Source organism: Mycobacterium sp. Aquia_216 (assembly GCF_026723865.1).
Classification (GTDB): domain Bacteria; phylum Actinomycetota; class Actinomycetes; order Mycobacteriales; family Mycobacteriaceae; genus Mycobacterium.
In genome coordinates this window covers 2,299,440-3,222,185 of record NZ_CP113529.1, presented here as the reverse complement: position 1 = coordinate 3,222,185, position 922,746 = coordinate 2,299,440, and the positions used below count along the sequence as shown (strand labels likewise).

The following is a 922,746-nucleotide window of genomic DNA, read 5'->3' as shown; positions in this document are numbered from 1 at the left end:
GGGCCGTCCGGGCGGACAGCGCTGTCGGCTCGAAAGTTCATAACAGGCGCGCGTGCCGAAAGTGTGACAAAATTCAACCCGTGAAGGCGCACGCCCTCCCCGTTTTGCTTTGTGCCGCTACAACGTCCACGTGGGCGCTGCTGATCGACCCCGTGCCCGCCGTGTCCGCCGAGCCGTGCCCCGACGTCGAGGTCGTGTTCGCCCGAGGCACCGACGAGGCGCCCGGAGTGGGCGACATCGGTGACAATTTCGTCGATGCACTGCGGGCGCGCCTCGGCCCAAAGTCGCTCACCGTGTATCCGGTCGACTACCCAGCGACCATGAGCTTTCCCCGAGCCGTCGACGGCATCAGCGATGCGGGCGCCCACATTGAACAGACGGCGGCGGCCTGCCCCAAAACCCAGATGGTGCTCGGCGGATATTCCCAGGGTGCGGCCGTAATGGGCTTCGTCACGGCAAATCAAGTGCCGGATGATGCACGCGTCGGGCAGGACCTCCAGCCGATGCCGGCCGAGGTGGCCAACCACGTTGCCGCGGTCGCTCTGTTCGGGAAGCCGGCGACCCAGTTCATGAGCATGATTAATCAGCCGCCGGTCACGATCGGCCCGCTGTACGTGCCCAAGGCCATCGAGTTGTGTGTCCCCAACGACCCGATCTGTGCGGGCTCGGGCGACTTCTCCGCGCATCGGCAGTACCAGCAGGCCGGGATGATCGATCAGGCAGCGGATTTCACCGCCACTCGCATCGCCGAGACAAGCGCCGCGACGCCGTCGCCGACACCCTCGCCGGCACCGGGACCGGGACACGCTCCGACACCGGTGCGTTCATCGGCACCGTCAGCCGCACCGTCGCCGACACCCGCGCCGGTGGCGTCACACAACCCGGGACCGCCCCCGGGGCCGGCAACGTAAACCCGCCGACTGATCCCGCTCAGAATCGGGGTGCCGCCTCGAGAACCTCAACGGCCGCGTCGATATTGGGAATGATGGTCGCACCGTAATGGCTCACCAGCTGCCCGAGCGCACGCGCGATATGCGGACCGACGGCGGCGGCGGGAAGGGTCTCTTCGGCCAGGACAATCCCAGTCACGATATGGGCGGCGCTGAGGCGCCCGTCGACGGTGAGTTCGTAGCGCCAGTCGCCGATCTGGACCCGTTCCGGCTGAGACCGGAATAAGCCGCGCCGCGCCGGCGTCAGAATGACGCCCGGAACGCTGCAAAACACCCTGATGACCTGTCCGACTCCCCCAGGACCGGCGAGGGCCGCTCCGATGGCACGACTGGCCCGCTGATGGTCGTAACTCGTCATCAATCACTCATGGGAAGCACGAACGACGGTGTGATGGTTTGCGGCTCACTGGTGCGGCGCACGGCGGTGCCGGCCACATAGAACTCGACGGTGTGATGGCCCCAGGCGTAGTTAGAGATGGCGAAGTGCACGCCCACGACGCCGTTCCCACCATCGCGCTCGGCCTCGCTCTGCATGCGCGACATGGCCAGCTCACGCGCTTGGTAGCTACCCTGCGTCCATTGCGGCATCTCGGCGTTGCGGCCCACCTGGCTGAGCGTTCGCAGGAAGCCCTGTACGGCGACGTGGAACACGCAGTTGCCCATCACGAACGCGACCGGGGCGTACCCGGAGCGCAGCAGCGTGGTCAGGTCCTGGCCGGACAGGTGGCTGGTGAAGGCTTGGCCACCGGGGCGCCGATATGCCCCCGGCTTCTCGGCGTACCGCACAGCGGTTCCGACCGCGATGAATTCGAGGTGTTCGCCCTCGCCTTGATGGCGCCAATCGAGCCGGACGCCGACCACTCCGTCGGCGCCCAGCGCGTCGGCCTCGGCCTGCATTCGTGACATCGCGTTCCAGCGCGCGCGGTAGGTGGCGTCGGTCAGCACGGGCAGCTCGGATTGCTGCTTGATTCCGGTGAATTGGTAGCCCACGTGATAGACCGATACCCCCATCACAAGTTCGATCGGCTCGAATCCGGCCCCATGTAGCAGGGCGAATTCATTGATCGACAGATCAGACGTGAATATTTTCCCGGCGTGCGAAAGACGTTCGCTGGCGACGGGGTCGAGCGGGTTCGGTTGCATCGTCAAGGACCCTCCTGCGGTTCGCAGCCAGCGTAGGCCGCAGGACCGTCGGACACACGCATAACGTGCGACGGTGTCGACCCAGCGATGCGAGCTGGGCCCGCCGGCCGGCAACCCAGCCCGGACCGTGCGCTCAAGCGATCGGCCCCATCCGTGTCGGCGCCCAGCTACCGCGGCACGGTCGCGCCGTAGCGTGACGCCCGGCAAAGAAGCTGAATCCACGGTCACCCGAAGCGAACTCACGCGCAGTAGCTCCGCCTTCTCCGGATACGAAGGCACCGCGGTGTTTCCGGCGGATGCTTCCGGGCAGTGGATGTCGGTCAGCCGTGCGCGCCGATCATCTTGTGCAGGTCCTCGATCGACCACGGCGCGGCGTCATGATGACCGCGGTACCCCAGCAAGGACGGCGTCGGCCGATCGAAGCGTCCGACGAATCCTCCTGCGGCAACGAGGATCTGGCCCGTCACGTCACGCGCCAGGTCACTGGCGAGGTAGGCGTAGAGCGGGGCCACATATTCGGGCGGAGCGCTATCCAACGAGGCCTGCATGGTCACGTCGTCCAGCAATCCGCGGCGGTGCAGGTCCTCGATGTGCTGTTCGTACTCGGCTCCGCTGGACAGTCGCGTTCTCGCGCCCGGGCACACCACGTTGGCCCGGATACCCTTCGCCTTGAGCTCCGCGGCGATGGCCACGGTCAGCCCGTTGACGGCGCCCTTACCCGCGGGGTAGCCGGTGCCGCCGTAGTCGCCGAGAAAGGCCACGGAGCCGGTGTTGATGATCGTCCCGTGTCCCTGCGCGACCATGGCGCGCGCCGCGGCCCGGCACGTGTGAAACACCGTGCCGACGTGGGCGCTCAGCAGGCGATTGAAGTCGTCGGGCGTGATGTCCAGGATCGACGACCCGGGCGGTTCGGCGATCCCGGCGCAATTGATCAGGATGTCGAGTCGCCCGAACGTGTCGCGGCAGGTGTCGACGAGCGAGGCGGCAATGGCCTCGTCGTCCGCGGGTCCGACCGCCCCGGCGGCTCGCCCTCCCGATCCGGTGATCGCCGCCACGGTCTCCGCCACGGCATCGGCGTCACGGCCGTTGACCACCACGCCGGCGCCGAGGTTGCACAGCAGTTCGACGACCGCACGCCCGATACCACGGCTTCCCCCGGACACCACCGCACCGCGCCCGGCCAGAAGGTTTTGACTGCTCATCGGCACCGACATTTGCCGAACAGTACCCAGTCGGCGAAACGGAAATGACAACGGGCGATTGTCGTCCCGGGGCGTCGCCCGGACCGACTCGGTTGCGTTTGCTGTCGACCGTCGGTTTCGGGGTCGACGGTATCGGTACCGTGCTGGCCGAGGTTGCTGGCAGGCGAGCGAGGGCGAACCATCGCCTATCTGTGCGATAGGGCGTAGTATCGGCGATTGAGTCCGTCCTGGACACGTCGCCGTTTAGCTAAAAGCGGTCAGCCAGCCGCACGGTTGCTGGGCCGAGGCTCCGGCGAGTAAGACCTCCGGTCGCTCCTTCAAGTGGCACGTGCGCCTTTGATCAACTGATCCGTGTTGACGGACCCGGTGCAGTGGAGTGCCGTGCGCACGCCCGCGACGCCTTGCTGCCCGCGACCTCGAGAGAAGTGTGTTGTAGTGCAAATACATTGGTGCGCAGTCTGTTTCGCAACATGTCGAGCGCAAAGAAGGTGGTCGAGCAGATGACCGAAGTCCTTGCTCGCCCCCGACCCGCTCGGTCGACTACCGCTCGCAAAGACGACTCCTACGACGACGTCGTCGAGATGTTCCTGATGTTGAACACAATGCCGCCCGAATCGCATGAATATCGTCGTCAGCGCGAATGCATCGTCACCCGATGCCTCCCGCTGGCCGACCACGTCGCTCGTCACTTCGCCCGACGCGGCGAAGGTCTCGACGACTTGACCCAGGTCGCGCGCCTGGGGCTGATTAACGCCATCAACCGGTTCGACCCCGAAAAAGGGCCCAGTTTCATCGGCTTCGCGATTCCGACCATGATGGGCGAGGTCCGGCGCTATTTCCGCGATTACAGCTGGGGCATGCGGGTACCACGGCGGCTTCGTGAGCTTCATGTCCAAATCAGCAGGGCTACAGCGGATTTAGCTCAAAAGCTGGGCCGGGCCCCGACCGCCCGCGAACTCTCGGAAGAGCTGGGAGTCGCTCACGACGCGATCGTCGAATGCCTCGTCGCCGGCGATGCCTACCAGCTCGAGTCCCTGGACGCACCGGTGGGCTCGGACGGCTCGGGCAAACCCCGCGTCGTTGCCGACGCGGTTGGTGGTATCGACCCTCACATCGACCACATCACCGACCGCGAATCGGTGCGCAGCTTGATCGCCGCGCTGCCCGAACGCGAACGCGAGGTTCTGCATATGCGGTTCTTCGAATCGATGACACAAAGCCAGATCGCGGAGCGAATCGGGGTGTCTCAGATGCAGGTGTCGCGCATTCTGGCCAGTACCTTGACATGCCTGCGTGACCAGCTGGAATAGCGCGCAGATCGGTGCCGGGACCCTCTGGCGACACGCGCACTGTACTGTGCGTTTGGGGTGAAATCGACTCCGTCGCCAGATCGATCCTGGAAGGAGCACGATGCGATGAGGCTTTCACGACCGGTGGTCGCGGGGATCGCTACAGCGACAGTGCTGGCGTTGTCCGCAACCGGCTGCGGCGGCAATCACAAACCATCGCCGACAACGTCGGGCTCGGCGTCGTCATCCAGTAAGAGCAGTGCGGCGCCGCCCTCATCGGCCGCGCCAACGGCGCCGGCCCAGCCGAACGAGTACACCGGGTGGTTGATCCAGGCGACCGATATCGACGCGCCCGTGCCCTTCACGGGCACGCCGCCGACGAACGATCCAAACGGCCAGCCCGGCGCCGCCACGACGTTCAACACCCAAGACAACAGCCACGTCATCAAGGACACCATCCAGGTGCTGCCGGACCCGGGCGCCGCGACAAACGCGTTGAATGCCGCGAAATCCGGCCAGGGTGGTGCAATCAAGCACCCGGCCACGGACGCGGTCAAGATCGGCACGGACGGAACGGTGGTCTCCGGCAATTCGCTTGACAATCAAAAGGGGATCGCCGTCTTGCTGTTCACCGAGGGCAAAGCCTTCGTCACGCTGGAATTCGACGGTCCGCCCGACACGCTCCCGCCGCAGGATTTCGTCAACGACGTCGGCCAAAAGCAAGATGCGGCTGTGAAGAAGGGGCTTGGCGGCTGAGCCAGGGTCGCCGTCGCTCGCACGGTACTCACGACCTCGGGGTCATTCCCCGACGCCGGTTGCGTCGGCAACGGTCGTTATCGCACTGATGAGTGCGTCAGCCGGCTGCGGCAGCGGGTCCGAGCGCCCGAGCCGGCTCCAATTCGCTTGCCGCACAACCTTCGACGGAGGCCACGAAGGGGAAACAACCCGGCAAGACGGCAGCACCAGCGGCATCCGGAACGGTGAAGATCCGCTACGAAGACGCCACCGCACCGGAGCCGTGGCGCGGCCGCCAACTCATGCGGGACGCGATCCCGTGTCGTGACATGCATTAAATAAACGGCTTGATTTAATGCGTTGCGCGGTGTTCACTGAGGCGGTGAAAGCCGAGCGGACAGCGCGCTCCGACAGGTCGATGGGTACGCGCGAGGCGATCCTCTCAGCCGCCGAATGGTTGCTTGCCGAGCGTGGAATGTACGCGGTGTCCAACCGGCAGATCAGCGAAGCGGCCGGCCAAGGCAACAACGCCGCGGCGTGCTATCACTTCGGTACCCGGACCGAATTGTTGCGCGCGATCGAAAGCAAGCACCGGCAGCCGATCGAAGAACTCCGAGCGCAGATGTTGGACGACGTCGGCGATTCGACCGAGCTGCGGGATTGGGTGAGCGCCCTGGTACGGCCACTCACCGATCATCTGGCCGCGCTGGGCACGCCGAGCTGGTACGCCCGTTTCGCGGCGCAGGCGATGGCAGACCCCACCTACCGCCACGTCGTCACCAAGGACGCGCTCATGTCGCCGAAGCTGGTGCAGACAATCGACGGCATCAACCGATGCCTTCCCGACCTGCCCAAGCGAGTGCGATCCGAGCGGATCGTCATGGTCCGAAACCTGCTGATGCACACCTGCGCCGAGCACGAAGGCGCACTGGCCGAGCACGGGCCGCGATCGCGTTCCAGCTGGCCGGTCGCCGGCGAGGGATTGATCGACGCGATCGTCGGGCTGTGGCGCGCTCCCGTTCATGTGAGTGCGGCGGCCGACTGATCACCGAGATAAGCGAGGAGCACGATGACCGACGTTTCGACCGAAGCAGCCACCGGCATCCCGGACTTCCCGATGAAGCGGGCCTCGGGCTGCCCGTTCGCTCCTCCCCCGGAGTCGTTGGCGCTCAACGCAACCAAGCAGCTCAGCAGGGTGCGGATCTGGGACGGCAGCACACCGTGGTTGATCCATGGCTACGACGCGATCCGGTCACTGTTCACAGATGCACGCACCAGCGTCGACGACCGGCTGCCGGGCTATCCGCACTGGAATGAGGGAATGCTGGCCACCGTGCACAAACGGCCGCGCTCGGTGTTCACCTCCGACGCCGAGGAGCACACCCGCTACCGCCGGATGTTGTCAAAACCCTTTACCTTCAAGCGGGTCGAGGGGCTACGCCCGGCGGTGCAGAAAATCGCCGACGACCGCATCGACGCGCTGCTGGCCGGCCCTAAACCGGGCGACATCGTGAGCGCCTTGGCGCTGCCCGTGCCGACGCTGGTCATCAGTGAGATGTTGGGTGTGCCCTATGAGGACGCGGACTTCTTCCAGGAACAAGCTCAACGGGGCACCGGCCGCTACGCGACCGAAGAGGACACGGCTCAGGGCGCTGCTTCGTTGGCGAAGTACATCGCCAAGCTGATTCGGGCCAGGATGGAAAGTCGCTCCGAGGATTTGGTGTCGGATCTGGCCGAGCGGGTCAACGCCGAAGAGCTCAGCGTGCGCGAGGCCACCCAACTGGCCCTCGGTGTGCTGATCGCCGGTCACGAGACCACCGCGAACATGATCAGCCTGAGCATCGCTGCCCTGCTCGAACATCCCGATCAGCGCGCGTTGCTGTGCGACGCCGAGGACCCGAAGGTGATCGCCAACGCGGTCGAGGAACTGATGCGCTACCTGAGCATCATCCAGACCGGTCAACGTCGCATCGCCGTCGAGGACATTCAGGTCGGCGGTGAGACGATCCGCGCGGGCGAGGGCATCATTCTCGATGTCGCGCCAGCCAACTGGGATAGCCGCCAATTCCCCAATGCCGACCAGCTGGATCTGACCCGCGACGACGGTCCGCACGTCGGGTTCGGGTACGGCCGTCATCAATGTGTAGGACAACAGTTGGCCCGCATGGAATTACAGATCGTGCTTCCTACGCTGCTGCGCCGGGTGCCGACATTGCAGCTGGCCGTGCCGGTCGACGAGCTTCCGTTCAAGCACGACAACTTGGCCTACGGCGTCTACGAGCTCCCCGTGACATGGTGAAACCAGCGCTCACGCTGGCCGTGCCGGATCTGGCCGGCAAGCTCGCGGTCGTCACCGGCGCCAACAGTGGTCTGGGATTCGGCCTGGCGAAGCGTCTGGCGGCCGCCGACGCCGACGTCGTGATGGCGATCCGGAACCGGGCCAAGGGCGAGGCAGCGATCGAGGAGATCCGTCGTGAGCTGCCTGCCGCGAAGCTCAGCATCAAACAGCTCGATCTTGCGTCACTGGAAAGCGTTGCGGCCCTAGGTGAAGAGCTGACGGCGGAAGGTCGGCCGATCGATGTTTTGGTCAACAACGCAGGCGTCATGACCCCGCCGCAGCGCCAGGTTACCAGCGACGGCTTCGAGTTGCAGTTCGGTGCCAACCACCTGGGTCACTTTGCCCTGACCGGACACCTACTGCCGCTGCTGCGCGCAGCGACGTCCTCGCGCGTCGTGACCGTGAGCAGCATCGCCGCCACCCAACCGAAGCTGACCTTCGACGACCCCAACGCCCGGGACCGCTACAAACCGATGCTCTCCTACGGTATCGCCAAGCTGGCGCAGCTGATGTTCGCGGTCGAGCTGAACCGGCGCAGCAGCCGCGGCGGCTGGGGTGTCATGTCCAACGCCGCTCATCCAGGGCTGAGCAAGACCAACCTGCTCAGCGGCGCATCGTATGGGCGGGACAAACCGACACTGCAGGCGCGGCTCACCCGATTGACTTGGCGGCTGCTGCCGTTCATGTGGCTCGAGATCGACGAGGGCATCAAACCGACCCTCTACGCGTCGGTTTCGCCGGACGCCGAGGGGGCCCGCTACTACGGACCGCGCGGCTTCTACGAAACCGCCGGGGGCGGAGTCACATTCGCCGGCGTCCCGCGCCCGGCACGCAGTGAAACCGAGACGGAGCGACTGTGGCAGCTCTCCGAAAAACTCACCGGCGTCACCTACCCGAACTGACTCCAGGAAAGGCACGAAAACAATGGCGTTCGTCGGTCGTACTGACGTAAAGGATCCCGGCGCCCAGCAAGACTACAAGACGCCGAGCACGTCCTGGCCTCCTAACCAGCACATGCTCCGGCACCAGCCTGAGCACGACATCCGTTACTACTGGGACACCCATTTGTGCGCCTCATTCATGGTTGACCCGCTTGGCCTCAAGTAGATCGACGAGATCGGAATCGACAAGGTGATGTGGTCATCCGACTATTCGCACAACGAAAGCACCTTCGGCTATTCGGAGCGGTCGCTGGCCGCGGTGGCCGACGCTGTCGGCCCCGAGAACGCCATCCGCGTTGTGGGCGGCAACATCAAGAAATTCTTGGGAATCTGACCATGACGAATTCTGCCGCCGCCCACGGCGCGCTGATCGACATCCCCGACGAGCCGGACTGGGCCCGCATGCGTGCGGAGGTCGGAGCACGGATACGGTCCGCGATGGCCGAACATGGCGTCGACGCGCTGATCCTGCTGATGAACGGCTACGTCGGTTACGCGACTGGAGCCAGTTGGCCGCTGTTGGACGCCGGTCTCTCGCACGTGGAGCGTCCGGTCGCGGTCGTCCTCGCGAATGACGTGCATCCGCATCTGTTCATGCCGTTGCGCAGCGGAGCCTCCGCCGCGTCACCAGTCCCCGACGACCATCTGCACGGCCCCGCCTACCTCGAATTCGACTACGGTGTCAAGGATTTTGCACGGAAGCTGGCCGAGATCGTCCCACCGGGATCCAGCATCGCCGTCGACGAACTCACCGGGGCGATGCGACGGGCCGGCCCCAAGCTCTTCCCCGCGGGCCCGCCGACGGATGCGGCGATCGTGCTAGGCGCCGCGCAGTTGGTGAAGACTCGCGACGAGCTGGCATGTCTGCGCAAGGCGGCCCGCATCACCGAACAAGCCATCGTCGACGTGCAGAAAGCGCTGGTGCCCGGCATGCGGCAGATTGACCTTTCAGCCAGGTTCGTGCGCGGCGCGTTCGAGCTCGGGGCGACCACCAACATGCTGGAGGCCATCTGGCAGGTGATGCCGAGTTCACGAGAAGCCGGGGTGTGGACGACGCATGGGGATCTCGCGCTGCCGCTGCTCCCCACCGATCGTGAACTGGCGGCCGGCGATGTGCTCTGGACCGACATCAGCATCACCTACCACGGCTACTGCTCCGACTTCGGCCGCACCTGGATCGTCGGCGCCAAACCGACACCGCGGCAACAGGATCAGTTCCGGCAGTGGCGGGCCACCCTGGACGCCGTACTCGCGGTGGCCAAGGCGGGCGTCACCTCGGGCGACTTGGCGCGCGCGGCGATCGCGGCCAACGGTGGCCGTAAACCGTGGTTGCCGCACTTCTACCTCGGCCACGGCATCGGCACCTATCCCGCCGAAGCGCCCATGATCGGAACGGATCTCGGGGAGGAGTTCGACGACAACTTCGTCTTCCCGCCCGGCATGGTGCTGGTGTTGGAACCGGTGATGTGGGAGGACGGAACCGGGGGCTATCGCAGCGAGGAGATCATCGTGATCACCGAGGACGGCTACACGCCGATCACCGACTACCCGTATGCCCCTTATGGCGACTGAGGTTTCGCCCGACACGCGGGCATTACGCATGGGACGTAGACAACGCGCACTGGCCCAAATGGACGAGCACGGCCTCGACATCCTGGTGCTCGGCCGGCAAGCCAACATTCGGTACGTCACCGGTGCGCCGCAGCTGTGGATAGCCGGGACACGACCGTTCGGTCCGATGTGTGTGCTGGTGCGCGCCACCGGAGATATCTACCTCAACAGCACCGACGACGAAGGGGTTCCGGAGGAGATCGACCACGATCACCTCTACGGGCTGGCCTGGAACCCGATGACGCTCATCGACGTGCTGAAGAAGGTCGACGGCGCCGAAGCGGCACGGCGGGTCGGAACCGACGCGATCACACCGACTTTCGCCGCACTACTGCCCGAAGCGTTCCCCAACGCCGAACTCGTCGACGCCGAGCCGGCGATGCGCGCGGCACGGCGCGTCAAGACATCCGACGAGATCGCGGCAATGGACAGTGCACTGCGTATTGCCGAACACGGACTCGCCACCGCCGTGGGCGGATTGGCGCCGGGCGTGTCGGCGCAGACCCTGGCCGGAATCATGATGGAGGCGATGGCGGCGGGCGGGGTCAGCACGCCGGCCACCCAGGACGCCGCGTGGGTGACCTCGCGGGAGCGGCCGTGGCATCGCGGTCAGGCCGAGGTCCGGTCGGGCGACCTCGTCGCCTTTTCCGCCGGAGCCCTCGCGGATGGCTATGTCGCCGAGGTGGGCCGGACCTGGCCCGTCGGCGATGCCGCCGAGGCTCGCCCGCTGTTCATGCGGTCGAACACGCTGTACGACACGATGCTTGGCGCCTGCCGGCCCGGTGCGTCCACCCGCCATCTGCTGGCCGCATACGAGGCGGTCGGCGAGCCGATACCGCCGATGCCGATTGCCCACGGGTTGGGGCTGGGTTTCGACCCGCCGGTGGTGTCCGAAACGCTCGTCGCGGCAGGCGAACACGACCAGCTCGAGGCCGGGATGGTGTTGGCGATTACCGGCTACGTCTGGCAGCAGGGCCTCGGTGCGGTGTTCCGCCGCGACACCGTCCACATCACCGAGGCCGGCGTCGACGTGCTGACCGCCAGCCCGTCGTGACCCGATCGCTGAAATCCACTGTGTCACTTTAGATTCACCTGTAACATCAACGATGTTTATGTCGGTAGGCGCCGATAAATTTGGGGTGTGAGTATCGATCGGGAGGCATTGTCGAAGGCTTTTGACACCATTGATGCCGCCTTCGACGAACTTGTCTCACATGACTGCGACGCGCTGGCAACCCCGGAGCAGATGGCACTGCTGGGGCGCTGCGAGAAGGTGCGCCGCCGGCTGCCGGCCGTCGAACATCCTTTGATCAACAATCTGGTCCGCCAAGCCACACCCCAAGAGATCGGCGGCAAGCTGTCGCATGCGATTGCCGAAGCAACTTTGATCAGCCGTTCGGAAGCGTCTCGGCGCATCCGCGAAGCCGCCGACCTGGGGCCGCGGCGCGGGTTGACCGGCGAGCTGCTCGCGCCGATGTTGGCGGCCACCGCCGCTGAGCAGCGTCAGGGCGCGCTGGGGCCGGGTCAGGTGGCGGTGATCCGCAAGTTCTACCACCAGTTGCCCGGCTGGATCGACGCTGTAACGCGCGAACAGGCGGAAGCCAAATTGGCCCTTGAAGGAACCCGGTTTCGGCCCGAACAACTTGCCAAACTGGCCGCGACCCTGGCCGATTGCTTGAACCCCGATGGCTGCTATAGCGATGAGGATCGTGCACGCCGTCGCGGGCTGAGTCTAGGCAACCAAGGTTGCGACGGCATGTCGGAGTTGCGAGGCTGGCTGACGCCCGAGGCCCGCGCAAGCCTGGAAGCGGTATGGGCGAAATTGGGCGCTCCGGGAATGTCCAATCCCGACGACGAAAGCCCTTGTGTGGAAGGCAGTCCCAGCGAGCGGTCCGTCGAGCGCGATTCCCGCAGCGCAGGTCAACGCCAGCACGACGCACTGAATGCGGCACTACGCGGATTGCTTGCGTCGGGCGAACTCGGCCAGCACAACGGGCTACCGGCCTCAATCATCGTCACGACCACACTGGCCGAGCTGGAGTCTGCTGCCGGGCGCGGTTTGACCGGCGGCGGCACCATTCTGCCGATGAGCGACGTGATCCGGTTAGCGCGCCACGCGCATCACTATTTGGCAATCTTCGATAAAGGCAAACCCTTGGCGCTGTATCACACGAAACGTCTCGCGTCGTCTGCGCAGCGAATTGTCCTGTACGCCAAGGATCGTGGGTGCTCGGCACCTGGCTGTACGGTGCCCGGTTACTACTGCGAAGTGCATCACGTCACCGACTGGGCCAGGTGCCACACCACGGACGTCAACGACTTGACCTTCGCGTGCGGACCCCAACATCGCCTTCTGCGACCCGGTGGCTGGACCACCCGCAAGAACGCTCGGGGCGACACCGAATGGCTTCCACCGCCGCACTTGGATCGCGGCCAACCGCGCGTCAACACGTTCCACCATCCCGAAAAGCTGCTCCAAGACCGAGACGACGACGCGCCCTAGCTTACTTGTTCGCCCCCGGCCAGCGCGGCATCGAGTAAGTCCCCCAGGCGATATCGCTCCCACGCGCTCAGCAGGTTCGACAGCATTTGCAGTGGCGCGCGCACGCTCTCGTCATCCCTGATGCGCGGATCTTTGCGGGTGCTGGGCACGATGTCGAATCGCTTGCGGATCAAGGCCGGTACGTCCAGCAGCCATGCGACGCCCATTGCCGCCGCATACAACAGGGTATGTCGGCGCAACCGGGCCGGATCGAGCCGCGGGCCGCCGTGGCGAGCGTATTCCGTGGCGAACGACTCCAGCAGATCGTCGAGATGGACGTCCCACAGGTCGGTCTCGGCGCCGGACATGGCACCCCAGAGCGCCATGCCCAGATTCATCTGGCTGACGCATCCCCAGTCCATCAGACCGCAGCGCAGCACGTTGTCGGTGCCTCGCCAAAACCAGGCGTTGTCGATATTGGCGTTCCAATGGCACAGCGCGACGTAGTCGGCGTCGTCGGCCAGTCGGCGGGTGATCGCGTCCTCGTGCTGCGCGACGCGGGGCACGTCGTCGCGCAAGCGCGCCAGGAACTCCGGCGAGCCGGCGCTGGCCGGCAATAACCCGGGGTGGCTGTCGGCGAATTCGGCCAGCTGGTTGACCCGTCGTTCGAGTTTCTGCACTGACAGCGGTGCCCGCTCTCCCACGGTCGCGGCCTGCACGTCGACCGGAAAGTGCGCGGTCTGCGCCGCCGGAAGCCGCCCGGATCGATGGGTTCCGGCCAGCCGGGCCAGCGCGCTGAGCAGCGCGCGGTAGTGCTCGAGAGGTTCGGGCATTTCGTAGTCGAGGCACTTGTGATATTGCCGTTCGATTCCGTTGGCGCCGAATTGGATTCGCTCGGTGATCAGTATTCCCGTACCGCTCTCCCGCTGGTAGTCGCCGAAGAGGGAGCTGGGCACCGCGATCGGAAACCCCGGTGCCCGGGACAGGGAGGCGAAACGCACCTCCGGCTCCATCTGCGTCTTACCGCGATCGCGCACCGGATTGTCGATATCGCGAGAGAACTTCACGAACAAGTCGGTGTGCAGGCCCGCCGCGGCCGAGTCGTATTCGACGGACAGCGCGACTTTGCGGCCCGTGCTGCCGCCGCGAATCTCGACGAAGTCCGTTATCCCGCTGACGGCATTGCTCTTCGCGAGCACGCCGGAAGCGCGGAATGCGTCGGTCAGAAACCGGGCCCCGCCCTCGCGCAGCGACGCGGGGTCGGCGGGAAACGTCAACCCGGACTGGTCACCCGTGACCCATTGCCCAGTCACGCGGTTACCAGGTCTGTTCGGCCGCGCGCACCAGCATGTGGTTGACCGCCACCCGCCGATCGCGGGTCACCATGAACAACACCGCGTCGGCGATGTCCTCGGGCCGCAGCTTGACCATGCCGGCCGTCTGCTTCTCGAATGCCTCCCGCGAGGATTCGGCGAGATGGCTGAAGATTTCGGTGTCGACGGTTCCGGGGCCCACCACGCCGACCCGGACCCGCTTGCCGAGTACCTCTTGGCGCAGCCCCTCACTGAAGGCGTTCACGCCGAACTTGGTCAACGAATACACCGCGGTGTTGGGCCGCGCCACCCAGCCCGCGGTCGAGCTGATGGTGACCAGATCGGCCACCCCCCGCGCCGCGTCGGCGGCCGCCTCGATCAAGTGGGGAAGCGCGGCGCGGGTGGCGTAGAGAACCCCCTGCACGTTGACCGACACCATCTGATCCCAATCCCGTAGCGGCGCCTGGTCGGCGGGCCCCGACTGCATCAGCCCCGCGTTGTTCACCAGGATGTCGAGTCGCCCGAACTCGGCGACAGTACCCTGCACGGCGGCCACGACCTGCTCCGCGTCGGTGACGTCGGCGGGCACGACGAGCGCTGTGCCGCCGGCGGATTCAATGTCGGCCTTCAGGTCGGCCAGCCGTTCGGCCCGGCGTGCCAATAGGGCGACCGCGGCACCTTGAGCGGCGAGCGCGCGCGCCGTCGCCGCGCCGATGCCGCTGCTGGCACCGGTCACCAAGGCCGCGGTCTTCGTCAGTGTCGTCGTCATGTTTCGCCCATCATCGGTGAACGGGTCGCCTCCGACGGCGAAGCCTCGCCCAGTATCTCGTGGAGAACATAGTCCGTGTCCTCGCCCAAGTCGGGTGCGCCCCGCTCGATGCGCGCCGGCCCGCGTGTCAGCCGCCACGACGGGCCCAGGATCGGACGCTGGCCTTCGCGGTGGTCGGTGACAAAGCGATACAGCTCGCGGTCCCAGAGTTGTTGGTCGCCGATCACGTCGATGGCGGTGGCGCTCTTGGTGGCCGGCACTCCCGCAAGGCGCAGAGAATGGGCGAGGCCCGCGGCGTCGAGATCCCGCGTCATCCGCGCGAGATCGGCATCGAGGGATTCCACATGTTTGTGTCGCTCCGCCATGGCGGTGTAGCGCGGATCATCGACCAGCGCGGACGCTTGCAGCACGTCGCACAGGCGCCGCCATTCGGCGTCGTTCGCCACGGCAACGCTGATCCAGGATCCGTCCGCGCAGGGGTAGCAGCCATGTGGGCACATGTCGGGGTGGTTGTTGCCGTCGGGCCCGAGGCGTCGGCCGGTGAGGCTTTGTTCGAGCAGACAGTCCCCGATCATCGAGGAGAGCGTCTCGACGGCCGAGACGTCGACGAATTGCCCCGCGCCACTGAGCTCGCGGTGCAGCAGCGCGACCACCGCGGCGTATGCGGCCGCCGCACCGACCGTGGAATCTCCGTAGCGCATGCTGGTTCCCAGCGGGGGCCCGCCCGGATAGCCGACCAGCGGGGCAATCCCGGCCAGCGCGGCGAAGCAGGGCGCATAGCCGGTCTGATGACCGAGCGGGCCGTCGTTGCCCCACATTTTGATCGACACCGAGATGATGTCCGGCTTGATTTCGGTGAGCTGCTGATACCCCAGGCCTTGGCGTTCCATCGCGCCGGGGCGCAGGTTGTTGATCACGATGTCGCTGCGGGCGATCAGCTCACGCAGGTGTGTCATGCCCCGGGGCGACTTGATATCGAGGTCCACGCTGAGGATCTCGGGATTGATGCTGAGAAAGAACGGTGCGTGGTTGATGTCGGTGCCACCGTAGGCGCGCATCTCCTCGGGCAGCGCCGCCGTTTCGACCTTGATCACCTCGGCACCCAACAGTGCCAGCAGTTTGCCGGCATACGGGCCGGCCCACACCTTGGTGAGCTCGACGACGCGCACCCCCGCCAGCGGTCCGCCGCGCCGAGTCTTCGATCCCTTGAGTTGGGGGTCCCGCGCCACCGGAGCTATGTGGCCAATGGCGCTTTGCAGCACCGCGTCCGTGTGTTGACCGAGAGTCGGTGCGGCCGTGGCGATTTCAGCAGGAGAAACGCTCAGGGCATACGGAACGGTGGGATAGGTTGCCTGGCCCACCACCGGGTGGTCGACGTGCTGGAAAAAGCCGCGGTGGCGATACTGCGGCGAACGATACAGATCCGCGGCCTCGTTGACCGGAACCAGCGGCACGCCCAGTCGCTGGGCTTCGTCGGCCGCCGTCTCCTTGGCCAAGTCAACGACCCAGGCCGCGAAACCCTGTCGAAATGCCGCGACCTTTTCGGCAGTGACCGAGAACTCCAGCCAGTCGTCGTCGAATTCGTCCAGCCACTCGGGCTGACCCATCAGCTTCTTGACGCCGAGCCAGTGTGCACGGCTGGTCATGTACAGGTAGACGAAGCCATCGGCGCAGGCGAAAAACGACGCCGGGCCCTGTTGGTCGTAATCGTCGCGGGCGCCCAGGGCGGGGATTTCGCCGGTGACCAGCCGCCCTAGGATGCAATCGGCGCGCGAGACCAGCACGGCATGCTGGGAAACGTCGATGAACTCGCCGCGGCCGCTGTGCAGACGTCCGAACAGCGTTGCCGCCGTGCACAGCGCCGCCTCTAATCCCGCTTCGTAGTCGGCCATGAACCGGCCCGGCCCCTGCAACGGCGGTTTGGCGGGGTCGGGGTGGCTGGGCGTGTGATATCCCCAGCCGCTCGCGTGGAACACATTGATGCTCTTGGCATTTTGGTACTCGGCCGGTGCACCCTGGCCGAACGGTGTGATCGAACAGAACACCACATTTGGATACCGGTCAGCCCAAGGGGTCGTGCGGTCGTCGATCACCGCATCTGCCGTGCCGATCAGCTCGTGGAGGTGCTCGACGCCGGCGGCGCTGGCGACGTCGAGCTCGACGGATTGCTTGTTGGTGTTGAGGTAGGCAAATAACGCACTACCGTCGGGCCCGCCGCCCACGCGTGAGGCCATCGCCCGGGTGGGGCTGCCGCACCCGGGCGACTCGACCTTGATTACCTCGGCGCCGAAGTCGGCCAGCAGTTTTCCGCAGTACTCCGCCGCGACCGACCCGGCCAGCTCTACGACCCTGAACCCGCTCAGCGCCGACATGCGAGCTCTCCCAAAGCGATCAGGGCTTCGCGCGACCCGAGCGGCTCAGACGCCACTCCGGCGGGAAGTTCATGTCGTTGTCCTTGACCACGTTGTTGAGGCCCTTTTCGAAGGTGCCACCGGTGAGGTCGACGTCGTTCTGCGCGTCGTTCTGGATCATCGGCAACATGCCCTCGACCATGCCGGTCAGCAGGCTGCCGAAGTACTCACCCTTGTGCTGCTTGTACAGCTCCAGGAACGTCTTCTGCACCGCCACGGTGTCGGTCGGCCGGGAGCGTGAGCATGCCAGCGCGTACTTCAGCGTCTCGTCTTCCAGCTTGTCGCGGGGCACGACGCTGTTGACGAAGCCACATTCGTACATTTCCTTGGCGCTGAAGGGTCGCCCGGTGAACAGCATTTCGGAGAACTTGCGCAGACCCATCGTCTCGGCCCACCACCACAGCCGGGGTCCCCAGCCCACGTAACGGAAGGCCGGGTGACCGAACAGGGCGTCGTCGGACGAGATCACCAGGTCGGCGTCGCCCGCCTGGTAGAAGTGCCAACCGTAGCAGTAGCCCTTGGCCTCGATGATGCTGATCTTCCGGAGCTCTTGCAGCGGACGGTTTCCCGCGCGGGCCTTCGCGTAGAAGTCGGTGACGGTGGACAGGTAGCGGTACGAGCCTCCGGGCGGGTACTTGACGTCGTCGTCGTTGATCGCCAGCTCGTGATGCAGCGGTAGGCCGGGGTTCTCTAGCATGGGACGCTGCTCGGGCAAGTCGCCACCGCTGCCGAAATCCTCTCCCTCGCCGCGGATCACGACGACCTTGACGTCGTCGTCCACATTGCACTTGTGGATCAGATCGGCGTAATTCTGCCGCATCCCCAGACTGGTGGCATTCTGGGCATCGGGGCGATCGAAGGTGATGTAGGCGATCCGGTTCTTCTTATCCTTCTCGAACTTGATGTACTGCTCGGCTTCCTTCTTCAACTTTTCGTAGTCAAATTCAGGCATGAACTTCTCCACTTCGTTGTGCTTAATTCAGTTAGTGGTTATTTGAGCAAGCTGCCCGCATCGACGGGAAGCGAAACGCCGGTGACATAACGAGATTCGTCAGAGGCGAAGAACAGGACCGCGTTGCTGATGTCGATGGGATCCACCCAGGGCACCGGCAATGTATGCATCATCTGAGAGATCGGGGCGAAGTCCTCGGGCCCGGGATTGGGCAGGTCGGGGCGAAAGAGCCGAAAGGTATTGTCGTTCATCACCATAGTGGTGCTGACCTGGGTCGGCAGTACCGAGTTCACCCGGATCATGCCCTGGCCCAGTTCGACGGCGAAGGCACGCATCAGGCCGATGACGCCATGCTTGGCGGCCACATAATGACCGGTGTTCTGGTAGGCCTTACGCCCGCCGACCGAGCTGGTGAGCACGATCGATCCGCCGCGGCCACCCGAAAGAATGTGCGGTACACCCGCTTTCACCGTGTGCCAAACACCGCTGAGGTTGATGTCGATCATGTCCTGCCAGACGTTCTCACTTATCTTGTGCAGTTTGCGGCCGTCGGTGCCCACACCTGCGTTCGCGACGATGATGTCGAGGCGGCCGAGCTCCTCGACTCCGTTGTCGACGGCGGTTTTGAGTGTCTCGTAGTCGCGGACGTCGACCTGCGCTGTGACGATGCGCCGGTCGAGGTTCTTGACCAGATCGGCGGTTTCGGCGAGATCCGCCGGGGTGGAATGCGGGTAGGCCAGGTTATCGATCGGCCCGCATATGTCGATCGCGATGATGTCGGCGCCCTCCTGCGCCAAGCGCACCGCATGACTGCGGCCCTGTCCGCGAGCGGCCCCACTGACGAAGGCGACCTTGCCCTCGACCCGGCCGGTCATCAGGGCACCAGAGCTGGAAGCGACTCCCAACCTCGCACCGTCGAGGTCGGGCTGAGCGTGGCGTTGGTCAGGTCGACTTCCCACTCGGGGAACCGTTTGAGGATTTCCTCCAAGGCGATGCGCCCTTCCAGCCGGGCGAGCGCGGAGCCCAGGCAGAAGTGCGCGCCGACGCTGAAGGTCAGATGCGGTCGTGCCGTGCGGTGGATGTTGAAATCCTCTGCGTCCGGGCCGAACTGGCGGGGGTCACGGCACGCCGCTCCGATCAGCATCATCATCACGCTGCCCTCGGGCACCGTCTGGTCGTGGAAGCTGACGTCTTGGGTGACATATCGCGAGATGTGCGGCGCGGGGGGCTCGTAGCGCAGCAGTTCCTCAATCGCCTGCGGGACCAGCGCGGGATTCTGGGCAAGTTCACGCCGCTGATCGGGGTGCTCGGCGAGAACCTTGCCGGCCCAACCGATCAGCCGCGTCGTCGTCTCATTACCCGCGCCCGCGACGACGTTGAGGTAAACCAGGATCTCTCCGCGGGTCAGTCGCCGGGTGGTACCGGTATCGTCGACGAATTCGACGTTGAGCAGGTCGGTCATGATGTCGTCGGACGGATTCTCGGCACGCCAGTCGATGTAGGCCTCGAACATCTCGCCCGCCGACAGACCCTTGGTGTGGTCCATGGGCTTGCCCGCCTCGGTGCGCATCTGGGCGTTGACGTGGTCGCGGACGAATTCCTGGTCGTCGTCGGGAATGCCGAGCAGGGCGCTGATGACCTTCATCGGCATCTGGGCACCCAAGTCGTTGACGAAGTCGAAGCGGCCCGTTCCGACAATCGGATCGAGCGCTTGGACGCAGTACTCACGGATCATCGGCTCCAGCGCGTTGATCTTGCGCGGCGTGAACATCCGCGACAGCAGCTTGCGGTGTACGTCGTGGATGGGCGGGTCTTCGAAGATCAGCATGCCCGGTGGAATTTCGAGGTTGGCCTTGATCAACTCCAGGATCGCACCTCGGGCGGAACTGAACGTTTGGTGGTCCACCAGCGCTTTGTTAACGTCCGCGAACCGGCTTACCGCGTAAAAGTCGTATTCCGCGTTGTAGTACAGCGGCGCCTCTTCACGCAGCCGGGCGAACATCGGATAAGGGTCAGCGATCAGTTCGACGTCGTACGGATCGAATCGAAGATGGCTCTCAGTGCTGGTCGTCACGAAATCCCTCCTAGCGCTTCCAATTTCGACTCCCGACATCGTGTGCACAGCACTGGGACCGCCAGCGGTCCAGGGCCGGATCCGGTTCGGGCAATTTGTACACTCCGCTTAAATGAGTCGCTCTGACAAGCGCACGGACTCGGCTGACGGCGGGCTTGCCGACGGTCCGTGAGCGTCGGCTCACTCTATTCTCGTAGAGAACCATATAGCGGATGCTCTGGCAAGCCCCAGTGCCGCGAAGTCCACCGCTAACCTGTGTCGAGTCGGCGCGTCGAGTCCGGTTTGTCGCCGACGGTCAGCCGGCCGCTGTCCGGGCTCTTCAGAATGCCGGCAGCGATCGCCGACAGGATCGAGTCGAGTTGCTCCGGACTGTTGACGATGCGGTCTCCGTGGGCAGACCGCAGCAGCAGACCGTTGATGAACGTCAGCGTGACGTTGCTCAGATCCTCGACCACGGCCGATTCCAACTCGGCACCGTGCGGCATCAGCTGCACGAGGATCTCGCTGTGCAACTTGGTGAATGCGTCCGTGGCTTGCTGCAGAATCGCGGCCATCGCCGGGTCGCGAGCAGCTTGCATCGTCAGCTCATAACGGGCCTTTGTCCAGGACAGCTGTGGCTCGGTCGCGGCCTGAAGGACCACCTGCGACAACAGCGACGGCGTGGGGTTGTCGTCCCGACTGCCGGTGCTGTCGGCGATGGACTGCAGCCGTTCCAGATCCAGTTCAGCCAGCCGCTCGGCGACCGCACGCAAGAGTGCGGAGCGGGTTCGGAAATAGAACGATGTGGTGCCGTCGGGAACGCCCGCTTTGCGGTCCACCTTGAGGTGACTCAATCCCTTGGCCCCGTCCGCGGCCAACAGCTCGATCGCCGCGTCGCACAGGTCACGACGGCGCTCCGCGGGATTGGGCTTTCGTCTTTTCGCCGAAGCGGACGTGTATCGAGCCATGAACGCAGGCTTTCGTGGCAAGGATCTAAAGTGAACATTCGCTGACGTGCAGCACGACCATACTCTATGTTCGTAGTGTCCGTAAAGCGCCCGGCCCACACGTCGAAAGGGATGCGGTGGCGTTCCACGGTTCGATGATCTCGGTGACGACGGCTCGGCTGATCGGTGCCATCCTGCTCGGCGCGCTGGCCTGCGGCTGCCACCCGACCCAGCACTCCGCCGCACCCGCCGCCTCCACCAGCACTACCAGCACCACCGGGCCAATGGCCCCAGCCGTGGTGCCGGCCGCGAGAATTCAGCCGTTACCGGTCCGGCCCGTCGAGAAATCGCAGCCGACCACACCCGACAAATGCCCGCCGACCAATCCGGCCGCCCCGGCCCCGCCCGCCAACGTTCTCGTGACCTGCGACCTCGCCCGGGGCACGCGGTACACGTTGGGGCCGGAGACGATGCGGCTCGAGCTGACCCAGGTGGACGCACCCAAGCCGCTGACATCGGATTTCTACGAAGTGAACCTGAGGATGGACTCGGCCTCGGCGACCGCGTGGGCGTCCTACACCGCGGAACATCTGCACGCCCACATCGCGTTCGTCCGCGACGACCTGGTTCTGGAAGCGCCGATGATCCAATCACAGGTCGCCTCTGGGCAGATCGCGCTCACGACGCAAACCGCTCCGGCCGCCGCCCAGTTGGCCCGATTGGCGGGGCTCCCCTCATGACCGACCTGGCCATCGGGTTCCTCAACGGATTCGGCCTTCCGCCCATAGAATTCGTCGACCTTGCCGCAGATCTTGGCTGCCGATATATTTCCGCGGTCGTGCAGGGCGCACCATTGGTGCCGCTGGGCTATCCGCCCTTTTCGCTGAAGGACGACGCCCAACTACGCAAGGACGTGCACGCAGCGATGCAGCACCGCGGCGTGGCCGCCTCGCTGGGCGATGGCTTCCTGCTGCTGGCGGATACCGAAATCAGTTCGTTCGGTGCGGATCTCGATGTGCTGGCCGAGCTCGACGTGCCGCGGATCAACGTTGTCAGTCTGGATCCCGATCTCGGCCGCACCTTCGACCAGTTCGCGGCGCTGACCGAACTGGCCGCCCAGCGCGGCATCCAGACGGTCGTCGAACCGGTACCCGGGCTGACCGTGGGAGACCTGCCCACCGCACTGGCCGCACGAGAACACGTCGGACGACCGGAGTTCCGATTGCTGATCGACACCATGCATCTGGTGCGCTCCGGATCCGGCCCCGCCGAGCTCGCGGCCGTCGACCCAGAACACATCGGCTACGCCCAACTCAACGACACGACGCTGCAGCCGCGCCTGGACAACTACCTGGAGGAAGCCATGTTCGAGCGGATGGTTCCCGGCGAAGGCCAACTCCCGCTCACCGACATCCTGGCCGTGCTTCCCGACGACATCGTGCTCGAAATCGAAGTACCCAGGCGCTCACTGGCGTTGGCCGGGGTCAGCCCGATCGATCGAATACGTCCGTGCGTGGAGGCGGCCCGCCGCTTGTTAGCCGAACGTGGGCAATGATTTTCAGCTCGGCTCGCGAAGCGGCAGCCCCGCCGCACGGTAGATCGCGTCAATGACGGTCATGTTCTCGATCGCATCTTCCGGGGTTGTTTTCAGCGGTGTGCCACGCAGCACCGCGTTGGCGAACGCGTCGAGCTGGTAGGCGTAAGAGGCGCGGCGTGGAAAACTTTCCACACGATTGTCGTCGGCCGTCCGGACCGAGAGACGATGGAACATCTGGGGCATCGCCGGATTGAGCACATGCAGCTGCCCGCGTTCGCCGATTACCTTGGCACTGATGTCGAACAGCCGCCCCGACCACATGGAGCAGTGCACTCGCCCGGTGTGTCCGGCGGCAAAGCGCAACTCGGCCGTCATGACCCGGTCGATCCGAGGATCGTGCAGTTTCGCTTGCGCCGAAACGACTTCCGGTGTCGACCCGCCGAATGTACGGACCATGTGAACCGTATAGCACCCCGCATCCATCAGGGCGCCGCCGGCCAGCGCGTAGTTGTACCGGATGTCGGAGAACTTCGGCAGCGGGAAGCACAAGGAGGCTTCCACCCGCTGCAGGGGGCCCAGCTCTCCCGAAGCGATGATCTCCTCGACCCGCAAGGTCAGCGGATGGTAGCGGTAGTGGAAGGCTTCCATCACCACTCGATCCGACTTCGCGGCCAGCTCGGCGATTTCGCGAGCTTCGGCGGCGTTGGCCGTGAACGGCTTTTCACACAGCACGTGTTTGCCGGCGGCCAGTGCGGCGCGGGTCCACTTGCCGTGCAAGCCGTTTGGCAGCGGGTTGTAGATCGCATCGATATCCGGATCGGCGACCAGTTTGTCGTAGTCGTCGTGCACCCGCGCGATGTGGTGTTTCGCGGCGAAGGCTGCCGCACGCGACCGGTCGCGCGCGGCCACCGCGGCGACTACCACCTCGGCGTTGTCCTTGGCGGGCTTGATGAGCGCCGGGGGCGCGATCCGCGCGGCACCCAAGATGCCGATACGCAAGTGTTCAGTCACGGACCCGACGGTACTCATCCCCGCCGCCGGGCGTGGGACGGGTCAGCGACGGGCGAACGCCGGAGCGCGCTCCGGTCTGACTCCGACACCGATGAAATACGCGGGCAGGAAGGACAGCCACGGCAGTCGCTGCATCAATCCCAGGAGCGCCGCCGGCGGGGTGGGGTCGGCGCCACGAAGGAGCGGCCCGAGTCCCCGCTGCAGAAACCGCTGCACCCCTTGGGTCACCGCGGTCGCAAACAGCCGGCGCCGACGGACCGCCGCCAGGTCCCGATCGGTGACCCGGTGCTGCCGTAGCGGCTCGGCCAAGATGGTCGCGGCCGCCACCGCATCCTGGACCGCCAGGTTGATGCCGACACCGCCCAGCGGGGACATCGCGTGCGCGGCGTCTCCGATGCACAGCAGTCCGTCGGTGTGCCAGCGGCGCAATCGATCCACCCGGACATCGAGGTGCTTGATGTCGTCCATGGACGTCAGCGTCTCGACCGCCGCGGCCGATTCCGGCAAGAGCGCTCTGATGTCGCGGCGAAACGCTTCGATGCCTTTCTCCCGCAGCTCCGCGTCGGTGCCTTTGGCCCCGATGTAGGCGATCTGGTTGTAGCCCTCACGCGGGATCACCCCGAGGGCCTTGCCTGGACCCACGCGCGGCAAGAACGAGAACTCCTGAGCGTCCGCGCGCGGCAGGCTGAACCACCACACGTCGAAGTTCACCGGGAACTCGCGACTCTGCAGTCCGGCCGCCCGGCGCGCCGTCGACCACCGGCCGTCGCACCCGACGGTCAACTCGGCCTTCAGCTCGCCCGGCCCGTGGGGGCCTTGATAACGCACCCCGGTGATCCTGTCGCCCTCGCGCAACACCCCGGTGGCCTCCGTCTTCATCCGCAACGTGAAGGTCGGTTCCTCTTGGGCGACATCGGCGAGCAGGTTGAGCAGATCCCATTGCGGCACCATCGCGACAAAGGGATGGGGCTGGCGCAACCGCCCGAAGTCGACGTAGGTCACCGACCGGCCGTCCGATTCAAATTTCGCGCTGTGCAGCTCGCTGTGCGGCAACGCCGCGAACCGCTCCCACAGGCCCAGCTCGTCGAGCAGTCGCAACGTGGTCGGATGCACCGTGTCGCCGCGAAAGTCACGGAGAAAGTCGCCGTGCTTCTCCAGCAGGGTGACCTCGACACCCGCCCGGGCCAGTAGCAGCCCGAGAACCATCCCGGCCGGCCCGCCGCCGATCACCGCGCAGGTTGTCGCTTCAGTCATCGCTCCCCCGAAATGTTTTGCCGCAAAAGTGACTAACCCAGGAGTTGCGGGTCGACGTCGTACACCGAAACCGGCTCGGTGAGCACCCCGTTGTCTTCGACGTAGCGATCCCACAACTCGAGAAGCTCGGCCAGCTTGTCGGGATGCGAGGCGGCGAGGTCGTGGACCTCGCCCCGGTCACGAGAAAGGTCGTAGAGCTGCCAGGCGCCCGGCCCGTAGGGCGGTGGCAGATAGAGGGCCTTCCAGTCGCCTTGGCGGATCGCGCGGCGGCCGAACAACTCCCAGCCGGTGCCGGTCTCGCCCGGGTGTACCGCAGCGGTGTCGCCTGATAAATACGGCACCAGCGAGCGACCGCGCATGAGTTCGACGTCGCGGCCGCGGTAGGAGACACCGGGATGTTCGACGCCGGCCAGTTCCAGCACGGTGGGCGCGATGTCCATGACGGTCGCGAACGCCGTGCCGATCTCCTGCTGGCGGGTGAAGCCCGGCCAGGTGACGAAGCCGACGACCCGGATCCCGCCCTCGGTGGTGAACGCCTTGTGCAGGCGCGACGGTGCCGTGGCGGCTTGTGCCCAACGGGGGCCATACCAGATGAACGAGGTCGGCCGACCCAGGTTCTCCAAGCTGTTGTCGCAATTCTTTTTGATCTGCGCGACGATTTGCGGGCCGCGCAGCGGCATCGCCTCGACGATCGCGCCCTCGGCGCCGTTGTCGGACATGAACATCACGACCGTGTTGTCCAGCTCGCCGGTCTCGGTCAGGTAGTCGATCACCCGGCCGATGTTCCAGTCCATTCGGTCCACCATTCCGGCATAGACCTCCATGGAGCGGGCAGAAACCGCGCGTTCCTCGTCGGTCATATCGGCCCATTCCGGGGCGCCATCGGCTACGACCGGATGTGGCTCGACATCGGGCGCACAGAGGCCGAGGTGCTTGAGAGCGGCCAACCGCTCCTCGCGCAACGCGTCCGGGCCGGCGTCGTAACGACCGCGGTATTTGGCGATGGATTCGTCGGGTGCCTGCAGCGGCCAGTGCGGCGCCTGGAACGGCAGATACGCGAAGAACGGCCGATCGTCGTCCGCTTCGCGGTCACCGAGGTAGCGCAGCAAGGTATCGGTGTAGGAGTCCGATGAGTAGAAGTCGTCGCCCACCGTGACGAACTGATCATCCTCGGTGTAAAGCGTTGGCACAGGCGAGAATCCGCGGGCGCCGGAGCCGCCGTAGTGGCTGGCGCCCGCCGGCAGCAGCGCAAACGAACGCTCGAATCCGCGGGCCCACGGGGATCTTTCAATCGTATGGCCCAGATGCCATTTGCCCGACATCACCGTCAGATAACCGGCATCGCGTAGCAGCTCGGGCAGCGCGACGACCCGGTCGTTGAGATAACCCTCGTATCCTGGCGCACCCTGAAATCCGGGGATCGCGACTTCCAGCATCGTCCCGATGCCGGCGACGTGATGATCGGTTCCGGTCAGCAACATCGCCCGGGTGGGCGAACAGGCCGGCGCGGAATGGAAATCGGTGAGCCGGATCCCCGCATGGGCGAGCCGGTCGAGGTTGGGCGTTTCGATCTCGCTGCCGAAGGCACCGATGTCGGAAAAACCGAGATCGTCCGCCAGGATCACCAAGAAGTTAGGCCGCTTCACGCTGAAGCATCCTGTCAGGTCCGGCGCCGGAATGGAACGACCGAGAAATGACTAGGCTCGATTTGGCGCGGCGATGCGCACCCGGGCACCAGCGGAGGGGCACTGAGATGTTGGCACAGTTCGAGATGTCGATTCCGCTGGTCGCCGCACCGATGTCGGGGGGCCCGACCACTGCGGCGATGGTGTCGGCCGCAGCCGGCGCGGGCGGATTGGGCATGCTCGCCGCAGGCTACAAGACGGTGGAAGCCGTCGAAGCTGAGATCAAAACCGTTCGCGCCGAAGGAATCCCGTTTGGCATCAACCTGTTTGCGCCCAACCCGCTACCGGTCGACCCGGACGACTACCGGGCTTACGCCGCGATCGTCCAGAGGGAGGCCGACCAATTCGGCCTCGACCTGCCTGCCGACCCCGTCGAGGACACCGACCGGTTCGACGAGAAAGTCGCGCTGTTGCTCGACGACCCGGTGCCGATGGTGTCGTTCACGTTCGGCATTCCCCCGCGCAACGTGGTCGCCGCGCTGCAGCGGGCCAATACCATCGTCGTGCAAACGGTGACAACGCCCGACGAAGCCGCGCAAGCCCACGGCGCCGGTGTCGACATGCTCGCTCTGCAGGCAGTGGTCGCCGGCGGCCATTCCGCCACGCTCTCGCCGCGGCAACCATTGCGGCCGGTTCCGGTCGTGGACCTCGTCAGACAGGTCACGGCGACCGTGCCGCTGCCGGTGCTCGCGGCCGGTGGGTTGGCCACACCCGACGCGGTGGCCGACGTGATCCGTGCGGGCGCCGCGGCGGCCGTTGTCGGCACCGTTTTGCTGCGCGCCACCGAAAGCGATGCCTCGCCAACTCATCAGGCGGCGCTGATCGATCCCGCTCGGACCGAGACCGTGCTGACGCATGCGTTCACCGGAAGGCCGGCCCGCGGGCTGCGCAACACATTCATCGACAACCACGAGGCCCAGGCGCCGTTCGGTTATCCCGCGATTCATTACTTGACCAGCGCGCTGCGCAAAGCCGCGGCAACGGCAGGGAAACCAGATTACGTCCACCTGTGGGCGGGAACGGGATACCGGCACGCCACCGCCGAACCCACCGCGGACATCCTGCGGCGACTTGCTTCCGCCCTGTGACCGGTTACCGGCCGCCGGGCGAACAGCTCAGTTGCTCAGGTACAGGTACCAAAGCCCATCCGAATGCTGGACGCATGAGAAATGCGTCCAGGTCCCCGGGTGGTCGACCTCGACGTGCGGACCGTCTGCCAGACAACCCGCCTGAGTCGCGTAGTTGCCCTCGACCAGAATCTCGTCAGCGTTACCGACTCCCACTCCGGTGATCATTAGCCCAGCAAATGCTAGGACGCCAGCGGCAATGATCTTCCTCATCGGGCACCTCCAGTTCACATCCGCCTTTTGAGGCCGACATACCAGCGTGCTGCTGGTAATTCAACGCTAGCTGAGTCGCGCACGATCACACAGAGCAAAAGCGAATTATTTGCGCGCTGATAACATTCACGGCGCCGTGCGGGGTGACGAGAGCGGGGCCGCCGTGAGTTTCCGGCTCAATACTCGAAGCGATTGACCATGTCGTACCGGCCGAACGGCGAGGCGCTGAAGATCCGGTAAATCCACCGCACGACGGTGCTGTCGATTTTCTCGTAGCCGGCGAGTGCCGGCGTCTGCTCGACCAGTCGCAGCTTCGGATTCCATGCTTCTATCTCGCGCGCGTTGCCGATGCCCCACTTGATGATGCCCCTGGTGAACAGTTTCGACATGCGCGGCGCCAGCGCCGAAAGCGTGTCGAATTGCATTTCGCCGCAATCGAATCGGTCGATCAGACGTGCCACCAGCTGGCGGACTTCACTCTCCACCACATACATCAGTAGTCCTTCGGCGACGACAAGTGTCGGGTGGCCGGTGGGAATCCGATCGACCCACTGCGGGTCGGTCACCGAGGAGCCAATCATCCGATAGCGCTCGGTTTCGTCATACAGCTGACGACGCAGGTCGATGACGCTGGGTTGATCGAGGTCGAACCACCGCACCGCTGGCGGTACATCGAGGCGAAAGACCCGGCCGTCGAGGCCACAGCCCAGGTGCAACACCACCGCGTCGGGATGGCGGGCAAGGAAATCGGCGCACCAGTCGTCGAGCAGTTTCGCGCGCAGCGCGACGAGGTACTGGTTCGACGCCGGCAACGAGTTCCGCTGGATTCGTTTGAAGTCGTAGTCGATCCGGTCGACGGCCTGCGCGGCGGCATGGTCCCCCAGAATCGGATGACGGGAACGACTTTCGTGGGCACGTAGGTACAACGTCACGAGGTTCGTCCATTCCACCGAACCCCAGCGGACCGAACTGAAATCGACCTTCGCCGTCATCGCCCCTCCTCCGTTCATGCGGCACCTCCACACGGATAGCGAAGCGCATCCGATGCCCTCGTGGCCACCCCCTGGAGAACCCGGTAAGGCGAACATGCTGGTCAGGTCGGTGTTACTGGCGCGAAACGACGTTTTGCCCATCCGAGCGACTCTGTGCTCCGAAGAACTATCGAGCAACGGTTGTGGCGGGTGACACCGCTAGGTTCAAGAAAGGGGCCTCTCGATGCGACAGGTGACGTTCAAAATGGTTGCTGCCGGCGACGGCGCACCACCAACCTCAACCGGATACTGCTACTACCTGGTGGCTCACGCGGTCGCGACGGTTTTGCTGCTGATCACGCTGGTTGCCGCGGTGTGGCAGTTCATGGACTGGGTCGTGACGCCGTCATGCCTCGAGGCCAGTTCGAAGTCGCCAACTACCACGACACCGGTGGCATCGAAGACCACCAAGGCCGTTGAGATCCGCGACAGCCATGGTCAGCCCGGCGTCTCCCTCACCACCTGGAGCGAGCGGCCTCCGTCGTACCGCAACGCGGCGCGGACCGAGGCGATGGCCGACTCCGATGACTGCCACTGCCCGAAGTCCGGCAAGTGACCTCTCCCGGAAGGCCTTCAGAACGCCTCGGGGTTCTGCTGTACCGCCGCAGGCACCGGATGCTGGTACAAGCGTGAAGCGTTCTCCCAGGTGAACTTGCGGATCGCAGCCGCTGGTAGGTCACCGATCTCTTCGTGGATCGTTTCTTGGGTGTGCGGCCAGGTCGAGTCGCAGTGCGGATAATCGGCTTCGAGCATGATGTTGTCCATGCCGATTCGATCGCGCTGCACGAACGACGACTTGTCCTCCACCGCGCAGAACCAGAAGTTGCGGGTGAAAACCTCTGCGGGAGTGAGCTTCTCCCCCAGGGCTTGCCAGGTACCGTACATCGCGTGATAGCTGAGCATGTGATCGAGCCGATCGAGTAAGCCTGCCACCCAGCCGATTCCGCCTTCGGACAGACAGATCTTGAGATCCGGGAATCTACTGGGCAATCCGGAGTACAGCCAGTCGACCGCCGCCGAGATCGCGTAGGCGAAGAACAGCACACCCTGGACGTCCGGCGGTGCGTCCTCGGTCGTCGACGGCGAGGAACCCGACGATCCGATGTGCAGATTCACCACCGTTGCGGTTTCGGCGCATGCGGCCATGATCGGATCCCAGTGACCCGAATGGATACTCGGCAGTCCGAGCATGGCGGGGTTCTCGCTGAACGTCACGGCGTGAAAGCCGCGCTCGGCGTTCTCGTAGATCATCGCGGCGCCCAGTTCGGGATCCAGCAGCCAGGGCAACTGGCAGGGAATGATCCGTTCGGGATACGACCCGGCCCACACCTCGAGGTGCCAATCGTTCCACGCGCGGACCGAGGCCAGTGCCAACTCGCGATCCGTGGTCACCTGCTGCAACCGCTGGCCGGCGAATCCCGGCAGGAACGAGGGAAAGTTCAGCGATGCGTAGATGCCGTTGAGGTCCATGTCTTTGACGCGTTCATGAATATCCCATGCGCCCCTGCGCATTTCGTCGAATCGGACGGGTTCGAAGCCGTACTCCGCCACCGGTCGCCCGACCACGGCGTTGAATCCGACATTGGGCAGTTCCTGATTGTCGTAAACCCACGTCTGCCCGCCGCTGTCGGTGTCGACGACCCTCGGCGCCCGGTCGGCGAACTTTCGTGGCAGGCGGCCGGTGAACGTGTCCGGGGGTTCCACGATGTGATCGTCGACCGAGATCACCGTGTAACGGCGCGGTGCCCGGGGCGGCTCCGGCAGGAAAGTGACGGTGCGGTCCGCGCCGGTTTTCGCCGTGGTGAAGTTCAGGTTCGAGGCCAGCTCGTCAATCGCTTTCATGGTCGGCGATCCCCTTGCGCGTCGAGTGTGCGGTGATGGCTAAGAGTGCGCGGCGGCGCCGCCCTGGCGCACGCCCCACGACGGGCTCACGTGAGCACATCGGGATCCGCCTTGATGGTCATCCGCGCCGCCCCGGCCCAGTACACGTCAGCGGCCCGCTCGATCAGTGATCGCTGCATGCCCACCATGTCCGACCAGTTCATCGCGACCGGCTCCTTGCCCGTGAGCATGACGTCGTAGGCCAGCTTGCATACCCGCTCGATCGACGCCGCCCGGTACACCGCCTCGGCCAGGTTGCGACCCGTCGCGATGACGCCGTGGTTGGCCAGGATCGTCAGGTTGGCGGCTCCGATGCGCGCCACGAGATCGGCCGCGCGGCCCGGGCTGTCGATCTCGCCGTCGTAGGCGTCGACGAGGCACAGGTCGTCCAGAAACAGCGACCCGGTCTGATGCACCAGCTCGGGCAGCCTGCCCAGCGCGGCGAGCACACAGACGTAATACGGGTGATTGTGAATCACCACCCGAGCGTCCTCGCGGACCCGGTGCAGTTCGGTGTGAATGTGGATCGCCGGGGTGACATCCCAACGACCGCGGACTACCCGGGCGTCGCTGTCCACCCAGCAGATATCGGACGCGGTGAGTTCCTCCCACCACAGGCCCCACGGATTGACCAACATGTCGGTTTGTCCGTCGAGCTGCCAGGTGATGTGTCCGGCCATGTTCTCGGAGAAGCCGGTGCCGGCCAGGTGACGAAAGGCGACAGCGAGCGCCTGCTCGTTGGACAGGTCGACACCGATCGGGGGCACCACCGACGGCGTCCACACCTTGAGGCCACCTGGTCGTGGATCAGGCATGTTCATCGTCAGCCTCCATCCTTGCTCGAATGTCTTGGCGGAGATCTCCTTTGGCGACCTTTCCGCCGGATGACCGGGGTATTTCTTCGACGACGATCAGGCGCTCGGGCAGCAATTCCTTCGAAACCCCAAGGGCCAGAAGGTAGTTGACGAGTTCGGGTAGGTCGACGGTCGCGGAGTCGGCGAGTTCGGCGTACAGACAGACCCTTTCCCCGAAAACCGGATCCGGCATGGCCACGGCCGCCGCCAGCGCAATCGCGGGGTGGGTCATGACGGCGTCCTCGACCTGCGATGCGCTGATGTTCTTGCCGCCGCGCAGGATGAAGTCGGACGTGCGGCCGGTGACGGTGAGGTAGCCGTCGGCGTCGAGTTCGCAGATATCGCCCATCAGCATCCACCCATCGCGGGTGAACAGCTTGTCGTGGTCGGTGCCGCCGAGGTAGCCGAGGCTGGTCGCCGGGCCCCGGCACGCCGGCTGGCCTCGCCCCGTCGCGGTGACGTCTTGATCCCCGTCGAAGAGCCGGACTGCCATTTCGGGAACGATCCGGCCGCCGGTGCGCAGTCGGCGCTCCAGCGAATCGTCCACGGTCGTCGCGCTGAGCAGGCCGGTTTCATTCGAGCCATAGAATTGCAGGATCTTGGCGCCGGTCAACTCTTCGAATTCGGCGGCGGGCCGGTACGGTATCGCTTCGCCGCCGGTGAAGACCACCCGCAGCGAACTCAGGTCGTACTGGCGGGACGCGCGGTCGGCCATCAGCATCGTCAATTGCGAGCTCACACAACACAATACGGTTACCTGGTGCCGCGCTATCGCCGCACATGCCGCCGTGGCGGTGAAGCGCTCCAGGATCACCGAACTGGCGCCGAGGTAGATCGGGGTGGTGTGGCTGGTCCATATTCCGAAGCCGAAAGGCGTCGGGATGACGGGCAAGAACACGTCGTCCGATGCCAGCAGCCCGTTGGCGACGGCCTTCTGGTGAAAGTAGTGCCAACGGTTCTGCGTGTGCACGACGCACTTGGGCAGGCCCGTGGTCCCCGAGGTGGAGTTGATCAGGAAGACATCGTCGGCGCCGAGTTGAGATTCGACCGTCACCGCCTTGGCGGGTACGTCGGCGTCCAGGCGCGGCAGTCCCGCATCGTGACCCAGGACCAGCAAGGACACCGATGATTCTGCTGCGGCCCGGGTCGCGGCGTCGCTGCGCTTCGGGTCGCTGATCAAGATCTTCGGCTCCGTGTTGCGCAGCAGCGCGCCGGCCTCGCGGGTGCCGGCGCGGGCGCCGATGCCGACGACGGCGGCGCCACAGCGTTCGATCGCGACGAATAGCGCGTGGATCGCGGTGGAGTCACCGTGCCACACCGCAATCCGATCACCGCGCGCGACACCGAGACCGGCCAGCTGGCCCGCTAAACCTGTTGCTGCAGCGTCGAATTCATGCCACGTCAGGGAGATGCCGGGTTCGTCGCAATAAGCGCGCCGGGCCGGTGACTGTTCGGCGTTGCGGCGTACCGCGTCCGACAGCGTCGAATCCGACCACCACCCGATCGCGCGAAAGCGGGCCGAGTCCTCGTCGGTGAATGCCGGCGAGCCCACGGTGTCCAGCTCACCGGCGCTCATCACCAAATGATAGGAAAGCCGCGCGCGACTCGGTTGGTGGGCCGGAACTGACCCGTCCCGCTAGGGATGCTGCGGCAACGGAGCAGGATCTCCCGGACCGTGCACAAGACGCGGGGGACGCTTTGGGGGAGGCGGCCTGTCGGGATTTATCGGCCCGCAGTTCAGGCCGGCGATGCAGGAGGGGCCGCCGCCCGCGGGTTTGACCGGGAGGGCGCCGCCGCCGGTGGTATCCGCTGGTGAGGGAGGCGCCGGGACCACGCTCGACTCCGGGGCCGTTGTGCTATTCGGCGCCGCGGCAGCTACGCCGATACCGCACAGCGCCAGCGCAAGCCCCGCCGCACCGCTGCACAGCGCGGCGACAGTCTTGCCCTTAAGGTTATTCACCCAATCCACTGTAATTTGTTCGCGCGCAACGTGCCACAACGCGACGCGACGTGGTGTGCCACTCCCCCTAGCGCAGCCTGTTGCGGACCCGCAAGTCGCGCAGGCCAGCGGCCTTGGCGCTGAATGAACAGAGCCGCGACCAGCCATGACGCTGCGGTGCGCACCTATGATGATCGGGAGAAGTTCGCGCTTGCCGGGCAGCCGAGGAGGCCGTCGCCATGGAAACGAGGCAATCAGCCTCCTGGTCGGGACGGCACGGCAACCGGGTCTGGCCCGGACTGCTAAGCGGCGCAGCCGCGGGCGCCGCGGGCACCACCACACTGAATGTCATCACCTACCTCGACATCGCGGTGCGGGGCCGTCCGACCAGCAGCACGCCCGAACGGACCGTCGAGGCGATGGCGAGGCTATTCGGCCTCACGATCCCCGGCAGCGGTGACGTACTCGCGAACCGACTCTCCGGCCTCGGCGCACTCACCGGGTATGCCGCAGGCATCGGAATGGGCATCATCCTGGGGTTGGCGTATGCCTTCGGGTGGCGCCCGGGATTACTCGTCGCCACGCTGGTCGCGTCGGCCATCGCGCTGGTCGGCACCAACGGACCGATGACCATTCTCGGGGTGACCAATCCGCTCACCTGGAGTCTCGTCGACTGGATCAGCGACCTGATTCCGCATTTCGGCTACGGCGTCGTCACCGCCCTGGTGTTGCACTCCCTCGCACCGCTCTGCCGCCCGCCGGACGAGATCCGCCCCTCGGGATAGCGGTCCTGCAGCACGGACATCTCGACCAGCTGACGCGGACCCGCAGCGGGCCGGGGTGCACGCGGAAGCTTTGCGCGCGCTGCGGGGTTTTAAATCCACATGGCCACCGCAGAGGTGAATCGGCTGCTGGAACGGTATCGGTCCTCGGGCCGTTTCTTCACCGCCGCGGGGATTAAGTCGTTCGTCCTGGACGAGGGTCCGAGGGATGCACCCGCGGTCGTGTGCGTGCACGGCGTCCCGTCTTCGGCTTACCTGTACCGCAAAGTGGTTCCGGCGCTGGCCGGGACGGGGTTACGGGCGATCGCGATCGACCTGCCCGGGCTTGGGCTTGCCGAACGGCCTGCCGATGCCGACTACACCTGGACGGGTCTGGGCCGCTGGTTACTGTCGGCGACCAACGAGTTGCAACTCGACCGCTTCCACCTCTTGCTTCACGACATCGGCGGGCCCGTTGGGTTCGAGGTGGCCAATGCCGCGCCTGAGCGGGTGCTGACGATGACATTGCTGAACACCATCATCGAAGTGGAAACGTTCCGCCGACCGTGGCCCATGGCGCCATTCGCGCACCGCGGCATCGGAGAAGCGTGGCTGGCGTCTTTGCACGTGCCGGGCGCCTTTCTGTCGCTGATGCGACTCGTGGCCGTGAGCCGCGATGTTCCAAGCGCGGAAATCGCTTGCTGGCTTCCCCTGCTGTTCGGCGACGATGGCGGACGGGCGTTCCTGAAGATCATGCGCGGCTTCGAGCTGACGGCCGCGAAGGAACGCCTCTACCTGGACGTTGTCGGTAACGGGCGCTACCCGGTGCAAGTTGTTTGGGGGGCGAACGACACCATGCTGCCGTGGCGGCGTTGGGGCGTCCAAGCGCAACGCGCCGCCGGCGTGCAAGAGCCAATCAAGTTGCCCGCCAAGCACTTTCTGCAAGAAGACAAGCCGCAAGAGATCGCCGAGGCGGTGTATCGACTCACGCAAGGCGGCCGCTAGCCCTGAACCGTGGGACGGATGGTGACGTCACCGATCTCCACCTCGTCGGGCTGCTCGACGGCGAACGCGATCGCTCGCGCGATCGCCCCGGGGGAATACCGAAGTCGTTCATGTTGCTCCGGATCTGTTCGCGCAACACCACATCCGCCCAGCCGTCGACATCGAGGTCCGAGATCGGCCCGATCTTGCTCATCCCGGCGTTGCTTACCAGCACATCGAGGCGGTCGAATTGATCGACGGCGGTGCCGACGAGCCGCTGCACGTCCGAACGACGGGCGACGTCGGCACGGCAGGTGACGGCCCGTCCCCCGGCTTCGTGAATCTGCCCCGCGACGTCCTCGAGGCGTTCGACGCGTCGCGCCCCCAGGACCACCCGGGCGCCACGTTCGGCGAGCAGACGCGCGGTCGCCGCGCCAATGCCGCTGCTCGCCCCGGTGATCGCCACGACTTTGCCCTCGATACCGCTCATCCTCGTATTGTCTCCTCTGTGCTGTTCGGATTCCTGCTCGCTCTGGGTTGTTCGGTGTGTTACGGGACCGCCTCGGTGCTGCAGGCCGTTGCGACGCGGTCGGTGGAGGCCGGCGGTAAGTCCGGTGTCGACGCAAAGCTGCTGCTGCGCGCATTGCGGCAGTGGCGCTACCTGGCGGGCATCGGACTTGACGGGCTCGGTTTCGTGCTGCAGGTCGCCGCACTGCGCCTGGTGCCGATCTACGTCGTGGCCGCGGCGCTGGCCGCGTCTATCGCGGTCACCGGCATCGTGTCCGCATGGGTGCTGTCGGCACGGCTTTCCCGGGCTGAGTGGGCGGCCGTGGGTGTCGTCTGCGTGAGTCTCGCCGCGCTCGCGTGTGCTGCCGGGCCGGCGCACTTTCGGCATGCCCCACCCGGGCTCGGCTGGGCGCTGATCGGGGTGGTCGTCGCGATATTCCTCGCGGGCGCGGTGGCCGGCCGGCTGCGCGACCGCGAGCGCGCGCTCGCCCTCGGGCTCGCCGCCGGCAGCGGGTTCGGCGTCGTCGAAATCGGAGTACGCATGCTCGACGAGATCGATCCGACCAAAGCCGCGTTCTACACCAACCCGGCCCTGTATGCAGCGGCCGGCGGTGGCGCCGCGGGATTTCTGTTGTTCACGTCCGCGCTGCAACGAGGATCGGTCACCACCACGGTGGCCGCGATGGTCGTCGGTGAAACCATCGCGCCCGCACTCGTCGGCGTGGTGTGGCTGGGCGACACTGCTCGGCCCGGCTGGGGCTGGGTCGTCATTGCGGGGTTCGTCGTCGCGGTCGCCGCGACACTGATGCTTGCCCGATTCGGTGAGGCACCCACTCCGGCGGAATCCGGCTGAGCCTACGAGGATGCGACTTCCGGAACCGACATGGCTTGATCGCCAGGGGTATACGTCCTGCCACGTGCCGCTCGAGTCAGCAGCACTCCGCCTTCGGCGCTGATGCCGGCGGCGATCAGCTCCCGCTTGAGGATTTTGTTGGTGGCCGTGGCTGGAAGATCGTCGTTGATACGCACGTAGCGCGGCCACGCCTTAGGTGACAAGTCGCTTTGTGCGGCCAAGAAATCCTCGAGATCCGTTGGCTGTAAATCCATCCCGGGCCGAAGTACCAGCGCCGCCATCACCTCGTCGCCGACCCGCTCGTCCGGCACGGCATACACCGCGACCTGGCCGACCTGGGGCAGGCGTTCCAGGATCCGCTCGATCGGTGCGGCCGCGAGGTTCTCGCCATCGACCCGCATCCAGTCGGCGGTGCGGCCGGCGAGGTAGATCCAGCCGTCGGCGTCACGATAGGCCAAATCGCCCGCCCAGTACATGCCATGTCGCATCCGCTCGGCAGTGGCGGTCGGGTCGTTGTAGTAGCCGACGAACGGTCCCGCGCCCTGGGTGTTGACCAGCTCGCCGACGGCATCATCGAAGTTGGTGAGCGCGCCGTGTTCGTCGAACTGTGCGACGGCGCACTCCCGCAGCGTCGTCGGGTTGTAGATGCTGACTCCGGGATAGGGCTTGCCGATGGAACCGGGCGGCGTGCCGTCTTCTCGCACCACGATGACCGCGAACTCGCTGGACCCGAAGCTGTCGACCACGCGGCACCCGAAACGCCGTGCGAATTCTGCGATATCGCGATCCGTTGCCTCGTTGCCGAACGCCACGCGCAGCGGCGTGTCGGCGTCGTCGGGTCGCTCGGGGGTGGAGAGGATCAGGGCAAGCGGCTTGCCGACGTAGTTCAGGTATGTCACCCGATAGCGGCGCACGTCGTCGATGAACCGCGACGGCGAAAACTTGGCCGGAACCATCAAGGCACCGCTGCCGATCGCGACGGCCCACCCGGCGGCAACACCGTTGGAGTGAAACAGCGGCATCGCCAGATAGCAGACGTCGTCCGCGGTGACGTCGTATTGAAAGATCAGGCTGGCGCCACACATGATCGCCATCCCATGTGCGAACCGCACGGCCTTGGGATTGCCACTCGTCCCGGAGGTGAAGATCATCATGAACGTGTCGGCACCGACGACCTCGCGGTGCGCAGTCAGCGGTGGCGCCGCGGCGACCGCCTCGGCGTAGCCCGCCGCGCCAACATCGAGTACCTGAATTCCTTTGAGATCCAGGCCCTCCAACAAAGCCCTGTGCTCGTCGTCGACCAGTAGAATTTGACAGTCGGAGCGCCGGATGTCGGAAAGCAGGGCGGGCCCGCGGCGGGTGATGTTGAGGCCGCACAGCACGTAACCGCCCAGCGCCGCGGCGGCCATCGCGCGCAACATTGCCGGTGAATTGCCCAGCGCGGCACCGACATGCAACGGGCGAGCCGGATCGGCGAGGGCGATCAGCGCGGCCGCCTCTGCCTCGGCTTCGGTCAGGTGCTCGCGCCAGGTCCAGGTTCGGTCGCCGTGGGCGATCGCGGGGGTGTCGTCGTGCCTGCGCTGTCGCAAAAGCTGCTGAACTGTCTCCGGCACTATCTCACTTCCTCTGTGATGTCATCGCGTCGTCAACACCAGCCCGGCGTAATCGTGCCGGGCCACCTCGTCGCAATGGCGCCGATAGGTGCCGAACCCGCCGATGTAGGGCATGAAGATGCGCTTCTTGCCTTCGATGTTGGCGCCCAGGTACCACGACGACGCGGCCTTGGGGAACAGCGTCCGCCCGGCCGCTTCGGCCACCTGGGCGGTCCAGGCCAGCGCCGCGTCGAGACGTGGCTCGACCTCGCTGAGGCCCAGTCGTCGCGCGGCCCGCACCAGATCGGCGACCCAGTCGACCTGAACCTCGGCGTGCAGCACCATGTTCGCCAGTACCGAGGGGCTGCCCGGCCCGCTGATGGTGAACAGGTTGGGCAGGCCCGGCACCATCAGCCCGAGGAAGGTCACCGGCCCGTCGGCCCAGATGTCACGTAACCGCTCTCCCCCGGGCCCGCTCGGGTTGATTCGGATCAACGCCCCGGTCATCGCGTCGAAGCCGGTGGCGAAGATCAGCACATCGAAGGGATACGTGGCTTCGCTGGTTCGTACACCGTGTGCGGTGATCGCCGCGATGGGCTCGCGGCGCAGGTTCACCAGCCGCACATTCTCGCGGTTGAAGGTGGCGTAGTAGCCGTTGTCGGTACAGATCCGTTTGGTTCCGATCGGGTGATCGACCGGGATCAGGTCGGCTGCGACGGCGGGATCTGTGACGATCTCCCGAATCCTCTCCTCGGCGAATTTCCTCGCCACGTCGTTGGCGGACAGGTCGCTGGTCTGGTCAGGGAAGGTCTTGGCGAAAAGGACGCCGCCTTCGCGCCACCGCTTCCACAGCGCTGCGGCTTGCTCCCGAGGCTCGGTGTCGAGGGCGTTCTTGTGATAGCTGCCGTGCGGTGTCCCCGCCGGGGCGTAGGCGGAGACCCGGCGACGTTCGGGATACTGTTCCTGGATCTCGCGTTGTTCCTCAACGGACCACGGCCGGTTGGGCATCGGGATGGTGTAGTTCGCCGATCGCTGGAATACGACGAGGTTCTCGGCTTGCTCGGCGATAATCGGCGCGACCTGAATCCCGGATGACCCGGTACCGATCAGGCCAACCGACTTGCCGCGCAGATCGGGGTCGTCGCGCGGCCACGCGGCGGTGAAATACATCTCGCCCGAAAAGTCCTCAACGCCGGCGATATTGGGCCGGTTAACGGCCGACAGGCAGCCGGTCGCGCAGAGCAGGAACTGTGCCGCGTACGTTTCCCCGCTCGCGGTGGCGACATGCCAGCGACCGCCGTCGAAGGTGGCATCGACCACGTCGACGCCGAATCGGTAATGGCGGCGCAGATCGAAGCGGTCGGCGACATGCCGCAGGTAGGCCAGGATCTCCGGCTGGGCGGCAAAGCGTTCGCTCCACTGCCAGCTCTTCTGCAGCTCGTCGTCGAAAGAGTAGGAATAGTCCACACTTTCGACGTCGCACCGCGCGCCCGGATAGCGGTTCCAGTACCAGGTCCCGCCCACATCGGGGGCCGCCTCGACGGCGATCACCGACAGGCCGGCCGAGGCGAGACGGTGCACGGCGTAGAGCCCGGCGAACCCGGCGCCGATGACGATGACGTCGCTGACCTCGGTCATGCCGAGGCGCCCATCGGATGCAGTAGCCGGCGCAGGTCCGCGCCGACCAGATGCTGTGCCGACGTCGCCGGCCCGAAGGATTGGATGGTCATGAAGCCGTGGAACAAACCGGGAAAGTCCCGATGCAGGACCGGCACGCCCGCGTTACGCAACCGGCGAGCGTAGTCGCACCCCTCACTGTGCAGGGGATCGCGCCCGGCGGTGACGATCACTGCGGGCGCCAGGCCCGCATGCGCGTTCGCGCGGGCGGGGGCCACCAGGTAGGGCGGGTCGAAACTCGATTCAGCACCCAGGTATTGGCGCCAGTACCACTGCATAGCGGCGCGAGTGTTGAAGTATCCGGTGCCGTAGCGGCGGTAACTGTCCGTGTCGAAGGAGGGATCGATCGCCGGGTAGATCAGCAGTTGCGCGGCGGGCTGGGTGACGCCTCGGTCGCGGCAAAGGATCGCGGTGACCGCGGCGAGATTGCCGCCGGCGCTGTCCCCGGCGACGGCGGCGCGGGTGGGGTCGATGCCTATCTCGGTCGCGTGCGCGATCACCCAGCAGAACACCGCGTACGCGTCGAGCGCGGCCGCGGGCGCGGGATGTTCGGGAGCCAGACGATAGTCGACCGACACCACCGCGGCCCGGCTACCCCGGGCCAGCGCCCGGCAGAAGCCGTCGTGAGATTCGATGTCGCAGAAGACGAATCCACCGCCGTGGTAGAACACGATCGCGGCCCGGCCCCCGGACGGCTTGCCGTGCGGATGGTAGATCCGCACTCCGATGTCACCCCCGGGGCCCGGCACCGAACGGTCGGTGGCGCTCGCGACGTCGTCGGCATTGGTAACCGGCATACGCCGCGCGGCCACCGCGGCGCGCGCCTGCGGGCCGGTCATGTTCTCGACGCGCGGGAATCCGGCGTTCAACTGGTCGAGCATCGCCTGCACGCCATCGTCCATGGGCACCTCCGACCTCACCGTTGAGATCATGCGGGCCGGTATCTCAAAAGGGTGATGCCGGCTTCGGGCAGATCGTAGAACACCGGCTCCACTCGCATACCGATCCGGATGTCACTCGGGTCGATGTCGACCAACTCGGTGCTGATCCGCGGCCCGGCATCCCACTGCACCACGGCAAGCAACTGCGGTACCGCATCGGCCCACGGCGGGGCAGTGGGCCGGCGAGCAACGGTGAAGGTGTACAGCGTTCCCGCACCATCGATTTCGCGCCACTCCAGGTCGTCGGCCAGGGTGCCGGGTGCGAGGAGGCGCGGATAGAAGACATAGCGCTGCAACGAAGGCGAGTACTGCACCCGGATTCGACGCTGGGCCAGGCCATCCCAGAAGGGCATCGAAACCGGCGTGGGCTCGGGAATCGGGCGGGGTTCGGTACTCAAGGCGTCAGTCCCCCCGCATGATCAGCGCGACCTGCTCGCTCATGATGCCGCCGTTGCCGGTGACGAACGCGGTGTGGCAGTCCCGAACCTGGGTGTCGCCGGCGCGTCCCATGACCTGCCGCGCGCCGTCGACCACATGGTGCATGCCGCCTGCCATACCGGCCTGACCGAACGACAGCTGACCGCCGGCCGTGTTCAGCGGGAAGTCACCGCGGTGCGTGAGATCGTGGCCGGCAACCCACGACATGCCGTCGCCCTTGGCGCAAAAACCGGCATCTTCCAGACTCATCAGCACCGTGATCGTGTAGCAGTCGTAGATCGACGCGACGTCTACATCGGGTCGGCCCAGCCCGGACATCGCGAACGCGTTGTCGGCAGCGCGCACGATCGGGGTGTGCAGCAAGTCGTCGGCGTAGGTCGGAGTCTTGAACGCGATGTGCTCACCGAAGCCTTTGATCCACACCGGGCGATGGCGGCCTCGGCGTGCGATGTCGGCGTTGGTGAGCAGGACGCCCGCTCCCCCGTGCACGCGCATTACCGTTTCCAGCATGTGGATCGGGTCGGCGATCATCGGACTGGCCAGAACGTCGTCGACGGTGATCGGGGTACCGTGAAAAACCGCGCCCGGGTGCGCACACGCGTTGGCGCGTTGGTCGACCGCGATCTTGGCCACCGCGGCGGGGTCGTACCCGAACTCCGCGGCGTAGCGCGCAGCGATCTGTGCATACGGCGCGTTCTGGCCAAGGTTGCCGTACGGGATTTCGAACTCGGCCTGCGGCGAACCGTAGTTATTCGATGATGCCCCAAACCAATTCGGGGCAGGCGCCGGGCGGTGCTGCGATTGTGGGACCGATGCCGACCCGGGTACCACGGCGAGCACCGCATCGCAGATACCGAGTTCGATCGCGGCGGCTGCCCTCCAGATCATCCCTGCGGACGTCGCCCCGCCCAGATCCACGCGCTCGCCGAAATCCAGAGCTAGGCCAAGGTATTCGCACAGTGTCGCCGGGGCGAACATCGCCGATTCGGCCACGCCATGGGTGAGCAGGCCGTTGATGTGTGCCGGATCCACACCGGCGTCTTCGACCGCCATCTTCGCGAGCACCGCGTACTGGTCGAGGGTGAATAGCGCGGGCCCGGTCGGACGGCGCTGTGCCGGCAACTCCGCGATCCCGACAATGGCTGCTTCACCGCGCAATCCCGTCACGACGGAGTTCCGCTGATGTTTTGTCGAAGGGGCAGCTCGACTGTCGCGGTTCCTGGCATCAGCACGGTGTCCTCGCGGCGGCCCACGATGTCGAGGTCCACCAGTCCGGCACCGTCCGTCAGGCGCTTGCCGGTGACCACGCCGCCGAAAGTCAGCTGCTCGCCCGGCAATGCGGTTGCCCGGTTCTGCACCGAGAACGACACCAGCCGGCCGCGACCGCCGATCCAGTCACCGATTGCGCGGGCCAGCAGCGCCGCCTGCAGCGGGCCGTGGACCAACACGTTGTCGTAGCCTTCGACACCGCGTGCCCACTCTTTGTCGTAGTGGATGCGGTGACCGTTGTAGGTCGCGGCACTGAAGAAGAACAATTGGGTTTCGTCGGCGGTGACGGTCAGTGTGGGAATCTGCTCACCGACGCCGATGTCGTCGTAAAACACTTGCTGATGCGGCATGGAATTCCTAAGGTCGCGCGATCATCGACGTCGAGGCTTCGGCGACCAGCTCGCGGTGCTGATTGCGGTACACCGTGTGCCAGGCGACCAGGACGAAATTGCCTGAACGACCCTGCTTTTCCACGATCGACTCGATGGTGCGGACCATCTCGATCTCGTCGCGGTGATAAGCCGGCAAATGAAAGGTGAAGCTCTCGCCGCCGGCCATCCGTTTCGGCGCGCGGGGAAACGCGAGACTGCCCGAAGCCGCGCCCGAGGAACCATCAGGCCGCAGCCCCTCGAGGCGAGTGACGCCGAGCACGGCGTACTGCAGGAAGAGCGGCGGGCAGATGACGTCACGAAAGCCGTTGGTGCGAGCGTAATCCGAATCGAAATACAGCGGATTATGATCCCCGACCGCCGCCGCCCAGCGCTGCCAATCACGTCTGTTCACCTCACCCGTCGCGGTCGCGGCGACGGTACCCACTCGCGACGCAGACTCGGCGTCGATCAGGGTGTCCTCAGTCACGAGTTTCCTCCAGCCAGGCCGCGGCGACGTCTGCTCCGCCTCCGAGAGTGGAACCGAGCCTTGCCCGTTCGGTCCACAAGTGCAGGTCGGTCTCGGTCACGTAGCCAATCCCGCCGTGCAACTGATGCGCGTCCAGCGTGACCAGCCGGGCTGCCGTGGCGGCATGCATGCGCGCGATGGCCGTTCGTCGAGTCGCCGTCTGTCCCCTCGCGATCCAAAAGACCGCGGAATGCGCAGCCAATCGCGCTGCGGCCAAGGCGATGTGCATGTTGGCGATCAGGTGTTGGGCCGCTTGGAAAGAGGCGATCGGGCGGCCGAACTGGTGGCGCAGCTTGGTGTACTCGACAGTGCGGTCCAGCACCGCTTGGCCGATACCGACCAGGTCGAGTGAACCCAAGGCCACGGCCGCATTGGCCAACCGGCGCAGCGCCACTCGGGGCTGATCGGCGCCGTCGAGTAGCGCTTCGGCGCCGACGCGGACATCGTCGAACCGCACCGCGAACGCTCGGTACCCGCCTGCCATGGCCAGCGGCGCCATGCTCACCCCGACCGCTCGGGCTTCGACGGCGAATGTGAGTGCGCGCTCGGATGCTGCGGCGGACACCACGATCAAGTCGGCGGTGTCGGCGTCGCCGACATAGTCCGCAACCCCGTTGAGCAGCCATCCGGTCGAGACGGGATCGGCTCGCAGCACAGCCGAGACATCGGCGGCGTCACGCGTGTTCCACAACGCGGTGGTGCCGCGAACGGTCCCGCTTGCCAGCGGCGGCAGCCACGCGGCCTTGACGTCCGGCGAGCCGAGTAGGTCAATCGCCAGCGTCGCCGCAATGGTGCTGTACACCGCCATCGGACACAGCCCGTGGCCGGCCGCGGTGGAGAAGACCGCGAGATCGTCGAGCGAGCCACCCGAACCGCCGTACTCCTCGGCCACGGCGAGCCCGAAAACACCGGCGTCGGCCAATGCCTTCCACAGCGCGGGGGTGCTTCGATCGGCGCCCGGTTCGTCAAGGCTCCGCACCAGGGTGACCGGGCACTCCGCGGACAGCAAGGCTCGCACCGACGCGGCGAACTCGCGTTGCTCAGCGGTGGGAATCACCTTCATGCATCACCGTCCATAGGAAGGCATTCCGTGGCCGCGCTGGCCGATGACGTCACGCAGAACCTCATTGGTGCCCCCACCGAAACGCATCAAGGGGGCAGTCCGGTACAGCCGTTCGAATTTGCCTGCCAGAGGTGCATTTTCGCTGCGATGCGCCAGTAGGCCGTCCGGACCGAGCAGATCGAGCGCCAGATCGGCGATGCGCTGGCGCAGCTCGCTGGTGAAGACCTTCTCGACGCTGACCTCCACGCTGGGAATTACGCCGCCATCCAGGATCGAGGCCGCCTCGTAACCCATCAGGGTCGCGACCTCGACGTCGGCTTCGGCCCATGCGAGGCGACGGCGAAGGCCCGCGTCGTGAGCCGGCACCGAACCGTCGCGGCGCGGACTGCGGGCGAGTTCCCGCAATTCGTCGACGGCGCGACGCAGATCCCCGGCATTGGTCAGCGCACCGCGTTCCAGATCGAGCGCCCCGGTGATGTAGGTCCAGCCGCGGTCGGCCTCACCTACCAGATTCGCGACGGGGACCCGCACGTCATCGAAACGCACCTCGTTGGTGCGATAGCCCGACCAGGCGTACAGCGGTCGGATTTCGACGCCCGGGCTGTCGATCGGCACGATGATGACCGAAATCCCGCGATGGCGAACGCTGTTCGGGTCGGTGCGCACACACAGCCACTCGTGGGTGGCACGCTGTGCCCCGCTGTTCCAGATCTTGCTGCCGTTGATCACCCAGAATTCGCCATCGCGTGTCGCACGGGTGCGCAGGCCGGCCAGATCCGTTCCGGCTTCGGGCTCGGAATAGCCGACAGCGCAGATCATTTCGCCTCTGGCGATCAGCGGGAGCCATTCGGTCTTGTTCTGCTCGGTGCCGTGCCGCATGATCATCGGCGCTACCGAGGTGACCGTGAGGTCGGGTCCGGGCACGCCCCAGTACTCGAACTCGCTCATCAACAGGTGTTGATACACCGCGCCGAATCCGAGGCCTCCGTACTCGCGCGGCCAGTTGAGCCCGAACCAGCCCCTGTCGCCGATCTTGCGGCGAAATCGGGCCACTTCGCCGTTGGGGAATTCGAGATCGTGCTGGGCCAGCTCGGCTCGCAATTCGCCGGTGACGTTTTCGGAAAGGAATTCGCGAACCTCGCTCAGCCACGCGCGTTGGCCGGCGTCGAGTTCGAAATCCATTCCGGCCCCTTTGCCCTTACATCCAACCGCGTCAGCGTAACGCCGCTGCGAGGTTTTCCCCCGCCGTTTCGCACTGAGATTACGCGCGGCACCGCTCGCGCTTGGCACGCCCCGCGGACAGCGTCATCGATGTGTCGGCGTCGAATTGTCACCGAGCAGCCGGATGCCGCCGCGCGGATCGAGTTGGGTCATGTCGGCCATGACGCGGGCCGCTGCGACGGAGCCGAGAGGACGTTAAGACGTTGGCTCTAGCCAACTTTCGGGCGAGACGTTCGCCTGGCCCGCTCCCACCGAGCGACTCGGCCTGTTAAAACGCTGTCAAACTCCCGTTAAAACCCCTCCGCCGCATCGCGGAAATGGCGCCGGGCTGCGATGATCTTGAAATTGGGTGATCGAAAATTCGGGAGAAATGATGCCCACCATCGAGACGCGTCTCCGCCAGGAGTTACGCAACTATGCCGTCGAATTGCGTCAGCTCGCGTACACCCTGCCCCACGGGGTCGGCGAACACGATCTCCTGCGACTGTCCGACCGGATGCACGCCGCGGCCGAGCAGGTAGTCCGCAAGGGGGCCTAGGCCACCCACTCGGGGTCGCTGACCCCCACTGTCGAGTGCTCAGCGCCCGCCTTTGAGGCGAATCTTCCAGCGCACAAAGGTCAGGTAAGCGATGCAGAGTACGACCAGCATGCCGGTGTCCAACCACCACGCGCTGGCCGTGTGACGCCAATGGGAGTCCTTCGGCGACACCGGGCCTGGCACCAACTGGTTGAGGTCGGCGGTGGACGCCGATGCCGCAAACCCCCATCTCGCCGGGGTTGCCCAGGACATCTGGTCCAGCCCCATGCGCCCGGTGACCGGAATCATGCCGCCGGAGAACACTAGTTGCGACATGACCGCGACCACCAGCAGGGGCATGATCTGGTCGTTGGACTTCGCCACCGACGACAACAACAGCCCGAGCATCGCCGAGGCGACGGTCGTCGCGGCGACATCGACGAAAAGCTCCAGCGGAGCCTGCCCCAACGCCGCGGCGCCCCGTGTCGGTCCGCCCTTGCCCAGCAGCGTGATGACGGTGACGATGCCCGACTGCACGACCGCGAACACGGTATAGACGCAGACCTTCGCCAACAGGTACGCCGATGTGGAGAGGCCGACCGCCTGCTCTCGCAAGAAGATGGCGCGCTCGCCGATAAGATCTCGGATCGTCAACGCGGTCCCCATGAACACCGCACCGACATTGAGCAGCACCAGAATCTGCCCCGGCTCATTGGGCGCAGAGCCCATCGGATTCGGCGTGCCGAAGCCCACGTCCCCCGGCACGGACATCGACAGCGAACCCATGATGAACGGCAACAGTGCCAGGAAGACGAAATAGCCTCGGTCGGAGACGATCAACCGAACCTGGCGTCGGGCGATGGTGGAAAACTGCCGCAGCAGGCTGGTGTGGGACGGATCGCCGATCTCGGCCGGCTTCTCCGCCGGCGGTGGCGGCGGCTGCGGACCGGTCCGCGCTAGGTACTGGGCCTTGGCTCCCTCGGGATCCCCCGCGACCGAACTGAAGATGTCGGCCCAGTTGGTCGTGCCCATGGCGGCGCCGATCTGGGCCGGCGGCCCGCAGAACGCCGTCTTGCCGCCGGGAGCCAACAACAAAACCTGGTCGCAGACGTCCAGGTAGGTCAACGAGTGGGTGACCACGAGCACGACGCGACCGGCGTCGGCCAGCTGCCGCAGCATGGTCATGACCTGTCGGTCCAGCGCCGGGTCCAGACCGGACGTCGGCTCGTCGAGGATCAGCAGCGACGGCCCGGTCAGCAGCTCCAGTGCCACCGACGCCCGCTTGCGCTGGCCGCCGGAGAGCTTGTCTACCCGGGTCTGTAAATGCTGGGTCATCTCCAGCTCTTCGAGCACCCGGGCGACCACTTGCTCGCGGTCATCCTTGGTGGTGTCCGGCGGCAGCCGCAGTTCGGCGGCGTACCCCAGCGCCTGTTCGACGGTGAGCTGACCATGGACGACGTCGTCCTGTGGGACCATCCCGATCCTGCTGCGCAACGAGGCGTATTCGGCGTGGACGTTGTGGCCCTCGAACGTCACCGTGCCCTTGGTGGGGTGGGTATAGCCGGCCACCAGCCGGGCGAACGTCGACTTGCCTGCGCCGGACGGACCGATCACCGCCGTGAGCGTTCCGGGACTGGCGCTCAACGAGATGTCGTCCAGCAGGGTCTTGTTGTTTTCGATCGTCCACGTCACCCCGCGCACGTCCAGACCACCGAGCCGAGTCTGCGCCGCGGTGTCGGCATCACGGCGGGCCAGCGTGCCGCCGGCGAACACGAGGTCGATGTTGCCGATCGTGACGACGTCACCGTCCGTCAGGAGCGCCGAGTCGACGCGGGCACCGTTGACGAAAGTGCCGTTGATGCTGCGGTTGTCATGAATTTCCGTGCCGTCCGGCGTCGGGATCAGGGTGGCGTGGTGGCGCGACGCCAGCACCTCGGGAATGACGATGTCGTTGTCGTTGGCCCGGCCGATTTTGATCGCGCCCGGTGCGTCGGCGTCCGCCCTGCCCGGCCGCAGAATCTTCATCATCGATGTCGCGAGGTTCGAGGCGTCGCCACTGACGCGGCCCGTCATGGCGGTCGGCGGATCCGCGAGCGCAGCCGGGGAAACCGGTACGGGCTGGGCCCGGTAAATGTGCGGCGTCGACACCGGGCCGCTGCTCGGTCCCGCCGGTGGCGGCGCGGTCGGGTGCTGCGGGTGCGACCCGGTCGGATGGCTCGGCTGCGATCCCGTCAGATGGGGCGGCTGCGATCCCGTCGGATAGGTCGGCAGTGGCCCCGACGGTGGGCCGGATTGGGGCGCACTCGGTGAATACGACGGCATCGGTCGCGATGGGCTCACCGGCGGCTGGGGAGGCCATACCGAGCCGGTCGGCGGACGTCCCTGCGCCAACCGTGGATCGGGCGATGCGGTGGAAATCGGGATCGACGTCGTCAGCGGCGGGGTCCCGGCCGAACCCCGATGACGACCGACCTCGAAGGTCAACGCCGGCCCGTCCGGGTTACCGATATTGATCCGCTGGCCGTCCTGGATGTCGACGGCCGGTACCCGGCGGTTGTTGACGTACAGACCATTGAGGCTGCCGTTGTCGATGGCGACCCACCGGCCCTGATCAAAGCGCAACACCAGGTGGATGCGGGAGATCAGCGGATGCGCGACACGGACGTCTGCCCGCAAGTCACGCCCGATGACCACATCGTTACCGGGTGCAAAGGTCCGTTCGGATCCCTCGTACCGCACGGTCAGCACAGGCGGGGCTGGTCGGCTCACGAGGCCACTGTATCGGCGTCGGATCGGATCCGGGGCACTGTCACCGGTACGGATTACCCGCTGTGTCGTGTTAACGAACGAAGACGCGGACCATTCGAAGCGGTTTTGATCGCCATGTCGGGGGTAACCCCGCTCGCATGGACGAAAACGGTGGCTCGTTCCCCGACGACGTTCCCCTGGCCGATGCCGTTGAGCAACAACGCGCGATCAGCGACTCGCGGTCCGGTGAGGACGATGCGACGGATTTTCAAGCCGACATCGAGGTTCCCTTGGAGGCAACGGATTCCGACTGGCGAGAGCAGCAGGAGACGGTCTCCACCGAGCCGGAATACGACGAACCCCAGCGATAGTAATTCCGTGGCGTTAACCACCTTGTCCACTGAATACACTGCAGCCCAACATATTTCGTGATCGGCCGACCTCGATGCGAATCGATCTCGGCGAGTACCCGAAGATGTGAGTATGGAGCACGCAACTCAGGCCGGCGCGATGCTGGCCGAGCGGGTCGCGGTGGTGACGGGTGGCGGTGGCGGCATCGGCGCGGCAACTGCGCAGTTATTCGCCCAACACGGCGCCGAAGTGGTCATCGCCGACATCGATGCCGAGCTCGCGGGACGAACAGCCGCTGAGATCACGGCGTCGGGCGGGTCGGCCCAGCCGATTGTCACCGACGTGCGAGACGTCGATCAGGTCGCCGCCCTCGCGCGATCGGTGCTGGACCGGTTCGGCCGAATCGACGTGTTGGTCAACAACGTCGGTCACTGGCTGCGTCATCCGGGCAATTTCGTCGACACCGACCCGCAGTTCTGGGACGAGCTCTACCGGATCAACTTGCACCACGTCTTCCTGGTCACTCGCGCGTTTCTGCCCGCGATGATCGACCAACATCGCGGCTCGATCGTCAACGTCTCCTCCGTCGAAGGGTTGCGCGGCTACCCCGAGGATCCGGTCTATGCCGCCTTCAAGGCTGCCGTCATTCATTTCACCCGCAGCCTTGCGGTTCAGGTGGGCCGTGACGGCGTCCGAGTCAACGCGATCGGCCCCGACGTCACCGAATCGCTGCAGGTGCCCTACGCGCAGTGGTTGTCAGCCGAGGAACAGGCGCAGTGGCCGCAGTGGGTTCCGGCCGGACGGATGGGGGTGCCCGAGGACCAGGCTCGCGTGATCCTGTTTTTGGCGTCGGACCTGTCGGCCTTCGTCACGGGCCACACCATCCCGACCGACGGCGGCACCGGCGCGGCGGGCGGATGGTTTCGCTCGTCGCGGCGAGCCGACCGGGAGTGGACGAACCGGCCCCTCGCGCCTTAGCCGCTCAGACATAGGCCAGTGCGGCGTTCTCCAGACGGATCCGCTCGTAGAGCACCAACGCGTTGGCGAAGGTGAACGCGATCGCGGTCAGCCACGCCGAATGGATCAGCGGCAGCGCCGCCACCTCCGCCACCACCGCGATGTAGTCGGGGTGCCGCACCCATCGATACGGGCCGTGCCGAACCAGCGGCGCATCCGGGATCACGATGAGTCGCGGATTCCAGCGCTTGCCCAAGGCCGCCGCACAGCGCCAGCGGACAACGCAGCTGAGTACGACGACGGCAACCATCGGCCATCCCAGCCAGGGAATGAACGGTCGTCCCAGGGCCCAGACTTCCACCGGACAAGACATCAGCAGCAACGCATGCACGCTGACCATTGCCGGGTAATGGTCGGTGCCGAGTTCCTTGCCCCCGTGCGCGATCGACCATTGAGCGTTGCGATGCGCGAACACGAGACCGATCAGGCGTTCAACGCCGATGATCGCGATAAACAGGTAGTAGTACACGACTTCTCCCCCTTCCCCAGCGAGACGACATGCGAACTCGCCTATGGCACGTCGACGCGCCCTCGACGGTTCAGCAACCAGGGCGAGCGTGAACCGACCCACGCCACGAGTCAGATGGCCGGCACGGCTTCGAATCGCACTTTGATCTCCGTCGGAGACGCCCTTCGGGCAGCGATGCCACGGCTGCATACGGCGTCACGAATGCCGGTGACACTGCCGGCTGCGACATGAATCTCCAAGCCGCACATGGCTTCACAGCGGACAGGTCCGCAGATGCTTGCCGTCATCGCCGGGTTTCATCGACCCGCTCTGTTGCGCTACTCGGATAGCGGAAGTGGCGAAGTTCGGGTCAGGCCGCCCAGGGGCCGAAGCCGCCGACCTTTTCGATGCGAATGCGGTTGAGGTATCCCGACGGCGCGTCGTCGGGCGGGAACTTCACGTTCGGGTCGCCGAGGACCGAGTGGAGCTCCTTGAGCAGCTCGGGGGCACCGCCTTCGACGATCCGCGCGGTCCCGTTGATGGACAGGTACGGCCGCGGCCGTACCCCCTGGTCGTCCACCGCCACGATCGTGACGGCGACCCGCGGGTCCTTGCGGATGTTGCGCAGCTTTTTGTAGTCGGCCAGGTGCGCGCTGACCAGCTCGTCGCCGTCCGGCGTCGACTGCAACGCAACCCAGACCAGGCTGACCTGGGGGCTACCGTCGGGATTGATGGTGACCAGGGTGGCGTCTACGCCCTTGCCGAGGAAGTTTCGTGCGGCGTCGTTGAGTTCCATGCGTTGTTCTACCGCGTGGCGCCACAATTCATTCCCGGTCAGCACGCCGGCGTGGGCGCTATTACTTGAGAGAGATTTGAATCTGACAAGTTGCCTATACATCGGCGGCGCGGCAGCCCTAACGTCAAGGACGACCTGAACACCTGCCCCAGGACCCAGAGCCGGAAGCGCGGCCATGACCGATCAGCAGCCCCCGATGAACATCGAATACCTCCGTCGTGAAGTGCTCGCGCGGATAGACGCCCACCCACTCGACGATTGGTCCCCCGCTCTACTGCGGGCAGTGATAGCCGTCTTCGACCTGAACGGGGTCACACCCCAGCCCCTACAGCGCTTCCGGCCCCGCGTCGTCAAGTAAGCGCACGAGCGTTATCCATGCACCCGGTCCGCCTGACTAAGGTGCTAGGCGATACGCGGTACCTGCGGTCGGGTGAGGAGTCACGGCGATGGAGATCTGGGAGCTGGTGGCCCGTGAGCAGATCCGCGATACGCTCGCCCGATACAACTGGTCGGGCGATGCCGGCCGGCTCGACGGGCTGGCCGAGACGTTCTGCGCGGACGGCGTTCTCGAGGTTCGCGGCGCCGCGCCACTGCGCGGTCGAGCCGAGATCATGGCGTTCCTCGGCGGTGTCACCGGGAAGATCGCGGTCGACGCGGAGGTCAAACCGGTCGTTCGGCACAACGTCGCCAACATCCTGTTCACCTCGTTGACTCCCGACGCGGCGCAGGTCTCCTCCTACTTCATCGTGGTCACCCATATCGGGCTCGACCACTTCGGCCGCTATCGCGACACCCTGGTGCCCGACGGTGCCACCTGGCTGCTCAAGCACCGCAAGGTATCGACGGACTGGGCGGCCGCCGACTCCGCCATGGCACGGCCCAAAGCTTGAACCCTTGGCGCACGGCCGCTTTCAGCGCGCGCGTGTGCGTCCTGGGCGCCCTGGGCGCGCACTCGAGGCCGTCCACGCACACTCAAAGCCGTCCGCGCCTACCGCTCAGCGGAACACCACTCACGCGCTTTCCGGCGACATGGCAGGGTGACATGCGTGGCAACTACTTCTCCAGCAACCGTCGAGCACGATCTGCGTGAAATCAGCACCCCGAAGGGCGCTTTGCGCTACTACGACTGCGGCCCGGATTCGGCTCCGGTGCTGCTGTTCCTGCACGGCTCCGGGCCCGGCGTCACCGGCTGGCGTAACTTCCGCGGGATTCTGCCCACGTTCGCCGACCACTTCCGCTGCCTGATCCTGGAATTTCCCGGCTTCGGGGTCACCGACGACTTGGGCGGCCACCCGATGGTCACCGCATTCGGCATCGTTTCGCCTTTCCTCGACGCCCTGGAAGTCGAAAAGGCCCACATCGTCGGCAACTCGATGGGTGGCGGTGTCGGCATCAACTTCGCGATCCAGAATCCGGACCGCGTCAACCGACTGGTGACCATCGGCGGGATCGGCACCAATATCTTCAGCCCCAGCCCCAGCGAGGGCATCCGGCTGTTGCAGGAGTTCGTCGAGGATCCGACTCGGCAGCGGCTGGTCGACTGGCTCAAGTCGATGGTGTACGACCAGGGCCTGGTGACCGACGAGCTCGTCGAGGAACGCTGGCAGCTGGCCACCGATCCCGTCACGCTGGACGCCGCGCGCCGGATGTATGGCAAGGCGGCGTTCGCCGCGATGAACTCCGCGATGAGCGCGTCGGACCGGCCGTTCCCGTGGGCGGTCATGCACAAAGTCGCCGCCCCGACGCTGCTGACGTGGGGCCGAGACGATCGGGTGAGCCCGCCGGACATGGCGTTGATCCCGATGCGCACCATCCCCAACGCGGAGCTGCATATCTTCCCCAACTCGGGGCACTGGGCCATGATCGAAGCCAAGGCGGCGTTCGAAAGCACGGTCCTGAGCTTCCTGTCCCGCGGTTAAGCGGCTCCCGCAAGGCCTTTCGTCGCCATGGCGTGCGCTTCGGGGTTGCCGTCGAGAACCCGGCTGGTGCGGGTGGTGATCTGCCGCCGCTCGGCAACGCGCCGCAGCGCGAAATGGTGCCAGTTGACCGGACTCCGCGAATTGGTCCACGGAGGATGAGAGCTGGGGACAAGTCAGGGTCTCATGCACAGAGACCTCGGTGCTTTGAACTGTCAAGTCGTCAGAGATTGGCCGAGCCTGCGGCTTGCGTGAGGCGCGAGCTGGGTTGGTTCTTTTAGCGTTGTGTTGCCTCCAAAGCCGTGAGCCAGCGCTTCAGTCCGTCGCCGAGGGCGTGCGGGTCGTCCAGAGGTGTCCAGTGCAGCCCTTGCACCTCGGTGACGGTCAGATTCGGGAAGGTGCCGATGGTGTCGCGTCGGCGCCCACCGACCATTTCTATGCCACCTGGCGTGCCGGCCAGGTGCTGTTTGGGGATGGGAGTTTCGGCCAGCCACGCCGCTTGTTGTTCGAGGACGCGACGTATCTCGGTGTCATCGTCGCCGAAGGGCACCGACCGGGGCCAGTCCAGTGTGGGGCGACGGTCTTCGCCGGGATTGGCATAGGGCCGCACGATCTCGTCCCATTCCTGGTGGGTCAGCACGCGAAGCATGTTGTCGCGTGCGGTGTTAATGAAAAAGTTGTGGTTCAGGACATCTTGGCCGCCTTCCGGGGTGCGCAGGTATTTGAATCCGTCCCGCACCATGGCGGGCCAGTCCGACCAGTCGAATGGCGGAAGCAGGGCTTCGCTGAATACGAGTGCCCGCACGCGTTGTTCATGTTTCATCGCCCAGTCGAAGACGAGGTTGGCTCCCCAGTCGTGACCCACCAACACGACACCGTCGCCGAGCTCCAGGGCGTCCAGTAGTCCGCTGAGATAACGGGCGTGGGTGTCGAAGCTGTACGTTCCATCGCCCTTCGGGGGCAGTTTGTCGGAGTCACCGGCACCGATCAGGTCCACGGCGATGGCGCGATGATTGTCGGCGATGTAGGGAATGACGTTGTGCCACAGGAACGACGACATCATGTCGCCGTGGACGAACACGACCGGCATGCCCTCGCCTTCCTCGATATAGGTCATGGTGTGACCGTTGACGGTGGCGGACTTCTTCGCATACCTCGAAACCGGCGCGATCGCCGGCCCTTGCCGTTGCGCCGGCTGCAGCAGGACGTTTTTCATCAATGCGCCGGCTGGGGTGAGGGCGGCACCGCTGACGTTGATCTGGTCGAAGTAGTCATACCAGCCTGAGGCGGCGATGCCGGCCTCGAAGAGGCGTTGTATTTGCACGTCGGGTACTCGGTAGACGCTGAAGAAGTCGTACGCCGCTCGGCGGTCGGTGTCGAGGTCGTTGACGCCGTAGCCCAAGACCTCCACCCCTTGGGCTTGTAGGCCCACCAGCGCCCCGGCAAGCCGCCCGACGAACGATTCGCGTTCGGCGACGCCCAGGTCGATCCACTCCTGGCGGTACTTGTACAGCTCGACGAAAATCTGTTGCACAGCAAGCCCTTTCGTTGTTTTATACGCCTGTGTGGTTGACCACAGATGCGGAGGTCGGTGAACTAGGTCGCCGAGGGGGTAAACCGTTGGCGGTATTCACGCGGGGTGGTTCCCAGCCGGCTGCGAAACAGTCGGTAGAGGGTTTCCGCCGAACCCAGGCCGCTTTCGGAGGCGATGCGCGCCGGTGTTAGATCGGTGCGCTCCAGCAGGCGGCGCGCATTCTCGATCCGCATCCGCTCGACGAACTCGCCGGGGGTCACCCCAACATCGGCGTGGAATATCCGGGCGAGGTGACGGGGCGTCACCGCCACCCGGCTCGCCAAGGCGGCCACCGACAGGTCTTCGCTCAGATGGGAAGAGATCCAGCGCCGCAACTCGGCGAGATCGGCGCGGTTTCCGGCCGGTACCGAGAGTGCGGCGCTGAATTGGCTTTGTCCGCCGGGTCGTTGCACATACATCACCATGAATTGCGCAACCTTCAGGGCGATCTCGTCGCCGTGGTCGTCGCCGACCAGGGCGAGCGCCAGGTCCATCGAGGCGGTGATCCCCGCGCTGGTCCACATCCGCCCGGACCGGACGAAGATGGGGTCGGGGTCGACTTCGATCATCGGGTATTCGGCGGCGAGCTGGGCGGCAGTGCCCCAATGGGTGGTCGCGCGATGACCGTCGAGCAAGCCGGCCGACGCGGCGATATGGCTACCGGCGCACACGGCCGCGATACGAGCAGCCGCCGAACCGTGCTCGCGCAGCCAGCTGGTCACGGGCTCGTCGACGACCGGGACGGGGTGGCCTTCAGGTGTCACATCGACGCGGCCGGTCACCACGACGGTGTCGGGTCGTTCACGTAGCTCCCCGAAAGTCTGGTCGACGTGCACGCGCAGGCCGGAAAACGTCGGCACGACCTCGCGGTCACTGGCGATCACCCGCACGTCGTAACGCGGCGCGCCCGCTGGCAGCGCGAGGTTGGCCATAGCAAACACCTCGGCCGGGCCAGCGACGTCCACCGCATCGACACCCGGAAATACCGTGACGACGACCAGGTGCGAAGGCTCCGCGTTCATACGTTCAGCATCACGAGCGGCCAGACTGTCCGCAATGACGAATTACTGTCACAAAAGGACATCGTCCAACTATTGCAAGGTCAACCGGACCGGCCGAGAACGTCCGCCCGCTCATCGGGATTTCCTTGGGGACGAGCGGGGACTGCGGTAGACCATTACATAGCCCACACACGTAAGGACAACGATATGAGCGACCGGGTACTCGACCGGGTAGTGGCCATGGCCGACCAGTTGCGCGACCAGGCCGCCGAAGCCGAACGAATCGGCCGGCTCACCGACGACACCGTGAAGCTGATGAAGGGCGCCGGCCTGATCCGGCTGCTGCAGACCAAGCAATACCAAGGCTTCGAGGTGCACCCGCGCGAGTTCGCCGAAACGACGATGGCCACCGCGGCGCTGGATCCTGCCGCCGGCTGGATCGTCGGTGTGGTGGGGGTGCACCCCTACCAGTTGGCCTACGCGGACCCGAAAGTCGCCGCCGAAATCTGGGCCGACGATGTCGACACGTGGATGGCCTCCCCGTACGCGCCGCAGGGTGTGGCCAAACCCGTCGACGGCGGCTTCATCTTCAACGGCCGCTGGCAGTTCAGCTCGGGCACCGACCATTGCGACTGGATCATCCTGGGCGCGATGCGCGGCGACGAGAAGGGCATTCCGTTGATGCCGCCGCAGATGCTGCACATGATCCTGCCGCGCAAGGACTACGAGATCGTCGAGGACTCGTGGAATGTGGTGGGGCTGCGCGGAACCGGCTCCAAGGACGTCATCGTCTCCGACGCGTTCGTCCCGAGCTACCGGACCATGGACGCGACGAAGGTGATGGACGGCACCGCCCAACGTGAGGCGGGCATGACCGAGCCGCTGTATCTGATGCCGTGGTCGACGATGTTCCCGCTGGGCATCTCCGCGGCGACCATCGGCATCGCCGAGGGAGCGCTCGCCGCGCACCTGGACTATCAGCGGGAGCGAGTCGGCGCGACGGGAACCGCAATCAAGGACGACCCCTACGTCATGCACGCGATCGGCGAGGCCGCCGCCGACATCAACGCCGCCCGCCAGGAACTGCTGGCCAATGCAGACCGAATCTATGACATGGTCGCGGCCGGCAAGGAGGTGTCGTTCGCCGACCGGGCGGCCGGGCGCCGCACGCAGGTTCGCGCGGTATGGCGCGCGGTAGCGGCGGTCGACGAGATCTTCGCTCGCTCGGGCGGCAATGCATCGCGGATGGACAAACCGCTGCAACGGTATTGGCGCGACGTGCACGTCGGCCAGATGCATGCCATCCACGTCCCCGGAACGACCTACCATGCGGCGGCACTAAGCTCGCTGGGCGTCGAACCGCCCGAGGGTCCGCTGCGGGCGTTGATCTGAGCAGGAGTTGCCGTGAGCGATCTGAAAAGCCTGGGCTACATCACCATCTCGACCAACGACATCGACCGCTGGCGCCGCTTCGCATTCGGCGTCCTGGGTTTCGCCGAAGGTAAGGGTCCCGATGAGTCCGCGCTCTACCTGCGGATGGATGAGCGCGCGGCGCGACTGATCGTGGTGCCGGGTCAAACCGATCGGGTGCTCACCATCGGCTGGGAGGTGCGCGACCACCCGGCGCTGCAGCGGATCAAATCCGCTCTCGACGGGGCCGGGGTGCCGTTCAAGCAGTTGTCCGTCGAGGAGGCCGAGGCTCGCCGGGTGGAAGAGGTGATCACTTTCGAGGATCCGGCCGGCACCACGCTCGAGGTGTTCCACGGTGCGGTGCTTGATCACAGCCCGGTGGTCGCCCCGTTCGGGGCGAGGTTCGTCACCGGCGATCAGGGCCTAGGCCATGTGGTGGTGCCCGCGATGGATCCCAACGGGGTGTTCGACTTCTACACCGAGGTCCTCGGTTTCCTGTCCCGCGGCGCATTCCGGGTGCCGTTGCCGAAAGAGTTTGGCCCAGTGCGGGTTCGCTTCCTCGGCATCAACGAACGCCACCACAGCCTGGCGATCGTGCCGGCCGCGCATATGCGCGACCCACGCCTGGTCCACATCATGGTCGAGGCCGACACTCTCGACGCGGTGGGCCAGGCGCTGGACCGGGTCAACGCCGAGGGCTTCCAGTTGTCGTCCACGCTCGGCCGCCACACCAATGACAAGATGATCTCCTTCTACGTCCGGGCACCCGGCGATTGGGATATCGAGTTCGGCACCGAAGGCATGCGGGTCGACGAAAACCATTACACGGCCGAGGAAATCACCGCAGACAGCTACTGGGGCCACCAGTGGGTCGGCGAAATGCCCGCGGCGATGCGGCTATGACACCCGAATCCGACGTCACGCCCGTCGCGGCGTCCTCGATCACCACGTGGGACCACGAGGCCGATGTCGTCATCGCCGGTTACGGCGTCGCGGGCGCGGCGGCCGCGGTCGAAGCGGTCCGCTCCGGCGCCGACGTGTTGGTGCTCGAACGCACCGGTTCCTGGGGCGGCGCGGCGGCGATGGCCGGCGGGTTCATCTACCTCGGTGGTGGCACTCCGCTGCAAAAGGCCTGTGGTTTCACCGATTCCGTGGACAACATGGCGGCATTCCTGAATGTGGCGATGGGACCGGGTGCCGACGAAAACCGGATCGCCGATTACTGCGCCGGCAGCGTCGCGCATTTCGAGTGGCTCGTCGGATGCGGCGTGCCGTTCAAGGCGGAGTTCTTTTCCCAGCCCGGCTGGGAGCCGATGGGCGATCAGGGGTTGATGTACAGCGGCGGCGAAAACTCCTATCCGTTCAACACCATCGCCTCCCCGGCGCCGCGCGGACACGTGCCGCAGATGCAGAACAAAAAGCAGGGCGAAGCCAGCGCCGGCTACATGCTGATGAAGCCGCTGGTCGAAACCGCTACCTCAGCGGGCGCACGCGCACTGTACGACGTGCGGGTGCAGTGTCTGATCGTTGAGTCCGACGGCAGGGTGGTCGGCATCCGCGCCCGCCGGTACGGCACGGAGATGATGATCCGGGCGCGCACCGGGGTGGTGCTCGCGACGGGAAGCTTCGCCTACAACGACGCGATGGTGGCGCGCTACGCACCCCGGATCGCGGGCCGCCCGGCCGCGTCGATCGAGCAGCACGACGGACAGGCGATCCGGATGGCGCAGGCGCTGGGCGCCGATCTGGCCCATATGGACGCCACCGAGGTCGCGATCTTCATCGACCCGCAGCAGCTGGTGCGCGGCATCCTGGTCAATGGCCGCGGTCAGCGCTACGTCGCCGAGGACACCTACCCCGGCCGCATCGGGCAGCTCACGCTCTACCACCAGGACAACATCGCCTACCTGATCATCGACGACGACGCCCAGCAAGAGGCGATGGGCTCGTGGTCACCCAAGTTCATGCTGCGGCAGCCGACCTGGGTGGCCGACGATGTGGCGGATTTGGAGCACGATATCGGCTTGGCGCGCGGTTCACTGCAGGCGACCGTCGCTGCCTACAACGACGGCGCCGCACGCGGTGAGGATCCGTTGCTGCACAAGAAGCCGGAGTGGATCAAGCCGATCGGTAGCCCGGTCGGCGCGATCGACCTGCGCGAGAACACCGGTGGTTTCACCTTAGGCGGGCTGGCCACCACTCTGGACGCAGAGGTGCTGCACGTCAGTGGCGAACCCATTCCGGGGCTCTTCGCCGCGGGCCGTTCGACCGCTGGACTGGCCGCTTGGGGTTATGCCAGCGGCGTGTCACTCGGTGACGGCAGTTTCTATGGACGCCGTGCCGGGCGGTCGGCGGCCAAAGGCTGATCAGCCCTGGTTCGCGCGGGCCTTTCCTTGCCGCATGGAGTGTGACAGCGGCCACAACTGTGTGGTACAAACAGATATTCCTAATAGGAATATGTCAGCCAGATAGCCGTGGAGGACCGATGTCAGGGACCGTGCGCTCCGTCGCGACCGCCGAACCAAGCACGCCCACGGCCGTCATCGACCGCATCTCGCTGCTCCTCGACGCGTTCGACGGACCGGGACGGCTGACGCTGGCCCAGATCGTCCGGCGCACCGGTCTGCCACGCTCCTCCGCGCACCGGATGCTGGAACGCCTGGTGCAGCTGCGCTGGCTGCGCCGCACCGGACGCGACTACGAGCTCGGCATGCGCCTGGTGGAACTCGGTTCGCTCGCCGTGCATCAGGACCGCCTGGTGCGAGCGGCCGGCCCACTGTTGAACGAATTACACCGCGCCACTGGACTTGTCGCGCACCTCGCGGTGCTGGACGGACCTGACGTGGTCTACCTGGACAAGGTCGGCGGCCGGATGGCCGACGCCATTCCCACCCGGGTCGGCGGACGGCAACCCGCGCACTGCACCGCCGTGGGCAAGGCGATCCTGGCCTACGGCGACCAGGCGCACGTCGATCTGCAGGTTCGCAAGACCAAGTACTCGGTCTGCACCAGCTCGCAGTTGACCGCGGAATTGGCCAAGGTGCGCGCCCACGGTGTGGCCTTCGAGCGCGAGGAGTCGTTACTCGGATTCGGCTGTGTCGCAGCGCCTATCGGCGTTCCGGGTGAGGCCCAAGAAGTATTGGCCGCGGTGTCGGTCTGTGGCCCGATGACGCGCATGATGTTCGATCAGCGGCTCACCGCGCCGGTGCGCATGACGGCCATGGGCATCTGGCGCAACGTCGAGGACGGCCCCCGGCGGGTTGCTCCGACCCTGCAGCCGCTGCGGCCCCTGCTCCCCCCGTCGCACGCTCCCGCGCCGCGGGCCGCCTTGCGGTACGCATGAATCCCTTCGCCGGCGCCGACGGCCGTTTTTACCTGCTCACCCAACCAGAGTCTGTCGGGTCGGAGATGCTTGCGGCACAACGGTATCCAGCGCCCCACCGGGGGCGATAAGCTCGGCTGCGCGTTCGGCGATCCCCAGTACCGCCGCATTCGTCGGCGCCGATACCAGCGAGGGCATCACCGACGCATCGACAACCCGCAGACCCTCAACTCCGCGCACCCGCAATTCTGGATCGACCACCGCAAGGTCATCGGTACCGATTCGGCACGTGCCGGCCAGGTGGAAGAAGGAATCCGTGCTGCGTCGCAGGAACGCGCGGCATTCCTCATCGCTGCGCACTTCTGCGCCGGGAAGAAGTTCAGTACCGCGCCACGGCGTCAACGCAGCGCTATGAGCGATGTCGCGGGCCAGCCGTAACGCCACGACCATCCGATCGATATCGATCTGTTCACGCAGATATCCGGGGTCGATCAACGGCGAATCAAACGGGTCCGGGCCACCCAGGCGCACCGACCCCCGACTCATCGGTCGCACTACCGAAAACGCCACGGACAACCCCGGACTCGCACCCTGCCAATGCGGTTCGATGGCCGCTTCGGCAAATATCACCAACACATCGGGTTCAGCGTGCTCGTCGCTGCGGGTTAGCAGATGAGGCCGGCGGAAGGGGGTTTCCTCGGCGGAGCGCATAGCGCTATAGGACACCCACGCGAAAGGATGATCGTGCAGATTCTCGCCGACACCGGGGAGGTCGACAACGACTGGCACACCGTGTTTGCGCAGTTGTTCGGCTGGGCCGATTCCCGACAACATGAGCACCTTTGGCGAGCCGATCGCGCCCGCGCACACGATGACTTCGCGTTCTGCATAGATGTCGTGACTGTGGCCGTCTTTCGTGTATCGGGCGCCACGACAACGCGAACCGTCCATCACCAGTTGCCGCACGTAGGCGTCGGTCACGACGGTGAGATTGGGTTCCGAGAGCACGGCTCCCAAGTAGGCGTCGGCCGCGCTCTGCCGCTTGTTCGCGACGACATTCTGTTCCAGCCACGAAACACCCTCTGCCTCTCTCCCGTTGGGGTCGGCGCTTTCCGGGTAGCCGGCATCGACCATTGCTTGATACACCGCTTGCGCAAGGGAATTCGCCGCCGGAAGTTCCCCTACCCGCATGGGACCCGCTGTCCCCCGGACTTCGGGATCCCGGCCGTCGGCGCGCTCACTACGTTTGAGGTAGGGCAGCATCGTCTGGTAATTCCAGCCAATGGCGCCGTGTTGTTCCCAGGCGTCGTAGCTTGAAGCATGCCCTCGCAGGTGAACAAGGCCGTTGATGCTGCTGGATCCGCCGAGTACCTTCCCACGCGGGCAGCCGAGAACCGCACCGTCGAGCCCGGCCTGGGCAGTGGTGTTGAACGCCCAGTCCACCGGGGATCTCCACAATCCCATCGCGTCGAGGGGGTTCCCGCTGTACATAACGTCCGGTCCGCTGCCGGGTCCGGCTTCCAGTACCGCTACCCGCATTCCCGTGCGCTCGACCAGACGGGTAGCCATCACGCATCCAGCCGATCCGCCACCGATCACGAGATAGTCGACGGTGTTGTCAACCATGAAACTCCTTCATTGCAAAGGGAATTGCACCGAGCGATCGGTATCCATTGAGCCGGTGCTCGGCGGGTGCAGTCAAGGCCACGGGCCGCGTCGCGCACCTTTGCGGCCGAATCACGCGACCAGGGACACGATTTCTCAGACGACGCTAATCGTCGACGATGGCCAGCTCCCCGTGCCGCACCGCGTCGAGAATCGACTCGCGCAGCGCCGAACACACCAGGAACACACCGCGGCTGGCGTGCGCCGACACCTTCCGGGCTTCGGCGCGCTCGGTGCATCGGTCCGTCGCGTCGGCGTTCCACTGCACGCTGGTTTGGCTCCAGGTGCTCTTGCGGACCAGCACTCGTGCGCCGCAGCTGCGACATGCCACGGGCATCATCGGCATTTCGTCGAGCCGATTGTCGGTCCGGACGGCCGGATCGGACGCCATCACCCCGAGCCCGCCACGGCTCCCTGGGCCGCCATGTTCGCTTCCACCTCTTTCATCCACGCCTCATAAGGCCTGGAGGTGTCCAGCTCGAACTCGAAGCGGTCCACCATATCCGGCTCGACCTCGGCGGCGTCGACGTAGAACTGCTGATACCAGCGCCGGAGTTGGTAGACCGGGCCGTCTTCCTCGACCAGGAGCGGATTATCGATGCGTGCCTTGTGCCGCCAGATCTGGACATCCTGCTCGAAGCCGAGCTTGATGTAGTCGCCGAGCGTGATCGCGGTCCGCATGGCCTCGTCGCCGGACAGCGTCTCTGATTTCTTGACAATGATGCCATATTGCAGCACAAAGGAATTCGAGTCGATCGGGTAATGGCAGTTGATCAGGATCGACTGGGCGTCGCCGTGCCGGTAGTGGTAGGTCAGGTCGTCGATCATGAAGGACGGCCCAAAGTAGGACGCCACCGACGTGTTGCCCAGCATCTGTGCGCCTTCGGTGCCCCCCATGTCGGGACGGCCCTCGCCGTTCATGTACTGCGTCGCGACGTGTCCTTCGAAGATGTTCTTGAAGTAGGTCGGCAATGCGCCGTGGATGTAGAAGAAGTGCGCCATATCCACGACGTTGTCGATGATTTCGCGACAGTTGCTTCCCACGATCGTGGTGTACCAATGCCAGTCGGTCCACTCGTCGCTGGTGGCTCCTTCGATGCGCGGGATCGTCACCTCGGGCGGTGGTGGTTTGCGCTCCGGGTCGTTCCAGACGAACAACATGCCGTCCTGCTCCAGCGTCGTCCAGGTCGCGGTGCGAGCCAGCCGGGGTGCGCGCCGTGCATAGGGCACCTGCTTGCATCGCCCGTCGCCGCCCCAGCGCCAGTCGTGGAACGGGCACGCGATCTCGTCGCCCTTCACCTCACCCTGGGAGAGGTCGCCACCCATGTGCCGGCAGTAGCCGTCCAGGACGTTGATCTTGCCGTCCCCGCTTCGGAAGACGACCAGCTTCTGACCGAAGGCGTTGATCGCGTGCGGCTTACCGTCGCCGAAATCTCGGGTCAGGCCGAGGCAGTGCCAGCCGCGGGCGAACCGGGTCGGTGCGGCCTGGGCCTCGATAAGCCGAACTTCGTCGGTGTCATGCATGCGCATGATTCAACTCCGCGGAGCACCCGGTGGGGATTAGCTGTTCCACTCATCAGGACGACTGTTCCGAGGCCTTGTCGCCGCGGCATAGCGTGCTCGGCGTGGCAGGACACAGCGCGACGATCCCCACCGGGCTACCCGTGGCCGACACCACCGTCGACCTGCTGGTAGTGGGTTCGGGCACCGGCATGGCCGCGGCGCTGGCCGCTCACGAAGTCGGACTGTCGGTGCTGGTCGTGGAGAAGGCGTCGCACGTGGGCGGCTCGACGGCCCGGTCCGGCGGAGCGCTGTGGCTGCCCGCGGGTCCGGTGCTGGCCGAGGCCGGTGCCGGCGACACCCAGGAGCGCGCCACCACCTATCTGGACTCGGTGGTCGCGGGTTCGGCGCCGCGGCAGCGCTCGACGGGATTCGTGACGCACGTGTCCGCGACGGTCGAGATGCTGCGCCGAATGACTGCCCTGCGATTCTTCTGGGCCCGTGACTATTCCGACTACCACCCCGAGGAGCCCGGTGGCAGCGCGGCGGGCCGTACCTGCGAGTGTCACCCGTTCGACACGTCGGTTCTCAGCGCCTACCGCACCCGGTTGCAACCGGGCTTGATGGAGGTGAGCGTCCCGATTCCGACGACGGGTGCGGACTACCGGTGGATGAATCTGGTGGCGCGAGTGCCGGGTAAAGGAATCCCGACGTTCGGCAAGCGACTGGCACAGGGAGTGGGCGGCCGGATGCTGGGCCGGCGTTACGCCGCGGGCGGGCAGGGCCTGGCGGCCGGCCTGTTCGCGGGGGTGTTGCGCGCTGGTATCCCGGTGTGGACCGACACCACCCTGCTGCGCCTCGACGGCGACGCGGACCGCGTTCGCGGCGCGGTCGTGACGCACGGCGGCCGCGAGGTGACGGTCACCGCTCGGCGCGGCGTCATCTTGGCCACCGGCGGTTTCGACCACGGCATGGACATGAGGTGGAAATTCCAGTCCGAGTCACTGGGCGCCAACCTGAGCCTCGGTGCGGCGGCCAACACCGGCGACGGGATCCGCGCCGGACAAGAACTAGGCGGCGGGATCGATCTGATGGACCAGGCGTGGTGGTTCCCGGCCGTGGCGCCGCTTCCCGGCGGGGCACCCGCCGTGATGCTGGCCGAACGATCGCTTCCCGGCAGCCTCATCGTGGACCAGCGCGGCCGCCGCTTCGCCAACGAATCGGCGGACTACATGTCCTTCGGCCAGCGGTTGCTCGAGATGGAACGCTCGGGCAATTCGGTCGAATCGATGTGGATCGTTTTCGACCAGCAATACCGCAATAGCTATGTCTTTGGCGCGCAACTCTTCCCGCGGATGCGTATCCCGCGGCCGTGGTATGACGCGGGCATCGCGGCGCGTGCCGACGACTTCCCCGCACTGGGCGCCCGAATCGGCGTGCCGGTTCCGGAGTTCACCGCGACCGTCACTGCCTTCAACCAAAATGCCGCTGCCGGAACCGATCCCGACTTCGGCCGGGGCCGCAGTGCCTACGACCGCTACTACGGCGACCCGACGATATTCCCCAACCCCAACCTGCGCGGACTGACCAGGGGCCCGTTCTATGCCGTGCGGATGGTGCTCAGCGACCTCGGGACATGCGGCGGACTGAAAGCCGACCACCGGGGCCGGGTGCTGCGCGAGGACGGCGCGGTGATCAAGGGTTTGTACGCGATCGGCAATACCGCCGCTAATGCGTTCGGGACCACGTATCCGGGTGCGGGCGCGACAATCGCGCAGGGACTCGTGTACGGCTACATCGCCGCCCGGGACGCGGCGGGCGCCGGTCAGTACAACTAGTCGGCTTCGCGCTTGGCCTCGATCTGCTTTTCGACCTCGCGCCAGTATCCCGGCGTGGTCCGTGGTTTGCCGTTATCACCCTTGGGCGCCGTTTGCAGGATGCCGTCGGCTTCGTCGATCTCCTTCATCAGCTCCAGCGCGAACTCGCGCTCGGCGGCGTAGTACTTGGCCGCCCAGCGCAGTGCGAGCACCGAATACGCCCACGCGGGTTCGGCTTCGGCTCCCTCGGAATCCTCGAGAGCCTTGCGATGTCTGGCTTCCGCGTACGCCACGTGTTCCTGCAGCAATTCCTTGAGCCGAGCTGGGTTACTCAGATGCCCGAACGTAATTCGTAGCAGCACGCTGTGCTTCAGCACCGGTGGATCCACGGGTGCATGGTTGGTCCACTCGGTGACCGCGTCCATCCCCGACGGAGTGATTTTGTACAGCCGGCGAGCGCGGGTGCCCTCGTCGCGTTCGACGCGCGAGGTCACCAGACCCAGACCTTCCAGCTTCTTCAACTCGGTGTAGATCTGGCTGAACGAGGGGCTCCAATAATAAAGGTCGACGCTCCAGTCAATCCACTTCTTCAGGTCGTAGCCGGAGACCTCCTCTTCGTAAGACATCATGCCCAGGAGCGCCCAGCTCGTGCCGGCAAGCACCGCCTTGTTCAGCTTTCCGCTGGTCTGGGCCACCTCGCCAGGCTAACAACACGCAATTGTGACTTGCGTGGCACTGACCGCTGGCCGGGACACCGCAATGCGGCCGATTTTGGATGACGACCGATTCCTGCGGTCGGCCACTTGGGCCCGCCGAGCAAGGCGTGACGGTCAGTACCGTTCCCTTTCCCGCCCTCGGCGGCGTCGACGAATATCTCGAGTACGCCCAGTGGGTGATCGAGGAGATCACGCCGAACTTCCGTTAGCTGGCGAAGGCGACTTCTGGCGCTGTGGGAGGAAACGCCTCTTATGCGATAGGACACGTGTCCTAGCCGTGGCGGTATGACGGCGACACCATGGAGTTGTCCGCACGGTCAACGGGCAGCTTCGACGTCCGTGTCGTGGCGGTCAATTTCCCGGGGACGAAAGGTGCGGACAATCGTGGCTCGAAGATTCGCTGTTGCCGGTCGAACACAACGACTTTGCACGTCGCATCCGACCGGAACCGCAGCACCGCCGCGGCTACTCCCACCAGGCCATCCTTTGCTGGCCCCAATCCAATTGGGCGCGTTGTACGCACCGCACCGAATCCTGATGGCACCCATTACCCGCAACCGCGCGGCAGACGATGGGGTGCCCACCCGGCTGATGGCCGATTACTACGCACAGCGGGCCAGTTCGGGCCTGATCATCACCGAAGGCACGTTCTGCTCGGCGCGGGGGCAGGCGTACCCCAAACAGCCGGGTTTGCACACCGACGCGCAGCAGGCCGGATGGGCGCGGGTCGCGGAAGCGGTCCACGCGGCCGGCGGCCGAATTGTGCTCCAACTCATGCACTCGGGTCGTATCTCGCATCCCGACATCCTGCACGGCCAACGGCCCGTCGCTCCGTCGGCGATCAGGCCGTCCGGCACGGTGCATACGGACGCCGGCAAGAAGGTCTTGGGTGTCCCACATGAACTCAGCGTCCGCGAAATAAGCTGCGTGATAGCTGATTTCGTTGCCTCAGCGCGCCGCGCACGTGCTGCCGGCGCCGACGGCGTGGAGATCCATGCCGCGAACGGGTATCTGTTGAGCCAATTTCTCAGCTATGACGCAAATTACCGTCGCGACGCTTACGGTGGGTCTGCCCAGGATCGCGCTCGGCTGCCCAGCGAGGTCATCTGTGCGGTCGCCGACGCGATCGGCCCCGACCGGCTGGGGTTGCACATCTCGCCGGGCAACCCGGAGAGCGACATTCAGGAACCGGATCTCGAGGCGCACTTGATTCTGGCCAAGAACGCCCGCGAATTGGGGTTGGCCTATCTGCACGCGCGGGTTCCACCCGAACGCCCGATCTATTCGTGGTTGCGCCGCCGATGGCCGGACCGCCTGTTGCTCAACCGCGGGTTCGAGACGACGACCACCCGTGAGGAAGCCGTCGCCGCCGTCACGACCGGCACGGCGGACGCCGTGACCATTGGCCGTGCGTATCTGGCGAATCCGGATCTGGTGCGGCGATGGACCTATGGCGCAGAACTCAACGCGCCCCGCTTGGAATTCGTCTCCACCGGTGACGCGTTGGGCTATACGGATTATCCGCCCTTGGCGTGACGCGTAACGAAGGTCACACTCACTGGGCGCAACCCCCTCATCGTCCGGGCGGTGTTCTGGTTCGAAGAACAAATAAAGGCGGAAGGACACACCATGACGAGCGGATCGCTGCACGACACGCGACTGACCGAGACGGGCGACGACCGAGACGAGCGACTGGCTCGGCGGGTGGCCGAATTGTTCGACAATGATCCGCAGTTCCGCGCTGCCGCTCCTCTTCCCGAAGTCGTCGAAGCGGCCTGCGCACCGGGCCTACGGCTCACCGAGATCTTCGAGACGATCGTCGAGGGCTATGCCGATCGTCCAGCGCTTGGCGAGCGCGCTCGCCAATTGGTCACCGATGCCAATGGCCGCACCTCGCTACAACTGCAGCCGCGTTTCGAAACCATCAGCTACCGCGAAGTGTGGGACCGGGTGCGCGCGATCGCCAGCGCCTGGCACAACGATGCCGAGAACCCGCTCACCGCAGGCGATGTCGTCGCGACTGTCGGATTCTCCAGCGCTGACTACCTGGTCGTCGACATGGTTTGCGCCTATTTGGGCCTGGTAACCGTGCCGCTACAACACAACGCCGGGGTAGCCCGGCTCCGCCCGATCATCGAGGAATGCGAACCGAAGATCGTCGCTGTCAGTGCCGAGTACCTCGATTTGGCGGTGGAGTCCGTGCTGACCAGTTCCTCGCTGCGGCAGCTGATGGTCTTCGACTACCACCCCGAAGTCGACGATCAGCGGCAGAACTTCGAACAGACTCGTATTCGGTTGCAGGGCAAGGGCGCTCAGGTGCTCGTTACCACGGTCGACGACGTCGTCGAGCGTGGCCGCCGTCTGCGCGCCGTTCCCGCCTTTACCGAGGGCAGCGACGAGCGCCTGGCGATGATCATGTACACCTCGGGCAGCACCGGAACGCCCAAGGGCGCCATGTACACCGAGCGAACGATCGCCAAGGTGTGGACATCGGGATTCTTCCTCACGCCGGGACTGCCGGTGCTCAACGTGAATTTCCTGCCACTGAACCACCTCGGGGGACGTCTGCCGTTGGCGTCGGCGTTCATCGCCGGCGGCACCAACTACTTCGTCCCCGAGTCCGATCTGTCCACCCTGTTCGAAGACTGGGCGCTGGTGCGGCCCACCGAGCTCGGCGTGGTTCCGCGCGTGGTGGAGATGCTGTACCAGCACTACCGCGGTGCGGTGGACCGCGGGATCGCCGAGGGGGCAGATCCCGCGGTCGCGCGGCAGGATGCGGCGACCGAGGTGCGCGAGCACGTGCTGGGCGGCCGCATTCTCGGCGGCTTCGTCGGTAGCGCTCCGTTGGCCGGAGAAATGAAGACGTTCCTGGATTGGGTACTGGACGCGCACATCCTCGACGGCTACGGCCTGACCGAGACCGGCATGCTCACCCGGGACGGCGTGATCAGCCGCAAACAGGTCATCGACTACAAGCTGGTCGACGTCCCCGAGCTCGGTTACTTCCTCACCGACCGGCCGTACCCGCGCGGGGAATTGCTCGTCAAAACCGACACGATGACACCGGGTTACTACAAGCGCCCGGAGATCACCGCACAGGTTTTCGACGAGGACGGTTACTACAAGACCGGTGACGTGATGGCCGAGATCGAACCCGACCGGCTGGTCTACGTCGACCGCCGCAACAATGTTCTCAAGCTTGCTCAGGGCGAGTTCGTCGCCGTGGCGAACCTGGAGTCCACCTACGCCGGTGCGCCACTGGTGCGACAGATCTTCGTCTACGGAAACAGCGAACGGCCGAGCCTGCTGGCCGTCGTCGTGCCCACCCCCGAAGCGCTTGCCGAATACGGCAACAGTCCGGCGCTGAAAGCGGCGATCCACCAGTCGCTTCGGCAGACCGCGGCGGCCGCACAGCTGCAATCCTATGAGCTGCCGGTCGACTTCATCCTGGAAACCAAACCGTTCACCGACGAGAACGGATTGCTCTCCGGTTTGGGCAAGCAGCTACGCCCCCGGCTCAAGGAACGCTACGGCGAAGCCCTCGAGCAGCTCTACACCGAAATCGCGGCCGCACAGGTGGACGAGATCCGAGTGCTGCGCGAGACCGCGGCCGACCGACCGGTGGTGGAAACGCTGGCCGGGGCCTGCCGCGCTCTGCTCGGGACCTCGGACGCAGACCCCGAGGCCCACTTCACCGACCTCGGCGGAGATTCGTTGTCCGCGTTGACGTTCTCCCACTTGCTGGCGGATATCTTCCGAATTGAGGTTCCGGTTTCGGTGATCACCAGCCCGGCCAACAACATCGCGAAGATCGCCGACTACATCGACGCGCAGCGCGGTGCCGGCGTTGCGCGTCCGACCTTCGCGGCCGTTCACGGGCAAGGCGCCACCGTAGTTTCGGCCGGCGACCTGACGCTAGACAAGTTCATCGACGTCCAAACCTTAGACACTGCAGCATCTTTGCCACACACGACCGGCGCGCCGCATACAGTGCTACTGACCGGTGCGAACGGATGGCTGGGACGATTCCTGACCCTAGAGTGGATGGAACGACTCTCCCAGCGGGGCGGCAAGCTGATCACGATCGTGCGCGGACGCGACGCCGAAGAGGCCGGCGCCCGATTGGAAAAGGTCTTCGACAGTGGCGATCCCGAACTGCTGAGCAGGTTCCGCGAGCTCGCCGCTAGGCATCTCGAGGTGCTGCCGGGCGATATCGCCGACCAGAATCTGGGGCTGGACCCCGCGACCTGGCAACGGCTGGCCGACACCGTCGACCTGATCGTGCACCCGGCCGCTCTGGTCAACCATGTCCTGCCCTACGACCAACTGTTCGGGCCCAATGTCGTCGGGACCGCGGAGCTTATCCGGCTTGCGATCACCACAAAGATCAAGCCGGTCACCTACTTGTCCACCATTGCGGTGGCGATGACCGTGCCGCCCGGCCAGTTCCAGGAGGACGGGGACATCCGCCGGGTGAGCCCCAACCGGCCGCTCAACGACGACTACGCGAACGGTTACGCGAACAGCAAGTGGGCCGGCGAGGTGTTGCTCAGGGAGGCCAACGATCTGTGCGGCCTGCCGGTCGCGGTGTTCCGGTCCGACATGATCCTCGCCCACACCCGATACCGAGGACAGCTCAACGTGCCCGACATGTTTACCCGGCTGATCTTCAGCCTGCTGGTGACGGGCATTGCGCCGCATTCGTTTTACGAACACGACGGGGTCGGCAGCCGGGCGCGTGCGCACTACGACGGCCTGCCGGTCGACTTCATCGCCGACGCCATCACCACGATCGGCGCCCGAGTCGGCGACGGCTACCGCTCGTTTGACGTGATGAACCCGCACGACGATGGTATTTCGCTGGATGTGTTCGTGGACTGGCTGATTCGGGCCGGCAACAAGATCCAGCGCATCGCCGACTACGACGAGTGGCTGACCCGATTCCAGACCGCGTTGACGGGTTTGCCCGAGCGGCAGCGTCAGCAGTCGGTGCTGCCACTACTGCACGCCTTCCGCAAGCCGGAGACGCCCGTCCGGGGCGCTGCCGCACCGACCGAGGTGTTCCACGCCGCGGTGCGCGCGGACAAGATCGGCCCCGACAAAGACATCCCGCATATCTCGGCGGAGTTGATCGACAAATACGCCAAAGATTTGCGGCAGCTGTCTTTGCTCGGCTGAGCCTGGACACGACGAGAGGGCGAGAGGGTGCGATGATGGAGATCAGTGTCTTTACCTCGCTGGGCGACGGTGACGGACCCACGGTGGTGAACGCGTACATCGACGAGGTTGCGCGCGTCTCCGAGGAGGGATTTTCACGCATGTGGACAGCCCAATTACCTTGGGAGACAGATCTTCTGGGTGTCCAGGCCGTCGCGCTACGCGAGGTGCCAGATATCGAGTTGGGTGTCGGGGTGCTGCCCATCCAGGTCGCGCATCCGATGCTGACCGCGCAGCGTGCGTTGACCCTCAGCGCGCTGTCGGGTGGTAGGTTCACGCTGGGGCTAGGGGTGGCCCACCCGAGTTTCAGCGAGGACTGGTGGGGAATTCCCTGGGAAAAGCCGGTGCGGCGGATGATCGAGTACCTCGACGGTGTGCTCCCGCTGCTCACCGGTGAAGAAGTCAACGCCACCGGACAATTCGTCACGACGTATGGGTCGTTGCAGGTGTCCAATGTCCCCGCGCCCCAGGTGTATATCGCCGCGATGGGGCCACAGATGCTGCGCGTGGCAGCTCGGCGCACCGCAGGAACATTTACCTGGATGACCGGGCCCAGGACGTTGGCCGAACACATCGGCCCCACCTTGCGTGAGGCCGCGGCCGCCGCCGGACGCCCCGAAGGCGCTGTCAAGGTACTGGCCGGCCTGCCCGTCTGTGTCACCGATGACGCGAACGGTGCCAGGGCCCGGGCAGCCGAACAATTCGCGATCTACGGCACACTTCCGACGTATCGCGCGATGCTGGACCGGGAGGGTGCGGCCCGCCCCGAGGAGATCGCTCTCATCGGTGACGAGGCCGCCGTCGCCGACCGGATCGACGAGATACGCACCGCCGGCGTCGACGAATTCGCGGCGTATCCGTTCGGCGACGGCGACGAAACCCGCGCGCGAACCCTGGCGCTGTTGCGCAAGGTTGCCGAGACGTCGCCTACCGGCTAGCGGGTCAGCGGATCCGCAGGCCGTGTTTGCGGACCCAGAGCACCGCCATGACGCTTCCGACCGCCCACATGATCAGCGCAATACCAAGGTGCACAAAGCTTTTCGTTTCGCGGCCGAACACCGGCCAGATCAGCGCGGGAATCTGTGTCCAGAGCACCTGATGCTCGACCCCGTTCATCGGGTCCGCGACGTAGTACACGGCGTAGGGCAGTGTCAGCGCAACGATCCAGGCGCGGGTGCGGCGACGGTCGCCACGCTGGCGCCACCGCCGCAGCAGCGGCTCGACGCTGACCGGGTGCAGCACCGAGAACACGTTTCCCACGCCGAGCCAAGACACGATCGGCACCGCGACCGTGGGAATCGTGACAGCGAGGCGCGCCGGAGTTTCCAGCCAGAGGGTCAACACCACCGCGGTGATCAACGTCGGCAGGCCGACGATCACCAGCAGAGCCACGTTCTTGACCAGCAGCACCCGCCAGAACGGCACCCCGTCCGAGACGGCCTGAATGACACGGTAATGGTCGGCCCCCAGCAGGTTGGTGGTGGTGACATCGGCGAGGATCCACGACGAGAAGTAGGTGCCCACCAGCACCACCCAGTCCTGGTGACGGCCGAGCGTCAGCGGCTGCACCGCCAGCCATCCCACCGCGAAGATCAGGTTGGCCAGCACGCCTGCCAGCCAGGTGCGCGGCGGGGTGAACGCCCAGCGGATTTCGGCCGCAACCGCCGGCCACAGGCTTCGCCGCAGATCCTCGGCGGCCCTCTTGGCCGCCGTGGGACGGGGCGCCGACGCCCGGGCCACCGTGCGCAAGACGGCACGCACCCGTGGGTGCAGCGTCTGCTGTACCTCGACCATGTACTCCCCCACACGCGTGGCGGTCCGTGCGACCACTCGCTCTGCCAATCCTTTTCGGCTACACCGGCCGCTCGGGCGTCGGCCCGATCAGCCTCCGGTGCAATTCCCCGGTAAGCACGTGAATCTGGCGGGTGAGCTCGGTGTTGGTCTTCAGCTCCAACTCCTGAGTCTCAAAGTCGTGGTCGGCCCTGGCCTGTTGGAAGGCCGCCTGACGGTTCTGGCCGATCATCACGAAGGTCGACAGAAAAATCGCCTCGAGGGACACGACGAGGGTCAGCGTCGGCCATGGATTGCGTTCCACAAACAGCATCCATACAGCGAACAACGCCGCGTGCAGCCAGACGAAATTCATCGACCCGGCGAATGCCGTGATCCGATCCGCCAAGCGCAACTGAAAATCGTCGCCGCGCCGTTTGGCCTCCTCCAGCACGGCCGGATGATGAAGCTGGCCGGTGCGCAGCAGCCGGCGCGGAATCAATTGCGGGCTGTGTCGATGGTTGTCGGCTGGTGTCGTCATCGTGAGCCGGTCCTTTCTGCCACGGCGATACGCGTGCCCCGCCAGCTGGACCGCTCTGGCCGCGGCGCGGTGCCGCTGAATAATGCTAGTGGCCACGGGTCCACGAGACGGCGAAGATGCCGACGTTCAGCGGGCGGGCGCCGTGACGACGATCGATTCCTCGCCCGGCGCCCGTTGCGCAGGTACTGCTGCAGCGCCGGCATACCGGTCGTTTCGGGGTGCTCCGTCGCGCCCGTGGTTGCCTAGTAGAACGTGTTACAGTTTGGCCGACCGCGACCGCGGGGCCACCGTACCCGGGCGTTTCAGGCGAGGAGGCCCGCATGGATTCCGCCGCCGGTGGCCGCGCGCGTACGATGTCGCGGAAAAACTTTGCAGCAGAAATGAATTCGGAATAATGGCCGCGCGCAAACGCGTCGTCGTGGCAGGGCTGGGTGACGTCGGCCTGTTAACCGCGATCCGGCTGGCCCGGCACGCCGACGTGGTCGGAATCTCGGTCAAGCCCGCGCTGGTGAGCGGACAAGAACTCGGAGTGCGGCTCTCCCGCCCCGGCGACTGGGCACGTGACTACTGGATTCCATTCGACCGGTTCCGCGGTTTGGACCGGGTGCGCACGATTCAGGCCACGCTGACCGGAGTGGACTTGGCTACCCGAACCGTGTTCGGCCGGGGCGGCGACGGCGCGACCGTGGCCGAGGAATTCGACGCGCTGGTGATCTCCACCGGGGTGACGAACGGTTTCTGGCGTCAACCGACCATCCAATCGGCCGCTGAGATCGGCACCGACCTGCACGCCGCGCACAACCGTCTGGCCAGCGCCAACTCGGTGATCGTCGTCGGCGGCGGTGCGGCCGCAGTCAGCAGCGCCGTCAATATGGCAACGACGTGGCCGGATAAGCGGATTGACCTGTACTTCCCCGGAGACGCCGCGTTGAGCGGGTATCACCCCCGGACCTGGAAGCGGATCCGGGGCCGGCTCACCCAACTGGGCGTGGGCGTGCACCCCGGGCATCGCGCGGTACTCACCGACGGCTCCGCAAGCCGGGAGATCACCGCAGAACCCATCACCTGGAGCACCGGACAACCACCGGCGACCGCCGATGCCGTGCTTTGGGCAATAGGCCGGGTACAACCCAATACCGACTGGCTACCGGCCGAACTGCTCGACGAGCACGGCTTCGTTCGCGTGTCGCCGGAGCTGGAAGTGCCCGGCCATCGCGGTGTTTTCGCCGTCGGAGACGTCGCTGCGAGCGACCCTCTGCGCAGTTCGGCGCGCAACCGTGGAGATTCCTTGGTAGCCCACAACATCCGTGCCGAGTTCACGGGTCGACGACTGCGCACCTATCGAGCACCCGGACGACGGTGGGGCTCGCTGGTCGGGATCCAAGCCGATGGACTGGAGGTCTTCCTGCCCACCGGCCACGCGTTCCGGCTTCCCGCCTGGTCGGTCCAACGAGTGGTGATGCCGGGGGTCGTGCGCTGGGGCATGTACCGCGGGGTGCGGGCAAACGACCCCCTGCGGTAATCGCCTGCGCGCGTGAAAGTCTGACCGCGACGGGTGAGCCTACTGTTCGACCTGGTTGTGTGCCACGATGATCGGGTGCGCGCATTCGCCTGCCCGGTGTGCCACGGCTTCGTGACGTTCGAATCGCATCGCTGCCCGAATTGCCAGGCCGCGTTCGGATTTCACGCACCGTCGATGGCTATGGTCGCCACGGCATCCGGCGCCGCAGTCGTGGACGGTTGTCGCTGGATCGGGTGCACCAAAGCTAGCGACCTGGGCTGCAATTGGCTGGTTCCCGAGGAGCAGCCGGATCACGCAAGTCGCGGACGTTGCCTGCCCGATTCGCTGATCCGGCGCGAACCGGCCGCCGATGACACCATCGCCGTCGAGAAGCTGTCGTCCACGACGGTCGACCTGCGCAGACTCACCTATCAACTGTTGGACCTCGGACTTCCCGTCGATGCCTTCTGGCGGGTCGAGGGCGGGCTTGCCTTCGACCTGCTGTCCAGCTACAGCACCGAAGAGAAAGTCGTGATCGGCCATGCCGGCGGGGTGATCACCATCGACCTGACGGAGTCCCTGGACGCGTACCGGGAATCGCTTCGAGTGCGGCTCGGCGAACCGTACCGCACGATGCTGGGGCACTTTCGGCACGAGGTCGGCCACTACTACCAAAACCTATTGGTCGAGACCGGCCCGGGCGTACGCCATCTCGACGAATGCCGAGAGCTCTTCGGCGACGAACGCGCGGACTACCAAGCCGAAATCGCTCGTCACTACCAATTCGGGGCGCCCGAGAACTGGGACGAGTCATTCATATCGGAGTACGCGACCATGCATCCGTGGGAGGACTTCGCGGAATGCTTTGCGCACTATCTGCACATCACCGACACCATCAACACGGTGTGCGAGGCCGGGTTTATCCTGGTCGCCGACCGCGCACGCGTCGCCGTCCCCCGCGACATCGTTCCCCTCGCTTCTTACGCGGATGTCCCCATCGAGCAACTGCTGTATGACTGGAAGTGGTTGGCGCTGTTCTTCAACCGGATCAACACCGCGATGGGCAAGCCGCCGCTGTATCCCTTCGTAATCCCGCCCCCGGTGATCCGGAAATTAGGCTTCGTACACAAGGTGATCCGTCAGGCGACGTCGAACCCGGCTGAACCGTCCGTCGCCCGTCGACGATAGGCCGCGACAATGGAACGAGGGCGCGAGACTGTGATGCTGGCGGCCATTGAAGTCGGTGTGATTCCAAACTGCGGCGAAGGGGAATAGTGAGCGGGTGAGCGAGCCGGAGGTTAGTGCATTCGAGAAGCTGGTGGCGCTGCTCAACTACCCCATGTTCGTCGTGACCACGCAGGCCAACGGCCACACCGCCGGTTGCCTGGTGGGCTTCGCCAGTCAGGCCAGCATCTGTCCGCCCCGTTTCCTAGTGGGCCTGTCATCGCAAAATCACACCTTCCGAGTCGCCGCCCACGCCACCCATCTGGCGGTACATGTGTTCGATATCGAACAAATCGACGTCGTCGAGCTGTTCGGCAGCCAAACCGGCGACCAGACCAACAAGTTCGACCGCTGCCGGTGGCATCGCGGCCCGGCACAGCTCCCGATCCTCGACGACGCCGCCGCCTGGTTCGTCGGCAAGATCCTCGATCGTTTTACCCTTGGCGACCACGTCGGGCACCTGCTGGAACCGCTGGATGGCGACCCGCCCGGTGAAGACGAGCAATGGGTGTCCTTTGACGATGTCCGCTCGCTGGACCCGGGCCACGAGGCATGACCGCGTCCGATCGTCACCGACAGCAGGCGGACACCGTCAACGAATCGCCACGCGTGGGAACGGTCAGCGACATCGCCGAACTGGCCTCGTTCTATGCCGAGCCGCCAGACGGAGTGCGCGTCAACATGATCTACAGCGCCGACGGTGCCGCCGTGTTCGGCGGTCGTGTCGGCCCGCTGTCGAGTCAGACTGACCAACAGCTGCTGAAGATCCTGCGGGGCTTGGCCGACGTGGTCCTGGTCGGCGCCGGCACCGCGCGCGCCGAGAACTACGGTCCGGTGCAACTCAGCGAGACCCAGCAGGCCGAACGGCAGCGCGAGGGAAGGACCAAGCCTCCCCCTGTCGCCGTGATCAGTCGAACCGGCCAACTCCCGACCAGACTCGTCAGCGACCCGAGCCGGCCAGCGCTATTGGTGACCTGCGCGGCGGCTGCGGCGCGGCACGACCACAGCAGCGATCAACGATGCGGCGTGCTGGTGGCCGGCGAGGACACCGTGGATGTCGCGCGGGCCGTCGCGCTGCTGCGCGCACACGGACTGTCCCGAGTCCTCTGCGAGGGCGGACCTACGCTGCTCGACGAACTCGTGGACGCCGACGCCGTCGCGGAGATCTGCGTAACGCTGGCCCCCAAGCTCGCCACCAGCCAACCGGTAGGTCACCGACGGCATCCCTCGCGATTGCCACTGCCTGCCACGTTGCGACTCAAACACGCATTGGTTTGCGACGACTACCTGTTCTTGAAGTATCGCCGCTGATCACAGCCCGCGCGGCCGGTCAGCCGCGCGGGTATCCGCGGCGGACCGTGCGGTCGAGAATACCCAGCGTCGCCCGCAACGCACCCTCGGACAGCACCGGGAAAATTCCGGCGTCCCGCCACTTCGGGTCGATCGTCGACCAGTCGTAAAACGAGGTGACCACGGTGGCCGCGGCATCCGCAGTCGGTGCGAGCTGGAACCCGTAGACGTGCCCGATTTGTGGGCGAAGCTGGCCGAGGACCGTCCACGAGATCAGTCGATCACGATCGAATTCCTTGATCTCGACGGTGACGTCGTACTTGCCGAGTTGGGGGTAGTCATTGAGGGCCTCGCGGTCCATGTGGACGACGAAGCTATCGCCGGCGGCCCCTACCGGCTCGCCGTCGGCGTCTTGCAGCATTCCCGTCGAGTCGATGGCAACATGGCCCTGCGGGTCGCACAGCAGCCTGAAGATATCGGCCGCCGGCGCCAAAATCGTGCGCTCGATCTCGATTCGTTCGGTCATGCGTCCTCCCAGCCAACGTTGATGGGTCGTCGGTCACTCTACGGCGCTCGTGCCGACCGATGTCCGAAACCGGATGGCCCGCAACAGTTGCCTCGCCGCCCCGGACAACGTGGGGCTGTGCTGCTCCGATGGCGCCAAGCACCGTGCTGTGCGACGGTGGGTTGATGCGGCGGCGCAAATCCCGCGTGGACGACCGGGCCTACCCCCCGACCCGGCGTGCCACGGGGAAGTCCGAGACAAGCGTGCGGTTTCGGTGCGGTGACACAAGTTCAAACGGTCGTCGAATTGCCTGTGCGACATCACCTTCAGTCCGCCGCCTGCTACTTTCTCGCGCTTCCGGAGGAGGAACATCGGCCAGGTGAGCAATTCAGACGACGACAACGGCTACCGCAATATTGCGGTGAACGGGCTGCGGCCCAACGAACTTCGCTGGGCGCTAAACCACGATTCCGTGCATGGCATTGCGTACGCATTCAAAAATCCCGTCGCGGTGGCCAATTCCAGCGACGATCCCGACGACGAGCGACAGACCTACTTGGTGCGGATCAAACGCGACCACTTAGCCACGGCGCTGGGAAACATCAACGAATGGATCGTCAAGAATCCCGGCAACACCGGGATGCACGCCTATGGGTTCCTCCGGGCGCTGTCGCGGGAGGGCCTCGGCGAGCGCACGACCGGTGACGAAGAGCGCCGCTGATCGGGAGTTGATCGCCGGCTTTGCCACCGACATCGGCGTCGTACCGCCGGCTTATTGAATTGGCTGGCAATCTCTCTATTCACCATGCCCCTGCGTGGCCCAAACTATTAGCCTTATGCCTGGCACGGAGGAGTCGGCGATGGGCGAGACCGCGGGTTCGCGGGAGGGCTCGCAGTTTGGGCCCTATTTGCTGCGGCGACTGGTGGGTCGCGGCGGCATGGGTGACGTCTACGAGGCCGAGGACACCGTCCGCGAGCGCGTCGTCGCGCTCAAGCTCATGTCGCAGACGCTGTCCAACGATCCGGTCTTCCGCACCCGGATGCAGCGCGAGGCCCGCACCGCGGGACGACTGCAGGAACCCCACGTCGTGCCGATTCACGACTTCGGTGAGATCGACGGCCAGCTCTACGTGGACATGCGCCTGATCGATGGCCGGGACGCGGCCACCATCTTGAGCCGATACGGACCGTTGACTCCGCCGCGGGCGGTGGCGATCGTGCGCCAGATCGGCTCGGCGCTCGACGCCGCGCACGCTGCCGGCGTGACGCATCGCGACGTCAAACCGGAGAACATCCTGGTCAGCGGGGACGACTTCGCCTACCTGGTCGACTTCGGGATCGCCAGCGCCACCTCCGACGAGAAGCTGACGCAATTCGGTACCACGGTCGGCACCTTCAAGTACATGGCCCCGGAACGGTTCAGCGACACCGAGGTCACCTACCGAGCCGATATCTACGCACTGGCCTGCGTTCTGTATGAATGCTTGACCGGATCTCCGCCGTACCAGGGTGATCAGGTCAGCGTGATGAGCGCGCATCTGCACCAGGCGATCCCGCGACCCAGCGCCGCGCGGCCGGGCATTCCGGCCGCCTTCGACCCGGTCATCGCGCGCGGCATGGCCAAAGACCCGCTGGACCGCTACCCCACCTGCGGCGACCTGTCGGCGGCCGCGTATGCCGCCCTGGCCACGCCGGATCAGGATCGGGCGACCGACATTCTGCAGCGCAGCCAGGCCGCCGAACTACCGGCGGCATATGCCGGACGGGCGCCCATCGGGTTTGCGTCGACGCCGTCCGCCAAGGGCGGTTACGCGCCGCCCGGGGGCGCGCGTTGGCCCGCCTCGACTCCCCGGTCGCCGGCTCCCCCCAGCGGACCCGTCGCGGCGCAGACGGGATGGCCCGGCGCTGCCCGCTGGGCCACGGGCGATGCCCCCAGCGTGGGGCTGCCGTCCTGGGGCCAGCCGCCACCGCGGCGCGGGCACACCGCTTGGCTATGGGCCGGCCTGGCGGCCCTAGTCGTGGTCGCAGTGGTGGGTGCGGTCCTCGTTGTCGCCCAACCATGGCGATCGTCGGGCCCGTCCTCGCCAAAACCACCCGCGGCACCAGACGCGGTTGAACTCCGCGTCGTCGACGACGGTGTCTCGGTAGGCAGCCCGGCGGCGCAGGTGACGATCGACATCTTCAACGAGCCCATCTGTCCGCCGTGCGGCAGCTTCATCCGGTCGAATGCCGGCGATATCGAAACCGCGGTGAACAACCAGAAACTCGCGGTGCGCTATCACCTGTTGAACTTCCTCGACGAGAAGTCGCACAGCAAGAACTACTCGACCCGCGCGGTGGCGGCCACGTACTGCGTCGCGGCTCAGAACGAGCCGAAGCTCTATCTGAGGTTCTATTCGGGGCTGTTCGCCAGCGACTTCCAGCCGCAAGAAGGCGCCCCAGAGGATCGAACCGACGGCGAATTAGCTCAACTGGCCAAGACGATCGGCGTCGACGCCAGCGTTATTAACTGCATCAAATCGGGCGAAGACGTCGCGACCGGCAAAGCAAAGGCCGAGGCCGGCGACACGACGCTGGCCGGGTTCAATGCCACGGGCACACCGTTCGTCTGGGACGGCAACAAGTCCATCAACTATCAAGACGCGACCTGGTTGACCAAACTTCTCGGCTAGTCCCGGGTGGCGTGGGCCGCTTCGGCCCCGTCGCTCTCCGCGAGTGCTCGGCGGACGTCAGCCGGAACCGACGTGTACACGGCGAAGAGGTCGCAAACGCCTTCTTGCATATCGCATTCGATGACCTTCACGAACGCTTCCTTGTCCGCAACCTCGAGCACGAGATCGTCGAAAGGAGCGACCGTCACGGCGGTGTGAATCCGTTCATCCGCACCAATCCGATGCGGGACTACACCGTGCCGGTGAAAGGGCTGACGCGCGGGCGGCGCATTCCCTCCCTCTTGCGGCGTGCTTACGGCGAGCGGCTGGTGGAGGAACTGCCCAAAGAATTTCGCTGCGTCAGCGTTGACCTGCTGGGGCGGCGTACGGTCGTGCACCGTCGGGGTCCGGTCGCCGACGTCGTGGGGTGCTCGCTACGACTGCCCGGGATTTTCCCGCCCTACGTCTACGACGGCACGCTGCATGTCGATGGCGGTGTGCTCGACAACCTTCCTGTCTCGACGCTGGCGGGTACCGAGGGCCCGCTGGTGGGGATAGCTATCGGTTTCGGCGGCGACGCGACGACCGCGTCCGCGACTGAGTTCGCCGGTCCCCCACGCATTCCCGGGATCGCCGAAACCCTCATTCGCACGATGACGATGGGTAGCGGGTTGGCCGCCGCCTCGACCCTGGCCCAGGCCGACATAGTGATCCGGCCCAGCACCCGCGGCGTCGGGCTGCTGGAGTTCCATCAGATCGACCAGGCCCGCGAAGCCGGTCGCGCCGCGGCCCGGGAGGCCTTGCCCCAAATCCTCGCGCTCGCGCACCGATGAGCACGGCGCACCAGGGCTCAGCGAGATATTTTATGCCGCAGCATGTTCCCGTCGCGCAAACACGATCGCGCACGCACCACCCCGATGTTGTAGTTTTCGAGCTGTGAGAGTGGCCGAGGCCTACCGTCATGGTTCCCAGGCCCTGAATAGGAGTCAGCGATGACCGGCGCGCAAGGCTCGCGGTTGGGGACGATGTTCGGTCCCTACTACTTGAAACGGCTGCTGGGTCGCGGTGGAATGGGCGAGGTGTACGAAGCAGACCACACCGTCAAAGAATGGACAGTGGCGCTCAAACTGATGTCGCTTGCGTTCAGCCAAGACCCGGTGTTTCGCAAGCGGATGGAGCGCGAAGCACGCATCACCGGCCGTTTGCTGGAACCCCACGTGGTCCCCATCCACGACTACGGCGAAATTGACGGGCAACTGTATTTGGAGATGCGCCTTATCGAGGGCGTCGACCTGGGCAGCCTGCTCGAACGCGACGGGGCCCTGGCTCCTGCGCGGGCGGTGGCCATCATCCATCAGGTCGCCTCGGCGCTGGACGCCGCTCACGCCGCCGGAGTGACACACCGTGACGTCAAACCACAGAACATCCTGATCACCGGCAACGACTTCGCCTATCTGGTCGACTTCGGCATCGCCAGCGCGAAAACCGACGAAAAACTCACCCAGCTGGGCACCGCCGTGGGCACCTGGAAATACATGGCGCCCGAACGGTTTTCGAATGTCGAGGTGACTCCCCGCGCGGACGTCTACGCGTTGGCCTGTGTGCTGTACGAATGCCTGACCGGGGCGCCGCCCTATCCTGCCGATAGCACCGGCGTACTGGTCACCGCGCACATGATGGAACCCATCCCGCTGCCCAGCGCCCAAGGGTTCGGCGTGGACCGGGCATTCGATACCGTGATCGCGGGCGGCATGGCCAAGAACCCGATCGAGCGCTACGCCACCGCCGGCGATCTGGCCGAGGCCGCACACGACGCCCTTTCCCGGCCGGAGCGCGACCGTGCCGCAACCATTCTGCGGCGCAGCGAAACTTCGGCGAAGCCACATGACATCCGGCCGGACGGGGCCGTCGAAACGTCCTCCGCCCCGCATACCCGATACAACCCGCTGACATCGCCAGGACCCGACACGCAGCCGGAGAGCCCGGCACCGCCGCTGCCGGCAGCCCCGGTCAGCGGCGCGCTGCCCACCGCGGGGGAACCCAGCACCGCCACCCAGCCCGGCGCCGCTGGATCCGATCAACCGGCGGCACCGGGTAAACGCAGCCGTTGGCCGATTCTCGCTGCGGCGGCCGCCGTTGTCGTCGTCGCCATTGCCGCCGCTGCCGGAATCTGGCTGACGATGAAGCCCTCCGGCCAGCAACCGCCAAAGGCGGGTGGGACGAAAACCGCGGCGCCCACCAGTCAAGCTACCAGCAACGAGCAAGCCCGACTGCTCAGCCTGCTACCGCCCGGCTACCTCGCCGGCACCTGCACCCCGGCTACGCCGGATTCGGGCAGCATGTGGGTCAGCGCGGTGGCGATGGTGTCCTGTGGACAGAACACCCAGCCCGGCGGCCCGAGTCATGCCACTTACGGCCTGTTCCCGACACCGGACCGGCTGAAGAAGTCGTTCACCGATGACATCGCCAATGTCAGCCTGGTGAACTGCCCCGGGGAAGGCGCCTCGCCGGTGAGCTGGCACTACGACCAAACCCCTAACGAGATGGCCGGTTTGATCGCGTGCGGCACCTACAACGGACACCCGAACGTGATTTGGACCAACGACGAAAAGCTGATGCTCAGCGACGTCGCGGGCGACCCCGCCACCGTCGAGGACTTGCACACCTGGTGGGACGCCTACGGCTGATCACTGCGCGCGCGGCGGCACCGGGACGAACTCAGTAGGGTTCGGCGACACCATCGCCGAGAGTCTTTTCAGGCATACGGACGGATCGACGTCTTCGAGCTTGATCCCCGCGAAGGTAGCGGCGTCGACGCGCAGGCTGATCAAGCACGGCCGGATCGGTTGACCGGTGCTCGGATCCGTTGTTGCGACGACGCCGTTGAAGATCACCACATCGAATCGATGCTCGGTGTCGAGTTCGAAGACGATCGCCAAAGACAGCAGCGTGAGCTGCGCAATAGTGCTGGCGTACAACGCTTTTACTTGCCCCACCGGTCGGGCTGTCTCGACGACCGTGTCCCTGCTCTTGACGTAGCGGTACGCCTTGGCCTTCGGGACTACATTTACCGTGGGTAACTCATACTCGACCACCAATTGGCCTGTGGTCGGCGAGTATTCAACGACGGGCTTAGGGCTGATGCCGCAGGGCAATGGCATTGCCGTCAGGGCCGATTGGACGTGGGCCGCCGTTTCGGCCGGGGCTGACTTCGACAGATCCGGCAGGCGCGGCAATCCCGCACGAAGTAGATCGGTCAGGGCCGCCACTTGGGATTCAATTTTCGCGTTCTGCCGCTCCACTTGGGCGGCCACGCCGTCGAGGTTGTAGATCTCGCTGTCCAGGACAACGTCTTTCGGCCAGCGGCTCAGCTGCCATTCGCGCTGGCGTGCCAGCTCGGCGGCCCTGGCCCTCGCTTCGGCTGCCTGCACTGCCGCATAGAGCGCCTTGGTCGTCTCGAGTTCTCGCAATCGCTGTTGTTCGCGCACGGGGTACTGGCGGCGGGCCAACTGATACCGGTGACGGGCCTGCGCCAGCTGCCGCTCGGCGTCGGGTAGTCGATCGTAGGCCGGGGGCTGCACGAAATCCGACAGCCGGGGCAGGGGTTCCGCGATCTCCAAGTAGCGGATCCGCATTTCGCAGACTTCGGCGTCATGGCGGGCTTTGCTGACGGTGTAGTAATCCCCCAGCATCCGGCACGCCGACTCCCAGTTTTCGACACTCGGTCGCGGCGAGGAGCGCCACAGGTTCCAGAGCGCGTGGTACGCCTCCAGTTCCGCGGCCCGCCGCTGGCCGTCGTCAAATGACCCCATGCTCTCCCCTGGCCGGGTGATCTTCGTGTCTTCAAAACTTAGCCCGTCAGGTGCGACATGTGCAGCGTGGCGCTCTCGCATGCACCGAGAGTCGCCGGGCGTGGGAGCCTCGGATTATCAAGCTCCGCGAGCGCGACCGACCCCCACGCCCGACGACGGATTCAGAGGATGTAGAGCATCTCCTGGTAGGTGGGTAGCGGCCACAGGTCGTCGGCGACAACGCTTTCCAGTATGTCGGCGGCGGCACGCACCGCTTCCATCGCCGGCAGCAGCGCCTCCTGGGCATGCGTGGCCTCGTCGAGTGCCGACTCTGCCGAGTGATCCGACAGGGCCGACTTCAGCGAGGCCAGGCCCGCCGCCAGATCGGCGATCGGCGTCGAAACCGCCTCCAACACAGCGGTGTTCGGCTCCACACCGGCCTTCTTCAAAGCGGCGACGTTCTGCGCGAGCTCGGTCTGGTAGCGAATCGCGGCGGGCAGGATGACCGTCGTCCCGAGCTCCAACGCCAGCTTGGCCTCGACCGCAACGGTCAGCGCGTACTGCTCGAGACGCACCTCGTAGCGGCTGTGCAGCTCGCGTTCGTTGAACACCCCGTATTTCGCGAAGAGTTCGATCGCATCCGGCTTGATCAGCTCCGGAATGGCGTCCAGCGTGGTCTTCAAGTTCGGCAGGCCGCGCTCGGCCGCTTCGATCTGCCAGTTCTCCGCGTAACCGTCGCCGTTGAAGACCACCGCGCCGTGCTCGGTGATGACCTCGGTCAGCAGTTTCTGCACCGCGTGGTCGAAGTCCTCGCCGGCGGCGACGGCTTCTTCCAGAACGCCCGCCATGTAGTCCAACGAGTCGGCCATGATCGTGTTGAGCACGATCAACGGCACGGCAACCGTCTGCCCCGAGCCGGGCGCCCGGAACTCGAACCGGTTACCGGTGAACGCGAACGGGCTGGTGCGGTTGCGGTCACCCGGATCGGTCGGCAGCGGCGGCAGGGTGTCGACGCCAATGATCATGGTGCCCTTACCCTTTGACGACGTTGCCGCGCCCTTGGCGATCTGCTCGAACACGTCGGCGAGCTGCTCGCCGAGGAAGATCGAGATGATCGCGGGCGGCGCCTCGTTAGCGCCCAGCCGGTGGTCGTTGGTGGCCGACGCGACCGAGACGCGGAGCAGCCCCGAGAATTTGTGGACGGCGCGAATCACGGCGGCGCAGAACACCAGGAACTGGGCGTTCTCGTGCGGGGTGTCGCCCGGGACCAGCAGCGAGCCCAGCTCGGAGTTGCCCAACGAGAAGTTGACGTGTTTGCCGGATCCGTTGACACCGGCGAAAGGCTTCTCGTGGAATAAGCATTCCATGCCGTGCTTCTTCGCGATCGTCTTGAATACCGTCATCAGCAGCTGCTGGTGGTCGGAGGCGATGTTGGCCCGCTCGAACATCGGCGCGATCTCGAACTGGCCCGGGGCCACCTCGTTGTGCCGGGTCTTGGCGGGAATACCGAGTTTGAACAGCTCGCGCTCGGTGTCCATCATGAAGCCGAGGACACGCTCGGGGACCGCACCGAAGTAGTGGTCGTCGAACTCCTGACCCTTCGGTGGCTTGGCGCCGAACAGGGTGCGTCCGGCGTTGACCAGGTCCGGTCGCGCCAGGAAGAAGTGCCGGTCGACCAGGAAGTACTCCTGCTCCGGGCCGCAGAACGAGACGACGTGATTGAGATCCTTGTGACCGAACAGCTTCAGAATGCGCTCGGCGTGCACGCCCATGGCCTGCTGGCTGCGCAGTAGCGGCGTCTTGTAGTCCAGAGCCTCACCGGTCATCGAGACGAACACCGTTGGGATGCACAGTGTGTTGCCGTTCGGGTTCTCCAGGATGTAGGCGGGGCTGGTGGCGTCCCAGCCGGTGTAGCCGCGCGCCTCGAAGGTGCTGCGTAGCCCACCCGACGGGAAGCTGGAGGCATCGGGCTCGCCCTGGATGAGTGTCTTGCCGGCGAACTCGGCGAGCGTGGTCCCGTCGCCGACGGGATCCAGGAAGCTGTCGTGCTTCTCGGCGGTCAGGCCGGTCATCGGGTAGAAAACGTGCGCGTAGTGGGTGGCGCCCTTCTCCACTGCCCAGTCCTTCATGGCCACCGCGACCGCGTCGGCCACCGCGGGGTCAAGCTTGGTGCCTTTGTCGATCGTCGCCACGACCGACTTGAACACCGATTTGGGCAGCCGCGCCTGCATCTCGGCCTTGGTGAAGACGTTAGAGCCGAAGATCTCGCCCGGGGCTTCACCGGGAACGAAGCTGACGGCCGGGGGGATGTATGCCTCGACGTTGTTGATCGCCTGCAGGCGTACTGAGTTTCCGCTCAATGGAGTTCCTATCGCTGCTGCTAAGGGGGTCCACGACCCCCATGTGCGGAGGGTGGACCGCCCCACCTTAGGAAGCTTCGATGCCAAACTTGTTACACGCGCGTCAACGGCGCGCTATCAGCGTTGCGAACATGAGACAAGTCACCGGTCAGGCCGGCGCCTTTGCCCGTTTCCGGCGAATCAACAGAATCGTCTTGACGATCAGGAACACCACGGCGACGCCCATCAGCATCGTGGACAGCGCGTAGGCGCCGTAGTCGGCTCCGCGGGCGTAGCGATCGTTCACCAGCAGCGTCAGGGTTTGCGACTCCCCCGGCAAGTTGGACGACACCATAATGACCCCGCCGAATTCGCCAAGCGTGCGTGCGGTGGTCAGCACCGTGCCGTAGATCAGGCCCCAGCGGATGGTCGGCAGGGTTATCCGCCAAAACGTCTGCCACGGGCCCGAGCCCAGCGTTGCGGCCGCCTGTTCCTGCTCGGTTCCCACCTCCTGCAGCACCGGTTGGACCTCTCGCACCACGAACGGCAAGGTGACGAAAATGCTGACCAGGATGAGGCCGGGCAAGCCGAAGATGATCTTGATTCCGAGGTCGTTTTCGACGAATCCCAGCGCGCCGGCCGACCCCCACAGCAGGATCAGGGCCACCCCCACGATGATGGGCGACACCGCGAAGGGCAGATCGACGAGTGCCTGCAGCGCGGCCCTGCCGCGGAATCGGCTGCGCGCGAGCAACAATGACGTGAGCACACCGAAGATCACATTCAGCGGCACCACGATGGCGACCACCAGAAGCGACAGGTGCAGCGCCGAGATCGCCGCCGGCGTGCTGATCCACGCGTAGAACTGATCAATCCCCGGCCGGAATGTCCGCCACAAAATGATCGACACCGGAACGATGAGCATCACGCCGATATAGGCCAGCGTCACCGATCGGGTGAGGTAGCGGGCCCACAATGACGACCTCACGCGGCCTGCTCCTCACGCTTGGCCGCTCGACCGCCCACGATCCGTAACAGCACCAGCACGGTAAACGAGATCGTCAACAGCACAATGGAAATCGCCGCGGCGCCAGTGCGGTCGTCATTCTCGATCAAGGAACGGATCCACTGTGACGAGACTTCGGTCTTGCCCGGAACGGCGCCACCGATGGTCACCACCGAGCCGAACTCGGCGATGCACCGTGAAAACGCCAGCCCGGCACCGGTGAACAGGGATGGGACCAGGGACGGCAGCACGATTGTCGTGAAGACTTTTGGGCCGCCGGCACCCAGCGATGCCGCGGCCTCCTCGACATCCCGATCGAGCTCGAGCAGTACCGGCTGGACGGCACGCACCACCAAGGGCAGCGTGACGAATGCCAGCGCCATCGCGACCCCGGGGGGCGTGTGCTGCAGATGAACGTGCACCGGACTGTTCTTGCCGTAGAGGGCCAGCATCACCAGGCTGGTCACGATGGTCGGCAGCGCGAACGGCAAGTCGATCAGGGCATCGATCAGCCCTTTCCCGACGAAGTTGTCACGCACCAGTACCCAGGCTGTCGCCAGCCCGAAAAACACGTCGAGGACGGTCACCACGACGGAAATTCCCAGCGTCACCCGAAACGACTCCACCGCGGCATGCGACGTGACCGCCAGCCAGAAAGCCTGCCAGCCGCCGCCGACGGACTGCCAGGCAATGGCGGCCAACGGCAGCAGCACGATCACCGACAACCACAGCGTGGTCACCCCCACGCGAAGTGACGTCAGACCCGGCCTGGTCGTCGCCCGCAGTCCTTCCGGCGGCTCCGGAAGTTGGCTACCGGGCGTCGCCAGCTCGGGCCGGATCGCCTCCGGATTCGGAACTATCGCGGTTGTCATCCGGTGGCCTGCATGTAGACCTTGGTGATACTGCCGGTGTTCTTGTCGAACAGTTGCGAGTCGGCCGTGCTCCACCCACCGAGTTCGTCGATCGTCCACAGTTTGACCGGCACTGGATACTGGTCCCGGAAACTGGCGGTGACGGCCGGATCGATCGACCGGAAACCCGCTTGCGCCCAGAGCTTCTGGGCCGCGGCCGTGTACTGGAAGTTCTTGAATGCGGTCGCGGCATCGAGGTGCGCGCTGGTACTGACCACGGCTACCGGATTCTCGATCTTGAAGGTTTGGGGCGGGATGAGGTGCTCCACGGGTTTGCCCTGCCGCTCGGCGGCAATGGCTTCGTTCTCGTAACTGATCAGTACGTCGCCGCTGCCTTCGGCGAAGACCGCGGTGGCGATCCGGCCCGACCCGGGACGCAACTTGACGTGCTCGTGCACCAACCTGCTGATGAAATCGATGCCCGCCTGGGCATCCGCGCCACCTCGGCTTTTGGCGGCGTACGGCGCGAGCAGGTTCCACTTCGCCGAACCCGAGCTCAGCGGACTGGGGGTGATGACCTCGATGCCGGGCCGCAGCAGATCGTCCCAGTCTCTGATGTTCTTCGGATTGCCCTTGCGCACAACCAAAGTCACTACCGACCCGAATGGATTGCCATGGCCGGCACCTTTGTCCCAATCCGCGGAGACCTTTCCCGCCTTCACCAATCGGGTGATGTCGGGCTCGACCGAGAAGTTCACGATGTCGGCCGGTTTTCCTTCGACGACGCCACGGGACTGGTCGGCAGACGCAGCGTAGGAGGCGATCACCTGCACACCCTTGCCCTCTTGGGTGAGATTGAACGCCGGAATCACACTGCTCCACCCGGGTTCTGGAACGGAATACGCGACCAGGGTGATCTTGGTGTTCGCACTGCTCAGACCGGCGCCGCCCACCACATCGCTGGCGCCACCCGCACACGCCGCCACCAGACCGATGACGGAGAGCAACGAGACGACATGACGCCAGCGCCGAGCGATACCGATGTCGTCAACCATGAGTCGGCCCTTCCAGTACGGGATTGCGGTACGTCGATCCCGTTGCTGCGGAAGGGCACTGAACCATCCAAGGAGACCGCCAACTCGAGGCCAGACCGCACACGGGCAGAAGAGTCAGCGACAACAGCGCGCGGCGGCAGAGCGCTCCAACGAACCGGCTGCCGCGTGCATGGCGCGAGCGTAGCAAAGCACACGTACCCGCACGGCCGAGCCGTAACGCCGTGATCGTCGTTGCCCGGGTAGCGACGAGAACCGATGGCATACATGACTGAGTACCGATTTACACGGCCGCACCGGCGAGGTAACGCACCCATCGCGCGAACTCGACGCGCACGCCGGGTTGGGTTTCCAGCAACCTGACGTCGAGGCCGGAGAAGACAGCGGCGCCAGGGTAGCCGGGCAGGTCGCGAAAGCCGCAGCATGGATGCGGTCTTATCGACGGGCGGCGCTGCCGGCCGGCGGTGGACGGTTGGCCGCCGGCACCCGGACCCGGTCGCCGCCGTCGGCGCGCCCCGCAGCTGGCGACGCGGCGAGGTATCGCATCGCGCGGGTGAGCCGGCGGCCACCGGGCTCGGCGTGCCGCCCGAGCGGCGCGGTAAAAGTCACGGTGATGAAAAGAGCCGGACACCAGCCGGTACCTGGTCGAGCAGTGCGGTCTCATGCCGGCAACATTTCCGCGTGTTCGGCCGCGATTTTCGCGAAGTTCCCGTTAAATGCTCCCGAGAGGGCGACCAGTGACCCTTTTCTCCATACCGCAGCGCGCCGCCCCCGCGGCTCGAGAAAAGGGAACGCCGATGGCCCGCACTTTGACGACCACGGTCGCCACGGCCATGCAAGCCGTCGCGGTGTTGTGTGCGGCCGCCGCGACGTCGACGGTCACGTGGGCCGCCACGGCTCACGCCACCTCGGGCCCCCCTGTGCCGGACGCCGACCACGAGGTGGGGATGTACGGCGACCCCGCGGCCGCTGCGCCCTACTGGCGCCAGCAACATGCTTCCGACTGTGGCGAGATGGCCGTGGCCGATGTCGTCGGCGAGATCACCGGGCGTCAGCCGACCGAACGACAGATCACGGATGTGGCCGAAAATACTTCGAGTGCAACAGGTTCCGGGCCGATATGGAACCCACCGGGCAATACCGACATCCGAGATCTGCCGCTGCTGCTTTGGCACTACTGGATCAGGTCCGACAACATCCAGTCCAATGTCGCTGCCTTGCAACAGGATCTGGCGGACAAGCACAAGGTGATCGCCCTCGTCAATGCCGAGACCATTTGGCATCGGCCCGGCAACCGCGCCCGGGCAAATCACTTTGTGGTGGTCACCGGCATCGACACCAAGGCCGGTGTGGTGCACCTCAACGACAGCGGCATCATCGCCGGCCGCGACGAGCAGGTGTCCATCGCCACCTTCGAGCAGGCGTGGGCCCCCAACCATAACTCCGCCGTCGTGACGAAGTGAAGCTAAACCCGGTTCAGGTCAAGCTTTTCGTCGCGTCCGACTCGATCACCGCGGATCCGCGCCGACCGTTGGCCAGGCTGCACGACTCGGCCAGCTCGGGCCCATAGGTGGCCGCACCGCACTCACATTCCCAGCAGATATGCCGGCCGCAGGAACACGGAATGGTGGCCACGATCATGTGTCCCGGCAAGAGCCAGTGGCCACGCCCACACCGTTGTGGTGGTCTGTCCATCCATTGCGTCCGCGAGGCACGCGTCAATTCGTCGACATGAACACTCACGGGCACCACCCTCCCATTGGCTTTGGCACCAAGCCAGGGGGATGTGCAAATCGTTATGGTCTCGTTGACCGTGTCGTTGCCTGCGAAATCGCGTGCACAATCAGTTTTTCTCGAGAGTTACCTGGTTGACGTCGATTTGGCCGGTGCGAAACGCGTTGGCCCGCCCGGTCAGGTAGTTCAGGTATCGCTGGTAGACCTCTTCGGACTGCATCTCGATGGCTTGGGCCTTATGCGCCTCGAGCGCCGCGGTCCACAGGTCGAGGGTCTTGACGTAATGCGGCTGCAACGGCTCGCGCAGGGTCAGGGTGAAACCCGCTTCGGCCGCATGCTGCTCCACCGGGTCGATCGACGGCAATCCGGTGATCATGTGCAAGAACATGACGCCATCGTCGGGCAGGACCGTGTAGGCCATTTCGAACAAGTCGTCGTACCGGTCGTGACGGCCGGGCTCGAACGCCCCGATGGACACGATCCGGTCGACGGGCTCGCTGAACTCCTCCCAGCCCTGCAGCATCACCCACTTGCTGCGCTGGGTGTCCATCTCGTCGAACATCTTCTGCACGTGGGCGGCCTGGTCGCTGGACGGTGTCAGGCCGACGACGTTGACGTCGTATTTCTCGACGGCCCGGCGCATCGTGGTCCCCCAGCCGCAGGCGACGTCGAGCAGTGTCATGCCGGGGCGCAGATCCAGTGCGGCCAGCGCCAAATCGATTTTGGCGATTTGAGCCTCTTCGAGCGTCATGTCATCGCGTTCGAAATACGCGCAACTGTAAGTCTGGGTGCGATCCAGGAAGAGGCGGAAAAAATCGTCGGATAGGTCGTAGCGCGCCTGCGCATCGTCGACGATGGGGATCGTCCCCTGAGTCATGATTTCGTGCCTTTCCGGACCCAGGGCCCCCGCGTGTGACATCTCAAGTGTGTGCAAACAGGTACCCAGATGCACGTCGAGCAAACCAATTCGAAGCTAATTCTCAGCTTTGGGCGCGGCTATTTGCCTTCCACGACGCCGGTCCGCGCCGACTGCCTGCATTCTGCGATGAATTTCCCGCGCACCGCCAGTCAGACTTACATGTCGAAAGAATCGCTAGCAAAGGTGGATCCCATGTCCCCGAACAACCCGGCCCTACCGCCGATCGTCGACGACCGGACCTGGCGCGCCAAGCTCGACGAACTGCGCACCCGCGAGAAGGCCGCCACCCGCGAACTGGATGCGATCGCCGCCCAACGGCGCCGGCTACCGATGGTCGAGTTACCCGACTACACCCTGATCGGATCGGATGGGCACATCCGCCTCGTCGACGTGTTCGGTGGCCGCTCGCAGCTCATCAGCTACCACCACATGTGGTCCGACGGCGCGCAGTGGCAGTGCGGCGGGTGCACCGGTTTCACGTCGCAGTTCACCCGCTTGGAGTTCCTTGACAACTACGATGCCCGCTTCGTCATCGTCACCAACGGCCCGATCGAGGAAGCACTTGCCTACAAGCACAAGGTGGGCAATCGGATGTCGTGGTACTCGTCGTCGCAGAGCTCGTTCGGCGCCGACATGGACGCGCCCCCGGGCGGGGGCTTCGCGGTCAACGTGTTCCTGCGCGACGGCGACACGGTGTACCGCACCTGGCACACGAACGGACGCGGCACCGAACACCTCAGCCACTCGTTTCCACTGATCGACGTATTGCCGTGGGGCCGCCAGGAAGAATGGCTCGATTCGCCCGCGGGCTGGCCGTCGCGACCCACCTACTCGGGTTGGTTGGACTCCCCCGACATCGCCCGCGTCTACGGGCCGCAGAGCTAACGCCCGCCGTCGACGACTTTCACCGGCTTGTGCGGATAGCGGCGTTCCGCGTACTCCTTGGCCTTGGAATTCGGCAGGACGTAGAGGGTTTCCTTCTTGTCCTGCAACGGTTTTAACACCAGGTCCATGAAACCCTTGCGGTTGTCCAGGTAGGGCTCGATGACATCCTCGCCGGCCGGGCACACCGCCAGGCAGTAGGCCGCCTTGTAGTTGGGCTTGAACGACAGGCTCTGCCACATCGACGCGTTCTCCGAATCGGTTACCCGCGAACGGAAATCGGCCGCGTCGGTGCTGTCGGCCACCGTCTGCACCCAATCGGTGAAGCCGCCCATGAACTCGCGGTAGTTGTGCGTCGAACACGCCAGCCAATCGAAGCTGCCGTCCTTGCCGATCGCGCCAACCGGGCAGGCCGCCACGCACAACTTGCATTCAAGGCACGGGCTGTAGTCCAGCGGCTGGCCATAGCTGCTGATCGGCGTGTCCACCAGGATCGTGCCCAGCAGGATGAAGTTGCCGAACTTCGGGTGAATGACGTTGCGGTGGATGCCCATCACGCCCAAGCCCGCGGCCACGGCGACGGGTTTGTGCGCCACCACCCAGATGCGTCCGGGGTAGTTGTCCATCTCCATCGGAAAGGTCGCCGACGGGTTCAGCACCCGATAGCCGGCATCCTGCAGTCGACGGACGATGCGGTAGGCCGCCTCGTTGAGCAACTCGCCGCTGCGGTGAAACTCCTGGTTGGCGACGCTTCGCGCCGTCGAACGGATGTTGTCGCGGTTCATCTTGACCACCAGCGAGATGTAACTCCTCGTCCCCGGCAACGCGGCCTCGACGTGCTCGACCTCCGAGGCCAGGTCCGGGTTGTCGACACTGGCGAACGCCACGTCGTCGACGCCCGCGTCCAGGCACAGCTGCCGCAGCCAATCCGCATCGAGCACGCCGGGTTTCCGCGTCGGGCGCGACCGCACCTTTTGCACGGTGGGGTGTTGCGCCAGCCGAGCCGGGAGTTTCTCGCTCATGCTAGGTATAGTACACAATACTTAGCTGGTGTCGGCCCCTAGGCGGCACGCACACGACGCGGTGATCGCGACGTCGGCGTACGTGCGGGCCAGCGTCAGTTGCTGCTCGATGATCGTCGCCTCCGCGGTGCGGCCGAGACGCCGCAGGCACTCGTGGTATCCGTGCAGGCTCCACACATTTTTCGGATGTTGGCAGCATCTGCGCACCGTCGGGTCGAAGCCGAGATCGGCCGCGTAGACGGCGGCCGCCTCGGCCACCCGACCCTGCTCCAGCAGCAGCGCGCCATAGGCGTGGCGGGTCGGTTGCATCCAGCCCCAGGGCTCGTCATAAGGCAAGTTGTCGTCGAGTTGAATCGCGCGCCGAAGATGTTGGAACGCCAGATCGAAATCCCCTTGACGGTAAGCGATTTCGCCGTCCAGCATCGCGCCGGCCACCGCGAGGATGTCGCGACTGGTGTTGTTGAACAAATACCGTGACGCAGGAATGCGAGCATACGCCGCGATGAAGGCTTCACGCTCGGCATTTGCTTGCACCAGTTGACCTTTGGCGGCGTGAGCCACACCGCGCCCGTAGTGAATCGTCGCCGTCGTGGTGCAGTACAAATCCTGATCGTTCGGCAAAGACTCCGCTATCAGGTCTGCCCAACGGCCGAAGCGGACAAAAACGTGCACCCGAAGCGGAACGAAGGCCTCCAGCCAGTCGGCCATCGGCGGTGATTCGACGGACAGCACTTCCGGTGTGAGCTGCTGGGCGAGTTCATCGGCGGCCTCCAGCGCGACACGGAATTGACCCGAGAACATCGCCGCGTAGACGACGAAGTGCAAGTCGTGCGCTCGGTAAGCCGAATAAAAGTTCAGCGGTCCTTCGCGTTCGAGAAACCGCCGATCCGCACGCACCGCTTCCACATTCGACACCACCGCGCTGCGATAGTCGCCGCACAGCACATCGATATGGGTCGGCATGTGTTCGAGGTGGCCGGCGTCGGGTACCAGCCCGCGCAGCAGATCGGCCGCCGGTAGCGCCTCTTCGGGGTGGGCGGATAGCTCCATCGTGTGCAGGTAGAGGTGCAGGATGCCCGGGTGGGCCCGGCCGGCGGCCGTCCGCAACGCCGTCTGCAGAATCCGCTTGGCCTCGACCACTCGGGAACCTGGGGCGGGCTCCCCGGTGCGGGTGTCCCACAGTGCCCATGCCGTCACGTTGACCAGCGCGTCCGCGGCCAGCGCCGCAACGTCGATATCGCCCGGATAGGCCGACGCTAGGTCCACCATCGCTGCGGCGTACGAGGCGTTACCGGCGGTCAGCGCCGCGGTGTCAGTCACGTCGTCGGTCGGAAAGCGAGCAGCCAGCGCCTCGATCAGGCCGCGCTCAACGGCCGTCGCGCGCCCGCCGATCGCCAGCCGCAGCTCGTCACGCGCCCGGGTCAGCGAGGCTGCCAGCTCGACCGGGTCAAACGCGTCCCAGGCTTTGTTGTAGTTGGGGCCCACCGAGTAGGCGATGCCCCATCGCGCGATGGCGAGATCGGGGTCCAGGCCGAGCGCCTGCTCAAAGCACCGCACTGCCTCTTCGTGGTTGAACGCGTACGCCCACACCATGCCCCGGTCGAACCACAGCTGCGCCTGAACCGACGGCGTATCGACGGCCCGGTGGTAGGAGCCGAGGTCATAGTAGGGCTCGAGCTCGCCGCGTGGGACCGCCACGTCGCCGACGATAACCTACGCGGGCGAGTCTTCCCGGCTCTCCGCGTCGGCCACCGTCAACGGCAGCGCCAGATCCTCCAGAGCTCGCTGCTCGGCCGCGATCCCGAGCCATAGCTCGACCAGGCCCGCGACCGCCATCACGATCGCCCCGATCAGGAACGACCAGAGCACCTGACCCCGGTCCCCCGAATTGATCAACTCACCGAAGAGGATCGGCCCGGTGATGCCGCCGATCGCGGTGCCCACGGCGTAGAAGAACGCGATGGCCAGCGCCCTGGTCTCCATCGGGAAGATCTCGCTGACGGTCAAGTACGCCGCACTTGCTCCCGCCGAGGCCAGGAAGAAGGCCGCTGCCAGCACGACGATGAAGGTCCAGACACCACCGGTCTGGTTCACGAACACCACCCCGAGGACAACCGCGATCACCGCGGAGCCGATGTAGGTGGCGCTGATCATCGGTTTGCGGCCGACGGTGTCGAACAGCCGGCCGAGGACCAAGGGGCCGAGGAAGTTGCTCAACGCCCACAGAATGAAGAACACCGGCACTTTTCCGGATGGAATCCCGTAGAACCTGCTCAGCAGCGTGCCTAGATTGAAGGTCACACCGTTGTACAGGAACGCCTGACCGATGAATAGCGCGAGCCCGAGCACCGCGCGCTTCGGATAGAGCTTGAATGCCACCCGGGCGATCTCCCGGAATGGAATTGCTTGGCGCTGACGAATTTTCAGCGGCACGCCTTGTGGCTCGGGCAGCGGTTGTCCGGTTTCTCGCTGCACGTCTTGCTCGATCTCGCCGACGATCCGCTCGGCTTCCTCGTCGCGCCCATGAATGAACAACCACCGAGGGCTTTCCGGAACATTGCGCCGGACAAGCAGCACGAAGATCCCGAATATGGCACCGATGCCGAAGGCGAGCCGCCAACCGATGTTCGCGGGGAAGTTCGAGGTGTCCAGCAGGACCAGCGCACCCGCGGCTCCAGCAGCCGAACCCAGCCAGTAGGTGCCGTTGATGATCAGGTCCACGCGACCGCGCACCCGCGCCGGGATCAACTCGTCGATCGCTGAGTTGATGGCCGCGTATTCGCCTCCTATGCCGGCGCCGGTGAAAAAGCGGGCGACGAAGAAATACCAGGGCGCGAAGGCGAATGCGGTCGCGACGGTGGCGACCAGGTAGACCGCCAGGGTCAGGATGAACAGATTGCGCCGTCCGAACCGGTCCGTCAGGTGACCGAAGAACAATGCGCCCAGGCACGCACCCGTGATGTAGATCGCCGCCGCGTAGCCGATCTGCGCCGGGTTGAGCTCGATACCACTGCCCTTTTCGGTGAGCCGGGCGGACACGTTGCCGACCATCGTGACCTCGAGCCCATCGAGCACCCATACCCCGCCGAGCCCGACCACGACGCGCCAGTGAAACCGCGACCACGGCAACCGGTCCAGGCGCGCCGGTACGTGCGTCGTGATGGTTTTCGTTTGCGCGCCTGAGCTCATCCTGCCTCCGTCCTGGTGGCTACAGAGTTACCCGCCACCACGCACGAGCAAGCCTGAAAGGGCCATTCCGCGTGCGACGCGGGCCGTTCGAGATCCTGCCGGACCCTACCAGCCCGCGGATGTGGGGAGTCTGGCGCTCAGGAACTCGGTTCGGGCGAGGGATGAGCGCCGGTGACGACGGGCGGAAACTCGGGTCGCAGCGAGGTGTTCAGATCATCGTGCTCGATGCGGGCCCATTGGTGCGACGAGAAGTACCACGTCCACTTGCCCGTGGACGGGCCGATCTTCAGCACGGCGCCATCGGTGTCGAAATGGAGTTCGTCCCCATAGGTAATTTCGGTGCCATCGGCCCAGGTCACTGTGAAAGACATGGGGGCAAGCTACCCGGCACAGTTATCCAATACCTGTACAAAGGCCGACAACTTATTTCTTCCGGGGCGATGCGGCGGTGATCCCCGGGCGCACGAGCGCCAGGCATCCGAACCTGAGGTCCGCCTGCTGCAGGCCGCCAACTCTGCGTTACCGACGAAATGACCGGGCTCACCAACCGTCGCGGCTTGGTGGGTCTGATCTGCCCGCTCGCCCTGGGTGCTGACTTTCCTTGACTACGAGCGAGATTCGGCTTCTTCAGCCGGCGCCCTTGCCGTTGTCGACCCGGTAGACCGCGCCATGGATGGCGGCTGCGGCGTCGCTGGCCAAGAACGCAACCACATTCGCAACATCGAGGGGCCGCATCATGCCGCGCGGCGAGGCCGTGCGCATGATCAGATCGTAATTCGGCTCCTCTGGCGCACTGAACTGTTCGATTTGCGGGGTGAGCATGCCGCCGGGACATACCGCATTGACGCGCAGCCGATCGGCGGTGTACTCCACTGCCAAAGCTCGAGTCAGCCCGATGAGCCCGTGCTTGGCGGCGCAGTAGCCGGCCGAGTAGGCCTGGCCCTCGACGCCGGCAATCGAGGCGACGTTGACGATGTTGCCACCCCTTTCCAGCAGATGCGGCAGAGCGGCCCTGCACAGGTAGAACGGTCCGTTCAGGTTGACCGCGAGATCCTCTGTCCACTCATCGTCGGTCATCGACTCCGTTCGGCGCATCTGGTGCTTCCCGGCGACGTTGACCAGGACGTCTAGTCCGCCGAACTCCTGGACGCACTGCTCGACCGCATCCTTGCAGGCTTTGGCGGAGCCGACATCGACTGATGCGTGGGAGCCACGCTCCACACCGGTGAATACCTCGGCCAATCGGGCGTTATCCCGCGCTATGCCGAAAACCGTTGCGCCCTGCCGGGAAAGCAGCTTGGCCGTTTCGGCACCCAGGCCCGACGATGCGCCGGTCACGAGCGTGACCTTGCCTTGCAGTGCAGTCATACCAGTTCTCGTCCTTTCCAGCTGTTGATGCACATGTGCCTCGCCTGGGCGGGTGGTGCCACTAGCAAACCAACTCCGGCGACAACGCCTGCCACCAGGGGCCGCGCGCCACCTCAGACGAGGGTTGCGCGCTTCACGATGACCGCGACTCCCCCACGCAGGAAGTCGAGCGGCGCAACGGATCTCAAACGTGCATCGCGGAACAGGCGCTGCGCCTGGGTGGACCGCCGGATGCGGCGGACGACCATCAGCACGACGAAACTCATCGCAAGCCGCCCTAATGCGATGCGGCTGGTGCGCTTCCCCCAGGTCGACGGCGTCGAGCCCGCGCGGCGACCGACGTAAAACCCGACGCATGTTGCCATCGCGAACGCGCAGATCACCGCAAGAACCGCCATGATGACGAGCGTCCTTTGCCGCTGTCGCGGGGAGATCACGCGCGAGATACACCTCGGCCACGTTGCAGCGTCAGCGATCGCTGAGAAGTCGCTGCTTCTGTTCGCCGAATTCCTGCTCGGTCAAAACTCCGCTGTCCCGCAATTGGCCGAGTTTACTTAGCACCTCGGTGATTTCGCGTAGCTCGGCAGCGCTGCCGCCGGGCCGACCGCGCGGCGCTTCCCCGAGATCGCGAGGAACACCACCCGCGGGCACCAAAATCCCGGGGGCGTCGATTTTGTCTGCTGGACGGCGATCCCGGGAACCCGCTGTGCCACGTCCGGACAACGCCATCAGCGGCGCGCCGCCGAAAATGGGCATTCCGCTGAACAGGCCGGGACTTGAACCGGCTGTCGGGACAGGACCGGTGAGCGGTGACGCTTGGGCGACCAGCCGCACCTCAGGCGCCGCCGACGCCCAGCCCTCCGGCACCGACAAACGGCCGAGGGAGGACGCGCGGCCCGTTTCCGCCGAAACGGTTGTCGCCGTCTCGGGTAGGCGCCTCGTTGACGCCGCCCCTTCCTGCGGCGCCGACGGCTCTGCTGCCGATACGGTCGCCGGCCCGACGGCTTTCTGTTCGGCGTCAGAAATGAATCCCCCGGCGCCCGCCAGCCCGATCAGGCCGAGGCCGTTTCCGAGAAAACCTGAGCCAAGAGACGCCAGGTCATAGGGATTGGAGAACTCCGAAAAGTCGGACAGACCGGACGACGATGTGAGCGCCTGTAGCGCAGTCGGCACCGCGGACATCGCATTCCCATTGGACAGCGCGCTTTGCACCTGGCCGGCCGACGTGCCGGCGGCCTGCGCGGCTGCGGCCCGCTGCGCGGTGAGTCCGCCCTGGTTGGTGGTCTCCTCCGGCGGAGCGAACGGAGTCACTTCGGAGGCCGCTTGCGACTCGCCGGCATAGCTGTACATCGCGGCGACGTCCTGGGCCCACATTTCGCCGTAGGCGACTTCGTTAGCCGCGATCGCCGCGGTGTTTTGGCCCACGAGGTTGGTCGCGATGAGGGACGTCAGCTCGGCGCGATTGGCCTCGACCACGGGTGGGGGCACCGTCATCACGTATGCGGACTCATACGCCGTCGCGGCGGCTTTGGCCTGGGCACTAGCCTGCATCGCCTGCGCGGCGGTGGCGTTCAGCCACTCCACCTGCGGTGCCGCCGCGGCCGCCATCGAGGCGGCCGCCGGACCCTGCCATGACTCGCTGGTCAGCCCCGAAATCACCGATTCGAGGTCGGCGGCCGCGGTGTGCAGCTCGTCGGCCAGTTCATCCCATGCCGCGGCGGCGGCCAGCATCGAGCCCGCTCCGGGGCCGGCGTACATGCGCCCGGAGTTGACCTCGGGCGGCAATGCCGCGAAATGCATTTGGTATACCCCTGAAATCGTCGCAGTCCGGTCATGCTGCTTTGCGCTTCAGGTTCTCCTTGTTACCACGCGATCCTGGGATCTTCGAGGAAGCGCCAGCGTGCGGCATGCTTGCGGTTGCCAACGACTTCGCCAATTAGGTTGTCAGCTCGGGGTTTTGCACTCGCGATCGGAAGGGCTGTTACCTTGCGCACAGTTGCCGAGTTGGAGGCGGCGAACGCGGACAATGTCGGAATCGCAAGTTCGGCCGAGTGCGCGGAAGCACGGGCTATCTGTTCGAAATGTTATGCTGCGCAAGGATATTTGTCAGGTGTAGAACGAATTACATTGCTTCACAATATTTATGAAGCCGTCCGACGAACGGCGCCTCGCCTTTCGCTTGTACTCAACCGCGACACTCGGTAGCTGGCAATCGGCCTAAAACTGCGTTGGCGCAGGACTGGGTACCATCCAAGACGTGAATTCGGTGAGCGGCGCTGAGACGGATCGTCCGCTGTCCGTCGCGATGAAGGAGGGCTCGGCCGAAGAGCACGCCCGTGCGGAGCAGTCGCCGTTCGTCACGGAGTTGCTAGCGGGACGAGTCAACAACCACGGCTACGCCGACTACCTGCTGCGACTACGGGTGGTTTATGCGGCATTGGAGGACGCCGTTCGGACCCGTCGCGAGGACCCGTTGGTGGCCGCGGTGTACGACCCGCTGCTGGAGCGCCTACCGGCGATCGAGGCAGACCTCGAGCATTGGAAACCCCGGGGCGGCAACCAGATACAGTCTCCTGCCGCGGAGGCGTACCGCGATCGCATCGACGACGTCTCATGGGGCGGTGCGCTGGTGGCCCACCACTACACCCGCTACCTCGGGGATCTCTCCGGCGGCCAGGCTATCGGCAGGATTCTTGACCGCACGTTCTCTCTTGAGGGCGCCGGACTCGCGATGTACCGTTTCCCGTTGCAGCCCAAGCCTTTCAAGGACCGCTATCGGGCACGTCTCGATGCGCTGCGCTTGGCGCCAGGCGCGGTTCGTCGTGCTGTCGACGAGGTCAAGGTCGCGTTCCTCCTGAACCAGGCCATGTTCGACGAACTGTCCGAAAACCTCGCCGCCTATCAGCAGTGACCGAAAATCAGGGGCGCCAGAGGGCAACGACGGTGACGTCATCGTCGATGTTGCCCGAGTCCATCGCCGTCCAGATCCTGGACGCCGGCGTATCGCCCGCGCGGCCCAGCGCCGCAGCCAACCGGCCGAGCCCCTCATCGATGACTTCGCCGCGACGTTCCACCAGGCCGTCGGAGTACATGACCAGTCCGTGGCCGGGCTCGACGGTGAACTCGCTCGGGCGTACGTCACGCCGCGGATGCCGATCGGCGGCGAGAGCTCTATCGGCGCGAGGATGGCGTCGAACGCCCGCGGCTGGCCAGCGACGTCGATCACGCATTCGAGCGGGTTGCGCTCGCGCAGGCTGCCGAAACTTCGAGGCCGCCTGCTCGACGCGGGCGGCCTGTTGGTGACCGATCAGTGTCGACAGGTGCTGGCCCAGGACGGCATCGACGGGACGGCCCGGCAGCTCGTCGACGTTGGCGCTGACTTGACGCACCTGGAAGGCGAGCTCCCGCACCGCCGCAAGCACGCCGCGCGGCTGGATGCTGCCCGGGATGTGGATCGGCTCACGGGCGCAGTTGTCGAGGTCGATGGGTGTAGCCACCGGGACAAGATCGTCGATCTGCTAGCTCTCTCCTGCCAGTCGCGGGATGGGCTGCCCGTCGCTGGTCACGCCTTCACAATAGTTCGGCGCATGAGAGCGACGGCCCGAATGTCTGCCGGGCTAGGACGCGATAACTGCCGTGGGCCGGAGGCGCACGGGTAGGTGCTTCAGTCCGTGCAGCGCAATGCTGTCATTCATGATTGGCTCACCGGCCAGGGTCAGCTCAGGGAACCGCGTGAACAAGGACTGCAATCCGATGTGCAGCTCCATGCGCGCCAGTGCCGCGCCGAGGCAGACGTGAATACCGCTGCCGAAACTCAGGTGTTCGCGGGCGTTGGCCCGGGTGATATCGAATTTGTCAGGGCGCTCGAAGACCGCCGGATCACGGTTGGCTCCGCCGAGCAGCAGCAAGATGAACTGGCCCGGGCGAATGGCGTGACCCTGCATGTCGAGCTCCTCGGTGGCGACCCTTCCTCCCCATTGAATGGCAGTTTCGTACCGCAACATCTCTTCGACCGCATTGGGCCAACCCTCGGGGTTTGCCTGCAGCCGGTCCAACTGATCGGGGTGCCGAAGCAGTAAAGCGACAGCCTTGCCCAGGACGTGCGTCGTCGTGATGAAACCCGCTCCCAGCAGCAGCGCCGCGAACAACAGGACCTCGGTTTCGGATAGGTCGCCGGCCTGCAAGACGGCCGCCAGGATGCTGTCGTCGGCACCGCGCCGACGCAGCCGTTCGACATGCATCATCAGGTAGTGCTCGAATTCGCGCGCTGTCTCGATGGACACCTGAAAGTCGCGCCAGGACGGCGCCGCGCTGGAGAGCAACCTGGTCGCATCCTCACCCACCTGATACAGCTGCGGAGTCTCCTCCCGGGGTATTCCCAGCATTTCCGCGATGACTTCGATCGGAATTCGAGAGGCGTACTCGGCGACCAAGTCGCATTCGGCGTCCAGGCCATCCAGCAGATCGGTGGCTACCTGCTGGATCCGGTCATGAAGGCCCTCGAGCGCACGCGGAGTGAAAGCCCGCGACACCAGGCGGCGCAGCCGCGCGTGCTCGGGTGGATCGGTGACCAGCATCGACGGCGGCTGAATAGCGTTCAGCACGTTCGGCTTGGTCTTGGCCAGGATCCACCGTGCCCCTCGAAACGGTGACTGATCCCGCGGTTTGATAGTCCGGAATCGGTCGTCTCGCAAGATGTCACGGACGAGCTGCGCGTCTGCGGTGGCGACGCCACCGGGGATTGGAAAGATGCGGCCGCGCGTGCGCACCGCTTCGATGAGTCGATACACGTTTTCGGGCCGGCGAGTATCGATCGCCAGCTGCGCCATCGGATCACCCTGGCGCGCCATCAGTTTCAGCAACGCGCGGGAAACCCCGTACCCCGCGGCCCAATGAATCCGGTCCTTGACGCCCATGTTCATGCGCTCGCCTCTGACGATCGATTACGACGAGAATACTCGCCGACGAGGCGAAATCATGGCTAAACCCTGCGTGTAGCTCGGCACAATCGCGCGAATTTGGATCAACCCCAGAATCGGCTTCGCATCGATCTCTCGTCGCCCTGCACATTGGTCCACTCACCCGGCGCGTAGCTGTATCGTCGCTTGACGCCAGTGCGAATGACGTCGAGCGTGCCGTCGCTGTGCTTAACGTAAGCGTCACCGAATCGCAGATAAGTGTCGGTTTCTCCGTCGTGAAGTGTCACCGTGCATGTCATGGTCGTACCTCCTGGTGGGCCGACACGTGCGCCGGCTGTGAACCTGCATGACGAGGAACGGTGCCAAAGACGAATTCGCTTGAGAGCGAACGGAACGTTGTTTCACGAAGCCATCAAATGTTCCTGATCAGTCGAGCACATTCGCTCGCAATGAGCGGCCCGACACTTCCGACGTTACGCCGTTTGCGGCCGCGGGCGGCGAGTACGCGCCCCAGTAGTCCACTGGCCCCAAGGGCACTCGAGCTGGTGACGCGATGGTTACACAAGTACCTGTCGGTCTGCGAGGACTCGACGCGCCAGGCCTAAATACGCGGTCGCGACCGCCGGCCAGGCCATCTCGGGCGCCAACCGGCGGGCCTCGGCCGCCATCGCACCTGCGAGCCGCGGCTGCGTCAGCACGCGAACCAGCGCGGATGCCAGCGCATCCGGATCGTCGTGCGCGACGACGATTCCGGCCCCACTGCCAAGCAGTTCGACGGCGTGCGGGAACGCGGTCGCCACCACTGGCCGGCCACTCGCGATGGCGCCGACCAGAACACCGGAGCTGACCTGATCGGTCGAGTCGTAAGGCAAGACGACGACCGCGGCGGACTGGATGAGCGCCGACAGCACCGGGAGGCTGCGGTAGTGCGCATCGAAGCGCACAGAATCCACAACGCCCCGTTGCCGGGCCCGTTCGATGCAAGCATCGCGGTACACGTCACCCGCCGTGGCCAGCACCTTCGGGTGAGTTTGCCCCGCAACCAGGTATTGCGGTCGGCCAGGCAGAGCAGTAAGCGAGCCCATCGCATCGATCACCCGCTCGATACCCTTGCCCGGCCCCAGCAGGCCCCAAGTCAACAACGTCGGTCGACCGTTCCGCACGGAAGCATTCGTCGAGACGGTCGCCCCGTACGGGATGGTGGCCACTTTGTGGCGATCGACGACGAAGTCGCGACGTAGCCGCTCGCCGGCCGCCTCCGACATCACAACGACCTGATCTGCACGCGCGGCGATTGCCTCGAGGACCGAACGTTGGTGTCCTGTCGGGTTTTTGAGGATATTGTGGGCGATCACGATCGACGGGACACGCAGCCCGTCCATGACGTCCACCACCTCGTCTCCGTCGACACCCCCGTAGATGTCGTAGCGATGCTGGATGACCGCAACGTCCTTCTGGTTCAACAACTCGGTGCATGCCGCGACGGATGCCGGCGAGCCGTTGACCAGCTCTCCGATGACCCGGGTGCTCGAAGATGGCGACCCGTCGGACACACGCACCACACCGACGTCAGCGCCAGCAGTGCTCAGCCAATGCGCCAGCGCAGCAGTGAATGTCGCCAGGCCGCACCGCGTCGGTGGATACGTGCTCAGGATGCCGAAACTCGGAGAACGGGAAACTCCCTGTCCCACATCAGATTCCATCGGGAAGTTAAGTGTGGCTACAGCGCTCATGGCGATCCCAACTGCGGTTGTCACCTGCATGGCCGGCGAGAGCGGTTGCTCGGCGCGGTCAGCCACATGGGCTGACTCAGCCCGGACTGGCTGGGTTTCGAATTCATTTGACCATACACCCCAACCTGGTTTGTGACGACAAAGAAGCCAGTTCTACGCCGTGCCCTAGGCCAGTTCGTGTGCCACCGCATCGAATGCGTGCAGCGTGTCCAACAGCATTTGCGGATCCCCGGCGTCCGGCTGGGTGGATAACTTAGCCGCGACCAGCTCCGCGGCCCGGTTGACGTAAATCATCTGGCCACACATGCCCTGGCACAACACGACATTGCTGCCCGGGCAGGGAAACCACACTTGGTTGCGGTACATCCCGCCAGGCATTTGGGTGTCGTCGGGGCTGCCGGCGAACGCCTGACGGGAGTCGCGGCCGCCGTCGAGAGTGTCGGCGATCCACGCAGCCGGCACCACTTGCCGTCCGGTCAACGAGACCCCGTCGTGCAAGAACAGCGAGCCGAACCGGATCAAGTCGGTCAGACAGGCATTGATGCCGCCGTCGAAGAATCCGGTGCCGGCCGTGTCCACGGCGATGCTGGCATCACACTGGGCGCCGATGCGGCTCCAGAGCAGCTCCGACATCAGTTCAGGCATCCGGTGGCCGCTCGCCACCTCGCAGATCCAGCCGAGTACGTCGGTTTCACACGAGCGATATTCGAACGGACCGCCGTGAGCCGACTTTTGTTGCAAGGTCAGCAGGAAGTCGCGCAACGTGGCGGGGACGTCCGGGCTGCTCCGCGGTGCCCACCCCATCGCCTGGTCGAGGACGTGTATCTCCGCGGTCGGGTGAAGGTAATTGTCCGAGAACGCAATACCCGATCGCATGTCCAGCAGGTGGCGCACCGTCGCACCGGCGTAGCCGCAGTTCGCCAGAGCGGGAACGTATTTCATGACCGGTACGTCCAGCTCGATCGCACCGGCCCCGTGGAGCGCGCCGACTACGGCACCCACCAGCGACTTGCTCACCGAGAACAGCAGGTGCCGCGCCCGCGCGCCCAGGCCGTCGAGGTACGTCTCGGTCAGCAGCGAACCGCGGTGGGCGACTGCCCACCCGTCGGTTGCCGTGCCGGCCATCACCGCGCCGACGGTGGTGGCCACCCCGTCGCTGCCGCCAACCGGGATCTCGGCCAGCGGAGCACTGGCCGCAGGCAACGCCGCGACCGGCCCGGTGCCCCTCGAGATCGCTGCGGTCGGCACGAAGTCTTCGACGTGCTGGAACGACCAGTGCGAATAGGGCGGCGACAGCCAGTTGTCCAGTGAGATCCCGGCCGGGACGCTCACGCCCGTGCGACGAGCCGCGAGACGATCGGCGCGGCCGGCGCCAGCGGCGTTGAGACGAACTTCGCCTTCATGCCCTTGACCCAGCGTTGGCAGCGTTCGGTGAGCCGGTAGTCGTCGGTCTGCAGGTGCCCGCGGGTGACGAGCACCCCGAGTTGGGCGCCCTCGGAGCGTAAGTCGCCGGGCGCCGCGACGCGCATGTAAAAGGCTTCAGACCCGTCGAGCAGCGTGGCCCAGTCGTTGGCAGACCGGGCAAACGAGACACGACCGTCGTCGTCGATGCGCCACACGCCGGTGCGTGGCGTTGCGGTGAACAGCTCGATATCCGGGGAGGTCTCCGTGATGATCACCTGACCCCAGACCTCGGTCTCGCCATAGCCCCGCTCCCAGCGCGAATTGATCTCCTCGATGTCGAGCTCGTAGTCCACATCCATGTACTCGAGCAAGTGAAAGAGAAATAGCGGCATGTCGGCGTAGGCCTCAGTCGTCAAATTCGTCATCGGGCTGGCGCCGCTCAGGCGTGGATTCACCTCGCCGAGGTAGAGCTCCCCGGAGTCCAGGTCATGCAGCAGGTCCACCTCGAAATAGCCGCGGTAACCCTCACGGCTCAGGACGCCACCGAGTTTTCGCACCATTTCGCGCGCGGCGTGCGTCTGGTCCGGCGGCAGCACCTCGCGCCAGATGTCATTGCCGCACCAGCTTCCCCGGCTCGGAGTCAGCTCCGAATAGCCGACCAGACTCGTCATCGCCGGGCCGATCACGGTGCCGTGGCGGGTCACGGCACCTTCGATGCACACCTCGACATTGCGGATCCGCTTCATGACCTTGACTTCTTGCTGCGCGGTGAGGTCATCAGCGTACTGGTCCCAGTCGCGCTGACCGTGCACAAAGAACGTTCCGCTGCCGGCGTTGCCATAGGCGACCGACACGACGAGGTCATCACCCAATCCGGCATTTTCGGCCAGCGCGAGAAGTTCGTCATAGGAGCCGGGCCGCCCGATCGTATGAGGCACGCTCGGCACGCCGGCGTCATTGGCCAGTCGCGTCATGATGATCTTGGAACCCAGGCGCTCACGCAGCTCCACCGACGGGTGCATGACCTCGAGACCCGCCTTGCGCGCGAGGACCTGCGTTTCCCCGTCCAGCATCACAAAGCAGGCCTTGCCACCGGGGCCGCGGCCAGCGATGAACTCGAGTGTCTCGGGGTCGGTCAGGAGGTGGTTGCAGACATCCCCCATGGAGTCGAAATCGCGGCGATCGCGCAGCCGGGGCACGAACACGCGCGAATGTGTGCCCTCGAAAGAATCAAAGTAGGTCAGGTAGAAGAAGTTTCGAATCCAGCGGTCGATGCCCAGCAGATTGAACGGCGTCGGCGAGATGAAGTACAACGGCACGGTGTTGTTGTGAAAGAACGCGCGGACCTCCGAAAGTCCGTTCAGTAAGCGGCGCTCGGGCGTTGGCCCCATGTTCACGCCGGCCGGGCTGACGTCGACGAAAGGGGCGCCACGGTCAGCGCGATGGCAGTGAGCTCACATGCGTCCATTCCACCAGTGTGCTTCGTATTCGCACTTGTGCCAACACGTGGTGTGATCACCACCGCAGCGGCACAGAGTCCGGAACCCAACCGTCGAAGACCGTGCTCGACAACGGCCCGTAGGCTCTGGGATGCCACGCTTTGGGGACATGGCCACCTTTCCAGTCGAACGAGAAAAACGGGATCTCGGCTAGCCACACCTCAAAGAAGTCACTCAGCAGATCCCGGGCCAGATGCGACGCCGGACACCGATGCGGACCTCCCCCGAAACTCCAATGCCGGTGCGGACCATCCAGTTTCATATCGTGACCGGACATGTCATCGGCCTCGTCGCGGTGAACCAGCCCAACACACAACTCGACATTGGCTCCGGCCGGGATCGTCGTTTCGCCGATCGTCACACTGCGAGTGGTGACTCGTGAAACGGTCTTCGCCCCGCCATCCAACCGCAGCAACTCCTCGATGAAAATGCCTTGACGGCCCGGATTTTCGCGCAACTCCTGCTGAAGCATCGGCCGGCGCGCCAACATCGCCAGTCCGGCGATCATCGGGAAGGACGCGAACTTGAAACCGCGGACCACCGACCCCATCAATCCCACTATCTCCTCGTCGGTGAGCGGCTCGTCGGCAAGACGGCTGATCACATCGGCGCCACCCAGCGGCGCTTGGCGGATCAGCCCGACCACCTCCGGGTTGACCGCATCCAGACCGACATACCGCGGCACCCCGCAGGCCGTCGCGGATGCTGCGTGACAAAGCACCTCAGCGACACGCACACCATCGCAGCGATCCAGCTTCGCTACGGCGTCCATGCCTTCTTCGATGAGCCGACGTATGGGCTTCAACATTTCCCGCGAGTTGGCCGGGTTGAACAGCTCCAGCAGGATCTCCCGGTACGGGCCGAACGGTGGATTGCCGGGCATCATCTCGCCCTGGCGGCTGGCGAAAACTTCGCCATCACGCATCGCGGCGAGCACATCGTCGCGGCGCCACAACACGTACGTGCCGCGCGGCTCCCGCAATACTCGTTGACCGGCCCGCGCAGCGGCCGCGTGCCACTCCCGAAACCCCGCCGCGGCCTCCTCATCGGACCGCATCACTTCCCGAACGGCGTCGACACCGGGCCCGATCACCGCGCACCACCGACTTTCACGTCCGGCGGCCGCCGCGAACCACGCACCGACGGCGGCACCTGCCACTCCAACGCCGCCACTCTATGCGCAAGATCGGCCACATGGCGGCTAACCGACGGACAAGACTTGGCCGACCGGTGGTTCTTATTCCGGCTCTTCGTTCGGCGTGTGCAGGCCACCAACTCCTAGTCCGGGGATCCCTGCTCGTTCACCGCCACCGCCGAATCCACCGGAACGTGGTCTGGGCGGCGCGGCAGGTGGGGCCGGCGGCTCAACAGGTCGCGGCGCGGCAGGCGGGGGCGGTAGCGATAGATAACGCGCAGCACGCGGTGTGTTGCGGCCCCCTGGTCATCAAACCCCGATCGCGCCATCGGTGTTTGCGCCAACCTGCCGGTTTCACTCCAATCGGAGCCCGGTGATCGAACGGGCGATAACCAGCTGTTGGATCTGCTCGGTTCCCTCGAAAATGTCGAAGACCTTAGCGTCGCGGTGCATTCGCTCGACCGGATACTCGCGGGTGTAACCGTTGCCGCCGAGGATTTGGATCGCCCGTTCGGTCGTCCACACCGCGACCCGGCCGGCCTTCAGCTTGCTCATCGACCCCTCCGCGGAGGCGAATTTCTGACCGGTTGCGCCCATCCATGCCGCGCGCCTGACGAGCAGCCGTGCCGCATCGACCTCGGTGGCGATATCGGCGAGGAGAAACGAGATGGCTTGCTTCTCGATAATGGGTCGCCCGAAGACAACCCGCTCCTTCGCGTAGTCGAGTGCGTACTCGTAGGCGGCACGGGCGACTCCGACCGCCATTGCCCCGACGGTGGGCCGTGACAGCTCAAAGGTCGCCATCGCCGCCTGCTGGGACGTCTTCCGACCTTCGCGTGCACGCGCGAGCTTCTCGTCGAGCTTGTCTTTGCCGCCGAGCAGGGCACTGCCCGGCACCCGCACGCCGTCGAAGAATATGTCCGCGGTGTTTGAGGCACGCAAACCGTGTTTGCGTAGCTTCCGCGGCGCTGCAACACCGGCAGTGTCGGCGCTCATGACGAACGCCGCCTGTCCGCGTGCGCCGAGTCCAGGTTCGACCACCGCCTGGACTACCAGAACGTCGGCCACGCCACCGTTTGTCACCCACGCCTTCTGGCCTGAGATCATCCACTCGTCGGACGCTTCATCATATTTGGCCGTGGTCAGCATGTTCGCCACATCCGAACCGGCCTCTGGCTCAGACGAACAGAACGCGCCCAACTTGACGTCCTTGTCGGTGCCGTAGCATCGCGGCACCCATTCCGCGATCTGTTCGGCGGTGCCGGAAGCGATGATGCCGACGGCGGCAAGCGTACTTCCCATGATCGACAGCGCGATTCCGCCGTCACCCCAGAACAGCTCCTCGGCCAGGATCGGAAAACCCTGTCCCGTCGGATCTCCCAGGAGTGTCATCAATATTTCGTCGCCGTAAAGCCCGATGCCGGCGGCCTCCTGCAAGATCGGCCACGGCGTTTCCTCCCTGTCGTCCCACTCGAACGCGGCCGGGCGAATCACCTTGTGGGAGAACTCATGCGCCCAATCGCGCAGTTGCTGCTGTTCGTCGGACAAAGCCAGCGAGAACGTCATCGGGAAGCGCCCTTTCATTTCTGCCATTCAAATCATCGGAAAGGCAACCAATCTCGCCGTTCGCCCACTGCGGTGTCGACATGCTCCGAATCTTTCTACTAGCACAACGGTCGCACACCCTGAATTGTTCAACGCCTCCTGTGTGATCCTCACATCTGAGCTAGATGGCCTCGGCCTCGACGAAGCTCAATGGTGAGGCAGTGGGCACCCACCGGGTGAGCCGGAACCCGGCGCGCTCGAGGAGACCGCGGTACTCCGGCACCGTTCGTTCGCGTCCAGCCTGCAGCACCAGCATCTCCAGATCCGTCCAATGACCGAAGAATTCGCGATCGCGGTCTGGGATCACGCAATCGATCACCAATACCTTTGTGCCGACCTTCGCCGCCGAGCGGATCCTCCGGAGAATGTCGACCGCCTTGTCGTCGGGCCAGTCATGCAGGATCATCTTGAGCACGTACACATCGCCACCCGTGGGAACGCTGTCGAAAAACGATCCCTCCAGTAACTCCACTCGATCTGCGACATTGTGCTGACGCAACACTGGTGGGGCTCCGGCGAGGGCGTGCGGCAGATCGTAGAGAACCCCTCGGGCAGTCGGGGTCGCCTTGAGGATGGCAGAAAGCAGGCGGCCCACCCCACCCCCAACATCGACAACTGTCTGGTAGTCGTCGAACGAATAGGCGGCCATCAGGTAATCCACCGCCATCTCGGTGGTGTCGGCCATGGCACGGTTGAAAACTTCGTTGAGCTCGGGCTGCCCGACGAGGTAGTCGAAGGCTTCCATGCCGTGCAGGACCGGAGGAACCGCCTTGCCAGTTCTGATCGCATCTGCCAGATAGCTCCAATGTTCGCGGTGTTGGCGCGAACCCACCATCTGGGCCATCGCCGCCGCTGACAGCGGAGCGTTGGCACGCAACGACTTAGCGAGCGCGTTGAGCGCGTAGCGACCGTCACGGCGCTGACGAAATATGCCGCGGCCGATCAACGCCCGTAGCAGTCGGCGCAGCGCGTCGGGATCCGCCTCCACCCGAGACGCCAGCTCTTTCAACCGCAGCGGCCGTTCGTCGAGAGCGTCGGCGATACCGAGCTCCACGGCTGCCGCGATGGCTTGTGACATCCAAGCGCTGACGATCAACTCCATCATTGCCGCATAGGGTGGGACCATCCGTAGCTGGATCAGTGCCAGACGATGGCGAGCACGCTCAACGAGTCGCACCAATTTCGTGGGGGGAATTCTTGTAGACATAGTGACCATGACCTTGACCTAGAGCGAGTGGCTGCGCGAGCATGAACCGAAAGTGGCGAGCCCGCATAGTATTGCGGCGCCTAGTGATGTACCAGGGCTTCCGTCTTCTCCCTTCGGACATCTGGTCCGTTCGGCCGAACAGTGTGATGTAACACGGTGTGCTATTCCGGTTCGGGCGGCTGGTGGATGGTGGCTGATGGTTGGCTGTTGATGTAAGCAAGCACGTCTTTGGGGTCTACCTCATCGGGCCATACACCGGCTGCAGTGGCATGGTGGCCGATGGCCACGGGCAGTTGCAGGGCCACGTCGGTGCCATTGGGATCGCGGAACCAGAGCGCCGTCGCGCCGGGTTGGCCGGTCGCGCGATGGGGATGAGAACCCAACTGGCTCAACCTGTTCAATGCCGGACATGCCGCCTGCACATCCCTGATGGCCAATTTGATGGCGGTGACACCACTGGCTTCGGGATGGTAATCAAGTGCGATCGGTGAACGCTCGATCACCACCCGTAGGTAATCACCGTGGATGGCGGTCATCCGGGCATTCAACGGCTGGGGAGCTGCGTCGAGTAGCGCCGCCCACCACTGCGTCATCTCCGTCGGCCGGTGGGTCAGTAGTCGCAGCTCGACAGCCTCTGCCGCAACGTCGTTCATGCGATCAGTCCTTTGTGGCTCGGCGCGAAGGCGCCGACGACGTGCAGTGCTCGGCGCAGCAGTGGAGCGCCATCCCGGTCCGAGTGCAGCACGGCGGCGATGTGGCCATCGGGCCGTACCAACAGTGCATCTGGATCGGCGCCAGCGACGCCGGTGTGGAATATGCCGTGCCCAGCATCGCCGACCGGCACTACCGACAACGAGAGCCCCTCCGCCGCAAGCTTCCACACCAAATGGCTTGCTTCGGACACCAGCAGTGTCAGGTCGTCACGGTTGATTAGATCCAGGGTGGACACCCGCCGAGCGCCGTCCTCGAGCCAGACGTGCGGCAGCCGGGCGCCGGCGCGCACAGCTGGGATATAGAACTCTGGATCGCTGGCCGGTGGCGGCAGCCGATCGCCGATCACGGCGCCGCGCCTGTAACGCACCCCGAGGTCGCGTCCCCAGCTGCGATAGTGCGGACCCTGCTCGGCGATCGCCGCCGCGGCCCGGCGGCGGATCCGCTGACCGATCCGGCCCGGCGACTTGGCCAGGCGGAACCGCTGGTATCCCAGCGTGGTGATCCCGCGGAGCAAGGCACGCACGGGACGTCGCGGTACCCAGTCCGGAATCGCAGCGACGGCTTGCGGGAGCATTCGCACTGCTCGCCGTGGCAATCCCAGTGTGGCAACGACATCGAACATTCCGTCGAAGTTGGCCACCGAGTCGGCGGTGGCGGCCGCGCCGACCGGACGGCGTTCTCGTTCATAGCTGTCCAGCAGTTCTGGGTCGGCACGCCCGGCGAGGACCCAGGCGAGCTTCCAGGCCAGGTTGTGCACGTCGGCGACACCGGTGTTGAGTCCCAGCCCGCCGGTGGGCGGAAACCGGTGCGCGGCATCGCCGGCCAGGAACACCCGGCCCACCCGGTAGCCGGTGGCGACCTGGGCGGTCATCGCCCACGTCTGGATCGACTTGATGTCAACGCGGACAGCGGGATCGCCGATCGCATCGACTATGTGCTTGCGGCAGACCGCAGCCGGGAAGTCTGCTACCGACTCAAAGGGCGGAAAGTAGGGGATCTGGAAAACCAGGTCGTCCGGCGGCCGGTGCACAATGGTGGCGCCCAGCCCCTTGGCGGTGTGAGTCCACATGACCGGGCCGCGGCGGTTTCGGCGGAAAGCCTCGAGATCGGCGGAGAAAAGGACGCTGACCACGTTCTGAAGGATCGGGCCCTCCATCGTGATCCCTAGCGCGCGCCGCACTGTGCTGGCTGCGCCGTCGGCCGCGATCAGGTAGCGCGCCAGGATTGTTCGGTGGGATCCGGTAGTGGTGTCGGCAACCGTGACCGCGACGCCGTCTGGGCCGTCGATGTGAGACCGGTACCGCCAGCCGGTACGTACATCGATGCGATCACTGTTGCGCAGGTGTTGCCAGAGCAGCGGTTCCAGCACGTTCTGGGGTAGATGTGCGCTGCGGGTAGGGCTGATCGATTCGATCGCGTCCATCTGCGCCTCGGGCAAGTCGGCCAGTGGGACCCTCCCGAGTTCGGGCCCGGCGAAGGTGGTGCAGTACGCGATGCACCGCAGCTCGTGCATCGGGGCGCTGAGGCCGCGGATGTCGCGCTCGAGACCGACCTCGCGCCAAATCTCCATCGACCGTGTCGAGAGCACGTGCGCGGCGGGATGGCGTTGGGGCTCGTGGCGTGCCTCCACCACGGTGCAGTCGATGTCGTAGCTCGCGAGCAGCAGCGCCGCCGTGGCACCCACCGGTCCGGCGCCGATGACAAGGACATCGCAGGTGTCGGTCACCTGTTCTGCACCTGAAGCCGAGCCGTCTGGCGGATAGCTGGGGCGGGGGTGTACGTCGGGAGCAATTCTCGAGCGCTGCTGCGGCGCAGCTTGCCGGACGGCGTCTTCGGCAAGGCGCCGGCGGGGAACAACAGGATGTCGTGCGGGCGGTGCCCGACTTGACTGCTCACCCGGGCGGCGATCTCGCGGCTGATCCGTGCGCGTGCGTCGTCGTCGGTCGCGTTGCGTACTTCGGCGAGCACCGCGAAACCCTCCCGATCGGCGTCGACACGCAGCGCGATCACGCAGCCTTTTCGCACGCCGTCGACACTCTCGGCCGCGCGCTCGATATCGTGCGGATAGAGATTCCTGCCGGCCAGCACGATGAGATCCTTTGTGCGGCCGCAGACATACAGTCGCCCCTCCTCGTCGAGGTAACCCAGGTCCCCGCTGTCGAACCAGCCGCCTGTCGCGAGCGGCAGGACACCGTCGGAGGTCAGATATCTGTCGGCGATCATCGGGCCACGCAGTTCGATTGCGCCGATCTCTCGGGGCGCCAACGCTGTCCCGTTCCGGCTTATCCGCAGATCCAGGCCCGTCACCGGTACCCCCACGCACACCACATGCTGTACATCCGCGGAGTCGTCCTGCAGCGGCTGCGCGCGGTGCGCTTCCGCAATGGCCTGCCGTGAGACCTGGTCGACCGTCGCCTGGTCGTGCGCCGACCCCAGCGACGCAACCAATGTGGCTTCGGCGAGTCCGTAGGCGGGCGTCAGCGCCGTCGGGCGCAGACCGAAGCGCGCGCCGATCGCAGAGAAGTCGGTCATGTCGCGGTGGTCAATCGGTTCTGCTCCGTTCACCGCGATGCGCAGCGACGAAAGGTCGATGGCGTCCGGGTCGGCGCGCTGCAGCACGCGGGCGAGCACGGAGTACGCGAAATTGGGGCCAGAGGTGATGGTCGCGCGGTGCCTGCTGATCAGCTCTGCCCAGACGAGCGGTCGTTTGAGGAACTCCTCCGGTGGGACGACGATGGTTTCGATACCCAGCTGCATGGGGAAGCACACGAAGGCGATCATCCCCATGTCATGCGACAGCGGCAGCCAGCTCGCCATCACGTCCGTGCTGATGTCGAGTTCGAGCCCGTCGCGCAAGGCGACGGCATTCGCGGCGAGATTGCCGTGACTGATCTCGACGGCTTTGGGCACGCCGGTTGATCCGGATGTCAACTGCCGCAACGCGATATCCGACTCGGCGGCGTGATCCGACATGTCGAACTCGATCGGGTCGGCGCGGCGCAAGGACTCGACCGTGCACACCTTCAGTCCTTGAGCCGTCAGCGGATCCAGCGCACCCAGGAACTGCTCCCCGATCACGACCACGTCGGCCTTGATCATCACAGTCGCCCGAACCGTGTCTTGCAGCCAAACCGCCAGGTCGGTGCGCGGAGTTGGTTGCTGCAGCATCGTCAGCGCGGCGCGACTCAGCCAGGCGGCCTGCGCGAGCGGCGCGATATCAGCGGCATCGGTGGCCAGCACGGCGACCGAGCCCCGGCAGCGTATCCCCCGCGCGGCCAGACCGCCGGCCATCCGTTTCGCCTGTTCGTGGACTTCACGCCAGGTCAAGCGAACTGGGTCGGCGACCGTGCCTGCAGTCAAGTGCCGCGGCGAAAATCTCGCTGCAGCGGACATTTCGCGGGTTAATGTGCTCACGCGAGTAAGTTCCTTTCCCGTGCCGCTTGGTCGGCGACACGCGCAACGTTGGCTACCAATGCCGATTCCGGCGAACGGAACAGGAAGTGGCCGCCGGGGTAAAACCGAACCGGTTGAGGCTGCACCGAGTGCGACGCCCAGGCAGCCACCGTGTCAGGCGGCGCCACCGTGTCGCCGAGGCCTCCGACGATGTGCAGTGGACACGGAAGCGGTGGCGCATCGGTTCGCCAATGTGACTGACAGATCCGCAGATCGTCGCGAACAGTAGGCATCAGCAGTGCCAGCCAGTCTGGACGGTTCAGAACTTCCGTCGGCAGCCCGCCGTAGCGCGCGAGTTCGGTGGCCAGCTCGTAATCGCCGAGTAGCTGCAGGTCAAGCCGGGGAGAGGGTAGGTGCGGGGCGCGGCAGGACGCGACGATGACCGCCTCCGGCGCCCGAAGACCGCGCGAAATACGTTGTTGCGCCAGTAAATACGCCAATATCGCGCCCATGCTATGGCCCAGTAGGACGTGGGGCCGACGCAATAGTTCGTCGAGCTCGTCGCCGAGCGCCTGGACGCAGGTCTCGGCGTCGACATGGCGGGGCTCGTCGCGGCGCGACTCCCGTCCCGGCAGTGTCACCGCCGTCAGTGCCACCTCGGCGCCGATGTCCGCCAGCGCTCGGCGCAGCGGATGAAACGACGCGGCCCCACCACCGGCGTGGTGAAAGCACACCAATTCGACGGGCGTCATCGTGCTGTGCCGGCCTCGTTGAGCCGCTCCATCACGAAGTCGATGAGATCACCGACGCTGTGAATCCTCGGCAGCACCTCGGCCACAGTGATGTCGTGCAGCGGCGGATACTCCGCCCGCAGCCGGTCCAGGAGGCGAAGCTGCAGCAATGAGTCGTAACCCAAGTCATCGGCGAGCCGTTTGGATCGGCTGAGCGTGGTAACCAAATAGCCGCCGACATCGGCGATCAGCGCGAGAACCCCGCCCTCCGCACCGGTCGGCGGTTGCTCGGTATCCGCAGGCTCGTCGACGGGATCGCTACTTTGAGCACCGGCGGTCTGCGCCGGCTGCCGGGGGTAGGTGGTCGGTCCGTCGAACCAGAACCGGCTGGAGGTATCGAAGACATACGGCGGGATCCGCTGCGGCGGTCCGGCCGCCCCGCCGTACAGCGCCGCCAGATCCGGTGAGTAGCCGTCGCGCATCAACGTGGCCGCCACACCGAGCAGCTCTGTGCCGTCCGAATCCGGGCCGCTGCACAAGGTGAGTGCGCGGGTCTGCGGCGGAATTCCGCCCTGTCGGGCGAGTGTGAGCAGCGCTGATTTAGGACCGGCTTCGGCGAGATAGTCGGCGCGTCCGGTCCGCACGGCGGCCTGGACCGCGTCGAAGAACAGCACCGGAGAACAGATCTGCCGGGCCCAGTAGTCGACCGTCATCTCTGTGCCATTGACTTCGCGGCCGAGCACCGTGGAGAACAGCGGAAACTCGGCGGGTGCCGGCTCGAGGCCGGCTACCTCGCGCCGGAAGTCGGCCACCATCGGCTCCATCAGCGGCGAGTGGAAGGCGTGTGAGACCGCCAGGTTCACCGCTTTGCCACCCCGTTGCCGAACCAGGGCTTGCACTCGTGCCACGGCGTCGGCGTCCCCGGAGATGGTCAGGGACTGCGGCCCGTTGATCGCCGCGATCCCGCACCCGGGCTCTTCAGCGACGAGTGCTTCCATCTGCTCGACGCCGAGGTCGACCGCGATCATTGCCCCACCTGGAGGCAACGCGCCCATCAACCGCGCTCTGGTCGCGACGAGCTTGGCAGCGGTGTCGAGGGTGAGCACGTTGGCCAGACAGGCGGCGGCGATCTCCCCGACGCTATGGCCGATCCCGAATGGCACCCGGATTCCGCTCTGTAGCAGAGTCTTTCCCAGCGCGAAGGACACGGCGAACAATGCGGGCTGCGCGAAGCTGGTGTGATCAAGGCCCGGTGCGCGGCCGAAGATCGTCGCGAGCAGATCCGATCCGAGGTGCGGATCTAGGGCGCCAGCCGCGGAGTCAAGACTCTCTCGGTACGTCGGATGAGCGTCGTAGAGTCGCCGGGTCATGCCCGGGTACTGGGTGCCCTGACCTGAGAACAGGAGCCCGACGCCGGCCGGGGCCCGGTGCGGCGGGGCGGACGACACCAGATGGTCCCCGGCGCCGGACGTAAATTGGCGGATGCCCTCAACCACGGTGTCGCGGTCGCCCGCAACGACAAGGCGATGCCGGTTTGATCGCTTGACGACGTTGGTCGAGCGGCACCAGGACGCCATCTGCGTGGTGTCGAGGGTCTCCAGCGCGGCCGTCATCGACTCGGCATTGCGCCGCAGCGCCCGCTCCGACGGCGCCGAAATAGTAAGGACGCCAGTCACACCAGCGACGGGAAGCGCAGTGGCCGGCGCCGTCTGAAGAATCGCGTGCGCATTACTGCCGCCAAGGCCGAACGAGCTCACTGCGCCGAGCGTGCCGTCCACCGGTAACTTTCGCGGACTGTCGGCCAACTGCAGACCGTGCTCGGCCAGTCGCAAGGCCGGATTGGCGCTGTCGCCGAACACCGTCGGGGGCAGCACGCCATGGTGCAACGCCAGGCACGTCTTGATGAACGCCGCGATCCCCGCACTGCCCTCGGTGTGCCCGATGTTTCCCTTCACGGAACCGAGCAGACAGGGCTCCCCGGCTCGTGCCTTGTGCACGTCGCCGAGGGCGTTGGCTTCGATCATGTCGCCGAGCACCGTGCCGGTGCCGTGCGCCTCGACGAAGCCGATCTGGCCGGCATCGACCTCTGCCAGGCTCAGCGCCCGGCGCATCAGCTCCACCTGCGAGCGGCGGCTCGGGGCCGTGATGCCGTTGCTGCGGCCGTCGTGGTTGGTGACCGAACTCTTCACGACCGCATAGATCGGTTGCCCGTCGGCAAGTGCGTCGTCGAGTCGGCGCAGCACTACCGCGGCCACGCCCTCGCCGCGTCCGATGCCGTCGGCGTCCAGCCCGAACGGCTTGCAGCGACCATCCGGCGCGGACAGCCCTGCCTGGGTATAGAAGATCGAAAGTGACGGTGTCAGAATGAGATTCGCACCTGCCGCGATGACGGTATCGGCCTCCCCCGAGCGAAGCGCCGCGCAGCCCTGGTGGACGGCAGTCAGTGATGACGAGCAGGCTGAATCGATGGCCACGCTTGGCCCGGTCAGACCCAGGTGGTAGGAGATACGGTTAGCAGTCATGAAATAGCCACTGCCCGTTCCGCGGAACGCCGTGAGCCCGGCGAAGTCGAGAATTTGCAGGTTGCTCCACTCGCTGGACATGATGCCGACGAAGACCCCGGTCGGGGTGCCGGCCAGCGACCGCGGGTCCATTCCGGCATCTTCGATTGCGCGCCAGGATGATTCCAGGAGCAGGCGCTGCTGCGGGTCAAGCGCCCCCGCCTCGATGGGCGCTATCCCGAAGAAGTCGTTGTCGAATGTGTCGACATTGTCGATGAAATGGCCGCGCCGGGTATTCATCGATCCAGGACCACCGTCGCAGCGATAGTAGGAGTCGACATCCCAACGCTGCGAAGGCACTTCGCTGTCGGCCACCACGCCATCCATCAGCAGTCGCCAGAACGCGTCCTTGTCGGGCGCGCCGGGAAAGCGGCAATCGACACCGACCACCGCGATCGGCATCATGGCAGCACCCGCTCGGTGACGAGGTACGCCGCGATGGCATTAATGGTGGCGTAATCCCACACAATCGTGGTTTCGACGGGGATTCCCTTCTCGAACTCCAGGTCCGCGCACAGCGTCAGACTCGCGGCGGAGTCAATCCCGTAATCGGCCAACGGGGTGTCGATGTCGATGGTGTCCGGCGCCACGTTGAGCTGCCCGGCCACCTTGGCGGACAACCAGTCCACGAGGTCCTGGTGATCGAGATTCTCAGCGGTCATCGTTGCCTCCCTTCCAGACTCGCCGCTACCGGTCGTCCCGGTACGGGGTGCTGCCGCGGTCATGCGCTCACCACCTGGTCGAATACCGGCAGATCGAAGGAGATCCGACGGTAGACGAAGCCGCGAACGCGGGTAGCGAAGCGTTCACCGCCCACGGCTGCCGCGAATGCGAGCAACGGCAGACCGATCACGATGGCGATCCCCAGACCGAGCACGAATGTGAGCAGAGTCGCTGCGTGTGCGGCACCGCCGAATCGGCGCATGGATCTGACGGTTGCGCCCCACCTACGAAATGCCGTACCGGCAAGGACGTCCGCCGCAGCCAACGCGGGCACGACCGGCGCCGCATCTTGCGGGCATGGCCGCGACTCGGCGATGCACTGCCCGACGGCGGCGACTCTTGTGAATTCGTCGTCGCCGACCCCGGCTCGCCCAAACCATAGAAACGGTGCGCGTTTTCCGGTCAGCAGCCAACGCAGAGTGGTCACCAGGGTCGTCGACGACCCTCGCGTATCGGTGGCGGCGACTACGTCGACGCGCCGGGCGCCCGCGGATCGCAGCAGCCCGGATGCTTCAATTGCCGCCGAATACCACATGTTGCGGCATGCGATCAGCGAGACGACGGTGCGGCCCCGGACCGCCTCGGGATGCGTTTTCAGCAGCGATCGGATGGGAAGCGAGGGCGCCAGGTACCACACCTGGTAGGCCAGGATGACCAATTCGTCTGCAGCCGAGTCGAAGCCGCCCGCCGGCTCGACGAGCTCCACGAGCGCCTGCGGGTCCACCGCGTGCGGGAACACTCCGAAGAATCGTCGAATTGGCCAGGGAAACGGGAACGCGTCACGCGGCCGCACTTCGACCCAACGGACGTCCCACCCTCGCGCCTCCAGCGGGGCGGTCAATGCCTGCGCCGTCTCGCGCAACTGCCCCGTCTGCGTGTACAGGTAGACGACCGCCCGATGGCGCGGCCGCGCCATCGGGCCAGCTTCCGACGTCATAGTCACCGTGAGGTCTCCGACGACACCGCGGTGAGATGCATGAAAGAGATTGCGAACCGGCCGGACTCGGGGACCATGCACAGCATCGTGTCGCCGTCCTTGATCAGACCCTGCTCCATCATCTCGTCAAGGATGACGTAAATGGAAGCGCTGCCGATGTTTCCGACGCTCGTCAGGTTGCTGTACCACATGTCGGGCCGCCCACCGTCGATGCCGCGTCGCGAAAACTCCTTCATCACAGTGTCTTTCATTCGTTCACTCGAATAGTGCGCCGGGATCCAAGTCAGTGTCGAGGGATCGAATTTGCCCAATCGGAGCAGGCGGTCATACTCGTCGACGCCGACCTTCACCAGGTGTGGGAGTAGGGAAAGGTCCTGCCGCAGGACCAACGCCCCGTCGGCGGCGGCCTCCGAAGCGTTCGGGTAGTCGCCCCATGACTTCGTGGCTCCCGTATCCGGACTGCCCCCGTACATACAGGTCTTCTCGGTGTTCGCGTACGACGTCAGCGAGATCCAGTCGATCCGCAGGCTGATGCCAGAGGTTTTGGGCTCGTTCTGGATCACCACTGCGCCGGCCCCGTCCGAGAGCATGTAGCGCAAGAATGCGGCTTCGAGCGGGAGAGTCCCCTCCTCGGCGACAACGCCCATCTCCTCATAGCGGGAGTTCTTGAAGAAGCGGGAGGCGAACTCGCTTGCCACGCTGATCGCGGTCCGCTTCTCACCGATCGCCACCTGCAGGTACGCGTTCTTCAGTGCCATAATCCCTGAACTGCAGATCCCGTGCAGGGTCGCGATTTCGAGGGGGCCGTAGCCCAGCTCGCCGTGCACCGTGCTGGCATGTCCTGGTGCCATCAGGTCCGGCAGCGTGGTGGCTGCACACAGCAACTCGACATCGTCGGGACCGAGGCCGACGCGCTCGGCTGCGTTCCGGACGGCGTTGGCTGCCATCGCCGCGTTGGAAATGACCGTCTGCTGTTTCTTGTCGATCGCATAGTGGCGCGTTTTGATGCCGCAGTTGGCGAGAGTGATGTCCTTGAGATCAGAGGTCGAGCGTCCCGCCTTTCCGATGTAGTCCTCTATTTCGTCGTTCGGCACGGGGTCGCCGGGCAGAAAGCTGCCGGTAGCTGTGATGTAAGCGCTCATATTCGGCTCCAGGGTTGTCTTGTCACTGCGGTAGTGGTGTTGTCATCTACCTACTGAGCCCGACGTATGCGTCCGGGTCTAAGTTCAATCGGCGCCCGGATCGTGTTGTATATCACCGAAGTGGACGCCGAAATAGCTTGAATTGACAGCATTTTGGCAGTAAGCGGAGGGTTTATCCTCGGTCCTGACGCCCCGATGGTCTGAGAACGAGGAATTGGCGATGTCGTGTACACCCGACACCCGATCATGAACTCAGTGAACCGGCTACCTGATTGATCCGTTACCTGGAGTGTGACGGGCGAACGCCTCGAGCTCGAGGCATCCAAAACAGCTACGCCAGAGCGTCGGTTTCGCTACGGCAGAGCTTCCGCCGCGCGGGCGTCACCTTTCGCGTCCTTTGCAGCTTGCGGGACCGCGTCCACGGCCGCAAGCCGCTTTTGGGTCCCTTCTGCCAAAGGCTAGACCCTCGTCCAGGCAACGCTGGCGAGCACGGTCACGGAGGATGTCGGCCACGGCGCCCTTCGATAACGACTGAACGGCGTTCCGCATCAATCGATCCCGGACTCCGGGCTTGCTCGCGTAGTCCCGTCGTCACAGTAGACATCTCCTGTGCCAGTTTGCGAAAAGCGGCTCAGCGTACTGCCATGCGCCGCAAGGGTTCTCCGTAAAATCCGTCGCGGTAGCGCCATCTAACCCGTCGAGGGATGAGACGAACCGGTGCAGCCGGTACCGATGACCTCGGAGGTGGTTGCCGCTAGGCCGCGGTGGCGGTCTCTGGCCGCCGGGTGCCGCTGGCTGACCGCCTGTCACTGGGGGCGCCGTCCTTGCCTTCCCAGTCGTCGTTGACGTTCCTCTGATTGACTTGCGACCTACGTGACCGCAGCCAGATTCCGGTAGCGACGGCGATCAGCAACACGAAACCTGTTGTCGCACCGATGAATCCACCGATACCGTGCACGATAAGGTAGACGCCGGCTCCGACGCCGCCGGCGGCGGGCAGGGTAAACAGCCACGCCGTAGCCATCCGGCCGGCTACCCTCCAACGCACCTCCGCGCCGGGTTTGCCGACTCCGCTACCCAGTATGGAGCCGGTGACGACGTGGGTGGTGGACAACGGGTAACCGAAGTGGCTTGAAAGCAGGATCGTTGCCGCCGAGGACGTCTCCGCGGCCATGCCCTGCGGCGACTCGATCTCCACCAGCCCCTTACCCAGGGTGCGCATCACCCGCCAGCCGCCGAGGTAGGTGCCCAACGCGATGGCCAGCGCGCACGAGAAGATCACCCAGACCGGTGGGGTGCCCGCGTTGCTTTTAGCCGCGCCGTAAGAAATGAGTGCCAGGAAAATGACACCCATTGTCTTCTGGGCGTCATTGGTGCCATGCGCCAGCGAGACCAGCGAGGCCGATCCGATCTGGCCGTAGCGGAAGGCCCGATTGGTGCGTTTTTCGGAGAAGCCGCGGACTATGCGGTAGATCAGCCAGGTGCCGGTCGCGGCCACAACGCCGGCGATCAGCGGCGAGACCAGCGCGGGTGCGATCACGTCGGTCACCAGCTGTTTCCAGATCACGCCATGTCCGCCGACCGCGGCGAGGGTGGCGCCAATGATGCCGCCGATCAGCGCATGCGACGAACTGGACGGGATGCCCAGCAGCCAAGTCAGCAGGTTCCAGATGATGCCGCCGACCAATCCGGCGAACACCAATTCCAGAGTCACCAGGTGCTGGTCGACCAGGCCGGTGGCGATGGTCGCCGCCACGGCGGTAGACAGGAAGGCGCCGACCAGGTTCAGTACTGCCGAGAGAGCGACCGCGACCTTCGGCGAGAGGGCGCCGCTGGCGATCGAGGTGGCCATGGCGTTCGCGGTGTCATGAAACCCGTTGGTGAAATCGAAGCCCAGCGCAGTCACCACGACGACGATCAATAGGAACAGCTGAAGATGCATAGTCGCGGTGTCCCCGACCCACAGCGAACCAAACTCGTTCAACGCAATACGCCCCTACTGGCCGGCCAGCATTCGTTGGCCGTTCATTTCGCGCGCCATGGAGTGACCGAGGGCGCGCCGAAGATGTTGCTGTTCGGTGATGTTCGCGATTATGAGACATGAGATCCTGATATCTCGTCTACAGTGGCGTGCTGCCCGGTACGTCGCAGGGCCAGATCCCGGCTTCGTCTGCGCTACGCCCGGATTGGGGAACTGCTCGACGGGCCGCAGGGTCACCACCCGGTAGCCCCCCGGGTTTGCCTTCCTCGCCGCTCCCCGACGATGACAGACAGCGCGGCGCATCAACAACCGGCGCCGTGACTGACCGCCACCTCCGTCAAATGCGCACACCGCATCCCCGTATCCAACCAAACCGAGAATCCCTGCCGCGTCGCCTCATGACAGAAATAGATGTCCTGACCCGGCACCACCGCCGACGGACACCACATGGGCACCTCCTGATCCCAGCGCTCAATCACCCTCCGCCGGATCGCGGTGAACCCCATCGCCACCGCATCCACCTCGAACAACCGACGGTCTTCCTCCAACCACCCCCGCAACACCTCCGGCTTCACATTGCCGTACATCGGTTCCGCCCGCGTATTACCCAGGGTGTAGGCATTCACGTAGTGCGGCGGCTCATGCATGAAATTCAGGGAGCCGACGATATCGACATCCTCGCCGTAGCCGGTGACCCGCAGGAACGCATCCAACGGCGGGATGATGTCGTCCTCGAACACGACCAACCAATCCCACTCACCGAACGCCGACACCGCCGTGTTCGTTATCCCGTCCATCGCGCTCGGCAGCGGCACACCCTCGGTAGACACCACCCCCACACAGGGGCTTTTGTCCATCAACATCCAGTTGTAAAACCAAGCCACCGACACGTGTCGGTACATCGGCATCCCGACGACGATCTTCGGGCCGGGACTAGCGCACGTCAGTGGCATCAAGATGCGCTTCACGAAAGCCCAGAACTCATAATCCCGGCACCCTACACGGTCTGGACCGTCAGGCGAATGAATGAAAAATGACGGAAGTTACAACCCTCTGGGCGATCTCCGTGGTCTGCGATCCGGCGCCGCCGCGAATTTTCGCGACTGACGCCGAGGAAGTCGATTCGACGTTGCTCAAATCTGCTCTCCCGCTTTGGATTCATGATTTCCTTCGGCTTCTGCTGTTTCCCTTTCCTTTACCCTGCCCGAGCCCAAACCCACCATCGGCGGTCAACGAAAATCGGGCTGGGCCTGTACACGTAGGCACGCGTAGATGAACTCGCCGCACAGCGACCGGGAACGCCCTGCCGAAAAACTCAGCGGCAGCATCGCTTTTCATGCAACTACACCGTGGCCCTTAAGCGCGCGGTCGCTCGGCGTTTACGCATGCAGCGTTAGATCCTCTTGTCCTGCTGAGGAATCGGCGCGCTTGACTCGGAGATGAGTAAGGCCATGGATTTTGGTGGACTGCCGCCGGAGGTCAACTCCGGCCGGATGTATACGGGGCCGGGTGCAGCGCCGATGCTAGCGGCGGCGGCGGGGTGGGACGCAGTGGCCGCCGAGCTGGAGTCGACCGCCGGCAGCTACTCGTCGGTCGTCTCGTGGCTGACTGACCAGGCGTGGTGGGGGCCGTCCTCGACGAGGATGTCGGGGGCGGTGATGCCCTACGTCGGGTGGCTGCGCGTGAGCGCCAAAGCGGCTGAGCAAACCGCCGCACAGGCGTACGCGGCGGCGGCAGCCTATGAGGCCGCGTTTTCAATGACGGTGCCCCCGCCGGTGATCGCGGAGAACCGGGCGTTGTTAATGGCGCTGATTGCCACCAACTTCTTCGGGCAGAACAGTCCCGCGATCGCGGCAACCGAGGCGCACTACGCCGAGATGTGGGCCCAAGACGCCGCCGCGATGTACGGCTACGCCGGTGCCTCTGCGTCCGCGAGCACGCTGGCCCCGTTCAGCGAGCCACCGCAGACCACCAATCCCGACGGGTCGAATGAGCAGGCCCGCGCGGTGACCCAAGCCGCCGGCAACGCCACCAGCGCCCGCAGCCAATCGGTAACTCAGCTCGCCTCGCAGGCCAGTTCCCAGCAACTCGGCTCGCCCGCCACGGATCAGCTGGTCTCGACCGCCGGTAGCGACCCCATCCTCGGCCAGGGCACCAGCATCATCACCACCGGGGCAGAAGGCACCGCGACGATCCACGCTGCCCCCGGCTCCACCGTCATCGTCACTGTGCAAAGCGGTACCGCCACCGTCACCCTCACCAACACCAGCGCTTCCATGCTCCTCACTGCGACCAGCGGCCCCTTCACCATCCCCCAAGGCGGCACTGTCTTTGTCAGCGAGGGCAGCACCGTGTCCGTTGACGTCGCGAGCGGTACAGCGAACGTGGTCGGGGACGGCGACGTCATCATCACCTCTCTCACCACTCCCCTCACCTCCACGCCGGCCACCGCCGCGCCCGCGGTAGCCGCGAGCGGCACACCGGGCCTGGCCGGCACCGCGGGTATCCAACCTCAGTTGAACGTCGACGCGCTGTTGGGGACTGCGGTGTGCACCCCGGCCCGCGCTGAGTTGCTCGACGCGAGTGCAACTGCAGCTCCGTCGGCCGCGTTGGCTGGATGACCCTGTAGCGCAGAGTGAATCGGCGGCCACGGAGCGGCCTCGCCTAGGCCCCTGCCCACCTTCGAGGCCGCCCTGCGTTCCGCGCGACGCAAGCCCTGATCGGTGAACCGCGGTCGCGCTGGACATCAGCGCGGCTTCTTGCTGGTCGGGCTGACAGGATTTGAACCTGCGACCACTTGACCCCCAGTCAAGTGCGCTACCAAACTGCGCCACAGCCCGTGCGCCGGTGAGTCCGCCGGCAGCAGGTCGAAAGCCTACCGCAGCCGCGCCGTCAACCCGATATTGCCTGGTTGACCTGCGCGTCTCCCAGCGCCTGGGCGGGCATCGGACGCTGACCGCCAACACCGCCACCGCGCTGACGTCCTCGCTCTGCTCTTGGCGGTCACACGCGAATGTCAACGTCGGGTGTGCGCCGAGGGCGCCGTAGCTGCACACTCGCCGCCGTGGACGCACACTCGACACGGAGAAGACAAACGCGAGAGCTCAGCGGCGCTTCGCGGATCGCTTTTCGCGAACTCGGACGTTGATCCGAATTGGGCTGCCGGCGAATCCAAACGTCTCGCGCAGCCGCCGCTCCAGGAAGCGCCGGTAGCCGGCCTCGAGGAAACCGGTGGTGAACAGCACGAACGTCGGCGGACGGGCGGCGGCCTGGGTGGCGAACAGAATGCGGGGTTGCTTGCCGCCGCGTACCGGCGGCGGTGTGGCGGCCACGATCTCCTTCACCCAGGTGTTCAGCGGACCGGTCGGAATCCGGGCGTCCCACGACGCGAGCGCGGTTTCCATCGCGGGCACCAGCTTCTGCACAGCCCGCCCCGTCTTGGCTGAGATGTTGACCCGTTCCGCCCACTGCAGCTGTGCCAACTCGCGGTCGATCTCGCGGTCCAGCAACTCGCGCCGATCCTCGTCGACCAGATCCCACTTGTTGAAGGCCAGCACCAACGCCCGGCCCGCCTCGATCACCATCGAGAGCACCCGCTGATCCTGCTCGGTCAGCGTCTGCGACGCGTCGATCAGCACCAGCACCACCTCGGCGGAATCGATGGCCGAGTGCGTGCGCACCGACGCGTAGAACTCGTGACCGCTGGCCTGCCCAACCTTGCGGCGCAGACCCGCGGTGTCGACGAAACGCCAGACCTTGCCGCCCAATTCGATCAGCGAGTCCACCGGATCGACGGTGGTTCCGGCGACGTCGTGCACGACCGATCGCTCGTCGCCGGCCAGCTTGTTGAGCAGGGAGCTCTTGCCGACGTTGGGCTTGCCGACCAGCGCCACCCGCCGTGGGCCGCCGGGCGCCGGTGCCGCTTCGGACACCTGGGGCAGCACGGCCAGCACCTCGTCGAGCAGATCGGCCACGCCGCGACCGTGTATCGCACTGACCGCGTGCGGCTCGCCGAGGCCCAGCGACCACAGGGCAGCCGCGTCGGCTTCGACCTTTTCGCTGTCAACCTTGTTGGCGGCCAAGAAGACTGGCTTGCCGGAGCGCAACAGGATGCGGGCGGCGGCCTCGTCGGCGCTGGTGGCCCCGACCGTGGCGTCGACCACCAGAATCACCGCGTCGGCGGTACGCATCGCCACCGACGCCTGCTCGGCCACCAGCTGCTGCAGACCCTTGGCGTCGGGCTCCCATCCGCCGGTGTCCTGCACGACGAACCGGCGCCCGGTCCACAGCGCGTCGTAGGAGACTCGGTCGCGCGTCACACCGGGAATGTCTTGCACCACCGCCTCGCGGCGCCCCAGGATCCGGTTGACCAGTGTCGACTTGCCGACGTTGGGCCGCCCAACAATCGCCACGACCGGCGCGGGGCCGGGCTCCTCGACATCCGCCGAGTCGGAATCGAAAGTCTCCCAATCGCTTTCGTCCGACCAGGTGCCGTCCTGCGTCACCGCACCGCCTCGCTTCGCTGCTTGACCAACTCCAGCAGATGGTCGATCACCTGCGCCTCGGTCATGTCGCTGGTGTCGACGATCACCGCGTCCGACGCCGGTCGCAGCGGCGACAGCACCCGGGTGGAATCCAGGTGATCGCGGCGGCGCACATCGGCCAGCACGCCGTCGTAATCGTCGGCCAGACCTGACGCGACATTCTGGTCGTTGCGGCGCCGGGCCCGCGTTTCGGCCGACGCGGTCAGGAAGATCTTCACCGGCGCGTCGGGCAATACCACGGTCCCGATGTCGCGGCCCTCGACGACGACACTGCCCGGCCCCTGTGCCATTTCGCGCTGCAAGGCGACCAGCCGGGTCCGTACCGCGGCAACCGACGACACCGCCGACACCGCACCGGTGACCTTATCGCCGCGAATCTCGGATGAGACATCCTCACCGGCAAGGAAATAACGATCCCCTTCCGGGTGGTAGTCGATCGACATCTGCACCGGCTCGGTGGCCCGAGCCACCGCTTCGGCATCCTCCGGGTCGATACCGGCGCGCAAGGCGGCCAGGGTCACCATCCGGTACATGCCCCCGGTGTCCAGGTAGCGTGCCCTCAGCGCTTGCGCCAATCCTTTTGACACCGAGGACTTTCCGGTTCCGGCCGGGCCGTCGATCGCCACTACCACACCGCTCGTCACAAGCCCACCGCTTTGTACAGTTGCCCGATCTCGCCTTGACTCAACGCGCGAATGCTGCCCGGTCGCTGCTTGCCCAGCGATATCCCACCGATTTCGGTTCGTACCAGCGACTCCACCGGAAAGCCCACCGCCGCCAGCATCCGGCGCACAATCCGATTTCGGCCTTCGTGCAACGTCAAGCGCACCAGCGTTTTTCCGGGGATGGCGTCCACCACGGCGAAGTCGTCGACACGCGCCGGACCATCCTCCAACTCGATGCCGGCGCGCAGTTTCTTGCCCAGCCCGCGCGGCACCGTTCCGCTGACCGTCGCCAGATATGTCTTGGGCACTTCGTGGGAGGGGTGCATCAATCGGTGTGCCAGCTCGCCGTCGTTGGTCAGCAGGATCAGGCCCTCGGTGTCGGCGTCCAACCGGCCCACGTGGAAAAGCTTTTTGTTGCCCCGCACTCGCCGCTCGATCAGATCGCCGATGCACGGCCGGCCGCGGTCGTCGGACATCGTCGAATGCATTCCCTGCGGCTTGTTCAGCGCCAGATAAACCTGTGATTCGTCGACCGCGATCCTGGCGCCGTCGACGCGGATCACCGAGGCATCGGGGTCCACCCGGGTACCCAGCTCGGTGACCACCTGCCCGTCCACCTCGACGCGACCGTCGAGGATCAACTTCTCGGCGGCCCGGCGCGACGCAATTCCGGCCTGGGACAACACTTTTTGCAGCCGGATCCCCTGAGCTTCGGCCATCAATCCTGGTCCACGTCAAACGACAGCGACTGTTCGGGCGTCTGGCCGCCCGCCAGTTTGATGAAACGAGGCTCGCTGTCCAAGGATTCGCTCAGGTCCTCGATCGTGTCGACGTCGGGAAGCAGCGGCGCGATATCGGGCAGATCCGCCAGCGACTCCAGCCCCAAACGCTCCAGGAACATCTCGGTGGTCGCGAAGGTGACCGCGCCACTGTCCTCGTCGACACCGGCCTCGGTGATCAGACCACGGGCCAGCAGCGTGCGAATCACGGCATCCACGTTGACGCCGCGCACGGCGCTGACCCGCGCGCGGGTCACGGGCTGGCGATAGGCCACCACGGCCAGGGTCTCCAGCGCGGCCCGGGTGAGTTTGGAGCGCGCACCGTCCAGCAGCAGCTTCTCCACGTATGGCGCGAACCGGGCGCGGGTGTACATCCGCCATCCCTCACCGGTTTTCCGTAGGTCGATGCCGCTGTCGCGCTGCGCGAGTTCCTCCGACATCACCTGTAGCTTGGCAGCGATGCGGTAGACGGGCTGCTGCGTGGCCGCCGCCAGCGCTTCGTCGGTGACCGGGGTGTCGACCACCAGCAACAGCGCCTCCAGCACCGATCGAAGCTCCTCGTCATCCAGTGGCACGGCCTCCGCGATGTCCGGGATGCCGACGTCGAGATCGAGGTCAGGCATGTCTTCAGTCACGAGCGCCGCTCCTCCTCCTCGCTTCGTCCCCCGCAAGCGGGAGGTGCCCCCACTGCACCGTCGCGGCGCGAGTCATTATTCGTCCCGCACTTCGGTGGTCGGACGCTCCCCGGTCCACGAAATTTGGAGCACGCCCAGCGGCTCCGACTGGTCGAATGCTACCGCCCGGGACCGATACAGTTCGAGCAGCGCCAGGAAGCGACCCACGACCTCCATCGGCACCTCACAGTCGGCAACCAACTCGGAAAACGTGGCCCATCGGCCGCTGCCCCGCGATTCGAGGATCTCCAGCAATTTCTGCGCCTGCTCGGGAACCGAGACCTGGAGCTCGTGCAGGTGGCCGATGGCCACCTGTGGCACCGGGCGCGGACTGAACGCGACCGCGGCGATCTGGGCGAAGCGCTCGGCGTCGACACCGATCATCACTTCCGGTAGCAGTTCGGTGAAACGATCTTCCAGCGACACCGCACGCGGGTAGCTGCGCAGCGCGGTGGCTTCCAGCTCGGCGAACATCTCCGCGACGTGCTTGAACGCCCGGTACTGCAGCAGCCGGGCGAACAGCAGATCGCGCACCTCGAGCAACGCCAGGTCTTCTTCGTCGTCGATCTGTCCGGCCGGCAGCAGCCGGGCCGCCTTCAGATCCAGCAGCGTCGCGGCGACCACGAGGAATGCGGTGGTCTCCTCGAGGTCCAGTTGGCGGCCGATCTCGCGGGTATAGGCGATGAAGTCGTCGGTCACCTGGTGCAGCGCCACCTCGGTCACGTCGAGACGATGCGCGAAGATCAGCTGCAGCAGCAGATCGAACGGCCCCTCGAAGTTGGTGAGGCGGACTTGGAAACCGGTCGAGGAGCCGTTCTGCGCTGGCACCTCACCATTGGCAGTGTCGTTCACGCGCCGAATCGGTCGATGAACTCGCGGGCCAGAGAGCGATAGGCGATGGCGCCCGTCGACTTCGGCGCCCAGGTGGTGATGGGTTCGCCCGCCACGCTGGTCTCCGGGAAACGAACGGTGCGGGTGATCACGGTGTCGAACACTAGGTCACCGAAGCGTTCGACGACGCGGGCCATCACCTCGCGGGCATTGACGGTGCGCGGGTCGTAGCGGGTCAGCAGGATGCCGCTGATTTCCAGCTTCGGGTTGAGCCGGTCGCGCACCTTGTCCACGGTGTCGGTGAGCAGCGCCAGGCCGCGCAGCGAGAAGTACTCGCATTCGGTGGGGATGACCACACCGTCCGAGCAGGCCAGGCCGTTGACCGTGAGCAGGCCGAGCGACGGTTGGCAGTCGATCAGGACGTAGTCGTAGCGGTCCAGCACCGGATGCAGCGCCCGGCCGAGGGTTTGCTCCCGGCCCACCTCGTTGACCAGCTGGATCTCGGCGGCCGACAGGTCGATATTGCTGGGCACCAGATCGAGGTACCTGACCCGGGTGGACAGCAGGACGTCGTCGATCGACACCCGCGGCTCCACCAGCACGTTGTGAATGGTCTTTTCCAGCTCGTAGTGCGGGACACCGAGGCCTGCGGACAGCGCGCCCTGCGGATCCATGTCCACCAGCAGCACCCGCCTGCCGTACTCGGCGAGCGCGGCGCCCAGGTTGATCGTCGACGTGGTCTTGCCGACGCCACCCTTCTGGTTGCACATCGCAATCACCTTGGCCGGGCCGTGTGAGGTGCGCGGCTGGGGCTCCGGGATCGCCCGCGGGGGGCGCCCAGTGAGGCCGATCTCGACGCCGCCGTCAGGCTGGTCGGTCATGCCCGGGGTGTTGCGGAGGTGAACATCGTCGCAAAGTCTATCGGGTATGCGCCGGTAAACCGGGCGACCCGCAGGCAAGATAACCAGGGAATATGCGCGGAGGGCGCTGGTAGCGCCGTCCGGAGCGACGAGAGTTAACTTCAGTCACACCAGCATCATTCGGCACACTCACGGCGGGGCTATCGTGGGTGTCCATGGACCTCAAACGACGGATACCGCTGCTGCGGTGGTCGTTCTGGCGGATGGCCGCCGGAGCTCGCAACCTCACCACGACGGGCCAGATCGGCGACGGCCGCGAAGCCGCCGTGGTCGACTACGTCGTCAACAACGCCCGAGCCGGCGATATCGACGACGTGCTGGCCGCCATCGACAAGTTCGCCTACGAGAAGTCGATGCTGATCAACGTCGGCGACGAGAAGGGCCTGCTGCTGGATGCCGCCGTACGCCGCGGCGACCCCACGCTGGTCCTGGAGCTGGGCACCTACGTTGGATACGGAGCGCTCCGGATCGCCCGGGCCGCCCCGAACGCCAAGGTGTTTTCCGTCGAGCTCGCCGAGGCCAACGCCGCCAACGCCCGGGCTATCTGGTCACATGCCGGTGTCGCCGACCGGGTGACGTGTGTCGTCGGCACCATCGGCGACGGCGGGCAGACCCTCGACAGGCTCGCCGCCGAGCACGGGTTCACTTCTGGCGCACTGGATTTCCTCTTCCTCGACCACGACAAGGACGCCTACCTCAACGACCTGTTGAGCATCATGGACCGCGGCTGGCTGCATACCGGCTCGATCGCGGTCGCCGACAACGTCCGGGTGCCGGGCGCACCGAGGTACCGCGAGTACATGCGCCAGCAGCAGGGCAAGCTGTGGAACACCGTCGAGCACAACACGCACCTCGAATACCAGTCACTGATGTCCGACTTGGTGCTGGAATCCGACTACCTGGGCTGAAACCGCGCGGCTGGTATCGCCGAGATCGACGCCAGCGTGATGCGCTGCGGCGTGTCGTCCCGCTACCGTCGATGTCGGCGCAGAAGGGTTGAGCGCAGAAGGTTACTGTGCCCGCGGGTGGGCGCCGGCCCACACTTCGCGCAACGCGTGCACCGTGACCAGTGTGTAAATCTGTGTGGTCGTCACCGAAGCATGGCCGAGCAGCTCTTGCACGACCCGCACGTCGGCACCGCCCTCCAGGAGGTGGGTGGCGAACGAGTGCCGCAGCATGTGCGGCGACACCCCCGAGGTGATCCCGGCGCGCTCGGCGGCGTCCTGCAGCACCTGCCACGCGCTTTGCCGCGACAACCGTCCGCCGCGGGCGTTGAGGAAGATCGCCGCCGTTCCGCGGCCCCGGCGAACCAGCTCCGAGCGTCCGCGCACCAGGTAGGAATCCAGCGCCTGCACGGCCGGACGCCCGATCGGGACCAGCCGCTGTTTGCCGCCCTTGCCACGCAGCAGCACCGACCTGGCCTGGGTATCGATGTCGTCGACGTCGAGGCCGACGGCTTCGGAGATGCGTGATCCGGTGGAGTACAACAGTTCCAGCAGCGCCCGGTTGCGCAGCGTCAGTGGACCATCGGAGGGGCTCTCACCGCCTGCGCCTTCCAGCAATGCCAATACCTGGTCTAGGGTCAGGCTTTTGGGGAGCCGACGGCCCGGCGTCGGCGGCCGCACCGCGCGCGCCACATCCAGTTCGGCCAGGCCCTCGGCGGCGGCGAACCGATGCAGCCCGCGCACCGCGATCAGCGCCCGCGCCGCCGACACCGCCGAGAGGCCGACCGCCCCGGAGTCGGGATCGCCGCGCCGCAACGCCACCAGGAATTCGCTGACGTCGTCTTCACCGACCTTGGCCAGATCGTGAATCCCTCGGTCTTCCAAGTGCTTCGAATAGCGGCGCAGGTCGCGCCGATACGAGCTCAGCGTGTTGGCCGCTACTCCCCGCTCGATGGTCAGGTGGTCAAGATAGCCCTGCATTTGTGTCTCGAGCGTGAGCGCAGTCGTCATCGCTTCGCCTGTCCGGCTTTTCGAGCGGCAAAAGCCGTCGGCTTGTCCGGCCACGGGGTGTCCACCGGGCGCGGCTGCGCGACCCCCGTCGTCACGGCGTGAGCGGCCAAAATACCGCCCACCGCAATCGAATTGACGATCTCGCCGCTGAAAACGAGGCGTACCGCCTCCTCGATGGGGACCCAGCGCATCGTCATGTCGGCTTCTTCGTCATGCGCCTCGGGGCGCCCGACCTCGGTCAGTCCGGTGGCCAGGTAGACCCGTACCGACTCGTCGCTGTACCCGGTCGCGGTGTCGACATCGACGAGCACGTCCCAGGTGTCGGCCCGCAGACCGACCTCCTCCTCCAGTTCCCGCGCCGCCGAGAGCTGGGGTGCCTCCCCCGCGGCGTCGAGCAGACCCGCCGGCAACTCCCACAAGCGCCGGCCGAAGGTGTGCCGGTACTGATAGACCATCGCGATGGCATGATCGTCATTCATCGCCACGACGGCCACCGCGCCGTAGTGCTCGAGGACTTCCCGCGCGGCGGTGTTGCCCCCAGGCATCCGCACCTCGTCGCGGCGCAAGGCGAAAATCTTTCCGGTGTAAACCGTTTCGCTCGACGCCGTCTCGAAAACGTGATCAGCCACGAGTGGCGGGTTCGGGTATCGACCGCTCGGCGCTGTCTCGATGCTGGATGCCGTTGGACGAGTGCTCGGGGATTTCCACCGGAAGCAGCTCGCCCTGTTTGTAGTCGATCGCCGCGCCGACGAATGCCACGAACAGCGGGTGCGGCCGGGTAGGCCGGCTCTTCAGCTCGGGGTGGGCCTGGGTGCCGACCACGAACGGGTGAATATCCGACGGGTATTCGACGAACTCGACGAGGTGGCCGTCGGGCGAGGTCCCGGAGAACCTCAGGCCGCTCTCGGCGATGCGCTCGCGGTAAGCGTTGTTGACCTCATAGCGGTGCCGGTGCCGCTCGGACACCTGGGTGGACCCATAGGCCTGCGCCACAATCGAATCCGGCTCGAGCACCGCGGGGTAGGCGCCCAGGCGCATGGTGCCGCCGAGGTCGGCTTCGCCGGCGACGATCGGTTCCTGATCGGCCATCGTCGAGATGACCGGATCCGGTGTGCCCGGTTCGAATTCTGCGGAGTTGGCCTCGGTCAGACCGACCGAACGTGCCGCTTCGATCACGATGCACTGCAGCCCGAGGCAGAGCCCGAATACCGGCAAGCCGCGTGCCCGGGCATACCGAATGGCGCCGATCTTGCCCTCGATGCCGCGGATGCCGAATCCGCCGGGGATCAGCACACCGTGCACGTCAGCCAGCGCCGACGCGGCACCCGCTGCGCTCTCGCAGTCGTCGGAGGGTACCCACACCATCTCCACCTTGGCGTGGTGCCGGAACCCGCCGGCACGCAAAGCCTCGGTCACCGAGAGATAGGCGTCGGACAAATCAACATACTTGCCCACCAACGCAATTCGCACGGTTTCGTGCGGCTCGTGCACGCGCCGCAGCAGGTCGTCCCACTCCGTCCAGTCCACGTCACGGAACGGCAGGTTGAGCCGGCGCACCACATACGCGTCGAGTTCCTCGCGGTGCAAGACCTTGGGGATGTCGTAGATCGAGGGCGCGTCAGGGGTGGAGATGACACCGTCGATGTCGACGTCACACATCAGCGCGATCTTGTTCTTCAGCGGTTCGGGGACGTCGCGGTCGCACCGCAGGATCAGCGCGTCGGGTGTGATACCGACGCTGCGCAGCGCGGCCACCGAGTGCTGGGTCGGCTTGGTCTTGAGTTCACCGGACGGGGCCAGATACGGCACCAGCGACACGTGCAGAAAGAAGACGTGCTCACGACCGAGATCGTGGCGGACCTGCCGCGCCGCCTCCAGAAAGGGCTGTGACTCGATGTCGCCGACCGTGCCGCCGATCTCGGTGATGACGACGTCCGGGCGGTTGCCGTTGACGTCCGGCTCGGCGATATCGCGGATACGGCGCTTGATCTCGTCGGTGATGTGCGGGATCACCTGGACCGTGTCGCCGAGGTATTCACCGCGACGCTCCTTGGCAATGACGGTTGAATACACTTGCCCGGTAGTGACATTCGCCGAACCGGACAGGTCGCGATCCAGGAAACGCTCGTAATGGCCGACGTCGAGGTCAGTCTCGGCGCCGTCCTCGGTGACGAAAACCTCACCGTGCTGGAACGGGTTCATCGTGCCCGGGTCGACATTGAGATACGGGTCGAGCTTTTGCATCGTCACATGCAATCCGCGCGCGGTCAGCAGCTGTCCGAGGCTACTGGCGGTCAGACCCTTGCCGAGCGAGGAAGCGACACCACCGCTGACGAAGAGGTGCTTGGTGGTGGTTTGCGGATGCCTACGCACTAAAGCGACCTCCGTGAAGACGGGCAGGGCGTCGTTATTGTCTAGCTTCGATTAGCTGGGCCTGCCGACCCACGGAAACCCACCCTAACACCAGCGACCCCGAGCCGCGGCTAACACGCCCGGCAACGAGACAGCCGGCGACCGATTCGCTACTGAGGAACGGTGATCGATGTGGCCCCGTGGCCGGTGCCGTACTGCCCGATGTGCCCGCCATTGAGCAGGTCATGCAGGCCGAGGATCGCGGTGATTCGCCCGGGCGCGGCATCGACGTCGTCGACGGTGCTGATCGCGGAGTTGATGGCGGCGTCGGCGCGGGCGACCGCGACCGCGGCACCACCGGTCGCCGAACCGTCCCGCCCGGCCAGCAGCGTGCCCGAGCCGTGTGGCACCAGCGCCGCGGAGAAGCGGGCGACGCTGACTCCCTGATTGCCGGCATCCTGGGGTAGCGCGCCGCCGGTGACGATCAGGGCGGCGTTGGCCGCTCCCATGTGGTCGCTGGGCTGATACGTGACGAATCCGGTGTCGCGCAGCGCCGCCAGCACGGTGTCGCGCTGTGTATCGGTGATTTCTGGGACGGCGGGGACCGCCGGGTTGGCGTTGATCAGCAGCGCGATGCCCAACAGGTCGCCGGCCTGCGACCCTTGGTCGACGAGTTTGGTGCTCAGCTGCTGACCGGCGGGCAGCACGGACGAGTTCACCACGGTCCGCAGTTTCTCCGCGGAGTTGGCGTCGACGAACTCTTGGGTCAGCGACACCGTCCCGGTCACGCTCCCTCCGGCCTGGCCGACGAGCTTCGAAACCGCCGCGACGTCGTCGTCCTTGGCATCCGGGGTACGGAAGACGATGACGGATTTGCCGGCCAGCGCGTCGTGCACGATCCGGCCGACCAGCTGGTTGTCGAAATTGTTTGCCGCGCTCAGCTTTTCGTTCAGCACGTTCTTCTGGTCGTTGAGCCCGTTGATCTGCGAGTACAGGTCCCGCTTCTCGTCCCGCAGGCTGGACAGCAGGGTGTCGGACAAGAAGCCCGAGCCCAGCACGACGCCGACGGCCAACGCGAGGAACACCGCGGCCAGCGAGAAGGCATGTTGGCGTAACGAGATCATGTGCGCACGTCCTTAGAACCCCGAATGACTACGTGACCAGGTGCTGAATCCAGAGCGAGAAGTGGTTCCAGTAGTCGGTGACCCAGTGCAGCACCACGCCGTCGGTGCGCGACACCCACAGCGCGACGATGACGGCGATCAGCATCGTCAGCGCCAGCAGCGCGACGGCGCCGCCCGAGATGTGGTTGCGGTACAGGGTGGCGACCGCCTTGGCGTCGACCACCTTCTCGCCGACCCGCAGCCTGGTGAGGAACGTCGACGGGTTGCTCTGGGTGCGCGTCCGGTCGAAGAAGGTCTCGATGTTGGCGGTGTGACCGGCCGTCACCAGCAGCGCCGCGCCGTGGTGGTCGGCCAGCAGTAGGGCCAGATCGACGGCCGAACCCGCGGCCGGGAACGTCATCGCCCCGACGCCGAGGTCCTGGATCCGCTCCAGGCCCGGTGCGTGGCCGTCGGCGTCTGCCGGCAGCACCACGTGCGCGCCGCACTTGAGGGCTTCGGTGCTGATCTGCTCCGGGTCGCCGACGATGAGCTGCGGGCGATAACCCGCCTTGCGCAGCACATCCGCGCCGCTGCCCACACCGATCAGCACCGGCTGATACTCCTTGATGAACGGTTTCAGCGAGCGCAGATCATCGGCGGCGCTGTCCTCGTCGGCGACGATCACCACATGCCGGCGGCGCAGGTCCAGGTCGATGTCGGGGATGCCGATTCCGTCGATCAAGAGCGGGCTCTCACTCTTGATGAACTCAATGGTGTTGCCGGCGAACGCCTCCAGGTGGGCGGCCAGCCCGCTCTTGGCCTCGCGCATCAGGTCGGCAATGTCATGGTCGGTGCGCTCGGTGCCGCGGACCAGTCGCCGTTCGCCTGCGTACACCCCGCCTTCATACAGGCGAATCTTGGAGCCGTCCTTGATCTTCTTGAAGATGTCCGGTCCGGTCTCGTCGATCAGGGTCACGCCGTTGTTGACCAACACCTCCGGCCCCATGTTCGGGTAACGGCCGGAGACCGACGGCGATGCATTGACGACGGCGGCGATGTCGGCTTCCACCAGCGCCTCGGCGGTGATGCGATCCAGGTCAAGGACGTCGAGCACCACGATGTCACCGGGGCAGACCCTGCGCAGCAGGCGGTCGATGTTCCGGTCCACCCGAGCGGTGCCGGTCAGACCCGGCCGGGAGGCATTACGTGTAAGCAGCCCTGACATCTTCATGTGGGGATTCTGTCCGCCGGGCGCGGCTCAGGCGTGGAGGCGCGCCGTAACATCAGCCCCAGAAGTTACCTAGAGTCACATCCGTAACAGGTGGATCCCGGTATGGTCTCGGCCGACGCTCGCAGGGTGTCGACCGCTAGATCGCATCATTCTGGGCGCCGTCGAGCAGTTCCCGGGCGTGGGCCCGGCCGCTGTCGGATTCGCCCAACCCGGCCAGCATCCGCGCCAGCTCGGCGACCCGCTCGTCGTTCACGACCCGGCGCACCACACTGGTCCCCCGCGGCCCGGCCGGATGCACCACCAGGTGCACGTCGGCGTACGCCGCGACCTGCGGCAAGTGAGTGACCACGATGACCTGGTGGGTGCGCGCCAACCGCGCGAGTCGCCGGCCGATCTGGACGGCGGCCCGGCCGCCGACACCCGCGTCGACCTCGTCGAACACCATCGTGGTGCCCTTTGAAATATTGCGCGACCCGGCTAGCACCACTTCCAGGGCGAGCATCACCCGGGACAGCTCGCCACCGGATGCGCTCTTGGCCAGCGGCAGCACCGTCATGCCGCGGTGCGCGGCGAAGCCGAACTCAACCTGGTCGACGCCATCGCTGCCGGCCCGCGCCAGCTCGCCGGAGGGCAGCGTGAGTACGGCCGCATCATCCTTGTCGGCCGCGACGTCGGTGCGCACCTCGATGGTGAATTCGGCATCGGCCATCGCCAGCCCGGACAGCTCCGCGGTCACCTCTTTGGCCAGCCGCTTGGCCGCCTTGCGGCGACACTTGCTGAGATCGACTGCGGCGTCCGATAATTCAGCGGCAAGCTGGTCGGCGCGGCGTTCCAGCGCCGCCAGCCCCTCCTCGGAGACGTCGAGTGCGGCCAACCGGTCGCGCGATTCGGCCGCCCACCGCAGCACCCCGTCGACATCCGCGGCGTACTTGCGGGTCAGCGTGCGCAGCTCGGCTTGCCGGGACAACTTGGACTCCAGCGCGCTGGCATCGACCGGCAACTCGTCCAAGTAGCCGCCGAGCTCTTGGGCCACGTCGATGACGACGGTCAGCGCTTCGCTGACCTGGCCGGCAAACGCCTGCAGCTTGGCGTCATCGGTGGATTCCAGTGCGGCCCTCGCCCGCCCCAGGCTGTCGGCGGCGCTGCCGCCCGAAAGGTCCTCGGTCGACAGCGCGGCACGGGCGGCGGCCGCGGCTTCGCGCAGCGTGTCCAGTTCGGAGAGCCGCACCACGTCGGCGATCAGGGCATCATCCTCACCGGGTTGCGGCTCCACGGCATCGATCTCGTTGAGCGCGAAGGTCAGCCGGTCGGCCTCCAGGGTGAGTTCGCGCATGCGGTTGCGGCGGTCGAACAGGTCGCGCTGCGCCGACAACCAGGCGTCGCGCAGTTTGCGGTAGCGCTCGAGCGCGGGGCCGGCCTTCGCGAACCGGTCCAGCGCGCCGCGTTGTTCCTCGGGTCGCATCAGCCGCAGCTGGTCGTTCTGCCCGTGCAAGGTGAGCAACTCGGTCGTGAAGTCGCCCAACGACTTTGCGGGGACGCTGCGGCCCCCGAGGTAGGCACGCGACGGTCCGTCACGGCTGACCGAGCGCAGCGCGATCACGCTACCGTCCTCGTCACGCTCCCCGCCCGACGCGTCCAGCATCTCATCCAGCTGCGCGATTGCCGCGTCGTCGAGATCGGTTGTGGTGAAACGACCTTCGACAACCGCGCGTTCGGCTCCCGAGCGCACCCGATTCGCGTCGGCGCGGGCACCGCCGAGCAGGTGCAGGCCCGTCACCACCATGGTCTTGCCGGTGCCGGTCTCGCCGGTCAGCACGGTCAGGCCGCGGTCGAACTCCCCGACGGCAGAGCTGATCGCACCCAACGACTCGATGCGGATTTCGGTCAGCATTGCGTCAGCACCGCTGCAGCGCCGTTACTTTCCGCGCCAACCGGTCACGGGCAACCGGAACTTGCGCACCAGCCGGTCGGTGAACGGTGCGCTGTCCAGGCGTGCCCATTTGACCGCGGTGCCACAGCGTTTCACCTCGAGCCGTCCGCCGGCGGGTAGCACCATCTCGCGGCGGCCGTCGCAGAACACCAGGGCGTCGTTGCCACTCGCCTCGATCTCGATCGCGATGGTGGCATCCGGGCTGGTGACCATCGGCCGGCCGAACAGCGCATGAGCGTTGTTGGGCACCACCAGGATTGCTTCGAGGTCCGGCCATAGCACCGGGCCACCGGCGGAGAACGCATAGGCGGTCGAGCCGGTCGGCGTCGACACCAATATTCCGTCGCAGCCGAAGGTCGACACCGGTCGTCCCTCGATTTCGACGACCACTCCAAGCACGCCCAGCCGCGGGCCCTTTTCCAGGCTGGCCTCGTTGAGCGCCCACCCCTGATCGATGACCTCCCCGCGGTGGCGCACCGCGATATCGAGGGTCAGGCGCTCCTCTACCCGGTAGTCCTGCGCGACCACATGTTCCAGCACCGTGTCGATGGCCTCCGCCTCGGCCTCGGCCAGAAAGCCGATGCGGCCCAGGTTGATGCCCAGCACCGGAATGCCGGCATTGCGGGCGAGTTCGGCCGCGCGCAGGAAGGTGCCGTCGCCGCCGAGCGCCAGCACCAGCTCGCAGCCTTCCGCCGCACTGGGCTCGGCGTCGACCACCTGTATTTCGACGCCCATCGCCCGCACGTCGTCGGGAGACAAGTGCAGCGACCCGCGATCGACCGCCTCGGCGGACAACACGCGAAGCCCGACGCCGTTGTCGCTCAACACTTTCTGCACACGCCGAGCGGTCTCGGTGGCTTCTTCGCGTCCGGTGTGCACGACCAGCAGGACGGTACGTTTGGCCGTCATTGCGGACCCTCACCCACCGCGCGGTGCACCGCATCTACCAGCCCGCCGGCCGTCAACCCCCGGTCGGTATCGGCGCGCAGCCACAGGAAGTACTCGACGTTGCCCGACGGTCCCGGCAGTGGACTGGCGGTGACGTCGACGGTGTGCCAGCCCAGCCCTGCGGCACGTCTCGCGACGGACAGCACCGAGTCGGCACGCAATCCCGGGTCCTGGACGACCCCGCCCGCACCGACTTGGCCCTTCCCCACCTCAAACTGCGGCTTCACCATGGGAACGATATCCGCGCCGGGCCACGCGCAACCAGCCAGCGCGGGCAACACGGTCGACAGGGAGATAAACGACAGGTCAGCCACCACCAGGTCGACCCGGCCGCCGATCGCCTCGGGCGACAGGTCGCGGACGTTGGTCCGCTCGACGACGCGCACCCGTGGGTCGGAGCGCAGCGACCAAGCCAGCTGACCGTACCCCACGTCGGCGGCCACTACTTCGGCGGCCCCGCGATCCAGCAGGACTTCGGTGAAGCCGCCCGTCGACGCGCCGGCGTCCAGGCAGCGGCGTCCCGCGACCGGGATCTCGAAGGCGCCGAGCGCACCGAGCAGCTTGTGTGCCCCACGCGACACCCACCGGCGTTCCCCGTCGTCGGCGACGGTTAGGGCCGCGGTGACGGCCACGGCGGTGCCGGGTTTGACCGCGGGCATGCCGTCGATGCTGACCTTCCCGGCGCCGATCAACTCGACGGCCTGCTGGCGGGATCGCGCGAGGCCGCGCCGCACCAGCTCGGCGTCGACGCGGGCATGTCGTGCCATGCCCGCACTCAGCCCTTCTCCGCCGATTCCAGCGCAGCCAGCAGCACGTCATGCGCCTCGGAAAGCCGACGTGCGATGTCCTCCAGCTCGGCAAGTGACGGCCCGTTCTCCCCGCTTTCCGGGTCGGCCAGGTCGGGCAGCTGCGCCAGCAGGGCGTCGATATCGGCGCGAATCTGATCAGGATCGATATTCATTGCGGTTCCACGGTAGTCATCCGCTAGTCCCGATGCACGAGAGACCAGCGCTCGAGCGCGTCGCGGGCCCGGTCGTCGGCGGCCCGGATGCGTGCCGGCTGCCCCTGGAAATCGGAGCACTCGGCGCCCCACACCGCGCTGGCGACAGCACGCACGATCGAGAGCCCGTCCCCGTCGTCTTGCGGCGCACCCTCACCGCTGACCGTAACGGCACCATCGCCGACGTCGACCGCCCAGCCGGGCTGCGGCCCGACCGCAAGCGGGCCGCTGTCCTGTTGCAGCGCGCGCAGGTCGTGGCCGATGTAGGTGGGCCGCTGCGCCGGGATGGCATATACCGCGTCTCGCGCGCTGCTCACCCCGGTCAGCACCATCAAGCTGGGCAACTTGGCGGCATTGGCCCCCTCGATATCGGTGTCGAGCCGGTCGCCGATCACCAACGGCGCGCGGTAGTCGCCGCGCGCGACCGCATCGTTGAGCAGTGTCGGGGCGGGCTTTCCGGCGACCCTGGGCTCGGCGCCGGTCGCCGCCCGCAGCGCCGCCACCAGAGATCCGTTGCCGGGCAGCAGGCCCCGCTCGGTGGGCAGCGTGGGGTCGACGTTGGCCGCCACCCATAACGCACCGGCCCGGATGGCCAGTGCGGCCTCGGCGAGATCGGGCCAGCCGATCGTCATCGAGAGACCTTGGACGACGGCGACGGGGTTGTCGTCATAGCTGCGGACGGGACGCAGTCCGACGGCGGCGATTTCGTTGGCCAGTGAGTCGGTGCCGACGATCAGCACAGCCGCATCCGGTGGCAGCTCACCGGAAAGCAGGTGGGCCGCGCTTTGGGCGCTGGTGACGACGTCGTCGCTGCTGGCGGTGAAGCCCAGGTCGCGCAGGTGCGCCGCTACTTCGTCGGCACTGCGCGAGGCATTGTTGGTGACGAACAGCTTGCGGCTGCGCACCTCGTCGAGCGTTTGCACCGCGCCGTCGGTGGCACGGTGGCCGCGGAACACCGTCCCGTCCAGATCGATGAGCAGGCAATCATATTCCTGCGCAATGCTTTTCACTTTTCGTCTCTTGAGCCCAGCTCGCCGACCCGGTCTTCGGCATCGGTGATGCCGTCGGTGTCGGCGGCCGCGGAATGCAAGAACCATTGCAGCGCTTCGTCGTTGCGGCCCAGCGCCAGCAGGGTGTCGGCGTAGGCGTAGAACAACCGCGCGGCCATCGAGCCGGTGCGGCCCGGGTCCAGTTGCGGCGTGGACAACAGGGTCAGCGCCTGCTCGAGCTGCCCGAGATCGGCGCGGGCGCCGGCGACCACGATGCGCAGCTCGTCGGCGTCGTCACCGCTGAGCTGGGCCGCTTCTTCACCGCGGGACAGTTCGATCGCCCGCTCCGGGCGGCCAAGGCCGCGTTCACAATCCGCGATCAGAGCAAGCAACGAGGACTTGCTGCCCATCCGGCGGGCGGCACGCAATTCGGACAGTGCCTGGGCCCAATCGCCGCAGCGGTAGGCCGCGATCCCGACGGCCTCGCGAATGGCGGCGATCCTGCTGGACCGGGCCCGGGCCGCACGCGCGTGGTTCAGCGCGGCTTCCGGGTCTTCGTCCATCAGTTCACCCGCGGCGACCAGGTGGCGGGCCACCGCGTCGGCGGTGGTCCGGTCCAAGGTGCTCAGCTCACCGCGGATTTCGGGTGACAGCTGTTTGGCGTCCACCCCGGGCGGTATCGCGGGCCCGTTGTCCGCAGGGCGATCGGCGCCGCCGGTAGCGTTCCGCGGCTGGGCCGGGCGGGCCCGGCCCGGTCCCGACCACCCAGACGTCGAGCGCGGCCGTCGTTCGCCGTTGTGACGCTGCCTGTCGTCGCCCACGCGTCTCGTTCACCTCGATTGCTCGCGTCCTCCTGAAGAGGATACGGGCACCCGGTTGGGGATCTCGCTACGCCTTGAACCGGTCCGGGATTAACGGGGCGATCATCGCAGGACAGAAGGTCGCGATCGCGACGATCGTGAAGATGCCCGCATTTTTCTCGGTCATCCCACTGCCGGTTGCCATCTCCGAGACGACCGAATCGAACGACCCGCCGGGCTGGACCAGCATCGGGCAGACCGATTGCCCCTGCGCCAGCGCGGTGGCGGGCTGCGTGACGGCGATACCGGCATTGGTCAGCGCCGACAGGAACGCGTTACCCGTGATGTCGGCACGGATGGGGGCCGCCATCGTCGAGGCCGTGGCAACTAAAGCCCCGGTCAACGCCATAAACCCGAAGGCCTTCGCCTGCGCGCCGACGCCTATTGTCCACTGGTACGCCATTGATTGCGCCGTCATCTCTCGCTTCTTGTCGATGGTTCGGTGGCCGCGCGCAAAATCACTGTGACTACAGTGGCCAACCAGTGTCACGTCCAGGGCACGGCAAGGTAAAGGTTTGCATACCACGGCGTTTTGGTCCGAACGTCTTGACAGCCCGGGGTGCACTATGCACCGCCGCCGGGCACCCACTGCGGATGTCGGATCAGCTTAACCGTTAAATATGTTGGTGCACAAGAGTTTTAACGCTACGGATGCGGTCTCGGCCGGTGACGTTGTCCCCCGGATGGGGGACGACGAATATCCACCCGCGATTCAACCGGTTGTGGGATAGCCGCAGACCGCCGAACCGGGCAAACTGGTTGTCACAGCGGGGATCTCGTCGCTCCTTCCAACGAGGCTCCCCTCCTCATATCGGCTTCCCCTCCGATTGACGAGATCCCCGCTGAATACCAGCTCTAGACCCTTTCTAGACCCTTTCTATGCCGGCGATGTTGCGCTTGCCGCGACGCAGAACCAGCCACCGGCCGTTCAGAAAATCCGCGGCCTGCGGGGTCCATTCGTCGCTGTCGACCCGAACGTTGTTGACGTAAACGCCACCCTCGCCGATCGTGCGCCGCGCGGCGCCCTTGCTGGCCGACAGGCCGCTGGCCACCAGCAGGTCGACGATCCCGTCGGGACCGCCGGGTTTGAGCTCGGCGACCTGCCCTTCCGGCGCGGTCTCGCGCAGCGCCGCGGCCAACGTCGCCTCATCGAGGCGGTCCAGCTCGCCTTGGCCGAAGAGCGCCCGGCTGGCGTGCTCGACGGCCGCGGTGGCCTCCTCGCCGTGCACCAGAACGGTAAGTTCGGTCGCCAGCCGGCGTTGGGCGGCACGTTGTTGCGGACGCTCGGCGGTGACCTGTTCCAGCTCGGCCAGCTCGTCGGCGGACAAGAACGTGAACCACCGCAGGTAACGGATCACGTCGGCGTCGGCGGTGTTGACAAAGTACTGGTACCAGGCATATGGGGTGGTGAGCTGCGGGTCCAGCCACAAGTTTCCGCCGCCGGTGGACTTGCCGAACTTGGTCCCGTCGGCCGCCGTCACCAGCGGGACCGTGAGCGCATGCACCGCCGCACCGAGTTTCTGGCGCACCAGGCGAACGCCGGCGATGATGTTGCCCCACTGATCCGAGCCGCCGATCTGCAGCGCACAGCCGTGGCGCTGGTGCAATTCCACATAGTCGTTGGCCTGCAGCAGCATGTAACTGAACTCGGTGTAGGAGATCCCGTCGCCCTCAAGCCGTCGCCGGATGGTGTCGCGGTCCAGCATTACGTTGACCGAGAAGTGCTTGCCGAGGTCCCGCAGAAACTCGATCGCGGACAGCTGGCCCGTCCAGTCCAGGTTGTTGGCCACGATCGCGCCGGTGGGCGAGTCGTCGAAGTCGACGAAGCGTTCCAGCTGTCCGCGAATCCGTTCGGTCCACTCGGCGACGGTGCCCGCCTGATGCAGACTGCGCTCGCCGACCTCACGCGGGTCCCCGATCATGCCGGTGGCGCCGCCCGCCAGGACGATCGGACGATGGCCGGCCCGCTGAAAGCGCCGCAATGCCAGCAGCGGCACCAGATGCCCCGCGTGCAAGCTCGGCGCGGTGGGGTCGAACCCGGCGTACACCGTCAGCGGTCCGCGCTGCACTTCGGCGGCCAGGGCATCGAGGTCGGTGGACTGCGCGATCAGCCCACGCCAGCCCAGCTCGTCGAGGATCACGGGTAAGAGGCTAGTCGCTGGCACCGGGGGCAGGTGCCCGCGGACTTCGCCGATACGCCGAGACCTCCGGTCGGCCGGCAAGCCACAGTCGCCACGGCCGGTCGGCGGCCTGGCTGACCCCAACCCGTGGACCCGCTATGCCGCCGTCGGCCGCATTCAGCGTCAGCGTCACCGGACTATCCGCGTCGAACAGGTCAATCCCGTTGTCCGACATCGTAATTCCCAACGCTGAGCACAGGTTTCCCGGACCACGCGCGAGCGCGACGGTGCGGACGGCCGGACCGCGCCGCGCCTGGGCAATGTCGATGCCGTCCTCGATGACGGCGGCGCGCAGCAGCACGGCGGCCGCCGTGCCGTCGGGTCCGCACGAGACATTGGCGCAGGTGTGAATCCCGTGGCTGAGGTAGGTGTACAGCCGTCCCGGGGGCCCGAACATCACCCCGTTGCGACCGCTGCGCCCTCGGTAGGAGTGCGCCGCCGCGTCCGGCCAGGGCCCGTCGGGAACCCCTCCGTAGGCCTCGACCTCGACGACGATTCCGCTCACATCGCGGCCGGTGAGGGTGGCACCGAGCAACCGGTGCGCGGCCGCGACCGGGTCGACTACCAGCTGGTCCGCACCCACCCACCGAACCTACCGGGACCACAAACATGGCAAACTCCCGGTTGCCGCGTGGCAAAGGAGCCCAAAAATGCATGCGATCGACCCCGCCGCCACGGCGTGGCTGCTGGCCAGCACCGCACTGGTCCTACTGATGACCCCCGGCCTGGCGATCTTCTACGGCGGCATGGTCCGCACGACCGGGGTGCTCAACATGATCATGATGAGCTTCATCTCGATCCCGCTCGTGACGGTGGCGTGGCTGTTGGTCGGTTACACGATCGCCTTCTCCGAAGGCGGCACCGGCGGGTTCGTCGGTGGCCTCGGCCATCTCGGGATGCTCGGCATCACCCCCGACACCACCCACGGCACTGTTCCCGAATTGCTCTATGCCACCTTCCAGTTGACGTTCGCGATCATCACCGCGGCCCTGGTCAGCGGCGCTATCGCCGACCGCGCCAAGTTCGCCGCCTGGATGGCGTTCGTCCCGGTCTGGGCGATCGTGGTGTATTCGGTTGTCGCGCACTGGGTGTGGGGCCCCGGCGGCTGGCTGGCAAAGATGGGCGTACTCGACTATGCGGGCGGTTTGGTCGTCGAGATCGTCTCGGGCTCTTCGGCGCTGGCGCTGGCGCTGGTGCTGGGACCCCGGATCGGCTTCAAGAAAGAAGCGATGCGCCCGCACAACCTGCCGTTGGTCTTGCTGGGTGTCGGGCTGCTGTGGTTCGGCTGGTTCGGGTTCAACGCCGGTTCGGCCCTGGCCGCCAATGGAACCGCCGCGGCCATCTTCCTCAACACGCTCGTTGCGGGCTGCCTCGGCATGCTCGGCTGGCTGGCCGTCGAGCAGATCCGCGACGGCAGGCCCACGACGTTCGGTGCGGCGTCCGGCGTGGTCGCCGGCCTGGTGGCGATCACGCCGTCCTGCGGCACCGTCAACACCCTGGGCGCGACGGTCGTGGGCCTCGCGGCCGGTGTGGTGTGCTCGTTCGCGATCGCCGCGAAATTCCGCTTCAACTATGACGATTCGCTCGACGTGGTCGGTGTGCACTTCGTGGGCGGCGTGGTAGGCGTGTCCCTGATCGGCCTGCTGGCCACCGCGGTCATGACGTCGGGTCCGCAGGGCCTCTTCTATGGCGGCGGCTTCGGCCAGCTGGGCAAGCAGACGCTCGCGATCGTCGTCGTCGCGGTCTACGCGTTCACCGTGTCGTTCTTTTTGGCGAAGGCGATCGATCGGGTGATGGGTTTCCGCGTCAGCGCCGAGGATGAGACCACCGGTGTCGACTTCACCCAGCACGCCGAAACCGCCTACGCCGAGGGTGTGCAGGGACATCTGCCGCGTCCGGGCTCCCCGAGCTGACTGAGCGCGAGCTGCCAGCTCGCAATCACATGAGTCACATCAACCTCGTCGACTGACCCCACGGTCATCCCCGTTTGCAATATCGCCGGCGATATCGGATCTGAAATCCACCAAGTGGTCCGCGCTCCGGCGTCGCGCCCCTTGACAGCTCCGCACCGAGGGCGGATATTCATCACATGATGATTTCATCTCGTGATGAATTAATCTCGAATGGCAGCGAGCCGGCCGTCGACGTCGCGCAGCTGCGGGTAATCCGTGGCAAACGCCCCGCACTGCACGACTTCTCGGTGCAGATCGCGCGGGGCAGCATCACCGGCCTGCTCGGCCCGTCCGGCTGCGGCAAGACCACGCTGATCCGGTGCATCGTCGGCACCCAGATCGTCACGTCGGGCACCGTCACGGTGCTGGGTAAACCCGCCGGCTCCCCCGAGCTGCGCCGCCACGTCGGCTACCTGCCCCAGGATCCGACCATCTACAACGACCTGCGGGTCGTGGACAACGTTCGCTACTTCGCGGCGCTCTACGGCTTCGACAGCCACGCCGCCGACTCCGCGATCGAGCGGGTCGGGCTGACCGATCACCGGACCGCGCTCTGCGCCAACCTCTCCGGCGGCCAACGCACCAGAGTTTCGCTGGCCTGCGCGCTGGTCTGTAAACCGGATCTGCTGGTGCTCGACGAGCCCACGGTCGGGCTGGACCCCGTGCTCCGCGCCGACCTCTGGGAGCAGTTCACCGACCTGGCCCGCGCCGGAACCACCTTGCTGGTCTCCAGCCATGTGATGGACGAAGCCGACCACTGCGGCGACCTGTTGCTGATGCGCGAGGGGAACTTGGTCGCCCACACCACGCCGACCCAGCTACGAGAGGACACCGGATGCACGTCACTGGAGGACGCGTTTCTGTCCATCATCAAGCGCACCATGCAGCCAGCCGGCCCCAAAGCAGAATGAGCATCGACGGGTACACGGCCACCACGACGCGGATTCTGCGCCAGCTGGTCGCCGACCACCGCAGCGTCGCGATGATCCTCGCGGTGCCGATCCTGGTGATCACGTTGATGTACTTCATGTTTCACAACGCCCGGCACCTCCCGGGCACGCCGTCGCCGTTCAACAATGCCTGCCTGATCCTGCTCGGCCTCTTCCCGCTGTTCGTGATGTTCATCATCACGGCGATCACGATGCAGCGTGAACGCGCCTCGGGGACGTTGGAGCGAATTCTGACCACTCCCCTGCGCCGGCTCGACCTGCTGATCGCCTACGGCAGCGCCTTCTCGATCGCCGCGGCGGCGCAAGCGTCACTGGCATGCATTGTGTCGTTCTGGTTCCTCGGCTTCGACACGGCGGGAGGCTGGGTGTGGGTGTTCCTGATCGCGATCGTCAACGCGGTCCTCGGTGTCGGCCTGGGCCTGCTGTGTAGTGCGTTCGCCCGCACCGAGTTTCAAGCCGTGCAGTTCATTCCGCTGGTGATGGTGCCACAGCTGCTGCTGGCCGGGATCATCGTCCCGCGCGCGCTAATGCCAGACTGGCTGCAATGGATCAGCAACGTCATGCCGGCCAGCTACGCGCTGGAGGCGCTGCAACAGGTGAGTTCGCATACCGAACTGACCGGTACCGCGGTGCGCGACATCGTCGTCGTGGCGGGTTCTGCGTTCGCGGCGCTGTGCCTGGCCGCGGCGACACTGCGGCGCCGGACGCCATAACGTGACGGCCGCCAACACCGGGCGCCGCCGGCCCGGCCGGCCGGCCGGAAACTCCGACACCCGCGAACGCATCCTGGCTAGTGCACGAGAATTGTTCGCACGCAACGGCATTGGACATACATCGATTCGTGCTGTGGCGACCGCGGCCGGCGTCGATTCGGCATTGGTGCATCACTACTTCGGCACCAAGGAGAAGCTGTTCGCCGCGGCGGTGCGCATTCCGATCGATCCGATGGACATCATCGGCCCGTTGCGCGAAATTCCCGTCGAGGAGATCGGCCACAAACTGCCGTCAATGTTGTTGCCGCTCTGGGATTCCGAACTGGGCGCCGGGTTCATCGCCGCGCTGCGGTCCATCGTGGCCGGGTCGGAGGTCAACCTGTTCCGGTCCTTCATTCAAGAGGTGATCGCCGTCGAGGTCGGCAGCCGCGTCGACAATCCCCCGGGAAGCGGGGTCATCCGCATCCAATTCGTCGCGTCGCAGATGGTCGGCGTGGTGATGGCCCGCTACATCCTGGAACTCGAGCCGTTCGCGTCGCTGCCGGCCGAGCGGGTCGCCGCGACCATCGCACCGAATCTGCAGCGCTACCTCACCGGGGAGCTGCCGGACGGGCTCGTTCCATGAGGCGGGCGTGCTCGTCGTCGTCGACATCGCGCGCCTCGTCGATCAACAGCACCGGGATGCCGTCCTCGATGCGGTAGGCGCGGCGCAGTCGCGGGTTGTAGAGCAGTTCGTCGTCCACGAGCAGCAGCGGGCCCCGGTCCTCGGGGCACACCAGAATGCTCAGCAGGGTGTCGTCAACCATCGGTGCCTCGATACGTGGCGCTCAGCTCGGCCCGCACCGCCGGAGTCAGCTTGCGGTACTGATCGCTGGCGGTATCGAAATACCAGGCGTGGCGCCCGGATTTGGGAATCCCGGCCGCGCGCAGCGCGCTGACCGTCGGACGGTAGGTCGCGCTGAGCGTCATCTCCGGCACCACGCAAACGATGTCAGGCCCCAGCCCGACCGGCAATTCTGCGACGGCTTCGGTCAGATCCGCCGCGGTGATGCCGGCTCCCGGCAGCAGCGTCACCGCCGACACTGCCACCTCGAAGTTGCGGAACGGCACGTTGTAGGTCACCGCGAGATCCACGCCGTTGATCAGTCCAAGCGCATCGGTGACCGCATCGGAATAGACCAATCCGCGCGCGGTGTGCACCACCGAGCCGCGACTGCCCAGCAACCAGTAGTCCCCGTCCTCGTCACGGCGGAACAGGTTCTCGGTGGAGATCCAGGTGTCGCCGGGCGCGAACACCCCGCGTTTGACCGACGCCGTCGGGTCGATCGGGCCGTTGGATGCCGCGAGCAACACACCGACCTGGTTGGCCTCGGCGACCTGGACGAAGCCCCGGTCGTCTTCCAGGATCAGGTCGTGTTCGGTGTCGTAGGCACCGAGCTCGACACGCCCGGCGCCGGGCAGGGGCCGGCCCTTGCTGCCGATCTTGGCGCCGGACACGTTGGCCAGCACCGCCTGCCCGTCCGTGGTGGCGAAGAACTCGACGACGCGAGCCGGCGCGAACGCATCGATGACCCGCTCCCACAACCCGGTGGGCATACCCGAGCCGATGAACAGTCGCACCGGATGATTGCCGTGCAGCACGAAGGCGGGATCGTCGACGATCTCGCGGAGCATCGCCCACGTGTAAGAGACCACCGTGACGCCGTACTGCCGTATCTCGTGGACGAACCGGTCGGCCTGCAGGCCGCGCGACAGTGCGATGCGGGTTCCGCCGACGACCGCGCCGCCGAGGGCGACCAGCAGCGCGGACTCGTGGTGCAGCGGTGTCAGGCAGTAGACGGTGTCGCGGCGGTCCAGCACCGCCGTCGATGCGGTCCCGAAGGCCGACACGGCCCATCGGTAGTTGGTGATCTGCTTGGCGACCAGCTCGCCACCGGCCGCGCTGAACGCGATGAACGCCAGGTCGCGGGCCAGCCCCGGGTTGGGCCGGTACCAGGCGGGCAGCTCGACAGCGTCCGGGTCGATCTGCTCCATGTCGATGACGTTGCCGTCGTCGGGCAGGTCCAGGTTGCGCGTCTCACCGCCGCCGAGCACCAGCACCTGTCCCGGCCATTGGCGGGCGGCCTCCAGGTTGGTGGGGTCGGTCAGAATCTCGGTGACCCGCCCGAGCCGGACCGATGCGGTCAGATCGGCTTCTGGGTGCATCACCACGGCGACCGCGCCGAGCCGGGACAGCGCGGCGATCGCGACCAGGGCACTGGGCCGGGTCTCCATCAGGACGCCGACCCGGTCGCCCTGCCGGACGCCGACCTGAATCAGGCCGCGCACGACGTTGTTGATCCGCCGGTCGACCGCCTCGTAGGTGTGCACCCTGCCGTCGAACAGCAGGAACTCGCCCCGCGGGGCGTTGCCGGCCTGCTCACTGATGATGCGGCCCAACGAGATTCGTGTGTGATCGTTGATCTGCCCGAGCCGGGCCAATCGGGGCAGCGTGCGCGCGGTCTCCACGGCCAGGGTCCGCATGGATTTGTTGGCCGCGACGACCGCGTCGGCCGCCCCGCGCACCAGCCCCAGCGCCGCCCCCGATGCCTCACCGATGCCGTGGGTGAGCCGCGAACTCAATGCGACGCCGCTGTCGGTGTGTTCTTCTGGCTGATCGGCCATCAGGTCGATGCCGGACGGCTTGTCGCCGCCGGCAGCGAGCCATTCGATCCACGCGGCGACGGTGGGCCAACCCTGTTCTGCCGCTTTGGATCCGACGACGAGGCCGAAATGCCCTGTCCTGATCCGGGATTCGTAGACCTCGGCGTTGGGCGCAGCGCGCCGGATGCCGCGCACCGATGCCGGCTGGCCGATGTCGTCGACCTCGCCGACGAACGCCAGCACCGGACAGGTGATGTCGGTGAGCGTGACCATCTGCCCGTTGACGGCGAAACCGCCGGTCATCATCCGGTTGTGGGCGATGAACTGCTTGAGCAGCTCGGAGATCGCCGGGCCGGACCAGGCGATCCACCCCTCACGCTCGAGGAACCTGCGCTGCTGTTCGCGGGGCAGCAATGCCTCGCGGTCGTGCAGCTGACGCACGAAGTCGACCCGAGCCTTGGCGGTCTTGAGCGGGTCGAGCATCTGGAAGCCGGCCCGCGCCATCCAGCCCGGGATGGCCAACCGGCTGAAGACGTGGTCGGCCATGAAATTGGCGACCGGCGGGGCAAAGTTTGCCGGGATGCCCATCGGCAGGGCCGCCAGGGTATCCACGGGCGAACCGAAGGTCACGATGCTGGCGAGGGCTTTCGAACGCCGGTAGGCGGCGACCTGATAACACCACATCCCGCCCTGCGAATACCCGACCAGGTGCACATCGCTGCCGGTGGAGTCCTTCACCGTGTCGATGGCGTCACTGAGCGCAACGATGTGGTCGGCCAGGTTGCGGCGCATACCGCCCTCGACCTTGTCGGGCGAACCGAAGTCGATGACCCAGCAGTCCAGCCCGTGGGAGTGCAGGATGCCGACGGCGCCGTCTTCGCGGGTGACGTCCCACATGTCAGCCGACATCATCATCGGGTGCACCATCAGCACCGGCGGGCCGACCGGCCGCTGTCCGGGCCGGTTGTCGGGCGGAAAGTAGCGCCGAAGCTTGTACATCGGCACGCTCTCGACGATCTGTGACGGCGACGGAACGGTGCCGGTCTCCAGGCCCCCCAGCCGTAAGACCTCCAGGCCGTTCTGCGCCGTCGCGACCAGTCGTTCCACCGGCCGCGTGATCATCGACAAATTCAGATCCACCGCTGCTCCCCACTCTCGACAGCTTGGACATCATGGCACATCGACCCCCACAGCGGTTCTGGTCAGGGTGTTTGCCCGCGGGGTGGCACAAACCGCGTCAGAAGGGCGGCGTCTCGTCGTCGCTGTCGGGCGGTGGGGCGAGACCGGAGTAGGCCGGTTGGGGTTGTCGGTATGCAGCCTGGCGGACCTGCTGGTTGTGTCGGCGTTCGGCGGCAATGTGGGCGACCCGGTTCTGCGAGCGAGTGCTCGTGCGCAGCGGCATCATCACTGTTCTGTCGCCGCAGCGGTCAACGCCGGCCGGGTCGGCGCCGGGCAAGTCGCCGGTAGGTACGCACAGGCTCGTGAAGAGCAGCGCGCTGCCGGGGGTGGTGACATAGATGTGCCCGTCCGGCAGTGTCCAGATCACCGTGCCGTCGGGCAGCTGCTGATCGCGCCAGCCCCAGAACGTCTTGAGCAGATGATGGGTTCGGCACAGACACTTCAGGTTCGACGGGTGTGTGGCTCCCCCGTCGTCGTACGGGACGGTGTGGTCGAGGTCGCTTTCGGTGGCGGGTCGATCACAACCCGGCGCCCGGCACGTCAGGTCGCGTGCCCGCACGTAAGCGGCCAGCCCCGCCGACGGGATGTACTGCGGCTCGGCGTCGACCGGCCTGATCAGCGGCCGCAAGGGCGCGGACTTCGCCAACTCGGCCAGCACCGAGGCGGGGATCAGCCCGTCCGCTGCCACCACCGACGCCGGTTTGGCGCCGCGGCCCTCGACGGCGGCTTGGTCGGCGATCACATGAATGACCACCGATCCGGCGCGACGCGCACCCGCGGCGCACTCGGCGTCGCGGCACCGGCAACCCAGCCGATCACCACCGCCGGCCAGCACACCCAGCGCATCAGCCCGCCGCTGATCTCGAGTTCGCGGGTCGCCGCCACACACCGTGTCCGCCAACGCGTCCAGGCGCTTGTCCAGCAGCGTGGCGTCGGTGGTGAACAGGCGGCCGTGCACCTCGGAGATGCCGCCCTCGGATTCCCAGATCGACACCTCGCGCTCAGCCATGCGCTCGCGGTGCCGGCGCACCGCATCGGCATCGGCGATGGCCACGATTCGGTCGATCTCGCCGGCCAGCCGTCCGCGGGTCATCGACGGCCAGCGCGTCGCCCGCACGGCCAGCTGCGCATCGACCCGAGCCAACACCGCCGCATCGGTGATCAGATCGGTGCGGTACACGATCGTTTGGAATAGCCGGTAATCGAGATCGCCGGCCCGAAACGCCTCGGCCACCCGCGGCACCCGCTCACGCATGGCCAATGCGTAGCGCAGATAGCTGCCGGCCATCGCCAGACTGATCCGAAACGCCGCCGCGATCTCGGCGCCCACCGCCGCCCAGGTATCGACCGCCCAGTCCTGATGCTCGTCGTATTCGGCCCGGCGCAGCTCGAACAACTCTCCGATCGCGTCCAGCCGGTCGGCCGCAGCCTGCGCCTCGAGCCGCCAGGCGGCAGACATCCGGTCAACCAGTTCCCGTGACCGTCCGTTATCGAACATACTTTCGATGATAGGCGCGGGGTCCGACACTCTTGCTAGCGTCGGCCCGGTGGCGCACCTACTGGGGGCCGAGGCCGTTCACCTGGAATACCCGACTCAAGTGGTATTCGACTCGATCTCACTCGGGGTCAACGACGGCGCGCGCATCGGCATCGTGGGGCGCAACGGGGACGGCAAGTCCAGCCTGTTACGTCTGCTGACCGGTCAGCTGCGGCCCGATTCCGGGCGGGTCACCCAGCGCAGCGGCCTACGGGTCAGCGCGCTCAGCCAGGCAGACACCCTGGACCCGGAACACACCGTCGGCTGGACGCTGGTCGGCGACCAGGCCGAGCATCAGTGGGCCGGCGACCCGCGGATCCGCGATGTGGTCGGCGGACTGGTAGCCGATATCGCGTGGGATGCAACGATTTCCACTCTCAGCGGAGGGCAACGACGACGGGTGCAGTTGGCCAAACTGCTGATCGGCGAGTGGGACGTCATCGCCCTCGACGAGCCCACCAACCACCTGGACATCGAGGGCATCACCTGGCTGGCCGGCCACCTGCAGCAGCGATGGGCGCGCAACACCGGCGGGCTGCTCGTGGTGACTCACGACCGCTGGTTCCTCGACGAAGTCGCCGCCACGACGTGGGAGGTGCACGACGGCATCGTCGAACCCTTCGAGGGCGGCTACGCCGCATATGTGCTGCAGCGCGTCGAGCGGGACCGCCAGGCCGCCTCGGCGGAGGCCAAGCGGCAGAACCTGATGCGCAAAGAGCTGGCCTGGCTGCGCCGCGGGCCGCCGGCGCGGACGTCCAAGCCGAAGTTCCGGATCGACGCCGCCAACCAGCTGATCGCCGACGTGCCGCCGCTACGCAACACCGTCGAGCTCGCGAAGCTGGCGACGGCCCGGCTCGGCAAGGACGTGATCGACCTGCTCGACGTGTCGGTCTCCTTCGACGGTCGCCCGGTGTTGCGCGACGTCGAATGGCGGATCGCCCCGGGCGAACGGACCGGCATCGTCGGGGCCAACGGCGCGGGCAAGTCGACGCTGCTGGGCTTGATCGCCGGGACCATTGCGCCGGACGCCGGGCGCGTCAAGCGCGGCAAGACCGTCCAGCTCGCGGTGCTCGATCAGCAGGGCGACCGGCTGGCCGACATCGCCGGTGACCGGATCGCCGACGTGCTGGGCCGCCTCCGCGGCGGGTATGAGGTCGAGGGACGCGAGGTCACCCCGGCCCAGCTGCTGGAGCGACTCGGCTTCACCGAGCTCTCGGCGCGCGTCGGCGAGCTGTCCGGCGGGCAGCGGCGGCGCCTGCAGCTGATGCTCACGCTGTTGTCCGAGCCGAACGTCCTGCTCCTCGACGAGCCCACCAACGACGTGGACACCGACATGCTGACCGCGACCGAGGATTTGCTCGACTCCTGGCCGGGCACCCTGATCGTCGTCTCGCACGACCGTTATCTGCTGGAACGGATCACCGATCAGCAGTACGCGATTCTCGACGGCCGATTGCGCCACCTTCCGGGTGGTGTCGACGAGTACCTGCGGTTGGCCGCCCGGTCCGCGGGCGCCGCGGACCCACCGCGCGCAAACCCCGAACCCGAGGCGATGTCGGGTGCGCAGCGTCGCGCCGCGGAAAAGGAGCTGGCCTCGCTGGACCGCCAGCTGGCCCGGCTGGCGGATCGGATTGCGGCCAAACACGTCGAACTCGCCGACCATGACCAGTCCGACCACGTCGGCATCGCCGGGCTGACCGGCGAGCTACGCGCGCTGGAAGGCGAGGTCGGCACGCTGGAGAGCCGCTGGCTGGAGCTCTCGGAAATGGTCGAATGATTTCGATGAGGAAGCAACGGCACCAACCGATTCCGTATCTGCCCGGCGATGGATTGCTGGCCCTGTACCGGCTGCGGGGCCCGGTGGTCAAGTCCGGTTTCGGCCGGCACGGCTACACCTATCTGCTTGGACCCGAGGCGAACAAGTTCGTGTTTGCCAACGCGGACGCGTTCAGCTGGGCGCGCTGATGGCCACGACCGAGATGACGGTCATGCTTGCCCGGCTGGTCGCCCGAACGAAGCTACGATTGCCCGCTCAGCGAATCCGCGCCGCCAACCTCGCCGCGCTGAGTCCCACACCGGGCCTGGTCGTCGAGATCGCCGATTCAGTGCCAGCGCAGTAGCACGAGTTCGGAGGAGAATCCGGGGCCCATCGCGACGATCAGCCCCGGGCTGCCACTGGCCGGCGGCTTGGCGATGGTGTCGCGCAGGACGTGCAGCACCGAGGCCGACGAGAGGTTGGCGATCTCACCCAGCGAGCGCCAGGTCAACTCGAGCGCCTCCGGGGGCAGGTCGAGGCTCTTGCCGATCGCACCGATCACCTTGGGGCCGCCCGGGTGAGCCACCCACGCTTCGATGTCACCCCTGGTCATCCCGTGTCCGGTGAGGAATCGATCGACATCGTCGGCCAGATGCGCCTCGATGAGCGTGGCGAGCTCCGGCGAGAACACGGGCTGTAGGCCGCCGGGGCCGACGTTCCACGCCATCATGTGCAGCGATTCCGGGTAGAGGCGGCTGCGCGAATCGACGATGTCGGGCCCACTGGGCCGTAGCTGCCGGTCTTGTTCGGCGCGACGATCGCCGACGGCGACCACCGCGGCGGCCCCATCGCCGAACATCGCGGTCGAGACCAGCCCCGAGACGGTCGGCTTGACCGTGGGAAAGGTCAGCGAGCACAGCTCGATCGACACCAGGACCGCGACGCCGTCCGGTGCACCCCGCAGGTAGTTGTGCACGGTGGCCAGCCCCGCCGCACCGGCCGCGCAGCCGAGCCCGAACAGCGGCACCCGGCGCACATCCGGGCGCAGCCCAATTCGTCCGGCGATGCGGGCATCCAGCGACGGCACCGCAACGCCGGTGACGGTCGTGGTGGCGATCATGTCGACGTCTTCGCGCTGCAGCCCCGCCTCGTCCAGAGCGCCCAGCAACGCCTCGCAGCCGAGGTCGACGGCGTTTTCGATGAATATCTCGTTCGTCTCGGTGAACTCGGTCAGCGTGAGGTACCGCTCGAGGGGCAGTACCAGGTGGCGGCTGTTGACCTTTGCCCCGGCGTGCAGACGGCGGACGATGTCCTCGTGTTCCTTCAACACCGGGAACTGGACGAGCTGGTCAGTGATCTCGCTCTGGCTGTAGCGGTGCGGTGGCAAGGCACCGAACACACCTGCGACGACGCTCATACCTGGCCTCTGCTGAAAACGATTCGCCCGATTACCGGGAAGTTTATGCGGTCTGGTTCGCACCCGCAAAAACAAGGCTATTCAACATGTGTCGGATATCACTCAGCGTTCGGCACGCGTAATCAGGCCTGCCAGCGTGGATTTCGTCACTCAGCATCATCGGCTTTGTCGGACTCCAACGCCATAGCGATCAGCGCATCGGGGCTCAACGAATCGATGGTGTCGTTACTCACCGCTGGCTCGTCAAGTGCCATCTCGGACTCACCGGCCAGCAGCAATAGTTTGTCGAGCAGCCCCGTTCGCCGAAGTTCGCGCAGCGGAATTTTTCTCAGCGCCGACCACATCTCGTCGTCATCGGATTCGTCGCGGTCCTCGTGCAACAGTTGCCGACGCAGGTGATCGGCCAGCGCTGACGGGCTGGGAAAGTCGAAGATCAGCGTGCGCGGCAGGGCCAGCCCCGTCGCGACTTTAAGCCGATTGCGAAGTTCGACGCCGGTGAGTGATTCAAAGCCGATGTCTTGAAAGGCACGGTCGACATCAATGTCACCGCCGCTCGGGTGCCCCAACACGGTCGCCGCGTGGGTGCACACCAAGTTCACCAGCCGGCCGCGCTGCTCCTCGGGGGCCAGTGCGCGCAGCAGCTCGGCCAGGTCCGCCGCCCGATCCACCGGAACCGGCACATCTCCCCTTGATCCCAACCAAAACCGTTGCCGGGCAAAGCCGTATGTCGGCAACTCGACTCGGCGCCCACCCAGTCCACCGAGAACGGCCGCCCAATCAACCGTCGTGCCGTAGGCGAATAGCCGGCCGGCCGCCGTCAACAGCGCGTCGACTTCTGGCTGGTCGGCGGCAAACGTTGCCACCGCGGCGGCATGCTCGGTGTTCAGTGATTGCTCCACTGCCGCACTCAAGCCGGCGGCGGGGCCCACCTCGACGAACACGGTGGCTCCCAGCGACTCCGCCAACCGCACACCATCGGCAAATCGCACCGGCCGGCGCACATGTTCAGCCCAATACTGAGCCGATCCGTATTCGGCACCGGCGAGCTGCCCAGTCACGTTGGACACCAAGCCAATCCGCGGCTGGTCTGCCTTGATGTCGGCCAGCAGGCGAGCGAACTCGTCGACCATGGGTTCTACCAACACCGAGTGAAACGCGTGCGACACCGCCAACCGATGCACCCGCGTCCCCCGCCGTGCCAACCGGTCAGCCAGGGCGCCCGCCGGCGCCTCGGCACCCGAAATCACCACGGAATGCTGGGCATTGACCGCCGCGATCGCGACACCGTCGGTGAGCAACGGCGTCACCTCGTCCTCGCCGGCGGCCACGGCGATCATCACGCCGCCGGCCGGCAATGCCGCCATCAAACGGCCGCGGGCCGCGACGAGCCGCGCGGCATCGTCAAGCGTCAGCACGCCCGCGATATGGGCGGCGGTGATCTCCCCCACCGAATGGCCCATCACCAGATCCGGCTCGATTCCCCAGCTTTGCAGCAATTCCGCCATTGCCACCTCGATGGCAAAAAGCGCCGGCTGAGCGAACTCGGTATTCGCCAGCAGCGCCGGGTCGACACCCCAGATGACGTCACGCAAATTCGATCGCAGCTGGCCGTCCAACGCGTCGACGGCCTTGTCGAAAGCTCGGGTGAATACCGGATACCGTTCGTAGAGTTGGCGTCCCACCCCCAGCCATTGGGAGCCTTGGCCGGGGAACACGAACACCGTTTTGCCGGTTGGTCCGGCCTGCCCGGCGACCGCGGTCGGGTCGCCGCCGGTGAACCGCGTCAAACCCGTTGTGAGAGCGAGGCGATCACTACCTACCAGTACCGCGCGATGCTGGAAGACCGAACGGGTGGTGGCCAGCGACCATGCCACATCCGTCACCGCCAGATCGTCGGCGACGACGTGGGCCGCCAACCGTGCAGCCTGGTTGGCCAAGGCCTGTTCCGAACGCGCCGACAGCACCCATGCCACCGGGGCGTTCTGTCGCGGTTCGGCCGGTGCCGGCTGTGGGGGGGCCTGCTCGAGGATCACATGCGCATTCGTCCCACCCATTCCGAACGACGACACCCCGGCCCGGCGCGGCCGGTCCTGCGCCGGCCATGCCGTCAAGGTGGTATTGACCTGCAACCCAAAGCTTTTCAGGTCGTTGCCGGGGGCCGCGCTGTCGTAGTTGAGACTTGGTGGGATCACGGCATTTTCGACCGCCAATGCCGCTTTGAGCAAGCCCGCGATTCCCGCCGCGCCGCCGGTGTGGCCGATGTTGGTTTTCACCGATCCGACCCGCACCGGACGTTGCCGGCACTCGCCGAAGACTTCACCCAGCGCCCGCACCTCGACCGGATCGCCGACTTCGGTTCCGGTGCCGTGTGCCTCGACGTAGTCGATATCGTCGCTGCCGAGGCCCGCAGCGGCGAGCGCGCGGCGGATCACGTCGGCTTGTCCCGATACCGACGGCACGGTTTGGCCGGCGGAGCTGTGCCCCGCATTGCCGACCGCGCTGCCCCGGATCACGGCGCGGATTCTGTTTCCGTCCCGCAGCGCGGCACTCAACGGCTTCAACAGCACCATGCCGGCACCTTCGGCCCGCACGTAGCCATCGGCGCGCCCATCGAACGCGTAAGTACGGCCGGACGCCGACATCGCACCGAATTCCTGCTCGAGCATGGCGGTTTCGTCGGCCAGGTTGAGGTGGATCCCACCGGCAATCGCCAGCTGCGACTCCCCCGCGCGCAGACTTTCACAGGCGAGGTGCACCGCGACCAGTGACGACGACTGCCCGGAATCCACGATCATGCTGGAGCCCCGTAGCCCGAGGGCATACGAGATCCTGTTGGCGATCATGGCGCGGCTGACGCCGCCGAACGAGTGATGGTCGAGGTTGTCCGCGCCGTCACGCAGAGTCAGGACCGCGTAGTCGTCGGACATCGCGCCCAGGTATATCGAAACCCGTTCGCCACGCGCGTTTTCCGGCACCAAAAATGCGTCCTCGAAGAGTTCCCAGGACAATTCGAGCGCAACCCGCTGACGTGGGTCCATCGCGCAGGCCTCGCGGGGCGACAGGTTGAAGAAGTCGGCGTCGAACTCGGCGATATCCCCGGGTAATTCGGTTGCTTCCCGTCCGTCACGTACGAGATGCCAGAAGTCACGCGGGCCGGAGGCGCCGGGCAATCTGCAGGCAAGGCCGATGATCGCTATCTCGGTAGGTGACATCAGGGGCCGAAATCGTCATCGAGGATCGCGAAGAGTTCGCGTTCGGTGGCGGTCGTGATGTCGTCGTCGATGAGGTGCGCTTCGCCGGGCGTCAGCGGTGGTGGGCTTTCGAGTTCGCGCACAATGGCTTGGATGCGGGCGGCCAGCCGGGATCTGTCGTCCGGCGTCCAATTGGGTTGGTTGACCAGCGTCTGCAGCTCGCGTGCGATGTCGTTGAAACGCGCCAGCGGGTCCGGCCCGGCCGCGGGCGCAGCTGTCGGCACGGAGCTGAGCTGTTCGTCGATATGTTCGGCCAGTGCCGCGGGCGTGGGGAAGTCGAAGATCAGGCTGGGTGAAAGGGTGAGCCCGGTCGCCATTTTCAGGCGGTTGCGCAGTTCCACCGCGGTCAACGAGTCAAACCCGAGGTCTTGGAACGGCAGCGTCGCCGCGATGTCGGCATTGGACCTGCCCAAAACGGTTGCGGCGTTGGTACACACCAATTCCACCAATTGGTGGTGACGCTGCTCGGGACTCAGGCCCTGCAGCCGGGTAGCCAATCCCGATGTCGACACCGCCGCGTCGGCGTCACCGATCAGTCGCCGCCCCGGCCGAGCGGCCAGGTCCCGGAACACCGGCGGCACGGCGCCGCCGGCGCCCAACCCCTGCGCGTCGATACGGGCGGCCACCAACAGCGGACGATCGGCCAACATGGCCTCGTCGAACAGCTGAAGCGCATGAGGGGTGGACAACGGCGCCAACCCGCCCCGGCTCATCCGGGATATGTCACGCTCGCTGAGGTGTTGGGTCATGGCGCTGGCCTGTTCCCACAGTCCCCAGGCCACCGACAGCCCGGGCAGGCCCTGGGCCCGGCGCGAAGCGGCCAAGCCGTCCAGGAAGCTGTTCGCCGCGGCATAGTTGCCCTGGCCCGGGGAACCCACGATGCCCGCCATCGAGGAGAACAGCACGAACGCCGACAGATCCATATCCATATCCCGGGTGAGTTCGTGCAAATTCCAGGCGCCATCCACCTTGGCCCGCAACACCGTATCGACCCGGTCCGGGGTCAACGACGCGATCAGCCCGTCGTCGAGTAGTCCCGCGGCGTGGAACACACCCCTCAACGGATATGCGGCCGGTAGCCCGGCGATCAGCGCCGCCAACGCATCCCGGTCGGCCACATCACAGGCGACGACCGAAACCTCGGCGCCGGCTTCGGTGAGCCGGTCCGTGAGCTCCGCTACCCCGGCTCCGTCGGGGCCACTGCGGCTGACCAACACCACATGGGCCACCCCGTAACGCGCCACCAAATGCGCCGCGATGGCCGAGCCCGCCATCCCGGTGCCGCCGGTGATCAACACGCTGCCGCCGGTCAATCCGCCGCCCGAACTCGCCAGCACCGGATCGTCCGGGCCGTCGGGGATCCCGAGGACTACCTTGCCGGTGTGGCGGGCCTGGCTGACGAACCGATACGCCGACGAGGCACAGCGCACGTCAAACACCTTGACCGGCAACGGCTTCAACACACCCGCATCGAACATCGTCATCAAGTCGGACAACATCGACGCGATGAGAGCCGGGCCGGCCTCCATCAAGTCGAACGCCCGGTAGTACACCCCCTCCGGCATAGCATCCGGGTCGCGAAGGTCAGTCTTGCCCATCTCGATGAAGCGCCCCCCACCAACCAGCAATCGCAACGAGGCATCCAGGAAATCCCCGGCCAGCGAGTTGAGCACCACATCGACCCCGGCACCACCGGTAGTCACCAGAAACTTGCCCTCGAAATCCAGGGTCCGGCTATCCCCGATATGATCGTCATCAAACCCCATCGCGCGCAACGTGTCCCACTTACCACGGCTCGCAGTCGCGAATACCTCGGCACCCCAATGCCGAGCCAGCTGCACGGCCGCCATCCCGACCCCACCCGTGGCAGCATGCACCAACACCCGCTCACCGGCCTTGAGCCCGGCCAGCACCGACAACCCGTACAACGCCGTCAAAAACACCACCGGCACACTCGCGGCCTGTATCGACGACCACCCGGGTGGCACCGCGGTCACCAACCGCGCATCCACCACCGCCTCAGAACCGACGACACCCACCAAACCCAACACCGCATCGCCGACCGACAGCCCGCGGACTCCGGATCCGACCTCGAGCACCACTCCCGCGCCTTCAGCCCCGAGCTCACCCCCGCCCGGGTACATCCCCAACGCCACCAGCACATCCCGGAAGTTCACCCCGACAGCGGCCACCGCCACCCGGACCTGGCCGGCCGCCAACTCCGCGCGAGGAAGCGGTCGCACCACCAAATCCTCCAACGTGCCGCCGCCACCAACGCTCATCCGCCACTGCCCCGCCGGCAGTGCCGACACCGAGCGCGCCGGGGTCAACCGAGCGGCGTGCGCGACGCCGGAACGCACCACCACTTGCGGCTCACCGCAGGCGACGACGTCCGCGACGTCCAACGACCCGTCCGAATCGACCAACACCACCCGCCCCGGCCGCTCGGCCTGCGCCGAACGCACCAACCCCCAGACCGCCGCACCCGCCAGATCCGCGACAACCTCACCCGCCAACCCCACCGCACCACGAGTCAGCACGACCAACGCCCCCGCACCCTCACCAGCCAGCCACAACTGCAACACACCCAACACCTCATGACAGGCCGCATACACCGACCCGACCACATCACCAGCAACCGAACCCGGCTCCCACACCGTGACCTCACCAGCAACAACAGTGGGCCCCAACGACACCGGCGACCAAACCACTTCATACAGTCCACCACCGCCACCGGCAGCGGCCGCCAACGCGGCCGAGAGCGTACCGATCGAGATCGGGCGAACCACCAACTCACGCACCGACAAGACCGGCAGGCCCGTCCCGTCCGCCATATCCACCGACACCGCCCCGGAGCCGGCCGGTGCGATCCGGACCCGCGCCCGCGACGCGCCGGCGGCGTGCAGACACACTCCCTGCCAGGAGAACGGCAGCATCGTCGAATCGCCACCTTCGGCAATCCCCCAGGCGTGCAAGGCTGCATCCAGCACGACGGGGTGAATCCCGAAGCCGCCCATCGCGACGCCCTCGCCGGCGGACACCTCGGCGTAGACCTCCTGGCCGCGACGCCACAGGGTGCGCAGACCGCGGAATGCGGGCCCGTAGTCGTAGCCCCGGGCGGCCAGCACGTCGTACACGTCTCCGGCCTCGACCGCGGAGGCCCCGACCGGCGGCCACACCGACAGATCCGCGCCGGGTTCGGGCTGCGCGGAGCGCAACGCTCCTTGCGCATGCAGCACCCAGACCGAATCCGCCGCTGCACCACGCGAATACACCCAGACGGCGCGCGAACCGGACTCACCCGCCGCATCCACCACGACTTGCACGCGTGCTGCCCCGCCCGGCGGCAGCACCAGCGGTGCCAACAACGTCAGTTCTTCGACCACCGAGCAGCCGACCTCATCGCCGGCCCGCAACACCAACTCCACGAACCCGGCGCCGGGGAACAACACCACGCCGTCGACGACGTGATCGGCCAGCCAGGGCGATCCGCCGACGGACAACGAGCCGGTCAGCACCACGCCACCCGTGTCGGGCCGCTCCACCACCGCGCCCAGCAGCGGATGCGCGGCCCGGGCCAAGCCGACACTGCTGACATTGCCCGAGCCCACCGCTCCGGGAGGAAGCCAGAACCGCTGCCGGATAAAGCCGTACGTCGGCAACTCGACTCGCTGGCCGTCTCCGACCGCCGCGGGCCAATCCACTGAGACACCGATGGTGAACAACCGCCCGAGCGCCGCGAGCGCCGATTCCGCTTCGGGGCGATCTTTGGCCAGCGTGACCACCGATGTCGCCTGCTCGGTGGCCAAGGATTGCTCGACGGCCGCGGTGAGGCCGCGGCCCGGCCCGACCTCGACGAAAACCCGGGCACCCAAGGACTCGGCGGCCCGCACCCCATCGCCGAAACGCACCGGCCGGCGCACGTGATCGACCCAGTATTGCGGCGATCCGTACTCGGGGCCGGCTAATTGTCCAGTCAGGTTGGATACCAACCCTATTCGCGGGCGTGCAGCCGACACTCCGGCCATCAATTGTGCGAACTCCTCGAGCATCGGCTCCATCAGCGAGGAATGAAACGCGTGCGAAACCTCCAATCGGTGCACTCGGCGGCCCTGCTGGGCCAGCCCGTCTGCCACCGCGGTGACCGCGGCGTCGGGACCCGAGATCACCACCGCCTTGGGGGCGTTGACCGCCGCGAGATTCACCTCATCGGTCAGCGACGGCGATACTTCCGCCTCGCTGACGGCTACCGCGACCATCGCGCCGCCGGGCGGCAGCGCCGCCATCAACCGGCCGCGCCCCGCAACCACTTTGGCCGCATCCGCAAGCGACAGCACGCCGGCCACGTGGGCCGCGGTGATCTCGCCCACGGAATGGCCCGTCACCACGTCGGGGAGCACACCCCAGTGCCCGAGCAACGCCGCCATCGCGACCTCGGCAGCAAACAGGGCCGGCTGCGCGAACTCCGTGCTCTGCAACAGCGCGGGGTCGTCGCCCCAGATCACCTGCCGCAGCGGCAACCGCAGATGCGGGTCCAACGCGGCCACCGCCTCGTCAAACGCCTGCGCGAACTGCGGGAAATGCTCGTAGAGCTGTCGGCCCATCCCCAGCCACTGGGCCCCCTGGCCGGGAAAAACGAACACTGTCTTTCCCGCCGAGCGGACCCGCCCTGCGACGACGCCAGCGCCCGGCTCACCGGCGGCCAACTCGGTCAACCCCGTCACCAAGCTGTCCCGGTTCGCGCCGACCACCACGGCCCGATAGTCGAATACCGCACGCGTCGTCGCCAACGACCACGCGACATCTACCGGCCTCAGCTCCGCGCTACCGGTCACGTGCGCAAGCAGCCGCCTGGCCTGGTTGGACAGCGCCTGCTCGGAGCGCGCCGACAGCACCCAGGCGGTCTCCCTCGGATGCAATTCAGCCGCAACACTTTCGGCTTCGATGGTTGGTGGTTGTTCGATGATCACGTGGGCGTTCGTCCCGCTGATCCCGAACGACGACACCCCGGCCCGGCGCGGACGATCCCCGCTCGGCCACACGCGCGATTCCGTCAAGAGCGACACCGCGCCCGCTGACCAATCCACATGTGGGGAAGGCACATCCACGTGCAGCGTCTGCGGCAGTACCTCGTGCTGGATAGCCTCGATCATTTTGATTACCCCGGCCACGCCCGCGGCCGCCGAGGTGTGACCGATGTTGGATTTGATCGACCCCAGCCACAGTGGGCGGTCCGCCGGCCGGTCTTGACCGTAGGTCGCCAACAACGCTTGCGCCTCGATCGGGTCGCCCAGCACGGTCCCGGTGCCGTGCCCCTCGACCACGTCGACGTCGGCCGCGGTCAGGCCCGCGCTGGCCAGTGCGGTGCGGATAACGCGTTGCTGGGAAGGCCCATTCGGGGCGGTCAACCCGTTGGAGGCGCCGTCCTGATTGACGGCGGTACCGCGTACCAGCGCCAGGACCGGGTGCCCGGCTCGCCGCGCGTCGGCAAGGCGTTCCACCACCAGGACTCCGGCGCCCTCCGACCATGCGGTGCCATCGGCCGCGCCGGCGTACACCTTGCACCGGCCATCGGTGGCCAGGGCCCGCTGGCGGCTGAATTCGACGAAGGCCGCCGGCGTTGCCATCACCGTGACGCCGCCGACCAGGGCCAGGTCGCATTCGCCCGACCGCAGCGACTGCGCAGCCAGATGCAACGCCACCAGCGACGACGAACACGCCGTATCCACCGACACCGCCGGGCCTTCCAGGCCCAGCACATACGACACCCGGCCCGAGGCCACGCTCAACGTCGAACCGGTGAGCCCGTAGCCCTCCAGCTCGCCCTCCACCTGGCCGCCGTAGCCGGCATGAATCACACCGGCGAACACACCCGTCGCCGAACCACGTAACCGCAGTGGGTCAATTCCGGTGCGCTCCAAGGCTTCCCACGACAGCTCCAGCATCAGCCGCTGCTGTGGATCCATCGCCAGCGCCTCGCTGGGGCCGACGCCGAAAAACCCGGCATCGAAATCACCGGCGTCGGCGAGAAATGAACCCTGACGGACGTACATCTTGCCCGGGGCGTCGGGGTCGGGATCGTACAAACCCGCCACGTCCCAGCCGCGGTCGGAGGGAAAATCCGACACGGCATCGCGGCCCTCGACCACCATGTCCCACAAGGCCTCCGGTGAATCCACACCCCCCGGGTACCGGCATGCCATCCCCACCACCGCCACCGGCTCGGACAGCTTGCCTTCCAGCTCTGCCACCCGCCGCCGCGTGCGCCGCAGATCTGCGGTGAGCCGCTTCAGGTAGTCAAGATGTTTGTCGGTATCCGACACGGGTGCTCCTTGGCGTCTTACGAGCCGAGTTCTTCGTCGAGGATGGCGAACAGTTCGCTCTCGCTAGCACTGTGGATGTCGTCGTCATCGGCTTCCTGCTCGTCGTGCGGATCCAGGTGGGCGCTGAGCGTGGTCAGCAGGGTCTGGATGCGGGTGGTCAGATGCGGAGCGTCTTCGGGCTGCCAATCCGGTTGGTTCAGCAGCGTTTGTAGCTCCCGGGTGATGTCGTTGAAGCGGGCCATCAGGTCGGGCTGCTCGGCGAGTGTCGGGGGCACCACCAGCCGGGTGTCGAGATGCTCGGCCAGCACGATCGGTGTCGGGTAGTCGAAGATCAGTGTCGGCGAAAGGGTCAGTCCGGTCGCGGTTTTGAGACGGTTGCGCAGTTCCACGGCCGTCAGGGAGTCGAACCCGAGGTCTTGGAAGACGCTTCCCGCGTTGATGTCCCCGGCATTCGGGCGGCCCAGCACGGTGGCGGCGTTGCGGGAGACGAGGTCCACCAGTTCGCTGTGCCGCTGCTCGGCGGACAGGCCCTGCAGGCGGGCGACGAGGCTGGTCGTCGAAGCGGAGGTGGTGTCGGTCTCGTCGATGACCCGTCGAATCGGGCGGGCGACCAGCTGACTCAGCAGCGGGGGCAGTGTGGCTCCGTTGTCGGCCAGCGCGCGGGGGTCGATGCGGGCGGCGACCATCGCCGGACGTTCGGCCAGCATCGCGGTATCGAACAATCGCAGCGCCTGCTCGGTTGGCATGGGGGCGAGCCCGATTCGGCTCATCCGGGATATGTCACGCTCGTCGAGGTGTTGGGTCATGGCGCTGGCCTGTTCCCACAGTCCCCAGGCCACCGATAACCCGGGCAGGCCCTGGGCCCGGCGCGAAGCGGCCAAGCCGTCCAGGAAGCTGTTCGCCGCGGCATAGTTGCCCTGGCCCGGGGAACCCACGATGCCCGCCATCGAGGAGAACAGCACGAACGCCGACAGATCCATATCCATATCCCGGGTGAGTTCGTGCAAATTCCAGGCGCCATCCACCTTGGCCCGCAACACCGTATCGACCCGGTCCGGGGTCAACGACGCGATCAACCCGTCATCGAGTAGTCCCGCGGCGTGGAACACACCCCTCAACGGATATGCGGCCGGTAGCCCGGCGATCAGCGCCGCCAACGCATCCCGGTCGGCCACATCACAGGCGACGACCGAAACCTCGGCGCCGGCTTCGGTGAGCCGGTCCGTGAGCTCCGCTACCCCGGCTCCGTCGGGGCCACTGCGGCTGACCAACACCACATGGGCCACCCCGTAACGCGCCACCAAATGCGCCGCGATGGCCGAGCCCGCCATCCCGGTGCCGCCGGTGATCAACACGCTGCCGCCGGTCAATCCGCCGCCCGAACTCGCCAGCACCGGATCGTCCGGGCCGTCGGGGATCCCGAGGACTACCTTGCCGGTGTGGCGGGCCTGGCTGACGAACCGATACGCCGACGAGGCACAGCGCACGTCAAACACCTTGACCGGCAACGGCTTCAACACACCCGCATCGAACATCGTCATCAAGTCGGACAACATCGACGCGATGAGAGCCGGGCCGGCCTCCATCAAGTCGAACGCCCGGTAGTACACCCCCTCCGGCATAGCATCCGGGTCGCGAAGGTCAGTCTTGCCCATCTCGATGAAGCGCCCCCCACCAACCAGCAATCGCAACGAGGCATCCAGGAAATCCCCGGCCAGCGAGTTGAGCACCACATCGACCCCGGCACCACCGGTAGTCACCAGAAACTTGCCCTCGAAATCCAGGGTCCGGCTATCCCCGATATGATCGTCATCAAACCCCATCGCGCGCAACGTGTCCCACTTACCACGGCTCGCAGTCGCGAATACCTCGGCACCCCAATGCCGAGCCAGCTGCACGGCCGCCATCCCGACCCCACCCGTGGCAGCATGCACCAACACCCGCTCACCGGCCTTGAGCCCGGCCAGCACCGACAACCCGTACAACGCCGTCAAAAACACCACCGGCACACTCGCGGCCTGTATCGACGACCACCCGGGTGGCACCGCGGTCACCAACCGCGCATCCACCACCGCCTCAGAACCGACGACACCCACCAAACCCAACACCGCATCGCCGACCGACAGCCCGCGGACTCCGGATCCGACCTCGAGCACCACTCCCGCGCCTTCAGCCCCGAGCTCACCCCCGCCCGGGTACATCCCCAACGCCACCAGCACATCCCGGAAGTTCACCCCGACAGCGGCCACCGCCACCCGGACCTGGCCGGCCGCCAACTCCGCGCGAGGAAGCGGTCGCACCACCAAATCCTCCAACGTGCCGCCGCCACCAACGCTCATCCGCCACTGCCCCGCCGGCAGTGCCGACACCGAGCGCGCCGGGGTCAACCGAGCGGCGTGCGCGACGCCGGAACGCACCACCACTTGCGGCTCACCGCAGGCGACGACGTCCGCGACGTCCAACGACCCGTCCGAATCGACCAACACCACCCGCCCCGGCCGCTCGGCCTGCGCCGAACGCACCAACCCCCAGACCGCCGCACCCGCCAGATCCGCGACAACCTCACCCGCCAACCCCACCGCACCACGAGTCAGCACGACCAACGCCCCCGCACCCTCACCAGCCAGCCACAACTGCAACACACCCAACACCTCATGACAGGCCGCATACACCGACCCGACCACATCACCAGCAACCGAACCCGGCTCCCACACCGTGACCTCACCAGCAACAACAGTGGGCCCCCACGACACCGGCGACCAAACCACTTCATACAGTCCACCACCGGCCGGGGCCGCGGCCGCCGCAGTCAGTTGCGCCGCCGCGACCGGCCGAACCACCAATTCGCGCACCGATAGAATCGGCAGGCCCGTCCCGTCGGCGAGGTCCACCGACACCGCGCTCACGCCCACCGGCGCGATCCGGACCCGCGCCCGCGACGCGCCGGCGGCGTGCAGACACACTCCCTGCCAGGAGAACGGCAGCATCGTCTCGGCCTGATCGCCCACCACGCCCATCGCGTGCAGCGCCGCATCCACCAGCACCGGATGGATACCGAAACTGTCGACCCTGCTGACACCGGCGACCTCGGGCACGGCGACTTCGGCGAAGACCTCATTGCCGAGGCGCCACATGGCCTGCAGCCCCTGAAACGCCGGACCGTACTCGTAACCACGCCGCGTCAGCTGCTCGTACGCGTCGGCCACGTCCACCGCGACCGCTCCCACCGGCGGCCAGACCGACAGGTCGGCGGCCGTGTTGCCCGATCCGGTACTCAAGGCGCCCTCGGCGTGCCGTATCCATTCCGAATCAGGTTGCAAGCCATGCGAATACACCGATAGGGAACGACGTCCCGAACTAGCCGCGGCACCCACCACGACCTGCACCTGGACCCCGTCGACCGCCGGCAACAGCAGCGGAGCGGACAGCGTCAGCTCATCGACCACCGAGCAGCCGACCTCATCGCCGGCCCGCAACGCCAACTCCACGAACCCGGCGCCGGGGAACAACACCACGCCGTCGACGACGTGATCGGCCAGCCACGGCTGGGCCGCCAACGACAGCCGACCGGTCAGCACCACCGCGCCGGAGTCGGGTCGCTGCACCACCGCACCCAGCAAGCCGTGCTCGGCCCCGGCCAGGCCCAGACCACCCAGATCACCGCCACCAATGCCTAACGGCGGCAACCAGAATCGTCGACCCTGGAACGCATACGTCGGCAACTCGACGTGACGGGCACCGGGGAACACCGCGTGCCAGTCCACCGCCACACCCGCGACGTGGGCCTGACCCGCCGACAACCAAAACCGATCCAGGCCGCCATTGTCGCGGCCCAGCGACGGAATGACGACGGCATCGGCGAGGTTCCGATCGCTAACCGTGTCTTCGATGCCCGCGATCAACACCGGATGCGGGCTGCACTCGATGAACACCCGATACCCGGCGTCGCTGGCGGTGCGCACCGCCTGTTCGAATTGCACTGTGTGGCGGATGCTGCGGTACCAGTAGTCGGCGTTGAGTCCGGCGGTGTCGATGGGCTCACCGGTGACGGTGGAGAAGAAGGTGACCGAGGAGGATCGTGGCTCGATGCCGCTCAGGGCCCCGGCAAGCGACTCGCGAATCGCGTCGACCTGCGCCGAGTGCGAGGCATAGTCGACGTCGATCCGGCGGGCACGCACGTCGGCACCCTCACAACGCCGGATAAGCTCGTCCAGGGCGTTCACCTCACCGGACACGACAATCGCCGAAACACCGTTGACCGCAGCGATATTGAGCCGATCGCCCGACGGTGCCACCAGCTCGTGTGCCCGGGCCAGGCCGCAGGCCAGCGAGACCATGCCCCCGGCGCCCGACAACTGCACCAACAGCCGGCTGCGCAACGCCACCACCCGAGCGGCATCTTCCAGCGACAGCGCACCGGCCACGTAGGCCGCCGCGATCTCGCCCTGGGAGTGGCCGATGACCGCGTCGGGATGCACGCCCACCGAGCGCCACAACTCGGCTAGCGACACCATCATCGCCCAGAGCACCGGCTGCACGACATCCACCCGATCGAGTCCCGGGGCACCCGCCGCACCACGGATCACATCGATCAGGGACCACTCCACATGCTCGCCGAGCACCTTGTCGCACCGGTTCAGCTGCTCGGCGAATACCGTTGAGGTTTCCAGTAAATCGGCTCCCATACCGATCCACTGCGAGCCTTGACCGGGAAACACGAACACCGTCTTGCCGACCGCCTGGGCGCGCCCCGCCACGACGTTGGCGCCCGGCTCGCCGCCGGCCAATCCGGTCAGCCCCGCCAGCAGCTCGTCGCGAGCACCGACCACCACGGCCCGATGCTCGAACGCCGAGCGGGTCGAGACCAGCGACCATCCCACGTCGGCCACATCGAGCTGCTGATCGGCCTGCACGTGAGCCAGCAACCGCTGCGCTTGACCCGCCAGCGCCTCGGCGGAACGGGCCGACAACACCCACGGAGCCGACGGCAGGTCGCTATCGACGCTTTCCGGCGGCGGAGTCGGTGCGGGAGCTTGTGCAGGAGCTTGTTCTAAGATCACATGCGCATTCGTGCCGCTGATCCCGAATGACGACACCCCCGCCCGGCGCGGCCGATCCACTCGCGGCCACGGACGTTGGTCGGTCAGCAGCGACACCGCGCCCGCCGACCAATCGACATGCGGCGTCGGCACATCCACGTGCAGCGTCTTGGGCATCACGCCGTGGCGCATCGCCTGCACCATCTTGATCACACCGGCAACTCCCGCCGCCGCCGACGTGTGGCCCATGTTCGACTTGATCGACCCCAGCCACAACGGCCGATCCGCCGGCCGCCCCTGCCCGTAGGTCGCCAAGATCGCCTGGGCCTCAATGGGATCGCCCAACGTGGTGCCGGTCCCGTGGCCCTCCACCAGATCCACGTCCGCCGTGCCCAGCCGGGCGCTCTGAAGCGCCGACCGGATCACCCGCTGCTGCGCGGGGCCGTTGGGGGTTGCCAGCCCGTTGGAGGCGCCGTCCTGGTTGACCGCGGAGCCCCGCACCACCGCCAACACCCGGTGTCCCAGCCGCCGCGCGTCGGCCAGCCGCTCCACGACCAGGGCTCCGACGCCCTCGGAGAACCCGGTTCCGTCGGCGGCGCCGGCATACGCCTTGCACCTGCCGTCGACGGACAGCGCCCGCTGCCGGCTGAACTCCACGAACATCGCCGGGGTGGCCATCACCGTCACTCCGCCGACCAGCGCCGCGTCGCACTCACCCGATCGCAGCGACCGCGCGGCCAGGTGCAGCGCCACGAGCGAGGACGAACACGCGGTGTCCACCGACACCGCCGGGCCCTCCAGCCCGAGCGAATACGCGATCCGCCCCGACGCCACGCTCAGCGTCGAGCCGCGCAGCCCGTACCGCTCCAGGTCTCCGGGGACGCGTCCCTGGCCCCCATAGGAGCCGTGGAATACGCCGACGAACACGCCCGTCGGCGATCCCCGCAGCGTGATCGGGTCAATCCCGGCCCGCTCCAACGCCTCCCACGACACTTCCAGTAACAAGCGCTGTTGCGGATCCATCGCCAGCGCCTCGCTGGGCGCGATCCCGAAGAACGCGGCATCGAAATCGGCGACATCCGCGAGGAATCCCCCGCAGCGGTTGTACGACTTGCCGGTGGCATCAGGATCGGGGTCGAACAGCCCGGCCAGATCCCAGCCGCGGTCGGCCGGGAAATCGGACACGACATCGCGCCCCTCGACGACCATCTCCCACAACGCCTCCGGGGAGTCCACTCCGCCCGGATACCGGCACGCCATCCCGACCACGGCCACCGGCTCGTTGGCTTCCTTGGCTAGCAAAGCCAGGTACTCGCGGTTCTCCCGCTTCAGCCGCTCGTTTTCCTTGAGCGACGTGCGGAGGGCCTTCACCAGCTCTTCAGGAGTGCTATTCATGCAACCGACTAGGAGACGAGGCCGAGTCCACACGCCACCCGCATCAGTGCCAGCGCAGCAATACGAGCTCCGAGCAGAACCCGGGACCCATCGCGAGCATCAGGCCCGGGCTACCGCTCGGCGGCTTCTTGGCGATGGTGTCACGCAGGACATGCAGCACGGATGCCGACGAGAGGTTGCCGATCTCGCCAAGCGATCGCCACGTCAGTTCCAGGGCGTCCGGCGGCAGGCTGAGCGCCGCAGTGATCGCCTCGATGACCTTGGGACCGCCGGGGTGGCTGACAAAGGCGCCGACGTCACGCGCGGTGAGGCCGTGTGCCCCCAGGAACTGGGTGACGTCGTCTTCGATGTATTGCTCGACGACGGCCGCGACGTCCTTCGACAGCACCAGCTCGAACCCTTCGGTGCCGACGTCGTATCCCATGGTGCGCAGTGAGTCCGGGTAGAGGTGGCTGCGCGAATCGAGGACGTCCGGGCCGCCGGCGCCGATCTGCTCGGCGCGACGCTCGCCGACGGCAACCACGGATGCCGCCCCGTCAGCAAACAGGGCACTGCCGACCAAACCGGCCAGCGAGGGCTGGTACCCCGGGTAGGTCAGCGAGCAGAGTTCCACGGAGATCAAAGCGCCTACGCCGTCGGGTGCACCGCGTAGGTAGTCGTGGAGCCGGGCCACGCCGGCCGCACCGGCGACGCAGCCCAGGCCGAACAGCGGCACCCGCCGCACGTCGTCGCGCAGCCCGAGCCGCCCGGCGATCCGGGCATCGATCGATGGGATCGCGAGTCCGGTGACCGTCGTCGTGATCAGCACATCGAGGTCGCTTGGTTTGAGGCCCGCCTCGTCCAGCGCGCCTGACAGCGCCTCGCAGCCCAGTTCAACGGCGTTGTCGATATAAATCTGATTCGCGACGCCAAAGTCGGTCAGTCGGGGATAGGTCTCCAGCGGCATGACCAGATGGCGGCTATTGACCTTGGCGCTGGTGTGCAGCTGCCGGACGATGTCTTCGTAATCCTCAAAACCCGGAATGCTGAGGAAAAAGTCGGTGAGCTCGCGCTGCGAATAACGGTACGGCGGCAACGCACCGAACACGCCTGCGACGACGCTCATTGGTCCCACCCCTCGGCGACGAGCATGCAGGTCGACCTTGTTCAACCTTGTGCCTAAGATCTACGAGTTTAAACCTCCCATGCGGGTGGCGCCGCAAAAGCCGCTGACCTGAGAGAATGGCCACAGCAAACCGCGCGTTGCGTGTTGCCAGTCAGCTGTCGGTCAGTCGCGACCGCAGCTGCGCGCAACTGTCCAGCACGCCGCGCAATTGTTCGGCGACTCGGCCGGGTGCGGTGCCACCACGAGCGTCGCGGGAGGCCACCGACCCCTCGATGGTCAGCACCTCTCGCACCTGAGGCGTCAGCTCGGGGCTGATCGCCGCCAGCTCGTCGTCGGTCAGCTCCTCGAGCCCGACTCCGCGGCCCTCCGCGGCGCGTACGGCCGCCCCCGCGGCCTCGTGCGCAGACCGGAAGGCCACTCCCTGGCGGACCAGCCATTCGGCGATATCGGTGGCCAGGGTGTAGCCGGCCGGGGCCAACGCCGCCATCCGCTCGACGTGAAATGTCAGGCTGCCCACCAGCCCGGCCATCGCCGGCAGCAGCAGCTCCAGCTGGGCCACCGAATCGAACACCGGCTCCTTGTCTTCCTGCAGGTCACGGTTGTAGGCCAGCGGCTGGGCCTTCAGCGTCGCCAGCAACCCGGCCAGGTTCCCGATCAGCCGCCCGGACTTGCCGCGGGCCAGCTCGGCGATGTCCGGGTTCTTCTTCTGCGGCATGATCGAGCTGCCCGTCGACCAGGAATCGTGCAGCGTGACGTAGCCGAACTCCGTCGAGCTCCAGATGATGATGTCCTCGGCCAGCCGGGACAGGTCGACGCCGATCATGGCCAAGACGAATGCGGCCTCGGCGGCGAAGTCGCGGGCAGCGGTCGCGTCGACGGAATTGGTGGCGGCGGCCGCAAAACCAAGATCCGCGGCGATCGCGTCCGGATCCAGGCCCAGCGACGAGCCGGCCAGCGCCCCCGACCCGTACGGCGATATCGCCGTACGCTTGTCGAAGTCGACGATGCGGTCCACGTCGCGCAGCAAGGGATGGGCGTGGGCGAGCAGATGGTGCGCCAGCAGGATCGGCTGAGCGGACTGCATGTGGGTTTTACCGGGCATGATCGCGGTCGGGTGGGCTTCGGCCTGCGCGGCCAGCGCGCCGACCACCTCAAGCGCTCCGGCGGCGACTCGGCGCACCGCGTCGCGCAGCCACATCCGGAACAGCGTGGCCACCTGGTCGTTGCGCGAGCGGCCCGCCCGCAGCCGGCCGCCCAAATCGGGCCCGACCCGGTCGATCAGGCCTCGCTCCAGCGCGCCGTGCACGTCCTCGTCGGTCACCAGCGGGCCGAAACTGCCGTCGGCGATGTCCTCGGCGAGGCTGTCCAGGCCGGCCAGCAGCCCGTCGCGCTGCTCCTCGTCGAGCAGTCCGGCCCGGAACAACACGATGGTGTGCGCCCGCGACGCGGTGATGTCGTAGGGCGCCAGCACCCAGTCGAAATGCGTGGACTTGCTCAGCGCCGCCAGCGCGTCGGACGGCCCGTCGGCGAACCGTCCGCCCCATAGCGAACCCTCGCGCGTGCTCACTGTTCTTCGACGGCTTTTTCGTCGTCGGCTTTTTCACCGGATACCAAGTCCCGGCGGGCCGCAAGCTTGGAGGACAGGCCGTGCACGTAGACGAAGCCCTTCGCCTTCGATTGGTCGAAAGTGTCGCCTTCGTCGTAGGTGGCCAGGTTGAAGTCGTAGAGGGATTCCGCGCTGCGGCGACCGTTGACCGCGATGTGCCCGCCGTGCAACACCAATCGGATTTCACCGGACACGTGCTCCTGCGTCTTGGCGACGAAGGACTCCAGCGCGATCTTCAGCGGCGAGTACCACAGCCCGTCGTACACCAGCTCGCCCCAGCGCTGGTCGGTCTGGCGTTTGAACCGGGCCAGCTCGCGCTCCAGCGTGACGTGTTCGAGTTCGGTGTGCGCGGTGATCAGCACCATCGCGCCGGGCGCCTCGTAGATCTCGCGGCTCTTGATGCCCACCAGCCGGTCCTCGACCACGTCGAGGCGCCCCACGCCCTGGGCGCCGGCGCGCGCGTTGAGTTCTTCGATGGCTCCCAGCACCGTCACCGGCTTGCCGTCGATCGACACCGGGACGCCGCGCTCGAATCCGACGATCACCTCGTCGGGCGTGCTCCAGTTGAGCGTGGGGTCTTCGGTGTAGTCGTAGACGTCCTTGGTGGGCGCGTTCCAGAGGTGTTCCAGGAAGCCGGTTTCCACCGCGCGGCCCCACACGTTCTGGTCGATCGAGAACGGCGAACGCTTGGTGACGTTGATCGGGATCGCGTTCTCCTCGGCGAACGCGATCGCCTTCTCCCGCGTCCACGCGTAGTCGCGGACCGGAGCCAGTACCTCCAAATCCGGTGCCAGCGAAGCGAATCCGACCTCGAACCGGACCTGGTCGTTGCCCTTGCCGGTGCAGCCGTGCGCCACGATGCCGCCGCCGTGCTCGCGCGCGGCTTCGACCAGATGCTTGACGATCAGTGGCCGGCTGATCGCGGACACCAGCGGATAGCGGTCCATGTACAGCGCGTTGTTCAGGATCGTGGGCAGGCAGTAGCCCTCGGCGAACTCATTGCGGGCATCGACGACGACCGCCTCGACCGCACCGCAGTCCAGCGCGCGCTGCCGGATGACATCCATGTCCTCGCCGCCCTGGCCGAGGTCGATCGCGACCGCCACGACCTCACGGCCGGTCTCCTTGCCTATCCAGCTGATCGCCACCGAGGTGTCCAGACCGCCCGAATACGCCAGGATGACGCGTTCTGACATGAATCAATCTCCAATCCGCAGCAAGCTATTTCAGGTTTTCCAGAGTTGTGGCCAGCTCGGCGCCGGTCATCGGCTCCCGGGCGGCCACGAAGAGCGTGTCATCGCCGGCGATGGTGCCGACGACGTACGGTAACGCCGCACGATCGATTGCGCTGGCCAAATAGTCAGCCGCGCCCGGCGGAGTTCGCAGCACCGCCAGATTCGCGCTGGCGTCGGTGGATACCAGCAGCTCGCTCAGCAGCCGCGACAGCCGCGCGGTGCCGCCGGACACGCCCCGCACCGGGCTGCCGTCCTCCGGGACGATGTAGACCCCGACGCCGCCGTCGGCGCCGCGCAGCTTCACCGCGCCGAGCTCTTCGAGATCGCGGGACAGCGTGGCCTGGGTGACGTCGACGCCCTCGTCGGCCAGTCGGACCGCCAGCTCGCTTTGGCTGCTGATCGACGACGACGACAGGATCGCCACGATGCGCGCCTGCCGGGCGGCGCGGGTGGTCTCGGCGTTGGCCTTGGTGCGGGTCATCGGGATCGCTCCAGCAACCACACCAGCAGCGCCTTCTGGGCGTGCAACCGGTTTTCGGCCTCGTCCCACACCACGCTGGCCGGTCCGTCCATCACCTCATCGGTGATCTCTTCCCCACGATGGGCCGGAAGGCAGTGCAGCACAATGGCTTCCGAGTCGGCCAGCGCCAGTAGCCTGGCGTTGATCTGAAACGCGCGAAACGGTTCGACCCGGTCCAGGCCGTCGGCTTCTTGCCCCATCGACGTCCAGGTATCGGTCACCAAGACGTCGGCACCCGCGGCGGCCGCGTCGGCGTCAGTGGTCACGCTGACCGAGGCGCCGGTTTGCGCGGCGCGCCGCTCGGCGGCGGCCAGCACGGCCGGGTCGGGCGTGAATCCCTGCGGGGCCGCGATCGTGACGTGGATGCCGGCGGTGACCGCGCCAAGCATCAGGGAATGCGCCATGTTGTTGGCGCCGTCGCCGAAGTAGGACAGCGCCAAACCGCGCAGCGACCCTTTACGCTCCGCGATGGCCTGCAGATCGGCCAGCACCTGGCAGGGATGGAACTCATTGGACAGCGCATTGACCACCGGCACCGTCGCGGTCTCCGCCATGGCCTCCAGCCGGTCTTGCCCGAAGGTCCGCCAGACGATGGCGTCGACATAGCGGGACAGCACCTGCGCGGTGTCCTGCAGCGTCTCGTCTCGGCCGAGCTGGGTGCTGCCGCTGTCGACGACGACGGCCTGCCCACCCAGTTGTGCGATGCCCACCTCGAAGGAGAACCGGGTGCGGGTCGAGTTCTTGTCGAACAGGACCGCGACGCCCCGCGGCCCGTCGAGCGGACGACGGCTGTACGGGTTCTTCTTCAGCTCCGCGGCCAGCTCGAGGACCTCGGCCTGTTCGGCGGGCGACAAATCGTCGTCCCGCAGGAAGTGCTTAGCCAAGTGCGCCACTCCTGTTCATCGCTTCGCTCTGCATCGTCGCCGGCGCGATCATGCCGCGGAGCCGACGGTGTCGAGGATGGCAGGCAGCGCGGTGATGAAGCTGTCGATTTGGGCTTCGGTGATCACCAGCGGCGGCGCCAACCGGATGACGTCGGGCGCGGCGGCGTTGACCAGAAATCCGGCGTCGCGCGCGGCGGCCTCGACGTCTTTGGCGCGCGGTGCGGTGAGCACCACGCCGCACAGCAATCCGCGACCGCGGGTGTGGTCGATCAGCGGATGGCCGAGCGATTCGATGCCCTGACGCAGCGACTTGCCCAACACCTCGGCGCGCCGGATCAGGTCGTCGTCGACCAGCACCCTCAGCACCGCGCGTGCGGCGGCGGTGCACACCGGGTTGCCGCCGAACGTGCTGCCGTGCAGGCCGGGGGTCAGCAGGTCGGCCACGGGCCCGACGACCAGCACCGCCCCGATCGGCAGTCCGCCGCCGAGCCCCTTGGCCAGGGTCACCACATCGGGGGTGATGCCGTCGTGCTGGTGTGCGAAAAAGGCTCCGGTGCGGCCGATTCCGGTTTGCACCTCGTCGAGCACCAGCAGGGCGCCGTGCCGTGCCGTGATCGCACGGGCCGCGGCCAGGTAGCCCGCGGGCGGGACCACGACGCCGCTCTCCCCCATGATCGGCTCCAGGAATACCGCCGCCGTGTCGCCATCGACGACGGCGGCCAGCGCGTCGGCATCGCCATAGGGCACGTGCGTGACGTCACCCGGCAACGGCTCGAAGGGTGCCTGCTTGGCCGGCTGACCGGTCAGCGCCAGCGAGCCCATCGTGCGGCCGTGGAAACCCTCCTCTGCGGCAACCAATTTCGTGCGACCGGTAAGCCGGGACAGCTTGAACGCCATTTCGTTGGCTTCGGTGCCGGAGTTGCAGAAGAACACCCGGGTCGCGATGTCGGTGCCCAGCAGGGCGACCAATTCCTCGGCCAGCGCGACACCGGGTTCGGTGGCATACAGGTTGGAGGTGTGGCCCAGCGTCGACAGCTGCCGCGTGACGGCCTCGACGAGGGTCGGGTGGCCATGCCCGAGCACGTTGACCGCGATGCCGGCGAGCAGGTCGAGGTAGCTCTTGCCGTCCACGTCGGTGACCACCGCACCCTCGCCACTGGCCAAGGCCACCGGCGGGGTGCCGTAGTTGTTCATCATCACGGCTGCCCACCGCTGCCGCATGGTGTCGGCTTCAGTCATGGCGCCGCTCCTCATCATCGCTCCGTCCCCCGCAAGCGGGCGGGGGTACCTCCGACTTGTGGGCGCGTGCCCCCACCGCATCGTCGCCGGCGCAGCTCATGCCGGCACCACCTTGGTGCCGGTGCCCTCGGGCGTGAAGAGCTCCACGAGCACGCAGTGTTTGACCCGGCCGTCGATGACGTGGGCGCTGGGCACACCCCCCGCGACGGCACGAAGGCACGCCTCGACTTTGGGGATCATGCCGGATTCGAATGTGGGCAGCAGTTGGGTCAAGCTCGCGGTGTCGATCTCGCTGACCAATGAGTCGCGATCCGGCCAGTCGGTATATATGCCCTCTACATCGGTGAGCATCAACAGTTTTTCGGCTCCCAGCGCTTCGGCCAACGCCGCTGCGGCGGTGTCGGCGTTGATGTTGTGCACGACGCCTTCGGCGTCCGGCGCGAGCGTCGACACCACCGGAATACGTCGTGCCGCAATCAGATCCAGCACCGCGGCGGTGTTGACCCGATCGACGTCGCCGACCAGGCCGATGTCGGTGACCACGCCGTCGAGGGTGACGCTACGCCGCACCGCGGTGAACAACTGAGCGTCCTCGCCGGTGATGCCGACCGCGTACGGTCCGTGAGCGTTGATCAGGTTGACCAGTTCGCGGCCCACCTGTCCGAACAGCACCATCCGCGCGACGTCGAGCACTTCCGGCGTGGTGACCCGGAATCCGCCCTTGAAGTCACCCTTGTCGATGCCGAGCCGGCGCAGCATGGCGGTGATCTGCGGTCCGCCGCCGTGCACGACAACGGGGTGGATACCGCAGTTGCGCAGAAACGCCATGTCGGCGGCGAACGCCTGGCGCAGCGACTCGTCGGTCATCGCATTGCCGCCGTATTTGACGACGACGATCTTGCCATGCAGTTGCTTGAGCCAGGGCAGGGCTTCGGCAAGCACTTGCGCCTTGAGCTGGGTGGGTAACGCTTCGCTGTTGATCGTCATGTGCTGTATGCCGAATTCTCTTCGACGTAGGCGTGCGACAGGTCGGTGGTCCGGATGGCGACCTCGCCGTCGCCGAGGCCCAGGTCGACGGTGACGTCGATGACGGTCCCCGACAGATCCACGTCGCGTGAGCCCGGGGCTCCGACGCCGTCGGCGTAGACCACAGAACCGTTGAACGCCACGGTGATTCGATCGGGATCGATGATGACTCCCGGTGCCAGACCGACGGCCGCCACCACCCGGCCCCAGTTGGGATCCGATCCGAACATCGCGGTCTTGACCAGGCTGTCGCGGGCGACCGCGCGGGCGGCCATGAACGCATCGGATTCGGAGCGCGCGCCGGTGACCGTCACCGTGACGCGCTTGGTGACCCCCTCGGCGTCGGCTTGCAGCTGCGCGCAGAGGTCGTCGCAGACCCGCTCTACGGCGTCGTCCAGATCGGCTTGCGACGGCGCGATCCCACTGGCACCGGAGGCCAGCAGCAGCACGGTGTCGTTGGTGGAGCAGCAGCCGTCGATGTCGAGCCGATCGAACGTGTGAAAGCTTGCGCGGCGCAGCGCCGCGTCGAGTGCCGCGGAGTCCGCGACCGCATCGGTGGTCAGCACGCACAGCATGGTGGCCAGCGACGGTGCCATCATTCCCGCACCCTTGGCCATCCCGCCGACCGTCCAGTTGTTTTGATGATGCAGCGCAACCGTTTTGGGAACTGTGTCGGTAGTCATGATGGCCTGGGCAGCCTCGTCGCCGCCGCTGAGCCCGCCATGCATTTCGTGCACGATGTGCGTGACGCCGCTCAACACCTTGTCCATCGGCAGCCGGTCACCGATCAGCCCGGTCGAGCAGACGGCGACCTCGACGGCGCCGGTCTCGGTGCCCCAGTCCGACAGCGCGGCCGCGACCGCTTCGGCGGTGGCATGGGTGTCCTGGAAACCGGGCGCCCCGGTGCAGGCATTGGCACCGCCGGAGTTGAGGATCACCGCGCGCAGCGCTCCGGTGGTGAGCACCTGCTTGGTCCACAGCACCGGTGCGGCCTTGACCTGGTTGCGGGTGAACACCCCGGCGGCCGCGTAGTCGGGTCCTTCGTTGAAGACCAGCGCAAGGTCACGAGCCCCGGACTTCTTGATCCCGGCCGCGACGCCCGCGGCGCGAAAGCCGGCGGCCGCGGTGACCCCCTGCGTGCGCACCAACCGCGTCGCACCCTCGTCGCTCACGGAGCCACCCCGACCACCGAAAGCCCTTCTGCCTCAGGCCAACCCAGCGCCAGGTTCATCGACTGGACCGCGGCGCCGCCGGTGCCTTTGACCAGGTTGTCGATGGCGGCGATCGCGACGAATGTCTCGGCGTCCTCGTCTACCGCGACGGCGACCTGCGCGGCGTTGCTGCCGATGACTGAGCCGGTACGGGGCAGCTGACCTTCGGGCATCAGATAAATGAAAGGCTCTGTGTCGTAAGCCTTTTCATAGGCCGCGCGAAGCTGCGACAGCGGCGCCCGAGTGCGCGCGGTGCAGGTGGCCAGGATGCCGCGGGAGGTCGGGATGAGCACCGGGGTGAACGACACCGTGACGTCACGATTGGTGACGGCACGCAGCCCTTGGGCGATCTCGGGGGTGTGCCGGTGGGCACCGGCGATGTTGTAGGCCCGCGCCGATCCGATGACCTCGGAGCCGAGCAGGTCGGCCTTGGCGGCTCGACCGGCTCCCGAGGTGCCGCTGACGGCAACCACGGTGATGGCGGGTTCGACCAGGTCCTCGGCCACCGCGGGTAGCAATGCCAGCAGCGCCGCGGTCGGATAGCAGCCCGGCACCGCGATGCGACGGGCGCCGCGCAGCCGTTCCCGGGCGCCCGGCAACTCCGGCAGGCCGTAGGGCCAGCTGCCGGCATGCGGGGATCCGTAGAACCGCTCCCACGCGGCGGGGTCGGTGAGCCGGAAGTCCGCGCCGCAGTCGACGATCAGGGTTTCCGGGCCGAGCTGCTCGGCCAGCGCCGCCGAATGCCCGTGCGGCAAGCCCAGGAAGACCACGTCGTGGTCGCGCAGCACCGCAACCTCGGTGGGCTCCACCACCCGCTGGGCCAGCGGCAACAGATGCGGGTGATGCTCGCCGAGGGTGCTGCCGGCACTGGCCGCGGCGGTCACCGAACCAATCGTGAGCCGGCCGTCGGCATAGGCCGGGTGCCCGAGCAGCAGGCGCAGGATCTCCCCGCCCGCGTAGCCGCTGGCACCGGCAACCGCCACCCTTGTCACGTCGGCCATTCGGGCGATTCTGCATGATTATGCAGCAGATTGCAAATCCATGCTTTGAGTCCGATCGGGCGGATTGACTACGTTCAGCCGATTCGCGGTCACCACCTCAGGGGTACACAATTCGGAACCCAACCGTCGAAAATCGCGCCCGACAACGGCCCGTAGGCTCGGGGATGCCACGCTTTGGGGACATGGCCACTTTCCCAGTTGAACGAGAAAAACGGGATCTCGGCTAGCCACACCTCAAAGAAGTCACTCAGCAGATCCCGGGCCAGGTGCGACGCCGGACACCGATGCGGACCTCCCCCGAAACTCCAATGCCGGTGCGGACCATCCAGTTTGATGTCGTGACCGGACATGGCATCGGCCTCGTCGCGGTGAACCAGCCCGACACACAACTCGACATTGGCTCCGGCCGGGATCGTCGTTTCGCCGATCGTCACACTGCGAGTGGTGACTCGTGAAACGGTCTTCGCCCCGCCATCCAGCCGCAGCAACTCCTCGATGAAAATGCCTTGACGGCCCGGGTTTTCGCGCAACTCCTGTTGAAGCATCGGCCGGCGCGCCAACATCGCCAGTCCGGCGATGATCGGGAACGTCGCGAAGATCAAGCCGCGGCCCACCGACCCCATCAGTCCCACTATCTCTTCGTCGGTGAGCGGCTCGTCGGCGAGCCGGCTGATCACATCGGCGCCACCCAGCGGCGCCCGGCGGATCTTCCCGACCAGCTTCGTGTCGACCGTGTCGAGAGCTACGTCCGCCGGCAGCCCGCACGCCATAACGACCGATGCGCGCCAAAGCACCTCAGCGACACGCACACCATCGCAGCGATCCAGCTTCGTTGCAATGGCGCCGACGTGTTCTTCGATCACCCCACGCACGGGCTTCAACATTTGCAGCGAGTTGGCCGGGTTGAACAGTTCCAGCAGGATCTCCCGGTACGGGCCGAACGGTGGATTGCCAGGCATCATCTCGCCCTGGCGGCTGGCGAAAACTTCGCCATCACGCATCGCGGCGAGCACATCGTCGCGGCGCCACAACACGTACGTGCCGCGCGGCTCCCGCAATACTCGTTGACCGGCCCGCGCAGCGGCCGCGTGCCACTCCCGAAACCCCGCCGCGGCCTCCTCATCGGACCGCATCACTTCCCGAACGGCGTCGACACCGGGCCCGATCACCGCGCACCACCGACTTTCACGATCGGCGGCCGCCGCGAACCACGGACTAACGGCGCCATCAGCAACTCCAAGCCGCCACTCTATCCTCAAGATCGGTCACACGGCGCGTCGTACGTACCCGTTAGGCCTGAAGCTAGGCGCGTATTTCGGCGCCCACCGCCTCGGCGGCGCGGCGCACCGCGGCATCGCGGGCCGCACTGGCGTCGTCTTCGGTCAGCGTGCGGTCCGGCGCGCGGAACCGAAGTGCGAAGGTCAGCGACTTACGATCCTCGCCGATCTGGGGACCGGTGAACACGTCGAACAGCTGCATGTCTTCCAGCAGCTCGCCGGCCCCCTCGCGCACCGCGTCCGCCACCGCCCGGGCCGGCACGTCCGCGGCCACCACCAGGCTGACGTCCTGGAAGACGGCCGGGAACGGCGACACCCGGGGTGCCGGCAACAGCTGGGCAATCGGAAGCGCGTCGAGGTTGAGCTCGAGCGCGCAGGTCCCCTTCGGCAGGCCGGACCGCTCGATCACGGCGGGATGCAGCTGACCGGCGTGGCCGATGACCGTGTCGGCGACGAGGACCTCGGCGCACCGGCCGGGATGCCACGGCAGGTACTGGGCCGCCCGCAGCGTGACATCAATCCCACTGGTGCGCAATATGGTTCGCACGGCGTCAAGAGCATCGGCGGCATCGACTGCACGGCCGGGACCCCACGGGCCCCGCGGTTCCCGCAGCCCGGCCAACACCGCGGCCACGTGTTGTGGCTGCCGGGGCAGCGACGCGTCGAGCGTGGCGATCTCGGCATCCGTCGGCCGGCGGTCGACGGGGATGAGCTCGATACCACGAGTCTGCTCGGTCGGCCGCACCACTTGCGCGATGGCATACAGGGCGGCGTCGACCAGTCCTCGGGATACATTGCGCCCCAACGCTTCCAGCAGTCCGGGCAGCAGCGTGGTGGCCAGCTCAGGACGATCCGCGTCCAGCGGGTTGAGCACCCGCGTCGCCGTGCGTCGCGGGTCATCGGCCGGCAGGCCCCACAGGTCGAACACACCCGGCGGCAGGAACGGGGTCGGCAGGATCTCGACGTACCCGGACTGCGCAAGCGACTTGCCGATCGCACGCCGACGTTTCTGCACGGGGGTCAGGCCGCGACCGGCGGGCGCCGACGGCAGCACCGAGGGGATGACCTCCAGCCCCTCCAGCCGCAACACCTCCTCGACGAGGTCGGCCGGCTGTAACAAATCGGGGCGCCAGCTCGGCGGCGTCACGGTAAGCCCGTCGCCGTTTTCGGTTACCCCAGCACCGATTTGGGTGAGGCGCCGCACCGTCGTGCCCGGGGCGTACTCGACGCCGGCGACACGGTCCGGCAGGTCGGCGGCGATCGAGATGGGCGACCCGGCCCAATCGTCTCGCGGAGGATTCCCCCGCCAGTCGGTCAGGGTCGGCGACACCGCTCCCCCGGCGATGTCGGCCAGCAGTGCCGCGCACCGGTCCAGCGCGGCAACCGAGATCGCCGGGTCGACGGCGCGCTCGTAGCGACGGGCGGCCTCGCTGGGCAGATGCAGCCGCCGCTGGGTGCGCGAAATAGCGGCCGGATCCCACACCGCGGCTTCGAGGAGAATGTCGGTGGAATCGGCGCGCACCTCGGTGCTGGCGGCACCCATCACACCGCCGATCGCGGTCGTCGCGACGTCGTCGACGATCAGCACATCCGCCGGATCGAGTTTGCGCTCAATGTCATCCAGTGTGACGACGGTCTCGCCGGGCTCGGCGAACCGGACCTTGAAGTCGCCGGTGATGCGGTTGCGATCGTGGGCGTGCATCGGGTGGCCGAATTCCAGCATCACGTAATTGGTCACGTCGACGGCCGGGGAGGTCGCACGGATGCCGGACAGCAACAGGCGGCGCCGCAACCACCATGGCGACGCCGCGGCGGGATCGATGCCGGTGACCGGGCGCAGCGCGAACCGGCGAACACCGGTTTCGGCCTGCACGGCCAGCGGCCACGCCTCGCCTTCGGCCGGCAACGGCTTGACGTCCGCCGGGTCGACGAAGTCCAAGTCGTAGGCGCAGGCGACCTCGCGGGCCAGGCCGCGTACCGACATGCAGTAGCCGCGGTCGGGGGTGATGGCCAGGTTGAAGACCACGTCGTCTAATCCGAGCACCTCGGCACCGCCGGCGCCGGGTTCGGCGGTGCCCGCGGGAAGCACCAGGATCCCGGAGTGGTCTGCGCCCAAGCCGAGTTCGGCTGCCGAGCAGATCATTCCATCGGAGTTACGGCCGTAGGTCTTGCGGGCGCTGATCTCGAAGCCGCCGGGCAGCGTGGTGCCGGGCAGTGCCACCACCACCAGATCGCCAGCCACGAAATTCGTTGCACCGCAAACTATTCCATGCTCTTGGCCATCGCCGACATCGACCAGGCAGGCGCGGATCGGCTTCTTGAATTCGGTGAGCTCCTCGATAGCGGACACCCGGCCGACGGTCAGCGGGCCGTCGACCGGGCCGAGGGTGACGACTTCCTCGACCTCGTGCCCGATGCGCACCAGTGTCTGCTCGAGTTCGCTGGCGCTGACATCCCAGCCCGGTGCCCCGGCGGAAACGACCTCGCGCAGCCAGCTGTAGGGAATACGCATTACAGACCCACCCCGAACGGCAACGAGAACCGGATGTCACCTTCGACCATGTCGCGCATGTCTGGGATGCCGTTGCGGAACTGCAAGGTGCGTTCCAGGCCCATCCCGAACGCGAAACCCGAATAGACCTCGGGGTCAATTCCGGCCGCGCGCAACACGTTTGGATGAACCATCCCGCAGCCGCCCCACTCCACCCAACCGGCACCACCCTTCTTGCCGACGAACCACACGTCGACCTCGGCGGACGGCTCGGTGAACGGGAAGAAGTGCGGCCGGATCCGGGTGCGCGCCTGCGAGCCAAACTCCGCGCGCGCGAACGCGTCCAGCGTCCCGCGCAGATGCGCCATCGACAGACCGCGGTCCACGGCCAGACCCTCGACTTGGTGGAACACCGGCGTGTGGGTGGCGTCGAGTTCGTCGGTGCGGAACGTACGGCCGATCGACACGATGTAGACCGGAAGCTCGCGCTGCAGCAACGTCCGTACCTGCACCGGTGAGGTGTGGGTACGCAGCAGCTGCCGGGAATCCTCCGGCGCAACGTAGAACGTGTCCTGCTCGCTGCGCGCGGGATGGTCGGGCGGGAAGTTGAGGGCGTCGAAATTAAACTGTTCGGTTTCGACCTCGGGGCCCTCCGCCAGCTCCCAGCCCATCGCGATGAACGTGTCGGCGACGTGCTCGGCCAGGATCGTGATCGGATGCCGCGCGCCGGGCGGCTGCCGAGTCGTCGGCAGGGTGACGTCGATGCTCTCGGCGACCAGCACGGCCGCGTCGCGCTCGGCGCGCAGCACCGCCAGCCGCTCGTCGTAGGCGCGTTGGACGTCGCCGCGCGCCGTGTTGACCCGCTTGCCTGCGTCGGAGCGCTCCTCCTTGGGCAGGGTCCCCAGAGCCTGTCTTGCCAGCGCCACCGGCGACCGGTCGCCGAGGTGCTCGGTCTTGACAAGCGCCAGCGCGTCGAGGGTCTCGGCCAACCCGATGGCCTGCCGGGCGGCATCGACCGCCTCAGCCAAAGCTTGCGGCGACAGGTCGACGGGTTGATCACCCACGCGGCGACACTCTCCTTGCTAATGAGGCTGTTCCGGACCGGACCGTCGCCGAACGGGCGGCCTTGAGCGCGGCACGGGTCGAGTGCCGATCATATGTGACTCGGTGCTTGCCGCTCGGCGCGCGTTTGCGTTGCGTGCCGCGACGGCGGGTGCGGTTAGCCGACCAGGACCGGCTGTCGGCCGGTGGGCGCTTCCGCGTCGTCCGCCGGCGCGACCGGCGGCGTGTCGGGCGTGGCCCTGAGCTGGGCGATCTTGTGCGCGACGAACGCGCCCAGCGCCCCGACGACCGGAGCGGCCGCCATCGTGCCCCAGTGGTGAGCGAGGACCAGGAACCCGAAGCCGGACGACGCCACCAGCATCGCACTCAGCACCGGCGTCCAGCGGACCGGTTGACGGAAGCGGGCGGACACCAGCACACCCAGGATCACGGCGACGGTGTGCCCGGCGTCGGTGAAGTCGGCGCCGATGATCGCCGAGGCCAGCCCCGCCGAGATCCACCAGCCGATCCACGCCGGCCGCCATCGCTGCGGTATCGCCGCCGTCATCGCACCGAGAACGGCAAGCGCGCCATAGCTCATCCCGACGTCACTGGCCCGGGTGATGGATGTCGGCATCCAGCCGAGCTCGACGGCGGCGGCGAGAGCGGCGGCCACCACCAGCGTCGCGCCGATGTGGCCGACCACGAATGCCACCACCAGCCGGATGGTCTGCAGATGCAGCTCCGCGAGCGCCAGCAGGCAGGTCAGGAACGGCAGCCAGAAGCAGAGCGGTCCGGCGTCGACGACGAGTGCGCTGCCCAGCAGCGTGCCCACGTGTCCGTGCGCCAGGTTGTGCAGGTTGGTGCTCGCACGCTGCACGATCACGTCATGCGCATGCTGGCCGAGCACCAGGATGGCGCAGCTGACCGCGAGCAGCACCGCTACATACCCCACGGTGAAACGGACCCGGGCAAGCCGGGAAAAGAATCCCCCAAACATTGAATCCATTATGACGGCTAAATTGTTTCGGCTCTGTGATGAGACGCTGTCAACTTGCTAAGAGTATTCGAGACGATATATCGCCAAGTCCGGCGGGATGCCCGGGGTCTTCGGTGCAAACATGGATTTACGTGCGCGTTTAGCGACGACGCCCATCGCATCCAGGTCGCTTTGTGGGATCAGATCCAGCGCCGCACTCGAAATCATGATCCCGCCTTTGGAGGCGCGGTCCATCACGCGAGCAGCGATATTGACGTCGACACCGAGCCAATCGGCGGCCAACCGCTGGGGCCGGCCGGTGTGGATCCCGACGCGCATGCGCGGCCGATAGCCCGCCACCTCGACCTGTCTCACCGCCTCGTCGGCGGCCACCACGGCCCGCACCGCGACATCCGGATGGCGGAACACCGCCATGATGCCGTCGCCCATCCGCTTGACGATGTGCCCGCCGTCATCGAGCAGCGGCGGCTCCACGGCCCGCGCCACCTGGCGCAGCAGGGTCAGCGCCGCGTCGTCGCCGGCCTGCAGCGACCAGGTCGAGAAGCCGACCAAGTCGGTGAACACCAACGTCACCTCGGGGTTGGCCGGCCGTCGCGAGACCGCTTCGGTCAGCGCCTGCCACACCTGCAGCACGCTCAAGCTGACCTCCCGTGACGCCGCGTCGCGATCCCCCAGCAGCCGATCGGCGGCTCGGGCCGCCGCCCTCGGACCGCCGTCACCCGCCGTCGAGAGCGGGTCACCGAACTCGGGATCTCCGGGCAACATCCGTCGCGCCCGCCGGATGAATGCCACCACACCCGGGCTGCGATTAGCGGTCTGCCACCACTGCGTGGCCGCGTGTACCGGCCGTCGTCCGGAAAGATCGGTCGAGCCGCGAGGCGCCGCTGTCGTCACCGATTCTGAGTCCGTTTCTGAAGGCTCGCCCGGATCCGGATCCGGATCGCGAGGCGCGAGTTCCACCTGGCAAGGGTAAGTAGTTTCGGGGAAGCCGGGCAACGACGCCCACCCGGTTTGTGTCACATATCGCACCAAACGTCCTGATCACGAGGTTGCCACACGGCTGTGGAATCTCGGTAACACCACCGCGCGGCGGACGCTGGAATCGTAGACAACGGGCGTTGTCAAAGTTAATCTGAGCGCAGTCAGGAAGTAGGAGGGCGTGATGACTGCCGTATCGACTACATTCGCTGATCCGCTTGGACCAGATTCGCTCACCTGGAAGTACTTTGGCGACCTGCGCACCGGAATGATGGGCGTCTGGATCGGAGCGATCCAGAACATGTACCCACAGCTCGGCGCGGGCGTCGAGGAGCATTCGATCCTGCTGCGTGAGCCCCTGCAACGGGTGGCCCGGTCGGTGTACCCGATCATGGGCGTGGTCTACGACGGCGAGCGTGCGGCCCTGACGGGTGCGCAGATCAAGCACTACCACGACACCATCAAGGGGATTGATGCCGAGGGGCGCCGTTACCACGCGCTGAACCCGGAAACCTTCTACTGGGCACACGCGACGTTCTTCATGCTCGTCGTCAAGGTCGCCGAGTACTTCTGCGGCGGTCTGACCGAGGCGGAGAAACGCCAGCTGTTCGACGAGCACGTGCAGTGGTACCGGATGTATGGGATGAGCATGCGACCGGTGCCCCAGTCGTGGGAGGAATTTCAGGAGTACTGGGACCGGGTCTGCCGCGACGAGCTGGAGATCAACCAGGCGACGCTGGAGATCTTCCGGATGCGCATCCCCAAGCCGAAGTTCATCCTGATGCCGACGCCGATCTGGGATCAGATGTTCAAACCGCTGGTGGCCGGTCAGCGCTGGATCGCCGCCGGGCTATTCGAGCCCGCGGTGCGGGAGAAGGCGGGCATGCGCTGGACACCGGGTGACGAGATCTTGTTGCGGGTGTTCGGCAAGATGATCGAGCTGGCGTTCCTGGCGGTGCCCGACGAAATCCGGCTGCACCCACGGGCACTGGCCGCTTACCGCCGCGCCGAGGGCCGGGCTCCGATCGACGCGCCGCTGGTCGAGGCGCCCGAATTCATGGCCCCGCCGCGCGACCGGCGGGGGCTGCCGATGCACTACTTTCCACCGCACAAGTCGTTGATCGAGCGGGCCGGGTCGCTGGTCCACACCACCCTGTCGCTGGCCGGGCTGCGGCCCGCCCGGGGCCGGCGCAGCGCCGCCTAAAACCGCTGCAACACGCCCAGCGCCCGGGCGCTCTGGTACAGACAGATCGCCGCGGCGGCGGCCACGTTGAGGCTTTCCGCGCCGCCCGACATCGGGATGCGCACGCGATGGTCGGCTTGGTCGGTGATCTCTTCGGACAGGCCGTGTGATTCGGGCCCGAACAGCCACGCCGTCGGCGTGCCCAACAGCTCGTCGGCCTCGTCCAGGCGGATGCCGCCGTCGACGGTGGTAGCCAGTGCCTGCAGCCCTGCGGCGCGCACGGCGCCCAGCACCGCGTCCACGTCAGGGGCGGCGACAACCGGAAGCGAGAAGATGCTGCCGGCCGAGGCGCGCAGGCACTTGCCGTTGTAGGGGTCGACACTGTGCCCGGCGAGGATCACCGCCGCCGCTCCCAGCGCGTCGGCGAGCCGGATCAGGGTGCCCGCATTGCCCGGCTCGCTGATCTCGACGGCAACCGCAACCAGCCGCGGCGAACCGGCTAGCGCCTGTTGCAGTCCGGTAGCCGGCATATCGCACACGGCCACCAACCCCGCCGGAGTAACGGTGTCGGACAAGGCTTTCGCCGCGCGGTCAGTGACCACATGGACCGGATACCGCTGGGTACCCAGCAGTGTTGCGTGGCGCTGCGCGGCAAGCTCGGTGACGAACACCTCACGGACAAGTCCGCGCGCCGACGCGGCCTCGACCAAGTTGGAACCTTCGGCGAGGAACTGACCGGCCCGCCGTCGTACGACATGGCGATGCAATTTGACCGCCGCGGCCACCCGGGCCGAGCGCTCCGTGAGCACCGGGTTAAGCAGCTTCTCCGGAGGGCGCGTTGACGTCCTTGGGCAGTGCCGCCCGAGCGACCTCGACCAGCGCGGCGAACGCAGCCGAATCGGTAACCGCAATGTCGGCAAGGTTTTTGCGGTCGACTTCCACACCGGCGGCCTTCAGGCCTTGAATCAGCCGGTTGTAAGTGATGTCGTTGGCGCGCGCCGCCGCGTTGATCCGCGAGATCCACAACTTGCGGAACTCACCCTTGCGCGCACGGCGGTCGCGGTACGCGTACTGCAGCGAATGTAGTTGCTGCTCTTTGGCTTTGCGATAGAGCCGGGACCTCTGGCCGCGATAGCCCTTCGAGGCCGTCAGGACGCTGCGCCTCTTCTTGTGGGCGTTGACTGCCCGCTTTACGCGTGCCATGGATGTTCCTACTCTCGTTCAGATGTAAATGGTCAGGTGCCGGCGGCAGCTGTGCCTTGGCCCGGGACTCGGCTTTTGTTGAAAGGTCAGCCGTTCAGCATCGCGTTGACACGCTTGGTGTCGTTCGCGGCGACGACGGTGCGGCCATCGAGGCGTCGGGTTCGCTTGCTCGGCTTGTGCTCGAGCAGGTGTCGACGATTGACCTTCTGGCGGACGATCTTTCCGGTTCCGGTGCGCCGGAATCGCTTGGTCGCCCCGCTGTGGGATTTGGCCTTGGGCATGTTTCCTCTAGTTCTCGCTTGTTCTGGCTGTCGGGTCAGTTCGGTGAAGCAGCGGTGTCGCCGGTTTCGTCGGCGTCGTGCGCCTCCTCGGCGCCCACTTCTTCGGGATGCCGCGCCCTGGCGCGAGTCTTCGCGCCGCGGTGCGGTGCCAGCACCATCGTCATGTTGCGGCCGTCCTGCTTGGCGGACGTCTCGACGAATCCGTATTCGGCGACGTCCGCGCCCAGACGCTGGAGCAGTCGGTAGCCCAGCTCGGGCCGCGACTGCTCACGTCCGCGGAACATGATGGTGACCTTTACCTTCGACCCCGCCTCCAGGAAGCGGATTACGTGGCCCTTCTTGGTCTCGTAATCGTGATCGTCGATCTTGGGTCGCAGTTTTTGCTCTTTGACCACGGTCTGCTGCTGGTTCCGGCGGGATTCGCGCGCCTTTTGCGCCGCCTCGTACTTGAACTTGCCGTAGTCCATGATCTTGCAGACCGGTGGCCTGGCGTTGGGGGCAACTTCGACGAGATCGAGATCGGCGTCCGCGGCGACGCGCAAGGCGTCTTCGATGCGCACGATGCCTACCTGCTCCCCCCCTGGGCCGATCAATCGAACTTCAGGTACGCGAATGCGCTCGTTGACGCGGGTCTCAGTGCTGATGGGGCCTCCCTTGTTGGGCTTCTGTCGTCGTCTCGCTACGACCGATGACTGGGCCCGTGGGATTCAGCGGTGGAAACACCACACCATCAGCAAAAAAGCCCTGCAGAAGCAGGGCCCAATGCCGACCGATCACGGCCCGAAATACCTTCGAACCGTCCGCGCCATGCGCGAAACAGGCACCTCGCGGTGCCGGTGACCGGACCGCTGCGCCTTGAACGATTTCGCGGCTAGCGGTGGGAGTGGGACTCCACTTAACTGTCCCAGGCCTTAGCCGGGATGGTCGCGGAGGCAAGTCTAGCAGCCATCAGGCGACTTCCCGCATTTCAGCTCCCCGGGGACGACGAGGCCAGGCGTCTGGCGTGCGTGATCGCGCTCCGCCCGGACGGATAAGTAGTCTCGACGACTATTGGCGCTTCGCCAGGCATTTCACGGGTTGAGGGCTTATCCTCGCGGTCTGTGACTCTCGCTTCTGCTGCTTCGGGGCCTCGTTCAGGCAGCCGGTCGAGTTCCCGATATCGGTGGGTACCGGCGGCGGCCGGCTGGACTGTTGGCGTCATCGCCACCCTGTCCTTGATCGGCAGCGTGTCGCCACTGCTCCGGTGGTTGATCAAGGCGCCGCGGGAATTCATCAACGACTATTTATTCAACTTCCCCGACACCAGCATCGCGTGGTCGTTCGTGCTGGCGCTGCTGGCGGCGGCGCTGACCGCCCGCAAGCGCATCGCCTGGTGGGTGCTGCTGGGCCAAATGGTCCTGGCCGCGTTTTGGAACGCCGCCGATATCGCCGCCGGCGACAACACCGCGGCCGAGACGTTCGGGGAGAACCTCGGGTTCGCGATGCACATCGTCGTGATCGTGCTGCTGGTGTTGAGCTATCGGGAATTCTGGGCCAAAGTCCGCCGAGCCGCGCTGTTGAAGGCGGCCGCCGTGCTCGTCGTCGGGGACGTGATCGGAATCCTTTTGTCCTGGGGACTGGTCGAGCTGTTCCCAGGATCGCTGGCGCGCCAGGACCGGCTCGGTTACGTGGCCAACCGGGTGGTCGGGTTCGCCCTCGCCGACCCCGACCTGTTCACCGGCAAGCCGCACGTTTTACTCAACGCGATCTTCGGATTGTTCGGCGCGCTCGCGCTGATTGCGGCCGCAATCGTGCTGTTCCAGTCCCAGCGCGCCGACAACGCTCTGACCGGCGAGGACGAGTCGGCGATCCGCGGGCTGCTCGAGCTGTTCGGCAAGAACGACTCCCTGGGTTACTTCGCCACCCGTCGCGACAAATCGGTGGTGTTCGCGAACAGCGGTCGCGCCGCGATCACCTACCGGGTCGAGGTCGGCGTCTGCCTGGCCAGTGGCGACCCGGTGGGCGATCCCCGCGCCTGGCCGCAAGCCATCGAGGCGTGGTTGGCGTTGTGCAAAACCTATGGCTGGGCGCCAGGTGTGATGGGCGCCAGCTCGCAAGGAGCCCAGGCCTATCGTGAGCGCGGCCTCAATGCGCTCGAGCTCGGCGATGAGGCCATCCTGCGGACCGCCGACTACCGGCTGTCCGGCCCGGACATGCGCGGGGTGCGCCAGGCCGTGACGCGAGCACGCCGCGCCGGGCTGACGGCACGCATCCGGCGGCACCGCGACATCTCGGCAGACGAGATGACCGAAACGATTTCACGCGCCAACGCCTGGCGCGATACCCAGTCCGAGCGCGGGTTTTCCATGGCGCTGGGCCGCCTGGGTGATCCGGCCGACGGGGATTGCCTGCTGGTCGAGGCATTAGACCGGGACGGCCGGGTGGTCGCGATGCTGTCCCTGGTCCCGTGGGGAAGCACCGGCGTCTCCCTGGATCTGATGCGCCGCTCTCCGCAATCCCCCAACGGCACCAACGAATTCATGGTCAGCGAACTGGCCCTGAACGCCGAAGCGCTTGGCATCAACCGTGTTTCGCTGAACTTTGCCATGTTCCGGTCCGCGTTCGAGCAGGGCGCCCAGCTCGGCGCCGGGCCGATCGCGCGACTGTGGCGAGGGTTGCTGCTGTTCTTCTCCCGCTGGTGGCAGTTGGAGACGCTGTACCGCTCGAACATGAAATACCAACCCGAGTGGGTGCCGCGCTACGCCTGCTACGAGGACGCCCGGTTGATCCCGCGGGTGGGTGTTGCGTCGGCGATGGCCGAAGGGTTCCTGGTATTGCCGTTCAGCCGGCGCGACAAGGTGCACACCGGGCACCATTCCGCCGTGCCGGCCCGGTTGGCGGAATCCGGGTTGCTGCACGAAGACGGATCCACTCCGGACGTCAGCGGGTTGCGACGCGGCGACGAGGTCGACTCCGAGGAGTACCGGCGCCGCCTCCCCGAACAGGTGCGGGTCCGGCTGGCCAAACTGAGGACGCTGCAGCACAACGGAATTGATGCCTACCCGGTGGGATCGCCGCCGAGTCACACCGTCGCACAAGCCCTCGACGCCGACGACCAGGACACCGTCTCGATCGCCGGCCGCATCTTGCGGATACGCGACTTCGGCGGTGTGCTGTTCGCAGAATTGCGTGACTGGTCGGGCGAAATGCAAGTGCTGCTGGACAATTCGCGCCTGGCGGCCGGCCGTACCGCCGATTTCACCGCAGCCATCGATCTCGGTGACCTGGTCGAGATGACCGGGCATATGGGATTCAGTAAACGCGGAACGCGCTCCTTGATCGTGAGCGATTGGCGGATGGTCGGAAAGTGCTTGCGGCCATTGCCGAACAAGTGGAACGGCCTGACCGACCCGGAAGCGCGGGTGCGCAGCCGCTACGTCGACCTGGCGGTCAATGCCGAGTCACGCAACCTGGTGACGGCCCGCAGCAGCGTGCTGCGTTCGGTTCGGGAAACGTTGTTCAGTAAGGGTTTCATCGAGGTGGAAACCCCGATCCTGCAACAGATCCACGGCGGAGCCGCCGCCCGCCCGTTCGTCACGCATATCAACACCTACGACATGGACCTCTTTCTGCGCATCGCGCCCGAGCTCTATTTGAAGCGGTTGTGTGTCGGCGGCGTGGAGCGGGTGTTCGAACTGGGCCGCGCCTTCCGCAACGAAGGTGTCGACTTCAGCCACAACCCGGAGTTCACGCTGCTGGAGGCCTACCAGGCGCACGCCGACTACCGGGTGTGGATCGACGGCTGCCGCGAGCTCATCCAAAACGCCGCCGAAGCCGCCAACGGGGCGCAGACCGTGCTGCGGCCCCGCGCCGACGACTCGTCCGCCAACGACGCCCGTCTGGAACCGGTCGACATCTCCGGCGTGTGGCCGGTGAAGACCGTGCACGACGCGGTCTCCGAAGTGCTCGGCGAACGCATCAACCCGAACACGTCGCTGGCCGCGCTGCGCAAGCTGTCCGACCGGGCCCACATTCCTTACCGGGACCATTGGGACGCCGGGGCGGTGGTGCTGGAGCTCTACGAGCACCTGGTCGAGGGCCGGACCAAGGGTCCGACGTTCTACATCGACTTTCCGACATCCGTGTCACCGTTGACCCGGCCGCACCGCAGTCAGCCCGGGGTCGCCGAGCGGTGGGACCTGGTGGCGTGGGGTGTGGAGCTCGGCACGGCCTACAGCGAGCTCACCGACCCGGTAGAGCAACGGCGCCGGCTGCTTGCGCAGTCGCTACTGGCCGCCGGTGGTGATCCGGAGGCAATGGAACTCGACGAAGACTTCCTGCAGGCCATGGAATACGCGATGCCGCCGACCGGCGGGCTCGGCATGGGTATCGATCGGCTCGTAATGCTCATAACTGGCCGCAGCATCCGCGAGACCCTGCCGTTTCCGCTGGCCAAACCGCATTAGCCGCGGGTCCTGAGGCCCCAGCGACTGCACAGGAACATCGCGTAATTATGTTCCGGGATGGTTAACAATCGATCACAATGGATCGCGTGACAGCGCCGGCGTCCGATGCCACCGGGCAGTTTTTGGCGAGCACTCATACCTCGCTCATGCACGGCTGGGTGCCGATCACGGTCCAGGTCGTCACCGCGATCGCGCTGGCGCTGGCCGTGGGCCGGAGGTCCTGGCGTTGGCGGATGGTGTGCCTGCCGCTCGCGGCCCTCGTCGGCGGCACCGCGGCATACGGAACGCATTGGTACATCGTCGACCGGGGTCTGTCCGACGAACCCGCGCCGGCCGCGCTGTGGCTTTGGACCGCGCTGACCGGTATGGCCGCTGCCGTGCTGTTTCTGGGCTGGCGCGGCGCGCGCGGTTGGCAACGCGGTACCGCCGTGGCGTCGGTGCCGCTTTGCCTGCTGAGCGCCGCACTGACGCTCAATCTGTGGGTCGGCTACTTCCCCACCGTGCAGTCCGCGTGGAGCCAGCTCACCTCGGGCCCGCTCCCCGACCAGACCGATCGGGCCACCGTTACCGCGATGGTCGCCAAGGGAAATCGGCCGCCGCACGGCAGCGTGGTTCCGGTGGTAATCCCCTCGGACGCCTCACACTTCAAACACCGCGGCGAGCTGGTGTACCTGCCGCCCGAATGGTTCGTCAGTAGCCCGCCGCCGCCGCTGCCGACCGTGATGATGATCGGCGGGCAGTTCAATACCCCCGCGGACTGGACGCGTGCCGGCAATGCGATCAACACGATCGATGCCTTCGCCGCGACGCACGACGGTCAGGCTCCGGTGTTGGTGTTCGTGGATTCCGGCGGAGCCTTCAACAACGACACCGAATGCGTCAACGGAGTACGCGGGAATGCCGCCGATCATCTGACCAAAGACGTCGTCCCCTACATGGTTTCGAACTTCGGCGTCAGCCGGGACCGCTCCAACTGGGGCGTGGCGGGCTGGTCAATGGGCGGAACCTGCGCGGTGGACTTGACCGTCATGCACCCGGACATGTTCAGTGCCTTCGTCGACGTCGCCGGCGATTTCTTCCCGAATGCCGGCAACAAGGCGCAAACCATCAGCCGGCTGTTCGGTGGAAACACCGACGCGTGGGCGTCATTCGACCCGAGCACCGTGATCAACCGGCACGGCCAGTATCACGACGTGTCCGGTTGGTTCGCGATCTCTTCGGACGGCCCGCCCGCGGCGCAGCGCGACGTCGCGACGACGGACACCGCCGCGATGCGGCTCGCGGGGCGCGACGCCGCCGCCAACCCGAGCAACCAGACAGCGGCCGCCTACTCGCTCTGCGCGCTCGGCCGTGCCAATGGCATCGACTGCGCGGTGCTACCCCAGCCGGGCAAGCACGACTGGCCGTTCGCCGACCGAGTCTTCGCGGCCGCGTTGCCGTGGCTGGCCGGCCAGCTGGGTACTCCCGGAGTGCCGCGGGCTGCGTTGCCCGGCGCGTCGCCGGCCCCTTCGGGCGCAACGGTGGTGGTCCCGGCGCAGCATTCCAACACCGCGCCGAGGTAACCACCGGTGCTGACACTCGCGCGGGTCCGCCCGTGCGCTATTTCGCCCGGCACTGCAATCCGTGGAGTGCGTGGACGCGCTGGGCCAGCGCGCCCCTGATCCTCGTGCCGGCGTGGACACGGCGGCGCAGCCACGCGATGTGGCTCGCAACGTGGTTGGCGACCAATCCGTTCGTGTTCGGCGAGCGCGAGGGGCAGGACCCCGCCACCCGGCAGTAGCGTGACGAACATGCCCGACGAACCAGCAAACCCCGGCACCGGCCCACCCGACCCCGGGTACGACAGCGCGGGCGTACCGACCTTCGACTCCGTGCGTGAGAAAATCGAGAACCGCTACGCGACGTCACTAGGCGACGCGGAACTGGACGCCGAATCTCCGGAAGGCCGCTCCGTCGACGAGCAATACGACGAGCGCCGGCGCGCCGCGGCCGAACGGTTGGCGCAGATCCGCGAGTCGATGCGCGCGGACGAGGGTTAGGGCAGTTGTAACGCCGGGGGGATATCGATGAGTCAAGCGCGGCCCGGTTCCCGGGCCGGGAGCCGGTTCGGGCACTACCAGCTGCGTCGACTGCTGGGTCGCGGTGGGATGGGCGAGGTCTACGAGGCCTACGACACCGTCAAAGACCGCACGGTCGCGCTCAAGCTGGTGTCCGAGCAGGTCAGCTCGGACGACGTCTTTCGCCGGCGCATGCAACGGGAAGCGCAGACCGCGGGCCGGCTGCAGGAGCCGCACATCGTGCCCATCCACGATTACGGCGAAGTCGACGGCCAACTATTCATCGACATGCGTTTCATCGAGGGCAACGACGTCGGTTCGGTGCTCAACCGCACTGGGCCGCTGCCGCCGCCGCGCGCGGTCGCCGTCGTCGAGCAGGTTGCCTCCGCGCTCGATGCCGCCCACCGCGCCGGAGTCATCCATCGCGACATCAAACCCGAAAACATCTTGCTCACCGAGGGAGACTTTGCCTACCTGGTCGACTTCGGCATTGCCGCGGCGGCCAACGACCAGCGTGTCACCAAAACCGGTGCCGCCGTGGGTAGTTGGAACTACATGGCGCCGGAGCGATTCGGCAAGGACGACGCCACCTACCGGGTCGATATCTACGCCCTGGCCTGTCTTCTGTACGAATGCCTCACGGGCACAACGCCTTTCCAGACCGATACTCTCAGCGGCCTGATGGCCGCACATCTGATGGAGCCGATTCCGCGGCCCAGCCAACGAAATCCCGCCATCCCGGCGGCATTCGACGAGGTCATCACCCGCGGTATGGCCAAAGACCCAAACGACCGCTACATCACCGCAGGCGACCTCGCGCAGGCCGCCTTGCACGCGCTCAGCACACCCGATCAACACCAGGCCACCGACCTGATCCGGCACAGCCTGCACTTCGCCCCGCCATCCCACGTCGCGCAACCGTGGACCCAGCCTGCAGCCACTGCGCCGAACTGGGGAGCCAACCCGCCCGTCGCGCCGTGGGCACCGCCCGCTCCCCCCAAGCGCAGACTGGGGCTGATCATCGGCGCCCTGGTAGTCGTCGTCGCAGCCGTCGCGGGCACCTGGATCGTGTTGGCCACGCGCAAATCCGGTGCCGGCCAGCCGGAAAATCCCGTCACCAGCACCGCCGCGGCCCCGACAACGACGACCGCCGCGCCCAGCAGTGCCGCCCCGACAGTGACGCCCGCACAACTGAATTCGCTCCTGCTTCCAGCGGACCTGATCAACACCCTCGTCGGCACCACCGGAATCGTCGTCGACCACAGCAACACCGAGATGACGGATCCCGGGCCCGACAACACGTTGTCCAACGACAAGTGCCTCGGAGCACTCATCGGTTTCCAAACCGGGACGTACAAGAGCAGCGGCTACACCGCGATGCTTGCCCAGCTGCTGAAGAAGCCGCAGAGCAACCCCGGCTACGTCGTGGTGCAGGGTGCGGTGATTTTCGCGTCCGTGGACCAGGCCCAGGGATTTGTGACGGCCCAGGCTACGCAATGGCGCACGTGTGCCGGGGGCACCGTGACTCAGGTCAACGACGGAACCACGTCCGTATGGACATTCCGCGAGATGAGCGGCAATCCGCCCAACATCGCCCTGCAGCACACTTTGGCCAACAGTCCCGTCGTGTGCCAGCACGTCCTGTCCGCGGTATCCAATGTGGTCTTCGACGTCAACGTCTGCGCGCCCGGGACGATCAACCAAGCCAGGCAAATCTCCAACAAAATGGCGACGAACCTGCCCGGCTAGTCAAGCGCGCCGAATGCGTTGCGGTGCACGGCAACAGCGCGCGGTTGACGGTCGGGCCGTGACCTGGTTGGCGAATCGGGGATCACCAGGGCAGTATTGCGCTATGAGACGAGAAGTGGGCGCCGAACTCGAAGTCGAAATCACCGCGGCCACGACGTTGGAATTTCAGATCGCTGTTGCACCGCATCCAGGCACGGAGGTCTTCGAGTCACTGCGCTTCGTCTTGAACGGACAACAGATCCAGCCCTTGGAGATCAGCGGTGTGCACGGAAACCGCATCCACAAGTTCGCGGCCGCGGTCGGCACATTGAAGGTCGACTATGCGGCGACCATAGTGGGCCAGACCGATCCCGCTCCGGTGACCGAATACGACCAGTCGATGTATCTGCGGCCCAGCCGCTACGCCGAGGCCGACAAGTTCTATGGTTTCGCTGCAACCGAATTCGGTAACGACCATGATTCGGAAACGCTACTGGAGCACGTGAGCTCCTGGGTGGGTACCCGGCTGAACTATGTCCCCGGCTCCAGCGATCCGATAGACGGGGCGGTGGAGACGTTGCTGGCCGGCGAAGGCGTGTGCCGCGACTTCGCGCATCTGGTAGTGGCGCTGCTTCGCGCGGTGAAGGTCCCGGCCCGCCTGGTGTCGGTGTACGCGCCCGGCTTGTACCCAATGGACTTTCACGCGGTGGCCGAGGCTTTTGTCGAAGGAGAATGGCGAGTCGTCGATGCGACACTATTGGCGCCACGCCAATCCCTGGTCCGCATCGCCACCGGCCGGGACGCCTCCGACACCGCATTCCTCGATAATCACAAGGGCGCGATCATGCTCAACCACCTGGCGGTGACCGCCGTCGTGGACGGCGAATTGCCTGCGGACTCGATCGACCGACTGGTTTCCATCCGCTGAGAACGCGCGCGCGTAGTGTAGGACCTGTCGGCGGTATTTCGTACCTGGCTATGCAGAGCCATCTCATCGCCGATTCGAATGATTTGGCCGGTTTCGCGGTCAAGATGGGAGCGTCGTGATGACGCCGAAAAACGACCACACCGATGCCGGGCTCCGGCATACTCCACCGATACATACACCACGCTTGAAGCTCAAGCCCAAGGCACCGCATCAAGGGTACGTCGATGGGGCGTGGTGGCCGCACGGTCCGGACTTGACCGCAGAGCTGCCAGATCTGCTGTCGGTGCTATCTGTACGACTCGGTCCTATTGGTCGCGTGCTCTACAACATGAACGAATGGTCAACGCCGCCTGCGAAATTCGCGACCGGAGGACGAACCGTACGGCTCGACGGATACCGTCGCCAACCGATCAATACCGTCCAAGTCATTGGGCTTAATCGCCATAAAATCGTCTTGCTGGTGGTTTCCCCGCATGCCGATCCAGACCAGGCGCACACCATCATGATGAACGCGGCCGGCCCCAGCAACGCCTCGACTGCCGAAAGCCTACTGATGGGCGGGACTGAAGAAGCGCAAGAGCCGCAAGCCTTGAGGATCGGCTCGTAGCGGCAGCCCCACTGGGTATCAACGAGACCCGCTCTTGGCGTCAGCGCGCCTGACGCGACGTACTTCAAACATTTTCTCACCCCTCGCCGCGCGGAGAATGCATTCGGCGGTCAGGAATGCGCGGGAATCGCGATGCGCCGCAAGCACGGATAAACCCGCGGCCCGCCGCAAAAGCATCACCGCCAGGGCGGTCCCGGTTCGGTACGGAACCACCAGAATCTTCGCCCGCGCATCGTGACCGCAAACCGTCATGATATGCGGGTGTATACCCTGCCACCAGGCCCAATTCAGATCCGGCTGGCGTTGTATCGATGCCCAGTTGACGTTGATGTCGATGACCTGGCCCAGCGGGACCTCCAAAACTGAGACCAATTCAGGGAGCTCCCGCGAGATCCGCCCGGTGCGGGGCCACCACGCGCCATCAATCTGATCCCCCAGCCGGGACGCCAGGGTAAGTCGCACCGGACTCCCAGGACGCCGCGTCCCTACCGTATCGGCCATGTATGCAGGCGCGGGATCCACGACGATGTCCGCTGCTGGATGCTGATGAGAAGTCAGGACTCCGACCGACGGATCTGTGCGATTCATGGGAAGCCCTTCGAAGTCGAAACGATCGGACCGTGCGTCGGGCCGACGGAGGAATCGCATTGCCCATGATCTCGCGTAATACCGATCGAGGTCAGCGTCGACAACGAAACAGCTCTAGGTTGACGGTACCCCTGTCTTCGCGCGGGGGTAGCCGAATTACCGACGGGTGTCCCCTGCGGCAGCCGACGAGGCGTGGCATCGAGCGACGTCCCGTACGCTGCGCGAGTCCCAGAACATCGCAATGGCGCTGAAGTAAAAGCTTTTTCGGCTGATACACTCCGAATCACGCTGCGCCATTGATCTTTCCAGCTCCCGGCACCGTTCATTGGCCCGGAGCTCGGACATGCCGAGATCCGCGGTGTCTCCTTCTGGCGCAAGGGCGCAGTCCCTTCCGGCGATTCGCGCGTCGTCGATGCCATCGAGGGGGTTATGCTTTTGCTGTCGTGGGTTTGTCGAGTACCGCTTCCTCCGGTAGCCGTCCGCGATGTCCAAAATTGGTAGACGGGAGCGTCACTGTGGCGCACGTTTCTTCACCCCCCTCCAGCCCGGCTCGTTTGACACTGTGCGAACGCGACCTCACCCAGGCCGCCGTGGACGGCGTGTGGTGGCCGAAAAGCTTGGACCTGAGCGTGGAACTCCCCGACCTCGTTACCGTGTTCAACTTGTGGCTTGGCCGGGTGCGGCGAGTCGTTTACGACCCAAGCGCATGGTTGCCCGCCCCGTCGCGAGTTATTCGCCGCAACGAGATGGTCTCACTTGACCCCTACCGAATGGTATTCAGCGACACCATTTACCTGAAGGGCGCCAGGTCTCGCGACGCCGTGTTGTTCGTGCTTTCGCCCTCCAGTTCCGGCGACGAGGCGAAGTGTCTTCTCAGCGAGGTCGCCGCGTCAGCACAACCTATGAATGCCAGCGTGTTACGCGAATTGGTCCGCCAGCGGGCACCGGGCTCCGACCGCATATTGGCAGCGGCGCCACACGTAGGGTCCGGCTTGAATTGGATGCCGGGACTCTAGGGAGCTCGGCACGACGCAATCCGTCCCGTCGAACGCCGCGGCCGGGACAAGAGGGGTACACTCGAAAAACCGGGACCACCCAGGCCCCCATCGGAGGGCCGTGATGTCTGATAAATCTCCCCGCCAAACCATGACCAAAAAGTCTGGTAAATCGCTGAAAGAAAAGCGCGCCGATAGGCGGGGCAAAGTCCCGCAGGTCTCGACGGCCGAAGCACTATTGCATACGAAGAAACACTAAATCAACAGTCTGCCGAAAGTCCGCTACCTGGGGCGATGTGCAAGCGGCCACATGGCCGGACCTTAATAACAGCAATAATATTGGACCAACAAAAGTGAATGAATCTGCCATATACAATATGTTATGGTTAGTTATAAGTGCAGCAAATTGCGCTTAGTTGAAAAGAGAGAGAAATAGTATGACACAGGGAACTGTGAAGTGGTTCAATAGCGACAAGGGCTTTGGATTTATCGCCCCTGACGGCGGCGCAAAGGACGTTTTCGTCCACCACTCCGAGATCCAGGGTAGCGGTTTCCGCTCTCTTGAAGAGAACCAGCGAGTCCAGTTCGAGATCAACCAGGGACCCAAGGGCCCTCAGGCGGTGCAGGTGACTGTCGTCTAGCGGGTCAGCACGAAAGCCCCCGGGGTGGAAGGGATTTCGCCCCGGGGATTCGGGCAATATCGTCCGATTGCCCCTCGCGAGCGAGCGCGATCCGCATCAATTGACAGTGCCTGCAACCGCCTCGGCGCGCCACCGGCGGACCGCAGCGATCGCTGTTTTGAGACCACGGTGGCGGCCTGTTGCCGGATCGGTTCCGCCGAAACCCGGCCCCAGTTCGGCGAACATCCGCTCGCTACGGGTCTCCGCCGCGTTGTCGGCGGTATCGCGCAAGTAGCGATCTGGCAGCGACAGTTTGGCGATCGTGCGCCATGTCTTACCGCATTGCACCAGGAATGAGCCTGTGGTGTAAGGCAAGTCGTACTTGTCGCACAACGCCCGCACCCGCACCGAAATCTCGTGCAGCCGGTTGCTCGGCAGATCGGGATAAAGGTGATGCTCGATCTGATAGCACAGGTTGCCACTCATGAACCGCAGCGCCGGGCCGGCCCCGAAGTTGGCACTGCCCAGCATCTGGCGCAGATACCACTCGCCCTTCGTCTCGCCGACCATATCCGTCTTGGTGAATTTCTCTGCGCCGTCTGGGAAGTGCCCGCAGAAGATCACCGCGTCGGCCCAGAGATTGCGAATCACATTGGCCACCAGATTGGCCTTGAACGTCGATTTGTAGGTCGCGGCTGGCGACAGCGAGGTGAGCCCGGGGAACGCGACATAGTCCTTGACCACTTGCCTTCCCGCCTTGACCGCGAACTCACGCATCTGCAGCAGGGTGGTTTCGCGCTCCGGACCAGGCTTGAGGACCTTTCCGGCCTCGATGGGCTGGAAGCCAATCCCCCACTCAAATCCGACCGCCAGGATCGTGTTGAACAGCAGGTTGCCGACGTTGTATGGCTTCCAGGGTTGGTCCCGAGTGACTCGGAGGATGGCGTAGCCGACATCGTCGTCCATCCCGACGATGTTGGTGTACTTGTGGTGCTGATAGTTGTGGGTCGACCGCCAGTGTTTTGAGGCTGCGCTCATGTCCCACTCCCATGTCGAGGAGTGGATCTCGGGATCGTTCATCCAGTTCCACTGGCCGTGCATCACATTGTGGCCGATCTCCATGTTCTCGATGATCTTGGCCACCCCAAGCGTCACCGTTCCGGCCCACCATGCCGAGCGTTTCGATCCACCGGTCAGCATGAGGCGACCGGCCAGCTCAAGGGCGCGTTGCGCGGCGATGGTGCGGCGGATGTAGCGCGCATCGCGCTCGCCACGAGATTCCTCGATGTCCAGCCGGATCGCGTCCAGCTCTACGGCGAGCGTCTCGATGTCGGTGTCGGTCAGGTGCGCGAAGGCGGGAATGTTACCGATCGCCATGGTTTGTCCTTCCGTGGGCTTGGTGCGTCGACCACAGCCAGTAGCTCGGAGTCACCGACGGGTTGCCCTATCGGCAACCGAGGCCGGTGCCTCGACGGCTTCAACGCGATAGCTGGCTGGGCGACGGTCCGCACCCAATTGATTTGCACACCAGTACAATTCGTAGTCCTGATGAAGAGAGCTTGGTCAGCAGATCGCCCGACCGAAGCGAGCTTGTTCCTAAGCGGAGCCGTGGCTGGCCGGGCAGCCGCGCCGAGTAACTCTGGCTCCTTAGTAGTAGTGCCGGCGGTCGCCGACCGCGTGTCCCATCCGTTGCATCAACGCCAGTGGCAGGCCGACGATGAAGAGATGGCCCTTAAACCCCAAACAACATGGGCTTGGCTGAAAGTCTCAACTACTACCACGCTACACGGTGGCGCGCCGTTTGGTTCGCACTGTGATCGACCGCAATCGTTACCGCCGTGTCGAGCTTGATGGGTTGGGTTCCGTGGCGCACGATGACCGGATGGCTGCTCTCGACGAAAGACCGACCCCGGTAGGCCGGGGGGTGAACGCGCGATGACCGAATCCGCCACCACCCGCGTCGCGGTCTACCTCGACTTCGACAACATCGTGATCTCCCGCTACGACCAGGTGCACGGGCGAAACTCCTTTCAGAAGGACAAGATCAAGGGTCTCGAGACGGAGCGGCTGCAGTTGGCGACCGTCGACGTCGGCGCCATCATTGACTTCGCGTCGTCGTTCGGCACACTCGTGCTCACCCGCGCCTATGCGGACTGGTCCGCGGATGTCAACGCCGCCTACCACGGCCAGCTCGTCGGCCGCGCGGTCGATCTTGTTCAGCTGTTCCCGGCCGCCGCGTACGGCAAGAACGGAGCCGACATCCGGCTGGCCGTCGACGCGGTCGAGGATATGTTCCGGTTGCCCGACCTGACCCACGTCGTGATCGTCGGCGGCGACTCCGACTACATCGCGTTGGCTCAGCGGTGCAAGCGGCTCGGTCGCTACGTCGTCGGCATCGGTGTGGCCGGTGCCAGCAGCCGATCCCTTGCCGCGGCCTGCGACGAGTTCGTCACCTACGATGCACTGCCCGGGATACCCACTGCCGCAGTCCAATCCACCGACTCCAGGAAGCGCAGCCGGCGGCAGAGCACGCCTGAGTCCGACGACGAGCCGGCTCCAGCCGATGCGCAGGCCGCAGCCACCGGGTTGCTTGAACGCGCCCTTCGCATCGGCCAGGACAAGGACGACACGGAGTGGCTGCACAACTCGGCGGTCAAAGCACAGATGAAGCGTATGGACCCGTCATTCAGCGAGAAATCCTTGGGCTTCAAGTCATTCAGCGATTTCCTGCGATCCCGCTCCGACCTCGTCGACCTCGACGAGACCAGCACCACGCGCCTGGTACGGCTGCGCGGCGATACGGTCACGTAGTCCGAAGGGCGAGTATTGCCGTCGCCAGTCCGCGTCGCCCCACGCCCGGGGAGTGCGATCGTAGCGGTGTGTTCCGAAACCTGTGCTCGGAGGCGGTCTCTGGCGCGTCGTCGGAGGTGGCGGTCAGAAACCGGTCCGGCAGCGACAGTTTGCAGATCGTGCGCACGGTGAGCAGGAACTGGCGATGCAACGGGCCTGTCGTGTAGGGCAGGTCGTAGGCGACGCACAACGCGCGGACCCGCTCGGCGATTTCTGGGTACCGATTGCTCGGCAGGTCAGGGAACATGTGATGTTCGATTTGGTAGCAGAGGTTTCCGCACATGAACCCCATAACCGTCCCGGCCTGGAAGTTCGCGGTGCCCAGCATTTGCCGCAGATACCATTCGGGCTTCGTCTCGTCCACCAGTACTGACGGGGTGAACTTTTCCGCGCCGTCGGTGAAGTGACCGCAGACAATGACGATGTACGCCCACACATTGCGCAAACCGTTGGCGACCACGTTGGCCCCCAGGGTGCGCCACCACCGCCGTCGGCTCAGCGCGGGAAACACCACGTAGTCCTTGCCGACCTGCCGAGCGATCTTGTGGAGCAGCACGTTCCGGTGTGCGGTTCTACCCGCTTCTGTGGTCTCGCGCTCCTGCATCGATAACAGGCAGTGCAGTGCGACGCCCCACTCGAACAACAGCGCCAGCAACAAAGCGCGCCCCGCCTGCGTCCAGGCGTGTGGCTGCCACTTCTCGTCTCGGGTCACCCGCAGGACGCGGAAACCGAGGTCGTCGTCGACGCCGACCACGTTCGAAAACACGTGATGCTTGTAGTTGTGCGAATTCTGCCAATGCGATGCGACACCGGCCATGTCCCATTCCCAGGTCGTGGAATGGATTTCGGGGTCGTTCATCCAATCCCATTGACCGTGGCTGATGTTATGGCCGAGTTCCATATTCTCGATGCACTTGGCCGCGGCCAGCGCGGCGGTTCCGACCGCCCAGCCGAACCTGCCCTTGCTGCGTCCGATGATCAGCCTCGCCGCGACTTCGAGAAATCGGTGAAAAGCGATGGCACGCTTGATGTATACCCGATCAGCGGCACAGCGCGAGGACTCGATATCACAGCGGATCGTGTCCAGCGCGGCCCCGAACTCGTCGAGATCTGCGTCGTTTAGATGGGCATATTCCGGAACGTCAGTGATGGCCATTGACGCTCAACGCAATTCGCGCGCAGAGGCGCGGGGCGTTGGCGCGGCGATGCACAGTCGAGGAAGGCCTGCAAGCCGCAGCATTGTGGGGACGTCCGATCTGTTTGGGTGGTTCGTTGCGCGCGACGAAGATAGGCGCGAGGTCAGCTCAGCGAGAATGTCTCAATCGGCACAGCGGAACCGCGGCGCCGAGCCACCTGAGTCGGGCGGCAGGGCGGCGCACCGCGCAAAGCCCTCCCCGGAACATAGTGGTCCGGGGCACGGCTGAGCCATCTGTTCAAGCACCTGCCTCACCCCCTGGGCGTTGATCGATCTATGAGGCTACATGAGGCGCCCGATATGCGGATATGGGAATGCTTTCCGGTGCCTGGTCGTGATTTTCTCGCAATGCAAGCTGATCGGCCTACGCTGACCACAGGAGCGAGCGCAAGGGGGCGCCAATGCGGCAACTGAGTTGGACCGACGACATGATGTTGCGCGCGGAGACGCCGGCGACGCCGCTACAGATTCAGCTGCTGCTGATCTATGACCCGTCGACCGCGCCTGGCGGCAAGGTGACCTTCAAGGGAATTCTCGAGGAACTCGACGCCCGGCTGCACCTGGCGGATGTTTTTCGGCGCCGGCTGACCGAGCTGCCCGGTGGTTTGCCCAGGCCCTACTGGGTGGACGACCCGAACTTCGACCTTGAGTACCACGTCCGTCATATCGGGTTGCCGCAGCCCGGTGACTGGCGACAACTCTGTATCCAGATTGCGCGGCTTCATGCCCGGCAGATCGACTTGCGGCGCCCGCCCTGGGAGATCACCGTGATCGAGGGGCTGAATTCCGTGCCGGGAGTACCCACGGGCTCGTTCGCCATGGCGTTGAAGCTGCACCACTGTGCGGTCGACGGGATGGCGAGCGTTCAGATGATCGCGGCATTGCACGACCTTGCCGCCGACAGCCCCCGGCCCGCGCAACCCGACAGGCCCTGGCGGCCCGGTCCCCTCCCCTCGACGGCAGAACTACTCTCGCGCGCGGCGATCAATGCGGCGCTGCAACCGTTGCGGACGAGTCGCGTTCTGGCCGCGAGCGCTCCCCATGCGGTGCGCGGCCTGGCCGGTCTGCCGGGCATGCTGATCAGGGGTGCCGTGAGCAGGGTCGCGGGCGGCGGGGTTCCATCGTTTCCGCCGAAGACCCGTTTCAACCAGACAGTCTCGCCACATCGGGTCTTCGAGGCCCGATTCCACGATCTCGCCGATTTTAAACGGATCAAGGCCAGCGTGCCCGGCGCGACGATCAACGATGTCGCCCTTGCCTACGTCGGCGGCGCCCTTCGCGCCTATCTGGATAGCCACGGCGAGCTGCCTGACGAATCGCTCGTCGCGGCCTGCCCGATGTCAATGCGCAACGCGGGCGATACGACCGACAACGGGAACGATCTGTTCGGCCGGCTGCAAACGCTCGGCACCGATATCGCTGATCCGCTCAAACGGCTCGAAGCGATCGCCGAAGCGACCGGGGGAAGCCGCGCCGAGTCGGAATCGGCGACCCAAACCCAGATCCTCGAATTGATTGGCACCGTTCCGACTTCACTGCTCGGGTTGACGGCGAAAGCAGCGAGCGCGCTTCCGTTCTCCGGCCCGACGATCGCCAACACGACGGTCACCAATGTTCGGGGCCCCGACGAACCGCTCTACTTCAGCGGTGCCCGACTCGTCCGCGTCGCCGGTCTCGGGCCGCTGGTGGGTGGCTTGAACCTCATCCATGTGGTCGCCAGTTACAACGGGATGTTGTCGATCAGCGCTACCGCGGATCGCGACGCCTTACCGGACCCGGCCAAGTATGCCGAATGCATGCAGGAGGCTTTTGACGAGTTGCTGGCAGGCGCCGGCTCTGCGCCGCTCGCCGGGTCTTAGGCGCTGACTTTGCGGCGCCGGTTGGTGCGCGCCGGCGCTCTGGCCGGCGGGGTGCTTCGGCCGACGACCTCGGCAAGAAACTTCCCGGTGTAGCTTTCGGGCACCGCGGCGACATCCTCGGGAGTCCCTTCGGCCACAACGGTTCCGCCTTCGGAGCCACCCTCCGGTCCCATGTCGACGATCCAGTCCGACGTCTTGATCACGTCCAGGTTGTGCTCGATGACGATCACCGTATTGCCTTTGTCGACAAGGCCATTGATGACGTTGAGCAGCTTGCGGATGTCGTCGAAATGCAACCCGGTGGTGGGTTCGTCGAGGATGTAGATCGTGCGCCCGGTCGAACGCTTCTGCAATTCGGACGCCAGCTTGACACGCTGCGCCTCACCCCCCGAGAGAGTCGGTGCGGGCTGCCCCAGCCGGACGTAACCGAGTCCCACGTCGACCAGCGTGCGCAGGTACCGGTGAATGCCGCTGATCGGTTCGAAGAACTCCGCCGCTTCCTCGATCGACATGTCCAGCACTTCGGAGATGGTCTTGCCCTTGTAGTGCACCTCGAGGGTTTCCCGGTTGTAGCGGGCGCCCTGGCACACCTCACACGGCACATACACGTCGGGCAGGAAGTTCATCTCGATCTTGATCGTGCCGTCACCAGTGCAGGCTTCGCAGCGACCGCCCTTGACGTTGAACGAGAACCGACCTGGTTGGTAGCCACGGACTTTCGCCTCGGTAGTCGCGGCGAACAAGGTACGGATCTTGTCGAACACCCCGGTGTAGGTGGCGGGGTTGGAGCGCGGCGTGCGGCCGATCGGCGACTGGTCCACCCGCACCAGCTTGTCCAGATGGTCCAGCCCGGTGACCCGGGTATGCCGGCCCGGGACCTGCCGGGCGCCGTTGAGACGGTTGGCCAACACGGCCGCCAGAATGTCGTTGACCAACGTCGACTTGCCGGAACCGGACACACCGGTCACCGAGGTCAGCACGCCCAGCGGAAACGAGACGTCGATGCCGCGCAGGTTGTGCTCGCGCGCCCCGACGACGGTCAGCTGACGCTTCCGGTCAACCGAACGCCGATGCGTGGGCGTGGCAATGCTTTCCCGGCCCGACAGGTAGGCACCGGTGATCGAATCCTGGTTGACCAGCAGCTCCTGATAGGTCCCGCTGTGCACGATTTTGCCGCCGTGCTCGCCGGCGCCCGGCCCGATGTCGACAACCCAGTCGGCATGCGCGATGGTGTCCTCGTCATGCTCGACGACGATCAACGTGTTGCCCAAAGCCCTTAGACGCGTGAGTGTTTCGATGAGGCGCCGGTTGTCGCGCTGGTGCAGTCCGATGGACGGCTCGTCGAGAACGTACAGCACGCCGACGAGACCTGAGCCGATCTGGGTGGCCAGCCGAATGCGTTGGGCCTCCCCGCCGGATAGCGTGGCAGCCGCCCGGGACAGCGACAGGTACTCCAACCCCACGTCAAGCAGAAAGCCCAGCCGCGACTGGATTTCTTTGAGGACCTGCCCGGCGATCGCCTGCTCCCGAGCACCGAGCGCGAGCGCGTTGAGGAAATCCGAACAATCCGAGATGGACAGCTCGCAGACCTCGGCGATGGACTTCGCAGCCGGCTCCCCCCCAGACTCCCCCGTCAGCGACACCGCCAGAATCTCCGGCTTGAGCCGCGTCCCTTCACACACCGGGCAGGGCACGTCACGCATGAAGCCCTCGTAGCGTTCCTTCATCTGCTCGGACTCGGTCTGCTCCATCTTGCGCTGCAGGAACGCCAGCACGCCTTCGAAATCGGCGTAGTACGAACGGGTTCGGCCGTACCGGTTGCGGTACCGCACATGCACCTGGTGATCCGAACCCTCGAGAATCGCCTTGCGGGCCTTGGCCGGAAGTTTGCGCCACGGCGTGTCGACGTCGAATCCCAGCTCCTCGCCGAGCCCGGCCATCATCCGGGTGAAGTACTCCGCGGTGTGACCCGACGACCACGGCGCCACCGCGCCCTCGGCCAGGGTGCGCTCCGGGTCCGGCACCACCAGATCCGGGTCGACCTCTTTGCGGATTCCCAAGCCCACACATTCCGGGCAGGCGCCGTAGGGCGAGTTGAAGGAGAACGATCGCGGTTCCAGATCGTCGACGGCCAGCGGATGCCCGTTGGGGCAGGCCAGCTTCTCGGAGAACCGCTGCTCGCGCGGTGAGTCGTGCTCTTCGTCCCCGCCGTCGGGAAATTCCAGCACCACGATGCCGTCGGCCAGGTTCAGCGCGGTCTCCACCGAGTCGGTGAGCCGCTGCTTGGCCGCGACCTTGACGGTGAGACGATCCACCACCACCTCGATGTCGTGCTTCTCTTGCTTTTTCAGCTTCGGCGGATCGGTCAGCGGGTGCACCACGCCGTCGACCCGCACCCGGCTGTAGCCCTGCGCGTTGAGCTTGTCGAACAGGTCGGCGAACTCGCCCTTGCGGGTACGGACCACGGGAGCGAGCACCAGGAATCGGGTGCCCTCCGCCATCGCCAGCACCTGATCGACGATTTGTTGCGGGGTCTGACGGGCGATCCGCTCGCCACAGGTCGGGCAGTGCGGGGTGCCCGCCCGCGCATACAGCAACCGCAGGTAGTCGTACACCTCCGTGATCGTGCCGACAGTCGATCTGGGGTTGCGGTTCGTCGATTTCTGGTCGATGGACACCGCCGGCGACAGACCCTCGATGAAGTCGACGTCCGGCTTGTCCATCTGCCCCAGGAATTGGCGCGCATAGGCCGACAGCGATTCGACGTAGCGGCGCTGACCCTCGGCGAAGATCGTGTCGAAGGCCAGGGACGACTTGCCCGATCCGGACAGCCCGGTGAAGACGATCAACGAGTCGCGCGGCAGGTCGAGGTCGACGCCGCGCAGGTTGTGCTCGCGAGCGCCCTTGACGATCAGGCGGTCAGCCAAGGCTGCCCCTTTCCGAAACTTTTGCTGGCCGAACGACGGCTACTGCGCACGGCGCATTCCATGCTAGGTGCCCCCACCGACAAGACGCCCATCCCAGGCCAGCGACCTTGTAGCGTGAGCGGTATGACTTGCGCCGACGACGCCCATGGCGGCGCAGCCGGGATCGAGGAGTGGCGCACATGACGGCCGTGGACGACAACTACACCGGACACGTCGACCCTGGTACCGCGGCCCGTCGCAACCTGCCCGGGGTCACGATCATCAAGGCGTCGGTGGGTCCCATGGATAACAACGCCTACCTGGTGACATGTTCCTCGACCGGGGAAACACTGCTGATCGACGCCGCCAACGACGCCGACGTCCTGATCGACCTCGTCAAACGGAACGCCCCGACGCTGTCCCTGATCGTGACCAGCCATCAGCACTTCGATCATTGGCAAGCGCTGGAGGCCGTGGCCGCCGCCACGGGTGCGCCGACCGCCTGCCACGAGATCGACGCCGAACCGCTGCCCGTCAAACCTGATCGCTTGCTGGCCAACGGTGACACCGTGCAAATCGGCGAGCTGACGTTCGACGTCATTCACCTGCGCGGGCACACCCCCGGATCGATCGCGCTGGCCCTCGACGGGCCGGCGACGGGCGGCGTCACACAGTTGTTCACCGGCGACTGCCTCTTCCCCGGTGGGGTGGGCAAGACGTGGCGGAAGGGCGACTTCACCCAGCTGCTCGACGACGTCACCAGCCGGGTGTTCGAGGTGTACTCGGATTCCACCGTGATCTATCCCGGCCACGGCGACGACACAGTGTTGGGTGCCGAACGCCCTCATCTGAGCGAATGGCGCCAGCGAGGCTGGTAGCCACCGGCGTCGGTGCTCTGGGCGCTAGGGGCCGGGAAGCCGCGGACGTGCGAAAAGTCCTGCCGTCAGGACGTGGTGTGCACGATCAGCACGTCGACCTTGGCCCGGCGTGACACGTTGGCCGGCACCGAGCCCAACAAGCGGCCCGCGATGGTGCTCAGCCCGACATTGCCGACGACCAGCAGGTCGGCTTTGACATCTTCGGCGAGGCTGACCAGGGCGTCGACGGGTGCGCCGACGATGGGTCGCTCCTCGACGTTCTTCGCACCGGCCTTGTGCGCCCGCTCTTTTGCGTCCTGCAAGATCGCGTAAATCGGGGCGGTGCCCGACACCTTGTAGCTTTCATCCTTCAGGACGTCGGCGGCCCGGCCGTCCTGTTGCTGGGGTAGGTACGCCGATGCGACGATCAGCTTCGCGTCCGGCCCGGCGATGGTGGCCGCCCGTTCGACAGCACGCAACGATGAATCTGAACCATCAGTGCCGACCACCACGGTCCGATAAGCGGACATTAACCCTCCAGTGTCGTTTGCCAGGCCAACCCCAAGACAGTAGCGCGTTGTCCGATCCAGATGGGTCAGATTAACCACACAGTTGCCGCGTGGCGCAAGCCTCCATTTACCGCGCCACGCTGCAGCAACGGCCCCTATTCCCGATAATGAGGCCATGAACTGCCCCCACCCAGACCGGAAGGCCTTGCATCGCGGCGTTTTCCGGGAGCGACGGGCGCAGCGAACCAGGACGTCGAGCCGCGCTCGGCGGCGCTGCGCCCAGCGGGGCCCACTGCTGGTGACCAGGTCGATCCGGTGCGCCTTACAGTGACAAGCACCATGGCTACGTCCGCCCTCGAGCAGCGCTCTTCGGATGTCGTTGCCCAATCCGGGCCGGCGCCCACGCGTGGCCGATTGCTCGACCCGTTGGCGGTGGCCGTTCTGGCCGCCGTCATCAGCGGCGCCTGGGCCAGTCGGCCTTCGCTGTGGTTCGACGAGGGAGCCACGATCTCGGCCGCGGCGAGCCGGACTTTGCCCGAATTATGGCGACTGCTGGGCCACATCGACGCCGTGCACGGCCTGTACTACCTGGTGATGCACGGATGGTTCACTGTCTTTCCGCCGACCGAATTCTGGTCGCGGGTTCCAAGCGCCCTCGCGATCGGTGCCGCTGCCGCCGGTGTCGTCGTGTTCACCAGGAAATTCACCCCGGGACGCGGCACCGCGGTATGCGCGGGCGTCGTCTTCGCGATCCTGCCGCGCACCACGTGGGCGGGGATCGAAGCTCGCTCGTATGCCTTGTCGGTGGCCGCGGCGATCTGGCTGACCGTTCTGCTGGTCACCGCGGTGCGGCGCAATCGGCCGCGGCTGTGGGTGGGCTACGCCGTCTCGCTGATGGTGTCGATTCTGCTGAGCCTCAACCTGATCCTGCTGGTCCTCGTCTACGCGGCGATGCTGCCGTTGCTGGCGCCCAAGGGCGCCCTGAGGTCCCCGGCCATCTGGTGGGCGGCCAGCACGGCCGTCGCGTTGGGCGCCATGACGCCGTTCATCGTGTTCGCGCATGGTCAGGCATTTCAGGTCGACTGGCTTTTCCCGGTCAGCTGGCACTACGCCTTCGACATCACGCAGCGGCAGTACTTCGACCACAGCGTTCCGTTCGCGGTGCTCAGCGCCGTCGTCATGGTGGCCGCGATCGTCGCCCGACTGCTCGGCGCGCCCGCCCCGGCCGGCGAGATGCGCCGCCTGGTGATCATCTGCGTCGGGTGGATCGTGCTGCCCACCGCCGCCGTCGTGGTCTATTCGGCGATCGGCGAGCCGATGTATTTTCCGCGCTACCTGATCCTGACCACCCCCGCGATGGCCGTTCTGCTGGCAATCTGCATCATCACCGTGGCGCGCCGGCGGTGGCCCATTGTCGGTGTCGTGCTGCTGTTCGTGGTCGCGGCGGTGCCGGATTACCTGTTCGTCCAGCGCTGGCCGTACGCCAAGGAAGGCTGGGACTACAGCCAGGTGGCCGATGTGATCAGCTCGCACGCCGCTCCAGGGGATTGCCTGCTGGCGGATAACACGGTGCCGTGGCGGCCGGGTCCGATCCGTGCCCTGCTGGCGACCCGACCGGCGGCGTATCGATCGCTGATTGACGTGGAGCGCGGTGTCTACGGCCCGAAGGTCGGTTCGCTGTGGGACGGTCACGTGGCGGTGTGGCTGACGACGGCCAAGATCAACAAATGCACCACGTTGTGGACCATCACCAACTACGACAAGTCGTTCCCCGATCACCAAGTCGGACAAGCGTTGTCACCGGGCATATTCGGCCGCGCCCCCGCGTATCGATTCCCGAGCTACCTCGGCTTTCACATCGTCGAGCGGTGGCAGTTCCACTACTCGCAGGTTGTCAAATCGACGCGCTGACGGGTGGGCATGCCCGGGTGCACCTGGGCTAGCTTGGCGACATGCAGACCTTGCTGGCAGACCCGCTGTTCGGTGGCGTTGCCCAGAACGGCCGTCACCTTGTCGAGCTTTTCGCGGCATTCGGCTTGACGACACTGATCGGCCTGGAACGCACCGTGCAGGGCAAGAGCGCGGGACTGCGAACCCAAACCATCGTCGGGACATCGTCGGCCTTGGTCCTGATGATCAGCAAGTACGGGTTCGCCGATGCCGTGGCCAGCGGCACCGTTGTGCTGGATCCGTCCCGCGTTGCGGCCCAAATCGTCTCGGGGATAGGTTTTTTGGGCGCGGGCATCATCATCACCCGCCGTGGTGCGGTGCACGGGCTGACCACGGCGGCGGCGGTTTGGGAATCGGCCGCGATCGGTATGGCAGCCGGTGCCGGCCTGCTGTTGCTCGCCACCGCCGTCGTGGCCTTGCATTTTGTCAGCGCGCTGGCCTTCCACGCGGTGGAGCGTCAACTCACCGCAAGGCTGCGCGGGACCACGCGGCTACATCTCATCTATGAAGACGGACAGGGCGTGCTGCGGCAGGTACTTCGGATCTGCGGGCACAAAAACTGGCATCTCTTCGAACTCGACGGGGCCCCGCACGACGTCGACGAAGGTCATGTCGCGGTGACGATGACGTTGTCGGGCGCCAAAATCACCGACGCACGGCACGTGTTCGCCAACGTCGATGGGGTTATCGCGGTGCTTCACGACGAGGATGAGCCCGACTGAAGCCGTATCGCCCGATACGACGCCACGACACCAGTCGCCGCCAACGCCGCGAAAACGAGATACAACCAGCGAGCCGCCGTCGCATCATCGGCCTCGGCCAGGTTGACCACCACCCCCGCCAGCCCGGCCCCGAAAGCCGCAGAGACCAGTTGGACGGTGTTGATCGCGGCGGCCGCCGCACTGCTTTGCACCGGGTCGTCGCCGCAATCCATCGCACGCACGGCAAGGTGCGGCCAGGCGACCCCGATGCCGACCCCGGTGATCAGTAGTGCCAGAGCCCACAGCGCGACAAACCCGAGCGGGGCATACGCGCGCTGGGTGACGGCGGCCAGCGCCAAGCCCGTCGCCATCACCAACGGAGCGACGACGATGATGCGCGCGATCACCCGCCGATTGGTCAGCGAAGCACTGACGACCTCGCTGAGGGTCCACCCGGTGGCCAGCGCTGCGCCAAGAAATCCGGCCTCCACCGGGCTCAGGTCCGCGAGCCTCTGACCGAACAACGGCACATAGATATTGGCCATCGCGGCGACCATCTGCACCGACATGGTCAGGTAGATCCATTTCAACGGCCCTGGGCCAAATACGTTGCGCGGCAACACCGCTACCGACACTCGCCCGTCGACGACGACGAAGGCAACCACCAGCAACACGCCGGCGAACAGCAGACCCAGGTTCTCCGCCCGGTGCTGCGGCACCGACGCGACGCTCACGACCAGTGCGGCCGAACCCATCAGCAGCAGCGACCAGATCGGCACCTTGCGGATGGGCGTCAACGGTTTCTCGCCGAACGAGTCGACCCGGTCGGGCTTGAGCACGGCCAGCACCAAAACCGCCATCAGCCCGGCCCAGATAGCGATTGCGATATACGCCCAGCGCCAGAGGCCGAGCTGCGCGAAAATCCCGCCCGTCACCGGCCCGATCACCGTTGACACTCCCCACATCGCCGACACCAGTGCCGAGCCGCGGGTCCACAGCGAACGCGGCAAAGCGGAGTTGATCAGCGCATAGCCGAGGCCGGCCAGCAGTCCGCCGGCCACTCCGCGCAATCCGCGTCCGGCGACCAAAACCTGCATATTGGGTGCCATAAAACTCACCAGACTGGCGAGCACGAACACCGTGAGCCCGATCAGATACGAACACCGGGCCCCGATGCGCTGCAGCATCGGGTGGACTACGGCGGCCGCGACTACCGAACCCGCCAGATACAGCGTCGTCGCCCAGGAAAACAGCCGACTTCCGCCGATGTCGGCGATGATGGTCGGCAGCATGCTGACGGTGAGAAATTCGTTGGTGGAGTAGAGCAGAACGCCGCCGGCGAGGACGGCGGACATCCCGAGGTGCTGGCCGAGCAGCTCACGCCAACTGCCGGTCTCGGTCGACGTGTCGGTCACTCGTACACCGTATGGGGCGGTCCCGCGTTTCGTGAGCGCTTCGCAGCGTCAGCGCGGTGCGCGACGATCGCGCCGGCTGGCCCTGGTGGACGCGACGACAGCTGTCGCTGCCAGCACCGCAATGACGGCGTACAACCAGCGAGCCGCCGCCACGTCCCCACCCTGAACGTTGTTGACCACCACGCCCGCCAGGCCCGCCCCGAAAGCCGCGGAGATCAATTGGACGGTGTTGATCGCCGCGGCCGCCGCGCCGCCCTCGGCCGGGTCGTCGACGGTGTCCATGGCGCGCATCGATAGATGCGGCCAGGTCATCCCGATCCCGATTCCGGCGATCAGGAACCCCACCGCCCAGACCAGGACGGCGCCGGTCGACGCGTCGGCGCGCTGGGTTGCCGCGGCCAGGACCAGACCCGACGCCATCACCAACGGTGCCGCCGCGATCACCCTGCCGATGACACGAGGGTCACTCAGCGATGCGCTGGAAACTTCGGCGATCGTCCAGCCCAGCGCCAATGCGGCACCCAAGAATCCCGCCGTGACTGGTGTCAGATGCGCCAACCGCTGGCCGAACAACGGCACGTAGGTGTCGACCATCACGGCAGCCATCTGCACCGCCATGGTCAGGTAAATCCATTTCAACGGTCCGTGACTAAATACGCTGGGCGGCAACACCGCCGCGTGCATCCGCCAGTCGACGAACACAAACGCGCAGACCAACAATGCGGCGGCCACCAGGAGCCCCACGGTTGCGAAAACGTTGTGCGGCAACTCCGCAACGCTGACCGCCAGGGCGGCGGCGCCCATCAACAGAAGCGAACGCACCGGCACCTTATTGATCGGAGCCGCACCGCCGGGGCCGGCATCGCCGTCGCTGAGTGCCATTGGCACCAACACCGCCATCAGTGCGGCGAGAATGGTCATCGCACCAAACGCCCACCGCCACAACCCGAACTGCGCGAAAAGGCCGCCGATCGCGGGCCCGATCAAGGTCGCGACGCCCCACATCGCCGACACCAGCGCCGAACCGCGGGTCCACAGCGAACGCGGTAGTGCCGTATTGATGAGCGCATAGCCCAACCCGGCCAACAGTCCGCCGGCCACGCCTTGCAGGGCACGTCCGGCTATCAGTACCGCTATGTTCGGGGCCAGTGCGCACACGATGCTCGCGATGCCGAAAACGGCCAGGCCCCAGAGGAACGAGGAGCGCGCACCCAAGCGCAGTCGCAGGGTGTTCACGGTGGCCGCCGCAACCACCGATCCGACCAGATACAGGGTGATCACCCACGCATACAAGCGGCCGCCCCCGATCTCGGCGACGGTGCTCGGGAGCAGGCTGGTGGTCAGAAACTCGTTGGTGGCGTACAGGAAAACTCCGCCGGCCAAGACGGTTGACGTTCCCAGGTAGCTGCCCAGCAGTTCGCGCCAACTGCCGGTGTCGCTCGCCGTGTTGGTCACCCCTACACCGTATGAGGTGCCGTGGTCACTTCAGACCGGCAGCGTCCATTCCGCGTAATTCCTTTTTGAGGTCGGCGATCTCGTCGCGGAACCGTGCGGCCAGCTCGAATTGCAAGTCACGGGCGGCGGCCATCATCTGCGCGGTGAGATCTTTGATCAGGTCGGCAAGTTCGGCGCGCGGCATGCTGGCGGTGTCGCGACCCTCGATGATGCCGGCGCTGACGGCGCGACCGGGCTCCCCTTGTGCCCGCCGACCGCGCGAGGCGTTGCGGCCCGATCCGCCGATCTGAACGTTCTCGGAGTCGTCTGCCTCGCGATAGACCTGATCGAGGATGTCGGCGATCTTCTTGCGCAGCGGCTGCGGGTCGATGCCGTTGGCCTCGTTGTAGGCGATCTGTTTGGCGCGTCGCCGTTCGGTCTCGTCGATGGCCTCCGTCATCGAGTCGGTCATCTTGTCGGCGTACATGTGCACTTCACCCGAGACGTTGCGCGCGGCACGACCGATCGTCTGGATCAGGCTGCGCGCCGACCGCAGGAAGCCTTCCTTGTCGGCGTCGAGGATCGACACCAGCGACACCTCGGGCAGGTCCAAACCCTCCCGCAGCAGGTTGATGCCGACCAGCACGTCGTAGTCGCCGAGCCGCAGCTGGCGCAGCAGTTCGACCCGGCGCAGCGTGTCCACCTCGGAGTGCAGGTAGCGCACCCGGATGCCCATCTCCAGCAGGTAGTCGGTGAGGTCCTCGGCCATCTTCTTGGTCAGAGTTGTGACCAGCACCCGCTCGTCGGCCTCCGCGCGTTTGCGGATCTCCCCGATCAGGTCGTCGATCTGCCCCTTGGTCGGCTTCACCACGACCTTCGGGTCGACCAGACCGGTGGGCCGGATCACCTGCTCGACGAATTCACCGGCGGCCTGGCTCAGCTCGTAGGGGCCCGGGGTCGCCGACAGGTACACCGTCTGCCCGATGCGGTCGGCGAACTCCTCCCAGGTCAGCGGGCGGTTGTCGCATGCCGACGGCAACCGGAAGCCGTACTCGACCAGGTTGCGCTTCCGGGACATGTCGCCCTCGTACATGCCGCCGATCTGCGGCACGGTGACATGCGACTCGTCGATGACCAGCAGGAAATCCTCCGGGAAGTAATCCAGCAACGTTGCCGGCGGCGTCCCCGCCCCGCGACCGTCGATGTGACGCGAGTAGTTCTCGATGCCCGAGCAGAACCCGACCTGCCGCATCATCTCGACGTCGTAGTTGGTGCGCATCCGCAGCCGCTGGGCCTCCAGCAACTTGCCCTGGCCCTCGAATTCGGCGAGCCGCTCGGCGAGCTCTTCCTCGATGGTCGAAATCGCCTGCGCCATCCGCTCGGGACCGGCTACATAGTGGGTCGCCGGAAAGATCCGCAGCGAGTCGACCTGACGGACCACGTCGCCGGTCAGCGGGTGCAGGTAATACAGCGCCTCGACCTCGTCGCCGAAGAACTCGATACGCACCGCGAGCTCTTCATACGACGGAATGATTTCCACGGTGTCGCCGCGCACCCGGAACGAGCCGCGGGTGAAAGACAGGTCGTTGCGGGTGTACTGCACGTCGACCAGCAACCGCAGCAACCCGTCCCGCGGCACCTCGCTGCCCACCCGCAGCTCGACCGAACGGTCCAGGTAGGACTGTGGCGTGCCCAGGCCGTAGATGCACGACACCGAAGCCACCACCACCACGTCGCGACGGGACAGCAGCGACGACGTCGCGGAGTGCCGCAACCGCTCCACATCGTCGTTGATCGAGCTGTCCTTTTCGATGTAGGTGTCGGTCTGAGCGATGTATGCCTCCGGCTGGTAGTAGTCGTAGTACGAAACGAAGTACTCGACTGCGTTGTGCGGCAACATCTCTCGCAGTTCATTGGCCAGCTGGGCGGCCAGCGTCTTGTTGGGCGCCATCACCAGGGTGGGCCGTTGCAGCCGTTCGATCAGCCAGGCGGTGGTCGCCGACTTCCCGGTACCGGTGGCGCCGAGCAGCACGACGTCGCGCTCCCCCGCTTGGATGCGCCGCTCCAGCTCCTCGATGGCCGCCGGCTGGTCTCCTGCGGGATCATGCGGACTGACCACCTCGAACCGGCCGCCGGCGCGCACGACCTCATCAACCGCGCGGTACTCCGAATGCGCGAGGACCGGATGTTCAGTGGCGAAAGCCATGTCCCCAGGGTAGAGGCGCGCACCGACAAGTGTCCCGATGCCGACGGCCGCAGCCACATTCGTCACACGAGTACCTCGTGGGAACAACCACTCGAGCCGCTGACGCGATACCGCCGGTGATGTCGACTTTCACAGTCGCCCATCGATGCGCGCACGGACAAGCCGCCTCAGTGCCGGGTCCACACCCGCGTGACCGGATCGCATTGCAGCAGGTAGCCGTCGTTCGAGGTGGACATCGCGAACACCGGCACGTCGGGCAGATCGCACGAGCTTCCCGCGGCATGCACTCCCGTCGCAATGGGCGCCTTGTCCCAGGTGTTGCCTTCGCACACGACCTGCTGGTTGCTGGTCGGGTCGTAGGCGAGTTTGTCGACGTCGGTGCACAAGCCACCGAGGACGGCCGGCACCGGGTGCGCCGGCGTGGTCGAGGTATTGATCACCTGGCTGGGATCGGCCAACGTCACCCCCGCGGGCGCGTCACCGACCCGGGTCGCGACCACGGGGACCCGCACCACGGCTCCTTGGGCGCCGCACTCGTTGCTCAACGCCGTTTCGGTTTCGGTGCCTCGCAGCGTGCCGTCCGGCTGCGGAGCCAGCGACCAGGCGACGGTCTCCTGCTGAGTCGCCCTGACTTGGCCATTCGGCTGGCGGCAGCCGACCCGCTCTTGCTGCGGCGCGCCCTGCCAATATCCGCCGACGAAACGCAGCGTGTCGGTTTCGCCGCCGTCGGCGGTGCTGGCCGCTTGGTGGTTGGTGTCGTCCAGCATGGTGCCGGTGGCCGCGCATCCGTTGGTGGTGCAGGCGGAACGGAACGCCCACCAGCTCGTGTCGGCGCCGTCGTGACGGATCGCGACGCCGTTGGTGGTCTTCTTGGACCGGTCGTACGTCAACTGGTAGGTGCCGTTGAGGACCGGTCCCCCGGGCTTCGGTGCGGCGCTCGCGGCCGGCACGGACGGTCGCGAGGCCAACGCCGGGTTAGGTTGCGGACTTTCCGGCTGAAACGAGTACAGCGTCGACCAGGTCGCCGCCACAGCGATCAGGACTGCGCACACCAACGCCGCCGACCACCGGGCTCTCGAGGAGAACCGGTGGTAGGCCGCCGCGACGAGGCCACGCGCTCCGCGGCCCCCGTCGGCAGCGATCGCGGCGCCACCGGTCTCCCCAGCACCGTCGGCCTGCGCAGCGACGGCGGCGGCGAATGCGCGGCACCGCTCGAACCGATCCGCGGGTTGCTTCCCGAGCGCCTTGAAGAACACGTCGTCGAGATGCGCCAAGTCCGGGCGGTAGTCGCTGAGCCGGGGCGCATCCTCGTGGAGGTGCTGGCTGATCACCGCGATCGGGTTGGAATGCTGGAATGGCGGAGCACCGGTGAGCAGATGAAATGCCGTGGCGGCCAACGCATATTGGTCCGCCCGGCCGTCGATGTTGGCACCGGTCAACTGCTCGGGCGCCGCGTACGCAACCGTTCCGACGGCGACATTGGTCTCGGTGATCCCGCTGATATTCCCCAGGTGCCGCGCTACACCGAAGTCCGCCAACAGGATTCGCTGATCGTCATCCCCAGGATGGGTGAGCAGAATGTTGGCGGGCTTGACGTCGCGATGCAGCAAGCCGCGATCGTGCGCATAATCGAGTGCGCCCGCGACGGCTTCAAGAATCGCGCACACCTCGTGGATCGGCATCCCGTCCTGATAGCGCTCTTTCACCAGCCGGGACGCATCGGTGCCCTCGACGTAGTCCATCGAGATCCACAGCTGACCGTCGAATTCACCGCGATCGTGCACCCCGACGATGTGCGGGTGCCACAGCGTCGCCGCGAGATCGGCCTCGCGGTTGAACCTTTCGCGGAACTCGCTGTCCGCGGTGACGGCCTCGGCGAGAACCTTGATCACGTCGCGGCGCGGCAGCCGCGGATGCAAAGCCAGGTAGACCTCGGCCATCCCGCCGCTGCCCAGGGGCCGCAGGATGGTGTAGCCCGCGAAGGAAGCGCCATTGGCCATCGCCAGGCGCGATCCGCTGCCCTCGCTGCGCGGCTCGTCCACCGGGGCGGGCGGGAGTTCTGGGCTTTCAGCCGAGTTGACCGGGGGAACGCGACGAAACAGGTGTGCGACGGTTGCTGAATGAAACCCCGCGCGCAGCGCCTCACGGGCCAGTCGCGGGTTAGTCAGCAGCCGTCGGCCACTGCCGAGGCGCCGGGTTGGGCGCTTCAGCTCGTCCATGTGTGATTGCCCCTTCATGTCTCGACATTCCCCCGGGCACGCCAAAACCTCACTGTTCGGCAGTCCGGCAGATCCCCCTCTGAGCCCTCCGGTTCGAATCATGCCGGACGCGGATGGGCGACAGGCGGCTGCACGCTATGAACTGCCTATGAAGCCGCCGAATCGAAACAAAGCTAAGTCACAGGCGAGTCCGATGGGGAGCAGCAACTCGGCGCACCGATACTTGAGTAGTGAGTCGACCCGCCCCACCTGTCCTGACAATTCGGCACGACGGGTCTCAACGCACCTTCGCCGCAGGTCACGAGGTGATCGTCGGACGTGACCAGCATGCGGACCTGCGCATCCCCGACCCGCGGATATCCCGCGAGCACCTGATCCTGCGCTTCGACCAGGGCCGCTGGCTCGCCATCGACAACGGTTCCCTGAACGGGACCTACGTCAACGGCTACCGGATGCCGGTCGTCGATATCCACGACGGCCAGAGCATTAACGTCGGGAATCCCCAGGGACCTCGGCTGACGTTCGCCATCGGACCGCAACAGGGCCAGATCACGGGGCCGCCCCAGACCAGGTCGGCACCGAACGGACCACCCACGATCGCCTGGTCGGCGATTCCGGACCCACCGACCACCACCTCGCAGCCGCTCCCGCCACCGCCGCGGCAGAGCGGAAGCCAGCCGCGTAGCGGCTCCAATCCGGCACCCCGCGTGCCGCCCAGACAGCCCCAAATGCCCGGTCCACCAAGGCATCCCGGCACTCGGCCGCGCAAGGCGCCGCCGCGAATGCCACCGCCGTCGCCACCACTACCACCACGAGCGGCCCCGCCCGAGGAACTGACCGTCGTCAACACCGGATCGCTGGCCGGCTCGCCGCCCGACAGCGCTCCGCCGGCCCAGGTGGACCCGACGCCGCCTACCGAGTCCACCGTGATCGACGCCAAGACCGCCGACGTGTCGAACCTCGCCACACGCTTTGTGAAGTTGCTCTCACCGCGCTCGTCCTCGGCCGCGGGCACCGCCGGCGCCAAGACGATCGGGCGCGCCCCCGAGAACGACATCGTCGTCTCCGACGTCCTGGCCTCGCGCCAGCACGCGACGTTGATTCCCACGTCACTGGGCATGGAGATCCGGGACACCAGCATCAACGGAACGTTCGTGAACGGCACCCGGGTCGGGTCGGCGATCTTGAGTGACGACGACGTGGTCACCATCGGCAACGTCGATCTAATCTTCCGTGACGGCACCCTGACCAAGCTCAGCGAGGCCGCCACGCGCGCCGGCGGCCTGGAGGTGCGCGACGTCAAGTACGTCGTCGACAACGGCAAACAGCTGCTGGACAACATCTCGCTGACCGCACGCCCCGGCACGCTGACCGCCGTCATCGGCGGATCCGGCGCCGGGAAGAGCACCCTGGCCCGGCTGATCGCCGGATACACCACCCCCAGCTCCGGCTCGGTTACCTTCGAGGGCCACAACATTCACTCCGAGTACGCGTCGTTGCGCAGCAGGATCGGCATGGTGCCGCAAGACGACGTCGTGCACCGCCAACTGACCGTGAACCAGGCGCTGGGCTACGCGGCCGAACTGCGGCTGCCGCCCGACACCAGCAAATCCGACCGCGCCAAGGTCGTCACCCAGGTGCTCGAGGAACTCGACCTGACCAAGCACGCCGACACCCGCGTCGACAAGCTGTCCGGCGGACAGCGCAAACGTGCCTCGGTGGCGCTGGAACTGCTGACCGGGCCGTCGCTACTGATCCTCGACGAGCCGACGTCGGGCCTCGACCCCGCCCTCGACCACCAGGTCATGATGATGCTGCGCCAACTGGCCGACGCCGGGCGCGTGGTGATCGTGGTGACGCACATGCTGTCGTACCTCGATCTGTGCGACCAGTTGCTGTTGGTGGCGCCAGGCGGCAAGACGGCCTACTGCGGCCCGCCGGACCACATCGGTACGGCCATGGGCACCAGCAACTGGGCCAAGATCTTCACCAAGGTCGGCGCCGATCCCGAGGAAGCCAACCGGCGCTTCCTGGAACGCGACGAGGCGCAGCGGCGTCCCCAGAAACCATTGGCGGCCAAGGCCGATGAGCCCGGCGAACTGGGTAAGCCGGTGCACACCAGCGTGCGGCGCCAGATCTCGACGATCGCCCGGCGGCAAATCCGCCTGGTCGTCGCCGACCGCGCCTACTTCATCTTCCTGGCGCTGTTGCCGTTCATTCTGGGGTCGCTGTCACTGACGGTCCCGGGCGCGAACGGGTTCCATCTGCCCGGCCCGAACGCGGGCACACCCGACGAATCCGCCCAGATACTGGCCCTGCTGATGCCCGCCGCGGCGTTCATGGGTACCGCGCTGACGATCCGCGACCTGGTCGGTGAACGCGCCATCTTCCAGCGTGAACAAGCGGTCGGGCTGTCCACGACCGCCTACCTGCTCGCCAAGACGGGGGTCTTCTGTGGGTTCGCGATCGTGCAGTCGGCGATCATCACGACGATCGTGGTGATCGGCAAGAGCGCACCGACACGAGGGGGCGTGCTGCTGGGCCACGGCACGGTCGCAGCCACCGTCGAGCTGTTCGCCACCGTCGCGGCGACGTGTGTCGCGTCGGCAATTCTCGGCCTGGCCATTTCGTCGCTGGTCCGCTCCAGCGAGCAGATCATGCCGCTGTTCGTGGTGGCGGTGATGGCGCAGCTGGTGTTGTGCGGCGGCATGGTCCCGGTGACCGGCCGGCTCGGTCTCGATCAGCTGTCGTTTGTGATGCCGGCGCGCTGGGGTTACGCCGCGGCGGCCTCGACGGTCGATGTGCGGCACCTGGTACCGGATTCATTGCTCTCGCAGGACCGGTTCTGGCAGCACACCTCCAAGACCTGGCTGACCGACATGGGCATGCTGGCCGGGCTGTCGCTGCTCTATCTCGGCTTTGTCCGGTGGAAGATCCGGCTGCGCCGCTGACCGTCGAGATCCCGGTAGGGTGACGCCATCCACCCACCGAAGCACGAGACATTCGACCTGCTCGCCCGCACCAACACCGATCCCAAAGGCATCGTGCGGGCGGTCGACGAATACGCGGTGCGCCCGTGGGGGCTCTACGTCGCCCGGCCGACGCCGGGCCGGGTCCAGTTCCACTACCTGGAATCCTGGCTGCTTCCGTCGCTGGGATTGCGCGCCACGGTGTTCCACTTCAATCCGGGCCATGAACGTGACCATGACTACTACCTCGATGTGGGCGAATACACCCGCGGTCCGGAGGTGTGGAGCTCCGAGGACCACTACCTCGATATCGAGGTACGCACCGGCGCGGGTGCGGAGCTGGCCGACGTCGACGAACTGCTGGATGCGGTGCGCCAAGGCCTGCTGGCGGCCGAAGTCGCCGAGCGGGCGGTGCATCGGGCCGTGCAGACCGTCGAAGGACTGGCCCGCAATGGGTATGACCTGCAGCGCTGGCTGGCCCGCGACGGCATCGAACTCAGCTGGCGAGGCCGGTAAGCCCAGGCCGGGCCGGCCCCCGCCCGCCGAACGTCGACGTGATGCGGTTTTTTCGCGAATTTCGTGACAACGAGTCGACGCTCGCCACCGTGAGCGGCAATCAGTTTTCGCAGCGAGCGTCGGGGTAACTCTGCGGTATGCCCTTGAGTGAGTACCGGCGCAAACGCCGGTCCGGCTTTCGATCCGGGAACAGCCCCGAACCGCGCGGAAGACTGCGCCTGAGGCGCCGCGCCAGCGAGAGCGGGCCCCGGTTTGTCATCCAGCATCACGCGGCCCGCAGCGACCACTACGACTTCCGCCTGGAGATCGACGGCGTGCTCGTCTCGTGGGCGATACCCAAAGGACCGTCGACCAACCCCAAAGACCGGCGAATGGCCCGTCGGACCGAAGACCACCCCTTGGACTATGCGGATTTCGAAGGGGTGATCCCCGAAGACCAGTACGGCGCCGGCCCGGTGATCGTCTGGGACCGCGGCAGGTACGCCAACGCGACCGAGTACGACATGGCCGAATGCCTGGACCGCGGGCATCTTTCATTTCGTCTGCAAGGCGAGAAGCTGCACGGCGGGTTTGCCCTCACCAGGATTCGTGAGGGCAAGGCCGAGACCTGGCTGCTGATCAAGCGTAGAGATGAGGGCGCCGACGCACGGCGCAAACCGGTTAAGAGTCAACCCGAATCGGTGCTATCCGGTCGCACGCTGGACGATCTGGCTGAGTCGCCGTGACCGATCTCCCCGGTCTGCCCGATGCGGTGCGCACAGCACTGCACGACGAGCCGGTTCCAGATTGGCGGGCTCCCAGCTTGGCCACCCTGACCGACAAACGGTTTTGCGACCCGAACTGGATATTCGAGCGCAAGTTCGACGGCATGCGTTGCTTGGCATTTCGCAACGGTGACCGAATACAGCTCTTGTCACGAAATCGACAGCCACTCAACGGAACATATCCTGAGCTGGTCGACGCACTCGCCGCGCAGCACACCACTCGATTCGTGGTAGACGGCGAGGTCGTCGCGTTCCAGGGACGCCATACCAGCTTCGCGCGGCTGCAAGGACGCCTGGGCATCACCGATCCCGAAGTGGCCCGGGCGTCGCGAATCCGGGTGTACTACTACCTTTTTGACTTGCTCCACCTCGACGGCAAGTGCACCACCGAGGCGCCGTTGAGGTGGCGCAAACGACTGCTGCGTGACTCGATCAGCTTCGACGATCCGTTGCGCAACACCGCGCATCGCGTCAACGACGGACTCGCCGCCTACCACGCGGCATGCAAGCGCGGTGACGAAGGAGTGATCGCCAAGCTCGCCGACTCCACGTACGGCAGCGGCCGGTCGAAGGATTGGCTGAAATTCAAATGCGTCCGCGACCAGGAATTCGTCATCGGCGGCTACACCAGCCCGAAGGGCAGCCGAATTGAGTTGGGCGCGTTGCTACTTGGCTACTACGACGGCCGCGATCTCAGCTACGCCGGCAAGGTCGGCACCGGCTTCGACGAGGCCACCCTGCGCAGCCTGCACGAGCAGCTCTCCCCCATCGAGCAGGACGCCCCGCCGTTCACCCGGGGGCTGGTGCGCGAGAACGGCGCCCACTGGGTACGTCCGGAACTGGTCGCCCAGATCGGATTCACCGAGTGGACGCGCGACGGCAAGCTGCGTCATCCCCGCTACCAGGGCCTGCGGACCGACAAGGACCCTGGCGATGTGGTACGGGAGACGCACTGATGCCGCGCATTGAGGTCGAGATCACCCACCCGGATCGCGTCATGTTCCCGGCAGACGGGATCACCAAGCAAGAGTTGGCCGATTACTACGGCGAGGTGGCCGAGACCATGCTGCCGCACCTGAAGGGCCGCGCGCTGACCGTACAACGGTTCCCGCGTGGAATCGGCGAAAAAGGCTTCGTTCAACAGGATTTCGCCGAGACACTGCCGGACTGGATGAGCGGAGTCGAAGTCGCCAAGGAAGGCGGCACACTGGTGCATCCACTGGCCGAACGCCCGGAGGCCCTGCGCTGGCTGGCCAACCAGAACTGCGTCACCCTGCATGTGTGGCAGTCGCGACAAGACCGGCTGCACAATCCCGACCGCTTGGTATTCGACCTCGATCCGTCCGGAACCGATTTCGCGGTGGTGCGTGCGACCGCCCGCACGATTGCCGACGTGCTCGACGACCTCGGACTGGCCCGCTACCTGCAGACCACCGGGTCACGCGGGCTGCATGTCGTGGTGCCGATACGCCCAGATGCCGACTTCGACACCGTCCGGCAATTCGCCCGCGACGTCGCCGAAGTCGTCGTGGCGGACGACGATGCGCACCGCACCGTGGAAGCCCGCAAGGGCAGGCGCGGCGACAGAGTGTATCTGGATATCATGCGAAACGCCTACGCGCAGACCGCTGTTGCACCGTATTCGATCCGGGCCCGCGCCGGCGCTCCGGTGGCAACCCCGCTGGAGTGGGACGAACTGGACGCTCGTGGCCTGCGGGCGGACCGGTTCACGATCCGCGACCTGCCCAAACGGCTGGCGGGGCAACGCGATCCGTGGGCAGACATGTCCCGGCACGCCCGCTCGCTGAGCGGCCCGCTCGCGCGGTTAGCGAAGCTTCGTGCCTGAGCTGCCTGATGTCGAAGGGTTTCGACGCGAGCTGGCTAATACCTTGCCCCGCCGCCGGATTCAGCATGTCCGGGTGCGCGATCCAGGCATTCTGCGCAACACCTCCGCCGCCGCACTGGGCCGATGCCTGGTTGGGCACCGCTTCCGCACCCCGCGCCGGCATGGCAAGTGGCTGATCCTGCCCACCGACGGTCCGACGCTGCTGATCCACAGCGGCATGACCGGACACCCCTACTACGCCAACACCGACGCCGAGCCGGAAAAGTATGAGCGACTGGTCGTGTCGCTCGACAAGGGCGAGCTGCGCTACGCCGACCTCCGCAAGCTGCGTGGGGTGTGGCTGGCCGATGGCGACGACGACCTCGCGGACGTGCTGGGCCCGCAGGGGCCTGATGCGCTGGGCATGAGCCTGCGGGAGTTTCGCGGAGTGCTCGCCGGGCGGCACGGCCAGTTGAAGCCGACGCTGATGGACCAGTCGGTGATCGCCGGCCTCGGCAATCTGCTCACCGACGAAATCTGCTGGCGGGCCAGGTTGCGGCCCACCCACCCGATTGCCGGTCTCGAGGCCGACCAGGTGAAGCGCGTGCACGGCGCGATGACCCAGGTGCTGCGCACCTCGGTGCGACACGGCCGGGTGCCTCGCTCGTCGCGATGGTTGAGCGGGGTGCGCGACGAGCCGGATCCGAGTTGCCCGCGCTGCGGCACTCGCCTGCGCCACGGCCGGGTGGGCGGCCGGATGTCGTTGTGGTGCCCGCACTGCCAGCCCTAGCGGCCCGGGTAGCTCGTGTGGTTCCCCAATCTCGCCGAAGGTAATCTCAGCAGCTATGACCCCTCGTAAACCTAGGTGGATGCCGGTGATCGCGGTGACCGCGTTCGCGGCCGGCTCACCGCTACTGCCGGCGACGGCGCACGCGGACCTGCACAACATCACCTACCGCGCCAGGATCGACGCGCTGACGACCGGCAGTCAGGCCACCTTCATCACCAACGGTGGCCAGACGAACACGACGAACCTTCCGTCGATGCCGGGCAACGCCTTTGAGGCCAACACCGTATTGCCCGATCCGCAGCAAGCCGGTCTGCGGATCGTGCTGCATTTCCCGTATGCGGCGAACGTGCACTGCGAGATCGACGTCGACGACAACGTTTTCACCCAGGCCGACCAAATGGTCCGCCCGGTGGCGGGCAGTTCCGATCCCAATAACGGTGCGCTGCAATGCGGTGCGCCGATGCCCACCTAGGTTACGGTTTCCAGCCGGTGAAGTCCGCCCACTCCCAGGCGCGGCGGTAGGCCTCGTCGAACCACGGCTCCTTGGCCTCGACGTAGCCGGCGGTCTCGCCGTTGGCGCGCTCTTCGGCCACGCGTTTGGCGGCCAGATAATCCGTCCGCTCCGCCGGGTTGGCGGCCAGCCAGTCGACGAACAGCAGAGCGAACTGCTGATTGGGCCACCCGGCTACCCTGATGTGCACGTTCGTCGGGCGGCCGGGGTCGGCCGAAGCATGAATTCGCTTGCCCCACAATGTCGGATCGCTGTTGTGGTCGTAGTCGCTGACCGTGCTGCGGGCATCGGCTTTGATGCCGTCGTGCTCTATGTGAACGATGCGGGGGTAGCCCGCGAACAGCAGGGTCTCGGCGAGCTCATCGGCCACCGCCAGAGATTCGACGGTGATCTGGACGTCAATGACGTCCTTGGCGTCGAATTCTGGCACCGCGGTCGACCCAATGTGGTCGACGCGCAACGCCTTATGGCCGCACGAGGTCGCCAACCGGGCGACGATACGCCGCGCCTGGTCCGGCCACGTCGGATCGGCCGACACCACTCGCGCCGGTGCGCGGACGAACCGTCGCTCGGTCAGGTTGTGCGCGAACGGCACGATCCGGTCATTCCAGACCTCGCGGGCCCGCTTGACCAAATCCTCTTGGCTGCCCGAGTTATCCAGCCAGATGTCGGCGACGGCACGACGCTGCTCGTCGTCGGCTTGTGCCGCGATCCGGGCGCGGGCATCGTCCGCGGGCATGCCGCGCAGCTCGACGAGCCGCTGCACCCGCAGTTCGACGTCGGCGTACACCACCACGACCAACGGGAACAGCGGCGCCATGCCGGATTCCACCAGCAGCGGAATGTCTTCGACGACGACCGCGTCCTGCGGCACCGAGGCGATGATCTCCGCGCGCCGCTGCCCGACCAGTGGGTGAACGATCCCGTTCAGCTTCTGGCGCGCCTCGTCGTCGGCAAAAGCCTTGGCCGCCAACGCCGGACGATCCAGCGATCCATCCGACTGCAGGATGTCCGAACCGAACGCCTCGACGAGCGACGCCAGCCCTTCGGTGCCCGGCTGCACGACCTCCCGGGCGATGACGTCGCCGTCGACGATGATCCCACCGCATTCCGCAAACGTGGCGGACAGCGCCGATTTCCCGGCGCCGATGCCACCGGTCAACCCGACGCGCAGCATCCCAGGCGTGGGTTATGCGTTGCCGGCGAGCTTTTCGCGCAGCGCAGCCAGCTGGGCGTCGCTGGCCAGCGAGCCGCCCGCCTCCTTCGGCGAGGAAGAGCCGTTGCCCGGCGAGTGGTCGCTTTCGCCGTGCCCGGCCGCTTCGGCAGCAGCGAACTTCTCCATCTGCGCGGTGTGCATCTTGTGACGGCGCTCGGCCTCGGCGTAGCGGGCTTCCCATTCGTTGCGCTGGGTGTCGAAGCCCTCGAGCCATTCGTTGGTCTCGGCGTCGAAGCCCTCGGGGAAGATGTAGTTACCCTGCTCGTCGTAGCTGTCGGCCATGCCGTACTTCGCCGGGTCGAACTCGTCGGTGTAGTCCTCGTTGGCCTGCTTGAGGCTCAGCGAGATTCGGCGGCGCTCCAGGTCGATGTCGATGACCTTGACCATCGCGTCGTCGCCGACGGCCACGACCTGGTCGGGCACCTCGACGTGGCGCTCGGCCAGCTCGGAGATGTGCACCAGGCCCTCGATGCCCTCCTCGACACGCACGAACGCGCCGAACGGCACCAACTTGGTGACCTTGCCGGGCACGATCTGACCGATGGCGTGGGTCCGGGCGAAGTGGCGCCACGGGTCTTCCTGAGTCGCTTTGAGCGACAACGAAACCCGCTCGCGGTCCATGTCGACGTCGAGCACCTCGACGGTGACCTCGTCGCCCACCTGGACGACCTCGGACGGGTGATCGATGTGCTTCCAGGACAACTCGGAAACGTGCACCAGACCGTCGACACCGCCGAGATCGACGAACGCGCCGAAGTTGACGATGGACGAGACCACACCCTTGCGAATGGTGCCCTTCTGCAGCTGGTTGAGGAACTCACTGCGAACCTCGGACTGAGTCTGCTCCAGCCAAGCGCGACGCGACAGCACCACGTTGTTGCGGTTCTTGTCCAGCTCGATGATCTTGGCTTCGATCTCCTTGCCGATGTACGGCTGCAGATCGCGCACGCGGCGCATCTCGACCAGCGAAGCGGGCAAGAAGCCCCGCAACCCGATGTCGAGGATCAGGCCGCCCTTGACGACCTCGATGACGGTGCCCTTGACGGCCTCGTCCTTCTCCTTGAGCGCCTCGATGGTGCCCCAGGCGCGCTCGTACTGCGCACGCTTCTTGGACAGGATCAGACGGCCCTCTTTGTCCTCCTTGGTGAGAACAAGGGCCTCGACCTCATCACCGACGGAAACGACCTCGTTGGGGTCGACATCGTGCTTGATGGAGAGTTCGCGGGCGGGGATGACCCCTTCGGTCTTGTAACCGATATCGAGGAGCACCTCGTCCCGGTCCACTTTGACGATCGTGCCTTCGACGATGTCGCCATCGTTGAAGTACTTGATTGTTTTGTCTATTGCGGCGAGAAAGTCCTCGCTGGAGCCTATGTCGTTGACGGCTACTTGCGGCGAGGTGACGGCGGGACTCGGCATGTTGTTGGGGTGCTCCGGACAGGTTGGGTCGTAGGGATAAAACTGGGATTTACCTGATTAGGCTACTCGACTGGGCACACGCTGGCCAAACTCGGCCTCCGCATACCGTTTGCATATCTGAAGCGAAAGTTACGACACGGCAAATTCCGAGGCCGATTTGCGGTTAATGCGCCGCGTTGTCCCAGCTGCGGCCGTAACCGACCGAAACCTCGAGCGGGACGTCGAGCGGGTAGGCGGCGCCCATCTTGTCCCGCGCCAGCGCCTCGACCTGTTCGCGCTCGCCAGGGGCGATTTCGAACAACAATTCGTCGTGTACCTGCAACAACATGCGTGACGACAGCCCGGCCTCTTTGATGGCCTTGTCGACCTCGATCATCGCCACCTTGATGATGTCGGCCGCGCTGCCCTGGATCGGCGCATTGAGCGCCGCCCTTTCGGCGGCCTCGCGGACATTACGGTTGCTGCTGTCCAGCTCGGGCAGGTAGCGCCGACGGCCGAAAACCGTGGAGGTGTAGCCGTCCTTGCGGGCCTGCTCGACCACGTTCATCAGATAGTCACGGACCCCGCCGAATCGGGCGAAGTACTGATCCATCTGGACTTTCGCCTCTTCGGTGGAGATCTTCAACTGGGCAGCCAACCCGTAGGCGCTCAATCCGTAGGCCAGGCCGTACGACATCGCCTTGACCCGGCGGCGCAGCTCCGCGGTGACTTCCTCGATCGGCACGCCGAAAGCCCGTGAGGCGACGAAAGAGTGCAGATCCTCGCCTGTGTTGAAGGCCTCGATCAGACCTTCGTCGCGGGACAGGTGCGCCATGATCCGCATCTCGATCTGGCTGTAGTCGGCGGTCATCAGCTCGGCATAGCCGTCGCCGACCACGAACGCGTCGCGGATGCGCCGGCCGGCCTCGGTACGGATCGGAATGTTCTGCAGATTCGGCTCGGTCGACGACAATCGGCCCGTCGCCGCGATCGTCTGGTTGAACGTGGTGTGGATACGCCCGTCGGAGGCCACCGAATTCAGCAGCCCGTCGACGGTGACCTTGAGCCGGGTGGCGTCACGGTGTGCGAGCAAGTGCTGCAGGAACGGATGGCCGGTCTTGTCGAACAGCGACTGCAGGGCGTCCGCGTCGGTCGTGTAGCCGGTCTTGGTGCGCTTGGTCTTCGGCATGCCCAGCTCGTCGAAGAGCACCGTCTGCAACTGTTTTGGCGAGCCCAGGTTGATCTGCTTGCCGATCACCTCGTAGGCCGCTTCGGCAGCGTCGCGGATCTGGTGCGCGAAATCGCTTTGCAGTTCGCTCAATTGCGCCATGTCCACCGCGATGCCAACGTGCTCCAGCCCCGCCAGCACTCGCTGCACCGGCAACTCCATGCCGCCCAACAACGACGTGGAATTGATGCGGGCCAGCTCCTCGTCGAGCGCGTCGGCCAGGTCCAGTACGGCGACGGCGCGCAGGATCAGCGTCTGCACCGCCTGATCGTCAACGCCCTCAGAATCGTCGAGAAGCGAAAGCTGTTGCTGCTCAGCCGTTTCAGCGCGCAGCTCGCGGCGCAGGTAGCGCAGCGAAAGATCGTCGAGGGAGAAGCTGCGCTGCCCGGGCCGCACCAGGTAGGCGGCCAGCGCGGTATCGGAGGTGACCCCGGCCAGCGTCCAGCCCCGCCCGGCGAGGTCGTGCATCGCCAGCTTGGCTTCGTGCAGCGCCTTGGGCGGGCCGGGGTCGGCCAGCCAGGATGCCAGCGCCGCCTCGTCGTCGGGATCGAGCGCCGAGGTGTCGATATAGCGGCCCTCGCCGTCGGAGGACACGATGGCCAGCGCGGTGGCGTCGGCGTCGTATGCCAGGTGGGTGCCGACGACGGCCAGGCCGAACCGCTTACCCGAGCTGTGCTCGGCCAGCCACACGGCCAGCTGACCGGCCTCCAGCGCGCCGCCACGCACGTCGAATCCCTCGTCCACCTCGGGCTCGACGGCCGCCAGCGTGTCGAATAGCCGGTCCCGCAAGACCCGGAACTCGAGGTCGTCGAAGAGCCGGTGAATCTGGTCGCGATCCCACGGCAGCAGCCGCAGCGTGTCCGGCGTCTGCGCCAGCGGCACGTCCTTGACCAGGTCGGTGAGCTCCCGGTTGCGGATGACGTTGGCCAGGTGGGCTCGCAGCGCGTCGCCCACCTTGCCGCGCACCGAGTCGACGTTGTCGACCAGACCCTGCAGCGACCCGTACTCGACGATCCATTTCGACGCGGTCTTCTCCCCCACGCCGGGAATCCCGGGCAGGTTGTCGCTGGGATCGCCACGCAGCGCGGCGAAGTCGGGGTACTGGGCGGGAGTCAGTCCGTACTTCTCGACGACCGCCTCCGGGGTGAAGCGGGTGAGTTCGCTGACGCCCTTGCGCGGGTACAGCACCGTGACGTCGTCGCTGACCAATTGCAGCGAGTCCCGGTCGCCGGTGACCACCAGCACCCGGTAGCCCTCGTTCTCGGCCTGCGTGGCCAGCGTCGCGATCAGGTCGTCGGCCTCGAATCCCGGCTCCGCGAGCACCGTGATGCCCAGCGCGGCCAGCACTTCCTTGGTGATGTCGATCTGCCCGCGAAACTCGTCCGGGGTTTCCGACCGATTGGCCTTGTACTCCGGGTAGCGCTCCAACCGGAACGTCTGTCGCGACACGTCGAACGCCGCGGCGATGTGCGACGGAGCCTCGTCGCGCAGCAGATTGATCAGCATGGCGGTGAAGCCGTAGACCGCGTTGGTGGTCAGGCCACCTCGGGTTTTGAAGTTCTCCGCGGGCAGCGCGTAGAACGCCCGAAAGGCCAGCGAATTGCCGTCCAGCAACATCAGAGTCGGCTTGGTCTGTTCCTCAGTCTTCTGAACGGATGGCGCAGGCACGGCTCTCACTCTAGGCACCTGCTGTGACGAGTCACCCGCCCCGGCAGAACTGCAACACGTTTCAGTTTTGCGTTTGAGCTGGGTAGTCTGGCCAAGTGCCAGAGGTCACCAGTACAGAACCCGCGATCGACGGGTGGTTCGCCACCGATGACGCCGGAAATCCCCATCTGATCGGCAGCAAGTGCCCGCAGTGCGGCACCTATGTCTTCCCGCCCGTTGATTCGGGGGGGCAGAACAACTGCCCCAACCCGGCGTGCACCAGCGACACCCTAGAGTCCGTCGCGTTGTCGACTCGAGGAACGCTGTGGAGTTACACCGAAAACCGGTATCCCCCGCCGGCCCCGTACCCCGCGGCGGACCCGTTTGAGCCGTTCGCCATCGCGGCGGTGGAGTTGGCCGCCGAAGGGATCATCGTGCTGGGCAAGGTTGTCGAGGGCACGCTGGCGGCGGACCTGAAGGTCGGCATGGAGATGGAACTGACGACGATGCCGCTATTCACCGACGACGACGGCGTCGAGCGCACCGTGCACGCCTGGAAGGTCGCCTCATTCGCCGGCGACGATGCAGAGCGAAGCGATGAGGAGGAGCGGCGATAATGACGATGAGCACACCCGAACCGCTCTACATCCTCGGCGCCGGAATGCACCCCTGGGGCAAATGGGGCCGCGACTTCACCGAATACGGCGTGGTCGCCGCCCGCGCCGCCCTGGCCGAAGCCGGGCTGGACTGGCAGCAGATCCAGTTGGTCGCCGGGGCGGACACCATCCGCAACGGCTACCCCGGCTTCATCGCCGGGTCGACCTTCGCGCAGAAACTCGGCTGGAACGGCGTGCCGGTCAGCTCCAGCTACGCCGCCTGCGCCAGCGGGTCCCAGGCCTTGCAGAGCGCGCGTGCCCATATTCTGGCCGGGTTCTGCGACGTCGCGCTGGTCATCGGCGCCGACACCACGCCGAAGGGGGCGTTCGCCCCGGTCGGCGGCGAGCGCAAGAACGACCCCGACTGGCAGCGGTTCCACCTGATCGGCGCGATGAATCCGGTGTATTTCGCGCTGCTGGCGCGCCGCCGGATGGACCTGTACGGCGCGACGTCCGAGGACTTCGCCCAGGTGAAGGTCAAGAACTCCCAGCACGGCCTGCAAAACCCGAACGCCCGCTACCGCAAGGAGTCATCGGTCGAGGACGTGCTGGCCAGCCCGGTGGTCTCCGACCCGCTGCGGCAGCTCGACATCTGCGCCACCTCCGACGGCGCGGCGGCGCTGATCGTGGCCAGTGCCGAGTTCGCACGCAAGCACCTCGGCTCGCTCGACGGGGTGCCCTCGGTGCGCGCGGTAAGCACGGTCACCCCGCGCTACCCGCAGCATCTGCCCGAATTACCGGACATCGCAACGGATTCCACCGCCGTTGTGGCCGCACCGGACCGGGTGTTCAAGGATCAGATCCTCGACGCGGCCTACGCCGAAGCGGGCATCGGCCCCGAGGACGTGAGCCTGGCCGAGGTCTACGACCTGTCCACCGCGCTGGAACTCGACTGGTACGAGCACCTGGGCCTGTGCCCGAAGGGTGAAGCCGAGAAGCTGCTGCGCAGCGGGGCGACGGCGATCGGCGGCAAGGTTCCGGTCAATCCGTCCGGCGGTCTGGCGTGCTTCGGCGAGGCCATTCCCGCCCAGGCGATCGCTCAGGTCTGCGAGCTGACCTGGCAGCTGCGCGGCCAGGCGACCGGCCGCCAGGTGGAGAACGCCAAGGTCGGCGTCACCGCCAACCAGGGCCTGTTCGGCCACGGCTCGTCGGTGATCGTGGCCCGCTAGGGCTCAGCTCTAATCCCGTCGCGTGTGCACTCAGGCCGCCCTACGCGCACACTCGCCGCCGTCAGCGCACACTCAGACGCGTAGGCGCCGGGTAGGGTACGCGACGGGGCCTAGCGGCTACTCCGCATCGTCCGACTCGCCGCCGAGGGTTTCCAGCACGACTTCGGCGACCCGCTTCATCGTGGTCCGGCGGTCCATGGCGGCACGCTGAATCCACTTGAACGCCTCGGGCTCGGTCATGCCCTGCTTGGACTGCAGCAGGCCCTTGGCGCGTTCGACCACCTTGCGGGTTTCTAGTCGCTCACCCAGCGTTTCCACTTCGCGTTCCAGCGCCCTGATCTCGCCGAACCGGCTGACGGCCAATTCGATGGCCGGGATCAGATCGCTGATCGTGAAGGGCTTGACCAGGTAAGCCATCGCCCCGGCATCGCGCGCCCGTTCGACGAGGTCGCGCTGGCTGAACGCGGTCAGCACCACAATCGGCGCCAGACGTTTACTCGCGATTTCGGACGCCGCGTCGATGCCGTCACGGCGCGGCATCTTCACATCCATGATCACGAGATCGGGTTTATGACGCTCGGCGAGCTCGACGGCTTCCTGGCCATCGCCGGCCTCGCCGACGATGTCGTAGCCCTCCTCTCGGAGCATCTCGGCCAAGTCCATACGGATCAGCGCTTCGTCTTCCGCGATCAGGACCCGGCGCGGCACAGCGGCGTCGGTGTCGGTCGTGGGGCCTGTCATGACGAACATTCTCTCGTGGATCGCTGCGACCAGCGACATCGGGGGCAGTGAGAACAGGTGACCATGCCGATCCTCTATGGTGGGAGGCCGCTTAAGGTAATAGGCCGAGCAAGCCCTCGTATCCCAACTGGCAGAGGAAACGGATTCAAAACCCGTCCAGTGTGAGTTCGAATCTCACCGAGGGCACCACACCCGATCGGGGCATGGGCACCGCGTGATCTCACGGACCCGGATACGAAACAATTAGCGGACTCACGTCCGCATCGCAGTCGTCATAGCCCTCACCCCCTCACCACTGCGGGATGCGGAGCTCCTGCGATCCCAACTCAACCGGCTGTTGCGTTCTTAAGCGGCTCGGCCCAGATCGCCCTTTCACGAAGGGATGATCGACGTTGACTGCATAAGTCAGCGAAACCTGTTGTACGCCAACATGTTTTGACGCTCCTGGCGTGCCGACGATCGAATCACACCCAGCGCGGCGCAACGGCCGATCGATGTGCTGTTCATCGCCCTCCGCACCGGCCGGGGCGCCCGGCGCGTCGCGGCCCTGAACGCTGATCTGACAAATTCATCGCGACGCTGGGGAATCGTCTGACAAGCGGTTACGCTTCTATCGTGGTGGCTAGGAAATGTGGCGCCCCACCGAGTCGGCCGGATGACTCGACACCCCCGGACTGTAAAGCGGCGGTGCGGGCGAAAAACCGCGCCCGCAACGAGCACTACGCGGACAGCAACGCCCGCCGAATCAGGGTTCTCAACATCAACGCGGTGATGGGCGTGCTGGTGTGCCTAGTTTTTGCCGTTCTCGGCTTCTGGTCCGGACCTGCGGCCTACCCCATCCAGGCGGTCAACCTCGTCACCGGGGTGATCTTCGCATTGGTCCCGTGGCTCAACCGCTTCGGGGAATTGGTTGCGCCGCTTACCTTTATCTTCACGGCCTACACCGCGGTCGTCGTGACCTGCTGGGAGGTGGGCACCGGCGGCGGCATGCAGTACTTCCTCGTGACGACCGCCAGCCTGGTGGTATTGCAGCTCGGCATCGAGCGCATCGGCCTCGCCGCGCTGCTGGCCACCCTGGGGGTCTCGCTGGTGGTCGCCCTGCAGTTCCTGGTCCCCCGTTCCACCGGGCTGGAACCACCGTGGGCGATGACGATGAGCTTTGTCATCACCACCGTCTCGGCGTGCGCGATGGTGGTGGTCACGGTGTGGTTCGCGCTGCGTGACACCAAACGTGCCGAGGCGGTCATGGAAGCCGAATACGACCGCTCCGAGGCGCTGCTGGCCAACATGTTGCCCGCCAGCGTGGCCGAACGGCTCAAAGAACCCGAGCGTGACGTCATCGCCGATCGCTACGAGGAGGCCTCGGTGCTGTTCGCCGACATGGTCGGCTTCACCGAGCGGGCAAGCTCAACCGCGCCATGCGATCTGGTCAAGTTCTTGGATCGCCTCTACACCACTTTCGACGAGCTGGTGGACAGGCACGGCCTGGAGAAGATCAAAGTCAGCGGGGACTCCTACATGGTGGTCAGCGGAGTTCCACGGCCCCGGCCCGATCACGTGCAAGCACTGGCCGACTTTGCCCTCGACATGGTCGCCGCCGCCGCGAAACTCGAAGACCCGCACGGCCTCTCGGTGCCACTACGAGTCGGCTTCGCGACGGGCACCGTGGTCGCAGGCGTCGTGGGGTCGCGGCGTTTCTTCTACGACGTGTGGGGTGATGCGGTCAACGTCGCGGCGCGGATGGAATCGACCGACTCCGTGGGGCGGATTCAAGTGCCCGAGGACGTTTACCACCGCCTCAAGGGCGAATTCGTGTTGCAGGAGCGCGGCCGGATCGAGGTCAAGGGCAAAGGCATGATGCACACCTGGTACCTCATCGGCCGCAAGCCCACCGCTACGGAACCGGGTGATATGGCTGCCGACGAACCCCGCACGTCCTACCGCGCCACGGTCTAAAGCCCCTATTCTCGGCTCCGCCGTTGTGCCACAGTGAGGCTATGCAGCCCACTCCTGTTCCAACCATGTTGCCCCATCTATGGAAATCCACGCTGGTATCGGGAATTCTGACCCTCGTCGTCGGCATCCTCGCGCTGGCGTGGCCGGGCATATCCGTTCTGGCTGCCGCGATCGCCTTCGGCGTCTATCTACTGATTACCGGTGTGGCACAAGTCATATTCGCCTTCAGCCTGCACGTTTCGGCAGGCAGTCGCATCCTGCTGTTCATCAGCGGCGCCGCGTCGCTGGTCCTTGCCGTGCTGGCGTTTCGCCATTTCGGCCAGGGCTACGCGGTGCTGTTGCTGGCCATCTGGATCGGCATCGGATTCATCTTCCGTGGTGTGGCCACAACGGTTTCCGCAATCAGCGATCCCACGCTGCCGGGACGCGGATGGTCGATTTTCCTCGGCGTGATCACTCTGATTGCCGGCATTGTCGTGCTGGCGTCGCCGTTCGCCTCGATCATCACCCTGGCGATCGTCGTCGGCATTTGGTTCGTCGTCATCGGCGTCTTCGAGATCGCCGCGTCGTTCGCGATCCGGAAAGCCGGCAAGGAACTCAGGAATGGCGTTGCGAACCCCTAACTACTACACTCTGTCGTAGAACGCTGCAGTGACGGGAGATGACAGATGAATGTCGTCGACATATCGCGGTGGCAATTCGGTATCACCACCGTCTACCACTTCATCTTTGTGCCGCTCACCATCGGCCTGGCCCCCCTCATCGCGGTCATGCAGACCGTATGGGTGGTCACCGGCAACACCGCCTGGTACCGCCTGACCAAGTTCTTCGGCAAACTGTTCCTGATCAACTTCGCGATCGGGGTGGCCACCGGGATCGTGCAGGAATTCCAGTTCGGGATGAACTGGAGTGAGTACTCACGGTTTGTCGGTGACATCTTCGGCGCCCCGCTGGCGATGGAAGGCCTGGCCGCCTTCTTCTTCGAATCCACCTTCCTCGGGTTGTGGATCTTCGGCTGGAGCAGGCTGCCGCGGTTGGTGCACCTGGCCTGCATCTGGGTCGTCGCCATCGCGGTCAACGTGTCCGCCTTCTTCATCATCACGGCGAATTCGTTCATGCAGCATCCGGTCGGCGCACATTACAATCCGGCGACGCGGCGCGCAGAGTTGGACAGCATCGCGGCGCTACTTAGCAATAACACTGCGCGAGCGGCATTTTCACACGCGGTCAACGGTTCGCTGCTGACCGCCGCGACGTTCGTTGCCGCGGTCAGCGCCTGGTGGCTGATCCGCGCGAAAAAGACCGGCAACGTCGACGTCGGCGCGGTGTTTCGCCCGGCGGCCATCCTGGGGTGTTGGGTGGCGCTGTTCGCCACTGTCGGGCTGTTCTTTACCGGCGACCAACAGGGCAAGCTGATGTTCCAGCAGCAACCGATGAAAATGGCGTCCGCGGAATCACTGTGCAGCACCGAGACCGATCCGGACTTCTCCATCCTGACGGTCGGCAGGCACAACAACTGTGACAGCGTGACCCGCGTCATCGAGGTGCCCTACGTCCTGCCGTTTCTCGCCGAGAGCCGTTTCAGCGGGGTGACGCTGCAGGGTGTGCGCAACATCCAGCAAGATTATGAACACAAGTTCGGGCCAAATGACTACCGGCCCAACCTGTTCGTCACCTATTGGTCGTTTCGGATGATGATCGGCTTGATGGCGATTCCGGTGCTGTTCGCACTTGCCACCTTGTGGCTCACCCGTGGTGGCCGCACCCCCACCCAACCGTGGTTCTCCTGGTTCGCGTTGCTCACCATTCCCACCCCGTTCCTGGCCAACAGCGCTGGATGGGTGTTCACCGAAATGGGACGGCAGCCCTGGCTTGTCGCGCCGAATCCGACCGGCGATCAACAGGTTCGCCTGACGGTCAGCCAAGGTGTGTCCGATCACGCGTCCGGTATGGTCGTTACCTCGCTGGTGACGTTCACCTTGGTCTACGCGGTGCTCGCGGTGATCTGGTTCTTCCTGCTGAAGCGCTACATCAGCGAGGGCCCGTTAGAACACGACGCGGAACCCGCACCGCCGAAAGCACCCGGCGACGGCGAGGTGGCCCCGCTATCGTTCGCCTACTGACACGCCGCCCGGGAAGGAGTTAACCAATGGCGTTGCAAGAGTTGTGGTTCGGCATCATCGCCGTGCTGTTCCTGGGCTTCTTCATCCTGGAAGGGTTCGACTTCGGGGTGGGCATGCTGATGGAGCCGTTCGGCCGCATCGGCAGAGGTGATCCGGAGAACCACCGGCGCGCAGCGCTGAACACCATCGGCCCGGTGTGGGACGGCAACGAAGTCTGGCTGATCACCGCCGGCGCCGGCATGTTCGCCGCGTTTCCCGGCTGGTATGCAACGGTGTTCTCGACGCTGTACCTTCCGCTGCTCGCGATCCTGTTCGGCATGATCGTGCGCGTCGTGGCCATCGAATGGCGCGGCAAGATCGACGACACAAAATGGCGCGCCCTGGCCGATTTCGGTATTGCGGCCGGGTCCTGGTTGCCTGCGGTGCTGTGGGGTGTGGCGTTCGCCATCCTGGTGCGCGGCCTGCCGGTGGATGCCAATGGTCACATTCACCTGTCCATCGGCGATGTGCTCAACGCATACACGTTGCTGGGTGGATTGGCCACTGCCGGGCTGTTTCTGTTCTACGGCGCGGTGTTCGTTGCGTTGAAGACCTCCGGCGCGATCCGCGACGACGCGCACCGCTTCGCGAAGCAGCTGTCGATTCCGGTCACCGGACTGGTTGCGGTCTTTGGGCTTTGGACGCAGCTGGCGCACGGCAAGAACTGGACCTGGTTGGTGTTGGCAGTGGCGGTCGTCGCGCAGCTCGCCGCCGTGGCGGCGGTGTGGCGCCGCGCGTCCGACGGCTGGGCGTTCGCATGCACAGCGCTGGTCGTTGCGGCAGTGGTGATTCTGCTGTTCGGCGTGCTGTACCCCGATTTGGTTCCCTCAACGCTGAACAAGCAGTGGAGCCTGACGATCTACAACGCGTCGTCGACCCCGTACACACTCAAAATCATGACATGGGTGACCGCTTTCTTCGCCCCGCTGACCGTCGTGTACCAAGCATGGACGTATTGGGTATTCCGGCAACGGATCTCGGCCGAGCGGATCCCGCCGTCAATCGGTCTGACTAGGCGTCCGTCCTGAACACACGCAATTCCCGCGCGCCCCTGGACCCGCGACTGTGGCGGACCTCGCCCGCCTTGCGTCGCTACCTGCGCGCCACGGTGAGTTGCGGGGTGGTGATCTCCGGATGCGCGATCGGCTCGGCAATCGTGCTGGCCGGCATCGTCGCACGGGTCATCACCGATCCCTCCGCCCGTAGTCTGCGCAGCTGGCTGGGGCCACTCTCCGTGCTGTCGGCGCTGTGGATTGTCCGCACACTGACTCACTGGATACAGGCACGACTGGGTCAACGTGGTGCCAGCGCGGTGATCGCCGATCTCAACGGTCAGGTGCTGGCGACGGTAACCGCGCGGCAACCCCACGAACTCGCCGCACAGCGGGACGCGGCGACGATTGTGGTGACCCGGGGCCTCGACGGCTTGCGCCCCTATTTCACCGGCTACCTGCCCACCTTGCTGCTGGCCGCGATCCTGACACCGGCGACTGTGGCGGTGATCGCCCTCTATGACCTCAAATCGACGGTGATCGTGGTGATCACGCTGCCGCTGATACCGATCTTCATGGTGCTGATAGGGCTGGCAACCGCGGACCGATCCTCGGCCGCGCTGGTCGCGATGACCACCCTGCAAGGCCGGTTGCTGGACCTGATTGCCGGTATCCCCACCCTGCGGGCGCTGGGCCGTGCCTCTGGCCCGGAACATCGCATCGCCGAACTCGCTGCCGCCCACCGGCGCTCGGCGATGGCGACACTGCGGATCGCATTTCTGTCGGCATTAGTGCTGGAGTTGCTGGCCACATTGGGTGTCGCGCTGATCGCGGTCGGGATCGGTCTGCGCTTGGTGTTCGGCGAGATGAGTCTGACCACCGGGTTGACGGTGCTGCTGCTGGCCCCGGATGTGTACTGGCCGCTGCGCCGTATCGGGGTGGAATTCCATGCCGCTCAAGACGGCAGAACCGCGGCCGACAGGGCTTTCGCACTCATCGGCGAGCCCAGGGTGGCGGCGGTGCGCACCCGTGCGGTAGCCGCGCGCGGCGCGGAGATCCGCCTGGAAAACCTCAGTGTGGCCCGACGAGATGGCAATTCACCGCGCGAGTTGAGCGCGGTGATCCCGCCCGGTCGCGTGACCGTGTTGACGGGTCGAAATGGCGCCGGCAAGAGCACCACGCTGCAGGCAATCGCCGGACTCACGGTGCCGTCATCCGGCCGAATCATTGTCGACGGGGTCGATCTCACCGAGCTGGAGCAGACCGGGTGGTGGCGACAATTGTCCTGGCTGCCGCAACGCCCGGTACTCGTGCCTGGCACGGTGCGTGACAACCTCAGGTTGCTCGGCGAGGTGGATGACATTGGGTTAGCCTGCGCCGCAGCCGGATTCGATGCGGTGCTGGCCGAGCTACCCGACGGGCTGGACACGACGCTGGGGCGCGATGGCGTCGGACTGTCACTGGGACAGCGGCAACGGCTGGGTCTGGCCCGAGCGTTGGGGACGCCGGCTCCGGTGCTGCTGCTCGATGAACCCACCGCCCACCTGGACGCAAGCACCGAACGACGGGTGCTGCGGGCGATCGTCGAGCGGGCGCGGACAGGGGCGACCGTCGTGGTCGTCGGCCACCGGCAGCCGGTCGTGGCAATCGCAGACCAGGTCGTCGGGGTCGTCTCGGATCGTGAGGTGCACCATGCTCACGTCTGATCCGCTTCTGGCCGCGTCGAGCTTGTTGCGCCCGCGGCTGCCCCGCATCCTGGCGGCCGTCGCGCTGGGGGTGCTGTCGCTGGGCAGCGCGCTGGCCCTCGCCGGGGTGTCGGCGTGGCTGATCACGCGGGCCTGGCAGATGCCGCCCATCCTCGACCTGTCCGTCGCGGTCGTCGCGGTGCGCATGTTCGCCATCGCGCGGGGCGTGCTGCACTATTGCGAGCGACTGGCCACGCACAACATCGCGCTGCGTGCGGCCGGCGTGGCCCGGGCGCAGATCTATCACCGGCTGGCCCACGGGCCGGCCGCGGTGGTCGCCCGGTTGCCCGGCGGTGAACTGGTGGCGCGGGTCGGCGCTGATGTCGACGAACTGGCCGACGTACTGGTGCGCGCCCTGATACCGATGAGTGTCGCGGCGGTGTTGGCGGTGGCGGCAACCGTTGCGGTCACGGTTATTTCGCCGGCGGCCGGGACGGTGTTGGCCAGCTGCCTGCTTGTCACCGGTGTTGCGGCTCCGCTGCTTGCCGGCAGAGCCGCGGGTGCTCAGGAAGAGGTTGCCCGCCAACACCATTCCGAGCGCGACACATCGGCAGTGATCGCCCTCCAACACGCACCCGAACTTCGGGTGGCCGGTGCCCTGCCCGGAGTCATCGCCGAATCACACCGCCGCCAACTCAATTGGAGCGATGCGCTCGACGCTGCCGCCAGACCGGCCGCGCTGGCCGAGGCCATGCCCACCGCCGCGATCGGCGCCAGTGTGCTCGGCGCAGTCGTGGCCGGGATCGGGCTGGCGCCCGCGGTCGCCCCCACCACGCTGGCGGTCCTGATGTTGTTGCCGCTGTCCGCGTTCGAGGCGATGACTCCCCTGCCGGCGGCCGCCATCCAGTTGACGCGCTCACGCATCGCCGCGCGTCGTCTGCTCGACCTGGCTCCGGACGTCCACACGGCTGAATCCCCCACGCGGGCACCGTTGCCGACCGGCACCTCCCGATTGACGGCCGAGGTGTGCTCCGGTCACGCGCGGGCGTCCGCGCACCAGGTCAGTGTCGACCTCGTGCCGGGCGCTCGGCTCGCCGTCACCGGCGCCAGCGGCTCCGGCAAGACGACGCTGCTGATGACCCTTGCCGGTTTGCTGGCGCCGTTGCACGGCCGGGTGACGCTGAACGGAACCGACCTGGGCCAATTCGATGAAGATGAATTGCCCCGCGCGATCGGGTTCTTCGCCGAGGACGCCCATATCTTCGCCACCACGGTCCGAGACAACCTGCTGGTCGCGCGCGGAGACTGCACAGACGATGAGCTGATCGACGCACTGGCCGCGGTCGGGCTCGGCGAATGGCTCGCAAGCTTGCCCGAGGGCCTGTCGACCGTGCTCACCGGCGGTGCGCACGCGATCTCGGCGGGCCAGCGCAGGCGACTGCTGCTGGCCCGGGCAACGGTCTCGCCGGCCCGGATCGTGCTGCTCGACGAGCCCACCGAACACCTCGACGCGGGTGACGCCGAACGGATCCTGGTGGATCTGCTGGCCCCGGCCTCCGGCTTGATCGGCGCCGGCCGGACGGTGGTGGTGGCCACTCATCACATGCCCACGGCCGTTCGCTGTCCCGAACTGCGGATGGGGTAGACACACGAGCAGACCGAAGCTCAGAGGTGGCGTCGACGCGGCGTGAATTCCAATGTCAGCAAAACGAATACGAGCGGGGCCAGTTGCGTCAGCGATATCAGTGCGTAGCGCCGGGCAGCCAGCGCGTGAAACTTGTGCACGTAGCGGTACAACGACTCCAGTGCGATCAACGGATCCAGCAGACGGATCAACCGGTAGAACACCCGTTGCGGCCGGCTGGGATCCGCGTCGTCGAAGATCTCCGGGAACGCCGCGAAGGAAAGCGAAACCCGTTTCGCCCCAGACTTTTTACCAGCCATGATCATGTCAACGCTGAGCCGTTCGTCGATCCCGTTGGGCGCACCGCGGCGACGCCACGGCACGTCGAGGGTGATATCGCTGCCATGCCCGGCCGTCGCGTATCGATGAAATCCCTGGACCTGCCCGTCGGCGTCCCTGGCGATAATCAACTGGATGCCCGGGAATCGGCCCTCCAGCACGCCATCGAGGTTCATATAGAACCCCCTATCGGTGTGGGCGCCGCTGGACGAGGCGCGGACCACGTCGGCCAATTCTGCCAGCACCCTGTCGTCGAGTCCCCGCTCCGCGACGATCTCCGTTGTGATACCGGCGTTGTGAGTGCGCTGCACCGCCTGGCGTAGGTTGCGGAATTTACGCCCCACCATGTCGAAGCAGGACACGTCGACGACGACATCGCGGCCGATCGGCACCGCCCGCAGCGATTGCCTGAGCGTCGCTCGGTCGCTCCACAATTCGAGCCGGCGCTCGCTGCAGCCCACCACCGCGATGCGCCAGCCGTGGGCATGACACATCGCGGCGAAATCGGCGACCAATGCCGGGAACTGTGCTTCATCACCGATCGGGTCCCCGCCCACCACGGCGAACCCCATCCGCGTCCGGTAGGCCAGTGCCGCGGTGCGCTCGGCGGTGAAGTGGTAGCTCTTGCCCGTTTGCATCGCAAACGGGGCCAGCGGGTCGTCGCTGGTGGTGTTGATCAACGCCCAGACCAACGGCAGATCTTCGGATTGCGGATGCGACGACGTCGGCCACATCAACACCAGGCCCGACCCCGCGATCAACAGGTTACCAAATAGGTTGAACCCCAACACATGCCAGCCCAGTCCCGCTACTACAGCCAAGGCGGCCGCTGCCGCATGCATCGTCGTGACCGGACGGCCCAGGAAAATGCCCCGGGCGATCAATGCCACAGCGGCCAGCACGGTTAAGGACCAGCCCAGCCGATCGGTGTAATGGCCTTGCGGCTGATAGCGATGATGGGCGAGTATCGCGACCAGCCAGCACGCGGCGCACAGCAGGGCTACCGCACCGGTACAGCGCGCTGCCAGCGAATCGACGTGAACCACAACACGTTCGCGCGCGCGCAGTTTTAGAAGGAGGTCCGCCGACGGGCCTTTCATAGTTCACCTCCCGATGGGAGTGGCGCCTGTCCCATCGAATACCCGGCCCATTTGAAGCTACGCTCAATTGCGGCTCCGCAGAACCGAAATCGGACGGGAGTCCGGTAACTATTGGATAACCGTTATCGGCCCGCGGACGGGAAGTATTTCAGCACGCCTTCTTGCACCACGGTCGCGACAACTTGACCGGTGCCGTCGAAGAAATGGCCGGTGCCCAGCCCGCGCGAATCCGCGGCCACCGGCGACGATGTCGAATACAACACCCAGTCGTTGAAGTCGACCTGCCGGTGAAACCACACGGAATGATTGGCCGACGCCGCAAAGATGCGATCGAAGCCCCACGACAGCCCGTGCGTGGTGATGACCGAGTCCAACACCGTGGTGTCCGAGGAATACACCATCGTCGCGGTGTGCAGCACCGGGTCGTCGGGCACTGTGCCCAGCGCCTTCATCCAGACCCGGTTATGGGAAAGCCGCTCCCCCTTGTCCCGCATCACCCAGGCCGGGTCGTTGGTGTAGCGCCATTCGATCGGTTGCAGCGCGTTGACGAAGTGCGGGACCCTCTCCTCGTAGCCACGCAGCAGCTCTTTGATCGACGGCTGCGTGTGAGGTTGCGCCACCGGCGGCGGTTCCACCGCGTGCTCGAGGCCGCGGCCGCCGGACATATACGTGATCATCGCCGAGGACAACAGCACGCCGTCCTGGACCGCGTCGACGCGCCGGTTGGCGAAGCGCCGTTCGTCGCGTAACCGGAACACGTGAAATTCGATGTCCTTGGCGGTGTCGCCACCGTTGACGAAATGCACCGAAAGGGCGCTGGGGGGCAGGTCGTCCCGGATCAGGGTGCGGCTGCTCGCGACGAACGATTGCGCCATGAGCTGCCCACCGAAGGTCCGCATCGGGTTCTTGCGCGGATGAGATCCGAGGAAGAGGTCGTCACCGACGCGATTGAGGTCCAGTACCGCCAGCAGGTCTTCGAAATCCGAATTCGGCTCTCCGTCAGACTCGAAGCCGGCCGGCACGGGCTCTCCTTCGCGTTAGAGGTCGTCCTCCCCGATCCGGTGCACGTGGATCAGGTTGGTTGACCCTACTGTGCCAGGTGGAGCGCCGGCGACGATCACCACCAGGTCACCCCGCTTGTAACGGCCCAGCTCGATCAGCGACTTATCGGCCTGGCGGATCATCTCGTCGGTGGATTCCATGATCGGAACGATGAACGTCTCGGTGCCCCAGGTCATGGCCAGCTGGCTGCGCACTTCGGGCCAGGCGGTGAAAGCGAGCAGGGGCAGCGGAGTGTGCAGCCGCGCCAGCCGTTTCACCGTATCTCCGGACTGGGTGAAGGCGACCAACGCCTTGGCGTCCAACCGCTCGCCGATGTCGCGGGCGGCATAGGAGATCACGCCGCGTTTGGTGCGCGGCACGTGTGTCAACGGGGGCGCGGCGGTCGAATTGTCCTCAACCGCGCAAATGATTCGCGCCATCGTCCGGACCGCGGCCAGCGGATACTTCCCGACCGACGTTTCTCCGGACAGCATCACCGCATCGGCGCCGTCGAGCACGGCGTTGGCGACGTCGGAGGCCTCCGCTCGGGTCGGCCGCGAATTCTCGATCATCGACTCGAGCATCTGAGTCGCCACGATGACCGGCTTCGCGTTCTCCCGGGCCATTTGGATGGCCCGCTTCTGCACCAGCGGCACCTCTTCCAGCGGCAGCTCGACGCCCAGGTCGCCACGCGCCACCATGATGGCGTCGAAGGCCAGCACGATCGCTTCGAGATTGTCGACGGCTTCCGGCTTCTCCAGCTTGGCGATCACCGGCACCCGCCGGCCGATCCGATCCATCACCTCGTGCACCAGCTCGACGTCCGCCGGCGAGCGCACGAACGACAACGCGACCAGGTCGACGCCGAGATCCAGTGCGAAGGTGAGGTCGTCAATGTCCTTGTCCGACAACGCCGGTGCGGTCACGTTCATCCCCGGCAGTGACATGCCCTTGTTGTTGCTGACCGGGCCGCCCTCGGTGACGGTGCAGATCACGTCGTCGCCATCGATGCCTGCAACGACGAGCCCGACGTTGCCGTCGTCGACCAGAACCCGGTCACCAGGCACGGCGTCCTGGGCCAACCTCTTGTAGGTGGTCGATACCCGGTCGTGTGTGCCATCGCAATCCTCGACCGTGATCCGGATCGTTTCCCCGTCGGCCCAGTAGGTGGAGCCCGTGGCAAAGCGGCCGAGCCTGATCTTCGGGCCCTGCAGATCGGCGAGCACACCGACGGCGCGCCCGGTGGCGTCCGAAGCGGCACGCACCCGCTCGTACGCGGCCTTGTGATCCGCGTAGTCGCCGTGACTGAAGTTCATTCGGGCGACGTCCATTCCAGCCTCGACCAGCGCCAGAATCAGTTCGTCCGATTGGGTTGCAGGGCCAAGGGTGCAGACGATCTTTCCGCGTCTACTCACGCCTCACTACCTTAGTCGCGCTGTTGGTTATCGGGGTGACTTGAGGGTGGCCACACGTTGAGCCGTCGGGAAATCAGGAGATGGGCGGCCACGCGGCCCACACGACTATCCGCTCAGAATCGTCGGAACCAGCGGAAAGCCAGGCAAATTACGCAGCACCGTCCACGCGATCGCCGTGACAGTGAGCGTGATCACCACCGGAATCGGCGGCGACCGCCGACCCTGTTGCCGCCGGATCAGCAGCCATCCGGCCAACAGCGGCAGACCGACCAGTAAAAAGACGTTGTCGTTGATGCTGGCCGCCAGGTCGCCGTGCAGCAGGTCGTGCGTCATCCGAAGCCCGCCACAGAAGGGACAGTTCCAGCCGGTGAGCCACTTGAAAGGGCAGTGCGGGTAGGCCGAATTCGCGTTGTGCGGGTCGACCAGGCCCACATAACCGAGCGCTCCGGCCAGCAGCACCCCGGTGCCGGCGGCGATATAGCGGCGGTGACCGTGCCACTGGTCTCCCATGCGGGAGGACTGGTCAGGTTCCATAGCGCAGTGGGCGGCCCTGCGGGTCATTGACCTTGTCGGTCAGTATCAGCACGGCGTCGATGATGCTCCAGATCAGACCGACCCCGCAGGTGAGCAAGCCGACGAGCAGTTGCGCGACACCCAGTCCGACGTCGCCGATGTAGAACCGGCCGATACCGCCGATGCCGACCAGGCTGAGTAGCTGCAATAGACCCGCAACGGTCTTCGATTTGTCCGAATACGGCAAGCCCGTCACCGGGTGACGGCCAAAGGGCGCGGCCGGGTCGTAGGCGACACCGGGTCCCGGCGCTCCCGGGTATGGCTGGTAGGGCGATGGGTACCCCGGCGGAGGCGGCGGTTGTGCACCTGAGTCTGGGGCATCGCTCCACGACGGATCGGTCACGGTTCTCAGCATGCCAGAACAACGGGGCGTACCCCAGCCTCAACGGATAGCGTGCCAGCGGCCCTAGCGCCGGCTCCGCCGTCGGAGCGGCCAGCGGCGCCGAGTTTCCCGGTCGCCCCCGGCAGGCGGTGTCGACGCTGCAGGCTTCTCAGCTGCACGTTCTTCGGATTTGACGTCGACGCCCGGCTCGCTCTGCCCGGCTTCTTCGGCGGGTTCTTCCGCTTCGCCGGCATCAGTCTCGGCCGCGGCGGTTTCTGCCTCGGGTTCTTCGGCTTCCGGCTCTTCAACCTCGGCCTCTTCGACTTCGGGCTCCTCAGCCTCTGGCTCCGTGGCTTCAAGCTCGGGCTCCGCCGACTCCGGCTCCGTGGCCTCAAGCTCGGGCTCCGCCGACTCCTCAGCTGCAGCCGCGGGCTCTTCGCGCTGAGGCTCTTCGACCGCCTCGGCTTCGGGCTCCTCAGCCTCCGGCTCCGCTTCAGGCTCCTCGGCTTCTGCCTCGACCGTTTCGGGCTCCTCGGCTTCGGCCTCAGCCTCGGGCGCTTCGGGCTCTACAGCTTCGGTCTCCGACTCCGTGGCAGCTTCGGGTTCCTTGGCTTCTGCCTCGACCGTTTCGGGCTCTACAGCTTCGGCCTCAGCCTCGGGCGCTTCGGGCTCCTCAGCCTCCGGCTCCGTGGCAGCTTCGAGCTCCTCGGCCGCTACAGCTTCAGTCTCACGCTCCTGCGCCTCGGCCTCGTCGGGCTCTGCCTCGGGCTCCTCAACCGCGGCCACTTCAGCCGCCGGCTCCTCGACTGCTACCTCCTCGACTGCTACCTCCTCGACTGCTACCTCTTCGACCGCGGGCTCGCCCGGCTCCTCAGCTTCTGCGTCGATGGCCTCGATCTTCGCGGTTTCGTCCGGCTCCGCTGAACCACCAAGTTCGGCGCCGTCGTCCGCGCCGGCCACAGCCGCGCCCGTCGCTGCCGAAGCCGAAGCCGAAGCCGCAGCCGCAGCGACACTGGCAAGTTCCTCTGCCGGCTCGACCTCCGGCTCGGATTCCGTGTCGGCGACGTGATTCTTGCCGCGCAAACTTTCAGGATCTTCACGGCCCTTCGGCGCCAAAACGATGAAGACGACGGCGCCGATGAACACGAAAGTCGATGTGAACGAGTTGATCCGGATGCCGGCGATATGCGTGGCGGTGTCATCGCGCATCAGCTCGACCCAGAAGCGCCCAACGCAGTACAGCGCGACATAAGTCGCAAAGAGCCGTCCGTGACCGATCGCGTACTTCCGATCGAGGTAGATCAGTACGACGAAAACAAGGACGTTCCAAATCAATTCATATAGAAATGTCGGTTGCACGACGACCGCGAGCTGCCCGGTCGAAACGCCGTCGAGCGAATGCGGGTCGATGTATCCCGAAGGGTCGCGGCGGTAGAAGATTTCCAGACCCCACGGCAGCGTGGTCTCCCGGCCGTAAAGCTCCTGATTGAAGTAGTTCCCGAGCCGACCGATGGCCTGCGCCAAAATGATTCCCGGGGCGACCGCGTCGAGAAAGGCCGGCAACGGCATGCCATGCCGCCGGCAACCGATCCACGCTCCGAGCACGCCGAGGGCCACCGCACCCCAGATGCCCAACCCACCGTCCCAGATTCGGAACGCCGCGCCCAGCCCGGCGCCGCCCGGACCCCAATATGTCCGCCAATCGGTGGCCAGGTGATAGAGCCTGCCGCCGATCAAACCGAACGGCACCACCCACAGCGCGATGTCGTAAATCACCCCGCGCTGCCCGCCGCGCGCTACCCAGCGCCGGTCGCCGATGATCAGCGCAACCACGATCCCGGTGATGATGAACAGCGCGTACGCGCGAATCGGCAACGGCCCGAGGTGCCAAACACCTTGCGGTGGGCTAGGAAAATACGTGGGCAACATCGTCATGATGTCGACACTCGCACACCTTCGGCTAATTCCTGGGTCAAGGCACGCAAGCCAGGCAGACCGTCGCCGAGTGCCGACACCAAGGCGGAACCGACGATGACGCCGTCGGCGTAGCCGCCGATCTGCGCCGCCTGCTCGCGCGATCGCACACCGAGGCCCACCCCAACAGGGATGTCGGACACCGCCTTGACCCTGCTTACCAGCGCGGGTGCGGCCTGCGACACCGCATCACGTGCCCCGGTCACGCCCATTGTCGACGCGGCGTAGACGAATCCACGCGATGCCTCCACCGTGGTCACCAGGCGCTCGGGTGTCGACGACGGCGCCACCAGAAATATGCGATCCAGCCGATGCTCGGTGGATGCGGCCATCCACTCGTCAGCTTCATCGGGGATCAGGTCCGGGGTGATAAGCCCGTGCCCACCTGCCGAGGCCAGGTCCCGCGCGAACGCGTCAACCCCGTAGCGCAGCACCGGGTTCCAGTACGTCATGACCACCGCACGACCACCGGCCAAACTGATCGCCTCCACCGCGGCCACCGTGTCACGGACACGCACTCCCCCACGCAGCGCGGCCTCGGTGGCCCGGGCGATCGTCGGGCCGTCCATACCGGGATCGGAATACGGCACACCCACTTCGATGAGATCGCAACCCGATTCGACCAGCGCGATCATCGCATCCACCGACATCCGCACGTCGGGATAGCCGGTGGGCAGATAACCGATCAGCGCGGCACGGTTTTCCGCCCGGCACGCGTCGAAAAGCGGTGCCAGCCTGCTGGCGTGGCTCTGCTCCACCGTCATTGCTTGTCCCGCTCCGATTGCCCGGCTCCTCCTCGGTCGGGGCCGCCGACCGCATCGTCACCGGGCGCTATCAAACCGAACCATTTCGCGGCCGTCTCGACGTCCTTGTCCCCGCGGCCGGACAGATTCACCACAATGACTGCGCCGCTGCCCAATTCATTGCCGAGTTTCAGGGCGCCGGCGACGGCGTGTGCGGATTCGATGGCCGGGATGATGCCTTCGGTGCGGCACAGCAGACGAAATGCGTCCATCGCCTCGGCGTCGGTGATCGGCCGGTACTCGGCGCGCCCGGTTTCGCGGAGCCACGCATGCTCCGGGCCCACGCCCGGATAGTCCAAACCCGCTGAGATCGAATGGGATTCGATCGTTTGACCATCTTGGTCCTGGAGCAGGTAGGAGAACGACCCCTGAAAAGCCCCGGGCGAACCGCCGGTGAATGTCGCCGCGTGCCTGCCGGTTTCGACGCCGTCACCCGCAGCCTCGTAGCCGACCAGCCGCACGCCCGGGTCGTCGATGAATGGGTGGAAGATTCCGATGGCGTTGGAACCGCCGCCGACGCACGCCGTGACGGCGTCGGGCAACCGACCCGCCTGCGTCTGGATCTGCGCGCGCGCCTCCAGCCCGATGATGCGCTGGAAATCGCGCACCATGGTCGGGAAGGGGTGCGGTCCCGCCGCGGTGCCAAAGCAGTAGTACGTGTTGTCGGCGTTGGTGACCCAATCCCTGAACGCCTCGTTGATCGCGTCCTTGAGGGTTTGCGAACCCGTGTCGACCGAGACGACCTCGGCGCCCAGCAGTCGCATTCGCGCCACATTGAGCGCTTGACGCGCGGTATCGACGGCGCCCATGTAGATCACGCAATCCAGGCCGAGCAATGCGCAGGCGGTGGCGGTGGCCACGCCATGCTGTCCGGCACCGGTCTCTGCGATCACCCGGGTCTTACCCATTCGCTTGGCCAGCAACGCCTGACCGAGAACGTTGTTGATCTTGTGAGAACCGGTGTGGTTCAGGTCTTCTCGCTTGAGGAAGAGGCGTGCCGAGCCGGCGTGCTCGCTCAGGCGAGTGGCCTCATAAAGCGGCGACGGCCGGCCCGCGTAGTTGGCTTGCAGGTCATCCAACAGGTCCAGGAAGTCTGGATTGACGCGTTCCTTCTCGTAGGCGGCGGTGACTTCTTCGATCACCGCCATCAATGCCTCGGCGACGTAGCGGCCGCCCCAACCAGCCGGGCCGCCGAAATGCCCACCCGAGTCGGGGTCGTGTCGGGTGGGTTCGGAGATGGCCTCGCTCGTAAGCGGGAGTGCGGGGCGCGTTAAATCCACCATCACCAATGCTCAACGCGGGGATGGTTCATGAAGTTCAACTAGCGAGCCGGTTTCGGACAGGACGGATGCGTGCCCGCGGTCACCAGATCGGCAACCGCGGCACGCGGATCGCCACTTTTGACCAAGCCCTCACCGACGAGGACGGCATCAGCGCCGGCACCGGCATAGGCCAACAGGTCTCCGGTGCCACGAACCCCGGACTCGGCAATCCTGATCACGTTGCTGGGCAGCCCGGGAGCGATGCGTGCGAAGCAATCCCGATCCACGTGCAGTGTCGCGAGGTCACGGGCATTGACCCCGATCACGTTTGCCCCGGCCTTCAGTGCCCGGTCGGCCTCTTGCTCGGTGTGGACCTCGACAAGCGCTGTCATACCCAATGATTCGGTGCGGTCGAGCATCGCCGCCAGCGCCGACTGCTCCAAGGCCGCGACGATGAGCAACAACATGTCGGCGCCGTGCGCGCGCGCTTCGTGAATCTGATACGGCTGCACCACAAAGTCCTTGCGCAAGACCGGAATCGACACGGCCGCCCGAACCGCATCCAGGTCGTCGAGCGAGCCCTGAAAGCGTCGCTCCTCGGTCAGGACACTGATGATCCGGGCACCGCCGTCTTCGTACGCCTGAGCCAGCTTCGCCGGGTCGGTAATGGGCGCCAGCGAACCCGCCGACGGACTCGCGCGCTTGACCTCGGCGATGACGCCGATCCCGGGCTCGCGCAGGGCGGCCATCACGTCGAGAGGAGGTGGCGCCGCCGCGGCGGCCGCCTTGATCTCGGGAAGAGAGATACGGGCTTCGCGCGCGGCAACATCGGCCCGGACTCCCTCAAGGATGGAGTCGAGGACTGTCGCCGGACTCATACCTGTCGTTTCCCTTCCCAGATGTCACTCACGGTCACCTAACCGGTTCCGAGCCGATTTCGACGACGTCAATGAAGGGTAGCGACCGTCGGCTCGCGACCCGTCACCGACCCTCGGTGTCAGACTCGCGGGGACGATCAGTCGGGTCGTGCCCCTCATCGAGTGCGTCCCAGATCATCCGCTCCGACATCTCTGGGGCCCCCGGCTCCTCCAGCATCGCCCCATCGGCGCCGTTGCGTCGCGCAATTGAGCGGCGGGTCGCCGGCGCGGCGTATTTTTTTGCCCCGGCGCGTGCGGACATCGCCGACCGCATCAACAGGACGGCGGCGACCAACGTGCACACCGCGGCGGCCACCGCCAACCCCGCTCCCCAGTAGCGCCGCTCGCTGCCCACCAGCGTCACCAGCGAAATGTGGGCAAGTTCAGCCCCCCGCACCGCCACGTCCGGCAGCGCCCAGAGGCTGACGCCGAGGTAGCCGATCGCCAGGCTGACTACGGCCAGCAGCCCCGCCATCGCCCGCAGCGCCCAACCACGCACCGCGAGCGCCGCCACGGCCGTCGCCAGCATCAACAGCGCCAACGGCAGCAGGGCCGTCGACCACGACGCGCCGGCCAGGATCACCTCCTTGGGCGGTCCCAGCCCGTCGAACGACCGGATGACGACCCACGGCAGATGCGAGGCCGCCCACAACAGGGCGGCGGAAACCACCAGCAGCACCTGGGCGATGCCGATCGTCAGCCGGGCCCGCCGGTCCGGCCGCGCATCAGCCATTGCGGGTGGCGTCCGGGGCGCTGAGCGTCTCGGCGGCCGCGATCGCACTCAGCACCGCGCGCGCCTTGTTACTCGCCTCGGTGTGCTCGTACGGACCATTGGAGTCGGCCACTACCCCGCCGCCCGCCTGGACATACGCGGTGCCATTGCGCATCAGCGCGGTGCGAATGGCGATCGCGAAGTCGGCGTTTCCGGCGAAGTCGAGGTACCCGAGCACGCCGCCGTAGACGCCGCGGCGCGTCTTCTCCACCTCTTCGATCAGCTCCATGGCCCGCACCTTGGGCGCGCCCGACAGCGTGCCGGCCGGGAAACACGCCGTGACCGCGTCCAACGCGGTGCAGCCCGCACCGAGCATGCCCGTCACCGTGGAGACCAGGTGCATAACGTGGCTGTAGCGCTCGATGTGGCTGTAATCCTCGACGCGAACCGTGCCGGGCGTGCATACCCGGCCCAGGTCGTTGCGTCCGAGATCGACCAACATCAGGTGCTCGGCACGTTCCTTCTCGTCGGACAGCAGCTCCTTTTCCAGCAGCTGATCTTCTTCCTCGTTCTGTCCCCGCCACCGCGTGCCGGCGATCGGATGCGTCGTCGCACGGCCGTCGACCACGGTGACAAGCGCCTCCGGGCTGGATCCGACGATCGAAAAGTCCGTCACACCAGCGCTATTCGGCACATGCAGCAGATACATGTACGGGCTCGGGTTGGTCACCCGCAAAATCCGGTACACATCGATCGGGTCGACGTCGGTGTCCATCTCGAAGCGCTGCGAGGGCACCACCTGAAAGGCTTCGCCGGCCGCGATCTGATCGACGAGGTAGTCGACGATCTTTCCGTACTCCTCCACCGTGCGCTGTGACCGGTATTGGGGCTCGGGCCTGCTGAAGGTGGCAACCGTCGACGGCAGCGGCTGGCCCAGCGCCTCGGTCATCACGTCCAGGCGCGCGATGGCGTCGTCGTAGGCCTCATCGACGTGCTCGTCGGTGCCGTTCCAATTCACGGCGTTGGCGATCAGCGTGATGGTGCCCTCGTGATGGTCGACCGCCGCGACATCCGTGGCGAGCAGCATCAGCATGTCCGGTAGCCCAAGGTCGTCGACGGCCATTTCCGGCAGGCGTTCCAAGCGCCGCACCATGTCGTAGGCGAAGAAACCCACCAGTCCGCCCGACAGCGGCGGGAGGCCCGGCACCGCGGCGGTAGCCAGCAGCTCAAGGGTGGTCTGCAGCGCCTCCAGCGGGTCGCCGCCGGTGGGCGCATCCCGCGGCGCCGCACCCAGCCACACGGCTTCGCCGTCGCGCACGGTCAACGCTGAGGGCGATCCTGCCCCGATGAATGACCATCGCGACCACGACCGGCCGTTCTCCGCCGACTCCAGCAAGAAAGTGCCGGGTCGATCCGCGGCAAGCTTGCGGTATGCCGACAATGGCGTCTCGCTGTCCGCCAAGACCTTCCGGGTCACCGGTACAACGCGGTGCCCGGCCGCAAGCAGGCGAAATTCCTCCCGTGAGGTCGTGTTGGCGAGGTGAGGGTGCACCAAACCATCCTCGCAGACTCGTTTGCCCAGTCCGGGTCAGCCCGACGACGACGCAGGCCGCATAGCGGCGTGTGCGGGGGCACCCCCAGCCCCAAGAGGGGTGAGGGGGCGAGTCGGGCAGTCGGGCGTAGCCTGACGGCCATGAAGACTGGTGACACCGTGGCCGACTTCGAACTTCCCGACCAGACCGGAACACCACGCAAGCTCAGCGCCCTGCTTGCGGACGGTCCGGTGGTCTTGTTCTTCTACCCCGCTGCGATGACCCCCGGGTGCACCAAGGAAGCCTGCCACTTCCGGGACCTGGCCGCCGAATTCGCCGCGGTCGGCGCCAACCGGGTCGGTATCAGCACCGATGCCGTGCAAAAGCAGGCCAAGTTCGCAGACAAGGAGAAGTTCGACTACCCGCTGTTGTCGGACAACGAGGGCACGGTGGCCACCCAGTTCGGTGTCAAACGCGGTCTGCTGGGCAAATTGATGCCGGTCAAGCGCACGACGTTCGTCATCGACACCGATCGCAAGGTGCTCGACGTGATCTCCAGTGAATTCAGCATGGACACCCACGCCGACAAGGCGTTGCAGACCCTGCGAGCGCGTTCTTCGGCGTAGCCGCGTGCGCCGGCCGGGACCGGACGCCTAGTCCGGCGAATTGTCAGGGGTACCGCGAACCAACTCAGCCGCCTTCTCGGCGATCATGATGGTCGGCGCGTTCGTGTTGCCGCGCACGATGGTCGGTATTACCGAGGCGTCGACGACCCGCAGACCGTCGATACCGCGCACCCGCAACTCGGAATCAACGACTGCGTGTTCACCGCTGCCCATCGCGCAGGTGCCCACGGGGTGATACATCGTCTGGGTGTGAGCCCGCGCGGCCGCCGCGAATTCGGCGCTGTCCGGGCGCGCTTGGGTCGGGTAGAACATCGTGTGCAAGTGCTCGCCGAGTGGCCCGGCGGTGCTCATTTCGATGAATGCGCGCGCACCGGCCAGGAGCGAGTTGAAGTCGCTGGCCTGCCGGTAGATGCCGAGGTCGATCAACGGTGCGTGGGTGGGGTCGGCCGAATTCAGGCGCAGGGTGCCTCGGCTGGCCGGGTCGAGCAGCGAGACAGTCCCGGTGAACGACGGTGTCGAGGGCGGGGCCAGACCGTCAGCGAATGCCGTAGGCCCAGTGTGGATTTCGATGTTCGGCACCGCGGGGTCAGCGGTGGTGGAGAAGAAAGCCCCGACGTCGCATAGCGCGGAGTTCAGCGGGCCGGGCCGGCCCGCGTCAAACTGATCACGCGCTCCGGGCGCTAACGCCAGGGCCACAACGTCGGTGGCCTCACGGGTGCTCCAGATTATGGGCAGCGTCGGGTGGTCCTGCAGATTGGCACCCACGCCGGGCAGATCCACCGCGACCTCGATGCCGTGGGCGCGCAAATGCTGCGCGGGTCCGATACCGGAGAGCATCAACAGTTGCGGAGAGTTGATCGATCCCCCGCACAGCAACACCTCTCGCTCGGCGCGCGCGCTGAGCTGTTGGCCGCCATGCTCGTAGACCACGCCGACCGCGCGCCCGCCTTCCAGCAGCACCCGGTGGACCAGCGCGCCGGTGCACAGGGTGAGATTTGGGCACGCCAACGCAGGCCGCAAGTAGGCATCGGCCACCGACCAGCGCCGGCCATGCTGTTGCGTGAGCTGGAAACGGCCCGCACCGATCTGGCGTGAACCGTTGAAGTCATCGTTGCTTGGCAAACCCCACGCCGTTGCCGAAGCGACCCAGAGCTCGTTTAGGCTATGCACGTACACGGGGTCCTGCACGTGCATCGGGCCGTCGACGCCGTGCAGCGGCGCCCCCAGTCGGGCGTTGCGCTCGGCACGCACGAAGTACGGCAGTACCTCGTCGAAACTCCAGCCGGTGGCGCCGTGTTCGGTACGCCAACCGTCGTAGTCCACCGGGTTGCCACGGTTGTAGACCATGGCATTCAACGACGAGCAGCCACCCAACATCCGGCCCCGCGGCACAGCAACCCGACTACCCGTGCCCTCCTGCAACACGCTTCGATAGGCCCAGTCCATCTCGGTACCGAACAGCGTGCCGAACAGGGCCGGAATGTGCACTTCCGGTGCACAGTCCTCACCGCCGGCCTCAAGCAGCAGCACGCGCGCGAACCCGTCGGCGCTGAGCCGGTTTGCGAGCACACAACCCGCGCTGCCAGCACCCACGACGATGAAATCGAAGGCAGTCGTCTTTGGCATCAGGCTAAACAGTTGTGGCGCTCAGCGATTTGCGTTCGATGCTGGCGGCGAACAACGGAGTCTCGCGGCGGTTGTGGTCGGTGACGGCGTCCTGCAAGTCCGCGGCCACGGTTTCAAGGGTCTGGCCGGCCGCCTCGAGCGCATCGAGGAAGCCGTGGGTGGGGTAGCTGATCACCAGGTTGGTGAACTGACAGCTCCCCGAGTCCAGGGGGGTTACGCTGAGATCCCAGATCACCTGAATCTTGGTCCAGCCCAAGGGTGTTCGCAGGTCGCTAAGCGACACCATGTGACAGCGATGCGGTTCGTGGCGTTCGGCCACATAATGCTGGACCACCAGGCTCCCACCAACTTCCTCGACGTTGATCGACATCGGCTGCCCGTCGTCAGTCGTCGTCGATCCGGCGGCGATATGGTCTGGTGGAGCGCAGCGCTGATACTCGGCGTCAGGCAAATTCAGCAACCAATCGGCAATATGTACCTTGTCGATGGGCGCGTGGATGATTGCTGACTCCGTGGTCCGGACCAGAGTTATGTCGGTCCGTACGTCGTTGACTGTCATGGCAGTATTTCCTCGCTATCCGATTCCCTTGCGACCCAACACTTAACGGCGACCCGTGGATCGCCTGACACGCCGAGGGCTCGCGCTGTCTCCAATGGGTTAGCCGAACGCCAGCTTAGGAACCGGTTACCGCGCGCGTTTGACCATGCGCGCGGTTCCAGTTGTCGAACTGCGCGAGTCGATCACGCAGAACGACGGGCTCGGCTCGGAGCGAACCCATATTGCTTCACGAAGGCCCGGCTGAAGTGCGGCAGACTGACAAAGCCCCACCGAGACGCAATATCACCGACCGGATCGTCGGTGCTAATCAAGTCGGCATAGCAGCGCGCCAGCCGGCGGGTCCGGATGTATGCCGAGAGCGACATGTCCCGTAGTTCGAAGGCGCTGTATAACGTTCGGGTCGAGACGAAATGAGCGGCCGCAACGGTCGCCGGCCGCAATGCCGAATCGCCGAGGTTGTTTTCCACGTATTCGAGAACGCGCTCGGACAGATTCGTTGCGCTGCGCCGGCCCAGGATTATTCGGCGGGTTCCGCGGCCACCGAGGTCGGCGAGCATCTGAATCACCAGCGCCGCCGCCTTGTCGGAGGCGTGCGGGCTCATCGTCGGCAGTGTTTTGCTGAGCACAGCCAACAACTCGAACAACGGCCGCACAAAATGGGCCCGCTCACCCGATATCACCCGCACGGTCCCCGGCGTGTGCAACTCGGGCAGCAACGCATCGGCCAGGGAGCGCGGCAGCACCAACGTCCGTTTGCGGACCGCCTCGATCAGCTCGTAGCCGCCGACAACATCGCTGTCCCACACCATCAGGTCACCCGGACCCATCGGGATGACGTCGTCGTTCCCGTAAATGAGTTCCCGGCCGGCCAGCACGCATTGCAATCCGACCACATCACGCGAGGTGACGCCGACCTGCCGGGGACCCCGGACGCCGCGGTGCGGGGACGCTAAACCGTCCACCAAGCGCAACTGACCCAACGGTTGCTCTCGCACGGTCGCTGAAAACAGCTCGAGGTTGCCGTCCGCACCGGTCATCGCGAACGGGAGATAGCAGTTATGCAGCATGTCGGTGAACACGTCGACGTCGTCGGTGACCTCCCACCGCGCCGGCGCCTCGACTGTCATAAGACAATCCAGTTTAACGACCGGGATGGCGCCGATATCTGTGTTGTGCAGCACATTAAGCCGCTACGGGACGATGGCCAAAAATACGAAGGCGGCCAGCAACACCAGATGTACCTCACCCTGCAGCCGGGTTGCCCGGCCGGGTATCACGGTGAGCATGGTGATCACCACGGTCAACGCGAACAACACCAACTGGGTCGGGCCCAAGCCGAGGATCAGCGGTCCCTTGAGCCAGATCGACGCCAGCGCAATGCCGGGAATGGTGAGCCCGATACTGGCCAGCCCCGACCCGTAAGCAAGGTTGAGGCTGGTCTGGATGCGGCCCTGGCGCGCCGCTCGCGCCGCCGCGAGGGTCTCCGGTAACAACACCAGTGCCGCGATCACGACGCCGACGAATGAGTGCGGGAAGCCCGCCACCGACACCAGTTTCTCGACGGCCGGCGACTCTTGTTCGGCCAGACCCACCACCGCGACAAGCGCCACCAGCAGCAGTCCCAGGCTCCGCAGGGCCTCGGCATTACTCGGCGGCTCGGCATGGCTTTCTTCGTCGAAGATGCGCTGCTGACCTTTCTGCGCGACCGGCAGAAAGAAGTCGCGGTGCCGCACGGTCTGAGTGAAGACAAACATCAGGTAGAGCAGCAATGACGCGACGGCCGCGAATTCGAGCTGGCCGGGCGAGAATTCCTGACCCCCACGAGTGGTGGTGAACGTCGGCAGCACCAGGCTCAGGGTCGCCAGCGTGGTGAGCGTGGCCAGTGCCGCACCGCTGCCGCGCGGGTTGAACAAGGTCTCGCCGTACCGATGCGAACCCAGCAGCAGCGACAAACCGGCGATGCCGTTCGTGGTGATCATCAGGGCTGCGAACGCGGTATCCCTGGCCAGCGTTGCGGCCTCGTTGCCGCCATAGGCCATCAGCTCGATGATCAGGGCCAGCTCGATGACCGTCACCGCCGCGGCAAGCACCAGCGACCCGAACGGCTCGCCCGCGCGGTGCGCCACCACCTCCGCGTGATGCACCGCGGCCAACACGGCGCCGATCAGAAATACCGCCTCCACCGCGGCGAGCGCCGGGCCGGGCACCATGTCCCAGGTCAGTGCCAACATGACGAGGGCGATCAGCGGCACAACGACGTTCCAGGACACCTGCTTAAACATCGCCCGCCATTCTCACTTAAATCGTCAGCCAGTACCCCGTGCGGCCAGGTGTGCGATTGCCAGGTGTCGCCGCGGGCGCCTCAGTAGCATGCTCACATGCCGCAAAGCGCTGGGTTACCCGAAGGCGCGGTATTCGCCGGATTCACGATCGTTCGGCGGCTGGGGGCCGGCGGGATGGGCGAGGTATATCTTGCGCAGCATCCGCGGCTGCCCCGTCGTGACGCGCTGAAGATCCTGCCCGGCGAGCTCACCGACAACCTCGAGTTTCGCCAACGCTTCAACCGCGAGGCCGACCATGCCGCAAGCCTGTACAACGAGCACATCGTAGGCGTCCACGACCGCGGCGAATACGAAGGGCAACTGTGGATCTCGATGGATTACGTGGAAGGTACCGACGCCGCGGAGTTGCTGCGCCAGTACCCCTCGGGGATGCCGAAAGCCGATGTCATCGAGATCATTGCGGCCGTGGCCGACGCGCTGGATTATGCGCATTCGCGCGGCCTGCTGCATCGCGACGTCAAACCGGCCAACATCCTGCTCAGTGACGCGACGCCCCGACGGCGGATTCTGCTGGCCGATTTCGGCATTGCCCGCGAGCTGGGTGAAATCAGCGGCCTGACAGCGACAAACATGATGATGGGCACCACCGCCTACTGCGCACCAGAGCAGCTGCAGGGTCTGGATCTCGACGGTCGCGCCGACCAGTACGCGCTGGGCTGCACCGCGTTCAACCTGTTGACGGGGACCGCTCCCTTTCACGGCTCCACGCCGGCGGTGGTCATCACTCAGCATTTGTCCGCGCCGCCACCGCGGATCAGTGAGCGCCGACCAGAATTGGCGGGGCTCGACGGCGCGCTCGCCAAAGCGCTCGCCAAGAACCCCGCCGACCGCTATGCGACGTGTGCGGATTTGGCCGCCGCGCTGGCAAGCCAGCTCGGCAACACGGCGGCCGAGGCCGTCGCGCCGACACAAGCGGCCGCGATCCCGACCGACGTGATCGCGGCGCCTACGCCGGCTCCCTCGCCGCCGGCGCGCGGCAACCGACGCACGGCAATCGCTGTCGCGGCGATCGTCGGCGTCGCGCTGGTCGGCCTCGGGGCACTCGTCGGCGTGCGCGTGCTCGGCGGCGACTCGAACCAACCGGAAACCAGCGGCGCCGCCCCACAATCGCAATCGGCCGCGCCGCCCAGCGCGGCGGCACCGAAGCCGGCGATCACACTGTCCGGCCAAATCACCGACCAATCCGGTGTGCTCGGGCCGCTCGAGTACGACGCGGTGAACCGCGCGCTCACCAAGCTCTACAACACGCAGGGCACCCGGCTGTGGGTGGTGTACGTCAAGAACTTCGGTGGGCTCAAGCCGTTTCGATGGGCCGAGGACACCATGCGTGCGAACAACTTCACGGATAGCGACGCGATCCTGGCCGTTGCCACCGAGGAGCCGGCGTACTCCTTCCGGGTACCGAACGCGGCGATCAACGGAAAGGCCATCGATCTGGAAGTCATTCGCCGGGACCGCATCTCACCCGCGGTCTTCCGCCGCGAATGGCCACGCGCGGCGATCACCGCGGCCAACAGCTTGGACGTCGGACCGAGCTAATTCTCAGGCCGCAGCAACACGTCGGCGTCGAAGCAGCTGTGGTCTCCGGTGTGGCAGGCGGCGCCCACCTGATCGACGGTCAACAGTACGGAGTCGCCGTCGCAGTCCAGGCGCACCGAGTGCACATGCTGGGTATGGCCGGACGTCGCGCCTTTGATCCACTGTTCGCCGCGGGATCGCGAAAAATAGGTCGCCTCACGGGTTTCCAGGGTGCGGGCCAGTGCCTCGTCGTCCATCCAGGCGACCATCAGCACGTCGCCACTACCCTGCTCCTGCACGACGGCGGTAAACAGGCCGTCGGCATTGCGCTTGAGGCGGCCCGCGATATTCGGATCGAGCGTCATCGCACCGTGATCCCTTCAGCCGCCATCGCGGCCTTCACCTGCCCGATCGTCAGCTCGCGGAAATGAAAGACACTGGCCGCCAAGACCGCATCCGCGCCGGCATCGACCGCGGGCGCGAAGTGATCCACCGCCCCGGCGCCACCGCTGGCGATCACCGGAACAGTGACCGCGGCGCGGACGGCGCGCAGCATCGCCAGGTCGAACCCGGCCTTGGTGCCGTCGGCATCCATCGAGTTGAGCAGGATCTCCCCCACCCCCAGATCGGCGCCGCGGGCCGCCCATTCCACTGCGTCGATGCCGGTACCGCGGCGACCGCCGTGTGTGGTGACTTCCCAGCCCGACGGGGTCGGTGCCGAACCGGAGGGCACCGTGCGAGCGTCGACGGACAACACGATGCATTGCGAGCCGAATTGCCTTGACATTTCGGCCAGCAGGTCGGGGCGGGCGATCGCGGCGGTGTTGACCGAGACCTTGTCCGCTCCCGCGCGCAATAACACGTCGACGTCGGACACGGTGCGGACGCCGCCGCCGACCGTCAGCGGGATGAACACCTGCTCGGCGGTATGGCGCACCACGTCCAGCATCGTCGCCCTGCCCGACGAGGACGCGGTCACGTCGAGGAAGGTCAGCTCGTCGGCGCCTTCGGCGTCATAGGCCGCGGCGAGTTCCACGGGGTCACCCGCGTCACGCAGGTTCTCGAAATTGACCCCCTTGACGACCCGTCCGTCGTCGACGTCCAAGCACGGAATCACCCGCACGGCAAGGTCGGTGCCCGTATACATCTCAGTAATCCTCCGGTCGGCCGGCGCTGCGCACGATCTCCAGAATCTGCTCGTAGGCGCCGGGGGCGGCGGCCAGCACGGACCGCGATTCGGGAGTCCACGGTTGGCCGGCCAGATCGGTGACGGTGCCCCCCGCCGCCCGAACCTGCGCGACGCCCGCGGCGTGATCCCAGACATGGCCACCGAAATTGACTGCGCCCGCGAGTATCCTGTCGGCCACGTAGACGAGGTCGATGCCCGTCGACCCGTGCATACGCAATCGCGAGCACACCGTGCTCAGCTTCTCCAGCACCGCGATCCGGTAACGTCCCGGGAAACGGCCCCGGGACTCGGCGTTGAACGTGCCGACGCCGATCAGGTTTTCGGCCAGGTCGGTGTGCGTCAACGGCGGCTGCGCGACATCGTTTTTCACCAGCGGGCCGTCGGCGACGGCGGTGTAGCGGTCGTCGGTGAACGGTATCCAGGTCAGGCCGGCCACCGGCTCGCCGTCGTGCAGCAGGCCGAGCAGTATCGCCGCCATCGGTGATCCGGCGGCGTAGTTGAAGGTGCCGTCGATTGGGTCGAGTACCCACACCCACGGCGAATCGAGCGGCGTGCCACCGAATTCCTCGCCGTGCACCCCGATTCCGGTGGCCGCTTCCAACGCGGCGACAACCTGCCGCTCGATCGCGAGATCGACTTGGGTAGCGAAGTCGTTGCCCTTCTTTCGAACCGCTGAATCGGCGCGATGGCCGGCCACAAACGGCTCTACTGCCGCGTCGAGAATTGTCGACGCCTCGGCCAGCAGCGCGTGCAGATCCATCGGTCTACGACCGTACCGCGTCCAGCGCCTGCGGCAAGGTGAATCGCCCGGCGTAGAGCGCCTTTCCGATGATGGCGCCCTCGACGCCGTCGTCGGTGAGGGCGGCGATGGCGCGCAGGTCGTCCAGGCTGGACACACCCCCCGACGCGATGACCGGAGCGTCGGTGCGGTCGGCGACACGGGCCAACAGATCGAGATTGGGGCCGCCCAGTGTGCCGTCCTTGGTGACGTCGGTGACAACGAAACGCGAACACCCTTCGCCGTCAAGGCGTTTCAACACATCCCACAGATCGCCGCCGTCGGTTTCCCAGCCGCGGCCGCGCAGCCGGTGCTGGCCGTCAACGATCTGGACGTCCAACCCGACGGCAACCTTGTCGCCGTGCTCGGCGATCGCCCGTGCGCACCATTGGGGGTTCTCCAGCGCCGCGGTGCCCAGATTGACGCGGGCGCAGCCGGTGGCCAGCGCCGCGGCCAGCGAATCGTCGTCGCGGATCCCACCGGACAACTCCACCGACACGTCGAGCTTGCCCACCACCTCGGCGAGCAATTCGCGGTTGGACCCGCGGCCGAACGCAGCGTCGAGGTCCACCAGATGGATCCAGTCGGCGCCGTCGCGCTGCCAGTTCAGCGCCGCGTCCAGCGCCGAGCCGTACTCGGTTTCGCTGCCGGCCTTGCCCTGCACCAGGCGCACGGCACGACCTTCGACGACATCGACGGCGGGTAACAAAATCAGTGGCATTTACAGTCCCTCAACCCAGTTGCTCAATACGGCCGCACCGGCATCCCCGCTTTTCTCCGGGTGGAATTGGGTTGCGGCCAGCGGTCCGTCCTCGACCGCGGCCAGAAACGGCACTTGATGCGTAGCCCAGGTCAGCACGGCTCCCGACGAACCCTCCCAGCGCTGCGCGGCGTAGGAGTGCACGAAGTAGAACCGGGCGGACGCGTCCAGGCCCTTGAAAAGTACACTGCCCGAGCCGGATTGCACGACGTTCCAGCCCATGTGCGGGATCACCGGGGCGTCCAGCCGGGTCACGGCTCCCGGCCACTGGCCGCAGCCCGTGGTCTCCACGCCGAATTCGACACCGCGCGCGAACAGGATCTGCATGCCGACGCAGACCCCCAGCACCGGGCGCCCCGCGCCCACCCGCTCGGCGATGATCCGCTCCCCCGCGATCTTGCGCAGCCCGGTCATACACGCCTCGAACGCGCCGACTCCGGGTACTACCAGCCCGTCGGCGGCTGCCGCCGCGCGCGCATCTGCGGTGACTTCCACCGTCGCGCCGACCCGCTGCAGCGCGCGCTGAGCCGACCGCAGGTTGCCTGAGCCGTAATCCAGTACCACAACCGATCGTGTTGTCACAAAACACCTTTGGTGGAAGGCACACCCGATACGCGGGGGTCGGGCTCGACCGCCTGACGCAACGCGCGTGCCACGGCCTTGTACTGCGCTTCGGTGATGTGGTGCGGGTCGCGCCCATACAGCACCCGCACGTGCAGGGCGATGCGGGCGTTGGCGGCCAGCGATTCGAACACGTGCCGGTTGATCACGGTGTGATAGGGCACCGAGCTTCCGGCAATGGTGGTGTGTTGCAGGTGATCCGGCTCGCCACTGTGCACGCAGTACGGCCGGCCCGACACGTCGACGGCGGCGTGGGCCAGCGTTTCATCCATCGGGATGAAGGCGTCCCCGAACCGGCGGATGCCCTTCTTGTCGCCGAGGGCCTGGCCGAGCGCCTGCCCGAGCGCGATCGCGGTGTCCTCGATGGTGTGGTGTCCTTCGATCTCGACGTCACCCTTGGTGCGCACGGTCAAGTCGAAGCTGGCGTGACTGCCCAGCGCCGTCAGCATGTGGTCGTAGAACGGCACCCCGGTGTCGACGTCGACCTGCCCGGTGCCATCGAGGTCGAGCTCGATCACGATGTCGGATTCCTTGGTGCGGCGCTCAATTCGTGCGCGACGGGTCGCTGTGCTGGTTTGGGCGGTCACGGGGCTCCTAATACATGGTCGCGGCCCGCTTCACGCGGCTTCGCCGCGCTTGCGATCGCTCCTACGGGGCTGGGATCGGCTGGGGCCAGCTCGGTGTCTGCGATCTGGGCGCTCGCTGTGAGAAACGCATCGTTCTCGTCGGCCAGTCCGATGGTGGTGCGCAGGTAGCCGGGAATACCGACGTCGCGGATCAGCACGCCGACATCCAGGTAACGCTGCCAGGCGGCGGGTGCGTCGGCGAACTGGCCGAACAGCACGAAGTTCGCGTCGCTGGGGACCACCCGAAAACCCAAGCGGGTCAAGGCCGCCATGACCCGTTCGCGTTCGGCGCTCAGGGTGGCCACGCTGCCCAGGGTGTCGTCGGCGTGCCGCAGCGCGGCCCGGGCCGCCGCCTGAGTGAGCGACGACAGATGGTAGGGCAACCGCACCAACAGCATCGCGTCGACCAGCGCCGGCGTGGCGACCAGATAGCCGAGCCTGCCGCCGGCGAACGCGAACGCCTTGCTCATCGTGCGGCTGACCACGAGCCGGTTGGGGTACTCCTCGACCAGCTCGACCGCGCTGGGCTGCGACGAGAATTCGCCGTACGCCTCGTCCACGATCAGGATGCCCGGCGCCACCTCGAGCAGGCGTCGCAGATCTGACAGCGGAATGCTTTGCCCGGTCGGGTTGTTCGGGCTGGTGACGAACACGACGTCGGGTTTGCGTTCGGTGATGGCGGCGACTGCCGCATCAACGTCGAGGCTGAAGTCGTCGGCCCGCGCGGCCTGCAGCCATTCGGTGCGGGTGCCGTCGGAGATGATCGGGTGCATCGAGTAGGACGGGACAAACCCGATCGCGCTGCGCCCCGGCCCGCCGAACGCCTGCAGCAGCTGCTGCAGGATCTCGTTGGAACCATTGGCGGCCCAGACGTTTTCGACACCGAGCCGGGTGCCGGTTTGCGCGGTGAGATACCTTGCCAGATCGGTGCGCAAGGCCACCGCTTCGCGGTCGGGGTAGCGGTGCAGCTCCCCGGCGGCCTCCTGCACGGACCGGACGACGTCGTCAACCAGAGCCTGGCTCGGCGGATGCGGGTTCTCGTTGGTGTTCAGCCGCACCGGTACCGCCAATTGCGGTGCACCGTAAGGCGATTTACCCCGCAGGTCGTCGCGCAGCGGCAGATCGTCGAGCGTCGGTTTGGGTGCCGTCATCGCTCGAACCTCCGCCGTACCGCCTCGCCGTGCGCCGGCAGGTCCTCGGCTTTCGCGAGTGTGACCACGTGTCCGGAGACGTCTTTGAGCGCCGCCTCGGTGTAATCCACGACATGGATGCCGCGCAAGAAAGTCTGTACCGAGAGGCCGCTGGAGTGCCGGGCGCTGCCCGCGGTCGGCAATACGTGGTTGGACCCGGCGCAGTAGTCGCCGAGGCTTACCGGCGACCATGGGCCGACGAAAATGGCGCCGGCCGAACGGATTCGGCTGGCGACCCGGGAGGCATCGACGGTCTGGATCTCGAGGTGTTCGGCGGCGTAGGCGTTGACGACCTTGACTCCGGCGTCCAGGTCGTCGACCAGGATGATCGCCGACTGCGGCCCACTGAGCGCGGTCGTCACCCGCTCGCGGTGGACGGTGGTCTGCAGCTGGGCCGCGACTTCGGTGTCGGTAGCGGCGGCCAGGTCCTCGCTCGCGGTGACCAGGACGCTGCCGGCCATCTCGTCGTGTTCGGCTTGGCTGATCAAGTCGGCGGCCACGTGTGCCGGGTCGGCGGTGTGGTCGGCGAGAATGGCGATCTCGGTCGGCCCGGCCTCGGCATCGATGCCCACCGCCGAGCGGCAGAGCCGCTTGGCGGCCGTGACGTACACGTTGCCGGGCCCGGTGATCAGGTCGACCGGCGCCAGTTGCGTGCCGTCGGTGTCGACGCCGCCGTAGGCCAGCAACGCCACCGCCTGCGCACCGCCGGCGGCCCACACCTCGTCGACTCCCAGCAGGCGGGCCGCGGCCAGGATGGTCGGGTGCGGCCAGCCGTCGAAGCGGGCCTGCGGTGGACTGGCCACCACCAGGGACTCGACGCCCGCGGCCTGCGCGGGCACCACATTCATCACCACGCTGGACGGATACACGGCGTTGCCGCCGGGCACGTACAGGCCGACCCGCTCGACGGGCACCCACCGCTCGGTGACCGTCGCCCCCGGCCCGAGCACGGTGGTGACGTCGGTGCGGCGCTGATCGGCGTGGACGGCTCGGGTCCGCTCGATCATCACCTGCAGCGCGTCGCGGACGTCGGCGTCCAGTCCGTCCAGCGCGGCCTGCAACGCGGCCCCGGGTACCCGGACGGTCGCGGGCCGCACCCCGTCGAACGACGCACCGTATTCCAGCGCCGCCTCGGCCCCGCGCTCGGCGACGGCCTGGACAATCGGGCGCACCTGCGGCAATACCGAGTCCACGTCGGCGCCACCGCGCGGCAAGGCGGACCGCAGCCGGGCAGCCGTCAGCTCCACACCCCGCAGGTCGATGCGGGCCAACACGGAGGGCGGGGAGGCAGTCACAGCGTCCATTGTCCCAGAGGAACTCAAATCAATATCCGACCGGTACAGTGCCCGTATTCAGGCCCACGCCCGCGTCAACAACGTCCGCAAGGGAGCCGACATGTCCGCGAAGGATCACCCGAACAACGCCCCGGGCATCCCGATGGTTTATCCGACGTGGTTTGAGAACTTCCAGGTCAAATACGTCAACCCGGCGCTGAAACCGATCGCGCGCTTCCTGCCCGGAACGGGCACCATTGAGCATCGCGGCCGCACGTCGGGCAAGCCGTACAAAACCATTGTGGCGGCCTACCGCAACGGCGATGTGCTGGCGGTCGCGCTGGGTCACGGCAAGACCGACTGGGTGAAGAACGTGCTGGCCGCGGGCCACGCTGACGTGCACTTTGCCCGCAAGGTCGTGCACATCACCAATCCCCGGATTCTGCCCGCCGGTTCCGACGGCACGGGGCTGCCCTGGCTGGTGCGTCTGCAGTTGCGCCGCATGGCGGTGTTGCTCAGTGATATCGCCTAACGAGTGTGCGCCCAGAGCGGTGAATGTGCGCTTACGCCGACCAGGACGCACACGCAACGGAAAGGGCGCCGGCGGGGCCGGCGCTAAGCCCGGGTGAAGACGGTCTTGCCGGTCATCGTCGGCCACACCGACGGCGCGTCTTCCCACGGCACCACCCGGTCGACGGCCGGTGCCAGGTCGCATCCCCCGGCCAGCAGCTTCAGCACCTGGGGGATGGCCGAACGCGCATTGACCCGCCCGGTCACAAACCTCACCCCGCGGGTGTACATCGGCAGCAGCGGCATCTCGACGGTCGGCTGGTAGTAGATCCCGGTGTCGGTACACACACCGTCCGGCCAGGTCGCCCGCAGCGCGGCGGCCAGCAACGACGGGTCGGCGGAGGTGTGCACCGTGACCGGATACGGCTCCCAGGATTTATCCGGCTTGACCCGATCGTGGACCACCGCGCCGAGCTTTTCGGCGGCCGCCAGCCGGCGCACATCGCCGTCGAGATAGTCGACGTGGGCGCCCAACGCGGCCGCGAAGGCGGCCGCGTACAGCCCGATCGACAGCTTCCCGATCACCAGCACGCGTCGGTCGGCCGGCGCGAGCGCGGCCAGTTCGGCCGCATACGGCCCGACCGCCCGCCAGCCGTCGGGGATGTTGTCCGACAGCGAGGCAATAGCGTTGGGCTGCACGCCGTCCGGGACGGGGATCAGCATCGCGTCGGCGTAGGGCACCAGCACCTGATCCGACATGAATCCCCCGCCGTTGAGACCGGCGAGGGGGCCGAGACCGTACATCGCCATCAACGGCACCGAGCCGCATGAGCCCGTTACGCCGCGGCGGCAGTGCGAGCAGTTACCGCAGTTGATCTGGAACGGCACCACCACCCGGTCGCCCGGCCGGACGGCGTCCACGGCGTCGCCGACCGCCACGACCTCGGCCAACCCCTCATGCCCGACGGCGTATCCGGGCGGCAGCGGCGCCTGGCCGCGGGCGACCGCGATGTCGAGGTCGCAGCAGGCCACCACCAGCGGCCTGACCAGTGCTTGTTCGGGTGCGGCGAGTTCCGGCTCGGGCACGTCGCGCCATGCGTACCGGTCGGCGGCTTCGGACGTCAGCTGCCGCATCTGGACCTACATGTCCAGACCGATATCGAGCACGCGCACGGAGTGGGTCAACGCGCCGACGGCCAGGTAATCCACTCCGGTGCCGGCATATTCCGCCGCGGTCTCCAGGCTGAGCCCCCCCGACGACTCCAGCAGCACGGCCGGCGCACGTGCGTCGCGGCGCTGCACGGCGATCTGGGTCTGCCACACCGGGAAGTTGTCCAGCAGGACCAGTTCCGGCTTCTCCGGCAGCACCTCGTCGAGCTGTTCGAGCGAGTCGACCTCGACCTCACACGGCAGATCGGGGGCGGCCTCGCGCACCGCCCGCAACGCTTCGACGACCGATCCCGCGGCCGCGACGTGGTTGTCCTTGATCAACGCGGCGTCGCCCAGACCGAGGCGGTGGTTGACCCCGCCGCCGATCCGCACCGCATACTTCTGCAGCGCGCGCAGGCCGGGCAGCGTCTTGCGGGTATCGCGGACCTGGGCCTTCGTGCCGCTCACGGCGTCCACCCAGGCCGCCGTCGTGGTCGCGATGCCCGACAGATGGCAGATCAGGTTCAGCATGGTCCGCTCGGCGGTCAACAAACCGCGGGTCTCCGCCCGGACGGTCAAGACCGGCTGGCCCGGCTGCACGTGGGCGCCGTCGGAGACGCGATCGAGCACCTGATAACCGTCGGCACCGAGCACCTCGTCGAGCACCAGCAGCCCGACATCCAATCCGGCGATCACGCCGATCTCCCGCGGCACCATCGCCGCAGTAGCCGCGCCGGCGGGCACCGTCGCGAGCGTGGTGATGTCGGGCCCGTAGCGCAGATCCTCTTCCAGACCACGCCGAACGACGTCCTGAGCGGCGGCGAGTTCGCCGTCGGACAACGTCATGACACCGCCGCCAACGCTTCGGCACACACCGCGTCATCCGATCGGACCACGATGCTGCGGGCCTTTTCCGACGCCGTCTCCGGGTAGTCCGCGCGGTGGTGGCAGCCCCGGCTTTCGTTGCGGGCCAACGCCGCAGCGGCCACCGCACGAGCGGTCAGGGTCAGCGCCACATCCTCGAAATCGCGACGGCCCTCGATAGCGCGAACGCGCGCCCTCGACAGCGTCTCGGAGAGCCGCTGCAGGCTCGCGGCGTCACGCACGACCGACGCGTCCCGGGTCATCGCGGTTTGCAGTTCGCGGCGTTTCGACGCGGTGTGGGCGATCGGCTCCGGCGGGCTCGCGGGCATCCGGCCGGCCGCCAACGCATGAGCGGCCGCCGCCTTGCCGGCGCGGCCACCCACCACCAGCCCCTCCAGCAAGCTGTTGGACGCCAAGCGATTCGCGCCGTGCATCCCGGTGCGGGCCACCTCACCCGCGGCGAACAGCCCGGGCAGTTCGGTTTGACCGTGCACATCGGTGACCACGCCGCCGCAGCTGTAGTGCGCGCCCGGAACCACCGGGATGGGCTGGCGGACGGGGTCGACGCCGGCGGCCCGGCACGCGGCGGTGACATTGGGGAATCGGGCTTCGAAGCCCTCGATGCCGCGCGCGTCGAGGAACACGCATTCATCGCCGGTGGCCTTCAGCCGCGCGTCGATGGCTCCCGCGACGACATCGCGCGGCGCCAGGTCGCCCATCGGGTGAACCCCCGCCGTGACCGAATTGCCTTGCCGGTCAATCAATACCGCACCCTCGCCGCGGATGGCCTCGGTGATCAGCGGCCGGCGATTCCCGGCCCGCGGGCCGGGACTGGCACTGTACAACATGGTGGGGTGGAACTGGACGAACTCGAGATCGCTGACCGCGACGCCGGCCCACAATGCCAAAGCGATTCCGTCGCCGGTGGATCCGTCGGGATTGGTGGTCGCGCTGTAGAGATGCCCGAGGCCGCCGGAGGCCAGGATTACCGAAGGTGCGCTGACGATCCCGATGCCGTCCGGATTGCCCACGGCCACCCCGGTCACTGCCGTACCGTCGTGCAGCACTCGCAGCGCCACATGGCCGGTGCGGATGTCCAGCATCCGGGCGGCGTCGTCGAGTGCTCGCTGGACCTCGGCGCCGGTTGCGTCACCGCCGGCGTGCACGATGCGTCGTCTCGAGTGCCCGCCTTCGCGGGTCAGCGCCCACTGGCCGGGCACCGATTCGTCGAATCGCGCGCCATCTCCGACCAATTCGGTGACCGCGCGGTAGCCGTCGGCGACGATCGAGTACACCGCGGCGGGGTCACACATGCCCGCGCCCGCGGCCAGGGTGTCGGCAACGTGAGCGTCGACGGAGTCGTCGTTGTCCGGCAGCACGACAGCGATCCCGCCCTGCGCGTAGTGCGTTGCGGTAACGCCGTGCGTTTGTTCGGCCTTACTGAGGACGACAACGTCGCGGCCGGCACGATGGGCGGCCAGCGCGGCGGCCAATCCCCCGACGCCTGTGCCGATCACGACGACGTCGGCGGTATCTGTCCAAACGGGACGGGTGATCATTCGCCGCCGCCCGGCTGGCCGATCGAGATCATGCGCTGCACGCTGCGCCGGCCCGCCGCCGCGACTTCCGGGTCGACGTGGACCTCGTCGGCGCCGTCGGCCAGGCAGCGCAGCAACGCACCGGGGGTGATCATCTTCATGTACTTGCAGGAGGCGCGGTCGTTGACCGCGCGGAAGTCGACTTCCGGTGCGGCTCGGCGCAATTGGTGCAGCATGCCAACTTCGGTGGCGACCAGAACCTTGCGGGCGTGCGTCGCGTGCGCCGCGTCGAGCATGCCGCCCGTGGAGAGGATCTTGACGCGATCCGCCGGAAAGGCGCCCTCCCCAGCGAGGTACAACGCCGAAGTGGCACAACCGCATTCGGGATGCACATAAAGCTCGGCATCGGGATTGGCGCGGGCCTGTTCGGTAAGCTCGTCGCCGTTGATGCCGGCGTGGACGTGGCACTCGCCGGCCCAGACGTGGATGTTCTTGCGGCCCGTCACCCGGCGGACGTGGGCGCCGAGGAATTGATCCGGGCAGAACAGCACCTCGCGATCGGGGTCGATCGACTCGACCACGTCGACCGCGTTGGACGAGGTGCAGCAGATGTCGGTGAGCGCCTTCACGGCCGCCGTGGTGTTGACGTAGGAGACGACGACGGCGTCGGGGTGCTCGCCTTTCCAGGCCCGCAGGTCCTCGGGCGTGATCGAATCGGCCAGCGAGCAGCCGGCCCGCTGATCCGGGATAAGGACGGTCTTCTCGGGGCTCAGGATCTTTGCCGTCTCGGCCATGAAGTGCACGCCACAGAACACGATGGTGTCCTCCGGCGCTTCGGCGGCGATCCGGGACAGCGCGAGTGAATCTCCGACGTGGTCGGCGACGTCCTGGATGGCCGGCAGCTGGTAGTTGTGGGCGAGCACGGTGGCGCCGCGCAGCTTCGCCAGGCGGCGAATCTCGTTGGCCCACTGCTCATCACCGTCGACGCCGCCGTAACCGGCCGGGGAATTGGTGATGCTGGCAATCATGTCTTCGGCGAACGTGTCCATGCGATTCATGACCGTCACGGCGACTCCTTCCGACCTAGGAGGTTTTCGACTTATAATCGAAAACATGCCCAATGGTAGCACCGCCCATGAAGTGCTCGCGGTCGTGTTCCAGGTTCGCCAGGCCAGCGAGCAGGTTAAGGGTGCCTCCCGAAAGGGAAAACCGCAGCTTAACGTGCTGTTATGGCAGCGTGCGCGGGATCCGCAACGAGGCTCATGGTCACTGCCGGGCGGACGGCTGCGCAACGACGAGGACATGACCACCTCCGTACGGCGTCAGCTGGCCGAAAAGGTGGATCTGCGCGAGCTGTCCCACCTGGAACAGCTCGCGGTGTTCTCCGACCCGCACCGCGTGCCGGGCGCGCGCGTGATCGCGTCGACCTTCCTGGGCCTGGTCCCCTTCCCCGCCACTCCGGAGCTGCCGCCCGACACCCGGTGGCATCCGGTGAACGCGCTACCGCCGATGGCGTTCGATCACGGCCCGATGGTGACGCACGCACGGGCCAGACTCGTCGCCAAGATGTCGTATACCAACATCGGATTCGCCTTGGCACCAAAGGAATTCGCACTCTCCACGCTGCGCGACATTTACGGCGCGGCGCTCGACTATCAGGTGGATGCGACGAATCTGCAGCGGGTACTGGTCCGTCGTGGCGTGATCACCCAAACCGGCACCATCGCGCAGTCGGGTCGCAGCGGCGGGCGACCGGCGGCGTTGTACCACTTCACCGACTCCCAGCTGCGGGTCACCGACGAATTCGCCGCGCTTCGGCCGCCCGGCCAGCCTTGATCCGCCCCACCCTGGGCCGCCCGGCGACAAATGGCGCACAGCCCGGCCATTACATTTTGGTTACCGCCCGTTCATGCGCGAAAATGCCCGGTGGCCTAGAAGGGAATCCTGAATGGTTGAGCTCGGCAATTTGGCAGGCACCGATGGTGCGGAGTGGATCGGTCGGCCGCCACATGAGGGACTGCAGCACAAGGCGCGTCCGCTGCTGCCCTGCGACGACCCGTTCTACCAGCCGCCTTCGGGCTTCCAACACGCCGAACCCGGCACGGTGCTGCGATCCCGCGACGTCGAACTGGCGTTGCTCGGCCTGATTCCGCAATCCGTTTCGGCCATCCAGCTGCTCTACCGGACGACGGACATGAACGGCACCCCGGAAGCCTGCGTGACCACGGTCATCGTCCCGGCCGAACGTCGGCAGGGGCAGAGCTATCCGTTGCTGTCGTATCAGTGCGCGATCGACGCCATGTCGTCCCGATGCTTTCCGTCGTACGCACTGCGGAGACGCTCCAAGGCCCTCGGTTCCATAGCCCAACTGGAGTTCTTCTTGATCGCCGCGGCCGTGGCGGAAGGCTGGGCGGTGTCGGTGCCCGACCATGAAGGCCTGCTGGGTATGTGGGGAGCGCCGTACGAACCCGGCTACCGCGTCCTGGACGGCATCCGCGCCGCCCTGAACTCCCAGCAGCTCGCGTTGTCGCCGTCGGCGCCGATCGGGCTGTGGGGGTACTCCGGCGGCGGGCTGGCCAGCGCCTGGGCCGCCGAAATGTGCGCCGACTACGCGCCCGAGCTGGACATCGTCGGGGCGGTGCTGGGATCGCCCGTCGGCGATTTGGGCCACACCTTCCGCCGGCTCAACGGCGGTTTCTTCGCGGGGTTGCCCGCGATGGTGGTCGCCGCGCTCGCGCACGTCTACCCCGAGCTGGACCGCGTCATCAAGGAGCACACCGACGCCGAAGGGCGCGACCTGCTGGACCGCCTGGAACAGATGACGACGGTGGGCGCGATCCTGCGGATGGCCGGCAAGAACATGGGCGACTACCTCGACGAACCGCTCGAGGACATCCTGTCGTCACCCGAGGTGTCACACGTCTTCGACAGCATCAAGCTGGGCGTCGCGACGCCGGCACCGCCGGTGCTGATCGTGCAGGCCGTCTACGACTACCTGATCGACGTGCACGACATCGACGCGCTGGCCGACGCCTACTCGGCCGGCGGCGCCGACGTCAGCTACCACCGTGACGCGTTCAACGAGCACGCGCTGCTGCACCCGCTGTCGGCGCCGATGGCGCTGCGCTGGCTCACCGACCGCTTCGCCCGCCGGCCATTGAGGGACCATCTGATCAGGACTGTCTGGCCGACGGCGTTCAACCCGATCACTTACGCGGGGATGCTCCGGCTCGGCGTCATCGCGGCCAAGGTCGTCACCGGACGCAAGATCCGTCGCCGCCCGCTATGAGACGGAGGCTTCGGGCTCCATCGGCAAGACGTGCGACGCCCGACCGGTAGGCGCGGAGCTGCCCAGGTCGTCGTGCGCGCTTCCGGCCGCCAGCAGGGCGTATACCAGCGCCGCGACGGCGGCGGGCCACAGCAACGTGGTGGCGATCTGCAGCGGCCCAGGCCCGAAGAACACCGGCGGCGCCTCGACGACGTAGGACACCGCAGGGCTGCCCAGCAGCGGCACCTTGTCGACGTCCAGCGCGCCATAGCGCAGCACGACCAGCACCGCCCCCACCCCGGAGGCGACCGCGGCGGCGCCGATCATGCCGGCCGTCAGCCCGATGACCATGCCCGGTCCCCGAAGCCGGCGCCACTGCCACGCCAGCACCGGCGCGACGACCGCGAGCACCGTCAATAGACCCAGCATCAGGCAGGGCACGTCAAAGAAATGCTGGGATTCGGTGCCCAGGTACTCGTGCACCCGCTCGCCGGAGCGAGTCATCGCCACCACCAAATGGATCGGCGGGGCCATCCAAGCCCAGAGGCCGCCGACCAACACCCCGGTCGCCGAGAGTCCAAGTGTCGCAAGGAAAATCGCGCGTCCCCGAGACTGGGCGGCGCGACCGGCCGGCTCGGGCGCCACGGGCGACCCGGGTTCGGTCACCGCTGAGGCTCCAGGTCCACCGAGTCCACCTCGCCGTGCCGCGAGCAGCGCGCCCGCCAGCCGTCGGGGCGAACCTGGACGATCATCCGGCGCCCGCACTCGGCGCAGAAGCGCGGCGGTTCAAGGCCCAGCTGAGCCGCGGTGGGCACGGTGGTACCCCCCAATTCTCCGGTGTAGACGTTGTAGACGCCGGCGTTGACCGGAGCACCCAGATCCCCAAGCACAAGACTCCAACCTAGCCGTTACCGGCCGGCTCAGAGGCTTGCATTGAGCGCCTTGATCGGCATCTGCAGATCCTCGAGCAGTTCGAGGTCGGATTCGGCGGGACGGCCCAGTGTGGTCAGGTAGTTTCCGACGATCACGGCGTTGATGCCGCCCAGGATGCCCTGTTTGGCGCCGAGGTCGCCCAGCGTGATCTCCCGGCCACCGGCGAACCGGAGCATGGTGCGCGGCAATGCCAGCCGGAATGCGGCCACCGACTTCAGCGCTTCGCTGACCGGCATCAGCTCGAGGTCGCCGAACGGCGTGCCGGGCCGCGGGTTGAGGAAGTTCAGCGGCACCTCATCGGGATTGAGTTCCGCAAGCTCGGCGGCGAATTCCGCGCGCTGCTCGATCGTCTCGCCCATGCCGAGGATGCCGCCGCAGCACACCTCCATGCCCGCGTCGCGCACCATCGTCAACGTCTGCCAGCGCTCTTCCCAGGTGTGGGTGGTGACGACGTTGGTGAAGAACGATCGGGCGGTCTCCAAATTGTGGTTGTAGCGGTGCACGCCCATCGCGGCGAGCTCGTCAACCTGCTCGGGGGTCAGCATGCCCAGCGAACAGGCGACGTTGATCTCGACCTCGTTGCGAATCGCCTCGATACCGGCTGCGACCTGCGACATCAGCCGTTTGTCCGGGCCACGCACGGCGGCCACGATGCAGAATTCGGTGGCACCCGACTTGGCGGTTTGCTTGGCCGCCTCGACCAGGCTCGGAATGTCCAGCCAGGCGCTGCGCACCGGCGAGGCGAACAGCCCGGACTGAGAGCAGAAATGACAGTCCTCGGGGCAGCCGCCGGTTTTGAGGCTGATGATGCCCTCGACCTCGACCTCGGGGCCACACCAGAGCATCCGCACCTCGTGGGCCAGCGCCAGAAGCTCCTCGAGCCGCTCGTCGGGCAGCTGCAGCACCGCAAGGACCTGATCCCGGCTCAGTCCCTCGCCGCCGTCGAGCACCTGCCGGCGGGCCACCGCCAGGATGTCCGCCCCGTGGTCGGCTTCGGTGGTGGGTCGAGTTGCCGCTTGAGTCACCAAGTACTCCCCTGCATCTTTGTCGCGCCGCGTCTGCGGTCACATCCGCCACAACGTCGTGGCAGCCTGAACGAAACGGTGTTCAAAGTAGGGTAACGGCCCGCGCGTGCCCAGCCGCGACGTGGGCGAGCCGGGACCCAGGAGATGACGACCGCGGGGGTACACGACCACCATGGCTACCCAGCACGTCGAGTACCTGGCACACCACTGGATTGTGTTGGCGGTGCCCGCCTTCATGCCGGCCGTAATCGTCGCCGGCGTGGTCTTGTACGTCGCGCTGCGGGACCGCCGCACCGGCCGGACCGACGATTCCCCCGAGTCGGCCAAAACTCCCGATGAGACAGGTGATTGACAGGCGCCCAATCGGGGCATTACACACAGGATCTTGAACCTACCTGGCAGTAAGAAGTGTTCGCTGGAGCAAATCTTCCGGGACGGCCCGCCGCAGTAGGGAGGACATGACAATGGTGTCAACAGGATTACCGCTTCTCGCGGAGCCGTCGGCCCGCGGCGCCGGGCTCAGCCAGGTGATCGGGCTGTCGATCGCCGCGATGGTGATCACCTTGGTGATGTTGTGGGTGGGCTATGCGCACCGCACGCATCGCATCACCTGGTTGGCCCGGACCGCCGACAAGCTGGGCGAGATATTCCACCGGCCTAGCTGGGTGGCGCTGCCGGTCCTGGTTTTCACGACGTCGATCATCTGCGCCCTGTTCGGCTTCATCTGGGATGTCAGCTGGCATATCGGAAACGGCCGCGATCCCGGACCGCTGGCCAACCCGGCGCACTACTTCATCATCATCGGCCTGTTCGGGGTGTTCCTGGCGGGCATGATCGCGATCGTCATCCCGTTCGAGAAGCCCGGGCCCGCGGCGGTGCGCATCACCCGCACCTGGTACGCGCCGGTCGGCGGCGTGCTGATGGCCGGCTGCGGGCTCTACGCCATGATCGGATTCCCACTCGACGACATCTGGCACCGGATCTTCGGGCAAGACGTCACCCTTTGGGGCCCAACGCATTTGATGATGATTGGCGGCGCCTGCTTTTCCCTGTTCGCGGTGCTGATGCTGGAGCACGAAGGCGAGGCCGAGCAGGCCTTGAAAGCCACAGAGGCCGTGCGAGGCGCCTTCATCACCTTCCTGCGTTACCTGTCATTCGGCGGGATGTTCATCGGCCTGTCGGTCTATCAGATCGAATACGACTTCGGCGTTGAGCAATTCCGTCTGGTGTTGCAGCCGATGATGATCGCATTCGCGGCCGCTCTGGCGGCCATCGCCGCCCGCGTCACCATGGGTCGCGGCGCGGCGATCATCGCCGCCTTGTTCGCCGTCGCGCTGCGTGGGGTGGTGGCATTACTGGTGGGCCCCATCCTGGGCGCCCCGATCAACTGGTTCCCGCTTTATCTGGGCCCCGCGCTCGTGGTCGAACTGGTAGCCCTGACTCCGCTTCTCAAGCGCCCCATCGCTTTTGGTGCCGTCTCCGGCCTTGCCGTAGCGACGGCCGGACTGTGGCTGGAGTCGCTGTGGATTTCAGCGGTCTATCACTACCCGTGGCCGGTCAGCATGTGGGGCGAGGCCCTGGCCATGTCGGTACCCGTGGGGGTGCTGTCCGGGACCTGCGGCGCGTTGTTCGGCATGGTGCTGACCGGGCAACGGCTGCCACGCCGCTCGATCGGCATCTCGGTGGTCGTGGCGACCGTGGTGGTGATCGGCGGCGCGGTGGCCAACGGCCTGCATATTGTGGTGCCCGAACAAGGCAAGGCCGCGATCACACTGACCGAGTTGCCCAGTGCCCCCGGGCAGCGCATGGTGTCCGCCGACGTGCAACTGGCACCGCCCAATATGGTTGATCCGCAGCCGGATTGGGTGACAATTCTGTCATGGCAGGGCCGGATGCAAAACCAGCGCGGCCTGGTGATCGACCGGCTCGAAAAAGTGGGCCCGGGCCATTTCCGGTCCACCCAGCCGGTCCCAGTCTGGGGATCGTGGAAGACGCTGCTGCGGATTCAAGACGGCTACACGATGACGGGCGTACCGATCTACGAACCCGCCGATGACGCCATTCCCGCGGCCGAGGTCCCCGCCCTGTCCTCGACCGACCGGCCGTTCGTACACGAGATCACCATCCTGCAGCGTGAACGCGACCAGAACGCCCCTGGCTGGCTCTACAACGCCGGTTCGATCGTCGTGCTGATCCTGACGCTGATGGTCATCGCCGGCCTGACGTGGGGCGCGGGCCGTATTAACAATGCGCTGTCCGCGCCGGAACCGGCGGAGGAAAAACAACTACTCCCGCGAGCGGCCTGAGGCGATGACGTTGCGCGGCAGGCTTATTGCGACGTGGGTGACGGTGCTGATGTGCGGCTTGATCGCCTGCGGCGGTTCGCCGGGACAGGCTCCCACCGGCGCGGTGAACATTGACGTCACCATCGCCCACGGTCAGGTCACCCCGACCAACGCGATGCTGCAGGCGAAGGTCAAGCAGCAGATCACCCTGCACGTCACCAGCGACGCTACCGATGAGCTGCATGTGCATTCGGTGCCCGACCACACGTTCCAGGTCGCGGCTAGACCCAACCAAGTCTTTCAGTTCAGCGTCAACGTCCCCGGCAATGTCGACGTGGAGCTCCATCACCTGGACCGCACGATAGCGACCATTTCAGTCGTGCCGTGACGGCGGTGCTGGCGCACGGCCTGGGCGGGTCGAGCGATCTTCCCGTGCCCTACGCGTACGCGATGGTCGGTGCGGCATGGGCGTTGACGTTCACGTTCGCGTTGGTGGCCTTTGCGTGGCGGCGACCGCGGTTCGATCCGGATGCGCCCGGCCACCCGCTGCCCGCGTGGGTGACGACGCTGGTCGACGCGCGCGTCACGCGCTGGACGATGGCGGCGTTGGCGCTGGGCTTCGCGGTGTGGGTTGTGCTGGCCGGAATCTTTGGTCCGCAAACGCAAGCCAACGGCCTGCTCGGGGCGTTCTACGTGCTGCTGTGGGTCGGGCTGGTCGCGCTGTCGCTGGCGTTCGGGCCGGTCTGGCGAGTGCTCTCACCGATGCGCACCGTGTACCTGTTGCTGCGGCGCGCCGCGCCGGAACGGCTGAGCCGCCCGCGCCGGTCCTATCCGCAAAGCTGGGGCTATCGGCCGGCCGCGGTGGGGCTGTTCGCGTTCGTCTGGCTGGAACTGGCGAGCCCCAACTCCGCGTCGCTGCCCTGGGTGCGGGCCTGGCTGCTCGTCTACGCGGTCGTGTCGCTGGTCGGGGCGTGGCTGTGCGGGCAGCGCTGGCTGGCCAGGGCCGATCCGTTCGGCGTGTACAGCATGGCGGTGTCGCGGCTGTCCCCGTTTCGGCGCTCGACGACGACCGGCCAGATCGTCATCGGCAACCCGTTCGACCATCTGCCGTCGCTGCCGGTGCGGCCCGGTGTGGTCGCGCTGCTGGCGGTGTTGCTCGGGTCGACGGCGTTCGACAGCTACTCGTCGTCGCCGAGCTGGCGCGGCTTCGCCGATCAGCTGTCCCGGCTGGTGCGCGGTGTGCCGAACGGACTGTCGTCGTCCGCGCTGCGGACCGTCGGGCTGCTCGTTTTCATTTCGGTTGTCGCAGGGACCTTTTCGCTCGCGGCCCGGGCAACCGGCGGTGTGGACCGCGAGCAGCGTCGCGCCTTGCCCGGCCAGCTGGCACACTCGCTGATCCCGATCGTGGTGGGTTACATCTTCGCGCACTACCTGTCCTATTTGGTGGAACGCGGGCAGCAGGCGGTGATCGCGCTCGCCGATCCGTTCGGTCGGGGCTGGAATCCGTTGGGGCTGGCGCATCAGCAGGTGGCTTACGTGTTGTCCCAGCACCCGCCGGTGCTGGCCGGAATCAAGGTGGCCTGCGTGGTGTCCGGGCACATCGTCGCGGTGATCGCGGCGCACGACAAAGCGCTGCGGCTGTTGCCGCCCGGCCATCAGCTCACCGGGCAGCTCACCATGATGCTGGTCATGGTCGGCTACACGTTCACCGGCCTGTACTTGATCTTCGGCGGATAGCTGAGCTGCGCGCTAGCGTCGATACCGGCGTCCGAGTGCGCCCGCCTCAGACGTTTGTCGGCCCGTACCCGCGGGCAGGCCCTTACAGGCCGCATTTCACGAAGCCGCAGGAGGCCAACCAGATGAATTCCGTCCCGTCGATCAAGCTCAACGACGGCAACGCCATCCCCCAGTCGGGCTTCGGCGTCTTCCAGATCAAGCCCGACGAGACCGCCGCCGCTGTCCGGTCCGCACTGGAGGTCGGCTACCGCCACATCGACACCGCTGAGATGTACGGCAACGAGAAGGGCGTCGGCCAGGGCATCCGCGACGCCGGGCTGGACCGCGGCGACGTGTTCGTCACGAGCAAACTCAACAACGGCTACCACCGGCCCGACGACGCCCGCCGCGCGTTCGACGCCACGCTGAGCGCGCTGGGTTCTGATTACGTCGACCTGTTCCTGATCCACTGGCCGCTGCCCACCCTCTACGACGGCGACTTCGTGTCCACGTGGGGCGTGCTGGAGGAGTTCGCCAAGCAGGGCAGGGCGCGCAGCATCGGCGTGTCGAATTTCCAGGTACCGCACCTGAAGCGGCTGGCGGAGGATTCGGAGACGGTGCCCGCCGTCAACCAGATCGAGGTGCACCCATACTTCGCCAACGACGAGGTGCGCGCCTACGGCAGCCAGCACGGGATCGCGACCGAGGCGTGGTCGCCGATAGCGCAGGGCAAGGTGCTCGACGACGAGGTGATCACCCGCGTCGCCGAGGCGCACGGTAAGACGCCGGCACAGGCGGTGCTGCGCTGGCACATCCAGCGCGGCGACATCGTGTTCCCCAAGTCGGTGCGACGTGAGCGGATGCAGGCGAACTTCGAGATCTTCGACTTCGAGTTGACCGACGCCGAGATGGATGACATCGGCGGCCTCGACCGCGGCGAGTCGGGCCGCACCGGTCCCAACCCCGACGAATTCGACCACATCCCCGACTGACGGCTCGCGCACGTAACGCCACTGCGAAATGTGAGGGCCAGAATCGCAGTGGCGTTACGCCCGCCGACCCGAATGCAACGGGATCAACCGAGCGGATACTCGACCCGCTTGTCGCCATCCCAGCGGCGCAAGCCCGCGAAGCTCCCCTCGATCTGCGAGGGCCGGCCGGCGATGCGCAGCGCCCGTCCCAGCTGGGCGCCACCGACGCGGCGGGCCAGCGTGACGTGTGCGGTCCACTGGCCGGGCAGGCTGTTGGCCATCGGTGCGGGCGCCAGATAGGGACGGCACAGTCGGTGCACCTCGGCGTGCAGCGCCAGTAGTTCGCCGCTCGGCACCAACAGCCGGGCGAACACGGCGCCGGTGCGGCCGAACAGCACCGGTGCACCGATCAATGCGCTCAGCGGAAGACGTTTGGTCACCGGACGCAGCAGCTCGTCGACGTCGGTCGCGATGCTTTCGGCGACCGCCAGCGTGACGTGCGGACGGCTGGCCGGAGCCTGGCTGGGGATCCCGGCGCCGGCCAGCTCTTGCCAGATCCGGCGGACCGCGGCCTCGGTATCGCGGTCGAAGAACAGCTCGATCGAGTGCACCATCAGCGCACCAGCGAGTTCACCCAGTCACGGTCGAACGCCGCGGCGCTCATCGCCGCGAAATCGTCGGCGTTCATCGAGCCCGCCCCGGCGGGCAGCGCGGCCCGCACCGCTGCCAGCCGGTCCAGGGCCGACCGGTTCGAGGTCTCCACCAAGCCTGGCTGCCGCGGCCAACTGCCGATCACCACACCGGCGCATGAAAGTTGTTTTCCAGCAATGGATTCCAGTGTAAGTGCGGTATGGTTCAGGGTACCCAGTTCCGCGCTGACGGTGACGAGAACCGCGGCACTCAGGTCGACGGCGAGATCGCGCAGGGTCACGCCGGCATCGGCGAGTTCGACCAGCAGCCCGCCGGCGCCCTCAACCAGGATGAGCCGGCCCGGGCGGTCCAGGTCGCGGATGAGCCGCAGCATCTGGTCACGAGTGGGCAGCGCCATCCCGGCCTGCTCGGCCGCGGCGACCGGTGCCAATGGCCGCGGATATCGCGCCAGCCCGGCGATCTCGGTCACCCCCGACAGCCGAGCGACCTCGGCGAGATCGTCGTCACCGGAGTCCGTCCCGGTCTGAACGGGTTTGCACACGGCGACGTCGATCCCGGCCTGACGAGCGTGACAGGCCAGCGCCGCGACAGCGACCGTCTTACCAATCCCCGTGCCGGTACCCGTGACGGCGAGGACGGTCAACGGCGCGCCACGGCAAGAACGTCGGTCAGCACTCGGCGTGCCACGTCCAACTCGGCGGCATCCAGGGAAGCGCGCGCCGAGAGCCGCAACCGTGAGGTCCCGGCGGGCACGGTCGGGGGCCGGAAGCAGCCCACCCGCACCCCCGCGTCCAGGCAGGCGGTCGCGGCGGCCAGCGCGACCTCCGGCTCGCCCAGGATCACCGATACCACCGCCGACTGCGGCTGCACGGCCACGTCGCAGATGCGGGCCAGTTCGCGGGCATGCCGCAGCACCGCCTCGGGCCGCCACGCCTCGGTTCGCAGCACGTGCAAGGCGGCCAGCGCGGCGCCCACCGCGGCCGGGGCCAGGCCGGTGTCGAAGATGAACGGGCGGGCCGCGTCGATCAGGTGAGCGCGCACCTCCGCCGGCCCCAACACCATGCCGCCCTGGCTGCCCAGCGCCTTGGACAGTGTGGTCGTCATCACCACATCGGGCGCACCGGCCATCCCAAGCTCGTACAGCAGGCCACGGCCGCCGCCGCGGACACCCAGCCCGTGGGCCTCGTCGACGATGAGCAGCGCCCGGTGCCGGCGACAGACGTCGTGCAGCTCGCGCAGCGGGGCCAGCGCGCCGTCCGCACTGAACACCGAGTCGGTGACCACGACGGCCCGCTCCTCGTCGCGGGCGCGCAGCGACGCATCGACGGCGTCGACGTCGCGGTGCGGCGTCACCACCACCCGCGCCCGCGACAGCCGGCAGGCGTCCACCAGCGAGGCGTGCGAATGGGCGTCGGAAACCAGCAGCGAACCCGGGCCCGAGAGTCCGACGACGGTGCCCAAATTGGCGGTGTATCCCGAGGAGAACAGCAATCCCGCGGCGGCCCCGACATAGTCGGCGAGCTCGGCTTCGAATTGCTGATGCAGTTCGGTGTCGCCGGTGACCAGCCGGGAGCCGGTGGCACCGGCACCCCAAATGCGCAGCGCCGCAACGCCTCCGTCGATGACATCGGGATGCTGGGACAGACCGAGATAGTCGTTGGACGCCAGGTCCAGCTCGGTGGCGACCGCCGGGCGCGGCCGCAGCGAGCGACGCAAGCCGGCCTGCCGGCGCTGCTGCTCTACTGCCTCCAGCCAGGCCAGCGGGGAAACCTGGATCGGTGCCTGCTGACTGGCCTTCATAGCCCTAAAGACTACGAGAGGCGGCGATCCGGCTGACCTCGACCATCGCCGAGGTGATCTGCGCGATCTCGCCGGGCCCGCAGATGTAGGGCGGCATCGCGTAGACGAGGTTGCGAAACGGGCGTAGCCAGATGCCGTGGTCGAGCGCCGCGGGGGTGGCAACGGCCAGGTCGACCGGCCCGGCGCATTCGATGACGCCGATGGCGCCGCATACCCGTACGTCGGTGACACCGGGCAAGGCCCGGGCCGGCTCGAGTCCCGCCACCAGCCCGGTCGCGATGTCGGCGACCCGCGCGCGCCAGTCCTGGCCCAGCAGCACCTCGACGCTGGCCACCGACACCGCACAGGCCAGCGGGTTGGCCATGAACGTGGGGCCGTGCATCAGCGCGCCCGCCTCGCCGGAGCTGATCGTGTGCGCGATGTCGGTGGTGCACAGCGTCGCGGCCAGGCTGAGGTATCCCCCGGTCAGCGCCTTGCCGACGCACATGATGTCCGGGCTGACGCCGGCATGGTCGGCGGCGAACAGCTCGCCGGTGCGCCCGAATCCGGTGGCGATCTCGTCGAAAATCAGCAGCACCTGGTGGCGGCGGCAGATGTCGCGCAGGTCGCGCAGGTAATCGGGATCGTGAAAGCGCATGCCGCCGGCACCCTGCACGACGGGCTCGACGACGACAGCCGCCAGTTCGGTCGCGTGCCCGGCCAGCTGCTCCTCGAACGCCGCGCTGTACCCCGCGTCGTACTCGCGGGGCACCTGCGGCGCGAACACCTGGGCGGCCAGGATGTCGGTCCACAACGAGTGCATCCCGCCGTCGGGGTCGCAGACGCTCATCGGCGTGAAGGTGTCGCCGTGGTAGCCGCCCCGCCAGGTCATCAGCCGGTGCTTGCCGGGTTGCCCGCGGCTTCGCCAGTACTGCAGCGCCATTTTGACCGCGACCTCCACCGACACCGACCCGGAATCGCTGAAGAACACCGTCTCCAGGCCGGCCGGGGTGATCTCGACCAGCAGCTGGGCGAGCCGGGCCGCCGGCTCGTGGGTCAGGCCACCGAACATGACGTGATTCATCGAGCTCAGCTGCGCTGCCAGCGCCGCGTCCAACACCGGGTGGCCGTGACCGTGGATCGCGGTCCACCAGGAGCTCATCGCGTCCAGCACCTCGACCGACCTGCCGTCTCTGATCAGCGTCAACCAGGCGCCGTGCGCGCCGACGGCCACGACCGGCGCGACGGCTTCACCGCCGATTGTGCTGTAGGGATGCCACAGGTGCGCGGCGTCGATCGCGCTGATTTGCTCGGGGGTCAACCCGGATCTCGCCGCAGGCATAGAAACCGAGCGTAAAGCAGCCGGTTCGCATAAAAGCCGACCATCGGGAAGCATCTATCGGCATGGCGCTGCCGTACCCGTTCGAGGACCCGCACCGTGGCGACCGCGCCGGCTCCCCGCCGGCGCCCCAGGAGTCCGGCGAGCCGGCCGAATTTCAACCGATGCCCTACGGCGCCAACGACTCTGGCAACGAGAAGTCACACGTCCTTCGCCTCAAGGTGGCCCCGTGGGACTTGATCGCCACCATCACGCTGGTGACGCTGCTCGTCGTGCTGGCCACGGCGACGACGTGGCCGACGAGGCTCTACGGCTTCCTCGGCGAGGTGTGCACGGACGAAACGTGCGGACTGGTGCCCTTCCAGGTCGACATGTACATCTACCCGATCGTCTGGGGCGGGATCGGTGCGGCGATCGCGGCGGCGGGGATCGGCCCGTTCGTCTCCCTGCTGAAGGGCTGGTACATGTCCTTCTGGCCGGTGCTGTCCCTCGCGATCATCATGGTCAGTTCCGTCGTCGGCGATTCGCTCACGGTCTTCAGCGCGCGCTACTGGCACTGATTCACCCGCCGCAGCGCACCGGGCGAACAACGCGACCGCGACGCGGTGTGAGACCGAAATCACAACTGCGGATAAAGATTTGGGCTCGGCAGTCACCGTCCGGTCACGGTCCGAAAAAGAATCATTCGGGTAGCTCAGCAACGGTATTCGCGGTGCATCTTCTGTTGTAAAAGTGTCTGTAGTGACTGGTGTGACTCAACGGGTGAACCGAGTGATTCACGCTCCCGCAAGGAGGCGGCATTCGATCCCCACTCCGGGGGTCGTCGCGAGTCAACCCGACAGAGTTCAGGAAGGCTGGAACTCCAATGAAGCGCATCTACTCGTTAGCCATCGGCCTCGCCATACTGGCGGCCCCGCTGGCGGCCGGCACGGCAATCGCCGCCGCCGACCCCGGCGTCCGGTCGACGGACTACCAGCAGGCCACCGACATCGTCGTCATGCGCGGTCTGTCGCAGCGCGGCGTGCCGTTCTCGTGGGCCGGCGGCGGTATCAACGGCCCCACGCGCGGCACCGGCCCCGGCATCAACACCATCGGCTACGACGCCTCGGGCCTGATGCAGTACGCCTACGCCGGCGCCGGGATCAAGCTGCCGCGTTCGTCGGGCGCGATCTACCGGGTCGGCCAGAAGATCCCGCCCCAGCAAGCGCAGAAGGGCGACCTGATCTTCTACGGTCCCGAAGGCACGCAAAGCGTCGCGATGTACCTCGGCAACAACCAGATGCTCGAGGTGGGCGACGTCGTCCAGGTGTCGCCGGTGCGCGCCAACGGTATGACGCCGTACCTGGTCCGGGTTCTCGGCGCCCAGACGCCGCTGCAGCAGGCACCGGTGCAGCAGGTCCCGGGCCAACAGGTCCCGGGCCAGACACCCGCGCAGCAAGCCCCGCTGCAACAAGCACCGGTACAACAGGTCCCCGGCCAGACACCCGCGCAGCAAGCCCCGCTGCAACAGGCACCGGTACAACAGGTCCCGGGCCAGACGCCCGCGCAGCAAGCCCCGCTGCAACAGGCACCGGTACAACAGGTCCCGGGCCAGACGCCCGCGCAGCAAGCCCCGCTGCAGCAACCGCCGACGCAACAGGCCCCGCTGCAGCTGCCCACGCAGCAAACCCCCCTGCAGCAGACCCCGCCGCAGCAACTGCCGGCCCAGCAAGCGCCAGTGCAGCAGCTGGCTCCGGCGCAGCCGGCCCCCATGCCGCAACTGCCGAACCTGCAGGCGCTGTTGCAGCCGGCGCCTCCGGGTGCCACGCGGTAGGTTTCGCGGCCTTCCCGCACCGCCACTTGCTCCGCTGAGCAGCATCGCCGGAAGGCGAGCGCGCAGGAACAAGTGGCGGTTTTGGGTAAATTAACGGTGACCATGCAAACCTCGTCACCGCCTCCGCGACCGGCCGCCACGGCGAACCCGGGCGCAATCGCGGCGCCCGCCGCAGGGTCCGAGGGGTTCTATCGTTACGACCTCGACGGCGTGCGGGGCGTCGCGATCGCGCTCGTCGCCGTGTTCCACATCTGGTTTGGCCGGGTTTCCGGCGGTGTGGACGTGTTTCTGGCGTTGTCCGGGTTCTTCTTCGGCGGCAAGATTCTGCGCGCCGCGCTGAACCCGGCCGTCTCGCTATCACCCGTTGCGGAAGTGACCCGGCTGGTCCGCCGTCTGGTGCCCGCTCTGGTTGTGGTGCTGGCGGCGTGTGCAGTGCTCACAATTCTGGTGCAGCCACAAACCCGTTGGGAGACCTTCGCCGACCAGAGCCTGGCCAGCCTCGGCTACTACCAGAACTGGGAGCTGGCGAACACCGCGTCGGACTATCTGCGGGCGGGCGAGGCCGTCAGCCCGTTGCAGCACATCTGGTCCATGTCGGTGCAGGGGCAGTTCTACGTCACGTTCCTGCTCCTGGTGGCCGGGTGCGCCGTCCTGTTGCGGCGCCCGCTCAAGGCCCAGCTGCGCACCGTGTTCGTCGTGCTGCTGAGCGCCCTGACGCTGGCTTCCTTCGTCTACGCGATCTTCGCTCACTCCGATGACCAGTCGATCGCCTATTACGACAGCTTCGCCCGGGCCTGGGAGTTGCTGCTCGGCGCTCTCGTCGGTGCGGTGGTGGCCGATGTCCGGTGGCCGATGTGGCTGCGCACCGCGGTCGCGTCCGTCGCGCTGGCGGCAATCGTGTCCTGCGGGGCCCTGATCGACGGCGTCGACGAATTTCCGGGCCCGTGGGCCCTGGTACCGGTCGGGGCCACGATGCTGATGATCCTCGCCGGGGCCAACCTGCAAGGCGATCCCCGCACCAGCGGCCGCATGCCGCTGCCAAATCGGCTGCTGGCCACCCGGCCGCTGCTCGAGCTGGGCGCCATCGCCTACTCGCTGTACCTGTGGCACTGGCCGCTGCTCATCTTCTGGCTGTCTTACACCGGCAACAAGCACGCCAACTTTGTCGAAGGCATGGCGGTGCTGCTGGTCGCCGGGGTGCTCGGGTACCTGACCACCCAGCTCGTCGAGGATCCACTGCGCTACCGGGCGCCGCAGGGATCCGCACCGTCGCTGGTCGCCCCGGCGACGCCCTGGTGGTCTCGGTTGCGCCGCCCCACAATGGCCCTGGGAACGTCGGTCGTGCTGCTGGGCGTCACCCTGACCGCGACCTCGTTCACCTGGCGTCAGCACGTGACCGTGTTGCGGGCCGCGGGCAAGGAACTGTCCGTGCTCAATCCGCAGGACTATCCCGGCGCCCGCGCCCTGACCGAACACGTGCGGGTGCCGACACTGCCGATGCGGCCCAGCGTCCTGGAAGTCAAGAACGACCTGCCCGTCTCCACACGGGACGGCTGCATCAGTGACTTCGTCAACCCGGCGGTGGTGAATTGCGTCTACGGCGACCTCGCCGCGACCCGCACCATCGCACTGGCCGGCGGGTCCCACGCCGAACATTGGCTGCCGGCACTGGACGTGCTCGGCCACGCACATCACTTCAAAGTTGTGACATATCTCAAAATGGGCTGCCCGTTGTCCACCGAGCAGGTCCCGCTGATCATGGGCAACAACGCTCCCTACCCGCAGTGCCGCGAGTGGGTGCAACGGACGATGGACAAACTGGTCGCCGACCGGCCCGATTACGTGTTCACCACCACGACCCGACCCTGGAACATCAAGAGCGGTGACGTGATGCCGGCGACCTACATCGGGATCTGGCAGACATTGTCCGACAACAACATTCCGATCCTTGGCATGCGCGACACGCCCTGGCTGGTCAAGAACGGCCAACCGTTCGATCCGGCGGACTGCCTGGCCAAGAAGGGCGGCAATGCGACGTCGTGCGCGATCAAGCGCTCCGATGTGCTGTCCGAGCGCAATCAAACCCTCGACTTCGTCGAGCAGTTCCCGCTGCTCAAGGTGCTCGACATGTCAGATGCCATCTGCCGCACCGACGTCTGTCGTCCGGTCGAAGGAAACGTGCTCATATACCACGGCGCACATCACCTGACACCCACCTACATGCGGACCATGGCCCACGAGCTCGGCCTTCAGATCGCGGCTGCCACCGGCTGGTGGTAGCTCGGACAGGACAGTCCGCCGCGGATAAGGTCGAGTGGTGCCATCAACCAAGCCGACTTCCGGACCGGCCGCAGCTTCGGGTGCTGCAACACCGGACGAGGTCACACCCACGCTGCCCACCGTTTGGCCAGGGGGCGCCTATCCCCTCGGCGCCACCTATGACGGCGCGGGCACTAACTTTTCGCTGTTCTCCGAGATCGCCGAAAAGGTCGACTTATGCCTGATCGACGAGCGCGGCAGCGAATCGCGGATCCCGCTCGACGAGGTCGACGGCTACGTGTGGCACGCCTATCTGCCGAACATCACACCCGGTCAGCGCTATGGATTTCGGGTGCACGGCCCGTTCGATCCGGCGGCCGGACACCGGTGCGACCCGAGCAAGCTACTGCTTGACCCGTACGGGAAGTCGTTCGACGGCGATTTCACCTTCGGCCAGGCGTTGTTCTCCTATGACCTGAAGGCCATCGATCCGAACGGCGACACCACGATCACCGGCACTCCCCCGATGATCGATTCCCTGGGCCACACCATGACCAGCGTGGTGATCAACCCCTTCTTCGACTGGGCCTTCGATCGCGCGCCGCTGACCCCGTATCACGAGACGGTGATCTACGAGGCGCACGTCAAGGGCCTGACCAAAACCCACCCCGGCATCCCAGAGGGCCTAAGGGGCAGCTATGCCGCGCTGGCCCATCCCGTGATCATCGATCACCTCAAGTCACTCAATGTCACCGCGCTGGAACTGATGCCGGTCCACCAGTTCATGCACGACGAACGGCTGCTCAACCTCGGGTTGCGAAACTACTGGGGCTACAACACATTCGGGTACTTCGCCCCGCACTACCAGTACGCATCGAATCGACAGGCGGGCGGCGCGGTCGCCGAATTCAAGATGATGGTGCGCAGCCTGCACGAAGCAGGCATCGAGGTCATACTCGACGTCGTCTACAACCACACCGCCGAAGGCAACCACTTGGGGCCGACGATCAACTTCCGGGGCATCGACAACAGCGCCTACTACCGGCTCCTCGACACCGATCTGCGGTTGTACAAGGACTACACCGGCACCGGCAACAGCCTCAACCCGCGCCACCCGCACGTCTTGCAGCTGATCATGGACTCGCTGCGCTACTGGGTGACCGAAATGCACGTCGACGGGTTCCGCTTCGACCTGGCCGCCACCCTGGCCCGCGAGCTGCACGACGTGGACCGCTTGAGCGCATTCTTCGATCTGGTGCAACAGGATCCGATCGTCAGCCAGGTCAAATTGATCGCCGAACCGTGGGATGTCGGTGAGGGCGGTTACCAAGTCGGCAACTTCCCGGGTTTGTGGACCGAGTGGAACGGGAAGTATCGCGATACTGTGCGCGACTACTGGCGGGGCGAGCCCGCAACCCTGGGCGAGTTCGCTTCCCGGCTGACCGGGTCGTCGGACCTGTATGCGGCGAGTAGCCGGCGGCCGAGCGCCAGCATCAACTTCGTCACCGCGCACGACGGCTTCACCCTCACCGACCTGGTCTCTTACAACGAGAAGCACAACGAGGCCAACGGCGAGGACAACCGGGACGGGGAAAGCCACAACCGGTCGTGGAACTGCGGCGTCGAAGGTCCCACCGACGATCCCGAAATCGCCGAGCTGCGCTGCCGCCAAATCCGCAACTTCTGGGCCACCCTGATGGTCAGCCAGGGCACGCCGATGGTCGCGCACGGCGACGAGCTCGGGCGCACCCAGCAGGGCAACAACAACGCCTACTGCCAGGACTCCGAATTATCTTGGATCGACTGGTCTTTGGTGGACAAGAACGCCGACCTGCTGGCCTTCGCCCGTAGGGCGACCACACTGCGCAAGAAACATCCGGTGTTTCGCCGGCGCAGATTCTTCGACGGCGAGCCGATCCGCAGCGGTGACGAAGTGCGCGACATCGCCTGGCTGACGGCGACCGGCAGGGAGATGACGCACGACGATTGGAACCAGGGCCTGGACAAGTGCGTTGCGGTGTTTCTCAACGGTGACGCGATCACCGCACCCAATGCGCGGGGCGAACGCGTGGTCGACGATTCATTCCTGTTGTGTTTCAACGCCCACAAGCGCGAGGTGGAGTTCGTCACGCCGCACGACGACTATGCGCGGGAGTGGACCGTGGAGATCGATACCAACCACCCGGCCGGGGAGGCCGACCGCGTGGTGGCCGCCGAGGAAAAGGTGATTATTCCGGGCTGCTCGGTGCTGATCCTACGAAAGACCGGCTGACCTATGGGTTTTCCGGTGCTGTCCACCTACCGATTACAGTTGCGTGGACCAGCCAGCGGCAGTGCCTTCACCTTCGCCGACGCCGAAAATCTGCTGGACTATCTCGATGAGCTCGGGGTGTCACATCTGTACCTGTCGCCGATCCTGACCGCGGTCAGCGGCTCGACCCACGGATACGACGTCACCGACCCGACGACGGTGTCGCCGGAACTTGGTGGCGCCGAAGGTCTGGCGCGGCTGTCGGCGGCGGCCCGGGGACGCGGCATGGGGCTGATCGTCGACATCGTGCCCAACCACGTCGGGGTCGATGCGCCTCAGCAGAATCCGTGGTGGTGGGACGTGTTGCGGCACGGTCGATCATCGACCTACGCAACGTATTTCGATATCGACTGGGATCTCGACCGGCAGGGCCGGATCGTGCTGCCGGTGCTGGGCTCCGACGATGACGTCGCCGACCTCGAAGTGCACGGCGACCTGCTACGGCTGGGCGATCTGGCGCTACCGATCGCTCCCGGCACCGGCGATGGCAGCGGCCCGGAGGTGCACGAACGCCAGCACTACCGGTTGGTGGGCTGGCGCAGCGGAGTCGTCGGCTACCGCCGCTTTTTCTCGATCACCTCGCTGGCCGGGCTGCGTCAGGAGGATCGCGCGGTGTTCGACGCCAACCACGCGGAGATCGCCCGCTGGTTCCGCGAAGGACTTGTCGACGGGGTGCGCATCGACCACCCCGACGGATTGTCCGACCCCAGCGGGTATTTGGCCTGGCTGCGCGAGTTGCTCGGCCCCACCGCGTGGATAGTCATCGAGAAGATCCTGGCCGTCGACGAGGCGCTGGAGCCGACGTTGCCGATTGAGGGCACCACCGGCTACGAGGTATTGCGGGAACTGGGCGGAGTATTCGTCGACCCGGCCGGAGCCCCGGCGCTGACCGAACTCGTCGAGTCGGCGGGTGTGGACTACCGCGGCATCCCACAGCTGTTGGCGGACCTCAAGGTTCAGGTGGCCACCGACACCCTCGCCAGCGAGCTGGCCAGGCTGCGACGGACCATCGCGGCGACCGCCGGTGCCGACGATCCGCTGCTGCCCGAGGCGGTGGCCGCACTGCTCAGCCACATCGACGTCTACCGCACCGACTATCACGGACTGGCCGCGATCCTGCCCAGCGCGCTCGCCGAAACCGAGGTCGCACGACCCGAATTCGGCCCGGCGCTGCAAGTGCTCGCCGCGGCGCTGGCGCACGGCGGCGAGCCCGCCGCACGCCTACAACAACTGTGTGGTGCGGTGACCGCCAAGGCCGTTGAAGACTGTCTGTTCTACCGCGACGCCCGGCTGGTTTCACTCAACGAGGTGGGCGGCGAACCGCACCGGTTCGGCGTCGGCGCCGCGGAGTTTCACCACAGCGCCGCCACCCGCGCGCGGCTGTGGCCGCAGGCGATGAGCACGCTGTCCACCCACGACACCAAACGCGGCGAGGACGTGCGCGCCCGGATCGGCGTGCTGTCCCAGGTGCCCTCCCTGTGGACGGAGTTCCTCTCCCGCTGGGAAAGCAGGGCGCCCTCCCCCGATGCCGTGACCGGACAGTTCTTGTGGCAGAACATCTTCGGCGTGTGGCCGCTCGGCGGCGAGGTCACCGGCCCGTTGCGCGACCGGCTGCACGGGTATGCGGAGAAGGCCATCCGGGAAGCCGCATTGCACACCTCGTGGAACGACCCCGACACCGCGTTCGAGGAGGCGGTCCATCGCTGGCTGGACACCGTGCTGGACGGCCCGGTTGCCGGTCAGCTGACCGAGCTTGTCGCCCAACTCAACCCACATGCCGCCAGCGACGCGCTGGGTCAGAAGCTGCTCGCGCTGACCGTCCCCGGTATTCCCGACATCTACCAGGGCACCGAGCTCTGGGACGACAGCTTGGTCGACCCGGACAACCGCCGGCCCGTCGACTATGCCGCGCGCAGCGCCGCTCTCGGCGAGTTACAACACCCGAAGCTCCGTGTCGTCACCACGGCGCTGCGGCTGCGGCGCTCGCGTCCGGACACCTTTCTGCGCGGCGGTTACGTTCCGGTGCTGGCCAGCGGTGAAGCCAGTGAACATGTCGTGGCGTTCCGGCGCGGCGACGATGTGCTGGTGGCGGTCACCCGCTGGACGGTGCGGCTGGCCGAAAAAGGTTGGGGCAACACCGTGCTGCCGCTACCCGAGGGTTCCTGGTCCGACACACTCACCGGGGCGATGGCGAACGGGCCGACATCGACCGCCGAATTGTTCGCCGACCTCCCGGTCGTGTTATTGGAGAGAAGCAATGGCTGAATTCCGGGTCTGGGCACCCAAACCCGCCGTGGTCCGCCTCGACGTCGACGGCGCGGTGCACGCGATGACACGCGGACAAGACGGCTGGTGGCACGGAGTTGTCGACGCAGCCCGAGACGCCCGCTACGGCTACCTGCTCGACGACGACCCGACCGTGCTGCCCGATCCGCGCTCACCCCGTCAACCCGATGGGGTGCATGCCCGTTCGCAATTGTGGGATCCGTCGAACGCCAGCTGGACCGACAGTGAGTGGGCTGGCCGGTCGGTCGAAGGCGCGGTGATCTACGAGCTACACGTTGGCACCTTCACCGGCGAGGGAACCTTCGACGCCGCGATCGAAAAGCTGGACTACCTGGTCGATCTCGGGATCGACTTCGTCGAGCTGATGCCGATCAACTCCTTCGCCGGAAGCCACGGCTGGGGATACGACGGCGTGCTGTGGTACAGCGTGCACGAACCCTATGGCGGCCCCGACGGCTTGGTCCGGTTCGTCGACGCATGCCACGCAAGGGGTTTGGGCGTGTTGATCGACGCGGTGTTCAACCATTTCGGCCCGTCGGGAAACTACCTGCCGCGGTTCGGCCCCTACCTGTCGTCGGCGAGTAACCCGTGGGGCGAGGGCGTCAACATCGCCGACGCCGACTCCGACGAGGTGCGCCGTTACATCATCGGCTGCGCGCTGCGCTGGATGCGTGACTTTCACGCCGACGGGCTGCGGCTGGACGCGGTACATGCGCTGGTGGATATCACAGCCGTGCACATTCTCGAGGAGATGGCCACCGAAACCGATTGGCTGTCACAACAAGTGGGTCGTCCGTTGGCACTGGTCGCCGAAAGCGATCTCAATGACCCGCGGCTGATCACCCCGCGCGGCCACTACGGCTACGGGATCACCGCGCAATGGGACGACGATATCCATCACGCCATCCACACGGCGGTGTCCGGCGAGCGGCAGGGCTATTACGCCGACTTCGGTTCGCTGGCCACACTGGCGGATACCCTGCGCCGCGGCTTCTTCCATGCCGGCACCTATTCGTCGTTTCGCCGGCGCCGGCACGGGCGACCGCTGGACACCAAGGCCATCCCGGCCAGCCGGCTGCTCGCCTACACCTGTACACACGACCAGGTCGGTAACCGTGCGCTCGGCGACCGGCCGTCGCAGAATCTGACCGGCGGGCAGCTGGCGATCAAGGCCGCTCTGGTTCTCGGGTCTCCCTACACCGCAATGCTTTTCATGGGTGAGGAGTGGGGGGCATCGACACCGTTTCAGTTTTTCAGCTCGCATCCCGAACCCGAGCTGGCCCGGGCCACGGCGGAGGGCCGTAAAGCCGAGTTCGCCGGGCACGGCTGGGATGCCGACGACATCCCCGACCCGCAGGATCCCCAGACATTCCAGCGCTCCAAGCTGAATTGGGCCGAGGTCGACGCCGCGGAGCACGCGCGACTGCTCAGTTTCTATCGCGACCTGATCGCCTTGCGGCACAACGACCCCGACGTGGCCGACCCCTGGCTCGAGCACCTCGCGATCGACTACGACGAGGAACTGCGCTGGATCATGCTGTCCCGCGGACAGTTACGCATCGTCTGCAACCTCGGCGCCGAATCCGTGACGGTGCCGGTCGCGGGCGACGTCGTCCTCGCCTGGGGCGACCCGACTGCCAGCGGTGACGACACAGTGCTGGAGGGCCATTCGGTGGCGATCCTGCGCCACGGGTGAACGCGGCCTGGCGTCGCTCAGGTCCAGGACCGGTCATGGGAGGCAGTGAGAATGGCACGGACCGCCGCACCTACCCGGTCCGTCACCGCGACAGGATCTGAGGTATCGAATTTGCCGTCAAGATGCAGGAATGCGAGGCCGTGCACGAGGCCCCAGACCGCGTTGGACATCGCCTCGACGTCAGAGTCGGGGAATGCTGCCCGGACACCGCCACTCACGAGTTCCCTGAGGGCGCTCGTAGCAGCAAGTCGATCGTGGTTGTCCCGGTCGCAGGGCCCTCCGAACATCGTGTGAAATAACGCGGGACGGCGGATGGCGAATTCGACGTACGCTATTCCGATCGCCACGAGGTCGTCCGGAGTCGTGGGGGCGGCATTAGCGGCGGCCATGCAACCGGCCAGCTCGCGGTACCCGACGGCCGCGACGGCAGAGATGAGGGCGTCCCGATCCGCGTAGTGGCGATAGGGCGCTCCGGGAGATACGCCAGCGCGGCGCGCCACCGCACGAAGGGAAAGACCCGCGGTGCCGCCATCTTCTTCGAGTAGCTCCATCGCCGCATGCACGCAAGCGGCCGCCAGGTCCCCGTGGTGGTAGCGAGAATTCGACATGAGCTAGATCACAAACCTCAAATGTAGACATTGTTTACACTGCGCCCTAATGTAAGCAATGTATACAGCATAGACGTCTCGAAGCCAGACATCACCGTCGTTTCCCAAATCTCAAACGAATCAGCGCCCTTGCTCACGAGCCACCTACGCCGGCAGGTGCGCTGGGGTGCCGCATTGCGGTGAGCCGACTTGGCCCACCGGGTTGGCCGTCCACTCCTACCCACGGAAGAGAATTCTGATGCTCGAAGTAATCGACAAAGGGGAAGTCACCCAACAGCATCCAGCTCCGCTACTCTTCGTGCACGGCGCGTGGCAGGCCGGGTGGTGCTGGGATATAAACTTTCTCGATTTCTTTGCCGAACAAGGATTTCGCACGGTGGCGCTGAGCATGCGCGGTCACGGCGCGAGCGCGCCGGCCAAACCGTCACGGATTTGGTCGGTTTCGCACTACCTGAGCGACGTGGCGTCCGTGGCGGACAAGCTTCCCGCAACGCCGGTGATGGTTGGGCATTCGATGGGCGGATTCCTGGTGCAAAAGTACCTCGAGGACCGCGAGGTGCCCGCCGCCGTACTCATGGGGTCGGCACCACCGCGAGGGCAGATGCGTTCACTGCTTCGGTCGATAGCCCGGCATCCCTGGCGCTGCACCAAGTTCTCGCTTACCGGCAAGCCCGCTCACTTGTACGGGTCCTCACCGGCGGGCGCCCGGGAACTCTTTTTCGGCGACAAGGCCGACGACGATCTCGCTGCCGCCTTCGCAGCGCGGCTTCAATCCGATAGCGATCGCGCGATCTTCTTCGACATGGTGGCCGGCAATCTGGTGCGGACAAAAAAAGTCAGCACACCCGTGCTTGTCATCGGTGGCGAAAAGGATTGGATATACAACCAGAACGACGTGCGCCGGACCGCCAAGGCCTATCACACAGAACCCGTCTTCATGCCCGGCATGGGACACGAGCTGATGATCGAACCCGGATGGGCGGATGTTGCGGAACGGATCAAATCCTGGCTGGGACAGCAAGGGCTCTGAGGCCGCGCCCGCTCGCCCGTACGAAAGACAAGTGTTGTCTAGTCCCCCAACCGGCTGACCGCAGGCGTCTGCGGATCGGCGACGCCGATCGGCATCGATCCGGACGCAACGGGTTCGACAACACCGAGCCGACCGTCCGAGGCGTACCGCCGGAGCCGATGGCCGAGGTGGGTTTCGAACAGGACACCCTGGTCAACGTGTTCTCGACCACCAAAGGCATTGCCTGAATGCCTGGTCCTTTCCTCAACTGCTGCTGCATCTCAACACCATGCCGTCGCGGTTTGTGCTGGCCTTGTTCAACCCGTTCGACCTGGCGGCGCCGTCACTCCTGTTCGCCGCGGGGATAGCTCGGGTTGACCGCCGCTACCCTCGACGCCCTGCACAAGCCCGCGCGGCCACCGACAGAAGGGTTGCGCGACAAGGTGTTACACGTTGACACGACGTTTTCGCTGGGATTCAACAAACCCATCGCGCTGTGCATGTTCGGCTCGTCCGACAACGCCTTTGGGACACCGGGAGCGGGCGGCTCGTTCGGGTTCGCCGATCCAGACACCGGCATCGGTGACGGCTACGTGATGAACAGGCTGGGTTTCCACCTGGTCAGCGATCCGAGAGAACTCGCACTGCGCAACGCGCTATTCCACGAGACCCTGGGGACTCGGCCGCAAACCTGACCCACGTGCGGCCGCGCAGCGCGTCGGCGGGTTGATCACGTCGCCGACATGCCGCCGTCCACTTCGAACACCGTGCCGGAAATGTAGGACGCTTCTGGGGACGAGATGAACACGATGGCGTTGGCAAGTTCCTGAGGGGTTCCCCTACGACGCATCGGAACCGTCCCTATCAGCGCATCGTTGCCTTCCGCTGAACCGGTGAAGCGGTCGAGCATCACGGTGTCCGTCGGGCCTGGGCCGACGGCGTTTACCCGAATGCCTGAATTCCCCTGCTCTAGCGCGGCCGTCTTCGTGAGACCTTCCACCGCGAATTTGCTGCTGACATAAATCGATGCACCGGCGGCCGCCTTGTGCCCGTAGGTCGAGGCGATGTTGACGATGCTGCCGCTGCCTTGAGTGGCCATTGCACGCAGTTCGTGCTTCATGCTCAGCAGGACTCCGAGGACGTTCGTGTCGTGAACGGCTCTGAAGTTTTCCACGGTGGTGTCCTGGATGACGCCCGTCTCGCCCTCGACACCGGCATTGTTCACGGCAACGTCCAGACGGCCGAATCTCCCGACCGCTTTGTCGACGAGGTTGCGGACGTCGTCCTCCTTCGTGACGTCAGCACGAACGAACTCCGCGTCGGCGCCCAGCGCTCGCAGCTCCGCGACAAGGGCCTGGCCCTCGTCGTCGTGTCGGCCGGACACGACGACCCTGGCGCCTTTGTTCGCAAAGGCCACCGCGGTCGCACGGCCGATGCCGGTGAGGGCGCCGGTAATGAGAACAACCTGTTGAGTCATCTTTTCCTTTAGGCGGAGTCTGTGGACATGCCATGCCGGTATGACATGAAGCTAAGCGCTTACCGCTAGATTGAAAAAGGCTTTCCGGGGCTGGGGACATATCTGAAAGGCATGGCTTTCGATGGAGTTGCGGCACCTGCGATATTTCATTGCCGTCGCGGAGACGGGCAGTCTCACGGAGGCCGCGCAGGGACGGCTACATACTTCCCAGCCGTCATTGAGCCGGCAGATCCGCGATCTCGAAAGCCAGGTCGGCGTGGACCTGCTGAACCGAAGCGTTCGCGGTGTGGAACTAACCGATGCGGGAAAGGCGTTCCTGCATCACGCCCGACTCGCGCTGATGCAGGTCGATGCCACCGTCGAAGCGGCGCTCAGAGCGGCACGGCCAGCCAGGAAGACCTTCGACATAGGCTTTCAAACCGGGCACGAAATGAACTGGCTACCGCGGGCGACGCATCTGCTGCGCGACCAACTGCCGAACATCCAGATCGTGGTCACCAGTGACCTTTCACCAAACCTCGCCCAAGCCCTCACCCGCGGGCGGCTGGACTTAGCCTTCATGCGCGTGGAGCCGGGCTACGACCTCGGGTACCACGTGGTGGATCACGAGCCGCTGATCGTCCTCATGCCAAGGGACCATCGCCTCACCGCGTGCGAGGCGGTGTCTCCACAAGATTTCGTCGGCGAGATCTTCATCGGCGCTTCCCATAAGGCCAATGTGCTGCGCGCCGTCACCGACGACTACCTGCGTCGCTCCGACGTCGATATCAAACCGGATCACGAGGTGGACAATATGGCGATGACCCTATCGCTGGTCGTGTCGACCGGTGGGCTGGCCCTGATGCCCGCTCTCGCCAAGGGATTGCTGCCGCGCTCCGTCGTCAGCCGCCCACTGGTAGGCACGCCACCGACGATCGATGTAGCCGTCGGCTACAGCAGAACGAACACCTCGCCACTGCTGAAACTTTTCGTATCGCGGCTCGACGAACTCACGGGACATCCCGAAACTGGGCAGGCCCAATGAATCTGACGTCGCGCTGTCCGCACTAGACGCTGCTACGGCCGGCGGTGCGCACCGCGTCCGCGATCGAGCCGGCGAGCGGATCGACCTCGGCCTCGGTCATATCGGCGATGGTGACGCGGATTCCGGCCGGCGTGCCGACCCGAAATCGTGTCCCGGGCGCCGCGGCCCAACCCGCGTTGATCAGCCGGGTGATCGCGACCGTCTCGTCGGGCACCGGGATCCACACGTTGAGCCCCGAGTGGCCGTACGCGGTGACGCCGCGGTCGGCCAGGGCGGCGCGCAGCCGAGTGCGGTTGCGGGTGTAGCGCTGCTCGGCTCGGTGGATCAGACGCGCCGCGGCCTCGTCGGACCACAGGCTCACCGCGAGGTCTTGCAACAGATGGCTGACCCAACCCGGCCCGAGCCGCAGTCGTCCGTGCACGCGCTCGACGGTGCGCCGGTCTCCGGCGAGGACGGCGACCCTCAGGTCGGGACCGTAGGCCTTCGACGCCGACCGGACGAATGCCCACTGGCCGCTCGATCCGGCCAACGAATGCAGCGGCGCACCGGAAATGCCTGCGCAGTGATCGTCCTCGACAACCAGAACGTCGCGGCCGGCCAACAACGGACGCAGTTCGCCGCGGCGCTGCGCGGATAGTGCCGCACCGGTCGGGTTCTGCGCGCGCGTGGTGACCACGAGTGCGCGCACCCCGCGGTCCAGCGCCCGCGCCACGTCGGCAACCAGCGGACCGTCGTCGTCCACCCGCACTGGTTCGACCGAAAGTCCCAGCGCGGCAATAAGATCCAATAGATTGGCCCAGCCCGGATCCTCGACGGCCACCCGGTCGCCGGGGCGCAGGTGCGCAGTCAACGCCCGTTCGATGCCATCGAGTGCCCCGCTGGTTACCGCGAGATGATCGGCCGGGACACCGTCGGCGGTCAGCGCCGCGCGGGCGTGTTCGACCAACTCCGGCGACATGGCCGGCTCCCCGTACAGCACCGGGCGCCGGCGCGAACGATGTTGCGGTACCACAGCGATGGGCAGCAGCGCGGGATCCGGGTTTCCGGTCGACAGATCGCGCACTCCGGCGGGGATGTCCAGCCCGAGCAGCGAGCGGGGGCTGGTCGCGGGGCGGTGCCGCACCCGGGTGCCGCGCCGACCCGAGGTTTCCACGGCTCCGCGATCGCGGAGCAGGCGGTAGGCCGCGGCGGCCGTATTGGCGTTGACGCCGAGTCGCGCGGCCAGTTCCCGCACCGGGGGCAATGCGTCGCCGGGCGCCAGGGCGCCCGCCGAGATTCCTTCTTCGATGCTGGCGGCGATGGACTCCGCGCCCGTCCCCGCTATGCTGTATTGCACTGGCACATATTATATTATGTTCTATTACAAACTGAAGGTTATCCGATGGACTACCGCCCCACCTCCCGAACGACGCCCACCCGCTACCGGGAACGCGCTCGCTACGACCGCGACACCGTCCATCGCATCCTGGACGAGGCCCTGATCTGCCACCTGGGCTACCTGCGCGCCGGCCGGCCGGTGGTGTTGCCGACGACGCACGCCCGCCTGGACGAAACCCTGTACCTGCACGGTTCCACCGGCAGCCGGCCCATGCTGAGCGCCAACGATCAGCTGCCCGTGTGCGCCACCGCTACCCTCGTCGACGGACTGGTGCTGGCTCGCTCGGCGCTGCATCATTCACTGACCTATCGCTCGGTGGTCGTGGTCGGCGACGCGCACTTGGTCGACGACCCCGAGGAGAAATCGGCGGCGCTGAGCGCGCTGCTCGACCACATCGCGCCCGGACGTGCGGCCGACTGCCGGGCGCCGAATGCGCGGGAGCTCGCCGCAACCGCGGTGCTCGCTCTTGACCTGGTCGAGGTTTCGGCCAAGGTCCGCGCCGGCGGGCCGGTCGATGACCCGGAGGATTGCACGCTGCCGCACTGGGCCGGAGTGGTTCCGCTGAGCCTGACGGCCGGCGCACCGGTGCCAGCCGACGACCTCGATCCTGCTACCCCGGCGCCGCACTATCTGACGCACTACTCGCGGTGACGAACCGCCCCGGGTTACAACAGCAGATAGCGGTAGGCCGGCGAGCCCGGCTGCAACGTCTCGAAGTGAATCTCGGTCTCGCGCATCCGGGCCAGCAGGTCGTCCAGTTCGGCTGACGACCCCAGCTGAATACCGACCAGCGCTTCACCGGTCTCCCGGTTGTTGCGCTTGACGTACTCGAACAGGGTGATGTCGTCGTTGGGGCCGAGAACGTCGTCGAGGAACCGGCGCAACGCGCCGGGCTCTTGCGGGAAATCCACCAGGAAGTAGTGCTTGAGGCCGAGATGGACGAGGGAGCGCTCGAGCACCTCGCCATAGCGCGACACGTCGTTGTTGCCGCCCGAGATGAGGCATACGACGGTGGATCCCGGCTCGATGTCGGCTTCGAGCAGGCCGGTGACCGACAGCGCGCCCGCGGGCTCGGCGATGATGCCCTCGTTCTGATAGAGATCCAGCATCGCCGAGCACACCGCGCCCTCGTCGACCGCCGTGATCGAGACCATGTCGCCCGCGGCGGCCAGCACGGCGTGGGTCAACGTTCCGGCCCGTTTCACCGCGGCGCCGTCGACGAACTGGTCGACATGGTCCAGCGGCACCGGCTCTCCGGCGGCCAGCGCGGCCATCATCGCCGCGGCCCCGGCCGGTTCGATACCCAGCACCGCGGTGTTCGTCGTCCGCTCGGCCAGATAGGTCGTGATGCCCGCGATGCAGCCGCCACCACCTACCGGGACCACCACCAGGTCGGGCTCCCCGAGACCGAGCTTGTCGAGCTGGTCCAGCATTTCGACGGCGATGGTGCCCTGGCCGGCGATCGTGCGCGGGTCGTCGTATGGGGGTACCAGCGTCGCACCCGTGCGCTTCACGTCCTCGAGCGCCGCCTCGGCGGCAAGATCGTAGGTCGATCCCCCCACGATCAGCTCGATGAAGCTTCCCCCGTGGTAGCGGATCCGGTCGCGCTTCTGTTTGGGCGTCTTGGCCGGCACGTAGACGCGGCCATGCAAACCCAGGATCCGGCAGGCGTAGGCGAACCCCTGCGCGTGGTTGCCCGCCGACGAGCACACCACGCCGGCGCCGATCTCCTCGTCGGACAGTTGCACCAGCAGGTTGTAGGCGCCGCGCAGCTTGTAGGACCGCACGATCTGCAGGTCTTCGCGTTTGAGGTAGACCTGCGCACCGGTGATCGCCGATAGCCGATCGCTGTATTGCAGCGGGGTGGGTGTGACTACCGCGGCGATCCGCTGAGCGGCGCTGTCAATGTCGGCCCCGGAAAGAAGAGGCGACGGAGACATGCTCGGGCTCAGGTCAGCGGACACCGACTAATGGTGCCACGCACCCCCCGCCACCTGCCTAATCGGCTCAGCCCACCGGCGTCAACACGAACACCGGAATCTGGCGTTCGGTCTTCGTCTGGTATTCGGCGTAGGGCGGAAAGGCCGCGACGGCGCGCTCCCACCAAACCGCCTTCTCGTCGCCGAACACCTCTCGGGCGTCGTAGTCGCGGGTGACGGTGCCGTCCTGCAACTCGACGCGTGGGTTCTTGGCGATGTTGTAATACCAGACCGGGTTTTTCGGCGCCCCGCCGAGCGAGGCGACGACGGCGTACTCGCCGTTGTGCTCGACGCGCATCAACGGAGTCTTGCGAAGCTTGCCGGTCTTGGCTCCGACCGTGGTCAGCAGGATCACGGGTATTCCCTGCAGATCCGTACCTTCGGTTCCGCCGGATTCGATGTACTTGTCGGCTTGCTCACGAGCCCAATCCGAGGAGCTGGGCGCATAGTCACCTGTAAGCGGCATGCTCACCACTTTAGGCCCGATTCAGCCCCGGCGGCGTGGCCAGCCGCGGCCCCGACCTTCCGAGATTGGGGGGTGCGGATCAGCGCGATCTGGCGAGTTCGGCGATCGCATTGACGCGTCTGGTCGCCGTCGCGATCTCGTCGGCGAACTCCTGGCGGCGCTTGGCGATGTGCTCCCGGTCGGCACCGTCGACCAGTTCGCGATGACGCGCCAACCGCAGCGCGGTCTTGAAGAGCTCCATCGACCTCGACTCGGCGCTGGCGATGGTGCGCTGCAGCTCCCACTGCTTGCCCAACTCCAGGCACTCGGCCAGGAACGCATTTTCGTCGAGTGACTCGTCCTCGAGGGCGGCCAGTCGGTCGGCCACGATGTGGTACGCGTCGAGGAACGGTCGCAGCACCAAATGCGCCAACAGGAGATCGGCCGATTCCAGGAGCCCGCGTACGTCGGCGGCCGCGGCGGCCTTGCTGGTGTCCACCGGCCCAATCAGGTGCACCTCGTCGGCAAGCTCCTTCTCGAACTGGGCTCGGCCGGAGAACAAGAACTCGAACTTGAGCAACTCACGCAAGCTCAGCGCCTCGTCGCGCACCGTCACCGGCGACACCATGCCGTCCGCGGAGTTCTCGGCATTTTCCGCCGCGGCCAGCAACGCCGTTTCGGCGATCGCGCGATCGACCAAGATGTGGATCGCGGTATTGCGGTAGAACGCCGCGACCAGGTGCTGGTCCTCGCCGATCCCCCAGACCGGTTCGGTCCCGGCCTCATACACGCTGACCACCCCGGAGGCGACGAGCTGGTGCAACGTCCACCGAATCGTGGAGCGGTTGTTCAGGTCCGCGGCCCCGGCGACCGCCCAGTTGCGTGCCGTCATGTAGCTGGCCAACGGTCGCACGGTGGCCAGCACCTCGCTGATCGACAACGACCGGTCCGCGCCCAGCAACGCCAGGCTCACCACCGCGGTGGGGGTGACCGGTGTGGCGCGGTTGATCCGGTGTTCGACGTCCAGAGCGATGCGTTCGATTTCGGTGCCGGTTCCCACTTCGTCGCCGCGCATTTCCTCGAGGCGTTTACGCAGCGGCAGCGGCTCGCCGAAGTCCAGGTAGGCGCGACCAAGCCGCTTGCCTTGCTGGCGGGCCAATCCGACCAGGAAGCGCAGGTCTTCGGGCCGCTTCTTCGCCCCGTAGGCTTCGGTGGTCATCGCCTCCACCTCGTGCAGCTGGTCGTACACGATCGAGGTCGGTACCAAATACACTTCGGGACCGTCGATTTCGTCGACGGCGTCGGTGAGGTAGCGCAGAATCCCGAACACTGGGGGCCGTAGCTTGCCGGTCCGGGTCCGGCCCCCTTCGATCGACCAGGTGAGGTTGGTGTGGTCCTGCACCAGCTGCGCGGTGTACGCGCGCAGTACGAATCGGTAGACGGGAATGTCTTTGGTCTGCCGCCGGATGAAAATCGTTCCGGTGCGCTTGGCGAAGCCACCCATCGGGAAGAAATTCAGGTTGGCCCCGCCGAACGTAAAGGCCGCCGAAAGCCGGTTGGCCACGATCATTTCCGGCAGCAGCATGCCGTCCAAGTACGACCGGTGCGAAAAGGCAAAGGCCAACGTCGCGTTGCGATCCAGTTTGCGCAGCTGCGTGATCTGGTCCTCGTCGACCAGCACGTCGTAGGCCCGCATCAGCCAGCGGCTGAATCCGCGCCACCCCTGCACCGCCCGCTGGTCCAGCGAGGCCGCCATCTCGCGCAGGTACCCCGCCGCCTCGGCGCGCACGTCGCCGTGGTCGCGGCCCAGCTCGTCGGCCAGCTTGGCCAGTTTCTCGTCGTACCATGATGCGCCGAGCAATTGGGCGACGGCAGCCGGGTCAGTTGATAGCGGCGTCTCCGATTCATCGATAATTCCGCCGCGCTGCAACATCTTTCGCGCTCCAACGCGGCCGAGTTCACGCGCTGTCGCGAGACGCCCCCCGGTCACGCCGCGCGCACCGTTGCAGCGGCGGATTTGGTTCTGGTCATGTCGTTCTCCTTAGGGTGTCGCCGGGTGCCGGGACCGGCTTCTCACCAGCTGCGCGTTGTCCACATCCCCTCGGTGAGCGTACGTCCGTCGTCGGGCGGCACGGAACACAATTCGCGATTTCGCGCATCAGTCCGAACTGCCCGATCCGCGGACGCCGAGTACTTTCGGATCATGCGGTCCAAACCCCGTGCTGGCGCGCACGACCTCACGCCGCTCGAACAGACCGCGTTGCTGACCCAATACGCCCGCGCGCTGGACAGCCAATGGCCGCAGCCCATTCTCGGAGACACCCTCGCCGCCGACATCGTCGACAAGATCGACTTCGACTTCGCGGGACTCGGCATCCCCGCGAGCGTGGTCTGCCAGACGGCGCTGCGCGCCAAGATGCTCGACGAAAGGGTAAGGGCATTCACCTCCGAGCATCCGGACGCCGTCGTCGTCGATCTCGGCGCCGGCCTGGACTCGGGCCCGTTTCGGGTGTGCCCGCCCGACAGCGTCGACTGGTACAGCGTCGACCTGCCGGGGGTCAGTGCGCTGCGCAACCAGCTGATGCCGACCAGCGAGCGAGCCCACGTGTTGACCGCATCGGTGGCCGACCAGAGCTGGCCCAACACCATCCCCGCGGATCGGCCCGTCATGGTGATCGCCGACGGGCTGTTCGCGTTCCTGTCCGAGCCGGTGCTGATCGCCGCCTTTCGGCGCGTCACCACGTACTTCACCTCCGGGGAGTTGGCCTTCAACGACTACGGCCGCATCGGCTGGTTCAGCCGGCTCGCGGTGAAACTGGCCCCGCAACGGATGTTCAGCAGCGTCGGCGCGCAATGGGGTTATCCGGGGTTCGAAGACCCGCGAGTGCCCGAACAATGGAATCCGCGGTTGAAGTTGGTCGAAGAGGCCAGCCTGGCACACGCTCCCGAGGTCGAGCTGTTTCCGGGCTGGATTCGGTTCGCTACCAAGGTTTCCGGGATGTTCGAGGTATCCGCCCGCAAAGCACGAATCCTGCGCTACCAGTTCTAGGCCGGGTGGACGCCGCACGTGCAGGCGTCGATCGACGGGCAGGTGCAGCTCATCCCCCACTCGATCACTGCCCGCGCCCGGGCCAGCGACGCCATCTGGTCATCGATCTCGGCGAGCTTGGCCTCGGCGAGCGCGCGGCTGGCGGGGCGCCCCGGTGCATCGTCGGCGAACAGCAGCTGGATTTCTTCCAGCGCGAAGCCGGCTGACTTGCACAGCCGGATGACCTCCAGCCGCGCCAGGATCGAGTCGTCGTAGCGGCGCCGGCCGCCTTGGCGCGCGGGCGACGGCAAAAGCCCGATCTGCTCGTAGTAGCGCAGCGTGGTCGCGGCCACCCCGGCCTGGCGGGCGACCTCTCCGATCGTGAGCGTCGTGCGCGAGCGGGTGGTTCCCGCGGTCGCCATCGGGCCTCCCAGGATTCGGCACTTGACTTAGAGTCAACTCTAAGTCGTTGACTATGATCATGCACAACAGCGCACTCGGTGAGCTCAGCGACGCTCGCTACGCCCTGCTCCGTTCGTTTCGGCGCGACGGCACACCCCGGGACACCCCGATCTGGTTCGCGATAGACGGCGACGGATTGGTCTTCCGGACCAAGGTCGGCCCCAAGACCAAGCGGCTCGCGGCCCGCCCCGACATCGAGCTGCGCGCGTGCGACCACCGCGGCCGGGTGCGCCGGGGCGCGGCGACGGTGGCGGGACGCGCCACCCTGCTCTCCGGCGCCGACGCGGAGCGGGCCAATCGGATCCTGCACCGGCGATACGGCTGGCAGTGGAACATCGTCCCGCTGATCAAACTGCCCGGCGTGACCAACGTTCACCGGGATCTGGGCGTCCGGGAGAAGCTGCGCCGGGCGCGCGAACGCGGGGTCTGGGCCGACAGCGTCATCGTCCACGTGCAGCTTTAGGCCCCCGACCGAATGTGAAGCCAGCCGCACGTTCGGGCACAAGTGTGAAGCTGGCCGCGCACTCGGCAAGACAAGCGACGAACGCCTAGCTGCCCAGGCAGCCCGGGCCCAGTAGCTCCTTCAAGTCGCCCATCAGCGCCGGAGACGGTGTCACCCGCAGCGACTGATCGAGCTCCAGCGTGGTGATGCGGTCGCCGCTGATCAGTCGCAGATGCACCTGCGAGGTTCCCGGATGCCGCGCCAGTACCTGCTTGAGCGCGCTCACCTTGTCGATGGTGCACTGCCGGGTGGGCAGGCTGACCGCAATCGGCCGGTTGGGCTGAGCATTGGAAAAGTCCGGCACCACAAGCTCATTGGCGATCAACGAGATCCGGTCGTCGCGGATCGCCACCTTCGCGTTGATCAGCACCACCGCATCGTCGGCGATGTCCGCACCGTAGGCGGAGTACGCGTGCGGGAAGAACATCACCTCGATACCACCGGTCAGGTCTTCCAATTGGGCTGATGCCCAAGGCATTCCGTTCTTGTTGACGCGTCGGTTCACTGAGGCGAGGATGCCGCCCACCCGCACCTGGGTCTCGTTGGCGACGTCGCCGTCCAGTATCGCCGGGATCTGCGTGTCGACCTGAGCGGACAGCAGATGCGCTACCCCGTTGAGGGGATGCCCGGACACGTAGAGCCCCAGCATTTCCCGCTCCAGGGCGAGCTTGTGTTTGTCTTCCCATTCGTCCTCGGGCACCCGGATGGTGAACACGGCGTCCGCGCCGGCATCACCGCCGCCGAACAGGTCGTACTGGCCCATCGCCTCGGCCTTCTTGGTGCCCAGCACCGAGTCGACGGCGTCGGTGTGCACCAGGAACAGACCCTTGCGGGCGTGCCCCAGCGAGTCGAACGCGCCCGCCTTGATCAGCGATTCGGTGACCTTCTTGTTGCACGCCGAGACGTCGATCTTGTTCAGGTAGTCCGAGAAGTCGGTGAATTTGCTTTTCTCGCTGCGGGTTTTGATCAGCGAGCCCACCACGTTGGCGCCCACATTGCGCACCGCGCCCAGGCCGAAGCGGATGTCTTTTCCGACCGAGGCGAAGTTGACCAGCGACTCGTTGACGTCCGGCGGCAGCACCGTGATGCCCAGCTTGCGGCAGTCGGCCAGGTAGACCGCGGCCTTGTCCTTGTCGTCGCCCACCGACGTCAACAGACCGGCCATGTACTCGGCCGGGTAGTTCGCCTTCAGGTAGGCGGTCCAGTAGGAGACCAGGCCGTAACCGGCGGCGTGCGACTTGTTGAATGCGTACCCGGCGAACGGAAGAATGGTGTCCCACAACGCTTTCACCGCTTTTTCGGAGAAGCCGTTGGCGGTCATGCCTTCCTGGAAGCCCTTGTACTCCGCCTCGAGCACCTCAAGCTTCTTTTTGCCCATGGCCTTGCGCAGCGCGTCGGCCTTGCCCATCGTGTAGGAGGCGACCTTCTGGGCGATGAACATGATCTGCTCTTGGTAGACGATCAGGCCGTGGGTCTCGGCCAGGATCTCGCGCAGCGGTTCCTCGAGCTCCGGGTGGATCGGCTTGACGGCCTGGCGGCCGTTCTTGCGATCGGCGTAGTCGTTGTGAGCGTTCATCCCCATCGGTCCCGGCCGGTACAACGCCAGCACGGCGACGATGTCGTTGAACTCGGTGGGCTGCATCCGGCGCAGCAGGTCGCGCATCGGCCCGCCGTCGAGCTGGAACACACCCAGCGTGTCGCCGCGACCCAGCAGCTCGTAGGTGGCCTTGTCGTCGAGGGGCACCGACTCGAGGTCGAGGTCAATTCCCCTGTTGGCCTTGATGTTCTCCAGCGCGTCGCCGATGATCGTCAGGTTGCGCAGACCCAGGAAGTCCATCTTCAGCAGGCCGATGGCCTCGCACGACGGGTAATCCCAACCGGTGATGATCGCCCCATCCTGCGGACGTTTCCACAGCGGGATGGCCTCGGTCAGCGGCTCGCTGCTCATGATCACCGCGCACGCGTGCACGCCGGCGTTGCGGATCAGGCCCTCCAGGCCGCGCGCCGTCTGGTAGATGGTGCGCACATCCGGATCGGTTTCGATCAGGCCGCGCACCTCCGCGGCTTCCTTGTACCGCTCGTGGGCCGGGTCGGTGATGCCGGACAGCGGAATGTCCTTGGCCATGATGGCCGGCGGCAGCGCCTTGGTGATCCGGTCGGCGATCGCGAAGCCGGGCTGCCCGTAGTGGATGCGGGCCGAATCCTTCAGCGCGGCTTTGGTTTTAATGGTGCCGAAGGTGATGACTTGGGCGACCCGGTCGTGGCCCCACTTATCGGCGGCGTAGCGCACCATCTCGCCGCGACGACGGTCGTCGAAGTCGATATCGATATCGGGTGCGGACGGGCGCTCCGGGTTGAGGAAGCGCTCGAAAAGCAGACCATGCGGGATGGGATCGATGTTGGTGATGCCCATTGCGTACGCCACCAGCGAACCCGCCGCCGACCCACGGCCCGGCCCGACCCGGATGTCGACCGAGCGCGCGTAGTTGATCAGGTCGGCGACGATCAGGAAATACGCCGGAAAACCCTTGTCGCAGATGACCTTGATCTCGAATTCGGCCCGGTCGATGTAGTCCTGGGCGACACCGGACGGGAAGCGCCGCTGCAGTCCCGCCATCACCTCGTGGTGCAGCCAGGTCGCCTGGTCGTGTCCTTCGGGCACCGGGAAGACGGGCATCCGGTCGCGTGGCGCCCAGACCTCGTCGTACGGCTGCACACGCTCGGCGATCAGCAGCGTGGAGTCGCAGGCGCCGGGCACCTCGTCGTCCCAGATGCGGCGCATCTCGGCGGCCGACTTCAGGTAGTAGCCGTCCCCGTCGAACTTGAACCGGGTCGGGTCCGACAGTGTCTTGCCGGTCTGCACACACAACAGCGCCTCGTGGTTGTGCGAGTGGTCGCGGGTGACGTAGTGGCAGTCGTTGGTAGCCAGCGGCGGGATGCCGAGCTTGCGGCCGATCTCGAGCAAGCCCTCGCGGACCCGCTGTTCGATGGACAGCCCGTGGTCCATCAGCTCCAGGAAGTAGTTGTCGGCACCGAAGATCTCGCGCCACTTGGCGGCCGACTCCAGTGCCTCGCGGTCATGGCCCAGCCGAAGGCGTGTCTGCACCTCACCCGACGGGCAGCCGGTGGTGGCGATGATGCCGGCCGAGTTTTCCGCGATGAGCTCGGCGTCCATCCGCGACCACTTGCCGAGCTGGCCTTCGAAGGACGCGAACGAGGACAGCTTGAACAGGTTGCGCAGCCCGGTGGCGTTTTCGGCCACCATCGTCATGTGCGTGTAGGAGCCACTGCCCGAGACGTCGTCGGACTTCTGCCCCGGGTCACCCCACAGGATTCGCTTGGTGTCGAAGCGCGAGGCCGGTGCGATGTAGGCCTCGACGCCGATGATCGGCTTGATCCCGACCTTGGTCGCCGCGTTGTAGAACTCGCTGGCGCCGAACATGTTTCCGTGGTCGGTCATCCCGACCGCGGGCATCTCCAGCCGCTGCACCTCCGCGAGCATTGGCGTGATCTTCGCGGCACCATCGAGCATCGAATACTCGGTGTGGTTATGCAGGTGCACGAACGACGACTCGCGCCGAGCGCTCGCGGGAGGAGGTGACGAACCGGTCATAGGGACGCCAGTCTATGACCGACCACCGACGCTTCCTCGGCGTGTCGCGAAGTGTGTCTTGGCGGTTTATCCGTACAGCTCGACGAAGTTCTGCAGCGACTTCTCTACGTCGCCGTTGACGGCGCGCGCCGCCGCCGATCCGACCGGCCCGAACAACGCCCGACCGCCCAGCTCAAGCCGCAAACCAAGGGTCGATCCGTCGCCGGTGGGCAGCACGGTCAGGGTGACGCCGTATTTGGCTCCGCCCTTGCCCGCGCCCGACATCACCAGGGCTTTGGGTGTGCGCTCGGGGCGGCGATTGTGCGCGCAGGGCGCCAAGGACGCGCACTCGTTGGCCCCGGGCGTGGTCAGTTGCTGGGCCCACCGCGGAATCGGTTGCCGATGCGGATTGCGGGCAGCAGCAGGCTGCGGGGCGCGAACCGCCCCCCGCTGCTGACGACCTTGGGCACGACGCCGGGGACGACGGTGCGCTTGCCGGCCACCATCGCCCCGATGGCGGCTTCGGCTACGTCGGCCGGCGACACCTGCGCGGCGGGCACGCTGAACCGGTTGGCATTGGCGATCTCGGCCCACTCGGTGGGCACCGGGCCCGGGCACAGCGACGTCACCGACACCCCCGTCCCGTGCAACTCCTCGTGCACGGCTTCGGAGAATGTCTGCACGAACGCCTTGGTCGCCGAATACACCGCCATGTAGGGAAGCGGCTGAAACGCGGCGATCGACGCGATGTTCATCACCGCTCCGGCGCCGCGCTCGACCATTCCGGGCAGCGCCGCGTGGGTCAGTTCCATCAACACGAGGGCATTGAGGGTGACCTCTTCACTCTCGCGTTCGACCGGCAACTCGTAAAAGACCCCGCTGGTGCCGAATCCGGCGCTGTTGCACAAGCCGGCAATCGGTTCGGCGCGCAGCCGGTCGGCCAATTTCCCGCGCGCCTTGATGTCGCTGAGGTCCAGTGGCATGACCTCGACCGCGACCGAGTGCTCCTCTCCCACGCGATCGGCGATCTCGTCGAGGCGTTCGCGTCGCCGCGCCACCAGCAACAGCGGGAAGCCGCGCCGCGCCAGGCCACGGGCCAGTTCGGCGCCGATGCCCGAGGAGGCACCGGTGATGACAACGGTCGTCTGATTACCGGATTTCGGAAGGCTCATCGCGTCACCAATGGATTCCGCGAGTCGCTTGCACGAACGTCTCGCTTCGCCGATCGAATTCCGATGTGCTGCTTGAGGATTCGCCGCCCTTCGCAGCGTGGGAGTCCTCGAACATGCCGAACGCCCGGTTGCGCACGCGATCCATCACCGCCGGGTTGACGGCATCGGCGACGGCGGCGAATTGCCCGAACGGTGAGCTGGCCCGCCGCGGGCGGTGCACGATCGCGTCGGTGACCACCCCGGCCGCCTGATCCGGGGTCAGCGCGGGGAATTTGTCGTACATCTTGGTCGGGCTGATCATCGGGGTCCGCACCAGCGCCATGTGCACAGTGGTGAATTTGACGTCATCGTTGACCACTTCGGCCTGCAGCGCGTCGCAGAGACTGTCCAGCGCGGCCTTGCTGGCGATGTAGGCGCCGAAACGCGGGGCGCGGGTCTGCACGCCGACGGAAGAGACGTTGATGATCTGGCCGAAACCACGCTCACGCATTCCGGGGATGAACTTCAGGATGAGCTGGACCGCACCCAGGTAGTTCAGTTGCATGGTCCGCTGGTAGTCGTGAATCCGGTCGTAGGACAGTTCCAACGAGCGCCGGATGGACCGACCCGCGTTGTTGATCAGGATGTCGACGCCGCCAAGCTCGGTGAGCACCTTGTCGGCCATTGCGGCGATCGCGTCCATGTCCGTGAGGTCGCATGGGTAGACGTGGGCGACGCCGCCGTCGCTGCGGATCTCGTCGGCGACCTTCTCGAGGTTTTCCGGCGTGCGGGCCACCAGCACCACCTCGCCGCCGGCTTCCGCGATTTTTTTCGCGGCGGCCTCCCCGATTCCCGACGATCCGCCGGTGATCAGAACGGTCTTGCCTTCGACGGCCTCGCTGAGGCTGTGGCCCTGCACCGCATCGAGCAGATTCCTCAGATAGAACGGCCGATATCGGCCGGCCGAGTTGGGGGTATTGATGATGTTGGAGACCATCGCAAATGGCTTTTCCACCAAGTTCGTTAAGTCGCCAAGGTTCATCGGTTGTCGCTCCTGTCGGTGGCAGATGTGACGTGGGTCATACAGCTAACCTAGGGCATTACGCGCCGGCGACGAATCGATGGCCACCATCTGGACCGGGCGAACCGTCTCACCCAGCAGCCGAAGATGCGATCACCCGTCGGCAATCCGCTTGTTACCTCGGGCAATCCGAGCGTGATCGCCGACTAACTGACGAGCAACGCCCGAGTGCTCCCCTGGTTACATGAAACTCCTGGCAACATTCCACAAACCCCCGCCGACAACCATCTACGACCGGATCGGCGGGCACGAGGCGCTCGAAGTCGTCGTCGAAGACTTCTACGTGCGGGTGCTCGCCGACGATCAACTGTCCGGATTCTTCACCGGAACGAACATGAACCGCCTCAAGGGCAAACAGGTGGAGTTCTTCGCGGCCGCTCTCGGCGCGCCGCAGGTCTACAGCGGCGCCCCGATGAAGCAGGTGCACCAGGGGCGCGGCATCACCATGCACCACTTCAGCCTGGTGGCCACGCATTTGGCCGAGGCACTGGCCGCGGCCGGGGTTTCGCCGGCGACGGTGACGGAGATTCTCGGCGTCGTCGCGCCGCTGGCCCCGGATATCGCGTCGGGTGAAGCCAGCACCGCCACCGTCTGAGCCGCGCAGCGCCTAAGAATTTGACGGCGCCCGGGCGTGTCGCTCGCGGTCACCGGGGCACAGCCGGTAGTCAGCACGTATGAGGCTGATCGCTGTCACCGTCGTGGTCATGATTTTGAGCGCCTGCAGCTCGCCACCCAACCAATCAGCCCCCAGCTCGCCGTCGACTACCCCATCCAGCTCTCCGGTCGCGCCGGTGCCGGCGGCGGTCGACTGCACCAAACCGGCGAATTCCGCGCAGCAGCTGATCTGCACCGACTCGCATCTGTTCGACCTCGAACGCCAGCTGCAGGATGCCTATCGCCAGGCACTGGCCCGCCCCGGCGCGGATCAATCCGCCGTGACGGCCGCGCAGACCGGCTTCGCGACGGCCCGCGATGACTGTGCCCACAATGCCGATGTCCACACCTGCGTGCTGGAGGCCTATCAGACTCGGCTGGTGCAGTTGGCCATCGCCGACCCGGCCACCGCGGCCCCACCCGTCGTCACCTACCACTGCCCCGCCGAATCCGGCCCGCTGACCGCTCAGTTCTACAACCAGTTCGCCCCGCCGACCGCGGTGCTCAACTGGAAAGGCACCCAGCAGATCCTGTTCGTCCTGCCGTCCGGCAGCGGCGCGAGGTACGGACGGCAGGGCTCTGAGTATTGGGAACATCAGGGCGAGGTCAAACTCGATTTCAACGGCACCAAATTCGTCTGCACCACGGCGTGATCCCGTCGAGCCCGAGCACACCGGCCCGTCGTTGACGACAATGCCTAGCATGGGCCGCACATTCGAAGATCTGGTCGCAGAAGCCAATTCGGTGTCCGTCGACGGCTGGGATTTCTCGTGGCTGGACGGGCGCGCGACCGAGGAACGACCGTCGTGGGGCTACCAACGACTGATCAGCCGCACTTTCGCGACCGTGTCGGCCGCGCTGGAAATTCAAACCGGCGGCGGCGAGGTGCTGGCCGGAGCGGCGCCCTTCCCGCCGACGATGGTGGCCACCGAGTCCTGGCCGCCCAACGCCGCACTGGCGACCAAGCGGTTGCATCCGCTGGGCGTGGTGATCGTGGAGACTCCCGCCGAGTCGCTGTTGCCGTTCGCCGCCGACGCCTTCGACCTGGTCACCAGCCGGCATCCCAACTCCGTGGTGTGGCCCGAGATCGCTCGGGTGCTGCGCCCGGACGGCACCTACCTGGCCCAACACGTCGGGCCCGGCACCGTGTCCGAGTTGGTAGAACACTTCATCGGACCGCAGCCGGAGGCTTGGGCCCGCCGCCATCCCGACACCGAGCGAGCCGCGGCGCAGGCCGCCGGGCTGCAGATCGTCGACATGCGGATGGAGCGATTGCGGCAGGAGTACTTCGACGTCGGCGCGGTGGTGTACTTCCTGCGCAAGGTGATCTGGTCGGTACCGGACTTCACCGTCGAGCGCTACCTCGATCGGCTGTGGGAACTTCATCACCGCATCGAGGCCGAGGGGCGTTTCGTCGCGCACGCCACGCGGGTTCTCGTCGAAGCCCGCAAGCCCGGCTGATCAGCCGTCGTCGCGCAACACGCCCAGCGCGTGCTGCAGGTCACCCGGATACGGGCTGACGAATTCCACCCACCGCCCGTCGGCCGGATGGGCGAATGCCAGCGACCTTGCGTGCAGCCATTGACGTTCCAGCCCAAGTCTTTTCGCGAGCTTCGGGTCGGCCCCGTAGACCAGGTCCCCACAACACGGATGGTGCAGTGCGGCGAAATGCACCCGAATCTGGTGGGTGCGACCGGTTTCCAGGTGCACGTCGAGCAGGCTGGCGGCGACGAACGCTTCCACGGTGTCGTAGTGAGTGAGGCTGTGCCGGCCGTTCTGGGTGACGGCGAACTTCCACTCCCCGCCGCGGTGCCGCCCGATCGGCGCGTCGATCGTCCCGCTCGACGGATCCGGATGTCCTTGCACCAGAGCGTGATAACGCTTGTCGACGGTGCGCTGTTTGAACGCCCGCTTGAGCAGGGTGTATGCGCGCTCGGAGAGCGCGACCACCATCACCCCGGAGGTGCCCACGTCGAGGCGATGCACGATGCCCTGCCGCTCGTGCACACCCGACGTGCTGATCCGGTAACCCGCGGCGGCCAGGCCGCCGAGCACCGTGGGCCCGCTCCAGCCCACCGAGGCGTGCGCCGCCACCGCCGCCGGCTTGTCGACCACCACGATGTCGTCGTCGGAGTACAGGATCCTCATGCCCTCGATGTCGACCGGGGTGTTCTCCAACGGTGCCGGCGCCTCGGGCAACCGCACCTCCAGCCAGGCGCCGGATGTCAGGCGGTCGGACTTCCCCGCCTGCACACCGTCGAGTTCGACGCCGCCATCCTCGGCGATGGCCGCCACGGCGCTGCGGGACAGGCCGAGCAGGCGTGACAGCCCGGCATCGACACGCATGCCCGCCAATCCCTCCGGAACGGGCATCGAGCGACTGGTCATTTGGATTCGTCGGCGTTGCCCCGGCCCTCGGAGTTCCCGCCGGCTTTGCGCCGTCCTACCGCATCGAAATCGAAGCCGAAAACCGAGAGCACGACGAGCAGGATCGCGCCGCCGACCACCGACGGATCGGCGACGTTGAACACCGGCCACCAGCCCACCGACAAAAAGTCCACGACGTGGCCGCGAAGCGGCCCGGGCGCGCGGAAGAAGCGATCGACCAGGTTGCCCGTCGCGCCGCCGAGGATCATGCCGAGACCCACCGCCCACCAGGGCGATACCAGCCGCCGGCCCATCCAGAAGATCCCGATCACCACACCGGTGGCGATCAGCGTCAACATCCAGGTGTAGCCGGTCGCCATCGAGAACGCGGCCCCGGAATTACGTACCAACGTCCAGGTCACCGTGTCGCCGATGATCGACACGGGCTGCCCGGGGGGCAGCAGTCTGACGGCGAGCACCTTGGTCACGATGTCGAGCGCCAGCACGACGGCCGCCACCGACACCAGCAGCCGCAGCCGCCTCGGGGGTGACTGTGGTGCGGGGGCTTCGGGTTCTGCCACTTCCCCGGACGTTCCAGCCTCCCCCGCTGACGTCACCGGTTCAGCCGATCCTGTTGGTTCTTCGGGCACCTCCCCATCATCCCCTAGCGCCCGGCATGGCCGGGTGCTGCCTCGCCGCCCCGGCGCGTGCGCAATGATTCGCCCATGGGTCGAATCACCGTTATCGCCACCGGCGGCACGATATCGACCAGCACCGGCCCCGACGGCGTGCGCCGTCCCAGCCGCAGCGGAACCGACCTCACCTCGGGCCTCGATGTCGACGTCGTCGACCTGATGGCGGTGGACAGCTCGGAGCTGACGACGGCCGATTGGGATCGAATCAGCGCCGCCGTGCGCGCCGCGGTCGCCGGCGGCGCCGAGGGCGTGGTCGTCGCTCATGGCACCGACACCATGGAGGAGAGCGCGCTGTGGTTCGACCTCACCTACTCCGGTAACTCCCCGGTCGTCCTGACCGGCGCCATGCGCAGCGCCGACGCGCCCGATGCGGACGGCCCGGTCAATCTGCGCGACGCGGTGGCGGTGGCGGCCAGCCCGGCCGCGCGTGGCCTCGGCGTACTGGTGTCGTTCGCCGGCCGGGTGTTGCAGCCGCTGGGCCTGCACAAGAGAGCCACCCAGGATCTGAGTGGCTTCGTCGGTGAGTTGGTCGGCACAACACCAGGCGGCGTGGCGCTGACCGGCGCTAAGACCCGGCCTTACCTCGGTGAGCTGCGAGCCGCCGACGCGCCGAGGGTCGATATCGTCGCGGCATACCTGGGCAGTGACGCGGTGGCGCTGGACGCGTGCGTCGCCGCCGGAGCGCGTGCCGTCGTGCTGGAGGCGCTGGGCTCGGGCAATGCCGGGGTCGCGGTCGTCGACGGGGTGCGCCGCCACTGCCGCGACGGGGTCGTCGTCGCGGTGTCCACGCGGGTGCCGGGCGGCCGGGTCAGCGCGGGCTACGGGCCCGGTCACGACTTGGTCGAAGCCGGCGCCGTGATGGTGCCGCGGTTGCGGCCGCCGCAGGCCCGGGTGCTCCTGATCGCCGCGCTGGCCGCGCAGTTACCGGTCGGCGACGTCATCGCCCGCTGGGGCTGACTCCTGGCTACGCAGCGCGCCCAGGTAGTCCTGCCAGTCCAGGGAATCGATCGGATTGGCACCGACGAGGTCGGCGGTGCCGGCGGGGAACGTCCGGGCCTGACCCGGTCCGCTGCTTCGCGTTTCGAACCGCACGGTGACCACGCCATGGCCTGCGCCCTGCACCCAGCCGTGCCCGAGCTCTCGGTGCTCGACGTCATCGCCCACCCGCCACGGCGCGGCTTCCGGGGCCGGCGCGAACATGGCCTCGGTCGCCGTTTCGAAGGAGTGTTGTGCCTCCGATTCCGGCGGTGAGAGTTCCAGGTCGGGAAACAGCGACCCCTGGCGCACGTCGCTCAGCCCCGAAAACCCCACGCCGAGTAGACGAATGGGCCCGATCTCGCGCGGGTCGAGCAGCAGTCGCCGGGCCACTGCGACCAGCGCGCCGGCCTCGGTTGTCGCGTAGGGCAATGTCGCCGAGCGGGTCAGCGTGCTCATGTCGGATTTCTTCAACTTCACCGTGACAGTGCGCGCGCCACGGCCGTCGCGCAGCAGGCGTTGATGCGCATGCTCGGCGATCGGCTCGATCGCCTCGTGGAGCTGCTCCAGGCTGGTCAGGTCGACGGCGAAGGTGGATTCGGCGCTGATCTGCTTGGCTTCGGCGCGCTCGGCGACGGGGCGATCGTCGATGCCGCGGGCCAGCCGGTGTAGCGCCGGCCCGACCGTCGCGCCCAGGATGTTGGCCACCTCGGCGTCGGTCAACGCGGCCAGCTGCCCGACCGTCTCGATGCCCAGCCGGTTCAGCTTATCCTCGGCGACCGGGCCGATTCCCCACAGCCGCCGCACCGCCAACCCGTCGAGCAGCGACCGTTCCTGCGGGCGCCCGACCACCCGAATGCCGTCGGGTTTGGCCAGCCCGGAGGCGATCTTGGCGATCTGTTTGCCCGAGCCCGCACCCACCGAGGCGATCAATCCGGTCTCGTCGCGCACCCGTCGCCGCAGTCCCTCGCAGAACTTCTCGACGTCGCCCGCCGACGCCCCGGCAAGCTGCGGCGGCTCCCCGAACGCCTCGTCGAAGGACAGCTGCTCGACGATCGGCACCAGAGACCGCACCGCGTCGAACACCCGCCGGCTGGCGATCCCGTAGACCACCCCGCGCGGCGGCAGCACCACCGCGGTAACACCGATCATTCGGCGGGCCTGATGCATGGGCATGGCCGACCGTGCCCCGTACACCCGCGCCTCGTAGCTCGCGCCGGCCACCACCCCCCGGCCGCCCAACCCGCCGACCAGCACCGGCCGACCACGCAGGGTGGGCCGGGTCAGCTGCTCCACGGAGGCGAAGAACGCGTCCATGTCCAGGTGCAGCACCCAGCGCGACTCCACCCGATAAATGCTATTGCGCAACTGGGCTAACGTTTTCCACATGGCCATGAACCTCGCGCACCGACGGATCTGCAGCTCCGATAAGTGGGCTAAAGCAGTCCAGGACGATCTGCTGCCCTGGGCGCTGGCCGATGTAGACCTGGGCGACAACACGCTGGAAATCGGGCCGGGTTACGGCGCGATCCTGAAGGTGCTGGTCGACAAGACGCCGAAACTCACCTCGGTCGAGATCGATACCCCGATGGCGCAGCGACTACAGCGGCTGTACGGTGACCGGGCGCGAATCATCAACGGCGACGCCACCAAGACCGGATTACCGGCCGACGAGTTCAGCTCGGTGGTGTCGTTCACGATGCTGCATCACGTCCCAACCGTCGAACTGCAGGACCGGTTGTTCGCCGAGGCTTTCCGGGTGCTTCGCCCCGGTGGCGTTTTCGCTGGCAGCGACAGCGTGACGTCGCTGCGCTTCCGCATTCTGCATTTCCGCGACACCTGCAACACGGTGTCGCCCGACACCCTGCCGGATCGCTTGCGCGCAGCGGGATTTAGCGATGTCGAGGTCGAGGTCCGCGACGGCAGGCTGCGCTGGCGTGCGGTCAAGTCTTAATTGTCCGCGAGCGTAACGCCGCAGCGAAAACTCATCCAGATTTCGCTGCGGCGTTACGCTCGGCGCGGGCCTAGCCGGTGAGTTGTTGCGGCTGCTCTTTGGCCCACTCGATGTAGCGGTCGATCCCTGCCCAGATGTCGACGATCGGTGCAAAGCCGATGCTTTGCGCGACGGCGATGCTGGCCGGGAATCGACTCACTTCTCCCGGTCGCGCGGGACCGTTGACCACCCGGGTGCCGAATCTCGTGGCGATGTATTCGGCGATGTCGCGCACGCGGGTGTTCGTGCCGCTGGCGAAGTTGATGGCGCGACCCTGCAGGTCGGGGGTCTGCAACACCAGCCGGTATGCCGCTACCGCATCGCTGACATGCAGGTAGTCCCGTGTCGCGGTGCCGTCCCCGAAGACGGTGAGATCCTGCCCCGCGATGGCGCGGCGCACCAGGATCGGAATCAGGGCACCGAAGGCGCCGCTTTTCTGTCGCTCGCCGAAGATGTTGAAGGGACGAACCATCGTGACATCCACGCCGTACGAGCGGAAATAGGAGTAACAGAGCCGATCGGCGGCTGCCTTCGACGAGGCGTACGGACTGTTCGGTCTCAGTTCGGCCGTTTCGTCCAGCAGCGCATCCGGGCCGAGGCTGTGGCCGTCCCCATACACCTCACAGGTCGACGCGAAGATGACCCGCGACCCGTGTTCACGCGCGGCCTCAAGAACGTGGTAGGTGCCCATCACATTGGTCTCGAGAAAGCTTTTCGGGTCGTCGAGTGATTTGTCCACGTTGACGTTCGCCGCGAGATGGAAAATGACGTCGTGGTCACGCGCCGTCTTGCTGATCAATTCCCAATCGGTGACCGAGCCGAACACGATGTCCGCCAATTCGTTCGACTCGAAAATACGCAGGTTCCGTTTGGCGGCAACGGACAACGTGTTGAGGACGGTCACGTGGTGTCCCATGGTGAGCAGGGCCTCCGACAGATGACTGCCCTGGAAGCCCGCCCCGCCAGTTACCAGAATTCTCACCGCACGCCGCTCCCCGTTATGTGGGTCCTGTGCCGCATCCTAGCCACTGCACCGGCCGAATATTGTCGCTAACGCTAAATCAGTGAAGTGAACGATGGTCGCCGCGAATTGGCGGTACGTTGTGAATGGCCCAATGAGCGCTCAGGTTTCACGAAACAAGGAACATCACGTGTGTTCGTCGCATGCCGCTGTCGACGCTTCTGAACTCGAGGAGCAAGTCGCGTCGTGGTCCGCTCACCCCGCGCTGGCGGAGCTGGTCGGTGTCTTCGGCGGCGCCGTCCCGCCGGGACTGAGCCTGCGTGACCGATTGGCGTTCCTGGACGAATTCAGCGACGCGTGGGACTACCGGGGCCGGGCCCGCGCAACCGCCGCGGAACGGCTCAGCAGTCAGGACGCCGCGGGGGCGGCCAGGTGGCTGATTCCCCGGTCGACCCTGCCCGCCGCGCAGCTGGACAGGATCGACGCGGCCGTCGCCGCATTGGGCCTTACGAACGAAACCCGGCCCGAGCGAACCGATTTCGACCACATCCTGGTGATCGGTGGCGCCCGATACACCAACCGGCTTCGAGCCCACTACGCACGCGAGATGGCCACCGGTCGGCGGATCGGCCACGTGGTGCTGGCCGCCGCGTCCCGGCCAGTGCTCGACTCCGAGCAGGACGCGATCGACGCGTGCGCCCCGGGGGCGCGCACCGAATTCGAGCTGATGACCGCGGGCGCAGCCGACGCGTTCGGGCTCGACACCCGCGAACTGGTGGAGCACACGCGCGAGCGGGTCGGTCAGCCCCAGGGCGACGAGACGGTATGGCGCTTCGCACCGGACAGCAACGAACTCGGCGTGCCGATCACGCTGCTCGAGACGCCGTCGCCGGACCCGGACAAGCGCCGGGCGAACTCCGCGGACACCTACACCTTCGCCGCGCAGACGGTGGGCATGCGCGGCTCGTCATGCCTGATTGTGACCGGCCAACCCGTGGGCCGCTACCTGCACTTCGAGGCGCTGCGGTCGTTGGCGCTGCCATTCGGGATACGGGTGGAGTCAGCAAGTTTCGGCGTCGACCGCTACAACAGGCTCGGCGCAAAAGACGAGCAGCATCACGCCAAGGTGCTGCAGGAGGTCCGCTCGGCGATTCGGTCCGCCCGCGGCCTGGTGGAACAGCTCACCCGGTGATCGTGCACGGCGACGACGGCGGAAAGGGTTCCCGACACCGGTCGCGGACGCCCCGCCGGAGGCCACGGCTGCAGCACCATGTTCGCCAGATACCGCACCGGACCCGGGGCCGAACATCCTCGCCGTTGTGAACACGGAACACGCCCAGAATCCGCAACAATGCCTCCGCCGAGTGATCTCAGGTACCGGACGCTACCCCTTTTCGTGATATATACAACACGATTTTTGTCGCACAAGCTGCCGGATCGCTTGCGGCCAGCGGGCTTTCGTGACGGGATCCGCAACGGCGGCACTGCCGGCACAGTGTCAAGGGGTACAACGGTGATATGCCCACTGTGTCGACTGAACCCTCGCCATCGTCCGACCGCCAGCCGCACCTGCTCCGTGAGGTCGCGGAGTCCTTCGGAGTGGACGCCGATCGCTACGACCGGGCCAGGCCCAGGTATCCCGACGCTTTGATACAGCGCGTGATCGCCGCGAGCCCCGGCACCGAATTTCTGGACGTCGGCTGCGGCACCGGAATCGGAGCGCGGCAGTACACGGCGGCCGGTGTCACGGTGCTCGGCGTCGACCCGGACGCCCGGATGGCCGAGGTTGCCCGTCGGAGCGGCATCGAGGTCGAGATCGGCAACTTCGAAACCTGGGACCCGAGCGGCCGGACTTTCGACGCGGTCGTCGCCGGGCAGGCCTGGCACTGGGTGGACCCCGTACTGGGTGCCGCCAAGGCCGCACAGGTGCTGCGGCCACACGGACTGTTGGCGCTTTACTGGCATGTTTTCGACCCGCCCGGCGAGGTGGGCCGGGTCTTCGATGAGGTCCTGCAGCGCGTGGCGCCCGACGCACCACTTCAGACGCCCGGCACCGCACTGCAAGAGGCGAATCTCAACCGGGCCGTGGAGGGCGTCCGTAGTGCCGGCGGCTTCGCCGAACCCGAGCAGTGGCGGTTCGAATGGCAGCGGCGGTACACGCGCGACGAATGGCTGGACCATCTGGCCACCACCGGCCAGCTCACCCTGCTCGGGCCGGACGAGGTCGCGGCCGTGCGGGAAGCCGTGGGAGCCGTCGTCGACTCGCTCGGCGGCGCCTTCACCATGGACTACGTCACCCTGGCGGCCGCCGCGACCCTAGCCTGATGTCGCCCGCGCGCTAACCACCCATCCGCGAGACTGCAACTGCCGACGGGTCTTCTCGAGAATGCGTCGTGGAAGACAGTTTCGCGGTCAGAGTTTGGCGATACTCACGCGGACGCCGTCGCCGATGGCGACGGCCTCCGGTGCCGGTTCGCCGAACTCGAAGCTAGTGGCGAGTATCTCCCCCGCGATCAGGTCGCGATGCGTCTGCGCCCAGTCAAATCGTTCGGCCGGCACCGACATGACCACGCGGATGCGATCGGAGACATCCAGCCCGGTCTTCTTCCGTAACTCCTGCAGCTCGCGGATCCGGTCTTTGGCCCAACCCTCGGCCTCCAGCTCCGGAGTCACCGTGCCGTCCAGGACCACCAAACCGGCTCCCCCGGGCAGCGCCGCGGTGAACTCGGGATCGGCGGCCACCAGCCGCGAGCTGTACTCCTCGGGTTGCAGCACCGCGGGACCGGCGGTCAGAGTGCCGTCCGGGTTGACGACGCCGTCGCCGGCCTTGACCGCCTTGATCGCGGCTTGCACGCCCTTGCCCAGGCGTGGCCCGGCGACGCGGGCGTTGACGGTCAGCTCAAAGCGTCCGTAGGTGTCAATCGCGTCGGTCAGCTCCACGCTCTTGACGTTGAGCTCGTCGGCGATCAGATCGGTAAACGGCTGCAGCCGTTGCGGGTCTTCCACTGCCACAGTCAATTTCGACAACGGCAGCCGCACCCGCAGCTTCTTCGCCTTGCGCAGCGACGAAGCGGCCGAGCACACCTCGCGAACCTGATCCATCGCGGCAACCAAGTCGGGGTCCGCGGGCAGCTCGTCGGCGTGCGGCCAGTCGGTCAGGTGCACCGACCGCTCACCGGTGAGGCCGCGCCAGATGATTTCGGTGATCAACGGGAGCAGCGGCGCGGCCAGCCGAGAAGTGACCTCCAGCACGGTGTGCAGGGTGTCGATGGCGTCGCTGTCTTCTTCCCAGAACCGCGAACGTGACCGTCGCACATACCAATTCGTCAGCGCCTCGGTGAACTGGCGTAGCTGCTCGCAGGCCCCGGAGATGTCGCACACCTCCAGCGACCCGGTGAGCTCGTCGCGCAGCACGGCGAGTTTGGCCAGAATGTAGCGATCCAGCACGTGTGTCGAATCGGTGCGCCAGGCACCGACTTTCGGTGCGTACAGCGAAAGGAAGCTGTAGGCGTTCCACAGCGGCAGCAGAACCTGCCGCACCCCGTCGCGGATGCCCTGCTCGGTGACGATCAGGTTGCCACCGCGCAGGATCGGCGAGGCCATCAGGAACCACCGCATCGCATCCGAGCCGTCGCGGTCGAACACCTCGCTGACATCCGGGTAGTTGCGCAGCGACTTGCTCATCTTCTGGCCGTCTGATCCGAGCACGATCCCGTGTGCCACACAAGTTTTGAATGCAGGACGGTCGAACAGCGCGGTGGCCAGCACGTGCAGCGTGTAGAACCAGCCTCGGGTCTGCCCGATGTACTCCACGATGAAATCACCCGGATAGTGCCCACCTTGTCCCGCCGCCCCGCCCGCGAACCAATCCGCGTTCTCGAACGGGAAGTGCACCTGGGCGTACGGCATCGAACCCGAGTCGAACCACACGTCGAGCACATCGGGGATGCGCCGCATCGTGCTACGGCCGGTTGGATCGTCCGGGTTGGGCCGGGTGAGCTCGTCGATGTAGGGCCGGTGCAAATTGGTGGGCCGCACCCCGAAGTCGCGCTCCAGCTCGTCAAGGCTGCCATAGACGTCGATGCGCGGGTAGGCCGGGTCGTCGGATTTCCATACCGGAATCGGGGTGCCCCAGTAGCGGTTTCGCGAGATCGACCAGTCGCGGGCGCCCTGCAACCACTTGCCGAACTGGCCGTCCTTGACGTGCTCGGGGTACCAGGTGATCTGCTGGTTCAGTTCCACCATGCGATCCCGGAATTCGGTAACCGTGACGAACCACGACGAAACCGCCCGGTAGATCAGCGGATTGCGGCATCGCCAGCAGTGCGGGTAGGGGTGCTCGTAGGTTTCGTGGCGGACCAATACCGGCTGGTTGACCGACACCGGCCCGCTCTGGTTCTTCAGGTCGCGGATGATCTGCGCGTTGGCGTCGAAGACGTGCTGCCCGCGGTAATCGGGGACGGTGACGTCGAAGCGGCCCTTGGAATCGACCGGGGTGACCGGCACGATGCCCACCTTGTCGGTGGTCGCCATGTCGTCCTCGCCGTAGGCGGGCGCCATGTGCACGATCCCCGTGCCGTCGTCGGTGGTCACGAAATCGCCAGGCAGCACTACAAACGCCCTGTCGGTGTCCATGAAATATGGGAACGGCGGCAGATAGCGGGTGCCCAGCAGGTCAGTGCCCGAGTAGCTGCCGAGTATTTCGGGTTCTTCGCCCAATTCGCGGGCATAGGCGGCCAGCCGCGCCTCGGCGAGCACGAACCGCCGGTCCCCCACTTTCACCTGTGCGTAGGTCACGTCCGGGTTGACGGCAACGGCCAGGTTGGACGGCAGCGTCCACGGCGTGGTCGTCCACACCAGCAGGTAGGCACCGTCCAGCTCGCCGCCCGCAACCTTGAAACCCACCGTGACCGCCGGGTCCTGGCGGCTCTGGTAGACGTCGTCGTCCATCCGCAATTCGTGGTTGGACAACGGGGTTTCGTCGCGCCAGCAGTACGGCAACACCCGGTAGCCCTCGTAGGCCAGGCCCTTGTCCCACAACTGCTTGAACGCCCAGATGACCGACTCCATGTAGGGGAGATCGAGTGTCTTGTAGTCGTTGTCGAAGTCGACCCAGCGGGCCTGGCGGGTGACATAGGCCTGCCATTCGTTGGTGTAGCGCAACACCGATTCCCGGCAGGCTTCGTTGAACGCGGCGATGCCCATGTCGTCGATCTGAGACTTGTCGGTGATGCCCAGTTGCCGTTCGACTTCGAGTTCGGCGGGCAGGCCGTGGGTGTCCCAGCCGAACCGGCGGTCCACCCGATAACCGCGCATTGTGCGGTACCGCGGCACAATGTCTTTCACGTAGCCGGTCAGCAGATGCCCATAGTGCGGGAGCCCGTTGGCGAAGGGCGGCCCATCGTAGAACACGTACTCTTCGGCGCCGTCGCGCTGGGCGATGCTGGCCCGGAAGGTGTCGTCGTCGGCCCAGTAGTCGAGGACCTCGAGTTCCAGCGCCGGGAAGTCGGGTGCTCCCCCGGCCAGCTTCGGATAAGCCCTGGCGTCAGCGTTTTCGGTCACGGTGCGCATCGTCTCCTGCGTGCCTACGGTCAGGCCGGGGACGAAGTCGCGCTACCTGCGCGAGCACCGCGGTACCACCCCGCTTGCCGCGCTCACGCGTGGCCGCTCGATTGAGGCTGTGACGGGCCTACCCGTTCGGGTCTACTGGGCTGCCCCGATCGCGGAGCGGGCTGTTCTTCCGAAGGCTCCCCGGTGATGGCCGGATCAATGCCGCTCCACTTTACCGCGAGACCGCAACTGCCGACGCAAGCACCGAGTCGGAACGTCGGCAGATGCAGTCTCGCGGTAGGCAAGGCGAGCTCACGCCTTGACCTCGAGCACTCCAACACGCAACAGGGCCGCGTAAACGTGGCGCACCGGGTAGGCCAACAGGATCGCAACCCCGTCGACGATCGGGTCGTGGCCGAGGCCGAACGGCACGGCGTCGGCGGGCCGGGCGGCCTTCTTGGGCGCGGGGGCCTGCGTGGGGGTGGTGTCACGCACCACGCGCAGGTTGCGGGCGGGCGCTACGGCAACTACTTCGTCGAAGAGTACTGCGGTCATGATCGTCTCCTACCGGAATTGCAAACGGGTTATGACTGGACTTTGAGGTGTCCCGTCCCGTAACGGTTCCGATCCGAGAACGCTTGAGCGGTAAGTCGATTCGTGTGCGGTCTGCTAGCTCAAGGCGTCGGGCCGGAGGTCGGATTGGGACGGAGCGTGCCCCGGATATCCATCCGGACTGCCACTGGAACTCATGCGTCCCTCACCTCCTCTACAGCCACGACGCGTGCGGTTACCCGCGCCCATTGCGCGCACCGAAAGGAGTTCAGAATCCGGCGACCGCCGGAAATCCGCACCCCTCTCGTCAGAGCTTTGGCACCACACGACGTGTCCGGAACTCCGGAAGCCACTTGGACTCAACCCTTAAGCCGGGAGGAGCTGTCCTGACCCGGGGCGTCTTTCGACGTTCGGGGTCAGTGGCCTGTGTTCGTGTAGCCGCCTCACCTAACGAGGTGCTGTCGTAAATACTGCATGAGGGGCCCAGCCCGGTCAATGTGATCTGACCCGTGTCGCGCAACTTTTAGGCGCTTCACAGCTTTCGCCCAGGCTCTGGCTCGCTGACCTACGAAAATGCGGCGGTGTGGGGTTTACACGCCCATGTACGTACGCCAAACCGCACGGGCCCGGCGCGGGTCAGTTATCGGCCAAGTTCTCGAGCCGCCCGATGGTGTCGACGAATTCCTCGATCATTTCGAGCACGACCGCACGGGTCGGCCGTACCCGGTCGAGCGAACCGACCACCTGGCCGACGAAATAGGTTGCCAGCTCACGGGCCTTGGCGCCGGGATGAGCGGCGGCCTGGTTGATGCGCACCTGCGGTTCGGTGACCAGAGTGGTCTGCAACGGCATGCCGAGTGGCGCCGGGTTTTCCGGGCGTTCCCATTCGTCGGTCCAGGCGGTCCGCAGCATCCGCGCCGGCTTGCCCGTCATAGACCGCGATCGCACGGTGTCGGAGGAGCTTGCGGCCAGGAACTTGTCCTTGACGACCGGGTCCGTCTCGGCTTCCTCGGTGGTCAGCCAGACCGAGCCACACCACACGCCCTCGGCGCCCAGGGCCAGCGCCGCCGCGATCTGGCGTCCGCGGGCGATCCCGCCCGCCGCCAGTACCGGGACCGGTGCGACCGCGTCGACGACTTCGGGAACCAGGACCATTGTCGCCACCTCACCCGTGTGGCCGCCCGCTTCGGTCCCCTGCGCCACGATCAGGTCGACCCCGGCCGCGGCGTGCCGTCGCGCGTGCTCGGTGGTGCCGGCCAGCGCGGCCACCAGCACGCCGCGTCCGTGTGCGCGTTCGACGAGGTCGGCCGGCGGCGGGCCGAGCGCACTGGCGATCAACCGGATGTCGTGTGCAAAAGTCACTTCCAGTAGCGGCTCATAGCCCTTGGGCGAGACATTGAGACCGCCGCCGGACGGACGCGGCGGTGCGGCCGGCGTCGTTATGCCATAGCGGGCGAGCAAGTCCTCGACGAACGCGCGGTGCTCCTCCGGGAGCAGCTCCCTGACCTGCTTCGCATCGATTCCACCTTGCTCGGCCCCGACGTATTTCGGCGGTAGGAGCAGGTCGACCCCGTACGGTTTGCCCCCGGTCTGTTCCTCGATCCAGGTCAGCTCGTTCTGCAGCCGCTGCGGGCTGTGCGCGACGGCACCGAGGATTCCGAACCCGCCCGCATTGGTGACCGCGGCGACGACGTCGCGGCAGTGGCTGAAGGCGCATATCGGGAACTCCACACCAAGCATCTCGGCGACTCTGGTCCGCATTCCACGACGCTATGAGTTATTGCCTGACATGGCAATCAACTAGTCACCCGTCGCGGGTCCACGCCCGTCGGGCGGCCAACCCGCCACCCCGTCCTCCAGCGGGACATCGAGGCTCTGCAGAATCGAAGCGACCATTCGCCATGCACTGATCGCCGTGACGAGCTCAACGAGAATCGTTTTGTCGCTTTGCAATTCGCGTTCGCACGCCGCCCAGCTCTGGCTACTGACCGCACCGTCGCGCACCACGTCGTCGGTGGCCGCCAGCACCGCGCGCTCGGCGGGCCCGAATCCGTCGTGTTGTTGCCACTCCCGCACACCGAGCAGGTCGTCGGCCGTCACACCTAAACCGGTAGCGACGCGCCAGTGTTGCGTCCATTCGTATTCGCATGCGGTGAGCCAGCCGATCCGCATGATCACCAGTTCACGTAGCCGGGCGTCCAGCGAACCGTGCCACAGCATGGTGGCGAGCAGGTCGTTGACGGCGCGCGCCAGCTGCGGATGGTTCAGCAACACCTGGAAGATGCTGAGCTCGGCCATGTAGTCGGGGACGGCCGCCTCATCGGCGGCGGCCTTGGCCTCGCCGAGCGGCAGTCCGGGCACGCGGGCTGTTGTCATCGTGTGAGCACTCCGGTCTACTGGCGCAACGTCTTCGCGTTCACCGGTAATCGTAGTCAGCACTAAACAGGCTTTTCGTGGCGCAGCGGGCAAATATCGAACCCCCGGCCAGGAGCAGATAGACACGTGTTGAACGACAGACGTCCGCCGATGAACGTTCCGCGAAAAAGCGGCTGTTCACCCCGACGCCCGGCCGCCCTGGCAATTACCGTCTAAAGAAAAGGGCGCAATGAATTGCAAGCCCCCACAGCTGAATTCGGGCCAGGCCGCTGCGACAGGCACTCAGGCGCTGGCGGTCCCCTCACGTCCGCAGATTGGTGTGTAAGCCATGGCGCAACAGCCCTCGGTCACGATCGTCATTCCCGCTTATAACGAAGAACGGTTCATCGGAAAATGCCTGGAATCGTGCATCAACCAAAGCTCGGCGCCGGACGAAATAATCGTCGTCAACAACAAGTCGACTGACGACACCGCATCGATTGTGCGCAGATATCAAGCCGAGACACCGTACCTGGACATTCGGCTACTCGACCAAAGCGCCTACCAAGGCCTCGCGCCCACCCGCGACCTCGGGTTCGAACACGCGCGGTGCGACGTCTTTGGCCGTATCGACGCCGATACGATCATTCCGCCGGACTGGGTGGAGAAGGTTCGCCGCTACTTCCAGGACCCCCAGATCGACGCCGCGAGTGGTCCGATCGCCATTTACGACTTGCCGTTGCGGGGGTTTCTTTTCTGGGTCGATTCCACGCTTCGCTACCACCTGCACAATCACGTCAAAAGCGAACGGTTTCTTCTTGGCTGCAACATGGCAATCCGCGCCACGGCGTGGAAGGGGGTCCGGAATCTGACGCAGCTGGACCCGGAAGTGCGCCTGCACGAAGATATCGACCTCGCGCTGACGCTGTTCAAAAGCAATTTCGAGATTTCCTACGAGCCGACCATGGTCGCCGCCATCTCTGGCCGGAGGGTGGAGTCCTCACCGCGGGATTTCTACCGGTATGCCACGCGTTACATGCGGACGACCCAACTTCACGGCATCAAGAGCCCGACGGCGCACACGACGATTGCCACGTTACTGCTGCTGTATTACCCGTTCCGTACGATGCGGTTCTTCTATGACGCGGACGGGCAGAAATTCACCTTGGCGAGGCTGCGGGACCTCCTACGCAGGTTGGCCGAATCCACCGGAGCTGTCGCCAACTAGCTTATGGCAGTTGGCAATCGGAATATCGACTAGAGCAGTCCCACCAGCTGCAAGTCGGTCACGTATTTGATGATGACCGGCGCGGAGATGTGCGGAATGTCGTTGTCCGGGCCGATTTTCGCTTCCTGCACCGCGGCACGGAAACGATCCGTAGGCGCGAACGACCCGCGGGTCGGCTCCAGGGGCTGTATTTGCTCGGGATTGTGCAACATCAGCTGCAGCATCTGCAGCACCGAGTGCTGGCGCTGGCGATCCGGCAGGGCACGCAGGCCGGCCTCGAACTGCCGCACCCACTCCCCGAAGTCGTCGATACGCTGGATCGGATAGCCGGACTCGATCAGCCAGTCGACGTAGGTGTCGATACCGATGCCGTCGTCGTGCGGGTTCATCACGTGATACGTCTCAAACCCGTCGACCACTTGGGCGCCCAGCGTGGCGATCGCCTCGGCGACGAATTCGACGGGAAGCCCGTCGAAGTGCGCCCGTTGCCGGTTGCCGTTCTCGTCGCGCCGGTAGAACGAGCCGGGCGCGACTCCGGTGGCCACCAGGCTCAGAATCATCCGGGTCACCACATCCGTCACGTTGAACTGACCCGCATAACTGGTGTCGGACAAAATCATGTCGCTGCGGAACACCGAAACCGGAAGCCCGAACAGCTCATTGGCTTCCCGCAACAGCACCTCGCCGGCCCACTTGCTGTTGCCGTAGCCATTGGCGTAGCTACCGTCGAGGACACGAGTGGGGCTAATGACCCGGATGTCGGCGTCCTCGGTGAACAACGACGGCTCGATTTGGCGACCGAGATCCGAGGTCGATACGTACGCGTAGGGCTTGACTCTGGTGGTCAGCGCGAACCGGATCAGTTCGGCCGTACCAACGACGTTGGGTCCGAACAGTTCTCGGTAGGGCAGCACACCGTTGACCACGGCGGCCGAGTCGACGATCAGATCGACGGAGTCGGCCAGCCGTTGCCAGGTCTGCTCGTCGAGACCCAGGTTGGCTTCGCCCTTGTCGCCGGCGACGACCTCGAGATGATCGGCTGCCAACTCGTGGAAATGGTCCACCAGTCGGGGGTCGCCACTGTCGAACGTCTTCTCCAATCGGCGCCACGCCTCCTGATCAGAGCTGGCTCGCACCAGGCAGATCAGCTTGCCGTCGACCCGCTTCAGTTGCTTGAGCCACTCCAGGGCCAGATAGCGCCCCAAGAAGCCGGTCGCCCCGGTCAACAACACCGTGCGCGCCTCGGCACTCGGGCCCGGCAGCGTGGGAGCGGTGTTCAGCGTCGTCTCGTCGATGAACTTGTCCAGCTTGAGGTCGCTGGCCCGGAGCCCTTCGGTGTCGCGGCCGTGCACGGCAACGTAACTCGGTCCGTTGGCATCCGTCTCGTCCAAGTCGTCGTCGCTGTCCAACCGCTGACTCATGGTTCGCACCGAAGGCGCTTCGAACAGCGTGCGCACCGATAGGTTGCCGTCGAACGCCGTGTTGATCGCGGCAACCACGCGCATCGCCGACAGCGAATCGCCGCCCAAGTCGAAGAAGGAGTTCTCGACGCCGACCCGCTCCAAGCCCAGCACCTGGCCGTAGATCCCGGCCACGATCTCCTCGGTGGGTGTCGCCGGCGGCGTATAGCGGACAGCACTCTGGTATTCGGGTGCGGGGAGCGCACGTTTGTCGAGTTTGCCGTTCACGGTCCGCGGCAACGTGTCGAGCACGACCACCGCGGAGGGAACCATGTAGGGCGGCAACCCCTCGGCCAGCGCATTACGCATCTGGCTCGTGTCCACATCCACATCGCCGGTGACGGTCACATAACCCACCAGCCGCTTGTCACCCGGACGATCCTCGCGGGCGACCACGGCCGCGGCCTGCACTCCATCCAGGGCGGCCAACGCCGCCTGAACCTCACCGAGTTCGATGCGGTAGCCGCGGATCTTGACCTGCTCGTCGGCCCGCCCCAGGTATTGCAACTGGCCGTCGGCACCCCAGCGCACCAGGTCACCGGTGCGGTACATCCGCGCGCCGGGCCCACCGAACGGGCACGCCACGAACCGCGACGCGGTCAAGCCGGCGCGGCGCATATAGCCAACCGCCACACCACGGCCGGCGATGTACAACTCGCCGACCACACCCTCGGGCGCCGGCCGCAGCCACTTGTCCAGTACGAACAACGCCGCACCCGGCACCGGCACACCGATCGGCGCGCCCCCGCCAGCCGTCATTGGCGCACTGATCGCGGCATAGATGGTGGCCTCGGTCGGACCGTAGGCGTTGATCATCACCCGTCCGGGCGCCCACTGATCCACCACTTCATTCGGGCAGGCCTCCCCGGCCATCACCAACGTCGTGGACTCCAACCCCTCACCCGGCAACATTGCCAGCGCCGACGGGGTTTGGCCCACCACGGTCACTTTTTCGGTGACCAGCAAGTCGCGCAGTTCGTGAGCGGACGCCGCGGCCGACTCGGGCACCACGACCAGCCGCGAACCGTGCAGCAGGGCGTTGAAGATCTCCCACACCGAGACGTCGAAGCTATAGGAGTGCCATTGCGACCACACCTTCCCCGGCCCGGTGGGGGCGCCAGGGTCCGGCGACTCGAGTAGCGACGTCGCGTTGTGGTGAGTGATCGCCACACCCTTGGGCATCCCAGTCGTACCCGAGGTGTAGATCAGGTACGCCAGATCCTCCGGAGTCGCCACCGGGAAAGTGATGTCCGAAGGGGCGCTGAGCTCGGGGTCGTCGACGTCGATGACCGCAAGATCGGCCCCGTCGAACCGCGACCGCATGATCGCGTTGGTGACCGCGGCGACCGGTGTGGCGTCACCGAGCATGAACTCCAGCCGTGCGTCGGGCATCGCCGGGTCGATCGGCAGATATGCCGCGCCGGACTTGAGTACCGCCAACATCGCCACGATCGCCTCGGCCGACCGCGAAAACAGTAGTGCCACACACTCACCCGGACGCGCCCCGTGGCTGACCAACACCCGGGCCAACCGCTCGGCCGCCTCATCGAGTTCGCGGTAGGTCCACGACCGCTCGCCGTCGACCAGCGCCACGCCGTCCGGGGTGCGCGCCACCTGCGCGGCAAACATCTGCGGGATCGTCGTGCCCACCGCCGGCTGGGTCAGCACGGCACGGTTGCCCCACTCGTCCAGGCGGGCATGCTCACCGGCATCCAGCACGTCCATCGACGACAACCGCTGGGTGGGGTCGGCGGTCATGGCCACCAGCACCCGCTTGAATCGCTCCACCAGCGTTTCGATGCTGGCTGGGTCGAACACGTCGGTGTCGTACTCGACGCGGATGCCCAATTCGTGGCCCGGCAAGGCCATCACGGACAGCGGGTAGTGGTTGTATTCGCGGTTGGTGACGTCGGTGATGGCCAGCTCGTGGACGCCCACCGGCACGTTCGTGTCGATCGGGTAGTTCTCGTAGAGGAAGAGAGTGTCGAACAACTGGTCGTGGCCGGTGGCGCGGTGAATGTCGGACAGGCCCAGGTGCTCGTGCTCGAGCCTGTTGTTGTGCGCGGTCTGTAGCTGGTCGAGTAGGTCGGCGATGGTGGTGGTCACGGTGGTGTTCGCCCGCACCGCAACGGTGTTAATCAACAGGCCCACAATCGATTCCGAGCCCAACACTTCGGGTGGCCGTCCCGAGACCGCGGTGCCGAATGCGACGTCGCGTTGCCCGGTCAGCCACATCAGGAGCTGCGCCCACCCGGCCTGCAGCACCGTGTTGACGGTGGTGTGGCAGGAGCGGGCCAGCGTGCTCAGCTCCCGGGTGGTCTCGGCGGACACCCGATACGAATCGACGCGTCGCCGCCCGAGCCCCATTCGGGTCGCGGGGCCGACCAGGGTCGGGTTGTCGAAACCTTCGAACATCCGGCGCCAGGCGGCCTGGGCCGCGCCGCGGTCCTGTGCCGCGAGCCAGGTGAGAATGCTGCGATACGACGCGGGGGCGGGCAGGCGCTCCCCGTAGTAGCTGGCGAAGATTTCGCGCAGCAGGATCGGCAGCGACCATCCGTCCATCACGATGTGATGGTTGGTGAGCACGAACCGGTGCTTGTTCTCCGCGATCCGGATCAACGCCGCGCGGAAGGCCGGCCGCCCGAGCAGGTCGCTGACCGCGTCGCGTTCGTCGGCGCAGAGCTGCTCGATCTGCTCGTCGTGGTCTGCTTCGTCGCTGTCGAGCTGGATGTAGCGCCAGGCCATGACGGGCTCGGCGGGAATGACCTGCACCGGCTCGTCGAACTGTGCGCTGAACCGAGCCGCCAGGTTGGGGTGCCGGTTGACCACCGTTTGCACCGCCTCGCGCAGCCGCTGTGGCTCGATGGCACCGGCCACGGTGATGCCCAGCTGCACCGCGTAGACGTCGTCGCCGTTGTCGCCGCCCTGGGCAACACTGGCGTGAAACAGCAGACCCTGCTGCACGGGGGTCAGCGGCAATACGTCGGCGAGATGGTACTGCTGGTCGAGTTGGTCAAGCTGCTTTTGACTCAGCCGTGCGGGCGCGAGGTCGGACGGCGTCAAGCCGCCCCCGCCGTTGCGCACGTGCGCGCAGATGCCCGCCAGCGCCTCGAACCAGAGCCGGCTCAGCCGGCCGATCTGCTCGCCGTCCAGCGCCGAGGGCGCCCACGTCCAGCTGGCGTGTAGGTGCGGGCCCGCCTCGGTGTCCATGGTGCCGGCGTTGAGGTCGACGGTGTGCATGAGTGGCAGCGGCACCGCGGTGGCCGCGCCGGCCAGCGACAAGCCTTCTTCGGAGATCCGCCAGAGATCACCGGAGAGCTCGGCCGCGGTGCCTGCGCCCAGGCGGCCCAGGTAGTTGAACCCGATCGTCGGATCGTTGCCGTGCAGGTCCACCTCGTTGTTGGAGTAGCGCAGCAGGCCGTAGGTCAGCGGATCGGGCAGGCCGCGCAGCTGTTCCTTGGCGTCCTTGATTACCGGCCCGAGCGCGGTGTCACCGGAGACCACTTGCGCCCAGTCCAGACCGCCCAGGGCCAGCGACACTGGGTACTTGGTGGTGAACCACCCGACAGTGCGCGACAAGTCGATGTTGGGAGCCAGTTCTTCGTGGCGTCCGTGCCCCTCGACGCCGATGCCGATCGGCGAGCCGCCGGCCCCCAGGAACTCCGCCCAGGCCAACCCGAACGCGATCAACAGAATGTCTTGCACCCCTGCGTGAAACGCCGCCGGCACCTCACCCAACAGCAGCCGGGTGGTCTCGACGTCGAGCTCGGCAGATAACTGCTCGGCGCTGACGTAGGTGTCCACCTCGGGGCGGACGGCCGGCAAAGCGGCCGGGACGGATGCGACCCGCCGCCATGCCTCGGCGTGCTCCGCCACCTCGGGGCGCTGCGCGTACTCCTCGAGCAGCGACGACCAGCGGGCAAACGACGTGCCGCCCGGGGGCAGCTCCAGCGGCTGTCCGCTGTGATGCTGGGCCCACGCAATGTTCAAGTCTTCCAACAAAATTCGCCACGACACGCCATCGACAGCCAGGTGATGAATGATCAACACCAACTGCGACGTGGAGCCGACCCACAACGCGCTGAGCATCGTCCCGGCGGCCGGGTTCAACCGCGACCGTGCCTCGACAAGCGCGTCATCGGACAATACGTCGACCGACTGCAGCAGACCGGCGGCATCCACGGTCCCGACTTCGGGCACCTGAAGCGACCACTCACCCGCGTCGTCGTCCTCGACGCGCAACCGCAAAGTGGCATGCCGATCCACCAACGATTGCAGCACCGGTGCCACGTCGGCCTCGGTCACGCCGGCCGGTGCCTGCACCACCATCGTTTGGTTGAACTGCTCGACGGGACCCACCACGCCTTGCAGCCAGCGGATGATCGGGGTGGCCACCACTTCCCCGATGCCCTCATCGACGACGCCGTCGGCCCCGTCGGTCATGGTGGCCACGCGGGCCAACCGTGCGACGGTCTGCTCGACGAAAATGTCACGGGGACGGCACAATACGCCGGCGGCCCGCGCTCGGGCCGCCACCTGCATCGACAGGATGCTGTCGCCGCCGAGATCGAAGAAGGAGTCATCCACGCCGACCCGCTCGACGCCCAGCACCTGGGCGTAAATCCCGGCCAAGATCTCCTCGACCGCGTCGGACGGAGCGCGGTATTCGCCGCCGCCGGCGTATTCAGGTGCGGGCAGGGCGCGCTTGTCGAGCTTGCCGTTGACGGTCAGCGGCAGCGTGTCGAGCACGACGACCGCCGACGGGACCATGTAGGCCGGCAACCGCTCGGCCAGCGCGCTGCGCATCTGCGCGGTGTCAACATCTGCGGTGACGGTGACGTAACCGACCAGTCGCTTGTCGCCGGGGCGATCCTCGCGGGCGATCACCGCCGCGGCCTGAACCCCGTCGAGAGCGGCCAAAGCCGCTTGTACCTCGCCCAATTCGATGCGGTAGCCGCGGATCTTGACCTGCTCGTCGGCCCGCCCCAGGTATTGCAACTGGCCGTCGGCACCCCAGCGCACGAGGTCACCGGTGCGATACATCCGCGCCCCGGGCCCACCGAACGGGCACGCGACAAACCGCGACGCGGTCAGCGGAGTCCGGCGCACGTAGCCGCACGCCACCCCACGACCGGCGATGTACAGCTCGCCGGTCACACCCTCGAGGGTGGGCCGCAACCACTTGTCCAAGACGAACAGCGCCGCACCCGGCACCGGTACACCGATCGGCGCCGCCGCCCCCGGCGTCAACGGAGCACTCATCGCCGCATAGATGGTGCCCTCGGTCGGGCCATAGGCGTCGATCAACACCCGCCCCGGCGCCCACCGATCCACCACCTCGGAAGGGAGCGCCTCCCCGGCGACGAACACCACCGTCGACTCCAAGCCCTCTGACGACAACATCGCTGCCGCAGAAGGGGTTTGGCAGAGGACGCTCACCTTTTCGGTGACCAGCAGAGAGTGCAGATCCTCCGGTGAACTGGCCACTGTTTCGGGGACGATCACCAGCCGTCCGCCATGAAGCAGGGCGCCGAAGATCTCCCACACCGAGACGTCGAAGCTGTACGAATGCCATTGGGACCAAACCTGTCCCGGGCCGGGTGGCACGCTCGAGTGCAACTTTTCCAGTAGCGATGTCGCATTCTGGTGGGTGATCGCCACACCCTTGGGCACCCCGGTCGTCCCAGAGGTGTAGATCATGTACGCCAGGTCCTCCGGCGCCGGAGCCGACAATTCGGTGCCGGGGTCGTCGCCCGGGTCGGCGAAGTCGACCACGACCAGATCGGCCCCGTCCAACCGGGAGCGCAGGCTCGCGGTCGTGACCGCCGCGACCGGGGTGGCATCGCCGAGCATGAATTCGACTCGCGCGTCAGGCAATGCGGGGTCGATCGGCAGGTAGGCCGCTCCGGCTTTGAGCACCGCGACCATCGACACGATCGCCTCAGCCGACCGCGAAAACAGCAGCGCCACAGACTCACCCGGGCCCGCGCCATGACCGGTCAGCACCCGCGCCAACCGCTCCGCTGTCTCGTCGAGCTCACGGTAGGTCCACGACCGGTCCCCGCAAACCAGCGCCACGGCATCGGGGGCACTGGCGACCTGCGCGGCGAACAACTCCGGAATCGACGCCCCCGCCACCGGCCGGGTCAACACCGCGCGGTTGCCCCAGTCGTCCAACCGCGCGGTCTCACCCTCGTCCAGGAGGTCAATCGATAAGAGCCGCCGTTTTGGGTCGGCCATTACTCGTCCCCTGCATCGTCGGTCATGGCCACCAGCACCCGCCGCAGCCGCTCGACCAACGTTTCGATGCTGGCCTTGTCGAACACGTCCGTGTCGTACTCGACGCGAAGGCCCAGCTCGTGACCCGGCACGGCTTGCACCGAAAGCGGGTAGTGGTTGTATTCGCGGTTGGTGAACCTGGTGATCGACAGATCCTGAACGCCCGACAACGCCGCGGTGTCGATCGGGTAGTTCTCGTAGACGAACATGGTGTCAAAGAGCTGGTCGTGCCCGGTGATTCGGTGAATTTCGTTCAACCCCAAATACTGGTGTTCGAGCGTGTCGGTGTAAGAGCTTTGCAGTTGGCCGAGCAAGTCCTCGATGGTGGTGGCCGAGTTGATGTTGGCCCGGATCGGCACCGTGTTGATCATCAGCCCCACAATGGATTCCGCGCCGGGCAGGTCCGTCGGCCGTCCCGAAACCGCGGTGCCGAAGGCGACATCCGGTTGACCGGTCATCCGCATCAGCAGCTGCGCCCACGCGGCCTGCAGTACCGTGCTGACGGTGGTCCGGCAGGAACGGGCCAGCTCGCTCAGAGCGAGCGTGGTCTCCGCGGACACCTGGAACTCTTCGACGCCCCGCGCCCCAAGCCCCATCCGCTGCGGCGGACCAACCAGCGTCGGGGTGTCGAAGCCGTCGAACACCTCACGCCACGCCGCCCGGGCCGCACTGCGATCCTGACCGGCCAGCCAGGTGACAAACTTGCGATACGACACGGCTGCAGGCAGCCGGTGTCCGTAGTAGCTGGCGAAAATCTCTTGCAGCAGAAGCGGTTTCGACCAGCCGTCCAGAACGATGTGGTGATTGGTCAGCACGAACCGATACTGATCTTCCGCGGTGCGCAGCAATGCCGCCCGGAAGGCCGGCTTGTCGACGAGATCGCAGACGGCAGCACGCTCGGCAGCGGACACCTGCTCAACCTGCTCGTCGACGTCGCCTTCGTCCAATTCGAGGTACTGCCAAGTCAATTCGGGTTCAGCCGGCAGAATCTGCAGCGGCTCGTCGAAGTCACCGCTGAAGCGTGCCACCAGGTGCGGGTGCCGGGTGACGACGGTGTGCACCGCATCGCGCAGCCGGTCCTGGTCGACGGCACCGGTGATGGTGATGTCCAGCTGCACCGCATACAGGTCGTCGCCGCTGACGCCGAGGTCCTCTGCGGTACTGGCGTGGAAGAACAGGCCCTGCTGAAGCGGGGTGAGCGGCAACACATCAGCGATTTGATCGGTTTGCTGCAGTTCGTCGATTTGCTGCTGGCTGATACGCGCGGGCGCCAGGTCGGACGGCGTCAAGCCTCCGCCACCATCGCGCACGTGCGCGCAGATGCCCGACAGCGCGTCGAACCATAGCTGGCTCAACCGATTGGCCTGGGCCTGATCGAGTGCCGACGACGCCCACGTCCAGTTGGCCTGCAGCTGCGGGCCATCCTCGGTGTCCATCGTGCCGGCGTTGAGTTCGACGGTGTGTGCCAGCGGCATAGCGACGGCTGTTGCTGCCGCCACGGCCGGCAAGTCGTCCTGGGAGACCTGCCACAGGTCACCGGAGAGATCGGTCGCGCCCGCGCCCAGACGGCCCAGGTAGTTGAAGCCGATGGCCGGGTCGGATCCGTCCAGGTCGACGTCGGGGTTCAGGTACCGCAGCAGACCGTAGGTCAGCGGATCGGGCAGGCCGCGCAGCTGTTCCTTCGCGTCCTTGATCACCGGCCCCAGCGCCGAATCACCGGCCACCACCTGCGTCCAGCCGAGCTCACCGACGGCCAGCGCCACCGGGTACTTGGTGGTGAACCACCCCACCGTCCGCGACAAGTCGACATCGGCCGCCAATTCCTCGTGACGGCCATGCCCCTCGACATCGATACCGATCGGCGAGCCTCCGGTCCCCAGGAACTCCGCCCAGGCCAACCCGAACGCGATCAACAGAATGTCTTGCACCCCAGCGTGAAACGCCGCCGGCACCTCACCCAACAGCAGCCGGGTCGTCTCGACGTCCAGCCCGACCGACAGTTGTCCGGCCGTGGCAAATGTGTCCGTCGTCGGCTGCACCGCCGGCAGCGCGGCAGGCACGGCGGCCACCTGCCGCCACGCCTCGGCCTGGGCTACGACCTCTGGCACGCGCGCGTGCGCATCCAGCATCGACGACCACCGGGCGAACGACGTCCCGGGTGCCGGCAACGCCACCTCTTGCCCGCTGTGATGCTGGGCCCAGGCAATGTTCAGGTCTTCCAACAGGATTCGCCACGACACACCATCGACAGCCAGATGGTGAATGATCAACACCAACTGGGACGTGGAGTTGACCCACAGCGCGCTGAGCATCACACCGGCGGCCAGGCTCAACCGCGACCGCGACTCGACGAGCGCGTCATCCGACAACACGTCGACCGACTGCAGCAGCGCAGTGGCATCCACCGCGCCGACCTCGGGCACCCACAACGACCAACCACCGGCGCCGTCGTCGTCGACGCGCAGCCGCAACATGGCGTGCCGATCCACCAAGGCCTGCAGCACGATTGCCGCATCGGCTTCGGTCACCCCGTCGGGAGCCTGCACCACCATCGTCTGGTTGAACTGCTCGACCGGGCCGTCGGTGTCCTGCAGCCAGCGAATGATCGGGGTGGCGACGACCTCGCCCAGACCCTCATCGACCGCACCATCGCCCTCGGCACCCATTCGGGCCACCCGTGCCAGCCGCGCCACGGTCTGCTCAACGAAAATGTCACGCGGACGGCACAATACGCCGGCCGCCCGGGCCCGGGCCACCACCTGCATCGACAAGATGCTGTCGCCGCCCAAGTCAAAGAACGAGTCGTCGACACCGACCCGCTCGACGCCCAGCACCTGGGCGTAGACCCCGGCCAAGATCTCCTCGATCGCATCGGTCGGGGCGCGGTAACTGTCGACGTCGGAGTATTCCGGCGCGGGCAGGGCGCGGGTGTCGAGCTTTCCGTTGACCGTCAACGGCAGCGCGTCCAGCACCACCACCGCGACCGGCACCATGTACGTCGGGAGTCGCTCGGCCAGCTGGCTGCGGATCTCGGTCGGGTCCGCGGTTCCGGTGACGTAGCCGACCAGACGCTTGTCGCCGGGGCGATCCTCGCGAGCGATCACCGCCGCCTGCGATACCCCGTCCACACCGGCCAGCGCCGCCTGGATCTCACCGAGTTCGATGCGGTAGCCGCGGATCTTGACCTGCTTGTCGGCGCGTCCCATGTACCGCAGCTGTCCGTCGGTACCCCAGGACACCAGGTCCCCGGTGCGATACATCCGCGATCCGGGCCCACCGAACGGGCAAGCGACGAACCGGGTCGTCGTCAGGTCCGGGCGGCCGACATATCCGCTCGCGACACCGGCGCCGGCCACATACAACTCACCGACCACGCCGGGCGCGACGGGCCGCAGCCAGCCGTCCAGCACGAAGAAGGCGAGATGAGCCAGCGGCACCCCGATGGGGCTGTTGTTGCTGTCGACGTCGGCGTCGACGATCTCCCGGAACGAGGCGTGCACGGTCGTCTCGGTGATGCCGTACATGTTGATCATGCGTGGCAGTCCCGGGTGGTTGTGCAACCACGGCTGAAGACGTTGCGGCTCAAGCGCTTCGCCGCCGAACACCACGGTCTGAAGCTTCAGCTGTTGTCCCAGCTCGGGCGCCAGCGCGTCGGCGGCTTGCAGCGCGTAGAACGCCGAAGGAGTCTGGCTCAAGACGCTGACTTGTTCGCTGACCAGTAAGGCGTGCAGGTCTTCCGGTGAGCGGACCACGGAGTCGGGCACCACGACCACCCGGCCGCCGTGCAGCAACGCGCCCCAGATCTCCCACACCGAGTAGTCGAAGGCCAGGGAGTGGCACTGCGTCCACACCTGTCCCAGCTCCATCTCAGCGTCGAGGGACTCGAGCAACTGGGTCACGTTTCGATGGGTGACGGCCACGCCCTTGGGCTTACCCGTGGTGCCCGAGGTGTAGATGATGTACGCAACGTGGTCGGCCGCGGGTGTCGGCAATGCGGTGTTGGGGGCAGCGGCGACGGCCGGGTCGTCGATGTCGATGACCTGCAGGTCGACCCCCTCCAGCCGCGGACGCAGGTCCGCGCTGGTGACAGCGGCGATCGGCGCGGAGTCGGACAGCATGAACTCCATCCGCGCCGTTGGATGCGCGGGATCCATCGGCAAGTAAGCCGCCCCGGTCTTCAACACTGCCAGCAGCGACACGATCGCTTCGGCGGATCGGTTGAGCAGCACCGCTACTCGTTCGCCCGGGCCGGCGCCGCGATCGGATAGCAAGTGCGCCAATCGATTTGCGGCCTCGTCGAGCTCGCGGTACGTCCACGACCCCTCGCCGCAGTTGACCGCCACCGCCTCCGGAGCGCGTGCGACCTGTGCGGCGAACAGTTCAGGAATCGACACCGGCGCGCTCGCGGGCTGCGTCAGCACCGCACGGTTGCCCCACTCCTCGAGCCGGGAATGCTCATCGTCGTCAAGCAGATCGATCGCCGACAGCCGTCGCGTGGGATCGGTGGTCATCGTGACCAACACCCGCCGCAACCGCTCGATCAGCGAGTCGACGGTAGCCACGTCGAACACCTGGCTGTCGAATTCGACGCGCAGGCTCAGTTCGTGGCCCGGCGTCACCACCACCGAAAGCGGGTAGTGATTGAATTCGCGACTGCTGAAGTCGGTGATGGCCAACTCGTGGACGCCCAACAGCGCGCCGGTGTCGACCGGGTAGTTCTCGTAGAGGAAAAGAGTGTCGAACAGCTGGTCGTGACCGGTCACCCGGTGGATATCGCGCAGCGCCAGGTGGTCGTACTCGAGGGTGTCGTTGTGGGCGCGTTGCAGCTGGGCCATCAAGTCGGCGATGGTGGTCGTCGCGGTGGCGTGGGCCCGCACCGGAATCGTGTTGATCAACAGTCCCACCAGCGCTTCCGCGCCTACCAACTCGCTGGGCCGGCCGGAGACCGCGGTGCCGAAGGCGACGTCCTGATGGCCGGTCAGCCACATCAGCACCTGCGCCCATGCCGCCTGCAACACATTGCTGACGGTGGTGTGGTTCGAGCGGGCCAGCTCGGTGAGGGCCTGGGTCGTGTCGGCCGGTACCCGGTACGACTCGACCCCGCGCTCCGCCGCCTGGCCGGGCGGACTGACCAGGGTGGGCGTGTCGAAGCCGGCCAGCACTTCGGCCCACGCCGCCTGGGCGGCGTCGCGGTCCTGTTCGCCCAGCCAGGTGACAAAATTGCGATAGGCCGGGGCGGCGGGCAATCGCTGCCCGTAATAGAGCGTGAAGATCTCCTGCAGCAGGATCGGCAGCGACCAGCCATCGATGACGATGTGGTGGATGGTCAGGACAAGCCGATGCCGGTTGTCTGCGGTGCGGATCAAAGCCACCCGGAACGCCGGCTGGTCGGCGATGTCGCAGACGGCGGCGCGTTCGTCGGCGCACAGCCGTTGCACCCGCTCATCGACTTCGGCGTCCCCGCCGGCCATTTCGACGTACTGCCACGCTATGACGGGATCGGCCGGAATGATCTGAATCGGCTCGTCGAACTGCTGGCAGAACCGCGCCGCCAAGTTGGGGTGGCGGTTGACGACCGCCTGCACGGCCTCGCGCAGCCGCTTCTGGTCGAGCGGGCCGGTCACCGTGATGCCCAGTTGCACCGCGTACAAATCGTCGCCCGAGCCCTCCGCGAGCGCGGTGTGGAACAACAGTCCCTGCTGCACGGGGGTCAGCGGGAGCACATCGGCGATCCGGATCTGCCGGGACAGATCGTCGATTTGCTGCTGGCTCAGACGCGCCGGGGCGACGTCGGACGGTGTCAGGCCGCCGCCACCGCGGCGGACATGCGCGCAAATCCCGGCCAGGGCGTCGAACCACAATTGGCTGAGCCGGTTGATCTGGCTGTCGTCGAGCGCTGAAGGTGCCCAGGTCCAGTTGGCGTGCAGGTGCGGACCGGCTTCGCTGTCGACCGTGCCGGCGTTGAGCTCCACGGTGTGTGCCAGCGGCATCGGGATCGCCGCGGCCGCACCGGCCAGGGCGAGGCTTTCCTGGCTGACTCGCCACAGGTCCTCGGAGAGCTCGGCTGCCGAGGCGCCCATGCGGCCCAAGTAGTTGAAACCGATCGCCGGATCGGTTCCGGCCAGGTCCACCTCGGGGTTCAGATACCGCAGCAGGCCGTAGGTCAGTCCGTCGGGCAGGGCGCGCAGCTGCTCCTTGACGTCTTTGATGACCGGGCCGAGTGCCGGGTCACCGGCGGTCACCCGCGCCCAGTCCAGCCCGCCCACGGTCAGCGACACGGGATACTTCGTGGTGAACCACCCGACCGTGCGCGACAGGTCCACGTACGGAGTCAGCTCCTCGTGGCGCCCGTGGCCCTCGACATCGATGCCGAGCGGCGTCCCGGGGGTGCCCAGAAATTCCGCCCAGGCCAACCCGAACGCGATCAACAGAATGTCTTGCACCCCAGCGTGAAACGCGGCCGGGACCTCTCCCAACAGCAGCCGGGTGGTGTCGACATCCAGGTCCACCGACAACCGTCCGGCGCTGGCCTGGGTATCCACCGCCGGCTGGACCGCCGGCAACACGGCCGGGGTGGCCGCCACCCGCCGCCAGGCGTCGGCCTGCTGGACGACGGCCGCGTCGCGAGCATGCTCCTCGAGCAGTGCCGACCACCGGGCGAACGACGTGCCGGGCGCCGGCAACTCCACCTCTTGCCCGCTGTGATGCTGGGCCCAGGCAATGTTCAAGTCTTCCAACAAGATTCGCCACGACACGCCATCGACGGCCAGGTGGTGAATGATCAACGCCAGTTGGGAGGTCGAGGTGACCCACAGCGCGCTGAGCATCGCCCCGGTGGCCGGGTTCAGCCGCGACCGCGCTTCGACGAGCGCCTCGTCGGACAAGACGTCGACCGAGTGCACCAGACCAGCGGCCTCCAGCGACTCGACTTCGGGCACCCACAGCGACCAGCCGCCGGCACCGTCGTCGTCGGCCCGCATCCGCAGGGTGGCATGCCGATCCACCAAGGCCTGCAGCACCACCGCGACGTCGGCTTCCGTCGCCCCGGCGGGAGCCTGCACCACCATCGACTGGTTGAACTGCTCGACCGGACCCTCGATGTCTTGCAGCCAGCGGATGATCGGCGTGGCCACGACCTCCCCAAGGCCCTCGTCGACCGCACCGATCTCACCGGTGGTCACACTGGCGACCTGGGCCAGCCGGGCCACGGACTGCTCGACGAAGATGTCACGGGGACGCAGCAGCACGCCGGCCGCCCGGGCCCGCGCCACCACCTGCATCGACAAGATGCTGTCGCCGCCCAGGTCGAAGAACGAGTCATCGATCCCGACCCGTTCGAGACCCAGGATTTCGGCGTAGATACCGGCCAGGACCTCTTCGACCGCGGTCGTCGGGGCACGGTACGCGCCGCCGACGTTGTGGTATTCGGGTGCCGGCAGGGCGCGGGTGTCCAGCTTGCCGTTGGGGGTCAGGGGCAGTGCCTCCAAGACGACCACCGCGGCCGGCACCATGTACGCGGGCAACCGCTCGGCCAGCGTGGCCCGCGCCGCGGCGGGGTCGACCGCGCCGGTGACATAGCCGACCAGGCGCTTGTCGCCGGGACGGTCCTCGCGGGCGATAACCGCTGCCTGCTTGACATCGTCCAGCGCGGCCAGGGCTGCTTGCACCTCGCCCAGCTCGATGCGATACCCGCGGATCTTGACCTGCTCGTCGGCACGACCCAGGTAGAGCAGTTGTCCATCATCGCCCCACGAGACCAGGTCCCCGGTGCGGTACATCCGCTCCCCCGGCTGCCCGAACGGGCATGCCACAAAGCGCGACGAGGTCAAGCCGGCCCGGCGCACATATCCGCACGCCACACCGGCACCGGCCACGTACAACTCGCCGACGACGCCGGGCGGCACCGGCTTCAGCCACCTGTCCAGCACGAACAACGCGGCGCCCGGGACCGGCGAGCCGATCGGCACCACGCCCGATCCCGCCACCAGCGGGGCACTGATCGCCACACACACCGTGGTCTCGGTGGGGCCGTACCCGTTGACCATCACTCGCCCGGGCGCCCACTGATCCATGACCTCGGCCGGGCAGGCCTCGCCCGCCACCACCAACGCGGCCGTTTCCAAGCCCTCGGGTGAGAGCATCCCGACCGCGGAAGGCGTCTGGGTGAGCACGCTGACGTGTTCGCCGACGAGCAATGCGTGGAAGTCTTCCGGTGAGCGGGTCACCGATTCGGGCACAACCACCAAGCGCCTGCCCCCGAGCAGGGCCGCCCAAATTTCCCACACCGAGAAATCGAAGGCCAGCGAGTGGCACTGCGACCAGACGCCCGTGCGTGGCAGGCCGGCATCGAAGCGCGCGAACAGTTGCGTGACGTTGTGATGAGTGACGGCAACACCTTTGGGTGTGCCGGTGGTGCCGGATGTGTAAATGATATGGGCGATGTTGTCCGGGTCCGGTGTCGGCAGTGCCGTGCTGGGCTGGGCCGCGATGCGGGGATCGGCGACGTCGATGACCACCAGATCCTGTCCGTCCAACCGCGACCGCAGGTCTGCGGTGGTCACCGCGGCCGTCGGCGCGGCGTCGGCAAGCATGAACTCCGTGCGCGCCGCGGGCAGTGCGGGGTCGATCGGCAGGTATGCCGCTCCGGTCTTCAAGACCGCCAGGATCGCGATGATTGCGTCGGCCGAACGGGAAAACTGAAGCGCCACACAGTGGCCCGGGCCAACTCCCTCGTCGACGAGGAGGTGCGCCAATCGGTTGGCGGCCTCATCGAGTTCCCGGTAGGTCGTGGGTCGGCCCTCGAAGGTCACCGCCACTGCCTCGGGGGTCTGCTCCACGTGTTCGGCGAATACCGCCGGAATCGACACCTTCGCGGGTGCGAACTCGGTCAGGACGGCCCGGTTACCGACCTCGTCGAGGCGAGCCGCGTCATCGGCGTCCACGGCCTCGATCGACGACAATGTCGCCGTGGGGTCCTCGACCATCGCCAACAGCACCCGCTGCAAATTCGCCGCCAAGTCGGCGACATCGAAATTCGCAAAGGGCTGCCCGGGACCGGCGGTGCTCAGGAAGAGCTGGTCACCGGCACCGATGAAGAAGAATCCGAAGTGTCCCACCGGGCCGTGGTTTGTATATGTCGCGGTTGCGGGTGCACCCGCGAGGTTCAGAGTCAGGCGGGACGGGATGAAGTTGACGCCCACGCGATTCGCGCCCTGCCGGGCGCCACCCTCACCCTCGAGGGCGTGCACCGGGAAACGCTGATGTTGCAACAGCTCCCGAATTCGCGTGTCGACGTGGGCGACAAAATCGGCGACCGTCGCCTCAGGGGAAGTCGACAACACAAGTGGAACAACTCCGGCGAGCATCGCGGGGAGTGTCTTCGACTCCGGCGTTACCCGGCGACTGACCGGGAAGTCGAGCGTCACCTCGGAAGCATTGCCAGACCAGCCGCGCACCAACAGCGCGCAGGCGGCGGTAATGGCCGAATACCGACGAACCCGCAACTGTTTCGTCAGCTGTTGCATTCGGCTCACCACTGCCGGGTCCAACTGAACCGACGCGGAAGTCAGATACGGGTCACGCTCGACGGTGGCCTGGGGCAACCGATAATTGAATCCGGTGTCGGTGGGCAGGTGCTCCTGCCAATAGGCCCGGTCGTCTCGATAGTCGACGGAGGCCTCGTAGCCTTGCTCGCAGTCGATCAGGTCCTGCAACGAACCGAAGTACGGGTCAGGTACCGGTTGACCGGCGACAAGCGCTGTATAGACGGTGGCGACCCGGCGAGCCACCAGCGCCATGCCCATGCCGTCCACGGCGATGTGGTGGCAGCAAGCGAACAAATAGAATTGTTCGTCTTGTGTTTGAAATAACACAAATGTAAAAAGCGGACCCGAGAATGGCATTGGCGTGCGCTGAATTGACGACGCCGTTTCGCGGGCCGTTCGCACCGGATCGTCGGAGCCCCGGAAATCATAAAAGCCCAGCTCTGTATCCGGATACTCGACAGCCTTTTGGGAAACGTGACCGCCGGCTTCGAAGAACGCGGCCCTGCCCGGCTCGGCCTCCGCAACCACTTGCCGGATTGCCTGCTGCAGCAAATCGCGATCGACGGTGCCTTCGATCGACACCATAAGGCCAAGCTGCCACTCGGTACCCGCGAAACCGGTTTCCTGCGAGAGCCAAATATCGAGCTGCCCCCGTGTCAGCGGATGTGCCCGCTCACCACTTTCCATGTGAGTCCCCCAAAGCTCCACCCGAGTCCCCATACCCAGGCGGTTTACTTATCAAAACTCCGACCCGCTGCCAGCCGATCGCGCAGACTCTTGGGCCGGATATCGGGCCAGTTCTGCTCGATGTACTCGAGGCACGCCGCACGGTCGGCTTCGCCGTATACCACCCGCCACCCTGCGGGAACGTCGGCGAACGTCGGCCACAAGCTGTGTTGCTCCTCATCATTGACCAACACGAAAAAACTGCCATTATCGTCGTCGAACGGATTCGTGCTCACAGTTCTCCAGGCGTTCTCTCGATATAAGTGGGGTCGTTCCAAACCATACTGGAGGCCTACAGGCTCGGTCGGAGGTTTCGACAAAGTTCCTGATGTGATCCGTTAAGCACTCGTGACACCGCTTGGCAATTCGGTGCGCGGCGCAACGCCCGGGCGTTGACGCCTTGAAGTGCAGTGACCTGCAGCGACGGTATTGGCTGTGTGCCGCCCGCCAAGGGTACGGCACCTGCGGAGAGAAAACGACCGAGTTACGGTCTCGTTGCTCGTTGGTTGCCGGGAAGGAATGCCGCGGCACGCGCCGAGGCGTGGCCCGCAGCTCAGACCTGAGAGGTGTCGGGTAGCGGTCACAGCAAACGCGGTAGCTATCCGGGGTGCGAAGATCGGTGTCATCGCCGGTTGGCAGGGATCCGTTTCCCCGCCCGCGCGGATCGCCGTTCGTGATCTGACAAGACAAATCGCACGCTGACCCGTCTCAGCGAACCACCACGACTTCGTTAGCTGGCCACGGCGCATGAGGCCTTCTGCACGGATCGCGCAGCAATGTAATATGTATCACCATTGCCCGGGACAATGACGCATACAACACCTGCTTCATGACGGGATTGCACCCATTGCTAACGTCCCCATACGCACGCGGGCGAGTTACGATCCGATACCGGGTTACGAAAGATCTGATGTCGGGGCCAATGGCATGGTTTACTCATCAAGATCTGGTCGCACTCGCCGAACGCCGCTCGTTTTGAGCTGACCGCCGCAGGTCTGGCGTGGTGTGATCGAGGTTTGGGTACTGTTCGAGCGGTTGACATAGCGAGTCCAGGAACGGGTTGAAGGGGGTGCGGTGGTCGAACACGGCGTTCGAGCCCGATCCGACGTCGCCGCCGAAGGCAGCCAGGGCGCTAGCCAGCCCTCTAGCCGCTTACGGCGGTTCGGTCGCCAGTCGGCACCCGGATCCCAAGAGCCGGATGGTGGCCGAAGAGGCCGCCGGAATCCGGGTGCTGGAGCATTCAAGCTGCTGGGGCGAATCTGGATCCCGCTACTCATCGTCGCCGTGCTCACCGCCGGCGGATTCACCGTCTCGCGGTTGCACGGGATATTCGGCTCCGAGAAACGTCAGTCGTATGCCGACACCAGGATCAAGGACAGCAAGCCTTTCAACCCCAAGCATCTGAAGTACGAAGTCTTCGGAGCACCGGGGACCGTGGCTGACATCAGTTATTTCGACGTCAATGCCGACCCGCAGCACATCAACGCAGTCACGCTGCCGTGGTCGATGGATCTCTCGACAACGCTGCCGTCAATCGTGGGAAACGTGGTGGCACAAGGCGATAGCGATACTATCGGCTGCCGAATCATCGTCGATGGCACCGTCAAGTCCGAGAAGGTCTCACACGAGGTGAACGCCTTCACGTACTGCGTGCTGACGGCGGCATGAGCGAAGAAACCTTAGGCACGGAGCGGCCCTCGCGACCCTTCATCGCGCGGACAATCCACCGGTTTTCGATCCTCATCATCTTGGGGTGGCTGGGCGTCACGGTCTTCCTCACCATCGGCGTCCCCCCCTTGGAGGCCGTCGAGGCACAGCATTCGGTTTCGCTGACTCCCGTAGATGCACCTTCCTTCAAGGCGATGTCACGCCTGGGCCAGGACTTCAAGGAATCCAATTCCGGCGCCCTCGCCATGATCGTGTTGGAGGGGGACCGACCCCTCGGCCAAGATGATCACAAGTATTACGACGAATTGATTCGTCGGCTGGAAGCCGATACCAAGCATGTCCAGCACATTCAGAATTTCTGGGGAGACCCGGTCACGGCGGCCGCCGCGCAAAGCATTGACGGAAGGGCCGCATATGTGCAATTGAACCTTGGCGGTAGCCAAGGTGCGGCTGCGGGTGACGAATCGGTCGCCGCCATCCGAAGGATCGTGGCAGAGCTGCCTGCGCCAAGCGGGCTCAAGGTCTATGTCACCGGCCCCGCCGCAACCGTCGCGGATATGAACAAAGCGGGTCAAGAGACCGTCACGACGGTGACACTGGCGAGTCTTTCCGTAATCTTCATTACATTGCTACTCGTCTACCGATCGATCTTTACCGTCATTGCTTTGTTGCTGATGGTCGGGCTGGAATTGACGGTTGGCCGAGGAATGGTCGCGTTTCTCGCCTACCACGGACTTGTCGGCCTCACTACCTTCGCGGTTAATCTCCTGGTAGCAGCGGTCATCGCTACGGGTACCGATTATGCGATATTCTTCGTCGGACGATATCAAGAAGCCCGCCAGGCAGGCGAAGATCGCGAAACGGCCTTCTATACCACATTCAGCAGTGTCGCCAAAGTTGTCTTAGCTTCCGGCTTGACAATCGCCGGGGCGGTTCTTTGTTTGAGCTTTACCCGACTACCGTACTTTCAGCCGCTGGGCCTGCCTAACGCGGTGGGTATCGCCGTTGCGGTCCTCGTCGCGATCACGTTGGGGCCGGCACTTATTGCTGCCGGAAGCCGTTTTGGCCTGTTTGAGCCGAAACGGAAGCTCCAAGTGCGCGGCTGGCGGCGAATCGGTACGGCGATAGTTCGCTGGCCCACACCGATCCTCATTTCCACAATAGCGGTCGCCCTTATCGGATTATTGACGCTACCCGGGTATAACCCTAGCTACGACGACCAGAAGTTCATTCCCGATGATATCCCTGCCAGCGTGGGAAACGCGGCTGCAGGACGACATTTTCCCGAGTCGCGAATGATGATGCCGGAAATCCTTGTAGTCGAAGCTGACCACGATCTGCGTAACTCGACCGATATGCTGGTACTGAATCAATTAGCTAAGGGCATACTCGCGGTCCCGGGCATCTCCACAGTTCAGAGTGTGACCCGGCCGGAGGGAACTCCGCTCGCGCACACAAGCATTCCGTACATCATGAGCATGTCCCAGTCGACTCAGCTAACAAATATGGCGTTCCAAAAGGATCGCATGGAAGACATGCTTAAGCAGGCCGAAGAGCTGGCAAAAATGATTGCTCTCTTGCAGCGGATGTTGGGGCTGATGAAAGAACTCATTGGCGTAACTCATGACATGGTCGGCCAAACGCATGAAATCCAGAAAGCCACAGCTGAGTTGCGAGACCGCGTTTCGGACTTCGAGGATTTCTTCAGACCTCTCCGCAGTTATTTCTACTGGGAAAAGCATTGTTACGATATTCCAGTCTGCTTCGCAATCAGATCCGTGTTCGACGCACTCGACGGCGTTGACGAGGTCAATGACAAGTTTACCGAATTGGTGGGAGACCTCGATAAACTGGATGCGCTCCTGCCGCAGTTGGTTATCCAAATTCAGCCAATGATAGCGACCATGCAGAGCATGCGAACGATGATGCTGACCATGCACAGCACCATGCAAGGAACCATCGGCCAGATGGAGGTCAACGGCGGTCAGAATCCGAATGCCATGGGTCAGGCTTTCGACACCTCCAAGAACGACGATACTTTCTATCTGCCGCCGGGGATCATCGAAAGCTCGGACGCCTTCAAACGGGTCATGAAGATCTTCCTGTCGCCGGACGGTAAGAACGCCCGGATGCTCATTTCACAAAAGGGTGACCCGGCAACGCCCGAGGGCCTCTCGCGGGTCGACCCGATCAGGACGGCCGCCGAGGAGGCGCTGAAGGGCACCCCCCTGGAAGACTCCAAGATCTATCTCACGGGGACCGCGGCGGTGGTAAAAGATTTGGTCGACGGCGCCAAATATGACCTGTTGATTGCGGGCGTCGCCGCTATCTGCCTGATTTTCATCATCATGCTGATCATGACACGAAGTTTTATCGCCGCGCTGGTCATTGTGGGTACGGTATTGCTTTCACTGGGCGCATCCTTCGGCATGTCCATCTTGGTTTGGCAGTATTTGCTTGGACTGCAAATACACTGGACAGTTCTGTCGATGGCGGTGATCGTCCTCTTGGCCGTGGGCTCTGACTACAACTTATTGTTGGTCTCCCGGATGAAAGAGGAACTGGACGCCGGGATACGCACCGGCATCATCCGCGCGATGGCGGGTACCGGAAAAGTCGTCACCAACGCGGGCCTGGTATTCGCATTCACCATGGCGTCCATGGCGGTCAGCGACTTGCGCAGCATCGCGCAGCTGGGCACCACGATCGGGATGGGTCTGCTCTTCGACACGCTGGTCGTGCGCGCCTTCATGACCCCGGCCGTCGCGGCGTTGCTGGGACGCTGGTTCTGGTGGCCACAACAAGTGCGCACCCGACCCGCAAGCCAAATGTTGCGGCCGTTGGGCTCGCGCCCGTTGGTACGTGCGCTGCTGCTGAAAGAATCGCGGTGAGGCCCGCATGACCACGGAACCTATGAGTACGGAAACTCCCCCGGCCCCCGCCCGGAAACCGCGCTTTGCCAGGGTGCTTCGTAAGTTGTCGGTGTTGACCATTTTGGGCTGGGTGGCACTCACGCTGCTGGTGACATTCGCCGTTCCCTCGCTAGAGCGCGTAGGCCGGGAACACTCCGTGCCGTTGGCTCCTCAAGACGCGCCAGCGGTGCAGGCGATGATGCGGATGGGCAAGGTCTTCAAAGAGTCCGATTCGGATAGCTTTGTGATGCTCGTGCTCGAGGGCCAACACGAGCTTGGGGACGACGCCCACAAGTACTACGACAAATTGGTTCGCGAGTTACGAGCCGACACGAAACATGTTGAGCACGTACAGGATCTGTGGGGAGATCGACTCACCGCTGCCGGCGCGCAAAGTGCCGATAGTAAGGCCGTATACGTTCAAATGAACCTGGCCGGAAACCAGGGCACGACGCAGGGCCAGGACTCCCTTGCCTCCGTTCGGGATATTCTCGCGCGGACACCCCCACCTCCCGGGATCAAGGCCTACGTCACCGGTCCATCGGCGCTGTTTTCCGACATGCAACAGGCCGGCGATAGATCCATTCTGAAAATGACAGCGGTAGGTGCCGCGATTATTTTCGTGGTGCTGCTTTTCGTCTACCGATCGATCATCACCGTGATTCTGCTGTTGATCACAGTCGGGATCGAAGTACTCGCGGCTCGGGGAATCGTCGCCTTTCTCGGTGATCACAGCCTTCTGCAATTGTCGACGTTCGCCGTCAACTTGCTGGTAGCCCTCGCGATGGCGGCGGGAACCGACTATGGGATCTTTTTCTTCGGCCGATATCAGGAGGCGCGCCAGGCCGGTGAGGACCGGGAATTGGCCTTCTACACCACTTTTCGCGGTGTCGTTCCCGTTGTCCTGGGTTCCGGTCTGACGATCGCCGGGGCGATGTTGTGCCTGAGCTTTACCCGGATGCCCATCTTCCAGACCATGGGCGCGCCCTGCGCGTTGGGCATGGTCGTTTCCGTCGTGATCGCTCTGACGCTGGTGCCCGCGGTAATCACTGTCGGAAGCGGCGTTGGACTGCTCGACCCCACACGGGCGATCCGCTTCGGCCGCTGGCGCCGGATCGGCACTGCGATTGTGCGCTGGCCCGCGCCCATTCTGATCGCGACGGTCGCCGTGGCGCTGGTCGGTTTGGTGACGCTGCCTGGCTACCAGACGAGCTACAACAACCGGCTCTATATGCCTGACGATATTCCCGCGAACGTAGGGTATGCGGCCGCTGACCGACATTTCTCTCAGGCCCGGATGATGCCTGAAATCGTGATGATTGAAGCCGATCATGATATGCGCAATCCGGCTGATTTCATCACCCTGCACCGACTGGCCAGAGGAATATTCAAGGTCCCCGGGATTGCTCGGGTTCAGGGCATTACTCGGCCCGAGGGAACGCCGATCGAACACACCTCGATCCCGTTCATGCTCAGCATGCAAAACGCGGCTCAGTCACAAAACGTGAAGTATCTGAATGCACGTATGGACGATATGCTCCAGCAGGTCGCCATGATCGACATCCAGCTCGCCTCGATGAGACGCCTCTACGAATTGCAGAAAGAGCTCACCGCTCTTACGCACGAATCGATCGTCAAGACCGGCGAAATGACGCAGATCTTGTACGAGTTGAGAAATCACTTCGCGGATTTTGAGGACTTCCTCAGGCCGATCAAGAGCTACTTCTACTGGGAAAAACACTGCTTCGATATCCCGATATGCTGGTCCCTGCGGTCAATATTTGACACGCTCGACGGCGTCGACGAACTCAGCGACAAACTCGGCGACCTTCTCGTGGACCTGCACAAGATGGATGTGCTGCTGCCGAAGCTACTTGAGCAGTATCCGCAGATGATTGCAACCATGGAGTTCTTCAAGAAGACGACGCTGACGATGCACAGCACGATGTCCGGGATCATCGGCCAGGTGAATGTCGACAGCAAGGACGCCAACACGCTGGGTCAGGCGTACGACAACTCCAAGAACGACGACTCGTTCTATCTGCCGCCGGAGATTTTCAAGAACGCGGACTTCCAGAAAGCGATGACTCAATTCTTGTCGCCCGACGGCAAGGCGGCCCGGTTCATCATCTCCCACAAGGGTGACCCGGCGTCGCCCGAAAGCGTGGACCGCGTCGACAAGATACGGACGGCGGCCGAAGAGGCGCTCAAGACGACACCGCTGGAAGACGCCAAGATCTATATCGCCGGAACCGCATCGACCTTCAAGGACTTCAAAGACGGATCCAAATTCGATCTATTGATCGCGGGAATTGGCGCGCTCTGTCTTATCTTCACCATCATGCTCATCATCACGCGCAGTTTTGTGGCCGCTCTGGTGATCGTGGGTACGGTCGCTCTATCGTTGGGCTCGTCGTTCGGTCTTTCGGTGCTGATCTGGCAGTACATCCTGGGCATCAAGTTGTACTGGATGGTGCTTCCCATGTCCGTGATCGTCCTTTTGGCGGTGGGGTCTGACTACAACTTGCTGCTGGTGTCCCGGATGAAAGAGGAATTAAGCGCGGGTATCAACACCGGCATCATTCGCGCAATGGGTGGTACCGGTAAGGTCGTGACGAACGCGGGTCTGGTGTTCGCCTTCACCATGGCTTCGATGGCCTCCAGCGACTTGCGGATCATTGGTCAGGTCGGTACCACTATCGGCCTGGGCCTGTTGTTCGACACTCTGGTCGTACGCTCGTTCATGACTCCGTCGATCGCCACAATGCTTGGGCGTTGGTTCTGGTGGCCGCAAGCGGTTCGCCCGCGCCCGGCCAGTCAAATGCTGCGGCCAGAAGGTTCGCGTCCGCTGGTACGCGCGTTGCTAGGCGAGGAGCGTCCCGGCGAGGCGCCCACCGCCGAGATCCCACGGCAATCCGTCTAGGGTGCCGGAGCCGGAAAGCCAGTCCCATTCCGGAAATCCGGAGACGCCATATGCTTGACCAAAGACAAGGCCATCTCGGGTGGTCCGCCGAAGCGGTGTGGCTGCTGCCTTCGGCTGATCAACAGCGGAAACGCGGCCGCGACCGGAATCACACTGCCGCACAAGCCAACTCGATCGAAAGCCCCAACCCCACTCGAATCGTAAGCCGCCCGCTGGCAAGCATTTCACCCTAACGCGCCTTCATCCCGTGTGACAGCCACCACAGCAAAGAGGGCTGATAGCATCGGCCGAACCACGTGCCGGGTAAGACCGATACCGCCCACACGCTGGCACCCACCATGAAATACTCCCAACTGTGAGCCCGCTTGCGATAGAAGTTGATGGCCTTACGAAGACATTCGGGGAGGGCACACACGCGCTGCGCGGGGTGAGCTTCTCGGTTCCGGCCGGGACGGTTTGCGGCGTGCTCGGCCACAATGGCGCCGGTAAGACCACCACCATCAACATCTTGTCCACGCTGATCCGCCCCAGTTCGGGCCACGCTGTCGTCAACGGATACGACATCGTGCGCCAGCCCGCGGAAGTACGTTCCAGCATCGGGATCGCGGGACAGTTCAGCGCGATGGACCCCCTGCTCAACGGGCGGGAGAACCTGGTGTTGTTCGGTAGGTTGCGCGGACTGAGCCGGCGGCAGGCAAAGGCTCGTGCCGACGAGCTGATCGAACGGTTCGACCTCGTTGATGCTGCCGACCGGCGCGCATCCACCTACTCCGGAGGCATGCGGCGCCGCGTCGATCTCGCTATCGCCCTGGTGGTGTTGCCGAAGGTGCTCTTCCTCGACGAACCGACCACCGGACTGGACCCGCGCAGCCGCCGCACCCTGTACACCCTCGTGAGTTCGATGACCCGACAGGGCATTACGGTGCTGCTGACCACACAGAACCTGGAAGAAGCCGATCTGCTGAGCGACTCAGTCGTCGTCATCGACCAGGGACAGGTGATCGCCAACGGCACCGCCGAGGAACTCAAGCGCAGGGCGGGTGCCGGCTACTGCCAGGTCACTCCGACGAATCCGGCCGACTTGGGTCAGGTCGCAACCGCGCTGACGGGACTGCAAGGCGTCGATGTCGACGCCGACGCCAATTCGGTCTCGGTGATGGCCCCCGACGGAGTGGCAACGCTGAGCGAGGTCTTTCGCCGCGTCGATGCGCTCGGCATCGAACTCACCGACATCTCGCTGCGCAAGCCCTCCCTGGACGAAGCGTTCATCCATCTCACCGAACGAACCGTCACTCAGTCATGAGTGCCCTGGCCGCCCTCACCGAACGTTCGATGACAGGTGCGGTACGCGACGGCGGGCTTGTCTTCGAGATGCTTTCTCCCGTCGGGTATTTGGCCGGTTTCGGGGTAGCGCTGCACGGTCTGGTCGATACCGGGCGCATCAGCTATACGCAGTATCTGGTGCCTGCGGTGGTGGTCCAATCCGTCGTGTTCGTCGCGTTGGTCACCGCCGACCGTGCGGCCCGCGACCGGCTGACCGCGGTGGGCGAGCGGATTGCGGCACTACCGATCCCCGCGGTGTACCCCGTGGCAGCCCGCATAGCGGCGACCCTGATGCGGGCCACGCTTGCCCTCTCGGTTGCGCTGATCGCCGGCTACGCCTTCGGATTCCGGATGACCGGCGGCCTCGGATATGCGCTGGCCTTCGTGCTTATCGCATTGCTGTTGTGCCTGGCTGTGGCGCTGGGTGCCGACGCGCTGGGATCGGCATCGACCAGTCTTGAGGCGGTCACTCCCCTACTGTTCGTCCCGCAGGTGCTGCTGTTCATGCTGTCTACCGGAATCGCTCCCGAGAGAACCTTTCCGGGCTGGTTACGCCCATACGTGCGCAACCAGCCGGTGTCCCAGGTCGCCGAAACGTTGCGCGGCCTGGCGAGCGGGCACGTGATTCTCGGGAACCTCGCCGCCAGTCTCGCGTGGTGTGCCGGGATGATGCTCGTCTTCGGCACAATCACATTGCGGATGCAGAGGCGGGCCAGATGACGACGCAGCCCGGAATGCAGGGCTCCCTACTGACCCAGAGCTGGGTACAGGCCGGCGTGCTACTCACCCGGTGGCGGCGCGATCAAGGTGTGCTGATGGGGTCGCTGCTGCTCCCTGTCTTTCTTCTGGTCGTCTACCAAGTGGTGTTGGGTGAGCGGGTTCGTGCGGTAACCGGCGTCGACAGCGTGTACGGCCTGGTCCCGTTGTGCACTGTGCTGTCGGCGGTGTTCGGCGCTCTGGGCGGCGCGGTCGGCATACAAATGGAACGCGATTGGCGGCTGCTCAGCCGGATGTGGGTGTTGCCGGTTCACCGCGCGAGCGCGCTCACCGGTCGGCTGGCCGCCGAAGCCGTGCGGGCGCTCGTGGGAACGATCCTGATCACAGCGGTCGGGGTGGCGATGGGGCTGCGCTTTACCCACGGCTGGCCCTCGGCACTGTTTTACATTCTGATCCCCTCGATCGCTGTCACCGGGTACACGGCGATGGTCATGGCGCTGGCCGTCCGCACCAATGGCCGCACCATGATGACGTGGCTGGTCGCCGTGACTGTCTCGCTGGCCTTCCTCAACCCCGGGACGACTCCGATCGGGCTGTTTCCGGCCTGGCTTCAACCGTTTGTCCGTGCGCAGCCGATGTCTCCACCCATCGAGGCGATGTGGGCGCTGGCCCATGGGGGCTCGTTCCTGCGGCCGCTGGCGATGACGCTGCTCTGGACGACCGTGCTGCTCGCGGTGTTCATCCCGATCGCGGTGCGTGGCTATCGACGTGCGGCCGAATCCAGCGCCTAATCCCGCAGATTCATTGCCTCGCTGCGTCGGCGTTCGCCCGGTACCACGCCACCGTTGCCACAATGCCGTCCCGTAACGAGATTTCGGGCGCCCATCCCGCCTCCCGTAACACCGAGACGTCCAACAGCTTGCGCGGCGTGCCGTCCGGTTTGGTTGGGTCCCAGCGTGTTTCGCCGGTGTACCCCACTGCGGTAGCGACCATTTCGGCGATCTCACTGATGGTGTGATCGACACCGGTCCCCACGTTGACGTGATTGGGGCCGTCGAAGTGCTCCAGGAGGTGCAGGCTCGCGCTGGCCAAATCGTCGACATGCAGCAACTCGCGTTGCGGCGTACCGGTCCCCCAGTTGGTCACCGCCGGCGCACCACCGGCCTTGGCCTCCTCATAGCGCCGGATCAGCGCCGGCAGCAGATGTGAACCCGATGGGGAAAAGTTGTCACCCGGTCCGTAAAGATTCGTCGGCATCGCCGAAATCCAGGCCAGGCCGTATTGCCGCCGGACCGCCTGCACCTGAAGGATGCCCGCGATTTTCGCGATCGCGTACGCGTCATTGGTCGGCTCCAGCGGGCCAGTGAGCAGCGCGCTCTCCTGAATCGGCTGCGGGGCGAATTTCGGGTATATGCAAGAAGATCCGAGGAACAGCAACCGTGGCACCCGCGCGGCCACAGCCGCGTCCAGCAGGTTGACCTGAATCTGCAGGTTTTCGGACAAGAAGTCCGCGGGATAGGTGTTGTTCGCCATAATGCCGCCAACGCGCGCCGCGGCGTCGACGATCACCTGCGGCCGGGCCTCGAGGATGAAATCGAACGTCGCGGCCCGATCCGTTAGGTCGAGTTGATCATGGGACCGCACAACGAGATTCGTGAATCCCTCGGCCTCGAACTTGCGCAATAAGGCGGAGCCGACGAGTCCCCGGTGCCCGGCGATGTATACCGGCAACGCGCGATCGAGGATGCCGACGGGCGTATCCATGCTTTGCTCAGCTCCAGCCAGGGAGGGCCGGCTTGTCGATCCATGGCCGGCCATCGCACTCCAATGCGGCAATGTCGGCGTCCACCATGATGCGCGCCAGTTCGGCGGTGTGTACGGAAGCCTTCCACCCGAGAGATTGAGCGGCCTTGGTCGCGTCGCCGATCAGCGAATCCACTTCGGTGGGACGCAAATAACGGTCGTCGAACTTCACGTACTTCTGCCAGTCGAGTCCGGCATGCTCGAATGAGGTTTGGGCGAAGTCGCGCACGCTGTAACCGCGCCCCGTCGACAGCACGAAGTCGTCGGGGTCGGCGGCCTGCAGCATGCGCCACATCCCTTCGACATATTCGGGCGCGTATCCCCAGTCGCGGACGGCATCGAGATTGCCCAGGTAGATGTCCGACTGGACGCCGGCTCTGATGCGCGCCACGGCTCGCGTGATCTTTCGAGTAACGAATGTCTCGCCGCGCCTTGGCGATTCGTGGTTGAACAAGATGCCGTTCACCGCGAACAATCCGTACGCTTCGCGATAGTTGCGGGTGGCCCAATAGGAGTAGACCTTGGCCGCGCCGTACGGCGAGCGGGGATAAAAGGGGGTCTGCTCGTTCTGCGGTGGTGGCGATGCGCCGAACATTTCCGACGAGGACGCCTGATAGAAGCGGCAGTCCACGCGGGAAAGGCGGACGGCTTCGAGCAGCCGGACCGATCCCATGCCGGTCGTGTCGCCGGTGTGCACCGGTTCGTCGAAGCTGACCCGTACATGCGATTGCGCCGCAAGGTTGTACACCTCGTCGGGGTCGATGGTGGTCAGCAGGGTCACCAGGCGGGTTCCGTCGGTGAGGTCGCCGTAGTGCAAGAACAGCCGCGCGTCGGACTGGTGCGGGTCGACGTAGAGGTGATCGATCCGCGCGGTGTTGAAGGTGGAAGCTCGACGGATGAGGCCGTGGACCTCGTATCCCTTGCTCAACAGCAGTTCGGCGAGGTACGAGCCATCCTGTCCGGTGATCCCGGTTATCAGCGCTCGCTTCACTGGTTTCTCGCCTCTATCGGTGCATGCTCATCACTACACGTCCCGCGTCCGATCATCGCGCTAGTCCCACTCCTCCGCGCTTCACCGGCTAGCGATTGTCCGTCCATAGTAATTGGAGAGGACAACAGACACAGAGCGACAGCTTTGTTGATCTGCTATGCAAAGGCCGCCAGCCGAAGGATGCCGCGAAAGGCACCGATCAGGCAGGCCGGATGCTACCTACTTGGGTCCAGGTCGCCGCCAACGTTCAGCCAACCGTAGACCATCCGAGAGCGCCTTTTTCGAGTGCGTTGTCACGGGATATCCACGCCGTAAGCAGAGCCACAACCGCAGGAGCGGCCGAAACGTCGTGGTTACTAACCATCCTCAACGACAGCTGGTCAAACCAACCTTAAGCCGCGGCTCGCTGCGATTAGTCGAAAACGTCGGCATTCATTTCGGGTTCCACGCCACGTCGGCCAGTGACGCCAGGTACGGTAGGGCTGCACCAGCCCCGTAACGCTGGCGGCACTCGGGACTAGCCGTGTTTGTCCCTAGTAAGGAAGAGCCACGATGTCTGTCCTCGCTCGCCGTAACGAGGCGGTCCGCAACGACGAACATTGGCAGCCACCTTCATTTGCCGACTTGAGCAGTGCGCGGGGCAGGTTGATGTCTCGAGTGCGTCGCGCATTAGACCTACAGGCCGCCTCCATCTGGCGAGATCTCAAGTCCCCATTAGGACAAGCTACCGGCACGATTCTTGATGTAGGCGCAGGCGCCCAGCCCTATCGCCCGCTCGTAAGTCGCCGTGCGACCTATCGCGCCATCGACATCGCAGACGCTGGTGAGCAGTTCGGGTATGAGGTTCCTGGCACTGCTTATTTTTCAGGCGACGAATGGCCTGCCGGTGATCGCACAATCGACCTTGTTCTCGCGACCGAGACCCTCGAACATGTTCCTGATCCCGATGCCTTTCTTTCCGAAGCCCGGCGTGTGCTTCACGATGACGGCCGACTCATCCTCACTGTCCCCTTCGCCGCGCGCTGGCACTACATTCCGCATGATTACTGGCGATTTACGCCTTCCGCATTGCGGATGCTACTGGAGCGAAATGGCTTTTCCGAGGTGGTGGTGTTTGCGCGGGGCGATGAGTTAACCGTTGCTTGCGCCAAGATCATGGCCCTTGTGCTCCCCTTCCTTATACCGCAGGGAGGAGGGTCGTCCGTGGTTCGCCGATTGGTCGGTGTGGCGTTCTCACCAGTGCTACTCATCGCCGCATTCATAGGCCAAGGCAGCTTGCGCCGACAAGGCGGAGACGATTGCCTCGGCTACACCGTGTTTGCTAGGGCGAGCTAGGTGGCTTCACTCCGCTCGCCATGCTGTTGCCCACGTTGAGTCTAATTCGGACGCCGCCAACACGGGTAGCTTCAGCAACCTTGGCCACTGCCCGCTTCACGGGACCCGGCGCTGGTGCTAACCGCCACCAGTAGCGGAATGCGTAACGATTGACGAACCGTTCGACCCGAACATTCTGATAACCACTTACCTCGAAGAGTCTTTGAATGCTTGTGCCCGAGAACAACTGCATGTGCTCGATATCGATGATCGGAGAGCGTCTCCCCAGCATGCGATTCAGCCAGCCGCGATAGTCATGCGTCACCGTGACGAACGCCCCACCAGGTCGAAGTAGCCGAAAGGCCGCCAGGGAGATCACTTTTGGATCGATTACATGCTCCATCGTCATGAAGCAGCAGATTAGGTCGAACGACTCAGGAGCAAAATTCTGCTCCTCGAAAACGCCCTCCCGAATCCAATTCTGACGATATGTCGGGGCTGCGGCAATCGCCGAGGCGGACGGTTCAACGCCGACCAACTTTGTGAATCCCTGATGCGCCAGGTGCTCCAGCAGAACCCCTGTGCCCGTGCCGATCTCCAGGACTGATTCGCGCCTGGTCAAGGCTTGCAACACCGGTTGCATGGCACGTATGTACGCGGACGCCGCGTCGTCGGCTTCCTCGGCGCTGTCATAGTCGGCAACATGGTAGGCACGTGCGAGATCGTCTTGGCTGGGCGGGCTGTCCGCGTAAACGAGGTCGCATCTTCGGCACTGCACGAGTTCGAGATTCATATACTCCGGCGTCTTTCGCGACGAGTAGCTGAATTCGTCCAAGCGCGAGACGTCAATGTTGGCTTCTAGGAACGAAGTTGCGTCGAGCGACCCGGCGCCGCAGACCGGACAAGATCGCGCCGAACTCATGGTTGCTTCTCCACCACAGGGGACCTCATGGCCTTGCCGTCCGGTAGTAGCTCAGTTTGCTCTCCATTGCGGATCAGCGAGGCTCTGATGAGGCGAGGCCGACCCTTCACCTCGGTCATGATCTTGGACACGTATTCACCAACGAGGCCGATCGCGAACAGATTCATGGACCCAAATATGAGCATGACGAGCAATAGGGTGGTAACACCTCGAGGCGCGATGTCAGGCACGAGCACCCGGAGGAGAAATACCACCACTGCCGCAAGCAGTGAAACAGCGAGTGATGCTATCCCCATGTTGGTCAGCATGTTCAGCGGGGCGTTGCTGAACGAGAAGATCGCCTTCTTCGCCCAGTCGATGTTCTTCATAAGGTTGTTGGTGGAGCGCCCGAACATACGCTCCGGACGAACGTAGTCGACGCCGGTCTGCTTAAAGCCAACATAGGCGCGCAACCCGCGCATGAACAGGTCGCGCTCGGGGCAGTTAAGTAGCCACCTGACCACTCGTCGATCCATCAGCGAGAAGTCGCCAGCATCGAGTGGAATGTTTATGTAGCTGTAGCGCGCAAATAGCCGATAGAATAGCTTGTATTCCAAGCCTCGATGCCACGGCATATCCCGCTTGACTCGTCTGCCGTACACAACGTCATAGCCTTGCTCCCACAGCGGATAGAATTCGTGGATTAACTCAGGCGGATCTTGAAGGTCACCATCCAACAGGACGACGCCGTCCATTGTCGACAGCTCCATGCCGCTCCGAAACGCCATCTGCGAACCATAATTTCGCGAATGAGTGATCCCGATGACGTGTCGATCTTGCTTACTGATCTCGCGTATCACGTCGGCGCTGTCATCCGGGCTGCCGTCGTTTACGAAAATAATCTCGTAGTCCACGTCGAGTTGGTCGAACGTGTCAGCAAGTCGTTTGTGCATCACCGGTATCGCCTGACCGTCTTTGTAGCAGGCGATTACCGCCGATACGCTGCGCCGGCGCCCTTTGCCACCTTTCTTTGTAGATTCTGCGATCTGCCGATCAGTAAGAGTGGCAACCCATTTCGACATTGACACCAACCCATCCTTCAGATCGGTACGCGCACGCCAGCCGATCTCTCGAAGGGCCTTGCTAGGTTCGGCATACCAATCCGGCGTGTCCCATTCTCGACCCGCCATTGTGTCGAAACTTGGTTCGGCTTCGACGCCGAACGTCGCCCGAGTCAGCTCCACCAGGTCGCCAATGGTTGTCTTGATCCCGGTGCCGATGTTGAGACTCTCCCCGTACAGCCCGGGATGCATACGTGTCGCCGCGAGAACGAAGGCTTCGCAAACGTCGTCAACATGTACGAAGTCGCGTGACGTCTGGGGATCGACCAGCGGCGGCAGCCGCCCCGCCACCGCCTCACGCAACAGCGTTGGGACCAATCGCGAAGTGTCTTCGAGAGGGCCGTACGCCGAATAAAGGCGGAGGTTCACCGCCGGAAACTGCTGATGCTTGCCCATGTAGTGGAGATAGTTAGCCACCGCCACTTTGGAGACGGCATACGGGCTGTTGGGTTCGCAAAGGCTATCTTCGTGTGGCGCCGCGCAATTCGTTCCATACTCTGAGGAACTCCCCGCGCTGATGAAGGCGACAAGGGGCCGCGACCCCAAGCGGTCGACCAGGTTGACCGCAGACTGAAAGTTGGTCTGATAGATGAGCGTGGCGTCGTCCTCGAATGAGTAAGCACCGTAGGCAGCGCAGTGGAACACCGTCTGAGGTGCCGAACTATCGACTAGGTGTCTCGTCATCACGTAGTCATTGAGGTCAACCTCGATGGTTTGTTCGTCCGGTATATCGCGCAGCCTCCACCCCTTACCGCCACGCACAATCGCGTACACGTCGTCACGAACGTTGTACAGCTTCTTGAACAGATTCGCACCGATAAATCCCGAGGCACCGGTTACTAGGATCGGTCCCTTCAAGCCACGGATGTTGGACTCAAGCGAATCCATGCTCAGGCGCTTACCAGCGCGGACATCACCGCAGCGGGATCGAGTCCGGATTGTGCTCGGAGGAATGTTTGCGAGCCGTAGCGACCGAAGGTATGGGCCCGGGCACAAAAGTGTTCAAAGTGTTTGGGTAGGCACTCGCGCTCCGCCAGGTGTAGCAGCACTTGCGACGCGAAAGATCCCTGACGCACGTGTTCCTCCACCACGATGAGCCGTTCTGACGACGCCAGTTGGGTCAGCAACGCGTCCGGGACAGGATTTCGCTCTAGCGGCAGTGCGCCGGCCACCCATAGGTTGGGTCTTCGCTCGGCCGGCATCGCGTCGAAACACCCGATATACGTCCCAGCGATAGGTCCGACCCCAATCACAGTTGGGCCATTGCCTGTGGTCAGTTCCCGCCACGGTTGGTAAGGAGGAACAGGCCATCCTTGCGGTGCCTCCCCTCGCCCCAGCCGCAAGTAGATCGGGCTATCGCTGCCACCCGCGAGCGTAATGACGGATTCAACGTCTTCGTCGAACGCAGGAACTGCCGCAGTCATGCCCGGCAGCGTCAGCAATGCGCCGTAGTCGTCGATGGCGTGATGCGTCGGCCCCATCACCCCGTAGCCGTAACCGCCTCCATTGCCGATCAGTTTCACTGGTAAATGGTGGAAACAGATGTCATTGCGGATCTGCTCGAACGGCCGCGCATAAGCGAAAGGCGCGATGCTGTAAATCCACACCTCCAGATTCTGCGCCGCCAGTGCTGCGGCAACAGTGATCATGTTCTGCTCAGCGACGCCAGCATTGATGAACCGCTCACCCATCGCGTCCTGCAACGGCTCAAGCGCCATAAAACCCAGGTCGCCGGTAAGAAATACCATGTTCTGGTTAGCCGACCGGGCGACTAATGCGTCACAAAGCTGTTTCCTCATCGGCTGTCGAGCTCGTCAATCGCCTGCTGGTAGAGCTCCTCCGTCAGCGGAAGATAGTGCCATTTCATCTCATTCTCCATGAAGCTCACTCCGTGACCTTTGACCGTGCGAAGGATGACGACTTTCAGCCGTTCGCTGGGGGAAGATAGTGCGCAGCCTATCGCGCTCGTATCATGCCCGTCCACGACGTAAAGATCCACGTCGAATCCCTGCAATCGCTGCCACAATGGCGACATACTTGCGACCTCGGTGGTCGACCCGAATCCCTGTAGTCCATTGTGATCGACGAGGATTGTTAAATTATTTAGTTTATGGTGAGACGCAAAAATGAGACCTTCCCACGTCGACCCTTCCTGCCATTCACCATCGGACGTCAAACAAACGACTCGTGCGCCCTTGCGCTGAAACCGAAAGGCTAGAGCCGTACCTGCGGCGAGCGAGACACCGTGCCCCAAACTGCCTGTTGCAAAAGCAATGTCAGGAATGCCGGCAGCAGGCGGATGCCCCGCGAGAAGGGTGTTATCCCTGTGGAATGACTCAAGGTCGTGGTCGTCCAACCTACCGATGGTCCACAGTGTCGTGTAGAGCGCACCTGCCGAATGACCCTTGGATAAAAAGAATTGATCTTCATCACGTAGGTAGTGGTGGAATACGACCAACATGGCGTCGAGCGCCGAGAGGTTCCCGCCGATATGACCAACGCCGCTTTCGTAGTGCATCTTAAGCAGACGCTGCCGTGCCGTTCGAACATCGACGGCGCAAAGCGACTCGCCCCCAGTAGTCACCATGGTTGGCCGCCCCTAACCATCGTAGGTCGACACCGCGGGGAAGCTGCCCGCGACTCGCGGAAGGAAAGCGCCAGGCTCAGTACCGTCGCCATCGGCACAAACAATACTTGATCAAGCTTCCAGTGCACACTCATAGCAAATCACCTGTCGACGTTCACGAACAGCGCTGGCCAAAACCGTTCGGGTGGCTGCAGATCGGGTTGGGCGCCGGAAGGCACCTGCGTGCAGTCCCGTTGACGCGTTTGCAGTCGCCCGACCGAGAGACCATCGCAGAATGCTGCGAAGGACCCAGGGAGCCGTAGAGATCGAACCCGCTGGGCAACGAATCCAATCCAGTCCAAGATCGGATCGCCCCCGCCAGTCAATCTTTTTGCCGTCGACCTGACGCTCGTCGGCAAAAACCTTGGCCCACGCGGTTCGACCACCGTAAGCTCCTGCACGTGCGAAGCTCAATCCATTCGCGTGGCCGCTCGCATCACCGCGTGTTGCGAGTCCTCTGGATGAGTTGTCATGCCCGTTTGGACTTGAACACGAGTAACCAGTTAGGCACCGCCTCCTATCGTTTCCTGCAGAACCGAGGAGAACGCAGATGAGTCGATCGATCGAGACACTGCGCAGCCCCGTTACCAAGATCAAGGGCCTGCTTTCGGCGTTCACATCCCAGTCCGAACGCACGGTGGTGCTCGGCACTGTACTGATAGTGTCGGCGATCTCTATGGGCTTCAGTTACCTTCTCGCCCGGTGCTTTTCGGTCGACATGCTTTCCTCTCTCCTCCTCAGCCCGCCGGAAGACTGCTGGCTCAATTGGGGCGAGAATATCGGCCGGCACTGCTTCAGTGACTACGCAATAATCGTTGACGTCGGGCGGTGGCCCAACCCGTGGGACCATCAGGTTCCCCTGCCTCACGATTTCCCGCCGATGTGGTCCATTTACCCGGCGGCCGCCATGACGCCGCATCTACTGTTTGGGCTACCCGCGGCATGGCTGGGTGCGCCAATCCTCGGGCTGCTGGCTTACCTCCTAGCGCTGACGATCGCAGTTCTCTCGCCCGCGATCTGGGCAGCTCGCGGGGCGTGTGGCCTAGAGCGGGTGGTGGTATTCCTCGCGTTGGGTGCGTTGGCCATTCCGGCGTGGGCGGTGATTGATCGAGGCAACTCGACGGGTTTCATTGTGCCTATCGCCCTAGTTTTTTTGGTGGCGTTGCGTCGCGAGCGGTGGGGCCTGGTGGCCATTATGGTAGTCGTGGCCGCGCTCGTGAAGCCACAGTTCGCCGTTCTCGGCGTGGTGTTGTTAGCTGCCCGCAAATGGCGACTGAGCGGCCTCGCGGCCGGTGGCTTCGCCATCTCCAGTATTGCTGCGTACCTGCTTTGGCCGCGCGACTTTCCCGACACAATCACACAGTCGATCCATAATATTTTTTCTAAGAACAGCCCGCTCCAGCAATATCTTCTCGGACAGCAGAACGTGTCTTATGGCAAAGCGTTTCTCATGATTCCGGATACGGTTGAGTTGTTTCAGACGGGCGGCAAAATACCAGACAACTTCCTCGCTGGTCCGCGGTCGCTGATCGGGTATGTCATCTTGGTCATTGTGGTCGCCTCCGTGGTTGCTCTAGGGCGACGCATCGTGCCCATCATGGCCGGAATTGTGCTGCTAGCCACGGCGGCATTCTTCGCCCCCATGGCTCCCTTCTACTACCTAGTCTTCGTCTTGCCCGTCGCAGCGCTTATTGTCCGAGACCCCGACGGGTCGCCAGGTGCTGGGGTATTCGATTGGCTTGCGATCCGCGACGGTCGCCGCCGTGCGGTCGGCTTATGGGTGAGTTTCGCCGCTGCGCTTAGCATCGCTCAACTCGCCTTGGGCCAACCGGGCTCTGCACCTATCCCAGGCCACAGCGGAGGAACCAGGCTAACGGTTGTCACGACTGTCGGTTGGGCGCCGATCTTGTGGCTAATCGCAAGTGCGGTGATCATCGTTTCCTACGCGCGCAGGCCGGCTTCCGGAGACGACGAAGATACTGCTGTCAGTGCATCCGAGCTGAGGACGGAGCCTCCAACGCCAGCAGCGGCTCGACCCGACGCCTAAACGGGTTGAGGCGATTCACTCCGCCCACCGGCGGATCCGCATCCGCCTGACGGCGGATTGGCCTGCGCGCTCGATAGATTCGAGCAGGGACGGTTCGACGGCAATGAGGTTGCCCCAACTATCGCCGCCAAGCTCGGTCGGGTACCGCGCAAAACGCCGCCATGTGTGCCGAACGCCGTATTGCGTGATGGGCTCCCACTCGGAAACCAGAACTGAGTAGCCCTGCCGCTCGAGGAACCGGGCGATGTCGTGTACATCGTGCCCGAGCCTGGTCGTCTTATTATCCTCGAACTCGCACACCACGGCCTTCGGATGAAAAGTGTCCCAGGGGAACGTGCGCAAGACGAACAGGTCGAAACCCTCGGTGTCGATCTTCAAGAAGTCGACCTGCCCGACGCTTTGCTCGCGAATGTAGGTGTCGAGGCGCACGGTTCGGACGGTCGTGGTCGGCTCGTGCGTGGTGTGGAAGGGCGACAGGGTGCTGATGCCCGTCGATACGTCGCTCGTGAACAGCTGCACCTCGTCGCCGTCCTGCTCGGATACGGCGCGAGGATCGATGGCGATGTTGGGGAATCGATTCGACAGGATGGCCCGATTGGCCGGGTCAGGCTCGAACGCATGCACAGTCCACCCTCGCACCAAAAACGGTGCCGCAGAATAACCCTGGTGCGCTCCGACATCGAGCATCGTCCCCGGCGTCCCGCCGATGACGTGGAATACTATCCCCACCTCGTCCAGATCCCAGGGCGGCAACACCCGACGCGCGAGCCATCGCAAAACCATTTCTTCACCTGTCTCGGAATGGTGTGGACACTGTCAACGCAACACCTTCGCGCTCACTTGCCGAGCGCTTCCGCGAGCGCCAGCTTCGGATATATCGTCAGCGCACCGTCGACGGTCGCATCCACGATCCGCCGCCCGTCGGCTTCGAATGCCTTGCGGGCCAACCGGTATGCGACCTCGGAGTTTTCCAGGTCAGGCAGTTGCCACTTGAAGCCCTTTGGGAAATAGCGCGGGTCGAAATGACTCGCGTCCGGTCCTGTGGACTCGACGAGTTGATTCGGGGTTCCGCTGACCGCGAAGCTGTGATCGACGCCGATCAGCACGACCTCGGAGAATCCCATGTAATACGCCAGCTGCATCGCCACATAAGTCACCGTGTAGCCCTCCCATACCCCGCGGCTTGCGTCACGTGAGAAGTACGGCCACAAACCTACGATCGTGTTCAGGAAGCCGGTATTGGCTGCGCCGTCGAGGAAGTCGCGGTTCGGCGCGGTCGTAAAGAGGGGTGCTTTGATCTTCCTGAAGTCATCGGCACACTGCTCCACCACGTGCCGGTTGATGACGACGTGGAAGGTGGTCTCGAATCCGAGTTCGTCGAACATCAGGTAGATGCGGTTGAGGCCGAAGGTGTACTCGCCGCGCAACAGGCCCATGTCGGTCTTGCGGAGGCTCGGGCCGTTGCCGATAATCACGCAACGCTCGCCGGCATGGGCGCCCCGAAACTGTCGTATAAAACCATGATTGGCGCGACCGGCAGAGGTCAGAGTGTCGTTCAGCCACGCTTGGGTGCTCGCGATGGATCGAGTCAACATCCGGGCTGAGTGCTCGCGAAATTGATTCACTGCGTTGCCGATCTCCTCATTCCGATCCCAGGCGAGCCGTTGCCCCACCGTCGACGACCAAGACCGTTCCCGTGATGAAACGCGCGTCGTCACCGATCAGAAACGACACCGCGCCGGCGACATCACTCGGCTCCCCGATGCGGCGCAGTGCGGTGCGCTGGCGCAACAGCTCCTTGCGTTCCTCGGCCGTCTCCCCCCACCGCGCGAATCCCTCACGAAGCTTCGCGGTGTCGATCGCACCGGGCGCAATCGCGTTGACCCGCACGCTCGGTCCGAGGTCCATCGCCGCGGAGCGGACCCAACCCTCCAGCGCCGCCTTCGTCGTGGCATACGCGGTAATGCCGCCGGTTGTCGCGCGGCCGTGCACGCTACTGATCGCGACGACCGAACCATCGTGAGCGCCTAGGTTTTCGCGGGTGCCGGAGACGAGGGCGTCGACGGCAAGGACGTTGACCCGCAAAGCATTTGCCCATTCATTGAAGGGCGTCTCCCCCGCCCCCGCGATCGGTTGTACCGCGCCGTTGTGCACGATGGCCTTCAGCTCGTAGTTCCGGGCCAGCTCCCGGCCGAGCTCCACGAGCTGCTCGGATTCGCCCAGGTCGACCTGAAGGTAGGTGTCGGCCGCCGGCGCGACGTTTCTGTCGATCCCGATCGCGTGATAGCCGTCTTTGCGCATGCGTTCGCACAAGGCCGTGCCGATCCCGCCGGCCGCCCCCGTGACAATGACCGCACCGGTCACCGTGCCAGCTCCTCGATCAGGAAGTCCACCGCCGCGGTGCTCGCCCGGACCACGCCCTCGCGGGTGTTGGACCCGTTGTGCGCGCCCAGCACAACGTTCGGCAGCATCCGCAGCTCGCTGTCCAGCGGCAGGGGCTCGACCTCGAACACGTCGAGCGCGGCTCCCGCCAATCGGCCACTCTTGAGGGCTTCGATCAGATCCCGCTCCGCCACGACAGGGCCTCGGGCGACGTTCACCAGGTAGGCATCCGGGCGTACCAGGGCGAGACGTTCGGCGTTGATCAGGTGAAACGTCTGCGGCGTCAGCGGGCACGCCAGAACGATGAAACGGCTTGTCGTCAAAAGCTCGTCCAGGTCGACGATCGGCACATCCGTTTGCGCGGCATCGGCGAAAGGATCGTAAGCAACAGCATCCATATCGAAACCCTTTGCCCGCTTGGCGATTTCACGCCCGATAGCACCGAATCCCACGATTCCGAGCTGCGCACCGGCAAGTGTGATGCCTTCCGCCTTGGGCCACTCGCCGCGACGAACAGCGGCATCCACCGCGATATAGCCACGGACCAGGTTCAAGATATAGCCGAACGCCGAGTCGGCGACTTCGCGGCCGAAGACTCCCGGGGTGTTGCGCACGGCCACCCCATGATCTCGTGCAGCCTCGTGATCGACGGAATCCATCCCGATCCCCCAGCGGATCACCGTCTTGAGCTTGTCGGCGCCGTCGAAGAAGGAACGGTCAAGCTCGTCGTCGCCGGCGATGATTCCCACCAGGCGTTCGCCATACTCGAGCAGTTCCGCGGCGGTGAACTGTTGCCGCCCGGCAAGATCCGGTGCGAGGACTTCGTAGCCGAGTTCCTCGATGCGGTCGCGGTGGTGTGGGAGTTCCACCTGCATCTGCCGGCAGGTCACCAAGATCAGCGGGGCACTCATGTGCTGATCTCGCTGCGCTCGGCGATGGCGGCCGCCAAAGCGAAGTCCTCTTCGTTGTCGATGTCGATAGCTTCCAGCGGGGCCATTTCGACCATGAACGGGCGCGCCCCGATGCGAGTACCCCTGTCCCGCAGCAGTTCCGGAGTGAATATGAAGAAGCAGGAGTTCTCGACGAAAAGCGGAGCAAGGTCCTGGGTTCGGAGCAACACGGACGGATCGTGATTGACCGGCCGGTTTTCCGCATCCCAGAGACGGGCCTGTAGTCGCGTCACACTGAACACCGAGTCGAACTCACGATCAGACCCGGTGAACAACTTCAGCGCCGCAGATACCGTGTCGGCCTTGAGGAATGGATTCGTCGAGTGCGTCTGCAACACGACGTCGGCATCCACCTGGTCGAGCGTGTTGAGCAGCACGTCGTTCATGGCGATATTGCCGTCGCGTAGATGTTCTGGCCGGAGCAGCACCTGCACTTGCGGAAAGTGCTCGGCGCAGTCGTCGATGATGAAGTCACTGTCGGTGTCGACCACAATCAGGTCAATTTCGGGTACCGCAACTAATGTCCGGATGACGTGGTGGTACAGCGGAATTCCGGCCAGTGGCCGATAGTTCTTTCCGGGAACGCGCTCACTGTTGTGGCGCATGGGTACGACGGCGACGGTGCGGGTCATTGCTCTCTCACGGCTGGGGGTCTTCGGAGTAGACAATCTTGCGACCGGGTGCGGGCGGGGGTTCATTGCTCTGCGTTTCAGCCGGGTAGTAAAAGCGCTCCAACAAGCGGGCCGAGACGTGATCTGGCTCGCGGAAGCCCTGCCATGCCCCGATGAACTGGGCGAATCGAAACTGCGGGATGCTCAGCGCGTTGCTGCGCAGCAGATGCGCCTTGATCGCGTCACGGTAGTCGTTCGCAATGTTCGATAGGGCCAGTCCGAGCGCCCGCTGCAGGGACATCTCCGAACCCTTGACGATGCGGGCGTAGGCCATCGCCTCGCGCCGATACCGGTTGCGGATGGTGCTCCACGTCTCCTCGTGCACATGGACCACCGGCGCATCCGCGACGTAGGCGATCTTGTAGCCCTTGTCGAGGGCCTTCTTGGCGAAATCGAGGTCTTCGAGGCCGGTCAGAGTCTCGTCGTAGGGCGTCTCTTGCCATACCGACCGCAGCACGGCGGCGTTGGCGTTGTTGCTGAATGGGTGGCCCTGGTCCCAGATGTTCTGGTTGGGAAACCATTTCAGCATCACTCGCGATTCGGAGAACTTGGTCCGCTCATCGCCGACCTGACGTCCATAGGCGATGGCCACGCCGTCACGGTCGAATGCGCTGACGATGTGCTCGACATAGGTGTTGTAGACGGGATAGACGTGCGCCGAGGCGAAGAGCAGGATGTCGCCACTCGCCGCGGCGCACCCTCTATTAAGCGCACGCCCGAAAGAGAATTCATTCTTGGCGATGTGCACGATGGTGCAGCCGGCAGCTTCCGCGATCGCGACGGTGTCGTCCGTGGAACCCGAGTCGACCAGGATGATCTCGTCGAGTTTGACGGTCTGCTGGTCGAGTCCCTTCAGCAAGCGACCGATGTGCTTGCCTTCGTTCAGTGCGCGGATGACCGCTGACACCCGGCGTGGCGAATTGTTCTCACTCATCGCTGGCGAGTTTGCCCCCATGTCGATCGACGTATGCCTTGTGGTCAGGTGGCGAAATCACTGTTCGCTGAGGTGCCGTCGGGTCCAGACCATACCGAAGGCCGAGCCACGGTACATACCGTATTCGAATGCTCGCGGCATTTAAGCTGTCCGCCACGTCTTTCCCCCTCCCCAGGATCGAGAGACAGGCAAGTTCCGCCTGGAGCTGCATCGTGCCGTAACGATACGCGCAGGTTGTGGAATTCGAGGGCGTTGCGCCGCACAGTCGGCCCTCGCCGTCCGTCGGTATTGCGTCAGGTTAAGCGGTACGAAGAAATTCCGCGAACTCCCCCTCGTCGGCGCTCGGGAGGGCTATCAAATCTGTTTGAATCCATTGACCGACACCATTTAGCTCACGCAATACGGGACCGATTTCAGAGCCCGACCCTCGATATACCATTTCCAGCGCCGGCTGCCCAATCGACAATGGTATTAGATCGATAACTTCGAACCCACTGCGCTCAAAATTACGTCGCGCCTCGTCCGAACCAGAACCCACATACACCGAATCGAAAATAGAATACCCAGCCTCATCGAGCCGCCTTTCCACTTCGGCGTCGCCCGACCACTCGAGATACATCAATTTGATTTTCTGAGATTTCAAGGCCGACTCGGCGCCCTCGAGTACACGGCATTCCGCGCCCTGCACGTCGACCTTCAAAAAATCGACAACCCGTCCGCTCAACTCGGAGTCGAGGGTGGTTGTTTGGACCCGGACCAGCGTCGCCCCGCGCTGGCGCCGCAGGGCTGCCAGGCCGATCGAGGCGTAGTTGTTGAGCGTGGCCAAGACCGAAGTGCCGATTTTGCCGACCGAGGAATAACCAACCTGGTCGTCCCAGCCCGGTTCGTCTCCCTGGACAGTCGACCCAACGAACAATGTCGTTCGCCCACGTCGACTCGAGACAGCTTTCTCCACCAATCGGACGTGCGAGTGGTTAGCAAGACGCTTTCTGAAAAGTCGAGCATTGTTTGGAAAAGGTTCGAACGCCAGGACATGCGCTGCACCGCCCGCTATACGCTCGCTGATTTCACCCGACGCCGCACCCACGTCGACGTAAAGATCGGCGGGTCCGCGACTGCGCAGAAAGTCATAGATAAAGTCGCGGCGCGGCACATATGGAATTGAAGTCACAGGTGTCACGGGCACGATTTTCACACTATCAGCATCGAAAACCTCGTGCGCCGGATCCACAATGCGGCTCCATAGCACCAAGCCGTCGCGCACGACCCGCCTGCGGCTGTCGCCGTCATCCAGCAAACTCTGCGGCAACCGCACCCCGCAGCCCGGCAGGTACTGCGAATATTGCGCCCGCCGAAGGCTCGTCATCGTCGGGCAGCCCCTGGCGCGATGTGGTGACGTAGAGGACGTCGCGCCCGTCGCCGCCGAAGGTGCACGAACTGACCTGCGTGATGCCGGGCACGCTGATGATCTCGACAAGACGCCCCGCCGCGTCGTAATGGTTTACGGCTCCGCCGCCCCACAGCGCAACCCAGAGCCCGTCGTCTTCGTCGATCGCCATCCCGTCGGGGTATCCCGGTGTGCCCTCGACATGGAGATGAACCCGGCGCCCCGACCACGCACCGGTTTCGGGCTCGACGTCGAATACGTCGATCCGCCGCGTCGGAGTGTCGACGTAGTAAACGCGGCTGCCGTCCGCCGACCACTGGACACCGTTGGAGATCGACACAGGCGACAGCAGTTCGACGACCCGGTGATCGGGCGTCACGCGGTAGACCGCTCCCCCGCCCGGCTGCTCGTCGTAGGCCATGGTGCCGATGACGAAGCCGCCGGACGGATCACAGCCCCCGTCATTGGTCCGCACGTTCGGATCGTCGGTGATGCCGGCGATTCGCTCGAATGCCGACAGTTGTTCGTCCGCAGCGACGAGTCCATGTTCGGTGGCGATGACGAATCCACCAGATGCGCGGCGCCTGACCACCGCGGCGACTCGGCTCGGCACCCTGCGTCGGGACACCCCTCCTGAAGGATCGACAACGACGATCTCACCCGCGAGAACGTCCATCGACAGCAGTCGTCCGGTGGGCGCGTCCCAGAAGGGACCCTCACCGTGGTGGGCCACCGGAACCGTCACCCGTTCGGCCTTCCGCAGCACAGGCGGCGGCCGTCTAGAGCTCGTAGGCGAGGCGAATAGCGTCTGCTGCCGGCCCCGTGGCACCGCGCCGCATATATATGCAGTCGCAGGCGGCGTCGAACGTGGCGTGCGGCGGATATTCCTTGACCAGGCCGTACCCCATACCGTCGAGCATCTCTTCAACCTCTGGCCGCAGCGCAATTCCTTCGTACAGCGGCACTCGGAACAACTCCAGCTGCAATGCCAGGCAGTCATCACCGGCGAGGAAGTTGGCCGCCCCTTCCAGGATCTGCCGTTCGGCGCCCTGGGCGTCGATCTTGAGGACGTGGTAGGGCTCCGAGCGGTCGGCCAGCACGGCGTCGAGCGTGGTGCACTGGATTTCCTCGATGTGGTCCAGACGCGACCGCTCGAACCACGTCTCGGCAAGCTGGGGTGGGCCGAAAGTGCGTAGCGTGTCGAAGTTGTCCCGCACGTAGTCGTAGTTCTGCCGAAATAGCGACGAGCCGTGGCCGGACTGGCCCGCATACACGTAGAACGGCCGCTTGGCCGTCTCGCTCCATAAAGCCGCGTCTATAGTGACGACGCGCGGTTTCTCGCCGCTGGGGTCACGGGGCTCGAACTTGAGGACATGGCTGACCAGGTCGGACCGCTGATGCCAGGGATTCGGCAGCGGGCCTACCGAACCCACGTCGATCAGTCCGACGACACCTCGGCCGCCGCGGTTGATAACCCCGTATCCGTGCACCCGATCGACCGCGCGCTGCGCGAGGCGGTAGACGGATTCGATCGTCCCCATTCGTTCTCCTCTACTACGCCTGTTGGCCCGCCACGGCCAAAGTTTGACACGAACCGAAACGTCCCCGCAGCCAATACAGGCCAGCGTCCTGCCTCCCAGCCCCGGCACTGGCCGTCCACGCTATCGCAGCAACCATCTCGCGGTACGGACGATAAATTCTCGGCGGTGATGTTACGATCGCCGCGTGAGCCGGGCACGCACTGAAAGTCACTGGCGCCCTTGGCGAATCGCTATCTGCCATGAACCGTGGCGATATGACCCAAAAGCATAGCGAACGATGCAAAAATTTCAGAAATTCTTGTTCTCGCTGATCGATTTCGCGTTGGTCCCGATCGCCGCTAGCGCGTCTTTCGCGTTGCGGCTGATCCGCCAAACCGGATTCGGGCGCATGCCCCTGACCTTGCGGGTATTCAGAAAAGTTGGGATCTATCCGCTTCTCGACCATTACTACGAGCCCCTGTTCAACCCTGCCCATTTGCGAAAGCCGTTATCCGAAGACCGCGAGTTGCTGGGCATCGATTGGAATGTCACTGAACAGCTGGATCTGCTGACGAAGTTCCACTTCAACGACGAATTGACCAGATTCCCCGTCGACCGGCAAGCCGACCAGGAGTTCTTCTATCGGAACGGCTTCTTCGAATCGGGCGATGCCGAGTACCTGTACAACATGATCCGGCTGTTCAAGCCGAAGCGCATTTTCGAAATCGGCAGCGGCCAGTCAACGCTGCTGGCGGCGAGCGCAGTGGAGGCCAACCGCGGTGAGGATCCCGACTACCAGTGCGAGCACGTCTGCATCGAGCCCTACGAGGTCGGGTGGCTTGAGCAGCTCGGCGTGAAAGTCGTCCGCAAGCCGGTGGAGCTGATCGACACATCGTTGTTCAGCCAATTGGCGGAGAACGACATCCTGTTCATCGACTCCTCACACATGATCCGGCCACAAGGCGACGTTCTCTTCGAGTACTTCGAGATTCTGCCCATCCTCAAATCAGGTGTGTTGATTCACATTCATGACATCTTCACCCCCAAGGATTACCTGGACGAGTGGGTACAGGCGGTCTGCTTCTGGAATGAGCAGTACCTGCTCGAAGCCTTCCTCAGCTACAACTCAGAGTTCAAAATCATTGGCGCGCTGAACTTCTTGAAGCATCACCACCCTGACGAGCTGACCGCGGCCTGCCCAGTACTGCGGGAACAACTACAATTTCGCGAACCCGGCTCGTTCTGGCTGAGACGGGTCTAGCCACACCCGATCGGGAGTGACGATGCAGCGGTCATCGCCGGAATATGAATGCCAACAAGGCGAAGTAGTACTCGCAAACCCGTAGGTAGGCACGCGAGACTCGCCGGCCGCCCAGCGGATAGCGACCATGCATGTCCCACATGCGGCGCAGGTCATTGAAGACTTCGCTGGGGGGACGATTCGTGCCGACACCATTGGTGTCGAAATCGCAGAGCACCCGCCGGATCGTGATCGGCTCGCGCAGCAACGCGGCTCGGAGAATGAACTCCTGGTCGGCGGCGATCCCAAAATCGAGGTCATACCCGACCAATTTGTTGACCAGCGACGAACCATAGAACGATGCCTGATGCGGGATCACCTGCCAGCCGGCGAGGAACTTGCGGATGTTGAAAGGCATAGGGCTGCGCACGCGCCCGAGGCCCACCAGGTTATCCATGCCATAGCCCCAGATGTCGCGCGCCGCCCCGTGCCTCGAGATCGCCTCAACGGCCTCCGCCACGGCGTCCGGATCGGGAAAGCAATCGCTGGAATGCATGAACCACAACAGATCGCCAGACGCGTGCGAAATGCCCTGGTTCATTGCGTCGTACCGGCCGCCGTCGGGCTCGGACTGCCAATACGTCAAGCTCGGCCCGCACCCGGACAGATACTCCACCACCGCATCGCCGGATCCACCGTCGATCACGATGTGCTCGATGCGTCCCGCGTAGCGCTGGGCCCGCACGCTGTCCACGGTCCGCTTCAGCCCGTCCAGGTCCTTGTAGGAGATCGTGATCACGGAGACGGTTGGACCGCGGAGCCCGTCGGCGGCGGCGCTACTCACGTCGTCGGGCACCATGATTCAAACCTCCTCAGTCCGTAATCTCCCCTTGAGCCACATCGCGCAATGGCCCCGCCGTGCCAGGTCCCCAGGCGAGCGTGCCGTATCCCGGTCCCGATCACCTTAAACCCTGGTCGCCGCTCTCGAGTCGGATAGCTGAAAGGTGCCGATTGACCGCGGGTTCCAAACGCCACGGCTTGCGCTCTTAGGCCTGTAGGGTGATCGCGTGGGCCGGACTACCAGGCTGCCAATCCAACGAGACGAGTTGTGCCCAAGCCGGGTGAACAAGCGATCAGGAGGTGTTGGAGTTCACAATGTTTGGTCTCTTTCGGAAAATTCTCCAAGATAAAGTCGATATCATAGATCAGGCATTTTCCTCTCTGGACATCGAGTCGTTCGCAGACCTCGGCGGTGTCTGGCGGGTGGAGGGCGGGTACACATTCCATGCGCTGGACCATCACAAAATAAAAGACGCCGCATTGGTCGATACGCACCTGACTTCGAAGGTCATCGGCAAAGCAAAGTCATATCCGCAACTTCGGTTGGTCAACGGAAATTTCGGCAGCCAGCAAGTCGCCGACGAAGTGGGCAAAGTCGATGCGGTATTACTGTTCGACGTTTTGCTACACCAAGTCGCACCCGACTGGGACGCCATCCTCGACATGTACGCCAAGAATGTACGTGCCTTGGTGATCTACAACCAGCAATGGACCGGACCGGGAAACAACGTGCGGCTGCTCGACTTGGGCGAGGATGAATACTTCCGCAACGTCCCCCACAACCCGCGTCAAGAAAATTACAAAAACCTCTTCGGCAAACTCGACGAGATCCATCCGGATCACGGCCGGCCCTGGCGCGACGTGCACCATATCTGGCAATGGGGTATCACCGATGCCGACCTGGAGGCAAAGGTCGGCGAACTGGGATTCACACTGCTGCACAAGAAGAATTGCGGCAGGTTCGGCCGGCTGCCGAACTTCGAGAACCACGCCTTTATCTTCGCTCGCCAATAGCCTCCGGCTGAGGCCGCGCGGTCTCAAGGCGGCTACGAATCGGCGTCGCGGATCTCCTGGCCCTGGTCGCCGAGCGGTCGCGCCGGCCTTCCGGTCGCTTCGGTCTGCTGGCGTTTGAGGCTAAACGGCCAGACGTCCACCAACCCCTTACGGTGCGGCGCAACGAGGGCGAACCTGCGCCACGACGCCTTGAGCCGCTTCCATCGCGGAGCCTCACGGTGCTTGCGGGCCAGCTCCACCATCCGGGGGTACTTCGCGACGGTGTCGTCGAACGCGGCGCGGCCCTCCGGTCCCGGGACATTCGCGATCTGGCGCAGAATCCAGTCGGCCATGGCGGCGATGAGCTCTTCGCGCGCCGGGTCGCCGGGGAACAGGTCGAGCATCGCGTCGAACGTCGCGGCGTGCCCGGGACCCAACGTCAGCCAGAACTTCGGTGGATCGGCGACCTGGTTGTGCCACATGCCCTGGGCATGCCGGCGGTAAACGGACATGGTCTCAGGCAGCATCGCAATGTCGCCCTGAGCCGCGTGGCGGACGTGCAGATACCAGTCGAGGGGCATCACGTCGGCGGGAATGTCGTCGTAGCGCTCGAGGCGACGATAGACAACCGAGTTGGTCTGAATGAAGTTCATCAAGAGCAGGGCATCGACACTCAAGTTGCCGCGCAGGTGTGCAGGGGGGAACTTTGAGTCCTTCGCGTAGCCGTCTTCCCACACCACGCGAACGGGATGAAAGCACACCGTCGTCTCCGGATGCCGGTCCAGGAAGGCGATCTGCCTGCTCAGCTTCAGCGGATCGATCCAGTAGTCGTCCGCCTCGCACAGTGCGACGTATTCGCCGCGGGCAGCCGACAGGGCGCCCGTCATGTTCCTGTTGAGACCGAGGTTTTCGGGCCGGAAAATCGGCCGGAACATGTGCGGGTAGCGGCTGGTGTACTCCCGGATTATCGACGGTGTGGAATCGGTAGAGGCATCGTCGGCGACGACGATCTCCACCGAGAAGTTGGTCTGCTGGGCGAGGAAGCTGTCGAAGGCCTGGCGGACGTAGCCCTCCTGATTGTGGGTGGTCGCCACGATGCTCACCTTGGGTGAGCTCGCCGCGCCTTCGGTCACTGCGGCCTCCTTGTCCCGTACAACGGCGATCATCCGTGCGTCCACCGTACGACACCCGAGCGGCGCTCCGACAAAGACGAAATCGGAGCGTAGCGGCAAGGCGCACACGTGTATTTCCCCGGGCCGCCAGCCGAACACGCGCATGGAGTAGCGGTCGACGCCCCATTGTGGGCAGTCTGACTATGGAGCTGACCGCGGATGCCGTCGGAGGGGGCGCGTCGAGGGTTGCGCCCGGACAGGAGTATCACTGTCGGCAGCCGGATCGAATCCGTTCGGGAGTTGGCCAAGATCAGAGAGGTGCAATGGGGATCCGCAGAAAGATAATCGAGTTCGCGCCAGCCGTCGCGGTTTACAACGCCGGTACCTATCTGTTGTTTCAGGCGCGGCTCTCATACGAAACACTTCGCGAACGCAGAGGCAGTACGGGCGCGTCGCAAGAAGAACCGACTCCGCCAGCTCGGCTTCGATGGCGAGTTCACGGAACTTTGGATAAAGCCTCATACCTGGCGGTGGGCAAATTAATTGCGCGAAACATACAAGACCTCTGTCAGGCCGCCGGCCGTGATTTCTCTTCGTTTGACGACATTCTCGATTTCGGCAGCGGTTGCGGTCGAGTCATCCAAAACTTTCGAAACGAGCCAGGGACGCGCACTCTCTACGCAACCGATATCGATCCAGACCTCATCGGTTGGGCCAAGGACCACCTGGACGGTGTTCACTGGAGTGTCAACGGCCACCGGCCACCACTGCCTTTCGCCGCCAACGCCTTTGACTTGATCTACGGTATCTCTGTTTTCACTCACTTGGACGAGGACTTTCAAGACGTATGGCTGCGTGAACTTGAACGCGTCGCACGACCGGGAGCCACCCTTATCCTCACGGTCCACGGCGAACATGTGATCAATGGCCTTCGAATGTTGGACAGTTCCTACGTCGAGGAGATTCACGAACGCGGTTTCATGTTCTTCAAATGGTCCAGCGGCAAACTCAAGATTGACGGATTCCCCGACTTCTATCAAACCGCCTTCCACACGAAAGAGTACGTATACGAGCACTGGTCGAAATATTTTGAAATCGTGGATTACGTCGAACGCGGGATCGGCAGCTATCAAGACGCCGTGGTGCTACGAAAGCCCCTGAACCTGAATCGCCCCTAGGGGGCTCGGCATCGGCCGAACCTCGGCCTGCGACGGGACGAACAGAGATAATGGCCCCTGGGGTCGCCCACCGTCCGGCACCCGAAAGGCAGGATCCGGTTGTGAAGTTTGCCCTGGCAAGCTATGGGACCCGCGGCGATATCGAGCCCAGCACCGCCGTCGGCCGCGAACTGCTGCGCCGGGGACACGACGTCCGGTTGGCCGTCCCACCCAACCTGGTGAGCCTCGTCGAATCAGCCGGGCTGGAGGCGGTCGCCTACGGGCCGGACCAGCAGGAGGGGTTCTGGGACGTCGATTTTTTGCGCAAGTTCTGGAAGGTCCGTGAGGTGGTCGAGTCCTGGCGGGAAGTTCAGACGCTCTTGACGCAGTCCTGGGCGGAGATGAGTGCCACGCTGGTGTCGCTGGCGGACGGGGCCGACCTGATCTTTTCCGGGCCGGGCTTTCCGGGCGTGCCCGCCAATGTCGCTGAGTATTACGGCATTCCGCTGGCCACGATGCATTATTTCCCGATGCTTCCCAACGGTCAGCTCGCCCCGGGGGTGCCGGCGCCGGTGGTACGCACCGCCATGCGAGTGCTCGATTGGCCGCAGCGGTTCGTGACGAAAAAGGCCGAGGATGCGCAACGCCGCGACCTCGGGCTGCCCAAGGCGACGGGACCGGCGCCCCGACGGATCACCGCATGCGGATCGCTGGAAATCCAAGCGTACGACCAGGTGTGCTTCCCCGGGCTGGCCGCTGAATGGGCCAAGTGGAACGGCCAACGGCCGTTTGTCGGCACGCTGACGATCGAGATGTCCACCGATGCCGATGAGGAGGTCGAGTCGTGGATAGCCGCCGGGAGTCCGCCAATTTTCTTCGGCTTCGGCAGCACCGAGGTGAAATCTCCGGCCGAGACGATCGAGATGATCGCCGCCGCCTGCGCGCAACTGGGTGAGCGAGCGTTGGTGTGCTCGGGCTGGAGTGACTTCAGCGACGTGCCACATTTCGACCACGTCAAGGTGGTCGGCCCGGTCAACTACGCGACAGTCTTTCCCGCGTGTCGCGCGGTGGTGCACCACAGCGGCGCCGGCACCACGGCCGCAGGCCTGCGCGCCGGGGTGCCTACGTTGAGCCTGTGGAGCTTAGGCGATCAAAGAATCTGGGCCGGCCAGGTCAAACGTCTCAAAGTAGGTACCGCCCGGCCATTTTCGGCCACGACCCAAGAAACATTGGTCGGCGATCTGCGCGAAATCCTCGCCCCCGGTTGCGTCGACCGCGCCCGTGAGATCTCCAGCCGGATGACCAAGCCCGCCGAAAGCGCCGCCAAGGCAGCCGATCTCCTAGAGAATTTCGCTCGCGTGCCGGCGACGAACGATTAACCGACAGGAAGGCTGACTGCGGGATGAAATTTGCCCTGGCAGGCTACGGAACGCGCGGCGACATCGAACCTTCCGCCGCCGTGGGCCGTGAACTGCAGCGCAGGGGGCACGAAGTCTGCCTGGCTGTCCCGCCCGGCCTGCTGGATTTCGCCGAGGCAGCGGGTTTGGCGGCCGTGTCGTATGGGCCCCCGATAGAAGAATTTCTGGACGAGGATTTCCTGCGCAACATGTGGGCGAATTTCTTTCGCAGCGCATGGACGCTCAGCGGTCCGATCAGCGTGGTGCGAAAGATCTGGGAGCCCATCATTGTGCACTGGGCCCAGGTCAACAAGACGCTGGTGTCGCTGGCGGACGGAGCCGACCTGCTATCCACCGGCATCAATTTCGAGCAAGCTGCCGCCAATGTCGCAGAGCATTACGACATTCCGTTGGCCACGCTGCATCATTTCCCCATGCGGGCGAATGGCGAGCTCGTCCCCACCGTCCCGGCACCGCTGGTCCGCTCCTCGATGACGGCGATCGAATGGCTGTTCTGGCACTCGACCAAGAAGGTCGAAGACGAACAGCGACGTGAACTGGGCCTGCCGGAAGCAACAAGTCGATCGCAGCGACGGATCGCCGACCGGGGCTCGCTGGAAATCCAGGGCTACGACGAGGTGTGCTTTCCCGGGCTGGCCGCCGAGTGGGCGAAGTGGGATGGTCTCAGACCGTTTGTCGGTGCGCTGACGATGGAATTGACGACCGAAGCCGACGACGATGTCACGTCGTGGATCGCCGCGGGAGCGCCCCCGATCTGCTTCAGCTCAGGCAGCATACCGGTCGAGTCTCCGACCGAGTTGGTCGAAATGATCAGTGCGACCTGTGCGCAATTGGGCGAACGAGCACTGGTGTGCTTCGGCGGAACCGACTTCACCGACGTACCGCATCCCGACCACGTCAAACTGGTGGGTCCGGTGAATTACGCGGCGGTCTTCCCCACCTGCCGCGCGGCTGTTCACCATGGCGGCTCAGGCACCACGGCCGCAAGCATGCGCGCCGGGATCCCCACGCTGATCCTATGGAGCTCGGCCGATCAGCCGTATTGGGGAGCACAGGTGAAACGGTTGAAGGTCGGCGCCGCGCGGCGCTTTTCGACCACGACCCAAGAGACATTGGTCGGCGATTTGCGCGCGATCCTCACCCCGCAATGCGCCTCCCGCGCCCGCGAACTCGCTCCCCGGATGACTACCCCCGCGGAAAGCATTGGCCGCGCAGCCGATCTGCTAGAAGATGCCGCACGCAGAAAAGCGTCCGGCTAAGCGGCCGGCTTGATCAGCAGACCCTGCCCGGTAGGCAGTGCGCAGATCGGCACGCCCAATTCGGCTGCCAAGGCATCCATGGCGACGCGCTGTTCCTCGCGCCCGCGATTTGCGTAATCATCCAGCAGCACAAAGGCGCCCGGTGAAAGCCGCGGCCAAAAATGGCGTAGCGCAGCGATTTCCGGTGGCGCACAGTTCATATCGATATGGAGATAGGCCACCGTGCGCGCCTCGACTTGATCGAGTGTTTCCGGGACCGCGCCGACGATGATGCGCTGGTTTTGCCACTGTGCGAAATTGGCCCGGACACCCTCGACCCCACTGACATACATCCCGTTGCGGAGCTTGAGCTGGCTTCGCTCGACCTCGCCACCTTGGCGTTCCGCGTCGGTGACGAAGCGGGAATCGATTCCTGCGAAGGTGTCGAGGAGATAAAACGTTTTGCCCAGGCGATCCCAGTCGAGGTGCTCCATGATGGCGCTGCTCAAGAATCCATAACTGACGCCGCACTCGACGAAATCGCCGTCCAGCTTGCTCGCGTTCTCCGCCGCCCAGAGCCCGACGTGAACGCGCCACTGCCACTGATACCAGTCCGGGTCGGGGAGGGAACGCGCGCCGCGGTTGTAGGCGCGCTGAAACGCGGGGTCGTCCAAAAACGCGTCGTTGTGGAAGCTGATCAACCCGTCGCTTGCGTAGACATCGGGTAGCAGAGTGCGCGCGAGCCAATACTCAGTGCGCACCCACCACATCAGCAGGCGAGTCTTAGCGTCTAGACCGGTTGCCACGGCGGCAACCATAGCATTGGCGGGCGCCGCGCTTACGGCGAATCGGATGGGTTCGCCGGCAACCAATTTGACCTGTTGGCCGGCGACGTTAAAAGCAAACACGTTCGTAGGCACAGATTTCCAGCGAACGGCACTTGCCGATCATGCGGGCCGTGGATCCAGGCCTTAACGTTGTGTGGTGGTTATGGCTTGCGCCACAGCACACCGGTGCCGTCGATTTCCACGATCTCCGCGGATATACCGTGCTTCTCGCGGTAGTCGGCCACGGCCTGCTCACAGGCTTTCAGGGCGTAATAGTCGTCAATGATGCAAAAGCCGCCGGACGACAACCGCGGATAAAGCCCATCCAGGGCCTGAATCGTCGATTCATACAGATCACCGTCAAGCCTCAACACCGAAATCTGCTCAATCGGAGCATCACCCAACGTGTCCTTGAACCACCCCGGCAGAAAACGAACCTGATCATCCAACAGCCCGTAACGCTCAAAATTCGCCCGGACCTCAGCCTCCGAAACCCCCAGCACATTCGCGTGCCGGTGCAACCTAATCCCTTTATCCGCCTTGTAATTCACGGTATCCGGCGGAGGCACACCCGCAAACGAATCAGCCAGCCACACCCGCCGCGTCTCATCACCATAAGCGGCCAAAACCGCGCGCATCAGAATGGAGGCACCACCCCGCCACACCCCGCACTCGACCAGATCACCAGGCACGTCATCGGTGAGCACCGTCTCCACACAATGCTGCAAACTGGTCAGCCGCTGCATCCCAATCATCGTCAACGCATCCGCAGGCCAATCCAGGCCCCGATCCCGCGCATAGGCATTAAACGGCCGCTTACGCACCAACATGAAATTACGGGTATTGATCACGGGGCGCCCGAGCCGATACCAGCCCACCGGCACCAACTCATCCTGACCGTAACGAGTCAGGTCACGACGGAGCAGATCGAGGTACGCAGACCGCGAGTCGGTATCGGCCACGGTCACAACTGCCCCTCTCCTCGCATGCCAGAACTTCCAGTCATGGAGCCTAGACGCCCAGCGACGTCAGCAAAGCGTTTCACGATCTTTCATCAACCCCCGCCCGAACGGCGATCCCGACCCGCACTACCAGCCGGGGCTCGAGATGCCGTCCACGCCGACCTCAAGCATGCTAACCGAGTGCGCGGCGCGCCATACCCGTATCGGCGTGGTGAAGTGCAATGTCCGCTGTCCAACGCTTTCGCCGATCATGCAAAACGGCCGTTGCGACCAAAGCTCTCCAGGAGGTCGGCTGCGCGGCTGACGCTCTCCTCGGGTGTAGTCATCCGGGTCGCGAGTTCGCGCGCGCGGACCGCGTACTCCGGAGCGAGGATCGTGCGCAAATCCTCGACCAGCGTTTCCTTGGTGGTCCCGGAAAATCGGCGGCCGGCCCCCACCTTCAGCTGTTTGAGGTGACCGCCCCAGAAAGGTTGATCGCCCGCGGTCCAGAGGATCAGAGCCGGAATTCCGGCGCGTAGGCCCGCGGCCGTGGTGCCCGAACCGCCGTGGTGAACCACCGCGCGGCACAGGGGGAAGGTCGCCGCGTAGTTCACCGCGCGCACCACCTTGACGTGGTCGAAATGCGGTACGTCGCTGAAGTCACTCCAGCCTGCGCAAATCAGCGCTCGCTCACCGAGCTGTTCGCTGGCCGCGCTGATCATTTCGATCGTGTCGGACGGCGACTCGCTGACCGGCATGCTGCCGAAGCCGAAGCAGATTGGCGGGGTGCCCGCGGCGATCCAGGAGGCGGCTTCCTCATCGGCGTCCGTCGTAAGGCCCATCGTCAGCGTGCCGACAAAGGGCCGCCGATCGCCCCATTTGGACCATTCGGCCGCCAGCCCCGGGAAACAAACCTCATCGTATGCCTGGAGTTCGAGCGAACCGAGGTCTGCGATCCGTCGCGGCGAAGACGATACGGTCTTATGCAGGCCAAGTTTGCGGCGCTGCTCGTCCTCGGCCTTCTTGTTCATCCGCCAGACAAGCCAGTCGTAGGCCGTCATTCCGGCACGGACCATCGGCCCCGGCAGGTTCGGAATGAGTTGACCGTTGGGCCGCATCGGGATGTAGTGCAGCACCGCCATCGGAATGTCGTAGTACTCCGCGATGTTCACGGCGAGGTCCTGATAGAGCTGACCGGTGAATAGCACGTCCGCCCCAGCGGTGAGCGCCGTGAGAGTCGTGCTCATGTCCGTCCAGGCGCGCAGCACGGGCTCCCACGCCTCGCGCACCATCTTGATCGGTCCCCGGATCGTCCAGAGCTCGCGGCGAAGATCCGACCAAAAGTTCCGGAGGAACTCGTCGTCCCAGAAGGCCTGCATATCCGGACCGTACGAGACCGCCGACAGGCCAGCGCCCTCCGCGAGGCCGATCAGGTTGGGCGGGATGGCCATGCGCACTTCGTGCCCTCTGCGCAGCAGTTCCCGACCCGCTGCGAGGGACGGCTCAACATCGCCGCGAGTTCCATAACACGCCAGAGCAAATTTCATCGCGAGGCTAGCTCTATCACTTCCCGCCGACCTAGGCAAGCTCAGGCTAGCGTGTTAACCCCTGGTTTACACCGGTCTTTCCCGGTTGACACCGACTTGAAATTCGCTGTTGCCACGGAAAAATTTCGCGTAGCCAGGTTGCTGGCTCGCGTTTTCTATCTGAAGATGTGCTGGAAAGCCAAAGGTGTTCTGCCGCTTTATATTCAATTAACGGGCGCGGTCGGCAAAGCTCTGAGTACATCGTTGGCGGGATCGGGCCTGTCATCACATAATAGGCGGTGAACCGCATTGCTTAGGCGTAATGCTTGCCGCGAGCGAAGTTTTCCACCAGATCGGCGGCGGTGCTGACGCTCTCGGCTGGCTTGGTCATCCGGGCGGCGAGCGCACGGGCTCTGGTTGCGTATTCCGGGTCAAGGATACGGCGCAGGTCCCCGACCAGCGATTCACGGTTAGTACTCGAAAAGCGGCGGCTGGTACCAACTTTCAGCTTTTTGAGCTGTGCTCCCCAAATCGTTTGGTTAGGATCCATCGAGAGAATCAGGGTGGGAACCCCTGCGCGCATACTGGCGGCGGTGGTTCCCGAGCCGCCATGGTGCACGACGGCACGGCAAGCGGGAAACACCTTCGCGTAGTTGACCGCGCCCACTACCTTGACGTGGTCGGAGTGCGTGACACCGCTGAAGTCGCTCCAGCCGGCGCACACCAATGCCCGCTCACCCAACTCCGCGCAGGCCGCACTGATCATCGCAATGGTGTCAGCCGGCGATTCCACGGGCATGCTGCCGAATCCGAAACAAATCGGCGGCGTTCCCGCGGCAATCCACGATGCAACCTCGTCGTCGACTTCAGTCGTCAACTCCATTGTCAGCGTGCCGACGAAGGGGCGGTGGCCGTCCCATTTCGCCCATTCGGTTGCCAACCCCGGAAAGCAAGCTTCGTCGTAGCCCTGGATTTCCAAAGATTGGCGTTCGGCGATCCGTCCCGGAGAGGGACGGGTTGCCTTCGGTAAGCCGAGTGCGCGGCGCTGTGCGTCTTCGACCTTCTTGTTCAGGCGCCAGCAGAACCAGTCGAATGCCGTCATCGCATAGCGAGCCAGCGGCGCCGGGAGAATCGAAACGACCTGGCCGTTGGGCCGCATCGGGACGTGATGCAGCGTGGCCAACGGAATGTCGTAATACTCAGCGACATTGGCGGCGGGCTCCTGGTAACTGAGACCGGCGAACAGCAGGTCGGCGCCCCGCGCCAACGACACCAGCGTGGTGTTCATCTGAGTCCAGCACTGGTCGCTGAGCTCCCACATCTCGTGCCACAACTCTTTCAACCGCCGGACCTGCCAGAACCTGCTGAAGAAAGACGTCCAGAAGTTGCGATACACGTCCAGCCAGGTCCGCGTGTCCAGCCCGTACGGGACCGCCGTTAGCCCTGCCGCCTCGACGAATGCGATCAGGTCGGGCGCAACGGCCATCTGCACGTCATGGCCTCTGCGCTGCAGCTCGCGGGCGACGACGAGAGAGGGCTCGACATCGCCTCGAGTTCCATAGTTCGCCAGCACGAATTTCATTGCGGGCCAGACCTTAACGTCGTGTGGTGGTTATGGCTTGCGCCACAGCACACCGGTGCCGTCGATTTCCACGATCTCCGCGGATATACCGTGCTTCTCGCGGTAGTCGGCCACGGCCTGCTCACACGCGCTGAACACGTGGTAGTCGTCGACGATGCAAAAGCCGCCGGACGACAACCGCGGATAAAGCCCATCCAGGGCCTGAATCGTCGATTCATACAGATCACCGTCAAGCCTCAACACCGAAATCTGCTCAATCGGAGCATCACCCAACGTGTCCTTGAACCACCCCGGCAGAAAACGAACCTGATCATCCAACAGCCCGTAACGCTCAAAATTCGCCCGGACCTCAGCCTCCGAAACCCCCAGCACATTCGCGTGCCGGTGCAACCTAATCCCTTTATCCGCCTTGTAATTCACGGTATCCGGCGGAGGCACACCCGCAAACGAATCAGCCAGCCACACCCGCCGCGTCTCATCACCATAAGCGGCCAAAACCGCGCGCATCAGAATGGACGCACCACCCCGCCACACCCCGCACTCGACCAGATCACCAGGCACATCATCGGTGAGCACCGTCTCCACACAATGCTGCAAACTGGTCAGCCGCTGCATCCCAATCATCGTCAACGCATCCGCAGGCCAATCCAGGCCCCGATCCCGCGCATAGGCATTAAACGGCCGCTTACGCACCAACATGAAATTACGGGTATTGATCACGGCGCGCCCGAGCCGATACCAGCCCACCGGCACCAACTCATCCTGACCGTAACGAGTCAGGTCACGACGGAGCAGATCGAGGTACGCAGACCGCGAGTCGGTATCGGCCACGGTCACAACTGCCCCTCTCCTCGCATGCCAGAACTTCCAGTCATGGAGCCTAGACGCCCAGCGACGTCACCTACGCATTTCACAGTTTTCTCTCATCCCTCTTCACCGGCCAGCCTTCGCCGTCCGCCAGCAACTATCAGACGCCGTTCACACCAACACTTACCGGAGGATGTTGACGGTTCGGCCTCGAACACACGTGAGGCGCAGCAGCAATCGCTGACGGCCCCTAGGTTTGTTCATGCGGCAACCAAAATACCCAATCACCCCCGCCCGCGTGCCCTAACGCGTGACGCAAACGGCTCTGCCGCCCGGCAGCCAGCCGTCAGGCTAGCGAGGCCGGCCGAGCTTGCCCAAACCGGTGATTTCTAGGCTGACGGACTTGCGCGACCCGACGGCGCCGAGCAGAAAAAGCACGTCGCCTATTGGGGCCCCCAACCAGAACCGCCAGAACGGCTTGCGGAAGCAGATCAAGGCAAAGCGCCCCTCCCCCAATAGCCAGAAAATTGGAATCGCGACGGAGTAGTACAGCATGCGCATCCACCGCGATTGCACCATTTCGATATTCATTTCCATCATTTCGAGGCCCCACGCGCGGTAATTCCATTCCAGCTCGTAACGGCTCTGGAACTCATAGAACGCCCGCATTTCACCGTTGGTGACCAGGTACTCGTCGAAGACGAGAATGGATCCCGGTACGAAGTTGTCCTTGCAGGTCTCTAACGCGTGCAAGCAACTCTCGTACGTGTCCAGATCCATGTGGAAGAGCCTGATCGGGGCACCCGGGTGCTCGGCAAGGAATGGCGCCAGCGTGTCGTAGGTGCTTCCCTTGATGAACTGCACTTTCCGGCCGAGCGCAGCGGGCAAGCCGTCCTCCTGGAACACCACGCCGGTGTCTCGGATAAAGCGCTGCGCGAAGGGATCCGACAGCGAAAAGGTTCCACGCTTGACGACTTGGTCTTCGAGTTTCCAGTCCTCGACCAGGCCCTCGAAACTATCGAAGCCGTACACCATCCGGCCGCTGGCATCAGATATGAGTCGCGTCGACCAACCGATCCAGACACCGAGATCCAGCAGTAATTCGTCGGAATCCCCCAGCGATGGCCCGGCCAGGCTCGCTGCTTCCAACAATAATGTGTGGCCACGGATGCGGCGTCGCCGCAAGTCGGACATTGTGCGGCTGATAAAAGCACGGTATCCGTCGTCATAAATCCTGGTGTCGCGTGCATACAAGTTGGGGATGTAGCGATCGCACCCGGGATAGGCAATGCGCGCAATCACCAGCGAAACTAAGAGTACGCCAATCGGGACGAGCAGGACCGGCAGATAGAAACACGCCGCAGCCACGATGAGCGCGATGGCAACGAGGATCGCCCTCCACAGACGATGAACGGTCGTCCGATCCACTGTCTGCCTGTCGACTGCCACACCACCCACCGGATCACCTCCCTGTTCTTGGGCTAGACTAAAGCGAATCACCCCGATTTATTGAATGAATCACTCGATTGCTTCGAATCGGCCCGCATTCCCCACATCTGCTGCGCGAACGTTGCCACGGCATCTCCAGGCCGGTCGGCAGTCCCTTTGCCCGGCCGTAGCAGCCGCCTTCAGCGCGGCAGTCGATGAATACTCCGCCCGGGCTGCCAACAATGGTCACGACTGCTCACCGCGGTGATTTGGTGGCTTCGGCGTCGACTCGTGTGCACGGTCCTACGGCTTGAAGCGGGATCCCGTCAGGGCCGTTCCGCATGCTGTGCAACTGGACGCTCGGGTTCAAGCGTGGGACCACTTGCTGCTGAGGAGGTTTCGCGCTGCTGGCCAATCCATTCCAGCAGTTCGCGCAGTCCGTCGTCGAGCGTCCAGTTGGGACGCCAATCCAACGCTGCTTTCGCAGGCTCGATGTCACAGCTGGCGGCACGCACGTCACCATCACGGAATTTCGCTACGACGACCGGTTCCGGAGCACCGCAGACGGCGCTGATCGTTTGCGCCAGCTCATGGATCGTTGTCGGGGTTCCCGATCCGATGTCCAGGCAGCGTGGCTGCGGCGCGGGTTGCTGGACCGACGCGAACAACGCGTCGATCACGTCATCGACGTACACGAAATCGCGCACGATCCGACCGTCTTCGTAGACCTCGAGCGAGTGGTGCTCACGTGCCAGCCGTGCGAAGAGAGCAACTATTCCGGTGTACGAGTTGGTCAGCGACTGGCCCGGCCCATAGACGTTCTGCAGGCGCAGCACACTCACCTTCGTGTCATGCGCGGTGGCCCAGGCGGCCAATGTGTGCTCCTGGGCGAGCTTGGTCGCCGCGTACACGTTGGTGGGCCGGGGTTCGGTCCGATCTGCGCAGCTCGGAAGTGGTACCGCACGTTCCCCCGTGGGGCCTTGCGGATCCCAGATGCCGGCTGCCAGCTGAGCGTGGCTGCGCGGTCGCGGATAGAAGATTTGTGTGCCGCATTGCCAAGCACCCTCGCCGTAGACAGCCCTCGACGACGCCAGGACAAGCTGATCGGGCACGATCCCCGAGCGGCTCAAGGCATCGAGAAGCTGGGTGGTGCCCACCACATTGACCAAGCCGTGGCGCGTCGCCTCGGAAAGCGACTGTGCCGTTCCCGTCTCGGCCGCCAAATGGACGACCTGGGAAGGGCGGAACAATCGAAGCACCGCATCCCAGTCGGGTGCGTGGGTGACGTCGCCCGGGAACAGCCGCACCGATGTCGGCAGGTCGATCGCCTGACCCGCGGCGTGCACCTGTGGGTGCAGGACATCCATCACTGCGACGTCATAACCCGCCTTGACCAGGCGCCGCGACAGTGCAGACCCGATGAATCCAGCTCCACCAGTGATAAGCACGGATTGTGACAAGAGCCGACGTCTCCCGTTCGCCTGGGCGGTGGTACGGACACATGCGTTGCCGAGAATGGTTCCGTCGATCATATCGATGACCGGCACCGCGCTAGCGGCGAATCGCAGGCTGCCATGCCCGCTTCATTCGCCGAAGACCGGTCAGCCGACGGCGGCGTCGGGCGCGCTGAATGGCGCCCCGTATTCGACGACGGGCCGGAAACCGCGCTTGCGGGCTTTCCCGACGCCCACCCGGAGCAGGTTGCCCAACGTGGCCACCCCGGAGTGATCCAGCACCAGGAAGGGCGACAACAACCGGTTGTGCACGAACGCGAACGCCAGCCCGGACGCGGGATCGGCCCAGCCGAACGAGCCACCCATGCCGACATGCCCAAAGCCCGGCATCACGTTGCCGAACGGCACACTGTGATAGCCCAGGTGGAACGACAACGGCACAAAGATGTTGCGGTCCCTCTTCAGGCTTCGGCGCCCGGTCAGGCCCGCCACGAGCTCCTCCGACAAGAACCTGGTGCCGTCGATCTCTCCGCCGTTGGCGATGGCGCCATACATCCGCGCCAAGCCGCGAGCCGTCGCTACCCCGTTCGCCGCCGGCATTTCGGCGTCCAGCAGTGCAATATCGCCCTGCACGGCAGCCATGACGCCGCGGAAATACAAAGAACGGAATCCGGGCGACAGCCGGGTGGCGACCTTGGTTGCGACCGAGCCGATGGCCGGGTTACCGATGATGCTCTGCGGCATGATGATCTCGGCAACGCGCGTCGGGGACCCGGCGGGCGGGCGGCCCAGGTGCATGCCGTCAGTGCGCAGCGGCTCGGCCAGCTCCTCGCGAATCAGCTGGCGCATGCCTTTGCCGGTCACCGCCCGGGCCAGGCCCGACATCAGCCAGCCGAAGGTCAGCGCGTGATAGGCCGGTTTGCCCAGCAAACGACCGGGCGGAGCCGCGGCGAGCCGCTCTTCCATCACGAGGTGATCCAGCAAGTCTTCCTGAGTCGCGCCCCGCAAACCCGACAGTCCAGCCCGGTGCCTCATCACCTCACGCACGGTGAGATGCGCCTTGCCATTGGCGGCGAACTCCGGCCAGTACTCGGCAACGGGTTCTTCGTAGTCGATCAGCCCCCGATCGGCGAGCCGGTGGATCACTGTCGCGGCCATGCCCTTGGTCGCCGAGAAAACCATCGGTGCCCGGTCGGCCGTCCAAGGCACCTGGCCAGCCCGGTCCGACCAGCCCGTCCACACGTCAACCACGGGTTGGCCGTCGAGGTAAACCGCCAACGCGCCACCGCCGAAGCGGCGACCGGGGAACATACTCGAGAAACCGCGTACAACGCACGAAAAGTTTGGGTCCGCCGCACCGAAAACACGATGACCTGCGTCAGGGGCATCGTGGGAGGGGTTCGTGCGGTGGTCGACCCCGTTGTCTACCGTCACAATTTTTGAATTTACTTTCTATCGGCCTGTCGGAGGGTCAAACACGGATTAATTTACCGTTCCGTTAGCGGGACGCCGCGTCTAGTATTTGCTGGGCCGCCATCGCGGGTGTCAGCTCGCCCCCCTTGACTTGCCGCTCCACGTCGGCCCGCATCTTGCGTACCGCCGGGTTGGTCAGCACCCGGTCCAGGACCGTGTCACGGACCATCTGCCAGGTCCAGTCGACCTGCTGCGCTCGCCGCCGGGATTCGAACTCCCCGGCCTCGGTGAGCACCTCGCGATGACGCTCGACGGTGTCCCACATCTCGGTCAGGCCCGTGCCCTCCATCGCACTCATCGTGAGAACCGGTGGCCGCCAAAGGGTTTCGCGGGGATAGATCAGCCTGATCGCCGACGAGAGCTCCTGAGCCGCTTTACGCGCCTCGGGCAGGTGGTCACCGTCGGCCTTGTTGACCACCACGATGTCGGCGAGCTCCAGCACGCCCTTTTTGATGCCTTGCAGTTGGTCGCCGGCGCGCGCCAAAGTCAGCAGCAGGAAGGTGTCGACCATGTTGGAAACGGTCACCTCGGACTGGCCGACTCCGACGGTTTCGATGAGGATCACGTCGAAACCGGCCGCCTCCAGCAGGACGACGGTCTCCCGAGTCGCCTTTGCTACGCCACCCAACGTCCCCGACGTCGGCGACGGCCGGATGTAGGCGGCCGGGTCCGCCGCCAACCGCGACATCCGGGTCTTGTCGCCCAGGATCGAGCCGCCGGTCCGCGTCGAGGAAGGGTCGACCGCCAGGACCGCAACCCGGTGGCCGCGGTCGATCAGATGCATGCCGAGTGACTCGATGGTGGTGGACTTTCCCACCCCGGGGACCCCGGTGATGCCCACCCGATGAGCGTTTCCGGAGTCGGGCAGCAATTCCAGCAGCAACTGCTGCGCCCGCTCGCGATGGTCGGCGCGGGTGGACTCCAGCATCGTGATGGCCCGCGGCAGCGCCGCGCGATCGCCGCCCCGAATGGCTGTGGCCAGTTTGTCGACCGCGCCGTTTCCTTCGGATGTCATCGAGCCCACCGGCAGACGGTGAGACACGACGTATTGCCCGCCCCTGAGTGACAATTCGGGCGCGAAGGGCTGCGGCACTCCGGACGACGGCCGAGTTGTCGCTCAGAGGCGGGCAAAATGAGCTTCTTCCGTTGCGGTGACCAGTGTGGCCGAGGTGACCATTGCGATACGCCTAGCTGAGGTCGTAACCCAACCGCTCGGCGAGCTTGTTCAGCAACCCGATCGCGGCGTCGGCTATCACCGTTCCCGGCGGGAAGATGGCGACGGCCCCCGCGGCGTAGAGCTCGTCGAAGTCGCCGGGCGGAATGACGCCCCCGACCACGACCATGATGTCGGAGCGCCCGACCTCGGCCAGCGCGTCGCGCAGTGCGGGCACGAGGGTCAGGTGTCCGGCGGCCAGCGAGGACACCCCGACCACATGCACATCGTTGTCGGCGGCCTGGCGGGCCACCTCCTCGGGTGTGGAGAACAGTGATCCGACGTCCACGTCGAACCCGATGTCGGCGAAGGCCGTCGCGATCACCTTTTGACCGCGATCGTGACCGTCCTGGCCCATCTTGGCCACCAGGATCCGGGGCCGGCGGCCGTCGGCCTCGGCGAACTTCTCGACTAGTTCGGTCGCGCTTGCCATGTTCGGAGCCTTTCCGGCTTCGTCGCGATAGACGCCGGCGATCGTACGGATCTCCGCCTGGTGGCGGCCGTACACCTTCTCCAGCGCATCCGAGATCTCCCCGACCGTGGCTTTGGCCCGCGCGGCGTTGATGGCCAGCGCCAGCAGATTGTTGCCCAGCCCGTCCTCGCCGGCCCGGCCGTGCGCGGCGGCCGCCCGGGATAATTCGGCCAGGGCTGCTTCGACGGCTTGGGAGTCGCGGCTTGCCCGCAGCTCCTTCAGTTTGGCCAGCTGTTCGGCGCGCACCCGGCTGTTTTCGACCTTGAGGACCTCGACCTCCTGGTCCTCCTCGACCTGGTACTTGTTGATCCCGACCACCGGCTGGATCCCGGAGTCGATCCGGGCCTGGGTGCGCGCGGCGGCCTCCTCGATGCGCAGCTTGGGAATGCCGTCGTCGATGGCCGCCGCCATACCGCCGTGCTCGGCGACCTCGGCGATGTGGGCCCGCGCCCGCTGCGCGAGCCGATGGGTCAGCCACTCCACGTAATACGAGCCACCCCACGGGTCGATCGGCCGCGTGGTACCCGACTCCTGTTGCAGCACCAGCTGGGTGTTACGCGCAATCCGGGCCGAGAAATCGGTGGGCAGCGCCAGCGCCTCGTCTAGCGCGTTGGTGTGCAGCGACTGGGTGTGCCCCTGGGTCGCGGCCATCGCCTCGATGCAGGTCCGGGCGACGTTATTGAAGGCGTCCTGTGCGGTCAACGACCAACCCGAGGTCTGCGAATGTGTGCGCAGTGACAGCGATTTCGCGCTCTTCGGGTCGAATTGGCTGACCAGCTCGCTCCAGAGCAGACGGCCCGCCCGCAGTTTGGCGACTTCCATGAAGAAGTTCATCCCGATGCCCCAGAAGAAGGACAGCCGGGGCGCGAACTTGTCGATGTCCAGGTCGGCATCCAGCCCCGCCCTGATGTAGTCGACACCGTCGGCCAATGTGTAGGCCAACTCCAAATCCGCTGTGGCGCCGGCTTCTTGGATGTGGTAACCGGAGATCGAGATGGAGTTGAACTTCGGCATCTTGGCGCTGGTGTAGCCGAAGATGTCGGAGATGATGCGCATCGACGGCTTCGGCGGGTAGATGTAGGTGTTGCGCACCATGAACTCTTTGAGGATGTCATTCTGGATGGTGCCGGCCAGCTTCTCCGGCGGCACCCCCTGCTCCTCGGCCGCCACCACGTAGAGCGCCAGGATCGGCAGTACGGCGCCGTTCATCGTCATCGACACCGACACCGCGGACAGGTCGATACCGTCGAACAACTGCCGCATGTCCAGGATGGAATCAATTGCCACACCGGCCATTCCGACGTCGCCCTGAACTCGGGGATGGTCGGAGTCGTATCCGCGGTGGGTAGCCAGGTCGAAGGCCACCGACAAGCCCTTCTGGCCGGCTGCCAGGTTGCGGCGGTAAAACGCGTTGGACTCCGCGGCGGTGGAGAAGCCGGCGTATTGGCGGATCGTCCACGGCTGATTGACATACATCGTCGGGTACGGCCCGCGCACGAAGGGCGGCTCGCCGGGAAAACTGTTCAGTGGGTAGCCGTCGGCCTCGACGGCGGCGCGATCGGCGGCGATGTAAACCGGCTTGACGTCGATGTCTTCCGGCGTATGCCACACCAGCTGATCGGGCGTATACCAGTGCGCGGCGGCGGCCGCGGCGACGTGCTCGTCCACGGCGGCTTCGGTGGGCTGCCGGCCCGCGCGATCACCGTTCAGCGGGATGTCGGCGAAACTGCCGATCACAGGAGTAGACGTTGTCATCGTGTTACGCCCCCAACCGAGTGAGCAAATCCGAAAGCGCTTCGATCGCATTGATTTTGGCCGTCAGGTATTCGTCGGGCCGGTGCTCCGGATCGGTATCGGCGACGGCTTTTTCCGGCCCGGCCAAATAGACCCGCGATACGCCCGCGTTGCGCGCCGCGTCGACGACCCCGGCCACCTCGATGCCGTAGCGCTTGTCGGTTCCGCAGATCACCGCGACAGCGGGCGATCCCGCATCGGATACCGCCGCTGCGACACCGTCGGCGTCCAGCGTGCCCGGATTGACCGCCTCGATGCCGCCCGACGCCAGCAGGTTCGCCGCGAACGTGGTGCGGATGTTGTGCTCGGCCAGCGGGCCCAGCGGAAGCAACAGCGCCTTGGGGCGTGAACCGGTGCGCGCCAGGAAGGCATCCGAGCGATCGCGCAGCGCCTCGAATCCCGCGGCATAGCGGTGCAAGTTCCCGACATCGGGCTGACCGATCGAATCACTGTGCGGCAGTGCAGGTTCGGATAGGTTGGGAAATTCGTTGACGCCGGTGATCGCCGTGCGGCGATGCGCGATGTCGTCGGCACGCCGCGCGGCGATACCGGCGATCTGATCGGCGATGTAGTCCCGTGCGTCGACGAATCCACCGCGGGACTCGACGGCTTGGAAGTGTTCCCAGGCCTGCTGGGCAAGCTGTTTCGTGAGATCTTCGACGAACCACGATCCGCCCGCCGGGTCCAGCACCCGACCGACGTGCGACTCCTCCAACAGCAGCAACTGGGTATTGCGCGCGATGCGTCGCGCGAAGCTTCGTGCCGTGCCGGGAAAGCCGCCGGGAATCGCGATGTCGAACGGGAAGACCAGTACGGTGTCGACCCCGCCGACACCGGCGCCGAAGGCGGCCAGCGTGCAGCGCAACATGTTCACCCACGGATCGCGCTGGGTCATCATCGGCAGCGATGTCTCCGCGTGCACGATCGCCCCGCCGGCGTCGGGTTCCCCGACGACCTCCGCGACGCGTGCCCACAGTTGACGCACGGCGCGCATCTTGGCGATCGTCATGAACTGGTCGTCATCGGCGGCCAACCGGAAACTGATCTGGCCCAGCGCCGTTCCGACCGGAATTCCCGACTCGGTGAGCACCCGCAGATAGGCCACCGCAGCCGCGATAGCGGCGGCCAGCTCCCACGTCGCGTTGGCGCCAAGGTTATGGAAGGCGGGTCCGTCGACGGTGATCGCCCGCACGCCACGATCGCCGGCCACTCGCGAAGCGACCGCGACGACGTCGTCGATCGCCGGCGCGGGACGCCCGCTCAGTGCGGCGGTCAACGGGTCGGCACCCAGGTCTACCGACAGGGTGGCGCGCTGGTCGGATTCGACATCGGCTACCAGCGCCAGCATCGCGTCGGCTGCCGCCGCATAGTCGCCGCCGGCCTCGAGGATGATCGGCGCCATGCTCAGGTAGACGCCTGCGAGGAGCCCGCCGAGCTCCTGCGGTGCCGCGCCGTCCTCCCCCACTCGGATCAGCAGGGCGCTGACGCCGTCGCCGAGCGCGCCCAGCACGGCCGCGTTGGCCTCAGCCGCGGAGGCTCCCGCGGTCGGAAACGCCTCCACGACCTTCCAACCGGATTTGACGTCGCGGAAGGGATCCCCGCCGCGCAGGTAGGGCCACTCGCCTGGCAGCGACGGCTCGGGCAGCTCGTCGAAAGCGGTGTAGAGCGGGCGGACCGCGAACCCGTCGTAAGTCGGGGTGTCCAGCAGCTGCTCGGGTTGGTCCCCCAACTCGGCGGGTTCCTTGCGGGCGCTCTTGGCAAGCACACCGGCAACCGCAGTGCGCCAACGCTCGCGGACCTGTTCCAGGCCGGCGAGCTCGGGTACATCAATGGACACCGACTGCTCCTGTTTTCGCAGCTATTGGCAACGTTGCTTGAGGTTGGCGAGCAACACTCGACTTGCTAATCAGGCTAAATGATCGCCCCCGTTGCCAAAAAACGCGGGGTGATCGGATCGGCGAGGTCCGCGGCGAAACGCCAGGCACGGGATGCGAGTTATTCATTTCTGACCCGTAACGTTGGGTGACGTGCCGGGCCCCGCTACCGCCAAAACCACCAGCACGCTGCGCAGTCTCTCGCGCGCGCTGGGTGTGAGCGTGCGCGCACTGTCCCGGCCGCGCGCCATCGCGGCAGTGGTCGGTATCACAGCCCTGGTCGCGGTGGCGCTATGGGTTCCGCTGCCCAGCGCGGTGCAGCTGCGCGACTGGGCCCAGTCGTTGGGACCGTGGTTTCCGCTGGCATTTCTGATCGCGCACATCGTCGTTACGGTGGTGCCGGTCCCCCGCACGGCCTTCACCCTGGCCGCGGGGCTGCTGTTCGGCCCCGCCCTGGGCGTGCTGATCGCGGTGATCGCCAGCACGGCCAGCGCGGTGCTGGCGCTGGTGTTGGTCCGCGCCGCAGGGTGGCGGCTCGACCGGCTGGTTCGCTACCGGGCGATCCAGCGAGCCGACCAGCGCCTGCGCGAACGGGGCTGGGTGTCGGTCTTGTCGCTGCGGTTGATTCCGGTCTTACCGTTTTCCGTGGTCAACTACGCCGCCGCCGCATCCGCCGTGGGCATCCTGCCCTATACGCTTGCCACGCTCGCCGGCCTGATGCCCGGCACCGCCGCGATCGTTTTCCTCGGCGACGCGCTGGCCGGCCACCCCAGCCCGCTGTTGTACCTGGTGTCGCTGATCACCAGCGCGCTGGGGCTCACGGGGCTGTTCCTCGAAGTCCGTCATTACCGCCGGCACCACCACATGCAGCATCCCGACGACCACGCCTCCGAACCAGTCATCATCAGCTAACTGAGCCGTCCTGTTGAGTGCGCCGCCGGTTGCCTGAAAGATCTAGTCAATGGAGCGGGTGTACGCGCAGCAGCTTGCGAGTCTTGACTTGCAGCCGTCGCGGGTCGGTCTCCTGATGCTCCTGCTCGGTGCCCTCGCGTCGGTGGCCGTCGCGCTGCTGTCCTTCCTGCTCGGTCGCATCAAGCTGTATCGCGCGCCCAACGGCGGCGTCCTTGCCGCATCGACGGTCCCCTACCCGACGGCGCCGCGGGAACGGACACATGCGTCATGGCTGACGATCGGCGCGGCGGTCGCCGCCGCCGTGTGTATGACGGCCATCTGGCTGTCGCCCGCGAATGTCGAGCGCGCCCAAGAGCCCTCGCCGTCCGACCTGACGCCGATGGCGTTACCGGCATCCGCGGCCGCGGGCCCGGGTGCGGGCATCTACGTCGAATACGCCGACGGTTCCGGCGGGATGGGTTGTACGGCTGGGTTTTTGGTACGCACCAACGCGGGCGAGGCCGGTGTTCTCACCGCCGGTCACTGCAATCGGCCTCGCACACCGAGCAAGGTCGTAATGAACCTTGGCGGGGTCCTCCCCTACGCAAAGCTGGGCACATTCGTCCGGACCGTCAGCGAAGGGGTCCACGGCGAGCAACACGACATCGGCCTGATCGTCCTCGACGGCGACAATGTCCCCCAGAATCCGGCCGTCGCCGCCACGCTGCCGATCACGGGCGTCACCACCGACGTATTGGTCGGACAGCAGCTGTGCAAATTCGGCATGAGCAGCGGTGAGGCCGAATGCGGAGAGGTCTTCGATGTCACCGACAGCAAGGTCTCGTTCTCGGCCGGAGGCCAATGCGGCGATTCCGGCGGTCCGGTCTATCTCATCGGAAGCGACGGCAGCGCCACCGCGGTCGGCATCGACATCCGGGGCAGCAATCCCGCCAATCCCAACGCGGGCTGCCTGGCCCCGGCCAAATTCTCGGTTGCCGAGCTCGTGCAGCCTTGGCTGGACCAATGGCGGCTGACCGCCGTGACCGCGCAACCACCCGGACCGCGCTGACGACCGGCCTCACTGCCGTCCTACTGATCGGCGGGCGTGGGAGCCACATGACCTCCGACGACGCCCACCCGGCGGCCGCTAGTTCTGGTCCGGTGCCTTCGCCGTCATCGCGGCGAATAAGGCCAAAAACACCGCGGCGGGAAGACCGTTGACGACCTTGTCGCGCACCCGGATGTGCGCGCCCACCGCCAAGACGAAATAGAGCGTCAGCATCGCCGTCGTCAGCCTCGCCAGGGCGGGGAACCGGGTGACCGACAGCAGGCCGACCGCGGCCGCGGCCTTCACCACCGGCAGCACGGGTCGAATGTTCTCCGGAACTCCGAGATCGTCCAGGGTCTTCTTGATAGGAGCCACCTGGACGCCGCACGCGACCGCGTCGACGGCGTGGAAGGCGGCGAGCGCCACATAAGTCTTCGGCGAAGTCAAAACACTCATCTGGCAATCCTATTGGGTCAATTCCGGCGGCGCCCCTGGCCGGCCGTCGACCGGCTGGCGGGCTACCGCCTCCGCCTTCGCCACCGCCTGGGCGATCGTCGGGTCGGGTTCGGTGGAGAACCAATCCGCGACGTCTGCGTCGTCCGCGTGCTTGGGCACGTCCTCGACGGGAGACGGCTCGAACCGGAACACCCCGTCGTCGCCGGGCGTGCCCAGCAGTTTGGTGAAGCCCTGCAGCGCCGCGCCGAAGTCGCTGGGTACCACCCACACCTTGTTGGCATCGCCACGCGCCATCTGCGGCAGCGTCTGCAGGTATTGGTAGGCCAGCATCTCCGGGGTGGGGCGGCCGGCCTTGATCGCGGCGAACGTCTTCTCGATGGCCTTGGCCTCACCCTGCGCCCGCAGGTAGGCCGCGGCGCGTTCACCCTGCGCGCGCAGCACCCGGGACTGCCGGTCGGCCTCGGCGCTCAGGATCGCGGCCTGCTTGGCGCCCTCGGCCGCCAGGATCTGCGCGGTCTTCTGTCCCTCCGCCTGCATGATTGCCGCTTGCCGGTTCCCTTCGGCGGTCAGGATCATCGCCCGCTTCTCCCGGTCGGCCTTCATCTGCTTTTCCATCGAGGCCTGAATCGACGGCGGCGGGTCGATGCTGCGCAGCTCCACCCGGGCCACCCGCAGGCCCCAGCGCCCGGTCGCCTCGTCGAGCACGCCACGCAATTGGCCGTTGATCATGTCGCGCGAGGTCAGCGTCTGTTCGAGCGTCATGCCGCCGACGACGTTGCGCAGCGTGGTCGTGGTCAGCTGCTCGACGCCGACGATGTAGTTGCTGATCTCGTACACGGCCGCCTGCGGAACGGTGACCTGGAAGTAGACCACCGTGTCGATGTTCAGCGTCAGGTTGTCCTCGGTGATCACCGGCTGCGGCGGAAACGACACCACGCGCTCGCGCAAGTCGACCCGCGCCCGGACGCGATCGATGAACGGCACCAACAACGTCAGCTGCCCGCTGACCGTGCGACTGTACCGACCCAGCCGCTCGATCACCGCGGCCTCGGCCTGCGGGATCAACGCAACGGACTTGGCCACCACGATGATCGCGAAGATGACGAGGATGGCCAGCAACACCACACCAGCAACTGCACCTTCCACCGGACTTCCTTTCTCTCGCAGCGTTTTCGCAGCGTCTGTGCCGACGGGCTACTGTTTCAAGACCACCGCCGTGGCGCCGTCGATGTGCACGACGATGACCGATTCGCCCGGTTCGTAGATGTCGCCGTCGTTGAGCGGGCGCGCTGTCCACACCTGGCCGTCCAGCTTCACCTGGCCCGCGTCGTGGGCGACCCGATCGAGCACCAGCGCGCGTTTGCCTTCGAGCGCCTTTATGCCCGTCGGCAGCGACTTCGGGGTCAGCCGCTGCCGCAGAGCCGGCCGGACCAACACGACCAGCAGGACCGAAACAACCAGGAACACCGCCCCGTCGGCAAGGATCGGCCAATCCGTGAGCCATGCGGTGGCCGAGGCGGCCAGCGCTCCGCCCCCCAGCATCAACAGGAACATATCGCCCGTCAGCGCCTCGGCACCGGCAAGAGCCAGCGCGAAGATTAGCCAGCTCAGCGCAATCGCCATGCCGTCAGAATACGCGTGATCCGCCTTTGCCGGACTGAACAACTACACTGCGAGATCATGTGGTGTCCCAGTGTCTCGCTGTCCGTGTGGGCTAACGCCTGGCTCGCGGGCAAGGCCGCGCCCGACGACGTGTTGGACGCGTTATCTCTTTGGGCGCCAAAGCAATCGGTTACCGCGTATGATGCGGTCGCGGCCGGCCATACCGGACTGCCGTGGCCCGACGTGCACGACGCCGGGACGGTCTCGTTGTTGCAGACGTTGCGTGCCGCTGTTGGCCGGCTGACGCTGCCGGTTTCCACCGCAGCCCCCGGACCGTTGCGCGGGACGATCAACGTGGTGTTGCCGGTTCCCGGCGACGTCCGCGGCCTGGCCCCCGGGACACAATTCGAACGCGACGCGCTGGCCGCCGGTGAGGCGCTAATCGTCACCAACCCCGAGGATTCCACCGCCGCTGTCGGGCTGGTGCCCGAGTTCTCCTACGCCGATCTCGAGGAGGCCGGCGACGACCTGGGCGCACCGGAATTGTGCGCATTGGCCTGGACGGTGTATTCACTGCCCGGCGCACCGATGTTCGATCACCACGAGCTGGGCGACGCCGAATACGCGCTGCGCTCGGCCGTGCGTTCGGCCGCCGACGCGCTCGGCGCCATCGGGCTGGGCTCGTCCAGCGACATCGACGATCCGCGGGGACTTGTCGAGCAGTTACTGGAATCCGCACGGCAACACCGGGTTCCCGACCATGCACCATCGCGTGCATTGCGGGTGCTGGAGAACGCAGCGCACGTCGACGCGATCATCGCGGTCAGCGCCGGGCTCAGTCCGGCCTCCGATCCTTCCGCGCACGGGGGCGGTGCCCCCACCGCGGATCGCTTCGCGGCCCGCGTCGTGTCGGGGCTGGAACCAATCGGCACCCAATCATCGTCAGAGGCGCAGATAGCCGGCAACGCGCTGCGACCGCTCAACGCGGTGGTACGTTCGGCGCGAATGGCCGCGGTTGACGCGATCCTGCACTCGGCCTGGGCCGACTAACCGTCTTCTCGCGCAACGCAATGCGGCGGACAGCATGCCGTGCCGTTGACGCTGGCAAGGCAGCCCGGCACCGGATCGGTACCACTGGTGCGGACCGGCCCGCGAGCGTAGCGGAGTTCGTCGATCAAATCCGCGGCCAGCCTCGCGAATCGCGGATCCGCGTTCGGCGTGGTAGCTCGGGCGAACGCCACTCCCGCGGCGTGTGCTTGTGATCGCAATTCTTCGTCGAGATCCCACACCACCTCGATATGGTCGGCGACGAATCCGACGGGGCAGACAATGACGGCCTTCGTGCCCGCGGCGGCCAGCGTCGTGAGATGGTCGGCGACATCGGGTTCCAACCACGGCACCTGCGGCGGACCCGAGCGGGACTGCCAGACCAGGTCGTAATCGCGGTATCCGGCGGCCGCCGCCACCAGCCTTGCGGCGTAAGCGACTTGGCGGCTGTAGAGCTGCGGGCCGCATCGCTGGTCGGCGGCCACCGGAATCGAATGCGCGGTAAACACCAGACGAGCGTCCCCGCGCAGTTCGGCCGGCAACGCCTCGGCGGCCGCCGAGATGGCATCGGCGAACATCTCCACGAAAAGCGGATGGTCGAAATAGGTTCGCAGCTTGACTAATTCGGGCGCATCGGACCCTGCTGCCCGGCGGGCGCGGGCGATGTCTTCGACATACTGGGTACAGCTCGAATAACCGCTCCAGGCCGACGTGGTGAACACCGCAGCGCGACGGATACCGTCGTCGCGCATAGTCGTAACCGCTTCTTCGACATACGGATCCCAGTTCCGATTCCCGAAATACACCGGCAGATCCAGACCACGGTCGCCGAACTCGGCTTCCAGCTGCGCGATCAGCGCGCGGTTGATGCCGTTGATCGGCGAGACGCCGCCGAAATGCAGGTAGTGCCCCGCGACATCGTCCAGCCGTTCCGGCGGCACATTGCGGCCTCGGGTGACGTTCTCCAGGAACGGCCGTACCTGCTCAGGACCCTCCGGTCCACCGAAGGACAGCAACAGGACGGCATCGAAATCCATTGCTGCCTATAGCAATTGGGTGCTGGCGCCGCCGTCGGCGTAGATGATGGTGCCGGTGGTCGCGGGCAGCCACTCCGAGAGCAGCGCGCACACCGTCTTGGCGACCGGGGTGGGGTCCTTCATGTTCCAGCCGATCGGAGCACGCTGGTCCCAGCCCTCCTCGAGCAGCTGCATCTGGGCGCCGGCTTCCTCGCCGAGCGCGCCACCGACGATCGCGCTCATCGCGAGCGTCCGGATCGGCCCAGCGGCAACGAGATTCGAACGCACACCAGACTTACCGGCCTCGCGCGCCACGAAACGGTTGACCGACTCCAGCGCGCTCTTGGCGACCGTCATCCAGTTGTATGCCGGCATGGCACGGGTCGGGTCGAAATCCATGCCGACGATGGAGCCACCGGAATTCATAATCGGCAGTACCGCTTTGGCCAGCGAAGCGTACGAGTACGCCGAAATGTGGATGCCTTTGGCCACATCTTCGTACGGCGCGTCGAAGAACGGGTTGATGCCCATCCCCGTCTGGGGCATGAACCCGATCGAGTGCACGACGCCGTCGAGTTTGTTGCCCTCGCCGATCTCGGCGCTGATCCGGTCCGCCAGCGAGTTCAGGTGTTCCTCGTTCTGCACGTCGAGTTCGATCAGCGGGGCCTTCTCCGGCAGCCGATCGGCGATGCGCTGGATCAGCCGCAACCGGTCGAATCCGGTCAGCACCAACTGCGCCCCGGCCTCCTGTGCCACCTTCGCGATGTGAAACGCGATCGAGGAATCGGTGATGATCCCGGTGACCAGGATCCGTTTGCCTTCGAGCAGTCCTGCCATGTCCGTCCTAATCTTGTGGTTTCGGCTGGTCTAGTTAATGGCCCATACCCATGCCGCCGTCGACCGGGATGACCGCACCGGCGATATAGCTGGCGTCCTCGGACGCCAGGAAGCTCACCGCACCGGCCACCTCTTCGGCCGTACCGACCCGCTTGGCCGGAATGAATTCCAGGGCACCCTCCTGGATCCGCTCATCCAGCGCGCGGGTCATCTCGGTGTCGATATAGCCGGGGGCGACGACGTTCGCGGTGACGCCGGCCTTGGACAGCTCCCGGGAGATCGAGCGGGCCATGCCGACCAGCCCGGCCTTGGCGGCCGCATAGTTGGCCTGGTTGCCGATACCCCAGCTGCCGGAGACCGAGCCGATGAAGATGATCCGGCCGAACCGCTTGCGCTGCATGCTGCGCGACGCCCGCTGAGCCACCCGGAACGCCCCGGTGAGGTTGGCGTTGATGACCTTCTCGAACCGCTCCTCGGTCATCCGGATGAGGAACGCATCCGCGGAAATGCCGGCATTGGACACCAGCACCTCGACGGGACCCTGGTGCTCCTCGACCTCCTTGAAGGCGCGATCGACGGCCTCGTTGTCGGTGACATCGCACACGACGCCGAACAGCCCCTCGGGCGCCCCGGATCCGCGGTGCGTGACGGCCACCTTGTGGCCGTCGGCGGCCAGCCGCTGCGCGATCGCCAGCCCGATCCCCCGATTTCCGCCGGTGACCAGCACTGAACGGGATACGAATGCGGGTTTGCCGCTGTGGGCGGCGAGCTCGGTGGCTGCGTCAGTCACCCGGCCAACTTATCGTCTCGCTGCCGCGGGACTGCAATCTGCCCCTTCTTGCGCCGCGCGCGTAACGCCAAGGTGAAAAAACTGGACTCAAAGTGGTCGTGACGTTACCCCCGCGCCGGGGTGTCGGTGGTTGTCGGCACACTTCGGCCATGGCGGAGCCATTTCTAGGCAGTGCTGCCCTGGCCGCGGGCGAATTGACCCGGTACCACCTGCGCAGTCGGTATGTCGCGGTGCATCGGGACGTGTACATCGCAAGAGGCACGGAGTTGAGCCCGATGTTGCGGGCAAAAGCATGTTGGCTTCGATCCCGTCGGCGCGGCATCCTGGCCGGCTTCTCTGCATCCGCTTTGCATGGCGCAAAGTGGATCGATCCGGCGTTACCGTCCGCGATCATCGACACAAATCGCCGCCCGGCAGCCGGCGTGCAGGTGTGGGAAGAGCACATCGAGGCCGACGAAATCGTCATCGTCGACGGTATGCGCGTTACTACGCCTGCGCGGACGGCCCTCGACCTGGCACGTCACTATCCCAAAGGCGTCGCAGTGGCGGCGGTCGATGCACTCGCGCGGGCAACTGAGTTGAAGCCGGCCGACGTTGATTTGCTGATCGACCGTTACCGGGGCCGCCGTGGCATGAAAGGCGCTCGAGCCGCGCTCGAACTCGTCGACGGCGGTGCGCAATCGCCCAAGGAAACCTGGCTGCGCCTGCTATTGATCCGCGCCGGGTTACCGCGTCCGCAGACTCAGATCGCAGTCCGCAACGAATGGGGTTGGGCCGAAGCGTATTTGGATATGGGTTGGGAAGACATCAAGGTGGCCGTCGAGTATGACGGCGATCATCATCTGTCCAGCCGTACGCAATACGTCAAGGACATCCGACGCCTGGAAACGTTGGAGCGTATGGGGTGGATCGTGGTCCGGGTCGTCACCGAGGACCACCCCGCGGACATCGTCCACCGAGTGCGGGAAGCGCGAGCGCGCCGGGCCGCAGGCTTCCCGGGTTCGCGAGCGTAACGCCGGCGCGAAAAATCCGGCCCGAAATGGCCGTGCCGTTACGCTCGCGACGAACGGCGTGCACGCTCGCGGCGAAGGCGAAGGCGAAGGCGAAGGCGAAGGCGAAGGCGAACGGCGTTCCGGTTCGCGGGAAAAGGGCGGTCAGGTCGGCAAGCGCCGGTTGATCAGCAGCGCCGCCAGCGCTGCCAGCGCCAAAACCAGCGCACCGAGCCGCAGCCAGCCCACGCTGGCGTCGCCCTTGATCGTCTCGTAGCCGATCTGCTGCTGCAGCGACGCGTAGACCGCCTTGAGCTCCTGCAGGGTCGCCGCGTTGTAGAAACTCCCGCCCGAGAGCTGCGCGACCTTCCTCATCGTCTCGTCGTCGACCGGCACCGGCTGGCGCTGGTCGTTGATCTCGACGAAGCCGTACGGGGTGCCGAACGAGATGGTCGAGATCGGCACGCCCTGGTCTTTGGCGGTGCGCGCGGCGGTATAGGCGCCCTTGGGATTGTCCGGATTGGTCGGCATCGTCTCCTTGCCGTCGGAGAACAACACGATGCGCGCCGGGGGTGGCTTGTCGCCGCCGCCGATGACGGCGCCGACCGTGGCGATGGCCTGCAGCGCGGTGAAGATCCCCTCCCCGGTCGCGGTGCGGTCGGCGAACTGCAGCTTGTCCAGGGCGATTTTGGTCGCGTCACGATTGGTGGTCGGCGACACCAGCACCGTCGCGGTTCCCGCATAGGCGATCAGCCCCAGGTTGATGCCCGGAGTGAGCTCCTCGGCGAACTGCTTTGCCGCTTCCTGCGCGGCGGCCATCCGGTTGGGTTCGACGTCGGTGGCACGCATCGACTGCGAGACGTCGATCACCAACATCACCACCGCGCGGTTGCGGGGAATCCGGACGTCGTTGGTCGGACCCGCCATCGCGACGGTGAGCAGCACCAGCGAAGCCACCAGCAGGATCGCCGGCAGATGCCGCCATTTGGCGGGCCGCTTGGGGGCCACGCTTTCCAGCAGCTCCATGTTGGCGAACCGCAGCATGCGCCGCTGGCGGGCCAACTGCATCAGCACGTACAGCACGGCCAAGCCGACAACGACGAGGAGGAACAGAAAGAACCACGCGTGAGCGAACCCGGAAAGCGACATCGCGCCGAGCAAAGGCATTGTCATAACAGACCCGTCTTGCCGTGCATGACCGCCTTGCGAAAAGCGCGAGTCACTGGCGCCCCGCCATAGCCCCGCGCCGGCGGGACTCCACGAATCGGACGATGTCGGCGATCCAGTCGCGGTCGGTGCGCAGCGTCAAAACCGGTGCGCCACAACCGCGAATCGTTCGGGCCACATCGGCGCGATGCGCCGCGGCCGCCTTGGCGAAGTCGTCTCGCAGTTGCGCATCGACGGTGAACTCGCGCGTCACGCCGGTTTCGGCGTCCTGCAGCACGACGTCGCCCACGTCGGGCAGTTCGACGTCGCGCGGATCGAGCACCTCGATGGCCAGCAACTCGTGGCGGGCCGCGATCGCGCGCAGCGGGCGCATCCAGTTGATCGGCCCGAGGAAGTCACTGATGATCACGGCCATCCCCCGGCGGCGCTCCGGCCGGCGCAGGGCGTCGATCGCAAGCGCCAGGTCGCCGCGCACCCCGACCGGCGCCTTGGGCATGGTCGCGATCGTGCGCAGCAGCGTCTGCTCGTGTTGGCGCCCGGACCGCGCCGGAATCCGAACCGTCGTCGCCCCGTTGGTAACCAGCGCGCCGAGCCGATTGCCGCCACCGCTGTTGAGGAAGGTGATCGCGGCCGCTGCGGCCACCGCCAGGTCGCGCTTTTCGCAGACCGTGGTGCCGAAGTCGAGGCTGGCCGACATGTCGACGACCATCCAGGTCTCCAGCTCGCGGTCGGCGATCATCTGCCGAACATGCGGATGAGTCGTGCGCGCGGTGACCGCCCAGTCCATCCGCCGGACGTCGTCGCCGGGCTGATACTCGCGCGACTCCCCCGGCTCCGAACCCGGCCCGGGGATCAAGCCGAGATGGTCGCCGTGCAGGACGCCGTCGAGCTTGCGCCGGACGGTGAGCTCGAGCGTGCGCAGCGCCGCCGACAATTTCGGGTCATCGATCTGCCCGCGCTGAAACGACGGCGGATGTAGAGCCGCGGGCTTCGCGGCGGATTTCGGATCGGTCACCGATTGCTAGCCGCGCCCGCAGCCTGCATCACCGGCGGTACCGAATGCCCTTGCTGCGGAACGGCATTCACTTGGGGAAGGGAAACGGTCTGCAGGACCCTGTTGATGACGATCTCGGGCGAGATCTCGTCGGCCAGCGCGTCGTAGGTCAGCACCAACCGGTGGCGCAGCACGTCGGGGATGACCTCGACGACGTCCTGCGGGATCACGTAGTCGCGACCGCGGACCAGGGCCAGCGAACGCGAGGCGGCGATGATGCCCAACGACGCACGCGGGGAGGCGCCGAACGAGATCCAGGTCTTCACGTCGTTCATGCCGAGCTGTTCGGGATGACGGGTGGCGGTGACGACGCGCACCACATAGTCGACCAGCGCGTGGTGCACGAAGTTGTTGGCGGCGAGGTCCTGCAGCCGCAGCAGGTCACCGGTGTCCAGGATCTGCTTGGGCTGCGGTGGTTTGACGCCCATCCGGTAGATGATTTCGCGCTCTTCCTCGGGCGAGGGGTAACCGACGTTGATCTTGAACAGGAAGCGGTCGCGCTGCGCCTCGGGCAGCTGATACACACCCTCGTGCTCGATCGGGTTCTGCGTCGCCATCACCAGGAACGGGTTGGGCAGCGGGAATCGCTTGCCACCGATCGACACCTGACGTTCCGCCATGACTTCGAGCAACGCCGACTGCACCTTGGCGGGCGCACGGTTGATCTCGTCGGCGAGCAGGAAGTTGACCACGACCGGGCCGAGCTCGGTGTCGAACTCTTCCTTGCCCTGCCGGTAGATGCGGGTACCGATGATGTCGGTGGGCACCAGGTCGGGCGTGAACTGGATACGCGCGAACGTACCGCCGACCACCTTCGCGAACGTTTCGACGGCCAGCGTCTTGGCGACGCCGGGGACACCCTCGAGCAGCACGTGCCCCTTGGACAGCAGGCCGACCAACATCCGCTCCACGAGCTGGTCCTGGCCGACGATGATCCGCTTGACCTCGAAGATGGCCCGTTCCAGGGTGTGTACCTCGGCAGCCAATCCGTCGGCACCCCCGGATGGCGCCGCATGGGCTCCGGGACCAGCCTGCCCGCCCGGGGCCGAGTAACCACTGGCGCCCGGGGGCGGCCCACCTGCTGCTGTCATGTACATCCTCTTCTCGGCTTAACCGACACAGCTCAATCGGACACTACTGCCATCACGACGAATGCCGTGGGGCAGCGACGTGCCCTCGTCCAACTATTCCAGGCCCCTGGGATTCCGTCGACGCCGCGCTTGGCTGACGAACAAATCCAAACCCGCCAGGTCCTGGAGGCGACCCCGACGACACACCGGGATCAGTACTCGATGATCCTAGTCAGGAACGGCGTCATGCCGGGCTTGCGCACGGGGCTCACGGTCACTTTGCCCGCGCTTCCGGAGGCCTCCAGCATCTGGCCGTTGCCCAGATACATGGTCACGTGCTGGCCGCCGTTCGGACCGTAAAAGATCAGGTCGCCGCGCCTGGCCTCGCCGGGAGGAATGTGGCGGCCGGCGTTGTACTGGTCACCGGAGAATCGCGGGATCAGCACGCCGACACCGGCGAACCCGTACCGCATGAGGCCCGAGCAGTCGAAGCCGGTGATGTTGGCGCCGTCGTCGATGCCCTTGCTCGGACCCTGCAGCGAACCGCCGCCCCACGAATACGGCACGCCCATCTGGGAGCCCATCCGGCGGATCACGTACTCGATGGCCTGCCGGCCGTTCGCCCGCGGAATCTTGGCGCCCGGATTACTGGGCGTGGCAGCGGCGGCGGGCGCATCGCCGCCGAGGTTGATCCCGAGCCCGCTCAGAAATTGCTTGCCCAGGTCCATCGTGGTCTGGGTGGCCTGGGCGGTGGCCTGCAGCGAGGCGTTGGCCATGGCCAGCGGGTCGCCGGGAGCGCCGGCACTGATGGTCGCGGGCAGCGTCGGATCCCAGGCGCCGGGGTCGGCCCTGGCCAGCGGAGCCGGTGCGGCGACAGACAACATCAGCCCGGTCACCATGGCGGTGACCCAGGCCAGGTTGATCAAGCGAAAACGCTTCTGCCGCATAGCTCCTCGTTAGTAGTCGATGTAGCGGATCACATAGGGCGTCATGCCGCTGGTGCGCACGGGCGCAACGCGCACCTTCAAACCGATGTCGGGGGCCTCGAGCATCTGGCCTTGGCCGAGATAGATCGTCACGTGCTGGCTACCACCGGGCCCGTAGAAGATGACGTCGCCGCGGCGCATCTGAGCGGACGGGATCTTGCGGCCCAGGCCGTACTGCGAACCCGAGTAGTGCGGCAGCTTGATGCCCACCCCGGCGAACGAGTACAAGACCAGCCCCGAACAGTCGAAGCCGGTGATCCCGGCGCCGGAGTCGATTCCTTTACTGGGGCCGGCCGCGTTGCCACCGCCCCAGGAGTAGGGCACGCCGATCTGCGACATGCCGCGACGGATTACGTATTCGGAGGCCTGCCGACCGTAGACCCGTGGAATGCGTCCCCCGACTCCACCCGGTGTGGCGTTGGTGATCCCGGTGTCGTCGGGCTTGAGGATGCCGATCGACTGCAGGAAGCCCTTCCCCATTTGCGCGGTGACCTGCGTCGAGGTGGCCGAGATCCCCAGCACCTGGTTGATCACCGCGACCGGGTCGCCCGGCACGTTGGCGCTGGGCACCGCGGGCAGCGTGGGATCCCAACCGTCCCAATGCCTGCCCCCGGACGGGGGTGTCCCGGCCGGTGCTCCCGGATCCCACCGGTCGCCCGACGTGGGCGCACCGGGCCCGTCCGCACCGGTGGACCAATACGCGGACGCGAGTTGGGCCTGCTGAAGTTTCGCCTGGGCCTCGTCACGCTCGGCAGCCAGGCGAGTGATCTGCTCACGCTGATCGTCGAACTTGTGCTTCGACTCGGTCAGCGCGGCGACCGCGGCATCCTGGCTGGATTTCGCGTCGGCAGCGGCCTTTTCAGCTTTCTGCTTGGCCAGCCGCGCGGCGGATTCCTTGTTGACCTGTTCGGTCCGGGCCCGCTGCAGGTTGGCCATCACCGTCTGGGAACTCGTCGCCAGGGTCCTCGAGGCGCTCTCGGTGGCGATGATGTCCTCGGGACTGCTCGCGGTCAGGTAGCTGCCCGACGGACCGTTCATATAGGTGGCTGCCGCGAAAGTGTCGAAACGACGTTGGGCCGCAGCGATTGCCGCGTTGGCATCCTTGACCGATTGCTGGCTGACCTCCACGTCGTGCTCGGCCGCGGTCACGTTGTCCCGTGCGGTCTCGACATCGACGAGGGCCTTGTTGACGGCCTCTTGCTCCGACTGGATTTCTGCGCTCAGGTCTTCCAGGCGCTGGTTGGCCTTGGCGACGTTGGCGATCAGCGCGCCGAGAGTGTCGGCGTTCGGATCACCCTGCGCCAGACCCGGTGTGGTGACGAGCATCGCCACGCTCAGGACCGTCGGAATCAACGGACGGATTAACCTGGCGACCGGCCGCGCAGCAGAGCCCCGGCGTGTGCGTCTCATTCGACTTAGCTCCCCTTGGGCTTAACGCGGATGGCGGCGCCAACCCCAATTTTCTCTATAAGCGCCGAAGACAACACGAGCATCATTTGCACCGTACGTCACACCGCTCGCCGAAGAAATGCTCGTCACAAATCGCAACCCTCTACGTGCGTTTACTGTGACCGAACGGTGACCTACGCGATTTGCCGTGGACCGTCTCGAGGATTGTCCCTCCCGGGACACCCAGCGCCGGACGTGCGTGGTTAGAAGCCCTGAGTGGGCTCGTCCGATTGGGTTTCTTTGGTCTCCGCTGGGGTTGCTGGCCGCCTGCTGCGCAGCTGCGCGAACCGGGTGCCGACGGCCGCGGCGAACACGCCGACAAGCAAGAAAATCGTCAGCCCGGTCCAGGGAAACTCGGGGGTTTCCAACTCGTGCAGAAAGTGCTGCGCCGAGACCACCGGGTTGCCGGTTTTGGCGATGTCTTCGCCGGCCTCGAGCGTGACGCGCGGAAACTGCGTGCTGTAGGTGCCGACGTAATTCGGGCTGAGCGTCAGGACGGTGGCGTCGTGATAGTCCGCACCCACCACGGTGGAGATATCGCGCAATGGAGTGTCGTTCGGCGGATTGTGGTCGAGCAACACGATTTTGAGATTGATGCCCGCCCCGTGGGCCTGGTTGACCACGTCGAGTAGGCCCGGCACCGCGTCCGGTGGCGCGCTGACCCCGGACGCGGCAACCTGCGCCTTGACCGCCGCCATGTCGACGTCCTGCGGGATGTAGGCGGGCAGGAACGGGGGCAAGAAGGAAGGGGTCTGGACAAAAGCGTCGTGCCCGGTCATGGTGCCCTCCTGCCCTCGAAACAGCCCAGCGCTACAGGCACCGTACGCGAACAGTCGGCAAAAGGGGTTTCAACCCGGCCCCGACCCGACAACACTGAAATTGGAGTGCTGCTTTATACAGGACAAGCGTACTGTTAAAGTTGGCACGATCGTTTGGACGAACCACCGACACAGCCCCGTCGGCGGAAGAACTTAATCCCAGGGAGTTGATGTGACTAGCCAAGAATCTGTGAACTCGTTCGGAGCCCGCGACACCCTGACGGTCGGCGAGCAGAGTTACCAGATCTATCGTCTCGACGCCGTTCCCAATACCGAGAAGCTTCCGTACAGCCTCAAGGTTCTTGCCGAGAACCTGCTGCGCAACGAAGACGGCGCCAACATCACCAAGGACCACATCGAGGCGATCGCGAACTGGGATCCGAAGGCGGAACCCAGCATTGAGATTCAGTACACGCCCGCCCGGGTCGTGATGCAGGACTTCACCGGCGTTCCGTGCATCGTCGACCTGGCCACCATGCGCGAGGCGATCGGCGACCTGGGCGGCGACGCGGAGAAGGTCAACCCGCTGGCGCCGGCCGACCTGGTGATCGACCACTCGGTGATCGCCGACCTGTTCGGCACCGCCGACGCGTTCGAGCGCAACGTCGAGATCGAATACCAGCGCAACGGCGAGCGCTACCAGTTCCTGCGCTGGGGCCAAGGCGCGTTCGACGACTTCAAGGTGGTGCCTCCGGGCACCGGCATCGTGCATCAGGTCAACATCGAATACCTGGCCAGCGTGGTGATGGAGCGCAACGGCGTGGCCTACCCCGACACCTGTGTGGGCACCGACTCACATACGACGATGGTCAACGGGCTCGGCGTGCTGGGCTGGGGCGTCGGTGGTATCGAGGCCGAGGCCGCGATGCTCGGCCAGCCGGTATCGATGCTCATCCCCCGGGTCGTCGGTTTCAAGCTGACCGGCGAGATTCAGGCCGGCGTCACGGCCACCGACGTTGTGCTGACGGTCACCGAGATGCTGCGCAAGCACGGCGTAGTCGGCAAGTTCGTCGAGTTCTACGGCAAGGGCGTAGCCGAGGTGCCGTTGGCCAACCGCGCCACCCTGGGCAACATGAGCCCCGAATTCGGTTCCACCGCAGCGATTTTCCCGATCGACGAAGAGACCATCAAGTACCTGGAGTTCACCGGCCGCAAGCCCGAGCAGCTGGCGCTGGTCGAGGCCTACGCCAAGGAACAGGGCCTGTGGCACGAGCCCGAGCACGAGCCCGCATTTTCGGAATATCTGGAACTGGACCTGTCCGACGTGGTGCCCTCCATCGCGGGCCCGAAGCGGCCGCAGGACCGAATCGTGTTGTCCGAGGCCAAGTCCACGTTCCGCAAGACCATTCCCAGCTACGTCGGCGACGACCCCGACAAGAACGAGTACTCGAAGCTTGACGAGGAGCTCGACGAGACGTTCCCGGCCAGCGACCCGGGGCAGGTGGCCAACGGCCACGCCGACGACCGCGCTCCGGTGCAGTCGGCCGCCGCGTACTCGAAGGGCCGGGTGAGCAACCCGGTGTCGGTGAAGACGGAGGCGTACGGCGACTTCGTGCTCGACCACGGCGCGGTGGTGATCGCCGCGATCACGTCGTGCACCAACACCTCCAACCCCGAGGTGATGCTGGGCGCCGCGTTGCTGGCCCGCAACGCCGTCGAGAAAGGACTGGCATCCAAGCCGTGGGTGAAGACCACGATGGCGCCGGGCTCGCAGGTGGTCAACGATTACTACGACAAGGCCGGCCTCTGGCCGTATCTGGAGAAGCTCGGTTTCTATCTGGTCGGCTACGGCTGCACCACATGCATCGGCAACTCGGGCCCGCTGCCCGAGGAAATCTCAAAGGCGATCAACGACAACGATCTTTCGGTGGCGGCCGTGCTGTCCGGCAACCGGAACTTCGAGGGCCGGATCAACCCCGACGTCAAGATGAACTACCTGGCGTCGCCACCGCTGGTCGTCGCCTACGCGTTGGCCGGCAGCATGGATTTCGACTTTGAATCCCAGGCACTCGGCAAGGACAAAGAAGGCAACGACGTTTTCCTCAAAGACATCTGGCCGTCGCAGCAGGACGTTTCCGACACCATCGCCGCGGCGATCAGCCAGGAGATGTTCGTCAAGAACTACGGCGACGTCTTCAAAGGCGATGAGCGCTGGCGGAATCTACCGACCCCGAGCGGCAACACCTTTGAATGGGCCGAGGGCTCGACGTATGTGCGGAAGCCACCGTACTTCGAGGGGATGTCCGCCGAACCGGAGCCGGTCAAGGACATCAGTGGAGCGCGGGTGCTGGCACTGCTCGGCGATTCGGTGACCACCGACCACATCTCCCCCGCGAGCAGCATCAAGCCGGGCACACCGGCCGCCCAGTACCTCGACGAGCACGGTGTCGAGCGCGCGGACTACAACTCGTTCGGATCGCGCCGCGGCAATCACGAGGTCATGATTCGCGGCACGTTCGCCAACATCCGCTTGCGTAACCAGCTGCTCGACGACGTGTCCGGTGGCTACACCCGCGACTTCACCCAAGATGGCGGGCCACAGGCGTTCATCTACGACGCGGCGCAAAACTATGCGGCAGAAAACATTCCGCTGGTGGTGCTGGGCGGCAAGGAGTACGGCTCCGGTTCGTCGCGGGACTGGGCGGCCAAGGGCACGGCGCTGCTGGGCGTGCGGGCGGTGATCACCGAGTCGTTCGAGCGCATCCACCGCTCCAACCTGATCGGGATGGGTGTGATCCCGCTGCAATTCCCCGAAGGGGAGTCCGCGGACTCGCTGGGACTGGACGGCACCGAGACGTTCGACATCACCGGAATCGAGGCGCTCAACGACGGCAAGACGCCGAAGACGGTGCACGTCAAGGCCACCAAGGACTCCGGTGGTGACGCCGCCGGAAAGGTCACAGAGTTCGACGCGGTGGTGCGCATCGACACCCCCGGTGAAGCCGATTACTACCGCAACGGCGGCATTCTGCAGTACGTGCTGCGCAACATGCTCAAGTCCGGCTAGTGACGATCGCAAGCGCGGCCGTGGCGATCGCAAGCGCGGCGGAGCCGGGTGCAGCGGGCCGACACCCGAAGACCTGAGTCGGCTCCCGTGCCCAAAGTCAGCGAGGACCATCTGGCGGCTCGGCGCCGCCAGATCCTTGACGGCGCTCGTCGTTGCTTCGCCCAACACGGCTATGACAGAGCCACCGTTCGGCGACTCGAGCAGTCGATCGGGATGTCGCGTGGTGCGATCTTCCACCACTTCCGGGACAAGGACGCGCTGTTTTTCGCGCTCGCGCACGAGGACGCCGAGCGGATGGCCGACGTTGCCTCGCGCGAGGGTCTCATCCAGGTGATGCGCGACATGCTCGCCGCGCCCGACCAGTTCGACTGGTTGGCCACCCGATTGGAGATCGCGCGCAAGCTACGCAACGACCCCGCGTTCAGCCGCGGATGGTCGGAGCGTTCCGCGGAACTGGCAGCGGCGACACACGGTCGGCTGCAGCGCCAGAAGGAGGCGCAACGGGTGCGCGACGACGTGCCCGGTGACGTGTTGCAGTGCTATCTGGAACTGGTCCTGGACGGATTGGTGGCCCGGCTGGCTTCGGGGGAAGATCCGCAGCGGCTGGCCGCCGTCCTCGACCTGGTGGAGAACTCGGTGCGCCGCAACGACTCTGGGACGTAGCGGCCCGGGGGGTGAGTCGCGGCCCGAGTGCGCTTCTAGCGGTGGCGAGACGTATGGTTGGGGCCGCCCCGGCTGCGCATCGTGGTACCCGACTCACGCAGCATGCTGTGAATCGACCCGTACGACCTGCCGGTATTGGCAACGAGCGTGCGAATACTCGCTCCGCCTTCGTAGGCATTGCGCAGCTCGTCCAACAGCTCGGCGCGCATCTCTTTCGACTTTGGCACTGACCCCTCCACGCTTGAAACTCAAACCCAAGCACCAAGAGTAAGAACCCGCCCCCAAACGCGGGTCAATTTCGCCGAATTCGCGTGCCGTGACTTGACAAGACTCAGGCGAGCTCGATCAGATCCCGGTATTCCTCGGACCAATAATCCTCGGTTCCGTCGGGCAGCAGGACGACGCGTTGCGGGTCCAGGGCCTCCGCCGCGCCCGGGTCGTGAGTGACCAGAACCACCGCGCCCTGATAGCTGCGCAGCGCGTCGAGCACCTGTTCGCGTGACGCGGGATCGAGGTTGTTGGTCGGCTCGTCGAGCAGCAACACGTTCGCCGTGGATGCCACCAAACCGGCCAGGGCGAGCCGCGTCTTCTCGCCGCCGGACAGGGTGCCGGCCGGCTGGTCGAGCTGCGCGCCGCTGAACATGAACGCTCCCAGCAGGCCGCGGAGGTCTTGCTCGCCAGACTCGGGTGCGGCGTGGCGGATGTTCTCCCACACCGTGGCGTCATTGTCGATGGTGTCGTGCTCCTGCGCGAAATAGCCCGTGCGCAAACCGTGTCCGGGCTCCAGCCCGCCGGTGTCGGGCGTCTCGGCACCGGCCAGCAGCCGTAGCAGCGTCGTCTTGCCCGCGCCATTGAGCCCCAGCACCACCACTCGGGAACCCCGGTCTATCGCCAGGTCGACCCCGGTGAACACTTCGAGCGAGCCGTAGGACTTGCTCAGCCCCTTGGCCACCAGCGGGGTGCGGCCGCACGCGGCCGGGGTCGGAAACTTGATCCGGGCCACCCTGTCTGCGACCCGTTCCTCGTCGAGCGCGGCCATCATCCGATCGGCGCGCCGCAACATGTTTTGGGCTGCAACAGCTTTGGTGGCCTTCGCGCCCAGCTTGGCGGCCTGTGAGCGCAGCGCGGTGGCCTTGCGTTCGGCATTCGCGCGTTCCCGGCGGCGGCGCTGTTCGTCGGTGGCCCGGGCGTCGAGATACTTCTGCCACGTCATGTTGTAGACGTCGACCTCGCCGCGCACGGCGTCGAGAAACCACACCCGGTTGACGACGTCGGCGAGCAACTCGACGTTGTGGCTGATGACCACCAGGCCACCGTTGTGCGACCGCAAGAAGTCGCGCAGCCAGCCAAGCGAGTCCGCGTCAAGGTGGTTGGTCGGTTCGTCGAGCAGCAGCGTGGTCGACGAACCCGCACCGGTATCGGAGGCGGCGAACAGGATTCGCGACAGCTCCACCCGGCGACGCTGTCCGCCGGACAGGGTGCACAGTTGCTGCGTCATGACCCGTTCCGGCAAGCCGAGACTCGCGCAGATCCGGCCGGCTTCGCTTTCGGCGCCGTAGCCGCCCAACGCGACGAATCGCTCCTCCAGTTGGCCGTAACGACGGATGGCGCGGTCGCGTGCCTCATCGTCGGCGACCTCGGCCATCAACGCCTGCTGCTTCTCCAAATCGGTGAGCAGGACGTCCAATCCGCGGGCCGACAGCACCCGGTCGCGGGCCAGCACGTCGAGATCGCCCTCTTTGGGATCCTGTGGCAGATAACCGATTTCGCCGATCCGGGTCACCGCCCCGGCATACGGTTCGCTCTCCCCCGCCAGGATGCGCAGGGTTGTGGTCTTGCCCGCGCCATTACGGCCGACCAGCCCGATGCGGTCGCCGGGCTGAATCCGGAGATCGGGGCCGTCGGGTGAGAGCAAGATGCGCGCACCAGCGCGGACCTCAAGGCCCGTAGCCGTGATCACGATCGCTCTCCTCTTTACAAGCTATTTGTCGTCGGTGAACACCGCGGGCCGCCGTTCCGCGCGCGCAGCAACCGCTTCTTCGAAGTTGGCGGTGAGCAGTCGGACGAAAAGCTGTCCCAAGCCTTCGGCTTGCATGTGCCCTTCCAGACTACCGGCGTCCAGTCCAGTCCAGAGTGTGCGTTTGGTCAACTCGACTCCGGGCCGGGAGAACGCGGCTATCCGCGCGGCGATCGCATAGCAGGTGTCCAGCAATTGACCCTCGGGGACCTGACATGACACCAGCCCGATGCGCTCGGCCTCCTCGGCGGTGACGTCGCGGCCGGTCAGCATGATCTCGAAGGCCCGCGACGCTCCGATGGCCCTCGGCAGCAGGTAGGACAGACCCAGTTCGCTGGCGGTCAACCCGTTGTTGATGCCGGCAGCCCGGAAATAGGCGTTGGTGGAGGCCACCCGGATGTCGGCGGCAAGCGCCAGGCACAACCCACCGCCGATCGCCGCGCCGTTGACCGCGGCGATGACCGGCTGATGCAGGCGCCGCAGCATCAGGATGACGTCGTCGAGAATCTCCATCGAACGCAGTGCGTACGTAGGGCGCGTGAGCCCATCCACGTTCGGCACGGTGCCCGCAGATTTGTGATCAGCACCGGAGGAGAACCCCCGACCCGCCCCGGTCAGTACGACGACTCGCACGGAGTTGTCGTAGGTGACCTGTTCCAGGGCCTCTTTCAACGGCACCATGACGTCGAACGCCATGGAATTCATGCGCTCGGGCCGATTGAGGGTGATCAAGGCAACACCGGGCCGCGGGTGTTCAACGAGTACCAAACTCACCCGTGAACGGTATCGCGACCGAGGCCAGCGACCTATTCGGCGGCGCTGGTCAGGCTTGCTCTGCTTGAACCGCGTCGACGTCGAAGTCCCTGACTTGCTGCACCAGATCCTCCAACGCCGCCGGCGGCAATGCCCCGGGCTGGTTGAACAGCAACTTGCCCTTCTTGAAGGCCATCAGCGTCGGGATGGACCGAATCTGGGCCGCGGCGGCCAGCTCTTGTTGGGCCTCGGTATCGACCTTGGCATGCACGATGTCAGGGTGTTTTTCCGACGACGCCTGGAAAGTCGGCCCGAACTGGCGACATGGCCCACACCAGGAAGCCCAGAAGTCAACCAGCACGATGTCGTTGTTTTCGATGGTCGCGTTGAACTGCTCCGCAGTGAGATCCTGTGTCGTCACATTCTGCCTAACGCCGCGTACTTCTCCGATGTTCCCGCCGCAAATGTCGACCATTGGCGCAAGCCCATCCTGCTCTCGCCAGCAGTGATTGGCCAGCCGACGGTCGGGACGCGGCGGCGGCGGAGTGACGCGCGCCGATCTTCCCAATGAACAGTGGGGTTTTCGTTTGCGGTCGACAACGACCGGTGCCCCGAGGTTACGGTTGCGGAAGGTTTCCCTGCTCGGACAGACTTAGGGCTGATGATCCGTCGCCGGACGGACCGGTCGAGGGAGAAGTCTTGGGCCACTACATCGCCAATGTCCGTGATCTCGAGTTCAATATCTTCGAAGTTCTTGAGGTGGGCGCTGTTCTCGGCACCGGACAGTACAGCGAGCTCGACGCTGACACGGTCCGGACCATATTGTCCGAAGCCGCCCGCCTGGCAGAAGGCCCGGTCGCCGAAACCTTCGCGTTCGCAGACCGTAATCCGCCGGTCTTCGACCCCGACGCGCACACGATCAGCGTGGCGCCCGAATTGGCCAAGACGGTGCAAGCCATCAAGGACGCCGAGTGGTGGCGGCTCGGCCTGGCCGAAGACATCGGTGGCATGCCGGCGCCGCCGCCGCTGGCGTGGGCGGTCAACGAAATGCTCTTCTGCGCCAATCCGTCCGCGAGCTTCTTCTGCCTGGGACCTTTTATGGCGCAAGCGCTTTACGCCGAGGGTGATGAGGAACAGAAGCGGTGGGCGGCAGAGGGAGTCGAGCGCGGCTGGGCCGCCACAATGGTGCTCACCGAACCCGATGCGGGCTCCGACGTCGGCGCCGGTCGCAGCAAGGCCATCGCGCAGCCGGACGGCACCTGGCATATCGAGGGCGTCAAGCGGTTCATCTCCGGAGGTGACGTCGGCGACACCGCCGACAACGTCTTTCATCTGGTGCTGGCCCGCCCGGAGGGCGCCGGTCCGGGCACCAAGGGGCTGAGCCTGTTCTACGTGCCCAATTACCTTTTCGACCCCGACACGTTCGAACTCGGTCCGCGCAACGGCGTTTTCGTCACCGGGCTGGAGCACAAGATGGGTATCAAGTCCTCCCCGACCTGCGAGGTGACGTTCGGCGCCACCGACGTGCCCGCCGTGGGCTACCTGGTCGGCGGCGTGCACAACGGGATCGCGCAGATGTTCACCGTGATCGAGCACGCGCGCATGACGATCGGCGTCAAGGCCGCCGGCACGCTTTCCACCGGCTATCTCAACGCACTGGCCTATGCCAAGGAGCGGGTGCAGGGCGCGGACATGACCCAGATGACGGACAAGACCGCGCCGCGGGTCACGATCCTGCACCATCCCGATGTGCGACGTAGCCTGATGACCCAGAAGGCCTACGCCGAGGGGTTGCGGGCGCTCTATATGTATGCCGCCGCGCATCAGGATGATGCTCTGGCACAACAGGTTTCGGGTGCAGACCACGACCAGGCGCACCGCATCGATGATCTCCTTTTGCCCATCGTCAAAGGGGTGAGCTCCGAACGGGCGTACGAGATTCTGACCGAGTCGTTGCAGACACTGGGCGGCTCGGGCTTCCTGCAGGACTATCCGCTGGAGCAGTACATCCGCGATTCCAAGATCGACTCCCTCTACGAGGGCACCACCGCGATTCAGGCGCTGGACTTCTTTTTCCGCAAGATCGTCCGCGACCACGGCCAGGCCCTGCAGTTTGTGACCGCGCAGATCAGTCAGACGATCGACAACTGCGACGAGGCGCTGAAATCGCAGGCGCAAGCGCTGCAAACCGCCCTCGACGAGGTCACGGCGATGACGGGTGCGTTGACCGGCTACCTGATGTCCGCCACCCAGCACCCCACGGAGATTTACAAGGTGGGACTTGGGTCGGTGCGCTACCTGCTCGCGGTCGGCGACCTGCTGATCGGCTGGCGATTGCTGGTCCACGCCGGAGTCGCGCATGCGGCGCTGGGCAACAATCCGTCCGACAGCGACGCGGCGTTCTACCGGGGGAAGATCGCGACCTCGGCGTTCTTCGCCAAGAACATGCTGCCGAAACTGACCGCGCTGCGCCGCGTCATCGAGGCCATCGACGATGACGTGATGCGCATCTCCGAAGACGCGTTCTGACTTATCGGGTGCTAAGGCGTCACGGTTCTGTTGACGTCGTTGAACCTGACAATCACCCGCTCGAGCCGTTTGACACGTTCGGCTTTCGCCTTCTGGGTGTAGATCCGGCGATCGGCGGGTGTGAGTTCGGCGTCGTCGCTGAATGCGCTCAGCAATGCACGCGGATACAGCTGGTCCACCAGAACCACGTTCATCTCGGCACAGAGCACCAGCGACGTCGACACGAGATACAGGAACGCAAGCAAGCCCAACACCAACGCGAAAATGCTGTTGGTGGCACTGGCCGTCTTGACCGTGTGCTGGATATAACCGGCCCCGAACCACTGCAATATCTGCCAAATGAATGCTGCCGCAACGGCTCCCGGCAGCACCTGCCGGTAAGTGAGTTCCCGTGCGGTGGTCACGCGGAAAGCCACCAGACAGATCAGCGCGTTGACCGCCACGGTGGCCAGCGCCACGCCGATCCTTCCGAATACGCCTAGTGTCTGGGTCGTCTGCCCGATCCCGGACAGGACGGTCGCCGCGATGACCACCGAGCCGAGGACCAACAACAACAGCAAGCTGCGCACCCGCGACCGAATTAGATTGGGACGCTTATTTTTCGGGACTGCCCAGACCGAGTCCATCGCGTTCTGCACGGCCTGACCGACACCCAGTCCACCATAGAGAGCGGCCAGGATTCCGACGACGACGGCGAGCGTGCCCCCGCGGAGCCCCTCGGGCTGATGCAGCTGGCTGCCGATCACCGGAAATTGGCTCAACGTGCTGTGTAGCACCTGCTCTTGCAGATCGGGGTGGCCGGCGAGCACCACCCCCAGCCCGGTAGTCAACAGCAACAGCATCGGGAACAGCGACACGAAGGCGTAATAGGTGATCAGTGCGGCCAGGTAGCCGCCCTGGTCATCGAAGTATTTGTAGATGACGGAAACGGCCACGCTCACGCCCCGGTTCCGTCGCTGCAGTCCGTCCAACCAGCCGACCATCGCCGATCACTCATCCCCCCGGGAACCCCGCACCTCAATCGAACGGGATCAGCCGGGCATACCCGGATTCGGCGACCGCCAACCGCGCCGGCAGCGGGGCTAATCGCCGCGTGAACGTGCTGCCGCGAACTCTTGCCGATCGACACGGTCGTCCTCGGCGTCCGGCCCCTCGAAGACGCGGCCGCGCTGTTCGGCACCCGGACTGCCGCTGAAGAGAGCGGAATCCGCCCGTGACACCGCGGGGGGAGTTGCCTCGTGCGTGGCGCCTGCGACGGAACTGCCGCCGGGCATGGGCGCGGGCTCGATCCGGCGCCGCGGCAGCGCGCCCGGCTCGCTGCCCTGCAGCCATCTGACGATGCCCTCGCGCACATCACACCGCAGGTCGAACAACGCGGCGGCGTTCGAGGCGCTGACCAGCATCCGCAGCCGCACATAGCCGTTCACCGCATCGGTGACCTGCAGCACGCCGACCCGGCCGTCCCACAATTCGTTGGACCGCAGCAGCCGGTCCAACTCAGCGCGCATCACGTCCAGCGGGACGCTGAAATCGACGTCGAGTTCGACGGTGCCCAGCAGCGCCGTGGCGTTGCGCGTCCAGTTCTGATACGGCGTCTTGGTGAAGTACGTGGTCGGCAGGACCAGGCGGCGCTCGTCCCACAGGTGCACGACGACGTAGGTGAGCGTGATCTCCTCGATGCGGCCCCACTCGCCCTCCAGCACCACCACGTCGCCGACGCGGATGGCGTCGGAGAACGCGATCTGGATGCCGGCGAACATCGCCCCCAGCGAGGTCTGGGCGGCCAGACCCGCCACCACCGACAGCACACCGGCCGAAGCGAACAGCGTCTTGCCGATATTGCTGAACGACGGGAAGGTCATCAGCACCGCGGCCAGGCCGAGCACCACCACGAGGGCGACGACCAACCGGCGCAACAAGGTGATCTGGGTCCGGATCTTGCGCCGATGCCGGTCGGCCTCCGCGATGTCCATGTCGCCGCCGGCGAAACGAGCGATCGCGCGCCGTTCGGCGACGAAAATCAGGCTGGCGATCAACCAAGTATGGGTAGCAGTGAGCGCGATGAGCAGCCCATGGTCGACGTAGCCGCGCCACGGCGCTGTCGAAGCCGAGGTGTGGTGCACCGCGGTGGTGGCGGCGATGACCATCAGGGTCGCGCGCACCGGCCGCCGGGTCAACACGTCGATGTCGTCGATGATCGCGCTGCGGCCCTTAATTCGCTGCAACAGCCACGACAACGCCAGACCGAGCGCGTAGGCGACAGCCACGGCACCGACTACCCACGCGAGGTTGAGGGCATGGTGAGTCACGGCTTCGAACGGGATCGCTGTGGGCATCAAGAAGCTTGCTCCTAGAAATCGGGGGCAAAGAATCGATCTCCGTACGCCTTCCCACAACTCGTCGCCAAAAAACCGATACGAGAAGGTATTTGGCAATGAGATTGAAGTCACAGTGCGCTGTCAGCGATTTCGCACAGGTCAGGCACAGCTCGATCCGGTAGACCCGGTCGCTGGGACCATCCCACGATTGGAGAAACGTTGATGTTTGCCAGCTCTCAAACGCTTACCCGATTCGCGTTGCTTGCGGTCACCGGAGTCACCGCGGTATCCGTCGCGGCGTGTGGTTCGTCGAACACGGCAAGCCCCGGTTCCTCGCCGGGCACCACGAGTTCTGCGTCGTCGCCGGCGGCGACGACGACGCCACCGACCACCGGGCAGGCCCGGGTGCGCGGACTGATCGCATCGGTGTCGGGAAACACCGCCCAGGTCACGCAGGAAAAGGGCAATGCCGCGGTGGCTTTCACGCCGTCGACCAAGGTCACCGAGATCACCCCGGCCGCGCTGTCTGACGTCACCGCCGGCAGTTGCGTCACGGTGCGGCCCGCTCACCAGGAGTCGCGGCCCGGCCAGCCGCTCACCGCGGCCTCCGTGCGCGTGAGTCCCGCCGTCGACGGCAAATGCCCGCAGGGTAAGGAAGCCGCCCCTGGTGACTCGACCACTCCCGCGCCGTCCGGCACACCGACGACGACGCCCGCCAAGCGAGCGCCCGTGCGGGGCGCCGTCGCGTCGGTCGCTGGTAACACGATCACCGTCACGAGCACCGACGCCGGCGGCTCCGCCTCGCAGACGCCGGTGACGGTCACCGACAAGACGCGATACAGCAAGCAAGCCGGTGCCGACGTCCGCGCGATCGCGCAAGGCAAATGCCTGACGGCACAAGGGACTAAAGACGGCAGCGGCACGCTACAGGCGACAAACATCGATCTGCGACCGGCCCACGACGGCAAGTGCGGGGGCAGTAAGCCGGCGGGCCACGGCGGATGACCGCGGCCCGCAGTCGGTCAGACGGTGAAGCCGAGGGCGCGTAGTTGTTCCCGTCCGTCCTCGGTGATCTTGTCCGGGCCCCACGGCGGGTTCCACACCCAGTTGATCCGCAGGTCGTTGACCAGACCACTGCCGACCAGCGCGCTGCGCGACTGGTCTTCGATCACATCGGTGAGCGGGCAGGCCGCCGACGTCAACGTCATGTCGATGGTTGCGACCTTTCCTTCATCACCCTGTTCGACATTGAGGCCATAGACCAACCCCAGATCGACCACGTTGATGCCGAGCTCGGGGTCGACAACGTCGCGCATCGCCTCTTCGAGGTCAGCGAGAAATTCCTCGTCCGGTGCGGTGATTTCGCTCATCGTTGGTCCTCCTCGCAAGCGTGGCTGGCTTGAGCCAGTGCGTCTTTGAAAGCCATCCATCCCAGCAGAGCACATTTCACCCGGGCCGGGTACTGGGCTACTCCGGCGAAGGCCACGCCGTCGCCCAGGACATCCTCGTCGCCCTCGACCGTTCCCCGCGACGACACCATTTCGGTGAACGCGGTAATGGTCTTCAGCGCCTCCCCCACGCTCTGGCCGATCACCTGCTCGGTGAGCACCGAGGTGGCCGCCTGGCTGATCGAACAGCCTTGTCCGTCATAGGAAACGTCGACGACGGTCTGACCGTCGTCGGACAACGCCACTCGCAGCGTGACCTCGTCGCCGCAGATCGGGTTCACGTGGTACACCTGAGCGCCGAACGGCTCGCGCAGACCGCGGTGCTGCGGGTGCTTGTAGTGATCGAGGATCACGTCTTGATACATCTGCTCGATGCGCACGGCTCACGCTCCGCCGAAGAAGTCCACGGAGCGGCGCACGCCGGCCACCAGCCGGTCGACCTCGTCGGCGGTGTTGTACACCGCGAACGATGCCCGCGCCGTGGCGGCCACACCGAAGCGGCGGTGCAACGGTAACGCGCAGTGGTGCCCGACCCGCATCGCGACACCCTCGTCGTCGAGCACCTGGCCCACGTCGTGGGCGTGTACCCCGTCGACGACGAATGCGACTGGCGAGCCGCGGTTTTCCGTCGACGTCGGTCCGATGATGCGCACGGCGCCGATACCGGACAAGCCGTCGAGGGCCGCGGCCACCAGCTCGTGTTCGTGGGCCTCGACGGCGTCCATCCCGATGGCGCCGAGATAGCGTGCGGCCGCGGCCAGGCCGACGACCTGAGAGGTCATCGGAGTACCGGCCTCGAAGCGCTGCGGGGGCGCCGCATACGTCGTGGCCTCCATCGTGACCGTCTCGATCATCGAACCGCCGGTGATGAACGGAGGCAGCGCCTCCAGCAACTCACGACGGCCGTAGAGCACGCCGATTCCGTTGGGGCCCAGCATCTTGTGTCCGGAGAACGCACCGAAGTCGACGTCGAGGGCGTGGAAGTCGACGGGCTGGTGTGGTACCGACTGGCAGGCGTCCAGCACGGTCAGCGCGCCCACGGCCTTGGCGCGGGCGACCAGCTCGCTCACCGGCGCCACCGCACCAGTGACATTCGAGTGATGGCTGAAAGCAACAACTTTGACGCGCTCGTCGAGTTGCAACGAGTCCAGGTCGATACGTCCGTCGTCGGTCAGGCCGTACCAGCGCAGCGTCGCCCCGGTGCGCCGGGCCAGTTCCTGCCACGGGACCAGGTTGGCGTGGTGTTCGAGCTCGGTCGTCACGATGACGTCGCCCGCACCGACGGCACCGCCGAATCGCTTGTCGCCCAGCACATAAGACACCAGGTTCAGCGATTCGGTCGCATTCTTGGTGAAGACCAGCTCGTCGGTGTCGGCACCGACGAAGGCCGCGATGTCGGCCCTGCCCTGCTCGTAGGCGTCGGTGGCTTCTTCCATCAACTGGTGCGCACCGCGGTGCACGGCACCGTTGGACGTCAACAGAAACTCCCGTTCGGCGTCGAGCACCTGCAACGGGCGTTGTGATGTCGCGCCGGAATCCAGATACGCCAACTGATTTCCGCTGCGCATGATGCGCTTCAGGATCGGAAAGTCAGCACGGATCGCCGCGAGGTCCAGTGGAGTCACGGAGGCCGACATCGTTACGCCCCCGTGGCAGCCGAGTGTGTGAAGCGCTCGTAGCCGTGCTCTTCGAGCTCGTCGGCCAGTTCGGGGCCGCCGGCCTCGACGATGCGCCCGCCCACGAACACGTGCACGAACTGCGGCCGGATGTAGCGCAGGATCCGGGTGTAGTGCGTGATCAACAGGACGCCGCCACGCACCGGCTGGCCGGTGCCATCGTCCCAGCCGGCTTCGGCGTAGCGGTTCACGCCCTCGCTGACCACTCGCAGCGCGTCGACATCCAGCCCGGAGTCGGTCTCGTCGAGGATCGCGATCTTGGGCTTGAGCAGCGACAGCTGCAGGATCTCGTGGCGCTTCTTCTCACCACCCGAAAAACCTTCGTTCACACTGCGTTCGGAGAACGCCGGATCGATCCCGAGATCGTCCATCGCGCCCTTGACTTCCTTGACCCAGTGGCGCAGCTTCGGCGCCTCGCCACGCACCGCCGCGGCCGCGGTGCGCAGGAAGTTCGACATGGACACCCCGGGCACCTCGATCGGGTATTGCATGGCGAGGAACAACCCGGCGCGGGCGCGCTCGTCGACGCTCATCGCCAGCACATCCTGGCCGTCCAGCGTGATGGAGCCGGACGTCACCTCGTACTTCGGGTGCCCGGCGATCGCATACGAGAGCGTGGACTTGCCGGACCCGTTCGGGCCCATCAGCGCGTGCGTCTCTCCCGAGTTCACCGTGAGATCGACACCCTTGAGGATCGGGATGGCCTCGGTCTCGTTGGCGGGCGAGACACTGACGTGCAGATCCTTGATTTCGAGCGTGGTCATCAGTTCTTGATTCCTTCGGTTAACTCAAGTTCGTGTTCGATGGCCTCGGTCAGCCGTTCCCGCACGGCGGACACGGCGATCTTCTGGATGATCTCCGCGAAGAAGCCGCGCACGATCAACCTACGGGCCTGGTCTTCCGGGATGCCCCGAGCCTTCAGGTAGAACACTTGCTCGTCGTCGAATCTTCCGGTGGCACTTGCGTGTCCGGCGCCGACGATCTCGCCCGTCTCGATCTCGAGGTTGGGCACCGAATCGGCGCGGGCGCCGTCGGTGAGCAACAGGTTGCGATTGGTCTCGAAGGTATCCGTGCCGGTGGCCTCCGCGCGGATCAGCACGTCGCCCACCCAGACGGTATGCGCGTCGGGACGGTTGGATTCCGGATCTGCTTGCAGCGCACCCTTGTACAACACGTCCGAGCGACAGTTGGGATGCGCGTGGTCGACGAGCAGCCGCGATTCGAAGTGCTGGCCGTCGTCGGCGAAGTAGGTGCCCAGCAGTTGAGCGTCGCCGCCTGCCGCGGTGAATCGCACCGTCGTCGACGTACGAACCAGGTCGCCGCCGAGCGTCACGTTGACGTGGCCGAGCACCGAATCCTTGCCCAGCCGTGCGTGATGTGCGCTGACGTGGACCATGTCGTCGGCCCAGTCGGCGATCCAGATGACCCCGAGGGCTGCCGAGTCGCCGACGATGATCTCGACATTGTCGGCGTACGTGCCGCTGCCGCGCAGGTCGACGACGACGATGGCCCGGGCGAGTTCTTCGACGCGGATCTGCAGGTGCCCGTAGGCAACCGCGCCCTCGCCCGGCCCGGTGACGACGATCTCGATGGGCTTGGCAACCTCGGTGTCGCGCGCCACGGTCACCACCGTCGCGGAGTTGAACGACGAGAATGCCTGGGCTGCAACACGATCAGTGGGGACACCGCCCTGGCCCAGCCGCTCGTCGCCGCGGCGTACGGTTTCGGTGTGCACGCCGGGCTGTTCTCCGACACTGATCTCAGCCTTGCCGGTGGCGACCGCCGAGCCGTCGTGCAGGCCACGCAACCGTCGCAGCGGGGTGAACCGCCAGATCTCGTCGCGGCCGCTGGGTACCTCGAAGGCGTCGACGTCGAAGGACGCGAACAGCTCGCCCTTGTTGACAGCGGTGAGGGCCGAACCCTCAACCGCTTCAGTCAGTTTCGTCACTAGCCGACCGCGCCTTCCATCTGCAGCTCGATCAGCCGGTTGAGCTCCAGCGCGTACTCCATCGGCAGTTCCTTGGCGATCGGCTCGACGAAGCCGCGCACGACCATCGCCATCGCCTCGTCCTCGGTCATGCCGCGGCTCATCAGGTAGAACAGCTGGTCCTCGCTGACCTTGGACACGGTGGCCTCGTGGCCCATGGTGACGTCATCCTCACGGATGTCGACGTACGGGTAGGTGTCGCTGCGACTGACCGTATCCACAAGCAGCGCATCGCATTTCACGCTGGACCGCGAACCGTGGGCACCCTTGTTGATCTGCACCAGGCCGCGGTAGGACGCGCGGCCACCGCCGCGTGCCACCGACTTGGAGACGATGTTGCTCGACGTGTTGGGTGCCAGGTGCAGCATTTTGGCCCCGGTGTCCTGGTGCTGGCCCTCGCCGGCGAACGCCACCGACAACACTTCGCCCTTGGCGTACTCACCGGTCATCCAAACCGCCGGGTACTTCATGGTCACCTTCGACCCGATGTTGCCGTCGACCCATTCCATGGTGGCGCCGGCTTCGGCGCGGGCACGCTTGGTGACCAGGTTGTAGACGTTGTTCGACCAGTTCTGGATCGTCGTGTAACGGCAACGGCCACCGGGCTTCACGATGATCTCGACCACAGCGGAGTGCAGCGAGTCGCTCTTGTAGATCGGCGCCGTACAGCCCTCGACGTAGTGCACGTAGGCGCCCTCGTCGACGATGATCAGCGTCCGCTCGAACTGGCCCATGTTTTCGGTGTTGATCCGGAAGTAGGCCTGCAGCGGGATGTCGACGTGCACACCCGGCGGCACGTAGATGAACGAGCCACCGCTCCAGACCGCGGTGTTCAGCGCGGAGAACTTGTTGTCCCCGGCCGGAATCACGGTGCCGAAGTACTGCTGGAAGATCTCGGGGTGCTCGCGTAGCGCCGTGTCGGTGTCCAGGAAGATGACGCCCTGCTTCTCCAGGTCCTCACGGATGGAGTGGTAGACGACCTCGGACTCGTACTGCGCGGCGACACCGGAGACCAGGCGTTGCTTCTCAGCCTCCGGGATGCCCAGCTTGTCGTAGGTGTTCTTGATGTCCGCGGGCAGATCGTCCCAGGTCGCGGCCTGCTTCTCGCTGGAGCGCACGAAGTACTTGATGTTGTCGAAATGGATGCCGTCGAGGTTGGAGCCCCAGTTCGGCATCGGCTTCTTGTCGAAGACGCGCAGCGCCTTCAGCCGGGTCGCCAGCATCCACTCCGGCTCGCTCTTCTTCGCAGAGATGTCGCGGACCACCGCCTCCGACAGCCCGCGCTGGGCGCTGGCGCCCGCGACGTCGGAGTCCGACCAGCCGTAGCCGTATTTGCCCAGCGACGCGATCGCCTGCTCCTGGGTCAGGGGCTCTACGGGCGCGGCGGGGACGGATCCCGTGGTTGCCTCTGGCGTGAGTGTCATGCGGACGCTCCTTCGGTGCTCGTACGGTGCAGGCGCGGGCTGGGCGCCGCTTGATGCTAGGTCTTGGTCGTTGCCTTGCCCGCTACGTGAGCGAGGGGCACGTGGGTGGTACAGGCGCAGTCGCCGTTGACGATGGTCGCCAACCGCTGTACGTGGGTGCCGATTACCTCGGCCATGGCCTCCTGCTCGGCTTCGCACAGCTCCGGGAATTCCTCGGCGACATGCGATACCGGGCAGTGGTGCTGACAGATCTGCACGCCGTGCAGCGGTAGGCCCACCCGGGTCGTGGTGGCGACGTAGCCGGCCTTGGTCAGCGCGCCGGCCACTCGTTCGGCGGCCGCCTCGACGTCGGCGTCGTCGGCGCTGTCAGCGGGCGCGACACCGGCCAGGATCGTGTCGATGCGGCGGCGGGCGAACGCCTGGAGCGCGCCTTGTCCACCGATTTCGCGCAGCTGGCGCATGGCCGCGGCCGCCAGATCGTCGTAGGCGTGGTCGAGCTTGGCCCGGCCGGCCGCCGTCAACCGGAAACGCTTCGCGGGACGCCCACGTCCGGCCTGCTGCCATGCCGCGGCCGCGGCGGACTCGGCGTCGCCCGCTTCGATCAGCGCGTCGAGATGACGCCGCACGCCGGCCGCCGCCAGCCCCAGCCGGTCACAGATCTCGCTGACGGTGATCGACCCGGATTCCAGCAGCAGCCGCACGATGGCGCGACGGGTGTGACCATCCGGCAGCACGACAGGAGCCGCGGCACCCATTGCGGGTGCCGCAACGGCTTCGTCAGCGGTCCGGATTTTCACAACACCAGTGTGACGCAATTCCGGAAATCGGTCTAGCAAGGGTGCCCTGAGTAGCGGGTCGTGCCCATCCCCCGGCGAGCACCGGCTGGCCGGTTCTCGACATGTCGCTACGCTGCACTGATGTCGGCCCGCCACCACACGCTGAGCTCGTCGATCGCCAGCTTGCACGGCGACGAGCGGCCCGTGGGGTCACCTCTGAATGAGACGGAACTCACCGCACTTCGGCGTACCCGGCTGTTCGGCGCCGCCGGCACGGTCCTGATGGCGATCGGCGCCCTGGGCGCCGGGGCCCGGCCCGTCGTCCAGGACCCCACCTTCGGCGTCCGGCTGTTGAACCTGCCGTCCCGGATCCAGACCGTGTCGTTGACGATGACCACGGTCGGGGCGGTCATGATGGCGCTCGCCTGGCTGATGTTGGGCCGATTCGCGCTGGGCAAGCGGCAGATGTCGCGCAGCGATCTGGATCGCACCCTGATGCTGTGGATGCTGCCGTTGCTGATCGCGCCGCCGATGTACAGCAAGGACGTCTACTCCTACCTGGCTCAGAGCCAGATCTCGGTGGAGGGCCTCGACCCCTACAAGGTCGGCCCCGCGTCCGGACTCGGCCTCGGCCACGTGTTCACCCTGTCGGTGCCCAGTGTGTGGCGGGAGACGCCGGCCCCCTACGGGCCGCTCTTCTTGTGGATCGGGCGCGGCATCTCAGCCCTGACCGGCGAGAACATCGTCGCCGCGGTGCTCTGCCATCGCCTGGTGGTGCTGGCCGGGGTGGTGATGATCGTGTGGGCCACCCCGCGGCTGGCCCGGCGCTGCGGCGTCGCCGAGGTCAGCGCGCTGTGGCTGGGCGCGGCCAACCCGCTGCTGCTGATGCATTTGGTCGCGGGCATCCACAACGAAGCGCCGATGCTCGGGTTGATGCTGATCGGTGCCGAATTCGCGCTGCGCGGCATCGATTCGCCACGGCTGTGGCCCGCGTCCTGGCGCCGGTTCGGACCCGACTGGGAACCGTTGGGAATGCTGCTGGCCGGCTCCATCCTGATCATTCTGTCCTCGCAGGTGAAGCTGCCCTCGCTGTTGGCGCTGGGATTCGTCACGATGGCGCTGGCCTACCGCTGCGGCGGCAATCTGCGGGCGCTGCTGCTGGCCGGCGGCGGCATGGGGACGTTGTCGCTGGCGGTGATGGGCCTGGTGGGCTGGGCGAGCGGGCTCGGGTTCGGCTGGATGTTCACGCTCGGCACCGCCAACGTCGTGCGCAGCTGGATGTCGCCCCCGACGCTGCTGGCCCTGGCCACCGGGCAGGTGGGAATTCTGCTCGGCCTGGGCGATCACACCACCGCGGTGCTGGCCCTCACCCGTTTCATCGGCGTGCTGATCATCATGGTGCTGGTCAGCTGGCTGCTGCTCGCTGTGTTCCGCGGTCGGTTGCACCCGATCGGTGGGCTCGGCGTCGCGCTGGGCATCTGCGTGCTGCTGTTTCCCGTCGTGCAGCCCTGGTACCTGCTGTGGGCGATCATTCCGCTGGCCTGCTGGGCTACCCGCGCCGGCTTCCGGGAGACGGTCATCGTGATCACTCTCGTCGTCGGCATCTTCGGACCCACGGCCAACGGCGACCGTTTCGCGCTGTTCCAGATCCTGGACGCCACCCTGGCCAGCGCCGTGGTCGTGGCCATCCTGGTCGCGTTGACCTACACCCGCCTGCCCTGGCGACCGCTGCAGACCGCGCCGAGCGACAGCGCCGAAGCGAACCGTCAAGCCGACGCGCCCGCGACCGCGGAGACCCCACGGGCCACCCCTCGATCCGAGTCGGCACCCGACGCCTACGCTGACTCGACGTGAGTTCGGGCCCCCAAAACCCCCAAGCCCCCGAGACAGTGGTGCGGCTGCGCGGGGTGAGTAAGCAGTACGGGTCAACGACAGCCGTCTCCAATCTCGATCTCGAAGTGCATGCCGCCGAGGTGCTGGCCCTGTTGGGGCCCAACGGGGCCGGCAAGACGACGACCGTCGAGATGTGCGAGGGCTTTGTGCGCCCGGACGCCGGCACGATCGAGGTGCTGGGCCTGAACCCGGTCACCGACAACACCAGGCTGCGCGCGCGCATCGGGGTGATGTTGCAGGGCGGCGGCGGCTACCCGGCGGCCCGCGCCGGCGAAATGCTCAACCTGGTGGCGTCCTATGCCGCCGACCCGCTGGACCCGCAGTGGCTCCTGGCCACGTTGGGCCTCACCGACGCCGCCCGCACCACCTACCGGCGGCTCTCCGGCGGGCAGCAGCAACGACTTGCGCTGGCCTGCGCGCTGGTCGGGCGTCCCGAACTGGTGTTCCTCGACGAGCCCACCGCCGGCATGGACGCGCATGCCCGGTTGCTGGTGTGGGAACTCATCGATGCGCTGCGCCGGGACGGCGTGACGGTGGTGCTCACCACCCACCAGCTCAAGGAGGCCGAGGAGCTCGCCGATCGGCTGGTCATCATCGACCACGGCGTGACGGTCGCCGCGGGCACTCCGTCGGAGCTGACTCGTTCCGGCGCGAAGGACCAGGTTCGGTTCACTGCGCCGCCGCGACTTGACTTGTCGCTCTTGGCTTCTGCTCTGCCGGAGGACTACAAGGCCACCGAGGTGACGCCGGGCGAGTATCTGGTCGAGGGCTCGGTCGACCCGCAAGTGCTGGCGACCGTGACGGCGTGGTGCGCCCAGATCGACGTGCTGGCCACCGATATGCGTGTCGAGCAACGCAGCCTCGAAGATGTGTTCCTGGACCTCACCGGCAGGAAGTTGCGACCGTGACCGACACCGACACCCCGTTTCCGGTGGGCACCTTCACCCCGGACCCGCGCCCCAACGCCGTGCCGAAAATGCTCGCCGCGCAGTTCGGTCTGGAACTAAAGCTGTTGCTGCGCAACGGCGAACAGCTGCTGCTGACGATGTTCATCCCGATCACGCTGCTGGTCGGACTGACACTGTTGCCGTTCGGTTCGTTCGGCCAGAACCGCGCCGCGACGTTCGTTCCGGCCATCATGGCCCTGGCGGTGATCTCGACCGCGTTCACCGGACAGGCGATCGCGGTGGCGTTCGACCGCAGGTACGGGGCTTTGAAACGGCTGGGAGCCACGCCGCTGCCGGTCTGGGGAATCATTGCCGGCAAGTCGCTGGCCGTGATCACCGTGGTGTTCTTGCAGGCAATCATCTTGGGCGCCATCGGTTTTGCGTTGGGCTGGCGACCCGCCCCGGCGGCGCTCGCGCTGGGCGCGGCGGTCATCGCACTCGGCACCGCCGGCTTCACGGCGCTCGGCCTGCTGCTGGGCGGGACGCTGCGCGCCGAAATCGTGCTCGCGGTCGCCAACCTGATGTGGTTCGTTTTCGCCGGGCTCGGTGCGCTGACCGTCGAGACGAACATGATCCCGACGGCGGCTAAGTGGGCGGCCCGGCTGACGCCGTCCGGCGCGCTGACCGAGGCGTTGTCACAGGCGATGACGCTGTCCGTCGACTGGTTCGGCGTCGTCGTCCTGACGGCGTGGGGCGCGGTGGCCGCCCTTGCCGCGCTGCGTTGGTTCCGTTTCACCTGACGGTCGCTAGGACCACCCGGCCCGCGACACTGCAACCGCGCAGACGACGCGCCGCGGCAGGCCTGCGAAATGACAGCCTCGGCGCAGACACGGTCCCGTACTACAGGGCGTAGTTTTCATTGGCCTACGATCGGGCGGTGGTGAGACGAGTGCTGATGCGGTTGGTGGGCCTGCTCCCCGACCCCAGCCTGCGCGTCCAGCGGATCATTGCCGCGACCGTGATCGTCTCTCAGGGCGGTATCGCCGTCACCGGCTCGATCGTGCGCGTCACCGCATCGGGATTGGGTTGCCCCACTTGGCCGCAGTGTTTCCCGGGCAGTTTCGTCCCGGTCGCCGTCGCCGAGGTGCCGCGGGTGCATCAGGCCGTCGAGTTCGGCAACCGGATGTTCAGCCTCGCGGTGGTGGTCACCGCGGCGCTGGCCGTGCTGGCGGTCTACCGGGCCCGCCGGCGGAACCAGGTGCTGGCCTACGCGTGGCTGATGCCCGTGTCGACGGTGGTGCAGGCGGTAATCGGTGGCATCACGGTGCGCACCGGGCTGCTGTGGTGGACGGTGGCGATTCACCTGCTGGTATCCATGTCGATGGTGTGGCTGTCGGTGCTGCTGTACGTCAAGGTCGGCGAGCCGGATGACGGAGTGGTGCACGAGCGGGTGGCCAAGCCACTGCGCCTGCTCACCGCGCTGACCGGGATGAACCTGGCGGTGGTGCTGGTCACCGGCACGCTGGTCACCGCGGCCGGCCCGCATGCGGGCGACCGGAGCCCAAGCAGGACGGTGCCGCGGCTGAAAGTCGAGATCACCACGCTGGTGCACATGCATTCGTCGCTGCTGGTGGCCTATCTCGCGCTGACGGTCGGTTTGGGCTTCGGACTGTTGGCCGTCGGTGCGACGCGGGCGATCGTCGTGCGGCTGGGCGTGCTGCTGGGCCTGCTGTGCGCGCAAGCCGCGGTCGGCACCACGCAGTACTTCACCGGTGTACCCGCCGCCCTGGTCGCCGTGCATGTCGCCGGCGCCGCGGCATGCACGGCCGCGACCGCGGCGCTATGGGCGTCGATGCGAGAACGGGCCAAGCCCGAGCCGCTCGCAGGCTGACTCCACGGCCAGCGCGAACTCGCGCTGGGCCAGGCCGCGGGTGTCGGCATCCAGCCGCCGCCAGCCCAACGACGGCGCGACGAGATCGAGCCCCGCGACCCGTTTCCCATTCACGTCGACCCGGGCATACAGCAGTTCGCCCGGGCCGACTCCGGCGCGTTCGGCGGCCGCCGCGATAGCCGCGTAACCCACGTCCCACACCTCGAAGTCGGGCTCGTCCTGGCGGCTGTCAGTGAATGCGTGCGAACGCTGACCACCGAAAAAGATCAACGCCACCGGATGGCGCGGCGGCCCATCGGACAGCGTTGGCACACCGGCACTCTCGAGGTCGCGCAGGTATTGCGCGCCGAGATTCCAGGCGACGACGCTCGGCGCATTCAGCAGATTCTTGACGCGGGTGGTCCAGGCCAGAAACTCCTCGAGCCGCGCGGCGTAATCGCGAGCACCACGCAGGATGACCAAGTCCGCGTGGCAGGTATCGGGGTTGTCCCAGGACAGCCGGCGCGCGTGCAGACCGCGTTGTCGCAGCGCCGCAATCACCCCCGCATCGTCGCCGTCACCGCCTGCGTGCTGCGGACTTCCGGCGAGCACGATGCGGGGGTGGAAGACATCCGGGCGCGCAAGCTTCATGCCCGGGCATGATAGCCACATGCACGCAATCGAAGTCAGTGAAACTGGCGGCCCCGAGGTTCTTCGCTACGTCGACACATCACAACCCTCGCCGGGCCAAGGTGAGCTGCTGATCAAGGCCGAAGCCATTGGCGTCAACTTCATTGATACGTATTTCCGATCCGGGCAATACCCGCGCGAGCTACCGTTTGTCCTCGGTTCCGAGGTGTGTGGCACCGTCGTGGCCCTGGGCGAGGGAGCCGAAGACTTCAGTGTCGGCGACCGTGTCGCGTCCGCCGCGGCGTCCGGCGCCTACGCCGAATTCGCGATTGCACCAGCACATTTGACGGCGAAGGTGCCGGAAGGCGTTACTTCCGAGGTAGCGGCCTCGGTGCTGCTGAAGGGCCTGACCGCGCACTACCTGCTGAAGTCGGTGTATCCGGTGCAAGCCGGTGACGCGGTCCTGGTGCACGCCGGGGCCGGCGGCGTCGGGCTGATCCTGACCGAATGGGCACACCTGCTCGGCGCCCGGGTCATCAGCACCGTCTCGACGCCGCAGAAGGCCGAACTGTCCAGGAAGGCGGGCGCCGACGAGGTGCTCGCCTACCCCGACGACGCCGCGCAATTCGGTCAGCAGATCCGTGACCTCACCGAGGGCCTCGGGGTGGCGGCGGTGTACGACGGCGTCGGCGCCACGACGTTCGACGCCAGCCTGGCCAGCCTGGCCGTACGCGGGACCCTGGCGTTGTTCGGCGCTGCCAGCGGACCCGTGCCGCCGGTGGATCCGCAGCGGCTCAACGCCGCGGGCTCGGTGTTCCTGACCCGGCCGACGCTGGCCCACTTCATGCGCACCGGCCAGGAATTCAACTGGCGTGCCGACGAATTGTTCGACGCGGTGGCCAGCGGAGCGATCAACATCGAAGTAGGCGGCCGCTATCCGCTGGCCGAAGCGACTCGCGCCCATCAGGACCTGCAGGGCCGCAAGACCGCGGGCTCAATTGTGCTGCTGCCGTAGGTCGGGTCAATTTCTCGACGATGCGCCCGTATGCCATGGCCTCGGGTCGTAAGGCGCGCCCTTAGCCCCACCCGCCGCACGCGGAGAAGGACCCGGTTCGGCGGTGCCGAAGTGGCGGAAGTGATTTCACCCGCGACGCATGTCAGAGCAGCGTGGGCAGCGCGATCACCGAGTCGACCGCCAGCGCGCAGAACACCACCGCGAGGTAGTTGTTGGACTGCAGGAACAGCCGCAGCGGCTTGACCGGCTCACCGGCCCGGACCCCGGCGTACAACTGGTGGGCCATCGCCAGGAACCAGACCCCGGCCACCACGGCGACCGCCGTGTACAGCCAGCCGGCGGCCAGCGCCAGCGCCATCGTCGCCAAGACGGTCAGCCAGGTGTAGATCAGGATCTGCTTGGTGACCTGGCGCTCGGTCGCCACGGCGGGCAGCATCGGAACCCCGGCCGCCTTGTAGTCGTCCTTGTAGCGCATCGCCAACGCCCAGGTGTGCGGGGGCGTCCAGAAGAAGATGATCGCGAACATCGCCAGCGCCGGCCAGCCGATGGTGCCGGTGACGGCCGACCAGCCGATCATCACCGGCATGCAGCCGGCCGCACCGCCCCACACGACGTTTTGCGAGGTGCGCCGTTTGAGCAGCAAGGTGTAGACGAACACGTAGAACGCGATCGTGGCGATGGCGAGCAGCCCCGACAGCAGGTTCGTCGTCCACCAGAGCCAGAAGAACGAGCCCACGGTCAGCAGCAGACCCAGTACCAGGGCGTTTCGGGTGGGCACCGCGGCCCTGGCCAACGGTCGGCGCGCGGTGCGCTTCATCAGCTTGTCGATGTCGGCGTCGGCGACGCAGTTGAGCGTGTTCGCCCCGCCGGCCGCCAGCATCCCGCCGATCAACGTGTTGAGGATCAGCAGCGGGTCGACATGGCCGCGGTGCGCCAGCAGCATCGCCGGAATGGCCGTGACCAGCAGCAGCTCGATGACGCGCGGCTTGGTCAACGCCAGGTAAGCCAGGACCGTGCCGCGTATGCGGCTCGGTGCTCGGGTTGGCTCTAGGCGCCCGCGAACGCTCACGCAATAACTCCTCGGGGTCGCAGCGGGGCGCAGGATCTACTACGCACGATGGTAGACCGCGTTGGCACCGCGGCCCGCCTCCAGGGTCAATTCACACGAAATTTCCCGACGGCGGCACTGATCGCAAGGTCGCGGACGCCTGGGCGTCACATCCGCCACGGGCGCCCAGGAATACCCGCAATCCCACACTGCAAACGCTGGCCCTCCCGCACTAGGGTGAGGATTGATCAGCGCATGTATTACGGCCACCCCAAGGACTGACGCCTGTGACCACACTCGAAGAGATCTCCACGCTGACCCGACCGCACCACCCCGACGACTGGAGCGACCTCGACTCGGCCGCCGTCGACACGGTGCGGGTGCTGGCCGCCGACGCGGTGCAAAAGGTCGGCAATGGCCACCCCGGGACCGCGATGAGCCTGGCGCCGCTGGCCTACACCCTGTTCCAGCGCGCGATGACCCACGACCCCAGCGACGTGCACTGGCTGGGCCGCGACCGGTTCATATTGTCGGCCGGGCACAGCAGCCTGACCCTGTACCTGCAGCTCTACCTCGGCGGGTTCGGCCTCGAACTGTCCGACATCGAGTCGCTGCGCACCTGGGGCTCCAAGACTCCCGGCCACCCGGAGTTTCGGCACACCAAGGGTGTTGAGATCACCACCGGCCCGCTGGGCCAAGGCCTCGCGTCCTCGGTCGGGATGGCGATGGCGGCGCGCTACGAGCGCGGTCTGTTCGACCCGGACGCCGCGCCCGGGGAAAGCCCGTTCGATCACTTCATCTACGTCATCGCCTCCGATGGGGACATCGAGGAGGGCGTGACCTCCGAGGCGTCCTCGCTGGCCGCCGTCCAGCAGCTGGGCAACCTGATCGTGTTCTACGACCACAACCAGATCTCGATCGAGGACGACACCGACATCGCGTTGTGCGAGGACACGGCCGCGCGCTACCGCGCCTACGGCTGGCACGTGCAAGAGGTGGAGGGCGGCGAGAACGTCGTCGGCATCGAGGAGGCCATCGCCAATGCGAAGGCCGTCCTCGACAAGCCGTCCTTCATCTCGCTGCGCACCATCATCGGCTACCCGGCGCCGAACTTGATGAACACGGGCAAGGCGCACGGCTCGGCGCTCGGCGACGATGAGGTGGCCGCCACCAAGAAGATCCTCGGCTTCGACCCGGACAAGACCTTCGAGGTACGCGACGAGGTCATCGCCCACGCCCGCAAGCTGGTGGACCGGGGCAAGGAAGCTCACGAGAAGTGGCAAGCGGAATTCGACGCCTGGGCACAGCGTGAACCCGAGCGTAAGGCGCTACTGGACCGGTTGACCGCGCAGAAGTTGCCCGACGGCTGGGATGCCGATATCCCGTATTGGGAGCCCGGCTCGAAGGCGCTGGCCACCCGCGCGGCATCCGGCAAGGTGCTCTCCGCGGTGGGGCCGAAACTCCCCGAGCTGTGGGGCGGTTCGGCCGACCTGGCGGGCAGCAACAACACCACTATGGATGGTGTGAAATCGTTTGGCCCGCCGTCGATTACGACCAAGGATTACACCGCCGACTGGTACGGCCGCACCTTGCACTTCGGAATTCGCGAGCACGCCATGGGCGCCATCCTGTCCGGCATCGTGCTGCACGGACCGACTCGCGCCTACGGCGGCACGTTCCTGCAGTTCTCCGACTACATGCGCGGGGCGGTGCGACTGGCATCGCTGATGGACATCGACACCATCTACGTGTGGACGCACGATTCGATCGGCCTCGGCGAGGACGGTCCGACCCACCAACCGATCGAGCACCTCGCGGCGCTGCGGGCCATCCCGAAGCTGTCGGTGGTGCGCCCGGCCGACGCCAACGAAACCGCCTACGCCTGGCGCACAATTTTGGCGCGGGGTAATGGCAGCGGCCCGGTTGGCCTGATCCTGACCCGCCAGGGTGTGCCGGTGCTCGAGGGCACCGACGCCGAAGGCGTCGCCCGGGGTGGCTACGTGCTGGGTGACGGGGGCGACGAAGAACCCGACGTCGTCCTGATCGCCACCGGCTCGGAGGTCCAGCTCGCGGTGGATGCCGCGAAGTTGTTGGCGGACAAGGACATTGTCGCGCGGGTGGTGTCGATGCCGTGTGTGGAGTGGTTCGAGTCCCAGCCGTCCGAGTACCGCGACAGCGTGCTGCCGCCGTCGGTCTCGGCCCGGGTGGCGGTCGAAGCCGGCATCGCGCAGCCGTGGCACAAACTGGTCGGCGACACCGGGAAGATCGTCTCGATCGAGCATTACGGCGAATCCGCCGACGCCAAGACATTGTTCCGTGAGTTCGGCTTCACCGCGGAGGCCGTCGCTGCCGCTGCGGAAGAAGTAGTCGATAATTGAGAAAGGCTGATTCAGATGACCCAGAACCCTAACCTCGCGGCGCTGGCCGACGCGGGCGTGTCCGTGTGGCTGGACGACTTGTCGCGAAACCGGCTGCAGTCGGGCAACCTGCAGGAGCTGATCGATACCAAGAGTGTCGTCGGTGTGACCACCAACCCGTCGATCTTCCAGAAAGCGTTCGCTGACGGCGACTCGTACGACGCCCAGATCGCCGAGTTGGCCGAACGCGGCGCCGACGTGGATGCGACCATTCGCACCGTCACCACCGACGACGTGCGCACCGCGTGCGACGTGCTGAGGCCGCAGTGGGAGGCCTCCGATGGGGTCGACGGCCGGGTCTCCATCGAGGTCGACCCGCGGCTGGCCAACGAAACCGACAAGACCGCCGCGCAGGCCATCGAGCTGTGGAAGATCGTCGACCGGCCCAACCTGCTGATCAAGATCCCGGCCACCAAGGCCGGCCTGCCGGCCATCACCGCCACTCTGGCGGAAGGGATTTCAGTCAACGTCACGCTGATCTTCTCGGTCGAGCGGCACCGCGAGGTGATCGACGCCTACCTGGCCGGCCTGGAAAAGGCCCGCGAGGCGGGACACGACCTGTCCAAGATCCATTCGGTGGCATCGTTTTTCGTGTCTCGGGTGGACAGCGAAATCGACAAGCGCCTGGAAAAGATCGGCACCCCGGACGCGCTCGCGCTGCGTGGTCAGGCCGCGGTCGCCAACGCCCGGCTGGCGTACGCGGCTTACCAGGAGGTCTTTGACGACGGCGAGCGTTTCCAGGCATTGAAGGCCGACGGAGCCCGAGTCCAGCGCCCGCTGTGGGCATCCACCGGCGTCAAGAACCCCGATTACTCCGATACCCTCTACGTGACCGAGCTGGTCGCGCCGTTCACGGTGAACACCATGCCGGAGAAGACAATTGATGCGGTCGCAGACCATGGAGTCATCAGCGGCAACACGATCACCGGCACTGCCGACTCGGCTCAGGGCGTGTTCGACAAGCTGTCGGCGATCGGCGTCGACCTGACCGATGTGTTCCTGGTCTTGGAGAATGAAGGTGTGGAGAAGTTCGTCGAATCCTGGACCGAGCTACTCGACGAGACACAGAAGCAGCTGAGTTCCACTGCCAAATGACGCAGGGTGCTGATGTCTCGCAATGGCGTAACCCATTGCGAGACAAGGACGATAAGCGGCTACCTAGAATCGCCGGCCCCTGCGCCCTGGTGCTTTTCGGTGTCACCGGCGATCTGGCGCACAAAAAAGTGGTGCCGGCCATCTATGACCTGGCCAACCGCGGCCTGCTGCCACCAACCTTCTCGCTGATCGGCTTCGGCCGCCGCGACTGGGATCACGACGCCTTCGCCCAGGTGATCCACGACGACGTCAAACAGTACTGCCGCACCCCGTTTCGGCAGGCTATTTGGGAGCGGCTGGCCGAAGGATTGCGGTTCGTGCAGGGCGCTTTCGACGACGACGCCGCGTTCGCGCGGCTGGCCGAGACGCTCGACAAGCTCGATGCCGAGCGTGGTATCGGCGGCAATCACGCGTTCTATCTGGCAATCCCGCCGAAGTCGTTCCCGGTGGTGTGCGAACAATTGCATTCCTCCGGGCTGGCGCGCCCGCTTGAGGGCAGGTGGAGCCGGGTGGTCATCGAGAAGCCGTTCGGCCACGACCTGAAAAGCGCGTGCGATCTCAACCATGTGGTCAATTCGGTGTTCCCGGAGGAGTCGGTGTTCCGCATCGACCACTATCTGGGCAAGGAGACGGTCCAGAACATCTTGGCGTTGCGATTCGCCAATCAACTGTGGGACCCGATCTGGAACGCGCACTACGTCGACCACGTGCAGATCACGATGGCCGAGGACATCGGGCTGGGTGGACGGGCCGGTTATTACGACGGCATCGGCGCGGCCCGCGATGTCATCCAGAACCACCTGATGCAGTTGTTGGCGCTCACCGCGATGGAAGAGCCGGTGAGCTTCAATGCGCGCGCGTTGCAAGCCGAGAAGATCAAGGTGCTGTCGGCTACTCAGCTCGCCCAGCCGCTGGACCAGACCACCAGCCGCGGCCAATACGCCGCCGGCTGGCAGGGCGGCGAGCAAGTGGTGGGACTGCTTGACGAGGAAGGTTTCTCCAAAGACTCCACCACCGAGACCTTCGCCGCGATCACGCTCGAGGTGGACACGCGACGCTGGGCCGGGGTGCCTTTCTATCTGCGCACCGGGAAACGCCTGGGCCGCAGGGTGACCGAGATCGCACTGGTTTTCAAACGCGCACCGCATCTGCCGTTCGACGCGACCATGACCGACGAGCTGGGCACCAACGCTCTGGTCATCCGGGTACAGCCCGACGAGGGAATCACGCTGCGGTTCGGCTCCAAGGTCCCGGGCTCGATGGAGGTCCGCGATGTCAACATGGACTTCTCCTACGGCGCGGCCTTCGCCGAAGACTCACCCGAGGCCTACGAACGACTGATCCTGGACGTACTGCTGGGCGAACCGTCGCTGTTCCCCGTGAACGAAGAGGTCGAATTGGCCTGGCAGATACTCGATCCCGTTCTCGACCATTGGGCGTCAGACGGAAAGCCCGACCCGTACGAGTCGGGCACCTGGGGACCGGCGTCGGCGTTCGAGATGTTGCGCCGCACCGACCGGGAATGGCGGCGGCCGTGATCCGCGCCGGCGACGATGCTGAGGAGCGGCGCCCATGATTGTCGACCTGCTCGACACCACGACCACCGCGGTCAACAAGAAGCTCGACCAGTTGCGCGAAGAGGCCGGCGTGGTCATGCTGGGCCGGGTCGGAACGCTGATCATCAAGTCGGACAACGACACCTGGCTCGAGGAGGCCATCGAGGCCGCCAACGCCGCCAGCCACGAACACCCGAGCCGGGTCCTGGTGGTGGCGGCCGGCGACACCGATGGCCGCGATGCGCGCCTGGATGCTCAGGTTCGGGTCGGCGGCGACGCCGGTGCCGGGGAGGTCGTGGTGCTGCGGCTGTCCGGCCCGCTGTCCGGTCACTCGGCCAGCGTCGTCATTCCGTTCCTGCTTCCCGATATCCCGGTCGTGGTGTGGTGGCCCGATGTTGCCCCCGCGGTGCCCGCCCAAGACCCGTTGGGCAAGTTGGCGATTCGCCGGATCACCGACGCGACCAACACCGACGACCCGCTGTCGGTGATCAAGAGCCGGCTTCCCGGATACACCGCCGGGGACACCGACCTGGCCTGGGCGCGGATCACCTATTGGCGGGCGTTGCTCACCTCCGCGGTAGACCAGAAACCGCACGAGAAGATCGAATCGGCGGTGGTTTCCGGTCTGCGCACCGAACCCTCGCTCGATGTCCTGGCGGGCTGGTTGGCCAGCCGCATCGACGGACCGGTGCGCCGGCAAGTCGGCGAACTCAAAGTCGAACTGGTGCGCAAGAGCGAAACCATCACGCTGAGCAGACCACAGGAGGGCACGACCGCCACCCTGAGCCGGACGGGCCGACCGGATGCTCTGGTTCCGTTGGCGCGCAGGGAAACCCGCGAATGCCTGGCCGAAGATATGCGCCGACTGGACCCCGACGAGGTCTACTTCAGCGCCCTCGAAGGAATCGATAAGGTGCAATACGCGTGAGCAGAATTGTTGAAGTCTTCCCGGACAGCGAATCCCTGGTCGACGCCGCGGGGCAGCGGTTGGTCGACACCATCCGGGCCGCCGTGGCGGCGCGCGGACGCGCCTTGATCGTGCTGACCGGCGGCGGCAACGGCATCGGACTGCTGAAGTATCTGCGCGCCCACGCCGACCGGATCGACTGGTCGAAGGTTCACCTCTTCTGGGGCGACGAGCGCTATGTTCCCGAGGACGACGGCGAGCGCAACGAGAAGCAGGCCCGCGAGGCGCTGCTCGATCACATCGACATCCCGTCGAGCAACGTGCATCCGATGGCCGCCAGTGACGGCGAGTTCGGCAGCGATCTCGTCGCCGCGGCGCTGGCCTACGAGCAACTGTTGGCGGCCAACGCCGAACCCGGCGAGCAGGTACCGAACTTCGATGTCCACCTGCTGGGCATGGGGCCCGAGGGCCACATCAACTCGCTGTTCCCCGACACCGCGGCGGTGTTGGAGACCGCCCGCATGGTGGTGTCCGTCGACGACTCCCCCAAGCCGCCGCCGCGACGAATCACCCTGACGATCCCGGCGATCCGGCGTTCCCGCGAGGTGTGGTTGCTGGTCTCCGGGGCCGCCAAGGGTGAGGCCGCCGCCGCTGCCATCGGAGGTGCCGAACCGGTTTCGATACCGGCCGCCGGAGCCGTTGGGCTCGAGACGACGCTCTGGCTGCTCGACGCGGAGGCCGCCGCCGAGCTTCCCTCCTGACGAGGCCCGCCCATCCAATTCGATGTTCAGAGGTTTTCCCTGGTCCCGTCCCGGTCATAATTACCGTCATGGCAGACCGAACGGTGCGCAACGGGCCTGAGCGAAACCGGATCAAAACCCTCACTCAGGCAGCTCTGAACGCCGACAAGACGGTCGGGCAGGTCGAGGACGTCCTCGACGGTCTCGGCAAGACCATGAACGAGCTGAGCAGCTCCCTGACCCGGTTGAACGGCACGGTCGAGCGCTTGGAGGGCGGACTGGACCATCTGGAGGGGACGCTGCAAAACCTCGACGAGCTCGCCAAGCGACTCATCGCGGTGGTCGAGCCGGTGGAATCGATCGTCAAGCGCATCGACTACATCGTGGGTGTGGGCGAGACGGTCATGTCGCCGCTATCGGTGACCGAGCACGCGGTACGCGGCGTGGTGGACCGGCTGCGGAACCGGACACCGCAGTAGACGTGACCGGCGCCCACCCGGTGCCCGCGCCGCCGTACGCGGAAGGCATCGGCCTGCCGTGGGACGTCCCCGTCGACGACGCCGTCGCGGTGATCGCCGCGGCCCGCGCCCGACATGGCGACACCTTCGCCGTGAAAAGCGGCGCCGACCGCTATCTGTTCACCTTCTCGCCCACCGGCGTCGAGTCGTTCTACGCGCTGACCGAGGAGACCGCCAGCAAGGGTGTCGCGGACTACCTGATGCTGCGGCGCAAGCTGCCCGACGACATCTTTGCCGGGCGACGCATCCTGCCGAACATGCTGTTTCGCCGCGATGACGTGGCCGGCTATCTAGTCAACCTGGACCACGCGCTCGAGCAGACCGTGCGCGAGCTGGGTTCGGCGGGTTCGGTCGACGTCTTCGGGCTGATGCGACGGCTTGGCCACCGGATGGGGCTGGCCTCGTGGGCCGGACCCCGGTCAGCCGACGGCGAGACTTTCGAGCGCCTGGTGCGCGCCTTCGACACGCTGGACGGCTCCGACGCGTTTGTTCATCCCGATCGGATGGCGGCGGTGGCCGCAACCGACAAGCGTGCCGAGCGGACCGCGCTGGACGAGATCGCCGACGCCATCGCCGATGCGGTGCGCAGTTTCGACAACGGTGACACGCGGAACCATGAGCTGTTCGGCAGGATCGTGGACGCCTGGTCGTCGGAGTCGCAGCACACTCGGCCGCGCGGGATCGCGCTCGACGTCGCGCTGATCCATATCGCGTCGATGTCGAACCTGGCAGCCGCGCTGGGCTGGGCACTGGTCGACCTCCTCGAGCATCCGATCCAGCTGCAGCGAGTTCGTTTGGGCGACAATACTTTTGCCCAGAGCTGTGCGCTGGAGTCGACTCGCATCGCCCAACGTTCGATCATGAGCCGCAGCGTGCTGTCCGCGGTCGCGTTCGACGCCGGCGAGGTCACTTACCAGGTGCCGCCAGGCTGGACCATCGCCACGTTGCTGCCGCTGCTCAACACCTCCGTGGCGCCGGGCCTACAGCGGTGGGATCCCGATCGATGGACACGCCGCCATCTGACCGAAAGGGACGCTCTCCCTTCGCCCATGCTGGTGACGGCCTTCGGGCACGGCAAGCATTCCTGTCCGGCCCAACCGTTCTCGCTGTCGGCCATGACGGCGGCCATGACTCACCTGTTGGGTCAGTACCGGATGACGCCGCGGTGGACGTCGCATCCGCGACCCGTCGGAGCCCAGATCGGTGGTGTCGCAAGGGCGGCCGGCCCGTGCCGGATCGACTATGTGAAATCTTCCTGAACCGCTACATCTTGGTCAAGCGGGCCATCGCGAAGCTGTACAAACCGTAGCTGACGATCCCCAGGCCGGCCGCGATCAGCAGCACCCGTCCGTACGGTTGAGCGCCCAGCGTCTTGAGAGCTCCGTCCAGCCCGCTGGCCTTCTCCGGCTCCGAGCGGAGTGCGGCGAGGACGACCAGAGCCCCCGCGCCGGCGATCACCACCCCCTTGGCGATATAGCCGACGATGCCCAATCGCCGTACCACGTTGCCGGAATTGCCCTTCAGATCGTCGACGAAGTTGCGGCTGGCGCCCTTGTAGACGTGGTAGCCGCCCACCGCGACGACGATCACGCCGCAAAGCACGAGTGCGACGGTGCCGGCGGTGCTCTGCATCAGGTGCGCGCTGATCGTGGAATTCTGCTGGCCGGCAGACTTGCCGGCGCCCCGGGCGAAACCGAACGCGGAGTAGGCGAGCGCGACGTAGACCACGGCCAGCGCCAAGGCCTTCGCCCGATCCAGCGCGCCCGACGGGGCGCCGTCCCGCTGGTCGCTGGACCGGCCGAGTGCGGTTTCGACCAGCCGCCACAGGCCCAGCACCAGCAGAGCGGCGGCGGCGAACCACAGCGCGACGGGGCCACCCGGTTCACCTGCCAGGGTGGCCAGCGCACCGGTTTGATCGGCGATGCCGCCCGCACCGAACGCGATCCGGATGGCCAAGTAGCCGACGACCAGGTGTAACAGCCCGCTCACGACGAAACCGGCACGTGCCAGTCGCTCGAAGACCGTGTTCTGGGCTACCCGGGTCGCAGTGGCAGACGACGTTTCCTCGGACGGCATCGAGTCAGACATGGGCCCCACCCATGCCCTATGCCCGTTATCCGCTATTGCGTAACGCGCTCGCCAACCCGTTCATCGTCAACAGAATCCCGCGTTGCACCAATGGGTCGTCGTCCCCCGAACGGTAGCGCCGAAGCAGCTCTACCTGCAGGTGATTCAGGGGCTCGAGGTAGGGGAATCGGTTGAACACCGAACGTGCCAGCGCCGGGTTGTCGGCAAGGAGATCGTCCTGACCGGTGATCAGCTTGTGCATCGCGATCGTTCGCTGATGCTCGTCAACGATCTTGCCGAAAACCCTGCGTCGCAAGGATTCATCGGCCACCAGTTCCGCGTAGCGCGCGGCCAGCCCCAGGTCGCTCTTGGCCAACACCTGCGCCATGTTCGACAACACGCTGCGGAAGAACGGCCAACGTTCGTACAGATCGTGCAGGATTTCGACTCGCTCGTTCTCGTCGCCGGCGGCGATCCACTGCTCGAATGCTCTTCCCGTGCCATACCAACCGGGCAGCATGACCCGCGACTGACTCCAGGCCAGCACCCACGGAATGGCGCGCAGGTCCGCGATCGACTCGGTGGGCTTGCGTGAGCTCGGACGGCTGCCGATGTTCAACGACCCGATCTCGCTGACCGGTGTGGAAGCTTTGAAATACTCGACGAAACCCGGTGTCTCGTGGACTAATTCGGCATACGCCTGACGAGCCAGCTCGGCGATCTCCTCCAGCACCGCGTACGCTGGCTCCGCCGCGTCGCCGAGACCCTCCACATCCAGCAGTGTCGACTCCAAAGTGGCCGCCACCAGGCTTTCCAGATTCCGTTGCGCCAGAACCGGTTCGGCATACTTGGCCGCGATCACCTCGCCCTGCTCGGTGAGGCGCAGCGAACCGTTCACCGCACCCGGCGGCTGCGCCAGGATAGCCTGGTAGCTCGGGCCACCGCCACGGCCGACAGTACCGCCGCGGCCATGAAAGAGCCGCAGTCGAATTCCGGTTTTCCGGGCCACTTCGGCCAGTGCGAGCTCGGCCCGGTAAACCGCCCAGTTCGCGGTCAGATAACCGCCGTCCTTGTTGGAGTCGGAGTAGCCGAGCATCACCTCCTGACCGTCGCCGCGGGCGGCCACCACCGCTCGATAGATCGGGAGCTCGAGCATCGCGTGCAAAATCGCTGCGCCGTTGTGCAGGTCGTCAATCGTCTCGAACAGCGGGGAAATGCCGATGGGACAATAGGGTTCGGGCCCGGAGACATCCAGCAGCCCGGTTTCCTTGAGCAGGATCGCGGCCTCCAGCACGTCCGACACGGACTGGCACATCGAAATGACGTAGTTCGGCACGGCCGCCGGACCATAGCGCTCGACGGCGTGCGCGGCGGCCTCGACCACACTCAATTCCTTGTGGGCCAGCTCGGACAACCGCGCGCGGTCGCTGAGCAGCGGGCGCCTCGTAACCAGTTCGTCCGCCAATAGCTCCACCCGCTGGTCTTCCGGTAGCGAACGATAGTCGGGGTGGACTCCAGCCCAGGCGAGCAGCTCGCCGACCACTTCCTCGTGTACGTCGGAGTTTTGCCGCATATCCAGGCCGCTCAGGTGAAATCCGAAGACGTGCACGGCTTCTCGTAAGAGACCCAGCCGATCGTCGGCCAGCAGCACGCTGCCGTGGCTGCGCAACGACACGTCGACGACGTCGAGATCGGCCCGCAGTTCGTCGGGCGTGGCATACGGTTCCAACGCCAGGTCGAGCAGATGCAGCGGTTCGTCGTCCAAAATCGCGGCGGCCGTCGCGCTGAGCCGGCCCCGAATCACCCGCACGGCCCGTCGATACGGCTCGTCGGCTCTGGCCTGCTCCGGGCAGCTCTGCTCCAGCGCCGTCAAGTCGGGCGTGACGGTGATCAATCGCGCCGACATCGAAAGCTCCTGCTCGAGGTCGGTGAGCTCCGACAGATAGTGCGCCACCGCGGTGAATGCGGCGCTGGCGGTGGCTCGCCGGACCACCGCGGCGGTCACGTTGGGGTTTCCGTCGCGGTCCCCCCCGATCCACGAGCCCGGCTGCAGGATGGGCTCGGAAAGCAGGTCGGCGTCGGGCCAGCGGGCGCGCAGCGCATCGCGAACCTCGGAGTTCACCTGCGGGATCACCTCCAACAACGCTGCCTGGTAGTACCGCAGGCCGACGTCGATTTCGTCGGTGATCTGCAATCGCGAGAGCCGGATCAGCGCGGTCTGCCAGAGCGTGAGCACCTGCCGGCGCAACTCGCGCTCGATGCTGTGGCCATCGCTGGTCTCTCGGTGACCCTCGGCGTGCCGTCGCATCAACTCGGTGATCCGATGTTGGGCGACGAAGACGGTGCGCCGGCGGGTCTCGGTCGGATGGGCGGTGATTACCGGAGAAACCAGCGCACCCTTGAGCGCTTCGGCGACGGTGGCCGAATCCAGCTCCGCGGAATCCAGTTTCGCGTAGGTGGCGGCCAGGCTGCTGTCTTGCGGGGGCTCGCCGGCGTCGACGTGGACGTGGCGGCGGCGCTCGCGGTGGATGTCTTCGGCGACGTTGGCCAGCAGCGCGAAGTGGCTGAACGCCCGGATGATCGGGACCGCCAAGTGGATGTCGATGCCGTCGAACATGTGCGAGATCTCGGTCCGATCGATCTCGGAGCGACGCACCCGGAACGATTCCACCCGGGCACGTTCGACCAGGTCGAATACCTCGTCACCGTTCTGCTCACGCACCGTGTCGCCGAGGATGGTGCCGAGCATCCTGATGTCGGCGCGCATGGGCTCGGTCGCTTCACGACCCACCCGGGTCCGCTGCACGGCGCCGATCGGCGCCAGCGCGGCTTCGGAAGCAAGCTCGGAAACCTCAACCATGCGTTCCAGTATCGGTGCGGACGGCGCGAACCGCTTGCCGACAGAAAAGCGTCAGCGGTACTTGATCTGCAGCGCCATGCCGATGATGCACACCAGCCAGATGCCGACGACGAACACCGTCAGTCGGTCCAGGTTCTTCTCCACCACGGTGGACCCGGACAAGCTGGACTGCACACCGCCACCGAACAGCGTGGACAGGCCGCCACCCTTGGCGCGATGCAGCAGCACCAGCAGCACCACCAGGATGCTGGTGACCACCAGGGTGATCTGTAGGGCCAAAACCATGAGCGACAGCTTACCGGTTACCGCTGGACCGGCCGTGACCGCTGCTTCCCAGGGGTCCGGACGCCCACGCGGTCGCGGTCCGGTCGAGGTTCTCCAACCGACGCCGCACCTCCGCGATCAGTCCCGCCGGCGCCTCACCGGCATCCACCGCCGAGCTGACCGCGGTGATCGCGTCGACGGTGTCTTCCAGGTCGATGGCGGCGGGGATGACCCGCAGGGCCAGGGAACTCACCGGCGGCGGTTCCAGCGCGGCGGCCTCTGCGGTGGCGCGCACCTGATGGGCCAGCCGGTAGGCATCGGCCCGGATGGGTTGCCAGTGCCGGCGCTGCCCGGCGGGTTTGACCGCCTCGGTCAAGTAGCTGTGTGAGGCCGTCAGCCCCCGGACCAGCTGGGCGTAGGCGGGAAACCGCCGAGCTTCGGGCCACAACAGGTATCCGAACACCACCGCCACCGCGGCCCCGACGAAGGTGTCCAGCAGTCGCACCGCGGGCGCGACCGGATCCACCTGGCCGATCGCTTGGGACAGCAGCGCCGAGGTGGTGATTCCGATCACGGCAAGGCCGTACAGCTTCGGTACCGAGAGCACGACGAAACCCAACGCCAGTGCCGTGGCCGCTACCAGCGGCAAGCCGGGCGAGAGCACCGCCAGCACGGCCGTTGCCACCAGCGCGCCGATCAGGGTGCCGAATATCCGGTTCACCGTGCGCACGAAGACCGAGGCGTATTCGGGCCGCACGATGACGGCCGTGGTCAGTGGCAGCCAGAACGAATGGGTTTGCTGCCGCATCGCGACCGTGAGCGCGGTGGCCACGGCCATGCAGAGGCCGAGTCGCACCCCGTTGGCCAGGCCGGCGCGCGAGGTGGCGGCGCGAACCAGCCCCGACAACCGCGGCGTCTCGGGCGTCACCGTGCCCGGCCGTGTCGGCTGCCGGCTCAGCGCATCCGCCAGCTCGACCAAACCCGGATTCGTCCCGGCATCCGCCTCGGAAAACGGGACCGATACCGGCAAAGCATCCCAAATCTGTTGTCCTGCTTGGCGAATGGACGTGATCGCGGCCTCGGGCACTGGTCTGCCCTGGGCGTAGAGCGTTGCCGCCGCGAAGGCCACCAGGTCGGCCCCGCGACGGTCGCGCGCGGCGCGTGCGACGGCCGACGCGGCAGCCAGCCGGGTGCGGGCCGCACCGGCCTGCTCGGTGCCGATCGCCGCGCACAGGTCCGCTGCCGCGAAGTACACCGCCGCCTGCGCCCGGCGTTCGGGTTTATCGCGATGGAATGCCCACGGCGCCAGCACAGAAACCGCGGCGACCGACGTGCCGCCGAGGTAGCACACCGCCTGCTGCCACCACGGCAGCGACGAACCACCGAACTGGCCGAAGGCGACGCCGATCGACAGCATCAGCCCGAATGCCGGTGCGCTGGCCCCGGTTCCGCCCACCATGCCCGAGATCGCCCCGGCGACCGCAGCGGTGAAAACTTGCCCGGCGCCGGAGCCCGGCCACAGCTGCGCGCCCACGCTGATCCCCACCGCCCCGCCGATGGCCTGCGCCACCCAGGCCCACCACCGGGCCCGGTAGAAGCCCCGGACCAGGAAGACGACCGCGCAGGCGGCTCCCAGGTAGGCCAGCCCGACCAGCTGCAGCTGGCCGAACAGGACGCCGGTCCCGGCGATCAGGGCCGCGGTGCCCGTTGCCCACAGGGCGGGACCCACGGCCCAGGGCGCCTTGGACGGACGTAGCGATGCGGCGATGCTGCGGCCGAACGCCGCCGCCGGCGAACCCATGTCGGCCGCGAAGCTAGGGCAGCGGCCCACCGGCGGCGATGGCGGCCAGCGTCGCGAACTGCTCGCCGTCCAGCGACGCGCCCCCGACCAGGCCACCGTCGACGTCGTCCTGCGCGACGATCTCGCCGACGTTCTTAGCGCTCACCGAGCCGCCGTAGAGCACCCGCACGGTCTCGGCGGTCTGCGGTGACGCCAGCGCGCCCAGCTGCGTGCGGATCGCCGCGCATACCTCCTGGGCGTCCCCGGCACTGGCCACCCGGCCGGTTCCGATCGCCCAGACCGGCTCGTAGGCGATGACGACCTGGCCGATCTGATCGCCCGACAGCCCGGCCAGTGACTCGCGCACCTGCTTCTCGCAGTGGCTGACATGCTCGCCGGCCTCCCGGACGTCGAGGTGTTCGCCGACGCACACGATCGGGGTCAGGCCGTTCTTGAGCGCGGCCGCGGCCTTGGCGGCCACCAGTGCGTCGTCCTCGTTGTGATAGGTCCGCCGCTCCGAGTGGCCGACGACGACGTAGCTGCAGCCCAGCTTGGCCAGGAAGGTGCCGCTGATGTCGCCGGTGTAGGCACCCGACTCGTGCTGAGACAGATCCTGGGCGCCGTAGGTCAACCGCAGCTTGTCGCCGTCGACCAGGGTCTGCACACTGCGCAGGTTGGTGAACGGGGGCAACACCGTGACGTCGACCTTGTCGAAGTACTTGTCCGGCAACGCGAATGCGATCTTCTGGACCAGCGCGATGGCCTCGAAGTGATTGAGGTTCATCTTCCAGTTGCCGGCGATCAGCGGCTTACGGCTCACGACTCTCCTTCGCTCGGCTGCGGGCGACCCAGAACCTCGATGCCGGGGAGCGATTTGCCCTCCAGGTACTCCAGCGATGCGCCACCGCCGGTGGAGATGTGCGAGAAGGCGTCCTCGGGGATTTTCAGCGCGCGGACCGCGGCGGCGGAATCACCACCGCCCACCACGCTGAACGCACCCTTGCCGGTGGCCGCGACGATCGCGTCGGCGACACCCTTGGTGCCCGCGGCGTATGCCGGGAATTCGAAGACGCCCATCGGGCCGTTCCAGAACACCGTTCGAGCGTTGGACAGCAACGTGGCGAACCGCTTGATCGAACCCGGTCCGATATCCAGGCCCATCAGGTCGTCCGGAATCGCGTTGGCGGCCACAAACTGTGGTGGCGAGTCGGCGGCGAAGTTCTCGGTCACCACGATGTCGCCCGGCAGCCGCAGCACGTCGGCGTAGGTGTCCAGCAGGTTGCGGCAGGTCTCGATCATGTTTTCTTCGAGCAGCGATCTGCCCACCGAAAATCCCTGTGCGGCAAGGAAAGTGAAGCACATCCCGCCGCCGATCACGATGCTGTCGGCTTTGGTCGCCAGCGACTCGATGACGCCGAGCTTGTCGGACACCTTGGAACCGCCGAGCACGACCGCGTAGGGGCGGGTGGTCGAGCTGGTCAGCTGCTCGAGCACCCGGATCTCGTCGGCCACCAGCGTGCCGGCGTAGTGCGGCAGCAGCGTGGCGATGTCGTACACCGAGGCCTGCTTGCGGTGCACCACGCCGAAGCCGTCGGAGACGAAAGCCCCTCCCGGCGAGACCAATTCCGCCAGCTGCTTGGCCAGGGCCAGCCGCTGGCCGTCGTCCTTGCTGGTCTCACGCGCATCGAACCGGATGTTCTCCAGCAGCAGGACGTCGCCGTCGGTCAGACCCTCGGCACGGGCGAGCGCATCGGTACCGACCACGTCACCCGCCAGCTGCACATGCCGACCCAGCTGCTCGCCCAGCGCGGCCGCGACCGGCGCCAGCGACAGCTTGGGGTCGGGCCCGTCCTTGGGACGACCCAGATGCGCGGTCACCACCACCTTGGCGCCGGCATCCAAAAGCGCCTTAAGGGTCGGGACCGACGCGGTGATCCGGCCCGGATCGGTGATCTTGCCCGCATCGTCGAGCGGGACGTTCAAATCTGAACGCACCAGCACGGCACGACCCGAAACACCCTCGGACAGAAGGTCTTCGAGGTTTGGAACGCCCACGGTTAGAGCGACTTGCCGACCAGCGAGACCAGGTCAACGAGGCGGTTGGAGTAACCCCATTCGTTGTCGTACCACGAGACCACCTTGGCCTGGTTGTCGATCACCTTGGTCAAACCGGAGTCGAAGATCGAGCTGTGCGGGTCGGTGACGATGTCGCTGGACACGATCGGGGCGTCGTAGTACTTCAGGATGCCCTTCATCGGCCCCTCGGCCGCCGCCTTCATCGCGGCGTTGATCTCGGCGGCGGTGGCCGCCTTGTTCAGCTCCGCGGTCAGGTCGGTGACCGAGCCGGTGGGAATCGGCACCCGCAGCGCATATCCGTCGAGCTTGCCCTTCAACTCGGGCAGCACCAGGCCGATGGCCTTGGCCGCACCGGTGGAGGTCGGCACGATGTTCAGACCGGCGGCGCGGGCGCGGCGCAGGTCCTTGTGCGGCCCGTCCTGCAGGTTCTGGTCCTGGGTGTACGCGTGGATCGTGGTCATCAGGCCCTTGACGATGCCGAACTCGTCATTGAGGACCTTGGCCAGCGGCCCGAGGCAGTTCGTGGTGCACGACGCGTTGGAGATGATGTTCTGGCTGCCGTCGTACTTGTCGTCGTTGACGCCGAGCACGATGGTGATGTCCTCGTCGCTGGCGGGCGCGGAGATGATCACCTTCTTGGCGCCGGCGTCCAGATGGCCCTGCGCCTTGGCGCGGGCGGTGAAGATGCCCGTGGACTCGACGACGACGTCGACACCCAGGTCACCCCACGGCAGCGCGGCCGGTCCCTCACGAACCGCCAGCGCCTTGATCTTTGCCGGGCCCACCACGATGGTGTCCTCGCCTTCGAGGCTCACGTCGTGGGGCAGCCGGCCCAGGATGGAGTCGAATTTCAACAGGTGCGCCAGGGTGCTGTTGTCGGTGATGTCGTTGACGGCGACCACCTCGATGTCAGCACCGCCCTTCTCCTGCTGGGCCAACAACGCACGATAGAAATTGCGTCCGATCCGACCGAAGCCGTTGATGCCTACTCGGACTGTCACGGTGTTTCTCCCTCGTCTTCAAGTCTGCAGTTAACCCTGGCCGTCAGCCTAGATCAGTACTAGCAACGGTCGCGGAGCCGGTAACAGTCCCGAAACCTTCGAGGACGCTATGCCCGCGCGCTTCTGGATTCAAGTTGTGCGGGATCGAGTTAAACGGCGAGCTCGACGGCGCCCGCGGATTCAGGCCGGGCGACGGCGTGAGGAGGTTGTTGCGGCCCTACCGGACCACAAGCCGCGGCTCTCGCTCGATCGGCGAAAGCTCGGGCGGCGGCTCCACGGGAAACCGGCGGTGCAGGTTGTCGATCAGGCTGTCGAGAGCATTGCGTTCCTGCTCCTCGATGCGCGCCGTACGCCGGAAGACGGTCGCACTTTCGGCGTCACCCCGGGCTTCGGCGACAGCAATCGCCTTGTGGTAGCCGTCGATCCGTTGTTCGATCAGACGGCGATTCTGAGTGAGCAGCCGCAAAAAGTAGTCCGCCTGGCGCTGATCCGCCGTGTCGGCCGCGGCACGGTCGAAAGCACCCGCGGGCCGGTTCGTGGTCAGCGCCGACCCTGATTGATGGACGTGCCCCGAACCGGGACGGATTGCGGTCCCGTGAGGTGTCCGCACGCGCCGGTCACGACCACCGCTCGACCTGTGCGGTGCGGCCGAGCGCGCGTCACGCTCGTCGGATAAACCAGCGAAGTCCATCTCTTCTTCTCTCAACTGGCAGTTCAGCACTCAGCGCGGTAACAATAACTCCCGAAATCCGCCCGACGCCAGATAGTTCGGCGAGATCCGTAGGTCGCATTTGCTCGCACGGAGTGCACGCCGACTCGGCCACTGCGGGGACGGTATTTGCTTCGGCCGCTCATTGGACGACGACTACGAACAGCGTTGGCGAGTCGGACGCACGGTCACCGGAGACACCCGCCGGTGGGCCGCCACGTCCGTCGTCGCATGCCGTCGAGGGTCAATTCGGCTTCGCCGTCAATCGACGAATGTGTAGTCCAGCTCACATTTTTCGGCTTTTGTTTGTTCGAACACGTCCGTGCTGAAGTCCTCGCGAGCTCGGCCCGTGTTCGCCGATGCGGCCGCCCGACCCCAACCGATTCCGGCCATTTCCCCTCCCGTCATCTAGCGTTCATTCCGGCGCTCATCCGGTTGCCGGGCAGTAAGAGTGTTTGCCTGCCAGCCATGCGATGCAACGCCCTAGCTACCATCTAGGGACTCGGCTCGGGAAGTCTCGAGGAAGCCAAAGGGGGCATCGGTGAGCGAAGCGGGCGACACCAGTGGTGACGAACCCGAGATCGGCCAATTCGACCCGGGGCTGACCCAGCGCCTGATGGACGTGATGCGCCCGGTCTTGAAGAGGTATTTCCGGTCCGAGGTGCACGGTCTGGATTCCTTCCCGCCCGGCGGAGCACTGGTGGTCGGCAACCACTCCGGCGGCATGCTCCCGATGGACGTTCCGATCTTCAGCATCGACTTCTACGAGAAGTTCGGCTACGACCGGCCGGTCTACACGCTCAGCCACGACATCTTGTTCATGGGCGTGACGGGCGGCCTGTTCCGGCGCACCGGCTACATCCCGGCCAATCGGAAGAACGCCGCCAAGGCGTTGCGGTCCGGCGGCGTGGTGGTGGTCTTTCCCGGCGGTGACTACGACGCCTACCGGCCGACCCGCTCGGAGAACGTCATCGACTTCAACGGCCGCAAGGGCTACGTCAGCACGGCGATCGAAGCCGGTGTGCCGATCGTTCCCGCGGTGTCTATCGGCGGCCAGGAGACCCAGCTTTACCTGACCCGCGGCACCTGGCTGGCCGAGCGGCTGGGGATCAAGCGCCTGCTGCGCAGCGCCATCCTGCCGGTGTCGTTCGGCTTCCCGTTCGGGCTGAGCGCCGTCGTCCCCCCCAACGTGCCGCTGCCCACCAAGATCGTCACGCAGGTGCTGGAACCGATCGACATCGTCGCGCAGTTCGGCGAGGACCCCGACGTCGACCAGGTCGACGCGCACGTGCGCTCGGTCATGCAGGAGGCCCTCAACGAGCTGGCCGCCAAGCGACGCTTCCCGATTCTGGGCTGACATGGCATCCCTCCTGGATCAGGCTCGCGGCGTCTTAGGCGTCGTGTCCACGCTGCGACGCGCCGGCATGATCGCGCCGATGCGACCCGACCGCTACCTGAAGATGGCCGCGGCGATGCGTCGCGAGGGCATGGGCATGACGGTGGGTTTCGCCGGCGCCGCGCAGCGTTGCCCGGACCGGCCCGCCCTGATCGACGAACTCGGCACGCTGACCTGGCGGCAGCTCGACGAGCGGATCAACGCGCTGGGGGCCGCATTGCAGGCCCTGCCTTCCGGACAGCCGAAGGTGATCGGGATCATGTGCCGCAATCACCGCGGCTTCGTCGAGGCGCTGGTGGCGGCCAACCGGATCGGCTCCGACGTCGTGCTGCTGAACACGTCGTTCGCCGGGCCGGCGATGGCCGAGGTGGTCAACCGCGAAGGCGTCGACGCCGCCATCTACGACGAGGAATTCACCGCGACGGTCGACCGCGCGCTGGCCGACAAACCGAACGCCACCCGCATCGTCGCCTGGACCGCGGACCAGCACGAGCTGACCGTCGAGAAACTCATCACCGACCACCTCGGGCAGCAGCCGGAGCGTACCGGCCGCAAGGGCAAGATGATCCTGCTGACCTCCGGGACCACCGGAAGTCCCAAGGGCGCCAGGCAGTCGGGCGGCGGCGCCGGGATCGGCACGCTCAAGGCGATCCTGGACCGCACGCCGTGGCGCGCGGAGGAGACGATCGTGATCGTCGCGCCGATGTTCCACGCGTGGGGCTTCTCACAGTTGATCTTCGCCGCGTCGATGGCGTGCACGATCGTCACCCGGCGCAAGTTCGACCCGGAGGCGACGCTGGACCTGGTCGACCGGCACCAGGCGACGGGCCTGGCGGTGGTCCCGGTGATGTTCGACCGCATCATGGATCTGCCCGACGACGTCCGAAACCGCTACAGCGGCCGCTCCCTTCGCTTCGCCGCGGCATCGGGTTCGCGGATGCGGCCCGATGTGGTCACCGCGTTCATGGACCGGTTCGGCGACGTGATCTACAACAACTACAACGCCACCGAGGCGGGCATGATCGCCACCGCCACGCCGGCGGATCTGCGCGCCGCGCCGGACACCGCGGGCAAGCCGGCGGGCGGAACCGAAATCCGGATCCTGGACCCGGAATTCAACGAGATGCCCACCGGCGAGGTCGGCACCATCTTCGTGCGCAACGACACCCAATTCGACGGTTACACCTCCGGCAAGACCAAAGATTTCCACGCCGGGTTCATGTCGTCGGGCGACGTCGGTTATCTCGATGCGGCCGGACGGTTGTTCGTCGTCGGCCGCGACGACGAGATGATCGTCTCCGGCGGCGAGAACGTGTATCCGATCGAGGTGGAGAAAACGCTTTCCGCACATCCCGAGGTGGCCGAGGCCGCGGTCATCGGTGTCGACGACGAGGAGTACGGGCAGCGCCTGGCGGCGTTCGTGGTACTCGAGCCCGACTCGAGTACGACGCCCGAGACGCTCAAGCAACACGTCCGGGACAACCTGGCCAACTACAAAGTGCCGCGCGAGATTTCGGTTCTCGACGAGCTCCCCCGCGGCAGCACCGGCAAGATCGTGCGCGCCGAACTGCAATCCCGGGTGAGCGGCTGATGCGCCGCCTCAAGCCCCGGCCGCTGGCGCGCGCTGCGCTGGAATTGGCCAACGCCGCCAACGGATTACGACCGCTGGCCCGCAAGGGCTACACCACGGTGTTGGTGTTCTGGTTCGGCTGGCCGACGTCGGAAGTGCCCGGCCTGTACGCGGGCGCCTCGTTGCTGGACGTACTGCGGCGTGGCCGCCGCGGTGACTTCGCCGGGCGCCGGGGCAAGGCGGCGCTGGCCCTGACGGCGGCGTCCTGGGCGATCCTCGCGGTGATCCGCTATCGCAACGTCACCACCCCCGGCCCGGTGCTGGAGGCGGGGCTGCGCGAACAGCTGGGGGCCGATTACGCCGAGGCGGTGGCCTCGCTGCCGCAGACCGAGCCGGAGCGCCGGGGGCGGCTCAGCCTGCCGCGGGGCATCGCGGTGGCGCGCCGGCGCTACGTCGAGAAGACCAACGTCGTCTCCTACGGGCCGCACCGCGCCAATCGGGCCGATATCTGGCGCCGCCGCGACCTGCCGCGGGACGGCAAGGCGCCGGTACTGGTGCAGATCCCCGGCGGTGCCTGGGTGATCGGGATGCGCCGCCCGCAGGCCTATCCCCTGATGAGCCATCTGGCCGCGCGCGGCTGGGTGTGCGTGTCGGTGGGCTATCGGGTTTCTCCGAAGCACACCTGGCCCGACCACATCGTCGACGTCAAACGGGCGCTGGCGTGGGTGAAGGAGAACATCGCAGCCTACGGCGGCGACCCGAATTTCGTTGCCATCACCGGCGGTTCCGCGGGCGGGCACCTTTCCGCGCTGGCCGCGCTGACACCCAATGACCCCGAATTCCAGCCCGGTTTCGAAGACGCTGACACGTCGGTGGTCGCCGCGGTTCCGGTGTACGGACGCTACGACTGGTTTTCCACTGCCGGCGAAGGTCGCCGCGAGTTCGTCGAGCTGCTCGAAAAGTTCGTCGTGAAGCGCGAACTCGACACGCACCGCGACGTCTATCTCAATGCGTCACCGATCCGGCAACTGCGCGCCGACGCGCCACCGTTCTTCATCCTGCACGGGCACGACGACTCGCTGATCCCCGTCGGCGAGGCGCAGGAGTTCGTAGCGGAACTGCGAGCGGTGTCGAAATCCCCCGTCGCCTATGCCGAGTTGCCTTACGCACAACATGCTTTCGACATATTCGGTTCCCCGCGGGCACACAAATCGGCCGAGGCCGTCGCGCGCTTTTTGTCCTGGGTGTACGCGACGACCTATCTGCGCCGCGACTGACCGCCTAGCCCGACGGCGCGGCCTTCTCGAGTTCGGTCAGCGCCGCCTCGATCGCATCGGCCATTTGGTCGATGTCATTGGCGATCTCGGGGGTTGTCACAAAACCGAAGTCCAGGGAGTCCTGATAAGAGAAGCAGGTGATGTTCAGCGCGACGTCCATCACCGGCGGTCCCAGCGGCGCCAGCATGTCCAGTTTTGCGCCTGCCATGTACAGCGGCACCGGCGGTCCCGGAACATTCGACACGACCAGATTGATCGGAGCGAGGTTTCGCGACAGCCCGCTGGCCGTGTAGGCCCGCGCGGCCAACTGCAGCAGCCCGGGCGGTGTGGTCTCGGTGAGCCCCATGATCTGATGCGCGGACAAGGCCTGGGCCATGACCTTGGCGCTCGTGGTGCTTTCGTGGATGGCGCGCAACCGCTCGGCCGGGTCCTCGATGTCGGTGGCAAGGGACGCGGTCATCGAGCTGATCTTGTTGCCGACGTCGTCCTTGTTCTCGTCGGTTCGGGTGGAGACCGGGATCTGCGCGATCAGCGGCTTGGCCGGCAGCTCTCCGCGTTTCTGTAGGTAGTCGCGGGCGGCGCCGGCCACCAGCGCCAGCACGACGTCGTTGAGCTTGACACCGTAGGCATCCTTGACGGCCTTGGCCCGGGCCAGCTCGACGCGGCAGCCGGTCACCCGCCGGTGCGGCGAGACCGACGCATTGAACCGCGTCTTGGGCGCTTCGAAGAATCGGGGCGGCCTACTGGTCAGACCCAGCGCGGCGATCTGCTGGCGCACCGTCTGTTCCACCAACCGGGCGACGCGGAACGGCGTCTTGACGCCGACGTTGATCAGTGCGCCCACCGCACGCCGCTCAATCCCCGGAATCTTGTTTCCCACCAGCGATCCCACCGTCTGTTGTTGCGGCGGGCGGGGTTCCGGCGTGACGTCCAACAGGATTTCGCCCAGCCCGGCCCCGGACACCCCGTCGACGATCGCGTGATGCATCTTGGTCAGCGTGGCTACCCGGCCGCCCTCGACCCCCTCGATCACCCAGAGCTCCCACAGCGGCCGCGAGCGGTCCAGCTTGTAGGACATCAGCCGGCCCACCAGCTCCTCGAGCTCGCGGCGACCCCCGGGCCCGGGAACGCCGATGCGCCGCAGGTGGTAGTCGATGTCGAGGTCCTCGTCTTCGACGAACCAGGGTCGGTCCAGACCGAGCGGCGCCCCGGTGACCCGCCAGCGCAACTGGGGCAATTCGGGCAGTCGCTCGATCAGCATTTCCCGAAGTCGGGCGAAACTGTAGTCGGGCGCATCGCTGGGATCACAGATCGCCAGCGCACCCACGTGCATGTGCCAGCCCGCAGTTTCCGCCGACCAAAATGCCGCATCAACACTCGAAAGCCGCTTCATGGGATGACCGTAGCCCGCGCCAGCAAATCCCGTTGAGCTATCCGCGACAATCCCACCACGCGCCCCCCATATCGCTCCCCCGCGCCGCTTCGCGGCTTCCCGCACCCCCAGACGCGGCTAGGCGTCTTCCAACAAATCGGGCGTCACGGCCGACTCGGTGTCGGGGATGCCGTCGACCTTCGCCTTGCGGTCGGCCATCGACAGCAAGCGCCGAATACGGCCCGCCACAGCATCTTTCGTCATCGGCGGGTCGGCGAGCCGGCCCAGCTCCTCCAGGGAAGCCTGCCGATGCTCAACCCGCAGCTTGCCGGCCGTGGCCAGGTGGTCGGGGACGGTGTCGCCGAGGATCTCCAGCGCCCGCTCCACCCGGGCCGCCGCGGCGACCGCGGCCCGTGCCGACCGGCGCAGGTTGGCGTCGTCGAAATTGGCGAGCCGGTTGGCCGTCGCCCGCACCTCGCGGCGCATCCGGCGCTCCTCCCAGATCAGCCGGGTGTCCTGGGCGCCCATCCGGGTCAGCAACGCACCGATCGCCTCGCCGTCGCGCACCACCACGCGATCGGCGCCGCGCACCTCGCGCGCCTTCGCGCTGACCCCAAGCCGACGGGCCGCGCCCACCAATGCCAGCGCCGCTTCCGGGCCGGGGCAGCTGACCTCCAGCGCCGACGAACGTCCGGGCTCGGTCAGCGATCCATGCGCCAAAAATGCGCCGCGCCATGCGGCTTCGGCGTCCCCGATGCTGCCGCCGACGACCTGGGCCGGCAGACCCCGCACCGGACGCCCCCGCATGTCGAGCAGCCCGGTCTGGCGGGCCAGCGCCTCGCCGTCGTTGGCCACCCGCAGCACGTACCGGGTGCTCTTGCGAATCCCACTGGCCGACAACACATGCACGACCGCGTTGTAGCCATACAGGTCGAAGATGTCCTTGCGCAGCCGGCGGGCGATGTTGCCCAGGTCCACCTCGGCCTCGACGACCACCCGACCACCCACGATGTGCAACCCGCCGGCGAACCTCAGTAGGGCGGTGACCTCTGCTCGACGCGCGCTCACCGACTTCACTACCAAGCGGCTCAGCTCGTCCTTGACTTCGGTCGTCATCGCCACGCGTCGTCACCCCTTGGTCCGCTGCCAGCCGGTCCGTTCACGCCCGTCGGTGGACTTTCACCGTCGACCCGAATCTCTGCGGTGGCCTTCGCCGAAGGCGCTGCCGGACCCGTGCGGCCCGTTCGGACCCCGTCCAGAGCCGCCGCAAGCTTGCCCGGATCATGTAAAGGTGTACCAGGTCGGGCCACGTCGGCGAAGTGGACCTCGGCTCTCAGCAGGGTCGCAGTGCGGCGCAGCTGCTCGCGCTCCCGCTCGCTCGGCACTCGATCGACGTCGATGATGATGTCGTTGACGGTGAAACCGGGCGCGTGCTGCGCCAAGACATGCAGATGACGCTCCACCGAGAAACCGGCCGTCTCCCCCGGCTCGGCCACCAGGTTGAGCACCAGCGCACGCCGTGCCGTGGTGGCCTGCAGGGCCGCGGCCAGCTCCGGGACCAGCACGTGCGGGATCACGCTGGTGAACCACGAGCCGGGCCCCAGCACCACGAGGTCGGCGGCCATGATCGCGTCGACCGCCTGCCGGGTCGCCGGCGGATCCGGCGGGAGCAGTCGCACGCGGCGCACCTTGCCCGGCGTGGTCGCGATGGCGACCTGACCGCGGATCACCCGGAATATCCGCGGGTCGCCCTCCAGTCCGGACACATCGGCTTCGATCTGCAGCGCGATCGGACACATCGGCAGCACCCGGCCTTTGACGCCGAGGATCCGCCCCAGCTCGTCGAGGGCGGCGACCGGATCGGCCAGTACCTCAGACAGCCCGGCCAGCATCAGGTTGCCGATCGGATGTCCGGCCAGGGCCCCACTACCGCCGAATCGATGCTGCAGGATGGTCGCCCACAGACGCCCGTATGGACTGTCGGATGCCAACGCCGCCAACGCCATTCGCAGATCGCCCGGCGGCACCACGTCCAATTCGCTACGCAGCCGGCCCGACGAGCCGCCGTCGTCGGCGACGGTCACGATGGCGGTGACGTAAGGGGTCAGCCGGCGCGCCGCCGACAGCGTCGCGTACAAACCGTGTCCACCGCCCAGCGCGACGATGCCCTCGCTCTGTGGCGGGCTCATTCGCGGCCCAGATCCCGGTGCAACACCCGCACCGACAGTTGTTGATCGGCCCGCAACAACTGCATCAATGCCTCCGCAATCGCGACGCTGCGGTGTTTGCCGCCGGTGCAGCCGATCGCGACCGTCATATAGCGCTTGCCCTCCCGGCGGTAGCCGTCGACAACCAGAGATAGCAATCGATGGTAAGTGGCGAGAAACTCCGCCGCGCCCGGTTGCCCCACCACGTAATCGCGCACCGCCGGATGTTGCCCGGTGAGCGGCCGCAACTCGTCGACCCAGTGCGGGTTCGGCAGAAATCGCACATCCATCACCATGTCGGCGTCCATCGGCAGGCCGTACTTGAATCCGAACGACTCGACGGTGACGCTCGTCGACGTGCTCGCGTCGCCACCGAAGGCGCGCTCGATGCTTTCCCGCAGGCCCCGTACCGACAGGGTCGAGGTGTCGATGATCAGGTCCGCGGTCGCTCGAACCGATGCCAGCATCCGGCGCTCGGCCGCAATGCCCTCGGCCAGCGTCTGCTGGCCCTGCAGCGGATGGCTGCGGCGATTCTGCTCGTAGCGGCGTACCAACATGTCGTCGGAGGCTTCCATGAACACCACGCGCGGGGTGATATTGCGGGTGGCCAGTTCGGTGCGCACCTCGTCGAGGTCGCCGGTGAATCCGCGCGACCGCACGTCCATCACGACGGCGAGCTGGGTGATCCGCGATCCGGCCGCCAGACCGAAATCCACCATCCGCGTGATGAGCTGCGGCGGCAGGTTGTCGGCGACATACCAGCCGAGGTCCTCGAGCACCTTGGCCGCCGTTCCCCGTCCCGCCCCCGACAGTCCGGTGACCAGAACGACGTCGATCCCGGCGGCATCGGCGGCGTGGCCGTCGGTCAGTTCCGCGTGCCGTTCGCTGTCCCCGTAGTGACTCGTCATGCCGAGGCTCCGGGTTGCTCGGATTGCTGGGGTCGCAGCGCCTCGAGGACGGCCGTGGCCGTTGCCACGCCGATACCCGGAACGGCAGTGATCTGGTCGACGGTGGCCTCCTTGAGGCGGGCTATCGATCCGAAGTGAGTGACCAGCGCCTTGCGGCGATGCTCCCCCAATCCTGGCACCGAATCCAGCGCCGACGCGGTCATTCGCTTGGATCGCTTGCTGCGATGGTAGGTGATCGCGAAGCGGTGCGCCTCGTCGCGCACGCGCTGCAAAAGATAAAGCCCCTCGCTATTGCGCGGCATGACGATGGGATCCGGCTCCGACGGCACCCACACCTCTTCCAGCCGCTTGGCCAGGCCGATCACCGCGACATCGGTGACGCCCAGCTCCTCGAGAACCGCGCTGGCCGCGTTGACTTGCGGCGCGCCGCCGTCGACGACGTACAGATTGGGCGGGTAGGCGAACCGGCGTGATTTGCCTTCCGCGGAAAGCATATTCGGGTCGCCCTGGTCGCTGAGATGCCGCAGGAAACGGCGGCGGGTCACCTCGGCAATGGAGGCGACGTCGTCGGAGCGTCCTTGGCCGGCGGCTTCCCGGATCCCGAAGTGCCGGTAGTCCGACTTGCGTGGCAGACCGTCCTCGAACACCACCAGCGAGCCAACCACATCGGTGCCCTGCACGTGGCTGATGTCGACACACTCGATCCGCAGCGGCGCATCGGCCAACCCGAGAGCGTCCTGAATATTTTGCAGCGCAGCAGATCTGGCGTTGAAATCACCGGCCCGCTTCAGCTTGTGTTGCTGCAGCGCTTCTTTCGCGTTGCGCTGCACGGTCTCGGCCAGTGCCCGCTTGTCGCCGCGACGCGGCACCCGCAGCGCCACCCGGGAACCGCGCAGCCCGGACAGCCAGCTGGTCAACTCGTCGGCGTTGGACGGCAGACATGGCACCAGCACCTCACGCGGAACCGGGTTGGTCGATTCGTCGGCGGCGCCATCCAGCTCAGCCTGGTCGCCGTAGAACTGTGTCAGGAACTGTTCGACCAACTGCTCCTCGCCCGAATCGCCTGGGTCCGCAGACTTTTCGACGATCCAGCCGCGCTGACCGCGGACCCGGCCACCGCGAACGTGAAAGACTTGCACCGCGGCCTCGAGATCGTCGTCGGCAAACGCCACCACGTCGGCGTCGGTACCGTCGCCGAGCACCACGGCCTGCTTCTCCATCGCCCGCTTGAGCGCGCCGAGATCGTCACGCAACCGGGCCGCCCGTTCGAAATCGAGTTGATCGGACGCCGCGTGCATCTGCTGTTCCAGCTCGCGGGCAAACCGGTCGGTCCTGCCGGACAGGAAGTCGCAAAAGTCGTCGACGATCTGGCGATGTTGCTCGGCGCTGACCCTACCGACACACGGCGCCGAGCACTTGTCGATGTAGCCGAGCAGGCACGGACGGTCGATCTGCTTGTGCCGCTTGAACACTCCGCCGGAACAGGTACGTGCCGGAAACACCCGGGTGAGCAGATCCAGCGTCTCGCGGATCGCCCAGGCGTGCGAGTACGGGCCGAAGTAGCGCACACCCTTGCGCCGTGGACCGCGATAGACCATCAGCCGGGGAAACTCCTCGTTGAGAGTCACGGCGAGCACCGGGTAGGACTTGTCGTCGCGGTAACGGACGTTGAAACGTGGATCGAATTCCTTGATCCAGTTGTATTCCAGCTGCAACGCCTCGACTTCGGTGTTGACCACCGTCCACTCGACCTTGGCCGCAGTGGTCACCATCTGCCGGGTGCGCGGGTGCAGATTGGCGATGTCGGCGAAATATGACGTCAGCCGGCTGCGCAGGCTCTTGGCCTTGCCGACATAGATCACCCGCCCGTGCGCGTCCCGAAATCGGTAGACGCCCGGCTCGACCGGAATGGATCCGGGAGCAGGACGATACGTGGCGGGATCTGGCACGCATCCAGGCTAGTAGCCGCCAAACGGACGGCGGCAGATCGGGATCGCATGGCGAAAATTGGCCGCCTTTCGCCGGTCGCGAAAGCGCCGGACGGTTTGGGAGGCCCTGGTTCGGGCTAAGCACCGTGTTAGCTGTGGCGCTAGAGTGGTGCGATAGCTGGAGGGAGCTTACAAATGAGCAAACGACCGTTGGCCGGGCTGGCCGTTGGGGTTAGCTGTCTGGCATTGTCGTTGAGCGCGGGGGCGGGGGTCGCGTCAGCTGTCCCCGATATCGGACCGATGGTCAACACGACCTGCACCTATGACCAGGCGATGCGGGCGGTGCACGCGGAGAACCCGATGGCCGCTCAGTACCTGGACCAATCGCCGCCCAACCTGAAATTCCTGCAAACGTTCATGGCATCGTCGCCGGACCAGCGGGTCAATCTCCTGAAGCAGATCCAGAACAACCCGGGAGCAGACCAGGCGTTCCCGATCTTCAAACAGATGATGACCGACTGCAAGAATTACTGAGCAAACTTTCAGGCGGCCCGGCTGTCGAGTTGCGCTCTTCTTTTCGAGGCCCAGTCCGCCATTGGAAAACCGGGTTTGAAGTCGCACGCCGATAGCATCAGCGCTGTCCGCGCAACCACCACCAGCCCGTAATCGCAGGTCCAATCCGGGCGGGCCATGGTCCACACCAAGACACCGCCCGAGGGTGTGCCGAAGGAGCTGAGCCGCATCGGCTGAAAGTCCCCGAGTGGGGAATGACCGATCGCGTCGGCGTGGCACTTCGACACGGCGCCAAACCCCTTCCACACCACCTCTTGAGCGTTCAACTTCTTGTCGTAGACGTCAACCGACTCGGCGTAGAGCGCCGGGCTGCTGAACTTGTATTCCGAGTCGGCGTGGTCCGACGAGCGGGCCGGCCGCAGCGGCGAACCCTTGAACAGCAGGGCCGCCGAGCATTCGGGCGGCTGGACGCTGGTGAAGTAGCTGTCGCCCACCGGAACCGCGGCCGCCACACCAAGAGGCGTGGTATCCCCATCCTGCAGTAGCAAGTCGCGCGCCGGCATCCTCGCGGGCGCCGGCGACGCGGACGGCGAACCCGCGCCCGGGGACTGGTCGGGAGCCCGAATCGCGCGGCCGCTGACCGACGTGGTGCACGCGCACAGCATCAATGCGACCAGGACGGATGCGACAGCCCCCCGCAAATGACGCGCCATCGGGCGATCCTACGGCAATGTCGTCGCCCCCGGTGTTCAGCGCGCGCGCAGGTCGGGCCGATAGCGGGCCAACAGCGACCGCACCCTGTCCATCGCATCCACGGCCCGGCCCTTGTCGACGGCCTGGATCGCCATCACCGGGATGTACTCGTCGTCGGGCAGGTCGATGTGCGCCCAGCGGCTACCGGCCGGAAACGACACCCCGACCACCTCCGACCAGGGAACTAACCGGTCTCCCAACAGGTTTCGCACCGAGAGCCCGGCCGACCCGACTCGCAGCCGGGGCCGGGCGAACAGCAGTACCAGCCCGGCGATGAGCAGCCCCAGAATGGCCATCGCCACCTGATCGGCGGTTTGGAAGATCACGCCGCTGGCGCTCGTCTTCAGCAGCAAGCCGACGGCGATATGCGCCATCGCGATCAGAAATGCCGCACCGTAAGCAAATAGCGGCGTCCAATGTGGACGCAGTTCGACATCCCAGTCCTGTCGGGACGACAGTCGACTCACGACCGAGCGCGCAGGTCACGCAAGGTCAGCGCGGCGGTCAGGGCAGCACCGGCCGCCTGAGCGCCCTTGTCCTCCGCGGACGTCGGAAGCCCGGCCCGGTCCAGTGCCTGCTCCTCGGTGTTGGTCGTCAGCACCCCGTTGGCAACCGGTGTCGACGCGTCCAAGGAAACCCGAGTGAGACCCTGGGTTACCGCATCACAAACATACTCGAAATGTGGTGTTGCACCACGGATTACGACGCCGAGGGCGATAACGGCATCGTGGTTGCGGGCGAGCTCCTGGGCCACCACCGGGATCTCGATCGCGCCGTGCACCCGCACCACCGTCGGGCTGTCGATGCCCGAGTCCGCGGCCACTTTCTGGGCGCCGGCCAGTAGCGCGTCACAGATGGTGCTGTGCCACGTGCTTGCGACGATACCGAGCCGCACGCCGGACGCATCGAGTTCCCCCGCCTCCGGAACGCCAACTCCACTCACAAAGCACCACCGAATTCGCCTGGCAGATGGACGGATTCGTGGAAGTCGTCCAGCCCGACCAAGTCGTGTCCCATCCTGTCCCGTTTGGTCATCAGGTAACGAATGTTCTCCGCGTTGGCACGCACCGGAAGGGAGACGCGCTCGATGATGTGCAGCCCGTAGCCGTCCAGCCCGACCCGTTTGGCCGGGTTGTTGGTCAGCAGTCGCATCGATCGCACGCCGAGATCCGACAGGATCTGCGCGCCGATTCCGTAATCCCTTGCATCGGCGGGCAATCCGAGCTTGAGGTTGGCGTCCACGGTGTCTTCGCCGGCGTCTTGCAGCTGATAGGCCTGCAGCTTGTGCATCAGGCCGATACCGCGGCCCTCGTGACCGCGCATGTACAACACCACGCCGCGCCCCTCCCGCGCGACCATGGCCATCGCGGCGTCGAGCTGGGGCCCGCAATCGCAGCGCCTGGAGCCGAAGACGTCTCCGGTCAGGCACTCGGAGTGCACTCGGACCAGCACGTCGTCGCCCTCGCCGTTCGGCCCGGCGAGGTCGCCGCGGACCAGCGCGACGTGTTCGACGTCCTCGTAGATGCTCGCATAGCCGATGGCCTTGAATTCTCCGTGCCGGGTCGGGATGCGCGCTTCGGCAATGCGCTCGATGTGCTTTTCGTGCTTGCGCCGCCACTCGATGATGTCGGCGATCGTGATCAGCGCGAGGTCGTGCTCGTCGGCGAAGACCCGCAGCTCGTCGGTCTGGGCCATCGCGCCCTCGTCTTTCTGACTGACGATCTCGCAAATCGCGCCCGCGGGCTGCAGGCCCGCCATCCGGGCCAAGTCGACGGCGGCCTCGGTGTGGCCGGGTCGCCGCAGCACACCGCCGTCCTTGGCGCGCAACGGAACTACGTGACCGGGGCGGGTGAAGTCATCGGCAGCGCTGGTGGGATCGGCAAGCAGCCGCATCGTGGTCGCGCGGTCGGACGCCGAAATCCCGGTGCCGACACCGTTTCTTGCATCGACGGTGACCGTGTAGGCGGTGCCGTGCTTGTCCTGGTTGAGCGCGTACATCGGCAGCAGCCCCAACCGGTCGCAGACCGCGCCGTCCAGCGGGACGCACAGGTATCCGGACGTGTAGCGCACCATGAAAGCCACCATCTCCGGCGTCGCCTTCTCGGCGGCGAAGATCAAGTCGCCCTCGTTCTCACGTTCCTCATCGTCGATGACGACCACGGCCTTACCGGCCGCGATGTCGGCAACCGCCCTCTCGACGGAATCCAACCTCGTCATCTGCGCTGCCTTGCTGTCGTGCCAAGCAACACGCGAAGCCCGCGTATTGCTACAAGTATGAACCACGCACAGCGCAGGGTTATTGCCGCTACTTTCGGCACCACTTCGACAGTCACATCGGGGATTCGCGTCGGGTTCGCGGCCGCGCTGACCAGCGCGTGGCGCCGCCCCTGAGCATCGGCCCGAGAGCACGGCGCGGTGTGACAATTATTACGGAGAATGATTAAGCGCACGACGATCGATATGCACGCAAAGCCGTGACCCGTGCGGGCCGGCGCGAAGTGCTAGCCGGTTCGCCTCATCGGCATCTGGATCACCTGGCCGCCACCACAATCGCCCGCGTATTGGGCCAGCCACCTGCCGACCGAACCACCGAGCTCGATGAAGTGCGTCCACTTGCTGACCGCGGCGGTGGCGGAGGGGTAACTGGAAAACCGCCCCAGCGACACGTCGCGCCCGTCGTCGCCGACCAACTCGTAACTCGTGTAGTCGCGCACCCGGTGCTCGACGATGGTCAACACGGTGTCGTTGACTTCCCTGCTCCACAGCGCTCGCGATTGCGCGTCGGCCTTGCGGGGGGCCAACGTCGCTACCGCTTCAAATGCGAGGTCTTCGTAGACGGCCTCGGCTAACCTCTCGACGGACATTTCTGCAGCTCCTTCGCTTGGTTAAAGCGGCCGGCCTATGCGATCGAGTATGGACCCGCAAAGGGCTGCGTGGGGGTTTAGAACAGGCGTGTCGCCATGGTGTAGTGCGATCGTGACTATTGTTACCAAAATGCAATCTTTGACCAGGGCCTATACCCGACGGCCGCACGCCTGCCCGAGCTCAGTAGCTGACACCGCCGTTGCACGAAACTGATTGCTGCAGTGCATAATTCACGAATCCACTGCTTCTCATCGCCAGCTGGCCGGTAAGTCGATGATGTGGTTCGGGCAGAAGTCCTGGGCCCCCAGCGAGATCGCGTTTCGCGCGTCCTGCGCCGTCATCTTGCCGCGCAACACCATGAACGCGTATTCGGCCGGCTGATAGCCCGAATCATGTCCTTCCGGATCGTCCATCAGTTGGCACGCTTCTTTTTCCTGACTCGCGTCGGCGTGGGCGGTTCCGCAGCCCACCAGCGACGCCATCCACAGCAGGGCGCCGGCGGCGATTGCGGGAGCGCCTCTCATGGATTTCTCGCGGCCATCAGCCGCTCGACATATTTCGCAATCACATCGACTTCGAGGTTCACCTGGGTGCCGACCGGAGCATGACCAAGGGTGGTCAGTTCCCGGGTGGTCGGGATCAGGGACACCTCGAACCAATCCCGCGGCTGGGCGCCAAGGCCGGAGACCGTCAACGAAATACCGTCGACGGTGATCGACCCCTTCTCCACCACATAGCGAGCGACCGCCGCGGGGATCTCGATGCGCACCACTTCCCAGTGTTCGGAGGGCGTGCGGGCCACCACCTGCCCGGTGCCGTCGACGTGCCCCTGCACGATGTGGCCACCGAGCCGGCTGTTGACCGCGGCGGCACGCTCCAGGTTGACCCGTTTGCCGACCTGCAACCCGCCCAGGTTGGACCGGTCCAGCGTTTCGGCCATCACGTCGGCGGTGAATTGGCCGTCGGCCAGCAGCTCGGCCACCGTCAGGCAGACACCGTTGACGGCGATCGAATCGCCGTGGCCGGCGTCGGCGGTGACGACGGGTCCGCGGATGGTCAGGCGGGCGGCATCGGTGAGGACGTCCCGACCGGTGATCTCTCCGAGTTCCTCGACAATTCCGGTGAACATTCCACCAGGCTAATTCGCCGGTGCTTTGCCTGGTGAGCGACCACGACCGACGCGCGGAACGCCCTCGTCGCGGGGCTCACCCGACCCCACGTCCCAAGGCCCGGTCATCGAGACCCACTACGATGCACGTTATGCAGACACGCCGCCGTCTAACGGCCGTCCTCGCTTCCCTGACCCTCGCCACCGTCCTGATCGCCGGTTGCTCGTCGGGGTCGAAGAACAGCGGCGGCCCCTTGCCCGACGCCACGACACTGGTCAAGCAATCCGCCGACGTCACCAAGAACCTCAAGAGCGTGCACCTGGTGCTGTCGACGCAGGGCAAGATTCCCGGCCTGCCGATCAAGCAGCTGACCGGCGACCTGACCACCACCCCGAACACCGCCGCGTCGGGCAACGCCCAGCTGTCCATGGCCGGCTCCGACATCGACGCCAACTTCGTGGTCTACGACTCGGTGTTGTACGCCACGCTCACCCCCAACAAGTGGAGCGACTTCGGCAAGGCCGCCGACGTCTACGACGTCTCGGTGCTGCTGAGCCCGGACGCCGGCCTGGGCAACGTGCTGGCGAACTTCACCAACGCCAAGGCCGAGGGCCGCGAAACGATCAACGGCCAGACCACCATCAAGATCAGCGGGAATGTCACCCCGGATGCGGTGAACAAAATCATCCCCAGCCTCGCCGCGTCGCAGCCCGTGCCGGCGACCGTGTGGATTCAGGAGAGCGGCGATCACCAGCTGGTCCAGGCCAACCTGGAGAAGAGCCAGGGCAATTCCGTCCAGGTGACGCTGTCGGACTGGGGCAAGCCGGTCACCGTGACCAAGCCCCCGGTGAGCTGATGAGCATGCGAGCCGGACGCGGAATCGCGATCAGCGCGGGCAGTCTCGCCGTACTGCTGGGCGCCCTGGACGCCTATGTCGTCGTCACGATCATGCGCGACATCATGAGCGACGTTCATATCCCGATCAACCAGCTGCAGCGCATCACCTGGATCATCACGATGTACCTGCTGGGCTACATCGCAGCGATGCCGCTGCTGGGCCGGGCTTCCGATCGGTTCGGCCGCAAGCTGGTGCTGCAGATCAGTCTGTCGCTGTTCATCGTCGGCTCGGTGGTCACCGCGCTGGCCGGGCATTGGGGCGATTTCCACCTGCTGATCGCCGGCCGCACCATCCAGGGCATTGCCAGCGGCGCGCTGTTGCCGGTCACGCTGGCCCTGGGCGCCGATTTGTGGGCACAGCGCAACCGCGCCAGCGTACTGGGCGGAATCGGTGCCGCGCAGGAGCTGGGCAGCGTGCTCGGCCCGCTGTACGGGATCTTCATCGTCTGGCTGTTCCACGACTGGCGCTACGTGTTCTGGATCAACGTCCCGCTGACCTTGGTCGCCATGGTGATGATCCAGTTCAGCCTGCCCTCGCACCAGCGCGTGGAGGAGCCCGAAAAGGTCGACGTCGTCGGAGGTCTCCTGCTGGCCATCGCGCTGGGCCTGGCGGTCATCGGGCTGTACAACCCCCAGCCCGACGGTAAGACGATATTGCCCAGCTACGGATTGCCGCTGGTGATCGGGGCGGTCGTGGTCGCGGTGCTGTTCGTGCTCTGGGAGCGCTTCTCCCGCACTCGGCTCATCGAACCCGCCGGGGTGCACTTCCGGCCGTTTCTGGCCGCGCTGGGCGCATCGGTCGCCGCCGGCGCGGCGCTGATGGTGACCCTGGTCAACGTGGAGCTGTTCGGCCAGGGCGTGCTGCAGATGAGCCAGACGCAGGCCGCCGGCTTGTTGCTGTGGTTCCTGATCGCGCTGCCGATCGGAGCGGTGCTGGGTGGTTTCATCGCGACCCGGATCGGCGACCGCGCGATGACCTTTATCGGGCTGCTGATCGCGGCGTACGGCTACTGGCTGATCCACTACTGGCGCATGGACGTGATGACCCAACACCACGACGTCTTCGGGGTCAGCCTGCCGCTGGTCCACACCGACCTGCTGGTGGCCGGTCTGGGACTCGGCCTGGTGATCGGGCCGCTGACCTCGGCCGCCCTGCGGGTGGTTCCGTCGGCCCAGCACGGTATCGCCTCCGCGGCGGTGGTGGTAGCCCGGATGACGGGCATGCTGATCGGCGTCGCGGCGCTGAGCGCTTGGGGGTTGTACCGGTTCAACCAGATCATCGCCGGGCTGTCGGCGAAGATCCCGGCCGACGCGACGCTACTGGAACGCATCGCCGCCCAGGCCACCCTGTACCTGAAGGCCTTCGCCCTGATGTACGGCGACATCTTCGCGGCCACCGTCGTCATCTGTGTGGTGGGCGCGCTGCTGGGCCTGCTTCTGGGCGGCCGTAAGCAACACGCCGAGGAGCCGGAAGTCGCCGAGCAGGAAACCGTCGCGGCGGGCGAGCGCTAACCGCTCTGCGGCACCAGGCTGAGCAGTAGATCCGGGCCGATCCGGTCGGCGCCGTCGAACCGCCACCGCAACGCCCGGGTGATGGTGGGCACGCCCACGTCGCCGACGGCGGTGACGGGTCCGCCCAGCAGGACCGGCGCGACGTAGGTCAGGATCCGGTCGATCGCCGCTTCCCGCAGGAAGGCACTGGCCAGGGTGGGGCCGCCCTCCAGCAGCACATCGGTGCGGTCCGAAAGCGCCTTGAGTACCTCCATGGGGTCGCGGGTGCGAATCACCATGGTGCGCGAATCGTCGTTGAGAACCTTTGCCTCGGAATGTATTTCGCGCATGCCGACCACGACGCGCAGCGGTTGCTTCGCCGCCAGCGAACCGTCGGGCAGCCGGGCGGTCAGCGCCGGATCGTCGGTCAGCACGGTGCCGGTCCCGACGATGATCGCGTCGGCCGCGGCGCGGCGACGATGCAGGTCCAGGCGGGCCGCCTCGCTGGAGATCCACCGGCTGGTGCCGTCGGCGGCGGCGCTGCGACCGTCGAGACTGCTGGCGTATTTCCAGGTCACATGCGGCAACCCGGTGCGCTGCTTGTGCAGCCACTCGCGCAGCGGCCCGCCGGCGACCTCCGCGGCCAGCACGCCGGACTTCACTTCCACGCCCGCTTCCGCCAACCGGGCCGCCCCGCCGGCCGCGACCTCGTTCGGATCGGTGACGGCATAGACGACCGTCCGCACGCCCGCGTCGATCAGCGCGTTCACACACGGCGGAGTCTTGCCGTAGTGGTTACACGGCTCCAGCGTGACCACCGCGGTGCCACCGGCCGCCAGGCCGCCGGCCCGGCGCAGCGCCAGCACCTCGGCGTGGTCGCCACCGGCCGGCTCCGTGGCGCCGACGCCGACCACCTGGCCGCCGGCGTCCAGGATCACCGCCCCGACCGGCGGATTCGGATAGGTGCCGCCCTTGACCAGACAAGACTGTTCGACAGCCAACCGCATTGCGGCGTCGAGGCTCTCGACAGGCCGACCGCTCACCGGCGTAGATGCGGCGACGCGGCACCGGCCTGGCGTCGCAGCGCCGCGACCGCAGCCTGGGGGTCCTGCGCGCCATAGACCGCGGAACCGGCGACGAAGCAGTCGACCCCGGCCTCGGCGGCCTCCTCGATCGTGTCCGCGTTGATGCCGCCGTCGATTTCGACCAGAATCGTCAACTCCCCCGCGTCAACCATCTTCCGCACGGTGCGGACCTTGCTCAGCACTTCGGGGATGAAGCTCTGGCCACCGAAGCCGGGCTCGACGGACATGATGAGCAGGGTGTCGAACTGGGGCAGGATCTCCAGGTAGGGCTCCAGCGGGGTCCCCGGCTTGACGCTGATCCCGGCCTTGGCACCCGCGGCCCGGATATCGCGGGCCACCCCGATCGGGTTCTCGGTGGCCTCGGCGTGAAAGGTGACGTTGTAGGCGCCCGCCTCGGCGTACGGCGGAGCCCACCGGTCCGGATTGTCGATCATCAAGTGGCAATCCATCGGAATCCGGGTGGCGGCCAGCAAGCTCTCCACCACCGGCAGGCCGATCGTCAGGTTGGGCACGAAGTGGCCGTCCATCACGTCGACGTGCAGCCAGTCGGCACCCGTGACGGCGGCCGCCTCGTCGGCGAGCCGGGCGAAATCGGCGGCCAGGATCGACGGAGCTATCAGGGGTCCACCGCTGCTGCCGGCCATGTGTGCCACATTACTGAGCCCGGCAGTCACTCGCTCCCGCTACTCCGCTACGCGGACCAGCGCGGCCGCGAACATGGCATCGGTGCCGTGCCGGTGCGGCCACAGCTGCGTATAGGGCCCCTCGCCCGGCTCCGCGGGCTCGAACAGTGGCCGGGTATCCAACGCCCGCACCGGATGACGGCGCAGCGCGTCGGCCACCACCCCCACCGTTTCGGCCAGATGCGGCGAGCAGGTCGAATAGAGCACCACGCCGCCGGGGCGGGTCAGCGCGATCGCGGCGGCCAGCAGCTCGCGTTGCAACTTGGCCAGCGCCGGCACATCGGACGGCTGACGGCGCCAACGCGCCTCGGGCCGGCGCCGCAAGGCACCCAACCCGGTGCAGGGCACGTCGACGAGCACCCGGTCGAAACCCGGCTCGAGATCGCTCTGGCGCCCGTCGACGCGGCGCACGTCGACGTCCAGACCGCGGGTGTTCTCGGCGACCAGGTCCGCGCGACCCGGCGACGGCTCGACCGCGGTGACCCGCGCACCACGCTCGACGCCCAGCGCCGCCAGCAGCGCCGTCTTGCCGCCCGGACCGGCACACAGGTCGAGCCAGCGTCCGGTGTCGTCGTCGACCGGCGCCAGCGTCAGCGCGCGGGCCACCAATTGGCTGCCCTCGTCCTGCACCAGGGCCCGGGCCTCGCGCACCGCCGCCAGCTGTCCGGGGTCCCCACCCGGCAGGTACACCGCATACGGCGAGTAGCGGCCGAGGGTGCCTCCGACCGCCTCGGCCAACTCCCCCGCGCTCAGCACGCCCGGGCGAGCGGCCAGGTGCACCTGGGGCCGTTCGTCATCGCCGGCCAGCGCCGCGCCGAGTTCACCGGCGTCCGCGCCCAGCGCGTCGGCGAAGGCCTGGGCGACCCAGCGTGGATGGGCGTGCACGAAAGCGGCGTGCCCGATCGGATCCCGCGCCGGGTCGGGAGCCAGTTCGTCCACCCAGGACTTCTCGTCTCGCCCGGCGATGGTCCGCAGCACGCCGTTGACGAAACCAGCTCGCGCCGAATCGAATTCGACCCCCGCCTGTTCGACGGTGGTCGACACCGCGGCATGCGCGTCGACCCTGGTGCGCAGCAGTTGGTAGGTGCCCATCCGCAGCAGATCGAGCAGCACCGGGTCGATCGCCTCCGGCGGCCGTCCGGCGGCCGCGCCGATGACCGCGTCCAGCAGGCCGCGGGTACGGCAGGTGCCGTAGGTCAGCTCGGTGGCGAACGCCGCGTCGCGTCCGCTGATGCCGCGGTCGCGCAGCAGCGCGGGCAGGGCCAGGTTCGCGTACGCATCGCGTTCGCTGACGGCCCGGAGCACCTGGAAGGTGGCGGCCCGGGCCGGATCCAACGGCTTACGCCGCCTTGGCGGGGCAGACCGGCGCTGATTCGGGCTCATGATGCCCGCGCGCCGGCGTCGAGCCGCGCGCCGCGTGCCCAGTCGACGGCGTTCATGAGTTTCTTGCCGGGTGGCTGAATCTGGCCCAGCCGCACCGGTTCCGATCCGGTACCGATCCGCACGCTTTTGCGGTCCACTTGAATTACGCCGGGCAGCAACAACTCTGGAGCATCCGCATCGATCTGCACCGGCCCCAGCTTGACCCGCAGGTCGTCGACCATCGTCCAGGCCCCCGGGTTGGGTGTGACGGCGCGGATACGGCGCTCCACCACCGCTGCCGGCAAGTCCCAGCGCACCCGGGCCTCCTCAACGGTGATCTTCGGCGCGATGCTGACCCCGTCGGACGATTGCGGTCGTGGCGTCAGTGTCCCGTCGGCAATGCCGTCCAGTGTGGCCGACAGCAGCGCCGCACCCGAAATCGCCAGTCGCTCAAGCAGATCACCCGCCGTATCGGTCGACTGGATTGTCTCGGTCACGACGCCGTAGACCGGTCCGGAGTCCAGGCTGGGTTCGATCTGGAACGTCGTCGCTCCGGTGATGGTGTCCCCCGCGGCGATGGCGGCCTGTACGGGCGCCGCGCCGCGCCAGGCCGGCAACAGCGAGAAGTGCAGATTGACCCAGCCGCGCGAGGGCACCGCGAGCAGGCCGTCGCGCAGCAGCGCGCCGTAGGCCACCACCGGGCAGCAGTCCGGCGCGAACTCCGACAGTTCGGCGACGAATTCCGCCGAGTTCGGCCGCGAGGGCCGCAACAACGGAATGCCGCGGTCGAGTGCCTCGCGCGCCACCGGTGACGGTTCCGGCTTACCCCGCCGCCCGGCGGCGGCATCGGGCCGGGTCAGCACGGCCACCACCTCGTGAGCAGGCGAGTCGATGAGGCGACGCAACGCGGGCAGCGCTGGTTCGGGGGTGCCGGCGAAGACGAGACGCACCGGGACAGTCTAAGAAGCACCGGATCCGGCTCGACGGCGCGAGTGGTTTCGGCCGGCCAGCGTATAGTTGCCTATGGCTACTATTTCTAGAAGATAGTATTTCGGAGACTGCCGGCGACGACGAGGTCGAGTACGCAGCCTCTTCCTACTACCCAGGAGGACTGATGACTCTCGACGTATCCATCCCCGAGGACCTTGCGGCCAGCCATCGGGCGATGTGGGCGCTGGGCGACTATGCACTGATGGCCGAGGAAGTAATGGCCCCGCTAGGACCAATCCTGGTTTCCGCCACCGGTATTCGACGCGGGACTCGAGTACTCGACGTGGCCGCCGGCTCGGGCAATATCTCGCTTCCCGCCGCGCAGACGGGCGCCACCGTGGTCTCCACGGACCTCACCCCGGAGCTGCTGGCACGGTCGCGGGCGCGCGCCGCGGCGCAGGGAGTGACGCTGGACTACCGGGAAGCCAACGCGCACGCGCTGCCGTTCGCCGACGGCGAGTTCGACGTCGTGATGTCGGCGATCGGCGTGCAGTTCGCGCCAAACCATCAGCTGGCGGCCCGGGAGCTGGTGCGAGTCTGCCGGCCCGGCGGGAAGATCGGCGTGATCAGCTGGACCCCGGAGGGTTTCTTCGGCCGGATGCTGGCGACCATCCGGCCGTACCGGCCGAGCCTCTCACCGGCCGTGCCACCTGCGGCCTTATGGGGACGTGAAGGCTACGTCGCCGGGCTGCTGGGGGATCGAATCGGTCGTTTGACCACGGTGCGGGGCATGTTGGAAGTCGACCGATTCTACTGTGCCACAGCCGTTCACGAATACTTCAAAAATCACTACGGCCCGACGATCGAGGCCTACGCGAACATCGGCCACAATCGGGTGCTGGCCGCCGAGCTCGACGCACAACTCGTCGAACTCGCCGAGGAATACCTGGCCGACGGCGTCATGCGCTGGGAATACCTGCTGTTCACGGTGGAAAAGCGATGAGCCCTAAAGGTCGAGGTCCAGGTTGGCGTCGGGCTCTCCGCCGGCCGCGGTGAAGGCCGTCAGGGCACGTACCAGCCCGTGGCGCTCAGCCACCGGCATCTTTTCCACGATGGCGGCGATTTCCGCGCGCCGGTAGGCGGTGACCCGACGCACCACCTCGCGGCCCCGCTTGGTCAGGGCGGCGATCAGCTCGCGCCGGGAAGTCGGGTGCGGCAGGCGATCGATCAGCCCGGCGGCGACGAGGCGATCGACCATGCGCCCGGTAGCCGAGGGTTGCACACCCAGCAGGCTGGCCAGCGTGGCCAGGTTGACCGGGCCCCGGTTGGACAGGATCACCAGGGTACGGAACTGCGCGATGGTGATGTTCTCGTCGACCTGTCCGATTGACCGAGCCGACAGGCCGACCAACAATCGCGAAGCGGTGAGCAACGCGTCGGTGATGGCATCCAGCGACTCGCTGGCTTCGAGCGTGTCTTCCGTTGCCATCCTGGCCTCCTTACCGGGCCCCCAAACCTACGAATATCACAGAAAGGGACTATTGCTCATGAATACTATCGCTGCCGGAGACGGGCCGGCGCGGCCGACCGCAAAATTGCTGTCCGGCCGACCCAGATGCGCCGGCTACCCGATTTGCAGGGGGTCGATCTGCACCCGCACCGGTTCGTGAGTTTGCCGGGCGCTCAGCACACCAACACCGCGGCGCAGGCTTGCCGCCAGCTGTAGACCCTGCTCGCGGCTGACCCGCACCAGCATCCTGATCACCGGCACACCGGCGGGGGTGCCCGGCGGCCGGCGCACACCCGGCGGCAGATCGACCGGGCCGAGCAGGTCTGCACCGTCGGGCAGCCGGGCCTCGTCGAGCAATGCTCCCACCGCGTCGGCGCTGCCGTCGACGGCTGCCATGTGCACGCTGGGCGGCAGCCCGACCTCGCTTCGAGCCGCCAGATCAGCCTCGGCGTGACCCACCGGATCCCACCGGATCAGCGATTGCACCGTCGGGATGACCGAGTCGGCGATCACGGTCACCACTCCGCCGTCGCCGCGGGATCGCACCAGCGCCGCAGCGGTCATCCAGCGCCACAGCGCGTCCTCGGCGGCGCGCAAATCCTGGCGACCCAACAGTGCCCAGGTATCCAGCAGCAGCGCGGCGCCGTACCCGCCGTCGGCGCGGGGTTCGGCGCCCGGCGTGGCGACCACCAGGGCCGGGTGGGCGGCCACCTCGGCCACGATCGCATCACCCGCCGAGGTGATGACCTGTGTGCCCGCGAAAGCGCGGCCCAGCTCCTCGGCGGTGCGCCGGGCCCCGACGACCACCGCGCGTACCGCATCCGACCCGCACCGGGCGCAGCGCAGCGCCGGTTCGGCACGTCCGCACCACCGGCACACCGCCCCGGGTCCGCGCTCTTGCAACGACTCGGCTAGTGAGAGGGGCCCGGTGCAGTGCCGGCAGCGAGCGATGGCGCGGCAGCGCCCGCAGGCCAGCGACGGCACGTAGCCGCGGCGCGGCACCTGGACCAGCACCGGCGCCCCGGACTGCAGCGACGAGCGGGCGGCGCGCAGCGCGATGGACGGTATCCGCGCGGAGCGTGCCGCCGGGTCCCGCTCGTCGGCGTAGCCGGTGTCGTCGAGGGCGACCACCCGCGGCGTGCGGGCCCGCACCACGGGCCGCGTCGCGACGATGTCGTGGGCCCAACCGCTGCGCACCAGGGCGTGGGCCTCGGCGGTGCGGGCGTAGCCGCCGATCAGCGCCGCACACCGGGCCTGATGCGCGCGCAGCATCGCCACCTCACGGGCATGCGGGTAGGGAGCCCGGGGCTCGGCCAGGCTGTCGTCGGCATCCGACCAGACCATGACCAGTCCCAGGTCGTCCAGCGGCGCGAAAACCGCACTGCGGGTGCCGATCAGCAATCGCGCCTTGCCCCGCAGCGCCGCCAGCCAACGCCGGTAGCGAGCCGCCGGCCCCAGGCCCGCCGACAGCGCCACCACACTGTCCTCGTCGATCCGGGCGGTCGCGGCCAGCCACAGCGCATCCAGATCCCGTTGATCGGGCACGATCGCCAGCGCCGCGCGCCCGGCGCGGAGCGTCTGCGCCGCGGCCTCGGCAAAGCGGTCCGCCCACTGCTCGCCCGGCAGCGCCTGCCACACGGCCCGCGCGGCACGCGACTCCGCCAGGGCGGACAGGAACTGGCCGCCGCGGCTGTACACCTCCCAGCAGGACGGGTCGACGGGCGCGGGGGTCGGCGCCGGCGGGATCGCGGTGGATTCCCGCTCCACCCTGGCGTGCCGGGCCGGGACGGCCAGCCGCAATACGTCCGGTCGCGTCCCGGCATAGCGCGCCGCCACGGCGTCGACCAATCGGCGGATTTCCGGGGTGAGCACCGGTTCGGCCGACACGACGCGATCCAACCAGCCCAGCTTGCCGACGTGGTCGGTGTCGTTGCGGCGTTCCAGCACAAACCCGTCCACCAGCCGGCCGTGAAAACGGATCCGCACCCGCACTCCCGGCTGGGCGTCATCGGATTGTTCGGCCGACACCAGGTAGTCGAACTCACGATCCAGATGCGGCACCGACAGCATCGGCAGCACCCGGGCGATCGGTTCCACTTCGACGGGCAGGCGCGCACCACCGGTCGCGCTCATCGCGCCCTCGAGTCGCCAAATACGTTGTCAGCCACCAATGTTACCGTCCGTGGCCACACGGTAGCGGCGGCCACCGACAGTTAGCCCGCGACGGGCCGGAGATCATGGTCGGGGGCGTCGGCGGCGTCGTCTCGACCGAAGAAGAACCCCGCCGTGATCAGGATCATCGCGGCGGCATACAGCCACCAGATCGGCACCGCGAGCGCGTCATGGCCCAGGATGAATCGGCTGATCGCGATCATCGCGTCCGATGTCATGAAACACACCGCGCCCACCGGCACCCAGATCGTCGGCAGTTGCGCCGCCAGCGCCGTGCACGCCATCGCGGTCAGCACGACGACGTAAACCGTCACCGGCAGCGTCAAGTTGTCCTGACCCAGGTGCGGCCAGAACCACACCAGCAATCCGACCGCGGCCACGCACAGCGCCACCATGACCGCGATGCGGGTGCGCGACAATGCCTCCCTGACCACCAACGGGAGCAACGCACCCATGAAGCACAGGTGCGCACACAGAAATGCCGCCAGCCCCAAGACGAACGACATGGTCCACCACGGGATCGCCAACAGCCAGTCGCCGGTCGCCGACAGCAGCAGCGCGGGCATCAACCAGCGCCGCTCGCTGACGATGGGGTGCGCGAACGAGGCAACGGTCAACAGCAACGCCATCAACGCCTTGAACGGCGGCTGCAGAACCCAATGCCCGGTGAGTGCAGTTCCCGGTGGGGAGTGCACCGCGATCACGGTCAAATAGACGCCGTAGGCGATGCCCGCCCAGCAGGCCGCCACCCAGCCTCCGGCCATGACGCGGGGTGCGTACGGTACCTGCATGCCCAGCTTTGACAAAGCCGACGAGAAACCTCCTATCGACCCCATTCTGCTGAAGGTACTCGACGCGGTTCCGTTCCGGCTATCGACCGACGACGGCATCGACGCTGCGCGCCAGCGGTTCCGCGACCTGCCGCGCCGGCCGGTGCACCCCGAGCTGCGTGTCGAGGACCGCACCATCGACGGGCCGGGAGGTTCCGTCGCCATCAGGATCTATTGGCCACCAACCGATTCCGTCGACAGCGCGATGCCCGTCGTCGTCTACTTCCACGGCGGCGGGTTCGTGATCGGTGACCTCGACACCCACGACGGCACCGCCCGTCAACACGCGGCGGGCGCCGACGCGATCGTGGTGTCCGTCGATTACCGGTTGGCGCCCGAGCACCCGTATCCCGCTGCCGTCGAAGACGCTTGGGCCGCAACGCTGTGGGTCGCCGAGCACGGCGCCGAGCTGGGCGCGGACACCACCCGGATGGCCCTCGCCGGGGACTCGGCGGGCGGCAACATCGCCGCAGCGATCGCCCAGCAGAGCCGCGACGACGACGGCCCGCCGATCGTCTTCCAGCTGTTGTGGTACCCCTCGGTGCTGTGGGACCCGTCGCTGCCGTCCTTCGCCGAAAACGCGACCGCGCCGATTCTCGACACCCGGGCCATCGCGCAGTTCTCCCGTTGGTACGCAGGCGAAGTCGACTTGTCCCACCCGCCGGTGCGCATGGCGCCGGGGCGGGCGAAGGACTTCACCGGCCTGCCGCCCGCCTACATCGGCGTCGCCGGGTACGACCCGCTGCGCGACGACGGCATCAGCTACGGCAAGCTGCTGGCTGACGCGGGCGTGCCTGCCGAGGTGCACAACGCCGAGACGATGGTGCACGGCTATCTCGGCTACGCGGGCGTGGTGCCCGCCGCCACGGCCGGGGCGGACCGGGGGCTCGCGGCGCTGAGGAATGCGCTACAGAGGTAAACACCGGGGGTACGGTGGACGAATGATTGAGCCGCCCCTGGCCCGACCGGGCATCGATCCGACGTTCAAGGCGTTGCTGGACGCCTTCACCGTGACATTCAATGCGGATGACGGCGTCGAGCTTGCCCGCACCCGACTGCGCCAGCTCAAGGTGCCGGAGGAAATGCTGCCGCCGATGCGCATCGAAGACCGGACGATCGGCCACGGTGACCTCACCGACATCCCGGTCCGAATCTACTGGCCGCCGGACACCGAGGCTCCCCCGCCCGTCGTCGTCTTCTACCACGGCGGCGGTTTCTGCCTGGGCGATCTGGAGACCCACGACCCGGTCGCCCGCGCGCACGCGCTCGCCGCCGAGGCCATCGTGGTGTCCGTCGACTACCGCCTCGCCCCCGAACACCCTTTTCCGGCCGGCGTCAACGACAGCTGGGCCGCGTTGCAGTGGGTCGGCGAGCATGCCGCCGAACTGGGCGCTGACCCGAGCCGGATCGCCGTCGCCGGTGACTCCGCCGGCGGCAACCTCGCGGCGGTGGTAGCACTGCTGGCCCGTGACAACGGCGGGCCGGCGCTGGCGTTCCAGCTGCTCTGGTATCCCGTCACCACCGCCGACCTGTCACTGCCCTCGCACACCGAGAACGCCGTCGCGCCGGTGCTGGACCGTGAAGTCATCGAGGCGTTCCTGGCCTGGTATCTGCCCGGCGTCGACATCGACGGCGATCCCAAGACGCTGCCCGTCACCCTGGCCCCGGCCAACGCCGCCGACCTGTCCGGTTTGCCGCCCGCCTACATCGGGACGGCCGAACACGATCCGCTGCGTGACGACGGGGCGCGCTACGCGGAACTGCTCAGCGCCGCGGGTGTGCCCGTCGAATTGAGCAACGAGCCCACCATGGTGCACGCCTATGCCAGCTTCGCCATGGTGATCCCCGCCGCCGCGGAGGCCACCGAGCGTGGGCTTCGGGCGCTGCGGAAGGCGTTGCATCCCTAGCGGCGACGCCGATGAGCCCGGAGATCAACGAGGACCCCGACTATCAGACCGTGATCGTCGGCGCCGGATTCTCCGGTATCGGCGCCGCGATCAAGCTCGACAAGGCCGGGCTCTCCGACTACCTGGTGATCGAAGCCGGCGACGGTGTGGGCGGCACCTGGCACTGGAACACCTATCCCGGTATCGCCGTGGACATTCCGTCGTTCTCCTATCAGTTCTCCTTCGAGCAGAGTCGGCATTGGTCGCGCACCTACGCGCCCGGCCGCGAACTGAAGGCCTACGCCGAACACTGCGTCGACAAGTACGGCATCCGATCGCGGATTCGGTTCAACACCAAGGTTTTTGCCGCCGAGTTCGACGACCAGTACTCGTTATGGCGTCTGCAGACGGATCAGGGTGGCACCCTCACAGCCAGATTCCTGATCAGCGCCAGTGGCGTGCTCACCGTGCCTAACCTGCCCGACATCGACGGCGTGGACTCCTTCGACGGCCTCACCATGCACACCGCCCGCTGGGATCACCGGCAAGACCTGACCGGCAAGCGCGTCGCGGTCATCGGCACCGGCGCCTCGGCCGTGCAGGTCATCCCGGAGATCGCGCCAATTGTCGCTCAGCTCACCGTGTTTCAACGTACCCCGATCTGGTGCTTCCCCAAGTTCGACGTCCCGATGCCCGCGCCGCTGCGCTGGGCGATGCGGATCCCCGGTGGAAAGACCGCCCAGCGACTGCTCAGCCAGGCGTTCGTCGAGGTGACCTTCACGATCGCGGCGCACTACTTCACGATGGTTCCGCTGGCCAGCCGGATGGGGGACGCCGGCCGCCGCTATCTGCGTGAGCAGGTCGACGACCCGGACGTGCGCGAGCAACTCACTCCCCAGTACGCCGTGGGATGCAAACGGCCCGGCTTTCACAACAGATACCTGGCCACGTTCAACCGCGACAACGTGCGGCTGGTCACCGAGCCAATCGACAAGATCACGCCCGCGGCGGTGGCCACCGCCGACGGCGAGCACCACGAGATCGATGTGCTGGTGCTGGCGACGGGTTTCAAGGTGATGGACGCGGACAACATGCCGACTTTTTCGATCACCGGAAGCGGCGGCACCACGCTGACCGAGTTCTGGAACAAACACCGCCTGCAGGCCTACGAGGGCGTCAGCGTTCCGGGATTTCCGAACATGTTCAGCGTCATGGGTCCGTACGGCTACGTCGGCTCGTCGTATTTCGCGCTGATCGAGGCGCAGACCCACCACATCGTGCGGTGCCTGGAGCAGGCCCGGCGCGACGGTGCGGCGCGGGTCGAGGTGACCGAGAACGCCAATGACCGCTACTTCGCCGAGATGATGCGCAAACGGCACCGCCAGATCTTCTGGCAGGACAGCTGCCGACTGGCCAACAGCTACTACTTCGACAAGAACGGTGACGTGCCGCTGCGTCCCGCCACCACGTTCCAGGCGTACTGGCGCAGCCGTCGTTTCGACCTCGACGACTATCGATTCACCGGCGCAGGCACCTGACCGCCACGAAGCGACGCACTAGAGAATCGCGTCCGCGAGACGATCGACCTGCTGGACCGCCTCGGTCGTCGGATGGAAGAGCAGCCGGTCGAAGCCGAGGTCCCGATACCGGCTGACGGTGTCGCAGGCGTCGGCCGCGGAGCAGACCATATCGGCGACGTTGACCTGTGCGTAGTCCGGCGCGAATCCGTAATAGCGCGCCAGATGGTCTCTCCCCGCCGCGACGGCGTCGGCCGGCCCCAGCCCGAAGTTCACCGATGCCTGTAGGTAGGGGCGCCCGGGCCGGCCCGCGGCCCGCCAGCCGGTGCGGATGCGTCGCGCCAACTCCGCCTGCTCGTCATAGTGGCGCACGGCACCGGCCGCCCAGCCGTCACCGATGGTGATCACCCTGCGCACCGCGGCCGCGGACCGGCCGCCGAACAGCAGCGGAATCTGCACGGGCACAGGGCATAACGCGGTGACATCGGCAACCGGTTCGCCGGCCCACAGCCTGCGCATGCACTCGACCTGCGCGTCGAGCATCCGGCCACGCCGGTGGAAGTCGGCGCCGGTGCTGGCATATTCATCGGGCCGGTTGCCCACGCCCAGTCCGACGACCAGCCGACTGCCGGACACTCGAGCCAGGCTGGCAAGCTGCTTGGCCAGCGGAACGACCGGATACAGCGGGGCCAGTAGAACATTGGTCACCAGGGTCAGCTCGTTGGTGGCGCCGGCCGCGGTGGCAAGCGCGATCAGCGAGTCGACGCTCGGATAGAACAGCCGGTCGATCGTCGCGACTGATTCGAAGCCAACCTCTTCGCTGCGACGTGCCCATCGGGCGACGGCGGGTCCGGGAACGTCGGCGATGTGGTTCGGCAGGCCGATTCCCAATTTCACAGCACATCCGCCGCGTCGATGCCGGTATTGAGGGCGGTCAGCATCGCGCAGTAGCGGCCCTCACGGTCGGCGTAGCGCACCGCACGGGCGGCTTCGACCACGACTTCGCTGGTGTCCGACTGCGCGGACAGCGCAGCGATGACCTCCGCGACGAACTCGTCGGCGTCCACCGAGTCGGCGCCACGAGGACTGTCCATCTCCGTGCGCACTCGCGGTGGCGCAATCTCGATGACCTGAATACCGCTTTCCCGCAACAGGATACGCAGCGATTCGGTATATGAGTGCAGGCCGGCCTTGGTTGCGCTGTAGGTCGGGGCGATGGCCAGCGGGACGAAGGCGAGCGCCGAGGTGATGTTCACGATCGTGGCGTCGGGCTGCCGCCGCAACGTCGGTAACAGCACTGACGTCAACACGATCGGGCCCAGCAGATTAGTCGCGACGATGGTCGTCGACACCGCCGGATCGAGGGTGTCAACGCTTTCCAGCTCCATCACGCCCGCATTGTTGATCAGCACGTTGAGATCGGGCCACCGGCGCTCGACCGTCGCGGCGAACCGCCCGACGGACTCGGTGTCGGTGACGTCCAGGGAGTGCCACTCGATACTCGGATACGCGTCGACGACGGCACGTAACGCGGCGGTTCGCCGACCCGCGATCACCACTCGGTTACCGCGCCCCGACAACGCGATGGCCATGGCCCGCCCGATTCCGGTACCGCCACCGGTCACCAGGATGGTGTTGCCGGACAGTTGCATTGAGCTGCCTCCGATGCTGGGAAGGATGTGACTCCATGGTCGGTGGCGTCGGCGAGCAGGGCCAGCAAAACCCCTCTTGGCGTCAGAAATAGGCCCGCCAATGGAGCTCTATGTAGAGTTTTCCTCACGATGCAAGCTCTCGACGGTCATATTCTCCACGCGCTACAGCTGTCGCCGCGGGCGCCGTTCCGGCGTATCGCCGAGGTCATCGGCGCCTCTGAACAGACCGTCGCGCGCCGCTACCACGCCCTGCGCCGCGAGGGCGTGCTGCGCGTCGTCGGCGTGGTCAACCCGCGGGTGTATGGCGAATGCCAATGGGTCGTCCGCGTACGCGCCAAACCCGACGACCTACCCCGGCTCGCCGAAGCGCTGGTCCGCCGGCCCGAGGTCACCCACGTCAACGTGTTATCAGGTGGCACCGAATTGGTCTGCGTTGTCCGCGCTCCCCTCGACAGCGCCGAGGCGGGGCTGTTGCACCGTCTGCCCCGCACCTCAACGGTCCTCGATATGCGGGTCGACTTGGTACTCAACGTGTTCGGCTCACCGATGCACGCGCACTGGACCGGCTACGGGCACGTCTTGGACACGCTCCAGGTCGCCGCGCTGCAGCCACCGGACTGCGCGCACCCGGATCGGCCCGCCGGACCGACGGCCGATGATCAGCCGCTGCTGGATGCGGTGGCCCAAGATGGCCGCATTTCCGACAGCGCACTGGCTGGGCTCACCGGGTGGTCGGCGGCCCGCGTCAAGCGCCGGTTGGTCGCCCTGCAGGCCGGCGGCACCCTTTCCTACGACCTCGACGTGCTGCCGGAGCGGCTCGGATTCATGCTGAACGCGATAATCTGGGTATCGGTTGCGCCGTGCCATCTTGCGTCGGTGGCCGAGCAGATTGTGCGCCACGACGAGGTCGCCTCGGTCGCCACGGTCAGCGGCCCCGCCAATCTGATGATCGTGGTGATCTGCCGCAGCGCGGCACACCTTTACCGCTACCTGGCTGAGCGTCTGTCGACCGTCGACCACATCCAGTCCTACGACGTCAGCGTCCGCAGCAAGCGGCTCAAGCAGGTGGGCTCGCTGGTCGCGCACGGCCGGCTGATCCGCGCCGGCTAGGTGTGCGCCGCTGCGTGACACACATGCGCCCCGGCTGCGCGACGCTAGGCTCGACGTATGGCAAAAGAGTTTTCGCGTCTCGACGAATCACTGCGAGAATTCATCGAGAGCCAGGCCATGTTCTTCGTCGCGACCGCGCCGTCCGAGGGCGGGCGAATCAACCTCTCCCCCAAGGGCTATCAAGACACCTTCGCCGTGATCGACGAGCACACCGTCGCATACCTCGATCTGTTCGGCAGCGGCGCGGAGACCATCGCGCACCTGCGCGACAACGGCCGGATCACCCTGATGTTCTGCTCATTCACCCGAAACTCGCGGATCCTGCGGTTGTTCGGCACCGGGCGTGCGGTGCGCCCGGACGACTCGGAATTCCCCAGTCTCCTAGCCCATTTCGGGGACCAGCATTCCGGTATCCGGGCCGCCATCGTCATCGATGTCGAGCGGATCGCCGACGCCTGCGGATACGCGGTGCCGTACTACGAGCTCGTCGACGAACGGCCGGTGCTCGACAAGGCCCACGCACAGGCCACCGACGAAAAGTTCGCCAGCGCCGTCGGTCGCAACCGGCACAGCATCGACGGCCTGCCCGCGCTGGACGCCGACCACCCACTGCCGTCCAGCATCGAACGCTGAGCGACAGCGCGCTTAGATGGCGCGCTTGAGCTCGTCGACCTTGTTCTCCTGCTCCCACGGCAGCTCCACGTCGGTACGGCCGAAGTGCCCGTACGCGGCGGTCTGCGCGTAGATCGGGCGCAGCAGGTCCAGATCGCGGATGATCGCGCCTGGTCGCAGGTCGAACACCTCGGGCACGATCTTCTCGATCTTGACCGGATCGACCGTCGCGGTCCCGAAGGTCTCGATGAACAGCCCGACCGGAGCGGCCTTGCCGATGGCGTAGGCCACCTGCACCTCGACCCGCTCCGCCAACCCGGCTGCGACGATGTTTTTCGCCACCCAGCGCATCGCGTACGCCGCCGACCGGTCCACCTTGGACGGATCCTTGCCGGAGAAGGCGCCGCCGCCGTGGCGCGCCCAGCCGCCGTAGGTGTCCACGATGATCTTGCGGCCGGTCAGGCCGGCGTCGCCCATCGGACCGCCGAGCACGAATTTGCCGGTCGGATTGACCAGCACCCGGGTCGACGACGCGTCCAAGGTGTCGTGAGCCAGCTCTTCCAGCACGGTCTTGAGCACGTGCTTGCGGATGTCGGGATCCAGCGTCTTCTCCAGGTCGATCCCGTCGGCGTGCTGGGTGGAGACGACCACGGTGTCCAGCCGGACCGGGACGTCGTCCTCGTAGGCGATGGTGACCTGGGTCTTGCCGTCCGGACGCAGGTAGTCCAGCGTGCCGTTCTTGCGGACCTCGGTCAGCTTGCGCGACAGCCGGTGGGCCAGCGCGATCGGCAGCGGCATCCGCTCCGGGGTGTCGTTGATCGCGTAGCCGAACATCAGGCCCTGGTCGCCGGCGCCCTGGGCGTCCAGCGGGTCCGCGGCGCCCTCGACGCGCGTCTCGTGGGCGGTGTCGACACCCTGCGCGATGTCGGGCGACTGGGCGCCGATGCCGATGTTCACCCCGCAGGTGGTCCCGTCGAAGCCCTTGTCCGACGAGTCGTAGCCGATGTCGAGGATCCGGGCGCGCACCGTGTTGGTGATGTCCGCGAACGCCTCTTTGGCGGTCGTCGTGACCTCGCCGACCACGTGCACCTGCCCGGTGGTGACCAGCGTCTCGACCGCGACACGTGAGCGGGGATCCTGCGCCAGAAGCGCATCGAGGACCGAGTCGCTGATGGCGTCGCAGATCTTGTCGGGATGCCCCTCGGTCACCGACTCACTGGTAAACAGCCGACCCTTTTCACTCACTGCGTCATCCTTCCGTACTGACTAATGTTAGTTAGGCAAATTATCTTAGGCGCCTTCAACTCAACCGGCTGGGGCGGACGATTGCAACCTAGCGTTACCCGCTGTCGCCGTGCAGAAAAGTGACGATCGCGTCAACGATGCGACTGGCCATCAGCGTCTTCGAACCGTGCTGCAGCGCCGCCTCGGTCCCGTCGGACGCCAGCAGCCAGCCGTCATTGTTGTCCACCTCGAACGCCCGGCCGTCGCCAACAGCGTTGACGACCAATAGGTCACATCCCTTGCGGCGCAACTTCGCTCGGGCGTGGAACAGCACATCTCCGTTGGCGTCGCCGGTTTCGGCGGCGAAGCCGACGATGGCCCGCATGTTGGGCAGTTCCCCGTGGGCTCGCGCCCGTACCGCGCCGGCCAGCACGTCGTCGTTGCGCACCAATTTGATCAGCGGCGGCTCGTCATGATCGCCCGGCCCTTTTTTGATCTTCGCGGCGGCAACCTGGGCGGGGCGGAAGTCGGCGACCGCGGCCGCCATCACCAGAACATCGGCATCGGGAACGTGCTTGGACACCGCGTCGGCGAGCTGCTGCGCCGAACTGATGTGCACCACTTCGACGCCGGCCGGGTCGATGAGCCCGACGGTATGGCCCGCGATCAGCGTGACCTCGGCGCCGCGCTGGGCGGCGACTCGCGCGACGGCGTAGCCCTGCTTGCCCGAGCTGCGGTTGCCGATGAAGCGGACCGGATCGATCGGCTCGCGGGTCCCGCCCGCGGTCACCAGGAGCCTGCGGCCGGCCAGGTCGTAGGGCAACGCGTCGCCACGTTCCAGCAGCAGGTGGGCCAGGGTGGTGATCTCTTCGGCCTCGGGCAGCCTGCCCTTGCCGCTGTCCGCGCCGGTGAGCCGTCCGAAGGCCGGTTCCAGCACGACAGCGCCCCGGCGGCGCAATGTCGCCACATTGTCGACGGTGGCCGGGTGTAACCACATCTCGGTGTGCATCGCCGGCGCGAACAGCACCGGACATCGCGCCGTGAGCAGCGTCGCGGTCAGCAGATCGTCGGCGCGGCCCTGTACCGCGCGGGCCAACAGGTCGGCGGTGGCCGGTGCCACGACGACCAGGTCGGCGTGCTGGCCGAGCCGGACGTGCGGCACCTCGGGAACATCATCGAAGACGCCGGTGTGCACCGGCTGCCCGGACAGCGCCTCGAAGGTGGCCGCCCCGACGAAGCGCAACGCGGATTCGGTGGGGATGACGCGGACGTCATGGCCCGCCTCAGCGAGCTGCCGGACGAGGGTGCACGCCTTGTACGCGGCGATACCCCCGGAGACACCGACCACGATCCGCTTGCGATCCACCTATGCCGGCCCTTCTTCGTTGAAGCGGCTCTCAGACCTGATCACCGAGCCCGGCCCCGTCCTGCTACTCGCCCTCGGTGTGCTCGAGCAGGTCAGCGTGGATCTCACGCATCGCGATCGAGAGCGGCTTTTCCTGCAGCCCCGGCTCGACCAGCGGACCGACGTACTCGAGGATGCCCTCGCCGAGCTGGTTGTAGTAATCGTTGATTTGCCGAGCCCGTTTGGCCGCGTAGATCACCAGTGCGTACTTGCTCGAGACGCGGTCCAGCAATTCGTCGATGGGCGGGTTGGTAATGCCCAATGGGGTGTCGTAGGCGCGCGGCCCGCCCGCCGAAGGATCGAATTGATCCACGGTGGTCAGCGACGCGTCCGACTGCGGAATACTCACTTGAGATGTTCTCCTGGCGCGTAGAGCGGTTGAAACAGCTAGAAACTTGATTGATCGCGCCTGACGAGTCGGCTCATGCCGTACCAGGCGCGTTTCCCACCAGCAAGGATACCAATTCGGCGCACGCAGACTCCAATTGACTGTTGACCACGACCTGGTCGAAGTCGTCTTGAGCTGCCAATTCCACCCGGGCTGTCTCCAGGCGGCGCTGGATGGCTTCCGGCGTTTCGGTGCCCCGCCCGACGAGCCTGGCCTTCAGGTCCGCCCAGCTGGGCGGGGCCAGAAACACGGTGATGGCCTCCGGCATTGCCTTCTTGATCGCCCTGGCACCGGCCAGGTCCACCTCGATCAGCACCGGAAAACCCGAGCCGGTCGCAGCCCGTACCGGCGCCGCCAGGGTGCCCGATCGTTGCAGGCCACCGTGGATTTCGGCCCACTCCAGCAGGGCGCCCTCGTCGATGAGTTGCTGAAAGCGGGCCGGGCTCACGAAGTGGTAGTCGACGCCGTCGACCTCCCCGGGCCGCGCCGCCCGCGTCGTGGCCGAGACACTGAAATGCAGGTCCGGTATCCGCTCTCGCAGGCACCGGACCACTGTCGACTTGCCGACCGCTGAGGGACCGGACAGCACCACCACACGCCCCTTGCCTGATGGCTCGAGACGTGCGCGGTGCCCCGCGTCCGGTCCCTCGTCGACGTTCACTGGCGCCCCTGGTTTGGTGCGCCCACAGGCCAATCGGCCCGCATCGCCGCAGGTCGGCTCGGTTGGATGGCCCGCCTTCTCCTCAGGCCTTTCGGCCTGCATCGTCGGCGAACTAGGCGGAGCCGAACTTTTCCAGCAGGGCCTTGCGCTGGCGATCGCCGAGACCACGCAGGCGGCGGGTCGGAGCGATCTCCAGCTCGGTCATGATTTCCTGCGCCTTGACCTTGCCCACCTTCGGCAACGCCTCAAGCAGCGCAGACACCTTCATCTTGCCAAGGACTTCGTCACTCTCGGCGTCCTTGAGCACCTGGGTCAGGTTGGTGCCACCACGCTTGAGACGGTCTTTGAGCTCTGCTCGTGCTCGACGTGCGGCAGCCGCCTTCTCCAACGCGGCCGCGCGCTGCTCGTCGGTCAACTGGGGAAGGGCCACGATTCCTCCGTATCTAGATCAATCTCGTGTCTCTGCCGGGCGCTTGGGCCCAGCGGAGACGACCGTACTCAGGCTTCCTGACGAAATCTAACCCGACCCCCTGGTTAAGAGGTTAAATGCCCAGCTTGTCCTGCGCCCACACCTGCCGCCGGCGGCATGCTCCGGCATCGCTGGCAGCGCCCGGATCCGGCATCGCGGCCGCGGCCGCATCCTCCCGACGCCAGCCCAATTCAAGCCTTCTAGCTGCGGCTTTGCTTCTCCACGACGCGGCGCCGGAGGCCGGCGGAGGCGCCGTCGCGGACCGCGCCGGCCGATAGCCGCAGGGGCTCGTGCCGGGGATCACGATTTGCCATGGCGTGTCGCGCGTGTCGCGGCGCCGACAAACACCTGGTCGTCGGGCGGAAGTTGGTGGAAAAGATTCCGACGCTGTTAACCGGGGCCCCCCGCGCCCGCTACTTCACACCGAGATAGCCGACCGCGTCCAGCATTTGTTGGCCCGCCGCCCGCAGGTCCGGCACGCTCGGTCCGGCCCGCAGCACCTCGCGTGCCACCGCGGGCAGCAGCTGGCCCGGCAGGGCCCCACCGAGGCCGCCGAGGCCCTCGGGACGGCCGCCCTGCACGCCGACGCCGGGTACCAGCACCGGGCCGCCCAGCGCGCTCACATCGGGCGCCTCGAAGACGGTCGCGCCCAGCACCACACCGACATAGCCCGGTCCGGACGGGTTCGCCGACCGGTTGACCACCGCCGCCTGGTCAACGACCAACTGGGCCACGGTGCGGCCGTCGAAGGTGGCACGCTGCACCGTCCCGCCCTCCGGGTTGGAAGTTGCCGCCAGCACAAAGACTCCGCGGTCGTGCGCCGCGGCGACTTCCAGCAGCGGCCGCAGCGAGCCGAACCCCAGGTACGGCGAGGCGGTCACGGCATCTGCGGCCAGCGGCGAATCGCCGGCCCAGGCCGCGGCATAGGCCGCCATCGTCGTCCCGATGTCCCCGCGCTTGGCGTCGGCGAGCACCAGCACCCCATCCGAGCGCAGCGCGGCGATCGTGCGTTCCAGCACCGCGAAGCCGGCCGAGCCGTAGGCCTCGAAGAACGCCACCTGCGGCTTGACGACGGCGAAACCCGCAAACGCGTCCACACAGATGTCACAGAACTTGGCCAGGCCGTCGGCGGTGGTGGGCAGATCCCATGCCCGCAGCAGCTCGGGGTGCGGGTCGATGCCCAGACACAGCGGCCCGCGAGTCGACTTGGCCTCGGCCAACCGCGCGCCAAAACCGGTCATCGCGCGCCACTTCCCGGCGCGATCAGACTGTGCAGTTCCTGCAGCGACCGCACCCCGATATCGCCGCGGATGCCGGCCTCGATGCCCTGCACGGCGGCCGACGCGCCCTGCACGGTCGTCACGCAGGGAATGTTGACCGCCACCGCGGCCGACCGGATTTCGTAGCCGTCGACGCGCGGGCCGGAGTTGCCGTAGGGCGTGTTGATCACCATGTCGACCTGGCCTGCCCTGATCGCCTCGACCGCGGAGACCGCGGGGCGGCCGGGTTGCGGCGGTTCGAAATGCTTGCGAACCTCGTCACAGGGAATCCCGTTGCGGCGCAACATTTCCGCCGTGCCTTCGGTGGCAAGAACGCGGAACCCCAAGTCGGCCAGCCGCTTGACGGGAAACACCAACGAGCGTTTGTCGCGGTTGGCGACCGAGACGAACACGGTGCCCCGGGCCGGCAACGAACCGTAGGCCGCGGTCTGGCTTTTGGCGAAGGCAGTGCCGAAGTCACGGTCGATCCCCATGACTTCACCGGTCGATTTCATCTCCGGGCCCAGCAATGAATCGATGGCCGATCCGTCGGCGCGGCGGAACCGGTGGAACGGCAACACGGCTTCCTTGACCGCGATCGGGGCGTCCAGGGCTGCGTTGGCGCCGTCGCCGGATGCCGCCAGTATTCCTTCTTCGCGAAGCTGAGAGATAGTGGTGCCCAACATGATCCGTGCACATGCCTTGGCCAGTGGAATCGCGGTGGCCTTCGAGACGAACGGCACGGTGCGGCTGGCGCGCGGGTTGGCCTCCAGCACGTAGAGCACGTCGTCTTTGAGCGCGTATTGCACATTGAGCAGGCCGACCACGCCGATGCCGTGCGCGATCGACTCCGTCGCCCGGCGGACCTTCTCGATGTCGCTGCGGCCCAGGGTTACCGGGGGCAGCGCGCAGGCCGAGTCACCGGAGTGAATGCCGGCCTCCTCGATGTGCTCCATGATGCCGCCGACGTAGACCTCGGCGCCGTCACACAACGCGTCGACGTCGATTTCGACCGCATCCTCGAGGAACCGGTCGACGAGCACCGGGTGCTCGGGAGACAGCTGGGTGGCACGGGTGATGTAACTCTTCAGCGTCTCCTCGTCATAGACGATCTCCATGCCCCGTCCGCCCAGCACGTAGGACGGTCGCACCAGCACCGGGTAACCGATCTCATCGGCGATTCGGCGCGCCTGCGCGAAAGTGGTTGCGGTGCCGTACTTCGGTGCCGGCAGCCCCGCCGCACCGAGCACGTCGCCGAAGGCGCCGCGGTCCTCGGCCAGGTCGATGGCCTCCGGCGGAGTGCCGACGATCGGAACGCCGGCGTCGGCGAGCCGCTGGGCCAGCCCGAGCGGTGTCTGGCCGCCGAGTTGCACGATGACGCCGACCACTCCGGGGCCACCGCTGGCCGACTCCGCTTCGGCGCGGAACACCTCGAGGACATCCTCGAAGGTCAGCGGTTCGAAGTAGAGCCGGTCGGCGGTGTCGTAGTCGGTGGACACCGTCTCCGGGTTGCAGTTGACCATCACGGTCTCAAAGCCGACCTCGCTCAACGTCGTTGCCGCATGCACGCAGCTGTAGTCGAATTCGATCCCCTGCCCGATCCGGTTCGGCCCCGATCCCAAAATCAGCACCTTGGGCTTTTCGATCTGCGGTGCGACCTCGGTCTCGGCCGCGGGGTCGAGTTCGTAGCTGCTGTAGTGGTAAGGCGTCTTGGCCTCGAATTCCGCGGCACAGGTGTCGACCGTCTTGTACACCGGGTGGATGCCGAGACGTTCTCGTAGCGAGCGCACCCCGGCTTCGCCGGCCAATTCCGGCCGCAGTGCGGCGATCTGGCGGTCGGACAGTCCGCTGTGCTTACCGCGGCGCAGCAGGTCACAGTCCAGCACCGGGGCGGCGGCCAACTCGTCGCGCAACGCCACCAACGCGCCGATCTGCGCAACGAACCACGGGTCTACGCCGCTGGCCTCCGCGACCCGCTCCACCGAGGCGCCGAGCCGCAACGCCAGTTCGATGTCATACAGCCGACCTTCGGTCGGAGTGTTCAGCCGGGTCAACACTTCCTCGACGTCACCGTCGGGGTCGGGGCCCGTCCAGAAGCCGGCCCGGTCGGTCTCCAGCGAGCGCATCACCTTGCCGAGCGCCTCGACGAAGTTGCGGCCCAGCGACATCGCCTCGCCCACGGATTTCATCGTGGTGGTCAAGGTGGGGTCGGCCCCGGGGAACTTCTCGAAGGCGAACCGGGGCGCCTTGACCACGACGTAGTCCAGGGTGGGCTCGAAGCAGGCCGGGGTTTCCTTGGTGATGTCATTGACGATCTCGTCCAGGGTGTAGCCGATGGCCAGCTTGGCGGCGATCTTGGCGATCGGGAAGCCGGTCGCCTTGGAAGCCAGTGCGCTGGAACGGGATACCCGCGGGTTCATCTCGATGACGATCAGCCGGCCGTCGGCGGGGTTGACCGCGAACTGGATGTTGCAGCCGCCGGTGTCGACGCCGACCTCACGCAGGATCGCGATGCCCAGATCGCGCATCCGCTGGTATTCCCGGTCGGTCAGCGTCATGGCCGGTGCGACCGTGACCGAGTCACCGGTGTGCACGCCCATCGGGTCGACGTTCTCGATCGAGCAGACCACGACCACGTTGTCGTGGCCGTCGCGCATCAGCTCGAGCTCGAATTCCTTCCAGCCGTAGATCGATTCCTCGATGAGTACGTTGGCGCTGGGCGATTCGGCCAGCCCGGCCCCGGCCATCCGGTCGACCTCCTCGGCGGAGTTCGCCATGCCCGAGCCCAGCCCGCCCATCGTGAAGCTGGGCCGCACCACGACGGGCAGGCCGAGGTCCTCGACCGTTTCGCGGACCTCGTCCATCGTGAAACAGACTCGGCTGCGGGCAGATTCACCGCCGACCTTGGCGACGATGTCCTTGAACATCTGCCGGTCCTCGCCGCGCTGGATGGCGTCGAAGTCGGCCCCGATCAGCTCGACGCCGTAGCGCTCCAGCGCGCCGTTCTCGTACAGCGCGACCGCGGTGTTGAGTGCGGTCTGCCCGCCCAGGGTGGCCAGCAGCGCGTCGATCTTGTTGCCGCGCTGGGCCTGCTGCGCGATCACCTTCTCCACGAAGGCGGGCGTGATGGGCTCGACGTAGGTGTGGTCGGCGTACTCGGGATCGGTCATGATGGTGGCCGGGTTGGAATTGACCAGGCTGACTTGCAAGCCCTCGGCGCGCAACACCCGGCACGCCTGGGTTCCGGAGTAGTCGAATTCGCAGGCTTGGCCGATGACGATCGGCCCGGAGCCGATCACCAGGACATGACGCAGGTCGGTCCGGCGCGGCACTAGCGTGACTCCCTTGTCATCAGGTCGGCGAATTGATCGAACAGGTACTCCGCATCGTGCGGGCCGGCGGCGGCCTCCGGATGGTATTGCACCGAAAATGCCTGTCCGTCAATCAGTCTGACGCCCTCTACCACTCCGTCGTTGGCGCAGGTGTGGCTGACGATCGCCTGGCCGAACGGCGTGTCGAATCGCTGGCCGGCCTCACCTTCCAGCGCGAAGCCGTGGTTCTGCGCGGTCACCGCGACCCGCCCGGTGGCGTGGTCGATGACGGGGATGTTGATTCCGCGGTGGCCGAAGACCATCTTGTAGGTGGACAGGCCGAGTGCTCGGCCCAGGATCTGATTGCCGAAACAGATGCCGAACAACGGGATTCCGGCGTTCAGCACCTCGCGTGTGAGTGCGACGACATGGTCCGCGGTGGCCGGGTCGCCGGGGCCGTTGGACAAGAACACCCCGTCCGGTTTGATGTCGGCGATCTGCTCGAAGGTGGCCGATGCCGGCAGCACGTGGCTGCGGATTCCGCGCCGGGCGAAGTTGCGCGGCGTGTTGGTCTTGATACCCAGATCCAGGGCGGCGACCGTGAATTGTTGCGGCCCTTCGGGTTCGACGACATAAGCGCCCGGGGTGCTGACCTCCCCGGCGAGATCGGCGCCAAGCATCGACTGCTGGCCGCGCACCCGATCCAGCAGCTCGCCGGGCTCGGCGAGCGCATCACCCGAGAACACCCCGGCCTTCATCGAACCGCGGCTGCGCAGATGACGCACCACGGCACGGGTGTCGATGCCGGCGACACCGACGATGCCCTGGCGGATCAGCTCGTCCTGCAGTGTTGACGTGGCACGCCAGTTGGAGGCGCGCGGCGACGGGTCGCGCACCGCGTAACCGGCGACCCAGATCTTGTCGCCCCGGCTTTCGCCGTCTTCGCCGTTCCAACCCGTGTTGCCGATCTGCGGCGCGGTGGCCACCACGATCTGGCGGTGATAGCTGGGATCGGTCAGCGTCTCCTGATAACCCGACATGCCGGTGGAGAAGACGGCCTCCCCGAGGGTCTGTCCGATCTTGCCGAACGGCCTGCCGGTGAACACGCGGCCGTCTTCGAGTACCAGTTGCGCCGCTGTGGTCACGGGCACCGCTCCTTCTCGTCGCTTCGCTCTGCATCGTCGTCGGCGCGGGTCAAGCAGCCTCCTCCAGCCAGCCGTCGTATTCGTCGCGATTGCCGGCCCGGAATCCGGTGTCGATTTCGACGCCCGACGGTAGCCGCCATCGGATGGCCAGAACCCCATTGCGGGCCGCGAGCTTTCCGCCCATCACGCGTTCGGTGCGCACTTCGGTGATCGCGCTCTGCGGAATCCAAATCGGATTCGCGCGGCTGCGTTCCAGCAGGATGCCCTCGGGGTAGCGGCTCAGCACCGCTTTGCTCCGATACCCCAGATCGCCGGCCGTGACCCGTTCATTCCATTCCGGGGCCAGTGTGGAACCGACGTAGACGCCGCGCAGCGTGGTGATGGCCGCGCCCACCTCGATCGGCACCTCGGGCAGCTCACCGATCAGCTCCTCCTGGCGCAGCGCACGCCGGCGCCAGCCGATCATCATCAGCTGGATTACCACCGCGATCACCACCACCAGCACGGCCGCGAAGATCAGCGACCCCACCAGCGTCCCTGAATTCATGCCGGGCTCTTCCCATCCCGAGCGGTGATCTTTCCGCGCAGCAGTGTGGCCGTCACGGTGGCAGGCAAGGTCATCGATTCGTAAGGGGTGTTGGCCGAACGGCTGGCCAGGTCTGGCCCGGTGACCGTCCAGATCGCGTCCGGGTCCACCACGGTCAAGTTGGCCGGCTCCCCCACCTCCAGCGGGCGACCGTGATCGGGCAATCCGACTATGCGCGCCGGGTTTTCACTCATCACCCGGGCGACGTCGCGCCAGCTGAGCAGTCCGGGCGTCACCATCGTCTGCACCACCACCGACAGCGCCGTCTGCAGCCCCAGCATGCCGGGGCGGGCGGCACAGAACTCGACGCACTTCTCGTGCTCGGCGTGCGGGGCATGATCGGTGGCCACACATTCGATTACCCCGTCGGCCAGCGCTTGACGCAACGCGATCGCATCGGCCGCTTCCCGCAGCGGCGGAGTGACCCGATTCACCCCGTCGTAATTGTTCAGCCTGCTGTCGTCGAGCAGAAGGTGATGCGGAGTCACCTCGGCGGTGATTGAAATACCTTGACCCTTGGCCCATTTCAGAATCTCGACGGTTCCCGCGGTGGAGGCATGACAGATGTGCACGCGGGCGCCGGCGTCGCGGGCCAGCAGCGCGTCACGGGCGACGATCGATTCCTCGGCGGCCCTGGGCCATCCGGCGAGTCCGAGGCGCGCGGCGGTGGGGCCTTCATGCGCCACCGCGCCGATGGTCAGCCTCGGCTCCTCGGCGTGCTGGGCGATCAGCACGCCCAACCCCGTGGCGTATTCCAGGGCGCGGCGCATGATCAGTGGGTCGTGCACGCAGATGCCGTCGTCGGAGAACATCCGCACCTGCGCCGCACCGGCGGCCATCATGCCCATCTCGGTGAGCTCGGTTCCGGCCAGCCCGACGGTGACCGCGCCGACGGGGTGCACGTCCACCAGGCCGACCTGCTGCCCGCGGTGCCAGACGTGATCGGTGACCACCGGGCTGTCCGCCACCGGTTTGGTGTTCGCCATCGCGAACACCGCCGTGTATCCGCCCAAAGCGGCAGCTGCCGAACCGGTTTCGATGTCCTCGGCGTATTCGCGGCCGGGCTCGCGCAAGTGGGTGTGCAGGTCGACGAACCCGGGCAGCAGCACATGACCCGTGGCGTCGATGACATCGGCAAATTCCGGTATCGGCAAGCCGGCCCCGATTTCGGCGATCTGGCCGTCATCGACCCGAACATCGACCCGTTCGCCTTCGCCGTACAGCCGGACTCCGCGAAGCAGCACAGTCACGCTACCCCCTCACTACCCGTCTTTTCCGCCGTTTCGGTACCGACCAGCACATGGAACAGCACGGCCATCCGCACGTGCACGCCGTTGGAAACCTGTTGCAGCACCGCGGATTGCGACGAATCCGCCACCGACGACGCGATCTCCATGCCGCGCACCATCGGGCCGGGATGCAATACCGCGGCGTGCCCCGGCAACATTGCCTGGCGGCGCCCGGAAAGGCCGTAGCGCACCGCGTATTCGCGTACCGACGGGAAGAATCCGCCGTTCATCCGCTCGGCCTGCACCCGCAGCATCAGCACGGCGTCGGCGGCGGGCAGCTCGGCGTCGAGGTCATAGGAGACGGTGGCCGGCCAGCCGTCGACCCCGACCGGCAGCAGCGTCGGGGGCGCCACCAGCACCACCTCGGCGCCCAGCGTGGCCAGCAGCATCACGTTGGAGCGAGCGACCCGGCTGTGCAGGATGTCGCCCACGATCACCACGCGCCGGCCTTCGATGCCGCCGAGCCGCTGGCGGATGGTCAGCGCGTCGAGCAGCGCCTGCGTCGGGTGTTCGTGGGTTCCGTCGCCGGCGTTGATCACCGACGGGCCACCTTCTTGGCCGTCGGCGCGAGCGGTCCAGCCGGCCAGCAGGTGCGCGGCACCGGAGGCCGGATGCCGGATGATCAGCGCGTCGGCGCCGGCAGCGTGCAGCGTCAACGCGGTGTCGCGCAACGACTCTCCCTTGCTGACCGACGAGCCGGTCGAGCTGACGTTGATCACGTCGGCGCTCATCCACTTCCCGGCCACCTCGAATGACACCCGGGTGCGCGTGGAATTCTCGTAGAACATCGTGACCACGGTGCGCCCGCGCAGCGTCGGCAGCTTCTTGACCTCGCGCCCGACCAGAGCCTGCGCGAACCGGTCGGCGTCGTCGAGGATGGCGAGGGCGTCGTCGCGACTGAGGTCCCCGGCGGTCAGCAGATGTCTGGTCATGAGGCCCTCATCATTCGGAGTCCCTCCCGATGACGACGCCGTCGCGATCGTCGTGCTCGCGCAACTGGACGTGCACGCTCTCGTTACGCGACGTCGGCACGTTCTTACCCACGTAGTCGGCACGCACCGGCAGCTCGCGATGGCCGCGGTCGACCAGCACCGCCAGTTGCACGGCGCGGGGTCTGCCCACGTCGCGCAGCGCGTCGAGCGCGGAGCGCACCGAGCGACCGGAATACAGCACGTCGTCGACGAGAATCACCAGCGCGTCGTCGATGCCGCCGGCCGGGATCGCGGTGACCTCCAGCGGCCGCGGCGGCTTGATCATCAGATCGTCGCGGTACAAGGTGATGTCGAGCGCGCCATGGCCGACCTCGACACCGCTGAATTCACCGATGTGGGCGGCGAGGCGCGCGGCCAGAATCACCCCGCGGGTCGGGATACCCAGCAGCACCACGCGTGGCGAGTCGGGGCTATCCAGCGCGGTCTTTTCGATGATCTGGTGCGCGATACGGGAAATGGTTCGGCCGACGTCGGCCGCCGACATCAATTCGCGGCCGGATGCGGAATCACCCGCGGCACTCATGCGAAACCCTGACCTCCTTCTCCGCCTCTCGGGACGGATCGTTAAAGGATGTCGACTGTCGGGCAGCGTAGCACTCCGCGGCTCGCACGACGATGCCGGACGCGCCCCGCCCCGGGAGCCGACGGTGATGACCGTGCGACATCGCCGAAACAACCGATTGCCATTCACCGCAATCGCCGCCCGGCTGGACGGCTCAGAGAATGGCTGACTTGCTGACCGTAACTGTCTGCACTAACTCACGCAGTGCAAATTTATAGCAGACTGTTAAATATCCGTATAATAGCGTGATCGGGAGCGCGACGCGGCAAAATCATCCGAACAGAAGGTTAACCACGATGCACCGGTAGCTTAATCGACTCGCGCCAGTCAACCGGCCTTGGCCTGGGCATACGCTGAGCCGACGGAGGCCGCCCGCGGCATCGGAACCTGAGGCGCGGCCAGCGGAATTTCAACCCTGAATTCATCAATGTGACGAGACTAATTCATCAAGAATTATCTGTTGCAAATGTTTGAGCCCTATGCGAGGATTTTTCCGGCAGGTCATTCTGACCGCCATTTAATTTATGAATTGGAGTTGTCATGCGCGCCGCGAGTTCGCATGCTGACTGCATACAATCACGCTCCCAATCCGGTGCGCCGGCGACTCGTCCACGCGTCCCGCTGGCGGGCACGCACCGCCGCGATTGCGGAATTGAGTCCGCGCCGGCGCCCCGTCGCGGGGTCCGTGCTCGCGAAATCCGTTGTCAAGCCCGCGAACATCTGCTCGCTGCGGGTCTCCGATGCATCATCGGCGTTGTCGCGCAGGTACTGGTCCGGCAGCGACAACTTGGCGATGGTCCGCAACGTCTTGGCGTACTGCAACAGAAATGGGCCTGTGGTGTAAGGCAAATCGTATTTCGCGCACACCTGGCGCACCCGCACCGAGATCTCGGCGAGCCGGTTGCTCGGCAGATCGGGATACAGGTGATGCTCGATCTGGTGGCACAGATTGCCACTCATGAACCGCAACATAGGGCCGGCGTGAAAGTTGGCGCTGCCCAGGATCTGGCGCAGGTACCAGCGGCCTGTCGACTCGCCGACCATGTCCGACTTGGCGAACTTCTCCGCACCGTCGGGAAGGTGCCCACAGAAGATCACGGTGTGAGTCCAGACGTTGCGGATCACATTGGCCACGGCGTTGGCTTTCACGGTGGACTTGTACGTCGCGCTCGGCGACAGGGAGGTCAGGACCGGAAAGGCGACATAGTCCTTGAACACCTGGTGACCGGCTTTGACGCCGGCCTCGCGCAGCCGCACAATCGCGACCTCGCGGCCGATCTTGCCCTTGAAGGTTCTGCCGACCTCCAAGTGGTGCAACGCGATTCCCCATTCAAACGCGACCGCCATCGCCGTGATGTACATCAAGTTGAAAGCGTTGTACCGCGTCCAGCGCTGGTCTCGAGTGACGCGCAACGTGCCGAAGCCGACATCGTCGTCCATCCCGAGGATGTTTGTGTACTTGTGATGCATGAAGTTGTGGACATAGCGCCAATGCTTGGACGGTGCGACGATGTCCCACTCCCAGGTGGAAGAGTGAATCTCCGGGTCGTTCATCCAGTCCCACTGGCCATGCATGACGTTGTGGCCGATCTCCATGTTCTCGATGATCTTGGCCACACCCAGTGCAAGCACGCCGCCCCACCAGGCGGAGCGGCGCGAGCCGGCGGTGAGCAGCACCCGGCCGGTCACCTCCAGCGCCCGCTGCGCGGCGATGCTGCGGCGGATGTAACGGGCATCGCGTTCGCCGCGCGAATCTTCGACACCGCGGCGGATCGCATCCAGCTCGGCAGCCAGGCTCTCGATGTCGGCTTCCGTCAGGTGTGCAAATCCCGCTAAATCTGTGACCGCCACTGGCTTCCCTCTCTACAACCGCATGTTCAGGGCACCACCGCCTCAGAAACGTAATCGATTTTGTGGTTGGGCAACCCCCCATAAAGCGACCAATACTCAAACTTTGACGGAAGTTCAAGCGCATAAGGCAACGGTCATTTAATTATTGGTTACGTATCGTCGAAAAAGTCCCGAAATCGATCAGGTCTCATATAATCGATGCACACATCAGCAAATCCCGCTCTGACATCTTCCGCACCGCGCCACTTCGCTGCCACCCGGCTGGCGCCGGAACATCCCAGCGTCGACCACGAAGGCAGACCCGATCACCGATGCGGCGACCAAAGCAGTGCGCCGAGGCCCCGGGCGCGTGCGGCGGCCCGCAGCCATAGCATGAAAGCCGGGCCGCGGATTACCGAAATACCATACTGTACAGTGCTTCTCGTCACAGTCGATCGCACAGCTAATTCCGAGTTACGCTCGCGCGGCAGCACCATGCGAGCATTGAGAAGCCCATGCTCCGCGGCGGTGCGGGGCCTCTCGTCTCGCACCGCCGACACGTCTTACGTGACCGATCGAGGTGAGACGAGATCAAGCAGGCGCCCATGGGTGAGTCGAACAGCAAACACGGTGAGCACCGCAGCACATTCATTATTCAGTTGCAGGAATTCCCCTACGATGCGAAGATGTCAACCGCACGAAAAGCATATTCAGCCACTGCATTCGCGTTGACCGCGCACCTAAAGGGGTTGTCATGGGCACCAATATTTCGCTGGCAATGAATTCAGGCACGGAATCGCTTCCTTCGACCGGGCCGCTGGCCGTCACCGTTGCAACGCCGTCCGAAGACCTCTCGGTGCAGCCCATGCGTGGCATTCGTTCCGGGCGCATCGTGCGGAGCAGTTACCTGCGGTCGAAATCGCTGCGGCGCGAACAGCGCTCCGCGCTGATCGACCGGCTCTACGCGGTCTTCAGCGAGACCCTGCACGGCTGTACGCGCGACGAGCTGGAGGCGGTGATGTTCAGCGCCGGCGACATCGACCTCATACTCTGCTACGACGCGGGCGACGAACTCGTCGGTTTCTCCTTCGCCGGCATCGACTTCATCGAGCATGCGGGCCGCAGGTTCGCGGTTTTCACCGCGGGCGGGTTTTTCCGACACGGCTATCACGGCGGGGTTCGGAGCATTTTGTTCGGCCTGGGCCAGGCGACCCGCGCGAAGCTCCGTCATCCGCGCATCCCGTTGGGTTACCTGACCCGCTGTACGACACCAGCGGTCTACCGTCTGCTGGCCTCGAAGATGCCACGGGTCTACCCCAACCGCAGATACCAGACGCCCGCCGAGATCGAAGCTTTGGTGCAAACGATCAGTGCGAGCCGCCAATACACCGCGATCGGCGAAAACCCTTGGGTGGTGCGCTCGATCGGCAGACCGCATCACCCGTCGCGATTGCGCCGACTCGAATCCGATCCCGAGGTGCGGTTCTATACCGAACTCAACCCGCGGTTTGCCGAAGGCGAAGCGCTGCTGGCCTGGACACCGCTGGATGTGGCCAACATAGCCGGCGGATTCGCCCGGGCGCTGCGCGCGCGGCTGGCCCGATGAAGGTTCCATGACCGGCATTCTCCGACGCATCTGGGTACCGATCGTCATGCTCGTCGTCGTGACGGTCGGTGCCCTCACCGTTTCCCGGCTGCACGGGATATTCGGTTCCCATCAACATTCAGACAAGAGCAACGCCGACGCGATCATCGCGTTCAACCCCAAGCACGTCGTCTACGAGATCTTCGGCACGACCGGGGCGACGGCCACCATCCACTATCTGGATGCCAATGCGCAGCCACGGGAAGTCGACAACGCGAACCTACCGTGGTCGCTGCGCATCGACACCACGCTCAGCGCGGTGGTGGCCCACGTAGTGGCGCAGGGCGACAGCGAACGCCTCGGATGTCGCATCATCGTCAATGACGTTGTCCGCGATCAACTTACGGTGAGCTCTCACAACGCCGCGACGAGCTGCTTGGTCAAATCCGCATGAGCACCGATCCCGATGCGGGGCCGGTGCATACCGCTGCCCGGACCATCCGCTGGCTGGCACTGCCGGTCATTCTGTGCTGGGTGGTGCTATGCGCCGTGATGAACACGGTGACGCCACCGCTTGCCGAAGTCGCCGGAAAACATGCGGTCTCGTTCAGCGCTCACGATGCGCCGTCGTTGATCGCCATGAAACGTATCGGCAAGGATTTTCAGCAATTCGATTCCGACACCACGGCAATGGTGGTGCTGGAAGGCCGGGACGAGCTGCGCGAGAGCGCACACCGGTTCTACGACAGTCTGATCGCCAGGTTGGCACAGGATAGACGCCACGTCGAGCACATCGAGAACTTCTGGGCCGACAGCCTGACCGCGGCGGGCTCGCAGAGCACCGACGGCAAGGCCGCGTATGTCCAGCTGTACCTCGCCGGAGATCAAGGCAGCGCGCTGGCCCACGATTCGGTGGCCGCGGTCGAGCGCATCGTCGACGGCGTGCCGCCGCCGGAGGGAATCAAGGCCTATGTGACCGGTCCCGGCCCGCTCGAAGGCGACCAACACACCTACGGCGACCGCAGCCTGAAAAAGATCACCTTGATCACCATCGTCGTGATCGCGATCATGCTGCTCATCACGTACCGCTCGCTGACCGCGGTGCTGTTCGTGTTGCTCACGGTGGGGGTCGAGTTGCTCACGGCCGAGGGCATCATCGCCACCCTGGCCGACAACGACGTCATCTCCCTGTCCACCTTCGCCGTCAATGTGCTTGTGGCACTGTCGATAGCGGCTTCGACGGATTACATCATCTTCCTGATCGGCCGCTACCAGGAGGCGCGTGCGGCGGGCCTGGCCCGAGAACCCGCCTACTACGCCATGTTTCACGGGACGACTCACGTGATCGTGGCGTCCGGGCTGACCGTCGCCGGGGCGATGTATTGCCTGAGCTTTACCCGGCTTCCGGTCTTCAACACCCTCGGGTGGCCGTGTTCGCTCGCCCTTCTGGTGGTGACCCTGGCCTCCCTCACCCTCGCGCCCGCCGTGATCGCTCTCGCCGGCCGATTGGGAGCGTTCGACCCCAAACGTCAAGCGAGCAACCGACGTTGGCGCCGGATCGGCACCGTTGTCGTCCGGTGGCCCGGCCCGGTGCTCGTCGCGGCGATCCTGGTGTCGATGATCGGCTTGATCGCCCTGCCGATGTACCAGACCGGCTACAACGGGCGTTATTACATCCCCGCGGACACACCGTCGAACATCGGCTACGACGCGTCGGACCGTCACTTCGCGGCGGCCCGCATGGAGCCCGAGCTGCTGATGATCGAGGCCGATCACGACCTGCGCAACCCGACCGACATGCTCGTCCTGGACCGGGTCGCCCGAAGCGTCTTCCATACGCCGGGTATCGCACGGGTGCAAAGCATTACCAGGCCGCTGGGCTCCCCGATCGATCACGCCTCGATCCCCTTCCAGATCAGCACGCAAAGCGCCGTCACGATCGAGAACCTGAAGAATCTCCGCGACCGCGTCGCCGACATGTCCCGAATGACCGCCGAGCTGCAACACGTGATCGACATCTCGTTGCATATCCAAGACCTGACGCGCCAGCTCACCACCGTGACGCACGGCATGGCCACCGACACGCGAGAGATGCGGGACGACACCGACGAATTACGGAACCACCTCTCCGATTTCGACGACTTCTGGCGGCCGATCCGAAGCTACTTTTATTGGGAACGCCACTGTTTCGACATTCCGCTCTGCTGGTCGCTGCGGTCGTTGTTCGACGGCATCGACGGCATCGACAGACTCAGCGAGGACATCGGCAGCCTGGCCCGCAATACCGACCAACTCGACCGGCTGATGCCGCAGATGCTGGCGCAGATGCCCCCACTGATTGCCGCGATGCAGACCGTCAAGGATCTCGCTGCGACCGCGACGAGCACGTTTTCCGGCTTGATCACTCAGATGGACGCACTCACCCGCAACGCCACCGTCATGGGACAAGCCTTCGACGGTGCCAAGAACGACGACTTCTTCTACCTGCCCCCGGAAGCCTTTGAAAATCCGGACTTTCAGCGGGGCCTGAATATGTTCCTGTCCCCGGACGGCAGCGCGGCGCGATTCGTCATCACCCACAAAGGCGATCCGGCGACGGCGGAGGGTATCTCGCATATCGACCGTATCGGTCAGGCCGCGGACGAGGCGGTGAAGGGCACTCCCCTGGCGTCCGCGAACATCTATCTGACGGGCACGGCGTCCACCTACAAAGACGAGCGTGACGGTTCCCTTTACGACCTGATGATTGCCGCGATCGCGTCGCTCTGCCTGATCTTCATGATCATGCTGGCCATCACCGGCAGTGTGGTCGCCTCCTCGGTCATCGTGGGAACGGTCACCGTCTCGTTGGGCTCGTCGTTCGGGCTGTCGGTGCTGATCTGGCAACACATGCTGCATATGCCCCTGCACTGGCTCGTCCTGGCGATGGCGATCATCGTGATGCTGGCCGTCGGATCCGACTACAACCTGCTGCTGGCCGCGCGATTCCGGGAAGAAATCGGCGCCGGCCTCAAGACCGGCATGATCCGGTCGATGGGAAGCACGGGCGGCGTCGTCACCACCGCGGGGCTGGTGTTCGCGTTCACGATGGGCGCGATGGTGACCAGCGATCTGCGGGTCGTCGGCCAAATCGGCACCACGATCATGATCGGACTGTTGTTCGACACCCTGATCGTCCGCTCGTTCATGATGCCGGCCGCCGCGACACTGCTCGGGCGCTGGTTCTGGTGGCCCCGCCAGGTGAGCACCCACGCGGTGGCCCCGAACGCCGCTTCGGCTGCCCCCAGCCGCCGTGCGCGATCGCCGCTAGGTGCAAAAATATTGCCCGTTGAGCACACAATTCGACGGCGGCGAGTAGGAACCGGTCAGCACGCCCCTCATACCACCGGTGGCTGAACCACCAGGTGCAATGCTGCGATTCCAATTCGCCGGGGTGATCACAAAGTGAGTACCAGATTGCGTAAAGGTGCTATTCCACGTGTGCGAGAGACCTTCTCCCACCGGTAAGTCGAATTCGAGCCGCCAATCGGATAGCTGCGTCATGCTCGAGTTGGTGACGGTGAAGTGGGCGATGAAACCGGTCTGCCACGTATGTTCCACGGACAACGTCGCCGCGGCCGCCGCGGCCGCATGAGCGACGGGGGTGACGGCGAGTCCGAGGATGGCAACCATCAATGCCGATGCGGTTACGTGAAGCGCTGCGCGCCAGCGCTTCACGTAATTGTTCAGTCCGCCCATAGCAACCAACACTAAAGCCCAACGGGCGCCATCGGCCCGCGCATCGCGAGTAAGCTGCAATACCTTTGCTCAACCGAAACCTTCATGAAATTTTGGGCTCGATCCGCCGCCGCCACGGCCCTCGGCGTCCGAGCAGACGCTGTGCGCTCAACGCGCTGGCCGGGATCTGTGGCAACGGCCGGCCCCGGCTAGTCTGTGTCGCGTGGGTGACGACAGGCCGACCCGTCCGTTGATCGGGTTCATCACCGGCGATAATGCGCCGCAGATTACCCCGGCGTCCGTGAACCGGGAGTGGATGACAAAACAGTCGGAAGCGGATCAAGGTTGGCCGAGCCGGTGTTTGCCGATGCTCATCGCCAACCAAAGCGGCTGGGAGTTGCGCAATCCGAGCGCGTTCACCGCTACCTGGATCGCTCAAAAGGATGGCATCGATGTGCTGATCGAAGCCGATCAGTACGTGGCCAATCAGCTGCTTCCCGCCAGCCATTTCGGCAACGGCATCCTGACCTGGCGGCTGCCGATGCTGTTTCGCACTCCACCCGGCTACAACCTGTTGGCCCGCGGACCGGCCAACTATCCGAAGGACGCCGTGTGCCCGCTGGAGGGCATTGTCGAAACCGACTGGGCCAGCGCTAGTTTCAGCATGAGCTGGAAACTCACCCGCAAGCAGATGCCGGTGCGATTCGAGGTCGGCGAGCCGATCTGCATGATCGTCCCGCAGCGCCGAGGCGAGCTGGAAGAATTCGCACCCGAACTCAGGCCGATCGAGTCCGACGAGGATCTGGACCGCAAGCACAAGTTGTTCCTTCGCGAACGTGGCGCGGAAAAGCACGCCGAACAGATAGCGAGGGTCGCCGCGGGAGACCGGGTCCAGTGGCAAGGGGATTACACGCGCGGCGTCCACCGTGACGGCGAGGCCGGGGCGCCGGACCACCAGACGCGCCGTCGTCTTCGTCCTTTTGCTCAGCCGGAAGCCGAGCAGCGGCAGTAGGATTCTGACACGCGCTGTTGTCACGCGGGTGAGCACGTAAGACCTCCAAATCCCGCGCGTATTCAGCGAATTCGCAGATTTCCCGCCTAATCTGGCTCGCGTGAGTGAGACGTCCAATGGGACGGCCCGTCCGTTGATCGGGTTCATCACCCGTGACAACGCGCCGTCGATCACCCCGGCACCGATCAGCCGGACGTGGATGCCGGAGATGTCAAAGGCCCGCACGGGTTGGCCGCAGCGGTGCCTACCGATGCTGATCGCCAACCAGAGCGGCTGGGAGCTGCGCAATCCGTGCGCCTTCACCGCCACGTGGATGGGTGCGGAAAACGGCGTGGACGTGCTGATCAACCCTCATCGGCGCGTCACCGGTGAGCTGCTGCCCGTCAGTCATTTCGGCAACGGCATCCTGACCTGGCATTTGCCGATGGTGTTTCGCACCCCACCCGGCTACAACCTGCTGGTGCGCGGTCCGGCAAACTACCCGAAGGACGCCATCTACGCACTGGAAGGAATCGTCGAAACCGACTGGGCCAGCGCCAGTTTCAGCATGAGTTGGAAGTTCACCCGCAAGCTGATGCCGGTGCGGTTCGAGGTCGACGAGCCGATCTGCATGATCGTCCCGCAACGTCGAGCCGAGCTGGAAGAATTCGCCCCCGAACTCCGGCGCATCGAGTCCGATGAAGATCTGCATCGCAAGTACGAGTTCTTTCTGTGCTCGCGCAGTAGAGCAAGGCAACTCGAGCAGCTGGCGAGACTCAACGCCGGCGAGCAGGTGGAATGGCAGGGCGACTACACCCGGGGCAGGCACACCGACGGCGACGCCGGGACGCCCGATCACCAGACTCGCCGTCATCTTCGTTCCTTTGTTCAGCCGCAGCATGCGCGGCAGGAATAGACGTCCTGGTACCTACGCGCGCAACGACGCTGACGGGGCGCGGGCTACCCTGACCGGGTGAATCTCGATGGCAATCAGGCCTCCATCCGCGAGGTCTGCGACGCGGGCCTGCTCGCCGGCGCGGTGACGGTGGTGTGGCAGCACGGAGAAGTACTGCAGGTCAACGAGATCGGCTATCGGGATGTCGACGCGGGCCTGCCCATGCAACGCGACACGCTGTTTCGCATCGCGTCGATGACCAAGCCGGTCACCGTGGCGGCGATCATGAGCCTGGTCGACGAGGGCAAGCTGACGCTCAAAGACCCGATCACCCGCTGGGTGCCGGAATTGGCCGCCGTCCGGGTGCTCGACGACCGGCACGGTCCCCTGGACCGCACGCACCCGGTAAATCGGGCCATCCTGATCGAGGATCTGCTGACCCATACCAGCGGCCTGGCCTACGGATTCTCGGTGTCCGGACCGATCTCGCGGGCGTATATGCGGCTGCCGTTCAACCAGGGGCCGGATGTCTGGCTGACCGAGCTGGCCAAGCTGCCGCTGGTGCATCAACCCGGCGAGCGGGTCACCTATAGCCACTCGATAGATCTGTTGGGCGTCATCGCTTCTCGTGTCGAGGACAAGCCGTTCCACCAGGTGCTCGACGAGCGGGTTCTGGACCCGGCGGGCATGCCCGACACCGGATTCTTCGTCTCCCCCGAAGCCCGTCGACGCGCCGCGACCATGTATTCGCTCGACGACAATCACCAGCTGCGGCACGACGTGATGGGGCCGCCGCACATCACGGCGCCCGCGTTCTGCAACGCCGGCGGCGGACTCTGGTCGACCGCCGAGGACTACCTGCGGTTCATCCGGATGCTGCTCGGCGACGGGACCGTCGACGGGGTGCGGGTGTTGTCGCCCGAATCGGTGCGCCTGATGCGGACCGACCGTCTCACCGACGAACAGAAACGGCACGATTTCCTGGGAGCGCCGTACTGGATGGGGCGCGGGTTCGGGTTGAACCTGTCGGTGGTGACCGATCCGGCGAAGTCCACGCCGCTGTTCGGGCCGGGCGGCGTGGGAACGTTCAGCTGGCCCGGCGCGTATGGGACATGGTGGCAGGCGGACCCGACGGCGGAGCTGATCCTGCTGTATCTGATTCAGAACTTGCCGGACCTGACCGTGGACGCGGCCACCGCCGTCGCGGGTAACACGTCGCTGGCGAAACTCCGCACCGCGCAACCGAAGTTCGTCCGCCGCACCTATCAAGCGCTCGACCTCTAGCACCGTGGTCAGCTACCCACCCGACCGCATCGTCGGACCGCGGCTGGTCCTGCGGCTGCCTACGCTGGCGGACGCCGGTGCGCTGTTCCAGCGGGTCGCCCGCGATCGCTCGGTCACGAAATATCTGCTGTGGTCACCGCACCCCGACGTGGCGACAACGCGACGGGTGATCGCCGAGAAACTCAACGCCCGCGCCGACGAGCGAACCTGGGCCATCGAACTGCGGCACAGCGGCGACGTCATCGGGCTGACCAGCTGCCGGCGCTCGGCGCCCGAGTCGGTCGAAATCGGTTACTGCCTGGGCCGGCGGTGGTGGGGCAAAGGTTTGATGGCCGAGGCACTCGACATGCTGCTGGGCGCACTGGAAGGCGACCGAGACGTGTACCGCGTCTGGGCCACTTGCCACGTCGACAACGAGCGATCGGCGCGGCTGCTGGAGGGAGCCGGGTTCGTGCTGGAGGGCCGGCTGGCACGCCACGCCGTCTACCCCACCATGGGACCCGAGCCACAAGACAGCTTGCTCTACGCCAAGGCCCGGCCATAGCCCCACGGTCGTCAAGTGTGCCCGGGCGGCGTCGACCGTGGGAAATCGCCAGAGCTTACGCCCGGCGCGCACACTCAAAGCCCGGTGTGCGCCCGCGAGTCCCCTACGCTGGGCCGCATGGCAAAGCCGACCGTCCTGATCAGCGGCGCCGGCATCGCCGGTCCCGCGCTCGCGTATTGGCTCACCCGGACCGACCATCAGGTGGTGCTGGTTGAGGTTCACGACAGCATTCGCCCGGGAGGCCAAACCGTCGACCTGCGAGGTGCCGGGCGGGCGGTCATTGAGCGGATGGGATTGCTGGATGAGATGCGCGCCCGCAGCCTGGAGCAGCGTGGGATTCGTTGGGTCGATGCCGACGGGCGGCGCCGTGCCGAGATGCCGGTGGAGGCGTTCCACGGCAACGGTGTGGTCAGCCAGCTCGAGATTCTGCGCGGCGACCTGGCCGACGTGCTGTACCGGGCCACCGCCGCAGACACCGACTACCGGTTCGGGACCCGGATTACGGGGTTGACGCGGGATGACGACGCGGTATCGGCGACACTGTCCGACGGCACGTTGGTGCGCGCCGACCTGGTCGTCGGTGCCGACGGCCCGCATTCGGGGGTGCGGCGGCTGGCCTTCGGGCCCGAGGAGGAGTTCCTCAAGCCACTGGGCGGCTACCACGCCTGGTTCACCGCACCCGACACCGTCGGGCTGGACGGCTGGTTTCTGATGTACTTGGCACCAGGGGGACTCAACGCGTCGATGCGCCCCTCGCACGACCCCGCATTTACCAAGGCGGGACTCGCATTCCGCTCCGAGCCGCTTGAATACGACCGTCATGATATCGACGAGCAACGCGACCTGCTGGCCTCGCGGTTCCACGGCGCCGGCTGGCAATCCGATGCGCTGGTCGCGGCCGCACGCCAGGCCGACGACTTCTACTTCGACGCCTTCGCCCAGATCCATATGGACACCTGGTCGTCGGGGCGCGTCACGCTGGTCGGCGATGCCGGCTACTGCGCATCACCGCTGAGCGGCATGGGCACCAGCCTGGCGTTGGTCGGAGCGTACGTGTTGGCCGGAGAGCTTGGCCCTGCCGTTGGCGCGACCATCGACGCGAACCGGTTGGCGGGCGCCCTGGCCCGCTACCAGACGGTGATGCGTCCTTTCGTAGACCGATGTCAGACGCTGCCGAACGGCATCGACGGCTATGTGCCGAAGTCCACTTTCGACATCCGCATGGTGGGCATGGTGATGAAGTACATGCAGCGCCGGCCGTTCCGCGGTTTCGCCGAAAGGAAATGGTTCACCACCGCCGACGCCGTCGACTTGCCCGATTACGCCTTCTGGACTTCCAACGCCCGGCGCGCATAGGCCCGCACGTCGGCGTCGCTGTCCTTGAGCGCGATGCCGAGAGCATCGCGGGCGACGGCCTCACCCGCCCAGCGGGTCAGGCTGAGAACCGCCGCCTTGCGCACGTCCAGGTGTGCGTCGGAGAGCGCACCGGCCAGTCGTGGCACCGCGAGCTCGGTCGCGGCCCCGGCCAGCGCACGAGCCGCACCCTCCCGCACCTGCCACGCCGGCGCCTGCAACGCGCGCTCGACCGCAGCGAAATCATCTTGGCTGCAGCCCAATTCACCAAGCGCCGTCAGTGCGGCCGCGCGCACCAACGGATCGGGGTCGGTGATCAGCGCGCTGACGGCCTCGACACCGGCACCCAGCGTGGCCAGGCCCGCGGCCGCCGCGATACGGACCTCCCGGTTTTCGTCACGGGTTGCTGCTTCCACCCCGGCCACGTCGTCGACCGAGACCAGCGCCCGTACCGCCTCGATCCGCACTCGGTGGTCGGGATCGTCGAGCGCGCGGCGGTATTGGCCGGCCGCTCCGGCCCGGCGTGCGGCCAGCAGGTAAACCGTGGCCGCGCGCACGACCGTATCGGGCGACAGCAGATACGGTTCCGCATCGGCCGGGTCGGGCAGCACTTCGACCAGTTCACGGATTCCCTCGGCACTGGTGCGGCGCACGCCGGCGTCGGCGTCGTCGAGCGCGGCGAACAGGGCGGGCGCATAACCGTCGGGAATGTGCTCGGTCAGCGTTGCCACGGCGGTGCGACGCACCCCGGGATCGGCGTCGGCCAGATACGGTTGCAGATCGGCGATCGTCGGCTCTTCGAGGGCGAGGACCTCGGCGATCCGCGGCGACGGCGGCTCGAACGCGGTTGTCGCCGCGGCGATTCGCGATCCGGCGGCAGCCGGGGCTTTGCCGCCCACCAGGGGTGGCTGCTCCACCGCGTGCACCGTCTGGTCCACCGGCGGCAGGCCGTCCAGCTCCGGGACCGACACCAGGTACGGGGCAACGGGACGCTTGAGAAATACCATCTCGCCGTCGGACCCCTTGTGCAGGTTCAGGTGATAGCCCCACTGGCTGTCGTCGCGGACCGGCATGTCGGCCCGTTCATGGTAGAGGCCCCAACGGGATTCGGTGCGGGTCAGTGAGGATCGGGCCGCCATCTCGGCGCAGTCCCGGATGAACGACACCTCGACGGCCCGCATCAGCTCATGCGGAGTGCGTGCCCCCATCTCGGCGATCTCGGCTTGCATCCGGTCGAAGGTGCGCACCGCGATGGACAGTTTGGCTGCCGTCTTCGGCGGCGCCACATAGTCGTTGACGAATCGTCGCAGCTTGTATTCGACCTGCGGCTGCGGCGGCCCGTCCGGGTGCCGCAGCGGCCGGTAGATCAGCTCATGCGCGTCACGTAGCTGGTCATCCGGAAGTTGCTGTGGTGCAGCGACTTCCGTGCGCACCGAGGCGGCGTGGGTGCCGGCGAGGTCACCGAACACGAAGGCCCCGATCATGTAATTGTGCGGCACACACGCCAGATCCCCCGCGGCGTACAGCCCGGGCAATGTGGTTCGCGCATGCTCGTCGACCCACACCCCGGAAGCCGAATGCCCACTGCACAAGCCGATTTCGGAAATGTGCATCTCAATGTCATGCGTCCGGTAGTCATGGCCACGGTTGGCGTGGAAGGTGCCCCGGGTGGGCCGCTCGGTGGTATGCAGGATGTTCTCCAGCGCCGTGAGCGTCTCGTCGGCCAGGTGCGACACCTTCAGATAGATCGGTCCGCGTGCGGAGTCGATCTCGCTTTTGACCTCGGCCATCATCTGCCCCGACCAATAGTCGGAGTCGACGAACCGCTCGCCGTCCGAGTTGACCTGGTAGCCGCCGAACGGGTTCGCCACATAAGCACAGGCCGGCCCGTTGTAGTCCTTGATCAACGGATTGACCTGAAAACACTCGATACCGGAGAGCTCGGCGCCGGCGTGATACGCCATCGCGTACCCGTCGCCGGCGTTCGTCGGGTTCTCGTAGGTGCCGTACAGGTAGCCCGACGCAGGCAGCCCGAGCCGCCCGCACGCCCCCGTCGACAGGATCACCGCCTTGGCGCCGATCGCGACGAATTCGCCGGTGCGCGTGTTCAACGCCGCGGCGCCCACGGCCCGGCGCTGCCCAGAACTGTCGTCCACCAGCACCCGCACCGGCATCAAGCGGTTCTCGATCTGGATCTTCTCCCGCATCGACCGCTGCCGCAGCACCCGGTACAACGCCTTCTTGACGTCCTTGCCTTCGGGCATCGGCAACACGTAGGAACCCGAGCGGTGCACCCGGCGGACCGCGTATTCGCCGTGCTCGTCCTTCTCGAACTTCACCCCGTAGCGTTCCAGCCGCTGCACCATCGCGAACCCGCGGCTGGCGGTCTGATAGATGGTGCGCTGGTTGACGATTCCGTCGTTGGCGCGGGTGATCTCCGCGACGTAGTCCTCCGGCTCGGCCTTGCCCGGGATGACGGCGTTGTTGACCCCGTCCATGCCCATCGCCAGCGCACCGGAATGCCGCACGTGCGCCTTCTCCAGCAGCAGTACCTGCGCGCCGTGCTCGGCGGCCGACAGTGCCGCCATGGTGCCCGCGGTGCCACCGCCGATGACCAGCACATCGCAGTCCAGGCGCACCGGCGTGGTGGGATCTGGAATTTGCATCATGCTGCCACCGCCGAATGATCCAGTGCGGCAATGACTTCAGCGCGCAGCGCGGTGCGCTGCTGATCAACGCGCGGCTCCGGCACGTCGATGAGGGCGCGCAACGGCTGGCCGGCCTTGCCCAGCACGGCGATGCGGTCACCCACCAGCAGCGCCTCGTCGACGTCGTGCGTGACGAAGACGATCGTCGTCGGATGAGCGCTCCAGGTGTCGATCAGCAACCGCTGCATGGCGCCACGGGTTTGGGTGTCCAGCGCCCCGAACGGCTCATCCATCATCACCGCGCGCGGCGTTCCGGCCAGGCCGCGGGCCAGCTGGACACGCTGACGCATGCCACCGGACAAGCTCTTGGGCAGGTAGTCGCCGAAGCCGGTCAGGCCGAGCTCGGCGATCCAGCGGTCGGCCTCCGCGCGCCGGCCGGTGCGCGGCACCCGACGCAGTCGCAGGGCCAGCTCGATGTTGGACCGCACGGTGCGCCATGGCAGCAAAGCGTTGTCCTGGAACACCATCCCCCGGTCGCCCGAGGTGGTGGTCACTTCGGCGCCGTCGGCCAGGATCCGGCCGCTGTCGGGCCGCAGTAGTCCGGCCAGGGCGCGCAGCACGGTCGACTTGCCGCAGCCCGAGGGGCCGGTCAGCACCAGGATCTCTCCCGGACGCACGGTCAGGCTCAGCCCATCGATCACCGGATCCCCGGTGTAGGACAGACGAACTCGATCCAATTCCAGGCTCATTGCGTTGCTGGTCAGGGTCATCGTTGCTCCTCCTGTGCGCGCGGCAGCCAGCCGGTCACCCGACGACCCACGACTTCGACGGCCGCGGCGGTGCTGAATCCGAGCACGCCGATGGTGATGATGCCGACGAACACCTGGGGGTAGGCCAGCACGGTGTAGTCCTGCCAGGTGCGATAGCCGATGCCCAGCCGGCCGGAGATCATCTCCGCGGAGATCACACAGATCCACGCCACCCCCATGCCGACCGACAAGCCACCGAACACTCCCGGCAGGATCCCCGGTAACACCACCTGTTTCAGCACGTCCCACCGGTTGCCGCCGAGGGTGCGCACCGAGTCTTCCCACAAGGTCGGCAGCGCCCGAACCGCATGCCGGGTACTGACCATGATCGGGAAGTAGGCCGCGAGGAAGGTGATGAACACGATGCCGGCCTCGTCGGTCGGGAACAGCAGGATCGCCACCGGAACCACCGCGATCGCCGGGATGGGCCTGGCCAACTCGGCCAGCGGACCGAAGGTGTTGGCGAACAATCGGGAGCGGCCGAGCAGCACGCCCGTCGCGACGCCGATCACGGCGGCCAGCCCGAAGCCGGTGAGAATGCGGATCAAGGACTGCGCCAGATCGAGCCAGTACTCATAGGTTCCGAGTCGACGCTGCAGCGCGTGGACGATCTCGGTGACCGTCGGCAGCGTGTCGAAACGCAGCAACAGCCGCACTTTGTCGGCGGTGAGCAGCTGCCACAAGCCGATCGCGGCGGCAACCGAGGCGAGCCGCAACAGCCGCCACTGCCACGGCGAAGCGGTACGTCGCGGGGCGCCGGTTGCCGCGACGGCGTCGATCGCTTGGCCGGCGACCGGGGCTGCCGGATCGCCGGTCAGGAAAGCAGTCATACCGAACCTCCAAGGGCCTGTTGGTAATTCACGATGGCTCCGCCAGGGTGAGCGGCAAGATAGCGATGTGCGCCGGCCGGGGTGCCGAACGGCAGGTAGTTCTGCCCGTCTTGCACCCAGACCGCCTTGTCGGCGAACCAGCGGGTGCCCAGCTCGGCGTCGGGAACATAGGCGGCACGGACTTTGGCACCGTGAGCGGTCGCGTCCCGCACCGCCCGAAGCAGGTTGGTCGGATTGGCGAGCGTCTGGGTGGCGTCAGTTCCGTCCAGCCACAGTTCGCTCGCCAGGGCGGGGTCGCCGCTGAGCACCGACGGGTTGGCGGTCGCGGCCCGGGTCGTGTCGTAGTTCAGGCCGCGGGCACCGAATACCGCGCGCAGTGGCGCGTCCTGGACAAATCCGGGGACGTCGAGTTCGGCGAAGTCGCCGATCGACTTCAGGTACGGCACATCGTTTTCCAGCGCATCGACCAGTGACGGTTTGAGCGTGGTATCGAATGACGTGCCGCCGGGGCCGTTGTAGAGGTAAACCACTTCCTGGGGCAGCCCGCTTGACTGGGCGACGATGCGGGCCGCCTCCAGCGGCTTTCGGTTCAGGAAATCGGTGGCGTCCAGCTGCGCCTGCAGGAACGCGCCCAGCACCTCCGGATGAGATCCTGCATACGAGCGCCGCACCACCACCCCGTGCAGGGTAGGCAGATTCAGCTCGGCACCGTCGTACAGCAGTTTGGCCTTGTTCTGGAACACGAGCAGCCCGGGCCACGCGACGAACTGCGAAAGGCCTTGAACCTGACCAGATTCCAGAGCCGATGCGCCGACCTGTGGCTGCTGGTTGAGCACCTCGATGCCCTTGATCCCACCCCTATCCAGTGCACGCATCAACGTGCCGTGACCGGCCGAGCCCACGCTCGCCGAGACCTTCGAGCCGGCCAAGTCGTTCAGCGTAGTGGCCGACGAACCGGGCGCCACCACAACCATGTTGAGCGCGCCCTTGGGGTTGTAGCCGGTTATCGAGACGATTTCGGTTTTCGCGAGCGGATTGGCCTGCGTCTTGGAGCCGTTGATCAGCAAGGGGTAATCCCCCATCGAGCCGATGTCGATTTTCTCCGCCATCATCTGTGCGGTGATCGGGGCACCCGTGTCGTAATCCTGCCACCGGACCGCGTATTTGGTGCCGGTGCGGGTGGTGATGTCGGCGAGCCGGTGCTCCAGGTAGCCCTGGGCGCGCAGCAGTGTCCCGGCGGTCACGGTGTTGATGGTCTTGGACTGATAGCCGATGACGACGTTGACCACACCGGAGGACGCCGATAGTGATTCCAGCGAGCAACCGGACACGAGCGCGACGATCGAGGCCACGACGAGCCGAATGACGTGTCGTTTCATGAAAAATCCTGGGCTGTAGGGTATTTCAGCGAAGTAAATACGGCATATTGACGGTGACAGCGCCCGTGGGGCAGCGGGCGGCGCAGGGGCCGCAGTACCAGCATTCGTCGACGTGCATGAACGCCTTGCCGGTGTCGGGGTTGATGGCCAGCGCGTCCAGCGGACAGACGTCGACGCAGAGCGTGCATCCGTCGATACACAGCGACTCGTCGATCGTGACCGGCACGTCGACTCGGTTGTTGTTGACCAGCGTCATGGTTTGCTCCTTATCAGGTGGCCGCGCATCGTGATTCGATCGCCGCGCATCCGGATGTACTCGAGGTCGACGGGTGTGCCATCGTCGAGACTGGTGAGCCGCTCGAGCATGAGCAGCGGCGACCCGTCAGGCACGTGCAGAGTGGCCGCCGAATGCAGATCGGCGGGGATGGCCTCCAGCGCCAGCGACGCCTCGCCAAGCCGGTGTCCGCTGACCTGCTCGATCAGCGCGAAGAGGTCTTGCGTATCGAGGGGGTTTTCCAGCGGGTGATCCAAGATCTGGGTTCCGATATCCGGGGTGAGGTAGGTCAGGTCGAGGCTGAGCGGCAAGTCACCGAGGTAGCGCAACCGCTCGATGAACACCGCCTGCCCCCCGGGCTCCAGCTGCAGCCGCCCGGCCACCGCCGGCGGAGCGACCACGAGCGTCGCGGCGCGCACCTCGTTGCGGACTTCGCCGATGTGTTTGAAGGTCTCTTTCAAGCCCAGCAGGGAATCGATCCGGTGGTCGTATTTGCGCTGCGCGACGTGGGTGCCGACCTTGGGTCCGCGGTCGATCAGACCTTCGTGCTTGAGGATGCCGAGGGCCTCGCGAATGCTGTTGCGGGACACCGCGAACTCGGCCGCCAAATCGCTCTCGGCCGGCAGGCCGTCCGGATAGGCCCCTGCGTGGATCTGCTGCCGCAACACATCGGCGACCCGGCGGGCACGGTCGGCCCGGGGTCCACGAATGGGTATCGCCTCAGCCACGTCGTCACGCTAACGCAGCTCAGGGGCACATTTCGGGCGGGCGATCGGCGCCCGAGACGGCGGTTAGACGTATTGCGCCGGGTGCACTCGAGTGTCCACCAGCAGAAACCGGGGCCCCGGCGGCTATTGCGCCACCTGGGAAAACGCACCGCCTTTGCGATCCCGGTGAGCAGAAGTTACCGCCTCCGCAGGACATGACGTTTCGCCCGAAGGAGCCGCCGTCACCCAGACGTCAGGCGTCTTCGGTGACGGCCTTGACGCGGTCTCCATTACGTCCGCCGTTCAAAACGGATGCGTCCGGGGGCAGTTCGAAAGCCGGGAACGCCGAGCCGACCGCGGCGGTCGCCGCGCTTCGCTGGGCTTCCAGGCGGGCCAATGCCTCCGGCGTGAACACCGACAAGCCGAGATCCGGGTTATATCCGTGGATTTCCTTGACGTCGAGCTGGGCCAGGAAATACAGGATCTCCTTGGAGACGACCTGGCCAGGGACCAGCACCGGGAAACCCGGCGGGTAGGGCACCACAAACGTGGTGGACACCAATTTCCGGCCCTCCGCGATCCGCCGCCCGGCCCTGCCGAGCTGCACGTACTCACGATCGGACTCTTCATACCCCGCGTAGAACGCCGACCGCATGTCACCGAACCCGCAGGCGTCCACCGGACGGAACGCGATATCGAATTCGCTGAAGTCGGGAAGGTGCGGCAGATCCTGGGTGATCTCCTCGACGCGACGGTTGTGCAGCGTCCAGTCGGCCACACTGGCCAATTCCCGCTCCCGATCGAGGTCGGTGGCCACCCGGCGCAGCACGTCGAGCAGGTGATGCACGCTGGACCAGGTGACACCGATCGTGAAGATCAGCAGCACGCTGTTGATCGACGTCTTGTTGATCTGAATTCCGAAACGCTCCATCAGAATCTTCTCGCGGAAGTCGTATCCGTTCATTCCGGTGTTGCCGAGGAACAGGGTGACTCGTGTCGGATCCAGCACGAACTGATCGGACCGCCACGCTTCATTCCACTCCGCCAGCGCGCCCTGCCTGACCTCGCGATAAGAGCTGACCGCCGACGCCCGGAACTCCTCGGGCACCAGGTCGGCCTCGTCGAGGATGCGGAACCACTTGCTGATCAGCCGGTCCTTGCGGACCCGGTGCCGGAACACCAGCGCCATGTCGTAGACCTGCCGCACCAACTGGAATCCCTCGATGTCGACCTGCCGGCGCGCCAGATCCAGCGACGCGAGCAGCTGCTGGTTCGGCGATGTGGAGGTGTGGGTCAAGAACGCCTCGCCGAACGCGTCGCGGGCGCGCGAATTGAAGTCCCGGTCGCGCACGTGGATCATCGATGCCTGCCGGAACGCCGACAGCGACTTGTGCGTGGAGTGCGTCGCGTAGACCCGCACCCGCGCCTTGCCGGGATCGGGCAGCAGCCGGTGGTTGACCCACTCCGACCGGGGGATCCCCTCCATCGACGCGGCCCAATTGCGGTATTCCGCAGCGTATTCCGGCGACGCCAGCATCTGCTCAAGACGGTCAGCTGCCACCATGGCGGTCCGTTGCCGGGCCCACGGCACGGCGGTGGCAAACGCGTACCACGCCTCGTCCCACAGGAAGCAGATGTCCGGTTTGATCGCCAGCACCTCCTCCATCACCCGCAGCGGGTTGTAGACCACGCCGTCGAAGATGCAGTTGGTGACCAACAGCATCCGCACCTTGTCCAGCTGGCCGGCCGCCTCCAGATCCAGCAGTGCCTTCTTGATCGTCTCCAGCGGCACCGCACCGTAGATCGCGAACTGCGGCAGCGGATAGGCGTCCAGATACAGCGGATAGGCGCCGGCCAGCACCAGACCGTAGTGGTGCGACTTGTGGCAGTTGCGGTCGATCAGCACGATGTCGCCCGGCCGGGTCAGCGATTGCACGACGATCTTGTTGGCCGTCGACGTTCCATTGGTGACGAAGTACGTCTGGTTGGAGTGCCACGTCTTGGCGGCCTTGTCCATCGCCTTCTTGATGTTGCCGTGCGGATCCAGTAGCGAGTCCAAGCCGCCCGAGGTGGTCGAAGTCTCGGCCATGAAGATGTTGCGGCCGTAGAACTCCCCCATGTCCTGCAGTGACTTCGAGTTGAAGATACTGGCGCCGCGCGCGACGGGCAGCGCGTGGAATTGGCCGACCGGCGAATCCGCGTAAGCCCGCAGGGCATCGAAAAACGGTGTGGCGAAACGGCTTCGCAGACCGGCCAGCACCGTGCTGTACAGATCGGTGACGTCGTTGAGCCGGTAGAACGTCCGATCGTAGACGTCGTGTTCTTCGTCGTTGCCGGCCGCGATCGACTCGTCGGTGAGCAGGTAGATATCGATGTGCGGCCGCAGCTCACGGATCCATTCGCCACATTCGATGCAGTCGCGGTCGCGGCCGTAGTCGCGACTGACCGGATCGTCGCTGACGCCCAGCAGTGAGTTCATCAACGGCACCCGATCCCGCGAACGCAACGACACGTCGTGGCGGATGATCGCGGCCTGAATCTCGCCGTTCAGGGCGACGGCGGTGATGGCGTCCTCGACGCTCGGCACCACCAGCAGCTCGAATTGCACATCATCGGACGCCGAACGCAGCGCCCGCAGGGCCTCGGCCAGGCAGTCGGGTCCGGTGTTCGGCGAGTCATCGGCGAGCAACACGGTGTAGAACTGCTGCTGCTTGGCCTGGGCCACCAACTCCTGGTCCGCCAACGGTGCAGAAGTGTCGAAAAGTGCTGTGCGGTCCCCATATTCGGACAGTAGGCGCACCGCCAGCGACACCTCCTCGGCCAGCCGCACCGTCGACAGGCTTTCCAGGTGAGCGCGGTAGGTCGCCAGGTTTTCCGCCCCGGGATACAGCCAGTAGCGCTCGTAAGCCCCGAGGCGGTCCATCAGGCGCTTGACCTTCGCCAAGTCATGCGTTTTGTCCAGCCCGGCCAGGTCGACCTCGGCGAGGCGACGGCACGCGTCGTCGAGCAGGTTCCAGGTGTCGATGCGCGTGTACGACGGGTTGGCCACCGCCGCCAGGGCGGAGACGTGCAGACGTCGCGGGTAAGCACTGTAGGGATTCATGTCGTCACCTGTTCTTCTGGTGCGGGCTCGCGGCCGTCAGTGCATGTCACAGGCGGGCGGTGGTGTCCGATACTCCGCTACCGCCGTAAATATTCTCCGACACCGACCTGAACGACTCTCGTCCCATTGTTATCCGGTCCGGCCAGCGTTTGCGATCGTTTCGCTCACGATCGCCTGTGTTCGGTCAGCGCTCGGTTTCGTCACTGTCGACGACCCGCCGACCACCGCGGGTGTTGTCCATCCACCGCAGCATCGGCAGCTCCCGCCCGCGCCCCGGCAGCTCGGTGACATCGCTGAGCGAGCGCACCACGGCCTGGGTGAGACCCATCAGCGCGGCCATCACCGGCAGTAGCGGCTGCAGCGGCTTGGCCGCCGAGCGCACGGTGCTGATGCGGCGGGCGACAATCAGACGCTCGATCGAGTGGTACAGCCAGGCGCCCACACCCAGCGCATAGATCGCGAGCGCCGCGGCGACAATCGTCAGCCCGTACGCGGCACAGATCACCGCGCCCAGCACCACCGTCGCCGCCAGGAAGGCGGCGAGGAAGGCGCGGAGCTCCAGTCGGGTCATGACGCCGGTTCGGGATTCTCCGGTGTGGTGGCCGCACCCGTTCGCGTGGCTCCTTGGACGGCCTCGGCGGCCGCCCGGATCTGCGGTGTGACCAACATGATCTGTCCAAGTACGCCATTGACGAAGCCCGGCGAGTCATCGGTGGACAACTCCTTGGCCAGCTGCACGGCCTCGTCGACAGCTACCGGCTCCGGCACATCGCCGGCATAAAGCAGCTCCCATACCGCAACTCGCAGGATGGCGCGGTCGACCGCGGGCAGCCGGTCCAATGTCCAGCCCTGCAGGTGGGTGCTGATCAGGTCGTCGATATGGGCGATCTGATCGCCGACCCCGTGCGCCACCGCGGCCGTATACGGGTGCAGTGCCTTGACGTCGGGGTTGGCTTGGGCCAGCGCGGTGCGCGAGTCGGCCACACTGGACGGGCTCAGCCCGCGGGAATCGGCTTCGAACAGCAAGTCCACGGCGCGCTTGCGGGCGTGATGGCGTCCCTTCGCGGGCCTTGGCGATTTACCGTCCGGCATGGTCAGGCGTTGACCCGGCCCAGATAGCTGCCGTCGCGCGAATCCACCTTCAACTTGTCGCCGGTATTGATGAACAGCGGTACCTGGAGCTCCGCTCCCGTCTCCACGGTCGCGGGCTTGGTGCCGGCGCTGGACCGGTCCCCCTGCAGACCCGGCTCGGTGTGGGTGACCACGAGTTCGACCGACACCGGAAGCTCGAGGTACAGCGGCGCCCCATTGTGGAAGGCCACCTGCACCGGCAGCCCCTCCAGCAGGAACCGGGCGGCGTCGCCGACCAGCGATTCCGGCAGCGGATGCTGCTCGTAGTCCTGGCTGTCCATGAACACGAAGTCCGAGCCGTCGCGGTACAGGTAGGTGGCATCGCGGCGGTCGACGGTGGCGGTATCGACCTTTACGCCGGCGTTGTAGGTCTTGTCGACGACCTTGCCCGAGAGCACGTTCTTCAGCTTGGTACGTACGAAGGCTGGGCCTTTACCCGGTTTGACGTGCTGAAACTCGGTGATCTGCCACAGCTGGCCGTCGATCACCAGCACTAGTCCGTTCTTGAAGTCGGCAGTCGATGCCACGGTCGCTCTATCTCCTACAGGATGGCCAATTGTCGAGAGCCCGGGCTTTTGCCCGGTAGCGCGTCCCGGCTACGCCGGAACCGCAGTCAGCGCCTGGAAGCGCACGGGATGCAGCTTACCCGCGCTCGGGTGCGGCACTCACCGCGCCGCTAGCGGAGCTGCCCGGCGCCGCACAGGCCGAAAAGTCCGTCGTTGTTGTCGCACAGGTCCGTCGCGTTGGACGGCGCGACCATGTCGGAGGCGGGCGACGCAGGCAGGTGGTTCGCGGAGATGTTGCCGAGCAAACCCAGCGCAACGCCGACCGCGATCAGAATCGGGCCCCTCGGAGCCGCCCGGCGAACGGCCGTCGTCATGATGCCGGCCCCGTCAGTGTCGTCGCCGACGAATAACACCGCAGTGAGCCAGAGCCCGGTAAGAGCTGAAAAAGCGGCCGCTACGTAGACAGCAATGAGGGCTATGTAGGCCATATTCCCGAATCCTACGCAGCCGTCGTGGTTCCGGCAGCTCGACGAGTTATGGCCGCTCAGGCGGCTTTTTTGCCGTCGGGTGCAGCGCCGGCTAGGTCAGAATGGCCAGCTCTTTGGGAAACCGAGTCAGCAGCTCGGCGGTCTGCCCGGTGGTTTGCGACGCATCGTCAGCGACGACCAGGGTGTCCTCGATGCGGACGCCGCCGCGGCCCGGCAAGTAGACGCCGGGCTCCACCGTCACGACCGAACCCGCGAGCAACGTCCCGGTCGAGGTGGCGCCGATTCCCGGTGCTTCGTGGATCTGAAGGCCCACCCCATGTCCCAAACCATGGCTGAATTGCTCGCCGTAACCCGCGTCGACGATCACCTGGCGCGCGGCGCCGTCCACCTCGCGAAGATCGGCGCCCGGCCGCAGTGCCTCCCGGCCGGCCCGCTGCGACTCGGCGACCAGCTGGTAGATCTCCAGCTGCCAATCCGCGGCCTTGCCCAGCACGAAGGTGCGGGTCATGTCCGAGTGATAGCCGGCGACCAGCGCGCCGAAGTCGATCTTGACGAAATCCCCGTCGGCGAGCACCGCGTCGGTCGGCCGGTGGTGCGGGATCGCCGAATTGGGCCCGGCGGCCACGATCGTCTCGAAGGAAATCGCGTCGGCGCCATGATCGAGCATCAACGCCTCGAGTTCGCGGCTCACCTCGCGTTCGGTGCGCCCGGGCCGCAGACCACCCCGCGCCACCAGGTCTTTCAGTGCGGCGTCGGCGGCCTCGCAGGCCAGCCGCAGCAGCGCCACCTCACCGGCGTCCTTGATCTCGCGCAGCGCCTCGACCGTGCCGGCGGCCCGCACCAGCTCGGTCTTCGCGCCCAGCTCACCGACCTCGCCGGTCAGTGTGTCGAAGGCGTCCACGGTGACCACATTGCTTTCGAAGCCCAGCTTGGACACGCCCGCGGCGGCCGCCTGCCCGGCCAGATGGCGCCCGACGGCCCGCTCGATGGCGATTTCGAGATCGGGCGCCTGCGCGGCGGCCTGGGTGCGGTAACGGCCGTCGGTGGCCAAGATGGCTTCGCGATCGTCGGAGAAGACCAGCAACGCGCCGTTGGATCCGGAGAAACCTGACAGATAGCGCACGTTAATCAGGTCCGTGACCAGCATCGCGTCCAGTCCGCTGGCACCGATCTGGATTTTTAGATTTTCTCGACGCTGGGAATGTGTCACGACTCACGACGGTACTCGCTACGCTGGTCAGCCATGAGTAACTGGATGGTGCGGGGATTGGCGTTCGCTGCGTTGATGGTTGTCGTCCGGTTGTTTCAGGGGGCGATCATCAACGTGTGGCAGACGCAAGCCGGGCTGGTAAGCGTGGTGCTGCTTCTCGTCTTCATCATCGCCGTAGTCGTCTGGGGGTTGCTGGACGGCCGAGCCGACGCGAAAGCCAACGCGGATCCGGATCGCCGCCAGGACCTGGCGATGACCTGGCTGCTGGCCGGGTTGCTCGCCGGGGTTCTGAGCGGGGCCGTCTCCTGGCTCATCGCGCTGTTCTACAAGGGCCTCTACACCGGGGGCCTGATCAACGAGGTGACGACGTTCGCCGCCTTCACCGCGCTCTGCGTTTTCCTGCCCGGCATCATCGGTGCGGCCGTCGGCCGCTGGCGGGTGGACCGCAACCCCCCGCCCGACCGGGGAGCCGGACCGGACGAGGAACGCGCTGACACCGACGTGTTCACCGCCGCCAGCGCCGACGACGCGCCGACCGGCGAGGTTCCCGTGCAGCATCGCGGGGGCCAGGCCGAGGCACGGACGTCGTCGGTGGCCACCGCGGAACGCGACGCACCCACCGAGACGATTCCGACGGTCGAGCGGGAATCTCCGACCGAAACCATCGCCACCGGTTCCGACGATGCCAAGACCGAGGTGATTCGCACCGAAGGCCCGAAACACTCCGATCCGGAGTCGGAATGGCCGAGTTCGCAGTGGGGAAAGAAGGACTAGCGGCTCGAACTGGTCTCGACCAGGTAGCGCAGCGCAAGCAGGTAGCCCTGGACTCCCAGGCCGACGATCACTCCAGTCGCCACCGGACTGAGATATGAGTGACGCCGAAACTCTTCGCGGGCATACACATTGGAGATGTGCACCTCGATCAGCGGTGCACGCAGTTCGGCGCAGGCATCGCGCAGCGCCACGGATGTGTGGGTCAGTCCGCCGGCATTGAGAATCACCGCCTCCCCCGCGTCGGCGGCCAGATGAATCCAGTCCAGCAATTCGGCTTCGCTATCGCTTTGCCGTACAACGGCTTTGAGTCCAAGGCGGACGGCCTCACGTTGGATCAGCGCGGCCAGCTGGTCGTGCGTGGTGTTCCCGTAGACCTCGGGTTCGCGCCGGCCCAGCCGGCCCAGGTTCGGGCCGTTGATGACGTTGACCGTCATACTCATGGCGCACACACCCCCGCGTAGGCCGTCACCAGCAGACCCGGGTCCGGTCCCACCAACCGGCCCGGCTTGGCCAGGCCGTCGAGAACGACGAACCGCAGCACACCGGCGCGCGATTTCTTGTCTCCAGCCATGTATTCCAACAGCTGGGGCAGCGCGTCCGGGTCGTAGCTGACCGGCAGGCCCAGCGAGGTCAGGATGCTGCGATGGCGCGCGGCGGTGTCGTCGTCGAGCCGGCCGGTGAGCCGGGCCAGCTCGGCGACGAACACCAGGCCCACCGACACCGCGGCGCCGTGCCGCCACTGGTAGCGCTCGCGGCGTTCGATGGCATGCGCCAAAGTGTGCCCGTAGTTCAGGATTTCGCGCAGCTCGGATTCTTTTTCGTCGGCCGCGACCACCTCGGCCTTGACGGCGATCGCGCGACGGATCAGCTCCGGCAGCACATCACCCTTCGGGTCCAGCGCCGCCTGCGGATCGGCCTCGATGAGGTCCAGGATCGCCGGGTCGGCAATGAACCCGGCCTTGACCACCTCGGCCATCCCGGCGACGATTTCGTTGTGCGGCAAGGTTTCCAGGGTGGCCAAGTCGACCAGGACGGCCAGCGGCTGATGGAAGGCGCCGACCAGGTTCTTGCCGGCGTCGGTGTTGATGCCGGTTTTGCCGCCCACCGCCGCGTCGACCATGCCCAGCAATGTGGTCGGCACATGCACGATCGAGACACCGCGCAGCCAGGTGGCCGCCGCGAAGCCCGCGACATCGGTGGCCGCCCCGCCGCCGAGGCTCACCAGCGCATCCTTGCGGTCAATTCCAATGCGGCCCAACACTTCCCAGATGAAACCGACGACCGGCAATTCTTTTCCGGCCTCGGCGTCCGGGATTTCGATGCGGTGCGCGTCGACGCCCTTGTCGGCCAGGTAGCTGCGGATCGCCTCGGCGGTCTGCGCCAGTACCGGTTGATGCAGGATCGCGACCCGGTGCCGGCCGCCGAGCAGCTCGCCCAATTCGTTGAGCAAGCCGGTGCCGATCACCACCGGGTACGGCGGATCGACGGCCACCTGCACGGTCACCGGTTCGGTGGGTTCTGTCATGTGGCGGCCTTGTTGGCGGTCGGAGTGCCGGGGGTGACCGGCTGTGGGGCGGGCTGTAGGGGCAGCCGGGACATGATGTAGCGGACCACCGCCCCGGGATTGCGGCGGTTGGTGTCGACCCGGATGGTCGCGACGCGCCGGTACAGCGGAATCCGTTGCGTCATCAGCGCACGGTACTTCTCGGCACGGTTTCCGCCGGCCAGCAGGGGCCGTGCCGAGGTGCCGCCGGTGCGGCGCACCCCTTCTCGGGCACCGATCTCCAAATAGATGACGGTGTGCCCGGCGAGCGACTCGCACACCCCCGGGCTGGTGACCGCGCCGCCGCCGAGCGACACGACACCGTCCTGCTCGGCCAGCGCCGCGCGAATCACGTCTTCTTCGATGCGGCGGAATTCCTGCTCCCCGTCGGTGGCGAAGATGTCGGCGATGGTGCGGCCGGTCTGCTGCTCGATCAGCACGTCGGTGTCGACGTAGCCGACGCCCATCGCCTTGGACAGCCGGCGCCCGATGGTCGACTTGCCCGAGCCCGGCAATCCGACGAGTACCGCCTTGGGTGACACGGCGTGCCTACCCGGACACCCGAGCGCGGGCAACCGGCATTTCGTGCTCGGCGACCGCACGCTGGTAGGCCTCGATGTTGCGCCGGGTTTCGGCCAGCGAATCGCCGCCGAACTTGTCCAGCGCGGCGCGGGCCAGCACCAGCGCCACCATGGTCTCGACGACGACGCCGGCGGCGGGCACCGCGCACACGTCGGAACGCTGGTGGATGGCGACGGCCTCGTCCCCGGTGGCCAGGTCGACGGTGGCCAGTGCCCGCGGCACGGTCGAGATCGGCTTCATCGCCGCCCGCACCCGCAGCGCCTGGCCGTTGGTCATGCCGCCTTCCAGGCCGCCGGCCCGGTTCGTCGAGCGGATCACGCCGTCGGGGCCGGGGTACATCTCGTCGTGGGCCTGGCTGCCGCGGCGGCGTGCGGTCTGAAAGCCGTCGCCGATCTCCACGCCCTTGATCGCCTGGATGCCCATGACGGCGGCGGCCAGCTGGCTGTCCAGGCGGTTGTCGCCACTGGTGAACGAGCCCAGCCCGATGGGCAGGCCCAACGCCACGACTTCCACCACGCCGCCCAGGGTGTCGCCGTCCTTCTTGGCGGCCTCGATCTCGGTGATCATCGCCCGCTCGGCGTCTTTGTCGAAGGCGCGCACCGGGCTGGCGTCGATCGCGGCCAGGTCCTCGGGCCCGGGGGGCGGTCCGTCGTAGGGCTGCGACGGACCAATCGCGATCACGTGCGAGAGCACCTCGACGCCGAGCGCCTGGCGCAGAAACGACCGCGCGACCGTCCCCGCCGCGACGCGGGCGGCGGTCTCCCGCGCACTGGCGCGCTCGAGCACCGGCCGCGCGTCGTCGAAACCGTACTTGAGCATCCCGGCGTAGTCGGCGTGCCCGGGCCGGGGCCGGGTGAGCGGCGCGTTGCGCGCCGAGTTTTCCAGGTCGGCCGCTCCTGCGGGGTCGAGCGGGTCGGTGGCCATCACGGTTTCCCATTTCGGCCACTCGGTGTTGCCGATCTCGATGGCGATGGGGCCGCCCAGGGTGACACCGTGGCGAACGCCGGCCAGCACGGTCACCGCGTCGCGCTCGAACTGCATCCGGGCGCCGCGGCCGTAACCGAGCCGGCGACGAGCCAATTGGTCGCCGATTTCGGTGGAGGTGACCTCCACACCGGCGACCATGCCTTCGACCAGGGCAACCAATGCCCGGCCATGCGACTCCCCCGCGGTGATCCAGCGCAACACCCGACTATCTTCCCACGTCGGCTCGCGGACCCGATTCACGAGCCTGACAGGGCCGAACGGGCGAGGCGGCGCCCCGGGACCGCCTCGAGTAGCGCGCGGGTGTACGCCGACGACGGCGCGGCGAAGACCGTCTCGGTCTCACCGCTGTCGACCACCCGCCCGGCCCGTAGCACCACCACCCGGTGCGACAGTCGGGCCACCACCGACAAATCGTGGGAGATGAACAGATAAGTGAGGCCGAGTTCGTCCTGTAAGCGCAGCAACAACCGGATGATCTGGTCCTGGGTCACCACGTCCAGCGCCGACAGCGGTTCGTCGAGCACCACGATCTGCGGGCGCAGCACCAGCGCGCGGGCGATGGCGACGCGCTGGCATTCGCCGCCCGACAGCTCGGTGGGCCGCCGATCCAGCTTGTCCTCGGTCAGACCGACGCTCGCCAGGGCCTCTGCTACGCGCAGGGCCCGCTGCCGCTTGTCGGCCAACCCATAGGAGCGCAGCGGGCTTTCCAGGACCTGCCGCACGGTCCAGCGTGGATCGAGCGCCGAATCGGGATTCTGGTAGACGAACTGGATGTCTTGCCAGTGCTCACGGCGGGCGCGTGCGGACAGCGCCGCGATGTCGCGGCCGAGCACCCTTACCGTTCCGCGGGTGGGGGTGAGCAGACCGATGATCATTTTCGCGGTGGTCGACTTCCCCGACCCCGACTCCCCCACCAACGCCAGCGTCTCGCCTCGCCGGACGGTGAAGGTGAGGTCGTCGACCGCCGTGTTGCGTGCCCGGCCGCCGAGCCCGAATTCCTTGCAGACGCTGGTGAGCTCGATGACGTCGTCGGCCTCGGATCGCGGAATGGCCGGCGTGGGTGTGCCGAGGCGACGGATCAGGTGCGCGGTGTATTCGGTCCGCGGCGCCGCGACGATCGACTCGGCCGCGGCATCCTCCACCACCGCGCCGTCGCGCATCACGACGATTCGCGACGCGTGATCCGTAGCCACCCCGATGTCGTGGGTGATGAACAGGACCGTGGTGCCGTTTTCGGTAACCAGCCGGTCGAATACCGCAAGCACGTGACGCTGGACGGTCACGTCGAGAGCGGAGGTCGGCTCGTCGGCAATCAGCAGCTCGGGGTTGAGCCCGAATGCCATCGCGATGAGCACTCGCTGACGCATCCCGCCCGAGAGCTCGCCCGGATACTGTTTGAGTCGCTGCTCGGGGCGGTCGATTTCGACCCGGTCCAGCAGATCGAGACAGCGGCGCCGGATCTCGCGCCGGCCGAGCTTGTGCCCTTTCAGCGGGAAGACCTCGGCGAGCTGAGATCCGATGGTGCGCACCGGGTTCAATGACGCGCCGGGATCCTGCGGAACCAATCCGACGGCGCTGCCGCGCAGCCGGCACCACTGGCGTTCGCTCAGGCCGACAGTGTCGCGGCCGCGGATGGCCAGCGAGGTCGCGGTGACCGTCGCGGTAGGCGGCAGCAAGCCCACCACGGTGTTCGCCAAAGTTGTCTTCCCCGAACCTGATTCACCGACCACAGCGACGAATTCACCGACCGATACCGTCAAGTCGATGCCGTCCAGGGCCACCTTGGGCACGGCGCCGCGATAGGTGACGGTGAGGTCGGACAATTCCAGCTGCGGTTCGGCCATCGTTTCGTTCTTTCCGGTCAGATGCGGGTGGACGTCAGCGCTCGCCGGGAGAGCACGCCGAGCGCCAGGATGACCAACAGGATCACCGCGCCGGGCAGGGAAGTGAGCCACCACGCGGTCGCCAGGTAGCGGCGGCCCTCGGCGACCAGCAGGCCCCATTCCGGGGTGGGCGGCGGAGCGCTGTAGCCGAGGTAGCCCAAGGCCGAGATCAACAGGATGGCCCCGCTGAGGTCGATGACGGCCAGCGCGATCACCGCCCCGATCGCGTTCGGGATGATGTGCCTGCCGATAACCGACCATCGGGTCTCCCCCGACAAGAAGGCGGCTTCGACGTAATCCAGCGCCCGCACCCGCAGTACTTCGGCGCGGAACACCCGGGCGAAGATCGCGATCGACCCGATACCCACCCCGATACCGACGGAAAGCGGCCCGGGTCCGTAAGCGGTGACGATCCACACCGATACCAGGAATCCGGGCAGTGCCAGCAGCACATCGGCCAATCGCATACCCACGGCATCGACGGCGGGGCCCGACACCCCGGCCAGAATGCCGACGAAGCTGCCGATGACCAGGCCGACCGCCACCGCCAAACCCGCTGTGGCGATGGTGTGCGAGGTCCCGTAGATCACGCGGGTCAACACGTCGCGGCCGAGATGGTCGGTGCCGAACCAATGCGTCAGGCTCGGCGGCCGGAACTTCTCGACGGGTCTGCCTTTCAACGGGTCTCGACTGGTGAACAGCCCGGGAGCGACCGCCCAGGCGGCGACCAGGAGCAGCAACGCTGTCGAGAGCCGCACCGACCACGACCCCGATCGCAGCGCCCGTGCGCGCGTCGTCAATTGCGTGCTCACCCGAACCTGCCCAGCCGGGTGGTGAATCCCTGGCGCTGCAATTTGGTGACGCGCGGGTCCAGCAGCGGATAGATCAAGTCCACCAACAGGTTTGCCGCCACGATGACGACGGTCGTCAGCAACACCAGGCCCTGAATCAGCGAGATGTCCTGGTTGGACACCGCCTGCAGCAGTACGGTGCCCAGACCCGGACGAGAGAACACGGTTTCGGTGACCACCGACCCGCCCAGCAGCGCACCCACCGTCGTTGCCGTCACGGTCAACGCCGGCCCCGCCGCGTTCTTCAGCACATGTCTGCGAATCACCCAGCCCGGTGTGCCGCCCTTGGCCCGGGCGGTGTCGACGTGCGGCAGCGCCCGGGTGGCATCGATGTTCTTCAGCAGCACTTGCGCGATCGGGGCCGAGATCGGCACGGCCAGCACCAGCGCCGGAACCAGCAGCGCGGCCACCGAACCGTCGGGAAACAAGGAGATCCATCCTAGGCGTACCGAAAAGATTTGCAGGACAACCAGTCCCAACCAGAACGTGGGGACGGCGCCGAATAGCGGCGGCATGGCACGGATGAACGACCTCACCGGTCCCACCGTCGTGGCCAGCGCCATGATGGCCAGGGCGAACGTCAGCGCGAAAACGGTCGCCGTCGCGGCCAGTTCCACGGTCTGGCCGACCACTCCACCGATCCGATCGGTGACGGACTGGCCGCTGGACAGCGAGAACCCGAAATGTCCGTGCAGCAACTGATTCAGCTGGGAGAAGTACTGCACCCACAGCGGGCGGTCGTAGCCGTAGAACGCCTTGACCTGGGTGACGATGTCGGGGTTGAAGTAGCCGTCGCCCTTGGCCACAAAGATCGACGCCGGATCGGTCGGCAGGATGCTGACCCCCCAGAAGACCACCGTGAAGGCCAGCAACAGCACGACCGCCGACTGGCCGATCCGGGTGAAAACGTAAGTCGCCATCAGGTTTTCCAGGCGCTCTGCAACAGCGGCTCGGTGTAGCGCGTGAACTCCACGTGGACGTTCGGGGCGGCAGCGTGCACCTGCACCTCGTCCCAAAGCACCAGCGCCAGCTGATCGTCGATGATCTTGCGCTGTTCGCGGGCGACGACATCCTTGAGCAGCGCCGGGTCGGTCTCCTTGAGTTCTTCGCGAGACAGCGCGATCAACTCGTCGTTCTTCGCGAAGGTCAAGTTGCTTTTCTGGCGGCCGAACAACAGGCCCAGACCGATGTTGTATTGGATCCGGGTGCCGAACAGCGGCGTCGCCGCGTCGGTGCTGGAGGCGTTGAAGAACGTGGTGTCACCCGCCCGGTTCTGCAGAGAAACCCCCAGCTCACGCCACTCGGATTCGATGAACTCGAACGCCGGGCGGAATACCACACTCTGGTTGGATGCCGCCAGCGTCAGATTCAGCTTCTTGCCGTCCTTTTCGCGCACACCGTCGCTGCCCACCTTCCATCCGGCCGCGTCCAGCAAGTCCGCCGCCTGCTGCGGGTGGTAGCCGATGTCGGCGCTCACGTTGGCGAACAGCGGATCGTCATGTCCCAGCACGGAATCACTGGCCCGATAGCTATCCGACAGCACGGTATCCACGACCGCCTGCCGGTCGATGCCCCATTGCAGAGCGCGACGCACCCGGAAGTCGCTGACCACCTGGTTGTTGATCCGTAAGCCAACCAGATTCGCGGTCTCCGCCGGTGCTGCGACCGGGAGTACCTGCAGCCCACCCTGTTTGAGCGCACTCTCGTCGGTGGGCTGGATTCCGCGCGCCACATCCACCTGATGCGATTGGACCGCGCCCGCGCGCAAGCCCGGTTCGGTGATCACCCGGAAGACGACCTGGTCGAGGTAGGCCGCACCCTGATTCGGGGACGACGCCGGCGGCCACGTATAGTCCGGACGCTTGTTGAGCACCACCTGCTGGTCGGGGATCTGCGATTGATAGACGAAAGGCCCTGAGCCGACCACATTTTCGATCTTGGACTGACGCTGGTAGTCCAGCGCCAGCGTCGACGGGGAGCGGATCCCAGAGCGGCTGTAGGACAGCACTTTGTAGAAATTCGCGTTGGACTGATTGAAGAACACCGTGACGACGTTTCCGTTGACCTCGCTGTGGTCGTAGCCCACGAAATCGGCGAAGGCGGGCATCTTCTTGGCCGGGTCGCCCTTGCCGAGCTGGTCGAAGTTCGCCTTGACGACATCAGCGGTCAGCGGCGTACGGTCGCTGAACGTCACCCCGTCGCGGATCGTGAAGGTATACCGAGTCGCATCGCTGTTGCGCGTGAATGTCTGTGCCAGCCAGCCGTACACCTTGTCGGTCTTCGGCTCGACGTAGACCACCCGATCGAGCACCTGGAACATCAAGTTGTTGGCGCTGTAGTTGGCCGCCATGGTGTCGGTCACGAACTGCACATCGGAGTACGTCAGCGTGCCGCCGCGCACCGGCGGCCCGGTCGGTCCGGCGCTGGGTGGGTGCCGGTGCGCAGCGCAGCTCACCGCGGCGGCCGAGACCACCGCGGCGACCAGCAGCGCCGCGTGCGTCCGCAACCCCACCATTCGGCCCCGGCTGATCAGAAGAAACTGGTGTCGGGCAGCGCCGCGCCGTTCACCGCGATGTCGCCGAGCACCCGCGCCTTGTAGATCCTCGGGTTGTGCGAGAACAGTGTTCGCAAGTTGCGCCAATGCCGGTCCAACAGCGCCGACTCTTGTATCGCGGATGCGCCGCCGGCATCGAAGATGCGTGCAGCCGCGCGTAACGCGGGTTCTTCGAGCGCGACCTTGACGCGGGCCGCGGCGATCGACGCTCTGGTTTCCAGCTCGGGGTCGATGCCGGTTGCGCGCGCGGCGTCCAGGGCGGGGGCGAGTTCGGCCGCGGCGTTGCGGACCAGCGCTTGCGCCGTGTAGGCCACCGCGTCGATCTCGCCGACGATCTCCAGCAATTGCGGGTCGGCCGTCGGCTGGTCGACGCTGGCGAAGGTATAGGTGCGGCGGCGCCCGCGCACCAGCGCCGCGGCATCGGCCGCCAGGGTGCGCACTATCCCGGCGGCGACAGCGTGCAGATACAGCTGCACCAGCGCCCCACGAGCGCGGTTCACACCGATCGTGGCGCCCAGCGGGAACACTTCGTCGTTCGCCACTTCGACGTCATGGAATACCGTGGTGCCGCTGCCTGTTTGGCGCTGACCGATGCCGTCCCAGTCGTCGACGTGCTCGATGCCGGCCCGGTCCACCGGAATCACCACGGCGGTCGGGTTGTCGTCGTCGTCCTGCGCGGTGATCCGCAGGTAGTCGGAGAACTGGGCGCCGGTGCTGTAGAACTTCTTGCCGCGCAGCCGCAATCCGTCCTGGGTGGACACCAGTCGGGTGTCACGCTGGTTGCCCCCGATCGCCTTCTGGCTCGGTTCGCTGTTGGCGCCCCCGATCAGCCCGCCCTCGGCGACCACGGCGATCCACCGGTCGCTGCCAGCGCGCTTCGGATGCAGCTGTAGTTCTTCGACCAGCGCGTAATGGATCCGCAGAATGTGCGCCAGATCCGGGTCGGCCGCGGCCAATGCGATGAGGTGGTCGAAGAATTCCGGCACCGTGTAGCCCGCGCCGCCGAGTTCGCGGGCCAGTCGCACCGCGCCCAACCGGTGGTCCCGGACGAGTTTGAGTCCACGCAGCGGCGGCTCGTTTCCGCCGTCGGCTAAACGCAGGCGGTAGTCCGCAGCGATTTCGGCCAGCACGTTGTCGATCGCGGCCGCATCCGCCGGTGTGTCCTGCTCCTGGGAGCCAACGGGCATGGGTGTCAGAACCTTTCCTGTGCATCGGTGCCGTCGCGATTCACGGCGACCAGCCCCCCAAGGTAGGCGGCGGCAAGTGATGCCGACAACGGTTTACTGCGTCACAATTTTTAAGCGAAATGCGTAGCCGTGCTTGGTGTTCTTTCGACCATGGTCGAGAGCAACAGTTGCATCATCTCCGCGCTGACGTAGGGTCGTGAGCCATGTCCTTGTCGGTCGGGATCGAGATCCCCGGCGACGCAATCGGCGAATCCTCCCCCGGCCCCGGTATCGCTGGTCTGGCGCGCCGATTGGAGTCCGCCGGTGTGCATTACTGGGTGGTGGGCGCCGGCCGCGGCGAGCCGGCCGCCGGCGGGAAAACCAGCCTCGACCCATCCTTGGTCGCCACCGTCGCGGCCCGACACAGTACCGATCTGGGCCTGGTCGTCGCCGCCTCGGCACACCGCGACCATCCGTACAACCTGGCCCGCCGTCTGCTCTCGGTCGACCACGCGTCGCGGGGGCGGCTCGGCTGGTTCGCCCTCGATGCCGACCGGCGCATCGAGTTGAACGCCAGCGTCGACACCTGGACCGGCTCGGTCCTCGGCCCGACCCACACCGCGGAGGCGATAGCGGCGGTGCGAACGCTTTGGCGCACTTGGCCTTATGCGTCGGTAGTCGGTGACCGCGTGACCGGTTTGTTCGCTGACGCCGCGCAGATTCGGCACGCCGACGTGCGCGGCACGTACCGCATCACCGGACCACTCAATGTCCCCGGATCGCTGCAGGGCGACCTTCCGGTATGGCAGCAGGCCGGTCCGGCCACCGGGGAGGCGGATCTGATCGTCGTCGAGGACGGCGACCCCGTGCCGCCAGGCGCCGTTGTGCGATTGCGCGCGGTCGATCGTGCGGCGCTTGACCGGGTGAGCGCCACCGCAACCGCGTCCGGGGTGCTGCTGCGGGTGACACCGGATGCGCTGGCGGCGGTGCTAGACGGTGTCCTGGTCTCGGCCCGACACCGAGGTGTGGTCTCCGTGCCCGCCAGTGGCGTTCTGCGACAACGGCTTCGGCTACCGGCATCCGCCGGCCCTGACTTATCGACGCATCGACGCGCCTTCGACGCGCCTTATCCAGGAGCCAGGTGATGAGCGCGCGCGAACGTCGTCTCACGCTCAACGTGAACGTGTTGAACCTGGGTATCCACACCGCGTCGTGGCGGCGGTCCACCGAGGCGCCCACCGCGTTCACCGATCCCGGCTATTACGTGCGGATGGCCCGAATCGCCGAACGCGGCACCCTGGACGCCCTGTTCCTGGCTGACGGACCCGCTCTGCGTGACCACCCGGCACTGCGCCCGTCGCAGGCCCTGGAACCCAGCGTGATCCTGGCTTCCGTTGCGGCCGAGACCGATCACCTCGGGCTTATCGGCACGTTGTCGTCAACATTCAACGACCCGGTCGAACTCGCGCACCGGTTGCTCAGCCTCGATCAGCTCTCCGGCGGCCGGTTGGCGTGGAACGTCGTCACCACGTACTCGCAGGCCGCGGGCGGCAACTTCGGCCTCGCCGATCTGCCGGACCGGTTGAGCCGTTACCGGCGGGCCGCGGAGTTCGTCGACGTGGTGCTGGCGCTCTGGCGTGACACGGCGGCCGACGGCGGCGGCATCGAGCACCGCGGCGAATTCTTCACCGTCACTGGCTCATTGCCCCAGGGGCCGTCGCCGCAGGGGTATCCGCTGCTGGTCCAGGCCGGCGGGTCGCCGCAGGGCCGGGACCTGGCCGGCCGGGTTGCGGACGCGGTGTTCAGCGCGGAACTCGACTTGGACGCCGGCCTCGAGCACTACCGCTACGTCAAGGACGCCGCGGCCGCGCACGGCCGCGGACACGACGCGGTGCGCATCTTGCCCGGGCTGATCACCACGATCGGCAGCAGCCGCGCCGAGGCCGAACGGCGCTACGAAGAACAGAACGCCCTGTTGCCCGCCGGGCATGACGTGCAGCGGTTATCACAGACCCTCGGTGAGGATCTCGCACAGCTTCCCCTCGACGAGCCCATCCCGGCGCATCTGCTCACAACCGTTCCGGATGACTCGAAAATCGTTGGCTCACTGGGCTTTCGCGAATCGGTGGTGCGACTCGTCCAGCGGCGCGGGTTGACGCTGCGGCAGACCCTCCGCGAGTTCAGCGGATCGGGTCATCGCGTGATCGTGGGGTCGCCGGTCGACGTCGCCGACACGATCGAACGGTGGTTCCTCGCCGGGGCCGCCGACGGTTTCAACCTGATGCCCGATGTCTTTCCCGACGGCCTGGAAGTCTTCGTCGACGAGGTGGTTCCGATTCTTCGCTCTCGCGGCCTGTTTCGCACGTCATACGCGGAATCGACACTGCGGGAACGGCTCACCGGGAACCGATACACCGCCGCGGCCTAATCACGGGAGGGCGCCCGGCGTTGGCAGACCAGCTCCTTTCGGTAAACCTGGCGCTGCACGCCGAACAACACGGCTGGGCAGGTGCCCTGATCGCGCACTTCGCCGGCGCGGCGGCAACACTGGATCGACTCAACGACTGCAGGCTGTTCGTCAACGTCGTCAGCTGTGTCGACGACCCCGTGGCCTACGGCGACGCCGAATTCGACAAAGCGCGCCGCTGCGACCGCACCCGCGAATTCATCCGGCCACTCGGCGGCCACCTGGGCTCAGCGGATCAACGCGCTTAACGCACTGGCCAGACACATCGACGGCCCGTGCGGCACCGTCGGGCCTGCCCGCCGCGCCAGCCAAACCATTCCCAGCAGCGTGGTCAGCAGCGGCGCGGCCAGCGCGGCGGCGAACCACGCGTGGACGCCGAAACATCCGGTGAACGCGCCCAGGCCGATCGCCAGCTTCACATCACCGGCCCCCAGGCCGGCCGGCGCCCTCAGATGCACCAGCAGATACGCGCCGGCCAGGGCCGCGGCCCCGGCCAGGGCAGGCAAGGCGCGCCCGGTGCAACAGGCGGTCAGCAGGACCGCGCCGGCCCCGGGCAACGTCAACCAGTTCGGCAGTCGGCGTTGCCGGATGTCGTAGCAGCTCAGCGCTGCCAGCCAGACGACCACCACCACCGCCGCTGTTGCCCGCATGCGCGGCACGCTAATCCAGCGCAGCCAGAGCGCAAGTCATCGCCTCACGCGGCGCGGGCAGCCCGGTGAACTGCTCCACCTGCGCGAAGGCCTGGTGCAACAGCATCTGCACACCGTTGATCACCCGCCCACCCGCCGCGGCCACCGCGGCGGCCAGCGGCGTGGGCCAGGGGTCGTACACCGCGTCCAGCAGCACCGGAATCGCCGCGAAGACGCCGGCATACTGTGCAGCCACGTCGGCCGGAATGGTGCTGACCAGGACCTCCGCGGCCGCGACCTCGTCGGCCAGGCCGGCGCCGTCCAGCCGGGAGAACCGCGCCGGTATGCCGGCCCGGGCCCCCAAGTCCACCAGCCGGGCCGCCTTTTCCGGGTTGCGCGCCACGACGGTGATGCCGGCGACGCCGAGCTGTGCCAAGCCCGCGACCGCTGCGGGCGCCGTGCCGCCCGATCCACAGACCAGCGCCCATCCCGAGGCCGAGCCGATCGCACCGCTGACGCCGTCGATGTCGGTGTTGTCGGCCCGCCAGCCGCGGGGGGTGCGCACCAGGGTGTTGGCCGACCCCACCTGCTCGGCGCGATCGGTGCGCTCGTTGGCGAACCCCAGCGCGGCGAACTTGCCCGGCGCCGTCACCGACACACCGACCCACTCCGGCCCGAAGCCGCCGACCACGCCCGGCAATTGTTCGGCGCCGCACTCGATGCGCTCGTAGGTCCAATCGTCCAGGCCCAGCGCGCGGTAGGCGGCCAGGTGCAGTTGCGGGGATTTCGAGTGGGCGATCGGCGAGCCGAGGACGGCCGCTTTGCGGGAAGGCGCCGCGCTAGCGGGGCGTGCTGTCGAGGACACCGTTGTGCTTAGCCTGCTCGATATTGGCCAGATGCTGCTTGTAGTCCCTGGTGAACAGCGTGGTCCCCTGGGCGTCGATGGTGACGAAGTACAGCCAGTCACCCGGCTCGGGATGCTCGGCGGCATGCAGTGCGTCGATGCCGGGCGAACAGATCGCGGTGGCGGGCAGACCCGGGGAGACGTAGGTGTTCCACGGCGTCTTCTGGGCCCGGTCGGCGTCGCTGGTGGCCACCTCGCGGCGGTCCAGCGGATAGTTCACGGTCGAGTCGAATTCCAGCGTGTGGCGCGCGTTCAGCCGGTTGTAGATGACCTGCGCCACCTTCGCGAAGTCCTGCGAGTTGGATTCCTGCTGCACCAGCGAGGCCACCACCAGGATGTCGTAGGGCGACAACTTCATCGCCTGGGCGGTGTCCACGAGTCCCGACTGCATATAGACCGAGGCTCCGGCGCTGATCAGGTTCGCCAAGATGTCCTGGGGTGAGGCCGACGGATCGACGTTGAAGGTCCCGGGTGCGATCAGGCCCTCGATCCGGCGATGATCGGTGCCCAGCTCGGTGACCGGCTGAACCGCCCAGGCCGGCACCGACAACACACTGGGCGGGGTGTTGCCCGCCGCCGCGCGCAGGTCGTCCACCGAGATGCAGTGCTTGTTGCCGTCGAGGTCCACGCAGCTGGCGCGGGAGATCAGCGTCAGGATTCCGGGGTTGGCCTTGTTGGTCTTCATATCGGTGGTGTCGTCGAGCTGACGGCCCTCCGGAATGACCAGCTTGCCCACCCGGTTGCCGGGATCGGTCAGGCGCGCGACGGCCGAATCGGCCGGGATCTCGGTGCGCACCCGGTAGAAGCCCGGCTGGATCGAGTTGATCGCGGCGTTGCCGTGCGCGGCGTTAATGAATGCCCGGATGGTCTTGATCACGCCCTGGTTGTGCAGCGTTTCGCCGACCATCGTCGTCGAGTCACCGGCTTGTATCTGAATGACGATGTCGCGCTTGCCGGTTCCGCTGTAGTCGTCCCCGGTGCCGAACACCGTGTGCCACATCTTGGAGCCGACGAATACCGCGGCCACCACGATCACGACGAGCACGCCCAGGACGATGCGGCCGGTGAAACGCCGCCGCTTGCGCCCGCGCTCGGCCCGGTTCCGGGCGATGCGGCTCATCCGGTGCCGGGGTGGCCCGACCGCGGCCGGCTCGGCCCGTTCCCGCCGCACGCTATCCACCATCGATGACATCCCCCGCCGCAGGCCGCGCCAGCGTGGCCCGGCGCTCGTCGAGCCAGCTTTGCAGGATCGCCACGGCTGCCGCCTGGTCGATCACCGCGCGCTGCTCCTTGGATCGCACTCCCGCCGCGCGCAGTGCCCGCTGCGCGCTGACGGTGGTCAGTCGTTCGTCGGCGAACCGCACCGGCGTGGGCGTCACCCGCCGGGCCAGCGCCTCGGCCACTTCGATCGCATCGAGCGCCGACGGGCCGGTGCGGTCGGCCAGCGTCCGGGGCAATCCGACGATCACCTCGACCGCGTCCAGTTCGGCGACGAGCTGGGCCAGCCGTCGCACGTGTTTGCCGGACCGGTCCCGGCGCACCGTTTCCACCGGCGTGGCCAGGATGCCGTCGGGGTCGCTGGCGGCTACGCCGATGCGCACACTGCCCACGTCGATACCGAGGCTTCTCCCGGGTCGGCGGCCCCGACCCGGATTGTCCTGATTAGGGTCGCCGGGCCGGTCGGGCACGCGATGCTCTGCCAATTCCACTCAACCGACCCGCGCTATCGCGGCGATCTCGGAGCGGACCGCCTCCAGCGCCGCGTCGACGCCGGTCGGGTCCTTGCCCGAGCCCTGCGCCAGGTCGGGTTTGCCGCCGCCGCGGCCGTCGACGGCCGTGGCGAGCCGTTTCACCAGGTCATTGGCCCGGATCCCGAGGTCTTGGGCGGCCGGATTGGCGGCGACGGCGTATGGCACCGTTGCGCCCTCGTCCCCCGGAAGGACAGTGATCAGCGCGACCACCGCGGGGTCGCTGCCGAGCTTGCCCTTGATGTCGACGACGAGCGTACGCAGATCGGCCGCGGTCATCCCGCTCGACATCCGCTGCGCCACCACACGGACGTTACCGATCCGCTCCGAGCCGGCCGCGGCGTTCACCGCGGCGGCCCCCGCGCTGGCCAGCCGCGCGCGTTCGAGCTCCTTCTCGGCGGCCTTGAGCCGCTCGACCAGATTGGCGACCCGGGCGGGCACTTCTTCCGACGGCACCTTCAGCGATGACGCCAGCCCCGCCATCAGCGCCCGCTCCTTGGCCAGGTGCCGGAACGAGTCCAGCCCGACGTAGGCCTCCACCCGGCGCACCCCGGAACCGACCGAGGATTCACCCAGGATCGTCACCGGACCGATCTGCGCCGAATTGTGTACATGGGTTCCGCCGCACAGCTCCAGCGAGAACGGGCCGCCGATCTCCACCACCCGCACTTCGTCGGGATAGGCCTCGCCGAACATGGCCATCGCACCCATCGCCTTGGCCTTCTCCAGTTCCTCGAGGAACGTGTGCACTTCGAAGTCGGCCTGCACGGCCTCGTTGGTCACTTCCTCGACCTGAGTACGCTGCTCGTCGGACAGCGGCCCCTGCCAGTTGAAGTCGAAGCGCAGATAGCCCGGACGATTCAGTGATCCGGCTTGAACAGCGTTGGGCCCCAGTACCTGTCGCAGCGCGGCATGCACCATGTGGGTGCCCGAGTGACCTTGGGTGGCACCCTTGCGCCAGCCGGGGTCCACGGCCGCGACGACGCTGTCACCCTCCACGAATTCGCCAGACTCGACGTTAACCCGATGCGCGAACAAGGTTTTGGCGATCTTTTGAACGTCGGTCACCGCGGCACGTGCGCTCTCACCGGCACCCGTCCCGCTGATCGTGCCGACGTCGGCGATCTGCCCACCCGACTCGGCGTAGAGCGGCGTGCGGTCCAGAATCAGCTCCACGCGATCGGCGCCGACGCCGTCGGCGTGCGATACCACCGGAACCCGCTTGCCGTCGACGAAGATGCCCAGAATCCTTGCCTCGGAGCTCAATTCGTCGAAGCCGGTGAACTCGGTCGGGCCAGCGTCGACCAGCTCGCGGTAGGCGGTCAGGTCGGCGTGCGCGTGTTTGCGTGCGGCGGCATCGGCCTTGGCGCGGCTGCGTTGTTCGGCCATGAGTTCGCGAAAGCCGCCCTCGTCGACCTGCAGGCCGGCCTCGGAAGCCATCTCGAGAGTGAGCTCGATCGGAAAGCCGTAGGTGTCGTGCAGGGTGAATGCGTCCGAGCCGGAAACCACTGTGGCGCCAGCCGCTTTGGTGGTGGCTGCGACCTCGTCGAACAACTTCGAGCCCGACGTCAGCGTGCGGTTGAACGCGGTCTCCTCGGCGACGGCGATACGGCGGATCCGGTCGAAATCGGTGACGAGTTCGGGATAGGACGGGCCCATCGCGTCGCGCACGGTGGTCATCAGGTCGCCGACGATCGGGGTGTCGATGCCCAACAGCTTGGCCGAGCGGATCACCCGGCGCAGCAGCCTGCGCAGCACGTAACCGCGACCGTCGTTGCCCGGGCTCACGCCGTCGCCGATCAGGATCGCGGCGGTGCGGCTGTGGTCGGCGATGATGCGGTAGCGCACGTCGTCTTCGTGGTTGCCGGTGTCATAGGCCCGGGGTGCGCGGCCGGCCACGGTGTCGATGACGGGGCGCAGCAGGTCGGTCTCGTAGACGTTGTGCACGCGCTGCAGGATGAAGGCGACGCGCTCGATGCCCATGCCGGTGTCGATGTTCTTGCGCGGCAACGGCCCCAGGATTTCGAAGTCTTCCTTGCTGGTTCCCTCGCCGCGCTCGTTCTGCATGAACACGAGGTTCCAGATTTCGACGTAGCGGTCCTCGTTGACGATCGGACCGCCCTCGACGCCGAACTCCGGCCCGCGGTCGTAGTAGATCTCCGACGACGGCCCGCAGGGACCGGGGATGCCCATCGACCAATAGTTGTCGGCCATGCCGCGGCGCTGGATCCGCTCGGGTGGCAGGTTGGCGATCTCCCGCCAGAGGCCGGCGGCCTCGTCGTCGTCGAGATAGACCGTCGCCCAAAGCTTTTCCGGGTCCAGGCCGTAGCCACCTTCGGAGACGCTGTTGGTCAGCAAGTCCCACGCCAGCGCGATGGCCTCGCGCTTGAAGTAGTCGCCGAACGAGAAATTGCCGGCCATCTGGAAGAAGGTGTTATGCCGGGTGGTGATGCCCACCTCGTCGATATCCGGGGTGCGGATGCACTTCTGGATGCTGGTGGCCGTCGGGTAGGGCGGCGTGCGCGCGCCCAGGAAGAACGGGACGAACTGGACCATGCCGGCGTTGACGAACAGCAGGTTGGGGTCGTCGAGGATCACCGACGCGCTCGGCACCTCGGTGTGACCTGCCTTCACGAAATGATCAAGAAACCTTTTCCTGATCTCGTGTGTCTGCACTCTTTTCCGCTTCTTCCTATATCGGGAGGCTGTCTAACGACGCGTTTCGACCGCTCACAGTACCGGTCCCGGCGGCGTCGCCTACCTGGCAGCTAACCCTCCAAAAAGCTCAACCGCACCGACCGCTGGGGGTTGTCCCGGTTGAGGTCGACCAATACGACGCTTTGCCAGGTTCCCAGCTGCGGCTCGCCCGACGCGACCGGCACCGTCACCGATGGCGAGACGATCGCCGGCAACACGTGGTCGGCGCCGTGGCCGGCGGAGCCGTGTGCGTGCCGGTAGCGCTCGTCGCGCGGCAACAGCCGTTCCAGCGTGTCGACCAGATCGTCGTCGGAACCGGCGCCGGTTTCGATGATCGCGACCCCGGCTGTCGCGTGGGGGACGAACACGTTGCACAGGCCGTCCCCACAGGAGAAGCAAAACCTGCGCACCGCGTCGGTCAGATCCACGATGCGACGGCCGCTGGTGTCCACCTCGAGCACATCCGTATGCATCCGATCAAGACTACGGCGCGGCGGCGCTGACCAGCCAATCGTTTGTGAGCGCGGCCACACGAGGCGGACACGCCGCCACCACGCCGCGCGGCCATTGCCACCGCTAAGCGGTAGGAGGAAGGTAGTCCGTGGGACCGGTGGCGCCACCGGGGGCGCTGCCCCGAACTAGTTAGGGAGCCATCGTGTACGCACGTTCTTTCACGATCGACGGGCAACCCCTGTCCGTCGACATCGGAATTGCGCATGTTCGAGACATCGTCATGCGGGAAATGCAAGAACTCGACGGGTTTGTCGGGTTGTCGCTGCTGGTCGACCGGCAATCCGGCCGCTGTATCGCCACCAGCTCCTGGGAGACGATCGCGGCGACGCGCGCCAGCGCCGAGAAGGTCGCCATCATCCGCGACCACGTCGCATTGATGTTCGACGGCAGCGCGAGCGTCGAAGAGTGGCACATCGCTTTGCTGCAGCGCCGCCGCCGGTCGTCCGAGGGCGCGTTTGTGCGAGCCACCTGGCTCAAGGTGGTGCCCGATCAACTCGACCGGTCCCTGGACTTCTTCCGGATGGCGGTGCTCCCGGAGATGGAGAGTCTCGAGGGGTTCACCAGTGCCAGCCTGATGATCGACCACCCGGCCGGCCGGCGCGCGGTCTCGTGCTCGACGTTCGCCAGCCAGGAGGCGATGGCCCGCAACCGCGACGCCGCCAGCGAGCTGCGCAGCAGGCGGGCGCGCGACCTGGGTGCCGAGATCGTCGACGTCGCCGAGTTCGAGCTCGCGATCGCGCACCTGCGGGTGCCCGAGCTGGTCTGAACATGCCGGGCTGGGCTAGGCGCCGAGATCGACGTTAACGTGCCGTCTTCCGGCGTGTCTTCGCGCTAACGTCGATGTCGGCGTACAAAGCGCAGAGAGCTAACCGCGTCTGCCGCGGATGATCGCGCGCAGCCGCTCCAGCCGTCCGGTGATCCCGCGTTCGACACCGCGTCCGGTGGGCCGGTAGTAGTCGACGCCCACCAGCTCGTCCGGCGGATATTGTTGCGCGACAACGCCATCCGGGTGGTCGTGGGCGTATTTGTAGCCCTGCGCGTGGCCAAGTGCGGCCGCGCCCGAGTAGTGGCCATCGCGCAGCTGGGCCGGCACCAGACCCGCCTTGCCCGCCTTGATGTCGTTCATCGCCGCGGCCAATGCGGTGGTCACCGCGTTCGACTTCGGCGCGGTGGCCAGGTGAATGGTGGCGTGCGCCAACGTCAGTTGCGCCTCTGGCATGCCGATCAGCGCGACCGTCTGCGCGGCGGCGACCGCGATCTGCAGCGCCGTCGGGTCCGCCATGCCGATGTCCTCGCTGGCCAGAATCATCAGCCGGCGCGCGACGAACCGCGGATCCTCCCCCGCGACGAGCATGCGGGCCAGATAGTGCAGCGCCGCGTCGACGTCGGAGCCGCGCACCGACTTGATGAACGCGCTGATGACGTCGTAGTGCTGATCGCCGTCGCGGTCGTAGCGGACGGCGGCTTGGTCCAGCGATTGCTCGACGGCCGCCACCGTCAGCTCGCCACCCGTCGCGACGGCTTCGGCAGCGACCTCCAGCGCGGTCAGCGCGCGTCGGGCGTCGCCCGCGGCCAACTGCACCACCAGGTCGACGGCCTCGGGCTGCACGCCGATCTGGCCGCCCAGGCCCCGCGGATCGTCGATCGCGCGCTGCACCACGGTGCGGATGTCGTCGGCAGTCAGCGGCCGCAGCTGCAGGATCAGGGATCGAGACAGCAACGGCGCCACCACCGAGAAGGACGGATTCTCGGTGGTCGCCGCCACCAACAGGACCACCCGGTTCTCCACCGCGGACAACAACGCGTCCTGTTGGGTTTTGGAGAACCGGTGCACCTCGTCGATGAACAGCACCGTCTGCTCGCCGGCAAGGAGTGCCTTGCGCGCGCTATCTATGACCGCCCGGACGTCTTTGACGCCGGCCGACAACGCCGACAGGGCTTCGAACCTGCGTCCGGTCGCCTGCGACACCAACGCCGCCAACGTCGTCTTCCCGCTTCCCGGCGGGCCGTACAGAATGGCCGAGGCCACCCCCGAGCCCTCGACCAGGCGGCGCAGCGGCGAGCCGGGTGCCAGTAAATGGTCCTGCCCGACGACCTCGTCCAGCGATGCCGGCCGCATCCGCACCGCCAGCGGCGCACCGGCCGACACGGCCAGGGCATCGGGAGCCGTCCGCGATTCGCCGGGGAGGTCAAACAGACCGTCGGACACGGTTTCAGGCATACCACGCAAACCGGACAGATACGCGCGCCGGCGGCTGCGATACAAACGAGGGCCCCGACACAGGCAAAGGCCAAACCTCGCCCCGTAGCCGCATATTTGCTAAGTTCCGGGTTGCCAAGTTCCGTGCGTGTGCCCTACAAGGTAATCCGACAGCAAATTAGGACGGCAAATGAGCCAGCCCCCAGAACACCCAGGCGACCCGGCCGACCCCGTCGGCGGCAACGAGACCCCTCCGGACTACTCGACCCCGCCCCGCCACGCCGCGCCCGGGTATGGCACGCCGCCTCCGCCTCCCCCCGGCTACGGCCCGCCGCCGGGTTACGGAACGCCGCCCGCGCCGCCGCCCGGTTACGGGCCGCCACCGGGTTACGGAACGCCGCCACCCGGTTACGGCGCACCGCCGGCCGGCTACGGCGCACCCCCGGCCGGCTACCCGCCGCAGCCCGGCTTCGGCGGCCCGGTCGGTGCTCCGAGCACCCCGCGGTTCGACGTCGGTGAGGCGGTGAAGTGGGCGTGGGCCAAATTCATGCAGAACCCCGCGGCACTGATCGTTCCGGTCTTGGCCTACGGCGCCATCATCACCGCCTTCGCCCTTATCGCCGCGCTGCTGCCGATGGCCTTCGGTGAGACCACCAGTACCAGCTACACCAACAGCTACGGCGAGACCACCAGCGGCGTCGACGTCACCTACGGCCCGGCCTCGATCGCGGTCATGGTGGTCGGCTACGTCCTGGTCTTCGTCGCCGCGATCTACATGCACGCCGGGTTGACGACCGGCGCCCTGGACATCGCCGACGGCAAGCCGGTGGGCATCGGAACGTTCTTCAAGCCCCGCAATCTCGGCCCGGTGTTCGTCGCCGCGCTGCTGATCGCGTTCGGCACCGTGGTCGGATCGATCCTGTGCATCATCCCGGGCCTCATTTTTGCGTTCCTCACGTTGTTCGCCATCCCGTTCGTCGTCGACCGGTCGCTATCTCCCGTGGAAGCCATCAAGGCCAGCATCGCGACGACGCGGGCCAACATCGGCCCCGCGCTGCTGTCGTGGCTCGTGCAGTACGCGGTGGTGCTGGTGGGCGAACTGCTGTGCGGGGTGGGCATGATCGTCGCCATCCCGCTCGCGGCGCTGATCCAGATCTACACCTACCGCAAGCTTTCCGGCGGTCAGGTCGTTCCACTGGAACAGCCCGGTTACCAGCCGGGACCTCCCGCCGGTCCGCCACCCGGGCAGCAGTTCGCCTAGCAGGGCGTCTTCGCCGGCGAAGGCCAAGAAACTGGCTTCGGACAATCCTCGCTAGCCGGGCGCATATTTGCTAAGTTCCGGGTGGCCAAGTTCCGCGCGTGCACATGAGGACGGCAGATGAGCCAGCCCCCCGAGTATTCAGGCGAAACCGCCGACCCGAACGCTGGCAACCAGGGCCCGCCGGGCTACCCGCCGCCACCGCCATCGGGTTACGGCGCACCCGGTTATGGCGCGCCGGGATATGGCACACCCGGTTATGGCGCGCCGGGGTATGGCACACCCGGTTATGGCGCGCCGGGATATGGCACACCCGGTTATGGCGCGCCGGGGTATGGCACACCCGGTTATGGCGCGCCGGGGTATGGCGCCCCGCCGCCGGGCTACGCACCACCTCCGGGGAATGCACCCCCGCCGGGTTACGGCGCACCCCCGCCTCCCGGCTACGGTCCACCGCCCGGCTATCCACCGCAGCCGGGCTTCGGGGCCCCGCCGGCACCGCAATTCAGCGTGGGTGCGGCGTTGCGCTGGGCCTGGAACACGTTCACCAAAAATGCCGTCGCGCTGATCGTTCCGACCCTGGTCTACGGTTTGCTGTTCGCCGCGGCGTCGACCCTGAACTTCGTGGGCCAGAACATGACCTCGAACGTGACGCCCTACGACTCCTCCGACTACGACTTCGCCTTCGCGGCGAATCTCAGTCCCACCGGAATGGCCATCGTCGGGCTCGGCTACCTCGTCTCCCTGCTTGTGACCGCGTATGCCCAAGCCGCGTTCCTGTCGGGATGCCTGGATCTCGCGGACGGCCGGCCGGTGAGCATCGGATCGTTCTTCAAGCCGCGCAACCTCGGCATGGCGTTTCTCGCCGCATTCCTGGTCAGCGTTCTCACCTCGATCGGCTACGCCGCGTGCTTCGTTCCCGGCGTCGTCGTGGGGATCTTCACCCAGTTCACCATCCTGTTCGTGGTCGATCGCTCGCAGAACGCCCTCAAGGGGTTCGCGTCGAGCTTCTCGTTGGTCGGGTCGAATTTCGGCAGTGCGCTGCTGGTGTGGCTGGTGACGCTCGCCACGGGCATCGTCGGTGCGCTGGCCTGCGGCGTCGGCCTGGTGGTGGCGGCCCCCGTGATAGCCCTGATCCTGACCTACGCCTACCGCAAGCTTTCGGGAGGTCAGGTCGTGTCGGCCGACCAGCCCGGTTACCAGCCGGGACCGCCGGCCGGGCCGCCGTCGGAGCCGCTGCCCGCGTAGCCAGGCCGGCTCCGCTGACCGGCGGCGCGCTGCGGCGTCGCTGCCCGTGTGATGAGATCAGCGGTTATGAGCATCAAAGTTGCGCTGGAGCATCGCACCAGCTACACCTTTGACCGGCTGGTCAGAGTGTTCCCGCACGTCGTGCGGCTGCGCCCGGCCCCGCACTCGCGCACGCCCATCGAGGCCTACTCGCTGCGCATCGAGCCCGCCGACCACTTCATCAACTGGCAACAAGACGCGCTCGGCAATTTCCTTGCCCGGCTTGTGTTTCCGAACCCTATGCGGCAACTGACCATCACGGTAGGACTCATTGCCGACCTCAAGGTGATCAACCCGTTCGACTTCTTCATCGAAGAATGGGCCGAAACATGGCCTCCCGCTTCGGGGTTGATCTACCCCAAGGCGCTCGCCGAGGACCTCAAGCCGTATCTACGACCGGTCGACGAAGACCCCGAAGGATCCGGGCCCGGAGAGCTCGCGCAGGCATGGGTGCGCAACTTCTCGGTGCCCGACGGCACCCGCACCATCGATTTCCTGGTCGCGCTCAATCGTGCGGTCAACGCCGACGTCGCCTACAGCCTGCGGATGGAACCGGGAGTGCAGACGCCGGATTTCACGCTGCGCTCCGGCGTCGGTTCGTGCCGGGACTCGGCATGGCTGCTGGTATCGATCCTGCGCCAGTTCGGGCTGGCCGCCCGGTTCGTGTCCGGCTACCTGGTGCAGCTGGCCTCCGATATCAAGGCGCTCGACGGGCCGTCGGGCCCCGCCGCCGATTTCACCGACCTGCACGCGTGGACCGAGGTGTACATCCCCGGCGCGGGCTGGATCGGGCTCGATCCGACGTCGGGACTGTTCGCCGGCGAGGGCCACATCCCACTGGTGGCCTCGCCGCATCCGTCGGGCGCGGCACCGATCAGCGGCAGCACCGACCGGTGTGAGACCACCCTGGAGTTCTCCAACACCGTCACCCGCATCCACGAGGACCCGCGCGTCACGCTGCCCTACACCGACGCGGCGTGGGAGACGATCTGCGCGGTCGGCCGGCGCGTCGACGAACAGCTCGCCGCCGGTGACGTCCGGCTGACGGTCGGTGGCGAACCGACGTTCGTGTCGGTGGACAACCAGGTGGACGAGGAGTGGACGACAGCCGCCGACGGCCCGCACAAACGGGAACGTGCCTCCGAGCTGGCCGCCCGGCTGAAATCGGTGTGGGCGCCGCAGGCGCTGATCCATCGCGGACAGGGCCGATGGTATCCGGGAGAGCCGCTGCCGCGCTGGCAGATTGCGCTGTACTGGCGCACCGACGGGGTGCCGATGTGGAGCGACGACACACTGCTGGCCGACCCCTGGACACCAGAGCCGGCGCGTTCGACAGCGGATAGCGAGACGGCCTACGAGGTGCTGGCCGGGGTCGCCGAGAACCTGGGATTGCCCCTGTCCCAGGTGCGTCCGGCCTTCGAGGACCCGTTGGCCAGGGTCGCGGCCAAAGTCCGCCTGCCAATCGGCGATGCGGTCCAGGCCGGCGACGACCTCAGCGCCGACGACGCCGCCGCTCGCGCCGCGCTGCTGGCTCGCCTCGACGAAACCACCACGGCCCCGGCGGCATACGTGCTGCCCCTGCACCGCCGCGACGATGACCTCGGCTGGGCAAGCGCGAACTGGCGGCTGCGCCGCGGCCGCGTCGTGTTGCTCGAGGGAGATTCACCCGCGGGGCTGCGGCTCCCGCTGAGTTCGATCAGCTGGAAGGCGCCGCGACCGACGTTCGACGTCGATCCCACCGCCCCGCGTGGCGCGCTGCCGGCCGAGGCGACCAGCGCGGAGGCGGTCGACGACGACAGCGCGCCGCCGACCGCGATGGTCGCCGAGGCCCGCGACGGGCTGCTGTACCTGTTCATCCCGCCCACCGAGGCGCTGGAACACTTCGTCGACCTGATCGCCCGCGTCGAGGCCGCGGCGGCCAAGGCGCGCAGCCCCGTCGTGATCGAGGGCTACGGCCCACCGCCGGATCCGCGACTGCAGTCGACGACGATCACTCCCGACCCCGGCGTCATCGAAGTCAACATCGCGCCCACCGCCAGTTTCGACGAACAACGACAACAGCTCGAAACCCTTTACGAGCAAGCCCGATTGGCCCGGTTAGCCACGGAGTCGTTCGACGTCGACGGCAGCCACGGCGGCACCGGCGGCGGCAACCACATCACCCTCGGCGGGGTGACGCCGGCCGACTCGCCACTGCTGCGCCGCCCGGATCTGTTGGTTTCGCTGCTGACCTACTGGCAGCGGCACCCCTCGCTGTCGTATCTGTTCGCCGGCCGCTTCGTCGGCACCACCTCGCAGGCTCCCCGGGTCGACGAAGGCCGCGCCGACGCGCTGTACGAACTCGAGATCGCGTTCGCCGAGATCGCCCGGCTCTCGGCTTCCAAGGACGGCCGGCCGCAACCGTGGGTAACCGACCGCGCGCTGCGGCACCTGTTGACCGACATCACCGGCAACACTCATCGCGCCGAATTCTGCATCGACAAGCTCTACAGCCCCGACAGCCCCCGCGGCCGGCTTGGGCTGCTGGAGCTGCGCGGGTTCGAGATGCCGCCCCATCTGCGGATGGCGATGGTGCAGTCGCTGCTGGTGCGTTCGCTGGTGGCCTGGTTCTGGGACGAGCCGCTGCGTGCTCCCCTGATCCGGCACGGCGCCAACCTGCACGGCCGATACCTGTTGCCACACTTTCTGATACACGACATTGCCGACGTGGCCGCCGATCTGCGCGCGCACGGCATCGCGTTCGAGACCAGCTGGCTGGACCCGTTCACCGAATTTCGCTTCCCGCGCATCGGCACCGCCGTCTTCGACGGTGTGGAGATCGAGCTGCGCGGAGCGATCGAGCCGTGGAACACCCTCGGCGAGGAATCCACCGCGACCGGTACCGCCCGCTACGTCGACTCGTCGGTCGAGCGTCTGCAGATCCGCATCATCGGCGCCGACCGGCACCGCTACGTCGTGACCTGCAACGGCTATCCGGTGCCGTTGCTGGCCACCGACAACCCCGACATCCACGTGGGCGGGGTCCGGTACAAGGCGTGGCAGCCGCCCAGCGCGCTACACCCGACGATCACCACCGACGTGCCGTTGCAGTTCGAGCTCGTCGACGTCACGTCCGGAACCGCTCGCGGCGGCTGCACCTATCACGTCGCCCATCCCGGCGGACGCGCCTACGACGAACCACCCGTCAACGCCGTCGAGGCCGAGGCGCGCCGCGCCCGCCGGTTCGAGGCGACCGGCTTCACCCCGGGCAAGCTCGACTTGTCGGACATCCGGGAGAAGCAGGCCCGGATATTCACCGATATCGGCGCGCCGGGCATTCTCGACCTGCGGCGCGTGCGTACCGTGCAGCAGTAATGGCGTTTGCGGACATGGCACTCGACCCGGTTGGATCATCGGCGGTTCCTGGTACCTCCGGCGACCGCTACGATGCCGATCGGCTGCTGGCCGGTTACCGGGCGGCGCGCGCCCAGGAAGCACTGTTCGACCTTCGCCCCCCCGGCTCGTACGGGGCCGGCTACGACGAGTTCCTCGACGAAAGCGGCCAGGTGCGCCCCGCCTGGACCGAGCTGGCCGACACGGTCGCCGAACGCGGCCGGATCGGGCTGAATCAGCTGCGCTCGGTGGTGCACAGCCTGATCGACAACGACGGGATCACCTACACCGAGGTCGATCCCACCAGCGGCCACGCGCTGGAACCGCGGGCGTGGAGCCTCGACACCCTGCCGATCGTGGTGTCCGCGACCGACTGGGAGATGCTGGAGGCCGGGCTGGTGCAGCGCTCGCGCCTGCTCGATGCCGTGCTCGCCGACCTGTACGGGCCGCGCACCTTGCTCACCGAGGGCATGCTGCCACCGGAACTGGTATTCGCCCATCCCGGTTACGTGCGCGCGGCCAGCGGAATCGAGGTGCCGGGCCGTCACCAGCTTTTCATGCACGGATGCGATCTCAGCCGGTTGCCGAACGGCAGCTTCGAGGTCAACGCCGACTGGACACAGGCGCCGTCGGGCGCGGGCTACGCGCTGGCCGACCGCCGCGTCGTCGCGCACGCGATTCCCGATCTCTACGAGCGAATTGCGCCGCGGCCCAACACACCGTTCGCGCAGGCGCTGCGGCTGGCGCTGATCGACGCCGCACCCGACGACGCCCAGGACCCGGTGGTGGTGGTGCTCAGCCCGGGCATCTACTCGGAGACGGCCTTCGATCAGGCCTATCTCGCTACGCTGCTGGGTTTTCCGCTGGTGGAAAGTGCCGATTTGGTGGTCCGCGACGGCAAATTGTGGATGCGCTCGCTGGGGATGCTGAAACGCGTCGACGTGGTTCTTCGCCGCGTCGACGCGCTCTACACCGACCCGCTCGATCTACGCGCCGATTCCCGGCTCGGGGTGGTCGGTTTGGTGGAGGCGCAACGCCGCGGCACGGTCACCGTCGTCAACACGTTGGGTAGCGGAATCCTGGAAAGCCCTGGGCTGCTGCGGTTTCTGCCCGAATTGGCCGAACGGCTGCTCGGCGAGTCTGCGCTACTGAACGCCGCGCCGGTGTACTGGGGCGGTATCAGCAAGGAACGCTCGCACCTGCTGGCCAACCTCCCGTCGCTGTTGATCAAATCCACTGTCGGCGGGGAAACCCTTGTCGGACCGACACTTTCGTCGGCTGAGCTGGCCGAGGTAGCGGCGCGCATCGATGACATGCCGTGGCAGTGGGCCGGGCAGGAGCTGCCCCAGTTCTCCTCGGCACCGACCGACCACGCCGGTATGTTGTCGTCGGCCGGCGTCGGCATGCGGTTGTTCACCGTCGCCCAACGCAGCGGCTACGCCCCGATGATCGGCGGTGTCGGCTACGTCCTGGCGCCCGGACCCGCGGCATACTCACTGACAACTGTTGCGGCAAAGGATGTTTGGGTCCGTCCGACGGAACGCGCCCGAGCCGAGACCATCACGCTGCCGACCGAGGCGCAGCCGGTGAAGACCGCCGCGGGCACGTGGGGAGTCAGCTCGCCACGCGTGCTGTCCGACCTGTTCTGGATCGGACGCTACGGCGAGCGCGCGGAGAGCACGGCCCGGCTGCTGATGGCCGCCCGCGACCGCTTCCACGTCTACCGGCATCAGCAGGACACGGAAGAGAGCGCAGTCGTGCCCGTGTTGATGGCCGCCCTGGGCCACATCACCGGCAGTGACACCGGAGCCGACAACGACCAGGCCGAGATGATCGCGATCGTCCCGTCGACGCTGTGGGCACTGACCGTCGACCCGAACCGGCCCGGATCGCTGATTCAGGCCGTGGAAGGGCTGGCGCTGGCCGCCAGGTCGGTGCGCGACCAGATGTCCAACGACACCTGGGTGGTGCTGGCCACCCTGGAGCGCGGACTCGCACACCCGCCCGAGCCGCCGCAGTCGCTGGCCGAGGCCGACACCCTGCTCGCCGCCGCGCATGCCCGCACCTTGGCCGGGATGCTGACCCTCTCGGGGGTGGCCAGCGAGTCGATGGTCCGCGACGTGGGCTGGACGATGATGGACATCGGCAAACGGATCGAACGCGGCTTGTGGCTGACCGCGCTGCTGGGTGCCACGCTCACGACGGTCCGTGCCGCGGCCGCCGAGCAGACGATCATCGAGTCGACGCTGATGGCCTGCGAATCATCGGTCATCTACCGCCGTCGCACCGTCGGCCAGGTCAGTGTCGCGGCGGTGACCGAACTGATGCTGTTCGACGCCACCAACCCGCGGTCGTTGCTCTATCAGCTGGAGCGGTTGCGGGCCAACCTCAAGGACCTGCCCAGCGCGTCGGGGTCATCGCGCCCGGAGCGCACGGTGGAGGAGATCGGCACGCTGCTGCGCCGGTCGAACCCCGCCGACCTGGAGGTGGCCGACGCCGACGGGCACCGCGCCGAGCTGGCCGAGCTGCTCGCCGCGATCCACGTCGAGCTGCGCGATCTGGCCGCGGTCATCACCGAGACGCAGTTGACCCTGCCCGGCGGCATGCAGCCGCTGTGGGGCCCCGACGAACGACGGGAGATGCCTGCCTAGCCGGCGACGGCAGCGGGTCCCTGCGCGGCCGACACCACCTCGTCGATCACGGTGTGGATGAACTGCATCTTGTCCAGCACCGCGACCGGCAGCACGAACGGGTACAGGTCGTCGCGACCCATCGACCGGTTCACCATGTTCAGTGACCACGACAACGGCAACCACATCTCGATGATGTTGGGAAAAGCACTGGGGCCCAGCGCCGGCCGGTCGAACGTTGCCGACGCCGGCGCGAAACCGCACCAGGCCGACGTGTCCAGGGTGTCCCGGATATGCAGGTAATGCGCGAACGTCTCCGCCCAATCCTCGGCAGGGTGCATGGTCGCATAGGACGACACGAAGTTCTTCTTCCAACCCGCCGGCGCGCCCTCGCTGTAGTGCCGATCCAGCGCCTGCTGATAGTCGGCGTCGGGATCGCCGAACAGTTCGTTGAAGCGCTTGACGTTCTCCTGCGACGGGGATATCAGGCGGTAGAAGTAGTAATGCCCGATCTCGTGCCGAAAGTGCCCGAGCAAGGTCCGGTACGGCTCGTCCATCTCGACCCGCAGCTGCTCGCGGTGGACATCGTCACCCTCGGCCAAATCCAGTGTGATGACCCCGTTCTCGTGCCCGGTTGTCACCTTCTCGCGGACACTGGACAGCAGCCGGAAGGCCAACCCGTAGTCAGGATCCTCCTGGCGCCCGATGATCGGCAATTTCAGCTCGTTCAGCTCCACGATCAGCCGCCGCTTGGCCGCCTCGGCCGACGCGAACTCCGCCAGGCCGGACGTGTCGGCATCGTTGGGTCGTTCGGTCGTCAGCGCGCACGACGTGCAGAGCAGCCGGGGGTTGTTGACGGGTACCAGCCAATTGCATTCGGCGACTCGCAGATTGGCGCAAAGTTGATAATCGCTGGCGTCAACGAATCCGGCGTGGTCGGTCGAATCACTGTTGGCGATCACCAGCAATGCCATCTGCTCGAGCGAAAACCCCAGCGCGCTACCGCAGTTCAGGCAAGTGGAGTTCTCGAACGCCAGCCGTTGCCCGCAGTTGGGACAATTGAAATCACGCATATAGCTCATCCCCTTCGAAGGGCACGACGTCGACGGCGACATCGATCACGCTGCGTTCCGAGTCGGTGTAGATGATGCCGCGCAGCGGTGGCACGTCCGCGTAGTCGCGGCCCCGCCCGACGATGATGTATCGCTGGTCGACCATTTGGTCGTTGGTGGGATCCAGCCCGAGCCATTCGAATTGGCCGGGCTCTTGCGGAGTCCACACGGCGGCCCAGGCGTGGGTCGCGTCGATGCCGATCATCCGTTCCTTTCCGGGTGGCGGGTCGGTGGCCAGATAGCCGGACACATAGCTGGCCGCCAACCCGTTGGCGCGCAGGCAGGCGATCGCCAGCCTGGCAAAGTCTTGACATACCCCTTCTCGGGCCGCCAGAACCTCATTGACCCCGGTGGAAATCGTTGTCGACCCCGACCGGTAGGTGAAGTCGTGGAAGATCCGCGAGGCGAGGTCGCGCAACACCTCGATCAGCGGGCGCCCGGGCACGAAGCTGGGCGCCGCGTAGTCGCGGACCTCATCGGTGATCTCCGGCGGATTCAGGTCCAGGGCGTACTCGGTGGCCAGTGCTCCCCTGCGCCCGGCCGGCCGGGCCGCCTCCCAGGGTTCGATCGCCGGCCCGTTGCTGTAGCGCTCGGGGGGCGCCGGATAGACGTCGACGATCGAGTCGCTGGTCACCGTCAGGGTGTGATGCGGCTCGGTGACGTGGAAGTAGGAGCTGATGTTGCCGTAGCCGTCGACGCTGGTGGAGCTGTCGGCGGGGACCGGGTCGATCGTCAGCCGGTGCGCCACGCAGAGCTGGCGCTGCGAGTCCCGCGGGGTGAGAAAGCCGCGGCCGTACGAACTGGTCACGACGTCCGAGTAGCGGTATTCGGTGCGGTGCGTGACGCGATGGCGGCGGGTGGCCGGGACCTCCGCTGCAGGGGACAACGAATTACCTCCTGACGCCTCCAGGTGGGTGCTCGGCGACCGATCGCCGATACGGCACCAAGCGCACCATAGCGGGAGCACAATCGGAAGGGTGGCCACCTGGGACGACGTCGCCCGGATCATTGGTGAGCTGCCACTCACCTCCGAGCAGTCACCGCATGACTGGCGGGTCGGCAAGAAGTTGCTGGCTTGGGAACGCCCGCTGCGCCCGGCGGACCGCGAGGCGTTGTCGGCGAATGGATCGGAACCGCCCGGGGGCGACATCCTCGGGGTCCGGGTGGCCGACGAGGGCGTCAAGTTCGCGCTGGTCGCCGACGAGCCGGGGGTGTACTTCACCACCCCGCATTTCAACGGCTATCCCGCGGTGCTGGTCAAGCTGGCCGAGATCGACGTGCGCGGTCTCGAGGAGCTGATCACCGAGGCCTGGCTGACACAGGCGCCCAAGAAGCTGGTTCAGGAGTTCCGGACCGGCTCGTTGTAGGGCTCTTCATGTTTGCCTCAGGTCGATCACCCGCTGCAGATCGTCGACGCATGCCACGACGACGTCGGCCAGCACCACTTCGGTTCTGTCCCGGGCGTTCGACAGCAGCGTCGCCGCGTCCCGGCGGGCGGCGTCGACATGGACGGTCGCGGCCATCGGATCCGAGTCGGCAAGTGCCGTCGCTTTCGCGAGGTCGTCCAGCACCGCCTCCGCGGGTTGCGGAAGGCGGTCGCAGCAGCCGTCGATCGCGGGCCCTACGGAGCGGGCCAGCTGTAGCACCGAGCCGGCCAGCAGGGCAACGTACCCGGCCTGATGGTCGGCGGCCCGGACCGCCTCACGAAGTCCCCAGCGCCGCGGCGCCATTCGCACGATCTGACGCGCTGTCGTCCGCGCCCGAATGAGTCCGCCCAGCTGTTCGTGCACCCGGTCGACGGCCGGCAACGGCCAGTCGTGGGCGGGAACTCCACGGCCGCAGGCGAGATCGCCGGCGCGGGACAGTACCGAGTGCAGCGTTCGCAGCACCTCGACGCGCGCGCTGCGCAGCACGAGCATCGGATTGGCCGGGAACAACAATACGGCGAAGACGATGGCCAGGCCCCCACCGATCAGCGCGTCGAAAATGCGTTCCCACCCGACACCGCTGCGGTACAGCGCGAGCACCAGGATCGACGACACCACGGTCTGGTTGGCGAACATCATCCCCTGGCCGATGTAGCCCTGACCGATGAAAACCGCGGCCAGAAGCGCAATCAGCGCCGCGATCGCGATGGAGTCGGCCCCGGGCCCGAACAGCGCCTGCACCAACGTTCCGGTCCCGATACCCAGGGTCACGCCGATCATCATCTGGATGGCGCGCTGCCCGCGCAGTACGTTGCTGGTCGACAAGGACACCGCCGCCGCGATCGGAGCGAAGAACGGTTGCGGGTGCACCAGCAGGTCGTGCGCGATGTACCAGGCCAGCCCCGCCGCGACCGAGGTCTGCACCAGGTAGAACCACACGCCGCGTACTCGTTTAAGACCCCCGACGACCGCTTTACCCGCGAACGGCCGCGTCAGCAGCGAAGTGCTCATGTCGCTTGCTTACCGCAGCGCCCGCGGATGCGGCAATGGGAGACGGGTCAGCCGCGCCGCAACTCGAACAGCGGAATGACCCGGCTGGTCTTCGACTGATAGTCGGCGAAGCCCGGCGCCACCGCGGCCACTTTGTCGAACAGCTGGTCGCGCTCGGCGCGGGGCAGTTCGTGGGCCGTCACATCGAACGCGTCGGTGCCGACCTCGATGTACGCCCGCGGGTTGGCCCGCAGGTTGTGCACCCAGGCCGGATCCTTGGGCGCACCCGCGAACGAGCCGATGATGATCAACCTGCCGTCGATGCGGAAGTAGGCCAGCGGCGACAACCGGGATTGGCCGGATTTGGCCCCCGTCGTGGTGAGCAGCAGCAGGTCGCCGTCTTCGAATGGGCCGCCGACCTTGCCGCCATTGGCCCGGAACTCGTCGACGATGTTCTTGTTGAACGCGTTGATCGTTTCGGTGTCCGGGAAGTCTGCCTCAGCCATGGCGCCGCTCCTCCTCATCGCTTCGTCCCCCGCGAGCGGGAGCTGCCCCCACTGCATCGTCGTCGTCGCGCATGCTCAGTCAACCTGTTTGGGTTTGGCATCTATTCCGGATTCCTTGCGCTGCTGCGCGGTGATCGGCGCCGGCGCGTCGGTCAGCGGGTCGACACCGCCGCCCGTCTTCGGGAAGGCGATCACCTCTCGGATCGAATCCACGCCGGACAGCAGCGCGTTGATCCGATCCCAGCCGAACGCGATGCCGCCGTGCGGCGGCGCGCCAAACGTGAACGCCTCCAACAGGAATCCGAACTTCTCCTCGGCCTCGCCCTTGTCCAAGCCCATCACCGCGAACACTCGTTCCTGGATGTCGCGGCGGTGGATACGGATCGAGCCGCCGCCGATCTCGTTGCCGTTGCAGACGATGTCATAGGCATCGGCCAGCACCGTGCCGGGATCGGTGTCGACCACGCCCTCGTATTCCGGCTTCGGCGAGGTGAAGGCGTGGTGCACCGCGGTCCACGCGCCGGAGCCCACCGCCACGTCACCGGCGGCGGTCGCGTCTTCGGCGGGCTCGAACAGCGGCGGGTCGACCACCCAGACGAAGGCCCACGCGTCGGGGTCGATCAGGTTGAGCCGGGTGGCGATCTCGCCGCGGGCGGCGCCCAGCAACGCGCGCGACGACTTCGCCGGTCCGGCCGAGAAGAAGATGCAGTCGCCGGGACTTGCCCCGACGTGGGCGGCCAGGCCGTCGCGTTCGGCGTCGCTCAAGTTCTTGGCCACCGGACCACTGAGCTCGCCGTCGTCGCCGACCAGCACGTAGGCCAGCCCGCGGTGGCCGCGCTGTTTGGCCCATTCCTGCCAGCCGTCCAGGGTGCGCCGCGGCTGCGACGCCCCGCCCGGCATCACCACCGCGCCGACATACGGTGCCTGGAAGACACGAAACGTGGTGTCGGAGAAGAACTCTGTGCACTCGACGAGCTCCAGCCCGAAGCGCATGTCGGGCTTGTCGGAGCCGAACCGCCGCATGGCGTCGGCGTAGCTGATGCGCGGGATCGGCGTGGGAACCTGATAGCCGATCAGCGCCCACAGCGCGGTCAGGATCTCCTCGGAGATCGCGATGATGTCCTCGACGTCGATGAAGCTCATCTCCATGTCGAGCTGGGTGAATTCCGGTTGCCGGTCGGCGCGGAAATCCTCGTCGCGATAGCAGCGGGCGATCTGGTAGTAGCGCTCCATGCCGGCCACCATCAGCAGCTGCTTGAACAGCTGCGGGCTCTGCGGCAGGGCGTAGAACGATCCGGGGTGCAGCCGGGCCGGCACCAGGAAGTCGCGCGCACCCTCCGGCGTCGAGCGGGTGATCGTCGGCGTCTCGATCTCGACGAAGTCATGCCGCGCCAGCACCGATCGGGCAGCGGCATTCACCTTGGAGCGCAACCGAATCGCTGCGGCCGGACCGTCGCGGCGCAGGTCGAGGTAGCGGTACTTCAGCCGCAGCTCCTCCCCCGCGGGCTCGTCCAGCTGGAAGGGCAGCGGCGCGCTTTCGCCCAGCACGGTCAGTGACGTGACATTGAGCTCGACATCGCCGGTGGGTATCTCGGCGTTCGCGTTGCCTTCCGGACGGATCTCGACGAGGCCTCGGACCGCGACGCAGAATTCGGCGCGCAACCGGTGCGCTTGTTCCAGCACGTCGGCCGCGCGGAAGACCACCTGCGCGATGCCGGACGCGTCGCGCAGGTCGATGAAGATGACGCCACCGTGGTCGCGGCGGCGAGCCACCCACCCCACCAGCGTCACCTGCTGGCCGGCGTCGCGATCCCGTAGCGAACCAGCGGCGTGGCTGCGCAGCACGAATACTCCCCTTTACGTTGGACGACTGATCAGTCTAAGGGGCGGTGTAACTTCGCTTTTATCGCCACAAACATCGCACTCGTGGGTCCGGGCGCTGTCGGCACGACGGTCGCCGCGCTGCTGTACCAAGCCGGGCATTCCGTGCTGGTCTGCGGTCGCACCGCCCGCGCCAATATCGAACTGCGGCCCGACGGCCAGGACGCGATCGTGGTGCCCGGGCCGGTGCACACCGATCCCGCGGACGTCTCCGGCCCCGTCGACATCGTGATCCTGGCGGTCAAGGCGACCCAGAACGACGACGCGGCCGGCTGGCTGTCCCGCCTGTGCGCCGAGCACACCATCGTCACCGTGCTGCAGAACGGCGTCGAGCAGGTCGAGCAGGTGCAACCGCTGTGCCCGTCGTCGCCCGTGATCCCGGGCATCGTCTGGTATTCCGCCGAGACGCAGCCGGCGGGATGGGTGCGACTGCGCGGTGAGGCCGCGCTGGTGCTGCCGAGTGGGCCCGCGGCGGAGGCGGTTGCCGATCTGCTGCGCGGCGCCGGCTGCCGGGTGGATTGCGACCCCGACCTGATCACGGCGAGCTGGCGCAAGCTGCTCACCAATGCGCTGGCCGGATTCATGGCGCTGTCCGGGCGGCGGTCCGGGATGTTTCGCCGCGACGACGTCGCCGCGTTGTCGCGTCAGTATGTGGCGGAATGCCTTGCGGTCGCGCGCGCCGAGGGCGCCCGGCTGCCGGACAGCGTGGTCGACGAACTGGTCGACCTGTTCCGTCAGGCTCCAGAAGACATGGGCACCTCGATCCTGGCCGATCGGGAGCAGCGCCGGCGGATGGAATGGGACATCCGCAACGGGGTGATCATTCGCAAGGCACGCGCGCACACGCTGGCGACGCCGATCAGCGATGTGCTGGTGCCGCTGCTCGCCGCGGCCAGCGACGGCCCGGGATAGATCACGCCGACGAGGAGTTCCTGGCCCGGGAACCGTTCACGCGCATGGCCTTCCGGTTCAACGGATGCTCCACGCAAGCCGTCGCGGCTTTTGCCGAGGACCATTGCGCCGAGGCCATCCCGGGCGGTTGCCGGTCGACCTGGACGATGGCTCAGAAACCCGCCGGCCCGGCACGGCTGGCGATGGTCGTCGTGGGGCCGCTGCTGAACCTGAGGCTGCGGCGGTTGCTGGGCAACCTGCGCCGTTACACCGATACCCGATGCGCTGCTACGCAACAGCGTTAGGTGTGTGCAAAGCTGAATCATGACCTTCAACGAGGGTATGCAGATCGACACCAGCACAGCAGCGTCGTCCGGCGGTATGGGCGGCGGCCGGATGGCCCTCGGTGGCGGCATCGGCGGGCTGTTGATCGTGGTGGTGGCACTGTTTCTGGGCGTCGATCCCGGAAGCGTCATCAGCCAGCAGCCGGCGAACACCCGCGAGGACGTGGCGCCCGGCTTCGACCTGAACGTGTGCAGAACCGGCGCGGATGCCAACAAATACGTGCAGTGCCGGGTGGTTGCCACCGGCAACTCGGTCGACGCGGTGTGGCATCAGTTGATGCGCAACTACACGCGCCCGCATCTGCGCCTGTTCACCGGTTCGGTCAACACCGGCTGCGGACCGGCCACCACCGCGGTGGGGCCGTTCTACTGCCCGGTGGACCAGACCGCGTATTTCGATACCGACTTCTTCCAGGAGCTGGTCGATAAATTCGGTTCCAGCGGTGGGCCTTTCGCGCAGGAATACGTGGTCGCCCACGAGTACGGCCATCACGTCCAGCAATTGCAGGGGATCCTGGGCCGGTCGCAGCAGGGCGCGCAGGGCGCCGGCGGCAACGGGGTGCGAACGGAGCTGCAGGCCGACTGCTACGCCGGCATCTGGGCGCACTACGCGTCGACGGTGAAACAGGAGAGCACCGGCGTGCCGTTCCTACAGCCGTTGAGCGACAAGGATATTCAGGACGCGCTCTCGGCCGCCGCGTCGGTCGGCGATGACCGGATCCAGAAGGAGACGACCGGACGCGTCAACCCCGAGTCGTGGACACACGGATCCGCCGCGCAACGCCAAAAGTGGTTCACCGTCGGTTATCAGAGCGGCGAACCCAAACAGTGCGACACGTTCGCCGCAACCGACCTCTAAGTCAGCAACCCCCGCAGCTGCGCCCGGCCCTGCTCGTCGAGCGGCAGCAGCGGCGCCCGCGGGTCACCGATCGGGAAACCGAGCAGGTCGAGGCCCGCCTTCACGGTGGTCGCCAGGCCGCCCGCGACGATGAACTCCAGTAAGGGCTTGAGGTCGTCGTAGAGCAGCTGCGCCTTCTCCAGGTCGCCCGCGCGGACCGCCTCGTACAGGTCGATGCAGGGCTGGGGCCGCAGATTCGGCGCGGCCGTGCACCATCCGGAGGCACCCGCCTTCAGCGCGTCGAGCACCAGTGGATTGCTGCCGTTGTAGAACGGCAGTTGGCCCCCGGACAGTTCGGTGATGCGCTGCATGCGGGTCAGGTCGCCGGTGGATTCCTTGACCATCGTCACGTTGTCGATGGTCTCGAACATCTCGACCAGCAGTTCGGGGCGCATGTCCACGCCGCTGGTGGCCGGGTTGTTGTACGCCATGATCGGGATGTCGATCGCGTCGCCGATGCTGCGGTAGTGCGCGACGATCTCCCGCTCGGACAGCTTCCAGTAGGACACCGGCAGGATCATCACCGCGTCAGCACCGGCCTGTTGCGCATACCTGGCACGCCGAATGGTCTTGGCAGTAGTCACATCTGACACGCCGACGACGATGGGCACCCGGGCGGCCACGGTGGCGATCGTGGTGTCCACCACGGCGTCGAACTCGGGCTCCTCGAGATAGGCCAACTCACCGGTGCTGCCCAACGGCGCGATCGCGTGCACCCGGGACGCAACGAGCCGGTCGACCAGCGCGGCCAGCCGGCTGGTGTCGATGCCGTCGTCGAACGGAGTGACCGGGTAGGCGATGATGCCGTGGATCCTGGGCACAGGGCTCCTTAGCTCGTCAGGGCGTCGGGGTGGCGCGCCAGCGCGCGGCGCGCGTAGTAGGCGAAGTTGGCCTGGCTGCGCTTGGGCGTCAGCGTCCAGTCGTGGGCCTCGCGGGCCAGCTGCTCGGGCAGTGGCTTGACCCTGCCGGCGGCCATGGCCGCCAGCTGCAGTTTCGCGGCCCGCTCGATCAGGATCCCCAGCGAGCAGGCCTCCTCGACGCTGGCGCCGGCGATGACGTGTCCGTGATGCGCCAGCAGGACCGCCTTCTTGTCGCCGAGCGCGGCGCTGATGATCTCGCCCTCCTCGTTGCCGACGGGCACGCCCGGCCACTCGGCCAGGAACGCGCAGTCGCCGTAGAACGGGGTGGTGTCCATGTGGGAGACGACCAGCGGGACCTCGAGCATCGACAACGCCGCCACGTGGAAGGCATGGGTGTGCACGATGCATTGCACGTCGGGTCGCGCGCGATAGATCCAGCTGTGAAAACGATTGGCGGGGTTGGCTATTCCGTCTCCCTCGAGCACGTTGAGGTCCTCGTCGACCAGCAGCAGGTTGGCCGCGGTGATCTCGTCGAAACCGAGGCCCAGCCGTTGGGTGTAGTAGGTCCCGTCGGCTTCGGCACGCGCGGTGATCTGGCCGGCCAGCCCGGAATCGTGCCCGGCGTCGAACAGGGCCCGGCAGGTCAGCGCCAGCTTCTGTCGCGTGGTCAGCTCGGAATCGGCGATGTTGACCGCCAACTGCTGCTCGGCGCGACGCATCAGTGCGGATTTCGAATCGCGGAACGTGGTGACCATGACACTAAGGTAGCATCGAGGAAACTTTGTGTCATCGGGATCGGGAGGCCAGTCACATGACCGCACTATTGCGCGCGGTCCGCAGACAACGCGGCCTGACCCTCGAGCAACTCGCCGTCCAGACCGGGCTGACCAAGAGCTACCTGTCCAAGATCGAGCGCCGGCAGAGCACACCGTCCATCGCGGTGGCCCTGAAGGTTGCGCGGGCGCTCGAGGTCGATGTCGGGCGGCTGTTCTCCGACGAGGCGGCCGAGGAGAAGATCACCGTCGATCGTGCCGCCGGGTCCGACGGCCGGCGCTACCGGGTGCTGGCGTCCGCGCTACTCGGAAAGTCCATGTCGCCGTTCGTCCTTCGGCCGACGGCACACGTGGCCGACAACGCTACGCATGCCGAGCACACGGGTCAGGAATTCGTCTTCGTCCATGTGGGACCGGTCGAACTCGACTACGGGGATCAGACCATCGAGCTCGGCACCGGCGACAGCGCGTACTTCGACGCGTCGGTCAGCCACAAGATCCGCGCGGTCGGTGCCGAGCCGGCCGAGGTCGTCGTCGTGGCGCAGACCGAGCCGCGATGACCGAGCTGTTGTTCTCCTACGGCACGCTGCAGCTGCCGGAGGTTCAGCGCGCGACGTTCGGGCGAGAGGTCCCCGGCCGCCGCGATGCGATCGTCGGATACGACCTGGACTACCTGACGATCACCGACCCGCACGTGATCACGACCAGCGGTAGCGATCGCCATCCGATCTTGCGGCCCGCCGACCGTGCCGATGCGCATGTCGACGGGATGGTGTTCGAGATCAGCGAGACCGAGTTGGCCGCGGCCGACGAGTACGAGGTGGACGACTACCGGCGCATCGCGGTGCCATTGGCCTCGGGTGCGACCGCATGGGTCTACGTGTTCGCGGGCTGATTACCCGGGCCGGGCCGCGCAGGTGACGGTGGTGGTGGCGTCCTGGTGCACGACGACCTGGCCGTCCACCGCGATCTCGCAGTGAAACGAGGCCGGACCATTGCCCGAGTCCGGCCAGTGCAGCATGCCGCTGGCGGTGATGCTCGCCCACTGGTTCGGGTTTGCCAGCGTGGCCGTGTACACCACCGGCTGCCCGCTCAGCGGTGCCTGCACACTGGTCGAGAACTTCGACGGGTCCGCGTTGTAGGCGGCCTGGCTGGGCGGATCAGACGTCACGTACGAGACGGTGGCGGTCAGATTGTTCGGGCTCGAGATGGTGTAGGTCACCTGATGACCATCCGCATGCGCCGTGGCCGGCCCGAGAATCACTCCCCCGACCAGTGCAAACGTTGCCGACGCGACCGCGCTGGTCCCTTTTCGCAGGTTCGTCATCACGCTCGTCATATCGAAAACGCTACCGGATTCGTTACCACCGACGTTCACCGCTCGATATGCCACCGGTCGCCCGACTCGGGTATGAAGCATGCATGACCGACGACGCCGGAGCGGCCGTTCCGGCCAGCACGCCGGGCATCAGCCGCCGCAGGCTGTTGACGACCAGCGCCACCTCGGCGGCCGTCGGAGTGGGTGTCGGCGCCGGCGTCGGGGTGGGCGCCGCCGCCCTGTTGTGGTCCCACTCACCCGGGGCCGCCCTGTTGCGCCAGCCGGACCGCAACGGCGCACCGGCGGTTTTCGGGTTGCCTGCAATTCGGCCGCCACGCAGGCACCGAGTTGGTGGTGTCCTGGCATACCACCGAGGCGGTGCGTAATCCGCGCGTCATGCTCGGCACGCCGGGGTCCGGTTTCGGCCATACCGTTGCGGCCGAAACCCGAACTTACCGAGACGCGAAGTCCAACAACGAAGTTCGTGTCAACCATGCTCGCCTGACGAATCTGACCCCGGATACCGACTATGTGTACGCGGCGATGCACGACGGCGCCGAGCCGGAGCATGGCACCGTGCGGACCGCGCCAGCCGGTCGAAAGCCGTTGCGCTTCACCAGCTTCGGCGACCAGTCCACGCCGACACTGGACAAGATGCCCGACGGCACGTATGGCACCGACAACATCGGATCGCCGGCGGCCGCCGACATTACCCTGGCGATCGAACGCATCGGCCCGCTGTTCAACCTGGTCAACGGCGACCTGTGTTACGCCAATCTCGCTCGGGACCGCATCCGCACCTGGTCGAACTGGTTCGAGAACAACACGCGCTCGGCCCGCTACCGGCCGTGGATGCCGGCGGCGGGCAATCACGAGAACGAACTGGGCAACGGGCCGGTCGGGTACGGCGCGTATCAGACCTATTTCGCGTTGCCCGATTCGGGCGCGAGTCCGGAACTGCGTGGTCTGTGGTATTCGTTCACCGCCGGCTCGGTGCGGGTGATCAGCCTCAACAACGACGACGTGGCGTTGCAGGACGGCGGCAACTTTTACGTGCACGGCTACTCCGCTGGCGAGCAAAAGCGCTGGCTTGCAGCTGAACTCGCGGCTGCGCGCCGCGATCCCGATGTCGATTGGCTGGTCATCTGTATGCATCAGACCGCCATTTCCACCGCGGCCAAGGCCAACGGCGCCGACCTCGGAATCCGCGAGCAATGGCTACCGCTGTTCGACCAGTACCAGGTCGATCTGGTGCTGTGCGGTCACGAACACCACTACGAACGGTCTCATCCGTTGCGCGGCGCCCAAAACACCGACACCCGAACGCCGATACCGGTCGACACTCGCGATGAGGTGATCGATACGACTCGCGGAACGGTGCACGTCGTCATCGGTGGCGGCGGCACTTCGGCACCGACCAACGCAACGTTCTTCCCCGAGCCTCGGTGCCGGGTGATCACCGGGGTCGGCGCGTTCGACCCCGCGATCGGACGCAAGGCGCCGATCTATGTCCTCGAGGATGCACCCTGGTCGGCGTTTCGCGACCGCGACAATCCTTACGGCTTCGTGGCTTTCGAGGTCGATCCGGGTCAGCCGGGCGGCAACACCTCGATCAAGGCCACGCATTACGCACTGCGCGGGCCGCTGGGCGCGGTTGCCGTCGTGGAGGAGTTCACCCTGACCAAGCCCCGCGGGGACAGGGCCGCCTAGGTCAAAACAGGGTGGGCTGGCTGGGTTCGGGCTCGACGGCCTTGGGTGGTTGCGCGAACGGCCGGTGGTCGCCGGCCAGCCGGTGCTTGGCGATCAGCGGCGTGGCCCGGGCCCGCAGCATCTCGCGATAGTCCGGCGGCAAATAGGCTCCGCGCCGGTACAACTCGCGGTAACGGCCGGTCAGTTCGGGATGCGACCGGGCTAGCCAGGACATGAACCAGCCGCGGGTCGAACGACGCAGATGCAGGCCGAAAACGGTCACGCTGGTGGCTCCGGCCGCCGCGATCTGGCCGAGCAGCCCGTCGAGGTGCTCGACCGAGTCGGTGAGGTGTGGCAGCACCGGCGCGACCATCACATGGCAGCCCAGGCCGGCGTCGCGGATCGCGGCGATCAGGCCGAGCCGAGCCTGCGGTGTCGGCGTGCCCGGTTCGACGTCTCGCTGCAGCTCCGGATCGCCGACCGCCAGCGATACCGCGAGCGACACCGGAACCTGTTGGGCCGCAGCCGCGATCAGCGGCAGATCCCGCCGCAGCAGGGTGCCTTTGGTCAGAATGGACAGTGGCGTGCCGGATTCGGCCAGCGCGCCGATGACGCCCGGCATCAGGGCGTAGCGGCCCTCGGCGCGCTGATAGGGATCGGTGTTGGTGCCCAGCGCGACGGTTTCGCGTCGCCACGACGGACGGCGCAGCTCGCGGCGCAATACCTCCGCGACGTTGGTCTTGACCACCACCTGAGTGTCAAAATCGGTGCCGCAGTTGAAGTCCAGGTATTCGTGGCTGGGGCGCGCGAAACAATAGCGGCAGGCGTGGGAGCAACCACGATAGCCGTTGACGGTGTAGCGGAACGGCAGCGCGGCCGCGGCCGGAACCTTGTTGAGTGCCGATTTGCAGTGCACCTCGTGAAAGGTGATCCCCTCGAACTGCGGCGCCCGCACGCTGCGGACCAGACCGATCCGCGCCAGCCCCGGTAGTGCCCCGTCGTCGACGGGATTACCGTTGACGGCAACGGCCTGGTTCGCCCACCGCATCCCACTATTCGAACAACTGTTCGATACGATGTCAAGCGGCGATCTTCTCGCTCGAGGAAAATCGCTGGCCGAGACCAGAAGTGGCGGAGGGGTACTTGTCGAGTCGAGACTACGAAGACGAATTGCGGTCCGAGCAGAGCTATGTGGCGGGGCTCTATGCGCGGCTCGACGCCGATCGCGCGCGACTGAGGGGCGAGTACAAGCAAGCGCTGCTGGGCGACGGTGAGACGTCGATGGAACGCGACGTCCAGGTGCGTGCGCTGGCCAAACAGGTCAAACGGCTGGACGTGGTGGACAACGGGCTGTGTTTCGGCCGGCTGGATGCCGTTTCGGGTGAACGGTCCTACATCGGCCGGATCGGCTTCTTGGACGAGAAGAACGACTACGCACCGATGCTGCTCGATTGGCGGGCGCCCGCGGCGCGTGCCTTCTACGTCGCCACCGCGGCGACGCCGGAGAACATGCGCCGACGTCGCCAGTTCCACACTCGCGGGCGTCAGGTCGTCGACTTCACCGACGAGGTCCTCGGCCGCCCTGGTGACGGCAGCGAGCCGGCCGAATCAGAAGACTCGGCCCTGCTTGCCGCCGTCAACGCGCCGCGCGGCGAGGGTATGCGCGACATCGTGGCGACGATCCAGGCCGAGCAGGACGAGATCATCCGGCTCGATCACAACGGGGTGCTGGTGATCGAGGGTGGCCCCGGCACCGGCAAGACGGTGGTGGCGCTGCACCGCGTCGCCTACCTGCTCTACACCCAGCGGGAGCAGATGGAACGCCACGGCGTTCTCGTGATCGGCCCCAATCCGGCGTTCCTGAGCCACATCGGCCGCGTGCTGCCGTCGCTCGGCGAGACGGACGTGGTGTTCAGTACCACCGGCGAGCTGGTTCCCGGGTTGCACGTCGTCGCCGAGGACACCCCGCAATGTGTCGTGCTCAAGGGTTCGCTGAAGATCCTCGATGTGCTGGCGGCGGCGATCGGCGATCGGCAACGAGTACCCGAGCATCCGGTGACGATCGAACTGGCCGACGTCACGGTCCGGATCGACGCCGAGATCGCCGGGTGGGCCAGGGAGGAAGCGCGCAAGAGTCGGCAGCCACACAACGACGCTCGCGCGGTGTTCATCGACGTCATCACCTGGGCGCTGACCGAACGAGGCATCGCCCGGATCGGGCGAGGCCGGCTGACCAGGGAAGACCGGGTCGTGTGGGAGCGACTGCGCGCGGATCTGATCGACGAGCTCGACGACAACGAGGCGTTCGCCGCAGCGCTGGACGAGCTCTGGCCGATTCTGACGCCGGAAACCCTGCTGGCGGACCTCTACACGTCGCGTGAACGGTTGCACGCGGCCGGGGTGGATGAGTCGCTGTGGCGGGCCGACGGTCACGCCTGGACGGTGTCCGATGTGCCGCTGCTCGACGAGCTGGTCGACCTGCTGGGCCGTGACAAGTCGGCCGACCTGGCCGCCGAGCAGGACCGCAAGGCCGAAGCGGAGTTCGCCGCCGGCGTGTTGGACATCATGATCAGCCGCGAAGACCTGATGGACGACGAGGACCAGCTGCTCGCTCAAGACATGCTCAACGCCGAAGATCTCGCCGACCGCTTCCAAGAGCGCGACACCCGCGAACTCGCCGAACGTGCTGCCGCGGATCGCGATTGGACCTACCGCCATGTCGTGGTCGACGAGGCCCAAGAACTGTCCGAGATGGACTGGCGAGTGCTGATGCGCCGCTGCCCCGGCAAATCCTTCACGGTCGTCGGCGATCTCGCCCAGCGCCGGTCGGTGGCCGGGGCGACCTCCTGGCACGCGATGCTGGATCCGTACGTGCCCGGCCGCTGGGTCTACCGGTCGCTATCGGTCAACTACCGCACCCCGGCGGAGATCATGACCGTCGCCGCCGCGTTGCTCGACGAGTTCGCGCCCGGCGTCCAGCCACCGGAGTCGGTGCGGGCGTGCGGCGTGCGGCCCTGGTCCAGACGCGTCACCGACGACGAATTGCCCAGTGCGATTGAGGAATTCGTTCGGGACGAGGCCGGTCGCGAAGGAACCAGCATCGTCATCGGACCACCCGGCGTGCCGGGCACCGTGCCGGCATCGGCGACGAAGGGCCTGGAGTTCGACGCCGTGCTGGTCGTGGAACCGCGGCGGATCCTCGCCGACGGGCCGCGCGGCGCGGCCGAGCTCTACGTCGCCCTCACCCGCGCCACGCAGCGCCTCGGCGTCCTACACCAAGACCCGTTGCCGCAGGCGCTGTCCGGCTTGGCCGAATTCGAGACACGCGCTCAGGCCTAGAAGGGTGGCGGATCGGGATCGCAAGCGATATCGCGGGATCCCCAATCGCGAGCCCGTTCCGGCTTTCGGCGGGCGACGCGTGCGCTTCGGTTGCGCCGGCGCTCGGCGGTGATGCACGCGGTGCGGTTTTGTGCGCGAGTTTGGCGCCGTCTGGGCATCATCGCGGTCCGGTCACCGAGGTAGTCCGGTGGCACGTCCGCCTCGGGCGCCGGCACACCGCCCGTCGCCAAGCACAGGCTCGGAAATAGCAGCGCGCTGCCCGGTGTGGTGACGTAGGTGTGCGCAGCCGGCGACGTCAAAATCAGTGTCCCGTCGGGCAACTGCTTGTCACGCCATTCCCAGAAAGTCTTGACCAAATGATGGGTACGGCAGTAGCACTTGAGGTTTGACGCATGCGTCGGACCGCCGTCGGAGTACGGAATCGTATGGTCGAGGTCGCACTCTACTGCCGGCCGGTCGCAACCCGGCCAGCGGCACGTCAAGTCGCGGCATCGGATAAAGTCCTGCAGCGCCCTGGAAGGTACATACCCGGGCTCGGGCGGAGCGTCGGCGGGATGGACGAGCGGCACCAACCTGGCCGACTTAGCCAGTTCCGCAACGAGTTCCGGCGCGATCAGGCCATCAGCACTGAGCTGGGACGCGGGTACCGAGCCGCGACCATCGACGGTGGCCTGCTCGGCGATCACATGAATGACGACGGGCGTCGCGGCGGGACGTTTACCCGCTGTGCAGTCGGGTCGCCCACACCGGCAGCACAGTCGATCGGCCGCCGTCGCCAGCGCCCCCAACGCGTCGGCCCGGCGCTGCTCGCGGCGCCGGGGGTCGTGCTCACACACCGTGGCCGACAACGCATTCAGCCGCTTTTCCAGTGCACGCGCGTCGGGAGTCGACAAGGAGCCGTGGATCTCCGAAGTGCCATCGCCAACGTCTCCGATCCAAACCTCGCGGTCGGACTGGCGTTGCTCACGCCGCCGTACGGCATCCGCGTCAACCCGCACGACGATCTTGTCGACCTGCGCGGCCAGTCGGCCGTGGGTCATCGAGGGCCAACGCGGCACGTTGACAGCCAGCTCCGCATCGACCCCGGCCAGCACCGCGTCGTCGGTGAGTAGATCGGTGCGATAGACGAGGGTCTGAAACGTCCGATAGTCGATATCGCCGGCTCTGAATACCTCTGCGACCTTCGGCAGCCGTTCCCGCATCGCGCGGGCGTAGCGAAGGCGGCTGGCCGCCAGCCCCTGGCTTATTCGCAACGCCGCGGCCAGCTCGGCACTGACCGCCTCCATCGTGTCGACGGCCCACGCCTCGGTCTCCGCATAACGAGATAGCCGAAGGCCGAATAATGCCCCGATAGCCTCGAGTTGGGCGGCCGCTGCCCGGTTTTCGGATCGTGCGGACGAGCAGATGCGATCCACCACGGCCGCGGATTCACTCAGCTGATCGAACATACATTCGATCATGCCACTGGGGTACGACCACCCGCCTCGACTACGCCTCCTCGGCCAACGGCTCCTCGACATGAGGGGTGGCACGGGGGCCGGTCAGGACGCCCATCAGGCCGTCCTGGTAGGTGAACCCCGGCGGCCCACCCGCAGCGGCCGGTGCGTAGTCGGGCTTCGGGGTGGCCGTCGGCCAGGCCGGCGGCACCGACAACGACCTCAGCGACGGCGAAGTCCCCAGACCGGCGCACACCACGTGAACGCTGGAGAAGTCGCGAAACGATCTCACCGCCGGCGGGCTCGCGCCGCCTCGACTCTGCACACGTTCCACGGACGTCTCCTCACCCTGCGGCAGCGATCTTGGACGACCGTACAAGAAAATCAGCTAGTTTTTTGCGGATCCGTTAAATTGCCGATGACGGCGCGATGACGGCGCATTGAATTACCGCCGCCCCGGGATGACCCCTGTGACGACTACCCCTCGAAACGCGAAAGCACCTCGGCGACAACCGAATCGATCGGCACCGACACCTGATCCCCGGTCGCGAGGTCCTTGATGCCGATCGTGCCGGCCTCGAGATCACGATCGCCGGCGACCAGCGCGAGACGGGCACCGGACCGGTCGGCGGCGCGCATCGCGCCCTTGAGCCCTCGGTCGCCGTATGCCAGATCGACCCGGACACCGGCCGCCCGCAGCTGACCTCCGAGCACCGCCAGCCGCAGTTTGGCCGGTTCGCTCAACGGCACCCCGAAGACCTCACAGCGTGTGGTCTCCCCCACGCTGCGGCCCTCGGCCCGCAGCGCCAGCAGCGTACGGTCCACGCCCAGCCCGAATCCGATGCCGGACAGGTCTTGTCCACCGAGCCGGCGCATCAGCCCGTCGTAGCGCCCACCGCCGCCGATACCGGATTGCGCGCCCAGACCATCGTGCACGAACTCGAACGTGGTCTTGGTGTAGTAGTCCAGCCCGCGCACCATCCGCGGATTGATGACGTAGGGCACCCCCAGCGCATCCAGGTGGGCCAGCACCGTGTCGAAGTGCTGCTTGGCCTCATCGGAGAGGTGGTCGAGCAGCACCGGGGCCTCGGCCGTCATCGCCTTCACCTCGGGCCGTTTGTCGTCGAGCACCCGCAGCGGGTTGATCTCGGCACGGCGGCGGGTTTCTTCGTCGAGGTCGAGCCCGAACAGGAACTCCTGCAACAGTTCCCGATACTGCGGCCGGCAACTGTCGTCGCCCAGCGAGGTGATTTCGAGCCGGAAGCCGTCCAGCCCCAGCGACCGGAACCCGGCGTCGGCGATCGCGATCACCTCGGCGTCCAGCGCCGGGTCGTCGACACCGATCGCCTCCACACCGACCTGCTGCAGCTGGCGATAGCGGCCGGCCTGCGGGCGCTCGTAGCGGAAAAATGGTCCGGCGTAACACAGTTTGACCGGCAGGGCGCCGCGGTCCAGGCCGTGTTCGATGACGGCGCGCACCACCCCGGCGGTGCCCTCCGGCCGCAGCGTCACCGAACGGTCGCCGCGGTCGGCGAACGTATACATCTCCTTGGACACCACGTCGGTGGATTCGCCGACACCGCGGGCAAACAGCCCGGTGTCCTCGAAGATGGGCAGCTCGATATCGCCGTAGCCGGCCCGACGGGCCGCGCCAACCAACCCGTCGCGCACGGCGACGAACTGCGCCGAGTCGGGTGGGAAGTAATCCGGTACACCCTTGGGCGCCGAGAAGGACGAGAACTCCGTCATCCGGTCAGGCCTTCGAGGAACGGGTTGAATCGCCGCTCGGCGCCGATCGTGGTGGAGTTCCCGTGGCCGGGCAGCACGACGGTGTTGTCGTCGAGCACCAAGAGCTTGTCGACGATCGAGGTCAGCAAATCGCGGCCGCTGCCGCCGAACAGGTCGGTGCGGCCCACCGAGCGCTCGAACAGCGTGTCGCCGGTGAACACCACATCTTTGTCCCCGGCCACCCGGAAGACCACCGATCCCCGGGTGTGCCCGGGGGTGTAGTCGACGTTGACACTGACATTGCCCAGGTCGATCTTGTCGCCGTCGCGGTCCAGCTCGACGACCTGCCTGGGCTCGCGGAAGAACGCACCCGCCATCATCTGCGCCACTCGCGGCCCCAGGCCGTGGATCGGGTCTTTCAGCATGAACCGGTCTTCGGGATGAATGTAGGTCGGGCAGCCGTAGGTGTCGGAGACCTTCTGCGCGGACCACATGTGGTCGATGTGCCCGTGGGTGAGCAGCACCGCCGCGGGGGTCAGCCGATTCTCGTCGAGGATGCGCCGCAGCGGACCCATCACACGCTGGCCCGGGTCCACGATGACGGCGTCCGTTCCGGGCCGCTCGGCCAGCACGTAGCAGTTGCACTGCAACATGCCGGCGGGAAATCCGGTGATCAACACGATTCCCAGTTTCCCATGGGGGCCAGTTGACACGGCTTGTCGCACCCACATTAGCCTGGGCTGGCTACCCCGCCCCCGCTCACAACCATGGAGGCATACCGGCCGTGCCGACCAACGAACAGCGACGTGCCAACGCCAAGCGCAAACTCGAACGGCAGCTCGAGCGCCGCGCAAAGCAAGCTCGCATGCGCCGCGTCCTGCTCATCGTCGGGGGCGCAGTCGCCGCCGTCGCGGTGATCGCCGCGGTGGTGATCACCGTGATCAACACCAACAACAAGCACAAGGACAACACCGCAGCGCCGAGCACCGCCAACTCCCCCGCGGCGTCCGGCACGACGACTCCGCAAACCGGGCAGGTTCCGCCGGTTCCGCCGTTGCCGGCGTTCAAGCCGGCGGACAGCGTCGGCGCCAACTGCCAATACCCGCCGTCGCAGGACCCGGCCGCCAAGCCGGTCAAGCCGCCGCGGACCGGCAAGGTGCCGACCGATCCGGCCACGGTAAGCGCCAGCATGGCAACCAGCCAGGGCAACATCGGCTTGTTGCTGGCCAACAACGAATCCCCTTGCACGGTCAACAGTTTCGCGAGCCTGATCGGGCAGAAGTACTTCGACAACACCAAGTGCCACCGGCTGACCACCTCGGAGACACTGGGCGTCCTGCAATGCGGAGACCCCAAGGGCGACGGCACCGGCGGGCCGGGCTACCAATTCGCCAACGAGTACCCGAGCGACCAGTTCCCGCCGAACGACCCCAAGCTGCGGGAACCGGTCCTCTATCCGCGCGGCACGTTGGCCATGGCGAACGCCGGCCCCGGCACCAACGGCAGCCAGTTCTTCATGGTCTACAAGGACTCGGAGCTGCCGCCCCAGTACACGGTCTTCGGCACGATTCAGCCCGATGGGCTGGCCGTTCTGGACAAGATCGCCAAGGGCGGCATCAACGGCGGCGGTGAAGACGGAGCTCCGACCAGCGAAGTCGTCATCAAGTCCATACTGCTCGACTAAACCCGGGGTGCCGCAACATGAATCGCCACGCGATCGTTCGATTTATGCCATGAGTGGCCGACACCTTAAAGTCATTGCGTGGTAACGGAGTCATTCGGACATTACGAGCTGCGCGAGCTGCTGGGCCGCGGCGGCATGGGACAGGTGTTTCGTGCCTATGACAGCAGCACGGACCGAATCGTCGCGCTCAAGGTGCTGCCGGCGCATCTGGCGGAGGACGAGGAGTTTCAGCAGCGCTTCCGGCGCGAGGCGCGGATAGCGGCAAGCCTGAACGACCCCCACCTGGTGCCGATCCACAGCTACGGCGAGATCGACGGCCGACTGTACGTCGACATGCGCCTGATCGAGGGCCGCGACCTGCTCCAGTACATCAGCGAAAACGGCGGACGGCTCAGCCCCGAACGTGCCGTCGCGATCGTCGAACAGGTTGCGGCAGCACTGGATACGGCCCACGAGGTCGGATTGATCCACCGCGATGTCAAGCCGTCCAACATCCTGGTGTCCAGCCGCGACTTCGTCTACCTGATCGACTTCGGGCTCGCCCGCACCGCCGCCGACACCGCGTTGACGCGCACCGGACACACAATGGGCACGATGGCCTACATGGCGCCCGAGCGCTTCCGCGGCATGACCGATCACCGCGCCGACATCTACGCGCTGGCCTGCGTCCTCTACGAATGCCTGACCGGACACCTGCCCTACCCCGGCGACACCTTCGAGGACCAACTCAACGCGCACCTGAACACCCCGCCGCCGCAGGCCTCGTTCACCGCACCCGGCGTACCGCCCACCCTCGATGCCGTAGTTGCCCGGGGAATGGCCAAGGATGTCAACTACCGCTACCAAACGGCGATCGAGTTCGCCGAGGCCGCCAAAGCCGCATTGGCAGGCCACCGCGTCGCGATGCCCAGCCCGCCACCACCGCCGTACCCGGCAACAGCCGCCACCCCGCAGTTGCCGCCCCAAGCCGCCGCCACCCCCCCGCCGGCCGATACGCCGCAGCAACCCCAACAGCAGAAATCGAACAGGGCCCTGATTGTGGGCATCGTCGCCGCCTCACTGTTCACGCTTGCGATGGTGACGATCCTGGTCATCGCTTTGGTGACCAACGACCAGGCCGCCGAGAACAACACGGCGTCCAGCGTCGCGCCCCATCCCAGGACACCCAAACAAGGGCCCGCCATGGGCGGCCTCGGCGCACCGGCGACCACGGCAACCCCGAACGGGGCAACCGCGCCGCCGTTGCCGGCCTTCGCTCCGCCCCCCGACCTGGGCGCCAACTGTCAATACGTGCCCGTGGCCGCGGACTCGCCGGATGCGTCTCCCAAGCCCGTCGACCCACCCCCGTCCGGCAGGGTATCCACCAGTCCCGCGCAACTCTCGGTCACCATTTCCACCAACTTCGGCGATATCGGCATCGCGCTCGACAACGCCAAGTCCCCCTGCACGGTGAACAGTTTCACCAGCCTCACCCGCCAACAGTTCTTCAACAACACCCCATGCCCGCGGCTGACCAAGGCCGCCGACAGCGCGGTGCTGCTGTGCGGTGGCCCCGACAAGGACGGCGGGGGTGGCCCCGGTTACGAATTCGCCGACGAATACCCCGTCAACCAATACCCGCCCAACGATCCTGCGCTCCGGGCGACGGTGGTGTATCCGCGCGGGACCGTCGCCATGGCCAGCTCCGACCCCAACACGAACGGCAGCCAGTTCATCATGTTCTTCCAAGACACCGAGACAACTCCGGTGAGCACCGTGCTCGGCAGCATCGACGAGGCCGGCCTGGCGGTTCTCGACAAGATCGGCGCCGCGGGTGTCGCCGGCAACCGCGAGACGGGACTTCCTACGTCTCCGGTCACGATCAATTCGGTCCAGCTCAGCTAACCCCGGGCCGCAAACACGAGTCGCCACCCACGGTGGCGCTGCCACGACGCAGCGCACCCGACGGCTTATGGTCGTGGGGTGTCGACGGACGTATTCGGGCATTACGAATTACAGGGCCTGCTGGGGCGGGGCGGCATGGGACAGGTGTTTCGTGCCCACGACACCGTCACCGATCGGGTTGTCGCGCTCAAGGTGCTGCCGGCGCATCTGGCGGAGGACGAGGAGTATCAGCAACGCTTCCGGCGCGAGGCGCGGATAGCGGCCAGCCTGAACGACCCCCACCTGGTGCCGATCCACAGCTACGGCGAGATCGACGGCCGACTGTACGTCGACATGCGCCTGATCGAGGGCCGCGACCTGCTCCAGTACATCAGCGAAAACGGCGGACGGCTCAGCCCCGAACGTGCCGTCGCGATCGTCGAACAGGTTGCGGCAGCACTGGATACGGCCCACGAGGTCGGATTGATCCACCGCGACGTCAAGCCATCCAACATCCTGGTGTCCAGCCGCGACTTCGTCTACCTGATCGACTTCGGGCTCGCCCGCACCGCCGCCGACACCGTGCTGACGCACACCGGACACACAATGGGCACGATGGCCTACATGGCGCCCGAGCGCTTCCGCGGCATGACCGATCACCGCGCCGACATCTACGCGCTGGCCTGCGTCCTCTACGAATGCCTGACCGGACACCTGCCCTACCCCGGCGACACCTTCGAGGAACAGATCAACGCGCACCTGAACACCCCGCCGCCGCGGGCCTCGTTCACCGCACCCGGCGTGTCACCCGCCCTCGATGCCGTAGTCGCTCGGGGAATGGCCAAGGACGTCGAGCAGCGGTACCGGACGGCACTGGAACTGGCGCAAGCCGCTCGAGCGGCGCTCGCCGACGGCGAGACGGCGGCGTGGAGCATGTCGCCACCGCCAGCCCCCTCGCAACCGGTACCCCAGCCCGAACCCACACCGGCGGGCCCGTCCCAGCGGGACCCCCAGCCGACGAATCAACGGCGGGTGACCATAGCCATCGTCGGCGGATCCGTCCTGGTGCTGGCGGCAGTAGTCGCGCTGGTCGTTGTCCTCGTGACCCACAGCAGCGGCGGATCGTCGACGACCGCGACCAGTACCGCGGTGCGCTTCCCGGTCCACACCAGGGCGCCCCGGCCGGGAGTCGGGCCCGGCGCGCCCGTTCCGGCGTTGCCGGCGTTTGCCCCGCCACCCGACCTGGGTGCCAACTGCCAATACCCGCCCACTGCGGATCCGGCACTCAAGCCGGCTACCCCGCCACCGTCCGGCAGCGTGTCCACCGATCCGCCCGTGATCAGGGCGACGATCTCCACCAATGTCGGTGATATCGGCATCGGACTCGACAACGCCAAGGCGCCGTGCACGGTGAACAGCTTCGTCAGCCTGGTGAAGCAGCAGTTCTTCAACGGGACCCAGTGCGGCAGGCTGATCACCCAGTCCGACTTCGGGCTCCTGCAGTGTGGCGGTCCGGAGAACGAGGGAAGTGGCGGCCCCGGCTATCAGTATGCCGACGAGTACCCCGTCAACCAGTTCCCCCCGAATGACCCCGCGCTCAAAGAGCCCGTGTTGTATCCGCGCGGCACCTTGACGATGGCCAACGGTCTGGCGCCGGACACCAACCAGAGCCAATTCAACATGTTCTACAAGGACAGCGTGTCGGAGCCGACCTTCACCATCTTCGGCACGGTCGACGAAGCGGGCCTGGCGACGATCGACAAGATCGTCAAGGCGGGCGTTCTCGGCAACACCGACGACGGCCTTCCCTCCAACACGGTCACGATCACCGCGGTGCGGCTCGGCTGAGTCCGGGCAATGCCGCCCTAGGCGGCCCTAGGCGGCAGAAGTCACGCGGTAGACGTCGTAGACGCCTTCGACATTGCGCACGACGTTGAGCAGATGCCCGAGATGCTTGGGGTCGCCCATCTCAAAGGTGAAGCGGCTGATCGCAACTCGGTCACCCGAGGTGGTGACCGACGCAGAGAGGATGTTGACTTTCTCGTCGGCCAGCACTCGCGTGACATCCGACAGCAGCCGGTGCCGGTCGAGTGCCTCGACCTGAATGGCGACCAGGAACACCGAGGACGGCGACGGGGCCCAGAGCACCTCGATGATGCGTTCGGCCTGCTGCTGCAGTGACGCGGCGTTGGTGCAGTCGGTGCGGTGCACGCTGACGCCACCGCCGCGGGTGACGAAGCCCATGATCTGGTCGCCCGGCACGGGTGTGCAGCATTTTGCCAGCTTGCTCAGCACGCCCGGAGCCCCCGGAACCGAGACACCGACGTCATCGGTGCTGCGCGGACGGCGCAACATCGTTGTCGGCGTGGACCTTTCGGCAAGCTCCTCTTCGGCCTGGTCGATACCGCCGAGCTCAGCCAGCAGCCGCTGCACCACGTGACGCGCCGACACGTGTCCCTCACCGATCGCGGTGTACATCGCGGACACATCGGTATAGTGCAGCTCGCGGGCGACCGCCGACATGGAATCACCATTGACCAAGCGCTGCAACGGAAGTCCGCCTCGGCGCACTTCGCGGGCCATCGCCTCTTTGCCGGCCTCCAGCGCCTCCTCACGACGCTCCTTGGCAAACCATTGCCGGATCTTCGCCTTGGCCCGCGGCGACACCACAAACTGCTGCCAGTCCCGCGACGGCCCGGCGTTGGGCGCCTTTGAGGTGAACACCTCGACGACTTCCCCGTTTTCGAGCTTGCGTTCCAGCGCGACCAGTCGCCCGTTGACCCGGGCGCCGATGCACCGATGGCCGACCTCGGTGTGTACCGCGTAGGCGAAATCCACCGGCGTCGACCCGGTCGCCAGCGTGATGACATCCCCCTTGGGGGTGAATACGAAAATCTCTTGCGCCGCAAGGTCGTAACGCAACGACTCCAAGAACTCACCCGGGTCCGCCGCCTCACGTTGCCAGTCGAGCAGCTGTCGCATCCACGCCATGTCGTCGATCTCGGCGGCGGCATGCGGATGCGGAACACCGTTGCGGCCCTTGGCTTCCTTGTAGCGCCAGTGCGCGGCGATGCCGTATTCGGCGGTGCGGTGCATGTCGCGGCTACGGATCTGCACTTCCAGGGGCTTGCCTTCCGGCCCGACGACCGTGGTGTGCAGTGATTGGTAGACACCGTATCTGGGCTGGGCGATGTAATCCTTGAATCGTCCCGCCATCGGCTGCCACAGCGAATGCACCACGCCCACAGCCGCGTAGCAGTCCCGGATCTCGTCGCACAGGATGCGGACGCCGACCAGGTCGTGGATGTCGTCGAAGTCGCGCCCCTTGACGATCATCTTCTGGTAGATCGACCAGTAATGCTTGGGCCGGCCCTCCACCGTCGCCTTGATTTTCGACGCGTTCAGCGTGGCAACGATTTCGGCGCGAACCTTGGCCAGATAGGTATCCCGGGACGGCGCGCGCCCCGCGACCAGGCGAACGATCTCTTCGTATTTCTTGGGGTGCAGGATCGCGAATGACAGGTCTTCCAGCTCCCACTTGACGCTGGCCATACCCAGCCGATGTGCCAGGGGGGCAATGACTTCCAACGTCTCGCGCGCCTTGCGCGCCTGCTTTTCCGGCGGCAGGAAGCGCATCGTCCGCATGTTGTGCAGCCGGTCGGCCACCTTGATCACCAGCACCCGCGGGTCCCGTGCCATCGCGGTGATCATCTTGCGGATGGTCTCGCCTTCCGCGGCGTTGCCCAACTCGACGCGGTCCAGCTTGGTCACCCCGTCGACCAGATGGCCCACCTCTTCGCCGAACTCCTCGCTCAAAGCCTCCAGCGTGTAGCCGGTGTCCTCGACGGTGTCGTGCAGCAGCGCGGCCACCAAAGTCGTGGTGTCCATGCCCAATTCGGCGAGAATGTTGGCGACGGCCAGCGGGTGGGTGATGTAGGGATCACCGGAATGGCGCAATTGAGTGGCGTGGCGTTGGTCGGCGACCTCGAACGCCCGGTTGAGCATCGACAGATTCGCCTTGGGATAGATCTCCCGGTGCACCGCCACCAGCGGCTCGAGCACAGGATTGAGCGCGCTGCGCTGGGCGGTCATCCGCCGGGCCAGGCGGGCCCGGACGCGACGGGACGCGCTGCTGGCCGTCTTCAGGGTTTCGGTCGGTGGCTCCGGCGTCTCAACGGGCTGCGATACTGGCGACTCTATGGGCGGCGCAACAGCTTGCGCCGTGCTTTGCTCGTCCGCCACGTTAGTCACCTCCGACCTCGAGGATATCCCTAAGTCTCATCGCCCCACTCCCCCTCAAGCCGATCCGGCCCGAATCGTCGCGGGGCCTATACGCGGCTCAAGGTGTCTACCGGCAACGGCGCTACCGCCTGCCGACCGCCCAGGTCGGTGATTTCCACGAGCACCGCCGCACCGGTCACGTTCGCGTGGGCGCGCTCGAGCAACCGGTTGGCCGCGCCGAGGGTGCCGCCGGTGGCCAGAACGTCATCGATGATCACGATGCTGGTGCCGCGCAATTCGAGACCGTCGGCCGGGATCTCGATCGCGGCGGGACCATACTCCCGGATGTACTTCTCGCGGAGGACCGGCGGCGGCAGCTTGCCTTCCTTGCGGATGGACAGCACGCCCGTGCCGAGCCGGGCGGCGACGGCAGCGGCCACCAAAGACCCCCGGGATTCGATCCCGGCCACCAGGTCGGCGCCGCCGACGATCTCGGCCAGCGCGTCGATCACCGCGCCCATCGCCGTCCGGTCGGCGAACAGCGGGGTGAGGTCCTTGAACCGGACCCCCGGCTTCGGAAAGTCGCAGACGTCGCGGGTCAACGACTCGATGAGGTCGGCAAGCGCCGCGTCTTCTTGAATACCCGTCACTGCATCAAAGCCCATCGGTCCATGTTCCAGCCCGCGCCCCAACGGGTTGGATTCGCGCTGACTGCGTACATCTTCTTCGACATCAGCAACGTGCGCTGCTGCCGATAGAGGGGCAATGTCGGCATATCACCCCACAGTACCGGCGCTGCGTCGGCAAGCAGCCGAACGCGCTCGGCCGGGTCGCCAGACACCGCAAGGGCACCGATTACGCCGTCGACCTGCGGGTTCGCGTAACCCGACAGGTTATTGCCGTTGCCGCTGTGCAGGTCGTAGGCGTCCATCGCCGAGGATCCGGTGGATCCGCTGCCGCCGGCCCCGCCGGTGCTGGCCAGCAGGACGTCGATCTTTCCGTCCTTGAGCGCCTGCGGTCCGGACGTGTCCAGCGTGACGCCTGCGACGTTGATGCCGGCCGCGGCGCACGACTTCGTGATGGTCCCGACAGTGACCGCGAGCCGGGCGTTGGGGCCCTGGTAGCCGATCCGCACCGACAACGGCGCACCGCCCAGCGCAGCCCGGGCCGCGACGAGGTCCGCCTTGTTGAACGGGCCGGCCTCGGCGGCACCGTCGGCCTGTGCGACGGCGTCCTCAGCCACCGGAGACAGCCGCGAGTTGGCGATCGGGACTCCCGCATCGTGCGCGATCGCGTCACGGGGCGTACACAGCGCGAATGCGCGGCGGGCGGTGGCCTGCGCCAGCGGCCCTTGCGGCGCGAAGATCAGCTGCTCGATGCCCGCCGACGCGGAATCGGTGCGCTCGTAATTGTCCGGGGTCGCCAACGTTCCCGGAGACCCGGCCGCGACATCCACCACGTCGACGCTGCGGTTATTGACCCGGTCCTGGATGTCGGGGGCCTCCGGCGAGACGGTGATCCGCTTGGTGATGGCCTTGGGACCCCACCACCGGTCGTTGGCGACGAGCACCACGGCACCGTCGTCCAGGACGGATTCGATTCGGTACGGTCCCGACGACGGGAAGCGTTTGGCGATGTCGTCGTGTTTGAGACCGGGTTTGAGGTCCCACGTGGTGTTCCACAGTTGCGCGATCTGCGCGACCGAGGGCGCGTTGTCGCTGAGCAGCGTCGCGGTCACGTCGATATTCAGCTGGTCGGCGATGACGTGGGACGGCATCATCGTGGTCGCGGCGAACAGCTGGGCGTAGTCGACGATGCCGCGGTCCGGGACGAATGACACCCGCGCCTTCTTCTGCCCCGGTGTGCATTCGATGTTGGCGATGTCGACGTAGCCCGCCTGGGTGGCGGCGTCGAACCCGGGAAACCGGCCCGACTGAGCGGCCCAGGCGAGCACCAGGTCGTCGCAGGTCACCGGCTTGCCATCGGAGTAGACCGCGTTGTCGGCGATCTGATAGTCGAGCACCAGCGGGGAACCGCTCACCACCGAGACACTGCCGAAGTCGTGGTCGGCGACGACCTGTCCGTCGGGGCCGTGATAGCCGAACCCGGTCAGTGTGCGGGCAAACGCCTGCGCCCCGGCCGATGCGAAGCCGGCGGTGGTGTTGGCGTTGTAGCTGCTCAGCGGGCCGTCGACGACGTAGTCGATTTGCGAGGCGGCGCTCCCCGAGCATCCGGTCAGCGTCAACGCGACGGCGAGCGGCGTAGCCAGGGCAGCGGCCGCCGCCCGCTTCAGCATCTCGGCTACCGCCGGCCGGCGTTTCGCTTGCCGCTCGGGCGCCGGGTACCGGTGGGGCGCACGGGGCGGGCACCCGGTGCCGGCTTGCTTGGCGCGGGTCCGGCCGGCGCGGAGGCGGCTTTCTTGGTCTCCTGCGTGGTGTCGGATACGTCTTCGCCGGAGCTGCCCGCCTGCTCCGGGGTGCCGGGCTTGCGCCGTTTGATCACCCGGCGGGTGTGGGACCGCACCAGGTCCGTGCGCTCGCGCAGTGAGACCAGCAGCGGGGTGGCGAAGAAGATCGATGAGTAGGTGCCGACCAGGATGCCGACCAGCTGCACCAGCGCCAGGTCTTTCAGGGTGCCGACGCCCAGCAGCCAGACCGCCACCACCATCAGCGCCAGCACCGGCAGCACCGAGATCAGGCTGGTGTTGATCGAGCGCATGAAGGTCTGGTTGATCGCCAGGTTGGCTTCCTCGGCGAAGGTGCGCCGGTTGGTGTGCTGGAAGTCTTTGGTGTTCTCCTCGACCTTGTCGAACACGATGACAGTGTCGTACAGCGAGAACCCGAGGATGGTCAGCAGGCCGATGACGGTGGCGGGGCTGACCTCGAAGCCCACCAGTGAATACACGCCGGCGGTCACGGTCAGGTCGAAAACCATGGTCGTCAGCGCCGAGATGGACATGTAGCGCTCATAGCGCACCATGATGTAAATGCCGACCATCACCAGGAACACGCCCAGCGCGAGCAGCGCCTTCTTGGTGATCTGGTCGCCCCAGGTCTCCGATACCGCCGAGTCGCTGATGGCCGCCTTATTCGGCTTGCCGTCGGTGCCCTTGGGCCCGAACGCGTCGAACAGCGCGTTGCGCAGTTTGGAGGTCTGGTCGTTGGACAGCGTTTCGGAGCTGATCTGCACCGTCGCCGAAGCGCCGTTGCCGACGATGACCACCGATTGAGGGTCGCGGCCCAGCGTCTTCTTGAACACGTCCTGCACCTGCGACGTCTGCGTATTGCCGCGCGGGAACGAGACCGTGGTCCCGCCCTTGAAGTCGATCCCGAAAGTGAAGCCACGCAGCAGGATGCTGGCGATCGCGATGACGACGATCGCCGCGCTGATGCCGTACCACAGCCGCCGCCGCCCGACCACCTCGAAGGCACCGGTGCCGGTGTAGAGCCGGGAGATAAAGCTGTGCTGCGGGGGCTGCGCGGTCGAGTCGGACGTCAACTCAACCGCGTCGTCACTGGCTTCGGTGATTTCGGCCGCCTCGGTGATGTCGGTCGCGTTGGTCTCGGCCTTGTCGGTGTCGGCCTTGTCGTCCTTGGCCCCGGAGCCGGTCTTTCCTTGAGAGGTCATCGCGCTATCCCCGTCCCGTCTTCACTTTCGACGAAGCCCCGCGCTCGCGGGCGACCCGCTGGACAGCTCCCAGGCCGTTGTATGCGGGCTTTGCCAGTGTCGGAGATTTGGAGGCCAGGAACACCAACGGCCAGGTCACCAGGAACACCACCACGATGTCGAGGACCGTGGTCAGGCCCAAGGTGAAAGCGAATCCCCGCACCTGACCGATCGCCAGGGCGTACAGCACCGCGGCGGCCAGGAAGGTGACGGCGTTACCCGACACGATCGTCTTGCGGGCCCGTACCCAGCCTCGCGGCACCGCCGACCGGAACGTACGCCCTTCGCGGATCTCGTCTTTGATGCGCTCGAAGAACACCACGAACGAGTCGGCGGTGGTACCGATGCCGATGATCAGACCCGCGATACCCGCCAGGTCCAGGGTGTAGTTGATCTGACGGCCCAGGATCACCAAGATCGCGAAAATCATTGCACCGGAAGCAACGAGGGATAGCGCCGTCAGCAGCCCCAGCGCCCGGTAATACAGCAGCGAGTACAGCAACACCAGGATCAAACCGATCCCACCCGCGATCAGCCCCGCTCGCAGCGAGGTCAATCCCAGTGTCGCCGAAACGGTTTGAGCTTCCGACGACTCGAACGACAGCGGCAGCGACCCGTACTTCAACACGTTGGCCAGCTGCTTGGCGGTCGAGGCGGTGAACGGCGGATCACCACCCGAGATCTGGGTACGGCCGCCCGGGATCGCTTCCTGGATCATCGGCGCGCTGACGACCTGGGAGTCCAGCGTGAACGCGGTCTGGGTACCGATGTGGGCGGCGGTGAAGTCCGCCCACGTGTTCGCCGCGGCAGGCCTGAACTGAAGATCGACGACGTAACCGATGCCGCGCTGGTTCATGGTCGAGCTGGCGTCCTGGATCTGATCGCCGCTGATGATCGACGGCCCCAGCAGGTAAACGAACTTGTGGTCGGTCGAGCAGGTGATCAGGGGCAGGGTCGGGTCGTCGTTGCCGGCCAGAATGTCCTCTTTGTCGCAGTGGGCGGCGACCCACCGCATGGCAACCATCTGAATGTAGGGGTTGGCGCTCTGCCGAAAATCCTTCATCGCCTGGATGCGCTCGGCGAGATCCTTGCGCGGGTCGGGCGGCGCGGGCGCCTCGGGTGGCGGCGCGTCGGCGGCCGGTGCTCCGGGCGCCGGCGCCGGCGCACTGCCGCCCTGGGCCGGTGCGGGACTCGGCGCGGGGGTCGGCGGCGGGTCCTGCGGGTAAGGACGCGGTTGCGGCGCCGGCCGGCCGGCCGGCGGAGGCGCGGGCTGCCCGGCGGCCGGAGGCGCGGGCTGGCCGGCGGGCGGAGGCGCGGGCTGGCCGGGCGCCGGTTCGGTACCGGGCGCCGGAGCCCCCGGAACCCCGGGACCACCGGGCGGGGCACCGGCCGGCGGCTGGGCCGGGGGCTTGGGTTCGGCTGCTTGAGACGGACTGGAGTTGAGCACCGGGCGGATGTAGAGCCGGGCGGTCTGTCCCAGGTTGCGGGCCTCGTTGCCGTCGTTGCCGGGCACGGTGATGACCAGGTTGTCGCCGTCGACCACGACCTCGGAACCGGAGACGCCCAGGCCGTTGACGCGCGCGCTGATGATCTGCTGTGCCTGCGCCAGCGCGTCCCGGCTCGGGCGCGAGCCGTCCGGGGTACGCGCGGTCAACGTGACCCGGGTACCGCCCTGCAGATCGATGCCGAGCTTCGGGGCGGCATGCTTGTCCCCGGTGAGAAACACCAACAGATAGACGGCGATCAGCAAGAACAAGAAAACCGACAGGTAGCGGGCGGGGTGCACCGGCGCCGAAGACGATGCCACTTTCCTTATATCTCCTTGGTAATCGGTTTCTTACCCCGACAGAGCCTACGTGTCCGCTGCGCGGAAACCGCTCATCGGACCGGGATGGTCATTGATCTTTGGTCACGCGACTCCCGTCAGCGGGACCCTGAGCACCGTCGGATTCTTGCAAGTCGTCGTCCTCGTCGAAGTCGTCCTCCGGCAGGACCTTGTCGCGGATGGCCAGCTTCATCCAGGTGGTCACCACGCCGGGCGCGATCTCGAGCTCGACTGTTTCATCGGTCAGCGCGACGACGGTGGCCTCCATGCCGGACGTCGTGTGCACGCGATCCCCTGGCTGCAACGATTCGTGCAGGTCGATGGTGGCTTGCATCGCGCGCTTCTGGCGACGCGACGCCAGGTACATGAACCCGCCCATGATGAGCAGGAACGGCAGGAACAAAACCAAACTCTCCATCGAACGCGCCTGTCTTTCGTATCGGTATTGCTGGGTATTCGAGGGTCCAGTGTGCCCGTCCAGTCTGGCAGGCCACGGGTCGCAACCAACCGGCACCTGCGCGGCCCGCCCGGGCTGAGCGCTGGAGCCGAGTCCTCGGCAGGCGCCAAGACCCGTCCTACAGTTAGGCTTTCAGCGCGACGCGACACGCGCGCCGCCGGGAGGAGGATGCCGTGGCCAGCCTCGAACAGACCCGCCGGCTGGTTACCGAAATCCCCGGTCCCCGGTCGCTGGAGCTGAACAAACGCCGCAGCTCGGCGGTGTCCCATGGCGTGGGTGTCACCCTGCCCGTGTTCGTCGCCCGGGCCGGCGGCGGCATCGTCGAGGACGTCGACGGAAACCGGCTCATCGACCTGGGCTCGGGCATCGCCGTCACCACGATCGGCAACTCCTCGCCGCGGGTGGTGGACGCGGTGCGCGAGCAGGTCGCCGAGTTCACCCACACCTGCTTCATGGTCACGCCGTACGAGTCCTACATCGCGGTCGCCGAACAGCTGAACCGGATTACTCCCGGCGCGGGCGAGAAGCGCTCGGTGCTGTTCAATTCCGGCGCCGAGGCCGTCGAGAACGCCATCAAGATCGCACGGTCCTACACCCGCAAGACCGCCGTGGCGGCATTCGACCACGCCTATCACGGTCGCACCAACATGACGATGGCACTGACCGCCAAGTCCATGCCCTACAAGAGTGGGTTCGGCCCGTTCGCTCCGGAGGTCTACCGGGCGCCCATGTCCTACCCGTACCGGGATGGGCTGCTCGACAAGGAGCTGGCCACCGACGGTGAACTGGCCGCCGCGCGAACCATCAGCGTGTTGGACAAGCAGGTCGGCGCCGACAACCTGGCCGCGGTCATCATCGAACCGATCCAGGGCGAGGGCGGGTTCATCGTGCCGGCCGAGGGATTCCTGCCCACGCTGGTGGACTGGTGCCGCAAGAACAACGTGGTGTTCATCGCCGACGAGGTGCAAAGCGGATTCGCGCGCACCGGCGCGATGTTCGCCTGCGAGCACGAGGGCATCACGCCCGACCTGATCTGCACCGCCAAAGGCATCGCCGGTGGCTTGCCACTGTCGGCGGTGACCGGCCGCGCGGAAATCATGGACGCCCCGCACGTCAGCGGCCTGGGGGGCACCTTCGGCGGCAACCCGGTTGCCTGCGCCGCGGCCCTGGCCAGCATCGCGACCATCGAGAACGATGGTCTGGTCGAGCGGGCTCAGCAGATCGAGCGCCTGATCACCGACATCCTGTTGCGGATACAGGCCGGCGACGATCGGATCGGCGATGTTCGCGGCCGCGGCGCCATGCTGGCCGTCGAGCTGGTCAAGTCCGGAACCGCCGATCCCGACGCCGAGCTGACGAACAAGCTGGCCACCGCGGCGGGCGCCGCCGGGGTCATCGTGCTCACCTGCGGCATGTTCGGCAACATCATCCGGCTGCTGCCGCCGCTGACCATCAGCGACGACCTGCTCACCGAGGGACTGGACGTCCTGCGCCTGCTACTGGCCGACCTGTAGAGCGGCTCAGTGTGCACCAGGCCTCGCTCGACGTGAGACCCCGATTCACCAACGACATCCCCCCGCACGCCGACACCGAACAGCCATTCATGGCCCGGATGATCCAGCGGCTTGCGGTGCCCATCATTGTGGGCTGGTTGGGAGTTGTCGTCGTCCTCACTGTCGCGGTCCCCCCGCTCGAGGCGGTATCGGAAGAGCATTCGATCTCGCTGGTACCCAAGGACGCGCCCTCGTACCGGGCCACCAAGCACATCGGCGAGGTGTTCAAAGAAGGAGACTCGGACAGTTCCGCGGTGATCGTGCTGGAGGGTGATCACCCGCTCGACGACGCCGTGCACAAGTACTACGACGGCTTGATCCGCACGTTGCGGGCCGACGCGAAACACGTGCAGAGCATCCAGGACTTCTGGGGGGATCCACTCACTGCCGCGGGCGCGCAAAGCAATGACGGCAAAGCCGCGCTTGTTCAGGTAAATCTCGCCGGAAACCAAGGCGAATCATTGGCCACCGAATCCATCGAAGCGGTCCGCAAGATCGTCGACGGTTCGCCGGCACCGCCCGGGATCAAGGTCGGGATCACCGGGGGCGCCGCGTTCGCCGCGGATTTGCGCCAAAGGAGCGGCGCATCGATGCTCAAGCTGACGTTGACCACGGTCGCCGTGGTTTTCTTGATTCTGGTTTTCGTCTACCGCTCGATCGTCACCGTGATGCTGCTGCTGGTCACGGTCGGTATCGAATTGTCTGTGGCGCGTGGAGCCGTCGCGCTGATCGTGCATCACAGTGCGATGGGGCTGACCCCCTTCGCGGTCAGCCTGCTGACCTCGCTGGCCATCGCGGCGGGAACCGACTACGGGATCTTTATCATCGGGCGCTACCAGGAAGCCCGGCAGGCCGGTGCCGACTCCGGAGCCGGGTTCTACACGATGTATCGGGGAACCGCGCACGTCATCATCGGCTCCGGACTGACGATCGCCGGGGCGATTCTCTGCCTCACCTTCGCCCGGATGCCGTCATTCCACACTCTGGGCGTGCCCTGCGGCGTGGGAATCGTGGTCACCACGGCGGTCGCACTCACGCTGGGCCCCGCGGTCCTGGCCGTCGGCAGCCGTTTCGGTCTGTTCGAGCCCAAAAGACTGATCCAGGTTGGCCGATGGCGGCGAATCGGCACGTCGACCGTTCGTTGGCCGGCGCCGATTCTCGCCGCGACCTTGGCAGTCGCGCTGGTCGGACTAATGGCGCTGCCGGGATACCGGGCGAGCTACGACGACCGCGCGTATCTGCCCGCCTCGATCCCGGCCAACCAGGGATTTTTAGCCGTGGCACGCCATTTTTCCCAGGCGCAGATGAAGCCCGAGATTTTGATGATCGAGTCGGACCATGATATGCGAAATCCGGCGGATTTCCTGGTCTTGAATAAGCTGGCGAAGGATGTGCTGGCCGTCCCGGGAATTCGGCGGGTAAAGGCGATAACCCGACCTACTGGACTGCCATTGGAACACAGCACCTTGCCCTTTCAGATCAGTTTACGAAATGCCGCGATGCTGCAATCTATGAAGCAACAGCAGGACCGGATGAAAGATCTGCTGACGCAGGCTGACGACATCGCGGAAATGATCACCATAACGCAGCGTCTCCATGACCTGATGCAACAGCTCGCCAGCACAACTCATCATCTCGCCGGCGAAACCCATGACACGGTGGCGATCACGGATGAATTACGCGATAATATTTCAAATTTCGAGGACTTCTTCCGACCGATCCGCAGTTACTTCTACTGGGAAAAACACTGCTTCGATATTCCCCTCTGCTGGTCGATCAGATCGCTATTCGATTCGTTCGATGGCGTTGACGAGATCAGCGACAAACTAGCCGCTCTGGCAACAGACATCGATCGCATCGACGTGATCATGCCGCAGCTGAACGCCGAATTACCCGTGCTGATCTCGACCATGCGCAGCTTGCGAACCATGATGCTGACCATGCACAGCACCATGTCGGGCGTTCTCGCCCAGATGAACCAACTGAGCGAGAACCCGACGGCCATGGCACACGCTTTCGACGCCGCCAGGGACGACGACTCCTTTTATCTGCCGCCCGACGTCTTCGACAATAAGGACTTCCGGCGGGCGATGAATGGGTTCCTGTCGTCGGACGGACACGCGGCTCGTTTCATCATCGAGCACCGACAAGACCCCTCCACAGCCGAGGGCATCGCGCGTATCGAACCGATTCGTATAGCCGCGGAGGAGTCACTGAAAACAACGCCAGAGGCGAATTCCGGGCTTTACCTGACGGGAACCGCGGCCATCTTGAAAGATACGTCGGAGGGAGCCCAGTGGGATCTGCTGATCGCGGGCACTTCGTCGCTGTGCCTCATTTTCGTCATCATGTTGGCGCTTACCCGCGCCTTTGTTGCCGCTGCCGTCATTGTGGGCACGGTCGCGCTGTCCTTGGGCGCTTCCTTTGGGCTATCCGTGCTGTTCTGGCAACACGTGATGAGTTTCCCGTTGTATTGGCTCGTATTGGTAATGTCCGTCATCGTTCTGTTGGCCGTGGGATCCGATTACAACCTGCTGCTGGTCTCCCGATTCAAGGAGGAGATTCATGCCGGATTGAACACCGGCATCATCCGTTCGATGGGCGGCACCGGCAAGGTCGTGACGAATGCGGGCCTGGTGTTCGCGTTCACGATGGCGTCCATGGTCGTCAGCGATCTACGCGCCATCGGCCAGATCGGCACAACCATCGGTCTCGGCCTGCTGTTCGACACGCTATTGGTGCGCGCGTTAATGACACCGTCCATCGCGGCCCTGCTCGGGCGTTGGTTCTGGTGGCCGATGCGGGTGCGCCGCCGACCCGCCAGCGCTTTGCTTCGACCGTTCGGCACCCGATCGTCGGTCCGTTCCTTGGTGCACGGCGAATAGTCACCGAGAGATAACTCGGTATCCGCCCATACCGGTGGCGAAAAGCGCCGGTGTAGTCCAAGATTTTGACGACTATGTCAAATCCATTCGCAAATCTCGCAACTCCGTTAACGCGGTAAATCGCATGACCAACCCGTTGCCGTTCGTGCTCGCCGTGGTCGCCGCGTTCTTTTTCGCGTGCGCGGCGGTGCTGCAACACCGTGCGGTCACGGCCGAACCGGTCCCGCTGCCGGGTTCACGAGCGCTGCGCGGCCTGCGCGACGTCACGCGCAGTCCGCTGTGGCGGCTGGGTCTCCTGCTCGCCGCGGGCGGCTCGACACTGCACGCCATTGCCCTCGTGTTCGCGCCGCTATCCGTGCTCCAGCCGGTCGGGGTGCTCGCCGTACCCATCGCGGTCATCCTCGCCGCGGCGCATACCCACCGCAAGCCCACCGCCGGGATGCTCGTCGGCGTCCTCCTTTCGGCGACCTGCGTAGTGACGTTCGTCACGACCGCCGCGGGCTCCGCGGTCAGCACGCCCGCGACCGGATGCGATACCGCACTGGCCGGTCTGGTCGTCAGCCTCGTCTTGCTGATGCTCGCGGGCGTCGGATTGGCCTGTACGGGGTGGGTGCGCTGCGTGGCCTGCGCCATGGCCGGCGCGACGGCCTTCGGGCTGGTCTCGGCGCTCGTGCGGACCGTGTCCCAGACGATCACGTCCGGGCGCGTCAGCATCCTGGATCCGACCGTCGCGACAGGTGTGGCGGCCGTCGCGGTCGCCATCCTCACCGGCGGCTGGCTCGTCCAGCAGGCTTTTGCCTCCGGGCCGCCCGAGGTCGTCGTCTCCTGCCTGACCGTTGTCGATCCCTTCGTCGCGGTGCTTTTCGGCGTCATCTTGCTTGGCGAGGGCAACGCGCTCTCCCCCACCCAGTGGGTCGTGCTCATCACCGCGGCGATCGGCGCCATCGTCGGCGTGGCCGTACTCGCCCGCCACCATCCCGAAGCCACCGCCCGCTCAGCCCTCGAGATCCGCGCGGATCCGATCCGGGTTCAGCAGGTTTCACCGTCCCACCACCGGTGACCGCAGCCCGGTGGGCCCCAGCTCTCGAGAGGATCCGATTTCGTGCCCTCCGCGTTGCGCGTGCTCATCGCTGCCGAGACCTACCCGCCCGACGTCAACGGCGCCGCCCGGTTCGCCGAGCGATTAGCGGGCGGCCTCGCTGGCCGCGGGCATGACATCCACGTCGTCGCGCCGTCGCCGGACGGGACGCCCGCCACGACCGTCCAGGACGCCGACGACAGCAAAGTTACCTTGCACCATGTGCGGTCCCGCCCCTACTTCCGGCGGCCCGACTTCCGGATGTGCACACCGTGGGACGCGGGCCGGGCGGCCGCGGCTTTGACGGCCAAGATCGACCCGGACGTGGTACACACCCAGACGGCCTGGATGGTGGGCCGTTACATCGTGCGCGCCGCCGTCCGCAGCGACATTCCGCTGGTAGCGACCCACCACGTCGTCCCGGAGAACATCAGCGCGCACGTACCCATCCCGCAGCCGCTGCGACCGTTGGCCTACCGCCTGCTGTGGAAGGACCTCGCGCACATCCTCCGCCGGGCCGACGTCGTCACGGCGCCGACACCGCGCGCTGTTGAGCTGCTCATCGGCTCGACGGGGCTCAGCGACGCGATCCCGGTCTCCAACGGGGTCGACCTCGCGCACTACCAGCCCGACCCGGGGCCCGGCTCGGGGCCCAACATTCTGTATGTCGGCCGGATGGACCGGGAGAAGCGGGTCGACGAACTGATCAGGGCGTTCGCTGAGCTGCCCGACGACCTTCCCGCCACCCTCGAGCTGATCGGGGACGGGCCCGAACGGGAAGCGTGGACTGTGCTGACCCACGATCTCGGCGTGGTCGATCGCGTCCGGTTCCACGGATTCGTGCCCGAGCACGAGCTGGTGGCCGCCTACGCCCGCGCCGCGGTGTTCTGCATGCCCGGCATCGCGGAACTGCAAAGTCTCGCCACGCTGGAGGCGATGGCATCGGGCAAGCCGGTGGTCGCGGCAGAGGCGATGGCGCTCCCGCATCTGGTGCGCCCCGGCCGCAACGGCTGGCTGTATCGGCCCGGTGACGTCCACGAGCTCTCACGGCACCTCGCTACGCTGCTCGCCGACCCGGCGCTGCGCAGCCGGATGGGCGCCGCAAGCCGGGAGCTGGTGAGCGAGCACGCCATCGAGGCCACGCTCGATCGCTTCGAGGGGATCTACCGCGACCTGATTGCCCGGGGTCGGGTCACCCGCGGTGTCGCCTGACCTGGACCGTCCGCCGCAGCAGGGTCAGCAACACCTGCGCCGAGCGCTCCCACGAGTAGTGCGCGGCACGCTTGCGGGCCTTCGCGGACGCGACAGCAAACGTCGCATCGTCGTCGAGCGCGCGGACCGCACGGACGAACCCCGCGACGTCGTCCGCATCGACGTAGGTGGCGGCGTCCGCCCCGACCTCTCGGAACACCGGGATGTCGCTGACCACCAGCGGGGTCCCCAACGCCATCGCCTCGACCAGCGGCAGTCCGAACCCTTCCGCACGCGAGGCCGTCACCAGCGCGGTCGCCCCGAGTAGCACCTCACGGTAGGTGGCGTCGTCGGCGCCATCGTGGAACACCAGGCGGGGGCCGCCGGAACCCAGCGCCGTGAGGCGGTCGCGCTCGGCCGCCGAGACCCGGCTCATCAGGTGCAACTGGTAACCCGGCAGCAGCGCAGCCGCCCGCACCAGCGTCTCCACGTTCTTGTAGGGCATGAACGAACCCATGTAGACCAGCGAGCGGGTGCGCGGCAGCCGCATCGGGTCCGGCACGGGATCGGCCGCGTTGGGCACGACGGCGACCGGCCGTCGGGTCAGGCGGTGAGCCGCGATGAGCCCAGCCGAGGTGTCGGAGACGGTGACCACGGCGTCGGCCCGGTCCAGCAGCAGGCGCTGCGGCCACCAGGCCAGGTGGTACAGCCGCCACAACAGCCGGATCGGGGCGGCGAACTCCGGCGGCGGTGTCCGGTGCTGGTAGTAGATGAGGTCGTGCAGCGTGAGCACCAGCGCGTAGCGCCGCCCCCACGTGCCCATGGTCTGCATCGGCGAGAACACGACATCCGGCTCCAGCCGGTTGACCTGGCGGGCCACCAGCGGTTCCCGGATGCTCGTGGGTGCGCTGAGGCGCGCCCACGGCATGTCCGGCAGGTGTGCGAGCTGACGTTCGTCGCTGATCAGCATCGTCAGCGGATGCAGCCCGGCAAGCGCGTGCACCAGCCCGGTCGTGTATCGGCTGATGCCGTTGTGCCGCTCGGGCGTGACGTACCGGCAGTCGACTACGAGCCGCACGCGAACTCCATGATCGCGGCAGCCACGGCGGCCGGGGCCTCGTAGTGGGCCAGGTGCCCGACTCCGGGCACGACGACGAGCCGCGCGTCGCGGAACCGCCCGACGAGGGCGCGCTGTGCGCGCAGGGGCGCGATATCGTCGCGCTCGGCGGCCACCAGCATCGTCGGGACGGCGATGTCAGGGGCGAATTCTCCGACGTCGTGCCCGATCGACGCGTGGAAGGCCTCCAGCAGCACCCCGCGGTTGGCGAAGCCCGCGAAATAGCGGCCGTGTTCGGCGTGGATCCAACGACGCAACGCCGGATCCGGCGTGGTGGCCATGGCGGCACTTGCGATCCGGGTGAGCAGCGGGTGCCGCAGCAGTGCCGTGCCCAAGGACTCCGGCAGCGCCGCAGCGAGCCGGTGATAGCCGACGGTCAACCGGGTCAGGCCCCGACGGGGGCCGTGCAGGGCCGAGGTGGCGATGGGATTGACCAGGACCAGCCCGGCGATGCCCGCGGCCCGCGCCGCCGCGGCGGCGGCAACGATCGAGCCGAATGAGTGACCGACCAGCACCGGCTCGCCGCCAAGCTCGGCCAGCAGCGCGAGCAGCCACGACGTGTAGCCCGCGATGTCGTGCCGGTCGTAGCGCAGCGGCGGCGAGGCGCCGAAGCCGGGCAGATCCGGCACGACCACCCGTAAACCGGTGAGGTGGGCGACGATCGGCTCCAGCCCGTGATGGTCGCCGCGCAACCCGTGCAGGAACACCAACGTGCACGGGGCGTCGTCCGGGCCGTAAGTCCAACAGCCCGTCACCCCGTGCCGCAGGGTGCGCTCCTCACCCCGCACCTGAAGACGCTCGACGAGCCGGGCGTAGGGGGGGCGGTCGGCAGCAGGCACTCTAGCCATGTCCCACCTCTTGTAGCACTCCGATCCACACTTCACCGTTCTTCCCTACCGCCAGGTGGCGCAACTCACAGCAGACTGTCAGGCGAAAGCCGTTGAGGAATACCTTTAGCTTCGCTAACGTTCTATTCATTAGCGCAGCGTGGCGCCCAACAACCTGAATTTCTCAGAAATGCAAGGAATTGCTATGCCGACTACTACTCGTGAAGAGCGGCTCGAACGCCGCATTGAGGTTCTGACCGCTAACGACCCACAGTTCGCCGCCGCCAAGCCGAACCCGGCCGTCGCCGAGGCCCTCGAGCAGCCTGGACTGCGCCTTCCGCAGATCATCCAGACAGTGCTCGATGGCTACGCCGACCGCCCGGCCCTTGGCCAGCGTGTCGTGGAGTTCGTCAAAGACCCCAAGACCGGCCGCACCGTCGCGGACCTACTCCCCCGCTACGAGACCATTACCTATCGGCAGCTGAGCGAACGTGTCGGCGCGCTGGCCCGCTCGTTGACCGCCGACTCGGTGCACGCCGGTGACCGCGTCGCCGTGCTGGGCTTCAACAGCATCGACTTCACCACCATCGACGTCGCGCTGGCCCAGATCAGCGCCGTCTCGGTGCCGTTGCAGACCAGCGCGGCGCTCACGCAACTCAAGCCGATCGTGGCCGAGACCGAGCCCGTCGTGTTAGCGGCGAGCGTGAACCAGCTGTCCGATGCCGTCGACCTCATCTTGAGCAGCAGCCACCAGCCCACCAAGCTCGTGGTCTTCGACTACCGTCCCGAGGTCGACGACGAGCGCGAAGCCGTGGAGCGCGGCCGCGCGCGGCTGGCCGACACCACGGTCACCGTCGAGACACTGACCGACCTGCTTGAGCACGGCCAGGCACTACCGGCCACACCGGCGGCCGCGGCCGGCGACGATAACCCGCTGGCATTGTTGATCTACACCTCCGGCAGCACCGGAGCACCCAAGGGTGCGATGTATCCCCAGGCCAACGTCGGCAAGATGTGGCGTCGGTCGAGCCGCAACTGGTTCGGCGAGACCGCCGCCTCGATCACCCTCAACTTCATGCCGATGAGCCACGTCATGGGACGCGGCATCCTCTACGGCACCCTCGGCAACGGCGGAACCGCGTATTTCGCGGCCCGCAGTGACCTCTCCACCCTGCTGGAGGACCTCGAGCTGGTGCGGCCCACCGAAATGAACTTCGTGCCGCGCATCTGGGAGACCCTGTTCGCCGAGTACCAGCGGCAGGTCGACCGCGGGGTCGACCAGGCGCAAGTGATGGACGACATGCGCCAGTACCAGCTGGGCGGACGGTTCATCTTCGCGATGACGGGGTCGGCGCCCACCTCCCCCGAGCTGAAGAACTGGGTCGAGACCCTGCTCGACATGCACCTGCTGGACGGCTACGGCTCCACCGAAGCCGGCATGGTCCTGTTCGACGGCGAGGTCCAGCGTCCGCCGGTCATCGACTACAAGCTGGCCGACGTCCCGGATCTGGGCTACTTCGCCACCGATCGGCCGTACCCGCGGGGCGAGCTGCTGCTCAAGACCGAGAACATGTTCCCCGGCTACTACAAGCGGCCCGAGGTCACTGCCGGGGTGTTCGACCCCGACGGCTACTACCGCACCGGCGACGTCGTCGCCGAGATCGCGCCCGACAAGCTGGTGTACGTCGACCGCCGCAACAACGTGCTGAAACTGGCGCAGGGCGAGTTCGTCACCGTCGCCAAGCTGGAGGCGGTGTTCGGCAACAGCCCGCTGATCCAACAGATCTACGTGTACGGCAACAGCGCCCACCCCTACCTGCTGGCCGTCGTGGTGCCGACCGAAGAAGCGTTGGCTCACCACGAAATCGACGCGCTCAAGGGACTGATCGCCGATTCCCTGCAGGACGTCGCGAAAGAGGCCGGCCTGCAGTCCTACGAGGTGCCGCGCGACTTCCTCATCGAGACGACGCCGTTCACGCTGGAGAACGGTCTGCTGACCGGTATCCGCAAGCTGGCATGGCCGAAGCTCAAGGCGCAATACGGCGAGCGGCTCGAGCAGCTCTACGCGGACCTGGCCGCCAGCCAGGCCGACGAGCTGAGCGAACTGCGCCGCAGCGGGGCCGAGGCCCCGGTCGTGCAGACGGTGAGCCGGGCCGCGGCCGCGCTCCTGGGTGCGGCCAGTAGCGACCTGTCACCGGAAGCTCACTTTACCGACCTGGGCGGAGACTCGTTGTCGGCGTTGACATTCGGCAACCTGCTGCACGAGATCTTCGACATCGACGTGCCGGTGGGTGTGATCGTCAGCCCGGCCAACGACCTGGCCGCCATCGCCGCTTACATCGAGACCGAGCGTCAGGGCACCAAGCGGCCCACGTTCGCCGCCGTGCACGGTCGCGGCGCCGTGGAGGTGCACGCCAGTGATCTGACGCTGGACAAGTTCATCGATGCCCCGACGTTGGCTGCCGCGCCGCAGCTGCCCGCGGCCGCCACCGAGGTGCGCACCGTGCTGCTGACCGGCGCGACCGGCTTCCTCGGGCGCTACCTGGCCCTGGAGTGGCTCGAGCGCATGGACCTCGTCGACGGCAAGGTGATCGCGTTGGTCCGCGCCAAGGATGACGCCGCCGCGCGGGCCCGGCTGGATGCGACCTTCGACAGCGGCGACCCGAAGCTGCTGGCCCACTACCAGCAGTTGGCCGCCGACCACCTCGAGGTCATCGCCGGCGACAAGGGCGAGGCCAACCTGGGCCTGGATCAGCAGACCTGGCAACGGCTGGCCGACACCGTCGACCTGATCGTCGACCCTGCCGCGCTGGTCAACCACGTGCTGCCCTACAGCGAGCTGTTCGGCCCCAACGCCCTGGGCACCGCCGAGCTGATCCGCATCGCGCTGACCGGCAAGGTGAAGCCCTACACCTACGTGTCCACGATCGGGGTGGGCGACCAGATCAAGCCCGGCTCGTTCGTCGAGGACGCCGACATCCGCCAGATCAGCGCGACCCGGCAGATCAACGACAGCTACGCCAACGGCTACGGCAACAGCAAGTGGGCCGGAGAGGTGTTGCTGCGCGAGGCCAACGACCTGTGCGGCCTGCCGGTGGCGGTGTTCCGCTGCGACATGATCCTGGCCGACACCACCTACGCCGGTCAGCTCAACGTGCCCGACATGTTCACCCGGATGATGCTGAGCCTGGTGGCCACGGGCATCGCGCCCGCGTCCTTCTACGAGTCCGACGCCGACGGTAAGCGGCAGCGTGCTCACTACGACGGGCTGCCGGTGGAGTTCATCGCCGAGGCGATCTCGACCCTGGGTGCCCAAAGCGCTGACGGGTTCCGCACCTTCCACGTGATGAACCCCTACGACGACGGCATCGGCATGGACGAGTTCGTCGACTGGCTCATCGAAGACGGCTGCGCGATCCAGCGCGTCGACGACTACGGCGAATGGCTACAGCGGTTCGAGACCAGCCTGCGGGGGCTGCCCGAAAAGCAGCGCAACGCATCGCTTTTGCCGCTGCTGCACAACTACCAGAAGCCGGAGCACCCGATCCATGGGTCGATGGCACCGACGGACCGGTTCCGTGCGGCAGTCCAGGACGCCAAAGTCGGCCCGGACAAAGACATTCCGCACATCACCGCGCCGATCATCAACAAATACGTCAGCGACCTACAGCTGCTTGGTCTGCTTTAACCACCGCGTCAAGCCGATCGCCAGCCCGTTACGGGCTGGCGATCTGCTTTGTCTCGGACCAGAATTCAACCAAAGTCCGCTCGATGGGATCGGCGTCCAGCAGTAGCGGCGCGACCCGGCCGCCGCCCGAGATCACCCCGGTGCGCGCGTCGGGCATGGTCGCGCAGGCCGCCGCGGCCACCCGCAACGGCCAGCCTTCGTTGTCGTCACGGGCCGCCAGCATCAGGGTGGGAGCGACGACACTCGGCAGGCGATCGCTGAGATTGGGCCGCTTCAGCATCATCGAGCGCATCGCGTGATACATCGCGGAATGGTCGGCCTCCCGGAATGCGTCGATCACCGCGGCGGCCGGACCGGGGTGCGTCGCGATGGCGTGCGGCCCCAACAGGGCGTCGGCGAGGGCGGCGCACAGAAATCCAGCCGGACCGAGCAATCGGTACGCCGCCACCAACGGCCAGGCGCGCGTCACGCGGTATCGGGTACTCAGCGCCGGAACGGGCGTGCTGATGGTGGTCAGCGTGCGAATCCGGTGCGGCTGTGTCGCGGCGAGCAGGATCCCGACATGCCCACCCCAGGCGTTGCCGACCCAGTCGACCGGCTCGTCGATTCCCAGCGCGTCCAGCGCCTCCAGCGCGGCGTGTACGCATTCGCCGAAGCTGAAATCGCGGCCGACCGGGTCGCTCATTCCGTGCGAGGGCCCGTCGATAGCGACCACCGTGCGGTGATGCGACAACGCGTTGAATAGTGGCCCCCAGGACCGTGAATCGACGAACAGGCTATGCCAGAGAACTGCGGTCGGCCCGGTTCCGGCTCGCCTCAGGTGCAGTCGGCCGAGGGACGTGGCTACGAAGTTTTCGTCCACGATGGCCATCAGAACTCCAATTACTTCGGAAGCCGAAACTTCGGTAGCCGTAGTATTGTCTGATCGCATGACGACGTCAAGGGAGCTGCCGACGGACCGACAAGCGGTCGGCCAGCTGCTGGTGCGGTTGACGCGACAATTCCGCCAAGACCTCGCCGCGCCCCGCACCGACCGCGGCTACGGCGATATCCGCGATCCGCACCTGCAGATCTTCGGCAACATCGGAACCGGAGGCATCCGACTCACCGAACTGGCCGCTCGGGCGCAGCTCAGTCTCGCGGCTGCCTCCGAACTGGTGAACGACCTCGCCGCACTTGACTACCTGACTCGGCGGCCGGACCCGCAAGACGGGCGGGCTAAGCTGATCGACCTCACCGATCGCGGCCGACGCTTACTTGCCGACGCGGGCGACCGGGTGGCCGACATCGAGGCGCGGTGGTCGGAATTGGTGGGCATCGACGATTTCGCGCACATGTGCGCCACTATGCAGCGGCTGCTCGACACCCTCGACCCCGAGGACGCACGCCGGTAGCGTATTGCCGCTCAGCTCTGCGGATGCGGCCAGCGCAGGTATGACGCACCCGATGCGGGCGCGGCGTCCGCGCGGTGCTTCTTGCGCCAACCGCCGGTCTTCGGGCCTTCGGGGGACTCGTAGTGGCCCGCCCCCGGCGTGGTCAGGGCATCCGGTGACACCTCACGCTGCGGCTCTTCCAGCCCGGACATGTAGACGGGCTCATTGGCCGGCGGCGCCGCCGACCGCACTCGCGCGAGGGCTTCGATATCGCTGGCCAGCCGCACCGCCAGGCGTGCGAGCGCGACGCCACCGACGAAGACGATCAGGGCTCCCAGACCCGAGAAATACGAGATCTCCAGTGCGGCCCGCTTACGCGCGGTTGCGGCGATCGGGTCGCCGACGGATCCGATCCCCACGATCGGAGCGACCTCACCACCGATCACGAACCAGACCCCGGCCAGGACCGCCAGCCAGCCGCCCACGATCGCGGTGATCCGATTTCCGGAAAAGATCAGCAACAGGCCGCCCAGCGCGGTGACGCCGCCCGGTAGGACCTCGAGCCAGCCACGAGCCGTGCTCCATGCCCACTGCCTGTCGGGTGTGTAAGCGAAGTTGAAATGCGGACCGACGAACGGGATCAGCGCACCCCAAGCACCGAGGATGACCAGGACCAATCCGCAAACCGCACCGCGGGAGCGTGGCATCCACAACCTGCCTGGCTGACCTTCTTTCGCGTGGTTCATTACATCCCCCTATAGACGCCGGGCTACTTCAGCATCGCGTGGATACCCGGCGGTGTCGGGGATGTAACCCCAGTTACGTGGTCAGGCCGAGCACCAGCAGCACGATCGCGATCAACGGAAACGCGCCCTGCGTGACCGCGGCCCGGGCCTTGCCCGGTGCCGACACCAGGAGCACGACCGCGGCCGCGGCCATCGACCCGATCCCGGCGAAGACAAGCGCGGCTCCGACCGCCCGGTGTCCCGTCGCGACTTCAGCGATCCCGATGCCCCCGACGATCGCCAAGAAGAGGTTGTAAAAGCCCTGGTTGAACGCGAGCAGCTTGGTGGTCTCGGCCTCCTCGGGCGTCGTACCGAAGGTGGCGCGGGTCCGGGGTGAAGTCCAGGTCAACGACTCCATCGTGAAGATATAGACGTGCAGCAACGCCGCGAGCGCGGCGAATACCAATCCGGCGGTGATCATGGCGCCTCCTACTCGAATAGCCCCGGTTGGGCCAACCCGGTGACCCCAGCCGGCGGTGTCATGCCCAGGTGAGTCCAGGCCTGCGCGGTGGCCACCCGGCCCCGCGGCGTGCGCGCGACCATTCCGGCGCGGACCAGGAACGGCTCACACACCTCCTCGACGGTGGCCGCCTCTTCCCCGACCGCCACCGCGAGCGTCGAAACGCCGACGGGACCACCGCCGAAGCTGCGGGTCAGCGCCGACAGCACCGCCCGGTCCAGCCGGTCGAGCCCGAGCTCGTCGACGTCGTAGACCTCCAGCGCGGACTTGGCGACGTCACGGGTGATCACCCCGTCGGCGCGCACCTCGGCGAAATCGCGCACCCGGCGCAGCAGGCGGTTGGCGATCCGCGGCGTGCCCCTCGACCGGAGCGCGATCTCCGCGCCCGCGTCGGCGCCCAGCTCGATGCCGAGGATCCCGGCCGAACGGGCCAGCACCCGCTCCAGATCGGCCGGCTCGTAGAAATCCATGTGCGCGGTGAAACCGAAGCGATCACGCAACGGTCCGGTCAGGGCGCCGGACCGGGTGGTCGCGCCGACCAGGGTGAACGGCGCCACCTCCAACGGAATCGACGTTGCCCCAGGGCCTTTGCCCACGACGACGTCGACCCGGAAGTCCTCCATGGCGAGGTAGAGCATCTCCTCGGCCGGCCGGGCGATGCGGTGAATCTCGTCGATGAACAACACATCGTGCTCGACCAGATTGGACAGCATCGCGGCCAGGTCGCCCGCGCGCTCCAGCGCCGGCCCCGAGGTCACCCGCAACGAGGACCCCAGCTCGGCGGCGATGATCATCGCCAGCGACGTCTTGCCCAGCCCCGGCGGCCCGGACAGCAGGATGTGATCCGGTGTGCCGCCACGGTTTTTGGCCCCCTCGAGGACGAGCTGCAGCTGTTCGCGGACCCGGGACTGGCCGATGAACTCCCGCAACGAGCGGGGCCGAAGACTGACGTCGACGTCGCCCTCCCCAGACACCAGCGCCCCGGAAACATCGCGCAGGTCGCGATCCGAATAGTCCTCGGAATCGTCGTCGCTCATTTGGACCTACCCAGTAGCGACAGTGCGGCCCGCAATGCACCGGAAGTCGTTGCCTGCTCGCCTTTTTCGCGGCTGGCCGCCAGCACGTTGTCGGTGGCGTCCTCGGCCTGCTTGGCCGCGAAGCCCAGGCCAACGAGCGCCTCGACCACGGGACCGCGCACCGCGTGGCCGTTGACGGTAGCGCCCGCGGGTGCCGCCGCGGAGGCACCGGCCGGGTAGATCTTGTCGCGCAACTCCAGGACCATCCGCTCGGCGCCGCGCTTGCCGATGCCGGGCACCCGGGTCAGCGCGGTGATGTCGCCGTCGGCCAGCGCTTGACGCAGCGCCGCGGCGTCATGCACGGCCAGGGTCGCCATGGCCAGCCGCGGGCCGACGCCCGACACGGACAGCAGCGTCAGGAACAGGTCGCGGGTCTCGCCGTCGACAAAGCCGTACAGCGTCTGCGAATCCTCGCGAACGATCATCGCGGTGACCAGCCGGGCCTCGCTGCCGTGGCGCAGCGTGGCCAGCGTCGACGGCGTCGCGTTCACCCGGTAGCCGACGCCGGCGGCTTCGATCACGACATGATCGAGTGCGACCTCGAGCACCTCGCCGCGCACCGAGGCGATCATCGGGCCGCCCCCGCTTTGGCCGCCTTGGCCTTGGCGGCCAACTTGGCCCGGTAGGCCTGGCGCTGCTGGGCGGCCATCGCTTCGGCCGCCGCCATCCGGGCTAGCATCGGCGCTCTCCAGCAATGGCAGATGGCCAGCGCCAGCGCGTCGGCGGCGTCGGCGGGCGTCGGTTTGGCTTGCAGCTCAAGGATTCTGGTGACCATCGCGGTGACCTGAGCCTTGTCGGCGGTACCGTTGCCGGTGACCGCGGCCTTGACCTCGCTGGGGGTGTGGAAATGCACGCCGATATCGCGTTTGGCCGCCGCCAGCGCGATCACGCCGCCGGCCTGCGCGGTGCCCATCACGGTCGACACATTGTGCTGGGAGAACACCCGCTCGATCGCGATCACGTCGGGACGATGCGTGTCCAGCCAGTACTCGACGGCGTCGCTGATCGCCAGCAGTCGTTGCGGCAGCGCGGCATCCGACGGGGTGCGGACCACGTCGACGTCCAGCGCGACGACATGTCGGCCGCGCCCGCTTTCGACGACCGAAAGCCCGCATCGAGTCAGTCCGGGGTCGACGCCCATCACGCGCATAGCATGCTCCAACTTCGTCGACTTCTTGAAAATACCGTGGCCCGAACAGCTGTTCGATAGCGTAGCGGTCGGGTCCGACCGCTACGAACTCCGACACGCGGCGCCCGGGCCACTTTCGGGCCGGGCAGGTTGCGGCTCCGGACCCGGCAAAAGCTGTTAACTTAGGCCCACGTTCGCTCCACGGCCGCGGCGACGGGAGGGTCTGGTTGGGAACAGTGCTGGTGGTGCTGGCCGCGGTGCTGTTCATCGCGTCCATCATCGTGCTTGTCGTGGCGTCCCGGCGCCCCAAGGCGGCTGCCGGGCCGCGGGGACGCCGTGATCCCCTGGCCTTCGACGCCATGCCCCAGTTCGGGCCCCGGCAGCTGGGGCCGGGCGCCATCGTCAGCCATGGCGGGGTCGACTACGTGGTCCGCGGGTCGGTGACGTTCCGCGAGGGACCGTTCGTGTGGTGGGAACACCTGCTGGAGGGCGGCGACCGGCCGACCTGGTTCGCCGTCGAATCCGACGACGGGCGCCTCGAATTGGTCATGTGGGTTACCCGCAAGGACGTCACGTTGCAACCCGGCGACCAATACCTGGTCGACGGGATCTCGTTTCAGGAGTCCGAGCGCGGCCGGGCGTCCTACACCACCGAAGGCACGACGGGCCTGCCGGCCGGCGGCGAGATGGAGTTCGTCGACTGCGCGAACGCCGACGAAAGCGTGCTGCTCTCCTTCGAGCGCTGGGCACCCGGCACACCCTGGGAGATATCGACGGGCAAGCCGGTGCTGCCGGGGGAGCTCACCGTCTACCCGGCGCCCGCGCCGGGCTCCCCGTAGGGCCGCCCGGTGCCGCTCTATCAACTCGCCGTAGCTCCGGCCGACGTGTCCGGAAGAAGGCTGCGGCTCGCACTCAACGCACCCGCGCCGCCGCTGCTGGCGAGCCATTCGCTGCGGCATCCCGACGGTGGCGCACTGCGGCTCGGGGTGCTCGGCGCCTCACATCTCGTCACGATCGAGCACGCCGCCAGCACCTTCTCCGAGCAGGTGTCGTGCACCGCCGACAGCGACACCGGCAAGCTGCCCGAGCGCGCCGAAGCCGGCGGCTATTCGCTGGAATCGGCCACCGGTACGTACGACGAGACGACGTTTCGGCGATTGGCGCGCGAACTGCGCGACCGGTGCCGGACCGAAACCGGTTGGCTCGGCGGCACCTTCCCCGGCGACGACGCCGCACTGACCGTGCTGGCCGCCGAACCCGACGGCACCGGCTGGCGCTGGCAGACGTGGCACCTGTACCCGCGCACCCCGCTTGGCTCCGGCGGCGAAGTGGTCCACACTGCGAGCCGGTGGCGGCCGTGAGCCGCAAACACCTGTTCTGGCTTGCCGGTGGGCTGGCCGCGGCGTCGGTGGTGTGCTTGGTTGCCGGAATCATATTGCTGCAGAAGAATATTGCGTCGTATATCGCGAGCAACTATCGCGAGTACTCCCGCGATGCCAACGGAAAGCGATACCTCTGCAGCGGATCGCCGGACCAGGTGGCCGACACGATCGCGGACTATCAGGAGCCCGAGGCGCGCGCGGACAACGACAACACCGAATACCTGCGCTACAGCGACAATATCGTGACCGTCGGCCCAGATGGCACCCACCCGTGCAGCATTCGCGTCGAAAGCCTCGGCGCCGGATACAGCCACGGCTCTTACATCTTCCTCGGTCCCGGCTTCGGTCCCGGATCGCCGTCCAGCGGCTCCGGCGGTAGTCCCGGCGGCCCCGGCGGAACGAAATAACAAAGGAGACAACCATGTACCTCGCCTTCGATATCGGAAACGTGGACCTCGACCCCGTCCTGAAAGGCGTCGTCGCTTCACTGCTGTACTTCGTCGTCGGAATGGCGGTGCTGATCGTCGGCTTCTACACGGTCGACGTGTTGACTCCGGGCAAGCTGCGCCAGCTGGTGTTCGTCGATCGCCGCCCCAACGCCGTAATCGTGTCCTGCGCAATGTATGTCGCCCTCACCACCGTGATTGTCAGCGCCGTCGTCGACAGTTACAGCCAGTTGGGTCAGGGCCTCGTCGGCGTTGCGGTGTACGGGTTGATGGGTGTGATCCTGTTGGGCATCGCGCTACTGACGCTGCGTCTGGTGATCCCGGGCAGCTTCCACGAGCACATCGACGATGCCGAGCTGCATCCCGGGTCGTTCGCGGTGGCGGTGATGCTGTTGGCCGTCGGAGGAGTAACGGCCGCCGCGGTGTCATGACGACCACACGGGAAGCGGCACGGCCCGCGGAGACGTCGATACGCTGGCGAGCCCTGCTGCTCGCGGCCGTCGCCGCGTGCGCGGCGTGCGGCATCATTTACGAACTGGCGCTGCTGACGCTGTCGGCGAGCCTGAACGGCGGCGGCATCGTCGCCACCTCACTGATCGTCGCGGGCTACATCGCGGCGCTGGGTGTGGGCGCGCTGCTGGTCAAGCCGCTACTACGGCACGCGGGCATCATGTTCGTCGCCGTCGAGGCAATGCTGGGCATCATCGGCGGGCTGTCCGCGGCGGCGCTGTATGCGGTGTTCGCGTTCCTGGACGGCGCGATCGGGTCGACGTGGGTGCTGGCGATCGGCACCGCGCTGATCGGCGGCCTGGTCGGCGCCGAGGTGCCGTTGCTGATGACGCTGTTGCAGCAGAGACGAACCGCCTCCGTAGATCCGGCGACCGACACCGGCCGCACACTGGCCAACCTCAATGCGGCCGACTATCTGGGGGCGTTGGTCGGCGGATTGGTCTGGCCGTTCGCGCTGCTGCCGCATCTCGGGATGATCCGCGGCGCGGCGGCCACCGGCGTCGTCAACCTGGTCGCGGCGGCCATCGTGGCGATGTTCCTGCTGCGGCGCGTTATCTCCACAGCACAGCTGGCAACGGCACTGTGCGCTCTCGCCACGGCCCTCGGGCTGCTAGTGGTGCTACTGGTGCACGCGCATGACATCGAAACGACAAGCCGCCAAAGGCTTTACGCAGACCCGATCATCGCCTACCGGCATACCGCCTACCAGGAAATTGTCGTGACTCGACGCGACAACGACACCCGGCTCTACCTGGACGGCGGCCTGCAGTTCTCCACCCGGGACGAATACCGATACACCGAAAGCCTCGTCTACCCCGCGCTCGGCAAGGGCGCGCGCTCGGTGCTGGTACTGGGCGGTGGCGACGGCCTGGCAGCACGAGAATTACTGCGGCAGAACAGAATCGACAAGATCGTGCAGGTCGAGCTCGACCCCGCCGTGATCGAGATCGCCCGCACCACCCTGCGCGAGGCCAATGCCGGCGCGCTGGACAACCCTCGGGTTTCCGTCGTGATCGACGACGCGATGCGCTGGCTTCGGGCGACGCATCCGCAGTTGCGCCCGGCCGGGGGCTTCGACGCCGTCATCGTCGACCTGCCCGACCCGGACACACCAGTGCTGGGCCGCCTGTATTCAACTGAGTTCTATGCCCTTGTCGCGCATGCACTTTCACCCGATGGACTGGTCGTGGTCCAGGCAGGCAGCCCGTTTTCCACGCCGACCGCGTTCTGGCGAACGGTGTCCACCATGCGGTCCGCGGGGTATGCGGTCACGCCCTACCACGTGCATGTGCCGACGTTCGGCGACTGGGGTTTCGTGCTGGCGCGCCCCGGCCCGGACGGTACGGCCGCGCCGATACCCACCATGCCCGCCGACGCCCCGCCGCTGCGCTACCTCAGCCCACCGGTTCTGCAAGCCGCGACGGTGTTCTCCGACGACATCGCGCCGCGCCCGCTCGAACCGTCCACACTGGACAACCCGCGCATCGTCGAGGACATGCGGCACGGGTACGACTAGCCGGGCCTGCTGCGTCACCTCTGCCACTCCCGTACCCAACGGGAGGCATAGAGGTCTTTGCCCGCCTCTGAGCGACACGGTGGTTTGTCGCTCAGAGGCGGGCAAAAAGTGTGTCACCTGAGCCAGAGACGCGTGGGACAGATGTGCCGAACTACTCCTCGTCGAGAGCGGCCAACACCTCGTCCGACAGGTCGACGTTGGTCCACACGTTCTGCACGTCGTCGCTGTCTTCCAGGGCGTCCACCAGCTTGAACACCTTCCGGGCGCCGTCGACGTCGACCGGCACGCTGACCGACGGCTGGAAGCTGGCCTCGGCCGAGTCGTAGTCGATGCCGGCGTCCTGCAGCGCGGTGCGCACCGCGACCAGATCGGTCGGCTCCGAGATCACCTCGAAGCTGTCACCCAGGTCGTTGACGTCTTCGGCGCCGGCCTCCAGCACCGCCGTGAGCACGTCGTCCTCGGACAGGCCGTTCTTTTCCAGCGTGACGACGCCCTTGCGGGTGAACAGGTAGGACACCGATCCCGGATCGGCCATGTTGCCGCCGTTGCGGGTCACCGCCACCCGGACCTCCCCGGCCGCGCGGTTGCGGTTGTCGGTCAGACATTCGATCAGCACCGCAACCCCGTTGGGCCCGTAGCCCTCGTACATGATCGTCTGGTACTCGGCGCCGCCGGCTTCCTCGCCCGCGCCCCGCTTTCGGGCCCGCTCGATGTTGTCGTTGGGCACCGAGGTCTTCTTCGCCTTCTGAATGGCGTCGTACAGCGTCGGATTGCCCGCCGGGTCACCGCCGCCGGTACGCGCCGCGACCTCGATGTTCTTGATCAGCCGGGCGAACTCCTTGCCACGGCGCGCGTCCTTGACGGCCTTCTGGTGCTTCGTGGTGGCCCACTTGGAATGGCCGCTCATAAAAAGTCCTAGCCGTCCTATCTCATCGCTCTTTGTCTACAGGCCAGACGATTCTACTTGGACGATCGGGGCGGGCTCCGCGGCGACTTCCCCATCCGGCGCAGAACCCCCAGCCGGCACAGGAAACCCGGGCTATGTCCGGCCGCCGAAGCGATATCGCATGCGCTATCGCTTTTCGCACTCATCATCACCCCGCGCCGCTGGTGCTGATGTGGCTGGATGTGCACTGGGTTTCGAAGCGCGAGGTTTGGGAGAACCTGGAGAACGTGAATCAGCCGAAAGAACCCGAGGACGCGACGAAGTCGACCGAGGAACAGCGTCAGGTGCAAGAACAGTTGGAGCACCAGCACGACGACCCGGACGCACCGGGCTTGCACCAGTCCCAGCGCAACACCCCGGATGAGAGCACGCGCTAGTTCCGGCCCCTGACGATGTCGACGAACAGCTGGTGGATGCGCCGGTCCCCCGTCATCTCGGGATGAAATGCGGTCGCCAGCACGGCCCCCTGCCGGACCGCGACTGCGTGTCCCGCGGCCCGGGCCAGCACCTGCACGCCGTCACCGACTCGCTCGACCCACGGTGCCCGGATGAACACCGCCCGCACCGGGCCGTTTAGACCCGTGAACTCGACATCTCCTTCGAACGAATCGACCTGACGTCCAAAAGCGTTGCGCCGCACGGTTATATCGATCGCGCATAACGGCAGCGCCTGCCGTCCGTTGACGCCGGCGTCAAGGATTTCGCTGGCCAGCATGATCATGCCGGCGCACGCGCCGTAGGCCGGAAGCCCGTCGGCCAGCCGCGCCCGCAACGGTTCGAGCAGGTCGAGGTCGAGCAGCAAGTGGCTCATCGTGGTGGATTCCCCGCCCGGAATGACCAGCCCGTCGATCGCCTCGATCTCGCTGCGGCGACGCACCGGCAGCGACTCGGCTCCAGCCTCGCGCAGCGCTGCCAGATGCTCGCGAGTGTCGCCTTGCAGCGCCAACACGCCGACTCTCGGGCGGCTCACGGCTGGTATCCGCGCTTGAAGCGGGTCAGCCCCTCCTGCATGACCGCCGCGACCATCTCGCCGGACTGGGTGAAGATCTTTCCTTGGCACAGCGAGCGGCCGCCGCTGGCCGACGGCGAGGACTGGTCGTAGAGCAGCCACTCGTCGGCCCGGAACGCCCGCATGAACCACATCGCGTGATCCAGCGAGGCGACCTGCAGATGCTCACGCACGTCGAGGTGCGTGACCTGCGCGGAGCCCAGCAGCGTGAGGTCGCTCATGTAGGCCAGCGCGCAGATGTGCAGCACCGGGTCGTCCGGCAGCGGATCGCGATGACGAAACCATACTTGCTGCTGAGATGCCTTGCCGGGCAACAACTCCAGGCGTTCCCGCGGGACGATGCAGACGTCCCACTCCTCGAACTGCTTGAACCCGGCATCGTCGAAAACCTTGATCGAGTCCAACCCCGGCAGACCGTCGGGTGGCGGCGCGGCCGGCATCGGGTCCTGGTGGTGGATGCCTTCCTGATCGGTCTGGAAGGACGCCCCCATGCTGAAGATGATTTCCCCATGCTGAATGGCGTTGACCCGCCTGGTGGCGAACGAGCCGCCGTCGCGGGTGCGCTCGACGATGAAAACCGTTGGCTCTCTGGGGTCCCCGGGCCGCAGGAAGTAGCCGTGCAACGAGTGCACCTGGTATCGCGCGTCCACCGTCCGCACGGCCGACACGAGCGACTGACCGGCCACGTGTCCGCCGAAGGTGCGTTGCAGAAATCCCGCTGCCGGGCTGAAGATGCTCCCCCGGTAGATGTTGACCTCGAGTTGCTCGAGATCGAGGATCTTTTCGATCGACACGCTATCGCCGTCTGCTCTTCGCGCGAGCGCTCATCGCCGTTACCAGCCGCGGTCGGCCAGGCGATGGGGCTGCGCGAGCTGCTCGACGTTGATGCCCACCATCGCCTCGCCCAGGCCACGAGAGACCTTGGCCAGCACGTCCGGATCGTCGAAGAACGTGGTGGCCTTGACGATCGCGGCGGCGCGCTGCGCGGGATCGCCCGACTTGAAAATCCCGGAACCGACGAACACTCCCTCGGCGCCGAGTTGCATCATCATCGCGGCGTCGGCGGGAGTAGCGATGCCGCCGGCGGTGAACAGCGTGACCGGCAGCTTGCCGGCCCGGGCCACCTCGACAACGAGCTCGTAGGGTGCTTGCAATTCCTTTGCCGCAACGAATAATTCGTCTTGCGCCAATGACGTCAGGCGACGGATCTCGCCGCCGATGGCGCGCATGTGGGTGGTCGCGTTGGACACGTCACCCGTGCCGGCCTCGCCCTTGGACCGGATCATCGCCGCGCCCTCGTTGATGCGCCGCAGCGCCTCGCCGAGATTGGTCGCCCCGCACACGAACGGCACGGTGAACTTCCACTTGTCGATGTGGTGGGTGTAGTCGGCGGGCGTCAGCACTTCGGATTCGTCGACGTAGTCCACGCCGAGGCTCTGCAGGATCTGCGCCTCGACGAAATGCCCGATGCGCGCCTTGGCCATCACCGGGATCGTGACCGCCGAGATGATGCCCTCGATCATGTCGGGGTCGCTCATCCGCGAGACGCCGCCCTGGGCACGGATATCGGCGGGTACTCGCTCCAGCGCCATCACCGCGACGGCGCCGGCCCCCTCCGCGATTCGGGCCTGCTCCGGGGTGACGACGTCCATGATGACGCCGCCTTTGAGCATCTCGGCCATGCCGCGCTTGACGCGCGCCGTTCCGGTCACTGCCTGGCTCGACTGTGCGCCGATGTCCACTAGCCCCTTCTCTCCTCGAACCATCGCGCCTCCACTCTAGTGGTGGGTGACAACCGAGTTTTCCCGCCGTTTCCGAAGGACGTTCGACGTCTGTGCAACAGGCGGGTGCGGCGACGGCCACATTGTGCTACATATTGCGTCAGCTGTTTGCGCAGGCTGTCGCTGCTGGTGCGAACCATTGGGTGGCGTCCCTGGTCACACCTGCCGTGGCGGTTGGCCGAGAAGAGGTCCCGGATGTTGCCGGATTTCGTACTGTTGCCGCCAGAGATCAATTCCGCGCGGATGTACGCCGGACCGCGCTCGGGGACGATCCGGGCAGCGGCGGCGGGCTGGGACGCGCTGGCCATTCAGTTGGCGTCGTCGGCAAGTTCGTTCCAGTCGACGGTTTCGACGCTGACCGGCGGAGCGTGGCAGGGTCCGGCGTCGATGACGATGGCGTCGGCGGCCGGCCCGTATGTGCAGTGGCTGTCCGCGACGTCGGCAAAAGCAGAGTCGGTGGCCGTCCAGGCTCGGTTATCGGCGGGTGCGTTCGAAACGGCGTTCACCGCCACGGTGCCCCCCGAAGCTGTGGCGGCCAACCGTGCCCTGCTCGCGACGCTGATCGCGACGAACATCTTGGGTCAAAACACCTGTGCGATCGCGGCGACCGAGGCCGAGTACACCGAGATGTGGGCCCAGGATGTGGCGGCCATGACGGGCTATGACGCCAGCACCACGGCGGCCCAGGCCGGATGGACGCCGTTCAGCGACCCGCCGCTGACCCTGACCGGCCTGCCCACCCCGACCTACACCTCCTTCCTTCAGCAGCTGTTGGACTCGCTGTTCAATTCGCTGACCCAGCAGCTGATGAACCCGATGACGCAGCTGCAGATGCTCTCGACGCCCGCGCAGTTCGCGATGGAACCGATGCAAATGGCGATGGGCCAGCTCATGTCCGGCGCGAATCCGTTGCTGAGCGGTGCCGCCGGCGTCCCGGTAATGGATCCCTTCCTGGCGTCGGCGGTCAGTCCGGCTGCGGGCGGTCCGGCCGCGGCGCAGCTCACCGGCAGCGTGGTCACCGCGGGAATGGGCCGGGCCGGTTCCCTCGGCGCGTTGTCCGTGCCGGCGAATTGGGCCGGCTCCGTGCCGGCGGCAGCCCCGACTCCAGCGGTCGGCGCGGTGTCCGGTGCCGCGGTGAGCCCACTGTCGACCAGCCCGCCCGCCACGTCGCACTCGCCCCCGATGAACATGCCCGGGCGATTGATGAGCGCGGCCACGCCAGCGGTCGCCGCGCAGCGCGCGGGTGGGGCACCGCGCCGGGTGCCGGACTAGCCAGGGGCGCACCCGATGCCGTACGTGATCACCGACCCTGACGCCATGGCGACGGCCGCCAGCGAACTGCAGGGGATCGGTGCGGCACTCGAAGCGACGAACGCGGCCGCGGCGGCCCCGACGACCGGAGTGCTGCCACCGGCCACGGATTCGGTCTCGGTGCGCACGGCCGCGTTCCTGGGTGCCCAGGCCGCGCAGTATCAGGCCCTGAGCGAGCAGGCGGAACTGTTCCACAACCAGTTCGTGCAAACCCTGATCACCGCGCAGAACGCCTACGCCGAAACCGAGCTGTCCAACGCGACCGCCATGCAGTCGGCATCGGGCAACAAGATCGCGCTGATCATGGGCGGCACCGGGAACCCGACACCGGACCTCAACTACATGACGTCCATCGAACAGGCGTATCTCGCCCAGACTTATCCCGGCTACACGCTGGTGAGTCTGCACACGCCGGAACAGTTTTGGCCGGTCACCGGCATCAACGACCTGACCTTCGGCAGGTCGGTCTACCAAGGTCTGGCAACGCTGAACAACGCGATCCTGACGCAGACCACCGTCGGCAATCGTGTTGTCGTCGTGGGGTATTCGCAGAGCGCCACGATCGCCAGCCTGGAAATGCGCTACCTGCAAGCCCTGCCGGCCGCCCTGCGGCCGAGTTCGGACCTGCTGAACTTCGTGTTGCTGGCCAATCCGAATAATCCGATGGGCGGCATCCTGACGCACTTCATCCCGGGCTTCGGTACGTTCCGCTTCGCAACTCCGTTACTGACGCAATACGCGACCTCGATCTTCACGCTGCAATACGACGCCATCGCCGACTTCCCGCTGCACCCGTTGTGGCTTCCGTCGGACCTCAACGCCCTTTTCGGCTTCCTCGATCTGCACTCCACGGTTCCCTATCTCTCCGCCGCGCAAGTTGCTTCTGCCATCCAAACGCAGATGGGCAACCTGAGCATCTACTTCATGCCCACCGCGCAGTTGCCGCTGCTGGATCCCCTGCGGATGTTCCTGCCCATCCTTGGCAACCCACTGGCCGACCTGCTCCAGCCGTTCCTCAAGCCGATCGTCGACATGGGCTATGCGCCCGGACTGCTGCCGGCCTTCAACCCGCTCAGCGTTGCCGGCTACGTGAGCCAGGGCGCCACGGCCGGGATTGCGAACCCGCTGGTCGCAAGTTTGCCACCGCTGGTCTCCAACGGCGTGGCGAGCGGGTTCTAGCTCACCGAATGGACTGCAGCTGGGGCAGCCGACCCGGTGCATCGTTGTCGGCCACCGCGATCGCATCGGCAAGCAGTTCGGAAAGCTGACGCGGGTATACGGTCTGACCCGCGGCGACCAATTCGGCGATGTCGTCGGCGTCGCACCAGCGGTGGGTGTGGATGTAGCGGCGTTCCAGTTCGGTGCGGCCCGTGCAGGTCGGCTCGAAGCGTTGCGCGCGGCGCACGAAGAAGAACTCCTCGCTGTCGATCAGCGCGCCGTTGAATTCGAAGACCTCGTCGCGCCGCCAGATCGGTCCGACCATGTCGGCCGACGCGACCTGTAAACCGGTCTCTTCGGCCAACTCTCGCGCGGCCGCCGCGGCCAAGCGCTCGCCCGGACGTACCTCGCCGCCCACCGTGAACCACCACCGGGGTGCCGACGCGTCGCCGATCGCTGGATCCGAGCCGCACAGCAACAGGACCGCGCCGGTCTCGTCAAGCAACACCACCCGCGCCGAGGTGCGGTGTTTGGGCACCCGGTGGCCCGTGTACGCCAGCGCGTGCGGGCCCTCGACGATCTCGAAATAGCTTGGCGGCACGGCTGTTCCGCCGAGCCGAAGGGCACGCACCGGACGCCGCTCGGCCAGCGCGAGGGTGTCGCGAACCGCGTCGTTGTGGAACCGGCGGGCCAGCAGCACCCGTGCTTCGGCGTCGGCCAACTCGGCGATGAGGCCGGCCGGCAGCGCCGCCGGGTCGACCCTCGCCAGCGCCGCCGACAGCTCGTTCTCGGCGTTCTCCCGCGCGTGACGGGGCGCCCGCTCGGCGGCACCGGCGAGCGCGGAGAGCCGCCGGCCCTCCGCGGCGCCGCCGTACGCGTCGATCGCGACGGCGCGCGCCACTACCGCACGCCGTGCCAGCGCACCGTCGAGGGCCTGCCAGGACAGGTCGTAACGGACGTTCAGCCGGTCCAGCCGGTTGGCCGTCTGGATGGCCCAGACGCCGATCAGCGCCAGCACGATGAGCGCCGCGACGATGACCGCGAGCAGCCAGGTCATCAGCTGGCCACCTGAACCTTGATTCCCGACCCGGCGACCGTCTCGTACACCCGCATGATCTGGCTGGCCACCACCGACCAGTCGTAGCGGGTGACCTCTTCGGAACCGGCGGCCACGTAACGCGCGCGCAGCGCGTCGTCTTCCAGCATCTCGACAAGCCCGTCGGCCAGCCCGGCGGCATCGCCGACCGGCACCAGACGCCCGACCGCACCGTCGCGCAGCACGCGGCGGAAGGCATCCAGGTCGCTGGCCAGCACCGGCGTGCCGACGGCCATCGCCTCCACCAGGACGATGCCGAAACTCTCGCCGCCGATGTTGGGCGCGCAGTAGACGTCGGCACTGCGCATCGCGGACGCCTTCCCGGCGTCGTCGACCAGGCCGAGAAAACGGAGGTAGCGCGCCATTTCGCCTGCCTGCGTACGCAATTCGTCCTCGTCACCGGGCCCGACGATCAGCACCTGCAGATCGCCGAAGCGTTCCACTACCCGCGGCAGCGCCTCGAGTAGCACCGCCATCCCCTTACGGGGTTCGTCGTAGCGGCCCAAGAACAGCACCGTCTTGCCCGGCCGCGGGTACCCGTCCAGCGGCGGTGCCGAGGACAGCGCATCGACGTCGACCCCGTTGGGAATCTCGACCGCGTCGGTCCCCAGCGCCTCCATCTGCCAGCGCCGGGCCACGTCGGAGACCGCGATGCGCCCGACGATCTTCTCGTGCCACGGCCGCAACAAGCCCTGAAAGACCGACAGCGTCAGCGATTTGGTGGTCGAGGTGTGAAAGGTGGCCACGATCGGGCCCTCGGCGATCCGCAAGGCCCACATCGACAGGCTGGGGGCGTTCGGTTCGTGCAAGTGCAGCACGTCGAAATCGCCGTCCGCGAGCCAACGCCGGACCCGGCCGTGTACCGCGGGGCTGAATTGCAGCCGCGCCACCGAACCGTTGTAGGGAATCGGAAAGGCCTTGCCGGCGGAGACGACGTACTCGGGCAGCGAGACGTCGGGCGACGCCGGTGCCAGCACGCTGACCTCATGGCCCCGGGCGCGCAACACCTCGGCCAGCTGCAGGACATGCGACTGCACCCCGCCCGGCACGTCGAACGAGTACGGACAGACCATCCCGATTCGCATCAGGCTTCCTTCAGCCAGGCGCGTCTGTCATCGGAGAGGTCGGCCAGCCACTGCGGCTGCAACATGTGCCAATCTTCGGGGTGGGCGGCGATGTTCTGGGTGAAATGATCGGCCAGCAACTGGGTGACGGTCTTGACGTCGCCGCTGGAACAATCCAGCGGGAGGGATATAGAGACGGGCCAGCCGTCTGGCTCGTTCCAGCAATGCGCCGCGCACAGCGCCGCCCCGGTTTCGATCGCGAGCTTCGCCGGCCCGGCCGGCATCCGGGTGGGTTCACCGAAGAAATCGACTTCGACACCGGTGCGGGTGAGATCGCGTTCGGCCATCAGGCACACCACCCGGTTGGCCCGCAGCCGTTCGCACAACACCTCGAAGGGTGGCCGGTCGCCGCCGGACAGCGGCAGCACCTCGAAGCCGAGGCTTTCCCGGTACTCGATGAAACGCCGGTACAGCGACTCGGGTTTGAGTCGTTCCGCGACGGTGGTGAAGGTGCCCCGGGTCTGCGCCAGCCACACCCCGGCCATGTCCCAGTTGCCGCTGTGCGGAAGCGCGAGCACAACTCCCCGGCCGGCGGCCAAGGCCGCGTCGATGTTGTCGGCCCCCCGGAACGTCTCGTCGATCTGACGCGCCAGCACCCGGTGGTCCATCGTCGGCAGCCGAAAAGCCTCGCGCCAGTAGCGGCCATAGGACGCCAGCGAGGCTCGCATCAGCGTGTCCGGCACCTGCGCCGGCGATACACCGACGACTCGGGCCAAGTTCTTGCGCAGCTGGTCGGGGCCGCCATTGCGGGCCGCGTAGCGGGCTCCGGCGTCGAATACGTTGCGCGCGGCGAACTCCGGCACCGTTCGCACCGCCATCCAGCCGGCGGCGTACGCCCAGTCGCTGGCGGTCCTGGTCAACAGGTCGCGTGGTGCCGTGAGAGCCTTCAGGCCGGCTGGAGTGGAGATCACGGCGTGCCCGCTTCGCGGCTTCCCGGATGGGGCGGCAGCGGTTCCGCCGCGCCGGGCGAGGTCCGCACCCTGTGCAACCGCTGCACGCAGGTGACCACGCTGGCCGCCGCCAGCACCCACATCGCCACCGGCAGCGCCGGCGGCCAGGCGACGAACGGAAAGTCCGACACACCGGCGCCACCCAGCACGATGATCAGCCGCTCGGGCCGTTCGATGATGCCGCCGTCGCCGCGCAGCCCGCTGGCTTCGGCCCGGGCCTTGATATAGGAGATCACCTGGGAGGTGACCAGGCAGATCAACGTCGCTGCCGCCAGCGGTTTGTCATGCAGGCCAAAGACAATCCACCACAGCAGCCCGCCGAACACCGCACCGTCGCTGATGCGGTCGCACGATGCGTCCAGCACCGCACCGAAGCGGGTACCACCGCCCCGTTCCCGGGCCATCGCCCCGTCGAGCATGTCGAACACCGCGAAGAACCAGACCACACACGCACCGGCGAACAGCTTGCCGATCGGGAAGAGCGTCAGCGCCCCCGCCACCGACGCAACGGTGCCCAGGACGGTGACCGCGTCCGGGGTGAGACCGAGTCGCAGCGCCGCCCTGGCCGTGGGAGTGGTGAGCCGGGCGAACGCGGCCCGGGACAGGAAGGGCGCCTTGCTCACGACTGTTTCGCCCACTCGGTGGCCAGCAGCTGACGAGTGTCGCGCAGCAACTGCGGGATCACCTTCGCACCGCCGACGATCGTGATGAAGTTCGCGTCACCGCCCCAGCGCGGCACCACATGCACATGCAGGTGTTCGGCCAGCGACCCGCCCGCCGATGTTCCCAAATTGAGGCCGACGTTGAAGCCGTGCGGCCGCGATACGTTCTTGATCACGCGAATCGCCTTCTGGATGAAGGCCATTAGCTCCGCGCTTTCCGCGTCGGTCAGGTCCTCGATTTCCGAAAGCCGCCGATACGGCACCACCATCAAGTGTCCGGGGTTGTACGGGTAGAGGTTGAGCACGGCGTAGACGAGCTCACCGCGAGCGACCACCAGACCGTCCTCGTCGGGCAGTTGCGGAATGTCGGTGAACGGCTGATCGGTCTTGCCGTTGTCGCGTTTCGTTGGCGCTTCGGCCAGATAGGTCATCCGGTACGGCGTCCACAGCCGCTGCAGGTGGTCTCGCTCACCGACGCCTCTGTCGAGAATGGCGTCGTCACCGCGATCGCCGCCGTCCTGCTCACTCACCGCCGGCTACCTTCACCAGTTCTACTGTGGGAGCAGCATTCTCGCGGTCCGCGATCCACTTCACGATGGTATCGACCGCGGCCTCGACGGGCACGCCGTTGATCTGAGTGCGGTCGCCGAACCGGAAGCTGACCGCCCCGGCCTCGACGTCGCGGTCACCGGCCAGCAACATGAACGGGACGCGCTGCTGGGTGTGGTTCACGATCTTCTTTGCCATCCGGTCGTCGCTGGTGTCCACTTCCACCCGGACGCCCCGCGACCTCAGTTGCGCGGCAACGTCTTCCAGGTAAGCCGCGTGATCGTCGGCGACCGGAATTCCGACCACCTGAACGGGCGCCAGCCACGCCGGGAAAGCCCCGGCATAGTGCTCGGTCAGAATGCCGAAGAACCGCTCGATCGACCCGAACAGCGCACGGTGGATCAGCACCGGCCGCTGCCGGGTGCCGTCGGCGGCGGTGTATTCCAGCTCGAATCGGTCCGGCATGTTGAAGTCGAGCTGGATCGTCGACATCTGCCAGCTACGGCCCAACGCATCCTTGACCTGCACCGAGATCTTGGGGCCGTAGAACGCGGCGCCACCTGGATCGGGCACGAAATGCAATCGGGATGCCTCGGCGACTTCCCGCAGGACTTCGGTGGCCTCGTCCCACATTTCGTCGGAGCCGGAGTACTTTTCCGGGTCCTTGGTGGACAGCTCCAGATAGAAGTCGTTGAGCCCGTAGTCGGCCAGCAGATCGAGCACGAAGCGCAACAGCGAGGTCAACTCGTCGCGCATCTGGTCTCGCGTGCAGTAGATGTGGGCGTCGTCCTGAGTCATGCCGCGCACCCGGGTCAGCCCGTGCACCACACCCGACTTTTCGTAGCGGTAGACGCTGCCAAACTCGAAGAGCCGCAACGGAAGCTCGCGGTACGAGCGACCGCGGGACCGATAGATCAGGTGGTGCATCGGGCAATTCATCGGCTTGAGGTAATAGTTCTGCCCCGGTTTGCGCACCGTCCCGTCCGCGTTGAACTCCGCGTCGAGATGCATCGGCGGGTACATGCCGTCGGCGTACCACTCGAGGTGACCCGACGTGATGTACAGCTGCTCCTTGGTGATGTGCGGGGTATTGACGAACTCGTATCCGGCCTCGATGTGCTTGCGCCGCGAGTACTCCTCCAGCTCCCTGCGCACCACGCCGCCCTTGGGGTGGAAAACCGCCAGGCCGGAACCGATTTCGTCGGGGAAGCTGAACAGGTCCAGCTCCACGCCCAGCTTGCGATGGTCGCGGCGCTGGGCCTCCTCGATCAACTCGAGATGCTTGTCGAGCGCCTCCTGCGACTCCCAGGCGGTGCCGTAGATCCGTTGCAGGCTGGCGTTACTCTGGTCGCCGCGCCAGTAGGCGGCCGAACTCCGAGTCAGTTTGAACGCCGGGATGTGCTTGGTGGTCGGGATGTGCGGCCCGCGGCACAGGTCACCCCAAACACGTTCTCTAGTACGAGGATTGAGGTTGTCATATGCGGTGAGCTCGTCGCCGCCGACTTCCATGACGTCGGGGTCGCCGGACTTGTCGTCGACGAGTTCGAGCTTGTAGGGCTCGTTGGCCAATTCCCGGCGCGCTTCGTCTTTCGACGCATAGACCCGCCGGTCGAACGGCTGCCCGTCCTTGATGATCTGGCGCATCCGCTTTTCCAGCTTGGTCAAGTCCTCGGGCGTGAACGGCTCCGCCACGTCGAAGTCGTAGTAGAACCCGTCGGTGATCGGCGGCCCGATGCCCAATTTGGCCTGCGGGAATATGTCTTGGACGGCCTGGGCCAGCACGTGCGCCGTCGAATGCCGGATGACGCTGCGACCCTCGTCGGTGTTGGCGGCGACCGGGATCACCTCGGTGTCGGCCTCGGGCACCCAGCCGAGATCGCGCAGCTTGCCGTCGGCGTCGCGGACCACCACGATCGCGTCGGGCGAACCCCGCCTCGGCAGGCCCGCCTCGCCCACCGCGGCGGCCGCGGTAGTCCCGGCAGGAACCCGGATCGGGGCTTGCGGCGATCGCAAGCCCGGCGCAGCCGGGTGCTGCGGGTCGCCGCCGTCGGCTCCGGCGGCGGGGTGGGCGGGGACGCTCATCGGTGTGGTCTCCAGGGGTAAAGGTGAGGCGGCAATCGGCGATTGATCCTGATTGGTCGTTGCCATGCTATCGGGGCGGTCCTCAAAGAGCCCAAGGCATTACTGCCGTCAGGGTTGGCCGGGCTTGAGTTTCACGAACAACGCATCGGCTTCGGTCAGCAGCGTGTCGCCGTCGGTCAACCGGCCCGACACAAAGATTTTGCGGCCCTCCGCCCGGTCGATGCCGGCGTCGAACTGCAGCTCTTTTTCGATCGGCACGATATTGCGGTAGTTGATTTTCAGGTACGCGGTGCGCTGGCGGGGGCTGCCGGTGAGCACCGACGCGGTCAGGCCGAGCACGGTGTCGAACAGCATGCCCAGCGACCCGCCATGCACGGCGCCGTTGCGCCCGAGGTGAAATCTCGCGAAGCGCGCCCAGCCCTCGATGCGGCCGTCCTCGGTCTTGCGCGACCCGATCGGGACCGTGAGGATGTTGCCGCGCACCGGCAGGTCCATCCGGCGGCCCGACGGCGACGCCCATTCGTCGGCGTCGTACGGGCTCAGCAGCGCGGACAGCTTCTCCAGCGTGTCCGCGGCCTCGGTGATGACCTCGTCGGGCGCGTCGACGGCGCGCGCGTGGTCCTGCAGCTTGCGTACCGCGTCGATGAACCGGCCGTAGTCGGGCCCGCCCTTAGCCGTCGGTTCGGGTGGGTTGAATCCCCCGCCGGGGTGTTGCTGATGCTCGCCCACCAGAACACCGTATTGGGTGGTCGCTTACTGCGCTCCGGCAGCCGCCAGGGTCTCGAACTCCTCGTCGCTGAGCGTGATCTCGGCGGCGGCCACGTTCTCCTCCAGGTGTGCCACTTTCGAGGTGCCCGGAATGGGCAGCATCACCGGCGAGCGCTTCAGCAGCCAGGCCAGCGCCAGCTGCGACGGCGTCGCGTGGTGATCGGCCGCGATGCGTTGCAGCGGGCCGTCGGCAGCCGCCAGCGGGCCGGCCGCCAGCGGGAAATACGGGATGAAGCCGACGCCCTGTTCGGTCGCGGCGTCGAGCAGCGGTTCGGCCCGGCGGACCGTCAGGTTGTACATGTTCTGCACCGACACGACCTGCGTGATCGCCTGCGCCTCGTTGAGCTGGTCGACGTTGATCTCGGAGAGCCCGATGTGGCGGATCTTGCCCTCGTCCTTAAGCTTGGCCAGCTCGCCCACCTGGTCGGCCAGCGGCCACTTGGGGTCGACGCGGTGCAGCTGCAAAAGGTCGATGGTCTCCACACCCAGGCGGCGCAGGCTCATCTCAACTTCCTGCCGCAGGTAGGCCGGGAAACCCATCTCGATCCAGACGTCCGGACCGGTCCGCAAAAACCCGGCCTTGGTCGCGATCACCAGGTCGTCGTAGGGGTACAGCGCCTCGCGGATGATCTCCTCGGAGATGTAGGGGCCGTAGGAGTCTGCGGTGTCGAAGAGGTCCACGCCGAGTTCGACGGCGCGTCGCAACACCCGGACGCATTCGTCGCGATCGGCGGGTGGGCCCCAGACGCCCTTACCGACGATGCGCATCGCCCCGAACCCGAGACGGTTGACAGTCAAATCGCCGCCGAAGGTGAACGTTCCAGACGCTTGGGCAACAGTTTTCGAGTTTTGTGCAGTCACGCCTACGAAGGTACGCCGGAAGCGCATTCGCGCACCCTGGCGTGGCAAGCTGGGCCGGTGGACCTAGCAGCGCTCGAGGAACTTCCGCTGAGTTACTCCGAGGTGGGCGCAACTGCCGCGGGCGAGCTGCCCGCGGGATACGGCCATCTTCACGTCGAGAAACAGATCGGCACCGGCCAGCAGCGCTTCGACCGAGCCGCCGAGGCGGTGATGCGGTGGGGCATGCAGCGCGGCGCCGGGCTACGGGTGCGGGCCAGCTCCGAGGTCGCCGCCGTCGACACGGTGGTGCTGGTGCGAATGGGTTTTCTGCCCGCGCCGTGCCGCGTCGTCTATGTGATCGACGAGCCCGACATCCGCGGTTTCGGCTACGGCACGCTGCAAGGCCATCCCGAATCGGGCGAGGAGCGGTTCGCCGTCCGCCGCGACCCGGCGACCGACGCGGTGTTCGCCGAGGTGTCGGCGTTCTCCCGGCCCGCGACCTGGTGGAGCAGGCTCGGGGGCCCGGTGGTGTCGGTGGCTCAGCGCGTCATCGCCAGGCGCTACCTGCGCGGGGTGTGAGCGCTAGCCGCCCCAGCCGGCCAGCAGCCGTTGCGCGCCGGTGCACATCGCGTCGATGACCTCGGCCACCGACGCGTCGTCGCGGATCATGCCGACGCCCTGGCCGGCGTCGACCGGGGCAATGCTGCGGTCGTCGGCGTCGATCGCGGCGGCCAGCTCGTCGCACGCGGGCGCATCGAGTGCGTCCTCATTGCCGGTCCAGCGCGCGACGAAGTCGTTGCTCAGCACCCGCGCCGGGAACCGCGCCGGCCACGGCAGGCCCTTGGCGACGTCGAAGGCCCGGGTGACCGCGGTGTCGGTGGACCGGGCCGCGATCAGCGCCTGGCGGCTGCCGTCGCCGGTCAGCGCCTCCGGACACGCCGCCAGGCGCGTGCCCACCCAGGCGCCGCTGGCCCCGGCGGCCAGCACGGCGGCCAGGCTGCGCGCCGATGCGATGCCGCCGCCGGCGAGCACCGGCACCGATACGGCATCCAACACATCGTCGAGCAACGGCAGCGTCCCGAGTTTCGTATCGCCGTGGCCGCCGCCCTCGGCACCGCGCGCGACCAAGACGTCGACGCCGGCATCGACCGCCGCACGGGCGCCGAGAGCATCGTAAACCTGTGTGACAGTAGGTATTCCGGCTGCGTGGGCTTTTGCGACCCACGACCAGTCGGTGCCGAAGCTGACGGATAGCAGGACGGGCCGCGCGGCCAGGGCGTCGTCGAGCAGCCCCGCCTCGTTGCGCATCACCCAGTCCACCAGGCCGATCCCGAACGTGCCGTCGACGTGTTGCAGCTGGGTCTGCAGCAATTCCCGCGTCGCGACACTGCCCATGCCGACCATGCCCAGACCGCCGGCGGCGCTGACAGCGGCGGCCAGGCGGCCGCCCGCGACCCCGCCCATCGGGGCGTTGACGATGGGCGCACGCAGGCCGAAATCCCTTGACCAAGGCGTGGATAGCATGTCAGCTAGTGCTCAGCACCGGGCTGGCTTTTCAGCACGGTCAGGATGATCACGGAATCGTCGACCGCGTGCAGGGCATGCCGTTGCGGCGGAATCGCGACATAGTCACCGGTTTTGCCGTCCCAGGAGTCGCCGCCGGCGGTCAGGCGCACATGCCCCCGCAGCACCTGCAGGGTCGCCTCGCCGGGACTGTCGTGCTCGGACAGGTCGTGGTCGGCGAGTAGCGCCAGCACGGTCTGCCGGAGTTCATGATCGTGGCCGCCGTGGATGGTGTGGGCGGCCCGTCCGCTGTGCGACTGCCGGGCCTCGGCCAACTTTTCAGTGGCCAGTCCGGTCAGCGAGATTGATTCCATTGGTGCGTCCCCTCGGTGCGACGGTGGGCTGACGGTGGTCTCGAGCGGTCAAGACGGTGGTCTCAGGCGGTCAATAGGAGTATCCCCGCCACGAGCAACGCCACCGCCTTGACCACCTCCAAATCGATGTAGGCGTAATGGGCGCGGGAGCGGGGTGCATCCGATCCGGCGAGCACCAGCTCCGAGCGGCGGGTCAGCCGGGGGCGTACCGCGATCAGCTGCACGGCCAGCGCGGCGAACGCGACGGCAAACGCGATGGCGACCCGCGTCGGCATCGGGCCGTCCACCACGACCGCCAGGATGACGATGGCGAACGCGACCTCGATGGTGTTGAGCGCCCGAAAGACCAGGCGCCCGATACCGAGCCCGATCTGCAACGTGACGTTGGGCGCCCGGAATTTCAGCGGGGCTTCCACGAACGAGATGGCCAGCACCATGCCGAGCCAAACGAAGGTGACCGCGACGGCGACGGCCATTTCCGTGCTCATCTTCAGGCCTCCTGCAACTCGAGGTGCGCCAGGCACAGGTCGGGTTCCACGAACGCATCGAGGCGCTCGACGGTAACCGGGGCTCCCCAGGTCTCCAGTGCGCCTTGCATGAGCCCGAGATGGACGGGACAGACGACGGCGGTTCGGCTTTCGGCGAGTTCGAGGAACGGGCAGTGTCGCAGGCCGACCTGTTGGTCCCCGTCGGATCGCCGTCGCTCGGGCGCGAATCCGAGTCGGTCGAGCACGTCGACCAAGCGGCCGATGGCCTTGTCCGGGCTCTGGGCATCGCCCGCCGACGGCGCCGCGCTCGAATCCAGCTGCCGTCCCCACGCTCGCCCGGCGGCCAGCGCCTTGGCGGCGGGATCCTTGTCGGTCGCGAACGCCATCGCCAGTATCTCGGCCAGCAGTCGGTAATGCCGCGTCCCGCCGCGATCCATCTGCCGGACCGCGCGGAACATCAGCGCCGGACGTCCCGGCCCCTTGCGGCCCGGCTCGACCTGTTCCACCTGGCCGTCGCCGACCAGGCTGTCGAGGTGGAAGCGAACGGTGTTGGGATGCACGCCCAGCGCGCCGGCGATCGCGACGATGCTCATCGGATCCCGCGACGCTCGCAGGATCCGCAGCACCTCACGGCGTCGGCTTGCGGATTCCCCGGTTGCCGTGGCGATTCGGCTCACGCTCCTTCGGAAACGTCGGCTTTCGGCTGGGCGGCCACCAGGGGCGCATCGACACCGAGCGCACCCAGCTTGGCCGCTCCACCCGGTGACCCCAGCGGGGCGTCGCGCCCGGGCAGGGTCTCGGAGAAAAATGCCTCATTGTCGGCCAGGTGCGGCTGCAGCTCGTCGGGCAGGTCGTCTTCGTAGTAGATGGCCTCGACCGGGCAGACCGGCTCGCACGCACCACAGTCCACGCATTCGTCGGGATGGATGTAAAGCGCCCGGCCGCCTTCGTAGATGCAGTCCACCGGGCATTCCTCCACACATGCCCGATCCATCACGTCAACGCAGGGCTTTCCGATAACGTACGTCATGCGATAGAGTTTACACAATCATGATTGTGAAAACTAGAAAGGACGGAAAGGCTATGGCGCCCATGTCAAGTCGCGCCGACGACAGCGTCCAGGGCCACTGGCTGCTGGCGCGGCTCGGCAAACGAGTCCTTCGCCCCGGCGGCGTCGGGCTCACCCGCACCATGCTGGCCGGCGCCGGGGTGACCGACGTCGATGTGCTCGAGCTGGCGCCGGGCCTCGGCCGCACCGCCGCCGAGATTCTCGCCCGTGCGCCGCGGTCTTACGTCGGCGCCGAACAAGACCCCGAAGCGGCCGAGACGGTTCGTGACGTGATCGCCAGGGCCGGTTCCGGGACGGTCCGGGTCGCCGACGCGGCGGACACCGGGTTGCCCGACGCCAGCCGTGATGTCGTGATCGGCGAGGCGATGCTGACGATGCAGGGCGATGCCGCCAAGCACGCCATCGTCGCCGAGGCCGCGCGCGTGCTGCGGCCGGGCGGCCGCTACGCGATCCACGAACTCGCGCTGACACCGGACACCGTCTCCGAGGAGATCAGCACGGAGATCCGGCAGTCGCTGGCCCGCGCAATCAAGGTGAACGCGCGCCCGCTGACCATCGCCGAATGGTCGCAACTGTTGTCGGACCACGGACTGGTCGTCGACCGCGTCGTCACCGCGCCGATGGCCCTGCTGCAACCACGCCGGGTGATCGCCGACGAGGGGCTCTTCCGCGCGCTGCGCTTTGCCAGAAACCTGCTCCTCAACCCGGACGCCCGCAAGCGGGTGCTGACGATGCGCAACACGTTCCGGAAGCACCGCGAGCGACTGACCGCGGTCGCGATCGTCGCTCGCAAGCCGGACGACGGGTAAGGTCGATTGCTGCAGACGCGAATTAGCCACGGCGTCGAAGAAGTCGACAAATTGGTCGACGGGCACCGACAAAGCCGTCGAACTTAATCGACATTATTGTTGGTTTTAATCAACAATTTCCCTGGCATATATCGATGTACCCCTAGGGTATGTGCGTGTCCGACCCCTCGGCGTACACCGGCTATGCGCATGCCTCGCGCGGCCGTCGTTCGTCGCATCACTCCGGTGACGACCGCGAGAAGGCGATTCTGGCCACCGCCGAACGGCTCTTGGAAGAACGCCCGCTCGCCGATTTCTCCGTAGACGATCTGGCGAAAGGCGCGGGTATCTCCCGTCCCACCTTCTACTTTTATTTCCAGTCGAAAAACGCGGTGCTGCTGTCGTTGCTGGACCAGATGAACCACAAGGCGCACGCGGCACTGAAGACGCTTCGCGCCAAGCTGTCCGGTGACCCGGCGACGCTGTGGCGCGACCGCATCGAGGCGTTCTTCGAGGTGTCGGGCTCGCACCGCGCGGTCGCCGTGGCGGGAGCGGCGGCCAAGGCCACCAACCCCGAAGTCCGGCAACTGTGGTCGACGCTGATGCAGAAGTGGATCTCGTTCACCACGCTCGCAATCAAGGCCGAACGCGCGCGGGGCGCCGCGCCGGACACCATCTCGGCCGAGGATCTGTCGATCGCGCTGAACATGCTGAGCGAGCGGGTGATGGCCGCGACGTTCACCACCGAGGAACCGGCGATCCGCGAGGACCGGGTGATCGACACGCTGGTCCACATCTGGCTGGCCAGCATCTACGAGGAGGGCAACGCCCCTGCCGGGCACGCCGCCGTGGCACTTCAGGGCATGCCTGTCGAAGGCTCACGGCCGCTTGCCGAGTATCCGCTCGGCGCGACCTAGTTTCTCGTCGATCCACCGGTCCACGGCGCCGAAGTAGGCCGGCGACGGCGGCTTTTCTCCGAGGTCGGCGACTGCGCGGGAGTCTTGCCCGATTTGGGTTCGGCCTTCACCGCCGAAGCGGCCTGGCGCCACGAGGTCGCCGGGCTGCCGGCCGACTGAAGGTCACAAGTTCATATCTACCGGCGACACTCGACGTTTGCGCGCGGGATCGCCGGGGCGGCCAGCTTAGCCTGGCAAAGGTTTGAGGCCCCGCAGACTTCAGGAGTGCGCACGTGACCGAAATGGACCGGCGGCGGTTCCTGGTTGCGCTGGCAGCAACGGTAGCGGTCACGGGGATCTCGTGGTCGTCGGCGAACGGCCCCAAGGAGACGGTGGCCCGCGCCGACGTGATCGGATCCGCGCCCAACCCGGTCGCTCCGGCACCGCCGAAGTTGTTGCCGCCGCCGGGCCCGGAGGCGCGTGTCACGCTGCCCGGCGGCTCGGTGCTCAAACAGCTTCCCGGCGACGGCGATCTGTTGGCGTGGACGGTCGATGACGGCGTCGACACCGATGTGGTGCGGGCCTATACACAATTCGCCAAAGACACCGGAGTGCGGCTGACCTATTTCGTCACCGGCGTCTTTCGCTCCTGGACAGAGAATTCCGCGTTGCTGCGACCACTGGTCGAATCCGGGCAGATTCAACTCGCCAACCACACCTGGACGCATCCCGACCTGACGAAACTGGCGCCGAAGCAGATTGCCGAGGAACTCAAGAGCACGGACGTGTTCCTGCGCGATACGTACGGGGTGGACGCCGCGCCGTACTTCCGTCCGCCGTACGGCCATCACGACGCCGTGGTCAACGCGGTGGCCGCCGATCTGGGATACCAGGTTCCCACGCTGTGGAGCGGCGACTTACGGGATTCCGCAGTGCTTTCCGAGGACCAGATCGTCAGGATGGCCGACCAGTACTTCACGCCGCAGAACATCGTGATCGGCCACCTCAACCACGCGCCGGTCACCCACGTCTACGGTCAGCTGGTGGAGATCATCCGGGCTCGCCGGCTACGCACCGTCACACTCAACGACGTCTTCCTGCGGCCGGAGATCCCTTACCGGACACCGAGTTTCGCTAGCTGAGAAAGCTTGCTCGGCCCAGCCGATCGAGCCGCGGTGATGCCAGTCGCCCCACCCGCCGCTGCCCGACTGGGACGGACAAAGTGCCCGCCTTCGAGCGACAACGCCGTAGCCGCGACACGACTGGCGCCGCCAACTCCTCGGTTGTCGCTCAGAGGTGGGCATAACGCATACCGCCGCGAACGGAGGCCAGTGTGACGGCACCCGGGAGTGCGGGTCTCACAGCACGCTCAGGACCGACGCGCCGAGTAACCCCGCCGCGACGACCACGACTGTCGCGGTCGTGACGGCCTTCCATCCGAAGCTGCGGGCGACCATCGCGAGACCGGGGACGCCGCCGCGCGCGTGACACCGTTGCGCCGCAACGTGACAGAAAGTCGTGGCCGCATGCCACGTCGGACCGTCCCCGGCGCGCACACCACCGACCGCGAGGATGCTCGATCCCGACCAGTGATGAGTCCGCTGCGCCGTCAGGGCTTTGCCGAGGTAAGGCGTCCACTTCGCCCAAAGCAGCCCGATCACAACCACACCCAGCGTGACCAGAGCACCTATCGAGACCCGCGCGCAACCGCCGACCCGAACTCGATTGCTTGTCACGGTCAAATATCCTGTGCGGCTTGAGCTTTGGCCCACCGATAGTCGGCCTTGCCGGACGGCGACCGTTGCAGATGGTCGCGGAAGACAATTGCCTTCGGCAGTTTGTAGCGCGCGAGATGGCGAGCGGCTTCGGCGAGGATGCTATCGGCCATTCCTTCCTGCGCGGTCCGTTCCCCGTCGGCCAGCGCAACGATCGCGACCACTTCGTTTCCCCAACGGGTGCTGGGCCGGCTCGTCACCACCACGTCGTAGACGTCCGGGTGCTCGGCGATCGCGGCCTCGACCTCTTCGGCGAAGATCTTCTCGCCACCGGAATTGATCGTGACCGAATCGCGGCCCAGCAGCTCGATCTCACCGTCGGCGAACCAGCGGGCACGATCGCCGGGCACCGAATGCCGGATCCCGTCGATGACCGGGAACGTCCGCGCGGTCTTCTCGGGATCGCCGAGATAGCCCAGCGGTATCAGGCCCTGCTGGGCCAGCCAGCCGATTTCGTCGTCGCCCGGCGCCAGAATCCGGGTCATGTCTTCGCTGACCACCACCGCGCCCGGGTTCGGGGCGAACCGGCCGCTGGCGTCCTGCTGACGACTGGAGACCTGACCCATCTGGTTTCCGGATTCCGACGACCCTCCTGCGTCCAGGATCGTCAGCTGCGGCAGCAGGTCGAGGAAACGCTGCTTGAGTGGGGCGCTCAGGGCCGCTCCGCCGGTGACCAGGATCAGTAGCCCGGACAGGTCGTAGTCACCGGACTCGAGCGCGTCGACCAAGGGCCGCCCGAAGGCGTCGCCGACGAAGGACAGCGACATCACCCGTTCCCGGCTGGCCATCGCCCACGCCTCGGCCGGATCGAAGTGTGTGGTCGTCGGGGCCATCACAAACGGCCGGCCGCTGCACAAGTTGATGAACGCCGCCCACTGTGCGGCGCCGTGCATGAGCGGCGCGCACGTCATCGAACCGGGTCCCTGCAGGTGTGATCGTTCGACGACGTCCTCCAGACTGGTCACCGGTTCGCCGCCGAACGGCGGCCGGCCGCCCATCGCGTTCAGATAGATGTCGTGCTGGCGCCACAGCACCGCCTTGGGCATCCCGGTGGTGCCGCCGGTGTACAGGACATAGAGGTCGTCGGGCGACAGCGCGAGGTCCAGCGGCTCATCGGACACCGACGCCAGCAGCTCCTCGTAGCGCACCGCCCCGGGCAACGGGTCGTTTCCGGACTCGTCGTCGACGTGGATCAGCCGCATCGGCGGCAGCTGAGATTTCTCCGGCGCGGTTTCTAATGCCAGGGCCAGGGTTGGGGCGAACCGCGCCTGGTACATGACCGCTTCCGCTCCGGCATTGCCCAGCAGATAAACCAATTCGTCGGCAACGTAGCGATAGTTCACGTTGAACGGCGCCACCCGCGCCATATACGCGCCCAGCATGCCCTCGAGGTACTCGTTGCCATTGGCCAGGTACAGCCCTAGGTGGCTTTGGCCCGATTCGTGTGCGGCCAGCTCACGGCGCTCCCGATGCGCACCGAGCCCCCACGAGTGCAGCGCCCGGGCGAGTCGGCGGGAGCGTTCGGCAGTTTGCGAGAAGGTGAATCGTCGGTGTCCGAATACGATGCAGTCGCGGTCGGGGTTGGCGGCTGCCACTGCCGAGAATACTTGGGCGAGATTGAATTCCACTGACTCTCCTCATGCCGAGCGACCCGGCGTGAGCCACGCTACAACAGCGTTTCGCGGCGGATGTCACGCACCGGAATTCGGATCGGGTTTAGTCTCGGGGTCGTGTACGGAGCCAGTGCGGCCGGATACCGCCGATACGTCGCCATCGGTGATAGCCAGACCGAGGGCCTCTGGGACGGTGACGAAACCACCGGCCTGCTGGGGTTTGCGGACCGACTCGCCGTCATGCTCGATTCGCTTAACCCCGGGTTGCAGTACGCAAACCTCGCGGTCCGCAGCAAGCGGCTGGGCGACGTGCTCCGCGAGCAAGTCCCGCAGGCGCTGGCGATGCAGCCGGATCTGATCACCGTCTGCGCCGGGATGAACGACGTCATCCAGCCCGGCCGAGCCTTCCCCGGTGCCCTTGCCGAGCTCGATGTCCTCTACGCGGCGCTCGCCGAATCGGGAGCGACGGTGGTGACGACGACGTTCCCGAACGTCGCGCAGTTCCTACCGTTCGGCCGGATTGTGTCGAAGCGGTTGGCCCGCATCAACAATGCGATCGTCGTGGCCGCCGAGCGTCACGGGTTCCGGCTCGTCGATCTGTTCAACGCGGCCTCGATGCGCGATTGGGACACGTGGAGCTACGATCGCGTTCACGCGTCCTCGAAAGGGCACATCCTGTTTGCCGCCGCGGCCGCGGAGGCTCTGAATTTGCCTGACAGCAACCATGATTGGGCCATGCCGCACCCCGATCCCACGCGGTTGACGGTCACGCCCGGCGGCTACGGAAAGCTGCGCTGGACGCAGGAAAACTTCTTCCCCTGGGTGTGGCGCCGGATGCGGGGCTTGTCTGCGGCCGACGGCCGGTTCCCCAAACGCCCGGAGTTGGAACCCGTCAGCACGCCGTGCGACGCCGCGCCAACCGAAGACATTGCGGCGCGCGGCCAGCATCCCTGAGGCATCCTTGACCCATGAACGTGGAGGCTTTGCTGCAGTCCGTCCCGCCGCTCGCGGTGTACCTCATGGTCGGGGGTGTGGTCGGGGTGGAAAGCCTGGGTGTGCCGCTTCCTGGCGAGATCATTCTGGTCAGCGCCGCGCTGATGTCGTCTCATCACGACCTTGCCGTGAACCCGATCGGGGTCGGCGTCGCCGCGGTGATCGGAGCGGTGATCGGCGATTCGATCGGCTACTCGATCGGGCGCCGCTTCGGCATGGGGCTCTTCGACAAGCTGGGACAGCGCTTCCCGAAGCACTTCGGTCCGGGGCACGTCATGCTGGCCGAGCGCTTGTTTGATCGCTGGGGAATTCGGGCGGTGTTCTTCGGGCGCTTCATCGCACTGCTGCGGATTTTCGCCGGTCCACTGGCCGGAGCGCTGAAAATGCACTACCAGCGCTTCCTGGCGGCCAACGTCTCGGGCGCCATCTGCTGGGCGGGCGGCACGACCGCGCTGGTCTATTTCGCGGGGATGGCGGCCGAACGATGGTTGGAGCGGTTCTCCTGGATCGCCCTTGTCGTCGCGATCATTGCCGGCGGGATCGCCGCAATCTTGCTGCGTGAACGCACATCCCGCGCCATCGCCGAGCTCGAGGCGGAACACGAGCGCACAACCGGAACTACCGCCGCATGACCGGCCGGACGAGCTAGCCGGCCGCCTCCCCCATCTCCACGATCGTGTCCGACCGGTGTTGCTCGATCAGCAGGATGGCCATCTTCTGGGCGCGCCGGGCGGCGTCCAGGTCGCCCACGGCCGCGAGAACGATGGCCCCCTTCATCAGGATGTGCCACGACGAGGCGAAGTCCTCGACATCGGTGAGCCCCGCCGCGAGGGCGCGACGGCGCACGATGTCGCGGACGTGGTCGATGTGCGCGATGCTGGCCTGCCCGGCGGGGTGGTCGGCGCCCAGCTCGAGCAGCACGTTGATGAACGAGCAGCCTTCGTAACCGTCGCGGAGCTGAAACCACTCGTGCATCACGTCGAAGATCGCCAGCAGCCGTTCCTCGGGCGTATCGCCGCGCTGCTCCGACTGTGCCTCGATCAGCCCGTGCGTCCAGATCTCTTCGCGGCGGTCCAGGACGGCCAGCACGAGGTCGTTCTTCGTCGCGAAATGCCGGTACAGAGTCGCCTTGGCCACGCCGGCCCGCTCGATCACCTCATCGGTGCCGACCGCACGAATCCCACGCTGGCTGAACAGCTCATATGCCGCATTCAAGATGCGTTCATGGGCACACGGAGCGGCCGGCCGGATATCGGAGGTTGCCATATTTCGGCTTACGATACTCTTAACCGTCACGTGTAGACAGACCGCCCTGTCTCGTTATAGTTAGGGTGTCCGCACGTCGCGGAAAGTCTGTCTTTAGACCCAGGACGGAACATCCATCACGGCGCCAGGGGCGCCGGATTAGGAGTCCACCATGGCGACCATTGCCGAACCGACCCGATCAATGTCGAGCCCGCGTCTGATGCTCAGCACGCGGCTGGTCTACGACCTCGGTGATCCGCACAGCACGCTGCGGGCGACCACGGATCGCCGCGGCCCCGCGGTGCTCATCTATGCGGGCGGCGAGATCGACGCCTGCAACGAGCAGACCTGGCGCCGCCTGGTCAGCGAAGCGGCCAACGCCGTCGAGGCCGCCGGATCGTTGATCGTCGACGTCACCGGACTGGATTTCATAGCGTGCTGCGCGGTCGAGGTGCTGGCCGACGAAGCAGAAAACTGCCGCCGGCGCGGGGTCGAGCTACGGCTGGTCAGCCCGCAGCCGATCGTCGCCCGCATCGTCGACGCGTGCGGGCTCAGCGGCGTGCTGCCCATTTATCCGACCGCGGATTCAGCCCTGGCTCGGTAGTCGCGGTCGACAGAGCTGGATGAACCCCCTACCCAGCTTCGGTGTGGAGGAGGAGTTTCTTCTCGTCGTTCCCGAGACTGGCGAACCGGCCCCATGCAATAGCGACGTGGCCGCGGAGGCCGAGCGCCGGGGCGTCACGCTCCAGCTCGAGCTCAGCAGCTGCCAAGTGGAAACGACCTCCAGCGTGGCCGCCAGCAGTGCGGAACTCGCCTCGGAACTCCGACGGCTGCGGCGCGCCGCGGCCCAGGCCGCCGAAGCCACCGGGGTTCGGCTGCTGGCCCTGGGGCTCCCGCCGATCACCCCGCACGAGTTCCCGGTGACCGACACCGAACGTTATCGGCGGATCGGCGCGGAGTACGGGATGGTCGCGCACGAGCAAGGCATCTGCGGGTGCCACGTGCACGTCGAGGTACCCAGCCGGGCGGCTGCCATCAAGGTCAGCAACTGGCTGCGGCCGTGGCTGCCGTGTTTGCTTGCGCTATCGGCGAATTCGGCGCTCTATCGCAATACCGACACCGGTTACGCGAGCTGGCGCAGCATCCTGTGGCGGCGCTGGCCGGCCGCCGGTGCGCCGCCCTTCTTCACCTCACCCGAGCAGTACGACCGCACCGTGGGGATGCTGATCGACAGCGGGGTGATTCTGGATCAGAAGATGATCTATTGGGACGTGCGCCCGTCCGCAAGCTTCCCGACGGTAGAGGTGCGGGTGGCCGATGTGCCGGCGACGGTCGAGGAGACGGTGCTGCTGGCCACCCTGATCAGGGCTGCGGTGATGACGGCGCTCGACGCGCAGGGCCGCGGCGATGACGCAGGCCGGCTGCCTCCGGCGGCCCTGCGGGCGGCGTACTGGAAGGCGGCGCACGACGGAATGTCCGGGCACTTGCTCGACTCCCTGCACGGCAGCGGCGCGGTGCCGGCGCGTCAGCAGTTGGATGCGCTGGTGCAGCGGGTGCGCGCGGCGCTGGACGCACTCGGCGAATACGACCTCGTCACCGAGGAACTCGACCGCATCGCGTCGGAGGGCAACGGTGCGATGCGACAACGGAAGGTATGGCAACGACGCCGCGACATGATGGACGTGATCGACGAGGCCGCGGCTGCCACCTTCGGCTGAATGGCGCTATACCGTGACCAGACGATACAGGCCGATCAGGCCGATCACGATGATCGTGGCGCGCAACGCATTCGGCGACAGCCGGCGTCCATAGCGTGCGCCCAACCATCCGCCGATCAGCGAACCCGCCGCGATCAACCCGGCGACCAGCCAGCTGATCCGATCGAAGGCCACCAACGTATAGCCAACCGCGGCAACAACATTCACTAACAGCGCCAGCAAATTCTTCGCTGCGTTCATACGCTGCACCGACTCGGGCAGCAGCGCGCCCATGACGCCGACCAGCAAGATGCCCTGCGCGGCGGTGAAGTAGCCGCCATACACCCCGACGGCGAAGGTGCCGAACACGAGCACCGCCATCCGCGCCGGCGTGACGTGTTCGGGAGATCGCCCGGCCGCTTCGGCCCGCCGGCGTGCCCAGGACTGAATCCTTGGCCCGAGCAAGACCAGCAGCATTGCCAGCACCAGCAGCACCGGCACAATCTCGGCGAACACCGTCTCGGGCAGATGCAGCAGCAGGAACGCGCCCAGCGCGGCGCCCGCCAGCGACGCCGGGATCTGCCAGCGCAACCGATCCCACTGTCCGCTCAGCTCGCTGCGATACCCCCAGGTGCCCGATACACTGCCCGCCACCAAACCGACCGCGTTCGACATCGTGGCGGTCACCGGCGGATAGCCCAGCGCGACCAGCGTCGGGAACGTGATCAAAGTTCCGGATCCAACGAGTGCATTGATTGCACCGGCGGCGAACCCGGCCAGGGCAATCAAAGCCATATGGGAAGGCGACACTTCCGAAGACCCTAGCGCGCCGTCCGTTTGCTCCGACAATCGCGCAGCTGGACGGCTTTTCGTCAGACCCCAGGCGCCTCGGAACCGCGGGCCACCCCGGTGCGCAGCTTGACCGAGGCCGAATACGCGAGAGTTCGGAAATGCAGCACCGGGTCGTCGGAGGGTTCGATGCCGTCGGTGACGCGCATCGGGTCGAAGACGACGATGTCGCCGCCGTGCTCGCGTTCGGTGTCGAGGCCGGTGATTTCCAGGGTGCCGACGGTGACCGTCTCGATGCTGCGCCACGGCGCCGACGGGTCGGTCGTCGAGTCCTGCGGTCCCGCGACTTGCACGCGGTAGTCGAACCGGACCGGCCCTCGTGCCAGACGCGTATTCAGCTCGTCGGTGAGGAAGTCGGCGCTCACGCCGTGGGCATCGGATCCCGAGAGGTAGCTTTCACCCGCGGCGGGGATCAGGTGGTAGCGAACAAATCTGGCGTTGCCGTCGGCGCCGATCCACCGGAAGGCATGCAGCCCGTGGTATTCGATGGTGGCGTAGCTGGCGGGCACCTTGTTGGCGTCGCGCACCACCGGCAACGCACCGAGTAGCCGAGGATGCGTGACGAAGTACTTGGCCATGCGCAGCGGTGTCGTCAGCCCGGGTCGCATCGCCTGGAGCAGGTCGACGAATCCCTCCGGCTTGCTGGAGACGAACAGCCGGGCGGTCTGCGTCGACACGTCGGTGGTGGATCCGTCGGGCAGGGTGAACTTCACCGCCATCCCGCGCACTCCCGGCGAGCCGTCGGGTTGGCTGGGGTTGCCCGATCCGTTGGAGAACCGGATCAGCGCCGGAACCTGCGCGCCATCGAGATGTTGCGCCCGAGAGAGTCCCGCCGCGTCGCGGGTTGCGGTAAACGTGCCGCGGTACAGCGTGCCTTTCGCGTGCAACGCCCGGGCGCCGGGTTGCGCTCCCCCGGTACCTCGAATCGCATCGATCGCGTCGTCGGGAGAAACGGGGCCGCTCATGGCCGAATCCTAAAGGCATCAATCAGGAAAACCGAAGAGTTTGACGACCCCGTGATCGCGGCCCGCGGTGTAGCCGCCGTCGACGGCGATGGCCTGACCGCTGACGAATGACCCGTCGAGCGACAACAGGAACGCCGCCATCGCCGCGACCTCGTCGGGCCGGCCGAGCCGCTGCAGCGCATGCTCCTCGGTGATGGAGGCCAGCGGACCCTCCATCCCCGGCAGTCCGAACACGCTCTTCGCCATCGGCGTATCGATGAAGCCGGGGCAGATCACGTTCGCCCGGATGCCGCTCGGACCGTAGTCGAGCGCAATGTTCTTGGTGAGCAGGACAACCCCGCCCTTGGCGGCGTTGTAGGAACTGCCGCCCGCGGTACCTTCCAACCCCTCGATGCTGGCGACGGTCACGATCGACCCGCGTTCGCCGTCGACCCTGTCCTGCTCGATCATCTTGGCCAGCGCCGCCTTGGCCACCAGGAACGTGCCGGTCAGGTTGATCCCGATCACCCGATCCCACTCCGCGCGGTCGAGCAGATGGACCGGGCCGCCCCCGGCGACACCCGCGGCGTGGAAGACCCCGTCGAGGCGGCCGGGCACGGCGGCGAGCACCGCCTCGATCGCATCTTCGTCGGTCACGTCCGCCGTCACGAAGTGGAAGTCGGGACCTAAGTCGGGCGGGGATTCCAGGTCGGCTCCGACGACGTTTCCGCCCTCGGCCAGCAGGCGCCGCGCGGTAGCCAGGCCGATGCCCGACGCCGCGCCCGTTACGACGAAGGTGCGAGAACGGGCACGATCAACGTTGACCATGTGGAAATTCCTTCGTCGCAGGGTTGGCCCAGCAATGGTTACATATGTTGTCAGCACGATTCTGCTAGGCCGTAACTCCCAGTGTCGCACTAACATTTTTTATGTGGAGTTGCGTCATCTTCGTTATTTCGTAGCGGTCGCCGAAGAGCTGAATTTCGGTCGCGCCGCCAAGCGCTTATGCATTGCCGGACCGTCGCTTTCACAGCAGATCAAGGTCCTCGAGCGGGATCTGCGGGTGCGATTGTTCGATCGCGACCGGCGCTCGGTCACCCTCACGGCGACGGGTGCGGCGTTGCTTCCCTCGGCCCGCACGCTGCTGGATCAGGCAGATCAGTTGCGCCGGTCGGCAATCGGGCTGTCGCTGGCCGAACCCGTGCGGATCGGCTATGCGCAGTGGCTTCCCCCGGACCTGCCCGACCGGACGGCAGCGGTGGCGAAGGTGCACATCGACACGTGGGTGCTGCCATCGCACGCGCAGGTCGCCCGGGTCGCCGAGGGCGGCGTCGATTTGGCGATCTGCGGAGTGCGCTCCTCCGACCTGGACCGGCATGGCCTGAGCGCGCATCTCATTGGCGCCGAACAGCTCTTTGCGGTCAGCGTCGGTTCGGACACCTCCGCGGTCGACGCGGCCGACATGGTCGTGTTGCTCGACGCCGACTCCGGCAGCTGGTTTTCCTGGAACCGGTACGGCGAGCAATTCGCCAGGGAGACCGGTGCTCGCACGGTACGGATCAGCGACGGCGGGCTCGCTGCCCCAATGTTTTTCGAACACGTTCGCCGGCTGGGCCGGCCGGTGCTCAGCTCCCCCAAGGCCCAGACCGCCGCATTGCCGGCGGACCTCGTGCAGCGCCCGATTGCCGCACCCGCGCCCTTCTGGACGTGGTCGCTGGTGTGGCGCCGCATCGAAAACCGCGAAACGGTGCGTGGGGTGATCGACGCGCTGACAAGCGAGGCAGAGCTGCCCGACCTCGACGAGGCGTGGTTGCCCTTCACCGACCCTTACCGATCGCGAATCACCTTGGCAACCGCGTGAATACGCGTCTCATACCGTGTAGCTGACGCGCTCCGTTATGCCCAGCATCGACTTTCCGTAGACCTCGTAGCCGACGGTTGCCTGCATGCCAGCATGGCGCGCCGCGATGTTGGCATCACGCCAATACTGTTGCAGTGGATTGGATTCGGCGAAGCTTCCCGCTCCGTGCGCGTCAACCAGGATAGACAGCGCATCGATCACCTGTTGGGCGGCGTAGCCAAGCCGGGCGCGGAACTCCGCACGGGCGGCGTAACCGACGGTTCGCCCTTTGGCGGGCGCGGCGTCCATGGTGGCGGCCATGTCGTACGCGTGCAGTCGCGCCGTGGACAGTCTCATCGCCGCCTCAGCGATACGTATCTGCAGCCCAACGGATTCCCGCTGTGGCGCAATCGTGGTTCCGGCCAGCGGTTTGGTCTGCGCGTTGTCCACCACGAAACGCAGCGCCGCGCGACCGACTCCCAGCAGCGGACCCAGCAAGGGCACCATCACCGCCGGCACCGACGGCAGCCGGTACATCGGCTCGTCGACCGGCAGCGGCCAGTCCTCCTCGGCTAGCGCGCCGAGGGAGACCGCCCGATCGTCGGGGACGAACACCTCGTCCCCGACCCACGTGTCACTGCCGGTTCCCCGCATACCGACAGTGCGCCAGGAGTTTTCCAGGGTCAGCTCGGCGGCCGGCATTGCGCACAGCATTGCCTCCTCCGGCTCGCCGGGGACGGCTGCGCCCAACAATGCCCAGTCCGCGTGGTAGGCGCCCGACGCGTAAGGCCAACGCCCGGAGACGGTCAGCCCGCCCGGCACCCGGCGGGCCCGCCCGGGGTGGGTCGAGCCCGCGAACCGTGCGTCGGGATTTGCGCCGAAGAACTCCTCTCGCGCCGACGGCGCGTACCGAGCGGCCATCCAGCTTCCGGTCGCGCCGAGCACAACCAGCCACGACACGGAGGCGTCGGCCTCTCCCAGCGCCTCGCCCACCTCCAGGACGGTACGAGCGCCGACGCCGTAGCCGCCGAATCGGGTGGGCGTCTGCAGCCGAAACATCCCGGCCTCGACGAGGGCGGCATTGATCGGATCGGGTAGCCGGCGAAGCGATTCACCCGCGGCGGCGTGCTTACGCAATGTCGGTTGCAATGCGCGGGCTTGGGCGACGACCTCCTCGTGTGTCGGGAGGTCGTGGGCCAGGACAGTGTGACTCATCGCAACTGATCATTCGCTGCGTACGGGGGGTTTCGCCACGACCGGCTTGCTTGCAGGACGGAGTCCATAGCTCTCACGAACCGGCTGTGGACAGGATGGCTAGCCTTGGTTTGACTGAACCCGGGAACCCACGGACTTCGATGAGCGGAGAAGTAATGCCACCAGCCGACGTCAGCACCGGCACGACGAAGACGCTCGTCGGAATGGTCCACCAGCACGCCGAGCTTCGTCCCGACGATGTAGCGATCCACTTCGGTGAGCGGCAGTGGTCGTGGGCGCAGTGGGCGTCGCGGATTCGCCAGACCGCCGGAGCGCTGCGGGATGCCGGTCTGCAGCGTGGCCGGGTGGTGGCCTTCCTGGACAAGAACCACCCCGCCTGCCTGGAAACCCTGCTGGCGGCCACGTCGATCGGCGCGGTAGCCACGATCGTCAACTGGCGGGTGATCGGCGACGAGCTCGCCCACGTCCTCAATGACAGCGGCGCACGCGTCCTTGTGGTCGGCGCCGAGCTGGCGCCCGCGGTCGAGGCGATCCGCGCGAAAGTGCCGGGCGTGGAGCGCGTCATCGTGGTGGGCGGCTCCGATGACGAATACGAATCCCTGATCGCCGCGGCCTCACCCGTCGATGTCGATCCCGAGGTCTCCGACGCCGATACCGCCCTGACGATCTACAGCTCGGGCACCACCGGGCGCCCCAAAGGTGTTCAGCTCACCCAGCGTGCGCTGGTCAACCACATCGTGAATCTGTCTCCGCCGTTCCCGTTCTCGGACGGCGACGCCAATCTGGTGGCGATGCCGCTCTTTCACGTCGGCGGTATCGCCTACGCGTTCTTCGGCATTCGGGCGGGAGTACCCACGTTCCTGACGCGCGAGCCCGAAGCCGCGACCCTGATCGGTGCCGTGAAAGCCGGTGCGACGCATGCCTTTCTAGTGCCTCCGGTGATTGCCCGGTTCCTGGACGCCGGAGAGGCGGCAACCGCCGCGCTGTCCGGTTTGCGCTACCTGGTGTATGGAGCGGCGCCGATGCCGGTGCCGTTGCTGCAGCGCGCGCTTGCCGCCTGGCCCGAGATGAACTTCGTGCAGGTGTACGGGCAGACGGAGCTGTGCGGCGCGATCACCGCGCTGGACGCCGATGACCATCGCGATTCCAGTCGGCCCGAACTGCTCATGTCAGCGGGAAAAGCCGCGCAGGGCAACGAGATCCGGATTGTCGATCCCGAGTCGGGTGAGCAGCTGCCACCCGGCGAGTCCGGCGAGGTCTGGGTGCGCAGCAATCAGCGGATGATCGGCTATCTGAATCGGCCCGAGGCGACCGCGGACACGATTACCGCCGACGACTGGGTGCGTACCGGCGACATCGGGCGCCTGGACTCCGACGGCTACCTTTTCATCGAGGACCGGTTGCGGGACATGATCATCACCGGCGGTGAGAACGTGTACGGGCCCGAGGTGGAAAGCGTGCTGCTCGAACATCCCGGGATCGCCGATGCCGCGATCATCGGTGTGCCCGACGACCAGTGGGGCGAATCGGTCAAGGCGATCGTCGTGACCAGTGCCGACCTCGAACCCACCGAGATCATCGAGTTCTGCCGCAAGCATCTGGCCGGCTACAAAAGCCCGCGAACTGTCGACTTCGTGGACGAGCTGCCCCGCAACGCGAGCGGCAAGATCCTGAAAAACCAGCTCCGCGAGCCGTATTGGAAGGACCGCGCCCGCAAGGTGTGATGCTGGTAAAACGATCGACGACGAAAGGGCGATATGAGTAGGCCGTTCGAATCCATCAGCACCGGCGTCGCCGCCCATATCGGCAAGTACGCCGACGCGGTGCGCATACCGGCGGGCGCCGAGATCGTCTACACCTCGGGCACGCCGGGTTTGCGCAAGGACGGAACGCTGCCCAAGGATTTCACCGACGAGGCCATCCAGGCGTGGCGCAACGTAGAGGAGGCGCTGCAGCGGGCGGGGACGGCATTGACCGATATCGTCAGCGTGCGGCAGTGGCTGACCGACGCGGCCGACATTCCGGCCTATGCGGCGGTGCGGTCGTCGGTGATCAGACATGAACCCGTATTCATGCTGGCGGTGGTCCCGGCGCTGGTTTGGCCGGATATCCGGGTGGAAGTCGAAGTCACCGCGATCCGCCGACCCGCGATGTTATAGCCTGCACTCGACCCGATCTCGATTCCGCGAATGCCATCAGGGGCGACATGGGCGAGGCAGTAGAGGCGCAGCGACGGGACGGCGCGATCGCTGTGCTGGGTGGCCCCACGACCGTGATCGACATCGCGGGCCGCAGGATCGTGATGGACCCGACCTTCGATCCGCCCGGCCCCCACGACTATTTGACGAAACTCGCCGGTCCGGCAGTCAGCGCCGACGACCTCGGGCAAATCGACGTGGTACTGATCAGCCACGACCAGCATCCCGATAATCTGGACACCGCCGGCCGTCGGCTCGCCGAAGCAGCGCCGCTGATCGTCACCAACCCCGGCGCCGCGGGCCGCTTCGGCCCTCCGGCGGTGGGTCTGCAGCCGTGGCAGTCGTACTACCTGCCGGGCGGGCCCGGACGCATTGCGGCACAAGCGGTTCCGGCCGTGCACGGTCCGGCCGACGGGGTGCGCGACATGGAGGGCCACGTCAACTGCGAGGTAACGGGGTTCGTGCTCTACGGACCCGGCCTGCCCACCATTTATCTCAGCGGCGACAACGCCTCGATGAGTGCGGTCGGCGAGGTAGCCGATCGTATCGGCGATATCGACGTGGCGGTGCTCTTCGCGGGGGCCGCGACCGTGCCGAGCAAGGAGCGCGGGCGTCCGCTGACCCTGACGTCGGCCCGCGCGGCCGCGGCCGCCGAAGTCTTGGGCGCCAAGGTGGTGATACCGGCACACTTCGACGGCTGGGCCCACTTCAGCGAGGGGCCGGCCGAACTCGCCGCGGCGTTCGACCAGGCGGGTATCAAACGCGTGCTGCGCACCGCCCCGCATGGCGAGTGGATCGACCTGAAGAACTAGGCGCGCGGCCGCGTCACAGGCGTCCCTCGGTCTGTAACTCCGGATGCACCCAATTCGGCGAACGCCGCTCCTTGAACGCGCGGACGCCTTCGCGTGCCTCCGCGTCCGTCAGGCTGCTGGTCATGCCGATGCGGTCATACAGGCCCAGATAGTCGTCGATGCTGGATTTGATGACGTTGCGGGCGCGCGGCGCGGTCCGGCAGCTTTGCGCGAGCAGGTCGCGGGCGGTGGCCGCCAGATCGTCGTGCGGGACCACCCTGGTCACTAGGCCCCAGTCGAGCGCTTCCTGCGCGGTGAGCACCCGGCCGGTGAACATCAGGTCGCGGGTGCGGACCGGTCCCACGACACGCAGCAGCATCTGGCTGTAGTAGGTGTCGGCGTAGCCGCGGAACAGCTCGGGAACACGGAAGGTCGCGCGTTCGCTCACCACGGACAGGTCGCTACACAGCGCGATCTGCATGCCGCCGCCCTGGCACAGCCCGTTCACGGCGGACACGACGGGCTTGGCCGAGGTCCGCACCGCGTCGAACGGGGTGACATCCATTCCCAACGCGGCGCCGAAGGTGATCCAGTCGTCGACGCCTCCCCCGCCGGTCATGTCGCCGCCGGGCGCGAAGACATCGCCGGTCCCGGTGATCAACAGCCCGGCCAGGCCGGGGTCCCCGTTGACAAGGCCTACGGCGTAACGGATTCCGAAGTACATCGCGGGCGTCATCGCGTTGCGCGCCTCGGGGCGATCGATCGTGCACACCGCGATCGGTCCCTGACGCTCGAACGACAGATAGGGCGTGCCCAGCCAGTCTCCCTCCGGGGGGCGGGGTGGGTTCTGGGTCTGCGCCACGGGACTCCTCTCGGGTCGGCGCCGTGGAACACGGCACCGCGGACTCGCTACCTACACAAAGGGCAGCGTGGCGACTTCGATGGTCTCGGACATGCTGAAGACCAAATTGCGATGCTTGTCCTGAAGCGCGGTCGTGGCCTCCGCCACCGGCCTGTCGCACTGGCTACAGCGGGTGGTGAACTGCGGCTGGTCGGCTTCGTCCGGCCAGAACCGGCGCGGCCCGACCTGGGCCCCGGGGTCGAAGACGACTTGCTGGTGTGGCGCTTCCTTGAGGATTCTGCCGACGGGATGGCGTTGCGGGCATTCGAGTTTCAGCGTGCCGATCCCTTCTTGGTTAATGCTCATCGTTGCGCTCCTTCAGGGTTGGATCTCGCTCTCGTGCTCTCCCATTGTCGTCCTCAGGTGCTGGGCGTGAACGTGTAGGTCTCGCCGTGGGCGAGATAGACGAATTTCGTCATCGCCGACGAGGCCTCGGCGGCCTTCTTGAAGTCGTCGAGGCCTGAGAGGAACACCGAGAAGTCGTTGTAGTGGATCGGGATCGCGGTGCGCGGTTTGGTGGTCTCGACAGCCTGGTCACGGCGGCCGCTACCTCGGCAATCGCCTCACGCGGCACCGCAAACACGCCGGTCACGGCACTATTGTGCTGGGAACCCAGCAAACTAGATGTCTTAAGACAGCAGCGCTCAACTGACCGATTAAGCCTCCGGTGCAGCCGAATGTTTCTGTGGCCGTTGCAATCCGACCAGCACCAGCCCGCAGGCCACGCCCAGCAGGGCGACGACCGCGGGCAGCAACATGGACTGAGACATCGCCGTCGCGAATTCGTTGCGGTATTCCGGCAGCGGTATGACTTCAGGCCCCCGACCACTCGCGTTCACGCCGGTGATGATCGGCGGTTGCTGTCGGCTCACCAGCCAATGCATGAAGCCGGCCATGCTCGCGGTGCCCAATACCGTGCCCACCTGACGTGTCGCGGTGAAAACACCGGAGCCCGCCCCCGCCAGCTCGGGTGGGAGATTGCGGATCGCGGTGACGGCCAGCGGCGCGCCGAGGAATGCCACGCCCACGCCAGCGGTGAGAAACGGCGTCAATAAACGCCAGACGGGTGTCGCCGGGGTCATCTCGAGCGACAACCAGCCTAACGAGAGGGCCAACACCGCGAAGCCACCGCCGATGACGCGACGGGGGTCCGAGCGGTCCGCGACCCAACCCACCACCGGCGCCAGCACCGCGGTCAATACTGCCAGCGGCGCCGTCAGAAACGCCGCGTGCATCGCCGATAGCCCGCACCCCAGCTGGGCGAAAAACATGAAGGGCAACACCATGGCGGTCCAGGCAAAGGCGAGCACCCCTACCCCGAGACTAGAGACCGAGAAATTGCGATCGCTGAACACGCGCAATGGAATTAACGGCTCACCTTTGTTAGCGGCCTGCCAGTACACGAACGCCGCCATGGTGACCAAACCGGCGCCGAACATCGCCCAGATCCAGGGCGCCCCGCGCTGGGATCGGGCCTCTTGCAACGCGAACACAATCAAGAAAAGACCAACCCCGGACAGCAGGACACCGATGACGTCGAAGCGATGTCGCCTCTTGGGCAGGACCGGAATCAGCCAAACGCCAAGCACGGAAGCGACGATTCCGACGGGCACATTGACGAAAAAGATCCAATGCCAATCCAGCTCGTCGACGAGCACGCCGCCGACCAGCGGCCCGGACAAGGTTGCAATCCCGACGGCGGATCCCCGCAGACTCGTTGCGACGCCGCGCCGCTCGGACGGGAACATGCGGGTGATCATCGACAACACTTGCGGGGTGAGGAACGCGGCTCCGATGCCCTGGACGACCCGCGCCACCACCAGCATCTGGATGGAACCGGATAGCCCACACCACAGCGATCCCGCGGTAAAGACGGCTAGCCCAACCAAATACACCGTCTTCGGGCCAAACTGGTCGCCAAGGCGCCCGGCCACCAGTAGTGGCACCGCGAACCCGAGCAGGTAGGCGCTGGTCACCCACACGACGGAGTCGTAGTCGGTGTGCAACGCCGTCATGATCGAAGGATTGGCAACCGAGACGGCAGTCCAGTCGATCAGGGTCATGAAGTAGCCGACAAGCATCGCGCACAGCGCCGCCCAAGGGCGCATGGTCGCCGTTTCAGTCATCAATGAACGCGATGCCGAGCGGGGCTATCGCGGGGGTCGCACTCATGGAGGTCGGTATGCCCACCTGCAGACGATAGCGCGCAACCGGCTGGACCCGCCGTCTGACCTTGGTCCTTCCCAATTCGGTTGTCTGCAAGCTGATATGGCCACCGTTCACGGCAGGCCAGCCCTGCAGGCCCGCACGGTGTCCAGTTGGCGCCCCGAAGGGCCGAGGGTGATACTTCGGAAGTGGTCGACGTGCGCGAAGCGACAGCAGCAGACAAGATGGCCGTCGCCGAAGTGCACGTCCGATCCTGGCAGCAGGGCTACCGAGGTCTCGTCGCACAGGATTTTCTCGACGGGTTGCGTCCCGAGGACATGGCTACTCGATACACATTCGACGGGATGGACCTGCCCCGCGGTCCGTACACAATGGTCGCGGTTGAAGGCGACACGATACGCGGCCACACCACTATCGGCCGATCGCGCGACGACCACACGGTCGATGCCGGAGAGATCTGGTCGCTGTATGTCGACCCGGCGCACTGGGGCTCAGGAGTCAGCGACGCCCTGCTCGCCGCCGGGTGCAACCGACTGAGTCAGGCCGGCCACGAAGAGGCCCTCTTATGGGTCCTTGCCACCAACATGCGTGCCAGGCGGTTCTACGAACGCCATGGGTGGACGACCGACGGAGTGCAACAAACCGTGGTCCTCGGTGGAGCGTCCGTCCGCCAGATCCGGTATGCCACTCCGCTAGGGCGCCAGACGTAACACGCCCAAACGGACCAGCGGCGCGATCACACCGACTTTCTCTTCCCCGGTCAGGTCTCCGGGGAGTTCGCGCACATAGAAGTCGGGGGTTCGGGCGATGAAATCCAGAGCTTCCAAAGCCAATTCGTTGACGGAGAGCACGGTGTTGTCGCTGTCGTCGCTAAGGTGGGCGGTGTTGTCGTCGACAGTGACAGTCAGTGTCCCGGCCTTATCGTTGACGACACGGCGGGACGGAGCGACACTGCTGTCGTCGTACCATACGGCCGGCAGCGGCTGGCCGTACAACTCCTCGTATCGTTGACGAAACTCGTTGAAGGAAGCTTCTTTTGGCGAGCGACCTGCGGTCTCGGTGCGATCGACCGTCTGGTAATTGTCGGCGGGCGAATGGTGGACATAGTTTCCGAAGTAACGGCGACCGTATTCCGTGTACTCGGCCGTGAAGAGGATGAAAGCGTGCCAGGCTTCGTCCACGATCGCCGAGCACATGCCAAACGTCATGTCGGGAGTCGCCTCGCACAGCACCAGGTACTTCTTCGCCTCGGTGAACAGCTCTTCGGCGAATGCCGGTGTGTCGGCGACCCGATCTTTGACCAGTCGATCGATCACGAAGGGTGCATTGAAGGCCAACGCCTCTTCAAGTCGACCTTCAAGCACCACAACAGTTTACCGAGCCTGCGCAAAGGCAGGGTTCGCGTCGGAAGACACGCAGAAGCACAGCATTTCGGCGGAGCGTCCTGCGGGGCTGGCGATGGTGAGTCGGCCGACGGTGACGGTCGTGGAGGCTTTCTTCGTGGTGGTCATGCTGGTTCCTTCCAGTTGTGGGGCCGGTCTCCCCGAAGCCCTATGGATGTAAGTATCGCAATGTGTGAATGCATTGTCTGTCCCCCGACCGGACGACTGGCAGGGGGACCCCGTTGTCCACCAATCGGGGGACAATGCGTAACCGCCCCGCCTGCCTCCACCCAAGCTGCCATTGCGTATCGCGACAGCTGATCGCCCGGATCATGAGCACTTTCGGCCCCTCGCTGGCGGGCACCCGGGTCGAGCAGGTCGACCAACTTGCCCGACGGGCGCGGGGTCAGGGACGAATAGGTGTACGGGCCGCGCACCCCGACGAGCGAGGCCCGCGCCTAGATCAGCGCGGGTGCAATCTACTACGCGCACGGCAGCGACTACGCGGTGTGCAGGCCAAAAACCCAACCGGCGCTTGGCATCCTGGCTGTCGTCGCTGACCGACCTGCCGGTGTCGGTTCGCCGAAGTGATCGATTGCCCACTGCTCGAGCCCGGCGAGGTCGTCTGCGCACACTTTCACATACGGTCCAGTCCACGGGTGACTGGCCCCGGTCGCGGCGACCGGCAGCCAACTCCCCCGGCGGGACTGAGCTGCGAAAATGGATTGTGGTCCCGGCTGGGATCGAACCAGCGACCTTCCGCGTGTGAAGCGGACGCTCTTCCACTGAGCCACGGGACCGGCGCCGAGAGGCGAACGAGGGAGAAGACTAGCACGAACCGCCAGCAACCAGCACGTGACTTATCCGCCCCTGGGACCGCCCTATACGCTAGAGCGACAACGTACCAAGAGATTTGTGTGTGCCCGCGTAGGTGGACTATCGTCGTCCTTCGCACCGGGCGACGATCTCGCCCGTTGCGCGCGGATGTAGCGCAGTTGGTAGCGCATCACCTTGCCAAGGTGAGGGTCGCGGGTTCGAATCCCGTCATCCGCTCGAAGGTGCAAGAGGCATCAATCCCCGCGGTGGAGTGGCCGAGTGGTGAGGCAACGGCCTGCAAAGCCGTGCACACGGGTTCGATTCCCGTCTCCACCTCCAAATTTTTCTCCCAGCGCGATTAGCTCAGCGGGAGAGCGCTTCCCTGACACGGAAGAGGTCACTGGTTCAATCCCAGTATCGCGCACCAGCTTTGGCAAAGCTCAGAGGCACAATCTGAGACAATTAGCGGGCCGAGTGAAGTATGCGTCAACTGGCCTTCCGGGGCGCTAGCAACCCATCTGAGAGGTAGCTAGCCACGAACATGTCCAGAACCTAGTGCCGCGGTGGACTCCCCCACATAGGACGGTCCAGTCACGACAACCGCCATCACCCCCGCCCTGATGTCCCACCTGCCCGCCGGAATCGAAATGGCCGACACGCTCGACGGGCGACCTGACGTTGCGGGGAACCAGGCGCGGTATTTCGCGTCTGAGTAGCTATCGGGCCGTCCCTTGCTCTGCTGGGGACTGCCCGTTTCTTTATCTCCGGCTGCTTCGGAAAAAGCGGGGCTGGGCAGAATAGGAATATGAGCAGTCAACCCGAGGTTCGGCACGACAGGATTACAGCGCCGGAACGCCTTCCCAGACTCCATGTCGAGGCCCTCGCGATGCAAAAGGCGCAGAGGAAGTCCCGGAACCGGTCGGTGGTCGACCTGCAACTCGGCGATAGCCATCCAGTTGGGGGCGACAGGGAGTGGTCTTTCAGTTACCGACTTGGCCCACAGCGCGGCCAGCCCGGCGACACACGTCCCAAGACATGGGAGCGTTAGCCGAGAGTCCATCGCCGGTGCGGCCAATCTGACGGCGCCTCGCAGGGGATAGCCGAACGCGAGTGCGCCGCCGCTGGCCCCGAGTCCCACAAGCGCCGCACGCCGCGTTGACCCAGGCGCTGCGAGCCCCAATGTTGCTGCCGCAACTTGGATAACGTCACGCTGGCCTGTCCGGTGGACATGGCGCTTTTCGGTCTCGCTCGACCCTCGGCGCTATGGCCGAGGGGTGTGCGGGGGCGTGGGTGCGGGCGATTGCGGAGCGGGTCCCATCGTCGCGCCTGGCATCATCTCGCCTGGTTTCATCGGTCCATTGGGAGCCATCATCGCGCCAGGCCTCATCGCCTCGCCTTTTTTCATCTCGTCGCAGCAAGCCATCGGTGCCGGACTCCGATGTCCACCCGACGGACTGCCGTCCAAGCTCCAACTGAGGAAAAACCCCGAGAAGAAAACCGCCGCGACGACAAACAGGCCGCCGGTGACTATGCCCACCCATGCCAACGCCTGGTTCAGGCGGCTGGGCCGGGACTGGGAGTTCTTGGAGTGCTCGGTCGCAAGGCCGGAATCTTCTGTCGACGGGGAGACGTCGTTGGGATTCGCCATGGGATGAAAACCTCCTGCGTGAGTGGATTGGCATTCGCGATGGTACCCCACCCGGGGTGGGGTGGGGTAAGCTACGGATAGACAAAGGTCACCCGGGGGTGCATGCGCACGGCTTAAGCCGGAAGGAGATGGTGGTGACTCAAGAGCTGACGGCCAAAAAGAGTGCGGCACTCAATCGGCTAAAGACGGTGCGAGGTCATCTCGACGCGATCATTCGCATGCTCGAAACGGACGCCTACTGCGTGGACGTGATGAAGCAGATTTCTGCGGTGCAGTCGGCGTTAGAACGCACGAATAGGGTGATGTTGCACAACCACCTGGAGACCTGCTTTTCACAGGCCGTCTTGGGCGGCCAGGGAGCAGCAGCCATCGACGAATTGGTCGATGCGTTGAAGTTCAGTCCCGCTCTGACTGGCCCCGACTCGTGCCTAAACGGCACCGCCGCCGACGAGGCCGTGGCAGCCGGGACATCCTGATGCGCCATCGGGCATGTTGCCGGCCACCCTTTCCTCTCCTGGGGCGGCCCGATCACGTCCAGAACGCCCCCCATGTCGGCGAAAACCGTCACCAGTTGCCGCTTCCCCGCATACGCTCTCCAGCTCATGACCAGGGGGAAGAAAGTCTTGCTTGCGCTGCTGCTCGCGTTCGCCGTCTCAACGACGTCGGTGAGCTGCACACCTAGCGGAATCACCTGCCCCGCGGGCGGCGGCCCGGTCGGCTGCTGATCACCAGCGCCGGTCGCGCCACGTGCCCACGCCCGCTTGGTGGCGTGAAGGCGGCGCCTTTCAGCCCGTGCGCGCCGCCGGCACCAGGGTCCCGAAGCTCAGCTCCCACGACCGTACGGTGTTGATCCGCCAGCCGGCCTTGGCGAACGGCTCCTCGGCAGCGATGGCTTCGGCTTGGTCGCGAGAGTCCGCCCGAATGATGCACAGGCCGTCCATAGGTCCCGCCGGGGTGCGATCGAGAGGACCGACGGCCAAAAGTCGGTTGTGGTCCTCTAACTCGACCAGGTAGCGCAGATGCTCGGTGAGCAGCGCGGCACCCTGCGCCGTATCGGCACGTTCAAACGTGTCGGTAGCGCGCATGAATATAGCGAACAGCGGGATCTTTGCCGCCCGTTCCTCCAGCTGCTCAAGCTCGGCGGGTAGGCCGCTCATGCTTCCTCCTCGACCGTTCCTCTGATCGCCTGCTGCGGTCCCAGTATCGCGCAGCATCGTTCTTGCGGGTAGGCAGATTTGCCCGGCTGATTCGATTAACCACCGGCCGAAGTCAATCGTTGACGTGACGACTGCAGTTGGGGCAGCAGGTATTCCAGCTGCCCGACCTCTTCGATGTTGTGCTTCACCCACGCGCGGACCATGTCGTCGGGGAAGCGCTTGGACGCGACGCGATTGATCGGCGCGAACAGCGGACTCCGCGCCCCGATATCGAGCACCGTCACGTAGTGGGCGCCGTCGGCGCCCGCCGACCAGGTGTGCTCGAGCTGCAAAACGATCACGCCGGCGATGCGCGTCACCAGCCGAATGCCCGTCTCGTCGAGCTTCTCGACCCGGTCGACGACGTCGACCCGGTACTCCGGGTGCGCACCGAAGGCCTCCACGATCCGGAAGCGCGCCCCCTCGGCCGCCCCACCCCCGGGCGCCGGGCGGGCGAGCTCCCAGCGGATGTGATCGATCGGGTGCCACGCGAGGTAGCGGTCGACGATCTCGCCGCCGTACGTCATCGTCTCGCCCAGGTGGGTGAACCAATCGAGCAGTATCGCCGGGGTGACACCGGCCAGCGGTCGATGGTCGATGGTGACGCGGCGGCGGTGGTGCGGAGCGTTGGTGAATCGCACGGCGGCGGTATCGACCGAGCGCAGCGGATACAGGACCGGACGAGACGGCATGGCGACCTCCAAGATACGGTAACGTTTCTTGCAACAAACGCTAGAGTATCGATGTAAGAAACGCAACCGTTTCTCGGAGGGATTTCGAATGCGGCGACGCCACGGTGCGGAACTCGACGCGGCGATCCGGGCCGCGGTGCTGAGCCTCGTCGGCGAGCACGGCGCCGCCGGAGTCACGATGGAGGCCGTCGCCGCCGCCGCCGGCACCAGCAAGCCGGTGCTCTACCGGCGGTGGCCGGACAGCCGGGCACTATTGCGCGACACCCTCCTCGGGACCGCTGCCACAGCGATCCCGCACCGGGACACCGGCAGTTACCGCGAGGACATGCTCGCAGTCCTTCGCGGCTGGGCCGAACTGTTCACCGGACCACAGTCGGCCCTCATCCGGGCCGGAATAGCCACGGCCGCACACGATTCCGAACTCGCCGAGACATTTCGCACCGACGTCATCGGCTGGCGGAAAAAGGAAATGGCCGACCTGCTGGCCAGGGGCATCGCCCGCGGCGACGTGCGCGCCGACATACCCGTCGACATTGCCCGCGAACTTGGCCAGAGCGTGCTGTGGCACCGCCTCCTGGTCACCGGCGACCCGATAACCGACGACCTGATCGTGCAACTCGTCGACGAGGTGCTCGTGCCGTTCGTCGCGCCACCCGGGTGACTCAGCCGGTGAGGATCGTGGGGAAGGGGCTGCGGTCGGCCGGCAGATCGGGGGGAAAACACGGCGAGATCGCCTGGAGAGTGGGCGGGTACTGGGGTTCATACCGAGCGACGATCTGCAGGATGTAACCGTCGGGGGCGTAACCGAACCGGTTGGGCTTGTAGAAGCCATCTCGTTCGTATACCTGCCAGCCCCAGCTCTTCCAGATGTCGCCGGTCTTGGCGACGATGGTGTTCGTGTCGATGCCCGTCGGCAGCGTGAGATCACCGTTTGTCGAGAATTCCATTGGTGGAGTACCGGTTTCGACGTCCTTGCACGGGTGAATGGTGCCACCGCTGCTGTAGCGGCTGGCGTCCAACGTTATTCCGGACGGGAGCGACTGCAGTGTCTTCTTCAGGTAGCCGATCGCCGTATCCTGGGCCTGCTGTTGGGTTTTCGGGACGACGGGCTCGAGCTTCCAGCCGGGCGGGGGCGGTGGTGTTGATTCCATAGGTGCTCCTCCGAGTGCGGTGGCGCCTGTCGGCGTGGGCGGCCCCAGCGGGCGGTCGTGGCTGCAGGCACCGACGACCATGACGATCAACAGAGCACCGAAGACTCCGGATCGCCGGCTGACACGGCTCATGACGCTTAGCCTCCCCCACCATTCGCAACGGTTTGGGGAGGCCGAATGCCGGCGATGACGGCGCCCAGATTGCGCAACGCCGGGTTTCCCTCGCTCCAGTAGCTGCTGTGGGCCGCAACGCTCGGGGTCAACCCGAGTGGGTCGCTACTGGGTCCGGGAGCCGCATACAAGCGTGTCGCACCGAAGTCGTTGGCCACCGGATCGTGGCCCAGCGTCATGTCGGTCACCAAATCGATGATGTCATTGCGGGCCCGCATCGCATAGACATTCGCACCAGGATCCAGATTCAGGTCGCCCGCACCATGGACGAGCATTCCGGGGCTGCCGACCGCGACGACGTTGTCGGCGTCCAGATGATGCCCTCCGGATGCGGCCGCCCCGACCAACGTTGAGCCATAACTGTGCCCGATCACCGTGTCGATCGACGGCGCTCCGGTGTGCGAGGCGCGCTGTCCGCTTTCGAACGCGTCCAACGCACCGGCGCCCGCCCGGGCCCGATCGGGCCACGCCGCTTCGAAGAGATTCATCGGGCGGTCGTAGCCCATCCAGGTCGTGACCGCCACATCCCCCGGCCGCAAATTGGGGCCGGCCAACATCGCGGAGTTGTACATCGCCAACGATTTCAGGTCGCTGCCTTCGAAGGCCGCGAGGTCCTGGCCTGTGCCGGGCACCAAGATCGCATTGCGCTTGGCGTAGTCCGGGTTTCCGATGGCGACCGCCGCGTGGCCGTTGTCGTCGATCAGGCCCAGGTAGCGCCGCACGCCGTTGCGGTTCAACGCGGCCTGCACCGCCTTATAGCCGTCGAGGCTGTGTCGGGCCGCGAGCAGTTGAGGTGCCAGAGCGTTGAATTCGCCGGTCGTCGCTTCGCTGTGGTCGCCCATGTAGATCTGGCTCGCCAGCTCGTCGACGCGGTGCTGCAGACGGTCGACGTCGGCTTGCGCTTGTTGCTGCAGCTCCGGCAGATGAAGCCGGTTGTAATGATCCTTGCCCAGATGGTCCGGCGGATCCCACGGCATGCCGGAGTGATTGCCGACGTTGTGGTCCTGGTTGTAGAGCCAGTCCTTCTCCTCCGGCGTGAGTTTGTTCCAGAGGTCGGCGAACTGCTTGGGATCCTCCGGCAGCGGCTGGGACAGTGCCCGCTGCACGTCCGGTCGGTTGTCATGGGGCCCGGGTGGAATGGGTGCGTCGCCGTCGGCCATGTTGATCGCCGTCGCCAGCTCCTGGTCGACGGCATTGGCCTCGGCCACAATCGCGCTCAATCGCGTCTGTAATTCGGCGCGCCGCACCTGCAGCTGCGCCCATTCGGCTGCGGTGTAACGCAATTGAGGAATGGCCACCACCTGGCTGGTCGCGGCGTCGACCTGTAGCCCGGCGGCGGCCGCGTCGGCACGCAATTTCGCGAGGTCGGCCTTGACCTTGTCGATCCCGCCGGCGGCGTTCTCGGCGGCCCGGGCGACCGCGAGCGCCTCGTTACCGTGCGCGTCGAGGTCTTGTCGAATTGCCGCGTTCTGATGCGCGGCGGCATCGCGCGATGCGCCCTCCCAGGTCGCGAACACCGACAGCGACGCCAACTCGCGGGAGGCGCCGAAAGCGCTCTGTGAGCGCGCGGAAGCCGCGTGAAACACCTCGCGCACCGCCTCGGCGTTCCACCGGTCAATGTCTGCGACCGATAGGGTCATGCCCCACGTGTCTCAGCCGCGACCACTGACCGCCGCGGCCCGAGCAGCAACATCGGCGAGCGCCTTCGCGCGCTCGGCCTCGGCCGCCGCGTGCTGCACAGCGGCGTCGTGTAGCGCGAAACCGTGCTCCCCGACCCTGCCCACCAACGCCCGCGATGCCGGCAGCCACCGAGCCGCCCGGGCGCTCAGCGCAGTCGCCGAAGTACCGGCCCAGCCGTACTGAGCCGCCTCCATCCGGTTATCGGCCGCCACCAACCCCGTCGCCAAATCCTCCGCCTGCCCGCTCACCTGACTTCCCGAAGACGCCAATTGCTCCACATTGATATTGATGTCAGACACCGTCGGATCCCCCTCCCGGCTGGTGAAAGCGCCGCTACCGCGTGTCTGGTGTGACAGCGATCGAGGGCCTGCATCAGTAGCGGGAAGCGTAAGCGCACCGGGCGCCGCACGCACTTCACCTTCAAGACCCTTCCAGCCGTCGCGACACGCGTCGATCTACATGGCGACGGTTGCAGCTTTCCGGCAGAAACGAGTCCGTAGGTATGAATTTCGCGAGAAGAACATCTTTGAGGTTTATCCCTAGGCCCATTCGCCGGGAGCATGACACACATCGGTATGGATTCCTTAATCCGGGCAGACTGGAGGATTTATCAAGAATTTATTGGTGCCGTAAATGCTATGAATTCCGGTGAAATTTCTTGATTTTGGCGCATTAGATGCCATAGGTTTGTCGTACTCCGGCAGCTAACAATCACGGTCCTAGCAGGAGGGGAAAATGCAGACGATAGCGCTAGTGGTCGTGGCGTTGGTTGGTGCGTTCCTGCTCTTTTTCGGTATCGGCGACGTTGGCTGCTTCAGCGAATGTGTAGGTAGCGCAAGCGGATTCCACTGCACCTCCTGCAGCTCTCCGTCAGACGGGCAGACCAAGCTGGGGTACCCGCGGTAGCCAAGCCCCGCCCGGCACCGGCGGATCAACGCCGGCACTGCGCACTTTATTCGTGTATTCGTGGTCAATTCATCCAATCGTGATTGACGATCTTGATCACGAACCGTCATCTTCCCTCAGCCTTTACGACCCACCCGACGCGTCGTCCGCCCCATTGCCAGCACGGCTGACCACGATCTCGTCGCCATACCACTAACTGAGGGAAGCTAATCGATTAAGTTCTGCCAATTATCCCGGAAATCAAGATCGATTTCCGGCACCCGCCCGAGAGGTTGATTTTCGTCAGATGATCTGCGATTCGCGCGGTGCGCCGAGCCGAGGCCGTGGTAGCGCGCGGGGCGCGTGAACAGCGCGAGATTTCGGATTCGCGAGGAATGGCATTGGACGGTTTCGCCCTGCTCGCCACTACAGCGGCTATCGGCGTTTCGGTTCGGCAGGCGCACGCCCACTCCGAGGATTTGCCTCAGCAATAGCCTTGAGACACAAGAAGATTCGGAAATGCAAGCTTGTAATCGCGAAGACCTGCGAGTCGCAGAGCGAAAGGGCATCGGCCGAAAATTTTAGTGAAGCGGCCACCGAGGATCCTCCCGGTGGCCGCCTCGTCGGCCATTAAACGATGCTAGCTTCCGCTCCCGATTCGCGTGCCGTTTTCGCAAGTTCTTGCTCAGATCCCGAACCGGCGCCGTAGACGCGCGCATCGGCGCAGGTCATGGCTCTTTGCAGCCGCGGTCCCGTGGGGAAATCGTTCACGTTCAATCAAAGGGGCCGATTGGTGGCATCTTCCAAGCCACCGGCTCCCACCTCGCGCGGCGCCGGGTCGAGCGCACTGCGTGATGCCGGCGCGGCTGCGCGTCTTTCAGCGGGCCAGCGGCTTGTAGAACACCACGCCGTTGCCCTTGTTGTCGTACACCACGGCGCGGCGTTCGTGGGCGTCGTCGTACGGGCCCTTCACGATGCCGCCACCGCTGGCCTCGACCGCCTTGGCCGCGGCGTCGACATCCGCGGTCTTGATACCGACGACGACCTGCCCGGGTATGGGATGGTCCACGTCCGTCGCCAATGCGAGAGTGACCGGCCCGCCGTCGAGGGCCGCGAAATGGGCGCCGTCGCGGAACTTCAGTGACATGCCCAGGGTCTCGCTGTAAAACCGGATCGATTCATCCAGGTCGTCGGTCGACAAGATGATCATCTTTACTTCGTGCTCGCTCAACGGGTGCCTCCTCTGCACAGTCGCTTCCACCCTAAGCGGCGAGTGCACCGCGGGTTCAGCGGCGGAAGACCACCCATCTCATCGCGCTGTACATGTACACCGCTTCGCACATGCCCGCCACGACCCGCGACAGCTGGTATTGCACGCCGATGGCCGACAACAAGCTCGTCACGCCGAGGATGAAAGCCAGGTAGTTGACGGCGACCACCACGACATAGACGGCGACCTGCGGTCCGACCGCGCCATGCGATTGGAAGTTGAAGGTGCGATTGAGCACGTAGCTGAGCGCGAAAGCGCACGCGTAGGCGACCGTGACGGCGATCGGCACCGGCAGGTCCAGCCCGCTGCGCAGCGTGGTGAGCAGCGCCAGATCCACGCTGAACGTGAAGCCGTTGATCACGCAGAAGCCGAGAAATGTCGGGGCAATGACCGAGCTGAGCCCGAACGGAAGCCGGCTGACGACCGCCTCACAGAGCTTGTGGAACCGGTCGACCGTGCGTGACGGGCTGACCCGCGATTCGGCTGGCACGCGGCTACCGTGCCATGACCGGGTATCCGCCATGTGATCAGTTGGCCAACTTTTCGCGGACCGTCTGCAAGCCGGGCATTATTTCGCCGGCAGCTTCACCACCCGATCGCCGGTGTAGTCGGTGACGTAGAGGTTGACGGCGCTGTCTACCGCGATGCCGCTGGGGTGGTTGAGGCCGACGAAGGGCAGCACGCTCTGCCTGTCCGACCCGGCCTCCATTTTCAGCACGCGATTGTTGGTGTAGTCGGTGACGAAGATGTCGCCCCCGCCGTCGACCGCGACCCCGCTCGGGTCCCCGGGGGTGAACAGGCCGGAGAACGGCACCACGGTCTGACGGCTCGCATCGATCGCCAGCTTCACCACCCGGCTGTTGCCCGAGTCGGCGACGTAGACGCTGCGAGCACTGTCCACCCCGACGCCCTCCGGCCCGTTGAGGCCGGTGAACGGAAGCTCGACCGGCGTGTTCGACCCGGCCGCCAACTGCAGCACCCGATTGGCGTCCGTGTCGGCGACGTAGAGAGCGCCCGCATCGTCCGTCGCCACTCCCTCGGGCCGGTGCAGGCCGGTGAACGGCAACACGATCGGCGTGGTCGAGCCCATCTCCAGCTTGAGCACCCGATTGTTGTTGGTGTCGGTGACGTAGACGTTGCCCGCGCCATCCACCGCCACGCCCTCGGGATCGTTGAGGCCGTTGAAGGGAAGCTCGCTCGGGGCGGTGGCGCCCGCCGTCAGCCTCAGCACCCGATTGTTTATGTCATCGGCGACATAGATGTTGCCTCGGGAATCCACCTCCACATCGGCGGGGTGGTTGAGCCCGGTAAACGGGAGGGTGATTTGCGGACCGTACGGAGGATCGTGGTGCTCAGCGTGCGGAGCGGTCCGCGGGCCGTGCGACCGGTTCACGGCAATGACCGCGGCGGCCGCAACGACGGCCACCGTCAACAGGGCAGCCGGAATCACGATGACCGGCCGGCGCCACCACCGGCGCGGCGGCGGGGCAGCGGCGCGCGGCGGCGCCGGCAGCTCAAACGGTTCCAGTTCGGACCATTCGTCGACCGGCGTTGGTTGGGGCGCCCCGAAATCCGGTTCGACGGCGGGTGCGGCCTGTTCACGTTGCGGTGGGTTCGTCGCCGGGGGTGCTTCCGCACGCGGGGTGGGTACGCTCACCGGCGCGGCGATGGCGTCGCGGGCCGCGTCGGCCAGCTCGGCGGCGCTCGCATACCGGTTGGCGGGGTCTTTGGCCATGCCGGTGGCGATGACGTCGTCGAGGCGCGCGGGCACGCCGGGCCGGGTGGCCGAGGGCCGCGGCGGCGGGGTGCTCAGGTGCGCGGCGAACAGCCAGGTGTCTCCGGCGAAGGGCGGTTGTCCGGTCAGGCATTCGTACAGCACGCAGGCCAGCGAGTAGATGTCCGCGCGGGCGTCGGCGTCGCGGGCCCCGGACCGCTCCGGCGCCATGTAGTGCCAACTGTCAATCTCGTTGTCGGATTTGGTCATTCGTGTCTCGTACCACGGCGCCAAACGGGCGATCCCGACATCGACCAGATAAGCGAAGTCGTCGTGATCGAGCAGGATGTTGGCGGGTTTGACGTCGCCGTGCACCAGCCGGACGTGGTGCGCGGCGTCCAGCGCCTCGGCCACCTGCTCGATGATGCGCACCGCGCGGGCCGGCTCGATCGGCCCGTCCGCCAACACCTCTTTCAGGTTGCGGCCTTCGATCAGCTCCATCTCGATGTAGAGCTGCTCGCCGATTTCGCCGTAATTGCGGATGGGAATGATGTGCCGGTTGTTCAGCCGCGCGGCGGCTGCGGCTTCCCGGCGGAACTGCTCGGTGATCGTGGGGTCGGCGGCCAGCTGTGGCGGAAGCAGTTTGATCGCTGCGGTGCGGTCGCCGGCCTCGGTGTCATAGGCGCGCCACACCTCGCCCATATCGCTGCGGCCCAACAACTCGACGAGCCGGTAGCGACCAAACTCCTTTCCCTCCACCGGCTCACCATACCCAGCCGGGCAGGCAATTGGAGGTCAAGTTCTGGCCGTTCCTCGATGGCGCGCCAACCCCCGATATCCGGTTCCCCGCAGGGCTATTGGGATCGCTACAACGCGCGTTCAGCAAACTTCGCGACAAATAACATCACGGTCACCAAAATCCGCGGAGAGCGACCGAAATGCCCGAAACGCTGCGGTCCGAGTTACGACTTGGGCGGTGTGTTGGAGTCGATATCCATGTCGGGGCAGAACGCCTCGACCGCGGCGAAGGCGATCTGCTTCGTCTGCTGCTTGCTGTAGCCCAGGTTTTGAATCCGCTGCAGCGCTTGGTCGGGCGGGAGCATGTTGTTGCGCAGCTCGTTGCACAGGTTGGTGCCCACGTGGACGATCGTTTCGTGGCTGCTGTACTTGATGTTGTTCTGGTCGAGGTACGCGATGTAGTCGGGTGTGTTGTCCGGGTCGGCGTTCGCGACTGCCGGCACTGAACACAGCAGTGCGGGCAGGGCGATGAAGGACGCCGCTAGTGCTGGTTTCATGGATCCGAGCATAGATTCACGGCCGAACTTTTGAGTGAACTACAGGCAAACGACTGCCTTCAAAGCAGGGGTTAGCAACAATCGGCAGCGCGAGTCGGGCCGACAGCGCGAAGAGGATGGCTAGAGTTCCTCTGTTAATGGCACGACTGAAAGACCTCGCCCCACCCGCCACCCGGGCGACCGTCAGGAACATCGCGGCCGGGCTGCTGTGCGCCGCGGGCGTACCGGCGTTCGCCCGAAGGCGCCACCGCGACCTGCTCGCGATCGTGATGTTCCATGGCGTGGCAGACGAACCGCTGTCGCCGGCGTGCTGGCATGTCCTGGACTCCCCGATGTACCGCCGTCAGCTGGAATACATCCGCAAGCATTTCAACGTCCTTGCGCTCGAGGAGGCCCTCGAGCGGCTTGCCGCCGGCACGCTGCCGCCGCGCGCGCTGGCGATCACCTTCGACGACGGCACCCGCAATCTCGCCACCCACGCGGTCCCGGTGTTGCGCGAGCTGGGGCTGCCCGCGGCGATGTTCCTGGCGACCGGCCCGATGGGCAGCAACGAAACCCTTTGGCCCGACCGGCTTTGGCTCGCGATCGCGCACACCACTGCGACCGCGGCCGATCTGACCGCACTGGGGCTGGGCACTCGTTCACTCGAAGGGACCGCCGACCGCGGCAAGGTTTACGCGGACGCGGTCGCGCGGTTGAAGGATCTGGCCGACGCGCAGCGGATCGCGGTGCTGGACGAGGTTTGCACCGCACTCGGCTATCGCGGCAGCGGCGACGGCGGTCCGTTCCGGATGCTGTCCTGGGACGAAGCGCGTGAGATGGCCGACGGCGGCCTGGTGACGCTGCATCCGCACACGGTGACCCACCCGATCCTGTCGCGCTGCAACGACGACAAGATGGCGCGCGAGATCACCGATTCGTGTACCGCGCTCGAACGTGAGACTGGCCGAGCACCAACGGTTTTCGCCTATCCCAATGGCAGAATGCAGGATTTCGATGCGCGCGCCCAGGACGTGCTGCGCCGCCGCGGCGTGCGCTGGGCATTGTCGACCACGCGGGGATTCGCCGACCGGCATTGCGACCCGCTGGCGTTGCCACGGCTACCGGTGGGCAGCGATTCGTCCTTCGGCTACTTCCGGCTCATGGTCTCCGGCGGCCTGCCCCGCCGTTAGCACGTCACCGAGATGCGGCGGCGAGCCACAGGTCATGCAGCGCCTCCCGCCAATGGGCGACGTCGAATTCTCCCGCACGCGCATACGCCGCCGCCGCCAGGCGATTACGCAGCTCGGCATCGACGATCAAAGACTGCAGCGCCGCCGCCAGCTGCTCGGGTTCGCCGGGACTGATCAGTACACCGTGTACTCCGTCGGTAACGACTTCGGGTATCGCCCCCACGGCGGTGGTCACCGGCACGACCCCGGTGGCCATCGCCTCCAGCACCGCCATCGGAAGACCTTCGCTGTAGCTGGGCAACAGAAAGATCGCCGACTCGGCCAACAGCCGATCCCGTTCGGCGGGACCGACCCAGCCGACAACGGCGATGGTGTCCTCGAGTCCGTTGGCGCGGACAAGCTCGCGCACCTCTTCCACTTCCCCATCGCCGGCCAGGGTGGCTCGCAGGTTGGCCCGAATGTCGTTGGGCAGCATGCCGATAGCACGAACAAGGTCGTAGCTGCCCTTGTTTTCGCCCAACCGGCCGAGCGCCACCGCCCGTAGCGGCTGCCCGGTGCGCGGTGAAGGTGCCACGGCAGGTACCACCACGGGGTTGTACAGCACTCGGGTGTGCGACTCGTCGAAGCCGAGGCTCGCGCACGACTCCTTGACGTGGAATTGGCCGAGCACCACCGAATAGTCGGCATGCAGCGCCAGGCGTACAGCGCGGCCCGCCGGCCGCGGCAGCTCGTCGAGCCAGGAGAAGAAGTACGTGGTGTGGCCGTGGACGATGGTCGGGACGCCGCGCAGCCGCGCGACCAACAGCGGCACGGCCTTGCGGACGATGCTGCCACGCCACGAATAGTGGACATGGAAGACGTCGACGAACCCGAACAGCAGCAGCGCGGATGCCCTGAGCACGCCCGAAATTCCGGTCCACAGCCGCAGCGCCAGGGGTGCGTCGTTATAGGTGGGCACCAGGCGGATGCGAAACCGCGAGTCGGTGTCCTCGATCAGCAGGCGCATCATCGTCGCCATACCGCCGCGGCTGTTCGGTCCGGCCGGGGCATTGCCGATCGTCAGGACCCGGATCGGCCGGCGCGCCGCCCTCACCTGCGTGTCACCCCGGGGTACTCCCGCTCACGCTCGCCTCACCACAGGACACTGCGGAATAGTAGGGCGTCCGCTACCAGCCCAACCCCGAAAACCAGGAACAATATCCGCACCGAAATCGGGCCGTAGCGAGTGAGTCCACGCACGATCGCGCGCTGTATCCGGACCGCTCGGGTGGTCTTTCGTGTGGCCAGAAACAAAATCAATATCGACGGCGTGAGCGCCAGCCCCCAGTAGACGTAGATCAGCAGCGGCCAGACGCTCGGTCGCGGATGCAGGGCGGCGAGCATGGCCAACCCGGTGATGTAGGGGATCGAGGTCGGCGCCTGACCCATGCCGACCGCGGCGCCGAGAATTCCGAGCAGCCAGGGACGTTTCCGCATGGCCGCCAGTGCCCATCCCGGAGCCGACGTTTGCGCGGTCAGCGGGAAGTAGGCCAGGCACATCAGCACCACGCCCAGTAGCAGCTGACCCCAAAACCGAAGTGCCGGTGTGATTCTGAAGTCGACCCAATTCGTCAAGAATTCAAGTCCGAGTACGGTGCCGACACCGAACGTGGTGGTGACCGCGAATAACCCTGCGATGAAGCTCAACCCGCCCGGGACTGGCGAACGGCGATCGAGTCGGCTGGCGTAGACGACGGCTGAGACGACGCCCACATTCAGGACATTCAGCGAGTCGAGGAAGGCCAGACCGGCAAGCGCCAGCAGAAGAGCTTCCATGATCGCACCGAAGTTACTGCATCGGATCCTTGACCGCCTTCAGGTGACGACACAAACGCGCGTTCGCTCAGGAAATAAGGCAATGTTAAGACGCCGATCGCGCCCGGGACTCTGATCCCCCCTGGTGTCATATCAGCCATGGCTGTACTGTTTCCTCCATGCTGACTTGTGAGGCGCGGGAGTCGGCGTTGGCCCGGTTGGGGCGAGCGCTGGCCGATCCGACGCGGTGCCGGATTCTGGTGGCGTTGCTCGACGGCGTGCGCTATCCGGGTGAATTGGCGTCCCAGCTGGGCCTGACCCGGTCGAACGTTTCGAATCACTTGTCGTGCCTGCGCGGTTGCGGCTTGGTGGTGGCCACCTACGAGGGACGACAGGTCCGGTACGCGTTGGCCGACGCGCACCTTGCCCGCGCACTGCGGGAATTGGTTCAGGTGGTGCTCGCGGTCGACAGCGATCAGCCGTGCCTTGACCATCCCGCACCGAGCGAAGCGGGCACGGCGCGATGATCAACGAAGACGCCTCGAACCGGGGTGGGCCGTCGTTACCCCTCTCGACGCCGGCGACAGACTGCTGCAGTGACGGATGCTGCAGCGCCGAAGCCACGAATATCGTTGAGCCACAACGGCGTGCTGTGTTGTCGCGACGGGTGCGCCTGCTCGTCTCGGCGACGATCACCTACAACATCATCGAGGCGGTCGTCGCGCTCTCGGCGGGCACGGTGGCGTCGTCCGCCGCGCTGATCGGGTTCGGGCTGGACTCGATCATCGAGGTCTCTTCGGCCGCCGCGGTGTACTGGCAGTTCTCCGGAAGCGACCCCGAGGCCCGCGAACGCGTCGCGCTGCGGGTCATCGCGGGGTCATTCTTCGCATTGGCGGCGTACGTGACGGTCGAGTCGATTCGGTCGCTGGCCGGCGGTGAGACCGCTGGATCCTCCACCGCCGGAATCGTTTTGGCGGCTGTGTCATTGGTGGTCATGCCGCTGCTGTCATACGCGCAGCGACGCGCGGGCCGAGAGCTGGGTTCGGCCAGCGCGGTCGCCGATTCCAACCAGACCCTGCTGTGCACCTACCTGTCCGGCGTGCTGCTGGTAGGGCTGCTGCTGAACTATCTGTTCGGCTGGTCGTGGGCCGATCCGGTCGTCGCGCTGGTGATTGCCGCGGTGGCAGTCAACGAAGGCCGCACCGCCTGGCGGGGCGAGCACTGCTGCTGACTTTAATTCGCTGTGCTGCAGCGCTTTTCGTAACCTAGCTGGGGAGCCCGGCTTTGATGGCCGCGTCCTGCTTGCGCGCCACGTCGAGGACGATGTCCGCCGGCACCAGGTCGTTGGGCGCGCTCTCGAACTCGATAAGAGCGACGACCTTGCCTTCGCCGAAGATCACGGACGTCTTCGCCTTGGCGCCGTCGGCCGAGGGCCCGGAAATGATCGTGCCGCCGACGCCCACGTCCGCCGGAGCCGGTGCTGCACCCTTGATGGCGCCGTTCTGCGGATCGATGTAGGACTTGGTCAGCGAGTCGCGGTCCTTGTCCGCCGCGCCGGGGTCGGGGTAAACCAGCAGCGAGTCGACGATGCTGCGCGAACCGGCCTGATTCGCGAACACGCCCTCGATGCCCGGCGCCGGGTCGGTCAGCGGACGCGTCTTGGGCGGGTTGAAGCTATCGCCCGGCACGACGATGTCGGCGGCCTTGATCAGCAGGTTGCTGTAATCCGAAGGCTGCGCCGCACCGCTGCTCGATGTCGGTGCCGCCGACGACGAGGAAGTCGCGGAAGAAGTCGACGTCGACGATTTCGATGACGACGATGGGCCGGACGACTTGTCGCCGCCGCACCCCGTGACCGCCACCCCGACCACCAGAGTGGTTGCCACCAAACCGGCGGCGGCCACCGATACCTTGTTCACCATGGACTCCTCTGAGTGTCGTCGCGATTTGCTAGCGCCTCGCGCAACATAGCGGATCCTGAGTGAACTGGAAATGAATCACCTTAAATAATTTCCCAATTAACAAACCACACCCCGGCGTCGACGGCCACCACGAAGGCATCGATCGCATTGCGGAAATCCGAATGGAGGCCGACGGTCTCGCGGCGGATCAGTCTCTGCGGAATCGCCCGCGCATTTGCGGGTCGTTCTCCCACCACAGTCCCGACGGCGCGGCCTCTTCGCCGTCGTCGGCCGCGTCCGTCCTGTCCAACTCGGCGTCGACCGCAACCGCGTGCTCCCGCTCGTCGCGCGACAAGGCGCGCATCAACAGCAGCACGAACGGCAACCCGACCACGTCGCCGAGAATCCACAGCACACCCGCGCCAATGGTCTGGTCGAGCCGCTGATCCGGACCCCAGGAGCGGTGCAACGCCGAGTAATACGCCGCGGCGATCAACGAGCCCTGCCAGATGACCAACCCCAGGACCCCGTCGCCGAGGGTCTCGGCAACCGAGATCAGCAGCGAGATCAGCTGCGAGTACCGGCGAGGCACAGGGTCAGCCTGCAGCCGCGCATAGAAGTAACCAAACCCGATGCCCACCAATACTATTCGCGTAGGAGCGCCGACCAATTCGTTCTCTAGAGCCGCGGTGTACCAGGGCGTCAGATAGAGCAGCCAGGGCGTGGCCAGCATCGCCAGCGACGTCGTCAACGGGTGCACGAGCACCCGGGCCCATCGTGTCGTGAGCAGCCGCTCGATGCGCCCGCGACCGCCCGGGCCGACCGCGTCGAGCAGGGCGGTGACCGGCTTGCCCTGCGCGAGGAAGAACGGCACCACATACAGCAGCAGCAGTACCTGCAGCGCGCGCATCCAGAACAGGTAGTAGGCGTAGCTACCGATCGCGCCGACGGTGGCCACCGCCCACAACGCAATGCCGGTGCCGAAACACGCCGCTTCGCCCGCTCGCGCGCCGCCGCGTGTCCGCCGATAGCACCACGCGTACGTGCCCGCGACCAGCACGAGCACCGTCGCGGAGGTCAGGTCCAGATGCCAGGTCTGGACTAGGGCGCCCCATCTCAGCGGACCCGGATCAACGGGCATTCCCCCAGCGTATTGCCGCGCTCACTCGCCGGGAGCGCCCTCGGGCTTGGGCCCGCGCCCCTCGCCGGTCAGGTAATGGGGGCAATACGTTCCGGCCGCGAGTGCGGTGAACTTAGCCGCGCCGTTATCGGCAAATCCGGGATTGTGCAGCTGGAGGTTGTTGACGATTTCCTGGTCCGAGTGTCCCGCGTCGACGAGCTCACACACCGTCTTGCCGGCCGATATCGCGGCGGCGGGATCCTGGAAGGTGAGCCCGGCGTCTTTGAGCTCCTTGAGGAAGGCGGCGTCGGCCGCCGGGTCCGGCGCCGGGCTGGGGCTCGGGCTGGGGTCGGCGTGCGCGGGCACGGCCAGGGCAATTGTGGTGGCGACACTGAGCAGCATCACGAGGCGTCTCATGGCTCCACAATCCCAGAGATGTGTCGGCCACGCATCCCGCCTAGTCGCCCATGCGAGCCCCGTTCGGATGGTGTTGGCTAGGACGACGTGGCTGCCATCTTGATTGTTCTCGACGTCTTTCTCGGCATCATCGCTGTGGTCGGGCTGTTCGCCACCTGGACTCGGCTACGCACCCGCCGTCGAAGGTGGGGTGCCAAGGGCGTCGTCCTGGTGATCGATCGCCTCGCACCGCGCCGCAGGAATACTGCCCGCCTGCAGGTGAGCCTGCGGATGGCCGGACCGACCGTGCGCTACGAGGTCGGGCTCGATCTCGAGTCCGACGGCAAACCGTTCGACGTGTCGGCTCCCAAGCCTGCGATACGTCCGTCGATGGGCTGCGAGGACGAGGAAATGTCTTGGGGCTTCGAGGTTTCCGAAGACGAACTGGACAACGTCTGGGTCATCGCCTCCTGGATGGCCGCCGACAACGCCCACCTCCGCATGGCCGCACTCGCGTCGAATCTGGGCACGGCGGAACTCTACGAGTGGCGATGGGCGGCCGACTGGCGCATCTCGGGAGCCGGCCACTGGGGCAAGCGACGGAGCCCGACGACTCCCCCACGCAGCGTCGCGGGAATGGGCCCACTGGAACTGGGGCGAGCACCCGGCCCGCGCCGCACACCGCAACCCGCCACCGACACCGCGGCAGAGGCGTAGCGCGTCGTTACTGGGGGCCGTTGCTGCCCGTGGTGCGCGGCAACGCACTGGGGCAATAGGCGGTGGCCGCGATGGCCGCGAACTTAGCGGCGTTGTCCTCGCGGAGTCCGGGGTTACGGTCTTCCACGGTCTTGACGACATCCACCATCTGCGTGCCCTGGCCGACCGCTTGGCACACCCACTTGCCTGCCGCGATCGCCCGGGCCGGGTCCGGAAATGTGACGCCGGACGCCTGCAGCGCGGCGAGGAATTGGTCGTCCATGCCGTCGGCGTTTGCCGGGGCGGCCAGGCCGACCATTGCGACGGCACTTACCAGCATCAGGAGGCGTCTCATAGCCCCCTGATCGTCGCAGACCAGGGCAAAATCCGCATCTCACCCGCCAGCCCTGACCCGTCCGCTGGTCAAGGCCGCTGAGCGGGCTCGGTGAAGGCCGGTCAACCCCTCCCGCTCGCGACGGCCGGTGTGCGATTATTCGAGGATGCGCCGCTGGCTGATCGTCCTGTCGACCCTGCTCGTCGCCGCCGCGAGCGTCACCGGCGGCGGCTTTGCCGCTCCGCGGGCGTCGGCGCAGGACGCGCCGATCGGCCACATCGGCGACACGCTGCGGGTAGACACCGGGACCTACGTCGCCGACGTCACCGTCAGCAGCGTGGCCCCCTGCGACCCGCCGCCCGGATTCGGCTACACCCGCAGCGGCGTTCCGATCAAAAGCTTCCCCGGCAGCACGCCTAACCGTGCCGACGTGACGGTCCGCGCGGTCCGGGTGCCCAACCCGTTCGTCATGGCGACCGCGTTCCGCTTCGACGGGGTGACGCCGTTCGCCGACGCCTACAACCCGCGGGCCACCGACGCACCCGACGCCCTGGACAACGTGCTCGTCAACGCGCCGAACGGGGCGATCGTGCGCGGCGGGGTGTACTGGGACGCCTACCGCGATCCGGTCTCCAACGTCGTCCTGCTGGACCGGCAGACGGGCAAGCACCTCGCACAGTGGAACCTCTGACCCTCGCCGTCCACCGCGTCGCGACGGATTCCGTCGATGTCGCAGAACTGGCTAACGTTGCGGCTCTTACCTTTCCGTTAGCATGTCCGCCCACGGCGACGCCGGAGAACATCGCGTCCTTCGTCGACGCCAACCTCTCTGCGGCGCGCTTCGGCCAGTATCTGCGCGATCCGGCACGGGTCATTCTCGTCGCGCGGCGCGACGGCCGGATTGTCGGTTACGCCATGGTTGTCCGCGGCGTCTCCGACGACGCCGGTGTCCAGCAGGCCGTCGACATCCGCCCCGCGGCGGAGCTGTCGAAGTTGTACGTACTGCCCGACCATCACGGCAGCGGGGCGTCGGCGGCGCTGATGGAACATGCGGTGGCCGTCGCGGCGGACTGGAACGTGGGCTGCGTGTGGTTGGGCGTGAGCCGGGCTAACCAACGCGCACAACGCTTTTACGCCAAGAACGGATTTACGATCAACGGCACCAGGACGTTTCAAGTAGGCGATCATCTCGAAAACGACTACGTCATGATTCGCGAGGTCGGGTGGCCGCGGCGGTCAGCGCCAACAACCGCGAGGTAGCCCGCAGGTACTTCTTCCGATAGCCGCCGGCCAGCATCTCCGCACTGAAGATGGTGTCCAGTTTCGCGCCGGACGCCACCACCGGAATGCCGGCGTCGTACAGGCGATCGGTCAACGACACCAGCCGCAGCGCGACGTTCTGATCGTCGATGCCATGCACTCCGGTCAAGAACACCACCGTCACGCCCTCGATCAACGTCAGGTAGCGCGACGGGTGCATGGTGGCCAGATGCGCGCACAGCGCATCGAAGTCGTCCAGCGTCGCCCCGTTTACGCCGGCGGCGCGCGCGACGACCTCGTCGTCGGACAGGGGCTGCGGCGCGGGCGGCAGGCCACGGTGCCGGTAGTCGGGGCCTTCGATGCGCACCGTCGTGAAAATGCTTGCCAGCGTGTTGATCTCGCGCAGGAAGTCCTGAGCGGCGAAACGGCCCTCCCCCAGCTGCTCGGGCAGGGTGTTGGAGGTGGCGGCCACCGAGACGCCGCGCTCGACCAACGACGACAGCAGACGCGAGATCAGCGTGGTGTTGCCCGGGTCGTCCAGTTCGAACTCGTCGATGCACACCGCCGTGTAGTCGGCCAGCAGGTCGATGCATTCGGCGAAGCCGAACACCCCGGCCAGCTGGGTCAGCTCCCCAAACGTCGCGAACGCCTTGGGATGCGTCTTGGGTTGGGTCTTGGATTGGGTCGAAGCGTCGGGCGCCTCGCCCGGCCCCGGACCGGGCAACTGGTAGTAGGCCGAGGCGAGCAGGTGCGTCTTGCCGACCCCGAATCCGCCGTCCAGGTAGATGCCCACTCCGGGCAGCACCGCCCGTTTGCCCAACAGCTTTCGCCGGCCCGCGCGCCGCTCGGTGGCCTGCCGGCAGAAGTCCTGACACGCCACCAGCGCCGCGGACTGTGTCGGTTCCGCCGGATCGGGGCGATAGGTCGCAAAGCTGACGTCGGCAAACGTCGGCGGCGGCCGCAATTGGGCGACGAGTCGTTCCGGCGACACGCTCGGCTGCCGATCCACCAGATGCTCCACGTGCGTGACACCGTCTCTGGAGGTGGACCCGTGCATGCGAAAACTCTAGCGGCGTGCTGCAATCGTCCTCATGCCCGACGCTGGCACCGGCAGAGCTGCCGAGATTCCGTTGACCCTGCTGGGGTCGGGCCGCGAACTCGACGACGGCGAACTGCCCCGGCTCTACGGCTACCCGGACGGGGCCAAGACCTGGGTGCGAGCGAATTTCATCACCAGCATCGACGGTGGGGCCACCGCCGACGGCAAATCGGGCTCCATGGCCGGGCCCGGCGACCGCGTCATCTTCAACCTGCTGCGCGAACTCGCTGACGTCATCGTCGTCGGCGCGGGCACCGTCCGGGTCGAGGGTTATTCCGGAGCGCACCTCGGCGTCGCCCAACGCCAGCAGCGCCAAGCCCGGGGGCAAACCGAAGTCCCGCAACTGGCCATCGTCACCAAGGCCGGTCGCCTGGACCGGGATTTGGGGGTGTTCACCCGGACCGAGGTGGCACCCCTGGTGCTCACCTGCACGGCCGCGGCCGGCGAGACACGCGGCCTGCTGGGCGACCTGGCCGAGGTCGTCGACTGTTCCGGCAGCGATCCCGGCAGCGTCGACGAGGCCGCGCTGCTGGCGATCCTGCGGGCCCGCGGCCTGCGTCGCGTGCTGACCGAAGGCGGGCCGATGCTGCTCGGCTCGTTCATGCAGCGGGACCTGCTCGATGAGCTGTGTCTGACGATCGCGCCGTATGTCGTCGGCGGGCTGGCCCGGCGCATCGCGACGGGCCCCGGTCAGGCGCTGACCCGGATGGACTGCACGCACCTCCTGACCGATGAGGCCGGGTATCTGTACACGCGCTACGTGCGGGCTCATGCCTAGCCGGGTGAAACCGGGTGGGATGGCTACTGTGGTCGGCATGAGTCGGCACATCAGGTCCGCGACGACCCTGGTCCCGTTGACCATCGTCGTGACCGTGCTGCTGACCGGCTGCGTCCCGGGCCTGGCCGCCGACCCGAGGTTTGCGACCAACGCCGGCGCCCGACCACAGGGCGCGGCCACGACCAAGCCCCCGCCGAGCGGTCCGCCCCCGATCGCCGCGCCGAAGAACGACTTGTCGTGGCACGACTGCACGTCGAAGGTGTTCAACGATGCCGGCGTTCACCCCGACTCCGCCGGCGTCCAGCTGGATTGCGCGAACTACGACGCCGACCTCGACCCGGTCAACGGCGGGTCGGGAACCGTGACCGTCGGCGTGGTACGCGCCCGGTCGAACCAGACCCCCAAGGACGCGGGCCCCGTCGTCTTCACCACCGGTTCCGACCTGCCGTCGTCGACGCAGTTGCCGGTGTGGCTGTCCCGGGCGGGTACCGATCTCGTGGCGGCCCACCCGATCGTCGCCGTGGACCGCCGCGGTATCGGCATGTCCAGCCCGATCGACTGCCGGGATCGTTCCGATCGCCAGGCGATGCGCGATCAGGCGCAATTCCAGAGCGGCGACGACCCGGTCGCCAACCTGTCGGACGTCTCCAACACCGCCACCACCAACTGCACCGACGCCATCGCGCCGGGTTCCAGCGCCTACGACAACTCCCACGCCGCCTCGGACATCGAGCGATTGCGCAGTCTCTGGGATGTGCCCTCGGTCGCGTTGCTCGGAATCGGCAACGGCGCCCAGGTCGCGCTGGCCTACGCGGCGTCGCGTCCCGACAAGGTCGCCCGCCTGATCCTCGACTCGCCGGTGGCGTTGGGCGTCAACGCCGAGGCGGCCGCCGAGCAGCAGGTCAAGGGACAGCAGGCCGCGCTCGACGCGTTCGCCGCGCAATGCGTCGCGGTGAATTGCGCACTGGGTCCCGATCCCAAGGGCGCCGTCAGCGCGCTGCTCGCCGATGCCCGGGCCGGCAGGGGGCCCGGCGGCGCGTCGCTGGCCGAGGTCGTCAACGCCATCACCGTCGCGTTGGGCTTCCCCTCCGGCGGCCGCGTCGCCGCCGCCACGAGCCTGGCCAACGCGCTGGCCGCGGCCCGCTCCGGTGACACCAACCAGCTGACCAACCTGATCAACCACGCCGACGCCACCCAGGACACCGACGGGCAGTTCGTCAACTCCTGCAGCGACGCGATCAATCGTCCGACCCCGGACCGCGTCCGTGAGCTCGTGGTCGCCTGGGCCAAGCTCTATCCGCAATTCGGCACGGTCGCCGCGCTCAACTTGATCAAGTGCGTGCACTGGCCCACGATCTCGCCGCCGGCACCGCCCAAGGACCTCAAGGTCGACGTCGTGCTGCTGGGCGTGCAGAACGACCCGATCGTGGGCTCCGAAGGCGTCGCCCAGACGGCGGCCACGATCATCAACGCCGGCGCGGCCAGCCGGCGGGTGATGTGGCAGGGCATCGGCCACGGAGCGAGCATTTACACGCCTTGTGCCGTCCCGCCGCTGGTCGGCTACCTGGACAGCGGCAAGCTGCCCGGAACCGACACGTACTGCCCCGCCTGATTCTCCGGTCCGGCGCGCCGGTGTACGGTGCGCTGGTGACGGCAGCTGACTCGACTCGGACCGGCCTGCGCGACAGGGTGCTGACCCCCTTCCGTACCCCCACCGGGCCACCCAGCACCGCGACGCTTTTTCGGTCGGCGCTCTGGCCCCTCGCCATCTTCTCGGTACTGCACCGCAGCATCGTGCTCACTCTCAACGGCAACATCACCGACGACTTCAAGCCGGTCTACCGTGCGGTCCTCAACTTCCGGCACGGCTGGGACATCTACAACGAGCACTTCGACTACGTCGACCCGCACTACCTGTACCCGCCCGGCGGCACGCTGTTGATGGCGCCCTTCGGTTACCTGTCCTTCAACCCGTCGCGTTACCTGTTCATCCTGATCAACACCGTCGCCATCCTGATCGCCTGGTACCTGCTGCTGCGGTTGTTCAAGTTCACCCTGTCCTCGGTGGCCGCGCCGGCCCTGCTGCTGGCCATGTTCTGCACCGAAAGCGTGACCAGCACGTTGGTGTTCACCAACATCAACGGCTGCGTCCTGCTGGCCGAGGTGCTGTTCTTGCGCTGGCTGCTGGACGGAAAGGTGGGCCATCAGTGGTGGGCCGGGTTGGTGATCGGTCTGACGCTGACGCTCAAACCCGTGCTGGCTCCGCTGCTGTTGCTGCCACTGCTCAACCGGCAGTGGCGGGCGCTGGTGCCGGCGTTCGTCGTGCCCGCGGTCGTCAACATCGCCGCCTGGCCGCTGGTCAGCGATCCGATGGACTTCGTCACCAAAACGCTGCCGTACATCGGGGGCACCCGGGACTACTTCAACAGCTCGATCGAGGGCAATGGCGTGTACTTCGGCCTGCCCACCTGGCTGATCGTGTCCCTGCGAATTCTGTTCATCCTGATCGCGATCGGCGCGCTGTGGCTGCTGTACCGCTACTACCGCACCCAGGACCCGCTGTTCTGGTTCACCAGCTCGTCGGGTGTGCTGCTGCTGTGTTCCTGGCTGGTACTGCCGCTGGCCCAGGGCTACTACTCGATGATGCTGTTCCCGTTCCTGATGACGGTCGTGCTGCAGAACTCGCTGATCCGCAACTGGCCGGCCTGGCTGGGGATCTACGGCTTCATGACCCTGGACGACTGGCTGATTTACCGGTTTATGCGGTACGGCCGCGCGCTGCACTACCTGAAGATCACCTACGGTTGGTCACTGCTGTTGATCGTGGCGTTCACCGTGCTTTGCTTCCGCTACCTGGACGCCAAGGCCGAGAACCGGCTGGACGAGGGCATCGATCCGGCCTGGCTGCCGGCCGCACGCCATTCGAGCTAGCGTGGACGCATGACTTCCCCCGACTTGTCGCAGCCCAAGGTGCAACTCACCGATGACGAGTGGCGCAAGAAACTCAACCCACAGGAGTTTCAGGTGCTGCGTCGCGCCGGCACCGAGCGGCCATACGTCGGCGAGTACACCGACACCAAGACCCAGGGCGTCTACGAATGCCGGGCGTGCGGTGCTGAATTGTTCCGCAGCACGGAGAAATTCGACTCACACTGCGGCTGGCCGTCGTTCTTCGACCCGGCCAACTCCGACGCGGTGATCCTGCGTCCCGATCATTCGCTGGGGACGACACGCACCGAGGTGCTCTGCGCGAACTGCCACAGCCACCTGGGTCACGTGTTCGCCGGCGAGGGCTACCCGACGCCGACGGACCAGCGGTACTGCATCAACTCGATTTCGCTGCGCCTAGTCCCCACGGACGCCTAAGCGGTCGAACGTCGACTTGCTGTCGCGATCTGGGCCGGATTGGCCCGACAAGTCGATGCCCGGCGCAGGGCCTGAGCCGCACACTTCCCGGCTGCCGCACACCTTTCGCCGGCTCGCCAGGCGTTGTACCGTTGCGCCAACGGTATGGTGTTCAGCTAGGGATCGGGAATCAGGCGAATATGACTAAAGACGACATGATCCTGATCAGCGTCGACGATCACATCGTCGAACCGCCGGACATGTTCAAGAATCACCTGCCCGAGAGGTACGCCGCCGAGGCGCCACGGTTGGTGCACAACCCAGATGGCAGCGATAGCTGGCAATTTCGTGATGTGGTGATCCCGAACGTGGCTCTCAACGCGGTGGCGGGCCGGCCGAAGGAGGAGTACGGGCTCGAACCCCAGGGGCTGGACGAGATCCGGCCGGGGTGTTGGCAGATCGACGAGCGGGTCAAGGACATGAACGCGGGCGGGATTTTCGCCTCGATCTGTTTTCCGACGTTTCCCGGGTTCGCCGGCCGGCTGTTCGCCACCGAGGACCCCGAGTTCGGCCTGGCCCTGCTGCGGGCCTACAACGACTGGCATGTCGAGGAGTGGTGCGGGGCGTATCCGGCCCGATTCATCCCGATGTGCCTACCGGTGATCTGGGATCCCGAAGCATGCGCGGCCGAGGTGCGGCGCAACGCCGATCGTGGCGTGCACGCGTTGACGTTCACCGAGAATCCGGCGGCGATGGGTCGTCCCAGCTTTCACGACGACTACTGGACGCCGCTCTGGGAAGCGTTGGTGGATACCGACACGGTGATGAACGTACATATCGGCTCCTCGGGAAAGCTGGCCATCACCGCTCCTGACGCGCCGATGGACGTGATGATCACGCTGCAGCCGATGAACATCGTGCAGGCCGCCGCGGATCTGCTCTGGTCGGCGCCGATCAAGAAATATCCCGGTCTCAAGATCGCGCTGAGCGAGGGCGGCACCGGGTGGATCCCGTACTTCCTGGAGCGCGCCGACCGCACCTACGAGATGCACTCGACGTGGACGCACCAGGACTTCGGCGGCAAGCTGCCCAGCGAGGTGTTTCGCGAGCATTTCTTGACCTGCTTCATCAGCGACGACGTCGGAGTACAGCTGCGACACCATATCGGCATCGACAACATCGCGTGGGAGGCCGATTACCCGCACAGCGACTCGATGTGGCCCGGCGCTCCCGAACAACTGTGGGACGTTCTCACCGGCCACGGCGTCTCGGACGCCGACATCGACAAAATGACCCACGAAAACGCCATGCGCTGGTATTCATTCGACCCGTTCGCCCACCATCCGCGCGAGCAGGCCACGGTCGGCGCGCTACGTCGGGCGGCCGAAGGCCATGACGTGTCCATCCGCGCGCTGAGCCATCACCAGCAGGGTGACCGGATTACGAACGCGCTGGCCGACGCGACCCGCGGCAACGTTTAGCAACGAACGTCAGTCCGCTCGGGTGGCGTGGACTTCCCAGAACGGGGCATGCACCCGGCCGTTGACCAACCACGGCTCCATCGCGCGGAACCGTGCCCGCATGTCCTCCACCCGATCGGCCATGTCGGGATTGCGCGCCGCCATCATCTCGATGGACTCGGCGCTGATGTTGACCTGGTAGGTCGTCGTGCCCAGATAGGTGATCTCCCAGCCGCCTAACGGGAGCACGTCACGAAAGTCCTTCTCCGACAACGACCGCAGCATCGTGAAACCGTTGACATCATGTTGGCCGAACTCGAACATGTACAGCCGCGCGCCCGGCTTGGTGGCCCGGCGCAGCGCCTGCGCGTAGGACTTCTGCAGCTCGGGTTCGGTGCTGAAGGTGTGGTAGAACGCGCAGTCGACGACGGTGTCGAACCGGTTCTCCAGCCCCTCCAGCTTCGTCGCGTCGGCCAGCTCGAAATTCACTGAGACCCCGGCCTTTTGCGCGTTTTCCCGGGCCCGCTCCAGCGCACCTGCCGAACCGTCGACGCCGGTGGCCGAGTACCCGGCCGACGCGTAGTAGATCGCGTGGTGCCCCGGGCCGGTGCCCGGGTCGAGCACCTCCCCCTTGATCGCACCCAGCGCGACCAATTGCTGGACCACCGGCTGGGGGCCGCCGATGTCCCACGGCGTGGCGGCCGGCAGGCCGTTCGACAGCCGGTCATCGCGATACATCTGCTCGAAACGGGTGGGGTCGGTCGGGTCGACTGTCGTCATCTGGCGCCGCTCCTCCTCATCGCTTCGTCCCCCGCGAGCGGGAGGTGCCCCACTGCATCGTCGCCGGCGCGGGTTGTCATGGCAGTGCATTCACCAGCTGTTCGACCGCCACCCGCGGCCCGGTGAAGAACGGTGTCTCCTCGCGGGTGTGCCGGCGGGCGTCGGTGGCGCGCAATTCGCGCATCAGGTCGACGATCCGGTGCAGTTCGGGCGCCTCGAAGGCCAGGAGCCATTCGTAGTCGCCCAGCGCGAACGCCGGAACCGTGTTGGCGCGCACATCCTTGTACTCGCGGGCGGCCATGCCGTGCTCGGCGAGCATCCGGCGGCGTTCCTCGTCGGGCAGCAGGTACCACTCGTAAGACCGCACGAACGGATACACGCAGATGTAGGCGCCGGCCTCCTCGCCGGCCAGGAACGCGGGGATGTGGCTCTTGTTGAACTCCGCCGGGCGATGCAGCGCCACGCTGCTCCAGACCGGCGAGCTGGCCCGCCCGAGCGCGGTGGTGCGGCGAAAGTCGGCGTAAGTGGCTTGCAACGCCTCGACCCGTTCGGCGTGTGTCCAGATCATGAAATCGGCGTCGGCGCGCAGACCCGCGACGTCGTAGAGGCCGCGGACCACGACCCCACGTTCTTCCTGCTGCTTGAAAAACCGGGTCGCTTCGTCGACTACCGCGTCGCGCTGCTCACCGAGCTCGCCGGGCTCGACCGAGAACACCGAGAACATCAGGTAGCGAATCGTCGAGTTCAGGGCGTCATAGTCAAGTTTGGCCATGAGACCTATCGTGCCACTTCCGCGTTCATGGCCTCGACGGCCCTGATCACCCGGTCGACCGCCTTGCCGGCCGCGCCGATACAGGCCGGCACGCCGATCCCGTCGAGGTAGCTGCCCGCCACGGCGACGGTCGCCGGCAGGCCGGCGCGCAGCTGCGCGACCACGTCGGCGTGGCCCGGCCCGTACTGGGGCATCGCGTCGATCCACCGCTGCACGCGAGCATCCACCGGTTCGACCGCCAGCCCGAAAACCGTGGCCAGGTCGTCGAGCGCCCAGGCCAGGAGCTCCTCGTCGGAGGCGGTGGCGGCCAAGTCGTCACCGAATCGCCCGAACGACAGCCGCAGGAATTGCAGCTCGCCCGGTATGCCCCGATTGCGCCCCCATTTTTGGGAAGACAGCGTGATCGCCTTGCCCCGCAACTGCTCACCGCTGGCCACCAGCACCCCGGAGCACTCCGGGAACGCCGTGTCGCCCGGCACCGCGAGCGCGACCACCACCGACGACGCACTCGTGATGCGGCTCGCGGCGGCAAACGTCTGCGGAGCCACGCGAGAGATCAGACGCGCGAGCCGCGGGGCGGGGATGGCCAGGATCACCGCGTCGGCATTCCAGTCGGCCCCGGTGTCATCGCGCAGCACCCATCCCTGCCCGGCGCGCTCGAGCCGTTCCACCGCGGCCCGCACCCACCGCGACCGGCTGCGTTCGACGAGCTCGTCGATCAGCACCCGATAGCCACCGTCCAGCGCGCCGAACACCGGGGCGCCGGTCGCCGGCGGCAGCCCCTGCCGGACCGCGTCGGTCAAGCTGGGGGCGCCGCGATCCAGCGCCGCCGCCACACTGGGGGCCGCGGCGCGTAGCCCGATCGTGGCCGCCGAGCCCGCGTACACCCCACTCAGCAACGGGTCGACGGATCGGGCCACGGTCTGCTCGCCGAACCGGTCGCCCACCAATTCGGCTGCGGCCGGGTCGCTTCCGGGTTGCCAGTCCAACCGGCGGCCGGGCTCGGCGTCGATGCGCGCGACAGTGGCGTCGTCGACCAGTCCGGCCACCGACGCCGCCGAGGAGGGAATCCCGACGACCGTGGCCGTGGGCAGCGGGTGCAGCACGGCCTGGCTGTAGATCAACGGCCGGGCACCGGTGGTACCGAGTTGGCGATCCGACAGGCCCAGCTCGGCCAGCAGTGCCGGCATCTCGGGCCGGCGCAGCACGAACGCCTCGGCGCCCAGGTCCATCGGCCGTCCGCCGACCTGCTCGGTACGCAGGATCCCGCCCAGCCGCTCGCCCGGCTCGAACAGCGTGATGCTCGCGTCGTCGCCGGCCGCCCTACGCAGCCGGTAGGCCGCGGCCAGGCCGGAAATCCCGCCGCCCACAACGCAATACGACTGCGGGGTCATAGCGAGTGGACCAGTGCCACCAGGTCGGTCAGCACGCCGGGGTCGGTCTCGGGCAGCACTCCGTGACCGAGATTGAAGACGTGGCCCGCGGCGCCGGCGTCGACGGCGCGGCGGCCGTCATCGACGACGGCCCGCGCCGCGCGTTCCACCACGGGCCAGCCCGCCAGGACGACCACGGGGTCGAGATTGCCCTGCAGCGCCGTGCCGGGCCGCACTCTGCCGGCGGCATCGGTGAGCGATGTTCGCCAGTCCACCCCGACGACCGACGCGCCCGCTTCGCCCATCGCGCCCAGCAACTCGGCCGTCCCGACCCCGAAATGCGTCATCGGCAGGCGGTGTTCGGCCAGCGTCGCGAACACCCGGGAGCTGTGCGGCAGCACGTATTGGCGGTAGTCGGCCAGCGACAGCGTTCCCGCCCAGGAGTCGAACACCTGGATGGCGTCCACCCCGGCGTTGATTTGGCCGCGCAGGAACTCCACGGTGAGATCGGTCAGCTTCGACATCAGCGCGTGCCAGCTCGCCGGTTCGGCCAGCATCATCGCCTTGGTGCGGGCGTGGTTGCGGCTGGGGCCACCCTCGACCAGGTAGGACGCCAGCGTGAACGGCGCACCGGCGAAACCGATCAGCGGGACGTCGCCGAGTGCCTCGACCAGCAGCGAAACAGCCCGGCAGACCGGCTGAATCGCCTGCGGGTCAAGGGGTTTCATGGCTTCGATATCAGCCTCGGTGCGGATCGGGTGCGCGATCACCGGCCCGATGTCGGCGACGATGTCCAAGTCGATGCCCGCGGCGCGCAGCGGTACCACGATGTCGGAGAACAAGATCGCGGCGTCGACGTCGTGGCGCCGGATCGGTTGCAGGGTGATCTCGCAGACCACCTCGGGCTCAAAGCACGCCGCCAGCATGGTGTGGTGTTCGCGCAGCGCCCGGTATTCGGGCAGCGAACGGCCGGCCTGCCGCATGAACCACACCGGCACCCGGCCGGGCTTGCGGCCGTTGACGGCGGCCAGGTAGGGCGACTCGGGAAGTTCGCGACGGGTACTCATTGGACTCAATGCTGCCACGGCGCAGGTACGAGGGCCGGGCGGTGGCCCGGGAGCACCTGGTGCCCGCTGCGTAACATCAACCCGGTGTCACTAGCCCCGATCTCCGTCGATTACGACGAATTCCCCAGCCTCCGCTTTGAACCCGGCGACAACGGCGTCCTCACGGTCGTTCTCGATGCTCCCGGGCTGAACTCGGTCGGTCCGCAAATGCACCGCGATCTCGCCGATGTCTGGCCGGCCATCAATCGCGACCCCGACGTACGAGTCGTCCTGATCCGCGGTGAAGGCAAGGCGTTTTCCTCCGGCGGCAGCTTCGAGCTGATCGACGAGACCATCAACGACTACGAGGGCCGGATCCGCATCATGCGCGAGGCCCGCGACCTGGTGCTCAACATCGTCAACTTCGACAAGCCGATGGTTTCGGCGATCCGGGGCCCCGCCGTCGGCGCCGGTCTGGTGGTGGCGTTGCTCTCCGACATCTCGGTGGCCGGACGGACCGCCAAGATCATCGACGGGCACACCAAGCTCGGCGTCGCGGCGGGCGACCACGCCGCGATCTGCTGGCCACTGCTGGTCGGCATGGCCAAGGCCAAGTACTACCTGCTCACCTGCGACACCTTGCTGGGCGAGGAAGCCGAGCGCATCGGCCTGGTGTCCACCTGCGTCGATGACGACGACGTGCTCCCGACGGCAACCCGGATCGCCAATGAACTGGCACACGGAGCTCAAACCGCGATCCGATGGACCAAACACAGCCTCAACCACTGGTATCGCATGTTCGCGCCCGCCTTCGAGACGTCGCTCGGCCTGGAATTCTTGAGTTTCAGCGGCCCCGACGTGCAGGAAGGCCTCGCCGCGCATCGCGAAAAACGCCCGGCCAGATTTACGGGCTGAGCAGGCCTAACGTGGTTTGATCACGATGTGCTACATCCTGATAACAGCTTGGTCGCGACGGGTTTGGAAATCGGCGCGCCTGTCGCGGGGGGTCCGGCCATGGGTCTAGCGTCGATCGTTGTGACCCCCGCAAACGACGATGCGGAGCGGGAGCGACGAGGAGGAGTGGCGCCAGTGACCTCAGTCGAACCGGCCCCATTCCGCGAGGCGGTGGCGGCGATGAACGCCGTCAATGCCCGGCCGGAGATCGAACTGGGCCCGATCCGGCCGCCGCAACGCCTGGCACCCTTCAGCTACGCGCTGGGCGCCGAAGTCAAGCACCCCGACCTCGAGATCGTCCCCGAGCGATCCGAGGGCGACGCATTCGGCCGGCTGATCCTGCTTTACGACCCGGACGGCGCCGACGCCTGGGACGGCACCACGCGCCTGGTCGCCTACATCCAGGCCGACCTGGACCCCAGTGAAGCCGTCGATCCCCTGCTGCCGGAGGTCGCGTGGAGCTGGCTGGTCGACGCGCTGGAATCCCGGACCGACCAGGTCACCGCACTGGGCGGCACCGTCACCGCCACCACCTCCGTGCGCTACGGCGACATCTCCGGGCCGCCGCGTGCCCACCAGCTCGAGCTGAGGGCGTCGTGGACGGCGACTTCACCCGCCGTGGGCGGGCATGTCGAGGCGTTTTGCGAGGTGCTGGAGCACGCCGCAGGTCTACCGCCGGCTGGGGTCACCGACCTGAGCTCGCGGTCACGCGCCTGACATGGGCGAACCGGCGGCCCCCGGGCCCGACCGCAGCGAGCCCGATAACACCGAACCCGCACCCGCCCCGCTCCTGCACCCGGCCGAGGGCGTGCCCGAACTCTCGGTGACCGTCAGCCAGATCGCGGAAGCCGCGCGACTGCTGGACCGCGGGCACGGTCCGTTCGCGGTGGACGCCGAGCGGGCGTCGGGTTTCCGCTACTCCAACCGGGCCTACCTGATCCAGATCCGGCGGACCGGCGCCGGCACCGTGCTCATCGATCCGGTCAGCCATGGGGCGGATCCCCTGACGGCGCTGCGGCCAGTCGCCGAGGTGCTGAGCACCGACGAATGGATCCTGCATGCCGCCGATCAGGATCTGCCCTGTCTGGCCGAGGTCGGCATGCGGCCACCCGCGCTGTATGACACCGAGCTCGCCGGACGCCTGGCCGGATTCGACCGGGTGAACCTGGCGGCGATGACCGAACGGCTGCTGGGTCATGGGCTGGTCAAGGGGCATGGCGCGGCCGACTGGTCCAAGCGGCCGCTGCCCGCGGACTGGCTCAACTACGCCGCCCTGGACGTCGAACTGCTCGTCGAATTGCGAGCGGCGATCGCCGCGGAGCTGGCCGAGCAAGGCAAAACCGATTGGGCTGCACAGGAATTCGACTACCTGCGGGCCTTCAAAACGGGAGAGGCCGGCAAGGAGGCGCTGCCTCGACGCGACCGCTGGCGGCGAACATCGGGTATCCATAAAGTGCGTGACCGCCGCGGCCTGGCCGCGGTGCGCGAACTGTGGACGACCCGCGACAACATCGCGGCGCGCCGCGACATCGCACCGCGGCGCATTCTGCCGGATTCGGCGATCATCGACGCCGCGCTCGCCGATCCGAAGACGGTCGAAGACCTGATCGCGCTGCCGGTGTTCGGTGGGCGCAACCAACGGCGCAGCGCGGCCACCTGGTTGAGCGCGCTGGAAAGGGCCCGTACCAGCCAGGATCCGCCGGAAGACGCCGAGCCGCCGAACGGGCCGCCGCCACCGGCGCGATGGAGCAGACGCAAGCCGGAGGCCGCCGCCCGACTGGAGGCGGCCCGGGCCGGGCTGTCGGAGCTCTCGGAGCGGGTGAAGGTCCCGACGGAGAACCTGGTTTCGCCCGACCTGGTGCGACGATTGTGCTGGGACTGGGCGGACGCGCCAGATCCGCTGGCGGCCGTCGAAGACTTCCTGTGCGCGGGCCAGGCGCGGGCGTGGCAACGCGAGCTCGTGGACCCCGTTTTGGCCGACGCGCTGCAACCGCCGCACGAGGCTTAGCGATCCGCCGAGATCGACGCTAGCGCGCAGCACGCCGGCGTGTCGCCGCAGAAACGTCGATGTCGAAGTGCCGGGGCGAGCCCGCTACGCGTCAACTAGTCGAGGTGTTCGCGGATCTCCGCTTCGGACTCCGAACTGGCCAGCGCGGCAACCCAACCGGTGATTCGGCGGGCCACGCCCTGGTCGGTCAGTCCGAGGTCGGCCAGCACCTCTCCCCGTGACGCGTGCTCGTAGAACACCTGGTCCAACCCGACATCGCGGCACGGCAGGTCGATCTCGGCGCGCCGCAGCGCCGCCGAAACCGCGGACCCCACACCGCCGTTGACGCCGTTGTCCTCACATGTGACGAGCAGCTTGTGCTGCACCGCCAGTTCGAGGACACCGTCGGACACCGGCAACACCCACCGCGGGTCGACCACCGTCACACCGATCCCCTGGTTGTGCAGACGCTTGGCCACCGCCAGCGCCATCGGGGCGAACGCACCGACGGCCACCAGCAGCACGTCGTGGTTCAGCCCATCGGCAGGCACCGCCAGCACATCGATTCCCGACCGCCGCTCCAGGGCCGGAATATCTTCGCCCACATCACCTTTGGGGAACCGTAGCGCCGTCGGGCCGTCGTCAACCTCCAGCGCCTCACCGAGTTCCTCGCGCAACCGAGTCGCGTCGCGCGGTGCGGCGACCCGCATGCCGGGCACGATGTTGAGCATCGAGAGATCCCACATGCCATTGTGGCTGGGACCATCGGAACCAGTGACCCCGGCGCGGTCGAGCACGAGGGTGACGGGCAGCTTATGCAGCGCCACGTCCATCATGATCTGGTCGAAAGCCCGGTTGAGGAATGTCGAGTAGATGGCCACCACCGGGTGCATCCCACCCATCGCCAGCCCGGCCGCCGAGGTCATCGCGTGCTGTTCGGCGATGCCGACGTCGAACAACCGATCCGGGAATCGTTGCCCGAACGCCGTCAGCCCGGTGGGGCCGGGCATGGCCGCGGTGATCGCGACGATGTCGCGGCGCTTTCTCGCGTACCCGATCAGTGCCTCGGAGAAGGTCGCCGTCCAGCCCGGGCCCGGGATCTTGGTGGCCTGGCCGGTGACGGGATCGATCACGCCACAGGAGTGCATCTGCTCGGCTTCGTCGTCTTCGGCCGGGGCGTACCCCATGCCCTTGCGGGTGGCGACGTGCACGATCACCGGGCCGCCGAAACCGCGGGCCCGCCGCAGCGCGGCCTCCACCGCGCGTTCGTCGTGACCGTCGACCGGGCCGACGTACTTCAGCCCCAGATCGGTGAACAGCAGCTGCGGCGCCAGCGAGTCCTTGATGCCCGCCTTGACGCTGTGCATGAAGTGGTAGCAGATCTCACCGATCAGCGGCACCGCACGCACCACGTCGCGGCCCTTTTCCAGCGCCTGCTCGTAGGCCGGCTGCAGCCGCAGCATGGCCAGGTGGTCGGCGACACCGCCGATGGTGGGCGCGTAGCTGCGGCCGTTGTCGTTGACGACGACGATGACTGGGCGACCCGACGCCGCGATGTTGTTCAGCGCCTCCCAGCACATACCGCCGGTCAGCGCGCCGTCGCCGACCACCGCGACCACGTGCCGGTTGCGGTGCCCCGTCAGCTCGAACGCCTTGGCCAGGCCGTCGGCGTAGGACAACGCCGCACTGGCGTGGCTGGACTCCACCCAGTCGTGCTCGCTCTCGGCGCGCGACGGATACCCCGACAGGCCGCCCTTTTTGCGCAGGGTCTCGAAGTCCTGGCCGCGCCCGGTCAGCATCTTGTGCACGTAGGCCTGGTGGCCGGTGTCGAAGATGATCGGGTCGTGCGGCGAGTCGAACACCCGGTGCAGCGCCAGCGTCAGCTCGACGACACCGAGGTTCGGTCCCAGGTGCCCCCCGGTAGCAGCCACCTTGTGGATCAGGAACTCACGGATCTCCTGGGCCAGATCGCGGAGCTGCTGCTGTGAAAGGGGCTGCAGATCGGCAGGGCCGCGGATCTGTTCCAGCATCCCGACAGTCTACGCAGCGACACGCAGGAACAGCAGGTAAGCAATCGGGCTACGAAGGGCCGAATAACTCGGCAAGGGTGTCGTGAAGTTCGGGATCTGCCAGCACGACGACCTCGTCACCGGCCTGAAATTCGGTGTCGCCGCGCGCCGCCACCGGGCCGGTACTGCGCACGACGATGCTCACCCAGATGTCCCCGGCCCGGTCACCGAGATCCTCGATCGTGCATCCCTCGGCGGCCGACCCCGCGGCAACGTGCAGGCGATGGACCCCGTGCGGTTCGTCCTGGAGCCGCACCGCTATCTGCCAGGGCCGCGTTTGGACCGTACGCATGGGCAGGCGCAACAGCTTCGCGATACCGGGCACCGAGCTGCCCTGCACCAGAACCGAGAAGGCGACGACGACGACCACGATGCCGTACAGACGTTCGGCATCCGCGACGTGGGCGGCGCGCAGGAACTCGCCCAACAGGATGGGCACCGCACCCTTGAGGCCGGCGACGAGTATGAAAAGTCGTTCGTTGCGCCGCAGTTGAACGGGAACCAGGCAGCCGCCCACCGCCAACGGCCGAATCACGACCGTCAGGGCCACCCCGAGCAGGAGCCCGGGAATCCATACATCGCGGTGGGCCAGCACGTCGAGGTCGACCGTCAAGCCCAGGACGGCGAACGCGACGATTTCGGCCAGGCCGGACAGAGCGGCATGGAATCGCTTGATCTCCGGCTTGTAGGGCGCGCGCGCGTCACCGATGATGATGCCGGCGACGAACACCGCCAGAAATCCCGAGCCATGCGCAAGAGTGGCGATGCCGTACAGCATCAGAATGGATGCCAATGTCCGCAGCGGATAGAGGCCTTCGCTCGGTAATGCCACGCGGCGCATGAACACGAGCAGGGCGCGGCCGCCAATCACCCCGACGGCCAGGCCGACCACCATTTGCAGAGCGAATTCGACTCCCACGCTGGCGAATCCGGCTGCGCTGAGGCCACCGGCGGCGATCAGGCTGGCCATCAGGGAGATGCCGACCGGATCATTGGCACCCGACTCGCCCTCCAGGATGGTGCTACTGCGACCGGCAATCTCGCGTTTGCCGAGGACCGAGAAAACCACCGCCGGATCGGTGGGAGCCACCGCGGTGGCCACCAGCACTGCCGGGAACCAGCCGACTCCGCAGACGTAGTGCAGCATCAGCGCCGCGCCGGCAACGGTGAGGCCCGTACCCACGACGCCGACCGACAGAATGGGCAGAGCCGCCGCGCGGAAGCGCGACAGCCCGATGTGCATACCGCCGTCGAACAACACCAGCACCAGCGCGATGGTGATCACCCGCTCCACCGTCCGCTCCGACGGTTGCTGCACCACCGGCACGGTGTGCACCGCCACGGCGGCTCCGACCAACACCAGCAGGGCCACCGGGACTTTCGCCCGTTCGGTCAGACGGTTCGCCAACACTGCGACCAAACCGACAGCGCTGCAAAACAAGACGATCAGCGCGTACCGCAGCGGCTCGTTCACGAGGGCGAGCGTTCGCGGGTCAGCAGCGCAACGCATTCGGTGTGATGGGTCAGGGGGAACGCGTCGAACACCTTGATCTTCTCGACCGCATAGCCATGGGCCAGGTACAGGCCGATATCGCGGGCGAAAGACGCTGCCTCACAACCGATGTGCACCACCCGCGGAATACCGGCGGCGGCCAGCAGGTCGATGACGTCGCGTCCGGCGCCGGACCGCGGCGGATCGAGCACCGCGACGTCGGCACCCGTGCGTTGCGTCGACACCGCCCGGCGGACCGAATCGGTGACGACCTCCACCTGCGGCAGATCGACCAGAGCGGCCCGCGCTGCCCGCGTCGACGCGCGCGAGGTGTCGACGGTGAGCACCCGCCCGGACTCCCCGACCGCATCACCAAGGGTGGCGGCGAAAACGCCCACGCCGCCGTAGAGATCCCACACGGTCATGCCGGCGCCGGGCTGGGCCCAGTCGGCGACCAGACCGCTGTAGACCCGCGGCGCGTCACGGTGCGCCTGCCAGAATGCGGTCACCGGCACCTGCCAGCTGCGCCGCCCCACCCGCTGGGTGGTCTCGTAGCCGCCCTGCACCACATTGGTCGCCGCCCGTCCGCCTTGGCGCAGGGTGCGCACCACGTGCCGGTGACCGTCATCGTCGAGGGCGACGTGCAGCTGCGCGGTCGGCGACAGGTCGGCCGCCGAACACGCCTGCGCCAGTCCGTCCAGCATCCCGGCCGGCAGCTGCGCGCAACGCAGGTCGGTCACCAGCTCGTCGCTGTGGTAGCGGTGGAAGCCGGGCCGAGCGTCCGCGCCCACCTCGAGGCGCACCCGGGTGCGCCAGCCGGTGGGACCGGTGTCCGACAGCGGTTCCGCCTCGCCGCTCCAGCCGTGGCCGCCCAGCCGTTCCAGCTGATTGGCGACGACCTGTGCCTTGAGCGTCCGCACTGCCTCCGGTGTGGCGAATGCCAGATCACAACACCCGGCGCCGTGCACCCCGGCGATCGGGCACAGCGACTCGGTCCGATCCGACGATGGCTCGATGACCTCGACAACCATTGCGTGCCAATAGGATCCGCGATCAGCGGTAACCCGCACCCGCACCCGCTCGCCGGGTAGGGCGTAGCGCACGAACACCACCCGGCCTTCGTGGTGAGCCACGCAGCTGCCGCCGTTGGCGGGAGCACCGGCGACCAGGGTCAGCTCCCCGGCTGACGGTGACGGTGACGCCTCGGCATTCACTACGTTTTCCTCGCCGAGGCGCTTCAGTCGAAGATTCCGCGGCGGGCGTCACCGGGAGCCGCGTGCGGCTGCAGGGTCTTGAGCCGCTCCGACGAACTCAATTGCCACGGAACCGAAGTCACCATCACGTTGGGCATGAACAGCAGCCGGCCCTTGAGCCGAAGCGCGCTCTGATTGTGCAGCACCTGCTCCCACCAATGGCCGACGACATACTCCGGGATGAACACCGTTACCACGGTGCGCGGTGATTCTTTGGCGACCCGTTTGACGTAATCGAGTACCGGGCGGGTGATGTCGCGGTACGGCGAGGCGATGACCTTCAGTGGCACGCTGACCTCGCTATGCTCCCAATCATGCACCAGCGCACGGGTTTCCACGTCGTCCACGCTGACCGTGACGGCCTCGAGCACGTCGGGACGGGTCGCGCGCGCGTATGCCAACGCCCGCAGGGTCGGCAGATGCAGCTTGGACACCAGCACCAGCGCGTGGTTGCGGCTGGGCAACACCACGTCGTCCTGGGCGGCTCGTTGTTCCTCCAGTTCGCGGCTGACGGTGTCGTAATGCTTGCGGATCATCTTCATGATGACGAACAGCGCACCCATCGCGACGATCGCTATCCACGCCCCGGCAAAGAACTTGGTGACCAGGACCACCAACAGCACCGCGCCGGTAGACAGCAGGCCGACGGTGTTGATCACGCGCGAGCGCACCATCTGGCGCCGCACCCGCGGATCTGTTTCGGTGCGCAGCAATCGGGTCCAGTGCCGGACCATGCCAATTTGGCTCAGCGTGAACGATATGAACACCCCGACGATGTAGAGCTGGATCAGCGCGGTCACCTCACCACGGAACGCGATGACGAACGCGAGAGCCGCCGCCGACAGGAACAGAATCCCGTTGGAGAACGCCAGGCGGTCTCCGCGCGTGTGCAATTGGCGCGGCAGGTAGCTGTGCTGCGCCAGCACCGAGCCGAGCACCGGGAAGCCGTTGAACGCGGTGTTGGCCGCCAGCACCAAGATCAGCGCGGTCACCGTGGCGATGAGTAGAAACCCGATGCGGAAGCTGCCGAACACCGTCTCCGCCAGCTGAGTAACGAGTGTCTTCTGCAGGTAGCCGGCCGGGATTCCGCCCAGCTGTGTGGCGGGATCGTCGACCAGCTGCACGTGGATCTGCTGGGCCAGCACGATGATGCCCATCAGCAGTGTCACCGCGATGGCGCCGAGCATCAGCAGAGTCGTTGCGGCGTTGCGCGACTTGGGTTTCTCAAATGCCGGCACTCCATTGCTGATCGCCTCGACACCGGTCAGCGCTGCACAACCCGACGAGAACGACCGGGCCAGCAGGAACGCAAACGCGAAACCGACGATCTGGCCGTGCTCGGCATGCATCTGGTAGCCGGCGGATTCGGCTCGCAGCGGATTGCCCAGCAGGAAAATCCGGATCAGCCCCCACCCGATCATCACGACGATCCCGACGATGAACGCGTAGGTAGGGATCGCGAAGGCCACCCCGGATTCGCGGATCCCACGCAGGTTCAACGCCATCACCACCACGATGGCGACCACGCAGAACCACACCTTGTTCTGGGCCACCACCGGGACCGCGGAGCCGATGTTCGCCATCGCCGAAGAGGTCGAAACAGCAACGGTGAGAACATAATCCACCATCAGGGCGCTGGCCACGACCAGGCCGGCGGTCTCGCCCAGGTTCGTGGTGACCACCTCGTAGTCGCCACCGCCGGACGGGTAGGCATGCACGTTCTGCCGGTAGCTGGCCACCACCACCAGCATCACCGCGGCCACCGCAAGCCCGATCCACGGCGTCAGCGCGTACGCCGCCGCGCCGGCCACCGACAGCATCAAGAAGACTTCCTCCGGCGCGTACGCGACCGAGGACAGTGCGTCGGAGGCGAACACCGGCAGCGCGATGCGCTTGGGCAGCAGAGTGTGGCTCAGCCGGTCGCTACGCTGCGGCCGCCCGATGAGCAACCGGCGCGCTGCGGTTGAAAGTTTGGACACGAGAGCCAAGAGTAAGCGCAACAGGCCTTGCCGGTAGCGTTCCGTGGGCGAGAATGTTCCCGACCGAAATCGGCTGGCCACACAGGTTTGCCGATGGAATGACACAGACTTCGACCCAGCCGAGAGGACCTGACGTGCGGGTGGTTGTGATGGGCTGCGGCCGGGTGGGCTCTTCGTTGGCCGACGGGCTGTCCCGTATTGGCCACGATGTCGCGGTGATCGACCGCGACAGCTCGGCGTTCAATCGGTTGAGCCCCGAGTTCGCCGGCGAGCGGGTGCTGGGCCAGGGCTTCGACCGCGATGTGCTGCTGAAGGCTCGCATCGAGGAGGCTGACGCCTTCGCCGCGGTGTCCTCCGGCGACAACTCCAACATCATCTCGGCCCGGCTGGCCCGTGAGACGTTCGGCGTCAAGCGGGTGGTGGCCCGGATTTACGACGCCAAGCGTGCCGAGGTCTACGAACGCCTCGGCATCCCAACGATTGCCACCGTGCCGTGGACCACCGACCGCCTGCTCAACGCGCTCACCCGGGAGAGCGAGACCGCCAAGTGGCGCGACCCCACCGGCACGGTCGCCGTCGCCGAGGTCGTCCTGCATGAGGACTGGGCGGGCCGGCGCGCCACCGATCTGGAGCAGGCCACCGGCGCGCGGGTGGCCTTTCTGATCCGGTTCGGCACCGGCATCCTGCCCGAGCCGAAGACGGTCATCCAGGCCAGCGATCAGGTTTACATCGCCGCGATATCCGGCCGCGCAGCCGAGGCGGTGGCCATCGCTGCCCTGCCGCCCGCCGACGACATCGATTCGGGGGCGGGGCATTGAGCCCGCGCCGCCCGACCGCGACTAAGGAGCGCCGCACATGAAGGTAGCTGTCGCCGGAGCCGGCGCGGTCGGCCGCTCGGTCGCTCGCGAGCTCCTCGAGAACAACCACGACATCACCCTGATCGAACGTAACCCCGACCACGTCGACGTCGACGCGATCCCTGCCGCGCACTGGCGTCTCGGCGACGCCTGCGAACTGAGCCTGCTGGAGTCGGTGCACCTCGAGGATTTCGACGTGGTGGTCGCCGCGACCGGTGACGACAAAGCCAACGTGGTGCTCAGCCTGCTGGCCAAGACCGAGTTCGCGGTGCCCCGGGTGGTGGCCCGGGTCAACGACCCCCGCAACGAATGGCTGTTCACCGACGCCTGGGGTGTGGATGTGTTGGTGTCCACCCCGCGGATGCTCGCTTCGCTGATCGAAGAGGCCGTCGCCGTGGGCGATTTGGTGCGCCTGATGGAATTCCGGCGGGGCCAGGCCAACCTGGTCGAGATCACCCTGCCCGACGACACGCCCTGGGGCGGCAAGCCGGTACGCCGGCTCGACCTGCCCCGGGATACCGCGCTGGTGACCATCCTGCGCGGGCCGCGCGTCATCGTGCCGGAAGACGACGAGCCACTGGAAGGCGGCGACGAGTTGCTGTTCGTCGCGGTCGCCGACGCCGAAGAGGATCTGCGCAAGCTGCTGCTGCCGGCGGTGGTGCCGCCCGCCAGCTAGTCGCCGACGGTGTCGGCGTCGAGCTGCACGGACGCCGGGCCGAATCCGATTCCGGCACCGGCCATGGCGCGCTGCGCGGCCTTGATCGCCCCGTAGGTCACCAGCGCGGCCAGCGCGGTCAGCGGCCAGCCCATCCCGATGCGCGCCGCGGCCAGCCAGCCGGTCTGGTCGGCGTCGTAGAGCAGCCGCTGCACCACGAACCGAGCCCCGAATACCAGCACCCAGCACACCGTCGCGACGTCGAACGCGTAGACGGCGCGCGGGACGTCGCGCCAGGCCCGGTCGCGCCCGGTGGCCCAGCTCCAGGCGTAGCCGACCAGCGGCCGTCGGATCAGGACGGACAGGGCGAAGACCACAGCCCACAACAACGAGATCCAGATGCCGAGCAGGAAGTAGCCCTTGGATGCTCCGACGATGTAGGCGATCAGCGCGCAGACGGCTACTCCGACGAACCCGGAGAACGCGGGCTGCGTGGAATCCCGTCGGATCAGCCGCCAGACGAGGACCAATGCGGCCACACCGAGTGCCGCCCCGATCGCGGGCAGCAGGCCCAACAGGCTGGAGGCCGCCACGAAGGTGACGACGGGCAGCGACGAGTAGATCAGACCGCTCATGCCGCCTAGCTGGCTCAGCAGGCGTTCTGGATTGATGCGATTGGACGTGTTACCGGGCAGAGTCAACGCTGAATTTCGTAGTGCGGGTTGTAGATGGCCTTGGTTCCGTTCTCCAGCTTGCCCATCCGGCCGCGCACCCGCAAAGTGCGTCCCGAGTCGATACCGGGGATGCGGCGCTGGCCCAGCCACACCAGGGTCACGGTGTCACTGCCGTCGAACAGCTCGGCCTTGACGCCGCCCGCACAGCCTTTGCCGTTACATTCGACGCTGCGCAACGTGCCAACCATCGTGACCTCCTGGCCACGTTCGCAATCGATCGCGCGCTGTGCGCCCGTGCTGGCGACCTCGTCGGACAACTCCTCGGAATCGCGCTGCTCCGGGTCCTCCGTCAGCCGACGGGTGAGGCGGCGCAAATATCCTTGAGCCCCCATGGCCACTCCTGACAATTCCGAAAAAGCTGCGGTGCTTTCACCTATGCCAACGGACACCGTAGACCTGTTGGTTCCCCGGCGCCAACCGAATCAAACTGTGATTTTGGAACATTCGTCGCGCCGGGCAGTATCGGGGCGTGGGTGTCGATCTGCGCGGAGTCACGACCGTGCTGTTGCCCGGAACCGGATCCGACGACGTGTACGTCAACCGTGCGTTCGCCGGGCCCATGCGCGACGCCGGCGCACGGTTGGTCACCCCTGCGCCGCGGCCGGATCGTCTGGTCGACGGTTACCTGTCCGCGTTGGACGACGCCGCCCGCGAAGGTGCCATCGCGGTCGGCGGAATCTCGATTGGAGCTGCGGTGGCGACCGCCTGGGCACTCGCGAATCCAGGCCTCACGGTCGCCGTGCTGGCCGCGCTGCCGGCCTGGGCCGGAGCGCCGGGCTCGGCACCGGCTGCTCTGGCGGCGCGGTATTCGGCATCCCAGCTACGCGCCGATGGCCTGGCCGCGGCGACCGCACGGATGCGCGCGTCGAGCCCGGCCTGGCTGGCCGAGGAGCTGACCCGGTCCTGGCTTGCCCAGTGGCCGCTGCTGCCCGACGCCATGGACGAAGCGGCCGCCTACGTCGCGCCGAGTTGTGACGAACTCAACACACTTGTCGCTCCCCTCGGGGTGGCCGCCGCGGTCGACGATCCGATTCATCCGCTGCAGGCCGGCGTCGACTGGGTGGCCGCCGCGCCGCGCGCGGCCCTGCGGACGGTGACGCTCGACCAGGTCGGCGCGGACAGTGCCACGCTCGGGGCGGCCTGCCTGGCGGCGCTGGCCGACGCCTAGTGGTTGCGGGGTCCGGCGCACGTCACGTCGCATCAGCCCACGTCCGGCCCGTCGCGTGCGCAGTCACGGCTTTCGGAATCACTGTTCGGTCGGGCTAGCCGCCGGTGGTGGTGCGCAACTGCTGCATAGCCGATCCGTCCACGCTGCGGCGGGCCGCCGGTTCGTTGAGCGGCTGCTCCCCCTCGGCCTGTTCGGCGGCCTGCTGCGCCTCGGCCTGCTGCTGGGCCGCCTGACGCAACTGCTCGGCCATCGGCTCGGGGAGGTTCACCGCCAGCGGCGTCCGCACCGGCAGCGGGGTGTCGCCGCGGCGAACCACCGTGTCCGCCAACGCCGCACGCGCCTCCTGCTCGAGTGCCTCGATGGTCTCGTGCGGGCCGTTGATGACGCAGCGGATCATCCAGCGGTAGCCGTCGACGCCGATGAAGCGCACCACGCCCGAGGCGGTACCGACCACCTCGCGACCCCACGGGCCGTCCTTGATGCTGACATCGGCCGAATCCTTGCGCAGCGAGTCGGCGAGCTCGCCGGCCACCTCACGCCACAGGCTACCCGTCTTGGGGGCGGCATAGGCGGCGATCGTGAAGCGGCCATTGGGCGTGACGACCCAGACCGCGCTCGGGATGCCGGTCTCGGTCAGCTCGACCTGCAGCTGGCCGGCCTCCGGCATCGGGATGAGCACCGAGCCCAGATCGAGCCGGGCCAGCTCCGCGACCGAAGGGTCGTCGAAGTCGTCGATGTCGAACGGGCCCTCCACCTCTTCGTCCAACTCTTCGCCGGCCTGCTCAGCGGCGGCCCGCGGGTCGGCGGGCGCCTCGGCCGCGTCGTCGCCGGACGGCGCGGCGGAAGTGTCGTCGCTGTCGTCTTTGCCTGAACGTCTACCGAAAGCAGCCATCAGCGCCGTTCTCCCCCGCACGCGGGTGGTACCCCCACCTCATCGCGGACCTCCTTGTGCATCGTCACCGGCGCTCACAAACTCGCATGTCCGCCGGAGGAACCGTGGCCACCGTCGCCACGGGATGTTTCGGCCAGCCCGGCCTCGTCGAACGACGCGACCTCGACCAGCTCGACTAACTCGACCCGTTGCACCAGCAACTGGGCGATGCGATCGCCGCGGTGCACCACGATCGGTTCGGCCGGGTCGAGGTTGATCAGCGCAACCTTGATCTCGCCGCGATAGCCTGCGTCAATGGTACCCGGAGTGTTGACGATCGAAAGTCCAACCCGCGCAGCCAATCCCGAGCGAGGGTGCACCAAACCGACCATTCCGTACGGGACGGCGACCGCCACGCCCGTTCGGACCAGGGCGCGTTGCCCGGGGTCCAGCCGGACGTCTTCGGCGCTGTAAAGATCAACCCCCGCGTCGCCGTCGTGGGCACGGCTGGGCAGCGGAAGCTCGGGGTCGAGGCGGACAACTTTCACTTCAAGGCCAGACTGGTCGACACGGGGCCACAGACTACCCTTGACCGCGTGTCCGGTACGCGCGTCGCTCCGCACAGTGTCCGATATCGCGAGCGACTGTGGGTCCCATGGTGGTGGTGGCCACCGGCCTTCGCGCTGGCGACGTTGATTGCCGTCGAGGTCAACCTGGGCGTCAAGGCACTCCCCGACTGGCTGCCGTTCGTGGTGCTGTTCATCGTCGCCATCGGAGCGCTGTTGTGGCTGGGCCGCATCGAGATCCAAGTCACCGCCGGCGACGACGGGGTGGTGCAACTGTGGGCCGCCGAAGCCCACCTGCCGGTCACCGTGATCGCCCGGTCGGCGGAAATCGCGCCGTCGGCGAAGTCGGCGGCACTGGGTCGTCAGCTCGACCCCGCGGCGTATGTGCTGCATCGCGCATGGGTGAAACCGATGATTTTGCTGGTCCTCGACGACCCAGACGACCCGACGCCGTACTGGTTGGTGAGCTGCCGTCACCCCGACCGGGTGCTGTCGGCCTTGACAAGCTGAGTGCAGCTATCAAGCTGCGCAGTCGGTGCAAATCATCACACCGTTCTTCTCGCTGGCAAGCCGGCTGCGGTGTTGCACCAAAAAGCAGCTCGAGCAGGTGAACTCGTCGGCTTGTTTCGGAATGACCCGAACCGATAGCTCCTCGCCGGACAGGTCAGCGCCAGGCAGTTCGAAATTCTCGGCGGACTCGGATTCGTCGACGTCGACAACAGCCGATGCCGCCTCGTTCCGTCGAGCCTTCAGCTCCTCCAGCGAGTCCTCCGAAACGTCGTCAGTTTCGGTACGCCGTGGAGCGTCATAGTCGGTAGGCATCGTCCAATCCCCTCACATGCCTGCGTTACCTCAAGCAACGCTTTGTACCAGCGTCGAACGCATCCACCAAACGATTCGTGCCCGCAACGCGGTTAGATGGGTTGTGATTTACCTCACACTCCCGAATTCACCCGCGTATTCGCCTCTAAACAGTGGATTTAGTGTGCGGCTAGAGTGCCTGCTGTGGTCGCACAAATCACCGAGGGTACAGCCTTCGACAAGCACGGTCGGCCCTTTCGGCGACGCAATCCCCGGCCGGCGATTGTCGTGCTGGTTTTCCTGGTGTTGGTCACGGGTGTGGCCTGGACCGTGGCGCTGACCCGGCCCGCGAAAGTTCGCGAAGCCGAAGTGTGCAACCCGCCCCCACAGCCGACCGGGTCGGCGGCACCGGCCCAACTCGGCGAACAAATGTCGCGCAGCGCGATGACCGATGTGTCGCCCGCCAAACTCAGCGACATCAAGGTCCGCGTCCTCAACGCCAGCGGCCGCGGCGGCCAGGCCGCCGACGTCGCCGGCGCGATGAAGGATCTGGGCTTCGCGCAGCCGACCGCGGCCAACGACCCGATTTACGCCGGCACCCGCCTGACGTGCCAAAGCCAGATTCGCTTCGGCACGGCCGGGCAGGCCAGCGCCGCCGCGGTGTGGTTGGTAGCCCCGTGCAGCGAGCTGTTCAACGACAACCGCGCCGATGACTCCGTGGATCTGGCGATCGGCACGGAATTCACCGCCCTGGCCCACAACGACGACATCGACTCCGTCCTCGCCAGCCTGCGTCCCGGGGCCACCGGGGCATCCGATCCCTCGCTGCTGTCGAAGATTCACGCCAGCAGCTGCTGACCTCAGTCCGCGATCGGCCCAAGGGCGTCGAATTGGTTGAGGGCCGCCAACAGCTGATCGGCGATCCCGGGCGCGGCCGCCACCACCAACCCGGCACCACCGACCGGCCCGTCCGGCGGCGGCACCAACACCCGCGCCCCGGCCTCGGCGGCGATCAGCGCACCCGCCGCGCGATCCCACACCTGCAGCCCGTGCTCGTAGTAGGCGTCGAGCCGCCCCGCCGCAACCATGCACAAATCCAGCGCCGCCGAACCGATGCGACGCACGTCGCGAACCAACGGCAGCAGCTGCGCCAGCAGCGCCGCCTGGGTGGTGCGGCGTCCGATCGAATACCCAAATCCGGTGCCCAGCAAGGCCATCGACAAATCGTCGACATCCGCGCACCGCAACGGGTGCGTCCCCTGCTCGTCGATGAAGTGTGCGCCGAGTCCTTGTGCCGCGGAATAGATCCGGCCCCCGACGACGTCGGCGACGGCGCCTGCCACCGACGCGCCGTTGACCTGTGCCCCGACCGACACCGCGTAGGCCGGGATGTCGTAGACGAAGTTCACCGTGCCGTCGATCGGGTCGAGCACCCAGGTGACCGCATCGCCGGATCCGGCTCCCGGCTCGGCGGGCCCGCCGCCCTCCTCCCCGAGAATCGGGTCCCCGGGCCGCAATTCGGCCAACCGATCGCGCAGCAGCCCTTCGGTCTCGGTATCGACCACCGTCACCGGATCGGTCGGTGTGCTCTTCGACCGCACCGCGCCATTGTCGATCGCGCCCGGGTGGGCGCCGAACACCTCGGCGCGTCGAGATCTCACGAACTCGGCGGCCTCGGCGGCGAGCGTTTCGGCCACTGAGCGCAGCGCCGCGGCCTGGTCGTCGAGTCGGGTCACCGGTCCATCGCAACACAGGCGCCACCCGCGGCGCAGGGCGGCAACGCCCCTGTCGCATTGCCCGACCGCAACGCCCATCGTCGCCAGCTAAGGTGTGAACCAGCCCAAATCTCGCCAAGGAGATGTCGATGACCAGCACCGACTCGGCCACGGACGCACCCGGCACCGAGGCAGCTTCCGGCCCGCCGCAGCGTCGTGGATTCGGCATCGACGTCGGCGGAAGCGGAATCAAAGGCGGAATCGTCGACCTTGACACCGGACTGTTGGTCGGCGACCGGGTCAAACTGCTGACACCGCAACCCGCCACCCCGTCGGCCGTCGCGAAGACCATCGCCAAGGTCGCCAACGAATTCGGGTGGACGGGTCCGCTCGGCGTGACCTACCCCGGCGTCGTCACCCACGGCATCGTCCAGACGGCCGCCAACGTGGACCGCGCCTGGATCGGGACCAACGCGCGCGACGTCTTCAGTGCCGAGCTGGACGGCCAGCCGGTCACGGTCCTCAACGACGCCGACGCGGCCGGGCTCGCCGAAGAGCGGTACGGGGCGGGCAAGAACAATTCGGGGTTGGTCGTGTTGCTCACCTTTGGAACGGGAATCGGCTCCGCCCTGATTCACCATGGGAAGCTGATACCCAACACCGAGTTCGGCCATCTTGAAGTGGGCGGCAAGGAGGCCGAGAAACGCGCGGCGTCGTCGGTCAAAGAAAATAAGGGGTGGAGCTACAAGCGCTGGACCAAGGAGGTGACCAGGGTGCTGATCGCCATCGAGAACGCGATATGGCCCGACCTGATCATCGCCGGTGGTGGGATCAGCCGAAAGGCCGACCAATGGGTGCCGCTGCTGGAAAACCGGACCCAGGTCGTACCGGCGGCCTTGCTCAATACCGCCGGTATAGTCGGCGCCGCGATGGCCTCGACCACGGACGTGACGCACTGAATTTTCCCCGCTAGGGCGGTACGAGCGCGCACTGTCGTTACAATGGTCCACGGCGGCCGCCCGACAGATAGCGTGCGAGCAGTCACGCTGATACCAACGCCGACATTCGACATAGCAGACACTTTCGGTTGACCATGCCCAAACCCACCGAAAAGTGATTCCAACCGAAGGGGTGTAAGTGGCAGCGACCAAGACGAGCCCGGTAACCGATGAGCCGGTGAAGCGCACCACCGCCACGAAAGCCCCCGTCAAGCGGCCCGCGGCAAAAGCCGCCAACGGCACCGCGCCGGCGAAACGCGCGACGAAGACTGCAGCGGACGACGACACCGAGGCGACCCCCGAGACCGGCGCCGCCAAGAAGAGCCGCACTCCCGCCAAGGCCGCCGGCAAGGCGCCCGCGGGCCGCGGAACCAAGGCCACTGCCAAAGGCGACGACGACGAGAGCCCCGAGGGCGTCGAAGAGAACGTCGCCGAGGACCTCGACGGCGAGCCGGATCTCGAAGCCGAGCCCGTCGAGGACCTGGACCTCGACGTCGTCCTCGACGACCTCGAGGACGACGTCGAAGTCGTCGCCGACGAGGCCGACGCCGGCGACGGGGACGACGCCGAGGAGGGTGTGATCGCTGCCAAGCCGGCCGCGGTCAAGAAAGCGCCCGAGGAGGACGAGGAGATCGCCGAGCCTTCCGAAAAGGACAAGGCTTCCGGCGATTTCGTGTGGGACGAGGACGAATCCGAGGCGTTGCGGCAGGCACGCAAGGACGCCGAACTCACCGCATCCGCGGACTCGGTCCGGGCCTACCTCAAACAGATCGGCAAGGTGGCTCTGCTCAATGCCGAGGAAGAGGTCGAGCTCGCCAAGCGGATCGAAGCCGGACTGTATGCCACCCAGCTGATGACCGAGCATGCGGAGCGCGGCGACAAGCTGCCCGCCGCTCAGCGCCGCGACATGATGTGGATCTGCCGCGACGGCGACCGCGCCAAAAACCACCTGCTGGAAGCCAACCTGCGACTGGTGGTCTCGCTGGCCAAGCGCTACACGGGCCGCGGGATGGCCTTCCTCGACCTGATCCAGGAAGGCAACCTGGGTCTGATCCGCGCGGTCGAGAAGTTCGACTACACCAAGGGTTACAAGTTCTCCACCTACGCGACGTGGTGGATTCGTCAGGCGATCACCCGCGCCATGGCCGACCAGGCCCGCACCATCCGCATCCCGGTGCACATGGTCGAGGTGATCAACAAGCTGGGCCGCATCCAGCGCGAGCTGCTGCAGGATCTGGGCCGTGAGCCCACACCCGAAGAGCTGGCGAAGGAAATGGACATCACGCCGGAGAAGGTGCTGGAGATCCAGCAGTATGCCCGCGAGCCCATCTCGCTGGACCAGACCATCGGTGACGAGGGCGACAGCCAGCTCGGTGACTTCATCGAGGACAGCGAAGCGGTCGTGGCGGTCGACGCGGTGTCGTTCACGTTGTTGCAAGACCAGTTGCAGTCGGTGCTCGAGACGCTCTCGGAGCGTGAAGCCGGCGTAGTACGGCTGCGCTTCGGTCTCACCGACGGCCAGCCTCGTACCCTCGACGAGATCGGCCAGGTCTACGGCGTGACCCGCGAGCGCATCCGCCAGATCGAATCCAAGACCATGTCGAAGTTGCGCCACCCCAGCCGCTCCCAGGTCTTGCGCGACTACCTCGACTAACACTCGTCCGCCAAACTTGTTGCCGGACAAGACAAGTCGAATTCGGCCGAAGGTGTTACGCCGGAAATCCGGTCGGGCACAGGGAAAATCGGCTGCGCAGCCTCGGCCGTCGCCGTAGTGTGACGCCCATGTCCGCCATCCGCAGGCTCGTCTCGTCAGGATCCGACTACGAATCGACGGTCGGTTACTCGCGCGCGGTCCGAGTAGGCCCGTACGTGGCGGTCGCCGGCACCACCGGCACCGGACCCGCGGGTGATATCTCCGCGCAGGCCCAAGACGCCTTGCGCCGCATCGAGATTGCGCTCGAAGAGGCGGGCGCTTCGCTGACCGACGTGGTGCGCACCCGGATCTACGTGACCGACATCTCCCGGTGGCGCGAGGTCGCGGCCGTGCATGCGCGGATCTTCGGGGAAATACGACCCGTGGCGACCATGGTCGAAGTCTCGGCACTGATAGCACCCGAGCTGCTGGTCGAGATCGAAGCCGACGCCTACCTAGGGTCCCGAGAAGGGTCCTGAGCACCGGCGACCGGCGCGAAGATTCCCCCTGGCCCCGGCACATAAACGGTGACCCATTTCACAGCGGCGACCGGCAGCGGCCCGTACAGGTGCGGGAACAGCATCGCCTCCGGATCGGTTGGCACGCCCGGCTCCCAACGCACCGGCGCGTCCAGCAAAGCCGGGTCGATGTGCAGTAGCAACAAATCCCGGCGCCCGCGGAAGAGCCGGTTCGCGGGCAGATGCACCTGCTCAGGCGCCGAGAGATGGATGAACGGGGCAGTGCCGTCCGCCCCCGGCGCCGGGGGGTGGATCGCGCCGCGCTCGCGGGCGCGAGACCACTCGTCGACCGCACACAAATGCACCAGTACGTCAGGAGCTGAGACCACGATCGGTCACCTTAAAGCGCCCACCTTCCGAGGGTCGACAAACCCGTGAGAAACGACACACCCGATAACGATCGGGGAACAACGCTAAAACGCCGAACGTCTGAGAAAGTGGACACACGAGAACGGAGAAGCCCATGAATGCAACTCTGACAACACGCGAGCTGACTCGAGCCGACCGCTGCGATCGCTGCGGTGCCGCAGCTCGTGTACGCGCCAAGCTGCCTTCTGGAGCCGAGCTTCTCTTCTGCCAACATCACGCGAACGAGCACGAGGCGAGGCTCGTCGAACTCGCCGCCGTGCTGGAGGTCAGCGAAAGCTAGGTCCAGCGAAACTCACCCACTCACAATGTGAGGTGTGGGCGAACTCGTCGGTAATGCTGGACCCGTATGAGCGAGCAGACCGCAAAGCCGTCGCGCCACCACATTTGGCGAATCAGCAAGAGGGCTCTGGTAAAGAGCTGGGACGACTCGATCTTCGCCGAGTCCGCGCAGGCGGGTTTCTGGTCGGCGCTGTCCACCCCGCCACTGCTGTTGGGGATGCTCGGCAGTTTGGCCTACGTCGCACCGCTTTTCGGCCCGGACGCCCTGCCCAGCATTGAGAAGAGCGCAATCTCAGCGGCGCACAGTCTGTTTTCCAGCAGTGTGGTCAACGAGATCATCGAGCCCACCGTCCGCGACATCACGGCGCACGCCCGCGGCGAGGTCGTCTCGCTCGGTTTCTTGTTGTCGCTGTGGGCGGGGTCGTCGGCCGTGTCGGCGTTCGTCGACTCAGTGGTCGAGGCGCACGATCAGACGCCGCTGCGTCATCCGGTGCGGCAGCGGTTTTTCGCGTTGTTCCTGTACGTGGTGGGGCTGGTGGCCGCCGTGGTGACCGCACCGGTACTGGTCGTGGGCCCCCGCACGGTGTCCGAGCACATCCCGGACTCCCTGGCCAACGTGCTGCGTTACGGCTACTACCCGGCGCTGGCCCTCGGGCTGATGATCGGGGTCGTCATCCTGTATCGGGTGTCACTGCCCGAACCGCTGCCGACGCATCGGCTGGCCATCGGCGCCATCCTGGCCACCGCGGTGTTCGTGATCGCGACCCTGGGCCTGCGCGTCTACTTGCGGTGGATCACCAGCACCGGCTACACCTACGGCGCGCTGTCCACGCCGATCGCGTTTCTGTTGTTCGCATTTTTCGGCGGCTTCGCGATCATGCTCGGTGCCGAACTCAATGCGGCGGTCCAAGAAGAATTCCCCGCGCCCCGGACGCACGCGCACCGGCTGCGCAACTGGTTGTTCGCGCGTTCGCCCGCCCTGAAGCGAACGGCGGCATCGTTGTCGAATCCCGTGACGACGAATCCGGCCACACAGCAACGCGATGTCGAGCCGGCAGAGCCGCCGGCCTGATCAGCCCTTCTTGAGCTGCTCGTAAACCTTCTTGCAATCCGGGCACACCGGTGAACCCGGCTTGGCTGCCCGCGTCACGGGAAAAACCTCACCGCACAACGCGACCACGTGGCTACCCATCACCGCGCTCTCGGCGATCTTGTCCTTCTTGACGTAATGGAAGTACTTGGGAGTGTCGCTGCCGGTCCCGTCGTCGACGCGTTCGTCGGCGTCGGTGCGTTCGATCGTCTGCGTCTGCATACCCCATATTGTGCACTGCCCAGCTGCACCGAAAACCGGCTGCGCCGGAATCGGTCGGGTGTGGGACAGTGGAGTGATGAAGCGCGGCTCCGATCTGGGGTTCGACGACAATGGGCACCCGGTGCTCATTACCGCCGCCGAGCCCTCATACGAGGAGCAGCATCGCGCGCGGGTGCGTAAGTACCTGACCCTGATGTCCTTTCGGGTTCCTGCGCTGATCCTGGCGGCCCTCGCCTATGGCGCCTGGCACAACGGCCTGATCTCGTTGGCGATCATCGCCGTATCGCTGCCCCTGCCCTGGATGGCCGTGCTGATCGCGAACGACCGCCCGCCGCGCGCCTCCGGCGAACCTCGGCGGTTCGACGATGACCGGCGGCGCACTCCGCTGTTCCCGACGGCCGAACGGCCCGCGATCGAGGCTCGGCGTCACCCCGAGCCACGACACCACTCCCCAGGCTCCGGGTACGACGCCGGTTCCGTCTGACGGTCACTGAGCGCTCTTCTCAGGACATTCTCAGGTCGTCGGCACATTTGTGCACGTCAAGGCGTGTGAGATGGCGACCGGATGGGAACTCTCAGGCCTGATCTGTCGTTACACACTATGACAGCTACAAAGCCAATCGGGAGGCCGCCATGGCGAATGCCATCACAGGCAGGATCGACACCAGCGATCTAGATGCTCAGAGCCCTGCAGCGGACCTCGTGCGCGTATATCTGAACGGCATCGGGAAGACGGCGTTGCTGACCGCCGCGGACGAAGTCGAGCTGGCGAAGCGCATCGAGGCCGGACTGTATGCCGAGCATCTGCTCGCAACGCGTAAACGCCTCGGCGAGAACCGCAAACGCGATCTTGCCGCCGTCGTTCGTGATGGTCAGGCGGCGCGCCGCCACTTGCTGGAAGCAAACCTGCGGCTGGTGGTCTCGCTGGCCAAGCGCTACACCGGCCGGGGGATGCCGTTGCTCGACCTGATTCAGGAGGGCAACCTCGGTCTGATCCGTGCGATGGAAAAGTTCGACTACACAAAGGGATTCAAGTTCTCGACGTACGCGACGTGGTGGATCCGTCAGGCCATCACCCGCGGCATGGCCGACCAGAGCCGCACCATCCGGCTGCCCGTTCACCTCGTCGAGCAGGTCAACAAGCTGGCGCGGATCAAGCGGGAGATGCACCAGAACCTGGGACGTGAAGCCACCGACGAGGAACTGGCCAACGAGTCCGGAATCCCGGTCGAGAAGATCAACGATCTGCTCGAGCACAGCCGCGACCCGGTAAGCCTGGACATGCCGGTCGGCTCCGAGGAAGAAGCCCCGTTGGGCGACTTCATCGAGGACGCCGAAGCGATGTCCGCGGAAAACGCGGTGATCGCCGAGCTGCTGCATACCGACATCCGCAGCGTGCTGGCCACTCTCGACGAACGTGAGCACCAGGTGATCCGGCTGCGTTTCGGCCTGGACGACGGACAGCCGCGCACGCTGGATCAGATCGGCAAGCTGTTCGGTCTGTCCCGCGAGCGGGTCCGTCAGATCGAGCGCGACGTGATGGCCAAGCTGCGCAACGGAGAACGCGCCGATCGGCTGCGCTCGTACGCGAGCTGAGCCGCCGACCCAGGCAGCCCACCCAGCAGTAGCAGGACAGTATGCCCGCCGCAAACGCGCGGCGGGCATACTACTTGCCTAGGAAGCGTTGAACCCATTTCGGCAGCTGGCCAAGTAGACTCGGCGTCAATGGAGGGTGCTGAATGAACGACCTGGTTGATACCACCGAGATGTACCTGCGGACCATCTACGACCTCGAAGAAGAGGGCGTCACGCCGCTGCGTGCCAGGATCGCCGAACGGCTCGACCAGAGCGGGCCGACCGTCAGCCAAACCGTCTCCCGGATGGAGCGCGACGGTTTGCTCCACGTGGCCGGCGACCGGCACCTAGAACTCACCGACAAGGGCAGGTCCCTGGCCATCGCCGTGATGCGCAAGCACCGCCTCGCCGAGCGACTGCTGGTCGACGTCATCGGGTTGCCGTGGGAGGAAGTGCACGCCGAGGCATGTCGGTGGGAACACGTGATGAGCGACGATGTCGAGCGCCGGCTGGTGAAGGTGCTCAACAACCCGACCACTTCCCCGTTCGGCAACCCGATTCCCGGTTTGGTGGACCTGGGATTGGGTCCTGATTCCGGCGCCGAAGACGTCAACCTGGTGCGGCTGACCGAGTTGCCGGCCGGATCGCCGGTCGCCGTCGTCGTCCGCCAGCTGACCGAGCACGTGCAGGGCGACATCGATCTGATCACGCGGCTCAAGGACGCCGGCGTGGTGCCCAACGCGCGCGTCACCGTCGAAACCGGGGCCGTGGGGGTCACCATCCTGATACCCGGGCACGAGAACGTCACCCTGCCGAACGAGATGGCACACGCGGTCAAGGTCGAGAAGGTCTGACTCGGCTCGCGACGACGCGGCCGGTGACGGCCGCTGAGGAGTGGGGCCATCCCGCCAAGCCCTAGCCCGCGCAGCGGCCGAAAACCCGCTGTGGCGGCAGTTGCACGCCGAGTCGCTTGGCCAGCCGGTAACCGGTCGCCGCGAGTTCACGGATCTGCTCCGGTCGCAGACCGGACTGCAGCGCCGTATCCAGCATGCCCGCCATCCGATGGTCCGGATCGCACCGCAACGCCGCCTCCAGTGACACCCCGGCCAGCGGGCCGTCGCCGCGAACGTACGCACTGAACGCCAGCAACACCAACGCCTCGACGCGCCACGGCGCCGGCAGGGTGCGGGCCAGCGACGCCCACAACGTCTCGGCTTCAACGGCCTTCTCGCCGACCGCCAGGGCGTACAACGTATCGCGCACCGCCACGTCGTGCAGCGCACAGCCCAGCGCGACCAGTTCGGTGTCCGACAGTGATCGCCCGCCGCCGACGCGGCCGGCCGCGGCCAACGCGGCCTCCACATCGCGGCGGCCGCAACCCGCCGGATCCGCTCGATGCGCCTGCGCGCGCACGGCCGCCTGCCGGGTCAGGACACCGGCCAGCGCGGCACTGCGGGCCGGATCCTCGACGGCCACCACGGCCTGCAGGTCGGCGCGACGCGAATAGAGCCGCCGGCCTTCCAGCACGGCCGCGGCGGCCAGCGGTGACGCCGACGGATCGTCGACCGTGCCGCACGAGCCGCAGCCGTCGACGCAATGCCAGCGTCCGCCGCGGGCCACCCGGTCCACCACATGTGCCGCCCACAGCTCAATGTTGTGCTCCGACAACACCTCTGCCAGCATCGCGCACAGCTGCCGGTACTCCTCGTTGCATTGCGGACAGTGGGCGCCGTCCTCGTCGACGATCACGGCTATCGCGGCCTCGGGCGCCGCCGCGGCGGCAACCTCGACAAGGTGTCCGACCCGGTCGGCAAGTTCGGCGCAGAGGTCGACCCGCATCACCGCGCCGAGTTCGCCACGGTCCAACGACACCAAGACCAATGAATTCTCCGGAACGAAGCCAAGAACGGCGGGTAGCGCGGCGATCAGCGCGCCGGGGCGGTTCAGTTCGAAATCGGGTGAATGCGGTGTCATGAGGCCCAACGCTGATGGCCGCCACCGTCAGACTGCGCTCGCGCACCCCAGTCGGGCCCATCGTCTGTGGAGAAAGTCTCGACTGTGGGCTCTATCGTCTATCGCATGGGATCGATGCAGGAATACGACATGGTCGTGATCGGCTCGGGGCCCGGCGGCCAGAAGGCCGCCATCGCCTCGGCCAAGCTCGGCAAATCCGTCGCGATCATTGAGCGCGGCCAAATGCTGGGCGGCGTGTGCGTCCAAACCGGCACCATTCCGTCGAAGACGTTGCGCGAAGCGGTGCTCTACCTCACCGGGATGAGCCAACGGGAGCTCTACGGCGCAAGCTACCGCGTCAAAGAAAAGATCACCCCGGCCGACCTGCTCGCCCGCACCCAGCACGTGATCGGCAAGGAAGTCGACGTCGTGCGCAACCAATTGATGCGCAACCGGATCGACCTGCTGATCGGGCACGGCCGGTTCATCGACCCGCACACCATCGAGATCGAAGACCCGTCCCGACGCGAAAAGCTAACCATCAGCGGCAAATACGTCGTGATCGCCACCGGCACCAGGCCGGCACGGCCGTCCGGGGTGGAGTTCGACGAAGACCGAGTGCTCGACTCCGACGGGATCCTCGACCTCAAGACACTGCCCACCTCGATGGTCGTCGTCGGCGCCGGCGTGATCGGCATCGAGTACGCGTCGATGTTCGCCGCGCTGGGCACCAAGGTCACCGTCGTGGAAAAGCGCAGGGACATGCTCGACTTCTGCGATCCCGAGGTCATCGAGGCACTCAAGTTCCACCTGCGCGACCTGGCGGTGACGTTCCGGTTCGGCGAGGAGGTGACCGCGGTCGACGTCGGCGCCGCGGGCACCGTCACGACCCTGGCCAGCGGCAAGCAGATTCCCGCCGAGACGGTGATGTATTCCGCCGGGCGGCAAGGACAGACCGACCACCTCGATCTGCACAACGCCGAGCTGGAGGCCGATAACCGCGGCCGGATCTTCGTCGACGACTATTTCCAGACCAAGGTGCCCCACATCTACGCCGTCGGCGACGTCATCGGCTTTCCCGCACTGGCCGCCACCTCGATGGAGCAGGGGCGGCTGGCCGCCTACCACGCGTTCGGCGAAGCGTGCGAAGGCATCACCGACCTGCAGCCGATCGGCATCTATTCCATTCCCGAGGTCTCCTACGTCGGCGCCACAGAGGTGGAGCTGACCAAGGACTCGATCCCCTACGAGGTGGGCATGGCCCGCTACCGGGAGCTGGCCCGCGGCCAAATCGCCGGCGACTCCTACGGCATGCTCAAACTGCTGGTGTCCACCGACGACCTCAAGCTGCTCGGGGTGCACATCTTCGGCACCAGCGCGACCGAGATGGTGCACATCGGGCAGGCGGTGATGGGATGCGGCGGCACCGTCGAATATCTGGTCGACGCGGTGTTCAACTACCCGACGTTCTCCGAGGCTTACAAGGTGGCCGCACTCGACGTGATGAACAAGGTGCGCGCGCTCAACCAATTCCGCCGCTGACGTCAGCGGCGATCGCGGGCGCGGCGACGCCGGGCGAATGGGGCACCTGCCGCTTGCGGGAGGCTCGCCCCCATCGGGTCTAGCAGGTGTCGTCCAAGTCGACCGGCACCGTATCGCCCGGGCCACCGGCCTCGGCGCGGGCCAGTAGCTCGGTGATGTGTTCGTCGAACGGTGCGGAGTAGGACACGTTCTCGGCGCATCCCCCGCGTTCGAGTCCACCGATCAGGCCGACGACGGTGGTGCCGCTGACCCACGGCGCGCCGCTGGTGCCGCCGACGAGCCCTTGGCAGACCAGTGAGGGAAATCCGCCGTCGGTCACCGCGGTGCTGCCCTGGCAGCCGATCGGCGAGCCGCCCACGCCGCTCGGATACCCGACGACGGTGACGTGACTGCTGGGCGGCGGGGCCATGCCCAGGGTCAGCGCCAATCCCGCGCGCGACTCCACCGAACCACCGTGGTCGCTGTTGACCCGCGCGATTGCGTAGTCGGCGTGCGGATCTTTGCTGGCCACCCAGCGCGGATCCAAATAGACGTTGTCGGCCGTCCAGAGATCCGGGGGCGCCCCATCACCGGACAGACCGGGCACGAAAGTGATCTGGGCAGCTCCGGCCAGGCAGTGCGCGGCGGTCAGCACCAGGTTGCCGGCCGTGGAATGCAGCACCGAGCCCGTGCACACATGCTGGGCGCTGCCGTCCAAAAAAATTGCTCCCACCCGCCGGTCCGGATCCACCGGCTCCGCAACCGCGCCCGGCTCGGGCTGGCTGAGGCGCTGCACCGAGTTGCTCGTTTTCGGTGCCGGCGTTCCGGTAGGTACCGAGACGTGCAGCACCGGGCGACCGCACGACGCCAGTAACGTCGCGAGGCCGACAATCGGGCAGAGCAGCAGCATCGGGACGCGCATCGATTTCCATCATGCCCGACCACGCCGATGGAAGCTGAATTCGACGCATCGCGCTGCCGCTGTAGATTTCTGGGAGATCCGGTGCCCCCGGAATTGTTCCGTCCGGATTACGTTCGAGCGTCATCCTGTTTCGATTATGGGTGCCTATAAATTCGGGGGACACTGGTTAAGGCACCCTGGAGAGACCCCCGGGAGGAGGCAAAACCCGATGTCCAACGAGCACAACGACGACGACCTGTACTACCAGCCGGGACAACCCGGCATGTACGAGCTGGAGTTTCCGGCGCCCCAGTTGGTGACATCGGACGGCCGCGGCCCGGTGCTGGTGCACGCTTTGGAAGGCTTCTCGGACGCCGGCCACGCGATACGACTGGCCGCTACCCACCTGAAAGCGGCCCTGGACACCGAGCTGGTCGCGTCGTTCGCGATCGACGAGCTGCTGGACTACCGGTCGCGCCGGCCGATGATGACGTTCAAGACCGATCACTTCACCAACTACGACGACCCGGAGCTGAGCCTGTATGCGATGCGCGACAGCATCGGCACCCCATTCCTGTTACTGGCCGGCATGGAACCGGATCTCAAGTGGGAGCGGTTCATCACGGCGGTGCGCCTGCTGGCCGAGCGGCTGGGCGTGCGGCAGACCATCGGCCTGGGCACCGTCCCGATGGCGGTGCCGCACACACGTCCCATCACCCTGACCGCGCACTCCAACAACCGCGAGTTGATCACCGATTTTCAGCCGTGGATCTCCGAGATCCAGGTCCCCGGCAGCGCGTCCAACCTGCTGGAGTACCGGATGGCTCAGCACGGGCACGAGGTGGTCGGTTTCACCGTCCACGTCCCGCATTACCTGACGCAGACCGACTACCCCGCCGGTGCCCAGGCGTTGCTCGAGCAGGTGGCCAAGACCGGCTCGCTGGAGCTACCGCTGGCCGCGCTGACCGAGGCAGCGGCCGAGATCCGGGCCAAGATCGACGAGCAGGTCGAGGCGAGTGCCGAGGTCGCTCAAGTGGTGGCTGCACTCGAGCGCCAGTACGATGCCTTCATCGACGCTCAGGAGAACAGGTCGTTACTAACGCACGACGAAGACCTGCCTAGCGGCGACGAGCTTGGCGCCGAGTTCGAGCGATTCCTAGCCCAGCAGGCCGAGAAGAAGCGCGACGACGACGACCCGGCTTAAACGTCCAAGGGGGCGCGACAACAAGGGTGACGAGATGACTGAGCGCAAGCGCAAGAGCAATCTTCGCCCGGTGCGGGAAGTGACTACCCCCCGGCTCGAGTTCCGCACCATCCACGGGTACAAACGAGCGTTCCGCATTGCCGGCTCCGGGCCGGCCATTCTGTTGATTCACGGCATCGGCGACAACTCCACGACGTGGAATACCGTGCAGGCCAAGCTCGCTCAGCGGTTCACGGTGATCGCCCCCGACCTGCTGGGGCACGGGCAATCCGACAAACCCCGCGCCGACTACTCGGTGGCCGGCTATGCCAACGGGATGCGTGACTTGCTGTCCGTGCTCGATATCGAGCGCGTGACGATCGTCGGTCATTCACTCGGCGGCGGGGTGGCGATGCAATTCGCTTATCAGTTCCCGCATCTGGTCGAGCGGCTGATCCTGGTCGCCGCGGGCGGTGTCACCAAGGACGTCAACGTCGCCTTCCGGTTGGCCTCGCTACCGATCGGGACGGAGGCGTTGGCGCTGCTGCGGCTGCCCCTGGTGCTGCCGGCAGTTCAGCTGGCGGGACGGCTCGCGGGCCTGGCCATCGGATCGACCGGTTTGGGCCGCGATCTGCCTAATGTGCTGCGCATCCTGGACGACTTGCCGGAGCCGACGGCCTCATCGGCATTCAGCCGGACACTGCGGGCAGTGGTGGATTGGCGCGGGCAGATCGTCACCTTCCTGGATCGATGTTATTTGACCCAGGCCATCCCGGTGCAGATCGTCTGGGGGACCAAGGATGCGGTGGTCCCCGTCCGTCATGCCTGGATGGCACACGCCGCGATGCCCGGCTCGCGGCTGGAGATCTTTCAGGGCTCCGGTCACTTTCCGTTCCACGAAGACCCGGCTCGCTTCATCGACGTCCTGCAGCGCTTCATCGACACCACCGCGCCCGCCGAATACGATCAGGCCGCGCTTCGTGAATTACTGCGCACCGGCAGGGGCGAACGCACGGTCACGGGCTCGGCCGATACGCGCGACGCGGTGTTCAACGCGATCGGCTCGGACGAGCGCAGCGCTACTTAGATAATTGCGTTGACCCGGGCCGTACAGTCGGGACATGGGTATCGATGTGACGGTGTTGCGGGTCTTCACCGACCGCGACGGCAGATTCGGCAATCCGTTGGGCGTCGTCGAGGCCAACCAGGTCGCTCCCGCCGATCGCCAACAGTTGACCACCCAATTGGGTTACAGCGAAACGATATTCGTCGATCTGCCGGCCGCCGGCTCAACCACCACGCAAGCCACCATCTACACGCCACGCACCGAGCTTCCGTTCGCCGGGCACCCGACCGTCGGCCTGTCGTGGTGGCTGCGGGAGAACGGCACGCCGATCAACACGCTCGCGGTCCCGGCCGGCATCGTGCAGGTGCACTACGACGGCGATCTGGTGGGCGTCACCGCGCGCGCCGACTGGGGCCCTGAATTCGCAATTCACGAATTCGATTCCGTTGACCAGCTTCTCGCGGCCGAGCCCAGCAACTTCCCCGACGACAGCGCGCACTACCTGTGGGCCTGGATCGACCAGTCCACCGGTTCGTTGCGCTCCCGGACGTTCGTCACGAATCTCGGTGTGCCCGAAGACGAAGCGACCGGCTCCGCCGCGCTCCGGATAACCGAACATCTCAGCCGCGACCTGAGCATCACTCAGGGCAACGGGTCGAGGCTGGAAACCGTGTGGAGTTCCGATGGCTGGGCGCGCGTCGCCGGCCGCGTCGTCAACGACGGTGTGACACAACTGAACTGAGCGGCGGCCTCAGGATTTTCGCTGCAACACCGCGGTGAGATGATGCTGCAGGGGTTGCCCGACCGCGCCCATCCGCACCGAGTACGACAGCCGGCCGCCGTCGATGCGGAAGGAACGGCCAAGCGCGGACACTTCTTTGGCGGTCGGAGTCAGTCCGACCGACGTGGTGGCCAACTCGATTTCGATGACATCGCCGGTCACTTCATAGGAGCCGACCTCGATTTCGGTGACGCCGCTGGGGTGCGCCAGCACCAGCTCGACGTGACCGGGCTCCGGCACCCGCAGATAGCCGGTCTCGGCATGCAGCGGTTTGCCGTCGGCTACCCCTTTGGTCTTTTGCGCGTAAGCCAGAAACGGTTTGCCCACATGGGAAAACACCACTTCCTCGAGATACTCGAAGGGCTGGATCGTCGGGTACTCGCCCGCGCCACGACCGGCCCAGGTGCCGAGCAGCGGCGCGAGCGCCGCGAGATCGGGATGCAAGTCGCCAGGCATGCCGTCAGCCCGGTGTCGATACTTTGCGATGCTTGCGAAGCGCCGCGATCTCGCGCTCGAAATCGTCGGCCGAAGAAAAGGACCGGTATACCGACGCGAAGCGCAGGTAAGCCACCTCGTCCAGGTCACGCAACGGGCCGAGGATCGCCAGGCCGACCTCGTGACTGGGCACTTCCGGCGAACCGGCCGCACGCACCGTATCTTCCACCTGCTGGGCCAGCAGATTCAGCGCGTCCTCGTCCACCTGACGGCCCTGGCACGCCCGGCGAACGCCCTTGATGACCTTTTCGCGGCTGAACGGCTCCGTGACGCCGCTGCGCTTGACCACGGCCAGGACCGCGGTTTCTACCGTGGTGAAGCGCCGCCCGCACTCCGGGCACGACCGACGCCGCCGAATGGCTTGGCCTTCATCGGTTTCCCGCGAGTCGATCACCCGGGAATCGGGATGGCGGCAGAACGGACAATGCATGACCGCTCCTTCGCTGTGCCGGCATCTCGCGGAACACTCCGAGCGTACCTGGGCACGACCGCGCCGGGCCAATGCAGCCGCGACACGCGTGGTGATACCGGAGGATGAACTGAGGAGCCTTGGCGTAGAGCGGTTTTCGCCATCACCGGCGCGGCGTCAGCCGACCGGCGCGATCAGCGTCTGACCCGCGGCCAGCGCCGGCGAGCTCAGGTTGTTCAGTTCGCGGATACGGTCGGCGACCGCGCGGACCGGGGCTTCCGGGGCCACCCGGTGCGCCACGTCCTGTAGCGATTCGCCCGGCTCGACCTTTACCACGGACAGCCGGTCCGGCACGGGAGCGGCCGCCGCGGCGGAGTCGCCGTTGGCGATCTGACCGAGATTCGCAACCAGGCCCAGCCAGAGGGTGATGATCCCGGCCATCAGGGCCAGACCGATCGTCGTCCCGACCGTCGCCGGGCGCCGGCGGTGCGGCGCGGCCGACATCGCGACGCCGGTGCCCCGGTAGCGCATCGGAGTCCCGGCCGGGCGTGACTGCCCGGCGCGGCGCGACCGCAGTGCGCGTTCCTGGTCATAACGAGGCCGTCCGACCAGCCCGTCGCTCGGGCGCCGCACGTTGTTGGTCCGCGGTGAGACTGTGTGCATGAGCGTCATGTGCGTTCCTCCGGTCAACTAATCCTCGCTCGTGCGTTCGACCCTATCGCTCGTGTGTTCGAAATCCGAACATTTGAGCGAAGCGTGTCGCACGAGCAAAACGCTAGACCATGCCACCGACAACTTGTCCCGGTCGCTATCGATGCCATAAAGCACAAGTACCCGGTCTTTTCGAGAGTTACACCATTGTTATTCGCAGAGTGCCGCGAATCACTTCTCCGGGCCGCCCCAGGTGCGACACGCCAGTCGAACACATGTTTGATTCTTGGATTCAGGCGGGCTACATTCAGTGCCATGAGCGACAGCAACGACACCTCAGCAGCCGGACCGGACGGCCGGTTGCACGCCGTGGATTCATCGCTTACCCAGCGGCAACGCACCATCTTGAACGTCATCCGCGAGTCGGTGACCACCCGCGGATACCCGCCGAGCATCAGGGAGATCGGCGACGCGGTCGGCCTGACGTCGACATCCTCGGTGGCTCACCAATTGCGCACCCTCGAGCGCAAGGGATTCCTGCGCCGCGACCCGAACCGTCCCCGGGCCGTCGACGTCCGCGGCGCCGACGAAATGGTGGTGGCAGCGCCGGCCACCGAGGTCGCCGGGTCCGACGCCTTGCCGGAACCCACGTACGTCCCCGTGCTTGGGCGCATCGCGGCCGGTGGACCGATCCTGGCCGAAGAAGCCGTCGAGGATGTCTTCCCGCTCCCCCGCGAGCTGGTCGGCGAGGGCACGCTGTTTCTGCTCAAGGTGGTCGGCGACTCGATGGTCGAGGCGGCGATCTGCGACGGCGACTGGGTGGTGGTGCGGCAGCAGAACGTCGCCGACAATGGCGACATCGTCGCGGCCATGCTCGACGGTGAGGCCACCGTCAAGACGTTCAAACGCGCGGGCGGTCAGGTCTGGCTGATGCCGCACAACCCCGCGTTCGATCCCATCCCGGGCAATGAGGCGACCGTGCTCGGCAAGGTCGTCACGGTGATCCGCAAGGTATAGCGCCGAGCGGACCGGCGTTCAGTCTGCCTTGATGAAGCCGTTGACCAGCGCGGCTTCCTCGCTGGAGAACCAGATTTCGGCCAGCGTGTCGTGGTAGAGGTCGCTATCCGGCGTGTAGTACAAACCGAAGCGGGGGCTGGCCTTGATCGGATAGCCGTCGGGCATCTGGTACGGGTCCTCTAACGGCAAATGGATCGTCGGACGGCCGGATTGCCCTAGTGCGCCGATAGCCGCGGCCGGCGCGAGGTCCGCCTCGTCATCGGTGTCCGCTGCGGCGTGGCGCCCTCCGCCTCTCGGTGCGGCCCCGGACGCGACGCCGAGCGCAGCCGCCAGGCCGGATGCGGCCCCACCCGCGGCGGCAGCACCGGACGCGGCCGCAGCACCCGATGCGGCGTCGCTCGCGGCAGCGAGATCGGGCGGCGTGTGCGGCACGGCGACGTCGGGATAGGCCGCCTCCTCATCGTCGGCTCCGGGGTAACCCGCGTCCGCGTACGCGGCATCCTCGTCGGCGTAATCCAGATAACCGGCCTCGTCGGCGACGGCAGCGTCCGGGTAGGCGGCTTCCGGGCCGGCGGCATCGGTGTAGTCGGCATCGGTGTAGGCGGCATCGGCAAGGGCATCCGGATAACCGGGCACGTCGGCCTCGTCGCGGTAGCCGGCCTGCGGGAGCTCGTCGCCGTACCCGGCCTCGATCAGATCTTCCGCCGACACCACCGGGATGGAATCGGTGTCGACCGAGTCGGGATCCCGCTCGTCGACCCCTAGCTGATCCCACTCCTCCTCGGAAACGGATGCCCGGTGGTCGTACCCCTCGTCGTCGGCCAGCTCGGCGGTTTCGGGTGCGTGCGGCCATCTGGCTCGCGGCACCTCGTTGGCCTCGTGGTGCTCCGGTGCGTTCAGGTCGCTGAATGACAGGTGCTCGGTGGAGGCCTCGGCGTAATCGGGCCCCCAGCGCGGCTCGCCCGTGTCGTCGTAGCCGCCGACATCGACGTCGCGCTCGATGTCGTAGGGCGCCGTCTTACGGCCGGCGCGATGCCGGCGCCACCGCACCGCCACAAACACCGCGAGCAGCACCAAAACCAGCAGCGGGACCAGGGCGAACACGTACCACCAGCTCCAGGTGAACCACTTCTTGGCGTGCGGAGGCATCGCCGTGCTGCTCGGCTGGTTCTGGCCCGACACCTGCAAGCCGGACAACAGCGGGGCCAGGTTGGCCGGGTCGGTGGAGAAGGTGTTCTTTGCCCGATTCCACGAGATCTTGCCGCCGGTGAACTTCTGCGAGATCACGTCGCCGTCGACGGTCTGGTCGCCGAGCGGCGCGCCGAGCTTTCCGGTGGCGCCGCGCAGCTTGTCCCAGGCAGCCTTCATCGCGCCGCGTACGACGAACGCGCCGTGATCTGAGGTCCAGAAGATCACCGGCTTGTCGGCCGCCGAGAACGTGGCGATCCGGCTGTTGGGACTGACGCCGCCGTCGGACTCGTTGGCGGTCGGGAAGCCCAGGTCACTGCTGACCGGGCCACCCAGCGACTCGTACTTCGTCAGAATGTCGCTTTCGATCGCGGCCGCACCGGTTGCCGGGCTGAAGAACACCTTGCCGCCGGCGAAGTTCTGGGCGATGCCGTCGCCACCGATCGGATACTGACCACCCTGCTTGGCGCCCAGCTGACCGCTGGCGCCGCCGGCCGCGCGCCAGGCCATGTTGATGGCCGCGGCGGGATCGATCGCTACCTGCAAGCCTTTCAGCTGATCGGCCAATCCCGCTGGCTCAGTGGTGAATTCCTTGGTCTTGCGGTTCCAGGAAATCTGGCCGGCGCCGAACTTCTGGGTGGACACCTCGCCGTCGTACGTCTCATCCGCGACCGGGGCGCCGAGGACACCGCCCGAGCTGCCGAGCTTGTCCCAGGCGGCGTTCAGCGCGCCGCGCACGACGAACGCCCCATGGTCGGGTGTCCAGAAGATCACCGGCTTGTCGCTGGCCGAGAACGTCGCCACTCGGCTGTCCGGCCCCGCCAGACCGGGAACCTCGTTGATGGTCGGAAAGCCCAGGTCGCTACCGGCCGCACCGCCCAGCATGTCGTACTTATCCAGGATCGGCCCGTAGATGAATCTGGCACCGGTGGCGGTGGTGAAGTACATCTTGCCGCCGTCGAAGTCGCACGCGAAGCCGTCGGCGACGGGGTAGACATCGCCCTTGCGGGCGCCCAGCGGCGAGGTGTCGCCGCCGGCCTTGCTCCACTCCGCCATGATCGCGGCTTCGGCGTCACCGATCGGAGACGCTGAGACGGTAGGTGCCAGTAGCACGATGGCCAACGCTGTGGTCGCCACGCTGATCAGCGCCCGACCGGCGAGCCTGCGCACGTGACCTCTCTTCCCGTTCACCAAGCCTCCCAGCCGACGGATATGCCCTTATGTATGGCCATGCCCGTACCCTGCGGCCCCTGCGCGAGCTTGGTCCCCCAAACGCGCGTTACGAACCCCACCGAGGTTCGTATTATCGCCGAGCTCGCATAACTTTGCTCCAGCGAACAAGAAATACGAAGGCAATTCGCGAATATTACGAAAACGGATACCACTCCGATGTCGAAATGATGCCGGACGACGATCGTGTCGCGACCGGTCCTGCCTCAGAACACACCGGGGGTGGGTGATTCCGCGCTCGACGTGGTCGAAAGGCATGCGCCGACCGTACGCGAAGCGCCGGCTATCCACTCGAGCAAAGAAGCATTTCATGGGCATCGACTATTTTGCCGCAAATCCAAGCAATGACAGCGTAAGCAGAGGAGTTGCGCTTCGTTCGTGTCACCGCCCGCGCGGGCTGCGCGCGGATGTCCACGATTCGTTGTTGCGTGACAGCGAGATTGGTTCACCACCGCCGACGCTAGCCGACGGGGTGCGAGCACGCGGCTAGACCCCGAGGCTGCGCCCGATGATCTCCTTCATGATCTCGGTCGTGCCACCGTAGATGGTCTGCACCCGTGCGTCGAGATAGGCACGCGCGACTGGGTATTCGCGCATGTAGCCGTAACCGCCGTGCAGCTGCAGGCAGCGGTCGATCAGGTGGACCTGCTTCTCGGTGGAATACCACTTGGCCATCGCGGCCTGCTCGGCGGTGAGTTTGCCCTCCAGGTGCAGCGCGATGTAGTTGTCGACCATGATGCGCACCACGGTGGCCTCGGTCGCCAGCTCGGCGAGCACGAAGCGGCTGTTCTGAAAGCTGCCGATCGGCTTGCCAAAGGCCTTGCGCTCCTTGGTGTACTGCAGCGTCTGCTCCAGCACGCTCTCCATCGATGCGGCTGCCATGATGGCGATGTTGATCCGCTCCTGGGGCAGGTTCCGCATCAGGTAGATGAAGCCCTGGCCCTCCTCGCCCAGCAGATTCTCGGCCGGCACGTGCACGTCGGTGAAGGACAGTTCGGCGGTGTCCTGTGCATCCAGGCCGATCTTGTCCAGATGCCGGCCCCGCTCAAAGCCTTCCATGCCGCGTTCCACGACGAGCAGCGAAAACCCTTGAGCGCCTTTGTCCGGATCGGTCTGGGCGACCACGATGACCAGATCGGAGTTGATCCCGTTGGTGATGAACGTCTTTGACCCGTTGAGCACATAGTGATCGCCCTGCCTGACCGCGCGAGTCTTGATGCCCTGCAAGTCGCTGCCGGTTCCCGGCTCGGTCATCGCGATCGCGGTGATCAGTTCCCCGGTGCAGAACTTGGGCAACCAACGCTGTTTCTGCTCCTCGGTCGCCAGCGACAACAGGTACGGCGCCACGATGTCGTTGTGCAAGCCGAACCCGATGCCGTTGTAACGCCCGGCGGCGGTTTCCTCGGTGATGACCGTGTTGTACCGAAAATCGGGATTGCCACCGCCGCCGTATTCTTCGGGCACCGCCATGCCGAGGTAGCCCTGCTTGCCTGCCTCGAGCCAAACGCCCCGATCCACGATCTTCGCCTTGTCCCATTCGTCGTGATACGGGGCGACGTGGCGATCCAGGAAAGCCCGGTAGGACTCGCGGAACAATTCGTGCTCGGGCTCGAACAGGGTGCGCTGGAACTTGACGGCAGTGCTCATCGATGACCTCCGGCGAATGGGATTCTGCCGCCCAACATATACCAACCAGACGGTTGGTAGGCAGACGGCGTCGCGCTCAGCGAGTGGAGAAGTCTCGCAGGCTCGCGGCCAGCGCGACCGGAACCCGGGCCTTGATCCGCGTCCCCTCGGAGTTGTGCTCAGCCTGCTGGACGCGACCGTCGGCGTGCACGCGCGCCACCAGATCACCGCGATCGTAGGGAATCACCACGTCGACCGCGGTGTCGGTCGGAGCCGCGAGCTCCGCCATCCGCCGGCGCAGCGCGTCGATGCCGTCGCCGGTGTGCGCGGAGACGAACACCGCACCGGGCAGCCCGTGCCGCAGCTTGGCCAGCATCAGATCGCTGGCCGCGTCGATCTTGTTCACCACCAGCAGTTCGGGCGGCGGATCGCCCTTATGGTCGGAGACCACCTCGGAGATCACCTGACGCACCGCGTTGATCTGGGCGGGCGGGTTGACGTCGGAACCGTCCACGACGTGCACCAGCAGATCGGCGTCGACGACCTCCTCCAGTGTCGAGCGGAACGCCTCGACCAACTGGGTGGGCAGGTGCCGCACGAATCCGACGGTGTCGGTGATCGTATAACGCCCGGCCGCCCCAAAATCGGGGCCGAATTCGGCGCGCCGGGTGGTGGGCTCCAGGGTGGCGAACAGCGCGTCCTGCACCAGCACCCCGGCCCCGGTCAGCGCGTTGAGCAGGCTGGACTTGCCGGCATTCGTGTAACCGACGATCGCGATGGACGGCAAGGCGGCGTGCAGCCGGCGGCTGCGCTGGGTGTCGCGGGCCTGCTTCATGTCCTTGATCTCGCGGCGCAGCTTGGACATCCGCTCGCGGATGCGGCGCCGGTCGGTCTCGATCTTGGTCTCACCGGGACCACGCAGACCCACACCGCCGCCGCTGCCGCCGGCGCGGCCACCGGCCTGCCGGGACATCGACTCACCCCAGCCGCGCAGCCGGGGCAGCATGTACTCCATCTGAGCCAGCGACACCTGCGCCTTGCCCTCGCGGCTGGTGGCGTGCTGGGCGAAGATGTCGAGGATCAGCGCGGTGCGGTCGATCACCTTGACCTTGACGGCTTTCTCCAGCGCGGTCAGCTGCGCCGGGGACAGCTCGCCGTCGCAGATCACGGTGTCGGCGCCGGTGGCCAGGACCACCTCCCGCAACTCCTGTGCCTTGCCGGAGCCGATATAGGTCGACGGGTCGGGCTTGTCGCGGCGCTGGATGAGCCCTTCGAGCACCTGCGAGCCGGCAGTTTCGGCCAGGGCGGCCAGCTCGGCCAGGCTGGCCTGGTTGTCGGCCGCGCTGCCGTCGGTCCACACCCCCACCAACACGACGCGCTCCAGCCGCAGCTGTCGGTACTCGACCTCGGAGACGTCGGTGAGTTCGGTGGAAAGGCCGGCGACACGCCGCAGCGCCGATCGGTCTTCGAGGGCGAGTTCGCCGACGCTGGGCGTCGAATCTAGCGAGCCCGGGTCGGGCGAATCAGGAAATGTCATAGCCACTTTCGATGGTGGCACGTCGCGGGCGGCATTGCATCTGCATTACAGCGCGCTCCACCAGGCATGGCTGATCTGCCCGCGGGCGACCAGCACCGATGGCCCGCGCAGGTAGCTGGTGGCCTCGGTGATGGTGACGACGACGTCGCCGCCGGGCACGCGCACGGTCAGCGTCCCGGTGTCGGCCCCGGCGTCGGCCAGGGCGGCCACCGCGGCCGCGACCGTTCCGGTGCCGCAGGAACGGGTTTCGCCCACCCCGCGCTCGTGGACCCGCATCCGCACGACGCCCCCGGCGGCCGGGGTGAGCACTTCGACGTTGACGCCGTCCGGGAACTGCGCCCGGTCGAACTGCACCGGCGCAGCGACATCCAGCGCGGCGAGCTCCTCGCTGCTCAGCTGCGGGTCGACGCACGCCAGGTGCGGATTGCCGACGTCGATCGCCAACCCGCGCAACCGCCTGCCGCCGACGACCGCCTCGAACGCCGGTCCCCCGCTGCCCAGCCGGTTGGCCTTGCCCATGTCGACCGTGACATCGGCGTTGGTCGCATCGACGTGGTGCACGGTGACCGGCCGCGGGCCGGCCAGCGATCCGACGACGAACTCGTCGCGGGCCTCCAGGCCGCTGGCCCGCAGGTAGTGCGCGAAGACCCGGACGCCGTTGCCGCACATCTGGGCGATCGACCCGTCGGCGTTGCGGTAGTCCATGTACCAGTCGCCGGCGCTGACCCCGTCGGGCAGCCGATCGAGCACACCGGCCCTCGTCGCGGCGCCCGCGGTGGTCACGCGGAGCACGCCGTCGGCGCCCAGCCCCCGGCGCCGGTCGCACAGCGCGGCCACCCGTGCCGCGGTGAGCGGCAGCTCGGCGTCGACGTCGGGCAGCAGCACGAAGTCGTTCTGGGTGCCGTGCCCTTTGGTGAAGATCACCAGTTCAGAGTACTTGCCGCCACACCTGCAAAGCCTGCTCGACCAAACCGGTATCGGCGGCGTCCACCCAGTGCACCCGGTGATCGCGCCGAAACCACGACCGCTGCCGTCGCGCATAGCGCCGGGTGCCGACGAACGTCTGCTCCTGGGCGTCGCGCAAAGCTTCGGGGTCGTCGGCCTCGAGAGCGGCGAGCACCTGCGCGTAGCCGAGCGCGCGCGAGGCGGTGACTCCGTCGCGCAGACCCTCGAGCAGCAGCGCGCGCACCTCCTCGACCAGGCCTTGCTCGAACATGGTGTCGGTGCGCCGGGCCAATCTCTCGTCGAGAATCGTTGTCTCGCAGTCCAATCCGACGATGACAGTGCCCCAGCGCGGAACGCCGATGCGGGGCGCGGACGCCGCGAACGGCCGGCCGGTGAGCTCGACCACCTCGAGCGCGCGCACCGTGCGCCGGCCATCGGTGGGCAGGATCGCCGCGGCGGCGGCCGGGTCGCGGCGGGCCAGTTCGGCGTGCAGCACACCCACCCCCACCTCCGCGAGGCGCTGCTCCCAGCGCGCCCGCACCGCGGGATCGGTCGCCGGGAACGACCAGTCGTCGAGCAGCGATTGGACGTAGAGCATCGAACCGCCCACGATGACCGGTACCGCGCCGCGGGCCGCGATGGCCTCGATATCCGCGGCGGCGTCGCGCTGATAGCGGGCGACGGTCGCGGTCTGGGTGACGTCCAGGACATCGAGCTGGTGATGTGGGATGCCGCGCCGCTGTTCGACGGGCAGCTTGGCGGTCCCGATGTCCATGCCGCGGTAGAGCTGCATAGCGTCGGCGTTGACGATTTCCGCACTCACCTCACCGCTGAGTCGCTCGACGACGTCGAGGGCCAGCCGCGACTTGCCGGTCCCGGTGGGTCCGATGATCGCCAGCGGTCGCGGGGCTGGCCTCACAGCTGCCAGGCTCCGGCGAAGTACCCCACTCCGTAGGGCGCTCCCCGGTACAGCTCCTTGGCCGAACGCGGCCCGGGCTCGCTCAGCCCGGCCAGCACCTGGAATGCGACCCGCCCGAGGATCCGCTCCGGCAGCCGGGCCAGCGCGGCCGTGTCGCCGTTTGCCAGCGCGTCGTCGAGGGCCAGCTGGGCATCGGGACTGTCGGGGTCATAACCGCCGGGAGCGCCGGGTGTCAACGAGTTCGCACCGTCGGCGACCACCAGCACGCCGACCGGATCGGGCGCCCGGTCGATCTCGGTGCGCAGCTGCCTGCCGCGCGCCAGCGCGGTGTCGACGTGATGGTCGCCGCGGTAGACACGCACCTGCGCGCCGGCCTCGGGCCGGGCGTGGCCGCGCAGCCAGCCGGCGATCAGCGCACAGAGCGGGAAGTCGGCCACCGGCTCGCGGGGCGCGCCGGTGGGTGGCGAGAGCCGGACCCGCACGTCGGCGCCGAAGCCCCCGAAGCTGCCGATCCCGTCGGGGCCCACGACCTCGTCGGTGTCGCCGGTGCCGATCACGACCCACCGCGACGGCAGCAGCGCGGCCGCCGCCAGCACCGCGGTGGCCAGGTCGGCGACCTCGGCAGCCGCTGACCCGGTGAGCTCGGGAACAAGCAGCGGTGTGGCGGGAACGATTGCGATGGCGCTCAGCACGCCACCCAAACTAACCGACGGGTCGGCGCCCGCTAGGCCAACAGGTAAGCGGTCAGCCGCTGCACTTGGCCTCGGCCAGGCGTACCTCGGCGGATCTGCGCAGTGCCTTTTTGGCCAGCTTCTCCGCGAAACTGGTCGACATGGTCGCGGCCTCACCCCGGGCCAGCGCGATGGTCGCGACGACCACCACCACGACTCCGAAGGCAAGAACGACCTTGGCCGTCCCGTTGCAGTCCAGGTACTCACCGAGCACGGCCATGCCGAGGATCGAACCGACGACCGGCTTGGCCACCACGGAGGTCGGCAGTGAGGCGGTCAATGCGCCGGCACGGAACGACGACTGCTGAAAGATCATCCCCGCCAGCGCGGCAGCTATCCACGCGTAGAATTCCGGCGCCGTGAGTAGCGCGCCGACACCACCTCTGACGACCTCGACGACGGCCTTGGTCAACACCGCGAACAGCGCCAACGACGAACCGGCCACGATGGCCAGCAGCACCGCGGCTACCGAGCCGGGCCACTTCCGCGCGCCCCACACGCAGAACACCAGCGCCGGGCCCATCACCAGGGCCACCACCATCCACGTTTGCACCGAGCCACGCGAGGCACCGGGATCCGGATCGCCGACGACGACCACGACGGCCAACGCGGCGGCCAGCAGCAGCGCCCAGGTCCATTCCCAGCGGGTGACCGCGCGCCGGGTCATGCGCGCGTAGATCGGCAAGGCGAACAGCAGGGCCGTCACCTGCAACGACGTGACCAGCATCACCGAGCCCAGCGTCAGCGCGGCGGCCTGCAGTGCGTAGTTGCCGATGGCCCCACCCGCCCCCAGCCACCACTTGGAGTCGCGCACCGACATCCGGAAGAGCTCCAGGTGGCCCACCGGTTTGTCCGTGATCTCCTGCGCTGAACGCTGACGGACGACATTTCCCAGTGCCGACGCGAAGGCGGCGAGCAAAGCGAGGACAACCGCGACATCCGTTTTTGTCATTTGCGACCCCCTCCCCGGCGCGGCCCGTGGGCCATTATCTGCGACGGGTATTCACTACCCGTTTCGAAACCGTTTCCGACGTGTGTGCGCTGTAACTCCCCATATCTAGGACGGACAGCCACGCACTCGATGGATCCTCAATACTTAAGTTCACAAACCTATGCAGAACCTGTGGCACGGCTGTGTCTGGTGGCTGACGCCCGATAGGACCGGAGAACCGCTCCCAATGGTGTCACAGCCGGGCGGCCGACCGCCTGCCCATGTTTGCTCGCCGACAACGATTGTCGCTGGTCCGCCACCGACCGACGCGGTCGTCGCAACGACCAAACCTTCGCTCTCTTGACACGCCCCCCTCTAACCCCACAAGTAACAACAACACCACTTGTCTTGTCACGGTACCGGGTGCCGCGAAGTCGCCAAATGGCCCCGGTGACGGTGCAATCGAACTGTTACCCGAGGCGGCGCGGACGTACTACGCCGGTTGACCGGCGGCACCCTCGAGCGCCATGGCCGGCCCGCGGGTTGCCGACCGTGACGATCGCGTTCACCGCGGCGAACAGCAGCGACAGCACCAGCAACGCCTGCACCAGCAGCAACGAAACCTGGTTCTGCACACCGCCTGCTTCCCGATCAGGATCAGCACGCCCACCGCAGATTGCGTGCCAGCTTGGCGAACAGCTGCACTTGGCCGAGCGGCGGGTCGATAATCCGGTGTGTCGCACGTTGCTGGCAGATGCCGCCGATCGCGACGCACAACCGCCGAACTCCACGCGAGCAAAGCGGCGATATCCACCTTGTCCGTAAGCGGATTCTCTCCGAAGTCGAGACGGGTGGTGAGTAAACATGCTGGGTGCACCCACTGTTACACAGCCGGCTGTCCCAACGGTGACCATCAGGTTGCGGCATCCGGCCCGCCAAGCTGCTTGAATACTGGTGGAATCGGTGACGGAGCAGCTGCTGATAGGCCGCAAAGCCGCACAATTCTCCAGACGGTACGGGTGCCGCTACGCGCGGCAGGTGCGCGGGACAGCGACCGCGCGAAAGGGTGTGACCAGCGCATGACCGACGACGAGCCCCGCTCCAGCGACGCGCCCAAGCCGGCGCCACGTCCCGGACCACGTCCGGGTCCGCGTCCCGGTCCAGGGCCGACACCGCGCCCGAGCGCTCCCCCGGTGGTGTTGCCGCCGGCCAGCAATCCGCACAAGTTCGGACGCGTCGACGACGACGGAACGGTATGGCTGATCAGCTCCGCCGGCGAACGCATAATCGGCTCCTGGCAGGCCGGCGACCGGGACGCCGCGTTCGCCCACTTCGGCAGGCGATTCGACGACCTGAGCACCGAGGTCACGCTGATGGAGGAGCGACTGGCCTCCGGAAGCGGCGATGCGCGCAAGATCAAAGCCAGCGCCGTCGCGCTCGCCGAGACGTTGCCGACGGCCTCGGTGCTGGGCGATATCGACGGGCTCGCGCGCCGGCTGAGCACCCTGGTCGAGCACGCCGACGCCACGGTGGCCGCTGATCGCTCCCGGCGCGACGAGCACCGGGCCGCTCAGACCGCCCGCAAGGAGGCGCTGGCCGCCGAGGCCGAGGATCTGGCCGCCAACTCGACGCACTGGAAAGTCGCCGGCGACCGGATGCGCGAGATCCTCGACGAGTGGAAGACGATCAGCGGCCTGGACCGCAAGGTCGACGACGCGCTGTGGAAGCGCTACTCCGCGGCGCGTGAGGCGTTCAACCGGCGCCGGGGTTCTCACTTCGCCGAGTTGGACCGCGAACGCGCGGGCGTGCGGCAGTCCAAGGAACAACTCTGCGAGCGGGCCGAAGAGATGTCCCAGTCGACGGACTGGGCCGGCACCAGCGCCGAATTCCGCAAGCTGCTGAGCGAATGGAAAGCCGCGGGGCGCGCCACCCGGGAGGTCGACGACGCGCTGTGGCGTCGCTTCAAGGCCGCCCAGGACTCGTTCTTCAGCGCCCGTAATGCCGCGACAGCGGAAAAGGACGCGGAATTCCAGACCAACGCCACTGCCAAAGAGGCGCTGCTGGCCGAGGCCGAGAAGATCGACACCAGCAACCACGAAGCCGCCCGAGCGGCACTGCGGTCGATCGCCGACAAATGGGACGCGATCGGCAAGGTGCCCCGGGAGCGGTCGGCCGATCTGGAGCGGCGGCTGCGCGCCGTCGAGAAGAAGGTGCGCGACGCCGGCGAAGCGAATTGGGCTGACCCGGAGGCGCAGGCGCGGGCCGAACAGTTCGCGACCCGTGCCGAGCACTACGAGCAGCAGGCCCGCAAGGCGGCCGCGGCCGGCCGGACGAAGGAAGCTCAGGAGGCACAGGCCAACGCCGAGCAATGGCGGCAATGGGCCGAAGCGGCCGCTGCGGCGCTGACCCGCAGGTCCTAGCGGCCCGCCGCCTGGTCCCCAGGCGCCCCCGCATCGGGGGTGTCCTGGTCACCCAGGGTTTCCAGCAGCGTCCTGGACTGCTGCTCGGCACTGATACGGCGCCGCTGCTCCTCGGCGGCGAGTTGCACGATCGTGCGCGACCACACCACGCGGGCCCAGTGGAACGTCAACAGGATCACGGTGATCCATGCCACGAACAACCCGACACCCGGGCCGGGATGACCGGCGGCCACGGTCTGGCGTGACCACACCGCCAAGAGGCCGGTCGCGCTGGCCAATGACGAGCCCGCCAGCGCGATCCAGGCCAACGCCCAGCGACGCGTCAGCAGTGCCAGCATCGAGAATCCGACACCGAAAACCAGTGCCAGCCAGGAGAACACCTTCGAAGGCAGCGACAACGCGGCCACGCCGGCGCCGTGGCTGCTGAACAGCACATCCCAGCCGCGCACCTGGCCGGTATGCGGCAGGATGAACGATGCCAGCAGTACGAACACCAGGATGGCGACGATGAACGCCCTTGGGCCGGGGTCGATTTCGCGTGCTACGCGACGCTCTGCGGCCTCGATCTCGGCGCGCAGGGCGTCAAAGCCGGTGTCTTCCTTCGTCATCGGGCACATCCAAGGGGTTCGGTTGGTTTGGCGGCCGGCCCGATACCGGGCATGCCCAAGCCGGTACCGCGCGGTCGCTGTCCGGCGGCGTGCGCGTCGCCGGCTCTGGTACGACGGTGGGTCCGGATGCCGGCATCGGCGATCAGGTGGTGCGGCGCGGCCTCGGTGACCGCCGTGGTGATGATGTCGCCGGGCCGCACCGGTGTGTCGGCGGCATCGTTGCAGGCGAAGTGCACCAGCCGGCCGTCGCGCGCCCGCCCGGTCATGCGGGCCGTGCGAGCGTCTTTGCGGCCTTCGCCCGTGGCGACCAGCAATTCGACACTCTGACCGATCAGCTGGCGGTTGCCCTCCAGGGAGATTTGCTCCTGCAATTCGATCAGCCGCTCATAGCGTTCCTGCACAACGGCTTTCGGTAGCTGCCCGTCGAGCTCAGCGGCCGGGGTGCCGGGCCGCTTGGAGTACTGGAAGGTGAACGCGGCCGCGAACCGCGCCCGGCGCACCACATCGAGGGTGGCCGCGAAGTCCTCTTCGGTCTCACCGGGGAATCCGACGATGAGGTCGGTGGTGATGGCCGCGTGCGGCATCGCCGCTCGCACCCGGTCGACGATGCCGAGGTAGCGCTCGGCGCGGTAGGACCTGCGCATCGCGCGCAGCATCCGGTCGGAGCCCGACTGCAACGGCATATGCAGCGCGGGGCAGACATTCGGCGTCTGCGCCATCGCCTCGATGACGTCGTCGGTGAATTCGGCCGGGTGCGGCGAGGTGAACCGCACACGTTCCAGTCCGTGGATACCTCCGCAGGCCCGCAGCAGCTCGGCGAAGGCGCCGCGGTTGCGGGGCACTGCCGGATCGGCGAACGAGACGCCGTAGGCATTGACGTTCTGTCCCAGCAGCGTGACTTCCAGCACGCCGTCGGCCACCAGCGATCGGACCTCGGTCAGAATGTCTGCCGGGCTGCGGTCGACCTCCTTGCCCCGTAGCGACGGGACGATGCAGAACGTGCAGCTGTTGTTGCAGCCGACGGAAATGGAAACCCAAGCGGCATAGGCTGATTCGCGAGCGCTGGGTAGCGATGACGGAAACTCCTGCAGCGCCTCGACGATTTCGACCTGGGCGACCTTGTTGTGCCGGGCCCGGTCGAGCAGCGCGGGCAGCGAGCCGATGTTGTGCGTGCCGAACACGACGTCGACCCAGGGCGCCTTGCGCAGCAAGGCTTCCCGGTCTTTCTGGGCCAGGCAGCCGCCGACCGCGATCTGGAAGTCGGGATTATCGCGCTTGCGCGGAGCCAGGTGGCTGATGTTCCCGTAGAGCTTGTTGTCGGCATTTTCGCGGACCGCGCAGGTGTTGAAGACCACCACATCCGCGTCGGCGCCCTCGGCAGCGCGCTGGTAGCCGGCCGCCTCGAGCAGGCCCGCCAACCGCTCGGAGTCGTGGACATTCATCTGGCAGCCGTAGGTGCGAACTTGATACGTGCGCTTCGACCCCGCCACGGGCCCGCTGAGGCTCGCGGCACCCGGCGCCACTGTCGAAGTCACGTGACCATGCTACGGCGACCGATCGGCGCGAAACCTGCCGGATGAACCCCCAGCTAGACGCGGCGGCGTTCCCGCTCAGCGGCCAACTCGGCGAGGACAACCTCGCAGGCGAGGTTCTGGCTGTAGCCACGGCGGGCCAGCATCCCCACCAGCCGACGAGTGATCCGCACGTCGTCGGTGCTCAGCGTCTCGCGCCGCAGCTTGGCCCGCACCAGTTCCTCGGCCCGGTCTCGCTCGGCACCGGCGTCGATCCCGGCCAGCACCGTGTTGATGACTTCGTTGTCGACGCCCTTGGTGTGCAGCTCGGTGGCCAGGGCGCGCCGGCTCTTTCCCGCCCTGGCGCGCCGGGACTGCACCCACTGTTCGGCGAAGTCCCTGTCATCCACCAGCCCGACGTCGGCCAGCCGGTCGAGCACCCGGGCACTGACGTCGCCGGGGTATCCACGTTTCGCGAGCTGGCCGGACAACTCGGCCCGGGTGCGCGACCTCGCGGTGAGCAGGCGCAGGCACAGCGCCCGCGCCTGCTCTTCGCGGGCAGGCTCAGAAATCGACGGGGGTGGGCAGGACGTCATCGGTCACCACCGCCCCAATGCCGAGCTTTTCCTTGATCTTCTTCTCGATCTCGTTGCCGATGTCGGCGTTCTCCATCAAGAAGTTGCGGACGTTCTCCTTACCCTGGCCGAGTTGTTCGCCCTCGTAGGTGAACCAGGAACCGGACTTGCGGATGAAGCCCTGGTCCACGCCCATGTCGATCAGCGAGCCCTCCCGGCTGATGCCGCGGCCGTAGAGGATGTCGAACTCGGCCTGCTTGAACGGCGGCGCCACCTTGTTCTTGACGACCTTGACCCGGGTGCGGTTGCCGACCGCGTCGGTGCCGTCCTTGAGCGTCTCGATCCGGCGCACATCCATGCGCACCGACGCGTAGAACTTCAACGCCTTTCCGCCCGTGGTGGTTTCGGGACTGCCGAACATCACCCCGATCTTCTCGCGGAGCTGGTTGATGAAGATCGCGGTTGTTCCCGAATTGTTCAGCGCGCCAGTCATTTTCCGCAGCGCCTGGCTCATCAGCCGGGCCTGCAGACCGACATGGCTGTCGCCCATCTCGCCCTCGAGTTCCGCGCGCGGCACCAGTGCGGCGACCGAGTCGATGACCAGAATGTCCAGGGCGCCGGAGCGGATCAGCATGTCGGCGATCTCCAGGGCCTGCTCACCGGTGTCGGGCTGGCTGACCAGCAGGGAATCGGTGTCGACGCCCAGCTTCTTGGCGTAGTCCGGGTCCAGGGCGTGCTCGGCGTCGATGAACGCCGCGACGCCGCCGGCCGCCTGGGCATTGGCCACCGCGTGCAGGGCGACGGTGGTCTTACCCGAGGACTCCGGGCCGTAGATCTCCACGACCCGGCCGCGGGGCAGGCCGCCGATGCCCAGGGCCACGTCCAGTGCGATGGATCCGGTCGGAATGATCGAGATCGGCTGACGTGTCTCGTCGCCGAGACGCATCACCGAGCCTTTGCCGTAGCTCTTCTCGATCTGGGCCATTGCCAGTTCGAGGGCTTTTTCGCGGTCGGGGGCTTGCGCCATGGCGTCTCTCCTGTAGTCGTTGTTCTCTGACCGGTATCGGTCGGTTGGCCGTGACACTAGAGAGACCCACCGACAAGTCATCGTCGAACGATCCCCACAGTAGACGAACACCTGTTCGATTCAAGTTCGACACGCCGCGGGAGTTCCGTGTGGCAATATCGGCTACCGAAAGGGCGTCGACGGGCCTGCACGAAACGCTGAGGAAACCGGTGCGAATCCGGTGCGGTCCCGCCACTGTGATCGGGCACATCCTGACCCGAGAGCCAGATACTCATCGTCGGCGCTCCCTCACTGGACGCTGGGGCGGATCTCCCCGGAGAGGGTGGACGCGCACGCATGGACATCTCCGGCGAGCTTGCCGAAATATCAACCTACAAAGGGTTTTTCGCGCTGACCGTGGGCGGGACCGGGACCGGATGGCACCCGGTTCGCCAGGACTACGCCGACGGCTTTACCGATTTGATCGGCGCCACCGTGCGGCGCTACCGCTCGACGGACTTACGGATCGGCGCCTCGCTGGTTCACCTCGGCCATGCCACCCGGCTGTGGTCACCCGTGCTGGCCTGCGCATTGGCCCACGGCATCGTTCCGGTCCTCAACGATCTCGAACGTGCCGACGACGGAGCGCAGCTGCGCCTGCCTGAGCCCCTTGGACAGGCGGTCGAGGACATCTCGGCGGGGTTGTTGTATCGCGTTGTGGTGCAACACCACATGCAGCCGTTCGCGGCCGGCCTGCAGGTCAAGCTGGCGCCCGCGCTGCTGGCGGGCAACATCGCGTCCGCACTCGTCGGCGCATCGCGCGCACTGCTGGCGGTCCGGCCCGACTTACGCGCGCGGATCGTCGAGATCACCGACTCGCTGCTGGACACCGGCGTGCTGTCGGGCTCCGGCGTGATCACCGGCTCACATCTGGGCTTCCGGCGCGACAGCTGCTGCCTGTTCTATCGGCTGCCCGGGCGAGCCGTGTGCGGCGACTGCGTGTTCCGCGAGGCACCGCGGTCCACTCGGAGATGAGTGTGCGGCGGCGTTGCGGGTAAGCGGGTAAGCGGGTTCACCACTGGTCGCGGGGCACGTCGAAGTCGACGCACAATGCCCGCCAGACGTCGCGGGGCTCGACGCCGTCCTCGATCGCCTGGGCGGCGGTCCGCCCGCCGAAACCGGGCAGCACGTGGTCTACCAGTACCGATGCGCCGTACGCGGCGCCGAACCGCAGCACCACCCGCTCGTTGAACTCCGTCAGCCGCACGCCAGCCAAGATACCGAGCCCGGTCACCCGGCGAGCGCCAGCGCTTGATGGCATACCCGCACCGGGTCGGCGACGCGGTGGAGGCCGGCCGCGGCCGTGCGCGCGGCCTCGCGGTAGCGAGGTGTCGACAACACCTCACCCACCGCCCGGACCAACGCATCGGGGGTCAACGGACGAATCAGTCGCGCGCTGCCCTGGCGCATCACCCGGTTGGCGATCTCCCACTGGTCGCCGCCGCCGGGAACCACCACCAGCGGCACCCCGGCCAGCAGCGTCTTGGCCACCATTCCGTGGCCCCCGCCGCAGATCGCCAGGTCGGCGTGCGCCAACAGCTCGTCCTGACGTCCCAGGCCGACGGCCGCCCACGGCGGCACCGGAAGATCCGGTCCACCCAACCGCGATATCAGCAGGCGCGACCCCGCCGGCAATGTCTCCCCCGGCGTCAGGCACCCCAGGGCAACCTCGGCCAGACCTTCGGTCCCGATCAGGGCGGTCGACGGCGCGACGACCACCACCGGCCCCGCGCCGTCTGGAACCTCGAGGATGTGATCGGTCGGCTCGAAGTGCAGCGGCCCCACCACGACGGCCTCGGCCGGCCAGTCCGGGCGGGGCACTTCCAGTGCGGGCAGTGTGGCGATCAGCCGCCGCAGCGGGCCGGGATCGCGCGCCGGCAGACCGATCTCAACCCGGGATATCTCGCGCTGTCGTAGGCCGGCACGCACGGATCGCGCCGTCAGCGCCCGCATCGTCGTATCGCGCAGCCGCCCGCGGATGCCGGTACCCGGCGCCAGACCACTGCCTATCGGCGGCAACCCTTTCGACGGCAGATAGAGCGGATGCGGGTTGAGTTCTATCCACGGGATCCCCAGCAGCTCGGCGGCCATGCCACCGCCGGCCGTGATGACGTCGGACACCACCAGGTCGGGTTCCAGGTCCCGCAGCACCGGCACATTGAGCACGGCCATCCGGGCGGCGCGCCGGTGAATTCGGGCCCCGGCGTCGAGGTCGTCGTCGGTGGCCACCAACCCGTCGAGTCCGACCGCCTCGATGCCGGCATCACGGGCGGCCCGGATCCATTCCTCGCCGGTGAACAGGGTGGGCTCGTCGCCCGCGTCCCGGAAACGCTGACACAGCGCAATCGCGGGAAACGAGTGCCCGGGATCCGGCCCGGCGACCACGGCGACTCGCACCGCCTTACCCTGCCACAGCGCCCGGCCGGCACGCGCCTACGCTGACACCATGACCGAGCTGACTGGGACAGCCGTCGCGAACACGCGCACGGTCGAGACATTTCTCCACGCACTGCAGGACGAGGACTTCGCGACCGCCGAGGCCACGCTGGACGACGACCTCGTCTACGAGAACGTCGGCCTGCCGACGATCCGCGGCCGCCACCGGGCGATCAAGTTGTTCCGCGGGATGGAGGGTCGCGCCTCGTTCGAGGTGAAGATTCACCGGATTGCCGCCGACGGCGCCGCGGTGCTCACCGAGCGCAGTGATGCGCTGATCTTCGGCCCGCTGCGGCTGCAGTTCTGGGTCTGCGGGGTGTTCGAGGTCCGCGACGGGCGAATCACGCTGTGGCGGGACTACTTTGACTTCTTCGACATGACCAAGGCGTTGCTGCGCGGTGTGGCCGCGTTGGCGATCCCGTCGCTCAAAGCGTCGTTCTAACGCGGTGGACGGCACCGGAAAGCGCACGAAGCCGAACGCTCTTGCCTACATCCGTTATTGCTGCGGCGGCCGGCTGCCCGACTCGATGCGGGACTGGGTGCGCAACGACCTGGCCGGTAAGGGCGCCGCGCGCCGGATGATGACCCGCGTCGCGGTGCCGGCGGTCCTGATTCTCATCCCGTTCTGGTTCATCCCGACGACGCTGGTCGTCCACCTCAGCATGACGCTGCCGATCCTGATTCCGTTCGTGTACTTCTCGCACGCGCTGAACAAGGTGTGGCGCCGCCACATGCTGCAGGTGCACGGTCTGGACCCGGATCTCGTCGACGAACTCGCCCGCAAGCGTGACGCCCACATCCACCAGGCCTACATCGAGCGCTACGGGCCGCGGCCGGAAGCCGGGCCTCCGCAGTCACCCGATCACTGACGGCGCGGTAACCCGCCGAGTTCGTCGAACGCCTGAGCCCAACCGGTCAGGCGATCGGTAGCCTCGACCAGTTCGGCCCGGTAACGCTGGTGTGCCGCGGCGAGCCCGACATCGGCATCGCCGTTCGCCGAAGAAACCAATTGCGCTGCGGCGGTGACCATTTCGTTGTATTGCCGGACGCCGGCGCTCAACTGCGCGGTGAACGCGTTGATGGTCGGCACCAGATATGCCCGCGACGAGTCCGAGTTGTGCGCCGCGCGCTCCATCGACACCACCTCCGCGGCGGTGGCCGCCATCGCCGCGGAGGTCTTGTTCGCCGCCGCGGTCAGGTCGCCGATCTCGACCGCCGGCAGCATCGCACCGCGCTCGATCACGCCCAGCAACGAGAAGAACCCGCGCTCGGAGGCGCCCAGCGCGTACATCGCGGGTCGGGCCGCGGAACCCGGGGGCGGCAGGCGACGGGCGTTGACGGGCCGGCTCGCCGGCAGCGGCTCCGACTTCAGCCAGTGGTAGCGGAAGAACAACAACGTCGCGGGAATTACCTCGAGGACCGCGATCGCGCCGGTGATCTGCAGGAGCAACACGAACCAGCCCCACCACGCCAGCACCGCGGTCACCAAACCCCACAACACGCTGCCCGCGGTGAAGATCCAAGCCCACCGCAGGGCGCGGCGGCGGCGGCGCAGCAGCCGCGCCCGCGGGTCGGCGGCCGCGCTGATCTTCTGGGCGACGAAGCCGGATAGATCGGCGGCGATGTCCAGGCCCTGCTGCAGCAGTGCCCGAAAGGCCCCGCGCTGCGTTGCCCTTACCGCCATGTCACACCGACCGACCGGCTACTGACCGAAGGGTTTCTCGGCCACCTGTGCGCCGGGGTTCTCGGCGGGCACGGGCGTAGCCGGCGTGGCGCCGGGAGCCGCAGGTGTCCCGCCTGTCGGCAGGGCTTCGCCTCGCATCGACGCGCGAATTTGCTCGAGCCGGGAATGACCCGCCATCTCCACGCTGGCCTGCTGGACCTCGAGCATCCGGCCCTGCACGGAGTTCTGCGCGAGTTCGGCGGAGCCGATCGCGTTGGCGTAGCGCCGTTCGATCTTGTCGCGCACCTCGTCGAGGCTCGGGGTGTTGCCCGGGGCGGCGATCTCGCTCATCGACCGCAGCGACGCGCTGACCTGTTCCTGCATCTTGGCCTGCTCGAGCTGGCTGAGCAGCTTGGTGCGCTCGGCGATCTTCTGCTGCAGCACCATGGCGTTGCGTTCGACGGCCTTCTTGGCCTGCGCCGCCGCGCCCAGCGCTTGGTCGTGCAGCGTCTTGAGGTCTTCGACGCTCTGCTCCCCGGTCACCAGCTGGGCCGCGAACGCCTCGGCGGCGTTGGTGTACTCGGCGGCCTTGGCGGCATCTCCGGCGGCGGTGGCCTGGTCAGCGAGCGTCAGCGCCTGACGCACGTTGACTTGGAGCTTCTCGATGTCGGCCAGCTGCCGGTTGAGACGCATCTCCAGCTGGCGCTGGTTACCGATCACCTGCGCCGCCTGCTGCGTCAACGCCTGGTGGGTGCGCTGGGCTTCCTCGATGGCCTGCTGGATCTGGATCTTGGGGTCGGCATGCTCGTCAATTTTCGAGTTGAACAGCGCCATGACGTATTTCCACGCTTTGACGAACGGATTGGCCATGAGTTAGCTCCACCTTCGCTTCTGTGTGCCGGACCCCTGATAGGCCCTAGCAATCACCCTGCCGCTCAATTTATCGGGTCGTCGCCGATCGCCGCACCCCTGTGGCGCGATCGGCGTTGCCCGGTAGTTCACGCACTCAGGCCACCACGAGCGAGGCTACCGGCGGGATGACGACCTTGGTGCTCGCGTCGATGGTGGTGGCGCTCGCCGCGCCATTGGGCATGCTGCGGGCCGCGCGTTCTTCGTCGGCCATCCGCTCACCCGCGTCGGTGAGCACCGTCGACAGTGGGACGTCCAACGCGTCGCAGATCGCGTTCAGCAGCTCACTGGAGGCCTCTTTGCGGCCGCGCTCCACCTCCGAGAGATACCCGAGGCTCACCCGCGCGGCGTCCGACACCTCGCGTAGCGTCCGGCCCTGTGACGTTCGGGCCAGGCGCAGCACCTCGCCAATGACCTCGCGCACCAATGGCGACATCCTGCTCTCCTTCGTCCGGCAAAGCTGCTTCATCAGGTCAACGCCGGCAGCCGCCGTCTAGGTTCCCGTCCGCCGCACTTCCCTGACGGTCGAGGCTACGTAATCGATTCCGGTGACCACGGTCAGCACGATCGCGGCGGCCATCACCACCGATGCCGCCACCAGGAACGGTCCCGACACCGGCAACACGAACAGCCCGATGGCCACCGCCTGGACGAAGGTCTTGAGTTTGCCGCCCCAGCTGGCCGGAATGACGCCGCGGCGAATCACCGCCAGCCGCAACAGCGTCACCCCGACCTCGCGGGCCAGGATCAGGGCGGTGACCCACCAGGGCAGATCGCCGAGCATCGACAGCCCGACCAGCGCCGACCCGATCAGCATCTTGTCGGCGATCGGGTCGACGAACGCACCGAATTCGGTCGCCATGCCGTAGTTACGGGCCAGCAGGCCGTCCAGCCGGTCGGTGATGCAGGCCACCGCGAACACCACGAAGGCCACGATCCGCGCCACGGTTTCGTGGCCACCCCCGGCGAACAATGCGAGCAGGAAGATCGGAACCAGCACCAGGCGCAATAGCGTCAGGACATTGGCCAGGTTGGCGATGCTGACGCGTCCGGCCACGGGTCCTGTCTGCGGCTGCCCCGACACGGCAACAGAATAGCGGTTGACCAGCACCCCCGCCCCAGATGTCAATACTGTTACCCGTGACCGAACTTTCTCGGGATAACCAGAAGGTCGTCGTCCGGCGCGCACGAGCCTCCGATATCCCCGCGATCAAGCAACTCGTCGACACCTATGCGGGCAAGATCCTGCTGGAAAAGAACCTGGTGACGCTGTATGAGGCCGTCCAGGAGTTCTGGGTGGCCGAGCTCGACGGCCGGGTGGTCGGCTGCGGCGCGTTGCACGTGTTCTGGGCAGATCTCGGTGAAATCCGCACCATCGCCGTCCACCCCGCGGCGACCGGCCACGGCATCGGCCACGCGATCGTCACCCGGCTGCTCGACGTCGCACGCGAACTGCAGCTGGAGCGGATCTTCGTGTTGACGTTCGAGACCGAGTTCTTTGGCAAGCACGGGTTCACCGAGATCGAGGGCACGCCGGTGACCGCCGAGGTGTTCGAGGAGATGTGCCGCTCCTACGACGTCGGTGTCGCCGAGTTCCTGGACCTCAGCTACGTCAAGCCCAACATCCTGGGCAACACGCGGATGTTGCTGCTGCTTTAGTCGCCGTCGTCGTCGGATCCGTCGGCGTCGGCTGATCCGGCCCCGCCGCGGATCAGCGCCAGCGTCCCGGCCAGCTCGTCGGGCTTGACCAGCACCTCGCGCGCCTTGGATCCCTCGCTGGGCCCGACGATGCCCCGGGTCTCCATCAGGTCCATCAGCCGGCCGGCTTTGGCGAAGCCGACCCGCAGTTTGCGCTGCAGCATCGAGGTGGAACCGAACTGACTGGACACCACCAGCTCGACCGCCTGCAGCAAGACGTCCATGTCGTCGCCGATGTCGGGGTCGACGTCGGTGCGCTCGCCGGTGGGCTTGGCGGCGGTGACGCCCTCGGTGTATTCGGGTTCGGCCTGGTCCTTGCAGGCGGTGACGACGGCGTGGATCTCCTCGTCGGTGATGTAGGCGCCCTGCAGCCGGATGGGTTTGTTCGTGCCCATCGGCAGGAACAGGCCGTCGCCCATGCCGATCAGCTTTTCCGCGCCCGCCTGATCCAGGATCACCCGGCTGTCGATCAACGACGACGTCGCGAACGCGAGCCGCGACGGCACGTTGGTCTTGATCAGCCCGGTGACCACGTCCACCGACGGGCGCTGGGTGGCCAGCACCAGGTGGATGCCGGCGGCGCGGGCCTTCTGGGTGATCCGGACGATGGCGTCTTCGACGTCGCGCGGCGCGGTCATCATCAGGTCGGCCAGCTCGTCGACGATCGCGACCACGTACGGGTAGGGCCGGTAGACGCGCTGGCTGCCCAGCGGCGCGGTGATCTCGCCGGAGCGCACCTTGGCATTGAAGTCGTCGATGTGGCGCACTCGAGAGGCCTGCATGTCCTGGTAGCGCTGCTCCATCTCCTCGACCAGCCAGGCCAGCGCGGCCGCGGCCTTTTTCGGCTGGGTGATGATCGGCGTGATCAGGTGCGGAATGCCTTCGTACGGCGTCAGTTCCACCATCTTCGGGTCGATCAGGATCATCCTGACCTCTTCCGGGGTGGCCCGGGTCAGCAGCGAAATCAGCATGGAGTTGACGAAGCTGGACTTACCGGATCCGGTGGAGCCGGCGACCAGCAGGTGCGGCATCTTGGCCAGGTTGGCCGAGATGAAGTCGCCTTCGATGTCCTTGCCCAGCCCGATGACCAGCGGATGGTGATCGCGCCGGGTTGACGGGTCGGTGAGCACGTCGGCCAGCCGCACCATTTCCCGGTCGGTGTTGGGCACCTCGATGCCGACCGCGGATTTGCCGGGGATCGGGGCGAGCATCCGGACGCTCTCGGTGGCCACCGCGTAGGCGATGTTCTTCTGCAGGGCGGTGATTTTCTCGACCTTGACGCCCGGCCCCAGCTCCACCTCGTAGCGGGTGACCGTGGGACCGCGGGTGCAGCCGGTGACGGCCGCGTCGACCTTGAACTGGGTCAGCACCTCGCTGATGGCGTCGGCCATCTGCGTGTTGGCCGCGCTGCGTTTCTTCGGCGGGTCGCCGGCCACCAGCAGGTCCATCGACGGCAGGTGGTATGGGCCGTCGACGACCCGGTCCAGCACCTGGGTGTCCTGCTTCTTGGCGGCGCGACGCCGGGTCTTCGCTTCTCCGGTCTTCAGGGCGGATTCGGGAATGGTGGGGGTTTCGTCCGGCACCGGTTCGTCGAGAACGACGGGGGCCTCGTCCGCCGACGGCCACGCCTGTGGTTCCCTGCCGAATGCGCCGTCGTCGTAGTAACCGTCGGAAAAGTCTTCGCGCGGTTGGGCATCGGCGTCGTGGCCGGGCTCGTCCGCGTAGTCGTATCCGTAGTCCTCGTCGACGAACCGGGTGCCGAACAAGGCCCGCATCATCTCGGGCAGCTCGCGCAGCGTGGTGCCGGTCAGCAACAGCAGTCCGAACAGTGCCCCGATGAACAGCAGTGGCGCGGCAATCCAGGGCGTCAACCCCTCCGACAACGGACCGCCGATGGCAAACCCGATGAATCCTGCTGCGTGACGGCGCAATTCGGGGTCTTCCGGCGAACCGGACCACAGGTGGCGCAGACCGAGCAACGAGAAGCTGATCATGCTGGCGCCCAGGATCAGCCGCGGGCGCGCCTCCGGATTGGGCTGGGTGCGCATCAGCACCCCTGCCAGCACGCCGAGGACGGCCGGCAACGCCAGGACACCGGCGCCGATGAAGGTGCGCAACACCGCGTCGACCCACGCGCCGACCGGCCGCGCGGCGTCGAACCAGGAGCTGGCCGCGACCACCACGGCAATGCCGAGCAGCACCAGGGCGATTCCGTCGCGGCGGTGCCCCGGATCGATGTCGCGGGCCCGCCCGATCGACCGGGCCGCACCGCCGGTACCCCGTGCCGCCAACAGCCAGGTGGCGCGCATGGCGCGCCCGCAGGTCACCCCGGTGGCAACCAACAGCGACCGGTTGTGCCGCTTGGCCGGTCTGCTCACCTTCTTGCGGGCAGGTGCCGGTCGCGCACTTCGGGACCCGCCGGCGCGCGAAGTGGCTTTTGACCTGCTCGTTCGGGCTCCGGAGCGGGCAGCGGTCTTACTAGCCATGGGGTCCAGCCTAGTCGCAGTCGCCCCATATTCACCATCTGCCACACGGGTCACAAAAGCGTGACAGTTCGGTGGTCGGCCGGCTCTACCATGCCGAGATGGCCGAATCCGCCCCATTCGCCGTCGTGGCCGCGGCTCCGACCATTCGGGTGGACGCGGGATGATTCGCGTCGCGGGCCCCTGAGTAGGGTGGCTTGGTGTGATCGTGGGTGACGAAAGTCACCCCGTCAACCACCCCGTGAGCTGCCAGGAGGCCCCACATGCCCGTCGTCGTCGTCGCCACCTTGACCGTCAAACCCGAGTCCGTCGACACCGTCCGCGACATCCTCAAGACCGCGGCCGAAGAAGTGCACGAGGAGCCCGGCTGCCAGCTGTATTCGGTGCACGAATCGGGTGAGACCTTCGTCTTCGTCGAGCAGTGGGCCGACGAAGAGGCGCTGAAGACGCACAGCTCGGCTCCCGCGGTGGCCAAGTTGTTCACGGCGGCCGGCGAGCACCTGACCGGTGCACCCGACATCAAGATGCTGCAGCCGGTTCCCGCGGGCGACCCGGACAAAGGCCAACTGCGCCGGTGAGTGACCAGCGCCCGCTGGAAGGGAAAGTCGCGCTGATCACCGGCGCGGCCCGCGGTCAGGGCCGCGCGCATGCGGTGCGGCTGGCCAGCGACGGCGCCGACGTGATCGCCGTCGACATCTGCGCGCCGATCGCCAGCGTGCCGTACGCACTCGCCACCGCCGAGGACCTGGCGGCCACCGTCAAACTCGTCGAGGACACCGGAGCCCGCATCGTGGCCAGGGAAGCTGACGTTCGCGACCGCGCCGCGCTGTCGGCCGCGGTGCGCACGGCCGTCCACGAGCTCGGCCGGCTCGACATCGTGGTGGCCAACGCCGGCATCGCGCCGATGCAGTCCGGTGACGACGGTTGGCGCGACGTCATCGACGTCAACCTCACCGGCGTCTACAACACCATCAAGGCCGCGATACCGACCATGGTCAAGCAGGGCAGCGGCGGGTCGATCGTACTGATCAGTTCGGCCGCGGGACTGGCCGGCGTCGGCAGCCCGGACGCGGGCTCCGTCGGCTACGCGGCCGCCAAGCACGGAGTGGTCGGACTGATGCGTGTCTATGCGAATCTGCTTGCAAGGGAGATGATTCGGGTCAACTCGATCCACCCGACGGGCGTCGAAACACCGATGATCAACAACGAGTTCACCCGCGGATGGCTGGCCCAGATGGCCGCCGCGACCGACACGCCGGGAACCATGGGCAATGCGATGCCGGTCGAGGTGCTGCAGCCCGAAGACATCGCGAACGCGGTGGCCTGGCTGGTGTCCGATCAGGCTAAATACATCACCGGTGTGACGTTGCCGGTCGACGCGGGCTTCTTGAACAAGTAGCAGCCATGGCCCGAAACCCCGCAGCACAGACCGCTTTTGGTCCGATGGTGCTGGCCGCCGTCGAGCAGAACGAACCAGCCGGGCGGCGGCTGGTCGACGATGACCTCGCGGACCTGTTCTTGCCGGCCCCGCTGCGCTGGCTGGTCGCCGCGACCCGAGCGACGCCGATCCGCCGCCTGATGATTCGGGGATCGGAGTGGACCGGCCCCGGCCTATGGGCAAACTTGGCCTGCCGCAAGCGTTTCATCGCCGACAAGATCACCGAGTCGATCGGTGACATCAATGCGGTGGTCGTCCTGGGCGCCGGACTGGACACCCGTGCCTACCTGCTGAACCGGCGGGTCCGTATCCCGGTCTTCGAGGTGGATCTGCCGGTCAACATCGCCAGGAAGGCCAAGACGCTACAGCGGGTGCTGGGCGGTCCCCCGCTGTCGGTTCGGTTGGTGGCACTGGATTTCGAGCGTGATGACCTGCTCACCGCGTTGGCCGAGCACGGCTATCACACCGACTACCGGGCGTTCTTCGTCTGCGAAGGCGTGACCCAGTACCTCACCGAGGGCGGCGTGCGGCGAACGCTGGACGGACTGCGCGCGGCTGCCGCGGGCAGCCGGCTGGTGTTCACCTATGTGCGGCGGGACTTCATCGATGGGACGAATCGATACGGCACCCGCACCCTGTATCGCAAGGTCCGTCGGCGCCAACAACTTTGGCATTTCGGCTTGGAGCCCGACGAGGTTGCCGGGTTCATCGCCGAGTACGGATGGCGACTGGTCGAGCAGGCCGGACCGGACGAACTGATTGCGCGCTACGTCGAGCCGACCGGCCGCAAACTCAAGGCCTCGCAGCTGGAATGGTCGGCTTTCGCGGAGAAGATCTAGATTTCGATGACCGTCGGCACGATCATCGGATGCCGGCGATAGGTTTCGCCCACCCATTTGCCGACGGTGCGGCGCACGCCCTGGGCGATCCGGATCGGGTCGGTCACCCCCGACGCGACCAGCGCTTCCAGCTCCTCCTCCACCTTGCGCACGGCGGGCTCGAGCGCCTTGGGATCCTCGGAGAATCCCCGCGAATACAGGTGCGGCGTCACGGCCGCACGCCCGGTTCCACGGTTCAGCACCACGGTCACCGCGACGAATCCCTCGGACAAAATGAGCCGCTCGCCCAGGGTGATGTCGCCGACATCGCCGGTGATCAGCCCGTCGACGAACATCTTGCCGACCGGCACCGCTCCCGCGATCGACGCCCTGCCCCCGACCAGGTCGACGCTGACACCGTTCTCGGCCAGCAGGATTGACTCTTCCGGCACCCCGGTGGTGGCGGCCAGCTTGGCGTTGGCGCGCAGCATGCGCCAGGTGCCGTGCACGGGCATCACATGGCGGGGCCGCACCCCGTTGTACAGGAAGAGCAGTTCCCCGGAGTAGGCGTGGCCCGAAACATGCACCCGGGCTTGGGCATTGGTGACGACTCGGGCGCCGATCTTGGACAGCGCATCGATCACCCCGTAGACCGCCTCCTCGTTACCCGGGATCAACGACGACGACAGCACGACGAGGTCCCCCGCGGTCAGCGTGATACTGCGATGCTCGCCACGCGACATCCGCGACAACGCGGCCATCGGTTCGCCTTGGGTGCCGGTGGTGACCAGTACCACCCGCTCGGGCGGCATCAGCTCGGCGGCCCCGATGTCGATCAGGTCGGAATCGGCGACCCGCAGGAAGCCCAAGTCCCGGGCGATGCTCATGTTACGGACCATGGATCGCCCGACGAACGACACTCGCCGACCCAAAGCGACTGCGGCATCGATGATTTGCTGCACTCGGTCGACGTTGGAGGCGAAGCACGCCACGATCACTCGACCGTCGGCGCCGCGGATCAGCCGGTGCAGGGTCGGGCCTACCTCGCTTTCGGACGGCCCGACGCCAGGATGCTCGGAGTTGGTGGAGTCGCACAGAAACAGGTCCACACCGGCGTCGCCGAGCCGTGACATGCCGGGCAGGTCGGTGGGCCGGCCGTCCAGCGGGGTTTGGTCGAGCTTGATGTCGCCGGTGTGCAAAACCGTTCCCGCGCCGGTGTAAACGGCAATGGCCAGCGCGTCCGGGATCGAGTGGTTCACGGCGAAGTATTCGCACTCGAACACGCCGTGCCGGCTGCTCTGCCCCTCTTTGACCTCGACGAAAACCGGCTTGATGCGGTGCTCGCGACACTTGGCGGCGACCATCGCCAGGGTGAACTTGGAGCCGACGACCGGGATGTCGGGCCGCAGCCTGAGCAGGAACGGGATCGCGCCGATGTGGTCCTCGTGCGCATGCGTGAGCACCAGCGCCTCGATGTCGTCGAGCCGGTCTTCGATGTGACGCAGATCCGGCAGGATCAGGTCGACGCCGGGCTCGTCGTGGGTGGGAAACATCACCCCGCAGTCGATGATCAGCAGCCGGCCCAGATGCTCGAAAACCGTCATGTTGCGGCCGATTTCGCTGATCCCACCCAGCGCAGTCACCCGCAACCCACCTGCGGTCAACGGACCGGGTGGGCGCAGAGCGTCGTTCACCTGTCGATCACCTGAGTACCGAGGCCGCGCGCATGTCGGCGGCCAACGCGTCGATCTGCTCGGGCGTCGCCGGCACCTGCGGCAGCCGGGGATCACCGACGTCGATACCCTGCAGGCGCAGACCTGCCTTGGACAGCGTCACCCCACCCAGGCGGCCCATCGCGTTGCACAGCGGCGCCACCGCGACGTTGATTTTGCGGGCCGTGGCGATGTCCCCAGAACCAAAGGCGGACAACAGCTCTCGGAGTTGACTTGGCGCGAGGTGCGAAATCACACTGATGAAGCCGGTGGCGCCCATCGCCAGCCAGGGCAGATTGAGCGCGTCGTCCCCGGAGTAGTAGGCCAATCCGGTTTCCGCGATGATCTGACCGCCACTGTGCAGGTCGGCCTTGGCGTCCTTGATACCGACGATGTTCGGGTGCGCCGCCAGCGCGCGGATGGTGTCGGGCTCGATCGGCACCACCGACCGCGGCGGGATGTCGTAGAGCAGCACCGGCAGCTCGGTCGCGTCGGCGACGGCGGTGAAATGCGCGAGCAGCCCGCTTTGCGGTGGCCGCGAGTAGTACGGCGTGACCACGAGCAGACCGTGTGCGCCCTCGGCCGCGCTGGCCTTGGCCAGCTTGATGCTGTGCGCGGTGTCGTAGGTGCCTGCGCCGGCGATCACGCGAGCGCGGTCGCCCACCGCTTCCAGCACGACGCGCAGCAGCTCGAGCTTCTCGTCGTCGGTGGTGGTCGGCGACTCGCCGGTGGTCCCCGAGACGACCAGGCCGTCGCAACCGGCGTCGACCAGGTGATTTGCCACCCGCGCCGTCGCAGCGGTGTCGAGCGAGCCGTCGGCGCCAAACGGCGTCACCATTGCGGTCAGCAAGGTTCCCAGACGCGCGGGGGCATCGAATCCGACGGAACTCACGGCTCCCAGATTACCTGGCGGCGCCAATCGGATTTCGCCGCCGCGCCTGCGGGGCGGCAGCTGCGCGCGAGAGTGCGTTGAGGACCGCGAGTGTGTGGTGCTGGCGCCCTCGACGCACACTGGGCGCCGGGAGCCGCCTCAAGCTTCGGTGGCCAACGGACTGGTCGCGACCTCGGTCCCATCGGCAAGAGTGGAGATCTCGAAATCGGCGAACACCGCCGGTGCGACCTCGACGAGCTGGCGCAGACATTCGATGGCCAGGCGCCGGATTTCCACGTCGGCGTGCTCGCTGGCGCGCATCGCGATGAAGTGCCGCCAGGCCCGGTAATTCCCCGTCACGACGATGCGGGTTTCGGTGGCGTTCGGCAGCACGGCGCGGGCGGCCTGCCGCGCTTGCTTGCGCCGCAGCGCCGCGTTGGGTTGGTCGGCGAACTTGGCTTCGAGCTTGGCCAGCAGTTCGGTATAGGCGGCGCGGCTGGCGTCGGCGGCCGCGGCCAGGATCTGTTGTAGTTCGGGGTCGTTCTCCAGACCGGGCGGCACGACGATCTGCGAGTCCGCCTCGGGCACGTAGCGCTGCGAGAGCTGCGAGTAGGAGAAATGCCGATGCCGGATCAATTCGTGGGTCAACGAGCGCGAGATGCCGGTGATGTAGAACGACACGCTGGCGTGCTCGAGCACCGAAAAGTGCCCGACGTCGATGATGTGTTTGATGTAGCCCGCGTTGGTCGCGGTCTTGGGATTGGGTTTCGACCAGCTCTGGTAGCAGGCCCGGCCGGCGAACTCGACCAGCGCCGCCCCGCCGTCGGCGTCGGTGGTCCACGCCACGTCCGGCGGCGCCAAGAACTCCGTCTTGGCGATCAGTTGCACGCGCAGCGGCGCGGTCTCGGCCACGGCGCCTACCTTAGCGGGGGTCTTGCTTGATCCGGACCGTGCCCGACATCAGCAGGGGCAGTATGGCGTCGCGGAAGCCGGACAGCCGCAGGGATTCGCCGCGCCGCGTGTGGCACAGCCCACCCAGACTGGTGATCGTCTGGGCCGCATCGGCGGTCAGCCGGCGAACGTCGCGCACCGCAACGTCCATCAGGTCGCGCGGCGCGATTCGCTGGTGGCTGGTCGAGGTTCCGACGACCTGCTGCTGCAGGCCCTGCGAGACGTCGCGTTGCCGTACCGCCGCCCACAGCGCCGACGTGGCGACACCGGTGGGTTCGAGCACGACGAATTCCGTACTTGCCACTGCCATTTCGGAGGGCAGTTGCGCCACATTCCAGATACGCGGAATCCGCGGGTTCAACTTGGCGAACAGCACACACGGTCGCGACAGCACGAACTTGCCGCTTCGCACGGATGCACCGTCAACACACGCGGGTGTGGCGCCGTCGTCGAACGCCGGAAGGCTGAAATGCGCGACGATGTCCCCGAACTGTTCCGGCCCGCGCACCACCGTCGACCGTTGCGCCAAGGTCGACAGCGGCACGTAGTCGGAGATCCGTTCGACAAGGGCGACCATCAGGTTCTCGGCGGCCGCGATCACCCGCTCGTTGGCGGCGAGCTTGTCGTCGAAAGCTCCGAGTAGCTTGGCAATCCGCTGTCGCTGGCGTCCCGGGACCGGGCACACCGACACGTCACGCAGAATCGCCTGATTGAGCAGCGGCTGCCCCGACCCTGCGCGATGATCGCCCAGCCTGCAGGTTTGCAGCGCGTAATACCAATATCTGGTCTCCGCAGGCTCTTTGGCCCGGCACACCAACGCGTTGTCGGTGACCCACACGTCGGAATCGCAATAACGCACGCTGCCGCAATACGATCCGACGCGGCCGAGCACGATCAGCGGGCCGCTGGCATTCGGTCGCGCCGCGTAACCGATCGTGCCGTTGGCGCCGTAGACGGGAAACCGCCCGTCAGGCACCCGCACCGGCGAACCACCTCCAGTGCTGAAGTCGAGATACTCCCCGAGCGTCGCGGTCACCACAATCGACGCACCTGCTGGCGCACCACCGTCTCCAGGCGCGCGGACTCATCCAACGCCGCCAGCAAGTCCTCGGTCAGCCGCGCAATCTTCTCCTCGGCGGGCTCCGCGTCATCCTCGGCTGCGGGAGCACCGACATAACGGCCCGGTGTGAGCAGGTAACCCGCGGCGGCGATTTCGTCCAGCGATGCCGATTTACAGAACCCCGGAATATCCTGGTAAGCAAGGTCTTTCGTGACCGATGACGCGCTCCACGCGTGATAGGTGTCGCCGATACGGACAACCTCCTCGTCGGTCAGTGCGCGTTCCGCGCGATCGACGAGATAGCCGAGGCCGCGGGCGTCGATGAAAAGCACCTGTCCGGACCGGTCACCCTTGTCCATGGCAAAGAACCACAGGCACACCGGGATTCCGGTGCTGCGAAACAGCTGCGCGGGCAGCGCGATCATGCAGGAGACCAGATCCGCGTCGACGATCCGCGCGCGAATGTCGCCCTCGCCGAGCGCGTTCGACGACATCGAGCCGTTCGCCATCACCACGCCGGCCACACCGCCCGGAGCCAGCTTGGCCAGGATGTGCTGAATCCAGCCGTAATTGGCGTTCGCGGCGGGTGGAATCCCGAAGCGCCACCGCGGGTCGTCTTCGTCGCGCGCCCAATCCTTGATGTTGAACGGCGGATTGGCCATCACGTAGTCCATGCAGACGCCGGCGTGCAGGTCCTCGGCAAACGTGTCGCCCCGAGCCAGACCCGCATTGTCGATCCCGTGAATCGCGAGGTTCAGCTTCGCCATTCGCCAGGTCTGCTCGACGCTCTCCTGACCGTAGACGCAGAAGTCCTTGAGGTCGCCGTCGTGGGCGGCGATGAAATTCTCGGTCTGCACGAACATCCCGCCCGAGCCACAGCACGGGTCGTACACCCGCCCGCCCACCGGCGCCAGCACCTGCACGATCAGTCGCACCACGCTGGGCGGTGTGAAGAACTCCCCACCCCGTTTACCCTCCGCGCGAGCGAAATTGCCGAGGAAGTACTCGTAGACCTCCCCCATCACGTCGCGCGGACGCCCGTCGTCGCGCAGCCGCAGCCGGGCGCCGTCAAGCAGCCGCACCAGCTCACCGAGCCGGCGTTGGTCGAGGGCTTCGTACAGCCGCGGCAGCATCCCGGCAAGCGCCGGGTTGGCCGTCATCACGGCGGTCATCGCATCGTCGACGAGCTGACCGATGTTGCCGGCTGTCGCATTGTCCGCCAAGATGTTCCACTGCAAGTCGGACGCGTGCTTCAAGAACACCAGCCCGAGCACGACGTCCTTGTACTGGCCGGCCGACAGGGAGCCACGCAGCTTTTCGGCCGCCTTCCACAGCATGGCTTTGAGCTCTTTCGGCGCCGCCATCAGCCGACCCGCTTGGCGGCGGCGCGCAGTTCCCCGGCCAAATCGCCGCGGCCCGACACGGTAAAGGCGCCCAGGCCAAGCCATGACGCCATCGACCCCAGCTCGCCGGCCAGCGCGGCCGCCGCCCGGGAGCGCGGCACTCGGTCGGCTTGGGAGGGCTCCCCGAACGCGCCCACCACCCGCAGCGTGTCGGCGGCGCGGTCGGCCTTGAGGTCGACGCGCGCCATCAGCTCACCGTCCACCAGCAGCGGCCACACGTAATAGCCGTACTGGCGCTTGGCCGCCGGGGTGTAAATCTCGATGCGGTAATGGAAGCCGAACAGCCGCTCCACCCGCGGCCGGAAGAAGATCAGCGGGTCGAACGGGCACAGCAGCGCGGTGCCGCGATCCAGCCGCGGCACCGACTGGCCGGCACGCAGATACGCGGGGGCGGACCAGCCGTCGACGCTGACCGGCTCGATCGCACCGGCGGCCACCAGCTCGGCGACGGCCGGTTTGACCTGCTGCGCGGCCAGCCGAAAGTAGTCGCGAAGGTCGGCCTCGGTGCCCACCCCCAGCGCGGTGGCCGCCCGCAGGGTGAGCTCGCGAATGGCTTCGGCGTCGTCGACCTGGCGGGCCAGCACGCTCGCCGGCAGCACCCGTTCCACCAGGTCGTAGTGACGGGCGAAACCCACCCGGGTGGCCGTGGTGAGCACACCGGAGGCGAACAGCGCCTCGGCCACCCATTTGGTGTCGCTGCGACTGCCCCACCAGCTTCCTTTGGGCCCGCGCGGTTCGGCCTCGAGATGGGCCTCGATCTGTCCGGCGGTGCTGGGTCCGAGTTCGCTGACGGCGGCGACGATCTTGTCGGCGAGTTGCGGATTGGCCTTGACGACGTGGGTGCCCCACCGGCCGTGCCGGTACTGGCGCATTCGCCAGCGCAACAGCGGCCAGTCGTCGACGGACATCAGCGCGGCCTCGTGTGCCCAGTACTCGGCCAGCAGCCGCGCCGAGCGCGGGCCCCAGGCGGCGCGATCCAGCACGTCGCGGTCGTAGGGGCCGAGCCGGCTGAATACCGGCGCGTAGTGGGCACGCACCGCCACGGAAACCGAATCCAGTTGCAGCACTTGAATTCTCGAGATCAGCCGGCGAAGGTGCGCCCGGGTGATCTCGCCACCGGGCCGCGACTCGCTAAACCCTTGAGCCGCAACGGCTATCCGCCGAGCCTGCGCGGCGGTCAGCCTCCTGGTCGACACGCGCCGAGAATACCGGTCTTTGGGCCGCCGCTAGCGCAGGCTCACCCCGCGTTGACTTTTTCCTCCACCGGCACCGTGGCACCGGGTTCCGGCGGTTGCTGTCGTTCGCGGTACGCCGACTCGAGAGCGGCCGGAACCGTTTCCAGGTCGCGGTACACGCCCATCAGTTGTTCCAGGACTTTGACCCGTCGCTCGCTCGCCGCGGCCACCGCCCGCCGGGCCTCTTCGCGATCGCGGTCGACTCGCTCCTTGGCTTCGGCGAGGAGCTGCTCGCGCGCGTGCTGGGCGTCATCGCGCATGCTGGCCAGTTCGGCCTCCAGCGTTTCCTTGGTTTCGCGATACTCGGCTTCCATGGCCTTTTGCTGCGAGGCCAGGTCCGCCAACACCTGTCGGTGCTTTCGCTGCTCGGCCTCGATTTCCGCCTCGGCCGCCCCGATCAGCGCCTCCGCCTCGGCCCGCGCCTCGGCTTGCATCTCCGAAATCTCGTCGACCGCACGTGCCAGCATCTTCGCCATCCGTTGCTGCATCGCGTGGGGCGTGGGTGAGGTGTCGGAGAGCACGGCCACCTCCTTGCGCAGCGCGGCCGCCTCCTCACCGGACTCCTTCAGCCGGGCTCTGAGGCTCTCGACATCGTTGAGCAGCAGATTCTGCTTCGTGGTCAGCATCTCGATGTGGGCATCGACCGCTGCCGAGTCGTAGCCCATGAACTTGCGGGTAAACGCCGCTGCGGGCTCGGTTATCACTGCCAATTTCCCCTCCCTGGAAATGCCGTAAATCCCATCACGTCGACCCCACCGACGCATTCGAGTATGTCAGGTCAGGCGAAACGAGCGCTCAGGACCGACGATAGCTGTGGAAGCGATAGCGCAGGCCAGAGCGGCTGACCTGCCATTCCCCCGTCTCGCCGAGCCATGCCTCGTCAAGCATCGGGGCCAGTGCGTCCTCGTCGTCGAGCACCAGGTCGATCTCGATCTCGGTGACCTCGCACCGGGTGGCGCGCGGCAGCGCGAGCAGGTAGATCTGGGCGCCGCCGATGACCCACGCCTCGGGGTCGGTCAGGGCGGTGTCCAGGGAGTCGACCACCTCGGCTCCGTCGGCCTCGAAGCCGGCTTGGCGGGACAGCACGACGTTTCTACGGCCGGGCAGCGGGCGCACCTTGGCCGGCAACGAGTCCCAGGTCCGCCGGCCCATGACCACGGTGTGGCCGACGGTCACCTGCTTGAAGCGGGCCAGGTCTTCGGGGACGCGCCAGGGGATGTCGCCATTGCGGCCGATGACACCGGATGTGGACTGAGCCCACACCAGACCGACTTCGGTCATGCGCGCCACTTCTCGACCCCACCTTGAAACTTCGGCGAGCCGGCGCCATCGTCGTCGGCGTCGGTCATACAGCGACGGGGGCTTTGATCGCCGGGTGCGGATCGTAGTTCTTCACCACGACGTCGTCGTAAGTGTAGTCGAATATCGAATCACGTTGGGCCAGAAAGAGTTCCGGGTAGGGCCGGGGATCGCGACTGAGCTGGGTCCGCACCTGGTCGACGTGGTTGTCATAAATGTGGCAGTCGCCGCCGGTCCAGACGAACTCGCCGACACCGAGGCCGGCCTGGGCCGCCATCATGTGGGTCAGCAGCGCGTAGCTGGCGATGTTGAACGGCACGCCCAGGAACAGGTCGGCGCTGCGCTGGTAGAGCTGGCAGCTCAGCCGCCGGTCGGCGACATAGAACTGGAAAAACGCGTGACACGGCGGCAGCGCCATCTGCGGGATTTCGCCGACGTTCCAGGCCGACACGATGTTGCGCCGGGAGTCCGGGTCGGTGCGCAGCAATTCCACCGCGGCACTGATCTGATCGATGTGCTCACCCGAAGGCGTCGGCCAGGATCGCCACTGCACGCCGTAGATCGGGCCGAGATCGCCTGTGTCACTGGCCCATTCGTCCCAAATCGTGACGCCGTGCTCCTGTAGCCAGCCGACGTTGGAGTCGCCCCGCAGGAACCACAGCAACTCATAGACCACGGATTTGAGATGGACCTTCTTGGTGGTCAGCAGCGGGAAACCGGCCGACAGGTCATAGCGCAACTGCTGGCCGAACAGGCTGCGGGTTCCGGTCCCGGTGCGATCCGATTTGGCCGAACCCGTCTCGAGGACCAGGCGCAGTAAGTCCTCGTAGGGCGCGGCGATCGACACGCGGTCAGCTTAGCGGCGATCGCGAGCGCGGCGAAGCCGGCGCGCGTGGGGGCACCTCCCGCTCGCCGGGGAGGGCCGACGCCGATTAATTGCGCCGCGATTGCGCGGAGTAGAACGGGTGCCATGCCGAACATCACCGACACCATCACCACCGCCGACGGGACCTGCACCGTCCATCTGTTCACTCCCGGAGGTCCGGACAGCCAAGTGCCCCACCCCGGCGTAATCATGTACCCCGACGCCGGCGGAGTGCGCGACACCTTCCAGCAAATGGCGGCCAAACTGGCCGGGTTCGGTTACGCCGTGCTGCTGCCGGACGTGTACTACCGCGACGGCGACTGGGCCCCGTTCGACATGGCCAACGTGTTCGGCGACGAACAAGAACGCAAGCGGCTGTTTTCGATGATCGGCAGCCTCACCCAGGACAAAGTCACCAGCGACGCCCGGGCGTTCTTCGACTACCTGGCGGATCGCCCCGAGGTATCCGGCGAACGTTTTGGCGTGTGCGGCTACTGCATGGGCGGGCGCATCTCGCTGACGGTGGCCGGCCGTGTTCCGGACCGCGTGGCCGCCGCGGCGTCCTTCCACGGCGGCGGCCTGGTGAGCGACACCGCGGACAGCCCGCACCTGCTGGCCCACCGGATGAACGCCACGGTCTACGTGGGCGGCGCCGAGAACGACGCGTCGTTCACGACCGACCACGCCGAACAACTCGACAAGGCGCTGACGGCGGCCGGTGTGCGGCACACCATCGAGTGGTACCAGGGGGCCCACGGCTTCGCGGTCCCGGACAACGCGCCGTATGACACGGCCGCCGCGGAGCGGCATTGGGAGGCGATGGCCGAGGTCTTCGCCGCGGCGCTGCCGCGCTAACGCTTTTCGCGGTTCACCGCGTCGAGCAGTAACTTCGCGGCCACAGTCGCCCCGTCGGCGCGGATCGCGGCCGCCACGGCCCGCGCTTGCGCGCGGGTCTCGTCCGACAGGGTCACCTCGAGGGCGGTCGGCAGGGAGCCAGGGGGCGGAGTCGGGCCGTCGCACGCGGTGCCGATGCCCAGCTCGGCCACCCGGCAGGCCCAGTACACCTGGTCGGCCCCCTGCGGCACCACCAGCTGAGGCGCGCCGGCTCGGGCGGCCGTCGTCGTCGTGCCGGCACCGCCGTGGTGCACGACCGCAGCCACCCGGGCAAACAGCGCCTGCTGGTTTACCTCACCGACGCCCATGCAGTCCTCGCGGTCATCGCTGAGAGCCAGTTCGGCCCAGCCCTGCGACAGCAGCACGCGCCGGCCCTGGGCGCGGATCGCCTCGATCGCCATCGGGACGACCTCCTTGGCACCCCACAGTGGCATGCTGCCGAACCCCAGGTACACCGGTGGTGTGCCGGCATCCAGGAACTCCTCCAGCTCGGCCGAGAGCGGGCGTTCGTCATGCAGCAGCCACGCCCCGGTTTGCACGACGCCCAGGTCGACCAGCGGCTGCCAGGGGCCCAAAGTCGGGTCGGCGGCCAGCCACGGCTGGGCGGTGTAGGCGTAAGCACGCACGTTGTCAACGGGGGCCAGGCCGATCGCCGCGCGGTGACTGTTGAGCGTCGGACCGAACAACACATTGGCGTTGTGGGCGTTGTGGTTCCACATCATCCGGTTGTCGACCTCGCTGACGCCCATCCCGCGGCCGACGTATTCCGGGGGCGGGTGGTACGGCGACGGCAGGTGGGTCGGGTGATAGCTCGCGTAGACGTAGTGGATGCCGAGCTTGTCGGCCACTGACCGCGCGCCGGCCGCCGTCCACATCAGCCCGGTCGACACCAGCGCGTCGCATCCCTGCGCGGCGGCGGCAACCGTGTCGAATTGCGCGGCGAGCAACCCGAGCATGTGCTCGCGCACGTCCTGCTCCGATGCCCGCGCCGCCCCGGTCGTCATCGCGCGCACCGACGGACCGAATCCCACCAGCGCAACCCCGAAACCGGCGGCCCGCTCGGCGAATTCGTCGTCCGGCGGCGCGCACAGCAGCACCTCGGCGCCGAGTGCGCGCAGCTGCACCGCGAGTCCCAGCAGTGGTTCGACGCCACCGCGCGAGTCGTATGTCGACAACAACACCCGCATGGCGCTCAGCCGGCCGGCAGGTCCACCAGGCGGCCCAGGCGGGCGCGATGGCGGTAGGCGGTGCCGAAGGCCAACTGATCGCTCTTGGCTCGCTTGAGGTACAGGTGGGCCGGATACTCCCAGGTCATGCCGATGCCGCCGTGGAGCTGCACGCACTCCTCGGCCGCGTGCACCGCGCTGCCGCTGCAATAGGCCTGCGCGATGGCCGCGGCGATGCTCGCGTCCGGGTCGTCCCGGGCGCAGGTGTCCGCGGCGTAGCGTGCGGCCGCCGTCGCCGCACCGACGTCAAACCACAGATCCGCCAACCGATGCTTGATCGCCTGATAGGAGCCGATCGCGCGGCCGAACTGCTTGCGCTGCTTGACATAGGCAAGTGTGGTCTCGAAACACCACTGCGCCACCCCCAGTTGCTCGGACGCCAGTAGCGCCGCACCGACCTCCAGCGCGGCGTCCACGGCCGCGTCCGCCGGTCCGACGGGTGTCGACGACACCGCCGAAAATTGGATATTCGCAAGGGGTCTCGTCATATCCAGGGCCAGCAACGGCGACACCTGAACCCCCGACGCTGCGCTGGAGACGGTGTGCAATTCGAGCCCGTCGGCGCCCGCGACCGGCACCACCAATACGTCGGCTTCGGCGGCGCCGGCGACGCTGGTGACCGTCCCGGTCAAGCCGTCGGCACCGACACCCACTCCCGCGATCGGATCGCCCGGCGCCGTGGACAGCGGAACCACCAACGCCGCGGTGAGCTCGCCCTCGGCGAGGGCAGAAAGGGTTTCGGTCTCGCCGGCCCGCAGCAGCGCGACCGTGGCGAGCACCGCGCTGGACAAGAACGGCACCGGCGCGACAGCATGGCCGATCTCCTCCATCACCACCGCGGCTTCGCGGGCACCCGCGCCGGCACCCCCCAGCGATTCCGGTACCAGCAGGCCGGCCACCCCCAACTCGCCGGCCAGCCGTCGCCAGACATCGGAAAAGTCTTGTGGTGCAGGGTCATAGGACTTTATCACCGCCTCGGGTGCACACTCCTCGGCGAACAGATTGCGGACGCTGTCGCGCAACGCCTCCTCGGTATCGGAGTAAAGCAAGTCGCCAATGCTCATCGGTTTAGGTCCTTCCAGGCGACATCCTTGTCGACGCGGTGTTCACCGGGCAGACCAAGAATCCGCTCAGAAATGGTGTTGCGCAAGATTTCCGACGTGCCGCCCTCGATCGAGTTGCCGCGCGCCCGCAAGTAGCGGTACCCGGGTTCGCGGCCGATCAAGTCGACGACTTCTGTCCTGCGCATCGTCCAGTCGTCGTACTGCAGGCCAGACTCGGCGTGCAGCTCGATGTCGAAACCCGAAAGGGATTGCGCGAGTTTGGCGAAGGCGACCTTCATGCCGGCGCCTTCCGGTCCGGGCTGGCCCGCTACCGCCTGCTGCCCCAGCCGCTCCCCGGCCAACCGAAGGACTTCCGCATCAACCCAGAGCCGCATCAACTCGTCGTGCATCGCGCCGTTGCGCAGCCCCGGATCGTCGCGCCAGGCCCGGGTGATCTTCCCGATCATCCCGCCCTCCCGCGGGCCACCGGAGCTGGCACCGATCGCGACGCGCTCGTTGTTGAGCGTAGTGGTCGCGACTCGCCAGCCACCGCCCACCGCGCCGAGCCGATTCGCGTCGGGCACCCGGACATCGGTGAGGAACACCTCGTTGAATTCCGCCTCACCGGTGATCTGACGCAGCGGGCGGACGTCCACGCCCGGTTGCGTCATGTCGCAGAGGAAGTAGGTCAGACCCGCATGTTTGGGCGCCGTCGGGTCGGTGCGGGCGACGAGGATGGCCATCTGGGCGTGCTGCGCCATCGACGTCCACACCTTCTGCCCGTTGACGATCCAGTCGTCACCGTCGCGGACCGCGCGGGTGGCCACCCCGGCCAGGTCCGATCCCGCCCCCGGTTCGCTGAACAGCTGGCAGTACACGTGCTCGCCGGTGAACAACGGGCGCAAGAACTTTCGCTTCTGCTCAGCGGTGCCGAAGGCGGCGATGGTCGGCGCCGCCATGCCCATCCCGATGAAATTCTTTGGGGTGCCGCCCACCGGCGCGCCCGCGACGGCCAGCCGCGCGTTCACCGTTTCCTGCGCCTTGCGCGGCAGCTCCAGTCCGCCGAAACCCGGCGGCAGGTGCACCCAGGCCAGCCCGGCATCGAATTGCGCGCCAAGGAAATCGCGTGGGTCGGTGGTCGCCGGGTCGTGCTCGTCCAGCAGCGCCCGCACCCGCTTGTCCAGGTCGGCCGGGAAGTCCGGCGCGCTCATGGTTTGCCCTCGGGCCGCATCTGGAAGCCCTGCGCGGCGCCCAGCAGCAGGCCGCCGTCGATCACCATCGTCTCACCCGTGATCCAGCTCGCCGCGTCGGAGACCAGAAACGCCACGGCGTTCGCGACGTCGCTCGGCTCACCGATGCGCCCGAGCGGAATCGACGAGCCCAGCGGATCTTCGTGGTCCTTCCACAGCGCTTCGGCGAGTTTGGTGCGCACCACCCCCGGCGCGATGGCATTGACCCGGATGCGCGGTGACAGTTCGAGGGCCAGTTGTTTGGTGACGTGGATCAGCGCCGCCTTAGTGGCGTTGTACATCCCCATCGCCGGAGACTGGTGCAGGCCGCCGATCGAGGCGGTGTTGACGATCGCGCCCCCATGCTCCCCCATCCACGCCTTGACAACCAGCGACGTCCACAGCAACGGGGCCCACAGATTGACCTCGAAGATCTTGGTGAACCGCGCGTGATCCTGGTCGATCAGCGGGCCGTATGCCGGATTGGTGCCGGCGTTGTTGATCAGGATGTCGACGCTGCCGAACCTTTCCAGGGTGAGGTCAACGCAGCTGCGCGCGGCGTCCTCGTCGACCGCGTGTGCGCCCACGCCCAATGCCCGCTCGCCGACTTGCGCCGCGGCCTGCTCCGCCGCCTCCTGTTTGCGAGCGGTGAGCACCACATTGGCGCCGGCGGCCGCCAGCTGTTGCGAAATCGCCAATCCGATTCCGCGCGAAGCGCCGGTGATGATCGCAGTACGGCCGGTCAGATCCAGTGAGGTCACGTTGGTACGCCTTTTGTTGAGTAGCGGGCCCGGCTTCGCCAGCGGAGAGCGTCGAATGCAACCAATCTTGCGAGAGAGGTTTTGTACGCGCGCGTGCGTGGGTATGCGAGTCGCATGTTAGCGAAATTAACCTTCATGAAACCACTGGTGGTCGGCGGCGCCGTTGCTGCGGCGATCGCCGCTGCCCCGTTGGCCGGTGCGGATAGTTTTGCGACCGGCTTGTCAATGACCGGCCCGACGCCCACTCACGTTGTCTTCAAGGACGACCCGGGTGGCGGTGGCTGCGACGCCAACGGCAACTGCGGCTCTGGCGGGCAGTACAACGGTCCGGGCGGCGGTCCGGGTGGCCAGGGCTGCCTGCCGGGCGTCGGCTGTGGCTCCGGCGGGCAGAACGCCGGCCCGGGTGGCGTTCCGGGTGGTACCGGCTGTCTGCCGGGCGTTGGCTGCGGTTCCGGCCACGCCTGATAACCCTTCGACACGACCCTTCAGGCTCCCGGCAACCTGGTGATCCAGGCCCGGGAGTCTGAGGGGTCTATTACGTCGTCGAGCTCGAACGTCGTGGCGGCCCGCAGCGCTTTACCGTGCTGGTAGGCCGCCGCGACAAGCTTCTCGAATAGGTGCTCACGTTCGCCCGGATCGGCCGCGGCGGCGAGTTCCCTGCTGAAGCCAAGGCGTACCGCGCCTTCCAATCCCATGCCGCCGATCTCCCCCGTCGGCCAGGCGACGGTGAACTGCGGCGCATGAAAAGAACCCCCGGCCATGGCCATCGCGCCCAGCCCATAGCCCTTGCGCAAGATGATCATTCCGAGCGGCACCGTCAGCCGCGCACCGAGCACGAACATCCGGCCGAACCGGCGGACCGCGGCCTGCTTCTCGGCATCCGGCCCGACCATGAAGCCCGGTGTGTCGCACAACGAAATCACCGGTAGCCGAAACGATTCGCACAGTGTGAGAAAGTCGCCCGCCTTGTCGGCGGCCTCGGCGTCGATCGCGCCGCCCAGATGGTGACTGCTGTTGGCGATGAGCCCGTAGGCCACTCCCTCTACCCGAACGAGCGCGGTGACGATGCCGACGCCGTAGTCGGGGCGCAGCTCGAGGACGGAGCCGATGTCGACGATCGACTCGATCGCCCGACGCACGTCATAGGCACGTAACCGGTTCTCCGGCACCACATGTCGCGCCAGCCGTGGCTCGGGTGCTGCCCAGTCGTCGACGCTGCCCTGGAAATACGACAAGTACTGTTTGGCCAGCGACACCGCGTGGCCCTCGTCACGCGCGACCAGGCTCACCACTCCGTTGTGCCGCTGCACGTCGATCGGTCCGATCGCCTCGGGTGGGTACACCCCGAGCCCCCCGCCCTCGATCATCGCCGGCCCGCCCATTCCGATGTTGGCGTCCGGGGTCGCGATGATCACATCGCACACCCCGGCCAGGGCGGCATTGCCGGCGAAGCAACGCCCGGAGACGACGGACACCAGCGGCACCCGGCCACGCAGTCCGGCGAGCACCCGGAAGGTCGGCACGTCCAGCCCGGCCGCGCCGCCGGCGTCGGTGTCGCCCGGCCGTCCACCGCCACCCTCGGCAAACAGCACCACGGGCAGGCGTTTTCGGGCGGCCAGGTCGAAGACACGGTCCGTCTTGGCGTGGTTACGCATGCCCTGCGTCCCGGCTAGCACGCTGTAGTCGTAGGACACCACCACCGCCTCGGCGGCCGACCGCCCGAATCGGTCGGCGCCGATCGTCGCCAGGCCGGCGACCAGGCCGTCGGCCGGGGTGTTGGCGATCAGATCGTCGTCGGTGCGCCGGCTGCGTTGCGCGGCGATGGCCAGCGCGCCGTACTCGACGAAGCTACCGTCGTCGATCAGATCGGCGATGTTCTCCCGCGCGGTGCGGCGACCCCGGTCGTGGCGCTTGGCCACTGCCGCTGTACGGCCCTCGTCGAGGGTGAGCAGATGTCGTCGCCGGACCTCGTCGAGGTCCGCGCGTGGCCGGTCGAGATCGACTGCCGCAATGGCGGACTCGCTGCCGACGCCGGCTCCGGTGCGCGTGAAGACCACCAGCGGATCTCCGGTGCCGACGACCTGGCCGGGCGCCACGAGGTTGCGGACCGTTCGCAGCGCATCCGGTGCGACGAGCACGTGCTGCATTTTCATCGCTTCGAGCACGCCCAGTTGCTCACCGGGAGAAAGCTCGGTGCCCTCGGCCGCCATCTCCACCACCGTGCCGGCGAGCTGCGCACGCAACGCTTCCTCACCGGGATACAACTCGACGGGCGCGACCCGGGTGTCGTGCTCGTGTGTCAGCGCCGCGGCCGCCAGCTCGGGAAGCTTCGCGTCGAGGAAGCCCGTCGTCACCACACCCGACTGAATTTTGCTGTGGGACAGCAGCTCCTGTAGGAAATTGATGTTCGTCCGGACGCCCTCGACACCGAATTCGGCGAGCGCGGTGCGCGACTTGCGCAATGCCGCCGAGAACGACGAGCCGTGAACGTGAGTGACGACCTTGGCCAGCAGCGAGTCGTAGCGCGCACTCAACGTCAGGCCGGTGCGGCCGAAGGTGTCGACGCGCACTCCCGGGCCGCTCGGCGGCGAGAACACCGTCAAGGCGCCCGCCGCCGGCACCACGGTCCCGTCCGCAGTCAGGGTTTCCATGTTGACCCGAGCCTGTATCGCGATGCCACGCCGGGCGGCGGGCTCGCCGATGACTTCGTCACCGTCAGAGGCGATGCCGGATGGCAATCCCAGCTGGTAGTAGGAGGCGCCGGCGGCGATGGCGAGCGCAGCGGCCACCAGGTCCACTCCGGTGGTCTCCTCGGTGATTGTGTGCTCCACCTGAATGCGGGGGTTGATCTCGAGGAAGACGAATTCCTCACCGGCCACCAGGAATTCGACGGTGGCCAGGCCGCGCAGGCCGGCTCTGCCGCACAGCCGGGCCGCCGCCACGTGTAGTTCACGCCGCACCGTATCCGAAAGCCCTTGCGCGGGCGCGATTTCGACGAGCTTCTGGTAGCGACGCTGGATGCTGCAGTCGCGATCGCCGAGGGCGAGCGCATGCGATCGGGGCCCGGCCGCCGCGGCCACGATCTGCACCTCGATATGCCTGGCATCATCGAGCAGCGCCTCCGCGAACACCGCCGGATCGCCGAAGCCCAGTCGCGCCTCCGCGGCGCACTGGCGGTAGGCATTGTCGATCTGATCGGCGTCGTCCACCCTGCGCATACCGCGGCCGCCCCCGCCGGCCAGCGCCTTGATCATGACCGCGCCGTCGTGGGCGGCGAAGAAGGCGCGGACGTCCTCGACACTGCTGGGTCCAACGGTGGCGGGCAGCACCGGCACGCCGGCGGCGATCGCGGCGGTGCGCGCCGAGGATTTGTTGCCGACCATCTCGAGCACGTCGGCGTCCGGCCCCACGAACGTGTACCCGGCGGCCGCGCATGCCCGCGCGAAATCGGCGTTCTCGGAAAGGAAGCCGTAGCCCGGATGAATCAGCTGCGCGCCGGCATGTTTCGCGGCCGCCAGGATCGACGACTGGTCCAGGTAGGCCTCGGGACCGCTGCCCGGCAGACCGATCGCTTCGTCCGCCGCATGCACGTGCGGGCTCTCGGCGTCGTCCTCGGCGTAGACCGCGACCGTTGGCATGCCCAATTCGGTTGCGGTGCGGATTATCCGAAGCGCGATCTCGCCACGATTGGCGATCAGCAACGTCGCAGTCATCGGAGCGGGGCACCCCACTGCACTTCGCCGCGGAGCCGGGCTTTGAGTAGCTTGCCACCGGCGTTGCGCGGCAGCGCTTCTGATACCACCGTGACGTATTGCGGAATCTTGTAGTCGGCAAGCCGCCCGTGACAATGCTCGAGGACAGCCTGCACATCGATCCGCGACTCGCCGCCGAACAACACGGCTCCCACCTTCTCCCCCATGACCTCGTCGGGCACCGCCAGCACGCAGGCATCCGCGACGTCGGGGGCGGCCAGCAGCACGGCCTCGACCTCGACACTGGAGACGTTCTCTCCGCCGCGATTGATGATGTCCTTGAGCCGGTCGACGATGTGCACGCGGCCCGCGGCGTCGACCCGAACCACGTCACCCGTGTGCAACCAGCCGTCGACGATCGTCGCCCCGCTGACCTGCGGCCGATGCCAGTATCCGCCAGTCAGATTGGCCCCGCGCGCCACCAGCTCGCCGACGCCTGCGTCATCTCCGCTGGGGATCACGCCGAGGTCCACCGAGGGGACGGCATAGCCCACCGAGTCGGCGTGTTCGATCGCGTCCTGATCGGGCAGCACGGTCATCAGCGAGGCGGACTCGGTCATGCCGTAGCCGTTGAACACCGTGGCGTACGGGAAGGCGTTCTTCACCGACCGCACCAACGTTGGCGCGATGGGCGCTCCGCCATAGCCCACCCAGCGGACACCGGATACATCGGTGTCGGCGAACGCCTTGTGCCGCAGCATTAACGAGTAGATCGCTGGGACGGTCACCATCAGCGAAATACGCTCGGCGGTGAGCGCTGCGATCAGCTCGTCCAGGTTGAGCGCGGGCATGATCACCGAGGTTCCGCCGACCCGAATAGCCGCCAAAAGCTGTGAGTTACAACCGGTTACGTGAAAAAGCGGGACAGAGATCAGGGTGCGCAGTCCGTCGCCGATATCCCTGGGGAACCCCAAGCAGCGGATCCCATTCTCGGTGTTGGTGACGAACGCCTCGTGGGTCGTTGGCACGCCCTTGGGCTGGCCGGTCGTTCCCGAGGTGTAGAACAACGCGGCGATGTCGGCCTTTTCGAGCCCCTCGGCGACATACGGTTGCCCGTCGGGCAGCGGCGTCTGGGCGGACAGGTCCGCCCGCGCGCCCGCGTCGGACAGCACGAACTCGATCTCGGGCTGCGCCGAGCGCGTATTGACGGCCACCGCAATGCCGCCGGCCATCACCGTGCCCCAAAACGCCAGCACCCAATCGATTCCCGCGGGGTAGCGCACCGCGACGCGGTCGCCGGGTTGCACACCGGCCGCGCGCAGCCCACCGGCGACCCGCGAGGCGCGGTCCCACAGCTGCCGGTAGGTCAATCGGCCGGCACCGATTTCGACCACGGCCTCGCTGCCTGGGCGGCTATCGACGTGCTCGGCCAGCATGTCCAGCAGTGTGGCCGGCACATCGTCGTACCGCGGGATGCCGTCGCGGTCGCGGGACACGCCCGTCATCGAGAACGGGTTGGCCTCGCGTGAAACGCCGACCACCGCATTCGGTTCCGCCACATCCAGTCCTTTGTCAGTACGGAGACGCAGAGCCCATTGAACCACTCCGGTTTCATGTCTACTTCGGGCTTTGGCCACCCCGGCCGGCCGACGATGGCAGTTCTGTGGGATAGATGGCCGGTAAGACACCCGGGAAGGGATCGATGGACCGGCGCGGCCGTAGCCTGAGCACCGTCGAAGCCGGACCCCGCAGCTTGCGGCGCGAAGCCGAGGACGTCGCGGCGGTCGCCCAAGCCGCAGGGAGTCTTTGCACGTTGCCGAGTCGATCGCACCTACCGCCGTCCGCGTGCTTGCGGCGATCGACGCCGTCCAGCCAACGGACCGGCTCGCCGACATCACCGTGCCGGCCCGGATGCTGCTCGGCGCCCGGAGTCCAGGCTATTTGCGCGCCGCCACGGCGGCTGCCGCCGCTCGAATCCCAGGCACCACCATCGTCGCGATACCAGGCCAGGGCCACCAGGCGACCGACCACTACCCGCAACAATCGTGCGTGCAGCGGTTGACTTCGCTGCGCACTAGATGCCGGAACCAGGGCAGCTTCGGCGTGTGTCCTATCGTGATGCGGTGACGATCGAGGATTCCGCCATCACGCCCGAGGCGTTCTTCACTGCCGACGGCGACACCTATATTCCGGGCCCGCTGACGCAGGGGCCCTGGGGTGCGGCGATGGGCGGCCAGATCGTCGGAGGTTTGTTGGGTTGGGGCATAGAACAATCGGGCATCGATCCCGAATTCCAGCCCGCCCGCCTGACCGTCGACCTGTTGCGGCCAGCGCTGCTGCGGCCGGTGCAGATTCAGACCTCGATACAGCGGGAAGGCCGCCGCATCAGGCTGATCGACGCCGCCCTGACACAGCACGGCACGATCGTCGCGCGGGCCAGTGCGCTGTTCCTCCGCCGCGGCGATCACCCCGACGGCCAGGTGTGGTCCTTTCCGGTGCAGATGCCGCCGCTGCCGACGTCCTCCGACGGCTTCCCGGCCGACACGCCGTTTCTCATCTGGGGTTACGGAGCCACCTTCGAAGGCAGTCCCGGTATCGCCGCGGGTGAGTGGGAGCAGTCCCACGCGCAGAAGTTCGCCTGGGCGCGGGTGTTTCGCCCGATGGTGCACGGCCACCCGCTGACACCGTTTACCCGCCTGGCCTTCGTCGGCGACATCACGAGTTCGCTCACACATTGGGGCACAGGCGGATTGCGCTACATCAACGCCGACTACACCGTCACCGCGAGCCGATTGCCCGACGGCGAATTCGTCGGGTTGGCCGCCCAAAGCCATTACGGCACGGACGGTGTGGCCACCGGGGCGGCGACCCTGTTCGATCGCCACGGGCCGATCGGCACCAGCTCCGCACTGGCCGTCGCCCAGCCCGCCGACGCGTTCAAGCCGACCTACGCCTAGGCCGCCCGCGTCGCGGCGCGGTAACGCAAGACGGCATGCGCACCATTCACCTGCGCATCGGTCGACGGCTGGTCGCGCTGGCGGACCATCGGGTGTTCGAAGCCGCGCGCCACGTCGAGCCGACTGCGGCACCTTCGGGCCGACGGATATTCACTCCATCAGCTGGGCGGCGATTGTCGCCCCGAGGTTCCAGCACGCTTCGACGTCGTCCTTGCTCGGCTTACCTGAAACCACCACGATGTCAGCGGCTTTCACCCAACCCAGCCCCGTCGTGATCCCGTCGACCGCGCGCTCGGCGCCCTCGGTGCCCTCATTGCCGTGCAGGTACAAGCCAAAGGGTCGGCCACGGGTCGTGTCGAGCAATTGGTAATAGGCGCAGTCGAATGCATGCTTGAGAGCGCCCGAAATATAGCCGAGGTTGGCCGGCGTGCCCAGCAGATAGCCGTCAGCCTTCAGCATTTCGACTGGCGACACGGTGAGAGCCGGCCGTCGCACGACCTCCACACCTTCGATCTCGGGGTCGGTCGCCCCGGCCACCACCGCTTCGAACATCTCCTGCGTATGCGGCGACGGCGTGTGGTGCACGATCAGCAGTGTCTTGCTCACGGGCGCCCCTGCAGCTCGACCGCCGTCTTCATGGCTTCTCGGGCGCGGCGACGATCCCCGGCGTAGTCGTAGGCCCGGGCCAACCGGTACCAGTTCCGCCAGTCGTCGGGGTGGGCTTCCACCTCGGTGCGCACCGTCGCGAACAGCTCGTCGGCCGCATCGCGCCGGATACGACCCGACGGCCGCCGCGGCAACGCGCTGGCATCGAGTTCCATCCCGTCTTCGGCGATCAGACGGGCCAGCTTCTGGTGCGCGAATCCGGCCCGCAGCGTGGTGATCATCGCCCACAACCCGATCACGGGCATGATCAACACCGCCAGACCCAGGCCGACGGCGGCGGCGCGGCCCGAGGCGATCATCGCGACGGCCAACCGCCCCAGCAGGACGAAGTACAGCAACATCGCCGCGCACAGGAAGGCGATCAGCAATTGCGTGCGCAGCGCCCTGTTCATTGCAGGTTGAGCAGGGGCTCCAGCCCCACCGTCAGCCCGGGGCGTTCCTGAACCCGGCGCACCGCCAGCAGCACGCCCGGCACGAAAGACGTGCGATCCAGGCTGTCGTGGCGGATCGTCAGCGTCTCCCCCTCGGTGCCGAACAGCACCTCCTGGTGGGCGACTAGCCCGGCCAGCCGCACCGAGTGCACCGGGATGCCGTCGACGTCGGCGCCGCGCGCGCCGGGCAAGCCGGTGCTGGTGGCATCGGGGTTGGGCGGCAGGCCTTTTCGAGATTCGGCGATCAGCTTGGCGGTGCGAGTCGCGGTGCCCGATGGGGCGTCGGCTTTGTGCGGGTGATGCAGCTCGACGACCTCAGCGGACTCGAAGAAGGGCGCGGCCTGCTTCGCGAAATGCATGGACAGCACGGCCCCGATCGCGAAGTTCGGCGCGATCAGCACCGAGGTTTCTGGGCTGTCGGCGAGCCAGGTCTCGACCTGCCGCAGCCGCTCGGCGGTAAAGCCGGTGGTCCCCACCACAGCGTGAATTCCGTTGCCGATCAGGAACTCCAGGTTGCCCATCACCACGTCGGGGTGGGTGAAATCGATCACGACCTCGGTGTCGCCCTCGGTCAGCAGACTCATCGGGTCGCCGGCGTCGACTTCGGCGGACAAGGTCAGGTCCTCGGCGGCCTGCACACCGGCCACCATCGCCGACCCGACCTTGCCCTTGGCTCCCAGCACTCCTACCCGCATGGCCTTCACCCTAGACGGACGGTCCCGCGGGTTTTCTCCACAGTTGAGCGTTGATGCACAGGCTGCGCCTTTACCGTAGCCCGGGGCGATAATCACCAATAAAATTCGAACATGCATTCGATTGAGGTTTCGTCAGAAGTATCCGCTGCCCTGGACACGCTGGACACCGGCGACGCTGCGATTCGCGGCCTGAACTTCGATGTGCTGACTCCCGCTGTCCGGCTGCTGGTGCTCGAACGGATGGAGGCCTCGCAGCGACGACAGATCGCGGCGAGCCACGACGTGATCGCCAGCCTCGCCAAGGAGGATCCCGCCGACGTGGGTGGCCCCGTCCACAAAGTCATCGGCGACTCGCTGCGGATCAGTTACGCCGAGGCCCGCCGCCGGCTGCACGACGCCGAACAGCTGTCTGAGCGTTTGACTCTCACCGGTCAGGAATTGCCGCCGGAACTGCCGGCTACCGCGAAGGCTTGGCGGGCGGGCGAACTCGATGCGCAGCACCTGCGGGTGATTCAGGGATTCTTCCGCGACCTTCCCGACGCGACACCCGCCGACGTCGTCGACCAGGCCGAGCGATTTCTTGCCGAGCAAGCCGCCAAACTGCGCCCCGATCAGCTGGAAAAAGCCGCGCACCGGCTCGCGCTGCATCTCAACCCCGACGGCAACTTCTCCGATTCCGACCGCGCACGCCAGCGCGCCTTCACCTGGTGCGGGCAACGTAGCGACGGAATGAGCATCGGAAGGCTCGTCGCCTCGCCGGAACTGCGCGCCAACATCGACGGCTGGCTCGCGCGATTCGCCGCACCCGGCATGTGCAACCCGGATGATGAAGCACCCGGTACGGCAGACGAACCCGCCGATGAGGCCACCCATAGGGATGTGCGAACGCCCGGCCAGCGTCGGCACGACGCGCTCAATGCATTGGTCCGCAGCCAGTTGGGTGACCCGAAACTCGGCCGGCACAACGGATTGCCGGTGACCGTCGTCGTGTCAACCACGCTGCAGGAGCTGACGACGGGCACCGGCCGGGCGGTGACGGGCAGCGGAACGCTGCTGCCCATGCGTGACGTGATCCGGATGGCCAGTCACGCCTACCACTACTTGGCCGTATTCGACGAGCATCAAAGCCGACCACTGTATCTCGGCCGTTCTCGCCGCGTCGCCACACCGGATCAACGGGTCGTCCTGTACGCCAAGGATCGCGGCTGCACGCACCCTGGCTGCGACACCCCAGGCTATTGGTGCGAAGTCCACCACGTCGACGACTGGGCAGGCGGCGGGTCGACCGATGCCGACCAACTCACGTTCGCCTGCAAACCCCACCACAAACTCGTCGGAATGGGCTGGCGGACAAGGAAACTAGCGAACGGCCGCACCGAGTGGATTCCACCGCCGCAGTTCGACGTTGGCACGGGAACCAACGACTACCATCACCCCGAGCGCCAGTTCCCCACTCCTATCAGCGAGGGCTAGTCCCAGCCGCCAAACGTCGCCTGGCGAATCAAGAGACGAAGACGCGGCTCATCCTCGTGTCCGGCGTAGGCGTCCAGCCAGGTCCACAGCCGTGCCGCCAGCCAAGCCTCGACCCTGGCGTCCACGCGGGTGACCGCGTCAAGAAGTAGGCAGATCGCGGCGAACGTTTCCCCCACGCCGATCGCGACAAACACCTCATTTCGCTGGGCGGCGTCGAGATGACGGCCCGCAATGTCGGCAAACGACCACGCTAGTTCCGTCTCGGCGGAACCGCTTCCGAGCCTCGATGGCTTCCTGCCGCAGTATCCCCGGCCACGGCCGTAGCTTCGGCGTCGACGCGTGTCGCCGTCGCTCAAAACTGCCTCTGGCGCTGGGTTGGTCACTTCCACTCCACAGATCGCTCGGTGTGCTACCAGACGAATGTATGCAGATTCTGGAGCATTCGCGCGTAGCCCGGACGATGTCCGCACGAAGCAGTACGGTTTGCGAACACCGAAGGGCCGCTTGGGCTGCGCACTCTACGCCCAACGCAGGGCACGCGCATATCGAGATCGGCGCAAGGTCTGTGCGGGGTTTTCGCCGTATCGAGCGGCATGTGCGGCCGCGAAACGACCCGGATTGGTGAAACCCCAACGCGAGGCTATCGATTCGACCGTTTCCAACGATGGGTCCGAATCCAGCAGATCTTGGTGTGCGCGGCGCAGCCGCACCTGCCGCAGGTAACTCATCGGAGACAATCCCATATGGCGCTGAAAACCCTGTTGCAACGCACGTGTGCTGACATGGCTGCGTGCCGCTAACGAGGACACTCGCAACGGCAGGTGCGGCTCGGCTTCGATGATTTCGACCGCGGTCCGTATCGTCTGGGGCGCCACGTGTCTCGCCTCGGCCTCCAGAATCCCGCGGTAAGGGTGATCGGTGGCAAGCAGCAATCCATGCACCAGGCTTTCGATGAATGGACCCGAGACGAGCGGTTGACAAAGCGCGTTGTCAGCCTTGAAGAGTTCGTGATTGAGCATCAACACCATCTGCACCCAGCTGCGCGCCGCACCCCGAGTGGTGAGCAGGCAGGGCTTGAAGGCAACCTGCGATGTCATCTCCTGGCCGACCGCGTCACTGAGCGCATCCTCGACGACATCGCGGTCGACCCGCAGTGTGATCGTTCGGCCACCGCCCGCCCACCGCGATACCAACAGCTCCCCCTCCGGCAGGCACAGAGCGGCACGACCAGGTCCCACCGCGATCGATGAGTCCCTGTGCAGCAGCTCAATTGCGCCCGCGAAGGGAACGCTGACCATGTAGTAGGGACGTTCGTCGAGGCACCGGATCCAGGTATCGGTGCCGAACGCCAGGTCGAGGATGGTCAACGGTCCCAGATGCCCGACACGTTGGGTCAGTGAGAACTGGTTGTCGCGGTTGACCAGGCCCACGGAATCCTGGAACGGAAAGACGGCACGCAGATCTTCAAGCGAATGATGGGTCGTCCGGTCATGGGGTGGCGTATCGGAGTTATGCGCAATCACTTCCGTCCCTTCGTATTCGTTTCAGCGAGTGAACGGTCGCGTGCACCTACCCGCTAGAGCCGCAGACGAGCGCTGTGCGGTCGAATCCTCGCGTAGGGTTGGGAAACATGACTCCGGAGTCTGAGTCGAAAAAAATGGACTTGCAAGTCCAAAAGCTGACCAGAAAGGGCGCCGCCACGCGGCGCCGAATCATCGAGGGCGCCGCCGAAGAGATCCGTGCCAACGGTGTGGTGGCGACCACCTTGGACCACATCTTGGCCCGAACCCGAACGTCGAAGAGTCAACTGTTCCACTACTTTCCCGGGGGCCGGGACGACTTGCTGCTGACGGTGGCTGAGCACGAGGCCGATTTGGTGTTGGCCGAACAACAGCCGTACCTTGGCGAGCTGACCTCATGGGCCGCGTGGCAGCGGTGGCGCGACGCCGTCGTCGAGCGCTACCGCCGTCAGGCACGGTCCTGTCCGATCTCCGTGCTGATATCCGAACTGGGTCGTTCCTCCCCCGACACCCAGGCCGTCACGGCGAGACTGATCCAGCAATGGCGTGACCAGATCACCGCGGGCATTCGGTGCTTGCAGGATCAGGGCAAAATCGATCATCGCGTGGACGCCAACCGCAGCGCTGCCGCGCTACTGGCCGGCATTCAGGGGGGAGCCGGAATCCTTTTCGCTACCGGCGACGCGAGTTTCCTCGAAGCCGCGATCGACGGCGCCATCACCGCTCTGCGGACGGCTACCAAATAGCCGCGACCAGCATATATCGGCCAAAGACCTTCGCAATCAGGACATTACCGTGCCGAGTGTGTCCTAGTAGGTAAAAAATGGCCGCGGCCGGTTGTAGCTTCTGTTGATGCTTGGTGATGCGCCGTTGGGTCGATGAGTTGACCCACCAATGAACGACGACGGCCAGCTGCTTCAGCCCGAGCCCGCGGATTTGCGGATATGGGCGTCACTGATCGAGGTTGCGACGACAGCGTCGATGGGCAAACAGGCTGTCACGTTGGCGCTCATCGAGCGTTGGCACGATCAGATCGCCACCGCTATCCGCAGCTTGCAACGCGAAGGCGCGGTCGACGCCGGGCTCGACGCGGACCGGAGCGCGGCCGCACTGGTCGCCGGAATCCAGGGGGGCGCCGAAATACTCTTGGCCACAGGAGATCCGAGTTATCTGAAGGCCGCAATCGACGACGGCATCCATGCGCTTCGAACCACCCGTGACTAGCAACTCTTCGGGCTGGGGGAAGATCGTCTGCTTGCACTAACCCGCCGCTCGCAGGCAATCGATTAGGATCGGCCGATGGCGCAGCGGGCGACCCGGCAGGTTTCAAAGGCCGGAATCGTGGGCCGGCGTCCGAACCGGCGCGGCAGCGCAACTCGCGAGAACATGCTGGAGGCCGCGTTGCGGTCACTGGCCTCGGGCGAGCCGGGCTCGGTGTCGGCCAATCGCATCGCCAAGGAGATCGGCGCCACCTGGGGCGCCGTGCAGTATCAGTTCGGCGACACCGATGGGTTCTGGGCGGCCGTGCTGCACCGCACCGCCAAGCGACGCGAGGCGACGTTCTCGACACTGTCGACACCGGTCCGACCGAGCGCACCCCTGCGCGAGCGCGTCAGCGCCATCATCGAAACCCTCTACCGGGGCCTGGCGGCGCCGGATTCACGCGCGATCGAAAACCTGCGCGCCGCCCTGCCCCGCGACCCCGACGAGCTCGAGCGCCTCTACCCGCGAACGGCCGCCGAATTGTTCTCCTGGGGCAAGAGCTGGCTGGAAACCTGTCAGAACGCCTTCGCGGGGCTCGACGTCGACCCCGACCGGGTACGCGAGGCCGCCGCACTCATCCCGGGCGCGATGCGGGGCCTGGTATCGGAGCGCCAGCTGGGCTCGTTTGCCGATCTCGATATGGCCCGGCGCGGCCTGACCAACGCCCTGGTCGCGTATCTGGAGCACTCGCGGACGAGATGACCTTAAGGTGGCCGTGTGAAGTCCAAGGACGTCAAGATCCGTAGAGCCGGACCAAGCGATTTCGAGAAGGTCGCGGCGATGCACTATCCGGTGTGGCGGCAGTCGTTGGCCGGAATCCTGGAGGATCACGTGCTCGACGTGATCTCGACACCGAAATTGTGGGCCACGGTGAAGTACCCGGAGGCGCTGAATCAGCCGGGCTGGGGCATGTGGGTCGCCGAGGCCCGCGGCAGGTTGCTGGGGATGACGGTCTTCGGACCCGACGCTGCCAATCCCGATGACTTGAAAATCGACGCCCTCTATACCGCAGAGGAGGCGAAGGGGCTCGGCGTCGGCGTGCGCCTGCTCAACAAAGCCGTACGCTCGAATCCCTCGGGTGACGTCATCCTATGGTGCGCTGAAGAGAACGCCGAGGCACGACAATTCTACGAAGACAACGACTTTCAACTTGACGACCGCAGCCTCGACTGGGTGCCGCTGCCCGGTGTGCGCGTGTCCCACGTGGGCTATCGACGTCGTCAGTCGGCGCCCGAAGGCTGATGCCCTTAAGCGTCGATGACGAGCCGGTCGGCTTCGGCCCGCGACACGCAGACCAGCATCTCGTCGTCACCCACGGCCGTACGACCGCGGTGATCGACCTGTCCGGCAAGCACTTTGACCTTGCACGTCCCACAGAAACCCTGCTGGCAGGAATACGGGGTCGTCGGATCGAGGTCGCGCATGACATCGAGCGCGGAGCGGTTGGCCGGAACGCTGAGCAGTCGCTGCGACCGCGCGAGCTCGAGTTGGAAGGGAGCTCCGTCGACGACCGGCGGGGGGCTGAACCGCTCGTAATGCAAGGGTGCGTCGGCGTGTTCGTTTCGGGCCAGGCGGACCGCCTCGAGCATGCCGCTCGGGCCGCACACGTAGACGGCCGTCGCCGGCCCGGCATCGGCGAGCAGGTCGTCAACGGTGGCGCACCGGCCGTGTTCATCGTCGGCCCACACGGTCAGCCGCTCGGGCGCCACCGCGACCACTTCGTCCAGTAGCGGCATGTAGTCCCGGCTACGCCCGGCATAGACGGCACGCCAATCGATTCCACGCTGCTGGGCCACCTGGATCATCGGCAGAATGGGCGTGACGCCGATGCCGCCGATCACGAATAACACGTCGCGCTCGGCCGTGCCGAGATAAAAGGCGTTGCGCGGACCCTCGAATGCCAGCATATCGCCCACGTCGTACGAGTCGTGCATTTCGATCGAACCGCCACCGCCGTCGGCGATTCGGCGGATGGCGATGCGGTAGTCCGTGCGCCGCCCGGGCGGACCGCACAGCGAGTACTGGCGTCGCCGGCCCGAAGGCAACACCACGTCGATATGCCCGCCGGGTGTCCAGGATGGAAGCAAACCGCCCTGCGGGTCGGCCAAAGTCACGGCGACCACATCGGGCGCGACGAGCTCACGTTTCGTGACGACGGCGGTCTGGGTGCGCGGCACCGGCTTGACCCGCGACGGCTCCCAGCGCGACACGGAGGTGAATCCGTCGAACAATATTCGGATGCCCCACAGTACGGTGCCGAGCCGGTCACGGTCGCGCCGGCCGTACAGGTCGGCCGGCCTACTCGTCCAGATGCTTTCCCGCACAGGCAAATCCCTCACGTTGGCCGTAAGTCCAACCGCGCGAGCAGCCGAATCGCCGAGGGGCTGATCCGACGCATCGCGTAACCGATTCTGGACTCCGCGGCGATCGGCAACACGGCCGGACCGGTCTTGACGGCCTTGACGATCGCCTCGGCGGTGGCTTCCGGCGTGTAGTTGCGTCGCCGATAGGCCGCGTCGGCCTTGTCTCGGGCGCGCGCCTGCTCGTCGGTCGACATGCCGGCGTAGACGGTGTTTTTTGCGATGTCGGTGTTGACGAATCCGGGGCACACGGCGGTGACGGTAATGCCCTCGTCGGCGAAGTCGGCCCGCAGCGATTCGCTGAACCCCAGCACCGCCGCCTTCGTGGTGCTGTAGGCGACCATGGATTTCGAGGGGAGGTATGCCGAGGCGGACGCCACGTTGATGATCGTCCCGCCCTCGCCGCGCTCGACCATCTGCGCACCGAATGCCCTGGTGCCGGAGATGACGCCGCGCAGATTGACCCCGATGATGTCTTCCCAGTTTTGCGAGCTCGTCTCCAGGAATCGACCTGCCATCCCGATACCGGCATTGTTCACCAGGATATCGACCACGCCGTGGTCGATAAGGACCTGTGCGGCAAGATCATTCATCGACTCCTCGTCGCTGACATCGACCTGGTACACCGCGGCCTCGGCGCAGGCGGCCCGAACGGCGTCCGCGGTTTCGTTGGCCGCCGTGAGGTCTCGATCGACGATGACCACCTTGCCGGCACCGTGGCGCGCCAGCTCCACCGCGGTGGCCCGGCCGATGCCGGCACCCGCACCGGTGATCAAGGCGAGCTTGCCCGGTATCTCGTGTGGGCCGCCCGGTGTCGACGGCTCGCTTGCGGCGAGCGGGCCGCCGGCGCTTCGCTCGACCCACTCGCTGGTCAGCCGGGCCACGACATCGGGACGCGAGGTCACGACCCAATGACCGCCTTCGATCGAAACCACCCTGCCCCCAGGGGGAATCGCGCCGGTGAACCGTTGCAGGGCCGGAGTCACGAACAGGTCTTTGCGCGGTGCCAGCACCTGGACCGCGACGTTGGTCTGCGGCAGATCGCGCCCGGGCAGCAGCATCGGCGCGGGCATGTTGGCCCGGTACAGGTTCAACCCGTTGACGTAGTCGGCGATCGACCGCGGCGTTGCGCGACGTTGACTTCGGGTGCTCGATCGGCCGATACGCTCAACCGCCTCAACGACCTTCACGCCGATTCCGGAACGGAAGGCGACCTCGGGCACGACCGGGCAGAGAAAGAAGCCGATGTACATCGACGCCAGCAGCTGCCCGAGGACCTGGGCCAGCGTCCGGGGATTGCGCCCCGACCGCAGGAACCTGCCCGCGTATTGCAGATGCGGGCCCGAGATCGAGGTGAACGAGGCGATCTTGTCCATCACCGAGTCGTCGGTGATGGCGGCCCAGGCCTGAATCGAGCCCCAGTCGTGCGCGAGCAGGTGGACCTGCTCGACCCCGAGGCTGTCGATCACCGCGCCGAGGTCCGACACCAAATGCTCGAAGGCATACCCGGATTGCTTTGCCGGACGCGATGATTCACCGGCACCGCGCACATCGTAGGCCACGAAGTTGTATCGGCCGGGGTAGCTCTGCGCGAACTCTTCGGCGATCGGGTCCCAGACGTGGTGATTATCGGGCCAACCGTGAATGGCGAGGATGGTCGGACGCGCTGCGTCGATTTCGGTGTAGCGATGCACGGCCAGAGCGACACCATTGGATGGCGTGAATCCGAAGTTGATGCTCATAGGTCAGTGCGATGCCCTCGCGGCAGGTGATACGGCCAGATAGTCGACCGCCAGCCCGAGCCCGCCCAACTGTGACGGGTGGAAGCCCGGCCGGTAGTAATCGGCGATGCCGCGCACGAATCGCAGCGGGCCGGGCAGCAGGCCCCGACGGGCTGCGTTGACGTAATCGCGCCAGCGCGGCTTGGCGCCCGGGGGCAGTTGTGGATCCACGGAATACAGATACCGCACACCGCGAATCCACAACAGCAACATCGCTGGCGAGACGACCAGCTGCGCGCGCACCTGCCGCCAGTACCCGGCCCGCAGATGCTTCATGGTGTCGAACGCGACCGCCTTGTGCTCGACCTCTTCGGCGCCGTGCCAGCGCAGCATGTCCAGCATCACCGGATCGGTGCCGATCCCGTCGTGCGCGGGGGTGTTCAGTATCCACTCGCCCAAGATGGCCGTGTAATGCTCGATCGCGGAAACGAACGACACCTGCTCCAATAGCCAGCTGTCCTGTCGGCGTTTGCTCCACCCGGGCCGCGGCCCCAGGATCTTCTCGAACATCCACCGGATCTGGCCGGTGTAGGGCGTCACGTCGATGCCCTGAGCGTCGAACCGGGCGAGCACCCCCGAATGTGCCTGAGAATGCACCGCCTCCTGGCCGATGAACCCCTGCACATCCAGTCGCAGCTGGTCGTCCTTGATCAACGGCAGTGCTCGCTTGAACACCTCGACGAAGAATTCCTCACCCGCGGGCAGCAGCAGGTGCAGGACGTTGAGCATGTGAGTGGTGAACGGCTCGTTGGGCACGTAGTGGACCGGAAGCTTCGCCCAGTCGAATGCGACATCACGGGCCTCGAGCACGAGCCGCTCGTGGTCGAGTGACGCGTCGTGCGGACCTGCGGCCTGGTCGTCGACGGTGAACATCGTGGCCCCCTACCTCAGCGTGACACCGAGCATCGTCGTCTCGGTGAACATCGGGCATGGCAAGTATAAGTTCGCCGACCGAATATGCGAAACCGCCGGTACCGGGTTTTCTCCAGGCCGTATAGATGGGCGGTCTTAGATGGGCGCGGCACCGCGGAGATGTTCGAAGATCAATGAGGTCTGGGTCCCGGCGACGTCGGCGTCGGCGTTGAGGTTCTCCACCACGAAGGAACGCAGGTCCTCGGTGTCGCGGGCCGCGACGTGCAGGAGGAAATCGTCTGCCCCGGCGAGGAAGTAGACATCCATCACCTGCCGCCTGCCCCGAATCTGGTGAATAAAGCTGCGGATCTTGCCGCGCGCATTGGATTGCAGGCTGACCGAGATCATCGCCTGCAGCGGCATGCCAGCCGCGACCGGGTCGATGTCGGTGTAGAAACCCCGGATGACACCGAGGTCCACCAGCCGCCGCACCCGGCCATGACACGTCGACGCAGCGATCCCGACCGCGTCAGCGAGCGCGTTGTTCGTGATCCGCGCGTCGGCGTGCAGCAGACTCAGAATTCTGCGGTCCACGTCGTCGAGGTCGGCAGGCCGAACATTCTTCGGCGCCTTCCTCAGTCTGTCCGCGATATCCGTTGACCTATCAGTCATATACCGATCTTATGGAATTAACATCAGCCTGTTTGCCGGTTGGCCGAAATTTCTTCACAATTGAGGAATGCGAGTCGGCATTCCCACCGAGACCAAAAACAACGAGTTCAGGGTGGCCATCACCCCGGCAGGCGTCGCCGAATTGACGCACCGCGGCCACGAGGTGCTCGTCCAGGCCGGCGCCGGTGAAGGGTCGGCGATCACCGACATGGAGTTCAAGGCGGCAGGAGCCCAGGTGCTCACCTCCGCCGAGCAGGTGTGGGGCGACGCCGACCTGCTGCTCAAGGTCAAGGAGCCGATGGCGGCCGAATACGCCCTGTTGCGGTCGGGGCAGGTCCTGTTCACCTACCTGCATCTGGCCGCGTCGCGTGCCTGCACCGACGCGCTATTGGCTTCCGGCACAACGTCGATCGCCTACGAGACCGTCCAGAGCGCCGACGGCGCACTTCCGCTGCTGGCCCCGATGAGCGAGGTCGCCGGCCGGCTGTCCGCTCAAGTCGGGGCGTACCACCTGATGCGGACGCAGGGCGGCCGCGGCGTGCTGATGGGCGGGGTGCCCGGCGTCAAGCCCGCCGACGTCGTGGTCGTCGGCGCCGGCACCGCCGGTTACAACGCGGCCCGGGTGGCCAGCGGCATGGGGGCCAGTGTGATGGTGCTCGATCTCAACATCGACAAGTTGCGATTGCTCGACGCCGAGTTCACCGGGCGCATCCAGACCCGCCACTCGTCGGCCTACGAACTCGAAGGCGCCGTCAAACGCGCCGACCTGGTGATCGGGGCCGTCTTGGTACCCGGTGCCAAAGCGCCGAAGCTGATCACGAATTCTCTTGTTGCACAGATGAAACCGGGCGCGGTGCTGGTGGACATCTCGATCGATCAGGGCGGTTGCTTCGAGGATTCGCGACCCACCACCCACGACAACCCGACGTTCGCGGTGCACGACACGCTGTTCTACTGCGTGGCGAACATGCCCAGCTCGGTACCGAAGACGTCGACGTACGCGCTGACCAACGCGACCATGCCATACGTGCTGCGGCTTGCCGACCAGGGCTGGCAGGCGGCCTGCCGGTCGAATCCCGCTCTGGCCAAAGGCCTCTCGACGCACGAGGGTGCGCTGCTGTCGCAGCGGGTGGCCGCCGACCTGGGCTTGCCGTTTACCGAACCGGCCGGCGTACTGGCCTGACGCTCAGCCCTGCCCGGTCAGCCATCCCAGCACCGACCTCGTCACCTCGGCGATCAGCGGCCGCGAAAAGCCCGATGTACGCGTGGTAGTGGTGCTCGAGCTCGGCCGGGCGGTCATGGACCTGCGCCGCGCTAGTCGTTGGGCGCGAGGCTCGCGACGATATCGGCCACCGGACCGGGCTGCGCCTTGCGGAACGACGTTCCCGCCCAGAGGTTCATCCCATGCGGATCTTCCCGCTCGGTCGCGGCCTCCCGAATCGGCAGCGTCATCTGATTGACCTCGGGATAGCCCAGCGGCGCCACGTTGTCGAAGAGACGAATGAACTCGTTTTCCAGGCCGCGCGCATACCGGCCCGAGAACGCGCGCGTGACGATGGTCTTTCCGAAGAGTTGATTCTGCATGGCAGTGCGATGGGCCTGGCTGGTGCCGGCTTCGTCGCTGAGCAGCAGCGCGGTTCCCAGCTGTGCGGCCACCGCTCCCCTGCGCAGCACGCCCGCGACATCCTCGGCGGTGCCCAGCCCACCCGCGGCGATCAGCGGGACGTCGCGATGCGCCCGGTGGATGCGGTCGATCAGCTGGTGCAGCGTCTCGCTGCCGGGGTCCATGTCGGGCGCGAAGGTGGCGCGGTTCCCCCCGGCATCGGGGCCCTGCACCACGAGGCTGTCCGCACCGGCGGCGACGGCCACCCCCGCCTCGTAAAGCGATGTCACCGTGACCATCACCAACAGCCCGAGCGCGCCGAACCGCCGGATCACATCCGGCGACGGCACTCCGTAGGTGAAGGACACCAGCTCCGGGCGGAGGTCGGCTACCACCTCGAGCTTGCGCGCCCAGTCGTCGTCGTGGCCGTACTCGGGCCGGCCGACGTGAACCTGGTAGTGCTCGGCGACGCCTTCCAGCTCGTCTGCGTAGAAGTCCAATGCCACCCAGTCGGCGACACTGGGTTGCGGCACAAGCAGGTTCACACCTAGCGGTCCGGTGGTGGCGGCGCGCGCCGCGGCGACGTCTTCGGCAAACTGCTCCGCGCTCAAGTACCCACCGGGGACGAATCCGAGTCCGCCCGCGTTGGACACCGCCGCCGCCAACGCCGGGCTGCCGGGTCCGCCCGACATCGGGGCGCCAACGATCGGCACCGCGATGTCCCAAAAACCCAGTACCATCCGGCTAGTCCAGCGACGGCGAGCGCCGGCACGGCGCGAGTGAGGAGGCGGACATTGAGCTACCGTACCATCGCCCGAAGTTGTTGCGGCAGAGATCGTTTCGAAGCATACGGACCCAGGACAGCGGCACCGAAGCGCTTGGCCAGCAGCTGGCCGGCCACCGCGTTGACCTCGTCGACGGTGACGTCGTCGATCTGCCGCAGGGTGTGCTCGATGCTGCGGTGCTTCCCATAGTTCAATTCGCTACGACCGATGCGGCTCATACGAGAACTGGAGTCTTCCAGGCCGAGAACGATCCCGCCACGCATGGAGCCCTTGGCGATGCGGCATTCCGCCTCGGTGATGCCGTCGCGTGCCACCGATTCGAGCACGTCGCTGGTCACCCGCATCACGTCGGAGAACCGCTCAGGCAAGCACGCGGCATACACCGACAGCGCACCACTGTCGGAAAACATGTCGACCGACGAGTAGACCGAATAGGCCAGCCCGCGTAGTTCGCGAACCTCTTGGAACAGCCGGGAACTCAGCCCGCCACCCAGGGCGGTGTGCAGCACCGACAACGCCCAGCGATGTTCCCAGGTGCGTCCGGGAGTGCGCACGCCCAGCAGCACGTGCGTCTGCTCGGCATCCCTCTTGGCCACCGAAAGTCCCGGGTGGCCGCTCACGCGTCCGGCCCCTTTGCGCGGCGAAACCGGCTGGCGCCCGCGCACCAAACGCGATCCGAAGTGCTCCCGCACCAACGCGATCACCTCGTCGTGGTCGACATTGCCGGCCACCGCGACGACCATCCGTTCCGGCGTGTAGCGCCGCATATGGAAGGAGTGCAGCTGGGCCCGGGTCATCGCCGACACGGACTGCGCGGTACCGATAACCGGACGCCCGACCGGATGATCACCGAAGAGCGCCGAGAGGAACATGTCACCCAGCGCGTCCTCCGGGTCGTCGTCGCGCATCGCGATTTCCTCGAGGACGACGCCGCGTTCCACCTCGACGTCCTTGACGGCGCAGCGGCCGTTGAGGACCACGTCGGCGACCAGGTCGACGGCCAGCTCCAGATCGCTGTCGAGCACGTGCGCGTAGTAGCAGGTGTGCTCCTTGGCGGTGAACGCGTTCAGCTCACCGCCGACGGCATCCATCGACTGGGCAATGTCCACAGCCGTCCGCGTCGGCGTCGACTTGAACAGCAGATGCTCGAGGAAGTGCGCCGCACCGGCAACGGTGGCGCCTTCATCTCGCGATCCGACGCCGACCCACACCCCGACCGACGCGGAGCGCACCGCGGGCAGATGCTCGGTGACCACTCGCAGCCCGCCCGGCAGCATCGTGCGCCGCAAACCGGCCTGGTGTTCGGGTTTTGCTGCGGCGGTGTGCTTGCCCCGCCGCAGCGCTGGATCAGCTGCTGGCCTTCTAGACTGAGCTGGCGGCATCGGCTGATGCGGTCTCCGGGGCAGGAGCGTCGGGGGCTGACCCATTCTCGGCGCCATCATCCTCGGCCACCAGGACCAGCGAGATCTTGCCCCGCTTGTCGATGTCGGCGATCTCCACGCGCAGCTTGTCGCCGACGTTCACCACGTCCTCGACCTTGGCGATGCGCTTACCCCTACCGAGCTTGGAGATGTGCACCAGACCGTCACGGCCGGGCAGCAGCGACACGAACGCACCGAAATCCGTTGTCTTGACTACAGTTCCGAGGAATCGCTCCCCGACCGTCGGCAACTGCGGATTGGCGATGGCGTTGATCCTGTCGATCGCGGCCTGCGCCGAGGGACCGTTGGTGGCGCCGACGAACACGGTGCCGTCGTCCTCGATGGAGATCTGCGCGCCGGTCTCCTCAGTGATGGAATTGATCATCTTGCCCTTGGGGCCGATGACCTCACCGATCTTGTCCACTGGGACCTTGATGGTGGTCACCACCGGCGCGTACGGGCTCATCTGGTCGGGCTCGTCGATGGCCTCGGCCATCACCTCGAGGATGGTCAGCCGGGCGTCCTTGGCTTGCGACAGCGCACCCGCGAGCACCTGCGACGGGATTCCGTCGAGCTTGGTGTCCAGCTGCAGCGCCGTCACGAAATCCTTGGTGCCGGCGCACTTGAAGTCCATGTCGCCGAACGCGTCCTCGGCACCCAGGATGTCGGTCAGGGTGACGAAGCGGCGCTCGGTCGATTTCGTGCCGTCTCCCGCCTCGATTTCTATGTCGTCGGAGACCAGGCCCATCGCGATGCCGGCGACCGGCGCCTTCAGCGGCACACCGGCGTTGAGCAACGCGAGCGTGGACGCACAGACCGATCCCATCGACGTGGAACCGTTGGAGCCCAACGCTTCCGACACCTGGCGGATCGCGTAGGGGAATTCCTCGACGCTGGGCAGCACCGGGATCAGGGCCCGCTCGGCGAGCGCACCATGCCCGATCTCACGCCGCTTGGGCGAGCCGACCCGGCCGGTCTCGCCGGTGGAGAACGGCGGGAAGTTGTAGTGGTGCATGTACCGTTTGGAGGTTTCCGGCCCCAGCGAGTCGATCTGCTGGGCCATCTTGACCATGTCCAGCGTGGTCACACCCAGGATCTGGGTCTCGCCGCGCTCGAACAGCGCGCTGCCGTGCGCGCGGGGAACGATGGCGACCTCGGCCGACAACGCGCGGATGTCGGTGATGCCGCGTCCGTCGATGCGGAAGTGGTCGGTCAGGATGCGCTGGCGGACCAGCTTCTTGGTCAGCGACCGGAACGCGGCACTGACCTCTTTCTCGCGGCCCTCGTAGGTCGCTGAGTCCCCGGTGAGCCGGTCGAGCACCTCGGCCTTGAGCTCGTCGGTGCGCGCGTCACGCTCGGCCTTGCCGCCGATGGTCAGCGCCTTCGCTAGCTCGTCGGTGGCCACCGAAGCGACCGCGTAGTAGACGTCTTCCTGGTAGTCCGGGAATGTCGGGTACTCACCGACGGGCTTGGCGGCCGCGTCGGCCAGTTCCTGCTGCGCGGTACACAGCGCGGCGATGAACGGCTTGGCGGCCTCCAGGCCTTCTGCCACAACGGTTTCCGTCGGCGCCTGAGCGCCGCCCTCGACGAGCTCGATCACCTTTTCGGTGGCCTCGGCCTCGACCATCATGATGGCGACGTCGGGCTTGCCGTCAGCGTCGGTGCCCACGATGCGGCCGGCCACGACCATGTCGAACACGGCACCCTCGAGTTGCTCGACGGTCGGGAACGCGACCCAGGTGCCGTCGATCAGCGCGACCCGCACGCCCCCGATGGGGCCGGAGAACGGCAGCCCACTTATCTGGGTGGAGGCCGACGCGGCGTTGATCGCCAGCACGTCATACAGGTCGTTGGGGTCCAGGCTCAAGATCGTCACCACGACCTGGATCTCGTTGCGCAGGCCGGAGATGAACGACGGCCGCAGCGGACGGTCGATCAGCCGGCAGGTCAGGATCGCGTCGGTGGAGGGCCTGCCCTCACGACGGAAGAACGAGCCGGGGATGCGGCCGGCGGCGTACATCCGCTCCTCGACGTCGACCGTCAGCGGGAAGAAGTCGAAGTGTTCCTTGGGTGACTTGCTGGCGGTGGTCGCCGACAGCAGCATGTTCTCGTCGTCGAGGTAGGCGACGACGGCCCCGGCGGCCTGCTGGGCCAGCCGGCCGGTCTCGAAACGAATGGTCCGGGTACCAAAGGTCCCGTTGTCGATTGTGGCGGTCGTCTCGAACACGCCTTCATCAATTTGAGCTACAGACATAGGTGTCCGTACAGCCTCTCTGGGTTATTCAGCTTTTTCGCGTGGTCACACGCAACCCGCAGAGGGTTCGGAGCAACCCTCGCGAAACTAAAGTCTGAATGCGGCTACGGCCATCGATCGAAGCGGCCGACCTGCCCCAGATCCGGAGAGCCCGGCTGCCACTACCGAAGACCGCCCGATACAGACCGGGCTGCTTCCGTCGTGACACGCTGGAACGGAACACACGGATCTGTGCGCACCGCACCATTCGTTCAGGCCAGACTGGCCCAGAACGCTCCCACTCTACACCGGCGAACTTGGCCCGCCAGGTCGGCGTGGGATGGGCCCGGCGTCAGCGACGCAGGCCCAGCCGATCGATCAGCGAGCGGTAGCGCTCGACGTCGATCTGCGAGATGTACTTGATCAGCCGGCGCCGCCGCCCGACCAGCAGCAGCAAACCGCGCCGCGAGTGGTGGTCGTGCTTGTGCAGCTTGAGGTGCTCAGTGAGGTCCGCGATCCGCTTGGTCAGCAGCGCGATCTGCGCCTCCGGCGATCCGGTGTCGGTGTCATGCAGGCCGTACTGGCCCAGAATTTCTTTTTTCTGCTCGGCAGTCAGCGCCACGAAATAACTCCATCAATAGGTCCGCGAATGTTGAATGTCAGGCACGGCCGCCGCGAACCGCAGCACGCGCCGATGTCGTCCGGCAGTTTAGCAGCCGATACGGGCCCGCCCCGAATCGTGGGACGCGCGGTCAGTCGGCGACGAAATCGAGTGCCTCGTCGAATGCGTCGAGTGCGTCTTTGAACGCGTCCCTGAGCACGTCGTTGAGCGCGTCGACGTTCATCTGCGGCTGGATTCCCGACGTTCCCGCCACGCCCGGTGACGATGCCAATATGCCGCCGAATCCGGGCAGGGCCGCGGGAGTCGGCGCAACCGGTGGCAGCACCCCAGGAGCGACGATCGCGGGACCGAAGAGGCCGGTGGGCCCCGCCGAGCCGCCCGGGTAGACGGTGATGATGTTGCCGGGGCCGACGATAAAGAAGCCGCCCTGTGTGATGGGGACGGTGTTGCCCGCATTGACGGTGAGGTAGCCGTTGACGATGAGGGTGCCGCCGTTGTCGACGAGGAGGGTGGCAGTCGCACCGTTTCCGGTGCCGCTCAAGCCGACGGTCACGGTGCCGTCCGGGCTGATGGTGAAGATGCCGCCGTTGCTCACGGTCAGGGTGCCGCCGTCGGCGAGGGTGAAGGTGCCGCCGCCGTCGACGGTGACGGTGCCGGCGTCCGCGAAGATGCTGCCGTGGGCGACGGTCAGGGTGCCACCGGGGTTGATGGTGATGGTGCCCTGGTCCAAGACGGTGACGACACCGCTGGGGTCGACGGTCAGCGTGCCACCGTCGGCGACTATGCCGCCGGGCGTGATGGTCAGGCCGCCGCCGTCGACGGTGAGGGTGCCCCCGGGGTCGATGGTCAGGGTGCCGCTGTCGATCAGAACTCCGTTGGGGTCGACGCTCAGGAGCCCGCCGCCATCGACGGTGAGGGAGCCGCCAGGACTGACGGTCACGCTGCCGCCGCTGTCGACGTCGAGGGTGGCGCCGGAGTCGACGGTGAGGACGCCGTAGTCGCTGAGGGTGCCGCCGGGTTGGATGGTGAGGCTGCCGCCGTCGGTGAGGCTGCCGGCATTGGTGAGGGTGCCGTAATCATCGAGCGTGGCGCCGGGTTGGACGGTGAGGCTGCCGTCGGCGGTGACATTAAAGGTGCCGCTGTTGGTCAGGGTGCCGGAGTCGGTGAGAGTGCCGTAATCGTTGAGCGTGCCGCCGGTGTTGATGGTCAGGTTGCCGTTGTTGGTGAGAACACCGCCGTCGTTGAGGATGCCGCCGCTGTTGACCGTCAGAGTGCCGTAGTCATTGAGCGTGGCGCCGGGTTGGACGGTGACCGTGCCGCTGTTGGTCAGGATGCCGCTGTCGTTGACAGTGCCGCCGGTGTCGATCCAGAGCTCGCCGCCGGTGTCGACCGTGAGCGCGCCACCGTCATTGACGGTGAGGGTGCCGCTCTCGTCGTAGAAGCCGCCGGTGTCGATGGTGAGGCTGCCGCCGTTGGTGACGTTGACTGCCCCGCTGTTGTACAGGGTGCCGCCGTCCGTCAGCGTTCCGCCGTCGTTGAGGACGGCTCCGGTGGCGATGTGGAATGTGCCGCCATGGTCGACGCCCAGCGCGCCCTCATTGGTAAGGGTGCCGTAGTCCCAGAGGGTCCCACCGGATTGCACGGTGAAGCTGCCGCCGTTATCGACGGTGAGGGCGCCGGACTGGTCGACAGCGAGGATGCCCGCGTCGTTGAGGACGCCACCGGATTGAACCGTCACGGTGCCGGCGTCGGCGAGGGTGCCACCGTCGCCGACGCTGATGAAGCCACCGGAATCGACGGTGAGAGTGCCGCCGCTGTCGACGCTGAGCGTGCCGCCGTCGGTGACGCTGAGGCCGCCCGCGTCGGTGAGCGTGCCACCGCTGGAAACGGTCAGGCTACCGCCGTCGTCGAGTGTGCCGGTGCTGTAGACGATCATGGATCCGGCCTCGTTGAGAGTACCGCCGGGGTGGATGTTGAGTACACCGCCGTTGCCCAGGCCGACGTTGTCGTTGAGGGTGCCGAAGTCGTCGAGTATGCCGCCGTTGTCGATGAACAGGTGGCCGCCGTTCGTGAGGGCGCCGCCGTTGTTGATGGTGAGACTGCCCGCGTCGTCGAGAGTTCCACCGACGTTGACGTTGACGGTGCCGGCGTCGGTGAGGGTGCCACCGTTGTAAACGGTGAGGTTTCCGCCGGTATCGACGGTGACGGTGCCGGCATGGTCGACGGTGAGGGTGCCGAGGTCGTTGAGCCCGCCGCCGTTGGTGATGTTGAGGGTGCCAGTGTCGTTGACGGTGAGGGTGCCGTAGTCGTTGAGGGTGCCGGCGTCGTTGAGAACCGCGCCACTGTTGATGTTGAGGCTGCCGCCGTCGTTCAGGATGCCGCCGGCCTGGATGTCGACGGTGCCGTAGTCATCAAAGACGCCGCCGTTGATGTTCAACGTGCCGGCGTCGTTGAGTTGGCCACCGGTTTGGACGATGAGACTGCCACCGTCGTCGACGGTGACGGTGCCGCCACTGTGGACGAAGACGCCACCGCTGTTGGTGAGGGTTGCGGCGTCGTGAACGCTCAGGGAGCCGCCGTCCTCGACGTCGACGACGCCGGGGCCGTCGACATTGAAGGTGCCGCCGTCGTCGAGGATGCCGCCGTTGTAGACGGTCAGGAATCCGTCCTCGTTGAGGGTGGCGCCGGGATGGACGGTGAGGGTGCCGTAATCGTCGAGGGTGCTCTCAAAGTTGACCGTGAGCGTGCCGTAGTCGTCGAGGACGCCACCAGACTGGACGGTCAGGGCACCGGCGTCGTTGAGGGTCCCGGCGTCGGTGACCGTAAGAGTGCCGCCGCTGTTCACGGTGAGGGCGCCGCCGTTGTCGATGGTCACGCTGCCGTCGCCGACGGTCAGGGTGCCCCCGGAGTCGACCGTGAGGGCACCGCCGTCGGTGAGGCTGCCGCCGTTGCTGACCGTGAGGGAGCCGTTGTCGGTGAGGGTGCCGCCGGCGTTGACGGTAAGGCTGCCGGAGTTGGTGACGCTGAGGGTGCCGTTGTTGGTGACAGTGCCACCGTCGGAGACGGTGAGGGAGCCGCCGTCGGTGAAGGTGCTCCCGCTGTCGATCGTCAGGGTGCCTTGGTCGGTGACGGTGACGGTGCCGGCGTCGGAGGTGAGCGTGCCGCTGTTGGTGAGAGTGCCGCCGTCGTCGAGAGTGCCTCCGGGGTTGACGGTCAGGGCACCGTTGTTGGTGAGGGTGCCACCCGAGTCGACGCTGATGTTGCCGTAGTCGGCGACGATCCCGTTGTTGGTGAACGTGCCGTAGTCGGCGACGACGCCGTTGTTGGTGAGAGTGCCGCCGTTGGTGAAATTGCCGTAGTCGAATAGGGTGCCGCCGTTATTGAGAGCGCCGCCGTCGTCGACGGTGAGGGTGGAGAAATTGGTGAGGGTGCCGTTGTTGGTGAGCGTGCCGCCGCCGTCGACGGTAAGAGTGCTGGCGTCAATGAGGCTGCCGCCGTCGTCGACCGTCAGGGTGCCGCCATTGGTGACGGTGAGGGTGCCGGCGTCGGTGAGGGTGCCGCCGTTGCTGACGGTGAGGGTGCCGCCATCGGTGAGGGTGCCGCCGCTGTTGATGGTGAGCGAGCCACCGTCGGTGAGGGTGCCGCCGCCGTCGACGGTAACTGTGCCGCTGTCGATGGTGAGGGCGCCGGTGTTGGTGAAGGTGCCGCCGCTGTTGACGGTGAGGGTGCCATCGTTGGTGAGGGTGGCGCTGTCGTTGACGGTGAGGTAGCCGGCATTGTTGACGGACAGGGTGCCATCGTTGGTCAAAGTGCCGCCGCTATTGACGGTGAGGGTGCCGTAGTCGTCGAGAATGCCGCCGCCGTGGACGGTGAGCGTCCCCTCGTTGGTAACGGTGCCGGCATTGGTGAGGATGCCGTAATCGTCGAAAGTGCCGCCGGTGTCGACGGTCAGGGTCCCGTCACTGTTGACGGTCAGGGTGCCGCTGTTGGTGAGGGTGCCGGAATCGGTGAGGGCGCCGTAATCGTCGAAAGTGCCGCCGGTGTCGACGGTCAGGGTCCCGTCACTGTTGACGATCAAGGTGCCGCCGTCGTTGAGCGTGCCGCCGGCGTTGACAGTCAGGGTGCCGTAATCGTTGAGCGTGCCGCCGTTGGTGACGGTCAGGGTGCCGCTGTTGGTAAGGATGCCGCCGTCGTTGAGAGTGGCACCGGTTTCGATGTAGACCTCGCCGCCGGTGTTGACCGTGAGGGCGCCACCGTCATTGACGGTGAGGGTGCCGCCATCGTCGAGGAAGCCGCCGGCGTCGACGGTGAGAGTGCCGCCGTCAGTGACGTTGATAGTCCCGCCGTTGGACAGGGTGCCGCTGTCGGTGAGCGTGCCGCCGTCGTTAAGGACAGCGTCGGACAAGACGTAGACGGTGCCGCCGTGGTCGACCGTGAGGGTGCCGCTGTTGGTAAGCGTGCCGTAGTCGTAGAGGCTGCCGCCGGATTGCACGGTGAGGGTGCCGCCGTCATTGACCGTGAAGGCGCCCTCGTTGTTGAGGATGCCGGCCTCGTTCAGGGTGCCGCTGTTGGTGAGGGTGGCATCGGGGTAGACGGTCATGTTGCCGGTACTGCCGTTGGTGAAGGTTCCGCTATTGGTGATGCTGGCGTCGGAGTAGACGTTCAGCCCCCCGTTGTTGGCGAATTGGCCACTGTTGATGAAGGTGCCGGAATCGAGGAGGGTGCCGTTGCTGGTGAAGCTGCCGTCGTTGGTGAAGGTGCCGCCTTGCGTGATCTCGATGAAGCCGCCGGCGTCGGTGGTGACCGTACCGCTCGCGTCGACGTTGAAGGTGCCGCCATCGACGAGAGTGCCGCCGTTGCTGATGGTCAGGCTGCCGCTGTCGGTGAGGGTGCCGTTGTTGATGAGGGCGGCCCCATCACTGACCGTGAGGGCGCCGTCGTCGGTGAGGATTCCGCCGTTGCTGATGCTCAGGGTGCCGCTGTCGGTGAGCGTTCCGCCGGAGCTGACGGTCAGGGTTCCGCCGTCGGTGACGGTGCCGCCGCTATCGACGGTCAGGGCGCCCCAGTCGGTGAGGGTGGCGCCGTTATAGACGGCGAGGATGCCTTCGTTGTTAATGGTCATGGTGCTGCCGGGACCGACGTAGATGCTGCCGTAGTCGTTGAGGGCGCCGCCGTCGGTGACGGTGAGAGTGCCGGGGTTGACGCCCAAGATGTCGCCGTCGTTGAGGACGCCGCCGGAGCTGACCGTGAGGTTGCCGGCGTCGGCGAGGGCGCCGTTGTTGGTAAGGACACCGCCGTTTTCGATGGTGAGGCTGCCGCCGTTATCGATGGTGAGAGGGATGCCGCTCTGGACGGTCAGCGTCCCGGCGTCGTTGAGAGTGCCGCCGCTCTGGACGGTCAGGCTGCCGGCGTCGTTAAGGGTGCCCCCGGATTGAACGGTCAGAGCGCCGGCGTCATTCAGCGTGCCGCCGCTCGAGACGTTGAGGATGCCGTGGTTATTGACGACGAGGGTGCCGGCGTCGTTGAGAGTGCCGCCGGATTGGACGGTCACCGTACCGATATCGGTCAGCGTGCCACCGGTTTGGACGTTCAGGGTGCCGGCGTCGTTGAGGGCGCCCCCGGTAAAGATGTTCAGACTGCCGGAGTCGTTCAGGACGGCACCGCTCTGGACGGTAACGATGCCCTGGTTATTGATGATGAGGGTGCCGGCGTCGTTCAGGGTGCCGCCGGATTGGACGGTCAGAGTGGCGACATCGTTGAGCGTGCCACCGGTTTCGACGGTCAGAGTGGCGTGGTTGTTAACCGTGAGGACGCCGGCGTTGGTGAGGGTGCCGCCGTTGTTGACGGTGACAGTGCCGGCGTCATTGAGGGTGCCGCCGGATTGGACAGTCAAGGCTCCGGCGTCGTTGAGGGCGCCCCCGGTCTGGACGGTCACGGTGCCGTGATTGCTGACGATAAAGGTGCCGGCCTCGTTGAGAGTGCCTCCAGTTTGGACGGTCACGGTTCCGGCGTCGTTCAGCGCGCCGCCGCTGTTGACGGTCAAGGTGCCGCCGTCGGTAACGGTGACGGCGCCGGAGTCGTTGATAGCGCCCCCCGTTTGGACGGTCAGGGTGCCGCCGTCGGTAACGGTGACGGTGCCGTTCGATGTGACGCCCAAGGTGCCGCTGTTGGTGAGGGTGCCGCCGTCGCTGACGGTGAGCGCGCCGGCGTCGTTGATCGTCCCGCCCGATTGCACGTTGAGCGCGCCAGCGTCGTTGATCGTCCCGCCTGGATTGATGCTCAGGGTCCCGGCGTCGTTGAGCGTGCCACCGGTTTGCACGTTGAGGGCGCCGGTGTCGGTGAGTGCGCCGCCAGTCTGGATGGTCAGGGTGCCGCCGTCGTTAACCGTGACCGTGCCGGCGTCGGAGAAAGTCCCGCCGGTCTGCACGTTCAGGGTGCCGGCATCGGTGAGGGAGGCACCGTGACTGAGCGTGAACGTCCCGGCGTCGTTGAGGGTGCCGCCGGCTTCGATATTGAGCGCGCCACCGTTGGGAACGGTGAGGGTGCCGGGGTTGGTGAATGTGCCGCCGTTCAGCGGGCTGGTCCCCTGGTAGACGTTGAGAGTGCCGCCGGATTGGACGTTCAGGGTACCGGTATCGGTGAGGACGCCGCCGGCCGGATTGGCGGCGGTGCCATTGAAGACGTTGATGGTGCCCGCGTCGTTAAGGGTGCCGCTGGCTGGGACATTGAGGGTGCCGTAGTCATTGAGGACGCCGCCGTTGACGTTCAGCGTGCCGGCGTCGGTGAGGGTGGCGTTGTTGCTGATGGTGAGGGTGCCGCCGTTGACGTTGAGGGCACCGCCGGTGTTGACGGTGAGGTGGCTGGTGGCACTGATGTTGATAGTGCCGGCGTCGTTGAGGGTGCCGTCGGGACCGACCGTGACGGCGCTCGCGACGTTGACGTTGATAGTGCCGTTGTTGCTAAGGGCGCCGGCGTTTGCGAGGGTGCCATTGTTGGTGAGCGTGATGGAGCCGCCGTCGTTGACGGTCAGTGCGCCGTCGTTGGTGAAGGTGCTACCACTGCTGACGGTGAGGGTCCCGCCGTTGGTGAAGGTGCCGCCGTTGGTGGCGGTGGCGCCATTAGTGACGGTGAGGGTTCCGCTGTTGGTCAGGGCGCCGTCGGGGCTGACGGTGAGGGTGCTGCCTCCGTCGGCAGTGAGGATGCCCCCATTGGAAAGAGTGCCGTCGGCGCTGACCGTGAGGCTGCCGCCATTGAGGTTGAGAGTGCCGCCGTTGGTGAGGGTGCCGCCATTGGTAAGTGTGCCTGGACCAGTGACGGTGAGGGTGCCGCCATTGGTAAGTGTGCCGCCAGTAGGGATGGTGAGGGTGCCGGCGTTGGTGAGGACGCCGCCGGTGTTGACGGTGAGGGTGCCGGCGTTCGTGAGGGTGCCGGCGTTGGCAAGCGTGCCGCCAGTGTTGACGGTGAGGGTACCGGTGTTGGTCAGGATGCCGCCGGTTTCGACGGTGAGGGTGCCGCCGGTATCGACAGTGAGGGTGCCGCCGTTGGAAAGGGTCCCGCCGAAGCCGACCGTGACGGAGGTGTAGGTCCCGCCGGGGCCGACGGTGACGGTTTGGCCCGGAGCGATGGTCACGGTCTGGCCGGAGCCGATGGTGAGGTTGCCCCCGGCGTCGACGGTTCCGCCGTTGGCAGCCGGCTGCGCCAGCTGAGTCAAGTTTTGGGTTTCGGCCTTCGCCGTGTTGGCCGCACTTTGAGCGACCGCTCGGGACTGGGCGTCCTGGCCGGCTTCGTTGGTGGTCTGCGGCGGTTCGTCATAGGCGCTCAAAGTGCCTGCGGCAGAGGCGTCAACGGCATAGCCGTACATGGCGGTGGCATCTTGGGTCCACATCTCCATGTACTCGGCCTCGGTGGCCGCGATCGCCGAGGTGTTCTGTCCGAAGAAATTCGTGGCGACCAACGCCGCCAACTGCACGCGGTTGGCCGCGATGAGGGGCGGGGGCACCGTCATGGCGAATGCTGCCTCGTAGGCGGCCGCGGCGGCATACGCCTGGGCGGAAGTTTGGGCGGCCTGGGCGGCGCTGGCCTCTAACCACGCCACATAGGGTTCGGCCGCCGCGGACATCGACGAAGACGCCGGGCCGACCCACGTCACGGCGGTCAGTCCCGAAACTTGCGTGGAGTAGCCGGCGGCGGCGGCTTCCAATTGCGCGGCCACCGCCTCCCAGTTCGCCGCCGCCTCCAGCATCGGCCCCGACCCGGGACCGGTGTACATGAGCTCGGAATTGACCTCAGGCGGCAGCAACCCAAAATCCACGACAGCTCCCCTTTAATGACGTGTTGAGCGGCAGCACGACAAGCCCGTGCAGCGAAACTAACACGGATGCAAAGTGATCACTTACTAAACAGCTCAGGCAACTTAAAAAGTCACAGTGACCACTTGATTAGGTATCTCATGGGTCCGGACAGATGCCGAGGACGCCCGCCAGACACAGGGGGTCAGTCGGAGAGCAGCGAACGCGTGCGATCGGTGTCGACACCGATCGCGTCCACCAGTTCTTTCACCGAGTCGAACTTCTGCTGTCCGCGGATGCGGGCGACGAAGTCCAGGGCGACATGCTGTCCGTACAGGTCGGCCGTCGTATCGAGGACGAAGGCTTCGACGGTGCGGGTCCGTCCGGAGAACGTCGGGTTGGTGCCGACGGAGACGGCGGCCTGGTAGCGCTCCCCCGGGACAACGGTCCCGGTAGCCGGTCCGTGTCCGAGCACGGTGAACCACGCGGCGTACACACCGTCGGCCGGGATGGCCGAGTACATCGGCGGTGCCACATTGGCGGTGGGGTAACCCAATTCGACGCCGCGCCCGTGCCCGCGGACTACGACGCCTTCCACGCGGTGCGGGCGGCCCAGCGCCTCCGTGGCCGCCACCATGTCACCGGCATCCACACAGGAGCGGATGTAGGTCGACGAGAACGTCACCGTCTCGTTGCTGAGGTGCTCGGACAGCAGCGACATCGACTCGACGGCGAATCCAAACCGCTCACCGGCCTTGCGCAGGGTGCCGACGTTGCCCAGCGCCTTCTTGCCGAAGGTGAAGTTCTCCCCCACCACCACCTCGACGACGTGCAGGTTCTCCACCAGCAGCTCGTGGACGTAGCGCTCCGGTGTGAGCTTCATGAAATCGGTGGTGAACGGCATCACCAGGAAGACGTCGACACCCAGCTCCTCGACGAGCTCGGCGCGCCGCGTCAGGGTGGTCAGCTGCGCCGGGTGACTGCCCGGATAGACCACTTCCATCGGGTGCGGATCGAACGTCATCAGCACGGCCGGCACGTTGCGTGCCCGCCCTGCTTTCACCGCGTGCGCAATCAATTCGGCATGACCGCGGTGTACGCCGTCGAACACGCCGATCGTGAGCACGCATCTGCCCCAGTCAGTGGGGATCTCGTCTTGGCCGCGCCACCGCTGCACGACCGCAAGCCTACGGTGCACACTGACCCGACGCGCCGTAGGATCCCGATTCCGCTGTACCGGCGTGGGCGTTTCGCGATAACCACACCGACTATGCCGGTCAGCACGTCACACCAGACGTAGAGTGCCTAAACTTTCCGCTTGTGAGGGCTGACGACGAGGCTGGCGGTCTCACCGCGGTCGGCCAGGACTATCTCAAGGTCATCTGGAATGCCCAAGAGTGGTCGGTGGAAAAGGTCAGCACCAAAATGCTGGCCGACCGGATCGGGGTGTCGGCCAGCACTGCCTCGGAGTCGATCCGCAAACTCGCCGAGCAGGGGCTGGTCGACCATGCGAAGTACGGCGCGGTGACCCTGACCGAAGCGGGCCGGCGGGCGGCCTTAGGGGTGGTTCGCCGGCACCGGCTGCTGGAGACCTTCCTGGTCAACGAACTCGGCTACGGCTGGGACGAGGTGCACGACGAGGCCGAAGTGCTCGAGCACGCGGTGTCGGATCGGCTGGTGGCCCGCATCGACGCCAAACTGGGGTTCCCGCAGCGTGACCCGCACGGTGACCCGATCCCGGCCTCCGACGGACAGGTGCCCACCCCGCCGGCGCGCCAGCTGTGGGCGTGTAGCGAGGGTGAAATCGCGACGGTGGCCCGCATATCCGACAAGGACCCCGAGATGCTGCGGTATTTCGCCAGCGTCGGGATCAACCTCGACTCGCGGTTGCGGGTCGCAACCCGCCGCGAGTTCGCCGGCATGATCTCGGTCGCGATCGAGGCGGCAGACGGTGTCGAGAACACCGTCGACCTGGGCAGTCCGGCCGCCCGGGCGATCTGGGTCGTCGCCTAGCTCAGCAGGCCCTTGGCGATGTGGGTGACCTGGACCTCGTTGCTGCCGGCGTAGATCATCAGCGACTTCGCATCGCGCGCCAGCTGCTCGACCCGGTATTCGGCCATATAGCCGTTGCCGCCGAACAACTGCACGGCCTCCATCGCCACCTCGGTGGCCGTCTCGGACGAGTACAGCTTGACGGCCGACGCTTCGGCCAGCGTCAGCGGTTTACCGGCCTGCTGGCGCTCGATGGTCATGAACACCATGTTCTGCACGTTCATCCGGGCGATTTCCATTTTCGCCAGCTTGAGCTGGATCAGCTGGAACTGACCGATGTTCTTGCCCCACAGCGTGCGGTTCTTCGCGTAATCCACGCAGAGCCGGTGGCATTCGTCGATGATGCCCAGCGCCATCATCGCGATTCCGATCCGCTCAGCGGCGAAATTGTCGCGAGCGCTGTCGCGGCCGTCTCCGCCGGCGGGCTGTTCGCTTTCGCCGAGCAGCCGGTCCGGGCTCAGCCGCACGTTGTCGAAGAACAATTCGCCGGTCGGCGACGACATCATGCCCATCTTCTTGAACGGCTTGCCCTGCGTCAGGCCTTCCATCCCCGAGTCGAGTACGAAAACCAGCACCGGGCGGTTCCGCTTATCCGATGAATCGCCCTCGTCGAGCTTCGCGTAGACGACCAGAACGTCGGCGTAAGGCCCGTTGGTGATGAATGTCTTCTGCCCGTTGAGAATGTAGGCTCCGTCTCCGTCGCCGGAGCGACGGACAGTGGTCTTCATGCCGCCGAACGCATCCGACCCGGAGTCCGGCTCGGTAATCGCCCACGCCGCAATCTTTTCCAGCGTCATCAGCTCGGGCAGCCAGCGTTCTTTCTGCGCCAGCGTGCCGCGGCTCATGATGGTCGCCGCGCCCAGGCCGAGGCTGACCGACGCGGTACTCAGCAACCCGATGCTGACCCGGGCGATCTCGGACACCAGCACCGCGACCATCGACTGCTGACCACCTAGGCCGCCGGAATCGTCTGCGCTGTCCGGCTTTTCACCCTTGGGTTCGCCATTCTGCTTGGCGCGCTCACGGTCCAGCATCTTCTTGACGGACTCGGCGGCCATGGCATCGAGGCCGAACTGGCTGAAAAACCTGCGGGCGATCGGATAGGGCGACAGCGCACCGGTTTCCAGTTCGTCCAGATGCGGGCGGATCTCCTTGTCCACGAACTGCCGAACGGCATCCCGCATCATCACATCGGTGTCAGACCACTCGATCATGGTGTCCCCCCGGCCGCGCGCCGCTCAGCGCTCGGCCCGTTGGTACGCGGTGACCACAGCCGCTCCACCCAGCCCGATGTTGTGCTGCAGTGCGGCGGTGACGTTGTCGACCTGACGCTTGTCGGCCTGGCCCCGCAGCTGCCAGTTCAGTTCGGCGCACTGCGCCAACCCGGTCGCACCCAGCGGGTGCCCCTTCGAGATCAGCCCGCCGGACGGGTTGACCACCCAGCGTCCGCCGTAGGTGGTGTCGCCGTTGTCGATCAGCTTGGGCGCCTCGCCCGCCGCGCACAGGCCGAGGGCTTCGTAGAGCAGCAGCTCGTTGGCCGAGAAGCAGTCGTGCAGCTCGATCACCTGAAAGTCTTCCGGACCCAGACCGGACTGGTCGTAAACCCGTTGGGCTGCTTGCACATTCATGTCGTGTCCGATGAGGCCCTTGGCGGTGCCGTCGAAGGTGGACTTGAAGTCGGTCGTCATCGCCTGGCCGACGATCTCCACCGCCTGACCTGCCAGCCCGTGGCGGTCGACGAACCCCTCCGAGGCCAGGATCGCCGCGCCCGAGCCGTCCGACGTCGGCGAGCACTGCAGCTTGGTCAGCGGGTCGTAGATCATCTTCGCGCCCAGGATGTCGTCGAGGGTGTACTCCTCCTGGAACTGCGCGAACGGGTTGTTCACCGAATGCTTGTGGTTCTTGTAGCCGATCTTGGCGAAGTGCTCGGCGGTCGAGCCGTACTGCTGCATGTGCTCGCGCCCCGCCGCTCCGAACATCCAGGGCGCCACCGGGAAGGCGAACTCGCTGATCTCGGCCATCGCCTTGACGTGCTTGTCCATCGGGTTGGTGCGGTCTTCGTAGGTTGCCGCAAGCGATCCGGGCTTCATCTTCTCGAACCCCAGCGCGATCGCGCAGTCGGCCAACCCGCCACGGATCGCCTGCGCCGCCATGAACAAGGCGGTGGAGCCGGTCGAACAGTTGTTGTTGACATTGACGATCGGAATGCCGGTCAGGCCGAGTTCGTAGAGCGCGCGCTGCCCCGCTGTCGACTCGCCGTAGACATAGCCGACGTAGCCCTGCTCGATTTCGCTGTAGTCGATGCCGGCGTCGGCCAGCGCGTTGGTTCCCGATTCTCGCGCCATGTCCGGGTAGTCCCAGCCCTCGCGACGGCCCGGTTTCTCGAATTTCGTCATGCCGACGCCGACGACATAAACCTTGTTGGACATAGCGCGCCCCTTCCGGACCCGAGGGTTGTTGACACCCGTCTAGTCGGCAGCTTAACCGTGCGCAGCTACCGGCTGGAACCCCGCCCGCGGCTCGGTCATCCCCTGCTCATCCGCCGCGGGTTTGCGTACGCTCGGAATGAAGACCGACGACGAAAGACTCACGACTATGAAGGCAACGGTTACCCCCGAAGCCGCCAGCGCCATCGCCGAGATCGCGCAGCGCCATGGGCTCTCTCAAGAAGCGGTGCTGTCCATGCTGGTCGCGCTGCGTGCCGGCGGCGGCTCCATGGCCCAGTTCTCGATTCCCGAGCTCGGCGGCAGCGGGCAATGGATGCGGGGCGGGATGACGATGGTCGGCAACATGTTCGACAATGCGCTCAAGGCCCGCGTCGATGCGCTGTGCAACGAGCTGGCTCAGCTGCTTTCCACCACCGCGGTGTTTCCACCCTCGACCGCGCCCACTGAGGCGGGGTTGTTCGGTTCGAACAACTGGTGGCCCGCCGACCTCGGCGTGCCCAGCTCGGCGGGCGGGCAGAACGACGTGCGCTACGCGTTTTTTCCCGGCACCCGGCGACTGGCGATCCAGATCGGCGGTGTGACAAGAATTTTCGATACCGGTGAGCACCACATCGGCGGCGTGCAGCAGCAGCAGGGCGGCGGTTACGGCTCGGTGATCTTCACCAGCCAGTTGGGCACCTTCGGCGTCTCGACGCTGCGTGACCTCGGCGCCCAGCCGGCCCCCGAAGCCGCGGCACCACCACCCGTCCCTGCGACGCCACGTGCCCCGCAGCACCAGTCGCAGTACCAATCGACCCCGCCACCGCGGTCCGCACCCGAGACGACGCCGGCCACTCCCGAGACGTCGCCGGCCACACCCGGCGCCGGCGCCTCCGGGGATGCCGCGGCCATCGTGGCGGCCATCGAATCGCTCGCCGGGTTGCATCAGCGGGGCATCCTCTCCGACGAGGAGTTCGCGACGAAAAAGGCGGAGCTGCTCAGCCGGCTCTGACGCGGACTGACTAGAGCGTCGCGGGACTAGATCCGATTGCCCCACTCTCCCCCGCAAGCGGGAGGTGCCCCCACCTCAGGACGTCCAGTCCTGCATCGTCGCGGGGCGCAACACCACCACCGACTTAGTCCGCGAACCCTCGTCGTGCAGCAGCGCGATCACCCGGCCGTCCTCGGTGCCGGCGGCATAGACACCGTCGATACCGGCCGGCGACAACGACCGGCCATGGCTGGTCGCCTCGACCTCCGCCGCGGTCAGCACGCGACGCGGAAACATCAGCAGGCACGCCTCGTCCAGCGTCCAGTTCAGCCGCGGCTGTTCGGCCAGCTCGTCGAGTGAACGCGCCTGGTCCAACTCGAAGCGACCGACGCGGGTGCGCCGCAACGACGTCAGATGCCCGCCCACCCCGAGCGCGGATCCGAGATCGCGGGCCAGTGCGCGAATGTAGGTTCCCGCCGAGCAGTCGACGTCGACGTCGAGGTCGATGACAGCGCCGGAGCGCCGGGTCGCCGCCACCTCGAAGCGGTCGATGCGTACCGGACGGGCCTTGAGCTCGACGGCTTCGCCGTCGCGGACCAATTGATAGGCGCGTCGGCCACCGACCTTGATCGCGCTGACCGACGACGGCACCTGGTCGATATCGCCGCGCAGCCCGGCAACCGCGGCCGCGATCGCGTCATCCGTCAGATGTTCGGCCGAGATGCTTTGCAGCAGTACGCCTTCGGCGTCCTCGGTGGAGGTGGTCTGCCCCAGCCGGATGGTAGCGGCATACGACTTCGAGGATGCCGTCAACAGGCCCAGGATCTTGGTGGCGCGGTCGATCCCGATCACCAGGACGCCGGTGGCCATCGGATCCAGCGTGCCGGCGTGGCCGACCTTGCGGGTGGAAAAGATCCGGCGGCAACGCCCCACCACATCGTGACTGGTCATTCCGGCCGGCTTGTCGACGACGACCAATCCCGGCCGGCCGGGGCCGCGGGTCATAGGACGATCGCGGTCAGCACGAGTCCGCGGTCGACCGCCCAGCGGCCCCGCAGCGTGGTCAGCGGCGGACCCGACAGCGCCTCCGGATCGATCAGGATCCGCGACACGAACCCGCCGCCCGCCGGGCCGTCGGCCTCGAAGGTGATGTGGGCGTCTTCGAAACCCAGCCATCTCTTGGTCAGCGGGAACCACGCCTTGTACGTTGCCTCCTTGGCGCAGAACAAGATTCGGTCCCAATGCAGACCGTCGGGCATTGCCTGCGGGATTTCGGTGCGTTCCTGCGGCAGGCTGATCGCATCCAGGACGCCGTCCGGCAACACGTCGTGCGGTTCGGCATCGATCCCCACCGAGCGCACCGCGGCACTGCGCCCCACCACCGCACCGCGATACCCGGCGCAGTGGGTCAGGCTGCCGACCACGCCGTCGGGCCAGCAGGGTTCTCCCTTGTCGCCCTTGAGGATCGGCACCGGTGGCAGTCCCAGCTCACCCAGCGCGACCCGGGCGCAGTACCGGACGGTGATGAACTCGTTGCGCCGCTTGGCGACCGACTTGGCGATCAGCGGCTCTTCCTCCGGCAACGGGGCCAGGCCGGGCGGATCGGAGTACACCTCCGAATACGCCATCGACTGCGCCATCTCCAAGGTCGCCGGCAACACCGACGACACCAGCATGTCTGCGGTCATCCCGACTGCCGCTGCCGCAATCGTTCCCGGAACTGCGCGGCCTGCGCCTTCATTTCGGGAGTGATCACGAAGTGGCCGCCGAAGTCGTTGAGGTACCCGGGCGGGTACTTCGGGTCCGGCAACACCTGACGCAGCCAGCTGGGCGGCTTGCGGCGCCGCCACTCGCGCGGGTAACCCACCGAGACTTCCTCGAAGCGCACGTCGTCGTACCAGGTGGTCCGCGGAATGTGCAGATGGCCGTAGACCGAGCAGATGGCGTTGTAACGGGTGTGCCAGTCGGCGGTCTTGGTGGTCCCGCACCAGAGCGAGAACTCCGGGTAGAACAACGCGTCGCAGGGTTCGCGCACCAGCGGGAAGTGATTCACCAGGACGGTCGGCGTCATCCAGTCGAGTTGTTCGAGGCGGGCGCGGGTGATGTCCACGCGCTCGCGGCACCAGGCGTCGCGGGTCGGGTACGGCTCCGAGGAGAGCAGGAATTCGTCGGTCGCCACCACGTTGCGCTGGCGCGCGATTTCCAGGCCCTCGGCTTTGCTCCGCGCGCCTTCCGGCAAGAAGCTGTAGTCGTACAGCAAGAACATCGGCACGATCGTGGCGGGCCCGCCGCGCTCGGTCCACACCGGAAACGGATGCTCAGGCGTGACCACGCCCATCTCGTCGCACATGTTGACCAGGTAGTCGTAGCGCGCCTTGCCGAACACCTGATTCGGATCGCGATTGGTGGTCCACAGCTCGTGGTTGCCCGGCACCCAGATCACCTTGGCGAACCGGCGCCGTAACAGGTCAAGGGCCCAACGGATCTCGTCGGTGCGCTCGGCCACGTCGCCGGCGACGATCAGCCAGTCATCCGGCGACGACGGATGCAGCGATTCGGTGACCGGCTTATTGCCCATGTGACCCGTATGCAGGTCGGAGACCGCCCACAGGGTCGGTTGGCCTGTCGGCTGTCTCCCGTTAGTCGAATCCTGCATCACCACGAGTACCCAGCGTAACGACCCGGCGCCATGACCACGGTTCCGCTGCGGGTTTCGGCCTCGCATTAGGCGTAGCTGCCACCCGGCTAGAACAAGTTCAGGTTTGGCTGTGACCTCGCGCACGTGACTTGTACACTCCCCGCAATAGGGAGCGCTGAGGGTAGGGGGTGTCATGTTCACCAAGGTGCGCCTGATCGGGGCGCTCGGTGCGGTGATGACAGCGGTCGTCGCGGGCACGGCGGGCTGGCAAGGTGCCCCGCCCGCATCGACCGGAAGCGGCAAGACTGTCGACCTGCGGTCGACCGCGCAGCCGATGGAAACCACGATGAAGAGTCCGATCGTCGCCACCACCGACCCGCGGCCCTTCGACGCCTGCGAAGATATCCCGTTCGACGCCCTGCAGCGGCTCGGCTTGGCATTCACACCTCCCGAACACGAGGACGGACTGCGCTGCCACCTCGACGCGGGCAACTACCAGGTGGCCGTCGAACCCATCATCTGGCGCACCTACGAGCAGTCCCTGCCCCCCGACGCCCTCGAGACCACGATCCAGGGACACCGCGCCGCGACGTACTGGGTGCTGAAGCCGACCTACCACAACAGTTACTGGTTCTTCTCCTGCATGGTGGCTTTCAAAACCAGCTACGGCGTGCTCCAGCAGGCGCTGTACTACTCGACGGTCTACTCCAACCCCGAGGTCGACTGCCCGTCCACCAACCTGCAGCGGGCCAACGACCTCACGCCGTACTACAAGTTCTAGCCCGCGGGCGCGGCTGAGGCCGATGGGCGGTGGCCGATACGATTTCGCGTCGCAGCAAAGTACCGTGGTCGCTCGGCCCTAACCTGGTGGTCGTGAGCCTGACATCGATTCGACCCGCGGAGCCCGCGCTGCACACCCTGACCCAGGCGGGGGTCAACGCGTTGGGCCGGTTGTTGAGGCTGCGGCCGGCCAGCACCGGCTACACCGTGAACCGGGTTGAAGTACCGATGCGCGACGGCGTGCGGCTGGTGGCCGATCACTACGCACCGACCACGTCCGGCCCCCTCGGTACCGTGCTGCTGCGCGGGCCCTACGGGCGCGGATTTCCGTTCTCGCTGTTGTTCGCCCGGCCGTATGCGGCGCGCGGCTACCACGTCGTGCTGCAGAGCGTGCGCGGGACGTTCGGGTCGGCCGGGGTTTTCGAGCCGATGGTCAACGAAGCCACCGACGGCGCCGACACCGCCGCCTGGCTGGTCGAGCAGCCCTGGTTCACCGGCCGGTTCGCCACCATCGGACCGTCGTACCTGGGATTCACCCAGTGGGCGCTGTTTCAGGAGCCGCCTCCGCAGCTGGCCGCGGCCGTCATCACCGCGGGCCCCCACGATTTCGCGGCCTCCGTGTGGGGCACCGGGTCATTTGCGGTCAGCGACTTCTTGGGCTGGAGCAATCTCGTTGCCCACCAGGAGGACCCCGTGCGCCTCAAGGCCGGCATCCGCCAGTTGCGGGCGCCGCGCCGAGTCGCGAGAGCGGTCGCGGAGGCGCCCCTCGGTGCGGCGGCCCGGCGGATGCTCGGCACCGGAGCACCGTGGTTCGAATCGTGGATGGAAAACCCCGACCCGGAGCATCCGTTCTGGGAGCCGTTGCGGTTCGGCGCGGCGCTGGATCGCGTGGACGTGCCGGTGCTGCTGCTCGGCGGCTGGCAGGACACCTTCCTGCGGCAAACGCTGCAGCAGTACGGCCACCTGCGCGGCCGCGGCGTCGACGTCGCGATGACGATCGGCCCGTGGACGCACACCGAGCTGCTCACCAAGGGACTGGCCACCAGTGCGCGCGAAACCCTGGACTGGCTGGACACCCATCTGGCAGGCACCACGTCCCTGAGCCGCCCCAGCAGAGTTCGCGTCTGCGTGACCGGCCAGGGCTGGCGCAACCTGCCCGACTGGCCACCCGTCACGTCGCAGCGCGCGCTGTACCTGCGGCCCGGGCGCTATCTGGACAACACGTCGCCCACGGACCTGACGGCGCTGCCGCCGGCGACCTTCCGCTACGACCCGGCCTACCCGACACCGACCATCGGTGGCGCGCTGCTGTCGCCGATCGGCGGTTATCGCGACGACAGTCGTCTCGCACTGCGCGACGACGTGCTGACCTTCAACAGCGCGACCCTGCTGGACGATCTGGGCGTGTACGGTAGCCCGGTCGTCGAGCTGGCGCACAGCTCGGACAACCCGCACGTCGACCTGTTCGTCCGGGTCAGCGAGGTCGACGCCAGGGGCCGCTCGCGAAACATCAGCGACGGTTACCGGCGGCTGCGCGCGCCGGCGAAGACCGTCAGCATCGAACTCGACCCGATCGCGCACCGCTTCCGCGCCGGCTCCCGCATCCGGCTGCTCATCACCGGCAGCTGGTCGCCCCGCTACGCGCGCAACCTAGGCACCGACGAGCCGATACTGACGGCCCGGCAATCGAGGCCAGCCGCCCACGCCATTGCCTACGGGCGATCCCGGCTGCTGCTTCCGGTCGGCCCGCGCGACCTGTCAGCCAACGGCGTCGCGGACCCGGGCGGCGACCTCGACTAGCACCGCATCGTCGTGGATCGGTGCCCCGAAAGCCGGCCGCGCGGGCAGCTGCACCCAACTGGTGCATCCCCCGTACTCGGGGGTGCGGGTCAGGCGTATCGGCTCGACCAGCGGAATCACGGACACCACCAGCGCGGCGAGCTTGTGCTTGGGCCGGAAGTCGAGCCGGTCGGCGCGCACCGACTCGGCCGTCCAGATATGCAGATCCTCGATGTCTCCCAGCCGCTCTGGGCGGTTAACCGCGAGTGCGGCAACAACTTTCGCTGCCGCCCGAATCACCAGCCGATCCTCGGTGCTGTCGTCCGCGGCAGCGGCCAGCAGATCGCGATGCTCGGGCCGAACCCGCGCTTCGTGGCTGTGCGCAACCGTCGGAAACAGCAAGAACTCCGGGGCCGCCACTTCGAACCGCTTCTCCCCGATGCCGCCCTTGCGCAACAGCACGTACTGCCGACCGTCCAGCAGTGCATGCACGGCCGCGCTCCACTCCTTGAGCGCGGGTGTGGTTGCGGTGAGCGTCATTTCGTCGCGGCGAGGCGCGCCACTACCTCGGGCCGGCGCAACGGCGGGACGGTCTTGGGCGGCTGGCGGCGCGCCGGCAGGGACTGCAGCAAGCGCGTCGTCGTTTCCGTGACCTCGGCGACCGCGGCCTCGAACGCCTCGGCGTTAGAGGCCGACGGGTGCGTGATGCCGCTGACTTTGCGCACGTACTGGCGCGCGGCCGCGGCGATTTCCTCCGCCGTGGCCGCAGGCTGCAAACCGCGCAGTTCGGTGATGTTCCGGCACATCCCTCAACGATAGGCGGAGTTTGCCGCCCACAACGCGTCACGGTGCAACCCGAGCGTCCAGCAACATATGAGTTTCATATGTGTGGGCGACGCGGCCATGGAACGCCCATTGAATACTGTATACAGTCATCATCCATCAGCGACGCTCGGCACCACCTACCGGTTGAGGCGAGGAAGCAATGGATTTTGGGGCGCTGCCACCCGAAGTGAACTCCGGCCGAATGTATTCGGGCCCCGGGCCCGCGACCCTGCTGGCCGCCGCCGCGGAATGGGAGGAGTTGGCCGCGGAGATGAACGAGGCTGCCAGCAGGTGCGTGTCGGTGGTCACCGAATTGATCGGTGGTTCCTGGACGGGCCCATCGTCGATGGCGATGACAGCAGCAGTTCTGCCTTACGCCGGATGGGTCAGGACCACGGCGGCACGATGCGAGGACGCGGCCGCCAAGGCCACCGCCGCAGCGAACGCCTACGAAACGGCATATGCGATGACGGTGCCACCGGCGCTGATCGTCGCCAACCGCGCTCGGCTTGCGGCATTGGTCGCCAGCAACCTCGTCGGACAGAACACGCCCGCCATCATGGTTGCTGAGGCCGAGTACAGCGGAATGTGGGCCCAGGACGCTGCGGCGATGTACAGCTATGCGGCCAATTCGGCTGGTACCTCAGGGCTTTCAACCTTTGCCTCACCGCCGCTCCCGGCCGATCCGAGCGTGTCCACGACCCAGCACGGTAGCGCGGCGGGGCTGTCGACCAAGATGTTGAACTCGGCCGCGACCACACTGCGAGGACTCGCCAGCCCCGGAAATGGCGTCGCGACGGCGGCCGGCACCGGGGCGCCGCTGGCGGCATCGGGGATTTCCTCCTCTCTCACCATGCTCTCGCACCTGGCCAAATCCTCCAAAAGCGTCACGACGAGCACGACCGTGGGAATGAAGACCGCCTCGCAGCTCGCCGCCACCGCGATGACCGGCCTGGTTGACGTCGGCACCGGCAGTGCACCCGAAATCGGCACCAGCGCATTGGGGTTCGGCTCGGACGGCTTCGGTTTAAGCACCGACATCAGCGGGTTCGCCCTCGACCTGGCCGGCTCCGGCCTCGAATTAATAGGCGGTGATTCGCTTTTGGGCGCCGAAGAGGCCGTCCCCACCGAATTCGGCGCCCTCGGGTCGCTGGATGGATTGAACCCGCTCGTCGACCCGTGGTCGGCAGGATTGGGCGGCGACCCCTCGGCCGGTCTCGGTCAAGCCTCCCAACTGGGAACCTTGTCGGTACCGCCCGGCTGGGCCAACGCGTTGTCGGGCAACGAGGGCGACCCGGGCACCCATGTTGCTTCGCCGGCGGGCCACCACGGATCGGCCACTGGGGCAGCACATCGCCACACCGCCAAACTACCCATGGGTGGCATGGTGGGCCGTCAATCCGGCGGCGCTGCACACCGAGTGGGTGTGCACACCTCCCTCATTCCGCGTTCACCGATAGGAGGCTAGGTCTATTCGTGAAAGTGATGGCCTGCTTCACTTTTCGTCATAGCGGCAAGCCCCGAAGAGCTACGGCAATAGGTACATTAGGGAGACATCAATCATACGTGACCTGCCCGCGTGACGGGAGGAGAACCGTTGATCCGACCATCATTTGGTGACGCGCTGCGCGAACTGCTGTTCTGCACACACCGCAGTGTCGAAGATGTCACGAACGCATTCTTCGACCGGGGTTACGTGCACCGCGATAACGGAAAGACATACACCCGAGACGAGTTCGCCGGCCTGGCCACGATCGCACGCTCAGACGTCGCACACGGGAGCGTGTCCACACTCGAAGAATTCCGCTTCTGGAATCGCTACGCCGCACGACTTGTCCTCGAGGTCACCAAGACTGACGGTTCGGATGAGCACACCGAGCTATACGCCATCGGTCAGTACTCGATCGATGGCCGGTTTCTGCGGATCAATCAAGCGCGTCTGAGCGTGCCCAGCGCCGAATCCGTGGTAGGTGCCAACTTCGGAGCACTACCCGTTGCCTGACTAACCCTTGACCAGCTCGCTGACGTGAGCTGCGACGGAATCTGCCAGTCCCTGAAGATCGTAACCGCCCTCCAATATCGCCACCAGCCTTCCGTCACAAAGTCTTTCGGCTGAGTCCATCAACTCGCGGGTGACCCAGCCAAAGTCATCCGCGGTCATCGTCAGCGAACCGAGCGGGTCACGCTCGTGCGCGTCGAAGCCCGCAGACACCAGAATCAACTCCGGAGCGAACTTGTCGAGCGCGGGCAGTATTCGTTGCTGAAAGGCCTCGCGCAATTCGGCGCCGCCGTCACCGGGCTTCAGCGGTGAGTTGAAAATATTGCCCACCCCGCTTTCTCCTGGCGCCCCGGTTCCGGGGAAGAGCGGCATCTGATGGGTGGAGGCGTACAACACATCGGAATCCGAGTAGAAGATCTGCTGCGTGCCGTTGCCGTGGTGGACGTCGAAGTCGACGATCGCAACCCGTGTCACTCCATGCTTGTGCTGCGCATGCCGCGCTCCGATGCTGACGTTGTTGAACAAGCAAAAGCCCATAGCCCGTTCGGTTTCGGCATGATGGCCCGGTGGCCGGCATGCCACGAACGCGTTCTGGACCTGCCCCGTCAGAACTTTGTCGATCGCCTGCAGCGTGCCGCCCACCCCGCGCAAGACCACCTCCCACGTTGATGGCTCCATCATGGTGTCGCCGCCATCGAGGTACACGTAGCCGTCCGCCGGACGCGCGGCTTCGAGCCCGTCGACGTAACGGTTCGAATGCACGTAGCGCGTTGTCGCGAGGTCGGCCAACTCGGCTCGCTCGCGCACCAGCGCGTCGAACTGCGGCTGGCCGAGCACCGCCTCCACTGCCCGGTAACGATCCGGCCGCTCCGGATGCCCACCGCTGGTCTTGTGCTCAGCGAAACTGGGATGGTGTAGCAGCAGAGTGGCCATCGCGTCGGACCTCGATTCGGGGCGTGGACTGCAGAACAAAGAGGCAAGTTCTTACCCGAATACTGTATGCGGGAGCGCGGGCGCGGCCACCGCCCCGCCTGAAAATCACCAAGGGACCGTTGATCGACATTTGGTATCAGCACTCGGCGCTCTCGCGGACCAGTCGCTCGGTGACCAGGGCCACCAGTGTGGCGGCGTACTTGGTGCAGCGCGAAAGATCGGGCTCGACTTCGTTGAGGGTGCGCACCGCGCCGAAGCCCGCCGCCCGGGCCTGAACACCCGTCAACGTAGACACTCCGGCGACGGCGAAGGTCGGGATGCCGTGTGCGTGGGCGTATCGCGAAACACCGACGGGCGCTTTGCCGCGCAACGACTGGCCGTCGAGGGACCCTTCACCGGTGATGACCATCCTGGCGCCCAACAACTTTCGGTCCAGCTCGACTAGGTCGAGGATCATTGCGATGCCGGGCCTCATGCGCGCGCGCAGTACCGCGACCGCGGCGAATCCCACCCCTCCCGCGGCGCCGGCGCCGGGCGCGTCTCGGCAGTCGGCGCCCACCGCAGTTTCGACCAGGTCCGCCCATCTGGTGAGCCCGTGATCCAGCTCGGCAACTTGCTCGGCGAGGACGCCCTTTTGCGGCCCGTAGACCGCGGCGGCACCGAGTGGACCGCACAGCGGGCTATCCACGTCGGCGGCCAGCGTGACCGTGGCCTCGCCGAGGTGGGGATGCAACCGGCTGAGATCGAGGTGCGCAGCGTCGGCCAGGCCCCGAGCACCCATAGCAATCGGCCGACCGTGGCGATCGAATATCTTCGCACCCAGCGCCATCAGCATCCCCGCGCCGCCATCGGTGCTTGCACTGCCGCCGACGGTGATGACGATGTCGCGGCAGCCGTCATCCAGCGCTTGGGCCATCACGGTGCCCAACCCGTAGCTCGTCGCTGTCACCGGCGCCGGCGTTGCCGCCGGAAGCCGCTGCAGACCACAGATATCCGCCATCTCGATGACCGCACGCTCATCCTTGCGGGCATACGCGGTGTGCACGGGTGCACCCGTCGGGCCCGACGCGTGCGCGTCTACGCGCTCAAATCCGGCCGCCAACACGGCGTCGAGGGTGCCCTCTCCTCCGTCTGCGACAGGGCAGACGACCGGGGTCATCGTAGGAACTGCGCGGCACACGCCCTGCGCCATTGCCCGCGCAGCCTGCTCACCTGTCAGCGAACCCTTGAACTTGTCCGGCGCGAGCACGACGTTGCCCCTCATCAGGAGAGCGCAATACCCGAGCATTCCGCAATACGGAATGATGCTTCCATCCCAACAACCTGACACGCCCGACGCGCGACTGTCAAAGCCACCGGACCGACATCTGGCGTAGTCATCGAAATTGCTTATTAAATCTGACAATTGGGGTTGTACGGATCGCGCCATTCCTTGACAGGGACTGGTGTATCGCCTTGACTCAATTTCGTATTCCGGTGTGGACATTCCGTATTGCGGAATGTTGTTCGGCCTAGGCAAAGAGGAAGGACGGCCATGGCTCCGGCGACTTACACGGTGAACTGCTCGATCCTGTTCACCGACCTACCCGTGCTGGACCGACCGGCCGCGGCTCGAGCGGCGGGCTTTGAGGCGGTGGAGTTCTGGTGGCCGTTCATCGAGGCGACACCCCCAGACGCGGACGTCAGGGCCTTCGTCCGCGCCATCGAAGAGGCGGAAGTGCAGTTGTCCGGACTGAACTTCTTCGCCGGTCACATGGCCGGTGGCGACCGAGGTGTGCTGTCCGATCCCGCGCTGACGACCGAGTTTCGCGACAATGTGCACGTCGCCATCGGCATTGCCGAAAGCTTGGACACCCGGGCCTTTAATGCCCTCTACGGCAACCGCATCGACGGTATCGCGCCGGAGGTGCAAGACGAGGTGGCGGCCAAGAACCTTGCTTACGCGGCTCAAGCCGCCCACCGCATCGGCGCGACGGTGCTCATCGAGCCGGTCAGCGGCGCACCCCGCTACCCACTCAAAACCGCGGCCGACGCCGTTCGCGTCATCGACCGCGTTCGAGCGGAAGCGGGCGTCACCAATCTGCGCCTGTTGGCGGATCTGTATCACCTTTATGTCAACAACGACGATGTGCCCGCGGCGCTGCAGTCCAACTACGAGCTGATCGGACATGTTCAGGTCGCCGACGCTCCCGGACGTGGGGAGCCGGGAACCGGTGAGATCCCGCTGGGAGACTATTTCGCCATGCTGGCGCCGCAATACAGCGGCTACATCGGTTTGGAATACAAGTCATCTCGGCCCGACACCTTCGACTGGCTGCCGCCGGACGAGCGAGGTCGTGGCGGTTTCAACGTCGAATCACTGAAAACACTGACAGGAACGAGGAATCAGTGAGCACGATCGCCTTCATCGGGCTGGGCATCATGGGCAGTCCCATGGCCTGCCATCTCGCCCACGCCGGCCACACCGTCGTCGGCTACAACCGATCACCGGGCCGGGCCGCGGCACTGATCGAAGCGGGCGGAGCGGAGGCGGGCTCCATCGCGGAGAGCGTGAAGAACGCCGACATCGTGGCCGTCATGGTGCCCGACTCCCCCGACGTACAAAATGTATTGCTCTCGGAGGACGGTGTTTTCGCTCATGCTCAGCCCTCGACGCTGGTGATCGACTTCTCCTCCATCCGGCCCGACGTCACCGCCGAGCTGGCCAAGGAAGCCACTCAACGCGGGTTGCGTCTCATTGATGCCCCGGTGTCCGGCGGCGAGCCCGGCGCCAAGAACGCGTCGTTGTCGATCATGGTCGGCGCCACCGACAGCGATTTCGCAGCGGCTAAACCGATTCTGGAGCTCGTCGGCAAGACAATCGTTCATGTCGGGCCCAACGGGGCGGGCCAGACCGTCAAGGCGGCCAATCAGCTAATAGTCGCCGGCAACATCGAGCTCCTCGCCGAAGCAGTGACGTTCCTGCGCGCCTACGGCGTCGACCTGGACGCAGCAATCAAGGTGCTGGGTGGTGGGCTGGCGGGCTCGGCGGTGATCGAACAGAAGGCCCCAAAGATGTTGGCACGCAACTTCGACCCAGGTTTCCGGATCGAACTGCACCACAAAGACATGGGCATCGTCACCAGTGCGGCCCGCGAAGCGGGTGTGACCATTCCGCTCGGCGCCGTCGTCGCGCAGCTGATGGCTTCGGCGGTGGCCAACGGGGACGGCCCCCTCGACCACTCCGGCCTGCTACGAGGTGTCGAACGCCTGTCCGGACATAAGGAAGGTGGGATCCAGTGACCCGGATGCGCACGGTCGACGCGGCCGTCAGAATTCTCGAAATCGAGGGTGCCACCCATGCTTTCGGCTTGCCGGGGGCAGCCATCAATCCTTTCTATTCGGCGATGCGTGCCCACGGCGGGATCCGGCACCTGCTGGCCCGCCACGTCGAGGGCGCCAGCCACATGGCCGAGGGTTACACCCGCGCCGCACCGGGCAACATTGGTGTGTGCATCGGCACCTCGGGCCCTGCCGGCACCGACATGATCACCGGATTGTATTCAGCCAGCGCCGATTCCATTCCCATCCTGGCAATCACCGGCCAGGCTCCGGTCAACAAGCTGCACAAAGAAGACTTTCAGGCAGTCGACATCGCCTCGATCGCGGCACCCGTGACGAAGATGGCAATGACGGTTCTCGAACCCGGGCAGGTCCCCGGCGCCTTCGCCCAGGCGTTTCACCTGATGCGCTCGGGCCGGCCCGGCCCGGTGCTGATCGACCTGCCCATCGACGTTCAGATGGCCGAAATCGATTTCGACCCCGGCACTTACGCTCCCCTCCCGGTCTACAAGCCCGCGGCCACGCCGGCGCAGATAGCCAAAGCGCTTGACATGCTGGTCACCGCGCAACGGCCACTTATCATCGCCGGTGGCGGCATCATCAACGCCGACGCCGACGAACTACTCGTCGAACTCGCCGAGTTGCTCAATGTCCCGGTGGTGCCGACGCTGATGGGGTGGGGAACCATTCCCGACGACCATCGACTGGCGGCGGGGATGGTCGGGCTACAGACCGCTCACCGCTACGGCAACGCCGCCCTACTCGAATCGGATTTCGTAATCGGTATCGGCAACCGGTGGGCCAACCGCCACACCGGCGGACTCGACACCTACCGGCGGGGCCGCCGCTTTGTGCACATCGACATCGAACCCACCCAGATCGGCCGGGTGTTCGCCCCCGACCTCGGCATTGTCTCTGATGCCAAGGCGGCGTTGGAGATGCTGGTGGCGCAGGCATCCCAGCGGCGTTCGGCCGGCCACCTCCCGGACTGGGCCGACTGGGTGCGGGACTGCCAAGACCGCAAAAAGACCATGCACCGCAAGACTCACTTCGACGACATCCCCATCAAGCCGCAACGCGTCTACGAAGAGATGAATCGGGCATTCGGGCGTAATGCCCGCTACGTCACCGCGATTGGACTCTCCCAGATCGCCGGAGGTCAATTCCTGCAGGTCTTCAAGCCGCGGCACTGGATCAACTGCGGGCAGGCCGGGCCACTGGGATGGACGATTCCCGCCGCGCTCGGCGTGGTCGCCGCCGACCCAACCGCCACGGTGGTCGGATTGTCGGGTGATTACGACTTCCAATTCCTCATCGAGGAACTGGCCGTCGGCGCACAGTTCAACCTGCCCTACGTCCATGTCGTCGTCAACAACTCCTACCTCGGGCTGATCCGCCAAGCTCAGCTCAACTTCGACATGGACTATTTCGTCTCGTTGGCTTTCGATAACATCAATGCCCAGGAATCGGACGATACCGAGCTGCCGAAGGGCTATGGGGTCGACCACCGCCGGGTAGTGGAAGGATTGGGCTGCAAGGCAATCCAAGTCACCGACCCAGCGCTGATCGCGCCCGCACTCGCCCGCGCGCAGCAACTCGCCCGCGAGCACAAGGTGCCCGTGGTGGTCGAGATATTCTTGGAACGCATCACGAACATCGCGATGGGCACCGACATCGACAACATCACCGAACACAATGAGCTGGCAACCACGCTCGACGATTCACCCACTGCCGCATTGCTGTTCGACTAGCGCGTCGTCCGCCGCGCTTGACTCGGTGACACCCGATGACCACTGAGCCCGAATACGCTGACCGCACGGGCGGTGTCCAATCGGTGGAACGAGCGTTCGGGGTGCTCGAGATTCTGGCCGCGATGGGCGGGACCGGTGCGCTCGGTGAGCTCGCGGCGCGCGCCGATCTGCCCCAGCCCACGATGCACCGACTGGCACGAACCTTGTTGGGCATGGGGTACCTGCGGCAGCTTCCCAACCGGCATTACTCGTTGGGGCCGAGGCTGATTCGCTTGGGTGAGAGCGCGGGCCAGCTCATCGGTATGTGGTCACGGCCCCATCTCAGTGAGTTGGTGGACCGCACCGGCGAGACGGCGAACATGGCGGTGATGGACAATGACATGGCCGTCTACGTTGCCCAGGTCCCCTCACCGCATTCGATGCGCATGTTCACCGAGGTCGGCCGGCGGGTCTACCCGCACTGCACCGGAGTGGGCAAGGCGCTGCTGATGCAACTCCCCGATAAGGCGCTGCGCGATTTGCTGGCGCGAACCGGGATGCCCGCAGCGACCGAGAATTCGCACACGACGACCGACGGATTGCTCCAAGACATCACGCTGTGCCGTGCCCGCGGCTATGCCGTCGACGAGGGCGAGCAGGAAATCGGCGTGCGCTGCTTCGCCGTGCCGGTACCCGATGCGCCGTCACTGACCGCCATTTCGATCTCCGGTCCCGCGGTGCGCGTCACGTTGACGTCCGCGCCGAAGGTTACGCCGCTGTTGAAGCGGGTCGCGCGCGCCATCGCCTCGGAGTTCGACAAAGGCGCCGCTCTCTAGCCTGCTCACCCGGTAGCCGCGGCATTGGCGGCCTCGGTCGCAGCGTACGTATCCGCGCTTGCCGCCATGGTTTTGACCAGCGCCTCCAGCACTACCGCGCCCTGAGCGCTGACGGACCGATACATTTGGGCATACATCGTGAATTGTGCGGCGATCAGTGCAGAAACCTCGTCCGCGGCCGCGGGAACCACTCCGGTGGTGGGGCCCGCCGCAGCCGCGTTCTGGGCATTCATCGAAGCGCCGATCGCACCCAGCTGCGAGGCCGCTCCCGCCAGCGCATCGGGTTGGACGTTGACGAACGACATATGTTGTCCCCCTTAATGATTCCGGCGGTGCGACACCGACGACACTGCGCTCAGGCCTAATGCCGCGGTGCTGCCCGCGAGGGCGTAACGGCCCGCGACCGCTCTCAGTCGCCGCCGCACCAAGCGCGCCGCCGCCAAGACCGCCTCAGCAACGAAGTCGCGATGGCCGTCGGGACGACCGGCCCAATACGGCGGTTCTCCACGGTGGATCGCACCCTCGGCTTCTTCGACGATGCGCGCCATCGTGGTCACGGTGTGAGCCGGATAGGCTCCGACGCTGGTCTCCGCGGACAGCATCACCGCGTCGGCGCCATCGAGCACCGCGTTGGCCACGTCGGACACTTCGGCTCGCGTCGGACGCCGGTCCGAGACCATCGAGTCGAGCATGTGCGTGGCGACGATGACCGGCTTGGCAGCATCGCGGCAGAGCCGGATCACTCGCTTTTGGACCAGCGGTATCTGCTCCAACGGCATCTCGACACCGAGATCACCGCGGGCCACCATCAAGCCGTCGAAAGCCGCGACGATCGCCGGCAAACACAAGACAGCTTCTGGCTTCTCCAGTTTGGCGATCACGGGCACTCGCCTGCCGACCTCACTCATGATGGCGTGGGCCAGCTTTGCCTCCTCCGGTGCGCGCACGAACGACATGGCAATCATGTCCACACCAAGATTCAAAGCGAACTTCAGGTCCTCAATGTCTTTGTCGGACAACGTCGGAGCGCTGACCGCGACTCCGGGCAATGAGATGCCCTTGTTGTCGCTGACGGGCCCTCCGTGCATCACCTCGCAGCCGATGTCCGAGCCGTTGACTTCCACCACCGCCAAGTCGATTCTGCCGTCGTCGACAAGCAGCCGATCGCCGGTTTTCACGTCCGAGGCCAGACCGCGATAGGTAGTGGAGACTCGGTCGTGATCGCCCGGACAGGCATCGGTGGTGATCGCGACTTTCTCGCCGGCACTCCAGACCACCGGCCCGTTGGCGAACCGTCCCAGCCGTATTTTGGGTCCTTGCAAGTCGGCCAGCACTCGCACAGAGGGCCGGCGTCGAGCGGCGATCTCGCGGACCAGGTCGTAGTAGGCGGAATGCTCCGCGTGCGTGCCGTGACTGAAATTCAGTCGCGCGACATCCATTCCGGCATCGATGAGTTCAGTCAGCCGCGGAGCTGTGGCGGTCGCGGGTCCCAATGTGCAGACAATCTTCGTTGTGCGCATGGACGGTGTCCTTTCCCCTAGCGCAGAGCCGCTTGAGGTTGTTGTTGCAAAACCCCGCCACGGCGTGACGGCGCCACTCCACTGGTGCGGGCGAGGAGGTCGGTGGCAGCGTGGACGGTGCGAAGGGTAGGAGCGGACGCCCCGGTCAGGTCGGCGAGTTCCACCACCGCGGAGACAATCGCATCGAGCTCCAGCTCCTTGCCCGCTTCGAGATCTTGAAGCATCGAAGTCTTGTGGTGCCCGACCTTTTCGGCCCCTCGCAGCCGCTTGTCTATCGAAATATCCGGCGTACTACCCAATCTCGCGGCGATGTCCAGGGTCTCCTCCATCAGCTGCATCACCACTCGTCGGGTGTTCAGGTCCTGGCACATCTGCACCATCGTCGCTCTGGTCAACGCACTGAGCGGGTTGAATGCCACGTTACCCATCAACTTGATCCAGATGTCGTTGCGCAGATCGGTCTCCACCGGGCATTTCAGTGCGCCGGCGATCATCGCTTCGCTCAGCGCCTTACAGCGCCCCGAGAGCTCTCCGGACGGTTCGCCGATGGAAAACCGTGTCCCCTCGAGATGCCGAACCACGCCTGGAGCCTCCAGAACTGTGGCCGGGTACACCACGCAGCCGATCGCTCGCTCGGGAGCCAGCACTGCGCTGGTGGCGCCGCCGGGATCCACCGCCTCGATCCGGTGTCCTTGATAGGGACCCGGCAGCTGGTGGAAATACCACCAGGGAATGCCGTTCTGCGCGGCGATGATTGCCGTGTTCGGACCCAGCAGGGGCTCAATCAGCGGACCGCACGTGGGATAGCTGTGTGCTTTGAGACCCAAGAAGATGTAGTCGACCGGCCCGATCTCGGCCGGGGAGTCCGTCGCGTTGGGGTGCGCCAAGAAGTCACCGCGCGGACTGATCACGCGCACACCGCTTTTCCGGATCGCTCGCAAGTTGTCGTTTCGCGCGATCAGGTGAACGTCGGAACCGCCCCGGTACAACGCGGCGCCCCAATAGGCGCCGATAGCTCCGGCACCAACGACTGCAATCCTCATAGAGTCTCCTCCCGCATCCCGCATGCATCGAGCCGCTGGGCGGCCAAGGTCCAAGGCGTCCTCATTATTGCATACAGTATGCGATCCTTGTATGTTTGTAGCCATCGCGCTCTCGGCGGGACGTCGGGACTTCACCAATCCGGACCGCGTCGAGCGTGCCTTCCGGCCAACTCAAGGAAGAGGGCTATGTCTGCGATCGGAGTGCCTCGCGAGATCGCCGCCGGCGAAAACCGAGTCGCCCTGGTACCCGGCGTCGTCGAACGCCTGCGTGCCGCCGGCCACCATCTCGTCGTCGAGACGGGAGCCGGCGAGGGAGCCTTGATCCGCGACGAGGACTACAGAAACGCGGGCGCCGTTATTGGCGATCCTTGGTCGGCCGATGTCGTGGTCAAGGTGAACCCGCCGACTGAGACGGAGATCAGCCGTTTGAAACAGGGAGCCAGCCTGATCGGCTTCCTCGCGCCCCGCACCCGCCCCGAGCTCGGCGAGCGTTTGCGACGAGCGGGTGTCAACGGCTTCGCGATGGAAGCCGTGCCCCGGATTTCACGGGCCCAGACCATGGATGCGCTCTCCTCACAGGCCAATGTCGCGGGATACAAGGCGGTGCTGTGTGCCGCGCAGTGCTCGACCCGCTTCTTCCCGATGATGACCACCGCTGCCGGAACAGTGAAGCCGGCAACAGTTTTGGTGCTCGGTGTCGGCGTTGCCGGACTTCAGGCACTGGCCACGGCAAAACGGCTGGGGGCCCGCACCACCGGCTTCGACGTCCGGCCCGAAGTCGCCGACCAAGTCAGATCGTTGGGCGCCAAGTGGCTCGAACTCGGCGTCACGGCCGCCGGCGAAGGCGGGTACGCCCGCGCCCTGACGCCGGCAGAACAGGCCGAGCAGCAACGCCGTCTCACCGAAGCGATTCCCGGCTTCGACGTGGTCATCACCACCGCTCTCGTACCCGGCCGTGCCGCACCCAGATTGGTCACCGCTGCAGCCGTGCGCCTGATGCGCAGCGGCAGCGTCGTCGTCGACCTCGCCGGTGAGGCCGGCGGCAACTGTGAACTCACCGTGCCGGGAGAGACGGTGCGTCGGCACGACGTCACCATCACCGCGCCGCTGAACCTTCCGGCCGGCATGCCCGAACACGCCAGCGAGCTCTACGCGCGCAACGTCGCGGCACTGCTGGAGCACATGCTCGACGGTGCGACCGTGCCCGATCTTTCTGACGAGATCCTCGGCGCCTGCTGCGTGACCAAATCCAACAACCAGTTGACGGAGATCCGATGACGCTCGTGGCCAACCTGGCGATTATCACCCTGGCCGGTTTTGTCGGCTTCGCGGTGATCTCCAAGGTGCCCAACACGCTGCACACCCCACTCATGTCCGGTACCAACGCGATTCACGGCATCGTCCTGCTCGCCGGTCTGGTGCTCCTGGGCCAGTCGGCCACCGATGCATTCGACCGGCTGTTACTGGTCATCGCGACTGCCTTCGGTGCGATCAACGTGGTGGGCGGCTTCCTGGTGACCGACCGCATGCTCGGCATGTTCAAGAAGAAGCCCAGCGTCTCGGCCGGAAAGGTTGCGTCGGCGAAGTGAATGACCTCATCGCTGTTCTCTACGTCGTCGCTTTCGCGCTTTTCATCCTCGGACTCACCGGCCTGACCGGGCCCCGCACCGCCGCGCGCGGCAATCTGATTGCCGCCGTTGGTATGACGATTGCGATCGTGGCCACCCTGCTGACGCCGGGCACGAGCAATTGGTGGCTGATCGCACTCGGGCTGCTCCTCGGGGCATTGGTCGGTGTTCCCGCGGCCCAGCGCGTCAAGATGACCGCCATGCCTCAGATGGTCGCCCTGTTCAACGGCGTCGGAGGCGGCGCGGTGGCCTTGGTCTCGTGGGTGGAATTCCGCGACAGCCATGGTTACGCCGCCGTGCCGGCCTACGTCGCGATCGCCTCGCTGTTCGCCGCCATCGTCGGCTCGCTGTCGTTCTGGGGATCGCTGATCGCCTTCGGAAAGCTACAGGAAGTGTTGCCGGGCAAGCCCATCGGGCTGGGCCGAGCGCAACAGCCGCTCAACCTGATACTGCTGGTCGCCACCGTCGGCTGCGCCGGCGCCATCGAATTCGGCCAGCGAGCACCGGTGCTCTTCATCGCTGTGCTCGTCTTCGCGGCCGTGCTCGGCGTCACCGTGGTGCTGCCCATCGGGGGCGCCGACATGCCGGTGGTGATCTCGCTGCTCAATGCGCTCACCGGGCTTTCGGCGGCAGCGACGGGACTGGGGCTGGACAACACCGCGATGATCGTCGCGGGAATGATCGTCGGAGCGTCGGGGACCATCTTGACCAACCTGATGGCCAAGGCGATGAACCGCTCGATCCCCGCCATCGTCGCCGGCGGCTTCGGCGCCACCGGCACCGGCGCGAACACCGCAGACGTGCCAGCCGATCAGACGGTGCGCCAGACCAGTGCGGCCGACGCGGCGTTGCAGATGGGCTACGCCGGCCAGGTGATCATCGTCCCCGGCTATGGAATGGCCGTGGCACAGGCCCAGCACGTGGTGCGCGAAATGGCCGGGCTACTAGAGGGACGCGGCGTGGAGGTGCGTCATGCCATCCATCCGGTGGCGGGTCGCATGCCAGGGCATATGAACGTTCTGCTCGCCGAGGCCGATGTGCCCTACGAGCAGCTCAAAGAGATGGACGAAATCAACGGCGAGTTCAGCCGCACCGACGTGGCCCTGGTCATCGGCGCCAACGACGTGACAAACCCTGCGGCACGGTCGAATCCGGCCTCGCCGATCTACGGCATGCCGATTCTGGATGTCGACCAAGCCAAGTCCATCATCGTGCTGAAAAGGTCGATGAATCCCGGATTCGCCGGCATCGAGAACGAGCTGTATTTCAACGAGAAGACCTCGATGCTGTTCGGCGACGCGAAGGCATCCGTCGCCGAAATCACCGAGGAACTCAAGGTTTTGTAATAGCACAGCGTGGCAACCACGCAGCGACACACACTTGACCGCCACATCAGCGCGGCGGCAGGAAAAGCGCCGAGGATCGGCGGCAAGAAAGGAAACGAGATTCTATGTCAAAAGTGGTATGCGTCCTTTACGACGACCCGGTAACCGGATATCCCAAGGAATTTCCGCGCGACGGCCTGCCTCACCTGGACCGCTACCCGGATGGGCAAACGCTGCCGACACCGTCGGCCATCGACTTCGCCCCGGGCGCACTGCTGGGCAGCGTTTCCGGCGAACTGGGCTTGCGTCCCTACCTTGAGAGCCTTGGCCACGAGCTGATCGTGACCTCGGACAAGGAAGGCGAAAACTCGGAGTTCGACAGGCACCTCGCCGACGCCGAAATCGTCATCTCGCAACCGTTTTGGCCCGCGTATCTGACCGCCGAGCGGATCGCGCGCGCCCCCAAACTCAAGCTGGCGGTCACGGCGGGGATCGGCTCGGATCACTACGACCTGGACGCCGCGATCGACCACGGAATCACGGTCGCCGAGGTCACCTTCTGCAACAGCATCAGCGTTGCCGAGCACGTCGTCATGATGATTCTGTCGCAGGTCCGCAATTACCTGCCGTCCCATCAATGGGTCCTTGACGGCGGCTGGAACATCGCCGACTGTGTGCAACGTTCCTACGACCTCGAGGGAATGCATGTCGGCACCGTCGCCTCCGGCCGAATCGGGCTCGCGGTACTTCGCCGCCTGGCGCCGTTCGACGTGCACCTGCACTACACGGACAAGCACCGGCTGCCCGCTGAGGTCGAAAAAGAACTGAACCTGACCTTCCACCCCAGTGTCCAGGACATGGTGCCACACCTCGATGTCGTGACGATCAACGCTCCCCTGCATCCCGAAACCCGAGGACTGTTCAACGACGAGTTGCTGGCGACGATGAAACGCGGTGCCTACCTTATTAATACGGCGCGGGCGCTTATCTGTGACCAGGCCGCCATTGTCCGCGCGCTGCAGAGCGGTCAGTTGGCGGGCTATGCCGGCGACGTGTGGTACCCCCAGCCTGCACCGTCCGACCACCCGTGGCGCACCATGCCCCACCAGGGGATGACACCGCATATTTCGGGCTCCTCGCTGTCTGCGCAGACTCGATATGCGGCCGGCACCAGGGAAATTCTGGAATGCTACTTCGGTGGAAAACCGATCCGCGACGAGTACCTCATCGTCGACGGGGGCGCACTGGCCGGTGTGGGGGCGCGGTCATACACCGCAACCGCCAAATCCGGTGCGGCCTAGCGGCCGATCGGTGCCGGCGCTGTCCTGAAGCCGGCGATGCCGTTTCGTGCGGCGGCGCGGCCAACGGGGTTGGCGAGCAGACGGGTTGTCCTGCTCGCCAACCCCGTTGCTTTTGTCTTAACCGTGCAAGTGCGGCGAATCACGTCGCGATATTTGCGATCTGGCTCCAAAGCGCTTGACCTGCCTGTATCCTGTATACAACCTTGAGAAAAGCTGGACAGCCCGCGGTGTCGTAGTCCCAGACTTGGACGTTGCGGACTGTATGCTACGTACGCGATTAACCAGGACGGGAATGAGGATAGACTTCATGGTCACCACCGGCGCGCCGAGCGAGGCGGGGTCGCGGATGAGGTTGGAGCGGCCGGCACCACTGCGCGAAGCTGCCTACGAGGCGCTGATGGAGCTGATCATCACCCGTGAATTGCGGCCCGGCCAGCATTTGGTGGAAAACGAGTTGGCCGCCCAACTGGGCGTGAGCCGCCAACCCATTCGAGAGGCCTTGCAGCGCTTGCAAAGCGAGGGGTGGGTCGACCTCCGCCCGGCGTTGGGCGCATACGTGCACGTGCCCACCGATGCCGAGGCCGATGAGCTGTTGGGCGTGCGTACTCTGCTCGAAGCCGAGTCGGCCCGGTTGGCTGCTCGCGCGGCCAAACCGCCCCAAGTAGAACATCTTTGGGAGCTGCACCGGACCGGAGAGAAGGCGCTCGCCGGCGGTGACAAGGAAGGTCTTGTCACCGCCAACGATGCCTTCCACTCTTATATCGTTGCCATGTCGGCCAATAGCGTGCTGGCGAACCTCATCGGCCAAGTCGGACGCCGGGTGCGTTGGTATTACCAGCCCATCGCGCTAGCCCGCGGCAAAGACGCCTGGGACGAACACGCCGAGCTGATCGAGGCCATCGCCGGGCGCAGCGGTAAGCGTGCCGGAGACCTGATGCGCCGCCACACCGAACGCACCCGCGAGATTTACCATCAGCGACGTCAAGAAGCCGCCGACGGTGCCGAAGGCGTGGCATGACCCACTGCCTGGGCAACCGTTACATTCTTCGTGCGCCGTCCCGGCTGCCGCAACAACGCCGCGGTTCCGGCTGAGATCAGCGCACTGGCCGCGGCCAGCCAGTAGGCACCGGTGTAGCCCCACGCGTCAATCACGCTGGCGCCCACACCGATTCCCAGGATCGAGCCGACCAGCTTGGAGCTGTAGATGATGCCGTAGTTGCTGGCGTTGTTGTTCTCACCGAAGTAGTCGGTGGTCAGCGTGGCGAACAGCGGATAGAAAGCACCGCCACCGAACCCGACCAAGACGGCGAAAAGGATGAAGGCGATCTCATTCTTGGCAAGCCCGGAGTAGAGCAGGCCGATCAGAGCGATGACCGACACCAGCAGCACGATGAGCAGCGTCTGCTTACGACCGATCCGGTCCGAGACGAAGCCGGTCACCGCGCGACCGACGCCATTGATGATCGAAAGGACGCCCGCCGACGACGCCACGATCATCGCGCCGAAGCCGAGGTGTTTGGCGAACGGAACCATATAGCTGATGCCGAACAGCGAGACGCCGGTGGTAATCCCCAACGACAGCCACATCAATGGCAGCATGCCCGTTTTGATGGCCTCCAGCGGACCGTATTGCCGGACCGCGGGCGGGTTCTTCTGCAGACTTCGGGCGTTGGGGCCGCCGGCCGCGTGCTGCAGCGGGTCGACATCCGCCGGCCACCAGTTCTTTGGCGGATCCTGAAAAAAGGCGCCGCATACCGCGACGACCACCAGCATGAAGGCCCCTACCAAGTCAAGAACCCACACATAGGTGTTCGGGTGCAGTGCGTAACTGAAAATGAAGATGAAAGGTACTGCACCGTAGGCGAACCCGCCACAAACGAACCCCGTCTTGGCGCCCCGCCGCTCTGGATACCACTTGCCGACGATCGTGATGCCCGTCGAGTACACCAAACCGACCCCACAGCCACCGCACACCGCGAATCCCAGGAAGGCGACGACCAGATTCCCGCTGTGAGCGACGGTGACGAAACCCAGTGCCGACAACACCGCAGCGGCGAGCATGGTGGACCTCGCCGAGGTGAGCCCCTTTTCCCGAAGCCGGCCCGCGGGATAGGCAACGGCTGCCTGAAACACGGCCCAAACTGAAAGCAGCCAGAAGGTTTGGGACAGACTCCAGCCATGGGCTTGGCGCAGGGTATCGGCGGCGGCGCCGTAGCCGTATTCAAAAACGCTGACCGCCATCATCGCGATCCATGGCAGCCAGACCAGAGACGCTCGGGATCTGCCGAGCAGATCGCGGTCGGTTTCGCCGACGCGATAGATGCGACCATTGGCATCGATGACCTCGCGATAGGTTGCGAGAGTTGAAGACATCGTTGACTCACTTTCGGAAAATGGGCATGACGGGGTGGCCCGGTGGCCGCGTGCGTTGAACGACCCGGCGACCATCGAGCTGATGGATTGGTTCGGTATCGGGGTGAAGTTTGACCCGCGGGATCTATGGCGGTGCACGACCGGCGATTTCGCTCGCGTAGCGCGCTCGGTAAGCCACGCCTGACATCCGAAGCCATGGCCGGCCCGTCATGACCCACCTCGGTACTGCACCGAGTTGCGCGCGGCCATTTCCCACAACCGGGTCCTTCTCAGCGCCGCGCGCTCAGATCACTCCGGCGCTTCTGAAGTGCTGCAACTGCTCCGGCGTATAACCCAGTTCCGTACAGATTTCCTGGGTGTGCTCGCCCAGCAGCGGTGGACGGATGACATCGACGGGCGAGTCGGAAAGCCGAAGCGGGCTGCCGACCGTCTTGAACGTCCCCCGTTCGGGGTGCTCGACGGTGACGATCGCCTCCAGATCTGCCAGCGTCTGGTCCTCGATCAACTCCTTGGTGCTCAGCACCGGACCGCAGGGCACATTGAGAGCATTGAGTGCCTCCATGGCTTCCCACTTGTCGAGCCGTTGACTCCAGTCCTCGATCAGAGCGAAAACCTTGTCCAGCTTGGGCAGTCGGTCTTCTGGCCGAGCCCAGTCCGGATGGTCGGCGAGATCGGGTCGGCCGATGAGCTTCGCCAGCGGCGCCCACCCGGCGGGCTGGACGATGACATAGATGTAGTCATTGGGACCCCCACCTTTGGTGCGAACGGCCCACCCGGGTTGACCTCCACCGGAGGCGTTGCCCGCCCGGGGCACCTCATCGCCGAAGCGCTCGTTGGGATATTCGTGCAGTGGGCCATGAGCCAGCCGTTGCTGATCGCGCAGCTTCACCCGACAGAGGTTGAGTACGGCGGCCTGCATCGCAACCTGAACCCGTTGCCCACGACCCGTGTTGGTGCGCTGGAGCAACGCCGCGAGGATCGCGGCGACGAGGTGAATTCCGGTGCCGGAGTCGCCGATTTGTGCGCCCGTGGCAGTGGGCGGGCCGTCCTCGAAACCCGTCGTGGCCATGGCGCCGCCCATCGCCTGGGCGATGATTTCGTACGCCTTGAAGTTGAAGTACTTGCCCGGACCAAATCCTTTGATCGACGCATAGATCAGCCCCGGGTTGATTTCCTGCAGCCGCTCCCAACTGAACCCGAACCGGTCGACCACGCCGGGGCCGAAGTTCTCCACCAAAACATCGGCACGCGCTACCAGTCTGCTGAAGATCTCCTTACCGTCGGCGCTTTTCATATTGACGGTGACACTGCGTTTGTTGCAGTTGAGCATCGTGAAATAAAGACTGTCCACGTCGGCCAGGTCGCGCAGCTGGCCCCGCGTGACGTCTCCGCCGTTAGGTGTTTCGAGCTTGATGACGTCGGCACCTAGCCAGGCGAGCATCTGGGTGGCGGATGGACCGGACTGGACATGAGTCATATCGAGCACGCGAACACCGTCTAATGCCTTACCCATGAGATCTCCCCTGAGAGTTGTCGTTGTGGCCGAAAGACCGTGATGCCGCTGCGCGCGTCGAGTGCTCCACTGCCCGTGCAGGTTCGGGTGACCGACGCCGCGATGCGATGCCCACCATTGCCCCAACCTCCTGCGCCTGCCGGCCGGCCAATTCTCCGCGCAGCGGGGGATTCCGAAGCAGTGAAATGGGCTGCGACGGCCGGGCCCGAGACTGGCTGTCTACTGCAGACTGTATACCGTATACGACCAGTGTCACTAAAGACGAGCCAATTGTCTAGAGCGGACCGGCTGATAAACGGTGAACCAGTCCCCGTCACCGATTGAAGGGACGCCGCCAACGCCTCACCGGCAACGAATTAGCCCGGCGAAGTTGTTTGCCGAATAGCGTTGCGCCACGTGCCCTCACGCCAGTGGGGGCTTTCGCACGCCGGTTTGCTTACCACCCCTGGACACTGGCGGTGAACAGGAGTACAACCGTTGCATACTGTATGCATTAAGGGGATCACGATGACCGGCGGTGATGGAATCGCAGTCCTGCGGATTCGAGCGCACGGGTGCTCGTATCGCATCGGCGAACGACCGCACGACATCATGGCGCGGTCGAGAATCTGGATGCTGTGGCTGCCATGGACGGCAATGGCCGGTATCAGCGTGCTCCAATTTGGCTACGGGGTCGCCGTCATCGCTGTCCAGCAGTCGCATGCCCCCGCTGCCGCAGGCGTATTCTCGGTGCTGGCTCTGTGGGTGGTTTTTCAGGCAGGTGCCGCTGCCGCTACCCCAGCGCTACGGGGACGCTGCGGAATCGGTTCGCCCACTGCGATGTTGATCGGTGCCGCCTTGTCCGCCGTTGGCCCGCTGACGCTTTCGTGCACCAGCGATCTCAAGATCGCAGTGGTGGGCTACTCCGTGCTGAGCGGCATCGGCGCCGGGATTGTTTACGCTACTTGCCTTTCCACTGTGGCACAGTGGTACCCCGAGCAACGCGGTGCGAAAGTCTCGCTGGTATCGGGCGCGTTCGGTTGCGGTGCGATCCCGTTTATCGTCTTGTTCGCCTGGGTGCTTCACCCCGCCAACCGCGGGGCCGTCCTCTGGGCCGTGGGACTCTGTGTTCTGGTCGTGGTGACGATGTGCGGCGCCTTCTTTCGCGATCCACCGCCGGACTGGTGGCCGGCCGAGATCGACCCAAGACTGTGGGGCGTCGACAAGCGCGTGAACCGCAGCCTGTTAGGCAATGCCCCGGCGATACGGCAATACTGGCCCGGCGAGACCGCCCGGACATCGGCCTTCGTGCTGATGTACCTGATCGCGGTGGTGGCGTCGGCGGCGGCGTTGCTGACCATCGTTTACGTGCCAAGCATCGCGATAGCCCACGACTTGCCGCTAGCGGTCGGCACCGTCGCCGTCGCGGTGCTGGCGCTGGTGAACGGTGCCGGCCGGTATATCGCCAGCCGGTTCTCGGATCGATTCGGTAGGCGTCAGACGTTGAGTCTGGCGTTGGGGATTGAGGGTTTCGCGCTCCTGGGCTTGGCGTCCTCAGCCTCGGCAGGGTCCGCCGTCGGATTCGTCGCGTTTGCCGCACTCAGCGGGTTAGCCGGCGGAACCTTCTATTCGCTGTTTATCAACCTGGTCGCCGATTATTTCGGAGAGCGCAGCGCGGTCGGCAACTTCGGGCTGGTGTACAGCGCCAAGATGTTCGGCGGTCTGATCGGGGTGGGACTGCCCGCGCTGTTGATACCTTTTGAGCGCCTGGGAATGGCTTTCGTCGCCATCGGCTTGATCTGCCTATGCGCCGCCATCGCGCCACGACGGTTGCAGCGGCCCGGCTATCCAATTTGCCGCCTGCCGAATTGACACTCGCGGCAAGCCACGCGGCAACGGCACCGTAAGCAGTCAAACTTCTCGCGTTGTCGCTGCCGACGACTTCGGACCATCCGACGGCATCCACGTATCCGGTGCCCTGGGTGGCCGCCGCACCGATCCCCCGCACCGCCCATAATTACGAGCCGACTTCTCGGCACACATGATGTGGTTGTCGGTCAACGTGACTCGACGGAGAAGAGATGGCCCCAGGGATCGAAATCCCTGGGGCCATCCCCGCCGCGACCCGGCGATTGGGGAAGCGCGCAAGCGCGCGGCATGCTTTCTTCTCTAGACGACTATCGCGTTCTGCCGCCATCCGGCAATGGTGTCGGCGTCATACCCCAATTCGGCCAATACCTCGTCGGTGTGCTCGCCGAGCAGCGGCGCACCCTTGATGTCGGGCTTGAAGGACGAGAACTTGATCGGGCTCCCGACCGTCAGGAAAGTGCCGCGCCCCTTCTGCTCCACCTCGACGACGCTGCCGCTCTTGCGCAGATCGGGATCCACGGCGAGCTCTTTCATGGAGAACACCGGTGAACACGGGATCTCCCACTTGCGCAGGATGTCGACGGCCTCGTACTTCGTCTTGTCGGCCAGCCACTTCTCGATCTCCGCGAAGATCTCGAAGATCTTGTCCTGGCGGGCAAGCGCGGTGTTGTAGGCCGAGTCGTCGGCCCATTCCGGCCGCCCGATCGCCTCCGCCGTGCGCGCCCAGTTCTGCTCCTGGATCGTGAAGTAGATGTACGCGTTCGGATCAGTCTCCCAACCCTTGCACTTGAGCACCCAACCCGGCTGGCCACCGCCGCCGGCGTTACCGCCGCGCGGCACCGCGTCACCGAACGTGCCGTTGGGATATTGCGGATACTCCTCCAAGTAGCCGACGCGCTCGAGGCGCTGTTGGTCGCGCAGCTTCACCCGGCACAGATTCAGCACGCAGTCCTGCATCGAGGCGGATACCTTCTGGCCCTTGCCGGTCTTGTCGCGCGCGATCAGTGCGGTCAGGATACCGATCAGCAGGTGCATTCCGGTGTTGGAGTCGCCCAGGGCGGCACCGCTGACCGTCGGCGGACCGTCCCAAAATCCGGTGGTGGACGCGTTGCCGCCGGCGCACTGTGCGACGTTCTCGTAGACCTTGAGGTCGTTCCACGACGAGTCGTCATTGAAACCCTTGACTGAACCGAAGATCAGTCGCGGATTCCAGGATTGCAACTTGTCCCAGGACAAACCCATCCGATCCATCGCGCCTGGCGCAAAATTCTCCACCAACACATCGGCCTGGCGGATCAGCTTTTCCATCACCTCAACGCCTTGCGGTGATTTCGTGTTGATCGCCAGGGAGCGCTTGTTGCTGTTGAGCATGGTGAAGTACAAAGCGTCCGCATCGGGTATGTCGCGCAACTGATTACGCGTCACGTCGCCCCCAGTCGTCCGCTCAACTTTGAGGACGTCCGCGCCAAACCAGGCGAGCATCTGGGTACAGGCTGGACCCGCCTGGACGCCGGTGAAGTCGATGACCTTGATCCCAGACAACGGCAGTTCGGTCATAACAGATTTCCTTTCGTTCTCGTGCTTCGAGTTACCTTCTATCGACGTGTTGCCTGGTAGGCAGGCATGCCAGCGCGCTTTCAGCCCTTGTTGGTTATCCCCTTGGGGTTGAGGTGGGCGATGTTGCCGCTTTCGGTTCCATCGGATGGATCGATCAGGCAATCGATCAGCGCCGGCCGGCCCGACGCCAGTGCCTCGCGCAGCGCCGCGGCGACCTCGTCGGGCGTTTCGGCGCGATAACCCGAACCGCCGAAAGCCTTGATCATGAACTCGTGATGCGCTTCCAACGCCGTCGGGGCCGGGTCGTCAGACGCCGAGCGGTCGTCGCCGCGGTACACGCCGCTGTTGTTGAGGATGACGGTGACGATGGGAAGTTTGTAGCGGCAGATGGTCTCTAATTCCATTCCACTGAACCCGAAAGCACTGTCGCCTTCGATCGCCACCACCGGCTCGCCGGTCTCCACCGCGGCGGCGATCGCATATCCCATCCCGATGCCCATCACGCCCCAGGTCCCGCTGTCGAGGCGCCGGCGCGGCCGGTACATGCCGATCGTGTTGCGCGCCAGATCAAGGGCGTTCGCGCCCTCGTTGACGAGACATACTTGCGAATTGTCCTGCAGAACTTCACGTATCGCCTGCAAAGCACCGAGGAACTTCATCGGGTGCGCGACGCGCGCAGCCGCGAGACGGTCCGCCATCTTCGCGACATTCTGCGCCGCTTTGGCCGAAAGCTCTTCACGCCATTGGGCCGACGTGCTGATCTGGCCCGGCTTCGAGCGCTCCACCAGCGCCTGCATCACCGACCCGATATCTCCGACCAGAGGAGCCGCAATAGGTTGATTGCTATCCATTTCGCTGGCCTCGATGTCTATCTGAATGAACTTGGCGTCGGGGTTCCACTGAGGTGCATCACCATGTCCGAGTAACCAGTTCAACCGCGCACCGACCAGCAGGACGACATCTGCCCGACGCAGCGCCAGTGACCGCGCCGTCGCGGCCGACTGCGGGTGGTCGTCGGGCAGCAGCCCCTTGGCCATCGACATCGGCAAGAATGGTGCCCCGGTGCTTTCGACAAACTCTTTGATCTGCTCATCGGCCTGCGCGTAGGCAGCACCCTTACCCAAGACGACCAGGGGCCGTTTAGCGCCGGCGAGCAATTCGATTGCCTTATCTACCGACTCAAGATCTGGTAACTGCCGCGGCGCTGGATCGACCACCCGCCAGAGCGTCTCGGCGGCGGACCTCGCCTCGACAACCTCGCCCAGCACAGCCGCCGGGATGTCAAGGTAGACCCCGCCGGGGCGCCCGGATGCGGCGGTCCGAATTGCCCGCGCCACACCACGGCCGATGTCCTGGGCGCGAGACACCCGGTAAGCCGCCTTGACGAAGGGCCTAGCAGCGGCCAGCTGATCCATTTCCTCGTAATCACCACGCTGCAGATCAACGAGGTGACGTTCACTGGAGCCCGAAATCTGCACCATAGGAAAGCAATTGGTGGTCGCATTGGCCAGGGCCACGAGTCCATTGAGGAATCCCGGCGCTGACACCGTCAAGCAGATTCCGGGTTTTTGGGTCAGGAAGCCCGCTGCTGCCGCAGCATGCCCCGCGGCGCTTTCGTGACGAAAACCTATGTAGCGGATGCCCGAGGCCTGTGCTGTCCGCGCCAGGTCGGTGATCGGAATGCCGACCAGACCGTAAATGGTGTGCACATCATTGAGCAGAAGCGCATCGACCACCAAGTGAATTCCATCGGTGAGAGCTCCCACGTCCCTTGCGTCGGTATCTTCGATGGTATCCCCGGTCGTCACGAGCACCCTTTCCGGCAGTAGCTGCCTTGATTGAATTTCTTTCCTGCTCTTCACTTTTCCTCACACCTCGGCATTGCGTCCAAGACCTGGTGGTACTCACGAGATAACTAAGAGTTATCAAGGGCCCCAACGGCGTAGGCATCTCGTCGGGCATCGCGACATCATCACGCCACGAAAGCCCCCCTCGCCGATCTGTTCGCTACCACCACGTCCAAATCCGGATCGAACTCACCGCCTGTATCGAGGCCTCCGTAGGTGAAGTCGTCACGGCCAAGCGGTGCTCCCACCGCCACATTCAGAAACGCCCTGGCCGCAGCCGAGCCCGGCGCTGAAGCATGGATGGCGATCGCTATCGGCGCCCGCTGCTCGGGCTCGACCAAGCGCAGTCCCCGCATTGCGCCGGTCGCCGGCAACGCATGAAACCAGGTGTGCGGCACTATGCTCGCCCATGACCCCGTGGCGACGTGGGCGCAGATCGAAGCCATCGAGTCTGTCTCGATCTGGGGCACGACCGCGGCACCGACGTTTGCAAATGCATCGTCGACGAAATGGCGAAACCCGACTTCCGGGGCCAGCAACGCGAGCGGCAGCTGGGCCGCCTCCGACCAGGTGATCGGGCCCGCCGACGGTACGAGCTGCTTACCCGACACCAGCAATACACACTCCTCGTGATAAAGCGGAACCAGCTCTAGGCCGTTGCGTTCCCGCATGTCGAAATGGGCGATCGCGGCATCGAGCTCGAAAGACCGGAGCTGGCGCACCAATTCCGTTGTCGGAAAATGGGAGCAGACCTTCACACGCGCCAGCGGGTGAAGCGAGCAGAAGGCCGCGATCGGGAGCGCCGTCGTCGTCGATACCGTCGGCCCAGTCCCCAGCCGCAGCACTCCCGAAATGCCAGACCGCAAGGCCGCCGCTTCCGCTACCAGCCCATCGTGTACCGCAAGAACTCTTTTGGCCCAGACGACAAGTCGTTCACCCTCCACGGTGAGACCCTCGAAGTTGCGTCCGCGATTGATCAACGTGACGTTGAGTTCGCGCTCCAACTTGGCGATCGATGCCGAGAGCGCGGGCTGGGATACGTAGCAGGCTTCGGCCGCGCGCGCGAAGTGGCGTTCTCTCGAGACCGCAACGAAGTATTCCAATTGACGTAACAGCATCAAGGCCCCTCCTCGCCCGCCAAACGCGCCGGATGCACGGCACGACCGCCTGTTCCTAAACTGTATGCAGTATGCATTATGCAGTAGACTACTCGCCAGTAGGGCGCCATTCACCTCGGGGCTCACTTATCGCCGGCAGCGTCAGAGGAAGGAAGAAAAGTGAACAGCCCAGAGACGAACCCGACGGCACTACACGCTTACCCGGGCGCCGACTTGAGCGACGAATGGATTGCCCAGGCCGTAGTGACCGGGACGCCTGAGGCGATCGTCGTATGTGACGCCGACGGAGTGATCCGGCTGTGGAACCACGGGGCGCAACGCATGTTTGGCTACTCGTCGCCGGAGGCAATCGGGGAAAGCCTGGACATCATCGTCCCGGAGAAGCTGCGGAAACGACACTGGGATGGCTATTACAAAACGATGGCCACCGGCGAGACGCGTTACGGCGACACGCTATTGAGCGTGCCGGCATCGCACCGGGATGGGCACCGGCTATCGATCGAATTCAGTGTTGCCCTCCTGCGGCACGACGACCGCACCGTCGGAATATCGGCGATCATGCGTGAGGTGACCGAGCGCCGGAACCAGGAGCGAGCGCTGCGCGGCCGGCTTGCCGCACTCGAGGCGCGGCTGGCCGAGCTGGAGAGCACCGTCAGCTGAGGCGCCCGAGGGAGGGTCTAGCGCGACCCTCTACGGTGATGCCATGACCGACGACATCCTGCTGATCACCACCGACGAGCGGGTGCGCACCCTGACCCTGAACCGGCCGCAATCGCGCAACGCGCTGTCTTCGGCGCTGCGGGACCGGTTCTTCGGGGCGTTGACCGAGGCCGAAACCGATGACGACGTCGACGTCGTCATCCTCACCGGGACAGATCCGGTGTTTTGCGCCGGACTGGATCTCAAGGAGCTGGGTGATTCGACGGCACTTCCCGACATCTCGCCGCGCTGGCCGTCGATGAACAAGCCGGTGATCGGCGCGATCAACGGAGCCGCGGTCACCGGCGGGCTGGAGCTGGTCCTGTACTGCGACATCGTGATCGCCTCGGAGCAGGCTCGCTTTGCCGACACCCACGCCCGGGTGGGCCTGCTGCCCACCTGGGGCCTCAGCGTGCGGCTGCCCCAGAAAGTGGGCATCGGCCTGGCCCGGCGCATGAGCCTCACCGGGGATTACCTCTCGGCCGCCGACGCGCTGCGGGCCGGGCTGGCCACCGAGGTGGTGCCGCACGATCAGTTGCTGCCCGCCGCCCGCCAGGTGGCCGCGTCCATCGCCGGCAACAACCAGGACGCGGTGCGGGCATTGCTGGCCTCCTACCATCGCATCGATGAGTCGCAGACCAGCGAGGGCCTGTGGCTGGAAGCCACGGCGGCGAGGCAATTTCGGACCACCGGCGACGACATCGCCGCCAATCGCGAAGCGGTGCTGCAACGCGGGCGCGCGCAAGTCCGTTAACGGCGGCCCGCGCAATGATCGCGCCGGCGGAATTAGCCCGCCTCGAGCAATTAGAAATGGCCGACACACGGTCGAGCCCGCGCCGCGATTCCGCTTTATACGCCGTTGACCAGTACCGGGAAACTTTTAATCGCCAGCCGCGCCAATAGACAATACGATCCCAACAACAGCCCGAAACTATTCAGCAGAGCAGGAGGAATCGATGCGCGTTGTCGCCGACCTCACCATGCGGGTGTTCGGCGTCCTGACCCTGGTCATCGCGTCCGCGATCGCCTCCGGGCAGCACGCGGCCGCACAGCCGCCACCGCGATTTCCCAATCTCGACGGATTCACCGCGGTTCCGGCAGAGGGCTATATCACGACATCGCTGCCGGGCAACGCGCCCCGGATTAGTTTCGCGACCCCGAACTCGGTGGTGTGCGACTTTTATGGAGGGCCGGCGCCCGCGCCACAACCGTCCCAGGACATTAAGTGCACCGGCGAAATGCCCGGAATGGACGACATCCCCTTCCCCGGCGGGGGCCGCGTGAAACCGGGCGATTGTGTGGAGGGCTCGGTGAATTTCAAAGGACCCGGCTACGAATTGAGCCGGATGTCCTACGGCGGATGCGGCGGCAGCGCGGCCGCATTGCCGTATGGCGGCAAGGCATTGGCCGCGGGGCAGAAATTGTCCTACCTCAACGTCACCTGCGCGGTGGGTGCCGACAACCTGATCGCCTGTCTGGATACCACCAGCGGCGACCACGGCTTCGTCCTGCAATCCGTCGGAAGCTGGGCGTTCTAGCCCAGCCTCAACCAAGCGCCGTCCGCAGCGAGGCCACCACATCGTCGATCGACCCTGACGTCGAATAGCCGGCGGCCAGCCGGTGACCACCGCCACCGAACACGGACGCGACCGCGGCCAGGTCCACATCCGCCTTGGCCCGCATCGAGACCGACCACTGTTGCGGGTCAACCTCTTTGAACACCGCGGCTACCTCAGCCTGCTGCGTGGTGCGAACGATGTCGACGATGCTCTCGACTTCCTCGGGGCGTGAGCTGGTCCAGTCGTCGTTGTCGACGACTGCGTAGACCAGCCCGCGCCCCTCGACCGCGTCCGGCACCAGCTGCGCCGAGCCGAGCACCCGCGACAGCAGCGGCAGCCACACGAACGGATGGGTGTCCATCAGCGTTCGGCTGATCTTTGCGTTGTCCACACCGATCTCGACCAGCCGGGCCGCCAGCCGGAACGCGCGGGCGCTGGCCCAGCGGAACGACCCGGTGTCGGTGGTCAGCCCGGCGTAGATGCAGTGCGCGACGTCGCGGTCGATCGGCTTGCCCCAGGCGTCGAGAAGTTCGGCCACCAACAGCGTCGTCGAGTCCGCCGTCGGGTCGACGAAGTTCGCGGTGCCGAACATCTCGTTGGAGGCGTGGTGATCGATCACCAGCAGCGGCTGGTCCGGCCGTGCAACGTCGCCGAGCGCGCCGAGCCTCTTGCGGCTCGGAACATCCACCGTCACAAGCAAATCGACGTCGCGGCGCATCGTGTCCGGGCTCACCAACAGGTGACAGCCAGGCAGCGAACGCAGCGACTCCGGCAGCGTCGCCGGCGCCGCGAAACTGACCTCGACTTGTTTGTCGCTTCGATCCAGCACCGCGGCCAGTGCCAATCCCGCGCCGATGGTGTCGGCATCGGGATGGACGTGGCAGATCACCCCGATTGTCGTTGCCGCCGAAAGCAACTCGGCGGCGCCGACCGCGTCCACCCGGGTCCCCGCGATCGAGGAGCGGGCCGGCTCAGTCTTCGGGTCGATGGTCGTCACCGGCGCCCTTCGGATCGAGCCCGTCCGCTGCCCCCACTGCCGCGCCGCCCTCACGGTAGGGATCGGCCTCCCCGGCCGGCTTCGCCCCCACCCGAACCCGCGCCACGTCGGCGTCGGCGGCACGAGCACGCGCCAGCAACTCGTCCATCCGCTGCACGTTGTCCGACGTGGTGTCCCGAATGAACGTCAACGTGGGAGTGAAGCGCACGCCGGTGCCCGCACCGACCTTGGTGCGCAACGTGCCCTTGGCCCGTTCCAGGGCGGCCGCGGCCGCCTCGTAGTCCGGCTCGTCCTCCAGCGTGCGTCCCATCACCGTGTAGAACACCGTCGCGTCGTGCAGGTCGGCGGTCACCTTTGCGTCGACGATGGTCACCCCATCGAGGCCCGGATCCTTGATCTCGAACTCGATCGCCGAGGCAACGATCGTGTTGATCCTTTTGGCCAGCCGGCGCGCCCGTCCGGGGTCAGCCATTCTGATTCACCGCCTTCTCCTCGTCGCTTCGTCCTCCGCAAGCGGGAGGTGCCCCACTGCATCGTCGGCGGTGATCAGGTGCGCTCCTTCTCGACCAGCTCGAAGGACTCGATGACGTCGCCTTCCTTGATGTCGGAATAGCCCAGCGTCATACCGCATTCGAAGCCCTCGCGGACCTCGGTCACGTCGTCCTTCTCGCGTCGCAACGAGGCGATCGAGAGGTTGTCGGTGACCACGATGTTGTCGCGCAGCAACCGGGCCTTGGCGTTGCGGCGCACGATCCCGGAGGTGATCAGGCAGCCGGCGATCACACCGACCTTCGAGGACCGGAACAGCGCACGGATCTCGGCACGGCCCAGCTGGTTTTCCTCGTAGATCGGCTTGAGCATGCCGCGCAGGGCCTTCTCGATCTCGTCGATCGCCTGGTAGATCACCGAGTAGTAGCGGATGTCCACGCCTTCACGGTTGGCCAGCTCCGTCGCCTTGCCCTCGGCGCGGACGTTGAAGCCGATGATCACCGCGTCCGAGGCCGACGCCAGGTTGACGTTGGTCTCGGTGATGCCACCGACGCCGCGGTCGATGACACGCAGTTCCACCTCGTCGTCGATCTGGATTCCCATCAGGGCCTCTTCCAGGGCCTCGACGGTACCGGCGTTGTCGCCCTTGAGGATCAGGTTCAGCTGGCTGGTTTCCTTCAGCGCGGCATCCAGATCGTCCAGGCTGATCCGCTTGCGGGACCGGGCCGCCAGCGCGTTGCGCTTGCGGGCGCTGCGACGGTCGGCGATCTGGCGGGCGATGCGGTCCTCGTCGACGACCAGCAGGTTGTCACCGGCACCGGGCACCGACGTGAACCCGATGACCTGCACCGGCCGCGACGGCAATGCCTCGTGCACGTCCTCGCCGTGCTCGTCGACCATGCGGCGGACCCGGCCGTAGGCGTCGCCCGCGACGATCGAGTCGCCGACCCGCAGCGTGCCACGCTGAATCAGCACGGTGGCCACCGGTCCGCGACCACGGTCCAGGTGTGCTTCGATCGCCACACCCTGGGCTTCCATGTCGGGGTTGGCCCGCAGGTCCAACGCGGCATCGGCGGTCAACAGCACCGCCTCTTCCAGCGCCTCGATGTTGGTGCCCTGCTTGGCGGAGATATCCACGAACATCGTGTCGCCGCCGAAATCCTCTGCCACCAAACCATATTCGGTGAGCTGGCCGCGGATCTTGGCCGGGTCGGCACCTTCCTTGTCGATCTTGTTGACCGCCACCACAATCGGCACGTCGGCCGCCTGCGCGTGGTTGATGGCCTCCACCGTCTGCGGCATCACGCCGTCGTCGGCGGCCACCACCAGGATCGCGATGTCGGTGGCCTTGGCACCGCGGGCACGCATGGCGGTGAACGCCTCGTGACCGGGGGTGTCGATGAAGGTGATCAGCCGCTCGGCGCCCTCGAAGTTGACGCCGACCTGGTAGGCGCCGATGTGCTGGGTGATGCCACCGGCCTCGCCCTCGCGGACGCTGGCGTTTCGGATGGTGTCCAGCAGTCGGGTTTTACCGTGGTCGACGTGACCCATCACGGTCACCACCGGTGGACGCGTCTGCAGGTCTTCCTCGCCGCCCTCGTCCTCGCCGTAGGTCAGGTCGAACGATTCCAGCAGCTCACGGTCCTCGTCCTCGGGACTGACGACCTGCACCACGTAGTTCATCTCGCCGCCCAGCAGCTCGAGCGTCTCGTCGCCGACCGATTGGGTAGCCGTGACCATCTCACCGAGGTTGAACAGCGCCTGTACCAGCGCCGCCGGGTTGGCGTTGATCTTGTCGGCGAAGTCGGAGAGCGATGCGCCCCGGGCCAGCCGGATGGTCTCGCCGTTGCCGTGCGGCAACCGCACGCCACCGACGACCGGGGCCTGCATGTTCTCGTATTCGGCGCGTTTCGCCCGCTTCGACTTGCGGCCACGCCGCGGGGCGCCACCGGGACGGCCGAACGCACCGGCCGCACCGCCGCGCTGGCCGGGACGGCCACCGCCGCCACCCCCGCCACCGCCGGGACGACCGTGGAAACCGCCACCGCCGCCGGGCGCGGCTCCAACGCCGCCTCCGCCGCCGCGGTAGTTACCGCCACCGCCGCCGTCGCGGCCGCCGCCGGGACCACCGGGGCGCCCGCCGCCACCGGGCCGCGGGCCGCCGCCGCTGCCGCCGGGACGTGCCTGACGGAAACCGCCACCGGAGCCACCGCCGGGACGTGGGGGCATGCTGCCCGGCGACGCGCCGCCGCCCGGTCGTGGTGCGCCGGGCCGGGGCGCACCCGGTCGCGGCGCCTGCGGACGCGGGATGGGCCGGTCGACGGGTTGCGCCGACGAAAAGGGGTTGTTGCCGACGCGCGGAGTACGTGCTGCCGGCTTCGGGATCGGACCGGGACGCGGGCCGGGCGTCGCGCCGGGGGGCGCCGCCTGCTGACCCGGTGCCTGTTGACCGGGCGTCGGGGGCTTCGGCTGTCCGGGGGCCGGAGCCGAGGGGGGCGCGGGCGACGGCGCGGGCCGTCTGGGCGCCGGCGTCGGTGCCGCGGGCGCTTCGGTCCCCGAAGCCGTGGAAGCGGCCGGCGCGGGCTTGGCGACGGCAGCTCCGCCGGCCTCAGCGGGCGGGGCGGGTGCGGCGGGCGCCGCACCGTTACCGGAGGGCTTTTGAATCGCCTTGTCCAGGGCCCTGTCGAGCGAACGGTCCGGGCTCTTCGGCGCGCTCTTGCCGCCGGCCGCGGGCTTGTTGCCGCCGAACGACTCGCGCAGCCGGCGCGCAACCGGCGCCTCTACGGTCGACGACGCGGATTTGACGAATTCGCCCTGTTCATTCAGCCGGGCGAGAACTTCCTTACTGGTGACACCGAGTTCCTTAGCCAACTCGTGTACGCGGGCCTTACCTGCCACTACATCTCCTGTCTAAGAGGCGACAGTCGTGGGCCGCGCCTCGGGTTTAGCTATGACGCATGGTCATCGGGACTTCACGGTGTGCTCATGTTCTTCGCTACCTGTTCTGTTGCCGTGCGAGTCGAGCGCCTCTAGGTGCTCGACCAACGCGGATGTGTCCGGCGGACGGTCGATGCGCAGCGCTTTGGTGAGAGCCCGCCGCCGAATCGCTTCGTGTACGCACCGCGGTTCGGGATGCAGCCAAGCACCCCGCCCCGGCAGGCGAGTCGCTGTGTCAACGATCACGGCGTATTCGCCGTTCCCGGTAGACGCAGCCACCACTCGGAGCAATTCGACGGCCAACTCTCGCTTTCGGCAACCGACACACGTCCGCACGGGTCCAACCATGTTGTCCCGGTGACGACGCGCCCCGACCGAAGGCTCGCGCTGGATCACGGCTCAGTCTAGCGTCACGGAACCGATGGTCAGAACCACCCGCGGGTGCGCCGCGACGTGCGTGCTCGATCGCCCGGGTGGCCGCGAAGATTCGGCTTCCCCAAACTCAAACGCACACCGGTGATATCGGGGTCAGTGGTCGTGCGCCATCGGGTGGCTGGCCCCGTGTTCGGGCTGGTCCTCCGAATGCCCGCCCGAACCGGTGGGCGAATCGCCGCGGATGTCGATACGCCACCCGGTGAGCCGGGCGGCCAGTCGCGCGTTCTGCCCCTCCTTGCCGATGGCCAGGGACAACTGGAAGTCGGGCACCACCACGCGGGCGGCGCGGGCGGTCGGGTCGATGACGGACACCGAGACCACCTTCGCGGGCGACAACGCGTTGGCGACGAACCGGGCCGGGTCCTCGTCGTAGTCGATGATGTCGATCTTCTCGCCGGAAAGCTCGCTCATCACGTTGCGGACCCGCTGCCCCATCGGACCGATACAGGCTCCTTTGGCGTTCAGGCCGGACACTCGGGACGCGACCGCGATCTTGGAGCGGTGGCCCGCCTCGCGCGCGACGGCGACGATCTCCACCGACCCGTCCGCGATCTCGGGGACCTCCAGGGAGAACAACTTGCGGACCAGGTTGGGGTGGGTGCGGGACAGCGTGATCAGCGGCTCGCGCGAACCCCGGGTCACGCCGACCACGTAGCAGCGCACGCGGTTGCCGTGCTCGTAGCTCTCGCCGGGGACCTGTTCGGCCGCCGGGATGACACCCTCGGACGCCTTGGTTTCGCTGCCCATCCGCACGACGACCAGACCGCGGGCGTTCGCGCGGCTGTCGCGCTGAATCACGCCCGCGACGATTTCGCCCTCGCGGGTGGAGAACTCGCCGTACGTGCGCTCGTTCTCGGCATCGCGGAAGCGCTGCAGCATCACCTGACGTGCGGTGGTCGCGGCGATACGGCCGAAACCCTCAGGGGTGTCGTCCCATTCGCTGATGACGTTGCCGTCCTCATCCACCTCGCGGGCGATCACCTTCACGACGCCGGTCTTGCGGTCGATCTCGATGCGCGCATCGGTCTGGTGACCCTGGGTGTGCCGGTAGGCGGTCAGCAACGCCGACTTGATCGTCTCGAGCAGCTCATTGACCGAGATTCCCCGGTCCACTTCGATGGCGTGCAACGCGCCCATGTCGATGTTCATGTTCCCGCCTCCGTCTTCCGGGCCTCACCCACACCCGCCAAATCCAGCTCGGTTTGGGATGGCGACGAAAACTCAACCTGGACAACAGCTTTCGCGATTCCAGCGAACGGGATCTCGCGTACCGCCCAGTCGCGGCCGGCGCGGACCACCAGCGCCACCGCGTCGGCACGGGTCTCCCCCACCCGGCCCGTGACGTGCGATCCGTCCGCCAACTCCAGCTCGACCTTGCGGCCGCGCGCGCGGCGGAAGTGCTTCTCGTCGGTCAATGGGCGGTCCACGCCGGGCGAACTCACCTCGAGAACATATTGATCACGGATGCCGTCCAGGCCGTCCAGCAAAGCCGACGCTGACCGTGACAGGGTCGCCACGGTATCCAAGTCGAGCGCGGTGTCGCCGTCGGCAATCACCGTGATCCGGGGCGGGCGCACCCGGGCATCGATGACCACATCTTCGATCTCATAGCCGGCGCGCGCGAACTCACTACCGAGTAGCTCGATCACCTGCGTCTGCGACGGTAGCCCGGTGGTCACGGCGAGCTCCTCATCTTGAGTTGTCCGGTCATCTGGCTGATGTCGCCGCCCATCCATCTTCGGGCGGCTTGCGGCGTCACGGTGGAACGGCTTCGCTTTCCGCGAGAACCGGCTACCAACGATACGCCAGGAAACGCGTATGACGAGGTGATCGCGTAGGTCAAGGTCCTGCCACCATGCCCGGCTCACCCCCAATGGCAGGATGTTGCTGTGTCCAGCGCAGTACCCGTCACCAGCAGGCGGGGTGTGCTCGCCGGGGGTGCCGCGCTTGCTGCGCTCGGGGTGGTCGCATCCGCCTGTGGCGAGTCCCCGCCGAAAGCCCCCGCGGTCGAACAACTGCTGGGGCCGTTAGACCAGGCCAGACACGACAGCGCGCTCGCCGGTGCCGCCGCCGCGGCCATCGGCAATCCGCCGCAGATCGCCGCCGCGCTGTCGGTGGTCGCCAACCAGCGCGCCGCGCACGCCCGCGCGCTGTCCACGGAGATCTCCCGGGTGGCCGGCAAGTTCAGCGCCTCATCGAGCGAAACGACCAGCCCCAGCCCCGCCGCACCGGCGGGGCCACCGCCACCTCCGCCACCGGTGTCCGACGTGATCAATGCGTTGCGCGCGTCGGCCGACAACGCCGCACGCCTGGTGAGCTCCGAGTCGGGCTATCGGGCGGGGCTGCTCGCGTCGATCGCCGCGTCGTGCACGGCGTCGTACACGGTCGCCTTGGTACCCGGGGGTCCGTCGATATGACCTCCGGCAAAGAGGCCGACAACGCGGCACTGTGCGATGCGCTGGCCGTCGAGCACTCGACCATCTACGGGTACGGCATCGTGTCCGCGCTGTCGCCGCCCAGCGTCAACGACGTGGTCCTGCAGGCACTGCTGCAACACCGCCAGCGTCGCGACGACGTGATCGCCATGCTGGCCGCCCGCAAGGTCACCGCACCGCCCGCCGCCGCCGGGTATCAGTTGCCCCTGCTGGTGGGCAGTCCGGCCGACGCGGCTCGGCTGGCGGTGCGGATGGAGAACGACGGCGCGACGGCGTGGCGAGCGGTCGTCGAACACGCCGAGACCGCCGAGGACCGGGCGTTCGCCGCGACGGCCCTCACGCAGAGCGCGGTCATGGGCGCGCGATGGAACCGCATCCTGGGCGCCTGGCCGATCACGTCCAGCTTTCCGGGCGGCAACGAGTAGCCGCGTGGCGATCGCCAGCGCGGCACAGCCGGGCGCAGCGGGTCGCCACCATCGGAGTGTGGCGATCGCCAGCGCGGCGCAGCCGGGCGCAGCGGGTCGCCACCATCGGCGCGCCGGTTAGCCGGTCAGCGCCGCCACGATGTCGGTGGCCAGCGAGACTCCGGTCGCCAGCTCGCGCGTCTGTCCGCCGAAGCGGTCGCGCAGCTCCACCACGCCATCGGCCCAGCCGCGACCGACCACGACGATCCACGGCATCCCCAGCAGCTCGGCGTCTTTGAACTTGACGCCGGGCGAGACCTGGCGGTCGTCCAGCAGCACCTGCAGCCCCAACCGATCCAGGTCGGCGGCCAGCGCGGTGGCTCCGTCGCGCGCCCCGGGGTCTTTGTTGGCGATCACCAGGTGTACGTCGTAGGGCGCGATCGACGCCGGCCAGCGCAGGCCCAGCTCGTCGTGCTGCTGCTCGGCGACGACGGCGACCAGCCGGGTCACCCCGATGCCGTAAGAGCCCATCGTCAGTCGCACCGGCTTGCCGTCCTCGCCGAGCACGTCGACGGTGAAGGCATCGGTGTACTTGCGGCCCAGCTGGAAGATGTGCCCGATCTCGATGCCGCGCGCCATGATCAGCGGTCCGGCCCCGTCCGGAGACGGATCGCCCTCGCGCACCTCGGCGGCCTCGATGGTGCCGTCGGCGGTGAAGTCGCGGCCGGCCACCAGTCCGACGACGTGTCGACCTTGCTCGTCGGCGCCGGTGATCCAGCTGGTGCCGTCCACCACGCGGGGGTCGACCAGGTAGCGAACATCGTTGTCCCGCAATGCTTTCGGGCCGATATAACCCTTCACCAGGAAGGGGTATTTGGCGAAGTCGGCATCGCCCAGCAATGCGTACTCGGCCGGCTCCAGCGCGGCGCCCAGCCGTTTGTCGTCGACCTCGCGGTCGCCGGGCACCCCGATCGCGAGCAATTCCCACTCGCCGCCGGGCTGGCGGACCTTGACCAGAACGTTCTTCAACGTGTCGGCCGCGGTGACCGCGCGGCCGAGACCGGGTCCGTCGGCCTCGTTGGCCCAGGCCACCAGGCTGGCGATGGTGGGTGTATCGCCGGTGTCGTGCACCACCGCGTCGGGCAGCCCGTCGATCGGCAGCGCCTCGGGGCGGGCGGTCAGCACCGCCTCGACGTTGGCCGCATACCCCGACTCTGCGCAGCGAACGAAGGTGTCCTCCCCGATCGGGCTCTCGGCCAGGAACTCCTCGGAGGCGCTGCCGCCCATCGCGCCCGACACGGCGGACACGATGACGTAGCGCACCTGGAGGCGATCGAAGATGCGCTGGTAGGCCTCGCGGTGCGCGTGGTAGGCCGCCTTGAGGCCGGCGGCGTCGATATCGAAGGAATAGGAGTCCTTCATGACGAACTCCCGGGCCCGCAGGATGCCGGCGCGCGGACGGGCCTCGTCGCGGTATTTGATCTGGATTTGGTAGAGCGTGAGCGGAAAGTCCTTGTAGGAGCTGTACTCGCCCTTGACGGCCAGGGTGAAAAACTCTTCGTGCGTGGGAGCGAGCATGTAGTCGTTGCCGCGGCGATCCTGCACCCGGAACACGCCGTCGCCGTATTCGGTCCACCTGTTCGTCGTGTCGTACGGCGCACGCGGCAGCAGCCCGGGGAACAGGATCTCCTGCCCGCCGATCGCGTTCATCTCCTCGCGGATCACGCGTTCGATGTTGCGCAGCACCCGCAGTCCCAGCGGCAGCCAGCTGTAAAGGCCGGGGCCGACGGGCCGGACGTATCCCGCACGAATCAGCAGCTTGTGGCTGGCCACTTCGGCGTCGGCGGGGTCGTCGCGCAGCGTGCGCAGGAACAGCTCGGACATCCGGGTGATCACAGCGGACCAGCCTAGTGTGCGGGTGGTTTGACGATTACGGGGAGAGCGACGGGACCGGGAGCTTAGATCTCGCCGGCGTCGATGGCTTCCTTGACCTCTTGCGCGTGCGCGACCTGCTCCGGGGTGTACCCGATGAACAGGGCGGCAGCACCGACGATGACGGCCGTCCCGGCCACCCACAGCAGGCCGTAGGTGTAGCCGTGGTCGAGCGCCTGCAATTGAGCGTCGTTCATGACCTTCACCGGGCCGGTGGTACCGCCCAGGTACAGCGTGCGCGAGGTGATCACAGCCTGGATGACGGCCAGCACCAGCGGGCCGCCCAGGCTCTGCAGCATCAGCGTCATCGCCGACACCGGACCGATCTGGTCGAAACCGACGCCCGCGATCGCCGCCAGCGTCAACGGCACCACGACCATGCCGATGCCGATCCCACCGACGACGATCGGCAGCACCAGGTTCGGGAAGTACGGCACACCGCGGTGCATGAACGCCGAGCCGTAGATCATGGCGAGCAGCAGCAGCCATCCGCCACCGATGGTCAGGACCCGCGGTGAGAACCGCGACACCAGCTGCGAGGAGATGCCGAGGCCGATTCCCATCGCGATGACGAACGGGATGAACCCGACGCCCGCGCGCAGCGCGCTGTAACCCAGGATGTCCTGGACATACAGGCCGATGCAGACGGTGAGGCTGAACATCACGCCGCCGGCCAGCAGGATCGCCGCGAACGTGACCAGCCGGTTGCGGTCGCGGAACAACTCGAACGGTACGACGGGGTTTTCGGCGGTGCGCTCCACGATGGCGAACGCGATCGCGGCGGCCACCGCCACCACACCCGAACCGATCGTGATCGACGAGATCCAGCCCCTTTCCGGGCCCATCGAGAAGGCGAAGACCGCGGCGGTGCACGCCAATGTGGCCAGCATGGCCCCGGTGGCGTCGAGCTTCATCCGCTCTCTGTTGGTCTCCCGCAGCGCGGTGCGGGCCAGGTAGATCATCACCAGCCCGATCGGCACGTTGACTAGGAACGCGAGCCGCCACGACCATTCGGTCAGGGCCCCGCCGACCACCAGGCCCATCACCGAGCCGATCGCGGTCATCGCGGCGAAGACGGCCGTGGCCGCGTTGCGCGCCGGCCCCTTCGCGAAGGTCGTGGCTACCAGTGCGAGGCCGGTCGGCGACGCGATGGCCGATCCGACCCCCTGCAGCAGCCGGGCAATGACCAAGGTCGCCTCGTCCCAGGCCACCGAGCAGAGCACCGAGGAGATGGTGAACAGCGTGACGCCGACGATGAAGGTGCGTTTGCGGCCGATGGTGTCGCCGAGGCGGCCACCCAGCAGCATCAGCCCGCCGAAGGTGAGCACATATGCGGTGATCACCCAGCTACGGCCGGCGTCGGACAGGCTGAGCTCGTTTTGAATCTTAGGAAGCGCGACGATCGCGACAGTGCTGTCCATGGTTGCCAACAGCTGCATACCGCCGATGGCGATAACGGCGGCGATGAAGCGCCGAGAGGGCAACCAGGCCGGGTAATACCTGCTAGTACGGGTGGCGGCGGTCCCGGAAGAGGTTTCGGACGGGCGCGCGCAGCGCTCCGGTGCCGGACGATCGGGGCGTACAGCGGACCAATTTTGGGCCGCACGCTCTGTGTCGTTGAGGGCCGTCATAACGGGTTACCTTACAGTAATCTTAAGAATCGTTTAAACCCCGAATGCGGCCACCGGCCCGATCACGATGATCGCGGGAGGTCTGATCCCTTCCGCGCGAACCATCTGCGGCGTGTCGACAAGAGCGGCCCGCAACGTGTGTTGAGCCGGCGTTGTGCCGTGCTGCACCACCAATACCGGTGTATCCGCTGGTCGGCCGCCCTTCAGCAGCACGTCGACGAAAAGTTCGATGCGCTCGACGGCCATCAGCAAAACGATGGTGCCCGTCATTGCGGCCAGTGCATTCCAATTCACTAACGATTCGGGATGCCCGGGCGCCAGATGGCCGCTGACCACCACGAACTCGTGATTTATCGCCCGATGGGTGACCGGAACACCCGCCAGCGCGGGCACGGCTATGGCGCTCGTCACACCGGGGACGACCGTCACCGGGATGCCGGCGTCGGCGCACGCGAGGACTTCTTCGTAACCACGGGCGAACACAAAGGGATCGCCGCCTTTGAGCCGGACCACGAAGTTCCCGGCGCGGGCCCGTTCGATCATGACGTCGTTGATCGCGTCCTGGGCCATGGCCCGCCCGTACGGGATCTTGGCGGCATCGATGACGTCGACGTGCGGGGGCAGCTCGGCGAGCAGCTCGGGCGGGGCCAGGCGGTCGGCGACGACGACGTCGGCCTGGGCGAGCAGCCGGCGACCGCGGACGGTGATCAGCTCGGGGTCGCCGGGGCCACCTCCGACCAGCGCCACCCCGCCGCGCACGACGTCGGAACTCTCCGAGCTTTCCGGGGTGATCAGGCCTTGCTGTAACGCCTCGCGAATGGCCGACCGGATCGCTGCCGACCTGCGGTGCTCGCCACCGGCCAGCACCCCCACCGACAGTCCCGAGTAGCTGAACGACGCCGGGGTCACCGCGGTGCCCTCGAGAGCGATGTCGGCGCGCACACAGAAAATTCGACGGCTGTCGGCCTCGGCGACGACCGACGCGTTCACCTGCGCATCGTCGGTGGCGGCGATCGCATACCAGGCGCCGTCGAGGTCACCGTCGCGGTACTCCCGCACCGACAAGGTGATGCCGCTCATCGCCTCGACCGCGGGGGTGGCGGTCCGGGTGATCACGTGAACGTCGGCGCCGCTGGCGATAAGCAGGGGCAGCCGACGTTGCGCGACCGTGCCTCCGCCGACCACGACGACCTTCTTGCCGGCCAGCCGCAATCCGACCAGGTAGGGGCTCTCGGTCACCCGGCAAGCTTAGTGAAGGGGATCGGCGTTGCGGTCAAGGCCGGTGCGGCGTTGCGGTCAAGGCCGGTGCGGCGTTGCGGTCACGGCGGGCGCGGCGTTGCGGTCACGGCAGGCGCGCGGTGGCGCGTGCGCCTCCTGTCAGCCCTGCATCGCCGCGAGCGTAACGCCACTGCGATTTTCCGTGCTCAATTGTCGCCGCGCCGTTACGCTCGCGAGAAGGCGTGGCGTTAGGTTCGCGAGCCCGCGGCTCGCGAACCCGCGGCGCGTGCGACGAAACGCAGCACCGCGTCCGGCACCGCGGCGGCGTGGGTATGCAGATACGACGCGTGTACGCCGGCGTGCACGACACCGTCGCGCATCGGCGCGCCGCCGTGGTCCGCGTCGGCTGCCCGGTAGACCCAGGCGGGCTGGTAGCTCCCGGTGAAGGTGATCACGGTCCGGTGGAATTCGTGGCCGACCACCCGCGCCCCGGCGGCATACAACGCCGAATCGGCCACCGCGACGGCGTCGCGATACGCCAGCTTCAGATGCGGGGTGAACCGTGCCGATCCGGCCAGCACCCCGCACATCGGGTAGCCGTCGAGCTCGGCGGCCAGGTAGATCAGACCGGCGCATTCCGCGTGCACCGGAGCGCCGGCCGCGGCCAGCTCCTTGATCTGTTGTCGCACCACGTCATTGGCGGACAGCTCGGCGGTGAACTGTTCGGGAAAGCCGCCGGGCAGCAGCACGGCGTCAGTGTGGTCGGGCAACGTCTCGGACAGCGGGTCGAAGTCGACCACGTCGGCGCCGGCGGCCCGCAGCAGCTCGGCGTGTTCGGCGTAGCCGAAGCTGAAGGCCTTCCCGGCGGCCATCGCCACCGTGGCGCGGTGCCGGCCCGCGGTCTCCCCCACCGCGGCCATCGGATCCCACGGTGCACCGCCGATACTGCTTCGGGCGACCGCCATCACCGCCGCCAGGTCGACGTGCCGCGCGATCAGCCCGGTCATCGCCTCGACCGCCCGCCGGGCCCGGCGGCCATATTCAACCGCGGTAACCAGACCCAAATACCTTGACGGCAGCTCCAATTCGGCGGTGCGCGGAATGGCGCCCAAGACCGGGACACCGGTGTGCTCGCAGGCCTGCCGCAGCACCTGCTCGTGGCGGGCGGATCCCACCCGGTTGAGAATCACGCCGGCGATCCGGGTTGCGGTATCGAAGGTGGAAAAGCCGTGCAGCAGTGCGGCAATGCTGTGGCTTTGGCCGCGCGCATCGACGACCAGGATCACCGGGGCGCCCACCAACCCGGCGACGTGGGCGGTGGAGCCCGGCGGCGGGGACGGCACCGGATTCCCACGGGGCCCGATCCGCCCGTCGAACAACCCCATCACGCCCTCGATCACCGCGACGTCCGCGCCGGCGGCGCCGTGCGCGTAGAGCGGACCGATCAGTTGTTCGCCCACCATGACCGGATCGAGGTTGCGGCCGGGCCGGCCCGCGGCCAGCCCATGGTAGCCAGGGTCGATGAAGTCCGGGCCCACCTTGAACGGCGCGACCGTATGCCCTGCATCGCGCAGGGCGCCGATCAAACCCGTTGCGACCGTGGTCTTTCCGCTGCCCGACGCGGGCGCGGCGACGACGACCGCGGCAGCATTCACCACTCGATGCCCTTTTGGCCCTTGCGCCCCGCGTCCATCGGGTGCTTGACCTTGGCCATCTCGGTGACCAGGTCCGCTGCCTCGACCAACTTCGGCGGCGCGGCGCGGCCGGTAATCACCACATGCTGATGGCCGGGCCGGTTCCGCAGCGCGTCCACCACCTCGTCGACGTCCACCCAGCCCCACTTCAGCGGATAGGTGAACTCGTCGAGCACGTAGAAGTCGTGGCGATGCTCGGCCAGCCGGCGCGCGATCTCGGCCCAGCCGTCGGAGGCCGCCGCCGCATGGTCGTCCGCACTGCCGGGTTTACGCGACCAAGACCAGCCGGCGCCCATCTTGTGCCATTCGACCGCTCCCCCGACACCGTGCTCGTCGTGCAGTTGGCCGAGCTGGCGAAAGACGGCCTCCTCGCCCACCTTCCACTTCGCGCTCTTGACGAATTGGAAGACCGCGACGTCGAGCCCGACATTCCACGCGCGCAACGCCATTCCGAACGCCGCCGTCGACTTTCCCTTACCGTCTCCGGTGTGCACCGCCAGCACCGGCAGATTCCGCCGGTCCCTCGTCGTCAGTCCGTCGTCGGGGACCTGCACCGGGGTTCCCTGTGGCATGAGGGCACACCTCCTTTGTTGCGGGCCGCCGCCTAGGCCGCGCTGCGCACGGCCCGGGTCAGCTGATCGGCGTGCAAATGCTCCAGCCGAACGGTCGGTGCACCGAGTTGGCGGGCCAGCTGCCCGGCCAATCCCAGTCGCACATGGGATGTTTCGCAGTCCACCACCACCGCCGCCGCGCCTTCGGCGACCAGGCGGGACGCCGCGATCCGACTGCGGCCCAACGGGTCGCGACCCGCGGTGGCCCGGCCGTCGGTGAGTACCACAACCAAGGGACGCCGCGCCCGGTCGCGCGCGCGTTCCCGGACGATCAGCTCCCGCGCGGCCAGCAGACCCTCGGCCAGCGGCGTCTTCCCGCCCGTATCGAATCGGGCCAGCCGTCGGCCGGCGATGTGCGCCGACGACGTCGGCGGGAGCAAGAGTCGCGCCTGCTGCTGCCGGAAGGTGATCACCGCGACCTTGTCACGCCGCTGATAGGCGTCGCGCAACAGCGACAGAGTGGCACCGCTGACCGCGGCCATCCGGTCCCGGGCGGCCATCGACCCGGACGCGTCGACGACGAAGATCACCAGGTTGCCTTCGCGTCCCTCGCGGACCGCGCGGCGGACGTCGTCGGGACGCGGGCGCAGCGCCCCGGCCCCGGCGCGCTCGGCGGCCGACAGCAGCGTGGCGAACAGGTGCAGTCCGTGCGCGCCGGCGTCATCGGAGTCGGCGGCGGCCACCACGCTTCCGGATCGGTTGCGGGCCCGCGACCGCCGGCCGGGCGCGCCCTCCCCGACACCGGGAACCGTCAGCGCGCGGGCACGAAAGGTTTTCGACGGTGGGGCGCTGGGCCGTGTCTTGGGCGGCTGCGGCGCTACATTAGAGCTCGAATCATGTTTCGAATCAGTACTATTGGCGGACTGACCGCCACCGGGTGGGTCCGGGTCAGGTTCTAAATCATTACCGGCCCACGCCAGGGCCTCGTCCAGCTGGTCGCGGTCGATACCAGGATCGTCGAACGGGTCGCGGCGGCGCCGATGCGGTAGCGCCAGTTCTGCCGCCACCCGGATGTCCTGCTCCTCGACACTTGCGGCACCCCGCCAGGCGGCGTGGGCGACGGCGGTGCGGGCCACCACCAGATCGGCCCGCATCCCGTCGACGTCGAACGCCGCGCACACCGCCGCGATACGCCGTAATTCGTTGTCCGGCAACACCACATCGTCGACCCGCGTGCGGGCCACGGCAATCCGCTGGGCCAACTCGGCTTCGTCGGCCGCATATCGCACGGCGAATGCGTCCGGGTCGGCCTCGTAGGCCATCCGCTGCCGGATGACCTCCACTCGAACGTCGACGTCACGCGACGCATGCACGTCGACCGTGAGACCGAACCGGTCGAGCAGCTGCGGGCGCAGCTCACCCTCCTCCGGATTCATCGTGCCGATCAGCACGAACCGGGCCTCATGCGTGTGCGAGATGCCGTCGCGTTCGATGTGCACCCGCCCCATCGCGGCGGCGTCGAGCAGCACGTCGACCAGGTGGTCGTGCAGCAGGTTGACCTCGTCGACGTACAGCACGCCACCGTGGGCACGCGCGAGCAATCCCGGTGAGAACGCATGCTCACCGTCGCGCAGCACCCGCTGCAGATCCAGCGACCCGATCACCCGGTCTTCGGTTGCACCCAAAGGCATTTCGACCAGGCCCGCTGCGGCACCGTTACCCCCGGTCGCCGCCGACAGCAGCGCGGCAAGGCCCCGGACGGCCGTCGATTTGGCGGTGCCCTTCTCGCCGCGGATCAGCGCGCCACCGATTTCCGGGCGCACCGCACACAACAGCAGCGCCAGCCGCAACTGATCGTGGCCGACGATCGCGCTGAACGGGTAAGGCTTCACGGCTTGGCCGCCAGCCCGGAGCCGGGCCGCAGCATCGGGACGTGCGGAACGCCGTCGTCGAGGAAATCGTCGCCGTCGCGGACAAAACCGTGTTGCGCGTACATGTCAGCCAGATAGGTCTGTGCGTTGATCCGGCACGGATAGTTGCCGACCTCGGCCAGTGCCGCGCGCAGCAGCCGGGTGGTGTGGCCCTGTCCGCGCGCGCTGCGTTTGGTGCACAGCCGCCCGATCCGGAAAGCTTTCTCGCCTCCGGCGTGCTCCTCCATCAGCCGCAGCGTGCAGATCACCTCGCCGTCATGCGTTTCCAGCCAGAAGTGCCGCGTCTCGGCGAGCAAGTCGCGCCCGTCCAGCTCCGGGTACGGGATGGCCTGCTCGACGACGAACACCTCTACCCGAAGCTTGAGTAGCTCGTAAAGTGTTTGCGCGTCAAGGTCTTTGGCCCAGATGCGGCGTAGCGCTTCAGTCATTTGCGCCGGTCCTCCTTCTCGCTTTGCATCGCTGCCCGGCGCGGGTCACGAGGCGTTCAACTGTAGTACTCCTGCGCTCCACGACCGCACCTCGTCGTAGAGGGCCGGTTCATCGGATAACTGGGCCCCTAACGAGGGAATCATCTCTTTGAGCCTGGGCAGCCAGGTCGGATACCGGGTAGCAAAGCAGCTCGCCAGCACCTCGAGCATGATCGGCACCGCGGTCGAGGCTCCCGGGGAACCGCCGAGCAATCCGGCGATGCTGCCGTCGGCCGAGCCGACCACGGTGGTACCGAATTCGAGCACCCCTCCGGTGCCCTTGGCCCGCCGGATCACCTGCACGCGCTGACCGGCGACCGTCAGCTGCCAATCCGAATCCAGCGCACTGGGCGCGAATTCGCGCAGCGCGCGCATCCGGTCGCGTTCGGTGAGCCGCAGTTGGCGGATCAAGTAATTGACCAGGGTGATCTCGTTGATGCCGACTCCCAGCATCGACACGACGTTGTCCCGCCGGACCGATCGGGGCAAATCGCTGAGGTGGCCACGCTTCAAGAACTTAGGCGACCAGCCGGCATAAGGCCCGAAGACCAGCCACGACTTGCCGTTGACGAACCGCAGGTCCAGATGCAGCGCACCCAGCGGCGGGGCGCCGGGCGCGGGGACGCCGTAGACCTTGGCCCGGTGCGCAGCGGTCAGCGCCGGGTTGTCCGCTCGCAGGAACCGGCCGCCGATCGGGAAGCCGGCGAAGCCCCTGACCTCTTTGATGCCCGACTTCTGTAACAGCGGCAGTGCCTCACCACCGGCGCCGACGAATACGAATTTCGCGTCCAGCTTGCGCTTTTCGCCGGTGCGGCGATTGCCGATCTGTAGGGTCCAGCCGCCGGATCGACGGGTCAGGTTGCGGACCTCGTGGCCGAACAGGGCGGTGACGCCGTTGCGCACGCAGAAGCCGACGAGTTGCTTGGTCAGCGAACCAAAGTCGACGTCGGTGCCGTCGTTGGCCCAGTTGAGTGCGATCGGCTCGGAGAAGTCACGCTTGGCGGCCATGAATGGAAGCCGGCGGGCGAATTCATCCGGGTCGTCGACCAATTCCGTGCCGGCGAACAGCGGGTTGCCCGCCAGGGCCTGCTGGCGCCGTCGCAGATAGTCGACCCGTTGCGCACCGTGCACGAAACTGACGTGCGGGACGGAGTTGAGGAAGCTTCGATCGGTGAGGACGCCGTTCTCGACGGCGTAGGCCCAGAACTGGCGGGTCACCTGGAATTGCTCGTTGATGGACACCGCTTTGGTGATGTCGATCGCCCCCTGGGAGCCGGGGCGCTCCGGTGTGTAGTTCATCTCGCACAGCCCGGCGTGACCGGTGCCGGCGTTGTTCCACGGGCTGCTGCTCTCCGCGGCGACGGCATCCAGCCGCTCGATCACGGTAATCGACCAGTCCGGCTCGAGGCGGCGCAGCAATGCGGCCAGGGTGGCGCTCATGATGCCGGCGCCGACCAGCACGACGTCGGTGCGCGCCGCTGTGTCTGACACCGAAACGCCTGTCCTTTCCTGGTCCTTTCCCAGCCGGTCATCAGGTTATCCCGACCCGCGCGACCGCAACGACCTGCACCTGCCGTAACCAGCAAAAGTGTTCGCCACGCTAAGCTGGCCTGGTGACTGGCTGGGTCCCCGACGTCCTGCCTGGCTACTGGCAATACACCATCGGATTGGGGCCCGATCCCGCCGGAGAGGGCGACATCGTCGCAACCCTGATCCGGCGCGGCCCGGAAGCCGCGGATACCAGAGGTCTCGAGCACGCGGTCCTGACGGTGCACGGTTACACCGACTACTTCTTCAACACCGCGCTGGCCGACCACTTCGCCAGCCTCGGTTTCACCTTCTATGCGTTGGACCTACAGAAGTGCGGCCGATCGCACCGCGACGGCCAGACCCCGCACTTCATCACCGATCTCGCCCACTACGACACCGAACTCGACCGTGCGCTGGCCGTGATCGGCGAGCGGGGCGGTCCCGACAGTGACGTGAAGGTCCTGATGTACGGCCATTCCGCCGGCGGTCTGATCGTGCCGCTGTGGCTGGATCGGTTACGCCGACGAAACGCCAAGGCGCACGCCGGCATCGGCGGCCTGATACTTAACAGCCCATTCCTGGATCTGCATGGCCCGGCAGTGCTGCGCCTGGGAATGACCTCGGCGATGATCGCCGGCCTGTCGCGGGTGCGTTCCAAAGTCGTGCTGCGGCCGACCAGCAGGGGCGGCTACGGCTCCACCCTGCACCGCGACTACGACGGCGAGTTCGACTACAACCTGCAGTGGAAACCGTTGGGCGGCTTCCCTATCACCGCGGGGTGGCTACACGCCGTGCGCCGCGGCCAGGCCCGGCTACACCGGGGCCTCGATGTCGGCGTGCCGAACCTGATCCTGCGCTCGGACCACAGCGTGCGCGAAAGCGCGGACGCGTTGTCCATGCAACGCGGCGACGCGGTTCTCGACGTCACCCAGATCGCCAGGTGGGCGGGCTGCATCGGGAACCGCAGCACCGTCATTCCGGTAGCCGATGCCAAACACGACGTGTTCCTGTCCCTGAAGGAACCACGGGAAGTCGCCTATCGGGAAATGGATCTCTGGCTGGACGGCTACCTGCGCACCAACAGCACCGACGCCTCGGCATCGTTCGGAAAGGGGTGACGGCGTGGAGACCTACGACATCGCGATCATCGGAACCGGTTCGGGCAACAGCGTTCTCGACGACCGCTTCGCCGACAAACGGGTGGCGATCTGCGAACAGGGCACATTCGGCGGTACCTGCCTGAACGTCGGGTGCATCCCGACCAAAATGTTCGTCTACGCCGCCGAAGTCGCCCAGACGATCCGGGAGGCGGCGCGCTACGGCATCGACGCGCACATCGACCGGGTGCGCTGGGACGACATCGTGTCACGGGTCTTCGGGCGTATCGATCCGATCGGGGTCGGCGGTGAGGACTATCGAAGCTCCGCGCCCAACATCGACGTCTACAAGCAGCACACCCGGTTCGGCTCGGTCCAGGCCGACGGGCGCTACCTGCTGCGCACGGATGCCGGCGACGAGTTCACCGCCGACCAGGTGGTGATCGCCGCGGGGGCACGGGCCGTGGTACCCCCGGCCATCCTCGAGTGCGGCGCCCGCTACTACACCAGCGACACGATCATGCGAATATCCGAGTTCCCAGAGCATCTGGTGATCGTCGGGGGCGGGTTCGTGTCGGCCGAATTCGCGCACATCTTCTCCTCGCTGGGCTCGCGGGTCACCCTGGTGATCCGGGGCTCTGCCCTGCTGCGGCATTGCGATGACGCCCTCTGCAAACGGTTCACCCGCATCGCGTCGAGCAAGTGGGAACTGCACACCCACCGCAACGTCGTGGGCGCCGAGAACCAGGGCTCGGGCGTCGCGGTACGACTCGACAACGGCCACACCGTGAACGCCGATGCGCTGCTGGTGGCCACCGGCCGGGTCTCCAACGCCGATCAACTCGACCTCGAGCAGGCCGGCATCGCGGTCGAGGACGGCCTCGTGGTCGTCGACGAGTACCAGCGAACCACGGCACGTGGCGTTTTCGCCCTCGGCGACGTCTCCTCGAAGTATCAGCTCAAGCATGTCGCCAACCACGAGGCTCGGGTGGTGCAGCACAATCTGCTGTGCGACTGGGACGACACCGACGCGATGAGCGTCACCGACCATCGCTACGTGCCATCCGCGGTGTTCACCGATCCCCAGATCGCCTGCGTCGGGTTGACCGAAAACGAAGCCATTGCACAGGGTTTCAAGGTCTCGGTCAAGATCCAGGATTACGGTGACGTGGCCTACGGCTGGGCGATGGAGGACACCACCGGGATCGTCAAGCTCATCGCCGAGCGCGACACCGGCCGCCTGCTGGGTGCGCACATCATGGGCCATCAGGCATCGTCGATCATCCAGCCGTTGATCCAGGCGATGAGCTTCGGGCTGACCGCCCCGGAAATGGCCCGCGGGCAGTACTGGATCCATCCGGCACTGCCCGAGGTGGTGGAGAACGCGCTGCTGGGCCTGCGCTGACCTCAGCGCGGGGCCGCCGCCTGGCACTGCGGGCACAGGCCGTGCAACGTCAGACCGGCCCGCTCCGACAGGGCGAACGCACTGCCCTCCATCGCGTGCTCGAGCGCGGAACTCAGCTTCCGCGCGGGCACTTCGATGATCGAGTCGCACTGCGTGCACACCGCGTGGTGGTGGGGGGCGGTCGCCAGCCCGTAGGTCGTGATGCCGCCGTCGAGGGTCAACGCGTGCAACACCGCCTGCTCGACCAGCGTGGTCACCGTGCGGTAGATGGTGGCCACGTCGGGCGGCTGGGCATCGGCGGGCAGGCTGGCCCGCACCCGCTGATGGATCTCCGCGACGGACAGGTGTCCGTTGACCGGTTCGAGCACCGCCAGCACCTGAATCCGCGACGTCATCCGCCGCAACCCGCGGGCCCGCAGGAAGTCACCGATGCGTTCGGTGACCGCGGGGTCAAGCGCCGACGGCTGGGACGTCACCCGTTCAGTGTTGCGCCGGACAACCCGGATTGCCAGTCGCCGGGGCCGACCGGGCGGCATCCCTCCTGCAAGTCACTTGCATCCAGTTCGCGCCCGACCCTACAGTCGGGGCGATGGCCAGCATCGAGAACGCCGCACCGCGGAGCAAGTTAGCCCGGCTGCCCGGCTTCCTGACGCCCGCGGAATGGGGGCGCCTCTCGGTCATGCTGGCGCTGATCGTGGCGCTGCATCTCGTCGGCTGGCTTACCCTGCTCTTCATCGTGGATCCGGCGCGACTAAGCGTGGGCGGCAAGGCGTTTGGCATCGGCGTCGGGCTCACGGCATACACGCTGGGCCTGCGGCACGCCTTCGACGCGGATCACATCGCCGCCATCGACAACACCACCCGCAAGCTGATGAGCGACGGGCAGCGTCCGCTTGCGGTCGGATTCTTCTTCTCGCTCGGCCACTCCAGCGTGGTGTTCGCGCTGGCAATGCTGCTGGCGATCGGAGTGCGGGCCGTTGTCGGACCGGTCGAAGACGACTCCTCGGCGCTGCATCACTACACGGGTCTGATCGGCACCGGCGTCTCGGGCGTGTTCCTCTATCTGATCGCCATCCTCAACGTGATCGTGCTGGCCGGAATCCTGCGGGTGTTCCTGCGCTCGCGCCACGGCGAATACGACGAAGCGGAGCTGGAACAGCAGCTCGCCGACCGCGGATTTCTCAACCGATTCCTCGGCCGCTTCACCAAATCGATCACCAAGTCCTGGCACATGTACCCGATCGGCTTGCTGTTCGGCCTCGGTTTCGACACCGCCACCGAGGTCGCCCTGCTGGTGCTGGCCGGCAGCAGCGCCGCCGCCGGGCTGCCGTGGTACGCGATCCTGTGTTTGCCGGTGTTGTTCGCCGCCGGCATGTGCCTGCTGGACACCATCGACGGCTCGTTCATGAACTTCGCCTACGGCTGGGCGTTTTCCAGCCCGGTGCGCAAGATCTACTACAACATCACCATCACCGCGCTGTCGGTCGCCGTCGCCGTATTGATCGGCAGCGTCGAGCTGCTCGGCCTGTTCGCCGGCCAGCTGGGGTGGCGGGGTCCCTTCTGGGACCGGCTTTCCGGCCTCGATCTCAACACCGTCGGCTTCGTCGTCGTCGGCGTCTTCGTGCTCACCTGGGTGGTCGCGCTGCTCGTCTGGCGCTATGGGCGCATCGAAGAAAAGTGGACCGCACCGGCGCAGCGGGCGCCCTAGCCCGCCCTGGACTGCCTCGGACGCAATGCAGCGGGTATTCCTGGCCGCGCCGCGGGTGTAGAAAAGATTCATGGGCCCGCGCCCGACGCCGGTGACCGGCGATGCATGAGCTTTCGCTGTGCGAGGCGATCGCCGGTGTGGTCAAGACACATGCCGACGGGCGGCACGTCGACGTGGTCCGGGTCCGGATCGGCGCCCTTCGCCAAGTGGTTCCCGAGTCGCTGTCGTTTTGCTGGACCCTTGTCCGGGAATCGGAGAACATGCCGGACGCCGAACTTGAACTCGAGTGCATCGGAGCCGAGGTGCGCTGCCGCGCGTGTGGCCGGCAGTCGGACATCACCTCGGCCTGGTCGATTTGGTGTCCGCGTTGCGACAGTTCCGATGTCGAGGTCGTGCGCGGCAACGAATTCCTGGTGACGTCGTTGGACGTCTCGTGAAAAGGGGCCGTGGTGCCGGTAGGCGCCACATCGAAAGGTGTTGACGATGGGCAGATTTCATCGGCACGACGACGGAACCGTGCACACCCATGAACACGATCACGGCGACCACCGGCACTATGAGACCGGCAAGCAGCGCGTCGACGTCCTGGAGGCGATCTTCGCCGAGAACGATGTTCTCGCCGACGCCAACCGGGCGGCGTTCGAGAACAACGGGATCCGCGCCCTCAACCTGATGAGCTCGCCGGGGTCGGGAAAGACCACGGTCCTGGCGGCAACGCTCGACGAGCTCGCCGGCCAGTTCGCAATCGGGATCGTCGAGGGCGATATCGCCACCGACCTCGACGCGGCCAAGCTCAGCGGTCGCGGCGCCCAGGTGTCACTGCTGAACACCAGTAACGGCTTTGGCGGCGAATGCCATCTCGACGCACCGATGGTCAACCGCGCGCTGCCGGGCCTCGACCTTCGGAGCCTGGATCTGGTGATCATCGAAAACGTCGGCAACCTGGTTTGCCCGGCGGAGTTCGACGTCGGCGAGCACGCCAAGGCCATGGTGTATTCCGTCGCCGAGGGCGAGGACAAGCCGCTGAAGTACCCGGTCATGTTCAGATCGGTGGATGTGGTGTTGCTCAACAAGATTGACTTGGTCCCTCACCTGGACGTCGACGTCGACACCTACATTGCGCACGTCCGAAAGGTCAACGCGACCGCAACGATCCTGCCGGTCAGCGCGCGCACCGGGGTCGGCATGGCTGCCTGGTTCGGCTGGCTGCGACGGTTCGCCCAAGGGGTCGTGGACTGACGCCATCATGCAAGTGATTTGCATGATGGCGCGGCGCCCGAGTACTCGTGTGCTGAGAGTAGATAGCTATCCTCAGCACTTTCATAAGTGACTACTGATTGCCCGGAACTTGTTGTGGCACAGCATAAACGGGGACAACGCAGCGAGGTGCGACACAGTTGTTCAATTGCCGGCCCAGGGGGAACCGTTGACAACTCCTGAGGGCGGGAGTAGACCCAAAAACAGCGCTGCGCAAGTGGGCCGACGGTCGACTCCGGTGGCGTAGGGGTCTCAGCCCGGCCCCGGAAAGCTGCAGCATGCCAACGGAAGCAGCAGTCAAAGCAGAAGAAACGCTGATCCACGTGTTGTGGATCAATGCAGGCCTCAGTTGCGACGGTGATTCGGTGGCGTTGACTGCCGCCACCCAGCCCAGTGTTGAGGAGATCGCTCTCGGAGCTCTTCCCGGTCTCCCCCAAGTAGCCGTGCACTGGCCACTGATCGACTTCGAGTGCGGGCCCAGCGGAGGCGCGGACGACTTCCTCGAGTGGTTCTTCAAAGCCGACCGGGGCGAATTAGAACCGTTCGTGCTCGTCGTCGAGGGATCGATTCCGAACGAGAAGATCAAGGACGAGGGGTACTGGTGCGGGTTCGGCAACGACCCCGCCACCGGACAGCCGATGACCACCAGCGAGTGGCTCGACCGGCTGACACCCAAGGCCACCGCGGTTGTCGCCGTCGGGACCTGCGCCACCTACGGTGGCATCCACGCGATGGCCGGCAATCCGACCGGGGCGATGGGTGTCCCCGATTACCTCGGGTGGGAATGGAAGAGCAAGGCCGGCATTCCGATCGTCTGTGTTCCCGGCTGCCCGATCCATCCGGACAACCTGTCGGAGACGCTGACCTACCTGCTCTACATGGCGACCGGCCAGGCGCCGATGATCCCGCTCGACGAGGCGCTGCGCCCCAAGTGGTTGTTCGGCAACACCGTGCACGAGGGTTGCGACCGGGCCGGCTACTACGAGCAGGGCGATTTCGCCACCGAGTATGGGTCACCGAAATGCATTGTCAAACTTGGCTGTTGGGGCCCGGTCGTAAAATGCAACGTGCCCAAGCGCGGATGGATCAACGGAATCGGTGGGTGCCCGAACGTGGGCGGCATCTGCATCGGATGCACGATGCCGGGCTTCCCCGACAAGTTCATGCCGTTCATGGACGAGCCGCCGGGCGGCAAGCTCTCCAGTACCGCCTCGGGCGTTTACGGGACCGTGATTCGCAGCCTGAGGGGTATCACGGGGCGCACGCTCGACAAGGAACCGCGTTGGCGCCACAAGGGCAACGAGCTCGTCACCGGGGCACGCCGCACCTGGTAGGTCGCGGGCGCGCATCTTTCTCACGATCACGTCACCAGCCCTTGGGGCAGAGAGCAGTAGAGCGATGACAACCATCATTCCCAAGCCGACGCAAGAGAATCGGGAGCCGGGCCAGCTCGTCGAAATGGCGTGGGACCCGATCACCAGAATCGTCGGCAGCCTCGGCATCTACACCAAAATCGATTTCGAGAACAGGGAAGTCGTCGAGTGCCACAGCACGTCGTCGATCTTCCGCGGCTACTCGATCTTCATGAAGGGCAAAGATCCTCGCGACGCCCACTTCATCACCAGCCGTATCTGCGGCATCTGCGGCGACAACCACGCGACCTGTTCCTGTTACGCGCAGAACATGGCCTACGGGGTCAAGCCGCCCCACCTGGGTGAGTGGATCGTCAACCTGGGTGAGGCCGCGGAATACATGTTCGACCACAACATCTTCCAGGAAAACCTGGTCGGCGTTGATTTCTGCGAGAAGATGGTCGCCGAGACCAACCCGAGCGTGCTGGCGCAGGCGGAGAAGACCGCCGCCCCGCACGCGGACGCGCACGGCTACAAGACGATCGCCGACATCATGCGATCGCTCAATCCTTTCAGCGGCGAGTTCTACCGCGAGGCGCTGGTGGTGAGCCGGTGGACGCGAGAGATGTTCTGCCTCATGGAAGGTCGCCATGTGCACCCGTCGACGCTGTACCCCGGCGGGGTCGGCACGGTTGCGACCATCCAGCTGATGACCGACTACATGACGCGGCTGATGCGTTATGTCGAGTTCATGAAGAAGGTCGTGCCCATGCACGACGACCTGTTCGACTTCTTCTACCAGGCGCTGCCCGGCTACGAGAAGGTCGGCTTGCGCCGCACGCTGCTCGGCTGTTGGGGCTCGTTCCAGGATCCCGAAGTGTGCAACTTCGAGTACAAGGACATGGAACGTTGGGGTAACGCGATGTTCGTCACCCCGGGCGTGGTGGTCGACGGCAAGCTGGTCACCCACTCGCTGGTCGACATCAACCTCGGCATCCGAATCCTGTTGGGCAGCTCGTATTACGACGACTGGACCGACCAGGAGATGTTCGTCAAGACCGATCCGCTGGGCAACGCGGTGGACCGGCGCCACCCGTGGAACCAGCACACCAACCCCCATCCGCAGAAGCGCGACATGGCCGGCGGCAACTACAGCTGGGTGATGTCGCCGCGCTGGTTCGACGGCAAGGACCACTTGGCGCTGGACACCGGCGGCGGCCCGCTGGCGCGGCTGTGGTCGACGGCGCTGGCCGGCCTGGTCGACATCGGCTACGTCAAGGCAACCGGCAACAGCGTCAAGATCAACCTGCCCAAGACCGCCCTGAAGGGACCCGTCGAGTTCGAGTGGAAGATTCCCGCGTACGGCAGCAACACGATCGAACGCGACCGCGCCCGGACCTACTTCCAGGCTTACGCGGCGGCGTGCGCGCTGCACTTCGCCGAGCAAGCACTGGCGGAGATCCGCGCCGGGCGCACCAAGACGTGGGAGAAGTTCGAGGTGCCCGACGAGGGCATCGGCTGCGGCTTCACCGAGGCGGTCCGCGGCGTGCTGAGCCACCACATGGTGATCCGGGACGGCAAGATCGCGAACTACCACCCGTACCCGCCGACCCCGTGGAATGCCAACCCGCGCGACAGCTTTGGCACGCCGGGTCCCTACGAGGACGCGGTCCAGGGTCAGCCGATCTTCGAGGAGAACGGGCGCGAGAACTTCAAGGGCATCGATGTCATGCGCACGGTGCGCAGCTTCGACCCATGCCTGCCGTGCGGTGTGCACATGTATCTGGGGAAGGGCAAGACCCTGGAGAGAGTGCACACGCCAACGCAGTCACCCGCCGGGGAGTGACACATGGCGGATCGCCCGGAGGCCCCGGAAAGCAACCCACAGTGGCGCAGCGCGGGCGATCGGATCCAGACCCTCCTGGATTCCTGCGCGGCGGGTGGCGCGGCGGCGTATGAGCGCGCTCAGCAACTGGTCCGTGAGGTAGTCGAGCTCTACGGGGCCGGGCTGGATCGGATCATGCAATTGGGCGATCCCGACCTCTCGGAGCGGCTGGCCACCGACGACCTGGTGGCCAGCCTGCTCCTGGTCCACGGCCTGCACCCGCACGACGTGCACCGCCGGGTATCCGACGCGCTGGACCGGGTGCGGCCATACCTCGGTTCGCACGGCGGCGACGTGGATCTCCTTGAAGTCAGCGGCGATACCGTGCGGCTGGCGTTCACGGGCAGCTGCAAGAGCTGCCCGTCGTCGGCGGTGACGCTGGAGCTCGCCGTCGAGGACGCGGTCCGGGCCGCGGCGCCCGAGATTGCCGAGATCGAGGTGGTCGCCGCCCAGCCCGCCCCTAGTGTGATTCCCGCTGAATCGCTTCTGGCGCCGCTGCGTTCGAATGGCCACAGCAATTCGAACGGGTCAACCTGGTATCCGCTGCCCGAACTGGCCGAGTTGGAGCCCGGCGAGGTTGCGGGGTTCCTGGTTTCGGGCACCACGCTGCTGGTGTGCAGGGTGGGCGACCTGCCCCTGGCCTACCGTGACCATTGTCCGGTCTGCGATGACTCGTTAGCGGGTGCACAACTGCGCGAGACGCAGCTGGGCTGCCCGCGCTGCGGCACGGGGTTCGACATCGTGCACGCGGGCGCCGGCCCCAACGGAACTCATCTCGAGCCGCTCCCCCTGCTGCTTCGCGATGGGGTGCCGTCGGTAGCACTGGCCGAACCGATGGGAGCCGGCGCATGACAACTCCCTATGACGTTCTAGCCCGCATCACCAGCAATCGGCCCACCGCCGCGGCAGCGGGCGAGCGGTGTGAAATGTGCTCCGAACTCATCGCCGACGAGCATCAGCATGTGGTGAATGTGGCCGGCCGGCAGCTGATGTGCGTGTGCCGCGCCTGCTATCTGTTGTTCACCGACGCCGATGCCGAGTTGCGCTACCGCGCGGTGCCGGACCGGTATCTGGCGTTCCCGGACTTCGCCCTGGACCGTCGCACCTGGGAGGCGCTGCAGATCCCGGTCGGCGTCGCCTTCTTTTTCAGCAACTCCGCGCTGTTGCGCACCGTGGCGTTTTACCCCGGCCCGGCCGGGGCCTGTGAATCCGAGCTGGATCTCGATGCCTGGAACGCCTTGCGCGCGGCCGACTCCCGAGTCGGCCTGCTGGCCGACGACGTAGAGGCGCTGCTGGTCCGCGTCCCGGACGGTGAATCCGATCCGCCGCAAAGCTATCTGGTTCCGATCGACGCCTGTTACGAATTCGTCGGCCGCCTGCGCATGCTGTGGCGCGGCTTCGACGGCGGCCAGCAGGCACGAGAGTTCATCGACGGCTTCTTCGCTCAGGTCGCGGCTCGTGCGAAAAAGACACCGCGATGACCGACCAACCTCTGGGCGTGGCCTTCACCGTCCTCGACGTGGCGCCCGAACCGTACAGCGTCAGCCCGATACTGACCGCCCGCGTCGGCATCGGCACCACCGCTGAAGACCCCGTGCATGCCATTGCCCTGCGGTGCCAAGTGCGGATCGAACCGCTGCGGCGTTCCTACTCCGACAATGATGCGGGCGGGCTGATCGATCTCTTCGGGCCCCGTGAACGCTGGGCAACCACCCAGCGCACCTTCCTCTGGCAACATTGCACGGCCCTGGTGCCGGGATTCGCCGGCAACGCAACCGTCGCGCTCGCGCTCGACTGCACTTACGACTTCGAGGTCGCTGCCGCCAAGTATCTGCACGCATTGCGGGACGGCACGCTGCCGTTGCAATTCCTGTTCAGCGGAACCATATTCGTGAAGTCCGAGCGGGGCTTCTCGGTTCAGCAGGTGCCCTGGGATTGCGAGTGCCGCTACGACATGCCCGTCGCGGTGTGGCACGACCTGATCGCACAGCACTACCCGAACACCGGCTGGGTGCGGCTGAATCACGAAACCATCGCGGCACTGGCCGGGTACAAATCGGCGCAGGGGCTGCTAGACCTCGACCACGCGATCACCTCACTGCTTAATACCGAACGGCAGGCAGCACTGTGACTTTCTCCAGGACGTCGAGCTGGGACCACACCCGCGCCGTTGCCGACGCGGTGCTCTACGAGGGATACCTGTTGTATCCGTACCGCGGAACGTCGAGCAAGAATCAATCACGCTGGCAATTCGGCGTTTTGGGGCCGCCCGGCGCGGCCGATGCCGGCCTCGGCGAAGACGGTTCCCTGGCGGCCCAGTTCCTGGTCGACGGAGCGGAGGCGATCACGCTGGTGGTGCGGTTCCTGCAACTACAGCGCCGCCGGGCGCAACGTGAACTCGCCGAAGGCGGATTTGCGACCGTAGCCGAACTGACCACCCCGACCGGGTCCTGGCTGACCTGGGACGAAGCCGTCGAATGCGAGAGGTCCTTCGGCCCTATTCCCGTCAACGATCCACCGTGGACACTGCCGGTTGTGGTAGACGCGGCGACCGACATCGAACGACTCGCCGGCGGTCGGCTGGTCCGCGAACGCAAGGAGATCCGCGGCGAGCTGAGCGTGTCCAGTGAGCCCGACGGTGCCGTGCGGCGAATCTCGGTGGTGCTGAACAATATCGGGTCCCCCGCGGTCGGCAAGGACGACGCGATCGAGCGATCCATGATCGGCAGCCACCTGATCGCCGAAGCCGTCGGTGGCCGCTTTGTCTCCATGATCGACCCATCGCCCGCCGCGGCAGACGCGGTGTCCCGGTGCGGCCAGCATCGCTGTTTCCCCGTGCTGGCCGGTCCGCCCGGCAGCCACGACATGCTGCTGATCTCGCCGATCATTCTCTACGACCACCCCGAGATCGCCGAGCAGAGCAACACCGCGCTATTCGACTGCACCGAGATCGACGAGATCCTGACCCTGCGCGTGATGACGATGACCGACGACGAGAAGGCACAGGCCCGGGCCACCGATCCGCGGGCCGCGCGGATCATCGACCAATGCGACGCGATGTCACCCGACGCGATGGCACGCCTGCACGGAGTGCTGCGCGATCCGCACCGGCTCGAAATTCCCGAGGGCCTGGTCCCAGAGATTCCCGAGGGCGTTGATTGGTGGGATCCACTGGCCGACAACGCCGTTCGACCCGAGATCGACGCCATTCTGGTGAACGGGTTCCGGGTCGCCCGGGGCACCCGGGTCCGGCTGTGCCCACGCCGCAACGCCGACGCGCAGGACATCTTCGTCGCCGGCAGGACCGCCCGCGTCACCTCGGTACACGAGGACGTCGACGGCAACAAACATGTCGGTGTGGTCGTCGATGACGACCCGGCTGCGGACCTGCACGACTGGTACGGCCGCTACCTGTACTTCTCCCCCGACGAGGTCGAGCCGCTCGGAGAAGAGCACAACACACCAACCCCTGAAAGGAATTCGACATGGAAGTCGTAGGTTGGATTTTCATCGCGATCATCGCCCTGGTGGTCGGCGTCGCGGTGATCCTGGGAGTGGTATCGGTGCCGGATGCCCGCCGCTACCTCAAATTAAGGCGCATGTAGCCACCCGGGACACGGGGACACTGCCATGACCGCGCGCATCCTGGTGGCCGGGATCGGCAACATCTTCCTGGGCGACGACGGCTTCGGCTCCGAGGTGGTCCGCCATGCCAGGCTGCCACGAGACAATCCGAGTGTCCGCGTCACCGATTACGGCATCGCGGGCATGCACCTGGCGTACGACCTACTCGACGGCTGGGACACGCTGGTCCTGGTCGACGCGGTGCCCAGCCGCGGCCGCCCGGGCACCTTACACGTCTTTCAGGCCGACCATGAATCCGGTTGTGCGCAAGCCGGTCTCGATGCGCACAGCATGGATCCTGCCGCGGTGTTCGCCAGCCTGCGGGCACTCGGCGGCAGCCCGCCCTACACGGTCGTCGTCGGTTGCGAGGCCGGCAGCGTCGAGGAAGGCATCGGCCTCACCGACCCCGTCGCCAAGGCCGTTCCGCGGGCCGTGCAGGCCGTCAAGGAGATCGTCTCGGCGCTACAAGTGCCCGCGCCGACCTCGGTGCAGCAGGAGTACTGAGATGTGCCTAGGGATACCGGGTCAAGTGATCAGGATGCTGGACGGTTACGAGGGCCAGCTCGCGCTGGTCGACGTGACGGGCGAGCCGCGCAAGGTCAACATCGGCATGCTGCCGGAAGAGACCTTCGCGCCCGGCGACTGGGTGATCATCCACATGGGCTTCGTGGTCGAGAAGACGGACCGTGCCGGCGCCGAACAGGCGATGGCCGGTCTCGAACTGATGGGCCGCGGCGGCACCGATCCCGATATCAGCCCGGGGGTCGGTTGAGATGACCGAGGCTCCCCTGCTGCTGCGGTCCGACCTACCCGAAACCAGGGTCCGACAGCGCCTCACCGTGACCGGGGTAGTTCAGGGGGTCGGCTTCCGCCCATTCGTGCACCGGATCGCCGGCGAGCTCGGCCTGGCCGGGTTCGTCGGCAATGATTCCGGCGCGGTCTTTGTCGAGGTGCGAGGGGATCGCGCGCGCGTGGCAGAGTTCCGTCGCCGGCTGCGTGCCGAGGCCCCGCCGCTGGCCCGTATCGCCGCCGTCAGCGTGACGGAGCTGGCAGCCGACGACACCGGCTGCGGGCACGAATTCCGGATCGTGGCCAGTCAGACGGTTTGCGGTGCCACGACACCGATCCCGCCCGACGTCGCCGTGTGCGACGACTGCATCGCCGAGCTGTTCGACCCGCACAACCGGCGCTACCGCCATCCGTTCCTCACCTGCACCAATTGCGGACCGCGGTTCACCATCATCCGTGAATTGCCCTATGACCGCCCGGCCACCACGATGTCGGCGTTCCCCATGTGCCCGCGATGTGCGGCCGAATACCACGATCCGGCGAATCGCCGGTTCCACGCGCAGCCGATCGCCTGCCCCGAATGCGGTCCCGCGCTGTGGTTCTGGTCGCGGGCCGGGCGGGTGACCGGGTCGGACGCGGCGCTGGCGGCGGCGCAACGGGCGCTGGCGGCGGGCGCCGTGGTTGCCATCAAGGGCATCGGCGGCTACCACCTGGCTTGTGCCGTCGACGCCGAGACGGCCGTCGGCTCATTGCGGTCGCGAAAGGCGCGGGGCGCCAAGCCCTTCGCGATGCTGGTCCGCGACCTTGACGTAGCGCGCCGCTATGCCGATATCGACGGCGCCGAGGCCGCGGTGCTCCTGAGCCCCGCACGCCCGATCGTGTTGCTGCGGCGTCGCCCCGGCGCGCCGGTTGCCGAGGCCGTCGCGCCCGCGAGCCCGCTGCTGGGGCTGATGTTGCCGTACTCCCCCCTGCACCACCTGCTGCTGGCACCCGTGCCCGATGCGGCCGGAAAGGTGCCCGATGCGTTGGTGCTCACCAGCGCCAACCGGTCCGACGAACCCATCTGTTTCACCGATGACGACGTCTCGTCGCGCCTTTCGGGACTCTGCGATGCGATCCTCGATCACGATCGGCCCATTCATGTCCCGTGTGACGACTCCGTGGTGCGGGTGATCGACGGTCGGGAACTTCCGATTCGTCGCTCCCGCGGCTATGCGCCGCTGCCGGTCGACCTGGGCCGCGACGGCCCGGCGGTGCTCGCGGTCGGTGGCGAACTGAAGAACACCTTCTGCCTCACCGACGGTTCACGGGCGTACCTGTCCGGCCACATCGGCGACATGGCCACCTGGGAGACGCTGCGGGCGTTCGAGCGCGCGGTGGGTCAACTCAGCGAAATCCGCGGTGAGCCGGCCCGATTGGCCGCCGACCTGCACCCTGGGTATCACACCCGAAATTGGGCCGAGCGTCGCGTCGGCGATCGACCGCTCGATCTCGTCCAGCACCATCACGCGCACGTGGCGTCGCTACTGGCCGAGCACGGACGCCTGGGCGACCCGATCGTCGGCGTCTCCTTCGACGGCACCGGCTACGGCTGTGACGACACGATCTGGGGCGGGGAGATCCTCGTCCTCGGGCCCGATAGTCATCGCTTCGTGCGGGCCGGTCACCTGCTCCCGGCGCCGCTGCCGGGCGGTGACGCCGCTGTGCGCAATCCGTGCCGGATGGCGCTGTCCCAGTTGTGGATGGCCGGCATCGACTGGACCCCGGACCTCGCGCCGGTCGCCGCGGCCTCCCCGGAGGAATTGCGGCTCACCCGTTCGCAATTGGAGACCGGCGCCGGATGTGTGCCGTGTTCCAGCATGGGCCGGCTGTTCGACGCGGTCGCCTCCCTGTTGGGGGTACGGCATCGCATCGACTACGAAGGCCAGGCCGCGATCGAGCTCGAGGCGCTGGCCGAACGTGCCGGCGGCCCCGGGCCGTCGACGCGGCTGACGGTGCGGGCCGATGGCGTGATCGACCCGGCCAGCGCGGTGCAGACGACGGTGTCGGCGCTGCGCGCCGGCACCCCACCGGCGCTGCTGGCCGCCGCCTTCCACCGGGCCGTCGCGGTCGCCGTCGCGACGGTGGTCACCCAGGTGGCCGGTGCGATTCGGCTGGTCGGCCTCACCGGCGGTGTGTTCCAGAACGTGCTGCTGCTGCAGTCATGCCGTGAGTTGCTGCAGCGCAATGGCTTTGAGGTTCTGACCCATCAGACCGTGCCACCCAACGACGGCGGGCTGGCGTTGGGTCAGGCGGCGATCTCGATGCTGACCGCACTCGCGGAGACTCGAAAGGAGGGCTAGGCCATGACAACCACCACCGCGATCGACCGTGGGCTGGGCGCCGAGCTGGCCTCGGATCTGGCGACCGACTTGGCCGCCACGGCATTCACGTTGGCCAAGAGGTTCGCCGCGGGCGCGACCATGTGGTCCATCGCCCCATCCTGGGAGCCACATGCACTGCACATCGCGGTCGAATTCGTCCACCCGGTGATCATGGGCAAACGGGCATTGCCGGCCGTGGCGCTCACCGGGCCCGATTTGGTCGATCTGGTCCGCGTGTCGGTGCGACCGGGCGACATCGTGATCGCGGTCTCCCCCGCGGACGACGCCCGAGTTCGCTCGGTGATGCGCCGAAGCCCGGCTTGGGGCGCCACCACGATCTGGATCGGCAGCGGCGAACGGCCGCGGCCCGGCACGGCCGATCATGTGCTGTGGCTCGATGATCCCGATCCGCGGGTGCCCGCGACCGGCGGCTTCGTGCTGTTCTATCACCTGTTGTGGGAACTCACGCACGTCTGTTTCGAACACTCCGGACTGCTCAAACCCGAGTGTTCGGACGATGTTTGCGTGACGTGTAGCGACGAAGGGCGCCTCGGCGAGGCGCTATGGGCCTCCGCCGACGGGCAGGCCACGGTGCGCACCGCACGGGGCGTCGAGAACGTGGTGACCACGCTGATCGAGCCGGTCGCCGCGGGCGAGCTGGTCCTGGTGCACGCGGGGACCGCGATCAGCAAGCTGGAAGAGGAAACCTGATGAGCGACGAGCCGACCAACTTCCTGTATCCGTTCATCGATGCCGAGCAGGAGGAGCCCGCCTCGCTGCTCGCCGACCTGGCGGCGTCGGCCCGGGCGAAAGCGGCCGAGAGCCTCGCCTTGCGGCGCACCACCCTGGAAGCCAATGCCGAACTGCTGGACCGCGCGGCCACCGAGACGGCGCGCCGATTCGCGACGGGCGGACGGATGTTCACCTTCGGAAACGGCGGCAGCTGCACGGATTCCACGACCCTGGCGGGCTTGTTCGCCCGCCCGCCGACGGGCAGGTCACTGCCCGCCTGGTCGTTGACCGCCGACCAGGCGATCGTGACCGCTCTGGGTAACGACGTCGGGTTCGAGCTGGTGTTCGCCCGTCAGTTGATCGCCCGCGCGAAGGCCGGCGACATCGCCGTCGCGATGTCGACCAGTGGCAGTTCACCGAATCTGCTGACCGCGCTGGCCGAGGCACACCAACGCGGCCTGTACACGATCGGATTCGCCGGCTACGACGGCGGCGCCTTCGCGAACAATCCAAATGTGGACGTCTGCTTCGTCGTTCGCTCCCAAAGCGTGCACCGGATCCAGGAATCGCAAGCGCTGCTGGGCTATCAGCTGTGGTTGGCGGTCCAGGACCGCTCCGGTGACGCAGGTCTGGGGGCCGCATGAACGCGGGCGAATACCTCACGTCGGGGCCGCGCTTCGCCGAGGGCGAGGTGATCGAGCGGATCGAGTCCTTCCGCCGGCGCCGCCCCCGGTTGCTCGACGATCACGTGACGCTGGCGCACGGCGCCGGCGGCAAGGCGTCGGCAGCACTGGTGGACGCGGTGTTCGTGGAAGCGTTTCGCAACCCGGCGCTGGAATCACTCGGTGACGGCGCGGTGCTCACGTTGCCCAGCGGCGAACGCCTGGCGATGTCCACGGATTCGTTTGTGGTGCAGCCCAGGCGTTTTCCCGGTGGTTCCGTCGGCGCGCTCGCCGTCCACGGCACCTGCAACGACCTGGCCATGACCGGCGCCGTGCCGGCCTGGATCTCGGCGGCATTCGTTCTCGAAGAGGGCTTCCCGATCGCCGAATTGAAAGAGATCGTCGCCGACATGGCCGCCGCCGCCACCGAAGCCGGCGTGCAGATCGTCACCGGGGATACCAAGGTGGTGCCCAGGGGCGCGGCCGACGGGTTGTTCATCACCACCGCCGGCGCCGGAGTCATTCCGGCCGGGCGCACGCTGTCGGCGGCTTCGGTGCGCGTCGGCGACAGACTGCTGTTGTCCGGGGCGATCGGCGATCACGGCATGGCGGTCATGCTCGCCCGGGGCGACCTCGCCATCGAGGCGGACATTGCTTCCGACACCGCCAGCGTCAGCCCGCTGGTGGAACTGCTGATGGCGGCCGCGCCGTCCACCCGCTGGCTGCGCGACGCCACCCGCGGCGGTGTGGGCACGGTGTGCAACGAACTGGCCCAGGCTTGCGGCCTTGGGGTGCTGCTCGACGAAAACCGACTTCCGCTACAGCCCAAAGTGATTGGAGCGTGCGAGCTGCTCGGCATCGATCCGCTCTATGTCGCCAACGAGGGCAAGTTCGTCGCGGTCGTCGCACCGGAAGAAGCCGAGGCGGGGCTGGCCGCATTGCGGTCGCACCCACTGGGCGCGCAGGCGGCCGAGGTCGGGGAGATCGTCGCCGAGCCCGCGGAAACCGTGGTACTGCGCACCGGATTCGGCGGGACCCGGATCGTCGACATGCTCGTCGGCGACCCGCTACCCCGAATCTGCTGACAGAAAGGAGACACGCCGACATGTGCCTTGGAATTCCCGGCCGGATCGTTGAGATCACCGATCCCGCAAACTATTTAGCGAAGGTCGACGTCAGCGGCGTCCAGCGCACGATCAGCGTGCGCCTGCTGGAAAGCGATATGCCCGCGCCCGACGACTGGGTGCTGGTCCACGTCGGGTTCGCGATGGCCAAGATCGACGAAACCGAGGCGTTGCTCACTTTGGCCGCGATCCAGAAACTCGGCGACGCTTACGCAGGCGAAATAGCGGCCTTCAACTCGTCGGCCATTATTTAGGGGGACGGCAATGAAATTCGTTGACGAATTCCGCGATCCCGCGGCGGCCCGCAAGCTGCTCGTCGCCATCGAGCACCTGGCCGGCGATAGCGATCACTTCAAGTTCATGGAGGTATGCGGCGGGCACACCCACACCATTTACCGGCACGGTATCGAGCACCTGCTGCCCGACAACGTCGAATTGGTGCACGGACCGGGCTGCCCGGTGTGCGTGATCCCGATGGGCCGCATCGACGACGCGATGTGGCTGGCCGGTCAGCCCGACGTGATCTTCACCTGCTTCGGCGACATGATGCGGGTGCCCGGTTCCAGCGGAAGCCTGTTGGATGCCAAGGCCCGTGGCGCCGACGTGCGATTCGTCTACTCACCGCTGGACGCGCTGAAGATCGCGATCGAGAATCCGGGGCGCCACGTCGTCTTCTTCGCGATCGGCTTCGAGACCACCGCACCGTCCACAGCGGTCACGCTGGTGCGGGCACGCGATCTGGGGCTGCCGAATTTCAGTGTGTTCTGCAACCATGTCACGATTGTGCCGCCGATCAAGGCAATCCTGGAGTCACCGGATCTGCGGCTGTCGGGCTTCATCGGCCCCGGCCACGTTTCGACCGTCGTGGGCAGCCGGCCGTACCGATTCGTCCCGGAGGTGTATCGAAAGCCGTTGGTGGTGGCCGGATTCGAGCCGCTGGACATCCTAGCCTCGGTCGCGATGCTGTTGCGCCAGATCCGCGAGGGCCGCTGCGAGGTGGAGAACCAGTACAAGCGCGTGGTGCCCGAAAACGGCAATCCGGCCGCGCTGGCGTTGATGGGCAAGGTGTTCGCGCTGCGTCCGCATTTCGAATGGCGCGGCCTGGGCTTCATCTCGCAAAGCGCCCTGCGGCTGCACGACGACTTCGCGGGGTTCGACGCCGAGCTGCGGTTCGCGATGCCCGGTGTGCGGGTTGCCGACCCGAAGGCGTGTCAATGCGGCGAGGTGCTCAAGGGTGTGCTCAAGCCCTGGGAATGCAAGGTTTTCGGCACCGCGTGCACCCCGGAGACGCCGATCGGGACATGCATGGTGTCCCCCGAGGGAGCTTGCGCGGCCTACTACAACTTCGGTCGCATGCACCGCGACGCCGTCAAACTGGTGGCGCGGTCTTGACCCACCAGGGCGCCGAGATGTTCGCCCGCTACGCGTACGCGCCCAACGCGCTGGGCTATTGCGGGCCGCCCTTGGGAGCGACCTTGCGCGACGGCTCGGTGGCCGAGGTGCGCGCCGCGGCCGCGAAGTTCTCCGGGGCCTGGCCGTATCTGCGCGTGTTGTCCGCGCTGACGGGTATCGCCGATCCACTGGATCATCGCCTGGTCGAATCGTATTGGCTGGGCGGTGGCGTCGGCGCCGGCATCGATGCCCGGGATTTCTTCGCGGAGTTGCTGGCGATCATCGGTCCCCAAGCCGGCCGCTACTGGTCACACCTGACTTCGGATCTGGCCCATGAAGCGGCCGGCAATCACTGCTTCCACGTATTCGGCGTGTACCCGTGGACACGGTTCTTGGGCCTTAAAAACGGAAGCATGGACCAGCACCCACTCGGCGTGCTGGACAACTGCCGGATCACTTGGGGCACAGTCGTTTCCCGCACCAGGGATGACATAGAGGTACGGTGCCGGCGGCTGGTGTGCGATGGCCCGGTGCTCACGCTGGCCGAGCCTTCGGTCCGAGCGCTCGACGTGTGGTCCGACGGGTACAGCGCGGTGCCCGACGTGGCCGTCGGTGACGAAGTCGCGGTGCACTGGGGCCGGCTGTGTGGCCGGCTGGACCCACAGCAGGTGGCCGCACTGGCCGAAAGCACGGACCGGCAACTGCGGGTGACCAGCCGACGGCTTGCGCACGCCTAGTCGTGCCAGACTGGGCCCATGTCTGGTCCAGCGCCCGGTTCGCTCTGCGATGTGCTTCCCGCGGCGGCCGCACTGCTCGGGGTTTCCGGTGCCGTCGACCGGTTGGCGGTCACGGAATCGGTTGCCGAACAGGTTGATCGCGTCGCCGTCGTGCTGGTGGATGGCCTCGGCTGGCACCTGTTGCCGCAGTTGGCGTCCAGCGCGCCGCTGCTCGCCTCGGTTCTCGCCGGCGGCGTAGGGCGGATGACCCGACTCGCCTGCACCTTCCCGTCGACCACGCCGAGCAGCCTGGCGTCGCTGGGCACCGGTACGCAGCCCGGCGAGCACGGCATCCTGGGCTTCACCCTCAACGTCCCCGGTACCGATCGGGTACTCACCCACATCTATTGGCGCGACGACGACCCGCCGTACGCCGAATGGCAGCCGGTGCCGACCTGGTTCCAGCGGCTGCGGCAATCCGGGGTTGCCGCGCGGGCGGTGCTGCCGGCGCTGTTCTTGGGCAGCGGACTGACCGACGCGGCGTATCGCGGTGCCGACTTTCGCCCGAGCAACCCGACCGACGACTACGCCCAGCAGGTCATCGACGAGCTGCGCGCGGAACCGGGCCTGGTCTACGGCTACACCGCCGACCTGGACACCGCCGCGCATCTATTCGGTATCGGATCGCCGCACTGGCATCAGGCGGCCGCCCGGGTCGACGCGCTGCTGACTCGCCTGCTCGACGCCTTACCCGCGCACGCGGCGCTGCTGGTGACCGCCGACCACGGCGGTCTCAACGTGCCGCCGCAGGCTCGCGTCGACCTGGACACCGACACCCGGCTGGGCGCGGGTATCCGGGTGGTCGCGGGTGAACCGCGGGTGCGCTACCTGCACACCGAACCCGGCGCCGCGGCCGATGTGCAGGCGACGTGGAGCGGGGTATTAGAAGGCCGGGCCGATGTCTACGGTCGCGAACAGGCGGTGGCCACCGGGATGTTCGGACCGGTCGACCCGCGGCATCTGGCGCGAATAGGTGACGTCGTGGTCATCTGCACCGGCGACACAGCGGTGCTGGCAACCAAACGTGAACCCCCGGAGGCGGCTCGCCTCATCGGTTTTCACGGCGCGGCCACCGCGGCCGAAATGGCAATTCCGCTCATCGTTTTCGGCCCGTAGCATTCCGCAGTCACACGCGCCACAGCGGGATCCCGGAGCTTTAGGCCACGTCGTTTGGAAGAGCGATAGCGCGTGCGATATGGCTTTTTTAAACGAGTTCTAGCCCAACTTTTTTGGTGCCAATGGTGTGATCACGCCCGCAGCGGATTGCTGAAACACACAACAGACTTTGCTCGATCTCACAGCTTTCGGCGGCTGACGACCAGCCCTCGTGTTGTACAGTCGGGCCACTGTGGACGTTCGGGGCGCTCATCAATCTCGGCGGTGGCAGCCGGCCATCGCCGCGGTCGCTGCGCTCACCCTGTTCATCAGCCTCGTCGCCGGTTCGGCGTTGCGGTCCCAGTTTTCCGCGGCCACACTGCCTGAGCCCGCCGCCTGGTCCCAGGTAACCCCGGACGTCGGCAGCACCGCCGGACATTCGCAAGCTCGTCACGGGTCCCCGGCCGCGATCCACCTTCAACACGCCAGTTCGTGGGACGCGTCGCCGATCAGCAAGAAGCCGTTCCACAGCATGTGGATGACGCACGACCGCCCGGACGTGTGGACGCGCATGCAATCGCACCCCTTGTGGTCAGCGCTGCCGGCTTCCTTCGCCGGCATGGGTTTTCAATCCGGCGATGTGCGCCCCGGCGCACCCGCGGCCGAATGCGGCGACCAAGAAATCTTGACGCTGCTCTGCGTAACGCGTCGCTGATCGGACAGCACTAGTCTGTTGGGCCGCCTCACCATTGCGGGTGAGGCGTTTTGAGGCGTGCCGTTGTCCCGCGCGCATTCGCCGCAGCACGCTAGTGCCTCGCGATGAAGCTTTCACAGCCAGCAAAGCGCGACAGTCTATTTCGCGTCTCCGTCTTGAAGGGAAAATCCATGATTTCAAAAATCCACCCTGCCCTCAAAGTGAGTTAGCAATGGATTTTGCAATGCTACCGCCGGAAATCAACTCCGGGCTGATGTATTCGGGCTCTGGCCCGCAGTCGCTGATGGACGCCGCCCTGGCATGGGACGAGCTGGCCACCCGCTTGCATGACGCAGCAGCGCAATGCAGTTCGATGATCTCGACGCTGGCGCCCGGAGCGCCGGGCCCGACGGCACTGACCCAAGCCGCGGCGGCCCACATCGACTGGTTGAATGATGTTGCAGCACGGGCAGAAGAAACGGCCACCCAGGCCACGTCGGCGGCGTACGCCTACGAGTTGGCGCTCGCGGCGATGGTTTCACCCTCGGCGATTCAAGCCAACCGCATGCTGGGGAGGTGGCTGGCTGTGACGAATTGTCTGGGCCAAGACAGCCCCGCGATCGCGGACGCCGACGGCGATTACGACCAGATGTGGGCTCAGGACGTCGACACGATGCACACCTATGCCAGGGCCTCGGCCGACGCCGCGACCGTGACACCCTTCGCCTCACCGCCCGCCAGTGCGGACGTGGGCGATAACCTCACGCAGGGGGCCGGCAGCTGGACGCTGAGAGCGGCACCTGACATCATATCGGCCGGCTACCGGGTGGTCTCGGCTCTTCCCGACGCGCTCGACGCGCTGTCCGTGTCGCCGCCGACGGCGTTCGACGAGTTCCTTTCGCCGGTGACCTCGTCCCTGTCGAAACTCGGTTCACTTTCCGCCCCAACGGACTTCGCGATCAACCATCTGAATTCCCTGAACAAGAATGCGGCGCTGCAAAGCGCCGCGGCATTGTTGTCGCCGCTACTGAACCGTAGTCATACCGCCGGCACGGCATCGGGCTTCGGCCGCGCGGCATCGATCGGAGAATTGTCCGTACCGCGTAACTGGGTGGCCCACACGTCGGGATCGGAAACCGTTGATTCGCAATGTGGTTGGGGATACAAACCAATGCGGCTGGTGGAAACCGACGCGCCGCCGAATTGGCCCCAGACCCGCTAACGCCGAGACGAGCCGGCGGTCCGCGTGCTCGACGCGTAGGAGCTGGCGGCGTCGACGATCGCCCGGAACAGCCGCAGGTCGTCGAGGAACTGCTCGGGATGCCACTGCACCGCGAGCACGAAGTTCTCCCCGGGGACCTCCAGCCCTTCGACGACGCCGTCGGCGTCCCAGGCGCTGACAATCAAGCCGTCACCGACCTTGTCGACGGCTTGATGGTGATAGCACCACGCGTCGGCGGACTCTCCGAGCAGCGCGGCCAGTCGGGTGCCCGCGACCGTGCGGACGGGCAACTGGGTGAAGCGCCCGTAGCCCGCGTGATGCCCGCGATGGCCGAGGACGTCGGGCAGATGCTGATGCAGCGTTCCGCCGAACGCGACATTGAGCATCTGCGTGCCGCGACAGATACCCAGCACCGGGAGGCCGCGGTCCAGCGCACCCCGCAACAGCGCGAACTCCCACGCATCGCGCACCGTGCGCGGCGCGTCGGTCTTCGGATGCGGTTGCTGGCCATAGGCGGCCGGGTCGACGTCATAACCGCCGGTGATGACCAGCCCGTCCAGGCTGTCGAGCACACTCTCGGCGATGTCGGGGTCCACCGGCTGCGGCGGCAGCAGTACCGCGACGCCGCCGGCCATGATGACGCCCTCGAAATAGTTCGCACCCAGATACCCCGCCGGGATGTCCCAGCCATCGGACTGCACTTGCTCGAGATAGCTGGTCAGGCCGATGACCGGTCGACTCGTTCCAGAGGCGTTCACGCAGGCATCCTTTCCTTGACTGCGCGACCACGTTGTCGCCATACGTCTGCCACGGCACCGCCGCGGCCACGACCGCTCACCGAGCCGGTGCTACCAGGTGCTGGTGCGCAGCACGATCTCGGCTGCCAGCTGCGCCGTCGATTCTTGGGGATTGCGCCGTCCGAGCAGGTCCACCGAGCGGTAGTCGGCGTAGACGTACCGCTGGCTGTTGCCGGCCACCGTCCGTCCGGCCGGCGTGCTGACCAGCACCGTGGTGCCGATCTCGACCGGCGGGCAGTGGTCGTCACGGACCACGCCGTTGACGTCGGCCACCCGCGGATGTCCGCGGTCCACGACGACGAGGCCCACGAACCGGCCCAGTTTGGTCGCCGCCAGCTCCCAGGCGAGGTCGCCACCGGCGCGATCGCCCACCACCACCGCCCAGGCGATGCCGAGGCCATCGAGAATGCCGATCACCGACTTCGGGGTCAGCCGCGGGTCGAGGCCGATGACGACAGTGCGCAGCGAAGCGGTGTGGAGGCGCTCACAGACCGCGTCGTAGGCGGCTAACTCGCGCTGCTCGTCGCCGAGGATGACGACGACGACACCCTTCTCAGGGCCGGACACACCCACCGGGACGGGAAACCCGTCGAGCGTGGTCATCATCGAGGGCACTTACGCACGTTACAGCCAATATTGGCACCGCGCGAGGTTTCTCCCGCGTCGTGCGAACCGGGGGCGCTAGGGCCGCAGCCGGCTTGCGATGTGCGGCCTGGGCGGCGGGCCGTCGAGTAGGCCGAGAACGGCGGCCATATCGAGGTGGGCCGACAGCAAGTCGGCGACCAGATCCAGTTGGGCGTCGCGTCGCTGCGCGACGTGGGTGTCGCCGGCAACAACGAACCTCGTCCGTCCGGCGGCCGCGGCGACCTCGGTCAGCCAGTCGCGGCGAAAGCCGTCGTTGTCGAGCAGCCCGTGCCAGTGGGTCCCGAAAACCGCGCCGTGCGCGAGGCCGTGCAGGTCGTCGCCCGCCTGGAACCACGGCTCGTTGATGTAGCGGGCAAGCCGGCCGTGGTGGATTTCGTATCCGCGCAGCGGCCGCTCCCAGCGCCGCAGCACCTTGTCGTCGGCGAAAACGATGTCGGCGTCCAGCAGGTCCAGCCCGTCGACGACCCCGGCGCCCGACTCGACCCCGTCCTCGATGCGCCGGCACAGCATCTGGAATCCCCCGCAGATGCCCAGCACCGGTTTGCCGGCCCGAGCGTGCTCGATGATCGCGGCGGCCAGACCTTGATCGCGCAGCCAGTGCAGGTCGGCGACGGTCGCTTTGCTGCCCGGAAGCACCACCAGGTCGGTGTCGGCCAGATCGGCCGGGTCGCTGATCCAGCGCACCAGCACACCCGGTTCGCAGGCCAGCGCCTCGATGTCGGTCGAGTTGGAGATCCGGGGCAGCCGGACGGCGGCCACCTTCAGCCACTCGCCGCCCAGCGGTGGCGCCGGCCTGCCGACGACGCGCCGCGCGATCACCGACAGCGAATCCTCGGCATCCAGCCAGAGCTCGTCGGCATAGGGCAACACCCCATAGGTTGGGCGGCCGGTCATTTCGAGCAGCTGCCGTAGACCGGGCTCGAGCAGCGCGGGGTCACCGCGGAACTTGTTGACGATGAAGCCGGCGATCAGCGCCTGGTCTCCCGCGTCGAGCACCGCGACCGTCCCGAACAGATGGGCCAGCAAGCCGCCGCGGTCGATGTCGCCGATTAGGACTACCGGCAGGTTTGCGGCCCGGGCCAAACCCATGTTAGCCAAATCCGTGGCCCGAAGGTTGATTTCGGCCGGCGATCCGGCGCCCTCACAGATCACCACGTCGAATTCGTCACGCAGAGAAGATAAATCGTCGGTGACGACTTGTGCGAGCCGGTCGCGATGCTCGAAATAGCTTGCCGCGGTGACCGAGTCGGCTACCCGGCCCCGAATCACCAGCTGCGACGTCCGGTCGCTGCCCGGTTTGAGCAGGATCGGGTTGAACCGCACACTGGGTTCCAGCCCCGCCGCCCTGGCTTGAATCGCCTGGGCCCGGCCGATTTCGCCGCCCTCGACGGTGACCGCGGAGTTGTTCGACATGTTCTGCGCCTTGAACGGCGCGACCCGCACGCCATCGCGGGCCAGCAGCCGGCACAGGCCCGCGACCACCATCGATTTCCCGGCATCGGAGCTGGTACCCGCGACCAGCAGCGCGCCGTTCAAGGGATCACGGCTACTTATATCGAGGTCAGGATCTCGGCGCCGGTGTCGGTGACGAGCAGGGTGTGCTCGAACTGTGCGGTCCACTTGCGGTCCTTGGTGACCACGGTCCAGCCGTCGTCCCAGATCTCGTAGTCCAGCGCGCCGAGATTGATCATCGGCTCGATGGTGAACGTCATCCCCGGCTGGATCTCGGTCGTGACGGACGGCTGGTCGTAGTGCAGCACGACCAGCCCGTTGTGAAACGTGGTGCCGATGCCGTGGCCGGTGAAATCACGAACCACGTTGTACCCGAAGCGATTCGCATACGCCTGGATGACACGGCCGACGACCGACAGCGCACGCCCCGGCTTGACGGCGTTGATCGCGCGCATCGTCGCCTCACGGGTCCGCTCGACAAGCAGCCGGTGCTCCTCGGACACGTCGCCGGCCAGGAATGTCGCATTGGTGTCGCCGTGCACGCCGTCGATGTAGGCGGTGACGTCGATGTTGACGATATCGCCGTCGGCGATCACGGTCGAGTCGGGGATGCCGTGACAGATCACCTCGTTGAGCGACGTGCAGCACGACTTCGGATATCCCTTGTAGCCCAGCGTCGACGGGTACGCGCCGTTGTCGACCATGTACTCGTGCGCGATGCGGTCCAGCTCGTCGGTCGTCACCCCGGGCGCGACCGCCTTGCCCGCCTCCGCAAGCGCGCCGGCCGCGATTCGGCCGGCGACGCGCATCTTCTCGATCACTTCGGGCGTCTGCACCCACGGCTCGGTGCCCTCTTTGGCCGTCGGCTTGCCGACATACTCGGGACGCGCGATGCGGTTGGGCACCGGCAGAGTCGGGGACAACACTCCGGGCGAAAGTGCGGTGCGAACAGCCATGCCGCTAGCTTAATCGCGTCTTTCTCAAGCGTGCCGGGCGTCGCGTGTGCTGCGGCGCCGACGAGTGTCTCTGCAGAGCCCCCTCACCGCACACTCTCCACCCTCACCGCACACGCGCATGCCCGCCGCGGGCGGGCCCGGCTATCGGATCCCGCGGCGACGCAGAATCGCCCGCCGCGGTCCCCGGATCGTCACCGAGCCGCACACCACCCGTCCGGTCAGCACGACATGCGGCCTGCCTTCGCCCGGCGCATCCTTGCGACGGTCGCGGGCACTGCCCCCGTAGACCTCGACGTCGTCGATCGAGGCGCTGGCACCACCCGGTAGCCAGATATCGACCGAGCCGAACCGCACGTCGAGCTCGACGACCACCACCGGACCCGCGAAACGAGCCTTGGTGAGTTCGAGTTTCACCGATCCCAGCCGGCGCACCAACGCCAACCGGGTGGGCACCGTCCATTCGCCGTGCCGCCGCAGCGACCCCGCCCAGCCGCGCAGCTCCACCCGGTCCGCCGCCGACGTGACGATCGCGCCCGGCCCGGGCAGATCACCGACCAGGCCGTCCAGCTCGCCCTGGGTGCGCGCGTAGGACACCTGCGACGAGCGCTGCTCGAACTCGTCAATATCGATCAGCCCGAGCGCAACGGCGTTGTGCAGGCGCCGCATCGTGCCGTTGCGGTCTGCATCGGAGACGCGCAACGTCACCATGTCCCCGCCGGTATCCGTCATGTTCGCAATTTACCGCTGTTACGGCCCCGGGGACCCAACGCGCCTGACGCTTCAGGTCAGGTAGCCGGGCGGCAGCGATTCGAACATGAACTTGGTCATCCGGACCGCCCACTCCGAGCTGCCGCCCCCGACGATCAACGCCGCGAACGCCAGATCGCCGCGGTACCCGGCGAACCAGGAGTGCGATCCGCCCGGGAACTCGGCCTCACCGGTCTTCCCGTAGATCTCGCCGCAGCCGTTGATCTCCTTGGCGGTCCCGTTGGTGACCACCAGCCGCATCATCGGCCGCAGCGCGTCGATCATCTTCGGGCTGATCGGGGTACTGTCGCCCTCGACCGTCGTCGGACGGCCCGCGATCAGTTGCGGCACAGGGGTTTTCCCGGCGGCGACGGTGGCCGCCACCAGGGCCATGCCGAACGGACTCGCCAGCACCTTGCCCTGGCCGAACCCGTCTTCGGTGCGCTCGGCCATGTCAACCGTCGGCGGCACCGACCCGGTCACCGTGGTGATGCCATCCACGGTGTAGTCGAGCCCGATCCCGTATTGCGAAGCCGTCTGGGTCAGGCCGCGGGGCGGCATCCTGCTGCTCAGCTCGGCAAACGTGGTGTTGCAGGAACTGGCGAAGGCGCGCGACATCGACACCACGCCGAGGTCGAAGCCGCCGTAGTTGGGGATGGTGCGGTGCCCGATGTCGAGATGGCCCGGGCAGCCCAGCATCGAGTTGGGCGTGGCCATATCGCGGTCGACGGCGGCGCCGGCCGTGACCATCTTGAACGTCGATCCGGGCGGAAACAGGCCGTTGGTGGCGGGCAGGCCGTCGGCGTCGGCCCCACCGTTCTGCGCGATTGCGAGGATCTCCCCCGTCGACGGCTTGATCACGACGATCATCGCCTTGCCGCCCTTGTTGTCCACGGCGCGCTGGGCGGCGTTCTGCACCACCCGGTCCAGCGTGATCGACACCGACGGTGCGGGCGCGCCTTCGACCTCGTGCAGCACCGCGACGTCGACGTTGTTCTGGTTGACGCTGACCACCCGCCAGCCCGCCTGGCCGTCGAGTTGGTCGATCACCGCCTTCTTGACCGCCCCGACGACCGCCGGCGCGAAATGCGGGTCGGTCGCCAGCATGTCGGCCTGTGGAGTGACCACGATGCCGGGCAGTCGGCCGATCACGGGAAACACCTTGTCGTTATCGGCCGGAAGCAGCGTGACACCCAGGTCCACCTGTTGGGAGGTCGAGCTGGCTTGCTCGGCGAGCAGCTGCGGGTCGGTCAGCGCGTCGTTGAAGGGCCGCAGCACGTCGACGATCGAGTGGGTGGTGAAGCTCAGCGACTGCGGCGGTCCGGCCTGGGTGGCGTCCAGCGTGTAGTGATAGCGGTAGCCCGGCGCCAGCACGTCGCTGCCGCCGAGTTCATTCACCGAGGCGCGCCGCGGCGTGTCAGCGCGCAACGCGAAGGTCTGATGCTCGCCCAGCTTGGGATGCAGCCCGTTGGGCGCCCAGCGGACCTCCCACCGCCCCTCGTCGCGGGCCATCTTCAGCTGGCCGTCATAGCTCCACACCCGGTTCTTGGGCAGATGCCAGCTGAACCGATAGCTGATCGTGCCGGTGTCCTCGGCGTATTTGGAGCTGAGGATCTGCGCGTCCAGGTGGGTGGCCTGCAGCCCGGCCCACGCCGCGTTGAGCGCCTCGCGAGCCTCGTTGGGGTTGTCGCTGAGTTGGGCGGCCGTCGCGGTGTCGCCAATCGCCAAGGCGCGGAAGAACTTCTCGGCGGCGGGGCCTGGGCCGTCAGGCCGCGGCGTGCACCCAGACAGCGCGCCGGCCGCGACGAGCAGCAGTGCCGCGGCTACCGAAACGGCTGTTACTGGTGAGGTTCTTGTGGCCATCGGTACTGATGTTAGGAACTGAGGCTTCCGCGCCGCCGCCGACACACCGAGACCGACCCGTGATGTAACACTCGCGACGTCCCAGCGAGGCCGAATGCGCGGCCAGCCGCGCGTTCGATGCCGAGCGTGCGGCCAGCCGCGCGCTCAGCGTGAGGATCGACGACAACTAGTCCAGCAGGACGGTGGCGAAGGTGCCGACCTCGGCGAAGCCCACCCGGGCGTAGGCGGCCCGGGCCACCGCATTGAAGTCGTTCACGTACAGGCTGGCAATGCGCCCGCTGCCGACGATCACGGCGGCCAGCATCGCGGTGCCGCGGGCGCCGAGCCCCAGGCCACGCCACTCCGGGTGCACCCAGACGCCCTGGATCTGACCGACCGCGGGCGATTGCGAACCCACCTCGGCCTTGAAGACGACCTGACCGTGCTCGAACCGGGCCCACGCGCGCCCGGCGGCGATCAGGCTGGCCACCCGGCGCCGGTAGCCGCGGCCGCCGTCGCCGAGCCGCGGGTCGATGCCGACCTCGCCGATGAACATGTCGACCGCGGCAACAAGGTAAGCGTCCAGCTCCTCGGGCCGCACCTGGCGCACCTCGGCGTCGAGCTCGCACATGGGGTGTTTGGCCAGCGCCATCAGGGGTTGGCGTTCGCGCACGTCACGCGCCGGCCCCCAGGCCGTCTCGAGCCGCTCCCACATCGGCAGGACCAGGCTGGCCCGCCCGACCAGCGAGGAACAGCGGCGCGTCCCGCTCATCGCCTCGTCGGCAAACGCATTCAGGTCGGCGGGCAGCCCGCGCAGCGGAATCAGGTTGGCACCGGCGAAGCACAGGGACTCGTCCGCGCCGCGGCGGGTCCACAGCTCCCCGCCGATCGCGCCGGGATCGATGCCGTGATCGGCGACGCGGGAGGCAACCATGCACGACCCGATCGGGTCCTCGTCGAAAACGCGCCACACCGCGGCGGAATCACGCACCACGGACACCCGTCGGTCGCCGACTAGGCGAAACAGGGGCGGAGCCGACATATGGCGAACTCTCTGTGGTGCGAGCTGAGGGCCAGCAAGAGCGAACTGGTCCTATCAGCTTACGGTGACAATTGGCGTCCCGCTTGGTGTTGCGCCAGGACCGTTATCACTTCCCGCCGCCGCGCCTATCGCCTCGCCCATTTCGGACGCCAACCGCATCGCCTCTTCGATCAACGTCTCGACGATCTGGGCTTCGGGGACGGTCTTGATCACCTCGCCGCGAACGAATATCTGCCCCTTGCCATTTCCGGAGGCAACGCCGAGATCGGCTTCGCGGGCCTCCCCGGGCCCGTTGACGACGCACCCCATCACGGCGACCCGCAGCGGCACGTCGAGACCGTCCAGGCCCGCCGAGACGGCGTTGGCCAGGGTGTAGACGTCGACCTGCGCCCGCCCGCAGGACGGGCAGGAGACGATCTCCAGCCCCCGCGGACGCAGGTTCAGCGACTCGAGAATCTGAATGCCGACCTTGACTTCCTCGACCGGCGGCGCCGACAAGGACACCCGGATGGTGTCGCCGATGCCCCGGGACAGCAGGGCGCCGAAGGCCACGGCCGATTTGATGGTGCCCTGGAACGCCGGCCCGGCCTCGGTCACACCGAGGTGCAGCGGGTAGTCGCACTGCGCGGCGAGCTGCTCGTAGGCGGCGACCATCACGACGGGGTCGTTGTGCTTGACGCTGATCTTGATATCGCCGAAGCCGTGCTCCTCGAACAGCGAGGCCTCCCACAGCGCCGACTCGACCAGCGCCTCGGGTGTGGCCTTGCCGTACTTCTCCATGAACCGCTTGTCCAGCGAGCCGGCGTTGACGCCGATGCGGATCGGGATACCGGCCGCACCGGCGGCCTTGGCGACTTCGCCGACCCGGCCGTCGAACTCCTTGATGTTGCCCGGATTGACCCGCACCGCGGCACATCCGGCGTCGATCGCCGCGAAGATGTATTTCGGCTGGAAGTGGATGTCGGCGATCACCGGGATCTGGCTGTGCCGGGCGATCTCGGCCAGCGCGTCGGCATCCTCCTGACGCGGGCAGGCCACCCGGACGATGTCGCAGCCCGCGGCCGTCAACTCGGCGATCTGCTGCAACGTCGTGTTGACCTCATGAGTCTTGGTGGTGCACATCGACTGCACCGAGATCGGGTGGTCGCTGCCGACCCCGACGTCGCGGACCATCAATTGGCGCGTCTTACGCCGCGGCGCAAGAGTGGGCGCCGGCGCCTCCGGCATGCCCAGGCCAATGTCCACGATTCGATTCCTTCGGTTGGTTACTGGAAGAGCCTGATCGGGTTGACCAGATCCGCGGTGACGGTCAGCAGCATGTAGCCGACCACGAACACCAAGACCACGTAGGTCGCAGGCATCAGCTTGAGGTAGTTCACCGGCGCGGCCGCGACCATGCCGCGGGCGGACCGGACCAGGTTGCGGATCTTTTCGAAGACCGCGACGGCGATGTGGCCACCGTCGAACGGCAACAGCGGCAGCAGGTTGATCGCGCCCAGGATCAGGTTCAACTGGGCGAGGAAGAACCAGAACGCCACCCACAAACCATGGTCGACGGTGTCGCCGCCGATGATGCTGGCGCCGACGACGCTCATCGGCGTCTCCGGGTCGCGCTGTCCACCGCCGATCGCGTGTACCAGCGCTCCGACCTTGGTCGGGATCGTGACCAGCGCCTTGCCCACCTCGACGGTCAGGCTGCCGGTGAAGGAAAAGGTCGCGGGGATGGCGCTGAGCACGTTGTAGTGCGTGGGCGTGACCTTGATGGCTCCGACGCCCATGGCGCCGACCGTCGCGGCCTCCGGCTCGCCGCCCTGTGCGTTCAGGAAACGCTGGGTGGGCGTGATGTCGACGTAGGCGGTGATCGGGGTGCCGTCACGCTGGACGACGACGGGGACGGTGCCGTGCAGCTTGCGCACCGCGGCAGCCATTTCGTCGAAGGTGGAGACAGTGGTGTCCCCGACCTTGACGACGACGTCGCCCGGTCGGATGCCGGCCAGCGCGGCCGGACCGGGGCCGGTGCAATTCCCAACCTTGCCGGGCGCCACTTCTGGTGCGATACAAGCGGTTTCGCCGACGATCGCCTGGGTGGGCGGGTGCAGGTTGGGCAGCCCCCAGATCAGCGCGATCACGTAGATGAGGGCCAGGCAGATGATGAAGTTCATGCCCGGGCCGGCGAAGAGCACCGCGACCCGCTTCCACGTCGTCTGCTTGTACATCGCCCGGTCGGTCTCGTCGGGCGCCAGCTCCTCGACCGGGGTCATGCCCGCGATGTCGCAGAAGCCGCCCAGCGGAACGGCCTTGACGCCGTACTCGGTCTCGCCGCGCCGGGTCGACCACAGCGTGGGGCCGAAGCCGACGAAATAGCGGCGCACCTTCATCCCGGTAGCACGGGCGACCCACATGTGGCCGCATTCGTGCAGAGCCACCGAGATCAGGATGGCCAGCGCGAACAGCACAATGCCGATTGCGAACATCATCAGGCGCTAGGACCTTTCTAAGACCATTCCCGAGGCCCTTTTGGAGACTCCCGCGGGGCCTGTAGTTGTGACCGCGCGCTGCGCTCGCTCCCGCGCCCAGCGCTGCGCGTCTAGTACCTCATCCACGTTAGCCGGTGCAACGGCCCATTGGTCGGCGGCGCTCAGCACGTCGGCGATTGTTCTGACAATGGCCGGAAAACCGATGCGGCCATCCAGGAAGGCCGCGGCGGCCTCTTCATTGGCGGCGTTGTAGACCGCGGTCATGCAGCCGCCGGTCTCCCCGGCGTGCCGGGCCAGCTCGACCGCGGGGAAAACGTCGGCGTCGAGCGGCTCGAATTCCCAGGTAGAGGCCGTGCCGAAGTCACAGGATGCGGCCGCCCCGGGGACCCGTCGGGGCCAGCCCAGCGCCAGCGAAATGGGCAGCTTCATGTCCGGCGGGCTGGCCTGCGCGATCGTCGAGCCGTCGATGAAGGTGACCATCGAATGAACAATCGACTGGGGGTGCACCACGACCTCGATGCGCTCGTAGGGAACGCCGAACAGCAGGTGGGTCTCGATGAGCTCGAGCCCCTTGTTCACCAGCGACGCCGAGTTCAGCGTGTTCATCGGGCCCATTGACCAGGTCGGATGGGCTCCGGCCTGCTCGGGGGTGACGGCCTCCAGGTCGGCGGCGGCCCAGCCGCGAAACGGTCCGCCCGAGGCGGTGAGCACCAGCTTGGCAACCTCGTCGGGTGCGCCGCCGCGCAGGCATTGGGCCAGTGCGGAGTGTTCGGAATCCACGGGCACGATCTGCCCTGGTCGCGCCGCGTTGAGGACCAGTGGGCCGCCGGCGATCAGCGACTCCTTGTTGGCCAGTGCCAGCCGGGCACCCGAGTGCAGTGCCGCCAGGGTCGGACGCAGGCCCAGCGCTCCGACCAGCGCGTTGAGCACCACGTCGGCCTCGGTCTCCTCTACCAGCCGGGTGACCGCTTCGGGCCCGTGGAAGGGGACTTTCCCGAATTCTCGGCCGAGTGTGGTCGCGGCGCGCTCGTCGGCGACGGCGACGTTGGTCACCCCGGTCTCGGCGCGCTGCCGGGCCAGCGTGTCCAGGTTGGACCCGCCGGCCGCCAGCCCGACGACCTCGAAGCGGTCCGGGTTGGCGGCGATGACCTCCAGCGCCTGGGTGCCGATGGAGCCGGTGCTGCCCAACACGAGCACCCGGATGGGGCCGTCGGCCGGTGCTTCGGTGGTCGGGTTGCTCACTGCTTCATTGTGCCGCCCGATGGGCCCAGGAGGCAGTTCCCGACCGAGTTTTCGCGTGACGCGGAAAGTAGACGGTTCTCGCACCCGCCCGTGACCTGCGTCACTCCGAATCACTTCCGTCAGCGGAAGGACGGCACTAACGCCGGAGCAAAGGAATCGAAATTTGATGATGAATGTGCAGGCCAAAACAGTTGCGACGGCGGGCGTCGCAGCAATCGCGATCGTCGGCATCTCCGGATGTTCGAGCAACAAGCCCGCGGCCCAGAGCGGCACCACCAGCGCGACCGCTACCAGCAGCATGGCGGCACCCGCCATGACGGCCGCAACGCCGAATCCCGCCGCGGTGTTCGCCCCGACTGACGCCGCATTCGGCAAGCTTGCGCCGGCCACCGTCGAGAAGCTCAAGACGGATGCGCCGCTACTCAAAAGCATCCTGACGTACCACGTGATGCAAGGTCAGCTGAGTCCGGCCAAAGTCGACGGCACCCACGCGACCCTGCAGGGTGCCAACTCAACGGTGACGGGTCAAGGAGACGACACGGTGCTGATGCCGCCGTCGTAGACGGGTCGCGGCAAGCCCCGGGGCATTGCGGTTCAGCCGAGGTTGGTGGCCGACCGGATCCGCGTGGTCGGCCACCATCCACCTCCTCGGCGGGTGTGCCAGTATCTTTGATCAGAAGACGATCCGATCCGAAGGGAATCGCCGTGGCCAGTACCGAGGTGGAGCACTACAATGGCGTCGATCCGGCCGAGGTGCCCTCCGCCGCGTGGGGGTGGAGCAAGATCAACACCCGCACCTGGCACGGCGTCGGGGTGTTCGGCGTCATCTTCCTGCTGGCGATGCTGCGCGGCAACCACGTCGGCCACGTGGAGGACAACTTCCTGGTCGGATTTGCCGTCCTCACCCTCTTCATCCTGGTGCGCGATTGGTGGGGCCGCCGGCGCGGCTGGATCAGGTAGCCGCTCAACGCCGCGCTCGTCGCTGCCAGGCACTCACCAGGGCGGCGCCCAGCAGCGCCGACATGGCCACGATCCACGGCCAGACGCCATGCTGATGCACCCAGCCGGCCAGCGCGCCCTGTAGCCGGCCGGCCGCGAGAATGACCGCGTCGCGGGGATCTGCCGCGGTGTTCAACAGCCGCAACTCGTAGAGGCCGTAGTAACCGACATACAGGCCGACCAGCGCCAGCAGGGCGCCGCCGATCCGATTGACGAACGGCAGGATGCGCCGCAGCCGATCGGCCAGCGCCGAGCTCGCGGTCGCGGCGGCGACCGCGAGCGCGCCGACGACCAGGGTCAGGCCCGCGACGTACGCCAGGTAGATCGTTGCCCCGGTGACGATCGACCCACTGCGCAGACCGGCCGCGGTGACCGCCAGAAACGGCCCGATCGTGCACGACAGCGAGGCGATCGCGTAGCTGATGCCGTAGCCGTACATGCCCACGACTCGCGACCCCTGCCGCTTCGGCGCCCACCGCGGCCCCAGTGGCCGGGGCGTCAGCGCGGCCAGTTCCCGACCCGACAGCAGCCAAATACCAAGCGCGACAAGCACAATGCCGATGACCACCGTCGCGTAGGGCAGGTATCGCTGAATCGTCGTGGCCGCCGAGATGGTCAGCGCTCCGAACGCGCCGAACACCGTCAGAAACCCGAGCGCCATCCCCGCAGTAGCGCTCAGTGCACGCCCCACCCCGGCCAGCGGACTGGCGCGTTCGCCATCGGGCCGGCCGCCCACCACCAGCAGCAGGTAGGCGGGCAACATCGCGAACCCGCACGGGTTCACCGCGGCCACCAGCCCGGCGGCAAACGCCAAACCGACGAGACCCTGATCCACGGGCTCAGCGCAGCGCGGCCACGCGGCCGGCCAGCTCCTGCTGCGACATGGCCGACGTGGGGTTGTTGACGAACGTCGAGCTGCCGTCGGCCCGGTAGAACACGTACGCCGGCTGCCAGGGCACGTTGTAGCGGGCCCAGATCGAGCCGTCGGCGTCGTTGAGGTTGGTGAAATTCAGGTTGTACTTGGAGACAAAGGCCTGCTCGGCGCCGACATCCGAGTGTCCAGCGATACCGACGAAGGTGACGCCGGGATTGGCCGCCGCCACCTGACTCACGCCCGGCGCTTCGGCATTGCAGAACGGACAGAACGGGGCCCAGAACCACAGCACCGCCGGCTTTCCCTGCAGACCGGCGCCGTTGAACGGCGCACCACTGAGCGTGGTCCCACCGAACTGCAGCCGATCGTCGGCGGCCAGCGCCCGCGGTGCGGCAACCGATATCAGCACAACCGCGACAAGACCCGCGGCCAAGGCCGCGGCAAACATTTTGACCTGCGATAACAAGCGAATCGTCATGCCAACCCCTTTGCTGGACTGTTACCTCACAACACGGCGTAGCCGGCCGTGCGGTTCAGCGTCCCGCTACCCCTTCTCGGCGGCCAGCTGTCCGCAGGCTGTGCCCGAATCGCCTACGCTCCAGCTACCCGCCTTCGGCGGCCAGCTGTCCGCAGGCTGTGCCCGAATCGCCTACGCTCCAGCTACCCGCCTTCGGCGGCCAGCTGTCCGCAGGCTGTGCCCGAATCGCCTACGCTCCAGCTACCCGCCTTCGGCGGCCAGCTGTCCGCAGGCGGCGCTGATCTCGCGCCCCCGGGTGTCGCGCACCGTGCACGAAACGCCTTTTGCCCGTACCCGCCGGACGAACTCGCGCTCCACGTCCTTGGGGCTGGCATCCCAATCGCTGCCCGGCGTCGGGTTGAGCGGAATGAGGTTGACGTGCACCAGCGACCCGAGGGCGCCATGCAGCCGCTTGCCGAGCAAGTCGGCCCGCCACGGCTGGTCGTTCACGTCGCGAATCAACGCGTACTCGATCGACACCCGTCGGCCCGTCACGTCGCCGTAGTAGCGGGCGGCGTCGAGCGCTTCGCCGATCTTCCACCGGTTGTTGACCGGAACCAGGGTGTCCCGCAGTTCGTCGTCCGGCGCGTGCAGCGACAACGCCAGCGTCACGCCCAGCCGTTCGTCGGCGAGCTTGCGGATCGCCGGAGCCAGGCCGACCGTCGACACCGTCACCGAACGGGCCGAAATGCCGAAACCCTGCGGCGGCGCCTCGGTGATGCGTCGCACCGCGGCCAGCACCCTGGCGTAGTTGGCCAGCGGCTCCCCCATCCCCATGAACACCACGTTCGACAGCCGATCACCGAACTCGTCGCGCAGCGTCACCGCGGCGGCACGCACCTGTTCCAGAATCTCGGCGGTCGACAGGTTGCGCCTCAATCCGCCCTGTCCGGTGGCACAGAACGGACACGCCATGCCGCAGCCGGCCTGCGACGAGATGCACACGGTGTTGCGCTGCGGATAGCGCATCAGGACCGACTCGAAGGTCGTGCCAGCAGGGTCGTTTGTGGCCCGCCACAACGTCTTTCGCGTCTGACCCGCGTCGCAGGCGATTTCGGCGGCGACGGAGAGCAGGTTCGGGAACATCGTCTCGGCGATCACGTCGCGCACGGCCGCCGGAAGGTCGGTCATCTGGCGAGGATCGGCGATCAGCCGGCCGTAGTACTGCTGCGCGAGCTGCTTGGCCCGATATGCCGGCAAACCGAGCTCCGCGACGGCCGACGCCCGGCCCCCCGCGTCGAGGTCGGCGAGGTGCCGCGGCGGCCTGCCCGCGCGCGGTTCTTCGAACACCAGTTGTTGGACCATGATCTGTCCAGTATCGGCCCTAACCGGTCAGCCTAGGGAACCAAGGTGAGCACGATCCAGGCCGCGACGGCCGACGGGAGCACGCCGTCGAGCCGGTCCATCAGACCACCGTGGCCGGGTAGCAGCCGGCCCATGTCTTTGATGCCGAGGTCCCGCTTGACCTGGGACTCCACCAGGTCACCGAGCGTGCAGGTGAGCACCAGGACGAGACCCAGCAGCGCGCCGATCCACGCCGGTTTGCCCGCCAAGAAGGTCGCGGTCAGGGTCGCCGCGGTGATCCCGAAGACCAGTGAACCCGCGAATCCCTCCCAGGACTTCTTCGGGCTGATCGCCCGGACCATCGGATGTTTGCCGAAGAGCGCCCCCACGGCATACCCACCGGTGTCGGAAGCGACGACGGTGATCATCAGACAGAACACTCGTCCTGCGCCGTCGTGCGGATAGACGAGCAGGACGCCGAAGGACGCGAACAACGGGACCCACGCGGCCAGGAAGACGGTGGCCGATGCATCGCGCAGGTAGTTCGACGACGAGCCGGCGGCGTCGCTGCGGCTGGGATCCTGCATGAACAACCGCCAGACATTGCAGGCCACGACCATCGCACCGAAGCCTGCCACCGCACCGGCGGCATGGTACGGCCAGGTCAGCCAGACGGTGAGCTGGCCACCAGCCAGCAACGGGATGACCGGAATGATGTACCCGGCTTCGCGTAGCCGCCGCACCACCTCATGGGTGGCCACGAAAATAGCGATGGCCACGATGAGCACCCAGAAGCGCGGGGCGAACACCAGGGTGGCGACGAGCAGGCCGCCGATCGCAGCGCCCACCGCGATCGCGGCGGGCAGATCGCGCCCCGCCCGGGACGTGGTCGCGGGGGGCTGCTTCGGCGTTTGCTTGACCTCCCGCGCCGACTCGTCGGGCGGGGTGCCTGCGCCGGCATCGGAGGTTGCCACTGATTTGGTTGCTGAGCGGCCCCTAGACCTCCAGCAGCTCGCCTTCTTTGTGTTTGACCAGCTCGTCGATCTGGTTGACGTACTGCCCGGTGGTCTTGTCCAGGTCTTTTTCGGCGCGGCCGACTTCATCCTCGCCGGCCTCCCCGTCCTTGCGAATGCGGTGCAGTTCTTCCATCGCTTTGCGACGGATGTTGCGCACCGACACCTTTGCGTCTTCGCCTTTGCCTTTGGCCTGTTTGACCAGCTCCCTGCGGCGTTCCTCGGTCAGCTGCGGGACGGCCACCCGAATCAGGGTGCCGTCGTTGCTGGGATTGAGGCCAAGGTCGGAGTTGCGAATCGCCGTTTCGATGGCGTGCAGCTGGTTGGCTTCGTACGGCTTGATGACGACCAGCCGCGCCTCTGGGACGTTGATGCTGGCCAACTGGGTGATCGGGGTGTTCGTGCCGTAGTAGTCGATGACGATCCGGGAGAACATGCCGGGGTTGGCGCGGCCGGTTCGGATGGTTGACAAGTCGTCGCGGGCCACGGATACGGCCTTTTCCATTTTCTCTTCGGCATCGAAGAGAGCCTCATCGATCATTTGCGCCGCTCCTCCTCATCACTACGTTCCGCATCGTCGCCAGCGCGCATCATCGCGTCTTCCCCTCAAGTGGTAACCAGCGTTCCGATCTTCTCACCAGCGACCGCCCGAGCGATATTGCCGTTGGTCAGCAGGTTGAACACCAGGATCGGCATGCCATTGTCCATACAGAGACTGAACGCGGTGGCATCGGCCACCCGCAGTCCTCTGTCGATGACTTCGCGGTGGCTGATCACGGCCAGCAACTCGGCGTCGGGATCCTGCCGCGGATCCGCGGTGAACACACCGTCGACGGCCTTGGCCATCAGGACCACGTCCGCGCCGATCTCCAGCGCCCGCTGCGCGGCCGTGGTGTCGGTGGAGAAGTACGGCAGCCCCATGCCGGCGCCGAAGATGACCACCCGGCCCTTTTCCAGATGCCGGACGGCCCGCAACGGGATGTACGGCTCGGCCACCTGACCCATCGTGATGGCAGTCTGAACTCGGGTGGCGATGCCTTCCTTCTCCAGGAAGTCTTGCAGCGCAAGGCTGTTCATCACGGTGCCGAGCATGCCCATGTAGTCCGACCGGGTGCGCTCCATGCCGCGCTGCTGAAGTTGCGCGCCGCGGAAGAAGTTGCCGCCGCCGATCACGACGGCGACCTGTACACCGTCGCGAACCACCTCGGCGATCTGGCGCGCCACCTGCGCCACGACATCGGGATCCAGCCCGACCTGGCCGCCGCCGAACATTTCGCCACCAAGCTTGAGCAACACCCTCGAATACCTGGCCCGATTCGGCGGCTGTCCGTGGTCGGCCGAAGGGGTCGGCACGCCGTTAGCGCTCGTGGGCTCAGGCTGCGTCATCAGACTCCTCGCATGACAGTGCCATCCCAGGCTCGGCCACTGTCACCCACCCGGAACGGCGGTTCATATCCTGCCCCATCGCAGCACACTCTGGCGCCAGCGGGGTGAATTATTCGTACGGTTGGCGAGCCGGGTCGCTGCCATAGGACGTCGGCGCAGGTCAGGCTCGAATCAGCCACCCTCGCGACTTTGCCTCCGGCATCAAATGTTTGAGCTCGAGGCGGCATGGGAATCCACACCAACGCGGCGGGGAATCCACGGTCTTGAGAAGCAGGGCCCAGACACGCCGTATCACGGAATCGATCGTTGCCCCGATCGTGCGAGCGCGTCAGTCGCTCGAATCACGTACGCCACTGAGGAGGAATCATTCATGGCGGATCACGAAAACTCTGGACCCGCGGAAGCCGTTAAAGGCGTGGTCGAGGACGTCAAGGGAAAGGTCAAGGAGGCCGCCGGTGCTTTGGCCGGTCGCGATGACCTGACCCGTGAGGGCCAGGCGCAGCAGGACAAGGCGGAGGCCCAGCGCGACGCGGCAAAGAAGGAAGCCGAAGCGGAGTCCGCTCGCGGCGCCGCAAAGGTCGCCGAGGAGCGCCAGAAGTCCAACCAGTAGCTTGCTTCGAGGATGGGTCCGGCCCGTATCTACGGGCCGGACCCGTCGACTTTCCGGGACGACTTGCGCATTCACCAAGGCAGAACCATCTCCACGAATGCCCACTTCAGTGGGCATTCGCCCGACGGGGAACAACAAAGAAGGCATAGTTGTGTCCTGAATGGGGTATCCAGCGCTGCGCTGGCGGACATTTCCCGCGAGATGTCTGCGCGGTGGGGGGCGGCGACAGACCCTCATGAGGTTTGGAGATGTCTTTGGACGTGCTACTGCTTTCCAACGCCGACGATTTCGCGTCCGCGTTGCCGACCCTGCCGGCCTTGACGCAAACGATTAGGCGTGTCCCACTCTCCGAGCAGCTCGACGGACATCACGACGGTGCCGACGTGGCAATCATCGACGCGCGCACCGACTTGGCGGCTGCCCGCAGCGTCTGCCGCGGTTTGACGGCCAGCGCCCCGGCCGTCGCGGTCGTGGCCGTGGTCGCCCCGGCACACTTCGCGTCGGTTGACGTCGACTGGCGCCTCGACGATGTGATGTTGCCCGCCGCCGGCCCAGACGAGCTGGAGGCACGGTTGCGCCTGGCGATCAAGCGACGGCGCAGCACGGTGGACGGGTGCCTGAAGTTCGGTGACCTCGTCCTGCACCCGTCAAGTTTCTCCGGGTCGCTGCGCGGCAAGGATCTCAACCTGACAGTCACCGAGTTCAAGTTGTTGAATTTCCTTGTGCAACATGCGGGTCGGGCATTCAGCCGCACCCGGCTGATGCACGAGGTGTGGGGCTACGACTCCAATGGACGCGTCCGCACCGTCGATGTTCATGTGCGACGGCTGCGCGCAAAGCTGGGGCCCGAAGACGAATCGATAATCGACACCGTGCGCGGCGTGGGCTACATGGCGGTGACGCCACCGCATCCGCAGTGGGTCGTCAACGACCCGGGGCCCGGCGCGGGGCTCAACGGCAGCGCCCACCACTGATACGTCTGTAATACCTTGCTATTCGAGGACTTTCGCTTGTCACGCGAAAAGCGGTAGTGCGCGCTTGCGCGCCAGCGCGTCCATGCCCTGCTGAATGCCGTCCTGGACCTCCCGATACTTGCGGTCGACGTAGTCGTCGTCCTCGGCACATGCGGGATCGTGTTCCAGCTCGACCGCAGGCATGAACCGCGTCCTGATCTTCGCCGGCAACGGCAGCTGCGGCAGCGCCGCCGGCGCGATGCCCCACGGCAATGAGACGGCCAGCGGAAAAACCTTGAGCCGCAGCAGGCGGTCCAGCCGTAGCGCCTTCGAGAGGCGATCACCGCGGATCAGCACCGGCATGGCATCCGCGCCGCCGACGGTCGCGATCGGCACGATCGGCACGCCGGCACGAATCGCCATCTTCACGAAGCCGGTGCGCCCCGCGAGGTTGGCGCGGTCGCGCTCAGACCAGGGCCGCAACGAATCCACTTCTCCGCCAGGCCATAGCGCGACGTCTCGCCCCTCGGCAAGTGCCGTGGCGACGGCGTCCGGGGCGGCCGGAAGCACGCCCATCGAACGGAAATAGCGGCCGAACAGCGGGATCGCCATCAACGCATCGTGCGCTGTGCCGTGCAATGTGCGGTCGGGGCCGAAGCGCCGCCACCATTGCAGACCGACAGTCCACGCATCCCAGACGAACGGGGCACCAGAGTGGATCCCGATCAGGAGCGCCGGCGGATCGGGAATGTTTTCCCAGCCGTCGATCTCCATCCGAAACCAGTAGTCGACCAACAGATTCCAGACAAACTTCTGGCGTTGCATGCTCGTCTCGTCTTGACCGCTCAGATCCCATTGGCCGGCGCGCTCCGCCACCCAGCCGCTCACGCCGCCGCGTTGATCGTCGCGTTTTTCCTCCATTTTCGCGCGGGCCAGCTCGGCATGCTGTTGCGCTTGTTCGCGTACGGGGGCTGATCTGTGATCTGTGTAACTCATTTTTGTCGTGTACCCCGTTGAGCCGCATGCAATTCGGAGATTGCTCAACGAAAAAACCCGGGGAAGACGGCCCGGACGCAGGCCTCCCCGCGCCACGGTCTGTGGCGCGGGGAGGCTGTGCGACAACTAGGCCCGGGTAAGGCTTAGGTGTTAGCGTGCGCGCCGGGCGCCGGGCTAGGCAGCGCACCGGGCGCCGGGATCGGCGCCGGGCTCTGCACGCCGGGCTCCGTGCCGCCGGGTATGTTCGACGTCCAAATCAGAATGTCCTGCATGCCGTCGTTGTAGACAACGCCGTTCGGCGGCGCGCCGGTCACGTCGAAGTACAGCGTTCCGGTCGACTCGCTGCCCTGCGCTATGGGCGCCGGGTTAAGGCTGCCCGGGGCCTGAACCTTGTCGATCACCCGGTAGTTCTGGCCGTTGGGCCCGCGGGCGATGAAGTCGTTGACCATCGGGGTCACCAGTCCGCCTTCGGACTTGACGCTGACATCCGCCTGGTACAGCGTGCCCTTCGGGGTGTACCCCGGGATCGCCGCGCTGCTCTGCTGCAGGTTGCTCACCGTGTAGTTGGTGACCAGCGGCCCGCTCACGAGCTGCTCGCTGGTACCGAAGCCCTGGATGTTGGGCGGCGCGGCGGACGCCGTCGCTGCGGTGAAAGCGCCCACAGCAGCAATGCCGGCGGCTCCGATCACCGATTTCATAGCATTAGAAGTGAACTTCATGCTAGATACCTCTCAGTCGAATCGTTCGGCAACTCTTGCCTGCGATGATTTCCCCCAAAGTGCGCGCGTTATCGGCGCACCGTCGCCGCATAGCCATTGCGCCACGACCTCAAACATCACGGCCTTGAGCTGCGAATACATAATTACACCGCGGCAATAAACAAATTAGCCCCAAAATACACATAGACCTCAAAGGCTTAGTTCAGCCCCAAATGCCACAGTGACGCACCGGTACGCATAACGGAAGTTCCCCGCGCGGAAAACACGCGGGGAATTTCGTTGCGAATTCGCGGTGCGCGGACTCTAAACGTGCCGAGTCCAAACCAGGAAATCGTCCGCGCCGTCGGTGTACACCACGCCGACCGGCTGCTGGCCGGTCACGTCGAAGTACAGTTCGCCGGTCGTCCGTTGGCCTTGATCGATCGGACCGGGGTCCAAGCCGTTGGGAACAGGTCCGTTGTTGACGACTTGATAGACCGTGCCGTTGAACGCCCTTGCCATGAAACGAGCGATGTGCGGCTGCACCGTCCCGGCATCCGATTTCGCCGTCACATCAGCCTGATAGAGCTGCCCCGCGGGCTGGAATCCCGGTATCGTCGCGTCACTCGGCCGCATATCACTCACCGTGTATTCGGTGATCAGCGGACCGTCGATAGCCTGTTCGGTGGCTCCGAAGCCCTGAACGTCGGCACCAGCCGGCCCCGCCGTGAACAGACTCGCCCCTGCTATGCCCACGGCACTCAGAGCCGCTTTCACTGTCGTCGTGGTGGATTTCATTGCGCCTCCCTGTCCTCGTCGTTCACCCGTACCGCGGCGATACCCGTCGCGGTCCGCGCGCCAAACGACGCGAGATGGGCCGGGCGGCCGAATTGAGGCGACATTCAAGCGTCGTGCGCTGAGCCGTTACTTCGCAGTCGCCGCGGCGTAACCGGCCTCGTTGGGCCACGCGTGCGTCCGGCCGCCGCGCGGATATGTCAATATCGCTGACATGGCTGCGACCGAAGATGCTCCGCTCGGCTACCTGCTGTACCGCGTGGGAGCCGTGCTGCGTCCCGAGGTTTCCGCCGTGCTGAGTCCGCTGGGCCTGACACTTCCCGAATTCGTTTGTCTGAGAATCCTTTCTATGTCACCGGGACTGTCCAGCGCCGAGTTGTCCCGCAGTACCAATGTGACGCCGCAGGCGATGAACACCGTGCTGCGCAGACTGGAAGAGGTTGGCGCGGTGGAACGACCGACGTCAGTGTCCTCCGGCCGCGCCCTACCGGCCACCCTGACCAGTCAGGGTCGCACCCTGCTGAAACGCGCGGAAGCCGCGGTTCGCAACGCCGATGACCGCATCCTGGCCAAGCTGACCGCAACGCAACAGCGCGAGTTCAAACGAATGCTGGACAAGCTCGGCTCCGACTGACCCGGCTATCCGGCCGCCTGGATTCGTGCCCACGGCCGCGCCTCTTCGAGCTCGTAGGCCAGTTCCAGCAGCAACGCGTCCTGGCCCAAGTCGGCGGCGAGCATCATGCCGACCGGCATGCCGTCCGCGGACTGGGCCAGCGGCAACGAAATCGCGGGGTCTCCTGTGACGTTCTGTAGCGGCGTGAACGCCACCCAATCGATCAGCCGATCCATGACCTGCCGGTATTCGGTCGGCGCCAGGTGGCCGACGCGTGGTGTCAGATCGGCGAGCGTCGGGGTGAGCAACGCGTCATAGGTTTGGTAGAACTCGGCGCTGCGCCGTCGCATTCTGCGCAGTCGCACGATCACTCCCGGCAGCCGGTGCAGGTTGCGGGCGGTGTGACGCTCCAGGCCGAGCGTCAAAGCGTCCAGCCGGGTGCGGTCGAACGTGTTGCCGAACACGCGCCGCCCGGTGCGGACCTGCGTCAGCGCGAGAAACCCCCAGTACAAGATGAAGTCGTCGACAAAGCTGTCCGGCACCGGCTGCGCATCGATGTGTTCGACGCGGTGTCCCAGTTCTTCGAGCACCCCGGCGGCCTTCAGGGTCAGCTCGCGCAATTCCGGGCCGCACTCGCGGCGGACCGAGCCGGTGGCCACGGCGATCCGCAGCCGCTGGCGGCCGGGCCCGGTGACGTCGCCGATGGGCGCCAGCTTGGGGTTGCGCCAGATGCGTTCGGCTTCCCGGTAGAACGCCGCGGTGTCGCGCACGGAGCGGGTCAGCACGCCGTTGGTGACGATGCCTACCGGCATCCGGCGCAGCTCCGGGTCCAGCGGCAACCTGCCGCGCGAGGGCTTGAGTCCGACAATCCCGTTGCAGGCGGCCGGAATTCGGATCGAGCCGCCGCCGTCGTTGGCGTGTGCGATCGGCACTACCCCGGCGGCGACGAACGCACCCGATCCCGACGAGGAGGCCCCGGCCGTGTAGTCGGTGTCCCACGGGTTGCGGACCGGCCCCAGCCGCGGATGTTCGGCGGCCGCGCTGAAACCGAACTCCGACATCTGTGTCTTGCCCAGCGACGTCGGTCCGGTGGCCAGGTACACCTGGGTGAACTCGCCGTCGGCGACGGCGTTGCGCGGCGTCCACGCGTCGGCGCCCCGCATCGTCGGCTGTCCGGCGACGTCGACGTTGTCTTTGAGGAACGTCGGGACGCCTTCAAAAAAGCGGGCAGAACCGCTCGGTGGCGTGCCCGAGGCGGTCGCCCGCGCCTGCTCAAAAGCCTTGTACGCCAAGCCGTTCAGCGCAGGATTGACGGCCTCGGCGCGAGCGATCGCTGCCTCGACGACATCGGTTCTGCCGACCCAGCCGGCCCGGATGGCCTCGCTGAGGCCGGTGGCGTCAAGATCGCCGAGGGCGTCGTCACCGAAAGCGTGCACACGTCGCATAGCACTGACGCTAGCCGCTCCCGGTTGCCGGCTAGGCCTGACCCACCTCGAAGCGAACGAACCGAGTCACCGCGACGCCGGCCTCGTCGAGCAGAGCCTTGACGGTCTTCTTGTTGTCGGAGACCGACGGCTGCTCGAGCAGCACACTGTCCTTGAAGAAGCCGTTCAGCCGGCCCTCGACGATCTTGGGCAGCGCCTGCTCCGGCTTGCCTTCCGCCTTCGCGGTCTCCTCGGCGATGCGACGCTCACTGGCCACGACGTCCTCGGGCACGTCCTCGCGGGACAGATAGCGCGCCTTGAGCGCGGCGATCTGCAGCGCGACGGCGTGTGCGGCTTCGGCGTTGCTGCCGGTGTACTCGACCAGCACACCCACGCCCGGGGGCAGGTCCGCGGCACGCTTGTGCAGGTAGGTCTCGACAGTGCCGTCGAAGAACGCGACCCGGCGCAGTTCCAGCTTCTCGCCGATCTTGGCCGACAGGTCGGCGATGGCCTGCTCGACGGTCTTGTCACCCACCTTGGCTGCTTTGAGCGCGTCGACGTCGGCTGCCTTGGACTGCGCTGCCGCGGAGACGATCTCGTCGGCCAGCGTCTGGAACTCCGCGTTCTTGGCGACGAAGTCCGTCTCGCTGTTCAGCTCGATGAGAGCGCCGTCCTTGGCCGCGACCAAACCTTCGGCCGTGGCGCGCTCGGCGCGCTTGCCGACATCCTTGGCGCCCTTGATCCGGAGTGCCTCGACCGCCTTATCGAAGTCGCCGTCGCTTTCGGCCAGTGCGTTCTTGCAGTCGAGCATGCCGGCACCGGTCAGCTCGCGAAGACGCTTGACGTCGGCAGCGGTGAAGTTCGCCAATGGTCAGCCTTCCTATGAGGATTCCGTAGTTGTTTCGGTTGCGCCTCCAGCGGCGTCGGCGGTGGCTGTGGTCGTCGCGGTCGTGGTCGCCGAAGCCAGCAGCTCCTGCTCCCATTCGGCGAGCGGCTCGGCGGCCAGCGAGTCCCCCGCCTCGGGTTTGCCGTCGCTGCGGCCGGCACCGGCGCGCGCCTGCAGGCCCTCGGCGACCGCGGAGGCGATCACCTTGGTCAGCAGTGCGGCCGAACGGATCGCGTCGTCGTTGCCCGGAATCGGGTAGTCGACCTCGTCGGGGTCGCAGTTGGTGTCCAGGATCGCGATGACCGGGATGCCCAGCTTGCGGGCCTCGCCGACGGCGATGTGCTCCTTGTTGGTGTCGACGACCCAGATCGCCGAGGGCACCTTCGCCATGTCGCGGATACCGCCGAGGCTGCGGTCCAGCTTGTTCTTCTCGCGGGTCAGCATCAAGATTTCCTTCTTGGTGCGCCCCTCGAAACCACCGGTCTGCTCCATGGCCTCGAGCTCCTTGAGGCGCTGCAGCCGCTTGTGCACGGTGGAGAAGTTGGTGAGCATGCCACCGAGCCAGCGCTGGTTCACGTACGGCATGCCGACGCGGGTCGCTTCGGCCGCGACGGACTCCTGCGCCTGCTTCTTGGTGCCGACGAACAGCACGCTGCCGCCGTGGGCGACGGTCTCTTTGACGAACTCGTACGCCTGGTCGATGAAGGTCAGTGTCTGCTGCAGATCGATGATGTAGATGCCGTTGCGGTCGGTGAAGATGAACCGCTTCATCTTGGGATTCCAGCGTCGGGTCTGGTGCCCGAAGTGGGTGCCGCTGTCAAGCAGCTGTTTCATGGTCACGACGGCCATGGTGATGTCATTCCTTTATGTCGGTTGTCGCCCGGCGACGGGTGAAGCCGGGCCCTGGCGCCTGCTGCGATGCCGGACCCTGTTACGGGACCGCCCGGCATGCGCTGCGTTCTCCCAGTGGAACGGGAGACGCGGGGCAGACGCGCGAAGTCAGCCCGCGAACGAGCTGCGACGAGCAGTTTACACCGACTCAGCTGGTGCTTTTTCCCCAGCACACATCCACACTGCGGCGTGCGTGCACAGATTTGGCAAACGTGGGTGGCCGTGTCGCCGAAGCCACGCTGAACTCGTGGGGTGCGATGGGCGGCGCTGATCGTGAGCATGGCGCTGATCAGCGCAATCCCGGCGGCGGCGGAGGACCTCCGGCTGGATTGGCCGCTGCGGCCGGCCCCGGCCGTCGTCCGGGGATTCGACGCCCCGTCGCCCAACTGGAAGCGCGGGCACCGCGGCGTGGACCTGTCCGGTCGCCCCGGCCAGCCGGTGTACGCCGCCGGCAGTGCGACCGTGGTGTTCGCCGGGCTGCTGGCCGGACGGCCGGTGGTCTCGCTGGCCCATCCCGGCGGATTGCGCACCAGCTACGAGCCGGTCCGGGCGCTCGTCCGGGCCGGTCAGCAGGTGACGGGGCAGACGGTGATCGGCGAGTTGGTGGCCGGGCACAGCGGCTGCCGGGCCTCGCAAGCTGGAGGGGCCTGTCTGCACTGGGGTGCGATGTGGGGTCCGGCGGCCGGCGCCGAGTACGTCGATCCGCTGGGCCTGCTGAAATCCACCCCGGTGCGGCTCAAGCCGTTGGGCGGCTAGGTAGCGTCGAGTGCGCATCGGAGCTGACCCGAGCATCGAGTGCGCACCGGAGCTGACCCGAGCATCGAGTGTGCGTCCAGGGCGACGCCAGCGCACACTCGGCAACGTGAATGCGCGCTAAGCGCGCGGGTGGGCTTGGTCGTGCACCGCCCGCAATCGCGACACCGCGACATGGGTGTAGAGCTGGGTCGTCGCCAGGCTGGAATGGCCCAGCAATTCCTGGACGACCCGCAGGTCAGCTCCGCCTTCGAGTAGATGCGTGGCCGCGCTGTGCCGCAGCCCGTGCGGTCCCATGTCGGGCGCGCCGTCTACCGCGGCGATGGTCTGGTGTACGACGGTCCGCGCCTGGCGCACGTCGAGTCGGCGGCCACGCGCGCCCAGCAGCAGCGCCGGCCCGGAGTCCGCGGTGACCAGCTCGGGACGACCGTCGGCCAGCCAGGCGCGCAGCGCGTCGGCAGCAGGCAACCCGTACGGCGCGCTGCGCTGTTTGTTGCCCTTACCCAGGACCCGCACCACCCGGTGAGCGGTGTCGACGTCGTCGATGTCCAGGCCGCACAGCTCGCTCACCCGGATACCGGTGGCGTACAACATCTCGACGATCAGCCGGTCCCGCAGGGCCAGCGGATCTCCTTGCTCGGCCCCGGATTTCGCGGCGGCCATCGCGTCCAGCGCCTGATCCTGACGCAGTACCGCCGGCAACGTGCGGTGCGCCTTCGGCACCTGCAGCCGAGCGGCGGGGTCCGCGGTCAGCAGGCCGCGCCGGAGCGCCCACGCGGTGAAGGTCTTGACCGCCGAGGTGCGACGGGCCAGCGTCGTGCGAGCGGCACCGGCGGCCGCGCCGGTGGACAGCCACGTCCGCAGCAGCGGCAGGCTCAGACCGTCCAGGGCGGTTCCGCGATCGTCGAGGAAAGCGAACAACGAGCGCAGGTCGCCCAGGTACGCGCGGCGCGTGTGGGCCGAACGCAGACACTGCAGTTCCAGGTACTCGTCGAACTCCTCGAGGACCGCCTGCACTCCCCCACGGTCGCAGGCGCGGCCCGGCGCTCCTTAGTCGACGCGCCGAAGCGTGTCCGGGGTGAGATCTTTCAGCGTCGGATAGCCGTCGACGGCCATGATCAGGTCCGCTTCGGCGAGCAAGGTACGCAGGACGTGCACGATGCCGTCGACGCCGCCGAGGGCCAACCCGTAGGCGTACGGCCGGCCCACTCCCACCGCGGTCGCACCCAACGCCAGCGCCTTGATGACATCCGCGCCGCTGCGGATCCCCGAGTCGAACAGCACGGGCAGGCCGTCGGCCGCCTCGACCACCCCGGGCAGACAATCCAGCGCGGGCAGGCCACCGTTGGCCTGACGCCCACCATGGTTGGAGCAGTAGATGCCGTCGACGCCGCCGTCCTTGGCGCGCCGCGCATCGTCGGCGTGGCAGATCCCCTTCACCAGCAGCGGCAGCTTCGTCAGCGACCGCAGCCAGGGCAGGTCATCCCAGCTCAGGGGGTTTCCGAACACCTGAGCCCAGCGCAGGATGGCGCCTTGCGGGTCTTCCTCCGGTGGGCGTTGCAGGCTGGCGCGAAAGACCGGGTCGCTGAAGTAGTTGTTCAGGCAGTGACCGCGCAGCTGCGGGAAGTTCGAGGTGCGCAGGTCACGCGGGCGCCAGCCGGTGACCCAGGTATCGAGGGTGACGACGATGCCCTTGAATCCGGCCGCCTCGGCGCGCTGCACGAAGCTGGCGGCCAGCTCGCGGTCGGTCGGGGTGTAGAGCTGGAAATACCCGGGCGTGTCGCCGAGCGCGCTCGCGATGTCTTCCATCGGGTCGACGGTCAGCGTCGAGGCGACCATCGGGACACCGGTGCGCGCCGCCGCCTGTGCGGTGGCGAGGTCGCCGTGGCCGTCCTGAGCGCACAGCCCGATGACGCCGATCGGCGCCATGAACAGCGGAGACGGCAAGGTCAGGCCGAACAGCTCCACGGTCAGGTCGCGTTCCCTGGCCGCGTTGAACATGCGCGGCATCAGGCCCCAGCGCTCGAAGACCTCACAGTTGACCCGCTGGGTGCGTTCGTCGCCGGCGCCACCGGCGACGTAGGACCACACCGACGGCGGCAGGGCCAGCTCAGCACGCTCCGCCAATTCCGCGAAAACCATGGGGAGTGAGGGCACCACCCCGGCCAGGCCCTGAAAGTAGATCTCGTTCTGGTAGTCCCCGAAACTGGGCGAGAATGCCATGGGATCGAGAATGCCACCCGGCCGTCAGGCTGACGAACTCGCCGACTCCGCCTCGGCCAGTTGCTTCTTCCACTGCCGGAACGTCTCTTCGGTACGGCCGCGTCGCCAGTAGCCGGAGATCGACGACGCCCACTTGGCCGCCACCCCGCGCTCTTTGCGGATGTACGGCCGCAGGTTGTGCATGACGGCCTGGGCTTCACCGTGGATGAAGACGTGTGGCTGCCCGGGCAGCCACAGCGTGGTGGTGACCGCCTCGATCAGCGGTGCGAAATCACCGGCGCGGTCCTCGGCCACCAGGTCGGCCCGGCCGCCGCGGTAAACCCAGTTCACCAGCACGCCTTCCGGCGCGGCCAACGGGATTTCGTCGTCGGGACCGGCTACTTCGATGAATGCTTTACCAATTGCAGTGGGAGGCAACGCTTCCAGCGCGGTGGCGATGGCGGGCAAGGCGGACTCATCACCGGCCAGCAGGTGCCAGTCGGCCGCGGGGTCCGGTGTGTAGGCGCCACCGGGCCCCATCAGATAGATCACCTGACCGGGTTGGGCCTTGGCCGCCCAGGCACCCGCCACCCCGTGGTCGCCGTGCACCACGATGTCCAACGAGATCTGACGGGCCGCGGCGTCGACCTTGCGAACGGTGATGGTCCGTACCGACGGCCTTTTCTCCGGGGGCAGGACGGCAAAGCTGTCCTGGGTCAGCGGCTGGGGCAACCCGGCCACATCGATATCGTCGGCGACGAATACCAGCTTGACATAGGAGTCGGTGAAGTTGCTCGGCACGAACGTGTCGAACTCACTGCTCCCCAACGTCACACGCACCATGTGCGGTGCGATTCGTTGATTAGCGACGACTTCGAAACGTTGAAGTGGTCGACCTGCCACATGTCCTCCTGTTCCGACCCGGCCCCAGCCGACTATACGAGTCGGGCCGTCGCCGCAGGTCGGCCGCCGCGGTGGTGCGCAAATCCGCGGTTATGCGGGCCGATACCGGGACCATCGGGGGCACTTTCCCGCTCCACGATCGACGCATTCCCGTGGGTCACCTGGCTCGCAGCCGGGCGCTTGCGCCGCGCGGGCGGACGATTCGCCAGCTCCCACCGTCGCGTTCGGCCAACCCCGCCAGCTCGAGGATCGCCAACGGACCCAGCACCTGCTCGGGCATCAGCCCGGATCCCACGGCGAGCTCGTCGACCGTCGCGGCACCGCGACCGGGTAGCGCCTCGTACACCTGACGTTCGGCCGGGCCCAGCCCGTCGAAGACAGTGGCGGGTCGGGGCTCTTCGACGGCGAGCTCGCCGATGCGGCCGACGAGCTCGACGATGTCGTCGGCTCGGGTGACCAACTCTGCCCCGTTACGCAGCAGGGCGTGACAACCGGCCGACGCCGACGAGGTGACGGGCCCGGGCACCGCGGCCACGAGCCGGCCCAATGCCCGCGCCCACGCGGCGGTATTCGCGGCGCCGCTGCGCAGCCCCGCCTCCACCACGACGGCGGCTCCCGCGACGGCCGCAACCAGGCGATTGCGGGTCAGGAATCGGTAGCGGGCGGGGCGGATGCCGGGCGGGTATTCGCTGAACAGCAGCCCGTGCTGGCCGATGCGATGCAGCAACCCCGAATGCCCGGCCGGATAAGGGATGTCGATCCCCCCGGCCAGCACCGCCACGGTCATTCCGTCACTCGCCAGCGCCGCGCGGTGCGCCGCGCCGTCGATGCCGTAGGCACCGCCGGAGACCACCGCGACGTCGCGCTCGGCCAGCCCCGCCGCCAGATCGGCGGCTACCTGTTCGCCGTAGGCGGTGGCCGCGCGGGTGCCCACTACCGCGGCCGCGCGTTGCGCCACCTCGTCCAGACGCGCGGGACCCAGCGCCCATAACACCATCGGCGGCGCGCCGCCGGGCCTGGACCCGGCGCCACCGAATGCCGAGAATGCGACCAGCGGCCACTCCGCGCAATCCGGGGTGATCAACCGACCGCCACGACGGACGAGCAGCTCGAGATCCACTGCCGCCCGGTCTATTTCCCGCCTGGCTGCGGTGCGCCCCGCCAGCTGGTCGCTGACCAGCCCGCGCCGGACCCGGTCCGCCGCCTCGACCGGGCCGACGCACTGCACCAGGGCGGCGAGCTCCGGGCACGGTGGCTCGGCCACTCGCGACAGGTATGCCCAGGCCGGCCACGTGGGATCGTCGAAGCTCGCGGTCATCGCTGCGCTCCCAGTTGCCGAAAGCTCAGCGCGGCGGCCACCTCGTCGAGGCCGGGCGACGCCCGGCCGGCCAAGTCGGCCAGGCTCCACGCGACGCGCAGCGTGCGGTCCAGCCCGCGAATGCTAAGCATCCCGCGCTCCACCGCGCGGCGCAGCGGATCCATCGCCGAGCTGGCGGGCCGGAACTTTCGTCGCAACAGCGTTCCGCTGACCTCGGCGTTGGTGCTGAACCCATGCGGCCGCCAGCGCGCGGCTGCCGCGGCGCGGGCCTGTGCCACCCGCTGGCGCACCTGCGCGGTCGATTCACCCTCGGCCGCCGCGAACGCGCCGGCACGCACCGGATGCATCTGCACCCGCAGGTCCACCCGATCCAGCAGTGGTCCCGAAAGCTTGCCCAGATAGCGCCGTTTGGTGGCCGCCGGACAGATGCAATCCTGTGGATCCGCCGGTGCGCAGGGACACAGGTTCGCGGCCAACACCAGCTGGAACCGGGCCGGGTAACACGCCACCCCGTCGCGGCGCGCCAGACGAATGAGCCCGTCCTCCAACGGTGTTCGCAATGCTTCTAGCGCGCTGACGCTGATCTCGGCGCATTCGTCCAGAAATAGCACCCCGCGGTGCGCCCGGCTGACGGCGCCGGGGCGGGCCATCCCCGAGCCCCCGCCGACGAGCGCGGCGACGCTGGAGCTGTGGTGCGGCGCCACGAACGGCGGCTGGGTGATCAGTGGCATGTCCCCGGACAACAAGCCGGCCACCGAGTGAATCGCGGTGACTTCCAGAGCCTCGCTGTCGGTCAGGGTGGGCAGCAATCCCGGAAGACGTTGTGCCAACATGGTTTTGCCGATTCCCGGCGGGCCGGTCAGCATCAGGTGATGGGCCCCGGCCGCCGCCACCTCGACCGCGAAACGCGCCTGGGCCTGCCCCACCACGTCGGCCAGATCCCCCGCCGGCTGCGGGTCGGTGGCCCCGGCGCTGATCCGCTCGTCCAACCGACCCGAGCCGCCGAGCCAGCTCTGCAGTTGTCCCAACGTGCGAACGCCCCAGACGTCGATTCCGTCGACCAGGCTGGCCTCGGCGAGGTTGTCCACCGGGACCAGGACGGCCGGCCAACCGTCGCGTTTGGCGGCCAGCACCGCGGGCAACACGCCGCGCACCGGCCGGACCCGGCCGTCCAGCGACAGCTCGCCCAGCAACACCGTCTTCTCCAGGCGTTCCCACGGATTCTTGCGCTGCGCCGACAGCACGGCCGCCGCCAGGGCGATGTCGTAGACCGATCCCATTTTCGGCAACGTCGCCGGAGACAGCGCGAGCGTCAGTCGGGCCATGGGCCAGCTGTTGCCGCAGTTGGCGACCGCCGCCCGGACCCGGTCGCGCGACTCCTGCAATGCGGCGTCGGGCAGGCCGACGAGGTGTACGCCGGGCAGCCCCGAGGTGATGTCGGCCTCGATCTCCACGATCTGTCCGTCGAGTCCACGCACCGCGACCGAGAAGGCGCGCCCCAACGCCATCAGCCGATCCCCTGCAGGTGCGAAATCTCCGGCGTGCGGACGCGCCCGACCCGCACCCCGATCACATCGATGCGGATCGCCGCCCAGCGTCCGTCCTGGCCGGCCAGCCAGAGCCCCGCCAGCCGGCGCAACCGCCGGACCTTGCCCGGGGTGACCGCGTGCGCCAGACCGCCAAACCCGTCGCCGGTACGGGTCTTGACCTCGACGAACACCACGGTGCGGGTGGCGTCGTCGGCAGCGATCACGTCGAGCTCGCCGTAGCGGCATCGCCAGTTGCGGTCCACGATCCGTAACCCCATCCGCGTGAGGAAACCCACGGCGAGGGCCTCGCCCATCATTCCCAGCTCGATCCGGGTCATCGTCTTCTCGGCCTCGGAGGCCTTCAACGTCGTCATGCGGCCAAGGTGGCCGCCCGGCCCGACATGACCTGTCGTGACGGGCGCCTCGAACCCGGCTTGGCGACCGGTTATCCCCAGTCGAGCTTCCATCCACAGCCGCTGTACGGCGGGTGCGGCGCGCGCAGCGACGGTTCCGGCCGCAGGAGCCGATCGTCGGCGAATGCGGGTAACGCTGCGCGGCAAAGGTATTCGAAGCCGCAGCTAGGCGATCCGGTCCCCGCGGGTGTAGACGTTCATCGAATCCGCGCGCAGGAAGGCCACCAGCGTGACCCCGAATTCCTCCGCCAGGGAAACCGCCAGCGACGACGGCGCGGACACCGCGGCGAGCACCGGAATACCCGCCAGCACGGCCTTCTGCGTGATCTCGAACGACGCCCGCCCGCTGACCAACAACACCGAACCGGCCGACGGTATCCGTTCGTGCTCCAGCGCCCAGCCCACGACCTTGTCGACGGCGTTGTGCCGGCCGATGTCCTCGCGCACCACCAGCATCGTGCCGTCCGCGCCGAACAACGCCGCGGCGTGCAGTCCACCGGTTCTGTCGAAAACCTTTTGCGCACTGCGCAGTTGACCGGGCATCGCCTTGAGCGTGGCGGGCGTGACCGTGACGGGATCCTCCCCCGGGCTGAAGCGGCCGATCACCCGGACCGCGTCCAGTGACGCTTTGCCACAGACCCCGCACGAGGAGGTGGTGTAGAAGTTGCGGGTGACGTCGAGACCGGGCGGTTTCACGCCGGGGGCCAGCGTCACGTCCAGCACGTTGTACGTGTTGGCGCCGTTCTCACCCCGCCCGCCGCAGTAGCGGATGGTCAGCACGTCTTCGCGCCGCGCGATCACGCCTTCGGTCAGCAGAAAGCCTTGCGCGAGTTCGATATCCGAACCGGGTGTCCGCATCGTCACGGTGATCGGCGTGCCGTTGACGCGGATCTCCAGTGGCTCCTCCACGGCCAGGGTTTCGGGCCGGGTGATCGCCTGACCTGCGGTGACGTGCGTTGCGCGCCGGCGCGCGGTTGCATTGCCCATCAGGCGATCGCACCGCCGCCGGGCCCGGCCGCAATGGCCGCCGCATTGCCGACCGGAGTCGAATAGGCCACCACCAGGAAGTCCCGGTAGGCACCTTCCCAGCTGATCGGTCGGTGGTGCCCTTCGCCGGGCCGCAACACCATCGGGTGGGTGAGGCGCCCCCGCTGGGACAGCCAGTGCTCGGGCTTCGCCAACAACTCGGCCACGGAATGGCGCGCGAAAAACTCGGGTGTGACGGTGCGCTTGGTGGCCTCCTCGGCGACTGCCTTCGCGCCGTTCTCGCAGAACTCGGCGGGCTTGCCTCCGCCGTGCTCTTCGGGCCACGCGCGACCCGGGCAGTCAAAGCCGTTGCGCTGATTCAGCCGGGCCACCGCCGCCGCGGTGCGTAGCGCACCCATCTGCTCCACCCCCCGTTGTAGCGAGGCCATTACCGCCGGTCCGCCCGCCGCCTCGTGCTTTCGCGGCGCGATGGTGATCGAATGCCCGTCGTAGTCGACCGCAACGTCGCGAGACACCGATCGGCGCGCAAAACTCACCGACTCAAATTACCTTGGCGACGCGGTCGCCCGCGCGCGCAGCCGATTTCAGTGCCGCGCCCCAGCCGGGCTGTCGCCGAAGTTCAATGCGAACTCAAACCCTGAACCCCGAAGTCGGTGGTCAACGCCTACGCTTGCTCTAGTCTCGACTTGGCTCGTCGGTTGCCGCCTCAGTGCACCGCATCTGCACTGGCCGCGAATGAATGGGTTTGGGGGCGCAGCGGGCCGGGATCACGCCGCCGACTGCGCCGGAAGTGAGGCACAACATGGCAGACGAATCGAAGGCCGGCACGGAAGCGTCGTTACCCGGCGGAGAGAAGGCCGATCCGGCGACGGTTTTCGCCGCCCTCGCCGAGATCATCTACCAAGGCTCCGACGTGAACGAGATGTATGCAGCGATCTGCGTCGCCGCGACCCTGACCGTCCGCGGCTGTGACCACGCCAGCCTGTTGATACTCGACAACGGTCGGTATGTCACCGTCGGTGCGAGCGACGGGCTCGCGAGGAAAATTGACGAGTTGGAACTGCGTGCCGGCGACGGCCCGTGCCTCGACGCGATCGAGGAGGAAACTCCCCAGATCGACGCGGACCTGACGACGGCGCCCCATTGGCCCAAGTTCGCGGCCATGCTCCTCGAGGAGACACCGGTGCGCGGAGCCATGGGATTTCGGCTGCTGGTCAACAACCGCAAAGGGGCCGCGCTCAATCTGTTCAGCGACACCCCCAACAGTTTCGACGCCGAGTCCGCCGGACGGGCGGCGGTGCTCGCCTCGTTCGCCAGCGTGGCCATCAACGCGGTAGCCAAGGGGGAAGATGCCGCCAGCCTGCGCCGGGGACTGCTCAGCAACCGCGAAATCGGCAAGGCCGTCGGCATGCTGATGCTGCTGCACGACCTGACCGAAGAGGAGGCGTTCGACCTGCTACGCCGGCACTCGCAGGCCCTGAACATCAAGCTGGCCGACGTCGCGCGGGAGGTCATCGAACGGCGCGGCAGCCTGCCGTCCAACGGCGAACAACAGCTTCCGCCCGGCACCTAGGCTATTCGGGCAACCGCAGCTCGGGCTTCTCGACTTCTTCGATGTTGACGTCTTTGAAGGTGACCACCCGCACCTGTTTGACGAACCGGGCCGGCCGGTACATGTCCCAGACCCAGGCGTCGGAGAGGCGCAGCTCGAAGTAGACCTCGCCGTCGGCGTTGCGCGGGACCATCTCCACGCTGTTGGCCAGGTAGAAGCGCCGTTCGGTTTCCACCACGTAGCTGAACTGGCCGACGATGTCCTTGTATTCGCGGTAGAGCGAGAGCTCCATCTCGGTCTCGTACTTCTCGAGATCCTCAGCACTCATCTGCCACTCATCTGCTCAGACGTCCTTTTCCCTGCCAGTTTCCCCGACTTCCCGTTCGGGCCGCGGACCGACAGCATGCTCGCCGGGTGAGAAGTCTGCTTCCATCTTTCCTCACCGGTGTTCGCCACGCTCGCCCGGAGGGTCCGGTTTGCATTCGGCAACCACCCGCGTGCGGGAGCCGTCCCCGGATAGCGAGGCCACGCGCCGAACGTTGATGAACGAATAGCGGTGCTCAGCGCAGGGCCCCAGCCGGCTCAGCGCCATGCTGTGCGCGGGTGTGCTGTAGCCCTTGTGGTCGGCGAAGCCGTAGCCGGGGTGGTCGGCCTCCATCGCGACCATCAGCCGATCCCGGCTGACCTTCGCCAGGACACTGGCGGCGGCGATGCAGGCGGCGGCGGCGTCCCCACCGACCACCGGCAAAGACGGCATCGGCAGGCCGGGCACGCGAAAGCCGTCGCTCAGCACATAGCCGGGGCGCACCGACAGACCGGCCACCGCGCGTCGCATGCCTTCGATATTGGCGACGTGGACGCCGCGCCGGTCGACTTCGACCGAAGGGATGAACACCACGTGATAGGCAACCGCGTACCGGCGGATCAGCGGGAACAGCCGCTCCCGCACCTTCTCAGTGAGTTTCTTCGAATCATCAAGGGCGGCAAGGCTTTCCAGGCGATTCGGCCCCAATACGCAAGCCGCCACCACCAGCGGGCCCGCGCAGGCGCCGCGGCCCACTTCGTCCACTCCGGCCACCGGCCCCAGGCCGCTGCGGTGCAGGGCGGACTCCAGGGTGCGCAGTCCCGTCGATTTGCGGATCACCGTGCGCGGTGGCCACGTCGTGGCCATGACTATTGGCCTTGCTGTGGGTTCACCGAACCCACGCCACCCCATCGTGTCGGCGGCCAGACGATGAACCTGGCCTTGCCGATGACGTTGGCCACCGGCACCGTCCCCGACATCGGGTCGCCGGTGCACAGAATGCCTTTGAGGGCGTCGGTCGGGGTGCTGGTGCAGTGGGCGCGCGAGTCCGCCGAGTGAGTGCGGTTGTCACCCATCACCCACAACCGTCCGTCCGGTACGGTGACCGGCCCGAACTCGCTGCCCAGGCACGGGTAGACCGACGGGTCGGCCATCATGGTGTTCGGACTCAGGTACGGCTCCTTGAGCGGCTTTCCGTCGACCGTCAACCCGGAGTCGGCCCGGCACTGCACCGTCTGCCCGCCGGTCGCGATGACCCGCTTCACCAGGTCGTTCTCGTCCGGAGGCACGAAACCGACGAACGACAGCGCGTTCTGGACCCAGCGCAGCGCGGTGTTGGGAGACCGGATCGACTTGTACCCGACATTCCAGGACGGCGGCCCTTTGAAGACGATGACATCGCCGGGATGCGGCGAGCCGAAGCGGTAACTCAGCTTGTCGACCATGATCCGGTCACCGACACAGCCGGCGCATCCGTGCAGCGTGGGCTCCATGGATTCGGACGGAATCAGGTACGGCCGCGCCACGAACGTCAACATGACGTAGTAGAGGACGATCGCGGTAACCGCCAGAATCGTCAGCTCGCGCAGCGCGGACTTCTTCTTGGGTTCCGGCTGCTCCGCGTCGGAAGCATCCCCAGCTTCGAGCTCCGACTCGGAGCCGGGTTCGGGCACGTCGTTGGCCTCGTCCACTTCGTCCGAGGATGCGTCTGGTGCGCGCGTGGAGACCTTCGGCTCCGACTGACCAGGCTCGGACTGGGGCTCAGGTGAGTCCGTGGAATCCGTCACGAGATCAGAGTAGCCAGCACAGTTTGGGTGTTTGTAAAGCGTCTTCGAAACCAAATAGGCGCGCCGCAGCGCCCGCCGAGACGCGCGCGGTCAGCGCTTTTCCTTGATCTTGGCCTTCTTGCCGCGAAGT

The 922,746-nt window shown here is 66.4% G+C and carries 823 protein-coding genes, 6 tRNA genes, 20 pseudogenes and 2 riboswitches (1 of these 851 cut by a window edge); of the genes and pseudogenes, 320 read left to right on the top strand and 529 right to left on the bottom strand.

Annotation, left to right across the window (positions count from 1 at the left end):
• Window positions 1–104 precede the first annotated feature (104 nt).
• Window positions 105–746: pseudogene (locus OK015_RS14955) on the top strand (cutinase family protein); the annotation flags it as partial.
• Window positions 747–930: 184 nt separating this feature from the next.
• On the opposite strand, the gene OK015_RS14950 reads toward OK015_RS14955, so the two are convergent.
• From OK015_RS14950 to OK015_RS14940, 3 genes are all read right to left on the bottom strand, one after another.
• Window positions 931–1,308: a DUF5073 family protein gene (locus tag OK015_RS14950; RefSeq protein WP_268123940.1), complete on the bottom strand. Its 378-nt coding sequence runs from the start codon at window positions 1,306–1,308 to the stop codon at window positions 931–933.
• Window positions 1,308–2,093, bottom strand: a complete 786-nt coding sequence (locus OK015_RS14945; protein ID WP_268132756.1) for a heavy metal-binding domain-containing protein — start codon at window positions 2,091–2,093, stop codon at window positions 1,308–1,310. The genes OK015_RS14950 and OK015_RS14945 overlap by 1 nt, the downstream gene beginning before the upstream one ends.
• Before the next feature lie 320 nt (window positions 2,094–2,413).
• A complete protein-coding gene (locus OK015_RS14940) occupies window positions 2,414–3,295 on the bottom strand; it encodes an SDR family NAD(P)-dependent oxidoreductase (RefSeq protein WP_268123938.1) in 882 nt (293 codons plus the stop codon).
• Window positions 3,296–3,795: 500 nt separating this feature from the next.
• On the opposite strand from OK015_RS14940, the gene OK015_RS14935 reads away from it, so the two are divergent.
• The 9 genes and pseudogenes from OK015_RS14935 to OK015_RS14895 all read left to right on the top strand — a co-directional run bounded on the left by OK015_RS14935 (window position 3,796) and on the right by OK015_RS14895 (window position 12,712).
• Window positions 3,796–4,605 carry a SigB/SigF/SigG family RNA polymerase sigma factor gene (locus OK015_RS14935; protein ID WP_442791303.1) on the top strand — a complete coding sequence of 270 codons (810 nt, stop codon included), beginning with the start codon at window positions 3,796–3,798 and terminating at the stop codon, window positions 4,603–4,605.
• Window positions 4,606–4,710: 105 nt separating this feature from the next.
• Window positions 4,711–5,340: a hypothetical protein gene (locus OK015_RS14930; protein ID WP_268123936.1), complete on the top strand. Its 630-nt coding sequence runs from the start codon at window positions 4,711–4,713 to the stop codon at window positions 5,338–5,340.
• A 346-nt stretch (window positions 5,341–5,686) separates the two neighbouring features.
• On the top strand, window positions 5,687–6,364 hold the full coding sequence (locus OK015_RS14925; protein WP_268123934.1) for a TetR/AcrR family transcriptional regulator: 678 nt from the start codon (window positions 5,687–5,689) through the stop codon (window positions 6,362–6,364).
• 24 nt (window positions 6,365–6,388) lie between these two features.
• Window positions 6,389–7,618, top strand: coding sequence for a cytochrome P450 (locus OK015_RS14920; protein WP_268123932.1), 1,230 nt, complete (start codon window positions 6,389–6,391; stop codon window positions 7,616–7,618).
• On the top strand, window positions 7,612–8,559 hold the full coding sequence (locus OK015_RS14915) for an SDR family oxidoreductase (protein WP_268123930.1): 948 nt from the start codon (window positions 7,612–7,614) through the stop codon (window positions 8,557–8,559). Before OK015_RS14920 ends, OK015_RS14915 begins: the two co-directional genes overlap by 7 nt.
• A gap of 63 nt (window positions 8,560–8,622) precedes the next feature.
• Window positions 8,623–8,932 (top strand): annotated as a pseudogene (locus OK015_RS14910) (amidohydrolase family protein); the annotation flags it as partial.
• Between the two features lie 2 nt (window positions 8,933–8,934).
• Complete coding sequence (locus OK015_RS14905) at window positions 8,935–10,170, top strand: M24 family metallopeptidase (RefSeq protein WP_268123928.1); 1,236 nt, start codon at window positions 8,935–8,937, stop codon at window positions 10,168–10,170.
• Window positions 10,160–11,263: a M24 family metallopeptidase gene (locus OK015_RS14900; RefSeq protein WP_268123926.1), complete on the top strand. Its 1,104-nt coding sequence runs from the start codon at window positions 10,160–10,162 to the stop codon at window positions 11,261–11,263. Before OK015_RS14905 ends, OK015_RS14900 begins: the two co-directional genes overlap by 11 nt.
• An 87-nt stretch (window positions 11,264–11,350) precedes the next feature.
• Entirely contained in the window at window positions 11,351–12,712 is a 1,362-nt protein-coding gene (locus OK015_RS14895) for an HNH endonuclease signature motif containing protein (protein WP_268123924.1), read from the top strand.
• Here OK015_RS14895 and OK015_RS14890 read toward each other — a convergent pair.
• The 7 genes from OK015_RS14890 to OK015_RS14860 form a co-directional block, all read right to left on the bottom strand.
• A complete protein-coding gene (locus OK015_RS14890; RefSeq protein WP_268123922.1) occupies window positions 12,709–14,004 on the bottom strand; it encodes a hypothetical protein in 1,296 nt (431 codons plus the stop codon). The two genes, OK015_RS14895 and OK015_RS14890, sit on opposite strands and share 4 nt — an antisense overlap.
• A 4-nt stretch (window positions 14,005–14,008) precedes the next feature.
• Window positions 14,009–14,773, bottom strand: coding sequence for an SDR family NAD(P)-dependent oxidoreductase (locus tag OK015_RS14885; protein ID WP_268123920.1), 765 nt, complete (start codon window positions 14,771–14,773; stop codon window positions 14,009–14,011).
• The gene (locus tag OK015_RS14880) at window positions 14,770–17,145 is read right to left on the bottom strand and encodes a CaiB/BaiF CoA transferase family protein (protein ID WP_268123918.1); all 2,376 of its coding nucleotides are present in this window, start codon (window positions 17,143–17,145) and stop codon (window positions 14,770–14,772) included. Before OK015_RS14880 ends, OK015_RS14885 begins: the two co-directional genes overlap by 4 nt.
• Window positions 17,146–17,164: 19 nt before the next feature.
• The gene (locus OK015_RS14875) at window positions 17,165–18,136 is read right to left on the bottom strand and encodes an enoyl-CoA hydratase/isomerase family protein (RefSeq protein WP_268123916.1); all 972 of its coding nucleotides are present in this window, start codon (window positions 18,134–18,136) and stop codon (window positions 17,165–17,167) included.
• Between the two features lie 38 nt (window positions 18,137–18,174).
• On the bottom strand, window positions 18,175–19,011 hold the full coding sequence (locus OK015_RS14870; RefSeq protein ID WP_268123914.1) for a mycofactocin-coupled SDR family oxidoreductase: 837 nt from the start codon (window positions 19,009–19,011) through the stop codon (window positions 18,175–18,177).
• A complete protein-coding gene (locus OK015_RS14865; protein WP_268123912.1) occupies window positions 19,011–20,210 on the bottom strand; it encodes a cytochrome P450 in 1,200 nt (399 codons plus the stop codon). The genes OK015_RS14870 and OK015_RS14865 overlap by 1 nt, the downstream gene beginning before the upstream one ends.
• 248 nt (window positions 20,211–20,458) lie before the next feature.
• Entirely contained in the window at window positions 20,459–21,157 is a 699-nt protein-coding gene (locus tag OK015_RS14860; protein ID WP_268123910.1) for a TetR/AcrR family transcriptional regulator, read from the bottom strand.
• 116 nt (window positions 21,158–21,273) lie between these two features.
• Here OK015_RS14860 and OK015_RS14855 point away from each other — a divergent pair, with 116 nt between their 5' ends.
• Window positions 21,274–21,876, top strand: coding sequence for a SecDF P1 head subdomain-containing protein (locus OK015_RS14855; RefSeq protein ID WP_268123908.1), 603 nt, complete (start codon window positions 21,274–21,276; stop codon window positions 21,874–21,876).
• Window positions 21,873–22,691, top strand: coding sequence for a sugar phosphate isomerase/epimerase family protein (locus tag OK015_RS14850; RefSeq protein ID WP_268123906.1), 819 nt, complete (start codon window positions 21,873–21,875; stop codon window positions 22,689–22,691). Before OK015_RS14855 ends, OK015_RS14850 begins: the two co-directional genes overlap by 4 nt.
• 3 nt (window positions 22,692–22,694) lie before the next feature.
• Here OK015_RS14850 and OK015_RS14845 read toward each other — a convergent pair whose 3' ends face one another.
• The 3 genes from OK015_RS14845 to OK015_RS14835 are packed head-to-tail and all read right to left on the bottom strand — an operon-like array spanning window position 22,695 to window position 26,584.
• Window positions 22,695–23,684 (bottom strand): Gfo/Idh/MocA family protein, encoded by a 990-nt coding sequence (locus tag OK015_RS14845; protein ID WP_442791113.1) that lies wholly within the window; start codon window positions 23,682–23,684, stop codon window positions 22,695–22,697.
• 42 nt (window positions 23,685–23,726) lie between these two features.
• Window positions 23,727–24,938, bottom strand: a complete 1,212-nt coding sequence (locus tag OK015_RS14840) for an FAD-dependent oxidoreductase (protein ID WP_268123901.1) — start codon at window positions 24,936–24,938, stop codon at window positions 23,727–23,729.
• Window positions 24,939–24,970: 32 nt separating this feature from the next.
• The gene (locus tag OK015_RS14835) at window positions 24,971–26,584 is read right to left on the bottom strand and encodes an arylsulfatase (protein WP_268123899.1); all 1,614 of its coding nucleotides are present in this window, start codon (window positions 26,582–26,584) and stop codon (window positions 24,971–24,973) included.
• Window positions 26,585–26,691: 107 nt separating this feature from the next.
• Here OK015_RS14835 and OK015_RS14830 point away from each other — a divergent pair, with 107 nt between their 5' ends.
• Complete coding sequence (locus OK015_RS14830) at window positions 26,692–27,711, top strand: nitronate monooxygenase (RefSeq protein ID WP_268123897.1); 1,020 nt, start codon at window positions 26,692–26,694, stop codon at window positions 27,709–27,711.
• Window positions 27,712–27,738: 27 nt separating this feature from the next.
• On the opposite strand, the gene OK015_RS14825 is transcribed toward OK015_RS14830, so the two are convergent.
• Both OK015_RS14825 and OK015_RS14820 read right to left on the bottom strand, forming a co-directional pair.
• On the bottom strand, window positions 27,739–27,918 hold the full coding sequence (locus OK015_RS14825) for a hypothetical protein (RefSeq protein WP_268123895.1): 180 nt from the start codon (window positions 27,916–27,918) through the stop codon (window positions 27,739–27,741).
• Between the two features lie 221 nt (window positions 27,919–28,139).
• On the bottom strand, window positions 28,140–28,955 hold the full coding sequence (locus tag OK015_RS14820) for a class I SAM-dependent methyltransferase (RefSeq protein WP_268123893.1): 816 nt from the start codon (window positions 28,953–28,955) through the stop codon (window positions 28,140–28,142).
• 223 nt (window positions 28,956–29,178) lie between these two features.
• Here OK015_RS14820 and OK015_RS14815 point away from each other — a divergent pair, with 223 nt between their 5' ends.
• A complete protein-coding gene (locus OK015_RS14815) occupies window positions 29,179–29,550 on the top strand; it encodes a hypothetical protein (protein ID WP_268123891.1) in 372 nt (123 codons plus the stop codon).
• Window positions 29,551–29,567: 17 nt separating this feature from the next.
• On the opposite strand, the gene OK015_RS14810 is transcribed toward OK015_RS14815, so the two are convergent.
• The 4 genes from OK015_RS14810 to OK015_RS14795 form a co-directional block, all read right to left on the bottom strand.
• On the bottom strand, window positions 29,568–30,836 hold the full coding sequence (locus tag OK015_RS14810) for an amidohydrolase family protein (RefSeq protein WP_268123889.1): 1,269 nt from the start codon (window positions 30,834–30,836) through the stop codon (window positions 29,568–29,570).
• Window positions 30,837–30,922: 86 nt separating this feature from the next.
• Window positions 30,923–31,696, bottom strand: a complete 774-nt coding sequence (locus OK015_RS14805; RefSeq protein WP_268123887.1) for a class II aldolase/adducin family protein — start codon at window positions 31,694–31,696, stop codon at window positions 30,923–30,925.
• Window positions 31,683–33,305, bottom strand: a complete 1,623-nt coding sequence (locus tag OK015_RS14800; protein WP_268123884.1) for a class I adenylate-forming enzyme family protein — start codon at window positions 33,303–33,305, stop codon at window positions 31,683–31,685. The genes OK015_RS14805 and OK015_RS14800 overlap by 14 nt, the downstream gene beginning before the upstream one ends.
• A 60-nt stretch (window positions 33,306–33,365) precedes the next feature.
• Window positions 33,366–33,689, bottom strand: coding sequence for a hypothetical protein (locus OK015_RS14795; protein WP_268123882.1), 324 nt, complete (start codon window positions 33,687–33,689; stop codon window positions 33,366–33,368).
• A 218-nt stretch (window positions 33,690–33,907) separates the two neighbouring features.
• Here OK015_RS14795 and OK015_RS14790 point away from each other — a divergent pair, with 218 nt between their 5' ends.
• Window positions 33,908–34,453 carry a hypothetical protein gene (locus OK015_RS14790; protein WP_268123880.1) on the top strand — a complete coding sequence of 182 codons (546 nt, stop codon included), beginning with the start codon at window positions 33,908–33,910 and terminating at the stop codon, window positions 34,451–34,453.
• Window positions 34,454–34,552: 99 nt separating this feature from the next.
• The gene (locus OK015_RS14785; protein WP_268123878.1) at window positions 34,553–35,434 is read left to right on the top strand and encodes an alpha/beta fold hydrolase; all 882 of its coding nucleotides are present in this window, start codon (window positions 34,553–34,555) and stop codon (window positions 35,432–35,434) included.
• On the opposite strand, the gene OK015_RS14780 is transcribed toward OK015_RS14785, so the two are convergent.
• On the bottom strand, window positions 35,415–35,903 hold the full coding sequence (locus OK015_RS14780; RefSeq protein WP_326498482.1) for an SDR family oxidoreductase: 489 nt from the start codon (window positions 35,901–35,903) through the stop codon (window positions 35,415–35,417). The two genes, OK015_RS14785 and OK015_RS14780, sit on opposite strands and share 20 nt — an antisense overlap.
• An 18-nt stretch (window positions 35,904–35,921) precedes the next feature.
• Here OK015_RS14780 and OK015_RS14775 point away from each other — a divergent pair, with 18 nt between their 5' ends.
• Window positions 35,922–36,773 carry a DMT family transporter gene (locus tag OK015_RS14775; protein WP_268123876.1) on the top strand — a complete coding sequence of 284 codons (852 nt, stop codon included), beginning with the start codon at window positions 35,922–35,924 and terminating at the stop codon, window positions 36,771–36,773.
• A gap of 2 nt (window positions 36,774–36,775) precedes the next feature.
• Here OK015_RS14775 and fadD1 read toward each other — a convergent pair whose 3' ends face one another.
• The 9 genes from fadD1 to OK015_RS14730 are packed head-to-tail and all read right to left on the bottom strand — an operon-like array spanning window position 36,776 to window position 45,832.
• Complete coding sequence (gene fadD1, locus OK015_RS14770; protein WP_268123874.1) at window positions 36,776–38,386, bottom strand: fatty-acid--CoA ligase FadD1; 1,611 nt, start codon at window positions 38,384–38,386, stop codon at window positions 36,776–36,778.
• A gap of 21 nt (window positions 38,387–38,407) precedes the next feature.
• Window positions 38,408–40,003: a flavin-containing monooxygenase gene (locus OK015_RS14765; protein WP_268123872.1), complete on the bottom strand. Its 1,596-nt coding sequence runs from the start codon at window positions 40,001–40,003 to the stop codon at window positions 38,408–38,410.
• Entirely contained in the window at window positions 40,000–40,950 is a 951-nt protein-coding gene (locus OK015_RS14760; protein WP_442791302.1) for an alpha/beta hydrolase, read from the bottom strand. The genes OK015_RS14765 and OK015_RS14760 overlap by 4 nt, the downstream gene beginning before the upstream one ends.
• A 20-nt stretch (window positions 40,951–40,970) precedes the next feature.
• Window positions 40,971–41,336, bottom strand: a complete 366-nt coding sequence (locus OK015_RS14755; protein WP_268132752.1) for a Zn-ribbon domain-containing OB-fold protein — start codon at window positions 41,334–41,336, stop codon at window positions 40,971–40,973.
• Between the two features lie 49 nt (window positions 41,337–41,385).
• Window positions 41,386–42,588, bottom strand: a complete 1,203-nt coding sequence (locus OK015_RS14750) for a thiolase family protein (RefSeq protein WP_268123868.1) — start codon at window positions 42,586–42,588, stop codon at window positions 41,386–41,388.
• On the bottom strand, window positions 42,585–43,040 hold the full coding sequence (locus tag OK015_RS14745) for a MaoC/PaaZ C-terminal domain-containing protein (RefSeq protein ID WP_268123866.1): 456 nt from the start codon (window positions 43,038–43,040) through the stop codon (window positions 42,585–42,587). Before OK015_RS14745 ends, OK015_RS14750 begins: the two co-directional genes overlap by 4 nt.
• 7 nt (window positions 43,041–43,047) lie before the next feature.
• A complete protein-coding gene (locus OK015_RS14740; RefSeq protein WP_268123864.1) occupies window positions 43,048–43,548 on the bottom strand; it encodes a MaoC family dehydratase in 501 nt (166 codons plus the stop codon).
• Window positions 43,541–44,650, bottom strand: a complete 1,110-nt coding sequence (locus OK015_RS14735; RefSeq protein ID WP_268123862.1) for an acyl-CoA dehydrogenase family protein — start codon at window positions 44,648–44,650, stop codon at window positions 43,541–43,543. The genes OK015_RS14740 and OK015_RS14735 overlap by 8 nt, the downstream gene beginning before the upstream one ends.
• Before the next feature lie 3 nt (window positions 44,651–44,653).
• Window positions 44,654–45,832 carry an acyl-CoA dehydrogenase family protein gene (locus tag OK015_RS14730; protein ID WP_268123860.1) on the bottom strand — a complete coding sequence of 393 codons (1,179 nt, stop codon included), beginning with the start codon at window positions 45,830–45,832 and terminating at the stop codon, window positions 44,654–44,656.
• A gap of 388 nt (window positions 45,833–46,220) precedes the next feature.
• Between OK015_RS14730 and OK015_RS14725 the strand changes: the two genes are divergently transcribed.
• A complete protein-coding gene (locus OK015_RS14725; RefSeq protein ID WP_268133179.1) occupies window positions 46,221–46,409 on the top strand; it encodes a hypothetical protein in 189 nt (62 codons plus the stop codon).
• 39 nt (window positions 46,410–46,448) lie between these two features.
• On the opposite strand, the gene OK015_RS14720 is transcribed toward OK015_RS14725, so the two are convergent.
• Window positions 46,449–49,157 (bottom strand): FHA domain-containing protein, encoded by a 2,709-nt coding sequence (locus OK015_RS14720; protein WP_268123858.1) that lies wholly within the window; start codon window positions 49,155–49,157, stop codon window positions 46,449–46,451.
• Between the two features lie 137 nt (window positions 49,158–49,294).
• Here OK015_RS14720 and OK015_RS14715 point away from each other — a divergent pair, with 137 nt between their 5' ends.
• Together OK015_RS14715 and OK015_RS14710 are read left to right on the top strand one after the other, a co-directional pair.
• Window positions 49,295–49,507: a hypothetical protein gene (locus tag OK015_RS14715; RefSeq protein ID WP_268123856.1), complete on the top strand. Its 213-nt coding sequence runs from the start codon at window positions 49,295–49,297 to the stop codon at window positions 49,505–49,507.
• Between the two features lie 112 nt (window positions 49,508–49,619).
• Entirely contained in the window at window positions 49,620–50,465 is an 846-nt protein-coding gene (locus tag OK015_RS14710; protein WP_268123854.1) for an SDR family NAD(P)-dependent oxidoreductase, read from the top strand.
• Window positions 50,466–50,469: 4 nt separating this feature from the next.
• Here OK015_RS14710 and OK015_RS14705 read toward each other — a convergent pair whose 3' ends face one another.
• Window positions 50,470–50,973, bottom strand: a complete 504-nt coding sequence (locus OK015_RS14705) for an isoprenylcysteine carboxyl methyltransferase family protein (RefSeq protein WP_268123852.1) — start codon at window positions 50,971–50,973, stop codon at window positions 50,470–50,472.
• 349 nt (window positions 50,974–51,322) lie between these two features.
• Window positions 51,323–51,748 carry a PPOX class F420-dependent oxidoreductase gene (locus OK015_RS14700; RefSeq protein ID WP_268123850.1) on the bottom strand — a complete coding sequence of 142 codons (426 nt, stop codon included), beginning with the start codon at window positions 51,746–51,748 and terminating at the stop codon, window positions 51,323–51,325.
• Window positions 51,749–51,923: 175 nt separating this feature from the next.
• On the opposite strand from OK015_RS14700, the gene OK015_RS14695 reads away from it, so the two are divergent.
• From OK015_RS14695 to OK015_RS14685, 3 genes are all read left to right on the top strand, one after another.
• Window positions 51,924–52,106: a hypothetical protein gene (locus tag OK015_RS14695; RefSeq protein WP_268123848.1), complete on the top strand. Its 183-nt coding sequence runs from the start codon at window positions 51,924–51,926 to the stop codon at window positions 52,104–52,106.
• A gap of 88 nt (window positions 52,107–52,194) precedes the next feature.
• A complete protein-coding gene (locus OK015_RS14690; RefSeq protein ID WP_268123846.1) occupies window positions 52,195–52,638 on the top strand; it encodes a nuclear transport factor 2 family protein in 444 nt (147 codons plus the stop codon).
• A 147-nt stretch (window positions 52,639–52,785) separates the two neighbouring features.
• Entirely contained in the window at window positions 52,786–53,667 is an 882-nt protein-coding gene (locus OK015_RS14685) for an alpha/beta fold hydrolase (RefSeq protein ID WP_442791112.1), read from the top strand.
• A 274-nt stretch (window positions 53,668–53,941) separates the two neighbouring features.
• Here OK015_RS14685 and OK015_RS14675 read toward each other — a convergent pair whose 3' ends face one another.
• Complete coding sequence (locus tag OK015_RS14675; protein WP_268123842.1) at window positions 53,942–55,198, bottom strand: haloalkane dehalogenase; 1,257 nt, start codon at window positions 55,196–55,198, stop codon at window positions 53,942–53,944.
• A gap of 62 nt (window positions 55,199–55,260) precedes the next feature.
• Window positions 55,261–56,259: a GlxA family transcriptional regulator gene (locus tag OK015_RS14670; RefSeq protein WP_268123840.1), complete on the bottom strand. Its 999-nt coding sequence runs from the start codon at window positions 56,257–56,259 to the stop codon at window positions 55,261–55,263.
• Between the two features lie 186 nt (window positions 56,260–56,445).
• On the opposite strand from OK015_RS14670, the gene OK015_RS14665 reads away from it, so the two are divergent.
• From OK015_RS14665 to OK015_RS14650, 4 genes are all read left to right on the top strand, one after another.
• Window positions 56,446–57,630 carry an acyl-CoA dehydrogenase family protein gene (locus OK015_RS14665; RefSeq protein ID WP_268123838.1) on the top strand — a complete coding sequence of 395 codons (1,185 nt, stop codon included), beginning with the start codon at window positions 56,446–56,448 and terminating at the stop codon, window positions 57,628–57,630.
• A gap of 12 nt (window positions 57,631–57,642) precedes the next feature.
• Window positions 57,643–58,551: a biphenyl-2,3-diol 1,2-dioxygenase gene (gene bphC / locus OK015_RS14660; protein WP_268123836.1), complete on the top strand. Its 909-nt coding sequence runs from the start codon at window positions 57,643–57,645 to the stop codon at window positions 58,549–58,551.
• On the top strand, window positions 58,548–60,014 hold the full coding sequence (locus OK015_RS14655; RefSeq protein ID WP_268123834.1) for an FAD-dependent oxidoreductase: 1,467 nt from the start codon (window positions 58,548–58,550) through the stop codon (window positions 60,012–60,014). The genes bphC and OK015_RS14655 overlap by 4 nt, the downstream gene beginning before the upstream one ends.
• Before the next feature lie 119 nt (window positions 60,015–60,133).
• Window positions 60,134–60,991: an IclR family transcriptional regulator gene (locus OK015_RS14650; RefSeq protein ID WP_268123832.1), complete on the top strand. Its 858-nt coding sequence runs from the start codon at window positions 60,134–60,136 to the stop codon at window positions 60,989–60,991.
• A gap of 36 nt (window positions 60,992–61,027) precedes the next feature.
• On the opposite strand, the gene OK015_RS14645 is transcribed toward OK015_RS14650, so the two are convergent.
• From OK015_RS14645 to OK015_RS14635, 3 genes are all read right to left on the bottom strand, one after another.
• Window positions 61,028–62,596, bottom strand: coding sequence for a GMC family oxidoreductase (locus tag OK015_RS14645; RefSeq protein ID WP_268123830.1), 1,569 nt, complete (start codon window positions 62,594–62,596; stop codon window positions 61,028–61,030).
• A gap of 145 nt (window positions 62,597–62,741) precedes the next feature.
• Window positions 62,742–63,026, bottom strand: coding sequence for a ferredoxin (locus tag OK015_RS14640; RefSeq protein ID WP_268123828.1), 285 nt, complete (start codon window positions 63,024–63,026; stop codon window positions 62,742–62,744).
• Window positions 63,026–64,159: a Rieske 2Fe-2S domain-containing protein gene (locus tag OK015_RS14635; RefSeq protein ID WP_268123826.1), complete on the bottom strand. Its 1,134-nt coding sequence runs from the start codon at window positions 64,157–64,159 to the stop codon at window positions 63,026–63,028. The genes OK015_RS14640 and OK015_RS14635 overlap by 1 nt, the downstream gene beginning before the upstream one ends.
• A 101-nt stretch (window positions 64,160–64,260) precedes the next feature.
• On the opposite strand from OK015_RS14635, the gene OK015_RS14630 reads away from it, so the two are divergent.
• Complete coding sequence (locus tag OK015_RS14630; RefSeq protein ID WP_268123824.1) at window positions 64,261–65,973, top strand: 3-ketosteroid-delta-1-dehydrogenase; 1,713 nt, start codon at window positions 64,261–64,263, stop codon at window positions 65,971–65,973.
• Here OK015_RS14630 and OK015_RS14625 read toward each other — a convergent pair.
• Complete coding sequence (locus OK015_RS14625) at window positions 65,970–66,581, bottom strand: PadR family transcriptional regulator (protein WP_268132750.1); 612 nt, start codon at window positions 66,579–66,581, stop codon at window positions 65,970–65,972. The genes OK015_RS14630 and OK015_RS14625 overlap by 4 nt on opposite strands.
• Before the next feature lie 182 nt (window positions 66,582–66,763).
• Between OK015_RS14625 and OK015_RS14620 the strand changes: the two are divergent.
• The 4 genes and pseudogenes from OK015_RS14620 to OK015_RS14605 form a co-directional block, all read left to right on the top strand.
• Window positions 66,764–66,877 (top strand): annotated as a pseudogene (locus OK015_RS14620) (TIGR03619 family F420-dependent LLM class oxidoreductase); the annotation flags it as partial.
• A 328-nt stretch (window positions 66,878–67,205) separates the two neighbouring features.
• Window positions 67,206–68,204 carry an alkene reductase gene (locus tag OK015_RS14615; protein WP_268123821.1) on the top strand — a complete coding sequence of 333 codons (999 nt, stop codon included), beginning with the start codon at window positions 67,206–67,208 and terminating at the stop codon, window positions 68,202–68,204.
• Between the two features lie 93 nt (window positions 68,205–68,297).
• Window positions 68,298–71,846 (top strand): carboxylic acid reductase, encoded by a 3,549-nt coding sequence (gene car / locus OK015_RS14610; RefSeq protein WP_268123819.1) that lies wholly within the window; start codon window positions 68,298–68,300, stop codon window positions 71,844–71,846.
• A 35-nt stretch (window positions 71,847–71,881) separates the two neighbouring features.
• Window positions 71,882–72,823: a TIGR03564 family F420-dependent LLM class oxidoreductase gene (locus OK015_RS14605; protein WP_268132748.1), complete on the top strand. Its 942-nt coding sequence runs from the start codon at window positions 71,882–71,884 to the stop codon at window positions 72,821–72,823.
• Window positions 72,824–72,827: 4 nt separating this feature from the next.
• Here OK015_RS14605 and OK015_RS14600 read toward each other — a convergent pair whose 3' ends face one another.
• Both OK015_RS14600 and OK015_RS14595 read right to left on the bottom strand, forming a co-directional pair.
• Window positions 72,828–73,679 (bottom strand): hypothetical protein, encoded by an 852-nt coding sequence (locus OK015_RS14600; protein WP_268132746.1) that lies wholly within the window; start codon window positions 73,677–73,679, stop codon window positions 72,828–72,830.
• A 58-nt stretch (window positions 73,680–73,737) separates the two neighbouring features.
• The gene (locus OK015_RS14595; RefSeq protein ID WP_268123817.1) at window positions 73,738–74,196 is read right to left on the bottom strand and encodes a DUF1003 domain-containing protein; all 459 of its coding nucleotides are present in this window, start codon (window positions 74,194–74,196) and stop codon (window positions 73,738–73,740) included.
• A gap of 394 nt (window positions 74,197–74,590) precedes the next feature.
• On the opposite strand from OK015_RS14595, the gene OK015_RS14590 reads away from it, so the two are divergent.
• The 4 genes from OK015_RS14590 (at window position 74,591) to OK015_RS14575 (ending at window position 78,232) form a co-directional block, all read left to right on the top strand.
• Window positions 74,591–75,718 (top strand): FAD-dependent oxidoreductase, encoded by a 1,128-nt coding sequence (locus OK015_RS14590; protein ID WP_268123815.1) that lies wholly within the window; start codon window positions 74,591–74,593, stop codon window positions 75,716–75,718.
• Window positions 75,719–75,793: 75 nt separating this feature from the next.
• Window positions 75,794–76,885, top strand: coding sequence for a zinc-binding metallopeptidase family protein (locus OK015_RS14585; RefSeq protein WP_268132744.1), 1,092 nt, complete (start codon window positions 75,794–75,796; stop codon window positions 76,883–76,885).
• Window positions 76,886–77,036: 151 nt separating this feature from the next.
• The gene (locus OK015_RS14580) at window positions 77,037–77,477 is read left to right on the top strand and encodes a flavin reductase family protein (protein ID WP_442791301.1); all 441 of its coding nucleotides are present in this window, start codon (window positions 77,037–77,039) and stop codon (window positions 77,475–77,477) included.
• Complete coding sequence (locus OK015_RS14575; protein WP_268123812.1) at window positions 77,474–78,232, top strand: pyrimidine reductase family protein; 759 nt, start codon at window positions 77,474–77,476, stop codon at window positions 78,230–78,232. Before OK015_RS14580 ends, OK015_RS14575 begins: the two co-directional genes overlap by 4 nt.
• Window positions 78,233–78,251: 19 nt before the next feature.
• Here the strand turns inward: OK015_RS14575 and OK015_RS14570 are convergent, their stop codons facing one another.
• Window positions 78,252–78,737, bottom strand: coding sequence for a polyketide cyclase (locus tag OK015_RS14570; RefSeq protein ID WP_268123810.1), 486 nt, complete (start codon window positions 78,735–78,737; stop codon window positions 78,252–78,254).
• Window positions 78,738–79,095: 358 nt separating this feature from the next.
• Between OK015_RS14570 and OK015_RS14565 the strand changes: the two genes are divergently transcribed.
• Window positions 79,096–79,437, top strand: coding sequence for a hypothetical protein (locus tag OK015_RS14565; RefSeq protein WP_268123808.1), 342 nt, complete (start codon window positions 79,096–79,098; stop codon window positions 79,435–79,437).
• Window positions 79,438–79,576: 139 nt separating this feature from the next.
• Window positions 79,577–81,388, top strand: coding sequence for a serine/threonine protein kinase PknE (locus OK015_RS14560; RefSeq protein WP_268132742.1), 1,812 nt, complete (start codon window positions 79,577–79,579; stop codon window positions 81,386–81,388).
• Here OK015_RS14560 and OK015_RS14555 read toward each other — a convergent pair.
• Window positions 81,385–81,576, bottom strand: coding sequence for a hypothetical protein (locus OK015_RS14555; RefSeq protein WP_268123806.1), 192 nt, complete (start codon window positions 81,574–81,576; stop codon window positions 81,385–81,387). The genes OK015_RS14560 and OK015_RS14555 overlap by 4 nt on opposite strands.
• Window positions 81,577–81,591: 15 nt before the next feature.
• Between OK015_RS14555 and OK015_RS14550 the strand changes: the two are divergent.
• Together OK015_RS14550 and OK015_RS14545 are read left to right on the top strand one after the other, a co-directional pair.
• Window positions 81,592–82,200 (top strand): annotated as a pseudogene (locus tag OK015_RS14550) (patatin-like phospholipase family protein); the annotation flags it as partial.
• Between the two features lie 159 nt (window positions 82,201–82,359).
• Entirely contained in the window at window positions 82,360–84,054 is a 1,695-nt protein-coding gene (locus tag OK015_RS14545) for a serine/threonine-protein kinase (RefSeq protein WP_268123804.1), read from the top strand.
• On the opposite strand, the gene OK015_RS14540 is transcribed toward OK015_RS14545, so the two are convergent.
• The 6 genes from OK015_RS14540 to OK015_RS14515 all read right to left on the bottom strand — a co-directional run bounded on the left by OK015_RS14540 (window position 84,055) and on the right by OK015_RS14515 (window position 91,015).
• A complete protein-coding gene (locus tag OK015_RS14540) occupies window positions 84,055–85,179 on the bottom strand; it encodes a hypothetical protein (protein ID WP_268123802.1) in 1,125 nt (374 codons plus the stop codon).
• A 161-nt stretch (window positions 85,180–85,340) separates the two neighbouring features.
• Window positions 85,341–87,518: a glutamine synthetase III family protein gene (locus OK015_RS14535; protein WP_268123800.1), complete on the bottom strand. Its 2,178-nt coding sequence runs from the start codon at window positions 87,516–87,518 to the stop codon at window positions 85,341–85,343.
• Between the two features lie 148 nt (window positions 87,519–87,666).
• Complete coding sequence (gene cysW, locus OK015_RS14530) at window positions 87,667–88,485, bottom strand: sulfate ABC transporter permease subunit CysW (protein ID WP_268123798.1); 819 nt, start codon at window positions 88,483–88,485, stop codon at window positions 87,667–87,669.
• On the bottom strand, window positions 88,482–89,375 hold the full coding sequence (locus OK015_RS14525; protein WP_268123796.1) for an ABC transporter permease: 894 nt from the start codon (window positions 89,373–89,375) through the stop codon (window positions 88,482–88,484). The genes cysW and OK015_RS14525 overlap by 4 nt, the downstream gene beginning before the upstream one ends.
• The gene (locus OK015_RS14520; protein WP_268123794.1) at window positions 89,372–90,409 is read right to left on the bottom strand and encodes a sulfate ABC transporter substrate-binding protein; all 1,038 of its coding nucleotides are present in this window, start codon (window positions 90,407–90,409) and stop codon (window positions 89,372–89,374) included. Before OK015_RS14520 ends, OK015_RS14525 begins: the two co-directional genes overlap by 4 nt.
• 432 nt (window positions 90,410–90,841) lie before the next feature.
• Window positions 90,842–91,015: a hypothetical protein gene (locus OK015_RS14515; protein WP_268123792.1), complete on the bottom strand. Its 174-nt coding sequence runs from the start codon at window positions 91,013–91,015 to the stop codon at window positions 90,842–90,844.
• A 188-nt stretch (window positions 91,016–91,203) separates the two neighbouring features.
• Between OK015_RS14515 and OK015_RS14510 the strand changes: the two genes are divergently transcribed.
• On the top strand, window positions 91,204–91,869 hold the full coding sequence (locus tag OK015_RS14510; RefSeq protein ID WP_268123790.1) for a C39 family peptidase: 666 nt from the start codon (window positions 91,204–91,206) through the stop codon (window positions 91,867–91,869).
• Between the two features lie 13 nt (window positions 91,870–91,882).
• Here OK015_RS14510 and OK015_RS14505 read toward each other — a convergent pair whose 3' ends face one another.
• On the bottom strand, window positions 91,883–92,149 hold the full coding sequence (locus tag OK015_RS14505; protein ID WP_268123788.1) for a hypothetical protein: 267 nt from the start codon (window positions 92,147–92,149) through the stop codon (window positions 91,883–91,885).
• Between the two features lie 100 nt (window positions 92,150–92,249).
• Window positions 92,250–93,017, bottom strand: a complete 768-nt coding sequence (locus OK015_RS14500) for a class I SAM-dependent methyltransferase (RefSeq protein ID WP_268123786.1) — start codon at window positions 93,015–93,017, stop codon at window positions 92,250–92,252.
• Window positions 93,018–93,251: 234 nt separating this feature from the next.
• On the opposite strand from OK015_RS14500, the gene OK015_RS14495 reads away from it, so the two are divergent.
• On the top strand, window positions 93,252–93,944 hold the full coding sequence (locus OK015_RS14495; RefSeq protein ID WP_268123784.1) for a DUF899 family protein: 693 nt from the start codon (window positions 93,252–93,254) through the stop codon (window positions 93,942–93,944).
• Here the strand turns inward: OK015_RS14495 and OK015_RS14490 are convergent.
• The 7 genes from OK015_RS14490 to OK015_RS14460 all read right to left on the bottom strand — a co-directional run bounded on the left by OK015_RS14490 (window position 93,941) and on the right by OK015_RS14460 (window position 101,320).
• On the bottom strand, window positions 93,941–94,963 hold the full coding sequence (locus tag OK015_RS14490; RefSeq protein ID WP_268123782.1) for an epoxyqueuosine reductase: 1,023 nt from the start codon (window positions 94,961–94,963) through the stop codon (window positions 93,941–93,943). The two genes, OK015_RS14495 and OK015_RS14490, sit on opposite strands and share 4 nt — an antisense overlap.
• 21 nt (window positions 94,964–94,984) lie before the next feature.
• Complete coding sequence (locus OK015_RS14485) at window positions 94,985–96,661, bottom strand: tetratricopeptide repeat protein (protein WP_268123780.1); 1,677 nt, start codon at window positions 96,659–96,661, stop codon at window positions 94,985–94,987.
• A 15-nt stretch (window positions 96,662–96,676) separates the two neighbouring features.
• Window positions 96,677–98,152, bottom strand: a complete 1,476-nt coding sequence (locus tag OK015_RS14480; protein WP_268123778.1) for an MFS transporter — start codon at window positions 98,150–98,152, stop codon at window positions 96,677–96,679.
• Window positions 98,153–98,289: 137 nt separating this feature from the next.
• A complete protein-coding gene (locus OK015_RS14475) occupies window positions 98,290–98,523 on the bottom strand; it encodes a hypothetical protein (RefSeq protein ID WP_268123776.1) in 234 nt (77 codons plus the stop codon).
• Between the two features lie 256 nt (window positions 98,524–98,779).
• A complete protein-coding gene (locus tag OK015_RS14470) occupies window positions 98,780–99,520 on the bottom strand; it encodes an SDR family NAD(P)-dependent oxidoreductase (protein WP_268123774.1) in 741 nt (246 codons plus the stop codon).
• Window positions 99,521–99,633: 113 nt separating this feature from the next.
• A complete protein-coding gene (locus OK015_RS14465; protein WP_268123772.1) occupies window positions 99,634–99,918 on the bottom strand; it encodes a hypothetical protein in 285 nt (94 codons plus the stop codon).
• A 70-nt stretch (window positions 99,919–99,988) separates the two neighbouring features.
• Window positions 99,989–101,320, bottom strand: coding sequence for a PPE family protein, SVP subgroup (locus tag OK015_RS14460; RefSeq protein ID WP_268123770.1), 1,332 nt, complete (start codon window positions 101,318–101,320; stop codon window positions 99,989–99,991).
• Between the two features lie 505 nt (window positions 101,321–101,825).
• Here OK015_RS14460 and OK015_RS14455 point away from each other — a divergent pair.
• Window positions 101,826–102,431, top strand: a complete 606-nt coding sequence (locus OK015_RS14455; RefSeq protein ID WP_268132740.1) for a biliverdin-producing heme oxygenase — start codon at window positions 101,826–101,828, stop codon at window positions 102,429–102,431.
• 7 nt (window positions 102,432–102,438) lie between these two features.
• Here the strand turns inward: OK015_RS14455 and OK015_RS14450 are convergent, their stop codons facing one another.
• From OK015_RS14450 to OK015_RS14360, 18 genes are all read right to left on the bottom strand, one after another.
• Window positions 102,439–103,017, bottom strand: coding sequence for a SpoIIE family protein phosphatase (locus OK015_RS14450; RefSeq protein WP_268123768.1), 579 nt, complete (start codon window positions 103,015–103,017; stop codon window positions 102,439–102,441).
• A 120-nt stretch (window positions 103,018–103,137) separates the two neighbouring features.
• Window positions 103,138–104,442: a cytochrome P450 gene (locus tag OK015_RS14445; protein ID WP_268123766.1), complete on the bottom strand. Its 1,305-nt coding sequence runs from the start codon at window positions 104,440–104,442 to the stop codon at window positions 103,138–103,140.
• Between the two features lie 554 nt (window positions 104,443–104,996).
• Complete coding sequence (locus OK015_RS14435) at window positions 104,997–106,172, bottom strand: glycosyltransferase (RefSeq protein ID WP_442791111.1); 1,176 nt, start codon at window positions 106,170–106,172, stop codon at window positions 104,997–104,999.
• A 165-nt stretch (window positions 106,173–106,337) separates the two neighbouring features.
• On the bottom strand, window positions 106,338–107,504 hold the full coding sequence (locus OK015_RS14430) for a serine hydrolase domain-containing protein (RefSeq protein ID WP_268123762.1): 1,167 nt from the start codon (window positions 107,502–107,504) through the stop codon (window positions 106,338–106,340).
• Window positions 107,501–108,967, bottom strand: coding sequence for a biotin carboxylase (locus OK015_RS14425; RefSeq protein ID WP_268123760.1), 1,467 nt, complete (start codon window positions 108,965–108,967; stop codon window positions 107,501–107,503). The genes OK015_RS14430 and OK015_RS14425 overlap by 4 nt, the downstream gene beginning before the upstream one ends.
• Before the next feature lie 124 nt (window positions 108,968–109,091).
• On the bottom strand, window positions 109,092–110,234 hold the full coding sequence (locus tag OK015_RS14420) for a cytochrome P450 (RefSeq protein WP_268123758.1): 1,143 nt from the start codon (window positions 110,232–110,234) through the stop codon (window positions 109,092–109,094).
• Between the two features lie 330 nt (window positions 110,235–110,564).
• Window positions 110,565–111,776, bottom strand: coding sequence for an acyl-CoA dehydrogenase family protein (locus tag OK015_RS14415; RefSeq protein ID WP_268132736.1), 1,212 nt, complete (start codon window positions 111,774–111,776; stop codon window positions 110,565–110,567).
• A gap of 160 nt (window positions 111,777–111,936) precedes the next feature.
• Window positions 111,937–112,920: a methyltransferase gene (locus OK015_RS14410; RefSeq protein WP_442791110.1), complete on the bottom strand. Its 984-nt coding sequence runs from the start codon at window positions 112,918–112,920 to the stop codon at window positions 111,937–111,939.
• 263 nt (window positions 112,921–113,183) lie between these two features.
• Window positions 113,184–113,675 carry a hypothetical protein gene (locus tag OK015_RS14405; RefSeq protein ID WP_268123754.1) on the bottom strand — a complete coding sequence of 164 codons (492 nt, stop codon included), beginning with the start codon at window positions 113,673–113,675 and terminating at the stop codon, window positions 113,184–113,186.
• Entirely contained in the window at window positions 113,672–115,462 is a 1,791-nt protein-coding gene (locus OK015_RS14400; RefSeq protein WP_268123752.1) for an FAD-dependent monooxygenase, read from the bottom strand. The genes OK015_RS14405 and OK015_RS14400 overlap by 4 nt, the downstream gene beginning before the upstream one ends.
• Window positions 115,459–117,150, bottom strand: coding sequence for a fatty acyl-AMP ligase (locus OK015_RS14395; RefSeq protein WP_268123750.1), 1,692 nt, complete (start codon window positions 117,148–117,150; stop codon window positions 115,459–115,461). The genes OK015_RS14400 and OK015_RS14395 overlap by 4 nt, the downstream gene beginning before the upstream one ends.
• Window positions 117,147–117,881 (bottom strand): thioesterase II family protein, encoded by a 735-nt coding sequence (locus OK015_RS14390; protein WP_268123748.1) that lies wholly within the window; start codon window positions 117,879–117,881, stop codon window positions 117,147–117,149. Before OK015_RS14390 ends, OK015_RS14395 begins: the two co-directional genes overlap by 4 nt.
• Window positions 117,878–120,826 carry a type I polyketide synthase gene (locus OK015_RS14385; RefSeq protein ID WP_268123746.1) on the bottom strand — a complete coding sequence of 983 codons (2,949 nt, stop codon included), beginning with the start codon at window positions 120,824–120,826 and terminating at the stop codon, window positions 117,878–117,880. Before OK015_RS14385 ends, OK015_RS14390 begins: the two co-directional genes overlap by 4 nt.
• Window positions 120,823–121,083 (bottom strand): acyl carrier protein, encoded by a 261-nt coding sequence (locus OK015_RS14380; RefSeq protein WP_268123744.1) that lies wholly within the window; start codon window positions 121,081–121,083, stop codon window positions 120,823–120,825. The genes OK015_RS14385 and OK015_RS14380 overlap by 4 nt, the downstream gene beginning before the upstream one ends.
• 59 nt (window positions 121,084–121,142) lie before the next feature.
• Window positions 121,143–122,060 (bottom strand): hypothetical protein, encoded by a 918-nt coding sequence (locus tag OK015_RS14375; RefSeq protein ID WP_268123742.1) that lies wholly within the window; start codon window positions 122,058–122,060, stop codon window positions 121,143–121,145.
• A gap of 23 nt (window positions 122,061–122,083) precedes the next feature.
• Complete coding sequence (locus OK015_RS14370) at window positions 122,084–123,223, bottom strand: 3-oxoacyl-[acyl-carrier-protein] synthase III C-terminal domain-containing protein (protein ID WP_268123740.1); 1,140 nt, start codon at window positions 123,221–123,223, stop codon at window positions 122,084–122,086.
• Between the two features lie 754 nt (window positions 123,224–123,977).
• Entirely contained in the window at window positions 123,978–125,165 is a 1,188-nt protein-coding gene (locus tag OK015_RS14365) for an inorganic phosphate transporter (protein WP_326498549.1), read from the bottom strand.
• A gap of 341 nt (window positions 125,166–125,506) precedes the next feature.
• Window positions 125,507–126,172 (bottom strand): hypothetical protein, encoded by a 666-nt coding sequence (locus OK015_RS14360; RefSeq protein WP_268123738.1) that lies wholly within the window; start codon window positions 126,170–126,172, stop codon window positions 125,507–125,509.
• 483 nt (window positions 126,173–126,655) lie between these two features.
• On the opposite strand from OK015_RS14360, the gene OK015_RS29060 reads away from it, so the two are divergent.
• Window positions 126,656–127,825: a PPE family protein gene (locus OK015_RS29060; RefSeq protein WP_326498481.1), complete on the top strand. Its 1,170-nt coding sequence runs from the start codon at window positions 126,656–126,658 to the stop codon at window positions 127,823–127,825.
• Between the two features lie 142 nt (window positions 127,826–127,967).
• Here the strand turns inward: OK015_RS29060 and OK015_RS14350 are convergent.
• The 7 genes from OK015_RS14350 to OK015_RS14320 all read right to left on the bottom strand — a co-directional run bounded on the left by OK015_RS14350 (window position 127,968) and on the right by OK015_RS14320 (window position 133,578).
• Window positions 127,968–128,044 (bottom strand) — tRNA-Pro (locus tag OK015_RS14350).
• A 264-nt stretch (window positions 128,045–128,308) separates the two neighbouring features.
• Window positions 128,309–129,709 (bottom strand): ribosome biogenesis GTPase Der, encoded by a 1,401-nt coding sequence (gene der / locus OK015_RS14345; RefSeq protein WP_268123736.1) that lies wholly within the window; start codon window positions 129,707–129,709, stop codon window positions 128,309–128,311.
• A complete protein-coding gene (cmk, locus tag OK015_RS14340) occupies window positions 129,706–130,392 on the bottom strand; it encodes a (d)CMP kinase (protein ID WP_268123734.1) in 687 nt (228 codons plus the stop codon). The genes der and cmk overlap by 4 nt, the downstream gene beginning before the upstream one ends.
• Window positions 130,389–131,132 carry a pseudouridine synthase gene (locus OK015_RS14335; protein ID WP_268123732.1) on the bottom strand — a complete coding sequence of 248 codons (744 nt, stop codon included), beginning with the start codon at window positions 131,130–131,132 and terminating at the stop codon, window positions 130,389–130,391. Before OK015_RS14335 ends, cmk begins: the two co-directional genes overlap by 4 nt.
• Window positions 131,132–131,827, bottom strand: coding sequence for an SMC-Scp complex subunit ScpB (scpB, locus tag OK015_RS14330; protein WP_268123730.1), 696 nt, complete (start codon window positions 131,825–131,827; stop codon window positions 131,132–131,134). Before scpB ends, OK015_RS14335 begins: the two co-directional genes overlap by 1 nt.
• Before the next feature lie 75 nt (window positions 131,828–131,902).
• The gene (locus OK015_RS14325; protein WP_268123728.1) at window positions 131,903–132,718 is read right to left on the bottom strand and encodes a segregation/condensation protein A; all 816 of its coding nucleotides are present in this window, start codon (window positions 132,716–132,718) and stop codon (window positions 131,903–131,905) included.
• Window positions 132,715–133,578 (bottom strand): ParA family protein, encoded by an 864-nt coding sequence (locus OK015_RS14320; protein WP_268123726.1) that lies wholly within the window; start codon window positions 133,576–133,578, stop codon window positions 132,715–132,717. The genes OK015_RS14325 and OK015_RS14320 overlap by 4 nt, the downstream gene beginning before the upstream one ends.
• A 194-nt stretch (window positions 133,579–133,772) precedes the next feature.
• On the opposite strand from OK015_RS14320, the gene OK015_RS14315 reads away from it, so the two are divergent.
• Complete coding sequence (locus OK015_RS14315; protein ID WP_268123724.1) at window positions 133,773–134,525, top strand: O-methyltransferase; 753 nt, start codon at window positions 133,773–133,775, stop codon at window positions 134,523–134,525.
• 102 nt (window positions 134,526–134,627) lie between these two features.
• On the opposite strand, the gene xerD is transcribed toward OK015_RS14315, so the two are convergent.
• From xerD to OK015_RS14245, 14 genes are all read right to left on the bottom strand, one after another.
• Window positions 134,628–135,572 carry a site-specific tyrosine recombinase XerD gene (gene xerD / locus OK015_RS14310; protein ID WP_268123722.1) on the bottom strand — a complete coding sequence of 315 codons (945 nt, stop codon included), beginning with the start codon at window positions 135,570–135,572 and terminating at the stop codon, window positions 134,628–134,630.
• On the bottom strand, window positions 135,569–136,201 hold the full coding sequence (locus OK015_RS14305; protein WP_268123720.1) for an NUDIX domain-containing protein: 633 nt from the start codon (window positions 136,199–136,201) through the stop codon (window positions 135,569–135,571). The genes xerD and OK015_RS14305 overlap by 4 nt, the downstream gene beginning before the upstream one ends.
• Entirely contained in the window at window positions 136,194–137,945 is a 1,752-nt protein-coding gene (locus OK015_RS14300; RefSeq protein ID WP_268123718.1) for a CTP synthase, read from the bottom strand. Before OK015_RS14300 ends, OK015_RS14305 begins: the two co-directional genes overlap by 8 nt.
• A gap of 149 nt (window positions 137,946–138,094) precedes the next feature.
• Window positions 138,095–139,048, bottom strand: a complete 954-nt coding sequence (locus OK015_RS14295; protein WP_268123716.1) for a copper transporter — start codon at window positions 139,046–139,048, stop codon at window positions 138,095–138,097.
• Between the two features lie 28 nt (window positions 139,049–139,076).
• The gene (gene steA / locus OK015_RS14290) at window positions 139,077–140,258 is read right to left on the bottom strand and encodes a putative cytokinetic ring protein SteA (RefSeq protein ID WP_268123714.1); all 1,182 of its coding nucleotides are present in this window, start codon (window positions 140,256–140,258) and stop codon (window positions 139,077–139,079) included.
• A 136-nt stretch (window positions 140,259–140,394) separates the two neighbouring features.
• A complete protein-coding gene (gene recN / locus OK015_RS14285) occupies window positions 140,395–142,149 on the bottom strand; it encodes a DNA repair protein RecN (protein WP_268123712.1) in 1,755 nt (584 codons plus the stop codon).
• A 24-nt stretch (window positions 142,150–142,173) separates the two neighbouring features.
• Window positions 142,174–143,097: an NAD kinase gene (locus OK015_RS14280; protein ID WP_268123710.1), complete on the bottom strand. Its 924-nt coding sequence runs from the start codon at window positions 143,095–143,097 to the stop codon at window positions 142,174–142,176.
• Entirely contained in the window at window positions 143,094–143,903 is an 810-nt protein-coding gene (locus tag OK015_RS14275) for a TlyA family RNA methyltransferase (protein WP_268123708.1), read from the bottom strand. The genes OK015_RS14280 and OK015_RS14275 overlap by 4 nt, the downstream gene beginning before the upstream one ends.
• 8 nt (window positions 143,904–143,911) lie before the next feature.
• Entirely contained in the window at window positions 143,912–144,097 is a 186-nt protein-coding gene (locus tag OK015_RS14270; protein ID WP_268123706.1) for a hypothetical protein, read from the bottom strand.
• Between the two features lie 23 nt (window positions 144,098–144,120).
• Window positions 144,121–145,146 (bottom strand): HAD-IIA family hydrolase, encoded by a 1,026-nt coding sequence (locus OK015_RS14265; RefSeq protein ID WP_268123704.1) that lies wholly within the window; start codon window positions 145,144–145,146, stop codon window positions 144,121–144,123.
• On the bottom strand, window positions 145,143–145,946 hold the full coding sequence (locus OK015_RS14260; protein ID WP_268123702.1) for a tetratricopeptide repeat protein: 804 nt from the start codon (window positions 145,944–145,946) through the stop codon (window positions 145,143–145,145). Before OK015_RS14260 ends, OK015_RS14265 begins: the two co-directional genes overlap by 4 nt.
• 67 nt (window positions 145,947–146,013) lie before the next feature.
• Window positions 146,014–146,388 carry a DUF732 domain-containing protein gene (locus OK015_RS14255; protein ID WP_442791300.1) on the bottom strand — a complete coding sequence of 125 codons (375 nt, stop codon included), beginning with the start codon at window positions 146,386–146,388 and terminating at the stop codon, window positions 146,014–146,016.
• A gap of 463 nt (window positions 146,389–146,851) precedes the next feature.
• A complete protein-coding gene (gene tyrS / locus OK015_RS14250) occupies window positions 146,852–148,126 on the bottom strand; it encodes a tyrosine--tRNA ligase (protein WP_442791109.1) in 1,275 nt (424 codons plus the stop codon).
• A gap of 10 nt (window positions 148,127–148,136) precedes the next feature.
• Window positions 148,137–148,748: a DNA-3-methyladenine glycosylase gene (locus OK015_RS14245; RefSeq protein WP_268123698.1), complete on the bottom strand. Its 612-nt coding sequence runs from the start codon at window positions 148,746–148,748 to the stop codon at window positions 148,137–148,139.
• A 67-nt stretch (window positions 148,749–148,815) separates the two neighbouring features.
• On the opposite strand from OK015_RS14245, the gene OK015_RS14240 reads away from it, so the two are divergent.
• The 4 genes from OK015_RS14240 to OK015_RS14225 all read left to right on the top strand — a co-directional run bounded on the left by OK015_RS14240 (window position 148,816) and on the right by OK015_RS14225 (window position 152,405).
• Entirely contained in the window at window positions 148,816–150,078 is a 1,263-nt protein-coding gene (locus OK015_RS14240; protein ID WP_268123696.1) for an ammonium transporter, read from the top strand.
• A 176-nt stretch (window positions 150,079–150,254) separates the two neighbouring features.
• Window positions 150,255–151,028, top strand: coding sequence for an ABC transporter ATP-binding protein (locus OK015_RS14235; RefSeq protein WP_268123694.1), 774 nt, complete (start codon window positions 150,255–150,257; stop codon window positions 151,026–151,028).
• Window positions 151,025–151,780 carry an ABC transporter permease gene (locus OK015_RS14230; RefSeq protein ID WP_268123693.1) on the top strand — a complete coding sequence of 252 codons (756 nt, stop codon included), beginning with the start codon at window positions 151,025–151,027 and terminating at the stop codon, window positions 151,778–151,780. The genes OK015_RS14235 and OK015_RS14230 overlap by 4 nt, the downstream gene beginning before the upstream one ends.
• Window position 151,781: 1 nt before the next feature.
• Window positions 151,782–152,405, top strand: a complete 624-nt coding sequence (locus OK015_RS14225; protein WP_268123692.1) for a TetR/AcrR family transcriptional regulator — start codon at window positions 151,782–151,784, stop codon at window positions 152,403–152,405.
• Here OK015_RS14225 and OK015_RS14220 read toward each other — a convergent pair.
• The 3 genes from OK015_RS14220 to OK015_RS14210 all read right to left on the bottom strand — a co-directional run bounded on the left by OK015_RS14220 (window position 152,371) and on the right by OK015_RS14210 (window position 157,100).
• Window positions 152,371–152,586, bottom strand: a complete 216-nt coding sequence (locus OK015_RS14220) for a Trm112 family protein (RefSeq protein ID WP_268123691.1) — start codon at window positions 152,584–152,586, stop codon at window positions 152,371–152,373. The genes OK015_RS14225 and OK015_RS14220 overlap by 35 nt on opposite strands.
• Window positions 152,579–155,545, bottom strand: a complete 2,967-nt coding sequence (locus OK015_RS14215) for an acyl-CoA synthetase (protein ID WP_268132732.1) — start codon at window positions 155,543–155,545, stop codon at window positions 152,579–152,581. The genes OK015_RS14220 and OK015_RS14215 overlap by 8 nt, the downstream gene beginning before the upstream one ends.
• A gap of 115 nt (window positions 155,546–155,660) precedes the next feature.
• Window positions 155,661–157,100, bottom strand: a complete 1,440-nt coding sequence (locus OK015_RS14210) for an HNH endonuclease signature motif containing protein (protein ID WP_268123690.1) — start codon at window positions 157,098–157,100, stop codon at window positions 155,661–155,663.
• Window positions 157,101–157,149: 49 nt separating this feature from the next.
• Here OK015_RS14210 and OK015_RS14205 point away from each other — a divergent pair, with 49 nt between their 5' ends.
• From OK015_RS14205 to OK015_RS14195, 3 genes and pseudogenes are all read left to right on the top strand, one after another.
• A complete protein-coding gene (locus OK015_RS14205) occupies window positions 157,150–158,916 on the top strand; it encodes an ABC-F family ATP-binding cassette domain-containing protein (RefSeq protein ID WP_268123689.1) in 1,767 nt (588 codons plus the stop codon).
• Window positions 158,917–158,921: 5 nt separating this feature from the next.
• Window positions 158,922–159,101 (top strand): annotated as a pseudogene (locus tag OK015_RS14200) (cytochrome P450); the annotation flags it as partial.
• Window positions 159,092–159,259: pseudogene (locus tag OK015_RS14195) on the top strand (cytochrome P450); the annotation flags it as partial. The pseudogenes OK015_RS14200 and OK015_RS14195, both read left to right, overlap by 10 nt.
• Here OK015_RS14195 and OK015_RS14190 read toward each other — a convergent pair.
• The 18 genes and pseudogenes from OK015_RS14190 to OK015_RS14105 all read right to left on the bottom strand — a co-directional run bounded on the left by OK015_RS14190 (window position 159,242) and on the right by OK015_RS14105 (window position 192,916).
• Window positions 159,242–160,312, bottom strand: coding sequence for a type III polyketide synthase (locus tag OK015_RS14190; protein WP_268123683.1), 1,071 nt, complete (start codon window positions 160,310–160,312; stop codon window positions 159,242–159,244). The pseudogene OK015_RS14195 and the gene OK015_RS14190 overlap by 18 nt on opposite strands.
• A 146-nt stretch (window positions 160,313–160,458) precedes the next feature.
• Window positions 160,459–163,524, bottom strand: coding sequence for a type I polyketide synthase (locus OK015_RS14185; RefSeq protein ID WP_268123681.1), 3,066 nt, complete (start codon window positions 163,522–163,524; stop codon window positions 160,459–160,461).
• Window positions 163,524–169,886, bottom strand: coding sequence for a type I polyketide synthase (locus OK015_RS14180; RefSeq protein ID WP_268123679.1), 6,363 nt, complete (start codon window positions 169,884–169,886; stop codon window positions 163,524–163,526). Before OK015_RS14180 ends, OK015_RS14185 begins: the two co-directional genes overlap by 1 nt.
• Before the next feature lie 17 nt (window positions 169,887–169,903).
• Window positions 169,904–176,320 (bottom strand): type I polyketide synthase, encoded by a 6,417-nt coding sequence (locus OK015_RS14175; protein WP_268123677.1) that lies wholly within the window; start codon window positions 176,318–176,320, stop codon window positions 169,904–169,906.
• Between the two features lie 43 nt (window positions 176,321–176,363).
• The gene (locus tag OK015_RS14170) at window positions 176,364–177,425 is read right to left on the bottom strand and encodes a type III polyketide synthase (protein ID WP_268123675.1); all 1,062 of its coding nucleotides are present in this window, start codon (window positions 177,423–177,425) and stop codon (window positions 176,364–176,366) included.
• 151 nt (window positions 177,426–177,576) lie between these two features.
• Window positions 177,577–178,992, bottom strand: coding sequence for an argininosuccinate lyase (gene argH, locus OK015_RS14165; RefSeq protein ID WP_268123673.1), 1,416 nt, complete (start codon window positions 178,990–178,992; stop codon window positions 177,577–177,579).
• A complete protein-coding gene (locus OK015_RS14160; protein ID WP_268123671.1) occupies window positions 178,989–180,227 on the bottom strand; it encodes an argininosuccinate synthase in 1,239 nt (412 codons plus the stop codon). Before OK015_RS14160 ends, argH begins: the two co-directional genes overlap by 4 nt.
• 25 nt (window positions 180,228–180,252) lie before the next feature.
• Window positions 180,253–180,747, bottom strand: coding sequence for an arginine repressor (locus OK015_RS14155; protein ID WP_268123669.1), 495 nt, complete (start codon window positions 180,745–180,747; stop codon window positions 180,253–180,255).
• Window positions 180,744–181,670 (bottom strand): ornithine carbamoyltransferase, encoded by a 927-nt coding sequence (gene argF, locus OK015_RS14150; protein ID WP_268123667.1) that lies wholly within the window; start codon window positions 181,668–181,670, stop codon window positions 180,744–180,746. The genes OK015_RS14155 and argF overlap by 4 nt, the downstream gene beginning before the upstream one ends.
• Window positions 181,671–181,718: 48 nt before the next feature.
• Complete coding sequence (locus OK015_RS14145) at window positions 181,719–182,924, bottom strand: acetylornithine transaminase (RefSeq protein ID WP_442791299.1); 1,206 nt, start codon at window positions 182,922–182,924, stop codon at window positions 181,719–181,721.
• A gap of 81 nt (window positions 182,925–183,005) precedes the next feature.
• The gene (argB, locus tag OK015_RS14140; protein WP_268123663.1) at window positions 183,006–183,896 is read right to left on the bottom strand and encodes an acetylglutamate kinase; all 891 of its coding nucleotides are present in this window, start codon (window positions 183,894–183,896) and stop codon (window positions 183,006–183,008) included.
• The gene (argJ, locus tag OK015_RS14135) at window positions 183,893–185,107 is read right to left on the bottom strand and encodes a bifunctional glutamate N-acetyltransferase/amino-acid acetyltransferase ArgJ (protein ID WP_268123661.1); all 1,215 of its coding nucleotides are present in this window, start codon (window positions 185,105–185,107) and stop codon (window positions 183,893–183,895) included. The genes argB and argJ overlap by 4 nt, the downstream gene beginning before the upstream one ends.
• A pseudogene (argC, locus tag OK015_RS14130) lies at window positions 185,104–186,163 on the bottom strand (N-acetyl-gamma-glutamyl-phosphate reductase). The gene argJ and the pseudogene argC overlap by 4 nt, the downstream one beginning before the upstream one ends.
• 73 nt (window positions 186,164–186,236) lie before the next feature.
• The gene (locus OK015_RS14125; RefSeq protein ID WP_268123657.1) at window positions 186,237–187,316 is read right to left on the bottom strand and encodes a cytochrome P450; all 1,080 of its coding nucleotides are present in this window, start codon (window positions 187,314–187,316) and stop codon (window positions 186,237–186,239) included.
• 133 nt (window positions 187,317–187,449) lie between these two features.
• The gene (gene pheT / locus OK015_RS14120; protein ID WP_268132341.1) at window positions 187,450–189,936 is read right to left on the bottom strand and encodes a phenylalanine--tRNA ligase subunit beta; all 2,487 of its coding nucleotides are present in this window, start codon (window positions 189,934–189,936) and stop codon (window positions 187,450–187,452) included.
• Complete coding sequence (gene pheS, locus OK015_RS14115; protein ID WP_268132340.1) at window positions 189,936–190,979, bottom strand: phenylalanine--tRNA ligase subunit alpha; 1,044 nt, start codon at window positions 190,977–190,979, stop codon at window positions 189,936–189,938. The genes pheT and pheS overlap by 1 nt, the downstream gene beginning before the upstream one ends.
• Window positions 190,980–191,134: 155 nt before the next feature.
• Entirely contained in the window at window positions 191,135–191,956 is an 822-nt protein-coding gene (locus OK015_RS14110; protein ID WP_268132339.1) for a rhomboid-like protein, read from the bottom strand.
• Between the two features lie 57 nt (window positions 191,957–192,013).
• Window positions 192,014–192,916 (bottom strand): adenylate/guanylate cyclase domain-containing protein, encoded by a 903-nt coding sequence (locus tag OK015_RS14105; RefSeq protein WP_268132337.1) that lies wholly within the window; start codon window positions 192,914–192,916, stop codon window positions 192,014–192,016.
• Window positions 192,917–193,118: 202 nt separating this feature from the next.
• Here OK015_RS14105 and OK015_RS14100 point away from each other — a divergent pair, with 202 nt between their 5' ends.
• Complete coding sequence (locus OK015_RS14100; RefSeq protein ID WP_268132335.1) at window positions 193,119–194,138, top strand: oxygenase MpaB family protein; 1,020 nt, start codon at window positions 193,119–193,121, stop codon at window positions 194,136–194,138.
• On the opposite strand, the gene OK015_RS14095 is transcribed toward OK015_RS14100, so the two are convergent.
• From OK015_RS14095 to infC, 4 genes are all read right to left on the bottom strand, one after another.
• Complete coding sequence (locus tag OK015_RS14095; RefSeq protein WP_268132334.1) at window positions 194,135–194,926, bottom strand: TrmH family RNA methyltransferase; 792 nt, start codon at window positions 194,924–194,926, stop codon at window positions 194,135–194,137. The two genes, OK015_RS14100 and OK015_RS14095, sit on opposite strands and share 4 nt — an antisense overlap.
• 4 nt (window positions 194,927–194,930) lie before the next feature.
• Window positions 194,931–195,320 (bottom strand): 50S ribosomal protein L20, encoded by a 390-nt coding sequence (rplT, locus tag OK015_RS14090; RefSeq protein WP_268132332.1) that lies wholly within the window; start codon window positions 195,318–195,320, stop codon window positions 194,931–194,933.
• Between the two features lie 86 nt (window positions 195,321–195,406).
• Window positions 195,407–195,601 carry a 50S ribosomal protein L35 gene (rpmI, locus tag OK015_RS14085; protein WP_268132330.1) on the bottom strand — a complete coding sequence of 65 codons (195 nt, stop codon included), beginning with the start codon at window positions 195,599–195,601 and terminating at the stop codon, window positions 195,407–195,409.
• Window positions 195,602–195,636: 35 nt separating this feature from the next.
• The gene (infC, locus tag OK015_RS14080) at window positions 195,637–196,245 is read right to left on the bottom strand and encodes a translation initiation factor IF-3 (RefSeq protein ID WP_268132730.1); all 609 of its coding nucleotides are present in this window, start codon (window positions 196,243–196,245) and stop codon (window positions 195,637–195,639) included.
• 555 nt (window positions 196,246–196,800) lie between these two features.
• On the opposite strand from infC, the gene lysX reads away from it, so the two are divergent.
• The 6 genes from lysX to OK015_RS14050 all read left to right on the top strand — a co-directional run bounded on the left by lysX (window position 196,801) and on the right by OK015_RS14050 (window position 205,366).
• Window positions 196,801–200,046, top strand: a complete 3,246-nt coding sequence (lysX, locus tag OK015_RS14075) for a bifunctional lysylphosphatidylglycerol synthetase/lysine--tRNA ligase LysX (RefSeq protein ID WP_268132728.1) — start codon at window positions 196,801–196,803, stop codon at window positions 200,044–200,046.
• Window positions 200,047–200,123: 77 nt separating this feature from the next.
• The gene (locus OK015_RS14070; RefSeq protein WP_268132329.1) at window positions 200,124–201,608 is read left to right on the top strand and encodes an alpha/beta hydrolase; all 1,485 of its coding nucleotides are present in this window, start codon (window positions 200,124–200,126) and stop codon (window positions 201,606–201,608) included.
• 228 nt (window positions 201,609–201,836) lie between these two features.
• Complete coding sequence (locus OK015_RS14065) at window positions 201,837–202,085, top strand: hypothetical protein (protein WP_268132327.1); 249 nt, start codon at window positions 201,837–201,839, stop codon at window positions 202,083–202,085.
• A gap of 27 nt (window positions 202,086–202,112) precedes the next feature.
• Complete coding sequence (locus tag OK015_RS14060; RefSeq protein ID WP_268132325.1) at window positions 202,113–203,852, top strand: serine/threonine-protein kinase PknH/PknJ; 1,740 nt, start codon at window positions 202,113–202,115, stop codon at window positions 203,850–203,852.
• 103 nt (window positions 203,853–203,955) lie between these two features.
• The gene (locus OK015_RS14055; RefSeq protein WP_268132323.1) at window positions 203,956–204,759 is read left to right on the top strand and encodes a transglutaminase-like domain-containing protein; all 804 of its coding nucleotides are present in this window, start codon (window positions 203,956–203,958) and stop codon (window positions 204,757–204,759) included.
• A gap of 118 nt (window positions 204,760–204,877) precedes the next feature.
• The gene (locus OK015_RS14050; RefSeq protein WP_268132322.1) at window positions 204,878–205,366 is read left to right on the top strand and encodes a DUF5994 family protein; all 489 of its coding nucleotides are present in this window, start codon (window positions 204,878–204,880) and stop codon (window positions 205,364–205,366) included.
• A gap of 18 nt (window positions 205,367–205,384) precedes the next feature.
• On the opposite strand, the gene OK015_RS14045 is transcribed toward OK015_RS14050, so the two are convergent.
• The gene (locus OK015_RS14045; RefSeq protein WP_268132726.1) at window positions 205,385–205,867 is read right to left on the bottom strand and encodes a DUF5994 family protein; all 483 of its coding nucleotides are present in this window, start codon (window positions 205,865–205,867) and stop codon (window positions 205,385–205,387) included.
• 530 nt (window positions 205,868–206,397) lie between these two features.
• On the opposite strand from OK015_RS14045, the gene OK015_RS14040 reads away from it, so the two are divergent.
• Together OK015_RS14040 and OK015_RS14035 are read left to right on the top strand one after the other, a co-directional pair.
• Window positions 206,398–206,970, top strand: a complete 573-nt coding sequence (locus OK015_RS14040) for a DUF5994 family protein (RefSeq protein WP_326498535.1) — start codon at window positions 206,398–206,400, stop codon at window positions 206,968–206,970.
• Between the two features lie 416 nt (window positions 206,971–207,386).
• Window positions 207,387–207,590 carry a cold-shock protein gene (locus OK015_RS14035; protein WP_268132320.1) on the top strand — a complete coding sequence of 68 codons (204 nt, stop codon included), beginning with the start codon at window positions 207,387–207,389 and terminating at the stop codon, window positions 207,588–207,590.
• Between the two features lie 96 nt (window positions 207,591–207,686).
• On the opposite strand, the gene OK015_RS14030 is transcribed toward OK015_RS14035, so the two are convergent.
• Both OK015_RS14030 and OK015_RS14025 read right to left on the bottom strand, forming a co-directional pair.
• Window positions 207,687–208,946, bottom strand: a complete 1,260-nt coding sequence (locus tag OK015_RS14030) for a fatty acid desaturase family protein (protein WP_268132318.1) — start codon at window positions 208,944–208,946, stop codon at window positions 207,687–207,689.
• A 270-nt stretch (window positions 208,947–209,216) separates the two neighbouring features.
• On the bottom strand, window positions 209,217–209,264 hold the full coding sequence (locus OK015_RS14025; protein ID WP_268132722.1) for a DUF6131 family protein: 48 nt from the start codon (window positions 209,262–209,264) through the stop codon (window positions 209,217–209,219).
• A 240-nt stretch (window positions 209,265–209,504) separates the two neighbouring features.
• Between OK015_RS14025 and OK015_RS14020 the strand changes: the two genes are divergently transcribed.
• A complete protein-coding gene (locus tag OK015_RS14020) occupies window positions 209,505–210,380 on the top strand; it encodes an NYN domain-containing protein (protein ID WP_268132317.1) in 876 nt (291 codons plus the stop codon).
• Here the strand turns inward: OK015_RS14020 and OK015_RS14015 are convergent.
• Window positions 210,373–211,575: a fatty acid desaturase family protein gene (locus OK015_RS14015; RefSeq protein ID WP_268132315.1), complete on the bottom strand. Its 1,203-nt coding sequence runs from the start codon at window positions 211,573–211,575 to the stop codon at window positions 210,373–210,375. The two genes, OK015_RS14020 and OK015_RS14015, sit on opposite strands and share 8 nt — an antisense overlap.
• Window positions 211,576–212,015: 440 nt before the next feature.
• Here OK015_RS14015 and OK015_RS14010 point away from each other — a divergent pair, with 440 nt between their 5' ends.
• Complete coding sequence (locus OK015_RS14010) at window positions 212,016–213,473, top strand: WS/DGAT/MGAT family O-acyltransferase (protein WP_268132313.1); 1,458 nt, start codon at window positions 212,016–212,018, stop codon at window positions 213,471–213,473.
• On the opposite strand, the gene uvrA is transcribed toward OK015_RS14010, so the two are convergent.
• Entirely contained in the window at window positions 213,470–216,400 is a 2,931-nt protein-coding gene (gene uvrA / locus OK015_RS14005) for an excinuclease ABC subunit UvrA (RefSeq protein WP_268132312.1), read from the bottom strand. The genes OK015_RS14010 and uvrA overlap by 4 nt on opposite strands.
• Window positions 216,401–216,579: 179 nt before the next feature.
• Between uvrA and OK015_RS14000 the strand changes: the two genes are divergently transcribed.
• Window positions 216,580–217,257, top strand: coding sequence for an MBL fold metallo-hydrolase (locus tag OK015_RS14000; protein WP_268132310.1), 678 nt, complete (start codon window positions 216,580–216,582; stop codon window positions 217,255–217,257).
• Between the two features lie 65 nt (window positions 217,258–217,322).
• Here OK015_RS14000 and OK015_RS13995 read toward each other — a convergent pair whose 3' ends face one another.
• Window positions 217,323–217,766, bottom strand: coding sequence for a universal stress protein (locus tag OK015_RS13995; protein ID WP_268132308.1), 444 nt, complete (start codon window positions 217,764–217,766; stop codon window positions 217,323–217,325).
• Between the two features lie 318 nt (window positions 217,767–218,084).
• Here OK015_RS13995 and OK015_RS13990 point away from each other — a divergent pair, with 318 nt between their 5' ends.
• Both OK015_RS13990 and OK015_RS13985 read left to right on the top strand, forming a co-directional pair.
• The gene (locus OK015_RS13990) at window positions 218,085–219,656 is read left to right on the top strand and encodes a glycosyltransferase family 39 protein (RefSeq protein ID WP_268132306.1); all 1,572 of its coding nucleotides are present in this window, start codon (window positions 218,085–218,087) and stop codon (window positions 219,654–219,656) included.
• A gap of 41 nt (window positions 219,657–219,697) precedes the next feature.
• Window positions 219,698–220,417 carry an MgtC/SapB family protein gene (locus OK015_RS13985; RefSeq protein ID WP_268132304.1) on the top strand — a complete coding sequence of 240 codons (720 nt, stop codon included), beginning with the start codon at window positions 219,698–219,700 and terminating at the stop codon, window positions 220,415–220,417.
• On the opposite strand, the gene OK015_RS13980 is transcribed toward OK015_RS13985, so the two are convergent.
• From OK015_RS13980 to OK015_RS13965, 4 genes are all read right to left on the bottom strand, one after another.
• Complete coding sequence (locus tag OK015_RS13980) at window positions 220,393–221,811, bottom strand: MFS transporter (protein ID WP_268132302.1); 1,419 nt, start codon at window positions 221,809–221,811, stop codon at window positions 220,393–220,395. The two genes, OK015_RS13985 and OK015_RS13980, sit on opposite strands and share 25 nt — an antisense overlap.
• 48 nt (window positions 221,812–221,859) lie before the next feature.
• The gene (locus OK015_RS13975) at window positions 221,860–223,266 is read right to left on the bottom strand and encodes an MFS transporter (protein ID WP_268132300.1); all 1,407 of its coding nucleotides are present in this window, start codon (window positions 223,264–223,266) and stop codon (window positions 221,860–221,862) included.
• Window positions 223,267–223,291: 25 nt separating this feature from the next.
• Window positions 223,292–225,451 (bottom strand): excinuclease ABC subunit UvrB, encoded by a 2,160-nt coding sequence (gene uvrB / locus OK015_RS13970; protein ID WP_268132298.1) that lies wholly within the window; start codon window positions 225,449–225,451, stop codon window positions 223,292–223,294.
• A 167-nt stretch (window positions 225,452–225,618) separates the two neighbouring features.
• Complete coding sequence (locus tag OK015_RS13965) at window positions 225,619–227,670, bottom strand: serine/threonine-protein kinase (RefSeq protein WP_268132296.1); 2,052 nt, start codon at window positions 227,668–227,670, stop codon at window positions 225,619–225,621.
• Window positions 227,671–227,900: 230 nt separating this feature from the next.
• Here OK015_RS13965 and OK015_RS13960 point away from each other — a divergent pair, with 230 nt between their 5' ends.
• From OK015_RS13960 to OK015_RS13930, 7 genes are all read left to right on the top strand, one after another.
• Window positions 227,901–230,621, top strand: coding sequence for an FHA domain-containing protein (locus OK015_RS13960; protein ID WP_268132294.1), 2,721 nt, complete (start codon window positions 227,901–227,903; stop codon window positions 230,619–230,621).
• 93 nt (window positions 230,622–230,714) lie between these two features.
• Entirely contained in the window at window positions 230,715–231,155 is a 441-nt protein-coding gene (locus tag OK015_RS13955; RefSeq protein ID WP_268132292.1) for a DUF402 domain-containing protein, read from the top strand.
• A gap of 137 nt (window positions 231,156–231,292) precedes the next feature.
• Complete coding sequence (locus OK015_RS13950; protein ID WP_268132290.1) at window positions 231,293–231,880, top strand: DNA polymerase ligase N-terminal domain-containing protein; 588 nt, start codon at window positions 231,293–231,295, stop codon at window positions 231,878–231,880.
• Entirely contained in the window at window positions 231,877–232,875 is a 999-nt protein-coding gene (gene ligD, locus OK015_RS13945; RefSeq protein ID WP_268132288.1) for a non-homologous end-joining DNA ligase, read from the top strand. The genes OK015_RS13950 and ligD (OK015_RS13945) overlap by 4 nt, the downstream gene beginning before the upstream one ends.
• Window positions 232,875–233,765, top strand: coding sequence for a non-homologous end-joining DNA ligase (gene ligD, locus OK015_RS13940; RefSeq protein ID WP_268132286.1), 891 nt, complete (start codon window positions 232,875–232,877; stop codon window positions 233,763–233,765). Before ligD (OK015_RS13945) ends, ligD (OK015_RS13940) begins: the two co-directional genes overlap by 1 nt.
• On the top strand, window positions 233,758–234,534 hold the full coding sequence (locus tag OK015_RS13935; RefSeq protein WP_268132284.1) for an Fpg/Nei family DNA glycosylase: 777 nt from the start codon (window positions 233,758–233,760) through the stop codon (window positions 234,532–234,534). Before ligD (OK015_RS13940) ends, OK015_RS13935 begins: the two co-directional genes overlap by 8 nt.
• Before the next feature lie 79 nt (window positions 234,535–234,613).
• Window positions 234,614–235,006, top strand: a complete 393-nt coding sequence (locus OK015_RS13930) for a hypothetical protein (RefSeq protein WP_442791254.1) — start codon at window positions 234,614–234,616, stop codon at window positions 235,004–235,006.
• A 1-nt stretch (window position 235,007) separates the two neighbouring features.
• On the opposite strand, the gene coaE is transcribed toward OK015_RS13930, so the two are convergent.
• From coaE to polA, 3 genes are all read right to left on the bottom strand, one after another.
• Window positions 235,008–236,222: a dephospho-CoA kinase gene (gene coaE, locus OK015_RS13925; RefSeq protein ID WP_268132281.1), complete on the bottom strand. Its 1,215-nt coding sequence runs from the start codon at window positions 236,220–236,222 to the stop codon at window positions 235,008–235,010.
• 12 nt (window positions 236,223–236,234) lie between these two features.
• A complete protein-coding gene (gene rpsA, locus OK015_RS13920; RefSeq protein WP_268132280.1) occupies window positions 236,235–237,680 on the bottom strand; it encodes a 30S ribosomal protein S1 in 1,446 nt (481 codons plus the stop codon).
• Window positions 237,681–237,843: 163 nt separating this feature from the next.
• Complete coding sequence (polA, locus tag OK015_RS13915) at window positions 237,844–240,504, bottom strand: DNA polymerase I (RefSeq protein WP_268132720.1); 2,661 nt, start codon at window positions 240,502–240,504, stop codon at window positions 237,844–237,846.
• Between the two features lie 146 nt (window positions 240,505–240,650).
• On the opposite strand from polA, the gene OK015_RS13910 reads away from it, so the two are divergent.
• Entirely contained in the window at window positions 240,651–241,151 is a 501-nt protein-coding gene (locus tag OK015_RS13910; protein ID WP_268132278.1) for a Zn-ribbon domain-containing OB-fold protein, read from the top strand.
• On the top strand, window positions 241,151–242,359 hold the full coding sequence (locus OK015_RS13905; RefSeq protein WP_268132277.1) for a lipid-transfer protein: 1,209 nt from the start codon (window positions 241,151–241,153) through the stop codon (window positions 242,357–242,359). The genes OK015_RS13910 and OK015_RS13905 overlap by 1 nt, the downstream gene beginning before the upstream one ends.
• A gap of 117 nt (window positions 242,360–242,476) precedes the next feature.
• Here the strand turns inward: OK015_RS13905 and OK015_RS13900 are convergent, their stop codons facing one another.
• On the bottom strand, window positions 242,477–243,100 hold the full coding sequence (locus OK015_RS13900; RefSeq protein WP_268132276.1) for an ANTAR domain-containing response regulator: 624 nt from the start codon (window positions 243,098–243,100) through the stop codon (window positions 242,477–242,479).
• Between the two features lie 112 nt (window positions 243,101–243,212).
• Here OK015_RS13900 and OK015_RS13895 point away from each other — a divergent pair.
• The 7 genes from OK015_RS13895 (at window position 243,213) to cydC (ending at window position 251,540) form a co-directional block, all read left to right on the top strand.
• Window positions 243,213–243,289: transfer RNA gene (locus tag OK015_RS13895), tRNA-Leu, on the top strand.
• Between the two features lie 426 nt (window positions 243,290–243,715).
• A complete protein-coding gene (locus OK015_RS13890; RefSeq protein ID WP_268132274.1) occupies window positions 243,716–245,056 on the top strand; it encodes an adenylate/guanylate cyclase domain-containing protein in 1,341 nt (446 codons plus the stop codon).
• Window positions 245,057–245,097: 41 nt separating this feature from the next.
• Window positions 245,098–245,679 (top strand): HdeD family acid-resistance protein, encoded by a 582-nt coding sequence (locus tag OK015_RS13885; RefSeq protein ID WP_442791253.1) that lies wholly within the window; start codon window positions 245,098–245,100, stop codon window positions 245,677–245,679.
• A gap of 45 nt (window positions 245,680–245,724) precedes the next feature.
• The gene (locus tag OK015_RS13880; protein WP_268132270.1) at window positions 245,725–247,179 is read left to right on the top strand and encodes a cytochrome ubiquinol oxidase subunit I; all 1,455 of its coding nucleotides are present in this window, start codon (window positions 245,725–245,727) and stop codon (window positions 247,177–247,179) included.
• Between the two features lie 26 nt (window positions 247,180–247,205).
• Window positions 247,206–248,246, top strand: coding sequence for a cytochrome d ubiquinol oxidase subunit II (gene cydB, locus OK015_RS13875; RefSeq protein ID WP_268132269.1), 1,041 nt, complete (start codon window positions 247,206–247,208; stop codon window positions 248,244–248,246).
• Window positions 248,247–248,326: 80 nt separating this feature from the next.
• Window positions 248,327–249,916 carry a thiol reductant ABC exporter subunit CydD gene (gene cydD / locus OK015_RS13870; RefSeq protein ID WP_268132718.1) on the top strand — a complete coding sequence of 530 codons (1,590 nt, stop codon included), beginning with the start codon at window positions 248,327–248,329 and terminating at the stop codon, window positions 249,914–249,916.
• The gene (cydC, locus tag OK015_RS13865) at window positions 249,903–251,540 is read left to right on the top strand and encodes a thiol reductant ABC exporter subunit CydC (RefSeq protein WP_268132267.1); all 1,638 of its coding nucleotides are present in this window, start codon (window positions 249,903–249,905) and stop codon (window positions 251,538–251,540) included. The genes cydD and cydC overlap by 14 nt, the downstream gene beginning before the upstream one ends.
• A 20-nt stretch (window positions 251,541–251,560) precedes the next feature.
• Here cydC and OK015_RS13860 read toward each other — a convergent pair whose 3' ends face one another.
• The 11 genes from OK015_RS13860 to OK015_RS13810 all read right to left on the bottom strand — a co-directional run bounded on the left by OK015_RS13860 (window position 251,561) and on the right by OK015_RS13810 (window position 263,529).
• Window positions 251,561–252,958, bottom strand: a complete 1,398-nt coding sequence (locus OK015_RS13860) for a bifunctional lysylphosphatidylglycerol flippase/synthetase MprF (protein ID WP_268132266.1) — start codon at window positions 252,956–252,958, stop codon at window positions 251,561–251,563.
• Window positions 252,959–253,080: 122 nt separating this feature from the next.
• Window positions 253,081–253,980, bottom strand: a complete 900-nt coding sequence (locus OK015_RS13855) for an acyl-CoA thioesterase II (RefSeq protein ID WP_268132265.1) — start codon at window positions 253,978–253,980, stop codon at window positions 253,081–253,083.
• Between the two features lie 15 nt (window positions 253,981–253,995).
• The gene (gene pyk / locus OK015_RS13850; RefSeq protein WP_268132263.1) at window positions 253,996–255,414 is read right to left on the bottom strand and encodes a pyruvate kinase; all 1,419 of its coding nucleotides are present in this window, start codon (window positions 255,412–255,414) and stop codon (window positions 253,996–253,998) included.
• A 105-nt stretch (window positions 255,415–255,519) separates the two neighbouring features.
• Window positions 255,520–255,924, bottom strand: coding sequence for a DUF2752 domain-containing protein (locus tag OK015_RS13845; protein ID WP_268132262.1), 405 nt, complete (start codon window positions 255,922–255,924; stop codon window positions 255,520–255,522).
• Window positions 255,925–255,937: 13 nt separating this feature from the next.
• Window positions 255,938–256,342, bottom strand: coding sequence for a TM2 domain-containing protein (locus OK015_RS13840; protein WP_268132261.1), 405 nt, complete (start codon window positions 256,340–256,342; stop codon window positions 255,938–255,940).
• A 51-nt stretch (window positions 256,343–256,393) separates the two neighbouring features.
• Complete coding sequence (locus tag OK015_RS13835) at window positions 256,394–258,244, bottom strand: prolipoprotein diacylglyceryl transferase (protein WP_268132260.1); 1,851 nt, start codon at window positions 258,242–258,244, stop codon at window positions 256,394–256,396.
• On the bottom strand, window positions 258,241–259,047 hold the full coding sequence (gene trpA / locus OK015_RS13830) for a tryptophan synthase subunit alpha (protein WP_268132258.1): 807 nt from the start codon (window positions 259,045–259,047) through the stop codon (window positions 258,241–258,243). The genes OK015_RS13835 and trpA overlap by 4 nt, the downstream gene beginning before the upstream one ends.
• Window positions 259,044–260,369 carry a tryptophan synthase subunit beta gene (gene trpB / locus OK015_RS13825; protein WP_268132257.1) on the bottom strand — a complete coding sequence of 442 codons (1,326 nt, stop codon included), beginning with the start codon at window positions 260,367–260,369 and terminating at the stop codon, window positions 259,044–259,046. The genes trpA and trpB overlap by 4 nt, the downstream gene beginning before the upstream one ends.
• Window positions 260,370–260,407: 38 nt before the next feature.
• The gene (trpC, locus tag OK015_RS13820) at window positions 260,408–261,226 is read right to left on the bottom strand and encodes an indole-3-glycerol phosphate synthase TrpC (protein WP_268132255.1); all 819 of its coding nucleotides are present in this window, start codon (window positions 261,224–261,226) and stop codon (window positions 260,408–260,410) included.
• A 103-nt stretch (window positions 261,227–261,329) separates the two neighbouring features.
• Entirely contained in the window at window positions 261,330–261,998 is a 669-nt protein-coding gene (locus OK015_RS13815) for a TIGR02234 family membrane protein (RefSeq protein ID WP_268132254.1), read from the bottom strand.
• Complete coding sequence (locus OK015_RS13810) at window positions 261,991–263,529, bottom strand: anthranilate synthase component I (RefSeq protein ID WP_268132252.1); 1,539 nt, start codon at window positions 263,527–263,529, stop codon at window positions 261,991–261,993. The genes OK015_RS13815 and OK015_RS13810 overlap by 8 nt, the downstream gene beginning before the upstream one ends.
• A 141-nt stretch (window positions 263,530–263,670) precedes the next feature.
• Here OK015_RS13810 and OK015_RS13805 point away from each other — a divergent pair, with 141 nt between their 5' ends.
• Window positions 263,671–264,135, top strand: coding sequence for a peroxiredoxin (locus OK015_RS13805; protein ID WP_268132250.1), 465 nt, complete (start codon window positions 263,671–263,673; stop codon window positions 264,133–264,135).
• A gap of 27 nt (window positions 264,136–264,162) precedes the next feature.
• Here the strand turns inward: OK015_RS13805 and OK015_RS13800 are convergent, their stop codons facing one another.
• The 4 genes from OK015_RS13800 to OK015_RS13785 form a co-directional block, all read right to left on the bottom strand.
• Window positions 264,163–265,761: a GMC family oxidoreductase gene (locus tag OK015_RS13800; RefSeq protein WP_268132248.1), complete on the bottom strand. Its 1,599-nt coding sequence runs from the start codon at window positions 265,759–265,761 to the stop codon at window positions 264,163–264,165.
• Between the two features lie 4 nt (window positions 265,762–265,765).
• Window positions 265,766–266,320, bottom strand: a complete 555-nt coding sequence (locus OK015_RS13795; RefSeq protein WP_268132246.1) for a hypothetical protein — start codon at window positions 266,318–266,320, stop codon at window positions 265,766–265,768.
• A 182-nt stretch (window positions 266,321–266,502) separates the two neighbouring features.
• Window positions 266,503–267,447, bottom strand: a complete 945-nt coding sequence (locus OK015_RS13790; RefSeq protein WP_268132245.1) for a helix-turn-helix domain-containing protein — start codon at window positions 267,445–267,447, stop codon at window positions 266,503–266,505.
• A 63-nt stretch (window positions 267,448–267,510) separates the two neighbouring features.
• Window positions 267,511–268,602 (bottom strand): calcium:proton antiporter, encoded by a 1,092-nt coding sequence (locus tag OK015_RS13785; protein ID WP_268132243.1) that lies wholly within the window; start codon window positions 268,600–268,602, stop codon window positions 267,511–267,513.
• 96 nt (window positions 268,603–268,698) lie between these two features.
• Here OK015_RS13785 and OK015_RS13780 point away from each other — a divergent pair, with 96 nt between their 5' ends.
• A complete protein-coding gene (locus OK015_RS13780) occupies window positions 268,699–270,201 on the top strand; it encodes a serine/threonine-protein kinase (protein WP_268132241.1) in 1,503 nt (500 codons plus the stop codon).
• Here the strand turns inward: OK015_RS13780 and hisI are convergent.
• The 8 genes from hisI to hisD are packed head-to-tail and all read right to left on the bottom strand — an operon-like array spanning window position 270,198 to window position 276,618.
• Window positions 270,198–270,545: a phosphoribosyl-AMP cyclohydrolase gene (hisI, locus tag OK015_RS13775; RefSeq protein WP_268132239.1), complete on the bottom strand. Its 348-nt coding sequence runs from the start codon at window positions 270,543–270,545 to the stop codon at window positions 270,198–270,200. The genes OK015_RS13780 and hisI overlap by 4 nt on opposite strands.
• Window positions 270,542–271,327 carry an imidazole glycerol phosphate synthase subunit HisF gene (gene hisF / locus OK015_RS13770; protein ID WP_268132237.1) on the bottom strand — a complete coding sequence of 262 codons (786 nt, stop codon included), beginning with the start codon at window positions 271,325–271,327 and terminating at the stop codon, window positions 270,542–270,544. The genes hisI and hisF overlap by 4 nt, the downstream gene beginning before the upstream one ends.
• A gap of 1 nt (window position 271,328) precedes the next feature.
• A complete protein-coding gene (locus OK015_RS13765; RefSeq protein ID WP_268132235.1) occupies window positions 271,329–272,129 on the bottom strand; it encodes an inositol monophosphatase family protein in 801 nt (266 codons plus the stop codon).
• Window positions 272,130–272,133: 4 nt separating this feature from the next.
• Window positions 272,134–272,868 carry a bifunctional 1-(5-phosphoribosyl)-5-((5-phosphoribosylamino)methylideneamino)imidazole-4-carboxamide isomerase/phosphoribosylanthranilate isomerase PriA gene (gene priA / locus OK015_RS13760; protein ID WP_268132233.1) on the bottom strand — a complete coding sequence of 245 codons (735 nt, stop codon included), beginning with the start codon at window positions 272,866–272,868 and terminating at the stop codon, window positions 272,134–272,136.
• A complete protein-coding gene (gene hisH / locus OK015_RS13755; protein ID WP_268132231.1) occupies window positions 272,869–273,489 on the bottom strand; it encodes an imidazole glycerol phosphate synthase subunit HisH in 621 nt (206 codons plus the stop codon).
• On the bottom strand, window positions 273,486–274,115 hold the full coding sequence (hisB, locus tag OK015_RS13750; RefSeq protein WP_268132230.1) for an imidazoleglycerol-phosphate dehydratase HisB: 630 nt from the start codon (window positions 274,113–274,115) through the stop codon (window positions 273,486–273,488). The genes hisH and hisB overlap by 4 nt, the downstream gene beginning before the upstream one ends.
• Entirely contained in the window at window positions 274,112–275,305 is a 1,194-nt protein-coding gene (locus OK015_RS13745) for a histidinol-phosphate transaminase (RefSeq protein ID WP_268132228.1), read from the bottom strand. Before OK015_RS13745 ends, hisB begins: the two co-directional genes overlap by 4 nt.
• Window positions 275,302–276,618, bottom strand: a complete 1,317-nt coding sequence (hisD, locus tag OK015_RS13740) for a histidinol dehydrogenase (RefSeq protein ID WP_268132716.1) — start codon at window positions 276,616–276,618, stop codon at window positions 275,302–275,304. The genes OK015_RS13745 and hisD overlap by 4 nt, the downstream gene beginning before the upstream one ends.
• A gap of 121 nt (window positions 276,619–276,739) precedes the next feature.
• Here hisD and OK015_RS13735 point away from each other — a divergent pair, with 121 nt between their 5' ends.
• Window positions 276,740–277,150: a nitroreductase family deazaflavin-dependent oxidoreductase gene (locus OK015_RS13735; protein WP_268132226.1), complete on the top strand. Its 411-nt coding sequence runs from the start codon at window positions 276,740–276,742 to the stop codon at window positions 277,148–277,150.
• Between the two features lie 83 nt (window positions 277,151–277,233).
• Here the strand turns inward: OK015_RS13735 and OK015_RS13730 are convergent, their stop codons facing one another.
• From OK015_RS13730 to nadA, 4 genes are read right to left on the bottom strand one after another with little or no spacing between them, the layout of a single operon-like run.
• Window positions 277,234–278,262 carry an alcohol dehydrogenase catalytic domain-containing protein gene (locus tag OK015_RS13730; RefSeq protein ID WP_268132224.1) on the bottom strand — a complete coding sequence of 343 codons (1,029 nt, stop codon included), beginning with the start codon at window positions 278,260–278,262 and terminating at the stop codon, window positions 277,234–277,236.
• Between the two features lie 6 nt (window positions 278,263–278,268).
• Entirely contained in the window at window positions 278,269–279,123 is an 855-nt protein-coding gene (gene nadC / locus OK015_RS13725) for a carboxylating nicotinate-nucleotide diphosphorylase (protein ID WP_268132222.1), read from the bottom strand.
• Window positions 279,120–280,700 (bottom strand): L-aspartate oxidase, encoded by a 1,581-nt coding sequence (locus OK015_RS13720; RefSeq protein ID WP_268132220.1) that lies wholly within the window; start codon window positions 280,698–280,700, stop codon window positions 279,120–279,122. Before OK015_RS13720 ends, nadC begins: the two co-directional genes overlap by 4 nt.
• Window positions 280,697–281,746, bottom strand: coding sequence for a quinolinate synthase NadA (gene nadA, locus OK015_RS13715; protein WP_268132218.1), 1,050 nt, complete (start codon window positions 281,744–281,746; stop codon window positions 280,697–280,699). Before nadA ends, OK015_RS13720 begins: the two co-directional genes overlap by 4 nt.
• A gap of 46 nt (window positions 281,747–281,792) precedes the next feature.
• Between nadA and OK015_RS13710 the strand changes: the two genes are divergently transcribed.
• Window positions 281,793–282,515: an NUDIX hydrolase gene (locus OK015_RS13710; RefSeq protein ID WP_268132216.1), complete on the top strand. Its 723-nt coding sequence runs from the start codon at window positions 281,793–281,795 to the stop codon at window positions 282,513–282,515.
• A gap of 112 nt (window positions 282,516–282,627) precedes the next feature.
• Window positions 282,628–283,968, top strand: coding sequence for a lipase family protein (locus tag OK015_RS13705; RefSeq protein ID WP_268132214.1), 1,341 nt, complete (start codon window positions 282,628–282,630; stop codon window positions 283,966–283,968).
• Here OK015_RS13705 and OK015_RS13700 read toward each other — a convergent pair.
• From OK015_RS13700 to bioB, 3 genes are read right to left on the bottom strand one after another with little or no spacing between them, the layout of a single operon-like run.
• A complete protein-coding gene (locus OK015_RS13700; protein WP_442791252.1) occupies window positions 283,963–284,613 on the bottom strand; it encodes a DUF2567 domain-containing protein in 651 nt (216 codons plus the stop codon). The genes OK015_RS13705 and OK015_RS13700 overlap by 6 nt on opposite strands.
• The gene (gene bsaP / locus OK015_RS13695) at window positions 284,610–284,837 is read right to left on the bottom strand and encodes a biotin synthase auxiliary protein BsaP (RefSeq protein ID WP_268132213.1); all 228 of its coding nucleotides are present in this window, start codon (window positions 284,835–284,837) and stop codon (window positions 284,610–284,612) included. Before bsaP ends, OK015_RS13700 begins: the two co-directional genes overlap by 4 nt.
• 30 nt (window positions 284,838–284,867) lie before the next feature.
• Window positions 284,868–285,905 carry a biotin synthase BioB gene (bioB, locus tag OK015_RS13690; RefSeq protein WP_268132212.1) on the bottom strand — a complete coding sequence of 346 codons (1,038 nt, stop codon included), beginning with the start codon at window positions 285,903–285,905 and terminating at the stop codon, window positions 284,868–284,870.
• A gap of 172 nt (window positions 285,906–286,077) precedes the next feature.
• On the opposite strand from bioB, the gene OK015_RS13685 reads away from it, so the two are divergent.
• The 5 genes from OK015_RS13685 (at window position 286,078) to OK015_RS13665 (ending at window position 290,898) form a co-directional block, all read left to right on the top strand.
• Window positions 286,078–286,257, top strand: a complete 180-nt coding sequence (locus OK015_RS13685; RefSeq protein WP_268132211.1) for a hypothetical protein — start codon at window positions 286,078–286,080, stop codon at window positions 286,255–286,257.
• A 112-nt stretch (window positions 286,258–286,369) separates the two neighbouring features.
• Window positions 286,370–288,211 (top strand): hypothetical protein, encoded by a 1,842-nt coding sequence (locus OK015_RS13680; RefSeq protein WP_268132210.1) that lies wholly within the window; start codon window positions 286,370–286,372, stop codon window positions 288,209–288,211.
• A gap of 4 nt (window positions 288,212–288,215) precedes the next feature.
• Entirely contained in the window at window positions 288,216–288,578 is a 363-nt protein-coding gene (locus OK015_RS13675) for a hypothetical protein (RefSeq protein WP_268132209.1), read from the top strand.
• Entirely contained in the window at window positions 288,575–289,927 is a 1,353-nt protein-coding gene (locus tag OK015_RS13670) for a hypothetical protein (protein ID WP_268132207.1), read from the top strand. The genes OK015_RS13675 and OK015_RS13670 overlap by 4 nt, the downstream gene beginning before the upstream one ends.
• Window positions 289,928–290,049: 122 nt before the next feature.
• Window positions 290,050–290,898: an aldo/keto reductase gene (locus tag OK015_RS13665; protein WP_268132205.1), complete on the top strand. Its 849-nt coding sequence runs from the start codon at window positions 290,050–290,052 to the stop codon at window positions 290,896–290,898.
• Window positions 290,899–290,981: 83 nt separating this feature from the next.
• Here the strand turns inward: OK015_RS13665 and OK015_RS13660 are convergent, their stop codons facing one another.
• Genes OK015_RS13660 through OK015_RS13645 form a run of 4 tightly spaced genes read right to left on the bottom strand, consistent with a single transcriptional unit; the run spans window position 290,982 to window position 294,649 of the window.
• Window positions 290,982–291,491, bottom strand: coding sequence for a 2'-5' RNA ligase family protein (locus OK015_RS13660; RefSeq protein WP_268132203.1), 510 nt, complete (start codon window positions 291,489–291,491; stop codon window positions 290,982–290,984).
• Complete coding sequence (gene bioD / locus OK015_RS13655; RefSeq protein ID WP_268132201.1) at window positions 291,491–292,171, bottom strand: dethiobiotin synthase; 681 nt, start codon at window positions 292,169–292,171, stop codon at window positions 291,491–291,493. The genes OK015_RS13660 and bioD overlap by 1 nt, the downstream gene beginning before the upstream one ends.
• Complete coding sequence (locus tag OK015_RS13650) at window positions 292,168–293,328, bottom strand: 8-amino-7-oxononanoate synthase (RefSeq protein WP_268132199.1); 1,161 nt, start codon at window positions 293,326–293,328, stop codon at window positions 292,168–292,170. The genes bioD and OK015_RS13650 overlap by 4 nt, the downstream gene beginning before the upstream one ends.
• 4 nt (window positions 293,329–293,332) lie before the next feature.
• Window positions 293,333–294,649, bottom strand: coding sequence for an adenosylmethionine--8-amino-7-oxononanoate transaminase (locus OK015_RS13645; protein WP_268132198.1), 1,317 nt, complete (start codon window positions 294,647–294,649; stop codon window positions 293,333–293,335).
• Between the two features lie 161 nt (window positions 294,650–294,810).
• Between OK015_RS13645 and OK015_RS13640 the strand changes: the two genes are divergently transcribed.
• The 6 genes and pseudogenes from OK015_RS13640 to treZ all read left to right on the top strand — a co-directional run bounded on the left by OK015_RS13640 (window position 294,811) and on the right by treZ (window position 305,011).
• The gene (locus OK015_RS13640; protein ID WP_268132712.1) at window positions 294,811–295,206 is read left to right on the top strand and encodes a hypothetical protein; all 396 of its coding nucleotides are present in this window, start codon (window positions 294,811–294,813) and stop codon (window positions 295,204–295,206) included.
• A 305-nt stretch (window positions 295,207–295,511) separates the two neighbouring features.
• Window positions 295,512–296,189: pseudogene (gene ripD / locus OK015_RS13635) on the top strand (NlpC/P60 family peptidoglycan-binding protein RipD); the annotation flags it as partial.
• A 372-nt stretch (window positions 296,190–296,561) separates the two neighbouring features.
• A complete protein-coding gene (locus OK015_RS13630) occupies window positions 296,562–298,739 on the top strand; it encodes an acyltransferase family protein (protein ID WP_268132197.1) in 2,178 nt (725 codons plus the stop codon).
• Between the two features lie 112 nt (window positions 298,740–298,851).
• Window positions 298,852–300,990: a glycogen debranching protein GlgX gene (gene glgX / locus OK015_RS13625; protein ID WP_268132710.1), complete on the top strand. Its 2,139-nt coding sequence runs from the start codon at window positions 298,852–298,854 to the stop codon at window positions 300,988–300,990.
• A 3-nt stretch (window positions 300,991–300,993) separates the two neighbouring features.
• On the top strand, window positions 300,994–303,294 hold the full coding sequence (treY, locus tag OK015_RS13620; protein WP_268132196.1) for a malto-oligosyltrehalose synthase: 2,301 nt from the start codon (window positions 300,994–300,996) through the stop codon (window positions 303,292–303,294).
• Window positions 303,287–305,011, top strand: coding sequence for a malto-oligosyltrehalose trehalohydrolase (gene treZ, locus OK015_RS13615; RefSeq protein ID WP_268132195.1), 1,725 nt, complete (start codon window positions 303,287–303,289; stop codon window positions 305,009–305,011). The genes treY and treZ overlap by 8 nt, the downstream gene beginning before the upstream one ends.
• Window positions 305,012–305,028: 17 nt before the next feature.
• Here the strand turns inward: treZ and OK015_RS13610 are convergent, their stop codons facing one another.
• Entirely contained in the window at window positions 305,029–305,619 is a 591-nt protein-coding gene (locus tag OK015_RS13610) for a TetR/AcrR family transcriptional regulator (RefSeq protein ID WP_268132193.1), read from the bottom strand.
• 238 nt (window positions 305,620–305,857) lie between these two features.
• Between OK015_RS13610 and OK015_RS13605 the strand changes: the two genes are divergently transcribed.
• Window positions 305,858–306,649, top strand: coding sequence for an alpha/beta hydrolase (locus OK015_RS13605; RefSeq protein ID WP_268132191.1), 792 nt, complete (start codon window positions 305,858–305,860; stop codon window positions 306,647–306,649).
• A 347-nt stretch (window positions 306,650–306,996) separates the two neighbouring features.
• Window positions 306,997–307,323, top strand: a pseudogene (locus tag OK015_RS13600) (EstA family serine hydrolase); the annotation flags it as partial.
• Between the two features lie 35 nt (window positions 307,324–307,358).
• On the opposite strand, the gene OK015_RS13595 reads toward OK015_RS13600, so the two are convergent.
• A complete protein-coding gene (locus tag OK015_RS13595; RefSeq protein ID WP_268132190.1) occupies window positions 307,359–308,045 on the bottom strand; it encodes an SDR family NAD(P)-dependent oxidoreductase in 687 nt (228 codons plus the stop codon).
• A 181-nt stretch (window positions 308,046–308,226) separates the two neighbouring features.
• Here OK015_RS13595 and OK015_RS13590 point away from each other — a divergent pair, with 181 nt between their 5' ends.
• Window positions 308,227–309,129 carry a LysR family transcriptional regulator gene (locus tag OK015_RS13590; RefSeq protein ID WP_268132189.1) on the top strand — a complete coding sequence of 301 codons (903 nt, stop codon included), beginning with the start codon at window positions 308,227–308,229 and terminating at the stop codon, window positions 309,127–309,129.
• Window positions 309,130–309,151: 22 nt separating this feature from the next.
• Here OK015_RS13590 and OK015_RS13585 read toward each other — a convergent pair whose 3' ends face one another.
• Complete coding sequence (locus OK015_RS13585; protein ID WP_268132187.1) at window positions 309,152–310,471, bottom strand: aminotransferase class I/II-fold pyridoxal phosphate-dependent enzyme; 1,320 nt, start codon at window positions 310,469–310,471, stop codon at window positions 309,152–309,154.
• Between the two features lie 39 nt (window positions 310,472–310,510).
• Between OK015_RS13585 and OK015_RS13580 the strand changes: the two genes are divergently transcribed.
• A complete protein-coding gene (locus OK015_RS13580; protein WP_268132186.1) occupies window positions 310,511–311,158 on the top strand; it encodes a pyridoxamine 5'-phosphate oxidase family protein in 648 nt (215 codons plus the stop codon).
• 14 nt (window positions 311,159–311,172) lie between these two features.
• On the opposite strand, the gene ilvA is transcribed toward OK015_RS13580, so the two are convergent.
• The 3 genes from ilvA to OK015_RS13565 form a co-directional block, all read right to left on the bottom strand.
• Window positions 311,173–312,471, bottom strand: coding sequence for a threonine ammonia-lyase (ilvA, locus tag OK015_RS13575; RefSeq protein WP_268132184.1), 1,299 nt, complete (start codon window positions 312,469–312,471; stop codon window positions 311,173–311,175).
• A 43-nt stretch (window positions 312,472–312,514) separates the two neighbouring features.
• On the bottom strand, window positions 312,515–312,952 hold the full coding sequence (locus OK015_RS13570; RefSeq protein WP_268132182.1) for a nitroreductase family deazaflavin-dependent oxidoreductase: 438 nt from the start codon (window positions 312,950–312,952) through the stop codon (window positions 312,515–312,517).
• Window positions 312,953–313,031: 79 nt separating this feature from the next.
• On the bottom strand, window positions 313,032–314,864 hold the full coding sequence (locus tag OK015_RS13565) for a lysophospholipid acyltransferase (protein WP_268132180.1): 1,833 nt from the start codon (window positions 314,862–314,864) through the stop codon (window positions 313,032–313,034).
• Window positions 314,865–315,134: 270 nt separating this feature from the next.
• Between OK015_RS13565 and OK015_RS13560 the strand changes: the two genes are divergently transcribed.
• Entirely contained in the window at window positions 315,135–315,980 is an 846-nt protein-coding gene (locus OK015_RS13560; protein ID WP_268132178.1) for a class I SAM-dependent methyltransferase, read from the top strand.
• On the opposite strand, the gene OK015_RS13555 is transcribed toward OK015_RS13560, so the two are convergent.
• On the bottom strand, window positions 315,977–316,381 hold the full coding sequence (locus tag OK015_RS13555) for a helix-turn-helix domain-containing protein (RefSeq protein WP_268132176.1): 405 nt from the start codon (window positions 316,379–316,381) through the stop codon (window positions 315,977–315,979). The genes OK015_RS13560 and OK015_RS13555 overlap by 4 nt on opposite strands.
• A gap of 59 nt (window positions 316,382–316,440) precedes the next feature.
• Between OK015_RS13555 and OK015_RS13550 the strand changes: the two genes are divergently transcribed.
• A complete protein-coding gene (locus OK015_RS13550) occupies window positions 316,441–316,884 on the top strand; it encodes a PPOX class F420-dependent oxidoreductase (protein ID WP_268132174.1) in 444 nt (147 codons plus the stop codon).
• Window positions 316,885–316,969: 85 nt separating this feature from the next.
• Here the strand turns inward: OK015_RS13550 and dnaE are convergent, their stop codons facing one another.
• From dnaE to OK015_RS13530, 4 genes and pseudogenes are all read right to left on the bottom strand, one after another.
• Window positions 316,970–320,536, bottom strand: coding sequence for a DNA polymerase III subunit alpha (gene dnaE, locus OK015_RS13545; protein ID WP_268132172.1), 3,567 nt, complete (start codon window positions 320,534–320,536; stop codon window positions 316,970–316,972).
• Between the two features lie 66 nt (window positions 320,537–320,602).
• Window positions 320,603–320,800 (bottom strand): annotated as a pseudogene (locus tag OK015_RS13540) (SRPBCC family protein); the annotation flags it as partial.
• Window positions 320,801–320,883: 83 nt separating this feature from the next.
• A complete protein-coding gene (locus tag OK015_RS13535; RefSeq protein ID WP_268132170.1) occupies window positions 320,884–321,687 on the bottom strand; it encodes an SDR family NAD(P)-dependent oxidoreductase in 804 nt (267 codons plus the stop codon).
• A 4-nt stretch (window positions 321,688–321,691) separates the two neighbouring features.
• Window positions 321,692–322,708: an SDR family NAD(P)-dependent oxidoreductase gene (locus OK015_RS13530; RefSeq protein ID WP_268132168.1), complete on the bottom strand. Its 1,017-nt coding sequence runs from the start codon at window positions 322,706–322,708 to the stop codon at window positions 321,692–321,694.
• 223 nt (window positions 322,709–322,931) lie between these two features.
• Between OK015_RS13530 and OK015_RS13525 the strand changes: the two genes are divergently transcribed.
• The 3 genes from OK015_RS13525 to OK015_RS13515 all read left to right on the top strand — a co-directional run bounded on the left by OK015_RS13525 (window position 322,932) and on the right by OK015_RS13515 (window position 324,862).
• Window positions 322,932–323,342 (top strand): group I truncated hemoglobin, encoded by a 411-nt coding sequence (locus OK015_RS13525; RefSeq protein WP_268132167.1) that lies wholly within the window; start codon window positions 322,932–322,934, stop codon window positions 323,340–323,342.
• Window positions 323,343–323,421: 79 nt separating this feature from the next.
• Window positions 323,422–324,054, top strand: coding sequence for a lysozyme inhibitor LprI family protein (locus OK015_RS13520; protein WP_268132164.1), 633 nt, complete (start codon window positions 323,422–323,424; stop codon window positions 324,052–324,054).
• Window positions 324,055–324,103: 49 nt separating this feature from the next.
• Window positions 324,104–324,862, top strand: a complete 759-nt coding sequence (locus tag OK015_RS13515) for a class I SAM-dependent methyltransferase (RefSeq protein ID WP_268132162.1) — start codon at window positions 324,104–324,106, stop codon at window positions 324,860–324,862.
• On the opposite strand, the gene OK015_RS13510 is transcribed toward OK015_RS13515, so the two are convergent.
• Window positions 324,863–325,789 carry an RluA family pseudouridine synthase gene (locus OK015_RS13510; RefSeq protein WP_268132160.1) on the bottom strand — a complete coding sequence of 309 codons (927 nt, stop codon included), beginning with the start codon at window positions 325,787–325,789 and terminating at the stop codon, window positions 324,863–324,865. It abuts the gene before it with no gap.
• Window positions 325,786–326,418, bottom strand: a complete 633-nt coding sequence (gene lspA / locus OK015_RS13505) for a signal peptidase II (protein WP_268132158.1) — start codon at window positions 326,416–326,418, stop codon at window positions 325,786–325,788. The genes OK015_RS13510 and lspA overlap by 4 nt, the downstream gene beginning before the upstream one ends.
• A gap of 75 nt (window positions 326,419–326,493) precedes the next feature.
• Between lspA and OK015_RS13500 the strand changes: the two genes are divergently transcribed.
• On the top strand, window positions 326,494–327,420 hold the full coding sequence (locus OK015_RS13500) for an asparaginase (protein WP_268132156.1): 927 nt from the start codon (window positions 326,494–326,496) through the stop codon (window positions 327,418–327,420).
• Here the strand turns inward: OK015_RS13500 and OK015_RS13495 are convergent.
• Window positions 327,385–328,785: a DNA polymerase IV gene (locus tag OK015_RS13495; RefSeq protein ID WP_442791251.1), complete on the bottom strand. Its 1,401-nt coding sequence runs from the start codon at window positions 328,783–328,785 to the stop codon at window positions 327,385–327,387. The genes OK015_RS13500 and OK015_RS13495 overlap by 36 nt on opposite strands.
• Window positions 328,786–328,825: 40 nt before the next feature.
• Here OK015_RS13495 and OK015_RS13490 point away from each other — a divergent pair, with 40 nt between their 5' ends.
• Complete coding sequence (locus OK015_RS13490) at window positions 328,826–329,392, top strand: class I SAM-dependent methyltransferase (protein ID WP_268132154.1); 567 nt, start codon at window positions 328,826–328,828, stop codon at window positions 329,390–329,392.
• A gap of 70 nt (window positions 329,393–329,462) precedes the next feature.
• On the opposite strand, the gene OK015_RS13485 is transcribed toward OK015_RS13490, so the two are convergent.
• Complete coding sequence (locus tag OK015_RS13485) at window positions 329,463–330,413, bottom strand: dTDP-glucose 4,6-dehydratase (protein ID WP_268132151.1); 951 nt, start codon at window positions 330,411–330,413, stop codon at window positions 329,463–329,465.
• Between the two features lie 133 nt (window positions 330,414–330,546).
• On the opposite strand from OK015_RS13485, the gene OK015_RS13480 reads away from it, so the two are divergent.
• Window positions 330,547–331,584, top strand: a complete 1,038-nt coding sequence (locus tag OK015_RS13480; RefSeq protein WP_268132150.1) for a hypothetical protein — start codon at window positions 330,547–330,549, stop codon at window positions 331,582–331,584.
• A gap of 326 nt (window positions 331,585–331,910) precedes the next feature.
• Window positions 331,911–332,717, top strand: coding sequence for a class I SAM-dependent methyltransferase (locus OK015_RS13475; RefSeq protein WP_268132148.1), 807 nt, complete (start codon window positions 331,911–331,913; stop codon window positions 332,715–332,717).
• Between the two features lie 87 nt (window positions 332,718–332,804).
• Here OK015_RS13475 and ileS read toward each other — a convergent pair whose 3' ends face one another.
• From ileS to OK015_RS13455, 4 genes are all read right to left on the bottom strand, one after another.
• Complete coding sequence (gene ileS, locus OK015_RS13470; protein WP_442791250.1) at window positions 332,805–335,963, bottom strand: isoleucine--tRNA ligase; 3,159 nt, start codon at window positions 335,961–335,963, stop codon at window positions 332,805–332,807.
• A gap of 291 nt (window positions 335,964–336,254) precedes the next feature.
• Window positions 336,255–336,497, bottom strand: a complete 243-nt coding sequence (locus OK015_RS13465; protein WP_268132143.1) for an Rv1535 family protein — start codon at window positions 336,495–336,497, stop codon at window positions 336,255–336,257.
• 289 nt (window positions 336,498–336,786) lie between these two features.
• Window positions 336,787–336,956, bottom strand: a riboswitch (M-box (ykoK) riboswitch).
• A gap of 174 nt (window positions 336,957–337,130) precedes the next feature.
• Window positions 337,131–338,255: an NAD(P)H-dependent flavin oxidoreductase gene (locus tag OK015_RS13460; RefSeq protein WP_268132141.1), complete on the bottom strand. Its 1,125-nt coding sequence runs from the start codon at window positions 338,253–338,255 to the stop codon at window positions 337,131–337,133.
• A gap of 39 nt (window positions 338,256–338,294) precedes the next feature.
• The gene (locus OK015_RS13455; protein WP_268132139.1) at window positions 338,295–338,870 is read right to left on the bottom strand and encodes a carboxymuconolactone decarboxylase family protein; all 576 of its coding nucleotides are present in this window, start codon (window positions 338,868–338,870) and stop codon (window positions 338,295–338,297) included.
• Between the two features lie 328 nt (window positions 338,871–339,198).
• On the opposite strand from OK015_RS13455, the gene OK015_RS13450 reads away from it, so the two are divergent.
• Window positions 339,199–340,077, top strand: a complete 879-nt coding sequence (locus OK015_RS13450) for a glycosyltransferase (RefSeq protein WP_268132138.1) — start codon at window positions 339,199–339,201, stop codon at window positions 340,075–340,077.
• A gap of 29 nt (window positions 340,078–340,106) precedes the next feature.
• Here the strand turns inward: OK015_RS13450 and OK015_RS13445 are convergent, their stop codons facing one another.
• From OK015_RS13445 to OK015_RS13435, 3 genes are read right to left on the bottom strand one after another with little or no spacing between them, the layout of a single operon-like run.
• On the bottom strand, window positions 340,107–347,777 hold the full coding sequence (locus OK015_RS13445; RefSeq protein ID WP_268132136.1) for a non-ribosomal peptide synthetase: 7,671 nt from the start codon (window positions 347,775–347,777) through the stop codon (window positions 340,107–340,109).
• The gene (locus OK015_RS13440; protein WP_268132133.1) at window positions 347,777–358,048 is read right to left on the bottom strand and encodes a non-ribosomal peptide synthetase; all 10,272 of its coding nucleotides are present in this window, start codon (window positions 358,046–358,048) and stop codon (window positions 347,777–347,779) included. The genes OK015_RS13445 and OK015_RS13440 overlap by 1 nt, the downstream gene beginning before the upstream one ends.
• 44 nt (window positions 358,049–358,092) lie before the next feature.
• A complete protein-coding gene (locus OK015_RS13435) occupies window positions 358,093–358,323 on the bottom strand; it encodes an MbtH family protein (protein WP_268132131.1) in 231 nt (76 codons plus the stop codon).
• Between the two features lie 1,012 nt (window positions 358,324–359,335).
• Here OK015_RS13435 and OK015_RS13430 point away from each other — a divergent pair.
• The 6 genes from OK015_RS13430 to OK015_RS13405 all read left to right on the top strand — a co-directional run bounded on the left by OK015_RS13430 (window position 359,336) and on the right by OK015_RS13405 (window position 368,421).
• Window positions 359,336–359,755 carry an MmpS family protein gene (locus tag OK015_RS13430; RefSeq protein WP_326498548.1) on the top strand — a complete coding sequence of 140 codons (420 nt, stop codon included), beginning with the start codon at window positions 359,336–359,338 and terminating at the stop codon, window positions 359,753–359,755.
• Window positions 359,752–362,646, top strand: a complete 2,895-nt coding sequence (locus tag OK015_RS13425) for an MMPL/RND family transporter (protein ID WP_268132129.1) — start codon at window positions 359,752–359,754, stop codon at window positions 362,644–362,646. Before OK015_RS13430 ends, OK015_RS13425 begins: the two co-directional genes overlap by 4 nt.
• A 7-nt stretch (window positions 362,647–362,653) precedes the next feature.
• Window positions 362,654–365,590: an MMPL/RND family transporter gene (locus tag OK015_RS13420; protein ID WP_442791249.1), complete on the top strand. Its 2,937-nt coding sequence runs from the start codon at window positions 362,654–362,656 to the stop codon at window positions 365,588–365,590.
• Window positions 365,591–365,945: 355 nt separating this feature from the next.
• Window positions 365,946–366,893: an ATP-binding cassette domain-containing protein gene (locus tag OK015_RS13415; protein WP_268132126.1), complete on the top strand. Its 948-nt coding sequence runs from the start codon at window positions 365,946–365,948 to the stop codon at window positions 366,891–366,893.
• Window positions 366,890–367,633: an ABC transporter permease gene (locus OK015_RS13410; RefSeq protein WP_268132124.1), complete on the top strand. Its 744-nt coding sequence runs from the start codon at window positions 366,890–366,892 to the stop codon at window positions 367,631–367,633. Before OK015_RS13415 ends, OK015_RS13410 begins: the two co-directional genes overlap by 4 nt.
• A complete protein-coding gene (locus OK015_RS13405) occupies window positions 367,630–368,421 on the top strand; it encodes an ABC transporter permease (RefSeq protein WP_268132122.1) in 792 nt (263 codons plus the stop codon). The genes OK015_RS13410 and OK015_RS13405 overlap by 4 nt, the downstream gene beginning before the upstream one ends.
• A gap of 10 nt (window positions 368,422–368,431) precedes the next feature.
• Here the strand turns inward: OK015_RS13405 and OK015_RS13400 are convergent, their stop codons facing one another.
• Together OK015_RS13400 and gmd are read right to left on the bottom strand one after the other, a co-directional pair.
• Window positions 368,432–369,394, bottom strand: a complete 963-nt coding sequence (locus OK015_RS13400; RefSeq protein WP_268132120.1) for a GDP-L-fucose synthase family protein — start codon at window positions 369,392–369,394, stop codon at window positions 368,432–368,434.
• 7 nt (window positions 369,395–369,401) lie between these two features.
• Window positions 369,402–370,424, bottom strand: coding sequence for a GDP-mannose 4,6-dehydratase (gene gmd / locus OK015_RS13395; protein WP_268132118.1), 1,023 nt, complete (start codon window positions 370,422–370,424; stop codon window positions 369,402–369,404).
• A 552-nt stretch (window positions 370,425–370,976) separates the two neighbouring features.
• On the opposite strand from gmd, the gene OK015_RS13390 reads away from it, so the two are divergent.
• A complete protein-coding gene (locus tag OK015_RS13390; RefSeq protein ID WP_268132115.1) occupies window positions 370,977–371,759 on the top strand; it encodes a class I SAM-dependent methyltransferase in 783 nt (260 codons plus the stop codon).
• Here the strand turns inward: OK015_RS13390 and OK015_RS13385 are convergent.
• From OK015_RS13385 to OK015_RS13370, 4 genes are read right to left on the bottom strand one after another with little or no spacing between them, the layout of a single operon-like run.
• The gene (locus OK015_RS13385; RefSeq protein WP_268132113.1) at window positions 371,746–372,660 is read right to left on the bottom strand and encodes a class I SAM-dependent methyltransferase; all 915 of its coding nucleotides are present in this window, start codon (window positions 372,658–372,660) and stop codon (window positions 371,746–371,748) included. The genes OK015_RS13390 and OK015_RS13385 overlap by 14 nt on opposite strands.
• Window positions 372,657–374,648, bottom strand: a complete 1,992-nt coding sequence (locus OK015_RS13380) for an NAD-dependent epimerase/dehydratase family protein (RefSeq protein WP_268132111.1) — start codon at window positions 374,646–374,648, stop codon at window positions 372,657–372,659. Before OK015_RS13380 ends, OK015_RS13385 begins: the two co-directional genes overlap by 4 nt.
• Before the next feature lie 2 nt (window positions 374,649–374,650).
• Complete coding sequence (locus OK015_RS13375) at window positions 374,651–375,508, bottom strand: hypothetical protein (RefSeq protein ID WP_268132109.1); 858 nt, start codon at window positions 375,506–375,508, stop codon at window positions 374,651–374,653.
• A gap of 47 nt (window positions 375,509–375,555) precedes the next feature.
• Window positions 375,556–376,347 carry a transketolase gene (locus OK015_RS13370; protein ID WP_268132107.1) on the bottom strand — a complete coding sequence of 264 codons (792 nt, stop codon included), beginning with the start codon at window positions 376,345–376,347 and terminating at the stop codon, window positions 375,556–375,558.
• A 589-nt stretch (window positions 376,348–376,936) separates the two neighbouring features.
• On the opposite strand from OK015_RS13370, the gene OK015_RS13365 reads away from it, so the two are divergent.
• On the top strand, window positions 376,937–378,433 hold the full coding sequence (locus tag OK015_RS13365; RefSeq protein WP_268132105.1) for a glycosyltransferase family 87 protein: 1,497 nt from the start codon (window positions 376,937–376,939) through the stop codon (window positions 378,431–378,433).
• A 15-nt stretch (window positions 378,434–378,448) separates the two neighbouring features.
• On the opposite strand, the gene OK015_RS13360 is transcribed toward OK015_RS13365, so the two are convergent.
• The 9 genes from OK015_RS13360 to OK015_RS13320 all read right to left on the bottom strand — a co-directional run bounded on the left by OK015_RS13360 (window position 378,449) and on the right by OK015_RS13320 (window position 386,298).
• A complete protein-coding gene (locus OK015_RS13360; protein WP_268132103.1) occupies window positions 378,449–379,216 on the bottom strand; it encodes an FkbM family methyltransferase in 768 nt (255 codons plus the stop codon).
• Between the two features lie 53 nt (window positions 379,217–379,269).
• The gene (locus tag OK015_RS13355; RefSeq protein WP_268132101.1) at window positions 379,270–379,908 is read right to left on the bottom strand and encodes a 6-hydroxymethylpterin diphosphokinase MptE-like protein; all 639 of its coding nucleotides are present in this window, start codon (window positions 379,906–379,908) and stop codon (window positions 379,270–379,272) included.
• 166 nt (window positions 379,909–380,074) lie between these two features.
• Window positions 380,075–380,797 (bottom strand): SDR family NAD(P)-dependent oxidoreductase, encoded by a 723-nt coding sequence (locus tag OK015_RS13350; protein WP_268132098.1) that lies wholly within the window; start codon window positions 380,795–380,797, stop codon window positions 380,075–380,077.
• Window positions 380,794–381,726: a phosphoglycerate dehydrogenase gene (locus OK015_RS13345; RefSeq protein ID WP_268132096.1), complete on the bottom strand. Its 933-nt coding sequence runs from the start codon at window positions 381,724–381,726 to the stop codon at window positions 380,794–380,796. The genes OK015_RS13350 and OK015_RS13345 overlap by 4 nt, the downstream gene beginning before the upstream one ends.
• The gene (locus tag OK015_RS13340) at window positions 381,723–382,397 is read right to left on the bottom strand and encodes an acylneuraminate cytidylyltransferase family protein (protein ID WP_268132094.1); all 675 of its coding nucleotides are present in this window, start codon (window positions 382,395–382,397) and stop codon (window positions 381,723–381,725) included. Before OK015_RS13340 ends, OK015_RS13345 begins: the two co-directional genes overlap by 4 nt.
• Before the next feature lie 7 nt (window positions 382,398–382,404).
• Window positions 382,405–383,370 carry a glycosyltransferase family 2 protein gene (locus tag OK015_RS13335; RefSeq protein ID WP_268132092.1) on the bottom strand — a complete coding sequence of 322 codons (966 nt, stop codon included), beginning with the start codon at window positions 383,368–383,370 and terminating at the stop codon, window positions 382,405–382,407.
• Between the two features lie 298 nt (window positions 383,371–383,668).
• Complete coding sequence (locus tag OK015_RS13330) at window positions 383,669–384,736, bottom strand: FkbM family methyltransferase (protein ID WP_268132090.1); 1,068 nt, start codon at window positions 384,734–384,736, stop codon at window positions 383,669–383,671.
• Entirely contained in the window at window positions 384,657–385,502 is an 846-nt protein-coding gene (locus OK015_RS13325) for an SMP-30/gluconolactonase/LRE family protein (protein WP_268132089.1), read from the bottom strand. The genes OK015_RS13330 and OK015_RS13325 overlap by 80 nt, the downstream gene beginning before the upstream one ends.
• 34 nt (window positions 385,503–385,536) lie before the next feature.
• A complete protein-coding gene (locus OK015_RS13320; RefSeq protein ID WP_268132087.1) occupies window positions 385,537–386,298 on the bottom strand; it encodes an FkbM family methyltransferase in 762 nt (253 codons plus the stop codon).
• A gap of 277 nt (window positions 386,299–386,575) precedes the next feature.
• Between OK015_RS13320 and OK015_RS13315 the strand changes: the two genes are divergently transcribed.
• Complete coding sequence (locus OK015_RS13315) at window positions 386,576–387,538, top strand: class I SAM-dependent methyltransferase (RefSeq protein WP_268132085.1); 963 nt, start codon at window positions 386,576–386,578, stop codon at window positions 387,536–387,538.
• Between the two features lie 31 nt (window positions 387,539–387,569).
• On the opposite strand, the gene OK015_RS13310 is transcribed toward OK015_RS13315, so the two are convergent.
• Window positions 387,570–388,376, bottom strand: coding sequence for a glycosyltransferase family 2 protein (locus tag OK015_RS13310; RefSeq protein ID WP_268132083.1), 807 nt, complete (start codon window positions 388,374–388,376; stop codon window positions 387,570–387,572).
• A gap of 296 nt (window positions 388,377–388,672) precedes the next feature.
• On the opposite strand from OK015_RS13310, the gene OK015_RS13305 reads away from it, so the two are divergent.
• Window positions 388,673–389,371 (top strand): hypothetical protein, encoded by a 699-nt coding sequence (locus OK015_RS13305; protein WP_268132081.1) that lies wholly within the window; start codon window positions 388,673–388,675, stop codon window positions 389,369–389,371.
• A 32-nt stretch (window positions 389,372–389,403) separates the two neighbouring features.
• Here OK015_RS13305 and OK015_RS13300 read toward each other — a convergent pair whose 3' ends face one another.
• A complete protein-coding gene (locus tag OK015_RS13300; RefSeq protein WP_268132079.1) occupies window positions 389,404–390,483 on the bottom strand; it encodes a glycosyltransferase in 1,080 nt (359 codons plus the stop codon).
• A 302-nt stretch (window positions 390,484–390,785) separates the two neighbouring features.
• Between OK015_RS13300 and OK015_RS13295 the strand changes: the two genes are divergently transcribed.
• From OK015_RS13295 to OK015_RS13285, 3 genes are all read left to right on the top strand, one after another.
• Window positions 390,786–391,640 (top strand): class I SAM-dependent methyltransferase, encoded by an 855-nt coding sequence (locus OK015_RS13295; RefSeq protein WP_268132078.1) that lies wholly within the window; start codon window positions 390,786–390,788, stop codon window positions 391,638–391,640.
• A 101-nt stretch (window positions 391,641–391,741) separates the two neighbouring features.
• Window positions 391,742–392,998 (top strand): glycosyltransferase, encoded by a 1,257-nt coding sequence (locus OK015_RS13290; RefSeq protein WP_268132077.1) that lies wholly within the window; start codon window positions 391,742–391,744, stop codon window positions 392,996–392,998.
• 23 nt (window positions 392,999–393,021) lie between these two features.
• The gene (locus tag OK015_RS13285) at window positions 393,022–394,296 is read left to right on the top strand and encodes a glycosyltransferase (RefSeq protein WP_268132075.1); all 1,275 of its coding nucleotides are present in this window, start codon (window positions 393,022–393,024) and stop codon (window positions 394,294–394,296) included.
• Here OK015_RS13285 and OK015_RS13280 read toward each other — a convergent pair.
• From OK015_RS13280 to mutA, 11 genes are all read right to left on the bottom strand, one after another.
• Window positions 394,293–395,093 (bottom strand): TylF/MycF/NovP-related O-methyltransferase, encoded by an 801-nt coding sequence (locus tag OK015_RS13280; protein WP_268132704.1) that lies wholly within the window; start codon window positions 395,091–395,093, stop codon window positions 394,293–394,295. The two genes, OK015_RS13285 and OK015_RS13280, sit on opposite strands and share 4 nt — an antisense overlap.
• Before the next feature lie 170 nt (window positions 395,094–395,263).
• Window positions 395,264–396,070 (bottom strand): TylF/MycF/NovP-related O-methyltransferase, encoded by an 807-nt coding sequence (locus tag OK015_RS13275; RefSeq protein WP_268132073.1) that lies wholly within the window; start codon window positions 396,068–396,070, stop codon window positions 395,264–395,266.
• A 242-nt stretch (window positions 396,071–396,312) separates the two neighbouring features.
• Entirely contained in the window at window positions 396,313–397,590 is a 1,278-nt protein-coding gene (locus OK015_RS13270) for a glycosyltransferase (RefSeq protein WP_268132070.1), read from the bottom strand.
• Between the two features lie 292 nt (window positions 397,591–397,882).
• Window positions 397,883–399,151, bottom strand: coding sequence for a glycosyltransferase (locus tag OK015_RS13265; RefSeq protein WP_268132068.1), 1,269 nt, complete (start codon window positions 399,149–399,151; stop codon window positions 397,883–397,885).
• Between the two features lie 30 nt (window positions 399,152–399,181).
• Window positions 399,182–399,988, bottom strand: coding sequence for a TylF/MycF/NovP-related O-methyltransferase (locus OK015_RS13260; RefSeq protein ID WP_268132066.1), 807 nt, complete (start codon window positions 399,986–399,988; stop codon window positions 399,182–399,184).
• Between the two features lie 321 nt (window positions 399,989–400,309).
• The gene (locus OK015_RS13255; protein WP_268132702.1) at window positions 400,310–401,407 is read right to left on the bottom strand and encodes a class I SAM-dependent methyltransferase; all 1,098 of its coding nucleotides are present in this window, start codon (window positions 401,405–401,407) and stop codon (window positions 400,310–400,312) included.
• Window positions 401,408–401,712: 305 nt separating this feature from the next.
• Window positions 401,713–402,834 (bottom strand): NAD-dependent epimerase/dehydratase family protein, encoded by a 1,122-nt coding sequence (locus OK015_RS13250; RefSeq protein WP_268132700.1) that lies wholly within the window; start codon window positions 402,832–402,834, stop codon window positions 401,713–401,715.
• Between the two features lie 153 nt (window positions 402,835–402,987).
• The gene (locus OK015_RS13245; protein ID WP_268132064.1) at window positions 402,988–404,274 is read right to left on the bottom strand and encodes a serine hydrolase domain-containing protein; all 1,287 of its coding nucleotides are present in this window, start codon (window positions 404,272–404,274) and stop codon (window positions 402,988–402,990) included.
• A gap of 64 nt (window positions 404,275–404,338) precedes the next feature.
• Window positions 404,339–405,328: a methylmalonyl Co-A mutase-associated GTPase MeaB gene (meaB, locus tag OK015_RS13240; protein WP_268132062.1), complete on the bottom strand. Its 990-nt coding sequence runs from the start codon at window positions 405,326–405,328 to the stop codon at window positions 404,339–404,341.
• A 172-nt stretch (window positions 405,329–405,500) separates the two neighbouring features.
• Complete coding sequence (gene scpA / locus OK015_RS13235) at window positions 405,501–407,753, bottom strand: methylmalonyl-CoA mutase (RefSeq protein ID WP_268132061.1); 2,253 nt, start codon at window positions 407,751–407,753, stop codon at window positions 405,501–405,503.
• A gap of 4 nt (window positions 407,754–407,757) precedes the next feature.
• Entirely contained in the window at window positions 407,758–409,629 is a 1,872-nt protein-coding gene (mutA, locus tag OK015_RS13230) for a methylmalonyl-CoA mutase small subunit (protein ID WP_268132059.1), read from the bottom strand.
• Between the two features lie 190 nt (window positions 409,630–409,819).
• Between mutA and OK015_RS13225 the strand changes: the two genes are divergently transcribed.
• Both OK015_RS13225 and OK015_RS13220 read left to right on the top strand, forming a co-directional pair.
• A complete protein-coding gene (locus OK015_RS13225) occupies window positions 409,820–410,578 on the top strand; it encodes a TVP38/TMEM64 family protein (RefSeq protein ID WP_268132057.1) in 759 nt (252 codons plus the stop codon).
• 49 nt (window positions 410,579–410,627) lie between these two features.
• Window positions 410,628–411,626: a S1 family peptidase gene (locus OK015_RS13220; protein ID WP_268132055.1), complete on the top strand. Its 999-nt coding sequence runs from the start codon at window positions 410,628–410,630 to the stop codon at window positions 411,624–411,626.
• 78 nt (window positions 411,627–411,704) lie between these two features.
• Here OK015_RS13220 and OK015_RS13215 read toward each other — a convergent pair whose 3' ends face one another.
• Genes OK015_RS13215 through OK015_RS13205 form a run of 3 tightly spaced genes read right to left on the bottom strand, consistent with a single transcriptional unit; the run spans window position 411,705 to window position 413,684 of the window.
• The gene (locus OK015_RS13215; RefSeq protein WP_268132052.1) at window positions 411,705–412,061 is read right to left on the bottom strand and encodes a DoxX family protein; all 357 of its coding nucleotides are present in this window, start codon (window positions 412,059–412,061) and stop codon (window positions 411,705–411,707) included.
• A 9-nt stretch (window positions 412,062–412,070) separates the two neighbouring features.
• Entirely contained in the window at window positions 412,071–413,207 is a 1,137-nt protein-coding gene (locus OK015_RS13210) for an SPFH domain-containing protein (RefSeq protein WP_268132050.1), read from the bottom strand.
• Between the two features lie 48 nt (window positions 413,208–413,255).
• Window positions 413,256–413,684 carry an NfeD family protein gene (locus tag OK015_RS13205; RefSeq protein ID WP_268132048.1) on the bottom strand — a complete coding sequence of 143 codons (429 nt, stop codon included), beginning with the start codon at window positions 413,682–413,684 and terminating at the stop codon, window positions 413,256–413,258.
• A gap of 57 nt (window positions 413,685–413,741) precedes the next feature.
• Between OK015_RS13205 and OK015_RS13200 the strand changes: the two genes are divergently transcribed.
• The gene (locus tag OK015_RS13200; RefSeq protein ID WP_268132046.1) at window positions 413,742–414,713 is read left to right on the top strand and encodes a hypothetical protein; all 972 of its coding nucleotides are present in this window, start codon (window positions 413,742–413,744) and stop codon (window positions 414,711–414,713) included.
• Here OK015_RS13200 and OK015_RS13195 read toward each other — a convergent pair.
• From OK015_RS13195 to fabG1, 3 genes and pseudogenes are all read right to left on the bottom strand, one after another.
• Window positions 414,643–415,747: pseudogene (locus tag OK015_RS13195) on the bottom strand (ferrochelatase). The gene OK015_RS13200 and the pseudogene OK015_RS13195 overlap by 71 nt on opposite strands.
• A gap of 6 nt (window positions 415,748–415,753) precedes the next feature.
• Window positions 415,754–416,563, bottom strand: coding sequence for an NADH-dependent enoyl-ACP reductase InhA (gene inhA / locus OK015_RS13190; protein WP_268132045.1), 810 nt, complete (start codon window positions 416,561–416,563; stop codon window positions 415,754–415,756).
• A 34-nt stretch (window positions 416,564–416,597) separates the two neighbouring features.
• Window positions 416,598–417,353: a 3-oxoacyl-ACP reductase FabG1 gene (fabG1, locus tag OK015_RS13185; RefSeq protein WP_268132043.1), complete on the bottom strand. Its 756-nt coding sequence runs from the start codon at window positions 417,351–417,353 to the stop codon at window positions 416,598–416,600.
• Window positions 417,354–417,502: 149 nt separating this feature from the next.
• Between fabG1 and OK015_RS13180 the strand changes: the two genes are divergently transcribed.
• A complete protein-coding gene (locus tag OK015_RS13180; protein ID WP_268132041.1) occupies window positions 417,503–418,366 on the top strand; it encodes a hypothetical protein in 864 nt (287 codons plus the stop codon).
• A gap of 141 nt (window positions 418,367–418,507) precedes the next feature.
• On the opposite strand, the gene OK015_RS13175 is transcribed toward OK015_RS13180, so the two are convergent.
• From OK015_RS13175 to OK015_RS13150, 6 genes are all read right to left on the bottom strand, one after another.
• The gene (locus tag OK015_RS13175) at window positions 418,508–419,515 is read right to left on the bottom strand and encodes a VWA domain-containing protein (protein WP_268132040.1); all 1,008 of its coding nucleotides are present in this window, start codon (window positions 419,513–419,515) and stop codon (window positions 418,508–418,510) included.
• Between the two features lie 46 nt (window positions 419,516–419,561).
• A complete protein-coding gene (locus OK015_RS13170) occupies window positions 419,562–420,524 on the bottom strand; it encodes a DUF58 domain-containing protein (protein WP_268132038.1) in 963 nt (320 codons plus the stop codon).
• A complete protein-coding gene (moxR1, locus tag OK015_RS13165) occupies window positions 420,521–421,654 on the bottom strand; it encodes a chaperone MoxR1 (protein ID WP_268132037.1) in 1,134 nt (377 codons plus the stop codon). Before moxR1 ends, OK015_RS13170 begins: the two co-directional genes overlap by 4 nt.
• Window positions 421,655–421,845: 191 nt before the next feature.
• Window positions 421,846–422,580, bottom strand: a complete 735-nt coding sequence (gene ripB / locus OK015_RS13160) for an NlpC/P60 family peptidoglycan endopeptidase RipB (protein ID WP_268132036.1) — start codon at window positions 422,578–422,580, stop codon at window positions 421,846–421,848.
• Window positions 422,581–422,589: 9 nt separating this feature from the next.
• Window positions 422,590–424,029: an NlpC/P60 family peptidoglycan endopeptidase RipA gene (gene ripA / locus OK015_RS13155; RefSeq protein WP_268132034.1), complete on the bottom strand. Its 1,440-nt coding sequence runs from the start codon at window positions 424,027–424,029 to the stop codon at window positions 422,590–422,592.
• 242 nt (window positions 424,030–424,271) lie between these two features.
• The gene (locus OK015_RS13150) at window positions 424,272–424,847 is read right to left on the bottom strand and encodes an Rv1476 family membrane protein (protein ID WP_268132032.1); all 576 of its coding nucleotides are present in this window, start codon (window positions 424,845–424,847) and stop codon (window positions 424,272–424,274) included.
• 211 nt (window positions 424,848–425,058) lie between these two features.
• Between OK015_RS13150 and OK015_RS13145 the strand changes: the two genes are divergently transcribed.
• Both OK015_RS13145 and OK015_RS13140 read left to right on the top strand, forming a co-directional pair.
• Window positions 425,059–427,893, top strand: coding sequence for an aconitate hydratase (locus OK015_RS13145; protein ID WP_268132029.1), 2,835 nt, complete (start codon window positions 425,059–425,061; stop codon window positions 427,891–427,893).
• A gap of 87 nt (window positions 427,894–427,980) precedes the next feature.
• Window positions 427,981–428,556 (top strand): TetR/AcrR family transcriptional regulator, encoded by a 576-nt coding sequence (locus OK015_RS13140; RefSeq protein ID WP_268132027.1) that lies wholly within the window; start codon window positions 427,981–427,983, stop codon window positions 428,554–428,556.
• A gap of 35 nt (window positions 428,557–428,591) precedes the next feature.
• Here OK015_RS13140 and OK015_RS13135 read toward each other — a convergent pair whose 3' ends face one another.
• The 4 genes from OK015_RS13135 to trxA form a co-directional block, all read right to left on the bottom strand.
• Window positions 428,592–428,783 (bottom strand): helix-turn-helix domain-containing protein, encoded by a 192-nt coding sequence (locus tag OK015_RS13135; protein WP_268132025.1) that lies wholly within the window; start codon window positions 428,781–428,783, stop codon window positions 428,592–428,594.
• 104 nt (window positions 428,784–428,887) lie between these two features.
• The gene (locus OK015_RS13130; RefSeq protein ID WP_268132022.1) at window positions 428,888–430,516 is read right to left on the bottom strand and encodes an ABC-F family ATP-binding cassette domain-containing protein; all 1,629 of its coding nucleotides are present in this window, start codon (window positions 430,514–430,516) and stop codon (window positions 428,888–428,890) included.
• A gap of 21 nt (window positions 430,517–430,537) precedes the next feature.
• Window positions 430,538–431,383, bottom strand: coding sequence for an enoyl-CoA hydratase (locus tag OK015_RS13125; protein WP_268132698.1), 846 nt, complete (start codon window positions 431,381–431,383; stop codon window positions 430,538–430,540).
• Window positions 431,384–431,396: 13 nt separating this feature from the next.
• Window positions 431,397–431,747: a thioredoxin gene (gene trxA, locus OK015_RS13120; protein WP_268132020.1), complete on the bottom strand. Its 351-nt coding sequence runs from the start codon at window positions 431,745–431,747 to the stop codon at window positions 431,397–431,399.
• A gap of 278 nt (window positions 431,748–432,025) precedes the next feature.
• Between trxA and OK015_RS13115 the strand changes: the two genes are divergently transcribed.
• Window positions 432,026–433,855: an acyl-CoA dehydrogenase gene (locus OK015_RS13115; protein ID WP_268132018.1), complete on the top strand. Its 1,830-nt coding sequence runs from the start codon at window positions 432,026–432,028 to the stop codon at window positions 433,853–433,855.
• Window positions 433,856–433,866: 11 nt separating this feature from the next.
• On the opposite strand, the gene OK015_RS13110 is transcribed toward OK015_RS13115, so the two are convergent.
• The gene (locus OK015_RS13110; RefSeq protein ID WP_268132016.1) at window positions 433,867–434,838 is read right to left on the bottom strand and encodes a YihY/virulence factor BrkB family protein; all 972 of its coding nucleotides are present in this window, start codon (window positions 434,836–434,838) and stop codon (window positions 433,867–433,869) included.
• 99 nt (window positions 434,839–434,937) lie between these two features.
• The gene (locus tag OK015_RS13105; protein WP_268132014.1) at window positions 434,938–436,191 is read right to left on the bottom strand and encodes a mechanosensitive ion channel family protein; all 1,254 of its coding nucleotides are present in this window, start codon (window positions 436,189–436,191) and stop codon (window positions 434,938–434,940) included.
• A gap of 204 nt (window positions 436,192–436,395) precedes the next feature.
• Between OK015_RS13105 and OK015_RS13100 the strand changes: the two genes are divergently transcribed.
• The gene (locus OK015_RS13100; protein WP_268132011.1) at window positions 436,396–437,178 is read left to right on the top strand and encodes a DUF5666 domain-containing protein; all 783 of its coding nucleotides are present in this window, start codon (window positions 436,396–436,398) and stop codon (window positions 437,176–437,178) included.
• 17 nt (window positions 437,179–437,195) lie between these two features.
• Here OK015_RS13100 and OK015_RS13095 read toward each other — a convergent pair whose 3' ends face one another.
• The 7 genes and pseudogenes from OK015_RS13095 to OK015_RS13065 all read right to left on the bottom strand — a co-directional run bounded on the left by OK015_RS13095 (window position 437,196) and on the right by OK015_RS13065 (window position 443,505).
• Window positions 437,196–437,543, bottom strand: coding sequence for a metal-sulfur cluster assembly factor (locus OK015_RS13095; RefSeq protein WP_268132009.1), 348 nt, complete (start codon window positions 437,541–437,543; stop codon window positions 437,196–437,198).
• Window positions 437,503–437,986: pseudogene (gene sufU, locus OK015_RS13090) on the bottom strand (Fe-S cluster assembly sulfur transfer protein SufU). Before sufU ends, OK015_RS13095 begins: the two are co-directional and overlap by 41 nt.
• 18 nt (window positions 437,987–438,004) lie before the next feature.
• Window positions 438,005–439,258 carry a cysteine desulfurase gene (locus OK015_RS13085; protein WP_268132007.1) on the bottom strand — a complete coding sequence of 418 codons (1,254 nt, stop codon included), beginning with the start codon at window positions 439,256–439,258 and terminating at the stop codon, window positions 438,005–438,007.
• Between the two features lie 2 nt (window positions 439,259–439,260).
• Window positions 439,261–440,061: a Fe-S cluster assembly ATPase SufC gene (gene sufC / locus OK015_RS13080; protein ID WP_268132005.1), complete on the bottom strand. Its 801-nt coding sequence runs from the start codon at window positions 440,059–440,061 to the stop codon at window positions 439,261–439,263.
• A complete protein-coding gene (sufD, locus tag OK015_RS13075; RefSeq protein WP_268132003.1) occupies window positions 440,061–441,245 on the bottom strand; it encodes a Fe-S cluster assembly protein SufD in 1,185 nt (394 codons plus the stop codon). The genes sufC and sufD overlap by 1 nt, the downstream gene beginning before the upstream one ends.
• The gene (gene sufB, locus OK015_RS13070; RefSeq protein ID WP_268132001.1) at window positions 441,245–442,708 is read right to left on the bottom strand and encodes a Fe-S cluster assembly protein SufB; all 1,464 of its coding nucleotides are present in this window, start codon (window positions 442,706–442,708) and stop codon (window positions 441,245–441,247) included. The genes sufD and sufB overlap by 1 nt, the downstream gene beginning before the upstream one ends.
• A gap of 56 nt (window positions 442,709–442,764) precedes the next feature.
• Window positions 442,765–443,505 (bottom strand): helix-turn-helix transcriptional regulator, encoded by a 741-nt coding sequence (locus OK015_RS13065; RefSeq protein ID WP_268131998.1) that lies wholly within the window; start codon window positions 443,503–443,505, stop codon window positions 442,765–442,767.
• Window positions 443,506–443,625: 120 nt separating this feature from the next.
• Between OK015_RS13065 and mptB the strand changes: the two genes are divergently transcribed.
• The 4 genes from mptB to OK015_RS13045 all read left to right on the top strand — a co-directional run bounded on the left by mptB (window position 443,626) and on the right by OK015_RS13045 (window position 448,155).
• Window positions 443,626–445,338 (top strand): polyprenol phosphomannose-dependent alpha 1,6 mannosyltransferase MptB, encoded by a 1,713-nt coding sequence (mptB, locus tag OK015_RS13060; RefSeq protein WP_268131996.1) that lies wholly within the window; start codon window positions 443,626–443,628, stop codon window positions 445,336–445,338.
• Window positions 445,335–446,285, top strand: a complete 951-nt coding sequence (locus OK015_RS13055) for an ABC transporter ATP-binding protein (protein ID WP_268131994.1) — start codon at window positions 445,335–445,337, stop codon at window positions 446,283–446,285. Before mptB ends, OK015_RS13055 begins: the two co-directional genes overlap by 4 nt.
• Window positions 446,282–447,064: an ABC transporter permease gene (locus OK015_RS13050; RefSeq protein WP_268131992.1), complete on the top strand. Its 783-nt coding sequence runs from the start codon at window positions 446,282–446,284 to the stop codon at window positions 447,062–447,064. The genes OK015_RS13055 and OK015_RS13050 overlap by 4 nt, the downstream gene beginning before the upstream one ends.
• Before the next feature lie 119 nt (window positions 447,065–447,183).
• The gene (locus OK015_RS13045) at window positions 447,184–448,155 is read left to right on the top strand and encodes a COX15/CtaA family protein (protein WP_442791248.1); all 972 of its coding nucleotides are present in this window, start codon (window positions 447,184–447,186) and stop codon (window positions 448,153–448,155) included.
• On the opposite strand, the gene OK015_RS13040 is transcribed toward OK015_RS13045, so the two are convergent.
• Window positions 448,105–448,785 (bottom strand): hypothetical protein, encoded by a 681-nt coding sequence (locus tag OK015_RS13040; protein WP_268131991.1) that lies wholly within the window; start codon window positions 448,783–448,785, stop codon window positions 448,105–448,107. The genes OK015_RS13045 and OK015_RS13040 overlap by 51 nt on opposite strands.
• A 19-nt stretch (window positions 448,786–448,804) precedes the next feature.
• On the opposite strand from OK015_RS13040, the gene OK015_RS13035 reads away from it, so the two are divergent.
• Entirely contained in the window at window positions 448,805–449,779 is a 975-nt protein-coding gene (locus OK015_RS13035; RefSeq protein WP_268131988.1) for a quinone oxidoreductase family protein, read from the top strand.
• A 142-nt stretch (window positions 449,780–449,921) separates the two neighbouring features.
• Here OK015_RS13035 and OK015_RS13030 read toward each other — a convergent pair whose 3' ends face one another.
• Window positions 449,922–450,848 carry a heme o synthase gene (locus OK015_RS13030; RefSeq protein ID WP_268131986.1) on the bottom strand — a complete coding sequence of 309 codons (927 nt, stop codon included), beginning with the start codon at window positions 450,846–450,848 and terminating at the stop codon, window positions 449,922–449,924.
• 266 nt (window positions 450,849–451,114) lie between these two features.
• Between OK015_RS13030 and tkt the strand changes: the two genes are divergently transcribed.
• The 7 genes from tkt to OK015_RS12995 are packed head-to-tail and all read left to right on the top strand — an operon-like array spanning window position 451,115 to window position 459,319.
• The gene (tkt, locus tag OK015_RS13025; protein ID WP_268131984.1) at window positions 451,115–453,205 is read left to right on the top strand and encodes a transketolase; all 2,091 of its coding nucleotides are present in this window, start codon (window positions 451,115–451,117) and stop codon (window positions 453,203–453,205) included.
• A gap of 15 nt (window positions 453,206–453,220) precedes the next feature.
• Window positions 453,221–454,339 (top strand): transaldolase, encoded by a 1,119-nt coding sequence (gene tal / locus OK015_RS13020; protein WP_268131982.1) that lies wholly within the window; start codon window positions 453,221–453,223, stop codon window positions 454,337–454,339.
• Entirely contained in the window at window positions 454,336–455,877 is a 1,542-nt protein-coding gene (gene zwf / locus OK015_RS13015) for a glucose-6-phosphate dehydrogenase (protein WP_268131981.1), read from the top strand. The genes tal and zwf overlap by 4 nt, the downstream gene beginning before the upstream one ends.
• A gap of 34 nt (window positions 455,878–455,911) precedes the next feature.
• Window positions 455,912–456,823 carry a glucose-6-phosphate dehydrogenase assembly protein OpcA gene (gene opcA / locus OK015_RS13010; protein WP_268131979.1) on the top strand — a complete coding sequence of 304 codons (912 nt, stop codon included), beginning with the start codon at window positions 455,912–455,914 and terminating at the stop codon, window positions 456,821–456,823.
• Window positions 456,820–457,563 (top strand): 6-phosphogluconolactonase, encoded by a 744-nt coding sequence (gene pgl, locus OK015_RS13005; protein WP_268131977.1) that lies wholly within the window; start codon window positions 456,820–456,822, stop codon window positions 457,561–457,563. The genes opcA and pgl overlap by 4 nt, the downstream gene beginning before the upstream one ends.
• Window positions 457,564–457,622: 59 nt before the next feature.
• Complete coding sequence (locus OK015_RS13000; RefSeq protein ID WP_268132694.1) at window positions 457,623–458,021, top strand: ATPase; 399 nt, start codon at window positions 457,623–457,625, stop codon at window positions 458,019–458,021.
• Window positions 458,022–458,023: 2 nt separating this feature from the next.
• The gene (locus OK015_RS12995) at window positions 458,024–459,319 is read left to right on the top strand and encodes a cytochrome (protein ID WP_268131975.1); all 1,296 of its coding nucleotides are present in this window, start codon (window positions 458,024–458,026) and stop codon (window positions 459,317–459,319) included.
• Window positions 459,320–459,323: 4 nt separating this feature from the next.
• On the opposite strand, the gene OK015_RS12990 is transcribed toward OK015_RS12995, so the two are convergent.
• The 8 genes from OK015_RS12990 to OK015_RS12955 form a co-directional block, all read right to left on the bottom strand.
• Complete coding sequence (locus tag OK015_RS12990; RefSeq protein ID WP_268131973.1) at window positions 459,324–460,148, bottom strand: DUF1206 domain-containing protein; 825 nt, start codon at window positions 460,146–460,148, stop codon at window positions 459,324–459,326.
• A 25-nt stretch (window positions 460,149–460,173) separates the two neighbouring features.
• The gene (ppc, locus tag OK015_RS12985; protein ID WP_268131971.1) at window positions 460,174–462,987 is read right to left on the bottom strand and encodes a phosphoenolpyruvate carboxylase; all 2,814 of its coding nucleotides are present in this window, start codon (window positions 462,985–462,987) and stop codon (window positions 460,174–460,176) included.
• 51 nt (window positions 462,988–463,038) lie between these two features.
• Window positions 463,039–463,272, bottom strand: a complete 234-nt coding sequence (secG, locus tag OK015_RS12980) for a preprotein translocase subunit SecG (protein WP_036468630.1) — start codon at window positions 463,270–463,272, stop codon at window positions 463,039–463,041.
• Window positions 463,273–463,282: 10 nt separating this feature from the next.
• The gene (locus OK015_RS12975; RefSeq protein ID WP_268131967.1) at window positions 463,283–465,052 is read right to left on the bottom strand and encodes an FUSC family protein; all 1,770 of its coding nucleotides are present in this window, start codon (window positions 465,050–465,052) and stop codon (window positions 463,283–463,285) included.
• Between the two features lie 13 nt (window positions 465,053–465,065).
• The gene (gene tpiA / locus OK015_RS12970; protein WP_268131966.1) at window positions 465,066–465,851 is read right to left on the bottom strand and encodes a triose-phosphate isomerase; all 786 of its coding nucleotides are present in this window, start codon (window positions 465,849–465,851) and stop codon (window positions 465,066–465,068) included.
• Window positions 465,848–467,086, bottom strand: a complete 1,239-nt coding sequence (locus OK015_RS12965; protein WP_268131964.1) for a phosphoglycerate kinase — start codon at window positions 467,084–467,086, stop codon at window positions 465,848–465,850. Before OK015_RS12965 ends, tpiA begins: the two co-directional genes overlap by 4 nt.
• A gap of 2 nt (window positions 467,087–467,088) precedes the next feature.
• The gene (gap, locus tag OK015_RS12960; protein WP_268131963.1) at window positions 467,089–468,108 is read right to left on the bottom strand and encodes a type I glyceraldehyde-3-phosphate dehydrogenase; all 1,020 of its coding nucleotides are present in this window, start codon (window positions 468,106–468,108) and stop codon (window positions 467,089–467,091) included.
• A gap of 217 nt (window positions 468,109–468,325) precedes the next feature.
• Entirely contained in the window at window positions 468,326–468,799 is a 474-nt protein-coding gene (locus OK015_RS12955) for a hypothetical protein (RefSeq protein ID WP_268131962.1), read from the bottom strand.
• 634 nt (window positions 468,800–469,433) lie between these two features.
• On the opposite strand from OK015_RS12955, the gene OK015_RS12950 reads away from it, so the two are divergent.
• Genes OK015_RS12950 through OK015_RS12940 form a run of 3 tightly spaced genes read left to right on the top strand, consistent with a single transcriptional unit; the run spans window position 469,434 to window position 473,060 of the window.
• Entirely contained in the window at window positions 469,434–470,174 is a 741-nt protein-coding gene (locus OK015_RS12950; RefSeq protein WP_268132692.1) for a lysophospholipid acyltransferase family protein, read from the top strand.
• A gap of 1 nt (window position 470,175) precedes the next feature.
• On the top strand, window positions 470,176–471,804 hold the full coding sequence (fadD12, locus tag OK015_RS12945; RefSeq protein WP_268131961.1) for an acyl-CoA ligase FadD12: 1,629 nt from the start codon (window positions 470,176–470,178) through the stop codon (window positions 471,802–471,804).
• The gene (locus tag OK015_RS12940; protein ID WP_268131960.1) at window positions 471,804–473,060 is read left to right on the top strand and encodes an alpha/beta hydrolase; all 1,257 of its coding nucleotides are present in this window, start codon (window positions 471,804–471,806) and stop codon (window positions 473,058–473,060) included. Before fadD12 ends, OK015_RS12940 begins: the two co-directional genes overlap by 1 nt.
• Before the next feature lie 4 nt (window positions 473,061–473,064).
• On the opposite strand, the gene OK015_RS12935 is transcribed toward OK015_RS12940, so the two are convergent.
• From OK015_RS12935 to uvrC, 5 genes are all read right to left on the bottom strand, one after another.
• Window positions 473,065–474,453: a WS/DGAT/MGAT family O-acyltransferase gene (locus tag OK015_RS12935; RefSeq protein ID WP_268131958.1), complete on the bottom strand. Its 1,389-nt coding sequence runs from the start codon at window positions 474,451–474,453 to the stop codon at window positions 473,065–473,067.
• Window positions 474,454–474,570: 117 nt separating this feature from the next.
• Window positions 474,571–475,548, bottom strand: coding sequence for a DNA-binding protein WhiA (whiA, locus tag OK015_RS12930; RefSeq protein ID WP_268132690.1), 978 nt, complete (start codon window positions 475,546–475,548; stop codon window positions 474,571–474,573).
• Entirely contained in the window at window positions 475,545–476,621 is a 1,077-nt protein-coding gene (gene yvcK / locus OK015_RS12925) for a uridine diphosphate-N-acetylglucosamine-binding protein YvcK (protein ID WP_268131956.1), read from the bottom strand. Before yvcK ends, whiA begins: the two co-directional genes overlap by 4 nt.
• Window positions 476,618–477,547 (bottom strand): RNase adapter RapZ, encoded by a 930-nt coding sequence (gene rapZ, locus OK015_RS12920; protein WP_268131955.1) that lies wholly within the window; start codon window positions 477,545–477,547, stop codon window positions 476,618–476,620. Before rapZ ends, yvcK begins: the two co-directional genes overlap by 4 nt.
• The gene (gene uvrC / locus OK015_RS12915; protein ID WP_268131954.1) at window positions 477,544–479,496 is read right to left on the bottom strand and encodes an excinuclease ABC subunit UvrC; all 1,953 of its coding nucleotides are present in this window, start codon (window positions 479,494–479,496) and stop codon (window positions 477,544–477,546) included. The genes rapZ and uvrC overlap by 4 nt, the downstream gene beginning before the upstream one ends.
• A gap of 174 nt (window positions 479,497–479,670) precedes the next feature.
• Between uvrC and OK015_RS12910 the strand changes: the two genes are divergently transcribed.
• Window positions 479,671–480,009, top strand: a complete 339-nt coding sequence (locus OK015_RS12910) for a hemophore-related protein (RefSeq protein WP_268131952.1) — start codon at window positions 479,671–479,673, stop codon at window positions 480,007–480,009.
• A gap of 8 nt (window positions 480,010–480,017) precedes the next feature.
• On the opposite strand, the gene OK015_RS12905 is transcribed toward OK015_RS12910, so the two are convergent.
• The 7 genes from OK015_RS12905 to OK015_RS12875 form a co-directional block, all read right to left on the bottom strand.
• Window positions 480,018–480,701: a hypothetical protein gene (locus OK015_RS12905; protein WP_268131950.1), complete on the bottom strand. Its 684-nt coding sequence runs from the start codon at window positions 480,699–480,701 to the stop codon at window positions 480,018–480,020.
• Between the two features lie 36 nt (window positions 480,702–480,737).
• Window positions 480,738–481,199 carry a PH domain-containing protein gene (locus OK015_RS12900; RefSeq protein ID WP_268132688.1) on the bottom strand — a complete coding sequence of 154 codons (462 nt, stop codon included), beginning with the start codon at window positions 481,197–481,199 and terminating at the stop codon, window positions 480,738–480,740.
• Between the two features lie 5 nt (window positions 481,200–481,204).
• A complete protein-coding gene (gene ribH / locus OK015_RS12895) occupies window positions 481,205–481,684 on the bottom strand; it encodes a 6,7-dimethyl-8-ribityllumazine synthase (protein WP_268131949.1) in 480 nt (159 codons plus the stop codon).
• Entirely contained in the window at window positions 481,681–482,958 is a 1,278-nt protein-coding gene (locus tag OK015_RS12890) for a bifunctional 3,4-dihydroxy-2-butanone-4-phosphate synthase/GTP cyclohydrolase II (protein WP_268131947.1), read from the bottom strand. The genes ribH and OK015_RS12890 overlap by 4 nt, the downstream gene beginning before the upstream one ends.
• Before the next feature lie 284 nt (window positions 482,959–483,242).
• Entirely contained in the window at window positions 483,243–483,605 is a 363-nt protein-coding gene (locus OK015_RS12885; RefSeq protein ID WP_268131946.1) for a hypothetical protein, read from the bottom strand.
• A gap of 249 nt (window positions 483,606–483,854) precedes the next feature.
• Entirely contained in the window at window positions 483,855–484,130 is a 276-nt protein-coding gene (locus OK015_RS12880) for a hypothetical protein (protein WP_268131944.1), read from the bottom strand.
• Window positions 484,127–484,735 (bottom strand): riboflavin synthase, encoded by a 609-nt coding sequence (locus OK015_RS12875; RefSeq protein ID WP_268131942.1) that lies wholly within the window; start codon window positions 484,733–484,735, stop codon window positions 484,127–484,129. The genes OK015_RS12880 and OK015_RS12875 overlap by 4 nt, the downstream gene beginning before the upstream one ends.
• 131 nt (window positions 484,736–484,866) lie before the next feature.
• Here OK015_RS12875 and OK015_RS12870 point away from each other — a divergent pair, with 131 nt between their 5' ends.
• Both OK015_RS12870 and OK015_RS12865 read left to right on the top strand, forming a co-directional pair.
• On the top strand, window positions 484,867–485,571 hold the full coding sequence (locus OK015_RS12870; RefSeq protein ID WP_268131939.1) for an LppX_LprAFG lipoprotein: 705 nt from the start codon (window positions 484,867–484,869) through the stop codon (window positions 485,569–485,571).
• 5 nt (window positions 485,572–485,576) lie between these two features.
• On the top strand, window positions 485,577–487,124 hold the full coding sequence (locus tag OK015_RS12865) for an MFS transporter (protein ID WP_268132686.1): 1,548 nt from the start codon (window positions 485,577–485,579) through the stop codon (window positions 487,122–487,124).
• Here the strand turns inward: OK015_RS12865 and ribD are convergent.
• Genes ribD through fmt form a run of 4 tightly spaced genes read right to left on the bottom strand, consistent with a single transcriptional unit; the run spans window position 487,121 to window position 491,183 of the window.
• Window positions 487,121–488,110 carry a bifunctional diaminohydroxyphosphoribosylaminopyrimidine deaminase/5-amino-6-(5-phosphoribosylamino)uracil reductase RibD gene (ribD, locus tag OK015_RS12860; protein ID WP_442791298.1) on the bottom strand — a complete coding sequence of 330 codons (990 nt, stop codon included), beginning with the start codon at window positions 488,108–488,110 and terminating at the stop codon, window positions 487,121–487,123. The genes OK015_RS12865 and ribD overlap by 4 nt on opposite strands.
• Before the next feature lie 32 nt (window positions 488,111–488,142).
• Window positions 488,143–488,832, bottom strand: coding sequence for a ribulose-phosphate 3-epimerase (rpe, locus tag OK015_RS12855; RefSeq protein WP_442791247.1), 690 nt, complete (start codon window positions 488,830–488,832; stop codon window positions 488,143–488,145).
• Window positions 488,833–488,871: 39 nt separating this feature from the next.
• Entirely contained in the window at window positions 488,872–490,254 is a 1,383-nt protein-coding gene (locus tag OK015_RS12850) for an RsmB/NOP family class I SAM-dependent RNA methyltransferase (RefSeq protein ID WP_268131936.1), read from the bottom strand.
• Window positions 490,251–491,183, bottom strand: a complete 933-nt coding sequence (fmt, locus tag OK015_RS12845) for a methionyl-tRNA formyltransferase (RefSeq protein ID WP_268131935.1) — start codon at window positions 491,181–491,183, stop codon at window positions 490,251–490,253. Before fmt ends, OK015_RS12850 begins: the two co-directional genes overlap by 4 nt.
• Window positions 491,184–491,347: 164 nt before the next feature.
• Between fmt and OK015_RS12840 the strand changes: the two genes are divergently transcribed.
• Window positions 491,348–492,166 carry a class I SAM-dependent methyltransferase gene (locus tag OK015_RS12840; RefSeq protein WP_268131933.1) on the top strand — a complete coding sequence of 273 codons (819 nt, stop codon included), beginning with the start codon at window positions 491,348–491,350 and terminating at the stop codon, window positions 492,164–492,166.
• A gap of 3 nt (window positions 492,167–492,169) precedes the next feature.
• Here OK015_RS12840 and OK015_RS12835 read toward each other — a convergent pair whose 3' ends face one another.
• From OK015_RS12835 to OK015_RS12825, 3 genes are all read right to left on the bottom strand, one after another.
• Window positions 492,170–492,652: a MarR family transcriptional regulator gene (locus OK015_RS12835; protein ID WP_268131931.1), complete on the bottom strand. Its 483-nt coding sequence runs from the start codon at window positions 492,650–492,652 to the stop codon at window positions 492,170–492,172.
• A gap of 135 nt (window positions 492,653–492,787) precedes the next feature.
• Window positions 492,788–494,806 carry a primosomal protein N' gene (locus OK015_RS12830; RefSeq protein WP_268131929.1) on the bottom strand — a complete coding sequence of 673 codons (2,019 nt, stop codon included), beginning with the start codon at window positions 494,804–494,806 and terminating at the stop codon, window positions 492,788–492,790.
• An 80-nt stretch (window positions 494,807–494,886) separates the two neighbouring features.
• Window positions 494,887–495,636, bottom strand: a complete 750-nt coding sequence (locus tag OK015_RS12825; RefSeq protein ID WP_268131927.1) for a lysoplasmalogenase — start codon at window positions 495,634–495,636, stop codon at window positions 494,887–494,889.
• On the opposite strand from OK015_RS12825, the gene OK015_RS12820 reads away from it, so the two are divergent.
• From OK015_RS12820 to OK015_RS12810, 3 genes are read left to right on the top strand one after another with little or no spacing between them, the layout of a single operon-like run.
• Window positions 495,635–496,594 (top strand): alpha/beta hydrolase, encoded by a 960-nt coding sequence (locus OK015_RS12820; protein WP_268131926.1) that lies wholly within the window; start codon window positions 495,635–495,637, stop codon window positions 496,592–496,594. The genes OK015_RS12825 and OK015_RS12820 overlap by 2 nt on opposite strands.
• 22 nt (window positions 496,595–496,616) lie before the next feature.
• Window positions 496,617–497,582 carry an alpha/beta hydrolase gene (locus OK015_RS12815; protein ID WP_268131924.1) on the top strand — a complete coding sequence of 322 codons (966 nt, stop codon included), beginning with the start codon at window positions 496,617–496,619 and terminating at the stop codon, window positions 497,580–497,582.
• Window positions 497,583–497,593: 11 nt separating this feature from the next.
• Window positions 497,594–499,099, top strand: coding sequence for a flavin-containing monooxygenase (locus tag OK015_RS12810; RefSeq protein ID WP_268131923.1), 1,506 nt, complete (start codon window positions 497,594–497,596; stop codon window positions 499,097–499,099).
• Between the two features lie 18 nt (window positions 499,100–499,117).
• On the opposite strand, the gene OK015_RS12805 is transcribed toward OK015_RS12810, so the two are convergent.
• Both OK015_RS12805 and OK015_RS12800 read right to left on the bottom strand, forming a co-directional pair.
• On the bottom strand, window positions 499,118–499,975 hold the full coding sequence (locus OK015_RS12805; RefSeq protein WP_268131921.1) for an LLM class flavin-dependent oxidoreductase: 858 nt from the start codon (window positions 499,973–499,975) through the stop codon (window positions 499,118–499,120).
• Window positions 499,972–500,730, bottom strand: coding sequence for an SDR family oxidoreductase (locus OK015_RS12800; RefSeq protein ID WP_268131920.1), 759 nt, complete (start codon window positions 500,728–500,730; stop codon window positions 499,972–499,974). The genes OK015_RS12805 and OK015_RS12800 overlap by 4 nt, the downstream gene beginning before the upstream one ends.
• 129 nt (window positions 500,731–500,859) lie before the next feature.
• Between OK015_RS12800 and OK015_RS12795 the strand changes: the two genes are divergently transcribed.
• Window positions 500,860–501,840, top strand: a complete 981-nt coding sequence (locus OK015_RS12795) for an Lrp/AsnC family transcriptional regulator (protein WP_268131918.1) — start codon at window positions 500,860–500,862, stop codon at window positions 501,838–501,840.
• 57 nt (window positions 501,841–501,897) lie between these two features.
• Window positions 501,898–502,473: a pyridoxamine 5'-phosphate oxidase family protein gene (locus OK015_RS12790; RefSeq protein WP_268131916.1), complete on the top strand. Its 576-nt coding sequence runs from the start codon at window positions 501,898–501,900 to the stop codon at window positions 502,471–502,473.
• A gap of 12 nt (window positions 502,474–502,485) precedes the next feature.
• On the opposite strand, the gene metK is transcribed toward OK015_RS12790, so the two are convergent.
• From metK to OK015_RS12725, 13 genes are all read right to left on the bottom strand, one after another.
• A complete protein-coding gene (gene metK / locus OK015_RS12785) occupies window positions 502,486–503,697 on the bottom strand; it encodes a methionine adenosyltransferase (protein ID WP_268131914.1) in 1,212 nt (403 codons plus the stop codon).
• A 94-nt stretch (window positions 503,698–503,791) separates the two neighbouring features.
• Complete coding sequence (gene coaBC / locus OK015_RS12780) at window positions 503,792–505,042, bottom strand: bifunctional phosphopantothenoylcysteine decarboxylase/phosphopantothenate--cysteine ligase CoaBC (protein ID WP_268131912.1); 1,251 nt, start codon at window positions 505,040–505,042, stop codon at window positions 503,792–503,794.
• A 64-nt stretch (window positions 505,043–505,106) separates the two neighbouring features.
• Complete coding sequence (gene rpoZ / locus OK015_RS12775) at window positions 505,107–505,430, bottom strand: DNA-directed RNA polymerase subunit omega (protein WP_268131911.1); 324 nt, start codon at window positions 505,428–505,430, stop codon at window positions 505,107–505,109.
• Between the two features lie 73 nt (window positions 505,431–505,503).
• The gene (gmk, locus tag OK015_RS12770) at window positions 505,504–506,130 is read right to left on the bottom strand and encodes a guanylate kinase (protein WP_268131909.1); all 627 of its coding nucleotides are present in this window, start codon (window positions 506,128–506,130) and stop codon (window positions 505,504–505,506) included.
• Window positions 506,131–506,242: 112 nt separating this feature from the next.
• On the bottom strand, window positions 506,243–506,560 hold the full coding sequence (mihF, locus tag OK015_RS12765; protein WP_003407240.1) for an integration host factor, actinobacterial type: 318 nt from the start codon (window positions 506,558–506,560) through the stop codon (window positions 506,243–506,245).
• 452 nt (window positions 506,561–507,012) lie between these two features.
• On the bottom strand, window positions 507,013–507,840 hold the full coding sequence (gene pyrF / locus OK015_RS12760) for an orotidine-5'-phosphate decarboxylase (RefSeq protein WP_268131908.1): 828 nt from the start codon (window positions 507,838–507,840) through the stop codon (window positions 507,013–507,015).
• Entirely contained in the window at window positions 507,837–511,190 is a 3,354-nt protein-coding gene (gene carB, locus OK015_RS12755) for a carbamoyl-phosphate synthase large subunit (protein WP_268131906.1), read from the bottom strand. The genes pyrF and carB overlap by 4 nt, the downstream gene beginning before the upstream one ends.
• On the bottom strand, window positions 511,190–512,314 hold the full coding sequence (gene carA, locus OK015_RS12750) for a glutamine-hydrolyzing carbamoyl-phosphate synthase small subunit (protein WP_268131903.1): 1,125 nt from the start codon (window positions 512,312–512,314) through the stop codon (window positions 511,190–511,192). Before carA ends, carB begins: the two co-directional genes overlap by 1 nt.
• A gap of 49 nt (window positions 512,315–512,363) precedes the next feature.
• Complete coding sequence (locus tag OK015_RS12745; protein WP_268131901.1) at window positions 512,364–512,861, bottom strand: PH-like domain-containing protein; 498 nt, start codon at window positions 512,859–512,861, stop codon at window positions 512,364–512,366.
• On the bottom strand, window positions 512,858–514,150 hold the full coding sequence (locus tag OK015_RS12740) for a dihydroorotase (RefSeq protein ID WP_268131899.1): 1,293 nt from the start codon (window positions 514,148–514,150) through the stop codon (window positions 512,858–512,860). Before OK015_RS12740 ends, OK015_RS12745 begins: the two co-directional genes overlap by 4 nt.
• On the bottom strand, window positions 514,147–515,121 hold the full coding sequence (locus tag OK015_RS12735) for an aspartate carbamoyltransferase catalytic subunit (RefSeq protein ID WP_268131897.1): 975 nt from the start codon (window positions 515,119–515,121) through the stop codon (window positions 514,147–514,149). Before OK015_RS12735 ends, OK015_RS12740 begins: the two co-directional genes overlap by 4 nt.
• Before the next feature lie 10 nt (window positions 515,122–515,131).
• Window positions 515,132–515,704, bottom strand: a complete 573-nt coding sequence (gene pyrR, locus OK015_RS12730) for a bifunctional pyr operon transcriptional regulator/uracil phosphoribosyltransferase PyrR (RefSeq protein WP_268131895.1) — start codon at window positions 515,702–515,704, stop codon at window positions 515,132–515,134.
• Between the two features lie 615 nt (window positions 515,705–516,319).
• A complete protein-coding gene (locus OK015_RS12725; protein ID WP_268131893.1) occupies window positions 516,320–517,594 on the bottom strand; it encodes a fatty acid desaturase family protein in 1,275 nt (424 codons plus the stop codon).
• 733 nt (window positions 517,595–518,327) lie between these two features.
• On the opposite strand from OK015_RS12725, the gene OK015_RS12720 reads away from it, so the two are divergent.
• Genes OK015_RS12720 through OK015_RS12710 form a run of 3 tightly spaced genes read left to right on the top strand, consistent with a single transcriptional unit; the run spans window position 518,328 to window position 522,554 of the window.
• Window positions 518,328–519,179 (top strand): hypothetical protein, encoded by an 852-nt coding sequence (locus OK015_RS12720; RefSeq protein ID WP_268131891.1) that lies wholly within the window; start codon window positions 518,328–518,330, stop codon window positions 519,177–519,179.
• A gap of 7 nt (window positions 519,180–519,186) precedes the next feature.
• Complete coding sequence (locus OK015_RS12715) at window positions 519,187–519,612, top strand: MmpS family transport accessory protein (RefSeq protein WP_268131890.1); 426 nt, start codon at window positions 519,187–519,189, stop codon at window positions 519,610–519,612.
• Entirely contained in the window at window positions 519,609–522,554 is a 2,946-nt protein-coding gene (locus OK015_RS12710) for an MMPL/RND family transporter (RefSeq protein ID WP_268131888.1), read from the top strand. The genes OK015_RS12715 and OK015_RS12710 overlap by 4 nt, the downstream gene beginning before the upstream one ends.
• On the opposite strand, the gene OK015_RS12705 is transcribed toward OK015_RS12710, so the two are convergent.
• Window positions 522,465–522,896 carry a cellulose-binding domain-containing protein gene (locus OK015_RS12705; RefSeq protein WP_268131887.1) on the bottom strand — a complete coding sequence of 144 codons (432 nt, stop codon included), beginning with the start codon at window positions 522,894–522,896 and terminating at the stop codon, window positions 522,465–522,467. The two genes, OK015_RS12710 and OK015_RS12705, sit on opposite strands and share 90 nt — an antisense overlap.
• A 202-nt stretch (window positions 522,897–523,098) precedes the next feature.
• Here OK015_RS12705 and OK015_RS12700 point away from each other — a divergent pair, with 202 nt between their 5' ends.
• The 5 genes from OK015_RS12700 to OK015_RS12680 all read left to right on the top strand — a co-directional run bounded on the left by OK015_RS12700 (window position 523,099) and on the right by OK015_RS12680 (window position 527,945).
• Window positions 523,099–523,887 carry a DUF6065 family protein gene (locus tag OK015_RS12700; RefSeq protein WP_268131885.1) on the top strand — a complete coding sequence of 263 codons (789 nt, stop codon included), beginning with the start codon at window positions 523,099–523,101 and terminating at the stop codon, window positions 523,885–523,887.
• A 100-nt stretch (window positions 523,888–523,987) separates the two neighbouring features.
• Window positions 523,988–524,782, top strand: coding sequence for a DUF6065 family protein (locus OK015_RS12695; RefSeq protein ID WP_268131883.1), 795 nt, complete (start codon window positions 523,988–523,990; stop codon window positions 524,780–524,782).
• A 57-nt stretch (window positions 524,783–524,839) separates the two neighbouring features.
• On the top strand, window positions 524,840–526,045 hold the full coding sequence (locus tag OK015_RS12690) for a serine hydrolase domain-containing protein (RefSeq protein WP_268131881.1): 1,206 nt from the start codon (window positions 524,840–524,842) through the stop codon (window positions 526,043–526,045).
• 4 nt (window positions 526,046–526,049) lie between these two features.
• Complete coding sequence (locus OK015_RS12685; RefSeq protein ID WP_268131879.1) at window positions 526,050–526,589, top strand: GNAT family N-acetyltransferase; 540 nt, start codon at window positions 526,050–526,052, stop codon at window positions 526,587–526,589.
• Between the two features lie 117 nt (window positions 526,590–526,706).
• Window positions 526,707–527,945 carry an FAD-dependent monooxygenase gene (locus OK015_RS12680; RefSeq protein ID WP_268131877.1) on the top strand — a complete coding sequence of 413 codons (1,239 nt, stop codon included), beginning with the start codon at window positions 526,707–526,709 and terminating at the stop codon, window positions 527,943–527,945.
• Here OK015_RS12680 and OK015_RS12675 read toward each other — a convergent pair.
• From OK015_RS12675 to OK015_RS12620, 12 genes are all read right to left on the bottom strand, one after another.
• Window positions 527,909–530,611, bottom strand: a complete 2,703-nt coding sequence (locus OK015_RS12675; RefSeq protein WP_268131875.1) for a fumarate reductase/succinate dehydrogenase flavoprotein subunit — start codon at window positions 530,609–530,611, stop codon at window positions 527,909–527,911. The two genes, OK015_RS12680 and OK015_RS12675, sit on opposite strands and share 37 nt — an antisense overlap.
• A complete protein-coding gene (locus OK015_RS12670) occupies window positions 530,608–531,360 on the bottom strand; it encodes an ABC transporter ATP-binding protein (protein WP_268131873.1) in 753 nt (250 codons plus the stop codon). Before OK015_RS12670 ends, OK015_RS12675 begins: the two co-directional genes overlap by 4 nt.
• Window positions 531,357–532,229, bottom strand: a complete 873-nt coding sequence (locus OK015_RS12665; RefSeq protein ID WP_268131871.1) for an ABC transporter permease — start codon at window positions 532,227–532,229, stop codon at window positions 531,357–531,359. The genes OK015_RS12670 and OK015_RS12665 overlap by 4 nt, the downstream gene beginning before the upstream one ends.
• On the bottom strand, window positions 532,226–533,608 hold the full coding sequence (locus OK015_RS12660; RefSeq protein ID WP_268131869.1) for an ABC transporter substrate-binding protein: 1,383 nt from the start codon (window positions 533,606–533,608) through the stop codon (window positions 532,226–532,228). Before OK015_RS12660 ends, OK015_RS12665 begins: the two co-directional genes overlap by 4 nt.
• 25 nt (window positions 533,609–533,633) lie before the next feature.
• Window positions 533,634–533,864, bottom strand: a complete 231-nt coding sequence (locus tag OK015_RS12655; protein WP_085221976.1) for a 4Fe-4S dicluster domain-containing protein — start codon at window positions 533,862–533,864, stop codon at window positions 533,634–533,636.
• Entirely contained in the window at window positions 533,861–534,610 is a 750-nt protein-coding gene (locus OK015_RS12650; protein ID WP_268131867.1) for a GntR family transcriptional regulator, read from the bottom strand. Before OK015_RS12650 ends, OK015_RS12655 begins: the two co-directional genes overlap by 4 nt.
• A 232-nt stretch (window positions 534,611–534,842) precedes the next feature.
• Window positions 534,843–537,692, bottom strand: a complete 2,850-nt coding sequence (locus OK015_RS12645; protein ID WP_268131865.1) for an aminotransferase class I/II-fold pyridoxal phosphate-dependent enzyme — start codon at window positions 537,690–537,692, stop codon at window positions 534,843–534,845.
• Between the two features lie 184 nt (window positions 537,693–537,876).
• The gene (locus OK015_RS12640) at window positions 537,877–538,263 is read right to left on the bottom strand and encodes an antitermination protein NusB (protein WP_268131863.1); all 387 of its coding nucleotides are present in this window, start codon (window positions 538,261–538,263) and stop codon (window positions 537,877–537,879) included.
• Entirely contained in the window at window positions 538,260–538,784 is a 525-nt protein-coding gene (nusB, locus tag OK015_RS12635; protein WP_268131862.1) for a transcription antitermination factor NusB, read from the bottom strand. Before nusB ends, OK015_RS12640 begins: the two co-directional genes overlap by 4 nt.
• A 2-nt stretch (window positions 538,785–538,786) precedes the next feature.
• Window positions 538,787–539,350, bottom strand: coding sequence for an elongation factor P (efp, locus tag OK015_RS12630; RefSeq protein WP_085221955.1), 564 nt, complete (start codon window positions 539,348–539,350; stop codon window positions 538,787–538,789).
• A gap of 149 nt (window positions 539,351–539,499) precedes the next feature.
• The gene (locus tag OK015_RS12625) at window positions 539,500–539,817 is read right to left on the bottom strand and encodes a hypothetical protein (RefSeq protein WP_268131859.1); all 318 of its coding nucleotides are present in this window, start codon (window positions 539,815–539,817) and stop codon (window positions 539,500–539,502) included.
• 91 nt (window positions 539,818–539,908) lie between these two features.
• On the bottom strand, window positions 539,909–541,027 hold the full coding sequence (locus OK015_RS12620; protein WP_268131857.1) for a M24 family metallopeptidase: 1,119 nt from the start codon (window positions 541,025–541,027) through the stop codon (window positions 539,909–539,911).
• A 33-nt stretch (window positions 541,028–541,060) separates the two neighbouring features.
• Between OK015_RS12620 and OK015_RS12615 the strand changes: the two genes are divergently transcribed.
• Window positions 541,061–541,801 (top strand): B-4DMT family transporter, encoded by a 741-nt coding sequence (locus OK015_RS12615; protein ID WP_268131855.1) that lies wholly within the window; start codon window positions 541,061–541,063, stop codon window positions 541,799–541,801.
• Here the strand turns inward: OK015_RS12615 and aroQ are convergent.
• Genes aroQ through OK015_RS12570 form a run of 9 tightly spaced genes read right to left on the bottom strand, consistent with a single transcriptional unit; the run spans window position 541,798 to window position 551,388 of the window.
• The gene (aroQ, locus tag OK015_RS12610; protein WP_442791297.1) at window positions 541,798–542,235 is read right to left on the bottom strand and encodes a type II 3-dehydroquinate dehydratase; all 438 of its coding nucleotides are present in this window, start codon (window positions 542,233–542,235) and stop codon (window positions 541,798–541,800) included. The genes OK015_RS12615 and aroQ overlap by 4 nt on opposite strands.
• Before the next feature lie 2 nt (window positions 542,236–542,237).
• A complete protein-coding gene (aroB, locus tag OK015_RS12605) occupies window positions 542,238–543,326 on the bottom strand; it encodes a 3-dehydroquinate synthase (RefSeq protein WP_268131850.1) in 1,089 nt (362 codons plus the stop codon).
• Window positions 543,323–543,886, bottom strand: a complete 564-nt coding sequence (locus tag OK015_RS12600; RefSeq protein WP_268131847.1) for a shikimate kinase — start codon at window positions 543,884–543,886, stop codon at window positions 543,323–543,325. Before OK015_RS12600 ends, aroB begins: the two co-directional genes overlap by 4 nt.
• A gap of 7 nt (window positions 543,887–543,893) precedes the next feature.
• Entirely contained in the window at window positions 543,894–545,114 is a 1,221-nt protein-coding gene (gene aroC, locus OK015_RS12595; RefSeq protein WP_268131845.1) for a chorismate synthase, read from the bottom strand.
• A gap of 35 nt (window positions 545,115–545,149) precedes the next feature.
• Window positions 545,150–546,757, bottom strand: coding sequence for a dipeptide ABC transporter ATP-binding protein (locus OK015_RS12590; RefSeq protein WP_268131843.1), 1,608 nt, complete (start codon window positions 546,755–546,757; stop codon window positions 545,150–545,152).
• A gap of 17 nt (window positions 546,758–546,774) precedes the next feature.
• A complete protein-coding gene (locus OK015_RS12585) occupies window positions 546,775–547,608 on the bottom strand; it encodes an ABC transporter permease (RefSeq protein WP_268131841.1) in 834 nt (277 codons plus the stop codon).
• Window positions 547,605–548,567 carry an ABC transporter permease gene (locus tag OK015_RS12580; RefSeq protein WP_268131839.1) on the bottom strand — a complete coding sequence of 321 codons (963 nt, stop codon included), beginning with the start codon at window positions 548,565–548,567 and terminating at the stop codon, window positions 547,605–547,607. The genes OK015_RS12585 and OK015_RS12580 overlap by 4 nt, the downstream gene beginning before the upstream one ends.
• A complete protein-coding gene (locus tag OK015_RS12575; RefSeq protein ID WP_442791246.1) occupies window positions 548,567–550,162 on the bottom strand; it encodes an ABC transporter substrate-binding protein in 1,596 nt (531 codons plus the stop codon). The genes OK015_RS12580 and OK015_RS12575 overlap by 1 nt, the downstream gene beginning before the upstream one ends.
• A gap of 14 nt (window positions 550,163–550,176) precedes the next feature.
• A complete protein-coding gene (locus OK015_RS12570) occupies window positions 550,177–551,388 on the bottom strand; it encodes an acyl-CoA dehydrogenase (RefSeq protein WP_268131837.1) in 1,212 nt (403 codons plus the stop codon).
• A gap of 203 nt (window positions 551,389–551,591) precedes the next feature.
• On the opposite strand from OK015_RS12570, the gene OK015_RS12565 reads away from it, so the two are divergent.
• From OK015_RS12565 to OK015_RS12555, 3 genes and pseudogenes are all read left to right on the top strand, one after another.
• Entirely contained in the window at window positions 551,592–552,512 is a 921-nt protein-coding gene (locus OK015_RS12565) for an LLM class flavin-dependent oxidoreductase (protein WP_268131835.1), read from the top strand.
• Window positions 552,512–553,795, top strand: a complete 1,284-nt coding sequence (locus OK015_RS12560; RefSeq protein WP_268131833.1) for an NtaA/DmoA family FMN-dependent monooxygenase — start codon at window positions 552,512–552,514, stop codon at window positions 553,793–553,795. Before OK015_RS12565 ends, OK015_RS12560 begins: the two co-directional genes overlap by 1 nt.
• Window positions 553,735–554,046: pseudogene (locus tag OK015_RS12555) on the top strand (hypothetical protein); the annotation flags it as partial. The gene OK015_RS12560 and the pseudogene OK015_RS12555, both read left to right, overlap by 61 nt.
• A 15-nt stretch (window positions 554,047–554,061) precedes the next feature.
• Here OK015_RS12555 and OK015_RS12550 read toward each other — a convergent pair.
• The 6 genes from OK015_RS12550 to OK015_RS12525 all read right to left on the bottom strand — a co-directional run bounded on the left by OK015_RS12550 (window position 554,062) and on the right by OK015_RS12525 (window position 560,273).
• On the bottom strand, window positions 554,062–554,484 hold the full coding sequence (locus OK015_RS12550; protein WP_268131830.1) for an A24 family peptidase: 423 nt from the start codon (window positions 554,482–554,484) through the stop codon (window positions 554,062–554,064).
• A 10-nt stretch (window positions 554,485–554,494) separates the two neighbouring features.
• Complete coding sequence (locus OK015_RS12545) at window positions 554,495–555,328, bottom strand: shikimate dehydrogenase (protein WP_268131828.1); 834 nt, start codon at window positions 555,326–555,328, stop codon at window positions 554,495–554,497.
• Window positions 555,303–556,550, bottom strand: coding sequence for an endolytic transglycosylase MltG (locus tag OK015_RS12540; protein ID WP_268131825.1), 1,248 nt, complete (start codon window positions 556,548–556,550; stop codon window positions 555,303–555,305). The genes OK015_RS12545 and OK015_RS12540 overlap by 26 nt, the downstream gene beginning before the upstream one ends.
• Window positions 556,540–557,076, bottom strand: coding sequence for a Holliday junction resolvase RuvX (gene ruvX, locus OK015_RS12535; protein ID WP_268131824.1), 537 nt, complete (start codon window positions 557,074–557,076; stop codon window positions 556,540–556,542). Before ruvX ends, OK015_RS12540 begins: the two co-directional genes overlap by 11 nt.
• Window positions 557,077–559,791: an alanine--tRNA ligase gene (alaS, locus tag OK015_RS12530; RefSeq protein WP_268131822.1), complete on the bottom strand. Its 2,715-nt coding sequence runs from the start codon at window positions 559,789–559,791 to the stop codon at window positions 557,077–557,079. It abuts the gene before it with no gap.
• 92 nt (window positions 559,792–559,883) lie between these two features.
• Entirely contained in the window at window positions 559,884–560,273 is a 390-nt protein-coding gene (locus tag OK015_RS12525; RefSeq protein ID WP_268132680.1) for a secondary thiamine-phosphate synthase enzyme YjbQ, read from the bottom strand.
• Window positions 560,274–560,467: 194 nt separating this feature from the next.
• Here OK015_RS12525 and OK015_RS12520 point away from each other — a divergent pair, with 194 nt between their 5' ends.
• Window positions 560,468–561,091, top strand: a complete 624-nt coding sequence (locus OK015_RS12520) for a hypothetical protein (RefSeq protein WP_268131821.1) — start codon at window positions 560,468–560,470, stop codon at window positions 561,089–561,091.
• Between the two features lie 99 nt (window positions 561,092–561,190).
• On the opposite strand, the gene OK015_RS12515 is transcribed toward OK015_RS12520, so the two are convergent.
• Window positions 561,191–562,546, bottom strand: a complete 1,356-nt coding sequence (locus OK015_RS12515; protein ID WP_268131819.1) for a replication-associated recombination protein A — start codon at window positions 562,544–562,546, stop codon at window positions 561,191–561,193.
• Between the two features lie 169 nt (window positions 562,547–562,715).
• Between OK015_RS12515 and OK015_RS12510 the strand changes: the two genes are divergently transcribed.
• From OK015_RS12510 to OK015_RS12495, 4 genes are all read left to right on the top strand, one after another.
• On the top strand, window positions 562,716–563,786 hold the full coding sequence (locus tag OK015_RS12510; RefSeq protein WP_268131817.1) for a hypothetical protein: 1,071 nt from the start codon (window positions 562,716–562,718) through the stop codon (window positions 563,784–563,786).
• A 117-nt stretch (window positions 563,787–563,903) separates the two neighbouring features.
• Window positions 563,904–565,031: a hypothetical protein gene (locus OK015_RS12505; RefSeq protein ID WP_268131815.1), complete on the top strand. Its 1,128-nt coding sequence runs from the start codon at window positions 563,904–563,906 to the stop codon at window positions 565,029–565,031.
• 66 nt (window positions 565,032–565,097) lie between these two features.
• On the top strand, window positions 565,098–568,424 hold the full coding sequence (locus OK015_RS12500) for a transglutaminase family protein (protein WP_268131814.1): 3,327 nt from the start codon (window positions 565,098–565,100) through the stop codon (window positions 568,422–568,424).
• 14 nt (window positions 568,425–568,438) lie between these two features.
• On the top strand, window positions 568,439–571,093 hold the full coding sequence (locus OK015_RS12495; RefSeq protein WP_268132678.1) for a circularly permuted type 2 ATP-grasp protein: 2,655 nt from the start codon (window positions 568,439–568,441) through the stop codon (window positions 571,091–571,093).
• Here OK015_RS12495 and OK015_RS12490 read toward each other — a convergent pair.
• A complete protein-coding gene (locus OK015_RS12490; protein ID WP_268131812.1) occupies window positions 571,090–572,145 on the bottom strand; it encodes a zinc-binding metallopeptidase family protein in 1,056 nt (351 codons plus the stop codon). The two genes, OK015_RS12495 and OK015_RS12490, sit on opposite strands and share 4 nt — an antisense overlap.
• Window positions 572,138–573,094, bottom strand: coding sequence for a transglutaminase family protein (locus OK015_RS12485; protein WP_442791296.1), 957 nt, complete (start codon window positions 573,092–573,094; stop codon window positions 572,138–572,140). The genes OK015_RS12490 and OK015_RS12485 overlap by 8 nt, the downstream gene beginning before the upstream one ends.
• Window positions 573,095–573,161: 67 nt before the next feature.
• On the opposite strand from OK015_RS12485, the gene OK015_RS12480 reads away from it, so the two are divergent.
• Complete coding sequence (locus OK015_RS12480) at window positions 573,162–573,551, top strand: MmcQ/YjbR family DNA-binding protein (protein ID WP_268131809.1); 390 nt, start codon at window positions 573,162–573,164, stop codon at window positions 573,549–573,551.
• A 6-nt stretch (window positions 573,552–573,557) separates the two neighbouring features.
• Here the strand turns inward: OK015_RS12480 and OK015_RS12475 are convergent, their stop codons facing one another.
• The 3 genes from OK015_RS12475 to aspS all read right to left on the bottom strand — a co-directional run bounded on the left by OK015_RS12475 (window position 573,558) and on the right by aspS (window position 576,952).
• On the bottom strand, window positions 573,558–574,622 hold the full coding sequence (locus OK015_RS12475) for an FUSC family protein (RefSeq protein WP_268131807.1): 1,065 nt from the start codon (window positions 574,620–574,622) through the stop codon (window positions 573,558–573,560).
• A 47-nt stretch (window positions 574,623–574,669) separates the two neighbouring features.
• Window positions 574,670–575,107, bottom strand: coding sequence for a nitroreductase family deazaflavin-dependent oxidoreductase (locus OK015_RS12470; protein ID WP_268131806.1), 438 nt, complete (start codon window positions 575,105–575,107; stop codon window positions 574,670–574,672).
• Window positions 575,108–575,182: 75 nt separating this feature from the next.
• Window positions 575,183–576,952, bottom strand: a complete 1,770-nt coding sequence (gene aspS / locus OK015_RS12465) for an aspartate--tRNA ligase (RefSeq protein ID WP_268131804.1) — start codon at window positions 576,950–576,952, stop codon at window positions 575,183–575,185.
• A gap of 60 nt (window positions 576,953–577,012) precedes the next feature.
• Here aspS and OK015_RS12460 point away from each other — a divergent pair, with 60 nt between their 5' ends.
• From OK015_RS12460 to ypfJ, 3 genes and pseudogenes are all read left to right on the top strand, one after another.
• Complete coding sequence (locus OK015_RS12460; RefSeq protein WP_268132676.1) at window positions 577,013–577,900, top strand: oxidoreductase; 888 nt, start codon at window positions 577,013–577,015, stop codon at window positions 577,898–577,900.
• An 8-nt stretch (window positions 577,901–577,908) separates the two neighbouring features.
• Window positions 577,909–578,184, top strand: a pseudogene (locus tag OK015_RS12455) (SRPBCC family protein); the annotation flags it as partial.
• A 19-nt stretch (window positions 578,185–578,203) separates the two neighbouring features.
• Window positions 578,204–579,082 (top strand): KPN_02809 family neutral zinc metallopeptidase, encoded by an 879-nt coding sequence (gene ypfJ / locus OK015_RS12450; RefSeq protein ID WP_268131803.1) that lies wholly within the window; start codon window positions 578,204–578,206, stop codon window positions 579,080–579,082.
• On the opposite strand, the gene OK015_RS12445 is transcribed toward ypfJ, so the two are convergent.
• Together OK015_RS12445 and OK015_RS12440 are read right to left on the bottom strand one after the other, a co-directional pair.
• A complete protein-coding gene (locus OK015_RS12445) occupies window positions 579,079–579,942 on the bottom strand; it encodes a dihydrodipicolinate synthase family protein (protein ID WP_268131800.1) in 864 nt (287 codons plus the stop codon). The two genes, ypfJ and OK015_RS12445, sit on opposite strands and share 4 nt — an antisense overlap.
• Window positions 579,943–579,950: 8 nt before the next feature.
• On the bottom strand, window positions 579,951–580,736 hold the full coding sequence (locus OK015_RS12440; protein WP_268131798.1) for an aldolase: 786 nt from the start codon (window positions 580,734–580,736) through the stop codon (window positions 579,951–579,953).
• A 56-nt stretch (window positions 580,737–580,792) separates the two neighbouring features.
• Here OK015_RS12440 and OK015_RS12435 point away from each other — a divergent pair, with 56 nt between their 5' ends.
• Together OK015_RS12435 and OK015_RS12430 are read left to right on the top strand one after the other, a co-directional pair.
• A complete protein-coding gene (locus tag OK015_RS12435) occupies window positions 580,793–581,314 on the top strand; it encodes a helix-turn-helix domain-containing protein (protein ID WP_268131796.1) in 522 nt (173 codons plus the stop codon).
• Window positions 581,311–581,649, top strand: a complete 339-nt coding sequence (locus OK015_RS12430; protein WP_268131793.1) for a gamma-glutamylcyclotransferase family protein — start codon at window positions 581,311–581,313, stop codon at window positions 581,647–581,649. Before OK015_RS12435 ends, OK015_RS12430 begins: the two co-directional genes overlap by 4 nt.
• On the opposite strand, the gene OK015_RS12425 is transcribed toward OK015_RS12430, so the two are convergent.
• On the bottom strand, window positions 581,650–582,081 hold the full coding sequence (locus tag OK015_RS12425) for a hypothetical protein (RefSeq protein ID WP_268132674.1): 432 nt from the start codon (window positions 582,079–582,081) through the stop codon (window positions 581,650–581,652). It abuts the gene before it with no gap.
• 95 nt (window positions 582,082–582,176) lie between these two features.
• Between OK015_RS12425 and OK015_RS12420 the strand changes: the two are divergent.
• Window positions 582,177–583,782 (top strand): annotated as a pseudogene (locus OK015_RS12420) (purple acid phosphatase family protein).
• 1 nt (window position 583,783) lies between these two features.
• On the opposite strand, the gene OK015_RS12415 reads toward OK015_RS12420, so the two are convergent.
• Entirely contained in the window at window positions 583,784–584,809 is a 1,026-nt protein-coding gene (locus tag OK015_RS12415) for an Rv2578c family radical SAM protein (protein ID WP_268131791.1), read from the bottom strand.
• Window positions 584,810–584,904: 95 nt separating this feature from the next.
• Here OK015_RS12415 and helR point away from each other — a divergent pair, with 95 nt between their 5' ends.
• Window positions 584,905–587,100: an RNA polymerase recycling motor ATPase HelR gene (gene helR / locus OK015_RS12410; protein ID WP_268131788.1), complete on the top strand. Its 2,196-nt coding sequence runs from the start codon at window positions 584,905–584,907 to the stop codon at window positions 587,098–587,100.
• Here helR and OK015_RS12405 read toward each other — a convergent pair.
• From OK015_RS12405 to OK015_RS12390, 4 genes are all read right to left on the bottom strand, one after another.
• Window positions 587,097–588,548, bottom strand: coding sequence for an HNH endonuclease signature motif containing protein (locus OK015_RS12405; RefSeq protein WP_268131786.1), 1,452 nt, complete (start codon window positions 588,546–588,548; stop codon window positions 587,097–587,099). The genes helR and OK015_RS12405 overlap by 4 nt on opposite strands.
• A gap of 40 nt (window positions 588,549–588,588) precedes the next feature.
• On the bottom strand, window positions 588,589–588,870 hold the full coding sequence (locus tag OK015_RS12400) for a PPE family protein, SVP subgroup (protein ID WP_268131784.1): 282 nt from the start codon (window positions 588,868–588,870) through the stop codon (window positions 588,589–588,591).
• A 143-nt stretch (window positions 588,871–589,013) separates the two neighbouring features.
• Entirely contained in the window at window positions 589,014–590,285 is a 1,272-nt protein-coding gene (hisS, locus tag OK015_RS12395; protein WP_268131782.1) for a histidine--tRNA ligase, read from the bottom strand.
• Complete coding sequence (locus tag OK015_RS12390) at window positions 590,282–590,944, bottom strand: MBL fold metallo-hydrolase (RefSeq protein WP_268131780.1); 663 nt, start codon at window positions 590,942–590,944, stop codon at window positions 590,282–590,284. Before OK015_RS12390 ends, hisS begins: the two co-directional genes overlap by 4 nt.
• A gap of 104 nt (window positions 590,945–591,048) precedes the next feature.
• On the opposite strand from OK015_RS12390, the gene OK015_RS12385 reads away from it, so the two are divergent.
• From OK015_RS12385 to OK015_RS12375, 3 genes are all read left to right on the top strand, one after another.
• On the top strand, window positions 591,049–591,948 hold the full coding sequence (locus tag OK015_RS12385) for a peptidylprolyl isomerase (protein WP_268131779.1): 900 nt from the start codon (window positions 591,049–591,051) through the stop codon (window positions 591,946–591,948).
• 135 nt (window positions 591,949–592,083) lie between these two features.
• Window positions 592,084–593,832, top strand: coding sequence for a protein kinase domain-containing protein (locus tag OK015_RS12380; RefSeq protein WP_268132672.1), 1,749 nt, complete (start codon window positions 592,084–592,086; stop codon window positions 593,830–593,832).
• Between the two features lie 135 nt (window positions 593,833–593,967).
• Window positions 593,968–595,659, top strand: coding sequence for a protein kinase domain-containing protein (locus OK015_RS12375; RefSeq protein WP_268132670.1), 1,692 nt, complete (start codon window positions 593,968–593,970; stop codon window positions 595,657–595,659).
• Between the two features lie 27 nt (window positions 595,660–595,686).
• Here the strand turns inward: OK015_RS12375 and OK015_RS12370 are convergent, their stop codons facing one another.
• The 6 genes from OK015_RS12370 to yajC all read right to left on the bottom strand — a co-directional run bounded on the left by OK015_RS12370 (window position 595,687) and on the right by yajC (window position 603,941).
• Window positions 595,687–598,053 carry a RelA/SpoT family protein gene (locus OK015_RS12370; protein ID WP_268131778.1) on the bottom strand — a complete coding sequence of 789 codons (2,367 nt, stop codon included), beginning with the start codon at window positions 598,051–598,053 and terminating at the stop codon, window positions 595,687–595,689.
• 86 nt (window positions 598,054–598,139) lie between these two features.
• Window positions 598,140–598,697, bottom strand: a complete 558-nt coding sequence (locus OK015_RS12365; RefSeq protein ID WP_268131776.1) for an adenine phosphoribosyltransferase — start codon at window positions 598,695–598,697, stop codon at window positions 598,140–598,142.
• Entirely contained in the window at window positions 598,679–600,328 is a 1,650-nt protein-coding gene (locus OK015_RS12360; protein ID WP_268131774.1) for an ABC transporter substrate-binding protein, read from the bottom strand. The genes OK015_RS12365 and OK015_RS12360 overlap by 19 nt, the downstream gene beginning before the upstream one ends.
• A 5-nt stretch (window positions 600,329–600,333) precedes the next feature.
• A complete protein-coding gene (gene secF, locus OK015_RS12355) occupies window positions 600,334–601,659 on the bottom strand; it encodes a protein translocase subunit SecF (RefSeq protein WP_268131773.1) in 1,326 nt (441 codons plus the stop codon).
• Window positions 601,660–601,663: 4 nt separating this feature from the next.
• A complete protein-coding gene (gene secD / locus OK015_RS12350) occupies window positions 601,664–603,505 on the bottom strand; it encodes a protein translocase subunit SecD (protein WP_268131771.1) in 1,842 nt (613 codons plus the stop codon).
• Between the two features lie 88 nt (window positions 603,506–603,593).
• Window positions 603,594–603,941, bottom strand: a complete 348-nt coding sequence (gene yajC / locus OK015_RS12345; protein WP_268131769.1) for a preprotein translocase subunit YajC — start codon at window positions 603,939–603,941, stop codon at window positions 603,594–603,596.
• Window positions 603,942–604,153: 212 nt separating this feature from the next.
• Between yajC and gabT the strand changes: the two genes are divergently transcribed.
• The 4 genes from gabT (at window position 604,154) to OK015_RS12325 (ending at window position 610,708) form a co-directional block, all read left to right on the top strand.
• Entirely contained in the window at window positions 604,154–605,494 is a 1,341-nt protein-coding gene (gabT, locus tag OK015_RS12340) for a 4-aminobutyrate--2-oxoglutarate transaminase (RefSeq protein WP_268131767.1), read from the top strand.
• Between the two features lie 32 nt (window positions 605,495–605,526).
• Window positions 605,527–608,418, top strand: coding sequence for an MMPL/RND family transporter (locus tag OK015_RS12335; RefSeq protein ID WP_442791245.1), 2,892 nt, complete (start codon window positions 605,527–605,529; stop codon window positions 608,416–608,418).
• A gap of 124 nt (window positions 608,419–608,542) precedes the next feature.
• Window positions 608,543–609,478, top strand: coding sequence for a DMT family transporter (locus OK015_RS12330; protein ID WP_268131766.1), 936 nt, complete (start codon window positions 608,543–608,545; stop codon window positions 609,476–609,478).
• Window positions 609,479–609,520: 42 nt separating this feature from the next.
• A complete protein-coding gene (locus tag OK015_RS12325) occupies window positions 609,521–610,708 on the top strand; it encodes a glycosyltransferase (protein WP_268131765.1) in 1,188 nt (395 codons plus the stop codon).
• Here the strand turns inward: OK015_RS12325 and OK015_RS12320 are convergent.
• Together OK015_RS12320 and OK015_RS12315 are read right to left on the bottom strand one after the other, a co-directional pair.
• Window positions 610,689–611,765, bottom strand: a complete 1,077-nt coding sequence (locus OK015_RS12320) for a glycosyltransferase family 4 protein (protein ID WP_268131764.1) — start codon at window positions 611,763–611,765, stop codon at window positions 610,689–610,691. The genes OK015_RS12325 and OK015_RS12320 overlap by 20 nt on opposite strands.
• Window positions 611,753–612,652: an alpha/beta fold hydrolase gene (locus tag OK015_RS12315; protein ID WP_268131763.1), complete on the bottom strand. Its 900-nt coding sequence runs from the start codon at window positions 612,650–612,652 to the stop codon at window positions 611,753–611,755. Before OK015_RS12315 ends, OK015_RS12320 begins: the two co-directional genes overlap by 13 nt.
• 184 nt (window positions 612,653–612,836) lie before the next feature.
• Here OK015_RS12315 and car (OK015_RS12310) point away from each other — a divergent pair, with 184 nt between their 5' ends.
• Window positions 612,837–616,319: a carboxylic acid reductase gene (gene car, locus OK015_RS12310; RefSeq protein ID WP_268131761.1), complete on the top strand. Its 3,483-nt coding sequence runs from the start codon at window positions 612,837–612,839 to the stop codon at window positions 616,317–616,319.
• Window positions 616,320–616,347: 28 nt separating this feature from the next.
• On the opposite strand, the gene OK015_RS12305 is transcribed toward car (OK015_RS12310), so the two are convergent.
• Window positions 616,348–617,190, bottom strand: a complete 843-nt coding sequence (locus tag OK015_RS12305; protein WP_268131759.1) for an alpha/beta fold hydrolase — start codon at window positions 617,188–617,190, stop codon at window positions 616,348–616,350.
• 58 nt (window positions 617,191–617,248) lie between these two features.
• Between OK015_RS12305 and OK015_RS12300 the strand changes: the two genes are divergently transcribed.
• Window positions 617,249–617,713 carry a MarR family winged helix-turn-helix transcriptional regulator gene (locus tag OK015_RS12300; protein ID WP_268131758.1) on the top strand — a complete coding sequence of 155 codons (465 nt, stop codon included), beginning with the start codon at window positions 617,249–617,251 and terminating at the stop codon, window positions 617,711–617,713.
• 11 nt (window positions 617,714–617,724) lie between these two features.
• Here the strand turns inward: OK015_RS12300 and OK015_RS12295 are convergent, their stop codons facing one another.
• From OK015_RS12295 to ruvC, 5 genes are all read right to left on the bottom strand, one after another.
• On the bottom strand, window positions 617,725–618,438 hold the full coding sequence (locus OK015_RS12295; RefSeq protein WP_268131756.1) for a hypothetical protein: 714 nt from the start codon (window positions 618,436–618,438) through the stop codon (window positions 617,725–617,727).
• 73 nt (window positions 618,439–618,511) lie between these two features.
• Window positions 618,512–618,898, bottom strand: a complete 387-nt coding sequence (locus OK015_RS12290) for a DUF1304 domain-containing protein (protein WP_268131754.1) — start codon at window positions 618,896–618,898, stop codon at window positions 618,512–618,514.
• Between the two features lie 8 nt (window positions 618,899–618,906).
• Window positions 618,907–619,974 (bottom strand): Holliday junction branch migration DNA helicase RuvB, encoded by a 1,068-nt coding sequence (ruvB, locus tag OK015_RS12285; protein WP_268131751.1) that lies wholly within the window; start codon window positions 619,972–619,974, stop codon window positions 618,907–618,909.
• Window positions 619,971–620,585, bottom strand: a complete 615-nt coding sequence (gene ruvA / locus OK015_RS12280) for a Holliday junction branch migration protein RuvA (RefSeq protein WP_268131749.1) — start codon at window positions 620,583–620,585, stop codon at window positions 619,971–619,973. Before ruvA ends, ruvB begins: the two co-directional genes overlap by 4 nt.
• The gene (gene ruvC / locus OK015_RS12275; RefSeq protein WP_268131747.1) at window positions 620,582–621,163 is read right to left on the bottom strand and encodes a crossover junction endodeoxyribonuclease RuvC; all 582 of its coding nucleotides are present in this window, start codon (window positions 621,161–621,163) and stop codon (window positions 620,582–620,584) included. The genes ruvA and ruvC overlap by 4 nt, the downstream gene beginning before the upstream one ends.
• A 206-nt stretch (window positions 621,164–621,369) precedes the next feature.
• On the opposite strand from ruvC, the gene OK015_RS12270 reads away from it, so the two are divergent.
• Genes OK015_RS12270 through OK015_RS12250 form a run of 5 tightly spaced genes read left to right on the top strand, consistent with a single transcriptional unit; the run spans window position 621,370 to window position 624,996 of the window.
• Window positions 621,370–621,981, top strand: a complete 612-nt coding sequence (locus tag OK015_RS12270; RefSeq protein ID WP_268131746.1) for a DUF4178 domain-containing protein — start codon at window positions 621,370–621,372, stop codon at window positions 621,979–621,981.
• Between the two features lie 9 nt (window positions 621,982–621,990).
• Window positions 621,991–622,503: a DUF2617 family protein gene (locus OK015_RS12265; protein ID WP_268131744.1), complete on the top strand. Its 513-nt coding sequence runs from the start codon at window positions 621,991–621,993 to the stop codon at window positions 622,501–622,503.
• Window positions 622,500–622,931 (top strand): DUF4247 domain-containing protein, encoded by a 432-nt coding sequence (locus OK015_RS12260; protein WP_268132666.1) that lies wholly within the window; start codon window positions 622,500–622,502, stop codon window positions 622,929–622,931. The genes OK015_RS12265 and OK015_RS12260 overlap by 4 nt, the downstream gene beginning before the upstream one ends.
• Window positions 622,932–622,945: 14 nt before the next feature.
• A complete protein-coding gene (locus OK015_RS12255) occupies window positions 622,946–623,401 on the top strand; it encodes a DUF350 domain-containing protein (RefSeq protein ID WP_268131743.1) in 456 nt (151 codons plus the stop codon).
• A complete protein-coding gene (locus tag OK015_RS12250) occupies window positions 623,398–624,996 on the top strand; it encodes a polyamine aminopropyltransferase (protein WP_268131741.1) in 1,599 nt (532 codons plus the stop codon). Before OK015_RS12255 ends, OK015_RS12250 begins: the two co-directional genes overlap by 4 nt.
• 151 nt (window positions 624,997–625,147) lie before the next feature.
• Here the strand turns inward: OK015_RS12250 and OK015_RS12245 are convergent, their stop codons facing one another.
• Window positions 625,148–625,903, bottom strand: coding sequence for a YebC/PmpR family DNA-binding transcriptional regulator (locus OK015_RS12245; RefSeq protein ID WP_268131739.1), 756 nt, complete (start codon window positions 625,901–625,903; stop codon window positions 625,148–625,150).
• Window positions 625,904–626,037: 134 nt separating this feature from the next.
• On the opposite strand from OK015_RS12245, the gene OK015_RS12240 reads away from it, so the two are divergent.
• Window positions 626,038–626,319, top strand: coding sequence for a hypothetical protein (locus tag OK015_RS12240; protein WP_268133186.1), 282 nt, complete (start codon window positions 626,038–626,040; stop codon window positions 626,317–626,319).
• Here the strand turns inward: OK015_RS12240 and pdxT are convergent.
• Genes pdxT through pdxS form a run of 3 tightly spaced genes read right to left on the bottom strand, consistent with a single transcriptional unit; the run spans window position 626,316 to window position 628,717 of the window.
• A complete protein-coding gene (gene pdxT, locus OK015_RS12235; protein ID WP_268131738.1) occupies window positions 626,316–626,912 on the bottom strand; it encodes a pyridoxal 5'-phosphate synthase glutaminase subunit PdxT in 597 nt (198 codons plus the stop codon). The genes OK015_RS12240 and pdxT overlap by 4 nt on opposite strands.
• Complete coding sequence (gene tesB / locus OK015_RS12230) at window positions 626,909–627,745, bottom strand: acyl-CoA thioesterase II (RefSeq protein WP_268131735.1); 837 nt, start codon at window positions 627,743–627,745, stop codon at window positions 626,909–626,911. Before tesB ends, pdxT begins: the two co-directional genes overlap by 4 nt.
• A 39-nt stretch (window positions 627,746–627,784) precedes the next feature.
• Window positions 627,785–628,717, bottom strand: a complete 933-nt coding sequence (gene pdxS, locus OK015_RS12225; protein WP_268131733.1) for a pyridoxal 5'-phosphate synthase lyase subunit PdxS — start codon at window positions 628,715–628,717, stop codon at window positions 627,785–627,787.
• Between the two features lie 210 nt (window positions 628,718–628,927).
• On the opposite strand from pdxS, the gene OK015_RS12220 reads away from it, so the two are divergent.
• Window positions 628,928–630,004, top strand: coding sequence for a PPE family protein (locus OK015_RS12220; RefSeq protein ID WP_268131731.1), 1,077 nt, complete (start codon window positions 628,928–628,930; stop codon window positions 630,002–630,004).
• A 15-nt stretch (window positions 630,005–630,019) separates the two neighbouring features.
• Window positions 630,020–631,222 carry a PE family protein gene (locus OK015_RS12210; protein WP_326498533.1) on the top strand — a complete coding sequence of 401 codons (1,203 nt, stop codon included), beginning with the start codon at window positions 630,020–630,022 and terminating at the stop codon, window positions 631,220–631,222.
• A gap of 1 nt (window position 631,223) precedes the next feature.
• Here OK015_RS12210 and OK015_RS12205 read toward each other — a convergent pair whose 3' ends face one another.
• The 8 genes from OK015_RS12205 to OK015_RS12170 form a co-directional block, all read right to left on the bottom strand.
• Window positions 631,224–632,258 (bottom strand): NUDIX hydrolase, encoded by a 1,035-nt coding sequence (locus OK015_RS12205; RefSeq protein WP_268131730.1) that lies wholly within the window; start codon window positions 632,256–632,258, stop codon window positions 631,224–631,226.
• Window positions 632,258–633,382, bottom strand: a complete 1,125-nt coding sequence (locus tag OK015_RS12200) for a glycosyltransferase family 4 protein (protein ID WP_268131728.1) — start codon at window positions 633,380–633,382, stop codon at window positions 632,258–632,260. The genes OK015_RS12205 and OK015_RS12200 overlap by 1 nt, the downstream gene beginning before the upstream one ends.
• Window positions 633,382–634,332 carry a phosphatidylinositol mannoside acyltransferase gene (locus OK015_RS12195; protein WP_268131726.1) on the bottom strand — a complete coding sequence of 317 codons (951 nt, stop codon included), beginning with the start codon at window positions 634,330–634,332 and terminating at the stop codon, window positions 633,382–633,384. Before OK015_RS12195 ends, OK015_RS12200 begins: the two co-directional genes overlap by 1 nt.
• A complete protein-coding gene (pgsA, locus tag OK015_RS12190) occupies window positions 634,329–634,994 on the bottom strand; it encodes a phosphatidylinositol phosphate synthase (protein WP_268131724.1) in 666 nt (221 codons plus the stop codon). Before pgsA (OK015_RS12190) ends, OK015_RS12195 begins: the two co-directional genes overlap by 4 nt.
• Window positions 634,991–635,563: an HIT family protein gene (locus OK015_RS12185; protein ID WP_268131722.1), complete on the bottom strand. Its 573-nt coding sequence runs from the start codon at window positions 635,561–635,563 to the stop codon at window positions 634,991–634,993. Before OK015_RS12185 ends, pgsA (OK015_RS12190) begins: the two co-directional genes overlap by 4 nt.
• A complete protein-coding gene (gene thrS, locus OK015_RS12180; RefSeq protein ID WP_268132662.1) occupies window positions 635,556–637,664 on the bottom strand; it encodes a threonine--tRNA ligase in 2,109 nt (702 codons plus the stop codon). The genes OK015_RS12185 and thrS overlap by 8 nt, the downstream gene beginning before the upstream one ends.
• A 108-nt stretch (window positions 637,665–637,772) precedes the next feature.
• Window positions 637,773–638,396: a PaaI family thioesterase gene (locus OK015_RS12175; RefSeq protein ID WP_268132660.1), complete on the bottom strand. Its 624-nt coding sequence runs from the start codon at window positions 638,394–638,396 to the stop codon at window positions 637,773–637,775.
• A gap of 21 nt (window positions 638,397–638,417) precedes the next feature.
• Entirely contained in the window at window positions 638,418–639,320 is a 903-nt protein-coding gene (locus OK015_RS12170; protein ID WP_268131720.1) for an aldo/keto reductase, read from the bottom strand.
• A 30-nt stretch (window positions 639,321–639,350) separates the two neighbouring features.
• Between OK015_RS12170 and OK015_RS12165 the strand changes: the two genes are divergently transcribed.
• On the top strand, window positions 639,351–639,851 hold the full coding sequence (locus OK015_RS12165; RefSeq protein WP_268131719.1) for a DUF1990 family protein: 501 nt from the start codon (window positions 639,351–639,353) through the stop codon (window positions 639,849–639,851).
• A gap of 3 nt (window positions 639,852–639,854) precedes the next feature.
• Here OK015_RS12165 and OK015_RS12160 read toward each other — a convergent pair whose 3' ends face one another.
• From OK015_RS12160 to fdxA, 5 genes are all read right to left on the bottom strand, one after another.
• Window positions 639,855–640,796 carry an NAD(P)H-dependent flavin oxidoreductase gene (locus tag OK015_RS12160; protein WP_268131716.1) on the bottom strand — a complete coding sequence of 314 codons (942 nt, stop codon included), beginning with the start codon at window positions 640,794–640,796 and terminating at the stop codon, window positions 639,855–639,857.
• Window positions 640,797–640,801: 5 nt separating this feature from the next.
• A complete protein-coding gene (locus OK015_RS12155) occupies window positions 640,802–641,149 on the bottom strand; it encodes a cupin domain-containing protein (protein WP_268131714.1) in 348 nt (115 codons plus the stop codon).
• Window positions 641,150–641,211: 62 nt separating this feature from the next.
• Window positions 641,212–641,637 carry a hypothetical protein gene (locus OK015_RS12150; RefSeq protein ID WP_268131713.1) on the bottom strand — a complete coding sequence of 142 codons (426 nt, stop codon included), beginning with the start codon at window positions 641,635–641,637 and terminating at the stop codon, window positions 641,212–641,214.
• Between the two features lie 2 nt (window positions 641,638–641,639).
• Window positions 641,640–642,314, bottom strand: coding sequence for a helix-turn-helix transcriptional regulator (locus OK015_RS12145; RefSeq protein ID WP_268131711.1), 675 nt, complete (start codon window positions 642,312–642,314; stop codon window positions 641,640–641,642).
• Complete coding sequence (fdxA, locus tag OK015_RS12140) at window positions 642,311–642,667, bottom strand: ferredoxin (protein WP_268131709.1); 357 nt, start codon at window positions 642,665–642,667, stop codon at window positions 642,311–642,313. Before fdxA ends, OK015_RS12145 begins: the two co-directional genes overlap by 4 nt.
• Before the next feature lie 53 nt (window positions 642,668–642,720).
• On the opposite strand from fdxA, the gene OK015_RS12135 reads away from it, so the two are divergent.
• From OK015_RS12135 to OK015_RS12125, 3 genes and pseudogenes are all read left to right on the top strand, one after another.
• Window positions 642,721–643,515 carry a class I SAM-dependent methyltransferase gene (locus OK015_RS12135; RefSeq protein WP_268131707.1) on the top strand — a complete coding sequence of 265 codons (795 nt, stop codon included), beginning with the start codon at window positions 642,721–642,723 and terminating at the stop codon, window positions 643,513–643,515.
• A 149-nt stretch (window positions 643,516–643,664) separates the two neighbouring features.
• Window positions 643,665–644,315 (top strand): annotated as a pseudogene (locus tag OK015_RS12130) (TetR/AcrR family transcriptional regulator); the annotation flags it as partial.
• A 377-nt stretch (window positions 644,316–644,692) separates the two neighbouring features.
• The gene (locus OK015_RS12125) at window positions 644,693–645,532 is read left to right on the top strand and encodes a polysaccharide deacetylase family protein (RefSeq protein ID WP_268132658.1); all 840 of its coding nucleotides are present in this window, start codon (window positions 644,693–644,695) and stop codon (window positions 645,530–645,532) included.
• Between the two features lie 216 nt (window positions 645,533–645,748).
• Here the strand turns inward: OK015_RS12125 and OK015_RS12120 are convergent, their stop codons facing one another.
• Together OK015_RS12120 and OK015_RS12115 are read right to left on the bottom strand one after the other, a co-directional pair.
• Window positions 645,749–646,126, bottom strand: coding sequence for a hypothetical protein (locus OK015_RS12120; RefSeq protein WP_268131705.1), 378 nt, complete (start codon window positions 646,124–646,126; stop codon window positions 645,749–645,751).
• A gap of 2 nt (window positions 646,127–646,128) precedes the next feature.
• The gene (locus tag OK015_RS12115; RefSeq protein ID WP_268131703.1) at window positions 646,129–647,793 is read right to left on the bottom strand and encodes an acyl-CoA synthetase; all 1,665 of its coding nucleotides are present in this window, start codon (window positions 647,791–647,793) and stop codon (window positions 646,129–646,131) included.
• A 102-nt stretch (window positions 647,794–647,895) separates the two neighbouring features.
• Here OK015_RS12115 and OK015_RS12110 point away from each other — a divergent pair, with 102 nt between their 5' ends.
• Both OK015_RS12110 and OK015_RS12105 read left to right on the top strand, forming a co-directional pair.
• A complete protein-coding gene (locus tag OK015_RS12110) occupies window positions 647,896–648,732 on the top strand; it encodes an SGNH/GDSL hydrolase family protein (RefSeq protein ID WP_268131701.1) in 837 nt (278 codons plus the stop codon).
• Between the two features lie 14 nt (window positions 648,733–648,746).
• Complete coding sequence (locus tag OK015_RS12105; RefSeq protein ID WP_268131699.1) at window positions 648,747–649,403, top strand: DedA family protein; 657 nt, start codon at window positions 648,747–648,749, stop codon at window positions 649,401–649,403.
• Between the two features lie 13 nt (window positions 649,404–649,416).
• On the opposite strand, the gene OK015_RS12100 is transcribed toward OK015_RS12105, so the two are convergent.
• Window positions 649,417–650,037 carry a TetR/AcrR family transcriptional regulator gene (locus OK015_RS12100; protein ID WP_268131698.1) on the bottom strand — a complete coding sequence of 207 codons (621 nt, stop codon included), beginning with the start codon at window positions 650,035–650,037 and terminating at the stop codon, window positions 649,417–649,419.
• A 151-nt stretch (window positions 650,038–650,188) separates the two neighbouring features.
• Here OK015_RS12100 and OK015_RS12095 point away from each other — a divergent pair, with 151 nt between their 5' ends.
• Window positions 650,189–650,620 carry an anti-sigma factor antagonist gene (locus tag OK015_RS12095; protein ID WP_442791244.1) on the top strand — a complete coding sequence of 144 codons (432 nt, stop codon included), beginning with the start codon at window positions 650,189–650,191 and terminating at the stop codon, window positions 650,618–650,620.
• 19 nt (window positions 650,621–650,639) lie between these two features.
• Window positions 650,640–651,734 (top strand): glutamate--cysteine ligase, encoded by a 1,095-nt coding sequence (locus OK015_RS12090; protein ID WP_268131697.1) that lies wholly within the window; start codon window positions 650,640–650,642, stop codon window positions 651,732–651,734.
• Window positions 651,735–651,740: 6 nt separating this feature from the next.
• Here OK015_RS12090 and OK015_RS12085 read toward each other — a convergent pair whose 3' ends face one another.
• From OK015_RS12085 to OK015_RS12075, 3 genes are all read right to left on the bottom strand, one after another.
• The gene (locus tag OK015_RS12085; protein WP_268131696.1) at window positions 651,741–652,523 is read right to left on the bottom strand and encodes a sulfite exporter TauE/SafE family protein; all 783 of its coding nucleotides are present in this window, start codon (window positions 652,521–652,523) and stop codon (window positions 651,741–651,743) included.
• A 62-nt stretch (window positions 652,524–652,585) separates the two neighbouring features.
• Window positions 652,586–653,527: a catalase family peroxidase gene (locus OK015_RS12080; protein WP_268131695.1), complete on the bottom strand. Its 942-nt coding sequence runs from the start codon at window positions 653,525–653,527 to the stop codon at window positions 652,586–652,588.
• 18 nt (window positions 653,528–653,545) lie between these two features.
• A complete protein-coding gene (locus tag OK015_RS12075) occupies window positions 653,546–654,334 on the bottom strand; it encodes an SDR family NAD(P)-dependent oxidoreductase (RefSeq protein ID WP_268131694.1) in 789 nt (262 codons plus the stop codon).
• Between the two features lie 103 nt (window positions 654,335–654,437).
• Here OK015_RS12075 and OK015_RS12070 point away from each other — a divergent pair, with 103 nt between their 5' ends.
• Complete coding sequence (locus tag OK015_RS12070; protein ID WP_268131693.1) at window positions 654,438–655,367, top strand: LysR family transcriptional regulator; 930 nt, start codon at window positions 654,438–654,440, stop codon at window positions 655,365–655,367.
• Between the two features lie 9 nt (window positions 655,368–655,376).
• On the opposite strand, the gene OK015_RS12065 is transcribed toward OK015_RS12070, so the two are convergent.
• Entirely contained in the window at window positions 655,377–656,561 is a 1,185-nt protein-coding gene (locus OK015_RS12065; RefSeq protein ID WP_268131692.1) for an acyl-CoA dehydrogenase family protein, read from the bottom strand.
• Window positions 656,562–656,716: 155 nt separating this feature from the next.
• Between OK015_RS12065 and OK015_RS12060 the strand changes: the two genes are divergently transcribed.
• Genes OK015_RS12060 through OK015_RS12050 form a run of 3 tightly spaced genes read left to right on the top strand, consistent with a single transcriptional unit; the run spans window position 656,717 to window position 659,571 of the window.
• Complete coding sequence (locus OK015_RS12060) at window positions 656,717–658,285, top strand: long-chain-fatty-acid--CoA ligase (RefSeq protein ID WP_268131691.1); 1,569 nt, start codon at window positions 656,717–656,719, stop codon at window positions 658,283–658,285.
• 33 nt (window positions 658,286–658,318) lie between these two features.
• A complete protein-coding gene (locus OK015_RS12055) occupies window positions 658,319–658,720 on the top strand; it encodes a RidA family protein (protein ID WP_268131690.1) in 402 nt (133 codons plus the stop codon).
• Window positions 658,721–658,767: 47 nt separating this feature from the next.
• On the top strand, window positions 658,768–659,571 hold the full coding sequence (locus OK015_RS12050) for an MBL fold metallo-hydrolase (protein ID WP_268131689.1): 804 nt from the start codon (window positions 658,768–658,770) through the stop codon (window positions 659,569–659,571).
• Between the two features lie 13 nt (window positions 659,572–659,584).
• On the opposite strand, the gene OK015_RS12045 is transcribed toward OK015_RS12050, so the two are convergent.
• The 3 genes from OK015_RS12045 to OK015_RS12035 all read right to left on the bottom strand — a co-directional run bounded on the left by OK015_RS12045 (window position 659,585) and on the right by OK015_RS12035 (window position 662,577).
• Window positions 659,585–660,412 carry an enoyl-CoA hydratase/isomerase family protein gene (locus OK015_RS12045; protein ID WP_268131688.1) on the bottom strand — a complete coding sequence of 276 codons (828 nt, stop codon included), beginning with the start codon at window positions 660,410–660,412 and terminating at the stop codon, window positions 659,585–659,587.
• 51 nt (window positions 660,413–660,463) lie between these two features.
• On the bottom strand, window positions 660,464–660,757 hold the full coding sequence (locus tag OK015_RS12040; RefSeq protein ID WP_268131687.1) for a hypothetical protein: 294 nt from the start codon (window positions 660,755–660,757) through the stop codon (window positions 660,464–660,466).
• A 350-nt stretch (window positions 660,758–661,107) separates the two neighbouring features.
• Window positions 661,108–662,577: an MFS transporter gene (locus tag OK015_RS12035; protein WP_326498532.1), complete on the bottom strand. Its 1,470-nt coding sequence runs from the start codon at window positions 662,575–662,577 to the stop codon at window positions 661,108–661,110.
• Between the two features lie 228 nt (window positions 662,578–662,805).
• Here OK015_RS12035 and OK015_RS12030 point away from each other — a divergent pair, with 228 nt between their 5' ends.
• On the top strand, window positions 662,806–663,327 hold the full coding sequence (locus OK015_RS12030; protein WP_268131686.1) for a GNAT family N-acetyltransferase: 522 nt from the start codon (window positions 662,806–662,808) through the stop codon (window positions 663,325–663,327).
• Here the strand turns inward: OK015_RS12030 and OK015_RS12025 are convergent.
• From OK015_RS12025 to OK015_RS12010, 3 genes are all read right to left on the bottom strand, one after another.
• Complete coding sequence (locus OK015_RS12025) at window positions 663,310–663,981, bottom strand: glycine-rich domain-containing protein (RefSeq protein WP_268131685.1); 672 nt, start codon at window positions 663,979–663,981, stop codon at window positions 663,310–663,312. The two genes, OK015_RS12030 and OK015_RS12025, sit on opposite strands and share 18 nt — an antisense overlap.
• A 9-nt stretch (window positions 663,982–663,990) precedes the next feature.
• Entirely contained in the window at window positions 663,991–664,128 is a 138-nt protein-coding gene (locus OK015_RS12020) for a hypothetical protein (RefSeq protein WP_268131684.1), read from the bottom strand.
• A gap of 599 nt (window positions 664,129–664,727) precedes the next feature.
• A tRNA-Val gene (locus OK015_RS12010) sits at window positions 664,728–664,799 on the bottom strand.
• Window positions 664,800–664,979: 180 nt separating this feature from the next.
• On the opposite strand from OK015_RS12010, the gene OK015_RS12005 reads away from it, so the two are divergent.
• The 3 genes from OK015_RS12005 to OK015_RS11995 all read left to right on the top strand — a co-directional run bounded on the left by OK015_RS12005 (window position 664,980) and on the right by OK015_RS11995 (window position 665,242).
• Window positions 664,980–665,052 (top strand) — tRNA-Gly (locus tag OK015_RS12005).
• 28 nt (window positions 665,053–665,080) lie between these two features.
• A tRNA-Cys gene (locus OK015_RS12000) sits at window positions 665,081–665,154 on the top strand.
• A gap of 13 nt (window positions 665,155–665,167) precedes the next feature.
• A tRNA-Val gene (locus OK015_RS11995) sits at window positions 665,168–665,242 on the top strand.
• Between the two features lie 834 nt (window positions 665,243–666,076).
• On the opposite strand, the gene OK015_RS11990 is transcribed toward OK015_RS11995, so the two are convergent.
• Entirely contained in the window at window positions 666,077–666,463 is a 387-nt protein-coding gene (locus OK015_RS11990; RefSeq protein WP_268131683.1) for a hypothetical protein, read from the bottom strand.
• Between the two features lie 134 nt (window positions 666,464–666,597).
• On the opposite strand from OK015_RS11990, the gene OK015_RS11985 reads away from it, so the two are divergent.
• The gene (locus OK015_RS11985) at window positions 666,598–666,939 is read left to right on the top strand and encodes a metal-sensitive transcriptional regulator (protein WP_442791295.1); all 342 of its coding nucleotides are present in this window, start codon (window positions 666,598–666,600) and stop codon (window positions 666,937–666,939) included.
• 126 nt (window positions 666,940–667,065) lie between these two features.
• Window positions 667,066–667,188, top strand: coding sequence for a hypothetical protein (locus tag OK015_RS11980; protein WP_268131682.1), 123 nt, complete (start codon window positions 667,066–667,068; stop codon window positions 667,186–667,188).
• A gap of 60 nt (window positions 667,189–667,248) precedes the next feature.
• Here the strand turns inward: OK015_RS11980 and OK015_RS11975 are convergent, their stop codons facing one another.
• Complete coding sequence (locus OK015_RS11975; RefSeq protein ID WP_268131681.1) at window positions 667,249–667,620, bottom strand: YciI family protein; 372 nt, start codon at window positions 667,618–667,620, stop codon at window positions 667,249–667,251.
• A gap of 95 nt (window positions 667,621–667,715) precedes the next feature.
• Window positions 667,716–668,351 carry a hypothetical protein gene (locus OK015_RS11970; RefSeq protein ID WP_268131680.1) on the bottom strand — a complete coding sequence of 212 codons (636 nt, stop codon included), beginning with the start codon at window positions 668,349–668,351 and terminating at the stop codon, window positions 667,716–667,718.
• A gap of 88 nt (window positions 668,352–668,439) precedes the next feature.
• Between OK015_RS11970 and OK015_RS11965 the strand changes: the two genes are divergently transcribed.
• Entirely contained in the window at window positions 668,440–669,012 is a 573-nt protein-coding gene (locus OK015_RS11965) for a TetR/AcrR family transcriptional regulator (protein ID WP_268131679.1), read from the top strand.
• 1 nt (window position 669,013) lies between these two features.
• Here the strand turns inward: OK015_RS11965 and OK015_RS11960 are convergent, their stop codons facing one another.
• The 8 genes from OK015_RS11960 to OK015_RS11925 form a co-directional block, all read right to left on the bottom strand.
• Complete coding sequence (locus tag OK015_RS11960) at window positions 669,014–669,634, bottom strand: hypothetical protein (RefSeq protein WP_268131678.1); 621 nt, start codon at window positions 669,632–669,634, stop codon at window positions 669,014–669,016.
• A 5-nt stretch (window positions 669,635–669,639) separates the two neighbouring features.
• The gene (locus OK015_RS11955) at window positions 669,640–671,313 is read right to left on the bottom strand and encodes an alpha/beta hydrolase (protein WP_268131677.1); all 1,674 of its coding nucleotides are present in this window, start codon (window positions 671,311–671,313) and stop codon (window positions 669,640–669,642) included.
• Window positions 671,314–671,325: 12 nt separating this feature from the next.
• Entirely contained in the window at window positions 671,326–671,652 is a 327-nt protein-coding gene (locus OK015_RS11950; protein ID WP_268131676.1) for a WXG100 family type VII secretion target, read from the bottom strand.
• Between the two features lie 813 nt (window positions 671,653–672,465).
• Complete coding sequence (locus OK015_RS11945) at window positions 672,466–672,702, bottom strand: hypothetical protein (protein ID WP_268131675.1); 237 nt, start codon at window positions 672,700–672,702, stop codon at window positions 672,466–672,468.
• A gap of 413 nt (window positions 672,703–673,115) precedes the next feature.
• Window positions 673,116–673,469, bottom strand: coding sequence for a VOC family protein (locus tag OK015_RS11940; protein ID WP_268131674.1), 354 nt, complete (start codon window positions 673,467–673,469; stop codon window positions 673,116–673,118).
• 55 nt (window positions 673,470–673,524) lie between these two features.
• Window positions 673,525–674,031, bottom strand: coding sequence for a GtrA family protein (locus OK015_RS11935; RefSeq protein ID WP_442791243.1), 507 nt, complete (start codon window positions 674,029–674,031; stop codon window positions 673,525–673,527).
• Between the two features lie 45 nt (window positions 674,032–674,076).
• The gene (locus OK015_RS11930; RefSeq protein WP_268131672.1) at window positions 674,077–675,981 is read right to left on the bottom strand and encodes a serine/threonine-protein kinase PknD; all 1,905 of its coding nucleotides are present in this window, start codon (window positions 675,979–675,981) and stop codon (window positions 674,077–674,079) included.
• A 203-nt stretch (window positions 675,982–676,184) separates the two neighbouring features.
• Window positions 676,185–676,517: a DUF732 domain-containing protein gene (locus OK015_RS11925; protein WP_268131671.1), complete on the bottom strand. Its 333-nt coding sequence runs from the start codon at window positions 676,515–676,517 to the stop codon at window positions 676,185–676,187.
• Window positions 676,518–676,654: 137 nt separating this feature from the next.
• Here OK015_RS11925 and OK015_RS11920 point away from each other — a divergent pair, with 137 nt between their 5' ends.
• On the top strand, window positions 676,655–677,689 hold the full coding sequence (locus OK015_RS11920) for a polysaccharide deacetylase family protein (RefSeq protein WP_268131670.1): 1,035 nt from the start codon (window positions 676,655–676,657) through the stop codon (window positions 677,687–677,689).
• Between the two features lie 4 nt (window positions 677,690–677,693).
• On the opposite strand, the gene OK015_RS11915 is transcribed toward OK015_RS11920, so the two are convergent.
• Both OK015_RS11915 and OK015_RS11910 read right to left on the bottom strand, forming a co-directional pair.
• Entirely contained in the window at window positions 677,694–678,782 is a 1,089-nt protein-coding gene (locus tag OK015_RS11915; protein WP_268131669.1) for a glycosyltransferase family 4 protein, read from the bottom strand.
• 38 nt (window positions 678,783–678,820) lie between these two features.
• Window positions 678,821–679,504 carry a hypothetical protein gene (locus tag OK015_RS11910; RefSeq protein WP_268131668.1) on the bottom strand — a complete coding sequence of 228 codons (684 nt, stop codon included), beginning with the start codon at window positions 679,502–679,504 and terminating at the stop codon, window positions 678,821–678,823.
• A gap of 158 nt (window positions 679,505–679,662) precedes the next feature.
• On the opposite strand from OK015_RS11910, the gene cmtR reads away from it, so the two are divergent.
• Entirely contained in the window at window positions 679,663–680,010 is a 348-nt protein-coding gene (gene cmtR / locus OK015_RS11905) for a Cd(II)/Pb(II)-sensing metalloregulatory transcriptional regulator CmtR (protein ID WP_268131666.1), read from the top strand.
• A 101-nt stretch (window positions 680,011–680,111) separates the two neighbouring features.
• The gene (locus OK015_RS11900; protein ID WP_268132655.1) at window positions 680,112–680,714 is read left to right on the top strand and encodes a cation transporter; all 603 of its coding nucleotides are present in this window, start codon (window positions 680,112–680,114) and stop codon (window positions 680,712–680,714) included.
• Between the two features lie 34 nt (window positions 680,715–680,748).
• Here the strand turns inward: OK015_RS11900 and OK015_RS11895 are convergent, their stop codons facing one another.
• The 3 genes from OK015_RS11895 to OK015_RS11885 all read right to left on the bottom strand — a co-directional run bounded on the left by OK015_RS11895 (window position 680,749) and on the right by OK015_RS11885 (window position 682,921).
• Window positions 680,749–681,405 carry a hypothetical protein gene (locus OK015_RS11895; RefSeq protein WP_268131665.1) on the bottom strand — a complete coding sequence of 219 codons (657 nt, stop codon included), beginning with the start codon at window positions 681,403–681,405 and terminating at the stop codon, window positions 680,749–680,751.
• Between the two features lie 187 nt (window positions 681,406–681,592).
• Window positions 681,593–682,525 carry a cytochrome c oxidase assembly protein gene (locus OK015_RS11890; RefSeq protein ID WP_268131663.1) on the bottom strand — a complete coding sequence of 311 codons (933 nt, stop codon included), beginning with the start codon at window positions 682,523–682,525 and terminating at the stop codon, window positions 681,593–681,595.
• A 21-nt stretch (window positions 682,526–682,546) separates the two neighbouring features.
• Entirely contained in the window at window positions 682,547–682,921 is a 375-nt protein-coding gene (locus tag OK015_RS11885; RefSeq protein WP_268131661.1) for a DUF732 domain-containing protein, read from the bottom strand.
• A gap of 87 nt (window positions 682,922–683,008) precedes the next feature.
• On the opposite strand from OK015_RS11885, the gene OK015_RS11880 reads away from it, so the two are divergent.
• Complete coding sequence (locus tag OK015_RS11880) at window positions 683,009–683,617, top strand: hypothetical protein (protein WP_268131659.1); 609 nt, start codon at window positions 683,009–683,011, stop codon at window positions 683,615–683,617.
• A gap of 7 nt (window positions 683,618–683,624) precedes the next feature.
• On the opposite strand, the gene OK015_RS11875 is transcribed toward OK015_RS11880, so the two are convergent.
• Window positions 683,625–683,951: a DUF732 domain-containing protein gene (locus OK015_RS11875; protein ID WP_268131657.1), complete on the bottom strand. Its 327-nt coding sequence runs from the start codon at window positions 683,949–683,951 to the stop codon at window positions 683,625–683,627.
• Between the two features lie 145 nt (window positions 683,952–684,096).
• Here OK015_RS11875 and OK015_RS11870 point away from each other — a divergent pair, with 145 nt between their 5' ends.
• Together OK015_RS11870 and OK015_RS11865 are read left to right on the top strand one after the other, a co-directional pair.
• Complete coding sequence (locus OK015_RS11870) at window positions 684,097–684,621, top strand: hypothetical protein (RefSeq protein ID WP_268131655.1); 525 nt, start codon at window positions 684,097–684,099, stop codon at window positions 684,619–684,621.
• A complete protein-coding gene (locus OK015_RS11865; protein WP_268131653.1) occupies window positions 684,609–685,190 on the top strand; it encodes a GNAT family N-acetyltransferase in 582 nt (193 codons plus the stop codon). The genes OK015_RS11870 and OK015_RS11865 overlap by 13 nt, the downstream gene beginning before the upstream one ends.
• Here the strand turns inward: OK015_RS11865 and zapE are convergent.
• Window positions 685,135–686,247, bottom strand: coding sequence for a cell division protein ZapE (gene zapE, locus OK015_RS11860; protein ID WP_268131652.1), 1,113 nt, complete (start codon window positions 686,245–686,247; stop codon window positions 685,135–685,137). The two genes, OK015_RS11865 and zapE, sit on opposite strands and share 56 nt — an antisense overlap.
• A 34-nt stretch (window positions 686,248–686,281) precedes the next feature.
• Here zapE and OK015_RS11855 point away from each other — a divergent pair, with 34 nt between their 5' ends.
• The 5 genes from OK015_RS11855 (at window position 686,282) to OK015_RS11835 (ending at window position 691,893) form a co-directional block, all read left to right on the top strand.
• Window positions 686,282–687,067, top strand: coding sequence for a pyrimidine reductase family protein (locus tag OK015_RS11855; RefSeq protein ID WP_268131650.1), 786 nt, complete (start codon window positions 686,282–686,284; stop codon window positions 687,065–687,067).
• 19 nt (window positions 687,068–687,086) lie between these two features.
• Window positions 687,087–688,679: an alpha/beta hydrolase gene (locus OK015_RS11850; protein ID WP_268131649.1), complete on the top strand. Its 1,593-nt coding sequence runs from the start codon at window positions 687,087–687,089 to the stop codon at window positions 688,677–688,679.
• Window positions 688,680–688,699: 20 nt separating this feature from the next.
• Window positions 688,700–689,998 carry an arabinofuranan 3-O-arabinosyltransferase gene (aftC, locus tag OK015_RS11845; protein ID WP_268131647.1) on the top strand — a complete coding sequence of 433 codons (1,299 nt, stop codon included), beginning with the start codon at window positions 688,700–688,702 and terminating at the stop codon, window positions 689,996–689,998.
• Window positions 689,999–690,007: 9 nt separating this feature from the next.
• Entirely contained in the window at window positions 690,008–690,433 is a 426-nt protein-coding gene (msrB, locus tag OK015_RS11840; protein ID WP_442791242.1) for a peptide-methionine (R)-S-oxide reductase MsrB, read from the top strand.
• A gap of 179 nt (window positions 690,434–690,612) precedes the next feature.
• Entirely contained in the window at window positions 690,613–691,893 is a 1,281-nt protein-coding gene (locus tag OK015_RS11835) for an amidohydrolase family protein (protein WP_268131646.1), read from the top strand.
• Between the two features lie 9 nt (window positions 691,894–691,902).
• Here the strand turns inward: OK015_RS11835 and OK015_RS11830 are convergent, their stop codons facing one another.
• The 5 genes and pseudogenes from OK015_RS11830 to hemE form a co-directional block, all read right to left on the bottom strand.
• Window positions 691,903–692,652 carry a class I SAM-dependent methyltransferase gene (locus tag OK015_RS11830; RefSeq protein WP_268131645.1) on the bottom strand — a complete coding sequence of 250 codons (750 nt, stop codon included), beginning with the start codon at window positions 692,650–692,652 and terminating at the stop codon, window positions 691,903–691,905.
• Between the two features lie 3 nt (window positions 692,653–692,655).
• A pseudogene (locus OK015_RS29255) lies at window positions 692,656–692,723 on the bottom strand (16S rRNA (guanine(966)-N(2))-methyltransferase RsmD); the annotation flags it as partial.
• 5 nt (window positions 692,724–692,728) lie between these two features.
• On the bottom strand, window positions 692,729–693,424 hold the full coding sequence (gene hemQ / locus OK015_RS11825; protein ID WP_268131643.1) for a hydrogen peroxide-dependent heme synthase: 696 nt from the start codon (window positions 693,422–693,424) through the stop codon (window positions 692,729–692,731).
• Between the two features lie 5 nt (window positions 693,425–693,429).
• Window positions 693,430–694,818 (bottom strand): protoporphyrinogen oxidase, encoded by a 1,389-nt coding sequence (locus tag OK015_RS11820; RefSeq protein WP_268131642.1) that lies wholly within the window; start codon window positions 694,816–694,818, stop codon window positions 693,430–693,432.
• Entirely contained in the window at window positions 694,815–695,864 is a 1,050-nt protein-coding gene (hemE, locus tag OK015_RS11815; RefSeq protein ID WP_268131641.1) for a uroporphyrinogen decarboxylase, read from the bottom strand. The genes OK015_RS11820 and hemE overlap by 4 nt, the downstream gene beginning before the upstream one ends.
• A gap of 99 nt (window positions 695,865–695,963) precedes the next feature.
• Here hemE and OK015_RS11810 point away from each other — a divergent pair, with 99 nt between their 5' ends.
• From OK015_RS11810 to OK015_RS11800, 3 genes are all read left to right on the top strand, one after another.
• Window positions 695,964–696,758 carry an enoyl-CoA hydratase/isomerase family protein gene (locus tag OK015_RS11810; RefSeq protein ID WP_268132651.1) on the top strand — a complete coding sequence of 265 codons (795 nt, stop codon included), beginning with the start codon at window positions 695,964–695,966 and terminating at the stop codon, window positions 696,756–696,758.
• Between the two features lie 120 nt (window positions 696,759–696,878).
• Window positions 696,879–697,514 carry a DUF3000 domain-containing protein gene (locus tag OK015_RS11805; RefSeq protein WP_268131639.1) on the top strand — a complete coding sequence of 212 codons (636 nt, stop codon included), beginning with the start codon at window positions 696,879–696,881 and terminating at the stop codon, window positions 697,512–697,514.
• Between the two features lies 1 nt (window position 697,515).
• Entirely contained in the window at window positions 697,516–698,805 is a 1,290-nt protein-coding gene (locus tag OK015_RS11800) for a ribonuclease D (protein ID WP_268131637.1), read from the top strand.
• A gap of 95 nt (window positions 698,806–698,900) precedes the next feature.
• Here OK015_RS11800 and dxs read toward each other — a convergent pair whose 3' ends face one another.
• The 4 genes from dxs to OK015_RS11780 are packed head-to-tail and all read right to left on the bottom strand — an operon-like array spanning window position 698,901 to window position 705,577.
• On the bottom strand, window positions 698,901–700,814 hold the full coding sequence (dxs, locus tag OK015_RS11795; protein WP_268131635.1) for a 1-deoxy-D-xylulose-5-phosphate synthase: 1,914 nt from the start codon (window positions 700,812–700,814) through the stop codon (window positions 698,901–698,903).
• Between the two features lie 49 nt (window positions 700,815–700,863).
• A complete protein-coding gene (locus OK015_RS11790) occupies window positions 700,864–702,327 on the bottom strand; it encodes a cation:proton antiporter domain-containing protein (protein WP_268131633.1) in 1,464 nt (487 codons plus the stop codon).
• Window positions 702,324–703,559: a class I SAM-dependent RNA methyltransferase gene (locus tag OK015_RS11785; protein ID WP_442791241.1), complete on the bottom strand. Its 1,236-nt coding sequence runs from the start codon at window positions 703,557–703,559 to the stop codon at window positions 702,324–702,326. Before OK015_RS11785 ends, OK015_RS11790 begins: the two co-directional genes overlap by 4 nt.
• A gap of 23 nt (window positions 703,560–703,582) precedes the next feature.
• On the bottom strand, window positions 703,583–705,577 hold the full coding sequence (locus tag OK015_RS11780) for an APC family permease (RefSeq protein WP_268131632.1): 1,995 nt from the start codon (window positions 705,575–705,577) through the stop codon (window positions 703,583–703,585).
• Window positions 705,578–705,711: 134 nt separating this feature from the next.
• Between OK015_RS11780 and OK015_RS11775 the strand changes: the two genes are divergently transcribed.
• On the top strand, window positions 705,712–706,395 hold the full coding sequence (locus tag OK015_RS11775) for a potassium channel family protein (protein WP_268131630.1): 684 nt from the start codon (window positions 705,712–705,714) through the stop codon (window positions 706,393–706,395).
• A 37-nt stretch (window positions 706,396–706,432) separates the two neighbouring features.
• On the top strand, window positions 706,433–707,110 hold the full coding sequence (locus tag OK015_RS11770) for a potassium channel family protein (protein WP_268131628.1): 678 nt from the start codon (window positions 706,433–706,435) through the stop codon (window positions 707,108–707,110).
• Here the strand turns inward: OK015_RS11770 and OK015_RS11765 are convergent.
• Window positions 707,107–707,724, bottom strand: coding sequence for a DUF3159 domain-containing protein (locus tag OK015_RS11765; RefSeq protein ID WP_268131626.1), 618 nt, complete (start codon window positions 707,722–707,724; stop codon window positions 707,107–707,109). The two genes, OK015_RS11770 and OK015_RS11765, sit on opposite strands and share 4 nt — an antisense overlap.
• A 62-nt stretch (window positions 707,725–707,786) precedes the next feature.
• On the bottom strand, window positions 707,787–708,155 hold the full coding sequence (locus tag OK015_RS11760) for an OB-fold nucleic acid binding domain-containing protein (protein ID WP_268131624.1): 369 nt from the start codon (window positions 708,153–708,155) through the stop codon (window positions 707,787–707,789).
• A gap of 137 nt (window positions 708,156–708,292) precedes the next feature.
• Between OK015_RS11760 and OK015_RS11755 the strand changes: the two genes are divergently transcribed.
• Window positions 708,293–708,991, top strand: a complete 699-nt coding sequence (locus tag OK015_RS11755) for an alpha/beta hydrolase (RefSeq protein WP_268131622.1) — start codon at window positions 708,293–708,295, stop codon at window positions 708,989–708,991.
• A 94-nt stretch (window positions 708,992–709,085) separates the two neighbouring features.
• Here OK015_RS11755 and OK015_RS11750 read toward each other — a convergent pair whose 3' ends face one another.
• Window positions 709,086–709,883 carry a DUF3710 domain-containing protein gene (locus OK015_RS11750; RefSeq protein ID WP_268131620.1) on the bottom strand — a complete coding sequence of 266 codons (798 nt, stop codon included), beginning with the start codon at window positions 709,881–709,883 and terminating at the stop codon, window positions 709,086–709,088.
• 74 nt (window positions 709,884–709,957) lie between these two features.
• Window positions 709,958–710,410, bottom strand: coding sequence for a dUTP diphosphatase (gene dut, locus OK015_RS11745; RefSeq protein WP_268131619.1), 453 nt, complete (start codon window positions 710,408–710,410; stop codon window positions 709,958–709,960).
• Between the two features lie 48 nt (window positions 710,411–710,458).
• Here dut and OK015_RS11740 point away from each other — a divergent pair, with 48 nt between their 5' ends.
• The gene (locus OK015_RS11740; RefSeq protein ID WP_268131617.1) at window positions 710,459–710,938 is read left to right on the top strand and encodes a DUF3093 domain-containing protein; all 480 of its coding nucleotides are present in this window, start codon (window positions 710,459–710,461) and stop codon (window positions 710,936–710,938) included.
• Between the two features lie 9 nt (window positions 710,939–710,947).
• Here OK015_RS11740 and OK015_RS11735 read toward each other — a convergent pair whose 3' ends face one another.
• On the bottom strand, window positions 710,948–711,250 hold the full coding sequence (locus tag OK015_RS11735) for a DUF4193 domain-containing protein (protein ID WP_036468275.1): 303 nt from the start codon (window positions 711,248–711,250) through the stop codon (window positions 710,948–710,950).
• A 183-nt stretch (window positions 711,251–711,433) separates the two neighbouring features.
• Here OK015_RS11735 and cei point away from each other — a divergent pair, with 183 nt between their 5' ends.
• Window positions 711,434–712,087 (top strand): envelope integrity protein Cei, encoded by a 654-nt coding sequence (cei, locus tag OK015_RS11730; RefSeq protein WP_268131604.1) that lies wholly within the window; start codon window positions 711,434–711,436, stop codon window positions 712,085–712,087.
• 2 nt (window positions 712,088–712,089) lie between these two features.
• Here the strand turns inward: cei and OK015_RS11725 are convergent, their stop codons facing one another.
• On the bottom strand, window positions 712,090–712,965 hold the full coding sequence (locus tag OK015_RS11725; protein ID WP_268131602.1) for an inositol monophosphatase family protein: 876 nt from the start codon (window positions 712,963–712,965) through the stop codon (window positions 712,090–712,092).
• Between the two features lie 128 nt (window positions 712,966–713,093).
• Between OK015_RS11725 and ppgK the strand changes: the two genes are divergently transcribed.
• From ppgK to OK015_RS11710, 3 genes are all read left to right on the top strand, one after another.
• Window positions 713,094–713,903, top strand: a complete 810-nt coding sequence (gene ppgK, locus OK015_RS11720; protein ID WP_268131601.1) for a polyphosphate--glucose phosphotransferase — start codon at window positions 713,094–713,096, stop codon at window positions 713,901–713,903.
• Between the two features lie 178 nt (window positions 713,904–714,081).
• The gene (locus OK015_RS11715) at window positions 714,082–715,596 is read left to right on the top strand and encodes an RNA polymerase sigma factor (protein WP_268131599.1); all 1,515 of its coding nucleotides are present in this window, start codon (window positions 714,082–714,084) and stop codon (window positions 715,594–715,596) included.
• Window positions 715,597–715,724: 128 nt separating this feature from the next.
• Window positions 715,725–716,114, top strand: coding sequence for a RidA family protein (locus tag OK015_RS11710; RefSeq protein ID WP_268131598.1), 390 nt, complete (start codon window positions 715,725–715,727; stop codon window positions 716,112–716,114).
• On the opposite strand, the gene OK015_RS11705 is transcribed toward OK015_RS11710, so the two are convergent.
• Window positions 716,087–716,482: a DUF952 domain-containing protein gene (locus OK015_RS11705; RefSeq protein ID WP_442791240.1), complete on the bottom strand. Its 396-nt coding sequence runs from the start codon at window positions 716,480–716,482 to the stop codon at window positions 716,087–716,089. The two genes, OK015_RS11710 and OK015_RS11705, sit on opposite strands and share 28 nt — an antisense overlap.
• Window positions 716,483–716,616: 134 nt before the next feature.
• Here OK015_RS11705 and OK015_RS11700 point away from each other — a divergent pair, with 134 nt between their 5' ends.
• Window positions 716,617–716,802 (top strand): DUF7455 domain-containing protein, encoded by a 186-nt coding sequence (locus OK015_RS11700; RefSeq protein ID WP_268131597.1) that lies wholly within the window; start codon window positions 716,617–716,619, stop codon window positions 716,800–716,802.
• Window positions 716,803–716,868: 66 nt separating this feature from the next.
• Window positions 716,869–717,873 carry a YihY/virulence factor BrkB family protein gene (locus tag OK015_RS11695; RefSeq protein WP_268131596.1) on the top strand — a complete coding sequence of 335 codons (1,005 nt, stop codon included), beginning with the start codon at window positions 716,869–716,871 and terminating at the stop codon, window positions 717,871–717,873.
• On the opposite strand, the gene OK015_RS11690 is transcribed toward OK015_RS11695, so the two are convergent.
• Window positions 717,874–718,113: a DUF3039 domain-containing protein gene (locus tag OK015_RS11690; RefSeq protein WP_268131594.1), complete on the bottom strand. Its 240-nt coding sequence runs from the start codon at window positions 718,111–718,113 to the stop codon at window positions 717,874–717,876. It abuts the gene before it with no gap.
• Window positions 718,114–718,171: 58 nt separating this feature from the next.
• Between OK015_RS11690 and OK015_RS11685 the strand changes: the two genes are divergently transcribed.
• From OK015_RS11685 to OK015_RS11675, 3 genes are all read left to right on the top strand, one after another.
• Complete coding sequence (locus OK015_RS11685; RefSeq protein ID WP_268131593.1) at window positions 718,172–718,597, top strand: DUF3099 domain-containing protein; 426 nt, start codon at window positions 718,172–718,174, stop codon at window positions 718,595–718,597.
• Window positions 718,598–718,746: 149 nt separating this feature from the next.
• Window positions 718,747–719,709, top strand: coding sequence for a sigma-70 family RNA polymerase sigma factor SigB (gene sigB / locus OK015_RS11680; protein ID WP_268131591.1), 963 nt, complete (start codon window positions 718,747–718,749; stop codon window positions 719,707–719,709).
• 143 nt (window positions 719,710–719,852) lie between these two features.
• Entirely contained in the window at window positions 719,853–720,542 is a 690-nt protein-coding gene (locus tag OK015_RS11675) for a metal-dependent transcriptional regulator (protein WP_268131590.1), read from the top strand.
• Between the two features lie 61 nt (window positions 720,543–720,603).
• Here the strand turns inward: OK015_RS11675 and OK015_RS11670 are convergent, their stop codons facing one another.
• Complete coding sequence (locus OK015_RS11670) at window positions 720,604–721,662, bottom strand: DUF4192 domain-containing protein (RefSeq protein ID WP_268131589.1); 1,059 nt, start codon at window positions 721,660–721,662, stop codon at window positions 720,604–720,606.
• A 114-nt stretch (window positions 721,663–721,776) separates the two neighbouring features.
• Between OK015_RS11670 and sthA the strand changes: the two genes are divergently transcribed.
• Window positions 721,777–723,183: a Si-specific NAD(P)(+) transhydrogenase gene (gene sthA, locus OK015_RS11665; protein WP_268132645.1), complete on the top strand. Its 1,407-nt coding sequence runs from the start codon at window positions 721,777–721,779 to the stop codon at window positions 723,181–723,183.
• A gap of 79 nt (window positions 723,184–723,262) precedes the next feature.
• On the opposite strand, the gene OK015_RS11660 is transcribed toward sthA, so the two are convergent.
• Window positions 723,263–724,084 carry a trypsin-like serine peptidase gene (locus tag OK015_RS11660; protein ID WP_268131588.1) on the bottom strand — a complete coding sequence of 274 codons (822 nt, stop codon included), beginning with the start codon at window positions 724,082–724,084 and terminating at the stop codon, window positions 723,263–723,265.
• 208 nt (window positions 724,085–724,292) lie between these two features.
• Here OK015_RS11660 and OK015_RS11655 point away from each other — a divergent pair, with 208 nt between their 5' ends.
• Genes OK015_RS11655 through OK015_RS11645 form a run of 3 tightly spaced genes read left to right on the top strand, consistent with a single transcriptional unit; the run spans window position 724,293 to window position 727,054 of the window.
• Complete coding sequence (locus OK015_RS11655) at window positions 724,293–725,267, top strand: proteasome assembly chaperone family protein (RefSeq protein WP_268131586.1); 975 nt, start codon at window positions 724,293–724,295, stop codon at window positions 725,265–725,267.
• Window positions 725,268–725,301: 34 nt separating this feature from the next.
• Window positions 725,302–726,333: an alpha/beta fold hydrolase gene (locus tag OK015_RS11650; protein ID WP_268131585.1), complete on the top strand. Its 1,032-nt coding sequence runs from the start codon at window positions 725,302–725,304 to the stop codon at window positions 726,331–726,333.
• A gap of 34 nt (window positions 726,334–726,367) precedes the next feature.
• Entirely contained in the window at window positions 726,368–727,054 is a 687-nt protein-coding gene (locus OK015_RS11645) for a PhzF family phenazine biosynthesis protein (protein WP_268131584.1), read from the top strand.
• Window positions 727,055–727,063: 9 nt separating this feature from the next.
• Here OK015_RS11645 and OK015_RS11640 read toward each other — a convergent pair whose 3' ends face one another.
• The 3 genes from OK015_RS11640 to OK015_RS11630 form a co-directional block, all read right to left on the bottom strand.
• Window positions 727,064–727,549: a peroxynitrite isomerase gene (locus OK015_RS11640; protein ID WP_268131583.1), complete on the bottom strand. Its 486-nt coding sequence runs from the start codon at window positions 727,547–727,549 to the stop codon at window positions 727,064–727,066.
• Between the two features lie 4 nt (window positions 727,550–727,553).
• Window positions 727,554–728,018 carry a transcriptional regulator NrdR gene (nrdR, locus tag OK015_RS11635; protein WP_268131581.1) on the bottom strand — a complete coding sequence of 155 codons (465 nt, stop codon included), beginning with the start codon at window positions 728,016–728,018 and terminating at the stop codon, window positions 727,554–727,556.
• Window positions 728,019–728,174: 156 nt separating this feature from the next.
• Window positions 728,175–728,669, bottom strand: a complete 495-nt coding sequence (locus tag OK015_RS11630; RefSeq protein ID WP_268131579.1) for a LysM peptidoglycan-binding domain-containing protein — start codon at window positions 728,667–728,669, stop codon at window positions 728,175–728,177.
• A 294-nt stretch (window positions 728,670–728,963) separates the two neighbouring features.
• Between OK015_RS11630 and lexA the strand changes: the two genes are divergently transcribed.
• The gene (lexA, locus tag OK015_RS11625) at window positions 728,964–729,665 is read left to right on the top strand and encodes a transcriptional repressor LexA (protein ID WP_268131578.1); all 702 of its coding nucleotides are present in this window, start codon (window positions 728,964–728,966) and stop codon (window positions 729,663–729,665) included.
• Window positions 729,666–729,683: 18 nt separating this feature from the next.
• Here lexA and OK015_RS11620 read toward each other — a convergent pair whose 3' ends face one another.
• The 8 genes from OK015_RS11620 to OK015_RS11585 all read right to left on the bottom strand — a co-directional run bounded on the left by OK015_RS11620 (window position 729,684) and on the right by OK015_RS11585 (window position 739,407).
• The gene (locus OK015_RS11620) at window positions 729,684–732,044 is read right to left on the bottom strand and encodes an LGFP repeat-containing protein (protein ID WP_268131576.1); all 2,361 of its coding nucleotides are present in this window, start codon (window positions 732,042–732,044) and stop codon (window positions 729,684–729,686) included.
• 525 nt (window positions 732,045–732,569) lie between these two features.
• Entirely contained in the window at window positions 732,570–733,730 is a 1,161-nt protein-coding gene (locus OK015_RS11615; RefSeq protein ID WP_268131574.1) for an acyl-CoA dehydrogenase family protein, read from the bottom strand.
• A gap of 76 nt (window positions 733,731–733,806) precedes the next feature.
• On the bottom strand, window positions 733,807–735,246 hold the full coding sequence (gene hflX, locus OK015_RS11610; RefSeq protein ID WP_268131572.1) for a GTPase HflX: 1,440 nt from the start codon (window positions 735,244–735,246) through the stop codon (window positions 733,807–733,809).
• Between the two features lie 45 nt (window positions 735,247–735,291).
• Window positions 735,292–736,170: a diaminopimelate epimerase gene (gene dapF / locus OK015_RS11605; RefSeq protein ID WP_268131570.1), complete on the bottom strand. Its 879-nt coding sequence runs from the start codon at window positions 736,168–736,170 to the stop codon at window positions 735,292–735,294.
• A 4-nt stretch (window positions 736,171–736,174) separates the two neighbouring features.
• Window positions 736,175–737,110, bottom strand: coding sequence for a tRNA (adenosine(37)-N6)-dimethylallyltransferase MiaA (gene miaA / locus OK015_RS11600; protein WP_268131568.1), 936 nt, complete (start codon window positions 737,108–737,110; stop codon window positions 736,175–736,177).
• Window positions 737,107–737,802, bottom strand: a complete 696-nt coding sequence (locus tag OK015_RS11595; RefSeq protein ID WP_268131566.1) for a hypothetical protein — start codon at window positions 737,800–737,802, stop codon at window positions 737,107–737,109. The genes miaA and OK015_RS11595 overlap by 4 nt, the downstream gene beginning before the upstream one ends.
• Window positions 737,803–737,854: 52 nt before the next feature.
• The gene (locus tag OK015_RS11590) at window positions 737,855–738,793 is read right to left on the bottom strand and encodes a DMT family transporter (RefSeq protein WP_268131565.1); all 939 of its coding nucleotides are present in this window, start codon (window positions 738,791–738,793) and stop codon (window positions 737,855–737,857) included.
• A 449-nt stretch (window positions 738,794–739,242) separates the two neighbouring features.
• A complete protein-coding gene (locus OK015_RS11585) occupies window positions 739,243–739,407 on the bottom strand; it encodes a hypothetical protein (protein WP_268131563.1) in 165 nt (54 codons plus the stop codon).
• Window positions 739,408–739,851: 444 nt separating this feature from the next.
• On the opposite strand from OK015_RS11585, the gene OK015_RS11580 reads away from it, so the two are divergent.
• Window positions 739,852–741,192, top strand: a complete 1,341-nt coding sequence (locus OK015_RS11580; RefSeq protein ID WP_268131561.1) for a DUF349 domain-containing protein — start codon at window positions 739,852–739,854, stop codon at window positions 741,190–741,192.
• On the opposite strand, the gene OK015_RS11575 is transcribed toward OK015_RS11580, so the two are convergent.
• From OK015_RS11575 to recA, 4 genes are all read right to left on the bottom strand, one after another.
• Entirely contained in the window at window positions 741,189–741,800 is a 612-nt protein-coding gene (locus OK015_RS11575) for an Rv2732c family membrane protein (RefSeq protein ID WP_442791239.1), read from the bottom strand. The two genes, OK015_RS11580 and OK015_RS11575, sit on opposite strands and share 4 nt — an antisense overlap.
• A complete protein-coding gene (gene miaB, locus OK015_RS11570; protein WP_268132643.1) occupies window positions 741,797–743,242 on the bottom strand; it encodes a tRNA (N6-isopentenyl adenosine(37)-C2)-methylthiotransferase MiaB in 1,446 nt (481 codons plus the stop codon). The genes OK015_RS11575 and miaB overlap by 4 nt, the downstream gene beginning before the upstream one ends.
• A 146-nt stretch (window positions 743,243–743,388) precedes the next feature.
• Entirely contained in the window at window positions 743,389–743,907 is a 519-nt protein-coding gene (recX, locus tag OK015_RS11565; RefSeq protein WP_268131558.1) for a recombination regulator RecX, read from the bottom strand.
• Window positions 743,876–744,913: a recombinase RecA gene (gene recA / locus OK015_RS11560; protein ID WP_268131556.1), complete on the bottom strand. Its 1,038-nt coding sequence runs from the start codon at window positions 744,911–744,913 to the stop codon at window positions 743,876–743,878. Before recA ends, recX begins: the two co-directional genes overlap by 32 nt.
• A gap of 163 nt (window positions 744,914–745,076) precedes the next feature.
• Window positions 745,077–745,206: riboswitch (cobalamin riboswitch) on the top strand.
• 43 nt (window positions 745,207–745,249) lie between these two features.
• On the opposite strand from recA, the gene OK015_RS11555 reads away from it, so the two are divergent.
• A complete protein-coding gene (locus tag OK015_RS11555) occupies window positions 745,250–745,927 on the top strand; it encodes a (2Fe-2S)-binding protein (protein WP_268131554.1) in 678 nt (225 codons plus the stop codon).
• A gap of 37 nt (window positions 745,928–745,964) precedes the next feature.
• On the opposite strand, the gene OK015_RS11550 is transcribed toward OK015_RS11555, so the two are convergent.
• Complete coding sequence (locus OK015_RS11550) at window positions 745,965–746,159, bottom strand: DUF3046 domain-containing protein (RefSeq protein ID WP_442791238.1); 195 nt, start codon at window positions 746,157–746,159, stop codon at window positions 745,965–745,967.
• Between the two features lie 23 nt (window positions 746,160–746,182).
• Window positions 746,183–747,349: a glycosyltransferase gene (locus OK015_RS11545; RefSeq protein ID WP_268131552.1), complete on the bottom strand. Its 1,167-nt coding sequence runs from the start codon at window positions 747,347–747,349 to the stop codon at window positions 746,183–746,185.
• A gap of 49 nt (window positions 747,350–747,398) precedes the next feature.
• On the opposite strand from OK015_RS11545, the gene OK015_RS11540 reads away from it, so the two are divergent.
• A complete protein-coding gene (locus OK015_RS11540) occupies window positions 747,399–747,830 on the top strand; it encodes a limonene-1,2-epoxide hydrolase family protein (protein WP_268131550.1) in 432 nt (143 codons plus the stop codon).
• Window positions 747,831–747,834: 4 nt separating this feature from the next.
• Window positions 747,835–748,257 carry a DUF5313 domain-containing protein gene (locus OK015_RS11535; RefSeq protein ID WP_268131549.1) on the top strand — a complete coding sequence of 141 codons (423 nt, stop codon included), beginning with the start codon at window positions 747,835–747,837 and terminating at the stop codon, window positions 748,255–748,257.
• Here OK015_RS11535 and pspM read toward each other — a convergent pair.
• From pspM to pgsA (OK015_RS11515), 4 genes are all read right to left on the bottom strand, one after another.
• Entirely contained in the window at window positions 748,251–749,072 is an 822-nt protein-coding gene (pspM, locus tag OK015_RS11530; protein ID WP_268131547.1) for a phage shock envelope stress response protein PspM, read from the bottom strand. The two genes, OK015_RS11535 and pspM, sit on opposite strands and share 7 nt — an antisense overlap.
• A gap of 18 nt (window positions 749,073–749,090) precedes the next feature.
• The gene (gene pspA / locus OK015_RS11525) at window positions 749,091–749,921 is read right to left on the bottom strand and encodes a phage shock protein PspA (protein WP_268131545.1); all 831 of its coding nucleotides are present in this window, start codon (window positions 749,919–749,921) and stop codon (window positions 749,091–749,093) included.
• Window positions 749,922–750,057: 136 nt separating this feature from the next.
• On the bottom strand, window positions 750,058–750,396 hold the full coding sequence (clgR, locus tag OK015_RS11520) for a transcriptional regulator ClgR (protein ID WP_268131543.1): 339 nt from the start codon (window positions 750,394–750,396) through the stop codon (window positions 750,058–750,060).
• A 57-nt stretch (window positions 750,397–750,453) separates the two neighbouring features.
• Entirely contained in the window at window positions 750,454–751,044 is a 591-nt protein-coding gene (gene pgsA, locus OK015_RS11515) for a CDP-diacylglycerol--glycerol-3-phosphate 3-phosphatidyltransferase (RefSeq protein ID WP_268131541.1), read from the bottom strand.
• Between the two features lie 56 nt (window positions 751,045–751,100).
• Here pgsA (OK015_RS11515) and OK015_RS11510 point away from each other — a divergent pair, with 56 nt between their 5' ends.
• Window positions 751,101–751,619, top strand: coding sequence for an amino-acid N-acetyltransferase (locus tag OK015_RS11510; RefSeq protein WP_268131539.1), 519 nt, complete (start codon window positions 751,101–751,103; stop codon window positions 751,617–751,619).
• Here OK015_RS11510 and OK015_RS11505 read toward each other — a convergent pair.
• The gene (locus tag OK015_RS11505; RefSeq protein ID WP_268131537.1) at window positions 751,616–754,144 is read right to left on the bottom strand and encodes an FtsK/SpoIIIE family DNA translocase; all 2,529 of its coding nucleotides are present in this window, start codon (window positions 754,142–754,144) and stop codon (window positions 751,616–751,618) included. The genes OK015_RS11510 and OK015_RS11505 overlap by 4 nt on opposite strands.
• Window positions 754,145–754,404: 260 nt before the next feature.
• Here OK015_RS11505 and OK015_RS11500 point away from each other — a divergent pair, with 260 nt between their 5' ends.
• Genes OK015_RS11500 through OK015_RS11490 form a run of 3 tightly spaced genes read left to right on the top strand, consistent with a single transcriptional unit; the run spans window position 754,405 to window position 756,418 of the window.
• Window positions 754,405–754,719 carry a putative quinol monooxygenase gene (locus tag OK015_RS11500; RefSeq protein WP_268131535.1) on the top strand — a complete coding sequence of 105 codons (315 nt, stop codon included), beginning with the start codon at window positions 754,405–754,407 and terminating at the stop codon, window positions 754,717–754,719.
• A complete protein-coding gene (locus OK015_RS11495; RefSeq protein ID WP_268131533.1) occupies window positions 754,716–755,540 on the top strand; it encodes a mycofactocin-coupled SDR family oxidoreductase in 825 nt (274 codons plus the stop codon). Before OK015_RS11500 ends, OK015_RS11495 begins: the two co-directional genes overlap by 4 nt.
• A 5-nt stretch (window positions 755,541–755,545) precedes the next feature.
• Window positions 755,546–756,418, top strand: coding sequence for an SAM-dependent methyltransferase (locus OK015_RS11490; RefSeq protein ID WP_268131531.1), 873 nt, complete (start codon window positions 755,546–755,548; stop codon window positions 756,416–756,418).
• On the opposite strand, the gene OK015_RS11485 is transcribed toward OK015_RS11490, so the two are convergent.
• From OK015_RS11485 to OK015_RS11445, 9 genes are all read right to left on the bottom strand, one after another.
• Window positions 756,415–758,091 (bottom strand): ribonuclease J, encoded by a 1,677-nt coding sequence (locus tag OK015_RS11485; RefSeq protein WP_268131529.1) that lies wholly within the window; start codon window positions 758,089–758,091, stop codon window positions 756,415–756,417. The two genes, OK015_RS11490 and OK015_RS11485, sit on opposite strands and share 4 nt — an antisense overlap.
• Before the next feature lie 7 nt (window positions 758,092–758,098).
• Complete coding sequence (gene dapA, locus OK015_RS11480) at window positions 758,099–759,001, bottom strand: 4-hydroxy-tetrahydrodipicolinate synthase (protein ID WP_268131527.1); 903 nt, start codon at window positions 758,999–759,001, stop codon at window positions 758,099–758,101.
• A 138-nt stretch (window positions 759,002–759,139) separates the two neighbouring features.
• Complete coding sequence (thyX, locus tag OK015_RS11475) at window positions 759,140–759,892, bottom strand: FAD-dependent thymidylate synthase (protein WP_268131525.1); 753 nt, start codon at window positions 759,890–759,892, stop codon at window positions 759,140–759,142.
• Between the two features lie 10 nt (window positions 759,893–759,902).
• Entirely contained in the window at window positions 759,903–760,967 is a 1,065-nt protein-coding gene (locus OK015_RS11470; RefSeq protein WP_268131523.1) for a restriction endonuclease subunit S, read from the bottom strand.
• The gene (locus OK015_RS11465) at window positions 760,964–762,355 is read right to left on the bottom strand and encodes a class I SAM-dependent DNA methyltransferase (RefSeq protein WP_268131521.1); all 1,392 of its coding nucleotides are present in this window, start codon (window positions 762,353–762,355) and stop codon (window positions 760,964–760,966) included. The genes OK015_RS11470 and OK015_RS11465 overlap by 4 nt, the downstream gene beginning before the upstream one ends.
• Window positions 762,355–763,590 carry a winged helix-turn-helix domain-containing protein gene (locus OK015_RS11460; protein ID WP_268131519.1) on the bottom strand — a complete coding sequence of 412 codons (1,236 nt, stop codon included), beginning with the start codon at window positions 763,588–763,590 and terminating at the stop codon, window positions 762,355–762,357. The genes OK015_RS11465 and OK015_RS11460 overlap by 1 nt, the downstream gene beginning before the upstream one ends.
• A gap of 41 nt (window positions 763,591–763,631) precedes the next feature.
• The gene (locus OK015_RS11455) at window positions 763,632–764,333 is read right to left on the bottom strand and encodes a cell division protein DivIVA (protein ID WP_268132640.1); all 702 of its coding nucleotides are present in this window, start codon (window positions 764,331–764,333) and stop codon (window positions 763,632–763,634) included.
• Window positions 764,334–764,424: 91 nt separating this feature from the next.
• The gene (locus OK015_RS11450; protein ID WP_268131518.1) at window positions 764,425–764,910 is read right to left on the bottom strand and encodes a dihydrofolate reductase; all 486 of its coding nucleotides are present in this window, start codon (window positions 764,908–764,910) and stop codon (window positions 764,425–764,427) included.
• 64 nt (window positions 764,911–764,974) lie between these two features.
• On the bottom strand, window positions 764,975–765,775 hold the full coding sequence (locus tag OK015_RS11445) for a thymidylate synthase (protein ID WP_268131516.1): 801 nt from the start codon (window positions 765,773–765,775) through the stop codon (window positions 764,975–764,977).
• 123 nt (window positions 765,776–765,898) lie between these two features.
• On the opposite strand from OK015_RS11445, the gene OK015_RS11440 reads away from it, so the two are divergent.
• Window positions 765,899–766,648: a dienelactone hydrolase family protein gene (locus OK015_RS11440; RefSeq protein WP_268131515.1), complete on the top strand. Its 750-nt coding sequence runs from the start codon at window positions 765,899–765,901 to the stop codon at window positions 766,646–766,648.
• On the opposite strand, the gene OK015_RS11435 is transcribed toward OK015_RS11440, so the two are convergent.
• From OK015_RS11435 to OK015_RS11420, 4 genes are read right to left on the bottom strand one after another with little or no spacing between them, the layout of a single operon-like run.
• The gene (locus tag OK015_RS11435) at window positions 766,645–767,874 is read right to left on the bottom strand and encodes a glycosyltransferase (protein ID WP_268131513.1); all 1,230 of its coding nucleotides are present in this window, start codon (window positions 767,872–767,874) and stop codon (window positions 766,645–766,647) included. The two genes, OK015_RS11440 and OK015_RS11435, sit on opposite strands and share 4 nt — an antisense overlap.
• A 5-nt stretch (window positions 767,875–767,879) precedes the next feature.
• Complete coding sequence (locus OK015_RS11430) at window positions 767,880–768,977, bottom strand: acyl-CoA dehydrogenase family protein (protein ID WP_268131511.1); 1,098 nt, start codon at window positions 768,975–768,977, stop codon at window positions 767,880–767,882.
• The gene (locus OK015_RS11425; protein ID WP_268131509.1) at window positions 768,974–770,167 is read right to left on the bottom strand and encodes an acyl-CoA dehydrogenase family protein; all 1,194 of its coding nucleotides are present in this window, start codon (window positions 770,165–770,167) and stop codon (window positions 768,974–768,976) included. Before OK015_RS11425 ends, OK015_RS11430 begins: the two co-directional genes overlap by 4 nt.
• Window positions 770,164–770,946, bottom strand: a complete 783-nt coding sequence (locus OK015_RS11420; protein WP_268131507.1) for an SDR family oxidoreductase — start codon at window positions 770,944–770,946, stop codon at window positions 770,164–770,166. Before OK015_RS11420 ends, OK015_RS11425 begins: the two co-directional genes overlap by 4 nt.
• Window positions 770,947–771,081: 135 nt before the next feature.
• On the opposite strand from OK015_RS11420, the gene OK015_RS11415 reads away from it, so the two are divergent.
• The gene (locus tag OK015_RS11415; protein ID WP_268131506.1) at window positions 771,082–771,411 is read left to right on the top strand and encodes a PE-PGRS family protein; all 330 of its coding nucleotides are present in this window, start codon (window positions 771,082–771,084) and stop codon (window positions 771,409–771,411) included.
• Window positions 771,412–771,431: 20 nt separating this feature from the next.
• Here the strand turns inward: OK015_RS11415 and OK015_RS11410 are convergent, their stop codons facing one another.
• Together OK015_RS11410 and OK015_RS11405 are read right to left on the bottom strand one after the other, a co-directional pair.
• Window positions 771,432–774,659 (bottom strand): acetyl-CoA carboxylase family protein, encoded by a 3,228-nt coding sequence (locus OK015_RS11410; RefSeq protein WP_268131504.1) that lies wholly within the window; start codon window positions 774,657–774,659, stop codon window positions 771,432–771,434.
• Window positions 774,656–776,143 (bottom strand): class I adenylate-forming enzyme family protein, encoded by a 1,488-nt coding sequence (locus tag OK015_RS11405; RefSeq protein ID WP_442791294.1) that lies wholly within the window; start codon window positions 776,141–776,143, stop codon window positions 774,656–774,658. Before OK015_RS11405 ends, OK015_RS11410 begins: the two co-directional genes overlap by 4 nt.
• Before the next feature lie 340 nt (window positions 776,144–776,483).
• Between OK015_RS11405 and OK015_RS11400 the strand changes: the two genes are divergently transcribed.
• Together OK015_RS11400 and OK015_RS11395 are read left to right on the top strand one after the other, a co-directional pair.
• Window positions 776,484–776,765 (top strand): alpha/beta fold hydrolase, encoded by a 282-nt coding sequence (locus OK015_RS11400; protein ID WP_268131502.1) that lies wholly within the window; start codon window positions 776,484–776,486, stop codon window positions 776,763–776,765.
• Window positions 776,762–777,595, top strand: a complete 834-nt coding sequence (locus OK015_RS11395; RefSeq protein WP_268131501.1) for a thioesterase family protein — start codon at window positions 776,762–776,764, stop codon at window positions 777,593–777,595. Before OK015_RS11400 ends, OK015_RS11395 begins: the two co-directional genes overlap by 4 nt.
• 150 nt (window positions 777,596–777,745) lie before the next feature.
• On the opposite strand, the gene OK015_RS11390 is transcribed toward OK015_RS11395, so the two are convergent.
• From OK015_RS11390 to dapB, 3 genes are read right to left on the bottom strand one after another with little or no spacing between them, the layout of a single operon-like run.
• Entirely contained in the window at window positions 777,746–778,147 is a 402-nt protein-coding gene (locus OK015_RS11390) for a flavodoxin family protein (protein WP_268132636.1), read from the bottom strand.
• Between the two features lie 50 nt (window positions 778,148–778,197).
• Window positions 778,198–778,653: a hypothetical protein gene (locus tag OK015_RS11385; protein ID WP_268131500.1), complete on the bottom strand. Its 456-nt coding sequence runs from the start codon at window positions 778,651–778,653 to the stop codon at window positions 778,198–778,200.
• A complete protein-coding gene (gene dapB, locus OK015_RS11380) occupies window positions 778,650–779,387 on the bottom strand; it encodes a 4-hydroxy-tetrahydrodipicolinate reductase (RefSeq protein ID WP_268131498.1) in 738 nt (245 codons plus the stop codon). Before dapB ends, OK015_RS11385 begins: the two co-directional genes overlap by 4 nt.
• Before the next feature lie 111 nt (window positions 779,388–779,498).
• On the opposite strand from dapB, the gene OK015_RS11375 reads away from it, so the two are divergent.
• Complete coding sequence (locus tag OK015_RS11375) at window positions 779,499–780,860, top strand: HNH endonuclease signature motif containing protein (RefSeq protein WP_268131496.1); 1,362 nt, start codon at window positions 779,499–779,501, stop codon at window positions 780,858–780,860.
• On the opposite strand, the gene OK015_RS11370 is transcribed toward OK015_RS11375, so the two are convergent.
• The gene (locus tag OK015_RS11370; protein WP_268131494.1) at window positions 780,857–781,054 is read right to left on the bottom strand and encodes a hypothetical protein; all 198 of its coding nucleotides are present in this window, start codon (window positions 781,052–781,054) and stop codon (window positions 780,857–780,859) included. The two genes, OK015_RS11375 and OK015_RS11370, sit on opposite strands and share 4 nt — an antisense overlap.
• 324 nt (window positions 781,055–781,378) lie before the next feature.
• Window positions 781,379–782,383, bottom strand: a complete 1,005-nt coding sequence (locus OK015_RS11365; RefSeq protein ID WP_268131492.1) for an AraC family transcriptional regulator — start codon at window positions 782,381–782,383, stop codon at window positions 781,379–781,381.
• 134 nt (window positions 782,384–782,517) lie between these two features.
• On the opposite strand from OK015_RS11365, the gene OK015_RS11360 reads away from it, so the two are divergent.
• From OK015_RS11360 to OK015_RS11345, 4 genes are all read left to right on the top strand, one after another.
• Window positions 782,518–783,126 (top strand): TetR/AcrR family transcriptional regulator, encoded by a 609-nt coding sequence (locus OK015_RS11360; RefSeq protein WP_268132634.1) that lies wholly within the window; start codon window positions 782,518–782,520, stop codon window positions 783,124–783,126.
• A 148-nt stretch (window positions 783,127–783,274) separates the two neighbouring features.
• Entirely contained in the window at window positions 783,275–783,604 is a 330-nt protein-coding gene (locus OK015_RS11355) for a TetR family transcriptional regulator C-terminal domain-containing protein (protein ID WP_268131490.1), read from the top strand.
• Between the two features lie 162 nt (window positions 783,605–783,766).
• Entirely contained in the window at window positions 783,767–784,345 is a 579-nt protein-coding gene (locus tag OK015_RS11350) for a TetR/AcrR family transcriptional regulator (RefSeq protein WP_268132632.1), read from the top strand.
• A 15-nt stretch (window positions 784,346–784,360) separates the two neighbouring features.
• On the top strand, window positions 784,361–784,885 hold the full coding sequence (locus tag OK015_RS11345; RefSeq protein ID WP_268131488.1) for a GNAT family N-acetyltransferase: 525 nt from the start codon (window positions 784,361–784,363) through the stop codon (window positions 784,883–784,885).
• A 5-nt stretch (window positions 784,886–784,890) separates the two neighbouring features.
• Here the strand turns inward: OK015_RS11345 and OK015_RS11340 are convergent, their stop codons facing one another.
• The 4 genes from OK015_RS11340 to OK015_RS11325 all read right to left on the bottom strand — a co-directional run bounded on the left by OK015_RS11340 (window position 784,891) and on the right by OK015_RS11325 (window position 789,308).
• Window positions 784,891–785,973, bottom strand: coding sequence for a PDR/VanB family oxidoreductase (locus OK015_RS11340; protein WP_268132630.1), 1,083 nt, complete (start codon window positions 785,971–785,973; stop codon window positions 784,891–784,893).
• Window positions 785,974–785,978: 5 nt separating this feature from the next.
• Window positions 785,979–787,745 (bottom strand): SDR family oxidoreductase, encoded by a 1,767-nt coding sequence (locus OK015_RS11335; RefSeq protein WP_268131486.1) that lies wholly within the window; start codon window positions 787,743–787,745, stop codon window positions 785,979–785,981.
• Between the two features lie 3 nt (window positions 787,746–787,748).
• Window positions 787,749–788,657, bottom strand: a complete 909-nt coding sequence (locus OK015_RS11330) for a metal-dependent hydrolase (protein ID WP_268131484.1) — start codon at window positions 788,655–788,657, stop codon at window positions 787,749–787,751.
• 135 nt (window positions 788,658–788,792) lie between these two features.
• Window positions 788,793–789,308 carry an Lrp/AsnC family transcriptional regulator gene (locus OK015_RS11325; protein WP_268131482.1) on the bottom strand — a complete coding sequence of 172 codons (516 nt, stop codon included), beginning with the start codon at window positions 789,306–789,308 and terminating at the stop codon, window positions 788,793–788,795.
• A gap of 67 nt (window positions 789,309–789,375) precedes the next feature.
• On the opposite strand from OK015_RS11325, the gene ald reads away from it, so the two are divergent.
• Window positions 789,376–790,491, top strand: a complete 1,116-nt coding sequence (ald, locus tag OK015_RS11320; protein ID WP_268131480.1) for an alanine dehydrogenase — start codon at window positions 789,376–789,378, stop codon at window positions 790,489–790,491.
• A 131-nt stretch (window positions 790,492–790,622) separates the two neighbouring features.
• Here ald and OK015_RS11315 read toward each other — a convergent pair whose 3' ends face one another.
• From OK015_RS11315 to OK015_RS11290, 6 genes are all read right to left on the bottom strand, one after another.
• Entirely contained in the window at window positions 790,623–791,651 is a 1,029-nt protein-coding gene (locus OK015_RS11315; protein ID WP_268131479.1) for a nitronate monooxygenase, read from the bottom strand.
• Between the two features lie 59 nt (window positions 791,652–791,710).
• Window positions 791,711–793,078, bottom strand: a complete 1,368-nt coding sequence (locus tag OK015_RS11310) for a M16 family metallopeptidase (RefSeq protein ID WP_442791237.1) — start codon at window positions 793,076–793,078, stop codon at window positions 791,711–791,713.
• On the bottom strand, window positions 793,059–795,371 hold the full coding sequence (locus OK015_RS11305; protein WP_268131478.1) for a polyribonucleotide nucleotidyltransferase: 2,313 nt from the start codon (window positions 795,369–795,371) through the stop codon (window positions 793,059–793,061). The genes OK015_RS11310 and OK015_RS11305 overlap by 20 nt, the downstream gene beginning before the upstream one ends.
• A 331-nt stretch (window positions 795,372–795,702) precedes the next feature.
• A complete protein-coding gene (gene rpsO, locus OK015_RS11300) occupies window positions 795,703–795,972 on the bottom strand; it encodes a 30S ribosomal protein S15 (RefSeq protein ID WP_268131476.1) in 270 nt (89 codons plus the stop codon).
• A 130-nt stretch (window positions 795,973–796,102) separates the two neighbouring features.
• A complete protein-coding gene (locus OK015_RS11295) occupies window positions 796,103–804,283 on the bottom strand; it encodes a PPE domain-containing protein (RefSeq protein ID WP_268131474.1) in 8,181 nt (2,726 codons plus the stop codon).
• 182 nt (window positions 804,284–804,465) lie between these two features.
• A complete protein-coding gene (locus OK015_RS11290; RefSeq protein ID WP_268131472.1) occupies window positions 804,466–805,437 on the bottom strand; it encodes a bifunctional riboflavin kinase/FAD synthetase in 972 nt (323 codons plus the stop codon).
• 143 nt (window positions 805,438–805,580) lie between these two features.
• Here OK015_RS11290 and mntR point away from each other — a divergent pair, with 143 nt between their 5' ends.
• On the top strand, window positions 805,581–806,273 hold the full coding sequence (gene mntR, locus OK015_RS11285; protein WP_268131470.1) for a manganese-binding transcriptional regulator MntR: 693 nt from the start codon (window positions 805,581–805,583) through the stop codon (window positions 806,271–806,273).
• Here the strand turns inward: mntR and OK015_RS11280 are convergent.
• Window positions 806,270–807,526: an acyl-CoA dehydrogenase family protein gene (locus tag OK015_RS11280; protein WP_268131468.1), complete on the bottom strand. Its 1,257-nt coding sequence runs from the start codon at window positions 807,524–807,526 to the stop codon at window positions 806,270–806,272. The genes mntR and OK015_RS11280 overlap by 4 nt on opposite strands.
• A gap of 24 nt (window positions 807,527–807,550) precedes the next feature.
• Window positions 807,551–808,741 carry a lipid-transfer protein gene (locus tag OK015_RS11275; RefSeq protein WP_268131467.1) on the bottom strand — a complete coding sequence of 397 codons (1,191 nt, stop codon included), beginning with the start codon at window positions 808,739–808,741 and terminating at the stop codon, window positions 807,551–807,553.
• A 166-nt stretch (window positions 808,742–808,907) separates the two neighbouring features.
• Between OK015_RS11275 and OK015_RS11270 the strand changes: the two genes are divergently transcribed.
• Window positions 808,908–809,750 (top strand): SHOCT domain-containing protein, encoded by an 843-nt coding sequence (locus tag OK015_RS11270; protein WP_268131466.1) that lies wholly within the window; start codon window positions 808,908–808,910, stop codon window positions 809,748–809,750.
• Between the two features lie 75 nt (window positions 809,751–809,825).
• On the opposite strand, the gene truB is transcribed toward OK015_RS11270, so the two are convergent.
• The 3 genes from truB to OK015_RS11255 are packed head-to-tail and all read right to left on the bottom strand — an operon-like array spanning window position 809,826 to window position 812,385.
• On the bottom strand, window positions 809,826–810,734 hold the full coding sequence (truB, locus tag OK015_RS11265; RefSeq protein WP_268131464.1) for a tRNA pseudouridine(55) synthase TruB: 909 nt from the start codon (window positions 810,732–810,734) through the stop codon (window positions 809,826–809,828).
• Window positions 810,731–811,417 (bottom strand): 4'-phosphopantetheinyl transferase PptT, encoded by a 687-nt coding sequence (gene pptT, locus OK015_RS11260; RefSeq protein WP_268131462.1) that lies wholly within the window; start codon window positions 811,415–811,417, stop codon window positions 810,731–810,733. Before pptT ends, truB begins: the two co-directional genes overlap by 4 nt.
• Window positions 811,414–812,385, bottom strand: a complete 972-nt coding sequence (locus OK015_RS11255) for a metallophosphoesterase family protein (RefSeq protein WP_268132626.1) — start codon at window positions 812,383–812,385, stop codon at window positions 811,414–811,416. The genes pptT and OK015_RS11255 overlap by 4 nt, the downstream gene beginning before the upstream one ends.
• 175 nt (window positions 812,386–812,560) lie before the next feature.
• On the opposite strand from OK015_RS11255, the gene OK015_RS11250 reads away from it, so the two are divergent.
• Both OK015_RS11250 and OK015_RS11245 read left to right on the top strand, forming a co-directional pair.
• Complete coding sequence (locus OK015_RS11250; RefSeq protein ID WP_268131460.1) at window positions 812,561–813,148, top strand: DUF3558 domain-containing protein; 588 nt, start codon at window positions 812,561–812,563, stop codon at window positions 813,146–813,148.
• Between the two features lie 92 nt (window positions 813,149–813,240).
• The gene (locus OK015_RS11245; protein ID WP_268131458.1) at window positions 813,241–814,947 is read left to right on the top strand and encodes a CocE/NonD family hydrolase; all 1,707 of its coding nucleotides are present in this window, start codon (window positions 813,241–813,243) and stop codon (window positions 814,945–814,947) included.
• On the opposite strand, the gene OK015_RS11240 is transcribed toward OK015_RS11245, so the two are convergent.
• Both OK015_RS11240 and OK015_RS11235 read right to left on the bottom strand, forming a co-directional pair.
• Window positions 814,906–815,466 carry a DUF1802 family protein gene (locus tag OK015_RS11240; RefSeq protein ID WP_268131456.1) on the bottom strand — a complete coding sequence of 187 codons (561 nt, stop codon included), beginning with the start codon at window positions 815,464–815,466 and terminating at the stop codon, window positions 814,906–814,908. The genes OK015_RS11245 and OK015_RS11240 overlap by 42 nt on opposite strands.
• A complete protein-coding gene (locus OK015_RS11235) occupies window positions 815,463–815,732 on the bottom strand; it encodes a DUF2277 family protein (protein ID WP_268131455.1) in 270 nt (89 codons plus the stop codon). The genes OK015_RS11240 and OK015_RS11235 overlap by 4 nt, the downstream gene beginning before the upstream one ends.
• Window positions 815,733–815,911: 179 nt before the next feature.
• Here OK015_RS11235 and OK015_RS11230 point away from each other — a divergent pair, with 179 nt between their 5' ends.
• Window positions 815,912–817,219: a PPE family protein gene (locus OK015_RS11230; RefSeq protein ID WP_268131453.1), complete on the top strand. Its 1,308-nt coding sequence runs from the start codon at window positions 815,912–815,914 to the stop codon at window positions 817,217–817,219.
• A 129-nt stretch (window positions 817,220–817,348) separates the two neighbouring features.
• Entirely contained in the window at window positions 817,349–817,753 is a 405-nt protein-coding gene (locus tag OK015_RS11225; RefSeq protein WP_268131452.1) for a hypothetical protein, read from the top strand.
• Here OK015_RS11225 and OK015_RS11220 read toward each other — a convergent pair whose 3' ends face one another.
• Together OK015_RS11220 and OK015_RS11215 are read right to left on the bottom strand one after the other, a co-directional pair.
• Window positions 817,754–818,683, bottom strand: a complete 930-nt coding sequence (locus tag OK015_RS11220; RefSeq protein WP_268131450.1) for a histone deacetylase family protein — start codon at window positions 818,681–818,683, stop codon at window positions 817,754–817,756. It lies immediately after the preceding gene.
• A 136-nt stretch (window positions 818,684–818,819) separates the two neighbouring features.
• A complete protein-coding gene (locus OK015_RS11215) occupies window positions 818,820–819,947 on the bottom strand; it encodes a glycerate kinase (RefSeq protein WP_268131448.1) in 1,128 nt (375 codons plus the stop codon).
• Between the two features lie 270 nt (window positions 819,948–820,217).
• Here OK015_RS11215 and OK015_RS11210 point away from each other — a divergent pair, with 270 nt between their 5' ends.
• The 4 genes from OK015_RS11210 to OK015_RS11195 are packed head-to-tail and all read left to right on the top strand — an operon-like array spanning window position 820,218 to window position 824,570.
• Window positions 820,218–821,075, top strand: coding sequence for a hydroxypyruvate isomerase family protein (locus tag OK015_RS11210; RefSeq protein ID WP_268131446.1), 858 nt, complete (start codon window positions 820,218–820,220; stop codon window positions 821,073–821,075).
• Window positions 821,039–821,965 (top strand): 2-hydroxy-3-oxopropionate reductase, encoded by a 927-nt coding sequence (locus OK015_RS11205; RefSeq protein ID WP_268132624.1) that lies wholly within the window; start codon window positions 821,039–821,041, stop codon window positions 821,963–821,965. Before OK015_RS11210 ends, OK015_RS11205 begins: the two co-directional genes overlap by 37 nt.
• 5 nt (window positions 821,966–821,970) lie before the next feature.
• Window positions 821,971–823,755 (top strand): glyoxylate carboligase, encoded by a 1,785-nt coding sequence (gene gcl, locus OK015_RS11200; RefSeq protein ID WP_442791293.1) that lies wholly within the window; start codon window positions 821,971–821,973, stop codon window positions 823,753–823,755.
• A 35-nt stretch (window positions 823,756–823,790) separates the two neighbouring features.
• Window positions 823,791–824,570 (top strand): IclR family transcriptional regulator, encoded by a 780-nt coding sequence (locus OK015_RS11195; RefSeq protein WP_268131443.1) that lies wholly within the window; start codon window positions 823,791–823,793, stop codon window positions 824,568–824,570.
• A gap of 5 nt (window positions 824,571–824,575) precedes the next feature.
• Here OK015_RS11195 and OK015_RS11190 read toward each other — a convergent pair whose 3' ends face one another.
• Genes OK015_RS11190 through OK015_RS11180 form a run of 3 tightly spaced genes read right to left on the bottom strand, consistent with a single transcriptional unit; the run spans window position 824,576 to window position 827,133 of the window.
• Entirely contained in the window at window positions 824,576–824,875 is a 300-nt protein-coding gene (locus OK015_RS11190) for a PE family protein (RefSeq protein WP_268131441.1), read from the bottom strand.
• 12 nt (window positions 824,876–824,887) lie between these two features.
• Window positions 824,888–826,090 (bottom strand): pyruvate kinase, encoded by a 1,203-nt coding sequence (pyk, locus tag OK015_RS11185; RefSeq protein ID WP_268131440.1) that lies wholly within the window; start codon window positions 826,088–826,090, stop codon window positions 824,888–824,890.
• A 17-nt stretch (window positions 826,091–826,107) separates the two neighbouring features.
• Window positions 826,108–827,133 carry a 2-dehydropantoate 2-reductase gene (locus OK015_RS11180; protein ID WP_268131439.1) on the bottom strand — a complete coding sequence of 342 codons (1,026 nt, stop codon included), beginning with the start codon at window positions 827,131–827,133 and terminating at the stop codon, window positions 826,108–826,110.
• Between the two features lie 186 nt (window positions 827,134–827,319).
• On the opposite strand from OK015_RS11180, the gene OK015_RS11175 reads away from it, so the two are divergent.
• From OK015_RS11175 to OK015_RS11155, 5 genes are all read left to right on the top strand, one after another.
• Window positions 827,320–828,411: a Re/Si-specific NAD(P)(+) transhydrogenase subunit alpha gene (locus OK015_RS11175; protein WP_268131437.1), complete on the top strand. Its 1,092-nt coding sequence runs from the start codon at window positions 827,320–827,322 to the stop codon at window positions 828,409–828,411.
• Window positions 828,408–828,722 carry an NAD(P) transhydrogenase subunit alpha gene (locus OK015_RS11170; RefSeq protein ID WP_268131435.1) on the top strand — a complete coding sequence of 105 codons (315 nt, stop codon included), beginning with the start codon at window positions 828,408–828,410 and terminating at the stop codon, window positions 828,720–828,722. Before OK015_RS11175 ends, OK015_RS11170 begins: the two co-directional genes overlap by 4 nt.
• Entirely contained in the window at window positions 828,719–830,107 is a 1,389-nt protein-coding gene (locus OK015_RS11165; protein ID WP_268131433.1) for an NAD(P)(+) transhydrogenase (Re/Si-specific) subunit beta, read from the top strand. Before OK015_RS11170 ends, OK015_RS11165 begins: the two co-directional genes overlap by 4 nt.
• Before the next feature lie 104 nt (window positions 830,108–830,211).
• On the top strand, window positions 830,212–831,387 hold the full coding sequence (locus tag OK015_RS11160) for an NAD-dependent formate dehydrogenase (protein ID WP_268131431.1): 1,176 nt from the start codon (window positions 830,212–830,214) through the stop codon (window positions 831,385–831,387).
• A gap of 307 nt (window positions 831,388–831,694) precedes the next feature.
• Complete coding sequence (locus OK015_RS11155) at window positions 831,695–832,405, top strand: GntR family transcriptional regulator (RefSeq protein ID WP_268131429.1); 711 nt, start codon at window positions 831,695–831,697, stop codon at window positions 832,403–832,405.
• Here OK015_RS11155 and OK015_RS11150 read toward each other — a convergent pair.
• Window positions 832,369–833,760 (bottom strand): OFA family MFS transporter, encoded by a 1,392-nt coding sequence (locus OK015_RS11150; RefSeq protein WP_268131427.1) that lies wholly within the window; start codon window positions 833,758–833,760, stop codon window positions 832,369–832,371. The genes OK015_RS11155 and OK015_RS11150 overlap by 37 nt on opposite strands.
• A 283-nt stretch (window positions 833,761–834,043) precedes the next feature.
• Window positions 834,044–835,273, bottom strand: a complete 1,230-nt coding sequence (frc, locus tag OK015_RS11145) for a formyl-CoA transferase (RefSeq protein WP_268131426.1) — start codon at window positions 835,271–835,273, stop codon at window positions 834,044–834,046.
• Between the two features lie 507 nt (window positions 835,274–835,780).
• Here frc (OK015_RS11145) and OK015_RS11140 point away from each other — a divergent pair.
• On the top strand, window positions 835,781–837,124 hold the full coding sequence (locus OK015_RS11140) for an OFA family MFS transporter (RefSeq protein ID WP_268131424.1): 1,344 nt from the start codon (window positions 835,781–835,783) through the stop codon (window positions 837,122–837,124).
• 297 nt (window positions 837,125–837,421) lie between these two features.
• Here the strand turns inward: OK015_RS11140 and frc (OK015_RS11135) are convergent, their stop codons facing one another.
• The 3 genes from frc (OK015_RS11135) to OK015_RS11125 form a co-directional block, all read right to left on the bottom strand.
• Window positions 837,422–838,678 carry a formyl-CoA transferase gene (gene frc, locus OK015_RS11135; protein WP_268131422.1) on the bottom strand — a complete coding sequence of 419 codons (1,257 nt, stop codon included), beginning with the start codon at window positions 838,676–838,678 and terminating at the stop codon, window positions 837,422–837,424.
• A gap of 80 nt (window positions 838,679–838,758) precedes the next feature.
• Complete coding sequence (oxc, locus tag OK015_RS11130; protein ID WP_442791292.1) at window positions 838,759–840,468, bottom strand: oxalyl-CoA decarboxylase; 1,710 nt, start codon at window positions 840,466–840,468, stop codon at window positions 838,759–838,761.
• Window positions 840,469–840,650: 182 nt separating this feature from the next.
• Window positions 840,651–841,643 carry a LysR family transcriptional regulator gene (locus OK015_RS11125; protein WP_326498531.1) on the bottom strand — a complete coding sequence of 331 codons (993 nt, stop codon included), beginning with the start codon at window positions 841,641–841,643 and terminating at the stop codon, window positions 840,651–840,653.
• 159 nt (window positions 841,644–841,802) lie between these two features.
• On the opposite strand from OK015_RS11125, the gene OK015_RS11120 reads away from it, so the two are divergent.
• From OK015_RS11120 to OK015_RS11110, 3 genes are all read left to right on the top strand, one after another.
• On the top strand, window positions 841,803–842,303 hold the full coding sequence (locus OK015_RS11120; RefSeq protein ID WP_268131419.1) for a PAS domain S-box protein: 501 nt from the start codon (window positions 841,803–841,805) through the stop codon (window positions 842,301–842,303).
• A 43-nt stretch (window positions 842,304–842,346) separates the two neighbouring features.
• Window positions 842,347–843,096, top strand: coding sequence for an enoyl-CoA hydratase (locus OK015_RS11115; RefSeq protein WP_268131417.1), 750 nt, complete (start codon window positions 842,347–842,349; stop codon window positions 843,094–843,096).
• Window positions 843,097–843,298: 202 nt separating this feature from the next.
• Window positions 843,299–843,880, top strand: a complete 582-nt coding sequence (locus OK015_RS11110; protein ID WP_268131416.1) for a hypothetical protein — start codon at window positions 843,299–843,301, stop codon at window positions 843,878–843,880.
• A gap of 7 nt (window positions 843,881–843,887) precedes the next feature.
• Here the strand turns inward: OK015_RS11110 and OK015_RS11105 are convergent, their stop codons facing one another.
• The 6 genes from OK015_RS11105 to rimP form a co-directional block, all read right to left on the bottom strand.
• Window positions 843,888–844,898: a DHH family phosphoesterase gene (locus OK015_RS11105; RefSeq protein ID WP_268131415.1), complete on the bottom strand. Its 1,011-nt coding sequence runs from the start codon at window positions 844,896–844,898 to the stop codon at window positions 843,888–843,890.
• A complete protein-coding gene (gene rbfA / locus OK015_RS11100; protein WP_268131414.1) occupies window positions 844,873–845,370 on the bottom strand; it encodes a 30S ribosome-binding factor RbfA in 498 nt (165 codons plus the stop codon). The genes OK015_RS11105 and rbfA overlap by 26 nt, the downstream gene beginning before the upstream one ends.
• Window positions 845,371–845,444: 74 nt before the next feature.
• Entirely contained in the window at window positions 845,445–848,285 is a 2,841-nt protein-coding gene (infB, locus tag OK015_RS11095) for a translation initiation factor IF-2 (protein ID WP_268131412.1), read from the bottom strand.
• A gap of 63 nt (window positions 848,286–848,348) precedes the next feature.
• The gene (locus OK015_RS11090) at window positions 848,349–848,672 is read right to left on the bottom strand and encodes a YlxR family protein (protein WP_326498546.1); all 324 of its coding nucleotides are present in this window, start codon (window positions 848,670–848,672) and stop codon (window positions 848,349–848,351) included.
• A 180-nt stretch (window positions 848,673–848,852) separates the two neighbouring features.
• Complete coding sequence (nusA, locus tag OK015_RS11085) at window positions 848,853–849,908, bottom strand: transcription termination factor NusA (RefSeq protein ID WP_268131409.1); 1,056 nt, start codon at window positions 849,906–849,908, stop codon at window positions 848,853–848,855.
• A complete protein-coding gene (gene rimP, locus OK015_RS11080; protein WP_268131407.1) occupies window positions 849,905–850,438 on the bottom strand; it encodes a ribosome maturation factor RimP in 534 nt (177 codons plus the stop codon). The genes nusA and rimP overlap by 4 nt, the downstream gene beginning before the upstream one ends.
• A gap of 210 nt (window positions 850,439–850,648) precedes the next feature.
• On the opposite strand from rimP, the gene OK015_RS11075 reads away from it, so the two are divergent.
• Together OK015_RS11075 and OK015_RS11070 are read left to right on the top strand one after the other, a co-directional pair.
• A complete protein-coding gene (locus OK015_RS11075; protein ID WP_268131405.1) occupies window positions 850,649–851,176 on the top strand; it encodes a hypothetical protein in 528 nt (175 codons plus the stop codon).
• Window positions 851,173–851,619 carry a ferritin-like domain-containing protein gene (locus OK015_RS11070; RefSeq protein ID WP_268131404.1) on the top strand — a complete coding sequence of 149 codons (447 nt, stop codon included), beginning with the start codon at window positions 851,173–851,175 and terminating at the stop codon, window positions 851,617–851,619. Before OK015_RS11075 ends, OK015_RS11070 begins: the two co-directional genes overlap by 4 nt.
• Before the next feature lie 117 nt (window positions 851,620–851,736).
• Here OK015_RS11070 and OK015_RS11065 read toward each other — a convergent pair whose 3' ends face one another.
• The 8 genes from OK015_RS11065 to mqo form a co-directional block, all read right to left on the bottom strand.
• Window positions 851,737–853,494 (bottom strand): proline--tRNA ligase, encoded by a 1,758-nt coding sequence (locus OK015_RS11065; protein ID WP_268131402.1) that lies wholly within the window; start codon window positions 853,492–853,494, stop codon window positions 851,737–851,739.
• Window positions 853,495–853,556: 62 nt separating this feature from the next.
• Window positions 853,557–855,161, bottom strand: coding sequence for an MFS transporter (locus tag OK015_RS11060; protein ID WP_268131400.1), 1,605 nt, complete (start codon window positions 855,159–855,161; stop codon window positions 853,557–853,559).
• Window positions 855,162–855,194: 33 nt separating this feature from the next.
• On the bottom strand, window positions 855,195–856,400 hold the full coding sequence (cobA, locus tag OK015_RS11055) for a uroporphyrinogen-III C-methyltransferase (protein WP_442791236.1): 1,206 nt from the start codon (window positions 856,398–856,400) through the stop codon (window positions 855,195–855,197).
• 227 nt (window positions 856,401–856,627) lie between these two features.
• Complete coding sequence (locus tag OK015_RS11050; RefSeq protein ID WP_268131398.1) at window positions 856,628–858,034, bottom strand: cobyrinate a,c-diamide synthase; 1,407 nt, start codon at window positions 858,032–858,034, stop codon at window positions 856,628–856,630.
• Window positions 858,031–858,645, bottom strand: a complete 615-nt coding sequence (cobO, locus tag OK015_RS11045) for a cob(I)yrinic acid a,c-diamide adenosyltransferase (protein ID WP_268131397.1) — start codon at window positions 858,643–858,645, stop codon at window positions 858,031–858,033. Before cobO ends, OK015_RS11050 begins: the two co-directional genes overlap by 4 nt.
• A 32-nt stretch (window positions 858,646–858,677) precedes the next feature.
• Window positions 858,678–860,516: a magnesium chelatase subunit D family protein gene (locus OK015_RS11040; protein ID WP_268131395.1), complete on the bottom strand. Its 1,839-nt coding sequence runs from the start codon at window positions 860,514–860,516 to the stop codon at window positions 858,678–858,680.
• A complete protein-coding gene (locus tag OK015_RS11035; RefSeq protein ID WP_268131393.1) occupies window positions 860,513–860,983 on the bottom strand; it encodes a GNAT family N-acetyltransferase in 471 nt (156 codons plus the stop codon). Before OK015_RS11035 ends, OK015_RS11040 begins: the two co-directional genes overlap by 4 nt.
• Window positions 860,984–861,028: 45 nt before the next feature.
• The gene (gene mqo / locus OK015_RS11030) at window positions 861,029–862,462 is read right to left on the bottom strand and encodes a malate dehydrogenase (quinone) (RefSeq protein ID WP_442791291.1); all 1,434 of its coding nucleotides are present in this window, start codon (window positions 862,460–862,462) and stop codon (window positions 861,029–861,031) included.
• Window positions 862,463–862,635: 173 nt separating this feature from the next.
• Here mqo and OK015_RS11025 point away from each other — a divergent pair, with 173 nt between their 5' ends.
• Both OK015_RS11025 and mtr read left to right on the top strand, forming a co-directional pair.
• Window positions 862,636–863,670 carry an alpha/beta hydrolase gene (locus OK015_RS11025; protein ID WP_268131390.1) on the top strand — a complete coding sequence of 345 codons (1,035 nt, stop codon included), beginning with the start codon at window positions 862,636–862,638 and terminating at the stop codon, window positions 863,668–863,670.
• 4 nt (window positions 863,671–863,674) lie between these two features.
• Window positions 863,675–865,054, top strand: coding sequence for a mycothione reductase (mtr, locus tag OK015_RS11020; RefSeq protein WP_268131389.1), 1,380 nt, complete (start codon window positions 863,675–863,677; stop codon window positions 865,052–865,054).
• 2 nt (window positions 865,055–865,056) lie between these two features.
• Here mtr and OK015_RS11015 read toward each other — a convergent pair whose 3' ends face one another.
• Window positions 865,057–865,530 (bottom strand): Fur family transcriptional regulator, encoded by a 474-nt coding sequence (locus tag OK015_RS11015; RefSeq protein ID WP_268131388.1) that lies wholly within the window; start codon window positions 865,528–865,530, stop codon window positions 865,057–865,059.
• A gap of 113 nt (window positions 865,531–865,643) precedes the next feature.
• On the opposite strand from OK015_RS11015, the gene OK015_RS11010 reads away from it, so the two are divergent.
• The 22 genes from OK015_RS11010 to OK015_RS10910 all read left to right on the top strand — a co-directional run bounded on the left by OK015_RS11010 (window position 865,644) and on the right by OK015_RS10910 (window position 885,729).
• A complete protein-coding gene (locus OK015_RS11010) occupies window positions 865,644–866,762 on the top strand; it encodes a HoxN/HupN/NixA family nickel/cobalt transporter (RefSeq protein WP_268131387.1) in 1,119 nt (372 codons plus the stop codon).
• A 101-nt stretch (window positions 866,763–866,863) separates the two neighbouring features.
• Complete coding sequence (locus OK015_RS11005) at window positions 866,864–867,199, top strand: hydrogenase maturation nickel metallochaperone HypA (RefSeq protein ID WP_268131385.1); 336 nt, start codon at window positions 866,864–866,866, stop codon at window positions 867,197–867,199.
• A gap of 46 nt (window positions 867,200–867,245) precedes the next feature.
• A complete protein-coding gene (gene hypB, locus OK015_RS11000) occupies window positions 867,246–868,001 on the top strand; it encodes a hydrogenase nickel incorporation protein HypB (protein ID WP_268131383.1) in 756 nt (251 codons plus the stop codon).
• A gap of 296 nt (window positions 868,002–868,297) precedes the next feature.
• On the top strand, window positions 868,298–869,353 hold the full coding sequence (locus tag OK015_RS10995) for a hydrogenase expression protein HypE (protein WP_268131382.1): 1,056 nt from the start codon (window positions 868,298–868,300) through the stop codon (window positions 869,351–869,353).
• A gap of 64 nt (window positions 869,354–869,417) precedes the next feature.
• Window positions 869,418–871,217: a nickel-dependent hydrogenase large subunit gene (locus OK015_RS10990; RefSeq protein ID WP_268131381.1), complete on the top strand. Its 1,800-nt coding sequence runs from the start codon at window positions 869,418–869,420 to the stop codon at window positions 871,215–871,217.
• A 3-nt stretch (window positions 871,218–871,220) separates the two neighbouring features.
• Window positions 871,221–872,108, top strand: coding sequence for a NifU family protein (locus tag OK015_RS10985; protein ID WP_268131380.1), 888 nt, complete (start codon window positions 871,221–871,223; stop codon window positions 872,106–872,108).
• Window positions 872,105–872,737: a DUF5947 family protein gene (locus OK015_RS10980; RefSeq protein WP_268131379.1), complete on the top strand. Its 633-nt coding sequence runs from the start codon at window positions 872,105–872,107 to the stop codon at window positions 872,735–872,737. The genes OK015_RS10985 and OK015_RS10980 overlap by 4 nt, the downstream gene beginning before the upstream one ends.
• Complete coding sequence (locus OK015_RS10975; RefSeq protein ID WP_268131377.1) at window positions 872,734–873,387, top strand: DUF6084 family protein; 654 nt, start codon at window positions 872,734–872,736, stop codon at window positions 873,385–873,387. Before OK015_RS10980 ends, OK015_RS10975 begins: the two co-directional genes overlap by 4 nt.
• Window positions 873,384–874,754 carry a hypothetical protein gene (locus OK015_RS10970; protein ID WP_268131375.1) on the top strand — a complete coding sequence of 457 codons (1,371 nt, stop codon included), beginning with the start codon at window positions 873,384–873,386 and terminating at the stop codon, window positions 874,752–874,754. Before OK015_RS10975 ends, OK015_RS10970 begins: the two co-directional genes overlap by 4 nt.
• Window positions 874,742–874,861 (top strand): DUF6893 family small protein, encoded by a 120-nt coding sequence (locus tag OK015_RS29250; protein ID WP_442791235.1) that lies wholly within the window; start codon window positions 874,742–874,744, stop codon window positions 874,859–874,861. The genes OK015_RS10970 and OK015_RS29250 overlap by 13 nt, the downstream gene beginning before the upstream one ends.
• 25 nt (window positions 874,862–874,886) lie before the next feature.
• A complete protein-coding gene (locus OK015_RS10965; protein WP_268131374.1) occupies window positions 874,887–875,384 on the top strand; it encodes a hydrogenase maturation protease in 498 nt (165 codons plus the stop codon).
• A 1-nt stretch (window position 875,385) separates the two neighbouring features.
• Window positions 875,386–875,652, top strand: a complete 267-nt coding sequence (locus tag OK015_RS10960) for a HypC/HybG/HupF family hydrogenase formation chaperone (protein ID WP_268131373.1) — start codon at window positions 875,386–875,388, stop codon at window positions 875,650–875,652.
• Window position 875,653: 1 nt separating this feature from the next.
• Window positions 875,654–878,011 carry a carbamoyltransferase HypF gene (gene hypF, locus OK015_RS10955; protein ID WP_268131371.1) on the top strand — a complete coding sequence of 786 codons (2,358 nt, stop codon included), beginning with the start codon at window positions 875,654–875,656 and terminating at the stop codon, window positions 878,009–878,011.
• A 3-nt stretch (window positions 878,012–878,014) separates the two neighbouring features.
• Window positions 878,015–878,743 carry a HypC/HybG/HupF family hydrogenase formation chaperone gene (locus tag OK015_RS10950; protein ID WP_268131369.1) on the top strand — a complete coding sequence of 243 codons (729 nt, stop codon included), beginning with the start codon at window positions 878,015–878,017 and terminating at the stop codon, window positions 878,741–878,743.
• Window positions 878,743–879,408 (top strand): D-sedoheptulose-7-phosphate isomerase, encoded by a 666-nt coding sequence (locus OK015_RS10945; RefSeq protein WP_268131368.1) that lies wholly within the window; start codon window positions 878,743–878,745, stop codon window positions 879,406–879,408. The genes OK015_RS10950 and OK015_RS10945 overlap by 1 nt, the downstream gene beginning before the upstream one ends.
• Window positions 879,405–880,511 carry a hydrogenase expression/formation protein HypE gene (hypE, locus tag OK015_RS10940; RefSeq protein ID WP_268131366.1) on the top strand — a complete coding sequence of 369 codons (1,107 nt, stop codon included), beginning with the start codon at window positions 879,405–879,407 and terminating at the stop codon, window positions 880,509–880,511. Before OK015_RS10945 ends, hypE begins: the two co-directional genes overlap by 4 nt.
• Window positions 880,512–880,531: 20 nt before the next feature.
• Window positions 880,532–880,804 (top strand): HypC/HybG/HupF family hydrogenase formation chaperone, encoded by a 273-nt coding sequence (locus tag OK015_RS10935; RefSeq protein ID WP_268131365.1) that lies wholly within the window; start codon window positions 880,532–880,534, stop codon window positions 880,802–880,804.
• A 10-nt stretch (window positions 880,805–880,814) separates the two neighbouring features.
• A complete protein-coding gene (gene hypD, locus OK015_RS10930) occupies window positions 880,815–881,942 on the top strand; it encodes a hydrogenase formation protein HypD (protein ID WP_268131363.1) in 1,128 nt (375 codons plus the stop codon).
• A gap of 17 nt (window positions 881,943–881,959) precedes the next feature.
• Window positions 881,960–882,679: a DUF6390 family protein gene (locus OK015_RS10925; RefSeq protein ID WP_268132622.1), complete on the top strand. Its 720-nt coding sequence runs from the start codon at window positions 881,960–881,962 to the stop codon at window positions 882,677–882,679.
• An 18-nt stretch (window positions 882,680–882,697) separates the two neighbouring features.
• The gene (locus OK015_RS10920; RefSeq protein ID WP_268131362.1) at window positions 882,698–883,834 is read left to right on the top strand and encodes an alkaline phosphatase family protein; all 1,137 of its coding nucleotides are present in this window, start codon (window positions 882,698–882,700) and stop codon (window positions 883,832–883,834) included.
• Window positions 883,835–884,066: 232 nt separating this feature from the next.
• The gene (locus tag OK015_RS10915; RefSeq protein ID WP_268131360.1) at window positions 884,067–884,528 is read left to right on the top strand and encodes a hypothetical protein; all 462 of its coding nucleotides are present in this window, start codon (window positions 884,067–884,069) and stop codon (window positions 884,526–884,528) included.
• Between the two features lie 94 nt (window positions 884,529–884,622).
• Window positions 884,623–885,729 (top strand): PPE family protein, encoded by a 1,107-nt coding sequence (locus OK015_RS10910; protein WP_268131358.1) that lies wholly within the window; start codon window positions 884,623–884,625, stop codon window positions 885,727–885,729.
• On the opposite strand, the gene OK015_RS10905 is transcribed toward OK015_RS10910, so the two are convergent.
• The 10 genes from OK015_RS10905 to dxr form a co-directional block, all read right to left on the bottom strand.
• On the bottom strand, window positions 885,726–886,529 hold the full coding sequence (locus tag OK015_RS10905; protein WP_442791234.1) for a gamma-glutamyl-gamma-aminobutyrate hydrolase family protein: 804 nt from the start codon (window positions 886,527–886,529) through the stop codon (window positions 885,726–885,728). The two genes, OK015_RS10910 and OK015_RS10905, sit on opposite strands and share 4 nt — an antisense overlap.
• Window positions 886,530–886,577: 48 nt before the next feature.
• The gene (locus OK015_RS10900) at window positions 886,578–887,132 is read right to left on the bottom strand and encodes an alpha/beta hydrolase (protein WP_268132620.1); all 555 of its coding nucleotides are present in this window, start codon (window positions 887,130–887,132) and stop codon (window positions 886,578–886,580) included.
• Window positions 887,133–887,207: 75 nt separating this feature from the next.
• Window positions 887,208–888,707 carry a cobyric acid synthase gene (locus tag OK015_RS10895; protein WP_268131356.1) on the bottom strand — a complete coding sequence of 500 codons (1,500 nt, stop codon included), beginning with the start codon at window positions 888,705–888,707 and terminating at the stop codon, window positions 887,208–887,210.
• 14 nt (window positions 888,708–888,721) lie between these two features.
• Window positions 888,722–889,579, bottom strand: a complete 858-nt coding sequence (gene map / locus OK015_RS10890) for a type I methionyl aminopeptidase (protein WP_268131354.1) — start codon at window positions 889,577–889,579, stop codon at window positions 888,722–888,724.
• Between the two features lie 141 nt (window positions 889,580–889,720).
• Window positions 889,721–890,308, bottom strand: coding sequence for a DUF1707 SHOCT-like domain-containing protein (locus OK015_RS10885; protein WP_268131351.1), 588 nt, complete (start codon window positions 890,306–890,308; stop codon window positions 889,721–889,723).
• A gap of 51 nt (window positions 890,309–890,359) precedes the next feature.
• Window positions 890,360–892,189, bottom strand: coding sequence for a penicillin-binding transpeptidase domain-containing protein (locus OK015_RS10880; protein WP_268131349.1), 1,830 nt, complete (start codon window positions 892,187–892,189; stop codon window positions 890,360–890,362).
• 166 nt (window positions 892,190–892,355) lie between these two features.
• The gene (locus OK015_RS10875; RefSeq protein WP_268131348.1) at window positions 892,356–893,210 is read right to left on the bottom strand and encodes a GNAT family N-acetyltransferase; all 855 of its coding nucleotides are present in this window, start codon (window positions 893,208–893,210) and stop codon (window positions 892,356–892,358) included.
• Between the two features lie 54 nt (window positions 893,211–893,264).
• Window positions 893,265–894,455, bottom strand: coding sequence for a flavodoxin-dependent (E)-4-hydroxy-3-methylbut-2-enyl-diphosphate synthase (gene ispG / locus OK015_RS10870; RefSeq protein WP_268131347.1), 1,191 nt, complete (start codon window positions 894,453–894,455; stop codon window positions 893,265–893,267).
• A 20-nt stretch (window positions 894,456–894,475) separates the two neighbouring features.
• The gene (locus OK015_RS10865) at window positions 894,476–895,687 is read right to left on the bottom strand and encodes a M50 family metallopeptidase (RefSeq protein WP_268131345.1); all 1,212 of its coding nucleotides are present in this window, start codon (window positions 895,685–895,687) and stop codon (window positions 894,476–894,478) included.
• A gap of 6 nt (window positions 895,688–895,693) precedes the next feature.
• Complete coding sequence (gene dxr, locus OK015_RS10860; protein WP_268131343.1) at window positions 895,694–896,929, bottom strand: 1-deoxy-D-xylulose-5-phosphate reductoisomerase; 1,236 nt, start codon at window positions 896,927–896,929, stop codon at window positions 895,694–895,696.
• Window positions 896,930–897,095: 166 nt separating this feature from the next.
• Between dxr and OK015_RS10855 the strand changes: the two genes are divergently transcribed.
• Together OK015_RS10855 and OK015_RS10850 are read left to right on the top strand one after the other, a co-directional pair.
• A complete protein-coding gene (locus OK015_RS10855) occupies window positions 897,096–897,491 on the top strand; it encodes a fasciclin domain-containing protein (RefSeq protein WP_326498530.1) in 396 nt (131 codons plus the stop codon).
• Between the two features lie 143 nt (window positions 897,492–897,634).
• A complete protein-coding gene (locus OK015_RS10850; RefSeq protein WP_268131341.1) occupies window positions 897,635–897,889 on the top strand; it encodes a DUF2631 domain-containing protein in 255 nt (84 codons plus the stop codon).
• Between the two features lie 4 nt (window positions 897,890–897,893).
• Here OK015_RS10850 and OK015_RS10845 read toward each other — a convergent pair whose 3' ends face one another.
• The 6 genes from OK015_RS10845 to pyrH form a co-directional block, all read right to left on the bottom strand.
• Window positions 897,894–898,763, bottom strand: coding sequence for a cytochrome c biogenesis CcdA family protein (locus tag OK015_RS10845; protein WP_268131339.1), 870 nt, complete (start codon window positions 898,761–898,763; stop codon window positions 897,894–897,896).
• Window positions 898,764–898,767: 4 nt separating this feature from the next.
• Entirely contained in the window at window positions 898,768–899,280 is a 513-nt protein-coding gene (locus OK015_RS10840) for a protein disulfide oxidoreductase (RefSeq protein ID WP_268131337.1), read from the bottom strand.
• 240 nt (window positions 899,281–899,520) lie between these two features.
• Complete coding sequence (gene rlmN / locus OK015_RS10835) at window positions 899,521–900,624, bottom strand: 23S rRNA (adenine(2503)-C(2))-methyltransferase RlmN (protein ID WP_268131335.1); 1,104 nt, start codon at window positions 900,622–900,624, stop codon at window positions 899,521–899,523.
• 32 nt (window positions 900,625–900,656) lie between these two features.
• Window positions 900,657–901,577 carry a phosphatidate cytidylyltransferase gene (locus OK015_RS10830; RefSeq protein WP_268131334.1) on the bottom strand — a complete coding sequence of 307 codons (921 nt, stop codon included), beginning with the start codon at window positions 901,575–901,577 and terminating at the stop codon, window positions 900,657–900,659.
• Between the two features lie 22 nt (window positions 901,578–901,599).
• Window positions 901,600–902,157, bottom strand: coding sequence for a ribosome recycling factor (gene frr / locus OK015_RS10825; RefSeq protein WP_268131333.1), 558 nt, complete (start codon window positions 902,155–902,157; stop codon window positions 901,600–901,602).
• Between the two features lie 65 nt (window positions 902,158–902,222).
• A complete protein-coding gene (gene pyrH / locus OK015_RS10820) occupies window positions 902,223–903,002 on the bottom strand; it encodes a UMP kinase (RefSeq protein WP_268131331.1) in 780 nt (259 codons plus the stop codon).
• Between the two features lie 370 nt (window positions 903,003–903,372).
• Here pyrH and mbp1 point away from each other — a divergent pair, with 370 nt between their 5' ends.
• Both mbp1 and OK015_RS10810 read left to right on the top strand, forming a co-directional pair.
• Window positions 903,373–903,612, top strand: a complete 240-nt coding sequence (gene mbp1 / locus OK015_RS10815; RefSeq protein ID WP_268131329.1) for a microaggregate-binding protein 1 — start codon at window positions 903,373–903,375, stop codon at window positions 903,610–903,612.
• Between the two features lie 248 nt (window positions 903,613–903,860).
• Window positions 903,861–904,586 (top strand): winged helix-turn-helix domain-containing protein, encoded by a 726-nt coding sequence (locus OK015_RS10810; RefSeq protein ID WP_268131328.1) that lies wholly within the window; start codon window positions 903,861–903,863, stop codon window positions 904,584–904,586.
• Between the two features lie 39 nt (window positions 904,587–904,625).
• Here the strand turns inward: OK015_RS10810 and OK015_RS10805 are convergent, their stop codons facing one another.
• The 3 genes from OK015_RS10805 to OK015_RS10795 form a co-directional block, all read right to left on the bottom strand.
• A complete protein-coding gene (locus OK015_RS10805) occupies window positions 904,626–905,561 on the bottom strand; it encodes a lysophospholipid acyltransferase family protein (protein ID WP_268131327.1) in 936 nt (311 codons plus the stop codon).
• A 143-nt stretch (window positions 905,562–905,704) separates the two neighbouring features.
• Window positions 905,705–906,280 (bottom strand): MPT63 family protein, encoded by a 576-nt coding sequence (locus OK015_RS10800; RefSeq protein WP_268131325.1) that lies wholly within the window; start codon window positions 906,278–906,280, stop codon window positions 905,705–905,707.
• A 303-nt stretch (window positions 906,281–906,583) separates the two neighbouring features.
• Window positions 906,584–907,057, bottom strand: coding sequence for an MPT63 family protein (locus OK015_RS10795; protein WP_268131324.1), 474 nt, complete (start codon window positions 907,055–907,057; stop codon window positions 906,584–906,586).
• 211 nt (window positions 907,058–907,268) lie between these two features.
• Here OK015_RS10795 and OK015_RS10790 point away from each other — a divergent pair, with 211 nt between their 5' ends.
• Window positions 907,269–907,688 (top strand): MarR family winged helix-turn-helix transcriptional regulator, encoded by a 420-nt coding sequence (locus OK015_RS10790; RefSeq protein WP_268131322.1) that lies wholly within the window; start codon window positions 907,269–907,271, stop codon window positions 907,686–907,688.
• Between the two features lie 5 nt (window positions 907,689–907,693).
• On the opposite strand, the gene OK015_RS10785 is transcribed toward OK015_RS10790, so the two are convergent.
• From OK015_RS10785 to rpsB, 3 genes are read right to left on the bottom strand one after another with little or no spacing between them, the layout of a single operon-like run.
• The gene (locus tag OK015_RS10785; protein ID WP_268131320.1) at window positions 907,694–909,112 is read right to left on the bottom strand and encodes an amidase; all 1,419 of its coding nucleotides are present in this window, start codon (window positions 909,110–909,112) and stop codon (window positions 907,694–907,696) included.
• 31 nt (window positions 909,113–909,143) lie between these two features.
• Window positions 909,144–909,959: a translation elongation factor Ts gene (gene tsf, locus OK015_RS10780; protein WP_268131318.1), complete on the bottom strand. Its 816-nt coding sequence runs from the start codon at window positions 909,957–909,959 to the stop codon at window positions 909,144–909,146.
• Window positions 909,960–909,971: 12 nt separating this feature from the next.
• Entirely contained in the window at window positions 909,972–910,826 is an 855-nt protein-coding gene (gene rpsB / locus OK015_RS10775) for a 30S ribosomal protein S2 (RefSeq protein WP_268131317.1), read from the bottom strand.
• A 333-nt stretch (window positions 910,827–911,159) separates the two neighbouring features.
• On the opposite strand from rpsB, the pseudogene OK015_RS10770 reads away from it, so the two are divergent.
• Window positions 911,160–911,615, top strand: a pseudogene (locus OK015_RS10770) (M23 family metallopeptidase); the annotation flags it as partial.
• A 126-nt stretch (window positions 911,616–911,741) separates the two neighbouring features.
• Here the strand turns inward: OK015_RS10770 and OK015_RS10765 are convergent.
• The 8 genes and pseudogenes from OK015_RS10765 to OK015_RS10730 all read right to left on the bottom strand — a co-directional run.
• The gene (locus OK015_RS10765; RefSeq protein ID WP_268131315.1) at window positions 911,742–912,638 is read right to left on the bottom strand and encodes a tyrosine recombinase XerC; all 897 of its coding nucleotides are present in this window, start codon (window positions 912,636–912,638) and stop codon (window positions 911,742–911,744) included.
• A gap of 33 nt (window positions 912,639–912,671) precedes the next feature.
• The gene (locus OK015_RS10760) at window positions 912,672–913,844 is read right to left on the bottom strand and encodes a lactate 2-monooxygenase (protein WP_268131314.1); all 1,173 of its coding nucleotides are present in this window, start codon (window positions 913,842–913,844) and stop codon (window positions 912,672–912,674) included.
• Window positions 913,845–913,868: 24 nt separating this feature from the next.
• Complete coding sequence (locus tag OK015_RS10755; protein ID WP_268131313.1) at window positions 913,869–914,726, bottom strand: siderophore-interacting protein; 858 nt, start codon at window positions 914,724–914,726, stop codon at window positions 913,869–913,871.
• A 157-nt stretch (window positions 914,727–914,883) separates the two neighbouring features.
• Window positions 914,884–916,044: a DNA-processing protein DprA gene (dprA, locus tag OK015_RS10750; protein ID WP_268131312.1), complete on the bottom strand. Its 1,161-nt coding sequence runs from the start codon at window positions 916,042–916,044 to the stop codon at window positions 914,884–914,886.
• Entirely contained in the window at window positions 916,041–917,552 is a 1,512-nt protein-coding gene (locus tag OK015_RS10745; RefSeq protein ID WP_268131310.1) for a YifB family Mg chelatase-like AAA ATPase, read from the bottom strand. The genes dprA and OK015_RS10745 overlap by 4 nt, the downstream gene beginning before the upstream one ends.
• A complete protein-coding gene (locus OK015_RS10740; protein WP_268131309.1) occupies window positions 917,552–917,947 on the bottom strand; it encodes a YraN family protein in 396 nt (131 codons plus the stop codon). The genes OK015_RS10745 and OK015_RS10740 overlap by 1 nt, the downstream gene beginning before the upstream one ends.
• Before the next feature lie 204 nt (window positions 917,948–918,151).
• The gene (gene fdhD, locus OK015_RS10735) at window positions 918,152–918,973 is read right to left on the bottom strand and encodes a formate dehydrogenase accessory sulfurtransferase FdhD (protein WP_268131307.1); all 822 of its coding nucleotides are present in this window, start codon (window positions 918,971–918,973) and stop codon (window positions 918,152–918,154) included.
• Window positions 918,974–919,056: 83 nt separating this feature from the next.
• Window positions 919,057–919,509, bottom strand: a pseudogene (locus OK015_RS10730) (hypothetical protein); the annotation flags it as partial.
• Window positions 919,510–919,775: 266 nt separating this feature from the next.
• Here OK015_RS10730 and OK015_RS10725 point away from each other — a divergent pair.
• Window positions 919,776–920,546 (top strand): GAF and ANTAR domain-containing protein, encoded by a 771-nt coding sequence (locus OK015_RS10725; protein ID WP_268131305.1) that lies wholly within the window; start codon window positions 919,776–919,778, stop codon window positions 920,544–920,546.
• A 1-nt stretch (window position 920,547) separates the two neighbouring features.
• Here OK015_RS10725 and OK015_RS10720 read toward each other — a convergent pair whose 3' ends face one another.
• The 4 genes and pseudogenes from OK015_RS10720 to rplS all read right to left on the bottom strand — a co-directional run.
• Window positions 920,548–920,853 carry a DUF2469 domain-containing protein gene (locus tag OK015_RS10720; protein WP_007171389.1) on the bottom strand — a complete coding sequence of 102 codons (306 nt, stop codon included), beginning with the start codon at window positions 920,851–920,853 and terminating at the stop codon, window positions 920,548–920,550.
• A pseudogene (locus OK015_RS10715) lies at window positions 920,850–921,696 on the bottom strand (ribonuclease HII). The gene OK015_RS10720 and the pseudogene OK015_RS10715 overlap by 4 nt, the downstream one beginning before the upstream one ends.
• Window positions 921,697–921,698: 2 nt before the next feature.
• Window positions 921,699–922,616, bottom strand: a complete 918-nt coding sequence (gene lepB, locus OK015_RS10710) for a signal peptidase I (RefSeq protein WP_268131300.1) — start codon at window positions 922,614–922,616, stop codon at window positions 921,699–921,701.
• Between the two features lie 90 nt (window positions 922,617–922,706).
• On the bottom strand, window positions 922,707–922,746 hold the 3' end of the coding sequence (gene rplS, locus OK015_RS10705) for a 50S ribosomal protein L19 (RefSeq protein ID WP_268131298.1). 302 nt of this gene lie beyond the right edge of the window; only the last 40 of its 342 coding nucleotides appear in the window; its start codon lies beyond the right edge, outside the window; the stop codon is at window positions 922,707–922,709.

Coding starts and splice junctions, on each gene's coding strand:
- OK015_RS14950 (WP_268123940.1), bottom strand. CDS start 1,308: ATGACGAGTTACGACCATCAGCGGGCCAGTCGTGCCATCGGAGCGGCC.
- OK015_RS14945 (WP_268132756.1), bottom strand. CDS start 2,093: ATGCAACCGAACCCGCTCGACCCCGTCGCCAGCGAACGTCTTTCGCAC.
- OK015_RS14940 (WP_268123938.1), bottom strand. CDS start 3,295: ATGAGCAGTCAAAACCTTCTGGCCGGGCGCGGTGCGGTGGTGTCCGGG.
- OK015_RS14935 (WP_442791303.1), top strand. CDS start 3,796: ATGACCGAAGTCCTTGCTCGCCCCCGACCCGCTCGGTCGACTACCGCT.
- OK015_RS14930 (WP_268123936.1), top strand. CDS start 4,711: ATGAGGCTTTCACGACCGGTGGTCGCGGGGATCGCTACAGCGACAGTG.
- OK015_RS14920 (WP_268123932.1), top strand. CDS start 6,389: ATGACCGACGTTTCGACCGAAGCAGCCACCGGCATCCCGGACTTCCCG.
- OK015_RS14915 (WP_268123930.1), top strand. CDS start 7,612: ATGGTGAAACCAGCGCTCACGCTGGCCGTGCCGGATCTGGCCGGCAAG.
- OK015_RS14905 (WP_268123928.1), top strand. CDS start 8,935: ATGACGAATTCTGCCGCCGCCCACGGCGCGCTGATCGACATCCCCGAC.
- OK015_RS14900 (WP_268123926.1), top strand. CDS start 10,160: ATGGCGACTGAGGTTTCGCCCGACACGCGGGCATTACGCATGGGACGT.
- OK015_RS14885 (WP_268123920.1), bottom strand. CDS start 14,773: ATGACGACGACACTGACGAAGACCGCGGCCTTGGTGACCGGTGCCAGC.
- OK015_RS14880 (WP_268123918.1), bottom strand. CDS start 17,145: ATGTCGGCGCTGAGCGGGTTCAGGGTCGTAGAGCTGGCCGGGTCGGTC.
- OK015_RS14875 (WP_268123916.1), bottom strand. CDS start 18,136: ATGCCTGAATTTGACTACGAAAAGTTGAAGAAGGAAGCCGAGCAGTAC.
- OK015_RS14870 (WP_268123914.1), bottom strand. CDS start 19,011: ATGACCGGCCGGGTCGAGGGCAAGGTCGCCTTCGTCAGTGGGGCCGCT.
- OK015_RS14860 (WP_268123910.1), bottom strand. CDS start 21,157: ATGGCTCGATACACGTCCGCTTCGGCGAAAAGACGAAAGCCCAATCCC.
- OK015_RS14850 (WP_268123906.1), top strand. CDS start 21,873: ATGACCGACCTGGCCATCGGGTTCCTCAACGGATTCGGCCTTCCGCCC.
- OK015_RS14840 (WP_268123901.1), bottom strand. CDS start 24,938: ATGACTGAAGCGACAACCTGCGCGGTGATCGGCGGCGGGCCGGCCGGG.
- OK015_RS14830 (WP_268123897.1), top strand. CDS start 26,692: ATGTTGGCACAGTTCGAGATGTCGATTCCGCTGGTCGCCGCACCGATG.
- OK015_RS14825 (WP_268123895.1), bottom strand. CDS start 27,918: ATGATCACCGGAGTGGGAGTCGGTAACGCTGACGAGATTCTGGTCGAG.
- OK015_RS14820 (WP_268123893.1), bottom strand. CDS start 28,955: ATGACGGCGAAGGTCGATTTCAGTTCGGTCCGCTGGGGTTCGGTGGAA.
- OK015_RS14815 (WP_268123891.1), top strand. CDS start 29,179: ATGCGACAGGTGACGTTCAAAATGGTTGCTGCCGGCGACGGCGCACCA.
- OK015_RS14810 (WP_268123889.1), bottom strand. CDS start 30,836: ATGAAAGCGATTGACGAGCTGGCCTCGAACCTGAACTTCACCACGGCG.
- OK015_RS14805 (WP_268123887.1), bottom strand. CDS start 31,696: ATGAACATGCCTGATCCACGACCAGGTGGCCTCAAGGTGTGGACGCCG.
- OK015_RS14800 (WP_268123884.1), bottom strand. CDS start 33,305: ATGAGCGCCGGTGAGCTGGACACCGTGGGCTCGCCGGCATTCACCGAC.
- OK015_RS14790 (WP_268123880.1), top strand. CDS start 33,908: ATGGAAACGAGGCAATCAGCCTCCTGGTCGGGACGGCACGGCAACCGG.
- OK015_RS14785 (WP_268123878.1), top strand. CDS start 34,553: ATGGCCACCGCAGAGGTGAATCGGCTGCTGGAACGGTATCGGTCCTCG.
- OK015_RS14780 (WP_326498482.1), bottom strand. CDS start 35,903: ATGAGCGGTATCGAGGGCAAAGTCGTGGCGATCACCGGGGCGAGCAGC.
- OK015_RS14765 (WP_268123872.1), bottom strand. CDS start 40,003: ATGACCGAGGTCAGCGACGTCATCGTCATCGGCGCCGGGTTCGCCGGG.
- OK015_RS14755 (WP_268132752.1), bottom strand. CDS start 41,336: ATGCCCTTCTGGGATGGCCTGGCCCAGCGTCGAATCCGGGTGCAGTAC.
- OK015_RS14745 (WP_268123866.1), bottom strand. CDS start 43,040: ATGCCGCATCAGCAAGTGTTTTACGACGACATCGGCGTCGGTGAGCAG.
- OK015_RS14735 (WP_268123862.1), bottom strand. CDS start 44,650: ATGAAGGTGATTCCCACCGCTGAGCAACGCGAGTTCGCCGCGTCGGTG.
- OK015_RS14730 (WP_268123860.1), bottom strand. CDS start 45,832: ATGGATTTCGAACTCGACGCCGGCCAACGCGCGTGGCTGAGCGAGGTT.
- OK015_RS14715 (WP_268123856.1), top strand. CDS start 49,295: ATGGACGAAAACGGTGGCTCGTTCCCCGACGACGTTCCCCTGGCCGAT.
- OK015_RS14710 (WP_268123854.1), top strand. CDS start 49,620: ATGGAGCACGCAACTCAGGCCGGCGCGATGCTGGCCGAGCGGGTCGCG.
- OK015_RS14700 (WP_268123850.1), bottom strand. CDS start 51,748: ATGGAACTCAACGACGCCGCACGAAACTTCCTCGGCAAGGGCGTAGAC.
- OK015_RS14695 (WP_268123848.1), top strand. CDS start 51,924: ATGACCGATCAGCAGCCCCCGATGAACATCGAATACCTCCGTCGTGAA.
- OK015_RS14690 (WP_268123846.1), top strand. CDS start 52,195: ATGGAGATCTGGGAGCTGGTGGCCCGTGAGCAGATCCGCGATACGCTC.
- OK015_RS14670 (WP_268123840.1), bottom strand. CDS start 56,259: ATGAACGCGGAGCCTTCGCACCTGGTCGTCGTCACGGTATTTCCGGGT.
- OK015_RS14665 (WP_268123838.1), top strand. CDS start 56,446: ATGAGCGACCGGGTACTCGACCGGGTAGTGGCCATGGCCGACCAGTTG.
- OK015_RS14655 (WP_268123834.1), top strand. CDS start 58,548: ATGACACCCGAATCCGACGTCACGCCCGTCGCGGCGTCCTCGATCACC.
- OK015_RS14650 (WP_268123832.1), top strand. CDS start 60,134: ATGTCAGGGACCGTGCGCTCCGTCGCGACCGCCGAACCAAGCACGCCC.
- OK015_RS14645 (WP_268123830.1), bottom strand. CDS start 62,596: ATGGTTGACAACACCGTCGACTATCTCGTGATCGGTGGCGGATCGGCT.
- OK015_RS14640 (WP_268123828.1), bottom strand. CDS start 63,026: ATGGCGTCCGATCCGGCCGTCCGGACCGACAATCGGCTCGACGAAATG.
- OK015_RS14635 (WP_268123826.1), bottom strand. CDS start 64,159: ATGCATGACACCGACGAAGTTCGGCTTATCGAGGCCCAGGCCGCACCG.
- OK015_RS14625 (WP_268132750.1), bottom strand. CDS start 66,581: ATGATGTCTTACGAAGAGGAGGTCTCCGGCTACGACCTGAAGAAGTGG.
- OK015_RS14615 (WP_268123821.1), top strand. CDS start 67,206: ATGGCACCCATTACCCGCAACCGCGCGGCAGACGATGGGGTGCCCACC.
- car (WP_268123819.1), top strand. CDS start 68,298: ATGACGAGCGGATCGCTGCACGACACGCGACTGACCGAGACGGGCGAC.
- OK015_RS14605 (WP_268132748.1), top strand. CDS start 71,882: ATGGAGATCAGTGTCTTTACCTCGCTGGGCGACGGTGACGGACCCACG.
- OK015_RS14600 (WP_268132746.1), bottom strand. CDS start 73,679: ATGGTCGAGGTACAGCAGACGCTGCACCCACGGGTGCGTGCCGTCTTG.
- OK015_RS14595 (WP_268123817.1), bottom strand. CDS start 74,196: ATGACGACACCAGCCGACAACCATCGACACAGCCCGCAATTGATTCCG.
- OK015_RS14590 (WP_268123815.1), top strand. CDS start 74,591: ATGGCCGCGCGCAAACGCGTCGTCGTGGCAGGGCTGGGTGACGTCGGC.
- OK015_RS14580 (WP_442791301.1), top strand. CDS start 77,037: ATGTTCGTCGTGACCACGCAGGCCAACGGCCACACCGCCGGTTGCCTG.
- OK015_RS14575 (WP_268123812.1), top strand. CDS start 77,474: ATGACCGCGTCCGATCGTCACCGACAGCAGGCGGACACCGTCAACGAA.
- OK015_RS14570 (WP_268123810.1), bottom strand. CDS start 78,737: ATGACCGAACGAATCGAGATCGAGCGCACGATTTTGGCGCCGGCGGCC.
- OK015_RS14560 (WP_268132742.1), top strand. CDS start 79,577: ATGGGCGAGACCGCGGGTTCGCGGGAGGGCTCGCAGTTTGGGCCCTAT.
- OK015_RS14545 (WP_268123804.1), top strand. CDS start 82,360: ATGACCGGCGCGCAAGGCTCGCGGTTGGGGACGATGTTCGGTCCCTAC.
- OK015_RS14540 (WP_268123802.1), bottom strand. CDS start 85,179: ATGGGGTCATTTGACGACGGCCAGCGGCGGGCCGCGGAACTGGAGGCG.
- OK015_RS14525 (WP_268123796.1), bottom strand. CDS start 89,375: ATGACAACCGCGATAGTTCCGAATCCGGAGGCGATCCGGCCCGAGCTG.
- OK015_RS14520 (WP_268123794.1), bottom strand. CDS start 90,409: ATGGTTGACGACATCGGTATCGCTCGGCGCTGGCGTCATGTCGTCTCG.
- OK015_RS14510 (WP_268123790.1), top strand. CDS start 91,204: ATGGCCCGCACTTTGACGACCACGGTCGCCACGGCCATGCAAGCCGTC.
- OK015_RS14500 (WP_268123786.1), bottom strand. CDS start 93,017: ATGACTCAGGGGACGATCCCCATCGTCGACGATGCGCAGGCGCGCTAC.
- OK015_RS14495 (WP_268123784.1), top strand. CDS start 93,252: ATGTCCCCGAACAACCCGGCCCTACCGCCGATCGTCGACGACCGGACC.
- OK015_RS14490 (WP_268123782.1), bottom strand. CDS start 94,963: ATGAGCGAGAAACTCCCGGCTCGGCTGGCGCAACACCCCACCGTGCAA.
- OK015_RS14480 (WP_268123778.1), bottom strand. CDS start 98,152: ATGAGCTCAGGCGCGCAAACGAAAACCATCACGACGCACGTACCGGCG.
- OK015_RS14475 (WP_268123776.1), bottom strand. CDS start 98,523: ATGTCTTTCACAGTGACCTGGGCCGATGGCACCGAAATTACCTATGGG.
- OK015_RS14470 (WP_268123774.1), bottom strand. CDS start 99,520: ATGACTGCACTGCAAGGCAAGGTCACGCTCGTGACCGGCGCATCGTCG.
- OK015_RS14465 (WP_268123772.1), bottom strand. CDS start 99,918: ATGGCGGTTCTTGCGGTGATCTGCGCGTTCGCGATGGCAACATGCGTC.
- OK015_RS14460 (WP_268123770.1), bottom strand. CDS start 101,320: ATGCATTTCGCGGCATTGCCGCCCGAGGTCAACTCCGGGCGCATGTAC.
- OK015_RS14455 (WP_268132740.1), top strand. CDS start 101,826: ATGAAGGAGGGCTCGGCCGAAGAGCACGCCCGTGCGGAGCAGTCGCCG.
- OK015_RS14445 (WP_268123766.1), bottom strand. CDS start 104,442: ATGAACATGGGCGTCAAGGACCGGATTCATTGGGCCGCGGGGTACGGG.
- OK015_RS14435 (WP_442791111.1), bottom strand. CDS start 106,172: ATGAGCGCTGTAGCCACACTTAACTTCCCGATGGAATCTGATGTGGGA.
- OK015_RS14425 (WP_268123760.1), bottom strand. CDS start 108,967: ATGGGGCCAACGCCCGAGCGCCGCTTACTGAACGGACTTTCGGAGGTC.
- OK015_RS14415 (WP_268132736.1), bottom strand. CDS start 111,776: ATGACGTTCTCGCTGGCTTTGTCCGACGAACAGCAGCAACTGCGCGAT.
- OK015_RS14410 (WP_442791110.1), bottom strand. CDS start 112,920: ATGATGGAGTTGATCGTCAGCGCTTGGATGTCACAAGCCATCGCGGCA.
- OK015_RS14405 (WP_268123754.1), bottom strand. CDS start 113,675: ATGAACGACGTTGCGGCAGAGGCTGTCGAGCTGCGACTACTGACCCAC.
- OK015_RS14390 (WP_268123748.1), bottom strand. CDS start 117,881: ATGACGCCCGTCGAATTGGTGTGCTTTCACCACGCCGGTGGTGGGGCC.
- OK015_RS14385 (WP_268123746.1), bottom strand. CDS start 120,826: ATGATGCCGATCGCGGTGGTCGGTGTCGATTGCCGCTTTCCCGGCGCG.
- OK015_RS14380 (WP_268123744.1), bottom strand. CDS start 121,083: ATGACCGCTGAGAATCTCGATCACCAGGACCTCGTGGACTGGTTGTCC.
- OK015_RS14375 (WP_268123742.1), bottom strand. CDS start 122,060: ATGGCGCGGCCGCGCCATCGGGCGGTCGTCTACCTGTACACGCAGACG.
- OK015_RS14370 (WP_268123740.1), bottom strand. CDS start 123,223: ATGAGCGCTTACATCACAGCTACCGGCAGCTTTCTGCCCGGCGACCCC.
- OK015_RS14365 (WP_326498549.1), bottom strand. CDS start 125,165: ATGCATCTTCAGCTGTTCCTATTGATCGTCGTCGTGGTGACTGCGCTG.
- OK015_RS29060 (WP_326498481.1), top strand. CDS start 126,656: ATGGATTTTGGTGGACTGCCGCCGGAGGTCAACTCCGGCCGGATGTAT.
- OK015_RS14335 (WP_268123732.1), bottom strand. CDS start 131,132: ATGGCCGAAGCTCAGGGGATCCGGCTGCAAAAAGTGTTGTCCCAGGCC.
- OK015_RS14320 (WP_268123726.1), bottom strand. CDS start 133,578: ATGACCGACCAGCCTGACGGCGGCGTCGAGATCGGCCTCACTGGGCGC.
- OK015_RS14315 (WP_268123724.1), top strand. CDS start 133,773: ATGGACCTCAAACGACGGATACCGCTGCTGCGGTGGTCGTTCTGGCGG.
- xerD (WP_268123722.1), bottom strand. CDS start 135,572: ATGACGACTGCGCTCACGCTCGAGACACAAATGCAGGGCTATCTTGAC.
- OK015_RS14295 (WP_268123716.1), bottom strand. CDS start 139,048: ATGATCTCGTTACGCCAACATGCCTTCTCGCTGGCCGCGGTGTTCCTC.
- steA (WP_268123714.1), bottom strand. CDS start 140,258: ATGAAGATGTCAGGGCTGCTTACACGTAATGCCTCCCGGCCGGGTCTG.
- recN (WP_268123712.1), bottom strand. CDS start 142,149: ATGCTGACCGAAATCCGCATCGAGTCGTTGGGTGCGATCAGCTCTGCC.
- OK015_RS14280 (WP_268123710.1), bottom strand. CDS start 143,097: ATGACGGCCAAACGTACCGTCCTGCTGGTCGTGCACACCGGACGCGAA.
- OK015_RS14275 (WP_268123708.1), bottom strand. CDS start 143,903: ATGGCACGACATGCCCGCGTCGACGCCGAGCTGGTGCGGCGCGGCCTC.
- OK015_RS14270 (WP_268123706.1), bottom strand. CDS start 144,097: ATGAATATCGATCCTGATCAGATTCGCGCCGATATCGACGCCCTGCTG.
- OK015_RS14255 (WP_442791300.1), bottom strand. CDS start 146,388: ATGGCGTACCAGTGGACAATAGGCGTCGGCGCGCAGGCGAAGGCCTTC.
- OK015_RS14240 (WP_268123696.1), top strand. CDS start 148,816: ATGCATGCGATCGACCCCGCCGCCACGGCGTGGCTGCTGGCCAGCACC.
- OK015_RS14235 (WP_268123694.1), top strand. CDS start 150,255: ATGATGATTTCATCTCGTGATGAATTAATCTCGAATGGCAGCGAGCCG.
- OK015_RS14230 (WP_268123693.1), top strand. CDS start 151,025: ATGAGCATCGACGGGTACACGGCCACCACGACGCGGATTCTGCGCCAG.
- OK015_RS14220 (WP_268123691.1), bottom strand. CDS start 152,586: ATGGTTGACGACACCCTGCTGAGCATTCTGGTGTGCCCCGAGGACCGG.
- OK015_RS14215 (WP_268132732.1), bottom strand. CDS start 155,545: ATGATCACGCGGCCGGTGGAACGACTGGTCGCGACGGCGCAGAACGGC.
- OK015_RS14210 (WP_268123690.1), bottom strand. CDS start 157,100: ATGTTCGATAACGGACGGTCACGGGAACTGGTTGACCGGATGTCTGCC.
- OK015_RS14190 (WP_268123683.1), bottom strand. CDS start 160,312: ATGAGCGTCGTCGCAGGTGTGTTCGGTGCCTTGCCACCGCACCGCTAC.
- OK015_RS14185 (WP_268123681.1), bottom strand. CDS start 163,524: ATGTCACCTACCGAGATAGCGATCATCGGCCTTGCCTGCAGATTGCCC.
- OK015_RS14175 (WP_268123677.1), bottom strand. CDS start 176,320: ATGAATAGCACTCCTGAAGAGCTGGTGAAGGCCCTCCGCACGTCGCTC.
- OK015_RS14170 (WP_268123675.1), bottom strand. CDS start 177,425: ATGAGCGTCGTCGCAGGCGTGTTCGGTGCGTTGCCGCCGTACCGTTAT.
- OK015_RS14160 (WP_268123671.1), bottom strand. CDS start 180,227: ATGTCAGAACGCGTCATCCTGGCGTATTCGGGCGGTCTGGACACCTCG.
- OK015_RS14155 (WP_268123669.1), bottom strand. CDS start 180,747: ATGACCCGCACCAAGGCCAACGCCGAGACCACCCGCGCCGCCCGGCAG.
- OK015_RS14145 (WP_442791299.1), bottom strand. CDS start 182,924: ATGAGGAGCGGCGCCATGACTGAAGCCGACACCATGCGGCAGCGGTGG.
- argB (WP_268123663.1), bottom strand. CDS start 183,896: ATGACGATCAACAGCGAAGCGTTACCCACCCAGCTCAAGGCGCAAGTG.
- pheT (WP_268132341.1), bottom strand. CDS start 189,936: ATGCGTATTCCCTACAGCTGGCTGCGCGAGGTCGTTTCCGCCGGGGCA.
- OK015_RS14110 (WP_268132339.1), bottom strand. CDS start 191,956: ATGTTTGGGGGATTCTTTTCCCGGCTTGCCCGGGTCCGTTTCACCGTG.
- OK015_RS14100 (WP_268132335.1), top strand. CDS start 193,119: ATGACTGCCGTATCGACTACATTCGCTGATCCGCTTGGACCAGATTCG.
- rplT (WP_268132332.1), bottom strand. CDS start 195,320: ATGGCACGCGTAAAGCGGGCAGTCAACGCCCACAAGAAGAGGCGCAGC.
- rpmI (WP_268132330.1), bottom strand. CDS start 195,601: ATGCCCAAGGCCAAATCCCACAGCGGGGCGACCAAGCGATTCCGGCGC.
- OK015_RS14070 (WP_268132329.1), top strand. CDS start 200,124: ATGGATCGCGTGACAGCGCCGGCGTCCGATGCCACCGGGCAGTTTTTG.
- OK015_RS14065 (WP_268132327.1), top strand. CDS start 201,837: ATGCCCGACGAACCAGCAAACCCCGGCACCGGCCCACCCGACCCCGGG.
- OK015_RS14060 (WP_268132325.1), top strand. CDS start 202,113: ATGAGTCAAGCGCGGCCCGGTTCCCGGGCCGGGAGCCGGTTCGGGCAC.
- OK015_RS14055 (WP_268132323.1), top strand. CDS start 203,956: ATGAGACGAGAAGTGGGCGCCGAACTCGAAGTCGAAATCACCGCGGCC.
- OK015_RS14050 (WP_268132322.1), top strand. CDS start 204,878: ATGACGCCGAAAAACGACCACACCGATGCCGGGCTCCGGCATACTCCA.
- OK015_RS14045 (WP_268132726.1), bottom strand. CDS start 205,867: ATGGCCGATACGGTAGGGACGCGGCGTCCTGGGAGTCCGGTGCGACTT.
- OK015_RS14035 (WP_268132320.1), top strand. CDS start 207,387: ATGACACAGGGAACTGTGAAGTGGTTCAATAGCGACAAGGGCTTTGGA.
- OK015_RS14030 (WP_268132318.1), bottom strand. CDS start 208,946: ATGGCGATCGGTAACATTCCCGCCTTCGCGCACCTGACCGACACCGAC.
- OK015_RS14020 (WP_268132317.1), top strand. CDS start 209,505: ATGACCGAATCCGCCACCACCCGCGTCGCGGTCTACCTCGACTTCGAC.
- OK015_RS14015 (WP_268132315.1), bottom strand. CDS start 211,575: ATGGCCATCACTGACGTTCCGGAATATGCCCATCTAAACGACGCAGAT.
- OK015_RS14010 (WP_268132313.1), top strand. CDS start 212,016: ATGCGGCAACTGAGTTGGACCGACGACATGATGTTGCGCGCGGAGACG.
- OK015_RS14000 (WP_268132310.1), top strand. CDS start 216,580: ATGACGGCCGTGGACGACAACTACACCGGACACGTCGACCCTGGTACC.
- OK015_RS13995 (WP_268132308.1), bottom strand. CDS start 217,766: ATGTCCGCTTATCGGACCGTGGTGGTCGGCACTGATGGTTCAGATTCA.
- OK015_RS13990 (WP_268132306.1), top strand. CDS start 218,085: ATGGCTACGTCCGCCCTCGAGCAGCGCTCTTCGGATGTCGTTGCCCAA.
- OK015_RS13985 (WP_268132304.1), top strand. CDS start 219,698: ATGCAGACCTTGCTGGCAGACCCGCTGTTCGGTGGCGTTGCCCAGAAC.
- uvrB (WP_268132298.1), bottom strand. CDS start 225,451: ATGGCTTTCGCCACTGAACATCCGGTCCTCGCGCATTCGGAGTACCGC.
- OK015_RS13965 (WP_268132296.1), bottom strand. CDS start 227,670: ATGGACGAGCTGAAGCGCCCAACCCGGCGCCTCGGCAGTGGCCGACGG.
- OK015_RS13950 (WP_268132290.1), top strand. CDS start 231,293: ATGCCCTTGAGTGAGTACCGGCGCAAACGCCGGTCCGGCTTTCGATCC.
- ligD (WP_268132286.1), top strand. CDS start 232,875: ATGCCGCGCATTGAGGTCGAGATCACCCACCCGGATCGCGTCATGTTC.
- OK015_RS13930 (WP_442791254.1), top strand. CDS start 234,614: ATGCCGGTGATCGCGGTGACCGCGTTCGCGGCCGGCTCACCGCTACTG.
- coaE (WP_268132281.1), bottom strand. CDS start 236,222: ATGCTGCGCGTCGGGTTGACCGGTGGCATCGGCGCCGGGAAATCGGCG.
- rpsA (WP_268132280.1), bottom strand. CDS start 237,680: ATGCCGAGTCCCGCCGTCACCTCGCCGCAAGTAGCCGTCAACGACATA.
- polA (WP_268132720.1), bottom strand. CDS start 240,504: ATGTTGCTGGACGGCAATTCGCTGGCCTTTCGGGCGTTCTACGCGCTG.
- OK015_RS13905 (WP_268132277.1), top strand. CDS start 241,151: ATGACGATGAGCACACCCGAACCGCTCTACATCCTCGGCGCCGGAATG.
- OK015_RS13900 (WP_268132276.1), bottom strand. CDS start 243,100: ATGACAGGCCCCACGACCGACACCGACGCCGCTGTGCCGCGCCGGGTC.
- OK015_RS13885 (WP_442791253.1), top strand. CDS start 245,098: ATGCAGCCCACTCCTGTTCCAACCATGTTGCCCCATCTATGGAAATCC.
- OK015_RS13880 (WP_268132270.1), top strand. CDS start 245,725: ATGAATGTCGTCGACATATCGCGGTGGCAATTCGGTATCACCACCGTC.
- cydB (WP_268132269.1), top strand. CDS start 247,206: ATGGCGTTGCAAGAGTTGTGGTTCGGCATCATCGCCGTGCTGTTCCTG.
- cydC (WP_268132267.1), top strand. CDS start 249,903: ATGCTCACGTCTGATCCGCTTCTGGCCGCGTCGAGCTTGTTGCGCCCG.
- OK015_RS13860 (WP_268132266.1), bottom strand. CDS start 252,958: ATGAAAGGCCCGTCGGCGGACCTCCTTCTAAAACTGCGCGCGCGCGAA.
- OK015_RS13845 (WP_268132262.1), bottom strand. CDS start 255,924: ATGGGAGACCAGTGGCACGGTCACCGCCGCTATATCGCCGCCGGCACC.
- OK015_RS13840 (WP_268132261.1), bottom strand. CDS start 256,342: ATGCTGAGAACCGTGACCGATCCGTCGTGGAGCGATGCCCCAGACTCA.
- OK015_RS13835 (WP_268132260.1), bottom strand. CDS start 258,244: ATGACGATGTTGCCCACGTATTTTCCTAGCCCACCGCAAGGTGTTTGG.
- trpA (WP_268132258.1), bottom strand. CDS start 259,047: ATGACGGTGGAGCAGAGCCACGCCAGCAGGCTGGCACCGCTTTTCGAC.
- trpB (WP_268132257.1), bottom strand. CDS start 260,369: ATGGTGGATTTAACGCGCCCCGCACTCCCGCTTACGAGCGAGGCCATC.
- trpC (WP_268132255.1), bottom strand. CDS start 261,226: ATGAGTCCGGCGACAGTCCTCGACTCCATCCTTGAGGGAGTCCGGGCC.
- OK015_RS13815 (WP_268132254.1), bottom strand. CDS start 261,998: ATGGCTGATGCGCGGCCGGACCGGCGGGCCCGGCTGACGATCGGCATC.
- OK015_RS13805 (WP_268132250.1), top strand. CDS start 263,671: ATGAAGACTGGTGACACCGTGGCCGACTTCGAACTTCCCGACCAGACC.
- OK015_RS13800 (WP_268132248.1), bottom strand. CDS start 265,761: ATGCCAAAGACGACTGCCTTCGATTTCATCGTCGTGGGTGCTGGCAGC.
- OK015_RS13795 (WP_268132246.1), bottom strand. CDS start 266,320: ATGACAGTCAACGACGTACGGACCGACATAACTCTGGTCCGGACCACG.
- OK015_RS13790 (WP_268132245.1), bottom strand. CDS start 267,447: ATGACAGTCGAGGCGCCGGCGCGGTGGGAGGTCACCGACGACGTCGAC.
- OK015_RS13785 (WP_268132243.1), bottom strand. CDS start 268,602: ATGTTTAAGCAGGTGTCCTGGAACGTCGTTGTGCCGCTGATCGCCCTC.
- OK015_RS13780 (WP_268132241.1), top strand. CDS start 268,699: ATGCCGCAAAGCGCTGGGTTACCCGAAGGCGCGGTATTCGCCGGATTC.
- hisI (WP_268132239.1), bottom strand. CDS start 270,545: ATGACGCTCGATCCGAATATCGCGGGCCGCCTCAAGCGCAATGCCGAC.
- hisF (WP_268132237.1), bottom strand. CDS start 271,327: ATGTATACGGGCACCGACCTTGCCGTGCGGGTGATTCCGTGCTTGGAC.
- OK015_RS13765 (WP_268132235.1), bottom strand. CDS start 272,129: ATGGATCTGCACGCGCTGCTGGCCGAGGCGTCGACAATTCTCGACGCG.
- priA (WP_268132233.1), bottom strand. CDS start 272,868: ATGCCACTGATTTTGTTACCCGCCGTCGATGTCGTCGAAGGTCGTGCC.
- OK015_RS13745 (WP_268132228.1), bottom strand. CDS start 275,305: ATGACGGCACCCAAACCGACGCTCGACGATCTGCCGCTGCGCGACGAC.
- OK015_RS13735 (WP_268132226.1), top strand. CDS start 276,740: ATGTCCGCGAAGGATCACCCGAACAACGCCCCGGGCATCCCGATGGTT.
- OK015_RS13730 (WP_268132224.1), bottom strand. CDS start 278,262: ATGCGGCAGCTGACGTCCGAAGCCGCCGACCGGTACGCATGGCGCGAC.
- nadC (WP_268132222.1), bottom strand. CDS start 279,123: ATGACGTTGTCCGACGGCGAACTCGCCGCCGCTCAGGACGTCGTTCGG.
- OK015_RS13720 (WP_268132220.1), bottom strand. CDS start 280,700: ATGATCACCCGTCCCGTTTGGACAGATACCGCCGACGTCGTCGTGATC.
- OK015_RS13710 (WP_268132216.1), top strand. CDS start 281,793: ATGCCCAATGGTAGCACCGCCCATGAAGTGCTCGCGGTCGTGTTCCAG.
- OK015_RS13705 (WP_268132214.1), top strand. CDS start 282,628: ATGGTTGAGCTCGGCAATTTGGCAGGCACCGATGGTGCGGAGTGGATC.
- OK015_RS13685 (WP_268132211.1), top strand. CDS start 286,078: ATGGCTACCCAGCACGTCGAGTACCTGGCACACCACTGGATTGTGTTG.
- OK015_RS13680 (WP_268132210.1), top strand. CDS start 286,370: ATGGTGTCAACAGGATTACCGCTTCTCGCGGAGCCGTCGGCCCGCGGC.
- OK015_RS13675 (WP_268132209.1), top strand. CDS start 288,216: ATGACGTTGCGCGGCAGGCTTATTGCGACGTGGGTGACGGTGCTGATG.
- OK015_RS13665 (WP_268132205.1), top strand. CDS start 290,050: ATGAATTCCGTCCCGTCGATCAAGCTCAACGACGGCAACGCCATCCCC.
- OK015_RS13660 (WP_268132203.1), bottom strand. CDS start 291,491: ATGGTGCACTCGATCGAGCTGTTCTTCGACCGCGATACCGAGGCCGCG.
- OK015_RS13650 (WP_268132199.1), bottom strand. CDS start 293,328: ATGAAGGCCAGTCAGCAGGCACCGATCCAGGTTTCCCCGCTGGCCTGG.
- OK015_RS13645 (WP_268132198.1), bottom strand. CDS start 294,649: ATGCCTGCGGCGAGATCCGGGTTGACCCCCGAGCAAATCAGCGCGATC.
- OK015_RS13640 (WP_268132712.1), top strand. CDS start 294,811: ATGCCCTACGGCGCCAACGACTCTGGCAACGAGAAGTCACACGTCCTT.
- OK015_RS13630 (WP_268132197.1), top strand. CDS start 296,562: ATGCAAACCTCGTCACCGCCTCCGCGACCGGCCGCCACGGCGAACCCG.
- treY (WP_268132196.1), top strand. CDS start 300,994: ATGGGTTTTCCGGTGCTGTCCACCTACCGATTACAGTTGCGTGGACCA.
- treZ (WP_268132195.1), top strand. CDS start 303,287: ATGGCTGAATTCCGGGTCTGGGCACCCAAACCCGCCGTGGTCCGCCTC.
- OK015_RS13610 (WP_268132193.1), bottom strand. CDS start 305,619: ATGTCGAATTCTCGCTACCACCACGGGGACCTGGCGGCCGCTTGCGTG.
- OK015_RS13605 (WP_268132191.1), top strand. CDS start 305,858: ATGCTCGAAGTAATCGACAAAGGGGAAGTCACCCAACAGCATCCAGCT.
- OK015_RS13590 (WP_268132189.1), top strand. CDS start 308,227: ATGGAGTTGCGGCACCTGCGATATTTCATTGCCGTCGCGGAGACGGGC.
- OK015_RS13580 (WP_268132186.1), top strand. CDS start 310,511: ATGGACTACCGCCCCACCTCCCGAACGACGCCCACCCGCTACCGGGAA.
- OK015_RS13570 (WP_268132182.1), bottom strand. CDS start 312,952: ATGCCGCTTACAGGTGACTATGCGCCCAGCTCCTCGGATTGGGCTCGT.
- OK015_RS13565 (WP_268132180.1), bottom strand. CDS start 314,864: ATGTTGCAGCGCGGCGGAATTATCGATGAATCGGAGACGCCGCTATCA.
- OK015_RS13560 (WP_268132178.1), top strand. CDS start 315,135: ATGCGGTCCAAACCCCGTGCTGGCGCGCACGACCTCACGCCGCTCGAA.
- OK015_RS13555 (WP_268132176.1), bottom strand. CDS start 316,381: ATGGCGACCGCGGGAACCACCCGCTCGCGCACGACGCTCACGATCGGA.
- OK015_RS13550 (WP_268132174.1), top strand. CDS start 316,441: ATGCACAACAGCGCACTCGGTGAGCTCAGCGACGCTCGCTACGCCCTG.
- dnaE (WP_268132172.1), bottom strand. CDS start 320,536: ATGACCGGTTCGTCACCTCCTCCCGCGAGCGCTCGGCGCGAGTCGTCG.
- OK015_RS13535 (WP_268132170.1), bottom strand. CDS start 321,687: ATGAGCCTTCCGAAATCCGGTAATCAGACGACCGTTGTCATCACCGGT.
- OK015_RS13530 (WP_268132168.1), bottom strand. CDS start 322,708: ATGAACCTTGGCGACTTAACGAACTTGGTGGAAAAGCCATTTGCGATG.
- OK015_RS13525 (WP_268132167.1), top strand. CDS start 322,932: ATGAAACTCCTGGCAACATTCCACAAACCCCCGCCGACAACCATCTAC.
- OK015_RS13520 (WP_268132164.1), top strand. CDS start 323,422: ATGAGGCTGATCGCTGTCACCGTCGTGGTCATGATTTTGAGCGCCTGC.
- OK015_RS13515 (WP_268132162.1), top strand. CDS start 324,104: ATGGGCCGCACATTCGAAGATCTGGTCGCAGAAGCCAATTCGGTGTCC.
- OK015_RS13510 (WP_268132160.1), bottom strand. CDS start 325,789: ATGACCAGTCGCTCGATGCCCGTTCCGGAGGGATTGGCGGGCATGCGT.
- OK015_RS13500 (WP_268132156.1), top strand. CDS start 326,494: ATGGGTCGAATCACCGTTATCGCCACCGGCGGCACGATATCGACCAGC.
- OK015_RS13490 (WP_268132154.1), top strand. CDS start 328,826: ATGGCCATGAACCTCGCGCACCGACGGATCTGCAGCTCCGATAAGTGG.
- OK015_RS13480 (WP_268132150.1), top strand. CDS start 330,547: ATGAGCGCTCAGGTTTCACGAAACAAGGAACATCACGTGTGTTCGTCG.
- OK015_RS13475 (WP_268132148.1), top strand. CDS start 331,911: ATGCCCACTGTGTCGACTGAACCCTCGCCATCGTCCGACCGCCAGCCG.
- ileS (WP_442791250.1), bottom strand. CDS start 335,963: ATGCGCACCGTGACCGAAAACGCTGACGCCAGGGCTTATCCGAAGCTG.
- OK015_RS13465 (WP_268132143.1), bottom strand. CDS start 336,497: ATGACCGCAGTACTCTTCGACGAAGTAGTTGCCGTAGCGCCCGCCCGC.
- OK015_RS13460 (WP_268132141.1), bottom strand. CDS start 338,255: ATGCGGACCAGAGTCGCCGAGATGCTTGGTGTGGAGTTCCCGATATGC.
- OK015_RS13455 (WP_268132139.1), bottom strand. CDS start 338,870: ATGACAACAGCCCGCGTGCCCGGACTGCCGCTCGGCGAGGCCAAGGCC.
- OK015_RS13450 (WP_268132138.1), top strand. CDS start 339,199: ATGGCGCAACAGCCCTCGGTCACGATCGTCATTCCCGCTTATAACGAA.
- OK015_RS13445 (WP_268132136.1), bottom strand. CDS start 347,777: ATGGCCGACCCAAAACGGCGGCTCTTATCGATTGACCTCCTGGACGAG.
- OK015_RS13440 (WP_268132133.1), bottom strand. CDS start 358,048: ATGGAAAGTGGTGAGCGGGCACATCCGCTGACACGGGGGCAGCTCGAT.
- OK015_RS13425 (WP_268132129.1), top strand. CDS start 359,752: ATGAGCGAAGAAACCTTAGGCACGGAGCGGCCCTCGCGACCCTTCATC.
- OK015_RS13420 (WP_442791249.1), top strand. CDS start 362,654: ATGACCACGGAACCTATGAGTACGGAAACTCCCCCGGCCCCCGCCCGG.
- OK015_RS13410 (WP_268132124.1), top strand. CDS start 366,890: ATGAGTGCCCTGGCCGCCCTCACCGAACGTTCGATGACAGGTGCGGTA.
- OK015_RS13405 (WP_268132122.1), top strand. CDS start 367,630: ATGACGACGCAGCCCGGAATGCAGGGCTCCCTACTGACCCAGAGCTGG.
- OK015_RS13400 (WP_268132120.1), bottom strand. CDS start 369,394: ATGGATACGCCCGTCGGCATCCTCGATCGCGCGTTGCCGGTATACATC.
- OK015_RS13390 (WP_268132115.1), top strand. CDS start 370,977: ATGTCTGTCCTCGCTCGCCGTAACGAGGCGGTCCGCAACGACGAACAT.
- OK015_RS13385 (WP_268132113.1), bottom strand. CDS start 372,660: ATGAGTTCGGCGCGATCTTGTCCGGTCTGCGGCGCCGGGTCGCTCGAC.
- OK015_RS13380 (WP_268132111.1), bottom strand. CDS start 374,648: ATGGATTCGCTTGAGTCCAACATCCGTGGCTTGAAGGGACCGATCCTA.
- OK015_RS13375 (WP_268132109.1), bottom strand. CDS start 375,508: ATGGTATTTCTTACCGGCGACCTGGGTTTTATGGCGCTTGAGCCGTTG.
- OK015_RS13370 (WP_268132107.1), bottom strand. CDS start 376,347: ATGGTGACTACTGGGGGCGAGTCGCTTTGCGCCGTCGATGTTCGAACG.
- OK015_RS13365 (WP_268132105.1), top strand. CDS start 376,937: ATGAGTCGATCGATCGAGACACTGCGCAGCCCCGTTACCAAGATCAAG.
- OK015_RS13360 (WP_268132103.1), bottom strand. CDS start 379,216: ATGGTTTTGCGATGGCTCGCGCGTCGGGTGTTGCCGCCCTGGGATCTG.
- OK015_RS13345 (WP_268132096.1), bottom strand. CDS start 381,726: ATGAGTGCCCCGCTGATCTTGGTGACCTGCCGGCAGATGCAGGTGGAA.
- OK015_RS13340 (WP_268132094.1), bottom strand. CDS start 382,397: ATGACCCGCACCGTCGCCGTCGTACCCATGCGCCACAACAGTGAGCGC.
- OK015_RS13335 (WP_268132092.1), bottom strand. CDS start 383,370: ATGAGTGAGAACAATTCGCCACGCCGGGTGTCAGCGGTCATCCGCGCA.
- OK015_RS13330 (WP_268132090.1), bottom strand. CDS start 384,736: ATGACGAGCCTTCGGCGGGCGCAATATTCGCAGTACCTGCCGGGCTGC.
- OK015_RS13320 (WP_268132087.1), bottom strand. CDS start 386,298: ATGGGGACGATCGAATCCGTCTACCGCCTCGCGCAGCGCGCGGTCGAT.
- OK015_RS13315 (WP_268132085.1), top strand. CDS start 386,576: ATGCAAAAATTTCAGAAATTCTTGTTCTCGCTGATCGATTTCGCGTTG.
- OK015_RS13310 (WP_268132083.1), bottom strand. CDS start 388,376: ATGGTGCCCGACGACGTGAGTAGCGCCGCCGCCGACGGGCTCCGCGGT.
- OK015_RS13305 (WP_268132081.1), top strand. CDS start 388,673: ATGTTTGGTCTCTTTCGGAAAATTCTCCAAGATAAAGTCGATATCATA.
- OK015_RS13295 (WP_268132078.1), top strand. CDS start 390,786: ATGGGGATCCGCAGAAAGATAATCGAGTTCGCGCCAGCCGTCGCGGTT.
- OK015_RS13285 (WP_268132075.1), top strand. CDS start 393,022: ATGAAATTTGCCCTGGCAGGCTACGGAACGCGCGGCGACATCGAACCT.
- OK015_RS13280 (WP_268132704.1), bottom strand. CDS start 395,093: ATGGTTGCCGCCGTGGCAACCGGTCTAGACGCTAAGACTCGCCTGCTG.
- OK015_RS13270 (WP_268132070.1), bottom strand. CDS start 397,590: ATGAAATTTGCTCTGGCGTGTTATGGAACTCGCGGCGATGTTGAGCCG.
- OK015_RS13265 (WP_268132068.1), bottom strand. CDS start 399,151: ATGAAATTCGTGCTGGCGAACTATGGAACTCGAGGCGATGTCGAGCCC.
- meaB (WP_268132062.1), bottom strand. CDS start 405,328: ATGACATCCGAAGGAAACGGCGCGGTCGACAAACTGGCCACAGCCATT.
- scpA (WP_268132061.1), bottom strand. CDS start 407,753: ATGACAACGTCTACTCCTGTGATCGGCAGTTTCGCCGACATCCCGCTG.
- OK015_RS13220 (WP_268132055.1), top strand. CDS start 410,628: ATGGAGCGGGTGTACGCGCAGCAGCTTGCGAGTCTTGACTTGCAGCCG.
- OK015_RS13215 (WP_268132052.1), bottom strand. CDS start 412,061: ATGAGTGTTTTGACTTCGCCGAAGACTTATGTGGCGCTCGCCGCCTTC.
- OK015_RS13205 (WP_268132048.1), bottom strand. CDS start 413,684: ATGGCGATTGCGCTGAGCTGGCTAATCTTCGCGCTGGCTCTTGCCGGT.
- OK015_RS13200 (WP_268132046.1), top strand. CDS start 413,742: ATGTGGTGTCCCAGTGTCTCGCTGTCCGTGTGGGCTAACGCCTGGCTC.
- inhA (WP_268132045.1), bottom strand. CDS start 416,563: ATGGCAGGACTGCTCGAAGGCAAACGGATCCTGGTCACCGGGATCATC.
- OK015_RS13180 (WP_268132041.1), top strand. CDS start 417,503: ATGGCGGAGCCATTTCTAGGCAGTGCTGCCCTGGCCGCGGGCGAATTG.
- OK015_RS13175 (WP_268132040.1), bottom strand. CDS start 419,515: ATGACAATGCCTTTGCTCGGCGCGATGTCGCTTTCCGGGTTCGCTCAC.
- moxR1 (WP_268132037.1), bottom strand. CDS start 421,654: ATGACAGCAGCAGGTGGGCCGCCCCCGGGCGCCAGTGGTTACTCGGCC.
- ripB (WP_268132036.1), bottom strand. CDS start 422,580: ATGCGGCAGAAGCGTTTTCGCTTGATCAACCTGGCCTGGGTCACCGCC.
- ripA (WP_268132034.1), bottom strand. CDS start 424,029: ATGAGACGCACACGCCGGGGCTCTGCTGCGCGGCCGGTCGCCAGGTTA.
- OK015_RS13150 (WP_268132032.1), bottom strand. CDS start 424,847: ATGACCGGGCACGACGCTTTTGTCCAGACCCCTTCCTTCTTGCCCCCG.
- OK015_RS13110 (WP_268132016.1), bottom strand. CDS start 434,838: ATGGTCGGCTGGTTGGACGGACTGCAGCGACGGAACCGGGGCGTGAGC.
- OK015_RS13105 (WP_268132014.1), bottom strand. CDS start 436,191: ATGCCCACAGCGATCCCGTTCGAAGCCGTGACTCACCATGCCCTCAAC.
- OK015_RS13100 (WP_268132011.1), top strand. CDS start 436,396: ATGTTTGCCAGCTCTCAAACGCTTACCCGATTCGCGTTGCTTGCGGTC.
- OK015_RS13095 (WP_268132009.1), bottom strand. CDS start 437,543: ATGAGCGAAATCACCGCACCGGACGAGGAATTTCTCGCTGACCTCGAA.
- OK015_RS13085 (WP_268132007.1), bottom strand. CDS start 439,258: ATGTCGGCCTCCGTGACTCCACTGGACCTCGCGGCGATCCGTGCTGAC.
- sufC (WP_268132005.1), bottom strand. CDS start 440,061: ATGACCACGCTCGAAATCAAGGATCTGCACGTCAGTGTCTCGCCCGCC.
- sufB (WP_268132001.1), bottom strand. CDS start 442,708: ATGACACTCACGCCAGAGGCAACCACGGGATCCGTCCCCGCCGCGCCC.
- mptB (WP_268131996.1), top strand. CDS start 443,626: ATGTCGGCCCGCCACCACACGCTGAGCTCGTCGATCGCCAGCTTGCAC.
- OK015_RS13040 (WP_268131991.1), bottom strand. CDS start 448,785: ATGAAGCTTGCGCGCCCGGATGTCTTCCACCCCCGCATCGTGCTCGCC.
- OK015_RS13035 (WP_268131988.1), top strand. CDS start 448,805: ATGCACGCAATCGAAGTCAGTGAAACTGGCGGCCCCGAGGTTCTTCGC.
- tal (WP_268131982.1), top strand. CDS start 453,221: ATGACCCAGAACCCTAACCTCGCGGCGCTGGCCGACGCGGGCGTGTCC.
- zwf (WP_268131981.1), top strand. CDS start 454,336: ATGACGCAGGGTGCTGATGTCTCGCAATGGCGTAACCCATTGCGAGAC.
- opcA (WP_268131979.1), top strand. CDS start 455,912: ATGATTGTCGACCTGCTCGACACCACGACCACCGCGGTCAACAAGAAG.
- OK015_RS12990 (WP_268131973.1), bottom strand. CDS start 460,148: ATGTCTGACTCGATGCCGTCCGAGGAAACGTCGTCTGCCACTGCGACC.
- ppc (WP_268131971.1), bottom strand. CDS start 462,987: ATGGTTGAGGTTTCCGAGCTTGCTTCCGAAGCCGCGCTGGCGCCGATC.
- secG (WP_036468630.1), bottom strand. CDS start 463,272: ATGGTTTTGGCCCTACAGATCACCCTGGTGGTCACCAGCATCCTGGTG.
- OK015_RS12975 (WP_268131967.1), bottom strand. CDS start 465,052: ATGGGTTCGCCGGCGGCGGCGTTCGGCCGCAGCATCGCCGCATCGCTA.
- OK015_RS12955 (WP_268131962.1), bottom strand. CDS start 468,799: ATGGACTTCGCTGGTTTATCCGACGAGCGTGACGCGCGCTCGGCCGCA.
- OK015_RS12950 (WP_268132692.1), top strand. CDS start 469,434: ATGGACGTGATGCGCCCGGTCTTGAAGAGGTATTTCCGGTCCGAGGTG.
- fadD12 (WP_268131961.1), top strand. CDS start 470,176: ATGGCATCCCTCCTGGATCAGGCTCGCGGCGTCTTAGGCGTCGTGTCC.
- OK015_RS12940 (WP_268131960.1), top strand. CDS start 471,804: ATGCGCCGCCTCAAGCCCCGGCCGCTGGCGCGCGCTGCGCTGGAATTG.
- OK015_RS12935 (WP_268131958.1), bottom strand. CDS start 474,453: ATGAAGCGGCTTTCGAGTGTTGATGCGGCATTTTGGTCGGCGGAAACT.
- whiA (WP_268132690.1), bottom strand. CDS start 475,548: ATGACGACCGAAGTCAAGGACGAGCTGAGCCGCTTGGTAGTGAAGTCG.
- yvcK (WP_268131956.1), bottom strand. CDS start 476,621: ATGAGCCCGCCACAGAGCGAGGGCATCGTCGCGCTGGGCGGTGGACAC.
- rapZ (WP_268131955.1), bottom strand. CDS start 477,547: ATGACGAGTCACTACGGGGACAGCGAACGGCACGCGGAACTGACCGAC.
- OK015_RS12910 (WP_268131952.1), top strand. CDS start 479,671: ATGAGCAAACGACCGTTGGCCGGGCTGGCCGTTGGGGTTAGCTGTCTG.
- OK015_RS12905 (WP_268131950.1), bottom strand. CDS start 480,701: ATGGCGCGTCATTTGCGGGGGGCTGTCGCATCCGTCCTGGTCGCATTG.
- OK015_RS12890 (WP_268131947.1), bottom strand. CDS start 482,958: ATGACGAGGTTGGATTCCGTCGAGAGGGCGGTTGCCGACATCGCGGCC.
- OK015_RS12885 (WP_268131946.1), bottom strand. CDS start 483,605: ATGTCCGTCGAGAGGTTAGCCGAGGCCGTCTACGAAGACCTCGCATTT.
- OK015_RS12880 (WP_268131944.1), bottom strand. CDS start 484,130: ATGAGAGGCGCTCCCGCAATCGCCGCCGGCGCCCTGCTGTGGATGGCG.
- OK015_RS12875 (WP_268131942.1), bottom strand. CDS start 484,735: ATGTTCACCGGAATTGTCGAGGAACTCGGAGAGATCACCGGTCGGGAC.
- OK015_RS12870 (WP_268131939.1), top strand. CDS start 484,867: ATGCAGACACGCCGCCGTCTAACGGCCGTCCTCGCTTCCCTGACCCTC.
- OK015_RS12865 (WP_268132686.1), top strand. CDS start 485,577: ATGCGAGCCGGACGCGGAATCGCGATCAGCGCGGGCAGTCTCGCCGTA.
- ribD (WP_442791298.1), bottom strand. CDS start 488,110: ATGCGGTTGGCTGTCGAACAGTCTTGTCTGGTCAAGGGCGGCACCTAT.
- rpe (WP_442791247.1), bottom strand. CDS start 488,832: ATGGCCGGCAGCAGCGGTGGACCCCTGATAGCTCCGTCGATCCTGGCC.
- OK015_RS12850 (WP_268131936.1), bottom strand. CDS start 490,254: ATGAGCCCGAATCAGCGCCGGTCTGCCCCGCCAAGGCGGCGTAAGCCG.
- OK015_RS12840 (WP_268131933.1), top strand. CDS start 491,348: ATGACTCTCGACGTATCCATCCCCGAGGACCTTGCGGCCAGCCATCGG.
- OK015_RS12835 (WP_268131931.1), bottom strand. CDS start 492,652: ATGGCAACGGAAGACACGCTCGAAGCCAGCGAGTCGCTGGATGCCATC.
- OK015_RS12830 (WP_268131929.1), bottom strand. CDS start 494,806: ATGAGCGCGACCGGTGGTGCGCGCCTGCCCGTCGAAGTGGAACCGATC.
- OK015_RS12820 (WP_268131926.1), top strand. CDS start 495,635: ATGCCCAGCTTTGACAAAGCCGACGAGAAACCTCCTATCGACCCCATT.
- OK015_RS12825 (WP_268131927.1), bottom strand. CDS start 495,636: ATGCAGGTACCGTACGCACCCCGCGTCATGGCCGGAGGCTGGGTGGCG.
- OK015_RS12815 (WP_268131924.1), top strand. CDS start 496,617: ATGATTGAGCCGCCCCTGGCCCGACCGGGCATCGATCCGACGTTCAAG.
- OK015_RS12810 (WP_268131923.1), top strand. CDS start 497,594: ATGAGCCCGGAGATCAACGAGGACCCCGACTATCAGACCGTGATCGTC.
- OK015_RS12800 (WP_268131920.1), bottom strand. CDS start 500,730: ATGCAACTGTCCGGCAACACCATCCTGGTGACCGGTGGCGGTACCGGA.
- OK015_RS12795 (WP_268131918.1), top strand. CDS start 500,860: ATGCAAGCTCTCGACGGTCATATTCTCCACGCGCTACAGCTGTCGCCG.
- OK015_RS12790 (WP_268131916.1), top strand. CDS start 501,898: ATGGCAAAAGAGTTTTCGCGTCTCGACGAATCACTGCGAGAATTCATC.
- pyrF (WP_268131908.1), bottom strand. CDS start 507,840: ATGACCGGTTTTGGCGCGCGGTTGGCCGAGGCCAAGTCGACTCGCGGG.
- OK015_RS12745 (WP_268131901.1), bottom strand. CDS start 512,861: ATGAATTCAGGGACGCTGGTGGGGTCGCTGATCTTCGCGGCCGTGCTG.
- OK015_RS12735 (WP_268131897.1), bottom strand. CDS start 515,121: ATGACCAGACATCTGCTGACCGCCGGGGACCTCAGTCGCGACGACGCC.
- pyrR (WP_268131895.1), bottom strand. CDS start 515,704: ATGAGTGCCGCGGGTGATTCCGCATCCGGCCGCGAATTGATGTCGGCG.
- OK015_RS12720 (WP_268131891.1), top strand. CDS start 518,328: ATGGGCACCAATATTTCGCTGGCAATGAATTCAGGCACGGAATCGCTT.
- OK015_RS12715 (WP_268131890.1), top strand. CDS start 519,187: ATGACCGGCATTCTCCGACGCATCTGGGTACCGATCGTCATGCTCGTC.
- OK015_RS12710 (WP_268131888.1), top strand. CDS start 519,609: ATGAGCACCGATCCCGATGCGGGGCCGGTGCATACCGCTGCCCGGACC.
- OK015_RS12705 (WP_268131887.1), bottom strand. CDS start 522,896: ATGGGCGGACTGAACAATTACGTGAAGCGCTGGCGCGCAGCGCTTCAC.
- OK015_RS12680 (WP_268131877.1), top strand. CDS start 526,707: ATGGCAAAGCCGACCGTCCTGATCAGCGGCGCCGGCATCGCCGGTCCC.
- OK015_RS12675 (WP_268131875.1), bottom strand. CDS start 530,611: ATGATGCAAATTCCAGATCCCACCACGCCGGTGCGCCTGGACTGCGAT.
- OK015_RS12670 (WP_268131873.1), bottom strand. CDS start 531,360: ATGACCCTGACCAGCAACGCAATGAGCCTGGAATTGGATCGAGTTCGT.
- OK015_RS12665 (WP_268131871.1), bottom strand. CDS start 532,229: ATGACTGCTTTCCTGACCGGCGATCCGGCAGCCCCGGTCGCCGGCCAA.
- OK015_RS12660 (WP_268131869.1), bottom strand. CDS start 533,608: ATGAAACGACACGTCATTCGGCTCGTCGTGGCCTCGATCGTCGCGCTC.
- OK015_RS12655 (WP_085221976.1), bottom strand. CDS start 533,864: ATGACGCTGGTCAACAACAACCGAGTCGACGTGCCGGTCACGATCGAC.
- OK015_RS12645 (WP_268131865.1), bottom strand. CDS start 537,692: ATGAATCCCTACAGTGCTTACCCGCGACGTCTGCACGTCTCCGCCCTG.
- OK015_RS12640 (WP_268131863.1), bottom strand. CDS start 538,263: ATGACCCGACTGGAGCTCCGCGCCTTCCTCGCCGCCTTCCTGGCGGCG.
- nusB (WP_268131862.1), bottom strand. CDS start 538,784: ATGCCGGACGGTAAATCGCCAAGGCCCGCGAAGGGACGCCATCACGCC.
- OK015_RS12625 (WP_268131859.1), bottom strand. CDS start 539,817: ATGGCCTACATAGCCCTCATTGCTGTCTACGTAGCGGCCGCTTTTTCA.
- OK015_RS12615 (WP_268131855.1), top strand. CDS start 541,061: ATGAGTAACTGGATGGTGCGGGGATTGGCGTTCGCTGCGTTGATGGTT.
- aroQ (WP_442791297.1), bottom strand. CDS start 542,235: ATGACGGTCAACGTCATCAACGGCCCGAACCTGGGCCGGCTGGGCCGG.
- aroB (WP_268131850.1), bottom strand. CDS start 543,326: ATGACAGAACCCACCGAACCGGTGACCGTGCAGGTGGCCGTCGATCCG.
- OK015_RS12590 (WP_268131843.1), bottom strand. CDS start 546,757: ATGGCCGAACCGCAGCTGGAATTGTCCGACCTCACCGTCACCTATCGC.
- OK015_RS12580 (WP_268131839.1), bottom strand. CDS start 548,567: ATGGCGACTTACGTTTTCACCCGGATCGGCCAGTCGGCGGTCGTGCTG.
- OK015_RS12575 (WP_442791246.1), bottom strand. CDS start 550,162: ATGGTGGGGTTGCGGACGCACGCGGCGCTGCTGGTCGCCGCGGTGGTC.
- OK015_RS12570 (WP_268131837.1), bottom strand. CDS start 551,388: ATGCCCGTTGGCTCCCAGGAGCAGGACACACCGGCGGATGCGGCCGCG.
- OK015_RS12565 (WP_268131835.1), top strand. CDS start 551,592: ATGTCCTTGTCGGTCGGGATCGAGATCCCCGGCGACGCAATCGGCGAA.
- OK015_RS12560 (WP_268131833.1), top strand. CDS start 552,512: ATGAGCGCGCGCGAACGTCGTCTCACGCTCAACGTGAACGTGTTGAAC.
- OK015_RS12550 (WP_268131830.1), bottom strand. CDS start 554,484: ATGCGGGCAACAGCGGCGGTGGTGGTGGTCGTCTGGCTGGCAGCGCTG.
- OK015_RS12540 (WP_268131825.1), bottom strand. CDS start 556,550: ATGGTGGATAGCGTGCGGCGGGAACGGGCCGAGCCGGCCGCGGTCGGG.
- OK015_RS12515 (WP_268131819.1), bottom strand. CDS start 562,546: ATGCCTGAAACCGTGTCCGACGGTCTGTTTGACCTCCCCGGCGAATCG.
- OK015_RS12510 (WP_268131817.1), top strand. CDS start 562,716: ATGAGCCAGCCCCCAGAACACCCAGGCGACCCGGCCGACCCCGTCGGC.
- OK015_RS12505 (WP_268131815.1), top strand. CDS start 563,904: ATGAGCCAGCCCCCCGAGTATTCAGGCGAAACCGCCGACCCGAACGCT.
- OK015_RS12500 (WP_268131814.1), top strand. CDS start 565,098: ATGAGCATCAAAGTTGCGCTGGAGCATCGCACCAGCTACACCTTTGAC.
- OK015_RS12495 (WP_268132678.1), top strand. CDS start 568,439: ATGGCACTCGACCCGGTTGGATCATCGGCGGTTCCTGGTACCTCCGGC.
- OK015_RS12490 (WP_268131812.1), bottom strand. CDS start 572,145: ATGCGTGATTTCAATTGTCCCAACTGCGGGCAACGGCTGGCGTTCGAG.
- OK015_RS12475 (WP_268131807.1), bottom strand. CDS start 574,622: ATGAGCACTTCGCTGCTGACGCGGCCGTTCGCGGGTAAAGCGGTCGTC.
- OK015_RS12470 (WP_268131806.1), bottom strand. CDS start 575,107: ATGGCTGAGGCAGACTTCCCGGACACCGAAACGATCAACGCGTTCAAC.
- ypfJ (WP_268131803.1), top strand. CDS start 578,204: ATGACCTTCAACGAGGGTATGCAGATCGACACCAGCACAGCAGCGTCG.
- OK015_RS12440 (WP_268131798.1), bottom strand. CDS start 580,736: ATGGTCACCACGTTCCGCGATTCGAAATCCGCACTGATGCGTCGCGCC.
- OK015_RS12435 (WP_268131796.1), top strand. CDS start 580,793: ATGACCGCACTATTGCGCGCGGTCCGCAGACAACGCGGCCTGACCCTC.
- OK015_RS12430 (WP_268131793.1), top strand. CDS start 581,311: ATGACCGAGCTGTTGTTCTCCTACGGCACGCTGCAGCTGCCGGAGGTT.
- OK015_RS12425 (WP_268132674.1), bottom strand. CDS start 582,081: ATGACGAACCTGCGAAAAGGGACCAGCGCGGTCGCGTCGGCAACGTTT.
- OK015_RS12415 (WP_268131791.1), bottom strand. CDS start 584,809: ATGCGGTGGGCGAACCAGGCCGTTGCCGTCAACGGTAATCCCGTCGAC.
- OK015_RS12405 (WP_268131786.1), bottom strand. CDS start 588,548: ATGTTCGATCAGCTGAGTGAATCCGCGGCCGTGGTGGATCGCATCTGC.
- hisS (WP_268131782.1), bottom strand. CDS start 590,285: ATGACGGAGTTCTCGTCCTTCTCGGCGCCCAAGGGTGTACCGGATTAC.
- OK015_RS12380 (WP_268132672.1), top strand. CDS start 592,084: ATGGGACAGGTGTTTCGTGCCTATGACAGCAGCACGGACCGAATCGTC.
- OK015_RS12375 (WP_268132670.1), top strand. CDS start 593,968: ATGGGACAGGTGTTTCGTGCCCACGACACCGTCACCGATCGGGTTGTC.
- OK015_RS12365 (WP_268131776.1), bottom strand. CDS start 598,697: ATGGGCTTTGATGCAGTGACGGGTATTCAAGAAGACGCGGCGCTTGCC.
- OK015_RS12360 (WP_268131774.1), bottom strand. CDS start 600,328: ATGCTGAAGCGGGCGGCGGCCGCTGCCCTGGCTACGCCGCTCGCCGTC.
- secF (WP_268131773.1), bottom strand. CDS start 601,659: ATGACCTCTCAAGGAAAGACCGGCTCCGGGGCCAAGGACGACAAGGCC.
- yajC (WP_268131769.1), bottom strand. CDS start 603,941: ATGGAGAGTTTGGTTTTGTTCCTGCCGTTCCTGCTCATCATGGGCGGG.
- OK015_RS12330 (WP_268131766.1), top strand. CDS start 608,543: ATGACCAACCCGTTGCCGTTCGTGCTCGCCGTGGTCGCCGCGTTCTTT.
- OK015_RS12315 (WP_268131763.1), bottom strand. CDS start 612,652: ATGGCTAGAGTGCCTGCTGCCGACCGCCCCCCCTACGCCCGGCTCGTC.
- car (WP_268131761.1), top strand. CDS start 612,837: ATGCCGACTACTACTCGTGAAGAGCGGCTCGAACGCCGCATTGAGGTT.
- OK015_RS12305 (WP_268131759.1), bottom strand. CDS start 617,190: ATGGCCATCGTGGACGAAAACTTCGTAGCCACGTCCCTCGGCCGACTG.
- OK015_RS12300 (WP_268131758.1), top strand. CDS start 617,249: ATGACGACGTCAAGGGAGCTGCCGACGGACCGACAAGCGGTCGGCCAG.
- OK015_RS12295 (WP_268131756.1), bottom strand. CDS start 618,438: ATGAACCACGCGAAAGAAGGTCAGCCAGGCAGGTTGTGGATGCCACGC.
- OK015_RS12290 (WP_268131754.1), bottom strand. CDS start 618,898: ATGATCACCGCCGGATTGGTATTCGCCGCGCTCGCGGCGTTGCTGCAC.
- ruvB (WP_268131751.1), bottom strand. CDS start 619,974: ATGAGCGACGACGATTCCGAGGACTATTCGGATCGCGACCTGCGCGAT.
- ruvA (WP_268131749.1), bottom strand. CDS start 620,585: ATGATCGCCTCGGTGCGCGGCGAGGTGCTCGAGGTCGCACTCGATCAT.
- ruvC (WP_268131747.1), bottom strand. CDS start 621,163: ATGCGCGTGATGGGCGTCGACCCCGGACTGACTCGATGCGGGCTTTCG.
- OK015_RS12255 (WP_268131743.1), top strand. CDS start 622,946: ATGTACCTCGCCTTCGATATCGGAAACGTGGACCTCGACCCCGTCCTG.
- OK015_RS12250 (WP_268131741.1), top strand. CDS start 623,398: ATGACGACCACACGGGAAGCGGCACGGCCCGCGGAGACGTCGATACGC.
- OK015_RS12245 (WP_268131739.1), bottom strand. CDS start 625,903: ATGAGCGGCCATTCCAAGTGGGCCACCACGAAGCACCAGAAGGCCGTC.
- OK015_RS12240 (WP_268133186.1), top strand. CDS start 626,038: ATGTCCGGCCGCCGAAGCGATATCGCATGCGCTATCGCTTTTCGCACT.
- pdxS (WP_268131733.1), bottom strand. CDS start 628,717: ATGGTTCGAGGAGAGAAGGGGCTAGTGGACATCGGCGCACAGTCGAGC.
- OK015_RS12220 (WP_268131731.1), top strand. CDS start 628,928: ATGTTGCCGGATTTCGTACTGTTGCCGCCAGAGATCAATTCCGCGCGG.
- OK015_RS12210 (WP_326498533.1), top strand. CDS start 630,020: ATGCCGTACGTGATCACCGACCCTGACGCCATGGCGACGGCCGCCAGC.
- OK015_RS12205 (WP_268131730.1), bottom strand. CDS start 632,258: ATGACCTGGCTGCTCGCGGTCATCGTCGCGGCGCTCATCGTGCTGGCG.
- OK015_RS12200 (WP_268131728.1), bottom strand. CDS start 633,382: ATGCGAATCGGGATGGTCTGTCCGTACTCGTTCGACGTGCCGGGCGGG.
- thrS (WP_268132662.1), bottom strand. CDS start 637,664: ATGAGCGTCCCCGCCCACCCCGCCGCCGGAGCCGACGGCGGCGACCCG.
- OK015_RS12170 (WP_268131720.1), bottom strand. CDS start 639,320: ATGCGCTTCCGGCGTACCTTCGTAGGCGTGACTGCACAAAACTCGAAA.
- OK015_RS12160 (WP_268131716.1), bottom strand. CDS start 640,796: ATGCTATCCACGCCTTGGTCAAGGGATTTCGGCCTGCGTGCGCCCATC.
- OK015_RS12155 (WP_268131714.1), bottom strand. CDS start 641,149: ATGGAATCAATCTCGCTGACCGGACTGGCCACTGAAAAGTTGGCCGAG.
- OK015_RS12150 (WP_268131713.1), bottom strand. CDS start 641,637: ATGAGCACGGAAATGGCCGTCGCCGTCGCGGTCACCTTCGTTTGGCTC.
- fdxA (WP_268131709.1), bottom strand. CDS start 642,667: ATGACGTACGTTATCGGAAAGCCCTGCGTTGACGTGATGGATCGGGCA.
- OK015_RS12135 (WP_268131707.1), top strand. CDS start 642,721: ATGGCGCCCATGTCAAGTCGCGCCGACGACAGCGTCCAGGGCCACTGG.
- OK015_RS12125 (WP_268132658.1), top strand. CDS start 644,693: ATGGACCGGCGGCGGTTCCTGGTTGCGCTGGCAGCAACGGTAGCGGTC.
- OK015_RS12105 (WP_268131699.1), top strand. CDS start 648,747: ATGAACGTGGAGGCTTTGCTGCAGTCCGTCCCGCCGCTCGCGGTGTAC.
- OK015_RS12100 (WP_268131698.1), bottom strand. CDS start 650,037: ATGGCAACCTCCGATATCCGGCCGGCCGCTCCGTGTGCCCATGAACGC.
- OK015_RS12095 (WP_442791244.1), top strand. CDS start 650,189: ATGGCGACCATTGCCGAACCGACCCGATCAATGTCGAGCCCGCGTCTG.
- OK015_RS12090 (WP_268131697.1), top strand. CDS start 650,640: ATGAACCCCCTACCCAGCTTCGGTGTGGAGGAGGAGTTTCTTCTCGTC.
- OK015_RS12080 (WP_268131695.1), bottom strand. CDS start 653,527: ATGAGCGGCCCCGTTTCTCCCGACGACGCGATCGATGCGATTCGAGGT.
- OK015_RS12075 (WP_268131694.1), bottom strand. CDS start 654,334: ATGGTCAACGTTGATCGTGCCCGTTCTCGCACCTTCGTCGTAACGGGC.
- OK015_RS12065 (WP_268131692.1), bottom strand. CDS start 656,561: ATGAGTCACACTGTCCTGGCCCACGACCTCCCGACACACGAGGAGGTC.
- OK015_RS12060 (WP_268131691.1), top strand. CDS start 656,717: ATGCCACCAGCCGACGTCAGCACCGGCACGACGAAGACGCTCGTCGGA.
- OK015_RS12055 (WP_268131690.1), top strand. CDS start 658,319: ATGAGTAGGCCGTTCGAATCCATCAGCACCGGCGTCGCCGCCCATATC.
- OK015_RS12050 (WP_268131689.1), top strand. CDS start 658,768: ATGGGCGAGGCAGTAGAGGCGCAGCGACGGGACGGCGCGATCGCTGTG.
- OK015_RS12040 (WP_268131687.1), bottom strand. CDS start 660,757: ATGAGCATTAACCAAGAAGGGATCGGCACGCTGAAACTCGAATGCCCG.
- OK015_RS12035 (WP_326498532.1), bottom strand. CDS start 662,577: ATGACTGAAACGGCGACCATGCGCCCTTGGGCGGCGCTGTGCGCGATG.
- OK015_RS12020 (WP_268131684.1), bottom strand. CDS start 664,128: ATGACCACCACGAAGAAAGCCTCCACGACCGTCACCGTCGGCCGACTC.
- OK015_RS11990 (WP_268131683.1), bottom strand. CDS start 666,463: ATGGCGAATCCCAACGACGTCTCCCCGTCGACAGAAGATTCCGGCCTT.
- OK015_RS11980 (WP_268131682.1), top strand. CDS start 667,066: ATGACCAGGGGGAAGAAAGTCTTGCTTGCGCTGCTGCTCGCGTTCGCC.
- OK015_RS11975 (WP_268131681.1), bottom strand. CDS start 667,620: ATGAGCGGCCTACCCGCCGAGCTTGAGCAGCTGGAGGAACGGGCGGCA.
- OK015_RS11970 (WP_268131680.1), bottom strand. CDS start 668,351: ATGCCGTCTCGTCCGGTCCTGTATCCGCTGCGCTCGGTCGATACCGCC.
- OK015_RS11965 (WP_268131679.1), top strand. CDS start 668,440: ATGCGGCGACGCCACGGTGCGGAACTCGACGCGGCGATCCGGGCCGCG.
- OK015_RS11960 (WP_268131678.1), bottom strand. CDS start 669,634: ATGAGCCGTGTCAGCCGGCGATCCGGAGTCTTCGGTGCTCTGTTGATC.
- OK015_RS11955 (WP_268131677.1), bottom strand. CDS start 671,313: ATGACCCTATCGGTCGCAGACATTGACCGGTGGAACGCCGAGGCGGTG.
- OK015_RS11935 (WP_442791243.1), bottom strand. CDS start 674,031: ATGGCGGATACCCGGTCATGGCACGGTAGCCGCGTGCCAGCCGAATCG.
- OK015_RS11925 (WP_268131671.1), bottom strand. CDS start 676,517: ATGAAACCAGCACTAGCGGCGTCCTTCATCGCCCTGCCCGCACTGCTG.
- OK015_RS11920 (WP_268131670.1), top strand. CDS start 676,655: ATGGCACGACTGAAAGACCTCGCCCCACCCGCCACCCGGGCGACCGTC.
- OK015_RS11910 (WP_268131668.1), bottom strand. CDS start 679,504: ATGGAAGCTCTTCTGCTGGCGCTTGCCGGTCTGGCCTTCCTCGACTCG.
- cmtR (WP_268131666.1), top strand. CDS start 679,663: ATGCTGACTTGTGAGGCGCGGGAGTCGGCGTTGGCCCGGTTGGGGCGA.
- OK015_RS11895 (WP_268131665.1), bottom strand. CDS start 681,405: ATGGTGAACAAGGTATCGGTGGCCGCCGCCGGTTTGGTGGCAACCACT.
- OK015_RS11890 (WP_268131663.1), bottom strand. CDS start 682,525: ATGCCCGTTGATCCGGGTCCGCTGAGATGGGGCGCCCTAGTCCAGACC.
- OK015_RS11885 (WP_268131661.1), bottom strand. CDS start 682,921: ATGAGACGCCTCGTGATGCTGCTCAGTGTCGCCACCACAATTGCCCTG.
- OK015_RS11875 (WP_268131657.1), bottom strand. CDS start 683,951: ATGAGACGCCTCCTGATGCTGGTAAGTGCCGTCGCAATGGTCGGCCTG.
- OK015_RS11870 (WP_268131655.1), top strand. CDS start 684,097: ATGCGCCGCTGGCTGATCGTCCTGTCGACCCTGCTCGTCGCCGCCGCG.
- zapE (WP_268131652.1), bottom strand. CDS start 686,247: ATGCACGGGTCCACCTCCAGAGACGGTGTCACGCACGTGGAGCATCTG.
- OK015_RS11855 (WP_268131650.1), top strand. CDS start 686,282: ATGCCCGACGCTGGCACCGGCAGAGCTGCCGAGATTCCGTTGACCCTG.
- OK015_RS11850 (WP_268131649.1), top strand. CDS start 687,087: ATGGCTACTGTGGTCGGCATGAGTCGGCACATCAGGTCCGCGACGACC.
- msrB (WP_442791242.1), top strand. CDS start 690,008: ATGACTTCCCCCGACTTGTCGCAGCCCAAGGTGCAACTCACCGATGAC.
- OK015_RS11835 (WP_268131646.1), top strand. CDS start 690,613: ATGACTAAAGACGACATGATCCTGATCAGCGTCGACGATCACATCGTC.
- OK015_RS11830 (WP_268131645.1), bottom strand. CDS start 692,652: ATGACGACAGTCGACCCGACCGACCCCACCCGTTTCGAGCAGATGTAT.
- hemQ (WP_268131643.1), bottom strand. CDS start 693,424: ATGGCCAAACTTGACTATGACGCCCTGAACTCGACGATTCGCTACCTG.
- OK015_RS11820 (WP_268131642.1), bottom strand. CDS start 694,818: ATGACCCCGCAGTCGTATTGCGTTGTGGGCGGCGGGATTTCCGGCCTG.
- hemE (WP_268131641.1), bottom strand. CDS start 695,864: ATGAGTACCCGTCGCGAACTTCCCGAGTCGCCCTACCTGGCCGCCGTC.
- OK015_RS11800 (WP_268131637.1), top strand. CDS start 697,516: ATGGGCGAACCGGCGGCCCCCGGGCCCGACCGCAGCGAGCCCGATAAC.
- dxs (WP_268131635.1), bottom strand. CDS start 700,814: ATGCTGGAACAGATCCGCGGCCCTGCCGATCTGCAGCCCCTTTCACAG.
- OK015_RS11770 (WP_268131628.1), top strand. CDS start 706,433: ATGAAGGTAGCTGTCGCCGGAGCCGGCGCGGTCGGCCGCTCGGTCGCT.
- OK015_RS11765 (WP_268131626.1), bottom strand. CDS start 707,724: ATGAGCGGTCTGATCTACTCGTCGCTGCCCGTCGTCACCTTCGTGGCG.
- OK015_RS11760 (WP_268131624.1), bottom strand. CDS start 708,155: ATGGGGGCTCAAGGATATTTGCGCCGCCTCACCCGTCGGCTGACGGAG.
- OK015_RS11750 (WP_268131620.1), bottom strand. CDS start 709,883: ATGGCTGCTTTCGGTAGACGTTCAGGCAAAGACGACAGCGACGACACT.
- OK015_RS11735 (WP_036468275.1), bottom strand. CDS start 711,250: ATGCCTACCGACTATGACGCTCCACGGCGTACCGAAACTGACGACGTT.
- ppgK (WP_268131601.1), top strand. CDS start 713,094: ATGACCAGCACCGACTCGGCCACGGACGCACCCGGCACCGAGGCAGCT.
- OK015_RS11710 (WP_268131598.1), top strand. CDS start 715,725: ATGTCCGCCATCCGCAGGCTCGTCTCGTCAGGATCCGACTACGAATCG.
- OK015_RS11700 (WP_268131597.1), top strand. CDS start 716,617: ATGAATGCAACTCTGACAACACGCGAGCTGACTCGAGCCGACCGCTGC.
- OK015_RS11695 (WP_268131596.1), top strand. CDS start 716,869: ATGAGCGAGCAGACCGCAAAGCCGTCGCGCCACCACATTTGGCGAATC.
- OK015_RS11690 (WP_268131594.1), bottom strand. CDS start 718,113: ATGCAGACGCAGACGATCGAACGCACCGACGCCGACGAACGCGTCGAC.
- sigB (WP_268131591.1), top strand. CDS start 718,747: ATGGCGAATGCCATCACAGGCAGGATCGACACCAGCGATCTAGATGCT.
- OK015_RS11675 (WP_268131590.1), top strand. CDS start 719,853: ATGAACGACCTGGTTGATACCACCGAGATGTACCTGCGGACCATCTAC.
- OK015_RS11670 (WP_268131589.1), bottom strand. CDS start 721,662: ATGACACCGCATTCACCCGATTTCGAACTGAACCGCCCCGGCGCGCTG.
- sthA (WP_268132645.1), top strand. CDS start 721,777: ATGCAGGAATACGACATGGTCGTGATCGGCTCGGGGCCCGGCGGCCAG.
- OK015_RS11660 (WP_268131588.1), bottom strand. CDS start 724,084: ATGCGCGTCCCGATGCTGCTGCTCTGCCCGATTGTCGGCCTCGCGACG.
- OK015_RS11655 (WP_268131586.1), top strand. CDS start 724,293: ATGTCCAACGAGCACAACGACGACGACCTGTACTACCAGCCGGGACAA.
- OK015_RS11650 (WP_268131585.1), top strand. CDS start 725,302: ATGACTGAGCGCAAGCGCAAGAGCAATCTTCGCCCGGTGCGGGAAGTG.
- OK015_RS11645 (WP_268131584.1), top strand. CDS start 726,368: ATGGGTATCGATGTGACGGTGTTGCGGGTCTTCACCGACCGCGACGGC.
- OK015_RS11640 (WP_268131583.1), bottom strand. CDS start 727,549: ATGCCTGGCGACTTGCATCCCGATCTCGCGGCGCTCGCGCCGCTGCTC.
- nrdR (WP_268131581.1), bottom strand. CDS start 728,018: ATGCATTGTCCGTTCTGCCGCCATCCCGATTCCCGGGTGATCGACTCG.
- OK015_RS11630 (WP_268131579.1), bottom strand. CDS start 728,669: ATGACGCTCATGCACACAGTCTCACCGCGGACCAACAACGTGCGGCGC.
- lexA (WP_268131578.1), top strand. CDS start 728,964: ATGAGCGACAGCAACGACACCTCAGCAGCCGGACCGGACGGCCGGTTG.
- OK015_RS11615 (WP_268131574.1), bottom strand. CDS start 733,730: ATGAGCACTGCCGTCAAGTTCCAGCGCACCCTGTTCGAGCCCGAGCAC.
- hflX (WP_268131572.1), bottom strand. CDS start 735,246: ATGACATTTCCTGATTCGCCCGACCCGGGCTCGCTAGATTCGACGCCC.
- OK015_RS11590 (WP_268131565.1), bottom strand. CDS start 738,793: ATGACAAAAACGGATGTCGCGGTTGTCCTCGCTTTGCTCGCCGCCTTC.
- OK015_RS11580 (WP_268131561.1), top strand. CDS start 739,852: ATGACCGACGACGAGCCCCGCTCCAGCGACGCGCCCAAGCCGGCGCCA.
- OK015_RS11575 (WP_442791239.1), bottom strand. CDS start 741,800: ATGACGAAGGAAGACACCGGCTTTGACGCCCTGCGCGCCGAGATCGAG.
- miaB (WP_268132643.1), bottom strand. CDS start 743,242: ATGAATGTCCACGACTCCGAGCGGTTGGCGGGCCTGCTCGAGGCGGCC.
- recX (WP_268131558.1), bottom strand. CDS start 743,907: ATGACGTCCTGCCCACCCCCGTCGATTTCTGAGCCTGCCCGCGAAGAG.
- recA (WP_268131556.1), bottom strand. CDS start 744,913: ATGGCGCAAGCCCCCGACCGCGAAAAAGCCCTCGAACTGGCAATGGCC.
- OK015_RS11555 (WP_268131554.1), top strand. CDS start 745,250: ATGGACATCTCCGGCGAGCTTGCCGAAATATCAACCTACAAAGGGTTT.
- OK015_RS11540 (WP_268131550.1), top strand. CDS start 747,399: ATGACCGAGCTGACTGGGACAGCCGTCGCGAACACGCGCACGGTCGAG.
- pspM (WP_268131547.1), bottom strand. CDS start 749,072: ATGGCGGTAAGGGCAACGCAGCGCGGGGCCTTTCGGGCACTGCTGCAG.
- pspA (WP_268131545.1), bottom strand. CDS start 749,921: ATGGCCAATCCGTTCGTCAAAGCGTGGAAATACGTCATGGCGCTGTTC.
- clgR (WP_268131543.1), bottom strand. CDS start 750,396: ATGTCGCCATTGGTGCGCGAGGTCATTGGCGAGGTGCTGCGCCTGGCC.
- OK015_RS11505 (WP_268131537.1), bottom strand. CDS start 754,144: ATGGCTAGTAAGACCGCTGCCCGCTCCGGAGCCCGAACGAGCAGGTCA.
- OK015_RS11500 (WP_268131535.1), top strand. CDS start 754,405: ATGCCCGTCGTCGTCGTCGCCACCTTGACCGTCAAACCCGAGTCCGTC.
- OK015_RS11490 (WP_268131531.1), top strand. CDS start 755,546: ATGGCCCGAAACCCCGCAGCACAGACCGCTTTTGGTCCGATGGTGCTG.
- OK015_RS11465 (WP_268131521.1), bottom strand. CDS start 762,355: ATGGCGGCGCCGAAAGAGCTCAAAGCCATGCTGTGGAAGGCGGCCGAA.
- OK015_RS11450 (WP_268131518.1), bottom strand. CDS start 764,910: ATGACCGAAGTCGGTCTGGTGTGGGCTCAGTCCACATCCGGTGTCATC.
- OK015_RS11440 (WP_268131515.1), top strand. CDS start 765,899: ATGCCGAACATCACCGACACCATCACCACCGCCGACGGGACCTGCACC.
- OK015_RS11435 (WP_268131513.1), bottom strand. CDS start 767,874: ATGCGGGTGTTGTTGTCGACATACGACTCGCGCGGTGGCGTCGAACCA.
- OK015_RS11430 (WP_268131511.1), bottom strand. CDS start 768,977: ATGAGCATTGGCGACTTGCTTTACTCCGATACCGAGGAGGCGTTGCGC.
- OK015_RS11425 (WP_268131509.1), bottom strand. CDS start 770,167: ATGAGCGCGCCGGACTTCCCGGCCGACCTGGACAAGCGGGTGCGGGCG.
- OK015_RS11415 (WP_268131506.1), top strand. CDS start 771,082: ATGAAACCACTGGTGGTCGGCGGCGCCGTTGCTGCGGCGATCGCCGCT.
- OK015_RS11410 (WP_268131504.1), bottom strand. CDS start 774,659: ATGACTGCGACGTTGCTGATCGCCAATCGTGGCGAGATCGCGCTTCGG.
- OK015_RS11405 (WP_442791294.1), bottom strand. CDS start 776,143: ATGACGGGCGTGTCCCGCGACCGCGACGGCATCCCGCGGTACGACGAT.
- OK015_RS11390 (WP_268132636.1), bottom strand. CDS start 778,147: ATGTTCGAAGCGGTGGTGGCCGGGGCGACCGACCCCGAGATCGAAGGT.
- OK015_RS11385 (WP_268131500.1), bottom strand. CDS start 778,653: ATGAACAGGGCGCTGCGCACGCAATTGCTGATCGCCTTCCTGTGCGCG.
- dapB (WP_268131498.1), bottom strand. CDS start 779,387: ATGCGGGTAGGAGTGCTGGGAGCCAAGGGCAAGGTCGGGTCGGCGATG.
- OK015_RS11375 (WP_268131496.1), top strand. CDS start 779,499: ATGCATTCGATTGAGGTTTCGTCAGAAGTATCCGCTGCCCTGGACACG.
- OK015_RS11360 (WP_268132634.1), top strand. CDS start 782,518: ATGGACTTGCAAGTCCAAAAGCTGACCAGAAAGGGCGCCGCCACGCGG.
- OK015_RS11355 (WP_268131490.1), top strand. CDS start 783,275: ATGAACGACGACGGCCAGCTGCTTCAGCCCGAGCCCGCGGATTTGCGG.
- OK015_RS11350 (WP_268132632.1), top strand. CDS start 783,767: ATGCTGGAGGCCGCGTTGCGGTCACTGGCCTCGGGCGAGCCGGGCTCG.
- OK015_RS11335 (WP_268131486.1), bottom strand. CDS start 787,745: ATGAGCATCAACTTCGGATTCACGCCATCCAATGGTGTCGCTCTGGCC.
- OK015_RS11330 (WP_268131484.1), bottom strand. CDS start 788,657: ATGTTCACCGTCGACGACCAGGCCGCAGGTCCGCACGACGCGTCACTC.
- OK015_RS11325 (WP_268131482.1), bottom strand. CDS start 789,308: ATGACTGATAGGTCAACGGATATCGCGGACAGACTGAGGAAGGCGCCG.
- ald (WP_268131480.1), top strand. CDS start 789,376: ATGCGAGTCGGCATTCCCACCGAGACCAAAAACAACGAGTTCAGGGTG.
- OK015_RS11315 (WP_268131479.1), bottom strand. CDS start 791,651: ATGGTACTGGGTTTTTGGGACATCGCGGTGCCGATCGTTGGCGCCCCG.
- OK015_RS11310 (WP_442791237.1), bottom strand. CDS start 793,078: ATGCCGCCAGCTCAGTCTAGAAGGCCAGCAGCTGATCCAGCGCTGCGG.
- OK015_RS11305 (WP_268131478.1), bottom strand. CDS start 795,371: ATGTCTGTAGCTCAAATTGATGAAGGCGTGTTCGAGACGACCGCCACA.
- OK015_RS11280 (WP_268131468.1), bottom strand. CDS start 807,526: ATGATCGAGTGGTCTGACACCGATGTGATGATGCGGGATGCCGTTCGG.
- OK015_RS11275 (WP_268131467.1), bottom strand. CDS start 808,741: ATGTCCAACAAGGTTTATGTCGTCGGCGTCGGCATGACGAAATTCGAG.
- OK015_RS11270 (WP_268131466.1), top strand. CDS start 808,908: ATGAAGGCAACGGTTACCCCCGAAGCCGCCAGCGCCATCGCCGAGATC.
- truB (WP_268131464.1), bottom strand. CDS start 810,734: ATGACCCGCGGCCCCGGCCGGCCGGGATTGGTCGTCGTCGACAAGCCG.
- pptT (WP_268131462.1), bottom strand. CDS start 811,417: ATGACCGCAGACATGCTGGTGTCGTCGGTGTTGCCGGCGACCTTGGAG.
- OK015_RS11255 (WP_268132626.1), bottom strand. CDS start 812,385: ATGCAGGATTCGACTAACGGGAGACAGCCGACAGGCCAACCGACCCTG.
- OK015_RS11250 (WP_268131460.1), top strand. CDS start 812,561: ATGTTCACCAAGGTGCGCCTGATCGGGGCGCTCGGTGCGGTGATGACA.
- OK015_RS11240 (WP_268131456.1), bottom strand. CDS start 815,466: ATGACGCTCACCGCAACCACACCCGCGCTCAAGGAGTGGAGCGCGGCC.
- OK015_RS11235 (WP_268131455.1), bottom strand. CDS start 815,732: ATGTGCCGGAACATCACCGAACTGCGCGGTTTGCAGCCTGCGGCCACG.
- OK015_RS11230 (WP_268131453.1), top strand. CDS start 815,912: ATGGATTTTGGGGCGCTGCCACCCGAAGTGAACTCCGGCCGAATGTAT.
- OK015_RS11220 (WP_268131450.1), bottom strand. CDS start 818,683: ATGGCCACTCTGCTGCTACACCATCCCAGTTTCGCTGAGCACAAGACC.
- OK015_RS11215 (WP_268131448.1), bottom strand. CDS start 819,947: ATGAGGGGCAACGTCGTGCTCGCGCCGGACAAGTTCAAGGGTTCGCTG.
- OK015_RS11210 (WP_268131446.1), top strand. CDS start 820,218: ATGGCTCCGGCGACTTACACGGTGAACTGCTCGATCCTGTTCACCGAC.
- gcl (WP_442791293.1), top strand. CDS start 821,971: ATGCGCACGGTCGACGCGGCCGTCAGAATTCTCGAAATCGAGGGTGCC.
- OK015_RS11195 (WP_268131443.1), top strand. CDS start 823,791: ATGACCACTGAGCCCGAATACGCTGACCGCACGGGCGGTGTCCAATCG.
- OK015_RS11190 (WP_268131441.1), bottom strand. CDS start 824,875: ATGTCGTTCGTCAACGTCCAACCCGATGCGCTGGCGGGAGCGGCCTCG.
- pyk (WP_268131440.1), bottom strand. CDS start 826,090: ATGCGCACAACGAAGATTGTCTGCACATTGGGACCCGCGACCGCCACA.
- OK015_RS11180 (WP_268131439.1), bottom strand. CDS start 827,133: ATGAGGATTGCAGTCGTTGGTGCCGGAGCTATCGGCGCCTATTGGGGC.
- OK015_RS11175 (WP_268131437.1), top strand. CDS start 827,320: ATGTCTGCGATCGGAGTGCCTCGCGAGATCGCCGCCGGCGAAAACCGA.
- OK015_RS11170 (WP_268131435.1), top strand. CDS start 828,408: ATGACGCTCGTGGCCAACCTGGCGATTATCACCCTGGCCGGTTTTGTC.
- OK015_RS11160 (WP_268131431.1), top strand. CDS start 830,212: ATGTCAAAAGTGGTATGCGTCCTTTACGACGACCCGGTAACCGGATAT.
- OK015_RS11155 (WP_268131429.1), top strand. CDS start 831,695: ATGGTCACCACCGGCGCGCCGAGCGAGGCGGGGTCGCGGATGAGGTTG.
- OK015_RS11150 (WP_268131427.1), bottom strand. CDS start 833,760: ATGTCTTCAACTCTCGCAACCTATCGCGAGGTCATCGATGCCAATGGT.
- frc (WP_268131426.1), bottom strand. CDS start 835,273: ATGGGTAAGGCATTAGACGGTGTTCGCGTGCTCGATATGACTCATGTC.
- OK015_RS11140 (WP_268131424.1), top strand. CDS start 835,781: ATGACCGGCGGTGATGGAATCGCAGTCCTGCGGATTCGAGCGCACGGG.
- frc (WP_268131422.1), bottom strand. CDS start 838,678: ATGACCGAACTGCCGTTGTCTGGGATCAAGGTCATCGACTTCACCGGC.
- OK015_RS11125 (WP_326498531.1), bottom strand. CDS start 841,643: ATGCTGTTACGTCAATTGGAATACTTCGTTGCGGTCTCGAGAGAACGC.
- OK015_RS11115 (WP_268131417.1), top strand. CDS start 842,347: ATGACCGACGACATCCTGCTGATCACCACCGACGAGCGGGTGCGCACC.
- OK015_RS11110 (WP_268131416.1), top strand. CDS start 843,299: ATGCGCGTTGTCGCCGACCTCACCATGCGGGTGTTCGGCGTCCTGACC.
- rbfA (WP_268131414.1), bottom strand. CDS start 845,370: ATGGCTGACCCCGGACGGGCGCGCCGGCTGGCCAAAAGGATCAACACG.
- OK015_RS11090 (WP_326498546.1), bottom strand. CDS start 848,672: ATGGTTGGACCCGTGCGGACGTGTGTCGGTTGCCGAAAGCGAGAGTTG.
- nusA (WP_268131409.1), bottom strand. CDS start 849,908: ATGAACATCGACATGGGCGCGTTGCACGCCATCGAAGTGGACCGGGGA.
- OK015_RS11070 (WP_268131404.1), top strand. CDS start 851,173: ATGACCTCCGGCAAAGAGGCCGACAACGCGGCACTGTGCGATGCGCTG.
- OK015_RS11060 (WP_268131400.1), bottom strand. CDS start 855,161: ATGACGGCCCTCAACGACACAGAGCGTGCGGCCCAAAATTGGTCCGCT.
- cobO (WP_268131397.1), bottom strand. CDS start 858,645: ATGCCACAGGGAACCCCGGTGCAGGTCCCCGACGACGGACTGACGACG.
- OK015_RS11035 (WP_268131393.1), bottom strand. CDS start 860,983: ATGACTGAAGCGCTACGCCGCATCTGGGCCAAAGACCTTGACGCGCAA.
- mqo (WP_442791291.1), bottom strand. CDS start 862,462: ATGAGCGCCACCCTGGCCGCATTGCTGCGCCGCCTCGAGCCGGACTGG.
- OK015_RS11010 (WP_268131387.1), top strand. CDS start 865,644: ATGGCCAGCATCGAGAACGCCGCACCGCGGAGCAAGTTAGCCCGGCTG.
- OK015_RS11005 (WP_268131385.1), top strand. CDS start 866,864: ATGCATGAGCTTTCGCTGTGCGAGGCGATCGCCGGTGTGGTCAAGACA.
- hypB (WP_268131383.1), top strand. CDS start 867,246: ATGGGCAGATTTCATCGGCACGACGACGGAACCGTGCACACCCATGAA.
- OK015_RS10995 (WP_268131382.1), top strand. CDS start 868,298: ATGCCAACGGAAGCAGCAGTCAAAGCAGAAGAAACGCTGATCCACGTG.
- OK015_RS10990 (WP_268131381.1), top strand. CDS start 869,418: ATGACAACCATCATTCCCAAGCCGACGCAAGAGAATCGGGAGCCGGGC.
- OK015_RS10985 (WP_268131380.1), top strand. CDS start 871,221: ATGGCGGATCGCCCGGAGGCCCCGGAAAGCAACCCACAGTGGCGCAGC.
- OK015_RS10980 (WP_268131379.1), top strand. CDS start 872,105: ATGACAACTCCCTATGACGTTCTAGCCCGCATCACCAGCAATCGGCCC.
- OK015_RS10975 (WP_268131377.1), top strand. CDS start 872,734: ATGACCGACCAACCTCTGGGCGTGGCCTTCACCGTCCTCGACGTGGCG.
- OK015_RS29250 (WP_442791235.1), top strand. CDS start 874,742: ATGGAAGTCGTAGGTTGGATTTTCATCGCGATCATCGCCCTGGTGGTC.
- OK015_RS10965 (WP_268131374.1), top strand. CDS start 874,887: ATGACCGCGCGCATCCTGGTGGCCGGGATCGGCAACATCTTCCTGGGC.
- OK015_RS10960 (WP_268131373.1), top strand. CDS start 875,386: ATGTGCCTAGGGATACCGGGTCAAGTGATCAGGATGCTGGACGGTTAC.
- hypF (WP_268131371.1), top strand. CDS start 875,654: ATGACCGAGGCTCCCCTGCTGCTGCGGTCCGACCTACCCGAAACCAGG.
- OK015_RS10950 (WP_268131369.1), top strand. CDS start 878,015: ATGACAACCACCACCGCGATCGACCGTGGGCTGGGCGCCGAGCTGGCC.
- OK015_RS10945 (WP_268131368.1), top strand. CDS start 878,743: ATGAGCGACGAGCCGACCAACTTCCTGTATCCGTTCATCGATGCCGAG.
- hypE (WP_268131366.1), top strand. CDS start 879,405: ATGAACGCGGGCGAATACCTCACGTCGGGGCCGCGCTTCGCCGAGGGC.
- OK015_RS10935 (WP_268131365.1), top strand. CDS start 880,532: ATGTGCCTTGGAATTCCCGGCCGGATCGTTGAGATCACCGATCCCGCA.
- hypD (WP_268131363.1), top strand. CDS start 880,815: ATGAAATTCGTTGACGAATTCCGCGATCCCGCGGCGGCCCGCAAGCTG.
- OK015_RS10925 (WP_268132622.1), top strand. CDS start 881,960: ATGTTCGCCCGCTACGCGTACGCGCCCAACGCGCTGGGCTATTGCGGG.
- OK015_RS10920 (WP_268131362.1), top strand. CDS start 882,698: ATGTCTGGTCCAGCGCCCGGTTCGCTCTGCGATGTGCTTCCCGCGGCG.
- OK015_RS10905 (WP_442791234.1), bottom strand. CDS start 886,529: ATGGCGACAACGTGGTCGCGCAGTCAAGGAAAGGATGCCTGCGTGAAC.
- OK015_RS10900 (WP_268132620.1), bottom strand. CDS start 887,132: ATGATGACCACGCTCGACGGGTTTCCCGTCCCGGTGGGTGTGTCCGGC.
- map (WP_268131354.1), bottom strand. CDS start 889,579: ATGGCTGTTCGCACCGCACTTTCGCCCGGAGTGTTGTCCCCGACTCTG.
- OK015_RS10885 (WP_268131351.1), bottom strand. CDS start 890,308: ATGACGGATACCGGCGGGGACATGGTGACGTTGCGCGTCTCCGATGCA.
- OK015_RS10880 (WP_268131349.1), bottom strand. CDS start 892,189: ATGGCCACAAGAACCTCACCAGTAACAGCCGTTTCGGTAGCCGCGGCA.
- OK015_RS10875 (WP_268131348.1), bottom strand. CDS start 893,210: ATGTCGGCTCCGCCCCTGTTTCGCCTAGTCGGCGACCGACGGGTGTCC.
- OK015_RS10865 (WP_268131345.1), bottom strand. CDS start 895,687: ATGATGTTCGCAATCGGCATTGTGCTGTTCGCGCTGGCCATCCTGATC.
- OK015_RS10855 (WP_326498530.1), top strand. CDS start 897,096: ATGATGAATGTGCAGGCCAAAACAGTTGCGACGGCGGGCGTCGCAGCA.
- OK015_RS10840 (WP_268131337.1), bottom strand. CDS start 899,280: ATGACGATTCGCTTGTTATCGCAGGTCAAAATGTTTGCCGCGGCCTTG.
- rlmN (WP_268131335.1), bottom strand. CDS start 900,624: ATGGTCCAACAACTGGTGTTCGAAGAACCGCGCGCGGGCAGGCCGCCG.
- frr (WP_268131333.1), bottom strand. CDS start 902,157: ATGATCGATGAGGCTCTCTTCGATGCCGAAGAGAAAATGGAAAAGGCC.
- pyrH (WP_268131331.1), bottom strand. CDS start 903,002: ATGACGCAGCCTGAGCCCACGAGCGCTAACGGCGTGCCGACCCCTTCG.
- mbp1 (WP_268131329.1), top strand. CDS start 903,373: ATGGCGGATCACGAAAACTCTGGACCCGCGGAAGCCGTTAAAGGCGTG.
- OK015_RS10810 (WP_268131328.1), top strand. CDS start 903,861: ATGTCTTTGGACGTGCTACTGCTTTCCAACGCCGACGATTTCGCGTCC.
- OK015_RS10805 (WP_268131327.1), bottom strand. CDS start 905,561: ATGAGTTACACAGATCACAGATCAGCCCCCGTACGCGAACAAGCGCAA.
- OK015_RS10800 (WP_268131325.1), bottom strand. CDS start 906,280: ATGAAGTTCACTTCTAATGCTATGAAATCGGTGATCGGAGCCGCCGGC.
- OK015_RS10795 (WP_268131324.1), bottom strand. CDS start 907,057: ATGAAATCCACCACGACGACAGTGAAAGCGGCTCTGAGTGCCGTGGGC.
- OK015_RS10790 (WP_268131322.1), top strand. CDS start 907,269: ATGGCTGCGACCGAAGATGCTCCGCTCGGCTACCTGCTGTACCGCGTG.
- OK015_RS10785 (WP_268131320.1), bottom strand. CDS start 909,112: ATGCGACGTGTGCACGCTTTCGGTGACGACGCCCTCGGCGATCTTGAC.
- rpsB (WP_268131317.1), bottom strand. CDS start 910,826: ATGGCCGTCGTGACCATGAAACAGCTGCTTGACAGCGGCACCCACTTC.
- OK015_RS10760 (WP_268131314.1), bottom strand. CDS start 913,844: ATGGCATTCTCGCCCAGTTTCGGGGACTACCAGAACGAGATCTACTTT.
- dprA (WP_268131312.1), bottom strand. CDS start 916,044: ATGACCGCGAGCTTCGACGATCCCACGTGGCCGGCCTGGGCATACCTG.
- OK015_RS10745 (WP_268131310.1), bottom strand. CDS start 917,552: ATGGCGTTGGGGCGCGCCTTCTCGGTCGCGGTGCGTGGACTCGACGGA.
- OK015_RS10740 (WP_268131309.1), bottom strand. CDS start 917,947: ATGACGACGTTGAAGGCCTCCGAGGCCGAGAAGACGATGACCCGGATC.
- fdhD (WP_268131307.1), bottom strand. CDS start 918,973: ATGGGCAATGCAACCGCGCGCCGGCGCGCAACGCACGTCACCGCAGGT.
- OK015_RS10725 (WP_268131305.1), top strand. CDS start 919,776: ATGGCAGACGAATCGAAGGCCGGCACGGAAGCGTCGTTACCCGGCGGA.
- OK015_RS10720 (WP_007171389.1), bottom strand. CDS start 920,853: ATGAGTGCTGAGGATCTCGAGAAGTACGAGACCGAGATGGAGCTCTCG.